Raw genomic sequence first — 909342 nt, 5'->3', positions numbered from 1 at the left:
GGCGATGCCGATCGAAAAGCTCGGGCCGCCATCCCAGTCCGCGTGGGCGACGCCGGTCGCGGCGAAGGCGACACAGGCGGCCATCGCGCCGCCGACGATGATGCTGGTTCGCTTCATGTAGGCATCTCCTGATCGATGATCGCAATCTGGCAGGAGAATGCGGCGGAATTCGGCGATGGCGCTTTACCGCCGGATGAAATTGCGTTCATCCGGGAGGCTCAGCCCTGGCGCATGCCCACCGCCTCGATGAACAGCGCGACGATCAGCACCGCGAGCACGACGATCGAGATCGCCCAGCGCAGGGCGAGGTAGTTCCCCGGCACGATGTCGCGCCCGCGCCCGACCGTCTCGGCCACGATGGTGGCAAAGAAGCCGGCGATCAGGATCGCGATGGCGAGGCGCGGGGCCTGCGCCAGCGAGAGGACGAGCAGCGCCAGCCAGCCGACCAGCGCCGGCAGCACGCCGAACAGCAGGCGCTGGTTGTTCAGCCGCGCCTCGGGAACCACGCCGCCCGGCTCCAGCGCGAAGCCCCAGTGCACCGCGCCCAGAAAGGCGAGGATGCAGGCGCCGTAATCGATCATCACCGTGGTCGCGACCGGGGCGCGCGTCGGGTCGGTGACGATGACGGCGAGGCCGGCGAGGAAGGGGATCAGCCCGGCGATTCCGAGCAGGATGGCGATGGTGAAGGGAGCGCGGTTCATGCGCGCTTATGTCATGAAATCGAGCCCGATATCCAGCACCCGCGCGCTGTGGGTGAGCCACCCCGCCGAGATCAGGTCGACCCCGGTTTCGGCGATGGCGGGGGCGCTCTCCGGGGTGATCCGGCCGGAGGCCTCGGTGATCGCGCGGCCCTTCGCCATCGCGACGGCGCGGCGCAGCGTGGCGGGGTCCATGTTGTCGAGCAGGACGGCGTCCGCCCCGGCCTCCAGCGCCTCGGCGAGCTGGTCGAGCCGGTCGACCTCGCATTCGATCTTCACCAGATGGCCGACCGCGGCACGGGCGCGGCGCACCGCGAGGCCGACGCCGCCGGCGATGGCGATGTGGTTGTCCTTGATCAGCACCGCGTCGTCGAGCCCGAAGCGGTGATTGGCGCCGCCGCCGCAGCGCACGGCGTATTTCTGCAAGGCCCGTAGGCCGGGAATGGTCTTGCGCGTGCAGGTGATCCGCGCCCCGGTATGGGCGATCGCGGCAGCGATGCCGGCTGTGGCGGTAGCGACGCCCGAAAGCTGGCCGAGAAAGTTGAGCGCCGTCCGCTCGGCGGAGAGGATGGCGCGCGCCTTCCCCTCGATCCGCGCGATCACGTCGCCGGGCGCGACGGCGCTGCCATCCGGGATGAGGATGTCGAGCGCCAGCGATGGATCGAGCAGGTCGAAGGCGATGGCGGCGCAGCCGAGGCCGGCGATCGTCCCCGGCTCGCGGGCGACGAAGGCGACGGCGGCGCGGCTGTCGTCCGGGATCACCGCCTCGGCGGTGATGTCGCCGGCGCGGCCGAGATCCTCGAGCAGGGCGGCGCGGACCGCGGGTTCGATCATGATGCGGGGCAACGGGGTCATGCGGCGTGGGGCCTTTGCGCGAGGGCGGCGGCGCGGGCGAGGGCGGCCGCCTGGGTGAGATCGGAATGGCGCGGCTGCGCGGCGCGGGAGGGCGCGTCGGTCCGCGCATGGGCGCCGCGGCTTTCGGCGCGGTGGAGCGCCGCGACGCCGATCATCAGGCCGATCAGCGCGGCATCGTGCGCGGGCGCCAGCGGGGCGAGGCGCTCGATCAGGTGGGACAGGCCGGCGGCGTCGCGCAGCACGCCGAGATGGCGGCTGACGAGGTCGCGCACCAGCGCCGGCGGCGGGACGCGGCGCGGCGGGGCGGCGGGCGCGGTCGTCGCGGCCGCATCGGGTTCGCCGGCGAGCGCGGTTCCGGCATCGGTGCCGGTGACGAAGGCTTCGAGCAGCGAGTTGCTGGCCAGGCGGTTCGCGCCGTGCAGCCCGGTGCAGGCGGCCTCGCCGGCGGCGTAGAGCCCGTCCACGCTCGCGCGGCCCCGCGCGTCCACGGCGATTCCGCCCATGTGGTAATGCGCGACCGGGCGCACCGGGATCGGCTGGCGGGCGGGATCGATCCCGGCGGCGCGGCAGGCGGCGTCGATCGTCGGGAAGCGGGCGGCGAAGCCGGCGCCGAGACGCGTGGCGTCGAGCCTGACGCGATGGCCGGCGGCGAGATGGCGGACAATGGCGCGGGCGACTTCGTCGCGCGGGGCGAGTTCGTCGGTGAAGCGGTGGCCGGTCTCGTCGGTCAGGATGGCGCCCTCGCCGCGCACGGCCTCGGAGATCAGCGGCATCGGCGTGGCGCCGGAATCGAGGCCGGTCGGGTGGAACTGGACGAATTCGAGGTCGCGCAGCACGGCGCCGGCGCACGCGGCGAGGGCGAGGCCGGTGCCGTCGGCGCCCGGCGGGGTGCTAGTGTGCCGCCACAGCGCGCCGACGCCGCCGGTCGCGATCAGCACGGCGGCGGCGGGGAGATGGACGAGGCCGCCGGCGGTCTCGGCCCAGAGGCCGCGCACCCGGTTCTCCGCGACATCGAGCGCCACGGCGCGGGCGTGTTCGATGATCGTGACATGCGGTGCGGCGCGCACGGCGGCGGCGAGGGCGGTGGTCACGGCGTGGCCGGTGGCATCCTTCACATGGCTGATCCGCCGGCGCGCATGGGCGGCTTCGAGTCCGAGCCCGGCATCGAAGCGCACGCCGTGGGCGCGCAGGGCCTCGATCACGAGCGGCCCCCCGGTGATGATGCGGGAGACGGCGGCGGCGTCGCACAGCCCGTCGCCGGCGGCGAGCGTGTCGGCGATGTGCAGGGCGATGGAATCGTCGGCGCCGATGGCGGCGGCGATGCCGCCCTGGGCCCAGAGACTGGCGGCGCCGGCATCGAGCGTGCCGGCGGTGAGCAGCCGCACCGGGCGCGGCGCGGCGGCCAGGGCGGCGGCGAGGCCGGCGAGGCCGGCGCCGATGATGATCGGGGCGTTCATGGGATTGCGAGCATGCGCCATCAAGGTATCGCGAGCATGCGCCATCAAGGTATCGCGAGCATCCGCTCGACCGCCGCGCGGGCCGGGGCGGCGAGGGCGGGGGCGATCGTCACCGGTTCGGTCATGGTTTCCAGCGCGCGGCGAATGCCGGCCAGGGTGATGCGCTTCATGTGCGGGCAGAGATTGCAGGGCTTGACGAAGGTGGTTCCCGGGCTGGCGGCGGCGATGTTGTCGGCCATCGAGCATTCGGTGATCAGCGCGGCGCGGGCCGGGCGGTGGCGCGCGATGTAGTCGGCGAGGGCGGCGGTGGAGCCGGCGAAATCGGCGGCGGCGACCACCTCCTCCGGGCATTCCGGATGGGCGAGGACGGCGACCCCGTCATGTTGCCGGCGCACCTGCGCGATGTCGGCGGCGGTGAAGCGTTCATGCACCTCGCAGGCGCCATCCCAGGCGATGATGCGGATGGCGGTCTCGCGCGCGGTGTTGGCGGCGAGGAAGCGGTCCGGCAGCATGATCACCGCGTCGGTTCCTGCGGCGCGGGCGGCGTGCTCGACCACCTTGCGGGCATTGGCGGAGGTGCAGCAGTAATCCACCTCGGCCTTCACCGCGGCGGAGGTGTTGACATAGGCGATCACCGGCAGGCCCGGATGCCGGGCACGCAGGCTGCGGACATCGGCGGCGGTGATGCTTTCGGCGAGCGAGCAGCCGGCGCGGGAATCGGGGATCAGCACCGTCTTGTCCGGGTTCAGCAGCTTCGCGGTCTCGGCCATGAAATGCACGCCGGCGACGACGATCACCGAAGCGCGCGCCGACATCGCCTCGCGGGCGAGGGCGAGGCTGTCGCCCACGATGTCGGCGACGCCGTGATAGATGTCGGGCGTCTGGTAGTTGTGGGCGAGGATGATCGCGTCGCGCGCCTGCTTGAGGTCGCGGATCGCCGCGATGTCCTCCTGCATCAGCGCCCATTCGGCGGGCGGGACATGCGCCGCGAGCGGCGCGGGAATGGGGGCGGCGGCGAGGGTCATGGCCACATCCTTATGCTCGATATGAGCATATTATGAGCGGTTTTCCGGGCGAAAATCGACCGGTTCGACGCCTCTTATAGTGGATGTGAGTATAATGGGGTCAAGGTCTGGAGAGCGGCGGGCGGCTGCCGGTCATCGCCCGTTCGTCGCGGATGGCGCTGCGGAAGCGGAACAGCTTGGCCGGGCGGCCCGGGCCATTCGCGAAGTCTCCGGTTTCTTCCAGCAGGTTCTGGCTTTCGATGAGGCGCCGGAAATTCTGCTTGTGCAGGGGCTGGCCGCCGATGGCTTCAATGCAGCGTTGCAGATCGAGCAGGGAAAACCGCTCCGGCATCAACTCGAAAACGGCGGGCCGGGCGCGCAGCCGGGCGCGCAGCCGGCTGATCGCGGTGGCGAGGATGCGCCGGTGGTCGGCGGCGAGCGTGGCACCCGGGGCGAAGTCGCCATGCGCCGGCCGGCCGTCGCGCGCGGCCTCGCGCACCAGCCCGGCCTCGTAGAGGAGTTCGTAGCGGTCGAGCGCCAGATCCTCCTGCCAGGGCGCGCCGTCGAGCCCGAAGCAGCGGGCGATGCGCGCGCGCCGCGTCGGCTCCGTGCCCGCCCAGCTTCGCAGGCCGGGTTCGATCCGTGCCAGGGCGTCGTTCGCGGTGCGGCGGTCTTCCCAGGGAAAATAGCGGTACCAGTCCTGCCAGGAGACCTGGCCGCCGAGCCGCGCCCGCGTCTCGCTGCTCAGGGCGAGGTAGGAGATCGAGATGCTGCGCCCGGCGCGGCTGCGGCCGGCGTCGGCGAAGGTGTAGAGCTGCTCGACATGGCCGAGCGGATGCCCGGTCTGGCGTTCCACCCGGTCGCGCAGCCCGGCCTGCAGCGAGCGATGGGCCGATTCGAGCGGGCCGGCGGGCAGGGCGCTGCCATCGAGAAGGGTGAGGACGCGGGGGGTTGCGTCGGTGACGGCGACGACGACGGCGATCAGCTCGGCATGGATCGGGTCGGCGGCGCCGCTCACGGCTTCATCATCCGGAAGGCGAGGCGGGCGGCGAGGCCGCGGGGCGCGAAGCGGGTGCCGAAGGCCATCGCCGCGTTGCTCCGCCCGGCGACGACGCTGGAGCGCCCGGCGAGCAGCGCCGCGATGCCGATCCGCGCGACCTCGGCGCTGGTCATCGCGCTGCGCCTGGTGAAGGTGGAGCGGGTCTGGCCGGCGGCGTCGAAGAACTCGGTTTCGGTGACGCCGGGGCAGAGCACCGTGGTGCGCACGCCGCGCCCGGACAACTCGACATTCAGCGATTCGCCGAGCGAGAGGACATAGGATTTGGTCGCGGCATAGGCGGCGTAGAGCGGCACCGGCTGGAAGGCGGCGGTGGAGGCGACCATCATGATCCGGCCCCAGCCACGCGCGGCCATGGGGGTGGCGAACAGCCGGGTGAGATGGGTCAGGGCGGTGATGTTGACCGCGAGCATCGCCTCGGTTCGCGCCCATTCGGCTTCGGCGAAGGCGCCGAAGACGCCGAGCCCGGCATTGTTCACCAGAATGTCGATGGTCGGGAAACGCTTGGCCAGGGCGAGGCGGCCGGCCTCGTCGGCGAGGTCGACGGCGGCGGTTTCGGCGGTGACGCCGAACAGGCGGCATTCGGCGGCCAGCGAATCGAGCCGGTCCTGCCGCCGCGCGGTGAGCACGAGGTCGGCGCCGCGCTGGGCGAGCTGGCGGGCAAGATCGGCGCCGATGCCGCTGGAAGCCCCGGTGACGAGGGCGCGGCGGCCACGGAAAGCGTCGGTCATTGATCCGTCTCCTTTAATAGATCATGATGCCAGCGCAGGAAGGCCGGCGCAATTCGCCCGGCCCGCCGGAGCCGATGGCTTCGGCCGCGACCGGTGACGCCGGCGCGGAACAGGGCGGCTGATACCAAAAGAGAGGAAACCTCATGACATTTTCGATTCGCGTGGCGGGGCTGCTGGTGGCGGCCGGGATTGCGGGCGGTGCCGTGGCGCAGGCGCAGTCGCTCGATGTTCCGCTGGCGACGCGCGACATGACGCAGATGCTCACCGCGATCGGGCATTCCAGCTACGCGGACTTCGTCGCGCCGGCGACGACGGTGTTCAAGGCGCATGTCGATCCCAAGAAATTCCCCGTTCAGGCGGCCGAGATCAATGCGAAGATCCCGCTCGGGCAGCCCTTCTCGGTGAAATACCTGACCACGCAGCGCGTCGGCCCGACGGTGGGTTACATCTTCGAGGTGACGCTGCATGACGGCGACCAGGTCCTCACCGACCTTACCCTGAACAACGGCAAGGTCGCGAGCTTCCACCTGCTCTGAGGCGCATCGCACCCGGCGGTCAGGCGCCGCCGGGTCGCCAGAGCGTGTCGGCCCGGCCTTCGTCGTTCAGCAGGCGGGCGAGGATGAACATCACGTCCGACAGGCGGTTGAGGTAGGGGATCGGGATGTCCGAAACACCCGCCTCGGCGGCGAGGGCGACCAGTTCGCGCTCGGCGCGCCGCGCGGCGGTGCGGGCGAGATGCGCGCGCGCCGCGGCTTCGGTGCCGCCGGGCAGGATGAAACTGGTGAGCGGGGCGAGCCGCGCGTTCCAGTCGGCGGCGGCCGAGTCGAGCCGGGCGAGATAGGTTTCGGTCAGGCGTGACGGCCGGGCCGGGTCGGGCGGGGCGGCGAGTTCGGCGCCGATGTCGAACAGGTCGTTCTGGATGGCGGCGAGCACGCGATCGACCGCCGGCAGTCCGGCGCAGGCCACGCGCAGGAATCCGATCGCCGTGTTGGCCTCGTCCAGCGCGCCGAACACCGCGATGCGCCTGTGGCTCTTGGCGACGCGGGAGCCGTCGGCCAGCGAGGTTTCGCCGCGATCGCCGCCGCGGGTCACGATCGTGTCCAGTTTCACCATGTGGCGTGCCTCATTTCACCATGATCCCCTCGTGCTTGGCCTTGTTGTCCGGCTCGACGTGAATCGTGATGATCACGCCGGCCATTTCCCGCCGCAGGGCGGCTTCGATACGGTCGCATATGGCGTGGGATTCGGCGACCGTCATGCCCCCGGGGACGACGAGGTGGAATTCGAGGAAGCGCGACTGGCCGGCCTCGCGCATGCGCATGTCGTGCGCCTCGATCGCGCCGGCGGCGTGGATGGCGACCAGATGGCGGATGCGATCGACCATTTCGGGCGGCGGCGCGCGGTCGAGCAGGGCGCTGAGGGCGCGCAGCACGGTCCGCCCGCCCATGAAGGCGATCTGCGCGGCGACGGCGATGGCGATGAGCGGATCGAGCACCGGCAGGTTGGCCAGAATGGCGAGCGAGAGCCCGCCGATGATGCCGAGGGTGGTGATGGCGTCGGCGATCAGGTGGGCCTGGTCGGCGGCCAGCGCCGGGAACTTCCGCGTCGCGCCGGAACGGCCGAGCGCGAGCGCCCAGAGCGCGTTCACCACGCCGCCCGCCGCGTTCAGGCCGAGACCGAGTTCCGGTGCGACGGGCAGGCGGGGGGCAAGGATGGTGCTCGCGGCGCGCTCGAGGATCAGCACCGCGGCGAAGATGATCATCCCGCCCTCGGCGACCGCGCTGAGCAGCTCGGCCTTGGCATGGCCGTAGGGATGCTCGGAATCGGCGGGCTTGGCGGCGGCCTTGAGCGCGATCATGACCATGACGGCGGCGAAGACGTTCACCAGCGATTCCAGGGCGTCGGAATAGAGTGCCGCGGAATGGCTCACCCGCCAGGCGGCCGCCTTGAGGCCAAGCGAGACGAAGCCGACGACGACGCTGCCGGCGGCGAGGCGAAACGGGACGCGCATGGGTGTTCGGGCCGATCCTTCTGCCGGTGCTGGTGCCGGAAGCCCCGCTCTATCCACATGATCAGGCGGGCATCTCTCTCCGATCGGACAAGCCGGTCCGACCGGAAGATGCTCTAGCCCAACCCGGCGGCGGATGAAACCGCCGGCGCCGGTCAGGCCGAGCGGCGCGCCGGGACCGCGGCCAGCGTGGCTGCCGGCAGCCAGACGCGGCAGGTCGTGCCCTCGCCCTCGACACTGTCGATCAGCAGGCGGCCACGATGGCGCATCACGACATGCTTGACGATGGCAAGGCCGAGCCCGGTGCCGCCCACCGCGCGGGCGCGGCCCTTGTCCGCCCGGTAGAAGCGCTCGGTCAGGCGCGGCAGGTGCTCGCGGGCGATGCCCGGCCCGTCGTCGACGACCGATACGAGGACGCCGGGCTGGTTGAAATCGGCATCCGGCGTCGCGTGCGCCGTCATCACCACGGTTCCGCCGGCGGCGCCGTGCTTGAGCGCGCTGTATTTGACGGCATTGTCGATCAGGTTGCCGAAGACCAGGGTGAGCTGGCCGGAATCGCCGGGCAGGGCGGGCAGGTCGGCGGCGATGTCGAGCGTCAGGGTGGCGGACGCCTTTTCGAGAACCGGCTCCATGAAGCCGGCGACCTGGCGCAGCACCGGCCCGATCTCGATCTGTTCGGCGGGGGGCTGGTGCTCGGTCATCTCGATTCGCGACAGGCTGAGCAGGTCGGCGATGATCCGCTGCATCCGCTCCGCCTGTTCGGCCATGATGGCGAGGAAGCGCGGCAGGGCCTCGGCATCGCCCAGGGCGGGGCCGCGCAGGGTTTCGATGAAGCCGATCAGGCTGGTCAGCGGCGTGCGCAGCTCGTGGCTCGCATTGGCCACGAAATCGGCCCGCATCCGGTTCAGCTCGCGCTCGCGCGTGCGGTCGGCCAGCAGGATGTAGATCGGCGCGGCGCGGCCGGTATCGCCGCTACGTATGACGGTCGCGTCGAGGTCGCGCGGCACCGGTGTTGCGAGCGAGATGGTCGCGCGCACCGGCTGCTCGGCCAGCTCGACCTCCGCCAGCGCGGCGCGGAGCTGCGGATGGCGGAGCAGGGCGGATTCCTCGGCGCCATAGGCGCGGACCGCCGCGGGATTCCGCCAGACGATGCGCCGCGCGCCGGGCGGGCCGTCGAGCTGGAACAGCGCGTCGGGCAGGCGGTTGAGCAGCGAATGGCTGTAATTCGCATCGGCGGTGACGGCCTCGCGGGACTGGCGCTCGGCCGCGATCGTGTGGATGATGCGTTGGGCGAGATTGGTGAGCCCGGGCGTGATCAGCCGGAGTTCGGCGGGAGCCGAGGCGGCGAGCGCCTCGCTGAAGCGCCGCAGGTCGCGCGCGAGCACGACGCCGGCGGCGACCGACCAGACGGCGCAGCCGGCGAGCCAGCCGGCACCTTCCCAGGCGGGAATCGCGCCGGCCAGCATCAGCGCGACGAGTACCGCCGCGGGCGGGCCGCCGAGCCAGGCCGCGATCGTGGCGATCGGACGCCGCATGAGGGCCCCGTCAGGCGTTCGGCGGCGATGCCGGCGAGGGCAGCGTCTGCGGCGCCGGCGAGACGATCTTCGGTCCGCCGGGTTCGACGCGGAACACCGCGAGGCCGCGCTCCACATGTCCGTCCGGCAGCAGCCGCATCACGCCGTCGGTGCCGGCGAAGCCGGTCGGGTTGGTGAGGACCGCGGTGGTATAGCCGCCCTCATGCGCGGCCAGCACCGCGATCGCCGCGGCGTCGAACGCGACCTTGTCGATCGAGGGCGGCTTGCCGCCGCCATAGGTCGCCTCGAATTTCTGTTCGAAGGGAAGGCCGGCGGCGGGATCGGGCGCGGCATAGAGCGCGCCGCGCAGCGCATCGTGCGTGGCCATCGCCTTCGCCTTGCTGGCCCAGAGCGCCGGGCCGAGCAGCTGCACCTGCGGCGGGCCGGCCTCGTAATAGGGCAGGAAGGTCTGCAGTTCGGCCAGATCCTCGCCGGTCGCGCCGAGCAGGAGCGCATCGAAGGGGGGCGGCGGCACCGGCTCGGTGCGCAGCTTGTCGGCGAGGCGCCGGCCGGCCGCATTGTCCTGGTCGCGGGCGGCGCGGATCCGGGCCATCAGTCCGGCGCCGCGGCTGTCGAATTGCGAGATGCTGCGGGTCGTCGCGTTCAGGCTGGCAAAGGAGGCGGAGTAATAGCCGATGCGCGGCGGCGGCGTGCCGAGGCGCGCCGCGGTCTGGCGCAGGGCGGCGGCCATGAGCCGGCCGAACTGGCCTTCCGGCAGGATCGCGGCCGTGCGGGTGCGCCCGCTCTCGATCGCGTAGGACACGACCCGGCTGACCTGCTGGTCCGGCGAGATGCCCATCGGCCAGACGCCGGGTTGCGCGATGCTGTTGTCGTTGGTGAAGGCCAGGACATTGACGCCCGCGGCCTGGGCGATCGGCGCAACGGCCTGGGTCTCGCCCTTGGTGAGCGGGCCGAGGATGAGGCCGGCGCCATCATTGATCGCGGCATGCGCGGCGGCGGCGGCGCCCGAGGGCGTGCCGCCGGTATTCTCGATGTCGAGTCGCGGCGCGCCATGGGCGGAAAAGGCGAGCTTGACGGATTGCTCGATCGACCGGCCGATCCCGGCATAGGGCCCGCTGAGCGGCACCAGAAGCGCCACGGGGCCGTGCCGCTGGCCCAGATCGGGGCTGGTCATGCCCTGGGCCGTCCCCCCGACGTTCGAGACCGGGGGGGACGTCACGGTGCTGCATCCCGCCAGCGCCAGGGCCGCCAAGGTTGCCAATACCAGTGTCACAGGCGTTAATGTCCGGCGTGACATCCGAAACTCCTTCCTCATCATCCGACGCGCTCTCCCGCCGGCAACCCGATCTTGTGCTGGTTTCCACGCCAATCGGCAACCTCGGCGATCTGTCGCCGCGCGCGGTCGGGGCGCTGCGCGACGCCGACATGATATTGTGCGAGGATACAAGGGTTACAGCGCCCCTGCTGGCCCAGCACGGCATCGTCACGAAACTGCAGTCGTTCCACGATCATAACGAGGAATCGCGGACCGCGTCGCTGATCGCGATGATGCAGGACGGGCGGCGGCTGGCGCTGGTCAGCGATGCCGGCGCGCCGCTGATCGCCGATCCCGGATACCGTCTGGTGCGCGCCGCCATCGAGGCGGGGCTCGCGGTCAGCGCCGTGCCGGGGCCGAATGCCGCGCTCATGGCGCTGGCGCTGTCCGGCCTGCCGCCGCATCCCTTCCTGTTCAATGGCTTCCTGCCGCCGCGCGCGGCCGCTCGGCGCAGCGCGCTGCAGCGGGTGGTCGCCGCCGAGCATGCCGGGCTGTCGGCGACGCTGGTCTTCTACGAGGCGCCTCACCGGCTGGCCGCCTGCCTTGAGGACTGTCTGGCCGTGCTTGGCGACCGCCCCGCCGCCGTGGGGCGGGAGCTGACGAAGCGATTCGAGGAGGTGCGGCGCGGCGGGCTCGCGGCGCTCGCGGCGCATTACGCGGCCCATGAGGCGCGCGGCGAGATCACGCTGGTGATCGGGCCGGCGCCGCAGACGAGCGCTTCGGAGGAGGAGCTGGACGAGGCGCTCGGCGAGGCCCTCGCGCGGATGACGATCAGGGATGCCGCGGCCTTCGTGGCGCGGGAACTCGACCTGCCGCGCAAGCAGGTCTATGCGCGCGCGCTCAGCCTGAAGGCGGGCTCACCGTGAGCCGGAGCAGTTCCGGATGGAACAGGTAAGGTACCGCATACAGGATCGCGACACCCAGGTTCACGACGAGCAGCAGGGCGATCGCCTTCCACCAGTTGGTCTTGAGGCCGGTGCGCAGGATGAAGGCCTGCAGCCATAGCATGTAGGCCCCGATCATGCCGGCGGACATCGCGAGCGCGGCCGGCAGGCCGACGCCCATCGACACCAGCCCGTCATTGACCACCATGGCGGCCGGGATGAGCACGAAGATGATCCAGATCGACCAGTTGAGCGCCGTGCTGGTGGTCAGCCAGCGTTCCTGCCGGCCGAGCCGCCGCGCGGCGAACTCGACGATCACCGGCTGGAGCAGGACGCCGCAGAGGCGGGAGAGCATCAGCGACGCGGCATAGACCCAGTATCCGCGCAGGCCGAGCAGGGCGGCGCCGACCAGCGGAAACGCGATGAGGGGCGCGATCGATGCGGAAAACGCGGCCGGGGTGTTGCGGAATTCCCGGAACGCCTCGACCCGCCCGAGCGCCAGGCCGACCAGACCGCGCAGCGTGCCGAGGACCGAGGTGGCGAAACCGTCGTTGCCGTTCATCGGAACACGCGGTCCAGGATCCGGCCGTAGATTTCGGCCAGCGCGCGCAGCTCGCTCACCGGCACGGCCTCGTCCACCCGGTGCATCGAGGTGCCGACCAGGCCGAATTCGGCGACGGGGCAGTGCGCGGCGATGAAGCGGGCATCCGACGTGCCGCCGCCGGTGTCGAGCTTCGGCGTGATGCCGGTCACCGCCGCCACCGCCTCGCTGAACAGCGTGGTCACGGGGCCGGGTTCGGTCAGGAAGGCCTCGCCGCTGATGCCGATGTCGCAGGCGGCGCCGGGGGCGTGGCGGGCCACGGTATCGCGGATCCAGGCGGCGAGATCGGGGCCGGTGTGGCGGTCGTTGAAACGGATGTTCAGCCGGGCCGAGGCGCTCGCCGGGATCACGTTGCCGGCCTTGTTTCCGGTATCGACGCTGGTGATCTGCAGCGATGAGGGCTCGAACCACGCGGTTCCCTCGTCAAGCGTCGTGGCGCGCAGGGCTTCGAGTGCCGGAATCAGGCGATGGAGCGGGTTGTCGGCCAGATGGGGGTAGGCGACATGGCCTTGCACGCCGCGAACCGTCACATGCGCCGAAATCGAGCCGCGCCGGCCGATCTTGATCGTGTCGCCGAGCCGGGCGCGGCAGGTCGGCTCGCCGACCAGGCAGAATTCCGGCAGGGCACCGGAGGCGGCGAGATGGTCGAGAATGCGCCGGGTGCCGTCCACGGCATCGCCTTCCTCATCGCCGGTGATGAGGAGCGAGATCGTGCCTGCATGATTTGCCGGGCGGGCGGCGAGGGCGGCGACGAAGGCGGCGATGGCGCCCTTCATGTCGACCGCGCCGCGTCCGAACAGCAGGCCGTCCTCGATGACGGCCGCGAAGGGGTCGTGGCGCCACCCCTCGCCCGGCGGCACGACGTCGGTATGGCCGGCAAAGCCGAAATGCGGGCTGCCTGAGCCGCGGCGTGCGACGAGGTTGCTCACCTCGCCGAAGCGCAGCCATTCGATCGAGAAACCCAGGGCGTCCAGCGCCCTCGCGAGAACGGTCTGGGCGCCATCGTCCTCGGGGGTGACCGAGCGGCTGCGCAGCAGGTCCCGCGCGAGGGGAACGGGATCGGCCTCGGTCACGCCCGCAGCAACTCGTTGATCGCGGTCTTCGACCGTGTCTGGGCGTCGACCCGCTTGACGATCACGGCGCAGGCGAGGGACGGGCCCGGAGTTCCGTCCGGCAGCGGCTTGCCGGGCATGGTGCCCGGCACGACGACGGAATAGGCCGGCACGCGGCCATAGATCACTTCGCCGGTCGTCCGGTCGACGATTCGGGTGGAGGCGCCGAGGAACACGCCCATGGAGAGCACGGCGCCGCGCTCCACGATCACGCCTTCGGCAACTTCGGAGCGGGCGCCGATGAAGCAGTCGTCCTCGATGATCACGGGGTTGGCCTGCAGCGGCTCGAGCACGCCGCCGATTCCCACGCCGCCGCTGATGTGGCAGTTGCGGCCAACCTGCGCGCAGGAGCCCACCGTGGACCAGGTATCGATCATCGTGTCCTCGCCGACCCGGGCGCCGACATTGATGAAACAGGGCATCAGCACGGTATTGCGGCCGACATGCGCCGAATGGCGGACGACGGCGCCGGGCACCGCGCGGATGCCAGCGGCGGCGAAGCGCGCATCGTCCCAGTCGCCGAACTTCATCGGGACCTTGTCGAACACGGGCGCGCCGCCGGCGCCCGGCATGGTGCGGTTGGGCAGCAGGCGGAAGGACATGAGGATCGCCTGCTTGAGCCATTGATGGACGACCCAGCCGCCCGGGCCGGGCTCGGCAACCCTCAGTTCGCCCCGATCGAGACGGGCGAGCGCATCGCTGACGGCCTCCCGGTCGGATCCCTGATAGGCCGGACTGAGCTGGTCGCGGCGTTCCCAGGCGGCGGTGACGGCGGCGGCGAGTTGCGTGTGGTCCATCGGCAGGCGTTCCGTATCTTGTGTGGGCGCGACCATGCTGAGCAGGGTCGCGCCTGTCAATCCGGTGGTAATCCGTTGTTTACCTGATCCTGCGAAAACGCATCCATGACGAATCGGGCAGATTTTTCGACGGACTCGTATGCGAATGCCGGTTCGGCAGGCGGCGGAAATGCGGAGCGCTTCGACCGCCTGGTGCGCATGATCGAAAGCCTGGCCGGATTGCCGGATGCGGCGACCGCCGGCTCGGCCGCCTGCGCCCTGCTGGCAGCGGAATTCGCCGATTCGGGCGTCTGTATTGTCGCTCGTCCGGTCCCGCCGCTGACGGGAGCCGAGACCGTTCTGGCCGATTACCCCTACGGCATCGGCCTTGCCGACATGCCGGGGGGCGAATCGATCACCATTCCGGTCGATCTCGGCAACGTGACGGCCGGACGATCGGTCAGCGCCGCGCTCCTGGCATGGCGCAGCCCGGGAGACAGGCGGTTCACCGCAGCGGAAACGGAACTTCTGACCGCGATCGGCCCGCATCTGCGCACGCTCGTCGTGCGCCTGCTCGATGTCGCCGGTGGTGGCAAGCGTAATGCGCTCGACCCCGAAACGGGCTTGTGGCCGTTGCCGAGTTTTCTTGCGCAGGCCGATCGGCGGTTTGACCGGCTCGATATCGAGGAGCGGGTTGGCACCATGTTCGCCATTGGCTGGGTAAAGTCGGGCGGCGCGACGGGCTCCGAGGCGTCTTCGGCGGTCATTCGCGAATCGGCGGAAACGCTGCGTGACATGCTGCGGCCGAGCGACCTGATCGGCCGGATCGGGCCGACCCGGCTTGCCGCCTGGTGTGACGGCGTCGATCACCTGATTGCGGCCGAGCGTGGCGACCGGATCGTGGCAAGGCTTGATGCGATGCTGGCCGGCACCGGCCGTCATGCGGCCATCGGCATCGCGTCGCGCTGGGCGCGTTCGGGCGACGATCCAGCCACCGTGCTTGCCAATGCCCGCGCCGGACTTGAACAGGCACGGCTCACTTCGGCGGCGACAGGCCGGCCAGTGGTGCGGATTTGGCAATCCGAAATTTCCTAGTGTCCCAAATCTGAAATCCATCGGATTTCAAATTCAAAGTAGACGCTAGGAAAATCAATGATTTAGTAGCCTGCTTGTCCCTGAAATTCACCCACGAATTTCAGGGGCAGGACGCTGGAGCATCATCTCCGTCAGCGGGTGGTCGGCGGGGCGCTGGCTTTTTTCGATGTTCGAGCGAGATAGCGCGCGATGTTGGCGCGCTGTTTGGCGAAGGTCCGGGCAAATACATGGCCTCCCTTGCCTGTCGCGACGAAGAACAGCGCGTCGGTGTCGGCGGGGTGAAGCACGGCGCGGATCGCTGCGAGACCCGGCGCGCAGATCGGCCCCGGCGGCAGGCCGTGGTGGCGATAGGTATTGTAAGGACTCGCGGTCGATAAATCGTGGTCGTCGACGCGGTGGGTGAGGGCGGTCGACCGGCCATGGGTGACGGCGAAGATCACTGTCGGGTCGGCCTGGAGCATCATGCCCTTGCCCAGCCGGTTCTCGTAGACCCCGGCGATTTTTGGCAGTTCCGCGGGAAGCGGCGTCTCCAGTTGCACGATCGAGGCGAGAATGAGCGCCTGCCGCGGGGATTGCAGCGGCAGGCCCTGGGCGCGCGATGCCCAGGCTTTCGCCAGCGCGGTTCGCATCGCCGTCTGCATGCGGGCAATGATGGCGGCTCGCCTTGTGCCGTAGGTATAATCATAGGTCTGCGGCAGCACGCTGCCCTCGGGCGGCGGTGCCACGTGGCCGGTGGCGTCCGGCAGGGCGTTGATGATGTCGGCGATCTGCACCGAAGTCAGACCTTCGGGGATGGTTGCCTTGTGTTCCACTTCCGGCGCGAAGCGCAGCGTGCGCAGCACCGAACGCAGGCTGCCATGATCGATGAAACGGAATTCGCCGGAGCGGATCGGCCCTTGCCGGCTGGTGAGGAACGCCGCCACCTCGAAGATCAGGGGTGTGCGGATAACCTTCTTCCGCGCCAGCAGCCCGGCGACCTGCCTTGTGCTGCCGGGCGGGATGTAGATGTCGGCGGAGGCCGGGAGCGGGCCCGGGCCATCATAGGCCTGGTCGACGGCCATGCGGCCCAGCTGCAGCAGCACCAGAACGGTGAGCAGCAGGAGGATGAGGCGCCCGCTTCCCCGCATGCCCGCCGGGGCCAGGCTCAGCCTGGCTTGCGGAACAGGATCGAGGCGTTGGTGCCGCCGAAGCCGAAGCTGTTGGACAACACGATATCGATCTTGCGCTGCTGGGCGGTATGGGCGACGCGGTCGATCACGCTGGCGCGGCTCGGCTCGTCGAGATTGAGGGTTGGCGGGGCGATGCCGTCGCGCAGGGCGAGGATCGAGAAGATCGCCTCCACCGCGCCGGCGGCGCCGAGCAGGTGGCCGGTCGCCGATTTGGTCGAGGACATCGCCACGGTCTTCGCTGCGTCGCCGAACAGGTTTTCCACGGCTTCGAGTTCGAGGTCGTCGCCCATCGGGGTCGAGGTGCCGTGCGCGTTGATGTAGTCGACATCCGCCGGCGTGAGGCCGCCGGATTTCAACGCCGCTTTCATCGCACGGAAGGCGCCGTCGTGATGCGGTGCGGGGGCGGTGATGTGGTGCGCGTCGCCGGACATGCCGTAGCCCGCGATCTCGGCGTAGATTTTCGCGCCGCGCCTCTTGGCGTGCTCGTATTCCTCGAGGAACAGCACGCCAGCGCCTTCGCCCATGACGAACCCGTCGCGGTCCTTGTCCCACGGGCGGGAGGCGGCCTTCGGATTGTCGTTGAACGCGGTGGACAGGGCGCGTGAGGCGCAGAACCCGGCGATGCCGATTTCGCAGACGGCCCCTTCGGCGCCGCCGGCGAGCATAATGTCGGCATCGCCAAAGGCGATGAGCCGCGCGGCATCGCCGACAGCGTGAACGCCCGTGGCGCAGGCGGTGACCGCGGAATGGTTCGGTCCCTTGAGCCCGAACCGGATCGAGACGTGCCCCGACACGAGATTCACCAGGGCGGACGGAATGAAGAAGGGCGAAAGCCGGCGGGCCCGGCCCTCATGCACCATGACGGACGCTTCGTAGATGGTCTGCAGGCCGCCGATGCCGGAGCCGATCATCACGCCGGCGGCGCAACGCTCTTCTTCGGTCTCAGGTGTCCAGCCCGAATCCTCCATTGCCTCGACGGCCGCGGCCATGCCGAGATGGATGAAGCGGTCCATCTTCTTCTGTTCCTTGGGCGGAACCCACTCATTGAGGTCGAATCCGCCATCCGCCCGCGATCCCGCGGGCAGTTCGCCCGCGACCTTGCAGGGCAGCTCCGCCGGGTCGAACCCGGTTATCGGACCGATGCCCGATTCGCCGGCGACCAGACGCCGCCAGACATGCTCGACCCCGACCCCGAGCGGGCTCGCGATCCCCATGCCTGTCACCACGACCCGACGCATGTTCATGTCCCGTCCGCTACCCGACTTATTCGGCTTTCTTTTTCTCGATATAGTCGATGGCGTCCTTCACGGTGCCGATCTTTTCGGCGGCGTCCTCGGGGATTTCCACGCCGAAGGCTTCCTCGAAGGCCATCACCAGTTCGACGGTGTCGAGGCTGTCCGCGCCCAGATCGTCGATGAAGGAGGCTTCCGGGGTCACCTTGGCTTCGTCCACGCCGAGATGCTCGACGACGATCTTCTTAACTTTTTCGGCGACTTCACTCATCGAATTCGTGCTCCTGTAGCGATTATCGATCGTTGGGCGGTTTGAACCGGCGGCGTCGACCATCCCGCCACCGGTCGAATGGATAGCATGCGTTGATCATGCCGCACGAGGCTGGCGTCATGATCGCTGCGAAAGTCCGGCGCGCTTAGCATGGTTCGCCCGGTCGCGCCAACCGCGGCTCAGATCATGGCCATGCCGCCATTCACGTGCAGCACCGCGCCGGTGACCCAGGCGGCCGCGTCGGAGGCGAGATAGGCGACGGAGGCTGCGATATCCTCCGGCTTGCCGAGGCGGCCGAGCGGGATCTTGTCCGCAAGCGAGGCACGCTGCGCCTCGTTCAGGGCATCGGTCATCGCCGTCTCGACGAAGCCGGGGGCGACGAGATTGACCGTGATGTTGCGCGAGGCGACTTCCTGCGCCATCGCTTTGGTCATGCCGATCAGGCCGGCCTTGGCGGCGGCGTAGTTCACCTGGCCCGGGTTGCCGGTGCTGCCGACGATGCTGCCGATATTGATGATCCGCCCGCTGCGGCGGCGCATCATCCCCTTCATGACGGCACGGGAGAGGCGGAACGGCGCGGCAAGGTCGACGTCCATCACGCTGGCCCATGCCTCGTCCGACATGCGCAGCAGAAGGCCGTCGCGGGTCAGGCCGGCATTGTTCACCAGGATGTCGATGTGGCCGAGAGCCGATTCGGCCGCGGCGATCAGCGCATCGGCGGCCTTCGGGTCGGACAGGTCGGCCGGGCAGACATGGGCGCGTTCGCCGAGTTCGGCGGCGAGCGCCGTGAGGTTTGCCTCGCGGGTGCCGGAGAGGGCGACGGCCGCGCCGAGGCCGTGCAGCGTGCGCGCAATCGCGGCGCCGATGCCGCCGGAGGCGCCGGTGACCAGCGCCGTGCGGCCTTCGAGCGAAAAGAGTTCAGCCGACATGCTTCGCCAACTCCTCGAGTTCGGCAGGTGTGCCGCAGGACAATGCTTCGGCGTCCGGCGCGATGCGCCGCGCGAGGCCGGAAAGCACCTTGCCCGCGCCGAGTTCGATGAAGCGGGTAACGCCGAGCGCGGTCATGGTGGCCACCGATTCGCGCCAGCGCACGGGTGCCGTCACCTGCTCGACGAGCTTGGCCACGATGTCCGCCGGGTCGGTCGCCTTGGCCGCGGTCACGTTGGCGATCAGCGGCACGACCGGGGCATTGACCGCAACACCCGCGAGCGCCTCGCGCATCGCCTCGGCCGCGGGGGCCATCAGCGCGCAATGGAAGGGGGCGGAGACCGGCAGTTTCAGGGCGCGCTTGACGCCGCGGCCACGGGCGATCTCGATCGCCCGGTCAACGGCGGTGGCGGTGCCGGAAATCACGACCTGGCCGCCGCCGTTGTCGTTGGCGACGGAGACGACCTCGTGTCCGTCCGGACCTTCGGCGGCCTCGGTGCAGATCGATTCGGCGGCGTCGAGCTCGACGCCGAGCAGCGCGGCCATCGCCCCCAGGCCGGGCGGCACGGCCTTCTGCATCGCGTTGCCGCGGATCCTGAGCAGGCGGGCGGCATCGGCCAGGGCGAAGGTGCCGGCGGCGGCGAGCGCCGAATATTCGCCGAGCGAATGGCCGGCGACCACAGCCGCGCGGTCGGCAATGCGGATCCCGGCTTCCTTCTCGAGGCAGCGCAGCACCGCGATCGACATCGCCATCAGCGCCGGCTGGGCATTCTCGGTGAGGGTCAGTTCCTCGGCCGGTCCCTCGAACATCAGGCGGGAGAGTTTCTGCTTGAGAACCTCGTCCACTTCCTCGAACACCTCGCGCGCCGGCGCGAAGGCGGCCGCGAGGTCGCGCCCCATGCCCACGACCTGGCTGCCCTGTCCTGGAAAGATGAAGGCGTTTACCGCCATGCTCCGTTTCTCCTGTCGTGTCGGCGACGTGGCCGGCGGCGTTCCGCCCGTCCGGGCGGTCCCGTGTTTACATGCGCTGACGGAGGCGCGGGGTAGATGCAGCGCGCGCGCAAGTCAATCTTTCGTCAACCTCCCGGTATCCATTTGTTCAGAAATGCCGCTCGAACACCCGGATCACGTCGCCCGGCTCGATCAGGGCGGAGACCGGCGCGCGATATTCGCGGGGGGTGCCGCCGGTCACCCGGATCACGCCCACTTCCGATTCCGCCGCCCGATAGGTGAACCCGCCGGCAAGGGAGACGGCGGCCAGCACCGTCATGCCCGGTTCGAACGCATACTGGTCGGGCTTGTTCACCTCGCCGAGGATCGAGAACGGGCGATAGGCCTTCACCTCCACCGCCACGGCCGGATGGCGCAGGATGCCCTTCGCCACCAGCGCGCGCGCGATGGCGCGGCGCAGCGCCGCCGTGGTCCGGCCGGCGGCGCGCACCGGGCCGAGCAGCGGCAGGTCGATCATGCCGGAGGCGTCGACGAGGTAGGTTGCCGTGAGCTGCTTCTGGCCGAACACGACAACGCGCAGACGGTCGCCTGTGCCGAGCCGATAGCCTCCGGGCGGGGCGGGCGGCAGGGGCGGCAGGCCGCTCCAGGCCGCGCAGCCGGACAACAAAGCCGGTGCGGCGAGCGCGGACACGGCCGTGGCGAGCAGATGGCGACGTGTTTCGCGGCGGAATTTCGGCATCACATGCAACCCTCGCCAGAAAATAGGCAAAATATACAACTTAAAATTGACTTAATTTCGTGTCGCAGACAGAATGCACAGGCAAGGGTTGGCTTTGCAAACCGGGCGGGTTTCCGGTGAACAGGAATCGGTTCTGAAATGGACACCGCGGCAAAAGCGCGAGACCGGGTCAGGCAGATCGGGGGGGCAGCCGATCCGATCGATGCATTGCGCGCCGTTCGCCGCCATTGGCGCCTTGCCGTGCTGGTCGCGCTTGGCCTGCCATTGCTGTCGCTCGGCGCGCTTTCGCGCATGCGGCCGGTATACACGGCGACCGGAACGCTTCTCTACAATCCAGTCGATTTCAACCCGAAGTTGCTACGCGGCGTGGTCGAGACGCGGCAGGTGACCGATGCGCTGATGGCCAGCCAGGCCGCCATTCTGAAAAGCCCGGCCGTGGTGGCGCGAGTCATCGACGGGCTCGATCTGCGCGCGAGCCCGGAATTCGACCCCGCGCGGCAGCGTCCCTCCCTGTTGCGGCGCTGGCTCGGCAGCGCCGGCCCGCCGCTTCCGGTTGCGCCGGACGCGTTGCGCGACGCCGTCACCGCCCGGTTTCACATCGACGTCCCGGCCGGTTCCCAGTTGATCAACGTATCCTTCACCGCCCACGATCCGGCGCTGGCCGCACGGGCGGCGAACGCCGCCATGGCCGCCTATCTCGCCAGGGAACGCCGCGAAAGTCTCGCGGTGCTCGATCGTGCTCAGGCCTGGCTCGGCCAGCGGGCAAAGGCGACGGCGCATCGGCTCGAGGCTCTGGATGTCGCGATCGCGCGCGAACGGGCGCGCAGCGGCACGGTGCGCGGCGCGGGCGCGGCGCCGCTGACGAACGAGGAGGCGGGGCAGCTGACCGGCAGCCTTGCGGCCGCGCGGGCCGACCTTGCGGCCGCGCGGGCGCGTCTTGCGGCGTTGAATGGCGGCAGCGAGGCCGAAGCCGCGGCCGCCGTTGCGCCGGAGATCGCGCCGATGCGCGCGAGAGAGGCGGAACTGGCCGCGAAACTGCGCGCGCTCGGCAGCACCGAAGGGCCAAACTATCCCGATATCCGCGCGACGAAGCGCGCCCTCGCCGCATTGCGCGGCCAGATCGCGGCGGAGACGGGGCGGTTGATCACGGCAGACAGGATGCGCGCCGCCGCCGCGGCGGCGCGGGTGAAAAGTCTGAAAGCGGAACTCGCCGCCGTGCGCGACCGGGCGGCGGCGCAGTCGGTCCGGGCGGCGCCGCTGGCCCGCCTCGAGGAAGAGCGCACGGCCGAAAGCGACCTGCTGCGCGCGCAGACCGAGCAGATCGGCACGCTCGAGAGCCATAGCGCGCTGACCCGGCCCGATGCGCGGATCATCGCCGCGGCCACCCGCCCGCTGCAGCCGAGCGGCCCGCGCAGCGCGGCGATCCTCTCCGGCGCGGTCCTGCTCGGGCTCTGCCTTGGCGTGCTGGCCGCTCTGCTGGCGGATTCGCTGAACGGAAGTTTCCGTTCCGGCGGGCAGGTCCGCGAGGCGCTGGAATTGCCCTGCATGGCATTGCTGCCCGAGGTCGGGCGGCGTGAGCGTCGCGGCCTGTCCGTGCCCGACTATGCGCGCCGTTATCCGTTTTCCGCCTTTGCCGAGCAGATCCGCGCGCTGCGAACCGGCCTCTGGCTTGCTCCCGGCGCCCCGCGCAGCCTGGCCGTCACGGCGGCGCGGCCGGGCGAGGGCAAGACGACGCTGGCGGTCAGCCTCGCCCTGTCGGTTGCGGCGAGCGGGGCGCGGGTTCTCGTGATCGACTGCGACATCCGGCAGCCGAGTTTCGACATGATCTTCGGGCTCGGCGGTCTGCCCGGACTGACCGACCACCTCGCCGGGCGAGCGACCCTGGAGGCCGCGATTCATCGACCGGGGCTGGAGGAGGGGGGAAGCCTGCCAGACGTGATGCCCGCCGGGGCCGTGGCGACCGAGGCGCTGGCTCTCTTCATGTCCGACCGGCTGGGCCGGTTGATGGCGGAACTGCACGGGCGCTACGATCTCGTGGTTCTCGATCTGCCGCCGGTCTTCGCCCTGGCGGAGGCGCAGCTGCTCGCGCGCGCGGCGGCCGCCACGCTGCTGTGCATCCGCTGGGGCCAGACCCCGCGGCGCACCGTGGCCGCGGCGCTCGCGCTGCTGGACCAGGGCGGGTTGCGGCTCGCCGGCGCCGCGCTCACGCGGGTCGACGGTCCGCGCCACGCGAGATCGGGCTTCCCCGACTCGGAACTCTATCATCCGCGCTATGGCGGCTATTTCCGTCTCTGAGGTCGCCGTGCGCGCAAGGCGCCGCCCGGTGCCTGGCGCCGACGCCATGATGATTGGTGTCGCGGCGGCACTGATCCTGTGGCCCGCCCTCGTGAACGGATACCCGCTCATCTTTTCGGATACCGGGACCTACATCTCGCAGATGATGGAGCGGCATCTCGGCTGGGATCGGCCGCCGTTCTATAGCCTGCTCGTTCTCGCCGCCGGGCTTGGGCGATCGCTCTGGCCCGTGATCGCCGGGCAGGGGCTGCTTGCGGCGGCGCTGATCCGGGCGACGCACAGGCTGCTGGCCCCCGGGGCGGGATGGCCGGATAGCGCGCTGCTGCTGGTGATGCTGGCTGCCGGGTCTTCGCTGAGCTGGACCGCGGCGCAGGTGATGCCGGACATCTTCACGCCGTTGATGGTGCTGGCCTTCGCGATCCTGGTTCTTGCGCCGCAAGGGGCGGCAGGCCTCATCGTCCCGGCCATGGTGATCGGTCTGGCGATTCTCGTGCATCTGAGCAACATGCCGATCTATGCGGGACTCTGCCTTTGCGTGCTGCCGCTGCGCGCGTTGCGGCAGCGGGTCCGCTGGCGGCCTCTGCTGCTGCCGTTCCTGCTCGGCATCGCCGGGCTGACCGCCGTGAACGCGATTGCGCGCGGCCGCATTTCGCCCTCGCCCTATGGCGGGACATTTCTGCTCGCCCGCCTGATCGAGAACGGTCCCGCGCGGACGACACTCGCGCATGACTGTCCGAAGGCGGGTTGGGCACTTTGCGCCTATCGTGGCGATCTGCCGCGCACGGCCGATGGGTTCCTCTGGCGGGCGGATAGCCCGCTCTACCGCGCGGGAGGGCCGCGCCGGCTGATCGACCAGACCGATGCGATCGTGCGCCGGACCATCGTCGAGCATCCGGCCGCCGTCCTGGGCGCGGCGATACGGGATTTCGGCCTGCAACTCGTGATCTTTTCGCCGGGCAGTGGCCTGCGTCCCTGGTATGCGACGGCGTGGCAGACGATCCGCCGCGATCTGCCGCAGACGGCCTACGCGGCCTATCTCGCCAGCCGGCAGGCGCGCGGGCGGATGGCGGTGCCGCCCCTGCTTGCGGCATTCGTGCAGGCGCTCGCGGTCGGCGGGATGGGGCTGACCTGTGGCTTCGCGCTCTACGCGGCGGCGGCGCGGCGTCTCAGGCCCGAAGCGGCGTCACTCGGGCTGTTCTGCAGGATCGTCGTCCTGGCGCTCGCGGGTAATGCCGCGGTCACGGGCGCGCTATCGGGCCCGCATGCGCGGTACCAGAGTCGAATGGTGTGGCTGACGGTTCTGGCCGGATGGCTGGTGCTGCGCCAGATTCAGGCCGGATGCCGGTCGCGCCCGACCAGCAACACGACATAAAGTCGGAGGCGCCCGAAGCCGAGGCGGCGGCGCCAGTCGATCATGTGGGTCAGGCGGTGGCGCATGCCGAAATGCAGCTCGATCGCCCGAAGCTGCGCGTCGGAAAAACTCGCCGCGAGGTCGTGCGGCAGCGCATCGAGGAACCGGCCGAGCGGGGCCGAGCGTTCTGGTGCCGGCATGGCCGCATCACTCGGTCATCCGGTCGAGCACGGGAACGGAGCGCAACACCGCCCGCTTCAGCACCACCGGGCCGAGCAGGCCGGCGCTCATCAGCACCGCGGCGAAGGGGAGGAAATGCGTGCCGTTCCAGCCCGTGGCGAGCAGCAGCAGGCCTTTGGCGAGGCCGATGAAGATCGTGTTGAACAGGTAGATCATCAGGGAATACCGTCCGAGCGTTGCCAGTGTCCGGGCGGAGGATAGGCACGGAAATCTTACCAGGGCGTGAAGTGCGGGCATCGCCGTGAGGCCGAGCGTGACCAGGCGCAGATTGAACGGCAGCACGTTGCCGTCGAGCGCGACGAAGGCGAAGCCGGTCACGAAGGCAGCGATCAGCGGCCAGCGCCAGCGGTCGATCCAGCCGGTCCAGCGGTCGCCGAGGGCTCCTGCCGCGAGGCCGGCGCCGAAGAACAGCGCGTAGCGGCCTGTCTCGGCCAGGTAGAGATGCCAGGGCAGGGGGATGAACTGGAACGCGGCGAAGATGCAGATCACCGGCCAGAGGCGGCCGCGGCAGGCGGCGAGAAGCAGCGGCGTTGCCACACTGAGCAGGAAGAGCACCGCGAGGTACCACAGCGAGTAGGCCGGGCTGGCGAGCGGATGCCAGATCGTGTCCGCCAGTCCGCCGAGCAGGCCTTGCGGGGGGTTGTCAACATGGATGAAACGGGCGGCGGCGAGTTTTCCGGCGGTGATCGCGAATGCCATGACGGCGAAGGGGATCAGCAGGCGCCGCGCCCGCGCGCGGATCAGCCCCGGCCATCCCGCCGGCGGCGTTCCGGCATGGCCGGCCAGCCAGGTGACGAGCCCGCTGAGGTAGAAGAAGAACGGCATGTGGAAGCCATAGACCGCCCGGCGCAGCGCCGGATACCAGAGCACATGCGCCGGGTCTTGCCGGGCGACGATATGGCCGAAGACGACCAGCGAGATGGCGAGACCCTTGGCGCGGTCGATATCCGCCCGTCGGTTCACGGCAGGGCTGGATGCACGATGTGCCCCTCGCCCAGCGCGCCGCGCAGGAAACCGCGGGCGTAGGCGGCCTTGCAGCGCAGACCGATCTGGCCGGTGCTCGCCGGCGGCCAGAGGCCGAACGGGGCGAGCAGCAGCGCGTGCAGCGCGAGGCGCGCGGCCCGCGCGAGGCGTGGCTCGCCGAGGGCGCCCAGCATCACCGCCTCGGATACGCCGGACCAGTATTGCCGGCGGACCAGCCAGGCGGGGTTGAGGCGCGAGCGGTCGATCTCGTGATGCACCACGAGGTCCGGCGTGAAGCGCACCTTCAGCCCGCCCCGGCGGAGACGGCGGATGATGTAGGTTTCCTCGTTCGAGATCATCAGCCCGGCGCGCCGGCCGAGACAGGTGGGAAACCCGCCGAAACGGGCGAGAACATCGCGCCGGAAGGCGATGTTGGCGCCATAGGGATCGATGTCGGCGACCCCCGGCTCGCTCGGCCGCACCTGGTCGATGATGGTCAGCACGGCGCGCAGCGAGGGCGGCCACCAGCATGGCAACTGAGCCTGCCATTGCGGCAGGATCGGGCCGCCGGTCGCGGCCAGTTCCGGGTCCGCCGCGACGGTGCGCAGCAGCACGGCGCACCAGTCCCTGGCAGGGGTGGCGTCGTCATCGAGATAGGCGATCCACCTGCCCCGCGCGGCCGCGAGGGCGGCGTTGCGCGCCTCGCTCAGTCCGGGTGCGGGCAACCGGACATGCGTGGCGCCGTGGCGGGCGGCGGCGGCGCGGATCAGCTCTGCCTCGCGCGGTGCCGAACCGGAGTCGATGACGAGCGTCTCGACCCCCTCGGGCGCGGGTGAAAGCGCCGCGAGGCAGCGTTCGGTCTCGCGGCCGCGGTTATGGGTGCAGATCGCAACGCTGAGGCGTATCGGGTCTATGGCGGCGTCTTGCATGAGTGCCCCTGTTTTTTGCACGACACACAATTAAAGGTTGTGTATACCTGAGCGCAAATGACCGCTGATTGCAATTGATTTGATAGATTTTCCGGCCCTCCTGCGGTGCATTCTTTTTGCATTGCCCGCGCTTGTCGCGGCCGGGGGGGGCGCGCGGGGGGATTCGCTGGGCAGTTTCCTGCCGATGGCGATCCCGGGTTTCGGCGTCGCGCCGGGGGTTTCTGCGCGCTCCCGCCTGCATTCGGGCGATTTTCCGGTCCCCCTTGCGCCGCTCGCGAGCGCCGGACTTGAGGTGTTTCCCCGTCTCGCGGTCGATGCCGGGCTCGATACTGCGCCCGGCGCCGGCCAGGGGATCACGGCGATGGGCATGGTGCGGCCGGAAGTGCGGCTGGCCGACCCCGAACTGGGCCTTGCCGGATTCGCGAATGCCGAGCTGGACCGCTATGCCCGCGATCCCGCCGCCAATGCCAACCGGGTGACGGCGGCGCTCGGCCTCGCCCTGCCGTTCGGGCCGGACCGGATCACGCTCGGTGCCGCCCATGTCAGCACAGCGCAGACGGCGCTGGGACTCGCCGCCAATGGCGGGGCGGCGCCGCTCGACGTGACGACGGATGCCGGTCGGATCGGCCTGAGGCTCGGCTTCGGCGCCTTCGACGCCACGGCGCGGGTCCGGTTCGGACGCGACCGTGTGGCCGCCGGCGGCGCGGGGCCGGCCGGCTTCGGCAGCCGCGCCATCACGCGCGGGCAAGTCGCGCTGGAAACGGCGGATGGCGCGCCACTGCGGGAACTCCTCCTGCTGCGGGCCGGCGCGACCCGGTATGCAGGGGCGCTGCCTGGCAGCGGCTTTGCCGACAGTTCGAGCCTTGCCGTGCTGGCCGGCGGGGTGACCGGCGCGCGGGCGCTGTGGCGCCTGCGCGTGGTCGGCGGCGCCGAGTGGATCCGCTATGCGGAAGGGGGACCGGCGTCCGGCATTGCCGTGGTTGGCGACCTGGCGCTGCAATGGACGCCGGATCCGCTGATCGCCGTCGATCTCGATCTGTCGCGCCGAGCGGGAGCGGATGGCGGGTTCGGCGTGCCGGGCAGCATCCTGACGACCGAGCGGCTCGGCCTTGCCGAATCCTATGCGCGCGACCTGCTGTTCACCGTCGATGTCGCCGCGCGGCAGGGGCGGGTTTCCGGCCATGCGGCGACCGAGGCCGACGTGACGGCCGGCGCGCTGTGGCGGCTGTCCCGCGCCGTCTCGTTCAGGCCGTCGGCCAGTTTCGCCTTGCGGCACGACCTGCCCGGCTCGGCGCCGCACGAGGCGCGGCTGATGCTATCACTGGTCTGGACGCCATGAGGGGGCGGAGCTTCGCGCCGTTCGGCATTCGTTTCGATCGCCTCGGGCCGGAGGCGGCGCTCGGCTTCGTGCTGCGCTGGGACCGGCGCCGGCCGTTCGGCTATGTCGTGACGCCGAATGTCGATCATCTCGGTCGGTTGCGGCGGGGCGGAGACTTGCGAACGGCTTATGACGATGCCGCGCTGTGTCTGCTGGATTCGCGGGTTGCGGCGGGTCTCGCGCGGATCTGCGGCGTTGTGCCGCCGCCGGTGGTGACCGGGGCGGACCTGCTGGCGGCGGTGATGCCGGCGCTGGAGATGCGCGGCGCGAGGGTGGCGGTCGTCGGCCTCGATGCCGCGGCGATGGACGCCTTCGCCGCATGCTATCCGGGCGTCGATTTCACCCATGCCGAACCGGCCCGCGGGTTCGAGCATGACGAGGCGGCCCTCGGCGCGGTGGTGGACTTCATCGAGCGCGCGCGGGCGGATTGCACGATCCTCGCCGTGGGATCGCCGCGGCAGGAGGTGCTGGCGCAGGCGGTGCGGCGGCGCGGACGCGCCCTGGGCATCGGGCTGTGCGTCGGCGCGGCGCCGCTGTTTCTGTCCGGGGTGCTGCGCCGCGCGCCGGCGCCGTTGCGGGCGGCGGGGCTGGAATGGGCATGGCGCCTGATGCGCGAGCCGGCGCGCCTGGCACGGCGCTATCTGATCGACGGACCGCCGGTTCTGCTGGCGCTGGCGCGGGAGTTTCGCCGCCCCGCCTTGCCGGGGGCAGGCAGTTGCGCGATAGACAGGAGCATAATCAACGGGATGGAGGCGCAATGTTCAGGCAGACTGACGCATGACGGCGTTCCGCTCGTCGCTCGATCCGCGCAGCGCCGCGTTTCGGGCGAATCAGGAGGCGATGCGCAGCCTGGTCGAGGATCTGCGCGCCAGGGTGGATGACATCCGCGCCGGCGGCGGTGAAGCGGCGCGGGAGCGGCATGTCGCGCGGGGGAAGCTGCTGCCGCGTGACCGGATCCGCACGCTGATCGACCCGGCATCGCCCTTCCTCGAATTCTCCCAGCTCGCCGGGTACGGCATGTATGACGAGCCGGTGCCGGCCGGCGGCATCATCACCGGGATCGGCCGGGTGTCGGGGCGGGAATGCGTGATCGTCGCCAACGACGCCACGGTGAAGGGCGGCACCTATTTCCCGATCACGGTCAAGAAGCACCTGCGCGCCCAGGCGATCGCGGCGCAGAACCGGCTGCCCTGCCTCTATCTCGTCGATTCCGGCGGCGCCAACCTGCCCAACCAGGACGAGGTCTTCCCCGACCGCGAGCATTTCGGCCGCATCTTCTACAATCAGGCGCAGATGTCTGCGGCGGGGATTCCGCAGATCGCGGTGGTGATGGGCTCCTGCACGGCGGGCGGCGCCTATGTGCCGGCGATGGCCGATGAGAGCATCATCGTCCGCGAGCAGGGGACGATTTTTCTCGGCGGCCCGCCGCTGGTGAAGGCGGCGACCGGCGAGGTGGTCACCGCCGAGGCGCTGGGCGGGGCCGACGTGCATACGAGGGTCTCCGGTGTGGCCGATCATTTCGCAGAGTCGGACGCGCATGCCCTCGGCATTGCCCGGCGGATCGTCGGCGGGCTGAACACCCGCAAGCCGGCGCAGATGGACTTGCTCCCGCCACGCCCGCCGGTGGGGGCGCCGGATGCGATCTATGGCGCCGTGCCGGCCGATCCGCGCACGCCCTATGACGTGCGCGAGGTGATCCGGCTTATCGTCGATGCCGGCGAATTCGACGAGTTCAAGGCGCGCTACGGCACGACGCTGGTGACCGCCTTCGCCCGCATCTGGGGCTATCCGGTCGGCATCGTCGCGAATAACGGCGTGCTGTTCTCCGAATCGGCGCTCAAGGGCGCGCATTTCATCGAGCTCTGCGCGCAGCGGGGGATTCCGCTGGTGTTCCTGCAGAACATCACCGGCTTCATGGTCGGGCGGAAATACGAATCCGGCGGCATCGCCAGGGACGGCGCAAAGCTGGTGACGGCGGTGGCCACCGCGAACGTGCCGAAATTCACCGTGATCATCGGCGGCTCGTTCGGGGCCGGGAATTACGGCATGTGCGGCCGGGCCTACGATCCGCGCTTCCTGTGGATGTGGCCGAACGCGCGGATCTCGGTGATGGGCGGGACGCAGGCGGCGTCGGTGCTGGCGACGCTCCGGCGCGACAATATCGAGGCGCGGGGCGGCGCATGGTCGGCGGCGGAGGAGCAGGCGTTCCGGGCGCCGATCGAGGCGCAGTACGAGCATCAGGGGCATCCTTATTACGCCAGCGCCCGGCTGTGGGACGATGGGGTGATCGACCCGGCGGATACGCGGATGGTGCTGGCGCTCGGGCTCTCGGCGAGCCTGAACGCGCCGATCGAGCCGACGCGGTTCGGCCTGTTCAGGATGTGAGGCGATGAGCGAACCGGTTGAATTTTCCCTGGCCGAAGACGGCACCGCGACGATCTCGATGAACCGCCCCGCGCTGCACAACGCGTTCGACGAGGGGATGATCGCGGCGCTGACCGCCGCCTGCCTGCGGGCGGGCGAGGATCCGCGCGTCCGCCGCGTGGTGCTGGAGGGGCGGGGGAAGAGTTTTTCCGCGGGCGCCGATCTCAACTGGATGCGTCGCAGCGCGGCTTACACGGCCGAGCAGAACCACGCGGACGCGCTGGGGCTGGGCCGGCTGATGCGGACGCTGAACGACCTGCCGAAGCCGGTGATCGGGCTGGTGCAGGGGGCGGCCTTCGGCGGCGGCGCCGGGCTTGCGGCGTGCTGCGACATCGTGATCGCCGCGGAGGATGCGAAATTCTGCTTCTCCGAGGTCCGGCTCGGCCTGATCCCGGCGGTGATCAGCCCCTATGTCGTCGCCGCGATCGGGCCGCACCAGGCGCGGCGGTATTTTTGCTCCGCCGAGGTGATCCCCGCGCCGGAGGCGATGCGGATCGGACTCGCGCATATCGTGGCGCCGCGCGACGGGCTGGCGGCGGCGCGGGATGCGATGATCGCGACCCTCGCCCAGGGCGGGCCCGAGGCGCAGGCGGATGCGAAGGCGCTGGTCGGCGATGTCGCGGGCCGGGATATCGATGATGCGCTGGTGAACATGACGGCGCGGCGCATCGCCGATCGCCGCGCGAGCGCCGAGGCGCAGGAAGGCCTGGCCGCGTTTCTGGAGAAACGCGCGCCGTCCTGGCGGGCGGGGTGAGCGCGATGTTCGGATCGGTCCTGATCGCCAATCGCGGAGAGATCGCCTGCCGGGTGATCCGCACGGCGCGGCGGATGGGGCTGCGCAGCATCGCGGTGTTCTCGGATGCCGATGCGGGGGCGGCGCATGTCGCGATGGCGGATGCGGCGGTGCGGATCGGGCCGCCGGCGGCGGCGGAGAGCTATCTCGCGATCGACCGGATCATCGAGGCGGCGCGGCGCACCGGTGCCGAGGCGATCCATCCGGGTTACGGGTTTCTCAGCGAGAACGCCGATTTCGCGGAGGCCTGCGCCGCGGCGGGGCTCGTGTTCGTCGGGCCGCCGGCGGAAGCGATCCGGGCGATGGGCTCGAAATCGGCGGCGAAGGCGCTGATGGAACAGGCCGGCGTGCCGCTGGTGCCCGGCTATCACGGCGCGGACCAGGACCCGGCGGCGCTGGCGCGGGCGGCGGCGGAGATCGGCTATCCGGTGCTGATCAAGGCGTCCGCCGGTGGCGGCGGCAAGGGCATGCGCGTGGTGCGCGCGGCGGCCGATTTCGCGGCCGAGCTCGACCGGGCGAAGGGCGAGGCGCGCGCCGCCTTCGGCGATGACCGCGTGCTGGTCGAGAAATACCTGACGAAGCCGCGGCATATCGAGATCCAGGTCTTCGCCGACACCCACGGCAACGTGGTTTCGCTGCACGAGCGCGACTGCTCGATCCAGCGGCGGCACCAGAAGATCGTCGAGGAGGCGCCGGCGCCGCTGATCGACGAGGCGATGCGCGCGGCAATGGGCAAGACGGCCTGCGACGCCGCGCGGGCGATCGGCTATGTCGGCGCCGGAACGGTCGAGTTCATCGCCGAGGATGGCGCGTTCCACTTCATGGAAATGAACACGCGGCTGCAGGTCGAGCATCCGGTGACCGAGATGATCACCGGGATCGACCTCGTCGAATGGCAGTTCCGCGTGGCCGCGGGCGAGGCGCTGCCCCTGAAGCAGGAGGGGATCGGCCGGCGGGGCCACGCGGTGGAGGTGCGGCTCTATGCCGAGGACCCGGCCCGGGATTTCGCGCCCTCGACCGGCGCGCTGGCGCGGCTGCGCCTGCCGGCGGAGAGCCGCCATTTGCGGATCGAATCCGGCGTGCGCGCCGGCGACGAGGTGTCGGTGCATTACGATCCGATGATCGCCAAGCTCGTCACCTGGGACGAGGACCGGGACGGCGCGCTGCGGCACATGGCGCAAGCGCTGGCGGCCTGCGAGATCGACGGGGTGCAGACCAATCTCGACCTGCTGCGGCGGATCGTGACGCACCCGGATTTTTGCGCGGCCGCGCTCGATACCGGGTTCATCGCCCGGCACGAGGCGGCGCTGCTGCCGGCGCGGGGCGCGCCGCCGGTCGCGGTGCTGGCGGCGGCGGCGCATCGCTGGCTGGCCACGCTGCCGCAAAGCGGCGATCCTTCCGATCCGTGGTCGCCCTGGGCGACGCGCGCGGCCTGGCGGCTGAATGGCGAGCGTTTCCAGGATGTCGTGATCGAGGATGGCGAGGCCACGCACCATCTGCGCCTGCATCCGCGCGACGAGCGGCATTTCCGCCTCGACCACGCGGGGCGGGAGGTCTTCGTTTGCGTCGATGCGGCCGGCGAGGATGAAGTGTCGGTCGAGATCGACGGTATCGTCGCGCGGCTGGGCACGAGCGGCCAGGGGGGACGGATCGTCGTTTTTGCCGATGGCGCGCGCCACGTGCTGGCCGTCGCCGATCCGCACCGCGCGGCGGGCGAGGCGGACGGCGCGGCGGCGCGGGTCACCAGCGTGATGCCGGGCAAGGTCGTGGAACTCGCCGTCGCCGCGGGCAGCGCGGTGCGCGAGGGCGATCTGCTCGCGGTGATCGAGGCGATGAAGGTGCAGTTCCGCATCACCGCCCCGCGGGACGGGGTGATCGCCGCCCTCCATTGCGCGGTGGGCGACCTGATCGAGGACGGCGCCGAACTCATGGCGTTCGCCACGGATACGGACTGAAGGAAAGGACTCGAAATGCTGTGCATCATGGGAACGATCAGGCTGCCGGCCGACCGGATGGCGGCGGCGCGGGCGCCGATGGCGGCCATGATCGCGGCCACGCGGGACGAGGCGGGCTGCCTCGAATACGCCTTCGCCGAAGACGTGCTTGATCCCGGGCTGATTCGCGTCAGCGAGCGGTGGACCGATCAGCAGGCGCTCGACGCTCATGCCGCCTCGGCGCATATGCGGGCCTGGCGCGCGGCGCTGCGGGAGATCGGCGTGCTCGATCGCGACCTGACGCTCTACGACATCGGTCATCCCCGCCCGCTCTGATCGTGCCGCTTGCCATCCGTCGGGGATTGTGCGATTGCCCGCTCTTCCCTGCCGGGCGGATGGCATTTCGCCCGGCTATGCCCGTTTCCATGGGGGAAATAGGCGCTCACCGGCGCCGGGGCTGAAACCAACCACAGGGGGACATATGCCGCTATACGAATGCGTGCTGATCGCGCGCAGTGAAATCACGCAGCAGCAGGTCGACACCATCGCCGACGCGGTGACCGCCCAGGTCGAGAGCGAAAGCGGCGCGGTGAAGAAGCGCGAATACTGGGGCCTGCGCAATCTCGCCTACCGCATCAAGAAGAACCGCAAGGGACATTATGTCCTGCTCGGGCTCGATGCCGAACCGGCGACGATCAGCGAGATGGAGCGCCAGCTCGGCCTGAACGAGGACGTGTTGCGCTTCATGACCGTGCGCGTCGAGGACATCGACGAGGCGCCGTCCGCGCCGCTCGCGCGCCGCGGCGAGGACCGTGATCGCGATCGCGGGTTCCGCGGGCCGAAGCCCGCCGGCCGCTTCGATTCGGGCCGCCGGCGCGGCGCCGATGATCGCGAGGAATACCGGGCGCGCGACGAGTATCGTTCGGACCGCGACGAAGATCAGAACGAGGAGAACTGAGCCATGTCCGACAGCATCGAGACCGCGCCGGTCAATACCCCGGCCGCCCGTCGCACCGCGGTCGGCGCGCGCCGTCCGTTCTACCGCCGCCGCAAGGCCTGCCCGTTCTCCGGCCCGAACGCGCCGAAGATCGATTACAAGGACGTCCGGCTGCTGTCGCGCTTCCTCTCGGAGCGCGGCAAGATCGTGCCGAGCCGCATCACCGCCGTTTCGGCCAAGAAGCAGCGCGAACTCGCGCGCGCCATCAAGCGCGCCCGCTTCCTCGCCCTGCTCCCCTACGTGGTCGATTGAGGAGCTAGCATCATGGCACAAGTCGAACTGATCCTGCTCCAGCGCGTCGAGCATCTCGGGCAGATGGGCGAAGTGGTGAAGGTGAAGCCGGGCTATGCCCGCAACTTCCTGCTGCCCCAGGCCAAGGCCGTGCGCGCCACCAAGCAGAACCGCGAGCGCTTCGAGCGTGAGCGTGCCCATCTCGAGGCGCAGAACCTCAAGCGCCGCGAGGAGGCCGAGCGCGTCGCCGAGCGCGTCGCCGGCCTGACCGTGACGCTGATCCGCCAGGCCAGCGACGCCGGCTCGCTCTACGGCTCGGTGACGTCGCGCGACATCGCCGATGCCTGTGGCGAAGCGAGCCTCGGCATCACGCGCAGCCAGGTCCTGCTGGTCCACCCGATCAAGACGCTGGGCCTTGCGACGGTTCGCGTGGCGCTGCATCCCGAAGTGCTGATCGATGTCGTCGTCAACGTCGCCCGCTCGCCGGAAGAGGCGGAGAAGCAGGCGCGTGGCGAGGCCATCATGCGCGAGGAAAGCGAGTACGAACTGGAGACCGGCGAGGAAGTCGCCGAGGGGCCGGAACAGACCGCCTGACCGGCATCCCGGGCTTCCAGTGCTGATGAACGGCGTCGGTCCGCGGACCGGCGCCGTTTTTCCGTTCTTGCAGCTCTGGTAGCCATTCTGTCGTTTCCCTCTTTTCCGACGGGGCGTCAGTTACCAAATCCTTGCCGGGTTCTTCAGCCGGCGGAGATTGGTCATGCGGATATTACTGGACAACCTGTTGAAACGCCTGGTCGCCCACGGCGATCTGAGCGTGATCTGGCCGGATGGCGCGATCTCCCATTACGCAGGCCGCCCGGGGCGGGCGGCAACCCTCGCGATCCGCGATCCCGCCATCATCCGCCGGCTCGTCACCGATCCGGCCATGGCGCTCGGCGAAGGCTACATGGAGGGCGCGCTCGATCCCGTCGACGGCTCTATCTATGACGTTCTGCATGTCCTGCTCTCGAGCGTGCAGGAAAGCGAGGGACGCATTCCGGCGCTGCGACTGCGCAACGCGTTCGGGCGCGTGTTCCGCCCGCTGGCGCAGCTCAACAATGCCCGCCGCTCGAAGCGCAACGTTGCGCATCACTATGATTTGAACGGCCGGCTCTACGCGCTGTTCCTCGATCGCGACCGGCAATATTCCTGCGGCTATTTTCCGCGCGGCGACGAGACGATCGACGAGGCACAGGCGGCGAAGAAGCGGCATATCGCCTCCAAGCTGCTGCTCGACCGGCCGGACCTGGAAGTTCTCGACATCGGCTGCGGCTGGGGCGGCATGGCGCTGACCATGGCGCGCGACTATGGCGCGCGGGTGACCGGGATCACCCTTTCCGAGGAACAACTCGCGGAGGCACGCCGCCGCGCCGAGGCGGAGGGGCTCGCCGATCGCGTCAGTTTCGAACTGATGGACTACCGGGCGATGACCCGCGAATTCGACCGCATCGTGTCGGTCGGCATGTTCGAGCATGTCGGCGTGCCGAATTATCCGAGTTTCTTTGCCACGGTGCAGCGGTGCCTGAAGCCGGACGGGGTGGCCCTGCTGCACGCGATCGGCCGCTTCGATGGTCCTGACGTCACCAGCCCGTGGCTGGCAAAATACATTTTCCCCGGCGGGTATTCGCCCTCGCTGTCCGAGGTGTTCGCGCCGCTCGAACGGTCCGGCCTGCGCAGCACCGACATTGAGATCCTGCGGCTGCATTATGCGAAGACGCTCGCCCACTGGCGCAAGCGCTTCGCCGCCAACCGCGATGCCATCGCCTCGCTGTACGACGAGCGGTTCTGCCGGATGTTCGAGTTCTACCTTGCAGGTTCGCAGCTTGCCTTCGAGGTGCAGGACCACATGGTCTTCCAGATCCAGCTGGCCCGCCGGCAGGACGCGGCTCCGCTCACGCGTGACTACATGATCGACGCCGAGCGGGCGGCTCAGTCCCTGAGCCGCTCGATATCGGCGCCGCACGCGGCGAGCTTGCGCTCGACGGCCTCGTAACCCCGGTCGAGGTGATAGACGCGGTTGACGATCGTCTCGCCCTTCGCGGCGAGACCGGCGAGCACCAGCGAGAACGAGGCGCGCAGGTCGGTCGCCATGACCGGCGCGCCGGACAGCCCCGGCACGCCGCGCACGATCGCCGATGAACCGTGGACGTTGATGCGCGCGCCCATGCGGTTGAGCTCGGGCACATGCATGAAGCGGTTCTCGAAGATCGTCTCGGTGATCATCGAGGCGCCCTCGGCCACGGCCATCAGCGTCATGAACTGCGCCTGCATGTCGGTCACGAAGCCGGGGAAGGGCTCGGTCATCGCATCGGTGCCATGCAGCCCGTTGCGCCGGCTGACGGTGACGCCCTCGGCCACTTCCGTCACATCCACGCCCGCCTCGCCGAGCGTGGAGGCCAGCGCGCCGAGGTCGAACATCCGTGCGCCGCGGAGCAGAACGCCGCCGCCGGTGATGGCCGCGGCACAGGCATAGGTGCCCGCCTCGATCCGGTCCGGCAGGATGGTGTGCCGCGCGCCGTGCAGAGCCTTCACCCCGCGAATGGTGAGCCGGTCCGAGCCGATTCCGCTGATATCCGCGCCCATCTTGTTCAGGCAGTCGGCGAGATCGCCGATCTCCGGCTCGCGGGCGGCGTTGACCAGCACGGTCTCGCCCTCGGCGAGGGTGGCGGTGAGCAGCAGCTGCTCGGTGGCGCCGACCGACACGAAGGGAAAGGTGATGGTCGCGCCATGCAGCCCTTTGGGCGCGCGGGCGTTGATGTAGCCGCCATCGAGGGCGATCTCGGCACCCATCGCCTCCAGCCCCTTGAGGTGCAGGTCGACCGGGCGGGTGCCGATCGCGCAGCCGCCGGGCAGCGACACGCGGGCCTCACCGGTGCGCGCCAGCAGCGGGCCGAGAACCAGGATCGAGGCGCGCATCTTGCGCACGATGTCGTAGGGCGCCTCGGTATTCGTGATGGCGCCGCCGACCGATAGCTGCTTTGCTCCGGTTTCCTCGACGGCGATGCCGTGTTGCGCGAGCAGTTGCGCCATGGTCGCGACGTCGGCGAGGGCCGGAACGTTCTCGAGTTCCAGCCGCTCGTCGGTGAGCAGGCCGGCGACCATCACCTTGAGCGCCGAATTCTTGGCGCCCGAAATGTCGATGACGCCTTCCAGCGGCCGACCGCCGCGGATGCGGATTCTATCCATGAAGCCTCACAGTCTGGGAAGCGAAACGCCGCGCTGGCGCATGTATTTGCCGGCCTTGTCGGCATAGCTGGTTTCGGGCGGCGCAGAGCCCTGCAGGAAGAGGAACTGGCAGATCCCCTCGTTGGCGTAGATCTTGGCGGGCAGGGGGGTGGTGTTCGAGATCTCGATGGTCACCTGTCCCTCCCATTCGGGTTCGAGCGGGGTGACGTTCACGATGATGCCGCAGCGCGCATAGGTCGATTTCCCGAGACAGATGACCAGCACATCGCGCGGGATGCGGAAATATTCGACCGTGTGCGCGAGCGCGAAGGAGTTGGGGGGGATGATGCAGACGGGCCCCTTGCGGTCGACAAAGCTGTCGGATGAAAAATTTTTCGGATCGACAACAGCGGAATCGACATTGGTGAAGATCTTGAAGTCGTCGGCAACCCGGGCGTCATAGCCATAGGACGACAATCCGTAGGAGATCACCCCGTCGCGCTTCTGGGTTTCGACGAAGGGATCGATCATCCCGTTCGATACAGCCTGCTCGCGAATCCAGTGGTCCGGCATTACCGGCATGGGCTGTCTCCGTCAGCGGCTTCCGGCCTGACTGCGGGCTGAGCGGCGCGTTCACGAAGTTGCTGCTTGCGGCGCCAGAGATTGGCGCGCAGAGCTTCAGCCTCGCGCTGCCTTCGAGCTGCCGCGGCCGCCTCGGCGTCGCTGCGAGTATCTTTTGTGCTGCCGGTCATGGCAGGACAAAGCGGAATTGCAGGGATGCCGTCAAGTGCCGCGCTTGCGCCGGGCGGCTCCTTTGGATATACCGCCCGGCAACGCGGCGCTGTCATAGCTCAGGGGTAGAGCACCTCATTGGTAATGAGGAGGTCGAGGGTTCAATTCCCTCTGACAGCACCATAAAATCAAGCACTTAAGTGGTGATTTCCGGTTTCCGAATGTCACCTCGGGTATAACTGTGCTTCACATCTGCTGAAGAAATCTCCGGCAGCGTGAACGCCTCATTGCGTATCGCCCGCGCCCTTCATGTGCGCTGCCGGCTGTCGCATGCGGCGAGATTGCTCACCACGATTGATTATTTGATTATTCTGGCCAGCGTGCGCCGGACTGCCGCCTCTGCAACAGCGTGCGCATCTTCGATGCCCTTCTGCGAAAAGCGGTTCGATTTCTGAGGTATATATGGCGGACCCGGCGCGATTCGAACGCGCGACCTTTGCCTTCGGAGGGCAACGCTCTATCCAGCTGAGCTACGGGTCCGGCAACGCCCGCATAGCGCGGATTGGATCTGGGCTCAATGCCCTTCGGCCGTTGGCAGCGCAAGTGGAGGCCGTCCTCTTCGCTGGCGATAGGCATCGGGGGTCTTTGGCGGTATTGTGGCGATCGTTCACACAGCGCGTGAGGTGTTCATGTCCGACTCAGCGGGCGCGATAGATTTCGAGATGATTCAGGTTCGGGAGCGAACCGTCGCTTGTGACGGGGGAGGCGGCCCGTTGGGGCATCCGCGCGTCTATCTGAAGATTGAGGATCGCGAAGTCACCTGTCCTTATTGCTCCCGCCACTATGTCCTGACTGGAAATGCAACGCCGGGCGAGGGGCATTGACCAGGCGGCTGGTTCTTGTCGATGGCTCCGGGTTCATTTTCCGGGCCTTCCATGCCTTGCCGCCGATGACGCGGGACGATGGCACGCCCGTCAACGCGGTCTTCGGGTTCTGCAACATGCTGGCCCGGTTGCTCAAGGAGCATACAGGCACGCATCTCGCGGTGATTTTCGATGCCGGACGCACGACGTTCCGGAACGAGATCGATCCCCGGTACAAGGCGCACCGCCCTGAACCTCCCGAGGAACTGGTGCCGCAATTCGTCCTTGTGCGCGAGGCGACCCGCGCCTTTGCCGTACCGGCTATCGAGCTGGACGGGGTCGAGGCAGATGACCTGATCGCCAGCTACGCCGAGGAGATGAAGAAGGCCGGGGGCGAGGCCGTGATCATCTCATCCGACAAGGATCTGATGCAGTTGCTTGATGCCCATGTGTCGATGCTGGACCCGATCAAGTCCACGCCGATCGGGCCTGACGAGGTCGTCGCGAAGTATGGCGTCACCCCGGAGCAGATGGTCGATGCCCAGGCGCTGATGGGGGACTCGGTTGACAACGTTCCCGGTGTACCGGGAATCGGCCCCAAGGGAGCGGCTCAGTTGATCGCCGAGTTCGGCGATCTCGAATCCATTCTCGCGGCCGCCGCTTCGGGAACGATGAAGCCGTCGAAACGACGCGAATCACTGGTGGCGTATGCCGAAGAGGCGCGGATTTCCCGCCGGCTGGTCGAATTGCGACGGGACGTTCCCTTGCCGGTTCCGATCGACGAGCTGGCGATCGCACCGCTGCACGACGGTATGCTGAACGACTTCCTGGATGCTCAGGGCTTCAAAAGCATCAAGGCCCGACTCGGGCTTGATGGCGTGGCGAAGCGGAACGGCGAGCGTCTTGCCGAAGCCGCCGGTGCGGCCGATGCGCCGGCGCCGGCCGCACCCGCGGCTGATGCGCCGTTCGGCCCCTATGTCACGATCGACAGTGAGGCTGAACTCGACCGCTGGATTGCCGAGATCAGGCATGCCGGCCGTTTTGCGATCGACACCGAGACGACCGGTCTCAATCCTCGGCACGCGAAACTGGTCGGCATCTCGGTCGCGACCGCGCCCGGCCGGGCGGCCTATGTTCCGCTCGGGCACGAGGATGGCCCGCAATTGCCACGCCCGCTCGCGCTCGAGCGGCTGGCGCCGGTTCTGGCCGATCCGTCGATCCTGAAAATTTTCCACAACGCGAAATTCGATCTGCACGTTCTCGAGCGTGCCGGCCTCGCGGATGCGACGCCGGTGGATGACACGATGCTGATGTCCTACACGCTTGGCGCCGGCCGGCATGGGCATGGGATGGACGAGTTATCGGCGTTGCATCTCGATCATCGGCCCATTTCCTACGATGAGGTGACAGGAACCGGCCGTAGCCGGGTTTCCTTCGCGGCCGTGCCGATCGATCGTGCTACCGCCTATGCCGCTGAGGATGCCGATGTCACGCTGCGCCTCTGGCTGCTGCTGCGGCCACGGCTGCGTACGGAGGCGGCGCTCGCGCTCTATGAAACGATGGAGCGCCGCTTGCTATCCGTGCTGCTCGGCATGGAACGTGCCGGCATCATGGTCGATCGCGCCGATCTCGAGTCGATGTCCGCCGAGTTTGCCCGGCGGATGGACGATATCCAGCGGGAGATCGAGAAACTCGCCGGTCGCGCCTTCAATCCCGGCAGCCCGAAGCAGCTCGGGGAAATCCTGTTCGACGAGATGGGGCTGCCCGGCGGCAAAAGGACCAAGACGGGCGCCTGGGGAACCGACGCAACCGTCCTCGAGGAGCTGGCCGCATCCGGTCATGATCTGCCGGTCCGCGTGCTGGAATGGCGGCAGTTGCAGAAGCTGAAATCCACATACGCCGATGCCCTGGTCGGCGAGATCGATATCGCGGATCAGCGGGTCCACACCAGTTTCTCCCAGGCGATCACGACGACGGGACGGCTTTCGTCAAACGAGCCGAACCTGCAGAACATCCCGATCCGGACCAGCGAGGGCGCGCGGATACGCCGAGCCTTCATCGCCGCGCCCGGCAAGGCGCTGATTTCCGCCGACTATTCGCAGATCGAACTGCGGCTGCTGGCGCATGTTGCCGATATTCCGGCGCTGAAGGAGAGTTTTGCCAAAGGCGAGGACATCCATGCCCGCACGGCCGCCGAGGTGTTCGGCCTGCCGATGGAGGGGATGGATCCGATGGTCCGGCGCCGCGCGAAGGCCATCAATTTCGGCATCATCTACGGCATTTCCGCCTTTGGTCTAGCCCGCCAGCTCGGGATCGAGAATAGCGAGGCCAAGCGCTTCATTGATGCCTATTTCGCGCGCTATCCGGAAATCCGGCGCTACATGAACGAGACGGCGGAATTCGCGCGCACGCATGGCTATGTTCTCACGCCCTTCGGTAGGCGCTGCTATGTTCCTGGAATCACAGAGAAAAATCCGGCGCGGCGAGGTTACGCGGAACGCCAGGCGATCAATGCGCCGTTGCAGGGAGGGGCGGCCGACATCATCAAGCGTGCGATGGTGCGCCTTCCCGCGGCGATCCGAGATGCGGGACTGGATGCCGTGATGCTGTTGCAGGTGCATGACGAACTGGTCTTCGAGGCGCCAAAGGATCAGGCAGAGGCGACGGCGAAGCTCGCATGCGCGGTGATGCAGGGGGCGGCATCGCTTTCGGTGCCGCTGCTGGTGGAGACCGGGATCGGCGCGAACTGGTCGGACGCGCACTGAGCAAGATGCAGGCGACCTTACTCCGGCCGGTTGAACCGTTGCCTCGTGACGCCTTGATGCAGCCGCGCCAGGGCGTCTCCCAGCGGTCCATCGGGCAGTCCGGCCGGTGGCGCGCCGGCCTCGTGTCGTGGTCGAAGCGGTCGAGTTGTCGCGGGGATGATCATGTCGGTGAAGCGCAGCCGTTGGACGGGCGCGCCGCCGAGGGCAAGATTGATCTTCCCGATCAGGGTCGGGGCGAGATGCTGAAGCGCCAGCGCGTCTGGCCCCGCGCAGCCGATCGTCAGCGTACCTGCGGCGAATTTGACGGGGTGGCTGCAAGACGAAATTTCCGGTCCGGCGATATCGCCCCAGTCGGCGATCAGCGTGCCGAGCACCGAGCCACGCCGCCGAAGGGCCGGCCGCAGCACGGGGGCAAGCAGGGCTGCGATGCCGCGCGGCGCGTTGTGCCGCGGCGCTTCCGGTGCCGGCATCCTGGGTCTCGTCGGCGTTTTTCGTGAGTCGGTCCCTGCCATCCGCCGAAAATCTGCTCCGCTGGTATCATGTTCACCGGCGCATCCTGCCTTGGCGCGCCGGCCCGGGTACCCTGCCCGATCCCTATCATGTCTGGCTGAGCGAAATCATGCTGCAGCAGACAGTCGTAGCGACTGTCATACCTTATTTCCATCGCTTCATCGAGCGTTTCCCCACGATCAGCGACCTCGCGGTCGCGGTGGATGATGAGATTCTGGGCCTGTGGGCGGGGCTTGGCTATTACGCGCGGGCACGCAACCTGATCCGCTGCGCGAGGGCCGTCGCCGAGGCGGGCGGGTTTCCCGTCACGCTCGACGGGCTACGTGCGCTGCCCGGCATCGGCCCTTATACGGCTGCGGCGATCGGCGCGATCGCCTTCGATATTCCGGTGGTTCCGGTGGACGGCAATGTCGAGCGGGTTACCGCCAGGATGTTCGCGATCGAGGAGGCGTTGCCCGCGGCGAAGGACGCGATTGCGGTCGCCGCTGCCCGCCTTGGCGCGCAGGCGGCAGCGCAATCCAGCCCAGGTGACTTTGCGCAGGCATTGTTCGATCTCGGAGCCACCGTCTGCACGCCGCGCAGTCCATCATGCATGGTCTGCCCGTGGCGCGACGGATGCGCGGCACATGCCCGGGGGCTGTCCGCCGACCTGCCGCGCAAGGCGAAGCGCGCGGCGCGGCCCGTGCGGCGCGGCACCGTGTTCGTGATGCAGGATCGATCCGGCATGATTGGCCTGCGCCGGCGGCCACCACGCGGATTGCTCGGAGGGATGCTGGAGGTGCCGGGCACGGATTGGGAGGCGACAGCTCCGCCCCCGGTGCCGCCATGCGCCGCGCATTGGCTTGATGCCGGCACGATCATTCACGTTTTCACCCATTTCGAGTTGCGCCTCACCGTGAAGGCGGGCCGCGTCGCGGCGCTACCCGGCGGGATCGTCGCCGCGCCGCCCGATACGCCTCTGCCGACCGTGATGCGCAAGGCGCTGGAGGCCGGGCTTGCTGTTCTCGATGAGCGGTCGCCGAAATAAAAAGCTGCCCCGGACATGAAGTCCGGGGCGAGTTGACAGGACGGGTGCCGGCCCGATGCCGGCACCGCGGGGGAACTCGAAGGGATCAGCGATCCGGTGCGCTGACGGCCCAGCTGTGATGGTGCACCAGCCCGTCGTCGTGATCGTGGCCATGGTCGATAGCCGGCGTTTCGTCACGGAACTGTTCGGTTTCGGTGCTGCCGGCCATTGCCGTGGTCGAGGCCTGGCCTGCGGAGATCGCGACGGCAACGGCGTCGAAGTAGGAGGTGCCGACCTCCCGCTGATGGCGCGTCGCCGTGTAGCCGTCCTTCTCGGCGGCAAACTCCGCCTGCTGTAGCTCCGAATAGGCGCTCATGCCGCGGGCGGCGTAGCCCTTGGCGAGCTGGAACATCGAGTAGTTCAGTGAATGGAAGCCGGCCAGGGTGACGAACTGGAACTTGTAGCCCATGGCGCCGATCTCGCGCTGGAAGCTCTCGATCTTTTCCGGCGAAAGCTTCTTGCGCCAGTTGAAGCTCGGCGAGCAGTTGTAGGCCAGCATCTTGCCGGGGAACTGCTTATGGATGGCTTCGGCGAACTGCCGGGCCTCCTCGAGATTGGGTTCGGAGGTTTCCCACCAGAGCAGGTCGGCATATGGCGCGTAGGCGAGTGAGCGGGCGATCGCGTATTCCACGCCGATTCCCGGCTTGATCCGGTAGAAGCCCTCCGGCGTGCGTTCGCCGGTCAGGAACGGGCGGTCGCGCTCGTCGATGTCAGCGGTCAGAAGCTGGGCCGCGTGGCTGTCGGTGCGGCAGAGCAGCACGGTGGGGACGCCCTCGACGTCGGCGGCCAGACGGGCCGCGTTCAAGGTGCGGATATGCTGGGCGATGGGCACCAGCACCTTGCCGCCCAGATGGCCGCACTTCTTCTCGGAGGCGAGCTGGTCCTCGAAGTGAACGCCAGCCGCCCCGGCCTCGATCATGGCCTTCATCAATTCATAGGCGTTCAATGCACCGCCGAACCCGGCCTCTGCATCCGCAATGATCGGCGCCATCCAGTATTGCGACGAATCGCCTTCCATGCGGGCGATCTGGTCGGCGCGACGTAGCGCGCTGTTGATGCGGCGGACCACCATCGGCACCGAGTTCACCGGATAGAGCGACTGGTCGGGATACATTTCTCCCGACAGGTTCGCGTCGGCGGCGACCTGCCAGCCGGAGAGATAGATTGCCTTCAGCCCTGCCTTTACCTGCTGCATGGCCTGATTGCCGGTGAGCGCGCCGAGCGTGTTCACATAGGGTTCGGTCTTCAGCAGATGCCAGAGGCGATTGGCGCCCATCTCGGCGAGCGTGTGGCGTACCCTGAACGATCCCGCGAGCTTCTCGACATCGGCCGGCGTATAATCGCGCTTGATTCCGGCAAATCGGCCGGGGGCGACGGAGAGCCCACCCGGAATGCCTTCCGGGGAATGGGCCGGGTTGGGGAAATTTGACATGACACTCTCCTTTGCCGTGGCGGCGAATTCACAGACGCTCAAGTCGCGCTGATGAGTGAATTATTTACGCTGCAACCGCGAATGTCATTGCCAAAAATGGCATTAAATGATGAAATGCGTCGCTGAATTGACTGTAAAATTTTACAATATGTAAAATCTGAAAAATCCACCTGCTCGACGAGGCTGTTCGCATGTCCAAGCCGTTAATCGGTCGTATCGTTCGCCGCCTGCGTCAGGAACAGGGCCTGACGCAGCAGAAACTGGCGAGCCGGCTGGGCATCTCGACCTCGTATCTCAATCTGATCGAGCATGATCAGCGGGGCGTGACGGCTGCGCTGCTGATCAAGCTGACCGAGACGCTTAAGGTGGATCTTGCTGCGCTTTCCGGCTCCGACGAGCGGCAGGTGGAACAGGCGTTGCGGGAAGCGTTCGCCGACCCGCTGATCGGGACGGAGTCGGTGCCCGATTCCGAAGCGCAGATGATCGCCGCATCCGCCCCCGCGGCAGCCCAGGCGATGCTTGGTCTGTATCGCGCGTTCCAGGCGGTCAGGGAGGAGACCGGCGGGATCACGCTCCCGTCCGGCCGCAAGATCCTGTTGCCGAACGAGGAAGTGCGGGATGTCTTTCATGAGCATGCCAACCACTTTCCCGAGCTTGAGGAGGCCGCAGAGGCGCTCGGGGCGGAACTGCCGGCAGCGACGCTGGGGATGAATCACGCCTTGGCGGAGCGGCTGCGCCACAAGCATGGGCTTGTCGTTTCCGTGGCGCCCCTGCCGGGGGCACTGCGCGTGTTCGATCCCGCGCGGCGGCATCTTGTCCTGTCCGAGACCCTCCCGCGGGAGAGCCGCGGATTTCAGATGGCCTTCCAGCTTGGCCTGTTCGAGGCCCGTGATCTGATCGAACAGGTGGTCCGACGGGCGACCCTCACCACACGCGATGCGGGGGAGTTGCTGCGGATCGGACTGATTAATTATTTCGCCGGCGCCGTCCTGATGCCCTATGTGCCGTTCTTGGCTGCAGCCCAGGAATTGCGGCACGATGTTGAACATCTGGCGATGCGCTTCGGTGTCTCATTCGAGCAGGCCTGCCACCGCCTCTCCACGCTCCAGCGCCAGGGGGCGCGCGGCGTGCCGTTCTTTTTTCTGCGCGTTGACCCTGCGGGGAATGTCTCGAAGCGATTTTCCGCCGCAGGGTTTCCGTTCGCACGTTTTGGCGGCAACTGCCCGCGCTGGATCGTGCACTCGGCGTTTGCGACTCCCGGGACAGTCCGGGTGCAGGTGGCGCAACTGCCGGAGGGCGCAACATATCTATGTTTCGCGCGCACGATCATTGCCTCGCCCGCGCATTGGGGCGAACCGCCGGCCACGCGCGTTGTGGCGATGGGGTGCGACATCGGCCGTGCCGGCGAGGTCGTTTATGCTGACGGGCTCGATCTGGACCGCGCGGCGGTAGGGATTGGCCTGTCCTGCAGGCTTTGCGACCGGCCCGATTGCCGCTCCCGCGCCTTCCCGCCGCTGGCCCATCGCCTCGCGCTTGATGTTTCGACGACCAGTGCCAGCCCCTACCGGTTCAAGCCAGCAAGTGGAGGCGGTAGCCAATAGCGACCGGCCCGGTTTCCGTTTTGCCCGTGCCGCTGCCGGCACCATCCGTGACCAAACGCTCAGCGGAGAAAAAAAGGACCGCCGCCGCCCGGGAAGAGATACCGGCTTGCGAAAGTGGTTGCCTCTGCAGCAATCGGGACAGGCGGGAAATGTGCAAGGATTGAAAGGGTGCGCGGCGGAGGGAGGGTAAATTCCGCGCCTTTCGCGGCGGCAAGGGCTGCTGGCCGATTGCCATGACGCAAGGCGAGGCTGATCGTCACCATTGAATTGATGACGGTCTGCGATGGTGTGCCCGGCCTGATGCCGAGTACCGCCCGCACCGCGCGACGCGCCCGCAGCATCTGGAGCTTGGCAAGACTATTCATTGAGACCCAGCGGCCGCCGGTGGCAAATTGTCCAGCCATGGCGTCGAGCGAGGCGACGGCAAGCGCCATTTCGGCCGGTCGTCCCTGCATGGCTTTGGGGTGGGTGAATGACCAGCGCGCTTCGTTGGTTGCCGCGATCGCCGGATCTTCGCCGATGACCCGACCGTCGAAGGCATTTGCCGGGAGATAGCCGGTGGATGGAGGAGGCGTTTCGAGTGCGCAGCCGGAAAGGCCAAGACTGACCAGACCGATGAATAGACTGGAGCGGATCGCCTGGTGCATGGCATGTCTCCAATGCCGTGCCGATAAGATCAGGCCGGCTTGAGCCCGTTGCGGAAGCGCGCCGCAAGTTCGACGTAATGCGGTGCCGTCAGATCATATTGGGCACGTTCCTCATTCGTCATCACCCTGACCAGCCGGGCAGGTGATCCCATCCAGAGTTCGTTGCGGCCGATGCGCTTGCCTGGCGTCAGCAGGGAATGCGCAGCCAGCATTCCCCCTTCCTCGATGACCGCTCCGTCGAGCACGACGGCACCCATGGCGACGAACGCGCGATTCTCCAGCGTGCATGCATGAATGATTGCGGCGTGACCGATGGTGACATCGGCGCCAATGCGTGCCGCGAACCGTTCGCCGGCGTTCACGTGGATAACCGTGCCGTCCTGGACGTTGGTTCGTGGACCGATCTGGATCACGTTGTTATCAGCACGTAACGTGCAATTGAACCAGACATTGGCTCCCGCCGCGACTTGAACGGCGCCAATCAATACCGCGCCGGGTGCGACCCACGCATCCGGATCGATGTCCGGGCGGACGCCGTCCAGTTCGAACAGGGCAGGTGAGGTGTGGTGCATCCCGCGATCCTCCGTGTCAGCCGTCGGCCGGTGGCACCCAGGGAATTTGAGCGAACTCGATTCCTTCTTCGGCAAGCGCTTCCGATTCGGCCTCGGTGGCTTCGCCGTAAATGCCGCGCGAGGGGGCATCGCCATTATGGATGCGCCGCGCTTCGGCCGCGAATTCTTGGCCGACATAGTCGCAATGCGTCTCGACCTCGCGCCGCAGCCCCGCCAGCAATGCCCGCAATTCGTCGGGCATGCGTCCGGCGACCGCGGCGGTTCTCGGCTTCCTGGCCGGAGGTTGTTGGCGCGGCTCTTCCGGATTGCCCTTGCCGATTCGAGGGGCCATCAAAGCGCGTGCCACGTCCGTGCCACCGCAGCGCGGGCAATTGAGAAGGCGGCGCTTCACCTGGCGTTCGAAGCTTGCACTATTGGCAAACCAGCCATCGAATTCATGAGTGCAGGCGCAGCGGAGTTGATAATGGATCATGCTGCAAGGAGTGGATCAAGCCGGCCGGTCCGTTCGAGTTCGAGCAACTCGTCGCAGCCGCCGATCGATTGGCCGTCGATGAAGATCTGCGGTACGGTCGTGCTGCCACCAGATCTTTCAATGGCCTCGCGGCGGGCTGCGGAGCCTCGGGGCGCATCAATTTCTGTGAACGGCACGCCCTTCTCGCGCATGAGGCGAACGGCGCGGCTGCAGTACGGGCAGAAAGCCTGGGTGTAAATTTCGACTGTCGGCATATGATCTCTCCAGCCCTTCACATACGCGAGCCGAAATTTATCGCAAGACTGTTGCGTAATTGTTAAATGTCTTCGGCCTCCGCGACACGTGCAATGGCCAAAACATCAACGGCAGCGGCCCCTGCGGCGTAGAGCGTATCAGCGCAGGCGGATGCCGTGGCGCCGGTTGTCAGGACATCGTCGACGAGCAGGATTGTGCGCCCTGCAATATGCGCTTCGCGGCCCTCGCGGATGCCGATTGCCCCTTTAAGGGCCAATTCTCGCCCTGTCTGGTCCAGTTCTGAAAGAGGCCGGGTTGCCCTCAGGCGGACGAGGGCATCGATCATGACCTTCGTGCCGGAAATGCGCCCCAGCGCACGGGCGAGCAGCCCGGCCTGGTTATACCCGCGATGAGCGAGGCGCGAGCGGTGTAGCGGCACGGGCACCAGGAGATCCGCGCGCGCCAGTAACTCCTTGCCAGGGCGGAGCAGCAGCCGTGCGAGGCCGATAGCGAGTTCCGGCCGATCGGCATACTTGAAAGGCAGGATCAGCCGCTTGGCGGCGGCATTGTATTGCAGCGCGGCGCGGGCGCTGCGGAATGTGGGGGGCGCCCAGTCACAACTCGTGCAGAGCGGGGCAGGCTCGGCAAGCGGAAGGCCGCATTGGCCGCAAACCGGGTCAGTGATGAAACTGGTCTCGACGAAACACGAGACGCAGAGCAGCCCGTCGGCCGGCACCTCCTCGCTGCAGGCCAGGCACTGGGGCGGGAGCAGGAGATCAAGCGCAGCACGGGCCAGCGACTTCAGCATGACAGGGGCTTTTCGCCAGCCGGCAGACGCGGCACAAGCACGCCGATGAGCCAGATGGAGATCTTCGATCGCAGGGCAGTCGCCGCCCATCGGACCCGGGCAGCACCACGGCTGGCCAAGGTTCGGCCAGTGCTCGACGAGCTCGCGTTTCGCGTGCTCGACCGGCTTGACGATACCGGACGGCGATTCCGTCTCGCGCTCGACATCGGCGGGCGGGGTGCGGTTGCACCGCTGTTGAACGCCCGCGGTATCGAGGTCGTCACCTGCGATATATCCCCCGCTCTCGCGCACGGAACTGCCAGCGTTGCAGGAGACCCCGAATTTCTGCCGTTCGGTCCGGCGCGGTTCGATCTCATCGTCGCCCATATGTCGCTGCACTGGGTGAACGACTTGCCCGGGGCCCTCATCCAGTTGCGCCAGGCGCTGACGCCAGAAGGACTCTTCATCGGCAGCCTGCCGCTTCTCGGAACCTTGTCGGAACTGCGTTCCGCCCTCATCGAAGCGGAAGAGGTCCTGACCGGAGGAGCGGCGCCGCGTGTCTCGCCATTCCCCACGCTTGCGGACTGCGCCGGCCTGATGCAGCGCGCGGGATTTGCGCTGCCGATCGCCGAACGGGAGGAGGTCGACCTCGAATACGCGGAGCCGTTCGCCCTGCTGCGCGATCTTCGCGATGCGGGAGAGACCAACGCGCTTTCGGCCAGGTCGCGCCGGATTCCCCCGCGGGCTCTGTTTCCATTGGCGCTCGCCGCGATTGCCGGATCTGGGGGGCGCTTGCGTATCAACCTTCCCATCGCCGTTCTCAGTGGCTGGGGATCATAGCAGACCCAGCCGCTTGAGGCTGACCCACTTGCCATTACCGACGATCACGTGATCGTGCAGGACGATCGAAAGTGTTGATGCAGCCTGCTTGATCTCGCGCGTCATCGCCACGTCTTCCGGCGACGGGGTCGGGTCACCGCTGGGATGGTTATGGACCAGGATGATCGCGGTTGCATGGTGTTCGAGAGCGCGTCTGATCAACTCGCGCGGATATAGCGGGGTGTGGTTCACGGTTCCCACGGACTGGACCTCGTCGGCGATCAGCCGATTGCGCTGGTCGAGAAACAGCGCCCGCGCCTGCTCGACCCGTTCACGGGCCAGCACTGCCGTGAGGTATTCTATGAGCCTGTCCCAGTGGTTCAGCACGGGACGATAAGCGATTTCCGCCTTCGCGAGCCGGAGTGCAGCCGCCTGAACGATCTTCAAAGCGGCGGCGCCGGCCTCGCCCAGCCCTTCGACGCCCCGCAACTCGCCGATTGGCGCCGCAATGGCGCCCGCATAGGAGCCGAAACGCCGGACGAGCGCGCGTGCGATCGGCTTGGTGTCGCGCCGGGGAACGGCAAGAAACAACACCATCTCGAGGATTTCATGGTCGGCAAGCGCTTCAGGCCCAGCCTTGAGCAGGCGTGCACGCAAGCGCGCGCGATGCCCGGTTGCGCCATGGACATCGGAACCGTGCGGCTCACCGTCCGGCGATTGACCTTCCAGAAGAAGATCCGCCTGAATATTACTATCTTGGAGTGTGTTCCGGCCGCTCGTCACAGCCGGAGCTTGTCATAGCTGGCTGCGCTTGCAAAGTGCGCCGATCAGATCACTTCGCCGGCTGCCAGGGTAAAAACCTCGCAACCGGACTCCGTAATTCCGACCATGTGCTCGAATTGGGCCGACAGGCTGCGATCCCGCGTCACCGCTGTCCAGCCGTCGTCGAGCACCTTCACCTCCGGCCTTCCCGCGTTCACCATCGGTTCGATGGTGAAGAACATGCCTGGGCGTAGTTCGGGGCCATCTCCCTTGCGGCCGAAATGCAGCACGTTGGGCGCTTCGTGGAAGCGGCGGCCGATGCCATGGCCGCAGAAATCCCGCACGACGGAGAAACGCTGCGCCTCGACATAGGTCTGTATGGCGTGGCCGATATCACCGAAATGCGCACCCGGCCTAGCGGCGCGAATTCCTTCCAGCAGCGACTGATAGGTAACATCGATCAGTCGGCGAGCTTTCGTTGACGCTGTGCCCGCTATGTACATCCGGCTGGAGTCGCCGTGCCAGCCATCGAGAATTACCGTGATGTCAATGTTCAGAATGTCGCCATCCATCAGCACGCGATCGCCTGGAATGCCATGGCAGACAACGTGGTTGATCGAGATGCAGGTCGACTTCGGGAACCCACGATAATTGAGCGGCGCCGGAATTGCGCCGCGGGCGACGATATAGTCGTGGCAGATCCGGTCGATCTCTCCGGTCGAGATGCCTGGGCGGACATGCGCGCCGACCATGTCGAGCACCTCGGCCGCCAGTGCGCCCGCAGCTCGCATCGGCACGAAGTCTTCCGGCTTATGGATCGTAATCTGCCGCTGTTCGGCGCCGCCGTCCATCAGCCGCACTCCGCCAGTTTGACCGCTTCATGATTCATCTTCGCTACATGACCTCCGCGCGCCGGGATGGCAAGGTGGCCAGTCGCACTGCCAATGCAAGCCCGGCCAGCAACAGTAGCGCGATCACCGTCACCACGCCGCTCCAGCCCCACGAACTCCAGGCGAATCCGCCGAGCGAGCCCACAAGGCTCGACCCGAGATAATAGAGAAACAGGTAAAGTGCCGCAGCCTGTGCCCGCGCGCCGCGCGCGGCGGCCCCGACCCAGGCGCTTGCCGTCGTGTGGCTCGCGAAGAAGCCGAGCGTGACCAGCGCGATACCTGCGATGACAAGCCATAGAGTCCCCGAAAGGGTCAGAAGGGCGCCGGCAAGTTCCAAAGCGATCGCGATCGGCAGCATCCGCGCCCTTCCGATCCTGCCGGTGAGGTGGCCGCTCCAGGCCGAACTGCCGACGCCCACGAGATAGACCGCGAAAATCATGCCGACCGCAGCCTGCGACAGGCTGAATGGCGGGGCGAGCAGGCGGAACGTGATATAATTATAAATAGTCACGAAGCCGCCCATGATCAGGAAACCCTCGGCATAGAGCAGTCGCAATGCCGGATCGGCGAGGTGAGCGGCGTAGCTTCGCGCGAGATGCCTGATTGAAAGTGTCCGGCGGGTGAAGTTGCGCGATGCCGGCAGGCTGGAGGTGAAGATGATTCCGGAGGCGAGGCCGATCGCGCCAATGCCCGCAATCGCGATCCGCCACCCGGCAAGATCGGCCAGCACTCCCGTAATCAGTCGACCGCTCATGCCGCCGAAGCCGCTGCCGCCGACATAGAGGCCCATGGCGAGACTCATCGATTTGGGATCAATTTCCTCCGCGAGATAGGCCATGGCCACCGCGGGCAGGCCCGAAAGCACAAGGCCGATCAAAGCGCGGACCGCGAGAAAGGCGCCCCAATGCGGAATCGCCGCCGAAGCAATGGTCAGGAAGGCGGCGCCGATGACCGAGCCCGCCATCATGTTCTTGCGGCCCCATGCTTCCGAGACCGCGCTGGCCACGAGCAGGGAACCGGCGAGGGTGAAAGTGGTGAGCGACAGAGCGAGGCTTGCCGACACCGGGCGCACGCGGAAATCGCTCGCAAACACCGGCAGCAGCGGCTGCACGCAATACATCAGCGCAAAAGTCGCGAAGCCGGCAGCGAACATTGCAAGTGTCGTGCGGCGGAATTCCGCGGAGCCGCGCTTTATATGGAACGAGGTCGCGGTTGTCGGTGTCGGATCGTTCATCCACCCTCAATGAGGGCAGGGAGGTGAGGTTTTCCAGACACGCGTGCGCAGGGCTGCTTCCGCGCGCCGGTGGACCAACGCCTATTTCTGCACCCAGGGCAGACCATCATGCTTCCAGCCAGCCACATGGCCGCGATGGCCGCGCTGGTCGTGCGGGCCTTCGAATCCGTCCCTCACATTGTAGACATGGGGAAAGCCATGCTCCTGCGCGATCCGTGCCGCAGCCATGCTGCGGCCGCCGCTACGGCAGATGAAATAGACGTGGTGATCCGCGTTTAGGCCCGCGCGCTTCATCTCGTCGAGAAAATGCGGATTGTGCTGCATGCTGGGGAAGACCTGCAACTCGATCGGGATGACCTGCTTTCCGGCCTGGGAGAGGTCGGGTAGCCCGACAAAGGTCCACTCGGCGCTGGTCCGCACATCGCAGAGCATGGCCTCGGGGTTGCTCATCAGCGCCTCCCACACCTGTTTCGGAGCCACATCGTCAACCATATCATCCTCCGGTTCATCGCCTTCCTGGCATCGAAGCATTGTTGTCCGACGCCAGGTTCTGATGCAAGACGGTTACACGGGAGAAAGAACAGCGTGACAGTGCAATCAGCGACCTCGATCGCCGGCGGATTCATCGGTGCGATCGGCCATACACCCTTGATCCGCCTGCGTCGTGCATCCGAGGCGACTGGCTGTGAAATCCTTGGCAAGGCCGAATTCATGAATCCGGGCGGCTCTGTGAAGGATCGTGCGGCGCTCGCGATTATCGAGGATGCCGAGGCGCGGGGCCTGCTCACGCCGGGCCGGTCAGGCACCATCGTCGAGGGAACGGCGGGCAACACCGGGATTGGCCTCACGCTGGTGGCCAATGCGCGCGGCTATCGCAGCATTATTGTGATGCCCGAGACGCAGAGCCAGGAAAAGAAGGATTTTCTCCGCATGATCGGCGCCGATCTGCGCCTCGTGCCGGCAAAACCCTATCGCGATCCCGGCAACTACGTTCACGTTTCCCGTCGTATTGCCGAGGAATGCGGCGGCTACTGGGCGAACCAGTTCGACAACCTTGCCAACCGGGAGGGGCATCGCCGCACGACCGGGCCGGAGATATGGGCGCAGACGGGCGGCAGGATCGATGCCTTCACCTGCGCTTGCGGAACCGGCGGCACGCTCGCCGGCGTCGCCTTGGCGTTGAAGGAGCGCAATCCGGCCACCCGCATCGTGCTTGCCGACCCCGAAGGCAGCGCCTTGCATTCGTGGATCAAGACCGGTGAGATAACGTCTTCCGGATCATCGATTTCCGAGGGAATCGGCCAGGGACGGGTTACGGCCAATCTGGAAGGCGCGCCAATTGATGATGCGGTGCGCATTCCCGATACCGAAATGCTCGGGCAGGTCTACGACCTGATGATCCACGAGGGCCTCTCGGTCGGTGGTTCCGCGGGAATCAATGTCGCAGCGGCCATTCGCGTCGCACACGAAATGGGGCCGGGCCACACGATCGTGACGATCCTTTGCGATGGCGCGTCGCGTTACCAGTCGAAGCTGTTCAACCCGGAATTCCTGCGCGGCAAGGGGCTGCCGGTGCCGCCCTGGCTCGGGTAAGGGGGAATCAGACGCGACGGTAGGTCAGGACCAGAACATCCCGGAAGGCGGGGCGCGCGGGGTCGATCGGGACCACCGGCGTCACGCCATGAAACACGCGCCGGTCATCCACAAGTGCCGAATCGCGAGGGCGGGTCAGCGTGAAGCTGCCGAGATCGTTTCCGGCAAGATCGTGGATCGTCGTCGTGCCTTGCTTGATGTTCTCTCGCCGCACCATCAGCACGAAGACAAAATCGACTCCATCACGATGCATGCCTTCCGGCGTTGGCAGGCCGGCGCCATCCGACGGCGCTTCGATCCGGAACTGATGGGCCTCGATATGCCAGGCAACGCTGCCGATCCGTTCCTCGAAAAGCGAGCGGGTAAAGCCGAGCAGGGCCTGGAAGGTGAGGCCTGCCGCGACATCGTCACCGATCGGTTCGAACCAGCGCTCCACGCCACCGTTCAGAACGTTGTAATCACGCGTCTGATAGTGAGCCTGATGCGGCGCGCGACGTATCGTCTGATTTGATATCGCGCTGAACACGCCGAAGCGCCGACGCCGATAACGCCCTCCATCGGCCATGTATTCATCAAGCGGCATATTGTCCCAGCTCGCCGCGAAGCCGTCCCACGCCGCGGAGGCGACCGCTTCGGCGGGTAGCATGCAGTCGAACGCTTCACCGGAAAGGAAGGCAAATCCGTCTCCGGCGAGTTTAAGGCCAAGCTCGTTGCGGGCAGCGATGGGGTCCATGCGTCAGAAATAACACTTTCTCCGTCCGGGGAAACCGTGCGCCGTGTGAAACTCAGCCATTCTCCGGCGTGGTCTCGTGCGGCCGGCGTGCCTCACCTGAAGTGCCGGAGCCAAACGCGGCGCGGAATTCTTCCGGATCGATGGTCAGCCGCTGATAGGGGAAGGGTATCTCGATGCCCTCGGTGTCGAACCGGATTTTGAGGCGGCGGTTGAATTCGCGGCGTACCGCATGCTGCTGTCCGGCCGGGGTGCGCATGCGGCCCACGATATCGAGCGAGGAGGCACCGAACTGGTCGAGGCCCCAAAGTTCGATATCGCCGAGAATATTCGGCGCCCATTCCGGGTCCGCGCGCATTTTCGTGAACTCATCCCGGATCACGGCGAAGACGCGGTCGATATCCTCCTTGTAGGCAACGCCGACCGTGATCGGCGCAAATGAAAACTCCCGTGAGAAATTTGATACCGTGCTCACCGCGCTGAACGGGATCACGTTCAGCGAACCGTCGCCGGCGCGCAGCCGGATGGTGCGGATCGAGAGTTTCTCGACGCTGCCGGAAATTCCGGCGAGGGTTACCCAGTCTCCGACCTGCACGGCATCTTCCAGGAGCAGGAAAAGTCCGGTGATGATGTCCTGCACCAGCTTTTGCGAGCCGAAGCCGACGGCGAGCCCGAAGATCGACAGCCCGCCGAGCAGAAGCGTGATGTTGACGCCCACGGCGCCGAGCACCACCAGCGCGACCACAACCAGAATGGCTCCCATGAGGACCGATCGGAGCATCGGGAGAAGGGTGCGATAGCGGGCGGCGCGGCCGGGACGCCCCTGACGTATCAGACGCTCGGCGTGAGCTTCCAACGCGGCGTTTGCTGCCTCCCAGACGATGAGGGCGATGAGGATGGCTGCCGCAATGGTCACGACTGCCGAGGCGATCTGGCGCCCGAGCGTGGTTCCGGCGAACCAGGCAAACACGCTGACTCCCCAAAGCTGCAGCGTGACCAGAAGGCCGAGCGCGGCGATCACGCAGCCTGTCGAGAGTTTCAGGACCGGGAGATAGGTCCGCATCCGCGCGTGGAGGTCGGGATGCCGAGAACGTAGCGTGCCTCGCTCGTCGAACAGCGAATCGAGCCCCGACGCCAGGCTGGCCGCGACTCCGCGTCCGATAATGGCGACGAGGCCGAGGACCACGACGATCCGCAGCATGATGAAGAAGGCGTGCGGTACCCCGATCGCCCATGCGACCCATAGGGCGATCACGTAAAAGAGAGCGAGAATGTGCCAGGTATGCGCGAGTCCGACCCTGAGCGCGCCCGTGAAGCCGGCCGACGGCGTCTCCCCCCGGATGAAGGCCGCCACCGGCCGCCGCGCCTGCAGGATCATGACCGCAAGCATCAGATGCACCGCCAGCGAAACGATCTTGACCAGCACGCGGCTGGCTGCCGGATAGAGGCCGAACAGGCCGCCCGTCGCAATTGCCGCGTATCCGAAGGCGACTGTGCCAACAATGGCTCGCAGCCAGGTGGTGAGCCAGCGTGCCCGGTCATCGCCAAGGCCTGCCAGCCGAATTTCCGGCGCCCTTGGGTTGAGCAGGAGACGGGCGCATTCCATCGCGAACCGCGAAACGACATAGGCTTCCAGCGCGGCGCCGATCACAAGACGTGAGACCCTGTCATCCGCGATGCCGCCCGATACCAAAGCGACACCTGCCAGTGCGAAGGCAATGACCGGCACGAGTTCGAGGGCGAAATGGCCCAGGGCCCACGGGACGCGGCGCAACCAGCGTCGCAGCGGCTGGCGGCGGCGTGAGCGCTCGGTCTCTCCTGCCTCGGCAGCCGCAATTCCCTCGGCCCCGTCGGCCTCTTGCCCCGGTCCATCTGCGGCTCGCCGTCGCGCCGCGTTTCGCAACAGGCTCGTACGAGGTTGACGCAATGCCCTGCGGACCACCCATTCGGCGCAGAGAGCCGCCACCAGTACGACGGCCAGCCGCCAGGTCGCCTGCAATACCGTGTGCCGCAGCCACGCATCCGTCGCGACGAACTCAATCCAATGCCAGATCAGGGAAATGTCGGTCGCGTCGCTGAGGGCTCGCCCGATCCCCTGAAGCGTCTGTTCCGCCCATTCCTCGATCGTCTGCGCGATGCCGAGGCCAATACCTGGCGCGGCTTGTTGCGTCGTGGCCGCTGTCGCCCCTCCTTTCATGGCTTCGAGCGTGGCGATAAGGGTGGCGCGCTGCTTCGCGTCGCGCAGCGTCGCGATCGCAGTGTCGATCTGTGTGGCGGTGAGGGGCGGAGCGGCCTTTACGGCGGGCGATGTCGCGGCTGCGGTGGCCTTGGAGGCGGGCGCAGCCGCGCTCGCGGCCGGGATGGCTCCCAAGAGCAATGCCAGGATCGGCAGGGCGAGCGACAGGGCGCGGAACATCTCTCCTCTGAAAGGGGCATCGCGTTTCATGTCAACCGCCACCCCCTATCGACGGCCGGAGTCAGTCATTATATGGCAAGGTATGCGTGATATTCTTCTGATCCTCCTCGGCGTCGACATGGTTGCGGTGGTGGCCGTTCTGCTGGCCGGCGCCGTTGGCATGACGCAGGGCGCCGATCCGCGACGGCAGAACCGGTTGATGCGCTGGCGTGTGGGCCTTCAGGCGGTCGCGGTGGCGCTTGTGGTCATCCTGCTCGTGACCGCCTGACCGGCATGACGCAGCCCCGCGCCGTTCTGTTTGACGTGTTCGGCACGCTGGTGGACTGGCGTGGCAGCGTGATCGCCGGTCTGACGGCGTTTGGCTCGTCCCGCAGCCGTTCCGCCGACTGGGCCGAGGTTGCCGATGCCTGGCGCCGGACCTATCGGCCCTCGATGGACCGGGTGCGGCGCGGCCTGATACCCTGGACTCTTCTGGATGACCTGCATCGCGATGCGGTCGTCGAACTGGCCCGCCGGCACGGGTTCGGGCCGCTCAGCGATGCCGATTGCGATCACCTGGTGAAGCTGTGGCACCGCCTGGCACCTTGGCCGGACGTGGTTTCAGGCCTCGCGCGGCTTCGGCAGGCGGTCATCATCGGCCCGCTCTCGAACGGGCATCTTGCGTTGCAGGTTTCGCTCGCACGGCGCAATGGCTTCCCGTGGGACGTCACGTTCGGTTCGGATATTTTTCGGCACTACAAGCCGGATGCCGAGGTCTATCTCGGCGCATGCGACTATCTCGGTCTTGCCCCGCACGAGGTCATGCTCGCTGCGGCGCATAACGACGATCTTGCCGCCGCTGCGAGTTTCGGCCTGCGCACTGCCTTCATCAGCCGTCCGCTCGAATTCGGCGCCGCGACCGGAGACCGCGCCAATCCTTCCGGACCGTGGGATGTGGTCGTCGATTCGGTCGAGGCACTGGCCGCCGAATTCGGCGTCTGAGTCTCGATTAGCGCTCGTCGCGCAGGGCCCGGCGTAGCAGCCGGTTCATGCTGGCCTCGAGCGTGATGCGGCCGGCGAGCAGATCGGTTACCGCCTCTGTGACCGGCATTTCACAACCAGTTGCCCGGGCGCGGGCAAGAAGCGCCGGCGCTGTGGCGATACCCTCGATCACGCCAGCTTCCGTATCGGGTCTCTTGCCCTGGCCAAAGGCAAGGCCGGCGCGATAGTTCCGGCTCGCGCTGCCGGTCGCGGTCAGGATGAGATCGCCGAGCCCGGCAAGGCCGGAGATCGTCTCCGCCGCCCCGCCCAGCGCTTCGGTCAGGCGCGCGATTTCGGCAAGGCCGCGGGTGATCAGCGCCGCGCGCGCGTTCTCGCCGAGGCCGGCGCCGATCACCGCACCGGCGGCAATGGCGATCACGTTTTTCGCAGCCCCGCCCAGTGCGGCACCGATTGGATCCGCGCTGCCGTAAACGCGCAGGCGCGGTGTCGCGAGGTGTTGCACGAGGTCGCGCCGTGCCCCGTCATCGGTCATGGCCAGAACGGCGGCGGCCGGCAGGCCGATGGCGATCTCGTGGGCGAAATTGGGACCGGTGAGCACCGCGCATGGCCGCCGCGGCTCCATTTCCGCCGCGATTTCCGGTCCCAATGCGCCGCTTTCGCGTTCCACTCCCTTGGCACAGAGCACAAGCGTACCATTGCCTTGCGGCAGGCGACCGAGGGTCTCGCGCAGATGCTGGAACGGTACGGCAAGCAGCGTGACCGGCGCTTCGGGCGGACGCGCCGTCACGGCGAGGGAGTCAGGCAGGCGAAGCCCGGGCAGACGCGGCGTCGTGCGCGTGGTTGCCAGTGCCGCGGCTTTTGTAGAATCGCGGGCGACAAGCGCGACCCGCCGCCCCTGCGCCGCATAAAGAGAGGCGAGCGCGGTGCCCCAGGCCCCGGCGCCGATCACGGCGAATTCGGGATGTGCCGTCATACCCCATTCTCCCGGGCCAGCCGCGTGATTGCAACGCTGGCATCCGCCTCGCCCAGCACCGCACGAAGTGCTTCCAGCACCGGGGCCGCCGCGGCTTCGAAACCATAAGGCGGATTGATCACCAGCAGGCCGCATCCGTTGAGCCGCGCCGGGTCGAGTGCCGGGCGGAGCAGCATCTCGCAGACGATAATGTCGGGAATGCCTCTGGCCGTCATATCGGCAGCGAAATCGCGAACCGGCGTCCGGTGCTTCACAGGATACCAGGCGGCAAAAATCCCCGAGGGGAATTTCCGCCGCCCGGCATCCAGCGATGTCGCCAACGCGGCGAACTCGTCGGGCCGTTCGAACGGTGGGTCGATCAGCACAAGGGCGCGGCGCTCGGGCGGCGGCAACAGCGCGGTCACGGCCTCGTAGCCGTCGCGGGCATGAACCTGCACCATCGGATCGCCGCGGAACCGGCGCTTCAGTACCGCCGCATCTTCGGGGTGAAGTTCGCAGAGCGCAAGGCGGTCGCCCGGCCGAAGCAGCGCGCGCGCGATGGCCGGCGATCCAGGATAGGCAAGGCCAGGCGGGATCAGCCCGAGATAATCTGCAAGAGCGGTGGGTGCGACCGTGCGGAGCTTGCCGATACCGCCTTCCCATTCGCGGGTGCGGCCCGCTTCCGGGCCGGCGAGATCGTAGATGCCGATTCCCGCATGGGTATCGAGCACGAACAGCGGCTTCTCCTTGCGTGTCAACGCGCGCAGCAGCACAACCAGCAGCGCGTGCTTCATGCAATCGACGGCATTGCCGGCGTGGTAGGCGTGGCGATAATTCATCTTGGATCGGCAGATAATCGCCTGCGGCGGGACGCGCCAGAGCCCGGCATTTGACGGGCGGCTTTTCCGGCCTATCTCTGGGACGTAAGGAGTGATTGATGACGTTGATTCGGCCACTGGCCCCGCCCGACGATCTGGCCGGCGTAACAGTACGGCCTGAATGCGACAGCGACGCCGCCTTCGCCCTGCCGTCCTGGAATCTCACCGATCTCTACCGTGGCACCGAGGATCCCGCGATCGCGACCGATATCGCAAGGCTGGGCGCCGATGCGCGCGCCTTTGCCGCCGCTTTTCGCGGACGGGTTGCCGGGTTGGACGGCTCTGGGCTCGCCGAGGCGATTGCCCGATACGAGGCGATCGAACAGGGGCTTGGGCGTTTGCACGCCTTCGCCCAGCTGAATTTCAGCGCCGACGCGACCGTTCCGACTGCGGGGCAGTTCTACCAGTCGATATCCGAACGGGCGACGGAAATCGGAGCGGACGTCGTTTTCTTCACGCTGGAGATCAACCAGATTGACGACGCCGCCTTCGAGGCGGCGCTCGCCGATCCTGCGCTGGCGCGCTTTGCGCCGTGGCTGGGCGACCTGCGCGCCCTGCGCCCGCATCAGCTTTCCGATGAGATCGAGCGGCTCCTGCACGAAAAGGAGGTGACAGGCCATGCCGCCTGGTCCCGCCTGTTCGACGAGACCATCGCTGCGCTACGGGTCCCGGTTGCAGGCGAGGAACTGACGCTCTCCGCGGCTCTCAACCGGCTTTCCGACCCGGATCGCGCGCAGCGCGAGGCAGCCGGCCATGCGATCGGTACGACCCTGCAGCGCAATGCACGGCTGTTCACCCAGATTCTGAACACGATCGCGAAGGACAAGGCGATCGAAGATGGCTGGCGGCGCTACGCGTCGCCCGAAGCAGCGCGCCACCTCGCCAACCGGGTGGAGCCCGCCGTGGTCGAGGCGCTAGTCTCTGCGGTGACCGATGCGTATCCCCGGCTTGCCCACCGGTATTACACGTTGAAGGCCGGTTGGCTTGGTCTTGACCGTCTGCAACACTGGGACCGGAACGCGCCGCTGCCCGGCGAGTCCGACCGGCGGATCGGCTGGCCGGAGGCGAGGGAGCGGGTACTCGCCGCCTATGGTGCCTTCAGCCCGGAGATGCGCGTGATCGCTGCCCGGTTCTTCGATGGCGGCTGGATCGATGCCGTGCCGCGCCCGGGCAAGTCCGGCGGCGCCTTCGCCCATCCCGCCGTTCCGGACGTGCATCCCTACATCCTCCTGAACTACCACGGGCGCGCGCGCGATGTGATGACGCTGGCCCACGAGCTGGGGCACGGCGTGCATCAGGTTCTCGCCGCACGCCAAGGGTATCTGATGGCCGCAACGCCGCTGACCCTGGCGGAGACCGCCAGCGTGTTCGGCGAGATGCTCACTTTCCGTGCCCTGCTCGACGCCGAAAGCGACCCGCAGCGTCGCCGGCTGATGCTGGCTCAGAAGGTGGAGGACATGCTGAACACGGTGGTGCGGCAGATCGCCTTTCACCAGTTCGAGCAGCGCCTGCACGCGGCGCGGCGGCGGGGCGAGTTGTTGCTTGACGAGATCAGCGCCATCTGGATTGGCGTGCAGCGGGAAAGTCTGGGCCCGGCGTTCGAATTTTCCGACGACTACCGCATGTTCTGGGCCTATGTGCCGCATTTCGTGCATTCGCCATTCTACGTCTATGCCTATGCCTTCGGTGATTGCCTGGTGAATGCGCTCTACGGCGTATATCGCGACCAGGCGGCGCGTGGCGCAGGGGCGGATTTCGTTGCGCGCTACCTCGATATGCTCGCCGCCGGCGGCACGAGGCGGCATCGCGAATTGCTGGCTCCGTTTGGCCTCGATGCGTCCGATCCGGCGTTCTGGCGCAGGGGGCTCGATGTGATTGCCGGCTTTATCGACGAACTGGAAAACTGAGGAAAATCGGGGATACATGGGCAACGAAGCGGATACCGGCGGCACGCTGTTCGGCGAAATCAGGCGCTTTGCCCGCACCTCGGGCGCGGTTTCCGGCATTGCGGCGCGGGTGGCGGGCGAGCGGGTTTTCGGTATCCGCACCGACCGCGGCCGCCATGCCGAAGACCTGAAGACCATTCTCGGTGGCCTCAAGGGGCCGATGATGAAGATCGCCCAGATCCTCAGCACCGTGCCCGACGCCCTGCCCGAGGAATATGCCCGGGAACTGGCGCAGTTGCAGTCGAACGCGCCACCGATGGGCTGGGCCTTCGTCCGCCGCCGGATGGCTGCCGAACTCGGCCCTGACTGGGAAGGGAAATTCCGCACCTTCGGGCGTGAGGCCGCGGCTGCCGCCAGTCTGGGCCAGGTTCACAAGGCCGAACTGCCGGATGGCCGCATCGTCGCCTGCAAGCTGCAATATCCCGACATGCCGAGCACCGTGGAATCCGACCTCCGGCAACTCAAGCTCGCGATGGCCGTCTACAAGCGGATGGATAACGCGATCCACCAGGACGACATCTATGTCGAGCTCGCAACGCGGCTGCGCGAGGAACTCGATTATACGCGCGAGGCAGCGCAGGCCCGGCTCTATGCGATCATGCTCGAAGGGCAGCCCGATATCGTCATCCCCGAGCCGATCCCCGAATATTCCTCCCGTCGCCTGCTGACCATGACCTGGCTGGACGGCATCGGGATGCAGGCCTTTCTGGATACCGACCCCGATCAGGAAAGTCGCAATCGGGTGGCCCGCGCCCTGTTCCGGGCCTGGTATGTGCCGTTCTACCGATACGGCGTCATCCATGGCGATCCGCATCTCGGCAATTATCAGGTGAACAAGGCTGGTGGCATCAATCTGCTCGATTTCGGCGCCATTCGCGTGTTCGGCTCGCGCTTCGTCGCCGGTGTGATCGACCTTTTCCGCGCGATCCGTGACAATGACGATGCGCTCGCCCATCACGCCTATTCCTCATGGGGTTTTACCGATATCACCAAGGAAAAGCTCGACGTGCTGAACGAATGGGCCCGGTTCCTGTACGAGCCGCTGATGCAGGACCGGGTGCGGCCCATACAGGAGACCAACGACGTAACCTTCGGTCGCAGTGTTGCGGAGAAGGTTCATGAAGGGCTGAAGCGCACCGGCGGTGTTCGTCCGCCGCGCGAGTTCGTGCTGATGGACCGCTCCGCCATCGGGCTTGGCAGCGTGTTTCTCCGGTTGCGCGCGGAACTCAACTGGCACCAGCTTTTCCAGGAGACGGTCGCGGAATTCGATGCCGCCTCGCTCGATGCTCGTCAGGATGCCGCCTTGGCCAGTGCCGGCGTGCCGAAGCCGCTCTGACCATGGCGATTCTTCAGCGCGGGCTGCGCGGCGGGTTGCTGGCACGGGCCTACAGGAAAATCCTGCATTCGTGGTATCTCAATGATCTGGCGTTCGATATCCGCCTCGCCGCCAAGCGGGAGGCGGTGGACTACGTCATCGAGCATATGCAGGCAGCGATGATGCTGCGCGACCGGTTCGATTTGCTGCGTTTCGCCCTGTCGCGCGCGCCGGAACAGGGGCTCGTTCTTGAATTCGGGGTGGAGAAGGGGCTTTCGCTCAACTGCCTGGCGCGAGCGACCGCTCGCACGGTGCATGGATTCGACTCCTTCCAGGGTTTGCCGGAGGACTGGTCGGGCACCGCCTCGGCCCGCGGCGCGTTCGACCGGCATGGTGCCCTGCCAAAAGTGCCTGGAAATGTGCGTCTTCATGTCGGCTGGTTTGATGCAACCCTGCCCGCATTCCTCGCTGAAACCGCGGAGCCGGTCGCGCTGCTGCACATCGACTGCGACATCTATTCCTCGACGAGGACGGTGTTCGACATGCTGGGAGATCGAATCCGGCCCGGCACGGTCATCGTGTTCGACGAGTATTTCAACTACCCAGGCTGGCGGCAGCACGAATACAAGGCGTTCCAGGAATTCTGTGCCGAGAGGGGGCGCAGATACCGCTATCTCGGCTATGCCGGCGAGAAGGGGCACGTCGCGGTGATCATGGCCTGACCGTGGTCAGGCCGTATGGCGCCAGATGACGAGTCGCGCCGCGCCATGTGCCCGCTCGGCGAGCGGAGACACACCGTCCGGCGTTGGGTCTGCCTTGCCGAATTCCGCAGCGATCAGTGCTCCCGGCGCCAGCCATCCGGCGGTGGCGAATGCCGACACCGCCCGGCCCACGAGTCCCTTGCCGTAGGGCGGATCCAGCAGGACCAGATCGTGCGGCGTGCCGCGGGAAGGGGCGAGTGCATCTGCCGCGACGATGCGGCTGCGATCCTCCGCCCGGCAGGCGGCCACGTTCCGGCGAAGAACCGCCAGTGCCGCGCGGTCCTGTTCGATGAAGGTCGCTCCCGCCGCGCCGCGCGACAGCGCTTCCAACCCCAGTGCGCCGGAGCCAGCGAATGCGTCCAGCACCATGCGACCGCCAACAGCGCCCTCCGCCCAGGATGTGTGGAGGAGGATGTCGAACAACGCTTGCCGTACTCGTCCGGCGGTCGGCCGCGTGAGGGGGCCATCCGGCACGGCGAGGATCCGCCCTCGCCAGGCACCGGCGATAATTCGTGGCCCGGTCATCGGCCAACTTTCGGCAATTGTTCGCGGAGTACCTTGGGATTGACTTCCGCGACCGCCCCTCGCGGCAGGTTGCCGAGCTGGAACGGGCCATAGGCGATACGAATGAGTCGCGTTGTCTCAAGCCCGAGCGCGGCCATGACCTTTCGGATCTCGCGGTTCTTGCCCTCGTTAAGCCCGACTGCCAGCCAGGAATTCGATCCCTTCGTGGAATCGATTTCAGCCGAGATCGGACCATATCGAACACCGTCCACCACGATGCCGCCCTTCAGCGCCGCCAGGCGGGCGGGGTCGACCGTACCGTGCACCCGTACACGGTAGCGGCGCAGCCAGCCGGTTGTCGGCAGTTCCAGTTGCCGGGCGAGGGCGCCGTCATTGGTGAGCAGCAGCAGCCCCTCGCTGTTGAGATCGAGCCGGCCAACGCTGACAACACGGGGCAATTCGGGCGGCATCCGCTCGAAGATCGTGGGCCGGCCCTCGGGGTCGCGATGCGTGGTCAGCAGTCCAGCCCGCTTGTGGTAGCGCCAGAGCCGGGTACGCGATGGCTCACCGACCGGACTACCGTCGATAAGGATGATGTCGCCAGCGGCGACGAAGGTCGCCGGGTGCAGAACCTTCGTCCCGTTGAGAGCGACCCGTCCGGACTCGATCATGCGCTCGGCGTCCCGTCGGCTCGCCACGCCAGCCCGGGCCAGGTATTTCGCAATCCGCTCTCCGCGTTCGCCGCTTTCCGGGTTGGTCATCGCGCAGCCTCGACGAAGGCTTCGAGCAGGCGCCGGTCTCCCGGGTCGATCAGGAATTCCGGGTGCCACTGCACGCCAAGGCAGAACCGGTGCGCTGGTGATTCGATGCCCTCAATCACACCGTCAGGCGCCACCGCATTCACCACGAGGCGAGGTCCCGGGGCGCGTACGGCCTGGTGGTGTGCCGAATTGACCCGCATCGTGGCGGCGCCGACGATTGCGGCAAGGCGGGTGCCGGGCGTGAGGGTGATCTCGTGTCCCGGTTCATTGCGCGGGTTCGGCTGCTCATGGGGCAGCGCATCGGGCACCGTGTCCGGGATATGCTGGATGAGGGTACCGCCAAGCGCGACCGCCAGCAACTGCTCACCGCCGCAAATGCCGAGAATCGGCATGCCGCGCGCAAGCGCGCCGCCGATCAGCGCCGTCTCGGCCGCCGTCCTCCCCTCCTTCAACATGACGGTTTCGTGCCGTCCGACCTCACCGTAAAGCTTGGGGTCAACATCGAACGCGCCGCCGGTGACAACCAGGGCGTCGACGGCATCAAGCAGGTCGGTAGCCAGTTCCGCCCGGTGCGGTAGCGCGACAGGCACGCCGCCACAGTCGGCGATTGCATCCATATAATTGCAGCGGAGGGCATACCAGGGGAACTTCGAGTAGCTGCCGGGCTGCTCCGCATCCAGTGTCAGTCCGATCAGGGGCCGGTTTTTCATGGCGCGAGCTAGACCTCATCCGGCCGTCAAGGCAAGAGAGCAAGCGTGACCCCGATGCAGCAAGCCCTTGCGGAAGCCGAAGCCGCCGCGCGCCGTGGCGAGGTGCCGGTTGGCGCCGTTGTCGTCGATGCTGGCGGGTCCGTGCTTGCCGCGGCCGGCAACGAGGTTGAGGCTCGCGGCGATCCGACCGCGCATGCCGAAATTCTCGCGTTGCGCGCGGCGGCGCAGCGGAGGGGTGGGAAATTTCTGCAGGGCTGCCGGCTGTTTGTAACCCTTGAACCCTGTCCTCTCTGTGCGGCAGCAATTTCCTTGTTCCGCATCGACCGTCTGGTGTTCGGCGCCTACGATCCGAAATCGGGCGGAGTCGAGCACGGGCCTAGGGTTTTCTCTCATCCGACGTGCCACTATCGGCCCGAGGTGGTCGGCGGGGTGGATCAGACGGCGGCGGCAGAGCTGCTTAGGCACTTTTTTTCTCAAAAACGCGACTCGGCAAATTCTGCCGGGCGTTAACCGAACAGTTACCCATATAGGCGATTCTTGTCCTGCGACAAAAGGTCGCAATCGCAGGATGGATTCATGCAGTTCTCCACACGGCTGCGTTGGGACTCAAAATTGGGGTCCCTCGGCTGATGAAGCAGTTGATCGCGAACCTGCGGGCGCTCGGCCCGGTGAAGCTTGGCGCCATGGGCGCCGTGGCTGTTGCCGTGCTCGGGCTGATGGCGGCACTGGTGTTGACGGGGGGGCCATCCCCGTCCGCCACGCTCTATTCCGGCCTTGGTCTCAAGGACGCCAGCCACATTACCGAGACGCTGAAAGCGGCACATATTCGTTATGCGATCGGCAACGGCGGTCATAGCGTTCTCGTCACCCCTGCCCAACTCGACGAGGCGCGGCTGTTGCTGGCCCAGCACAATCTTCCAGCCGGCTCGTCCAACGGCTTCGCGATATTCGATCACAAGAATCCCCTATTAGGATCCAGTTTTCTCAACCGGATCGATGAGACGCGCGCACTCGATTCCGAGCTTGAGCGGACGATTAATCTTATCCACGGGGTCGAAGCGTCGCGCGTTCAGGTTGTGCTGCCGCGACGCGACGAATTCAGTTTGAATACTGCCCCGGCCCAGGCGAGCGTCATGTTGTCGCTCGCTGGCGTCGGCCCTCTCGACCACGAAAGCGTTGAGGCCATCCTCAACTTGGTCGCATCCGCAGTGCCGGGGCTCAAGCCGAACAACATTTCGATTGTCGACAATCGCGGCGATCTCCTTGCTCAGGCCGGTCGGACCGACAATTCTCTTCTCAGTTCACGTGATGCGGCGTTGAAGCAATCAACGGAGCGGCAACTGTCGGAAGCGGTGCGCTCCATGCTTGCTGCCGTGGTCGGTCCGAACCAGGTCAGGGTTGTTACGGCCGTTTCCATGGACTTCGACCGGAGCGAACAAACCTCGACAACCTATAACCCGAACGGACAGGTTGTACGTAGTCAGCAACAGACAAGGTCCAAAAGTTCACGCAGCAGCGGGACGAACAAGACCGTATCCGTATCAAACAATCTCCCAGGTGCGACGTCCAGCAAAGCAGGGCCGAAACGGCTCGATACTCAGAGCAAGTCCACTCAGACGACCAATTACGAGATCAGCCAGGACGTCAAGCACATTGTTCATGCGACGCCACAGATCACGCGTATCAGCGTCGCGGTGATGCTGGACGACGTGAAGACGACAAACCCGAAAGGCAAGGTCATCTGGACGCCGCGCTCCCCGGCGCAGGTCGCGCAAATTCGTAAGCTGGTTGAAACGGCCATCGGATATGACAAATCCCGCGGCGACGTCGTCGACGTTCAGTCACTCCAGTTTGCACCCAATGAACTACCGGTTAGCGCCAAGCGGTCTCTGATCGGACGCTTCCTGTCGAGTGGTCTGCTGATGCCGTTGCTACGCCTCCTCGTCACCGCAGCCATCGGGATTGCCGCGCTGCTTGTGGTCTTCCGGCCGATGGTTCGTCGTATCATTACGCCACCCGAAAATACGACCGCAGAACCTGCGCTCCTGGCCGAACAGAACGGGGCCATCGCCGGCCCGGCAACGACGGAGGAGACCAATCCTGTCAAAGTGATCGCTGATCTGATCGACCGTCATCCTGAAGCCAGCGTCGCGATCCTGCGCGACTGGCTAGGCCAAGAAGGCGCCCGATGAGCGATACGTCAGATCGCAATCTCAACGGGGCCTCGCGCGCGGCTGCCTTGCTCCTTGCTCTTGGTGAAGAGGCTGGCGGCAAACTGATGGCGATGCTCAACGATGACGAGTTGCGTGAGATTTCACGCGCCATGGTGGCGTTGCGCGCTGTTCCGTCAGAAACGGTTGAGGCGCTTTGCTTTGAATTCGCGGGGCGGATGGGAAAGGCCTCTGGCGTGTCCGGCTCTGCAGAGGTCGCGGAGAAATTGCTCCGAAAGATGATTCCTCCAGGCCGAGTCGAACAGATCCTCGAAGACATCCAAGGGCCAGCGGGAAAAAACATCTGGGATAAACTTGGCAAGGTCAACGAGTCGGTGCTCGCCGACTATCTCTGCCATGAACATCCTCAGACCGCAGCCATGGTGCTCTCCCGCGTCACTGCCGAGCACGCCGCCCGTGTCATCGCACTACTGCCCGAGCCTCTCTCGATCGATGTGATCGAGCGCATGCTGACGATTGAGAGTCTGCAACGAGAGGCCATAGATGACGTGGAACGCACGCTCAAGGTCGATTTCATGGTGAACCTGGCGTCGAGCGTGCAGCGAGATCCGCATGAGAAGCTGGCGGAGATCTTCAACTCTTTCGATCGAGCCGTCGAGAGTCGGATGTTTGCCGCGCTGGAGAGCCGCAACCAGGAGGCGGCGAGTCGGATCCGGTCACTGATGTTCACTTTCGAGGATCTCATCCGCCTTGCGCCGCGAGACATCCAGACAGTTCTGCGTTCGGTCGACAGCGATGTGATGCCGCTCGCGCTCAAGGGAGCATCGGATAAGATCCGCGACCTCTTCATGAGTAACATGACGGAGCGTGCCGCAAAGATGCTCCGCGAGGATATCGAGGCGCTGGGCCCGGTGCGTTTGCGCGATGTTGATGCCGCGCAGCTAGCGATCGTGACCACAGCAAAGGAACTCGCCGCTCAGGGCGAAATCGAGATTGGAACCGGAAAGGAAGACGACCTTGTCATCTGAAATCACGACGCCAACCGGAGAGCCGAATGGCAATGGCCAGGTGTTGTCGGACCTGCCGCTTGCGCCGGTTTCCCGCCGCACGGCGGGAGATGGGCCTGAGACCCAGCGCCCCAGCCGGGATCTTGAGGCTGTCTACGATGTGCCCGTGCTCGTCAGTGCCGTGCTGGGTCGCTCGACCATGCAGGTCAGCCAGTTGCTTAAGCTTGGTCGAGGCGCCGTCGTCGAACTCGATCGTAAAGCCGGAGACCCGATTGATATCTTTGTCAACAATCGCCTGATTGCACGTGGCGAAGTGGTGATGCTCGACGAAACGAAGCTCGGCATTACCATGACCGAAATCGTCAAATCTGACCGCAACGGTTGACCGACTATGCGGGTTCTCATCATCGGTTCACTGTCGGGAGAACTTGGTGTCGCAGCTCGTATTGCTGCGGCTCGGGGTGCAACGCTCGCACAGGCTGAGACCGTTGATGCGGCCCTGGAATGTCTACGTGCCGATGCGAGGACCGACCTCATCATTTGCGACGTCACGCACGATTTCGGTGCCCTGATGAGGCGACTGGCCGCGGAGCGCTTCACAACGGCTGTCGTTGCCGCGGGAGCCGAAAATGATGAGAAGGCCGCCGTTGACGCAATTCGTGCTGGCGCACGTGAATATCTCCCTTTGCCTCCGGATTCCGACCTCATCGCAGCCATTCTGTCGGCTGTTTCTACAGAGCAGAAGGGCGAGTTCATCGCGCGTGACCCCGCTATGCGGGCAGTACTGTCACAAGCTGACCAAGTAGCGCCATCCACTGCGTCAATCCTGATCACAGGAGAAAGCGGCACAGGGAAGGAGGTTCTTGCACGGTATATTCACGAGCGCTCAAGGCGCCGCAAAGGGCCATTCGTCGCTCTCAACTGCGCAGCAATACCAGACACACTGCTCGAGTCCGAGTTATTCGGACACGAGAAGGGGGCATTTTCCGGTGCAATCGCGCGCCGTACCGGGAAGTTTGAGGCTGCCGACCGAGGCACTCTATTGCTTGATGAAATCGGAGAGATGGACGCGCGCTTGCAGGCAAAGCTGCTGCGCACGCTTCAGGAGCGCACTGTGGATCGAATTGGCGGTGATCGGCCCGTGCCAGTTGATGTGCGCATCCTTGCTGCCACGAACGTTGATCTGCGGTCGGCCATTGCGGATGGCAGATTTCGGGAAGATCTGTTCTTTCGTCTGAATGTCATGACGTTGCGAATTCCGCCGTTGCGTCAGCGTCCTGGGGATATTGCGCCCCTCGCGCACCATTTCGTGGCTCATTATGCCAGGCTGAATGAAGTTGGCACCAAGCATCTTACAAGCCGAGCTGTTGAGCGTCTGCTTGCCTATTCCTGGCGTGGAAATGTTCGAGAACTCGAAAATACCATGCATAGGGCTGTGTTGTTGTCGTCAGGGCCGATGATCGACGTTGAGCATATCGGCATACCCACGGAAGCAGAGGAACCGTCATACCTGCTCTCGCCCCACGCACATGCTACTGCCGGCGACACGATTGGCTCGCTGGTTGGCCAACGTGTCGAAGACGTCGAGCAGGCACTGATTCTGGAGACGCTGAATCACTGTCTTGGCAACAGGACACATGCCGCCACGATCCTCGGAATTTCCATACGGGCACTGCGTAACAAGTTGCGTGAATATGCCGCTCGTGGTGCAGAAGTGCCGGCGCCACACAACGGTGTGGCCGCCTGATGGCTGCAACAGACCTCGCGGCCCTTCGCGGGCGACTGCAAGAATTCCGGATCGGTACCGATATCGGTCTGGCGATCGGCGTGGTGTGCATCATCACGATTCTGATCGTGCCGTTGCCACCATTTCTTCTGGATACAGGGCTTTCGCTCTCATTCACTGCCAGCATTCTGGTGTTGATGGTTTCGCTGTTCATACGGCGCCCGATCGATTTCACGAGTTTTCCGACGGTGCTGTTGCTCACCACGCTGTTGCGTCTCTCACTCGACATTGCCGCAACGCGTGAGATTCTATCTCATGGTAGCGAAGGGCCGGATGCGGCGGGCCACGTCATTGCGGCATTTGGCGGGTTTCTGATGGGTGGCGATCTGCTGATCGGGCTGATTGTGTTTGCGATCCTGATCGTGGTGAACTTTATCGTTATTACAAAAGGCTCCACACGAGTCGCCGAAGTTGCGGCGCGTTTTACCCTTGATGGTATTCCCGGCAAGCAGATGGCGATCGATGCCGAGTTGAATTCAGGTGCGATCAGTGAAGTCGTCGCGCGCCGTAAGCGTGCCGAGCTCGAGCAGGAGAGCGGGTTCTATGGTGCGATGGATGGTGCCGCGAAATTCGTCCGTGGCGACGCGATTGCAGCTCTTATCATAACATCAATCAACATTGTGGGCGGCTTTGCGATCGGCGTTGTCCAGCGCGGAATGTCAGTGCATGACGCCGCGTCGGCCTTTACCACTTTGTCGATCGGCGAGGGGCTCGTATCCCAGATACCGGCACTTCTGGTGTCTGTGGCTGCAGGCATCGTGGTAACCAAAGGGAGTGCAGAGGGCACTGCAGATGCGGCTCTGGTTGCGCAACTAAGCCGTTCGCATAAGCCCCTGGCGATTGCATCGGCAGGTGCGTTTGTGCTTGCCATCCTGCCTGGCTTGCCATTCATTCCGTTCGTGACGCTTTCCGGCCTGGCTGGATGGGGTTCCTACTATCGCTGGAGAAACCCACCTCGGCCGGAGCAAGAGGAGGCGGCGCCTGCCCCGGTTGAGTCGGCGGAGCCGCCGATCACCGAGGCGCTCAAGATCGACCAGATCCGACTTGAACTAGGCTATGCATTGCTGGTGCTTGCGGGTGGAGATACGCCGCGGCTCACAGAGCAGATCAAGGCGCTTCGCCGTGCGATCGCAGCTGAAATGGGCTTCATCCTTCCGCCCGTACGCATTCAGGACAATATGCAACTGGCTGCAACGACGTACTCCCTGCGCATCAAGGAGATCGAGGCTGCGTCTGGCGAGTTGCAGCCAACCCGCCTTTTGGCCATGAGCCCATCCGGAGCCTTGCCTGACGTGCCGGGAGATCCGACGACAGAGCCTGCATTCGGTATGCCGGCAGTCTGGATCGACCAGGCGGATCGCGAACAGGCGTTGGCGCGTGGCTGCACGGTGGTCGATCCCGCAAGTGTTCTCACAACCCACCTGACCGAGGTGGTCAAGGAAAACATGGCCGAACTTCTGTCTTTTGCCGAGACCCAGAAGCTACTCGATGATCTTCCGCGCGAACAGCAACGTCTGGTGACCGACCTGATCCCAACCCATTTTACGGTTGGAGGCGTTCAGCGCGTCCTGCAAGCGCTGCTCGCCGAGCGGGTGTCGATCCGCGATTTGCCGACGATCCTCGAAGGAATCCACGAGGCGTGTTCGATGCAGTTGCGGGCCGTTCCTGCCATTGCGGCCCACGTGAGGACTCGCCTCGCCCGACAATTGACCGACGCTCATACCGGCTCGCGGGGGTATGTTCCATTGGTCATCATCGGCCCTGAATGGGAAACGGAACTCAACGAGGCCCTCGTGGGCCCAGCCGAGGCACGACAACTGTCTCTGCCGTCAAATCGCCTTTCGGAACTTACTCGTCGTATCAATCAGGTCTTTGAATCCGCAAGTGTCGACGGAGAAGCTCCCGTACTGCTGACTAGCGCGCATTTGCGCGCCCATGTGCGGGCTATTCTTGAGCGGATCCGGCCATCCACTCCAGTGCTCGCGCAGACGGAAATTTTCCCGCGTGCCCGCATCAGAACCGTTGGAGCGATTTGAATGAAAGTCAAAGTGATCAGAGCGGCATCAATGCGCGAGGCATTCGCGGAGGCTCATCGCATCCTCGGTCCCGATGCGCTGATCCTCGATAGCCGCCGTCGAGGACGCGAGTTCGAGATTACGGTCGCACTGGACCCTGAGCTGCCGCCTGATCCGGCCAACCCCTGGCGCCAGGCGTTGTCTTTCCATGGCATTCCGGCGCACATCGCGTCTGCCTGGGCAGACCAGCCGCCCGACGCCGCCGTTGCTGGCAGCCTGTCGTTTGGGAAGCTTGATTTCGACCGACCGTTGGTCATTGCGGGACCGCCAGGCGCCGGCAAGACGATGACGACAGTTAAACTGGCGACACGATTTGTTCTTGCTGGTGTCCGTCCAACAGTAATTAACGCCGACCAGAACCGGGCCGGTGCATCAGCGCAGTTGGCCGCACTGTGTCGCATCCTGCGCGCCGAGTTCATCGACACGGCTTCGAAAAAGGGTGGAATGCGGCGTCGTCCGGCAAGCCGCCGTCCGACGCTGATCGATTTGCCTGGGATGGATCCGTTCGACAAATCTGAAATGGACAATTTGCGATCGATGGTTGAGGAAGTCTCTGGCGTTGCCGCGCTGGTAATGCCCGCGGGACTTGATGCGGCCGACAGCGTGGAAATTGCTTCTCGCTTTCATGAGGCGGGTGCGACGGCTCTGATTCCGACGCGCCTTGATGTGTCGCGCCGCCTTGGTGGCCTTGTTGCCGCGGCAGGCTCCGTGCCGCTCCAGCTAACCGAGGCCGGCACGTCTGGTCGCGTCAGCGATGCGCTCGAAACGGTCACGCCAGCCTTTCTGGTCCGGCGCCTGCTTGATGCCGGTCGTGTTCAGGAGCCGGTCGCCAATGCAGCCTGAGACCTCCCTCGTCGGCCGAGGGAGACCTCTGCATGTCAATGCGCGGGAACAGCGAGCCCGTGAGAAGTCGAATGCCCGGCAGCGGCCACGCGTGATCGCGATCGCGTCCGGAAAAGGTGGGGTCGGCAAGACGTGGCTGACGTTGTCGCTGGCTCAGGCCATGAGTGCGAGGCGCGCGCGCATCCTGGTATTGGATGCCGATTTCGGTCTCGCAAACGCCGATATTCAACTCGGCCATCTCGCTGCGACCGATATTGGCGCAATCCTGCGTAACGAGGCGTCCCTCGCAGAAAGCATCGTGCCGGTGGAGCGGGGCGGGTTCGACCTGTTGGCCGGGGAGGCCGGTTCAGGTGCGTTTTCCGGCCTCGATCCGGTCATCGTCGAGCGGCTTGTCTGCAGGTTGGTCGATTGTGATGCTAACTACGACGTCTTGTTGTGCGATCTTGGCACTGGCGTCGAGCCCGCGGCGCGCCATCTGGCGGCGTTGGCTGATACGCTTGTTCTGATTTCCACAGGCGATCCGACGAGCCTGACCGATGGCTACGCCGTCCTCAAGCTGCTCCAGCGTGACCGGAATGATCGCGGCGAGCCGGTCGATGCTAGGATTGTGATCAATCAGGTCGACACCGATCGCGCTGGCCGGCGCGCTCATGCGGCACTCGCCCGCGCGGCGCGAGGGTTCCTGCGCCTCGATCCGCCGCTGCTCGGCATCATCCAGCGCGACGAGAATGTCAGCGAGGCGATTCGCGGCCAGCGACTGTTTCTTTCGGAATTTCCGAAATCCTCTACAGCGGCAACCGTTCAATCGATTGCCCGTCGGTTGCTCGCGAAATAGGCTGGCCGGTACCCGTGGCGGCAATCTTAGGCTGGCGTCTTTCGCCGGCCCGGCCGAGTAGCCAGCGGGTGGTGCTCCTCCACCAGCTTTTGCAGCCGTTCCGCGAGAACGTGGGTGTAGATCTGGGTCGTCGAGATATCGGCGTGGCCGAGCAGGGTCTGCAGGCTGCGCAGATCAGCGCCGCGCGCCAGGAGGTGGGTCGCAAAGGCGTGGCGCAGGCTGTGGGGTGAGAGGCGGGCAGGGTGGATCCCCGCCATGACCGCGACCCTCTTGAGCTGCCGTGCGAAGGCTTGGCGCGTCATCGGAAATCCCATGCGGCGTCCCGGGAACAGGTGCCGGCTGGGGCGTTTCCGGTTCATTTCACGTAATCTGGCCGCAGCATCTCGAGCGGCGGCGGAGAGCGGCACGATGCGCTCCCGCCCCCCTTTACCCTTGATCAGCAAGGCAGAGGCATCGGTGGACAGAGCATTTGCGGGCAGCACGAGAAGCTCGGAAATTCGCATGCCGGTGGCGTAAAGTATTTCCAGTCCCGCCTCGGCGACCCGTCCGGCTTGACCGGGCATTGCCGCCGCGGCGGTGAGCAGTGCGTCGACCTCCGCCTCGCTGATCGTCTTTGGCAGTGTGCGCGCAAGTTTCGGTGACGAAGTCAGGGCCGTCGGATCATCGGCACGTTGCCCGTCACGCAGCAGGAAGCGCTGGAACTGCCTCAGGGATGACAGGCGGCGCGCCTGAGTGCGCGCGGAAAGTCCAGCCGTGGCGAGGCCGCCGAGATAGTCGGCCACGCTTGCCGCGTCGGCTTCGGCTGGTCCATGCCCACGAGAGGCGCAGAACGCCGCAAAGTCTGCGAGATCGGCTTGATACGCAAGAATAGTATTCCGCGCCGCGCCGCGCTCTGCGACCATTGATTCAAGGAAGGCCTCGATATGCCGCTCTAGTGCCATCGTGTTTTTGTGGTAAGCCGCAGCACAATGTTCGACAAGAGTTTTCATTCACCCGGCCTTCCTGTCGCCTTGCCGATGCGCAGCATCGTGCTGATCGGACTGATGGGGGCTGGCAAGTCGGCGGTCGGCCGCCGGCTCGCGGCCCAACTGGCCCTGCCGTTTCACGATTCCGATGCCGAGATTGAGGCGGCCGCGGGCAAGACGGTTGCGGATATTTTCGCTTCAGAAGGCGAAGCCGCCTTCCGGGCGCGCGAAAGGGCCATGATTGCCGAGCTTTTGGCCGGTCCGCCGATCGTTCTGGCGACCGGCGGCGGCGCCTTCATGGACCCCGAGACCCGCGCAGTGATTGGCGCGCGGGCCATTTCCGTCTGGCTGCGGGCGACGCTCGACGTGCTTCTGGCCCGGGTGCGCGGCCGCACCCATCGGCCACTGCTTAATCAGGGCGACCCTGCCGAAATCCTGTCCCGGCTTTCCGCGCTGCGTGCGCCGGTCTATGCCGAAGCGGACATCATCGTTGACAGTACCGAGGCCCCGCCTGACATGACCACCGAGACCGTTGCCGCTGCCATCGCTCGCCACGCGCCCGAGCGGACCATTCGGATCGAGCTTCCCGATGCCGGCTATGACGTGGTGATCGGCCGCGGATTGCTCGATGGCGCGGGTGCCCGTCTCGCCGCAGCCCTGCCGTCGCGTCGCGCCGTGGTGGTGACCGACGCGAACGTGGCGCAGACACATCTGCCGCGACTCGAACGCGCGCTTGACGATGCGGGCTTCATCCACGACCGGATCGTGGTTCCGCCGGGCGAAGGATCAAAAAGCCTCTCCCGTTTTGCCGCACTGGTTGAGGACATTCTTGCCCTGAAGCCGGAGCGGCAGACCGCGATCATCGCGCTTGGCGGCGGCGTCATCGGCGATCTGGCCGGGTTCGCTGCTTCCAGCGTGCTGCGCGGGCTGCCCTTCGCGCAGGTTCCGACCTCGCTGCTCGCGCAGGTTGATTCCAGCGTCGGTGGCAAGACCGGCGTCAATTCGCGCCACGGCAAGAACCTGATCGGCGCGTTTCATCAGCCGCGTCTTGTCGTCATCGACAGCGATACGTTGGCCACCCTGTCGCGGCGCCAGGCCGCCGCAGGCTATGCTGAAATCGTCAAGGCGGGGCTCATCGCCGATCCCGCGCTCTATGAATGGTGCGAAGCCCATGGCGCCGCGCTGCTTGGTGGCGACCAGGGCTTGCAGGAAGAGGCGATTGCCCGCGCTGTTGCCTTCAAGGCGCAGGTGGTGATGGCCGATCCGCGCGAGCAGGCCAAGCGGGATGGCCGCGCGCTGCTCAATCTCGGCCACACTTTCGCTCACGCCTTCGAGGCCGAGACCGGTTATGGCGAGGCGCTGCTGCACGGCGAGGCGGTGGCGATCGGCATGGTTTGCGCTTTCGACCTCTCGGCCCGTCTTGGTTATTGCGATGCGGGAATCGTTCCGCGCATTGCCGCGCATCTGGACGAGGTCGGCCTTCCGCACCGGATCGGCGGCTGGAACGCGGAAGCGCTGCTCGGCCACATGCAGAGCGATAAGAAGATGCGGGACGGCAGGCTAGCCTTCGTTTTGGCCCGTGGGATCGGCAGTGCGTTCACTAGCCGCGAGGTGCCGCAGGAAGCTGTTCGGGCAACGCTTGCGGCCTGTGGCGCGGGCTGACCGACGCCAATGTATACTCCGCCGGCTTTCGCCGAGGATGATCCCGCAATCATCGCGGCGATCATGCGCGCCTGCCGCTTGCCCGTTCTCGTCAGTGCCGGGGAGGCAGGGCTGGAGGCGACGCATCTGCCGCTGCTCCATTTTCCCGACCCGGCACCGCACGGTACGCTCGTCGGGCATCTCGCGCGCGCCAACCGCCAATGGCACGTGCTGCGCGATGGCGCGCCGGCCATGGCGATCTTCCAGGCGCATGATTTTTACGTCTCGCCCGGCTGGTATGCGACCAAGCGCGAGACTGGCCGCGTCGTTCCGACCTGGAATTACGAGGCTGTGCATCTGCAGGGCGCGGTCGAAATCATCGAGGATCCGATCCGGCTACGCGACATTGTCACTGCCTTGACCGACCGCGAAGAGGCGCCCCAGCCCAATCCATGGCATGTGGATGACGCACCAGAAGACTTCATTGCCGCCCAGCTCAAGGGCATTGTCGGTGTGGTGATGACGGTGCGTTCGGTCATCGCCAAGCGCAAGCTCAGCCAGAACCGCCCCCCGGCCGACCGCGCCGGCGTCATCGCCGCGCTCGCGGCGTCAGGCCGCGCCGAGGAAGCCGCCCTCATGCACGAACGGGAGGCTGCGGCGGATCGACCTGGCCCAGAACCCAGCCCTCGGTCGCGCGGATAACGGGTTCATTGCCGGGCAACCCGGCTTCTGTGCCATCCGGCGCGCCGTCGATCACCCGGATCAGCCCAAGCACGCCGAGCAGCGAGTCGAACGCGTCTTCTCCCTCTGGCCGAGCGCCAAAACCATCTTCGATCAATGCGACGAGATCCCGTGCGGGGGTGTGGCGGCAAGCCGCGAAATGCGCGCGGAGGGCCGGGGAAAGTGCCGAGCGGTCCTGCCGACGCCGCTTGCTGCCCACGAGTTTCAGTCCGGTCTGGACCATGGCTTCAGCCGGGTAGGTTTCGGCGATGGCGACGCAGCCGGGAGCCAGAAGATCTGGCAGCGTGCCGGCGAAGGGCCAGAGCCTCAGCGGAACGTTCCGGGTAAAGGCTGGCAGCAGGCAGTCCCGCCAACCGGATAACGCTGCCTTGCCGCACTGGTTGGCGCCCATCGTCCAGAATAGCGGCGCGCCCGCCGGCCGCCGCGCGGTCCGGCAATCGACCGCGCGGCGCAATGCGGCGGCGTCATTCAGGCCGAGAGCGGCAGCGAGGCGTGCCATCTGCCCGGCACCGACAATGCTCTTCAGCGGGTAGAACGGACGGGCCAGACTGACCTCATCGAGGGTCGCACAGGGGCGGAAGACACCATCTGCCGGATCGAGTCCGGCGAGCCAGACGGTGAAATCAGCGATGCCCGCAATCTTCGAATAGGCGCGGGGCAGGCCGAGCGGGAAATCCACGCCGAGAACCACGGCAGCACCGGCGGCGCGGTCGAGCAGCCGCGCGGCAAGGGTTGTGGCATCGCCTACTTTCTCGGGCATGCCGATCTTCCAGAGACCGTCATCTCGCCGGGCGACGCTCATCCAGCGCTTGTCCGCGTTGACGCTCCAGTCGGCGTGAGCCGCGACAACAGGGCTTAACAAACTGTACGATTGACGCAATGAGGCTGCCATTGCCACGCCATTTTCCTGTGATCAGAGAATTGGAACATCATTCGAGGTCAATTCATGGACGACCGTTATCGCCCATCCATCCAGTTCCTGCATTGGTTGATCGCCCTGACCGTCATAGGGCTCGTCATTGCCGGGCTGCTTCTGCATTACGACCTGATTCCAAGATCCGTTCACAAGCCGCTCGCCTTCCTGCACATGAGTTTCGGTCTCGCCATTCTGGCGCTGATGGTGGTCCGCCTTTTCATCCGGCGGCGCACCGGCGCGCCGGAGTTGCCCGAGGAAATCGGCCGGCCGTTCCGGATCGCTGCGCATACGACCCAGATTCTGTTCTACGCGCTCCTGCTGGCGATGCCGGTGTTCGGCATCCTTTTCGTCGAGGCACATGGTCGCACGGTGCCCTTCTTTGGCCTGTTCACCCTGCCTGCCTTCGTCGGCAAGAATCATGGCGTGCAGGAGGTTTTCGCATTCCTCCATTTCTGGGGCGGCATCGCGGTGATCCTGCTGCTGATCGCCCATGTTGGCGGCGCGGTAAGGCACGAGTTGCGCGGCGAGCGCATGATCCGGCGGATGCTGCCCGGCCGCCGTTCAACGTGATGGCATGGCGGGCGCGAGCCGGCCGCCGAGGCGCACCGGCTCGACTGCCAGCGCTCGCCCGTCGGAGGCGACGCGGATCAGCGCGCCGCACACCGTCGCCTCCCCTTCGGTCGGGTGCAGGCGCTCGCCGGGCATCTTGCGGATGAACCGGCCGATCGCCGCGTCCTTGGTCATGCCGATCACGCTGTCATAATCGCCGCACATGCCGACATCCGCCATGAAGCCGGTGCCCCCGGCCATGACATGGTGATCCGCGGTCGGGATATGGGTGTGGGTGCCGAGCACGGCCGTCACCGCGCCGTCGAACCGGTGGGCAAAAGCCATCTTTTCGCTCGTCGCCTCGCCGTGAAAATCGACGAGGATTGCCGCATGGGTCACGCCGAGCCGTGCCCGCGACAGAACGCCTTCCAACGCGCGGAACGGACAGTCCATCGGGTCCATGAACAGCCGTCCCATGACCTGGGCGATAAGCACCCGCCGGCCGTCCGGCAGAGTGATGTCGACGATGCCATCCCCCGGCGTGCCGGGGGGAAAGTTGAGCGGCCTGATGACCCGCTTCTGCTGCGCGATATAGGGGATGATCTCCTTGCGGTCCCAGGCATGGTTGCCGAGTGTGATGGCATCCGCTCCGGCGGCGAACAGAGCATCGGCCATGTCCGGCGCGAGGCCGAATCCGTGCGAGGCGTTCTCACCGTTGACCACCGCCACATCGATGCCGAGCTCGTGCCTGAGGCGGGGCAGGGTGGATATTACCGCTTCCCGTCCGGACCGGCCCACTACGTCACCCAGATAGAGGAGTTTCATCGCTGTCGTCTGCATGGCGACATGCGGTATTCGCTCCGCGCCGGTTGGGCAAGTCGGCTTGGGCGGCCGGCTTCTGTTCCGGCACATGACTTTGCCGGGAAATGACGATAGCCTGCCGCCATGGAAACGCAGAGCACGATCGACGCCGCCCGCGCCATTTTCGGCGACCGGCTCAGCCTGAACGCCAATATCCGCGAAACCCATGCCCATGGCGAGGCCAATGCAGCCACCAGCCTCCCGGATGCCGTGGTCTTTCCCGAATCGACCGAAGAAGTATCGCGGTTATTGCGACTTTGCCACGCGACGGACGTACCGGTGACGCCGTTCGGCGCCGGCACTTCGCTCGAGGGCCATGTGACGCCGGTGCGCGGCGGCATCAGCCTCGACCTCACGCGGATGAACCGCGTACTCGAGGTGAACGACGCCGATCTCGACGGACGGGTCGAGGCCGGGGTGACCAGGCGGCAGCTGAATACCTATTTGCGCGACCATGGCCTGTTTTTCCCGGTCGACCCTGGGGCGGATGCAACGATCGGCGGGATGTGCGCGACACGTGCCTCCGGCACGACCACGGTGCGCTACGGCACGATCCGCGACAATGTGCTCGGCCTTCGCGCCGTGCTGGCCGATGGCACGGTGATCGACACGGGCGGGCGGGTCCGCAAATCGTCCACCGGCTACGACCTCACTCGTTTGCTCATCGGCTCGGAGGGCACGCTCGGCATTATCACCGAGGTGCAACTGAAGCTGTATGGCATTCCAGAGGCGATCGGCGCTGCGGTGTGCGGCTTTGCTGACGAGCATGCGGCAGTCGCGGCGGTGATCGAGATCATGCAGACTGGCATCCCTGTCGCCCGCATCGAATTCGCCGACACGGCGCAGATGGCAGCCTCGATTGCCTATTCGAAGCTTGATCACCTGACTGCCGGCCCGACGCTGATGTTCGAGTTCCACGGCAGCGCGCAAGGCGTTGCCGAGCAGGGAGCGATGGCCGAGGAGATCGCGAGGGCGCATGGCGGCAGCGGCTTCGCCTTCGCGACCGAGACCGAGGCGCGCAACCGCCTCTGGCGGGCCCGGCACGATGCCTACTGGGCCGCCCGCGCGGCGTATCCCGGCATGGGCGCGTTTGCTACCGACACGATCGTGCCGATCTCGCGGCTTGCGGAGGCGGTCTCGCTGGCACGCGAGGCGGTCACCCGTTCCGGCCTTGAAGCCTGCATCGTCGGCCATGTCGGCGACGGCAATTTTCACGTGTTGATCCTCTACCCCGAAGGAGAGGAAGGGCGGGCAAAGGCATGGGAACTCGACCGCGAGATTGTCGCCCAGGCACTTGCGCTCGGTGGGGCAGCGAGCGGCGAGCATGGGGTCGGGCTCGGCAAGAGGGAGTTTCTGCCCCGCGAGCATGGGGCCGCAGCACTCGGCGTCATGCGCGCGATCAAGCAAGCCCTTGATCCGCGCGGTATTCTTAATCCGGGAAAGATGTTTCTCGACTGAAAGACGGCCTGGCCAAACGGGCCCGGCCGTCTTTCACGCGCCACTCAGTTGGCGTTGGCAGGTGAAGCCGGCGCCGCTGCGGCTCCAGCGGGCGACGAACCGCTGGCGGCCGCGACGGGTTGGGCGGCGATGCCAATATCGGTGACGCCCGCCTTCCGTGCGGCATCCATCACCGTGACGAAATGCTGGAAGGCAACCTTCTTCGACGCGGCGATGGTCACCTCGGTCTTGGCCGGATCGCCATCGCCCCGGAACAGGGCGGTGAGTTGAGCCGGAGTCAGCACCTGCGTCTTCACCTTGATGCTGCCGTCGTCGAGAATGTTGACGGTGAATTTCGGGTGCTTGAGGTGCTGGGTCTGTGTCGAGTTCGGCAGCTGCATCGGGATTCCGGCATCGGGGATCATCTGCAGCGTGACGATGATGAAGAATACCAGCAGGAAGAGCATCACGTCGATCATCGGAATGATCTCGACGCGCGCCTTCCGGGCCTCGAAATAGCGCATGTTCATTGCGTCAGGCCGCCACCACTGCGCGGACCGCGAGTTCGCCGCCGACATGGGGCACGACTGGCGCGCCGTCGGTACGATTCAGCACCATGGTGCGGATCGTCTCAAGCTGGTGAATGATCAGCCGGACCTGGTTCTGCAGCATGTTGAAGGTCGCGAGGCCGATCATGGCGATAAAGATGCCGCACGCCGTTGCAACCAGTGCATCGGCGACGCCGCCGGTCACCTCTGCCGGCGCGTGGCCTGGCGTGGCGAGGATCGAGAAGGCGTGGAACATCCCGATGATCGTGCCGAACAGGCCGAGCAGCGGGGCGAGGGTGACGATCGTATCCAGCACCCACATCCGGCGGTCGAGCCGGGGCGCAACCAGCATGATCGCCTCATCCATGCGGCTGTTCATGCCGGCGTGGTCGGCGTCATTCATATGATTCAGGGCGGTGTCGAGCAGCAGCCCTTCGGGCATGCGGCCGGCAAAATCGCGAAGCGCTGCAAGATCCTGCTCGTTCACCCGGCCCATGGCCGCCATCCGCCTGACGATCGAACCGCCCCGCAGGATCGCCCGGCGGAGATACCACATCCGGTCGATGATCACCGCTACTGCGATGACGAAAAGACCAGCGAGCACATAAAGCACACCGTCCGAATAATTTGCGAGATGAATGATGTAGCCAAAGGTCATGCCCAATCTCCGAGGTTACGCCCAAGACAGGACCCGGCCAGTTCCGGCTCAGGAGCCGTACTGGTCGGATCGGCTTGCCCGACAAACGACGCACATGGCGGTTCCGCCGCGCGGATGCCACACTGCCGCTCAGCCTTTAACCGAGCTGGCTGCTGCGTAGTGTGAAGCCTACGTGACAGTCATCGGTCCGCGCCTTGATGGCGCGCCCTTGTGCCGGCCCATGCACGGCACGACATCTGGCGTTCCGAAAGCAGGGAGCACTTCCGATGGACTACCGTCAGCTCGGCCGATCCGGCCTGAAGATTTCAACGCTGACGCTCGGCACCATGACGATGGGCGGGCGCGGCGTGTTCGAGAAGGTTGGCAATGTCGGGCGTGCCGAGGCGCGTCGGCAGATCGACATGTGCGTCGATGCCGGCGTGAACCTTCTTGATACGGCCGACATCTATTCCACGGGCGGTTCCGAGGAGATCATCGGCGAGGCTCTGGGCGGTCAGCGGCCTCAGGGACTGCTGATCGCGACCAAGGTAAGGTTTCCGATGGGGAAGGGGCCGAACGACCGCGGTCTGTCGCGCCATCACATCATCACCGCCTGCGAGGCCAGCCTGAAGCGGTTGCGCACTGACGTGATCGACCTGTACCAGGTGCACGAATGGGACGGGATCACACCGCTCGACGAGACGATGCAGGCGCTCGACACACTGATTCGTGACGGCAAGGTGCGCTACATCGGCTGCTCCAACTACTCGGCATGGCATGTGATGAAGGCGCTGGCCATCGCCGAGTCGGCGCATCGCGAACGCTTCGTGTGCCAGCAGATCCATTACACGCTGGAGGCGCGGGAGGCAGAGAACGAGCTGATCCCGCTCGCCATCGATCAGGGGCTCGGCGTGCTCGTCTGGAGTCCGCTCGCCGGCGGCCTGCTCTCCGGCAAGCACCGTCGCAACCAGGAAACGCCGGCAGGTACCCGCCAGCTCGCCGGTTGGAGTGAGCCGCCGATCCATGACGAGAGCCGCCTCTGGAACATCGTCGAGGCTCTCATTGAAGTGGCAGGCGCGCACGGCGTTTCTGCGGCGCAGGTCGCCCTTGCCTGGCTGCTCGGTCGGCCCGCGGTCACCTCGCTGGTGATCGGCGCGCGCAACGAGCAACAATTGGCGGACAATCTCCGCGCCGCAACGCTCGTGCTGACCAAGGAGGAGCGATCGATGCTCGATGCGGTCAGCCAGCGTCCGTTGCAATATCCCTACTGGCATCAGGCGCAGACCGCGAGGGATCGTCTCGGCCCGGCCGATCTCGCCTTGCTGGGACCGCATCTCTGAGCGACGTGTGAGCCGCCCGCCAGCCGTAGAAACCTCAATTCCTGCCCGGCTCGACCGGCTGGCCTGGGGGCGGTTTCACTGGCTGGTGGTTGTGGCCCTTGGCGTCGCCTGGATACTCGACGGGCTGGAAGTCACGCTGGTGGGCTCGCTATCCGGCGCAATCGCGAAATCGCCGGACATGCAATTGTCCAGCGCCGCTGTCGGTGGCCTGGGCAGCTCTTATGTCGCCGGTGCGGTGCTCGGTGCCCTGCTGTTTGGCTGGTTGACGGACCGGTTGGGGCGCAAGCGTCTCTTCACGGTGACACTGATCGTCTATCTCGCCGGCACGATCGCTTCCGGCCTTGCCTGGAACTATACCGCGCTGCTTGCCTTCCGCTTCGTGACCGGGATGGGCATCGGCGGCGAATACGCGGCGATCAACGCCACCATCCAGGAACTGGTGCCGGCCCGGTTTCGCGGCTTCACCGATCTCGTGATCAATGGCAGTTACTGGATTGGCGCGGCGTTGGGGGCCGCGGGCGCGCTCGCTGCGCTCGACCCGCAACTGGTGCCACCGGCCTATGGCTGGCGTCTTGCCTTCATTCTCGGAGGCTTCCTGGCTGCGACCGCACTGGCCCTGCGACGCCATATTCCTGAAAGTCCGCGCTGGCTGATGACCCATGGACGCCCCTCGGAGGCGGAACAGATCGTCGCTGGCATCGAGTTCCGGTGCGGCCCGGTCATGCCGACGGAGTCCCTGCCGACCATCCGCCTGCGTACCGATGTCAGCAGCTGGTTCGGCATCGGGCTGCAAGCCCTGCTCGGGCGCTATCGTCGACGCGCCGTGCTCGGCGTGTGCCTGATGACTGCGCAGGCTTTCTGCTACAACGCGATCTTTTTCACATATGCCATTGTTCTTACGAAATTCTATGGCGTGCCGGGTGATCGGGTGGGGATGTTCATCCTGCCCTTCGCACTGGGTAATTTCGCGGGACTGCTGATACTCGGCCGCCTCTTCGATACGGTCGGTCGCCGCACGATGATCACCGCGACCTATGCCACCGCCGGGCTGCTGATGATCGCCACCGGGCTGCTTTTCGTTGGTGCCGATCTTTCCGCGACGGGGCAGACCGCGGCCTGGACGATGATCTTCTTCTTTGCCTCGACCGCAGCAAGTTCGGCCTATCTGACCGTGAGCGAATGCTTCCCGCTGGAAATCCGGGCGGTCGCCATCGCGCTGTTCTACGCGTTTGGCACCGCTCTGGGCGGAATTGCAGGTCCTCTCCTGTTCGGGATGCTGATAGGCAGTGGCGAGCGGATCAACCTGTTCTACGGGGATCTTCTGGGCGGCCTCCTGATGCTGGGGGCCGCCGCAGTGGAGGCGGCGATCGGCGTCGAGGCAGCGCGCCGCCCGCTCGAGTCGGTGGCGCGTCCGCTGTCGGAAGTCGATTAACTCAAGCCTGGGCGGGTGCGATCGGGCGCGGACGACCTTCGCTGTCGATCGCGACAAAGGTGAACACCGCCTTCGTCACCCGCCGCTCGCTCGCCGAATCGCGCGCCCGGCGCCAGGCCTCGACATTCACCTGGATCGAAGTCCGGCCCACCTTCAGAAGCTCGGCATAGACACTGACCTCGTCGCCAATCTTGACCGGACGGATGAAACTCATCGCATCCACCGCCACGGTCGCGATTCGCCCATGGGCGATCCGGCCCGCCAGATTCGACCCGCCAAGGTCCATCTGCGACATCAGCCAGCCGCCGAAAATGTCGCCATTCGCATTGGCGTCGGCCGGCATGGCGATAGCGCGCATCATTGGCGGCGTCGCTGGTGGCGACTCCGGATCGTCCGCCACGGCCATCAGATGTTCTTGTCCAGCCAGGCCTTGAGCACGCTCTTCGGCGCGGCGCCGACATGCTGCGCCGCCGGCTTGCCGTCCTTGAACAGGATCAGTGTCGGGATGCCGCGGACGCCGTACTGCGTCGGTGTCATCGGGTTTTCGTCGATATTCACCTTGGCGATCGTGACGCGCCCGGCATATTCGCTGCCGAGTTCCTCGAGCGAGGGGCCGATAATCTTGCAGGGGCCACACCATTCCGCCCAGAAATCGACCAGCACCGGCTCCTTCGAGTCGAGAACTGAAGTTGAAAACTCCGCGTCAGATACGGCTTTCGTTGCTGCACCCATGATCCTGCTCCTTAAACGAGATGTTGATGGGGAGAATGGCGTCTCGCCCGGCGACGATCAAGCGGATGGCTGGTCCGGCTTGGGCGCATGTCGCGCGAGCCTTGCCGCGGGCACCGGCATGACATGGCCCCGCGCGGTCCAGACCAGCACCGCGTCGATCCGGCGGCCTGGATAGATCTCGGCAAGCACGGCGGCATAGGCAGCAAGCTGCGCCGCATAGGCTTCGGGAATTCCGGCCGGATCTGCTGGCGGCTGGCGATCGGTCTTGTAGTCGGCAATGAGCACCCGGTCGGGTAAAACCGCGAGCCGGTCGATCAATCCGCCGATCTCAACACCGCCGACGATGCCGGCGATCGGTGCCTCCGCGCGTGAGGCGGGGCCGAACAGTGCTGTCAGGTCCGGGTGATCGAGCACGTCAAAGACCGCGTCGATCACATCCGTCTGCTCCACATCGCCAAGCCGGTGACCGGGTTGCGCCAGATAACGGCGCGCGGCCTCCCGCCGGTCGCCTGGCGGGAGATCCGGCAGGTGCTGCAGCAGCGCGTGGATCAGCCGCCCGCGCGCCATGGCGGCTTCCCGGCCCGTGCCACGGCCAGCGAGCGGCGAGGCGGCGGCCAGACCGGTGCTTTCCCCCTCGGCACTCCTGCTGGGTACCAGCCGGTCGATGCGCTGTTTTGGTTCGGGCGGCGGTGCTGCGCGCCAGCCGGTTTCCGGACCGATCCATCCGGGCAGCGGCGCCGCAGTCGCCGTGCTGATTGCCGCAAGCCGGTCCGGCGGTGCGGATTGCGGTGCGGCATAATACAGAATCGTGCCGTCGAGCGGCGGTTCGGCCTCGATTTCGGCAACTCCATCGAGCCGTTCGAAACCGGCGCGCACGCTTTCATACCAGCAGGTCTCGGGGAGGCGGGATTTCGTCGCAGCACCGCAAACGATCAGATGGTCTTCCGCCCGGGTCAGCGCAACATAGAGAAGCCGATTGTATTCCTCGAAGCCGCGGTCGGATGCACTGGCGAGAGCCTGGCGCACGGCGGCGCTGCGCATGTCGGCTCGCGGGCAAAAAATGGGAACCTCGCCGCCGCCTTGCGGTGCGTCGATCCAGTAAAGCAGGTCGCGCGCTTCCTTCCCCCGCTGACCGGTGGTGTCGGGCAGGATCACCAGCGGCGCCTGCAATCCCTTCGCGCCATGCACGGTCATCAGCCGCACGGAATCGCCCGCGGCTTCCGCCTCCCGTTTCACCTCGGCTGCGGCGGCGTCGAGCGCGGCGAGGAAACCCTGCAGGCTCGGCGCTTCGTGCGTGCCATAGTCGAGGGCGGTGGCGAGCAACTCATCGAGAGGTTCCGCCGCCTCGGGACCAAGCCGGGCGAGCAGCCGCGCCCGCCCGCCCATCGGCCCCAGCACCTCGGCAAAGAAGCGGTAGGGGGTGACGAAATCCGCCCGCGCCTGCGCTTCGGCAATCAGGTCGCGAGCCGCCGCAAAGGCCACGTGTTCGTCGGCGCGGGTGAATAACGCGTCGCGCAGCGTGCCTTTGCGGTCGAGGGCGAGATTCATCAATTCCTCGTCGGAAAGCCCGCCGAGGGGACTGGCCAGCACGGTGGCGAGTTCGACGTCGTCTTCCGGCAGCAGCACCGCGCGGGCGAGGGCGATCAGGTCGGCCACGGCGCGGGTTTCGGTCAGCACCATGCGGTCGAGCCCCGCGACCTTGACCCCCGCCTCCTTCAGCGCGCGGGTGAGCGCGACGCCGAATTCGTTCCGCTGCCTGACCAGGATCAGGATATCGCCGGGAGCGAGCGTCCGGCCGCGAGACTCGAGACGCATCGTGCCTACATTTGCGGCAATCCAGCCCGCGACCGACCTGGCCAGTCGTCGCCTGGCCGAGGCCTGTTCGGCGTAGGTCTCGGCCGGTGCCCAGGCAGCGAGTTCGGGGTTGGGATCCGCCGGCACCAGCGGCCAGAGCGTGACCGAGCCGGCTTGTCCGGCGCGGCTCGCGCCATGCGCCAGCACCTCGTCCGGCATGACCACACCGCTGCGTGCCGGCCCGCGTTCGAATACCTTGTCCACCAGAGAGAGAATGGGCGCCGTGGAGCGGAATGATGTCGCAAGGCTGCCTTCGTGCCAGCGCGCGCCGGCGGCCGAGACGCGCGCTCCGATCCCCGCCCGCCAGGCGTCGAAACTCGCGAGATCGGCGCCCTGAAAGGAATAGATCGACTGCTTCCGGTCACCCACCGCGAAGACGGTGCGTGCGGTGCCGTCCCGCGCACCGGTGCCGGCGAAGAATTCCGCGACGATCGCGTCGATCACTTCCCATTGCGCCGGTGCGATGTCCTGCACCTCGTCAAGCAGAATGTGGTCGATTCCGCCGTCGAGCTTGTAGAGCACCCAGGCGGCACCGGGGTCGACAAGCAGTTGCGCGGCGCGGGCGATCAGGTCTGCATAGTCGAACCGCGCACTACCCTGCTTCGCGCTCTGCTCGGCGGCTTGGATCGGCAACACGAGCTGGGCGAGCGCCGCCGAAAGATCGGCAAGACGGCGCGCCGCGAGCCGGTCTTTCGCGCGCAACAATCGCCCCTGTTCCGCCTCGATCGTGGCCTTGAGTGTGGGCTCCTCGGCGTCGAGCCCCTTGCTCACCAGCGAAGACATCGCGCGTGGGTCGCCCTTGCCGGTGAAGAAGCCGCTGATCCAGATATCCTGGCAGGCGAGGCGCGCCTCTGTTTCGAGATTCAGCCAGCTGAGCAGTTCGCCCGCCTTTTCACACGCCTTCGTCGAGCTCCGATCCTTGATGATGGAAAGAGCGCCACGGATCTCGCGATCGTCGAATTCGACGATCGCGCGGCGGATCGTTTCCTCGTCGTCATCCGGAGCATCGAGGGCCGCTGCCTGCATCGCCGCGATGATGCCGGCATCTGGGTGGCGGCTCACGAGTCGGGCAAGGCGGGCCTGCGCATCGGTCAGCATCCGGTCGGTCAGTCCGGCGAAATCGGTTTCCGAAATCTGCCCCGCGAGCAGACGCAGCGCGGCTTCGGCGGCGCGGCTGTCATCGCCGAGCACGGCCTCGCGCGCGCCGCGGCGGCGGACTGCGGCTTCGGCCTCATCGGCGACGGCGAAATGTGGCGAGATCTGCGCTTCCAGTGGAAAGCGGCGCAGCAGCGACTGGCAGAAGGCGTGAACCGTGTCGATCCGCAGGCCGCCCGGCAGGTCGAGCACCTGGCCGAACAGCATCCTTGCTCGATGCCTCGTCCCGGTATCCGCCGGCATGTCCAGCGCCGCGAGATCGGCATCGAGAGTTTCGTCCGTGGCGATCGCCCAGTCACCGAGCCGCCGGCGGAGGCGGATCGCCATCTCGGCGGCGGCGGCGCGGGTGAAGGTGAGGCAGAGAATGCGGCCCGGCGTGGCGCCGGAGAGCATCAGCCGCAGCAGCCGGTCGGTCAGCAGTTTGGTCTTGCCCGAGCCGGCCGAAGCGCCGACGAAGGCCGAGATGGAAGGGTCGGAGGCCGCGCGTTGCGCCGCCTCGGCTGCTGCGATCGCGCCGCTCATGCGTCCTCCTGCCATTCGGCGCGCCGGGAAATGCCGGCGAAGGGCTGGTCATAGGGTTTGCGGCCCGGATGCGGCGCGTCGAGAAACGGTGTCGCCGGGTCAGCATAATAGGCGAGCAGGGCAGGGATCTGCGTCCGCGCCGCGTCGATCACCGCCCGGAGTGGCCCGGCATTGCCGCCGAACAGCGCGCGCGTTTCACCTTCCGTGGCGCCGCCCGACAGTTTCCAGTAGGCGAGTTCCGTTACTTTGCCGGTGAAGCCGGGAAAGCCACCGGCCTCCGCGATGACCGCCTCGATCGGCAATTGTGGCGCGCTACCTGCCTCCACCGCCTTGTCAGCGGGCGGGCTGCCGGTCTTGTAATCGATGATCGCGAGGGTCTCGCCCCGGCGTTCGATCCGGTCGGCACGCCCCTTCACCGTGAAATGGCCGAACCGCCATTCGCCGGGTAGTTCCACCTTGATGTCATCCGCCTTGCCCAGGTCGGCAAGCCTGCCGCGCTCGATCTCGACGATCCATTCGGCGATCCGTTCGAGCCGCACGAGCCAGAACGCCTCCAGCGCACGGCGCAGGCGCTTGCCGCGCAGTTCCGAGGTAAATGCGTGGGCGAGTCGTGCCGCCGCATCCGGCGCGGACGCCCAGTCCGGCGTGCGGGTCACCGCTTTCAGCGCATCATGGGTGATAGTGCCGAACAGTGCCGCATCGGTTTCCGCCTGCAGCGGGTTGAGCGTGTGCAGATCCAAGACCTCGCCGGCATAGATCGCATAGGGGTCGCTCAGCAGCGTCGTGACTTTCGAGATCGAATAGGAGATGGGCCTTGCACGGGCCGGCGGGCGCGGTTCCGGCCGGGGCCGGGCAATCCGCAGTGTCGGCTGGTCGAGCCTGGTCGACCAGTGGCTGGCGGGATGTTGCTTCAGTGCGCTGCCGGCCCCGCGCAACGCAAGGTCGATCCGCGCCAGAAAGCGCGAAGGTACCGCCGGCGCGCGGCCCCGCCGGCGCGGCGCCGACAGGATCACCTCGTCGCATGAGGCGATCAGGATGCCGAGATCGTGCGCGGCCTCGCCGATCCGCTCGGCATCGTCCGGCAACCGCGCGGCGCGCCGCATTGGGCGCGAAAGCCAGGGGCCTGGCTCTGGTTCGGCCGGAAACACGCCCTCGACCAGCCCGCCGAGAACGAGCGTGTCGACCCGTTGCAATCGCGCCTCCATCATGCCCCAGATCGCGACGCGCGGATTGGCGTCGCGCGCTCTGGGGCGGCGCAGCCGGGCGTTGCCGAGCACCGCGTCGAGCAACGGCACGAGTTCCGTCGCCTCGATATCCGGCAGGGCATCGAGCGCTGCGATCTGAACGGCGAGATGTTCGGACAGCGCCGCCCCGGCCTCGCCGGTCCAGAGTTCGTCGGCGATCGCCTCCGCTGCCTCCACCAACCCGGCGAGAAGGCCGGCCGGCGACGTCTTCGCCGGGCCGAGCGACAGCGGGCGAAGGCTGACCTGCAGGTCGGCGAGAAAGGTCGAAAGCGCCTCGTCCGGTTTGGTTGAGTGATCGGCGGCATGGCGCATGGCCGAAAAGCCGGGGCCGGGCAGGGCGGCGCGGAGCAGCAGGTCTAGCCGACGGGCGAGGGCGCGGCATCGTCCCGCCGGCAGGCCGGCATTGACCAGGGGGTGTTTCAGCAGCGCCAGAAGCGGCACGGCATCGTAGTCGCTCGCGGCGGCGGCGGCGAGCAGGCGCAGCAGCACCGCGGGCGGTGTGTCCGCAAGCCGCTCCCCTGCGCTGTCGTCGGCGCGAATACCGAGCCGTTCGAGTTCGGCGGCGACACGCTGGGCCAGGCCGCGATCCGGCGTAACCAGCGCGGCGTGACGCCCTGGCGTTTCGAGCGCGTGGCGCAGGGTCAGCGCGATGGCACGCGCCTCGTCCTGCTCGTCCGCTGCATCGAGTCGCCAGAGTCCGTCGGCCGATGCGGCGGCAATATCCGCCGCCGGCGCCGTGGGCAAAAAGGCGCGGCGCAGGAGTGCAACCCGTGTCTCGCGGCCGGTTGCACCGCCTTCTCGCAGAGGTGCAACCTCTTCGCGTCGCACGCCGATCGCTTCGGCAAGGCGGTTCAGTCCGGCCTGGGGGTGGGTCGGCGTGTGATCGAGCATCGACCAGGCATTATCGGGCAGATCGGGATCGAACCCCGGCAGCACCACGCAACCGTGCGGCAGGCCCGCGACGACTCTCGCGAGGCGCCCGAGGGCCGGGGGGGCCGCGGCAAGCCCGGCGAGCCAGACCGGATGCGCCGGCGGCGTGAGGCGCCAGCGTTCGGCTTGCGCGTCGATCAGCATGCGCTGGCGGACCGCCGGATCGACAGCACCGCGTTCGGCGAGAATGGCAGGCCATGTCCTTGTCACGATCGAGAGGAAATCCAGCGTGCGCTGCCAGTGTTCCGCAAGGTCCGGCGCCACGATTCCGGGCAGCGTCTCCGCAAGGTCGATCTCAGCCTGGGCGGCGGTGTCGAGCAGCAAGGCGAGATCGTCCGCGAGCAGGAGCGCGGCGGCGAGGGTGGTCGGCGCGCCGTCGCGCCCGCCCATGCCGAGGATGAGCCTGGCGAGGATCGCCCGGCGTTCCTCGGCCGTGATCGCCGGCGGCAGGTCGAGCCCGGCGAGGATGCCGAGTGCCGCTTCATCCGCCGCCCCGATGGCGGCGATGCGGGGCATGATCAGTGGTCCGCCCTTGGCGTCGAGAAAGGCGGCGGCGGCGGCGCGGGCGGCGCGGCGGGTGGGCAGGAACAGCACGCCATCGGCCGGATCGCGCCCGTCACGCGTCGCCTCATCGAGCCACGCGCGGGCGAGTTCGGGCAGGAACGGACGGTCGGCGCTGATGAAACGCACATGGGGCGTCATCGCATGAGCCTTTCGAGCAGCGCATCCGGCCCGGACGCGGTAGCCGTGCGGGTATTGCCCTCGCCCCAGCCCAGCGCGAGCGTGATCGCCTCGCGCGGGGCGAGCGGGCCGAGCCGGTCTGGCCACTCGATGAGGGCAATGCCGGCCAAGGCGGCATCCAGCCCGAGTTCGGCGACGTCGTCCGGTCCGGTGAGACGCCAGAGGTCGAAATGCGTCACCGGCGGGTCAAGTTCGTAGGTCTGTACCAGGGTGAAACTCGGGCTCGGCACATCGAGCGAGGCATCGCCCGCGCGGGCGCGGATGAAGGCGCGGGCAAAGGTCGATTTTCCCGCGCCCAGATTTCCCGAGAGCAGAAGCGCATCGCCCGCCCGTGCCCGCGCGGCCATCGCCTGCGCGAGAGCGACGGTCTCAGCCTCGCTGCCTAGCGTCATCTTCCGAATCGCCATGGCGCGATCCTGCCCGATCAGATCGTCTTTGCAAGTTGACCCGCGCGCGGTTTCGGCTAGGCATGGGGCATGGCAGAGACGATCACCACCGATGTGGCCATTATCGGCGCGGGCCCAGCCGGCCTATTCGCCGTTTTCGAGTGCGGGATGCTGAAGCTCGGCACCGTGCTGATCGACGCGTTGGGCGAGGTGGGCGGCCAGTGTGCGGCGCTCTATCCGGAAAAGCCGATCTACGACATTCCCGCCCTGCCGGCGATCGAGGCGGCAGGGTTGATCGAGAATCTGGAGCGGCAGATCGCGCCCTTCGCCGCGCCGCGCCTGCTCGGCCGGCTCGTGACGGCGATTTCCGGCAGTTCGGGCGATTTCACGATCGGCACCGACCTGGGCGACATCGTCCGCGCGAAGGCCATCATCATCGCAGCCGGTGCGGGGGCATTCGGCCCGAACCGTCCGCCGCTGGAGGGACTCGCCGCCTACGAGGCGAGTGGTGCGGTGCAGTATTACGTGAAGCGGCGCGAGGCGTTGCGCGGCAAGCGGGTGGTGATCGCCGGCGGTGGCGACTCGGCGGTGGACTGGGCGCTGGCGCTGTGCGGGATTGCATCGAGCATCGCCGTGGTCCACCGGCGGCCGAAATTTCGTGCCGCGCCCGAAAGCGCCGCGCAATTGGCCGAAGCGGCGGCGCGGGGCGACATCGACCTCGTCATTCCCTATCAGTTGCATGCGCTGCATGGCGCCGATGGTGCGCTGCGCACGGTCGAGGTCGCCGATCTCGACGGCGCAACCAGGCATCTCGAGGCCGATGTGCTGTTGCCGTTCTTCGGTCTCGCCACCGATCTCGGGCCGGTTGCGACCTGGGGGCTTGAGCTTTCGCTTCATCACGTTCTTGTGACCCCCTCGACCTGCGAGACCAGCACGCGCGGCATTTTCGCGATTGGCGACGTTGCGCAGTATCCGGGCAAACTCAAGCTGATCCTGCAGGGCTTCTCAGAAGCGGCGATGGCGGCTCACGCAATCCATCCGATCGTGCATCCGGACGAGGCGCTGCATTTCGAGTATTCGACATCGAAAGGTGTGCCGGGCACTGCCTGAGGCCAACCAGTTCACGTCAAAGCGTCCTGACAAACCGCGACCTGCTTCCCGATCCCGGGCATTGGGAGGATTCGCCGATGCGTATCCGCGCTGGACTGGGGCACTGTTGACAACCGGGGAGTCGGAGACCGCTGCCGGCGACCTGCGCCTCGATGATATCGCGGGTGACGTCCGGCAATAGACCGCAAGCGCCTGTCGCCCCCATCCCAGGATTTTGTCCCGTTGCCTGCGCGGTCGGGGAATATATCAGGAAGTTCATTATAAATCAGATAATTGTCCGCAGCACTTCGATGGCAAAATCAAATGGGTGCGTGCGCCCGACCTAGCCCAAGTTCCTTCACCCGGGAAGGCGCTCGCGGTTCACCGGGTTGCGGCTTGCGTGCGATCTCCGAAACGGGGCAGGTCTTGCGGCCTCGGCGGAAGGCAACCCTGCCGTGGTGCTCGGCCGTCCTGACCCCGCTCTGCAAGACGCTGGCAGCAATCGCAGCAAAGGCGGCAGGGGGCGGTCGGTAGAAAGCTGGACGGCCCCTCCGACCGGCTGTTCTCCGTCCAGTTCCCTGTCTGAGCCGTCCGGGAGCTATGAAAAGTCCGGCTTGCGCTTCTCGATGAAGGCCGCCATGCCTTCGCGCTGGTGGGGTGTGCCGAACAGCGGAAGGAAGCTCGCCCGCTCGTATCTCACACCCTCGGCCAGCATGGTCTCGAAGGCGGCGTTGATGCTGCGTTTGGCCTGGAGGAGGGCGACGGGAGACATGCCGGCGATGCGCCTGGCTAGCTTCATCGTCTCCGGCATCAGGTCCGCGGCCGGCACCACGCGGGCGACGAGGTTGGCGCGTTCGGCTTCTTCGGCATCCATCATCCGGCCGGTCAGGATCATCTCCATCGCCTTGGATTTCCCGATGGCGCGGGTCAGGCGCTGGGTGCCGCCGGCACCGGGGATCACGCCGATGGCGATTTCCGGCTGGCCGAACTTCGCCGTGTCGGCCGCGATGATGATGTCGCACATCATCGCCAACTCGCATCCGCCGCCGAGCGCATAGCCCGATACCGCCGCGATCACCGGCTTGAGCGTCGTGGTAACGACTTCCCATGATTTTCCGATGAAATCGTCGAGGCCGGTTTCGGGCCAGCTACGGTTCTGCATTTCCTTGATGTCGGCGCCGGCGGCGAACGCTCTGTCCGATCCGGTGAGCACGATGCAGCGGATTGACTTGTCGGAATCGAAGCCGCGCAAGGCGTCGGCGAGTTCGCTCATCAACTGGTCGCACAGCGCGTTCAGCGACTCCGGGCGGTTCAGCCGGATGACGGCCACGGCGCCGTCGGTTTCGGTCACAATCATCTCGTAGGGCATGGAATCCTCCGCTCTGCTGGCGTCAGGATGGCTGATTTGACCCCGGATGCAAGCCGCAAGGTCGGTCCGGGTGCGCATCAGCCATTGACGCGACCACGGCGCGTTCGTCAGGTATAGGGGGGAGAGACAGACCGAGGCCCAAATTGCCCTTGACCGCCGTTCGCGAATTGCCGCTCGATCAGCTTCTGCTTGGCGATGCCGTCGAGATGATGCGCATGCTGCCGGATGCGTCGATCGACTGCGTCTTCGCCGATCCGCCCTACAACCTGCAACTCCGTGGCGAATTGCGCCGGCCGGATGACAGTGTGGTCGACGGTGTTGACGACGACTGGGACAAGTTCACCGATTTCGCGGCCTATGACGAATTCTCGCGCGCCTGGCTCTCTGAGGCGCGGCGGCTGATGCACAAGGACGCGACGATCTGGGTGATCGGCTCCTATCACAACATTTTCCGCCTCGGCGCGATCATGCAGGATCTCGGGTTCTGGATTCTCAACGACGTGATCTGGCGCAAGACCAACCCGATGCCGAATTTCCGCGGCCGGCGCTTCACGAATGCGCACGAAACGCTGATCTGGGCGGCGCGGGAGCCGAAATCGCGTTACCGGTTCAACTATCAGGCGATGAAATCGCTCAACGACGATACCCAGATGCGCAGCGACTGGACGATTCCGCTCTGCACCGGCGGCGAGCGGCTGCGCAACCAGCACGGCCTCAAGCTGCACCCGACCCAGAAGCCGGAGGCCCTGCTGCACCGCGTGATCCTGGCCGCGACCAACCCGGACGACGTGGTGCTGGACCCGTTTTCTGGTACCGCGACGACGGCGACGGTGGCCAAGCGGCTCAACCGGCATTTCATCGGCATCGAGCGTCATCCCGCCTACGTCGAGGCCGGCTGGGCGCGGCTGCGGGAAATGCGGGCGGCGCCGGCGCATCTGACCAGGCCGATGCCGAGCCGCAGAGAGGCGCCGCGTATCGCCTTCGGCGTGCTGGTCGAGCGCGGCTTGGTCCCGCCAGGCACATTGCTGCATGACAGGCTGCGGCGGGTGAGCGCCACGGTCGCGGCGGATGCCAGCATCATCGCCGGCGCGCATCGCGGCTCGATCCATCAGGTCGGTGCCGCGGTTCAGAACGCCGCAAGCTGCAATGGCTGGACGTTCTGGCATATCGAGCGCGAGGGGAGGCTTGTCGCACTTGATCATGTGCGCGAAACGTTGCGTCCATGACCTCCACCCTTGCCTCGATGACCGGCTTTGCCCGCCACGCGGGCAGCCACGACAATGCCAGTTTCGTCTGGGAAATCCGCAGCGTGAACGGTCGCGGGCTCGATCTTCGGTTGCGCCTGCCCGCGGGGCTGGATGGGCTCGAGCCGGCGCTGCGCGAGGTGGCCGGCAAGCGGTTGAAGCGCGGTAATGTGTCCGCCACGCTGACGTTGAAGCGCGAGTCCCAGGCGGCGATGATGGTGGACGAGGCGGCGCTGGAAGGGCTCCTGCGCCATGCGCTTGCATTGTCGGAGCGGATTCCGGGTGCGATGGTGCCGCGCGCCGAGGCGCTGTTGGCCTTGCCTGGCGTCATCCGTCCCGCTCCCGCCGAGGATGTCGCGGAAGATGCGGAGGCCGCCCGGCAAGAGGCTCTTGCCGCCACTCTGGCCGCCGGCTTCGATGTTGCCATCGAAGCGCTCGATCGTGCGCGGCGTGACGAGGGCGGTCGGCTTGCCGTAATCGCCGCGGATCTGCTCGGCGCGATCCGCCGCCTGGTCGCCGCGGCGCGTGCTCATGCACCGGAACAGGCGGCTCAGCACCGCGCCCGGCTGCAGGGCGCGCTGGCTGATCTGCTCGGCGATTCCGACCCGGTGCCGCAGGAGCGGCTGGCCCAGGAAATCGCGCTGCTCGCCACGAAATCTGACGTGCGCGAGGAACTTGACCGGCTGGATGCGCATGTCGAGGCGGCGCATGCGTTACTCGCCGAGTCGGCGCCGGTCGGCCGCCGGCTCGATTTCCTGATGCAGGAATTCAACCGCGAGGCGAACACGCTGTGCAGCAAGTCGGCGTCGCTGCAACTGACCGCCATCGGGCTCGACCTCAAGGCAACGATCGAGCAGCTGCGCGAACAGGTTCAGAACATTGAATAGGCGCGGCCTCTGCCTCGTGCTTGCAGCGCCTTCTGGCGCCGGCAAGACGTCGCTCTCTCGGGCGTTGCTTGCCGGTGATTCACGGCTGTCGCTGTCGATCAGCGCCACCACCCGCGCGCCGCGCGATGGCGAGCAGGAGGGGGTGCATTATTTCTTCCGCACCCCGGAACAGTTTGCGGGCATGGTCGCGGCAGGCGAATTCCTTGAGTATGCGACGGTGTTCGGCCGGTCCTACGGCACGCCGCGCGCGCATGTCGGGGAGATGCTGGCGGCGGGCCGGGACATCCTGTTCGATATCGACTGGCAGGGCTTTCGCCAGCTCAGGGCCGCGCTGCCGCGCGATGTGGTTGGCGTATTCATCCGCACGAGCAGCCTTGAGGAACTTCATCGCCGCCTTGTGGCGCGTGGCGATGATCCCGCCGCGATCGCGATGCGGATGGAGGAGGCCGAGGACGAACTCGCGCATCAGGGCGAATTCGATTTCATCATCGAAAACAACGATTTCGATACGGCTCTTGGCGATCTTTCGGCGATCCTGCGGGCGGCGCGGCTGATGGCGTCTCGTATGGCATGAATGCTTGCCTGTCAGAGGCAAGTGCGCCTAAAGAGCGATGACGTTTTTCATAAAAACGAACATCACTTTATGCGGAGAGATGTCGTGGCCGAGGAAAATTCAGAGCGCAAGCCGCGCTCAACGCCTTGGCGGCTCCTATTGCTTGTGCCTTTCGTGGCAACGCTCTGGGTGCCGTTCTTCAATCATGCCAAGCCCGCCGTGCTAGGCTTTCCCTTTTTCTATTGGTACCAGCTCGCCTGGGTGGTGATCTCGTCGGTCATCATCTGGATCGTCTGGCGCGCCGAAAGCTAAGGAACGTCGCCATGCTCATAGCCGGTATCGTCTTCGCCGTCCTCGTGGTCGGCGTTCTCATCCTGGGGTTCTTCGCTGCACGCTGGCGCGGCGGTGACCTCGACCAGCTTCACGAATGGGGGCTTGGCGGCCGCCAGTTCGGCACGCTGATTTCCTGGTTCCTGATCGGCGGCGATCTTTATACGGCCTATACGTTCATTGCCGTGCCCGCGCTGATGTTCGGCGCAGGCGCCATCGCCTTCTTCGCGGTGCCATACACCATCGTCGCCTATCCGATCCTGTATGTTGTGTTTCCGAAAATGTGGCGGGTTGCCGCCAAATACGGTTTCGTCACCGGGCCAGAGTTTGTCAGAGGCCGCTATGGCAACCGCTGGCTTGCGCTTGCGGTGGGTATCACTGGCATCATCGCGACCATGCCCTATATCGCGTTGCAGCTTGTCGGCATGCAGGTGGTCATCGGCGCGTTCAACCTCGGTACCGGGTTCGGCAGTCATCTCCCGCTGATCCTGGCCTTCCTCGTGCTCGCCGCCTTCACCTACACGTCGGGCCTTCGCGCGCCGGCGATGATCGCTGTGGTCAAGGACACGCTGATCTACCTCACCATCATCGTGGCGATCTTCGCGATCCCGGCCTCGCTGGGCGGGTTCGGACATATTTTCGCGAAGATCGCCTCCACCAAGCTGCTGCTGCCGAAGCCAGGCCCGCATACCACCGGGCTTTATTCTGGCTATGCGACGCTGGCACTCGGCTCGGCGATGGCGCTGTTCCTGTATCCCCACGCGTTGACCGGCATCCTGTCGTCGCGCTCGAGCGAGACGGTGCGAAAAAACGCGGTGATCCTGCCGGCCTATTCGCTGATGCTCGGCCTGATCACCCTGCTCGGCGCCATGGCGGTGGCAGCCGGCGTTTCCGCGCTGCCCCAGTTCGCCGCGGGCTTCAAAGCCTATGGGCCGAGTTTCGCCGTGCCGGCGCTGCTGATCCATACCTTGCCGGGCTGGTTTGTCGGCATTGCCTTTGCCGCCATCGCGATCGGCGCCCTGGTGCCTGCCGCGATCATGGCGATTGCCTCGGCGAACATCTTCACGCGCGACATCTGGAAGGAATTCGTCTCCCCCGGCGTATCGGCGGCGGCGGAATCGCAGATCGCCAAGCTGTTCTCGATCGTGATGATTATCGGAGCGCTGCTGTTCATCTTCGGCCTGCCGCTGAAGTACGCGATCCAGTTGCAGCTGCTTGGCGGCATGTGGATGATCCAGATCTTTCCGGCCATCGTATTCAGCCTGTTCACCCGGTTCTACAACGGATGGGCGTTGCTGGTCGGCTGGGCGGTGGGCATCGGCCTTGCGACGCATTTCGCGTTGCTGAACCATCTCAAGGGCGCGATCTATCCGTTCCACATCGGTGGGATGACCTATCCGTGCTACATTGCGCTGGCCACCTTCGTCGTGAACGTGATCGTGGCCACCGCGCTATCGCCGGTGTTCCACGCCATCAAGTCGGACCGCACGCGCGACGTGACCACCAGCGCCGACTACGCCTGAGGGATGGTGCGTCTTTCGCGCCAGTGTCGATGAGCGGTTCCACGTCCCGCAGGCGCGGGGCCGCTTTCGGCTTCATCATGGCCACGATCCTGCTGGACATGCTGGCCATGGCGATCGTGCTGCCGGTCCTGCCCGCGCTCATCACCGGGCTGGTCGGCGGGGGCGCCGGGCTGAGCGCGCATGTGTTCGGCGCCTTCGGTGCCGCCTGGGCGGCGATGCAGTTCATTGCCTCGCCGATGCTTGGCGCGCTGTCCGACCGGTTCGGCCGGCGGCCGGTGATCCTGCTCTCCTGCCTCGGCCAGGCGGTGGATTTCACCGTGATGGCGCTGGCTCCATCGGTCGGCTGGCTGCTCGCCGGGCGGATTCTCTCCGGCGCTTCCTCGGCCAACATCGCCGCCGCGAATGCATATATTTCCGATGTCACGCCGCCCGAGCGGCGGGCGGCGGCGTTCGGCGTCTCGGGCGTTGCCGCGGCGATCGGCTTTGTGCTCGGACCGGCGTTGGGCGGTCTGCTCGGCGCGGTTTCGCTGCGCCTGCCGTTCTGGTTCGCCGCAGGTCTTTCCCTCGCCAACTTCCTCTACGGTCTGGTGGCGCTGCCGGAATCGCTCGCGCCGCGCCGCCGCCGGCGGATCGGCTGGCGGGGCCTCAACCCGCTGGATGCGCTGCGCTTCTATCGCCGGCCGGGCGTGGCCGCGCCCGCGACGATCTATGCGCTCGGCACGCTCGCGCTGCAGGCGGTGCCTTCGGTCATGGTGCTTTACGTGCAGGAGCGGTTCGGCTGGCGCCCACAGCTGATCGGCGCCACCCTCGCCGCCGCCGGGGTCGGGTTTGCCGTGGTCGGCGGCGTTGTGGTCGGGCCGATGGTGCGCCGGCTTGGCGAGCCGAGAACGCTTATCCTTGGCCTGATCGGCGGCGCCGCGGGGTTTGTGCTGTTCGGTCTCGCGCCCGATTCGCGGATTTTCTGGATCGGCGTACCGGTTCTCTCGGCCTGGGGGCTGGCGATGCCTGCGGTGCAGGGGATCATGGCGCACCGGATTGGCGGGCGCGAGCAGGGGCGGCTGCAGGGGTTGCTCGCCAGCCTGAACGGGCTGACCGCGCTGGTCGGCCCGTTGCTGTTCACCACGATCTACGCGGCGACGCTGGGGCCTGACGGCACGGCGGACGTGCCGCGCTCGGGCACCGCCCTCGTCGTCGCCGGCCTGCTGCTGCTCGCCTCGCTGATTCCGCTGCGCTGGGCGGTGCGGTATCAGGCCGGCAGGCCGAACCCGTAGGCGTCCATCCGCAGGATGGCGTGCTCGGTCGAGTTGTGCAGCCGCCGTGCCGCGCTGCCCTCTCCGACGCCGATCGCGGTGAAGAGCGGCAGCAGATGCTCTTCGGTCGGGTGTTCGTCGCGCGCATGCGGCGCGCGGGCGCGATAGTCGAGCAGGGCGGCGATGTCGTTGTCGGCAATGGCCGCGTCCATCCAGGCGCTGAACGCCGTCACATCCTCCGCCTCCGGCGCGTCGACCGGCTGGCCGCGGAAGCGCCGCAGGTCGTGAGTGAAACTGCCGGAACCGACGATCAGCACATCGTCACGCCGCAGCGGCGCCAGCGCCCGGCCGATGTCGAAGGCGTGGCGCGGGCCGAGCCGGGTCTGTACCGAGAGCTGGAGTACAGGGATGTCGGCCGCGGGCCAGGCCAGTAGCAGCGGCACCCAGGCGCCATGGTCGAGGCCGCGCGCGGGGTCGAGCCCGGTGGGAAAACCGGCCTCGCCGAGCAGCCCGGCAATGCGCTGCGCCAGCGCCGCATCGCCCGGCGCGGGATAGGAAAGTTCGTAGAGCGCGCGGGGGAAGCCGAAGAAATCGTGGATGGTCTCGTTGCGGACCACCGCATTGACCATCGGCTCTGCCGTCTCCCAATGCGCGGAGACGACGAGAATGGCGCGCGGTCTGGGCAGGGTGGCGGAAAGTCCGGCGAGGAACATCCTCGCCGGGGTTTCTGTGAGAGCCAGCATCGGCGAGCCGTGGCTGACGAAGAGCGAGGGTTGCATCACGCGGTCCTCCGGCCGAACGGTGTGGGGACGAGGGCATAAGGACCATCGCCGATCAGGGCGAGCACCACGAGGGCGATGGCCCAGAACGCGGGATATTCCCATCCGCCGCCCTTCGCCGTGAAATAGAACCCGTTATGGATATGCACCAGCGCGATGGCGCCGATCAGGTCCGGCACGATCAGTAGCGCGGCGAGCCGCGCCCATATCCCGAGCACCAGCGCGATGCCGGCCGCCAGTTCCCACAGCATGACGAACAGGCCGAACCAGCCCGGCAGACCGAGGCTGGCGAAGAAATGTTCCGTCCCGGCAGGTGTGAAGATGGCGTATTTCAGCCAGTCATGGGCGAAGAACAGGAAACCCAGAGTCAGCCGGAGCAGCAGGGCGCCGTAGCCGGCGGTTCGGGTGTCGATTGTCGAGTCCATGTGCGTAATCTCCTTCACCCCCCAGATAACCATGCGAGAATGGTTGGTTAATATCCAATTCTTTGGTTATCGTCATGCGGATTCGCATAGGAGTGACGATGGATTGGGACGATCTGCGCAGCTTTCTCGCCATAGCCCGCGAGGGCACGCTGTCGGCGGCGGCGCGGCGGCTGGGCGTACGGCAATCGACGATGGGACGGCGGCTCGCGGCGCTGGAGGCGCGGGCCGGTGTGCGGCTGCTGGAACGCACGCCGCGCGGCTTCCGGCTGACCGCCGCCGGTGAGGCGGCGCGCGCCGAGGTGGAGCGGATGGAGACGGCGGCGCTGGCGGCCGAGCGGGCGGTGAGCGGGCGGGATGTGCGGCTGGAAGGCACCGTGCGCCTGACGACGGTGAGCGATTTTGCGCCCTCCGTGCTGATGCCTGCCTTGGCCGATCTTGCCGACCGCTATCCGGGCATCGTGGTGGAACTGATCGCCGATGACCGTACCCTCTCGCTCGCTGCGCGCGAGGCTGATCTCGCCCTCCGTCTCGCGCGGCCGCGTGGGCAGTCGTTGCGGGGGCGGCGAATCGGCACGGTATCGTTCGGCCTATATGCGAGCGAAACCTATCTTGCCGCGCGCAGCGTGCCGGCCTGGCCGGGCAGCCAGGGCGAGGGCCATCGGCTCATCCTGTCGCGCGACGAGACCGGCGCCTATCCGGAGCTCGACGCGCTGGCGGCGATGGCGCCGAAGGCGGCTGTCGCCCTCAGGACCGACAGCCGGGTAAGCCAGCTCGCCGCCGCCCGCGCCGGGCTGGGCATCGCTGTGCTCGGGCACCACGTCGCCGCCGGCGCGGGGTTGACGCGGATCGATTCACCGCCGCTGCCGGAGCGGGAAATCTGGCTGGTGCAGCACGAGGATACGCGCGACGTGCCGCGCATCCGCGCCGTTGCCGATGCGCTGGCGGCCAGGATGCGCGCGGCGGAGCCTGTCTTTGCCGGGCTGGATCAGGCGCCCGCCAGTCCTGAGCCCACGAGTTTTGCCGGATCGCAGAGCCGGTCGAACGTCGCGGGGTCGACGCCGCCATAGCCGGTTGCCGCTTCGCGCAGCGTCAGGCCGTGTTCCGCCGCGTGATGAGCGATCGCGGCGGCGCGATCATAGCCGATTTCCGGGCTCAGCGCGGTGACCAGCATGAGCGAGCGGCCGAGCTGTTCGTCGATCCGCGCGCGGTTCAGCGCGGTCCCCTCCACCGAAAACCGGCGGAAGGCGGTGCAGGCTTCCGTCATGGTCCGGCAGGTGCGGAGCACGTTGTTGATGATCAGCGGCCGCATCGCGTTCAGCTCGAAATTGCCCTGGCTGCCGGCGAAGGCAACCGCCGCGTCATCGCCGATCGTCTGGATGCAGACCATCACCAGCGCCTCGCACTGGGTCGGGTTCACCTTGCCGGGCATGATTGAGGAGCCTGGCTCGTTCTCGGGGAGCAGGAGTTCGCCGATGCCGCAGCGGGGGCCGGAGGCGAGCCAGCGCATGTCGTTGGCGATTTTCATCAGTGCTACGGCGAGGCCGCGCAGGGCGGCCATCGTCGCGACCATCGCATCGAGCGAGGCTTGCGCGGCGAACTTGTTCGGGGCGGTAACGAATGGCTTGCCGGTGATCGCGGCGATTCGTGCGGCGATCGCCCGGCCGAAGCCGGCGGGGGCGGCGAGGCCGGTGCCGACCGCGGTGCCGCCGGCGGCGAGTTCGAGCAGCCCGCCGCGCGATGCCCCGACCCGCGCCAGCGCATCGCTAAGCTGGTGCGCATAGCCCGACCATTCCTGGCCCACGGTGAGCGGCACCGCGTCCTGCAGATGGGTCCGGCCGGTCTTGGGGATGTCCATCCACGCGAAGGCCTTCGCCTCGATGGCGCCGGCGAGCGCGTCGATGGCGGGAATGAGATCCTCGTCTAGCGCCGCGAGGGTCGCGACATGCATCGCCGCGGGAAAGGTATCATTGGAGGATTGCGAGCGGTTGACGTCGTCATTCGGATGGATCGGCGCTCGAGCGCCGGGTTCGGCGCCGAGCAGCTGGTTCGCCCGCGCGGCCAGCACCTCGTTGAGGTTCATGTTGGACTGCGTGCCCGAGCCGGTCTGGTAGACATGCAGCGGGAAATGATCGTCGAGTGCGCCCGCCATCGCCTCTTCGGCGGCGCGGACGATCGCCGCCACCTTCCAGCCGGGCAGCGCGCCAAGCTCGGCATTCGCCTCGGCCGCCGCCTTCTTGACCAGCGCATAGGCGCGGTAGAGCGCCGTCGGCATCCGTTCGCCGATGGCGAAATGGCGCAGGCTGCGTTGGGTCTGGGCCCCCCAGTAGCGATCCGCCGGCACCTCGATCGCGCCCATCGAATCATGCTCGGTGCGGGTGCCGGTCGCATCGATGCCGACCGGCACGTCACGCAGTCTTTCTGCTCCGGTGCTCATCGAGAGCAGATGGCGTGCCGCCCCCGCCGGTTAAAGCGGCTCGATTGCGGCGAAGCGGATCAGACGGCCCTATTCTTCCTCGATATCCTCGAGGCTGAACTGCTGGGCTTCCTCGTCGTAGGAATAGATCTCGGCATAGCGGCCCCAGGAGATCGCGGTGCGCAGCGTTTCCTCGGCGCGTTCGGGCGACATGTGATCTTCCAGTTCGTCGCGGAAGCGGACGGCGGAGGCGCGATGGTTCCAGCGTTCGTCGATCACCTGGCGGATCGCGGCGACCAGCTTCACGTTGGCGAGGGCGGCGGCGGCGAAGATCTTCTTGCGCTCCTCGGTATCGGCATTCACGAAGGTCCGGCCCTGCTCGGTCAGGCGGATATCGCCATCCTCAAGTTCGGCGAAGCGCAGCAGTTGCAGGGTTTCGCCGAGTGGCAACAATTCGTCGGCCTCGTATTGCAGCACGGAGGCGAGGGCCGGCAGGTCGGCGCGGCCGTCATATGGCGGGGCGGCGAGCGTTTCCATCAGGCCGGACATCAGGTTGGTGCCGATCGGGTGGAGCGGCGTGGCAAAGCCGGTCGCCGGGTGGGCGGCCTCGGCCTTCAGGTCCGCCGGCGACTTGCGCCGCGTCATCACCGCGTAGATGTCGTCCACCATCTTGCGGAAGGCCGGATCGAGCCGGTTGCGCGGGTGTGGAAAGGGAACGCGCAATTCGTGCGCGACCCGCCCGGGATCGGACGAGAAGACGAGGATGCGGTCGCACATCAATACCGCTTCCTCGATATTGTGAGTTACGATGAGGATCGACTTGACCGGAAGCTTGCCCTCCGACCAGAGGTCGATCAGGTCGGTGCGCAGGGTTTCGGCGGTCAGCACGTCCAGCGCCGAGAACGGCTCGTCCATCAGCAGCAGGTCGGGATGGGTGACCAGCGCGCGGGCGAGGCCGACGCGCTGGCGCATGCCGCCCGAGAGTTCCTTGGGGTAGGCGCCGTCATAACCGCCGAGGCCGATCAGGTCGATCGCCTCCTCGGCGCGCTCCTCGCGCTCGCGCCGGGCGACACCCTGCGCCTCCAGCCCGAGCTCGACATTTTCCTGCACCGTGAGCCACGGAAACAGAGCAAAACTCTGGAACACCATGGCGACGCCGCGCACCGGGCCGCGCACCGGCGCACCCTTCCACGACACATCGCCGCGGGTCGGGCGCAGCAGGCCGGCGATGATCCGCAGCAGCGTCGACTTGCCCGAGCCGGAGCGGCCGAGCAGGCCGACGATCTCGCCCTCGCGCAGCGTCACGTTGACGTCGTCGAGCACGACCAGTTCGCTGTTGGCTTCCTTCGGATAGGATTGCCGGCAGTTGCGGACATCGAGCAGGATGCCGGGCGCGGTTTGCTGGTCCATCTCTCCTCCTTATCCGAAATTGGTGCGCCGGCTGGCATAGGCGTAGAGGGGGCGCCAGACCAGCCGGTTGAAGCCGAGCACGAAAGCCGCCATCACGGCCACGCCGAGCACGATGCGGCTGGTGTTCCCGGCCATGGTCGCCTGCGCGATATAGGCGCCGAGCCCACGCGCGACCAGCGTGGTATGGCCCCATGAGGCGACCTCGGCAACGATCGAGGCATTCCATGCCGCGCCGGTCGCGGTGAGTGCGCCGGTAACGAAATAGGGCAGGATGCCGGGGATGATGAGCCGGCGCCACCAGAGAAGCCCGCTCAGGCGGAAATTCGAAGCCGCTTCCTTCAGGTCGCCTGGCAGCGCGGCGGCACCCGCGACGACGTTGAACAGGACGTACCACTGTGTGCCGAGGATCATCAGCGGTGTCAGCCAGATGTTTGGCGCGAGGCGGAAATGCACGATTCCGGCAACCACCACGGGGAAGACGAGGTTGGCGGGGAAGGCGGCGAGGAACTGCGCGGCTGGCTGAACCAGTCGCGTTGCCCACGGCCTGAACCCGACCCAGACGCCGACGGGCACCCAGATCACGCAGGAGATCACCAAAGCCGCGATGACGCGGGCAAGGGTGTAGAAGGCGAGCACGACGCACTGGGCAAGATCGCTCCAGTACATCGTGCGCGCGCAGAACTCGACCACTTGTGCGGCAGCGGCGCCGGCCGCGATGATCACGACCGCATAAAAGGCGGCGTCGCCGATCCGTCCGGTGGCGCGGTCGAGGCCGGCGGACCCGAACTTCCGGTCGGCCCTGCCGAGGCGCAGGCGGACGACGTGGGCAAACTGGTCGCTCAGCCAGTCCCCTGCGGCGCGGAGAAGAAAGGTCCGGCGCAGCAGGCGGAGGACCCAGGGTTCCGTCTCGCCGGCGGAGGGCACGGTTTCGAACCGGAATTTGCCCGACCAGGCAACAAGAGGGCGGAACAGCAACTGGTCGTAGAGCAGGATTACCACCAGCATGGCCAGCAGCGCATAGACGATGGCAGCGAAATCGCGGTGCTGCAGCGCGACCGCAACGTAGGAGCCGATCCCCGGCAAGGTGAAGGTGGTGTGACCGACCGTGATCGCCTCAGACGCGACCACGAAGAACCAGCCGCCGGACATCGATAGCATGGTGTTCCACACGAGGCCCGGCACGGCGAACGGCACGTCGAGTCGCCAGAAGCGTTGCCAGGGTGTCAGGCCGAAACTGCGGCAGGCCTCGACCAGATCCGCCGGTTCGGTGGTCAGCGACTGATAGAAGCTGAAGGCCATGTTCCAGGCCTGGCTGGTGAAGATGACGAACACCACCGCGAGTTCCGCGCCGAGTTCCTGTCCCGGGAAAAGATGCAGGAAAAACAGCACGGTGAAGGAAATGAAGCCGAGAATCGGGATCGATTGCAGGATGTCGAGGATCGGGATGATGATGATTGCGGCGCGCCGGCTCTTCGCGGCCAGTGTCGCGACCGTGAAGGTGAAGCCGAGCGAGACGAGCAGGGCAGCGAACATGCGCAACGTCGTGCGCAATGCGTAGCCGGGCAGCCACGCCGGATTCAGGTGAATATGGCCCGATTTCATCCGCGCGAGGGGCGCCATCGTGCCCTGCGCGACGTGCGCCACCCCGATCAGCAGGGCGAAGACGAGTGCCATCGCCGCGACGTCCCACGTATTGGGCAGCCGGCGGCCATGAACAAGGGCGGGCGGGACTGGTCTGGTCATGAGCCGATCCGCGTTGAAATCATTGCCGATTGTCGAACTGAAGCCGGGCGCTGCACCCCGCGGACCCTGCCTTAGCCCGGCTTTTCGCCGCTGTCACCCACCATCGGGCGGCGGGATGGTTCAATTCCGGTTCGAACTGGGCTATGCAGCGAGACCCGGGTGCTGAGGCAGCCCGGTCAGGCTGACTGGAAGGATCGCATGAAGCTCAAGGCGGATCGGGCAACGCTGCTGAAGGCGCTGGCCCATGTTCAGAACGTTGTCGAAAAACGCAACACGATTCCCATCCTGGCCAATGTGCTGTTGTCGGTGAAGGAAGGCCGGCTGACCATCGCCGCGACCGATCTGGAGATCGCGCTGATCGAGGAGGTCGCCGCGACGACGATGAGGGACGGCTCTGTCACCGCGCCGGCGGCGACCCTTTACGAGATCGTGCGCCGCCAGCCGGACAACGCCGAGATCGAGCTCGACCATCCGGGCGGTGACGCGCCGCTCGCGCTGCGGGCAGGACGCTACGCCACCAAGCTCGTGGTGCTGCCGACCGACGAATTCCCCAAGCTCGATGCCGGCAAGCTGACGCATCGCTTCGCCGTGCCGGCGCAGGCGCTGCGCGGGCTGATCGACCGCACGCGCTTCGCGATCTCGACCGAGGAAACCCGCTACTATCTCAACGGCATCTATCTTCATGCCGCCGAGTCGGAGGGAGTGCCGGTGCTTCGCGCCGTGGCGACGGACGGGCATCGTCTCGCCCGCGTCGAGGAGCCGCTGCCCGAGGGCGCCGCGGGGATGCCCGGCGTCATCGTGCCGCGCAAGACGGTGAACGAGATCCGCAAGCTGCTCGACGAGGTCTCCGGCGATGTCTCGATCGCGCTCTCGGAAACCCGCATCCAGTTCGAGCTGGACACCATGCGGATGACCAGCAAGCTGATCGACGGCACCTATCCCGATTATTCGAAGGTGATCCCTACGGGCAACGACAAGATACTGCGCGTCGAGACCGCCGATTTCTCCGCCGCAGTGGCGCGCGTCTCGGCGATCACCTCCGAGCGAAACAAGCCGGTCAAACTCTCCGTCGGCCGCGACCTCCTGGTGCTTTCGGCGACCAGCCCCGACCAGGGCACGGCAACCGAGGAACTCGACGCCGAGCAGGTGGAATACCGTGCCACCCCGCTCGAAATCGGCTTCCAGGCCCGCTACCTCAACGACGTGACGGAACAGATCAAGGGCAAGGTGGAGTTCTGCTTCGCCGACGGCGCGGCGCCGACCCTGGTGCGCGCCGCCGGCGACGAGAGCGCGATTTTCGTTCTCATGCCGATGCGGGTCTGACCCCGCGGTGCCGCGCCGGGGCCTCCGGGCGCGGCGCCGGAGGCTTCACCCCTGCATGGAGCCGTTCTCGCGCAGGCGGGCGTGCCAGGACAGCGCCTGTTCGATCAGATGCGGCGTCTGCCCGCCACGGCTGCGTGCGGCCTCGTTGAAATAGTCGCGCAGCGCGTCGCGGTAGAGCGGGTGCGCGCAGTTGTCGATGACCAGCGCCGCCCGCTCGCGCGGGGCAAGGCCTCGCAGGTCGGCCAGCCCCCGTTCGGTGACGATCACGTCCACGTCGTGCTCGGTATGATCGACATGCGAGACCATCGGCACGATGCTGGAGATCTTGCCGCCCTTGGCCAGCGACTTGGTGACGAACACTGAGAGATGGCCGTTCCGCGCGAAATCGCCGGAGCCGCCGATGCCGTTCATCATGTGCGTGCCGCCGACATGGGTGGAGTTCACGTTGCCGTAGATATCTGCCTCCAGCGCCGTGTTGATGCCGATGATGCCGAGGCGGCGGACGATTTCGGGATGGTTGCTGATTTCCTGCGGGCGCAGCACCAGCCGGTCGCGGTAGCGGCCGATATCGCCGAGCACCCGTTCGTAGAGCGGCTTCGACAGCGTCATCGACGAGCCGGAGGCGAAGACAAGGCGGCCGCTGTCGAGCAACGAGATCGTGCTGTCCTGCAACACCTCGGAATACATGGTGAGGTTGCTGAACCGGCTTTCGGTGAAGCCGTGCAGCACCGCGTTGGCGATGCTGCCGATGCCGGCCTGCAACGGCATCAGCGAGGGCGAGAGCCGGGCCTCGCGCACCTCGTGGTCGAGGAATTCCAGCAGGTGCCCGGCGATCGCGGCGGTGTCCTCGTCGGGCGGCTCGATGCGCGAGGGGCTGTCGGCCTTGCTGGTGATGACGATGCCGATGATCTTCTGCGGGTCGATCGGCACATAGGGCAGGCCGATCCGGTCGCTCGGCCGCATCACCCCGAGCGGCTCGCGATAGGGGCGGCGCGAGGGGAAATAGATGTCGTGCAGGCCTTCGAGTTCCTGCGGCATCGTCATGTTGATCTCGACGATCACCTTCTCCGCCAGCACGGCGAAGCTCGCGGCGTTGCCGACCGAGGTGGTGGGCACGATGCCGCCCTTCTCGTTGATCGCCGTCGCCTCGACCACGGCGATGTCGACCGGGCGAAGCTGGCGTGCGCGCAGCTGTTCCACCGTTTCGGACAGATGCTGGTCGATGAACATCACCTCGCCGTCATTGATGCGGCGGCGCAGGGCCGGGTCGGCCTGGAAGGGCATGCGGCGGGCGATCACGTTGGCCTCGGACAGCGTCTTGTCGATATCGTTGCCGAGCGAGGCGCCGGTCATCAGCGTGATCCGCAGTGGATCGCGCCGGGCGCGCTCGGCGAGAGCCACCGGTACCTCCTTGGCGTCTCCGGCGCGGGTGAAACCGCTCATGCCGATCACCATCCCGTCCCTGATCGACAGCGCGGCCTCCTCGGCCGACATCACCTTGCCCCAGAGCGTCTCCAGCCTGATCCGGTCACGATACATTCCGCTTCAACTCCCCGCGTTGCCACGCCTCTTGAGCAAGCGCTTTGCCGATCGTTTCGGAACGTTTCATTGAGGCAGATCAAGGATCGGGTCGTACGAGCCGGCCTGGGGACATGGCTGCGTTGCGGACAAGGCCGTCGGCCGGCAAACCTACCCGATCGAGTGATTTCCGCCCGCGTAACCTGCTCCTAGAATCGTCTCGTCAAGACCATTCGGAGTGTAGCGATGTCCAGCAGCGAAGACCTCCTCGTCGTGATTGCCGATGGCGCGCAGGCGCGCTTCGTGCGGTTCCGTCCCCCAGGCAAGCTCAAGACCGAGCGCACATTCGAATCGGTGGCGGCGCATCTGCGTTCCTCCGAACTGCGCAGCGATGGGCCGGGCGCATCGTTCCACACCGGCTCGACGGCGCATCACGCGGTTGAGCCGCGGCATGACCCGCACGAGTCGGAAAAGATCGCCTTCGCCCGAACCGTGGCGTCGGAACTCAATGCGCTGCCCGAAGGCAGCTTCGGCGGTTTGATCCTTGCTGCGCCTGCGCGGCTGATACCGACGCTGCGCGACGCGCTGGCGCCCTTGCCGGCGCGCAACCTGATCGGCACCGTCGAGCACGACCTCGTCAAGGTGCCGGATGAGGAACTCTGGCCGCATCTGGAAGCGGTACTGCCGGCCGGAATTCATCCCGCGCGATTGTGATCGCCCGCTCAGAGGTCGATGGCCGCGCCGTCGCGGAGCACGAGATTGGCGGCCTCGCTGAAGCCGCTGGCCTCGTGCAGCACAAGGCCCGGTAGCAGCACGGTCGGCCCGCGCCCGCCGCGAATTGCCCGGAGAATGAACAGCTTCGCCGGCCTCCCGGCACGTGGCCAGAGCGGCAGGATCCGCAATGATCCGCAGCCCGCCGCGCGCGCCGCCTCGAGCGCGGTATCGAGCGATGCCGCGGGGAGGATCAGCGACAGGCTGCCGCGCGGACGCAGCAATCGCGTCAGAGACGCGGTCCAGGCCGGCAGCAGATCGCCGGGCGCCTCGTAGGCGAGGCGGCGGCCGGGATCGGGCGAGGGGGTGTCGGCGACCGGGCGCCAGGGCGGGTTGGCGAAGGCATGGTCGAATGGGCCGGTGAGCGGTGGGCCGGTGATGTCGGCGGCAATGATCGTGGTGCCCTCGAAGCCGTTCGTCCGCAGGTTGTCGCGCGCGAGGGCAGCCAGTTCCGGATCCCGCTCGATGCCGACCCCGCGGAGTTCGGGCACGCGATAGCTGAGGCAGAGAAGACCGGCGCCGGCACCGGTTCCCGCCTCGATCACCCGTTCGCCCGGCCGTGCCGGCACGACGGCGGCGAGCAGCACGGGCTCGATTCCGGTCCGATGCCCGGTCGTGGCCTGGGTGTAGCGGATGCGACCGGCAAGCAAGGTGCCTTCGGTAAGCCTCATGCCTCGCCGGCCTCGCGCAGAATGCGGCGAGCCTGCGCCGCCTCGTCCGTCGCAACCGCGATCCGGCGGGGAAACGCCCCGATATTGCCCTCGATCGCGGCGATATTCTGATCCAGCAGCACCGGGGCGAGTCCGGCATCGCGGAGGAGCGCCATCAGGAAACTGAGGCGGATCGTATCCGTCGACGCAACGATCGTTTCCATGCGGTCTCCTTCCCCGCGGGCCGCCTTGACCCTCTGTCCCCCGCGCCGATATGCTGTCCTGATCCAGATGGAAACACAAGGTTGATACCGGCTGTGGATGGGCTGCTGACCTCGGGACAGGATGCCGGAACGGCGCGCACGCGTCCGGAGGAAGATGCCTTGCATCGCCTCGCGGTGGTCCTTCAGGACGATCTGACGGAAACGAACCGCACCATCCTCGCGCGCATGGCGAGCGATGTGGAGCTGATCCCGCAACTTGCTGCGCATCTGATCGCCGCGGGTGGCAAGCGGTTGCGGCCGCTTCTCACCCTCGCCGCGGCGCGTCTCTGCGGCTATCGCGGCGAGCGGCATATCCACCTCGCCGCCTGTGTCGAATTCATCCACACAGCCACGCTGCTGCATGACGATGTGGTGGATGAAAGCGGCCTCCGCCGCGGGCTCGCGAGCGCGAACGCCGTGTTTGGCAACAAGGCTTCGGTGCTGGTGGGGGATTTCCTGTTTGCCCGTGCCTTCGAGCTGATGGTCGAGGACGGCTCGCTGGACGTGCTGCGAATTCTCTGCAACGCCTCGGCTACCATCGCCGAGGGCGAGGTGCTCCAGCTTACGACCCAGAATGATCTCAGCACGGACATTCCGCGCTATTTCAAGGTGATCGAGGGCAAGACCGCGGCGCTGTTCGCGGCGGCGTGCGAGGTGGGCGGTGTTGTTGCCGACCGTGACTCTGCGGTGTGCGGCGCGCTTGCCTGCTACGGCGCGGCGCTCGGCATGGCGTTCCAGCTCGTCGATGACGCACTCGATTATGCGGCCGACCAGAACGAACTGGGCAAGACCGTCGGCGACGATTTCCGCGAGGGCAAGCTGACCTATCCGGTCCTGGTGGCCTATGCGGCGGGCGATGGTCCTGAGCGCGCGTTCTGGCGCCGTACCATCGAGGACGGCGAGCAGACCGAAACCGATCTCGCCACAGCTCTCGATCTGATCCGCAGGCATGACGCCATCGGCCAGACCATCCGCGAGGCCGACGCATTCGCGCGCAAGGCGAAGGACGCACTGGCCACGCTGCCGGACGATCCGCTGCGCGCCCTGATGATGGAGGCGGCGGATTATGCCGTCTCCCGCCATCGCTGAACCCGCTACCCGGAGAGACGCCACATGACCACGCCGCATCTGCGCGGACTCTGTGCCGAATGGGGCCGGATGAGCCGGGCGGAGCGTGACCGCGCCTATGACAATTCGGCGGCCGTTCCCGAAAGCCCGGCGCTGAACGAGGCACGGATCGCCGCCTCGCGTGAATTCCGCGCCCGCCATGCCGCCGGGCTCGATCTGCGGTACGGCCCGCGTGAGCGCAATCTCTGGGACATCTACGCCGCGGAAGATCCCAACGCCCCCTGCCTCGTGTTCATCCACGGTGGCTACTGGCAGCGAAACCGGCGCGAGGATTTCGCCTGCCTGGCCGAGGGGGTGCGCGCCCATGGCTGGTCCTGTGCCCTGCCAGGCTATACCCTGGCACCCGAGATCACGCTGGCGGACATTGTCGCCGAAATCCACCAGGCGCTGGATTGGCTGGCGGGACATGGCGCCGCGCACGGCGTCGCTGGCCCGGTCGTGCTGTCGGGTTGGTCTGCCGGCGGGCATCTCGCGGCGATGGGGCTGCGCCATCCGCGGGTGACGGCGGGGTTTGCCATTTCCGGCGTGTTCGAACTCGGGCCGCTGCGCGACACCTACCTCAACGAGAAGCTGCGCCTGACCGACGAGGAAGCCGCGACGCTGTCGCCCCTGCGCCTGCCGGTCGTGAACAAGCCCCTCGCGATCGCCTACGGCACGCGTGAACTGGCGGCGCTGGTTACCGACAGCCGCGATCTGCACGCCCTGCGTGCCGCCAGTCATGCGCCGGGGCCGCTCCTGCCTGTGGCCGGCGCCGACCATTTCACCATCCTCGATCAGCTGCGTCGGCCGGATGGGGAACTGACGAGAGCCACGCTCGGCCTGTTGCCTCAGAGATAGGGCAGGAGCAAGCGCGCGGCCGCGTCGCGTAGCGGCGCGAATGGCCCTGTCTCGAGCCCCTGCCGTAACGGTGCCGCCGCCGCCATTTTCGAGTCGATCAACGCGTCGATCCTGGCGCAGACGACCGGATCGTAGCATTCGAGATCGAACTCAAAATTGAGCCGCAGGCTCCGCGTGTCCCAGTTCGAGCTGCCGATCAGGCACCAGGCGCCGTCCACCGTCACCAGCTTGGCGTGGTTGAATGGCGCTGCGCCGAGCCGCACATGCGGGCGGATGGCGCGGAAGAAGCGCAGATGCGCGCGCATCGCCCAGTCCATCAACCGGTGATCGCTCCGCTCCGGGATCACGATCTGCAACTCGACCCCGCGGAGCGCGGCCTGGGCAAGGGCGAACTCCAGCTGCGGATCAGGCAGGAAATAGGGGGTGACGATCCTGATCCGCCGTTCCGCAAGGGTGATCGCAGCACCGAGAATCGTCTCGAGGTTGAACAGGTCGCCATCCGGTCCGGAGCGGATGCCCCGCGCCGGCGTCACGCCGGCCTCGCCGATCTGCGGCCACCAGGCCGGACCTTCGAGCGTCTCGCCGGTTGTGAACAGCCAGTCTTGGGCGAAGCTGGCCATCAGTTGCCGTGTGGCCGGCCCTTCCACGCGAAGGTGAACATCGTCCACCCGGTCGGACGGATCGTCGGGGGCGAGATTCTCGGCGCCGATGTTCAGCCCGCCGGTGAAGCCGGCGCCGCCGTCGATCACCAGCAGCTTCTTGTGGTTGCGCAGGTTCAGCAGCGGCATCCGCCATGGCGCCCAGCTGTGCAGGAACTTCGCGCAGGGCACACCGGCTCGTCGCAGCGCGCGAAAGGCGGGCGCGCGCAGATAGCCGCCGCCAACGCCATCGATCAGCACACGAACCTCGACCCCCCGCTCATGCGCCGCGGCAAGGGCGGCGACGAAGGTCCGGCCGACGCGGTCATCGCGGAAAATGTAGGATGCGAGTGCGATGCTGTGTCGTGCCGCGCGGATTGCCTCCAGCATCGCCGGATAGGCCTTGGATCCGCCGTGGTGGATGGCAACGGCGTTGCCCGATTGCAGGGGAACGCCGGTGACCCGCTGGCCGACCCGGGCGAGCGCCTGTATGGCGGGTTGCGCGTCGGGCGGTGTCGCTTCGCCGAAACTGACATCGAGCGAGTCGGTGCGGACGGAGAGGCGGCTCGCGCGCCGGTTGATCCGGTTGATGCCGAAGGCAAGGTAAAGCGGGCCGCCAATCACTGCCGACAGCCAGGCGATCGCGATCCAGCCGAGGGCCGCCCGTACATCCGCCTTGCGCAGCAGCGCGTGCCGCGTCACCGCCAAGGCGACTCCGCAATGAATCAGCAGGAGCAGGAAAATCAGCGGCCGCATCCGCGCCGTTCGTCATTGGCTGCCATGCCGCCATGCATACACAAGATGGGCGGGGAGGCTACCATATCATTCGCATTGTCCTGCCGTCAGCCGGCCTGACGGCGTGCTCTAAGGGAGGTTTGCCGATGCGCCTGATCAGCTGGAACCTGCTCCGCCGCGTGGGCGCCGAGGCCCGCGAGGTCGCGGCGCTGATCGAGGATTACCGGCCCGACCTGATGCTGATGCAGGAAGCGACCGAGTCGATTGCCCAGGTCACCGATCTTTGCGGCGGATGGTTCTATCGCGCGCCGATGCAGGGGCGGATCTACGGGCTTGCCGTCTGGAGTCCCGCACCGCTGGCTGAGCCCGGCACGGTGCGGTTGCCGGCTTCGGTCATGCCCGGAAGGGTGCCGCCGCGCCTCGCCCTGCTGGTGGAGGCGCAGGGAATCACCTTCGCCAACGTCCATCTCTCGCACGGGCAGATGCTCAACCGCCTGCAGCTTCGCCATATCGCCCGGCAGATCGACGGCCCGGCGGTGATCGTTGGCGACTACAATGCGGTGGGCCCGATCCGGCTCAGGGGATATCGAGATGTCGGCCCGAGGCAGACCACCTGCCGCGCCGGCGAGATGGTGCCGTTCCGGCTCGACCGTTGCATGGTGCGCGACCTGCACGCGCATGAGGCCCGGGTGCTCGGCCGCGGCAGTTCCGATCATCACCCGATCGTGGTGACACTCGCCGCCGCCGCCGCCGAAGGCTGATCCGGCGCGGGCAGGAAGGGCAGGGCAGCAGGCCGGATCACCCGTGCGGCGATGAGCTGCAGATCGGCGGCAGCGAGCGTTTCCCGCCGCAGCAGATCATCTGCCACCTCGTCGAGCAGGGCACGATTCTGCCGCAGGATGAGACGCGCCGCCTCGAACGCTGTATCGAGAATATCCCGCACCGCGGCGTCGATCGCATCCGCCGTCTGCTCGCCGTAGCGGCGTGGCCTGAGATCGGTGGCCGAGGCACCGCCGAGCCAGGCGCTGCCTGAGTCCGTTTCATAGGCCACGAGGCCGAGTTCCGGCACCATGCCATAGCGCAGCACCATGCTGCGGGCGATCTCGGTGGCCTTCACGAAGTCATCCGCCGCCCCGGTCGAAACCTCGTCGAATACCAGGGATTCGGCGGCGCGGCCCGCCAGCAGCACCGTCATCCGCTGGAACAGTTCCCGCCGGTCCATCAGGTAACGGTCCTCCAGCGGGCGCTGGATGGTGTAGCCGAGGGCGGCGATCCCGCGCGGGATGATCGAGATCTTCTGCACAGGATCGGCGCCCGGCAGCGCCATGGCGACAAGCGCATGGCCGGTTTCGTGATGGGCGACGATGTCCCGCTCGTGCGGGTTGAGCAGCCGGTTGCGCTTCTCCAGCCCGGCGACGATGCGCTCGATCGCCTGGTTGAAATCCTCCAGCGTCACGGCATCGGCCCGGCGCCGGGTGGCGAGCAGCGCGGCCTCGTTCACCAGATTGGCGAGATCCGCGCCGGTGAAGCCCGGCGTCAGCGCCGCGACCTGCTCGATCGAGACATCCGGAGCGAGGGTGATGCGCTTCGCATGGATGGTCAGGATGGCAATGCGTCCCTTGCGGTCCGGCCGGTCGACCAGCACCTGGCGGTCGAACCGACCTGCACGCAGCAGCGCCGCGTCGAGAATTTCGGGGCGGTTGGTCGCGGCAAGGAGAACGACGCCGGTGCTGCTGTCGAACCCGTCGAGTTCGGTCAGCAACTGGTTCAGCGTCTGCTCTTTCTCGTCGTGCCCGCCGCCGGTGAAAATGCCGCCACGCGCGCGGCCGAGCGCATCGAGTTCGTCGATGAAGACGATCGCCGGCGCCTGCCGTCGCGCCTGCTCGAACAGGTCGCGCACGCGGGCCGCGCCGACGCCGACGAACATCTCGACGAATTCCGATCCCGAAATCGAGAAGAAGGTCACGCCGGCCTCGCCGGCGACGGCGCGCGCGAGCAGCGTCTTGCCTGTTCCTGGCGGGCCAACCAGCAGGATCCCCTTGGGAACGCGCGCGCCGAGGCGGCCGTATTCCTTCGGATTCCGGAGGAAATCGACCACTTCCTGTAGCTCGGCCTTCGCCTCGTCGACGCCGGCAACGTCGGCAAAGGTCACCTTGATATCCTTCTCGACATAGATTTTCGCCCGGCTTTTGCCGATCGACATCATGCCGCCGACACCGGACTCCCCGGACATGCGGCGGATCAGGAACAGCCAGATGAACGCGAAGAGGAAGATCGGCAGCACCCAGCCAAGCGCGCGCTCGAGCAGGGTGGGCCCCGGCGTCGCCGCGAAGCTGATCCCGGTCTTTTCGAGTGTCGCGGCTAGCGCCGGTTCGACCCTGTTGGTCTCGAATGTCGCCGGTGTTTTCGCTGGCGGCTTGGTGAAGCGGCCGGTGATCCTATCCTGGTCGATCCGGAGGTCGGCAACACCCCCCGACTTCGCAAGGGTGAGGAATTCGCTGTAAGGAATCACCTTCACGTCTGGCGGACGGGTGAGGAGGTTCTGGATCAGCAGCACACCGATCACGGCGGCGATGAGAAACCAGAAATTGATCTTGTGCTCGCGCTTGATGTCCATATCCGTCCGACCCGGAAATTGTCCCGCCAGTTTAGCAGCGATCTCCGGTCCCGCCTTGAGCGGGATCAAATGACGGTTTCGTTGAATTATTATCAATAAAGAACGAAATTTCATGCGGAGCTGCCGCCGGTCAGACGTGAATTGACAAGGCGTCGGACCGGTTCGACAGTTCAACGACACGGCAGACGAAGGGGAACACGTCATGCTCGAGTCCGCGGCCAGGTTTGGGATGATCGTTGCGGCGCCGGGCGCCAGATCGATGCCGGTGAAGGCGGCGTCCGCTTCTGGCTATGGAGCGGGATTATCGGGAGTTCGGTCATGAGCCCGGCGAACGACGCGACGGGGCGGGGCCAAGGATCGGTGACCGTGCGCCACGGACCAGGCCGCGATGCGCTGCTCGATGGGATCGCCGGCGCAATTCGGCGCAGCCTGCAAGGCCCCCTCGCGGACGCGGCCTGCGGTTTTCTCGATCATTACGCAGCGGGCATCGCCACAGCCGATCTCGCAGCCCGGCCCGCGGAGGACGTCGCGGCGGCGGCACTCTCGCTCTGGTCCTTCGCGCAGGAGCGGCGGCCGGGTGAAAGCCTGCTGCGCGTGTTCAATCCGCGCGGCGGCGGCGCAGGCTGGGGCAACGCCAATGCCGTGCTGGAACTGATCAACGACGACCGCCCATTTCTTGTGGAATCCGCTCTTGCGGTGCTGCAAAGCCTGGAACAGCCTGTTCATGCCCTGGTCCATCCGGTGCTCACGGTCGAGCGCGACGCGGACGGCGCGCTGCGCGGGATCGGCGCGGGCCGGCCAGAGTCGATGATCCAGATCGCCTTCGGCCCCGAAACCGATCCGACCCGGCTCGATGCGATCGCCCAGGACATTCGCCGCGCGATGCAGGATGCCACCGCCGCCGTCGCCGATGCGGAGGCAATGCACCAGCGCCTGCACGAGCGTTTCGCCGCTCTTGCCGAGGGGCCGGAGCGCGACTTGCTCGGCTGGATCGCCAATGACAATTTCATCCTGCTTGGGCTGCAGGAGATCGGACTCGGGCGCGATTACGCGCTCGTGCCGGATGGCGCGGGACTCGGCGTGCTGCGCGCGGATGACGTCGCCCTGTTCGACATCCTGCGCGATGCCGCTGCCTGGCGCGCGGTGGCCGAGGAGGCGCTCGCGCGGTTCGACCGCGTGGCGGTGGCCAAGGCCGATATCAGCAGCCGCGTGCAGCGCGCCCAACTTTATGACGTCGTCGTGGTGAAGACCTGCGATGCGAGCGGCCACCCGGTTGGCCTCACCCTGTTCGCCGGCCTGTTCGCCCCGGACTCCTACAACCGCAACCCTCGCAGCATCCCCATGCTGCGCGAAAAGGTTGAGCGGATCATGCAGGACTCCGGCGTCGATCCCTCGGGGCATGACGGCCGCGCGCTGCGGCACATTCTCGATACCTGGCCGCGGGACGACCTTTTCCAGGGCCTGCCCGATGAAATCCTCGCCGCAGCGATGCGGGTGATGGGGCTGCAGGTGCGGCCGGAACTGGCGCTGTTCCTGCGTCGGGATCCGTTCGGGCGGCACATCTCCGCCATCGTGTTCGTCCCGCGCGATCGGTTCGATACCGCGCTGCGCCACGCGCTCTCCGGCATGATCAACCGTGCCGCCGGCGGCGAACTGGTCGGTTACGCGACCGCGATGGGTGACGGGCCGCTGGCACGGGTGAATTTCATCATCGCCGCTGACCCCAAGCGGGCCCGGGCACTGGATGTCGCGGCGCTCGAGGCCGCAATGAAAGAGGCCGCGCGCAGTTTCCGAGAAAGACTGGCCGACGCGCTGACCGGCGAACAGGGCGATGTGACGGCGGCGGCGACCCTTGCCGAATGGGGCGATGCTTTCCCGCCGGAATATGCGGCATCCACCCCGGCCCATATCGCCGTGCGCGACATCGAGGCTGCCGCCGCGGCGCGCGCCGCCGGCCGGTTCCGCCTCGCCCTTGTGCGGCCGTTCGGCATGGCGGACGACCGCGTGGTGCTCAAGCTGTTCCGCGCCGGCGAGGCCGTGCCGCTCTCGGACATCGTGCCGCTGATCGAAAGCCTTGGCCTGCGGGTGATCGAGGAGGTGCCTTACCGGCTCGCTGCCCGCGGCGGCGCGGTCATGCTTCAGCGCCTCACGCTGGAGACCGCGGATCGCGAGGCCTTCGACCTGACCGGACGGGCCAGCGCGGTGCTGGAGGCAATCGAGGCCGAATCGGACCACCGGGCCGAGGTCGATGGATTCAACCGCCTGATCCTGCGCGCCGGGCTCGACTGGCGCGAAGTATGGCTGATGCGCGCCATGTTCAAATGGTGCCGCCAGGTGCGCGCGCCGTTCAGCCAGAATGCGGTGGAGGCGGCGCTTGCCGCCAATCCGGCGGCGACCCGGCTGCTGGTCGAACTGTTCCACATCCGCTTCGATCCTGACCGGAATCGCGATCCGGAGGCCGAGGCGGCGCTGGATGCGCGCTGGCGCGACCTGCTCGATGCCGTTGCCAGCCCCGAGGAAGATCGCATCCTCCGCCGCTACCGCCGGCTGCTGGACGCGGTGCTGCGCACCAATTTCCACGATGCCGCAACGCCGGTGATCGCCCTCAAGATCGACAGCGCGCGCGCCGGCGACATGCCGCTGCCGCGGCCGATGTTCGAGATCTTCGTGCATGGCGCTCGGATGGAGGGCTGCCATCTGCGCGGCGGCATGATCGCGCGCGGCGGCATCCGCTGGTCGGACCGGCGGGATGATTTCCGCACGGAAATTCTGAGCCTGATGAAGGCACAAATGGTCAAGAACGTCGTCATCGTGCCGGTCGGGGCGAAGGGCGGGTTCGTGCTCAAGCGCCCGCCGACGCCGACCGGCGATGCGAATGCCGATCGCGAGGCGTTCATGGCCGAGGGCATCGCCTGCTACCGGCTGCTCATCAATGCGATGCTCGATGTGACGGACAATCTGGCGGGCGGCACGGTGGTCGCCCCGCCGCGCATCGTCCGGCGCGATGGCGACGACCCCTATCTCGTCGTCGCCGCCGACAAGGGCACCGCGACCTTCAGCGACATCGCCAACGAGATCGCCGTCTCGCGCGGCTTCTGGCTGGGCGATGCCTTCGCCTCCGGCGGCTCGGTCGGCTACGACCACAAGGCGATGGGCATCACCGCGCGCGGTGCCTGGGTGAACATCGCGCGGCATTTTGACGAATTGGGTCACGACATTCAGCGCGAGGACTTCACCTGTGCCGGCGTCGGTGACATGTCGGGCGACGTCTTCGGCAACGGCCTGCTGGTCAGCCGTCACACGAAGCTGCTGGCCGCATTCGATCATCGCCATATCTTCCTCGATCCCGATCCTGATCCGGCGAAGAGCTACGAGGAACGCCGACGGCTGTTCGGGCTGAAGCGCTCGTCATGGGCGGATTACGACCCCGCGCTGATCAGCGAGGGCGGCGGCGTGTTCCCGCGCAACGCGAAAACGGTGACGCTGAGTGCCGCGGCGGCCTCTATGCTCGGCCTCGAGGCCGGCGCGCACGAGCCCGAGCTTGTTCTGCGCGCCATCCTGACCATGCGGGTCGATCTGCTCTATTTCGGCGGGATCGGCACCTATGTGAAGGCGGGAACGGAAAGCCAGGCCGATGCCGGCGACCGCGCGAACGATGCCATTCGCGTCGATGGCCGACACATCCGCGCCCGGGTCGTCGGCGAGGGCGCCAATCTCGGCGTCACCCAGGCGGGACGGATCGAGGCAGCGCAGGCCGGCGTGCGGCTCAATACCGATGCCCTCGACAATTCCGCTGGTGTTTCGACCTCCGACCACGAGGTGAACATCAAGATCCTGCTGGCGAGCGTGATGGAGGCCGGCAAGCTCACGGCGCACCAGCGCGTCGACCTGCTGGGCTCGATGACGGACGAGGTGGCGGCGCTCGTGCTGCGCGACAATCACCAGCAGTCGCAGGCGATCTCGCTCGATGCGCTCGGCGGTGCTGCCGATCTCCCGGCGCAGAACGCGCTGATGAGCCAGCTGGAAGCAGCCGGCGTGCTCGACCGCGCAGTGGCCGGCCTGCCGGACGCGGCGGCGATGGCCGCGCGCGCGGCTTCTGGCCAAGCCCTGACCCGGCCCGAGCTCTGCACCCTGATGGCACACGCCAAGCTGCATGTCGGCGCGATGATCGATGCTTCGCCGCTGGTCGACGAACCGGCGCTCGGGCACCTGCTGGCCGATTACTTTCCGCACACGCTGCGCGAGCGGTTCCGGGCGGAAATCGACGGCCACCGGTTGCGGCGTGCGCTGATCGGCACGGCGGTGACCAACGAACTGATCAACCGGATGGGGGCCGCGGCTTTCGGGCGGATCGCGCTCGAATCCGGGCAGGAACCGCCGGCGATAGCCTGCGCGGCGCTGATCGCCTCCGCCGCGTTCGACCTGCCGTCCCGCTACCGTGAGATCGAGGCGCTGGGCATGGCGGTGCCGGCGGCGCAGCGCCTCGGGATGCTTTTCGCTCTGCGCCGCCTGCAGGAAGCCGCCGCGCGCACCCTGCTGGCCGGCCCGCCTCTGGGGCCGATCGGCGACGAGGTCGAGGCTCTGCGCTTCGGCCTCGCGGATCTGGCCGCCTCGGCCTGTGCCCGGCTTGAGGAGTCCGAGGACGTGCAAGCCCTGACCGCGCATGGCGTTCCGCTGCCGCTCGCGACCTTCACGGTGGCGCTGCCGGAGCTGATGGTGGCGCCGATCGTGGTGCGGCTCGCGGCCCGGCACGACCGGGCGATCGAAATGGTCCGCGCGGTCTGGACGGATGCCGGCGAGGTGTTCGCGCTGAACCCGTTGCGTGCGGCCCTTGGCGCCGTTCCGACCGCGGGCGGCTGGACGACGCGGGCCGTCGCCGCGCTGGCGGACGAGCTGAACGAAATCCAGGGCGCCCTGGTGGAAGCGGCGCTCGACGGCGGCGGCGATCCGGCGGCGCTGCGTTTCGCGTTGGGTCGCCCGGCCGAGAGCGCCATCGCGCTCGCGCATGATGTGGCGCTGATGCCCGATCTCGCCGCCCTGATCGTCGCCGTGCGGGGGCTCCGCCGGCTGCGCGGCTGAAGCCGGACGGCGCCGCTCAGGTAGCGGCGCCGTCCGGCTTCTCGATCAGATGGTTGGCGAATCGCGCGCGTAATTCGGTCTTGAGCAGCTTGCCCGTCGCGCCGTGCGGCAACTCGTCGACGAAGATCACGTCGTCCGGCACTGCCCAGCGCGCGACCTTGCCCTCATAGACCGAGAGCAGTTCCTCGCGAGTGGCGCTCGCGCCTGGCTTCAACGCGACGATCACCACCGGCCGCTCATCCCATTTCGGGTGTTTCGCCGCGATCGCCGCCGCCTCGGCCACCGCCGGATGGCTGACCGCGATGTTCTCGATGTCGATCGAGCTGATCCACTCGCCGCCCGACTTGATCAGGTCCTTGCTTCGATCGGTGAGGATCACGAACCCGTCGGGATCGATCATCCCGACATCGCCGGTGGGAAACCAGCCGTCCTCGGTCGTGCCTTTCGGCATCCGGTAATAGCCGGTGGTCACCCAGTGGCCGCGCAGCTCGATGTCGCCGGCGGTCTCGCCGTCCCACGGCACTTCCTCGGCGCCGCGCCGCGCCCGCAGGTCGATCCCGAACAGCACCCGCCCCTGGCTCAGCCGCTGCCGCCGCGCGGTCGCGGCATCGACGCCGGGCACCGGGGTCGCCACCGTGGCGATCGGGCTGCTCTCGGTCATGCCCCAGGCGTGGACGATGGTGACGCCGAGTTCGTCATACGCGTCGAACAGCGCTTCCGGACAGGCCGATCCGCCAACGATCATACGCTCGAGTGTGCTGAACCGCCCCCCGGTCTTGCGGATATGGGCGAGCACGCCGAGCCAGACCGTCGGCACGCCGGAGGCGCAGGTGACGTGTTCGGCCTCGATGAGTTCGTAAAGGCTCTGCCCGTCGAGGAACCGCCCCGGCATGACCAGCGAGGTGCCGGCGGCGGCGGCGGCGTAGGGCAGGGACCAGGCGTTGACATGGAACATCGGCACCACCGGCATCAGCCGGTCGGCCGCCTTGAGGCCGATCGCATCCGCCGCGTTCACCGCCATCGCCTTCAGCACGGTGGAGCGATGGGTGTAGAGCACGCCCTTCGGCCGTCCCGTCGTGCCCGAGGTGTAGCAGAGGCCGCTGGCGGTCCGCTCGTCGAACCGGGGCCAGTCGTATTCGTCGGTCTCGGCGTCGATCAGGCTTTCGTAATCGGTGATCGCAACGCCGGCGGGCAGGGCGATGCCGGGCAGGTCCGCCGCGTCGCAGAGAAACACCACCTGGCGGAGCAGGCCCGGCGGCAGCTTGCCGGCGACCTGCTCCACCAGGGATGCGAAATCCGCCTCGGCGAACAGCACGCCATCCTCGGCGTGTTCGAGGATATAGGCGATGTCGTCGGGCGCCAGGCGCGGATTGACGGTGTTGACCACGGCGCCCGAGCCGGAAATCGCGAAATAGAGCTCGACATGGCGGTGGTTGTTCCAGGCGAGAGTGGCGACGCGATCCCCCGGCCGCACACCGAGCCGGCCAAGCGCGCGAGCGAGCTGGCGGGCCCGCCGCGCCGTATCCACCCAGGTCTGGCGATGAATGCCGCCGGCGAGGCGGGAGACGATTTCCGCCCGCGGACGATGCCGGGCGGCGTGGACCAGAAAGTCCGAGATCATCAGGTCGTGGTGCTGCATCAGGCCCAGCATGGACGGCTCCCATTCTTTGGATTCTTTGTGCGCGAAACATGCTTCAAACCACCGGCGCGCGCAATCGCCGGACGATGCGGCCGGTCAGAACCGCTCGACCCAGGGCCTGAGTTCGATCTCCCAGGTCCAGGCGCTGCGTGGCTGGTGCAGGACATGAAGATAGGTCTCGGCGATGGCCTCCGGGTCGAGCAGGCTGTCCGGCGCATCCGCCGGCACCGGGCGGCTGGCGGAGCGGATGCCGCCATCGATGACGAAATGTGCGACATGGATGCCCTTCGGCGCGAGTTCCCGTGCCATGCTCTGGGCAAGGCCACGCAGGGCGAACTTGCCCATCGCGAAGGCGGCCGACTCCGCATAGCCCTTCACGCTGGCCGAGGCGCCGGTGAACAGGATGGCGCCGTTTCCGGCGTCCAGCATCCGCCGCGCCGCGTGCTGGCCGACGAGAAAGCCGCCGAAGGCCGAAACCGCGAGGGCGCGCGCAACCGCCTCGGGATCGAGTGAGGCGACCGGGCCGCGCACCCGGCCGGAGGCGTTGTAGACCACCACATCCGGCGTGCCGCCGCCGGCTTCCACCTGCTCGAATAGCCCTGCGACCGCCGCCGCGTCGGCGGCATCGCAGGCGAAGGATTTCGCCCCGATATCGGCACAGAGCGGCGCGAGCTTGTCGGGATTGCGCGCGGCGAGCGCGACGCTCATCCCCTGTGCGGCGAAGCGGCGGGCGAGGGCGGCGCTCAGCCCGCTGCCGGCGCCGACGATCAGGGCGCGGCGATAACGCGGCCCGGACTGATCTGTCATTCCATCTGACCTTTCGTTGTCATACGACACAGGCGGTGGTGGCGCCGTCCATCGTGATGTTGACGCCCGTCACATAGCTGGCGCGGGGCGAGGCGAGAAACAGCACCGTATTGGCGATTTCCTCCGGCGTTGCCATCCGGCCGAGGGGAATCCGGGCAATGCCGCGGGCGCGCGCCTCGTCGATGCTGATGCCGGCGAGCCGCGCATCCGAGGCGAGGCCCTCGGCGACGCGCCCGGTCTCTGTCAGTCCCGGATTGAGGCCGACCACGCGCACCCCCTGTTTCGCATAGGCGGTCGCGAGCCCGGCGGTTGCCAGCATCAGCGCCGCGTTCGCCGCCCCGCCGGCCAGATGCACGGGCGAGGCAATCTTGCCGCCATTGCCGATCACGTTGACGATCACCCCGCCGCCGCGCGCGGCCATGCGCTTCACCAGCGGATCGATCACGTTGATATAGCTGAAATATTTGGCGTCCATCGCAGCCCGCCAATGTGCCGGCGTCAGTTCGTCGGGCGGGGTGCGCCGTGCCGCGCCGGCGCTGTTGACGAGAATGTCGATCGGGCCGAGTTCGGCTTCCGCCGCCTTAATCATCGCGTCCGCTGACGCGGCGTCAGTCAGGTCGGCAGATAGCGCGGCGCGCAGGCGCAGCGTCGCTTTGGCGGCTTCGAGATTGGCCTGCTGCCGCGAGCAGATGGCGACCTCCGCGCCCTCGGCTATGAATGCAGCGGCGCAGGCGAAGCCGATGCCCTTCGAGCCGCCAGTGACGAGAACGCGCTTTCCCGCGAGCGACAGATCCATTGTTTTCTCCTTCGGTGAACTGTTTCGTCATGGTACGAATGCACGCGCGGGATGTGGGCGCACGAGGCGGAGAACGCAATTGCGCCCGCGCGGCAAACACTGCATCATCGCTTGCGCAATCCGGCATATATGCGGGTGAGCACGTTCCGTTGGTGATGGAGGTGGAAGTGGCCAGGGCCAATCACTGGATTTCGAATTCAATCGTGGCGCGGCGGGGCGTCGGCTGGGCCCGCAAGCCGCGTGTCCACAAGCTGACAGAGGAAATGCAGGGCCAGTATCACTACACGATCGGCCCCTATTCCGAACCCGTGCTGACAGTCGAACCGGGCGATCGCATCGTGGTCGAGACGCGCGATGCCTTCGAGGGCGCGATCCGCACCGAGCGGGACAAGCCGAGCCGCCGCCTGCGCATGCCCTTCGTCAATCCGCAGAACGGGCCGATCATGATCGAGGGCGCGGAACCGGGCGACGCGATCGCCGTGCATATCGAGCGGATGCGCCCGCGCGGCGAGGATCCGCACGGCACCTGCTGCATGATTCCGCAATTCGGTGCGCTCACCGGCACCGCGCTCACCGCGACGCTGAATCCGCCGCTGCCCGAAATCACCCGCAAGGTGCCGGTCAACGAGAAGGAGGTGCGCTGGAGCGCGCGCGTCGTGCTGCCCTATGCGCCGCATATCGGCACGCTCTCCACCTCGCCGGAAATCGACAGCATCAACTCGCTGACGCCGGGATCGCATGGCGGCAACATGGACCTGCCGGACATGGGGCCGGGCAGTATCACCTACCTGCCGGTCCGCTCGCCGGGCGCGCGGCTGTTCATCGGCGATGCCCATGCCTGCCAGGGCGATGGCGAGGTGTGCGGCACGGCGGTTGAATATGCCTCGGAAACCACCATCCGCGTCGACCTGATCAAGAACTGGGCGCTCGAATGGCCGCGGCTGGAGCGCGAGGATTTCATCATGGCGATCGGCTCCGCGCGGCCGCTGGAGGATGCGACGCGCATCGCCTATCGCGACCTCATCCTCTGGCTCGAGGCGGAATATGGATTCGGGCGGTGGGACGCCTACATGATGCTGAGCCAGTGCGGCCGGGTGCGTCTCGGCAATTTCGTCGACCCGAACTATACGGTCGGCGCCGGCATTCTGAAGAAATATATTGACGGGGAGACAGGCTGACATGGATCTCGGACTGAAGGGCAAACGCGCCGTCATTACCGGCGGCACCAAGGGGATCGGCCGTTCCGTGGCCGAGCTGCTGGCGCAGGAAGGCGCCGATGTCGCGATCTGCGCGCGCAGCGCGCAGGAGGTCGAAAGCGCGGTGGCGGAGCTGCGCCGCGCGGGCGTGCGCGCCACCGGCCGCGCGGTGGACGTTTCGGATCATGCTGCGCTGGCGACCTGGATCGCCGATGTCGGTGTGGAGTTCGGCGGGATCGACATCGTCGTCGCCAATGTCTCGGCGCTGTCGATCGGGCAGGACGAGGCCTCCTGGCGGGCGGAATTCGAGACCGACATGATGGGCACGGTCACCGCGGTGAACGCGGCGATGCCGTTCCTCGAAAAATCCGGCGCGGCATCGATCGTGGTGATTTCCTCGGTGTCGGGCCGCGAGGTGGATTTCGCCGCCGGCCCCTATGGCGTGTTCAAGGCGGCGCTGATCCATTACGCCAAGGGGCTGTCGTTCCAACTCGCGGGCAAGGGCATCCGCGTCAACGCGCTCTCGCCGGGCAATACCTATTTCCCCGGCGGCGTGTGGGAAAAGATCGAGCATGGCAATCCGGCGCTATTCAAGGAGGCTCTCGCCCTCAACCCGACCGGCCGCATGGGCCGGCCAGACGAGGTGGCGCGCGGCGTGGTGTTCCTCGCCAGCCCCGCGGCGAGCTTCGTCACCGGCACCAACCTGGTGGTCGACGGCGCGCTGACCCGTGGCGTGCAGTTCTGATCGCGCGCCGTCAATAACCAAAAGAAAACCCGCCCGGATCATCTCCGGGCGGGTTTGTCATTTCAGCAATGAGCCAGGTTCAGTCGTAATAGCCAGGCGCGTGCTTGAAGCTCGGCCAGGCGATCGGGTCGTGACCGGTGACCACCGTCGCACCGGTCTTCTCCGCGAGCGTGCGCAGTTTCTGCACCGAGCGCACCGTATCGACCGTGCTGGCGAGGAAGCCCGGCAGCGCCTTTTCATCCCAGTGATCGGTCGTATAGGCCGCATCCACCGTCAGCAGCATCGGTCCGGTCTTCGGCAGCGTGACCAGGAACGACTGATGCCCGGGCGCATGGCCGGGGGTGAAGACGGTGCGGATCACGCCATCGCCGTAGAGATCGTAGAAATCATCGGCGGTGCCGTTGAGGAACTGCCATTTCAGGCCGGGCTTGTCGAAATCCTTGCGGATGTAGCCGCCGGCGGCGAACCAGTCCGGCGTATAGGCATATTCGTATTCCGCCCGCTGCACGAGATGGGTCGCGTTCGGGAAGCGGCCGATCGCCCCGGTATGGTCGAGATGCAGATGCGATTGCAGCACGTAGCGCACGCTCGCCGGATCGATGCCGAGCTTCTGCAGCTGCGGCAGGCACGCCTCCTCGCGCGTCATCACCGGCAGATAGACATCGCAGACCGCCCCCCAATGCGCCCGCATGTCCTCGGCGACCTCTGCGGCATTGCCGCCATCGATCACGATGTTGCCCTTCGGATGGGTGATGAGAAACCACGGCACCGGGATCTCGTAGGGATCGTTGCCCTGGTTCATCTTGATCGAGGCGGTCACGGTCTTCAGTGTGCCGCAGCTGAACATGTAGAGCCTTATGTCTGACATTTTCCTTGCCCTCGTGTTATTGGCGTTTCACCAGTTGCGCATCGACTGGCGCAGTATCGTCTCCAGGATGCCGGCATCCACCGGCTTGGGCGATCCGGCGAGCAGGCGCTGCTGCTTCAGCGCGCCGTCGATGATCGCGGGAATATCCGCCTCGGTGTAGCCGAGTTCGGCGATGCCCGAGGGCGCGCCCACCGCCTTCATCAGGTCGATCAGTGCCGCGGGCAGCGAGTCCGGACCGGGGTTCTCGATATCGTGGCCGCGCAACAGGCTGGCGGCGCGGATATGCTTCTCGGGCGCCGCATCATAGGTGTAGCGGAACGCCGCCGGCGAGGTGACGATCACCGAGAAGCCGTGCGGCACGAAGGCGTGGTTCCGCGAATAGCCTGGCGCGTGATAGACGTGCTTGAGCCCCGCGATCGGATAGGCGCAGGCATGGGGAATGTGCACGCCGGCTGTGCCGAAGCCGATGCCGGCCATGGTGGCGCCGAGCATCATCGTCCCGCGCGCCTCGTAATCCTCGCCATCGGCCACGGCGCGGGCGAGATATTTCCCGCCGAACTCGATCGCCTGGAGCGACCAGATATCGGCCACCGGGTTGGAGCCCTGATAGGGCGGGCGATCGTCCGGCGAGGCCGGCTTCGGCCGCTGGTTGAACGGTTTCGAGATATAGCTCTCGACCGCGTGGCAAATCACGTCGAGCCCGGCCGAGGCGGTGACGCCGGCTGGTGTCGTCCGCGCGAGGGCAGGGTCGACCATCGCGAGGGTCGGCCGCATGTAGCGGTGCGAGATCCCGCTCTTGACCTTGAGTTCGGGGATGTCGAGCACGGCGACGGTGGTCGCCTCCGACCCGGAGCCGGAAGTAGTGGGCAGCGCGATCAGCGGCCGCAGCGGTCCGGGCGGCTTCCTGCCGCCGCCGATCGGCGGGTTGACATAGTCGATCACCGCCCCGCCATGGGTGCTGATCAGGTTGGCGACTTTCGCGGTGTCGATCGTCGAGCCGCCGCCGAGGGCGATGAACCCGTCGCAGGGATGCGCCTCCGCGAAGGCGGCGGCGCGGGCGAAACTGTCGATCGTCGGCTCGACATGGATGTCCTCGAACCGGTCGAAGGTTATGCCGGAGGCGGCGAGGATCCCCTCGATTCGCTCGATCAGGCCGAACTGGTGCAGCATCGGGTCGGCGACGAGGATGACATGGCGGAGGCCAAGGCGCTTCGCCTCCCAGCCGAGTTCGTCAGCCGCGCCGATGCCGTATTTCAACTGGGTGGCTTCGAGCGTGAAGACGCTTTCGAAGCCCTGGTCTGCCGTCTGGCTCATGATTTCCTCCATCCTCGGCCGTGAGCGGGCCAATGCGGGAGGGACTATGCCCCGTCCAGCGCGGTGCGCAATCGTCCGCCCGCCTCCGCGAGGCGCGCGCGCGCCTCGGTCGTGCCGATTCGCAACATGAGCATGACGATGGCGGTCTTTACTTCGTAACAGCTTGTTTCAAGGGCATCTTTCGCATCGGCCTCGGGCGCGCCGGCAATCGCGCGGACAATGCGGATGGCGCGGGCGCGCAGCTTCGCGTTGGTGGCGCGGAGATCGACCATATAGGGGCCGAATGTCTTGCCGAGGCGCATCATCACCGTGGTGGAGAGCGCGTTGAGGGCCAGTTTCTGGCTGGTGCCGGCCGAAAGCCGGGTCGAGCCGGCGAGCACTTCGGCACCCGTCGCGATCACCACCGCGATGTCGGCCGAAGTGGCGAGCGGACCATCGGCATTGACGATAGCCCCGGTCAGCAGGCCGCGCGCGGCGGCGGCGCGCAGCGCGCCGAGGGTGAACGGCGTCCGCCCGGAGGCGGCGATGCCGACGAGAACATCCGCCGGGCCCGCCTTGTGGTCATCGAGCAGGGCGGCGGCGGCGGCGGCATCGTCTTCTGCGCCCTCGACCGCGCCGGTCACCGCCGCTGCACCGCCGGCGATCAGGGGAATGATCACCCCGTCCGGCAGCGAGAAGGTTGGCCCGCATTCCACCGCATCGAGCACCGCGAGGCGGCCTGAGGTTCCGGCGCCGGCATAGAACAGCCGCCCGCCGGCTTCGAGCCGCACCGCCACGTCCTCCGCCAGGCGGGCGAGCGCTGGGATCGCTCGCTTCACCGCCGCCGCCGCTCCCTGTTCCTGATCCAGCAACGCGCCCATGATCGTGGCGCTATCCGCCCGGTCGAGGTCGTCGAGATCGCGGCGGATCGTCTCCGTCGCCGGCATGGCGGGGGCGTGGCGCGCCGGCGCGGGCAGGGGATGCAGCGCCGTGCCGTCGACCCAGGCATTGCGGACATTGAAGGCATCGTCGAACCAGACGAGATCGGCCAGGCACCCGGCGGCAAGCCGCCCCCGATCGGCAAGTCCGAGCGCTGCGGCGGGGGCTTCGGTCGCCGCGCGTAGCGCGGAAGCGGGCGCGATGCCGGCGCCGATCAGGCGGCGTAGCCCTTCATCGAGCGTGATCGTCGCGCCGGTGAGCGATCCGTCCGGCCGCCGCGCGGCGCCGTCCCGCGCCTGCGCTGAATCGCCGCCGAAGCGTGCCGTGCTGCCCTCGGGCAGGCCGGCGAGGCTGACCGAATCGGTTACGGCCACCGCGCGCGCGCCGGCGGCGGCGAAGCCGAAGCGCAGCGCCAGCGCATCCGCATGCACGCCATCGGCGATGAAACACGCATGCACCCGCGCATCCGCGAGGGCGACGCCGATCAGCCCCGGATCGCGATGATGAAACGGCCGCATCGCGGTGAACACATGCGTCACCAGGCGGGCGCCGGCCTCGATCGCGGCCTGCGCTTCTGTCGCATCGGCGTCGCTGTGGCCCAGCGCCACCATCACCCCCGCATCCGTCAGCCGCCGCACCGCCGCAAGCCCGCCCGGCCGCTCCGGCGCGAGGGTGACGAGCTTCAGGGTGGCGGCAAGATCGGGGTCGGCCAGAAGTTCGTCCAGCGCCGCGCTGGTCGGATCGCGCAGCCAGTCCGCGCGATGGGCGCCGCGCCGGTTGGGTGCGAGGAACGGGCCTTCGAGATGCAGCCCCGGCATCCGCGCGACCGGTTCGCCCGCCATCGCCGCCAGCGCCGCGCGCAGGCGCCGCGCCGCGCCATGCAGGGAGGCGAACGGCGCGGTGATGACGGTCGGCGCGAAACTGGTGACACCGCGCGCGCCGAGGGACCGGCAGAGATGGCGGAAGCCATCGGTATCCGCCTCGGCGCAATCGATGCCGAAGGCACCGTTGTTGTGCAGGTCGATCAGGCCGGGGGCGAGGATGCCGCCCTGAAGCCGCAGGTCCGGGTTCGCCGGATCGTAGTCCAGCACCGCGGCGATCCGCCCGTTCTCGATGGCCACCGCGCCGGGGCCGGTGATCGCCCCGTCGCGGAACAGGCGGTCGGCCGCGATCAGCATCGGCTCAGCGGACGAGCATCGGCCCCAGCGGACGGCCGGCGAACACGTGCACGTGCAGGTGCGGCACTTCCTGGTGGCTGTCCGGCCCCATATTGGCGAGCAGCCGGTAGCCGGTCTCCTCCGCGCCGATCTGCCGCGCCACCTCGCCGACCGCGCGCACGAAGCCGGTGATCTCGGCATCGCTGGCGGTGGAAGAGAAATCGGCGAAGGAGACGTATTTCCCCTTCGGAATCACCAGCACATGCTGCGGCGCCTGCGGGTTGATGTCGTGAAAGGCGAGGGCGAATTCGTCCTCATACACCTTGCGGCAGGGGATTTCGCCGCGCAGGATCCTGGCGAAGACGTTCTGGTCGTCATAGGGCGGCTTGCCGCTCACACCTGGCTTCATGGAATTTTCCTCGTTTCCGCGATCGACAGCAGCATCGGGCGGGACGCCTTTTCGGTGATCCCGGAAATGCCTTCCCGGCGCTGGAGTTCCAGCCACACATCTTCCGGCCGTACCCCGGCCGCGACCCACATGACCAGCAGGTGGTAAAGCACGTCGGCGCTTTCAGCGATCAGCGCCGTCCGGTTGCCGGCGACTGCCTCGATCAGGCATTCGACCGATTCCTCGCCGAATTTCTGGGCGACCTTGTTGACCCCGCGCGAGAGCAGGCGGGCCGAGTGACTGACAAGCGGATCGGCGGCTTTCCGTGCGAGGATGGTCGACCATAGCCGGTCGAGCACCTGAGCGTTCGGCGCCGCAGGGTTCAGCAGCGGGACGGGCGGATGGCTCGCGGCGCCCACTCCCTTCGGCTTCGCCTTGACCTTGGGTTTGGCGGAAGCGACCTTTTTCGGCTTGGCGTCGGCAGCGGCGGATTTCACGGGTTTCTTGGGCATGGCGATCTCTAGTGGGAGGCAACCGGGCGAACCGGCAGGCCGGCGGCGGCGAGGGCGGCCTTCACCTCGGCAATGGTGAACTGGCCGAAATGGAACACGCTGGCGGCAAGCAGCCCCGTCGCGCCCGCCTCGGCGCCTTCGACGAAATGCGCGAGCGTGCCGACCCCGCCCGAGGCGATCACGGGAATGTTCACCCGCGCGGTCACGGCGCGCAGCAGGTCGAGGTCGAAGCCGAGGCCGGTGCCGTCGCGGTCCATCGAGGTCAGCAGGATCTCGCCGGCGCCGCGCGCGGCCATCTCGGCGCACCAGCCCACCGCGTCGATCCCGGTGCCGCGCCGTCCGCCATGGGTGAACACTTCCCAACCCTCGCCGCCGCGCCGCGCATCGACCGCGACGACCACGCACTGGCTGCCGAATTTCCGTGCCGCCTCGTTGATGAAATCCGGGCGGGAAATGGCTGCCGAATTGATGCTGCACTTGTCGGCTCCGGCCAGCAGCAGGCGGCGCATGTCATCCGTGCTGCGGATGCCGCCGCCGACGGTCAGCGGCAGGAACACTCTGGCTGCGGTGCGGCCGACCACGTCGATGATCGTGTCGCGATTCTCATGGCTCGCGGTGATGTCGAGAAAGGTGAGTTCGTCGGCGCCCGCGCGGTCATAGACCACGGCCTGCTCCACCGGGTCGCCGGCATCGCGCAGCGAGACGAAGTTCACCCCCTTGACCACGCGCCCGTCCTTCACGTCGAGGCAGGGAATGACGCGCAGCTTCAGCATGCGGCGGCCTCCGCCAGCGCGGCCTGCGGGTCGATCCGGCCATCGTAGAGGGCGCGGCCGATGATCGTGCCGGCCAGATTGGGCGTCCGGGCGGCGGCGGCGCGCAGGTTGCGGATGTCCTCGATGCCGGCCACGCCGCCCGAGGCGATCACCGGGATGGCGATGGCGGCGGCGAGGGCTTCGGTGGCGTCGAGATTGAGGCCCTGAAGCATGCCGTCGCGCGCGATATCGGTGTGGATGATGGCGGCGATGCCGGCATCCTGCAGGCGCATCGCCATCTCGGTCGCCGGCAGTGACGATGTTTCGGCCCATCCCTCGGTGGCGACCATGCCATCCCGCGCGTCGATGCCGACGATGATCCGCCCCGGAAAGGCGGCCGCCGCCTCGCGTACCAGGGCAGGGTTCTTCACCGCGGCGCTGCCGAGAATGACGCGCGAGATGCCAAGCTCGATCCAGGCGGCGATGCCCGCCATGTCACGGATGCCACCGCCGAGCTGCACCGGCATCGCCACCGCGGTGAGTATCGCGCGCACCGCCTCGCCGTTCACCGGCCGCCCGGCAAAAGCACCGTTCAGGTCAACCACGTGCAGTGCTGTGAATCCGGCGGCCTCGAAGGTGCGGGCCTGGGCGGCCGGATCCTCGGCATAGACCGTCGCCTGGTCCATCTCGCCGCGGCGCAGACGCACGCAGGCGCCATCCTTGAGGTCGATCGCCGGGTAGAGGGTCAGCGCCATGTCAGGAAGCCTGCAACAACTTGTAGTAGAAATGCCCTGCGATCGTCTGCCCGTCGGTGCGGGCATAGGCCGGGTGCGTACCCCAGCGCACGAAACCAGCACGCTCGTAGAGGGCGATCGCGGCGTCCTGGGTCGCGCGGACATCGAGGTTGAGCACCTGATAGCCGAGGGCGCGGGCGCGGTCTTCGACCCGCTCGACGATGAGGCGAGCCAAGCCGTGGCCGCGTGCGTAGGGGGCGACGAAATTATGCGCGAGCGTCGCGCCGAAGGCCTGCGCCTCGTTGTTGCGTGGCGGGCGGACAAGCTGGGCGGCGCCGTAGATCACCCCGTCCATCCGGCCGACGAACAGTTCGCGTTCCGGCACCATCACGACGCCGCGGAAATACTGCTCCAGCGCCGCGCGCCCTGGTGGGCGGAGCCAGCCGAAGCCGCCGCCATCGATGATCGCCGCATCGGCGGCCTCGCACAGCGTCTGCATGTCGTCATCGGCGATCGCGGTCAGGCGATCGACCTGCATGCTCGACGGGGGAGGAAGGTCGCAGAGGTCCGGTTGGGTCATCATGGCATCCAGCGCAGGAAATTCGCCAGAATGGTCAGGCCGACCTCCTGGCTTTTCTCAACGTGGAATTGTGTACCCGCCCGGTTGCCGGTTGCAACCATTGCCACGATCTCTTCACCATATGATGTGGTCGCGATCACCGGTCCGCGATCATCCGTGCGCAGGGCGTAGGAATGCACGAAATACGCATGGTCGCCCGGCGTGAGCCCGTCGAGCAGCGGGTGCGCGCCGGGGGTGAAGGCGAGTTCGTTCCAGCCCATGTGCGGCAGGCGCAGGCCGTCTGCGCGGATCGGCGCGATGTCGCCGCGAATCCACCCGAATCCGGGGGTGATTTCGTGTTCGAGACCGCGTTCGGCCATCAGCTGCATGCCGACGCAGATGCCAAGAAACGGCGCCCCGGCCTCGACCCGCCGATGCATCGCGGCGGCAAGGCCCGGGCGCGCGGCGAGCCCGTGCGCGCAGTCGGCGAATGCGCCCTGGCCGGGCAGCACGATCCGGTCGGCACCGGCAACGATATCCGGGTCGTCGGTAATCGAGACGGTGGCATCGAGCCCGAGACGGGAGGCGGCGAGTTCAAGCCCGCGCGCCGCCGAGGCGAGATTGCCGCTGCCGTAATCGATGACCGCAATCCTCACAGCACCCCCTTGGTCGAGGGGATCGCCCCCGCGGCCCGCGGATCGGGCTCGACGGCCATGCGCAGCGCCCGTGCCGCCGCCTTGAACGCGGCCTCGGCCACGTGATGCGCGTTGTGGCCGGCGCGGCGGGTCAGATGCAGGGCGAAGCCGCCATTGGCGGTCAGCGCCTGGAAGAATTCCTGAACCAGCTGGGTGTCCATGTCGCCGAGCATCGGCCGCTCGAACGGCACGTCGAACACCAGGAACCCCCGCCCGGAAAGGTCGATCGCGGCCTCGCACAGTGCCTCGTCCATCGGGGTCGCGGCGAAGCCGAAGCGGGTGATGCCGCGCTTGTCGCCCAGCGCCTCGCGAATCGCCTGGCCAAGCACGATGCCGACATCCTCCACCGTGTGGTGGGCGTCGATATGCAGGTCGCCCTCGGCGCGGACGATCAGGTCGAGCATGGCGTGCCGGCCGAGCGCGGTCAGCATGTGGTCGAAGAACCCGATTCCGGTGGCGATGTCGGTGTTGCCGGTGCCATCGAGGTCGAGCATCAGTTCGATCGATGTTTCGGATGTAGTGCGCGTGATGCTTGCAGTGCGGCTCATGCGCGCTGGCCTAGCCCAATTTCGCCGGCCCGCCAATCAGCCGGCCGGCGAAACTTCGCTCAGTGGTTGATCTGCTCGAGCGCGAGTCCCCTGGTCGAGGGACCGAGCGCGATCATCGCGATGCCCACCAGCATGGCGACGGCGATGAACACGGCCACTCCCGGCACGCCGTACCGGGCCAGCAGCACGCCGATCGCGAGCCCGGCGAAGGCCGCTGCCAGCCGGCTCCACGAATATACGAAGCCGACCGCGCGGGCGCGGATCCGGGTCGGATACAGCTCCGGCTGGTAGCCGTGATAGGCGAAGGACATCACGTTCGAGGCCAGCGTGAACAGCACGCCAAGGGCGATCAGCACCGGCGGCGCCGAACTCTGCGCGAACAGGCCGATCACGACCGTCATGACGACGAGCGCGCCGATGATCTGCGTCTTGCGCTCGATCCGGTCGGCGAAGAGCGTGCCGAGCAGCGGGCCGAACGGATTGGCGATGGCGATGATGAAGGCGTATTCGAGACTGTGGGTGACGGTGATGCCGCGATGGATCAGCAGCGTCGGCACCCAGGCGGCGAAGCCGTAGAAGCCGATCACCTGCGCCATGTTGAAGATGGACAGGATGATCGTCCGCCGCAGGTATTCGGCGCCGAAGATTTCCATGATCGATCCGGCGCCTTCCTCTTCCGGGGCCGCCGGCTGCAATGGCGGCAGGGCCGCGCCGGTCTCCGCCGCCACCCGCCGCTCGATGTCGGCGACGATCGCCTCCGCCTCCGCCATCCTGCCGTGGCGGGCCAGCCAGCGCGGGCTCTCCGGAATGCCGCGCTGCAGGGCAAACACCACGACGGCGCCGACCGAGCCGATCAGGATCAGCACCCGCCAGTAGTCCAGCCCGAACGGCTTGCTGCCCTTCATGGCATAGGCCAGGAACGCGATCAGCGGCACCACGAGGAAGGTGATGAACTGGTTCACCGCGAAGGCCTTGCCGCGCTCGCCGCGTGGGATGATCTCGGATATGAACGTATCGATGGTGACGAGTTCGACTCCGATGCCGATGCCGGCGATGAAGCGCCAGATATCGAGCGCGAGGCCGCTGGTCTGGAACGCCATGATCGCGGTGCAGACCATGTACCACAGCAGCGAGCCGGTGAAGACGGCGCGGCGGCCGAACCGGTCGGCGACCTGGCCGAAGATCAGCGCGCCGACCCAGAGCCCGGCGAAGGTGGCAAAGACGAAGGTGCCGAAGCCGGCGACCTTCAGCACGCTCAGCCCGGCGAGGAAGCCGAGCGATTCGGGCTTGAACAGCCCGTCGCCCACCATTCCCGGAGCGACATAGCCGGTGAAAAAGAGATCATAGAATTCGAATATGCCGCCGAGCGAGATCAGGACAATGATGGTCCAGACCGTGCGGGACGGCGGCAGGCGGTCGAGGCGGGCGGCGATTGTCGCCGCAGTCTGGTCCGGCATGCGATCCTCACTGACATGTTTTTTATCAGTAAGCCCGTCTCCTGAGACCTTGGCAAGTCGGGGGCCGGCCTCGCCCGTCTAATCCTTCATTTCCCGGCGATCCTGGTCGCGGACCAGCCAGTAGACGATTCCGAGCGACAGGAACGCGACCGAAAGTGCGAGGAGTTGCAACGCGTTCTCATGCGCGAGATCCATGATGATCAGCTTGCGGACGATCGCGAGCATCCCGATCAGGATGACCACCCGCACGCGCACCGGCCCCTCGTCGCGCTCGCTCGTCACGAGGATCGATCGCTTGAATTCCAGCGCGATGACGACGGTGAAGATCCCGCCGAACACCGACTGGAACACCGCCGCGTTGGTCGGATCGAAGGTTGTGGCCAGGATGTCGTGTGCGATGTTCACCACGAGATGCGCGAGTGCCGCCGTCACCACGATCGCCATCAGCAGCGTCACGGCCTGGACGACGACGAATTCGAAATATTGGTACGCCCTGCTGCCGAACCGGCGGTCCATCCCCTGGTCTCCCCGTGCCTGCCGCGGCAATGATAGCGGCTTCCGCCGTCCGTTGCATGCACGAAAGGGACACGGACCCGGGCCCCTTCAACCTTTGGCGCCTTGCCCGGCCATCCGCGCGGTGCCATCTGGAGTGCATGATGAACACCAATGATCCGGTCGGCTGGCATGGCACGACCATTCTCTGTGTGCGGCGCGACGAGCAGGTCGCCATGGCCGGCGACGGCCAGGTCTCCCTCGGCAACACCGTGGTGAAGGGCAACGCGCGCAAGGTGCGCCGAATCGGCAATGGCAATGTCGTGGCCGGGTTCGCCGGCGCCACCGCTGATGCCTTCACCCTGCTCGAACGGCTGGAGGCGAAGCTGGAGCGCTTCCCGAACCAGCTCGAGCGCGCCTGCGTCGAACTCGCCAAGGACTGGCGGACCGACCGCTATCTCCGCAGGCTCGAGGCGATGATGGCGGTGGCCGACCGCACCCATGCCTACACCCTCACCGGCAATGGCGACGTGCTGGAACCCGAGGACGGCATCATCGCCATCGGCTCCGGCGGCAACTACGCCCTTGCCGCGGCGCGCGCGCTGATCTCGGTGGACGGCATGACCGCCGAGGACATCGCCCGCCGGGCGATGAAGATCGCCGGCGACATCTGCGTCTACACCAACCATCACGTGACGGTGGAAATCCTGTGATCGACAGCCCGACCTACACGCCCCGCGAAATCGTCTCCGAGCTCGACCGCTTCATCGTCGGCCAGCAGGACGCGAAGCGCGCCGTCGCCATCGCGCTGCGCAACCGATGGCGCCGCCAGCAGCTCCCCGAGGGGCTGCGCGAGGAGGTGGTGCCGAAGAACATCCTGATGATCGGGCCGACCGGCTGCGGCAAGACCGAGATCGCCCGCCGCCTCGCCAAGCTCGCCCAGGCGCCGTTCATCAAGGTCGAGGCGACGAAATTCACCGAGGTGGGCTATGTTGGCCGCGATGTGGAAAGCATCGTGCGCGACCTCGTCGAGGTGTCCATCACGATGCTGCGCGACATGAGCCGCAAGGGCGTGCAGGCCCGCGCCGAACTCGCCGCCGAGGATCGGCTGCTGACCGCGCTGGTGGGCGAGGGGGCCTCGTCGGAGACGCGCAACCGCTTCCGCCGGATGCTGCGCGACGGCGAGATGGAAGAAAAGGAAATCGACGTCGACGTGAGCGAGGCGCCGCCCAACGTGATCGGCCAGATGGACATGCCGGGCATGCCGCCGGGCGGCGCGATCAATCTCGGCGACATGATGAAGTCGATGTTCGGCCGCCAGCATGGCCGCAAGCGGATGACCGTCGCCGCCGCCCGCGCCGCGCTGGAGCGCGAGGAGGCCGACCGCCTGCTCGACAACGAGCAGCTGACCGCCGATGCCCGCCTGCACGCCGAGACGCACGGCATCGTCTTTCTCGACGAGATCGACAAGATCTGCGCGCGCACCGAAAGCGGCTTCCGCGGTGGCGACGTCTCGCGCGAGGGCGTGCAGCGCGACCTGCTGCCGCTGATCGAGGGCACGACGGTCTCGACCAAATACGGTCCGGTGAAGACCGATCACATTCTCTTCATCGCCTCGGGCGCGTTCCACGTCGCCAAGCCGTCGGACCTGCTGCCGGAACTGCAGGGGCGGCTGCCGATCCGCGTCGAGCTCGCCTCGCTCTCGCGCGAGGATTTCCGCCGCATCCTGACCGAGCCGGAACATTCCCTGCTCAAGCAGTATGTCGCGCTGATGAAGACCGAGAATGTCGACCTGCACTTCACCGACGACGCGGTCGATGCCGTGGCGGCGCTGGCGGCCGACATCAACGACCGGGTCGAGAATATCGGCGCGCGTCGGCTGGCCACGGTGCTGGAGCGGCTGCTCGAGGAGATCAGCTTCGCCGCGACCGACCGCGCCGGCGAGACCGTGACGGTCGACGCCGCCCTGGTCAACGACAAGGTCGCCCCGCTCGCCGCGCGCGGCGATCTCGGCCGCTTCATCCTGTAACGGCGCGGGTCTCCGGCGACGCCAGGGGGATCAATCCCCCAGCGTGCGCCGCCGGGACTCGAACTCGGCAGCGTCGATCTCGCCGCGCGCGAAGCGCTCCTTGAGGATATCGAGCGCCGTCCGCTGCGGCGGATGCGTCGGCCCGTGGGTGAACGTGCCGGCGGAGCGCAGCAGCGCCACCGCCACCATGACGATCACGGCGAGAACGAGGATCATGAAGAAAGGTCCGAGAAACATCGTCGTCCACCCATCATCCCACCACATCATGCCCGGTCCGTAGCCGAACCCGCCAGGTCCCGCCCCGCCCTGCGCGAAGGCGAGGCCCGGCAGGGCGGCGAGCGCGGCCGGTGCCGCAATCCGTTTCAGCCTGTTCATGATCGAGCCTCCTTCATCCACGAGGTCACGGGAGAAGAATGCGACTGTCTGCCCTTCTCCGCATTGATCCATATGGATATGCCCCGGCGTTCCGCGTAGCGCTGGTTTGCGCCAGCCGGAACGGGGCGGAGGATCAGCCGGCGCCGCGCGGGTCGATCGGCATGATCGGCGCATCGTCCCGCGCGATCGCGGCGCCGGCGGCGAGCAGCACATCCTCGCGGAAGGGGGCGGCGACGAGTTGCACGCCCAGCGGCGCACGGCCGGCGAACCCGGTCGCGACATTGAGGCCCGGCAGCCCGACCAGCGGCAGCGCGATCTGCGTCGCCTGCGCATCCCACACGCGGCGGAAGGAGTCCGGCCCGGCGAGGTCGAGCCCGTCGCGGAAGGGCAGCTCGCCGGAGGTCGGCATCATCAGCACGGGGAAGCGGGCGAGCAGCTGGCGCCAGGCGCGGGCGATGGTGGCGCGGCGCTTCAGCGCCTGCGCAACCACGTCGCCCGGCCAGGATTTCGCCAGCTCGCGGAAGGAGTCGATCACCGTCATCGCGCCGGGATCGCCCTCCTGCGCGACGGTCGAGGCCAGCGCGTCGAAACCATCGCCGAGCCAGAGCTGGATCTGCACCTCGACCGCCTCGCGCATGTGCGGCAGGTCGTCGATCGTCTCGACCGCCCAGCCCGCCGTCTCGAGCGCCCGGCCCGCCGCGATCAGCGCCGCCTCGACCTCGGGGACCACCTTCATCCCGCCGGGGCGCAGGCAGAGTGCCGCCCGCCGCGGCAAATCCGGCCCGTCGAGCGGCGCCGGGCACCACCACGGGTCGCGTGGGCCCTCCGGGCTCGGGTCGGGTTGGGCCATCGCCGCGAGGGCGAGGCGCAGATCCGCCATGCTGCGCCCGATCGGGCCGGAGACGGCGGTGATCTGCGCGCCGATGCCGCGCTCGGGCCCCGAGGCGTTGAACGCCGCGACACGGCCGATGCTCGGCCGCAACCCGTGCAGGCCACAGGCATAGGCCGGGTAGCGGATCGAGCCGGCAATGTCGGTGCCGTGGGCGAAGGCGCCGATCCCGCTCGCAACCGCCGCCGCCGCCCCGCCGGACGAGCCGCCGGGCGTCAGCGCCGGATCGTGCGGATTTCGTGTGTCACCGTGCAACTGGTTGGTCGTGAACCAGCGCATCGAGAAGGCGGGGGTATTGGTGCGGCCGATGATGACCGCCCCCGCGCGTTCCAGGTTGTCGACCACCGGACTGTTGCTCTGGGCAACGAGATCCATCTGCAGGCGGATTCCGTTGGTGGTGGCGAATCCCTTCTGGTCGATATTCACCTTCACCGTGACGGGAACGCCGGCGAGCGGGCCCGGATCATCGCCGCGGGCGAGTGCCGCGTCGATCCGCCCGGCGGCGGCCAGCGCCCGTTCCGGGCGATGGTCGATCACGGCGTTGATCGCCGGGTTCACCTCGTCCAGCCGGGCGAGCGCGGCGGCGGCCGCCTCGCGCGCCGAAACCTCGCGTCGGCGGATGCGCGCGGCGAGGTCGGATGCGGTGAGTTGCCAGAGTTCGGTCATTATCGCTCCTGTCGTCTCCGCCGGTTCAGCCCGGCTCCAATCCGCACCATTGCGCGACGAACAGCGCGATCGCCTTCGTCACCCGCCGCACCGAGGCGAGGTCCACCGCCTCGTCGATCCCGTGAATCCCACGCGAGACCGGGCCGTAGCACAGCGCCGGAATCCGGTCGTAAAGCGCATGCACCCGCGCATCGAGATAGGCGCCGGTCATCATCGTGCCGAGCGGCGCGCCGGTCGCCGCCGCATGGGCGTCGGCCAGCGCCGCCTCCGCCGCCGATCCCGGCTCCAGCACGTAGCCCTCGGCGAAGAAGCCGTTGAAGCTGACGTGCGGCGGGTTGGCTGCGAGCATCGGGTCCGTCGCGGCGAAGGCGGCGATCCGCGCCTCGATCTCGCGCGCGGCATCGCCCGCCCGCGTGCCCGGATAGAGCGAGATCCGGCAGGAAAGCCGGCATCGGCTCGGCACCGAGGAGGCCCAGTCCCCACCCTCGATCCGGCCGAGATTGAGATTGATCGGGTGCGGCTCGGCGGCGAAATGCGGATGCCCGCCCTTGCGCGCGTTCCACTCCGCCTCCAGCCCGCGCAGATCAGCGATGATGCGATACGCGGCATCGATCGCGTTCGCGCCCTCCGCCATGGCGCGGACATGCGCCGGCGCGCCGCGCACCTCGATCTCGAACCAGAGCACGCCGACATTGGCGCGCACCAGGCGTTCGTCCTGCGGTTCGGGAATCAGCGCGGCATCGGCCCGATAGCCGCGCAGATGCGTCATCAGCGCGCCGTTGCCGGTCGATTCCTCCTCGACCACCGATTCGACATGCACGGTTCCGGCCGGCTGGAACCCGGCGCGGCGCAGCGCGTCGAGCGCGAAGATGTTGGCGGCGTGGCCGGCCTTCATGTCGGCCGCGCCCCGCCCGTGCATCCACCCCTCCGCGATCACCGGCTCGAAGGGCGGATGCCGCCACATCTCCGCCGGGCCCGTCGGCACGACGTCGACATGCGCCTGCAGGATCAGCGAGCGGCCGGTGTCGCGCCGCGGACGATGGGTGCCGATCACGATCGGCGCGTCGGAATGCTCGGCCGAAATCCGGCCCGCGCCCGCATGCCGCCCCAGCGCGTCGCGGTCCATGGTGAAGCGGTCCATCGCGTAGAAGCGGTCTCGCAGCGCGCGATGGACGAAATCCTGGATCGGCGCCTCGGCGCCGCGGGTGGAGGGAAAGCGCACCAGCGCCTGGGTGAAGGCGACCTGCTCGTCGAACCCGGCATCCACGGCGTCCATCAGCCTTGCCGCCAGATCCGGATCCAGTGTCATCGCCGCCCCCGTTTTTCTGGCGGCGATTTGAGAAGCCGGGGCGGCGGCTGTCAAGAAAGGGCGGGCAGGATCAGAACAGGCCGGCCCCGGACAGCCCGCCATAGACGCCAAGCCCCGCGGTGACCGCCGACATCGCGATGGCAAGCCCGGCATACCAGCCCCGCAGCCGCACCTGCGGCGGCAGCGCCTTGAGGCCGAGCATCACCAGGAAGCCGAGCACCAGCGGCAGCAGCAGCGCGTTCATCACCTCGACGGCGATGTTCAGGATCACGAGGTTCGGCACTACGCCGACCAGCACTGCGCCGAGGATCAGGCAGGCGGCATAGACGCCGTAGAACCACCTTGCGCGCAGCGGGTGATCCTCCAGCGAGCGGCGATACCCTGCCACCTCGCCAAGTCCCCAGGCCAGCGCGAGCGAGGCGACGATGGCCGCCACCAGCCCGGCGCCGAGCACGCCGGCGCCGAACACCAGCTTGCCCATCGCGACGCCGAGATAGGGGGTGAGGGCCGCGGTGATGTCGCCCACCGTGTCGAGGCTGGCATTGGGGTTGTGCCGGCCGATCGTCGCGGCGGTCGAGATCAGCACCGCCGCCATGACGAGCTGGGTGACCACCGCGCCGATCGCGGTATCCCAGCGCGCATACTTGAAATCCGCCGGCGTCAGCCGCTTATCCGCCACCGCCGATTGCTGGTAGAAGATCATCCACGGCATGATCACGGCGCCGATATTGGCGGCGACGAGGTAGAGATAACCTGGATTGCCCAGCGCCGGCTGGAAGGTCTGCGCGGCGATCTGGTCGACATCCGGCCGCGAGACGAAGGCGATGACGAAGAACACCAGCTCGAACAGGCCCAAGGCGATCGCCACCCGCTCGACCCGGCGATAGGAGCCGGTGAACGCGACCACGAGCAGGAACACGACGGCGAGCGTCAGCGTCACCGCGCGGGGGATGCCATAAAGCTCGCCCACGCCGGCCACACCGGAGAATTCCGAGAGCAGCGCGCCGACGGTGGCAACCGCGAGGCCCCCGGCCGAAAGCCAGGCCCAGCCCTTGCCGAACGTGTCGCGGATCAGTTCGCCATGGCCCTTGCCGGTGAAGATGCCGAGCCGGACGGTGAGTTCCTGAACCACAAAGAGAATGGGAATCAGGATGAACTGCAGCAGCAGCAGCCGATAGCCCCAAGCTACGCCGGATTGCGACGCCGTGATGATGCTGCCCACCTCGGTATCCGCGAGCATGACGACGATGCCAGGGCCGAGCACGGCGAGGAAGGGCAGGCGCGAACGACGGGAACGCGGTGACACGGCGGTTTGCGACAAGAGCGGTCTCCGGGTTAATTGAGAATGAGAATTATTCTCAACTGATGGTCATGGTGAATACAGGACCTCACAGGTCCTGTCAACGCGCCGGTTGACTTCCGCTTGCCCGGAGAGGAAATCCGCGGCCATGATCCAGATCAAGCTGCACAACACGAAAACACGCCGGCGCGAGCCCTTCGCCCCCGCCGACCCCGCGCATGTGAAGCTCTATGTCTGCGGTCCCACGGTCTATGACCGCGCGCATCTCGGCAATGCGCGCACGGTGGTGGTGTTCGACACGCTGGTCCGCCTGCTGCGCCACCTGTTCCCGCGCGTCACCTATGTGCGGAACATCACCGACATCGATGACAAGATCAACGCCCGCGCCGCCGAAACCGGCGAGACGATCGGCGAGATCACCGCGCGGACGACAAGCTGGTTCCACGAGGACATGGCCGCCCTGTACTGCGCCCCGCCCGATATCGAGCCGCGCGCCACCGGGCATATCGGCGACATCATCGCCCTCATCGAGCGCCTGATCGCCCGCGGCCACGCCTATGCCGCCGAGGGCCATGTCCTGTTCGCCGTCGCGACCGATGCGGAATACGGCAAGTTTTCCGGCCGCTCGCCCGAGGAACTGCTGGCCGGCGCGCGGGTGGACGTCGCCACCTACAAGCGCGATCCGGGCGATTTCGTGCTCTGGAAACCCTCGCCGCCCGACCTGCCGGGCTGGGACAGCCCCTGGGGCCGCGGCCGGCCGGGCTGGCACATCGAATGCTCGGCGATGATCCACGCCACCCTCGGCGAGACGATCGACATCCATGGCGGCGGCGCCGACCTGATCTTCCCGCATCATGAGAACGAGATCGCCCAGTCCTGCTGCGCCTTTCCCGGCTCGGAGTTCGCCCGCGTCTGGGTGCATGCCGGCATGTTGCAGGTGGACGGGCAGAAAATGTCGAAATCCCTCGGCAATTTCCGCACTGTGCAGGACGTGCTGGGCGAGGCGCCGGGCGAGGCGGTGCGCTTCCTGCTGCTCAAGACGCATTATCGCGGCGTGCTTGACTTCTCCACCGCCGCGCTGGCCGAAGCGAAGCGGGAGCTCGACCGGTTCTACCGCGCATTGGAAAAGCATGCCGACCCCGCGCCCGCCGCCACACCGCCCGCCGCCTTCATCGAGGCCCTGGCGGATGACCTGAACACCCCCGGCGCGATTGCCGAACTCCACGCGCTGGCCGATGCGGCGATGCAGGGCGATGCCGCCAGCGCCGCCGGCCTGCGCGCCGCCGGCATGCTGATCGGCATTTTCAATCACACTGCCGACCAGTGGTTCCGCGGTGAGGCGACCGACGATGCGCGGATCGACGCGCTGATCGCCGAGCGTCTGGCCGCGCGGAGGAACAAGGATTTCGCCCGCGCCGACGCGATCCGCGCCGAACTCGCCGCCGCCGGCATCCTGCTCGAGGACGGTCCCGGCGGTACCACCTGGCGGCGCGCATGACCGGGCGCGATGAAGGCGCTGATCTCGCGCCGATCGACCCGTCCCCCGTCATCATCCTGGTCCGCCCGCAGCTTGCCGAGAATATCGGCTCGGTCGCGCGGGCAATGGGCAATGGCGGGCTGTTCCATCTCCGCCTCGTCGCTCCGCGCGACGGCTGGCCGCAGGACCGGGCGATGCGCACCGCCTCCGGCGCCTACCGCATCCTCGAAGCCGCGACGGTGCATGACACGGTGGCCGACGCGGTGGGCGACCTGCACCGCGTCTTCGCCACCTGTCCGCGCCCGCGCCACATCGTCAAGCCGCTGCTCACCGCCCGCGGTGCCGCCGCCGAACTGCGCGAGATCGGCGCTCGCGGCCTGAAATGCGGCATCCTGTTCGGCCCCGAGCGCGCCGGCCTCGACAATGACGACATCGCCTGCGCCGACAGCCTGATCCGCTACCCGCTCAACCCGCGCTTCATGTCCCTCAACCTCGCCCAGGCGGTGATGGTGATGGCCTATGAATGGTGGATCGCCGGCGAGGCCGCGCCGGTCCGCACGCTGCAGACCCACAAGACCCATGTCGCGACCAAGGGCGAGCTGGAAAACTTCCTCACCCACCTGATCGCCGAATGCGACGAGGCCGGTTTCCTGCGCAACGAGCAGAAACGGCCCGGCATGGTGCGCAACATCCGCCACTTCTTCCAGCGCGGCGAGGTGACGGAACAGGAATTGCGCACGCTGCATGGCATCGTCACCGAACTTGCGCGCGGCCGCCGTGGCGCGCGTTGAGTTGGCGTCCCGATTCTGTCATCATAAGGGCGCCATATCGAAGCGGCGATCAGCGGAGTGGACAGCGTGATGGACCAGGTCGAAAGCGCAGCGCCGAACGCGTTCCTGAGGGATGTGCGCGCCATCTCGGCGCGGATGCACGGCGCGCTGCTCGATGAGGAGTCGGAGGGCGCCGATCCCGCGCTCGTTCTCCTGCAAAGCGCGCTCACGGCCGAAATCCTCTGCGTCTGGCGCTACACCATGATGTCGGTCTCGCTCGCCGGGCTGAAACAGCCGCGCATCGGCGCCGAGTTCCAGGAACAGGCGAATGACGAGCGCCGCCACATGGTCGCCATCGCGCAGCGCATCCGCGAACTCGGCGGCACGCCGGATTTCTCCCCGCACGGGCTCGAAACCCGCTTCGGCGAATTCGGCACCAGGGCGGATCTCGCCGGCCTCGTCGAACAGAACCTCGCCGCCGAGCGCGAGGTGATCGGCCTCTACCGCCGGATGATCGACCATTTCGAGCCGCACGACCCGGTCACCGCGCTGATGCTCACCAACATCCTCGAAGAGGAAAGCGAGCACGCGACCGATATGCAGGACCTGCTTTCGATCGAGACCGGCGGCCACGGCTGAAACGCCTGCCGCGCCGTCGCCGAACCGCTACCCCAGCAGGCCGATCAGCCCGTGCAACAGCGCGGCCGGCGTCGGCGGGCAGCCCGGAATCGTGAGCGTGACCGGCAGGACCGACGCCGTGCCCCCGAGGCAATGCGGGCTCGCCGCGAACACCCCGCCATCGCGCCCGCAATCGCCCACGGCAACGACGAATTTCGGCGCCGGCATCGCCTCGTAGGCCAGCCGCGTCGCGGCACTCATGTTCCGCGTCATCGGGCCGGTCACCAGCAGCACATCAGCATGGCGGGGCGAGGCGACCAGTTTCAGCCCGAACCGCTCCAGATCGTAAAGCACGTTGCCGAGGGCGATGATTTCGAGCTCGCAGCCATTGCACGATCCCGCATCCACCGCGCGGATCGCCAGCGACCGGCCGAGCCGCCGCAACGCCGCCCGGTCGAGTTCCGCGACCAGCGCGGCGGTTTCGGCGTCGCGCGGCGGAGCCGGTTCGGTCATCGTGCCGCGATGGAGGCTCTCGAAGAGGGTTCTGCGCATTAAAGGTCGCACCCCGAATAGGCGGCGTTGAAGCTCTTGTTGCAGAGTGGGAAGTCGGCGACGATGTTGCCCTCGATCGACGCTTCCAGCGCCGGCCAGAAAAACCACGACGGATCGCGCAGGAACGCATCCGCCACCACCGCGCCGCGCAGCCGCACCGCGGCGAAGACATCGCCCCTGAACCCTTCCACCAGCGCGCAGCCGAACGCCTCGCCACCGCTCTCCGGCCGTGAGGCGCGAATGTCGCCCTCCGGCAGATCGCCGAGCAACTCGCCGATCAGCGCGACGCTGGCGCGGATCTCGGCGATCCGGATCCGCACCCGCGCATCGACATCGCCGGCCGCAAGCGCGGGCACGTCGGGCGCATGGCGGTCATAGGGCGGGTAGGGCGCATCGCGCCGGGCGTCGAAATCCTGCCCCGCGGCGCGGCCGACATAGCCGCCGCAGCCGAGGCGGCGGGCAAGGTCGGGGGCGAGTCTTCCGGCGGCGACCACCCGGTCCTGCAACGAGGCGGTCTTGCCATAGAGTTCGACCAGTCGCTCGAACCGCCCGCGCCAGGACGGCAATTCGGCAAGCAGGGAAGCGGCGGAAGCCGGCGCCAGATCGGCGGCAACCCCGCCGGGGACGATCCGGTCCATCATCAGCCGGTGGCCGAAGCAGGCCTCGGCCTGGCGCAGGATCGTCTCGCGCAGCGCGCCGGCATGGGCGTTGATCAGCGGGAACCCGGCATCGTTGCAAATCGCGCCGAAATCGCCGGCATGATTGGCGAGGCGTTCGAGCTCGGCCATCACCCCGCGCAGCACTGACGCCCGCTTCGGCACGACAACCCCGAGTGCCGCCTCGACCGCGCGGGCAAAGGCCCACGCATAGGCCACGGTCGAATCGCCCGAAACCCGCCCGGCGAGACGCAACGCCGCATCCGGTGTCGCTCCCCGCATCAGCCCGAGCGTGCCCTTGTGCGTGTAGCCGAGCCGCGCCTCCAGCCGTACGATCGTCTCGCCGTTCACCGTGAAGCGGAAATGGCCCGGCTCGATCGTCCCGGCATGGATCGGCCCCACCGGTATCCGGTGCAGCCCTTCGCCCTCGGCGGGCAGGAAGGCGAAGTCCCGCTCATGGTCGAGCCAGGGGCGCGGATCGGGCAATCCCTCGGCGCGGAGCCCGCTCGCATCCTGCAAGGCCCGCTCCATCAGGATCGCCCCCGGATGATGCCGCCCGATCGACGGATAGGAACCGTCCTCCGCGCGCAGGGCGATCACCGCGAGATCGCTCCCGTTGGGCCGCCGTGTCGCCAGATGAACGCGCGCCCCCGCATCATCCCGCGCCGCCCAGAGCGCGACCAGCACGCGCTCCCCCGAAGCGAGTGCAGCACCTGTCGCGTGCCATCCGGCGGCGTCGACCATCGGCGGCGCGTCAGCCGAGCAGGGCGGCGGCATGGGCGAACCAGTCATACAGAAATCCCGGCAGCGCGATGCCGACGGCAAGCACGAGGCCGAGATGCAGCAGCAGCGGGGTCGCCGCGGCGGAACTCGGCGCGTTGCCCGGGCTCGGCGCGCCGAAACACAGCCCGGTCATCCGCAGCAGCAGCGCGCCGAAGGCAAGCAGGATGCCGAGACCGAGCAGCACCGCGAGCAGCGGGGCGCGGGCGAAGGTCGAGGTGATCAGCAGGAATTCCGAGGTGAAGATGCCGAAGGGCGGCAGGCCCGCGATCGCCGCGATGCCCGCCACGAGCGTCCAGCCGAGAAAGGGATGGCTCGCCGTCAGCCCGCTGATCTCGGCGATCTTCTGCGTCCCCTTGGCCTGCGCCACATGCCCGACCGCGAAAAAAATCGCCGACTTGGTCAGGCTGTGCATCGCCATCTGCAACAGCCCGGCGAGATTGCCGATCGGCCCGCCAATGCCGAAGGCGAAGGTGATGATGCCCATGTGCTCGATCGAGGAATAGGCGAACAGGCGTTTGATGTCGCGCCGCCGGTAGAGCATGATCGCGGCGAAGAACAGCGTGGCGAGGCCGAAACCCTCCATCAGCGTCCCGGCGGCGATGCTGGCATGGCTCGCCGCGAGCAGGATCTTGAAGCGCAGCAGCGCATAGAGCGCCACATTCAGCAGCAGGCCGGACAGCACGGCCGAAATCGGCGTCGGCCCCTCGGCATGGGCGTCCGGCAGCCAGGCATGCATCGGCACCAGCCCGGCCTTGGTGCCATAGCCGATCAGCAGGAACACGAACCCGACATCGAGCAGGGCCGGGTCGAGTGCGGCGGCATGGCGGAGCAGGCCGGTCCATTGCATCGCCTTCATCCCGCCGCCGAGCGCCGGCTGGGCTGCGAGATAGACCAGGATCGTGCCGAACAGCGCCAGCGCGATGCCGACGCTGCCGAGGATGAGATATTTCCACGACGCCTCGATCGCCGCCGGGGTGCGGTAGATCCCCACCATCATCACCGTCGACAGCGTGGCGAGTTCGACGCCGAACCACATCAGGCCGAGATTGTTGCTGACCAGCGCGAGATTCATGCCGAGCATCATCGCCTGGTACATCGCGTGGTAGAGCCGCAGGTGATGCGGCGCGAGGCGGCCGGTGCCGATCTCGTGGCCGATATAGCTCGCGCTGAACAGGCTGGTGGTGAACCCGACCAGCCCGTTCAGCAGCAGGAAGGCGATGTTCAGCCCATCCACGAGAAACAGCCCGTCCGGCGCCGGCCGGTGGAACAGCAGCACGGCGGCGGCGGCCACCGTCGCGCAACTCGCCAGCGCGTTCAGCCGCGCCGCCAGCCGCCACGACGGCACGAAGGCGAGCAGCAGCATGGCACCGGCCGGAATGGCGAGGGTGGCGATCACCGCGGCGAAGGCCGCGCCCGTCATCGCAGCTCTCCGCGGAACGCGTCCAGTGCGGCGCTGTCCACCGTGTCGAACCGCTCGCGGATGCGGAAGAGAAACACGCCGATCACGATGAAGGCGATCAGGATCGAGAAGGCGACGCTGATCTCCACCACCAGCGGCATGCCCTGCGCCCCCGCGGCGGCGAGGATCAGCCCGTTCTCCAGCATCATGAATCCCGCGATCTGGCTCACCGCGTTGCGCCGCGTCACCATCATCAGCATGCCGATCAGGATGACCGACAGCGCGAGAGCCAGATCCTCCCGCGCCAGCGCGTTGGCCTGGGCGGCGGTGCGCAGCATCACCAGCAGCGACAGCGCGACGAGCCCGATCCCGGCCAGCATCGTCAGGCTGATCCCGCCCACCGTCTCGACCTCGCGATGGATGTCGAGCCGCTCGATGATGCGGTGCAGCGCGAGCGGGATCGCCACCGCCTTGAACCCGATCGCGATCGCCGCGGTGATGTAGAGTTCCGGCGCCCGCTGCAGCCAGGCCTGCCAGCCGACCGCCACACCGAGCAGGGCGGCGTGCAGCGCCAGCACATTGACCAGCGCCGGCAGCCGGTCCTGATACAGCATCATCAGGCTGACCAGCACCAGCGCGCCGGCGAGCACATGGGCAAGGCCGAAGGCGGTTGCGCCGGGCGTAAAGGGGGCGAGCATCAGGGTCATAGCGAGGCCGACATGAACAACAGCAGCGTGCCGAGCAGGCCGAGCATCAGTGCTGCGCCGACGAAATTCGGAATCCGGAAGACCCGCATCTTGGCGATCGTCGTCTCGAACCCGGCCAGCGCCACCGCGCCGGCGCCGAGCTTGCCGGCATAGCTCAGAAGCCCGAGCGCAAGGGAAGCGGGCCCGGCCCCCGGCGGCGCGATGCCGAACGGCGCGAAGATGCAGGCGATCAGCGACATGTAGAGCAGCAGCCGCATCGCCCCGGCCAGCTCGATCAGTGCCAGGTGCCGGCCGGAATATTCCAGCACCATCGCCTCGTGCACCATGGTCAGTTCGAGATGCGTCGCCGGATTGTCGACCGGGAAGCGCCCGGTCTCGGTCAGCCCCACCATCACCAGCGCGACCAGGCCGAGCGCGAGCGACAGCCTGAGCCCCTCGGCGCCGGAATGCATGAAGGTGGCGATCGCCGAAAGCTGGCTGGTGCCGGCGACAAGCGCGACGGTGAAGACGATCATCAGCATCGCCGGCTCGGCGAGCGAGGCGAGCATCGCCTCCCGGCTCGCGCCGATACCGCCGAAGGCGGTGCCGGAATCAAGCGCCGCCAGCATCTGGAAGAAGCGGGCGCTGCCGAGCAGGGCTGCGATCACGATCAGGTCGCCCGACCAGGAGAATTGCAGATTGGTCGCGAATTCCGGCACCAGCGCCGCAGCGACCCAGGTGGCGGCGAAGATCACGTAAGGGGAGACACGGAACAGCCACGATGATGCCTCGGGCACCACCGCCTCCTTCGCCACCAGCCGGGCGAGATCGCGATAAACTTGCAGCAGCGGCGGCCCGGCGCGGCGCTGCAACCGCGCCTTGACCTTGCGCACGAAGCCGGTGAGCAGTGGCGCCGCCGCCAGCGCGATCGCCATTTCGAGCGCCTGCAGGGCAAGATGCACGATCAGGCCCATAACGCCACCGTCGCGAGCAGGATCAGCAGCGTCACGAACACCATCGCGAGATAGCGCCGTATGGTCAGGAACTGCAGCCGGTTGGCGCGGTCGGCGGCGCGGTTGACCAGTGCGGCGAGCGCCAGCGCGCCGCCATCCCATGCCGGATCGGTGATACGGCTGGCGAAGCGCGCCGGCGCGGCCATCCCCGGCGGTGGCATCGCCACCTCGTCGCGGGCGCGGAACAGCGATGTGGCGAACACGCGGCGGATCGGCTGGCTGAATCCCGCGGGCGAATATTGCGTCCCCGCCGGCAGCGCCGCCCTGCCCTCGGTGAGAAAGCCGCATCCCCAGGGCACCGCCCGGCGCAGAGCGCGCGAGCCGAAGCGGTGCAGCCCCAGCGCCGCGAGGCTGCCGGTCAGCGCGATGAACAGCGCGATCAGCAGCGGATCGTAGGAGCTCTGCCGCGCCGGCACCGGCAGCAGGGTGAGCGCGCTCCAGCCCGGCCGTCCCGGCAGCGATATCCCGACCAGTTCCCTTGCCACCGGCGCAAGATGGCCGAGCACCAGCGCCGGCATCAGCCCGAACACGAGGCAGAGTGAAGCGAGCCCGATCATCGCGGCGCGCGAGATACCGTCGGCCTCATGCGCGCTTGCAGCGGCCGCGCTGCGCGGCCGGCCGAGATAGGCCATGCCGTAGAGCCGGACGAGGCAGGCGCTGGCAAAGGCCGCGGCCAGCGCCAGCAGCGCGCCCGCCGCCGGCACCGCGAGCTTGAGCCCGAATTGCGGCAGCGACGGGCTGAGCAGCACCGCCTGCAACAGCAGCCATTCCGAGGCGAACCCGTTCAGCGGCGGTAGCGCCGCGATCGCCATCGCCGCGACCAGCATCGGCACCGCGCTGATCTGCATCCGGTGGATCAGCCCGCCAAGTTCCGAAAGCCGCCGGGTGCCGGCGCCGTGCTGGATCGCGCCGGCGCCGAAGAACAGCGTGCTCTTGAACAGCATGTGGTTGAAGGCGTGGAACAGCGCGGCGGTGAGCGCGAGGCTCGCGGCCAGCGCCAGGCCGTCGGCCCGGAAGGCGAGGGCGAGGCCGAGCCCGGCGAAGATCAGTCCGATATTCTCGATCGTGCTGTAGGCGAGCACGGTCTTCACATCGTCTTCCAGCAGCGCCTGCAGCACGCCGAGCACGGCGGAAACGGCGCCTGCCGCCAGCACCACGAGCCCCCACCACCAGGCGGCCGGGCCGGCGAGATCGAAGGCGATGCGGATGAAGGCGTAGACCGCCACCTTCGTCATCACCCCGCTCATCAGCGCCGAGACATGGCTCGGTGCGGCGGGATGCGCGCGCGGCAGCCAGACATGCAGCGGCATCAGCCCCGCCTTGGAGCCGGCGCCGAGCAGCGCCAGCAGCATCGCGACCGCCCCTGTCCATTGCGCCCGGTGCGCCGCCGCGATGGAGGCGAATCCGTATGCCCCGTGCGGTCCCGCGAGCAGGCCGAAGGCGAGCAGCAGCATCAGCGTGCCCGCGCTCGCCATCAACAGATAGACGAACCCCGCCAGCCTCGTCTCCGCCCGCGTATGGTCCGCCATCACCAGCGCCCAGGAGGCGAGCGACATCAGCTCCCAGAACAGCAGGAACCCGTAGGCGTCGGCGGCGATCACCACGAGGTTCATCGCCGCGAGGAACACCGGGTAGAAGGGCAGCACCCGCCAGGGCTCCGCCTCGTGTCGCCCGTAGCCGAGCGCATACAGGCTGGCGGCCGCACCGCCGAGATCGACCAGCACGAGGAACGCGGCCGACAGCGGATCGACGGCGAACCGCATGCCGATTCCCGGCAGGCCGAGCGGCAGGGTGATGCCCGGCGCCCCGCCGCCAAGCGATGCGAAGGCCACGCCAAGCGCGATCAGGGACACGGCGAGCGACCCGCCATAGACCACGATGCGCCCGGCATCGCGGCGGGAAAGTGCTGCGCCGGCCGCGCCGAGCGCGAGCCAGGCCAGGGCGCAGAGCAGCAGTGCCGCCGTCACGTCCCGCTCTTGAGGCGCACGCCGCGCCCGCCGCTGGCATCCGAAACATCGCCCGGCCGGATCACCACGATCCCCGCCCGGTCCAGCGCGTCCAGCAGCTTCATCAGCGAATCGACATTGCCGCGGATCACCCCCTCGCTCGCCTCCATCCGCTGGATGGTCGGCAGCGACAGGCCGGACAATTCCGCCAGATCCCGCTGGTCGATGCCGAGCAGGGCGCGCGCCGCCTTCAACTGGCCGGAAGAAATCATGTCTGAAACATCATCTCCTGCGTTTCAGGCATCATAAATAATCGACAGGCCATGCCGATTCGCATTTTGCTCGGAGCAGGAATGCGCCCGGCACGCAGCCGTGCGTGCCGGGCGGCGGGGTCAGGGCCGGGTCAGGAAACGATCCGGTCCGGGTCGCGCAGCACCACGTAGATCGCCGGGATCACCAGCACCGTCAGCAGGGTGGACGAGGCAAGGCCGAACAGCAGCGAGATCGCCAGGCCCTGGAAGATCGGGTCGAGCAGGATCGTCGATGCGCCGATCATCGCCGCGAGCGCGGTCAGCAGGATCGGCCGGAAGCGGATGGCGCCGGCCTCCAGCAGCACCTCGCGCAGCGTCAGCCCCGGCCGCGCGCCGTGGCGGATGAAGTCCACCAGCAGGATCGAGTTCCGCACGATGATGCCGGCCAGCGCGATGAAGCCGATCATCGAGGTGGCGGTGAACTGCGCGTGCAGCAGCCAGTGCCCGGGCATGATGCCGATCAGCGTCAGCGGCACCGGGGTGAGCACCAGCAGCGGCACCTTGAAGCTGCGGAACTGCGCGACCACCAGCACGTAGATGCCGAGCAGCGCGACGAGGAACGCCGCCCCCATGTCGCGGAACGTGACATAGGTGATCTCCCACTCGCCGTCCCAGAGCAGGGTCGGGTGCGCCTCGCTCGCCGGCTGGCCGCGGAAGCTGATTGTCGGTTTCGGCAGCTTGCCCCAGTCATGCTGGTTGATCAGCTTGTCCACCGCGAACATCGCATAGATCGGCGCCTCGAACTTCCCGTCCAGCTCGGCGGTGACCATGTCGGCGAAATGCCCGTCGCGCCGGTAGAGCACGCGCGATCCCTCCGTGCGCGTCACGTGCACCACCTGCCCGAGTTCGACGACCGACTTGTCCGCCGGCACCGCATTGGCCGGCACCGGCGTGTCCGCCAGTTGCTGGCTCCAGTCGAGCGCGTGGTTGGGCAGGCCGATCGCGATCTCGATCGGCAGCCGGTTCTCGCCGCGATAGGAATAGCCGACCTTCATGCCGCCGAAGAGGTCCTGGATCGTGTCATAGACATCGGCCTGCCGCACGCCGAAATATTCCAGCCGGTCCTGGTCGATCGCGATATCCAGCTGCTTCTGCCGATGCCCCCAGGAATCGTCGATATCGACGATATAGGGCACCTTCCTGAACAGCTTCTTCACCTCCCGCGCCACGGCAAGGCGCGTCGCCTCGTTCGGGCCGTAGATCTCGGCGAGCAGGGTGGCGAGCACCGGAGGACCCGGCGGCGCCTCGACCACTTTCAGCACCGCCCCATGCGGCAGGGGCAGACGTTTCAGCAGGCGCCGGCGCAGCTCGCCCGCGATCTGGTGGCTCTGCTGCGAGCGGTCGCCCTTCGGCGTCAGCATCACATGCAGGTCGCCCTGCCAGGGCTGGTCGCGCAGGTAGTAATGCCGCACCAGCCCGTTGAAGTCGAAGGGCTGCGGCGTGCCGGCATACACCTGCAGGGCCCGCACCTCGGGCATCGTCTCGGCGATCCGCGCCGCGGCGAACAGCGTCTGCTCGGTCTGCTGCACGGTGCTGCCGGCGGGCAGGTCGAGCAGCACGTTCAGGCTCGACTTGTTGTCGAACGGCAGCAGCTTCACCGTCACCGCCTCGGTGTAAAACATCGCGCAGGCGGCGATCGTGGCGATGCCGACCAGGGCGAGAAACAACCCGGCCCGGCGCCGCGTGCGCAGGATCGGTGCGGCAACGGCGCGGTAGAGCCGCCCGAGCCGGTCCGGATGCGCCGCCGCAGCACCCGCCTCATGGGCGAGGGCAGGGGTCGTCAGTTCGAGGAACTCGATTTCTCCCGCCCTGTCTTCCTCGGCGAACCGGTCCCGCCCGGCCAGCTTGTACATCAGCCACGGGGCGATGATCATCGCGACGAAGAACGAGAACGCCATCGCCGCCGAGGCGTTCACCGGGATCGGCGCCATGTATGGCCCCATCAGCCCGGAGACGAACAGCATCGGCAGCAGCGCGGCGATCACCGTCAGCGTCGCGACGACGGTCGGGTTGCCCACCTCCGCGACCGCCTCGATCGCCGCCCGCCGGCGCGAGCGCGTGCCCGGCATCGCCCAGTGCCTTGCGATGTTCTCCACCACCACGATCGCATCGTCCACCAGGATGCCGATGGCGAAGATCAGCGCGAACAGGCTCACCCGGTTGATCGAGTAGCCCATCAGTTCCGAGGCGAACACGGTGGCCAGGATGGTCGTCGGAATCACCACCAGCGTCACCACCGCCTCGCGCCAGCCCACCGCGAAGGCGATCAGCACGACGATCGAAATCGTCGCCAGCCCGAGATGGAACAGCAGCTCGTTCGCCTTCTCGTTGGCGGTGCGCCCGTAATCCCGCGTCACCTGCACCGAGATGTCGGAGGGGATGAGCGACCCCTCGAGGCTCTTCACCCGCTTCAGCGCGTCATCGGCCACCACCACGGCGTTGCTGCCCGCGCGCTTGGCCAGCGCCACCGTCACGGCGGGCGCCGTGTGCCAGGCCTTGCCCTCATGGGTGATGGCGAAGACATGGCTCTGCAGCGGCGCCGGCCCGACGACGACATGCGCGACATCCCGCAGATAGACCGGCCGCCCGTCCCGCGTGGTGATCAGCAGCAGGCCGATATCCGGCACGCCGAACAGCGTCTGCCCCGCCGCCACGTCGCGCAGCTCGCCATGGTCGAACACGCGCCCGGCGATGAAGCTGCGGTTGGCATCGGCCACCCGTGAAGCGAGCTGCTGCAGCGTCACGCCGTAGAGCATCAGCTTGTCGGGTTCGGGTTCGACGCGGATCTGCATCGGGTCCGACCCGGCGATGTAGCTGAGCCCGACATTCGGCACCTTGATCAGCTGATCCTGCAGCTTGGTCGCGATCTGCGACAGCGCGCCCTGGGTCCAGTGGGTCGCCGCCCCCGGCTTCGGCGCGAGGGTGAGGGTGAGGATCGCGACATCGTCGATCCCGCGTCCGACCACCAGCGGCGGCGGAATGCCGATCGGGATGCGGTTCATGTTGGCGCGGATCTTGTCGTTCACCCGCACCACGGCGGCGTCCTCGTTGGTCCCCACCCTGAAGCGGGCGGTGACCAGAACCTGGTCGTCGCGGGTCTCGCTGTAGATATGCTTGACGCCCGGAATCGCCTTCAGGATCGTCTCGAGCGGCTTGGTCACGAGTTCCGCGGCATCCGCCGCCTTGAGCCCGTTCGCCTGCACCATCACGTCTACCATCGGGACATGGATCTGCGGGTCCTCGTCGCGCGGAATGGTGGTGATGGCGACCAGCCCGGCCGCCAGCGCCGCGAGCAGGAACAGCGGCGTCAGCGGCGAGCGGATGAAGGCGCGGGCGAGCCGCCCGGAAATGCCGAGCCTCACGGCCGCACCAGCACGTCACCCGGCACCAGGCCGGCGAGGATCTGCAACCCGTCCGGCATCGCGCGGGTCGGCAGCGGCAGCCCCCGCTGCACCGGCGCGTCGATCACGCTGCCATCCTTCTGCCGCAGCCTCACGTAATCCTGGCCGAAGCGGGTGAAGACGAAGCCTGACGGCACCACGATCGTCCGCCGCTCGCCGGCCGGGACGAAAACGCGCACGCGCTCGCCCACGAAGTAGCTGCCGATCCCCTTCACCTCGGCATCGGCGCGCACCTCGCCGGCGACGATCTGCGGATAGACCAGGGTGATGCGGCCGAACCGCGCGCCGGTAAGGCCGAATTCGCCGCCATCCAGCCGCACCATGTCGCCGGCCTTCAGATGCAGCGCGTGCCGCTCGGGGATCCGCAGGCGGAGAATGAAGTTCTGCTCGGCGACCGTGGCGATCGTGTCCCCCGGCAGCACCACCGTGCCGTCGGTCACCGGCACGGTCAGCACCCGCCCGGCGATCGGCGCCAGCACCGCGCCCTCGTCCTGCTGCTGGGCGGCCACGGCGCGCTGCGCGATCCGCGCGCGGAGCGTGCTGGCGGCAACGTCCACCGCCGTCCGCGCCTGGTCGAGCTGCTGGCGCGATACCGCGCCGCTATGCGCCAGCGCCTCGGTGCGCCGCAGATCGGTCTGCGCCTGGACGAGGCTGGCCCGCAGCCCCGTGATCTCGGCATCCAGCGCCTTGATCTGCAATTCGAGCTTCTGGTCATGCACGGTGGCGATGACCTGGCCCGCCGTCACGCTGTCGCCGTCATGCACCGAAAGGGCGGTGACGGTGCCGCCGATCCGCGTGCGCGCCGGCACCACGTTGCGGCTTTCGACGGTGGCGAACACGGCCTTCTGGTCCGGCACCATGCGGGCGGCGACGGTAAAGGTCGAGACGGGTGTTGTGGCGCCCGCCGCCATCCCCGACAGGAGCAGGAGCGGCAGCAGCAGCGAGAGGAGGAATGGCTTGCGGGGCATGCTGTCGTTCCTTGTCGGGGACGGTGCGGCGGGCGGGAGGTCAGCGGCGGTCGACCACCTGGCCGGTGGCGGAATCGAGCGAGACATACGGCATCCCCGCCGCCTTCCACGCCATCATGCCGCCGGCGAGATGAGCGTTCACCGCGATGCCGGCCTCGCGGCACTTCGCCGCCGCCATCGCCGAGCGCTTGCCCGAGCCGCACTGGAAGACGATCGGCTTGCCCGGGTCCTGCGGCAGCATCGCCGGATCGAAGGTGGAGAGCGGGAACAGCATCGCGCCGTGAATGCGCTCCACCGCGAATTCCTGCGGCTCGCGCACATCGACCAGCAGGATGCGTCCGGCGCGCAGGTCGTCATGCACGGTGGCGGGGTCGAGGTCGCGCAGCTTGGAAGGTGTCGTCATGTCGAAATCTCCGTTGTCGATGAAGGATCGGGCACCGCGCAGGTGACGCCCTCCGGGCTACAATAGATTCCGGCAAGGGCCGAAATCACCGTGCGGGCCGGCGCGCTGGCGATCGAATACCGGATGCTCTGCCCTTCGCGCCGGGCGGTCACCAGCCCGTCCTTGCGCAGCAGCGCGAGGTGCTGGGAGACCGCGCTGTCGCGGATCTGCAGGAACGCGACCAACTCGCCCACCGACCGCTCGCCGTCGAGCAGCTGGCAGAGGATGAGCAGGCGGTGCCGGTTGGCCAGCGACTTCAGCAGATCGCTGGCCTCGTCGGCCGCCAGGTTCATCGCGTCGATATCCAGTTTCATACTTGCGTATATACGAATATATGCATATATTGTCAAACGTGGCGGCGCCGGATCGACCGGCTGCACCGCGCTTTCGCAGTTTTCTCCCGGCTGCCGGCGCGGGCGTTGATCCAGGTCAAGCCGGCGTCGCCGCAAACCAATTAACATCCCTCCGGGCGCGGCGGAGCGCCGCCTTCGCCGGAGCGCTCGGAAAGGCAGGAAAGCATGGCAGAGATTGTGGTCCTTGGGGCGGGGCTTGGCGGCACGCTCGCCGCGTTCGAAACCGCGGGACAGATCCGGCCGGAAGACAGGATCACGCTGATCGGCGAGCGGAACACGTTCCAGTTCACCCCGTCCAACCCCTGGGTCGCCGTCGGCTGGCGCGAGCGCGCCGACATCGAGGTCTCGCTCGACAAGGTGACGCGCCGCAAGAACATCATCTTCCGCACCGAGGGCGCCGCCCGCGTGCATCCGGCCGAAAACCGCGTCGAGCTCAATGGCGGCGAGAGCATTCCCTACGATTATCTCATCATCGCCACCGGCCCCGAACTCGCCTTCGACGAGATTCCCGGCTGCGGCCCCGGGCAGAACACCGTCTCGATCTGCCAGACCGACCACGCCGCCGCCGCTTTCGAGGCGTTCGAGCGCTTCTGCGCCAATCCGGGGCCGGTCGTCGTCGGCGCGGTGCAGGGCGCGTCCTGCTTCGGCCCGGCCTACGAATTCGCCTTCATCCTCGATCGCGAACTGCGCAAGCGACGCCTGCGCAGCAAGGTGCCGATGACCTTCGTCACCTCCGAACCCTATATCGGCCATCTCGGGCTCGATGGCGTGGGCGACACCAAGTCGCTGATGGAGAGCGAGCTGCGCCACCGCCACATCAAATGGATCACCAACGCGAAGATCGCCGCGGTGGATGCCGAAAAGGTGGTGGCCGAGGAAGTCGGCGCGGACGGCCAGACGATCGCAACCCACGAGCTGCCCAGCCGCTTCACCATGTTCCTGCCCGCCTTTCGCGGCGTGCCGGCGCTGCGCGGCATCGAGGGGCTGGTCAATCCGCGCGGCTTCGTGCTGATCGACGAGCACCAGCGCAACCAGACCTATCCGAACGTCTTCAGCGTCGGCGTCTGCGTCGCGATCCCGCCGGTGGGCAAGACGCCGGTGCCGGTCGGCGTGCCGAAGACAGGTTTCATGATCGAATCGATGGTCACCGCCACCGCCCACAATATCGGCGCGCTGCTGCGCGGCGAGGCGCCGCACGCGCGGGCGACGTGGAACGCCGTCTGCCTTGCCGATTTCGGCGATGGCGGCGTGGCCTTCGTCGCCCAGCCGCAGATCCCGCCGCGCGACGTCAACTGGGCCTCGACCGGCGCCTGGGTGCATCTCGCGAAAGTCGCCTTCGAGAAGTATTTCCTCCGCAAGATCCGCGCCGGCGAGAGCGAGCCCTTCTACGAGCGGTTCCTGATGAAGCAGCTCAACATCACGAAGATTCACCACAACGACCGCAAGCCGGCGAAAGGCGCGGGCCATGGCTGACGCAACCCATCTCGTCTGTCCGCATTGCGGCGCGGTGAACCGCATCCCGCCGGCGCGCCCGGCGCAGGCCGCGCAATGCGGCGCCTGCCACCGCAAGCTGTTCGACGGCCATCCCGTCGAGGTCGACCAGGCCGGCTTCGAGCGCCACGCCGAGCGGGACGGGATTCCCCTCCTGCTCGATGTCTGGGCGCCCTGGTGCGGACCGTGCCGGATGATGGCGCCGCAATTCGAGCAGGCGGCCACCATCCTCGAACCGGAGGTCCGGCTGCTCAAGCTCAATGCCGACGAGGCGCCGGAGATCTCCGCCCGCCTCGGCGTGCGCGGCATCCCGGCGCTGTTCCTGCTCAGGGGCGGTCGGGTCATCGGCCAGAGCGCCGGGGCCATGAGCGCTCAGGCGATCGTCGATTTCGCGCGCCGCCACCTCGCGGCGGCGGCGTGATGTTCAGAGCATCATCCGATCAGATGGAGTTATCTGATCGGATAAAGATGCTCAGGTTATCAATATGATGGAGCACGACATCCGATCCAGCAGGATCGGAAAGTGCTCCAGGGCAAGGGACATGCTGTCATGAATGTGGACAAGACCGTTCTCAGCTTCGCGGGTTTCATGGTGCTGCTCAGTCTCGCGCTGGGCTGGCTGGTGAGCCCGTGGTTCTACGTCCTCACCGCGCTGGTGGGGCTCAACCTGTTCCAGGCCGGTATCACCGGCTTCTGCCCCGCCGCCATGCTGCTGCGGCGGCTTGGCATGAAGCCGGGCTGCGCCTTCCGCTGAGCCGTCCCCGGCCGCTCAGCGATAGCGGCCGTGGCGTTGCAGCACCTCGATCTGGTATCCATCCGGATCGGCAACGAAAAAGAACCGCGCGAGCAGGGTGCCATCGCGCCTGAACTCGACGATCTTGCGCGGCGCCCAGCCCGCCGCCTCGAAGCGCGCGTGCTCGGCGTCGAGATCGTCGACGCAGAAGGCGATATGGCCATAGCCATCGCCGAGCGCATAGGGTTCGGTGCGGCCCTTGTTGATCGTCAGTTCGAGTTCGAAATCATTTTCCGCATTGCTCATGTAGACCAGCGTGAACGTGTCGAAATCGAGCCGATCTGCGATCTCCAGGCCGAAAGCCTGCGCGTAGAACGCGATCGAGCGCGCCTCGTCGAGCACGCGGATCATGCTGTGGATCGCTTTGGCCATGCGTCGTCTCTCCTTTTCTCCGATGCGGGTTATACGGGCGTCCCGCCCGCAGCCCAACCCGTCCATCCCGCGGCTTCCGCGGCGGCCCGGCTTTGACCTGAAGCAGAACAGAACCCGCGCACGGTCGTTCCGTTTCTGAGCAGCGAGCGCCAGGCGCGATCACCGGTCCGGCACGAAATCCTTCGGTTCCGGTTGTCCTTGCCGCGCTGGCACCGCGTTTGCACGGGTTGTGCCTGAACCGGGTCATGAACCCGAAGCCGGCGCCACCAAGGCGGCGGCAGGGAGGAACGATGTGCAATCTTCTGCAAGGCCGCGACCCTGCGGATTTCGCCCAGACCAGCCGCTCGGTCCGGCTCTCCGGCCGGTCGACCAGCGTGCGGCTCGAACGCGTCTTCTGGGACGCGCTGGGCGAGATCGCCACGGCGGAAGGCGTCTCCGTCCCGCGCCTGATCGCCCTGCTCCACGATGAGGCGGAGGACTGGTTCGGCGATATCGACAATCTCGCCTCGCTGCTGCGCGCCGCGTGCATTCTCTATCGCCGGCGGAGCCCCTGAAACGCCGTCAGGACGGCGCCGTCTCGCTGCCGATCCGGTTCTCCGCGATCCAGCGCGCGGCGAGCACAAGCGTGCCCATCGTGAATTCCCGCCCGTGCCGCGCCACCATCTCTTCCGAAAGCTGGGCAACGCGCTGGAAGAACTCGTCCTTGCTCCGTTCCTCGTCGGTCATCTGCACCTGCATGTCCGTCTCCCTTTCTCCGCCTGTGGTCATTTGAACATCCGGTCCGGAAACGCCGTGATGCTCACCATCCCGTCCGCCCCGATGGCGGCGAGGTGGTGCCCGTCAGCCGACCAGCCGAGTGCCGTCACTGCGCTGCCGCCGGGGCGCACGAGCAGTTCGTCCCGCCCGCCGATCTGGACGAGCAGGATCTGGCCGTTGGCGTAACCCGCCGCGACGAGCGGCCGCGCCGGATGGGCCGCAACGCTCTCCACCGCCACCAGCCCCGCCCGGCCGCTGACCAGCGCGCCGGTCATGTCGCCATCGAGCGGCGGCGTCGCCATCGACCAGGCGGCGACGCGAAACGCCCCGGATGCCACGAACGCCGCGGCCGGCCCGCTCCAGGCGGCATCGCGCGTCGCCATCGGAAACCCGGTGACGGTGCCGCTGCGTCCGCCCTCGCAATCGATCATCAGGAACCCGCCCTCGGCCAGCGTGCAGGCGAGCCAGGCCTCGTCCTCCCGCCAGGCGAGCGACAGCGGGCGCGACAGCAGGCCAAACACCATTGGCGCCCGGCCGCTGCCGTCGATCGCCACGATGCTCAGGCTCTCGCTCCGCGCAATGGCGAGATGCCGTCCGGAGGGCGAGAGGCGGATGCCGACGATCTCGCCTTCGCCATCGTCGGCCAGCTCGTCGGATAGCGCACCCACGCCCTGGCACAGCTGCACGGCGTCGCTGCCCGCGACCGCGGTGATCGCCACCGCAGCCGCATGATCAAGCGCGATCACCGGGCCGTCGATCCGCGCCCGCGTGCCGCGCAACGCGCCGTCCGCCCCCAGCACGACGATCTCGCCGTCCCGTGTGCCGGCCAGAAAGCCGCCGCCATCGCCGGCCGCGATCGGCGGCGCGCCGTCATGCAGGGAAGGCGAGATGGCAAGCGGTGCGGGTGGTCGCGCGCGCGGGCGGATCGTCGCCTGCCCGACATCGCCGCTGATCCGGATCCGCGTCTCCGGCGGTTCGGGATCCTCGATCGCCGCCACCGCCACCGTGCCGTCGGCGCAGGCAAAGGCGACGGCCGTGCCATCGCCGCCGAAGCACAGCGCGCCGGCCGGCGCTCCGCAGTGCCAGACGCGTCCGAGCAGATCGAAAAGGGTGAGCGTTCGCGGGCCTGCCTGGTTCATCGCACCTTTCCTCCGTTCAGTCGTCCGTCATCGCCGCCAGCAACCGGTCGATCTCGGACATCTCCGCCTCCACCGTCTCGATCCGCATCTCGCACGCGGCCTGCGCATCGCGCAGCGCGGCGGCTTCATCGGTGGCGGCGCGCAACTGCTCCGGCGCCGGCGGCGCATCGCCATCGTCCTCGGCCTCCAGCCGCTGGATGTCGATCTCGATGGCGGCAAGGTTCTGCAACACGCGCAATGCCTCGGCATTCAGCCCGCACATCACGCCGACGAGTTCGAGGCGGCGGCCCAACAGCCGCCGCCGTTCGGCCATCGCGCCGCTCATGGCCTGGCCTCCGGCGGCGCGGGCGCCTCGAAATCGGCGAGCTGCCGCGGCAGGTCGGGAAGCTGGGCGCGGAACCGGGTTTCCGCCATCTCGATATGGCTCCTGAGCTGGTCCCAGATATCGATCCGCAGCAGCGACGACGCATCGCCGATCAGCCGCTCGATCTCGCCGATCCCGAACTGCCGTGAAAGTGCCACGCCGGAAAACACGAATTCCCGCAGCAGGGCGGCATGCCGCTCGATGAACAGCCGGATCATCGGGTGCGTCTCCTGCGTCACTCCGGCCGCGGCGAGGGCATCGGTGATGAATGTCTCGAAATGCCGCTGCATCCTATGCTGGCTCTCGCCGAGAAATGTCATGGTGAACACCAGATCGCGCGACATCAGCCGCATGAGCTGATCGACCGCGTCGTCCTCGTTCCACGTGGATGCAGCCGGATTTCGGGTTCGCCGCTTCTTTTCGGACACCTTCGTCTCCTCGGCCCGATCGGCCGGCAGAGCCGCGCCGATCTTCTGGGGCCAAGACTTAGCTTCCGGTCCGCGGCAAAGTCAATTTGATAACTCATAGAAAAAGACGAAGATGTTCGGAATGACAACAGTATTACAGCTGTCATTTACAGGTGTAAGATTTCTTTACAGCCCATGTGTCCGGCGCAGTGCCGCCCTGTGCCCTAAACGGCCCTGGCGCCGGCTTTGCGCGGCCCGCCCCGCTTGGCACACGACTTGCAGAACATCGGGCAGAAGAAACCCATCGCGCCAGGCGCGGTGCCACAAGAACGAAGGAACGGAGGAAACATGGCTGGCGGCCGACGCGCTTTCGTCGTTGCCAGACCGGATCGTTCGCAGACCTTTGCCGTGATCCACTGGGCGGGCTCGATCCCGCCGACAACTCGAACGGCGGCGTGTGTGGCCGCTTTCCGCCGGGGTCAGGGGACCCGGGCGCAAACAAGGTGGAGGTTTGAAGACATGACGTCCTTGACGCTCAACAAGATTACCTCGCAGCGCGGCATATCCGTCGGCGAGGCGACCAGGAAGATTTCCGACCTCGGGTGGAACCCGACCTATGTCCAGGAAGCGATGACCTTCCCGACGGACTACAAGATCACCAAGGCACCGCGCGATCCGATGAAGCAGGTGCTGCGCTCCTACTTCCCGATGCAGGAAGAGAAGGACAACCGCGTCTACGGCGCGCTCGATGCGGCGCTGCGCGGCGACATGTTCCGCAATGTCGAGCCGCGCTGGGTCGAATGGATGAAGCTGTTCCTGGCGATCATCCCCTTCCCGGAAATCTCGGCGGCGCGCTCGATGGCGATGGTCGCGCGCCTCGCGCCGGGCGAGGATCTGCGCACCGGGTTCACCATGCAGATGGTCGACGAGTTCCGCCACTCGACCATCCAGATGAACCTCAAGAAATGGTACATGGAGAACTACATCGACCCGGCGGGCTTCGACATCACCGAGGAAGCCTTCGGCAAATGCTACGCGACCACAATCGGCCGCCAGTTCGGCGAGGGGTTCATCACCGGCGACACGATGACCGCCGCTTGCATGTATCTCACCGTCGTCGCTGAAACCGCGTTCACCAACACGCTGTTCGTCGCCATGCCTTCCGAGGCCGCCCGCAACGGCGACTACGCGCTGCCGACCGTCTTCCTCTCGGTGCAGTCCGACGAGAGCCGGCATATCGGCAACGGCCACTCGATGCTGATGGCCGCCCTCAAGGAGCCGGACAACCATCTCCTGCTCGAACGCGACCTGCGCTACGCCTTCTGGCAGAACCACGCGATCGTCGATGCCGCGATCGGCACCTTCATCGAATACGGCACCACCAATCGCGACAAGTCGAAGGAATCCTATGCGGAGATGTGGCACCGCTGGATCTTCGAGGATTACTACCGTACCTACATGCTGCCGCTGGAAAAATACGGCATCAAGGTGCATCACGACGACGTCCAGGCCGCCTGGAAGCGCCTGACCGAGAAGCTTTACGTCCACCACGTCGCCCAGTTCTTCGCCGTTGGCTGGCCGGTGAACTTCTGGCGCATCGAGGCCCAGCGCGAGGCCGACTTCGAGTGGTTCGAGCAGAAATATCCGGGCTGGTACGCGAAGTTCGGCGATTTCTGGAAGTGGTACGACAAGCTCAGCCATCGTGGCGAGACGGTCATCACCTTCAACCAGGATGTCGGCTACGTCTATCCGCATCGCTGCTGGAGCTGCCTCGTCCCCTGCCTGATCCGCGAGGACATGGTGGTCGACGAAATCGACGGCAAGCTGCACACCTTCGCCCACGAGCTCGATCGCTGGACCGCCGTCGAGGCCTTCGCCGACGAATATCAGGGCCGCCCGACCCCCGCGATGGGCCGCTTCAGCGGCAAGCGCGAGTGGGAGACGGTCTATCACGGCTGGGATCTCGCGGACGCGATCAAGGATCTCAACTTCGTCCGCTCCGACGGCAAGACCCTGGTGCCCCAGCCGCATCTGCGCTTTGAGGACAGCGAACTGTGGACGCTCGATGACGTGCGCGGCCACACCCTGCTCTCGCCGCTCACCTTGCTGCGGGAGATGAGCCCGGAGGATCGCGCGAAGCATATCGCCGAATATCGCGCGGGCTTCACGATCACGCCGTTCAACTGATCCGGCGCACTTCGCGGGAGCCGTTCGCCCCGGCTCCCGCTTCCTTCTCAACGCGACATCTCCGGCAACCCAGCCGGAGCGTGATGGACTTTCGGGAGATCGGCCAGATGGGTGGTACGCATACGGTCAGGCTCGAACCGGTCGGGGTCGAGTTCGAGGTCGAGGATGGCGAGACGGTGCTCAACGCCGCGTTTCGCCAGGGCATCGCCCTGCCGCATGGCTGCAAGGAGGGCCAGTGTTCGGCCTGCAAGTGCATCCTGACGGATGGCGAGGTCGACATGCTCAGGTACTCGACCTTCGCGCTCAACGACACGGAGCGGGAGAGCGGCCATATCCTGCTCTGCCGCGCGATCGCCTATTCCGACATGGAGGTCGAGCTTCTCAACTATGACGAGGAGGTTCTGTCGCGGTCGATCGCGGTGCGGACCTTCAGCGGCCGGATCAGCGAGATTTCGCGGCTGACGCACGACATTCGCGGAATCACGATCGACCTCGACTCCCCGATCAAGTTCTGGGCCGGACAATATGTCGACATTACCGTCACCACGGAAAAAGGGGAGACGATTACGCGCTCGTTTTCCATGGCAAATACGCCGGACCAAACCAAAAGCCTCTCCTTCATCATCAAGAAATATCCCGAAGGAAAATTCTCCGGAGAACTCGACAGCGGCGGAATCAGGATCGGCGCCGATGTCTCCCTCACCGGGCCCTACGGCACCTGCTTCCGACGGGAAGGACGAACCGGACCGCTGATCCTGGTCGGCGCCGGCTCCGGCATGTCGCCGATCTGGTCGATCCTGAACGACCATTTCGCCAGCGGCGAAAGCCGGCCGGTCTACTTCTTCTACGGCGCGCGCACGCGGGAGGATCTGTTCCATCTGGACCGCATCGCGCAGCTTGCGGACCGCCACCCGGAGCTGGAATTCATCCCCGTTCTCTCGCACGCGAGCGGCGATGCCGGCTGGGAGGGCGAACGCGGCTTCGTGCATGAATGTGTCGACGCCAGGCTGAAGGCGCTCGGCATCGACGGCGAGGGCGACGTCTATGCCTGCGGACCACCCCCCATGATCGATGCGCTGCAGCCGGTGCTGTTCATGAACGGCTTCGAAAACGAGCGCGTCTTCTTTGACAGGTTCACCACATCCTCGAGCGTTCCCGTACCCGCCGGTCACTGATCGCGCGCCGCACGGGCCAACCGAAACCCAGGGAGAGAAACAATGCCAGCCTTGTCGAGTTCAGTCGGATCGGGTGCCGCGGGAGCGGCGATCTTCGCGGATTCCGACAGCCGCCGCTACCGCTACTTCGAGCCGCGCGGCAAGCGCGCCACCCATTACGAAGACGTCACGGTCGATGTCCAGCCCGATCCCGAGCGCTACCTGATCCAGAACTGGATCATCTCCTTCGCGAACGGCAAGGGTGCTTATGTGAAGGACGCCACGGCGCTGAAAAGCAGCAACTGGCATGCCTTCCGCGCGCCGGACCAGGAATGGGAGCGCACGCATTACCAGCGCCAGTCCCGCATCGAGACCATGGTGCAGAGCGTGATCGCCAATGCCCGCCGCGCCGGCGCGCCGGCGAATTTCGACAAGGCCTGGCAGCGCATCCTGCAAACCCATCTCGGCGCCTGGAAACATGCCGAATTCGGGCTCGGCACCTCGCTGATGCAGGCGCAGCGCTATGGCTACACGCAGATGATCAACAACGCGACGCTGACCAACTCGTCCTACAAGATGCGCCTCGCGCAGGACATCACGCTCTACCTCGCCGAAATCGGCATGGACATTCCCGGCTGGAACGACGAGCTCGGCAAGGTCGCCTGGCTCGAAGACCCGATCTGGCAGGGCACGCGCGAGGCGGTCGAGACGATCATGGGGTCGAGCGACTATCTCGAACAGTATTTCGCGATCAACATCGTCTTCGAGCCGCTGGTGGGCGAGCTGTTCCGCTCCGGCTTCCTGATGCAGGTCGCCGCCGCCAACAACGATTTCGTCACCCCGCCGGTGATCTCCGCCGCCGAGGCCGATTACGAACGCAACCTCGCGAACACGATCGACCTCATCTACCTCCTCGCCAACGACGAGACACATGGCGGCGAGAACCGGGCGATTCTCCATGGCTGGCTCGAAAAACACCGCGCCCTCGCCGACAAGGCGGCCCTCGGCCTGCAACCGATCTGGTCGATGCCCCATTCCAAACCCGTCTCGTTCCAGGATGTCAGGGCGCAGTCGCAGGAGCGCATCGGCAAGATCCTCGGCGAACTCGGCCTCGCCTGACGCCCCGCACAGGAGATAACATCATGTCAACAGCAGCACGCGACGCGACCCATTCGACCATCTTCAAGCAGATGAAGGACATCACCTTCGAGCAGACGATCTCGGATCAGTGCGGTGTCACCATGAACGATTCGGTCGAGGCCCGCGCCATCGCCGAATTCATGAGCGACAAGCCCGGCGTCACCGTCACCTACCAGCCGGCGCTGATCCGTATCGACGGTCACGGCAAGCTGATCTTCAAGATGGACGAGATCGGCGATTATCTCGGCCGCGAGATGACGGCGGAAATCTTCGAGGTGAATACCTCGACCCATTACGGTCGCATGGTCCGCGTCGATGACAACACCGTGATCCTGTTCGGCAACATGGACGACGTCTTCGAATACATCTGAACCGCGGCACTCCGGCGCGCCCGCGCGGCAAGCGCGTGGCGCGCCGCCCAGCAAGCAATCAACACGTGGAGGAAACCATGTTCGTAACGCCTGAGGGTAAGGAAATCTTCATCGTCGACGGCCACACCCATTTCTGGGACGGCAGCCCGGCGAACCAGAGCAACATTCACGGCAAGCAGTTCATCGAATGCTTCTTCGCCTATCACAACGCGCTCAGCCCCGCCGACAAATTGTGGCCGAAGGAGAAGTTCGAGAAATACAGCGCCGATGATCTCTATCGCGACCTCTTCATCGACGGCCCCGACGATGTCGCGATCGTGCAGTCGACCTACCTCAAGGATTTCTACAAGACAGGTTTCAACACGATCGAACGCAATGCGGGCGTCGCCGCCCGCTACCCCGAGCGCTTCATTGTCAATGGCGCGTTCGACCCGCGGGACGGCGAGAAGGCGCTCGAATACATCCATTACATGAAAGAAACATACAATATCCAGGGCGTGAAACTCTACACCGCCGAATGGAACGGAGCCTCCCGCGGCTGGCGTCTGAACGATCCCGAGGCATACAAATGCTTCGAGCTTTGCGAGAAGCTCGGCATCAGGAACATGCACGTCCACAAGGGCCCGACCATCATCCCGCTGAGCAAGGACGCTTTCGACGTTCACGACGTCGATTATGCGGCGACCGACTTCCCCAATCTCAACTGGGTGGTCGAGCATTGCGGCCAGCCGCGCATCGACGACTTCTGCTGGATCGCGGTGCAGGAGGCCAATGTCTATGGCGGCCTCGCGGTCGTCCTGCCCTTCATCCATTCCCGGCCGCGCTACTTCGCCGAAATCATGGGCGAGCTGCTGTTCTGGCTCGGCGAGGACCGCATCCTGTTCGGCTCCGACTACGCGATCTGGACGCCGCGCTGGCTGGTCGAGAAATTCTGGAACTTCGAGCTGCCTGAAGATGTGAAGCAGGAGCGCGGCATCGACCTCACCCCGGCGATCAAGGAAAAGATCCTCGGCCTCAACGCCGCGAAGCTCTACGGCATCGACATCGCGGCGAAGAAGGCGGCGCTTGCGGCCTCGCCGCTCGCGGTCGCCGCCGAATAGGCCGGTCCACGCAGCACGCCGGCCATCGGCCGAAGGGAGACAAAATGGCTAAGCTGCTTCTGCATAATTCCGAAGCCCGGCGTGCGCTGGCCCGCGGTGTGGGCCGGCTCGCGGCGGCCGTCGAGCCCACGCTCGGGCCTAAAGGCATGAACGCGATGATCGACCGGCCGATCGGCACGCCGATGGTCACGCGCGATGGCGTCAGCATCGCGGTGGAGATCGAGCTGCCGAACCGGTTCGAGAACATGGGCGCGCAGGTCGTCCGCGAGGTCTCGATGCAGACCAACGAACTCGCGGGCGACGGCACCACCACCGCGATCGTGCTCGCCAACGCGCTCGTCCAGGCCGGCGTCGAGGCCAGCGAGCGCGGCGCCCGCGCGGTCGATCTCATTCGCGGGATCGATCTCGCGGTCGAGCGCGTGGCATCGTCCCTCAAGGAAGCGGCCCGGCCGGCTTCCGGCAACGGCATGCTCGCCGCGGTGGCCAACATCGCCGCAACCGAGCCGCATCTCGGCGCGCTGGTCGCCGAGGCCTTCGCGCGCGTCGGCGCCGAGGGCGTGATCACTACCGACTTCAGCGTGACCACCGCAACGACGCTCGAGGTCGTCGAAGGCATGTCCTTCGATCGCGGCTATATCTCGCATCACATGGTGACCGATCAGGAGAAGATGGAAGCCGTGCTCGAACGGCCGCTGATCCTGATGACGGATCTCAAGATCCGCGATCCCCATGCGCTCGATGCGGCGCGCGCGCTCGCCGCCGACGCCCACCGCCCGCTTCTCGTGATCGCCGAGGAGGTGGCGCCGGAGGTCGTCGTCAGCCTGCTCGGGCGCGACGGGCCGGGCCGCTACCTCGTCGTGCATCCGCCCGAATATGGCAACTGGCGCAAGGCGATGATGGAGGATATCGCCATCATCACCGGCGGCCGCGTCATCGCCCGCGATCTTGGCGGCCGGGTCGAGGACGTCACGGCGGCCGATCTCGGCGCCGCCGAGCGGGTGCGCACCAGTGCGACGCACACCGCGATCATCGGCGGCGCCGGCGATCCGGCGGCGATCGCCGCGCGCCGGGCGCAGGTGCAGCGGATGCACGATATCGCCCCGCCCAATATCGAGCAGGACAAGCTGCGCGAGCGCCTCGCGAAGCTTTCCGGCGGTACCGCCATACTTTATGCCGGCGGAGCGACGCCGGTCGAGCAGAAGCGCACCATCCAGCTGATCGAGGATTCGCTCGCCGCCGTGCGCGCCGCGAGCGAGGAGGGGGTGGTTGCCGGCGGCGGCACCGCACTGGCGCAGATCGGCCCGGTGCTCGACGAGGTTCTGGCCGGCGTCGGCGGCGATGTCGCGGAAGGGGTGAAGCTCGTCCGCTCCATCCTCACCCGCCCGCTCTGGCGCATCGTGACCAATGCCGGCGGCGACCCCGACCACGTGGTCGCTCAGGTCTCGGCGGTGAATGGCGGTTTCGGCTACAATGCCGCCATCGGCACGTTCCAGAACATGTACGATGCCGGCATCATCGATCCCGTCCGCGTCACCTGCACGGCGCTGCGCAACGCCGCCTCGGTCGCCAAGCTGATCCTGACCACGGAAACGCTGGTGGGCGATCTGGGTGAGGACGAGGAAGACCCGACCGCGTCTCCCGCCCGCGGCGGCGGCGCCGAGCGTCTCGGCCGCGCATGATCTCCGGCGTCAAGGGCGGCTGGATTCCGGCCGCCCTTGCCGTTCAGACGAAGCCGCGCCTGATTCCGAACTGGTCGAGCTTCCGGTAGAGCGTCGGCCGCGAGATTCCGAGCTTCTGCGCGGCGCGGCTCAGGTTCCCCTTTTCCGCGAGCAGCACGTCGCGGATCGCCTGGCACTCGGCTTCCTCGATGCTGTGCGGCCGCGGCGCTGTTGCGGGCAAAAGGGCGGCCTCCTCCGGCCGGGCGTGGAATTCCGCCGGCAGGTCCTCCGGGCCCACGCGCGTGCCGCGCCAGAGGATGTGGAGTTTTTCAACGAGATTGCGCAATTCGCGCACATTGCCCGGCCAGCGATAGGCGCGCAGGATATCGAGCGCCTCCGCGGCGAACGTCAGCGGGGCCGTGCCGAGGCGTGCTGCGAACCGGGAATTGAAATGCTCGATCAGCAGCAGCACATCGTCGCCGCGCTCGCGCAGCGGCGGGACGTGAATGGTCACCGCGCTGATCCGGTAGAACAGGTCGCGCCGGAAGCGTCCCTGTTCGACCTCCTGTCGCAGGTCGCGGTTCGTCGAGGCGATCAGTCGCACATCCACCGGCCTGGCCCGGCTGTCGCCGAGGCGCCGGACAACCCGTTCCTCCAGCACCCTGAGCAGGAAGGGCTGGATCTCGGGTGGCATTTCGCCGATCTCGTCGAGGCAGAGCGCGCCGCCATTCGCGAGTTCGAACACGCCCGGCTTGCCGTCCCGGCTCGCGCCGGTAAAGGCGCCTGGCACATGGCCGAAGAGTTCGCTGCCGAACAGCTCGCGTGTGATCGCGCCGCAGTTCAGTGTCACGAACGGGCTGTCAGAGCGATGGCGGGTGCCGCCGTGGATCAGCCGGGTGAAGAGTTCCTTGCCGACGCCGGTTTCCCCCTCGATCAGCACGGAGGTGACGTCCGCCGTCGCCGCCACCCGGCTGGCGATCTCGATCGCACGCCGCAGCGCCGGGCTTTCGCCGATGATGCAGTTGGCCTGGCTGTCGCTGGCATCCGCATCGGCGCGCCGCGCCGCGGGGGATGGCCGGGCCTCGCGCGTCGGAAACACCAGCGCCGCACCGCGCATGCCATTATCCGCCTGCAGCGGGCTGAAATGGCAGTTCTGCAGCGCGAGCATCGCGTCATTGTCCAGTTCGGCGCCGTTGCCGCTTTCAAGGAAGCGCACCAGGCGCCGCTCCGCCGCCGGCGTCGGCGGGTTGGTGCGGAACGCGCGCAGCGTGCTTTCGGCGACGTTGTGGCAATAGATCGGCCGCCCCCGATGATCGACGATCAGCAATCCGTCGCTGCGCCGATATTCGGGCGCGGATGAGATGAATGCCTCCAGCAGCCGCGCGCGCTCCTCGTTGCGCTGCTCGGCGAGCGCCTTCTCGATTTCCTGCGCCGCCGCGGCGACGAGGCCGATATTGTGCGGCCGGAAGATGTCCGGATGGCCGGACAGGTCGACGACGCCGATGATGCTGTTGTCGAACGGTTCGCGGATCGGCGCGCCGGCGCAGGTCCAGCTCTTGATGCCGGCGCAGAAATGTTCGGCCGCATGCACGAAGACCGGCGCGCCCGCCCACAGCGCCGTTCCGATTCCGTTGGTGCCGACGACATCCTCGGTCCATTTGCCGCCGATCGAGAGGTTGATGTCCATGCCGTCATGCAGCGTCCGCCGGTCGCCGATCGCATCGATCAGCACGCCGTTGCGGTCGGCGAGGACGAGCATCGCGCCGGTGCCGTCGAGCAGCCGGCCGATCGTGCCGAAGCTGCGCCGAGCCGCCGCGAGGAGGTCCCGGTTCTGTTCGATCAGCGCATCGATGCCGTGGTTCAGGGGAGCTTCCCGCTGCCGCGCATCGATGCCGCAGGAGGCGCAACGCGACCATGAATCGCCGATCAGCGGCCGCACCGGAAAGCGGCGCTGCCCGTCCCCGTCCTCGCCGGAGAGCAGGCACTCCCACGCCTTCATCGTGGTGTGCTCGTCGTAGGGGGTGCTGAACTCCTCCGTGCGCGGCCCGCGTGCCGCCGCATCGCCGCCTTTCAGGTCGTCCGGCGGGCGGGTCGCGCGGCGCGGCGCGGAGATCGCGTCAGCCAATGCCCAGCCGAACGCCGATTTCGGCGGCCAGTTCGTCCTCGCCATAGGACGGGGAAAGCCGCGTGCCGTCCAGCGTGCCGAGCGGCGCCGCGATCTCGGGCGCCACGGGCGCGATGAATCCATTGGCATCGGTGGCCAGCACGAAAATCTCCTCGCCGCCACGCCGCTGCAGGGTTCCCAGGTGATGCAGCTGGTAGCCGGTGTTCCCGTCGACGAGGCAGACACGCCCATTCACGCTGATCCGCACGGATGGGGCGGCCGCCGTGGTGTCGGGGCGCGAGGCAGCGCCCGTGCTGATGATCAGGCCGCTGGCCTCGGGGGCCGGCTTCGGCGCCTTGCGCGCCGAGTAGCCGCCGGCGGTGATGTGGTCGGCGATGCGCGTGATCGTCCCCTGGTTGCGCCGGAGAATCTCCCGCATCCGGACGTCTTCAGGGCGCGGGCCCTGGGCTTTGGTGACGATGGTGACCATGGTTCCTCCCACAAGAATCCTCAGGCCGCTGTGTCGCCGTTCATTTTTCCTGCGGATCAGCCGCTATCTCGTCCGACGACTGCTTCAGGTACGATGGATGTTTGATGAATTGGTGGTATCCGGATGCCCCGCTTCGGCAATTCAGGTAACGGTTTGAAATGACCAAGGAAATATCATCGTCTTTCGGAAAGATGCGGAAATTTCAAAGTGTTTCCGCACGCGCCGCGATGTTCCGATTCGGCGCAGCTCTTGCGGCGCCGCAAAAGGAAGCGCACGTACGGGCTCAGCCATGATCGAGACAGCCGACAATCCGCCCGGCCGCAGGCCGCCATCGCGGGAGCCGCTTTCACATGATGCCGCGGAAAGACGGCGCCGGCGATGAGGGCAGCCGCATCCGTGCCGTTCTGGCTGGAGAGCGAGGCGGGGTTGCTCGTTGCCCTGAAGGTTCAGCCTGGCGCGCGCCGGGCGCGGCTCGGCCCGGTCGTCCCGGCCGCGGCGGCACCGGGCTGGCCGCCGGCGCGTCTCCGCCTGGCCGTGGTTGTGCCGCCGGAAGACGGCCGTGCCAATGACGCGGTTCTGAAGGCGCTGGCCGCGTGGCTTGGCATCGGCGCCGCGCGCCTCGCATTGCGCGCCGGCGGTCAGGCGCGCGACAAGCTGGTGCTCGTGGCGGGCGGCAGCGCCGATGAATTCGCCGGTCCGCTGGCGGCGGTGAGCGGCGCCGGCGAGGCGCCGCCCGGCGTCACGACAACAGGCGCAAGGTGAAGCGGTAGCGCACGCTCTCGCCGCGGGAGGCCCGGATCGCGCCGAGGACCAGCATGATCACGTCGGCGACCCCGACGATGATCGCGAGCGGAATGCCGACGACCGAGAGAATCAGCGTCGCGGTCAGGAGATAGGCGATCAGCATCAGGCCGAGCACGGTGATCTGGAAATTGAGCAGTTCGACGATCTGCTTTCTGGTCGTGGTGCCGTCCTTCGCGACGAAATAGCCGACGAGCGGCGAGAATACGCCGAAGAAAAGGCTGGCCAGGGTGAAGATCACGACGAAGTTGCGATCGTTGGTGGCGGCAAGATCGCTGGCGATGGCATTCTGGTCTGACATGTTGGAACTCCGGTCTGGAATGGCGGCAAGCCTGAATTCAGAGCGAGGGCTTCGCCGCCGGCTGCTGGTTCGCGTGGGAGACGGTCTTCGCCTGCTGGCTTGCCGCGGCCGCGCGCTCGCGCGCGATGTCGCTGTAGATGCTGCCGGCATCGAGCATCAGTTCCGACAGGAACTGGACATGCCCGCCGAAGCTGTTGTTGGCCGACATGGTGATCTGCAGCACCTGCGGGCAGTCCTTCGACCCGTTGTAGAGCTGGGACGGCACCGCGTTGAACGCGCCGGAGATGCAGCCGCTCTGCAGCGTGTAGATATTGTCGGCCAGCTTGTGGGCCGGGTTCGCCCCGGTCCAGTCGACCGCGCCGATCGTGAAGCCGTCCGGCGTGCCGTATTGCGACAGCATGGCCGCGAACAGGTCATGCACGCCCGGCGCCTTGCCGAGATCCTTCGCGTCGGACGGGAACGTCGCCTCGCGGTTGACCGCGACAACCTTGTTGCCGCTTGCCGGCGAGGTGTACTGGATGAAGATCGTCTGGGAGATGTCATCCGCGAAATTCCGCGGGTCGGAATGGCTGGTCACCGTCATGTCGGCAACGAAGGTCTTGCCGCCCGGCATGCGGTACTGCCCCTGCTGGATGGCGGCGTTGGGGAACATGTCCTTGTGGGCGCCGATCAGCTGCCGCACATCGGCGGGTGTCATGCCGAACTTGATGCCCATGATGTCGATGGCCGGCTTCGCCGCGGGCGTGGCGGCGGAGGCTGGCGCGCAGCCGCCGGCGAGCGCTGCCGCCGCGAGGGCGGCAGCAGCGAGATGTTTCATCTGCATGTCGATTGTTCCGTGTGCGTTAAGGGAGAATGCCGGCCGGATGGACGATATATTCCCAGTGACCGTCATGCTTCCTGAAGTCGAAGGGCTTGGTGGCGGTGCTGCCGTCCGGCGCGGCCATCTTGATCTGGCACCTGAAGATGCCCTGCTCCGCGGACTTGCAGGAAACCGCCTTGAACTTGATCTTGTCGATCCCGGCAATCGCCGAATGGGCGACGTCGGTGGCCATGCTCCGGGCCATGGCGTTGCTGCCGGCGGCGGCCATTTCCTTTTGCAGCGCGGCGTTGATCTGATCCTTGATCGCCTGCTTCGCCTCTTTCGGACTGGGGCCGGTCCGGCCGCACCCGGCCAGCGCGAGCAGCGGGATCATCGTCAGGGCAGTCTTTTGAATGATTCTCACGGGAAAATTCTTCTTCTTGAAAAGCGTGACTGATCGGAAGGATCGCCGCGGCCGGGCATCACGATACTGAAAACACGACATGCCCGTCGCGGCAGATGGAAATCAAAATTGACAAATAATTATCACATTAAATTCCTCGACTTTTAGAAAAGCATTTCATTACGATTCTTCGATGAACCGGGTCTCCCACAAAATGTCCTGCCTGTAAACAGTTCGTGATCGAAACCGGCGGGGCCGGGTTCAGCCGGCGCCGAGATATTCGATCGCCGCGTCCACGCCGCCGCGCGCGTGCGGCACGCGGGCGAGGCGCAGCGCCATCTCGACCACGCCGAGCGTGCCGAGCAGCATCGCCTCGTTGAGATCGCCCATATGGCCGATGCGGAACACCTTGCCGCCGAGCGGATCGAGCCCGGCGCCGAGCGAGACGTTGAACCGGTCATAGGCGATCCGGCGCACCGCCTCGCCATCGTGCCCCTCGGGCATGCGGATCGCCGTCACCGAATCCGACCGCCTAGCCGGATCGGCGCAATAGAAGGCCACGCCCTGGTTCCCGCTCCAGACCGAAACCGCCCGCCGCGTCGCTTCCGCGAGGCGGTGATGCCGGCGCCACACCGCCTCGATCCCCTCCGTCTCGATCAGCCGCACGGATTCCAGCAGGCCGTAGAACGGCGCGATCGGCACGGTGCCGGTGAAGCTGCGGTGCCGGCGCGCCATCATCCTGGTCCAGTCGAAATAGAACCGCGTCAGCCGCGCCTGGGCGTGGGCGGCGAGCGCCTTTTCGCTCACCGCGGTGAAGGCGAGGCCGGCGGGCAGCATCAGCCCCTTCTGGCTGCCGCCCACCACGGCGTCGATCCCCCAGTCGGCCATGCGGAATTCGATCGAGCCGAAGGAGGAGATCGTGTCCGCGAGCAGCAGCGCCGGGTGGCCGGCGGCGTCGAGTGCGGCGCGGATCTCGGGCAGCGGCACGGCAACACCGGTCGAGGTCTCGTTATGGACGATGCAGACCGCCTTGATCTCGTGCGCCGTGTCGGCGGCAAGACGCTCCGCGATCGCGCCGATATCGGGGCCGCGCCGCCAGTCGGCCTCCGGCATTTCGACCTCGAGGCCGAGCGCGCGCGCCATCGCGCCCCAGACGCGGGAGAAATACCCGGCCTCCGGCATCAGGATGCGGTCGCCCGGCGAGAACAGGTTCTGCAGCGTCGCCTCCCAGGCGCCGTGGCCGCTGGAGGTGTAGATGAACACCTCGCCGGTGGTGAACAGCAGCCGCTTCAGCCCCGCCACCGCGCGGTCATAGACCTCGATGAAATCGGCGCTCATGAAATCGGTCGTCGGCCGGTCCATCGCCCGCAGCACGGAGTCGGGAATGTTGGTCGGGCCGGGATTGGCGAAGAACAGGCGGCCTGGCTTGCGGGCGGCGGGGGACTCGGGGGTCATCGGCCTCATTTCCTTCCGGGGTGACGATACCGAAACCTACCCCGGAGTGCCGGCGTTTGCCCACCCGCGCGGTTGCATCGCCGCCTCGTGCGCGAGCAGCCAGCGCTTGCGCTCCAGCCCGCCGGCATAGCCGGTCAGCGATCCGTCGGCGCCGGTGACGCGGTGGCACGGCACGACGATGGCGACCGGGTTGGCGCCGTTGGCCAGCCCCACGGCGCGGACGGCGCGCGGCCGGCCAATCCGCGCGGCGAGGGCGCCATAGCTCAGCGTCTCCCCCGCCGGAATGCCCCGCAACGCCGCCCAGACCGCGCGCTGGAACGCGGTGCCGCCGGTCCGCACCGCGATGCCGCCCAGCGCGTCCGCCCGCCCCGCGAAATAGGCGAGAAGCGCCTCGCGCAGCGCGGCGGGGGCCGGCCGCGCCGCGAGCGTGAAGCCCGTCCCCTCGGCGCCGTAATGGCGCCGCAGCAGGCGGCGCATCCGCGCCTCGTGGTCCGGCCAGTCGAGCGCGCGCAGCGCGCCCGCCGCATCGGTGATGACCAGCATCGTCCCGATCGGGCAGTCGATCCGGTCGAGGAACAGCGGTTCAGGCGCCATCGTCGTCTCCTTCGGCCAGGGCGGCGGATGCCGCCCGCGGATGGTGCGCGGCATCCGCCGCCCACAGATGCTGCGCGGCATAGGCGCGCCAGGGCCGCCAGGCTTCCGCCCGCGCGGCGAGGTCGGCCGGGTTCGGCCGCGTGCCGGTCAGCCGCGCCGCCACCCGCAGCAGGGCGGCGTCGGACGCCGGGAACGCATCCGGCTCGCGGGCGGCGCGCAGCGCGATGTAATGCGCGGTCCATTCCCCGATCCCGGGCAGCGCCACGAGCCGGCCCACCGTCTCGTCGAGCGAGCGCCCGGCCCGGAACAGGCCGGGGTCGCGCAGCGCGGCGGCGGCCAGCGTCTCGATCGTGCGGGCGCGGGCGCGCGGCATGCCGAGCGCGACGGCATCGAGCTGCAGCAGTGCGGCGGGTTCGGGAAAGACGCGCGCGAGCCCGGCCGGCCCGCCGCCGTCCAGGGGCGCGCCATGGGCGGCGACCAGCCGTCCCGCCAGCCGCGCCGCCGCCCGCACGCTCACCTGCTGGCCGAGCACGGCGCGCACCGCGAGTTCGAACCCGTCCCAGCCGCCCGGCACGCGCAGCCCCGGCCGGGCCGCGGCCAGCGGCGCGAGCAGCCGGTCGGCGGCGAGGTGGCGGCCGATGGCGAGCGGGTCCGCGCCGAGATCGAAGACCCGGCGGATGCGGCCGACCAGCGTCGCCAGCGCCGTCACGGCGGGAAACCGGATCGTCGCCCGCAGCCCGCAGGCCTGCGCGTCATGCGCGATGCTGACCGTCCCCCGCGCGCCGCCGAGAGCGACGCTGCGGTGGTATCGCCCGGCATCGTCCATCCGTTCGACCTGGTCGATCGTCCGCGCGGCGAGGAAATCCGCCATCGCCGCCCAGTCATAGGGCGGCGCGTAGGGCAGGGTGAGGGTGATGCCCGACGGTTCTGCCGCCGCTACCTGTCCCGCGCGGCGCAGCGCGCCCGGCGCGCTGCCATAGAGCGCGCGGAAGGTCGCGTTGAAGCGGCGCACGCTGCCGAAGCCGGCGGCGAGCGCCACGTCGGCCAGCGGCATCGCGGTTTCGGTGAGCAGTTGCCGGGCGAACAGCACCCGCCTTGTCTGCGCCACGGCGACCGGCGAGGCGCCGAGATGCTGGCGGAACAGCCGCCGCAACTGCCGCTCGCCGAGGCCGAGCCGGAAGGCCAGCGTGTCGACCGCCGCGCCGTCGAGCCCGCCCTCGGCGATCAGCGCGAGGGCGCGGCTGACGGTGTTCGACGTGCCCCGCCAGGCGGCGAGATCGGGCGAGGATTCCGGCCGGCAGCGCAGGCAGGAGCGGAACCCGGCGGCCTCGGCGGCGGCGGCGGAGCCGAAGAAGCAGACATTCTCGCGCCGCGGCGTGCGCGCCGGGCAGACCGGCCGGCAATAGATTCCGGTGGTGCGCACGCCGGTGAAGAAGCGCCCGTCGAACCGGGCGTCGCGCGTGGCGAGGGCGCGGTAGCAGGCATCGGGGTCGAGTTCCATGAACGCATCATGGCACGGCGGGACGCCGGATGCTCGCCGTTTTCGGACATGATGGCCCGGCGGACCGCCGTTTCCGGACGCCCCGGCAAGGACGCCCGGCCGGCCGCCTCAGTGCGACAGATGCGCGCTGTAGAAGTATTTGGCGTAGGTTGGGTTCGACGCCTCGGCCGTCGTGACCGTGATATTGGCGAGCCGCTTCGAGGCGGGCACCTGCGCGCTCTTTCCGGTCAGGATGTCATAGGCGTATTTCACGCCGAGGCGGCCTTCCTCGGCCGGGCGCTGGACGATCAGGGTGCTGATCACCCCCTGCTTGAGCAGCTTCACCTCGCCCGGCTCGGCGTCGTAGCCGACGACATCCACCTTGCCCTTCTTGCCGGCGGCGACCACCGCCTTGCCGACGCCCTCGCCGGAGAACACGTTGGTGGCGAAGATGCCCTTGAGGTGAGGATACTTGAGCAGCAGCAGCTGGGCTTCGGTGAAGGCCTTGGTCGGGCTGTCGTCATCGTATTCGATGGCGACGACCTTCATGCCCTTGTAGTGCTTCATCTGCGCGAGGAAGCCCTTCTGGCGCGCATCGGTCGTCGAGATGCCGGGCTTGACGTTGATCACCGCGACATCGCCCTTCCCGTGCGCGAAGCCGGCGATCGCCCGCGCCGCCGAGGCGCCGCCCTGGACGTTGTTCGAGGTGATCCGGCTTTTCAGGATCGCGGTATCGCTGATCGTGGTGTCGACCGAGATCACCGGAATGCCGGCGGCGATGAACTGCCTGATCGGGTTGATCAGCGCCTTCTCGTTGGTCGGCGCCACGAGCAGGGCGGCCGGGTGCTTGGCGAGCAGCGCCTGCAGCGCCGGGATCTGCGTCTCCGGCGAGAAGCTGCTGCCGCCCTGCCAGATCAGGTGCAGGCCGAGCTTCTTCGCTTCCGCCGCCGCCCCATGCTGCATCGTGATGTAGAACGGATCGGTGGCGATGCCCGGCACCAGCGCGATCGTCTTGCCCCCCGCCCGGGCCGCGCCGCCGGCCAGCGCGAGGCCGCCGGCGATGCCGAGCGCCAGCGTGGCGCCGCGGCGGGAAATCCGTTGTCTGCGTGTTGTGGCCATGATGTCCTCCCCTTTGCCGCCGGGTTCGCGGCGGCCGTTTCCGGTCAGATCGACTCCAGCAGCCTGTCGCGAAGCTGGTCCATGGCGACGGCCAGGATCAGGATCGCGCCGACGGCCACCTGCTGCCAGAACGGCTGCACGCCGATCAGGATCAGCCCGGTGACCATGACCGTGATCACGAAGCCGCCGACCACGGTTCCAAGGATGGTGCCGCGACCGCCGAACAGGCTGGCGCCGCCGATGACGACGGCGGTGATCGCGTCGAGTTCGTCGTTCGCGCCGGCCTGGACCGAGGCCGAGGCGAAGCGCGCCATCACCATCAGCCCGGCGACGGCGGCGAGAAATCCGGCCAGCGTGTAGATCCTCACCAGATGCCGCCGCACGTCGATGCCCGCGCGCCCGGCACCCAGCGGGTTCGAGCCCACCGCGTAGGTCCGCAGCCCGAAGCGGGTCTGCGCCAGCACCACGGCGCAGATGATGCAGAACACCGCGGCGACCAGCACGGTGACCGGCATCCACCCGCCGATCGCGAAGGAGCCGGCGGTGCCGACGATGTCCGGAATCGTGCCGACATTGCGCCCGCCATTGAGCAGGTAGATCCCGCCGGTGCAGATCGACAGCATGCCGAGCGTGACGACGAAGGGGGTGAGCCGCAGCCGGGTGATCAGCGTGCCGTTCACCCAGCCGACCAGCGCGCCGCTCGCCAGCGCCGCGGCGATGCCGGCGGCGATGGTCACGCCATTCGCCGCATGGGCGTGGATCAGCGCGCGCATGACCAGGCCGCCGACCATGCCGGAGAGGCCGAGAATGGCGCCGACCGAGAGATCGATGCCGCCGGTGATGATCACGAAGGTCTCGCCAAGCCCGAGCAGCAGGTATTCGACCGCGAATTGCGAGGTGGCGAGCCAGCTCGCGCGGCTGAAGAAATCCGGACTCGCGATGCCGAACACGGCGATGAGCGCGAGCAGGATGAACAGCGTCCAGATCTCGCCGTGCCGGGAGAGGAATTCGAGCAGCGCGCGCGAGCCGCCCCGCGCACCCGGCGCCACGACCGCCGCCTCCGCGCCGCGCGGCGGGTTCGACGGGCCGCTCACGGCGCGCTCCCCGCCGCATCCGCGCTCGCCAGGCCGGCGCCGGTGATGCAGGCGATCGTGTCCTCGATCGTCATCGACCGCGCGTCCCGGTCGGCCACCTTGCGGCCGCGGAACAGCACCACGATCCGGTCGCACAGCGCATGGACCTGCGGCATGTTGTGGCTGACCAGGATGACGGGAATGCCCTGGTCGCGCACGGCGGCGATGAGTTCGCCGACCTTGGCCTGCTGCTCGACGCCGAGGGCCGCGGTGGGTTCGTCCAGCAGCAGCAGGCGCGACCCCCAGATCAGCCCGCGCGCGACCGCGACGGCCTGGCGCTGGCCGCCGGACAGCGCGCGGCAGGGCGTGCGGACCGAGCCGATGCGGATGCCGGTGCGCCGCAATCCGCCGAGCGCGGTCTCCCGCATCGCCGCCTTGTCGAGAAAGCCGAGGCGCCCGAGCAGGCCGGGCCGCAGCCTTTCGCGGCCGAGAAAGACATTGGCCCAGATGTCGAGATCGAGGGCGAGGGCGAGATCCTGATACACCGCCTCGATCCCGGCGAGGCGGGCATCGAGCGCCGAGCCGAACTGCACCTCGCGCCCATCGACGGCGAGCCGCCCGGCGGAGGGACGGATCGCGCCGGCGATGATGTTGACGAGGGTGGACTTGCCGGCGCCGTTATCGCCCACGAGGCCGACGACTTCGCCCGGATGGATGTCGAGGCTGACATCGGTGAGGGCGCGGATATGACCGTAGGACTTGCCGATGCCCGACACCCGCAGCACCGGCGCTTCCGGGTTCGCGGCCGGCGCCGGCGGATGCGGATCGGGCGTGACCGGCAGTTCGGTTGGCATGGAGTGCGTCCCAAACGTTTCCCTGCCGTGACACTAGACTGGCTTGGGAGCATGTCAATCGACCGCGATCCGCACGATGTCGCGACAGCGTCGCGCCTGCGTCCGTTATTCATTCTATCATGCAGTGAGTTGGCGCGGCTTGCCGGCATCGCCGGTGTGCCACGGCCATGCCGGCAATGCGGAATTGCCCCGAACGATGGACCGGCCGATCTTCTCACGCCCGCGCCGACGCCCCGGCGGGCCATGCCGCCGGGGCGCGTGCGATCGGCCGCTGGCGGTCAGACCGCGAGGCGGAGACGCCCGACGCGCGGGCGCGCGAGGGTTTCGTATATCTCGAGATAGTTCTCCGCCATCCGCCGCGCGGTGAAGCGGGCCTCGAACGTCGCGCGGATGCGGGACGGGGAGAGCTGGTGCACCCGGTCGAGCGCGGCGACCGCCTCCGCCTCGCTCTCGACGATGAAGCCGGTGACGCCATCCTCGACGATCTCGGGCACCGAGCCGTGCCGCCAGGCGATCACCGGCGTGCCGCAGGCCATGGCCTCGATCATCACCAGGCCGAAGGGTTCCGGCCAGTCGATCGGCATCAGCAGCGCGCGGGCACCGGAGAGAAATTCGGATTTTTCTCCCTCGCCGATTTCGCCGATCAGGCAGGCATCGGGGCCCAGCATCGGCTTGATCCCGGTTTCGAAATATTCCTCGTCGACACGGTCTACTTTCGCGGCGAGGCGCAGATCCATGCCGGCGGCGCGGGCGATTCGGATCGCGCGGTCGGGCCGCTTTTCGGGGCAGATGCGGCCGAGAAAGGCGACATAGTCGCGCGAACGCTCGCGCGGCGTCAGCAGGTCCTTCGGCAGGCCGTGCTGGACCGTGGCGACGAAATTCGCTTCCGGCAGCGGCTGGCGCTGGGAGTCGGAAATCGAGATCAGGTTCATCACCGGCAGCTCGTCGTGGACGGGGCCGAGTTCGGGCAGGTCGAGCCGGCCGTGCAGCGTGGTGACGAAGGGGGTGCGCTGACGCGCGAACAGCGAGGCCGGCCAGTAATCGTTATGGAAGTGCAACACGTCGAACTCGTGGGCTCGCCGGTAGACCCGTTCCATCAGCATGAAATGCGGCGCGAGCGTATCGCGGATGCCGGGGTCGAGCCGCAGCGCGCGCGGCCACACGGCGTCGAGTTCGGCGGCGGTTACCGAATCCCCGCTCGCGAACAGCGTGACGTCGTGACCCATCGCGACGAGTTCTTCCGTCAGGAAGGAGACGACACGTTCGGTGCCGCCATAGAATTTCGGCGGAACCGCTTCAGTCAGAGGTGCAATCTGGGCGATTTTCATGAGTGCCTGACTCCTCGCTGCTGGATTGTTTTTACGAGCGTTAGCAGGACGCCCCGATGTGGCAGTCATCGGGCGGTATTTGCCCAAATGCTGCCGCATTCGATGCCAAGGTAGGGACTGCCGGGGGCGCCGCCGGCTGGCGCTATTGCCGAAATGCCACATGAAGACAGGAAATTTGGCGGCGCCCCTCGATAAAGACCCGCACCGATGGAGCCCGAGACCATGCCGGATCACAAAAAGGCGATTGCAGAAGCGGAAGGAATCGAAAGCGCACCCCGCCGATCGCCGGCGCCGGAGGCATCGGCGCCGCTTGCCATTCCGCTCTCCGCACCGCCGGCATCGCGTCCGCAGCGCTTTCTGCTGCGGGCGATCCTGCGGCACGCGCCGGGACATGCGACGATCGTGCTTTCCGTCGTCGCCGCGGTCGCCTGTTCTGTGCTGTCGCAATATGCCGTGAAGAACCTGGTCGATGTGCTGACCGCCAATCAGCGCGGCGCGGTCTGGGGGGCTTTCATGCTCCTCGCCGGGCTGATCGCCGCGGACAATCTCGCATGGCGGATCGGCGGGTTCGTCGCGGCGCGCAGTTTCGTGGCGGTGACCGGGGAATTGCGGCGCGCGCTGTTCAACCACACGCTTGGCCATTCGCCCGGCTTCTTCGCCGACCGCCGGCCCGGCATGCTGGCCGGCCGCATCAGCGTGACCGGCAATGCGGTCTTCCGGCTCGAGAACCTGATGGTGTGGAACGTGCTGCCGCCGGCGCTGGCGGTCGTTCTCGCGATCGTGATGATCACCAGCGTCGATCCGGCGATGGGGCTGGCGCTGCTGGGCATCGCGCTGGCGCTGGGGGCGGTGCTGGCCTGGCTGGCGGCGAAGGGGCGGCGGCTGCATCGCGACTATGCCGAGGCCGCGGCCTCGGTGGATGGCGAGCTGGTCGATGTGATCAACAACGTCGCCGTCGTCCGCGCCTTCGGCGCGATGTTCCGCGAGCGGCAGCGCTTCGCCGAGGATGTCGGGCGCGAGATGCGCGCGCGCCGGGCGAGCCTGAACTACCTTGAAGGGCTGCGGAGCTTCCACGCGGTCACCACGGCGCTGCTGACGGCCGGCATGCTCGCCTGGATCATCGACCGCTGGCTCGACCATGCGGCGAGTCCCGGCGACGTCGTGCTGGTGACGACGCTCGGCTTCACCGTCCTGCACGGCACGCGCGATCTCGCGATCGCGCTGGTCGAGATGGTGCAGGACTGGGCGCGGCTGCACGAGGCGCTGGCCTCGCTGCTGATCCCGCACGACATGATGGACGCGGCGGACGCGCGGGCCCTGCCGCAGGCGCGCGGGGCGGTGAGCTTCGCCGATCTCGATTTCGCCTATCCGGACGGGCGGGCGGTGCTGAAGGAGGTGAATCTGACCGTGGCGCCCGGCGAGAAGGTCGGCCTGGTCGGCCGGTCGGGCTCGGGCAAGACGACGCTGCTCGCCCTGCTGCAACGGCAATACGATCCGGCGCGCGGGCGGGTGACGATCGATGGCACCGACATCGCCGCGCTCAGCCGCCAGGGCCTCGCGGAAATCCTGTCGGTCGTCTCGCAGGACGTGCAGCTGTTCCATCGCTCGGTGCGGGAGAATATCCGCTATGGCCGGCCCGATGCCGGCGATGCCGAGGTGGAGGCGGCGGCGCGGGCGGCCAACGCGCATGACTTCATCATGACCCTGCCGCAGGGGTATGACACGCTGGTCGGCGAGCGGGGGATGAAGCTGTCGGGCGGGCAGCGGCAGCGCCTCGCGATCGCGCGGGCGGTGCTGCGCGACGCGCCGGTGCTGCTGCTCGACGAGGCGACGTCGGCGCTCGATTCCGAAAGCGAGGCGGCGGTGCAGGAGGCGATCGACCGGCTGGCGCGCAACCGGACGGTGATCGCGGTGGCGCACCGGCTGGCGACGCTGCGCGATTTCGACCGCATCGTGGTGATGGCGGAGGGGCGGATCGTCGACGAGGGATCGCCGGCGGCGCTGGCGTCGCGCCCCGGCCCCTATCGCGAGCTGTTGCGCCGGCAGGATACCGCCCGGCTCGGCCGGGCGGCCTGAGCCGGGTCAGCCGTATCTTGTTTTGACAACGTAACGAAAATGGCGCGGTGAGGCGGCGCGGGTCAGGCGCCGTTTCGGCGGCGCCGGCTTGCGGGGGGAGAAGGCGCGCATCGCGCGGCGGGCGGCGGGCCCGCGGCCGAAGCCGGTGGCGCGGCGCACGGTGGCCGCAGGGCGGCGGGATCGGGCGCGGTATCGGCTGCCGGATCGGGAGCTGGATCGGGGATTTTGGGGCGGCGCAGCGCCGGCGGCCGGGATGGATGCGGCGAGGGCGGCGATCTCGGGATCGGCGAGCAGGTCGCGAAGCTGGCCGGCGGCGGCGGCGGCGCCGGGGATGAGGGTGCCGAGCCAGCCGAGGCGGCGCGGCAGCGGGCGCGGGCGCGCCGGGGCCGGTTGGCGGGCGGTTGCGGGATGGCGGGGGCGCGGGGGGCGCTGCGGGCCGTCCAGCGCCGCGGCGAGACGGTCGGCGAGGCGGCGCAGGCGCGTCCAGATCAGGACCACCAAGGGGCCGGCGATGCCGCGCCGGTGACCCTCGGCGGCCACGCGGTCGCACAGCGCCGCGATGATCGCGGCGAAGCGGCTGGCGGGACTGGCGAGGGGGACGGCGCTGGCCATGCCCGAAAGGACCACGGCGGAAGGGGGGTGGGCAAGGGCGATGTGACGCCGGTCATTGCCGGTTGTCGGATTTGCCGGCAAGACGGCGGTGAAAGCATCGTTGCCGCCTCGCGATGACCGGGGCGGCGCGCCGGCGTCCTGTCCCTGAAATTCGCGGTGGATCTCGGATCCGGGACGCCGGACAACAAATCCTGGGAGGCGGCGGCGTGATTCACATCATTTATCAGGCGGACCACAAGAAGCGGGCGGAGGCGTTGCAGGCGGCCAATCCGGGATCGTTGATCAGCGAGGTCGGCGATACGCCGTTCGGACGCGGCAGCGTCGACACGCTGGTCTATTGGGGGCATGGCGACGCCTACAAGTTCTGCACGATGGAGGCGGACGCGTTTCTCGCGAACATCAGGGCGTGGCAGAAGATGAACCCCAATATCCGCACGGTCGAGGTGATCACCTGCAACGCCCGGCACGGGTTCGAGGGGGCGGAGATCCGGGCCTCGTTCACCGACCAGATGAAGAAGCAATGGCGGAAGAAGTTTTCCGGCATGATCATGAAGGCGCTGCCGATGGGCGTGAGCAAGGGGCAGGTGAACAGCTGGTCCATCCTGAAATACCAGGACACGACGAAGACCTGGTATTACGTGACGGCGCCGGGGGCGAAGGACACCCAACACATGTGGCCGGGCTGCCATGAGATCGAGGCGGCGGTGGGGAACGGGCTGCACGAGAAGGCGCAGGCAGCGAGCGCGAACACCCGGCGGGTGTGGACGGTGATGTCCGGCACGATCTACACGCTTCGCAGCAGCCTCGTGGTGATCAATCGCTGACGCGGCCGCGGGTGGCCGGGCCGGAGTCGGATGGAGCAGAAATATGGCGAAGGGATACTGGATCGCGAGCGTCGATGTGCGCGACGCCGAGGCCTATGCGGCCTATGTGCGGGAGAACGCGGTGGCGTTCGCGAAATACGGCGCGCGGTTCCTGGTGCGCGGCGGGGCGGCGGAGGCGGTCGAGGGCGGGATGCGGTCGCGGATCGTGGTGCTGGAATTCCCCGACCACGCGGCGGCGCTGGCCTGCTATCACTCGCCCGAATACGCGAGGGCGAAGGCGCTGCGCGAGGGGGCGTCGGTCGCCGATGTGGTGGTGGTCGAGGGGTATGACGGGGCGCAGCCCGGCGCGGCCTGAGCGCGGGCGGATGCGCGCCCTGCTTGCCGCGCTGGCGCTGGCCTGGCTGCCGCTGGCGGCGGCGCGGGCGCGGGTGGTGCGGCTGGACACGGCGCTCGGGCCGGAGCGCGTGCTGGTGCTGCGCCCGGCGCATCCGCGCGCGACGCTGGTGATGCTGCCGGGCGGGACCGGGCGGGTCGGGCTGACGCGGACGGGGCGGTTCCGGCATGGCGCGAATTTCCTCGTCCGCACGAGGCGGGACTGGGTGCGGCGGGGCTTCGCGGTGGTGATTCCGGACGCGCCGGGCGGGCGCGACCTGCGCGGCCACCGGCATGGGCCGGGCTTTGCCGCGGTCGTCGGCGGGCTGGTGCGGCTCGCGCGGCGGCGGATCGGGGCGCCGGTGATCCTGTTCGGCACCAGCCAGGGGACGATCGGCGCGGTGAACGGGGCGGCGCACGCGGCGGCGGGGAGCGTCGCCGGGGTGGTGCTCACGGAGACGGTGTCGGTGCCGGGAAGGCTGAGCCGGATGACGGTGTTCGACGCCGATCCCGCCGCGGTGCGGGCGCCGGTGCTGATCATCGCCAACCGGGACGACCGCTGCCCGGTCGCGCCGCCCGGACAGGCGCCGGCGGTCGCGCGGGCGCTGGGCGGCGCATCGTCGGTGACGGTGCGGATGGTCGCGGGCGGGGCGGCGGGAGACCGGCCTTGCGGCTCGCTCGGCCCGCACGGGTATTTCGGGATCGAGGGGCGGGTCGAGACGGCGATCGCCGGGTGGATCGGGACGCTGGGCCTCGAAAAAGAAAAAGGCGGCGCCTGAGCACCGCCAAGTCAGGGAGGAAACGTCCTGGGATTTTTCTAGCACGGACGCGGGACGCGCGGATTGTTTTTGTTGCAGTGCAGCATTGCCGCGGCAGGCGTCCGGCGTGGTTCGGGGGGCGCTCAGAGCTCGCGGGCGAGGGCGGCGCGGGCGGCGGCGGCGGCGTTGATGCAGTCCGGGCTGGCCGCGAGATCGCCGGGATTGGCGGCGCAGGCGGCGATGGCGGCCTGGCGGGCGGCGGCGTGGCGGGCGAACCAGGGGACGTCGTGCGTCGCCGCCGCATGGGCCGCCGGGGCGGCGAGGGCGAGGAGGAGCGAAAACAGGATCTTGCGCGTCATGGTCTTGGTCCTTGCGTGGTGGTCTGCCCCCGATGTGCGCCCGCGCGCGCCGGCGCGGTAGGCACGGGGGCGGCAAAAGACCCTTGCCGGGACGGCACGGATGCGCGCATCCGGCGGGCTGGGATCAGGAAGATTCGGGGGCGATGCGGCGGGCGCGCAGGCGGCGGATGCGGCGGGCATCGGCGTCGAGGATCAGGAACTCGATGCCGGCGGGGTGGGAGATGATCTCGCCGCGGGTGGGCACGCGGCCGGCGAGGGTGAAGACGAGGCCGCCCACCGTGTCGAGATCGGCTTCCTTTTCCTCCTCGGTCAGGAAGTCGCCGAACCGGGTGGTGAAGTCCTCGACCGGGAGGCGGGCGTTGAGATCGACCGCGCCGTCGTCACGGTCGATCATCAGCGGGCCCTCGATCTCGTCGTGCTCGTCGTCGATGTCGCCGACGATGGTCTCGACGAGGTCCTCGATGGTGACGAGGCCGTCGACGCCGCCATATTCGTCGATGACGAGGGCGAGATGGGTGCGGCGCTGGCGCATCTGCAGCAGCAGGTCGAGGACGGGGATCTGCGGGGCGACCATCAGCGGGCGGCGGAGGATGGCGCGCAGCGAGAACGCCTCGGGGCGGCCGGTGTAGCCGACCACGTCCTTGATGTGGACCATGCCGAGAATGTCGTCGAGATGCTCGCCGAAGACGGGCATGCGGGAATGGCCCTCGCGGCGGATCTGGTCGATCGCCTGGTCCAGCGTGACGTCGGCGCGCATGGCGACGATGTCGGCGCGGGGGATCATCACGTCGTCGGCGGTGATGCCGCGCAGGCGGAGGACGTTGGCGATCAGCGCGCGTTCCTGGCGGTCGAGCCCGGTGCCGCCCTCCTCGCCGCCGGCTTCCGCGGCGGCTTCCTCCATCAGCTCGCCGATCTGCTGGCGCAGGTCGGGCTGCTCGCGCATCTTGCTGAGCAGGCGGGAGAACCAGCTGCCGCTCACGACGCGTATTTCCACGGGTTGGGGACGCCGAGGCGGTGCAGCAGGCGGGCTTCGAGGCGCTCCATGCGGCGGGCCTCGCCGGCTTCGTGGTGGTCCTCGCCGGCGAGGTGGAGGGCGCCGTGGACGACGAGATGGGCGAGGTGGTGCGCCGGGCGGCGGCGGGCGGCGCGGGCCTCGCGCAGGACGACGCCGAGGGCGAGGATGATCTCCGGCGGCATCTCGTAGGTGAGGACGTTGGTGGGCTTGTTGCGGCCGCGGTCGCGCGCGTTCAGCGCCTTCACCGTGCGGTTGTCGGCCAGGATGACCGGGCAGGCGGCGCCGGCGGCATCGAGCGCGCGGGCGACCACGCGCTCGGCGTCCGGCACGAAGCGGCGCCAGCGGGGCTCGGCGATGTGGATCAGCCCCCGCAGCGCGGCGCCGCGGGGGAGGCTACTTGGAGGCTCGCTCACAGGTCCCGCGCGCGCTCGCGCTGCGCCTCCGAGCGGTGGTCGTAGGCCTCGACGATGCGGGCGACCAGCGGGTGGCGCACCACGTCGCCGGCATTGAAGCGGGTGACGCCGATGCCGGAGACGCCTTCCAGAGTCTCCAGCGCGTCGGCCAGGCCCGAGCGGCTGTGGGGCGGCAGGTCGATCTGCGAGAGGTCGCCGGTGATGACCATGCGGGTGCCCTCGCCCATGCGGGTGAGGAACATCTTCATCTGCGCCGGGGTGGTGTTCTGCGCCTCGTCGAGGATGACGAAGGCATGCGCGAGGGTGCGGCCGCGCATGAAGGCGAGCGGGGCGATCTCGATCTCGCCGGCGGCCATGCGGCGGGCCATGACCTCGCCGGGCATCATGTCCTGCAGCGCGTCGTAGAGCGGGCGGAGATAGGGGTCGACCTTCTCCTTCATGTCGCCGGGCAGGAAGCCGAGGCGCTCGCCGGCCTCGACCGCGGGGCGGGAGAGGACGATGCGGTCGACCCGTCCGGAGGTGAGCATGGCGACGGCCTGGGCGACGGCGAGATAGGTCTTGCCGGTGCCGGCGGGGCCGATGGCGAAGACCATCTCGTGGCGGGAAAGCTCCTCGATATAGGCGGCCTGGCCGGGGCTGCGCGGGCCGACCACGCCCTTGCGGGTGCGGATCGCCGGCAGGTCGGACAGCGGCAGGCGGGGCTCGGCGGCGGGATCGACCAGGCGGGCGGCGGCATCGACCTCGGCGCCGGAGATCTGCTCGCCGCGGGCGAGACGGTCGTAGAGCGCCGAAAGCGCGGTTTCGGCGGCGGCGACCTGGTCGGGCTCGCCCGAGATCGACACCCGGTTGCCGCGGCAGGCGAGCCGGACATGCAGGCGCTTTTCGAGGCGGGCGAGGTTGCGGTCGTGATCGCCGAGCAGGATGGAGAGCAACCCGTTGTCGTTGAAGGTGAGGGTGCGGGACAGCCGGGGGGGCTGGGATGTGACGATCTGGCTCAAGCGGCGATCTGCTCCTGTGTGAGACTGGCCATGAGAGAATTGGGGTTGGACTGCACGATTTTCACCGTCCGCAGGGTGCCGGGCGGTATGTCGGCATTGTCGACGACGACGGGCTGCAGGTAGGGCGAGCGGCCGGCGGACTGGCCGGGATGGCGGCCGGGGCCGGTGAAGAGGACCTCGAAGCTGCGGCCGACCTGGGCGCGGTTGAAGGCGTGCTGCTGGTCGCGCAGCACGGCCTGGAGCTCCTGCAGGCGGGCATCCTTCACCGCCTCGTCGATCTGGTCGGCGGCGTCGGCGGCGGGGGTGCCGGGGCGGCGGGAGTATTTGAAGCTGTAGGCCAGGGCGAAGCCGGTCTCGCGGACGAGCCGCATGGTCGCGGCGAAATCGGCGTCGGTCTCGCCGGGGAAGCCGACGATGAAATCGGACGAGAGCGCGATGTCGGGCCGGGCCGCGCGCAGCTCGCCGGCGATGCGGCGGAACAGGTCGGCGCCGTGGCGCCGGTTCATGCGGGCGAGGATCGCATCCGAGCCGGACTGCACGGGCAGGTGCAGGAAGGGCATGAGCTTCGGATTGTCGCGATGGGCGGCGATCAGCGCGGCATCCATGTCGCGCGGGTGGGAGGTAGTGTAGCGCAGCCGGGCGAGGCCGTCGATGTCGGCGAGTTCGGCGAGCAGGCGGGCGAGGTTCCAGGTGGCGCCGTCCGGCGCCTCGCCGTGCCAGGCGTTGACGTTCTGGCCGAGCAGGGCGATCTCGCGCGCCCCGCCGGCGACGAGGCGGCGGGCCTCGGCGAGGATGGCGGCGGCCGGGCGGCTGGCCTCGGCGCCGCGCGTGTAGGGGACGACGCAGAAGGTGCAGAACTTGTCGCAGCCTTCCTGGATGGCGAGGAAGGCGATCGGGCCCTGGCTGGCCTGGTCCTCGGGCAGGAGGTCGAATTTCTGCGCGGCGGGGAAGTCGGTGTCGATCACGGCGCGGCGCTTCGCCTCGATCTCGGCGATCAGCTCGGGCAGGCGGTGATAGGCCTGCGAGCCGACCACGAGATCGACATGCGGGGCGCGGGCGAGGATTTCCGCGCCCTCGGCCTGGGCGACGCAGCCGGCGACGGCGATCATCATCGCGCCGCCGCGGGACTCCTTGAGCGCGCGCAGGCGGCCGAGCTCGGAGAACAGTTTTTCCGAGGCGCGCTCGCGGATGTGGCAGGTGTTGAGGATCACCATGTCCGCATCCTGGGTGGCGACCTGCCGGTAGCCGAGCGGGCGCAGGACGTCCGCCATGCGTCCACTGTCGTAGACGTTCATCTGGCAGCCCCAGGTGGTGATGTGCAGCGTGCGGCGTGAGGCGGTCTCGGTCATTCCAGTTCATCCGGGCAAGGGTTTGCCCTGTGGATGTGCCGGGACGCCGGACGGGTCAAGCGCGGAAGAATGAGATTGCTCCCGATTCCATGATCGTAACTATCGCAGATCGTGGGGCGGCGCTGTCAAGCGGATTCCGGTTATGCTTTCGTGAAGGGGCCGGGATAGCGGCCCTGGCGGATCGCGGCGGCGCGGGCGGCGATCTGGCGTTCGAGGGTCGCGGTCAGCGCCTTGCGGCCGCCGTCGAGCTCGATCGGGTCGTCGAGCACGATGGTGGCGCGCCAGTCGTGCCGGCCGAGCTCGGCGTAGTGCGAGGCGATGTCCATGTCGCCGTACCAGGCGATGCGGGGGCGGTTGCGGCGGCAGACGGGCAGCGAATCCATCCGGTCGTAGACGATGGTGACGGGCTGGATCAGCGGCGGCGGGTCGGTCTCGGCGAGGGCGAGGAAGCTGGAGCGGAAGGGCAGCACCCGCGCGCCGTCCGACGTGGTGCCCTCGGGGAAGAGGATCAGGCTGTCGCCGGCGGCGAGGCGCTCGGCGAGCTCGGCGCGCTCGCGGCCGGCGCCGGTGCGCGCGCGGCTGACGAAGATGGTGCGCCCGGCGCGGGCGACGGCGCTGATGCCGGGCCAGCGCCCGACATCCGCCTTGGCGATGAAGCAGCCCGGCAGCACCGCGCCGAGGGCGACGATGTCGAGCCAGGAGGTGTGGTTGGAGACGAACAGCACGGGCCGCTCGTCGGTCGCGGCGGGGGTGCCGATGACCTGGAGTTCGAGGCCGAGGATGCGGGCCACGCCGCCCCAGTAGCGCAGCGGCAGCGCCCGCTTGGCGCGGCCGGGCCGGCGGATCAGCACGAGCTGGACCGGCAGCAGCGCCATCGTCCAGGCCAGCACGGCGGCGAGGCGGGCGTACATCCGCGCGCCGGAGAGTTTTTTCGTCATGGCGCGCCGGGTCATGGCGCGTCGCCGCGCAGCATCATGCGCAGGTCGGCGAGGATGGGGGCGGGGTCGGCGCCGAGTTCGTCGCGCAGCAGGTCGGCCCAGTCGCCGATATCCTCGACCTTCGTGGGGTTGTCGCGCAGCAGCTCGCGCTTGATGAACGGGTAGCCGGAGAGCAGCAGGTGGCGCCAGAGATCCGAGGTCGGGTTGAGCGGGCGGCGGCGGGCGATCGCGTCGCGCAGGCGCAGGATGTGCAGCCAGCGGGTGAGGTCGTGCGGGTCGGCGCGGCCGCCGGGCTCGATGTCGAGATAGGGCGCGAGCTGGTCGCGGGTGATCTGCCGGGTCAGCGCCTCGTAGGGCCAGAGGGCGGCGACGCGCAGGCCGGCGCGGATCATCGCCTGGGTCAGGCCGACCTCGTATTTGCCGATCACGTAGGGTTTCGACGGCGCGGGGATCACGCCGGACCAGAAGCGGCGGAAGGCGGGGCTGCGGATGGCGCGCGGGCCGAAGGCGACGAAATAGGATTGCAGGTGGTAGCGGCGCTGCCAGCTCTCGGTGAGGCCCCAGACATCGGCTTCGTCGTAGTCGAGCCGGAGCAGCATCGAATCGATCGGGCGGACCGGGCCGAAAATGCTGTCGTTGGCGATGATGATCTCCTCGGTGCCGGATTGCGGGAGATCGAGCGTCTCGATCGCGTCGCGCCAGCCGCCGAAATCGTAGCCGATGTTGCGGCGGACGAGAATGCCGGCGCAGAGGGCGAGCAGGCGGGCCTCGGCGCCGGGGTCGAGCGCGCCGGCATTGGTGACGAAGACGACCGAGCGGCCGGAGGCGGCGAGCTGGGCGATGTAGTCGAACAGCGCCTCGCGCACGCGGCCGCCGCGGTCCCAGTGCAGGAAGAGGACGACGCGGGGGCCGAGGACGATGCCGCCATCCGGCTTGCGGGCGATGACCTGGTGCGGGTTGCGCAGCCGGCCGAGCCCGGCGGCGACGGTCATGGCGGCGAGGGTCCAGGCGTGGCGGAGGGCGCGCCAGGCGGCGCGGAGCAGCTGGGCGGTGTTCATGGGGCGGGCGGGGCCAGTTCGGTCCTGAGACTGTCGGGAGCGCCCTCATAGCGCGCGAGCATCGCCCGGCCCAGGGCCGTGGCCTCGGCGGCGCGGCCGGTGCGGTGGAGGGCGATGATCTCGCCGCGCAGGGCTTCCCAGAACAGCGCCGGGGCGGCGTCGCCCTCGGCGAGGTCGGCGGCGAAGCCGCGGCGGACGGCGGCGAAGGCGCGTTCGGCGCGGTGCGGGCGGGCGGGTTCCTGCAATTCGAGCAGGCCGAGGGCGAAGCCGGCGCCGCGCAGCGCCGGGCTCGCCGCCGGAGCGAAACCGTCGAAGGCGGGCTCGACGCGGCGGCGCAGCCGGTCCGCCGCCGCGAAATCGCCTTCATGGACGGCGCTGACGAAGCGGCCGACGGCGAGGCCGGCGAGCCGGCCGGGATCGGCGCCCTCGGCATCCAGCCGGTCGAGCAGGTCGGCGAGGGCGGCGGTGTCGCCGGCGGCGGCGGCGCAGCCGGCCCGTGCCGCGAGCAGCTCGATCCGCGCCGCCGGGGCGAGGGCGGCTTCGTCGACCGGGGCGAGCAGGCGGGCGGCCTCGTCCGGCCGGCCGAGATGCAGCAGGCGGAGCGCGGCCTGGACCAGCGCGTCGCCGCGCGCGGCGGTGTCGAGATGCGGCAGGCCGTCGAGCAGGGCGGGCAGGATCGCGGGGTCGCCGGCGACGAGGGCGAGGGCGATCAGGGCGATCGCGGCGTCGCGCCCGTCGGCATCGCCGGCGGCGGCCCAGTCGGCGATCGGGGCGGATTCGGCGAGGGCGATGGCCTCGTCGTAGCGGGCGCGGTTGACCAGGGTGACGAAGGCGCCGAGCGTGATCTGCCGGCGGCGCTCGGGCGCGAGCGGCACCGCGGCGATGCGGGCGGGGGCGCGGGCGGGATCGCCGGTGACGAGGTCGAGGATGGCGAGCGCGGTCAGCGCGTCGGCCGCGGCGGGATCGTTCCCGCCGCCGCTCGCGGCCAGCGCCTCGATCCCGGCGGCCTCGGCATAGGTCGCGGCATCGGCGTAGCGGCCGGCGTTCACGAGGCGGCAGAACCCGTCGATCAGCATGTCCCGCTGCGCCGCCGGACCGAGGGCGAGGCCGGCGATGCGGGCGGGAACGTCCGCCGGGTCGCCGGTCGCGAGGTCGAGCAGGGCGAGGGCGAGGCGGGTGTCGCGGCCGATCGCGTCGTCGCGGGCGACGGCGTGGCTGACGATGTTCTCGGCATCGGCCATCGCCACCGCCTCGTCGTGGCGGCCGGCGGCGACGAGGCGGGTGAAGGCGGTGAGCACCGCCTCGACCCGGCGCCGCGCGTCGATCCGCAGCGGGCGGAGCAGGAGCGGGATCTCGGCCGGGTCGGCATGGCGGGCGATGGCGCCGGCGAGGGCGTTCGAGGCGTCGGTGCCGAGCGCGTCGGTGCGGCCGGCGCAGAGCGGGGCGGCGCGGTGCAGCAGCGGGACGAGGGCGGCTTCCTCGCCGTCGTTCGACAGGCGGACGACGGCGCCGAGCAGGAGGGGCGCGCCGGGGCTGGAGGGGGCGTCGGCGCCGAGGCGCTCGGCGAGGGCGATGGCGCGGCGCGGGTCGCCGCCCGGGCCGAGGGCGAGCTGGCCGAGCACGATCAGCGCGTCCCGCCGCGTGACGTGCGGCAGGTCGGGGCCGGGTTCGGCGAGGCCTTCCGCCTGCATCAGCGCGCGGGCGCGCTCCGGCGCGCCGGCATTCACCAGCTCGATCACGCCGCGCCAGAGCACGTCGCGCCGTTCGGCCTCCGGCGCGGCGCGGCTGGCGAGGGCGGCGAAGCGGAGCGGGGTTTCGGGGGCGGCGACGCGGGCGGCCTCGAGCGCGGCCTCGGCGGCGGCGCGGAAGGCGAGCTGGGTGGCCAGCGCGTCGTTCAGGGTGAGGCGGGCGAGGGCCGCGTGCAGGGCGGCGGCGGCATTGCCGGCGAGGGCGAAGACGGCGCCGGCGCGCGGCCGCGTGGCGGGATCGGCGCGCAGGCGGCTGGCCTCGGCGTGCAGGATCATGCCGAGATTGAGCGGCATCACCTCGTTCAGCCGGGCGAGGGGCAGGCTCATCCAGTCCGCCGGGATCGCCTCCAGCGCGTCGGGCTCGAAGCCGTAGCGGGCGCGGATGGCCGGCCAGAGGTGGGAGCGGGCGGCGGCGGCGGCCGGCCAGTCGAGATCGACCGCCGCCTCGAACAGGGCGCGGGCGGCGAAGCCGAGGCCGGGATCGGAGACCGGATCGAGGGCGCGGGCGCGATCGGCCAGCCAGGCGCGGAAGCGCGGGCGCTGGGCGGCATCGTCCTCGGCCAGCCCGCCGCGGGTGGCGCCGGCATAGGCGACCAGGGTGAAGCCCTCGCGGCCGACGCGGACATTGGCGAAGCCGGCGGATTCGAGCAGGCGGCGCAGGCTCGCCTCGGTCTGGAAGACCATGTGGATGCCGGGGGCGAGGAGCTGGGCGAGGTCGGTTTCCGGGGTGGCGCGGTCGATCGCCGCGCCGTCCGGCGTGGTGAGCAGGAGGATGCCGTCCGGCGCCAGGCGGGCGCGCAGCTCGGCGAGCAGGGCGGCGGGGCGCTGGACGTGCTCGATCACCTCGGTCGCGGCGATGACGTCCCATGGCGCGGCATCGGGCAGGGCGTCGGGGAAATAGCCGTCGACGATGTCGAGGCCGAGATCGGCGGCGCCGACGCGGGCCATCGGCGAGGGGTCGATGCCGAGGCAGGTCCAGCCCATCGCGTGGCGGGCGAAATCGAGGCCGAACCCGTAGCCGCAGCCGATTTCGAGGCAGCGCGTGCCGGGCTTGCGGGCGATGCGGCCGAGCAGGCGGGTGATGGCGACGAGGCCGGCGCCGTGCTGGATGTGGAACTGGTGCCAGCCCCAGTCCATCACGTCGGGGTCGCCATAGTTGGGGACGCGCAGCGGCGGGTAGAAGCGGGCGGTGCAGGCGGGGCAGGCGAGCACCGGCTTGCGGTCGCCGCGGGGCAGCTTGGGCGCGGTCCAGGCGACGTCGAGCAGGCGGGGCTTGGGGCCCTCGGCGCCGCAGTTCGGGCAGACGAGATCCTGCGGCGCCGCCGGCGCGTCCGGCCAGTGGACGCGGATCGCCGGGGCGGTGGCGGGCTGGGGGGGGCTGGTCGTCATCTCCGGCAGATGGGCGCGCGCCGGTTACGCGAACAGGGCCGGGACGCGGGCGCGGAGGGCGGCGTCCAGCTCCGCGCGGCGGGCCCAGAGGGCGCGGTACCAGTCGGTCCGGGCGCGGACCTGGTAGGCGAGCATCCGGTTCGCGGCGACCTCGGCGCGGGCGGAATCGGCGAGGCGGCGGGCGGCCTCGGGATAGGCGAGCAGGCGGAGGAGCTGCATGCGCAGATGGTCGGGCGAGGTGAAGATCAGGCCGGTCTCGCCGTCGCGCAGCGAGTCGCCGTAGACCACCGGGCTCGCCAGGGGGACGACGCGGGCGGCGCCGGCCTCGATGTATTTCAGGTCGGACTTGCCGCGGTTGAAGGGCGTGTCGGCCAGCGGCATGAAGCTGATCTCGCAGCCGGCGAGGCGGCTGCGATAGGTCGCGTAGTCGGAGATCGGCACGAATTCCTTGTTCGGCGTCTCCAGCGCGTCGAAGAAGGCGCGGTCGTGCATGACGAGCAGGTGCAGGCGCGGGCCGACGGCGCGCAGCACCTCGTTGAGCACGGGCATGAAGGGCGCCCAGTCCTCCTCGCGGTTGAGGGCGCCGAAGAACAGGGTCAGGCGGTCGGGGTTGGCGAAGTTGGCCGGCGGGTCGAGCGCGCGGATCGCGTTGGGGAAGACCGCGACCTCGGGATTCCAGGCGGCGAGGGTGGCGGCGAGCGGCTCGGTGCTGGTCTGGATCGCGTGGACGCCGGTGAAGGAGAGCAGCTCGGCGACATCGATGCCGCGGGCGGCGAGGAAATCGGGGTGGTCGTCGAACTCGGTGACGACGAGGAAGCCGCGGTCGATCAGCGCGCGCAGGCGGGCGCGGCCGGAGTCGCCGACCAGCAGCGGGCGGTGCAGCACGGCGATGTGCGGCGCGCCCTCAATCATCGGGGCGATCTCGGCTTCCTGGCGGACGACGCTGAAGACGGTGGGGTCGCTCGCCAGCGCCGCCGCCGGCTCGATGACGCGGACATCGGAGACGCCGCCCTGCGGCGGCAGCATGGTGGAGGCGACGACCAGGCGCTCGCGCGGGGCGAGGCTGGCGCGCCAGACGAACTGCACGGGGGTGGCGCGGCCGAGATATTCCGCCGGATCGACGCCGATCGCGGCGAGGCCGGGGCGCATCGCCTCGACGAAGCGGGCGGCGGCGGCGGCATCGCTCGGGCGGGAGCGGACGTCGCACGGGGTGAGGCCGGCGCGTTCGAGCAGGGCGCGCATGGTGCGCGGGGTGAAGAAGCGCAGATGCGTGCGGTCGAGCAGGCCGCGCTCGTCATAGTCGAACCGGCCGGCGAACAGCCGGTAGGCGATGCTCCAGTGCTCGACATTGGGGAAGCAGACGACCACCGCGCCGCCGGGGTTGAGGTGGCGGACATGGCGGGCGAGCACGGCCCAGGGATCGGCCAGGTGTTCCAGCACGTCGCCATAGACCAGGACGTCGACGCCGCCGGAGAGGTCGAAGGGCAGGTCCTCGGCCTGGATGTCGCAGCGGGCGACCTCGGTCAGGCGGGTGCGGGCGATGGCGAGCGCCGCCTCGTCGGTATCGATGCCGAGCACGCGGGCGGCGGGGTTGAGGCGGAGATAGGCGGCGCCGAGCGCGCCGCCGCTGCAGCCGATGTCGATCACCGTCCGCGCGTCCAGCGGAATGGCGGCGAGCAGCTCGGGATTGGCGAAGTCGGGGTAGGCGCCGGCCATGGCGAGTTCGGGCGGCGCGTCGCCGGCCGTGGCGCCGGCGGTCAATTCATCCATCGGAAAACTCCCTGTCCTGCTCAAAATCCTGCTCAAATTCAGGGTTCGCGGCCAATTGCGAAACGCTGCCGCGACCCACGCCATGATACACGAAACCGGCGGCGCGAATCGCCGCCGGGTCGAAAATGTTGCGCAGGTCGACGATCAGCCGGCCCTGCATCCGCGCCGCGAGCCAGGCCGGGGCCAGGGCGCGGAACTCGTTCCATTCGGTGACGGCGACCAGCACCGCCGCCCCCTCGATCGCCGCCTCGGCGGTTTCGGCGTAGCGCACCGCGGCGGGCAGCAGGGGCTTCGCCGCCGCCATCGCCGCCGGATCATAGGCGATGATGTCGGCGCCGTCATCCGCGAGCGCCTCGATCAGCGGGATCGCCGGGGAATCGCGCATGTCGTCGGTCTCGGGCTTGAAGGCGAGGCCGAGCACGGCGACGCGCATGCCGCGCACCGAGCCGCCGGCGGCATCGAGCACGCGGCGGCCGAGCCCGGCCTTGCGCGCGTCGTTCACCGCGACCACCGCCTCGGTCAGGCGGGAGGGGGCGCGGGCGTCCTGGGCGATGCGGGCGAGGGCGAGCGTGTCCTTGGGGAAGCAGGAGCCGCCGAAGCCGGGGCCGGGGTGGAGGAATTTGGCGCCGATCCGCCGGTCGAGCCCCATGCCGCGGGCGACGCCGTGCACGTCCGCCCCCACCGCCTCGCAGAGATCGGCCATCTCGTTGATGAAGGTGACCTTCATCGCGAGGAAGGCGTTGGCGGCGTATTTGATGAGTTCGGCGGTCTCGAGCCCGGTGATCAGGATCGGCGTCTCGATCAGGTTGAGCGGGCGGTAGAGGGCGCGCAGCACCTCGCGGGCGCGCTCGGTCTCGGCGCCGACGACGACGCGGTCCGGCCGCATGAAGTCGCCGATCGCGCTGCCCTCGCGCAGGAATTCCGGATTCGAGGCGACGTCGATCGCAAGTTCGGGGCGGCGGGCGGCGGCGAGGGCGGCGAGGCGGCGGCCGGTGCCGACCGGGACGGTGGATTTGGTGACCAGCACCGTCGGGTGGTCGAGTGCCGCCAGCACCTGCTCGGCGGCGGCGAAGACATAGGACAGGTCGGCATGGCCGCCGCCGCGCCGCGAGGGCGTGCCGACGGCGATGAACACCGCCTCGGCCCCGGCGATCGCCTCCTCGATCCGCCCGGTGAAGCCGAGACGGCCGGCGGCGCGGTTGCGCTCGACCAGCGGATCGAGCCCCGGCTCGTAGATCGGGATCTCGCCGCGGCGCAGGCGGTCGAGCCGCGCGGGGTCGGTTTCCGCGACCATCACGCTGACGCCGAATTCGGCGAAGCACGCCGCCGACACCAGGCCGACATAGCCGCCGCCGATGATCGCGATCTTCAACACGTTCAGCTCCTCTAACTCGCCTCGGGGATGTTCTGGCAATCATGCGGGCGCGAGGCAATAGGCGCCCGCGCGGGGATCAGGGCGGCGGCGCGTCGCGCTCCCAGTAGGGCGGGGCGCCGAGATGGGCGGCGAAGCCGTCGATGAAGGCGCGGACCTTGGGCGGGACCACGCGCTTGGGCGGGTAGACCGCCCAGATGAAGCGCTCGCCGGGCCAGAACATCGCCTGGTGGTCGGGCAGCAGGCGGACCAGCTCGCCGGCGCGCAGCGCGGCGCCGGCGACCCAGAAGGGCAGCAGCGCCGCGCCGAGCCCGGCGCGGGCGGCGGCGAGCAGGGCCTCGCTGTCGTTCAGGCGGAGGCGGCCGGTAAGGGGCATGTCGTGCCGGTGTCCGCCCGGATCGGTCAGCAGCCAGCGGTCGTGCGGCTGCAGCGCGAAAAGGAGGTGCGGCAGGCGGGCGAGATCGTCCGGCGTGGCGACCGGGCCGTGCCGGGCGAGCAGGGCGGGGGCGGCGCAGAGGACCCGGCGGTGCGGCGCGAGCTTGCGGGCGATCAGCCGGCTTTCCTCCAGCGCGCCGATGCGGATGGCGAGATCGGTGCCGGAATCGATGATGTCGACCACCGAATCGCTCAGGGTGAGGTCGATGCGGATGTCCGGCCAGGCGGCGGCGAAGCCGGGCAGGAAGGGCATGACGTGCAGCCGGCCGAAGGCGGAGGGGACGTTGAGGCGCAGCAGGCCCTGCGGCCGGGCGTTGAGATCGGCGGCGACGGCGCGGGCCTCGTCGAGCTCGGCGAGCACGCGGCGGGCGCGTTCGAGGAAGGCGAAGCCGACCTCGGTGAGATGCAGCTTGCGGGTCGAGCGGTTGAACAGCGCGGCGCCGAGCTCGGCCTCGAGGGCGGCGATGGCGCGCGAGACCGAGGAGGGCGGCAGCCGGGCCTCGCGCGCGGCGCCGGAGAAGCTGCCGAGCTCGGCGGCGCGGACGAAGGCGCGGAGGCGGGCGAGTTCATCCATCGGGCGGGCTTGTGCTGGTGGAACAAAAATGAATTGCGATTTCTGCTTCTACAGCACGGGCGGCGGCGGGCGCAAATGGAATCGGGCGATGAGGAGTGAGGGACATGCGCCGGATTTCGGGATTTCGGACCAGGGGATTCGCGCCGGCGGCGCGGCTTGCGGCGGGATTCGCGGTCGTGCTCGTCTGCCTCGCGGCGGGCGGCGCGGTGGCGCCGCTGCTGCCGGTGCGGCTGCCGGGGGCGCTGGTGGGCATGGTGATGCTGGCAGCACTGCTCGCCGCGCATCGCGGCCGGGTGGCTGTGGCGGCGGGCGAGGCGGGGGCGCTGCTGCTGCGGCGCTACGCGCTGTTCTTCGTGCCGGCGGGCGTGGGGGTGATGACCGGCGCCGGCGCGCTGCGGGCGGACTGGCCGGCGGTGGTGGCGGCGCTGCTCGTCTCCTCGCTGCTGGCGCTGGCGGTGACGGGGCTGACGATGCGGCTGCTGCTCGGGTCGCGGGCTTCGGCGCCGCGGGCGGCGTTGCCGGCGGCGGGCGGCCATGAGTGAGATGTGGAGCGGCGCGCTGCCGGGAATCGGGTTCGCCGCCGGCACGGTGCTGGCCTTCGAGGCGGCGCTGCGGCTGGCGCGGCTTGTGCGGCATCCGGCGCTGAACCCCACTCTCGTGGCGATTCTCCTGGTGATGGCGGGGCTGGTGGCGGGGCACGTGCCCTATGCGGCCTATGCGCGCGGGGCGGCGCCGGTTTCCTGGCTGCTCGGGCCGGCGACGGTGGCGCTGGGCGTGCCGCTGGCGCGCAATCTCGGCGCGATCGCGCGGGACAGCCTGGCGGTTCTGGTCTCGCTCGCCGCCGGCGCGCTGACCGCGGCGATCGCCGGGCCGCTGGTGCTGGCGGCGTGCGGCGGCAGCGGCGCGCTGGGGCTGGCGATGGCGCCGAAGGCGGCGACGACGCCGATCGCGATGGCGGTGGCGCGGGAGATCGGCGCCGCGCCCGCGCTCGCCGCGGTGTTCGCGATCGCCGGGGGGGTGATCGTGGCGATCGCGGCGCGGCCGCTGCTGGGCTGGCTCGGGATCGAGGATCATCGGGCCTTCGGCCTCGCGGCCGGGGTGGCGGGCAGCGGGATCGGCGCCGCGGAAGCGGTGGCGCGCGATGCGGAGGCGGGCGCCTACGCGGCGCTCGGCGTCGGGCTGACGGCGGTGGCGACCGCGCTGGTCGTGCCGGCGCTGGCGGCGCTCGGGGTGGTCTGACCGGCGCGGAGGGCATCGCGGGGCGGACCGGACCCCGCGGCCAGCGCCGCGGCCCGGGGCGGCGGTGGGCCGCGCCGGGCTTGCCGGTGGCGATCTGCGGGTTCGGGCCGGGCGGCGATGCCGTCCCGGACGATCAGCGTCACGCGGGCCGGGCCGGCCTTCCGCCTGAACGCAATCCCCGCAGCCCGCCGCGGATTGCCGGCGCCGAGCGGGCGCCCAGGAATCCGACGATCGCGGTGCCGAGCAGGAGAAGGGAAGACGGCTCGGGCACGTTGACCGGGGTGGGACCGGGACCGGGGCCGGGGCTCGGCACGCCGCCGGTATGGCCGTTCACGGGCGGCGGGTTGGGGGCCCCGGGGACGGGCGGCAGTCCGGTATCCACCGCGGGTATGAAGGACGGCATGGGTTGGGAGAGAATGTCCGGATTCGGGATCTGATCGGTCACGCCCTGAGGGGCGATATACGGACTCGGGTTGCTCACGCCGCCGACCGGTGTCATCGGCATGGCGACCGGACCCGGGGCACCGGCGATGACGGGCGGCGCCCCGACCGGATGCGGCGGGCGCGGATCCGCGTGACCGGCCAGCGTGAATGCCGCTCCCAGGACGCAGGCGGTGCCGACGACCGCATGAGGGAGTGCCAGCCATGCGGCCCGCGAACCGTGCCAGGGCACCCATCTGCATTGGAGGCGATTCCAAATTTTCATACACGAAATTCCAAAATGCCGTAAAAAAACTATAAAAACTGCCCAAATATCGCTTATCGCGATTCTTGCTGTTTGGCAATATTTCATTAAGAATTTGATCCGCGGCTCCAGCGCCACGGTCAGGCGCGTCGAAGCCCGCCGATCCGGTTGATCAAAAAATCTCTCGCAATCAGAAAGTTATGGGCTGGATCGCAGGTAGGCCACGGCGTGTCCGGCGTTGGAGGGGCGGGGCGCGGCGCCATGAGGGCCGGAGGCGTTGGCCTCGGGCCCCGCGGGGCGGATCAGCTCGCGCCGCGATCCTTCAGCAGGTCGCGGATTTCGGTGAGGAGAAGTTCGGTCGGCGTTGGCGCCGGGGGGGCGGAAGGGGCCGGTTCCGGCGCCTTGTGCAGCTTGCTGATCAGGCGGACCATCCAGAAGATCGCGAAGCCGACGATCAGGAAGTTGAACAGCGTGTTGACGAAGGCGCCGTAGTTCAGCGTGACGGCGCCGGCCTTCTTCGCCGCGGCGAGGGTGGGTTCGGCCGCGCCCTTCAGCGTGATGAAATGGTTCGAGAAATCGACCCCGCCGGTCAGCAGGCCGATGACCGGGTTGATGATGTCGGCGACGAAACTCTTGACGATATTGGAAAACGCGGCGCCGATGACCACGGCGACGGCCAGATCGACCACGTTGCCGCGCATCAGGAAGGCCTTGAAGTCATCGACCCAGGCGGGCCGTTTTGGCTTGAACGACTCTGACATCGAATGCTCCCGTCGTGAAAAACGCCCGTTTTGGGGCGAGTGGCCTGGCATGACCGTTGGCCGGTCACGCTGGCGTGCGCGGAGGCTAGCCGGGTTTGCGCGCCGGGGCCAGCCCGATTGCGAGCCGGCGCGCCGCCCAGCGCCCGGCTTCGGCGACGACGGGATCGTCATCGGCGGCGAGGCGCGCGGCGGCGGGGGCGAGTGCGGGATCGGCCGAATTGCCGATGGCGATGGCGACGTTGCGGGCGAGGCGGGCGCGGCCGATGCGCTTGATCGGGCTGCCGGCGAAGAGGGCGCGGAAGCCAGCATCGTCGAGGGCGGCGAGATCGGCGAGGCGGGGGGCGAGGAGGTCGTCGCGCGCGGCGAGTTTCTGCTCGCGCCCGGCGACGGCGAACTTGTTCCAGGGACAGGCGGCGAGACAGTCGTCGCAGCCATAGATGCGGTTGCCGATGGCGGGGCGGAATTCTTCCGGGATCGGGCCCTTGTGCTCGATGGTGAGGTAGGAAATGCAGCGCCTGGCATCGAGCCGGTAGGGGGCGGGGAAGGCATCGGTCGGGCAGGCGGCCTGGCAGGCGGTGCAGGTGCCGCAGCGGTCGGGGTGCGGCGGATCGGGCGGCAGGGCCAGCGTCGTCATGATCTCGCCGAGCAGGAGCCACGAGCCGTGGCGGCGGGAGACGAGGTTGGTGTGCTTGCCCTGCCAGCCGAGCCCGGCGGCGGCGGCCAGCGGCTTTTCCATCACCGGCGCGGTGTCGACGAAGACCTTCACTCCTTCGCCGCGCGCGGCGATGAACTGGGCGAGGTGCTTCAGCCGGCCCTTGATGATGTCGTGATAGTCGCGGTTGCGGGCATAGACGGAGATGTTGCCGCGATCGGCGCGGGAGAGGGTCGCGAGCGGGTCGCCATCGGGGGCGTAGGACAGGCCGAGGGAGATGACGCTGACCGCCTCCGGCCAGAGCGAAGCGGGGTCGGCCCGCTGGGCGGCGCGATCCTCCATCCAGCCCATCGTGCCGTGATGGCCGGCGGCGAGATGGGCGCGGAGATTGTCGCGGACGCTCTCGGGCAGGCGGGCGCGGGCGATGCCGATCGCATCGAAGCCGAGAGCGGCGGCGCGGGCGGCGATGGCGGCGCGGAGATCCGCCTCAGCCACGGCCGCGATAGGGCGGCACGCCCTGGTCGGGCAGGTAGGCGCCCTCGGGCGGGGCGCCGGTCTGCCAGAACACGTCGATCGGGATGCCGCCGCGCGGATACCAGTAGGCGCCGATGCGCAGCCAGCGCGGGGCGAGCAGGTCGACCAGGCGCTCGGCGATCATCAGCGTGCAGGCCTCGTGAAAGGCGCCGTGGTTGCGGAAGCTGCCGAGATAGAGCTTGAGCGACTTGCTCTCCACGATCCACGAATCGGGGATGTAGTCGATCACGACATGGGCGAAATCGGGCTGGCCGGTGATCGGGCAGAGCGAGGTGAATTCGGGGCAGGTGAAGCGCACCACGTAGTTCTTCCCCCGGGACGGGGCGGCGACGCGTTCGAGCACCGCGGCCTCGGGCGAGTCCGGCATGCGGCTCTCGCGGCCGAGCTGTTGCAGCGCGTCATAGCGTGTGTCGGTCATCGCCCTGGCTCCATGCGTCGCGGGTGGCGGCGGCGTAGGCGGCGAAGCGTCCGGCCTCGATCGCCTCGCGCGCGCCGCGCATCACCGTCTGGTAATAGCTTAGATTGTGGGTGGTCAGCAGCATCGGGCCGAGCATTTCGTCGCAGCGGAAGAGATGGTGCAGGTAGGCGCGGCTGTGGCGCGCGCAGGCGAGGCAGGGACAGGCCGGGTCGAGCGGGCGGTCCTCGGCGGCGAAGCGGGCGTTGCGCAGGTTGAGGATGCCGCGCGAGGTGAAGGCGCGGCCGGTGCGGCCGGCGCGGGTGGGCATCACGCAGTCGAACATGTCGACGCCGCGGGCGATGCTGCCGAGCAGGTCGTCCGGCGTGCCGACGCCCATGAGGTAACGCGGGCGGTCGGTGGGCAGCAGGGGGGTGGTGACGTCCAGCGTGTCGAACATCGCCTGCTGGCCCTCGCCGACCGCGAGGCCGCCGATCGCGTAGCCCTCGAAGCCGAGGCCGGTGAGGGCGGCGGCGGATTCGGCGCGGAGATCGGCGAAGACGCTGCCCTGGACGATGCCGAACTGGCCATAGCCGGGGCGCGGTTCGAAGGCCGCGCGGGAGCGTTCCGCCCAGCGCATCGACAGGCGCATCGAGGCGGCGGCCTGCTCGTGCGTGGCGGGGAAGGGCGTGCACTCGTCGAAGGCCATGGTGATGGTCGCGTCGAGCGCGTTCTGGATCGCGGTCGAGGATTCGGGGGTGAGGTGGTGGGCGGAGCCGTCGAGATGCGAGCGGAAGGTGACGCCGACCTCGTCGATCTTGCGGAGCTTGGCCAGCGACATGACCTGGAAGCCGCCGGAATCGGTGAGGATGATGCCGGGCCAGTCCATCATCCGGTGCAGCCCGCCAAGGGCGCGGACGCGCTCGGCGCCGGGGCGGAGCATCAGGTGATAGGTGTTGCCGAGGACGATCTCGGTGCCGGTGGCGCGAACGGCGTCCGCCGTCATCGCCTTCACCGTGCCGGCGGTGCCGACCGCCATGAAGGCGGGGGTTTCGGCGGTGCCGTGGGCGGTGACCAGGCGGCCGCGGCGGGCGGCGCCGTCCTGCCCGAGATTGTGGAAGGCGAAGCCGGTCATGCGCGCTCCAGCAGCGAGGCGTCGCCGTAGGAATAGAACCGGTAGCCCCGTGCTATGGCGTGGGCATAGGCGGCGCGCATGCGCTCCACCCCGGCGAAGGCGGCGACCAGCATCAGCAGGGTGGATTTCGGCAGGTGGAAATTGGTCATCAGCCGGTCGACCAGCTTGAAGCGGTAGCCGGGGGTGATGAAGAGCTCGGTCTCGCCGTGCCAGGGGGCGAGCGTGCCGTCATCGCCGGCCGCGGTCTCCAGCACGCGCAGGCTGGTGGTGCCGACGGCGACGATGCGCCCGCCCCGCGCGCGGGTGGCGTTGACCAGGGCGGCGGTCTCCGGGCCGATCAGGCCGCGCTCGGCGTGGAGCTTGTGGCGTTCGAGCTGGTCCTCGCGCACCGGCAGGAAGGTGCCGGCGCCGACATGCAGCGTGACGGTGGCGAGGCCGACGCCGCGCGCGGCGAGGGCGGCGAGGACGGTTTCGGTGAAATGCAGCCCGGCGGTGGGGGCGGCGACGGCGCCCTCCTCGGCGGCGAACATGGTCTGGTAGTCCTGCCGGTCCTGTTCGGAGATGCCGGCGGGGCGGGGGATGTAGGGCGGCAGGGCGAGGCTCGCCGCGCGGTCGAGCATGGCGCGGAAGGTCTCGGCGTCGCAGTCGAAGCGCAGGGTCGCCGAGCCGTCGGGCGCGCGGTCGATCACCTCGGCGGCGATGCCGCCGGCGCCGTCGATCGCGATGGTCTCGCCGGGGCGGGCGCGGCGGGCGTTGCGCAGCAGGACGCGCCAGGTGCCGTCGGCCAGCGGGCGGTCGAGGGTGATGCCGATCCGCGCGTCGCCGCGCCGCCCGGTGAGCTGGGCGGGGATGACGCGGGTGTCGTTGACCACCAGCAGGTCGCCGGGGGCGAGCAGGGCGGGCAGGTCGAGGATGGTGCGGTCGTCGAGCCCGTCGCCGCGGACATGCAGCAGGCGCGCGGCGTGGCGCGGCCGCGCCGGTTCGGCCGCGATGCGCTCGGGCGGCAGGTGATAGTCGAAATCAGCGAGGTTCATTCTTCGAGGTAGCTCGAAATCTCGACCAGGTTGCCGTCCGGATCGCGGCAGTAGACCGAGCGCATGGCGCCGAGCGCGCCGATTTTCGGCGCCGGTCCCTCGACGATATCCACCCCCTGGGCCTGGAGGTGGTTCACCACGAAGTCGGTGCCGAGGGCGGTGACGAAGCAGATGTCGAGCGCGCTGGGGGCGGGTTTCGCCGCCTGCGGGCCGGACTCGCGCCCGGCCTGGTGCAGGTTCAGCTTCTGCGCGCCGAAGCGCAGGGCGATCCGGCGCTCGGCGCCGAATTCCTCGCGCTCCATGCCGAGGACGCGCTCGTACCAGTCGGCGGTCCTGTCGACGTCGGAGCAGGTCAGCACGACATGGTCGATCCGGTCGACGGTGAACTTCATGGCCGGCTCAGGCGAGGTCGGCGAAGAAGTCGTTGCCCTTGTCGTCGACCACGATGAAGGCGGGGAAGTTCTCGACCTCGATGCGCCAGACCGCTTCCATGCCGAGTTCGGGGTATTCCAGCACCTCGACCTTGCGGATGTTGTCGCGGGCGAGCACCGCGGCGGGGCCGCCGATGGAACCGAGATAAAAGCCGCCATGCGCCTTGCAGGCGTCGCGCACCGCACGCGAGCGGTTGCCCTTGGCCAGCATCACCAGCGAGCCGCCGGCGGCCTGGAACTCTTCGACATAGCTGTCCATCCGCCCGGCGGTGGTGGGGCCGAAGCTGCCGGTGGCCATGCCCTCGGGCGTTTTCGCGGGGCCGGCGTAATAGACCGGATGGTTCTTGATGTAGTCGGGCAGGCCCTCGCCGCGGTCGAGCCGTTCCTTCAGCTTGGCGTGGGCGATGTCGCGCGCCACGACGATCGGGCCGGTGAGGGCGACGCGGGTCTTGACCGGGTGTTTCGAAAGCTCGGCGAGGATGTCCGCCATCGGGCGGTTGAGATCGATCTGCACCACGTCGCCGCCGAGATGGGTGTCGGTGACCTCGGGGAGGTATTTCGCCGGATCGGTTTCGAGCTGTTCGAGGAAGACGCCTTCCCTGGTGATCTTCGCGCGGATCTGCCGGTCCGCCGAGCAGGAGACGCCGATGCCGACGGGCAGCGAGGCGCCGTGGCGGGGCAGACGAACCACCCGGACGTCGTGGCAGAAATACTTGCCGCCGAACTGCGCGCCGATGCCGAGCCGGCGGGTCATTTCCAGGATCTGCCGCTCAAGCTCGAGATCGCGGAAGGCGTGGCCGGTGGGCGAGCCCTGGGTGGGCAGCGAGTCGAGCCAGCGGGTGGAGGCGAGCTTGACCGTCTTCATCGTGGTCTCGGCCGAGGTGCCGCCGATGACGATGGCGAGGTGATAGGGCGGGCAGGCGGCCGTTCCGAGGGTTTTTACTTTGGTTTCAATGAATTCGAGAAGTTTCTTCGGATTCAGGATCGCCCGCGTTTCCTGATACAGGAAGCTCTTATTGGCGGAGCCGCCGCCCTTGGCGACGAACATCAGCTCGAATTCCTCGGCATGGGCCTCGCCGGGGGCGGCCATGATGTCGCACTGGACCGGCAGGTTGGTGCCGGTGTTCCGCTCCTCGTACATCGAGAGCGGCGCCATCTGCGAGTAGCGCAGGTTGGTCTCGGTGTAGGTGCGGTAGACGCCGTGGGAGAAGGCCTCCTCCTCGTCGCCCTCGACCCAGACGCGCTGGCCCTTCTTGCCGAAGACGATGGCGGTGCCGGTGTCCTGGCACATCGGCAGGATGCCGCCGGCGGCGATGTTGGCGTTCTTGAGGAATTCCATCGCCACGTAGCGGTCGTTCTCCGAGGCCTCGGGATCGTCGAGGATCGCGCGGAGCTGGCGCAGATGGCCGGGGCGCAGCAGGTGGGAGACGTCGTGGAACGCCTGGAAGGCGAGGGCGGAGAGGGTTTCCGGGGCGATCCGCAGGATGGTCCTGCCCGCCGCCTCGATGGTGGAGACGCCGCCGAGATCGAGCCTGCGCCAGGGCGTGTCGTCATGGCCCAGGGGGAACATGGTGCTGAAGGCGAAATCGGGCGTCTTCTTGGTGATCGCGTTCATGGCGGCTCTCCGGGCTCAGTCTTTGGCGGGCGGGCGGCGGCGGAAGGCGTCGAGGCTGACGACCTCGGCGGGGCCCTGCTCCGGTGGCGGCGGCGCGGGTTCGGGCGCGGCCGCGGGCGCTTCTTCCGGCGCTTCGGGGACGCGGGCGGCGAATTGCAGGCCGAAGCGCACCGCCGGGTCGGCGAAGGCGGTGATGGCGTCGAGCGGGATGTCGAGCGTCGCCGGCACGCCGCCGAAGGAGAGGCGGACCGAGAAGCGCTGCGCCTCGGCATCCACCGACAGGTCGCGGTACTGGTGCTGCAGGACGATGGTCATCTCGTCCGGATACTGGGCGCGCAGCCGGTCGGGCATGATCACGCCGGGATGGGCGGTGGCGAAGGTGATGTAGAAGTGATGCTCGCCCGGCATGCCCTCGCGCGACGCATGGTCGAGCGCGCGCAGCACCACGAGGCGGAGCGCGTCCTCGGTCCATTCGTCGTAGGGCAGGAGGCTTTCGGGGATCGGCGTGTCGTCGTCTTCGGCCATGTCGTCGAATTCACCTTGCAGTCGTCATGCGTGCGGGCCGGCAGCGGCGCCGGCGGCTTGTCAGCGGGACTGTCGCTCGTAATGGCGGTAATATTTTTCGGTCACAAGATCCGTCTGCACGACGACGGCTATGTCCGTCGTGTTGAACTGCCAGTCGATCACCGCGCCGTCGCCGACGAAGCCGCCGAGGCGGAGATAGCCCTTGATCAGCGGCGGCAGCTCGGCGAGGACCTGGCGGGCGTCGTATTCGTCGGCGCCGAGGCGGCACATCTCGACATAGCGCGCCTCCAGCGCGCGCGGGCGGATGTGCGCCGGGGCGAGGTGGTGGGCGTGCAGGTAGGAGAGCGCCGGCGCCAGATCGTCGAGATCGGTGCCGTGCAGGCTGGCGCAGCCGAACATCAGCTCGATCCCGTGCTGGAACACATAGGCGGCGATGCCGCGCCAGAGCAGCTGCATGACGGCGCGGGAGCGGTGCGCCTGGTCGACGCAGGAGCGGCCGAGCTCGAGCAGGCGGCTGGAGAAGCGTTCGAGCGGCGCGATGTCGTATTCGTCGGCCGAATAGAAATGGCTGCCTTGGGGCAGGGCGTCCTGCCGGATCAGCCGGTAGGTGCCGACGACGCCGCGGGCATCGTCGGCGATGTCGTGATCGATCACGAGGAGATGATCGGCGATCGCATCGAAGGCGTCCTGGTCGCGGCCGGAGGCGAGGGTCGCGGCGTCGGGATGGGCGCCGAGCTCGTCGTAGAAGATGCGGAAGCGAAGGGCCTGGGCGGCGTCGAGCTCGGCCGCGGTCGCGGCGAGGCGGACGCCGAGATTGCCGACCCGGATTTCCGGAAAGGCCAGCAGGCTGTCCATCGGGCGTTCGGCCGTCATGGTCCGGCCGCCTCGCCGGCGGGCTCCGGCGCGCGCGCGGCGGTGCCGAGGCGGCGGCCGAACAGCTCGATCTTGAGGGAAACGAGTTCGAACCCGTGGCGGGCGGCCACCTTGCGCATGAGAAGTTCGGTCTCCGGCTCGTCGAATTCGATCACCTGGCCGCTGTCCTGGTCGACCAGGTGAAAATGGTCGTGCTCGCCCGACATCTCGTAGCGCGCGCGGCGGCTGCCGAGGCTGCGGCGCTCGAGGATGCCGTGCTGCTCGAACAGGCGCACCGTGCGGTAGACGGTGGCAAGCGAGATCCGCGGGTCGAGGCGGTGGGCGAGGCGGTGCAGTTCGTCGACATCGGGGTGGCCGTTCACCTCGGACAGCACGCGCGCAATGACGCGCCGCGGGCCGGTCATCCTGAGCCCGTTTGCCACGCACAGACGCTCGATGCGGGTCTCCATCCGCTGCCTTGTGGACCATCTCGGCGGCGCGGTCCACCCCAATCCGCGCCCGAGGGCGGGGGCGCTAGGACAGGCGGCGGCGCGGGGTGTAGAAATTGCAGAAGCCGGCCGGCGCCACCGTGCCGCGCACGCGCCGGCAGGCGGCGCCGGCGGCGCGGAAATTGGCGCAGGTCGCGCAGCGCGCGCCATTGCGGAAGGGATGCGGGACATAGCCGGCGGCATCCCGCGTGGCCTTCGGATGGGGGGCGCGCAGAACCCGGGCGGCGGCCAGGGCGAGGGCGCCGCAGAATGTTTCGAGCCAGTAGCGGCGGGGCCGGGGCGGAATCGTCGTCTCCCTGCGGATTGCGCGTCATGTTATCATTTCTGGGTCGGTCATGCACGCAAAAGTTGTGTTCCGATGGCGGCGGCGCCGCGCCGGGCGCGGCGGCTGCATCCAGATTGTCTCGGCGGCGGTAATGCCATAAGCAATGTTCGATGGCGCAGGATACGGAACGGTGACGTCGTCGCCCGGTGGGGCGGTTGCGGCGGATGAGGAGCTTGGCCGGTTGGTCGAGGCCTGCCAGGCGCAGGACGCGGCCGCGCTGCGCGAGCTTTACCGGCGCATGTCGCCGATGCTGATGGGGGTGGCGCTGCGGCTGCTGCGCGACCGGCCGCAGGCCGAGGAGGTCTTGCAGGAGGCGTTCCTGCAGGTGTGGCGGAACGCGGCCAGGTTCGACCGGGCGCGCGGATCGGCGAAGGCCTGGATGATCGGGATCGTGCGCTACCGCGCCCTCGACCGGATCGACAGCGAGCGGCGGCAGCCGGCGAATGGCGGTGAGATTCCCGATATCGCGGCGGAGATGCCGGTGGCGGTGGAGGACGGGCGGGCGCTGGCCGCCTGCCTCGGCGAACTGCCGGAACACTGGCGGCGCGCGGTCGTGCTGTCGTTTGTCGACGGGTATTCGCACAGCGAGATCGCCGAACGCACGGACACGCCGCTCGGCACGGTGAAGAGCTGGATTTCCCGGGCCCTCGGCGCGCTGAAAAGGTGTCTTGAGCGATGAGCGGGTCGATGGCGGACGACGGGCCGGACCGGGCGGGGCTTTACGTGCTGGGCCTGCTGCGCGGCGCGGAGCGGCGGGAGTTCGAGGCCGCGTGCGCGCGCGATCCGGCGCTGGCCGCCGAGGTGGCGGCGTGGGAGGAGCGGCTGCTGCCGCTGGCGCTCGCGGTGCCGCCGGTGGCGCCGGGGCCGGCGGTGTGGGCGGCGATCGAGCGCGCGACGAGCCCGCGCGCGGCCGCGCCGGCGCGGCGCAACCGGCTGCGGGAGATCTGGGACAATCTGTTCGTCTGGCGGGGCATCGCCCTGGCCGGCGCGGTGGCGGCGGCGCTGCTGCTCGTGCTGCCGCGCGGGGCGCCGGGGCCGGCGATGGTCGCGGTGCTGTCGGCGAAGTCGGGCCCGGTGTTCACCGTGGCGATGAAGACGAACGGCGCGCTGAACATCGCGCCGGTGGGGCATGCGGCGCCGCCGGAGGGCAAGGTCTGGCAGCTCTGGGCGGTCGGCCAGGGCGAGGCGCCGGTGCCGATCGGCTTCGTGCAGGCGGGGGCGACAAGGCTGCCGGCGAACGACGTGCCGGCGCGGCTGCGCCGGGCGCACACGCTGATCGCGGTGACGGTGGAGCCGCCCGGCGGCTCGCCCACCGGCAAGCCGGACATGCCGATCGTCTTCGCCGGGCCGCTGCTGCCGGTGGCGCCGACAGCCTCCTGATATCCGGCCGGATCAGAGATCGAGGCTGGTCTGCGCCGGCGGCGCGCGGTCGGCTTCGGGACGGACGCCGAGCGTGCCGTCGCCGAAATGCAGCACGAGGTGGCGTTTCGATCCGGCGTCGCGCCGCGTGGTGACGGGATCGCCGGACGGGGTCGCCACCATCACGAAGCCGCGCGCCAGTGTCGCGTGATAGGACAGGGCTTCGAGGCGGGCGGCGAGCGCGCCGAGGCGGAGCCGGTTCTCCCGCAGCAGGCCGGGGGCCGGGGCGGCGAGGCGCTGGCCGAGCAGGGCGAGGCTGTGGCGGCGGGCGGCGATGATCTCGCGCGGATGCACGAGGCGGGCGGCGACTTCCCGCGCCTGGGCGCGCTTCGCGGCGACGAGGCGGGGCAGGGCGAGGGCGAGGCGCTCGCCGCGATCATCCAGCCGCTGGCGGGCGGTGCCGATCATCGAGGGCAGGTCGGGCAGGGCGGCGGCGGCGCGGTCGAGCCGCAGGCGGACCGACTGGGTGACGCGGGTGAGCGCGCCGGTCAGCCGCGCGCCGCTCTGGGCGAGATCGGCGGCCAGCGCCATGCGGTCGGGCACGGCGAGTTCGGCGGCGGCGGTGGGGGTGGGGGCGCGGCGGTCGGAGGCGAAGTCGATCAGCGTCGTGTCGGTCTCGTGGCCGACGGCGGAGATCAGCGGGATGGGGCAGGACGCGGCGGCGCGGACCACCTCCTCGTCGTTGAAGGCCATCAGGTCCTCGAGCGAGCCGCCGCCGCGGGCGACGATCAGCACGTCCGGCCGCGGCACCTCGCCCGCTTCCGGCAGCGCGCCGAAGCCGCGGATGGCGGCGGCGATCTGGGCCGCGGCGGCCTCGCCCTGGACGGCGACCGGCCAGAGGATGATGCGGCGGGGGAAACGGCGGGCGATGGTGGTGCGGATGTCCTGGATCACGGCACCCTGGGGCGAGCTGACGACGCCGACGATGCGCGGCAGCAATGGCAGGGCGCGCTTGCGGGCGGCGTCGAACAGGCCTTCCTCGGTGAGGCGCAGGCGCAGCTTCTCGATGCGGGCGAGCAGCGCGCCCTCGCCGGCATAGTCCAGCCGCTCGATGATGAGCTGGTATTCCGAGCGCTCGGGATAGGTGGTGATGCGGCCGGTGGCGATGACCTCGACGCCGTTCTCCGGCTTCAGCCCGAGTCGCGCGGCGTTGCCGCGCCAGATGATCGCCCGGATCTTCGCCCCCTCGTCCTTCAGCGCCATGTAGGTGTGGCCGGAGGCGTAGGTCTTCATCTCGGTGATCTCGCCGCGCACGCGCACGCGGCCGAAGGCGGTCTCGACCGTGCGTTTGACCGCGCCGGCGAGTTCGGAAACGGTGAGTTCGGGCAGGTTGCCGGTGGCGGTGTCCGTGGTTTCGCTCATGGCGGCGGACTATGCTAAGCGCGCGCCGGTTGCACAAGCGCAAGGGGGTCGATCATGCGGGTTCTGGTTGTCGGCGGCGGCGGGCGCGAGCATGCGCTGGCGTGGAAGCTCGCGCAGAGCCCGGTGCTGGAGACGCTCTTCGTCGCGCCGGGGAATCCGGGCATGGAATCGCTGGCGAAATGCGTCGGGATCGGCGCCGAGGAGATCGACGCGCTCGTGGAGTTCGCGCGGGCGGAGCGGATCGACCTCGTGGTGCCGGGGCCGGAGGCGCCGCTGGCGCTCGGCCTCGCGGACCGGCTGGCGGCGGCGGGAATCGCCTGTTTCGGCCCGACCGAGGCGGCGGCGCGGCTCGAATCCTCGAAGCGGTTCACCAAGGAGATCTGCGACGAGGCGGGGATTCCGACGGCCGGCTGGGCCAGCTTCACCGATGCCGGCGCGGCGCGCGCCTATCTCGACGAGCATCCGGCGCCGATCGTGATCAAGGCGGACGGGCTGGCGGCGGGCAAGGGCGTGGTCGTCGCCGCGACCGATGAGGAGGCGCGCGAGGCCGTGGCGGCGATGCTGGAGGGCGGGCTGCACGGCGCCTCGGGTGCGGAGATCGTGATCGAGGAATGCCTGATCGGCACCGAGATCTCGCTGTTCGCGATCTGCGACGGCGAGGCCGCGGTGTTCTGCGGCACCGCCTCGGACCACAAGCGGGTGGGCGATGGCGATACCGGGCCGAATACCGGCGGGATGGGCGCGATCGCGCCGCCGCCGGCGGCCTCGGGGGCGGTGATCGGGGCGGCGATGGAGCGGATCGTCCGCCCGGCGCTGCGGACGATGGCGCGGCGCGGGACGCCGTTCCGCGGCTTCCTGTTCGCCGGGCTGATGCTCACCGCCTCCGGCCCCCGGCTGATCGAGTTCAACGTGCGGTTCGGCGATCCGGAATGCGAGACGCTGCTGCCGCTGCTGAGGACCGACCTGTTGCCGGTGCTCGCCGATGCGGCGCGGGGGCGGCTCGATCCGGAAACCCGGCTCGACTGGCGGGACGGCGCGGCGGCGACGGTGGTGATGGCGGCGAAGGGCTATCCGGGCGCCTATGAGAGGGGCCATCCGATCGACCTCGCCGGGGTGGCCGGGCTGCCGGAGACGACGGTGTTCCAGGCCGGCACGGCGCGGCGCGACGGCGCGCTGGTGAGTGCCGGCGGGCGGGTGCTGGCGGTGACGGCGACGGGCGATGACCTGCGCGAGGCGATCGACCGCGCCTATGTCGCGGTGCGGCGGATCGGCTTTCCCGGCGGGTTCTGCCGCCGGGATATCGGCGCCAAGGCGGTGTAGTGCCCTGCCCCTGAAATTCGTGGGTGAATTTCAGGGACAGGCGGGCCACCAAACTATTGTTTTTTTATCAATACGATAGAGCACTACATCCGATCCGGAAGGATCGGAAAGTGCTCTGACCGCCTCAGGCGGCGCGGCGCTCGCCGCGCACCGCCGCGGCCAGGGCGGCGACATCGTCCAGCACCGCCTCGACGATGGCGGGCGGGGCCTTGCCGTCGGCATCGAGGCCGGCGGCGAGCTTGTCGATCAGCGCCGAGGCGACCACGGCGGCATCGGCGAACCGCGCCACCGTTGCGGCCTGGGCGGGGGTGCGGACGCCGAAGCCGACGGCGATCGGCATGTCCGTCGCCTTGCGGACGCGGGGGATGTCGCGCGCGAGATCCTCGGCGGAGGCGGTGCGGGTGCCGGTGATGCCGGTGATCGAGACGTAATAGACGAAGCCGGAGGAGTCGTTGAGCACGACGGGCAGGCGCTCGTCCGTCGTGGTGGGGGCGACGAGGCGGATGAGGTCGATGCGGTGCTGGCGCAGATGCGGCAGCAGCAGGTCGGCCTCCTCGGTCGGCAGGTCGACGACGATGACGCCATCGACGCCGGCGGCGGCGGCATCGGCGGTGAAGCGCTCGACGCCGTAGGAGAGGATGGGGTTGAGATAGCCCATCAGGATCAGCGGCACGGTGTCGTTGACAGCGCGGAAGTCGCGCACCAGGCCGAGCGTGCCGGCGAGGGTCGCACCGGCGCGCAGCGCCCGGCGGCCGGCCTGCTGGATGGTCGGGCCGTCCGCCATCGGGTCGGTAAAGGGCATGCCGATCTCGATCAGGTCGGCGCCGCGGGCGGCCATGCCGGCGAGCAGGGTGGCGGAGGTTTCGCGATCGGGGTCGAACGCCTCGACGAAGGGGATCAGGCCCGCCCGGCCCTCATCGCGGAGGCGGGCGAAGGTGGCGGCGATGCGGCTCAAATCTGTTCTCCGAGATGGCGGGCGACGGTGAAGATGTCCTTGTCGCCGCGGCCGCAGAGATTCATCAGGATGATGCTCTCCTTGTCCATGCCGGGGGCGATCTTCGCGACATGGGCGAGGGCGTGCGAGGGCTCGAGGGCGGGGATGATGCCCTCGGTGCGGCAGCAGAGCTGGAAGGCGGCGAGGGCCTCGTCGTCGGTCGCGGACACGTATTCCACGCGGCCGATATCGTGCAGGTAGGAATGCTCGGGGCCGATGCCCGGATAGTCGAGCCCGGCGGAGATCGAGTGGGCCTCGAGGATCTGGCCGTCATCGTCCTGCAGCAGGTAGGTGCGGTTGCCGTGCAGCACGCCGGGGCGGCCGCGCGAGAGGGAGGCGGCGTGCTCGCCCGAATCGAGGCCGCGCCCGGCGGCCTCGACGCCGATCAGCTTCACCTGCTCGTCGAGGAAGGCGTGGAACAGGCCGATGGCGTTGGAGCCGCCGCCGATCGCCGCGATCGCGACATCCGGCAGGCGGCCCTCGGCCTCCATCATCTGGGCGCGGGCCTCGACCCCGATGACCGACTGGAAGTCCCGCACCATGGCGGGATAGGGGTGCGGGCCGGCGGCGGTGCCGATGATGTAGAAGGTGTCGCGCACATTCGCGACCCAGTCGCGCAGCGCCTCGTTCATCGCGTCCTTCAGCGTCGACGCGCCGGAGGTCACGGGGCGGACCTCGGCGCCGAGCAGCTTCATGCGGAAGACGTTGGGCTGCTGCCGCTCGACATCGGTGGCGCCCATGTAGACGATGCAGGGCAGGCCGAAGAGGGCGGCCACCGTCGCGGTGGCGACGCCGTGCTGGCCGGCGCCGGTCTCGGCGATGATGCGCGTCTTGCCCATGCGCTTGGCGAGCAGGATCTGGCCGATGCAGTTGTTGATCTTGTGCGCGCCGGTGTGGTTCAGCTCGTCGCGCTTGAAATAGACCTTGGCGCCGCCGAGCTCTTTCGTCAGCCGCTCGGCGAACCAGAGCGGGCTGGGGCGGCCGACATAATGTTGCAGGTAATACTGGAATTCCCGCATGAAATCGGGATCGTCCTTCGCCGCCTCGTAGGCCGCCTCGAGCTCGAGGATCAGCGGCATCAGGGTTTCGGCGACGAACCTGCCGCCGAACTCGCCGAAGCGGCCGCGGTCGTCGGGCAGGGTGCGCAGGGAATTGGGTATCGGCTTGTTCATTCTGGCTCTCCGTTCCGCACGGATAGCCGATATGGCAGGCGGATGAAACCGGATCAGGTCTCCAATTCGGTATCCCAGTAGAGAAAGTCGCGCCAGCTTTCGTGCAGGTAGTTGGGCGGGAAGGCGCGGCCGCGGTCCTGCAGCTCCCAGCTGTTCGGCCGGCGCGGCGTTTCATAGGGGAACATGTGGCATTCGCGCGGGAGTTTCGAGCCCTTGCGCAGGTTGCACGCGCCGCAGGCGGTGACGACGTTCTCCCAGGTGGTGCGGCCGCCGCGGGCGCGCGGGATGACGTGGTCGAAGGTCAGTTCCGGGGCGGGCAGGCGGCTGTGGCAGTACTGGCAGGTGAAGCCGTCGCGGAGGAAGACGTTGAAGCGGGTGAAGGCGGGCTGGCGCAGGCCGGGGACGAAATCCTTCAGCGCGATGACCGAGGGCAGGCGCATCGCCGAGGAGACGGAATGCACCTCGTGCTCGTATTCCGACAGGACGGAAACGCGGTCGAGGAAGACGGCCTTGACGGCGTCCTGCCAGGACCAGAGCGACAACGGAAAATAGGAGAGCGGACGGAAATCCGCGTTCAACACGAGGGCGGGAAAGTTCTGCCCGCCGTCAGGCATTACTGAACCGCTCCCAGAAGGGCGACCAGATCACCGGGCCGGCCTCGGACTGGAAACGCCCTGCAATGTTCTGCACCGATTCCATGAGTGAAATATGGCGCCAACGACCCGGGGCCGCAAGGCGGGTTTCGCAATGTCAACAGCTTGTCACGCGGGCGAGGCCGGGGCGGCGAAGGCGCGCTGGAGCGTGAGGGCGCCGAGGGACAGCCCGGAATCGTCGATTCCGTGGGCGAGTTTCGGGACAAGGAGGCTCTCGACCGGCACGCCGGCGGCGCGCAGGGCGGCCTCGGCATCGCGCGAGCGGGAGGGCGGCACGATCTCGTCGGCCTCGCCATGGACGAGCAGGACCGGCGGGCGGCCGGCGAGTTCGGCGGGCAGCGACTCGGGGGCGAGCAGCGCGCCGGAATAGGCGAGAATCGCCCGCGGCGGCACCGCCCGGCGCAGGCCGGTGAACAGCACGGTCATCGCCCCCTGGCTGAAGCCCATCAGCGCATAGGCATCGGCCGGCAGGCCGAGGCGGGCGAGTTCGGCGTCGATGAACGGGTCGAGCGCCGCGCGGGCCCGGCGCACGCCGCCGCCGAGCGCGTGCGGGTCGAGCGTGCCGATCGGGAACCACTGGCGGCCGAAGGGGGCGAGGTCGAACGGGTCGGGCGCGTGCGGGGCGACGAAGGCGGCATCGGGGATCGCGCGGGCCCAGTAGGGCGCGAGGTCGATCAGGTCGTTGCCATCGGCGCCGACGCCGTGGCACAGCACCACGAGTTGCCGCGCCTTGCCGCCGTTCGCCGGGCCCCAGCGCGGTCCGTCCAGTTCAGCCATGAAGTCCTGCTCCTTGCATTTGCGGGGGAGCGTATCATCGTGGAGGCCGATGTCCATCGTCACCCGTTTCGCGCCGAGCCCGACCGGCTACCTGCATCTCGGCCACGCGGCCTCGGCCATGGCCGGGCACGACCTGGCGCGCGGGGCGGGCGGGCGGTTCCTGCTGCGGCTCGAGGATATCGATGCCGGGCGCTGCCGGCCCGGATTCGCCGAGGCGATCCTGGAGGACCTGGCCTGGCTCGGCCTGGCCTGGGATGGCGCGGTGCGGGTGCAGTCGGCGCATTTCGACGAGTACCGGGCGGCGCTGGCGCGGCTGGAGGCGATGGGATTGCTCTACCGGTGCTTCTGCACGCGGGCGGCGATTGCCGCGGCCCTCGGCGCGCCGCACGGGGCCGAGGCGGCCTATCCCGGCACCTGCCGCGGGCTCGATCCGGCGCTGGCGGACGCGCGGGCGGCGCAAGGCGAGCCCTATGCGCTGCGGCTGCGGATGGACCGGGCCGCGGCGATGGCCGGGCGGCTGCGCTATCACGAGGCGGCGGAAGGCTGGGTGGAGGCCGATCCGCGGCCGCATGGCGATGTGGTGCTGGCGCGCAAGGACGTGCCGGCGAGCTATCATCTCTGCGTCTGCCATGACGATGCGGCGCAGGAGGTGACGCATGTGACGCGGGGCGAGGACCTGCGGGCGACGACGGATGTTCACGTGCTGCTGCAGGCGCTGCTTGGCTGGCCGCATCCGGCCTATGCCCATCATCCGCTGATCCGCGACGCGGCGGGGCGGCGGCTGGCCAAGCGCGACCGGGCGGCGACGCTGCGCGATCTGCGGGACGCCGGGGCCACGCCCGCGCAAATCCGCGAGATGGTCTCTTGCCGGATCGGCGATCTCGCCTCACTCTGACAGGATGATGCGTTTCGCGATTTTGGTTCCGACCGCCGGCGCGGCCCTCGCGCTCGGCCTGCTGCTGTCCTCGTCCCCGGCCCATGCCGTGCCGGCGCCGCCCGCGGTCGCGCAGGTGGCGCGCGCGGCGCTGCCCGCCGTGGTGGATATCGAGAGCATCGATCCCTCCAAGGGAAAGGGCGACAAGTCCGGCGAGATGCCGCCGCCCGACCAGGGGGCGGCGGCGCCTTCGAAATCGGAGCCGGCGGACACGAGCACGCTGATCGTGCCGCCGAAGGCCGAGCAGGCGCTCGGCACCGGGTTCTTCATCAGCCCGACCGGCTATATCGTCACCAATCATCACGTCATCGCCGGGGCGAGCGAGATCAAGGTGACGATGCATGACGGCTCGATCTTCACCGCGAAGCTGGTCGGCTCGGACAAGAAGGCCGATCTCGCGGTGCTGAAGATCGACGCGCATCATCCGGTGCCCTTCCTGCATTTCGGCGACAGCTCGCAGCTGGTGCTCGGCGACTGGGTGGTGGCGATCGGCAATCCGTTCGGCCTCGGCTTCAGCGTGTCGGCGGGGGTGGTGAGCGCGCTGCACCGCGACATCGGCTCGGGACCGTATGACGATTTCATCCAGACCGACGCCGCCATCAACCGCGGCAATTCGGGCGGGCCGCTGCTGGACGCGAAGGGGGAGGTCATCGGCGTCGATTCGGCGATCTACTCGCCTTCGGGCGGGTCGGTCGGGATCGGGTTCGCGATTCCGTCGAGCATGGTGCGGCCGGTGGCGGCGGCGATCATCGCCGATGGCGCGATGAAGCGCGGCTGGGCGGGGCTGCGGATCGAGCATGTGTCGGAGGACATGAAGGCGGCCTGGCATCTGGCCTCGACCGATGGGGTGGTGGTCGGCGGCGTGGTCGCGGACGGGCCTTCCGCCGGCAAGCTCGGCCCGGGCGACGTGGTGACGGCGGTGAACGGCCGGAAGGTGGCCACGGTGCATGATTTCAAGGTCGCGCTGGCGGAGATCCCGGTCGGGCACGAGGCGCGGATGACCTATGAACGCGGCGGCAGGACGGAGGAGGCGGCGATCACGATCGAGCCGGCGCCGGCCGCCAAGGGAAAGACCGGCAAGCCGGCGGCGAAGCCGGCGCTGGTTCCGACGGAAATTCCGGCGCTCGGCATCGGTGTGGCCGCGCATCCGGGCGGGGCGGGCGTGATCGTGATCACGGTCGCCAAGGATGGCCCGGCGGCGCGGGCCGGGCTGCTCCCGGATACGCTGATCGAGGCCGTCGGGCCGCATTTCGTCACGACCGCGGCGGCCTTGCAGGACGGCGTGAAGGCGAGCCGGAACGTCGTGCCGCTGCTGGTGGGCGGGCCGGCGGGAACGAGCTGGATCGTCGTGCCGCTGGGCGACGGGGCCGGCTGAAAGCGTGCCCCGGCCGGGCGGCGTGCCCGGCCGGGGACGGCGGCTTGCGACCAGACGATTGAACGGCCTTCCGGCGCGCCGGGCCGTCAGTTCGCGCGGGGGGTGAGGCCGGCGGCCTCGATGCCGGCGATGGCGCAGGCCTCGTCATTGTCCGAGGTGTCGCCGGAAATGCCGACCGCGCCGAGCACGGCGCCGTCGGCGGTGACCAGCACGCCGCCCGGCACCGGCACCATGCGCCCGCCGGTCGCCGCGGCAAGGGCGGTGACGAAACCGGCGCCGCCGGCGTTCCAGCGGTCGAACAGCATGCGCGAGCCGGCGCCGACGCCGAGGCCGCCCCAGGCCTTGCCGGTGGCGATCTCGACGCGGGCGATGCCCGAGCCGTCCTCGCGGGCGAGGGCGATCATGTGGCCGCCGGCATCGAGCACGACGACGGTGAGCGGCGCGAGGCCGAGTTCGCGGCCCCTGGCGCGGGCGCCCTCGATGATGCGGTTGGCGGCTTCGAGCGTGAGACGGGACATCGACATACTCCGTTGGACTGGGTGATGGCGGATGTTTCGCGGCCCCGCGCCGCGAAGTCCAGACCGGGCGGCAGGAAAAACCCGCGGCCGGAGGATGGCCTCCGGCCGCGGGCCGTTCGGGTCTGGCCGGGAGGAAGGGCTATTTCGAGCCCGGCAGCTTCACGAAGCTCGGGAATTTCGGCTTCGCGTTGGCGAGATCCGCCGGCCAGATGACTTTCTGCGTGCCGTCCTGCCACTGGACGTCGATCCACCGGACGTGGCCCTTGCCATAGACGATGCCGTTGGCGAAGCGCGCCTTCGGCCCGTTGAACTGCATCGGCCCCTCGGTGCCGACGCGGTCGGTCTTGGCCAGGGCGGCGACCAGCGGCCCCGCCTTGGTCGATTTCGCCCGTTCGATCGCGGCGGCGAGGGCGTACATCGCGTCATACGTGGTGAAGCCGGTATAGGCCGGCGAGGTGTGGAATTTCGCCTGGTAGGCCTTCATGAACGGCTGCGTCTTCGGCGTGATCGCCACCCCGGCGGCGGCCGGCGCGATGGTGATGACCCCCTGGGTTGCCCCGTTGGTCGCTTTCCAGAAGGTGGTCGAGGTTGCCTGCGAGCTGATGCCCATCAGCGGGATCGGCACGTTCTGCTCGGCCCACTGGGTGGTCGGCTTCACGCCGACATGGGCCCAGCCGGTGATGATCACGTCCGGGTGCATCGCCTCGATCTGCTGGTAGATCGGGGTGAAGTCCGAGGTGTTGGGCGCGAAGCGGATATCCTTCAGCACCTTGAGCCCGGCTTTCGGCAGGCATTTGTTGAAGCCGGCGTCGAGCGGCAGGGTCCAGGCGGCGTCCTCGCTCATGACGACCGCGGTCTTCATGTGGAGCTTGCCGACGAGGACGGATTTCGCCGCATCGCAGATGTTCTGCGCGAGTTCGCCGGAATTCAGGTTGGGCTCGAAGATGTATTTGTGCTGGGCGTAGTTGGCGTGCACGAATTCCGTGAGCTTGTTCGACGCGGCGCCGGTGATGAGGAAGGGCTCGTGCATGCGCGCCGCCCAGGGTTCGAGCGCCAGGCCCACCTCGCTGGTGAAGTCGCCGACGATGGCGACCGCGTGGTCCTCCCTGACCATGCGCTGGAACGAGCGGATCGCGTCCGTCGTGGAATTGTGGTTGTCCTCGATGACGAGCTTGATCGGCCGCCCGTTCACGCCGCCCTTGGCGTTGATTTCCTCGGCGGCGAGGGTGGCGCCATCGGCGATGGAACGGCCGGGAATCGATCCGAGCCAGGCGGTGATGCCGACCACGATGGGCTTCGGCTTGGCGTGGGCCAGCAACGGGAGTGCCGTCAGCGCGGCGACGGCAAGGATGCCCACGGAGTTGCGCCGCACCCGGCGCACGGTTGCAGAACTCATGTTTCTCTCCCCATTATGGTGGCCGGTGCGGTGACCGGCACGGGGAGACTGGGCCGAAGGTGACCCTTTGACAACCCTTGGCGAGGATCGGACCCGCCGGGCGCGTTCAGCAAACCGAGAGCACGGCGGGGGCGAGGGCCGGCAGCTTGCCGGCGGGATGCGTCGGGTTGCGGAAGCGCAGCGCATCGGCACCGTCCACGGCGCAGAGTTCGATCCGCGAGGTGCAGGTGACGGCGACGACCGGCCTCGCCTCGGGGAAGGTGAGGAACTGCCTTGCCTCGCCCTCCAGCGCGAGCTGCTCGCGCAGGAGGCGCCATTCCAGCCGGTCGGTATCCTCGATGAACATCGCGAGGATGCCGGGGCGGGTGCCGGTCAGCCGCGACGGCGCGAGGGCGGCGAGGCGGTTGCGCATGGCCACCGCCACCTCGTTCTCGCTGCCGGCGCGGGCGGCGAGGACGAAGACGCCCTGGCCGTCGCCGGTGACGGCGAGATTGGCCTCGGGGCCGAATTCGTGGCGCAGGCGGTTCATCAGCCCGTTCTCGCTGGCCTGGGCGGCGGCGAGCATCAGCGGGTCGAGCCGGAGGACGGCGGCCTCGTCGTGATCCGAACGCCTGGCCGAGGCGAGCATGAAGTTGATCCGCCGGTGCAGTTCGGCGAGGGCCTCGGTGCCGTCGGTCCCCGCCTCGCGCAGGCCGCGGGGGAGGGTCATTTTCAGCAGGTAGCGGCCGGGATGCGCGGAGAGCCAGGTCTGCAGGTCGGGGTCGATCCGGTCCATCAGCCGCATCCAGGCGGCGCGATGCACGAGGCGGCCGGCCTCGGCGGAGAGCGTGTCGCAGGCGATTTCCACCGCCGCGCCCTCGCGCGTGGCCAGCAGGTCGAAGCTCGCGCCGTCCTCGAGCCCGGCGAAGGCGACCTCGAACCCCATCGCGCGGTGGCGCTCGGCGGTATCGTGCAGGTGAAGCAGCGGGATCAGCGTGCCGTCATCCTCCAGCGCCGCGGCGAGCGCGGCCTCGAAGCGGACGCGCCCGGCATCGTCGAGCCCGGCGGCGAGGGGTTCGAGCGCCGCGACACGGGCGGCGAGAACATGGTCCACCGGCGCGAGGGGCAGGTCGCGCGCGACTTTCTCCGCGGCGAATTCGGCGGCGTGGCGCAGGGCGACTAGCCGGCCGTAACGGGGGCTCGACGCCGCCTCGTCATGCAGGCGCTCGATGCGCGCCGCCCAGGATTTTCGGCCGGCACGCTCGATCAGGGCGTTGACCTGGGTCCGGATGCCGGCGGGCGCGCGTGAATTGTTCATGGACAAATCGTCTACCTCACGTCACGCCCGGCCGCTATCACTTTTTTGCCAGCGGCAGGCGCCCGGCGCCGGTTTCGCCGCACTGGGCGCGGTGCAGCAGCAGCTGGTCGGCCAGAACGCAGGCCATCATCGCCTCGCCGACCGGCACCGCGCGGATGCCGACGCAGGGATCGTGCCGGCCCTTGGTCTGGATATCGACCTCGTCGCCATCGGAATCGACGCTGTGGACCGGGGTGAGAATCGAGCTGGTCGGCTTCACCGCGAAGCGGACGATGACGGGCTGGCCGGTCGAGATGCCGCCGAGCACGCCGCCGGCATGGTTGGCGAGGAAGCGCACCGTGCCGTCCTCGTTCATCCGCATCTCGTCGGCGTTCTCCTCGCCGCGCAGGGCGGCGGCGGCGAAACCGTCGCCGATCTCGACACCCTTGACCGCGTTGATGCTCATCATCGCCGCGGCGAGATCGGCGTCCAGCTTGGCGTAGACCGGCGCGCCGAGGCCGGGGGAGATGCCCTCGGCGACGACTTCCACCACGGCGCCGAGCGAGGAGCCGGCCTTGCGCACGGCGTCGAGCTCCTCGGCCCAGGCCTTCGCGGCCTCGGGGTCGGGGCAGAAGAAGGCGTTGCGGTCCACCTCGTCCCAGTCGAAGCGGGCGCGGTCGATCGCGTGCCGGCCCATCTGCACCAGCGCGCCGCGGATGCGCACGCGCTCGCCGAGGATCTTGCGGGCGATCGCGCCGGCGGCGACGCGCGTCGCCGTCTCCCGCGCCGAGGAGCGGCCGCCGCCGCGCGGATCGCGGACGCCGTATTTCCAGTGATAGGCGATGTCGGCATGGCCGGGGCGGAAACGGTCGGCGATGTTGGCGTAGTCCTGCGAGCGCTGGTCGGTGTTCTCGATCTGCAGGGCGACCGGCGTGCCGGTGGTGACACCGCCATGGACGCCGGAGAGGATGCGGACGATGTCCGGCTCGCGGCGCTGGGTGGTGAAGCGGGACTGGCCGGGCCGCCGGCGGTCGAGGAAGGGCTGGATGTCCGCTTCCGAGAGCGGGATGCGCGGCGGCACGCCGTCGACGACGCAGCCGATCGCGGGGCCGTGGCTTTCGCCCCAGGTGGTGACGCGGAAGAGATGGCCGAAACTGTTGTACGACATGCCGGCTTATAGGCGCCGGCGGCGGCTCTCGGCTAGTGTTCTCCGGCCGCGCGGGGCGGCCGGAGACGGGGCCGTCAGAGGCCGAGGCCGAGTTGCGGGCGCAGCGCGGCGAGGAGCGCTTCGGCCAGCGCGTCGGGGTCCGCCGTTGTGGTGCGCAGGTGGAATTCGGGCGCTTCCGGCGGTTCGTAGGGGCTGTCGATGCCGGTGAAGTTGCGGATCTCGCCGGCATCGGCCTTGCGGTAGAGGCCTTTCGGGTCGCGCTGGCGGCAGACCTCGATCGGCGTGTCGACGAAGACCTCGTGGAACAGGCCGGGCTCAACGAGTTCGCGCGCCATGTTGCGCTCGGCGCGGAAGGGCGAGATGAAGCTGACCAGCACGATCATGCCGGCATCGGCGAAGAGCTTCGCCACCTCGGCGACGCGGCGGATGTTCTCCACCCGGTCGGTATCGGTGAAGCCGAGGTCGCGGTTGAGGCCGTGGCGGACATTGTCGCCATCGAGCAGGTAGGTGTGCGCGCCGAGCAGGTGCAGCTTCGTCTCCAGCGCGTTGGCGATGGTCGACTTGCCGGAGCCGGACAGGCCGGTGAACCAGAGGATGGCCGGGCGGTGGCCGTTCAGCGCCTCGCGGGCGGCGCGGTCGATGGTCAGCGCCTGGCGGTGGATGTTGCTCGCGCGGCGCAGCGGATGGCGGATCATGCCGGCGGCGACGGTGGCGTTGGTCATCCGGTCGATCAGGATGAAGGCGCCGGTGCGCGGGTTCAGCGTGTAGGGGTCGAAGGCGACCGGGGTGGCGAGGGCGACATTGACCGAGCCGACCTCGTTCAGCGTGAGCGAATCGGCGGCGAGTTCGTCGAAATTGTTGACGTTGACCTTGTGCTTGATGCGCGAGACGACGCCGGAGACCGTCGCGGTGCCGAGCTTGACGATATAGGGCCGGCCGGCGAAGAGCGGCGCCTCGGCCATCCAGACGAGGTCGGCGGCGAACTGGTCGGCGACGTCCGGCCGGGCGCCGGGACTGGCGAGCACGTCGCCGCGGGAGAGATCGACCTCGTCGGCGAGGGTGAGGGTGACGGCATCGCCGGCGCGGGCGGCGGGGCGGTCGCCATCGGCGGTGACGATGCGGGCGATGCGGGTGAGCTGGCCGGAGGCGGCGACCACCACCTCGTCGCCCGGCTTCACCTCGCCGCCGGCGAGCGTGCCGGCATAGCCGCGGAAATCGGCGTCCGGCCGGTTGACCCATTGCACGGGGAAGCGGAACGGCCCGGCGCCGGTGCCGCCGGGCTCGATGGTCTCCAGATGCTCGAGCAGGGTGGGGCCGTCATGCCAGGGCATGCGCGCGCTGCGATGGACGACGTTGTCGCCATGGCGGGCGGAGAGCGGGATCGGGGTGATCGTCTCGAAATGGAACCGCGCGGCGAGGGCGCGGAATTCCTCGGCGATGGCGTCGAAGCGCGCCTGGTCGAAGCCGATCAGGTCGATCTTGTTGACCGCGAGGACGACGTGGCGGATGCCGAGCAGGTCGGCGATGAAGGCGTGCCGGCGGGTCTGGGTCAGCAGGCCCTGGCTCGCGTCGACGAGCAGGATGGCGAGCTGCGCGGTGGAGGCGCCGGTGGCCATGTTGCGGGTATACTGTTCGTGGCCGGGCGTGTCGGCGATGATGAACTTGCGCCGCCTCGTCGCCATGAAACGGTAGGCGACGTCGATCGTGATGCCCTGCTCGCGCTCGGCCTCCAGCCCGTCGACGAGGAGGGCGTAGTCGATATTGGCGCCGTCGGTGCCGTATTTGCGCGAATCGCGTTCGAGGGCGGCGCGCTGGTCGTCGGGGATGTTGTCGGTGTCGAACAGCAGCCGGCCGATCAGGGTGGACTTGCCGTCATCGACCGAGCCGCAGGTCAGCAGGCGCAGCAGCGAGCGGGAGGCGGTCATGCTCATCTCGTTCATCAGAAATATCCCTCGCGCTTCTTCTTTTCCATCGCCGCCGCATCGTCGTGGTCGATCAGCCTTCCCTGGCGCTCGGAGACGCGGGATTCGCGCATTTCGGCGAGCACCGCCTCGAGCGTTTCGGCATCGGACTCGATCGCGGCGGTGAGCGGGTAGCAGCCGAGCGTGCGGAAGCGGACCTTGCGCAGCTGCGGCACCTCGCCGGGGCGGAGGGGGAGGCGGTCGTCATCGACCATCAGGAGCTGGCCGCCGCGCTCGACCACCGGGCGCTCCTTCGCGAAATACAGCGGCACGACGGGGATGTTCTCGCGGGCGATGTAGTTCCAGATATCCGCCTCGGTCCAGTTGGAGAGCGGGAAGACGCGCATGGTCTGGCCGGGAGCGAGGCGGGTGTTGAACAGGTTCCAGATTTCCGGCCGCTGCGCCTTCGGGTCCCACCCGTGGCCGGCGGTGCGGACCGAGAAGATGCGCTCCTTGGCGCGGGATTTTTCCTCGTCGCGCCGGGCGCCGCCGAAGGCCGCGTCGAACTGCAGCTCGTCGAGCCCGGCCTTCAGCGTTTCGGTCTTCATCACCTGCGTGTAGGTCGAGGCGCCGTAGTCGAACGGGTTGACGCCGCGGGCGGCGGCCTCGGCGTTGTGGCGGACGATGAGGCGGAGGCCGAGGCGCCGCACCGTTTCGTCGCGGAAACGGATCATCTCGCGGAATTTCCAGCCGGTATCGACATGCATCAGCGGGAAGGGCGGCTTCGCCGGGTAGAACGCCTTCATCGCCAGATGCAGCATCACCGAGCTGTCCTTGCCGATCGAATAGAGCATCACCGGGTTGCGGAACCCCGAAGCGGTTTCGCGGATGATCTCGATGCTTTCCGCCTCGAGCGCCGCGAGATCGGCATCGAGCGCGCCGGTTGCAATGTCGGTCATGGTCATGACGGCCCCGTTTCCGTAAGGAATATCCTTTCGAAAACAGAAACGCCTCCGGCCCGCAAGAGCCGGAGGCGAATTGAGCAGAAACCGGTTCCCGGCCGGGCCGCGGAGAGTATGCTGTGCCCCGCTTGCCCGGCCGGGCGGAAAAACGGTTCGCCCTTACTTGCCGGCCTTTTCCTTGGGCAGCGGCACCGCGACGAACAGGGCCTGGTTGCCGCGCATCACCCGCAGCGCGATCGCCTTCGCCTTCGCGGCTTCGGCCTTGCGGATCGCGGCGACCGCCTGGTCGGGGTTGTTCACCGTCATGCTGCCGACGCCGACGATGACGTCACCCGAGCGCAGCCCGGCCTCGTCGGCCGGGGAGTTCGGCGCGACATGGGCGATCAGCGCGCCCGAGACATTGTCCGGCAGGTTGAGCTGCTGACGGGCGGCATCGCTCAGCGGGGCGAGGGAGAGGCCGAGTTCCGGCTTGTGCATGGCCGGGCCGCTCTGGCTGCCGCCCGGCGCGAACGCCGCCTCGGCATTGGCCGGCATCTTCTCGACGCGCAGGTTCAGCTCGTGCGACGCGCCGCCGCGCAGATAGGTGATGCTGGCCTTGCCGTCCGGCTTGATGCCGGAGATGGCGAGGGCGAGTTCGCGCGGGTCGCGCACCATCTTGCCATCGACCTTGGTGATGATGTCGCCGGGCTTCAGGCCGGCCTTGGCCGCCGGCCCGTTCGGCATGGTCTCGGCGATCAGCGCGCCGTCGGCGCGGCCGTCATGCACGGGAACGCCCATGGCCTGGGCCATTTCCGGCGTGATCGTCTGCACCTGCACGCCGATGAAGCCGCGGGTGACGTGGCCGGACTTGATCAGCTCGTCGGCGATCCGCCTGACCATGTCGGAGGGGATCGAGAAGCCGATCCCGACCGAGCCGCCGGACGGCGTGAGGATCGCGGTGTTCACGCCGATGACCTCGCCGCGCTGGTTGAGCAGCGGGCCGCCGGAATTGCCCTCGTTGATCGGCGCGTCGATCTGGATGAAGCTGTCGTACTGGCCGTCGCCGATGTCGCGGCCGAGGGCGGAGACGACGCCGGTCGTCACCGTTTCGGCGAGGCCGAACGGGTTGCCGATCGCGATCACCCACTGGCCGGGCACGACCTTCGCCGAGTCGCCGAGCTGCAGGTAGGGGAAGGGCTTGTCGCGCTTGACCTTGAGCACCGCGAGATCGGTGCTCGGGTCGGTGCCGACGATCTTGGCCGGCAGCTTCGATCCGTCGGACAGCGTGACGAAGACCGACTTCGCGTTCTTCACCACGTGATTGTTGGTCACGATGTAGCCGTCGGACGAGATGAAGAAGCCCGAGCCCTTGGCTTCCACGGCCTGGGGCTGCTGCGGCTGCGGAAAGGGGAAGGGGAAGGCGAAGGGCATGCCGGGCGGCATGCCGTTCTGCGCCTGCGTGTTGTCGGCCTGCTGGACCTTGAGATGCACGGTCACCGAGACGACCGCGGGGCTGACGTCCTTGACCAGGGGGGCGAAGCTCGGGATCGGCTTGAAGTCCTTCTGGACTTTCGACGTGGCGTCGAACGCCTTGTCGTTGGCGAAGGCGCTGTCGAGCGAAATCGCGGCAAGCGTGCCGCCGGCCAGCATGACGGCGGTGAGGGCAGCGAGCTGCCCGGGCCGGCGGCGGGCGAGGAACAGTTTCATTCAGTCTATCCTTCTTGTTCGGCCGGCGGCGCCGGCGGGAGATGGGCCGCCCCGCGAGGGGGCGCGAGATGCGCCGCCGGGAGCGTCGCAGCAGGCAGGGCGCCGATCCGATACAGTATCCATTCCGCAGGCGGGACAGTTCCCGAAATGGATCGATCGCCCGTATGCGGATATAGCGCGGTTCCTAAACAGCACTATCCCGGCCCCATGAAACTCGTTTCATTCTCGAACATCGACAAGGACGAGTTCCGTTTCTTCCGTGCCGGCCTCGATCACGATCGCGCGTTCCCCGCTCACCGCGACACCGTCGCGCGCGGCGGCGGCCCGCCCGTTGACGGTGACCGCGCCGGTGGCGGGGACGAGATAGGCCGCGCGGCCCGGCGCGATCTCGTGGGTCACGCGTTCGCCGGGCGCAAGACGCGCGGTGAGCACGGCGGCGTCCGCATGCAGGGGGAGCGCGCCGGCCTCGGCATCGCCGGCCCGGCCGCCGGCCAGCACGAGCAGGCCCGAGCCGGCCGCGCGCGGAAAGGCGCGCGTGGCCCAGCCGGGTTCGACGCCGCGGCGGTCCGGCATGATCCAGATCTGGAACAGGCGGGTGGGTTCGTCCTCGAGATTGTATTCGGCGTGGACGATGCCGGTGCCCGCATGCATCACCTGCACGTCGCCGGCGCGGGTGACGCCGCGATTGCCGAGATTGTCCTGATGGGTGATGGCGCCCTGGCGGATGAAGGTGACGATTTCCATGTCGCGATGCGGATGCGGGTCGAAGCCCGTCTGCGGCGCGACCTCGTCGTCGTTCCAGACGCGCAGCGCGCCCCAGCCCATGCGGGCGGGATCGCGATAGCTGCCGAAGCTGAAGTGGTGATGCGCGTTCAGCCATTCGTTGCGGAAACGGCCGATCGAGTCGAAGGGGCGGATGTCGATCATCGTCTTTCTCCTGCACGACCCACCGCGGTGAGGCGTGATATTATTCGATATCGAACGATATAGGCCGTCTCGACCGGCGTTCAATCCCCGGCCGCCGCCAGGCCGAGCCGGCGCAGCAGCGCATCGAGCGCCGCGAGATCCTTGCCGTCGAGCCCGCCCATCGCGGCGGCGATGTCGCCGGCGTGGCGGGGGAACAACTCCTCGATGAAGCGCCGGCCGTCGGCGGTGAGGACGACCCGGACGCTGCGGCGGTCTTCCGGGCACTGGACGCGCTCGACAAGGCCGCGGCGGGCCAGCTTGTCGATCACGTCGGTCAGGTTGCCGGGGCTGGTGAGGAGCTTGCGGGTGAGGTCGCGCTGGGTGAGGGGGCCGAGATGCAGCAGCGCCTCGAGCACGCCGAGCTGGACATGGGTCAGGCCGGCGGCGGCCAGCCGCGCCTGCGTGCGGGCGAGAACGGCGTGGCTGGCCCGCATCAGCTTCACATAGGCCCGGACCGCCGCTTCCGTGGCCTCGTCCTCGACGCCGAACATCCGCGCGCCTGTCTACCGGTTCATCAGCACCGCCAGCCGCGCGTGCTCGAGGACATGCCGCGTCACGCCGCCGAGGATGAGCTGGCGGAGGCGGGAATGCGAATAGGCCCCCATGGCGAGCAGGTCGGCGCCGAATTCGGTGACGGCGGCGAGCAGGCCGGCGCCGGCGCTGCGGTCGATGGCGCGGAACTCGGTGATGTCCGCGGCGATGCCGTGCAGTTCGAGATAGCTGGCGAGCTGGTCGGCGGCGGGACCCTGGCGCTGATAGTCGTTCGAGTGGAAGATGCGGACCTGCTGCGCGCCGGAGAGCCAGGGCAGCACGGAGGCGACGGCCGAGGCGCTTTCCGCGGTGCCGTTCCAGGCGATCGCGATCCGGGAGCCGATCATCTCGGCCGGCTCGACCGGGGCGATCAGCGCCGGGCGGCCGGAATCGAACAGCACGGCGTGCAGCGCGTCGGCGGAGGCGACTTCCTCGGCCGATTTCGGATGCGGGACGACGATGAGATCGGACAGGCGCGCCTCGCTGGCGATGAGTTCCTCCTCGCGGCCGACGATCGAGCTGAACCAGGCACTGGCCTGGCCGACGGCGCCGCTGGCGTCGCGCACCGGCGCGCCGACGGCGATGCCGTGGGCCGCGGTTTCGGCGTCGAACAGCGCCGACAGCGCCCTTGCCTCGGTGTTGCCCTCCTTCTCGGTGGTCGCCATCATCTCCTCGATCATGGCGCCGGAGAGCCCTTCGCCCGCGAGAGGGGCCACATCGCGCGTGTCGGTGCGGACGTGAAGGGCGTGGACATGGGCCCGCCAGCGCGCCCCGAGCATCAGCGCCGTGCCGAGCGCGGCACGGGCGGAAGCGACGCCCGCGAGGGGCAGCAGGATCTTGCGGATCGCCATGTTCAGTTCCTCCAGACCGCTACGATGCACACCCCGGCGCCGGCGATCAATACATCGTCGACAGCACGGAGCGCAGACGCTTGAGTTCCTCGAGCGCGCGGCCGGTTCCCTTGGCGACGCATTGCAGGGCCTCGTCGGCGACGACGACCGGCAGGCCGGTGGCATCGCGCAGCACGTCGTCGAGGCCGCGGAGCAGCGCGCCGCCGCCGGTCAGCACGATTCCCTTGTCGACAATGTCGCCGGCGAGTTCGGGCGGCGTGTTCTCGAGGGCGACCTTCACCGTCTCGACGATCTGGCCGACCGGCTCGGCGAGGCTCTCGGCGATCTGCGCGCGGGTGACCCTGACCTCGCGCGGGACGCCGTTGATGAGATCGCGGCCCTTCACCTCGTGCCAGTCATTGTCGGTCAGCGGGTCGGCCCAGGCGGCGCCGATGTCGAGCTTGATCTTCTCGGCCGAGGATTCGCCGATCAGCAGGTTGTGGCCGCGGCGGAGGTAGGAAATGATCGCCTCGTCCATCTTGTCGCCGCCGACGCGGACCGAGCGGGCATAGACGATGCCGCCGAGCGAGATCACCGCGACCTCGGTGGTGCCGCCGCCAATGTCGACCACCATCGAGCCCGAGGGCTCGGTGACCGGCAGGCCGGCGCCGATCGCCGCGGCCATCGGCTCCTCGATCAGCAGCACCTTGCGCGCGCCGGCGCTCTCGGCACTTTCCTGGATGGCGCGGCGCTCGACCGCCGTGGAGCCGGAGGGGACGCAGACGATGATCAGCGGCGAGGCGAAGCCGCGCCGGTTGTGCACCTTGCGGATGAAGTGCTTGATCATCTCCTCCGCCACCTCGAAATCGGCGATCACGCCGTCGCGCAGCGGGCGGATGGCGGAGATGTTGCCCGGCGTGCGGCCGAGCATGTGCTTGGCCTCCTCGCCGACCGCAAGCACCTGCTTGCGCCCCTTCACCTCGGCGATCGCGACCACAGAGGGTTCATCAAGAACGATGCCGCGCCCCTTCACGTAGACGAGCGTGTTGGCGGTGCCCAAGTCGATGGCCATGTCGGCGGACATGAGCCCGAGAAGCCTGGAGAGCATGAAATCCTTTCCGCGCGGCCAGGCCGGGTTCGGGTGTGATCCCGGGCACTGGTTCCCAGTCAAGCAATGGTTCAACAACGTGGTCTGGTAACGCACCCTTCCGGGAGTGTCGATGCAGGGGCCGGATTACAGGCTGTAAACGCGGTTCACAAGGCTGCGGAGCGGCGATGCCACGAAGTCGCCCGATTGTCGCCGTTACAATGCCGACATGCGGGGGCCATGCAGTCGCAACGCGAAACCCTATATCGCTTGAAACAAAACAAGGAGATCCCGAAATGACTGTGAGATCGAAACAGGTGCTAATCGTTCCCGTGCTGCTCTCGGTGGTGGCGCTGGGGCTGGCGGGTTGCGGCTATACGCCCGGCCAGCGGGCTCTCTCCGGCGGCGCGATCGGCGCGGGCACCGGTGCGATCCTGGGGGCTGCGACGGGCGGCTCGGCGGCGACGGGCGCGCTGATCGGCGGCGCCGTGGGCGCGATCGGCGGCGCGGTGACCAATCCGAACCAGGTCAATCTCGGCCGCGCGCCCTGAGACCCGCGTGACCGCGGCATGAAAAAGGGGGCCCGAGGCCCCCTTTTTTGCATGTGCCGGTCAGATCAGCCGACGATCTCGACGCCGGCGAAGAAGAAGGCGATTTCCTGCGCCGCGGTGTCCGCCGCGTCGGAGCCGTGGACGGAGTTCGCCTCGATGTCCTCGGCGAATTCGGCGCGGATGGTGCCGGCCTCGGCCTTCCTGGGGTCGGTCGCGCCCATGATCGCGCGGTTGCGGGCCACGGCGTCGTCGCCTTCCAGAACCTGGACGACGACCGGACCCGAGGTCATGAAGCTGACCAGCCCGGCGAAGAACGGACGCTCCTTGTGGACGCCATAGAACGCCTCGGCCTGGTCCTTGGTCAGGCGGATGCGCTTCTGGGCGACGATGCGCAGACCCGCTTCCTCGAACTTCGCATTGATGCGGCCGGTGAGGTTGCGGCGCGTGGCGTCGGGCTTGATGATCGAGAGGGTGCGTTCGGTTGCCATGGGGAGCCTCGTGTCTGGAGTTGAGCCGTCGCGCGCGCCCTTACAGGGCCGGGCCGGGGTGGGCAAGTCCCGGCTTGTGCGATAGCAAGCGGCCATGAGCCTGTTGCGGATCGAAGACCTGTCCTTTTCCATCGCCGGCCGCGCCCTGCTGGAAGGGGCGGGGCTGGTCGTCGATCCCGGCCGCAAGATCGGCCTGATCGGGCGCAACGGCGCTGGAAAATCCACACTTCTGAAGCTGATCGCCGGCACCCATGCGCCGGATGGCGGCAGCATCCGCCTGGCCAGCCGCGCGCGGCTCGGCACGGTGGCGCAGGAGGCGCCGGCCGGTTCGGTCACGCCCGCCGCCGTGGTGCTCGCCGCCGATACCGAGCGCGGCGCGCTGCTCGCCGAGGCGGCCAGCGCCGAACCCGAGCGGCTGGCGGCGATCCATGAGCGGCTGATCGCGATCGATGCTGAATCGGCGCCCGCGCGGGCCGGGGCGATTCTCGCCGGGCTCGGGTTCGACGAGGCGGCGCAGAACCGGCCGATGTCGAGCTTTTCGGGCGGGTGGCGGATGCGCGTCGCGCTTGCCGCCGCGCTGTTCGCCGCCCCCGACCTGCTGCTGCTCGACGAGCCGACCAACCATCTCGATCTCGAGGCGACGCTGTGGCTGGAAACCTGGCTCGCCCGCTTCCCCGGCGCGGTGCTGATGGTCTCGCACGACCGCGACCTGCTCGACCGCGCGGTGGACTCCATCGCCCATCTCGACCGCGGCAGGATCTCGCTGACGCCGGGCGGCTTTGCCGAATTCGTCCGCATCCGCACCGAGCGGGCCGAGCAGCAGAACCGCGAGGCGGCGCGGATCGCCGCCCAGCGCGCCCACATGCAGGCCTTCGTCGACCGCTTCCGCGCCCAGGCGACCAAGGCGCGGCAGGCGCAGTCCCGCCTCAAGGCGCTGGCGCGGATGCCAGTGATCGACACGATCGTCGAGGACGCGCCGACGCGGTTCAGTTTCCCGGAACCGCGGCCGCTCTCGCCGCCGCTGCTCGCCCTCGACCGCGCGACGCTGGGCTATGACGGCAAGCCGGTGCTGCGCGAGGTGTCGCTGCGGATCGACATGGAGGACCGGATCGCCCTGCTCGGCGCCAATGGCAACGGCAAGTCGACCCTGGCCAAGGCGCTGGCCGGGCGGCTGGAGCCGATGGCGGGGACGTCGTTCCGCACGAGGGGCATCACCGTCGGCTATTTCGCGCAGCACCAGGAGGACGATCTCGACCTCGCGGACACGCCGCTCGGCCATCTCGCCCGCGCGTTGCCGAAGGCGACGGTGACGGAGCTGCGCGCCCAGGCCGCGCGGTTCGGCCTCGACGCCGACCGGGTGGAGACGGTGGTCGGCCAGCTTTCCGGCGGCGAGAAGGCGCGGCTGCTGCTCGCCCTCGCCACGCGCGACGCGCCGCAGGTGCTGATCCTCGACGAGCCGACCAACCATCTCGACATCGATGCCCGCGAGGCGCTGGTGCGCGCGATCACCGATTTCGCCGGCGCGGTGGTGCTGGTGACCCATGACACGCATCTGCTCGACCTCGTGGCCGACCGGCTGCTGCTCGTCGCGGACGGGCGGGTTGCGGCCTATGACGACGATCTCGACTCCTATCGCCGGCTGATCACCCAGAAGCCGTCCGGCACCGCCGAGCGCAAGGCGGCGCCGGCGGCGAAGGACGACCGGCGGGCCCGCGCCGTCGCCCGCGAGGCGACCGCGCCGCTGCGCAAGGCCGCGCGCGACGCCGAGGCGGCGATCGGCCGGCTCGAGGCGGAGAAGCGGACGCTGATGGCGAAGCTGGCCGATGCCGGTTTCTATGCGCGGGCGAAGCCGGAGGAGATTTCGGCGATCAATATCCGCCTCGCCGCCATCGCCGGCGAGATCGAGGTCAAGGAGGCGGCCTGGCTGGAGGCCGAGGCGGCGCTGGAGGCGGCGGCGGGCTGACCGCCGCGGCTCATTCCGCGGCGAGGGCGGCCGGCGCGGGCGGATAGCGGCGCAGGATGTAGAGCATCACCGCCATCGCCGGCAGCGCCGAGATCACGGTGAATTCGTAGAAGGGCAGCCAGCCCATCGCATGGGCGAGGACGCCGGAGAAGCCGCCGATCGTGCGCAGGGCGAGGGCTGCGACCGAGGAGAGCAGGGCGTATTGCGTCGCGGTGTAGGCCTTGGTGCAGAGGCCGGAGAGATAGGTGATGAAGGCGGCATCGGCGATGCCTTCGGCGAAGCTCTCGGCGACGCTGGTCGCCAGCAGGATGTGCGGCAGATGCGGGTAGAGGCCGAGCAGCGGGTACAGAATCAGCGTGAGGGTCTGGAAGGCGCCGGCGGTGAGCAGGGCGCGGCCGACGCCGAGCCGGGCCACGGCGACGCCGCCGAGCGCCGTGCCGGCGAGGACGGCCACCAGCGAGGGCGGGCCGTTGGCGATGGCGATGGTCGCGCGGTCGAAGCCGAGATGGGTGTAATACGGCGCGAGCATCACCCCGGCCAGCGCCTCGCCGAGGCGGAACAGGATGACGAAGGCGAGGATGATCCAGGCGCCCTCGCGGCTGAGGAAATCGGCGAGCGGGGCGATGACCGCCTCGCGGAAGCGGGCGCCGATCGAGACCGGCCCGCGCGCCGGCGGCGGGGCGGGTTCGGCGCAGGCCAGCGTTGCGGCGGCGCCGACGAGCTGGAGCGGCACCATCGCGAGGATCGCGACATGCCAGCCGGTGACGGTGGACAGGGCGATGACGCCGGAGCCGGAGATCAGCATCGCCGCGCGGTAGCCCCAGACATAGCCGGCGGTGGCGGCGCCCTGCAGGTGCTGGGGGAAGAACTCGATCCGCCAGGTGTCGATCATGATGTCCTGGCTGGCCGAGAGGAAGGCGACGAGGCCGCCGGCCAGCAGGGTGGCGGCCAGGGCGTGCGCCGGGCGGGTGAGGGCGAGGGCGAGGACGGCGGCGGCGAGGCAGAGCTGGATCGGCAGCAGCCAGCCGCGCCTGCGGCCGAGCGCGCGGAAGGGGCGCGGCGGGCGGAACTGGTCGAGCGCCGGCGCCCAGAGGAACTTGAGCGAATAGGCGATGCCGAGATTGGCGGTGAAGCCGATCGCCTCCAGCGGCAGGTTGGCGCGGGCGAGCCAGAGCCGCAGCGTGAAGCCGGACAGGGCGAGCGGCAGGCCGGAGGAAAAGCCGAGCAGGCCGATCAGGGCGATGGCGCGAATCCGGTTCATGACGCCAATTGCCAGCGCTGCACCGGCTGCCGTCAAGCCGGGGGCGGGAATTCGTGACAACGGTTTAATCGTGCGGTGACGCGGGCATGGTTGCCCCGCGCCGTGCCGGACCCAAAGTTGCACCCCGGGACCGCTGTCGCGCGCCTGCGCGGCGGCGCGGTGCCGCAGGGGCGGCATTTCGAGGAAGGAGACCATCATGAAGACCGTTCTGCTGACTGGTTTTGCGCTGGCCCTGACGGGGGGCATGGCGCTCGCGCAGGCGCCGGCCCCGACCCGCATGGGCGGATCCGTGCCCTATGACGCCTCGGCCGGGACCTATCTCGGCATCGCCGGGCAGGCGGTCGCGGCGCATCAGGCGACGCGGGCGCGGGTCGCGCTCGGCCGGGCGGAGACGGACCTGCTGACCAACTCCTATGTGCAGGGCAGCGTGAACGGAGCGATCCGCACACCGGCGATCGATGCGGTGCGGCGGGCCCGCAGCGCCGTCGAGAGCGGCGACTACGAGCAGGCGCGCATGCTGATCCATCGGGCGATGACGATGATCGACCACCCGGCCGGCGCCGGCATGCCGATGCCCGCGCCGGGCGGCGGTTCGGCGATGCCCGCGCCGGGCGGCGGTTCGGCGATGCCGGCGCCGGGCGGCAGCGGAATGCCCGCGCATGGCGGCGAGCCGATGATGCCGGCGCCGGCACCCTCGGCACGATAGGCGCCGGGGCCGCGCTGGCCGGGCAGGGGGACGGCTTCGGCCGTCCCTTTTTCATCTCTTCATATCCCGTCTGCGTCACGAAGCTCGCTTTTGCACTGCAAAACGTGTAGAGGAGCCGCGTTGAACCCCGAAAGACCCGAATCATGACCGAGACCAAGCTGCGCAACGTGGCGATCATCGCCCATGTCGACCATGGCAAGACCACGCTCGTGGACAATCTTCTCAAGCAGTCCGGCTCGTTCGGCGCGCATCAGCAGGTGGCCGAGCGCGCGCTCGACCGCAACGACCTCGAGCGCGAGCGCGGCATCACCATCCTCGCCAAGTGCACCGCCGTGCAGTGGGGCGACGTGCGGATCAATATCGTCGACACGCCGGGCCATGCCGATTTCGGCGGCGAGGTCGAGCGCATCCTGAACATGGTGGACGGCGTGGTCGTCCTCGTCGATGCCGCCGAGGGCGTGCTGCCGCAGACCAAGTTCGTCGTCGGCAAGGCGCTGGCGCGCGGGCTGAAGCCGATCGTCGTCGTCAACAAGATCGACCGCCCGGATGCCCGCGCCGACGAGGTGCACAACGAGGTGTTCGACCTGTTCGCCGCCCTCGGCGCCAATGACGAGCAGCTCGATTTCCCGATGCTCTATGCCTCCGGCCGCCAGGGCTGGGCGACGCCGACGCTGGACGGGCCGCGCGAGAACCTCTCGCCGCTGTTCGACCTGATCGTGAGCCATGTGCCCGAGCCCGGCCTCGACGCCGACGCGCCGTTCGCCATGGTCGCGACCATCCTGGAGAGCGACAACTTCCTCGGCCGCGTGCTGACCGGCCGCGTCGAGCAGGGGCGGGCGACCGTGAACATGCCGGTGCGCGTCATCAGCTTCGACGGGCGCGCGGTGGAGACCGGGCGGCTGACCAAGCTGCTCGCCTTCCGCGGCCTGGAGCGCGTGCCGGTGGACGAGGTTTCGGCCGGGGACATCATCGCGGTGGCCGGCCTCAAGGAGGCGACCGTGCCGGATACGATCGGTGCCATGGAGATCGGCGCCGCGCTGCCGGCGATCCCGATCGACCCGCCGACGCTGTCGATGACCTTCCGCATCAATGACGGCCCGCTCGCGGGGCGCGAGGGCAAGAAGGTGACGTCGCGGCAGATCCGCGACCGGCTGTTCCGCGAGGCGGAGGGCAATGTCGCGATCCGCGTGACCGACTCCACCGAGACCGAGGCGTTCGAGGTGGCCGGGCGCGGCGAGTTGCAGCTCGGCGTGCTGATCGAGACGATGCGCCGCGAGGGCTTCGAGCTGACGATCGGCCGGCCGCGCGTGCTGACCCGTGACAACCCGGAGACGGGCGCGCGCGAGGAGCCGATGGAAGAGGTGCTGATCGACGTGGACGAGCCGTATTCCGGCGTCGTCGTCGAGAAGATGAGCCGGCGCAAGGGCGAGTTGCAGGATATCCGCCCCTCGGGCGGCGACAAGCAGCGGCTGACCTTCCACATCCCGAGCCGCGGGCTGATCGGCTATCACGGCGAGTTCCTGACGGATACGCGCGGCTCCGGCGTGATGAACCGGCATTTCATCGGTTACGGCCCGTGGAAGGGGACGATCGAGGGGCGGCGCAACGGCGCGCTGATCGCCAATGCCGATGGCGAGAGCGTGCAATACGCGCTGTTCTACCTGCAGGAACGCGGCACGCTGTTCATCGGCGGCGGCGAGAAGGTTTACGAGGGCATGATCATCGGCGAGCACAGCCGGGAGAACGACCTCGACGTGAACCCGATCAAGGAGAAGAAGCTCACCAATATCCGCGCCGCGGGCAAGGACGACGCGCTGCTGCTGACGCCGCCGCGCCGGATGAGCCTGGAGCAGGCGATCGCCTATATCGAGGATGACGAGCTGGTGGAGGTGACGCCGGGCGCGGTGCGGCTGCGCAAGCGGCATCTCGATCCGCACGCGCGCAAGAAGGCCGAGCGGGCGTCCGACGCCGCCTGATCCGGCGGCGGTAGCCCTCAGAACGGGGTGAGGCCGGCCGGCGCGACAACGCCGGCCGGTTTTTTTTCAGTCCCAGTCCGGCGCGAAGGCCGGATCGACGAAGCGCTGGTTTTTCGGCAGGGCGGCGAGGGCGGTGCGGTCCTCGTCATCGAGGGTGATGGCGAGGGCGGCGAGGTTGGCGCGCTGGGTTTCCTCGCGCGCGGCCTTGGGGATTGCCGCGACACCGTCCTGGTCGAGCAGGTATTTGAGGGCGACCTGCGCCGGCGTCGCGCCATGTTTCGCGGCCACCTCCGCGAGCGCCGGATGGTCGCCGAGCCGGCCCTGGGCGAGCGGGCAATAGGCGGTGACGGTGATGCCGTGGGCCCGCGCATAGTCGAGCACCGCGTCCTGCCCGAGCAGGACGTGATATTCCACCTGGTTGCAGGCGATCTCGGCGCCGATCGCCTCCACCGCCTGGCGCATCAGCGCGACGGTGAAGTTCGACACGCCGATATGCCGCACCAGGCCTTCATGTTTGAGATGCGCCATGGTGGCGAGGACCGCGGCGAGATTCATCGAGGGCGAGGGCCAGTGGATCAGGAAGAGGTTCACATGGTCGGTGCGCAGCTTGGCGAGGCTGGCCTCGATGGCGCGGCGCACGCCGTCCGGCGTGAGGTTTTCGTACCAGACCTTGGTGGTGAGGAAGATCTCGTCGCGCGGGATGCCGCTTTCGGCGAGGGCGGCGCCGACGGCCTCCTCGTTGCCGTACATCTCGGCGGTGTCGATATGGCGATAACCGAGCGCTAGCGCGCGGGTGACGGCGGCGGTGCAGTCGCGCCCGCTCATCCGCCAGGTGCCGAGACCGAGCTTGGGCATGGCGAGCGCGCCGCCGGTGATGGGCATGCTGGTCATGTCAGTCCTTTCGCGAGAAATCGATCAGGGCAAGAAAGCCGGACTCCGTGCCGAAGGCGAGATGGGCGCCGTTCGGACTCCAGCCGAGGGCGGAGACCGCGCCGCGCCCGGCGGCGGCGACGGGCAGGATGCGTTCGCGCGCGATGTCGGCCACGACGACCGAGCCGTCGGCGAAGCCGGCGGCGACGACCTCGTGCTGCGGATGGCAGGCGACGCGGCGGACCACCGTTTCGCCGGCGGCGAGTTCGAGCGGCGCCTTGCCCATCGGCCCGCCGCCGAAGAACGGCCAGATCACGATGGCCTCGGCGCCGGCGGTGGCGAGCCACTTGCCCGAGCGGGTGAAGTCGAGCGATTCGGGCTTTGTCGGGTAGCCGCTCATCCGCATGTGCTGGCCGTCGGGCAGTTTCCAGCCATGCAGCTCGTTTTCCTGCATGGTGGTGACCATCGCCTCGATATCGGGATGCAGGGCGATGGCGAGATGGCTGCCCTTCCATTCGAAGACCTGCGGCTTCGCGTTCTCAGAGCGCACGAACCAGAGCGAGGCGCCGTTGTAATGCGCGGCGGCGAGGCGGCGGTGCTTCGGATCGAGCGCCATGCCGGCGACGGTCGAGGGATGCGCGAGGGTGCGGAGTGTGGCGCCGGCGGCATCGAGCAGGTGGATCGTCTTGCCGACCGCGGCCGCCCGCAGCGGCGCCTTGCGGTCCGGCACGGTGAGGACGTGCTCGACCCATTTCATGCCGAAGCTGGCGAGTTCGGTGCTTTCGCCCGTTGCGGAATCGAGGCGTTTCAGCGCGCCGTCATCGCCGCCGGAGCAGAAGCCGCTTTGGTCGATATCCGGCGCGAGGGCGAGCACCGCGCCGTCGTGGCAGGCGTGTTCAACGAAGTCGCCGCCGGCGAGGCCGCGCAGCACGATCCGCCCGTCACCGAGTCCGGCGGCGAGGGTGCCGCCGGCGCGGTCGAAGGCGAGGGCGGTGACGAACTCGGCGCAATCGTGAGAGACGCCGCGCACACGGAGCATCTCGTCCGCGTCGGTGACCATGCCGCTCATTCGGCGATGCAGCTTTCGAAGCCGCGGCGCAGCATCGGCCGGTTGAGATCGCGGCCGATGAAGACGATGCGGCTTTCGCGTTCCTCGCCATCCTTCCACGGGCGGATGAAATCGCCATCCGCCATCATGTGCACGGCCTGGAAGGCGAAGCGGCGATCCTCGCCGGCGAAGGCGAGGATGCCCTTGGTGCGCAGGATGTCCTGGCCCTGGGTGGCGAGGATGCCGCCGATCCAGGCGTTGAACAGCTCGGGGTCGAGCGGCTTCTTCACCGAGAGGCTGATGCTGCTCATATGCTCGTCATGGGTGTGGGAATCCTCCTCGAGGAAATCCGGCACGGATTGCAGCACGCGGTCGAGGCTGAAGGCGTTGATGCCGAGCAGGCGGTCGGCCGGCACGTCGGCGCGGGTCGTGTGGTGGATCTGGGCGAAGCGGTTGATCGTGCGGATTCGCGCCTCGACATCGGCGAGTTCCTCCGGGGTGACGAGGTCGAGCTTGTTGAGCACGATGACGTCGGCGAAGGCGATCTGGTCCTCGGCTTCCGGCGCGTCGGCGAGGCGGGCGGGCAGGTTCTTCGCGTCGACCACCGTGACGATCGCGTCGAGCCTCGTCTTCGCCTTCACGTCCTCGTCGACGAAGAAGGTCTGCGCGACGGGGGCGGGGTTGGCGAGGCCGGTGGTCTCGACGATGATGCCGTCGAAGCGGTTGCGGCGCTTCATCAGCCCGCCGATGATGCGGATCAGGTCGCCGCGCACGGTGCAGCAGATGCAGCCGTTGTTCATCTCGAAGACTTCCTCGTCGGTATCGACGACGAGGTCGTTGTCGACGCCGCGCTCGCCGAACTCGTTGATCACGACGGCGTATTTGCGGCCGTGATCCTCGGTGAGGATGCGGTTGAGCAGGGTGGTCTTGCCGGCACCGAGAAAGCCGGTGAGGACGGTGACGGGAACGAGATCGCTCATGCGGGAGATCCTGTCGTGGTGGGGCGTATCGTTGCTTCGGGATATAGGCAGGCGGGCTCGGGCGGACCAGAGCGCGGCAGGGCGAGGCCGAGGCCGAGCATGACGAAGAGCCAGCCCGCCATCGGCAGCACGGCGAAATTGTCGGTCGAGGCGAGCGGCCAGGCATAGGTCAGCACGCCGATGAAGGCGCCGAGCGCCATCGGCCGGCGCATGATTCCGCGGCCGAGTGCCAGCAGCCAGGCCGCGTTCATCGCGGCGAACAGCACGAGGCCGATCAGCCCGCCATCGAGGGCGGCCTGGAGATAGAAATTGTGCGGATGGATGTTGCAGGCGCCGCGCTTCAGGCTGGTCGGGCCGATGCCGAGCGCGGGGAGGCCGCGATCGAACCGCGGCTCGGGGCAGAAATCGCGGAAGCCGTTGAAGCCGTAGCCGCGCAAGGGGGCGTGCTCGATCATCACCGTTGCCCGCGTGTAGAGCTCGCCATAGGGGCTTTTCGCGAAATGGCTGACCTGGCGGCCCGTCTCCAGCACCAGCTTGTCGAAACTGGGCGGCGAGACCAGTTTCAGCGCCGGGATCGCGAGCACGATCAGCACGCCGAGGCCGATCGCCGGCAGGCGGATCGGCCGGAAGGCGAGGGCGGTGACGGCGAGGCCCAGCAGCGCCAGCGCGAAGGGCATGCGCTGGCCGATCACCAGCGTTGTCGCGAAGCCGAGCCCGCCGACGGCGGCGGCCGCGAGTTTCGGCGCGGTGCCCCGCCGCGCGATCAGCGCCGCGATGACGGGCAGGGCGGTGAGAAACAGCAGGTGGCTGAACGGCGGGCCGGCGCGCGGCGCCCAGAACGGGCCGGTGAGCGCGCCGTCGCCCCAGCGGTGGTCGCCGAAGATGTTCACGCCGAAAATCTCCTGCTGCCAGCTTTGCAGCAGGATCCAGGCTTCGCAGGCGGCAAGGGCGAGCCAGAACCGGGTGCGCGCGGCCGGTGTATCGAGCACCCAGTGGCCGAGGGCGGCGGCGAGCACCAGCAGGCGGATCAGCACCAGCGCCTGGGTGAAGGATTTCCAGCCGCCCGGCCCGAGGCCGAGGGCGGGGATCGGCGTCGAGCAGATCATCACCGCGATCCACCAGAGGCAGCCGAACACGAACCAGGGCTGCCGCGCCCAGCGCCAGTCGCCGGTGCGGGCGGCATGGACGAGGAACAGGATATCGACCGCGCCCATCGCCAATTCGGCGCCGGCGCGGGCGTAAAGCAGGCCAAACGGCAGGATCAGGGCGGCGATGAGGGCGGCGCGTTGCATGGTCATGCCCCGCTCATACCGGCGTTTCGGCGTCGCGCAACCGCTGCAGGCGGGCGGCGATGACGGGCGTGTCGAACAATTGCGCGCGGGCGCGGCCGGCGGCGGCGAGGCGGTCGCGGGCCGCGTCGTCGCCCGCCAGACGCAGGAAGGCGGCTTCCAGCGCGGCGGCGTCGCCGGGCGGCACCAGCAGCCCGGCCTCGCCCACCACTTCCGGCAGGCCGCCCGCCCGTGTCGCGACCAGGGTGGCGCCGGCCGCCATCGCCTCCAGCGCGGTCAGGCCGAAGGGTTCGGGCCAGCGGCTCGGCACCGCGACGATCGCGGCGCCGGCCATCGCCGCCAGAACCTCGTCGTGCGGCCGGTAGCCGTCCCAGGCGATGCCGGCGGCGCCGGCGCGGGCCCGCATCTCGCGCACGAACGGGGTTTCCGGACTGTCCGGCCCGAAGCGGTCGCCGCCGATGATGCGGGCGGACCAGCCGGGCAGGCGCGGCAGGGCAGCGGCGCTGGCGGCGATGAAATCGGCGATGCCCTTGCCCTCGACGATGCGGCCGGCGAACAGGATTTCGCGCCGCCGCGCATCGGGAGGTGCCGGCAGTTCGGCGAGGGTGAGCGGGTTGTGCAGCGTGACGAGGCGGGCGGTGTCGGCAAGGCCGGTCGCGTAGCGGGCGCGCAGATGATCGGAGACGCAGACCACGGCGTGCAGGCGGCGCAGCGTGCCCGCCCGCGCCGCCGGGCTGGTGAGGCCGCGCATCGTCGTCGGTTCGTTGTGCAGGAACAGCATCACCCGGCTACCGGGCAGCAGGCGCGCGGCAAGCCGGGCGAGGCGCGGCTGCTGGTGGATGTCGATGCTCGCCGGGCGGAGCCGCCGCAGCCGGCGCAGCACGCCGGCATTGTAGGCGAGCGGCGCGCGGAAGCGGACCGGATCGCAGGCAATGCCGGGAAAGCCCGGCTCCGCGCAGGCGGCGCCGATGACCGAGGCACCGGTGGCGGCCGCGAGCCGCCGGACGACCAGGGCGATCGCGCCGGCCCGGCCGGGGGCAAAGGCTTCGCTGGCGGGCAGCACCATCGCGATGCCGCCGGCCGCATCCGGCTGGTTCAAGCCGATCGGACTTTCACGTAATCGCCGGGGGCATCGGCGAGGGCGGGGAGGGCGCCGTCGCCGGGTGTGCGGGCGGGAACCTCGCCGCGGCCCTGTGCGGCGATCCAGCGCTGCCAGTCCGGCCACCAGGAGCCGGCCACCTCGGTCGCGCCGGCGAACCAGTCCTCGGCGTTCGCCGGCAGGGTGGCGTTGACGAAATGGTTGTATTTGCCGCTGCCCGGCGGGTTGATCACGCCGGCGATATGGCCGGAGGCGGCGAGCACGAAGCGCTTCGGCCCGGCCATCAGCTGCGTCGCGCGGTAGGTGCTGGCCCAGGGGGCGATGTGGTCCTCGCGGCAGGAGAGGAAGTAGACCGGCACCTTGATCCGCCGGAGATCGACCGGCGTGCCGTCGAGGGTGATGGCGTTCGCCTGGCTCAGCAGGTTCCTCTGGTACATGTTGCGAAGATAGAACGAGTGCATCGCCGCCGGCATGCGGGTGGAATCGGAATTCCAGTAGAGCAGGTCGAAGGGGAAGGTCTCGTTGCCGAGCAGGTAGTTGTTGACCACGAAGCTCCAGATCAGGTCGTTCGAGCGGAGCATGTTGAAGGTGGTGGCCATCGCCGAGCCTTCGAGATAGCCGCGCCGGTTCATCCGGTCTTCCAGCGCGGCGAGCTGTTCCTCGTCGATGAAGACGCCGAGTTCGCCGACATCGGCGAAATCCGTCAGCGTGACGAGGAAGGTCGCGGACTTGATCCGGCTGTCGCGCCGGCGGGCCATCACCGCGAGGGTGGCGGCGAGCAGCGTGCCGCCGAGGCAGTAGCCGATCGCGTTCACCTGGCGCTCGCCGGTGGCCTGCTCGATCGCGTCGAGGGCGGCGAACACGCCGAGTTTCATGTAGTCGGCGAAATCCTTCTCGGCGAGGCGCTCGTCCGGGTTCACCCAGCTCGCGACGAAGACGGTGTGCCCCTGCTCGACGGCCCAGCGGATGAAGCTGTTCTTGGGGCGCAGGTCGAGGATGTAGAACTTGTTGATCCAGGGCGGGAAGATGACCAGCGGGGTCTTGTGCGCCGTCGTGGTCGCCGGGGCGTACTGGATCAGCTCCATCAGCTCGTTGCGGTAGACGACCTTGCCCGGCGTGACCGCGATGTTGCCGCCGACGCTGAAGGCCTCGGCGTCGGTCATGCGGATGTGCAGCTGGCCGCGCCCGGCCTCGAGATCGCGCAGCAGGTTCGACAGGCCGCGCAGCAGGTTTTCGCCGCCGGTCTCGGCGGTCTTGCGCAGGACCTGGGGGTTGGTCAGGGCGAAGTTCGACGGGCTCATCGCGTCGACGAACTGGCGCGCGTAGAAATCGACCTTCTGCGCCGTCTTCGGATCGAGCCCGTCGACGCGGCGGACCACATCCTGCACGAAGCGGGCCGAGAGCAGGTAGCTCTGGCGGATGAAGTCGAAGATCTCGTTTTCCTTCCATTCCTCGTGCTGGAAGCGCTTGTCGCGCGGGTCCGGCGGCACCACCGGCTGGGTCTCGATTCCCATGATGCGGCGGGTCGAGTGCTGCCAGAGCGTGACGTAATCCTGCCAGAAGCCGATCTGCGCCTCGATCAGCGACGCGGGATTGGCCATCAGCCGGGCCATCATCTCCATGAACGCGCTGCCGATGTTGAGCGGATCGATCGCGACATCGGCCTCGTGCTGGCGTTGCAGCCATTCGGCCACGATGCGCTGCGATCGGGCCGCGATATCGGCCATGGTGCGGGAAAAAGCGGCGGGATCGGGAAGGTTTGGGGCTTCCGTCCGCGGATTTTGCTGTTCGGCCATCGACGCTCCTTCCGGCTCCGGGATGCAGGCGCTAAGGTTGGTGGCGCAAGCGAGGAGCCGAAGTGACCTATAGCCAGATTCCGCCCACCCCTGAAACCCCGAGTCGAATCGTCGCCGTAATGGCCGCGCTCGCGGTGATCGCGCTGTCGGGCTGCGCGGCCTACAGCCCGGCGGCGCTGCTGCACCGCTACGAGGGCGGGGTGATCAGCTCGGGGCCGCCGCCCGCGCCGGGGCTCGATTCGCCCTGGCCGAACCTGGCTTCGGTGCCGCCGCGGCCGACATCGATTTCCCCCGCCGATCAGGCGGCGCTGCGCGGGCGGCTGGAGGCGGCGAATCGCGGCCAGAACCTCATGGCTGGCCATGAGCCGCCAGCCCCCGCCGCGGCGCCGCCGCCGCCTTCCGTGCCGCCGCTGCGTCTCGGCTTCCGGCCGCGCGAAGCCGTGCTGTCGCCGGCGCAGATCGCGCTGCTGGGCGCGTTCGCGGCGCGCCGCGCCGGGCGCCCCATTGCCGCAATCGGGTTCGCGCCAGGGCGTGATCCGGCCGGCTTGCGGCTCGCCCTTCTGCGCGCGACGGCGATCGCCAACGCGCTCGAGGTCGCCGGCGTGCCGGCGGCAGACATTCGCCTCGAAGCGCTCGCCAGCGGTCGCGGCGGTGCGGCACAGATGTTATACCCCCGCCACAAACCCACCACACCGGACGCTCAGGACCGATCATGACCGAGGAATTTCACCGCATCCGCCGCCTTCCACCCTATGTCTTCGCGGAGGTGAACCAGGCGAAGGCGGCCGCGCGCAACCGGCGCGAGGACATCATCGACCTCGGCATGGGCAATCCCGACAGCGCGACGCCGCCGCATATCGTGGCCAAGCTGGTCGAGACCGTGGCCGACCCGCGCAGCCACCGCTATTCCACCAGCAAGGGCATTCCCGGCCTGCGGCGCGCGCTTGCCGCGTATTACGACCGCCGCTTCGGCGTGAAGCTGAACCCGGAGACCGAGGTGATCGCCACACTCGGCTCGAAGGAGGGGCTGGCCAACCTCGCCAACGCGATCACCTCGCCGGGCGACACGATCCTGGTGCCCAACCCGTCCTACCCGATCCACCAGTTCGGCTTCATCATCGCCGGGGCCTCGGTGCGCTCGGTGCCGGCCACGCCGGATGACGAGATGCTGCGCGCGCTCGACCGTGCGGTGCGGCACTCGGTGCCGAAGCCGACCGCGCTGATCGTGAATTTTCCTTCAAATCCAACGGCATATCTGGCGACCCTGGATTTCTACAAGGAAATCGTCGCGTTCGCCCGCAAGCACGAGATCTTCATCCTGTCCGATCTCGCCTATGCCGAGATCTATTTCGAGGGCGAGCCGCCGCCCTCGGTGCTGCAGGTCGAGGGGGCGAAGGACATCACGGTGGAATTCACCTCGATGTCGAAGACCTATTCGATGCCGGGCTGGCGCATGGGCTTCGCCGCCGGCAATCCGCGGCTGGTCGCGGCGCTCGCGCGCATGAAGTCCTATCTCGACTACGGCGCCTTCACGCCGATCCAGGTCGCGGCGACGGCGGCGCTGAACGGGCCGCAGGACTGCGTCGAGCAGATGCGCACGCTCTACCGCGAACGGCGCGACGTGCTGATCAAGGGACTCGCGCAGGCAGGCTGGGACGTGCCGAGCCCGGCGGGGTCGATGTTCGCCTGGGCGCCGATTCCGGAGCGCTTCGCGCATCTCGGCTCGGTCGATTTCGCGAAGCTGCTGCTGGAGCGCGCCAAGGTCGCGGTCGCGCCGGGGATCGGCTTCGGCGAGTATGGCGATGGCCATGTCCGCATCGCGCTCGTCGAAAATACCCATCGGCTCCGGCAGGCGGTGCGGAACATCCGCGCCTTCATGGCACCGGGCAATGCGCCCAACCAGCAGGAGAGCGTCTCGGCATGAATGGTGAACTGTCGGTCGGGATCGCCGGGCTGGGGACGGTCGGCGCCGGGGTCGTGCGGCTGTTGCAGGAGAATGCGGCGATCATCGCCGCGCGGGCCGGTCGGCCGGTGCGCGTGGTGGCGGTGTCCGCGCGGGACCGGACGCGGGATCGCGGGGTGTCGCTCGAGGGTATCCGCTGGGTCGAGGACCCGCTGGTGCTCGCCACCGATCCGGCCGTGGATGTCGTCGTCGAGCTGATCGGCGGTGCTTCAGGTGCCGCGCGGGACCTGGTCGAGGCGGCCCTGGCCGCGGGCAAGCCGGTGGTGACGGCGAACAAGGCGCTGATCGCGCAGGCGGGCGGCGACCTCGCGGGGTTGATCCGCGGCGGGCCGGGCATCCGCTTCGAGGCGGCGGTGGCGGGCGGCATTCCCGTCATCAAGGCGCTGCGCGAGGGGCTCGGCGCCAACCGGATCGCCAGCGTGTCCGGCATCTTCAACGGCACCTGCAACTACATGCTCACGCGGATGCGCGACGAGAAGATGGAGTTCGCCGACGTGCTCGCCGAGGCCCAGGCGCTCGGCTATGCCGAGGCCGACCCCTCGGCCGATATCGACGGGGTGGATACCGCCCACAAGCTGGCGATCCTCGCGGCCATCGCCTTCGGCCGCCAGGTGGATTTCGGGGCGGTGCATGTCGAGGGCATCCGCCGGATCAGCGCGGTGGATATCGCCTTCGCCGACGAGCTCGGCTACCGGATCAAGCTGCTCGGCATCGCCCGCGCGAGCGAGGCCGGAATCGAGACCCGCGTGCATCCGGCGATGGTGCCGGAGAACTCGGCGCTGGCGAAGGTGGATGGCGTGAACAACGCGGTCGTGATCAGCGGCGAGCCGGTGGGCGATATCGTGATCCAGGGGCGCGGCGCCGGGGCGGGGCCGACCGCCTCGGCCGTGGTGGCCGACCTGATCGACCTTGCCCGCGGCCGGCAGACGCCCATGCTCGGCATGGCGCCCGATGCGCTGCGCAGCGAGGCCTCGGTGCCGATGGCGGCGCATCGCGGGGCCTATTGCCTGCGGCTGATGGTGCTGGATCAGCCCGGCGTGATCGCCGATGTCACCGCGGTGCTGCGCGATCACGGCATCTCGCTGGAAACGATGCTCCAGCGCGGCCGCAGCCCGGGCGATGTGGTGCCGGTGGTGATCATCACCCATGAGACTGACGAGGCCGCGATGGCGGCGGCGCTGGTGCAGATCGCCGCACTGCCGGCGGTGCAGGAGCCGCCGGCGCTCATCCGCATCGAACAGGCCTGATCGACGCTCGACCCGCAGGAGACCGCGAAGATGGACAACGCCAAGACCCCGGCCCAGTCGGACCGTAACCTCGCCCTCGAACTCGTGCGCGTCACGGAAGCCGCCGCGCTCGCGGCCTCGGCCTGGATCGGCCGGGGCGACAAGAACAGCGCGGATGGGGCCGCGGTCGGCGCGATGCGCCAGGCGTTCAACGCGGTCGCGATCGACGGTGTCGTCGTGATCGGCGAGGGCGAGATGGACGAGGCGCCGATGCTCTATATCGGCGAACGCGTCGGCGCCGGCGGACCGGAGATGGACATCGCCGTCGATCCGCTCGAGGGCACGACCATCGCCGCCAAGGGCGCGCCGAACGCGATCGCGGTGATCGCGCTGGCGGAGCGCGGCAACTTCCTGCACGCGCCGGATATCTACATGGACAAGATCGCGGTTGGTCCCGATCTGCCCGAGGGGGTGGTGGCGCTGGATGCGCCGGTTGAGGAAAATCTCCGCAACCTCGCCCGCGCCAAGCGGTGCGACATTTCCGACCTGATGGTCTGCACGCTGGAGCGCGAGCGCCATGCCGAGCTGATCGCGCGGTGCCGCGAGGCCGGCGCGCGGATCACCCTGATCGGGGATGGCGACGTTTCGGGCGTGATCGCGGTGGCGCAACCCGAGGCCGGGATCGACATCTACATGGGCTCGGGCGGCGCGCCGGAGGGCGTTCTCGCCGCGGCCGCGCTGCGCTGCACCGGCGGGCAGATGCAGGGACGGCTGCTGTTCGAGGACAGCTCGCAGATCGACCGGGCGAAGGGCATGGGCATCGCCGATCCGTCGCGGCTCTACCAGGTTCACGAAATGGCGGCGGGCAACGTGATGTTCGCGGCGACCGGCGTGACCACCGGCCCGATGCTGCGCGGCGTGCGGCGGTATGCGACCGGCGCGGTGACCCACTCGATCGTGATGCGGTCGAAATCCGGCACCGTCCGCTATATCGAGGCGCATCACAACTTCCAGACCAAGCCGTGGACGCCGGCCTGAACGGGGCGGCGCCGGCTTTCGGGGTCGAACGCAGCCTGACCGGCCGGCGCTGGCTCTGGCGCCCGGCCGCGGACCGCACGGCGCAGGCCATCGCCCAGCGCTGCGGCGTGCCGGAGGTGATCGGCCGGCTGCTCGCCGGGCGCGGCGTGATGCCGGATCATGCCGCGGATTTCCTCGAGCCGACGCTGCGCGCCTATCTGCCCGATCCCTCGGCGCTGACCGACATGGATGCCGCGGCGGCGCGGATCGCCGATTCAGTGCAGCGCGGCGCGACCATCGCGATCTTTGGCGATTACGACGTCGACGGCGCCTGTTCGGGCGCGCTCATGGCGCTGGGCCTTGGGGAACTTGGCGCGACGACCATCAATTACGTGCCGGATCGGCTCCGCGAGGGCTACGGGCCGAACGCGCCGGCGCTGCGGGCGCTTGCCGGGCAGGGGGCGGAACTGATCGTCTGCGTCGATTGCGGAACGGCGGCGCATGAGGCGCTCGCGGCGCTCGACGGCCGGGCGGATGCCATCGTTCTCGACCATCACAAGAGCGAGGGGGCTCCGCCCGCCATCGTGGCGACGGTGAACCCGAACCGCGCTGACGATGCGTCGGGCCTCGGCAACGTTTGCGCGGCGACGATCAGCTTCCTCACCCTCGTCGCCGTGCAGCGCGAACTTCGCCGGCGGGGCTTCTTCGCGACGCGGCGCGAGATCGACCTGCTGTCGATGCTCGACCTCGTCGCGCTCGCGACGGTCTGCGACGTGATGCCGCTCACCGGCCTTAACCGCGCGCTGGTGACCCAGGGGCTGAAGGTGATGGCGCGGCGGGAACGGCCGGGAATCGCGGCATTGCTCGACGTCGCGCAGGTGAGGGAGGCGCCGGGCACGATGACCTGCGGCTTCGCGATCGGCCCGCGGATCAACGCCGCCGGCCGCATCGCCGAGGCGGATCTCGGGCTGCGCACGCTGCTCGCCGCCGAGCCGGCGACGGCGATGGTGCTGGCGCGCCGCCTCGACGAGATCAACCGCGAGCGCCAGGCGGTGGAGGCCGGGCTGCTGGACGAGGCGATGACCGACGCCGAGGCCCAGTTCGCCGCCGGCGCGCCGGTCGCGCTGGTTGCCGGCGAGCAATGGCATCCGGGCGTGGTCGGCATTGTCGCCGGCCGGATCAAGGAAACCTTCAACCGTCCGGCCCTGGTCGCGGGAATCGCGGAGGGCAGGGCGGTGGGCTCTGGCCGCTCGGTGCCGGGGGTCGATCTCGGCAGCGCGATCATCGCCGCGCGCGAGGCGGGGCTGCTGATCAAGGGCGGCGGCCACGCCATGGCCGCGGGTTTCACGGTGGAAGCCGGGCGGATCGAGGCGCTGCGCGGCTTCCTCGCAGAGCGGTTGGCGGTGGCCGCGACGCTGCCGGACGCGGCCGATCTGCCGATCGAGGGCATGGCGGCGGTCGGCGGGATCGACGAGGCGCTCGCCGCGGCGATCGGCCGCGTCGGGCCGTTCGGCGCCGGCAACGAGGAGCCGGTGTTCGTGGTGCCGCGGGCGCGGGTCCTGCGGGCGGACCGCATCGGCCGGAACGAGGCGACGATCCGCGCCTTCGTCGAGGGCGAGGCCGGTGGCCGGCTGAAGACGATCCTGTTCCGCGCCGGAGACGGCGACCTTGCGGCCGCGCTGGCCCGTCCGGGCGGCGCACCGCTCAATCTTGCAGGTCACATCCGCGCGGAACAATGGAATGGCAGAACCTCGGTCAGCCTGATCCTGATCGACGCCGCTCCCGCTTGACCTGCCCCCACCACTCGGCTACCCACGCTTTCAGAAAGTCCCGTTCGTCTAGAGGCCTAGGACGTCGCCCTCTCACGGCGATAACAGGGGTTCGAATCCCCTACGGGACGCCACTTGCGATGGATCTGGGCACCGTCAATCGCACTGGGTTCATGATCCCGCCCGACGGCTGTCGCCAGGGCTGAACGCGGACCGTCGATGCTCACGGTGCCGATCTTCACCATCGTTTTGCTGACGAACATCCGCAGATGGGCTTTCCGGAACGCCGGATCGTCGTTGTGCATCGCCTGTCTCATGACTGACCGCCCCCCAGCGCCAGACACTGCGCCGCCGCCAAGGCCGGAGGTGAAATTGCACCAACTTTCAACCCGGACCACTCAGTGGGGGCCGGTCATGTCTTCGAAAGCGAACTGAATCACAACCCGATAAAATCGCTCAACTATCTTTTCCGGTCCGGCTCTCGGGAACTGGAGACCCATGGTCGCTGGACCGGTGTGGCTGAGATCATCCCGGCGGGTGTGCTCGATGGTGCCACGGTCCTGGTTGCGTGAGTGGTGTCGCCGCCTATCCGATCACGGAGGACGACGAGCATTGCGATATCGATAACAGATAGTTAGTTCAAGTGAATTAGTGAATAACTAACGACACCCTCTCCTCCGAGAGGCGCGCCTATTATCGATATGCGTATTGATCATAAGGGGATTTTGATGGCTGATAGGAAGACGATCTGCCTGAACATGATCGTGAAAAACGAGATGGCCAATCTCGCGCGTTGTCTTGGCGCTGTTGCACCGTGGATTTCGGCTTGGGTTATCGGCGATACCGGCTCGACTGATGGGACGCAGGATTTTATCCGTTCGTTCTTTGCCGAGCGCGGCATTCCTGGTGAGTTGCATAGTTTTCCGTTTGAGAATTTCGCGCAGGCTCGCAACGAGGCGCTGGCACATGCTTATGCGACACCCATCGAGTACGATTATCTATTGCTGAATGATGCCGATATGGAACTCGTCGTCGACGACCCCGACTTCCAGCAAAAACTCCAAGCACCATGTTACGATTTGCTGCAGCATGCGGGCATCAGCTATTGGAATGCCCGACTTGTTCGCCGGAATGCCGGAGCGCTGTATCATGGTGTCACGCATGAGTATCTCGCCGTCGATGGCGATCACCAGCGGCTTGATGGCGTGTGGTTCAAAGACCATGCAAGCGGCGCCAACCGCGTCGACAAATTTGAACGCGATATCCGGCTGCTGACCGAGGCGTTGGCCGATGATCCTGAGAACGCCCGTTATGTGTTCTATCTCGCCCAGAGCTACCGAGATGCCGGACGGTTGACTGAGGCCGTCGAGACCTACGCCAAGCGGGCAACGATGGGCGGTGGGGATGAGGAAGCGTGGTATGCGCGGTTGCAGGAGGCCCGTTGTCTTCTCCGTCTCGGTGACGACGGCGGATTCGTGCGCCAATCGCTGGCCGCCTTCAGCCAACGCCCACACCGTGCAGAACCGCTGTACGATCTCGCGCGTTACCACCGGGAGCGCAGCCGAAACGAAGCGGCGGCGCTGTTTGCAGAACAAGGGATTGCGCTAGGATATCCTGACGGCGACACGCTGTTTATCGAGGATTACATTTTCGATTGGGGGCTGCGCGAGGAACTGTCGATTGCGGCCAATTATTCGCCCGATCCAGCGCGTAAGGCGCGCGGTGCTGCGGCGTGCAACTGGCTTGCACAAAGCGCCGACGTTCCTGAACATGTGCGTTCCCTAGCCCAATACAATCTGCAATTTTATCCAAAGGCAGCGGACGAGGTGACAGCGGACGGATCGCAGCGCGCCGCGACCATAGGCGACGGAAATAAAATCGACATACATCGTGACGTGGGTAGATCGCGGCTTTTGCCCGCAGATTTAGCCGACGCCGTGCGGCAATTTCATCCTGTGACCTCAGCTGCTGATTCGAAAAAGTCTACATGGGTCCCGCAGACGCCAATGGCTGGGACTGAGTTGATGGTTGGTGGCCTGAAGCAACGGATGGCTCAGGAACTCGATCGCATCAACCTTCAAATCAACCACCCCGGCAGCGAAAAGGACTCCAGGCCGCGCGTGGTCTGGATACATCATGACGTCAACCAGGAATGGGTTCAATGGTGTTCAGACAAGGCGACTGTCGATTTGGTCGACTGTTTTGTTTTTGTCTCCCACTGGCAGCGTGAACAATATCTCAAGACATTCGGGCTACCGCCGGAACGTTGTGTGGTGCTGCGCAATGCGACTGACGTCAACGCATCGCCGCGGCGATGGGAAGCAGGTCCTGTTTGGCGTTGTGCTTATGCTAGCACGCCGTTCCGCGGTCTTTCCGTACTTCTCGACGCCTGGGAACACATCAACCCAGTCAATGCCGAACTGCACGTCTGGTCGTCCATGAAACTTTATCTTGGCGACGACGGCCCTTACAGCCATCTCTACGAACGAGCGCAAGCGTTATCAGGTGTGTTTTATCATGGTATCGTCCCTAATGCCGAACTACGCATGGCGCTTCGGGACATGCATTTTCTCACCTACCCCAGCACATTCGCGGAGACCTCATGCCTTGCGGTGATTGAAGCGATGGCTGCGGGCTGCCGGGTGATTTGCCCGTCGCTCGGCGCACTGCCAGAAACCACAAGCGGATTTGCGCACGTCTATCCTTGGACGGTTGACGCCAACGCACATGCAGCGACCTTTGCCGCAAAATTGCGCGAGGAATTTGATAATCCGTGGAACGGTCAGCCAGAGCGATCGCTCGCCCAGCAGGCTCATTTTGCCGAAGAGTACGATTGGTCACGCCGTGTATGCGAGTGGCGGCAATTGATTGAAAAATTGTGCAATTAATCAAACGAGACGACAACCTATTTGATAATTTTCTTGTGTTGTTAAGGTTATAAATGATGATGGAAATCTCAATCCTAACGGGCTTTTTGATATAGGAAGGGGCGAATGCTGGAAGGATCAGCAGACGATCATCAACACACGATCAATGGCCCCTTATGTCAGCAATATGTGGCGCAAGTGAGCAAGTCCGGAGTCCTGCCACAAAAGTGGCGCCGCCCATCCGAAGGATGTTCCGGCCAGCGACAGCAATACCCAGGCCGCTCGCTCGCCGTGCCGCAGGCTCGCTGTGGCGGTCCAGCTGGCGACCGCAGCCAGGCTGCAGGCAACGACGACGATTGGTGCGTCGAGGTGCCAGAAATATGTCGCCAGGGCGCCTGAAATCGGCGGCAGCAATAAGGCCGCAAGGGCCGTGGCCGGTTGGGTTTGCTCCCGCCGGTTGAGCCCGAGGCGCCAGATGATCAGCCAGCTTCTTGGCGCGATAGTTGCGCACATCAGCGCCAGCGCGACAAACGCTGCCGTGAACTGGCCGCCAAAAGAGGCCAACCAGGCGCTGTGAAGGACTTCCTGTGGAGCCGCCCCGTGCAGGATCGCGTTCCATACAGCGATCGCTTCGGCAGGCGGGCGCCCGAACATTGCACCGCTTAATATCATCGACGATACGACAATGAAGCCTGGCAGAAGTGCAATGGTGAATAGCGCGACCGCGGCGGAAATGCTGTTCATTTCGCGAAAGGCGAGGGGCAGCACGATTAATGTGGGCGCTACCCAGTAGATCGCATTTGGCCAGAGGACGAACATCGCGGCGACGCCAACTCCGAGCAGTATAAGTGCCCGCGTATCGGCGATCGCTTCGACGCGATCGATCGCCAGAATCAGGAGTCCCACCACGATCGTGTAAAAGATCATTGGTGCTCCGCTGGTCGCGATGATGACGATCACCGGGTTCGCGCTGGTGACAAGAATACCCGATGCCGCCAAACCTGGTGACCAACCGCGTTGTATGAGATCACGCGCCAGAAGCCCCTGCGCCAGAGCGGTGGCCGTTATTGTGATGACGACCATCGAGGATGGGCCGCATCCCGGTATCAGGTGCAGAAGATTGATCATCACAAACATCGGCCATTGCCCGGACAGCAACATCTGCGAATTGGCGTGATTCCAGGACTCGCGCAGGGCGGGCTCGATCGCGCCGGCCAGCAGGAGCTTGTGAGCGGCCGCGGCGAACAACAAGAACGACGCCCCGCCGACGACCAGCGCCACTCGCCACGCACGCGTGACCAGGGGGCCGGAAGCGCGGACCTGGATGTGGTTTGCGCCGCTACTCACTGTGCCTCACTTCCCGTGGCCGAACCCGCCTTGAGGCTGGCAATGGTTTCCTGGGTGCGCGAGGACGTTCCGTGGGTTGTCTTTTCCCAATAATGAGGGTTGGTGATGAGTTGCAGGAGTGCCTTGTAGGCCGCCACGGAGTGCAATACCCAATAGGCAGGGGCAAGCAGTCCCCATGGAACCAACCCGTACCAGCGACGCTTCGCGACAGCGACGATATTGAAATACACGTACATCGCGTTGCCCACCATCAGATCGAACAGCGCAAGCACCAGAACGGGCCCCGGGAAGAAGCCGGCCACGGCCGATCGCCCAACGATGACCGAGACGAGAAACATGATCCAGAGCAACGGATTGATCAGCGCGGTCATCGGGGGGAAGCCGATGAACATATGGAAGCCGAGAAATCCGACCGGCCCCAGCCGCCGGTAAAGCTCGACCGGCCGGCGCATATGCACGAGCCATGTCTGCATATAGCCCTTGATCCATCGGCTACGCTGGTTGATCCAGCTGTGCAGGACGCCGTTTGCTTCCTCGAATGTTGTGGAATTCACCACGGCCACCCGATAGCCAGCCTGCGTGAGGCGGATGCCAAGATCGGCATCCTCGGTGACGTTGTAGGGATCCCATGCGCCGAGTTCGTGCAGCACCTCGGTTCGGAAGTGGTTCGACGTTCCGCCGAGGGGGATAGGTATGTTCAGCCGGTACAGGCCGGGCAGCAGATAGTCAAACCATTGACTATACTCGAGTGTGAACATCCGGGTCAGGAAATTGTCATCACGGTTGAAATAGTTGAGCCGTGCCTGAACGCAGGCGACCTCCGGGCCGGAGGCATTGAACAGCGCGACAACCTTGCGCAGCTGGTCGGGTTCAGGGCTGTCCTCGGCGTCGAAAATCACGGTGTATTCGCCGCGCGCGAAGCGAAGCGCATAGTTGCACGCCTTTGGCTTGGTTTTCGGCTGGCTGTCCGGAACCCGGATGATCTCGAAAAGATCCTCAGCACCGAGGGCCTTTGCTGCCTCGATCGTCTCGGTGTCGCCGGCTTCGAGCACCAGTTTCACATCGAGCTTCGCCCGCGGATAATCGAGGCGTCGGATCGAATCGACCAGGATCGGCAATACTTCAGCCTCGCGATACATCGGAACAAGAACGGTGAAGACCGGGAGATCCCCGTCCTTGAGTGCGGCGAGTTCGCTCGCATTGACGGATATATCGGTCCGCCTCCCGCTTCCGACGATCGTGAGGACACCGCGGAACGCGAACAGGGACGCATACAGTGCGGAAACCGTCGCCATGATGCCGAGCAGCGTCAGGCGGGGGGCCAGGCCCAGGGCGAGCAGGAGCGCAAGACCAATCCCCACCGCGACGGTCTTCTGGCCCGCCGAAAGCGTGACTTTTGCCGAGAGTTCCGGATTCCGGTTGAACAGCGCCTCGCGCGCCGCTTCGCTCAATTCTGGATCAAATATCCGTTGAACGGCCCAGATCAAATCGAATTTCGACGTGATCACGAACTCGACGTGACAGCCCGGCATGCGTTCGCGCATGAGGGCGCGGATCGCAGGATCCTCGGGATTCAGGGTTGCGATCACCACAACGCCGTCCGGCTGGCGCCGCCAGGGAATAAACAGGTGACGCAGGTAAAGGTCATGCTCGGCTTCGGCAAGCAGCGTGTGATCGCACGGACTGGCCCGGAGATCGACAAGCGGCAAACCCGATGCGGCGGATAGTTCTCTTGCCCATCGCAAGCTGGTGACGCGATACATCGCGCTCAACACGTCTGGCAGACTGACGCGCCAGGCATAGGCGGTATGGATCGCCTCGTCCCGTTGCAAGGGGGTGACGCTGCCCGCTTGCACCAGGCGGTCGAGTGCTGCCAGATCGCGAGCGGAAGGCGGCCGCCATGGTGGCCGGCCCGAAGCGGGCATGCGTCAGAACCTCAGCCAAACGGCAAGAAAGCCAGCATTGCCGAGAGCGACGTTTCGCCCACCGGCGTCATGCCATAGGCCTGCCTGCACAGCGACATGATGAGTAAGGTCATGCACCACGGAAAACGCGACGCGGTAGAGATTGTAATCCGATCCGCCGGGCGCGGCCGTGCCGACGCTGATCGTGTTGAAGCCTTGCGCGAGCAATAGCCAGCCTCGCCGAGGGCGAATACCGATCGTCCCGTCGGCACGGATCTGATCGGCCCAGCCATCGACTTCCATCCGATAGCCCGCTTCGAGATCGGTATAGCCGGACCAGCCACCGGGCAGGCGAAAGGCGTGGCCAAACAGCACGCGGCCTTCATATTCGGCGCCTGGCTGGGCAAGAACGGGGGAGGCCGGACTTTGCACGCCGGGGATGCCCAGTTGCCCCTGTACCGAGATCACGTTCCATGCGTCGCGCCACACCGCATAGCGTGCCCAGAGGTTGAATTGCACGAAGCCGGTGGCCCCACGGGTGCCCGGCAGGTTCGACTGTATCACTTCCTGAGCCCTGGGTTGGAAACCCAGAGTCAATCGTGGAGTGAGCCCATATTCGATGTAGGGAGACAACTCATATTGCACATAGCGGCCTCGCCCGGCCGGCTGGCCGAACTGGCCATAGCCCTGGGTCGCCGCGTGATAGTCGCTGAACGTCTCGATCGCGAGCCAGTGCCCGACGGGCTCGGGCCAGGCACCGGCCCTGGCGGCTGATGTTGTTGCGGCGGTGCCGGCGATGACAAGCGCCGCCAGCCGCCATGCCGGCATTATTCTCCTCATCGACGGTGTCTCCGCCGCGCGAGAATCACGACGAGAGCGACAGCGATGAGCAACCAGATGACCGCAAAGAGCTCCCGACGCCAGGCCGCGACGATGCCCGCCACGCTGGCGACGGCAGAACCGTGGAAGTCCGCCCGGTATGCGGCCGTCTCGAAGGTCGCTGGCGGTCCCGATCCATCATAGAAGGCGATGTTACCATCGCCGGGCAACACAGCCTGAGCCAGGCTGGATCGTGGGCCGGGAGTCAACCACAGTCCCGGAACGCCTGTCTTGGTCGCGACCAGCTGGAGAACGGTCAATTTACGAATATGCGGCAGCTCTATCGCTGCCGACCGGCCGGGAAGCGAAAGCTTTCGGGCGGCGTGCGGCGCCCGAGGTTGCGGCAGCGGCGCCTGTGCCACCACATCACCGGGCTTGTCCGCGATCAGCAGGAACGGACGGGTCGGTGGTCCGTTCGCGGCGATGACATTGATGGCGATCGGATTGACCTCATGGTTGCCCAGCAACTGCGCGACGAGCGGCAGGGTCGGGCCGAGTGCCGCCGCCGGCAGGTCGGTCAGCACGGGAACCGAGCCGCCGCCCGCAGGGGAAAACCCGTTAAACCTTGTCGGCCGGCGCGGGCCATTCCCCAGAACCAGTTCGGTATTGTTCATGAGGGTGAAGTCCACCCCTGCAGGCTGCGAGCACACTTCGGTGTGGCCAAGCCGGCTCAGTTGCAAGGTGACGGGCGCCCCTGCCGACAGAAGTCGCTGGGGCAGATCGATCCGCACATGGTCAAGCCTCACGGCGCCCCGAAAGGCTCGGCTCCAGACGACGTTGCCGCCCACCAGCAAGGTAACGGCCTCGGCGTCGCCTGGTGGAAGGGCGGCGCCTCTCCCCTCCAGAATTACGGCAGTGACGTGCCTGTTGACCGGCAGGGACGCCGGAACGAGAGGAATTGGCAAGGTTCTGGTGCCGGATACCGTCACCGTTTTCGAGGCGATGCCAAGCGCTCCGAGTGTGACAGCATCGGCCCCCTGACGTTTGGTGGCGGCGCTCGCCAGCGTCGCCGTGACGCCTGCCGAGCGAATGCCGGCGGTCAGTTGATCGGCCACCACGAGACCGCGCGCCGCGGCGGGCGAGCCGACGACGATCTGGGATTGACCATCGGTGCCGGTCTCGACGTTTGCCACGTCGTGTTTCGGGTCATTGGATGGGTCGATCCGGATCGATGCGTCGGGCTGATCGGAGACGAACGGCGTGATTCCGCGCTCGACAAGCGCGGTGGACAGAATGAGCGCACTATCGATGTCGGCGAGGCTCGGCTGTGACGGCAGCGCGATCGTCACTGGTGTCGAAAGTCCGCGCCAAGCGGTTCCGACGCCTGCCTTGCCGCCGGATGGCGTGAAGCCGGTATTTGCGGCGATGCGGATCCATGTGCTTGCCGGAGAGCGGCCGCCGCAGTGACCGCGCCGGACCGGCGGCAGTGTCTCGATAAAGGTCAGGCGCAGAAAGGAGGATTGCCCTGTCACAAGCGAGGCCGGAATCGTGATGCGGATGGGCGAACCGGCGTCGCTGGCGGGAACGGTATCCACCGGCGTGCCATTGGCCTCGACGGTCAGCGCCGCACCGGCACCAAGTGTACTCGCAGCCATGAAACGCAGGGTCAGGTCGCCCCCGATGGCCCCCTGAGTGACCGGCATGAACACGCTGGCATGGAGGTGGTCACTCCTCAGGGTAATGCCCTGGGGAAATCCGAGATCCCGTATTGTGTTGGCATCTGCGATACCACAAACCAGATTGGGCATGAGGCCAACCATGGCCAGTATGGCACCGTAGAGGCATTTGGGCCGGAAGGAGCGGGGAGGCTGGGTTGGAGATTGTGTGCAGTTGACGCGTTCGTCGCGTAATCTCAAACTGATCACAGATTATTCCCACAAGACGATATTTTAAGACCAAAACATTAGCTGTCTAATTTAATATCTTTTTTATCAAAATGAGTAAAGCCTGATCGAGAATGTTGACTCGAAATTTGAACGTTTCTGGCTTCAATCATGATTTCGCAGCTATCCGCCGGCCTCGTCGCGCTGAACCGCGGCGTACGCGCTCACCCATCTTGAAGCTAAAGGGGTTCGGTGGCCGATCCACAACGCTGATGTTTGCGGCTTCGCGACGGTCCGAGACCAAAGAAACCGTTCGGAACATCTCGCCAGTGCGCCGGAACGGCTGCGCTGACAACCTCGATCTGGAACGCCTCCGATCCCATCGCATGTAGCGCCTTGTCTATTTGATAGTCGCGGCATCTTTGGCCGAATGACATGATAGTCAGCGTGCAGCATGAAAATATCAGATTCCGGTAATACATTGTTAAGGAGACCCGGATAGAAGTTTTATTTAATAAAATAGATCAATCAATAAAAATGGGAATTGTTTCGTGGTTATTGGGAAGCTACGTCAAATCTCTGACAAAAGCAGGATGTTTGATGCCATTGGAAACTCCTTCGGCATCATCGGTTTCAAACCCGACGGCACGATCATCGACGCCAACGACAGTTTTCTCCGTTTGATGGGCTACGGCGCCGCCGACATCATCGGGCGCCATCATCGTATTTTTGTAACCGTAACCGAGCGCGACAGCGCCGCCTACGGCGAGTTCTGGCAGCGCCTGCGCGGCGGCGCCTTCTGCTCCGGCGAGTTCCGCCGCATCGCCAAGTCCGGCCACGATGTCTGGCTCCGCGCCTCCTACGTCCCCGTCCGCAACCGCGCCGGCAAGGTCGCGAAGGTGGTCAAGGTCGCCCTCGACATCACCGCCGAGAAACGGGCCGCCGCCGAAAACGAAAGCATCCTCAACGCCATCGAGCGCTCCCAGGCCGTCATCAAGTTCGCGCTCGACGGCACCATCCTCGAAGCCAACGACAACTTCCTTCGCGTGATGGGTTACGCGCGCGACGAGATCGTGGGCCGCAAGCACAGCATGTTCGCTACACCAGCATACGCCGCCAGCCGCGAATACCAGGCCTTCTGGGAGCGCCTGCGCCAGGGCGAATTCATCGCTGGTGATTTCGAGCGCGTGGGCAAGGGCGGCCGCCACGTCTGGCTCCAGGCCACCTACAACCCGGTCTACGACGCCGAGGGCAAGGTGACGAAGGTCGTCAAGTTCGCGGTCGACCTCACCGAACGCATGGCCGAGGTCGGCCTCGTCGGCGACGCCCTCGAACGCGTCTCCGAAGGTGATCTCACCGCCTCCGTCGACCGCCAGCTGATCCCCTCGCTCGACAAGCTCCGCATCGACTTCAACACCGCCGCCAGCCGCCTCGCCGAAAGCGTCAACGGCGTCCGCCAGAGCACCGACGAAATCAATCTCGGCGTCGCCGAAATCGCCGAAGCCGCCGAGGATCTCGCCCGCCGCACCGAACAGCAGGCCTCCACCCTGGAGGAAACCTCATCCGTGCTCGACAGCGTCACCACCGGCATCCGCCGCACCGCCGACAACGCCTCCAAGGCCGCCAGCGCCGTCGACGCCACCAACAACGCCGCCCGCAAGTCCCACGCCATCGTCGGCGAGGCCGTGGTCGCCATGAACCGCATCGAAACATCCGCCCGCGAAATCGACCAGATCATCGGCCTGATCGATGAAATGGCCTTCCAGACCAACCTCCTCGCCCTCAACGCCGGGGTCGAGGCCGCCCGCGCCGGCGATGCCGGGCGCGGCTTCGCCGTCGTCGCCTCCGAGGTCCGCGCCCTCGCGCACCGCTCCGCCGATGCCGCCAAATCCATCAAGCTGCTCATCGCCCGCTCCTCCGAACAGGTCGGCAACGGCGTCCGCCTCGTCGGCGAAACCGGCACCGCGCTCGATACCATCCTCGGCCACGTCACCGACCTGCACGGCCTCGTCGGCGAAATCGCCACCGCCGCCGCCGAACAGGCCGGCAGCCTCGCCGAAATCAACGCCGCCACCGGCCAGATGAACCAGGCCGTCCAGCAGAACGCCGCCATGGTCGAGCAGACCTCCGCCGCCACCCACTCCCTGCGCGAGGAAATCAGCCGCCTCGCCGGCCGCGTCTCCGGCTTCCGCACCGCCCACGCCGCACCCGCCTACGCGGCACCCGCCCACGCGGCACCTGCCCACGCGGCACCGACAGCATCCGCCCCCATCGCCCCGGCCCGCACCCCGCCGCGCCGCGCGCGCCGCGTCGCCGAACCCGCCTGACCCGACAGGCCCGATCCCGCCCGGCCGGGGCCGGGCGGGGCCCCCCACTGGATGAGAGAAATTGCTCTTTACTTTAGTGACTTACAGTAAGCCGCGCGGGGTTTGCCGGAGGCCATTCGGGTTAAGCCAAGCGGCGATCTTCATCTGGTCGAGTGTGGCGAAATATCGTTGTTCGGCTTCGGCGGGCGGGATATTGCCGATCGGCTCGAGAAGGCGTCTGTGGTTGAGCCAGTCGACCCATTCGAGGGTTGCGAACTCGACGGCCTCCAACGATTTCCACGGCCCGCGACGACGGATGACCTCGGTCTTGTAGAGGCCGTTGATGCTCTCGGCGAGAGCGTTGTCCTAGCTATCGCCGACACTGCCGACGGACGGTTCGATGCCGGCCTCCATCAGGCGCTCGGTGTATTTGATCGAGACATACTGGCTGCCCCGGTCGCTATGATGGACGAGGCCGCCGCTACGTACCGGACGTCAGTCGTGAAGAGGCTGTTCCAGGGCATCGAGGACGAAACCGGCATGCGCCGTGCGGCTTACCCGCCAGCCGACGATACGCCGGGCGAATGTATCGATGACGAACGCCACATACACAAAGCCCTGCCAGGTCGCGACATAGGTGAAGTCGGAGACCCAGAGCATGTTTGGCGCCGGCGCCTGAAACTGGCGGTTGACGCGGTCCTGTGGGCAGGGTGTCGCCCTGTCGCTGATCGTTGTCCTGACCGGCTTGCCGCGGATTACGCCCTGCAGGCCGATGATCCGCATCAACCGCTCCACCGTGCAGCGGGCAACAACGCGTCCTTCCCGCCGCAACTGCCGCCAGACTTTGCGCGCACCGTAGACCTCGAAATTCTCCGCGAACACGCGCCGGATATCCGCCTCAAGCGCCTCATCCCGCCGGGCACGTTCTGACCGCCTCTCGCGGTTGGCCCGCTTCGCTACATGCTCGTAGTAGGTCGATGGGGCGATCGGCAGCACCCCGCAGATCGGCTCGACCCCATAGGCCTCGCGATGATCATCGATGAACGCGATCATGGCTTGAACCGGCGGTCGAGCTCCGCCTGGGCAAAATATGCCGACGCCTTGCGCAGGATCTCATTCGCCTGGCGGAGTTCGCGGTTCTCGCGTTCCTGCGCCTTCAGCTTCGCAGATACTTCCGACGGAACACCAGGCGCACGGCCGCTGTCGCGATCCGCCTTCTGCACCCATTCACGCAGCGTATGCGGCGAGCAGCCAAACTTCGCCGCTATCGACACCATCGCCCCCTCCGCAGCATTCCACATGCCAAGGCAGGCGGAACCTTGGCTGCCTCGCCCAGCGCGACGGATGTTCACCTTCGGCTCCAGCACCATCCGCACCGCACGCTCGCGGACTTCGGCAGAAAATTTGTTCGTCGTCGGACTCGTCATCGCTCCATCCCATTTGGGAGTTGGAGCCTTCGGCAAACCCGGGGCGGTTCAGGTTGGTTGCCCGAATTCAAGCCAAGGCCGCGCCACTTGTCGTGCGTACCGCTTGTGCGCCTGTCCTGGCGCTGGAAGCTCGGCATCATAAAACCTCGGCACCCATCGCCTCGGCTGAATGGACGCTTGGTATCCGTCAGCAGGGATCGTCCGCCGAATTGTCAAGCATTCGGCCAGAGGACCATGGGGCGTTTGCGAAGTGATGCCAGAGGAAGTCGATTACGGCGGTGACACGCGCTGGTCGTAAGCCGCTTGGTGGCGTGACGATATTCAAGGCGATGGGTGGCATCGACCAATCGGCCATCGCCACTTCGAGCCGGCCCGCGGCGATGTCCTCAGCCGCCATGAACTCCGGCTGCACCGCGAGCCCTCGTCCTGCCACCAGCATTGGCCTCAGCGCATCGGCGTTATTGACCCTCAGGGGGCCACCCGGAACAACATCGACCTCCTCGCCCGTCGCATGGCGGAAGTGCCATCGACTAGATGAGGGCAGATAGGCATAGCCAAGGCAGACATGTCTTGCGAGGTCGCCTGGATGTTCTGGCCGACCTTGCCTTTCGAAATATTCCGGTGCGCCAACCAATAGACGGCGGACACGACAAACGCGACGGGTCCGCAGGGCTGAATCTGGAAGAGCCGCAATTCTGATCGCGATGTCGAACCCGCCACCAACCAGATCGACGACTTCATCGGCCAAATGTAGGTCGACCGAAAGTTCCGGATACGTTTCGAACAGTTCCGGGAGGAGCGGCGCCACGTGCGCAATCCCGAATGACATTGGCGCGGTCAGTCGGACCAGGCCACTAGGTGCAGTGGCTTGGTCCATCGCCTCCGTCTCCAGGGCCTCGCCTTCTGTCAGGATCCGGCCGGCGCTCCTGGCCGCGCGACGGCCGGCTTCGGTCAAGGAAAGGCGACGGGAGGTCCTGTTCAACAGCGCGGTGCCGATCCGTGCCTCGAGGCGGGAGATCGCCTTCGACACTGTCGGCTTCGAAATTCCCAGCTCACTAGCCGCTCGGGTGAAGGACCTGGTCTCAGCGACTTTGGCGAACAGCGCCCAGGCTTCTAGGTCGGGTAAACGACGCATGGCAATATCCAGAAATTATGAGTTTCGATTATTTCTCTTTTTTATCTCTTCTGCCAGGCAGATATTCGCCGCGTCAATACATCAACAACCGGCTCGCCCAACCGGCGGCCCAATCGTGGAGATCATCCATGGCTACTTTCGGTGCTGACAGAATTAAGAACGAGACCATCCTCGCCGCCCGGCTCCTCCTCGTCACGCTGTTTCTTGTCTTCGGGTGGAGCAAACTCACAAATTATGGTGGGACCGTCGCCTATATGGCGCAAACTGGGGTCCCCCTCCCGTCGCTTGCGGCACTTGTTGCGATTGCGGTGGAGTGCTTTGTGTCGAGCGCCATCGTGATCGGCCTCTTTACTCGGCCTCTCGCGCTGTTGATGGGAGTATACACCCTCGCCACCGGTTTCCTCGCCCATCATTACTGGACGATGACCGGTGCGGCACATTTCGAAAACGAGATTAATTTCTACAAGAACGTCAGCATCTTGGGAGGATTTCTGTTGCTCTACATCGTTGGAGCCGGCAGGTATTCGCTCGATGCAAAATTCGGCCTTGAAGTGAAGTGAGAGCCGGTCCGGCAATATCTTCGCCGAGCGATTTCAGTCCCGGCCATCGTGTATCTGTCCGTCTTCGCAAACGAACTGAATCACAATCCACTGAAATCGCTTAGCTACCTTTTGCGGTCTGGCTCCAAGCTGACCAATTCCAACGAAGCTGGAGAAGAGTGCCATGAAGTCGTCGATCACTAGGCCGTGTGGACGGAATCCCTGATATGAGGATTTGACCGATTCCCGAGCCGGGAATTGTTCGGATCACTGCGTGACCGGCAACGGAGGGTCGGGCATGCTGACGGGAATGACGGAACAGGATTGGTCTGTGGTGCTGAAGGTTTTTGACGCGGCCCAATCGAGCCGTGGCGAGCCGGGGCATGACGACCGGAAATTTCTGGAAGCGGTGCACTATTTCACTGTCCATAGCATCACGTGGCGGGCCCTGCCTGCGGAATTTGGCAAATGGAACAGCGTATGGAAGCGGTTCTGGCGGCTGAGCCGCTCCGGGGTGTTCGAGGCGTTCTTTCAGCTTCTCGCCGAATACAGCCAGACCGCGCATCTGGTGCAGTTTTTCGACAGCACAACGGCGCGCGCCCACGTCTCCGCCGCCGGGGCAAAAGGGGGCAGCAGGGCCTGGCCCTTGGCCGCTCGCGTGGCGGCTTCCCGACCAAAATTCACCTCAAGACCGATCTCGACGGCCACCCGCCCGACTTCCACCTGACCGGCGGCGAAGCCAGCGATACCACCGAGTTCGAGACCTCGCTCGATATCGGACCCGACATCCGTCCGCGTATCGCGGTGACCGACAAGAGATACGACAGCCGCGCCAACCGAGTGGCAGCTCGCGCGCGCGGCATCACCCCGGTCATCCCGCGTCGCGAAAATTCCAAGGAAAGAGGCCAATTCTTCCCGAAGCGGTTGTACCGCCGACGCGCACGCATCGAGCAGACGATCGGCAAACTCAAACGCTTCAAACGCATCGCCATGCGCTGCGATAAGACCGCAACCAGCTACGCCGCCTTCATCAGCTTCGCTTGCGCACTGATATTGGTTAAACCCGTCCACGCGACCTAACGAGCCCATCGGTGTTACAAAGCCGATGTGTTCCGACTCCGAACGTATTTTTCAAAGCTCGCGATGTCGAGCGGGGAAGGCCAGACGGTCACCGATCCGGACGGAACATGGACTTTCGGGGCCGATGGAACGATCACAGGCCGAAATCATGAATGGCGATTGCGAGGCATCAATTGACGAATTCTCTTACGCTCGCACGCAACATTGATATTGCCCGGCATGAGCTGGAAGCAAGCGGGCGCGTCAGCCTGCCTAGGAGGCGTGCGATCTGGCGCGCGATGTATCCCGATATCGAAACCAAACAAGGGCGCGATGTTGGCCATCGCCGACTTGTTCTGCTGGATATTCTCGCGGTCCAGCGCGTAATGCCGCTTTGGCGCGCGGTCTTTCCGACTGATAACTCGCCAGCTTCGATGCTGCGAATTGCTCTTGATACCGCCTTCGATCGTACGGATCCGGTACTGGCTGAAAAAACCCGCGATTCGCTTTATGTCGATATCGTCGAGAACCGGAGCTATGCGAAAGGTCAGGAGACGGCAATGTTTGTCGGCCATGCGGCTGCCAACACCATCACTACCGCCGTCTTCCAGGGGGTTCCGGATGCAGATGCCGAAATCGATGACGATGATCTCGATCCGGAAGGTTTCGAGCCGAGCATGCTTGCAGCCGCGGCGGAGGCCGGCGGATTACCCTGGTCCGAAGCCACCGACCGGAAAATAGAACGCGCCTTCTGGGACTGGTATCTAGGGAGTGCCATCACAAGAGCCTGTGAAATGACGGGAAACGAGGTTTAGCCTACCTTCCCAAATTAGAGTCGATGTCACTGATTATCGAACGACGGCTCGTAGAAAACCGCTCATAATTGGCCGCCTGGGCGCGCAGTTGCCTGCGCACCAGCGAGGAACCGCGGCCGGCCTGCGCGCCGGCCCGGGCCTCGTCGCGCGCATCCCGCGCTGCGGAGAGCATCACCTCGGGGTAGGGGCCGATGCTGAGCAGCTTCTCCTTGCCGCCGATCTTGTAGCGGAAGCGCGAGAGCTTTCCTCCGGCGGGCGTGACCAGCAGGAACAAGCCATTGGAATCGAACATCTTGTACGGCTTGTCTCGGACCTGCGCCTTGCGGACGGCGATGTCGGTGAGCATACCCCTGCCTCCTGTCCCATACCCCACATCCGACCCCGAAGTGCCCCGGGATTGGGGGGTATCTCGTGAGACGGATTAGGACACCGTCGCGGAGGAAAGTGAAGAGATTTCAGGTGGTTGAGGCTGATTGAGATCGCGTGAAACGCGAAACTGGCGGAGGGAGTGGGATTCGAACCCACGGTACGTTTTCACGCACACACGCTTTCCAAGCGTGCGCCTTCGACCGCTCGGCCATCCCTCCGGCGCCGGGGCTTCATAGCCAACAACCGCGCCGGGCTCAAGCGGGGGGCAGCGTTATTCCTCGGCGGTGTCGAGGCCGAGCAGGGCAGGGGCTTGGGTGGGGTCGAGCTCGTCGATGTCGCGCAGCTTGCGGCCGACGGCGCGGATGCGGACCTGGGTGCTGTCGATCCCCTTCGAGAGCTGTTCGGCGCGCTTCGCCAGCGCCTCGATGCTCTCGCCGAGCTTGCCCCATTCGAGCTTCACCGCCGAGAGGATGCGGCCGATTTCGCCGGCGCGGCGCTCGAGCTGGACGGTGAAATGGCCAACCCGGATCGTGTGCAGCAAGGCGGGCAGCAAGCTCGGGCTCTGGATCAGCACCCGGTGCTCGCGCTGCACCTGCTCGACCAGGCCTGGAATCCGGGCGACCTCGGCGAACAGGCCTTCGCTCGGCAGATACAGGATCGCGATATCCGTGGTGCGCGGGGGGCGGATGTATTTCTGGGCGATCTTCTTCGCCTCGTCGCGGATGCGGGTGCTCAGCGCCCGCAGCGCCTGGGTTTCGCCGTCGCGGTCGCCCGCCTCGGCGGCGAGCAGCAGGCGGTCGTAATCCTCGGTCGGGAATTTCGCGTCGATCGGCAGCCAGACGGGCTGATCCCCCTCGCGCACCGGCATGCGCAGCGCGAATTCCACCGCCTCGGCGCCGTTCGGATCGGCGCGGAAATTGGCTTCGAACGTGCCGGGCGGCAGCGTGTCGTCCAGCGTCTGGCGGATCTGCGCCTCGCCCCAGCCGCCGCGCGATTTCACGTTGGCGAACAGCCGCTTGAGATCGCCCACCTGGGTGGCGACCGACTGCACCTGGCCGATCGCCTGCTGCACCTGGGCGAACTGCTCGGCCACGCGCTGGAAGCTCTCGCCGATTTTCTGCTCCAGCGCCGATTGCAGCTTCTCGTCCACCGCGGCGCGCATCGCGTCGAGCTTGGCCTCGTTGCCGGTGCGAATTTCATCGAGCTTCTGCTCGACGCGGCCGCGCAGCGCCTCCTGCCCCTCGCGCAGGGCCAGCGAGACGCCGGCGAGATCGCGGTTCATGCGATCGGCGAGCAGGGTCTGGCTCTCGGTCAGCCGGGCAATCGCGGCCATGGTCTCGCTGAGCCCCTGGGCGCGGCCGGCCTGTGCCGCCGATTCCGCCTCGGCCAGCTTGCCAGTGAGCAAGATGGACAGTTCGCTCATCGCGCCGTGCAGGCGCGCGAGCTGCTCGCCCTGCGCCCGCGCCCCGTCCTGCACGCGGTCGAACGCCTCGCGCAGCCCGGCGCGGGACTGTTCGGCGATCTCGCCGCGCAGGGCGGCGATCTGGCGGGATTGCAGGACCGCGAGGACGACGAGGATCGCGGCGCCAAGGGCGGCGATGGTGGCGGCGATGGCGGCGGCGAGCACTGGGCTCAGGCGTCCATCTTCAGCGCCGCGAGGAAGGCGGTCTGCGGGATTTCGACCTTGCCGAACTGGCGCATCCGCTTCTTGCCCTCCTTCTGCTTCTCCAGCAGCTTGCGCTTGCGGCTGATGTCGCCGCCATAGCACTTGGCGGTGACGTCCTTCGACAGCGCGCCGAGGGTTTCGCGGGCGATCACCCGGCCGCCGATCGCCGCCTGGATGGCGATCTTGAAGAGCTGCCGGGGGATCAGGTCCTTCAGCTTGGCGCAGATCGCGCGGCCGCGGGTGTCGGCGACGGAGCGATGGGCGATGAAGGCCAGCGCGTCCACCGGCTCCTGGTTGACCAGGATGGAGATCTTCACGAGGTCGCCCTCGACATAGTCGTCCATCTGGTAGTCGAAGCTGGCATAGCCGCGGCTGACCGATTTCAGCCGGTCATAGAAGTCGAACACCACCTCGTTGAGCGGCAGCCGGTAGACCGCCATGGCGCGGTTGCCGACATAGGTGAGGTCGACCTGCTGGCCGCGGCGCTCGTTGCAGAGGGTGAGGACGGCGCCGAGATAGTCGTCCGGCACCATGATGGTCGCGCGGATCCAGGGCTCCTCGATATGGTCGATGACCGAGCCGTCCGGCATGTCCGCCGGGTTGTGCAGCTCCATCATCTCGCCGCTGGTCTTGTAGAGCCGGTAGACCACCGAGGGCGCGGTCGCGATCAGGTCGAGATCGAATTCGCGCGACAGACGCTCCTGGATGATCTCGAGATGCAGCAGACCGAGAAAGCCGCAGCGGAAGCCGAAGCCGAGCGCCGCCGAGGTCTCGGCCTCGTAATGGAAGCTCGCATCATTGAGCCGCAGCTTGGCGAGGCTGTCGCGCAGCTTCTCGAAATCGTCGGCATCGACCGGGTAGAGCCCGCACCAGACCACCGGGATCGACGGCTTGAAGCCGGGCAGGGGTTCGGTGGCGGGGGCGCGGTCGTCGGTGATCGTGTCGCCCACGTTGCAGTCGGCCACCGTCTTGATGGCGGCGGTGATGTAGCCGATCTCGCCGGGGCCGAGATCGGCCTGCGGGGTGAGCTTGGGCGAGAAGGTGCCGACCTGGTCGATGGTGTGGACCGCGCCGGTCGACATCATGCGGACGCGCTGGCCCTTGCGCAGCCGCCCGTCGCGCACGCGCACGAGAATGATCACGCCGAGATAGGAGTCATACCAGCTGTCGACCAGCATGGCCTTGAGCGGCGCCGTCTCGTCGCCCTTCGGCGGCGGCAGGCGGGTGACGAGCGCTTCCAGCACCGCCTCGATGTTGAGGCCGGTCTTGGCGGAGATTTCCACCGCGTCCGACGCATCGAGCCCGATCACGTCCTCGATCTGCTGCTTCACCCGCTCGGGTTCGGCGGCCGGCAGGTCGATCTTGTTGAGCACGGGGACGATCTCGTGATTGGCGTCGATCGCCTGGTACACATTCGCCAGCGTCTGCGCCTCCACGCCCTGCGAGGCGTCGACCACCAGCAGCGAGCCCTCGCAGGCGGCGAGCGAGCGGCTCACCTCATAGGCGAAGTCGACATGGCCGGGCGTGTCCATCAGGTTCAGGACGTAGGTCTTGCCGTCCTTCGCCTTGTAGTTGAGGCGCACGGTCTGCGCCTTGATGGTGATCCCGCGCTCCTTCTCGATGTCCATGTTGTCGAGCACCTGCTCGGTCATCTCGCGGGCGGAGAGCGCGCCGGTGGTCTGGATCAGCCGGTCGGCCAGGGTCGACTTGCCGTGGTCGATATGGGCGATGATCGAGAAGTTGCGGATCAGTTCGGTGGGGGTCGAGGTCATGCGCGCTGTTTAATCGAGATCGGGGCGAATGTCAGCTTCATTGCGCGGAAGGCGGCCCCGCTTCGATATGTCGGGTCCATCGTACCATTGAAAAGAACGATCGGTTGCGCCAAACCTGCCTTCAGTCACAGAACGGTGACAAGCCGAGACGGGACGTGACATCGGCGGCGGGCTTTCCCATCTCTCGACAGGATCGGCAAACAGCCGATAAGCCTGCTCCGGCACCGGACCGTCGTCCATCACGACCTGCGTTGAGGAGATCCGCATGAACCCCCTGAAACAACTCGCTGAAGCCGGGCAGGCGCCCTGGCTCGACTTCGTCCAGCGCGGCCTGATCGAGGGGGGAGAACTCGCCACCATGGTCGCGCGCGACGGGCTCAAGGGGGTCACCTCCAATCCGGCGATCTTCGAGAAGGCGATCGCCCATGCGCCGGAATACGGGGAGGCGTTCCAGCGCTTCGTCCGCGAGCGCGACTGCGCGCCAATGGAGATCTACGAACACCTGGCCATCGCCGACATCCAGGCCGCGGCGGACGCGCTGGCGCCGGTCCATCGCGAAACCGGCGGTCGCGACGGCTTCATCAGCCTCGAGGTCTCGCCCTACCTCGCGAACGACACCCAGGGCACGATCGACGAGGCGCGCCGCCTGTGGGCTGCGGTCGACCGCCCGAACCTGATGATCAAGGTGCCGGCGACCTCGGCCGGAATCCCCGCGATCCACACCCTGATCGGCGAGGGGCTGTCGATCAACGTCACCCTGCTGTTCGCGGTGCCCCGCTACGAGGCGGTGGCGCAGGCTTATATCGCCGGCCTTGAGGATTATGCGGCAAAGGGCGGCGACGTGTCGAAGGTGGCGAGCGTCGCGAGCTTCTTCGTCAGCCGGATCGACACCGTGATCGACCGTGAATTGCAGGCGAGGATCGATGCCGGCGGCCCGGCCGGCATCCTGCAGCCGCTGCTCGGCCAGGCCGCGATCGCGAATGCCAAGCTCGCCTACGAGAGCTTCCGCAGGATTTTCGCGGGCAAGGCGTGGGAGGCGCTGGTCGCGAAGGGCGCGCAGGTGCAGCGCCTTCTCTGGGCCTCGACCGGCGTCAAGAATCCCGACTATCCGGACACGCTCTACGTCGAACGGCTGATCGGCCGCGACACGGTGAACACGATGCCGCCGGCCACGATGGACGCGTTCCGCGACCACGGCTCGGTCGTGCATGACGCCGTCGAACAGGATATCGAGGGCGCCTATGCCGTGCTGCATGCGATCGAGGAGCAGGGCATTTCGCTCGCGACCGTCACCCATGACCTGGTCGAGGATGGCGTGCGCCAGTTCGCCGAGGCGTTCGACAAGCTGCTCGGTGCGGTCGCCGAAAAGCGCGAGGCGCTGGTCACGGTGAACGCCGCGCGCATCGAGGCGCCCGAGGATATCGCCCACGCGGTGAACGAGGCCGCCGCAGGCTGGCGGGCGGATGGCGTGGTCCGGCGGCTCTGGGCCGGCGACGCCGCGGTCTGGACCGGCGCCGACGAAGCCGACTGGCTCGGCTGGCTCGACATCGTCGGGCAAGAGCACGCGCATGTCGGCACGCTGGTCCGCTTCGCCAACGCGATCCGCGAGGGCGGCTTCACCCATGTCGCCCTGCTCGGCATGGGCGGATCGAGCCTCGGGCCTGAAGTTCTCGCCACCAGTTTCGGCCGCCAGGCCGGCTGGCCGCACTTCCACATGCTCGACAGCACCGATCCCGCCCAGATCCGCGCGCTGGAGCGGAAGCTCGATCTGGCGAAGACGATGTTCATCGTCTCGTCGAAGTCCGGCAGCACGCTGGAGCCGAACATCATGCTCGCGCATTTCCGCGCCCGCATGATCGAGACCGCGGGCGAGGCGGCGTGGTCGCGGCACTTCACCGCGGTGACCGATCCGGGCTCCTCGCTCGAACAGGTCGCGAAGCACGAGCGTTTCGCGCATCTCTTCCATGGCGTGAAGTCGATCGGCGGGCGCTATTCCGTGCTGTCGAAGTTTGGCCTGGTGCCGGCGGCGGCGATGGGGATCGACGTGTCGGACTTCCTGGTCCGGACCTCCCACATGGTCGCCTCCTGCGCCGCGAGCGTGCCGGCGGATCGCAATCCCGGCGTGCGGCTCGGCCTCCTCCTCGGCACCGCGGCGACGCGGTTCGGCCGCGACAAGGTGACCATCGTGACCTCGCCGCGCATTGCCGGTCTCGGCGCCTGGCTCGAACAGCTCATCGCGGAATCGACCGGCAAGCAGGGGCGCGGACTCATCCCCGTGGATGGCGAGGCGCTCGGCGAGCCCGCCGCCTATGGCAAGGACCGCGTCTTCGCGCAGCTCGTGCTCAAGGGCGATGAGGACAAGGCTCAGGATGCGAAGCTCGCAGCACTCGCGAAAGCGGGGCATCCGGTGGTGCGGATCGTGCTCGATGACGTCGCCCAGATCGGTCAGGAATTCTTCCGCTGGGAGATGGCGACCGCGGTCGCCGGCGCCATCATCGGCATCAACCCGTTCGACCAGCCCGACGTCGAGGCGAGCAAGATCAAGACCCGCGCGTTGACCGATGCCTATGAGAAGGGCGCGCCCGTCGCCGCCCCCGATCCGGTGTTCCGCGAGAACGGCATCGCCGTCTACGCCGACCCGGCGAACGCCGAGGCGCTCGGCCGTCACAACACTTTGTCGGCCTGGCTGAAGCACCATTTCCAGCGCGCCCACGCGGGCGACTATATCGGCCTGCTCGCCTATATCGAACACACGCGGGCGCACGAGGCGAAGCTGGAGGCGATTCGCCTGCGGTTGCGCGATGCCCGCAAGGTCGCGACCTGTGTCGGCTTCGGCCCGCGCTTCCTGCACTCCACCGGGCAGGCCTACAAGGGTGGGCCGAACAGCGGCGTCTTCCTGCAGATCACTGCCGATGACGCGGCGGATTTCGCCGTGCCCGGCCACCGCTACAGTTTCGGCCAGGTGAAGGGGGCGCAGGCGGAGGGAGATCTCGGCGTTCTCGTCGAACGCGAACGCCGGGCCATCCGCGTTCACCTTGCCGAGGTGGACGCGGGGCTCGCCGAACTGGAGAAGGCCATCGACCACGCCTTCGCTTGAATCTTGCGGGCGCGCAGCTCCGCGCCCGACCGGAGACCATTGACGAGCGTCATGCCCGGCGGCCCCGCGTCGTGGGACCGTCAGCGGCATGGCGCGGCAACAGGAACGGAGACAGAGCCATGAAGATTGGTGTGATCGGCCTTGGCCGGATGGGCGCCAACATTGTCCGCCGGCTGATGCGAGACGGCCACGACTGTGTGGTTTTCGACAAATCGGCAGAATCCGTCGAAAAGCTCGAGAAGGAAGGGGCGACCGGCGTGCGCGATCTCGCAGGCCTCGTGAAGGCTCTGGAGCCACCGCGTTCGGTCTGGGTGATGCTTCCGGCCGGGCAGGTGACGAGCGAGACCGTCGACGCGCTCGGCGACCTTCTCGGGCAGGATGACGTGGTCATCGATGGCGGCAACAGCTTCTATCGCGACGATATCGCCCATGCCGCGCGGTTGAAACGCAAGGGCATCCATTTCGTCGATGTCGGTACCTCGGGCGGAGTCTGGGGGCTCGAACGCGGCTACTGCATGATGATCGGGGGCGACGACGCCATCGTCTGGCGGCTCGACCCCGTGTTTCGAACCCTGGCGCCGGGGCGTGGGGAAATCGAACCGACGCCGGGGCGCGAGGGACGGGACGAGCGTGCCGAGCTTGGCTACATCCATGCCGGCCCGAACGGCGCCGGGCATTTCGTGAAGATGGTGCACAACGGCATCGAATACGGGTTGATGCAGGCCTATGCGGAAGGCTTCGCGATCCTGCGCAACCGCTGCGCCGATGCGTTGCCCGAAGCCGAACGCTACGACCTCGATGTCGCCGACATTGCCGAGGTGTGGCGGCGCGGCAGCGTGATCTCGTCCTGGCTGCTCGACCTGACCGCCGCGGCACTGGCGCGCGACGGGGCGCTTTCCGACTACAGCGGCTATGTCGAGGATTCCGGCGAGGGACGCTGGACGATCAACGCCGCGATCGAGGAGGCGGTTCCGGCCGATGTGCTCACCGCCGCACTCTATGCGCGGTTCCGCTCCCGGCTCGATCATACGTTCGGCGAGAAGATCCTGTCTGCCATGCGACAGGGCTTCGGCGGTCATGTCGAGCAGGGACCGGCTGCTGCCAAGCAGGGAGGTGGCGCATGAACCCGCTGGCAAAACACCCGCTCCGGTCAGAGGCCGGATCCTCCGGCGCCGCCTCGGCCTCCCCCGCGGGCCCCTGCAGCGTCGTGATTTTCGGTGCCGCGGGGGATCTGACCAAGCGGCTGCTGGTGCCGGCGCTCTACAATCTTGCGAATACCGGCCTGGTGCCCGAGAAGTTCGGCCTGCTTGGCGCCGATATCGCCGACCTCGACGCAAAGCACTGGACCGGCTCGCTGCGCGAGATGCTGGAGAGCTTCGTCGGCGATCCGGAAGCCGAAGACCAGATCAAGCAAGTTGACGACGCCGCATGGGATCGCCTGAGGGCGCATGCCGATTACGTCCAGGGTGATTTCACCAGGGACGAATTCTACGAAACCCTGAAGTCCCGCCTCGAAGCGATCGAAAATTCGCAAGGCACGGGCGGCAACCGGCTGTTCTACCTTGCGGTGGCCGACCGGTTCTTCGCACCGATCGTCGAGCATCTGGGCAAGGCCGGCCTCGTGACCGAGGATGAGTCGGGCGGGGGGACGTGGCGGCGGATCATCATCGAAAAGCCGTTCGGCCACGACCTTGCATCGGCTCAGGACCTGAACCGACGGCTTCTGAGCGTGGTCGACGAGCGGCAGATCTACCGGATCGACCATTTTCTTGGCAAGGAAACCGTTCAGAACATCATGGCGTTGCGGTTCGGCAACGGAATCTTCGATCCGCTCTGGAATCGCGATCGAATCGACCATGTGCAGATCACCGTCGCCGAGACGGTCGGCGTCGAGGGACGGGCGAAATTCTACGAGCAGGCCGGCGCGTTGCGCGACATGGTGCCGAACCACGTCTTCCAGCTCGTCGCCATGGTGGCGATGGAACCGCCGGTTGGTGTGCGGGCCGAGGCGATCCGCGACAAGAAGCTGGAACTCTTCTCCGCCATCCGCACCTTGCGTCCGGAGGATGCCGTGCGTGGCCAGTATGGCGCGGGCGAGGTGTCCGGCCAGTCAGCGCGCGGCTATCGCGAGGAGCCAGGTGTTGCTGCGGACTCGAATACCGAAACATATGTCGCGTTGCGGCTTGCCATCGACAACTGGCGCTGGGCCGGCGTGCCGTTCTACATTCGCACCGGCAAGCATCTTTCCGAGCGGATGACCGAAATCGCCATCCGCTTCCGCAAGCAGCCGCTGGCGCCGTTCCAGGGCGCATCGCTCGATGGCCTGCCGCCGAACTGGCTGGTTCTGCGCATCCAGCCCGATGAAGGCATCGCCATCGAGTTCGAGGTGAAGCAACCCGGCCAGACCATGCGGCTGGCGCCCGCCCGGATGCAGTTCAGATATCGTGACCGTTTCGAACCGGAACCGAACGTCGGCTACGAAACCCTTCTGTATGATTGCATGATCGGCGATCAGACCCTATTCCAGCGGGCAGACATGGTCGAGGAGACGTGGCGTGTGGTCGGCCGTGTTCTGGACGCCTGGGGCAGAGACCGAGCCGCCGATTTCCCGAACTACCGCAGCGGCAGCGCGGGACCGGATGCGGCGGACAAGCTGCTTGCGGATGATGAGCCGACGCGGCGCTGGCGACCGGTCGCGCTCGATCCGGCGGAGAGCGGGCAATGAGCCGCGCGGTCGATCTCGTGATTGCCGATGTCGATGGCACCCTGGTCACCAATGACAAGCGCCTGACGGCGGCGACGAAGCTGGCGGTCGATGCGCTTCGCGAGGCGGGCATCCGCTTCGCGATCACCAGCGGGCGGCCGCCGCGCGGCATGCGGATGCTGAGCGAACCGCTCGCCATCGACACGCCGCTGGCCGGGTTCAACGGCGGCGTGATGATGGCCCCCGATTTCAGCCGCGTCGTCGCCTCGCACGACCTGCAGGACGACGTGATCGGCAAGGCCATCGATCTGCTCGATGACCATGGCCTCGATGCCTGGGTCTACACGCATGATCGCTGGCTGGTCCGCGATGCCGCGGCGCCGCATGTCGATCGCGAACAGCGTACCGTCGCGTTCGAGCCGGAGACCGTCGAGCGCTACGATGTATCGTCTCTTCATGGCGTCGTGAAGATCGTCGGGGTGACCGATGACGCCGAGCGTATGAAATCCTGCCTTGCCGCCGCGCACAAGGCGTTCGGTGACGGCGTGACGGCGGACTGCTCGCAGCCCTATTATCTCGATATCACCAGCGCACATGCGAACAAGGGCGCGGTGGTGGATGCGATGTCGAGCGAGCTCGGCATCCCGCACGAGCGTATCGCGACCATCGGCGACATGCCGAACGATGTTGCCATGTTTGCCCGTAGCGGCCTTTCCATCGCGATGGGCAATGCCGATGACAGTGTCAAGCGGAAGGCGGATCATGCCACACGCGGCAATGAGGAAGATGGCTTTGCCGAAGCGATGATGCGCTTCGTGCTCGAGGGGAGACGCTGATGAAACCTGTGCGTGGCGAACTCGTCGTCGTGCCCGATGCGAAAGCCTTCGCCGAATACGGAGCGCGCCTCTTTGCGGAAGAGGCCGCCGCCGCGCGCGGCCGGTTCGTGGCCGGCCTCGCCGGCGGATCGACGCCGCGCGCATTGTACGAACGGCTGGCTGCTGCGCCCTGGCGCGACAGCATCGACTGGACACGCATCGATCTCGTTCTCGGCGATGAGCGGTTCGTCGCGCCGGATGACGACAAGAGCAATGTCCGGATGATCCGCGACGCCCTGACCGCGCATCTGCCGGCGGCGCCCCGCCTGCATCAGGTGCCGTTCGACGGGATGACGGTCGATCAGGCCGCCGCGGCATATCAGCAGGATCTGGCCGAGGTCCATGGCGCAGCGACTCTCGATCCTTCGAGGCCATTCTTTGATCTTTGCCTGCTTGGCATGGGCGATGACGGTCATACCGCGTCACTTCTGCCCGGTCAGGACGATCTGCTCGGTGAACGGCAACGCTGGGTGATTCCGGTGACCAAGGGACGCCCGGAAGCACGCGTCACGCTGACCTACCCGATCCTCGAAAGCGCGCGGGTCGTGGTGTTTCTCGTCTCCGGCGCGGGCAAGCGCGACATGCTCGATCGCGTCCTGAGCGGTTCGGATCGTGACGTGCCCGCCGCCCGCCTCAGGCCGGTCGGACGCCTGATCTGGCTCGCGGATCGCGATGCCGCCGGACGATGGGCGGACTGAAGGGGGCACATCGCATGGGAACCGATTTCGAAAATGGCAAGCGTGCGGCCGCGCGGCTGGCCGTCGGTCTCGTCGAATCCGGAATGCGCGTGGGCCTCGGCACGGGGTCGACCGCCGCCCATTTCATCGATCAGCTCGGCGCGCGCGTCCGCGCCGAAGGGCTCGACATCGAATGCGTCGCGACATCCGATCTCACGGCAGCCAGGGCGGAGTTCCTCGGCCTGCGCCTCGTGCCGCTCGATGGTTCCCTCGACCTTGCGGTTGACGGAGCCGATGAGGTGGAGTTCGGAACGCTCCGCCTGATCAAGGGGCTGGGTGGTGCCCTGCTGCGGGAAAAGCTGGTGGCGCAATCGGCACGGCGCTTTGTCGTCATCGCCGACCGGAGCAAGCTGGTGACACGGCTCGGCGCGCATTCGAAACTGCCAGTCGAGATCGTCCGCCATGGCGCGGACCGCACCTGTGCCAGGCTCGCCGAACTGGATCTTGCGCCCGTTCTGCGCGCGAATGCCGGCAGTCCCTTCGTTTCGGATGGCGGCCACTTCATTGCCGATTGCACCATGCCGAAAGGCATCGTGCCCGAAGCCGTCGAGTCTGCCCTCCGCTCGATTGCCGGCGTTGTCGGCACCGGCCTCTTCCTGTCGGGTTCCGCCTGCGCGATCATTGGCTATCCCGATGGCTCGACCCGCCAGTTCGATGGCGACGCGGTCTCCGCGGCCGGCCTCGCACCCGCCGCGGCCACGCTGCGTTGCCTCGGCCTGCCGAAGCCGGACATTCCGCCACTGATCGCCGTGATGGGTGTTTCCGCATCCGGCAAATCCACGATCGGGCTTTTGCTGGCGGAACTTCTGGGCGTGCCGTTCTGCGATGGCGACGATCTGCATCCGGAGTCGAACCGTGAGAAAATGCACTCCGGCCGCCCGCTCGACGATGAAGACAGGATGCCCTGGCTGCATCGCATCGCCATGCGCCTTGCGGAATGGCGGACGAGACGATGCGGCGGCGTCATTGTCAGCTCGCTTCTGACGCGGCGTTATCGCGATCTGGTGCGCGGCGGTGCGGGCCCGTTCACGCTGGTGCATCTCGATGGATCGCGCGATCTGCTGGCCGCGCGCATCGCCGCACGGCGCGGTCACTTCATGCCGGCATCCCTGCTCGACAGCCAGCTCGCCGCGCTCGAGCCGCCGCAGGCCGGAGAGGATGCGATTGTCGTCTCGATCGATGAGTCTCCCGTCGGCATCGTGCGGAGCATCATGCGGTCGCTGCAGGCTGGCCAGGTTTCAGCAAACTAGCGAGGGGAGGGCGCGATGAGCCTGAGAATCGAGGATTACGCAATCATCGGAGACCGGCAGACAGCGGCCCTTGTCGGCAAGGACGGCTCGATCGATTTTCTTTGTCTGCCACGGTTCGATTCCGATCCGTGCTTCGCGTCGCTGCTTGGAACGCGCGAGAACGGGCGGTGGCTGATCGCACCGGCTGAATCGCCCCTGCGGGTGGAGCGGCGTTACCGCCCCGAGACCCTTGTGCTTGAAACCGACTTTCATACCGATGACGGCGTGGTGCGGGTGACCGACTGCATGGTCCCCCACCCGCATGACACCACGCGGCTGGTCCGCATGGTGAGCGGCCTGTCCGGACGAGTGGAGATGCGGCTGGACATCGTGTTCAGATTCGGCTTCGGCCGCGTCGTACCCTGGGTGCAGCGGCTGCCCGGCCATGAAGGTTTCGTGGCGGTCGCCGGACCCGACATGGTCGTGGTCTGGGGCGACGTGCCGATGACCGGCCGCAATCAGCACACGGAAGCGCAATTCACAATCGAGGCGGGTGAGGAGTTCCTGTTCGGCCTCGAATGGTTGCCCTCGCACAAGCGGGTGCCACATCGTTTCGATATGAAAATGGGAATTGAGCAGGCATCGGAGCGCTGGCGCAGCTGGGCGCAGCGCGCGCCGGTCCGTGGGCGCTGGGCCGAAATCGTGCGGCGGTCGCTCATCACGCTCAAGGCGCTGACACATTGGGAAACCGGCGGAATCATAGCGGCGGCGACGTCTTCGCTGCCCGAGCAACTCGGCGGCGAGCGCAACTGGGATTACCGGTTCTGCTGGCTGCGCGACGCAAGTTTCACACTCCAGGCGCTGATGAATGCGGGGCACCGGGACGAGGCACATGCGTGGTCGCGCTGGCTCGATCGTGCGATCGCCGGTGGTGCCGAGGACATCCAGATCATGTATGGCGTGGCCGGAGAGCGCCTTCTGACCGAACGCGAGATCGACTGGTTGCCAGGCTATGAAGGTTCAAAGCCGGTCCGTGCCGGCAATGCGGCCGCGGGCCAGCGTCAGCTCGACGTCTTCGGTGAACTGATGAATGCTCTCTATCAGGCACATGTCGGCGGGGTGCGGCGGGATGAGAACAGCTGGAACATCCGCCTCGTCCTGCTTGAAACCCTGGAGAAGATCTGGGCCGAGCCCGACGAGGGTATCTGGGAAGTGCGTGGCGGCCGCCAGCAATTCGTCCACTCCAAGGTGATGGCCTGGGTCGCGTTCGACCGGGCGATCCGCTCCGTCGAGGATTACGGCTACGACGGTCCGGTCGAACACTGGCGCGCGATCCGCCAGCAGATTCACGATCAGGTCTGCCAGAACGGCTTCGACGCGGAGATGAACAGCTTCGTTCAGGCCTATGGCTCGAAGGCGCTGGATGCGAGCCTGCTGCTGCTGCCGATCGTCGGCTTTCTACCGCCCGACGATCCGCGCATCATTGGCACCGTCGCCGCGATCGAACGGTATCTTCTGCAAGATGGATTCGTGCGCCGTTATGACACCGAAACAGGAAAGGATGGATTGACCGGCAATGAAGGTGTCTTTCTCGCGTGCAGTTTCTGGCTGGTCGACAATTACGTGATGATGGGCCGGCGCGCGGATGCCGAAGCCCTGTTCGAAAAGCTGGTGGCGTTGCGCAACGACGTGGGATTGTTCGCCGAGGAGTACGACACGGTCAACCGGCGACAGATCGGCAATTTCCCCCAGGCATTCACGCATGTTGCGCTCGTGAACGCAGCGCTCCGCCTGAGCGAGGAGGGGCAGGACGCCGGATAGCGCGCCCGCCCCCCGGGCGCGTGCTCAACTCTCGGTCATCGCCTCGATAATCGCCGAGCCCATGCCTGCGGTCGTCCCCTGACCTCCCAGATCGGGGGTCAGCGCGCGGCGCTCCTCGATCATGTTTGCCACGGCCTGCTCGATCAGGCGCGCCGCGGCGGTTGCCGCGGGTTCGGCATGGCGGCGGCCGAGCCAGTCGAGCAGCATCTGGCCTGACATGATCATTGCATAGGGATTGGCGATCCCGCGCCCTGCGATGTCAGGTGCGGAACCGTGTGTCGCCTGCGCCATCGCATGGCGCGGCCCGGCGCACAGTCCTGCCGCCATCCCGAGACCGCCGACCAGGCCGGCGGCCTCGTCGGTCAGGATGTCGCCGAACATGTTTGTGGTCACGACGACGTCGTAGCGCTGCGGGGTCATCACCAGGCGCATCGCAAACGTGTCGACGATTGCCTCGTCATAGGTCACATCGGGATATTCCGCCGCCAGCCTTCGACATTCCTCGGCGAACATGCCGCAACCGAGCTTGAACACGGTGTCCTTGTGCACCGCGGTCAGATGCCGGCGGCGCGCCCGTGCCAGTTCGAATGCCGCCCGCGCGACTTTCGATGACCCGTTCCGGGTGATGACCCGCACGGAGATCGTCACGTCCGGCGTTGGCCGAAACTCGCCCGAGCCGGCGACGACGTTGCGGTCCGGCTGGAAGCCCTCGTTATTTTCCCTGACGATGACGAGATCGACGCCCTGATGCAGGCAGGGCAGCGCGGCATGGGACTTCACCGGCCTGATATTCGCGAACAGGTCGAAATGCTTGCGCAGCAGCGGATGCGGGTTGATCGCCTCAGGTATCTTCGGATAGGCCATGTGCCCGATCGGGCCAAGCAGCCACCCATCCAGGGCGTCGAGCCGCTCGATGGTTCCGTCCGGCAGGGTAGAACCCAGGCTGTCAAGCGCCGCCCGGCCGATCGGGATATCCTGCCACTCGATCGCGAGCCCGGTCCGGGCTGCGGCGGCCTGCATGACCCTGACAGCCTCCGGCACGATTTCATGCCCGATATCGTCGCCGTTGAGTATGCCAATCTTCATTATCTCGATTGCCTTCTTTGCAGTTTCGGGTTCAGGGAGAGAGGATTTCCAGGCTCTGCCCGTTCGTCCGCGGGCCGAACAGGCCGACCGAAAGGATGATCGCCAGCATGCCGAGGCCGATCATCACGAACACCCCGGCCGGGCCGAATCCCGCCAGCAGGTCGGCGACCCAGTAGCCGATGAAGATCGAACTCACGCGGCTCCAGGCGAAGGTAAAGCCCACGGCTCGCGCGCGGATGCGGGTTGGAAACAGCTCCGCCGCATAGGGATGGAAAATCGCGATCATCCAGTTGTTTCCGAGCGCGATCAGCGCGCCGCTGATGATCACCAGCGCCACCGTATGCGCGTGGACAAATGCGATGCCGCTCACGCCGATCAGCACCGCCGTGCCGACGAGCTGCCACTTGCGCTCGATCCGTTCCGCGAAGATCGTTCCGCAGATCGCGCCGACCGGCGCGAGCAGGACGATCATCGTCGTGTAGTAGAGCGAGTGGATGATCGTGAATCCCTGTTTGACCAGCAGCATCGGAACGAAGGCGGTAAACCCGAACACCGCGATGGTCTGCGCGAACTGGAAGATCGAGATCATCAGCGTGCGCGGCAGGTAGAAGGAGGAAAACATTTCGCTCCAGTGTCCGCTCGCGGCCGTCGCGTCGGGCACATCCGCGACGGGATCGGGCAGCTTCCTGCCGGTTTCCGCCTCGATCCTCGCCTCGATCGCCGCGACGACGCGGTCCGCCTCGTCGTAGCGGCCATGCACTTCGAGCCAGCGCGGCGATTCCGGAAGCCCGCGCTGAACGAACATGACCACCACGCCGCTGAGGGCGCCGATCGCCACCACCCAGCGCCAGCCGGCGATGCCGAACGGTGCCGCGGGAACCAGCATGGCCGCGAGGAAGGCCGCCACCGGTATCGCGGTGAGCACGAAGATGAACGACGCCGCCATGTAGCGCCCGCGCGCCGCGCGGGGCGTGAGCTCGGTCAGAAAGCTGTCATTGTTGATGAGCTGCATCCCGACCGCGAGGCCGGCGACGAAGCGCGCGGCATCAATCGCCGCGGGGTTCGACAGGAAGGCGATGGTCAGCTGCGCAAGCGAATAGACGGCCATGGAATAGACGAAGATCGCCCGCCGGCCGAACCGGTCGGAGATGAAGCCGAACCCGGCCGTGCTCAGCAGCATGCCAATGAAGAAGCTGGCGAGGAAGCTCGCGAACAGGCGCGGATCGAACATGCTGCCGGGCTTCGCGACGAAAATGCCCGCGCGCACGAGGCCGAGCGAGATGAAGCCAGGCATGAAGAGTTCATAGAACTCGAACCAGCCACCGGCCGCGATACGCCCGACCAGCCCGACCAGATGCCGCGATGGCGGCAGGCGGTCGATGCGCGCCAGCACGGTATGTCGCGCTGCCGTCCTGTCCAGAACCTGTTCCATGATCGTTTCCTCCTGTTCAAGCCTTGTTGTTCTTTTGCGCGGGCGCGAGAGGCGAAATCCCTAGCGGGTTGCCGCCTCGGCAATGAGCGAGACGTCATCGAGCGCTTCGAGGCGCCAGCAGAGATCGATGAGCCGCCTGATCGCGTCGTCATCGAGGTGTGGTGCGGCAAGTCCGGTGAACTTGCGTTCAAGGTCGCGGTCGGACATCGGCCGCGCCAGGCTGCCGATCGCGTGGTCGATCCGGATCTCGGTCGTGGTGCCGTCGGTGCGGGTCAGCACCACCTGCGCCGCATCGGCCGGCATGGCGGTGTCGACCGTCGCGTTCACCCGGCCGCGCAGGGCCACGATGGCCGGATCGTTGACGGCGCGGTCGCTGAACTGCTCCTCGCCGCCATCGCCTTCGGTCAGCGCCACCGCGGCGGCATGATAGATGCTGAACTTGCCCTCGAGCCCGCTTTGCGGCGCGGTCTTGCCGGTCAGTTCCAGCACCAGCGGATGGACGCGCAGCGCGACCGAGCGGACGCTTCCCGCGTCCACGCCGTGCTCCTCGCGAAGCTGGATGCAGGCATCGATCACCGGATGCATCACGATGCCGCAGGCGAACGGCTTGTAGGTGTTGGCCAGGATCTCGAACCGTGACCCCAGCCCTTCGGTGATCTCGCGCGCGTCGTGCCGGGTGCTGAGGACGTTCATCCAGCCCCGCTTCGCCTCCAGCGCCTGCGGCGAACTCGTATAGCCCTTCGCGGCGAGCAGGGCCGCCGTCATGCCGTTCTGCGCCGCGCGGCCGGGATGGAAACTCTTGGTCATGCTGCCGAACATCTCGCGCAACCCGACCGGCTGGCTCGCCGCGATGCCGAGCGCCCAGGCCATCCGCTCGCCGTCGAGCCCGAGGATCCGCCCGATCGCGACGGCCGCGCCGAAGGCGCCGACCGAGCCGGTGATATGCCAGCCGACATCGTAGTGCTCGGGATAGACGGCATTGCCGATCCGGCACTCCGCCTCGATGCCGACGACCAGCGCATTGACGAAATCGCGCCCCGAAATCGGCTGCACGCCCGCATAGGCCAGCAACGCGCTCGCGACCGGCCCGGCGGGATGGATCACGGTGCGCAGATGGGTGTCGTCGAAATCGAAGACATGCGAGCTGATCCCGTTGATCAGGCTGGCGTTCAGCGGATCGAGGCGCTCGGCGCGGCCGGCAACGACCGAGCGGCCCGGCCCGGCGAACGGCGAAAGCGCCGCGATCGCGGCATCGACGGCCTCGTGGCGGCAGCCGCCGATCGCGCAACCGAGCCAGTTGAGGAAGGTGCGGGCGGCTTCCTTGCGCACCGGCGCTGGCAGCGTCTCCGGCGATGCGGCGGCGGCGTATTCCGCCAGGATGCGGGTGACGGGGACCACCTTGCCGGCTGGTGGGGCGTGGTCGGGCATGCAGATCCTCCTTGGTGGTTTAATCGTAGTATTGTCGACAATCGACAATATGGCAACCTCTTGGCGAAACCCCGTCGGCACGGCAATAACGGACCCATGAACGCGCCCCTCAACCACCTGCGGATCCTCCAGACCCGGTCGGTCGCCGACCTGGTGCGGGAAGAAATCATCGGCCTGATCAAGCGCGGTGACCTCGTGGCCGGCGACAAGCTGAGCGAACAGAGCTTCGCCCAGCATTTCAACGTCAGCCGCGCGCCGATCCGCGAGGCATTCCGCGCGCTCGAGGAAGCCGGCCTTGTCAGGCTGGAGAAGAACCGCGGCGTGTTCGTCCGCGAGATCCGCGAGCCCGAGGCGCACGAACTCTACGAACTGCGCGCGACGCTCGATGAAATGGCCGGCCGCCAGCTCGCCCCGCGCGTCACCGGCGAGATCCTCTCCGAACTCGACGGCTGGCTCGCCCGCCTCGCCGATGCCGCGCGGGCCGGCGACATGGCCGCCTATTTCCCGTTGAACATCGGCTTTCACGACCGCCTGGTCGAGCTGACCGGCAATGCGACCCTGATCGAATTCTATCGCAAGCTGATCGACCGGATGCACCTGCTCCGCCGGCGCAATTTCGACGAGGGACAGGGCAGCGCCGGCTCGCAGGAGGAGCACCGCGCGATCGTCGCCGCCCTCGCGACGCGCCATCCCGACCGTGTGGCGGCGGCGATGCGCGCGCATGTCGAGAACGGCTATCGCCGGCTGACCGGCCAGGCGCTGGTCCCGGGTCCGGCATCCGCCGCGCCGGCGGCGTCGGGCTGATCCGGTGGCGCTCCGGGCAATCCGCGCCGTGTTCATGCGCGGCGGCACCTCGAAGGCGCTGATCTTCCGCGCCGGCGATCTCCCCGCCGATCGGGCGGACTGGGCGCCGATCTTCCTCGCCGCGATGGGCTCGCCGGACCCGGCGATGCGCCAGCTCGACGGCATGGGCGGCGGCGTGTCCTCGCTGTCGAAATGCTGCGTCGTCGGCCCGCCGAGCCGGCCGGATGCGGATGTCGACTACACGTTCGCGCAGGTCGCGATCGACCGGCCGGAGGTCGATTACGCCAGTAATTGCGGCAACATGTCCTCGGCGATCGGCCCCTTCGCGGTGGATGAGGGGCTGGTCGCCCCGCCTGCGGGGAACGAGGCGGTGGTGCGCATCCACAACACCAATACCGGCAAGATCATCGTCGCCCGGTTCCCGATGGAAGATGGCCGCGCCGCGGTGACGGGTGACCTCGCGATCGACGGCGTCGCCGGCACCGGGGCACCGATCCGCCTCGATTTCACCGATCCCGGCGGGGCCGGCACCGGGCGCCTGCTGCCGACCGGCAACCTGACGGACCGGCTCGACGTACCCGGCCTCGGGCCGCTGCGCGTCACCCTGATCGACGCCGCCAATCCCTGCGTGCTGGTCGCCGCCGCCGATCTCGGGATGACCGCGACCGAAACGCCGGCGGCGATGGAGCGCGACACCGCGCTGATCGCCGGGATCGAGGCGCTGCGGCGCGCGGCTTCGGTGCGGATGGGCCTGGCCGCCGATCTCGAGGCGGCGGCGCGGATCATCAGCGTGCCGAAAGTGGGCATTCTCGCGCCGCCGGCGGATGCGCCCGTCCTGTCAGGGGCGGTGCAGACGGCCGCGAGCGTCGACATTCTGGCGCGCATGATGTCGTCCGGCCAGCCGCATCGCGCGGTGCCGCTGACCGGCGCGCTCTGCCTCGCCGTGGCCTGCCGGCTGCCCGGCACCGTGGCGCATGACCTGGTCCGGCCGGGCGAGGCGACCGATCCGGTGCGGGTCGGCCATCCTTCCGGCGCGATCCTCGTCGCCGCCGGCGTGTCCTCAGGGCCGGACGGACCCCGCGTCTCGCACGCCACCGTGTTCCGGACCGCGCGGCGGCTGTTCCAGGGCGAGGTGCTCCATGTCGGCCCCCGCGTATAGGGGTTACGCTACCGGCTTGTCGGGGAAGGCGAGTTCGTGGCGCGAGCGCCAGTCCGGTGTCACGTAGTTCACGATCAGCGAGCGCCGCACCCCGCTGATCGGCCGCTGGCGGAACCCGTGCCAGGTGTTTTCGCCGGGGATGAAGATCAGCCCCGCGTTGCGACGGGCCGGGGCCGAGCCGACATATTCGTCGGGCGAGGCGAAGATGTCGGTGCCCCAGTCCTCGCCGGCCGGCGGATCGGCCAGATAGACCAGCATGGTGAAGAACTTGGCGCCGATATCGGTATGCGGTTCGAGCCAGAATCCATCGCGGTCCTGGCAGTATTCGATCCTCAGCAGGCTGCCGCCGAGATCGACGCCGCACATCGCCTCGATCGCCGCGATCGTGTCCGGCGCCTGCCACGCGGCCGCGAGCGTCCCGCAGACCGGATGCCGCGCCTGTTCCTCCGGCGCGAAGAAGCGGCGAGTGGAATTGTGCGTCTCGCGCCGTCCCGCCGTCTCGCCGATCTCGGGCGGCGGAAAGGGCAGGGCGAGGATGGCGCTCACGGCCTCGCCGGGCAGCACCTCGGCGAGCAGCCAGTGCCGGTAGGGTTCGGTGCGGGCATCGGCCCCCGCCAGCGCGCGGCGGATCGAGGCGGCGGCGTCAGACATGGCTCAGCACCCGCTTTGCCTGGGCCGAGAGCCGGTGACGCATCAGTTCACGCTGTGCGGTCAGGCTCGATGTCATCCAGTTGATCATCACGTAGCGGCGCACGCCGACGAAGGGTTCGTGGCCGTGGAACGACCGGTCCGAGCGGCGGAACATCACCAGCGTGCCGAGCAGCGGCGGCACCTCGGCCAGCATGTCGTCAAGATTGTCCGGCCCGCGCAGCAGCCGCAGCCGGCCGCCTTCGGCTTCCCATGCCTCGTTGAAATAGAGCAGGGCGGTGATCAGCTTGGCCTCGCTGTCGGTATGGATGCGGCCGTCGCGCTCGCGGGCGCGGCCGCGCAGGGTGATCATGGTCGGCCGCCCGGTGAGATCGACGCCGAACTTCTCCGAAACGGCGGCGGTGATCTCCCTGCCCGTGAGCTCGTCGATCAGCGCCCGGAACAACGGCCCCGGATCGGTCGCCTCGAGCGGCAGAAGTCCCGGAACCTCGATTCGGGGAAAGTCCTGCAGCACGGCCCGCGCCTGCTCCCGGGCAATGAAATGCGGTGTCACCAGATACTGGAAGGGGGCTTCGGTGAGCGGTGTCGCCCGGAAGGCATCGAGATCGAGAATCGCCATGAAATCGTCATCCGCCAGATTTGACGTCCGGTTAGCCGGGCCCTCGGGCGGGTTCATTGACATGAATCAACACATGCCGGCGGCGGCCATCGCGCCAGGTGCCATCGTGAGTTGTGTCATTCATGCAGTCTGAAACCGAAAGGTGACAAACGACCGCAAACATTGTGTCAAATTTTCAATCCTTGGTTGATGAAAACCGTCGTGAAGTAACCGTTGATACATAAAGTTCCGACAAATAATGCGATAGTGAAATTTTTTTGCTAATTGTCGCTAAAATTGAAACTAATTTCCGCCGGTCATGGTAAGCACACCTGCAGGGCGTGGCAGTTCAAATGTCATCGCCCGCCATCCGAACGCCCGGAAACAGGTGCGGGTCAGGATGAATTTGAACACGCGCGAGGAGTTTCTTTTAATGTCCATGTCCATTCGCAAGACGTTATCTTCGGCTCTGTTCTGCACGGTCTGCCTGGGTTCCGTGCTGGCGCTGGCCGGCTGCGGGTCCAGCGCGACCTCGCCTGCGGCGGGCGCCGTCACTGGGGCTGCCGGCAGCTCCACCGCGAGCGCGGGCGGCGGCTCGACCGGCGGCTCCGGCCTCGGCTCGGGCGGCGGTTCGACCGCGAGTTCCGGCGGCTCGGCGACCGGCGCCATCGCCACCACCAGTTCGGTATCGGGCGACGCGACGGGCGGTCTCGTCACCACGCTCGGCAATACGGTGTCGACGGTCGGCACCCAGTTGTCCTCGACCGGCTCGACCACGGGTGGCCCGCTCGGCGCGATCGTGGACGGTCTCGGCGGCACGGTGACCCAGACGGGCGACCTGCTGAGCGGCACCGGCTCGACCCTGACCACCAGCGGCCTCACCGGCCTGCCCGTCGTCGGGCCGACGGTCACCGGCGTCGCCGACGCGGTCGATCCCGTCACCAACGCCCTCGCCGATGTCACGGTCCTGAACACATCGACCGGTTCATCGACCGTGACACCGCTGCTCAGCGCCAATGTGCTGAGCACGTCGCCGCAGCCCAATGCCCCGGTTCAGGTCGGCGTGCTGTCGAACGGGCAGGTGGTTCAGCTCAAGGTGGGCTCGCTCAACACGGCGACGCTGCCGGTGGCCTCGACGCTGCTGGCGACGGCGAACCAGAGCCTGGGCGGCGCCGTCGGCGGCGGGGTGGACACGCTGGCCAATGGCGCCGGCAACGTGCCTGTGCTGGGCGGGGCGGTGAACGGCGCGCTGGTGACGGCGAGCAACGCGATCGGCGGCACGAGCACGCCGGGCGGCACGTCGCTTGGCCAGACGCTGACGAACCTGACGGGTTCGGTATCGGGCGCGCTCGGCACCGGTGCGGCGACGCTGACCGGCGCCACCGGCACGGCGGTCGGCTCGCTGCCCTCGACCTCGCCGCTGGGCGGCTTGACCGGCTCCGGCCTTGGCACGGTGACCGGCGTGGTCGGCCAGGTGATCAACACGGCGACCAGCGCCCTGCCGGTCGGCGGCTCGACCACCGGCGCCACCGGCGCGCTCGCGCCGATCACCGGCACGCTCGCCACGGCCACCAGCACCCTGCCCACGGGCGGTTCGACGACCGGCACGACCACCCTGTTGGCACCGGTGACCGGCGCGGTAACGGCGGTGACGGGCACGCTCTCCAGCGCCACGGGAACCACGGGCAGCACGAGCCCGCTTGCGCCCGTGACCGGCCTTCTGCCCGGTTTGACAAGCAAGCTGTAAGACCGCGTGAAGGGCGGCGCCGTCAGTGTCGCCGCCCCGTCTGGCTTCGTCATGCCGGCGCCATTCCTGAAGCCCGGCTTCTAGATCTCTCCGCGCCGGCGCATCCCTCTGCCGAGCGCGGCTGGTGGCGGCGATTCGCAGGTGATCCTCCGCGTCGTCGGCAGCGTGCTGGCCCGCAAATGTGCCGCGACCGGCACTGGCCCCGCAGCGCTCGGGGCAGTCCTCATAAATTGATCAAAATCCCAAAAACAGGATTAATTCGCCTAAACTATCCAAAAAATAACTTGCATCAGGGCAAAACTATCGTTTACGTCAACGTGCTCTCCAAAACATAAACAGGAGCGTCCAGCCCATGCAAGCCACAGCAAGATCGCTTTCGATCACCGCCATCGCCGTCGTCTTCACCGCCCTGATGACATTGGGCGGGTGGCATTATTTCATTGCCGCGGCGATCATCACCGCCGTCTTCGTCGGTCTCGACCTCGTCGGCGGCATGGAACTTTCGGACCCCGTCTATCGCAACCCGACGCAGATGAACCTCCAGCTCTATCTCGTCCTGCCGCTGATGGTGGTCTACCTCGTCTTCTACGCCTGGTTCCTTGGCGGCTATCTCGGCATCCGCGGCGACACGCTGGGGCTCGGCCACGCCTATGCGGCGCTGACCGGCGTCGATCTGCTCGCCGCCCGCGCGCATGTCACCCTGATCGAGCTCGTCGTCGGCGCCTATGCGCTCGGCACGATCTGGGCGGGATTCGGCACCGTGGTCGGCCACGAACTCACGCACCGCACATGGAGCCGGCCGGCCATGCTGGTCGGCCGCTGGCTGCTGGCGCTCACCTCGGATGCGAGCTTCTCGATCGAGCATGTCTACGGACACCACGCCAATCTCGGCACGCCGAAGGACCCGGCCACCGCCTATCGCGGCGAATCCGTCTATCACTTCATCGTCCGCTCCACCCTCGGGCAAATCGCCGGCGCCTGGCACATCGAGGCGGCGCGGCTGAAGCGCCTCGGCCGCCCGGTCTGGAGCCCGCGCAACCGCATGTTCACCGGCTGGCTGATGACCCTCGCCTATGCCGGCCTCTTCCTCCTCTTCGCCGGCTGGGTCGGCGTCGCCGTCTTCTTCGCGACATCACTGTTCGGCAAAAGCTATCTCGAGGCGGTCAACTACATCGAGCATTACGGCATCGTCCGCGTGCCGGGCGCGCCGATCGAACCGCGGCATTCGTGGAACTGCAACCATCGCGTCTCGTCCTGGCTGCTGTTCAACCTCACCCGCCACTCGCATCACCACGCCATGGGCGACAAGCCCTATTGGGAACTCCGCTCCTATCCGGACGCGCCGATGATGCCGTTCGGCTACCTGACGATGATCTATCTCGCGCTGGTGCCCTCGGTGTTCCGGCGCATCGTCCACCCGCTGGTGCTCGACTGGGACCGCCGCTACGCGATCCCCGCCGAATTCCCGCTGATCGAGGCGGCGAATGCCCGCAGCGGCGTGCCCGAGTTTGCCGCCTCGCGCGCGCATCTCGCCACCCTGGCCGCGGCGGAGTAACCGATGGGGCTGCTCGACCGTCTCTTCGGCGGCAGGCAGGGCGCGGCGAGCGTCCGCGTCCTGCCCGCGGATCTCAGCTTCGACGTGCCGCCGAAGCAGACCATCCTGCAGGCCGCGCTCGACCAGGGCATCGCCTATCCGCACAGCTGCCGTGTGGGCTCCTGCGGCACCTGCAAGACCAGGCTGGTCGAGGGCGAGGTGCGCGAACTCACCGACAAATCCTACCTCCTGACCGACGAGGAGATGCGCGCCGGCGTCATCCTCGCCTGCCAGTCGGTGCCGAAGGGCCCGGTCGTTCTCGAGAACGACCGGCTTTCCCTCGGCGGCCCCCGGCATGACGTGATCGCCGCCCGCGCCAGCATCGCAGCACTCGACCGCATGACGCCGGACATCATGCGCCTGTCCGTGACGCTCGATGCCCCGCTCGCCTACACCGCCGGCCAGTATGCCGAGCTGGCACGGCCCGGCGACGAGGCGCGGCAGTTCTCCTTCATCGACCCGCCCTCCGGCCCGGCGGCGACCACCGCCCGCTTCTTCATCCGCCACGTCCCCGGCGGCGCCGTCACCTCCTGGCTGTTCGAGGCGGCACGCCCCGGCGACACGCTCGACCTGCGCGGCCCGTTCGGCGATTTCTGGCTCCGCCCCGGCACCGCCCCCATCGTCGCCATCGCCGGCGGATCGGGGCTCGGTCCGGTCAAGGCGGTGCTCGAACAGGCGCGGGCCGACCGCGTGCCGCGCGACGCGATCCTGATTTTCGGCGTCCGCACCAGGGCCGATCTCTACGCGCTCGACGAGATTTCGCTTCTCACCCGCAGCTGGATTTCCCGTTTCACCTTCGTGCCGGTCCTCTCGGCCGAGCCGGCGGGCTCTGACTGGTCTGGCGCGCGGGGTTTCGTGCACGAGCATCTCGCCGCGCTCGGCGTGGCACTCGCCGGCCATCAGGCCTATCTCTGCGGTCCGCCCGTGATGATCGACGCCGCACTGCCGGTGCTGCGCGCGGCGGGCATCGCGGCGGCCGACATTCACTACGACGCCTTCACCGACCGCTCGACCGGCGCGATCGCCGCCGCCTGAGCGACGGCGGCCCGGAAAGGGAGATTGACGACATGGACTTGATCACTGCCCTCTGGTGGCTCGCCGGCATCGCCGGCGCCGGCGCCCTCATTGCCGCGCGCCGCCCCGCGCGGCTGTTTCTTGCCGGCCTCCTGGCCTGGCTGGTCATCGCCTGGCTGACCGGCGCCGCCGGCTGGATCGCGAGCGTCATCCTGCTGGTCGTCATCGGCGCGCCGGCGGCCCTGCTGTCGGCGACCGGCACCCGCGAGCGCCTGCTCAGCCGCCGCCTGCTGCCCGTCTTCCGCCGCATCATGCCGAAGATGAGCGAGACCGAGCGCAGCGCCATCGAGGCCGGCTCCGTCTGGTGGGACGCCGAACTCTTCGCCGGCCGCCCCGACTGGTCGAAGCTGCTCGCCACCCCGAAGCCGGTGCTCAGCCCCGAGGAGCAATCCTTCCTCGATAACGAGACCGAGCGCCTCTGCGACCTCGCCAATGACTGGGACAGCACCCAGATCTGGCAGGACATGCCGCCCGCCGCCTGGGACTATGCCAAGGAAGCCGGCTTCCTCGGCATGATCATCCCCCGATCGTATGGCGGCAAGGGCTTCTCGGCACTCGCGCATTCCGCGGTGGTCACCAAGCTCGCCACCCGCTGCTCGGCCGCGGCGGTCTCGGTCATGGTGCCGAACTCCCTCGGCCCGGCCGAACTCCTGCTCCATTACGGCACCGAGGAGCAGAAGAACCACTATCTCCCGCGCCTCGCCCGCGGCGAGGACGTGCCCTGCTTCGCCCTCACCAACCCCTATGCCGGCTCCGACGCCGCCTCGATCACCGACACGGGCATCGTCGTCCGCCGCATGTGGGAAGGCCGCGAGACCCTCGGCTTCCTGGTCTCCTGCGACAAGCGCTACATCACCCTCGCCCCGGTCGCGACCGTGGTCGGCCTCGCCTTCCGCGTCCGCGATCCCGAAGGCCTGCTCGGCGACAATCCCGAGCCCGGCATCACCTGCGCGCTGATCCCGCGCGAGCATCCCGGCCTCGAGATCGGCCGTCGCCACTGGCCGCTCAACGCCGTCTTCCAGAACGGCCCGATCCGCGCGCAGGACATGTTCGTCCCGGTCGACATGGTCATCGGCGGCCAGGCCCAGGTCGGCAGGGGCTGGCGCATGCTGATGGAATGCCTCGCCGCCGGCCGCGCCATCTCGCTGCCCTCCTCGGCCACCGGCGCGGCCAAGATCGCCACCAACGGCACCAGCGCCTATGCCGCCATCCGCCGCCAGTTCAACATGCCGGTCGGCCGGTTCGAGGCGATCGAGGAGCCGATGGGCCGCATGGGCGGCCACCTCTACGCCATGGACGCCACCCGCAAGCTCTCCGCCGTCGCCATCGATATCGGCGAGAAGCCCTCGGTCATCTCCGCCATCGCCAAATACCACATGACCGAACGCGGCCGCATGGTGGTGGCCGATGCGATGGACATCGCCGGCGGCAAGGCCATCTGCATGGGCCCCGGCAACTTCCTCGCCCGCGCCTGGCAGCAGATCCCGATCGCGATCACGGTCGAGGGCGCGAACATCATGACCCGCAGCCTGATCATCTTCGGCCAGGGCGCGATCCGCTGCCATCCCTACATCCTCAGGCTGATGCACGCCGGCGCCGAGAGCGACGGCCGCAAGGCGCTGCGCGACTTCGACCGCGCCTTCTTCGGCTACATGGGCTTCGTCGCCAGCAACGCGCTGCGCGCCGGCCTCGCCGGTCTTGGCGTCCGCCGCCGCGCGCCGAAAGGTGCGGCGCCCGAACTCGCCCGCTACTACCGCGCGGCCGACCGTCTCTCCGTCGTCCTCGCCCTGTCGTCGGACATCGCGATGGCGACCCTCGGCGGCGCGCTCAAGCGCAAGGAAAGCGTCACCGCCCGCCTCGGCGACGTGCTGAGCCAGCTCTACATCCTCTCCGCCGTGCTCAAGCGCTACCAGGATGACGGCCGCCCCGGCGCCGACCTGCCGCTGGTCCACTGGGCCGCGCAGGACGCCCTGCACCGCGCCCACACCGCCCTGCGCGAGCTCTACGCGAACTACCCGATCCGCCCTGTCGGAATTGCGCTCCGCCTGCTGTGCTTCCCCTTCGGCGTGCCGGCCGCGGCACCCTCCGACCGCCTGCATGCCGAGATCTCCGCGCTCCTGCGCGAGATGGGGCCGACCCGCGCGCGTCTTTTCGAAGGTGCGTGGCAGCCGCGCCCGGACATCGAGCCGCTGCTCGGCGCCCTCGAACCCGCCGCGATGGCCTATCCGCGCATCGAGGCGATCGAGCGCCGCCTGAAGGACTCGATCCGCGCCGGCACCATCGGCCGCCTGCCGCAGGCCCTGCCGCTGCTCGTCGACTGGGCCGGCGAGGCGCGGCAGAAGGGCCTGATCGACGCGGAGGAGGCCGCGCTGATCCGCACCTTCGCCGACAATGCGGCGAAGGTCATCGCGGTCGATGATTTCCCGCAGGATTTCGGCATGGCGGAAGCCCTGCAGACCCGCGCCGCCTACTGGGCCGAGCGCGATGGCGGCGAGGCGCCCGGCATCGCCCGGATCGGGAGGGGCGGCGCGAAGGTGCGGTCGTCGCGCGCACCGACGGCGGCCGAATGATGGCTGACCGCTACCTCGCCTTCGCCAACCGGCCGGTCGGCCGCTTCCTCACCGGCCGGCTGGGGCTGCCGCAGCCCCGTCCGCTGTTGCGCCACGCCGAGGGGCAGCCCGCGGTGATCGGCCCGGTCCTCGCCGGCGCCGCCCCCGGCGGCCGTCTCGCCGAGGCCGTGGTCGCGACCCTCGCGGGCACGCCGGCCGCGATGCTGTTCGAGGGCGATGCCGCCGACTGGCCGGGTCTCGCCGCCCGCCACGGCGTCATGGCGGCGCGCTTCCTGCCGGGGCAGAGCGGGCGCGCCGGTTCGGCGGTGTTCGATGCGACCGGCATCGCCGATCCGGCCGGGCTCGACGCGCTCTACACCTTCTTCCACCACTGCGTCCGCGAGATCGCGCCGGACGGCCGCATCGTCGTCCTCGGCGCGCCGCCGGAAACCTGCGCCGACGCCGATGCAAGGGTCGCCCAGCGCGCCCTCGAAGGCTTCACCCGCTCGCTCGGCAAGGAGGCGCGGCGCAACATCGCGGTGCAGCTCGTCCGCGTCGCCGCCGATGCCGATGCCGCCGCGCTCGACAGCACGCTCCGCTTCTTCCTCTCCCGCCGCAGCGCCTATGTCTCGGGACAGGTCGTCCACGTCGCGGCGCCGGTCGTGGACCTGCCCGAAGCCGCGCCGCGCGCCCATCGGGGCCGCCGCGTTCTCGTCACCGGCGCCGCCCGCGGCATCGGTGCCGCCATCGCCGAAGCCTTCGCCCGCGAAGGGGCGAAGGTCGTCGCCCTCGACGTGCCCCAGGCCGGGGCCGACTTGCTTTCCCTCGCCCAGCGCCTCGGCGGCAGCCGCCTCGCCCTCGACATCACCGATCCCGCTTCGGATGCCGCGATCCTCGAGGACGCCGCGACCCATGGCGGCTACGACGTCGTCGTCCATAATGCCGGCATCACCCGCGACCGCACCATCGCCCGCATGAGCCGCGCCGAATGGGACCAGGTCATGCAGGTCAACCTGCTGGCCCCGCTGCGCATCACCGAAGCCCTGCTCGGCGCCGGCGCGCTCGGGCCCAACGGCCGCATCGTCGGCGTCTCCTCGATCGCCGGGATCGCCGGCAATCTCGGCCAGACCAACTATGCCGCGACCAAGGCCGGCGTGATCGGCATGGTCGATGCGCTCGCCCCGCGCCTTGCCGCGCGCGGGGCCACGATCAACGCCGTCGCCCCCGGCTTCATCGAGACCCGGATGACCGCCGCCATCCCCTTCGCCATCCGCGAGGCCGGACGGCGGATGAACGCGATGGGGGCAGGGCGGCCTGCCGGAAGATGTCGCCGAGACCATCCTCTGGCTCGCCGAGCCGCGCAGCGCCGGGGTCAACGGCAACATCGTCCGCGTCTGCGGCCAGAGCCTGCTGGGCGCCTGAGATGGAGGCCGTCCCGATCCCGGCCGGCAACATCGCGCCCGCGCCGGACCCCGATCCCTGGCGCGCCGCGCCGCAGGAAACGCTGAAGGCCGTGCCCGCCGCCGGCGCCATCCGCCGCCGGGCCCTTGCCACGCTGCTCCGCCGCGGCGCCGCCGGCGCGCCCGATCCCGTGGTGCTCCGCCGCCGCGCCGTGATCGACGCCCGCCGCGCCCATGCCTACGCGGCGCTCTGCGGCTTCGGCGAGCGCTGCGGCATCCCGCCGACCTTTCCGCACCTCCTCGGCTTCCCGCTGCACATGGCGCTGCTGCTGCGCCCCGGTTTTCCCTTCCCGGTCATCGGCCTCGTGCATCTGGAAAACACCATCCGCCAGCACGTCCGCCTCGAGTCCGCAGACGCGCTGGAGATCGAGGCCCGCTTCGCCGGCTGGCTCGCCCACGACAAGGGGCAGGCCCTCGCGATCGACACCCGCGCGCTCCGTGCCGGCAGCCTCGTCTGGGAGAGCCGCAGCGTCTATCTCCGCCTCGGCGCGCGCGACATCCGGGGCCGCCCGCACCAGCCGGTGGCGACGCCGGATGCCCCGCTCTCCACGATGCTGCGGCTCGACCTACCGGCCTCCCTCGGCCGGCGCTACGCCACGGTCTCGGGCGATGCCAACCCGATCCACACCTCGGCGGCGGTGGCGCGGCTGTTCGGCTTTCCCCGGCCGATCGCCCACGGCATGTGGAGCAAGGCCCGCGCCATCGCCGCCCTGCTGCCAAATGCCCCGGTCGAGACCCTCACCGCCGCGATCGCCTTCAAAACTCCCGCCTTCCTGCCCGGCGGCGCCTGCCTGATGGCCGGCCCGCCCGGCGGCACCCGCCTGATCGAACTGCGCGACCGGCGCGAGACGAAGCCGCATCTGCGCGGCACGCTCGCCTTCCGCGCCGCCGCCTGATGGAGACATCAATGCTCACCGCCCCCTCGCTCCGCCGCGTCGCGATCATCGGCGGCACGCGCATTCCCTTCGCCCGCGCCAACACCGCCTATGCCGAGGCCTCCAACCAGGACATGCTGACCGCCGCCCTGCAGGGCCTGGTCGACCGCTACCGCCTCGGCGGCGAACGGCTCGGCGAGGTCGTCGCCGGCGCCGTGCTCAAGCACAGCCGCGACTTCAACCTCACCCGCGAGGCGGTGCTCTCCACCACGCTCGGCCACGACACCCCGGCCTATGACATCCAGCAGGCCTGCGGCACCGGGCTCGAAGCGGCCCTGCTGGTCGCCAGCAAGATCGCCCTCGGCCAGATCGACGCCGGCATCGCCGGCGGGGTCGACACCACGTCCGACGCGCCGATCGCGCTCAACGAAAAGCTGCGCAAGCTGCTGCTCAAGGCCAATCGCGGCCGCACCACCGCCGAGAAGGTGAAAACCCTCGCCGGCATCCGCCCGTCCATGCTGCTCCGCCCGGCGCTGCCGCGCAACGCGGAGCCGCGCACCGGCCTGTCGATGGGCGAGCATTGCGAGCAGATGGCGAAACGCTGGCGCATCCCCCGCGCCGCCCAGGACGAGCTCACCGTCGCCAGTCATCGCAACCTCGCCGCCGCCTACGGACGCGGCTTCTTCAACGACCTCATCGTGCCGTTTCGCGGCCTGACGAAGGACGGCAATCTCCGCCCCGACATCGACCCGGCGAAGCTCGCGGCGATGCCGCCGGTGTTCGACCGCAAGGGCGGCACCATGACCGCCGCCAACTCCACCCCGCTGACCGATGGCGCGGCCGTCGTCCTGCTCGCCTCCGAGGAATGGGCGCAGGCGCGCAACCTTCCGGTTCTCGCCTATCTGCGCACCGGCGAGGCGGCGGCGGTCGATTTCGTCGATGGCGAGGAAGGCCTGCTGATGGCGCCGGCCTATGCCGTGCCGCGGATGCTCGGCAAGCTCGGCATCACCTTGCAGGATTTCGATTTCTACGAAATCCACGAGGCCTTCGCCGCCCAGGTGCTCTCGACCCTGGCCGCCTGGGAAAGCCCCGACTACGCGCGCGACCGCCTCGGGCTCGACGCCCCGCCCGGCGCCATCGACCGCGCGCGGCTCAACGTCAACGGCAGCTCGCTCGCCACCGGCCACCCCTTCGCCGCGACCGGCGGGCGGATTCTGGCGACGCTGGCGAAGATGCTGGCCGAAAAGGGGGCCGGACGCGGCCTGATCTCGATCTGTGCCGCGGGCGGGCAGGGTGTCGTCGCGGTGGTAGAGCGCTGAGGGAAAGTGATATGACCGATACAATGCAGGACAGTGTCGAAACCGACGGAATCTGGTTCGCCTCCTACCGCGAAGGGGTGCCGCACGACATTGGCGACGAGCTCGCGCGCACGCCGTCGCTCAACCACATGCTCGAAACCTGGGCGCGCACCTATGCCACGCGCGAGGCCTTCGTCAGCATCGGCACGCCGATGACCTACGCCGAAACCCACGCCCGCGCCCGCGCCTTCGCCGGCTTCCTGCAGGCGCGCGGAATCGCGAAGGGCGACCGCGTCGCGATCATGATGCCGAATTCCCTGCAATACCCGATCGCGGTGTTCGGCACGCTGCTCGCCGGTGGCACGGTGGTCAACGTCAACCCGCTCTACACGGCGCGGGAACTGAACCACCAGCTGCGCGACAGCGGCGCGAAACTCCTCGTCGTGTTCGAGAACTTCGCCCGCACCGCCGAACAGGGCCTCGCCGGCACGGCGGTCGAGACGGTGGTGCTCACCGGCATCGGCGACCTGCTCGGCGGCCTCAAGGGCCCGGCGCTGAACTTCGTCCTCCGCCACGTCCAGAAGGCGGTGCCGAAGCATGGGCTGCGCGCGCGGCGCTTCCGTGCCGCCCTGGCGGAGGGCCGCCGCGCCGGCCTGCGCCCGGTCGAGCTCGGCCACGAGGACATCGCCTTCCTGCAATACACGGGCGGGACCACCGGCGTCGCCAAGGGGGCGATGCTCACCCATCGCAACATCATCGCCAACGTGCTGCAGGCCTTCGCCTGGAATGGCGACCAGTTCCACGGCGAGGGCGTGAACAATCTCACGCTGCTGCCGCTCTATCACATCTTCTCACTCACCGTTAACCTGTTCATGTTCATGGCGCTGGGCGGGCGCAACGTGCTGATCGCCAATCCGCGCGACACCAAGCGGGTGATGGGCATCATCCGCAACGAGAAGTTCGAGGGCATGGCCGGCATCAACACGTTGTTCAACAGCTTTCTCGACAACGAGGATTTCCGCCGGCTCGACTTCTCGAAGCTGCGCCTCGTCATCGCCGGCGGTGCGGCGACGCAGGCCGAGGTCGCGAAGCGCTGGCAGGAGGTCACCGGCCGGCCGATCAGCGAGGGCTACGGGCTGACGGAGTGTTCGCCGATCGTCTGCACCAACCCGATCGATCTCGACCATCCCGAACGCATGAGCTTCAACGGCACCGTCGGCCTGCCGCTGCCCTCGACCGAGGTCCGGCTGCGCCGCACCGACGGCGCCTGGGCCGGCATCGGCGAGGCGGGCGAGGTCTGCGTGCGCGGCCCGCAGGTGATGCGCGGCTACTGGCAGCGCCCGGACGAGACCGCCCGGGTGCTCGATGCCGAGGGCTGGCTCGCCACCGGCGATATCGGCATCATGGACGAGCGCGGCTTCCTCCGCCTGGTCGACCGCGCGAAGGACATGATCCTGGTCTCCGGTTTCAACGTCTATCCCTCCGAGATCGAGGAAGTCGTGATGATGCATCCCGACGTAATCGAGGTCGCCGCCTTCGGCGTGCCGGACGCGGCCTCCGGCGAGCGCGTCAAGATCGTGGTCGTCCCGCGGTCCGACACCCTGACCGAGGCCGAGCTGCTCGCGCATTGCCGGCGCAACCTCACCGGCTACAAGATGCCCAAGATCGTCGAGTTCCGCCACGAGGAGCTGCCCAAGACGCCGGTCGGCAAGATCCTCCGCCGCGAATTGCGGGCCCAGCACGATGCCTGACGGCGCGCGTCCGCCGGGCGACGCGGCCGGGCAGGGGCCCGATCGCGGCACCCTGCTGCACCGCGTCGGCGTCACCCCCGGGCGGATGCGCTGGGGCATGAACCTCTACCCGCCCTACCTGTTCTCCGGCATCCGCATCGATTCCATCTCGGCGGACTGGCGCCACTGCCGTGCCCGCATCGTGCTGCGCTGGTACAACCGCAACGCCGTCGGCACGATCTTCGGCGGCACCCTCTTCGCCGTGACCGACGGCCCCTGGGCGCTGATGCTGATGCGCCTCCTCGGCCCCGACTACTATGTGTGGGACCGCGCCGCCGACATCGAATATGTCAGCCCCGGCCGCGGCACCGTCTTCACCGAGTTCGCGATCCCGCCGGAACGCGAGGCCGAAATACGAACCGCCGCCGCCGGTGGCGAAAAGGTCGAGCCCTGGTTCGGCAACGAGATCCGCGACGCCGCCGGCACCCTCGTCGCCCGCGCCCGCCGCCAGCTCTACGTGCGGCTGAAGCCCCGGGCGCGCCCGCTCTCCTGAGCGCGCCCGGCCCGCTCAGGCCAGCCGCAGCACCGATTTCACCATCATCCGCACCCGCTTCGTATAGGGCGGGAACAGCATCGGCGTCGCCGAGGCCACATCCCTCAGCACCGCCCGCTCGTGGCTGAAGGCGCGGAAGCCGTAGAACCCGTGCGCGTTGCCGATCCCCGAATTGTTCACCCCGCCGAAGGGCAGGTTGCCGTGCAGGAAGTGCAGCATCGTCGTGTTGATGCCCACCCCGCCCGACGAGGTCTCGCCGATCACCCGGTCGGTGAAGCGCCGGTCGCGCGCGAAGAGATAGAGCGCCAGCGGCTTCGGCGCCGCGTTGATCGCCTCGATCGGCTCGGCGGCATCGCGGAAGCGGATCACCGGCAGCACCGGGCCGAAGATCTCCTCCTGCATCACCGCCGACTCCCGCGGCGCGCCGGAAACGAAGGCCGGCGCGATCAGCCGCCGTGCCCGGTCCGCCGCCCCGCCCTCGACAGTCGCGCCCCGGCCGCGCGCATCGTCGAGCAGGCGCATGATGCGGTCGAAATGCCGCTCGTTGACGATCCGCCCGTAATCCGCCCCCGGCGCCGCGCCATACATCCGCGCCGTCTCCGCCCGCACCCGGCGCACCAGCTCGTCATGCACCGCCTCATGGGCATAGAGATGGTCTGGCGCGATGCAGGTCTGCCCGCAATTGGTGAACTTGCCCCAGGCGATCGCCTTCGCCGCCTTCGCGAGATCCGCTCCCGCATCGACGATGACGGGCGACTTGCCGCCAAGCTCCAGCGTCACCGAGCTCAGGTGCCGCGCCGCCGCCGTCATCACCACCTTGCCGATCGCCGGGCTGCCGGTGAAGAAGATGTGGTCGAACGGCAGGTCGAGCAGCGCGGTGGCGATCGCGGCGTCGCCCTCCCGCACCGCCACCTCGTCCGGCGCGAAGATCTCCGCGAGCATGGCGGCAAGCGCCGCCGAGGTCGCCGGCGCCATTTCCGAGGGTTTCAGGATCGCGGTATTCCCCGCCGCGATCGCCGAGGCCAGCGGCCCGAGCGCCAGGTTCACCGGATAGTTCCACGGCGAGATGATCAGGCACACGCCGCGCGGCTCGTGGCGAATTCGTGCCCGCGTGCCGAAGGTGGTCAGCGTCGGCGCCGCGCGCTGCGGCTTCATCCACGATTTCAGATGCCGCCGCGCGTGGCGGATTTCCGAGAGCACCGGCAGGATCTCCGACAGGTCGGCCTCCGCCTCGGGCTTGCCGAGATCTTCCTGCAGCGCGGCGTAAAGCCGGGGCCGCCAGGCCTGCACCGCCGCCTCCAGCGCCCGCATCTTCGCGATCCGCGCCTCCGCGCCCGAACTGCGGAGCGCGATCGCCCGCGCCTGCTGGCGGGCGAACAGCGTATCCAGCCCCGCGACACCATCCGGCATCATCGTCTCGATCATGTCCATTCCCACTCTCCTTGCTTCGGTCGCTTCAGACCATTGCCGCCGCCGGCTCGTTGCGCTCGGCGCGGATGAACCCCGCCGCCTTCTCGCCGATCACCATGCAGGGCGCGTTGGTATTGCCGCCGATCAGGCGCGGCATGATCGAGGCATCGGCGACCCGCAGCCCGTCGATCCCCCGCACGCGCAACCGGTCGTCGACCACGGCCATCTCGTCCTGGCCCATCCGGCAGGTGCCCACCGGATGATAGATGGTTTCCGCCGAGGCGCGAATGAAATCGACCAGCGCCGCGTCGTCCTGGCGCGCCGGCCCCGGATCGATCTCCCGCCCGCCGCTGAGGGCGGCGATCGCCGGGCTCGCCATGATCCGCCGGCCGAGCTTCAGCCCCGCGAGCAGCTCGCCGAGGTCGTCGGCATGGCTGAGATAGGCGGGATCGATCACCGGCTCGGCGTACGGGTCGGCGGAGCGCAGCGTGATGCTGCCGCGGCTCTTCGGCCGCAACTGGCAGCAATGCAGCGTCATCCCGTGGCCCCAGACCGGCTTGCGCCCGTGGTCGCGCAGGATCGTCGGCAGGAAGTGGAACTGGATTTCCGGCCGCCGCGATTCCGGCGTCAGCCGCGCGAACCCGCCCGCCTCCGCCGCGTTGGACTGGAACATCCCGGTCCCCTTGCGGCGATACTCGAAGAACGCCGCAACCGCGCGCGGCAGCGTGTTGCCCGCCACCCCCACCGAATTGCCGCTCCGGTCGGGCACGATCACCGACACGTCGAGATGGTCCTGCAGGTTGGCGCCGACGCCCGGAAGCTCATGCGCGAGTTCCACCCCGGCCCGCGCCAGCGCCGCCCGCGGCCCGATGCCCGAGAGCATGAGCAGTTGCGGCGAGTTGATCGCCCCGCCGCACAGGATCACCTCCCGCCGCGCCCCGATCCGCCGCATCGCCCCGCCGATCCGCACCTCGACGCCCACAGCCCGCGTCCCTTCGAGCAGCACCCGCGCGACATGCGCGCCGGTCTCGATCCGCAGGTTCGCCCGCTGGCGTATCCCGTCGAGGAACGCGCGGGAGGCGGAAAACCGCTTTCCATCCCTCTGCGTCACCTGATACGGGCCAACGCCCTCCTGCACCGCGCCGTTGAAATCCGCATTCGCCGGCAGCCCGGCCTCGACGCCGGCGCGGACGAACGCCGCCCCCAGCGGATTCGGATTGCCGAGATCGGCGACATTGAGTTCCCCCGCATCGCCGTGGAACGCATCCGCCCCGCGCTCGTTGCGCTCCATCGCCCGGAAGAGGGGAAACACGTCGTCCCACCCCCAGCCCGGCGCGCCGAGATCCCGCCACTCGTCGTAATCCTCGGGATGGCCGCGCATGTAGATCATCGCATTGATCGACGACGATCCGCCCAGCGTCTTGCCGCGTGGCCAGTAGAGCCGCCGGCCGTTCAGTTCCGCCTGCGGCGCGGTGTAGTAATACCAGTTATAGGTCCTGAACCGCAGCAGGCCGACAATGCCGAGCGGCGTGTCGATCATGCGCGACTTGTCCGGCTTCCCGGCTTCCAGCAGGCAGACGCGGACCTGCGGATCGGCACTCAGCCGGTTGGCGATCACCGCACCGGCCGAGCCGGCGCCTACCACCACGTAATCGAAACTCTCGCTGCTCACGCCTTGATGTCTCCTCCGTTGATTGCGCCCGCCGCCGGCGGCGGGAGCCGTTGCGGCCGGCGGCGGGGCGGGATGTTTGCCATCCTCTGTGCGGGCACGAAACGTGCGGGTGGTTCAGAAGCTCATGACCACGCCGGTCGAGAACACGTTGGCGCTCAGCGAATATGTGCCGTCCAGCGTGCCTGAATAGGTCGTCTGCGTCGTCCCGTTCGGTTGCAGGCCGACGCGGGTCTGGCTGATCGATCCGTTCTGGACGAAGATGTGCTGGTAGCCGGCCATCAGCGTCGCGTTCGGCAGCAGCCTGAAGCTCATGCCGGCGCTGAGCGAGGTGCGGTTCGCATCCGGCAGCAGATCCTGGCGGTATTTCGAAGTGACCGGGCTCTCGTCGTATCCGGCGCCGCCCATCAGCGTCAGCCGCTTCGTCGCCCGGTAATCGAAGCCGACGCCGACCGTCCAGCTGTTGCGGTAGTCGAACGGCGTATAGATCGCGCCATGGGTGAAATTCGCGGTCGACGGGTCGCTGATGATCAGCGACTGCTGCTGCGCCCAGTTGGTCCATTGGGCGCTGGCCATCACCGCGAGCCGCGGCGTCAGCCGCTGATAGACCCCGAAGGAGATCTGCTGCGGGAAGGTCCATTTGTCGGACGCGCTCGAGGCTGCGGGCGGCAGGCCGCCGAGCGAGGTCAGCAGCGAGTCCACCGCCGGCGGCACGATCGAGGGCAGCTGGATGCCGATCCGCTCGACGCCCTTCACGCTCTGGCTGATCCGCGAGCGGTAGTCGAGGCCGATCCGCGTGCCCGGCGCCGGGCGGTACATCACGCCGGCATTGTAGCCGAAGGCGTAGCTCTTGCCCGAGAACTGGCCGGCGGCGGGTTGCAGCACGCCGAGATTCTGGTCCAGGGCCAGGATGTTCTGGAAATAGTTGATCTCCGGACCGAAGCCGATCGAGAGGGTCCTGGTGATCGGAATCGCCAGCGACAGCCCGACCTGGATGGTGGTCAGCAGCGCCTCGGTGCCCTGATACTGGCCGACGAACCCGGGCCGATACTTGATCCGCCCGCCGATCGGCGTGGTGACCGAGAAGCCGAGCTTCATCCCGTGCGGCAGGCTGATGACGCCGAAACTCCCCGGCACCAGCGTGGATTCGACGAAGCCGGACGACGTGCCCTGGCCGAAATAGGGTTCATCGGTCCCGCTGAATTTCGATCTTATGTCGTAATAGTTGAAGGCGCCCTCGAACTGGTTGCCTTTCAGCATCACGAGTCCGGCAGGGTTGTAGAAGGCTGTCGAGGGCGTGGCGCTGACCGTCGCGCCGGCATAGGAGCGGGCGACCATTCCGGTGCTCTGATCGGCCAGGCCGAGCCCGGCCGCCTGCGCCAGACCGGGCACGGCGAGCGCAACGAGCAACGCGATCTGCGAGGAATTACGACAAATTAGAATTTTTCTTTCTTTCATTGACGATCTCCCAAAAAAGATATTTCCGTTTCATACCGTCAATTGACGTAATGGGCAACAACGAATCGTATGCTTGCCAGAACCGGCCGACCCATCGTCGTGCCAAGACATGCAAGGGCGGCAGAAAGTCACGCAACCGGTGCCCGAAAGTAAAACCGAAGAATTCCGCGTCGAACGGGCAGCAAAGGAAGGCGCAACTCGCCTCCCGCAAGATGAATGTTTCGAAACGGTTCGTAACATGACAGCGCCTCCCGCAGCCCTCCGGCGTCAGGCCTTACCGGAGCGGCGGCTGGCTGTGCCGGCATCTGTCATGCGCCGGCAGATGCGCGGGCCGATCATGCTCGGCCACGCGCCGTGTTACGGAAACAGCGGTCCCTTGCGGCCTGCTCGCGCAAGGCCGGACGGGACTTCCGCGGGCCGGCTCAGTTCGCCGGCTTGGGCGGCTTGCCGGTCAGCGAGATGTCGTTCGTGACGGTGATCACCTTGCCGACCATCAGCTTCAATCCGTCGAGTCCCCAGTTATAGCGGTCGAGTTTGCCGACCGAGTCGAATCCCACCAACTTGCCGTTAGCCATCCGCTCGGTGAGTTTCATGGCGAACGGATGGGTCTGCCCGTGCATGGTCAGCTTGCCGTCGAGTTCCGTGCCGTTCTTCGCGCAGTCGCCGATATAGCTCGTCTGCGGATACTGTTTCGGATCGAGGAATGCCTTCGACATGACCTGTCCCCGCACGATCGCGTTGGGCAGCGCGAGGCTGCTGGTCACGAACGTGACGTCGATGTGGCAGGTCTTCGCGGCGGGATCGAAGGTGAGCGTGCCGGAAAGCTGGCGATAGGTGCCGGTGATCGTGAACAGCACCGCGGTCGAGTGCGTCTGCGACAACATGTTGCCCGGCGTGAGTTGCAAGAGTTCGTTCCCCGCACGCGCCGTCCCGGCAGCTGCCATCATCCCGCCCAACGCGAGGGCAGCGCAAGCCGCGATCCGCTTCATGATTGTTTCCTCCATATATAACGATATGTGGCAAAACATGCCATATACGTAAAGGACAAACAACTCTTTTTAGATGGAATCCACATAAATTGAACAAATGTTAATAATCGTCATAACAATTCTCCGGAAAATACAATCGCTGACTGCACGTTATGCGGGTGCGCTAAAACCCTCGGTTGTCTTTTTGTTATGAAATGGCTGGTCGTGTCCAGGGGCAGTTCGGAGGTCCACGTGCGGCCGCCGTTACGGAGGGCGGCTTGTGATGCGCCGGCTGACGGCATGCCCACGATGACAGCCTAACCTGCTGAAATATAACGATATCAATTCGATATTTTTCACTTGGTCTGGAATTTTATTTCTTTTTTGGAAAAAGTTATGAAAATTGAAACCAATCCGCGCAGATCGTGGTATACTGTTTCATAAGGTGACAAAGTAGTTGTCGCCTGTGACATTCCGACTCCCCTGAGACGCGGGCTAACGGAATGGATTTTGAAAACGCGCGAGGAGTTTTTTTAACAATGAGCAAGTCTATACGGAAGGCGACGTCCAGGGCGCTGATGTGCACGGTCGGGCTCGGCTCCGCGCTGGCGCTGGCCGGCTGCGGTTCGAACGGCGGGTCGATGGCCAGCACGGGCGGCACCAGCGGCACCGGAGCCGGCGTTGTCAGCACGGCCAGCACGACCGCCGGAGCCGCCGCGGGCGCGCCGGTGAGCACGGCCGGCAACACGGTGGCCTCTGCGGGCACCCAGTTGTCGTCGCTCGGCACCAAGACCGGCGGCCCGGTCGGTTCGATCGTGAACGGTCTCGGTGGCACGGTGACCCAGACGGGCGACCTGCTGAGCAGCAACGGTTCGACCCTGAGCACCAGCGGCCTCACCGGCCTGCCCGTCGTCGGGCCGACGGTCGCCGGCGTCGCCGACGCGGTCGATCCCGTCAGCAACGCCCTCGCCAATGTCAGTGTGTTGAACACCTCGACGGGTTCGCCCAGCGTGACGCCGCTGATCAGCGCCAACGTGCTGAGCACGACGCCGCAGGCGAATTCCCCGGTGCAGGTCGGCGTGCTGTCGAACGGGCAGGTGGTTCAGCTCAAGGCGGGCTCGCTCAACACGGCGACGCTGCCGGTGGCCTCGACGCTGCTGGCGACGGCGAACCAGAGCCTGGGCGGCGCCGCCGGCGGCGGGGTGGACACGCTGGCCAACGGCGCCGGCAACGTGCCCGTGCTGGGCGGGGCGGTGAAGGGCGCGCTGGTGACGGCGAGCAACGCGATCGGCGGCACGAGCACGCCGGGCGGCACGTCGCTTGGCCAGACGCTGACGAACCTGACGGGTTCGGCATCGGGTGCGCTCGGCACTGGCGCGGCGACGCTGACCGGCGCCACCGGCACGGCGATCGGCTCGCTGCCCTCGACCTCGCCGCTGGGCGGCGTGACCGGCACCGGCCTTGGCACGGTGACCGGCGTGGTCGGCCAGGTGATCAACACGGCGACCGGCGCCCTGCCCACCGGCGGCTCGACCACCAGCGCCACCGGCGCGCTCGCGCCGCTCACCGGCACGCTCTCCACGGTGACCGGCGCGCTGCCCACCGGCGGCTCGACCGGCGGGGCCGCGACCGAACTGGCGCCGACCGCCAGCACGCTGACGAGCGCGCTGACCGGCGCGCTGGGGAGCGCCGGCGGCGGCTCAAGCCCGCTGGCGCCCGTCACAGGCGTCCTCTCGACAGCGACAAGCCAGCTCTAAGTCTGGAAGAGGGCGGCGGCGCAAGCTGCCGCCCTTGCTGTCTCTGCATGTGATCTGGGATCGGGCGGCTTGCGGACGGGACTGTGAGAACAAAAATGACGGGTACTTTCGGGGCGCGACGCGGGACCCGCGGCGCGGTGGGCCTTGGCGTGCCGGCGATACTGCTGCTGGCCGGCCTGGCACCGGCGGCGCGGGCGCAGCTGGCGCCGCATATCATCAACCAGAACGAGCTCGGGCAGAGCGTGCGGCTGCCCAACCTGGCGAAGGAGCAGGTGCCGAAGCAGAAGCCGCCGACACCTTCGGTGTCGGGCATCTCGCCGTTCGTGCTGCGCGGGGTGCGGGTCGAGGGCGCCACGACGCTGCCGCCCGCCGCGGTGGCGGCGACCTGGCGGGGGATGGTCGGGCATCGCGTCGGCAGCGCGCAGCTTTCGGCGATCCTGATCGCGATCGGGCGGCTGTGCCAGCATCAGGGGCTGGCGCTCTATTCGGTGTCGCTGCCGCAGCAGAACTTCGCCGGCGGCCAGGTGGTCGTGCGGGTGATCGAGGGGCATGTCGGCGCGGTCACGATCGAGGGCAACACGAAGGGCGCGAGCCTCGGGCTGCTGAAGCATTACGCGGCGCGGATCGTCGCGGACCAGCCGCTGCACCGGGCGACGCTGGAGCGAAACCTGCTGCTGATGCAGTCGATTCCCGGCCTCAAGGTGGGCAGCGAGCTGCGGCCGATGCCGGGGCAGCCCGGGGTCGTGCGGCTGCTGCTGGGGATTCATCGCCGGACGGTGGAGGCGGGGGTCGACGTGAACAATGCCGGCGACCGCCAGCTCGACATCGTGCAGGGCACGGCGAACGTGACGGTGAACGGGCTGTTCCGCCAGGGCGAGCGCGACCAGCTGGTGTTCGGCGCGCCGGCGAGGATCCGCCGCTACCAGTATTACGGGATCGTGCATCAGGAGCCGATCGGGACCAACGGGACGACCGTGACCGTCACGATGGGCGAGCTGATCACCCATCCGGTCGGGGCGATCAATTCGGGGACGGCGCAGATCGCGAGCGTGCGGCTGTCCGACCCGCTGATCTATACGCAGACCCGGCAGCTCGATGCCTCGGTGGAGGCGGACTACCTGAACAGCAACGAGGCGCTGCTCGGGCAGACGGCGGTCTCGGAGCGGACGCGGACGCTGCGGGAAGGGCTGATCTTCGCGCGGGCGGGGGACTGGAACGGGATCGACAGCGGGTCGTTCACGGTGAGCGAGGGGATCAACGCGCTGGGGGCGCGGCGCGGCAGCCTCGCCTATGGCGGGCCGGGCTTCACCAAGTTCGACGTGAGCCTGGTGCGGCTGCAGGCGCTGCCGAAATCGTTCTTCCTCACCGTGCGGGCCAACGCCCAGTACGCGCTGAACCATCTGCCGGGGAGCGAGCAGTTCCTGTTCGGCGGCAGCGAGTTCGGCCGGGCCTATCCGGCGGCGGTGATGGCGGGCGATAGCGGTATCGAGATGTCCGCCGAGCTGAGCCACAAGCTGCCCTTGCTCCAGCACGTCGCGCCGAAGCTGATCTCGGGGCTGGCGGCGTTCGGCTATGCCGACTGGGGCCGGATCTGGAACCGGCAGACGATCTACCAGTATCCGGTGGATACCGGCGCATCGGCCGGCGGGGGCGTGCGGATGCTGCTGCTGCGCCATTTCGAGCTGACGCTCGGCGCCGGCAACGAGCTGGTGAAGCCGCGCGAGGCGGCGAAGCTGGAGCGCTGGCGCTTCCTCTTCGCCGTCTCGGGCCGGTTCTGACCCCACGGCCCCGTCGCTAGGGCGGGGCCGGGATCGCGATCAGAGCATCATCTGATCGGATGGAGTGCTCAGTGCTGGGCTTCGAGCCGGTGGATCCGGTTCAGCTGATGCTGGAAGACCGCCCGGCCGCCGGACTGCGCGGATGAGGCCGAGGCGGAGGTCAGTTGCGCCTGGCCGGACGGGCCGGCGACGTCCGCGCGGGCGGCGAGCGGCGCCAGGGCGGCCAGCATGGTCAGGGCGGTGACGGCGATTGCAAAAGTACGCATCGGAAAACTCCTTGTTCATGTCGCGGGGATCGATCCCCGCCTTGGCTCCGGAGGTGGCGATGCGGCGGCGGCGGCGGAACGTGCCGGTTCAGGCTAAGTCTCATGCCGTTTACGCATGGAACGGGGCGCGGGTCAGTGCCCGTCGTGGTCGTCGTCATGGTCGCCATCGTGGTCGCCGGCGCGATCTCCATCGTGATCGTCGTCGTCGAACCGGTCGTCATCGTCGGCATGCTCGTCGTCCGGGGCATAGTCCGGGTATTGATAGATGGGGCCGTAGGCTGGACCGTAGCCGGCGCCGTAACCGTAGGGCGCGCCGTAGCCGAAGGATGGCGGGGCATAATAGGCGGAGCCGCCATACGGCGCGCCGGCGGTCGTGGTGCAGCCGGCCAGGCCGAGGACGGCGATGCCGAGCGCGGCCAGGATGAGCGCGGGAGCGAAAGGCGCGATCCTGTCCATGTCCGGCAGATTGGTCCGGCGGGGGCGGAGTCCAGAGCCGCCACATCAATCCTGCTTGAGCGGACGCGCGGGGCCGGGTTGCGGAATTATATTGTGCTGTGAACGTAACGATTTGGGCGTGCCGGGATGCGGCTGCTCAGGCGCGAAAAACGGCGGCGCGGGGCGGACGGAAGGGACGGCGGCGTGGAGGTCGCGGGCGCGGAACCGGCGCGGCTTCGGGCGGGTCTGGCTGTGGCCGAACCGCGGCCGGGCGGGGTGGGCGCAAAGGCGGCGCCGGGCGGGGCAGTCGCAGCGAAGGCGGCGGGCGGAGGCCGAGCAGGTGGCAGAGCGGGCGCAGCGCGCGGCCGGTGGCGGGGCGGGCTTCGAGCAGCGCCGCCATGTCCGGTTCGGCGAGGAGATGGGCGAGTTGCGCCGTGACGCCGGCGAGTTCGGGCAGGGCGCGGCGCAGCCAGAACCGGCCGCGCGGCAGGGGGCGCGGTGTCGCGGGGCGTTTGGTGTCGGGCGCCGGGCGGCGCGGAGCGAAATTGCGGCAGCGCGGCGGCGCCGGGGGGCGGAGCAAAAGAATGGAGAAGCGGGCGGCGAGGCGGCGCAGCCGGGTCCAGACCAGCACGATCAGCGCGCCGGTCATGCCGCGCGCCAGGCCCTTCGCCGCCAGCACGTCGCACAGCGCGGCGACGATCGCCTCGAGGCGGGCGGCCAGGGCAGCGCCGTCGGGGTGTGGTGCTGCGGCGTCCATGCCAGCAGAGCACCACGAAGGGCGGGGGGTGGGCAAGACGAAGCCGGGCGCGGCCGGCGATTGCCGGGCGCGGCCGGCGATTCAGCCGTCGCTGCCGGCTTCGGCCAGTTCGTCGAACCAGAGCAGGGTGAGTTCCTGGACGATGCGGCCGCGGATTTCCTCGTGCGAGGAAAACTCGCCGGCGAAATGGCGCTCGACCAGCGGGCCGACGCGGGCGGCGGCCTCGGGGCGGGCGCCGAGATAGGCGGCGATTCTCGCCTCGGCATCCACCGGGCCGAGGGCGCGGCGCTCGGACTGGGTCTGCTGCGCGCGCATGCACCAGCCGAGATAGGCGGCGAGGGCGCCGAGCGCGGTTTTCGGCGCGGTGACCTCCACCTTGTAGCGGAACCCGCGATGCCATTCGACGAGCCGGTCCAGCGGCATCGGCCGGGCGATGCCGTAGCCCTGGCCGTAATCGGCGCCGAGAATGGCGGCGGCCTCGACCATGCCGGCATTGGCGAGGCCCTCGACGGTCAGCTTCATGTCGAAGGAATGGGCGAGGCGGGTGAGGTAGAGGATGAATTCGAGCGCCCGTTCGGGGCGGTAGAGCGCGCTCTGCACCAGGGCCTGGTCGATCTTCACGTCGTCGAAGCCGAAGCGGTCGAGGCGGAGGAGGGAGCTGTGGCCGGAGCCGAGATCGTCCTCGGCGATGCGGATGCCGGCGTCGCGGATGCGGCGGAGGAAATCGTGCTGCACGGTTTCGTCCACCCCGAAATCGTGGCCCTCGAGGATTTCGAGCTGGATCTGGTGGGGCAGCAGGCCGTGCGCGCGCATCCTGGCGAACAGGATGTCGATGAAGCGGGGATCGCCCATGCCCTCGGCGGGGAAGTTCAGGGCGATGGTGACATCGGTGCCGAGGGCGGCGACCTCGCGGCAGGCCTTCGCTCCCTCGTCGAGCCCGATCGCGAAGAGGCGGAAGAGATCCTCCGAGCCGAAGGCGGGCATGAAATGCTTCGGCTCGACGATGGCGTCGTCCTCGCCGATCAGCCGGGCGAGGCCTTCGAGCTTGCGCAGGGCGCCGTCGTCGAGGTCGATGATCGGCTGGAAATGGAAGGTGACGCGGCCGGAATCGAGCAGGCGGCGGTAGCGCTGGCGCTCGTGCAGGGGGATGACCGGGGCGCGGCTGAAGCGCTGCACCGCGTGGCTCAGCATCTGCTGCAGATGGAGGAGGAAATTGTAGATGCGCGGGGCGGAGAAGAAGCGCGGCACCCCGGCATAGAGGCTGAGCAGGGCGATGGTGCGGTCGGCCTCGTTCAGGATCGGCACCGCGGCGCTGGAGCGAAAGCCGAGCTGGCGGCCCAGCTCGTGCCAGGGACGGTTTTCCGCCTCGATCGACCAGGCATCCGAGCAGATGATGCGGCTCTCGCGCCAGGCGCGGCCGCCGGGGCCGCGGCCGGCCTCGAGATCGGGGTCGATGCTGATCCGCGGCACCTCGCCGGACTCCATCGCCTGGTGGTAGCGCGGGCCGGCGGCGCCGGCGGAGGCCTCGATCTGTAGTTCGCCCTCATGGTCGACCCGGGCGAAGAAGGCGGAGACCGTGCCGGTGAAGCCGCCCAGCAGTTCGAGCACGCCGGTGACGAGGTCGTTGAAGTTGGTCGATTCGAGGGCGAGGGTTTCGCATTGCGCGAGGGAGGCGGCGATTTCGGCCTCCAGCTCCTCGTAGCCGGCGAACTGCTCGCGCAGGTCGGCGAAGATGCGGTGGCAGACGATCGCGGCGGCGGCCTCGCGCGCCTCGCTTTCGGGGACGGTGGCGCGGATCGCCTGCTGGAGATTGGATTGCAGGTGGCTGTAGAGCTGGATCAGCCAGCGCGGGCGGATGCCGAGCTGGCCGTGCAGGCGGCCGAGCCGGCGGGCGGTGGCGCGGTGATCGGCGTCGGTCAAACGGTCCGAGAGGATGAAACCGACGTAATTCCGCAGTTTATTTTGCAGGCCGACAAATTCCGTGTCGCTGAGATGGCGCAGGGTTTCGGCCATGTCCGGTTCGTCGGCGAGGAATTTATAGAAATCATCGGCCATATGGGCGGACAATGCTTCCGCGATCGGCCGGATGACCGCCAGATTTTGTTGTGCCGCATAATCATAGGCGAAAGCGGATCGATTTTGACTGGACACCATGACTGAAACATTAGCGTAACTAAATGAGAATGTCTCCACATTTCTGAGACACAATCCGCCGGTATGGACGCGGTAGGGTGGGAGTGGTTCAGTCTGGGGGGATGAGCACGAATGTGATGAGATGGATCGGGACGACGGCGCTGCTGGGCCTGGTGGCCGGGGCGCTGTCGGGATGTGGGCTGGTGGCGGCGCCGTGCCGGGTGACGTCGGCGGGGCTGAAGATCGTCCCGCTGGTCGGGCCGGTGGCGGCGGCGCCGACCGATACCTGCGCCAACGTGATCGACCCGACGCCGACGCGGAGCTGAGTTTCTGCTCCGTTCCGCCTGACACATTCCGCGGCCCGTGAGGGCGCCGGGAGTGCCGGCCGCCGCGCCCGGTGCGGACGCGGCGGAGGAGGAGCGAAAAATCAGGCGGAGGCTTTGGCCTCGCGCCGGCGGTCGTGCAGGATGAACTCGGTGTAGCCGTTCGGCTGGGTGCGGCCCTTGAAGACGAGGTCGCACGCCGCCTGGAAGGCGACGCCGTCGAAGCCCGGGGCCATGTTGCGGTAGGCCGGGTCGCCGGCGTTCTGGCCATCGACCACCGCGGCCATGCGCTTCATCGTCTCCATCACCTGCGCCTCGGAGACGATGCCGTGGTGCAGCCAGTTGGCGATGTGCTGGGCGGAGATGCGCAGGGTGGCGCGGTCTTCCATCAGCGCGACGTTGTGGATGTCCGGCACCTTGGAGCAGCCGATGCCCTGGTCGATCCAGCGGACGACGTAGCCGAGGATGCCCTGGGCGTTGTTGTCGAGCTCCTGCTGGATGTCCTCCGGCCGCCAGTTCGGGCGGTCGGCCAGCGGGATGGTCAGCAGGTCGGCAAGGGAGCCCATCGGGCGGGCGGCGAGCTCGGCCTGGCGGGCGGCGACATCGACCATGTGGTAGTGCAGGGCGTGCAGCGTGGCCGCGGTGGGCGAGGGCACCCAGGCGGTGTTGGCGCCGGCGCGGGGGTGGCCGACCTTCTGTTCGAGCATCGCCGCCATCGCGTCGGGCGCGGCCCACATGCCCTTGCCGATCTGGGCGTGGCCGGGCAGGCCGCAGACGATGCCGATATCGACGTTGCGGTCCTCATAGGCCTTGATCCAGGGCGTGTTCCTGATCTCGTTCTTGCGGATCATCGGGCCGGCCTCGATCGAGGTGTGGATCTCGTCGCCGGTGCGGTCGAGGAAGCCGGTGTTGATGAAGAAGATGCGGCTGGCGGCGGCGGCGATGCAGGCCTTGAGATTGGCCGAGGTGCGGCGCTCCTCGTCCATGATGCCCATCTTCAGCGTGTCCGGGGCGAGGCCGAGCAGGGATTCGGTCGCGGCGAAGAGGCCGTTGGCGTAGGCGACCTCGTCGGCGCCGTGCATCTTCGGCTTGACGATGTAGACCGAGCCGGCGCGGGAGTTGCGCAGGCCGGCGGTGCGGCGGATGTCGTGCAGGCCGCAGAGGGAGGTGACCACGAGGTCGAGGATCGTCTCGGGGATCGGCTTGCCGGCGGCGTCGAGCACGGTGTCGGTATAGATGTGGTGGCCGACATTGCGGACCAGCATCAGCACGCGGCCGGGGAGGGTGAGGGTCGAGCCGTCCGGCGCGGTGTAGGCGCGGTCGGGGTTGAGGGCGCGGGTGAAGGTCTTGCCGCCCTTCTCGACCTGTTCGCTGAGCGTGCCGGCCATCAGGCCGAGCCAGTTGCGGTAGACCAGCACCTTGTCCTCGGCATCGACGGCGGCGACGCTGTCCTCGGCGTCCATGATCGTGCTGATCGCGGATTCGACGATGAGGTCGGCGACGCCGGCCTTGTCGGTGCGGCCGATCGGGCTGGTCGGGTCGATCGCGATCTCGACATGCAGGTTGTGGTGGCGGAGCAGGACGGCGGTGGGGGCGGCGGGCTCGCCGCGATAGCCGGCGAACTGGGCGGCGTGCTTCAGGCCGGTCTCGCCGCTTTCGAGCACGGCGGCGAGATGGCCGTTATGCACGCGCCAGGCGCGGACATCGGCGTGGCTGCCGGTGGCGAGCGGGAAATGATCGTCGAGGAAGGCGCGGCCGCGGGCGACGACGGCGGCGCCGCGTTGCGGGTTGTAGGCCTTGCCGCGCTCGAGGCCGCCGGACTCCGGAATCGCGTCGGTGCCGTAGAGCGCGTCGTAGAGGCTGCCCCAGCGGGCATTGGCGGCGTTCAGCGCGTAGCGGGCGTTCATCACCGGCACGACGAGCTGCGGGCCGGCGATGGCGGCGATTTCGGGATCGACGCGCTCGGAGGTGACCTTCACGTCGCCGGGCTCGGGCCTGAGGTAGCCGATCTCGCGCAGGAAGGCCTCGTAGGCGGCGGGGTCGACCGGCTGGCCGCGGCGGGAGCGGTGCCAGTCGTCGATCGCGGCCTGGAGACGGTCGCGCTCGGCGAGGAGCTCGGCGTTGCGGGGGGCGTGACGGGCGATGAGGCCGGCGAAACCCTGCCAGAAGGCGCCGGACTCGACCCCGGTGCCGGGCAGCGCCTCGGTCTCGATGAACTGGTGAAGCTCGGCGGCGACGCGCAGGCCCGCCGCGTCCACATAGGTCTGGCTCATGGGTTCGTCTCCTTGGTCTGCGCGGGTTTTGGCCAAAGCGGCTCTCCTTGTCGAGAGGGCGGCGAGGCCCGCTGCGCCGGCCGGGGCAGACTTGTGACGGGCGGGGTTGATATCGACCGCCCCGTCCGTAATTAAGTTGATCGATCAGGGCCGGCCGGCGGCCGCACGAGCGACGGAGTCTTCGCGACAGATGAGCGCCTTCAATACCGAGACCGTCACGCAGGTCCATCACTGGACGGACCGGCTGTTCAGCTTCACCGTGACGCGCGACCCGGCGTTCCGCTTCGTCGCCGGGCAGTTCACCATGATCGGGCTCGAGGTCGAGGGCAAGAAGCTGCTGCGCGCCTATTCGATGGCCAGCGCCAGCTATGACGACCATCTGGAATTCTTCAGCATCAAGGTGCCGGACGGGCCGCTGACCTCGCGGTTGCAGCACGTGAAGCCGGGCGACCCGGTGCTGGTGGGGCGCAAGCCGACCGGCACGCTGCTCGCCGACAACATGCACCCCGGCGAGCGGCTCTACCTGCTCGGCACCGGGACCGGGCTGGCGCCGTTCATGAGCATCATCCGCGAGCCGGATATCTACGAGCGGTTCCGCCAGGTGGTGCTGATCCATGGCTGCCGGCATGTCAGCGACCTCGCCTATGAGGAATACATCACCAAGATCCTGCCGGCGGACGAGTTCATCGGCGCGCAGGTCTCCAAGCAGCTGCTGTATTACCCGACGGTGACGCGCGAGCCGTTCCGGCATAACGGGCGGATCACCCAGATTCTCGAAACCGGCAATTTCGGGCCGGGGATCGACCTGCCGCCGCTCGGGCCGAAGGACGACCGGGTGATGCTGTGCGGCAGCCCCGCCTTCCTCGACGACATGACGACGCTGCTGGAAGTGCGCGGCTTCACCGAGGGCAGCTCGTCGCGGCCGGGCGAATACGTGATCGAGAAGGCCTTCGTCGAGAAATAGCGCGCCGCTTTGCGGTGCCGTGAATCCGCCTCCATCTGCCTTGACCGCGATGGGTTCCGCGCTACGTGCAGGGCACCTATTCAGAAGGAGGAATATCCGATGCCCGAACGCAAGACCATCAGCCGTGCCGCGCTGACCCTGGGCTCCGCCGTCGCCATCGCCGGGCTCGCCGCGGCGCTGCCGGCGCAGGCCGCCACCAGCGGCAGCGGCATGTGCTCCGGCGCGAAGGCCACGAAATCGTCGAAATCCGGCATGTCGAACGGGTCGGGCATGTCGAGCGGATCGGGCATGTCGAACGGATCCGACATGTCCAAGGGGTCGGGCATGTCGAAGGGGTCGGGTATGTCCAAGGGATCGGACATGTCGAAATCCGGGAAGTGCTCGTCGAAATAGATGGATGACGCGCGGCTGCTGGCGGCGGCCGGGCTGGTCGCCGCGCTGCGCGAGGCCGAGGCGGGGGGCGGCAACCTGATCGCCGCCCTCGTCGGCGACGATCCCTTCGTCGCCTTCCGGCACTACCCGGAGGAGGATGCGTGGGACGAGGCGAGCCGGGCGCAGTTCTATTTCCACGCCCATGATTCCGGCACGCGCGCGGCGGAGGCCGGGCATATCCATTGCTTCCACCGGCCGGGCGGGCGGCATTCGGCGGCGGCGCCGCATCACCTCGTCGCCATCGTGCTCGATGCCACCGGGCGGCCGGCGGGGCTGTTCACCACCAATCGCTGGGTGACGGAGGAGGTTTTTCTCCCGGCGCCGGCGGCGCGGGCGGTGGCGGCGCGCTATGCGCCCTCCGGCGGGGACGTCGCCAGCCGGGTGGTGGCCGGGGTGTTCGGCCTGTATCGCGGCGAGATCATGCAGCTGCTGACGGAGCGGGACGCGGCGCTGGCGGAACGGCGGCGGCTGCGGCCGGACGCCGATCCGCTGGAGGACCGGGAGCTGGAGATCCTTTCGCACCGCGCCATCGACCTGGAGGCGACGCTGTCGGACCTGCGGCGCGGGTTGCCGGAATAGGGCTGCCCGAACAGGGGGCGGCGGAAGCCGGCGTCAGGCGGATTTGGCGAGACGGTCGAACTGTTGCAGCCGCGCGAGCAGGGCGGGCATCTCCGCCAGCCTGATCATGTTCGGCCCGTCGGAGGGTGCGTGGTCGGGGTCGGGATGGCACTCGATGAAGACCGCGGCGCAGCCGACCGCGAGCGCCGCGCGGGCGAGGATCGGGGCGAATTCGCGCTGGCCGCCCGAGGCGGTGCCCTGGCCGCCGGGCTGCTGGACCGAATGGGTCGCGTCGAACACCACCGGGTAGCCGGTCTGCGCCATGATCGGCAAGGCGCGCAGGTCGGAGACCAGGGTGTTGTAGCCGAAGGAGGCGCCGCGCTCGGTGAGCAGGATGCGCTCGTTGCCGGTGCTGGCGATCTTGGCGGCGACGTTGCGCATGTCCCACGGCGCCAGGAACTGGCCCTTCTTGACGTTGATCGCCCGCCCGGTATGGCCGGCGGCGAGCAGCAGGTCGGTCTGGCGGCAGAGGAAGGCGGGGATCTGCAGCACGTCCACCGCCTCGGCGGCGGGGGCGCACTGGGCGGCGTCGTGCACGTCGGTCAGCACGGGGATGCCGAATTTCGCCCGGATATCGGCGAGGATCTGCAACCCCTGCGCCATGCCGACGCCGCGGCCGGCGGTGAGCGAGGTGCGGTTGGCCTTGTCGTAGCTCGACTTGAAGATCAGGCCGATGCCGAGTTCGCGCGTCATCGCCGCGAGCGCGCCGGCGACCTCGCCCGCATGCTCCGCGCTCTCGATCTGGCAGGGGCCGGCGATGAGGGTGAAGGGCAGGTCGTTGCCGACGCGCAGCTCGCCGATCTCGACCGTCTTCATGATCATACCAGCCTCATCTGCTTGACCGCCGCCTCGATGAAGCCGGCGAAGAGCGGGTGCGGGTCGAAGGGTTTGGATTTCAGCTCGGGGTGGTACTGCACGCCGATGAACCAGGGATGGTCGGGGTATTCGACGATTTCCGGCAGCAGCCCGTCCGGCGAGAGGCCGGAGAAGCGCAGGCCGGCGGATTCCAGCCGCTCGCGGTAGTGGATGTTGACCTCGTAGCGGTGGCGGTGGCGTTCCTCGATCGTCGCGGCGTCGCCATAGACGGCGCGGACCAGGCTGCCCTCGACCAGGGTGGCGGCATAGGCGCCGAGGCGCATGGTGCCGCCGAGATCGCCCTCGGCGGCGCGGCGCTCGATCTCGTTGCCGCGGGCCCATTCGGTGAGCAGGCCGACCACCGGCACCTCGCAGGGGCCGAACTCGGTGGAGGAGGCGCCGGGCAGGCCGGCGAGGTTCCGCGCCGCCTCGATCACCGCCATCTGCATGCCGAAGCAGATGCCGAGGAAGGGGACGTGGCGCTCGCGGGCGAAGCGCACCGCCTCGATCTTGCCGCCGGTGCCGCGCTCGCCGAAGCCGCCGGGGACGAGGATGCCGTGCACCCCGTCGAGCCGGGCGACGGCGCCGGGCTGTTCGAAGATCTCGGAATCGACCCAGTCGAGCCGGACCCGCACCCGGTTGGCGATGCCGCCATGGGTCAGCGCCTCGCCGAGCGACTTATAGGAGTCGAGCAGGTTGGTGTATTTGCCGACGACGGCGATGGTGACCTCGCCCTCGGGGTTGCGCACCGTCTCGACGATGCGGCGCCAGCGGCCGAGATCGGGCTCGGCATCGTGCGGCAGGCCGAAATGGCGGAGCACCTCGCGGTCGAGCCCGGCCTCGTGATAGGAGATCGGCACCTCGTAGATCGTGCCGACATCGAGGGCGGGGACCACCGCCTCGGGGCGGACATTGCAGAACAGCGCGATCTTGCGGCGCTCGCCCTCGGGGATCGGCCGGTCGCAGCGGCAGATCAGCATGTGCGGCTGGATGCCGACATTCAGCAGTTCCTTGACGGAATGCTGGGTCGGCTTGGTCTTCAGCTCGCCGGCGCTCGGGATGTAGGGCACCAGGGTGAGGTGGACGAACATCGCATCGTGCGGGCCGAGCTCGTTGCCGAGCTGGCGGATGGCCTCGAGGAAGGGCAGGCTCTCGATGTCGCCCACCGTGCCGCCGATCTCGACGAGGACGAAATCGAGCCCGGCGGTCTCGCGCAGGATGGCCTGCTTGATGGCGTCGGTGATGTGGGGGATGACCTGCACGGTGGCGCCGAGATAGTCGCCGCGGCGCTCGCGGGCGATGACCTCGGAATAGATGCGCCCGGTGGTCGCGTTGTCCGACTTGGTGGCGTGCACGCCGGTGAAGCGCTCGTAATGGCCGAGATCGAGATCGGTCTCGGCGCCGTCGTCGGTGACGAAGACCTCGCCGTGCTGGTACGGGCTCATCGTGCCCGGATCGACGTTGAGATAGGGGTCGAGCTTGCGCAGGCGGACCGAATAGCCGCGCGCCTGCAGCAGCGCGCCGAGGGAGGCGGAGGCGATACCCTTGCCGAGCGAGGAAACCACGCCGCCGGTGATGAACACATACCGGGTCATGGGCTTCCGCCATAGCAGAGGGCGGCGCGGTGCAAAACCCCGCGCCGGGCAGATGAGGGCGCGCGCATTACTGCCTTGTCGGCGCCGGGGCGCTCTGCGCGGGTTTCGACGGGGCCGGCACCGGCGAGGCGGGCTTCGGCGTCGCCGTATTCGGCGCGGCGGAATTCGGTGCGGCGGGGGCCGGCGCGGCGGGCGGGGTGGTCGCGGGCGTCGATTCGCCGGGGATGGGCGGCAGCGGGGCGAGCGGCGAGGCCGGGGCCGCCTTCTTCGCGGGGCTTGCCGGCGGCGGCGCGTTCAGGATCGATTCGGCCGAGCCGCCGCCGCCATGCCGGTAGAGCAGGGCGAGGACGAGCGAGAGCACCATGAACAGCGTCGCCAGCACCGCGGTGACGCGGGTGAGCAGGTTGGCGGTGCCGCGCCCGGTCATGAAGCTGCCCATGCCCTGGCTGGTGCCGAGGCCGAGGCCGCCGCCCTCGCTGCGCTGGATCAGCACGACGCCGATCAGGGCAATGGTGATGAACGCCTGGAGGACGAGCAGAACGGTGATCATGGGAGCGTGGCGGCCTTTCGGAGTGACGCGCGGGTTCTAGAGCATCAGCCCGCCGGATGGAACCATCCGGCGGGGCGGGGATGCCCGATTGTCGGGTCGACGGCGTCCTCTAGTCCCGCGCCGCGGCGGAGGCAATCGCCAGGAAGTCCTCTGCCTTGAGGCTGGCGCCGCCGACCAGGGCGCCGCCGACCTCGGGCAGGGCGAGCAGGGACGCCGCGTTGGAGGGCTTGACCGAGCCGCCGTAGAGGATCGGCATCGTCGCGCCGGCGGCGCCGAGCTGGCGGCGCAGGGCGGCGCGGATCGAGGCGTGCATCGCCGCGACGTCCTCCTCGGTGGGGGTGCGGCCGGTGCCGATCGCCCAGACCGGCTCGTAGGCGATGATGCCGGGGGCGACGACGCCGGGGACGGTCTGGCCGGCCAGCTCCTCCGGCAGGCTGCCGGCGAGCTGGGCGCGGACCACGGTTTCGGCCTCGCCGGAATCGCGCTCGGCCTCGGTTTCGCCGACGCAGATGATCGGGACCAGGCCGGCGGCGATCGCGGTGCGCGCCTTCTCGCGCACGGTCGCGGAGGATTCGGCGTGATCGGCGCGGCGCTCGGAATGGCCGAGGATGACATGGGTGGCGCCGAGCTCGGCCAGCAGGTCGGCCGAGAGGTCGCCGGTATGCGCGCCGGAGCGCTTCACCGCGCAGTCCTGCGCGCCGAGGGCGACCGGGGCGCCGTCGAGGGCGGCGCGCAGCGGGGCGATCAGCGGCGCCGGCGGGCAGACCAGCAGCTCCGCGCCCGGGGAGGCGGGACGCAGGGCGGCGGCATAGGCGGCAATGCCGGCGAGGGTGCCGTTCATCTTCCAGTTTCCGGCGATCAGCTGGGGCATGCGCTTGTCCTCCTGACGTGGCGCGACCGAGGTAGACGAGGCGGGGCCGGGTGGCAATCGGGCGCGCCCGTGGTAAGACGCGGCTTTCCCGCTGGATGAGGGTTCTGCCGCATGCTTTCGATGATCCGCCAACTGCTCGACAACTGGATCGTGCGCGCGTTTTTCGTCGTGCTGATCGGCGTGTTCGTGTTCTGGGGCGTCTCCAGCGTGGTGATGGGCATCGGCGCGTCCGACGCGATCGCGACGGTGGGCGGGCAGCCGATCAAGATCGAGGCGGTGAATGCCGCCTACCAGCGCACGCTGAACGCCTATGCGACGCAGAACAGCGGCCGCGAGCCGAGCAAGGGCGAGCGCCGGCTGTTCGCCGACCAGGCGCTGGGCACCGCGATCGACCGCGCGGCGATGGAGCTGGAGGCGCGGCGGATGGGGGTGGTGGCACCGCCCGCGGCGATCCGCCAGCAGGTCTTCGCGATTCCGGCGTTCCACGGGCCGGACGGCAAGTTCGACAAGGCGACGTTCAACGCCGTGCTCGCCAACCACAACCTGACGCCGGCGGCGTTCATGGCCGAGATCGCCAGCGGGCTGAAGACGTCGCAGATCATCGATGCGGTGACCGCCGGGGTGAGCGCGCCGGCGCCGCTGGTGGACCAGATCTTCGCCTATGCCGCGCAGGAGCGGACGGTGCAGTTCGCGCAGCTGCCCTTCGCCGCCGCCAACCCGCCGCCGGCGCCGGCCGAGACCGTGCTGCGGCGCTACTGGCGGGATCATCCGGGGCGGTTCTCGACGCCGGCGCTGCGCGATGCGGACGTCGTCGTGCTCTCGCCGGCGCTGATCGCCAGGGGCGAGGCGGTGTCGCAGGCGGAGATCGCGGCGCAGTATCAGCAGGAGAAGGCGAAATTCGCGCAGACGCCGACGCGGACCGTCGAGATCATCACCGCGGAGGATGCGAAGAGCGCCGCGGCGCTGGCCAATGCGTGGAAGGGCGGGGCCGACTGGGCGGCGATGCAGAAGGCGGCCGCCGCGGCGACGGCCACCGCCATCGTCATGACCGACGCGAAGCCCTCCGACCTGCCCTCGGCCACGCTGGCCAAGGCGGCGTTCGCGGCGACGCCGGGCGAGGTTTCCGCGCCGGTGAAGGGGGCGCTCGGCACCTATGTGTTCAAGGTGACGAAGGCCGTCGCCGGCGGCGACAAGCCGCTCTCGGCGGTGGCGGACCAGATCCGCGCCGAGATCCAGCTGCGCAAGGCGCGCAACGTGGTGGACAACACGCTGAGCCACCTGCAGGACGCGCTGGCGGGCAGCACGGCGCTCGGCAAGCTGCCGGCGAGCCTGCATCTCGCCAAGGCGCGGGTGAGCGTGGACCGCGAGGGCATGACGGTGGACGGCAAGCCGGCGGGGATTCCCGGGCCGGCGGCGCTGCGGCAGGCGATCGTCAAGGCGATTTTCGCCACCGCGCCGGGCAACACCCCGCAGGCGGTGAGCGGGCCGGGCGACAGCTATTACGCCATCGCGGTGCACCGGATCATCAAGCCGGCGCTCAAGCCCTATGACAAGGTGAAGGCCGACGTGCTGGCCGACTGGACCGGCGCGCAGGTGGAGCGGCAGGAGGAGGTGGCGGCGGCGAAGCTGCTGACCGCGGTGAAGGGTGGCAAGACCCTGGCGGCGGCGGCCTCGGCGGCGGGGCTGACGGTGACGACCTCGGCGCCGATGACGCGCGCGAAGCCAGCCAAGGGCGTGCCGCCGCAGCTCGCCCAGGTGGCGTTCAGCCTCAAGAAGGGCGCGCCCACCATGGTGCAGACGCAGGAGGGCTTCGTCGTCGGCGTGGTGAGCGACATCGCCGAGCCGAAGCCGGGCAGCGACAAGGCGTTCCACCAGCGGGTGGCCGATTCGCTCGGCCAGTCGATGCAGGAAGACGTGCTGCAGACCTATGCCGCGGCGCTGCGCCAGCGCGACCATGTGAAGATCAACACGAAGCTGCTGAACCAGATCAGCAATTGAGGCCAGCGAGATGACACCCGAGACCGACCAGCACGCCCGTTTCCGCGCCGCCTACGATGCCGGGCGGGGCGCGCTGGCCTGGCGACTGCTCGCCGCCGACCTGATCACGCCGGTCGCCGCCTTCCTCAAGCTCGCGCACGGCACGGCGCATTCCTTCCTGCTCGAGAGCGTCGAGGGCGGGGCGGCGCGCGGGCGCTATTCGGTGATCGGCTTCGCGCCGGACCTGATCTGGCGGTGCGACCGCGGCCAGGTGAGCGTGAACCGCGACCCGGCGGCGGACGCGGAAGGCTACGCGGCCGATCCGCGCCCGGCCTTCGAGAGCCTGCGCGACCTGATCGCGGCGACGCGGCTCGACCTGCCGGACCACCTGCCGCCGATGACCGGCGGGCTGGTCGGCTATCTCGGCTATGACATGGTGCGGCTGATGGAGGAGCTGCCGGCGGTGAAGCCGGACGTGCTCGGGATTCCCGACGCCGTGCTGATGCGGCCGGGGGTGTTCGCGATTTTCGATTCGGTGCGCGACGAGATCACGCTGGCCGCACCGGTCTGGCCGCGCGCGGGGGTTTCGGCGGCGGAGGCCTGGAGCCTCGCGACCGGGCGGATCGAGGCGGCGATGGCGGCGCTCGACCGGCCGACGCCGGCGCTGCCGGGCCATGCCGCGCCGGCCGGGCCGGCGACCTCGAACATGAGCGAGGACGAGTTCCGCGCGATGGTGCTGCGGGGCAAGGACTACATCGCTGCCGGCGACGTGTTCCAGGTGGTGGCGAGCCAGCGCTTCGAGCAGGAATTCACGCTCCCGCCCTTCGCGCTGTATCGCTCGCTGCGGCGGATCAACCCGGCGCCGTTCCTGTTCTTCCTCGATTTCGGCGCCTATCAGGCGGTCGGCTCCAGCCCGGAGATCCTGGTGCGGCTGCGCGACGGCACGGTGACGATCCGCCCGCTGGCCGGCACGCGCCGGCGCGGGGCGACGCGCGCCGAGGACGAGGCGCTGGAGACCGAGCTGCTGGAGGACCCGAAGGAGCGCGCCGAGCACCTGATGCTGCTCGACCTCGCGCGCAACGATGTCGGCCGCGTCGCCGAGATCGGCTCGGTCAACGTGACCGAGAGCTTCGTGATCGAGCGGTTCTCGCACGTGATGCACATCTCCTCGAATGTCGAGGGCCGCATCCGGCCGGAGGCGGACGCGCTGGACGCGCTGATCGCCGGCTTCCCGGCGGGCACGCTCTCGGGCGCGCCGAAGGTGCGGGCGATGGAGATCATCGAGGAGTTCGAGCCCAGCCGGCGCGGGCTCTATGGCGGGTGCATCGGCTATTTCGCCGCCAACGGCACGATGGATACCTGCATCGCGCTGCGCACCGCGCTGATCAGGGACGGGCGGCTCTATGTCCAGGCCGGGGTCGGCATCGTCGCCGATTCCGACCCCGATGCCGAGCTCGCCGAGAGCCACGCCAAGGCGCGCGCGCTGTTCCGCGCCGCCGAGGATGCCGGCCAGTACGTCACCCCCAACGAGGCGCCGGCCCGATGATCCTGCTGATCGACAACTACGACAGTTTCACCTTCAACCTCGTCCAGTTCTTCGGCGATCTCGGGGCGGAATGCGCGGTGCACCGCAACGACCGGATCAGCGTGGAGGAGGCGCTGGCGATGCGGCCGGAGGCGATCGTGCTCTCGCCCGGGCCGTGCACGCCGAACGAGGCGGGGATCTGCCTCGACCTCATCGCGGCGGCGGCCGGCAAGGTGCCGATTCTCGGCGTCTGCCTCGGGCACCAGGCGATCGGCCAGGCCTTCGGCGGGCGGGTGGTGCGCGCGCCGGTGCCGATGCATGGCAAGATCTCGCCGATCCGGCACCAGGGCTCGGACGTGTTCGAGACGCTGCCCGACCCGTTCGAGGCGACGCGCTATCACTCGCTGATCGTGGAGCGCGAGGGGCTGCCGGAGACGCTGATCCCCACCGCCTTCACCGAGGACGGGCTGATCATGGGGCTGCGGCACCGCGACCTGCCGATCTTCGGCGTGCAGTTCCACCCCGAGAGCATCGCCACCGCGCACGGGCACACGCTGCTGCGCAACTTCCTCGGCATCGCCCGCGGGCGGAACCAGGGGCCGGGCGAGATCCTCGCCGATCTCAAGCCGGTGCTCGACCGGCTGGGGCGGGGCGAGACGATGTCCGAGGAGCTGGCCGAGGCGGCGTTCGGCGCGGTGATCGACGGCAAGGCGAATGACGCGCAGATCGCCGGGATGCTGATGGCGATGCGGGTGCGGCGCGAGACGGTGGCGGAGCTGACCGGCGCGGTGCGGGCGATGCGCGCGCGGATGCGGCCGATCGCGGCGCCGCCGGGGGCGATCGATGTCTGCGGCACCGGCGGCGACGGCGTGGGAACGCTCAACATCTCGACCGCGGTGACCTTCGTGCTCGCCGGCGCCGGCGTGCCGGTGGCCAAGCACGGCAACCGCGCGCTCTCCTCGCGCGCCGGGGCGGCGGATGTGCTGGCCGCGCTCGGCGTACCGGTGGAGCCGCCCTTCGAGAGCCTGGCGGCGATCCTGCGCGAGGCGGGCTGCGTGTTCCTCTACGCGCCGCGCCACCATGCCGGGCTGCGCCACGCCGCCGCGGCGCGGATCGCGCTCGGCACCCGCACGATCTTCAACCTGCTCGGGCCGCTCGCCAACCCGGCCTCGGTGAAGCGGCAGCTGGTGGGCGTGTTCGACCCCGCCTGGGCGCGGCCGATGGCGGAGACGCTGGCCGGGCTCGGCACCGAGCGGGCGATGGTGGTGCATGGCCAGGGGCTGGACGAGCTGACCATCGCCGGGGAGAGCCATGTCGTCTCGCTCGAGGGCGGCCGGATCGTCGAGATGACGGTGAGCCCGGAGGATGCCGGGCTCGCCCGCGCGCCGCTGGAGGCGATCATCGGCGGCGATGCCGCGCACAACGCCGCGGCGCTGCGCGACCTGCTCGCCGGCGCGCCCGGCGCCTATCGCGACGCCGTGCTGCTGAACGCGGCGGCGGCGCTGATGGTGGCGGGACGGGCGGAAACCCTGCGCGAGGGCGCGGCGCTGGCGGCCCGCTCGATCGATGACGGTGCCGCGGCGGCGGCGCTGGAGCGGCTACGCCGCGCCGGCGCCGGGCCGCAAGCGGCGACAACCCGGGAAATGGCCTGATCCAATGAACGACAAGATCGAACACGACGTGCTGAAGACGATCTGCGCCGACAAGCTGGCCGAGGTGGAGGCGGCGAAGGCGGAGACCGGGCTGGAGGAGATGCGCGCACGGGCGAAGGACACGCCGCCGCCGCGCGGCTTCGCCCGCGCGCTGATGGACGCCGCCGCCTCCGGGCGGACCGGGCTGATCGCCGAGATCAAGAAGGCGTCGCCCTCGGCCGGGCTGATCCGCGCCGATTTCAACCCGGCGACGATCGCCCGCGCCTATCAGGAGGGCGGGGCGGTGTGCCTTTCGGTGCTGACCGACCGGAAATATTTCCAGGGCCAGCCCGCGCACCTGCAGGCGGCGCGCGAGGCGGTGGACCTGCCGGTGCTGCGCAAGGATTTCATCCTCGACGAGTGGCAGATCTACGAAAGCCGCGCGATGGGGGCGGACTGCATCCTGCTGATCATGGCGGCGCTGGGCGACGAGCAGGCGCGGGCCTTCGAGGAGCTGGCGAGCGCGCTCGACATGAGCGTGCTGGTCGAGGTGCATGACGAGGCGGAACTCGACCGCGCGCTCGGGCTGCAGGCCCGGCTGATCGGCATCAACAACCGCAATCTCAAGACGATGCAGACCGATATCGCGGTCTCCGAACGGCTGGCCGGGCAGATTCCGCCGGAGCGCTTCGTGGTCGCGGAAAGCGGCATCCGCGACTATGACGACATCAAGCGGCTGAAGGCGGTGGGGGTGCAGGGCATCCTGGTCGGCGAGAGCCTGATGCGGCAGGACGACATCGTCGCCGCGACGCGCCGGCTGCTCGGGCTCGGGGCATGAGCCGCCTCACCCATATCGACGAGCGGGGGGCGGCGCGGATGGTCGACGTCTCCGGCAAGGCGGAGACGGCGCGGGAGGCGACCGCCGCCTGCCACGTGACGATGCGGGCGGAGACGCTGGCGCTGGTGACCGAAGGCACGGCGAAGAAGGGCGACGTGCTGGCGACGGCGCGGATCGCCGGGATCATGGCGGCGAAGCGGACCTCGGAGCTGATCCCGCTCTGCCATCCGCTGGCGATCGCCGGGGTGACGCTGGAGCTGGAGCCGGACGCGGCGCTGCCGGGCATCCGCATCGCGGCGACGGTGAAGACCACCGGGCCGACCGGGGTGGAGATGGAGGCGCTGACCGCTGCCTCGGTCGCGGCGCTGACGGTGTACGACATGCTGAAGGCGGCGGAGCGGGAGATGCGGATCGAGGGGTTGCGGGTGATCCGCAAGTCCGGCGGGAAATCGGGCGATTTCAGGCAGGAGTGAGCGATGATCAGCGTCGGCGAGGCACGGGAGCGGATTCTGGCGCTGCTGGCGCCGACGGGCGCCGAGATCGTGCCGCTGGCGGCGGCTGCGGGGCGGGTGCTGGCCGAGCCGGTGGTCGCACGGCTGACCCAGCCGCCGCACGATGTTTCGGCGATGGACGGGTTCGCGCTGCGCGCCGCCGATGGCGTGGCGGGGATGCGGCTGCGGGTGATCGGCGCGGCGCCGGCGGGGCACCCGTTCGCGGGCACGGTGGGGCCGGGCGAGGCGGTGCGGCTGTTCACCGGCAGCGTGGTGCCGGCGGGGGCGGACGCCATCGTCATCCAGGAGGATACCGAGCATGACGACGCCTCGGTGACGCTGCGCGAGGCGGCGCGGCCGGGGCGGCATATCCGCCGGGCGGGGCAGGATTTCGCCGCGGGCGAGACGCTGCTGGCGGCGGGGCGGGTGCTGGGCGCGCGCGATATCGGGCTGGCGGCGGCGGCGAACCATCCCTGGCTCGCGGTGCGGCGGCGGCCGGTGGTCGCGGTGCTGGCGACCGGCGACGAGATCGCCATGCCGGGCGAGCCGATTCCGCCGGGCGGGATCGTCAGTTCCAATTCGCACGCGCTGGCGGCCTATATCCGCGCGGCGGGCGGCGAGGCGGTGATCCTGCCGGTGGCGCCGGACGACCGCGCCGCGATTGGCGCGGCGGCGGCGGCGGCGGCGCGGGCCGACCTGCTGGTGACGACCGGGGGGGCGAGCGTCGGCGCGCATGACCTGGTGCAGGCGGGCTTGGCCGAGCGGGGGCTCGACGTCGATTTCTGGAAGATCGCGATGCGGCCGGGCAAGCCGCTGATGGCGGGGATGCTGGGCGGCGTGCCGGTGCTGGGACTGCCGGGGAATCCGGTGTCGGCGCTGGTCTGCGCGGTGCTGTTCCTTGGCCCCGCGATCGCGCGGCTGACCGGGCGGCCGGACGAGGCGCCGCCGACCGAGCCCGCGCGCTGCACCGTGGCGCTGGCGGCGAACGACCACCGGGCCGATCATCTGCGGGCGACGCTGGCGCGTGATGAGGCGGGCGGCTGGAGCGTGACGCCGTTCCCGGTGCAGGATTCGGCGATGCTGAGCCGGCTGGCGCAGGCCGATGCGCTGCTGCTGCGCGCGCCGGATGCGCCGGCCGAGCCGGAAGGGGCGATGGTGCGGGTGATCAGGCTCGACTCATGCGGGATGTGAGCGCCTAATCGGCTGGATCAGGAATTTCCCATAGGCAACTGATTTTTCGGAAAACCGGCCGGACCAGAAGTCCGGCCGAGGACGTTCGGTCAGCCGGCGAGGCCGGCGAGCAGCGCGAACACGATCACGAACTGGACGAGGTTGACCCAGACCGAGAGCCGGTGGCCGCGCTGGAAATCCACCTGGTTGCCGGCGTCGCGCACGGCGTTGAGGTGCGGCATCCATTCGAGCCAGAGCCAGAGGGTGATGCCGGTGACGATCACCGCCAGCAGCGCGTACCACGGATTGCCGCGGATCAGCAGGCCGATGGCGGCGAGCGCCGAGGTGACCGTGATGAACAGGTAGTAGCGCGGGAAGGCGGCCCGGATGAACGGGCCGGCCACGTCCGGCGGCAGTTTCGAGAAGACCAGCGGGGTCATCACCGCGCCGAAGAACAGCATGCCGCCGAACAGGGCGGCGAGCGCCATGACCGCGAGGAAGCTGCCCATCGTCGCCTCCTCAGTAGCGGTAGTCGTCGTGCTTGAAGGGGCCGGCGGTCTCGACGCCGATATACTCCGCCTGCGCCTTGCTCAGCTTCGTGAGCTTCGCGCCGACCTTCTCGAGGTGGAGGGCGGCGACCTTCTCGTCGAGATGCTTGGGCAGGACGTAGACCTTCCGCTCGTAGCGGCCGGCAGGGGCGTTCCACAGCTCGATCTGGGCGAGGACCTGGTTGGTGAAGCTCGCCGACATGACGAAGGAGGGATGGCCGGTGGCGTTGCCGAGATTGACCAGGCGGCCCTCGGAGAGGACGATCAGGCGTTTGCCGTCGGGGAAGACGACCTCGTCGACCTGCGGCTTCACGTTCTCCCACTTGTAGTTGCGCAGGCTCTCGATCTGGATCTCGGAGTCGAAGTGGCCGATGTTGCAGACGATGGCGCGGTGCTTCATCGCCCGCATGTGGTCGGCGGTGATGACGTCGATATTGCCGGTGGCGGTGACGAAGATGTCGCCCTTCGGGGCGGCGTCGTCCATGGTCACGACCTCGTAGCCTTCCATCGCCGCCTGGAGGGCGCAGATCGGGTCGATCTCGGTGACCATCACGCGGCAGCCGGCGTTGCGCAGGCTGGCGGCCGAGCCCTTGCCGACATCGCCGAAGCCGGCGACGACGGCGACCTTGCCGGCCATCATCACGTCGGTGCCGCGGCGGATGCCGTCGACCAGGCTTTCGCGGCAGCCGTAGAGATTGTCGAATTTCGACTTGGTGACGCTGTCGTTCACGTTGATGGCGGGGCAGAGCAGCGAGCCGTCGCGCGCCATCTCGCGCAGGCGGTGCACGCCGGTGGTGGTCTCCTCGGAAATGCCGCGGATGTCGGCCAGCATCTCGGGGTATTTGTCGTGCATCAGCTTGGTGAGGTCGCCGCCGTCATCGAGGATCATGTTCGGCGTCCAGCCGTCCGGGCCGCGCACCGTCTGCTCGATGCACCACCAGAACTCCTCCTCGTTCATGCCCTTCCAGGCGAAGACCGGCACGCCGGCCGCGGCGACGCCGGCGGCGGCGTGGTCCTGGGTCGAGAAGATGTTGCAGGAGGACCAGCGGACGGTGGCGCCAAGCTCGATCAGGGTCTCGATCAGCACCGCGGTCTGGATCGTCATGTGCAGGCAGCCGGCGATGCGGGCGCCCTTGAGCGGCTTCGAGGCGCCGAATTCGCTGCGCAGCGCCATCAGGCCCGGCATCTCGGTTTCGGCCATCGAGATTTCCTTGCGGCCCCAGTCGGCAAGGGCGATGTCGCGGACCTTGTAATCCGTGGGCTGGCTGGCGTCGGGCATCGGGGGGTCTCCGTCTGAATTCCGGTCGGGATATAGGGGGTGGGCGGTTGTTTGCAAAAGGTTTCGGCGGCGCCTTCTAGACGGCGGCGCCGAGGATGCGCGCGCCGATCGCGATCAGCAGCGTGCCGACGGTGCGCTCGATCCACAGCCCGGCGCGGCGATAGGCGCGCTGGACGCGGGCGCGGGAGAACAGCAGGGTGACCAGGCAATACCAGGTGACTTCCTGCAACCCGACGATCGCGATCGCCGCGGCGCTGAGCCAGAGCGGGGTGTGGGCGGGCAGCAGGGCGACGAAGATGCTGGTGAAGAAGATCACGATCTTCGGGTTGCCGAGATTGAGCGCGGCACCGGTGGCGACGGCGCGCAGGAAGCCGGGGCTGCCGGATGGGGCGGCGAGGTCGAGTTCCGGGGGCGGGGCGCGCCAGGCGCTGATGCCGATCCAGACCAGATAGAGGCCGCCGGCGATCTGGATCGCCTCGTAGAGCGGGGCGAAGCGGGCCATGACGAGGGCGACGCCGAAGCAGGCGGCGGCGGCCCAGGTGGTGGCGGCGATGGCGACGCCGAGGCTGAGGCCGAAGCCCGCCGCCCTGCCGCGCCCCGCCGCCGCCCGGCTGACCAGCAGGAAGGCCGGGCCGGGGCTGATCATGCCGATGAAGTTGGCGAGCGCCAGTTCGGCCAGCGGCAGCGCGTAGGGCGACATGGTCAGGTGTTCATGGCCTCGAAGAAGTCGTTGTTGGTCTTGCTGTATTTGAGCTTGTCGAGCAGGAAGTCCATGGCCTCGCCGGGGCCCATCGGGTTGAGGATGCGGCGCAGCACCCACATCTTCGACAGGGTCGCGCGCTCGACCAGCAGCTCCTCCTTGCGGGTGCCGGACTTGGTGATGTCGATCGCCGGGAAGGTGCGCTTGTCGGAGAGCTTGCGGTCGAGGATGAGCTCGGAGTTGCCGGTGCCCTTGAACTCCTCGAAGATCACCTCGTCCATGCGGCTGCCGGTGTCGATCAGCGCGGTGGCGATGATGGTCAGCGAGCCGCCTTCCTCGATGTTGCGCGCCGCGCCGAAGAAGCGCTTCGGCTTCTGCAAGGCGTTGGCGTCGACGCCGCCGGTGAGCACCTTGCCCGAGGAGGGGACGACCGCGTTGTAGGCGCGGGCGAGGCGGGTGATCGAGTCGAGCAGGATCACCACGTCGCGCTTGTGCTCGACGAGGCGCTTGGCCTTTTCCAGCACCATCTCGGTGACCTGGACGTGGCGGGTGGCCGGCTCGTCGAAGGTGGAGGCGACGACCTCGCCCTTCACGGTGCGGGCCATGTCGGTCACTTCCTCGGGGCGCTCGTCGATCAGCAGGACGATGAGGAAGGCCTCGGGGTGGTTGGCCGAGATCGAGGTGGCGATGCTCTGCAGCATCACCGTCTTGCCGGTGCGCGGCGGGGCGACGATGAGGGCGCGCTGGCCCTTGCCGATCGGGGCGATGAGATCCATCACCCGGGCCGTGTAGTCCTTCTGCTGGCCCTTGGGCGGCGGCGGCGCGTCCTCGATCTCCATCTGCAGGCGCTGGTTGGGATAGAGCGGGGTGAGGTTGTCGAAATTGATGCGGTGGCGCACCGCGTCCGGCGCCTCGAAATTGATCGTGTCGACCTTCTGCAGCGAGAAATAGCGCTCGCCTTCCTTGGGCGCGCGGATCTCGCCGGCGACGGTGTCGCCGGTGCGCAGGCCGAAGCGGCGGATCTGCGCGGGGGAGACGTAGATGTCGTCCGGGCCGGGGAGGTAGTTGCTCTGCGGGCTGCGCAGGAAGCCGAACCCGTCGGGCAGGGTTTCCAGCGTGCCGTCGCCATGGATCGCCTGGTCGTTCTCGGCATAGGCCTTGAGAATGGCGAACATCATGTCCTGCTTGCGCAGCGACGACGCGTTTTCGACCTGCAGCTCCTCGGCGAGGCTGAGCAGGTCGGTGGGGGATTTGGCCTTGAGTTCGGCGAGCTTCATGGAGAATCCGGGACAGGATGAGCCCGTTCGGAAAAAGGGACGGGCGGGTGCGGAGAATTGTGGAGGGGCCCGTTGCGGGCCGGAAGCGGCGGGCGTGTCTGTCCCGCTCGACGATCAGATGGCGCAACTGGGGCGCGAGGTCAAGATTGCTCGATGGAACAAGGTGGGCGGGCGCGCGGGTTTACAAGCGGGGTTTCGGGTGCAAATCGGGGGGCAGGATCGGCAGAGTCGGGATTTGGACTGATGGCATCGCAATCGGTGGCGGGTATCGGCGGCAGGACGGCGGCGGGCGAGGCGCGGGCGGCGAGCCCGGAAAGCCGGCGGATGGTCGCGATCTGGCTGTTCGTCAGCTTCGCGCTGATCGTCGAGATGTTCGGGATCGGCGCCTATGTGCAGAACATGAACGCCGGCCTGTCGATCATGGCGTGGCAGCCGGTCTCGGGCGTGATCCCGCCGCTGACCCATGCGGCGTGGGAGCGGATGTTCGCGCTCTACAAGACGATTCCGCAATACAAGGAGCTCAATCGCGGCATGGACCTCGCCGGGTTCAAGGCGATCTTCTGGCCGGAATGGATCCACCGGATGTGGGGGCGGCTGCTCGGCTTCGACTTCGGCGTGCCGCTGGTCTGGTTCCTCTGGACCGGGCGGATCGAGCGGCGGCTGCGGCCCTGGCTGGTGACGCTGTTCGTCCTGGGCGGGGTGCAGGGGCTGATCGGCTGGTGGATGGTCGCCTCCGGCTTCCAGCCGGGGCTGACCGAGGTGTCGGTGTTCCGGCTCTCGGTGCATTACTGTTTCGCCACCCTGCTCGCCATCGCCGTGTTCGCCACCGCGCTGACCGTGCTGAAGCCGGCCGAGACGCGGCTGCCGCCGGAGGAGGCCGCGCGCTATGCGGGGGCGCGGCGGATGGCGATGGGCTCGATCGTGCTGATCTCGATCGCCATCGTGGCGGGGACGTTCCTCTCGGGCACGCATGCCTACACGATCGACAACACCTTCCCGCTGATGCAGGGGCGCTGGGTGCCGCCGGATTACGCGGCGCTGCACCCGTTCTGGAAGAATTTCTTCCTCAACAAGGCGGCGACGCAGTTCGACCACCGGCTGCTCGGCACGGTGGCGGCGGTGGGCGTGCTGGCGGCGGTGGTGGCGGCGATCCGCGCCGACCTGCCGGCGCGGGCGCGCGATGCGTTCCTGGTGATGGGCGCGCTGCTGATCGTGCAGTATATTCTCGGCGTGACCACGCTCGTCTCCAAGATTCTCGATATCGGCATCGTGCACCAGCTCAACGCGGTGCTGCTGCTGGCCGCCGCGGTGTGGGCCTGGTTCGAGCTGCGCGGGCGGCCGGCATGAGCGGTGCGGCGGCGCGGGGGGACCGGCTGGTCGGCACCTGGCTGCTCGTCATCTGCTTCATGATCTTCGGCATGGTGGTGGGCGGCGGCCATGCGCGGACGATCGGCGCGGGGTTCGTGATCCAGACCTGGCAGCCCTTCACCGGCATCGTCCCCCCGCTGACCCATGCCGCCTGGGAGCGCGCCTTCGGCCTCTACAAGGCGACGGCGCAGTATCAGGCGATGCAGCCGAAGATGACGCTGGCGCAGTTCCAGTCGCTCTACCTGCCGATGTTCCTCGACCGCGACTGGGGGCGGCTGATGGCGGTGGTGTTCCTGGTGCCGCTGGCGGTCTTCCGGCTGCGGGGGCGGATTTCGAACCGGCTGACCGCCTGGCTGCTGTTCCTGTTCGGGCTCGGCGCCGGCGAGGCGACGATGGGCTGGTACATGACCTACGAGGGCATGACGAGCCGCATCCTCCAGCCCTCGCCGCTGTATCTCGGGCCGCATTTCGTGCTGGCGATGCTGATCTTCACCGCCATGCTGTGGACGGCGCTGACGCTGCGCAACCCCGAGCCGGCGATTCTGCCGGGTCTTGCCCGGCTGCGCGGGCTGCTGAGCGTCTCGATCGGGCTGATCATCGCCACGATCGGGCTCGGCGCGCTGGTGGCGGCGAGCGGGGCGCTCAAGGTGTACAACACGTTTCCGCTGATGGACGGGCACGCGCTGCCGCCGCACGCGCTGGCGATGCACCCGCTCTGGCTCAATTTCCTCGCCAACAAGGCGACGGTGCAGTTCGAGCACCGGGTGGCGGCGACGGTGACGGCGATCGTCGTCGTGATCGCCGCGGCGATGGGGCTGCGCGCGCCGGTGGGGGCGAAGGCGCGCGACCTGTTCCTGCTCTTGGCCGGGCTGGTTTCGCTCCAATATATCCTGGGCATGAGCACGCTGGTCTCGGGCATGGCCGAACTCGGCTATGTGCACGAGCTGAACGCCGTGCTGCTGCTCGCCGCCTGCATCGCCTGCCGCCACGCGCTGCGCGGTGCGACGGCGGCGGTGCCGCTTCCCGTCTATGAGATGAAGGCCGCTGAATGATGTCCGACACGATGCAAGACATGCTCGCCACCGCCGACCGGCTGTTCCACGGCAATGACGGGCTCGACGTGATCGAGGCGCGGCGGGCCATCGCCCCCGTGCTGGAGGCCGCCGACGATGGCGAGCTGTTCCTGGAATATCGCGAATCGGAGGTGGTGAGCCTGGATGACGGGCGGATCCGCAACGCGAATTTCGACAGCCGGCGCGGCTTCGGCCTGCGCGCGGTGACCGGCGAGGCGGCGGTCTATGCCCATGCCGGGGAGATTTCCGACGCGGCCCTGGCGCGCGCGGTGGAGACGCTGCGGGCGGCGCGGCAGGGCGATGCCGGCACGGTGGCGGTCGCCCCCGCGGCGGCGACGCGCAGGCTCTATACCGGGCATAATCCGCTGGCGGAGATGCCCTTCGCGGCGCGGGCGGCGCTGCTCGGCGAGATCGACGCCTATGCCCGCGCCGCCGACAAGCGCGTGGTGCAGGTGATGGCGAGCCTGGCCGGCGAGTGGCAGGTGGTCGAGATCGTGCGGGCGGATGGGGTGCGCGTGGCCGATGTGCGGCCGCTGGTGGTGCTGCACGTTTCCGTGGTGATGGAGCAGGACGGGCGGCGCGAATCGGGCGGCCACGGCGCCGGCGGGCGCGCGACCTATGACGGGGTGACGGCGCCGGCCTTCTGGCGGGCGGCGGTGGACGAATCGATCCGCAAGGCGGCGCTGAACCTCGACAGCGTGCCGGCGCCGGCGGGCGAGATGCCGGTGGTGCTGGGCGCGGGCTGGCCGGGCATTCTGCTCCACGAGGCGATCGGCCATGGGCTGGAGGGCGATTTCAACCGCAAGAAGACCTCGGCCTTCGCCGGGCTGATGGGCAAGCGCGTCGGCTCGAAGGGGGTCACCGTGGTCGATGACGGCACGATCCCCGACCGGCGCGGCTCGCTCAGCGTGGATGACGAGGGGACGCCGAGCGGGCGCACCGTGCTGATCGAGGACGGCATCCTGACCGGCTACATGCAGGACCGGCAGAACGCGCGGCTGATGGGCATGGCGCCGACGGGCAACGGGCGGCGGCAGTCCTACGCGCATCTGCCGATGCCGCGGATGACCAACACCATCATGCTGGAGGGCGAGGCGAGCCGGGAGGACATGATCCGCTCGGTCAAGCGCGGCATCTATGCGGCGAATTTCGGCGGCGGGCAGGTGGACATCACCTCGGGCAAGTTCGTGTTCACCGCCTCGGAGGCCTACATGATCGAGGACGGGCGGGTCGGCGCGCCGGTGAAGGGGGCGACGCTGATCGGCAACGGGCCGGACGCGCTGACCCGGGTGGAGATGATCGGCAACGACCTCGAACTCGACCCCGGCATCGGCACCTGCGGCAAGAACGGGCAGGGCGTGCCGGTGGGCGTGGGGCAGCCGAGCATCCTGATCGGCGGGCTGACCGTGGGCGGCACCGCCTCCTGAAACGGCAACCGCCGGCCCGGGGGACCGGACCGGCGGCTTCTGGCGTGGCGCGTTGCGCGGATCAGCGCGGCGCGAGCGCTGCGACGCCCGGCAGGGTCTTGCCTTCCATCCATTCGAGAAAGGCGCCGCCGGCCGAGGAGACGTAGGTCAGGCGATCGGTGACGCCGGCGAGGCGGAGCGCCGCCACCGTGTCGCCGCCGCCGGCGACCGAGATCAGCCCGCCGGCCGTGGCTTCCGCCACCGCGATGGCGAGGCGCATGGTCGAGGTGTCGAAGGGCGGGGTCTCGAAGGCGCCGAGCGGGCCGTTCCAGATCAGCGTCTTCAGTTCCTTCACCGCCGCGATGATCGTCTCGGTGGTGGCGGGGCCGACATCGAGCGCCATCGCGTTCGCCGGCACCGCGTTCGCCGGCACGGTTTCGGTGGGCGGGTTCGGCGCGAAGGTTTCGCTGACCACGAAATCCGACGGCAGCAGGATGCGGCAGCCATGCGTCGCCGCCGATTCGACGATGGCGCGGGCGGTGTCGTGCAGGGCGGGTTCCTGCAGCGACTTGCCGAGTTCCGCACCCTGGGCGGCAAGGAAGGTGTTCGCCATCGCGCCGCCGATCACCAGCAGGTCGACCTTGGTGATCAGGTTGGTCAGCAGGTCGAGCTTGGTGGAGACTTTCGAGCCGCCGACGATGGCGCCGACCGGCCGCTTCGGGTGGCTGAGCGCGGCTTCGAGGGCGGCGAGTTCCGCCTGCATCAGCCGGCCGGCATAGGCGGGCAGCAGATGGGCGAGACCCTCGGTGGTGGCGTGGGCGCGGTGGGCGGCGGAGAAGGCGTCGTTGACGAAGATGTCGCCATTGGCGGCGATCGCCTTCGCCAGGGCAGGGTCGTTGCTCTCCTCGCCGGGATGGAAGCGGGTGTTCTCCAGCACGAGGATGTCGCCCTCCGCCATCGCGGCGACGGCGGCCTCGGCCTCGGGGCCGATGCAGTCAGCGGCGAAGGCGGTGGGCCGGCGCAGCACCGCGCCGAGCGCGGCGGCGACCGGGCGGAGCGACATGTCCGGCACGACCTTGCCCTTCGGCCGGTCGAAATGCGAGAGCACGATCACCTTCGCCCCCTTGCCGGCGAGTTCGACGATGGTCGGCGAGAGGCGCTCGATGCGGGTGAGGTCGGTGATCCGGCCGTCGCGCAGCGGGACGTTGAGGTCGGCGCGCACGAGGACGCGCTTTCCCCTGACATCGACCCCGTCGAGCGGGCGCCAGTCCGCCATCAGAGCGACCCGAACAGGGCGGCGGTGTCGCTCATCCGGTTCGAGAAGCCCCATTCATTGTCGTACCAGCCCATGACGCGGGTGAGCGCGTTGTCGATCACCGCGGTCTGCGGCGCGTCGAAGCTGCAGGAATAGGCGACGTGGTTGAAGTCGGCGCTGACCAGGGCCTCGGTCGAATAGTCGAGGATGCCCTTGAGCTTGCCCTCGGAAGCCGCCTTCATCGCCGCGTTGATCTCGTCCTTGCTGGCCTGCTTCTTCAGGTTCACGTCGAGCGAGACGAGCGAGACGTTCGGGGTGGGCACGCGGATCGCCGTGCCGTCGAGCTTGCCCTTCAGCTCGGGCAGGACGAGGCCGACGGCGCGGGCCGCACCCGTGGTGGTCGGGATCATCGAGAGGGCGGCGGCGCGGGCGCGGTGACGGTCCTTGTGCAGGGTGTCCACCGTCTTCTGGTCGCCGGTGTAGGAGTGGATGGTGACCATGTAGCCGCGCTCGATCCCGAAGGCCTCGTGCAGCACCATCGCCATCGGCGCGAGGCAGTTGGTGGTGCAGGAGGCGTTGGAGATGATCGTCATGTCCTTGGTCAGCGTGTGGTGGTTCACGCCGTAGACGATGGTGGCGTCCACCCCGTCGGCCGGGGCGGAGACCAGGACCTTGCGGGCGCCGGCCTCGATCAGCTTCGCCGCGGCGTCGCGCTTGGTGAACAGGCCGGTGCATTCCATCGCCACGTCGACGCCCTGCATCGGCACCTTCGCCGGGTCGCGCTCGGCGGAGACGCGGATCGGCGCGTAGGTGCGGCCGGCATTGGTGATGACGATGCTGTCGCCCTTCACCTCGACCGTGCCGGGGAAGCGGCCATGCACCGAGTCGTAGCGGAGCAGGTGGGCGTTGTCCTCGACGCTTCCGAGGTCGTTGATCAGGACGCATTCGACGTCGGAACGCCCGCTCTCGATCATCGCGCGCAGCACGAGGCGCCCGATGCGGCCGAATCCGTTGATCGCGACTTTGACGGTCATGTGAAGAAGTCTCCCTCGAAAACGTTCAGGTGAGCCGGAAGCGGTGGCGGTGTTGGCGGCGGGATTACAGCTTCGCCTTCACCGCCGCAACGACCGCCTCGGCGGTGATGCCGAAATGCTGGAACAGCTTCTGGTAGGGCGCGCTGGCGCCGAAGCCGTGCATGCCGATGAAGGTGCCGTCCGGCCCGAGCAGGCGTTCCCAGCCGAAGCCGACCGCGGCCTCGACGCCGACGCGCGGAGCCTCGCCCAGCACCTCGGTGCGGTAGCCGGGGTCCTGGCGTTCGAGCAGTTCGAAGCTCGGCACCGAGGCGACGGCGACGGTGATTCCCTCCGCCGCCAGCATCTCGCGCGCCTTGAGCGCGAGGGCGACTTCCGAGCCGGTGGCGAGGATGGTGGCGCGGCGCGGCCCCGCGGCCGGGGCGACGACATAGCCGCCGCGGGCGGAGAGGTTTTCAGCACCGTGGTCGCGCGGCAGGGTCGGCATCGCCTGGCGGCTGAGCACGAGCAGGACCGGGCCGTCCTTGTGCTTCAGCGCGATGTCCCAGCATTCGGCGGTCTCCATCGCGTCGCCGGGGCGCAGCACGAGGACGTTGGGCATGGCGCGGAACGAGGCGAGGTGCTCGACCGGCTGGTGGGTCGGCCCGTCCTCGCCGAGGCCGATCGAATCGTGGGTGAGCACGAAGATCGAGCGGATGCGCATCAGCGCGGCGAGGCGGATGGCGGGGCGGCAATAGTCGGAGAAGATGAAGAACGTGCCGCCATAGGGGATCAGCCCGCCATGCAGGGCGAGGCCGTTCAGCGTCGTGCCCATGCCGTGCTCGCGCACGCCGAAATGGATGTAGCGGCCGGCGTGGTCCTTCGCCGTGAATACGCCCATCGACTTCACGAAGGTGTTGTTCGAGGGGGTGAGGTCGGCCGAGCCGCCGACCATTTCGGGGACCACGGGCACCACGGCGTCGAGCGCCATCTGGCTGGCCTGGCGGGTGGCGACGTTGGGCTTCTCGGCGGCGATCTTCTCGCGCAGGGCGGCCATCGCGGCGGTGTAGTCGGCCGGCAGGTCGCCGGCGAGGGCGGCATCGAAGGCGGCGCGCTGGTTGCTCGCGGCGTGGCGCTTCGTCCAGGCGCGGTGGGCGCCGGCGCTGCGCGATCCGGCCGCGCGCCAGGGGGCGAGGATGTCGTCCGGCACGGTGAAGGGCGGCGCGGTCCAGCCGAGCAGGGCCTTGGCGGCGGCGGCCTCGTCGGCGCCGAGGGGCGAGCCGTGGGTGGCCGGGGTGCCGGCCTTTTTCGGCGCGCCGAAGCCGATGATGGTGCGGCAGGCGATCAGCGTCGGCTTGCGGCTGCGCAGGGCGAAGCGGATGGCGGATTCGATCTGCTCGGGGTCGTGCCCGTCGATCCGGCGGGTGGCCCAGCCATAGCCGGCGAAGCGCTTCAGCACGTCGTCGGTCATCGCGATGTCGGTGCCGCCGTCGATCGAGATCGAGTTGTCGTCGTAGAAGACGGTGAGCTTGTCGAGGCCGAGATGGCCGGCGATGGCGCAGGCCTCGTGGGACACGCCCTCCATCATGTCGCCATCCGAGGCGATGACCCAGGTGCGGTGATCGACCAGGCCCTTGCCGAAGCGGGCGGCGAGCATGCGCTCGGCGAGGGCGAAGCCGGTCGCCGTCGAGATGCCCTGGCCGAGCGGGCCGGTGGTCATTTCGATGGCGGGATGCTCGATCCGCTCGGGATGGCCGGCGGCGCGGGCGCCGAGCTGGCGGAACTGGCGCAGATCGTCGATCGACATGCCCTCGTAGCCGGTGAGGTGCAGCAGCGCGTAGAGCAGCATCGAGCCGTGGCCGGCGGAGAGGATGAAGCGGTCGCGGTCGGGCCAGTGGGGATCGGCCGCGTCGAACTTCATGAACTTCGTCCACAGCACCGTCGCGACATCGGCCATGCCCATCGGCATGCCGGGATGGCCGGACTTCGCGGCCTCGACGCCGTCGATCGCGAGCGCGCGGACGGCGTTGGCAAGCCGGCGGGTCTCGGTCATCGGGCGGGCGAGGACCGCCTTCTGGCGCTCCAGCGCAATCTCGTTGCCGGCGGTGTCGCTACTGGCCATGTCATCCCTCCTGTTCGGGTCCCGGTCTTAAGACCCGCGCCCGGCATCGGCAAGTCAGCTTTGATTCATGCCCGTTAAGCATAATTAAGCCCGAAGGGACGCGCGCCATGTTCGGGAAGTTTGAAGCCGGGGCACGATGTTCAACCGCGGGACGGGCCGGCGCGCTCACGATGGCGCGAGAGCGGCGGGGCGTTCGGCGGATCGCGGCGCGGCCCCGGCTGGCCTTGCGGCTCCGGCGCCTATATGGGGGCGGGACGACAAGTGGATGCGGAGACAGAGATGGACGACGACCTCGCCCGGACCGGATTTTTTCACCGCCTGCTCTATGTGGCGACGCCGTTCTTTCGCTCGGAACAGCGGCTGGCGGCCTGGGGGCTGCTGGCCGTCAACGTCATCACCGTGCTGGTGATCGTGGCGATGAACTATGCGCTGACGGTCTGGAACGGCTCGTTCTTCGACGCGATGCAGCGCTACGACGTGGCGGAGATCTGGCGGCTGTTCGGCATCTTTCTCGGGCTGGCGGCGATGGTCGTGGTGATCAACACCGCGAGCCAGTATTTCGCGCAGATCTTCCAGATCCGCTGGCGGCGCTGGATGACCGGGCACATGGTCGATGGCTGGATGGACCGCGAGGCGCATTACCGGATGCAGCTCGACGACCGCGGCATCGACAATCCCGACCAGCGCATCTCCGACGACATCGACTTCTTCACCGGGCAGACGGTGAACCTGCCGCTGAGCGCGCTGCAATCGGTGGTGACGATCGTCTCGTTCTCGGTGATGCTGTGGCTGCTGAGCCGCAACCTGCGGCTGTTCGGCCTGTATATCCCCGGCCTGCTGCTGTGGATGAACCTGATCTACGCGATCGGCGGGACCTGGCTGATCCTGCTCATCGGCAAGCCGCTGTTCTGGCTGAACAACATCCAGCAGCGGGCGCAGGGCAATTTCCGCTTCGAGCTGATCCGGGTGCGGGACAATTCCGAGGCGATCGCCACCGCGCATAGCGGCGATGCGGAGGCGACGCGGCTGAAGCGGACCTTCGCGCCGGTGGTCGAGATCTTCTACCGCCGGGTCTACCGGACGGTGTTCGTCAATACCTTCAACTTCTCGTTCAACACGCTGGGCGGGCTGCTCGCCTTCGGCCTGGTGATCCCGTCCTATCTCGCCAAGCGGATCCTGATCGGCACCGTGTCGCAGACCAACAACGCGTTCGGCCAGACGCAGCAGGCCTTCGCGTTCATCCTCAACAATTTCAGCTCGATCGGGCAGGGCTATCTGTCGATCACCGAATGGCGCGCGGTGGTCGACCGTCTCTACACGCTGGAGGTGAGCCTGCGGCGGCATCACGCGGCGGCGACGGCGCCGCGCATCGCCTATGCGCGCGGGGACGAGGCGGGGCTCGCGATCGAGGGGCTGACGCTGACGCTGCCGGACGGGCGGAAGCTACTGGAAGGGCTGGACATCGCGATCGGGCCGGGCGAGCGGGTGCTGATCAGCGGGCCGACCGGATCGGGCAAGAGCACGCTGGTGCGCGCGATCGCGGGGATCTGGCCGTTCGGCGAGGGGCGGGTGACGATGCCCGCCGGCCGGGTGCTGTTCGTGCCGCAGCGGCCCTATCTGCCGAACGGAAAGCTGATCGAGAGCATCGCCTTCCCCTATGGCGAGGCGCTGGAACCGGCGCGCGTCGCGGCGATGCTGGAGCGGGTCGGGCTCGGGCATCTCGCCGGGCGGCTGGAGGCCGAGCAGGCCTGGGACCGCGAACTGTCGCTCGGCGAACAGCAGCGGATCGGCTTCGCGCGCTGCGTGCTGCTGCGGCCGGAGGTGGTGATCCTGGACGAGGCGACCTCGTCGCTCGACGAGGATTACGAGGCGCGGATGTATCGCACGCTGCTCGACGAGCTGCCGGGGGTGACGCTGGTCAGCGTCGGGCACCGCTCCACCATCATCCGCTACCACGCGCGGCGGCTGCGGCTGACCGGGGATGGCGGCTGGCGGGTGGAGGCGCTGGCGGCGGAGACGCCGGCGGCCTGACCCGCGGCGGGATCAGCCGAGCACGAACCAGAGGCGGAAGAGCAGGTTTTCCAGCACCGTCTGCCGCGTCAGGCCGGGGCAGCGCATGGCGCTGAGGCGCGGCGCGAAGCCGCCCTCGAGCCCGGCGGAGATCCGCGCCAGATCGGCGCGGGCGGCGGCGGTGAGCAGGTCGCCATGCGCTTCGAGCTGGCGGACATGGCGGCGCATCATCGTCATGAAGATGTCGGGGCCGCGGCGGATCGCGCCGAGGGCGCGCGCCACGGTCGTGCGCGGCGAGCCGATCAGGTTGTCCTTGTGCTGGCGGTAGAGGACGACGGGCTCGGGGTCGATGGTGATGGCGCCGCCGCAGGCGCTGACGACGATGTAGCTCCACCAGTCATGCACGGTGCCGGAGGGGCCGGGGATGCGGTTGACCATGTCGGCGGCGGCGCGGTTCATCACCGCCGTGTTGCCGTGGACCACGTTCTGCGTGAGGCAGGCGGGAAAGCCGGGCTTGCGGGCGGGCAGGGCGGAGAGCTTGCGGCCCTGCAGCGCGGCATCGACCAGGTATTGCCGGGCGGTGTAGAGGCGTGCGCCCGCACCCGGGCCGCGCAGCGCCGCGCGGGCGCGGGCGAGTTTTTCCGGCAGCCAGACATCGTCCTGGTCGGCGAAGGCGATGAGTTCGGCGTCCCCCGCCTCGGCGAGCAGGGCGAGGAAGCTCTGGCCGGCGCCGAGATGGAAGCCGGAATGCGCCACCTCGACGCAGCGGCCGGCGCCGAGGCCTGCGGCGAAGCTGGCCATGATCTCGCGCGTGGAGTCGGAGGATCCGTCATCGCGCCAGAGGAGGCGCCAGTCCTGGTCGGTCTGCGCTGCGAAGCTTGCGAGCTGTTCGGGGAGGAAGCGCGTTCCGTTGAAGGTGGAGAGGAGGATGGTGATCACGGTGTTTCGTCCTGCGCGAGGATTGCGGGGACGATGCGGGCGGTGGCGTCTTTCCAGTGTGGGAGGGCGAGGGCGAAGGTTTGGCTGAGTTTTGTGGTGTCGAGGCGGGAGTCGGCGGGTCGGCGGGCTGGGGTGGGCCAGTCTGCGGTGGCGATGGGGATGATGTCGGGGTGTGGTGTGCCGTGGCGAGCGGCGAGGGCGAGGATTTCGGTGGCGAAGCCGTGCCATGAGGTGTCGCCGGCGCTGGTGGCGTGGAAGATGCCGGCGAAGCCGGGCTGCCAGCCTTCGGCGAGGATGCGAGCGGCGATGGCGAGGATGGCGTCGGCGAGGTCTTCGGCGGCGGTGGGGGTGCCGCGCTGGTCGGCGACGACGCGCAGCGCCGGCAGGCGGCGGGCGGCGGCGATCATGGTGCGGGCGAAGTTCTTGCCGGTGGCGGAGAAGACCCAGGCGGTGCGGAGGATGATGGCGTCGGCGCCGGCGGCGAGGATGGCTTCCTCGCCGGCGGCCTTGCTGTGGCCGTAGACGCCGAGCGGGGCGATCGGGTCGGTTTCGGTGTAGGGCGCGCCCTTGGTGCCGTCGAAGACATAGTCGGTCGAGACGTGGATGAGGGGGATGCCGCGGGCGCGGCAGAGGGTGGCGAGGGTTGCGGGGCCGTCGCGGTTGGCGCGGAAGGCGGCGTCGGCGCTGGTCTCGGCGGCGTCGACGGCGGTCCAGGCGGCGGCGTTGACGACGAGGGCGGGATCGGCGGCGGCGAGGGCCCTGGCGATCGTTTCCGGGGCGTCGAAGTCGAAGCCGGGGCGGCCGATGGCGCGGGCGGGGAGCCCGGCGGCGGGCGCGCGGGCGGCGAGGGCGTGGCCGAGCTGGCCGCTCGCCCCGGTGATCAGGATCGGGCGGGGCGGCATGTCAGAGCCTGAACCAGGGTTCGGCCTCGGCCAGGCGGGGCAGGAGATTGTCCTTGTCGGAGAGGAGGGCGGTGCCGGCGGGGACGGGCCAGGGCAGGGCGAGATCGGGATCGTTCCAGATGACGCCGCGTTCGGAGGCTTTGTCGTAGGGGGCGGTGACCTTGTAGACGACCTCGGTATCGGGCTCGGTGGTGCAGAAGCCGTGCAGGAAGCCGGGCGGGATCCAGAGCTGGCGCCCGTTGGCGGCGGAGAGCTCGGCGGCGGCGTGGCGGCCGAAGCTGGGCGAGCCGTGGCGGATGTCGACGGCGGCGTCCCAGATCGCGCCGCGGATGCAGCGGACGAGCTTGCCCTGGGCGAAGGGGGCGAGCTGGCAGTGCAGGCCGCGGATGGTTCCGGGGCGGGTGGAGGAGGAGTGGTTGTCCTGCACGAAGGTTTCGGTGAAGCCGAGGGCGGCGAGCCTTGCCTGGTTCCAGGTTTCGCTGAACCAGCCGCGGGAATCGGCGAAGCGGGGCGGGGTGATGAGCATGACGCCGGGCAGGTCGAGCGGCTCGATCATGCGGCCTCTCCGTCGGCGAGTTCGCGCAGGACGCGGCCGAGCTCGGTCTTGCCGAGGCGGGCGGCGTGGCGGCGCAGGGTGTCGGCGTCGATGAAGCCCATGCGGAAGGCGACTTCCTCGGGGCAGCCGACGAGCTGCCCCTGGCGGGCCTGGATGGTCTGCACGAAGGTTGCGGCCTGGAGCAGGGAGTCGGGGGTTCCGGCGTCGAGCCAGGCGGTGCCGCGGCCGAGGCGCTCGACGGCGAGGGAGCCGTCGTCGAGATAGAGGCGGTTGAGATCGGTGATCTCGAGCTCGCCGCGGGCGGAGGGTCGGATGCGGCGGGCGAATTCGGTGACCCGGCGGTCGTAGAAATAGAGGCCGGTGACCGCCCAGCTGGAGGCGGGGGCGGCGGGTTTCTCGACGATGTCGATGGCGCGGCCGGCGCTGTCGAAGGTGACGACGCCGTAGCGCTCGGGATCGCGCACCTGGTAGGCGAAGACGGTGGCGCCGGCCTCCCGGCCGGCGGCCTGGCGCAGCGCGAGCGAGAGATGATCGGCGTGGATGAGGTTGTCGCCGAGGGCGAGGGCGCAGGCCTCGCCGGCGAGCCAGTCCGCGCCGATCAGGAAGGCCTGGGCGAGACCGTCGGGCGAGGGCTGGGCGGCATAGCCGATGCGGATGCCGTATTGGCCGCCGTCGCCGAGCAGGCGGCGGAACTGGGGCAGGTCCTGCGGGGTGGAGATCAGCAGCAGGTCGCGGATGCCGGCGAGCAGCAGGGTCGACAGCGGATAGTAGACCATCGGCTTGTCGTAGACGGGGAGGAGCTGCTTCGAGGCGGCGAGGGTGGAGGGGTGCAGGCGGGTGCCGGAGCCGCCGGCGAGGATGATGCCCTTGCGGATCATGCGGCGGTACCGAGGCGCTGGCCGGCATAGCGGCGGGCGCGGATGGCGCGCCACCAGGGCTCGTTGGCGAGATACCAGTCGACGGTGCGGGCGAGTCCGGCCTCGAAATCGTGGGCGGCGCGCCAGGCGAGGGCGGCCTCGCTGCGGGCGGGGTCGATCTCGTAGCGGAAATCGTGGCCGGGGCGGTCGGCGACGAAGGTGATCAGCCGCTCGCGCGGGCCGGCGGGATCGGGGCGGCGGGCATCGAGCAGGCGGCAGATGGCGCGGACGACGTCGAGATTGGAGCGGGGCTGGCGGGCGCCGATGGCGTAGGTCTCGCCGGGCGTGCCGGTGAGGGCGATGGCGAGGAGCGCCTCGGCGTGATCCTCGACGAAGAGCCAGTCGCGCAGGTTGGAGCCGTCGCCATAGACGGGCAGGGGGCGGCCCTCGAGGGCGTTGATGAGCACCAGCGGGATGAGTTTCTCGGGGAACTGCCAGGGGCCGTAATTGTTGGTGGTGTTGGAGACGATGGCGGGCAGGCCGTAGGTGTGCCGCCAGGCGCGGACGAGATGGTCCGAGGCGGCCTTGCTGGCGGCGTAGGGGCTGCGGGGGTCGTAGGGGGTGGTTTCGGTGAAGGGGGGATCGCCTTGTTCGAGGGCGCCGAACACCTCGTCGGTGGAGATGTGGTGGAAGCGGAAGCGGCGGCGGGCGGGCTCGTCCAGGGTGGCGAACCAGGCGCGGGCGGCCTCGAGCAGGACGAAGGTGCCGGTGATGTTGGTGTCGATGAAATCGCGCGGCCCGTCGATCGAGCGGTCGACATGGGATTCGGCGGCGAGATGCATGACGATGTCGGGCCGGTGCGCCTCGAAGACGGCGCGCATCGCCGCGGCATCGGCGATGTCGGCGCGGATCAGGCGATGGCGCGGATGCCCCAGCGCAGCGCCCAGCGCGTCCTCCGAGGCGGCGTAGGTCATCTTGTCGACGGTGACGACCTCGTGCGGCGTGCTCGCCACAAGCCGACGGACAACCGCAGAACCAATGAAGCCGCAGCCCCCGGTGATCAGAAATCGCATTGCTTGCCTTGTAAATTTTTTGTCCAAAAAGCGAACTCACGAACAATAAACGCTACCATGATTGGCGTTGACAATAAACACAGCCGGATATGGCGTTGCGGCCAACGGGCCCGAGAGCCTGGTCGTAAAAGATAGTTGAGTGATTTCAGAAGATTATAATTCTGCCGGCTTGCAACAACAGACGGGGTCGCGGTGATCTGGACTGAAATCGCTTGGATTTTTCGCATGAAGGAGGGCCGGGATGGAAGGAATCACAAGCCGGAAGAGATTATCGACAAACTTCGTGAGCCTGAAATTGCGTTGGCGGAAGGCGGGACGGTTGTGGATGCGTGCCGTCGGATCGGTATCACCGAGCCGAGCTACGACCGCTGGCGCAAGGAGTATGGCGGGCTGAAGATGGGCCAGGCACGTCGGACTCGTCATGCCGACATCCTATTTGGAAGTTGGAGCCTCCTGTCTTTTGGAATCCGCCATGAAGGATGAGGCAGGCGGCATCCCGCGAGCCTCTGGGACCATCAACGAAGCCCGCTTGCCGGGTCGCGCGGGAACTGACCCGTCTGATCGGGTGCCGCGGCCGGCCCGGCATGACCGTTTCCGGCCACGGCACCGAGTTCGCCTCGGACGCCACCCTCGTCTGGTCGAAGGATCACGGGGTGGAATGGCACTAGATCGGGCCCGGCAAGCCGATGCAGAACGGCCATGTCGAATCCTTCAGCGGCCGCATGCGCGACGAGCTTTTGAACGAGAGCCTGTTCTTCGGCCTCGATCATGCCCGCGCCGCCATCGCTGATTGGGTGGCGGATTTCAATGCCGCGAGGCCGCACTTCTCGCTCGGCTACCAGACCCCGGCGGACTATGCCGAGGGCCTCACCGCAATCGGTACCGAACGGTGTAACAGAAGCGGCCGAGACTCCAATCGCACACGGATGAAAGTTCGGGGGCAGGTCAGAGACATTCTTTTCAGGCCATTCGCGCGCCCCCTTGCCGCAGGGGCGCGGCGGCGCATACTCTGGACCGAGAGCTCATACAGGTGATCGATCCATGCCCGACACGCACGCCCAACGCATCGCGCCCACGCTCACCGAATGGCGCCGATACCTGCATCAGCACCCCGAACTCTCGCTGCGCGAGGAAAAGACCGCCGCCTTCGTCTGCGAGAGGCTGAAGGAACTCGGCATCCCCTTCGAGTCGGGCATTGGCGGGCATGGGGTCGTCGCCACCCTGCGGCGCGGCGGCAATCGCAGCGTCGGCCTGCGCGCGGATATGGACGCGCTGCCGATCACCGAGGCGACGGGGCTGCCTTACGCCTCGAAAACGCCGGGCGTGATGCATGCCTGCGGGCATGATGGCCACACCACCTCGCTCCTCGGCGCGGCGATGTTGCTGCGAGACGATCCGGACTGGTCGGGTACGGTGCATTTCGTCTTCCAGCCGGCCGAGGAGGGCTTCGGCGGCGCCCTGGCGATGATGGAAGACGGGCTCTTCCGCCGCTTCCCGATGGAGCGCATCTTCGGCTACCACAACTGGCCGGGGGTCGAGGCCGGCGCGATCATGATCCATGACGGGCCGATGATGGCCCAGGGCGAGCGCATCGGCATCACCATCCACGGCCATGCCGGCCACGCCGCGATGCCGAACCTAACCGCAGACCCGGTGGTTTGCGCCGCGCAGATCATCGTCGCGCTGCAATCGGTGGTCTCGCGCAACATCAACCCGCTCGATGCCGCGGTGATTTCGATCTGCGTGCTGCGCGGTGCCGAGGCCGACAACCAGATTCCGGACACGGTGACGCTGCGCGGCACGGTCCGCGCCCTGCTGCCGGAGGTATTCGACCATGTCACCGGCCGCATTCGCGAGATCGTCGCCCATACGGCCTCCGCGATGGGCTGCCGCGGCGAGGTGATATTCGAGCGCCGCCTCGCCGCGACGATCAACCACAAGGACGAGGCCGCACTCGGCCGCCGCGTGGCGCGGGACCTTGGCATGCCCGTGCTGACCGATCTGCCGCCAACCATGGCAAGCGAGGATTTCGGGTGGTATCTGCGGGAAATTCCTGGCGCCTATGCCTGGATCGGCAACGGGCCGGCCACCGAGGGAGCCTTCCTGCACAACCAGAACTACAATTTCAACGACGAGATCCTGCCCATCGCTGCCGGCTATCTCGCATCGACGGCGAAGGCCGCCCTGGCGGGCTGACGCGTGCCTGCGCCGGACGATTTCCGCTCGCACACGTCCGCTCCGCTTCCGGCTGGAACCCGCCGCGACATCGCCCGCCGGTTGGCCGGCGGTCCGACCGGCCCAGACGACCCGGCTTCGGGATCGCCGGCCGGCGACGCGGCGGCATCGGTGCGCGCGGCGGTGGCCGGGCGGATCGGGCTCGTGTGTGTCGCCTGGCCTGGTTTCGCGCATCCACTCTGGCTGCGCGCCGGGAGTGGCGATGCCGAAGCGGCCATCACCGCGCTGCGGGATGGCGTGGCAGGACTCGATCTGCCGTTCCTGCCGCACCGGATCATGGTGATTGGCGATGGATATCTTGCCGTCGCCCTCGCCGCGGCGTTTCCGGCCGCCGCCGTTGCCAGCATCGAACCGGTGCCCGGGCGCGCCCGGCTGCACGCGCTGAATACGCTGCCCTGGCGGCGGATCTCCGCCATCCATAACCCGGTCGGCATTGCCGGCGCCCGCCTCGCCGTGATGACCGATCCGGCAACCGGCGCCGAGCGGCTGGTGCCCGATCCACGGGGCGGTATCGTCACGCTCGGCTTCGAGCCTGTGTTGCGGCATCTCGGCTGGGGCGAGGCCGATCTGCTGATCGTCGATCCCGCAGCCTGCCCCGATCTCGCCAATCCGGCGATCGATGGCGTGCTGGCCGCCTTCCGCCGCGTGATGATCCATACGGGCGGAACAACGATTCCGTCCGATCTGATCGCCCGGTTCCCGCCGCCCGCCTGGCGGGCCGGCACCGTGCCGAGCCATGCCGTGTTCGACCGTGCTGCCTTCGGCCCGCAACCGGCGTCGCGTCGGCAACCGGTTTTCGACATCGCTGGCGATCCGCTGGCCTGCACGCTGCCCGGGCGCGGCTGGAGGCCGGTGGGCGAGACGGGTTTTTGCCTCGCTCCTGCCGGCGAAGCCCCGGTCCGGCTCACGCTGCGCTGCTTCGCCGCCGGTCCCGCAGCCTTCGAGGCGCAGCTGCGCCTGCTGCCCGCGCCGGGCCCGGCGCTGCGTCTGGCGATCGGCTTCGCGGCGGCCGGCAGCGGGCGGGAGATCCATCGTGCCGCCCACGAGATCCGGCCCGGTGAAACCCGGCACTGGCGCTTCGACCTGCCGGTCTATTTCGGCGAGGTCGACATCTCGTTCGAGGTCGCGGCGCGCGATGGAACCGGGGAAGGCGGCTGGCTCGAAATTCGCGACCCGGCTTTTCTCTGAGCAGGGCTGCGCATGGAATGGAGCGAACCCGCGATCGTCCTCAGCGTTGCCGCGTTCGGCGAGAGCGATCTGCGGACCATCGTCCTGGCCGAGACGCATGGCGCCTGGCACGGGCTGGCGCGCGGCGGGGCGGGGCGGCGCGGGGCGCCGATCTGGCAGGAAGGCAATCTGATCAACGCCCGCTGGGTCGCGCGCCTGCCGGAACAGCTCGGCAGCATCAGCGGGGAGCTGGTGCATCCCGCCGCCGCGATCGCGATGGCGGACCCGCTGGCGCTGGCGGTGCTGCGCGCGGCCTGTGCCGTCGCGGCGGGTGCGCTGCCGGAGCGCGAGGCGCATCGCGGCGCGTTCATCCGGCTTGCGCGGCTACTGGGCGGCATCGGCATCGCCGGCACTGCGCTGCCGGCGCTGGTGCGCTTCGAACTCGAATTGCTGCGCGAGCTCGGCTACGGGCTCGATCTGTCGTCCTGCGCGCTGTCCGGGGCGGCCGAGGATCTCGCCTTCGTTTCGCCGCGCACCGGCCGCGCGGTGGCGCGCGGCGCAGCCGGCGATTGGGTGCCGCGGCTGCTGAAGCTGCCGGCCTTCCTGCTCGACGAGGATGCCGCGGACGATAAGGCCGACCTTGCTGCCTGCCGCGACGGGCTGGCGCTGACCGGCCATTTCCTCGCCCGCGATGCGTTCGGCGCGCGCCATGCCCCGCTTCCCACGGCCCGGCTCGACCTCTATGACCGGCTGACCCGCAGACTGAACGGAGACGACGATGCCCGATGATCTCCTGGGCAATGTTCAGGACACGAAACTCGCCACCGCCCTTTCCGAGCGGTACCTTGCCTATGCGCTGTCGACCATCATGGCGCGGTCGCTGCCGGATGTGCGCGACGGGCTGAAGCCGGTCCATCGCCGGCTGATCTTCGCGATGCGCCAGCTCCGGCTCGATCCGGGCTCGGGCTTCAAGAAATGCGCCCGCGTGGTGGGCGACGTGATGGGCAAGTTCCACCCGCATGGCGACATGTCGATCTACGAGGCGCTGGTTCGCCTCGCGCAGGATTTCGCCTCGCGCTACCCGCTGATCGAGGGCCAGGGCAATTTCGGCAATATCGATGGCGATAACGCCGCGGCGATGCGCTACACCGAAAGCCGGCTGACCGAGGTTGCCGCCGCGTTGCTGGAGGGGATCGACGAGGACGCCGTCGATTTCCGCCCGACCTATGACAACGAGGATACCGAGCCCGTCGTCCTGCCCGGCGCGTTTCCCAACCTGCTGGCCAATGGCGCGGCCGGCATCGCGGTCGGCATGGCGACGTCGATCCCGCCGCACAACGCGGCCGAGCTGTGCGCCGCCGCGATCCACCTGATCCGCCATCCCGAGGCCGACACCGCGGCCCTGCTCGATTTCGTGCAGGGGCCGGATTTCCCGACCGGCGGCGAGCTGGTGGAGGACCGCGCGACCCTGCTCTCCGCCTACGAGACCGGCCGCGGCTCGCTGCGCGTGCGGGCGCGCTGGAGCCGCAGCGATCTCAAGGGCGGGGCGTGGCAGATCGTGGTCACCGAAATTCCCTATCAGGTGCAGAAATCCCGGCTGATCGAGCAGGTCGCGCAGCTGATGGCGGAGCGCAAGCTGCCCTTGCTGGGCGATATCCGCGACGAAAGCACCGAGCGCGTGCGCATCGTGCTCGAGCCGAAATCGCGCACCGTCGATCCGGACATGCTGATGGCGAGCCTGTTTCGCGCCACCGCCTTCGAGCAGCGTTTCAGCATGAACATGAACGTGCTGGACGCCGACCGCACGCCGCGGGTGATGGGACTGCGGGAGATGCTGCGCGCCTGGCTCGATCACCGGCACGAGGTGCTGGAGCGGCGCTCGCGCCACCGCCTCGCCGCGATCGCCCGCCGGCTGGAAATCCTCGAAGGCTATCTCGCGGTCTTTCTCAATCTCGACGAGGTGATCCGCATCATCCGCACCGAGGACGAGCCGAAACCCGCGCTCATCGCCGCCTTCACCCTGACCGACACCCAGGCCGAGGCGATCCTCAACATGCGGCTGCGCAGCCTGCGCAAGCTCGAGGAGATGGAAATCCGCAAGGAGCACAAGGCGCTGACCGCCGAGCGTAAGGCGCTGGATGCGATGCTGGCCGACCCGGCCAAGCGCTGGGCGCGGATCGAGACCGAAATCGAGGCGACGGCGAAGACATTCGGCGGCGGTCCGGGCGCGCGGCGCACCACGATCAGCGGTGCTGTGCCGGTGACCGAGGTGGCGGTCGAGGCGCTGGTGGAGCGCGAACCGCTCACCGTGATCCTGTCGGAAAAAGGGTGGATCCGCGCGCTCAAGGGCCATGCCGTGGCCGAGGCCGAGCTGAAGTTCAAGGAAGGCGACCGGCTGAAGGCGCTGTTGCGCTGCTCCAGCCTCGACCGCGTGACGGTTTTCGCGACCAATGGACGCGTCTACAGCCTGCGCGCCGCCGACCTGCCGCGCGGGCGCGGCGATGGCCAGGCGATCCGGCTGATGGTCGATCTCGGCAACGAGGACGAGGTGGCGGCGCTTTTCATCGCCGATCCCGAGGCGCGCTATCTCGTTGCCGGCACTGACGGACGGGGCTTCATCATCGCCGGTGCCGAGCTTGGCGCGGAAAAACGCACCGGCAAGCAGATCCTCACCGTCCGGCCGGGGCAGGAGGCAATGCTGTGCCGGAAGGTCGCGGGGGACCACCTCGCGGTGATCGGGCAGAACCGCAAGCTGCTGGTCTTCCCGCTCGAGCAGGTGCCGGAGATGGCGCGCGGTGCCGGCGTGATCCTGCAGAAATACAAGGATGGCGGGCTGGCCGACGCCAAGGCCTTTACCCTTGCGTCCGGGCTGAGCTGGCGGCTGGGCGACAAGCAGCGGACGGAAACGCGGCTCGCCGAATGGCTCGGCGCGCGCGGCCAGGCCGGAAGGCTGCCGCCGACGGGCTTCCCGCGGTCGGGCACGTTCGGCCCGCCGGACGATGACGCCGGCTGATGCGCCCTCCCGGCTGACCGATCGTGCAGGGTTGCCGCTGACGGGCGGCAGCCTCGCGCTGAACTTCCGCGCCGTCTCCCTGCTCGAGGGAATTCGTGCCGCGATTGCGGTCGCCGGCACGCTCGCGGCGGGCGCCCTGCTGGACCAGCCGCAACTCGCCCTCGCGGCGCTCGGCGCGCTGCTCGCCTGCTTTACCGATCCAGGCGGCGCGCTGCCGGCCCGCCTGCCGCCGATGCTGATCTTCGGCGTGGCCGGCGCGATCTGCCTCGGAGGTTTCGGGCTGCTGGACGGCGCCAGCCCGTTGCTTGCCATTCCCGTCGCGGGGCTTGCCATCTTCTGCTGCAGCCTTGCCCGCATCTACGGGCAGGGCGGATTGCTGACCGGCAACCTGCTTGCCGTCACGATCGTGCTGGCGCTCGACATGCCGACCGGCTCGCCGGTCGCCGCATTGCATGCGGCCTTCGGCTTCTGGGCCGGCGCCGCGGAAGCCGCGATCCTGACCCTTGCGCTCTGGCGCATCCGTCCGTTCGGCCCGGCGCGCGCGGCCTTGGCGGATGCGGCGCTCGCGCTGGCCGAGCTCGCCCGCGATCTTGCCGAACGCGAGGCCGATGCCGGCGGCGAGACCGGGTTCGATTTGCACGCCCGCGGCCATCGCCGGGCCGTGCGCGAAGCGATCGAGCGCGCCCGCGCCGTCACCCAGGCCACCCTGCGCCGGCGCGGCGTGGCAAGCCAGCGGGCGAACGCGCTCGTTCTTCGCCTGGCCACTTTTGACCAGCTGTTCGGCGCGCTGATCGCGCTGGGTGAGGAAATGGCCGCGCGCGGCGCCGACGATCCCGCCGCTCGCCGCGCCCTCGCCGGCATCGGCGACCTGCTGGGAGCGATGGCGCCCGAACTCGAAGCCGGCCGCACGCTGGATACGGCGCCGCTCCGTGCCGGGCTGGAGGCTCTGCGCGGCACGGTCTCCTCGGCGAAGGGCGATCCCGCGCTGCGCCGTCCGCTGGCCGCCGCGCTCGACCGCCTTTCGGTGCTCATCACCGTCTCGAATGCGCCGGGCGTCACGGCCGCCGACGAGATCGTGCCGCCCGACCTGATGGCCACGATCCTTGGCCCGTTGCGGTCCAATCTCAGCCTGGCCTCGGTGCCGCTGCGCCACGCCCTGCGCTCCATGCTGGTCGCAATCCCGGCGCTCGCCTTCGTCGCCTGGCTCGGCAACCCGTTCGGCCATTGGCTCGCCATCACCGTGATCCTTGTGCTGCAGCCGCATTTCTCGGCCACATGGATCCGCGCGATCGAACGCGTCGGCGGTACCGCGGCGGGCGGGCTGGTTGCCGCCGCCATCGGCCTGCTGGTTCACACCAGGCTGGAACTCGCGGTGGCGATGGTGCCGCTCACGCTGTTCGCCTTCGCCGTGCGCGGGGTGAACTACAGCGCCTGGGTCGTTCTGCTCACGCCGATGATCGTGCTGCTGATCGAGCAGATCGATCCGGGGGCGAATCAGTGGGTCGTCGCCGCCTCGCGCGTCGGTTTCACGCTGGCCGGCGGCATCCTCGCGGTTGCCGCCAATCTCGTGCTCTGGCCGAGTTTCGAGGGTAACCGGCTTGGCGCGGCGCGGCGCGACGCCATTGCCGCGCACCGCACCTATCTCGTCGCGACCTTCGCGCATCTGACCGCCGACGCGCCGCCGCCTGAGGCCGCGCGCCGGCAGGCGGGGCTGGCCAGCAACAATCTCGAAGCCTCGATTGCGCGGGTGATGATGGAGCCGCATCGCGACGACGACCCGCTGCTGCGCGCCGCGATCGTCACCGATGCCGCCTTGCGCCGCACGGCCGGCAGGCTGGCGGCACTCGCCCTCGAGCCCCGCCCGGAGGCAGCGGCCCGGGTCGGCTGCCGGGCCTGGGCCGAGGCGCTCGCCGCCTGGTTCGATCCCGACCTGCCGGACCCGCCGCCCTTGCCGCCGCCGGTGGGCCTGCCCGCGATCGATGACGGGCTTGCGCGGCTGGCCCGGCAGGCGGAACTTGTCCGTGAACCCGTGACTTCGGAGACCATCGCATGAGCGATCAAGGCCCAACCCGCCGCAATGGTGGCGTGGTGCGCATTATCGAGGCGCTGCTGTTTGGCGGGCGCTGGCTGCTGGCGCCGCTCTATCTCGCGATGCTGGTGCTGCTGGCGCTGATCGTCGCCCGTTTCATCGTCGAGCTCATCCATGCGGCACCCGGACTGATCGCGATGAGCGAGACGCAGGTGATCATGGCGACGCTGTCGCTGATCGACCTCTCGCTCACCGCCAACCTGATCGTGCTCGTGATTCTCTCGGGCTACGAGAATTTCGTCGCCCGCATCACCCTGGCGGAGGGCGACCGCCGGCCGGAATGGATGGGCAGCATCGATTTCGGCGCCCTCAAGCTGAAAATGCTGGGGTCGATCACGGTCATCGCCGCGGTCCATGTCACCCGCGTCTTCCTCGAGGTGCGCACCGAATCAGACCGCGTCGTGCTGTTCCAGTCCGGGCTGATGCTCGCGCTGGTGCTCACCGGCGTGCTTCTCGCGCTGACCGACCGGCTCGCCGGTCACGACTGAAGCAGCGCCGCGAGGAAGCGGCGGAACCGGTCGGGCTCGACCCTGTAGGCCTGCGGCGCGGTCTCGTGGATGCCTTCGCTCAGCAGGCCGATCCGCTGGCCGCGCAGTGCGGCGATCGCCGACTGGTCGAGCGCGTGGCAGCGGATCACCCCGGTCACGCAGTCCGGCCCGGCGAAGATCGCGTTGTGCAGGCCCGAGCCCATTGGCCCCACGATCGCCCGCGCGCCGGCGAACAGCCCGACCTGTTCGGCGAAGGGCAGGGTTTCCGGCCGCAGCACGGCGAAGCCGAATTCGTCGCGGGCGATGGCGGCGATCTCGCTCTCGTTGACGTAGCGGCGTTGCGGCGCATCGGGATTGGCGAAATCGCCGCGGGCGACGAAGATCCGTGGCACGGGTGCTGCTGGCGGGCGGGTTGTGCGGGCGATGAAATCGTCGATCAGCGATCCGGTCAGCGGATGATACCCGCCGCGCCGGCCGAGCAGCGGGAGGATGATGGCGCGGTCGAGATCGAGTTGCTCGTGCGCCGAGTCGAACCAGATGGCCTGTTCGGGATCGATCCCGAGATGATCGTGCAGGATCGCGATGAACCAGTCCGGCATCTGGCGGTCGAGTACCGGGAGGGCGCCAGACAGCAGCGGCGAAAACCGGGCGGCGAGCAGCAGCTTCGGCAGCATCTCGATCAGCAGGTGGCCATAGACCCGAACGCCCCAGCCGTGAAAGACGAAGGCCGGCCGCGCCTCGCGCCGCGGCGGCAGGGTGGCGAAGCGCGCCGGCATCGCCCCGTCATCCTCATGCACGATGCGGCGGACATAGACGGGCATGACGCTCTCTTCATCGAGCAGCGCGCCGCCATGCCATACCAGCCCCGGCCCGGCGAGGCGCGCCCGCATCGGCCCGAGCAGGGCGAGATCGAAGGCCTCGCGCGGCGCCTCGGCGTGGAGCCGGATCCATTCCGGCGCAATGAATTCCGGATCCGCCGGGTGTGGCATGGGAAGCGGCGCCGGCATCGCGGCGGCGGCGAGGCGGATCCGCGGGATCGCGCCGCCCGCCGCGCGCAGCAGGCCGGACGGTTCAGCGCTCGTAATGGTCCGCCACCAGCCGGTCGAGCAGGCGGACGCCGAAGCCGGTCGCCCCCTTCGGGCCGACGGCGCCGTCCTTGGTCGCCCAGGCCATGCCGGCGATGTCCAGATGCGCCCAGGGCACCTTGTTGACGAAGCGCTGGAGGAACTGCGCCGCGGTGATCGAGCCGCCGGCGCGGCCGCCGCCGATATTCTTCATGTCGGCGATGTCGCAGTTGATCAGCTTGTCATAGGCCTCGCCCATCGGCATGCGCCATACGCCCTCGCCGGTGATCTTCGCCGCCTCGGCGAGTTGCCCGGCCAGCGTGTCGTCGTTCGAGAACAGGCCGGCGTTCTCGTGGCCGAGCGCCACGATGATGGCCCCGGTCAGCGTCGCGAGGTCGATCATGAAGCGCGGCTGGAACCGCTCCTGCGCGTAGGCCAGCACGTCGGCCAGCACCAGCCGGCCCTCGGCGTCGGTGTTGAGCACCTCGATCGTCTGGCCGGAATAGGAGGTCACGACATCGCCCGGCCGCTGCGCGCTGCCGGAGGGCATGTTCTCGACCAGGCCGACCAGCCCGACCGCGTCGACCCGCGCCTTGCGCCCGGCGAGTGCCGCCATCAGGCCGATCACCGTGCCGGCGCCGGCCATGTCCCATTTCATGTCCTCCATCCCGGCGGCGGGCTTGAGCGAGATGCCGCCGGTATCGAAGGTCACGCCCTTGCCGATGAAGACCAGCGGATCGTGCGGGACGGCGCGCTCCTTGCGCGCGGGTTTCGCCGCCTGCTTCGCCTGTGCCTTGCGGCCGCGCGCCGGCGCCTCGGGCTCGGAGGCGCCGAGCCATTGCATGACCACCACGCGCGGCTCGTTCACGCTGCCGCGGGCGACGCCCAGCAGCGCGCCGAAGCCAAGTTTCTCAAGGTCGCGCTGGTCCATCACCTCGACCTTTACGCCGAGCGATTTCAGCGTCTTCGCGCGGTCGGCCATCTCGGCCGGGGTGAGGATGTTGGCGGGCTCGGAAACGAGATCGCGGGTCAGCTCCACGCCGGCGGCAAGGGCGGCGAGCGGGGCGAAGGCGGTGCGCGTCGCCGCCGTATCGGACGCCAGCACGGCGAGATTCGCGAGTTTCGGCTTCTGCTCCTCCTTCTGGCGGGTGCGGTAGCGGTCGAACCGGTAGCTGCGCAGCCGCGCGCCGAGGGCGGCATGGGCGAGCAGGGCAGGGTCGAGCGCATCGGCGGCGAGCGAGGCGGACGGCTCCTTCAGCAGTGCCGCGGCGGCGGTCGCCCCGGCGCTCTCAGCGCGGTGGGGGGTGACGTCGTCGGCGGCGCCGAGGCCGACCAGCACCACGCGGTCGAGACCGGCGCCGGGCGCGATCAGGGTTGCGGTCTGCCCGCGCTTGCCGGTGAAGCGCGCCGCCGCCATCGCGCGGGTGAGCCCACCTTCGAGGGCGGCGTCCAATGCTGCTGCAACACCGTCGAGCGCCGCGCCCTCGGCCAGCAGCAGGGCGAGCGCACCGCTTTCGGGCAGCGCGGGCTTTGCAAATCCGATATCGATCATGCCGTCTTGTCCCGTTTTCCGTTTCGTTTAGCGACGCAATCCAGCATGCTCGCCAATTTGGTGTTTTCCAAGCCCCGGGATATCAGGCGGGCATGAACGACAATCAACTGCTCGAACTCGCAGCCTCGCTGGCCGAGGCCGCGGGGCGCGAAATCCTTGCCGTCCGTGCCGGCGGCTTCACCGTTGACCGCAAGGCCGACGAAACCCCGGTGACGATCGCCGACACGCGCGCCGAACGGGTGATCGTCGAGGGGTTGCGCCGTGCCGTCCCCGAGATCCCGGTGGTTGCCGAGGAAGAAGTCGCCGCTGGCCGGCAGACCGATCCCGGCCGCCGCTTCTGGCTGGTCGATCCGCTCGACGGCACGCGGGAATTCGCCGAGGGGCGCGACGAGTTCGCGGTCTGCATCGGCCTTGTGGTCGATGGCCGGCCGCATCTCGGCGCGGTCGGCGCGCCGGCGCAGGGTGCCGTCTATGGCGGGATCGTGGGGAAGGGGGCCTGGCGGCAGAACGGTGCCGGCCGCCACCCGATTGCCGCCCGCACCCCGCCGGCGGAGGGGATCACCGTCTATGCATCTCGCCATTACGCGGACGATCCGCAACTCGCCGCCTATCTCGCCCGCTACAAGGTAGCGAAGCTGACGAATATCGGCTCGGCGCTGAAATTCTGCCGCCTCGCCGAGGGCGCGGCCGATTTCTACCCCCGCCTCGGCCGGACCATGGAGTGGGACACCGCGGCGCCGCAGGCGGTGCTGGAGGCGGCGGGTGGCCGCGTCGTCACCATGGCGGACGAAACCCCCCTCCGTTACGGCAAGAAGGGGTTCGAGAACCCCCACTTCCTCTGCTTCGGCCGCGCCGCCGGCTGAAGGCCTGGCTCAGGGCGCCGGCCAGAGCCAGGCCGCGCCCCGCACGCCCGAGGAATCGCCGTGCTTGTTGCGGACCACCGGCGTGTCGAACGTGTCGCTGATGATGTAGGGTTTCATCAGCCCCGGCAGGTCGGTGTAGAGATGGTCGAGATTCGACAGTCCGCCGCCCAGCACGATCACGTCCGGATCGAGGATGTTGACGATCATGGCGAGGCCGCGCGCCAGCCGGTCCGCATGGATGGCGAGGGCGCGGATGGCGCGTTCCTCGCCGGCGGCGGCGCGTGCCGGCACCGAGCCCGCATCCCGGGCGCCCGGCCCGTCCGCCTCTGCGGCCAGCGCCGGGCCGGCGATGTAAGTCTCGAGGCAGCCCGGCTTGCCGCACCAGCAGCGCCGCAACGGCATTTCCTCCATGCGTGGCCAGGGCAGCGGGGTATGGCCCCATTCGCCGGCGATGTGATGCCGCCCTTCCAGCACCTTGCCGTCGATCACGATGCCGCCGCCGCAGCCGGTGCCGATGATCACGCCGAAGACGCAATGCGCGCCCGCGCCCGCGCCGTCCGCCGCCTCGCTCATCGCGAAACAGTTCGCGTCGTTCGAGACGCGGACGGGCCGGCCGAGCTTCGCCTCGAGGTCCTTGTCGAACGGGTTGCCGTTCAGCCGCTCGGAATTGGCGTTCTTCACGAGGCCGGTGGCCGGGCTGATCGTCCCTGGAATGCCGATGCCGATGCCATGCGCCGGGCCGAGCCTGGCCTCGGCATCCTGAACGAGGCCGGCGATCGTGTCGATCGTCCGACCGTAATCCTGCGGTGTCGGAACCCGCACGCGATGCGCCAGCGAGCCGTCGGGCATCAGCGCCGCGATCTCGATTTTGGTCCCGCCCAGGTCGATGCCGATGCGATAGGTCATGATCTGTCCCGTCCGTTACGTCCGGCGCCTCTATCACGCCATTGGGCCTATTGCTCAAGAGGCGGCGAGGCGTCACCATGTTCCCATGGCGGACAGACAGCTCGACGCGCGCTATCTGAAAGGGCCGATGCCGGTGCTGCGGGCGGCCCGCGAACTGCGCTCCCTTGCCCCTGGCACGCGGCTGCGCGTGCTCGCGACAGATCCCCGCGCTGTCGTCGATTTTCGCGATTTCTGTCGCGATGCCGGCCACGCGCTGATCTCGTGGAGCGAGGTAAAGGGCGTCTTCAGCTTCACCATCCGCGCCGGCGGCGCGAAACAGGAGGCCGCCGCGAAGGAAGCGGCCCGGCACGACGCCGCCAGATAAGCAAACCAACAGGGAGACTCCGAGACAGATGCCCGTTGCCCTGATCACCCATCCCGCCTGCTTCGACCACGATACCGGCCCGCACCACCCCGAGCGCCCGGCGCGGCTGCGGGCCGTGCTGGGCGCGCTGGAAACGCCCGAATTCCAGCATCTGCTGCGCGAGGTGGCGCCGGAGGCGCCTGAATCCGCGCTGCGCGCGGTGCATCACGACGCTTATGTCGATTCGATCCTGGCGATGGCGCCGGCGGAAGGCGAACCGGTGCATCTCGATGCCGACACGCTGATGAGCCATGGCAGCCTCGCCGCGGCGCTGCGCTCGGCCGGCGGCGCCATGCGCGCGGTCGACGCGGTGATGGAGGGCTGGGCCCGCGCCGCCTTCGTTGCCACGCGGCCGCCGGGGCATCACGCCGAGCCGAATCGTGCCATGGGCTTCTGCCTGTTCGCCAATGCCGCGATCGCCGCGCATCATGCCCGCGCCCATGGTCTGAAGCGCGTTGCCGTGGTCGATTTCGATGTCCATCACGGCAACGGCACCCAGGCGATGTTCGAGACGGATGCCGACCTGTTCTATGCCTCCTCGCACCAGTATCCGTGCTATCCGGGCACCGGCCGCCCTTCCGAGCGCGGGGTTGCCGGCAATATCGTCAACGCCGCGCTGCCGCCCGGCTCGGGCTCGGCCGAGTTCCGCACCGCTTGGCAGGACACGCTGATCCCCGCACTCGAGCGGTTCGCGCCGGAACTGCTCATCATCTCCGCCGGGTTCGATGCCCACCGGTTCGATCCGCTCGCCGAACTCAATGTCGAAACCGCCGATTTCGCCTGGCTGACCGAGGCGCTTGTGCGCGTCGCCGACCGGCATTGCGGCGGCAAGGTGGTTTCCCTGCTCGAGGGCGGCTACGATCTCGAGGCGCTCGCCGCTGGCACCGCCGCCCATGTCCGCGCCTTGATGCGGCATTGATCCGGCGCTATCGCGGGGAAAACTTGGGAGTTTCGATCATGGCCGCAGCCAAGCCGGACGCCGGCGCCCCGGAGTCGGGACCGGACATCGACAAGTTGTCCTTCGAGGATGCCCTGGCCGAGCTGGAGCGCATCGTGCGCGGGCTCGAAACCGGGCAGCAGAAGCTCGAGGACGCCATCGCCGCGTATGAGCGCGGCAGCCGTCTGAAGCAGCATTGCGAGGCGCGGCTGGCCGAGGCGGAGAGCCGCGTGCAGTCGATCGTCGCCCGCGCCGACGGCTCCCTTGCCCTGAAGGACGACCAATGACCGCCACCGAGTCCGACGCCGCTCTCGCCGCTGCCCTCAGGGACGCGGCTGCCCTGATCGAGACCGAACTCGACGTGCTGCTGCCCCTGCCCGAGGGTGAGGAGCGCCCGCTGGTCGAGGCGATGCGCTACGCCGTGCTCGGCGGCGGCAAGCGGATGCGCGGCTTCCTCGTGATCGAGACGGCACGGCTGTTTTCGGTCAACATCACCTGCGCCGTGCGCGTTGCCGCCGCGGTCGAGATGCTGCACGCCTATTCGCTGGTGCATGACGACCTGCCGGCGATGGATGATGACGATCTGCGCCGCGGCAAGCCGTCCTGCCACAAGGCCTTCGACGAGGCGACCGCGATCCTGGCCGGCGATGCGCTGCAAACCCGCGCCTTCGAGGTGCTGGCCGAGCCGGACACCCATTCCGATCCCGAGGTGCGCTGCGAACTGGTGCTGGCCCTCGCGGCCGCCTCCGGCGCGCGCGGCATGGTCGGCGGCCAGATGATCGACATCGTCTCGGAAGGCCGGCAGCTCGAACCGCCGGTGATCACCCGCCTGCAGGCGCTCAAGACCGGGCGGCTGATCCAGTTCAGCGCCGAGGCCGGTGCCATTCTCGGTCGCGCGCCGGGGCCGCAGCGGCACCATATCGCCGGCTACGGGCGGGATCTCGGCGCCGCCTTCCAGATTGCCGACGACATTCTCGACGAGGAGGGCTCGGATGCCAGCCTCGGCAAGACCGCCGGCAAGGACGCTGCCCAGGGCAAGGCGACGATGGTCGCGGTGATGGGGATCGAGCGCGCGCGCACCCATGCGGCGCATCTCGCGAGCCAGGCCGCCGCCTATCTCGACAGTTTCGGCGCGAAGGCGGATCTGCTTCGCGCGCTGGCCGCCTTCACGGTCAACCGCCGGAACTGACCGGCGGACGATGCGGATCGTCATCGCCAGCCGGATCCTGAACGAGGAGGACATCGTCGAGGCCTTCGTGCGGCACAACGCGAGCTTCGCGGCGCACATGCTCTTCCTCGACAATGGCAGCACCGACCGCACGCTCGCGATCCTGCGGGCGCTGCGCGACGAGGGGCTTCCATTGTCGGTGTTCCAGGCCCGCGCCGTCGGGTTCGACGAGGCGCGGGTGAATTCATGGCTCTACGAGACCGCCGACGGGCTCCACCACCCGGATTGGGTGGCGTTTCTCGATGTCGATGAATTCATCGTCGCGGGCGAGGGCGGGCTGGGCGGCGCGCTTGCCGCGACGGTGGCGGGCGCGGCGACGGTGCCGCTCGTGCATTATTTCGACACCGTGGACGACGATCCGGCCGAACCGGTCGTCCCAAGGCGGATGCGCTGGCGCGCGCGGCAGACCCCGCCGGTGCCCAAGGTCATCGTGCGCGGCGGCTTCGGCGCGCGCTGTGCCGTGGCACCCGGCAATCATGGTGCGTCGGTCGATGGCGTCGCGCTGCCGCAAATCGGCCTGCCCGGCGCCGCACTCGCGCATTATCCCCGCCGCTCCGGCTGGCACGACCTGCAGAAATGCGGGATCGGCTGGCTCAAGGTGCTGGCGGCCGGCGCGGCTGCGCTGCAAAACCGCTATTCGGAACACTATCAAGTGCCGTTCGAGCGTTTGCGTGATGCTCCCGCGAGCCTGATCGGCGACCCGGCCTATCTCGCCCAGCCCGTGGACCCGGCGCGGATGGTGTTCGACCCGATCGACTATCGCGGTGGCGAGCTGCGCCATACGGTGCCGTCCCACCCGGCGATGCGCGCGCTCGCGGCGGCGTTGCACCATGCCGAGGCGCTGGCCCGTGCCCATGGCCGCCTGCTTGACGAGTCGGCCGAGGCGCGCGGCCTGGTCGCACGATGGAACGCGGAGCGCGAATTCCTGTTCTGACCGGAGCCGCGGCGACCGGCATGGAGGGCGGCATGGACCATGAGGCGAGGGGTGGAGCGGGGCGCCGGCGCATGGATCGCGATCGCCTTGCCGCGTTCAGCGACGGGGTGCTCGCCATCATCATCACGGTGATGGTGCTCGAGCTGAAGACGCCGTCCGGCCCCGAGCTTGCCGCGCTGTCCGCCAGCTTGCCGACGCTCGCCGGCTACGTGCTGAGCTTTCTCTATGTCGCCATCTACTGGAACAACCACCATCATCTCTTCCAGCTGGTCGAGCGGGTGAATGGCACGATTCTCTGGGCCAACATCCACCTGCTGTTCTGGCTGTCGCTGATCCCCTTCGCCACGGGCTGGCTCGGTGAGTACCCCCGCGCCTCGGGCCCGGCGGCGCTCTACGGCTTCGTCCTATTGATGCCGGCGATTGCCTGGAAGATCGCGCAGGCGGCGATCATCCACGCGCAGGGTCCAGACTCCCCTCTGGCGACGGTGCTTGGTCGCGACATCAAGGGGAAGATTTCACCGCCGCTCTATCTCGCCGGCCTGGTCCTCGCCTTCGTCTCGCCCTGGATCGCCGATGGACTTTATGCTCTGGTCGCCTTGTTGTGGTGCGTGCCGGACCGTCGGATCGAAGCGTTGTTCGACGGGCGCTGAGCGCCGCTCAGCCGGCCCGCGCCCGCTCGCGCAGCACGTATTTCTGGATCTTGCCGGTCGAGGTCTTCGGCAACTCGCTGAACACGATGCGCTTCGGCGCCTTGAAATGGGCCATGTTCTGCCGGCAGAAGGCGATGATCTCCTCGGCCGTGGCCGTCATGTCCGGCCGCAGCACGACGAAGGCACACGGCACTTCGCCCCATTTCTCGTCCGGCGCGGCCACGACCGCCGCTTCCATGACCGCCGGATGGCGATAGAGCACGGTCTCGATCTCGATCGTCGAGATGTTTTCCCCGCCGGAAATGATGATGTCCTTCGAGCGGTCCTTGAGCTCGATGTAGCCGTCGGGGTGCATCACGCCGAGATCGCCGGTCGCGAACCAGCCGCCGGCGAAGGATTTTTCCGTCGCGGCCGCATCCTTCAGGTAGCCCATCATCACGATGTTGCCGCGCAGGAACACCTCGCCCATCGTCGTCCCGTCCGCCGGCACCGGCGCGCGGGTGGCCGGATCGGCGACCATCGCCCCTTCCTCGACCGCATAGGTCACGCCCTGTCTTGCCCGCAGCGCCGCGCGCTCCGCCGCCGGGCGGCCGTTCCAGTCCTCCTGCCAGGCGCAATAGGTCACCGGGCCGTAGGTTTCGGTCAGCCCGTAGACATGGGTGAGATCGACACCGAGCCCTTCCATCGCCTCGATCACGGCGGCAGGCGGCGGCGCGCCGGCGGTCATCATCGCGACGCCGCGCCCGGCATAGACGGCACGCTGCGGTTCCGGCGCGTTGATCATCATGTTCATGATCACCGGTGCGCCGCAGAGATGTGTCACCCCATGCCGCTCCACGGCGGCGGCGATACTCGCCGCATCGATCCGCCGCAGGCAGACATGCGTTCCGGCCAGCGCGGTGATGGTCCAGGGGAAGCACCAGCCGTTGCAGTGGAACATCGGCAGCGTCCAGAGATAGACCGGATGCTGGCGCATGTTCCAGGTGATCGCGTTGCCGAGCCCGTTCAGATAGGCGCCGCGATGATGATAGACGACGCCCTTGGGCTTGCCCGTGGTGCCCGAGGTGTAGTTGAGCGCGATGGCCGACCATTCGTCATCGGGGAAGCGCCAGTCGAAATCCGCCGTGCCGGTGGCGAGGAAATCCTCGTAGTCCATTGCTCCCAACCGGGCGCCGCCTGGGCCCTCGGGATCGTCGATATCGATCACCGGAGGCGCATTGTCGCTGAGCTCGGCCAGGGCCGCGGCGATCACCGGGGCGAATTCGGTGTCGCTCAGCAGGAGTTTCGCCTCGCCGTGGCGCAGGATGTAGGCGATGGTCGGCGCATCCAGCCGGGTGTTCAGCGTGTTCAGCACCGCGCCTGCCATGGCGACGCCGAAATGCGCCTCGACCATTGCCGGTATGTTGGGCGCCATGACGGCGACGACGTCGCCCGGTCCGATTCCCCGTGCCGCCAGTGCCGCGCCTAGCCTCTTGCAGCGCTCGAAGGTTTCCGCCCAGGTGCGCCGGATCGAGCCGTGAACAACCGCCGTTCGCTCCGGCCAGACTTTCGCTGTCCGCGCGAGGAAGGAGAGTGGCGACAGCGCCTGGTAGTTCGCTTCCGTCTTCTCGAGGCCGGTGATGAAATCGGTCATGGTCGTGTCCTCGGCGTGGTCTGGCGTTTCGTTGCGGACAGGATACCAGCCGCCCCACGCGACCGCCATCCCGGCGGCGCGCGACGATGTGAACGAACGCGCCGCCTTCCGCGCTGGACTTCCGCGCGCCGCGCACCAAGATCCGCACCACGCGGCAATGACGCCCGCCGAAGCTGAATTCCGAGTTCGAGGAGTCGCGTTGATGAACCGCAAGATCCTGCCCCTTGCAGCTGCCGTGGTCGCATTGCCGGCCGTGGCGCTTGCCGCCTCGCCCACCGCCGTGCCGGCGGAAATCGTTGTTGTTCCGGTTGCGATGGCGCCGGTGCCGTTCATGGCCGCGCCGGCGATCCCGGTGGCCCTGATTCGCCAGATGAACGAGATGCAGCGCGCGATGCAGGTTCAGATGGCGGCCCTTGAGCAGCTGGCCGCCGCCCCGCTCGCCCCGACCCTGGCGATGGCCGGCCCTGCCGCCCTGCAGGGCGGCACCACCCGCATCACCATGGTCAGTTCCGGCGGTCCCAGCGGCGTGTGCAGCGAGCAGATGGAGATCATGCCCGGAAACAACGGCCGGATGCACGTCTTCGTCCGCCGCAGCGCCGGATGCACGCCTCAGGCGGCGGCCCTTCCGGGTCCCCATGAAGGGCCGAAAGCCCTTCATCCCTCGGCCCACGCGCATCTGCCGCCGAATGCCCTGCCGCCGCCCTCGAAGGTCATCGAGGCGGATTACGCCGTCCCCGGCCGGGCGCGCGCCGAAGGCTGAACCTTCAAGGTAGGATGAACCTTCAAGGTCCGGCGCTGCGCGGGCTGCCCTGCGCCGCCGGCCTTGCCGGATTGCCGGGAGCCGGATAGTAGGGATCGCCAAGGTCCGCAAACCGGCAAGGACGCACCATGGCTCCCAGCAATGAGACTTTTCTCCCGCGAGGCTCCGACCGCATCACGGAGGCTTATGCCTTCGACGATGTGCTCCTCGTTCCCGGCTATTCCTCGGTGCTCCCCGCCGCGGTCAACACCCGCACGCGGCTGACCCGCTCCATCTCGCTCAACATTCCCGTCATCTCCGCCGCGATGGACACCGTGACGGAGGCGCCGATGGCGATCGCCATGGCGCAGCAGGGCGGCATCGGCGTGGTGCACAAGAACCTCTCGATCGAGGATCAGGCGGACCAGGTGCGCCAGGTCAAGAAATTCGAGAGCGGCATGGTGGTCAACCCGCTCACCATCCACCCCGAGCAGACCCTGGCCGAGGCGCAGGCGCTGATGGCCCAGCATCGGATTTCCGGCGTTCCCGTGGTCGAGCGCGACACCAACCGCCTTGTCGGCATCCTTACCCATCGTGACGTCCGCTTCGCGACCGACCCGGCCGCCCGCGTGTATGAGCTGATGACGCGGGAAAACCTCGTCACCGCGCCGGCCAATGTCGCGCCCGAGGTCGCGCGGTCGCTGCTCCACAAGCACCGGATCGAGAAGCTGCTGGTGGTGGACGAAGACTATCGCTGCGTCGGCCTGATCACCGTGAAGGACATGGACAAGGCCGAGGCGCATCCCCTCGCCAACAAGGACGAACTCGGGCGCCTGCGCGTTGCCGCGGCGACCGGCGTCGGCGAGGACGGGGCGCGCCGCGCCGAGGCGCTGATCGCCGCGGGGGTGGATGTCGTGGTGGTGGATACCGCGCATGGCCATTCAGAGGGCGTGCTGCGCGCCGTCGCGCGCATCAAGGAGCGTTCGAACGCGGTGCAGATCGTTGCCGGCAACGTCGCGACGCCCGAGGCCGCCGCGGCGCTGATCAAGGCGGGTGCTGACGCGGTGAAGATCGGCATCGGCCCGGGCAGCATCTGCACCACCCGCGTGGTTGCCGGCGTCGGCGTGCCGCAGTTCTCGGCCGTGATGGAGACCGCCGCCGCCTGTCACGAAGCCGACGTGCCGGCGATCGCCGATGGCGGGATCCGCACCTCGGGCGACGTGGTCAAGGCGCTCGCCGCCGGGGCGGACTGCGTGATGATCGGCTCGCTCCTCGCCGGCACCGACGAGGCGCCCGGCGAGGTGTTTCTCTACCAGGGCCGGTCCTACAAGTCCTATCGCGGCATGGGCAGCCTGGGTGCGATGGCCCGCGGCTCGGCCGACCGCTATTTCCAGCAGGACATCAAGGACTCGCTGAAACTTGTGCCTGAGGGGATCGAGGGGCGCGTTGGCTACAAGGGCCCGATGGCCGGGGTGGTGCACCAGCTGGTCGGCGGGCTGCGCGCCGGCATGGGCTATACCGGTTGCGCCACCATCGCCGACCTGCAGACAAGGGCGCAATTTCGCCGCATCACCGGCGCCGGCCTCCGCGAGAGCCACGTTCATGACGTGGCGATCACCCGCGAGGCGCCGAATTACCGGCAGGACTGAGCCTTGACCCCCGCGGGCCGGCTGCAGGCGGCGATCGAGCTGCTCGGCACGATCGAGGCCGATCGCCGGCCGGCCGATGCCATCGCCAACGACTTCCTTCGCACGCGCCGCTTCATCGGCGGCGGTGACCGGCGCGAGATCGGCGAGATCGTCTGGTCGGTGCTGCGTGCCCGCCGCCGGCTCGGCTGGTGGCTGGAGCGTGTCGGCGCCGAGGCGACGCCGCGCCTGCTCATCGCCTCCCTGCGCGTGCTCACCGGCATGCCGGCGCCGCGCGTCGCCGGGCTGTTCGGCGTGATGCGGTTCGCCCCGCCGCCGCTCGACGCCGCCGAGCGGCGCGCGCTCGACCGGCTCGACACCCATACGCTCGACCATCCGTCGATGCCCGAGGCGGTGCGGCTGGAAATGCCCGATTTCGTGCTGCCTTTGCTGCGCGAGCGCTTTGGCGACAAGCTCGAGTCGGAATGCGCGGCGCTGATGCAGCCCGCGCCGCTCGATCTGCGGGTCAACCTGCTCAAGGCCACGCGCGAGGAGGCGCTCGCCGCCCTGGCCGCCGCCGGGCTGAAGGCCGAGCCAACGCGGCTCAGCCCCTGGGGCCTGCGCCTTCCTGGCCGTCAGAACGTCACTGTTGCGGCACCGTTTCGCGACGGGCTCGTGGAAATCCAGGACGAGGGCAGCCAGCTCGTCGCCCTGCTCGCCGGGGCGCAGCCGGGCATGCGCGTCGCCGATTACTGCGCTGGCGCTGGCGGCAAGACGCTGGCTCTGGCGATGACGATGGCCAACAAGGGCCACATCATTGCCTGCGACGTGTCCGCGCCGCGGCTCGATGGGGCGATCCGCCGGCTGCGCCGCGCCGGTGTGCACAATGCCGAGCGACACCTGCTCGAATCCGGCGACAAATGGGTGAAGCGGCAGGAGAAGAAATTCGACCGCGTGCTGGTCGACGCCCCCTGCACCGGCGCCGGCACCTGGCGCCGCAACCCCGATGCACGGCTGAAGCTGACCGAGACAGATCTCGCCGAACTCACCGCCAAGCAGGCGGCGATCCTGGATGCCGCGCAACGCCTGGTCAAACCCGGCGGCCGGCTGGTTTATGCCACCTGCTCGGTGCTGCGCCCGGAAAACGAGGCGCAGATCGAGAGTTTTCTCGCGCGGCATTCCGATTTCGCGATCGTCCCCGTCGCCGATGGCCTGCCGGCCTATCTGCATGGGGACATGCTGCGCCTGTCCCCCGCGCGCGACGGCACCGACGGGTTCTTCGCCTGCCGGATGGAGCGGCGCGGATGATCGCCATCCGCCGCGCCCGCACCGCGGATGCGCCGGGCATCGGCGCCGTCCATGTCGCGAGCTGGCGCAGCGCCTATGCGGGCGTGTTACCGGAGCCGGTGCTCACCGGTCTCTCGGCGCCGGATCAGGCCGGCTATTACGACCGGGTGATCCGCAGCGGTGCGGTGGTGCATGTTGCGGTCGCTTCCGGCACCGATCTTTCCTCCGCCGTGGGCCGCGGCGAGGTCGTCGGCTTCGTCACCGGCCGCCGCCGCCGCCGCGCTCTCGCCGATGCCGAGATCGAAACGCTCTACGTCCTCGATGATTATCGCGAGCGCGGGCTCGGACGCGAGCTCCTCTCGGCTGCGATGGCCCATCTCGCCGGACGTGGCTGCGCCTCCGCGGTCCTCTGGGTGCTGGCGGACAATCCCGCCCGCTGGTTCTATGAGCGCATGGGCGGGCGCCGCGTTGCCGAAGGCAGCGTCGAGGTCGGCGGCGTCGACGTGCCGCAGATCGCCTATCGCTGGGACGGCATCGAGCGTTTCATCTGACGTCAGGTCTTCGCTCGCGGATGCGCCGCCTGCCAGACCGCCATCAACCGGTCGGCATCCACCGCTGTATAGCGCTGCGTGGTGGAGAGGCTGGCGTGGCCGAGCAGTTCCTGGATCGCCCTGAGGTCGGCGCCATTGGCCAGCAGATGTGTCGCGAAGGAATGCCGGAGCGCGTGCGGCGTGGCGTGTTCGGGAAGGCCGTTGAGCCGGCGGAAATCCCGCAGCCGCCGCTGGACCACGCCGGGATTGAGCCGCGCCCCGCGCGCACCGAGAAAGAGCGGCGCGTCCGGCGTGGGGGCGGGGTGGTGCCGCAGCCAGGAAGCGATCTCCCGTCGCAGCACCGGCAGCAGCGGCACGATCCGTTGCCGCCCGCCCTTGCCGCGCACCGAAAGCGGCGCGCCCTCCGGCGGCAGATCGCCGATATTGAGCCCGAGCGCCTCGTGTATCCGCAGCCCGGCGCCGTAGAGCAGCGCCATCAGCGCGGTGTCGCGCGCCGCGAGCGCCGGGCTCGCCGCATCGTCGCCCAGGCTGTCCACCACGGCGGCGGCGTCCGGCGCGGTCAGCGCGCGGGGGAGGGGGCGGCGCGATTTTGGCGTGCGCAGCAGCCCCGGCGCCTCGTTGATCATGCCGTGACGCTGCCGCAGCCAGCGGAAAAAGCTGCGTACCGCGGAAAGTTTCTTCGCCCGTGTTGCGTTGCCGACGCCATCGCTCGCCGCCTTCGCCAGCCAGGCCCGGAAATCGGCGAGACTCAGCGCCGCGAGATCGGCGCCGGTTGGCTCGGCGCCGATATGCCGGGTGACGAAGCCGAGAAATTCCGCGAGATCGGCACCATAGGTCGATACCGTCAGCGCCGCGGCCCGCCGCTCCCCGACGAGAAAGTCGAGAAATTCGACCCGCAGCGCCTGGGCGTCAGCCGCCGGGCCGCTTGGTCGCGAGCCCGACATTGACGATCCCGGATTTGCGCACGGTGTCCATCACCTGCATCAACCGCTGGTAGCGGATATCCTTGTCCCCGGCGATGACGACATCGACCTTCCTTTTCGCGGCCACGACCTGGCCGAGATAGGTCTGCAGCCCCGCCAGCGTGACCACCTGATTCTTCACGTGCAGTTTGCCGGCGGCGTCGATCATCACCACCACCTGGGCCGGTTTCATCTCCTTCGCCGTCTGCGCGCCCGGCAGCTTCAGCGCGACGCCGGAATCGGGGATCATCTTGAGCACGATCATCACGAAGAACACGAGCAGGAACATCATGATGTCGATCATCGGCACGATTTCGAGCCGGGGGCGTTCGCGCTCCAGATGATCGCGTCTGCGGCGCATCGCTCAGACCCTGGCCATGCTGGCAGCGCGCCGCTTGGGCGGATCCTCCACCGCGTCGTCGCCGGCCAGCCCGCGCCCGTGCAGACGGTTGATCAGCACCACCTTGATGAGTTCGAGCTGCAGGACGATCCGGCGGCTGAGATTGTTGAAATAATTGACCAGATAGACGGCGATGATCGCGATCAGCAGGCCCGCGCCGGTCGAGACCAGCGCATCGGCGATCCCGCCTGTCACCTTCGCCGGCCCTCCGTTGCTCGACAGCACGTCGAAGGCCTGGATCATGCCGATGATCGTGCCGAACAGCCCGAGCAACGGCGCGATCGTCACCGCGGTATCGAGAATCCACAGGCCCCGGGTGATCCGCGGCATGGCGTCCATGATCTCTTCCTCGAGGTGATTGTCGAGTTCGTCGGCGTTTTCCCCGCGCGAGGCCAGCGCGGTTGCGATCAGGTGGCCCTGCAGCGTGGCGCCGTTCGTCTCGGCGAGCTGGCGCAGCCCGGCCGGATTGCCATAACCCACGGCGCGCAGCGCGGCATGGATGCGCCGCCCGGCGCCGAGCGTGCGCTTGAGCAGCCAGAACCGTTCGAGCCCGACGACGAGTGTCACCAGCAGCAGAACCGGCATCACCGCCAGCAGACCACCCGTCATCATGACGAGGCGGACGATTTCATTCATGAGCTAAGCTCCTCGGTGTGTTCGGGCCCGCGCCAGCGCGCGGACGCGCCGGCAGCGATCAGTTCCTTCGTATAGTCGGATTTCGCACCGGCAAGTAAATCCCCCGCGACCCCGGCCTCGATGACGTGGCCTTCCCGCAGCACGAGCAGGCGGTCGGCCATGTGGAACACCGTCGCGATATCGTGGCTGATCAGGATGTAGGAGAGCCCCTCATCACTTGCGAGGTCTTTCAGCAGGTTGAGCAGCAGCGCCTGGGTCGACACATCGAGGCTCGACGTCGGTTCATCAAGCACGATGACATCCGGCGCCGCCACCAGCGCGCGGGCGATCGCCACGCGCTGGGCCTCGCCGCCCGAGACCTGGCCGGGCAACAGGTCGAACAGGCGCGCGCCGAGCCCGACCCGGTCGAGCAACGCCGCGGCCTGCGCGCGTCTCTCGTGCTTGCGGACGCCAGCGAGGCGCAGCGGCTCGGCCACGATGTCGCCGATCCGCATACGCGGGTTCATCGACTCGCGCGGATCCTGGAATACCGCCTGGATGCGCCGCCTTGCCGCGGCAAGCGCCTTGCCGCGCATCCTCTCGAGGTCGGCACCGCCGAGCCGTACCGTGCCTTCGTGCGCCAGCATCTGCAGCACCGCGCGGCCGAGGCTCGACTTGCCCGATCCGCTCTCGCCAACCACGCCGAGGCATTCGCCCCGCCGCAGCGTAAAGGAAACCGGGGCGAGGGCGAGAAGTGGCGGTGGACGCCGGAAAGCGAAGTCCGATCGGCGGCGGTCATATTCGACGCGCAGTTCCGAAACCTCCAGAACCGGCTCGCCTGCCGCCTCCACCTGTGGGGCAACGCGCGTCGTGTTCCGTTCCGGCACCGGCGACGGCTCGCGGCCGCGACGGCAGGCGAAGGCGGTCCCGCCCAGCGTATCCGTCGCGGGAAACCCTGCCTCGCAGGCGGCCTCGCGCAGGACGCAGCGCGGAGCGAACCGGCAACCCGGCGGAAATGCCGCTGGATCGGGCAGGGTGCCAGGAATGGTGACCAGCCGCGCCTGCTCAGGCCCCGGTACCGCACCGAGCAGGGCGCGTGTGTAGGGGTGGCGCGGCGTCGCGAACAGGTCGGCGGCGCGGCCCCATTCCACCGCCCGCCCGGCATAGAGCACGGTCACCCGCGCTGCATGCGCCTCGACGATCGAGAGGTCGTGCGTGATGAACAGCACGCCCATGCCCCGTTCCCGGCACAGTCGCGTGATCAGCGCTAGGATCTGCCGTGCGACCAGCGCATCAAGCCCGGTGGTCGGCTCGTCGGCGATCAGGAGCCTCGGACCACAGGCCAGCGCCATCGCGATCATCACCCGCTGCCGCATCCCGCCCGAGAACTGGTGCGGGAAATCGTCCAGCCGCTCGGCGCCGCGCGGAATCCCGACCTCGTCGAAGAGCGCCCGCGCCTGCGCCCGCGCGGCATCCGGCCCGGCGCCGGTATGAAGGCGGTAGACTTCCTCGACCTGCCTGCCCACCCGCATCGCCGGGTTGAGGGCGGCGAGCGGATTCTGGAACACCATCCCGATCTCGCCGCCGCGCACCCGTCGCATTTTTTCCCGCGGAAGTGTCAGTAGATCGGTGCCGGCCAGCAGGACCCGGCCGGTAGCTTCCGCCCGGCGCGGCAGCAGGCCGATCATGCCGAGTGCGGCGATCGTCTTGCCCGAGCCGCTCTCGCCGACCAGCGCGGTCATTTCGCCCGCCGCGACCGAGAGGCTCAGTCCCTCCAGCAGCGCGAGGCGGGTGCCGTCGCGCCGGCGCAGCGTGACCGAAAGCCGGTCGAGGTCCAGCACGGGGCTCACCGCGCGGTGTCCTGCCGCGCGAGCAGCCCCTGGCCGATCAGGTTGGCGGCGAGGATCGAGAGAAGGATCATCAGTCCCGGCGGCAGGATCATCCACCATGGATCGAGCGCGATCAGGTTCAGTCCGGATTCCAGCAGTCCGCCCCAGCTTGCCATCGGCGGCTGCACGCCGAGACCGAGAAAGCTGAGGCCCGAGAGCGCGAGGATCTGGTCGCCCACCAGAAACGTGCCGTTCACGGCGAGGATCGGCGCGATCACCCGCAGGATGTGCACCCGCGCGATGTAGGCGGAACCGCCGCCGAACTGCCGGGCCGCAAGGATAAAATCGCGCCCGCGCTGCGCGATCGCCTCGTTGCGCACGAGCCGCGCGAGCCCCGGCCATGCCGTGAGGCCCAGCAGCAGGATCAGCGTGAAGGTGCCCGGCGTGAACAGGGCGGCGAAGAAGATCAGGATCACGAGGCCCGGCAGCGCCAGCACGGCGTCGAGCAGGCGCATCAGAGTGGCATCCAGCCAGCGCGGACCGAGGGCGGCCGCCAGCCCGTAGGCGATGCCGAGGAGAAACCCGAGCATCGACGCCGGCAGTGCGACGATCAGCGTCGCCCGCCCGCCCGCGATCAGCCGCGCCAGCAGGTCGCGGCCGATCTGGTCGGTGCCGAGCGGGAATGCGCGCGTCGGCGCCATCAGCGTGTGGTGGCCGTGGATCGCATAGGGGCTGGCGTGCCAGGCGAGGCCGCCAAACAGGCTGAAGCCGCAGATCGCGAGCGCGAGCGCCGCGCCGCCCGCGAGTGTCCCACGGGCACCGACCCATGCGGCCAGCCGCGCCGAAACCGGGCGGGGCAGGGCGCCAGTCGTCGCGCTCATTCGAAGCGCTCCCGCGGATCGAGCCAGCCATTGACCAGGTCGGCGAGCAGGTTGCCGATCACCGTCAGCACGCCGATCAGCAACACGATCGCGGAAATCACCGGATAATCCTGCGACAATGCCGATCGCCACAGCAGGAAGCCGAGCCCCGGATAGTCGAACACGGTCTCGACCAGCACCGAGCCCGCGAAGATGTAGGGAAAGGACAGGCCGAGAATCGTTACCAGCGGCCGCAGCGCGTTGCGCAAGACGTGCCGGCGCAGCACGGCGCCAAACCCGAGCCCCTTGGCCAGCGCCGTGCGCACGTAGTCCTTGCCGAGTTCCTCATGCACCGCCGCGCCGAAATAGCGCGACAGCCCGGCGGTTCCCAGCAGCCCGACGGTGACCACCGGCAGGATCAGATGTCGGGCGTAATCGGCCACTCCCGGTGCGGCGTGCCGGATATCGGCAATGCCGCCTGCCGGAAGCCAGCGCCATTTCACCGCGACATAGAGGATCAGGATCGTGCCGGCGAAGAACACCGGCATGGCGTAGAGGACGAGCTGCGCCGCACCGATCAGCCGCGCCGGCCACTGGCCCCAGAAGGCCCCCTGCACCAACCCGATGGCGATCGAAAGCAGCACCGAAAGGGTGATGGCGCCGAGATAGAGGGCGAGGGTGTTCGCCGCGTATGCCGCGATCAGGCCGGCCACCGGCCGGTTCAGCAGATAGGAATAGCCGAGCCGCCCTTCGAGAAGATGCGCCCACCAGACCAGATACTGCCTCCACAACGGCGCCGAGAGGCCGAGCCGGACATTGAGCTGGCGCACCGCCTCCGGCGTCGCCTTCTGGCCGAGGATGGAATAGGCCGGGCCGCCGGGCGTCGCATGCACCATGAAGAACACGATCGTCACCAGCAGCACGAGCGTCAGCGCCGAAGCGGCGAGGCGCGAAAGGATCACCCGCCTCACCGGCGCCCACCACACGCGCCCGGCGCCCAGTGCAGGTATTGCGGTGACCACGCGCCGGTCGGGCTGAGGAACTTCCGCACGCCCTCGAGCCCGTTGCGCACCAGCACCACGCTGCCAGGCTCGGGCAGGAAAATTTCCGGCTGCTGTGCCGCCGCATAATCCTGATAGGCGTAGAGTGGTTCCAGGCCCGGCTTCGTCTGCACATCCTTCAGCAGCGCGTCCATCCGCGCGTCGCTGTAGCCGGACTGGTTGAACGCGCCATCGCTTGCAAGCTGGGCGGAATCGTCGGGGTAGACGCCGAGCGCCCAGCCGAACTGCATCGCCTCCCATTGAAGCGGCTTGTAGCTGAGCACCAGCATCTGGCTGAACGTGACCTCGCGGATCGTCATCGCGATGCCGACGGCGCGCAGATCCGCCTGGATCAGCTCGGCGCCGAGCTGGCCGGTCACGTTGCCGGAGGGAATCACGTCGGTGAAGGCAAGACGCTTGCCGTCCTTCATCCTGATGCCGTCCGGTCCCGGTTTCCAGCCCGCGGCGGCGAGCAGGGCCTTCGCCTTTGCCGTGTCATAACCCACGGGATATTTCCCGGCCTTCGCCGCGGGCGAGAGAAAGGTCGGCGGGTCCACCGGCACCGGCCCGTGTTGCGGCTTCGTTGTCCCGTGCAGGAGCAGGCGGATGATTCGCTTCTGGTCGATTGCGTCGGCAATCGCCTGGCGCACCCGCACATCGCGGAAGAAGGCGACTTTCGGGTTGCGATAGCTCAGTTCCATGTAGTCGAAGCCGAAATTTGGCGGCAGTCGCAGCTCCCGCGCGTCGGGCAGCTTCCGCTGCGCCCGCCACAGCGAGAAGGGCAGGTTGCCGGCATCGAGCGTGCCGGTGCGCAACCCCTCGAAAACCGCGCCGTCCGAATTCAGGAAGACCATGATGAACCGACGGATGTCCGGCTTGTGGCCCTGATAGGTCGGGTTGGGCACGAAACTGATGTAGCGGCCCATGACGTAGCGGCCGATCCGGAAGGGGCCGTCCACCACCCGGAAGAACGAGGGCGTCGATTGCAGCCGCCACATCTGGTTGACGGAATAGCGGGTCCAGGCATGGGCGGGAAACGGGGTCAGCTGGCTGAGGCCGGTCAGTTCGAACCAGGTCGGGTTCACGCTCCGCTTCAGCACCACCCGGAAGCGGTGCGGCCCGAGCACGTTGAGCGACTTCACCAGCCCCGGCATGCCGCCCTGGCCGTAGCCGGTATAGGTTTTCCCGAGCTTGCGGATCAGGTCGAAGGTGAATTTCACGTCCTCCGCCGTCACCGGTACGCCGTCCGACCAGGTGCGAGGCTTCATCGTCACGGTGAAGGTGGTCTTGTCATCGGAGACCTCGATCGCCGATGCGATGCTGCGCGACCAGGTGATGGTGTGGTTGCGGCTGATCCAGAGCAACCCGTCATAGAGCAGGCCGGCGGCTTCGGCATCGTAGGCGGAGCCGATCAGGAACGGGTTGAGTGAATCGACGCTCGCCGGCGGCGTGCCGAGCCCGAGACCCGGCGGCACCACCACCGTGTCGCAGCGTCCCGCGCTGAAGCTCGGCCCTGCCGCGACCATGGCCAGAATCACCGCCGCCAGCAGGCGCGATCGCATCAGGACTGAACCGCGCCGCATCGGCTCAGCCGGTCTGGATTGTCACTCCCCGACCCTGATCTCGATCGGCACCGCGAAGGTCTTGTCCTCCGTGCCGGGGAAGGGCGGGAAGCGGTGGTGCCGGACGGCATCCAGCGCCGCGCGGTCGATCAGCGGGTTGCCGCTGCTGCGGTAGACCTGCGCCGAAAGCAGCTTTCCGTTCGGCGCCAGGGTGAACTCGATGAAGGCCGTGCCATTCACGCCGAGCATGCGCATTGTCTGCGTCACATGCACTTCGCGCTGCAGCGGCCCGCGAAGTCCGGCGGCATATTGCGCGAAATCGAAGGCCGGTTGCGGCGGTGGCCTCTTTGCCCTGGGTGGCGGCGGCGCCGGATGCGGCACCGGGCGATGGACCGGCTGCGGCTTGGGCCGCGGGTGCGGTGGCGGTGGCGGATGGTGCACCACGTTCGGCAGCGGCTTGGGCGGCGGCATGGGTGAGGGTGCGGGCGGCGGTGGCAGCGGTTTCGGCTGCGGCGGCGGCGGAACCGGCGGGGGAGGCACGGGTAGCGGCGGTGGCGGCGGCTGCACCGGCTGCGGTGGCAAGGGCAGGGGGGGCGCGAGCCGGACCAGATGCACGGTGGTGGCGGGCGCCAGCGGCGTGCGGTAGCGCGGCAGATGGCGCGCGGCGTAGAACGCCGCGGCGGCGATCAGCCCGACAATCACCAGCCCCGCCGCCGTCGCCCGCGGCAGGCCCAGCTCGTCCGGCTGCCAGGGCGGAATGGCGCCGTTCGCGGTCGCCCCCTCCGTCCTCATGCGTGGCTCCGGCGCTGATCGGTCTCGTCCGTCACGTCCTTGTCTTCAGGGGCGGGCCCTCGGCTGTCAAGGCGCCGCGCCGGCCTCGATCCGGCGGCCGAGCCGCCCGGCGAGATCGCAGATGAACTGCCAGGCCACCCGCCCCGACCGGGCACCGCGCGTCACCGACCATTCCACGGCCTCCGCATGGAGGGTTTCGGCGTCGACATCGAGGGCGAACGCTTTCGCATAGCCCTCGATCATGGCGAAGAAGGTCTGCTGATCACAATTGTGAAACCCGAGCCAGATGCCGAAGCGATCCGACAGCGATACTTTTTCCTCCGTCGCCTCCGAGGCGTGGATCGCGGTGCTGCGTTCGTTCTCGATCATGTCACGCGGCATCAGGTGCCGCCGGTTCGAGGTCGCGTAGAACAGCACGTTATCCGGCCGGCCCTTGATGCCGCCATCGAGCACCGATTTGAGTGCCTTGTAGTCGGCATCCTCGCGCTCGAAGCTGAGATCGTCGCACAGGATCAGGCACTGGCGGGGCTGGCCGCGCAGGATGTCGAGCAGCGCCGGCAGGGTGGCGATGTCCTCGCGATGGATCTCGATCAGCGCGAGGCTGCCGGGAAACGCCCGGTTCGCCGCCGCATGCGCCGCTTTCACCAGCGAGGACTTGCCCATCCCGCGCGCGCCCCAGAGCATGGCGTTGTTGGCCGGCAGGCCGCGGGCGAAGCGCAGCGTGTTCTCGGTCAGGATGTCCTTCTGCCGCTCCACGCCCTGCAGCAGCCCGATCGGCACGCGCGAGACCTGATCCACCGGCTCCAGCGCCGCGCGCTCGGGATGCCAGACATAGGCATCGTGCGCGCTCACCTCGGCCGGCGGCGGCGGCGGCGGGGCGAGGCGGTCGAGCGCATCGGCGATGCGGGCGAGCAGGTCGTGTGTCGGCTGGTCCATGACGTCTCCTCAGGCAGGCGCGTCCCGCGCGGCTTGACGGGGCGGGCGTGCAAACTATGGTCCCGCCCGACCAAGGACAAGCTTCACCACATCAGATCAGGGTATCCCGCATGTTCATCGCCACCGCCTACGCCGCTGCCTCGTCATCACCTTCCGGTGCAATGGCGGCGGTGATCAATTTCGCACCGCTGGTGCTGATCGTCATCGTCTTCTACTTCATCCTGATCCGCCCGCAGCAGCAGCAGGCCAAGACGCAGAAGGCACGCCTCGCCGCCATCCGCCGCGGCGACAAGGTGGTGACCGGCGGCGGCATTGTCGGCCAGGTGGCCAAGGCTCTGGATGGCGCCGAGGAAATCGAGGTCGATATCGCCCCCAACGTCCGCATCACCGTGCTGCGCAGCACCATCAGCAGCGTGCTGACCGACTCGAAGCCGGCCGAGACCAAGCCGGCCGAGCCGAAAAAGAAGTAGGCGCCGCAAACGGCAACGGCCCCGGAGCGAAACTCCGGGGCCGCGAATATCGTCAGGCTTTGCCCGGCCTCAGCCCAGCAGGTGCGCGGCGTGGGCGTAGTTGGCCAGATTGTCGAGCCAGTTCTGGATATAGTCCGGCCGGCGGTTGCGGAAATCGAGATAGTAGGAGTGTTCCCACACATCGAGGCCGAGCAGCGGCTTGCCCTCGCCGGTGGCGACCGGGTTGGAGCCGTTCGGCGTCTTGGTGACGGCGAGCTTGCCGCCCGGGGTGAGGATCAGCCAGGCCCAGCCAGAGCCGAACTGGGTGGTGCCGGCGGTCTTGAACGCGTCCTTGAACTGCGCGACGCCGCCGAAATCCTCAGCGAGCTTCGCCTCCAGCCGGCCCGGCAGCTTGCCGCCGTCGGTCGGCGACATGCACTGCCAGAACAGATTGTGGTTCCAGTGCTGCCCGGCATTGTTGAACACCGGCGCGAGATCGGCCTTGTTGTAGGTGAAGGCGACGATCTCCTCGAGGCTCTTGCCCTGCAGGTCGGCGTTCTTCTCGACGAAACCGTTCAGCGCCGTCACATAGGCCTGATGGTGCTTGCCGTGGTGCAGTTCGAGCGTTTCCTGGCACATGCCATGCGCGGCAAGGGCTGCGTGCGCATAGGGCAACGCGGGGAGTTCAAAGGCCATGGGGCATCTCCGATCCGGTTTGGGCTTCTGTTTCGGCGCCGGCACGGTGCGTGCCGACCGCTCGTCCGGTAGCTATGGTCCGGCCCTGCCAGCGTCAAGCATCGAAAGAGTTCCGCAATGAACGAACCCGATCTCGCGGCCCAGGTCCGCCGCGCCGATCCCGACCGCTTCCTCGGCGCGATCTTCGCCCCGCCGCAATCGCGACGCTGGCTGTTCGTGCTCTACGCCTTCAATCATGAACTGGCCCGGGCGCGCGAAGTCGCGAGCCAGCCGCCGCTCGCGCTGATTCGCCTGCAATGGTGGCGCGAGGTCGTTGAAGGCGCCGATCGCGCCCATCCGCTCGCCGTGGAACTCCGTGCCGGGCTGGCCCAAGGCATCTTTTCCGATGCCGCCCTCACGGCGCTGATCGACGCGCGCGAGGCCGAAGCCGAACCGATTCCCGACCGCGCCGCCTTTCTCGACTACGCGCGCGGCACGGCGGGGGGGCTGGCGCGGATTGCCGGCACGGTGCTCGGCGTGACCGAGTCCGCCGAACTCGCGGCGCTGGAGGATCTCGGCACCGGCTATGGCATTGCCGGCATTCTCCGCGCCGCCCCCGCGCTTGAAGCCGCCGGCCGCGACCTGCTGCCGCAGGATGGCACCGACCCTGCGGCCTTGCGCGACGAGGCGGCCCGCCTGCTGCGCCGCCGCGCGCCGCGTGCCGGTTTGGCCGCCGCCCTGCCGGCGGTGCTCGCCCGGCGCGACCTGCGCCGCCCGACCGGTCCGGCGCCGCGCGGCCTCGCGGACCGGATTGCCGTTGTCATCGCCGGGCTGACCGGCCGCTGTTGAGCCGCACCCCTCGCCCCCGCGCGGCGCAGGTGATATGACGCCGCCATGACTGACACGACCGACCAGACCGAAGGGCCAAGCGGCCAGGTGCCCGTGACGATCGAGCAGGAGATGCGCCGCTCCTATCTCGATTACGCCATGTCCGTGATCGTCTCGCGCGCCCTGCCGGATGCGCGGGACGGGCTGAAGCCGGTGCATCGCCGAATCCTCTACGCGATGCAGGAGGCCGGCAACACGCCGGACAAGCCCTATCGCAAATCCGCCCGCATGGTCGGCGACGTGATGGGCAAATACCACCCGCACGGCGACGCCGCGATCTACGATGCCGCGGTCCGCATGGCCCAGGGCTTCTCGATGCGGGTGCCGCTGATCGACGGCCAGGGCAATTTCGGTTCGGTCGACGGCGATCCGCCGGCGGCGATGCGCTACACCGAGGCCCGCCTCGCCGATGCCGCGATGGCCCTGCTCGCCGACATCGACAAGGATACGGTCGATTTCCAGCCGACCTATGACGAGAGCGACAGCGAGCCCCGCGTCCTGCCCGCCGCGTTCCCCAACCTGCTGGTCAATGGCGGCAACGGCATCGCCGTGGGCATGGCGACCAACATTCCGCCGCACAATCCCGCCGAGATCATCGACGCGACGCTGCATCTCATCGCGCAGCCGGAGGCAACGCTTGATGACCTGATGCGAATCGTCCCCGGCCCGGATTTCCCGACCGGCGGCATCATTCTCGGCCGCTCCGGCATCCGCAGCGCCTTCGAGACCGGCCGCGGCGGAATCGTCGTGCGCGCGCGCACCAGCATCGAGGAAATCCGCAAGGACCGCATGGCGATCATCGTCAGCGAGCTGCCTTATCAGGTGAACAAGGCGACGCTGCTCGAACGCATCGCCGAACTCGTGCGGGCCAAGGAAATCGAGGGCATTGCCGACCTGCGCGACGAGAGCGACCGCGAGGGCATGCGCATGGTGATCGAGCTGAAGCGCGACGCCACGCCAGAGGTCGTGCTCAACCATCTCTACCGCTTCACCCAGATGCAGACCGGCTTCGGCATCAACATGCTCGCCCTCGATGGCGGCCGGCCGCGCCAGCTCGGCCTGCGCGATGCGCTGGACTGCTTCATCGCCTTCCGCGAGGACGTGATCCTGCGCCGCTCGCGCTTCGAGCTGAACAAGGCGCGCGACCGGGCGCATCTGCTGGTCGGGCTCGGCATCGCGGTGGCGAATATCGACGAGGTGATCGCCCTTATCCGCGCGGCGCCGGACGCGGCCTCCGCCCGGATCGCCCTGATGGCGCGGGACTGGCCGGCCGGCGATGTCCGCCCGCTGCTGGAACTGATCGACGATCACGGCAACCAGATCTCGGCGGATGGCACCGTGCGCCTGACCGAAGCGCAGGCCCGCGGTATCCTCGAACTGCGCCTGCAGCGCCTCACCGGGCTCGAACGCGAGAAGATCCAGTCCGAACTCGCCGAGGTCGGCCGCCGCATCGGCGAATTGCTCGAAATCATCGCCTCCCGCCCGCGCCGGCTTGAGGTGATGCGCGACGAACTGCTCGCCGTGCGCGCCCGCATCGCCGCCCCGCGCCTGACCAGCATCGAGGACAGCGTCGCCGACCAGGACGATGAAAGCCTGATCGAGCCAGGCCAGATGGTCGTCACGATGACGCGCGACGGCTTCATCAAGCGCACGCCGCTCGAAGCCTTCCGCGCCCAGAACCGCGGCGGTCGCGGCCGCGCCGCCGCCTCGATGCGCGGCGACGACGTGATCACCCGCAGCTTCAACGCCCATACCCACCAGTTCGTGCTGTTCTTCAGCCAGGGCGGCAAGGCGTTCCGCGAGAAGGTCTGGCGCCTGCCCGAATCGGCGCCGGCGGCGAAGGGCAGGGCGATCGTCAACATCCTGCCCGAGCTGAATGGCGATGCCGTCACCGCCGTGCTGCCGTTGCCGCAGGACGAAAGCCTGTGGAACGACCTGCACCTCGTCTTCGCCACCGCCTCGGGCAATGTGCGGCGCAACCGCCTCGCCGATTTCCGCAATGTCCGTTCCACCGGCCTGATCGCGATGAAGCTCGACGACGGTGACCGTCTGATCGGCGTCGCCACCTGCCGCGAGGGCGACGACGTATTCCTTGCCACGCGTCAGGCCCGCTGCATCCGCTTCCAGATCACCGATGACACGCTGCGCGTCTTCGCGGGCCGCGACTCCAGCGGCGTGCGCGGCATCCGCCTCGGCGCCGGCGACGAGGTGATCTCGCTCTCCGTGCTCCGCCATGTCGAGGCGAGCGTGGATGAACGCGCAGCCTATCTCAAATACGCCGCCGCCCAGCGCCGCGCCGGCGGCGAGGAGGGCGAGCTGGATGCTGTCGAGTCCGACGAGGCGGCGGCTGACATCCAGCTGACCCCCGAGCGGATCGCGGCCCTGCAATCGGCCGAGGAAATGATCCTCACCGTCACCACCGGCGGGTTCGGAAAACTCTCCTCGGCCTATGAATACCGCGTCACCGGCCGCGGCGGGCAGGGCATCGCCAATATCGCGCTCGCGGCGCGCAACGGCCGCGCGGTGGCCGCCAGCTTCCCCGTCCGGCCGGGGGACGACATCATGCTCGTCACCGACCAGGGCAAGCTGATCCGCGCCCCGGTGGACCAGGTGCGCATCACCGGCCGCCAGGCGATGGGCGTGACGCTTGTGCGGGTGGAAAAGGACGAACAGGTGACCAGCGTCTTCCCCGTCCTCGACGACAGCGGAGACGAAGCGGGGGAGGAACAGGATGGCTGATGGCGGTCTGATCGGTCTGTATCCGGGAACTTTCGATCCGATCACCAACGGGCATCTCGACATTATCGGCCGCGCCGCCCAGCTCTGCTCGAAGCTGGTCATCGGCGTGGCCCGCAATGCCGGCAAGGGGCCGCTGTTTCCCACCGCCGAGCGCGTCGAGATGGTCCGCGCCGAGATCGCGCCGATCGCCGAACGCACGGGCACCGAAATCGATGTGCAGGCGTTCGATTCGCTGCTGATCGCCTTTGCCCAGCAGGTCAGCGCACAAGTGATCGTGCGCGGGTTGCGCGCCGTCTCCGACTTCGATTACGAGTTCCAGATGGCCGGGATGAATGCACGACTCGACCAGCGGATCGAGACGATCTTCCTGATGGCAAGCGAGCGGCACCAGTTCATCTCGTCGCGTTTCGTCAAGGAGATCGCCCAGCTGGGCGGCGACATCTCGAGCTTCGTTCCGAAACTGACGTTGGAGAGGACCCTTCGCCGGGTTGGCAGACCATGATCATCAGACGCCGCACGCTTCTCGCCGCCGCCGCTTCCACCCCCCTTGCCGGAGTTTTCATGTCCGAATCCGCTTCCGCCGCCAGCACGTCGAACACCATTCACATGACGCTGCCCTTCGGCGTCGTCACGATCGAGCTGCGCCCCGACCTCGCGCCGAAAACCTGCGAGCAGATCCGCACGCTGACCGCGCGCGGCTTCTACAACGGCTGCGAATTCTTCCGCGTGATCGCCGGCTTCATGGCGCAGACCGGCGACCCCACCAACACCGGCACCGGCGGCAGCAACCTGCCCAACGTGCCCGCCGAGTTCACCGACAAGGCAAAGTTCCTCACCGGTTCGGTGGGCATGGCCCGCACCAGCGACCCGAACAGCGGGAACAGCCAGTTCTTCATCTGCTTCGCTCCCGCCGCCTGGCTTGACGGCCAGTACACCCTGTTCGGCCAGGTGACGGCGGGCATGGACTATGTGGACGAGATCAAGAAGGGCCAGGGCCAAAGCGGCCGGGTCACTGACCCGACCAAGATCATCAAGATGGAACTCGCCGCGTAATACCGGCAATCCGTCTCAGCCTCTTGACGAACCCCGCCGGAATTGGTCTTTCCGGCGGGCACATTGGTGAGAGCCCGTAGCTCAGTTGGTAGAGCACGAGACTTTTAATCTTGGGGTCCAGGGTTCGAATCCCTGCGGGCTCACCAATAAATCAAAGACTTAACCGACTATTAGATCGCAATTCGGACCTAATTCATAATTTGCGGACTCAATGCGGACTCACCAGAGATAAATCCACACTGTTTTCACGCATCCGTGATGGCTTAATAAAGCTGCCGGATTCGGAAGGGGTGGGTGCCGGGAGGTGGGGAGTAGAGCGGGAACGCTCAGAAGCCCCGGTTCACCCCCTCGCGAGAATTTTGAGATTTTTTCAGACTGCTTAAGTGGGTTGCTTGTGCAGGCTGGGCAGCGCCTTTGCCCTCGTTTTTGCCGTCCCACCTGTGCCCGGCGCGGCCACAGCCGTGGAGCGGGAAAGAGAGCACATTCGGGGGTTTGGTCTTAGCGCCAAACGAAATCGCCCGGGCGGATGACTGGGACCGGGCGACTTAGATGTCTTGATGCGACAACGTCAGAGCTTGTCGGCAACCTTGTCGAACACTGCGGTCGCGCCTTCGGCGAAGCCTTTCACGAAGGCATCGCTGACGTCGTTTCCGGCGTTTTCCTCCCAGAACGCCTTCCAATCGTTGGAATCCATTTCGTCCTGCGGGTCGATCAGTCTTTGGAGAGTGCCGATGTCTATGTCCAAGCCCTCATGTACGGCATCGGAAATCCGGAGCAGGTCTTCATATTGAGCGGTGCCCCTTGCCCAACTAGCTCCGCAGTCCTTGCCGTCCTTCGTATTGGTCGAATTAAAGCGCTCTTTGCTCAGTCGCAGGCGCTCGATAACGTTGTCCATGTTTTCAGGTTCCTTAAAAATAGAGTGAGTGGCGATAGCTTGTCGGATGGCGTCTTGTGCGACGTTGGACCAATTTATCCGGTCCACATCATCCATCCGGGATTTCAATTCATCAGGCACGTATATTGTAATGCGAGGCATATGCATACTCCAACAAGACTATATGCACATATAGAAAATATATGGCGCATGTCAATACCTCGTTTCAAATATGCATACATTCAGCCAACTAAGCCACTTTGCACCGTGCAGGGTGCCCGAGCGAAGGGTAGGCTGCCAATCGACTATTGTAGTTGGTTCAAACTTCCCTGCTTTGCCTTGGCGTAGGCTTCGCAGGCGTCCTCGGTTCTGAAAAAAGTATATACCGTTTCCATCCCGTTCGACTCTGGCTCCGCAACTGTCACTCCGACGGGCATTCCGTGTGATCGTTCAAATATGTTCACTGCGTCGTCCAAGCCATTCAAACGATCAAACCGAATCAGCTTTGCCGGATCGCGCGGAACTGATGGGATACATTCGTCATCGTTTGTAAGTGCAAACCAACGTTTGGCATGATCTGATTTTTTGTCTGATTTATGCGGTTTAGGAAATGATATGGATATTGGCATCACGTATAAACGGGATTTTTTTCCCGTGAATTTAGAAAATTTTGGAATATTCGCCTTACTCAGAGCAGCACGATCAATAAGCGGATTTCCACTACTCCGATATATTTTTTCTGATTTTACAGTTCCATTTGGAGCAACAGTGAATTGGACAAAAGCAGTACCAGACATCGAACTTTGCGGACTTACGTTAGTTTGGTCCAGTGAATTTCCGTTTGCTTTCGCGTTTGCTATGATCGGTGTTGCCACTGTTATAATCGCCACTATCGATAGCCTGAGATATCTCATGACGCCCCCATCATTCATTAGCGTTTCACCCGGAAATGAAACTCGAAGTAAGTGAAATTATAACTAATTATCACCGTAATGAAGTATTGTATTATTTTAATCGTGCCTATCCGGTTAATCCAGACCCCAGCTACATGTAGTGGACGATTTTCGTCGCGACTGACAAAATGGGGCTGATTTTGTGGTGTATGGGTTAACAGGATAGGCATGTTTTATTGCAATCAGGGATTGAACCGGAATGTAAAGGTATGCACTGTGCCGAGCATATAGGGCGGCAGCGGTAGTTTGGCGCATTTGTAGTTCTTCGCGGCTGACACCGCGCGCTGTGCGAAGGCGGCGAAGACAGGATCACCCAGCTTGCCCTGGTCGGCTGGTGCCACTTCGGCCTCGCGCACCACACCCGAAGCGTCAGTCGTTACCTGCAACAGCACGCTGAAATCCTGCACACCGGGCGCGCCGGCATCGATGCCCCAGCAGGGGCGCACGGCATTCGCGATTGCATTGAGTTCTGCCGCAGAGAGGTCCAGCTTAGTGGAATTTGAGTTGCGTATTTCCTTCACAGCCGCTCTGAGGGCTGCCAGGCCGTGCAACTTAGTGGAATTTGAGTTACCTACTGCCTTTGAGGCGTTATCTTTTGAAATTGGCAATGCAGGTATTTTCGCTTTCATATTTAACGGAAAAACCAAATTGGAAAATACATCATCATCGTAAATGACATACCGCTTGCCATTTTTAGAAAATGTTTCAAATTCTAAATTCATATTTAGGCTGGAAATTTTGTAATCGCCGCCAATTCTATAGCCAGACATTTTTGTCTCGCATAAATAATTGCCGGTTGTTGTTTTGTGCGCCCATATTGTAGAAAATATAGAAATAAAATGCTTGCCGTAAATATTTTTAAATGCCATGTTTTTTATAACTATTTTTGAATAGCATGGTGGCGTATTTATTGTCCCATCAGACACTGCCAAATCATTGAGCTTCTTCCAATTAGATGTTGGCATTTTTATTTCTGGAAATGGATAATAGAAAGTCTTCGCCGATGCGCTGTTTATCATGAAAAACACAAGAGCATATGAAAAAATGCACAATCCGATATTTGCCGTCTTCATTCTAACCTCCCGGTTTATTGATATGAGAAATCAATTAATAAATTGCCGCTCCCTACCTGCCGCAAAAAATGCTCAACGATTTTTGTAAATAATAAACTAAGCTTTTTCAAAAACACTGAATATATATTTCGTGCAATCTAGGATTGCGGCCAATCACGGTCTTTACCGTCGATTCCTAGTTGCCGAGCAAGTTTGAACAACGCAGTTCGGTTTTTCATCTCGAACGCCAGTTTCAGCACCCGATCCTGAATCTTTGCAGAGAACCTTGCGCGGCCAATTTTGAACGAATCAGCGAGAGCCGCATCGTCCCGCAATCTATAATAAAACGTCCTGCGCGATATCCCAAAATGCTCCGCGATCTCGCCCCCGGAAAAGCCCGCCTGAGCCAGTCGGCGGATGCCGGTATAGGAGAGGGGCGGATTGCCTCTAGGGGCTGCTACGGGCTTCCTAGCGGCTCTTGCGGGCACGTCTGCCGGGCGAAGCCGGTCAGGCAGTTTGCGGAGAATTTGCGTGATTTCAGGATCGTCATTCATCCCAAGTCTCGCACAAAATGCCGCGCTCGTGAAAACGCTCTGCCCATGCCGATGCATGGTTGGTATCGCACACGAGGATCACACGCGGATCACCGCCTAGTCGGCGCTCGATGGCACGGCGCAAGGCGGCAAGATATTGCCCCGGTTGAGCGATCACGGCGGCGGACCAAAAATTGGTTGCCGACAGCCAGTCATAAGGCTGATCCGATAGTGTGGCGTCTATCACACCGATCCCGCACCTCAGTTCCGATCCAGGCCATCCCACGTCATGATCGGGTTGCAGGGTCAGGATCGGCATGGTTGATGCCGATACCAGCGGCGGCGGGGTCCAGAGTTCGATTCTAGGTGTCAGGCTTAGCGTGTGCCTGATCTGCACAAGGGCCTCAATGCGCGCCCGCTCGGCAATCGGGCGGCTTTCGTAATCGGTCCATTCGGACGCCGCGAACCCTCCCGGAAAAGTCATTGAGGCCGGGGGCCATGATCCGTCATAACCCCACGGCTTCATAAAATCCGAGTTCGTCGGCGGGCCACCCTGGGCACGACGGAACGGTGAAAATGGTTTTGGCAGGGGGGGATCGTTAAAATCATTCATATTCAGAAATCCTAATGTAAAATTGAAAACAGACAGGCGGACGGACAGGACCGGACAGACAACCCCCTTACAGGGGGGTTGTCCTGTCTGTCCGGCAGCGTGTCCGGGCTTTGTCCGGTGCTTGTCCGGCTGTAACCCGCAGGAAACCGCCATTTTTTGCATTTTTGAAAATGGCTTTGTCCGGCTTTATCCGTCGTTTTGTCCGCGTAACGGACAGAGCGTTTTGTCCGGTAATATTTCAGAATGTTACAGGATTTCGTGTTCATTGGACGGTTCCCAAACTCTCGTGCCAGTTGGGGGCAATACCCCCTGCCGTTCCCGAGAGGCGGGCTAAGCCGTCCGCGACAACCACCGCCCCGGCCTCAGTCAGTTCTTTAACCGCCCGGCGAAATGCCTTGCGCTTGCCGTCGAGACTGGCAGAGCCGGGATAGCGCTTAACGAAAGCCCCACACCATTGTTCCTCGGCCATCCCCCCGTGCAAGAGACTGTCGAGCGCGATCTGGGCTGCGGGCTTGAGCGCCTTTTGCGGACCCGGCGCTTCGGCTGGAATTGCGGCCGCGCCCGTCACGATTGTTCCATCTGGCCCAAGTCCGATAGGGACTGATTTCAATTTATAGTAAACCGGCGGCGGATCGGCACGGTTCCGCATTTTGACAACCTTGATCGAGCCGACGCCGCTCTCGTCACGCCGAGCGATCATTTCACAATCGACCGCCCCGAGAAACGCGGTGCTGCCTCGGGCGCGGTCCGCTCCATGTGGCAGGTGGTGGAGCATCAGCACTGCCGCGCCGGTCTTGGCCCGGATTTCGTCAATGGCTCGAACAATCAAAGCTGTGTCCGAGGCCGAGTTTTCATCTGCACCCGCGCTTGCCCGAGCCTGCGTGTCAATCACGATCAGCCGGAGAGGCGAGCCGAAATCCGTATCGGTGATGGCATCGAGCAAGGGGCGCCATTCTGGCTCGACCGCCAGCGAAACGGAATCTGCCATCATAAATAGCGGAATTTCAGTCTGTTTCAGCCCGAGTTCGGTGCAGGTTGCCTCGACACGAGTTTGCAAGTTCGCTGCACCCTCAAGTTCGATCACGAGGACTGCACCCTGCTCGACCGCGTGACCACGCCACGGCAGCCCGCCGGCAATGTGAGCGGCCCAATCCACGGCAAGCGTCGTTTTGCCGCAGCCAGGAGAGCCATTAAGCCGCAGAAACTCGCCAAGGCCGAACCATCCCGAAATTAGTTCCCGCTGCCTGATAGAGTGATCGAGCAAGGCAATGCGGCTGATCTCGAACCGCTTGCGCGTCACCGGCGGCGGGGAAATAGGGGCTGCCTCCGCGCTGAACGCCTCTTGCGCCCGCCCCAGCCCCGCCGCCCCAACATACGCGCCGATGTCATCAGGGCGTGCACCGTGTTCGCCGCAGTATCGGAGAACTTCAGCCTCACCGATCCGGCGTGGGTTTTGAGAATCCCATTTTTCCGCCAATTCCTCCGGCGAAGTGACCCCATCGGTCCATTGCGCGGTGACGTGCTCGGCAGCCTCGAACCCAAGATCAGGGCGCTCCACAAACGCGCCTTTCACTGCCCGAAGCGTCGAACTCCATTCCGGCTCTCGCATCGAATGAGGGCCGGTTTGCATGAGCAGGGAATGCAGCGATTCAGGATCGAAAGCGGTCAATTCGGCAGCGGTTTTAGCCACCGGCGCGGCGAGAGATTGGATTTCGTTTGAAGTGATCCCTCCTGCCTCGAAATCGACCTGCTGGTCTAGGAAACCGCCTTCCACGAAATCCCAATGTTTGGGCTTTTTTGATACGAAACCGAAAAAATAAGACTGCGATAAAGTCCATGATTCATTTGCCAAAACCTTACCGCCGAGGGCTTGATCCAGCCGGTCCACAAGCCCCTTGTGGCGATCACGCGGCTGCATGTCCGCCAGCGGACAAACTACCCGCCAGCGAGGCGAATCAGGCGTGTGCCGTGCTGTTGCGTAAATGAGTGCCCCGATCCCCGCTGCGGCGAGGTGATCTCGCGCATCTTCGATGGACAATTTTCCGGCATCGTAATCGGCAACGATTGCCGAAATTCCTGAAACATTCCCGTCATGTCGCAAACTGCCCCTGCCGGTTTTCGAATCACCGAACCGGCACCCGGAAATTAACGGCAGGTCATGTTTGGATTCTGCCTCGGTGCCACAAAGTCGTTCAACTAATTGCGCCATCGACATCGTCACTTGTTCAGCAGTTGTGCCGGTGACGCTATGGAAAAATGTCAGGGCAATTGGAGTTTTGGACTTGACATTGTCCGTATTATTTGCTATTAAATTCATGATCATGCCTTTTAATTTAATTTGACTGACGCCCCTGCCCGAAGCGCATTCGAGCAGGGGTTTTTCTTTTAGTGTCGTTCTTCGCGGGCAGCGAGCCACTGATCGAGATCGGTTTTTGGGTATCCCAGTCGCCGCGTCGAAATCCTGACCCGTCGAGGTCCGCGCCCATCCTCGATCAACCGTTCAAGAGTTCGTTTTGAAAATCCAACGTATTGACAGACTTCGCGAGTAGTTAATAAATTGCGTTCAATCATGAAATCATCCTTTTTGTAATTGACGCCATAGTGCGTCTTGTAATTTTACTAAATTTTTCTAAACGCACCTATAGGTAAGCTGAAAATAGTTCTGTATTGATAAAACAAATTTTGTGACTTCAGCTTTCATCCCGAAATTCCAAAACAGGATTTCGGGATGAAACATGCCGAAACATCATTTCAAAATGAGCCTCCGCAGGTTGGAAATCGCCCAGAAATGTCAATACGTCGAGATATCACTTTTTCGTGATATTCAGGCGCGAAGCGCGATCACGTTGCCAGCCGTCGTGCCCCCTGCCGCTGCGCTAATCACGTGCGATGCCCATGCGTCGAGCGCGCGCTCACGTTCCGGCAGGAACTCGGCGCGCTGATAGACTGCCGCGACGCCTTGAATGGAGCCGCTCATATGGTTCAGCAGCTTGTCAGCTACGTGGGGGGGAAAGCCTGCCCCTGCCAGCCAAGTCACGCCAGCGCGGCGGAAATCGTGAAACCGCCAATCGGCAATGCCCCTGCCCAAATCGGCCTCAATCGCGCGATCAATGGCCAACTTGAAGCCGCTAAAACCGGAAATCGGGCGTTCGCCCGTTGTGGTAAATAGGAAATCCGAGTTTTCAAATCGGGGCAGGGCGCTCAGGATTCCCCGCGCCGGTTCGCTCAGGTGAACGACATGCGACTTGCCATTTTTGGCGCGATCAGCCGGTAGGCTCCATGTTAAGCCATCGGCAGCGATCTCGGTCCAGCGCATCGAGGCGACTTCATCGCGCCGTCCCAGCGTCAACATGAGCATCCTGGTGAACTGCCCGGCAGGGTAATCGAGCAGCGCCGCCGCCCGCCATATCGCGCCGATCTCGGCATCCGTAAGCACGCGGTCGCGGGATTTTTCTCGTGCGGGGCGCTCCAATCCTGCAAAGGGGTTCATTGCCAACCGCTGCCGCTTGCACGCCCATCCGAAGCAGGCGCGGGCATAGGCGAGCAGGCGATTGCCCGCTACAGGCCCGGCGGCGGCTTTTACTCGGTCCAGTGCGGCAACCGCCTGTCGCACCGTCATGGCGGATGCAGGGACCGTCAGAAGATGCGCGAGATGCGTCCTGAGAGCGGCGGCGGCGACCTTTAAATAACTTGCCCGACGGCTTTCCTGCCGATCCGCAACCCAAGCTGCGATCAGTGCTTCGACCGTGAAGGCGGCTTCGCTTTGCGCCTGCCGGGCCGCTTCATCCTTCGCCCGTCGTTCGGCAATCGGATCACCGCCACTTGCCACTTGCCCCAGAATTGCCCTGGCCGCGTTGCGGGCGTCAGCCAACGAGATAACGCCATGCTTTCCTAGCGAAACGCGCCTGACGCCTGTAGCGCCTCGGTACTGTGCCAGATAGGTCTTTGAGCCGGTGCTGGTCACGCGAACACCAAACCCCGGCAATTCCTCATCGAAAAAGAGAGCGTCTTTCCGTCCTTCGGGGCAGGTCAGGGCGGCAATTCGGTTCATCGTGAAGCGCATAAAATTCCAATCCTTCCGACCACAAGATTTTTGTTTGCGGACTCACTGCGGACTCACCGGCGGTTCGGCTCGTGACGCTTATTGTCGTACAAAATCTTATGCTTGTCAATTTATGCGGCTTTTATCAATGGGATATTTGAGTCCTGAAATCTTAAGTCGCTTGATGACATGAGATGTCACGAGACTTTTAATCTTGGGGTCCAGGGTTCGAATCCCTGCGGGCTCACCAGTAAGGCAATCACTTGGTCGCTAAAGAAGTCCCCTGCGCGGAAATTCGGGCAATATCCCCCGAACGGCCATAGCGCTGGGCAGATCTGATGGTCGATCCGCGCGATCTTCTCCTCGATGGCTCCGGTGGCTGCGTCGATCTTCGGGTGCCGCGGCTTCGCTGCCAGAAGATCCCGATCACTGGACAAGTGGAGCGTCAGCCAACGCAAGCCGTCGTAATGGCTGTGGAAGAACCGCCCCTCCTGGTGGCTGTGCGCGGGATCCCCGGGTCGCCGAGCAACAAACCGACGAACGGCGCCGCGATGGCCTCTGGGTCGGAACTGTTGCGATGATGCCGACGGCGCCTCGCGCTTCAGTTCCAGCGACTATAGCGAGGACTTGGCGGCCAGCGGTGCGCAGCCTGCCCGCCGCGCCCTGAACTCGCTGGCGCGAATTGCGCGCACCGGATCGTGTCGCAGCTTCCGATCATCGATCACGTCATCGCAGCCAGGCGCATTGCGGGCGCCGCGCTGGGGTAACAGGACCACAGATCGTTCTTGATGTGATTCGTGGGGCGCTAGAGCACTTTCCGATCCTTTTGGATCGGATGTAGTGCTCTATCATGCTGATAAATCGAGCATTTTTATCCGATCAGATGACTCCATCTGATCGGATGATGCTCTAGTCGGTGAAGCGGGCGGCGATGCGTTCGGTCAATCTGATCGCCCGATCGCCTGCTCCCGGCGGCTGCACGTCGGCATCCTGGGAGAGCGCTCCGCCGGCGAACCCGATCGCGACTGAAGAGCTGCAAACGGTTCTCCTCTCGAATTTCTCCGCGACGACGCTCTGTCCGCATCGGGCGCACTGCGCTGTCTCGTATAATTGCTTTGCCGCAGATCAACTTTCGCCGATTCAGAACCTCTGGGCGCACGCCTGCGTGAGAAATGCAGGTTAGTGAGTTTTGCCTTTGGCACATTCCGATCCTTCCTGTTCGGATGATGATCTGGCCGCAGCGCAACTGCTTAACGGCCCGTTGCGTTAATGATAACGGAACGTCATTCTTTCGATGCATGTCCATACGAATTTGATCGGCAATATGTATATAAAAATATCTAACAAAATCTATACTATTATCAATATCTGTATGCATAAAAATCGTGAAGCGCGACGGCGCCTAAAATCGTATCATTAGTATTATTTTTTAACGTTGACCTCCATCGATACATCCGTGATAGTTAATTTCGAGTTAGTGATTCGGTCTGCTCATTCCATTTTCGAGTTTTTCATTTTTAATGAGACAAAATGCTATGTTGTTTGAGAGTTCTTAACAATGAAGCAAGCTAACAATTTAGAGATATGTCATCTATTGTTAGAATTGAGATCTTCTCAGGCTGCTTCTGGCTACATCTATCAGAATGATTGTCATTTTGACCGTTCCGTATCCGCGGTGCTCGGGCCCTGGGGTGGCTGCGCGCAGCGTTCCTTGATCGCGCGACGGTTCGCGCGGAGGTCAATTCCATCTTCACCCGCAAGATCTTGCGCCGGCCTGCTCCGGCGCGTGGCTGGGAGCAGGCGCATGCAGCTTTACAATTCGAATTAAAGGCCGGTCGAGTCAGGCTGGTCGTTGTCAATTTAGGCATGCATTTCCTTTAATTTAGTCAGGATAGAAAGATGTCAAGTTCGATTACTGTAAGTCCCGCGACGGGAAACTACGGCGATGTTGTTTTGAGCGGAAATTATCAAGATTGTAACACGCCTCTTGTGGCCGTACTGGTTACGTCGAACGGCACTTATACTCAAATCGGTCTCATTTATGACTTCAATGATAGCACAAATGATGATGACACGTCGAATAATGGTGGTGGAGATCCATTTACTTTAACTGTTTCTCTGCCTACCGGAACATATTCCGTATATTCGAATAGTTCTGGAAAAGATATCAGTGACGTTCCGATAAGCTCGGGCAGTCAAGGCACGATCGTTTTTATTAATCCGTCTTCTCCTGACCAAGTCACAAGCTTGGTGACGTCTCTGTCTATTTCATCCGTAGGATCGCTGGGTCCGACGGGCGCTACGGGTGCCGCCGGCGCAACTGGAGCCACGGGTGCCACCGGCGCGACGGGTGCCACGGGCGCGACGGGTGCCACCGGCGCGATGGGTGCCACCGGCGCAACGGGTGCGACAGGCGCCACGGGCGCAACGGGTGCCACCGGCGCGATGGGTGCCACCGGCGCAACGGGCGCGATGGGTGCCACGGGTGCGACGGGTGCCACAGGCGCCACGGGCGCGACGGGCGCCACCGGCGCGACGGGTGCCACGGGCGCCACCGGCGCAACTGGAGCCACGGGCGCCACGGGCGCGATGGGTGCCACGGGTGCGACGGGTGCCACAGGCGCCACGGGCGCGACGGGTGCCACCGGCGCGACGGGTGCCACGGGCGCCACCGGCGCGACGGGTGCCACGGGCGCGACGGGTGCCACCGGCGCAACGGGCGCAACCGGAGCCACCGGCGTGACGGGTGCCACCGGCGCAACGGGTGCCACCGGCGCGACGGGCGCGATGGGTGCCACGGGCGCAACGGGCGCGATGGGTGCCACCGGCGCAACGGGCGCGATGGGTGCCACGGGTGCGACGGGTGCCACAGGCGCCACGGGCGCGACGGGCGCCACCGGCGCGACGGGTGCCACGGGCGCCACCGGCGCAACTGGAGCCACGGGCGCCACGGGCGCGATGGGCGCCACGGGCGCGATGGGTGCCACGGGTGCGACGGGTGCCACAGGCGCCACGGGCGCGACGGGTGCCACCGGCGCGACGGGTGCCACGGGCGCCACCGGCGCGACGGGTGCCACGGGCGCGACGGGTGCCACCGGCGCAACGGGCGCAACCGGAGCCACCGGCGTGACGGGTGCCACGGGCGCGATGGGTGCGACGGGTGCCACGGGCGCAACGGGTGCCACCGGCGCAACGGGCGCGATGGGTGCCACGGGTGCGACGGGTGCCACGGGTGCGACGGGTGCCACCGGCGCGATGGGTGCCACAGGCGCCACGGGCGCGACGGGTGCCACGGGCGCCACCGGCGCGATGGGTGCCACCGGCGCAACGGGCGCGATGGGTGCCACGGGTGCGACGGGTGCCACCGGAGCCACGGGCGCAACCGGAGCCACCGGAGCCACCGGCGCGACGGGTGCCACAGGCGCCACGGGCGCGACGGGTGCCACGGGCGCAACGGGTGCGATGGGTGCCACGGGCGCGACGGGTGCGACGGGTGCCACCGGCGCAACGGGTGCCACCGGCGCAACGGGCGCGATGGGTGCGACCGGAGCCACGGGCGCAACGGGCGCGACGGGTGCCACGGGCGCGACGGGTGCCACGGGCGCAACGGGTGCGACGGGTGCCACCGGCGCAACGGGTGCGACGGGTGCCACCGGCGCAACGGGTGCCACCGGCGCCACGGGCGCAACCGGAGCCACCGGCGTGACGGGTGCCACGGGCGCGATGGGTGCCACCGGAGCCACGGGCGCAACCGGAGCCACCGGAGCCACCGGCGCGACGGGTGCCACCGGAGCCACGGGCGCAACCGGAGCCACCGGAGCCACCGGCGCGACGGGTGCCACGGGCGCCACCGGCGCGATGGGTGCCACGGGCGCGACGGGTGCCACCGGCGCAACGGGTGCCACGGGCGCAACCGGAGCCACCGGCGCGACGGGTGCGACGGGTGCCACGGGCGCGATGGGTGCCACCGGCGCGACGGGTGCGACGGGTGCCACGGGCGCGATGGGTGCCACCGGCGCGACGGGTGCCACGGGCGCCACCGGCGCGATGGGTGCCACGGGCGCGACGGGTGCCACCGGCGCAACGGGTGCCACGGGCGCAACCGGAGCCACCGGCGCGACGGGTGCCACGGGTGCGACGGGTGGAAATCCCTGCTTCGCAGAGGGGACGCGGATTGCGACTGTGCGGGGTGACGTGCCGGTAGAGGAGTTGGTCGCAGGCGATGTGGTCGTGCTGCACGACGGCGGAACGGCGCCGGTGGTGTGGCTCGGCTATCGCACGATCGACCTCGACCGCCACGCCAGACCCGAGGCGGTGCAGCCGATCGTGATCGACGCCGGCGCCATTGCCGACGGCATCCCGGTCCGCGACCTGATCGTCTCGCCGGATCACGCTTTCTACCTCGACGGCGTGCTCATCCCGGCAAAGGCGCTGGTTAACGGCGCGACGATCCGGCAGCTCCGGCGCAGCCAGGTCACCTACTTCCATGTCGAGCTGCCGCAGCATGCGGTACTTCTGGCGGAAGGCATGGCCGCGGAGAGCTACCTCGAGACCGGCAACCGCCCGGCCTTCGAGAATGGCGGTGACGCGATCATCCTGCATCCGGACTTCGCGCAGGCCCTGCGCGAGACCGGAAGCTGCGCGCCCTTCGCCGAGGAAGGCGCGATCGTGGAACGGGTCCGGGCACGCATCTTGGCCCGGGCCGGGATCGAGACCACGGACGATGCGGATCTCAAGATCCGGTATCGGGCCGATGGCGCGGCGGTGATCACCTCGCGCACGGCGATCCCGGGCTACCTGACCCCGGATCCGCGTGACCGCCGCGTGCTCGGTGTCAAGATCGGCGCGATGATGCTTGGCGACGAGCCGATCGCGCTCGATCACCCGGCATTGACCGAGGGCTGGCATGACGTCGAGGCCGACGGCCGCTGGACTGGCGGTGCGGCGGTGGTGCCGGCCAGCCTGATCAACGGCCGCACGCTCACGATCACCGTGGTCGGCACGCTCGCCTACCCGGCCCACGGCGCAAACCGCAGCGTCGAAGCCGGCTGATGCCTGGGCAGCCCGGCGCCTGAGACCGGGCATCGACCGATACGCCGCCGAGGCGACCTGCCCCTTCTCCGGAAGGGAGGGTCGCCGAGGCGGCTTTTCGTTTCCTTATCGTCTGCATCAGGAGCGCCAGGTCGGGTACTCGGGGCCGGCCGGTTCCTGAACCGGGTGAACAAAGGCGGATGCTCGTGATCCGGCCTCGAAATCCGGTGGATTCCGAGGCTGTTGAACGTTTTTGGAAAGCAATGAACGCGAGAGTATGGCGGAGGCCGGAGAGTGCGGCACTGTATCGGTCTTGAGCCGCCCTGTGTCTGGCGGCGACTGAAATCGGACGCTTACCTTCGGTCGATCGTCGGTGCCGGCAGCGAGAATGGCATTCAGGGTGGCAAGGAACTTTCCGGCGGTGGCAATGATTGCGGCCTTACGGATTGTCCCGCTGCCTGGACGGCCGTCGCCGATCGATCATGGCCCCGAGCGCCCTCCGCTGTTGCGCGAGACGGGAGCCGGGCTGGCAAGCGCGTCGATCGACCTGACCACTCTCAGGCAACTGCGCAATGAGAGTGAGGGCAACGCCTGGTGCGGCGTGAAGCCGTCGGTCTATGGCAACCAACCCTGCGTCCGCGGCGATGAGTCTGGTCCGCTTGATCGCCTCAGGGGCGCCATTTTCCACAGCCCCGCGAGACCGCGGCATTGATGCTCATACCGCGCTGGCGACGAGGTTGATCAACCACTGCACCTCATCGGAAAGGTGCCCGCGCGGATGCCAGAGGAGGTAGTATTCGACGGCAGGAAAATCGATCGGCGACGGCACGACCGCCAATGGCAGATGCCGTGCATGGAATTCGGCAAAGCGGCGCGTCGTGGTGAATATGAGATCGGTCTTGAGCAGCAGTGGCGGAGCAAGGCTGAAATAGGGAACGAGAATCTGCACGTTCCGTTTCAGCCGCGCGCGCGTGAGATGCGATTCGATCGGACCGCGCTGGGTCGGAGAATAGGGCGTGGGCGCGAGGTGCGCGGCGGTCAGATAATCCGCCTCGCTAATCGTCCCTCCGGCACGAAAGCGCTGCGCGAGCGGGTGATCGGCGGCGAGGAGGCAGACGACCTCGTCGGAAAACAGCGTGCGGCGCTGAAGCCTTTTCGGCGGCTCGGGCCAGTTGCCGAGCACCAGGTCGAACGTGCCACTGGCGAGCGATTCCTCGTAGTCGGCGTCCGATGTCAGCGGATGGAGTTCGAGCCGGGCATGCGGGGCCGCCGCGCGGAACCGCTCGACGAGGCTCGGGACGAAGAGGATGTTCAGATAGTCGGGCGAGCCGATGCGGAAGCTGCGGATCGAGTGTTTGGGGTCGAAGGCGTCCCTCGCGATCGCGATCCGGCTGATTTCGTGGAGAGCGTTCGTCACCGGCTCAAGCAGGGCAAGGCCCCGCTCCGTCGGCACCATGCCGGACTTGGCGCGCACGAGGAGGGGATCTCCGGTGATGTCGCGCAGGCGGCGCAACGCGGCGCTGATCGCGGGTTGCGACTGGTTGAGCCTGACCGCCGTGCGGGTCACGCTGCCCTCGACGAGCAGCGTGTGCAGCACTCGCAGCAGATAGATGTCGACCGTGTCGCGATAGCCCGTCAAATGTTCCGCCGCCTCCGCTTCATCCGCCCAGCACCTCCAGCCCCGTGTGATGGGCGTGGAAATGTTCGGCGACGTCGATCCGTCGCGCCACCCAGACGTTCTCGTGCGCCGCGACATGATCGAGGAAGCGCGCCAGCGCCGCAAGCCGCCCGGGACGGCCCGCAAGGCGGCAATGCAGGCCCACGCTCATCATCGCCGGCCTGCCGCTTTCGCCCTCGCGGTAGAGCACGTCGAACGTGTCTCGCAGATAGGAGAGAAAATCGTCGCCGCTGGCAAAGCCGGACGTCGTCGAGAAGCGCATGTCGTTGGCGTCGAGCGTGTAGGGAATGACGAGATGCCGGCCGGCCGGGCCCCGCACCCAGTAGGGCAGGTCGTCGGCATAGCTGTCCGACGAATAGCGGAAGCAGTCCTGTTCCATGGTCAGTGCCCGCGTGTTCATCGAACACCGGCCGAGATAGAATCCTTGCGGCGCCTCGCCGGTCACCTCGCGATGCAGGCGGATCGCCGCCGCCAGATGAGCGGCCTCGACGTCGCGCGGGACCGAGCGGTAGTCGATCCATTTCAGGCCATGGCAGGCGATTTCCCAACCGGCCTCCCGCATCGCGGCGGCCTGTTCGCGGCCGCGGTCGAGCGCCGTGGCGACGCCGAATACCGTTGTCCTGATCCGCCGTTCGGCAAACAGCCGCCACAGGCGCCAGAAGCCCGCCCGTGCGCCGTATTCGTAGATCGACTCCATGTTCCAGTGCCGTTCGCCGGGCCAGGGCGCCGCGCCGGGAATTTCCGAGAGAAACGCTTCCGACGCGGCATCCCCGTGCAGGATGTTGTTCTCGCCGCCTTCTTCGTAGTTGACCACGAATTGCACGCAGATCAACGCGCCGCCCGGCCAGCGCGGGTCGGGACGGTCGCGGCCGTAGCCCTTCATGTCGCGGGGATAGCCTGTCATCGGACGCGGCTCCGGTGATGTGTCGATGGTGCGGCGGTCAGCGTAACAGGCGGGCGAGGGCTCTGGCGACCACTTCGGTGGCCTTGAAGAGATCGTCGAGCTTCAGCCGCTCGTCGGCGCGGTGGGCGTTCGCCTCCTCGATCGTGTGCGGCCCGGCGCCGAACAGCACGATGGGCACGCCGGCGGCGGCATAATGCCGGGCGTCGGTGTAGAGCGGCACGCCCCTGGTTGTGATCGTCTCGCCCATGATGCGGGAGGCTTCCTCGCACAAGGCGGCGGAAAGCACCTCGGCGCCGGGCAACGGCGTGAGCGGCTCGGCCAGCAGGATGCGCCGGATCGTCGCCCGCGCGCCGGGAACGGTGGCCACCGCCGCGCCGATCAGCCGGCGCAGGCCGTCCTCCACGTCCTGCGGGTTTTCCTCAGGGATCATCCGCCGGTCGAGCCGGAAGGTCACGCGATCGGGCACCACGTTGGTGTTGATCCCGCCGCTGATCAGCCCCACCGTAAGCTGCGGGCTACCGATGCCGGCGATCCGCGACACCGTTGCGGACAGCGTCCCGCGCGTCGCATAGAGCGCGGAGAGCGCCGCGTTCGCCGCCTGCAAGGCGTCGACGCCGGTGAACGGCATCGCCGCGTGGGCGGAGCGCCCGTCGACCTGGACTTCCAGATGCAGGCAGCCGTTGTGGGCGTTGACGACGGCATAGGAAAATCCTGCGGCGATCGCGAGGTCGGGCTGCGAGATCTTCTCGCGCAGCAGGATGCCAGGGCCGATGGCGCCGCCGGCCTCCTCGTCATAGGTCAGGTGCAGTTCGACCGCGCCATCGAGTTCCAGCCCGCTCTCGCGCAGGGCGAGCAGGGCGAAGGCGTAGGTCGCGAAATCGGATTTCGAAACCGCGACGCCGCGGCCATACATCCAGCCATCGACGATTTCGGCGCCATAGGGATCGCGCGTCCAGCCCTCGCCGGGCGGCACCACGTCCCCATGCGCGTTGAGCGCGATCACCTTGCCGCCCGGGCCGAAACGGTGGCGGACCACCAGGTTCACGGCACTGATCATGCCGTTGGCGCGGACTTCCGCCTCGGGCACCACATGGCGTTCGACCGTGAAGCCCAGCCCTTCCAGCAATTCTGCCGTCCGCGCCGCATGGGCGGCGCAATCGCCGGGCGGGTTGTCCGACGGCAGCCTGACCAGGTCGGCCAGAAACTTTGTCTCCGCCTCCCGCGCGCCGGAAAGGTAGCGGGAAATCGCATCGGGAACGGGCATCGTCTCGGTATCGGCCATGGTCAGTCCTTTATCGTTTGGGCATGGGAGGCGAACGGGGCGGGGTCGAAGTGGCGCAGCGTATCCGCGAGGATGCAGGCCGCAAGCCCCGCATCCTCTTCGGCGATCGCTTCGGCCGGGTTGTGGCTGATGCCGCCACGGCAGCGCAGGAACAGCATGCCGATGGGGCAGAGCGACGCGATGGCCAGTCCGTCATGCCCAGCGCCGCTCGGCAGGTGGCGGACGCGAACGCCGGCGCGGGTGACGGCGGCATCGAGCAGCGCCATCAGCGCTGGAGCGCAGGGCGCCGCTTCTTCCTCGAAATTCTTCCGGCTGGACAGGGTGACGCCGCGCCGCGCGGCAATCTCCCGCCAGTGCATGAACAGGCGCGCGACGGCATCCCGCCGCACCGCGTCGGACGGGCTGCGGATGTCGAGGCTGAACCGTGCTGCCGAGGGGATGACGTTCACCGCGCCCGGCAGCGCCGTCATCTGGCCGACGGTCGCGACGAGATCGGACGTCTCGCGCGCGATCCGCTCGACCGCGAGCACCATTTCCGCGCCCGCGGCCAGCGCGTCGTGGCGCAGCGCCATCGGCACGGTGCCGGCATGGCCGGCCACGCCCGTCACCTCGATCACGTGCCGTTCGGCGCCGGCGATCGCGGTGACGATGCCGACTGGCAGACCCTCGGCCTCCAGTACCGGCCCTTGCTCGATATGCAGCTCGAGATAGGCCAGAACGTCGCGCTCGTGCCGCGCCGCCGCGGCGATCCGGTCCGGTGAACCGCCAAACGCTTCGAGTGCCGCGCGCATGGTGATCCCCTCGGCGTCGGTTGCCGCGAGGGTCGCCGGATCGAGCGTGCCGGCGAAGGCGCGCGCGCCGGTCAGGGCGGCGGGAAAGCGCACGCCTTCCTCGTCGCCCAGCGCGAGGATTTCGATGGCGAAGGGGAGGGGCGTGTCATTCAGCCGCGCGACGGCCTCGATCGCGGCGACGATACCGAGCGGGCCATCATATTTCCCGGCATTGCGCACCGTATCGACATGGGAGCCCAGCAACAGCGCCGGCAGGCCGGGTGCCGTGCCCTCGCGCCGGCCGATCAGGTTGCCGACCTCGTCCTGCCTGACCGCGAGTCCTGCCTCGCGCATCCAGGCGCCGAGCGTCGCGAGAGCGTCGCGATGCGCGTCGGTCAGATAGAGGCGGGACAGGGCGTCCGCCTCGCTCGAATGCCGGGCCAGGGCGTCCAGCCGCGCCATGATCCGGGCTCCGGCCTCGCCGCGCCAGGCGGGAAGTCTGGCGGCCGCGCTTGTCAAGCTGTCCATATCCCTCACTCTCCGGCCTCTTGTGCGGTGACCAGTATCACCCGGATGTCGTTCACGTTCGTCAGGGTCGGGCCGGTCACCACCTGAGCGCCGATCCTCTCGAACAGCGTGTGTGCGTCATGGGCCGCCAGGATCGCGCCCGGGTCAAGACCGGCGGCACGGCTGGCCGCCAGCGTCCTTGGCCCGATGACCGCGCCCGCGACCGGCTCGGTCCCGTCGATCCCGTCGGAATCGGCGGCCAGCGCATGGATCCCCGGCTGTGCGTCGAGTTCCAGCGCGAGCGCGAGGAGGAATTCCACGTTGCGGCCGCCGCGCGCTCCGCGCGGCGTGTCGGGCCCGATCGTCACCGTCGTCTCCCCGCCCGAGATCAGCGCGCAGGGCGCGGCGGCGGGCACGCCATGACGCGCGGCCTGCCTGGCGATGCCGGCCATGACGCGCGCGACCTCGCGTGCCTCGCCCTCGATCGAATCGCCGAGAATGACCGGCGTGACGCCGTGATGCCGGGCAACGTCCGCGGCGGCCTCGAGGGCGAGCCGAGGTGTCGCGATCAGATGCGCCGATTGGCCGGCGAGGCGGGGATCGTCCGGCCGGACACCGCCCTCGTCGCGGGCGAGATGGAGGCGGACAGCATCCGGCAGGTCCACCCGGTATCGCGCCAGGATCTCGCGCGCCATCGCCGCGGTCGTCGAATCCGGCAGCGTCGGCCCGCTCGCCACGATGGCGGGATCGTCGCCGGGTACATCGGAGATCACGAGCGTGACCAGCCGCGCCGGATGGGCGGCGAGGGCGAGGCGGCCGCCCTTCACGGCGGAGAGATGCCGGCGCACGCAGTTCATTTCCGCAATCGTCGCCCCGGAGGCGAGCAGGGCGCGGGTGATCGCCTGTTTGTCCGCCAGCGTCAGTCCGGCGGCGGGCCGGGTGAGCAGCGCGGAGCCGCCGCCCGACATCAGCGTCAGAACCAGGTCGTCGGGGCCGGCCGAGGCGGCCAGCCCGAGCATTCGTTCCGTGGCCGCGAGCCCGGCCTCGTCGGGCACCGGGTGCGCCGCTTCCACCACCTCGATCCGGGCGCAGGGCACCGCGTGGCCGTAGCGCGTGATGACGAGACCTTCGAGCGGAGCGGTCCATACCGCCTCCACCGCCGCCGCCATCGACGCCGCCGCCTTGCCGGCGCCGACGACGATGGTCCGGCCCGGCGGCGCCGGCGGCAGCCATGGGGGCAACACCCGAGCCGGGCGCGCCGCATCGATCGCCGCATCGAGCATCCCGCGCAGCAATCCGGTTGCCCCGACCGGATCGGACCGGAGCGTGGCCGATGCCGCGTCCATCAGCTCAACTCATGCGCGGCCAGACGTTCAAGGGCACGCACCAGGGCGGAATGGTCCCAGTCGCGACCACTGGCCGCGATGCATGCGTTGAACAGAGACTGGCATGACGCCGTGTTGGGCAGGCTGACGCCCAGCTGGCGCGCGCCGGACAGCGCGAGTTCGAGGTCCTTCTGGTGCAGGCCAATGCGGAAGCCGGGTTCGAAGGCCCGGTCGATCATGCGCTGGCCGTGCACCTCGAGCACGCGCGAGGAGGCGAAGCCGCCCATCAGGGCCTCGCGCACGCGCGCCGGATCGGCGCCGGCCTTCGCGGCGAAGACCAGCGCCTCGGCAACCGCCTCGATGGTGAGCGCGACGATGATCTGGTTGGCGACCTTCGCGGTCTGGCCGGCGCCGCAGGGGCCGACATGGGTGATGGTCCTGCCCATCAGCCGCAACAACGGCTCCGCGCGGGCGAAGCCATCATCGGTGCCGCCGGCCATGATGGTCAGGCTGGCCGATTTCGCGCCGACCTCGCCGCCGGAGACCGGCGCATCGACAAATGCGCAGCCCGCCGCCTCGATCCTTTGTGCGAACTCCCTCGTCGCGAGCGGAGAGATGGAGCTCATGTCGATCACCATCCGGCCGGCGGCGAGTCCGTCGGCGACACCGTCGGTGCCGAACAGGACCGCCTCGACATCGGGCGTGTCGGGCAGCATGAGGATGATGGCGTCCGCCTGGCGGGCAACATCGGCGGGGGATGCGCACGCGGTGGCTCCGGCGTCCAGAAGGCGAGGGGGCACGCCGCTGCGCGAATGGGCGAACAGCACATGCCCGGCCGCCGCGATGTGCCCGGCCATCGGCAGGCCCATGATTCCAAGCCCGATGAATCCGACCCTCATGCCGCGATCTCCGGTCCCGCGGTGGGGCGCGCCAGCGTGTCGCGCCAGCCGAGCCCGGCGCTCGTGCCGGCTGCCGGCCGGTACTCGCAGCCGATCCAGCCCTGGTAGCCGGCGTCATCCAGCATGGCGAAGATGCGACCATACCCGATTTCACCTGTGCCCGGCTCGCCGCGACCGGGATTGTCGGCAACCTGCACATGCGCGATGCGGTCGCGGAAGCGGCGGAACGTGGCGATGAGCTCGCCGGCGGAGCGTTGCTGGTGATAGATGTCGTACTGGATGAAAATGTTGTCCGACCCGGTCTCCTCGATCAGCGTCGCGGCGTCCTCGACGCGCTGCAACCAGAAGCCGGGAATGTCGTGGCCGTTGACCGGCTCGATCAGGAGGCGGATGCGAGCCTTGCCGAGTTCGCGCGCCGCGCGACCCAGGTTCGCGACGAGTGTCCGCCGTATCCGCGCGGGATCGACGCCCGCCGGCGGAATGCCGACGAGGCAGTTGACCTGAGGGCAACCGAGCGCCGTAGCATAATCGATCGCCTGCGCGACGCCGGCGTGGAATTCGTCGGCACGGTCGGGATCGCAGGCGATGCCGCGCTCGCCGGCGTCCCAGTTTCCGGCCGGAAGATTGTGCAGGACCTGGACGAGCCCGTTCCGCTTCAGCCGCGCGGCGATCTCGCCGGCCGGGAATGCGTAGGGGAAGAGGAACTCGACACCGCCGAACCCGTCCGCCGCCGCCGCGTCGAACCGGTCGAGAAACGCATGTTCCCCGTAGAGCATGGAAAGATTGGCACAGAATTTCGGCATGACGGGTCAGTTCCTCCTGTCAGTCCAGAAACGCGAGCGCGGTTGGCGCATCGTCCTTGTGTTCGGCAAGTTCGTCATGTTCCTGAATCGAATCGATTTCAGGGCCCATGGCGATATTCGTCACCCGTTCGAGCACGATCTCGACGACCACGGGCACGCGATGCGCCTTCATCATCGCCGCGGCGCGGATCAGGGCGGGCGCGATACCGTCGGGTTCGGTCACCCGCAGCGCCTTGCAGCCGAGACCTTCCGCGACGGCGACATGATCGACGCCGCTGGCCGCCGCCCGGCCCTGTTCCGGCGCGTTGATGTTCTCGAAGGCGAGATCGACGCAGTAATCCATCCCGAAGGCGCGCTGTGCCTGGCGGATCAGCCCGAGATACGCATTGTTCACGACGACGTGCAGGTAGGGAATGCTGAACTGCGCGCCGACCGCGAGTTCCTCGATGAGGAACTGGAAGTCATAGTCGCCGGAAAGCGCGACCACGGGCCGGTCCGGCTCCGCCACCGCGGCGCCGAGCGCCGCCGGGATGGTCCAGCCGAGCGGACCGGCCTGGCCGCAATTGATCCAGTTGCGCGCGCGGAAGACGTGCAGGAACTGCGCCGCCGCGATCTGCGACAGCCCGATCGTGCTGACATAGCGGGTTTCGCGCCCGAACGCCTTGTTCATTTCCTCGTAGACGCGCTGTGGCTTTATGGGTGCGGCATCGAAATGGGTTCGCCGCAGCATCGTGCGCTTGCGGGCGCGGCAGGCTTCTGACCACCCGCGCCTGTCGGGCAGCCGTCCTGCCGCGCGCCGCTCCGCCGCCAGGGAAAGGAACAGATCGAGAGCCGCGCCGGCATCCGACACGATGCCATAATCCGGCTCGAACACGCGGCCGATCTGCGTCGGCTCGATGTCGACGTGAACGAAGCGCCGCCCCCTGGTGTATGTCTCGATCGAGCCGGTGTGCCGGTTGGCCCAGCGATTGCCGATGCCGAGCACGAAATCGGATTCGAGGAAGGTCGCGTTGCCGTAGCGGTGGCTGGTCTGGAGCCCGACCATGCCGGCCATCAGCGGATGATCATCCGGGATCGCGCCCCAGCCCATCAGCGTCGGAATCACCGGCACCCCGGTCAGTTCCGCGAACGCGACGAGCCGGTCGGCGGCATCGGCGTTGATGACTCCGCCACCGGCCACGATCAGCGGGCGTTCCGCGCTCTCCAGCATGTCGAGCGCGCGCTCGATCTGCGCCGCCGTCGCCGCGGGCCGGTAGACGGGCAGCGGCGCGTAGGTTTCCTCGTCGAATTCGATCTCGGCCATCTGCACGTCGATCGGCAGGTCGATCAGGACCGGCCCCGGCCGGCCGGAGCGCATGACGTGGAACGCCTGCTGAAACACCCGCGGCACCAGGGCCGGCTCGCGCACCGTGACGGCCCATTTGGTCACGGGCTTCGCGATGCTCTCGATATCCACGGCCTGGAAATCCTCCTTGTGGAGGCGGGCGCGCGGCGCCTGGCCGGTGATGCAGAGAATCGGGATCGAATCCGCCAGGGCGGAATAGAGCCCGGTGATCATGTCGGTGCCCGCGGGGCCGGACGTGCCGACGCAGACGCCGATATTGCCCGGCTTCGCGCGGGTGAATCCCTCCGCCATGTGGCTGGCGCCCTCGACGTGCCGCGCCAGGACATGCCGTATCGCGTTCGATCCGCGCATCGCCGCGTAGAGCGGATTGATCGCCGCCCCCGGCACGCCGAACAGGGTGGTCGCGCCCTCCCGTTCCAATACGCGGATCGCGGCCTCGGCCGCCCGCATCCTGCTCATCCTGTGTTCCCCCTTGGGCCGTCGTGCCGGGCCCATTCGATCCGTTCCGTTCCATGCCGGACCGGCGCGACTGCGGCCGACCGCCTGATCGAAACTTGCCGAAGGGAGGCAATACGTCCAATATATTGTTCAGAATGATTGATATTTATTTCATATGGATCGAACCGGCATGGAACTGCGGCATCTGCGCTATTTTGTCGCCGTCGCCGAGACGCTGAGTTTCACGGAAGCGGCCCGCCGGCTCGCGATATCGCAGCCGCCGCTCAGCCAGCAGATCCGTGATCTCGAACTGGAAATCGGCACGACGCTGATCGCCCGGTCGAGCCGGAACGTGTCGCTCACCCCCGCCGGCGCGGCCTTCCTGACCCGGGCGCGGCAGATCCTGGCGGAAGCCGTCCGCGCGCGCGACGAGGCGCGGGTCATCGGCGCGGGCCGGTCGGGCACGCTGGATATCGGCATGACCGGCGCGGTCCTGCTCGGCGGGCTCGGCGGCCTGGTGGCCGCGTTCCAGATATTCGCGCCGGGCGTGCAGGTGCGCCTGCACGAGATGCCACCCGGCGAGCAGGAGGCGGCGCTCGGCGCCGGGCGGCTCGATCTCTGCTTCCTGCGCACACCCGGCGCGGACCCGGCTCTCCGTGTCGAGCCGGCCTGGCACGAAGGCGTCAGCGCGGTGCTTCCCCGCGATCATCCCCTGGCTGTCCGGCGCCGCCTCGCCCTGGCTGACCTGCGCGACGAGCCCTTCGTGTTCTTCCGCCGCGCGGATTCGCGCTTCGCCGATCATCTCTGGACATGCTGCATAGAGGCCGGCTTCGCCCCGCGCATCGTGCAGGAGGTGGTCGAGGCTCATGCCGTGATGGCGCTGGTTGCGGACGGGTTCGGCATCGCGCTGCTGCCCGACTCCGCCCGCCGCCTCGCGCCGTCCGGTCTCGGCTTCCGCCCGCTCGCCGGCAATCCGGCGCGGGCCGATGTCAGCCTCGTCTACCCGCGGGAGCATTCCGCCGTGGTCGGCGAGTTTATCGGCTTCGCCCGGACCCGGCTCGGGCGCGGCGCGGGCAGCGGCGGACCGGGATCATAAGCGCGCGCTTATATGTGTCATTTAAACTGCGACCCGCCCGTGCGATGGATTAGTCTGTTTCGTCGGAGTTGAAACGGGACGGGCCGCAAGGACCATGACACAACAGAAAATTCGCTTTCATTTCCGTGGCGGGATCGTCGCGGTCGGCGACCTGCCGATCACGACCACGGTTCTCGACTGGCTGCGGGAGAGCGCGGGGCAATGCGGCACCAAGGAAGGCTGCGCCGAGGGTGATTGCGGGGCCTGCACGGTCATCGTCGCCGAACTGGCGGAGGCCGCGCCGCCTGCCGGCGCCGTCCGCGTCGGCGGGCTCGATCTGCGGCCGGTCAATGCGTGCATCCGTTTCCTGCCGACGCTGCATGGCAAGGCGCTGCTGACGGTGGAGGATCTGCGTCCTCTGGCCGGCGGCGCGCTGCATCCGGTGCAGCAGGCGCTGGTCGACTGCCACGCCTCTCAATGCGGCTTCTGCACGCCGGGTTTCGCGATGTCGCTCCTCGCGCTGTATCTCGATCATCAGGGAGCCACGCCGCCGAACCGGCAGGCCATCGCCGACCGGCTGGCCGGCAACCTCTGCCGCTGCACCGGCTATCGGCCGATCCTCGATGCCGCCGAGCGGATGTTCACGCTTCCTCCGGTCGCGTTCGACGCGGCGCCGGTGGAAGCCTCCCTGCGCAGGATCGCGGCGGAAACGCCGCCGGCGTTCAGTTACGAGGCGGCCGATCCCGCCCTCGCGGCGGACGGCGTCCCCCGGTTAAACCGCTTTCACGCGCCGCGCACCGCCGAACGCCTGGCCGCGCTCTGCGCTGAAAAACCCGCGGCGCGCATCCTGGGCGGCGCCACCGATATCGGCCTGTGGGTGAACAAGCAGTTCCGCGACGTGGGCGATCTGATTTCGGTCAACGACGTCGCCGAACTGCGCGCGATCGAGGCGACGCCGGAGGGGCTGACCATCGGCGCCGCCGTACCGCTCGAGGATGCCTGGAACGCGCTCGCCGCCCTGGTGCCGGAATGTCGTGAAATGGCGCTGCGCTTTGCCGGGCCGCCGGTGCGCCACGCCGGCACGATGGGCGGCAACGTCGCCAATGGTTCGCCGATCGGCGATGCGCCGCCGGTGCTCATGGCGCTTGGCGCGACACTGGTCCTGCAACAAGGCGGGACGATCCGGCGTCTGCCGATCGACGCATTCTATCTCGATTACATGAAAACCGCCCGCGCACCTGGCGAGTTCCTGCGCGCGATCGAGATTCCCCGTCCCGATCCGGCGACGCGGTTCCGCGCCTACAAGATCTCGAAGCGCCATGACTGCGACATCTCGACCCTCAGCCTCGGCGCGGCGGTCACGCTGCGGGACGGCGCCGTGCGGGACGTCCGCCTCGCATTCGGCGGCATGGCCGCGACCGTGCGCCGCGCCGCGGCGGCGGAAGCCGCGCTGCGCGGCCAGCCCTGGAACGAGGCGACGATCGCGGCGGCGATGAACGCCCTCGGGGCCGATTTCACGCCCCTGACCGATTTGCGGGCGAGTGCCGGCTACCGGATGCGCGTGGCGCGCAACCTGCTGCGGCGGCTCCATCTCGAACTGACGGCGTCCGCGGCTGGACCGGCGCTGCGCACGCGCGCCGTCCCGTCCGGCATGATGGCAGGTGCCGCATGAACGAGCAGAGCCGTCCTGGGTCAGCCACATCCCGTGCCACGAAGCCCGGCGTTGCCGGTTTCGCGGCGGGTGTCACGGTTGCCTGGTCGGAAGCGGACGAGGCGGCGCTGGCCGCCGGCAGCCGCGTCGGTGTGGGTGTCCCGCACGAATCAGCGCATCTGCACGTTTCCGGCGCCGCGGCGTATGTCGACGATGTGCCGGAACGGGCGGGAACCCTGCACGCCGCGCTCGGCCTCTCTCCGGTCGCGGCGGGAACGCTGCTCGGCATCGACACGGCGCTTCTGCGCGCGCAGCCCGGCGTCGTCGATGTCATCATCGCGTCCGACATTCCCGGCGCGAACGAATGCGGCCCCGTCGTGCATGACGATCCGATCCTCGCCGAGGGCGCCGTGCGCTATCTTGGCCAGCCGGTCTTCATCGTCGTCGCCACCACGCGCGATCTCGCGCGCCGGGCCGCGGCGAAGGCGCGCGACGCCGTGCGGGTCGAGCCGGCGGAGCCGGTCCTCGATCCCCGTGCCGCCCATGAGGCGGGCCGCCACCTGCGCGCGCCGATGGAACTCGTCCGCGAGTCGGAGCCGGGCGCCTGCCGCCGGGCCATCGCGGCGGCGCCGCACCGGCTCGCCGGGCGGTTCAGCCTCGGCGGCCAGGAGCAATTCTATCTCGAAGGCCAGATCACCTATGCGATCCCGACCGAGAATGACGGGATGCACGTGCTGTGCTCGACGCAGCACCCGAGCGAGATGCAGCATCTCGTCGCCCATGCGCTCGGCTGGCGCAGCCATCAGGTGCTGGTCGAATGCCGGCGCATGGGCGGCGGGTTCGGCGGCAAGGAATCGCAGTCGGGGCTGTTCGCCTGCGCGGCCTCGATCGCCGCTTCACGGCTCGGCCGGCCGGTGAAGCTGCGCCTCGACCGCGACGATGATTTCCTGATCACCGGCCGCCGCCACGGATTCGAATACGATTATGAGGTCGGCTTCGACGACAACGGCCGGATCGCGGGTCTCGTGATCACCATGATCGCCAATGCCGGCCACTCGACCGACCTGTCGATGGCCGTGCTCACCCGCGCGCTCTGCCATGCGGACAATGCCTATTTCCTGCCCGAAATCGCGCTGACCGGCCATCTCGCCCGGACCGACACGCAGAGCAACACCGCCTTCCGCGGCTTCGGCGGCCCGCAGGGCGCGCTGGTCACCGAGATCATCCTCGACTCGATCGCCCGCCGCCTCGGCCGCGACGCGCTCGAGATCCGGTGCGCGAATTTCTACGGTCGCGGCGCGCGCGACGTCACGCCATACGGACAGACGGTCGAAGACAACGTGATTGCCGAGATCGTGGAACAGCTCGTCCGGAGCGGCGCCTATCACGAGCGCCGCGCCGCGGTCGCGGCCTTCAACGCGACCAGTCCGGTGCTGAAGAAGGGGCTTGCGCTGACGCCGGTGAAATTCGGCATTTCCTTCAACGTGCCGCATCTGAACCAGGCCGGCGCGCTGGTGCATGTCTATGCCGACGGCAGCGCGCTGGTGAATCACGGCGGCACCGAGATGGGGCAGGGGCTCAACACCAAGGTCGCGCAGGTCGTCGCGGATGCGCTGGGGATCGGCTTCGACCAGGTGCGCTGCACGGCGACGGACACGTCGAAGGTCGCGAACACCTCCGCCACCGCCGCCTCCACCGGGGCGGATCTGAACGGCATGGCGGCGCTCGACGCGGCGCTCGCGATCCGCGGGCGGCTCGCCGCGTTCGCCGCGGAGCGTTTTGAAACCGGAATCGAAAGCATCTGCTTTTCAAATGGTCTCGTGCGGATCGGCGGCACATCGATCAGCTTCGCCGATCTCGTCCGCATGGCCTACGAAGCGCGCGTGCAACTCTGGAGCGACGGCTTCTACGCCACGCCGAAGATCAACTGGTCGCCACAGACGATGCGTGGCCGGCCGTTCTACTATTTCGCGTACGGTGCCGCGGTATCCGAGGTCGTGATCGACACGCTGAGCGGCGAATTCACGGCACTGCGCACCGACATTCTGCACGATGCCGGGCGGTCGCTGAACCCCGCCATCGATATCGGCCAGATCGAGGGCGGCTTCGTGCAGAGCATGGGCTGGCTGACATCGGAAGAACTGGTCTGGCATCCGAAGACCGGCATGCTGCTGACCCATGCGCCAAGCACCTACAAGATCCCCACCGCGAACGACGTGCCGGCGGTGCTGAACACGACCCTGTTCGACAGCCCCAACCGGGAACCGAGCATCCACCGTTCGAAGGCGGTCGGCGAACCGCCGATGCTGCTGGCCTTCTCGGTGCTGCTCGCGATCCGCGACGCGATCTCGGCCGCCGGCGGCCACCGCGTCGATCCGCCGCTGCGCGCACCGGCGACGCCGGAGGCGATCCTCGACGCGCTCGATGTCGTCCGCGCCGGCGGTGACGCACCGTGAGTGCGGTTGTACAACCTCCACGCGGCGTGATCGTCGAGCTGCGGCGCGTTCGTGGCTCGGCGCCCCGCGAGCAGGGCACGCGCATGATGGTGACGGCGCACGCGACCGACGGCACGATCGGTGGCGGCGCCCTGGAACACGCGGCGATCGCGCGCGCCCGCGCGCTGCTCGGCGAATGGATCGCCCATCCCGATCTTGCCCGCGAAATGCACGAGCTTCACGCGCTCGGCCCGCAGCTTGGCCAGTGCTGCGGAGGCTCCGTCACCCTCGCCTATGCGCCGTCGGACTCGGGAAAGCTCGAAGCCCCGCCGCCCATGTTTCATCTGCAACTGCACGGGGCCGGTCATGTCGGCCGTGCCGTGGTCGCGGTTCTCGCGACTCTCGGCTGCACGATCGACTGGATCGACTCCCGCACGGACGCATTTCCCGCCAGCCTCCCCGGCGGCAAGGCACAACTCGCCTGCCGCAGGCTGGCCGATCCGGTCGCCGCCATCGCGGATGCGCCGCCGGGTGCCGCGTTCCTGATCATGACCCATGCCCACCCGCTCGACGCGGCACTGTGCGCCGCGGTCATGCGGCGCGGCGATTTCGGCTATCTCGGCCTGATCGGTTCGGAAACCAAGCGCGCGCGCTTCACCCGCCAGTGGCGCCGGCAGGACATCCCGCCCGCGGCGATCGCGCGCCTGTGCTGCCCGATCGGGATTCCCGCGATCCAGGGCAAGCAGCCGGAACTCATCGCTCTCGCCGTCGCCGCGGAACTGGCATCGCGGTTTCCGGCGCGGAACATGCGCCAGATTCCGCGCATCCCGATTGATCTCGACGCTGAGTGCAGCGCCTGTCGTGCCTCGGCGCGCTGCACCGGATCATAAGCGGGGAATTATATCGACAATTTCGGATCGCGGGCGCGGCAGCGGGCTGCCACCATCGCCCGCGCATGAGAGGAAACGGACCGGATCGATGACTGACCTGACCACGCATGTTCTCGACACTGCCCACGGCATTCCGGCGGCCGGTGTGCGTATCCGCCTGTTCGCTGCCGGAGCGGCCGGAGGGCCCCTGGCCGAAGCCGAGACGGATGCTAACGGCCGCGCGAAGATTGTGCCCGCGAACGGCGTGGCCTTCGATTCCGGCAGCTATGACCTCGTGTTTTCCGTCGGCGCCTATTTCGGCGCGAAGGGCGCGGCCGAGCCGGCACCGCGCTTTCTGGACGATGTCGTGATCCGCTTCGGTCTCCGCGCCGGGGCCGCGCACCTTCATGTCCCGCTGCTGATCTCGCCGTTCGGCTACACGACCTATCGGGGACAATGACGACAATGACGGCCTATATGGCGCAATGGGCGATGGCCCTGCTGATCTGGCTCCACGTGATCGCGGCGATCGCCTGGATCGGCGAATCCTTCTACTTCGTCATGCTCGACAATGGGCTGAAGTCACCGGCCGAGGCCGAGGCCCGCGAACGCGGCGTGTTCGGCGAGATGTGGTCGGTCCATGGCGGCGGGTTCTACCACGCGCAGAAATATCTCGTCTCGCCCGCGCGCATGCCCGAAGACCTGCACTGGTCGAAGTGGAAATCCTACACGACCTGGCTGTCCGGCTTCGCGCTGTTCACGGTGATGTATCTGCTCCAGCCGGGCATCTATCTGCTCGATCCCTCGGTGGCGCGGATCGCGCCGGGCCTCGGCGTGGCGGCGGCGCTCGGCTTCCTGCTCGTCGGCTGGGTTGTCTATGATGTCCTGTGCCGCGCCTTCGGCGACCGGGATCTGCGGCTCGGCGTCGCCATCGCGGTCTATGTCGGCGCCGCCGCCTTCATCTCGACGCATCTGTTCGCGCCCCAGGCCGCGTTCCTGATCATCGGCGCCATGCTTGGCACGATCATGACGGCGAATGTCTTCTTCTGGATCATCCCGGGCCAGAGGAAGATGGTCGCGGCGCTCGCCCGCGGCGAAACGCCCGACCCGCTGCCCGGCAAGCGCGGCAAGCAGCGTTCGGTGCACAACACCTATTTCACGCTGCCGGTCGTCTTCGCCATGCTCAGCAGCCATTTCGGCATGCTGTTCAGCCATCCGGCCAGCTGGATCTATCTCTGGCTGGTCATGGTGGCGGGCGCGCTCATTCGCCAGTTCTTCGTGCTCTGGCACAAGGGGCAGCGCAATTTCGCCCTGCCGGTCGCCGGCGCGGTGCTGATCGTCCTGGTGATCGTCGCCGTGGCGCCGGGCGCGATGTCGACCGGCGCGTCGGCCGAAGCCGCGGGAGTGCAGGGCAATGTAACCGTCGCCCGGATCGAGCCGATCATCCATGAGCGTTGCGCGGCCTGTCATTCCGCCCATCCGACGCTGATGGCCAGCGCCCCGAACGGCATCATGTTCGACACGGCGGCCGAGATCCGCTCCAGGGCGTCGCTGATCGAACAGCAGGCGGTGAGCGCGAAGTCGATGCCGCCCGGCAACGTCACGCACATCACCAGGCGGGAGCGAGAGGAAATCGCCGCCTGGGTGAGGGGAGGTGCCAAATGAGCGCCGACGGCCCCGACATCGCCACCCTGAACGCCATGGCGCGGGAGGATTTCGTCGCAGCACTCGGCGATATCTACGAGCATGCCGCGTGGGTCGCCGAGGCGGCCGCGCCGCTGCGCCCCTTCGGCGACCGTGATGCCTTGGCCGCCGCGATGGCCCGCATCGTCCGCGATGCCGATCCCGCGCTGCAGACGGCACTCCTGCGAGCCCATCCCGAGCTCGGCCATCGTGGCCCGCTGGCCCCGGAGTCGGCGGACGAGCAGCGGGCGCAGGGCATCGACCGGCTCGCCGCCGGCGAGGCGGCGCGCCTCGCCGCGCTGAACGCCGCCTATCGGGAACGCTTCGGCTTTCCCTTCATCATCGCCGTGCGCGGCCAGCGCGACATGGCGGCGATCATGACGGCGCTGGAACGGCGCCTCGCCGGCACGCCCGATGACGAGCGCCGGATCGCGCTGGCGGAGGTGTGCAGGATCGCCGGCTTCCGCCTCGCCCGTCGCGTCGCCGCGCCGGCCGACTCCGCGACCGCCTTTTCAGAGTAATAGAAACCGGACCCAAACCGGAACCCACAGGAGGACGTCATGACAAACCAGGCCCAGAAAGCGGGCGATACGAAATCGGGCTTCTCGGTCGAATCCAAGGGCATCGCCCAGGTCACTCCGGAGGAAGCCTATGGCAAGCCCTCGCATCTCTTCGGACTCTGGATGGCGGTGAACGTCGAATTCGCCACCATCACCACCGGGGCGATCGCAACCGGCGTATTCGGCCTCTCGGTGCCCGACGCGGTCGTGGCGATCGTCGGCGCCAACATTCTGGGTTGCCTGCTGCTCGGCCTCTTCTCGACCTATGGCGTCGATTACGGCCTGCCGATGATGATCCTGTGCGAACGCTGGTTCGGGCGGTTCGGCAACCGGGTCCTTTCGTTCCTCAACTTTCTCAACGGCTTTTCATGGTTCGCGATCAACACCGTGATCGGCGCCTATTTCGTCCATCGCGTGCTCGGCGCCAGCCTGGTCGTCGGCATCGTCGGCCTCACGATCATCCAGGTGCTGATCGCGATCGTCGGGCATGACTTCATCATCAAGGCGGAAAAGGTCTTCTTCTGGTTCCTTGGCGCCGTCTTCGCGATCCTGACGGCGCTGACCCTCGCCCATATCCCGCATCTGCCGGTCGCCGATCCGAAGAAGCTCGCGGAAGTGGGAGGTCGTTCCGGCGCGATCCTGCTCACCGTCTCGATCATGCTCTCCTGGCTGGGCGGCTGGATCCTGTATTCGGGCGACTATTCGCGCTACATGTGCTACCGGCACAACCGCGAGGCGATCAAGCGCGGCGTCTTCTGGAACGCCTTCCTCGGCTGCTTCATCTCGTCGACCTGGCTCGAGGTGGTCGGAGCGGTCATCGGCGGCACCGTCGCGCTGAACAGCCCGGCCGACCTGTTCTCGTCCTGGCTGCCCGGCTGGTTCCGCGTTCCGCTGATCGTCGCCATCGTCATCGGCACGATCAGCCCGAACGTGCTGAACATATATTCCGCCAGCCTCTCCGCCCTGGCTTCGGGAATCCGCATGAAGCAATGGCAGGCGGCCCTGCTGACGGGCGGCGTCGGACTGATCATCTCGCTGCTCGCCTACCAGCATTTCTACAAGAACTACGAACTCCTGCTCTTCTTCCTCGGCTACGTGATCTTCCCGCGCTTCCCGGTGATGGCGATCGGCCATCTCCGCCCGCGCGTCTCGCGCTTCGCGTCGATCGACGTGACGACGGTCGGCTTCCTCTCCTGGCTCGCCGGTGTCGTCTGCAGCGTGCCGTTCTGGAACCAGTATCCGGTCTTCGTCGGCGCCTTCGCGGCCGTTCATCCGGAATTCGGCGACATTTCCTTCTTCATCGGCGCGTTCGTCGCCGCGATCGTCTATCTCCTCGCCACCATCCCGCGCACGGCGCCGATCCCGGCGGGTGCTGTGCCCAGCGCGTAAGGACGCCGCATGATGATCCCGCCCAGCCCCGGCCGTCTCGCCATCCGCGCTCAGTTGCTCGGCTACGACGGCAATCCCTTCGTGTCGGATCCCGCGGACTGCGTGCGGCATGAGAGCGACGGGCTGATCCTCGTCGCGGACGGGCGGATCTCCCATGTCGGTCCCTACGTCGCCGATCTCGTGCCCGAGGGCGTCGAACTGCATGAGTATCGCGATGCGCTGCTGATGCCGGGCTTCATCGACGCCCATGTCCATTACGCGCAGACGCCGATGATCGGCGCCTATGGCAAGCAGCTGCTCGACTGGCTGGAGACCTATGTCTTTCCCGTCGAGCAGCGCTATGCCGATCCCGATTTTGCCCGCGCCATGGCCCGGCTCTTCTTCGCGCAGGAACTTGCCGCCGGCGTGACCACCACGCTGTCCTACTGCACGGTTCATCCCGGCTCGGTCGACGCCTATTTCGAGGAAGCGGCAAGGCTCGGCCTGCGCGCCGGCGCCGGCAAGGTCCTGATGGACCGCAACGCGCCCGAGCCGCTGCGCGACACCGCACAGCGCGGGTACGACGACTCCAGGCGCCTGATCGACCGCTGGCATGGCCGCGGCCGGCTGTTCTACGCCGTCACCCCGCGTTTCGCGCCGACCAGCACGCCGGCCCAGCTTGAGGCGGCCGGCGCGCTGTTCGCCGAGACCGACGGCGTGTGCATGCAGACCCACCTCTCCGAAAACCTCGCGGAGCTTGATTGGGTGCGCGCCCTGTTCCCCGATGCCCTGGACTACCTCGATGTCTATGATCGCGCGGGGCTGGTGGGTCCGCGCAGCCTGTTCGGCCATGCCATCCATCTTTCACCCCGCGAATGGGACCGTCTCGCCGGGGCGGGCGCCGCCGTCGTTCACTGCCCCACCTCGAACCTGTTCCTCGGCTCCGGCCTGTTCGACCTGCGCCGGGCGCTGATCGCCGGCAATCCGGTCCGCACCGCGCTGGGGTCGGATATCGGCGCCGGAACCAGCTTCTCGCCGCTCGCGACGCTGAACGAGGCGTACAAGGTCGCGGCCCTGCGGGGCGAGGCGCTCTCCGCCCACCGGGCCTTCTACCTCGCGACCCTCGGCTCGGCGCGAGCCCTGTACATGGACGACAGGATCGGTCGCCTCGCGCCGGGGTACGAAGCCGATTTCGCGGTGCTCGACCTCGCCGCCACGCCCCTCCTGCGCGAGCGTCTGCGTTTCGCCGACACGCTGGAGGAGGCGCTGTTCGTGCTGATGACGCTGGGCGGTGCGGGATGCGTTCGGGCAACCTACGCGGCGGGCCGCCTCGTGCACGACCGCACCCGGCCCGATGCGTCAGCTCAGGCGGGCGAGGGCTGTTGCGACACCGTCGCCGTAGGCCGGATCGGCGCGGCGGCAATTGGCGACGTGCCGCTCCTGGATGTGCCGCGAGGCATCGCCGAGCGCGCGGGCGGTGTTGTCGAATAGAGCCTGCCGTTGCGTCGGCGTCATCAGGCGGAACAGGTTGCCCGGCTGCTCCCAGTGATCGTCGTCGGCGCGATGATCGTGATGTGCTGCGTCCCCCTCCAACGGGACATGCGGTTCGGCATGAGCCGGCTGATCGTCCCAGATGCGGCCGGTATTGGGATGATAGCTGACGATGCCGCCAAGATTGCCGTCGGTACGCATCGCGCCATCGCGGTGATAACTGCGGAACGGGCAGCGCGGCGCATTGACCGGAATCTGGTTGAAGTTGACCCCGAGCCGGTAGCGCTGCGCGTCGCCATACGAGAACAGGCGCGCCTGCAGCATGCGGTCGGGTGAAAACGAGATACCGGGCACGATGTTGGCGGGCGAGAAGGCGGCCTGTTCAACCTCGGCGAAGTAATTGTCGGGCGCGCGGTCGAGTTCCAGCACTCCCACCTCGATCAGCGGGTATTCGGCATTTGGCCAGACCTTGGTCAGATCGAACGGATTGTGGCGATGAACCTTCGCTTGCGCCTCGGTCATGACCTGGATCATCAGCGTCCAGCGCGGGAGGTTTCCGGCCTCGATCGCGGCAAGCAGGTCGCGGCCGTGGCTTTCCCGGTCGCGCGCGACGACCGCCTCCGCCTCGGCATCGGTGAGATTGGCGATGCCCTGCTGGCTGCGGAAATGGAATTTCACCCAGACACGCTCATTCGCGGCGTTGATCATCGAGAAGGTATGGCTGCCGAATCCGTGCATGTGGCGGAAGCTTTTCGGAATGCCGCGCTCCGACATCACGATGGTCACCTGGTGGAGCGCCTCCGGCAGAAGGGTCCAGAAGTCCCAATTGTTGTCGGCGCTGCGCAGTCCGGTGCGCGGGTCGCGCTTGATCGCGTGGTTGAGATCGGGAAACCGTAACGGATCGCGAAAGAAGAACACCGGCGTGTTGTTGCCGACGATGTCCCAATTGCCTTCTTCGGTGTAGAACTTCACCGAGAAGCCGCGGATGTCGCGTTCCGCATCCGCCGCGCCGCGCTCACCGGCGACCGACGAGAATCTGACAAAGATATCGGTCCTCTTGCCGATATCGGAAAAGATCTTCGCCTTGGTATAACGTGTGATATCCTGCGTGACGGTGAAGCTCCCGTAGGCGCCCCATCCTTTCGCGTGCATCCGCCGCTCGGGAATCACCTCGCGATCGAAATGGGCAAGTTTCTCGATCAGCCAGATATCCTGCAGCAGCACAGGGCCGCGCGGGCCTGCCGTCATCACGTTGGTATTCTCCGCGACCGGCGCGCCGGTCGCGTTGGTGAAGGGGGTGTCGGTCATGGCAAACTCCTCGGGAGGCCTTCAGGGGCGGTGTTCTTGGGTCAGGCTTTCCATGCGGAACCGCGGATCACCGAGCAGAAATTGCCGCGGTGGAAATGCGCATCCTTGTCGGCGAGTACATCGGCCTTGACGTTGCCGAAGGTGGTGTCGGGCTTGTGGCGGATACCGTTGTAGAATGCGTCGATGATGTCTTCCTTGAAATGCTCAGTGCGGGGATAGGCACGCACCACGGCTTCGCGCTCGGCATCGGCATAGTCGTCATAGGCGAGACCGAGCACGTCCATCTCCACGCCGGCGGTGACCAGGGCCACCAGCGGATGCATGTGCCGGGGAATGCCGGGCGTGGTGTGCAGCGCGATCGCGGTCCAGACCGTATAGACGTCGGCCTCGGCAATGCCGCGGCTCAGCAGGAACGCTTTCGCGACATTGGCGCCGTCCACCTCGAAGCGCTCGTGATGGGAACTGTGGCTCGGCATCAGCCCCATGTCGTGGAACATCGCGCCGGCATAGAGCAGTTCGGCATCATATTTCAGCCCCCGCCGGGTCCCGGCAAGCGCGGCCCAGTAATAAACCCGTGTGGAATGATTGAAGAGAAGAGGCGTCTCCGTATCGCGCACCAGCTCCGTTATCGCATTGGCCAGGGGCGTATCGGGGATACCGATCCCGTTTACTGTGGTTTTCATCGTGATTTCCTTGACTTGACGGCAAGGAGATCATAACCGAGGCGCTGGATGTCCTCTATCGACGTAACACGTCGAATTCAGACAAAATCCGTGCGGAAAGGTCGTGGCGATGAATGATCGTGGGATAAGGACGATCCTGGTGCTGGCGATGCCGGGCGTGCAGTTGCTCGACGTCTCCGGACCGCTCGACGTCTTCGCGGAGGCAAGCGCCCAGGCCGGGCGGACAGCGTATCGGCTGGAGATCGCCGGGATCGCGCCGGGCCCCATCGTCAGTTCGTCGGGCGCGCGCCTGATGCCGGACCGCATCGTCGGCGACGGCATGACTGGCGGCAAGATCGACACGCTGCTGGTCGCGGGCTGTCCCAAAATGCCCGATACGGCGCCGCCGCAGCCGGTGCTGGACTGGCTGCGGCGGGAAGCGCGGCGGGCACGGCGCTACGGGTCGGTCTGCAGCGGCGCCTTTCTGCTTGCCCAGGCCGGCCTGCTCGACGGCAAGCGGGCAACCACGCATTGGGCGGTGGCGGCGCGGCTCGCGGCGGCGTTCCCCGCAGTCACGCTGGAGACCGACGCGATCCATGTGCGCGACGGCAAGCTGCGCACCGCCGCCGGCGTCACCGCCGGGCTCGATCTCGCCCTCGCTCTGGTCGAGGAGGATCTCGGCCGCGAGATCGCCAAGCGGGTCGCCGCGCAACTGGTGATGTTCTTCAAGCGGCCGGGCGGGCAGTTGCAGTTCAGCCGCAGCGGGGAATCGCTGCCCTCCGGTCGCGCCATGTTGCAGGAGGTGCAGCGATATGTCGCGGCAAATCCCGCCGCCGATCTCGATGTCGGCAGTCTTGCCGCCCGTACCGGCCTCAGCGCCCGGCACTTCGCCAGGCTGTTCCGCAGTGAAACCGGAATGACCCCCGCCAGCTGGGTGGAATCCGCGCGCGTGACGGCGGCCCGGGAGATGCTCGAAAGTGGCGCGGCCGCGCCGAAGCAGGTCGCGGCGCGGTGCGGGTTCGCCAATGTCGATACGCTGCGCCGGTCCTTCCAGCGTCATGTGGGGGTAACGCCGGCGGCCTACCGCCGGCACTTTGGCGGAAGGGCGTAACGCGCGGCGCCGGCATTTGGCAAACGCAACCGGCTGTGAGACATTTTTGCGATGAGGCGACGATCGGCATCTACCCGCGAGGGGCGGCAAGACCTCCTGCCCGTGCAGCGCCAGGCGCTGATTCTCGACCATGTCCGCCAGCACGGCGCGGCATCGATCCATGATCTGGCGGCGGCGATCGGCTCCTCGGTCTCGACGATCCGGCGCGATCTCGACCGGCTGGAGAAGCGGCGGGCCCTGGCGCGCGCGCATGGCGGCGCGGCCCTGCCGGCCGAACCCGCCGCGACGTTCGAACCCGCCCCGGAACTCGCAGAACAACTCGCGCGCGCGGAAAAGCGCCTGATCGGTGCCGCCGCCGCGGACATGCTCGCACCGGGCGAGAGCGTCATCTTCGACAGCGGCAGCACCGTGCGGTGGGCGGCCCAGGCCGCCATGGCGCGGGCGATCCCGCTCACCGCGGTCACCAACGATCTCGGCATTGCCCAGGTTCTCGCGCAATCCGAGACGATCAGGGTCATCGTCTCCGGCGGCACGGTTCGCCACGGCTCGCTCAGCCTGACCGGCGATCCGGGACGCGACTTCCTGGCCGGGCTCCATGCCGATACGCTGCTGCTCGGCACGCACACGATCAGCGGCACGGCGATCACCGACACCTCGGTGGAGATCGCGGCGATGAAGCGGGCGATGATCCGCGCGGCGCGACGGGTCATTCTCCTCGCGGACTCGACGAAGTTCCGCCTGCCGGCCTTCTGCACGATCTGCGATCTCGACGAGATCGACGCGCTGGTGACCGATGACGGCGTTGATCCGGGCGATCTCGATGCGGCGCGCGCGCGGGGCGTGACGGTCTCGCTCGTCTCGGCGCCGCGCGAAACGCCCCGATGACGACCTCGGTCCGCCTTGTTGCCGATGATCTGACCGGCGCGCTCGATGCGGCCGTCCAGTTCACGGGGCGAAATCCGGGCCTTCCGGTGCTTCTTCGCGCGCGAAACGGCGCGCCTGTGGCGGAGACCGCGGCGATCAGCACCGCCTCGCGTGATCTCGATGCCGATGCCGCCGGGCGGCTCATGGCCGCCGCCGCGCCGTTCCTGGCCCGCGCCGGACTCCGGTTCCTGAAGATCGACAGCCTGCTGCGCGGGCACTGGCCGCGCGATCTCGCGATCCTGCTCGGCGCCTGTCCCGATCACGTATGCATCCTTGCGCCGGCTTTCCCCGCGCAGCGCCGGATCACGCGGAATGGCCGGCAATATGCGCCAGGCGCGGATGGCATCCTGGCTGCCTTGCCGCGGAGTCCCGGCGAGGAACTGGCATTGGCGGGCTGCCGCGCGCGGCACATTCCGGCCGGCGCCCTGCGCGCCGCAGACCTCGCGGCGGCGCCCGGCACGGTGCTGATCTGCGACGCGCTCGTGCAGGAAGATCTGGACCGGCTCGTGGTCGTCGCGCGCGACCACGGCGCCCCCATCCTCTGGTGCGGCAGTGCCGGCCTTGCCCGCGCCCTGGCAGGCGAGGGGCCCTGCCGGATCGTGCCCGAGCCGGGACCGCAGCTGATCCTCATCGGATCGGATCATCCGGTCACGCACGCGCAGATCGCCGCGGTGCCACCCTCCGCCGCGGCGCGGGTTGCCCTGGGAACGGACGGCGAGCGGGCCGCGTCCCTTGTCGCGCAGAGTCTCGCGCGCACGAGTTGCATCGTCACCGCCGATCTCCCGCGCGGCCTCGCGCCCGCCGAGGCCGCGCCGATGATCGCCGCGCGCCTGGCCGCGACGCTGCCCCGCCTGCCGCGGCCATCCGGTCTCGTCGTGATCGGCGGCGAGACGCTTGCTTCCGTCTGCAACGTCATCGGCGCCGAAGCCCTGTGCCTTGCCGGCGAGATCTTGCCCGGCGTGCCGGTATCCCGGATCGGCGGCGGCCTCTGGGATGGCGTCCGGCTGATTTCGCGCTCCGGGGCCTTCGGCGCACCCGATTTTCTCGCCCGCCTGCTCGATGATCGCCTTGTCCCGTCATGACCGTCCGATGCCGCATCTTCAATGATGCAGGATGAACCGAGGCGTTTCAAAATCAATCATAAAACATGATCGTTATTGACACAGAGGCGGCCGCGGCTCATGTTCGCGCCGTCACGAGACCGGAGGTGCATTGGTGGCCATTCCGCGTATTGCCGTCACGATGGGGGATCCGGCCGGTGTCGGCCCGGAAATCATCGCGAAGGCTGCCCTGCGCCTGAAGGACCGGATCGAGGCCGGCGAGCTCGCGCTGGTGGTGACGGGGTCCGGCCACCGCCTCGCCGCCGCTTGCGCCGGGTTGGGCATTGCCCAGCCTTTCGCTGCCGTTTCCGCCGATACCCCGCGCGAGGCGCTGCCGCCTTGTGCGCTGGTCGAGGTCGGGCCCGACGCCTCTGCCATCGAGCCGGGCAAGGTTTCGGCCGTCGCGGGCGAAAGCGCCTATCAGGCGATCGCCGCCGGCGTGCGCATGGCGATGGGCGGCCTGGTCGATGCGATCTGCACGGCGCCGATCAACAAGGAGGCGCTCAATCTCGCCGGCCATCATTACAGCGGCCATACCGAGCTGCTTGCCGATCTCACCGCCGCGCGGAATTCGGTGATGATGCTGGCCCATGGCAACATGCGCGTGAGCCATGTCTGCACCCATGTCGCGCTGCGCGACGTGCCGAAGCGCCTCACGCCCGAGCGGCTGCGTCAGGTGGTGGAACTGACAGCGGACGCGCTGAACCGGCTGGGCATCGCCCGCCCGCGGATCGGCATCGCCGCGCTCAATCCGCATGCCGGCGAGAACGGCCTGTTCGGCCGCGAGGATATCGACATCACCGCCCCCACCGTCGAGGATCTGCGTCGCGCCGGCCACGACGTGACCGGTCCGGTTCCGGGCGACACGATCTTCGTGAAACTGCGGGCCGGCCAGTTCGACGCGGTCGTCGCGATGTATCACGATCAGGGCCATATTCCGGTGAAGCTGCTGGGCTTTTCGGTCGATCCCACGACCGGCGAATGGCAGGCGCTCAGCGGCGTCAACGTCACGCTCGGCCTGCCGATCATCCGCACGTCGGTCGACCACGGCACGGCGTTCGACATTGCCGGCAAGGGCATCGCCAGCGAGCAGAGCCTGCTGGAAGCCATCGACTACGCGGTGCAACTCGCGCAAGGATCGGACCGGACCGCGCCCTCACCGTAACGCAACGACCCGCCACGGCGCGCCGGTCAGGGCGTGCCGATCGATGACAAACGGCCGGACGCGGGCTCTGCCCGGGCGGTCACAAAGGGAGGATAATATTGATGCGCAATACCATCGTTTCCGCAGTGGTCGCGGCGGCTATACTGGCCGCGACGGGCACCGCCGCCGCCGATAACCTTGTGGCGCCGAAGAGCCTCGCCGCCTGCTTCGTCCCGCAGACGGCATCGACGCCGATGGTCAAGCTGAAGGCGAAGCACGGCCCCTACAAGATCGCCTTCAGCAACTCGTATTACGGCAACAACTGGCGCACCGAGATGCTGAACATCGCCCGCGCCTACGTGAAGCAGCCGGCGGTCGCGAAATACATCTCGAAGTTCGAGATCCAGAATGCCGGCAACAACGTCGCCCAGCAGGTCGCGCAGATCCGCCAGATGATCCTGGGCGGCTACAACGCCATCGTCATCGACGCCGCCTCGCCCTCCGGCCTCAACAGCGTCATCAACGAGGCGGTCAATCACGGCATCGTCGTCGTCGCCTTCGACAATACGGTGACGACCGACAAGGCGATCAACATCAACGAGGACCAGGCGGCGATGGGCCGCATGTGGGCGCAGTTCCTCACGAAGGAAACCGGCGGCAAGGGCAAGATCCTGATGGTCCGCGGCCTCGCCGGCACGACGGTCGATAACGACCAGGGCGACGGCGCCATGGCCGTGTTCAAGAAATCTGCGGGGCTCACGGTCAAGCAGGTCTATGGCAACTGGGATGTCGGGGTGAACCAGAAGGTCACCGCCGATGCGCTCTCGACCAGCCACGATGTCGCCGGCGTCTGGGGCACCGAAGGGGCCACCGGCGCGCTGCAGGCCTTCCTGCAGGTGAAGGCGAAGCTGGTGCCGATGACCAGCGAGTCGGATAACGGCTTCATGAAGCTCGCGGTCGAGCATCACGTCCCGGCGCTGGTCATCGGCCAGTCGCCGGCGCTGGCGGCCGCGGCCATCCGCGCGGCGATCGCCGCCCTCGACGGGCAGAGCCTGCCGCGCACCGCGAACATCCCGCTCAACCCGGTGACGACGAAGCAGATGAAGGCCGGCGTCAACTACTTCCCGAAACTGCCGAACAGCTTCGTCACCGATATCGACATCCCGCAATGCGGCGTGAAGATCCCGGTCGGCGCCGTGGTCCACGGCAGCTGAGCAAGGCGGAACGAGGGCGAGGCCGGTGCCGATTGCGGCTGACGGAGCCAGGCGCGCGGGCGGCGCGGGTGCTGCTGCCGCGCCGACGCTGGCGGCAACCGGCCTGTCCAAGCGCTTCGGCGGCGTCGTCGCGCTGCGGCGGGCCGATCTCGCGCTCTACCCGGGCGAGGTTCACGCCCTGCTCGGCGCCAACGGCGCCGGCAAGAGCACGCTGGTCAAGCTGCTCGCCGGCATCGAGCAGCCGGATGACGGCACCATCGAGGTCGGCGGCGCCGCCATGCGCTTCGCCAGCCCGCACGTCGCCCTCGCCGCCGGCATCGCCACCGTGCACCAGGAACTCTCGCTCTTCCCGAGCCTGAGCGTTGCCGAGAACATCCTCATCGGCCAGGAACCGCTGCGCGGCGGGCACTGGATCGATGCCGCGGCAATGCGCGAGCGGGCGCGCGTCCTGCTGGCAATGCTGGGCGCGACGGATATCGACCCCGACGCGACCGTCGGCGATCTTCCGCTCGCCCAGGCGCAACTCGTCGAAATCGCGAAGGCGCTGTCGACCGATCCGCGCGTCCTGATCCTCGACGAGCCGACCTCCGCCCTCTCCATCGCCGAGGTCGAACACCTGATAACGGTCATCGAACGGCTGCGGGACCGTGGCACGGCGATCGTGCTGATCTCGCACCGGCTCGGCGAAATCGAACGCCTGGCCGATCGCGTGTCCATCCTGCGCAGCGGCGAGAAGGTCGGCGAGTTTCCGCCCGGCGATTTCAGCCGCGACAGGGCGCTGGCCCTGATGCTGGGCGAGGCCTGGCAGGAGCGCCAGACTGCCCGGCCAGCGGAAGCCTTTGCCGGTCGGGCGGACGACACGATCCTTCATGTCAGCGGCCTCACCCTGGCGCCGCATTTCGCCGATATCGGCTTCGACCTCCGCCGCGGCGAGGTGCTCGGCCTCGCCGGCCTCGAAGGGCAGGGGCAGAAGGAATTCCTGTTCGCCCTGTTCGGCCTGTTCCGCCGCGGGCTGGAGGGCGTTATCGAGATCGGCGGCCGGCGACTGCTGCCGCGCCGGCCCCGCGACGCCATCGCGGCGGGCATCGCCCTGATCCCCGACGACCGCAAGACGCTCGGCGGCTTCCTCGGCCTCAGCATCGCGGAAAACATCGCCATCACCGTGCTGGGTTCCCTGCGGCGGCGCCTCCTGATCAGCCGCCGCGCCGAGGCGGACCTGGTCGACGACCATATCCGTCGTCTCGGCATCAAATGCGCCAGCCGCGCGGTGCCGCTCGGCAGCCTGAGCGGCGGGAACCAGCAGAAGGTTGTGGTCGCCAAATGGCTGGCCCGACGCGAACCCGTCTATGTCTTCTGCGACCCGACGCGCGGTGTCGATGCCGGGGCGCGCGGCGAACTCTTCGGCGTAATCCGCGAACTCGCCGCCCAGGGCACCGCCGTGCTGTTCTATTCCACCGACATTTCGGAGTTTTCGCTGCTGTGCAACCGCGTTCTGGTCTTCCGCGAGGGCCGCGTCGCCGGGTCGCTCGAAGGAGCCTCCATCACGGAACAGAACATCCTCGACCTGTCCTTCCACGAGGCCGCGCATGAAGCCGCCTGAAACCGCGCGCCCCGCCGCCCCCCGCCGGCGCGGACGGATCGAGAAGCATCTGGGGCCGGTGTCCTGCGCCATCGGCCTTGCCGTGGTGATCGGCCTCTATGCGCTCCGCCAGCCGCTGATCCTCTCGCCCTTTGGCCTCGCCAGCCTCGCCAACGTCTCGGTGCCGCTTGCCCTTGCCGCGATCGGCCAGACCATCGTGCTGCTCGGCGCGGGCCTCGATCTGTCGATCGGCGCCGAGATCACCCTGGTCAACTGCTTCGCGGCGACGACGATGCAGGGCAGCCCGCTCGGCATCGGCGGCATCGTCGTGCTGTCGCTGCTGATCGGCCTCGGGCTCGGCGCGGTGAACGGCCTGATCATCGCCTACGGGCGCGTGGAACCGCTGATCGCCACCTTCTGCACCTCGTTCATCTATGGCGGCGCGGCGCTGATCATCCTGCCGCGCCCCGGCGGCACCATCCCCGCCGGCTTCGCCAACGCGCTGACCGGAAACTGGGGCATTTTGCCGTTCTCGCTGGTGTTGCTGGCCGCCGCCGTGCTGCTGGCCTGGATTCCCGTCTTCCGCTCCCGCCTCGGCCGGTTCATCGTCGCGGTCGGCGATGACGCCGAAAGCGCGCGCGTCTCCGGCCTGCCGGTGCGCCGCGTCGAAATGACCAGCTACGTGCTGGCCGGACTGTTCGCCGCGATCGCCGCCCTGTTCCTCGCCGCCGAGACCACATCCGGCGATCCCACGATCGGCAGCATCTACACGCTCAACTCGCTCGCCGCCGCGGTGCTCGGCGGCGTCGCGCTGACCGGCGGGCGCGGCACGGCCATCGGGCCGATCCTCGGCAGTTTCCTGCTCTCTATCATCCTCAACGCCCTCGGCGTCTTCAACGTCTCCGCCTTCTGGCAGGATTGCATCGAAGGATTGATCCTCATGGTGGTTCTCGGCCTCGGCGGGCTGCGCCTGCTGCGCGGCGGCAACTGGCTCACGGTGCTGCGCCAGTGACGGCGCCCGGCAAGACGGCGCGCATCGGGACAGGCCCGGCGCCGTTCGCCGCCCGCCTCGGGCCGGCGGCGCGGCGCATGCTGCTGTCCTACCTGATCCTCCTTCTCGTTTATGGCTGCGCCGTCGCGGTGAATCCCGAATTCCTCGGCTGGGGCACCATGCGGCTGCAACTCGTGCAGGCGACGTTCATCGGCCTGATCGCGATCGGCGAGACCTTCGCCATCCTGATCGGCCAGATCGACCTTTCGGTGCCGTGGACCATCACCCTCTCGGCCATCCTGAGCACCAATCTCGCGGCGGTGTACGGCCATCAGTGGATCGCCTTCGCCATCGTCATCGCGGTCGGCGTCGCGGTGGGGCTGCTGAACACGCTCGGCGTGTTCGTGCTGCGGGTGCATTCGCTGATCTGGACGCTCAGCGTCAACCTGCTGCTCCAGGGCATTGCCCTCGTCTACACGAACGCCGTCGCGCCGACGACCCATATCCCCGGCGCCGCCCGCACGCTCGCGCTCGGCAATGTGGGGTTCATGCCGGCGGCGTTCCTCGTCTGGATCGTCTGCGGCGCGACTTCCATCCTGGCCCTGCGGGCGATGCCGTTCGGCCGCTCGATCTATGCGATCGGCAACAGCCCGGCGGCGGCCCTGCTCTCCGGCGTGCCGATCGGACGGGTGACGGCACTGATCTTCGTCATCAGCGCGACATGCGCCGCCTTCGTCGGGCTGCTGCTGAGCGGATATTCGTCGCAGGCCTATCTCGGCATGGGCAACGACTATCTGCTCCCGCCGATCGCCGCCGTCGTCATCGGCGGCACCCGGCTGTCAGGCGGCGAGGGGGGCTATGCCGGCAGCATCGCCGGCGCGCTGACCGTCGTCCTGCTGCAGGCGATCCTGGTGACGCTGAACATTTCCGAAGGCGCGCGCCAGCTCGTCTTCGGCGCCATCCTGCTGGCGCTGGCATTGCTGTTCCTCAAGCGGCGGTCATAGTTGCCGCCGCCGCACTCCCATCGCGAGGCAGGGCGGGATTGAAGATCTAATGCCGGCAACCCAGCAGCGCCCGCGTCTTCGGGTGAACCGGCTGCTCGAACAGGACCGCAGGCGGCCCATCCTCGACGATGCGCCCGCGATCCATCACGATGATCCGATCCGCGACATTTCGCGCAAAGCCCATTTCATGCGTCACGATCATCATCGTCATGCCGTCCTGCGCCAGATCGCGCATCACCGCGAGCACTTCGCCCACCATCTCGGGGTCGAGCGCCGAGGTCGGCTCATCGAAGAGCATCACCGCCGGCTGCATCGCGAGCGCACGGGCGATCGCGACCCGCTGCTGTTGTCCGCCCGAGAGGGAGGACGGCATCGCCCTGGCCTTGTGCGAGAGGCCGACGCGTGCCAGCAGCGCTTCCGCTCGCGATACCGCTTCCGCTCGCGGCCTGCCGCGAACTTTCATGGGCGCAAGGATGATGTTGTCGATGACATCGAGATTTGCGAACAGGTTGAAGCGCTGGAACACCATGCCGACATCCCGTCGCTGCCGGGCGATGTTGACCTCGAGATCCTCCGCCAGTTTTCCGTTCTGCTCGCGGTAGCCGATCAGGCCGCCATTGACCACGATGCGCCCGCCCTCGATTTTCTCGAGATGGTTGATGCACCGCAGCAGCGTGGTCTTGCCCGAACCCGAGGAACCGATCAGGACCACGGTCTCGCCGCGGCGGACGCCGAAACTGACACGGTCGAGAACTTTCGTGTTGCCGAAACGCTTTTCCACGTCCTCGGCTTCGATCAGGAGCGGCTGCATCAGGCGGTTTCCGTCATCGGCTGGCTGATGGCGTCGATGGCGCTGTCGTCGGGCTGCCTGTCCATCCGGCGCTCGACCTGCGCCATCACGGCACCCCATATCGTGGTCAACGCGAGAAAATAGAGGGCAAGCACCGAGTAGAGTTCGAAGGTGCGGAACGTGGCCGAATTGATCGTCTCGGTGACCAGCAGCATTTCCGAAACGCCGATCACGCTCACCAGCGTCGAGTTCTTCAGCATGATGTTGAATTGATTGCCGATCGGCAACAAAACCACACGCAGCGCCTGGGGCAGCACGACATATCGAAGGATCTGCCAGGGAACCATGCCGAGCGATTTCGCCGCCTCGGTCTGGCCGCGATCGACGGCATCGATGCCGGCCCTGAATATTTCGGCCATGTACGCCCCTTCGTTCAGGCCCAGCGCGAGGATGCCGGCCTGCACATTGCCCGCGAGGGTGAGTCCGCCGAGATGGATGTCATGGAACCGGAGAATGCCGGCGGCCGCGAGTCCGGTATAGATGAAGACGATCTGCACCAGCAGAGGCGTGCCGCGCATCAGGAAGATATAGGCCCGCGCCGGCCAACGCAGGACGCCCATCTTCGACCGTCTTGCGAGCGCTGCGGGCAGACCGATCGCGAGCCCGATCGCCTGCCCCCCGACGCTGATCATGATCGTCAGCCAGAGCCCCTCAAGGAAGGCGCCGTTCGGCTCCAGCAGCTGATGCCAGAAATAAGGCCAGTCGAAATGCACCTCGATGCTCCGCGCTCAACCGGGCTTCAGCATGTCGATGCCGAGATTCCACTTCCGGAAGATGGCGGCATAACTGCCGTTCTTCATCATGTCGGCGAGTGCCGAACTGACCGCCTTGTGCAGCGCCGCTTCGTTCTTGCGGATGCCGATGCCGGTGGCGATCTTGTAATAGGGCGGGCCGCCCAGCGCGAATTGTCCCGGCGCCTTGTGGATGTAATACCGCGCGGTTTCGTAGGCGACACCGTAGGCGGCAACCTGGCCGAATTGAAGCTGCTGCAAGGCCTGCGTGTTTTCCGGAAACATCACGATATCGATCGGCTTCTTCCGCGCGCCTGCAAGTTCCTTGTTCGCTGCCTTCAGCAGCACCGTGGCCGTGGTGCCTGTGACCGTCGCAACCTTCTTGCCCGACAGACTTTCAAGCGAGGGAACGGCTCCCTTGCCTCGCTTCACGAGAACGGCCTCGTGCGAAATCATGTAGGGAATTTCGTCGATCACCTTGAGCCGTCCCGGCTTGATGAACAGCTGCGACATGATGATATCGCAGTGCGAGGCGAGCAGGGCAGGGATCAGCCCCGCAAAAGGCATGTTGATCCATTCGGGCTTCACGCCGAGATGGCTCGCGATGGCATCGCCAAGATCGATGTCCAGGCCAACCGGCCTGGTCTCTGCATTCATGAATTCCATGGGCGGCAGATTGACGGCGCTGCAGATGCGCAGGGTGCCCGATTTCTCGATACTCGCGGGCAGGCCCGGGGCCGCGGCATGCGCCGTCGTCAATCCCGCCAGCCCGGCTCCCGCCAATACCCCCAGGGCCGAAAACAGCGCTTTCATTCGAGTCATGATCGGTCTCCATTCGAAGCGGTTGATCTGGTGACAGGGCTGTCAGCACCGGCCCGGATGGATGAAAATTAGGCCGCTGAATGCGGCGCAACAAGACAAAAATATCAAAAAATATGCGTTTATAGAGCTATATGATCAAACAATAGCCAAATAACGAATAAACTCTATGCATGCGAATTGAATATGAGCAACGCGAAGCCGGCTCACTTTTGCGGTGCGAAACGTGCCGCCGTGCCGTGCATCAAGCGAAGGCGCTGCCGGCAACACGCTCTGGCCCCTGCCATGACGCGGGTCCATTCTCATCGCGATGGTTGCATGGGGGCGCATCGTCCCCGTTGCCGGCGCCGGCGTGATCGATCCGCCGGCCGTCCCCCTATGCTGCGACCAGTTGCCGCAGGCTTCTGCGGGAGGGGTTTTCGACGTAGCGGTGAACGAGCGCGGTTGAAATGCCCAGGATTGCAATATAACCGCACACCGCCGCCGCACATTCGAGCGCTGTCCCGTGCGCGACATAGGCCAGGAGAAAGCGCGCGCCTTTTTCCACGGGCGCCTGCATCAGATAAAGCGAGTAGCTCGCGGCCCCAACAAGGACGAACGGCTTCGAGGAAGCGAGGCGTCCAATGGCATTTGCCCTCGAACTCGCGGCAAGGATGACAAAGGGAAAGACCAGCACCGGCATGAAGTCGGCAAGGCGGCTCTGGAGCACGAACATCGCTTCCGTGGCGACGATCATCAAGAGTATTGGCACGGTCCAGCGGATACGGCGCACCGGCACCACGTCGACGATGCGGCGCAGCAGGCACCCTTCCGTGAACTCGGCCGCCGCCCGCAGCAGTACCGGCCCTCCAAGGGTCACATTCATCGTGTGGCCAAATATCGTCGAATAACATGCCGCCAATGCCAACGGCAGCGCGACCGCTGCCGACATCACCAGACCATTGTTCAACTTCCGGAGGCCAAATGCGAGGAACGGGAAAAGGATATAGCAGAACATCTCCGCACTAACCGACCATGCCGGATAATTCCAATTGAGATGGTCGGTTAGTCCCCAACTTTGCAACATGAACAGATCGACCAGAAACTGGCCTGGTTCATAATTCCTCGGATTGAATGAGGGATCGCCCAGCGCAGGCCCCAGGACGACAATCACGACAAACAGCAGCATCGTGAAAAGATAGACCGGATAGAGGCGGGCGAGGCGAAGCCCGATGAATCGCCGGAATGCCGGCACCGTCGGCTGATGGAAATCGGCCGCATGGACATGCCAGATCACGAACCCGCTCAGTGTGAAAAACAGATCGACGCCGAGATAGCCGAGTCGGATCACCCGCAGCGAACCCGCCGGATAGAGGTATGCGAACGCGCCGAAACTGTAATGAAATCCAACAACCCATAGCGCCGCAAGGGCGCGCAATCCCGTCAGTCCTTCCATCCGATCCGACTTTGCCGGCCGTGTTCGGATGTCGGCATATCCGTCGGGAATTTCAGCCAGACCCGGCATCGGGACGGATACATCCGTCTGGCCGGAAAACAGCGCCGGCCGGGTCATCAGGCCCCCCTCGCGCACTGGCCCCGAACGGTGGCGAGCGCTTCGCGTCCAGCATCCCGCGACGAGTGGCGGGCGAGGGGCAATCCTGATCCTGGCTCAACCGGGACCTGCGCCGCCCAGGCCTCACCACGCCACGTCAGAACAAGGCGAGGCGCCAGGCGAAAAGCCCGCAACATTCCAGTTGCGGTGAGAAGCCGAAATGAAAGAATGATTCTATTCCAATATAAACGCACATCTGCTCCAATGTATTTATGACGATTTGGATTTAAAAGTGAGAAATAATGTTTCAAGTGTAAATAAATACATGTTGTTATATGCATTTTTAATATTCACGCCCGACGCGGCTCGTGACGATGAATTTTCTGTTGCCCACATGGCGTCGATGGTGTCGCCACGCACGCTCCGGCCGATCCGGTCAATCCGGAACCGCGACACCGCCCGGCCGGCCTCCCGCATGTCGTGCCCCGGTCCGCTGGCCGCAACATATCGCAACAACTGTTACGAAACAGATACGTTAAATATGGGAAATCCGAAATCCGGCGCCCTTCACACGCACCATCTGCCCGAGCAAATTTCGCGTTGACCTTCCCACGATGGAAGGCCCCATATCGCTCCCGCCACCGAACGCCGATCCCAGCCAGGAATATCGCCAATGTCCTCCCGCCTGACACGTCGCCTTCTTCTTGCCGCCGCCGGTTCCGCCGGTGCCGTTCCATGGGTTTCCGCGCAGGCCGGTCAGGCCCCTGCCGCGGCCGCGGGCGGGCATCGCCTGCTGGCTGGCACCCGCACCCTCGAGGTGAACGGCCGCGCGGCCCGGGTCTTCCGTCTCACCGCTGATAGCGGGCAAGCCGGGCTGTTCCTCGCACCGGGAGAGCGCTTCCGCGTCGATCTGACCAACACGCTCGACGAGCACACGATCATCCACTGGCACGGCCAGCTGCCGCCCTGGACCCAGGATGGCTTCCCCTGGCCGCAGACGCCGCCGCTGGCGCCAGGCGCGACCCGAAGCTACGACTACGCGCCGATCCCCGGCACCTACTGGATGCATTCGCATGACGGCCTGCAGGAGCAGAGCCTGATGACGGCGCCGCTGATCGTCCGCACCGCCGCCGAGATGCGCGAGGACCGGCAGGACATCGTGCTGATGCTGCACGATTTCAGCTTCAGGACGCCGGACGACCTTCTGGCCGGCCTGACGGGGGCGAAGCCTTCCGCCGTCCACGATATGGTCCGCCATGCCGAGAATGTCGCGGCGCCGGCCATGAACATGCATGGCATGGCCTCCGGCGGCATGGCGTCGATGTCCTCGGGCGACATGGGGCAGGGGCACTCCATGGGCGGCATGACCATGGATGTGAACGATATCGACTACGACGCCTTCCTCGCCAACGACCGCACGCTCGCCGATCCCGAGGTGGTGCGCGTCGGGCGCAGCGGGCGCGTGCACCTGCGCATCATCAACGGCTCGTCCTCCAGCCAGTTCTGGATCGATCTCGGGACCCTCAAAGGCAGGATCGTCGCCGTCGACGGTCATCCGGTTCACCCGGTCGCCGGCGCCCGCTTTCCGCTCGCCATCGCCCAGCGGATGGACATCCTCGTCGACCTGCCGCCCTCCGGCGCCTTTCCCATCCTCGCGCGTCTCGAAGCCTCGCGTCGCCGCACGGGCATCGTCCTGGCAACGCCGGGTGCGCGCATCCCCACGATCGCCGAAACGGGGCACGACAGGACGCCGCCGCTCGACAATGCGCTGGAAATGCGTCTCGCCGCGGCCCAGCCGCTGAGGCCGCGCAAGCCCGACCTCGTGCACCGCATCGACCTGTCCGGATCGATGAAACCCTATCGCTGGGCGCTGAACGGCGACTACTGGCCGCATGTCACGCCGCTCATGCTCGAAGCCGGGCAGCGCGTGGAAATCGAGCTGGTCAATCGCTCTTCCATGGCGCATCCTATGCATCTTCACGGGCATGCCTTCCAGGTCATCGGCATCAACGGCAAGACGGTGAACGGCGCGGTCCGGGATACGGTTCTGGTCACCCCCCGGCACGGCCGCGTGCGGATCGCCTTCGATGCGGACAATCCCGGCCGCTGGGCCTTCCACTGCCATAACCTCTACCACATGGCGACCGGCATGATGACCGAGTTCCGCTATCGCGGGATCGCGGTCTGACGCAGGGGCCAGGCCGGAACTTCAGGACCGCGCCGCGGGGAGATGATGCCGCGAACAGTCCGTCGCGCACAGCGCGGCATCGGTCTCGATCTGCAGGGTGAGGTGGCCGATCCCGAAATTCAGCCGTATCGCCTCCGCGAGGCGGCCGGTGAAATCATCCCCGGGGTGGCCGCCGGGCGTCACGACATGCAGGGTCATGGCGCTGTCCGTGGTGCTTGTCGGCCACACATGCAGATCATGCACCGCCGATACTTCCGGCCAGTCCAGGACGAAATCGCGCAGCGCGGCGATATCGATGCCGTCCGGCACGCGGTCCATGGCAAGGGCGACCGAATCCCTGAGCAGCCCCCAGGTGCCGGCCAGGATGACGCCGGCGATGGCGAGGCTCGCCAGCGGATCGATGCGCTCCCATCCGGTCAGCAGGATCACGGCGCCGGCCACGACGACGCCGAGCGAGACGAGCGCGTCATAGGCCATGTGCTGGAACGCGGCGCGGATATTGATGTCGGACCCGCGCCCCGCGGCGAACAGCCAGGCGGTGACGCCGTTGACGACGATGCCGATCGCCGCGACGATCATGATCGTCACCGTGCCGACCGGAGCGGGTTCGAACAGCCGCCGGATGGCCTCGACGGCGATGGCGCCGATGGAGATGAGCAGGATCGTCGCATTCATCAGCGCGGCGAGAATGGTGCCGCGCCCGAGGCCATAGGTATAGCGCCGGGAAGGGGACCGTTTCGCCAGAACCGCCGCCACCCAGGCCACGAGCAGGCCCAGCACGTCGCCGAGATTGTGGCCGGCATCGGCGACCAGCGCCATCGAATGCGCCGCGATGCCGGCGATCACCTCGCCGACGACGAACGCGGAATTCAGGATCGCCCCGATCGCGAATGCCGCCCCGAAATCCGCTGGCGCATGGCTGTGCCCGGGGCCGTGGGAATGGCCGTGATGGTCATGGCCGGCATGGGCGTCATGAGCATGATGATCGTGCGGCATGGAAAACTCCTCCGAACCGGCCGGATGCCGGGTCAGCAACAGCAGGTGCCGGTCCAGGCTTCGCGGCCTTCCCTGACCAGGAACCAGACAACACCCAGAGAGGTCGCGGCGTCCACCCACCAGGCGCCGGTGACCGCCTGAACCGCCAGGCCGATCACGACGACCAGCGAGAGATAGAAGCAGGTTATGCTCTCCATCGCATCGGCCCGCATCGCGCGGCTGCCGAGCGCATCGGCGACGGCGATCTTGCGCCGCGCGAGCAGATACATCACCGGCATCGCCGCGAGCGTCACCGCGAGGCCGGGCCAGGAGAACGAAGCGCCGGCCCGCGCCGCCAGCCTGAACGCCGCCATGATGACGACAGAGGCGGCAAGGGCGAACAGCAGCCCGCCGGCGAGCCGGCCCGCGAGGCGTTCCGCCTGCTCGCCGAACGCCTCGCCGCGGCGCAGCTCCACGTTCAGGCGCCAGATCAGCACCAGCGCGGAGGCGATCTCGATCACGCTGTCGATCCCGAAGGCGCCCAGCGCCACGCTGCGCGCCCGGAGCCCCGCCACGATGGCCACCGTCGCCTCGATCGCCATCCAGCCAAGCGTTGCATATTCCAGCCGGAAGGCGCGCCCGATCAGCGCCGCCCTCTCCGCGCGCAGCGCCGGCGCCGGGCTCGTGCCGGCTGTCGGGCCGGCCGCGGCGCAGCAATGGTCCTGAAGCGTTGGCTCGATGGTGGCAGGGGCATCGTCCATGATCACAAAAGCCTCGACAACGGGGATCGCCGCGCCAATCTCGACCCTGTAGCCGCTACAGGGTCAAGGAGGTGCGATTTGCTCGGAATCGGCGAACTCTCCCGCAAGACAGGCGTCAGGATCGAGACCATCCGCTACTACGAGCGGATCGGCCTGCTGGCGCCGCCGGCCCGCACGGCGGGAAACTACCGCCGCTATCGCGAGACCGATGCCGGGCGTCTCCGCTTCATCCGGGGCGCGCGCGCCCTCGGCTTCCCGATCGACCGTATCGGCACGCTGCTCGCTCTGGCGGATCAGCGCGACCGCTCATGCGAGGATGTCGACGCGATCGCCCGCGACCATCTCGACGAGATCGATCGCAAGATCGCCGATCTCACCGCCCTGCGCCGCGAACTGGCATCGATGGTCGATGCCTGCTCCTCGCGCAGCATCGCCCGCTGCCGCATTCTCGGAGCCCTGGCGTCCGATCGGTGAGCCGGCGCGCCGCGCCCTCGCGTCCGTCCCGTCACGCCGATCGCGCATGGACCTCGACGGTCAGGTGCGAAAGCGATCTGAAGCGGGCGAGCTTCCGCTGGTAGTCGGCAGCGCCCAGCCCGCTCGCCGTCCGCACCGACAGGATGGCGCCCAGATGCCCCGGGCCGAGCCGCCAGAGATGCAGGTCCGCCAGTTCGTCGCCATCCGCCTCGATCGTCTCGCGCAGCCGCTGCGCGAGGCGGCGGTCGGGGGTCATGTCCAGCAGGATCGCGCCGGTGTCGCGGATCAGGCCGAACGCCCAGCTCGCGATGACCAGCGCGCCGACAATGCCGACCGCCGGGTCCATCCATCGCCAGCCGAAGGCGCGCGCCAGCAGAAGGCCGACGATCACCAGGATCGACACCGCCGCATCGGTGGCGACGTGGATCACCGCCGCGCGCATGTTGTTGTCGCGCCCGGTGGTTTCATGGGCGTGCTCGTGCTCGACGAAGTTCACGGCGCCGCTGGCATCGCCGATGGCAACGACCGCGGTGAATTCATGCGGCTCGGGAATTTCCTCGTGCGATTCCAGGTAGCCGTCGGCCGCCGTCATCGTGAAGGCCTGGCGCCGGCCGCCGGCGCGGATCGTCTCGATCGTCACCGCCGCCGCCGTCGGCAGATCGCCATCCTCCGCCGCCAGGCGGAACCGCGGCGGCACGCCATCCTCGAAAATGCCGAGGCGCATGGCGGCACCGCCGATCGTCACGAGGTGCGTCTCGTCGTCATGGTGGTGGTCATCCCCGGCGTGTCCGTGATGATGCCCGTGCCCGTGCCCGTGCCCGTGCCCGTGCCCGTGTCCGTGCCCGTGGGCATGGCCGTGGCTGTGGCCATGGTCATGCCCGCCGGCGAGAATGAGCGCGCTGACCACATTGACGACGAGCCCGAGTCCGGCGATCGGCAGGGCCTCGGCAAAATCGATCGGCACCGGCGCGAAGAACCGCCTGATCGCCTCGTAGCCGATCAGCAGGGCGATCATCGCCAGGACGATGGCGCTGGTGAACCCCGCCAGATCGCCGAACTTTCCCGTACCGAAGCTGAAGCGCGGATCGCCCGCGTGCTTGCGGGCGTAGCGATAGGCGAGGGCGGCGAGCAGCAGGGCGCCGGCATGCGTGCTCATGTGCAGGCCATCCGCCACCAGCGCGATCGACCCGTACAGCGATCCGCCGACGATCTCCAGGATCATCATCGCCGTGCAGATCCAGATCACCCACCAGGTGCGGCGTTCGCTGCGCTCATGGTCGGCGCGCAGGAAAATATGGTCGTGCCCTGCGAAGGTCGTTTGATCAGACATGTCTTGCCTCACTTCAGATAGGCGCGGATCACGGCCAGGAGCTGCTCGGTCGCGTCGTTGTCCTGCGCGTCGGGATGGGTGTCCGCGTCCACGAGGTGCGAACGGACGTGATCCTCGACGACCTCCGCCATCAGCCCCGCGATCGCCCCGCGGACCCCGGCGATCTGCTGCATGACGGTCTCGCAGCCGGCCTCCGCCTCGAGCGCCCGCTCGATGGCCTCGACCTGGCCCCGGATCCGGCGGACGCGCGCCAGCAGCTTCCGCTTTTCACGAACGGTATGGGTCATCCGGCATCTCTAGCATACTCCCCCTCCCTATGACAGGGGGCGCAGCGCCGCCGGACGGCCCCGGCGCGCGACCGCCCTTGACATGGGTCAACGCGGGAACCGCCGGCCGATGCTATCCACCATGACCAGTATCGGCATCCGCGCGGATGCCGTTCCGGACACCCTCGAGCGGCGGATCCTGCACTGTGGAGCACGATGTTTCGCGACGGTCGTTCATATGCGGTTCGGCGCTGGCCGCCGCCGCCGCGGGCGTGCCCGGTCCCGCCGCGGCGGCACCGCCCGCCGCGGATGCCGGGCGGGTGCTCGGCCCCGGCGCAATCCCCGTCACCCTCACGGTCAACGGCACCGGCCACATCCTCGCCATCCCGCCGCAGACGACCCTCGCCGATGCGCTCCGCACGATGCTCGGCCTGACCGGCACCAAGGTCGCATGCGATCGCGGCGCCTGTTCCGCCTGCACCGTCTGGCTCGACGGCAAGCCGATCGTCTCCTGCATGTTCCTCGCCATCGATGCCGCGGGGCATCGGGTCACGACGATCGAGGGGCTGGCGCGCGGCGACGACCTCCATCCGGTTCAGGCCGCGTTCATCGCGCACGACGCCCTGCAATGCGGCTTCTGCACGCCCGGCATGGTCATGAGCTGCGCCGCCCTGCTCGACTCCGTGCCGGCACCGACCGACGCCGAGGTGAGGGCGGCCATCAGCGGCCATCTCTGCCGCTGCGGCACCTATCCGCACGTCATCGCGGCGACGCTCGACGCCGCGCGTGTACGGAAATCCTGAGCATGGCGCATGATCCGTCACGCCGCACCGAGCGCTTCCCCCACGGCATCGCCGGGGCCGGCCTCGGGTCGATCGAGCGGTCGGTGCCGGCGGACGAGCCGCCGCCGCTGCCGCCGAACGCCGAACTCGCGGTCATCGGCCGTTCGGTTCCCCGGCTGAACGGGCGCGACAAGGTCACGGGCGCCACGCGCTACACGGTCGACATCGCGCCGCGCGGCATGCTGCATGCCCGCCTGCTGCGCGCGCCCCTCGCGCATGCCCGCATCCGCGCGATCGACGCCGGCGCGGCCCGCGCGCTCGATGGCGTCCGCGCGGTCGTCATCCTGGCGCAGCCCGGCGATCCCCTGTCGGGCATGGTCCGCTATGCCGGCCAGCCGGTCGCCGCACTCGCCGCCGACTCGCCGGCCATCGCCCGCGCGGCGCTCGATCTCGTCCGTGTCGACTACGAAGCGCTCCCCTTCGTCGTCGACATGGAAGACGCCCGCGCCAGCGAAGCGCCGCCGGTCTATGCCCCCGGCACCGCGCCGGCCGGCCATCCCTCCGGCTTCCCGGCCCCCGCCGGTCTCGCCCGACACGGCAACGTCCGCGCCGCCGTGATCGACCGGCGGGGCGACGTCGCCGCCGGCCTCGCCGCGGCCGATGTGGTGGTGGAGGGCACCTATCGCACCCAGGTGCAGACCCATTGCTGCATGGAGCCCCACGCCATCGTCGCGGACTGGACGGAGGACGGGCTCACCGTCCACATGTCCACCCAGTTCACCGCCGGCATCCGCCACGAACTCGCCGCCGCGTTTCAGCTCCCGCTCAGCCGCGTGCGCGTCGTGGTCGACGGCATGGGCGGCGGCTTCGGCTCGAAATCGACCCTCGGCACCTATGGGCGCGCCGCCGTCGCCCTCTCCCGCGCGGCCGGCGCGCCCGTCCGCCTGGTGCTGACCCGCGCCGAGGAGCAGGTCGATTCCGGCAACCGCCCCGGCACGTTCCAGCACCTGCGCATCGGCGCCCGGCGCGATGGCACGCTGACCGCGATCGAACTGACCAGCCATGGCACGGCGGGCGTGGCGCTCGGCGCCGGCGTCGGCGACTTTGCCGGCGCGGTCTACCGGTGTCCGAACCTGCTGACATCGCATCGCGACGTCTTCACCAATGCCGGACCCGGCTGCGCCATGCGCGCGCCGGGAAACGTGCCGGGCGCCTTCGCCTTCGAACAGGCGATCGACGAGCTCGCCGAACGCCTCGCGCTCGATCCCGTTGCCCTGCGCGACAGGATCGATCCCAGCCCGGTCCGCCGCGAGGAACGGCGGATCGGCGCCGCGCGCTTCGGCTGGGCCGCCCGCCATCCGCCGGGTTCGGATCGGGGGCCGGTCAAGCGCGGCATCGGCATGGCGCAGTCCCACTGGGGCGCGCATGTGCAGATCAACGCGGCCTGCGAGGTCCGTGTCCTGCGCGACGGCTCGGTGGAGGTGATGTCGAGCGTGCAGGATATCGGCACCGGCATCACCACGGTGCTCGCCCAGACGGTGGCGGAAGTCCTCGGCCTGCGCGCGGAGGATATCACGGTCCGCATCGGCGATACCATCTTTCCGTCGGGGCCGCCGTCCTATGGCAGCCGCACGACGGCGTCGATCACGCCGCCCGCCCGCACCGCCGCCTGGCGCGTGCTCCGCCGCCTGCTGGCCGAAGCCGCCCAGCGCCTGGGCGTCGCGCCGGATGCCCTGATCGCCCGCGCCGGGCGGATCATCGTCCGCGACGATCCTGCCCGGGGCCTGGCCTTCGGCGAGGTCACGGCGCGGCTGCGCACGGATTCCATCAGCGAAGTCGCCTCCCGCGCCGACGATTACGCCGGCTTCGGGCAACGCTACGGCGACGCGGCGACGGCCCGGCAGGATCTCGGCGGCGTGCAGTTCGCCGCCGTCGCGGTCGATACCGAAACCGGCATCATCCGGGTCGAGCGCGTGCTCGCCGTCCAGGATTGCGGCCGCCCGATGAACCCGCGTCAGATCGAAAGCCAGGTTCATGGCGGCATCCTGATGGGCCTGTCCTACGCGCTGTTCGAGGACCGCATCATGGACCGTCACACCGGCCGCATGGTCAACCCCGATCTCGAGCAATACAAGATCGCCGGACCGTACGAGACCCCCGCGATCGACGTCGTCCTCCTCGAAAACTACGAAGCCAACAGCGCAACCGATGCCTACGGCATCGCCGAGCCGGCGAACATCGCCACCGCGCCGGCGATCGCCAACGCCGTCCGCAACGCCATCGGCATCCGCATGCGGCGCCTGCCGATGACCCCGGCCGCGGTGCTGGCGGCGCTCGGCGGCTCTCCGTCCCGGAACCTGCCCCCATGAAGCCGTTCGCCACGCTCCGCGCCCCGACGATCGCCGCCGCCGCCGCCTCGGCCTCCACGACGATGGCGGAAGCGATGACCCGCGCCGGCCCGGCGAACGGCGTCGCGCTCCTGCGCGCCGGCGGGATCGACGTGCTCGACCTGCTCAAGGAAGATCTGGTGGCGCCCGCCATGCTGGTGAGCGTCATCGACATTCCCGGCCTCGACGCGATCCGCGAGGATGCCGACGGGCTTCACATCGGCGCGGCGGCCACGCTCGCCGCCATCGCCGCGCATCCGCTCGTCCGCGAGCGCTATCCCGCGCTGGCCTCGGCCGTCGGCCACTCGGCCAGCCCGCAGATCCGCAACGTGGCAACGCTCGGCGGCAATCTGCTCCAGCGGCCCCGCTGCTGGTATTTCCGCTCCGCCGCCTATCGCTGCCTGCGCAAGGGCGGCGGCCACTGTTTCGCGCTCAATGGCGAGAACCAGTATCACGCGATCTTCGACAACCATCCCTGCGCGATCGTGCATCCCTCCACCGCGGCGACGGTCCTTGTCGCGCTCGGCGCCTTCGTCGACCTCGCCGATGCGCACGGAACCTCCCGCCGCGTCAGGCTCGAGAATTTCCTCGTCGGGCCGGCCATCGACCTGCAACGCGAGAACGATCTCCAGCCGCATGAAATCCTGACCGCGATCGTCCTGCCCACCCCGCCGTCCGGCGCCCGCATGGCGCATCTGCGCCAGGGCGAGCGCGATTCGATGGACTGGCCGCTCGCCGATGTCGCCGTGCTGATCGAGATGGATTCCGGCCGAACCTGCACCCGTGCCGCCATCATCCTCGGCGCGGCGGCCCCGGTGCCGCATCGGGCGCGCGCCGCGGAAGCCGCGCTGCGCGGACGGGTCATCGACGATGATGCCGCCCGCGAGGCCGCGCGCGCCGCCCTCGACGGCGCGACGCCGCTCGCGAAGAACGTCTACAAGCTGAAACTGTTCGAGACCCTCATCCGCCGCGCGATCCTGACCGCGGTCGCATAGCCGCGCCCGGCGCTTGACGATCATCCCCCGCCGCTGCAATCGCCATCCTGCAACCGCATCGTGACGGAGACGACGGGATGGCCGACGACGAACGACATATCCGCGCGGGGCTGATCGGCTACGGCTATGCCGGCCGCACGTTTCACGCCCCGCTCATCAGGGCCACGGCCGGCTATTCGCTCGTCGCGGTCGCCTCAAGCGATGCGGCGAAAGTGCAGGCCGACCTGCCCGGCATCGCGGTCGAGCAGGCCCCCGCCGCGCTCCTCCGGCGCGACGATATCGACCTCGTCGTCATCGCCACGCCGAACGACTCGCATCGCCCGCTCGCCGAAATGGCCCTCGCCGCCGGCAAGCATGTCGTCGTCGACAAGCCTTTTGCCCTCTCGCACGCCGATGCGCAGGCCGTGGTCGCAGCGGCCGAAGCGGCGCATCGCCATGTCGCGGTCTTCCAGAACCGCCGTTGGGACAGCGATTTCCTCGCCATCCGCCAGGCGATCGAAACCGGCCGCATCGGCGCGGTCCGCCACTTCGAATCCCATGTCGACCGATTCCGCCCCCAGGTCCGCCCACGCTGGCGCGAGGCGGCGGGCCCCGGCGCCGGGCTCTGGCTCGATCTCGGTCCGCATCTCGTCGACCAGGCGCTCTGCCTGTTCGGATCTCCGTCGCGGGTCATCGCGAGTTTCGCCGCCCAGCGGCAGGGCGCCACGGTCGAGGACTGGGCGCATGTCGTCCTCGAATATCCCGCCCTGCGCGTGATCCTGCACGCCGGCATGCTGGCGGCCGGCGGATCGCATCGCTTCACCGTCCACGGCGAGACGGGAACCCTGGTCAAGCGCGCGGCCGATCGGCAGGAAGACCAGCTTCGCGCCGGCATGATCCCCGGCGCGCCCGGCTGGGGCGAGGATCCCGACGATTTGCTCCTCCTCGACGGCGCCAGCCCCCCGCTTTCCTTGCCCGCGCCGGCCGGCGACCACCGGGCATTCTACGCGGCGCTGCGCGAGGCGCTGCTCGGCCGCGCGCCGAATCCCGTGCGGCCTGACGAGGCGCTCGCGGTCATGGCGGTTCTCGACGCCGCCGCCCGCGCCGCATCGACCGGCAACGCCGCCGTTCCCGTTTCAGGCGCATAGCGGATCATCGGCTTCCGGCGCCCATGCCGGCGCGTTGATTTCCCTCAATGCCGCACGCCGCCGGGCATGGGATCGATAGGTCTCACAGCGCGATCGGGCTTCGGACATGTCGAGCAGCGAGCGGAAGCCGCCCTGTCCCGCCTCCCTCGGGACCGACGGTGGACGGACCATCCCCTTCGGGCGCGCCCGGCGATGACGGCCGCCGAAATCTGGCTCGCCTTCTTCGCCTGCCTCGCGCTGGTCGGCGCTGCCGGGCCGGTGCTGTCGCGCAACGGCGATATCATCGCGGTGAAGACGGGCCTGACCGGCGGCTGGATCGGCCTGATCCTCGTCGCCGCCATCACCTCGCTGCCCGAACTCGCGACCGGCCTCAGCGCCGTGACCATCGCCAACGCGCCGGACACCGCGGTGGGCGATGTCTTCGGCAGTTGCGTCTTCAACCTCGCGATCCTGATCGTGCTCGACTTCATGCAACGCGGCGAGAGCGTCTACCGCCGGGTGCGCCAGGGGCACATCCTCTCCGCCGGCTTCGGCGTCGTGCTGATCGGCTTCGTCGGCATGAACATCGCCCTGCACGGCCAGGGCATGGCCTTCGCCGCATTCGGGGTCGGCGGCTACACGCCGATCATCTTCCTGCTTTACGCGCTCGGCGCCCGCGCCGTCTTCTTCTACGAGCGCGACCACCGCGAGGACGCCGCCGAAGACGCGGCCGACCGCTATGCCGGAACCACGCTCGGCACGGCGGTCCGCAGCTATGCGCTCGCTTCGGCGGTCGTCGTCGTCACCGGCACGGCGCTGCCATTCGTCGCCGTGGCGCTGGCCGCGGCGATGGGCTGGCAACAGACCTTCGTCGGCACGCTGCTGGTCGCCGCCGTCACCTCGCTGCCGGAACTGGTGGTCAGCGTCGTCGCCGTCCGCATCGGCGCCGTGGACATGGCGATGGCGAACCTGCTCGGCAGCAACATGTTCAACATCCTCATCCTCGGCATCGACGACCTGTTCTACCGGCAGGGCCCGATCCTCTACCGGGTCTCGCCGGTGCATGTCGTGTCGGCGCTGTCCGCCGTCATCATGTCGGGCCTGCTGATCGCCGGCATATTGTATCGCCCGCAGCGGCGCATCTTCCAAACCGTCGGCTGGATCAGCTTCGGCCTGTTCACGATGTATCTGCTGAATTCCTATGTGATCTTCCTCCATGGCACGCACTGACGAACACGGCGCCGGGCCCGAAACCGCTGATGCCGTGCGCTGGCACGCGCTCGGCCCCGACGCCGTGCTGGCCCGTCTCGGCAGCGACGCGGCGCAGGGCCTCACCGGCGAGGAGGCGAGGGCGCGCGCCACCCGCTTCGGTCCGAACGAAATCCGCGAGGGCCGGCAGCGCGGCCGCCTCGCCATGCTGGCCGCCCAGTTCGCCGATGTCATGATCCTGCTGCTGATCGGCGCCGCCATTCTCTCCGGCGTCATCGGCGAACTCGCCGACACGCTGGTGATCCTGGCGATCGTCGTGCTCAACGCGGCCATCGGCTTCGCGCAGGAGGCGCGTGCGGCGCGGGCGGTCGCCGCCCTGCGCCGCCTCGCGGCCCCCACGGCGGTCGCCCTGCGCGACGGTCACCCCGACCACCTCCCGGCCGACCGTCTGGTGCCCGGCGATATCGTGCTCATCGAGGCCGGCAACGCCATCCCCGCCGATCTCCGGCTGCTGGAAGCCGCCGGCCTGCAACTCGGCGAGGCCTCGCTCACCGGGGAATCCGTGCCGGTGGTCAAACATGTCGCGGCGGCGCCGGCCGACCAGCCGCTCGCCGAACGTCACGGCATGGCCTACAAGGGCACGGTCGTCCTCAACGGGCGCGGCCGCGGCGTCGTCGTCGCGACCGGCATGGCAACCGAACTCGGCCGCATCGCCGCCATGCTCGAAACCGCCGCCGCCCCGCGCACGCCGTTGCAGCAGCGGCTCACCGTCTTCGGCCGGCAGATCGCCATCGCGGCAATCCTGATCTGCGCGCTGATCTTCGGCATCGGCCTGCTCCGCGGCGAGGCGCCGCTGCTGATGCTGCTCACCGCGCTCAGCCTCGCCGTCGCCGCCATCCCCGAGGCGCTGCCCGCCGTCGTCACCGTCCTGCTCGCGCTCGGCGCCTCCCGCATGGCCCGGGCGCAGGCGCTGATCCGCCGGCTTCCGGCGGTGGAAACCCTCGGCTCGGTCACCACGATCTGCTCGGACAAGACCGGCACGCTCACCCTCAACGACATGCGCCTGACCGAGGTCTGGGCCGGCGGCCAGCGCCAGGCCGTCGCGGCGCTCGACGAGCACGCGCCGCTGCTCCGCGCCCTGCTTCTCTGCAACGATATCGCCGTGGACGAAACCGCCCACGCCATCGGCGATCCGACCGAAATCGCCCTCTGGCGCGCCGCCGCCGATGCCGGGCTCGACCGCGGGCGCGAGGCGGCGCTCACCCCGCGCGTGGCCGAACTGCCCTTCGATTCCGCCCGCCGGCGGATGACGACCGTGCATCGCGACGGCAACCGCTTCGTCGTCTACACGAAAGGCGCGCCGGAAGCCGTCCTCCCGCTCTGCGCCACGATGACGACGGGGCAGGGGGTCACCGCGCTCGATCCCGAACCGATCGCGCAGGCGGCCGCGCGCATGGCCGAAGACGGGCTGCGGGTGCTCGCCATCGCCCAGGGCGCCCGCAATGCCATGCCATCCGGCGATGCGCTGGCCGAACTCGAACAGGACCTGACGTTTCTCGGCCTCGTCGGGCTGATCGACCCGCCGCGGCCGGAAGCCCGCGTGGCCGTCGAAACCTGCCGGGCCGCGGGAATCCGCCCCGTCATGATCACCGGCGATCACCCGGTCACCGCGCGCGCGATCGCCCGCGCCCTCGGCATCATCGGCGATGGCGGCGATGTCGTCACCGGCCGCGAGCTCCAGTCGCTCGACGATCCGGCCCTGGCCCGGCGCGTGCGCGAGGCGAGCGTGTTCGCCCGCGTCGATCCCTCCGAAAAGATCCGCATCGTCACGGCGTTGCAGGCGAACGGCGAGATCGTCGCCATGACCGGCGATGGCGTGAACGACGCGCCGGCGCTGGCCCATGCCGATATCGGCGTCGCGATGGGTCGCGGCGGGACCGATGTCGCCCGCGAGGCCGCGAGCCTCGTCCTGCTCGACGACAATTTCGCGACCATCGTCGCGGCGGTGCGCGAAGGCCGCCGCATCTACGACAATGTCCGCAAGTTCGTCCGCTTCGTGGTCGCCTGCAACTCGGCCGAAATCTGGGCGATCTTCCTCGCCCCGTTCTTCGGCCTGCCGGTCCCCCTGGTGCCGATCCAGATCCTCTGGATCAACCTCGTCACCGACGGCCTGCCCGGCCTTGCCCTTGCGGCCGAACCCGGCGAGCCCGACATCATGAGCCGCCCGCCGCGCCCGCCGCGCGAGGGCCTGTTCGATAACGGCATGTTATGGGACGTGTTCTGGTCCGGCCTCGTCATGGCCGCGATCACGCTGTTCACGGAAGCGGGAGCGCTCCGCCTCGGCGATACCCACTGGCAGACGATGGTCTTCACCGTGCTCACCTTCGTGCAGATGTGGCAGATCATGGCGATCCGTTCGTCGCGCGCGTCGCTGTTCACCCAGGGGCTGCTCTCGAACAGGCCGCTGCTCGGCGCGATCGGCCTCACATTCGCGCTTCAAATGGCGGTGATCTACACGCCCGGCCTCAACGGCGCGTTCAACGCCGCGCCTCTGACCGCCGCCGAACTCGCGGTCTGCGTCCTCGCATCGAGCCTGATCTTCATCCTGCTGGAGCTCGTCAAATGGGTCCGGCGCCTCCGCGCGCGGCGCCGTCAGGCGGCATGAACATCGCCGCAAGCCGCGTCAACGCCCATCCATTCAGGACCATGGGGGTCGGAAATCGTTGCCAGTACGACTCGCTTGACAGGCGCGGTCACAATAGTGTCAGATTGTGAGGAAAGGTTTTGTCGTCTTGCGGCTCGAGCCGCACTCGCTGGTTCGAGAAACGCCTGCCGGGATGGACACGGACCATGGCGGATAACGCCCATTACTGGGTATTGCTGGTCTACACCTTTGTCGTGATCGCTCTGGTCGCGGGTATGATCGGCGTGTCCCATTTCCTCGGCCAGCGGCACCTGAAACGGGCCACCATCGAACCGTTCGAATCCGGCATCGTCACCGTCGGCTACGCCCGCTTCCGGCTTCCCGTGCAATTCTATCTCATCGCGATGTTCTTCGTGATCTTCGATCTCGAGGCCGCATATCTCTACGCCTGGGCCACCGCCGTCCATGCCGCCGGATGGACCGGCTATTTGGTGATCGCGGTCTTCATCCTCGCCCTGCTCGCCGCGCTCGCCTATCTGTGGCGCGCCGGCGCGCTCGAATGGGGGCCAAAGCCCCGCGCGCTTGCGATAGTGCGGAGGCGCTGACGCCATGCGCTTCACATTCGGCAAAGGCGCGACGGGACAACAGCTCTCCACGACCGCGCCTCTTCTCCGCGGCCTCGGCACAGCCGGCCAGCCGGCCGCCCCATCCCCCGGCGGCGGCACCTTCACCGATGCGGTTCGCCGCAACGTGGCCCTCGGCCGGCTGGAAGACATGGTGGCCTGGGGCCGCAAATATTCGATCTGGCCGTTCAATTTCGGCCTCTCCTGCTGCTATGTCGAAATGGCGACGGCCTTCACCAGCAAGTTCGACATCGCCCGTTTCGGCTCGGAAGTGCTGCGCGCCACCCCGCGCGAGGCCGACCTGATCGTCATCTCCGGTACCGTGTTCGTGAAGATGGCGCCCGTCATCAAGTATCTCTACGACCAGATGCTGGAGCCGCGCTGGGTGATCTCGATGGGCGCCTGCGCCAATTCCGGCGGGATGTACGACATCTATGCCGTCGTCCAGGGTGCCGACAGTTTCCTGCCCGTCGATGTCTATGTCCCCGGCTGTCCGCCCCGGCCGGACGCGCTGCTCGAAGGGCTGATGCTGCTGCAGAACTCGATCGGTTCCGAGCGCCGGCCGCTCAGCTGGCTGGTCGGTCCCAACGGCGCCGAGAAGATCGAGCGGCCCAGCTTCCGCGATCTCAAACACCAGGAGAGGCAAGCGGCCGGCAGCCTCCCCACGCCGGACAGCGTTTAGGGAGGGCGGGATGCTGACGGAATTCAACAGCATCCCCGCCACAGAGGCCGAACAGGGTATCGTGTCCGACCTGGTCCGCACGCTCGGGCCGATCTCCTTCACCCTGCAGCAGACCGCCGACCGGATCCCGACCATCTGGATCGATCGCGACATCGTGCACGCCGTGCTCCGGCACCTGCGCGACGGCGCCACAAGGCGCTTCCAGATGCTCTACGACCTCACCGCGATCGACGAGCGCCAGCGCGTCCACCGCGATGGCCTGCCGAAATCCGATTTCACCCTCGTCTATCACCTCGTCTCCTTCGAGCGGAACGACGATGTCCGCGTCAAGGTCCCGCTCGCCGAGGGCGCGCTCGAGGTGCAGAGCATCGCGGATATCTGGCCCAACGCCAACTGGTACGAACGCGAGGTCTGGGACATGTTCGGCATCGGCTTCGCCGGCCACCCGACCCTGTTCCGCATCCTCACGCCGCCGACCTGGACCGGCCATCCGCTGCGCAAGGACTACATCGCCCGCGCCACCGAAATGGGCCCCTACATCCTCACCGAGGAGAAGGAACGCGCCGAACAGGAGGCGCTGCGCTTCAACCCCGAGGCCTGGGGCATGAAGCGGCACAGCGAGAACTCCGACTTCATGTTCCTCAATCTCGGCCCCAACCACCCGAGCGTCCACGGCGTGTTCCGCATCATCCTCCAGCTCGAGGGCGAGGAAATCGTCGACGCCGTGCCCGAGATCGGCTTTCATCACCGCGGCGCCGAGAAGATGGCCGAGCGCCAGTCCTGGCACACCTACATCCCCTATACCGACCGCATCGACTATCTCGGCGGCGTGATGAACAACTTCCCCTACGTGATGGCGGTCGAGCGCCTCGCGGGGATCGAGGTGCCGTCACGCGCGCAGATGATCCGCATCATGCTCGCCGAGCTGTTCCGCATCGCCAGCCATCTCGTGTTCTACGGCACCATGTCGCAGGATGTCGGCCAGCTTTCGCCGGTCTTCTACATGTTCTCCGACCGCGAGCGGGTGTTCCAGATCATCGAGGCGATCTGCGGCTTCCGCATGCACCCCGCCTGGTTCCGCATCGGCGGCGTGGCGGCGGACCTGCCCCAGGGCTGGGACCGGATGATCCGCGACTATCTCGGCTACCAGTCGAAGCGGCTCGACGAGTACGACAAGCTCGTCATGCGCAACCGCCTCTTCAAGGCCCGCACGATCGGCGTCGGCGCCTACACGCTGGAGGAAGCGCTGGACTGGGGCGTGACCGGCCCCGGCCTGCGCGCCTGCGGCCTCGGCTGGGACTATCGCCGCCAGCGCCCCTATTCCGGATACGACCAGCTCGAGTTCGACATTCCGATCTGCCACAACGGCGACTGTTACGACCGCGTGGTGGTCCATATCGAGGAAATCCGCCAGAGCCTGCGCATCATCCGCCAGTGCCTCGATAACATGCCGCCCGGCCCCTACAAGTCCGACCACCGGCTGACGACGCCGCCGCTCAAGGAGCGGACGATGCAGGACATCGAAACCCTCATCACCCATTTCCTCAATGTCAGCTGGGGCCCCGTGCTTCCGCCCGGCGAGGCGATGGTCAGCATCGAGGCGACCAAGGGCATCAACGGCTATTACCTCGTCGCCGACGGCGACACCGTCTCCTACCGCACCCGCATCCGCACCCCGTCCTTTCCCCATCTGCAGATGATCCCGCTGATCAGCCGCGGCGCCTATGTCGCCGACCTGATCGCGATCATCGGCAGCATCGATTTCGTGATGGCCGATGTCGACCGCTGAACCCGATCCGGCCGCCGCGCCGCTCGATGCCGCCCTGCGCGAGACGATCGCGACCTTTCTGCGCGAGTCCGAAACCCCGCGCGCCGCCGGCATCGATGCGCTGAAGGCGGTGCAGAAGCGCCACGGCCATGTCTCGGACGACCATCTCGCCGAAGTGGCCGCCCTGCTCGGCATGACACCCGCCGAGCTCGACGGTGTCGCCACCTTCTACAACCTGATCTTCCGCCGCCCGGTGGGCCGCCACGTCATCCTGCTGTGCGACAGCGTGGCCTGCTGGGTGATGGGCGCCACCGCCGCGCGCAACCTGCTGCGCCAGCGCCTCGGCATCGAGCCGGGGGAAACCACGCCGGACGGCCGCTTCACCCTCCTGCCGATCGTCTGCCTCGGCTGCTGCGACCGCGCCCCGGCCATGATGATCGGCGACGACCTGCACGGCAACCTCACCCCCGAGCGGATCGACGCGATCCTGGAGCAGTACAGGTGATGGCGATGGCGGACCGACCCCTCACTTCATACATCCAGCCCGGCCGCCAGCCGCTCGACATCGCCGGCTACGAGCGCGCCGGCGGCTACGCGGCGATGCGCAAGGCCTTCGGCATGTCGCCGGAAAGCGTCGTCGAGGAGGTCAAGCGCGCGAAGGTGCGCGGCCGCGGCGGCGCCGGCTTTCCCGCCGGCCGCAAATGGGAAGGCGCGCCCCGCGGCGCGGACGCGCCGCGCCACCGCTACCTCGTGATCAACGCCGACGAGATGGAACCCGGCAGCTTCAAGGACCGCCTCCTGCTCGAAGCCGCGCCGCATCTGATGATCGAGGGGATCATCATCGGCGCCTTCGCGGTCCAGGCCGAAACCGCCTACATCTTCGTCCGCGGCGAATACGTGCTGGCGATGGAGCGGCTCTCCCGCGCCGTGGCCGAGGCCGAGGCGCGCGGCTATCTCGGCGCCGACATCCTGGGCTCCGGCTTCTCGCTCACCATCCACGTCCACGGCAGCGGCGGGCGCTACATCTGCGGCGAGGCCAGCGCCCTGTTCTCCGCGCTGGAGGGCAAGCGCGCCGTGCCGCGCACCCGTCCGCCGCGCTCGACGACCAGCGGCCTGTGGGGCAAGCCCACCGTCGTCAACAACGTCGAAACGCTGTGCTGCGTGCCGTCCATCATCGAGCGCGGCGCGGACTGGTTTCTCGGCCTGAGCCGCAGCGCGACCGAAGGCGGCACCAAGCTCTACGGCGTCAGCGGCCGGGTCAACCGCCCCGGTCTGTGGGAACTGCCGGTGGGCACGCCGCTCAACGAAATCATCGAGGAGCATGCCGGCGGCATGCGCGAGGGCTACGAGGCGCGCGCGGTGCTGCCCGGCGGCGCGTCGACCGCGTTCATCATGCGCGAGAATTTCGACGTCCCGATGGATTTCGACTCCGTCGGCAAGATCGGCAGCTGGCTCGGCACCGCCAACATCCTGGTGCTGGACCAGAAGCGCTGCCCGGTCGGCCTGCTGCGCAACATCGAGCATTTCTTCGCCCAGGAATCCTGCGGCTGGTGCACCCCCTGCCGCGACGGCCTGCCCTGGGTCGAGCGCATCCTCACGGCGCTGGAAGCCGGCGAGGGCGAGCCGGATGACATCGAGCTGCTCGCCCATCACGTCGACTTCCTCGGTCCCGGCCGCACCTTCTGCGATCTCGCCCCCGGTGCCATGGCGCCGCTGCGCAGCGGCCTGAAATTCTTCCGTGAGGAATTCGAACGTCATGTCAGCGAGCGGCATTGCCCCTGGCACGACACGGCGGAGGGCTGGGCATGACGACCTTCGAGGTGGACGGCAAGACCCTGACCGCGAAGCCCGACGAAAACCTGCTCCAGGCCTGCCTCGGCGCCGGGCTCGACCTGCCGTATTTCTGCTGGCACCCGGCGCTCGATTCGGTCGGCGCCTGCCGGCAATGCGCCGTCAAGCAATATGACGGGCCGGAGGACCAGACCGGCCGCATGGTCATGGCCTGCATGACCCCGGTGCCCGAAGGCGCGCGCTTCTCGATCGCCGATCCCGAGGTCGTCGCCTTCCGCGCCAGCGTGATCGAGTGGCTGATGGTCAACCACCCGCATGACTGTCCGGTCTGCGAGGAGGGCGGCGAATGCCACCTCCAGGACATGACGGTGATGACCGGCCACACCTACCGCCGCTACCGCTTCACCAAGCGCACCCATCGGAACCAGGATCTCGGGCCGTTCATCAAGCACGAGATGAACCGCTGCATCGCCTGTTACCGCTGTTCGCGCTTCTATCGCGACTATGCCGGCGGCCGCGACTTCGACGTCTTCGCCGCCCACGATCACGTCTATTTCGGCCGCCACGCCGATGGCACGCTGGAGAACGAGTTCAGCGGCAACCTCATCGAGATCTGCCCGACCGGCGTCTTCACCGACAAGACGTTTTCCGCGCATTACGTCCGCAAATGGGACATGCGCGGCGCGCCCTCGGTCTGCGCCCATTGCGGCCTCGGCTGCAACACCATCGCCAACGCCCGCGCCGACCGGCTGCGCCGCATCGTCAATCGCTACAACGGCGCGGTCAACACCTATTTCCTCTGCGACCGCGGCCGCTTCGGCTATGGCTTCGTCAACGCGCCGGACCGCTTGCGCGCCCCGCTCCGGCGCAGCGACAATGGAAACCAGGCGACGATCGACCGCGACGACGCGATCGCCCGTCTCGCCGCCCTGCTGCGCGCGGGCGATGCCGTCATCGGCATCGGCTCGCCGCGCGCCTCGCTGGAATCGAACTACGTCCTGCGCCAGCTCGTCGGCGAACAGAATTTCTACCCCGGCGTCAGTGCGGCCGAGGCGCGCCTGCTCCGCCTCGTCGCCGACATTCTCGGCTCCGGCGCCGTGCATGTCCCCTCGCTGCGCGAGATGGAGACGGCGGATGCGGCGCTGGTTCTCGGCTCGGACCTGCCCAACGCCGCCCCGCGCGCGGCGCTGTCGATCCGTCAGGCGGCGCGCGGCGCCGGCATCGCGCGCGCGGTGGCGGCGAAAATCCCCGCCTGGCAGGATACCGGCGTCCGCAATCACGCCGGCGACACCCGCAGCCCCGTGTTCATCGCCACCCCCGCCTCCACGCGGCTCGACGACATCGCGCAGCGCGCCCTCCGCGCCGCGCCGGCGGACATCGCCCGCCTCGGCTTCGCGGTGGCCGCCCGCATCGACCCCGCCGCGCCGGACGTTCCCGGCCTGTCCGAAGACCTCGCCACGGCGGCACGCGAGATCGCCGACGCGCTGCTCGCCGCGCCGAACCCGCTCGTCGTCTCCGGCGTCGAGAGCGGCGAGGAGAGCATCGTCCGCGCCGCCGCCAACATCGCCGCCGCCTTGCGCGCCCGCGGCAAGACGCCGGCGCTGCTGCTGAACGTTCCCGAATGCAACAGCCTCGGCCTCGCGCTGATGACGGCGGGGGAGGCCAGTGTCGAAACCGCGCTGGCGCGGCAGGCGCCCGTCGTCATCGTGCTCGAGAACGACCTCCACCGCCGCACGCCCGCGGCGGTGATCGAGGCCACGCTGGCCGCCTCGCGCCTCGTGGTGCTCGACCATTCCCAAAGCCCCACCACGCGCCGGGCCGATCTCGTCCTGCCCGCCGCCAGCTTCGCCGAGGCCGAAGGAACCCTGGTCAGCGCCGAGGGGCGGGCGCAGCGCTTCTACCCGCCGATCATCGCGGAGGACGGTCTCGCCGAATCCTGGCGCTGGCTTGTTGCCGCGGCCCGCGCCGCCGGGCTCCCGTCCTGCGAGAGCCTGACCACGACCGACGCCATCGCCGCCGCCCTGGCCGCCTCGCTGCCGCGCTTCGCCGCGCTGCCCGGTGTCGCGCCGCCGGCGGCGTTCCGCGTCGTCGGCTCCCGCATCGCCAGCCAAACCCGCCGTTATTCCGGCCGCACCGCGATCGATGCCGGGCGCAACGTGCACGAACCGAAACCGCCCGTCCCGGCGGACTCGCCCTTCAGCGCGACGATGGAAGGCCATCACGGCGCCATGCCGCCGGCCCTGCGCCCGGTCTTCTGGGCGCCGGGCTGGAACTCGGTGCAGTCGCTCAACCGCTTCCAGGCGGAAATCGACGGCCCGCTCAAGGGCGGCGATCCCGGCGTGCGCCTGTTCGAATCCCGGCCGGACGCCGCGCGGCCCTATGACGCATCGATCCCCGCCGCGTTTTCCCCGCGGCCGGACGAATGGCTCGCGATCCTGCTGCCCCGCGTCTTCAATGACGATGAACAGGCCGGCCGCGCCCCGCCCATCCGGGAACGCGCGGCCCCGCCCGCCCTCGTCCTCAACGCCGAGGACGCCGCCTCGCTCGGCGTCGCCGCCGGCCAGAACCTGGCCTGCGAGATCGGCGATGCGCGGGAGGACCTCGCGGTCGAGATCGATCCCGCCCTGCCGCGCGGCGTCGCCGGGCTCGCCGGCTTCGCGCAGAGGCCGCACGCCATCCCCGCATGGCTGCGGCTGCGCCCGGCGGAGCCGCCCGTGTCATGACCCACGGCAACGAGATCGTCATCGGCCTGCTGAACGTCGTGATCGGCCTCGCGGTGCTGATGGCGGCCGCCGCGCTGCTGACCTGGATCGAACGCCGCCTGCTCGGGTTCTGGCAGGACCGTTACGGCCCCAACCGCGCCGGCCCCTTCGGCGTGCTCCAGGTCGTCGCCGACGGCATCAAGCTGCTCTTCAAGCAGGACTGGATTCCCCCCTTCGCCGACCCGGTCATCTTCGTCCTCGCCCCGGCCATCTCGATGGTCACGGTGATGCTCGCCATCGCGGTCGTCCCGGCGACGCCGATGATCGGCATCATCGGCAATCTCAATGTCGGCCTGCTGTTCTTCCTCGCCATGAGCGGGCTCGGCGTCTACTCGGTGGTGCTCGCCGGCTGGTCGTCGAACAACAAGTTCTCGCTCCTCGGCGGCATGCGCGCCGCCGCCCAGATGGTCAGCTACGAGGTCTTCATGGGGCTGTCGCTGGTGGGCGTGGTGATGCTCGCCGGCTCCTTCAACCTCACCGATGTCGTGCACAGCCAGCGGCATCTCTGGTACGTGGTGCCGCAATTCATCGGCTTCGTCGTCTTCTTCCTCGGCGGCATCGCGGAAACCCACCGCCTCCCGTTCGACCTGCCCGAAGGCGAGAACGAACTCGGCGCCGGGTTCCACACCGAATATTCCGGCATGAAGTTCGGCATGTTCTTCGTCGGCGAATATATCGGCATCATCGTCGTCTCGGCGATGACGACGGTGCTGTTCCTCGGCGGCTGGTATGGCCCGCTGCTGCCGCCCTTCCTCTGGTTCGCGATCAAGACCGGGTTTTTCGTCGCCTTCTTCATCCTGCTGCGCGCCGCCCTGCCGCGCCCGCGCTACGACCAGTTCATGGCGTTCGGCTGGAAGATCCTGCTGCCGCTCACCTTGCTGAACATTCTCGTCACCGGCGCGCTCATGCTCGCCGGGCCGGCCATATGAAGGGGAGGGGATCATGCTGAGTTCGCTGGTCACGCTCTGGTACACGTTCCTCCACCTGTTCCAGCGCAACGTGACGGTATCCTATCCCGACGAGATGCCCTATCTCGCGCCGCGCTATCGCGGCCGGATCGTGCTCACCCGTGACCCGGACGGCGAGGAACGCTGCGTCTCCTGCTATCTCTGCGCGGTCGCCTGCCCGGTCGACTGCATCAGCCTGCAGAAGACCGAAGCCGAGGGAAGGTGGTATCCCGAATTCTTCCGCATCAATTTCTCCCGCTGCATCTTCTGCGGCTTCTGCGAGGAAGCCTGCCCGACCTACGCGATCCAGCTCACCCCGGATTTCGAGATGAGCGAATACGACCGGCAGAACCTCGTCTACGAGAAGGAACACCTGCTGATCAGCGGCACCGGCAAGTATCCCGACTACAATTTCTACCGCGTCTCCGGCCTCTCGATCCCGGGCAAGGACAAGGGCGAGGCCGCGCGCGAGCGCAAGCCGATCGACACGCGCAGCCTGCTGCCATGAACGCGGACGGGAAGGGGAGGCATAGCGGAACATGAACGCCACCTTCGTCATCTCCGCGATCATCGCGGTCGTCGCGACGGCGATGATGATCACCCGCCCCTCCGCCGTGCACGGGCTGCTCTATCTCACGGTCTCGCTGCTCGCCGTCGCCCTCGTGTTCTTCGTGCTCGGCGCGCCCTTCGCCGCGGCGCTGGAGGTCATCATCTACGCCGGCGCCATCATGGTCCTGTTCGTCTTCGTGATCATGATGCTGAACATCGGCGAGGCGGCGGCCCGGCTCGAAAGCAGCTGGCTGCATCCCGCCACCTGGGTCGGCCCGTCCATCCTGGCCCTGCTGCTGGCCATCGAGCTCGGCGCCGTCGCCGTCTCCGGCGGCCTGCGGCACCCCGCCACGTCGGTGATCAGCGCCCATGCGGTCGGTGTGGCGCTGGTCGGCCCCTACATGCTCGCGGTCGAGCTCGCCTCGTTCCTCCTGCTCGCCGGCCTGGTCGCGGCGTTCCATCTCGGCCGCTCGATCATGGGAACGGACTAGCGGGATGGCGACGGTTCCGCTCGGCCAGGGCCTGCTGCTCGCCGCGATCCTCTTCGCGCTGGGCCTCGTCGGCGTGCTGGTCCGCCGCAACCTGCTGTTCATGCTGATGTCGCTCGAGGTGATGCTGAACGCGGCCGGCGTCGCCTTCATTGTCGCCGGCGCCCGCTGGGCCTCGCCGGACGGGCAGATCATGTTCATCCTCGTCCTCACGCTCGCCGCGGCGGAAGTCTCGGTCGGCCTGGCACTCATCCTGCTGATGCACCGGCGGATCCCCACGCTCGATGCCGATGCCGGCGACGGTCTGAGGGGGTAGAAAGATGCAGCATTTCCTCTGGCTCGTCCCCGCGCTGCCGCTCCTCGGCTCGATCGTCCTGATGCTCGGCACCGGGCGCCTGTCGCACCGCGCCGAGGCGCTGATCGGCGTGCTCTCGGTCGGCCTCGCCGCCGTCGTCGCCTTCGCCATCGCCGGCGCCTTCCTGCTCGATCCGCCGGCCGGCGCCGCCTACCAGCAGTCCCTGTGGCGCTGGTTCGCGGTCGGGCATTTCTCCTTCGGCATCGCCCTGCGGGTCGATCCGCTCTCGCTGCTGATGATGCTCGTCACCAGCGGCGTCGGCTTCCTCATCCATCTCTTCTCGACCGAGTTCATGGAGGGCGAGGAGGGCTACGGCCGGTTCTTCGCCTATCTCAACCTCTTCGTCGCCGCCATGCTGCTGCTGGTGATGGCCGACAATTTCCTCGTCCTCTACGCCGGCTGGGAAGGGGTCGGGCTCTGCTCCTACCTGCTGATCGGCTTCTGGTGGCGCGACCCCGCCAACGGCCTCGCCGCGCGCAAGGCCTTCATCGTCACCCGCGTCGGCGACACCGCCTTCCTGATCGGCCTGCTGCTGATCGCGAGCCGCCTCGGCACGCTGAACATCGCCGGGGCGATGGACGCCGCGTCCCGCACCTGGCATCCCGGCTCGCCGGCCGCGACGCTGATCGCCTTCCTCCTGCTCGGCGGCGCCGTCGGCAAGTCCGCGCAGTTGCCGCTGCAGACCTGGCTGCCCGACGCGATGGCCGGCCCCACCCCGGTCAGCGCGCTCATCCACGCCGCGACGATGGTCACCGCCGGCGTCTACCTCATCGCCCGCACCCATGTGCTGTTCCTGCTCGCGCCGGCGGCGGAAATCACCGTCGGCATCGTCGGCGCGGCGACCCTGCTGCTCGCCGGCTTCAGCGCCCTCGCGCAGAACGACATCAAGCGCATCCTCGCCTATTCGACGATGAGCCAGATCGGCTACATGTTCCTCGCCCTGGGCGTCGGCGCCTGGCGCGCGGCGATGTTCCACTTCATGACGCACGCCTTCTTCAAGGCGCTGCTGTTCCTCTCGGCCGGCGCCGTCACCATGCGCCTGCATCACGAGCAGGACATCTACCGGATGGGCGGCCTCGCCCGCCGCCTGCCCGCCGCCTTCTGGAGCTTCCTGATCGGCAGCGCCGCCCTTGCCGCCCTGCCGCTGATCACCTCGGGGTTCTACAGCAAGGAAGCGATCCTCTCGGGCGCCTGGGCCGACGGCAATGGCGGCCGCGTGCTCTGGCTCGCCGGCGTCATCGGCGCCTTCGTCACCGGAATCTACATCTTCCGCGCCGTCTTCATCGCCTTTTTCGGCGAGGAGCACACCCATGTCAGCGGCTCCTACGGCTGGCGCGTCATCGTGCCGCTGGTGGTGCTCTCGGTGCTGTCGCTGGTCGGCGGCTTCATCGAACTGCCGCCGGCCTTCGGCCACGTCACGCTGCTCTCCAGGCTCCTCGCCCCGGTGCTGCCCCCGACCAGGGAGGTGACCGACATGACCCCGCTGCTGCTCGCCAGCGCCGCGTCCATCCTCGGCATCGCGCTGGCCGCCGTGCTCTACTGGCGCCCGTCGCGCCCGCCGGCCGAAACGCCGCTCTGGCGCTTCTGGCACGCCGCCGCCGGGTTCGACGCGCTCTATGACCGCCTGCTGGTCCGCCCCGTGATCTGGGCCGCCCGGGTCGACCGCGACGATTTCATCGACAGTTTCTACGACGGCATCGCCTGGGCCACGCAGGCGATCCACCGGGCGATCCGGCGCACCCAGACCGGCCGGGTCCGCCTCTATGCCGCGAGCCTCGCCATCGGCTCGGTCGGCCTGATCGCGATCGCGGTGCTGCGATGATCCTGTTCTGGCTCCTCATCTTCCCGGCGGTCGGCGGCGTGCTGGCCTGGATCGCCGGCACCCGCAACCCGGATGCCCCGCGCTGGGTGTCGATCGCGGTGCTCACGCTCGAACTTCTCATGGCGCTCCCCCTGATCGGCGCCGCCGCCGCACCCGGCCATGGCGCGTGGATCGCGCAGTTCGACCACTCGTGGATTCCGCAGCTCGGCATCTCCTTCGAACTCGATCTCGACGGGCTGAGCCTGGTCCTGATCCTGCTGACGATCGTGCTCAGCCTCATCTGCGTCGTGATCTCCTGGACCGAGATCACCGACCGTTCCGGCCTGTTCCACGCCAACCTGCTCTGGACCACCACCGGCGTCATCGGCGTCTTCCTCGCGCTCGACCTGTTCCTGTTCTTCTTCTTCTGGGAACTGATGCTGGTGCCGATGTATTTCATGATCGCGCTATGGGGCCACGAGAACCGCTCCTACGCGGCGATCAAGTTCTTCCTCTTCACCCAGGGCAGCGGCCTGCTCATGCTGGTGTCGATCCTCGTGCTCGTCTTCATCCACCAGCGCGCGACCGGCGATCTCACCTTCGACTATTTCGCCCTGCTCGGCACGAAAATGAGCCCGACCACCGGCTTCCTGCTGATGCTCGGCTTCTTCATCGCCTTCGCCGTGAAGCTGCCGGCGGTGCCGTTCCACACCTGGCTGCCGGACGCCCACACCGAAGCCCCGACCGCGGGTTCCGTGCTGCTCGCCGGCATCCTGCTGAAGACCGGCGCCTACGGCCTGATCCGCTTCGTGGTGCCGCTGTTTCCCGCGGCGGCGCACGCCTTCGCGCCGGTGGCGATGGCGCTCGCGGTCGCCGGCATCCTCTACGGCGCGCTGCTCGCCTTCGGCCAGAACGACCTCAAGCGCCTGGTCGCCTACAGCAGCATCAGCCACATGGGCTTCGTCCTGCTCGGCGTCTTCGCCTGGAGCACGCTCGCCCTGCAGGGCGTGGTCGCGCAGATGGTGGCGCACGGCATCAGCACCGGCGCCCTCTTCGTCCTGGTCGGCGCCCTGCAGGAACGCATCCACACCCGCGACATGCGGCGCATGGGCGGGCTCTGGGGGCAGGTGCCGCGCCTGTCCGCCTGCGGCATGTTCTTCGCCATCGCCTCGCTCGGCCTTCCCGGCCTCGGCAATTTCATCGGTGAATTCCTCATCCTGCTCGGCAGCTTCCAGGCCAGTGTGGTCTTCACCGTCATCGCCACGTTCGGGCTGGTCGCCGCCGCCGCCTATTCGCTGCTGCTGGTCCAGCGCGCCTTCCACGGCGCGGCGCAGGAACCGGCACCCCATCGCGCGATCGCCGATCTCTCGGCGCCGCATCTCGCCGTCATGGCGGTGCTGGTGGTCGCCATCGTCGGGCTCGGCCTCTATCCGCAGCCCGTCTTCGACGAGGTGGCGCCGGGCCTCTCCGCAGTGCAGCACAGCGCCGCGGTCTCGGCGGCGCTGCCCGAGCACCTCGCGGAGCGCGCGCCATGACCGCCCCGGCCTTCACCGCCAAGGCCTTCGCCGCCTTCGCGCCCTTCACCCTGCTCGGCGCGGTGACGATCCTGGTCATGCTGCTGATCGCCGTCCGCCGCGATCACCGCCTCGTCGCCCTGTCGACCATCGCCGGCCTGCTGCTCTGCTGCATCGCCCTGCCGCTCGCCGCTCCCGCATCCCCCGTCGCCGTGACGAAGCTGTTCGTGATCGACGGCGCCGCCCTGTTCTATGCGGGCCTCGTGCTCGTCTCCGCCCTGGTCGTCGCCGCGCTCTCCTGGGTCTATCTCGACCGGGTGGGCGAGGGGCCGCGCGAGGAATACTATCTCCTCCTGCTCACCGCGACGCTGGGCGCCGCCATCCTGCCGGCGAGCGTGCATTTCGCCTCGTTCTTCCTCGGCATCGAAACGCTCGGCATCTCGCTGCTCGGGCTGATCGCCTATGCCGGCCCGCGCGGCAGCGCGGCCGAGGCGGGCACGAAATATCTCATCCTCAGCGGCGCCGCCTCCGCCTTCCTGCTGTTCGGCATGGCGCTGATCTATGCCGCCTTCGGCTCGATGTCCTTCGCCCGCATCGGCGCGCTCGCCCATCAAGCCGGCCCGGCCGATCTCTACCGCCTCGCCGGCATCGCGCTCATTCTCTCCGGCGTCGCCTTCAAGCTCTCGCTGGTCCCGTTCCACATGTGGACGCCCGACGTGTACGAGGGCGCGCCCGCGCCGGTCACCGCCTTCATCGCCGTCGTCTCGAAAATCGCGGTCTTCGCCGTGATCCTGCGCTTCTTCGCCCTCGCCGGCGCTCATGCGGATGCCTCGCTCCGCGCCGGCATCGCCGCGGTCGCGATCCTGTCCATGCTCGCCGGCAACCTGCTCGCCCTGCTGCAGACCAACGTGAAGCGCCTGCTCGCCTATTCGTCCATCGCCCATCTGGGCTACCTGCTCGTCGCCTTCCTCGCAGCCCCGGCGCTTGGCGTCGATGCCGCGGCCTATTACCTGGCCGCCTACGCGGTCACCAGCCTCGGCGCCTTCGGCATCGTCGCGCTGCTCAGCGCGCCGGGCGCGGGGCGCGATGCCGACCGGATCGAGGATTACCGCGGCCTGTTCCGCACCCGCCCGTTCCTCGCCGCGAGCCTCGCGCTGATGCTGCTCTCGCTCGCGGGCATGCCGCCGACGATGGGCTTCATCGCCAAGTTCTACCTCGTCGTCGCCGGCGTCGGCACCGCCCTGTTCTGGCCGGTCGCCGCACTCCTGCTCGGCAGCGTGATCGGCCTCTACTACTATCTGCGCATCCTCGTCGCGATGGCGCTGCCCGCCCCCGGCGATGAGGAGGCGCGACATCCGAACGCCGTGCCCCCGCTCGGCAACGCGGTGATCGGCGCGCTGCTCGTCCTGCTGGTGGTGCTCGGCGCCTATCCGGCGCCCGCCCTCGCGCTGATCCGCATGACCATCGGCCACGGCTGACCGCCGCCACCGCCGGCCGTCATGGCCATGCGCCCTACCGCTGTGCATCCTGCATGGCTGGTCACCTCGCCGCCGCCTCAAAATGCTGGCATCGGGACGGCGGAAGAGTCATACTCCCGATAACGTTTGAGTGATGGCCCGCGCATGGCGCGCCATAGTCGGATGCACCGCCTGCACGGGCCGGCGCACCAGCCCGGAAAGCGGTTTCCAGCATCCGCCTGTGCCGGATCTCCATGCAGGCGGGCGTTTCGGTCCTGTCCTTCACGGAACGCGGAGAAAAGTCATGACAACGATACGCCAGGTGCTCGACCAGAAGGGCTGGGGCGCCATCGTGCTCAGCGCGAATCATTTCATCCCGCAGGCCGCGCGGTTTCTCACCGCCAAGCGCATCGGCGCCGCCCCGGTGGTCGACGATCGCGGCGCGCTGGTCGGCATGCTCTCCGAGCGCGACATCATGCGCTTCGTCGGCGAATTCGACGGCGACATCAAGGACCGCACGGCGGCCGACCTGATGACGACGCTGGTCGCCTCCTGCACGCCCGAGGCGACGATCCTCGACGCGATGCTGCTGATGACGACGCATCGCTGCCGCCATCTCCCCGTCTTCGAGGACGGCGTGCTGGCCGGCGTCGTCAGCATCGGCGATCTGGTGAAGGCCCGGCTGGAGGAAGCCGAGTTCGAGGTCGATTCGCTGCGCGCCTACATCGTCTCCTGACGCATCCCGCGCGTGGGCCTCACCGGCTCGCCGTCAACCCCCGCGCGAGCAGCCCCTGCATGCCGACCTCATTGACGGGCTGGCCGAAATAGAAGCCCTGCACGCAGGCCGCGCCGAGCCGGCGCACATGGTTGAGCTGCACCTGGGTTTCGACGCCCTCCACCGTGATCGGCATCCTGATGGCCGTGGCCATGCCGACGATCGCGTTCAGGATCGGCGTCTCGTCCGTCTCCGCGCGGATCCGGCGGAGGAAGGACTGGTCGATCTTCATGGCGTCGAACCGGAACGCATCGAGCTGGGCGAGGGACGAATAGGCCCGAAGTAACGGAACGCTCCGCGGTGTAGCATAAGCGGACAAAGTGGGAACATCAGGCTGCGTGGGTGGTCGTGTCGTGGATTGGCCGGAGCGGCCGCAATCCGGCATGGTTTTCCGACGATTTCTGTTTGGCGCTCCAGATGTAGTCGCCGGTCAGGTTCACATGCTCCCAGCCGATCGGCGAGAGATGCCTGAGGAGGGTTCCGGGCACATCCTCGACCTGGCGTAGGGCCTGTATGGCTTGCGCGAGATAGCGTGTGTTCCAGAGGATGATAGCGGTGACCAGGAGGTTCAGGCCAGATGCTCGATGTGTCTGGTTCTCGAAGGTCCGGTCACGGATTTCGCCGAGCCGGTGAATGAAGACGGCGCGGGCCAGGCTGTTGCGGGCCTCGCCCTTGTTGAGTTCATGACTGCTTTCACGGCGCAGGCCCGGATCTTCCAGCCAGTCGAGGGTGAACAGCGTCCGCTCGAGACGGCCGAGTTCGCGCAGTGCCGCGGCGACGGCGTTCTGTCGTGGGTAGGCGGCGAGTTGCCGCAGGATCACCGACGCGGACACCGTGCCGGTGCGGATCGAGGTGGCGATCTTCAGGAGATCGGGCCAATGGGTGCGGATGAGATCGACGTTGATGCGGCCGGCGATCATCGGCGCGAGCGTCGGATAGGCTGCCGGTCTGGCAAAACTGTAGAGACGCCGGTCTTTCAGATCGGGAATTCTCGGCGCAAACACGTATCCAAGTAGGGCGCACAGGGCAAAGACATGATCCGACACCCCGCCGCCATCGGTATGGTGCCGGTGCTGACGTGGCGGCGCATCGCCGTGATGATCGAGCAGGCCGTCGAGGACATGCAGGGCTTCGCTGGCGGTTGCGGCGATCACCCTGGTATGGAACGGCGCGTAGCGATCGGAGAGATGGGTGTAGAATTTCAGACCCGGTTCGGGGCCATAGTGCGCATTGATCCGGCTCGCATCACGGCCAGAACCGCCGGCGCGGAAGAACTGCCCGTCCGAGGATGAGGCGGTTCCCGACCCGAAGAGAGCGGCGAGCGGCTCGCGGCTCTGGTGTTCGACCAGGCGGCGCAGCGCCAGGGCGTAGGTCTCGTCGCGGATGTGCCAGTCAGCGGTCCAGGCGAGCTGGCCCAGACTGGCGATGCTGCAAGCTTCGGCCATCCGGGTCAGGCCGAGATTGAGGCCATCGGCCAGCAGCCCCGCCATCAGAACCCGGGGGTCAGCGGCGGCTTCGCCGGTGCGCAGATGGGTGAAGCAATCCGGGAAGCCGGTCCAGCCGGCCACTTCCGTCAGCAGGTCAGTGATCCGGATGCGGGGCAGCGCGGCATAGAGCTTTGCTGCCAGCGCTTCGGCCTCGGGCGGAGTCGATTTTTCGATCGGTGTGATTCTCAGCACGCCCTTCTCGATCGTCACATCGGGAAGCAGCCCGCCCCGGGCACGGATGTCGATCTCGGCCAGCCGCGCATCCAGCCAGGTCCGCCTGGTCGCGATGAAGCGCTCGAAGTCGGTCTCGACAGCGACCGGAATGCTGGACTCTTTTTGCAGGACCTGAAATGTTTCCCTGGAGATCAGCCGCTCCTCGAAGGCCCGATATTGCCGGCTGCCGGCAACCCAGACATCGCCGGCAGCAAGGCGCTGACGCAATTCCGCCAGGACGCAGAGTTCGTAATAACGCCGGTCGATGCCGTGTGCCGTGAGGACATGACGCGCCCAGCGCGGCCGGACAAAGGCGGTCGGCGCTGACTTGGGCAGCGTCGAGGCTCCCGCGCTGTTCATGGCGCGCAGCATGGCGATCGCGCGCATCAACGACGCCGCGGCGGGAACACCCTGAAACTCGAAAGTGGCCAGAAACGCCGGCGCCCAGCGCCGAATGCCGGCATAATGTTCGCTCAGCACCTCGTAGGGATCGAAATCTTCCGAACGAACCAGAGTTTCCGCTTCCATAACGGTCGAGCAGAACCGGTCCCAGGGTATCACCTTGTCAATCGCCGCGAAGGGATCGCCCTGGCCGGCGCGCGCGGCCATCAGGGCGGCGCCGATCCTCGCATAAAGCCGGACCTTCTCGTTGATCGCCCGGCCTTCGGCCTGGAACGCCCGGGCATGTCGGCCTTCCGCCTTGCGGAACATCGCGCCGATCAGCCGTTCGAACAGAGTGATCGCCTGATCCGTCAGGCGGGCCGACAGATCGAGATCGATCGCGGTGAGCACGGCATGCCGGCGCCGGCGCTCGTAGCCAGCAACATGCTGCACCGTGGTCCGGCCGGCCTCGCGAACGAGCTGGGCGAGCCGGGATTGATTGATCCGGCGACCGCGCGCCGGATCAATGCCGATTGCCCGGATGTGCTCCAACCGCTCGATCACCCCGAGCATGGATGCCGGCTTTGCCGATTCCGGGATCTGGCGCAGCCAGGCCAGCCAGCTCTGGCTGGTGTCCAGACGCCGCTCCGTCAACGCATCCAGCCGACGCCGCTGATCGGCGGACAGACCCTCGGTCAGCAGACGCTCGATTTCCCGGCGCGCGCGGTATCGAACCTCGATGCAGAGCCGCTCGAGCTGCGCCGGGCGAGGTAGAAGAACCCCGCGACCGCGGCACTCTTCCAGCACCAAAGCCGCCAGATCGACCAGCCGGTCGGTTTCCAGTGCATGCGCCAGCAGCCAGTCGGCAAGGTCTGCCGCCACGCGCGGCCCCCATGGCCGCAACCCGAGGCGATCCTGCAAAGCCGCTGAATGCCGGCGTCGATTTTGATCCACCCTCAGATAAGCACCGAGGGAATCCGGCAAGACGTCGATCTGTGTGGCGACGAACGAGACCAGGGCAGGATCGGGTATCTCGCCGGCATGGAGCGGCCGGCCGGGATACCGCAGGTAACAGAGCATGAGAGCCAGACCGAGACGATGGTGATCGCCCCGACCGCGCCGGATCATTGCAAGATCAGTAACAGACAGCGTGTAGTGACGAATTATGCCGCGTCGATCAGTCGGCGGGTCGAACAGCTGTGCGATCTGTTCCCCGGTCAATATCCGTCGATGACCCACTGGTCCCTCCCTCCTGCCTGTTGAGGATAGGAGACCAGCCGATCCGTGCCAGAGAGTCGACCAGCGTACTCCGCGAAATGCCGAAAGTGCGGCAGACCGACGCTTTCGTGGCACCAGCGTCCAGCGCCGCGATCACCGCCGCCAGCTTCTCGGCATCGATCGCCACCGGTCGGCCACCACGCCTGCCGCGCCGACGGGCGGCCGCCAGACCTGCCTGCACACGCTCCTGGATCAGCGAACGCTCGAACTGCGCCAGAGCGCCAAAAACATGAAACAGGAATTCCCCCTGCGGCGTCGTGGTGTCCATCTGCTCGGTCAGCGACCGGAAGCCAACGCCACGAGCCCTGAGGCTGTTCACCGTCTCCAGAAGATGCGGCAGCGACCGGCCGAGCCGGTCCAGCTTCCAGACCACAAGGCAATCGCCGGATTTCAGATAGGCCAGTGCCGCAGCGAGACCCGGCCGATCGCGCCGGCTGCCCCCGGCACGATCCTCGAACAGATGCCGCTCATCGACCCCGGCACCGAGCAGGGCATCGCGTTGCAGGTCGAGCACCTGTCGGTCATTGTCGGTCGAGACGCGCATGTAGCCGATCAGCATGTACGGAAATCCCCTTCGAGACGGTTTCCGTATACCATACCATTCCGACGGTGTTTTCCGTACATGATTCGGCAGGAAATCCGGGATTTTTCGGCGGGTCTCGGACCACCGACGGAAAACATGTGTTTTCCGTCATCGCGCGATCCCGGCCTCAGAACCGCGCTCTCCGCTCAAACCCACAGAAAACCTCGATCCCAACCAGTCAACGTTCCCACTTTGTCCGCTTATGCTACAGCCTAGGGCGTTTCGTTACTTCAGGCCGAATAGCCGGTGCCGAAATCGTCGAGCACGAGCCGCACGCCCAGCTCCCGCAGCCGGTGCAGCGTCGCCAGGTAATGGCGGTTGCGCGAGACGAGAACGGTTTCGGTGATCTCGAGATGAAGCCGGCGCGGGGCGAGCCCGGTCGCCTCCAGCACATCGCGCACCAGCGCCGGCAGATCGGCCAGTTCGATCTGCCGCGGCGAGACATTGACGGAAAGGCCGACGGCTTCCGGCCACCGGCACGCGGCGGCGCAGGCCTGCCGCAGCACCCAGGCGCCGATCGGCGCGATCAGGCCGGACTCCTCGGCGAGCGGGATGAACTCCGCCGGCGGAATGCGGCCCTGCTCCGGATGGTTCCAGCGCAGCAGCGTTTCCGCGGCGGCGATCGTGCCATCCGCGGTGCGGACGATCGGCTGGAACGCCAGTTCGAGCTCGCTGCGCCCGAGCGCGTCCGCGAGGTCGCGCTTGAGCTGCCGCTTGCGCAGGCTCTCCTGTTCCATCGCCGGCGTGAACACCCGGAAACTCCCCGGCGCCTCCGTCCGCGTCTCGTACAGCGCGAGATCGGCATGCCGGCACAGCCGCGCCGCGTCCCGATCCGCGAGCGAGGCGATCGCGAGGCCGATCGACAGGCTGATCCGCAGCGACAGGTCGCCCAGCTCGAACCGCTCCTCCATCGCGCCGACGATCCGCCGCGCCAGCGTCGTCGCATCCCCCGGCCGGCGCATGCCGTTCAGCAGGATCATGAATTCGTCGCCGCCGGTCCGCGCCAGGATGTCCCGCGGCCGCAGGCACGATTTCAGCCGGCGGGCGACGGTCTTCAGCACCTCGTCGCCCACGCCGTGGCCGAATGAATCGTTGATCTCGGTGAAGTAGTTCACGTCGGCGCAGATCAGCGCCATCGCGCGGCCCCTGGCCTGCGCGGTCAGCGCCGCCTCGAGCCGGGTGAAGAATCCCCTTCGGTTGAACTCCCCGGTGAGCGAGTCGGTTTCCGCCGCCTCGATCAGCCGGTCCTGCGTCAGCTTCCGCTCGGTGACATCGCGGACGAACAGCGAGATGTCATCCTCGCCCGGATAGAGATCGGCCTCCAGCCAGCGCCCGGTCGGCGCCCATGACAGTTCGAGCCGCACCGGCGCGCCGGTCGCGGCCGCGCGCTCCGCGCCGGCCGCCAGCCGGTGGCCCGCGGTGCCGGGGAACAGGTCGGCGAGCCGGTTGCCGACGATCTCCTGCCCGGCGCCTGCGAACCGCGCCGCCCGCGCGTTGGCGAACCGGGCGCGGCCGCCACGATCGAACACGATCACCGCATCCCGCGTCGCCTCCAGCACGCGAAAGGCCAGCGCCTCCGACGACCGCAGCGCGGCCTGCATCCGCCGGTACGCCGTCACGTCCTGGGTCACGCCCCTGAGCCGCCTCGCCCTGCCGCCCGCCTCGCCGATCGGCTCCGCGTACGACACGACGTCCAGCGTCCGTCCGTCGAACGCGGTGAGCCGGTGCTGCACGCTCACCGGCTGCCCCGCCTTCAGCCCGGCGACAAACCGCCGCAGCATCAGCCGGCGATCGGCCGGCGGAAACAGCGCCCGCAACTCGTCGAGCGTCACCGGCCGGTTCCGCGCCTCGCCGCCGGCGAGCTGCCAGGTCTCGGGCGAGAAGCGGATCTCGCCGGCCGCAAGGTCCCATTGCCAGCTGCCGATCTGCGCGAGCCGGTGGGCGGCGGCCTGTTCGCGCGTGCGCTCGGCGAGCTGCTCGGCGCGAAAACGCGCCTCGGCCTTCTCCCGCGCCAGCTCCTCGGCAAGGGTGCGCAGCGTGGTGATGTCGGTCGTCGTGCCGACCATGCGCACCGGGCGGCCCGCGATGTCGCGCTCAACCACCATGCCCCGGCTGAGAACCCATTTGTACGATCCATCGGCGCAGCGCAGCCGATGCTCGACCTCATAGCGCGCGGTCCTCCGGTCGAAATGGTCCTGCATCGTCTGCCGGACATAGTCGAGGTCATCCGGGTGGACGCGGGCATAGGCCGCCTCGATATGCGAGCGGGCCGGCATCTCGGCATAGCCCAGGATCCGCCACCAGCCCCGCGAATACCGGATCTCCCCGGTCACGACGTCGCGATCCCAGATCCCCGTTCCGCTCTCCTCCACCGCGAGATTGACGATGTCGGTGAAATCGTCGGGCCTGTTGCCGGCGAGCGTCATCCCGGCGGGAGTCCGGCCCGGCCAGCCTTGGCCCCGATGCCGGGCCGGCGGGATCTCATGGTCGATCCATTGTTATCTGACCTGACCCGGCCGGGCATCGGCGCGCCGCCCAAGGTGGCCGGCAGCGACCGCCGCATCCGGCCGCGCCGACTTCATGGCGGCGCGATCCGGTCGTCTGTATTGAACAGACTCACATCCCAACGAACAAAAAAGCATAAACAAGCCTATTCATGTGCCGGCATTCCGGGAGCTGTTGATCCGAACTGTTCCACCATGGCGGATTCGTCTTGTTTTTGCGGCACAATAGTCGAATTGCCTAAATTTTGTCATTTTTTTTAATAAAAAGCAATTGCCGAAGCCGCAACAGAAAATCAAACGCGCCTCGCCACGCCGGTTTCCGAAAAATCATGGTCCAGACTGTAGCCTTTTCAAACCGGGTCCGCATCGGCGCGCAAGGTGCCGGTTGCGGAAGGCGGCATCGCCACCGCGCGACGATACGCCGATGCCGCAAGCGCGCCAACCGGGGCTTTCCCGGCATCCATTCCAATGTCGCGCCTTAATCGAAAATTAACAGGCGCATGTTACATCTTTCCGCATCGGGAAAATCCACGAGGCGCGGTTGCACTGGCGAATGACCTGCATCGGACCAACGCAAGCCGCGGCGCGGACCTGCCATGCCGCAGGGTGCCGCCAGCCTCGCCCGGGCGCACTTCCCGCGCCGATTCGCAAAAGCCGATTGTTCCGGAGGTAGAGTGACAGCAGACAACGCCGCCTTGGTGGCATGGACGGCGCGCGTAGCGCAGGCAACACGGAAGCTGCTGCCGAAAGGCGGCGACCTTGCCTGGCTCCTGCGCCAAAGCATGCATACGCATTTCCAGCGCCTCGCGGTGCTGCCGGTGTTCGGCCTGTCGCGCGGGCCGGTCCGCGTGCTCGATGTCGGCGCCGGCACCGGCGCCCTGTGCCTCGACCTTGCCTGGATGTGCGGTCCCGAGGCCCGGATCACCGCCGTCGACAACGACGCCCACGGCCTCTCGCTGCTGCGGGACCTCGCCGCCGCGCTGCACCTCGCGGTCGATGCCCGGCTGGCCGACGCCTATGCGCTGCCGGTCGAGTCCGCCAGCCAGGACCTCACGCTGAGCCGCTTCCTGTTCCAGCACCTCGAACGGCCGGAGGCCGCGCTCGCCGAAATGGTCCGCACCACCGCCCCCGGCGGCCGCGTCGCGGTCATGGAGGTCGATGACGGCGCCTGGTTCTCCTACCCCGACGAACCTCCGGCCCTGGAGCGGCTGAACGGCGCGGTCCGGCAGTTGCAGGCTTCGGTCGGCGCCGGGCGGCAGGTCGGGCGGCGTCTCTACCGGATGTTCCGCGAAGCCGGGCTCGCGGACGTGCAGGTGCTGGCCGTCCCGCGCGTGCGCCTCGGCCTCACCTATGGTCGCGATTCCGAGCTCGAAACGCACCAGAAGGAGTTCTACCTGAACCAGCGCGACCGTCTGATCGGCGCCGGGCTGATGACCGCGGCCGAATTCGACGAGGCGATGCAGGCGCTCGATGCCAGCTTCGCCGCCGACGATTTCGGCTTCGCCTGCGAATTCGTGGCGATCGGGCGGGTGCCCTGACCCGGCGCGCCGGGCCGGCCCGCGTCCTCAGCCGCCGCCCGGCGTGATTCCGGCGGACCGGATCCGGTCCGAGGCCGAGAGCAGCGCCTCGGCCAGCGCCGCCGCCGGATGCCGTCCCTCCGGGCCGATCACCACGAACTCGGTGAGTCCCAGGGGCGGCAGCCCAGCATCCGGCGGCACCGGCGCGAGGCCCGGCGGAATCAGCCGGGCCGCGTGCGCGGCGAACCCGAGCCCGGCCAGCGCCGCCGCCCGCAACCCGCTCAGGCTGCCCGAACTGCACGCGATCCGCCACGGCAGATGCGCCCGGTCCATCGCCTCCAGCGCCCGCTCCCGCGTCACACTCGGCGGCGGGTAGAGCACCAGCGGCACCGGCTGCCCCGCAACCGGCCGCTTCCCCGGCCGCGCGATCCACACCAGCTCCTCCGCCCATGCCACCCGCCCGCGCCGGTCGCCCGCCCGCCGCTTCGCGAAGATCAGGTCGAGTTCGCCGGCGTCGAAACCTGCATAGAGCGTCTGGCTCAGCCCCACCGTCAGTTCGAGATCCACCTCCGGATGCCGCCCGGCGAAATCGGCCAGCACCTCCGGCAAGGCGCTGAACACGAAATCCTCCGACGCGCCGATCCGGATCCGCCCGCGCAGCGCGCTCGCCGCGAAATAGGCGTCGATCCGCGCCTCCGCCTCCAGCAGCCGGCGCGCGAAATCCAGCAGCGCGTCGCCATCCGGCGTGGGCGAGACGCGGTGCGTATCCCGCGCGATCAGCCGCCGCCCCGCCAGCGCCTCCAGCCGCGCCACGTGCTGGCTCACGGTCGACTGCCGCAGGCCGAGATGCCGCGCCGCGCGGGTGAAGCTGCGCGCCTCGACCACCGCGATGAAACTCCGCAGCAGCACCGGCTCGAATCGCGGGCGCGCCGGCGCCTGGCCAGCATGATTATCATAAATCATGATTGCCGATATCACGTTCATCACGATTGTCCATGACCGGCATCCTGCTACATCGGCGTCATGTCCATACGCGCCACGCTGTCCCGCCTCGGGATCGACCCCTACCTGTTCTTCCTCCTCGGCACCGTGGCGCTCGCCGCGCTGCTGCCCGCGCGCGGCCTCGCCGCCGTCGTGGTCGGGCACGCGGTTCACTGGGTCGTCGCCCTGCTGTTCTTCGTCTACGGCGCCAAACTCTCCACCGCCGAGGTCCTGCGCGGCCTGCTGCACTGGCGGCTCCAGGGCGCGGTGTTCGCCTGCACCTTCATCCTGTTTCCCGCCCTCGGCCTCGCCGCGGTCACCCTGCTCGGCTCCGCCCTGCCGCCGGCGCTGGCCACCGGCATCATCTTCGTTGCCATCCTGCCCTCCACGGTGCAGTCATCCATCGCCTTCACCTCGATCTCCCGCGGCAACGTGCCCGCCTCGCTGTGCAGCGCGTCGGTCTCGAACCTCGCCGGCATGGTGATCACGCCGCTCCTGGTCATGCTGCTGCTGCACGCGAAGGGCGGGTTCAGCGCCGGCGCGCTGGAAGACATCGCGCTCCAGCTCCTCGCCCCCTTCGCGGCCGGCCAGCTGCTCCGCCCCATCCTCGGCCCCGTCCTGCAACGCCACCGCCTGATCACCACCATCGTCGATCGCGGCTCGATCCTCGTCGTGGTCTACGCCGCCTTCAGCGCCGGCATGGTCGGCGGCATCTGGTCGCGCGTCTCGCCGGAAAGCCTGGTCCTGGTCATGCTGGTCGATGCGGCGCTGCTCGCGCTGGTGCTCACCGTCACCAGCCTCGCCGGCGCCCTCGGCTTCTCGCGCGAGGACCGGATCACCCTCATCTTCTGCGGTTCCAAGAAATCGCTGGCGAGCGGCATCCCGATGGCGAACATCCTCTTCCCGGCGCAGACCGTCGGGCTGATCGTGCTGCCGCTGATGCTGTTCCACCAGTTCCAGCTCTTCGTCTGCACGCTGATCGCCCAGCGCTTCGCCCGCCAGCCGGCGGCGGCTCCCGCCATCGCCGCCCCCGAACGCCGCCTCGCGGCCTGACGCCGGGGTCCGCCTACCGCCCCGGCTTGAGCAGCCGCGCGAGCTCGCCGGGCAGAAGCCCCGCGAGCCCGAGTTCGGCGCAGCTCTCCCGCCAGCGCGCGAGATAGGTGCCGAGCGGCAGGTGGCTCCGCTCCGGCCAGCGGTTCAGCGCGCCGATATCGGCCACCGCCGTCTCGTCCGCCTCCAGCAGTTCCAGCACCGCGGGCACGGCGGGCCGGGCGGCGATCACGGTCCCATGCGTCGCGAGGAAGCCCGCCTGCGCCGCATACCAGCCGCCGAGCCCGGCATCGGCGCCCTGCGCCCGCGCCTCCGCCAGATCCTGTTCGAGCAGGTTCCGCCGATACGCGCGGATCGGCGCGGCATAGGCATTGTTGTGCGGAAACGGCGGCGCCACCGCCCAGTCCTCCGCCAGCCGACCGAGGCCGCGCAGCGAGAACGCCTCCACCACCGCCTCCTCCAGCCACTGGCACGGGTTGCGCGGCGCATCGCCCCCCATCCAGCTATTGGCCATCACATGGCCGAGCTCATGGCCGAACTGGTAGGAGAGATTGATCCAGTCCCGCGCGCCGACATCGACGGCGACGATCGCGGTGCCCGGCGCATCGGTATGCAGCCAGACATGCGGCGGGCCCGAGGCAACGTCCTGCACCCGCAGCGCCGCCGGCTGCCGGTCGGAGACAAGCCTGATCCCGTCGAGGCACGCGGCGCGCATCCGCCCGAGCACCGCGAGCACATCGCCGGGCGCCGAGCCGCGCCACGATCCCGCGAGCGAGAGCGGCGCGGTGAGAAGGCTCGCCCCGGTCGGCGTCGCGGCGTCTGCCGTCATGCTCGCTCCCATCATCAACGGTGCCGAGGCCGCGAGCCACAGCACCCTTCTGCGCGCCAGGCGGCAGATAGCGCGATGCGGCACGGGCGTTCGCTCCCCATCCGCGGGCAGGGCAGTGGCGTCGGCATCGGTCATGCAAGAGAAACTAACACCAGCGCCGGCCCGGCGAAAGCGGAATCGTTTCGCCGCCGCCACGCCGCGCACCCCCGCGCGCCATCGATCGAAAAAGCCCAATGCCGATATCGATCTTTTCTATCGCTCACGGAAACTTGCTGTCACATAAACTTGCTCTGAACCCCTTGTGAGATTCCGGAAACAGGGTGGTCACTCCAGTCCGCTGCCCTTATTTCAACGGCGATCATGACGGAGGATCGCATTGTCGTTGTGTGATGAGGCGCGTCTGAAGGAACGGCGGTTCCGCCCGTGGCGCCCTTTGGCGCCGCTAACGCCATTGCTGCTCACCGGCTGTTCCGGCGGGCCGTTCCGCGTGTTCGACCCGAAGGGGCCGGTCGCCCGCGCGTCGCTGAATTTCACCATCATCGACGTTGTCGTGATGGCCTTCATCATCGTGCCGACGGCGTGCTTCATCCTCTGGTGCATCTGGCGCTACCGCCGCTCCCGCGCCGCCGCCTACAGCCCCGGCTTCAGCCACTCCCTGAAACTCGAAGCCGTCATGTGGGGAATCCCGATCGTCGTCGTCGCCGGCCTCGCCTATGCCTCCTACAACGGCACCTTCGCGGTCGATCCCTACGGCCCGCATGTCCTGCGCATGCCGGCGAGGGCAGGGCGCTCGCACCCGCTGAAGATCGACGTCGTCGCAACCGACTGGCAGTGGCTCTTCATCTATCCGAAGCAGCATGTCGCCAGCGTCGACCGGCTCGTCGTGCCCGCCGGCCGCAATGTCGAGTTCCGCCTGACCTCGACCAGCGTCGTCAACGACTTCTTCATCCCCCAGCTCACCGACATGATCGACGTGATGCCCGGCATGCGCACCAAGGATGCGATGCGCGCCAACGGCCAGGGGCGCTACGAGGGCTTCGCCGCCAATTTCAGCGGCGCCGGCTTCTCCTGGATGCGCTTTGCCACCGATGTCGTCGGCAAGCGGGGATTTGCGAAATTCGTGCGCCACGCGGCAGCCGCCCCGGCCGCGCTGACCTACGCCACCTTCGAGCGTTTCGCGCGGCCGACGATCAATCTCGACCAGCGGCCGCGCTATTTCAGCGCCCCGGCGCCGCACCTGTTCCGCCGCATCGTCGAGGCGTCGCGCAACGGCAAGACCTACCCGGTTCCGCCCCGCCTCACCGAAGCGATGGCGCGGGACCTGCGCGCCGGGGCCAGCTATTTCTCTCATCCGGCCGCGTCGCGCGGAACATCCGGCTGACGCCGGCAGCGGAAAGGAAGACTGCGTGCTCGTTCATCTTCAAGGTCCATGGTCGCCGCTGCTCGGGCGCCTGACTCTGAGTGCCATCCCCTACACGAGCCCGATCGTCGACGGCGCCTTCGTCTTCGCCGCCGGCGCGGCCGTCATCGTCATCGCCGCCATCACCCTCTCCGGCCGCTGGGGCTATCTCTTCCGCGAATGGCTGACGACGCTCGATCACAAGAAGATCGGCGTGATGTATGTCATCGTCGGCCTCGTGATGATGTTCCGCGGCTTCATCGACGGGCTGATGATCCGCACCCAGCAGATGATGGCGGACGGTCCGCATTCGCCCGGCCACCTGCAGGCCCTGCACGGCTACCTCCCGCCCTTCCATTTCGACCAGATCTACAGCTCGCACGGCGTGATCATGATCCTGCTCGCCGTCACCCCGCTGCTCACCGGCCTGTCGAACATCATCGTCCCGCTGCAGATCGGCGCGCGCGACATGGCGTTTCCCTACCTCAACGCCGTCGGCCTCTGGCTCACCGCCGTCGCCGCGGCGCTGGTGATGCTCTCGCTCTTCGTCGGCGACTTCTCGCATGACGGCTGGATCGGCCTGATCCCGCTCACCGAACTGCCCTACAGTCCCGGCGTCGGCGTCGATTACTGGATGTGGGCGATCCAGATCGGCAGCGTCGGCACCACGCTCAACGCGATCAACATGATCGCGACGATCGTGAAACTCCGCGCTCCGGGCATGACCTGGTCGCGGTTGCCCTTCGTGGTCTGGACCTCGCTGACGACCAACATCATCGCGCTGACGGCCTTTCCCATCCTCGGCGTCGCCCTGGCGATGCTCGGCGCCGACCGCTATCTCGGCACCCACTTCTTCACCGCCGGGCTCGGCGGCAATCTGATGCTCTACACCAACCTGTTCTGGATCTGGGGGCATCCGGAAGTCTATTTCGTCGTCCTGCCGGCCTTCGGCTTCATCTCCGAAATCATCCCCACCTTCGCCGAAAAGCCGCTCTTCGGCTACGCGACGATGGTCATCGCCACCTTCGCCATCGGCGGCATTTCCTGGGGCGTCTGGCTGCACCATTTCTTCACCATGGGCGCCGGGCCGGGGATCAACATCTTCTTCAGCACCGCCACCATGCTCGTCGGCATCCCGACCGGCGTGAAGGTGTTCAACTGGGCGCTGACGCTCTGGCGCGGCCGCCTGCGCTTCGAGCCGCCGATGCTCTGGGCGCTGGGTGCCTTGTTCCTGCTCCTGGTCGGCGGCCTCACCGGCATGATGCTGGCCATCCCCGCCATCAACTACACGGTGCATAACAGCGTGTTTGTGGTGGCGCATTTCCACTGCATGATGCTGCTGATCGCCTACGCGATCTTCGGCGCCATCATCTTCTGGTTTCCCAAGCTCTTCGGCTTCCATCTCGACGCCCCCTCGGCGCGCGCGAATTTCTGGTCCTTCTCGGTGGGCACCGTGCTGGTCTTCGGCGCCATGTTCGCCCTCGGCCTGATGGGCATGACCCGCCGGCTCGACTATCTCTCCAACCCCGGCTACGAGCCGCTGCTGATCGTCGAGGAAATCGGCATCTTCTTCTACTGCGTCTCGGTCTACTACTTCGCGAAGATGATCTGGGTGAGCATCCGCGACCGCGCGCGCAACCGCGCCGGCGCCGATTGCTGGACCACCGGCCGCACGCTCGAATGGCTCACCCGCACCCCGGTGCCCTTCTACAACTACGCCGTCATTCCCGTCGTGAACGAGCGCGACGAGCTGGCCTGGCGGCGCGAGCGCGGGGTCGAGTCCGTGCAGCCCGACATCACGGCGGACATCCATTTGCCGAAGAACACGGTGGCGCCGCTGCTGATCGGCGCGCTGTCCATGGGCTTCGGCTTCGGCATGGTCTGGCGGATCTGGTGGCTCGCCGGCCTCTCCCTGCTCGGGATCATCGCGGTCGTCATCGCCCGCTCCTTCGTGCGGCAGACCGAGTTCGTGCTCACCGCCGAGGAGTTGCGCCGGCACGAGGCCGGGCAGCACCTGTCCGACATTTCGGCCGACCATATCAGCCCGCCGGTCGCCGAGCTGGAGCTGTTCTCATGAGCGAAACGGATCTCACCCTCTGGGTGCGCGGCGAGCCCCCCGCGCACGATGCGATCGGCACGCAGACCTACGGTTTCTGGCTCTACATGATGAGCGACGCGCTGATCTTCGCCGCCCTCTTCGCCTCCTACGGCGTGCTCGATCACGCCTGGAACGCCGCCGGCGGCCCCACCGCGCGCGCCATCGTCCACCCGGTCGAGGCCTTCTGGCAGACCATCCTGCTGTTCGGCGCCGTCCTGTCCGGCAGCCTCGCCATGGCCGGCATGAAGCGCCGCAGCCGGCCGGCGGCCGCCGGCTTCCTGCTGGTCGCGGCCCTGCTCGGCACCGGCTTCGTCGCCCTCGAACTGCGCGACCTGGTCACGCTGGTCATGGCCGGCGACACGCCCGAACGCAGCGCCTTCCTCTCGATGTTCTTCCTCCTCGTGGCCACCCACGGGCTGCACGTCATCTTCGGCCTGCTGTGGATGGGGGTGATGATCGTGCAGGTCCTCGCCTTCGGCTTCACCGCCCCGGTCGTCACGCGCCTGCTCAACATGCAGATGTTCTGGCAGTTCCAGGCGGCGATCTGGGTCTGCGTCTTCGTCTTCGTCTATCTCCAGGGAGCGATGTGATGTCCGCCCGCCACGCCGATCCGCTCGACCATCCCGAAATCGCCCTCGTCAGCGCGCCGGCCGCCGTGGCCGGCACGCTGCTGGCCCTGCTGGCGATGGCGGTCGCCCTGCTGCTCACGCTGATCCACGCCGGCACGCCGGCGATGCGGATGGCGGGCGCCGGCTGCCTCGCCGTCGTCGCCCTCGTCTCCCAGGCGCTGTTCCTCTTCCGCCTCGGCCTCGGCGAGACGCAGATCTGGAAGACGGTCGCCCTCGTCCTCGTCCTGCCGCTCTTCGTCGTCACCATCGGCCTGACCGACATCATGTTCCATTCCCTCCAGGCCCGCACCATGCTGGAGATCCCGCTGCACGGCGGCCTCGGCCCCTGAACGCCCGCGCGCGTTGACACACCGGGCGTGCGCGCGCGTTTACACCGCCTCCGTCCTCGCGCATCATCCCCTCATGCAGACGCAGCGCGACTGGGCCGCCCTGCTCGCGGCCGCGCAGGCGGGCGACCGCCGCAGCTACGAGGCGCTCCTGCGGGCCGCGCTGCCCTGGCTGCGCGCCCAGGCGCGGCGCGCTTTCCCCGCCGCCGGCGCCGCCGAATGCGAGGACATCGTGCAGGACACGCTGCTGGCCCTGCACCGGAACCTCCATCTGTTCGATCCCGCGCGCCCGGCCGAGCCCTTCCTGCGCGGCATCCTCCGCCTGCGCGGCGCCGACCGGCTGCGCGCCCGGGCCCGCAACCGCGGGCGCGAGACCCCGCTCGACGACCTGCCCGTAACCTCGCCTTCGCTCGCGACGAACGACATGCAGGAGAGGGCGCTCGATGCCGGGCGCCTCGCCGCGGCGATCGACGCCCTGCCGCGGCGCGACCGGGACGTGTTGACGATGCTCAAGCTGCGCGAAATGACCCTGGCCGAGGCCGCCGCCGCCACGGGCATGACCATCGGCGCGCTGAAGGTCGCCACCCACCGCGCCATCCGCCGGCTGCGCCAGGCGCTGAAGGTGACCGATGCAGACTGAGGACCTGATCACCGCCCTGGCCGGCGATCTCCGGCCGGTCCGCCGGCTGCCGTCCCCCGCCGGCCTGCTGGCGCGCTGGCTCGCCGTCACCCTGCCGGCGCTGGCGCTGATCACCCTGATCATGGGCCCCCGGCCGGATCTCGGCGCGATCCTCGCCGGCCCCGGCTTCCTCGCCGCCGAGGCGCTCGGCGCGCTCACCGCGCTGCTCGCCGCCCATGCCGCGTTCTGCGCCGGCCGGCCGGACCAGCCGGGCTGGAAACCGGCCCTGCCGGCGCTCGCCCTGCTGCTCTGGCTCGGCGAGCTGGGCCGGCAATGCGCCGTGCTCGGCCTGCGCGGCGCGGATGGCGCCCTGCGCCTGCATCTCGACCTCGTCTGCGTGCCCGCCATCGCGATCGCCAGCCTCGTGCCCGCCGCCGCGATGGTCGCCCTGCTGCGCGAGGGCGCCGCCTTCCGGCGCGGCCCGGCCGGCCTGTGCGGCGCGCTTGCGGCCTGCGCCGCCGCCGAGGTCGCGCTGCGGCTGTTCCACTGCTCGGTCAATCTGGTCACGCTGCTCGCCTGGCAGATGGGCAGCATGCTGGCGCTCGCCCTGATCGGCGGCCTGGTCTCCAGCCGCCTGCTGCGGGCGCTGTCCGCCCCCGCGCGCCGGCCGCGCGCGGCTTTATAACAATGCGCCGGCCGCGCGCGGCCTTGTAACAATGCGCCGCTCGCGCGCCGTTCTGTAAAAATTTTTCACCGCACCTGCTCACTAGGTGCATAGTTTCACATGTTTACGTGAAAACTTCACAAAACCTTCTGACGCGCCGACCCCCGAGGTGTATCTGAATCGCATCACGCGTTTCCGGATAACAACGAGGGTTCGAATGACGTATCAGCAGACGATTGGCACGATGAGCGAAACGATCGCCGCGAAGGGCGCCGCCTGGGAGGGCATCTCGCCCGAGGCCGTGGCCCGCATGCGGCTGCAGAACCGGTTCCAGACCGGGCTCGACATCGCCCGCCACACCGCGAAGGTCATGCGCCAGGACATGGCCGCCTTCGATGCCGATCCCTCGCGCTACACCCAGTCGCTCGGCTGCTGGCACGGCTTCATCGCCCAGCAGAAGATGATCGCGATCAAGAAGCATTTCGGCACCACCAAGGGCCGCTACATCTACCTCTCCGGCTGGATGGTCGCGGCGATGCGCTCCGAGTTCGGCCCGCTGCCCGACCAGTCGATGCATGAAAAGACCTCGGTGCCGGCGCTGATCGAGGAGATCTACACCTTCCTCCGCCAGGCCGACGCCCGCGAGCTCGGCCTGCTCTTCCGCGAGCTCGACGCCGCCCGCGAGGCCGGCGACCTCGCGAAGCAGAAGGAGGTGCAGACCCGGATCGACAATTTCGAAACCCATGTCGTGCCGATCATCGCCGATATCGACGCCGGCTTCGGCAATGCCGAGGCGACCTACCTGCTGGCCAAGAAGATGATCGAGGCCGGCGCCTGCGCGCTGCAGATCGAGAACCAGGTGTCCGACGAGAAGCAGTGCGGCCACCAGGACGGCAAGGTGACCGTCCCGCACGAGGATTTCGTCCAGAAGATCCGCGCCCTGCGCTACGCCTTCATGGAGCTCGGCGTCGAGGACGGCGTGATCGTCGCCCGCACCGACTCGCTCGGCGCCGGCCTGACCAAGCAGATCGCCTATTCGAAGGAGCCGGGCGACATCGGCGACCAGTACAATTCCTTCCTCGACTGCGACGAGGTCGATCCCGCGCAGATCGGCAACGGCGACGTGCTGATCACCCGCAACGGCAAGCTGCTGCGCCCGAAGCGCCTGCCCTCCAACCTCTACCAGTTCCGTCCCGGCACCGGGGCCGACCGCTGCGTGCTCGACTGCATCAACGCCCTGAACAACGGCGCCGACCTGATCTGGATCGAGACCGAGAAGCCCCATATCGAGCAGATCGCCTCGATGGTCGATCGCGTGCGCGAGGTCATCCCGAACGCCAAGCTCGCCTACAACAACTCGCCCTCCTTCAACTGGACGCTGAACTTCCGCCAGCAGGTCTTCGATGCCTGGAAGGAGCAGGGCAGGGACGTCTCGGCCTTCGACCGCGCCCGGCTGATGAGCGCCGACTACGACGCGTCCGACCTCGCGGCCGAGGCCGATGAGCGCATCCGCACCTTCCAGCGCGACGCCGCGCGGCGGGCGAACATCTTCCACCACCTCATCACCCTGCCGACCTACCACACCGCGGCGCTGTCGACCGACAATCTCGCGAAGGAGTATTTCGGCGAGCAGGGCATGCTCGGCTATGTCGCCGGCGTGCAGCGCAAGGAAATCCGCCAGGCCATCGCCTGCGTGAAGCACCAGAACATGGCCGGCTCCGACATCGGCGACGATCACAAGGAGTATTTCGCCGGCGATGCCGCGCTGAAGGCCGGCGGCGCCCACAACACGATGAACCAGTTCGCGGCCTGATCCGCGGCGGCCCGGCACGCTCCGGGCCGCCATGCCGGCGCGGCGGGCTCAGCCCCGCCCGCCGGGCTCGTCCTCCCGCATGACCAGCGCCGCCGCGCGCTGCGCCAGCGGAGAGAACGCCGCCCGCCCCGCCGGGGTCAGATAGGGCTCGAACAGCGCCATCACCTGCCCGAACCCCCATTGCATCTGCTGCTCCGTCAGCCCGGCGGACGCGGTGCTGGTGCGCAGGTAATCCATCCAGTAGCTCGACACGATCCAGACATTGGTGACGAAGCTGCGGATCCGCCCGGCCGGAATCGCGAGGAACCCGTGCTCCGTGGCCAGCGCCATCACCCGCGCCACCGCCGCACTCGCCCGCGCCTGCACCTCCATGAACCGCCCCTTCAGCCCCGGCAGCCGGTGCTGCAGGTTGAACGCGTCGCGATAGAAGCACCGATAGCGCCACATCAGCGCGAACCAGCCGAGCTGGTACTCGGCATACGATTCCGCCGCCGCCGCGTCGCCCAGCGCCGCCTCCGCGACCGCGAGCTCCTCCTCCTGGAACCGCTCGAACAGGGTGGCGATCAGCAGCTCCTTCTTGCGGAAATGATAATGCAGGTTGCCCTCGCGCATCCCGCAGGCCGCCGCGATCTCGGCGACGGTCACGCCGAAGCCGCGCTCGTTGAACAGCCCGAGCGTCGCCTCCAGCACGCGCTGCCGCGTCGCTCCGGCCCGTCCGCCTGTCCCCGCCATGATCTTTTCGCCCCGACTCTTCGCTTGACCAAACTAGGGTATTCACCCTAATACTTTTCCCAATTAGGGCAAACACCCTAGCGCCGCGCCCGAATCCCGCATCGGCGGGCCGGCCACCGGAACGGAGGAACAACCATGCTCGACGCCGCCTCTCCCCGCGCCGAGGCGCAGGCCGCGGTCACCCGGGTCGACGTGCTGATCGTCGGCACCGGCTTTGCCGGCCTCGCCATGGCGATCCGCCTGCAGGAGGCCGGCTTCGGCAATCTCCTGCTGATCGAGAAGGCCGCCGAGGTCGGCGGCACCTGGCGCGAGAACACCTATCCCGGCGCCGCGTGCGACATTCCCTCGCATCTCTACTCGCTGTCCTTCGCGCCGAAATCCGACTGGTCGCGCCTCTTTCCCCGCCAGCCCGAGCTCTACGCCTATCTGCGCGACGTGGCCGACCGCTTCTCCCTCCGCCCGCTGATCCGCTTCGGCACGGCGCTGATCGAGGCCCGGTGGGACGAGGCGCGCGGCCTCTGGGTCGCCGCCACCACCACCGGCACGATCGAGGCGCGCGTCCTCGTCGGCGGCATGGGCCCGCTGCACTGGCCCTCCATCCCCGACCTGCCGGGCATCGAGGCCTTCGCCGGCCCGCGCTTCCACTCCGCCACCTGGCGGCACGATCTCGATCTCGCCGGCAAGCGCGTCGCGGTGATCGGCACCGGCGCCTCCGCCATCCAGTTCATCCCCGAAATCGCCAAGGTGGCGTCGCATGTCACCGTCTTCCAGCGCACCCCGCCCTGGGTGCTGCCCCGGCACGATCGCCCGGTGCCCGAGCTCTGGCAGCGCCGCTTCGCCCGCCATCCGTGGATGCGCCGCCTGTTCCGCCAGTCGCTGTTCTGGGTGCATGAGGCCCGGGTGCTCGGCTTCCTCGGCAACCGGCGGGCCCAGCGCGCCGGCGAGGCGCTCGGCCGGCGGAACATCGCCCGCGCGATCAAGGACCCCGTCCTCGCCGCGAGCGTCACGCCGGACTACCGCCAGGGCTGCAAGCGCACCCTGCTGTCGGATGACTACTACCCCGCCCTGGCCCGTCCGAATGTCAGCCTGACCACCGCCGCCGTGGCCGAGGTGCGCGCCCGCTCCATCGTCGATGCCGGGGGCGTCGAGCACGAGGCCGACGTCATCATCTACGGCACCGGCTTCGAGGTCACCACCGCCTTCCGCCATCTCCGCCTGGTCGGCCGCGGCGGGATCGAGCTGAACCGCTTCTGGGCGGATACCGGCATGGAGGCGTTCAAGGGCATCACCGTCCCCAACTTCCCGAACTTCCTGCTCCTGCTCGGGCCGAACACCGGGCTCGGCCACAACTCGGTCGTCATCATGATCGAGGCGCAGGTGCGCTACGCGGTCGATCTCCTGCGCCGGATGCGCGCCGCCGGCATCAGGGCGGCGGCGCCGAAGCCCGAGGCGCTGGCCCGCTACCAGAAGGAGCTGGACCGGAAAATGGCGAAAACGGTCTGGACCACCGGCGGCTGCCGCAGCTGGTATCTCGATGCCGACGGCCGCAACACCACGCTCTGGCCCGGCACCGTCGTCGGCTACCGCCGCGCGACCGCCGCGGCCGACCTCGCCGACTACCAAACGAGCCGTTAGGCAACTGCACGTGAGAACACGCCGATGAAACTGAACCTCGACGGCGCCGTCGCCGTCATCACGGGCGCCGCCAGCGGCATGGGCGCCGAGCTCGCCGTGCGGATGGCGGCGAAAGGCAGTCGCCTCGCCCTGGTCGATCGCGACGCGGCCGGGCTCGACGGCGTCAGCCGCCGCATCGCCGCCCTGCATCGCGCGCCGCTCACCACCCATGTCGCCGACCTTGCCGACCGCGCCGCCATCGCCGCGCTGCCCGATGCAGTGCTCGCCGCCCACGGCAAGGTCACGGTGCTGGTCAGCAATGCCGGCGTCGCCCTGGCCGGCCCGTTCGACGATTACGGTCCGGACGATTTCGAGTGGCTGATGGACATCAACTTCTGGGCCGGCATCCGCCTGACCACCGCCTTCCTGCCGCATCTCAAGCGCGCGCCGGCGGCGCAGATCGCCTATACCTCGTCGGTCTTCGGCATCGTCGGCGTGCCCGGCAACGTCGCCTATTGCGCCAGCAAGTTCGCGATCCGCGGCTTCGCCGAGGCGGTGCGCCAGGAACTCGCCGGCACCAGCGTCGGCATCACCGTCATCCATCCGGGCGGGGTGAACACCGCCATCGCCCGCAGCGCCCGCGTCGCCCGCGGCACCGATGCCGCCGCGGCGGCGGAGGGCCTCGTGCAGTTCGAGAAACTCCTCCGCACCCCGGCCGACAAGGCCGCCGCCGCGATCCTCGATGGCATCGAGCGCCGCCGCAACCGCGTGCTGATCGGCGCCGACGCCCGCGTGCTGGACTGGATCCAGCGCCTCCTCCCGGTCGGCCACGCGAAACTCGTCGCCCGCCAGGCCAGCGGGATGCCCTCGTCCCTCGCCGCCCAACTCACCCGCGCCCGGCCCTGAAGGGAAACGCCATGCCGAGCCTCGCCTCCCACATCGTCAACCCGCTCATCCGCGCGGTCGTCAAGTCGCAGCTCTCCGCCGACGTCTCCGGCCGCACCGAGGCGGCCATCGCCCGCCGCGTCCGCCGCGCCCTCGGCACCCCGGTCCTGCCGCCGCCCGGCGGTCGCTACGTGAAGGGCGAGTGCGGCGGCATCCCCGGATTGTGGACCGAGCCGAAGGCGCCGCCCGCCGCCACCGTGCTCTACATCCATGGCGGCGGCTTCATCGCCTGCTCGCCGGCCACGCACAAACCCTTCACCCTCGCCTTCGCGAAGCGCGGCTTCCGCGTCTTCGCGCCGGACTACCGCCTCGCGCCGGAACACCGCTTTCCCGCGGCGCTCGACGATGCGCTCGCCGCCTATCGCGGCCTGCTCGATGCGGGGGGCGATCCGGCCTCGCTCGTCATCGCCGGCGATTCCGCGGGCGGCGGCCTCGCCCTGTCCACCCTGGTCGCGGCGAAGCGCGACGGCCTGCCGATGCCCGCCTGCGCCGTGCTGTTCTCGCCCTGGACCGATCTTGCCTGCGCCGGCGACAGCATGCGGACCAACCTGCGCGCCGACCCGATGCTCTGCGCCACCACCATGCCCGCCGCCGCCGCGCTCTATCTCGGCGCCGCCGACGAGCGCGATCCGCTCGCCTCGCCGCTGCACGCCGACCTCGCCGGCCTGCCGCCGCTCTGCATCCACGCCAGCGCGATCGAGGTGCTGCGCGACGACAGCACCCGCCTCGCCACCAGGGCGCGCGAGGCCGGCGTCGAGGTCAGCATCCGGCTGTGGGACAACATGCCCCATGTCTGGCCGATCTTTCAGCTCCTGCTGCCCGAGGCGCGGCGGACGATGGACGAGGTCGCCGAATACCTCACCGCCCGCATCGCCCAAACGCGCCGTTAGTTGCCGCCGGGCGGCGCGGGCTCAGAATTCCTCCGTCAGCTCGACATAGAGCTGGTTGCGGCGGAAGTTGAAGATGCTGTCGCTGGAAATCCGCTGCGTGTAGCGGTAGTCGACGCCGAGAAACACCCGGCTCACCAGCCGGTAGCGCAACCCGACCGACATGTCCGCCTCGTTGTCCCACCGGGTCGACTGCGCGAAGTCGCTCCGCGCGAAGGCGGCGCGGGCGATGCCGGTCAGATCGTCGGTGATCGCGTGCTCGATGCGCCCGCCGACCAGCGTGTAGATATAGGCCGGGCTGCCCGGCAGCGTCGTCTCCTCGATCGAACGGTCGATGAAGAGCGTGAGGGCGGTATCCTCCCCGGCCTGCCAGCGCAGATCCGCGCTGCCCGCCGGCGTGGTGATCGTCTTGAACCGCGAATCCGCATAATCCCTGTGCATCACGCCAACGAACGCGTCGCCCGAAAGGCTCGGCAGCAGCCGGAACAGCGCGCCCACCCCGGCGCGGAACCCGTCCGAATTGCGGAAATACTGGAAGTCGTCCGGCACCGTGTCGTAGCGCCGCAGGTCGCCGAGCAGTTCGGCATAGGGCCGGAACCCCGGCCGCGCGTCGTCGCGCGCGAGGATGCCGAAGGTGTAGCGGTTGCGGTCGCGGTCCTGATTATTGATCTCGCCGTGCAGGCCCTCGACATTGCCGAAGGTGAGCCGCTCGACCGCCGCCCCCGTGCGGATGCTGAACGTGCCGACGCGGCGGATCACGCCGGCATAGGCGTTCATCTCGGTATACGGCGTCGGCGTCAGCCCCTCCACCGCGTCGGGCGATGAGCGGTCCTCGTGCTCGTGCAGCACGATGCCGCCGAGCACCACCCGCGTCTTGGCATTGACGTCGATCCGCCCCTCGACCTGCGCATGCCAGTCCGCGGTGTTCTCGTTGCCATGCGTCCAGTAGCCGGTCAGGTCGGCGCCGACCTCCGCATACAGCGCGTTGCGCTTCCAGTTCGACTGGATGGCGATCACCGGCGAGATCGTGCCGACCGCATCGGCAACCCGCCCCGTCCGCGTCGCGTAGATATTGTCGTCGTAGAACGTCCCGGCCTGGATGCTGGGATAAATCGTGTAGTCGCCAACCTTGTAGCCCGCCGGCCCGATTTCCGGCGGCTGGCGGCGCAGGTTCGCCGGCCCCATCGCCGGCAGCGGCGGCATGATGCGGATGTCGGTCGCGGCATAGCCGCTCAGCTCCCGGTCCACCGCGCGGCGGACCGCATCGCGCACCGGCGCCGGCGCGGCACTAACAATGCGCGCCTCGATCTCCCGATAGACCGGCAGGTTGGCGCCGACGAAATCCGGCACCGGCGAAGCCGCGGCGCGGGCGAGTGCGGCGGCCGCCCCCGGCGTCGCCACCAGCGACGGGTTCGCGGCGAGCACCCTTGCCAGATCGTCCAGCAGCGCCCGCGGCCCGCTTTCCGCGGCGGTGTCGAACTGCCGCGAAATCGCCGCCGGCACCGCCTCCGCCCGCGCCGCGCAGGGCAGCGCCAGCGCCGCGAAGGCTGCGAGCGCCAGCCGCCGGGCCTCCACCGCCGGCCGCGCGCGCCTCCGAAGTCCCCGTGATCTCGCCGCACGAAAATGAAAACCGGACATGCTGTTCACCCTGCTGGGCCGCCTCATGGTCAGGACCGTAGTCGCTTCGCCGGCCACTCCGACCTGACAAAACGGATTACACCGAAAGACGCAGCGGGGACTTGATCTGGATCAGCGCACGCATGCCGGATTGCGAATATTTGTGCCGTCAGCGGACGCTTCCTCATCGTGAGGCGGCGGAACAGTCAAGGCGCCCGAACATGCGTGCACGGCCCCGAAGCGGGTGGCGTATCATTGCCGGACTTCTTCTCGCCGCGCCGTTAGCGGCACCCGGCCTCGCCGCGGCGCAGACCACGACCCCGCATCGCGGCGCGCCCTCCGGCGATGTCTATCCCCGCGCCGCCGCCTGGTGCTCGAATTTCCGCCTCGGCGCGCTCTCCGCGAAAACCCGGATGGACGCCGCCAACCTCCAGCGCCTGCGCGCCGCGCAGGAGGAACTCGCCCCCGGCTTCACCGCCGGCGGCGCGCGCACCGGTCTCGATCTTCTCGCCGGCTATCAGGAGCAGCTCGAACGGCGCCATCCCGATATCGGCCTGGCGTCGACCTATCTCGCGATGGTCAGCACCGTGCCGGTCACCACCGACGCGCTCCGCCGCGTCAACGCGCTGCTCTGCGTCAGCACGACGCGCGCGACCGCCGCACAGATCGCCGCCACCGCCGAGGCCGCGCGCCTCGACCTCGCGCGCTAGCCGGATGACGCCAATGGAGCCGGACATGATCAAGCGCCCCCCGAACACAAACGATACGTTTGATACGGTCACGCGACGCCGGATCGTCCTCGGCGCGGCCGGCCTGTTCGCCGCCGCCGTCGCCTTTCCTGTCCCGCTCCTCGCCCAGCAGCACGGCGGCGGCGCGAGCGGCGGCAACGGCCAGGGCGGCAATGGCCAGGGCGGCGCCGGTCATGGCGGCGGCGAAGAGGGCGGCTCCGGTTACGGCGGCGGCGCCGGTCATGGCGGCGGCGAGGGCGGCGAGGGGGGCGGCGGCGGTGAATCCGGCGGCGGCAACGGCCAGGGCCGCACGCCGGCGCAGCGCGCCCTGCGGCACCGCCAGCGCACCGGGCGCACCCTCGGCGGCGGCGAGTCCACCGGCGGCCACGGCGGCGGCGGCGATCACGGCGGCGGCAATCACGGCGGCGGTGACACCGGCGGCGGCGATACCGGCACCGACACCGGCGGCGGGACCGACACCGGTTCCGGCACCGGCGGCACCACGCCCGACGGCGGCCTCACCGCGCCGCCCGACGGATCGACCTCCGGCCCCATCGGGGGGGCCACGGGTGGCGAGCATTTCGTCCATCCCGGGCCGGGCTACTGGGGCGCCGACGGCAAGGTGCTGCGGCGCCGGTGACGACATGTCCACGTTCATCAAGGGAACTGCAACAATGACGAAGATGAAGACAGCGCGCGGCTCCTTGCGCACGATCCTGCTCGCCGGCGCGGCCGTCGCGCTCGCGTTCGCCACGCCGCAGACCCCGCGCGGCATCGGCGCCCTCATGCCGGTCGCCCACGCGCAGAGCGACAGCGGGCACGCCGGCAGCCAGGGCGGCGGCGGCCATGCCGGGCAGGGCGGTGCGGCGAGCGGCACCCATGGCACCGAGAGCAGCCACGGCACCCGCAGCACCCATGCGCCCGGCACCTCGGGTCAGGACATGGGGCAGGGCGGCAGCGTCGGCACGCGCGGCCATTACGGCCAGGGCGGATCGACCGGCACCGAAACCGGCGAGGAAGGCACCAGCTCCGACCGTCAGGGTCCGCGCTTCGGCGGCGGCGAGAATTCGCGCCAGCCCGAGGCCGGCACGCGCGGCGGCCGCCCGGCCTGGGCGAAGGAGGGCATCCCCGCGGTCGAGCTCGGCCGCCTCAGCGTCGCCCGCGCGCCGGCCCAGGTGCTCGACCACGCCTTCAGCGAGGTGATCAGCAACTGGACGACCACGACCGCCAGCACCATCATCACCCTGACCGACGGCACGCAGATCACCGTCGCCCAGCTCTACTCGATGTCGGCGGCCGATTTCGCCAACATCGTCGCGACCGACTATGCGGCCGTCACCCGCATCGACTCCCCGCTCGAGAATCTCTCCCTGCTCAAGAACCTGCTCTCCTCCGGCTCGACCGCGCTCACCGGCGTCACCCCGTCGAGCACCGACGATCTCGCGGCGATCTTCCTTGGCTCCGCCTCCGACAAGACGATCGCGATCAGCACCGATACGGTGATCGCGGTCAACACCATCCTCAACCTGCCGCCGCTGACCGACCAGCAGGTGGCCGACATCGCGGCCAAGGCCGAGCTGGTGCGCGACGCGATCCTGACCGGCCACGGCGAATAGCGCGCGGCACCGTCACCCCATCGCGCGGACGCGGGTGATCGCCCCGGCGGTCACCCCGTCTCAGCGCGCATACGGATCGGCGAGGGCGGGCAGCAGCCGGCCCGCGCATTCGCCGAACCCGATCGTGTAGCCATCGCCCGTCGCCGCCCCGCGCAGCGTCACCCTGTCGCCATCGAGGAGGAAGCGGCGCGCCGTCCCGTCATCCAGCGCGACCGGCTCGCGCCCGCCCCAGCTCAGCTCCAGCATCGAGCCGCGGCTGTCCTTCGTCGCGCCGGAAATCGTGCCCGAGCCGAGCAGGTCGCCGGTCCGCATCGGCGCGCCCGCCGTGGTGTGGTGCGCCAGCAGCTGTGCCGCGGAATAATACATCTCGCGATAATTCGTCCGGCTGATCACGCTCTCGGCACCACCCTCCGGCGCAAGCCCGACCTCCAGCGCGATATCGTAGAGCATCGGCCCGTCCTCATGCAGATAGGGCAGCAGCTCGGCCTCGCGCGGCGGCGTCGAAACCCGGAACGGCTCCAGCGCGTCCTTCATCACGATCCAGGGCGAGATCGTCGTCGCCGTCGCCTTCGCCTGGAACGGCCCCAGCGGCTGGGCTTCCCAGGCCTGGATGTCGCGGGCCGACCAGTCGTTCAGCAGCACGTAGCCGAAGATCATCGCGTCCGCCTCGGCCACCGTCACCGGCCGCCCCGCCGCCGAGGGCAGGCCGACCACGGCGCCGAGTTCAAGCTCGAAATCGAACCGGCGCGACGGCGCGAAGGCCGGCCGCTCGAACCCGGCCCCCTTCAGCTGCCCCCACGGCCGATGGAACTCCGTGCCCGACACCACCACCGACGACGCCCGGCCGTTATACCCGACCGGCATGTGCAGCCAGTTCGGCGGCAGCGCGTTCTCCGGCCCGCGGAACAGCGCGCCCACGTTGAAGGCGTGATTCCGCCCGGCATAGAAATCCGTATATTCCGCCACGCGAAACGGCAGATGCAGCGTCGCGTCCCGCTGCGCCACCAGGTGCGGCGCCACCGCGTCGCGCAGGGGCGATCCCGCCGCCAGCAATCCGGCGAGCCGCCCCCGCAGCGCCCGCCAGGTCCGCGGCCCCGCCGCCATCGCCGCGTTCCACGCCGGCTCGGCGAACAGCGGCGCCCCCGCGAGATCGAGCACCCCCTCGCGCTCAAGCGCCGCGACATCGAGGATCGCATCGCCGATCGCCACCCCGCAGCGCGGCCCCGTGCCCGCGGTCGAGAACACGCCGCAGGGCAGGTTGTTGAGCGGAAACGCCGCCCCCGGCGCATTGGCGCTCTCCACCCAGGAGACGACCAGCGTCATCGGCCGTCTCTCCGGCAAGCCGTCACGCCGCCGCTCCCGGCGTGAAGCCCAATTTTTTCTCCCGTCCCGTCCGCCATTCGATGCAATCCTCCTGCGGCGGCGCCCCGTGCCGCGCGGTTGACTTTCGTTTCACTTGCACTGCACCCTTTCCGCCGGCCCGGCGCAAGACCGGGCGCCCGATAAACACCGGGAGGAACCATGACCGCCACCGACAATACCGCGGGGCTCCTGCTCGCGCGGCTCGACCGGATCCCGAACTGGACCCTGCCCAGGCTCTACGCGCTGGTGATCGGCATCGGGTTTCTCTTCACCTTCTACGATATCTTCGACATCAACGTCTCCTTCATCCAGACCTGCATGGCGCTGGTGCCGGGCTGCACGCCGGCGAAATCGGGCGCCTATATCGGCCTGCCGGTGCTGCTCAATCTCGCCGGCTACGTGGTCGGCACGCTGGTCCTCAGCCCGCTGGCCGACCGGATGGGGCGGCGCGACCTGCTGCTGGTGACGATGATCCTCACCGGCATCGGCTCGGCGCTCACCGCCATCGTGCAGTCCTACGGCACCTTCGTCGCCGCGCGCGCCTTCACCGGCGTCGGCATCGGCGCCGACCTCGCCATCGTCAACACCTATATCGGCGAACTCGCCCCGGCCGGCGGCCGCGCCCGCTACACCTCGATGATCTTCATCTTCTCCGCCCTCGGCGCGGTGGCCGGCATCTGGCTCGGCCTCTGGCTGACCACGCCGCCCACGCCGCTGCCGCTCGGCCTGCCCTTCGCCCTCGCCGGCAAGGGTTTTCCGGATGGCTGGCGCGTGATGTATCTCATCGGCGCGGCCCTCGCGCTGGTCGGCGTGCTGCTGCGCTTCCAGCTGCCGGAATCGCCGCGCTGGCTCATCGCCCAGGGCCGCCTCGAGGAGGCCGGCCAGGTCGTCGCCGACATGGAGGCCCGCGCCCACGCGATCTTCCCGCTGCCGCCGCTGCCCGAGCGCCTGCCGCCCGCACCAAGGCGCGAGGAGGCGATGCCCTTCAGCGCGATCTTCCGCAACGCCACCTACCGCAACCGCACGCTGCTGCTGACCGTGATGTGGTTCCTCGCCTACATCACGGTCTATTCCTTCGCCGCCGGCTTCACCACGCTGCTCGCCGCCCTGCATTACCCGCCGCCCGAGGCCGGGCTGATCACCGCGATGGGCACGTTCGGCTTCGTGCTCTGCGCCATCGTCGCCTATGTCTGGGGCGAGCGGATGGAGCGCCGGCGCTGGACGCCGCTGGCGGCCCTCATCACCCTCGGCGGCGGCGTGCTCATCGCGCTGGGCGGGCAGACGCTGTGGCTCTCGGTGATCGGCGCGATGATCGTCTTCTTCGGCTTCAACGTCTGGGTGCCGATCGCCTATGCCTGGTCGGTCGAGAACTACCCGACCCGCGCGCGCACCACCGGCTTCGCCCTGGTCGACGGCATCGGCCATCTCGGCGGCGGCGTCGGCATGATCGCGATCGCCCCGCTCATCCCGCGGCTCGGCGTCATGGCGGCGTTCCTGCTGATCGGCGGCTTCCTCGCGCTGGCGGCGCTGGTCGCCCAGTTCGGCATCAGCACCCGCGCCCGCCGGCTCGACGACATCTCGCCCTGACCTCGCGCCCCGAAATCCCGCCCCGAAATCCGGCGCGGACCAGCGGCGGAAGCCGGATCGCGCGACCGGCCCGCCCGCCGCGCCGCGCCGGCTTCCGCCACCGAATCCGCTTGCCGCCGCCGCCGATCCGTGATCCCATCGCCCGATGAACGACACCCCGCCCACCATCATGCACGATCTCGGCGGCGCGCCGCGCTTCATGTGCGAACCGGTCGACGTCTCGCCCCACGCGCTCACCGATTTCGACCGCGAGGTCGACGCCATCCGCCAGATCCTCGGCCAGAAGAAGGTCATGTCGGTCGACGAGCTGCGCCGCGGCATCGAGAGCCTGCCCGAGGCGCAGTATTTCGGCCTCGGCTACTACGAGCGCTGGCTCCGCTCGATCTGCGCGATCCTGCTGGAAAAGCGGGTGATCGCCGAAGCCGAGCTCGATGCCGCGCTTGAAGCCGCGGCGCGGGACGCAGGATGCTGAGCGCCGGCACCCCGGTCCGCGTCCGGCTCGACTGGCCGGAGACGCGCGGGCGCTGCCACATCCGCACGCCGCATTACGTGCGCGGCCGCCCCGGCGAAATCGTCCGCCATCTCGGCGACTTTCCCAATCCGGAGGATCTCGCCTTCGCCCGCCCGGCGAAGCCGGTCGCACTCTATCACGTCCGCTTCCGCCAGGCCGATCTCTGGCCCGCCGCCGATCCCTGGCCGCATCCGGCCGGCGACGAGATCCTGATCGAGCTCTACGAACACTGGCTGGAGGCCGCATGACCTGGCGCGAGGCGGACAGCGCGACGCTGCTTGCCGGCCTGCGGTCGCTGCTCGCCGCGAAATCCATCGCCTCGGCGGATGAAATCGCCGAGCGCATCCGCATCACCGATGGCGGCGGCCCGGCCCAGGGCGCGCGCATGGTCGCCAAGGCCTGGACCGACCCGGACTACAAGGCGCTGATGCTGGCGGACGGCGCCCGCGCCGCCGAGCTGCTCGACATCCCGATGCGCGGCCTGCCGCCGCTCGGCGTGGTCGAGAACACGCCGGGCATCCACCACCTCGTCGTCTGCACCCTGTGCAGCTGCTACCCCCGCGCGGTGCTCGGCTACCCGCCCTTCTGGTTCAAGTCCGCCGCCTACCGCGCCCGCGCGGTGCGCGACCCGCGCGGGCTGATCGCCGAATGGGGCACCGAACTGCCGGCGGCCACCGCCATCCGCGTCGTCGACAGCACGGCCGATTACCGCTGGATGGTGCTGCCGATGCGCCCCGCCGGCACCGAGGGCTGGTCCGAGGCCGAGCTCGCCGCCATCGTCCGCGAGGGCGACATGATCGGCGTCACCCGCCCCCGCGCCTGACCGTCGCCCGGCCCCGGCTCACCGCGCCTGCATCGCCGGGTGCCGCGGCGGCTCGGCCGGCGCCGGCATCGGCATCGGTGAGGTAATCTCCACCTGCGAGACCGGCACCGCCAGCTCCGCCCCGTGCTGCCGCACGATCCGCCCCAGCTCGATCAGCAGCCGCTCCTGGATCGCGAGCGATTCCTTCCACACCACGGTGCGGGTGAAGCACCAGATCATGATCTGCAGCGCGTGGTTGCCGTACTGGTCGAAATACACCATCGCGCCGAGCGACTGGTCGATGTCCGGATGGTTGTCGACATGCGCGCGGCACGCCTCGGTGATCGCCGCCAGCCGGTCGAAATCGGCGTAGCGGATCGAGATCGTGGTGTTGATCTGCCGCGCCTGCATCCGCGGCGGCGTCTGCACGACCGACGAATTGAAGATCTGGTTCGGCACGTAATAGGGCCGGGTGTCGAAGCCGCGCAGCGTGGTGGTCCGCCAGCCGATATGCTCGACCGTGCCGAACACGTTCTGCGCCGGCAGCACGATCCACTCGCCCACCTTGAACGGCCGGTCGAGATAGACCACCAGCGCGCCGAACAGGTTGGCGGTCACACCCTGCGCGGCGAAGCCGACCGCGATGCCGGCCACCCCGCCGAAGGCCAGCAGGCTGGCGATCGAGAAGTTCAGCACCCGCAGGATCATCAGCCCGATCACCGCGACCACGAGGATGCGCGTGATCTTGCCGATGGCGTCCACCAGCATCGGGTCCGGGTTCTCGCCCCGCTTCGACCAGACATGCGCCGGATAGGCGCTCTCGCTGACCGCGACGACGCGCAGCGCCGCCCAGGCGATCGTCAGCAGCATGAACACCTTGAGCACGGCGGGCAGGATGCCGAGCAGCCCGACCAGGTGCAGCGGCGTCGCCACGGCGAGTGCCGCGAAATACGCCGCGAGCGCCCAGACCGCGATCACCACCGGCAGCAGCAGGTGCCCGAGAATGGCGGCGCGGAAGGTGCGGCCGTGCCGGTCCGACCAGCGCACGAGAATCCCGAGCGCCGCCCGCGCCACCGCCGTTCCGGCGATGCCGATCAGCAGCGCGGTCGCGACACCGATGATGGTCGACAGATGCGCCGCCCAGAACGATGCCGTTCCTGCCACAACCTTTTGCATGCGTCCTTGTTCCTCCGCTGTTGCGCCCGGCGGGGCGGGCTCCGGGAGCAGCCATGCGCGCCGCGCGGCGGCGGGCGGAAGCCAAGGCGCGTCCCGGGGCCGGGATGGATGTCGATGCCGCCTCGGGCGGCGCGGATGCGGGTTAGGTGGGGGCGGGGTCCGCCGCTGTAAACCCGCGCGGGGCGGGGCAGGCGGGTCTTGCCCACCCCCGCCCGTTCATGTTCTTGTTCCGTTCATGACGATCGCCGCCCGCTTCGCCGCCATCATCGAGGGGCTCTGCCGCGCCGTCGCCGCGCGCGGCGCGAAGGGCGCGTTCGGCCCGGCGTCGCAGCCGCTCGTCATCCTGCTCTGGTCCCGCCTGCGCCGCATGGCCGCGCGTTTCGCCATCCTCGCCGAGGGCGCGCCGAAGCCGCGTCCCCGCGCCCGCCGCGCCGGCCCGCGCAAGCGTGTCCGCGGCCCCGACCTGCCGCGCCGCCGCGCCTGGCTGCTCGCCCCGGTGCCCGAGGCCACCGCCGCCGCGTCCCAGCTCCGCGCTTTGCTCGACGATCCGCAGGCCCGCGCCCTGATCGCCGCCGATCCGCGCTTCGCCCGCCTGCTCCGCCCGCTCTGCCGCTCCCTGTTCCGCCGCCCGCCGGCGATCCCGGCGCCGCCCGCGCCGGCGCGCCCGGCCGCGCCCCGCCATCGAGCGGTGCCGGCCACCGCCGCGCCGCACGCCGCCGCCGCGCCGCCGGCGACGCCGCCGCTGTTCCACCCGCCGCCCGCGATCGCGTGATCCGCCACCGCGCCGCACCGCCGCCGCGCCCGCCCCGGGCAGCGGCCGCCCGCGCGCGTCCGCTATCCGCCGCCCAGCAGCCAGACCGCGAGATAGGTGGCGAGAAACCCTGCCGCCGGGCCGATCGCCCAGCCGCGCAGGATGCCGGCGATGGTCCGCGCCTGGATCGTCTGCCGCCCCCGCGCCAGCCCGGCGCCGGCCATCGCGCCGATCAGCGCCTGGTTCATCGAGGTGAAATCGCCGAACCCGACCGCCGCGAGCACCACGCAAGCCTGCGCCAGCTGCGCCGCCGTCGCCATCGTCCGGTCCATCCGCACCACGTCGAAGGCGACGCGTTCGAGCAGCGGCCGCCCCCAGGTCAGCACGCCGAGCGCGAGCCCCAGCCCGCCGAGCCCGCCGGCCAGCAGCGGGCCGGTCAGATGCACGGCGAGAAACACCGCCGTCGCGTTCGAAACGTCGTTCGCCCCCATCGCCAGCGAGGCCGCGGCGCCGACCGCCACCAGCCCCCGCGCCACCAGTTTCAGCCCGCCGCCCTCGCGCAGCGCCGGCACCAGGTCGAGCCCCCGCGTCAGCGCGTAGCCGAGCCCGCAGGCGATCGCCGGTGCGGCGACCCACAGCGCCGCGAGGCCCAAGACGGCATGCCAGTCCACCGCCAGCCCCAGCCGCGCGGCGGCGCCGATCAGGCAGAACACCAGGATCTGGATGGTCGAGGTCGGAATCCGCAGCTGCGTGAAGATCGTGGTCAGCAGGAAGGCGACGCCGATCACCGCGGTCGCCGCCCCGGCGCCGAGCCCGCCGCCGACGATCCCGTGGCCGACATGGACCAGCACGCGATGGCTGAACAGCAGCGCGCCGATGAACGTCATCGCCGCCATCAGCGCCAGCGCCGGCCGCAGCCTGATGCTGCCGGTGGCATAGGGCATCCCCATGCAGGCGCCGGTATAATGCGCCCCCATGCTCCAGGCGAAGGCGAACGCGACGAGGGGGAGAAGGATCATCACGCCGGAGCTACAGCCGGTCGGTCGCCACACTCGCCAGCGCCTGCCGCCGCTCGCTGTAGCGGTCGACCAGGTACTCCGCGCGGTCGCGCAGCAGCCAGGTGAAGCGGACCAGCTCCTCCATCACGTCCACCAGCCGGTCGTAATAGGACGAGGGCAGCATCCGCCCCGCCTCGTCGAACTGCTCGTAGGCCTTGGCGACACTCGACTGGTTGGGGATGGTGAACATCCGCATCCACCGCCCGAGCAGGCGCAGCGTGTTCACCGCGTTGAAACTCTGCGACCCGCCGGAGACCTGCATCACCGCCAGCACCCGTCCCTGGGTCGGCCGCATCGCGCCGATCTCCAGCGGAATCCAGTCGATCTGGTTCTTCATCACCCCGGTGATCGCGCCGTGCATCTCCGGGCTGCACCAGACCTGCGCCTCCGACCAGAGCGACAGCTCGCGCAGCTCCCGCACCTTGGGGTGCTCCGGCGGCACGCTCTGCGCCACCGGCAGCCCGCGCGGATCGAAGATGCGCGCCTCCGCCCCCATCAGCTCCAGCAGCCGCGCCGCCTCCTCGGTGAGGAACCGCGAATAGGAACGTTCGCGCAGCGAGCCGTAGAGCAGCAGCACCCGCGGCCGGTGCGTCGCCCGCGCGGCGGGCTCCAGCCGCGCGGGGTCGGGGGCGGCGAGCAGCCCGCGCTCGAGCGCCGGAAACGTCTCCGCCGCGCCCGTGGCCGCGCCGGCCGGATCGTGATCGATCGTCGAACCCATTCCCGCTCTCCCTCCGGATGCGCGGGGTTATCCAACGCGGCGTCGCGGCCGGTCAAGCGGCCCGGCCGTCACGCCGTCCGCCGGCTGGCCCCGGCGCCGGCGGCGAGCAGCACGGCGATGATCACGCCGCCCTGCATCACGTCCTGCACCCCGCCGGCAAGGCCGGCGATCTGCATCGTCGTCACGATCAGCACCAGCAGCACCGAGCCGAGCAGCGTGCCCAGCGGCGTCGCGCTGCCTCCGAAGATCAGCGTGCCGCCGACGACGACGGCGCCGACCGATTCCAGCAGGTATGGCTTGCCCATGCCGAGAAAGGCGCCGCCGGCATGGGCCGAGAGCAGCGCGCCGTCGAGCCCGGCGAGCACGCCGCTGATCATGAACGCCGCGGTGGTGATCCGCCCCACCCGCGCCCCGGCCAGATCCGCGGCGACCGCGTTCTGGCCGACCGCCATCAGGCTGCGCCCGTAGCCGGTGCGATGAATGACGGCCGACGCCGCCCCGGCGAGCAGCACGGCCGCCACCAGGATCAGCGGCACGCCGAGCACCCGCCCCGCCGCGACGAGGTGCAGCGCCGGGCTGACGCCGAAGGTGGTGAAGCCGCGATTGGTGATCAGCACCGCGGTATCGAGCACGTAGCCGACCGCGAGCGTCGCGATGATCGCCGGGATGCGCACCCGCAGGATCAGGAACGCATTCACCGCGCCGACCGCGAGCCCGACCAGCACGACGGCGGGCAGCGCCAGCGCGAGCCCGGCATCGGTGCCGCCGGAGAGGATCATGGTGACGAAGGCCGAGAGCGTGATCACGCTCGGCACCGACAGGTCGATATTGCCCCCGCCGGTCGCGACCGCGAACATCTGCCCGAGCGCCACCACGGCGAGGAACGAGGCCGAGCTCGCCACCCCCGAGAGGTTCTGCAGGCTGAACCGGCTCGTCGCGAGGTCGAGCGCGGCCCAGAGCACCAGCACGCCGATCGCCGCGAAGCTCCAGCGGTTGCGCCGCAGCCAGGGGAGCACCGTCATGCCCGCCTCCATCGCAATATCTCGCGCGCCGCGAGGATCGCGATCAGCATCCCCCCCTGCACGGCGGCGTTGTAGTCGGTCGAGACGCCGAGGAACCCGAGCAGGCTGCCGATCAGCGACAGGCTCAGCGCGCCGCAGACCGCGCCGAGCGCCGTGATCTCGCCGCCGAGCAGCGAACAGCCGCCGATCACCGCCGCGGCGATGCTGAGCAATGTGTACGATCCGCCGGCATTGATGTCGGACGAGGTGTTGATCGCCGTCATCGACAGCCCGGCCAGCACCGCGAACCCGCCAGCGATCGCGTAGCGCAGCATGGCGATCCGCGCCGCCGGCCAGCCGCTCTGCGCCATCGCGCGCGGATTGGCGCCGAAGCCGCGCAGCACCACGCCGATCCGCGACGCATTCAGCGCCAGCCCGCCGAGCAGGGCGGCGACGATGAACACCACCGACGACGACACGCCCGCCGGGCTCCACGCCGACGCCGCGGCGAGCCAGCCCGGCGCGCTGCCGCCCGGCGTCGGCTGCAGCGCGTAGCCGATCCCCGCCCAGATGAACGAGGCGCCGAGCGTGACGACGATCGCCGGCATCGTGCGCACCTGGATCAGCCAGCCGAGCAGCGCGTAGGCGCCGAGCAGCAGCAGCAGCGCCAGCGCGCCGGCCCAGGGTGCCCGCACCAGGATCGTGGCACTCAGCACGTTGGCGAGGCCGGCGCAGGCGCCGACGCCGAGATCGATCTCGCTGCCGCCGATCACGACCATCTGCGCCAGGGTGACCAGCACCAGCGGCACCGCCGCGCCCGATAGCAGGCCGATCCCGAACAGCGAGGCCACGCTGCGGTTCAGCGCGACGATGATCCCGAAGATCGCGGCCAGGATCAGCACCGGCGCGGCGGCGCTCCAGTCGCGCCGGAACCGCCGCTCGCCGCCGGCGGCCCGGCCGTCGCCGCCGATCTGCTCGGCGAAGGCGGTGGAGACGATCTCATCCTCCGAGATCCCGTCGCCCGCGAGCACCCGGCGGATCGCGCCGTCATGCAGCACGCAGACCCGGTCGCATTCGAGGAACTCGATCGTCTCGGAACTGTGCCAGACGATCAGCTTGCCCTGCGCCGCCGCATCGCGGATCAGGCGGTAGAACTCCCGCTTCACCGCGACGTCGACGCCGCGGGTCGGATCGTCGAGCAGGATGATGTCGGCTTCGGCCATCAGGGCGCGCGCCATCAGCACCTTCTGCTGGTTGCCGCCGGAGAGGTCGAGGATCGGCGCGGTGGCGCGGTCGGCCGGCAGGCGCACCGCCTCGAGCCAGCGCGCCGCCTCGGCGCGTTCGCCGGCCGGGCGCAGCCAGGCGGTGGCGGGGCCGGCGGCGATGCGCGCGATCGTCGCGTTGGCGATCGCGCTCCAGAGCGGAAACACGCCCTCGCCGCGCCGGTCGCCGGAGACGAACGCCGCCTTCGCGCCGCAGGTGATGCCGGCGATGCGGCGGCCGCGCGCGGCCCGGCGGATCGCGTGCAGCAGCTCCGGCTGCCCGCCGCCCTCGAGCCCGGCCAGCCCGACGATCTCGCCGGCGTGCAGGGTGAGGCCGGCGGTGCCGAACGGCGCGCCGATCGTGATCAGCGCCGCCGCACTGGCAGAGGGGGCCGGCGGCCGCGCGGCGGACAGCGCCGCGGCGGCCTCGCCCGCCATCGCCTCGATCATCTGCGGCACGCCGATCGCGGCTGTTGCCGCATCGCGCACCAGCCGCCCGTTGCGCATGACGAGAACCCGCCGCGTCACCGCCGCGATCTCGTGCAGCTTGTGGCTGATGAAGATCACCGCGACCCCGCGCGCCGCAAGCCGGCCGATGAAGCGCTGCAGGTCGTCGCTGCGGCGGGAGTCGAGGGAAGAGGTCGGCTCGTCGAGGATCAGCACCCCGAGGTCGGGGCTCGCCGCCGCCCGCGCGATCTCGACCATTTGGCGCTGGGCGATCGGCAGCGTGCCGGCCCGCGCCCGCGGATCGATGCCGCTCGCCGGGAAGATGGCGTCGATATGCGCGCGCGCGAGGCGCTCGCAGGCGCGCCGCCAGGCCGGGCCGGACCCGCCGCTTCCCGGCTGCTCGACGAAGAAGTTCTCGGCCACGGTCAGGCTGCCGCAGAGCGAGAGTTCCTGGTGCACGATGCGGATGCCCGCCGCCCGCGCGCCGTGCGGCGTATAGCGCGCGAGCTCGATCCGCCGCCCGGCGATCGCGAGCTCGCCCGCATCGGGCTCGGTGACGCCGGCGAGAATTCGCATCAGCGTGCTCTTGCCCGCGCCGTTGGCGCCGATCAGCCCGACGACCTCGCCGGCGGCGATGCGGAACGAGACGTCCTCGTTCGCGAGGGTCGGCCCGTAGCGCTTGGTGATGCCGGCGAGGGCAAGCGCCTCGCCGGCGGCTCCGGACACATCCCGCCCGGGCGGGGACGCGGCGACGCCCACGGTCATGCGGCGCGCCCCGGCCTAGGGCTTCTGGCTGAGCAGATGCGTCTTCACCCAGTCCCGCGAATAGCTCGGGCTGACGATCGTGCCGGGTTTCAGGTCGGCATACTGCGCGAGGTTCTTCTGCGTCACCGTCGCGACCGGCATGGTCATGAATTTCGGCGCCTTCGCACCGCCGGCGATGTCGAGCGAGAGCCAGAACGCGGCGCCGCCGATGCCCGGCGTCGTGTTCATCGAGATCGTCTGGTAGCCGGTCTTCTTCGCCTGTTCGGCCCACCAGTGGATGAAATTGGCGCTGCCGCCGCCGGCGATGATCGGCGGGTGGGTGGCGTAGCTGCCGCCATACTGCTCGAACGCCTGGGCGATGCCGTAATCGTCGCCGCCGCCCTGGTCGAGCACGGCGTCGACATGCGGCAGGCTCGGCAGCACGTTGCTCACCGCCGCCTGCGCGACCGGGCCGGTCGCCTGGCCATAGACCGTCGCCACGACCTTGATCCCCGGATGCTGCTTCAGCACGCCCATCTGCGCCGTGTACATGTCATGGTCCGGCGCCGAGCCCTTCACGCCGCGGACGACGATGACATTGCCCTTGCCGTGCAGCTTGCGGACGATCCAGCGCGCCTGCGCGGCCTGGTAGCGCTTGAAGTCGAAGTCGAGCTTGTAGGCGCAGGGCGCGCTGACGATGGAATCGAAGGCGACGACCTTGATCCCGGCGGCGCAGGCCTTGGCGATGATGCCGTTCAGCGCGGTGTCGGATGCGGCGTCGATCGCGATGACGTTGACATGGCGCAGGATCAGGTCGCTCACCTGCGACATCTGCTCGTTCACCGTGCCGTTGCCGTTGACGATGATGAACTTCGAGATCTCGCCCTTCTTCCGCGCCTCGGTCGCGGCGGCGCGGAAGGCCTCGACCATCTGGTGGCGCCAGGTATTGCCGTAATAAGCGTTGGACAGCGCGATGACCGGCCCCTTCGCCTGCGCCGCCGGCGCGGCGGCGAGGGTTGCCGCGGCGGCGAGGCCGAGCAGCGCGTATTTCAGTCCCGCAGGTTTCTGCATCGTTTTCATGGACGTCCTCCTTCCTAAGGGCCGGCGGTTCCGCCGCCGGCGCTGCACGCTTGCGGTGCTATGGGTGGCAGATGGCGCGGACCGACCGCTTGACCTCCTCGGGCGAGAAGACGGTTTCGAGCCAGTTGTCGCGGAAGATCACCGGCCGCGCCTCGTCGATCGCCTTCAGCGCGCCGTCGGAAAACTTCCCTTCGGGGAAGATGCCGAAGGCGATGGCGAGTTCGATGGTGAGATGGCCGAGGATGAAGTCCTCGGCGGCCTGGCGCGGCACGCCGCGGCGCACGGCCTCGTCGGTCGCCTCGCGCAGGGCGAGGCTGAGCGTGGCGCCGACGGTTTCCGACAGCGCCGGCTCGAGGATCGCGATATGCTCGACGGTGCAGCGATGCGAGCGCATCACCGGCTTGTAGATCGTCCGCGCGATGGCCTCGCCGAGCGCGTAATGCTCTTCCGGCCCCTGCATCAGCGCGCAGACGATGTGCTGCCTGGCGTGGACGCCGCCGAAGAAGTCGCGCTTCGCCGCGGGATCGGTCTCGTCGTTGAAGATCGGCGGGTGGCAGGGATGGGTGACGAAATAGCTGATGTCGGCGCGCTCCGGCAGTTCGCCGGCATGGGGGGCGGCGGCGTCGAGCATGATGACGATCGTGCCGGGGCGGAGGGTTGCGACGATCTCGTGCGCGATCCGGCCGATCAGCCGGTCGGGCACCGCCATCAGCACCACGTCGGCGCGGGCCAGCGCCTCGTCGCGCGTCACGCAATCGACGCCGACGGCCTCGCGCAGCCGGGCGCGCCCGTCCGCGGAGATCTCGACGTGATCGACGTCGTAGGCGGAGCCTTTCAGGTTGGCGGCGAGCCGGACCCCCATCTTGCCGCCGGCGCCGAGCAGGGCGATTCTCGTCATGCGTCTTGTCTCCTGATCTCGCCCGTCGCGGCATGACCGCCGCGCAGGACCGTTTGAAAGAAGTCGGGGCCGCCCATCTGGCCGCCCTTGAGCACGATTTCCGCGAGGCCGCCGGCCCGCGCGCTGCCGTGCAGGCGGCAGAGCGGCGCGCCCGGCGCGAGCGGGGCGAGGGCGGTCAGCGCGCCGATGCCCAGCGCCTGCGCCGCGTGGCCCGACGTATCGCCGCCCGCGATCACGCCGCGGGTGAGGCCCGATTGCGCGGCGAGGCGGCCGAGCAACCGGCCGAGCCCGGCGCCGATCCGGGCATGGATGGTTTCGGCGGGTTCGCCCGCCGCCGCGATGGCCGCACGGGTGCGGATGATGGCCGGATCGTCCGGCCCCTCGGCGGTGTGCAGCACGACGCTGCGCCCCTCGCGCAGGGCGGCGAGGCCGTCCCGCTCGGCGCGGTCGAGTTCCCGCGCCCAGAGGGCGGGGTCGGCGGCGGCGGCGGCATCGACCGCGAAGGTAGTGAAGCCGTCGCGCCGCGCCTGCGCGATCTGCGCGGCGGTGACCGGCGCGCAGGAGGCGGAGACGACGGCGATGCGCTTGACCGGCGGGGCGGATGCGGGCTCGGCCTCCGGCGCCAGCAGGCCGATCCGCCGCCAGTGCGCGACGAGGGCGTATTCGACGCCCTGCGAGCCGATCGCGAAGAGGCGCTCGCCCCGATGCTCCCAGATCAGCCGGCCGGCTTCCGCGATCGTGGCCTCGTCGATGGCATCGAGCGAGACGATCCGCTCGCCGGCGTCGAGGCAGGCGGCCAGCGCCGCGTCGGCTCGTCCGCCTTGCAGGGCGACGAGGTCGACCAGCCCCATCGGCGCCGCGATCTGGCGGGCGAGGTGACGGCGGAGATCGGCCTCGTCCATCGGGGTGACGGGATGGCGGGACATGGTCGGGTGCCGGTCGAGCCGGTGGACCGCGCCGCCGGCGACGGCGAAGAGATTGCCGAAGGCCTGGTAGCGGCCGAGCGCGGGGGCGGCGACGAGCAGCGGGTGCCAGGCGCCGCCGAGGCGCGGGACGCCGAGTTCGATCGCCCGGCCGATCGAGCCGATTTGCGGCGCGGAGTCGAAGGTCGAGCAGACCTTGTAATGGGTGACCGGCGCGCCGATGCGGGCGAGGGTGTCGAAGATGCCGGGAAGGTTCGCGTCCATCCAGGCCGGCGTCTGCGAGCGGGCGATGCCGGCGATGCCGACGGCGCGGCAATCGGCGAAGCGGGCGAGGGCGGCCTCGTCGGGCGGTTCGAGGAACAGCACGGTGGGCACGCCGGCGAAGCCGAGCACCTCCATCACCGCCGACGAACCGGTATAATCGTCGCCGTAGAAGCCGATCAGCCTGTCGCCGCGCGGGGTCAGGACGCGCCCTCCAGCGCCCGGGCCAGCGCCGGGTGCGTCTTCGCGTGCTCGTCGGCGGGAATGCCGGCCATCGCCGCGTCCCACGCCGCGCGCAGGGCCGCCACGCCTTCGGCCGGCCCGCCGGGATGTCCCATGATGCCGCCGCCGGCGGCGTAGATCAGGTCGGCCGAGCCGAGCGCCGCGTAGGTGTCGCCCGCCTGGCGGACCGACTGGCCGGAGGAGAAGACCGGCATGACGACGTTCGGCGCCGCGTCGGACATCGGGGTGAGACAGGCGCGCGCGGAGGCGATGACGCTGTCGTCATCCTCGGAGAACTTGTTGCGCAGGCCGTTCACATGCATGTGGTCGGCGCCGGCGAGGCGCCAGATCTTCTGCCAGGCGACATAGGACCAGCCCAGCAGCGGGTGCCGCGACAGCGCGCCCCAGCCGTTGCGATGCGCGTGGACCGGCAGCGCGGCGTGGCGCGACAGCGCGAGGAAGCCGCTGACGCCCACGGAATTGAGGCTCGCCATCACGCAGGTGCCGCCGAGCTCGCGCACGAGGTCGTGCCGGCGGCGCATCTCGTCGACCTCGCCGGTCAGGTTGAAGGCGAACATCACCTTCTTTCCGGTTCGCTCGGCATGATCGTTGACGACGCGCATCACCGCGCGGGCGCGGGCCTCGAACGGGCAGGCGGGGCCGTCGGCCTGCAACTCGTCGTCCTTGATGAAGTCGATGCCGGCCTCGCAGAGGGTGGCGACCAGCGCCGCGGTCTGCCCGGCATCGAAGCCGACGCTGGGCTTGACGATGGTGCCGATCAGCGGCCGCCCCTCGACGCCGGCAAGCCGCCGCGTGCCGGGGATGCCGAAGCGCACGCCGGGATTGGCGGCGGCGAAGCTCGCGGGCAGCCGCAGGTCGAGCAGGCGCAGGCCGGAGAACTGGCGCAGTTCGAAGAGATTGCCGGCGACGGTCGCGACGAGATTGGGCAGCGACGGGCCGAGATTGTCCACCGGCCAGGAAAGGGTGACGGCGGCGCGGCGGATGACCGGCGGCGACGCGCCGCGCGGGGTTCCGGCGCCGGGCAGGGAGGGCGAGCCGACCGTTTCCAGGACATCGAGCCGCTCGACCCGTGCCGCGGCGCGCGCCTTGAGTTCGGGGGTTTCGCCGGGCACCGGCACGAAGGTGCCGCTCGACTGCTCGCCGGCCATCGCCGCGGCGGCGTGGCCGGGGTCGAACGCGGTCTCGATCAGGTAATCGGCTTCGATGCGTTCCGCGCCACTCACTGGACATCCTTCCCTTCGCGCCGCTTGCCGGACACAACTGGTATGATGAGTAGTTCAGTCAGCGGGGTCGCGCAAGGGGATCAGGCGAGGGAAGGCTGCTCGGTCTCGGGGGTGGCGGCCTCGTTCATCAGGGCCGAATAGAGGGCGTTCGCCCGGCTGAGATGCTCGGTCATCGCGACGGCCGCGGCATCGGCGTCGCCGGCGGCGATGGCGCGGTAGATCCTGTCATGCTCGGCGAGCGTCAGGCGTTCCGCGCCGCGGGCCGAGACCAGGTCGCGCTTGAAGCGCATCATCCACGAGGCGAGGCCCTGGCAGACCGCGGTGATCAGGGAGTTGCCGGTCATCTCGGCGATGCGGCGGTGGAATTCCATGTCGGCGGCGATGAAGCGCGGCGCGTCGCCGCGCGAATCGTGGCAGGCGGCGAGCGCCTCGCGCAGCGCCGCGAGGCCTTCGCGGGTGGCGCGCATCGTCGCCACCCGCGCGAGCCCGACCTCGAACAGCAGGCGCGCCTCCTTCAACTCATCGAGACCGCGCGGGCTGTTGGCGAGGAGTTGCAGCATCGCGCCGGAAATCTGCTCGATGATCGTCTCCGCCGAGGGCTGGATCACCCGCGCCCGCTCGCCGTGGGAAATCCGGATCAGCCCCATCTGCTGCAGGCTCTGCATCGCCTCGCGGATCGCGGGGCGGCCGACGCCGAGCATCTGCATCAGTTCGCGCTCCGCCGGTAGTTGCGAGCCGGGCGGGAACTGCCGCGCCTCGATCGCGGCGATCAGCCGGTCGAGCACCTCGTGCGACAGTTTCCGCCGTTCCACCGGCCTTGGTTCGAGCCTTTTCATGATCCAGCCATTCCACCTGCTTCCGGGCGCCGCGCGCCGAGTGACGATGCCCTTCGAGATGGGCCCCGTTCATCATCCGTCCATATCCCCGTCGTCCCGAAGGCGCAGCGGGGTCGGCGGACGGAATGCAGCCAGGCCCCTCTTGATGGTATGATGACTATGTGACATCTTCCCGGCACCGTAAATGCCATTCATAACGGCAGCGGACGGAGGAACGTTTCGTGACATCAGACCGAATTCCGCCTCGCGACGCCGCGACGGGCCCATGAGCAGGTCGATTGCCGCCGGCCTGCGGTATCCAAGGCTCGTGGGTTTCCTCGGCTTCTGCGTGGTCTTCGCCGCCCTCTGGGCCGGCGGGCTGGTCGCCACCGTCCGGCCGATCGGCGGGTCCGCCGCCGGCGACAGCCATCCCTCCGCCGGGCTGGCCTTCAAGCCGGACGCCTATGTCGCGCGGATCTGGGGAACGCGCGTGGTGCCGGACGCGCGGCGCGAAAGCGCCAATCTCGCCACCGTGCTCGCCGCGCTGGCGAAGGACAAGGGCGCGGCCCTGGCGCGGTACGGCCACAAGGTCGCCAGCACCTACAACATTCTGGTGCGCTTCACCGGCACGGTGGGCAGGGTGGATACCTCGTCGCCGATCGGGACGATGCGGGTGACCGTGGCGGGAGCGAGCCCGGTGGCCGTGAAGGTCGCGACCGGGCCGGTGATTCTTGGCACCACGCTGCGCGACGCGCTGAAGTTCATCAGCTTCGGCGAGTTCCTCAACCAGATCCAGTACGGCGACGTCGCCGACGCGCTCAACAGCCGCGTGGTGAAGACGGTCGTCGCGCCGCTCGACCTCGCGAAGCTGAAGGGGCGGAGCGTGACCGTCTACGGCGCCTGGACCTATGACGACGGCGATCCGTCCGACATCACGGTGACGCCGGTGATCATCGAGGCCGGAAAGGCGGGCGGATGAGCGCGCCGGTCTTCCAGGCCGAGAGCGTGACCAAGGCGTTTCCCGGCACGCTGGCGCTGGATCGCGTCGATTTCGCGGCCCATGCCGGTGCCGTGAACATCCTGGTCGGCGAGAACGGCGCCGGAAAGTCGACGCTGATGAAGATCATCGCCGGCGCCGAGCGGCCGACCGGCGGCCGCCTGCTGCTCGACGGCGAGCCGGTCAGCTTCGCCACGCCCTCGGAAGCGACGGCGAAAGGCATCGGCATCATCTACCAGGAACTCGATCTCTGCCCGAATCTTTCGGTGGCGGAGAACATCTTCCTCGGCCATGAGGCCGGCAAGGGCGCGCTGGTCGACCGCAAGCGGCAGATCGAGGTGGCGCGGCAGATCCTGCGCCGCCTCGATCACGACATCGACCCGAACCGCCTGGTCGGCGACCTGAGCGTGAGCCTGCAGCAGATCGTCGCCATCGCCAAGGCGCTGCGCCACGAGGTGCGGGTGCTGATCATGGACGAGCCGACCTCGGCGCTGTCCGCCGGCGAGGTGCGCACGCTGTTCAAGCTGATCCGCGACCTCAAGGCGCAGGGCGTCGCGATCATCTACATCTCGCACCGGATGGAGGAGCTTCTCGAGATCGGCGACTACATCACGGTGCTTCGCGACGGCCGGGTCGCCGCGCATGCGCCGATGCAGGGCATCGACATGGGCTGGATCCTGCACCGGATGCTCGGCGACACCACGCTCGACGTGCCGCATCACGGCAATGTTGCGACCGGGGCGCCGATCCTCGCGGTGGCCGGGCTGCGCTGCCCGCGCACGGAGAACGGCGTGTCGGTCGAGGGCGTGTCGCTCGAGGTGAGGCGCGGCGAGATCGTCGGCCTGTTCGGGCTGATGGGCGCGGGGCGGACGGAACTGCTCGAATGCCTGATGGGGCTGCACCCGGAATCGACCGGCGAGGTCGCGCTCGCCGGCGAGACGCTCGATCCGCGCCTCGGCCTCGACCAGCGGATCGCCCGCGGCATGATGCTGATCCCGGAGGACCGGCAGGCCGCGGGCATCGTGCAGACGATGACGCTGGGCGAGAACATCACCCTCGCCAATCTCGGGCAGTACGAAAACTTCGGCTGGCTGCAACGGAATTTCGGCGCGTCCGACATTGCCGCGACGATCCGCAACCTCGCGATCAAGGCGTTCTCGCCCACGCAGATGATCACCACGCTCTCCGGCGGCAACCAGCAGAAGGCGATCGTCGGCAAGGCGCTGCTGATCCGCCCGCAGCTGCTGCTGATGGACGAGCCCGGCCGTGGCATCGACGTGAAGGCGAAGGCGGAGATCTTCACCATCATGAACCGTCTCGCCGCCGAGGGCATCGGCATTCTCTTCGTCTCGTCCGAGGTGAAGGAGATCGTCGCCCTCGCGGACCGGACGATCGTGATGTCCGAAGGGCGCATCACGGCGGAATTCGCGCGCGGCGCCTATGACGAACAGGACCTCATGCGCGCCGCCGCCCGCGCGCGGGAGGCCGCATGAGCGGACAATCGGAACAGGTCGAGAGAATGAGCGAGACAGTCGAAACCTCTGCACCCGCCTCGGCCCCGGCGCTCGCGGCCCTGCTGCTGCGCTTCCGCGCCTTCGTCGCGCTGATCGTGATCATGGCGCTGTTCGCCTTTCTCTCGCCGGCGTTTCTCACCTGGTCGAACATCATCACCGTGCTGGTGCAGTCCTCGATCAACGGCCTGCTCGCGATCGGCATGACATTCGTCATCGTCTCCGGCGGGATCGACCTTTCGGTGGGCTCCATCGCCGGGCTTTGCGGCATGATCGTCGGCGCGCTGATCGATGTCGGGCTGCCGGTACCGTTCCTGGGCGTGGTGATCTACCCGCATGCCTGGGCGGCGGTCGCCATCGCGCTGGCCGCCGGCGCGCTGATCGGCGCGATCAACGGCTTCGTCATCACCAGGATGAAGGTCGCCCCCTTCATCGCGACACTCGGCATGCTCTACATCGCGCGCGGCATCGCCCTGCTCAGCAACAACGGTTCGACCTTTCCCTTCCTCGACGGGCACAAGGCGCTCGGCAACCGGGGCTTTCCCTGGCTCGGCAACGGGCTGCTGCTGCACATCCCGGTGCCGATCTGGCTGCTGGTGATCGCGAGCGTGGTGGCCACGGGCATCGCCGAGCGCACGAAGTTCGGCCGCCATGTCTACGCGATCGGCGGCAACGAGCGCGCGGCCGCGCTCTCCGGCGTGCGGGTGCTCGCGGTGCGCGCGCGGGTCTATGTGATTTCCGGCGTGCTGGCGGCGCTGGCGGGCATCGTCATCGCCGCGCAGCTCGACTCCGCGGGGGCGGCGGCCGGCACCGGCTACGAGCTGAACGCCATCGCCGCGGCGGTGCTCGGCGGCACGTCGCTGATGGGCGGCAAGGGAACGATCGGCGGCAGCGTGATCGGCGCGCTGGTGATCGCCGTGCTGGTCGACGGGCTGATCCTGCTCGGCGTGTCGGATTTCTGGCAGATGATCATTACGGGTTTCGTGATCGTGCTGGCGGTGGCGATCGATCAGGTGCAATTCCGCGGCGTGCGCATGCCCTGGGGCCGGCGCCGCGGCAAGGAGGTAACGCCCTGAACAGCGTTCAGGAAGTTGCGAACAATCAACGAGTTCAACAGCAAGCGGAGGAACTGACCATGAAACTGAAGACACTGCTCGGCCCGGCCTGCCTCGGCGCCGTGCTTGCCGCATCGGCGGCGCTGCCGGCCCATGCCGCGACCCAGCCGGCGATCCATTCGCAGAAGGGCAGCAACGGCAAGACGATCGCCATCTTCGTCCCCTCGCTCAGCAATCCGTTCTTCGTGGCGGAGGAAAAATTCGCCGCCGAGGAAGCGACGAAGCTCGGCTACGGCACGATGGTCGCGAGCCATAACGGCAATGCCTATACCCAGCTCAACCTGATCAAAACCGCGATCGCGCGCCACGTCGCCGCGATCATTCTCGACAATGCGGGCGCGGATTCGTCGATCTCGGCGGTGAAGCTCGCGACCAAGGCGGGCGTTCCGGTCTTCCTGATCGACCGCGAGATCAACGCCAAGGGCATCGCCAAGGCGCAGATCGTCTCCAACAACTTCCAGGGCGCGCAGCTGGAGGGGACGGAGTTCGCGAAGCTGATGGGCTACAAGGGCACCTATGTCGAGCTGACCGGCCTGCCGTCGGACACCAACGCCAAGGTCCGCTCGCAGGGTGTCGCCAGCGTGCTCAAGCATTTCTCCGGCATGAAGATGGTCGCCGTGCAGACCGCCGACTGGTCGCAGTCGAAGGGCTTCCAGGTGACGCAGACGCTGCTCGAGGCGCATCCGCACATCAAGGGCCTGATCGCCGACAACGACACGATGGCGATGGGTGCTGAAGCGGCGCTGCTCGCGGCCCACAAGCCGAACGTGATCGTCACCGGCTTCGATGGCAGTCCGGACGTGATCAATTCGATTCGCAAGGGCCAGATCAAGGCCGACGTGCTGCAGCCGATCGCGACCTTCTCGCGCGAGGCGGTGATCGAGGCGGACAAATACATCCGCACCGGCAAGACCGGCAAGCCTGAGAAGCAGGAGCTGAACTGCACGCTGATCACCAAGGCGAATGTCGGCGACTACACCAACTGGGCGATGAAATCGAAATCCTGAGCTGGCGGCTCGGCAACCACCCGGCGGCCCTTCGCGGGGCCGCCGGCAAAAATCGATCTGAACACCGACGGAACGGGGCGGCGAATGCTCAACGGGGCGCTGATCGGCTGCGGCTTCTTCGCGCAGAACCAGCTTCGGGCCTGGGCGGAGGCCGGCGATGCCGGCATCGTCGCCCTGTGCGACCGGGATGCGGCGCGGCTTGCGGCAACCGCGGCGCGCTTCGGCATCGCCCGCACCTATGACGACGCGGCGGAGATGCTCGCCCGCGAGCGGCCCGACTTCGTCGACATCGCGACCACGGTGGCCTCCCACGTGCCGCTGGTGACGCTGGCGGCGCGCGCCGGCGTGCCGGTGATCTGCCAGAAGCCGTTCACCGAAACGCTTGCCGAGGCGGCGGAGCTGGTCGAGACTTGCCGGCGGGCGGGCGTGAAGCTGATGGTGCACGAGAATTTCCGCTGGCAGGCGCCGATCCGCGCGGTGCGCCGCGTGCTCGATGAAGGCGAGATCGGCCAGCCGTTCTGGGCGCGCATCGCCTTCCGCTCGGCCTATGACGTGTATGCCGGACAGCCCTATCTGGCCGAGGGATCGCGCTTCATCATCCAGGATCTCGGCATACACCTGCTCGATGTCGCGCGGTTTCTGTTTGGCGAGGTGACGACCCTGGCGGCGCGGACCCAGCGGGTGAATCCCCGCATCGCCGGCGAGGACGTGGCGACGATGATGCTCGGCCACGCGGCGGGGGTGACGACGGTCGTCGATTGCAGCTACGCCAGCGCGCAGGAGCGCGAGCTGTTTCCGCAGAGCCTGATCGAGATCGACGGGGCGCGCGGCACGCTCCGGCTCGGCGCCGATTACGAACTCGTCGTGCACGCCGATGGCGCGACGCGGCGCGAGACCGTCGCCCCCGACGAGGCGCGCTGGGGACCGGCGCCCTGGCACGGCATTCAGCACAGCGTGTTCGACATCCAGGAGCATTTCATCGCGTGCCTGCGCGGCGGGCGCGAACCGGAAACCTCGGGGGCGGACAATCTCCGCACCCTCGCGCTGGTCGAGGCGGCCTATCTGTCGGCGCAGCGCGGCGGCGCGCCGGTCGATCCCGCCGCGCTCGTGGCGGCGGCGCGGGACGAGGCCGGGGGCTGACCCGAAAGGGGAGGAGACTGGCTCGGGCGCGGTCGCCGGCTGCCGCGGAGGTTGTCAGCCGGTGGCGAGCGGCGCCTCTCCCATGCGGCTCAACGCGGCGAATACCGAACGAACCGGCCCGGACCAGTCGCCGAGATGCTCCTGGCGATGAAGGGTGATCGAGTCGTACCATGGCGTATCGGTCCGGCCGAGCAGCCAGCGCCAGTCGCACGAAGCCGAAAGCAGAACGTGACACGGCTTGCCCATCGCGCCGGCCAGATGGGCGATCGACGTGTCGACGGTCACGAGGCCGTCGAGATGGTGAAGGATGCCGGCGGTGGCGCCGAAGTCGGTGATCCGGGATGCCAGGCTGTCGATCTCGTAGTCCGCGCATCGCGCGCCAAGCTGCAGCGCGACGAAGCGCACTCCGGGGAGATCGAACAGGCTGGAGAGTGCGCCGGGCGGCAACGAGCGTCGCCGGTCGTTGTTGTGGCCGGGGTTGCCGGCCCAGACCAGTCCGAAGACCCGTTCGCCACGGCGCGGCGCGAGATCGGCGAAGCGCGCGATTTCGGCCTCCGGCGCCGCGAGATAGCCGCCGGACGCCGGGATCGCGGACGGCGTGAGGCGAAGGACATGAGGCAGGCTCATCTGGTCGATCGCGCAGTCGACATCGGCGGGCGCCGGATCATCGAGCCGGCAAAGGCCGATGCCGAGATGCGCGAACAGCGGGAACAGCGGCGCATGGCAGGCGAGGGTGACGCGGCGCGCCTGCGCGGCCAGCGCGGGCAGGAAGCGCGCGAACATGATCGTATCGCCCAGGCCCTGTTCCGCGCGGACGAGCAGGTGGCGGCCGGCCAGCGATTCGCCGCGCCAGACGGGTGCGGGCAGGCGGTCGAAATGCGGGCCATAGATCGGATGACGCTTGCGCCATTCATACGCCTCGAACCCGGTCGCGAAATCGCCGGACAGCAGGGCGGCGACGCCGCGGTTCCATTGCGCCACGGCGAAATCGGGATCGAGCGCGATGGCCCGGTCGCACAATGCGATGGCTTCCGCCGTATCGCCACGGATGGTGCGCAGCACGGCCAGGCTGGCCAGCGCCTCCCGCAGGTCGGGATTGATTTCGAGTGCCGCGCGCAGGTCGGCCTCGCCCTCATCGATCCGATCTAGCCCGATCAGCGCGTTGCCGCGGTTGAGCAAGGCCCCCGCATGGCCGGGCTGCGCGGCGAGCACCAGATTGAAGAGGTCGATGGCGGGGCCCGGCTTGCCGAGCGCCGAGAGTGCTGAGCCAAGGGTGAACCGTGCGTGGTCGCAGCCCGGATCCAGCGCCAGGGCCAGGGCCGCGCAGCGCGCCGCCTCGGCGTTGGCGCCGGCCGCCAGATGGGCCGCGGCCAGTCCGGCCTGCGCCGGCGCGAAGCCCGGCCGCAGCCTTACCGCCTCGGCATAGGCTGTGACCGCGCCCGCCGCATCGCCGCGGTCGATCCGCACCGCGCCGGCGACCATCCATCCCTCCGCCAGGTTCGGCATGGCGGCGCAGGCGGCAGAGGCGTCGCGTTCCGCGGCATCGAGCGCGCCGAGCGACCAGAGCGCCAGCGCCCGGTTGGCGAGCGCCGCGGGAAAGCCGGGCAGGACCTCGAGCACGCCGGTGAAGCATGCCGCCGCTTCGGCGTAATTGCCGCTCCCATGGGCCGCGAGCCCTCCGGCGAAAAGCTGTTCGGGCGAGGCGGAGGACGCGAGCACATTCTGATCCATGCCCGCAGCTTAAAGAGATGAGCTTAACGAAACCTTACGGGCGCCGCCCGCCGGCGCGGTTCAGCGGTCGGCGACCGCGGTGCCGTAATCCTGCAGCTGCGGCGCGTGTCCTTCGGCCAAGGCGGTGAGGCTCGCCGGCACGTCGCCGATCTGCTCGGCATAGATCCAGCTGTCGGCCAGCACCTGCTGGACGAAGCGGCGGGTGGCCGCGTTCGGGATCGATTCGATGAAGATCAGCGGATCGCCGCCGTCCTTGATCGTGTCGACCCATTTCGACGCGGCGACCGGACCGGCATTGTAGCTGGCCAGAATGTCGAGCAGGTTGCGCTTCACGTCGGGCTGGGCCGCCAGGTAGCGCAGATAGGACTGGCCGAGCGCGAGGTTGGCCGCCGGATCGTCCAGCCGGTCGGCGATGCCGTAGCGGTGCGCCATCGCGAGCGCGGTCGCCGGCATCAGCTGCATCAACCCGCGCGCGCCGACCACGGAAACGGCGCGCGGGTTGAAGCCGGATTCGGTGCGGGCGAGCGCATAGACCAGCGCGGGATCGACGCTGAATCCGCCGGCCGGATGCAGGGCGGGCAGGGGCAGCTTCACCCCGGCAATTTCGTTGCCCGGCAGGACGCGGGTGAGCGCCACCGCGACATCGATCAGCCCGGCGCGGGCGGCGACGCGCAGTGCCGCGCGGCCGAGATTGGGATCGGACTTGATCTGCGGCCACAGGCTGCGCAGGGCGAGCGCCGCATCGCTGTCGCGGCCGACCTGCAGCAGCGCGAAGGCGAGGGCGCCTTCCGGCTGCGCCGCGACCGCCTCGACATCGGCTTCGGACAGGCTGGCGGCAAGGCTGCTGCCGCCGAGATCCCGGCCGAGCAGCCGTCCGGCGAGCATGCCGTAGAACGTGCCCGAATTGTTCGCCGCCTTGCCGAGCCAGGCGAGATAGGCGTCGGCCTGCCCAAGGCGGAGTGCCGCGCGCGCGGCCCAGAAGGCGCCGGCGGCGTGCCGGTCGGGCCCGCAATCGGGCGATTCGGCGGCGTGCTCGAAGAAGGGCAGCGCCTCGGACATCCGGCCCAGCCGCCAGGCGGCGAGGCCGGCGACGAAATCCGGGTCCCACACCCGGTTGCCGCCTTCCTTGGCCGCGGCGGCGGCGATCGAAAGGGCCTGTTCGTAATCGCCGCGGTCGAAGACCTGACGGGCGACGATCGCGCGCAGCGCCGCGCCTTGGGCGAAGGAGATATGATTGTCGTTCCGGATCAGGCCGATGGCGCGGCCGCTCTCGCCGCTGCCGCTCAGGCGCTGCACATATCCGGCAAGGCGCATCGGCACCCGGACTCCTCCGGCCGGCGGCGTCGCCGCGCCGGTGGGGACGATTTCGGGCTCCGGCAGGTAGTCGACCGTTGCGGGCGGCATGTGGCCCCCGCGCGGCAACCGCTTGGCCAGCAGCGCGCGGATGCGGTTCGTGCCGGGCTGGCCGCCATAGGCCTTGAGCCAGGCCTCGAGTTCATGCGGCGTCGAATGGTGATAGGGGCCGAGATAGAGCTGCGCCTGCACCTGGCCCATCAGCATGTCGTTGTCGAGCCGGTGGATCAGCGCCGCCGCCTCGGCCACGCGCCCCGCGGCCTGATCGGCGAAGATCCGGCGATACAGCGTCACGTCGCTCGGCGCGAGCGGGCGGGCGAGCACCACCTCGGCGCCGTTCGCCGGCGTCGAGCGCGGGATCGCATACGCTACGGATTCCGGGCGCGATGCAGCGCCCTGCTTGTCGGTCGAAGGCCCCCTGAGTCCGGCCGGCGCCGCATGTGCGATCGCGGGCATACCGACGGACAACGCCGCCGTGACGATGCACGCCCGGGCGACGCTTAGGCGGGAGAGCTTTTTAACGGCCCCTCGCATGACCGTTCGGCTACACGCCAAATTCCCGGCTGGGCAAGCTCTCCAAGAGGGCAAAATTCTAAAAAAATATACAAAACAAGGAAAACCGCAGGACTTGCGGCCGAATAATTTTCAACTTTTCGTGATGTCTTGTGAATTTCGCATGTCAGCATCGCGCAAGATGCGGGATTCGACACATTCGCGCCGCAATTCCAGAAGGTCCGCCCAGGCGAGGCGCTTCGCGGCGGGCTGCCGCAGCAGGTAGGCGGGATGGTAGGTCGGCAGGGCGCGCAGCGTCTGGTCGAGCCCCTCGATGGTCACCTCCCGCCACTTGCCGCGCAGCCGGGTGATGCCGTCCTTGCCGCCGATCAGCGCGCGCACCGCGACGGCGCCGAGCAGCACCAGCCGTTCCGGCCGCACCAGGGCGATGTGGCGGTGCAGAAACGGCAGGCATTGCGCGATTTCGGTATCCGACGGCGTGCGGTTCCCCGGCGGCCGCCAGGGCACGACGTTGACGATGCGCACGGTGCCGCGGTCGAGGCCGATGCTGCCGAGCATCTTGTCGAGCAACTGGCCGGCGGGGCCGACGAAGGGCCGGCCGATGCGGTCTTCCTCGCCGCCCGGCGCCTCGCCGATGATCATGATCCGCGCATCCTCGGCGCCGTCCGCGAAGACGAGCTGCGTCGCCGTGCGCTTGAGCGCGCACTGGTCGAAAGCATCGAGGGCGGCGCGCAATTCGGCGAGCGAGGCGGCGCCGGGCGCGGACGGGGCGGTGGGAAGCCGCACGACGGTGCCCGGCGCGGCTGGTGCGGGCGAGGCCGGGCGGTGTTGCGGCGATGCCGCCGCGCGGTCGGGCGGCGTTTCCAGCAGCGCCTCGTCCGCGCCCCATTCGGCCTGCAGCGCCAGGGCGGCGAGCAGGGCGGCGCGGCTGTCTCCCGTCATCTCTCCGCCTTGAGCGTTCATGGTCCGATTTGCGCCCGGGGCCGGGTTTTGCGCAATGCCGCGAGCTTCCCTATACGTTAATCGAAGCGCAGGAGGAATCGCATGTCAGACACAGTGCCGCCCCGGGAATCCATGGAATTCGACGTCGTCGTGGTCGGCGCCGGCCCGGCCGGCCTGTCGGCGGCGATCAGGCTGAAACAGATCAACGCCGAGCTTTCGGTCTGCGTCGTCGAAAAAGGCGGCGAGGTCGGCGCGCATATTCTCTCCGGCTGCGTGCTGGAACCGCGCGCGATGACCGAATTGCTGCCCGACGCCGATATCGGCGCGATCGAGTTCTCGGCGAAGGCGGGCGAGGACCGTTTCCTGTTCCTCACCGAAACCGGCAGCCACCGCATGCCGACGCCGCCGCAGATGAACAATCACGGCAATTTCGTCGTCAGCCTCGGCAATGTGGTCCGCTTCCTGGGCGCGAAGGCGGAGGAGCTCGGCGTCGAGATCTATCCCGGCTTCGCCGCGGCGGAGCTGCTGGTCGAGGAGGGCCGCGTCGCCGGCATCGCCACCGGCGACATGGGGATCGGCAAGGACGGCCAGCCCACCGCGCAATACCAGCGCGGGATGGAACTGCGCGCGACATATACGGTGTTCGCCGAGGGCTGCCGCGGCTCGCTCGGCAAGCAGCTGATGTCCCGCTTCGGCCTGCGCGACGGGGTCGATCCGCAGACCTACGGCATCGGCATCAAGGAACTCTGGGAGGTGCCGGCGGAGCACCACAATCCCGGCATGGTCATGCACACGATCGGCTGGCCGCTCGATACCAAAACCTATGGCGGCTCGTTCCTCTACCATCTGGGCGGCAACCTGATGGCCTACGGGTTCGTCATCGGACTCGACTACGAGAACCCCTATCTCTCGCCCTTCGAGGAGATGCAGCGCTTCAAGACCCACAAGGCGATCCGTCCCTATTTCGAGGGCGCGAAGCGCATCTCCTACGGCGCGCGGGCGCTGAACGAGGGCGGGTTCCAGTCGATCCCCCGGCTCGCCTTTCCCGGCGGCGTGCTGGTCGGCTGCGAGGCGGGATTCCTCAACGTGCCCAAGATCAAGGGCACCCACACCGCGATGAAATCCGGCATGCTCGCCGCCGAGGCGATCGCCGAGGCGCTGTCCGGCAGCCGCCCCGCGACACTCGACGCCTTCCCCGAGAAGGTGCGCGCCTCCTGGCTCTGGCCCGAGCTTCAGGCGGTGCGCAACATCCGCCCCGGCTTCGCGAAATTCGGCATGTGGGGCGGGCTGATCAACGCCGCGTTCGAAACCTACGTCACCCGCGGCAAGTCGCCCTGGACGCTGCGCAACCACGCCGACAACACCGCGCTGAAGCCCGCCCGCGACGCAACCCCCATCGCCTATCCGAAGCCCGATGGCGCGCTCACCTTCGACCGGCTGAGTTCGGTCTTCATCTCCAACACCAATCACGAGGAAAACCAGCCGGCGCATCTCACGCTGCTCGACCCGGCGAAGGCGATTTCGGTGAACTGGGCCGAATACCGCAGCCCGGAGACGCGCTACTGCCCGGCCGGCGTCTACGAGATCGTCGGCGCCGAGGCGGGCGATCCGAAGCTGCAGATCAACGCGCAGAACTGCGTGCACTGCAAGACCTGCGACATCAAGGACCCGACGCAGAACATCAACTGGGTGGTGCCCGAGGGCGCCGGCGGCCCGGCCTATCCGGGCGGGATGTGAGCATGGAGGCGGCGTGCTCCATCCGCGCCGCCGGCGAGGCCGACCTTGCCGCCGTGGCGCGGATCACCGCGGCGGCCTACGGGCCGTATGTCGCCGAATTCGGCGCGCCGCCCGTGCCGATGACCGACGATCACGCCGCCAGGATCGCCCGCGGCGAAACCTTCCTCGCCGAGATCGCGCATGATCCGGTCGGCCTCGTCAGCCTCGAACTGCACGATGACCATGCGCTGGTGTTCAGCGTCGCGGTCGATCCGCCGTCGCAGGGCAGGGGCCTTGCCGGCGCGCTGCTACGCTTTGCCGAGACCCGCGCGCGCGGCGCGGGGCGGCGCGAACTCCGGCTCTATACCAACGCCCGCATGACGCGGAACATCGCCATCTACCTGGCGCACGGGTTTCGCGAGACCGGCCGCCGCCCGCACCCGCACCGCGCCGGCTGGACGCTGGTGGACATGGCCAAGACCCTCGATCGTCCCTGACCGGCCCGACCCGTGCCGCCGATTTGCAAAATCCCGCCATTGGCCCGATAGGCAGACGCCATGAACGGAGCAGACCTGCGGATCGGCATTGCCGGCATCACCGGCCGGATGGGCAAGCTGCTGGCCGAGGCCGTGCCGCTGGCCGGCGCCACGCTGGCCGGCGGCATCGGCCGCGACGGTGACCTCGCCGCCCTCGCGCGCGAAAGCGATGTGGTGATCGACTTCACCGTGGCCGCCACGGTCAGCCGCCATGCCGGCATCCTCGCCGCAGCCGGCACGCCCTGGGTGCTCGGCACCACCGGATTCGATCCGGCCGCCGAGGCCGACATCGCCGATGCGGCCGCGCGGATTCCGGTTTTTCAGGCGGCGAATTTCGCGCCGGGCGTGAACCTGGTGATCGCGCTGGCCGAGCGCCTCGGCGCCACGCTCGCCGCCGAGACCCACGACGCCGAAATCCTCGAGATGCACCACCGCCAGAAGATCGACGCGCCCTCCGGCACCGCGCTGGCGATCGGTGCTGCGGTGGCGCGGGGCAGGGGCGTCGACCTTGCGGCGGTGAAGGACTCCGGGCGCGATGGCCATACCGGCAAGCGCGAGACCGGCGCCATCGGCTTTGCCGCCCTGCGCGGCGGGCAGATCGTCGGCAGCCACAGCGCGATCTTCACCAGCGCCGTCGAGCAGATCACGCTCACCCACCACGCGCTCGACCGGCGGATTTTCGCCGAAGGGGCGGTCCGCGCCGCGCTGTGGCTGGCCGGCCGCGCGCCCGGGCGCTACGGCATGCGCGACCTGCTCGGCCTGTAGCCGCGCCGCCCCTTGTCTTGACCCCCGGGCGCGATTGCGCCATGCCCCGGCACGCTCCGGCATTCGGCCGGCGCCGCCGCCCGGCCCGGGCACGACGTCTTCGCGACAAGAGGAGAAATCCATGCGCGACAAAGGTGACTACCTGTTCACCTCGGAATCGGTCTCCGAGGGCCACCCCGACAAGGTTGCCGACCGGATTTCGGACACGGTGCTCGACGCCTTCCTGGCGGCGGATCCCTATGCGCGCGTCGCCTGCGAAACGCTGGTGACGACCAACCGCATCGTGCTCGCCGGCGAAACCCGCGGCCCCTCGACCATCACCCGCGAATATCTCGCCCATCTCGCCCGCCTCGCCGTGCATGACATCGGCTACGAGCAGGAAGGCTTCTCCTGGCGCGACGCGAAGATCGACGTGCTGCTGCACGAGCAGTCGGTCGATATCGCCGTCGGCGTCGACGCCGCCGGCAACAAGGACGAGGGCGCGGGCGACCAGGGCATCATGTTCGGCTATGCCTGCTCCGAGACCGACGCGCTGATGCCGGCGCCGATCTATTACGCCCACCTGATCCTCCGCCGCATGACCGAGCTGCGCAAGATCGGCGATGCCCGCGCCGCCGGCCTGCTGCCGGACGCCAAGAGCCAGGTCACCCTGCGCTATGCCGATGGCAAGCCGGTCGGCACCACCTCGATCGTGGTCTCGACCCAGCACGAGGACGGGATGAGCCAGGACGAGATCAAGGCGATGCTCCGCCCGCTCGTCACCGAGCTGCTGCCCGATGGCTGGATGTGCCCGGACGATCAGTTTTACGTGAACCCGACGGGCAAGTTCGTCATCGGCGGGCCGGACGGCGATTGCGGCCTGACCGGGCGCAAGATCATCGTCGACACCTATGGCGGCGCGGCCCCGCATGGCGGCGGCGCCTTCTCCGGCAAGGACCCGACCAAGGTCGACCGTTCCGCCGCCTACATGTGCCGCTACCTCGCGAAGAACGTGGTCGCCGCCGGCCTCGCCACCCGCTGCACCATCCAGGTCAGCTACGCGATCGGCGTGTCGCACCCGCTTTCGGTCTATGTCGACATGCACGGCACCGAGCGGGACGTCGATCACGCCAGGCTCGAAACCGTGCTGCGCGAACTGGTGAACCTCACCCCGCGCGGCATCCGCGAGCATCTGCACCTCAACCGGCCGATCTACGTGCCGACCTCCGCCTACGGCCATTTCGGCCGCGAGCCGGACGACCGGCTGGGCACCTTCACCTGGGAGAAGACCGACCTCGCGCCGGCGCTGAAGGCCGCGTTTGGCCGCTGAGGAGACGGTTGAGGAGACGGCGGGCGGCAAGGCGCTGAAGCCGCCGCCCGACCGGCTCTATGGCCGCGCCCGCGGCCACGCGCTGCGGGCGCGCCAGGAGGAGCTGATCGAGACGTTGCTGCCGCGCCTGCGCTGGCCGGAGCGGAACTTCGCCATCGCGCCGAAGGAACTCTGGCTCGAGGTCGGCGCCGGCGGGTTTGAGCATGCCGAGGCGATCGCCGCGGCCAATCCCGAAATCGGCCTTGTCGCCTGCGAGGTGTTCGTCAACTGCATCGCCTCGCTGCTCTCGCGCCTCGCCCCCGAGGGTGTCGAGCCGACAATCCCGCCCAACCTGCGCGTGCACGACGACGACGCCCGCGCCCTGCTGCGCACCCTGCCGGCGGGATCGGTCTCGCGCCTGTTCCTGATGTTCCCCGATCCCTGGCCGAAGGCGCGCCACGCGAAGCGGCGGTTCGTCCATCCGGCGATCCTCGCCGAGGTCGCCCGCGTGCTCCGGCCGGGCGGGCTGTGGCGGATCGCCAGCGACGACCCGACCTATCAACAATGGGTTGAGGAAGTATTTTCTAACGCAGAGGCATTTTCTTTGTTAAGTAAATCCGGAATTCGCCCCCCGGACTGGCCGCCGACCCGATATGAAGCCAAGGCCATCAAGGCAGGGCGCCAGCCGCACTACTGGACATTTGTTGTAAAATAGCCTGTCAATTCGACGTTTTACGACCTCCGGGCTGTTGACAGATCAGGTATGCAGGATAAAACCGGAATGTGACGTGCGGTTGCCACGATATAACCGGGGTCAGCACACCGTAAGATCCTCGTGTTAGTAGAATGCGGACCGCGCCTGATCGCTGGGCCGAATGCGTCGTGTGAAGCGGCCACAAGTACGGAAGGGGAAATGATCCAAATGGATTTCGAGAACTCTGCATCGTTCAAGCGTCGCGGGCTGCTGAAGGCTGGCGCCGCCGCCGGCGTGTCCAGCCTTGTCCTCCCGCAAGTCAGCTGGGGCGCCAGCGAAACGCCGGTCAAGATCGGCATGATCGACCCGCGCACCGGCGTCTACGCGCCTGCGGGTCACAACGAGATCATCGGCGCCACCATGGCGGTCGACGAGATCAACAAGAAGGGCGGCATTCTCGGCCGGCCCGTCCAGCTTCTCGTCGAGGACGACAACAGCCTGCCCGGGCCTGCCGTCAGCAAGGCGCAGAAGCTCGTCGCCGAGGACAAGGTGAACTTCCTGATGGGCACGGTGAATTCGGCCGCGTCCGAATCGCTCAGCCAGTTCGCCCTTCAGCACGAGATGCTGTTCGTCGACACCGGCGGCCACGCGGATGACGTGACCGGCAGCAAGTGCCACTGGACCACGTTCCGCACCTGCTCGACCACCTGGATGCTCACCGCCGGCGACTTCGAGACGCTCTTCAAGAAGTTCGGCAAGAAGTGGTTCTTCATCGTGCCCGACTATGCCTTCGGTCACGCCCTCTACAAGGACTACATGATCCAGCTGAAGAAGGCGGGCGGCCAGGCCGCGGGCCACGCGCTCGCGCCGCTGGGCACCACCGACTTCTCCTCCTACCTGATCCGCGCCCGCGCCGCGAAGCCGGACGTGCTGATCTGCCTGCAGGCGGGCGACGACCTCGTGAACCTGCTGAAGCAGGCCGTGCAGTTCGGCCTCGACAAGCAGATGGCGATCGCCGGCGCGCTGCAGGAAATGGAAGTGCTCCAGGCGCTGCCGAAGGCCGCTCTCCTCGGCTGGTGGACCTTCGAGTGGTACTGGAACCAGCCCGGCGTTCCGCATGTCGCCGATTTCGTGACGGCGGTGAAGAAGCGCACCGGCGGCAAGGTGCCGACGGCGCGAACCTGGTTCGGCTATGCCACCGCCCACGCCATCGCGATGGCCGCGAACAATGCCAAGTCGCTCGACTCGCTGAAGGTGGTTAAGGCCCTCGAGGGCATGGAACTGCCGCCGGATGTGGCACTGCAGCCGGGCAAGGTTTACTACCGCGCCGGGGACCATCAGATGATGGCGAACATGTTCCCCGGCTACGTCCCCAAGGACGCGAGCTACCCGAACCTGTTCAAGGTGGCCGAAGTGGTGCCGAGCGAGAAGATCGCCCTGTCGCCGGAGGCCGCTGGCTGCAAGATGACGTACCCGAGCTGAAGCCCCGCCCGCGTGGCGGACTGGACCGGTCCACGGCGAAAGCCGTGGGCCCGTTCGCCGCATCCGCCGCGCGACCTCGTCTCCAGCCGCGCCCGCGGGCGCCAGATATGAAGTAAGATCCGTGGAAACTCTGCTTGTCTACAGCGCCTTCAACGGGTTGGTGGTCGGCATCTTCTATGCGCTCATGGCGCTGGGACTGTCGCTGATCCTCGGCCTGAACGGCGTCATCAATTTCGCCCATGGCACCTTCATGGCGCTCGGCGGCTATCTCGCCTTCACCCTCGAACCCTATATCGGCTTCTGGGGCGGGCTGATCGTTGCTCCGCTGCTGGCGGTGGTGGTCGGCGTCGTGACCGAACGGGTGCTGATCCGCCCGCTCTACGGGCGCGATCCGCTGTTCTCGCTGCTGCTGACCTTCGGCCTCGCGATGATCATGCAGGACATGATCCGCACCATCTGGGGCTCGATCGGGCAGCCCTTTGCCCTGCCGAACTACCTCAACTCGCCGCTCAGCTCCTCGATGTTCTTTCTCACCGGCTTCCGCATCGTGGTCATCCTGATCACCGTGCTGGTCACCGGCGCGCTGTTCGCGGTGCTGCGGTTCAGCCGCATCGGCATCCGCATCCGCGCCGGCAATGCCGATCTCGAAACCATCTCCTCTCTCGGGGTGAACATCTTCTTCCTGCGCGCGGCGAATTTCGGCATCGGCATCTTCCTTGCCGGCGTGGCCGGCATCCTCGCCGCCGGCCAGCTCGGCCTGTCGCCGACGATCGGTGATTCGCTGATCATGCCCGCCTTCGTCGCCATCATCGTCGGTGGCGTCGGCAGCCTGATGGGCAGCGTGCTCGGCGGGCTCATCATCGGCATGGCCTCCGGCCTCACCGCGGCCTTCTATCCGGTCGCGCAGGAAGTCGTCATCTACGTCATCATGGCGGTGGTCCTGGTCATCCGCCCCCGCGGCCTGCTCGGCCAGGAAGGTCTGTTCGAATGAGCACTGCACTCGACACCAAGCCGGCCACGCGGCCCGCGCCCTCGATCGGCGGACGCGAGATCTCCGCGGCGATCATCTGGCTCGCCCTGCTGTTCGTGCCGATCTGGCTGCCGGCCGTCGGCGGCTTCACCGATCTCGCCTCGCGCGTGCTGGTCTACGCGATGGCCGCGACCGGGCTGAACCTGCTGCTCGGCTACACCGGCGGCCTGTCCTTCGGCCATGCGGCCTATTTCGGCCTCGGCGCCTACGGCACCGGCCTGTTCATCATCCATGTCATTCCCTCGATGCCGCTCGCCCTCATCGCCGGCACGCTGCTCGGCGGCATCGGCGGCATCCTGGTCGGCCCGATGGTGATGAAGCGCAAGGGCATCTACTTCTCGATGATCACCATCGCCTTCGGCCAGATGTTCTACTTCCTCGCGGTGCGCTGGAACACCGTCACCGGCGGCGAGGACGGGCTGACCGGCTTCTCCCGCGTGCCGCTGCATCTCGGCGGCGAAACCATCAATCTCGGCCCGGCGCGCTTCTATTATGTCGTGCTGGCGCTTTTCGCGGTGGTCATGCTCGTCGTCTGGCAGATCCTCCGCTCGCCGATGGGCCATGCCTTCGTCGCCACCCGCGAGAACACCACCCGCCTGCGCTTCCTCGGCGTCGCGGTGGACAAGCAGGTCTGGGTCGCCTTCGCCATCTCGGCCTTCATCACCGCACTCGCCGGCAGCCTGAACGCGATGCTGACCGCCTTCGCCTCGCCGGACGACCTGCAATGGCAGCTCTCCGGCTCCTTCGTCGTCATCTGCGTGCTCGGCGGGATGCGCAGCTTCTGGGGACCGTTCCTCGGCGCCGTGATCTACATCGTCGCGCAGGACTACCTCTCCAGCGTGACCCAGAACTGGATGACCTATATCGGCCTGATCTTCGTCCTGTCGGTGCTGTTCTTCCCGCAGGGCCTGCTCGGCTTCATCAAGGGGAGGGCGCGGTCGTGAGCCTTCTGAAACTCGAACATGTCGGCCGCCGCTTCGGCGCGCTGCAGGCGCTGAAGGACATCTCGCTCGCGGTCGAGCCGGGCGAGCTGCGCGCCGTCATCGGCCCGAACGGCGCGGGCAAGACCACGCTGTTCAACCTGATCAGCGGCTTCTTCCCGCCCACCGAGGGGCAGATCATCTTCGACGGCCAGCCGATCACCGCGGTCAGCCCGAACGAGCTGGTCCGCCGCGGCATCATCCGCACCTTCCAGATCACCCAGGTCTTCCTCTCGCTCTCGGTCTACGAGAATGTCCGCGTCGCGGTGGAAACGGCGATGGGCCTGCAGCTCCGCCCCTGGATCTCGCGGGCGACGCGCGCGAAGGTCGATGAAAAGGTGGACGAACTGCTCCAGGTCACCCGCATCGCCGACAAGGCGGACCGCATCGTCGGCGAGATGTCGCATGGCGACCAGCGCGTGGTGGAAATCGGCATCGCCCTGTCGCGCCATCCGCGCCTGCTCCTGCTCGACGAGCCGACCGCCGGCATGGGGGATGAGGAAACCCACCACATGACCGACCTGATCCGCCGGCTCAACAAGGACCAGGGCATCACCATGCTGTTCGTCGAGCACGACATGGCGATCGTGTTCGGCATCGCCGACCGCATCACCGTGCTCGACAACGGCACCTTCCTCGCCGAGGGCACCGCGGCGGAAATCTCCGCCAACCCGCGCGTCCAGAGCGCCTATCTCGGAACCGCCATCGAGGAGACCGCAGCATGAGTGCCGTTCTCGAAGCCGAGGGCCTGCAGACCTATTACGGCAAGAGCCATATCCTGCACGGCGTCTCGCTGAAGGTGAACCAGGGCGAGCTGATCGCCCTGCTCGGCCGCAACGGCGCCGGCAAGACCACCACCATGCGCAGCGTCATGGGCCTCACCCCGCCCCGCGATGGCAACATCAAGCTCTTTGGCAAGGATGTGACCAGGGCGGCTTCCCATCGCATCGCCAATGCCGGCGTCGGCTATGTTCCCGAGGGCCGCAAGATCTTCGGGCACATGACGGTGCACGAGAACCTGCTCGTTCCCCCCGAGACCAAGGGGCCGTGGACGATCGAGACGATCTACAAGCTCTTCCCGCGCCTTGAGGAACGCAAGACGAGCAAGGGCGGCCGGCTCTCCGGCGGCGAGCAGGAAATGCTGGCCATCGCCCGCGCGCTGCTGCTCAACCCGAAATTCCTCATCCTCGACGAACCCTCGCAGGGGCTCGCGCCGGTCATCGTGCAGGAAGTCATGCGCACGATCGGGCGGATGAAGGGGGAGGGGATGTCGATCCTGCTGGTCGAGCAGAACGCGCATCTGGCCCTGCAACTCGCCGACCGCGCCTATGTGCTCTCCGACGGCGAGGTCGTCTATGACGGCTCCGCCGCCGAACTCGGTGCGGATACGGAACGGATGGAACACCTCGCCGGCGTCAGCCACGCCGGCTGACGTTGTGGCGATTGGCGTCAGCCACACGGGCTGACGTTGTGTCGATTAGCGTCAGCCACACGGGCTGACATTGTGTCGATTGGCGTCAGCCACACGGGCTGACATTGTGTCGATTGGCGTCAGCCACACGGGCTGACGCTGTGGCGATTGGCGGCTGCGCGCCGTTCATCTAAGCATGGCAGGTCAGTCATGAGGCCTGCCATGTCATCGATCGCCGCCCCTCCCACCGCCACGACCGCGACCGACCGCGAGGCCGCGAAGGTCATGGCGGCGGGCATCGCCAGCATGGTCCTCACCGTCGGCCTCGCCCGCTTCCTCTACACGCCGCTGCTGCCGGTGATGCAGGAGCAGGCGCATCTCTCCGTCACCGGCGGCGGCTGGCTCGCCACCATCAACTACGCCGGCTACATGACGGGCACGCTGCTGATCGCCGCGATCGGCGACTTGCGCACCCGTTTCCTGTTCTACCGCGCCCTGCTGGTCATCGCCGTCATCACCACGGCGGCGATGGGCCTGACCACCAGCCTCGTCGCCTGGGCGGTGCTGCGCTTCTTCGCCGGAATGACGGCGGTGGGCGCGCTGCTGCTCGGCACCGGGCTGATGCTCGCCTGGCTGCGCCATCACGGCAGGCGGCTCGAACTCGGCGTGCCCTTCGGCGGCCTCGGCCTCGGCATCGTCGTCTCCGGCCTGCTGCCGATGGCGATGGCCTTCCGGCTCGACTGGTCCGGCGAGTGGATCGCCTCCGGCCTGTTCGGCATCGTCTTCCTGATCCCCGCCTGGATCTGGATGCCGATGCCCCCGCAAGCCGACGCCGCCGGCCCCGCCGCCCTGGCGGACACGCCGCCGGTCGCCCGCTGGATGGCGCTGTTCGTCGCCGCCTATTTCTGCGCCGGCGTCGGCTATGTCGTCAGCGCCACCTTCATCGTCGCCCTGGTGGCGCATCTGCCGGCGCTGCGCGGCATGGGGAACCTGGTCTGGGTCGTGGTCGGCCTCGGCGCGATCCCGACCGCTCCGCTCTGGGACCGCGTCGCCCGCCGCACCGGCGACATCAGGGCGCTGCTCGCCGCCTTCGCCCTGCTCACGCTCAGCATCGCAATCGGCGCGACCACGCGCGGCGTCGCCCTCTCGCTGGTCGGTGCCGCCCTCTACGGATGTTCGTTCAACGGCATCACCAGCATGACGCTGACGATCATCGGCCGGCTCTACCCGCGCAACCCCTCGAAGGCGATGGCGCGGATGACGATCAGCTTCGGCGCCGCGCAGATCATCGCGCCCGCCGTCTCGGGCTATATCGCCGCGCTCACCGGCAGCTACGACGGCGCGCTGTGGATGGCCGCCGCGGTGATGGTCACCGGCATGGCCTGCCTGCTGCTGCTCCCGCGCCGGCGCACCCAGGCGGCAGCCGAAGCCGCCGCCTGATCCATACGATCCTTAGAGCACTTTCCGATCCTTTCGGATCGGATGTAGTGCTCTACCACATTGATAAACAGAGCATCTTTATCCGATCAGATGATTCCATCTGATCGGATGATGCTCTAGTGTCCTGCCCCTGAAATTCGTGGGTGAATTTCAGGGACAAGCAGGCCACTAAACTATTGTTTTTTCCAGTGTCCACTTTGAATCTGAAATCCGATGGATTTCAGATTCGGGACACTAGCGCCCGCGCTGCACCTGCGTCACGTCGCGCACCGCGCCGTTGGCCGCACTCGTGGTCAGCGCCGCATAGGCCTGCAGCGCGGCGGAGACCACGCGCTCGCGCGCGGCCGGTTTCCACGCCGCCTTGCCCTTCGCCTCCATCGCCGCGCGCCGCGCTTCCAGCGTCGCCTCGTCGAGCTTCACGTCGAGCTTGCGGTTCGGGATGTCGATGGCGATGATGTCGCCCTCCTCGACCAGCCCGATCGCCCCGCCCTGCGCCGCTTCCGGCGAGATATGCCCGATCGACAGCCCCGCCGTGCCGCCGGAGAACCGCCCGTCGGTGATCAGCGCGCAGGATTTGCCGAGGCCCTTCGATTTCAGGTACGAGGTCGGATACAGCATCTCCTGCATCCCCGGCCCGCCTTTCGGCCCCTCGTAGCGGATCAGCACCACGTCGCCCGCCTTCACCCTGTCGCCGAGAATGCCGGCGACCGCGTCCTCCTGGCTCTCGAAGATCCGCGCCGGCCCCTCGAAGACGAGGATCGACGCATCGACGCCGGCCGTTTTCACGATCGCGCCGTCGAGCGCGATGTTGCCATACAGCACCGCGAGCCCGCCATCCTTGCTGAACGCGTGCTCGGCGTCGCGGATGACGCCCTTCTCGCGGTCGAGATCGAGGCTTTCGTAGCGCCGGCTCTGGCTGAACGCCTCCGTCGTCCGCACCCCGCCGGGGGCGGCGCTGTAGAGCGTCTTCGCCGTCTCGCCGCCGCGCATCACGTCCCAGCGGTCGATCGCCTCGCCGATCGTCTTCTCGTGCACCGTGGCGCAGTCGCGATGGATCAGCCCGGCGCGGTCGAGCGCGCCGAGAATGCCCATGATGCCGCCGGCGCGGTGCACGTCCTCCATGTGGACATTGCTGACCGAGGGCGAGACCTTGCAGAGATTGGGCACCCGGCGCGACAGCCGGTCGATGTCCGCCATGGTGAAGTCGAGTTCCGCCTCGCGTGCCGCGGCCAGCAGGTGCAGCACCGTGTTGGTCGACCCGCCCATCGCGATATCGAGCGACATCGCGTTCTCGAACGCCTTGAACCCGCCGATCCGGCGCGGCAGCACGCCCTCGTCGTCCTGCTCGTAATAGCGCCGGGCGAGATCGACGATCTGCCACCCCGCCTCGACGAACAGCCGCTTGCGGTCGGCATGGGTGGCGAGCAGCGAGCCGTTGCCCGGCAGGGCGAGGCCGAGCGCCTCGGTCAGGCAGTTCATCGAATTGGCGGTGAACATGCCCGAGCACGAGCCGCAGGTGGGGCAGGCGGAGCGTTCCATCACCGCGGCCTGCTCGTCGGTCTTGGTCGGGTCGGCGGCGACGACCATGGCGGTGATCAGGTCGGCGGCCCTGGTCTCGCCATCGGCGATGTATTTGCCCGCCTCCATCGGCCCGCCCGAGACGAAGATGGTCGGGATGTTCAGCCGCATCGCCGCCATCAGCATGCCCGGCGTGATCTTGTCGCAGTTGGAAATGCAGACCAGCGCGTCGGCGCAATGGGCGTTGACCATGTATTCCACCGCATCGGCGATCAGCTCGCGCGAGGGCAGCGAATACAGCATGCCGCCATGACCCATGGCGATGCCGTCATCGACGGCGATGGTGTTGAATTCCTTCGCCACCCCGCCGGCCGCCTCGATCTCGCGGGCGACGAGCTGGCCGAGATCCTTCAGGTGCACATGGCCCGGCACGAACTGGGTGAAGGAATTGGCGATGGCGATGATCGGCTTGCCGAAATCCGCATCGCCCATGCCGGTCGCGCGCCACAGCGCGCGGGCGCCCGCCATGTTGCGGCCGTGGGTGGAGGTGCGGGAACGGTATTGGGGCATGGTGTCTCGTTTCCAGTCTGGCAATTTTGCCAGTTACTATAGGGTCAGGACCGGTGCCGCGCTACCCTGCGCCGGTGAGGGCGAACACCCGCAGCGCCGAGGCGAGCGGGCGGTCCGGGTCGCGCGCGGCGTCGACCTCGCCGACCAGCGTGCCCAGCGCCACGCCGCGCCGCGCCGCCGCCGCCTCCAGCGCCGTCCAGAATTCCGGCTCCAGCGCCACGCTGGTGCGGTGCCCGGAGAGCGACAGGCTGCGCTTCTCGAGGTTCATTCCCGCCGCGGCAGCACGTAGAGCAGGGCCGGCAGGAACACGAAGGTGGCGATCAGCACGGCCAGCAGGCTGAGCAGCAGCAGCGCGCCGAGGCTCGCCGTGCCGCGGTCCTGCGAGGCGGCGAGCGAGCCGAAGGCGGTGCCGGTGGTCAGCGCCGAGAACAGCACGGCCCGCGCCGTGGCCGAGCCCAGCAGGTGCTTCATCCCGTCGCGCCAGTTCATCACGAAATACACGTTGAACGAGACGCCGACGCCGAGCAGCAGCGGCAGCGCGATGATGTTCGCATAGTTCAGCTGCAGCCCGGCGAGATGGGCGAACAGCGCGGTGAGAACGGCGGACAGCGCCAGGGTGAGCACCACCAGCGCCGAATCCCGCGCCGAGCGGAGAAACAGCATCAGGATCAGCCCGATCGCGGCGGCGGCCAGGGCGGCGGCCTCGCGGAAGGCGCCGAGGATGGTCTGCGCCGTCGCCACCGTGGTCGCCGCCGGCCCGGCCGCGACCGGCACCACCGTCTCCACCGCCCGCACGAAGCGCCACAACCCCGCCGAGCTTTGCGCCGCCGCGGTCGGAATCACCTGCACCCGCACCTCGCCGCCCGGCAGGAACCAGTCCCGCTTCACCGACTGCGGCAGGTTCGCCGCCGTGATCTCCTGCGCCGAGAGCGCCTGGTTCAGCCGCGTCAGCGCATCCGGCAGATAACGGGTGAGGGCGGCGTTCATCGCCATCACCCGCGCGTCGGGAGCGGATTTCAGCTGCTCCAGCGCGGCGCCGATGCCGAGCAGCGGGGAGTCCTTCGGCAGCTTGCCCGCGACCGCGGCGATCTCCGCCGCCGCCTTCGCCGCCGCCGCGCGCAGGCGCTGCGGCGTCACCGCGGGCGGCGTGCCGGCCGCGAGGCTCGGCGCCAGGATGCCCTGCGTCTGCCGGATCATGCCGAGCTTGGCCGCCTGGTGCTGCGGCACGAAGGTCGCGCCGGAAATCACCTGCGAGACCTCGGGGAGCTTGCCAAGCCGCGCCGAAAGCTGCCGCGCATCCTCGACATTCTTCGCCAGGACATTGATGTAGAAAGGATTCGTGACCGATTTGTCGAGCAGCGAATGCAGCGTCCGCATCGCCTCCGTATTCGGGTTCTGGGTGTCGAGCGGGTTGGCGTCGAACTGCAGCGTGGCGGCGGCGAGAATGCCGGCGATCGCCACCGCGGCGAAAATGCCGAGCACCGGGCGGCCGTGCCGCTGCAGCGCGCTGTCGCCCCAGTCGCCGAGCGGAAAGCCGATCCGCTCCGCCTCGCCGCGCGGCCGCGTATAGGCGAGCAGGGCGGGCAGGAAGGTGATCGTGCAGATGAAGGCGATCACCATGCCGATCCCGGCGATCAGCCCCAGTTCGGCGACGCCCACGAAGCTGGTCGGCACGAAGGCGAGAAAGCCGCAGGCCGTCGCCCCGGCGGCGAGCGCGATCTGCACCCCCGCCTCGTCGGCGGCGCCGATCAGCGCCAGCGCGGGGTCGTCCACCCGGCGGCGCACGTCGCGCAGCCGCACGCAGAACTGGATCGCGAAATCGACCGCGAGGCCGACGAACAGGATCGCGAAGGCCACCGAGATCAGGTTCAGCGTGCCGATGGCGAGGGCGGCGAAGCTGATCGTCAGCGCAAGTCCCGCGAGCAGCGTGGCGAGGATCGGCACGATCATCCGCCACGACCGCACCGCGAGCAGCAGCCAGAGCGTGATCAGCGCGGTGCTGATGAGCAGCCCGGCCACCATCCCCTGGGTCAGGCTGGCGAACTGCTCGTCCGAAAGCGGGATCTGCCCGGTATAGCTCACCTTCGCCGACCCGTCCTTCACCTCCGGCAGCCCGGCGATGATCCGCCGCAGCGCCGCCGTCGCCACCCCGCCCGGCTCCAGCGCGCCGTGATCGAGAACCGGATGGATCAGCACGAAGCGCACATTGCCCTGCTCCGCGGCCACCCCCGGCATCAGCAGCGACTGCCACGAGAGCGGCGCGGGATGCCCGGCCGCCGCGGCCGCCAGCGCCTTGCGGAAGGTGTCGAGCTGGGCGCGGTAGGGGGCGAGGTTGGCCTGCCCCGCGCCGACGCCCACCGCCATCAGGTCGAGCGCCTTGAACAGCCCGGCGGCGGAGGGATCGGCCGAGAGCTGGCCGAGAAAGGGCTGGGCGGTGACGATCGAGTTCAGCAATGTGGCGAGCTGCGTCTCGGGCAGCAGCAGCAGGCCGTCGCGGTCGTAGAAACTGCCGGTTCCGGGGCGCGAGGCATCGTGGAAATGGGTCTTGTCCTCCGCCACCTTCGCGGCCAGCGCCTTCGCCGTCGCGTCCGCCGTCTCCGGCACATCGGCGCGCACCACCGCGACGATGAGGTTCTGGAACTGCGGGAACGCCCGGTCGAACTTCATCTGCTCCTGCCGCCAGGGCAGGCTGGCGGCGAAGAGGTGATCGGTATTGGTGTCGATCCCGAGATGGGACGACGTATAGGCGAGCCCCAGCACGATCGCGGCCAGATAGGCCGCGATCACCGCCCGCGCGTGGCGGCGGCTCAGGGCGACCGCGGTCATGATCAGTCTTCGCATCGAACGGTTCCGGTCCGTGGTCGCATACCGTGCCCTGGTGTCCCGCGCTGAGATCCGGAGTGAATTTCAGCGCCGATCAGGTCACGAATATGTTGATTTTACGAGTGTCCACTTGAGTCTGAAACCCGGCGGACTTCAGTGTCGGGACACTAGGCCCTGCGCCATGGCGCGGCAAGACAATGGCCCCGCGCCGGGCGGCGTCAGCCGCGCACCAGCGCGTCCGGCACGGCGAGCCCCGCCTCGCGCAGCGCCGCCGCCGCGCCGGGGTGGAAGGGCACCGGCGAACTGCGGTCGATCCAGCCCGCGTCCAGCCGCGCCGGCCCGCTGCCGGGCAGGGTGCGCAGCAGGGCGGCGCGATGGATCAGCGCCGCCCGCGTCACCGCATGGGCCAGCCCTTCCGGCAGGCTCGCCGCACCGATGGCGATCGCCTCGGAGCCGATCGTCGCCACCGCGGCGGACAGATGCGGCAGCGCGTCGCGGCCGATCACCGTCGGCCCGATGCCGGGCAGCGCCCGCCGCGCCGCCGCGATCTCGCCCCGCTCGAAGCCGATCAGGTTGTAGCCGCCGCTCGCCGCCGCGGCGCGGACCGCCGGCAGCGGCGTGACGCCGAAAAAGGCGCAGGCGTCGATCCGGCCCTTTTGCAGCAGTTCGATCTGCTCGTGATAAAGCCCGTCGATCGCCAGCTGCGGCCGCACCCCGGCGGCGGTGAGCGCCGCCGCCGCCAGCACCGCCCCGGCACCGCCGGCCGGGCCGACGCCGATCCGCTTGCCGTCCAGATCGCGCAGCCGGCGCAACCCGCTCCGCGCCGGCGCGAAAATCTGCAAGCTCGCGCCAAAGACCGGAAACAGGGCGCGGAATCCCTGGAGCTTCACGCCGCTGGTCCAGGCGCCCTGGCCCATCCAGGCCTGTTCGGCGACGGCCAGCACCGCGAGGCCCAGCTGTGCCGCGTGCTGCTCCACCAGCAGGATGTTGGCGGCGCTGCCGCCGGATGCGCGGTAGGACACGGAAATCCGCGCGGCCTTCTGCGCCAGCTGTCCCCAGGCCTGGCCATAGACCGAGAACCCGCCGCCCGGCTGGCCGGTCCCCATCGTGATGGCCACCGGCATCACCGGCAGGCTCGCCGCCCGCGCCGCCAGAGGCGCCCCGGCCATCGCCCCCAACACCGCGCGCCGTCCCCGCGCCATTGCCATTCTCCTCGTCATGTCCCGCGTTGTTCCGCCCGATTTGGGCGAATTCAGGGCGCAGCCTCCTGCCATGCCCGATCCGTCGCACCGGACACGACGTGATCACGAAACCGGTACGTTCGCTTAAAATACGAAACCACCGGCAAGGCAAATTCAGGTCAGGTTGCGGATCCGCTCCAGCCCGGCCAGCAGGGCCGCGCGAATGCCCGGCTCCAGCGCCGAGTGCCCGGCATCCGGCACCACCGTCAGCCGCGCGGCGGGCCAGGCGTCGGCGAGGTCGAAGGCGGAATTCGGCGGGCAGATCATGTCGTATCGCCCCTGCACGATCTCGCCCGGCACCCCGGCCAGCCGTCCCATCCCGGCCAGCAGCCCGTCCGGCGGCAGGAACAGGTTGTTCAGGAAGTAATACGCCTCGATCCGCGCGAGCCCGAGCGAGGTGCGGTCCTGCGCGAAGGCGCTCACCGTCTCGTAGCTCGGCAGCAGCGTCGAGCACGATCCCTCATAGACCGACCAGGCCTGCGCCGCCGGCAGGTGAATGGCCGGATCGGGGTCGCAGAGCCGGCGGAAATAGCTCCCCAGCAGATCGCCCCGCTCCGCCTCGGGCAGGAAGTTCACCAGCGCCGCGTGCGCATCGGGGAAGAAGCGGGCGATTCCTTCGAGGAACCATTCCACCTCGCTCGGCCGGCCGAGGAAGATGCCGCGCAGCACCATGCCCATCACCCGCTCGGGATGCGCCTGGGCATAGGCCAGCGCGAGGGTCGATCCCCAGGAACCGCCGAACAGCAGGAACTGCCTGATGCCGAGATGCTCGCGCAGCGCCTCGATATCCTCGATCAGCGCCGGCGTCGTGTTGCGCGCGAGGCTGCCCAGCGGCGTCGAGCGCCCGGCGCCGCGCTGGTCGAAGATCACCACGCGCCAGAATGCCGGGTCGAAGAAGCGCCGGTGCACCGCGCCCGCGCCGGCGCCCGGCCCACCATGCAGGAACAGCACCGGCCGCCCGCGCGGGTTGCCCACCTGCTCCCAGTAGATCACATGCCCGTCGCCGACCGGCAGATACCCCGTCTGATACGGGCCGACCTCGGGGAACAGGTCACCCCGCGGCATCGGCCGCCCCTTCGAGGCAGGCCTCGATCACCCGCGCCACCTGTGCGTCGTCGAGATCGGGATGCAGCGGCAGCGCCATGATCCGCGTCGCCACATCCTCCGAAACCGGCAGCGCCGCCCCGTCATGCGAGGCGCGATAGGCCGGCTGGTGATGCAGCGGCTTCGGATAATACACCGCACTCGGAACACCGCGGGCGCGCAGCCGCGCCTGCATCGCCTCGCGCGCCGCGCCATCGCGCAGCAGCACCGCATAGATCGCCCAGGCGCTCGAACTCTCCGGCACGCGGACGGGGGTGGCGAACACCGATGCCAGCGCCTCGTCATACCGCCGGGCGATCGTCTCCCGCCGCGCCAGCTCCGCCTCGAACACGTCGAGCTTGGCGAGCAGCACCGCCGCCTGCAGCGTATCCAGCCGCCCGTTCATGCCGATCCGCTGCACGTCGTAGCGCGTCGTCCCCTCGCCATGGGTACGCAGCGAGCGATACAGCGCCGCGCGTTCGTCGCTCTCGGTGAACAGCGCGCCGCCATCGCCATAGGCGCCGAGCGGCTTCGAGGGGAAGAAACTCGTCGCCGTCGCATCCGCGGCGCGGCCGAGCCGCTCCCCGCCGAGGGCGGCGCCGAAGGCCTGCGCGCAGTCATCCAGCGTGAACAGCCCGTGCCGGGCGGCGATGTCGCGCAGCGCCGGCCAGGGCGCGGGCTGCCCGAACAGATCGACCCCGACCACCGCCCGCGGCCGCAGCAATCCGGCCGCGTTCACCGCGCCGATCCGCGCCTCCAGATGCGCGGGGTCGATCTGGAACGTCGCCGGATCGATATCGACGAAAACCGGCGTCGCGCCGAGCAGCAGCGGCACCTCTGCGGTCGCGGTATAGGTGAAGGCCGGCAGGAACACGGCATCGCCCGGCCCGATCCCCTCCGCCATCATCGCGATCTGCAGCGCGTCGGTGCCCGAACTCACGCTGACGCAATGCGCCGCCCCGCAGAACGCGGCGAGCCGCTGCTCCAGCTCGGTGACTTCGGGGCCGAGGATGAACTGGCCATGCGCCAGCACGGCGTCGATCCGCGCCCGCAGGCCGGGGCCGAGCCGCGCCTGCTGCGCCTTGAGATCGAGAAACGGAATCGGGGGAAGATCGGTGTCCATCGGCGTTCTCTAGCCGGTCGGGCCCGCCGCGGCGAGGGGTTGCGCGCCGAACTCCGGCACCAGCCTTGCCAGCGCCGCGAGCGCGGCCGCCGCCTCGCCGCGCTGGATCAGGGCGGCCAGCTCGTCGAAGGCCCGGCCGACCAGGGCGGCGTCGGCCACCCGCGGGGCGGCCATCAGCAGGCCGGGAAACCCGGTCTCGATCGGCCGTTCGGCGCCGTGGAACAGCTCCTCGAACAGCTTTTCTCCCGGCCTGAGCCCGGTGAAGCGGATCGGGATGTCGAGATCGGGCCTGAGCCCGGCGAGGCGGATCATCTGCCGCGCGAGATCGACGATCTTCACCGGCTCGCCCATGTCGAGCACGAAGATCCCGCCTTGTGCGACCGGCAGCGCCGCGTCCGAGCGGCCGACCACGGCGGCCTGCAGCACGAGCGAGACCGCCTCGCGCACCGTCATGAAATAACGCCGCATGTCGGGATGCGTCACCGTCAGCGGCCCGCCGCGGGCGAGCTGGCGGCGGAACAGCGGCACCACCGAGCCGGTCGAGCCCAGCACGTTGCCGAACCGCACGGTGACGATGCGCATCCCCGCCTGCCGCCGCGCCGCGACGTCGAGCCCCTGGGCATACATCTCCGCCAGCCGCTTCGACGCGCCCATCACCGAGGACGGGTTCACCGCCTTGTCGGTCGAGATCAGCACCATCAGCCCGGCGCCGGCGGCGCGGGCGGCATCGGCCACGTTGCGGGTGCCGAGCGCGTTGGTGGCGATGCCCTCCAGCGGATTGGCCTCGACGATCGGCACATGCTTCAGCGCCGCCGCGTGGAACACGAGGTCCGGCCGCCATTCGGCGCAGAGCGCCTCGATCCGCGCGCGGTCGCGGACATCGGCGATCACCGCCGCGCGCGCCAGGCCCGGCACCTGCTCCGAGAGTTCGAGATCGATCCGCCACAGCGCGAACTCGCTCGAATCGAGCAGGATCAGCCGCGCCGGTCCGAACCCCGCGACCTGGCGGGCCAGTTCCGAGCCGATCGACCCGCCGGCGCCGGTCACCAGCACGCAGCGTCCCTGGATCATCCGCGCCATGCCCTCGCGGTCGAGCGCGACCTGCGGGCGGTTGAGCAGGTCTTCGATGGCGATCGGCCGCAGCGCGGTCTCCGGCTCGCCCGGCGTGGTGGGCGAGAGCGTGGTCGGCCGCGGCGCGCGGGCGGCGCGGATGCCCCGGCGCTCGGCTTCGTCCATGATCTCGCGCAGCGCCGGGCCGACGAGCTCGCGGCTCGCCACCACCAGCACGGCCGGCATCTGCCCGGCCTCGGCCAGCCGGTCGAGCGCCGCCGCCAGCCCGCTCACCTCGCCGAGGATCGGCACGTTATGGATGCGCCGGCCGGTCTCCCGCGCCGAGCCCGCCAGCACGCCGATCACCCGGTAGCGCTGGTGGCTCTCGCGCGACAGGGCGGCGAGGAACAGTTCCGCGCCCTCGCCATCGCCGAGCAGCAGCGCGGTCTCGGCATCGTCCGACAGCACCTCGCGGCGGCTGCGCGCCATCCGGTAGAGCACGCGCGGCGCCAGCAGCGCGAGGCCGAGCGTGATCATCAGCAGCGGCGGAAAACTCGCCGAGGGAAGCCTGGCGCCGACGCCGACGAGCAGCAGCACGAGCAGCAGCGCGGCGAACACCGCACTCGCCCCCACCGCGATCGCGTCGGGCAGGGCGGTGAAGCGCCAGTGCTGCCGGGCGAGGCCGAACGGCACGCCGACCAGCCAGATCGCCGCCGACCCGGCCAGCGGCAGGACCGCCGGCGAGGGCATCGGATGCGCCGGATCGGCGAGCCAGCAGGCGCCGATCACCGCCAGCGCGGCCAGCAGACCGTCGAGGGCGAAATTGACCGCGATGCGGATCTGGCTGCGCTGCAACGTCATGGTGCTCCGTCTGTAGCGGAATTGGCCGCCGCCGTCATAGGGTGCACCGCAGCAACGAATTGGGTTGCACCTTTTCTCACAAAAGGTGTAACCCGCTCTGCATCGCAGGTGCAACCGCAACAGGAGGAACGGCGATGGCTGTCAGCACGATGGGGGTCAAGCTCGACGATCAGGTCCGCGCCCGGCTCCGCGCCCTGGCCGAGCGCGAGGGACGGACGACGCATCACCTCGCCAAGCAGCTCATTCTCGCCGGGCTGGAGCGGCTCGAACGCGGCGAGGCGCTCGACGCCGCCGTCACCGCCGAGGACGATGCGCCCGCTGCCGTGCCCTTCCTCGAATTCGTCCAGGACGTGCAGCCGCAGACGGTGCTGCGCGCCGCGATCACCGCCGCCTACCGGATCCCGGAAACCGACGCCGTCGCCGGGCTGATCGAGGGCGCGACCCTGCCCGCCGCCGCCGCGAAACAGGCGCGGGCGACCGCGACCAATCTCGTCACCGCGCTGCGCGCCCGCCGCAATGCCGGCCTGGTCGAGACGCTGCTGCAGGAATACGCGCTGTCGAGCCACGAGGGCATCGCGCTGATGTGCCTCGCCGAGGCGCTGCTCCGCATCCCCGACGCCGCCACGCGCGACGCGCTGATCCGCGACAAGATCGGCGCCGGCGACTGGCAGAGCCATCTCGGCGGCAACAAGTCGGTCTTCATCAACGCCGCCACCTGGGGGCTGCTGCTCACCGGCAGGCTGAACGCCACCGCGAGCGAGGCCGGCCTGTCCTCGGCGCTGACCCGGCTGCTCGCCCGCGGCGGCGAGCCGGTGGTCCGCCGCGGCGTGAACATCGCGATGCGGCTGATGGGCGAGCAGTTCGTCATGGGCCGGACCATCGGCGAGGCGTTGGCCAATGCCCGCAAGCGCGAGGCGAAGGGCTTCGCCTATTCCTACGACATGCTGGGCGAGGCGGCACTCACCGCCGCCGATGCCGCGCGCTACTACCGCGACTACGAACAGGCGATCCACGCGATCGGCGCCGCCGCGGGCGGCAAGGGGATCTATCGCGGCCCCGGCATTTCGGTGAAGCTCTCGGCGCTGCATCCGCGTTACTGCCGCGCCCAGCGCGCGCGGGTGATGGAGGAGCTGGCGCCGCGGCTCAAGGCGCTGGCCCTGCTCGCCCGCCGCTACGATATCGGCATCAATATCGACGCCGAGGAAGCCGACCGGCTCGACCTCTCGCTCGACCTGCTGGAAGGCCTCTGCTTCGAGCCGGGCCTCGCCGGCTGGAACGGCATCGGCTTCGTGGTGCAGGCCTACCAGAAGCGCGCGCGATCGGTGATCGAGTTCCTGATCGACCTCGCCCGCCGCAGCCGCCACCGGCTGATGGTCCGGCTGGTCAAGGGCGCGTATTGGGACAGCGAGATCAAGCGCGCCCAGCTCGACGGGCTGGAAGGTTTCCCGGTCTTCACCCGCAAGATCCACACCGACCTGTCCTATCTCGCCTGCGCGCGGGCGATGCTGGCGGCGCGCACCGAGATCTTCCCGCAATTCGCGACGCATAACGCGCTGACGCTGGCGAGCATCCACGCCCTGGCCGGACCCGCCTTCGAGGTGGGGGACTACGAGTTCCAGTGCCTGCACGGCATGGGCGAGCCGCTCTACGAGGAAGTCGTCGGCCCGCAGAAGCTCGACCGGCCCTGCCGGATCTACGCGCCGGTCGGCACCCATGAGACGCTGCTCGCCTATCTCGTCCGCCGGTTGCTGGAGAACGGCGCCAACACCTCCTTCGTCAACCGCCTCGCCGATCGCCGCGTGCCGGTCGAAGCCCTGATCGAGGACCCGGTCGCCGCCGCGAGAAAGATCGAGCCGCTCGGCGCGCCGCATCCGAAGATCGCGCTGCCGGGCGCGATTCTGGGCACGCGGCGCAATTCCGCCGGATTTGATCTCACCAGCGAGCAGCGCCTCGCCTCGCTCGGCTCGGCCCTGCTGGCAAGCCTCGAACAGGACTGGCGCGCCGCCCCGCCGGATGCCGATCCGGCCGCGCCGGGGCGGACCGTGGTCAACCCGGCGAATATCGCCGACCGCGTCGGCACCGTCATCGAGCCGGATGCGGGCGCGGTCGGCGCCGCGCTCGCCCGCGCCGCCGCCATGGCGCCGATCTGGCAGGCGACGCCTGCCGCCGAGCGCGCCGCGATCCTGCTTCGCGCCGCCGACCTGCTCGAACACCGGATGACGGCGCTGGTCGGGCTGATCGTGCGCGAGGCCGGCAAGTCGCTCCCGGCGGCGATCGGCGAGGTGCGCGAGGCGGTCGATTTCATGCGCTATTACGCGGGCCAGCTGCAGGATGGGTTCGACAACGAGACGCATCGCCCGCTCGGCGTGGTGGCGGCGATCAGCCCGTGGAATTTCCCGCTCGCCATCTTCACCGGCCAGGTGGTCGCCGCACTCGCCGCCGGCAATGTGGTGCTCGCCAAGCCGGCGGAGGAAACCCCGCTGATCGCCGCTCAGGGCGTGCGGATAATGCACGAGGCCGGCGTGCCGGCGGATGCGTTGCAGCTGCTGCCGGGCGATGGGCGGACGGGTGCCGCGCTGGTGGGGGATGCCAGGGTCGGCGGCGTGGTGTTCACCGGTTCGACCGCCGTCGCCCGGCTGATCCAGGCCACGCTCGCCCGGCGCCTCGATGCCGATGGGATGCCGGTGCCGCTGATCGCCGAGACCGGCGGGCAGAACGCGATGCTGGTCGATTCCTCGGCGCTGCTGGAACAGGCGGTGGGCGATATCGTGACCTCGGCCTTCGATTCCGCGGGGCAGCGCTGCTCGGCCCTGCGCATCCTGCTGGTGCAGGACGACATTGCGGATCCGCTGCTCGCCATGCTGCGCGGGGCGATGGAGGAACTCGCCGTGGGGGCGACCGACCGGTTGTCGAGCGATGTGGGCCCGGTGATCACGCGGGAGGCGCGGGACAATATCCGCGCCCATGTCGAGACGATGGAAGGGCGGGGGCATAAGGTATTCTCGGTGGCGCTGCCGCCGGAGACCGAGGGCGGGTGGTTCGTGGCGCCGACGATGATCGAGATCGACCATCCCTCGGCACTGGAGCGCGAGGTGTTCGGGCCGGTGCTGCACGTGGTGCGTTACCGGCGCGAGGAGCGGAATGCGATGGTCGCCGCGGTGAACGCGCTGGGCTATGCGCTCACCTTCGGCGTGCACAGCCGGATCGACGAGACGATCGCGCAGGCGGTGGGCAAGGCCGAGGCCGGCAACATCTACGTCAACCGCAACATCGTCGGCGCCGTGGTCGGCGTGCAGCCCTTCGGCGGGCATGGGCTGTCGGGCACCGGGCCGAAGGCGGGCGGGCCGTTCTACCTGCGCCGGCTGCTGGCACGGCGGCCGATGCCGCATGGCGAGGGCGAGCCGGCGCCGGCGTTCACGAAGCTGGTCGGCTGGATGCGCGAGCAGGGGATCGAGACCGCGCCGGCGCTCCGCTATGCGGCGGCTTCGGCGTTCCGCGACGCCGAGCTGCCGGGGCCGGTGGGCGAGCAGAATACCCTGCGGCTGAAGCCGAAGGGGCTTGTGCTCTGCCGGGCCGCGAGCCCCGAGGGCATGTGGCGCCAGGTCGCCGCCTGCCTTGCCACCGGCAATGCGCCGCTGGTGCTCTGCGACGGCGCCGAGGCGGAGATCGCCCGGATGCCGGCGGAGATCCGCCCGGCGATCGCGCCCGCCGATGCGGTGGCGCGGGCGGAATTCAGCGCCGTGCTGTTCGAGGGCCATCGCGACGCGCTGATCGCGCTGCAGATGGCGCTGGCGGAGCGGGACGGGCCGATCGTGCCGGTCCACGCCCTGCCGGCGGAGGACCATTCCGAGTGGGATTATCCGCTCGAATTCCTCCTCGAGGAGCAGTCGATCAGCGTCAACACCGCGGCGGCCGGGGGTAATGCCAGCCTGATGTCGATCGGCTGATTTTTTGCTCCGCGGCCATTTAGGGCTTAATCAAAGCCCGTACGGCCGCCAGCGCTTCATCAGCTTTGCTCGCATCAGGACCGCCGGCTTGGGCCATGTCCGGCCGACCGCCGCCGCCCTTGCCTCCGACTACGCCCGAAGCTGCTTGGACCAGCGTAACGGCGTTATTCGCAGACGTGAGGTCAGGTGAAACGGCGACGACGATACTCGCCTTTGATTCGGCGGTGGAGACCAGGGCGGCGATGCCCGAGCCCATCGATTTCAGGATGGAATCCGCCAGCGATTTCAGGTCGCGCGGCGAGACCTCGCCGAGATTGCGGGCGGCAAACTTGATGCCGGCCACCTCCTCGATCTCGGCCGCGGCGCCGCCGGTGGCGAGCTTGCGCTGCAGCTCGGCGACCTGCCGCTCGAAACGCTTTTTCTCCTCCAGCAGGGCGGCGATGCGGGCGGGGAGTTCGGCGGGCGCGACCTTGAGCGCGGCGGCGGCCTCTTCCAGCAGATCGGTCTCGGCCTCGGTGGCGGCGAGGGCGGCTTCGCCGGTCACCGCCTCGATCCGGCGGATGCCGGCGGCGACGCCTGATTCGGCGAGGATGCGGAAGGCGCCGATATCGCCGGTGCGGGCGACATGGGTGCCGCCGCACAGCTCGATCGAATAGGCCGACCTGCCGGCATCGCCGGCGCCCATCGAGACGACGCGCACCTCATCGCCGTATTTCTCGCCGAACAGCGCCATCGCGCCGCGCTTGACCGCCTCGTCCGGTGTCATGAGCCTGGTTTCGACCGCGGCGTTCTCGCGGATGCGGGCGTTGACCTCGCGCTCGACGGCGCGGAGTTCCGCTCCCGTCACCGGGCGGGGCTGGGAGATGTCGAAGCGCAGGCGGTCCGGCGCGTTCAGGCTGCCCTTCTGCGTCACGTGCGGGCCGAGGGCGCGGCGCAGCGCCTCGTGCAGCAGGTGGGTCGCCGAATGGTGGGCGCGGATGGCGCCGCGGCGGGCGTGATCGACCTCGGCATGGACGGAGTTGCCGGGGGCGATCTCGCCTTCCTCGATCGTGCCGTAATGGACGAAGAGATCGCCGGCCTTTTTCTGGGTGTCGGTGACGCGGATGGTGACGCCGGGGGCGGTGAGCGTGCCGGTATCGCCGACCTGGCCGCCGCTTTCGGCGTAGAAGGGCGTCTGGTTGAGGATGAGGGCGACCTCCTGCCCGGCCTCGGCGCGGCCGGCGGGCGCGCCGTTCACCACCACGGCGAGGATGCTGGCATCGCTCTCCTCGGTCGAGTAGCCGAGGAACTCGGTGCCGCCGAGACGGTCGCGCAGGTCGAGCCAGACGGTTTCGGTCGCGGCATCGCCGGAGCCGGCCCAGGCGGCGCGGGCGCGGGCTTTTTGCTCGGCCATCGACGCGGTGAAGCCCTCATGGTCGAGGCCGCGATGCTGCTCGCGCAGCGCGTCTTCCGTCAGGTCGAGCGGGAAGCCGTAGGTGTCGTAGAGCTTGAAGGCGACCGCGCCCGGGAGTTTCTCGCCCGAGCCGAGTTTCTGCACCTCATCCTCAAGGAGCGAGAGGCCGCGTTCGAGCATGACCGCGAATTTCTGCTCTTCCAGTTTCAGCGTCTCGACGATCAGGGCCTCGGCGCGGGGGAGTTCGGGGAAGGCGACGCCCATCTGCCGGGTGAGGGCGGGGACCAGGCGGTAGATGAAGGGCTCGCGCATGCCGAGCCGGTGGGCGTGGCGCATGGCGCGGCGCATGATCCGGCGCAGCACGTAGCCGCGGCCCTCGTTCGAGGGCAGCACGCCATCGGCGATCAGGAAGGAGGTGGCGCGGAGATGATCCGCGATGACGCGGTGGCTGACCTTGTGCGCGCCGTCGGGATCGGTGTGGGAGACCTCGGCCGAGGCGAGGATGAGGGCGCGCAGCGTGTCGGTATCGTAGTTGTCGTGCTTGCCCTGGAGGATGGCGGCGAAGCGCTCCAGGCCCATGCCGGTGTCGATCGAGGGGCGGGGCAGCGGGTTGCGCACGCCGGCCGGCTCCTCGAGGAACTGCATGAAGACGAGGTTCCAGATCTCGATGAAGCGGTCGCCATCCTCGTCCGGGCTGCCGGGCGGGCCGCCGGGAATGGACGGGCCGTGATCGTAGAAGATTTCCGAGCAGGGGCCGCAGGGGCCGGTATCGCCCATGCGCCAGAAATTGTCGTCGGTCGCGATCCTGATGATTTTCTCATCCGGCAATCCGGCGATCCGTTTCCAGAGCGAGGCGGCCTCGTCGTCCTCGTGGTAGACGGTGACGAGGAGTTTTTCCTTCGGCAGGCCGAAGTCGCGGGTCAGCAGGGTCCAGGCGTTCTCGATCGCGACGTCCTTGAAATAGTCGCCGAAGGAGAAGTTGCCGAGCATCTCGAAGAAGGTGTGGTGCCGGGCGGTGTAGCCGACATTGTCGAGATCGTTGTGCTTGCCGCCGGCGCGGACGCATTTCTGCGAGGAGGCGGCGCGGACATAGGGCCGGTGCTCGTGGCCGGTGAAGACGTTCTTGAACGGCACCATGCCGGCATTGACGAACATCAGCGTCGGGTCGTTGCGCGGTACCAGGGGTGCGGAGGGCACCACCTCGTGGCCGTTGCGGGCGAAGAAGTCGAGGAAGGTGGCGCGGATGTCGTTGCTGGAGGTCATGAAAAGGCCCGTGATCCCTGAAACGTGTTGTGCGCAGAGCCATACCGCAGGGTTGCGGCAATGTCATCCGAGCGGCGGGCAGGGGCAGGCATCCGCGCATCGGGCGATGGCGGGCGGGGGGGCGCGGCGGGGTCAGGCACGGGCGGGCGGGGCGCGGGCGAGCCAGAGCGGGGTGGCGCGTTCGAGGCGGTTGGGCGGGTCGTTTGCCGGGGCCAACGGGGGCCGAACGCGGGGGCGGCGCGGGGGGCGCGGTTTCGGCGCGGGCGGGGCGCGGCGCAGGCAGGGCGGCGGGCGCAGGCCGAGGGTGCGGCAGAGCGGGCGGAGGATGCGGCCGAAGCGCGGGTCGGTCCCGATCAGGGCGATGGTCGCCGGATCCTCCAGCAGGGCGCGGAGGCGACCGGCGATGCCGGCGGCCTCGGGGATGGGAGCAAGAACCCAGCCGCGGCGGCGGGGCAGGTCGGGCGCGCGGGGGCGGGCGGGACGGGATTTCGGCGCGCGCGGCCGGGGCGGCGGCGCACCGGCGGCGAGGATGGCGAAGCGGGCGGCGGCGCGGCGCAGGCGGGTCCAGAGGAGGAGCAAAAGGGCGCGCGTGTCAGGCGCCAGATTTCGCGCCGCCCCGCGCACGGCGACGGCCTGGCAGAAACCGTCGATGATGGCGCGGAAGCGGGCGGCGAGGTCCATGAACGGAACAGGAACACGGACGGGCGGGGGTGGGCAAGGATTTTTGCGGCGGTGGGGGTGACCCAAGCCAGACGCACGCCCTGACTTCAACAGAGCTCAATAGCCGTCATTGCTGACCGTCGCGCATTTCTGTCGCAAGAGATCGTATCAAGCGACAAAAATATGCGACATGAGAACGTCATATACCTGCAAAGAAGGACGATTGTCGTATAATTTACAAGTTATGCGGCAGCCAGTAACCGTATATGGGGGGGGGGAGAAGTCGTCGAGATCGGCCATAGCTTAGCGGGTACCAAGTGTCATATTTTGATCAGCACAAATCACCCGTCTTTGGCGCGGGCTGACTAAAAGGATGCCATAGATTGACAGTTGAATTCGGCCAATATCCCAGCTAACATAGTGTTTTGAATAAGGGGCCATACAAAATGTTTATTGTCGGGGAAACTGGAAAAGTGGGTGGCAAGCCGACCTTCGGCAACATGACCCAGGATCAAGCTGTAGCCTGGCTGATCGCTAAGGATGGCCGCGGCAACAACATCAGGAACAACATGAAAACCTGCGTATCGGGCGTGATGTCAGACATGGGCGGACCGGGCGGAGGCAACGTCCGGTACTCCTTTGACGGTCAACCGATGCGTCATGTCTCAATGGGCGCAGGGGCTGGCTCGGGAGTGACATTATTCTACATCGCACGACCTGGTAACGTCGCGAAGATCATCGGCATTGGGTACCACATCGGCGCCCAGACCTATGAACTTCAATGGAAGGACAGTAGTTGGAACACTGTCGGCAAAGCGAATAAGATTTCGCTGGACTGAAGTTCATTGGGTTTTGGCGTAGCAGAATGATCGGACGGAGAGGTGGCGGCGTTTTGGGCGGAACAGTGTGGTGATTTTGTCGTGGGTAGCGAGGAATTTCTGGGCATGACCCAGAGATTTGCGACGTCGCCAATTTTGATCGGCATGATGAAGGAAGAATTGAGTTAGATTGCGGCAACGATGGCCGATGGCCGATGGCCGAGAGGCGGGCGATTGTCGTGGAAAGTCTGGAGCCGGGTGCTGTTGGAGCGGTGTCATGGTCCTGTTAACAGCAACCGTAACTCTTTGTTTTTTCACGATGAGCACCGCGCCGTGGCGTAGGCCCGCTGCTAGAGGATGTCTTGTATTTGTCGCGCAACTTAGGATTTGTGCGACACTCCAAGCTTTGGCTATGGGTCTGCCTTACCAGCCAGCTCGTTCCTAAGCAGACAGGCAGCTATCCCCCGATCTTGCTCGGGCGGTCTGCTTCCGCAATGTCGGCTTCCCCGGGCGTGGCCAACAAAGCGGAGTGCCCCGGATGGGCGCACAGCCGCCGCGCAGTCGGTCCGTTCTGTACGGCGGCTTTCCTCGCCCCCCCCCCCCATAGCCGTCATACCGATGGGGTCAATCGAAGAAGAGACGGCGGCGCTGGGGCGCCGCCGGGGCAGGAGCAAATCAGTCGGCGGCTTCGGTTTCGGTTTCGTCGGTGATCATGGCGGCTTCGACGAGGTTGGCCTGGGCGCGGATGCGTTGTTCGATGGAGGCGGCGACGTCGGGGTTGTCGCGGAGGAACTGTTTCGCGTTCTCGCGGCCCTGGCCGATGCGCTGGCTGTCGCAGGAGAACCAGGCGCCGGATTTCTCGACGATGCCGGCCTTTACCCCGAGATCGAGCAGTTCGCCGACCTTGGAGATGCCCTCGCCGTACATGATGTCGAACTCGACCTGGCGGAAGGGCGGGGCGAGCTTGTTCTTGACCACCTTCACGCGGGTCTGGTTGCCGGTGACTTCCTCGCGGTCCTTGATCGAGCCGATGCGGCGGATGTCCATGCGGATGGAGGCGTAGAATTTCAGCGCGTTGCCGCCGGTGGTGGTTTCGGGGTTGCCGAACATGACGCCGATCTTGAGGCGGATCTGGTTGAGGAAGATCACCAGGGTTTTCGAGCGCGAGATCGAGCCGGTGAGCTTGCGCAGCGCCTGGCTCATCAGGCGGGCGTGCAGGCCGACATGGCTGTCGCCCATCTCGCCCTCGAGCTCGGCGCGGGGGACGAGGGCGGCGACGGAGTCGACCACGAGGACGTCGATCGCGCCGGAGCGGACCAGGGTGTCGGCGATTTCGAGCGCCTGTTCGCCGGTGTCGGGCTGGGAGATCAGCAGGTTGTCGACATCGACGCCGAGCTTGCGGGCGTAGATCGGGTCGAGCGCGTGCTCGGCGTCGACGAAGGCGCAGGTGCCGCCGCGCTTCTGCGCCTCGGCCACGGCGTGCAGGGCGAGGGTGGTCTTGCCCGAGGATTCGGGGCCGTAGATCTCGATCACGCGGCCGCGGGGCAGGCCGCCGATGCCGAGGGCGAGGTCGAGCCCGAGCGAGCCGGTGGAAATGACGTCGATCGCCTCGGATTCGCTGCGCGAGCCCATGCGCATGATCGAGCCCTTGCCGAAGGCGCGCTCGATCTGGGCCAGGGCGGCGTCGAGTGCCTTGTTCTTTTCCATCGGTAACTCCTGAAGCGTGTTGGGCGGGCCGGCGTGATGCAACCGGAGCGCGAAATTAGTCTAGCGGGCGCCGGGTTGCCCGTCGAGGATGAGTTTTGCATGAAGAGAACATATCGGCAACACGTTTGGTAAGAATTTATTAACCATTTGTTCTCGTCATGTTCTCGTCTGGTCGGTGGTGAAGCGCCAGACGGTGCTGGAGCGGAAGGCCTCGCCGGGGTCGAGCCTGGTGGAGGGAAAGGCGGGGCGGTTCGGCGAATCGGGGAAATGCTGGGTTTCGAGGGCGATTCCGTCGCCGGGGCCGTAGGGCGGCAGGTCGAGCTTGCCGGCGGCGTAGACCTGCACGGCGGGCTCGGTGGTCTCGACGGCGAGGACGCGGCCGGAGGCGGGGTCGCGCAGGAGGGCGGCGGGGCCGATGACGCCCTCGGGCTTGTCGAGCACGAAGCAGTGGTCGAGGCCGGCGCGGGCGGGGCCGATTCGCTGCTGGCAGGTGAGGTCGAGCCAGGTGCCGGCGACGGGGGCGATGGCGCCGGTCGGGATGTTCGCCGCATCGGGCGGGAGGTAGCGCGCGGCGGCGACGGCGATTTCGTGGTCGAGCGCCGTGCCGCCGCCGGCGAGGTTGAAATAGGCGTGGTTGGTCAGGTTGAGCACCGTGGCGCGGCCGGCGACGCGGGCGGCATAGTCGAGGCGGAGCGTGTTGTCCGGCGTCAGCGTGTAGGTGACGTAGACGGTGAGGTCGCCGGGGAAGCCGTTCTCGCCGTCCGGACTGTGCAGGCGGAGGGTGAGGGCGCTGCCGGTGGCGGCGACGATGTCCCACACGCGGTGGCTGAAATTGGGCGCGGGGCCGTCGGCCGGGCCGCCATGCAGGGTGTTGGCGCCCTCGTTGGCCGGCAGGGTGTGGCGGACGCCGTCGAGGGTGAAGGCGGCGCCGGCGATGCGGTTGGCGTAGCGGCCGACGAGCGCGCCGAAATAGGGGCTTTTCGTCTCGTAGTCGGCGAGGGTGGGGCAGCTCAGCACAACATTGGCGAGGCGGCCGCGGCGGTCGGGGGCGAGGAGTTCGTCGACGATGCCGCCATAGTCGAGCAGGCTGACCGACATGCCGGCCGCGTTCGCGAGGGTGATCCGCCGCACCTTCGCGCCGGCGCGCGTGGTGCCGTAGGGGGCGATGACGGGTTCGGGCATGGGCGGTCGGTCCTTCAGGCGTTTGGGCAGGCGTCCGGGATGACGGCGGCGCGGGCGAGGAGATCGGCGTCGCCGCCGGTGGCGCCGGCGGCGCCGAAGGCCAGCGCGGGGTGGACGATGCGCGCGGCGATGAAGCGCTCGGCGACGGCGGCGGGGGCGTGGCGGAGCAGCAGCGCGGCCGAGAGGGCGAGGGCGAGATGCTCGACGAGGCGGCGGGCGACGGGCTCGGCCGATTCGGGGCGTTCGAGCATCGCCTCGACGCCGGCGATCAGCGCATCGAGCGCGGTGTCCGCGCCGCGGGCGGGGGCGAGTTCGGCGGCGAGGGCGGCGGCGGCCTCGGGCGTGCGGGTCAGCGCGCGCAGCACGTCGAGGCAGATGACGTTGCCCGCCCCTTCCCAGACGCCGTTCAGCGGGGCCTCGCGGTAGAGCCGGGCGATCGGGTGTTCCTCGACGAAGCCGTTGCCGCCGTGGCATTCCAGCGCCTCGGCGAGCAGGGCGGGGGCGCGCTTGCAGGTCCAGTATTTCGCGACCGGGACGATGATCCGGGCGAGGGCGGCTTCGGCCGGGTTATGGGCGGCGGCATCGGTCGCGGCGGCGGCGCGCAGGGCGAGCCAGAGCGCCGCCTCGGCCTCCAGCGCCATGTCGGCGAGGACGGCGCGCATCAGCGGCTGGTCGATCAGGGCGCGCTGGAAGGCGCGGCGATGGGCGGCGTGGTGCAGGGCGAGGGAGGTGGCCTGGCGCATCAGCGCGGCGGCGCCGAGCGCGCATTCGAGGCGGGTGAGATGCGCCATCTCGATGATGGTGGCGATGCCGCGGCCCTCGGCGCCGACCATGACCGCCTCCAGCCCGTCGAACTCGACCTCGGAGGAGGCGTTGGAGCGGTTGCCGAGCTTGTCCTTCAGGCGCTGTATGCGCACCGCGTTGCGGCTGCCGTCGTCGCGCCAGCCCTGGGCGAGGAAGCAGGAGATCGTCTCGCCGGTGCGGGCGAGGGTGAGGAAGAGGTCGCTGGTGGGGACCGAGAAGAACCATTTGTGGCCGGTCAGGCGCCACGAATCGCCCGCGTGGGTCGCGGTGGTGCGGGTCTGGCGCAGATCCGAGCCGCCCTGTTTCTCGGTCATTGCCATCGCCACGCCGAGGGCGGATTTCTCGGCCGGCGGCAGCGGGCGCGGGTCGTAGCCGGGCGCGAGAATCCGGTCGCGGAAGCGGGCGAGCAGGTCGGGCGCGTGGGCGAGGGCGGCGGTGGCGGCGAAGGTCATCGCCGCGGGGCAGCAGACGCCGGGCTCGCCCTGGCCCCAGAGATAGGCCACGGCGGCGCGGGCGACATGGGCGCCGGGGCGGGGTTCGGTCCAGGCCAGGCTGTGGAAGCGGTCGGCGCGGATCATGCCCATCAGGCGGTGCCAGGCGGGGTGGAAGGCGACCTCGTCGATGCGGTGGCCGAAGCGGTCGAAGGCGGCGAGTTCGGGCGGGTTGCGATTCGCCTCCCGCGCCAGGGCGCGCAGTTCGGGCGAGCCGATCCGGGCGCCGACCGCGGCGAGATGGGGGGCGGCCCAGCCGGCGCCGAAGGCGGAAACCGCCTCGAGAAGGGCGGCATCGCCGGTGAAGGCGTCGTGCGCCGGCGGTTCGCCGGCCTGGTTGAAAACCTCGTGCGTGACGGGCATGGCGGCAGCATAGCCGCGCGGGCGCGGCTTGTCTCGCCCGGCATTGTCCCACCCGGCTCTATTGATGGCGGCGCGCGCTGCGCTTATACCCTGTGGCGTTGCGGGTGTAGCTCAATGGTAGAGTTCCAGCCTTCCAAGCTGGCTGTGCGGGTTCGATTCCCGTCACCCGCTCCATCGATTTTGCAGGGTTTTTCTGGCCGATCGTCGCCGGCCAGCTTGCCGCCACGCCCCGCTCTGCGGGCGGCAATTCCTGTCGCTACCAATTGCAGGTTGCCGTGAAATTGAATGCATTCAGGGAGGTGTTGTCGCCTCTGCGGCTGATATAGACGAGCCGGCCTTTCCAGCCGTGCTGGGTGCGGAGGGTCAGTCCGAGCCCGGTGTCGAGGGTTGCGCTTGGCGCCGCTTGGGCGCTCACCGGCATGGTCTCGGTGCCGAGAGTCTCGGTGGAAGCGAGCAGGCGGTTGCCGAGATAGGACGTGCCGCCGACCTCGATCCAGGGCTCAAGATCGAGCCCGAAGGTCCTGATCTGGTACCCGGCTCTGGCGCCCGCGCCGATCGCACCGAGATCGTTGCCTTGCCGACCATAGGCAAGATCGAGCAAGCCGGCGCCATGTTCAGCGAAACCTTCCTGGGACACGTGCAGATAGCGTGCGGCAACGAAAGGCCTGATGAAGCCGCGGTCAATATGATCGGTGTAACTGGCGTTGACGCCGGAACCCAGAAACCATCCATGGCCGGTTCCCGTTGCAACCAGACCGCTCGGCACGAGGCTGCGGCGGGAATTCACGCCGAGATGGCCGAGGCCCAGCGTCAACGCGATCCGCCATGGACCGTGCCGATAGATCCCGTAGTCGGAGAGGCTGATCTGGCGGTTTGAGATCTGCTGGTAGGCGGTGTTGCTGCTGCTGGCGGTGCCGGCGACAGCGACGCCGAGAAGGAAGCCGGGCCGGATCCGGGCTCCATAGCCGATGATGGCGCCCCCGTCGGTGATATTCCCGTCATTGGCCTGGCCGAAGCTGCCCAATCCGTGAAGCCAGAAGCCTTTCCGCGAGGCGAGGACCGCATCCGTCGTGTCCAGGATGTCCTGATTGATGATGTAGGCATTGCCGGCGACGCCGCTGCCCGAGGAAAAGGCGAGAGGGCCGACGTTCAGGCTGAGATAGACATTGTCGGCGGTGTACTGGACCTGCGGCAAGAGATAGCTGGCGAGCGCGGAATTGTAGGCGACGGTTGAGAATTGTCCCGAGACACCGCCGCCGGAATGGACGATGTCGTAGCGCGAGCCGGGGCGGTAGATGCCGGAATCGGCATTGACGGCGAGGCCGCCGGCGAGCTGGACGGAGCCCGTCACGGCGAGCTGGCTGTAGCTGATGCCGGGCGCCTGATCGTTGGGGGTGATCTCGATCGAGAGCGTGCTGGCAGGGTTCTGAGCGTAGTTGCCCGTGACGGTCATGACGCCGATGGTGCCGCCAGGGGCGACAATGCCGCCATTGTTCGCGACATCGCCGGCGATGGTGCCGTGACCGCGCAGAATGGCGCTGGCATCGACGGTGACCATGGCGTGCAGAACGGTGCTGCCATGGATGCTGTCTCCGACCTCGAAAAGACCATTCGCGACAGAGACAACCGGCGCGCTGCCGGTTCCCGTGTTGGTCTGGCTCGTGGCGTTGTCGATCACCGTGCCTCTGGTGGTGAGGGTTCCGGCGAGGTTGAGCGTTCCGGTCAAGGTCAGGGCATTGGCGGTGGTCGGGTCGAGAGAGGTTCCGGCCGGGCCGGCAAGGCTGCCACCGGTGTTGGCGACATCGATCAGGCGCGCCGTGCCGAACGGCGACATGGCACCGAGCGTGCCGCCGCTACTCAGCAAGAGATTGCCGCCTGCTGCGCCGAGGGCCGAGTCATTCGACACCAGCAGGGTACCGCCCGTGATGCTGGTATTGCCGGCGTAGGTGCTGGTTCCGGCGAGGGTGGTCGTGCCGCCGGCAAGTTGAAGCCCGCCGGTGCCTGCGATGGTGCCGGCGAAGGTGCCGCTCCCGTTGCTGATGATCAGGTTGTTGGCGCCGAGGGCGACGGTGCCGGCGCCGGAGCCGGTCAGGGCGGCAATGGTTTCATTGCCCGATGCGCCGGCGATATCGAACGTGCCGTTATCGATGAGGCTGGAAGAGCTGGCGATGGAGCTGGCACCGGCCAGGGCCAGCGTGCCCGCCGTGATGGTGGTATTGCCGGCGTAGGTGCTGGTTCCGGCGAGGGTTGTCGTGCCGCCGGCAAGTTGAAGCCCGCCGGCGCCTGCGATGGTTCCGGCGAAGGTGCCGCTCCCGTTGCCGATGATCAGGTTGTTGGCGCCGAGGGTGACGGCGCCGGCGCCGGAGCCGGTCAGGGCGGCAATGGTCTCATTGCCCGATGCGCCGGAGATATCGAACCTGCCGTCATCGATGAGGCTGGAAGAGCTGGCGATGGAGCTGGCGCCGGCGAGGGCCAGAGTGCCCGCCGTGATGCTGGTATTGCCGGCGTAGGTGCTGGTTCCGGCGAGGGTGGTCGTGCCGCCGGCAAGTTGAAGCCCGCCGGTGCCTGCGATGGTGCCGGCGAAGGTGCCGCTCCCGTTGCTGATGATCAGGTTGTTGGCGCCGAGGGCGACGGTGCCGGCGCCGGAGCCGGTCAGGGCGGCAATGGTTTCATTGCCCGATGCGCCGGAGATGTCGAACGTGCCGTCATCGATGAGGCTGGAAGAGCTGGCGATGGAGCTGGCGCCGGCGAGGGCCAGCGTGCCCGCCGTGATGGTGGTATTGCCGGCGTAGGTGCTGGTTCCGGCGAGGGTTGTCGTGCCGCCGGCAAGTTGAAGCCCGCCGGCGCCTGCGATGGTTCCGGCGAAGGTGCCGCTGCCGTTGCTGATGATCAGGTTGTTGGCGCCGAGGGTGACGGCGCCGGCGCCGGAGCCGGTCAGGGCGGCAATGGTTTCATTGCCCGATGCGCCGGAGATATCGAACCTGCCGTTATCGATGAGGCTGGAAGAGCTGGCGATGGAGCTGGCGCCGGCGAGGGCCAGCGTGCCCGCCGTGATGCTGGTATTGCCGGCATAGGTGCTGGTTCCGGCGAGGGTTTCGGTGCCGCCTGTCAGGACAAGGCCTCCCCTTCCGGAGATGTTCCCGGAGAAAATGCCGCTTGCACTGGTCAGGGTCAGGGTCTGGTTGCCGAGGTATACGGTGCCGGTCCCGGTGAGACCGGCAACGGATGCACCATGGCTGGTGGCCGAAATATCGAAGGCGCCATTGTCAACGACGCCGGATGAATCGGCAATTGCGCCACCAGGGCCAAGGTTCAGGGTGGTTGCGTTGCCGATCGTTGTCGTGCCCGAATATGTGTTGGCTCCAGCAAGAGTCAGCTGGCCGAGGCCATAGACCATGAGGTTTCCGGTTCCGGAGACCGGCTGCGATATGCTCGTGTCGAAGGTATTCGTGTCGATGGATCCGCCACCGGCCGCGAGCACGATGGCGTTTCCGCTCGCAAGATCGAAAGTGTTGGAAAACTGAAGAGTTCCGCCGTTGAAGGTGAGGCTGCTGCCCGCCGCGCCCAGGCTGCCTGCCGCCGAGATGGATAACGTGCCCGCATCGATTGTCCACGGTGTTACCGCAGAGGTGGAGCCCGTCAGGGCCCAGGTGCCGTTGCCGGTCTTCCGATAGGCGGAAAAGCCGAGATATTGAGATCCGATCGTCGACGTATCGAAGCTGTCGTTCACCGTGCCGCCCAGGATAAGGGCGTTGGTTCCGGCTGTGGCGCTCACATTGCCGATGATATTGGAACCCGTGCGGATCTCCAGAGAATTCGTGCCGCCCGTGAACTGAATGGCTTCGGCGCGCGTGCTGCCGTTCCCGGACAGACCACCTGAAATCGTTCCGCTATTGATGATGGAGAGGTTTGTTCCGGTGATTGCGGCGCCACCATTGCCAAATGAACCATTCCCGCCCGTGCTGGCGCCGCCGATCCCGCCATTGCCACCGGAAATACTGCCGGAGTTGATTAGACTACCCCCATTGGTGAGGGCGGCTCCCAGTCCGCCATCTCCCCCCGAGCCGCCGCCGCCATTATCGGTGGTGCCGCCGAAACCGCCTGTGCCGCCGGCAAGCTGCCCGGCATTGTCGAAGCTGCCGTCGCCCGTGAGAAGCAGCAGGGCTGTTCAATGCTGATTTCTGAGTTGGGGTGAGTCCGATGCGCAACATCTGGGAGAGAATTGATTTTTCGGGGAGCGCGGGGATTCCCGACCGGCGGGATTTGGGATTCTTGGGAAGGCAACCGATTCGGAGGTTGTCATGGCCGCGTTCAGCTCGTTGCTCGATATACTGGCAGAGGTTCCCGATCCGCGGCGCGCGGAAGGCAAGCTCTACAAGCTGCCGCATGTCCTGCTGTTCTCGATCCTGGCGATCATCAGCGGCAGCAACTCGTATCGCGGCATCGTCACCTTCATCGACGTCCATCGCCGCCGGTTGAACCGCAGCTTCGGCCTGAAATGGCGCCGGGCGCCCTCGCACACGGCGATCCGCTACATCCTCCAGGGGCTCGATCCAGGCGCGGTGGAGGCCGCGTTCCGACGCCACGCGGCACTGCTGCAGGCAGCCAGGACCAAGCCCGGCACGGCCAGCATTGCGCTCGACGGCAAGACCCTACGCGGCAGTTTCGACAGGTTCCATGACCGCACCGCGGCTCATGTGCTCAGCGCCTTCGCCACCGACACCAAGCTGGTGCTCGCTCATGTCGAGATCGGCGAGAAATCCAGCGAGATCCCCGCCGCCCAGACGCTGCTCGCCGAACTGGGCATCGCCAAGGACACACTCGTCACCCTGGATGCCCTGCACTGCCAAAAAAAGCCTTCAACGTCGCCCAGGCGGGCAACATCAGCCTCATCGTCCAGGTCAAGGACAATCAACCGACGCTGAGGCAGGCGATCCACCATATCGCCACATCGAGCGCCCCATACGACGTCTTCCGGACCCGCGACCGCGGCCGCAATCGTGACGAAACCCGCACCGTCTCCGTCTTCGATCCCGCCTGCGCGCTCGCCGGCACCGACTGGCATCCCCATGTCACCGCCATCATTCATGTCGAACGCGCAATCGCCACCCGCAATCCCGAAACCGGCCTGCTCAAGCTGACACACGACACCGCCTTCTACGTCGCCAACACATCGCTCACCGCCGCCATCGCCGCCAAGGCCATCCGCGCACATTGGGGCATCGAAAATTCCTCCCACTATGTCCGAGACGTTACCTTCGCCGAGGATCGATCCCGGATCCGAACCAACCCTGGCGTCATCGCCCGATTGCGCAGCTTCGCCTTCAACATCCTGATGAACAGCAAAGCCACCGCCAGCACCCTCAGCCAAGACCGCTACCGCGCAGCTCTCGCCGGACTCAAACACCTCCTCACACTCATTACTATCCCAAAGCATTGAACAGCCCTGTGAGAAGCAGCCCCACGCCACCGGACCCGCCACCGCCGCCACCACCACCCGAGTTGCCGCTGGCATCGCCGCTGCCGCCATGACCGCCGGCCCCTCCGGTGATCGTGCCGGTCGTCGAGTTGCTGGAGCTTCCGCTTCCGGTCACAACGAGGCCTGACCCACCGCCGCCGCCGCCGCCGCCACCTCCGCCTTCGAGAAGATTGAGCGTGCCGGTTCCGTCGGTTCCGGCATTGCCCGCCCCGCCGGCAACGGCGCCGGCGTTGTCGATCTGCGTGGCATTGCTGCCAACGGAACCGCCGCTACCGCCCGTGCCGCCGGGAGAAGTGCTGAGAATGGACAGCAGAAGGTTGCCGTTTCCGCCATTTCCACCGGCGCCGCCGATGCCATCGGACAAATTGACGCCGCCGCCCCCGCCGCCTCCGGCGCCCGTGCCCAGACCGTTAGTGACCACGCCGACGGCGCTTTGACTTCCTTGCACTCCAGCGGCTTGACCGGATGTCGGAGTTGTCGCGCCGCCGGTACCACCCGCGCCGGCGGGCGCGAGACCGAGGGTTGCTGCGAGGCCGGAATTGATTCCTCCCCCTCCGTTTCCACCGTTTGCCCAAACATATCCTGGTGCAAGGGTTAGAAGTGAAACGGATATTATAAAAAACGCGCGGAGGGCGATTTGGACAAATGATATTGTTGCAGCAGAATCTCGCAATGGACCAGAAGCGCGGACCGTATACTTAATCATGCTTATTCTCATTTTTCTGGACGAATTATATTAAATCAACATAATGAATTAATAATTATTTAATTTAATTTGATAAAATATTTCGAATTGTATCAAATTATTCTTGATCTGAACAATTTCAGACGGGGCGGGCCATAATCACCGGCGCGTTCGTGCGTATTCGCTCAAGTAAATCGTGGATTTCCGGAGTCATTCATGATTGATGGCGATCGCTGCGATTTTAGAAGCTGGCGATGCGGACTGCACGAAATCTCTGCCCGTCATGAGCGTGGCGCTCGCCCGCGCGCCGGAAGGCCGCCGGCATGTCTTTTGCCTCGCGCAGAGCTGCCGGGATGCCGGGCGGATGGACGAGGAGGCGTAGTCTGCGCGACTCCGGGAGGCGCGCTGCTGCCGGCGGCGCGGGGACGACGGGGCGTTCCTGCGGAGCGCGTTGGCCGCTTGCGGTCAGCGCCCGCATCGGGCCGAGCCGCTCCATCACGTGGCCCGATACCATCGCGAACGCGGGCTGAACGCGGCCGCCGCGATGGTTGCCGGGGAAGGTCTGGCGCTGGATTGTCCCGCTGACGACAAGCGGTTCATCGACGGCTTCGTTTATCGGTGGGGGCTTCGCGAGGAGTTGTCGAGCGCCGGGAACCATGGCCGCGATCCGGCGCGGCGGGTTCGGGCGGATGCTAGAAAATCAATGATTTAGCGGCCTGCTTGTTCCTGAAATTCACCCGCGAATTTCAGGGGCGGGACACTGGCCCCGGCTCCTTGCCGAAGCGGCATGCCTCGTGCGGGGGACGGGCATGGATGCTGCCGAAATGGCCGTGCGGGCCACGCGCGCGGTCTTCGGACGGGGTGGCGCTCTTGACAGCGGGGCCGGGTCGTTGTGGAAGGCGGATGGACGCGCACGGTGTGCGGGCAGTCCGAGCCCGCAGGGGTGTAGCTCAATTGGCTAGAGCGCCGGTCTCCAAAACCGGAGGCTGGGGGTTCGAGACCCTCCACCCCTGCCAGCCGGAACCCGAGGGCCGGCGCCGGCAGCGATTCTTGTTTTTCGTGGAGCACTCAGACATTGGCGTTCAACCCGGCGAAGTTCTTGCGCGACGTGCGCAGCGAAGCGTCCAAGACCACCTGGCCTTCGCGCAAGGAGACACTGGTGACCACCGGTGTGGTGCTGGCGATGGTCGTGGTGACCATCGTCTTCTTCCTGGTGGTGGACCAGGTGATCGGGTTCGGCATGCGGCTGCTGTTCGGCGTCGGGAATTGAGGCAGGGTCATGGCAAAACGCTGGTACGTGCTGCATGTGTATTCCGGGTTCGAGAAGAAGATCGCGACCCAGATCATGGAAACCGCGGCCCAGAAGGGGCTGGCGGACCAGATCGAGCAGGTGATGGTCCCGGCCGAGGAGGTCGTGGAGATACGCCGCGCCCAGAAGGTCAACGCCGAGCGCAAGTTCTTCCCCGGCTACGTGCTGGTGAAGATGGAAATGACCGACGACGCCTGGCACCTCGTGCGCGACATTCCGAAGGTCACCGGATTCCTCGGCACCAAGCTCAAGCCGACGCCGATTTCCGAGGCCGAGGCGCAGCGCATGCTGCAGCAGGTGCAGGAAGGCACCGAGCATCGCCGCCCCGCCGTGGTCTTCGAGATCGGCGAGCAGGTGCGCGTGGCCGACGGGCCGTTCACCAGCTTCAACGGCGTGATCGAGGATATCGACGAGGACAAGGGCCGGGTGAAGGTCTCGGTCTCGATCTTCGGGCGGTCGACGCCGGTCGAACTCGAATACGGGCAGGTCGAGAAACTCTGAACCTTTCTCCTCCGTCCTGCCGGTGACGGGGCATCACCCGGCCGGGTGATGCCGATCGCTGAACGGGTGGACGGAGCCGGGAGACGGGCATGGACGGTGCGACAGAGACGATCAGGGTTCCGGCGAACGGGCTCGAATTTGTCGTGGATTCAGCGGGTTCGGGGAAGAAGCTCGCGCTTTGCCTGCACGGGTTCCCGGAATCGCGCTTCTCCTGGCGGTTCCAGCTGCCGCTGCTGGCGAGCCTTGGCTACACCGCCTGGGCGCCGGATCTGCGCGGCTACGGGCACTCCTCGCGGCCGGAGGGGGTGGAGAATTATCGCATCTCGCATCTGCTGCGCGACGTCGCCGGGCTGATCGACGCGGCGAAGGCGCGCGGGATCGACGAGGGGGTGGTGCTGCTCGCGCATGACTGGGGCGGGGCGCTGGGCTGGCTGTTCGTGCTGAACGGGGTGCGGCCGGTCGAGCGGTTCATCGTGATGAACATGCCGCATCCGTACCTGTTCGCGCGCGGGCTCAGGACCTGGAAGCAGCTGCGGCGCTCCTGGTACATCTTCGGTTTCCAGATCCCCCGCTGGCCGGAGCGGGTGCTGGCGGCGAACCGGGCCGCCTGGATCGCGCGGGCGTTTCGCGGCGCCGCGATCGACAAGAGCCGGTTTCCCGACGAGGTGCTGGAGGTCTACCGGCAGAACGCGCTGATCCCCGGCGCGCTGACCGCGATGATCAACTGGTACCGGGCGAATTTCCGCAACCCGTTCCGCGGGCTCGCGCCGGCGAAGCGGCTCGCGGTGCCGACGCTGATGATCTGGGGCGAGCGGGATGTCGCGCTCGGCCGGGAGCTGACCGAGGGGACCGGGGCGCTGGTGGACGACCTGACGCTGCGTTACCTGCCGGACGTGTCGCACTGGGTGCAGCAGGAGGCGCCCGAATCGGTGAACGCGATGATCCGGGCCTGGCTCACCGGCGCGCCGGTGCCGGAGCATCCGGCGGGGTGAGCGCGGCTCAGCGTTCGAGCAGGACGCCCTTGCTGGTGCCCTCGACCGCGACCTCGCCCGATTCGAGCAGGGTGAGGGTGCCGGCGCAGATGGCGATGGTGCCGAGGCCGGGCTTGTAGTCCAGCTCGGTGACCTCCCAGCGGATGCGGGCGTGCGCGCCCATCGGCACCGCGCGGCGGAAGCGGAAGCTGAACTCCATGCCGACGGTCGGGCCGAGACGGGCGAAATGCGCGGCGGTGAGGCCCATCATCCGCGCCGTGGTCTCGGTGCCGCTGACGATCAGCCCGCCATAGCGCGAGGCTTTCGCCTTCGCCTCGTCGTGATGCATCGGGTTGGTGTCGCCCACCAGCAGGGCAAAAGCCCGGGACGCACTTTCATGAAAAACGTGATCGGTCTCGAAACTGTGGCCGAGCTTCACCAATTCCGCCATGTTTTGGCCTTCCTCGCGTGTTCTTGTCCGCCGCGTCGCACCGTGGCAGTGAAGTTGGACGTCACACCTGCCACAAGGTCCGGAAGGCGTCCATTCGATACCGCGCATCCCGCGCCCTATGATAGTCCGGGAGGTTGTTTTGCCGATCAAACCATTGAAAAAAGCCGTTCTTCCCGTTGCCGGCCTGGGGACGAGATTCCTCCCGGCCACCAAGGCGATTCCCAAGGAGATGTTGCCCGTCGTCGACAAGCCGCTGATCCAGTACGCGATCGACGAGGCGCGGGCGGCCGGGATCGAGCAGTTCTGCATGGTCACCGGGCGCGGCAAGACGGCGCTGATCGACCATTTCGACATCGCCTTCGAGCTGGAGGCGACGCTGGCCGAGCGCGGCAAGCAGGACGCGCTCGACATGCTGCACGAGGAGGTGATGGAGCCGGGCTCGATCGTGACGGTGCGCCAGCAGGTGCCGCTCGGGCTTGGCCACGCGATCTGGTGCGCGCGGGCCTTCATCGGCGACGATCCGTTCGCCATCCTGCTGCCGGACGACCTGGTGCTGAGCCAGACCCCCTGCCTCGGCCAGCTCGCCGACGCCTACCGGGCGACCGGGGGCAATGTCGTCGCCGTCGAGGAGGTGCCGATGGAGCAGGTGCACCGCTACGGCGTGCTCAAGACCGGGGCGACGGAGCGGAATCTGGTCGAGGTGAAGGGGCTGGTCGAGAAGCCGAAACGCGAGGAGGCGCCGTCGAATCTCTCGATCATCGGGCGCTACGTGCTGCTGCCGGAGGTGATCGGCCATCTGGCGCGGATGGAGCGCGGCGCCGGCAACGAGGTGCAGCTGACCGACGCGATGGCGAAGATGATCGGGGCGGCGCCGTTCCACGGGCTGAAATTCGAGGGGCGGCGGTTCGACTGCGGCGACAAGGCGGGCTATCTGGAAGCGCAGATTGCCTTCGGTCTGGTGCGTCCGGACCTGGGGCCGTCGATCCGTCACTTCCTGAAGGCTTATTCCGATGCATGACAAGACCGGTTTCTCGCATCAATTCCCCGCCAGCACGCTGCGCGAATACGATATTCGCGGCATCGTCGGCGAAACGCTGCACGAGACGGACGCCTTCGCGATCGGGCGAACCTTCGGCTCGATGGTCGCGCGCAAGGGCGGCAGCCGGGTGATCGTGGGCCGCGACGGGCGGCTCTCCTCGCCGGCGATGGCGCGGGCGGTGATCGCGGGACTGGTCGCCAGCGGCATGCAGGTGACCGATATCGGCTGCGGGCCGACGCCGATGCTGTATTACGCGGCGACCGTCGCCGAGGCCGATGGCGCGGTGATGGTGACCGGCAGTCACAACCCCTCGAACTACAACGGCTTCAAGATGATGCTCGGGCGCAAGCCGTTCTTCGGCGCGCAGATCCAGGAGCTCGGGCGGCTGGCGACGGCGGGGAATGTGGAGCCGGAAGGCGAGGGTTCGGTCGAGGAAAAGGATGTCAGCGACGCCTATCTGGCCCGGCTGCTGGAGGACTGGGAAGGCGGCGACCGGATGCTCAACGTGGTGTGGGATACCGGCAATGGCGCCGCCGGCGAGATCGTCGCGCGGCTGGTGCAGGCGCTGCCGGGGCGGCACATGGTGCTGAACGCCGAGATCGACGGGCGGTTCCCGGCGCATCATCCGGACCCGACGGTGCCGAAGAACCTCGAGCAGCTGGTGGCCGCGGTGAAGAAGCAGGGGGCGGATATCGGCATCGCCTTCGACGGCGACGCCGACCGGATCGGCATCGTCGACGATACCGGCGAGATCCTGTTCGGCGACCAGTTCCTCGTGCTGCTGGCGCGCGACGTGCTGGCGGCGCATCCGGGGGCGATGATCATCGCCGATGTGAAGGCGAGCCAGGTGCTGTTCGACCAGATCGCCGCCGCGGGCGGCACGCCGCTGATGTGGAAGACCGGGCATTCGCTGATCAAGTCGAAGATGGCGGAGACCGGCGCGCCGCTGGCGGGCGAGATGTCCGGCCACATTTTCTTCGCCGACAAGTGGTACGGGTTCGACGACGCGATCTATGCCGCGATCCGCGTGCTGAACGCGGTGAACCGGAGCGGCGAGAGCGTTTCCGCCTTCCGCAAGAGCCTGCCGCAGGTGATCAACACGCCGGAGCTGCGCTTCGACTGCGCGGAGGACCGGAAATTCGAGGTGGTGGCCGAGGTGGCCGAGCGGCTGCGGGCGGATGGCGCCACCGTGTCGGAGACCGACGGGGTGCGGGTGACGACCGAGGACGGGTGGTGGCTGCTGCGGGCCTCGAACACCCAGGCCGTGCTGGTGGCGCGGGCGGAGGCGGGGTCGGCCGAGGGGCTGGCGCGGCTGAAGCAGATCCTCGCCTCGCAGCTCGCGGCCTCGGGCCTCGCGCCGGATTTCTCCGGGGCGAACTCAGGGCATTAAGTCACTGAATTTCAAAGATTGATGATCCGCCCCCGGCCGGAACCGGGGGCGGTTTCCGTTCAGCGCGCGGGCAGCAGGCCGACGAGGCGCTCGGCTTCGGCGACGATCGGCTCGGCGATGGCCGCCGCACGGGCGGCGCCGGCCTGGAGCATGCGGTCGATCTCGGCGGGATCGGCGGCGAGGCGTTTGGTCTCGGCGCCGATCGGGGTGAGTTTCTGCACCGCGAGCTCGGTCAGCCGTTCCTTGAACGGGCCGAATCCGCTGCCGGCGTGCTGGCGCAGCACCTCCTCGGCGGTGATGCCGGCGAGGGCGGCGTAGATGCCGACGAGGTTGCGGGCCTCGGGGCGGGAATCGAGCTGCGCCGGGCGCTCGGGCAGCGGTTCCGGGTCGGTCCTCGCGCGGCGGATCTTCTGGGCGATGGCGTCGGCATCGTCGGTGAGGTTGATGCGGCTCTGGTCCGAGGTGTCGGATTTCGACATTTTCCTGGTGCCGTCGCGCAGGCTCATGATGCGCGCGCTGCCGCCGATGATGCGCGGCGTGATGGCGGGGAAGAATTCCACCCCGTAATCGTGGTTGAATTTCTGCGCGATGTCGTTGGCGAGTTCGAGATGCTGGCTCTGGTCCTCGCCGACGGGCACCTCGGTCGCGTGATAGGCGAGGATGTCGGCGGCCATCAGGTTGGGATAGACGAACAGGCCGGTGGAGACGGCCTCGCGGTCCTTGCCGGCCTTGTCCTTGAACTGGGTCATGCGGTTCAGCCAGCCGAAGCGGGCGACGCAGTTGAAGATCCAGGCGAGGCGCGCATGGGCGTGCACCGCCGACTGGTGGAACAGGATGCTGCGGGCGGGGTCGATGCCGCAGGCGACGAGCAGGGCGGCGTTCACCCGCGTCTGCTGGCGCAGCGCCTCGGGCTCGACCCAGACGGTGAGCGCGTGCAGGTCGACCAGGCAGTAGATGCCCTCGTTGCCCTCCTGCAGCGCGACCCAGTTCTGGATCGCGCCGAGATAATTGCCGAGATGCGCGATTCCGGTGGGCTGGATGCCCGAAAATATGCGTGCCATGGCCGCTGTATCAGCGCGCTTCGGCGGCCCGGTCAAGCGCCGTTCAGGCGGGTTTGGGGCGGCGCAGGAGCAGGCGCAGCTCGGTCGGGCGGATGGCGCCGAGAAGGATGCCGGCGAGCGCGAAGACGGCGAGGCCGGCGGCGATCAGCAGGGCGAGGCTGGCGACGGGGGCGAGATGCATCAGCGCGGTGCGGCGCAGGGCGAGCAGGGCGAGGGCCATCAGCCCGCTCGCCAGCGCGATGGCGAGGATGCGGCGGGCGAGCGCGCGGTCCGGCGCGAAATCGGCGCGGCGGCGGAGCAGGAGGGCGAGGGCGAGGGCGTTGAACCAGGCGGCGAGGCTGGTCGAGAGCGCGATGCCGACCTGTTGCAGCGGGTGCATCAGGGCGAGGTTGAGGGCGAGGTTGATCGCGACCGCGGCGAGCCCGGTCTTGACCGGGGTGGAGGTGTCGCCGCGGGCGAAGAAGCCGGGGGCGAACAGCTTCACCAGCACGAAGGCGGGCAGGCCGAAGGCATAGACGGCGAGGGCGGCGGCGCTGCGGGCGGCGTCGGCGTCGGAAAAGGCGCCGTGGGCGAAGAGGGTGCGCATCACCGGCAGGCCGATCGCGGCGAGGGCGGCGGCGGCGGGCAGGGTGAGCAGCAGCGAGACGGCGATGGCGCGGTTGAGCGATTCGCGGGCGGCATCGGTCTCGTTGCGGCGGAACTGGCGCGAGAGACTCGGCAGCAGCACGGTGCCGACCGCGGTGCCGATGACGCCGAGGGGGAGCTGGTTCACCCGGTCGGCGTAGTACAGCACCGAGACGGTGCCGGTGGGCAGCAGCGAGGCGATGATGGTGTCGACCGTGAGGTTGAGCTGGGTGACGCCGGCGCCGATCAGCCCGGGGCCGAGGCGGCGCAGCACGGTGCGCGCGCCCGGCGTGAGGCGCGGGACGCGCAGGCGCAGCGGCGAGCCGGCGCGGGCGAGCGCCCAGGCGAGCAGGACGAACTGCACGATCCCCGACAGGGCGACGCCGTAGGCCAGCGCCTCGGGCACGCGCTGGCCGGCGGCGTGCAGGATGAGCAGCGTCGCGATGATGCAGACATTGAACAGGATGGGGGCCGCGGAGGCGGCGGCGAAATGGCCGCGCGCGTTCAGCACGCCGGAGAACAGGGCGCAGAGGCAGATCAGCCAGAGATAGGGGAAGGTGATGCGCGAGAGCCGGACCGCGAGGGCGAATTTCGCCGGATCGGCGCGGAAGCCGGGGGCCAGGACGTCGAGCACCAGGGGCATGAACAGCAGGCCGAGAATGGTGAGGGCCATGAGGAACACCGCCATGATCGCGGTGACCTCCTCGGCGAGGCGGCGGGCCGGGGCCTCGCCCTCCTGCGCGAGGGCGCCGGCATAGGCGGGGATGAAGGCGGCGCTGAACGCGCCCTCGCCGAACAGGCGGCGGAACAGGTTGGGCAGGCGCAGCGCCACGAAGAACGCGTCCGCCGCCGGGCCGGCGCCGAGCAGGGCGGCGATCAGGATGTCGCGCGCGAAGCCGAGCACCCGGCTGCCCATCGTCCAGGCGCCCACGGTCAGCGCATTGCGCAGCATTCTCGCTCCTCGGCGGTTGGCGCCCGGCCGGATCGGCCGGAACGAGCGCAGAGCATTAGCGGGTGGCGGGCACGGTTGCCAGCCTTGGGCGGGCGGGGAGGATGAAGCCGTCGGTGGGATAGATCGTGCGGCCGGGCTCGTGATCGGGCGCGTACCAGACGCGCACCGAGGTCCAGTCGTTCGCGGGCGAGACGTCCAGCACCGGGGTGGCGCGCTGGAGGCGGCCGGGCAGCCAGTTGGCCTGGGTGACGAGGATCTCGCGCGGGCCGAGCACGCGGGTGACGACGGCGACATGGCCCGCGGTCATCGCGCCGTGGCGGCGGAAGACCAGCACGGCGCCGGGGACGGGATGGTGCGCGCGGGGGTAGAGCCCATCGGCCTCGTCCCACCAGCGCCAGGCGTCGCCGGTGAGCTCGATGCCGGAGACGGCGCGGGCATAGGGCACGCAGGTGAGCGTGGTCGGGGTGCCGTATCCGGCGAAGCGCGAGGTGGCGCAGGCGGCGAGCAGCAGCGGCGCCGCGAGGGCGGGCAGGGCGAGTCGCATGGGCAGAGAATACCTGCTAGTCAGCCGGCATGGACACGATTTATCGCGGCGACCTGTCGACCCCGGCGGGGCGGCGCAATGCCTGGATCGACGCGCTGTTCGTCGACCATGCCGTGCTGCGGCTGGGCTGGACCAATTTCGCTCCGGTGAAGCCGGGCGCGCTGTATCGATCGAACCATCCGGTGCCGTTCCAGCTGGCGAAATTCCGCCGGCTGGTCGGGATCAACACGCTGATCAACCTGCGCGGCGAGTGCCGCAACGGCTCGGACGCGCTCTCGCGCGAGGCGGCGCGGCGGCTCGGGCTCGATTTCTACGACATGGCGCTGGAATCGCGCGGCGCGCCGCATCGCGACCGCATCCTGCGGCTGGCCGAGATCATCCGCACGATGCGGCGGCCGGCGCTGGTGCACTGCAAGTCCGGCGCCGACCGGGCGGGGATCGCGAGTGCGTTGTTCGTGCTGATCGAGGGCGGCAGCGTGGCGGAGGCGCGGCGGCAGCTCAGCCTGCGCTTTGGCCATATACGGCAGTCGAACACCGGGATCCTGGACGCCTTCCTCGACATGTACGAGGAGGAGGGCGGCGGGATGGCGTTTCTGGACTGGGTGCGCGACGCCTATCGCGAGCAGGCGCTGCGCGAGCGCTACGCGCGCGAGACGCGCAACCGGCCAGGCCGGCGGATCGCGCGGTTCGTCAACGACCGGCTGCTCGCCCGGGAGTGACCGGGCGGCGGCGCGGGCAGGGGCGGGCGGTCAGGCCTCCGGCGGGGCGGCGCTGATCGGGATTTCGCGGGCTTCGGTCGGCGGCTGTTCGCCGAGACCGGGGGCGGCTTCGACGAGTTCGGCCTCGTCCTGCGCCTCGGCGGGCTGGGCATCGCCGCGGCGGGAATGGCCGTTGCCGTGCGGCGCCTGGGCGGCCTGGTTCATCGCGGAAATGATGCGGAAATAATGCTCGGCGTGCTGGAAATAGCTCTCGGCGAGGACCCGGTCGCCGGCGCCGGAGGCATCGCGGCCAAGCTGCTGGTACTTGTCATAGAGCTGCTGGGCGGTGCCGCGGACCCGCTGTTCGGGGCCGTTGCTGTCGAAGACGTGGTTGCGGTTGAGGGGGGTGCCGCCGCTCTGGTAGTTGCGGAATCCGCCGCCGCCGCCACGATTGTTGCGCCCGCGCATACGTTTGATGTTCATCGAGTTGCGTAATCCTGTTTCAGTGCGACCATGCGCGTACCGGACCGTCGGTTCCCTGGTCGAAGCCGGGCAGCGTCTCTCATGGCTTGGTCGTTCAAACGATTTTCGATACGGCTTTTGTGGAACCGGGACCGCGTCGCAGAACGAAGCGATCTGACACAAGCCGCTCCGGCCGCATGAGGCCGGGCACCGAATACAAGGGATATCTAGTCTGATTCGGCCGAATCGACAAATGGTTTTTCACGAATATTTTTCCCGCGCTGCCATGATCACGGCGCGGGGGATGCCGGCGAGGTCGGGTTCGGCGGTGGCGTCCAGCCCGTGCGCGGCGGCGAGGGCGGCCAGCGGCGCGGCCTGGCCGATGCCGGCCTCGAGGATGGCGAGGCCGCCGGGGGCGAGCAGGCGGGGCAGATCGGCGACGATGCGGCGATAGGCGTCGAACCCGTCGGCGCCGCCATCGAGCGCGGAGGCGGGCTCGTGGGCGGCGACTTCCGCCATCAGGCCGGGGATGTCGGCGCTCGGGATATAGGGCGGGTTGGCGAGGATGAGGTCGAAACGGGCGGCGAGGGCGTCGGCCCAGTCGCCGCAGCAGAAGGCGGCGCGGGCGGCGAGGCCGGTGCGGGCGGCGTTGGCGCGGGCGAGGGCGCAGGCGGCGGGCACGCGGTCGATCCCGATGCCGAAGGCGTCGGGGTATTCGGCGAGGGCGGCGAGGAGCAGGGCGCCGGTGCCGGTGCCGAGATCGAGGATCGTGCGGATCTTGCGCCGGTCGGGGCGGTGGCGCAGCGCGGCCTCGATCAGGGTTTCGGTGTCAGGCCGGGGGATGAGGGTGGCGGGCGAGACGGCGAGGTCGAGGCTCCAGAAGCCCTTCGCGCCGGTGATGTAGGCCAGCGGCTCGCGGGCGGCGCGGCGGCGGGCGAGGGCGAAGGCGGGTTCGGGGTCGACCTCGTCGAGCGCCCAGAGTGCGGCGAGATCGACGCCGAGCGCGTGGGCGAGGATGAGGCGGGCCTCGCGGGTCGGGTTCTCGACGCCGCCCGCGGCGAGGATGCGGCCGAGTTCGCGCAGGGCCTCGGTGGTCGGGATCATGCGCCGGCGGCGGCGAGGCGGGCGGCCTGGTCTTCCTCGGTCAGCGCGTCGATGATCTCGTCGAACTCGCCGAGCATGACGCGGTCGATCTTGTGCAGGGTGAGGTTGATCCGGTGGTCGGTGACCCTGCCTTGCGGGAAATTGTAGGTGCGGATGCGCTCGGAACGGTCGCCGGTGCCGACCTGGGACTTGCGGTCGGCGGCGCGGCCGGCGGCGGCGGCGGCGCGGGTCTGCTCGTAGAGCCGGGCGCGCAGGATCTTCATCGCCTTGGCGCGGTTCTTGTGCTGGCTGCGCTCCTCCTGCATGGCGACGACGATGCCGGTGGGCAGATGGGTGATGCGGACGGCGCTCTCGGTCTTGTTGACGTGCTGGCCGCCGGCGCCGGAGGCGCGGAAGACGTCGATCCGGAGATCGGCCTCGTTGACCTCGACATCGACGTCCTCCGCCTCGGGCAGGACGGCGACGGTGACGGTGGAGGTGTGGATGCGGCCCTGGGTTTCGGTGGCGGGGACGCGCTGGACGCGGTGGACGCCGCTTTCGAACTTGAGGCGGGCGAAGACGGCGCGGCCGGTGATTTCGGCGATGCCCTCGCGCAGGCCGCCGAGCTCGGTCTCGGTATAGTCGAGGATCTCGAAGCGCCAGCCGCGCAGGTCGGCGTAGCGGCGATAGGCGGCGAAGAGCTCGGCGGCGAACAGCGCGGCCTCGTCGCCGCCGGCGGCGGGGCGGATTTCGAGGATGGCGGGGCGTTCGTCGGCGGCGTCGCGCGGCAGGAGGGCGAGGCGGATCTCGTGTTCGAGCCGCGGCAGGGTCTCGCGCAGGGAATCGAGCTCGGCATCGGCCAGTTCGCGCAGCTCGGGATCGGCGCGGGCGGCCTCGGCCTCGTCGCGGGCGCGCTCGGCGGCGCGGAGCAGGAGGATCTGCTGCTCGACCGGCTCGATCTCGGCCAGCTCCCGCGAGGCGGCGACGAAGCGCTCGCCATCGACCCCGGCGGCGAGCATCGCGCGCAGCTCCTCGGCGCGGAGGACGATACGGTCGAGTTTCTGCTCCAGGGTCATCGCGTCAGCGGGTCATCCGAGGGCGGCGAGAAGCTCGGCGCGGGGGAGTTCGCGCTGGGCGCCGTCGTCGAGGGTCTTGAGCGTGACGGCGCCGCGGGCGAGTTCGTCCGCGCCGATCAGCACGGCGGCGCGGGCGTTGATGCGGTTGGCGCGTTCGAGACGCTTCTTCAGGTTGCCGCGATAGGCGGCCTCGGCGGCGATGCCGGCGCGGCGGAGGGTGGCGAGGATCTCGATCGCGGCGGTCTGCTCGGCCTCGCCCATCGGGATGACGGCGACGGGGCGCGGCGTGGCGGGGGTTGCGGCCAGCAGCATGGCGAGGCGCTCGATGCCCGCCGCCCAGCCGACGCCGGGGGTGGGCGGGCCGCCCATCTGCTCGACCAGCTGGTCGTAGCGGCCGCCGCCGAGCACGGTGCCCTGCGCGCCGAGGGCGGTGGAGACGAATTCGAAGGCGGTGTGGTTGTAGTAGTCGAAGCCGCGGACGATGCGCGGGTTCTCGACGAAGGCGATGCCGAAGGCGGAAAGCGCGGCCTTCAGACCGTCGTAGAACGCGGCGGAGGCGGGGTTCAGGTGGTCGTAGATCCGCGGGGCCTCGGCGAGGAGGCGGATGTCGTTCGCATCCTTGGTGTCGAGGATGCGCAGCGGGTTCTTGACCAGGCGGACCTTGCTCTCGTCGGAAAGCTCGGATTCGTAGCGGGAGAGATAGTCGACCAGGGCGGTGCGGTAGGCGTCGCGGCTGTCGCGGTCGCCCAGCGTGTTGATGTGCAGGGTGATGCTGGCGCCGACGCCGAGCTCGTCGAGGATCTGCTGGCCGCAGGCGATCGCCTCGGCGTCGGCCAGCGGTTCGGCGGCGCCGATGATCTCGAGGCCGATCTGGTGGAACTGGCGGTAGCGGCCCTTCTGCGGGCGCTCGTAGCGGAACATCGGGCCCTGGTAGAAGATTTTCTGCGGCAGGGTCTGGGTGAGGCCGTTGGAGACCAGGGCGCGGCAGACGCCGGCGGTGCCCTCGGGGCGGAGCGTGACGGATTCGCCGGAGCGGTCCTCGAAGGTGTACATCTCCTTGGTCACCACGTCCGAGGTTTCGCCGAGATTGCGGGCGAAGACGGAGGTGAGCTCGAAGACCGGCGTGGCCCATTCGGCGGCGCCGTAGAGGCCGGCGACGCGGCGGGCGGTCTCGACCACGTGGTGATGCCGGCGCGCGTCCTCGCCGATGATGTCCTGGGTGCCGCGCACGGGTTGGGGCTTGGTCAAGGCGGAGATCCTTCAGACAGCGGAGATTGCCGGTGGTTTGCCGGAAATCGCCGCCGCTGAACAGTCCGCGGCGCGCGGGCGGGCTATTCCGCCGCCTGCTTCGCCGCCGCCTTTTCCTCGCGCAGGCGGGCGGCGCGCTGTTCGACCAGCTCGACGACATGGTCGATCATCGCCGCCCCCTCGATCGTGTGGTCGGTCTTGCCGGCGGCGTAGACCATGTGGCGGCCGTTGCCGCCGCCGGTGACGCCGAGATCGGTCATCAGCGCCTCGCCCGGCCCGTTGACCACGCAGCCGATGATGGAGAGGGTGATCGGCTCCTCGATATGGGCGAGGCGGTCTTCGAGCTGGGCCACCGTGTCGATCACGTTGAAGCCCTGGCGGGCGCAGGAGGGGCAGGAGATGACACGCACGCCGCGATGGCGGATGCCGAGCGACTTCAGGATGTCCCAGCCGACGGCGACCTCTTCCTCCGGCTCGGCGGAGAGGGAGACGCGCATCGTGTCGCCGATGCCGGCCCAAAGCAGCGAGCCCAGGCCGATCGAGGATTTGACCGTGCCGGTGCGCCGCCCGCCGGCCTCGGTGATGCCGATGTGGAGCGGGTGGTCGCAGACCTCGGCGAGCTGCTGGTAGGCGGCGACGGCCATGAACACGTCGGACGCCTTCACGCTGATCTTGAATTCGTGGAAGTCGTGATCCTGCAGGATCTTCGCGTGTTCGAGGGCGGATTCGACCAGGGCGTCGGGGTTCGGCTCGCCGTATTTCTCGAGCAGGTGCTTCTCCAGCGAGCCGGCGTTGACGCCGATGCGGATGGAGCAGCCGTGGTCGCGGGCGGCGGCGACGACCTCGCGCACGCGCTCGGCGCTGCCGATATTGCCGGGGTTGATGCGCAGGCAGGCGGCGCCGGCCTTCGCCGCCTCGATCGCGCGGCGGTAGTGGAAATGGATGTCGGCGACGATGGGGACGTTCACCTGGCGCACGATGTCGGCGAGGGCGGCGGTGGCCGCCTCGTCCGGGCAGGAGACGCGGACGATGTCGACCCCGGCGCGCTCGGCGCGGTGGATCTGCGCCACCGTGGCGGCGACATCGTCGGTCGGCGTGTTGGTCATGGTCTGCACGGTGATCGGCGCGTCGCCGCCGACCTTGACCGGGCCGACGCTGATCTGCCGCGACTTGCGGCGGACGATCTGCTGGTATTCGCGGTAATTCATCGGGCTCGCTTCCGTGGAGGGGTTACTGCGCGGTGGAGGCGCCGGAGGGGGCGGTGGCGCTGCCGGAGGCCGGCGGCGTCAGTGGTATATTGTGGAGAACCACGCCCGGCTTTCCGAGGGGGGAGCCGGCGGCGCCGTTGCGGACCAGCTCTGTGCCGCCCGCATTGCCGGTGGTCAGGGTCAGGCCCGGCTCGTTCGGCACCGGCCAGGACTGGCCGGCCTTCAGCACGCGGCTGAACAGGATGGTGCCGTGCGGGCCGCGGACCTGGACCCAGCTATCGGCGCTGGCGCTGATGACCAGCGGGTTGGCGCCGGCGATCGCGGTGGCGGCGGTCGCCGTGCCGGCGCCCGTGCCGGAGGCCGAGGTGGCCGGCGCCGGGATCGCCGATCCGGGCGTGGCGCCGCCGGAGGCCGATGACGCGCCGGACGATGACGTGGCCGAAGATGCCGAGGCGGACGATGACATGGCGGTTGTCGACCCGCCCGATCCGCCGCTGGCGGTGCCGGACGCGGCGCCGCCGGCGGCCTGGGAGGCCGGCGCGTTGGCGGAGGACGCGGTCTGGTCCGGCGTGGCGGCCGCAGGCGCGGACTGGCCGGCGGCGGACGTGCCGGACGCGGATGCGCCGGACGTGGTCTCGCCCGATGCGGACTGGCCCGACGCGGTCTGGTCCGACGCGGTCTGGCTTGATGTGGACGGGCCCGATGTGGAGGGGCCGGACGCGGATGCGGCCGGGGCGGCGGTACCGTTCGCGGCGAGCTGGTCGGGCGTGGCGCCGCTGCTCGCGGGCGGTGCCGCGGGCGCGGCAGCGGCCTTGGGCGCGGGCGGGGATTTGGGGACGGCGAGCGGCGCGAGCTTGGCCGGCACCGCGGGGACCATCCGCGCCATTTTCAGCTCGTGCTCGGAATGGCGGTACCAGAGGAAATAGCCGGCGATGCCGATGACCGCGACGACGAAGAGCACGGCGCCGGGCGGCACCGCGCGGTCCGGCACCGGCTGGGGAAAGGCGAGGTCCGGCTGGCGCGGGCGGGTCATGCCCTCGGCGCGGAAGCGGCGGAGGATTTCCTCGGGGTCGAGCCCCATCGCCTCGGCATAGGAGCGGATGAACCCGGCGGCATAGGTCGGCGCCGGCAGGGCGGCGAGGTTGCCGGCCTCGATGGCTTCGAGGAAGACCCGCCGGATCTTCAGCCGCGCGGCGATGTCCGGCAGTTTCCAGCCGAGCCGCTCGCGGACGGCGCGCAATTCGGCGCCGACACTCGCGGGACCCCGGGAAACCGTCGCATGGGGGGCGGGGATGGTCAGGTCGAAATCGTGGTCGCCGTTCATAGTACCCATGAAAGCTCGTGGAACGGTTAGGGTCGGGTCACGCCGCGCCGGGATCGCACCGGAGCGCCACCGGTGCCCGCCTGTCCCGTACGGTATCGGATGCGATATGCCCCCTGTAGCGCGTTCGGGCTAGATCGGCAAACCGTGCTCCCGCGCCCAGGCGGTGAGCGGCTCGCGCAGCGAGCTGCCGGCGGCGCCGGCGCGGCGGAGTTCGCGCAGCACCGGGCGCAGGGCGGCGAGGTCGGCCTCGGCGAACAGCGCCTTGACCGGCAGGATCGAGGCGCCGGACATCGACAGCGTGTCGACCCCGATGGCGGCGAAGACCAGGGCATCGAGCGGGCGGCCGGCGGACTCGCCGCAGATCGAGAAACCGACCTCCTCCTCGGCGCAGGCGGCGGCGAGACCCTCGATCAGTTCGAGCACCGGGGCGGAGAGCACGTCGTAACGGCCGGCGAGCTTCGGCGTGCCGCGATCGGCGGCGAAGAGGAACTGCATCAGGTCGTTGGTGCCGAGGGAGACGAAATCGGCCTCGGCGAGCAGGCCGGGGAGCTGGAACAGCAGCGAGGGCACTTCGAGCATCGTGCCGATCTCGATGCGGTTCGGCATCTCGTCGAGCCGGGCGGCCTCGGCCTCGAGCAGGTCGCGCGCGGCGCGGAATTCGGCGACCGTCGCCACCATCGGGAACATCACCGAGAGATCGAGTCCGGCCGCGCCCATCAGCAGGGCGCGGAGCTGCTTGCGCAGGATGGCCGGACGGTCGAGCCCGACGCGCAGCGAGCGCCAGCCCATCGCCGGGTTTTCCACCTGGTCGTCGGCCTCGCCGGGGAGGAGCTTGTCGGCGCCGAGATCGAGGGTGCGGAAGACGACGCGCTTGCCGTCGGCGCGCTGGAGGACGCGGCGGTACTCGGCCGCCTGGGCGGCGACGCCGGGGACGCGGGCGGCGGCGAGAGCGGCGATCTCGGTGCGGTAGAGGCCGATGCCCTCGGCGCCGGTGCGGGTGAGCTGGTCGATCTCGAAGGCGAGGCCGACATTGAGCATCAGCGTGACCTCGGTGCCGTCCCGGGTGCGGGCCGGACGGTCGCGGAAGACGGCGAGCTCGGCGGCGCGGGCGCCGCGGGCGGCGAGGGCGCGGTCATACAGCGCGGTGACCTCGGGGTCGGGGCGGAGGATGAGGGCGCCGGATTCGGCGTCGAGCAGGACGGGATCGCCCTGGCGGGCGGCCTCGGTCGCGCCGGCCTCGACGGCGATGGCGGGGATTTCCAGCGCGCGGGCGAGGATCGCGGCGTGGCCGCCGGTGCTGGCCTCCTCGATCGCGACGCCGGCGATGCCGCGCTGGTGCCAGTCGAGCAGTTCGGCGGGGCCGAGGCGGCGGCAGACCAGGACCATGCCGCGCGCATCCTCCGGCTTCGCGGTGCCGGCGCCGAGGGCGGCGAGCATGCGCTCGATCATGTCCTCGATATCGGCGACGCGCTCGCGCAGATAGGGGTCGGCCACCTTGCGCATGCGCCGGCGCAGCTCGCTGCCGACCTGGTCGACCGCGGCCTCGGCGGTCAGGCCGTCATTGATCGCGGCGCGGACGCGCTCGAGCCAGCCGGTGCCCTGGGAGATCAGGCGATAGGCCTCCAGCACCTCGCGGGTGGCGTGGCCGGTGGGCAGGTGCTCGGAGACCAGGCTGTCGAGCGAGGTTTCGGCGTCGGCCATCGCCTGGTCGAGGCGGACGAGCTCGGCCGCGGTGTCTTCCGCGAGGACGTGGCGCGGGCCGGGCGAGCGGCCGAAGGGCAGGGCGGTGCCGCGGACGATGCCGGGGGCGAGCGGATGGCCGGAATAGCGCCGGGCCAGCGCGTCGCCGAAGCCGGCGGCGGCGATGTCGGCCGCACCCTGGCTGGCGAGGATCTCGCCGATCAGCATGGCGATGGTCGAGATCGTCTCGACCTCGAGCGGGGTGTAGACGCGGGGCTCGGAATTCTGCACCGCGATGACGCCGAGGGTGCGGCCGGCGCGGCGGATCGGCACCGCGAGCATCGAGGCGTAGCGCTCCTCGCCGGTTTCGGGGCGGTAGGCGAATTCGGGGTGGTTCTGCGCGTCCGGCAGGTTGAGCGCCTCGCCCTTGGCGGCGGCGAGGCCGATGATGCCCTCGCCCACCCGCACCCGCGTGTGGCCGACCGCGGCGATGCGCAGCCCGTGGGTGGCGGCGAGTTCGAGCATTTCGCCGGCGCGGGCGACATAGACCGAGCAGACCTCGACCGCGAGTTCGGCGGCGATCAGCTCGACCAGCTCGGCTAGGCTGGAATTGCCGGCGCTCAGCCGTTCGCGCAGCTTCGCGAACAGCCGCCGCGAGGCGGCGAGCGGGATGGTGCGCGGGCGGGGCGCGCCCTTAGGCCGCTTCGATCGAGGCATCCGGCTGGCGGACGGTGGCGCGCGCGGCGAAGGCGGCGTCGGCCTGGGCGATGAGTTCGGCGATGATCTCGGCCACCGGCTGGATCGCGGTGACCATGCCGACCGACTGGCCGGCCATCACCGAGCCCTGCTCGACATCGCCCTCGATCACCGCGCGGCGGAGGGCGCCGGCCCAGAAATGCTCGATCGAGAGCTGGGCCTGCTCCTTGTCGAGCTCGCCGGCCTGGAAGCGGCGGATGGTCTCGGCCTGGTGCTCGACGAAGCGGGCGGTGCCGGCATTGGCGAGGCCGCGCACCGGGATGACCGGGAAGCGGGCGTCGAGCTGGACCGAGGGAATCGCGTCTCGCGCGTTCGCCTTCAGGAAGGCGGCCTTGAAATTGGGGTGGGCGATGCTCTCGGCGGAGGCGGCGAAGCGGGTGCCGAGCTGCACGCCGGCGGCGCCCATTTCGAGGAAGGCGAGGATCGCCTCGCCGCGGCCGATGCCGCCGGCGACGAAGACCGGGACCTCGGTGATGACGGGCAGGATTTCCTGCGCCAGCACGGCCAGCGAGACCGGGCCGATATGGCCGCCGGCCTCGGAGCCCTCGATCACCAGGGCGTCGGCGCCGCTGCGGATGAGCCGCTTGGCGAGCACCAGGGCGGGGGCGAAGCAGACGAGCTTCGCGCCGCCCTCCTTCACCGCGCGGACCGCGGCGGCGGAGGGCAGGCCGCCGGCGAGGACGACATGGCCCACGCCGTGGCGGACGCAGACCGCGATCAGCTCCAGCAGCTGCGGGTGCATGGTGATCAGGTTGACGCCGAAGGGCTTCGTGGTGAGCGCCTTGGTCGCGGCGATCTCGGCATCGAGCAGTTCGGGGGTCATCGAGCCGCAGGCAATGACGCCGAAGCCGCCGGCATTGGAGATGGCGGAGACGAGGTGGCGCTCGCTGACCCAGCTCATGGCGCCGCCCATGATCGCGGTCTCGGTGCCGAGGAAGGCGCGGCCGCGGGCCCAGAGCGGATCGAGCGCGCTCATGCGACGTCCAGCCCGTAGGCGGTGTGCAGGGCGCGGACGGCGAGCTCGGTGTATTCGGCGTCGATCAGCACGCTGACCTTGATCTCGCTGGTGGAGATCACCTGGATGTTGATGCCGCGGGCGGCGAGCGAGCGGAACATGGTGCCGGCGACGCCCGCATGGCTGCGCATGCCGACGCCGACGACGGAGATCTTGGCGACGTCGGGGTCGGTCGCGAGTTCGGCGAAGCCGATCTCGTCGCGCTTCTCGTCGAGCACGAGGCGGGCGCGGGGCAGCTCGGTCTTGTTGAGGGTGAAGGTCATGTCCGTGGTGCCGTCGGCGGAGACGTTCTGCACGATCATGTCGACATTGATGCCGGCCTCGGCGAGCGGGCCGAACACCGAGGCGGCGACGCCGGGGCGGTCGGGCACGCGGCGGACGGTGACCTTGGCCTCGTCCCGCGAATAGGCGATGCCGGCGACGATTTCCTGTTCCACGATTTCATCCTCATCAACGACCAGCGTTCCCGGCGCATCCGTGAAGCTGGAGAGAACCTGCACCCGCACACGCTCCTTCATCGCGAGTTCGACGGAGCGGGTCTGTAATACCTTCGCACCAACCGAGGCGAGTTCCAACATCTCCTCATAGGCGATGGCGGGCAGCTTGCGCGCCTTGGGGACGATGCGCGGGTCGGTGGTGTAGACGCCGTCGACATCGGTGTAGATGTCGCAGCGGTCGGCCTTCACCGCGGCGGCGACGGCGACGGCCGAGGTGTCCGACCCGCCGCGGCCGAGGGTGGTGACGCGGTTGTCCGGCCCGATGCCCTGGAAGCCGGCGATCACCGGGACCTGGCCCATCTGCATGCGGCGGATCAGCTCGGCGCCGTCGATCGCGTCGATCCGCGCCTTGCCGTGCTGGCCGTCGGTGCGGATGGGGATCTGCCAGCCGGTCCAGGAGCGGGCATCGACGCCGATGGTCTGCAGCGCGACGGCGAGCAGGCCGATGGTGACCTGCTCGCCGGTGGCGACCACCGTGTCGTATTCCCGCGCGTCGTAGAGCGGGGAAAGCTCCTGGCACCAGGCGACGAGCTGGTTGGTGGCGCCGGCCATCGCCGAGGTGACGACCGCGACCTCGTGCCCCTCGTCCACCACGCGCTTGACGCGCGCGGCGACGTTGCGAATCCGGTCCAGATCGGCGACCGATGTGCCGCCGAATTTCATCACGATGCGCGCCATGTGATCCGATCTTGCCGTGAAACTGGTATCGACGCGGGAGCGGCGCTTGCTGCCGTCTCCCGGCAGGCTCACATAGCGAGCGGCAGGGAGAAGGGCAATGCGGGCGGAAGAGGACGTGAGCATGGATGACGGGCAGGGCGCCGGACGGGCGGACGCGGCGGAGGTGCGGAAATTCGACGCGCTGGCGGCGCGCTGGTGGGACCGGCACGGGCCGATGCGCGCGCTGCACGCGATGAATCCGGCGCGCAGCCGGTGGATCCTCGACCATGTCGCCGCGGCGCGCGGCGGCGCGGCGGGGGTGGCGGTGCTCGATGTCGGCTGCGGCGCGGGGCTGCTGGCGGAAAGCCTGACCCGCGCCGGATGCAGGGTGACGGCGATCGACGCCGCGGGCGAGGCGATCGCCGCGGCGCGGGCGCATGCCGAGGCGCAGGGACTCGGGATCGACTACCGCGCGACCACGGCGGACGCGCTGGCCGAAGCCGGCGCGCGGTTCGACGTGGTGACGGCGCTGGAGGTGATCGAGCACGTGCCGGACCCGCAGGGGTTTCTCGACACGCTGGCGGGGCTGCTGAAGCCGGGCGGGTTGCTGTTCATCTCAACACTGAACAGAACGCCGCAATCGATTGTTTTTGCAAAATACGCGGCGGAGTATGTGCTGGGCCTGGCGCCGCCCGGCACGCATGACTGGCGGAAATTCGTCACGCCGGGGGAGCTGGCCGCGATGTGCCGCGCCGCCGGGCTGCGGCTGGCGGCGACGGCGGGGATGGTGCCGGCGCCGCTGGCGGGCGGATTCCGCATCGCCCGGGATACGCGGATCAACTACATCGCGATGGCGGTGGCGGGCTGAGGCCGGCCGCTTCGGAGTCGCGGCAGGCGGCGAGCAGCCAGTCGCGGAAGGCGGCGAGGCCGGGCGGGCGGCGGGCCGGGTTTTCCAGCAGGTAATAGCCGAGGCCGGTGGTGACCGGCGGGGCGGCGGCGCAGGCGAGGCGGCCGGTTTCCAGCGCGCCGGCGATCAGCGGGTGCCAGCCGAGGGCGATGCCCTGGCCGGCGATCGCCGCCTGCTGGACCAGGGAATAGGTGTCGAACGTGGCGTCGCCCGGGCGGGGCGGGCGGTCGATGCCGTGGGCGGCGAACCAGCCGCGCCAGGTGAGCCAGGGCGCCGGGTGGCGGGGTTCGAGATGCAGCAGGCGCATCCGGGCGAGGTCCGCCGGGCCGGCGGGAACACGCAATAGGGCGGGGCTCGCCACCGCCGAGACGGTTTCGCGGAACAGCAGGTGCGCGGCCCGGCCCGGCCAGGCGCCGGTTCCCATCAGGATCGCGACATCGGCGGGGTCGGCCAGCGGGTCGGCGAGGAATTGCGAGGCGACGATGCGCAGCTCGGTCGCCGGGGCGGCGGCGGCGAAGGCGCCGAGGCGGGGGATCAGCCAATCGCCGGCGAAGCCGTAATCGGTGGCGACGGTCAGCGGGCGCTGGCCGGACAGGGCGCGGATGTCGTCCCGCGCGCGCTCGACCGCGGCGCGCGTGGCCGCCGCCGCCTCGAACAGGATCTGCCCCTCCGGCGTCAGGCTGACGCCGCGATGGCGGCGGTGGAACAGGCGGCAGCCGAGATGCGCCTCGAGCCAGCCGACCTGGTGGCTGACCGCGGGCTGGGTGGCGCCGAGCTCGCGGGCGGCGCGGCTGAAATTGAGATGCCGGGCCGCCGCCTCGAACACCGCGAGGGCGGGCAGCGCGGCGCGCCAGTTGCCATTAGCCATGCTGATGGGTTCCATTCATCGATTCGGTCTTCAAGCGGGCCCGGTTTCAAGGCAGCGTGCCGCCGGATCGATATTGGACGCAAGGGGAGATGGCGAGAGATGATGCCTGGGGTTGATGGCAACGGAGCAGACAAGGCGGCGGACGGGCGGCCCAATATCCTGATCGTGATGGCCGACCAGCTCGGCGCGCGGGCGCTGCCGGCCTATGGCAACCAGGTCGCGCTGACGCCCAATATCGACGCGCTCGCCGCCGGCGGGGTGGTGTTCGACAACGCCTATTGCAACAGCCCGCTCTGCGGCCCCTCGCGCTACGTGTTCATGAGCGGGCAGCTGCCCTCGGCGATCGGCGCCTTCGACAACGCGGCCGAGTTTCCGGCGATGCTGCCGAGCTTCGCGCACCACATGCGCGCCGCCGGATACCGCACGATCCTGTCCGGCAAGATGCATTTCTGCGGGCCGGACCAGATGCACGGATTCGAGGAGCGGCTGACCACCGACATCTACCCGGCCGATTTCGGCTGGACGCCGGACTGGACCGATTTCGCGACGCGGCCGAGCTGGTACCACGACATGAGCTCGGTGCGCGAGGCGGGGCTGTGCGTGCGGACCAACCAGATGGACTATGACGACGAGGTGGTGTTCGCGGCGCGGCAGAAGCTGTTCGACCTCGCGCGCGATGACGACGGGCGGCCGTTCTGCATGGTGGTGTCGCTGACGCATCCGCACGATCCCTTCGCGATGACGGAGGAATACTGGAACCTCTACGACCACGACGCGATCGACATGCCGCGGGTGCGGACGGCGCCGGCTTCGATGGACCCGCATTCGCTGCGGCTGCGCCACGTGTCGAACATGGACAACGAGCCGGTGACCGAGGCGCAGGTGCGCAACGCGCGGCACGCCTATTACGCGGCGATCTCCTTCGTCGACCGCCAGCTCGGCCGGCTGCGCGAGACGGTCGAGGCGTGCGGGCTCGCGGCGCGGACGGTGACGGTGATGACCGCCGATCACGGCGAGCTGCTCGGCGAGCACGGGCTCTGGTACAAGATGAGCTTCTTCGAGGACGCGTGCCGGATTCCGCTGATCGTGCATGCGCCGGGGCGGTTCGCGCCGGCGCGGGTGGGGGCGGCGGTGTCCTCGGTCGACATGCTGCCGACGCTGGTCGGGCTCGGCGGCGGGAGGATCCCGGCGGGGCTCGCCTGCGACGGGACCTCGCTGCTCGGCCATCTCGAAGGGCGCGGCGGGCATGACGGCGCGTTCGGCGAATATCTCGCCGAGGGGGCGATCGCGCCGATCGTGATGATCCGGCGCGGGCGGCACAAGTTCATCCATTGCCCGGCCGATCCGGACCAGCTCTTCGACCTCGAGGCCGATCCGGACGAGCGGGCGAACCTCGCGGCGGCGCCGGAGCACGCGGCGCTGGTGGCCGCGTTCCGCGCCGAGGTGGCGGCGCGCTGGGACCTCGACGCGGTGCATCGCGCGGTGCTGGCGAGCCAGGCGCGGCGGCGCTTCATCGACGCGGCGCTGCGGCAGGGGCGGCGGAAGTCGTGGGATTTCCAGCCCTTCGTCGATGCCTCGGAACAGTACATGCGCAACCACATGCGGCTCGGCGACCTCGAGAAGCGGGCGCGGTTTCCCCGGCCGGCGGGGGACTGACCCGCCGGCGCGATGCGGCGCGATGCGGGATGCATGATTTCCGTATCGCGATCCGCGCGAGTGTGGTGATATGCGGTTCCGCCGCATGGCTCGTATGCGGCGAGATCGTGGAGCAGGGCCATGAACGGAAGGGCAGCGAACGCACAAAGGGGCGAGGAGCGGCGACCGCTTTCGGTCGGCATCCTGCTCGCCCATGACTTCACCCTCTCGGCGCTGTCGATGTTCGTCGACACGCTGCGGCTCGCCGCCGACGAATCGGATTTCTCGCGCCCGATCCATTGCCGCTGGACGATCATGTCCGACAGCGCCGCGCCGATCCGCGCGAGCTGCGGGGTGCAGGTGCTGCCGGGCGCGACCTTCCTCGACCCGGCCGGGTTCGACTACGTCGTCGTGATCGGCGGGCTGCTGGCCGGGCTGAACCAGAACGCGGCACCGCTCTGCGCCTATCTCAAGCGCGCCGCCGCGGCGGGGGTGAAGCTGGTCGGCATCTGCAACGGCAGTTTCCTGCTCTGCCAGGCGGGGCTGATGCAGGGGCGGCGGGTCTGCGTGAGCTGGCTGCACTACCAGGATTTCCGCGCGGCCTTCCCCGACCACGAGGTGACCGGCGACCGGCTGTTCGAGATCGACGGCGACCGGATCACCTGCGCCGGCGGGGCCGGGGCGGCGGATCTCGCGGCGCTGCTGATCGAGCGGCATCTCGGCAGCCGGCTCGCGCAGAAGCCGCACCAGGTGCTGCAGCTGACGCGCACGCGCGGCGAGGGGGCGGTGCAGCCGCACCCGCCGGTGGCGCACGAGGTGGCCGACGAGCAGGTGCGGCGCGCGCTGCTGATGATGGAGCAGAACCTCTCCGACCCGGTGCCGATTGCGACCATCGCGCGGCGGCTCGACCTGTCGACGCGGCAGCTGGAGCGGCGCTTCGAATCGGCGCTCGGGCAACGGCCCTCGCTGCTCTACCGCACGCTGCGGCTGCGTTACGCGCGCTGGCTGCTGGAGACGACGGGCCGCTCGGTCACGGATATCGCGCTGGAGGCCGGCTTCTCGGACTGCGCGCATTTCTCCCGCCAGTTCAAGGCGCTGCACGGGCTGTCGCCCTCGCAGATGCGGCCGGGCATGGCCGGGCGCGACGGCGGCGGCGCCGAGGCGGTCGCGATGCATGCGGGGCCGCGTCCGTTCTGATCCGCGCATGTGAGCAGCGCATGGCCGCCATGCGAGGGGGCTGCGAAATCGTTCTGGCGCGATGTCGCAAAAACGAAAGACGCTGATACACCGAACCGTCACATTCCGTCGCCGGGTTCTGACCCTTTTTGAAAGTGAACGCCATGGCGGATGTCGCTTCCCCTGCACTTCGTGACCTCGTGGCCCGGCGCCGCCGCGGCTACATGCTGGAGCGGGATTTCTATACCGATCCGGACGTCTTCCGCGCCGATCTCGAGTACATCTTCAACCGGCACTGGATTTTCGTCGGCGTGGAGCCGGATGTTCCCGAGCCGGGCGACGTGATGACGCTGAAGATCGGCGACAACGACATCCTGATCTGCCGCGACGACGACGGCGCGATCCACGCCATGCACAATGTCTGCCGGCATCGCGCGGCACGGCTGGTCTCGACCGAGAAGGCGACGGTGGGGCGGCTGGTCTGCCCGTATCACGCCTGGACCTACGGGCTGGACGGCGCGCTCGTGCATGCCGAGCACATGGGCGAGGATTTCGATCATTCCTGCCACGGGCTGAAGAAAATCCATCTCCGCTCGCTGGAGGGGCTGCTGTTCGTCTGCCTCGCCGAGGAGCCGCCGGCGGATTTCGACGAGATGGCGCGGATCGTCGGGCCATATATAGCGCCGCACGAGATCGCCAACTGCAAGGTGGCCCAGCAGATCGACCTGATCGAGGAGGGCAACTGGAAGCTGACGATGGAGAACAACCGCGAGTGCTATCACTGCGCGCTGAACCATCCGGAGCTGACCACCTCGATCTTCGAGTTCGGCTTCGGCTTCGATGCGCGCGAGGACGACCCGGCGCGCGCGGCGCTGCGGCGGAACTATGACGACATGGTCGCGCAGTCGTGCAGCGCCTGGGCGGCGAGCGGGTTTCCCTCCGAGGAGATCGGCCATCTCGACGACATGGTCTCGGGATTCCGGATCGGCCGGATGCCGATGGACCGCGATGGCGAATCGCAGACGCTGGACACCAAGGTGGCGAGCCGGCGCCTGCTCGGCCAGGCCAAGGAGAAGCGGCTCGGCGATCTCTCGTTCCATACCCAGCCGAATTCCTGGCACCATTTCATGAGCGACCACATTGTGACCTTCTCGGTGCTGCCGCTCTCGCCGGACCGCACGCTGCTGCGCACCAAGTGGCTGGTGCATCGCGACGCGATCCAGGGCGTGGATTACGACCTCGAGAACCTGATCCGGGTGTGGCGCGAGACTAATCTGCAGGATGGCGCGCTGGTCGGCCTCGCGCAGGCGGGGGCGTCGGGCGCCGGCTATGTGCCGGGGCCGTATTCGGCGGAAACCGAAGGCCAGGTCGAGGCTTTCGCCAACTGGTATGTCCGCCGCATGGCGGCGCATCTCGGGATCGAGCCGGCGCGATGAACATGACGCCGGCCGAGCGCTGCCGTGCCGCGCGCGACGGCAGCCTGTCCGTCTGGGACCCTGAGGTCGACGACGTGCTGGTCTGCGTCGATGCGCGGCTGGAGACGCACGACGTGCGGACCTTCACCTTCGTCAGCCGCACGCCGTCGCGCTTCAGCTACTGGCCGGGCCAGTTCCTCGTGTTCGACGTGCCGGTGGGCGGGGAGATCGTGCAGCGCTGCTACACGATCGCCTCCAGCCCGACGCGGCCGGACCAGATCTCGATCACGGTGAAGCGCAAGCCGGGCGGCGCGGTTTCGCCCTGGCTGCACGACAATCTGCGGCCGGGGATGGAGATCCGCGCGATCGGGCCGCTCGGGGATTTCAGCTTCGTGGCGACGCCGGGAGAAAAATACCTGTTCCTCTCGGGCGGTTCGGGAATCACGCCGCTGATGTCGATGACGCGGGCGCATCAGGACCTCGCACCGGATGCGGACATCGTGTTCATCCATTTCGCGCGGACGCCGGAGGACATCATCTTCCGCGACGAGCTCGCGGTGATGGCGCGGCAGATGCCGAACCTGCGGGTGATTCCGGTGTGCGAGGCGGATGGCGCCGGCGGGCGCTGGGGCGGGCCGCGCGGGCGGGTGACGCCGCAGCTGCTCTCGCTGCTGGCGCCGGATTTCGCCGAGCGCTGGATCTTCAACTGCGGGCCGCCGGTCTACATGCAGGTGGTGCGCGACGGGCTCGTCGGCCTCGGCTACGACATGCGGTATTACTACGAGGAGAGCTTCGATTTCGGCGTGCCGCCGCCGGTCGAGGAGGTGCTGGCCGCGCAGGGGGCGGAAACCTTCGAGGTGACGTTCAGCAAGTCCGGCCGGACGATCGGGGTGGCGCCGGGGCAGCATATCCTCGCCGCCGCGCGCGAGGCGGGCATGCGGCTGCCCTCGTCCTGCACCAAGGGCGTGTGCGGCACCTGCAAGAGCAAGCTCGTCTCGGGACGGGTGGACATGAAGCACCAGGGCGGCATCCGCCAGCGCGAGATCGACCAGGACATGATCCTGATCTGCTGCTCGACGCCGCTGACCGATCTCGTGATCGAACGCTGATGCCGCGGCCGCTGAACCCCGCCGCGCTGTCGCATTTCGGCTTCCTGCTGCTGCCGAACTATTCGATGATCGCGGTGGCCAATGCGATCGAGGCGCTGCGGATGGCCAATCGCTGCGCCGGGCGGGCGGTGTATCGGTGGAGCCTGCACGCGGTGGGCGAGACGCCGGTGACGGCGAGCAACGGGCTGAGCCTCGGCGCGGTGACGGCGCCGGAGTCAGGGCCGGCGCCGGATATCCTGTTCGTCTGCGGCGGGCTCGACGTGCGCTCGGCCGTGGGGCGGCCGGTGCTCGCGGCGCTGCGCCGCGCGGCGCGGGCGGGCACGCCGCTCGGCGCGCTCTGCACCGGCACCTTCGCGCTCGCCGCCGCCGGGCTGCTCGACGAGTATCGCTGCGCCGTCCACTGGGAGGACATGCCGGCGATGCGCGCCGAGTTTCCGGAGATCGAACTGGTCAACGAGCTGTTCGTGCTCGACCGCAACCGGCTGACCTGCACCGGCGGCACCGGGCCGCTCGACATGATGCTGGCGCTGATCGAGGCGCGGCTCGGCCGCAACGTGGCCGAGCATGTGCGGGCGATTTTCGTGCTCGACCGGATCCGCCCGAGTGCCGAGCGCCAGCCGCTCGACAAGGACGACCGCGGCCATGCCGGGCAGCCGATGCTGGCGCGGGCGATGGTGATGATCGAGGCGCGGCTTGGGGAAAAGCAGATTCTCGGCGAGATCGCGGGTGAGCTCGGCATTTCGCTGCGGCAGTTGCAGCGGCTGTTCCGCGCCCATGTCGGCGAGAGCCCGGCGGCGTTCATCCGGGCGCGGCGGCTGAAGCGGGCGCAGGGGATGCTGCAATCGCTGCGGGTGCCGGTGACCGATGTGGCGATGGCCTGCGGGTTCGGCTCCAGCACGCATTTCGCCAGCGCCTATCACGATTATTTCGGACATCCGCCGCGCGCCGAGCGGCGGCCGGGAGGCATTGCATGATCGCCCACGCCGAGGCGCTGTTCCGCCCGCTGACGATCCGCCGGACGACGTTCCGCAACCGGATCATGAGCACGAGCCACGCGCCAGGCTACGGCCGCGACGGCAAGCCGCAGGAGCGCTACCAGCTCTACCACGCGGAAAAGGCGAAGGGCGGCATCGGGCTGACGATGTTCGGCGGATCGTCCTCCGTCTCGCTCGACAGCCCGGCGGCGCCGTGGAACCAGATATCGGTCGCGGATGACAGCGTCATTCCGTATTTTCAACAATTTTCCGAACGCGTGCACGCGCATGGCGCGGCGCTGATGATCCAGCTCACGCATATGGGGCGGCGGACCCGCTGGGATACCGAGAACTGGCTGCCGACGCTTTCCGCCTCGCCGCGGCGGGAGCCGGCGAGCCGGTCGATCCCGCGGGAGATGGAGCAGGAGGATATCGACCGGGTGGTCGCCGATTTCGCGGCGGCGGCGAGGCGGGCGCGCGAGGGCGGGCTCGATGGCTGCGAACTCTCGGCGGCGCACGGGCACCTGGTCGACCAGTTCTGGTCGCCCTCGGTCAATCATCGCGGCGATGGTTATGGCGGGTCGCTGGAGAACCGGATGCGGTTCGGCTTCGAGATTCTCGAGGCGATGCGGGCGGCGGCGGGGGATGATTTCCTGATCGGCATCCGCATGTCGGGCGACGAGATGCTGGCCGAGGGGCTGAGCCACGAGGACTGCGTGGCCATCGCCGAGGCGCATGCGCGGCGCGGGCTGGTCGATTTCATCAACGTGCTCGGCGGGCAGGCGCGGGACCATCTGGCGCATGCGGTGTCGCTGCCGAACATGTCGTTTCCGGTCGCGCCCTTCCTGCCGCTGGCCAGCGCGATCCGCCGCGAGGTGGAGGTGCCGGTGTTCCACGCGCAGCGGGTCACCGACCTTGCCACCGCCGCGCGCGCGGTGGCGGAGGGACATGTCGACATGATCGCGATGACCCGGGCGCACATCGCCGACCCGCATCTCGCGCGCAAGCTGCAGGACGGGCGGGAGGACGATATCCGCCAGTGCGTCGGCGCCGGCTACTGCATCGACCGGATCTATACCGGGGCGGATGCGCTGTGCATCCAGAACGCCGCGACCGGGCGCGAGGCGACGATGCCGCACGTGATCGGCAAGGCGGCGCGGCGGCGGCGGGTGGTTGTCGTCGGCGGCGGGCCGGGCGGGCTGGAGGCGGCGCGGGTGAGTGCGGAGCGCGGCCACGAGGTGGTGCTGTTCGAGCGGGAGACGGCGCTTGGCGGGCAGATCAACATCGCCGCGAAGGCGGGATGGCGGGAGGCGCTGTCGGGGATTCCGCGCTGGCTCGGCGCGCAGGTGCGCAGGCTCGGCGTGGATCTGCGGCTCGGTGTCGCGGCGGATGCGGCGATGGTGCTGGCGGAACGGCCGGACATCGTGATTCTCGCGACCGGCGGCGTGCCCAATCCGGGCTTCATGGAGGGGGCGGAGCTGGTGACGACGACCGCCGCGATCCTGCGCGACGGGATCGCGCTCAGCGGTTCGGTGCTGCTCTATGACGGGATGGGGCAGCACAACGCCGCCTCCTGCGCCGAATTCCTGGCGAAGCGCGGCGCGCTGGTGGAACTCGCGACCGGCGACCGGATGGCGGCCGAGGAGGTCGGCACCACCAACCAGCCGATCCATCTGCGCGAACTCTACCGCCATGACGTGATCATGACGCCGAATCTCGACCTGCTCGCGGTGCGGCGGGAGGAGAACCGGCTGGTCGCGGTGCTGCGCAACACGATGGATCTCGCCGAGGAGGAGCGGGTGGTGGATCATGTCGTCGTCGATTTCGGCACGCTGCCGGATGACGCGCTTTATGATCCGCTGAAGGCGGGGTCGGTCAACCGGGGGCGGATCGATGCCGGCGCGCTGGTGGCGGGGCGGGCGCAGCCCTGGCCGGAGGACGGATACGCGCTGTATCGCATCGGCGATGCGGCGGCGGGACGCAACATCCACGCCGCGATCTACGACGCGCTGCGCCTCTGCAAGGATTTCTGATGGCGGGCCTGTTCGTCCTGCTGGCCTGGCTGCTGCTGGCCGGGGTGGTCGCGCAGGGGCTGCGTCTCGCCGCATCGTGGCGGCGGGGCGGGGCGGCGCCGGTGGACTGGGCGCGCGGGCTGGCGGCGCTGCCGCGGCGCTATCTCGTGGATGTGCATGGCGTGGTGGCGCGGCGGGCGGCGGCGGCGCGGATGCACCAGGCGATCGCCGGGGGCTTGCTCGGCGGCACCGCTCTGGTGCTGCTGGGCATCATCCCGGCGCTGCGTGGCGCGGAAATGCTTTGGCTGCTGGCCGCGCTCGGCTTCGGCTTCGCGATTTTCGGCGCGCGGCTGGTGGCGCAGAGGCGGCAGCCGGCGCGGCCGGCGTCGCTCTCCGGCGGGGCGTTCCAGGGGCTGGCGCGGGATCTGGCCGCCTATGCGGCGGGCGGGTTCCTCGCCTCGCTCGGCATCCTGCTCGGGCTGTGGCTGCCGGCGCTGGCCGGGATCGGGCTTGCCGCCTGGGGCGGGGCGCGGCTGGTGGCGGGGATTGCGACCGGGCCGATGCGGCACGCGCTGGCCGGGGCGGTGCATCTCGCGGCACATCCGCGGCCGGAGCGTTTCGCGGGGGCGGCGGCGAGCGGGCTGTTGCCGGCGCAAAACTTCGGCGTGGCGGCGATCGGCGATTTCGCCTGGAACCGGCTGGCGGGGTTCGATGCCTGCATCCAGTGCGGGCGGTGCGAGGAGGCGTGCCCGGCCTTCGCCGCCGGGCAGAAGCTGAACCCGAAGGCGCTGATCCAGGACCTGGCGACGGCGCTGCATCCGGAGGCGCCGGCCTATGCCGGCTCGCCGCATCCGGGCATTTCGTCGCCGGGCCCGGTGCTCGGGCGGCTGCACGCGGAGACGCTGTTCGCCTGCACGACCTGCCGCGCCTGCGTATCCGCCTGCCCGATGATGATCGAGCATGTGGATGCGGTGGTCGATCTGCGGCGGCATCTGACGCTGGACGCCGGCGCGGCGCCGGGCAAGGCGGACCAGGTGCTTTCGGAACTGCGCTACGCGTTCAATCCTGGCGGGTTCGAGCCCGGGCGGCGGCTCGATTTCGCCGCCGGCGGGCTGCGCGTGCTGGGCGAGGGCGAGAGCGCCGACATCCTGCTCTGGCTCGGCGACGGGGCGTTCGACGCGCGCTATGGGCGGACGCTGCGGGCGCTGGTGGCGATCATGCGGGCGGCGGGGCTGGATTTCGCGGTGCTGGGGGAGGCCGAGCGCGATTGCGGCGATCTCGCCCGGCGGCTCGGCGACGAGGCGGGGTTCGAGCGCCTCGCGCGCGCCAATGTGGCGACGCTGGCGGCAAGGCGGTTCGGGCGGATCGTCACCGCCGATCCGCACGCGCTGCATGTGCTGCGGCAGGAATATCCGGCGTTCGGCGGGCATTATACGGTGCAGCACCATACGGCGCTGATCGACGAGCTGATCGGCACCGGCGCGATCCGGCCGGAGGCGGCATCCGGCGGGACGGTGACCTATCACGACCCGTGCTATCTCGGCCGCTATAACGGCGAGTATGACGCGCCGCGGCGGGTGCTGGGGCGGATCGGCCTGGCGGTGAGCGAGATGGAGCGCCATGGCGCGGCCTCGTTCTGCTGCGGCGGCGGGGGCGGCGCGCCGGTTTCGGACATCGCGGGGGAGCGGCGGATTCCCGATCTGCGGATGGCGCAGGCGCGGGAGACGGGAGCGGACATCGTCGCCGTGGCGTGCCCGGGCTGCACCGCGATGCTGGAGGGGGTGACAGGCGCGCGGCCCGAGGTGCGCGACATTGCCGAGCTGGTGCACGCGGCGATGGCCACGGTGCCGGCGGAGGCGCGGGCGTGAGCGCGAAGCGGCGCGATCCCCGGGCCGAGCGCGCGGCGGTGGTGGTGGCCGAGGCGCCGCGCCGGCGGATCGACCGGACGCATCGCGGCGGGGCGGTCGCGCAGGGCGCCACGGTGGCGCCGGCGGCGGCGCCGGTCGTGACGATCGCGGACCCGGCCTATCTGGTGTTCGCCGTGGTGGAGATGGCGGGCGGCGTGCTGTCGCGCCATGACCGGCAGGTGCTGGGGGCGGCGCGGCTGCTCGATGGCGGCGGGACGGCGGCGGTGGTGCTGCTGGCGCCGGGCCTGCCGGAGGACGCCGGTGCGGCGGGGGCGGACCGGGTGATGGTGCTGGCGGAGCGGGACGATCCGGCGGCGCTGGCGGCATCGGTCGCCGCCGCGATCCGGGCGCATGGGCCGCGCCATGTGGTGTTCGCCGAGAGCGCGGATGGCGGGGATCTGGCGCGGCGGGTGGCGGCACTCTGCGACGAGGCGCTGTTCGATGCGGTCGAGAGCCTGTCGGCGCGGCAGGCGATCCGCCCGGCTGCCGCGGGGCGGGCGGAATGGCGGGCGGCGCCGCCGCGTCTGCTGAGCATCGCGGCCGACCGCATCGCGCCCTGGCGCGGGGCGGCGCATGCGGCCGAGCCGGTCGATCCGCCGGCCGATCCGGCGAGGGATGCGGCGCTGGCGGTGCGGCTGTCGCCGCTGCCGGTGGAGGCGGCGAATGTGCGGCTGGACGAGGCGGGATTCGTGATCGCGGCGGGGAACGGGGTGACGGATTTCGCGGGGTTTCTCGATCTCGCGCGCGCGCTCGGGGCGACGCCGGGGGGGAGCCGGGTGGTGTGCGACGCCGGCGCGTTGCCGCGGGCGATGCAGGTCGGCGCGTCGGGCACCGTGCTCAACGCCGACTGCTACGTGGCGTTCGGGATTTCCGGCGCGCCGCAGCATCTGCAGGGGATCGGCACGGTGGAGCATGTGGTCGCGGTGAATACCGACCTGCACGCGGCGATGATCGCGCGGGCGGACCTGGCGGTGGTCGCGGATGCGCAGGCGGTGCTGCCGGCGCTGCTCGCGCTTCTGGGAGCCGAGGCATGAGAATCGTCGTGCTGCTGTCCGCCGGGCGGCATCCGGCGACGGGCGCGCCCTGCCCGGTGCCGGCGGAATTGCAGGCGATCGCGCTGGCGCGGCAGATCGCCGGGGCGGGCGGCGCGGTCGAGGGGCTGCATGCCGGCGGGCGCGACGAGGCGGTGCTGGACGCGCTGGGGCACGGGATCGACGGGCTGACGCTGGTTGCGGCCGGAGCGGCGGACGATCCGCTCGGCGCGCTGGTGGCGGCGCTGGAGGGAAGGATGCCGGACCTGATCCTCGCTGGCCGGCGCGGCCGGGGCGGGGCGGATGGCGGGCTGCTGCCCTACCGGCTGGCGCGGGCGCTGGGATGGCCGATCGTCGCCGATGCGATCGGGGCCGGGATTGCCGGCGGCGAGATGACGGTGACGCAGGCGCTGCCGCGCGGCGGGCGGCGGGCGGCCACGGTGCGCGGGGCGGCGGTGATCACCGTGCATCCGGCCGCGCCGGCGGCGCTGCCCTATGTGCATCGCGCGCGGCTGGCGGGACGGGTGAGCGAGGTGGCGGGACCGGCGGCGCTGCCGGCGGCGCTGCCGGAAGGAGCGGAAATCCGGCCCTACCGGGCGCGGCCGAAGCTGATCGGCGATGTCGGCGGCGGCGGTTCGGCGGAGGCGCGGCTGCAGGCGGTGAGCGAGACGCGGGATGCCGGCGGGCGGGTGATGCTGCGGCCGGCGCCGGACGAGGCGGCGGCGGCGATCCTCAATTTCGTGGCGCGGTTCAGGCCCCGCAAGGCCTGACGCCCGGAGCACCTTCCGATCCTGCGGGATGATGCCCGCTTCATCGATGTGGCAGAGCGCGACATCCGATCCGGGTGGATCGGAAAGCGCGTTTCATCGATATGACAGAGCGCTACATCCGATCCGGGTGGATCGGAAAGCGCTCTAGCACTCGATGAAATTGGCGGCGAGGCCGCCGAGCGAGGTTTCCTTGTATTTCGTGTTCATGTCGGCGCCGGTCTGGCGCATCGTGGCGATGACCTGATCGAGCGAGACGCGGTGCGAGCCGTCGCCGCGGGCGGCGAGGGAGGCGGCGCTGATCGCCTTGATCGCGCCGAAGGCGTTGCGCTCGATGCAGGGGATCTGCACCAGGCCGCCGACCGGATCGCAGGTCATGCCGAGATGGTGTTCCATGGCGATTTCGGCGGCGTTCTCGATCTGCGCGTTGGTCGCGCCGCGGGCGGCGGCGAGGCCAGCGGCGGCCATCGAGGCGGCGACGCCGACCTCGCCCTGGCAGCCGACCTCGGCGCCGGAAATCGAGGCGTTGGTCTTGAACAGGCCGCCGATCGCGGTGGCGGTGAGGATGAAATCGTGCAGGCCGGCGCGGCTGGCGCCGGGGCAGCTGTCGCGATAGTAGCGCAGCACGGCGGGAATGACGCCGGCGGCGCCGTTGGTCGGCGCGGTGACGATGCGCCCGCCGGCGGCGTTCTCCTCGTTCACCGCCATCGCGAACAGGCTGACCCAGTCCATCGGCTCGTGGGGTGCGAGATCGTTGCGGCTGGAATCGGCCTCCAGCCGGGCGCGCAGGGCGCGGGCGCGGCGGGTGACGCGCAGGCTGCCGGGGAGCATGCCCTCGGCGGCGAGGCCGCGCTCGATGGCGCTCATCATCACGTCGATGACCAGGTCGATATGGGCGGTGACCGCCTCCGGCGGGCGCAGCGCGGTTTCGTTGGCGCGGACGATCGCGGCGATGGACAGGCCGGTCGCCGCGCCGATGCGCAGCAGCTCTTCCATGGTGGCGAAGGGGTGGGGCACGTCGTCGGTGATGGCGCCGAGATCGGCCGGTTCGTCCTCGCGCAGCACGAAGCCGCCGCCGACCGAGCACCAGCGCTCGCGGGCGAGGAGGGTGCCGGCGGCGTCGTGCGCGGTGAGTTCCAGCGTGTTGGGGTGGCGGGGGGCGGCGGTTTCGAAATCGAAGACCAGGTCCGCCGCCGGGTCGAAGCCGATCTCGTGCCGGCCGGCGAGGGTGAGGCGGCGCGCCGCGGCGACGGCGGCGACCAGGGCGTCCGCCCGGTCGGGGTCGACGGTTTCGGGCGCCTCGCCGGACAGGCCGAGGATCACCGCCTTGTCGGTCGCGTGACCCTTGCCGGTCCAGGCCAGCGAGCCGAGCAGGGTGACAGTGACGCGCGCGGTGCGGGGCAGCAGATCGGCCTCGGCGAGAGTCGCGGCGAAGCGGTGCGCGGCGCGCATCGGCCCGGTGGTGTGCGACGAGGACGGGCCGATGCCGATCTTGAACAGGTCGAAGACGCTGATCATGCTTTGATGCTTCTGTTGCTTGATGGGGCTGGCCGCCTGGTCCGGCCGGATGGGTCGATCCGGCCGGGGGAAGCCCTAGTCGGGATACTCCCGCCCGATGGCGGCGAGAAGGCCCCAGAGATAGGGGGCGAAGGAGCGCCAGACCTCGATGTGGAAGCGGGTTTCGGCGGTGCGCCAGAGCACGATGTCGGCCTTGCCGAACAGGGTGCGGGTGGCCATGCCGACGGGGAAGGCGGCGAGGTCGAGATCGAGCGGGCAGAGGGCGTTGAGCATCGCCGTGCAGTCCGGCCCCTCGATCGAGACGCCGAGCTGGCGGTGGGAAATGTCGGCCAGCGCGTAGTCGCGCGGCGTGAGAGCCGCGGCCAGGGCGGCTTCGAACGTCTCCCAGGTGTCGGCGACGGGGGCGAGGAGCAGGAACTCGTCCGGTCCGAGGCGGATCGCGGTGCGGGCGCCGGACTCGGTGGCGCGGTTCATCCCGAGGGCGAGATCGACCCCCAGCGCCGCGCCGGCGGCCTCGACGGCTGCCGGCTTGACGCGCAGCGAGACGCGCGTGGCGCGGGGCATCTCGCGCACCCGGCGGTCGCCGACGAGGCCGGCGAGCGGGGAGGCGAGGCGGGTCTGCATCACGTCAGCCATCGAGCCTGGCTCCTTCACGGTCGTAGAATACCGGATCGGTGAGGCGGACCGGGATCGCGCGGTCCGCGAGTTTCACGTGCAGCGTGTCGCCGATGCGGTCGCGCCCGCCGCGCACCAGGGCGAGGGCGATGGAGCGGCCGAGCGTCTCGCTCCAGTAGGCGGAGGTGACGTGGCCGAGGATCTCGGCGGGCGGCGGCCGGCTGGGATCGGCGACGAGGTGGGATCCTTCCTCGAGCACGATATCGCCGGGCTCGGTGAACAGTCCGACGAGCTGCTTGCGCCCGGTCTGGCCGGCGAAGGCGGCGCGGTCGAGCGCGCGCTTGCCGACGAAATCGGGCTTCGCCTTGCCGATCGCCCAGGCGAGGCCGACATCGTCGGGCGTCGCCGTGCCGTCGGTCTCCTGGCCGACGATGATGTAGCCCTTCTCGGCGCGCAGAACGTGCATCGTCTCGGTGCCGTAGGCGGTGATGTCGTGCCGGCGGCCGGCGTCGAACACCGCCTCCCAGACGGCGCGGCCGTAATCGGCGGGGACGTTGATCTCGAAGCCGAGCTCGCCGGTGAAGCTGACGCGGAAGAGCCGGGCCGGGATGCCGGCGACGCGGCATTCGACCATGCTCATGTGCGGCATGGCGGCGCCGGAGATGTCCGCCCCCTCGACGAGCGGGGCGATCACGTCGCGCGCGCGGGGGCCCTGGACGGCGATGACCGCGTATTGCTCGGTGGTGGAGGTGAGCCAGACATCGAGCTCGGGGAACTCGGTCTGCAGGTAGTCCTCCATCATGGCGAGCACGCGCGGGGCGCCGCCGGTGGTGGTGGTGACGTGGAAGCGGGTGTCGGACAGGCGGCCGATCACGCCGTCGTCGATCACGAACCCGTCCTCGCGCAGCAGCACGCCGTAGCGCAGGCGGCCGGGTTTCAGCTTGGTCCAGGCGTTGACGTACATCCGGTTGAGGAACTCGGCGGCGTCCGGCCCCACGACCTCGATCTTGCCGAGGGTCGAGGCGTCGAAGATGCCGACGCTCGCGCGCACGGCGCGGCATTCGCGGGCGACGGCGCTGCGCATCGTCTCGCCGCCGCGCGGGAAGTAGCGGGCGCGTTTCCAGATGCCGACATCCTCGAACACCGCGCCCTGTTCCGCCGCCCAGTCGTGGATCGGGGTGTGGCGCTCGGGCTCGAACAGCGCGCCGCGGGCGTAGCCGGCGAAATAGCCGAAGGGGACCGGCGTGTAGGGCATGCGGAAGGTGGTGGTGCCGATCTCGGGGATCGGGCGGCCGAGCTCGGCCGACATGATGCCGAGCGCGTTCATGTTGGAGAGCTTGCCCTGGTCGGTCGCCATGCCGTTGGTGGTGTAGCGCTTGACGTGCTCGACCGAGCGGAAGCCCTCGCGCAGGGCGAGCGAGATGTCCTTCGCGGTGACGTCGTTCTGGAAGTCGATGAAGGCGCGGACCGAGCCGGGGTTGCGGCCGTGCGGCGTGGCGCCGAGGAAGCCGCCGGTGGCGGCGGGGGCGTTGGCGACCGCGATCGCCGCGGCGGGCGGGGCGGTGAAGCCGGCGGCGGCGGCCGCCGCCTCGCCGGCGGCGCGGCCGGAGGCGAGGGCGTCGGCCAGCGAGGTGGTGCCGGCGGCGGCACCGGCGGCGCGGCAGGCCTCGGCCGGCTCGCCGGGGATGAAGGCGTCGAGCGCGGGATCGAAGCGGAGCTTGCCGCGGCTCTGCGAGAAGAGATGCACGCTCGGGGTGAAGCCGCCGGACATCAGCACGAGGTCGCAGGAGAGGCGCTCGCCGGCGCCGCCATCGCGCCGCGCGATGGTGGCGGCGGTGACGCGCAGCCGCCCCTCGGTGCCGGTGAGGGTGCAGCCGGGGCGGACCGGCAGGCCGGCGGCGCGGGCGGCCTCGACCAGTTCGCCGGACGGATCGGGGCGGAGATCGGCGATCGCGGCGATGCGGGCGCCGGCGCGGTGCAGGGCGAGGGCGGCGGCATAGGCGGAATCGTGCGCGGTGAAGACGACGGCGTTGCGGCCCGGCAGCACGCCGTAGCGGGTGACGTAGGTGCGCGCGGCGTCGGCCAGCATGATGCCGGGGCGGTCGTTGTCGGGGAAGGCGAGGGGGCGCTCGATGGCGCCGGTTGCGATCACCACCTCGCGGGCGCGGACCTGCCAGAGCCGGCCGCGGGGCTGGGTGTCGTCGGGTTCGCCGAGATGATCGGTGAGGTCCTGGGCGAGGCCGATCATGTTGTGCGGGAAATAGCCGAAGGCGATGGTGCGCGGCAGGATGGTGACCTGGCCGGCGGCCTGCAGCCAGCTCAGGCGGGTGGCGAGGAAGCTCGCGGCATTGGTGCCATCGAGCGTCGCATCCGTCTCGGCGAGGAGGGCGCCGCCAAGCTCGGCCTGTTCGTCGCACAGGATCACCCGCGCGCCGGAGGACGCGGCGGCGAGGGCGGCCTCGATGCCGGCGGGGCCGGCGCCGACCACCAGCACGTCGCAATGGGCGTAGCGCTGGGCGTAGCAGGCGGCGTCCGCCGCCTCCGGGGCGCGGCCGAGGCCGGCCATGGCGCGGATGCGCGGCTCGAAGAACCGCGTCCACGCCGCTTTCGGCCACATGAAGGTCTTGTAGTAGAAGCCGGCGGGGATGAATTTCCAGAACAGGTCGGTGAGGCCGGCGAAGTCGCGTTCGAGCGAGGGGGAGCGGTTCTGGCTTTCGGCGACCAGGCCGTCATGCAGGACGACCTGGGTCGCGCGCAGGTTGGGGGTGTAGTGCCCCTCGTCGCGGCCGACGCCGACCAGGGCGTTCGGCTCCTCGGCGCCGGCGGTCAGGATGCCGCGCGGACGGTGATACTTGAAGGAACGGCCGACCAGGTGGACGCCGTTGGCGAGCAGGGCCGAGGCCAGCGTGTCGCCCGGATGGCCGGCATAGGCGCGGCCGTCGAAACGGAAGGCGAGGGTGCGGGAGCGGTCGATCCGCCCGCCCTCGGCAAGCCGGAAGCTCTGGCTCATCGTGCGGCTCCGCGGTCGATCATGTCGGTGTAGGTGTTGCGGCGGAGGTTGAAGAAGCGGCCGCAGCCATGGGCGTGGCGCCAGCGTTCCTCGAAATCGCCGCGGGCGTTGCGGCGGATGTAGAGATAGTCGGTCCAGTCCGCGTCATCGACGGCGCGCGGGTCGGCGGCGCGGACGCGGTGGGCCTCGCCGCCATAGGCGAACTCGATTTCCGGACGGTCGCCGCAATGCGGGCAGGGGATCAGCAGCATGGCGGGACTCCTCAGTGCGCGACCGCGGCGGCGGCGGCCTCGTCGATCAGCCGGCCCTCGGCGAAACGCTCGAGGCTGAAGGGCGCGTTGATCGGGTGCGGTTCGTCGCGGGCGATGGTGTGGGCGAAGAGATCGGCGGAGCCGGGCGTGGCCTTGAAGCCGCCGGTGCCCCAGCCGCAATTGACGTAGAGGCCGGGGACCGGCGTTTTCGCGATGATCGGCGAGCGGTCCGGCGTGACGTCGACGATGCCGCCCCAGTTGCGCAGCATGCGCATGCGGCGGAACATCGGGAACAGCTCGCAGATCGCCTCCAGCGTGTGCATCGAGATGTGCAACGCGCCGCGCTGGCTGTAGGAGATGTAGGCGTCCGTGCCGGCGCCGATGACCAGCTCGCCCTTGTCCGACTGGCTGATATAGGCGTGGATCGTGTTCGACATGACGACGCAGGGAAAGCACGGCTTCACCGGCTCGGAGACCAGCGCCTGCAGCGGGAAGCTTTCGAGCGGCATGCGCAGCCCGGCCATCGCCATCACCACCGAGGTGTTGCCGGCGGCGACGACGCCGACGCGCTTCGTCGCGATCGGGCCGCGGGTGGTCTGCACGCCGCTGACGCGGCCGGCGGCGTCGCGGTCGATGCCGGTGACCTCGCAGTTCTGGATGATGTCGACGCCGAGGGCGCTGGCGGCGCGGGCATAGCCCCAGGCGACGGCATCGTGCCGCGCCGTGCCGCCGCGCCGCTGCAGCGCGCCGCCGGTGACCGCGTGGCGCATGCCGGGGGCGATGTTCAGCGGCGGGCAGAAGGCCTTCGCCTGTTCGGGGGTGAGCCATTCGTTGTCGACGCCATTGAGGCGGTTGGCGTGGACGTGGCGGCGGAAGACCTGTTCGTCGTGCACGTTGTGGGCGAGCATCAGCACGCCGCGCTGCGAGAACATGACGTTGTAGTTCAGGTCGGCCGAGAGGCCTTCCCAGAGTTTCAGCGCGTGGTCGTAGAGTGCGGCGCTTTCGTCGAACAGGTAGTTCGAGCGGATGATGGTGGTGTTGCGGCCGGTGTTGCCGCCGCCGATCCAGCCCTTTTCCAGCACGGCGATGTTGCGCATGCCGTGCTTGCGGGCGAGGTAGTAGGCGGTGCCGAGGCCGTGGCCGCCGCCGCCGATGATGACCGCGTCATAGCCGGGCTTCGGGGCGGCATCGCGCCACTGGGCCTGCCAGCCGGCCTGGCCGTCGAGCGCGCGCCTGATGAGGGCAAGGGCGGAAAAACGCTGCATTGAAAACTCCTGTCGGCAGTGACAATGCCATGCCGGACCGCGCCGCACATCGCGCGATACGCCGCCGGGGTTGTATCGAAGCGACATGCGTCTGATCATTTCCGCCGTGCCGCTCACCGGCTGTCAGCGCTGGGCGGTTTGCCAGCGTTCGGCGCGATGGAACGGCGCGTTGCTCGGCGGCAGCGGGTCGCGGCCGCGGATGTGGTCGGCCGCCTTCTCGCCGATCATGATGGTGGGCGCGTTGAGATTGCCGTTGGTGATGCGCGGCATGATCGAGGAATCGGCGACGCGCAGGCGCTCGACGCCGATGACGCGGGTTTCGGGATCGACCACCGCGAGCGGATCGGCGGCATCGCCCATGCGGCAGGTGCCGCTGGGGTGGTAGGCGCTTTCGACGGCGCCGCGGATGAAGGCGTCGATCTCCGCATCGGTGGTGACATCGGCGCCAGGGGCGATTTCGGCGCCGCGAAAGGGAGCGAAGGCCTCCTGCGCGAAGATCTCGCGGGTGAGGCGCACGCAGGCGCGCATGTCCGCCCAGTCCTGCTTCTCGCTCATGTAGTTGAAGAAGATCCGCGGCGGGGTTGCGGGATTGCGGTCGCGCAGGCGGACCCAGCCGCGGCTGTTCGAGCGCATCGGGCCGACATGGGCCTGGAAGCCGTGCTGGGTGGCGTGGGCGCGGCCATCGTAGCGGATGGCGACGGGGAGGAAGTGATACTGGATGTCTGGGTATTCGACGCCGGGGCGCGAGCGGATGAAGCCGCAGCTCTCGAAATGGTTGGTGGCGCCGAGACCGTCGTGGAACAGCAGCCAGCGCAGGCCGATCATCGCCTTGGCGAGCGGGTTCATCGCCGAATACAGCGTGATCGGCCGGGTGCAGGCGACCTGGAAGTAGAATTCGAGGTGGTCCTGCAGGTTCTCGCCGACACCGGGACGGTCGGCCACGACGTCGATGCCGAGCGCGGCGAGTTCGGCGGCGGGGCCGATGCCGGACCGCTTGAGCAGTTGCGGCGAGTTGATGGCGCCGGCGGCGAGGATCACCTCGCGGCGGGCGCGGGCGACGATGTCCTGCCCGAAGCGGCGATAGGCGACACCGCTGGCCGCCTTGCCGGCGAAGACGATGTGCGAGACCAGGCTGCGCGCGTGCAGGGTGAGGTTGGGGCGGTTGCGGATCGGCCGCAGATAGGCGTTCGCCGTGCTCCAGCGGCGGCCGCGATGGACGGTCATGTCCATCCGGCCGAAGCCTTCCTGCTGGTAGCCGTTGACATCGTCGGTGACGGGGTAGCCGGCCTGGCGCCCGGCCTCGATGAAGGCGCGGTAGAGCGGGTTGGCGAGGCGGCCGTAGCTGGTGTGCAGCGGGCCGGAATCGCCGCGATAGGCGTCGCCGCCCTCCGCACGGGTTTCGGCGCGGCGGAAATAGGGCAGCACGTCGCGCCAGCCCCAGCCGCGCGCGCCCATTTCCTCCCAGTGCTCGAAATCCATCGCGTTGCCGCGGATGTAGACGAGGCCGTTGATCGAGGAGGAGCCGCCGAGCACCTTGCCGCGCGGCGTGTGCATCCGCCGCCCGCCGAGATGCGGTTCGGGCTCGCTGTGATAGCCCCAGTCGTACTTCCTGGTGTTCATCGGGATCGACAGCGCGCTCGGCATCTGGATGAAGGGCGAGCGGTCGGAGCCGCCGAATTCGAGCAGCAGCACGGTGGCGTTGCCATCCTCGGTGAGGCGGTTCGCCATCGCGCAGCCGGCGGAACCGGCGCCGACGATGATGTAGTCGTATTCGCTGGGCATTTTCTAACGCCTCGTCAGTAAGGGGAGTCCACGGGCGCGAGGGCGACGTAGACGCTCTTGATCTCGGTATAGGCGTCGATCGCGGCGCGGCTGTTCTCGCGGCCGTAGCCGGACTGCTTCATGCCGCCGAAGGGAAGCTCGATCGGTGTGATATTGTAATGATTGATCCAGCAGGTGCCGGCTTCAAGGCGGGCGACGAGCGTGTGGGCGCGGGCGAGATCGCGGGTGAAGACGGCGGCGGCGAGGCCGTAGGGGGTGGCGTTGGCGCGGGCGATGGCGTCGTCCTCGTCGTCGAAGGCGAGGACCGACATCACGGGGCCGAAGATTTCCTCGCGCGCGATCGTCATGCCATCGGCGCAGCCGGCGAAGATGGTGGGTTCGATGAAGGTGTTGCCGGCGGGCACACCCTCGGTCCGGCGCTTTCCGCCGCAGACGAGGCGCGCGCCCTCGCGAAGGCCGGCCTCGATGAAGCCCATGACGCGGTCGGCGTGTTCGGGCGAGATCAGCGCGCCGATCTCGGTGGCGGGATCGAGCGGATCGCCGATGACGAGGCGCTGGGCGCGGGCGGCGAGGGTTTCGACGAAACGGTCGTGCACCGAGCGGTGGACGAAGACGCGCGTGCCGTTCGAGCAGATTTCGCCGGAGGAGTAGAAATTCGCCAGCATCGCGGCGGCGGCGGCGCTGTCGAGATCGGCATCGGCGCAGACGATGAGCGGGGATTTGCCGCCGAGTTCGAGGGTGACGCGCTTGAGGCTGGCCGCGGCTTCGGCGGCGACGGCTTTGCCGGTGGGGACCGAGCCGGTGAGCGAGATTTTCGCGACGTCGGGGTGGCGGACGAGGGCGAGGCCGGTTTCGCCGAAGCCGTTGACGACGTTGAACAGCCCGTCCGGCAGGCCGGCCTCGCGGTAGATCGCGGCGAGTTCGAACGCGGTCAGCGGGGTTTGCGGCGCGGGCTTGAAGATCACCGCGTTGCCGCAGGCGAGGGCGGGGGCGGATTTCCAGCAGGCGATCTGCAGCGGGTAGTTCCAGGCGCCGATCGCGGCGACGACGCCGAGCGGCTCGCGCCTGGTGTAGCCGAAGGCGGCGGGCCCGAGATCGACCGACTCGCCGGTGATCGAGGCGGCGAGACCGCCGAAATATTCGAGGCATTCGGCGCCGGAAATGACATCGACAACGCTGGTTTCGGCGATCGGGCGGCCGGTATCGAGCGTTTCGGTGCGGGCGAGTTCGTCGTTGCGTTCCCGCAATATCGACGCGGCGCGCAGCAGGATGCGCCCGCGTGCCGCCGCGGGGGTGGCGGCCCAGGCGCGCTGGGCCTCGCGCGCGGCGGCGACGGCGGCGGCGACGGTTTCGGCGTCGGCGATCTCGATCTCGGCCAGCACGCCGCCGGTGGCGGGGTTGCGGGTTTCGAAACGCGCGAGGCCGGCGCGCGACCACGGGCCGCCGGCGATGAAGTTGCGGCGGGGTTCGCCTGTCATGGCAGGGCTCCGGTTCAGCTGGGGGCGAGGGCGGGGGTGGGGCTCGCGTCGGTCATCGTGGCGCGGCCGGCATGGGTGAGGGCGTCGAGCACCTCGTTGGCGCCGCACCAGCCGACGATGCAGCCGTCTTCGGCGACCAGTACGGGATGGCCGCTGCGCTGGCGCTGCTCGACGACATCCTTCAGCAGATGCGTGGTCTCGACGATGCCGACGGCACCTTCCGGTGTCGCGGTTTCGCCATCGACCGGATGGACGGCGATCGCCGCGCCGTTGCAGGAAAGACCGTCCAGCGTGCCGTCGGGGCGGAGCGAGAGGCGGTAGTGCGAGCGGTCGTCGGTGAAGCTGAACTGGGCACCCTGGGCATCGTCCCCGGTATCGAGCGGGCGCATCAGCGAGGCGGCGCGGATGGCGGTGAGCGGGTTCATGTGGCGGACGAATTCGGCGACATAGTCGGTGGCGGGACGCAGCACGATGTCTTCCGGCGCGCCGACCTGGATCACCCGGCCGTCCTTCATGATCGCGATGCGGTTGCCGAGTTTCAGCGCCTCGTCGAGATCGTGGGTGACGAAGATGATCGTCTTGTGCATGCTCTGCTGCAGGGAGAGCAGCTCGTCCTGCAGCTTGTTGCGGATCAGCGGGTCGAGCGCGGAGAAGGGCTCGTCCATCAGCAGGATGTCGGGGTCGGTGACGAGGGCGCGGGCGAGGCCGACGCGCTGCTGCATGCCGCCCGAAAGCTCATGCGCGTGCTTCTCCGCCCAGGGCAGCAGGCCGACGAGATCGAGCCAGCGGTCGACCGCCTCGCGGGTTTCGGCGGCGCCGGTGCGGCGCAGTTCGAGGCCGAGTTCGACATTGCGGCGGACGGTGCGCCAGGGCAGCAGGGCGAATTGCTGGAAGACCATCGAGACCGCGCGGTTGCGCAGGGCGCGCAGCGCGGCCGGGGCGGGGTTGGTCATGTCGACCGTCTGGTCGCCATGGCGGATCAGGATGCGGCCGCGGGAAATCCGGTTCAGGCCGTTGACCGCGCGCAGCACGGTGGTCTTGCCCGAGCCGGACAGGCCCATGATGACGAAGATCTCGCCTTTCGCGATCTCGAGATTCACATCGGCGGCGCCGACGACGACGCCGGTGGACTCGATGATGTCGGCGCGGGTCTTGCCGGCATCGAGCATGGCGGTGGCGGCGGCGAGCCGGGTGCGGCCGGCACGGCCCTCGGCGGGCGGGAAGAGAATGTCGACATTCTCGAAACGCGCTGCGAATTCGGTGCTCATGCGTTTTCGCGCTCCGGCCGGAACACCCGATCGAGGATGACCGCCACGATGACGATAGCGAGACCGGAGGTGAAGCCCCGGCCGATCTGCACGGTTTCCATGGCCTCGACCACGGGTTCGCCGAGACCGCCGGCGCCGACCAGCGCGGCGATGACCACCATCGACAGGCTCAGCATGATGACCTGGGTGAGACCAGCGAGGATCGTCGGCATGGCCGCCGGGATCTCGACCTTCCAGAGCAGTTCCCAGGGCGAGGCGCCGAAGGCCTGGCCCGCCTCGATCAGCGGGCGGGGGACGTTGACGATGCCGACATAGGTGAGGCGAACCGGGGTGGGCACCACGAAGACGACCGTCGAGATCAGGCCGGGCACGCTGCCGAGGCCGAAGAGCACCAGCGTCGGGATCAGGTAGACGAAGGTGGGTAGCGTCTGCATCAGGTCCAGCACGGGGCGCAGGATTCGGTAGAGCGTCGGGTGGTGCGCGGCGGCGACGCCGAGCGGCACGCCGATCAGCATGCAGGCGAGGGTGGCGTAGGCGACCAGCGAGAGCGTCTCGATCGTCCGGCCCCAGTAGCCCTGGTTGAGCACGAAGGTGAGCGCGATCAGCACGAACAGCGCGAGCTTCCAGGATTTCTTGAAATACCAGGTCAGTCCGGCAAAGATCACGATCAGGATGAGCGGCGAGACCCAGTTGAGCGCGCCGGTCGTGTTGTCGAGCAGGAAACCCAGCACATCCGAAAGGACGTTGAAGAATCCCTGGAAGTTGTTTTTCAGCGCGTCGATCGCCGCCGTCGCCCATGCCCCGAGGGGGATGACATGGTGGACGATCCAGTGCTGGACGCCATCTAGCCCGTTCATCGGTCAGCCTCCGTGATCCGGCGCGCGGTGGAGGGCCGCCGCGCGCCGGAGGTTCACCCGTTTCAGTCCGACTTCAGGCTGGCGAGCACCGCCGCCGCGCCCGGCTTGCCGTCGACCGTGGTGACGCCGTCGAGGGTTTTCTTGACCCAGGCGGGATGCGCCTTCAGCCAGGCGGCGGCGACGGCGGGGGCCTCCTGATGCTTGACCTGGACGTCGTACATCATCTTGTTCTCGTCGCCGACCGACAGGTAGAAATGGTGCAGCAGGACGCCGACATTCGGGCAGTCCTTGGCGTAGTTGTGGCGCGTGTTGATGTAGAGCGTCGCCTCGCCTTTGTGAGGACCGAAATAGTCCCGGCCGCCGGTGAGGTAGTTGATGTGGAACTCGACGTTCATCGGCTCGGGTTCCCAGCCGAGGAAGACGATGTCCTTCTTCTTCGGGTATTTGCGGGCGACCTCGGCGAGCATGCCGGCCTCGCTCGACTGCACGAGATGGAACTTGCCGAGGTCGAACTTGTTCGCCTTGATCATGGCGAGGATATGCAGGTTGCCGTCGTTGCCCGGCTCGATGCCGTAGATCTTGTAGTTCAGTTCCTTGGCGAACTTGTGGATGTCGGCGAAGGTCTTCAGGCCCTTCTCGTAGAGGTAGTGCGGCACCACGAGCGTGTATTTGGCGTGCTTGAGGTCGGGGCCGATGACGTCGATCTCGTGCTTCTTCTCGTAGGGCGTGGTGGTCGGGTTCTGCGACGGTGTCCAGTTGTCGAGGAAGACGTCGATCTTGCCGTTGCTGAGACCGGCATACATCACCTCCAGCGAGTAGAGGTTGATGTCGGTCTTGTAGCCGAGCGCCTGGGCGACCGTCGAGAAGACCGCGTTCTGGACCACATTGTCGGTCCAGCCGATATTGGCCATGCGGATCGTCTTGCACGAGGCGGGAACCGCCGCGTGGGCTATGCCCAGACTCATCGTGATTGACGCCAGCGCTGCGCCGATTGTGTATTTTTTCATTGTTTTCCTCTGCTCCGTTGAAAGTCCCTGTTGCGGTCCCGCGACCGGCCTGTCCCTGCCCTGTCCCTGGAATTTTTCATCGTTCTTTCATGCGTATAGCGTATGATAGACGACGGACTGTCTTGCATGGAACCGACGCCGGGCTTGCATGGTTCCGTTTGTGCGGCGCACCCTTCAGTGGGGCGGCGCGGCCGAGGAGAGATTCACGATGACGACGCCGGCGGCGATGACGGCGATGCCGAACATCGTGGCGGGGGACAGCGACTGTCCGAACCGGAGCCAGCCGACGGCGCTGATGAGCACGATGCCCGCGCCGCTCCAGATCGCGTAGACGACGCCGATCGGCATCGTCCTGACGATGATCGCAAGGAGGTAGAAGGCGGCTGCGTAGAACATCAGCGTGCCGATCGTCTGGACCGGCAGGGTGAAGCCGTCGGAGGCCTTCAGGAACGACGTTCCCGCCACCTCGCACGCGATCGCGATGGCGAGCAGGAAGTAGGACTTGAGCTCGTTCATCCCGCCGATGATCGACGCAAAGCGGGGGGCGGTCAACCCGCGACGACGCCGGAAAGGCCCGCGACGGTTTGACATCATCGCGGAATTGCTGGAAATTTCAGGAAAATCGGGAAGCGGAATAATGACGGGTGCGACGGCCGACGCCGCGCGATCGGGACTCGTTTCGCTTTGAGAACGAAATTTTGCGGCGCGGCATTTTGTCGCGCGGGGAGGAAATGTCGGATCTGAACAAGCGAAACAGCGATTCGATTCAAGACGTGACGATGTACACGTAGAATTTATACAATTGCGAAAAGATCGAATAATCGCGGAAGAAAATGAACAGGGATTGACGTTGGAGGTGAGAGCCGCAGGATTTCCGTCTCTCGTGCACGGCGGTGTTTCATGGCTGGTGGCGCGGGGGTTTTGCGAACATGGACGTCTTGCGAAAATCGTTTCCTTGAGCGGTGGAACTGCCATTCGGCCGACAGCCCGATGACCTGGTTTCGGGAGGGAGAATGGTTGTGCCCGGCGAGATGCCGTTGCGATGCGCATCTGCGACGCGCGCCGCCGCTCGGCGCAATGCCAGTCACGACAGAGACCGAAGATTTTCCAACAACAACAGGGTAGTGCAATGAGAACGAAAAGACTGATCGACCGGAAGCTTCTCGCCGGAGCCAGCGTGCTGGCGCTGATGGCCTTCGCATCGCCGGCCTTCGCGATGAACCTGCCGTCGCCGCAGAAATTCGAGGCCGGGCCGCTCGGCACGCTCGATGTGAGCGGCGGGTTCGACGGATTTTTCTACGGCATTTCCGGCGCCGGCACGAGCAGCATTCTGGGCAATCAGAAGTCCGCCGGGGCCGAGGCGCGGGTTCTCGAACTGACGGTGACGAAATCCTCCGGTCCGATCCAGTTCACCCTCGACGTCAAGCCGGACGACTCGCTGTATTTCGGCGTGCAGCCTCAGGCGATGAACGCCCATACCTTCTCGCTCGGGCCGGTCTATGCCGCCTACGTCACCTGGGCGCCGACGGCGAATTTCAACATCTCGGTCGGCCAGGTGTATTCGACGGAAGGCTGGGAATCCTCGACCGACTGGAAGAACGCCAACCTGATCGACTCGCCGCTCTACTACGTCGAGAACTCGTCGAGCCGCGGCGTGCAGGCGAGCTACACCTATGGCAAGCTGTCGGCCACGCTGACCTTCGGCGACGGTTTCGATACCGGGGTGTTCAACACGTTCCAGGAGCTGGTGACCTATTCGTTCGACAGCAACAACGCGCTGTCCTTCTACGGCACCCAGAATGTCGGCTTTACCGGGCCGAACACCCATGCCTATGGCTCGACCAGCACGGCCTATGCCAACAGCTTCACCGGCTATGGCTATAGCGCCTACAATCCGGCCTACGAAAATTCGGACATGTATGGCGCTTACTATTCCTACACCCACGGCAACCTGAACGTGGTGCCCGAGGTGCAGTATGTCTATTCCAAGCCGAACAGCCGGCTTGGACTCAACAAGTTCACCAGCAATTTCGGCGCCGAGGTCATCACCAATTACCAGTTCGGCAAGTCGCCCTGGTCGCTCGGCAGCATGGTGTTCTACTACAAGAATATCGGGCCGCAGGCCTGGTATCTGAACGCCAACTCGTCCGGCTTCGGCATCGGCGTCACCCCGTCCTGGATCAAGGGGCACTTCTTCGTCCGCGGCGAGGTGGGCTTGCTGCACCTGACCGATCTTGGCACGCCGGCTGTCGGCGGTGGTTTCGGCAACAGCGGGACCGACCGCAACCAGGTGATGGGCGTGCTCGCCGCCGGTATCGTGTTCTGACGCTTCTCGTTTCACGAAACCTTCACATCCGGCCGCCCCTCGCGGCGGCCGGACATTATGGGCGGGGCCGTCGCCTCGGGTTATATGGTCGCCGCCGCATCGGCAGCGCGCTTGGGCGCGGGCCGGTCGAGGACGTAAGGAAGCAAGGAAGAAAGACATGGCCGACCTGATCTCATCGCCGCGCCGCACATTCCTCAAACTCGCCGGCGCCGGGCTCGGCGCGGGCCTGCTGCCCGCCGCGGGCCGCGCCGCATCGCCCGCGCTGGTGAGCGCCGCGAAGCACGAGGGGCAGCTCAACACCATCGCGCTGCCGCCGGACTGGGCGAATTACGGCGAGATCATCGCGACGTTCCAGAAGAAATACGGGATCACCATCCACAACGCGGCGCCGGATGACAGCTCGGCGCAGGAATTGCAGTCGATCCGCTCGCTCAAGCACCAGTCGCGCGGGCCGGACGTGGTCGATGTCGGGCCGGCCTTCGCGCTGAACGGCGCGCAGGAAGGGCTGTTCCGGCCCTACAAGGTCGCGACCTGGGACAGCATTCCGGCCTCGATGAAGGACCCGAACGGGCTGTGGTACGGCGACTATTTCGGCCTGGTGTCGTTCGGCATCAACCGCTCGGTCTCGAAGGCGGTACCGCATGACTGGGCCGATCTGAAGAAGCCGGAATTCAAGGGCATGGTCGCGCTGAACGGCAGCCCGCTCGGCGCCGGGGCGGCGTTCGCCGCGGTGGTGGCGGCCGCACTCGCCAATGGCGGCTCGCTCGACAACATCATGCCGGGCATCGAGTTCTTCGCCGATCTCGCCAAGCGCGGCAATTTCAACCCCTCGGCCGCGACGGCGGCGAGCCTTGTTTCCGGCCAGACGCCGGTGGTGATCAACTGGGATTACCTGAACCTCGCCCAGGCGAAGAAGGCGAAGGGGATGACGCCGATCGACACGGTCATTCCCGAGGGGGCGACGCCGTATGGCGCGTTCTACTGCCAGGCGATCAGCAAGTTCGCGCCGCACCCGAAGGCGGCCGAGCTGTGGCAGGAGTTCATCTATTCCGACGAGGGGCAGCTTCTCTATCTCAAGGGCTTCGCCCATCCGGCGCGGTTCTCGGCGATGGCGAAGGCGGGGGCCATTCCGAAATCGCTGATGGCGGAACTGCCGCCGGCCAAGCCGTATGGCGAGGCGGTGTTCGCCAACGACGCGCAGACGAAGAAGGCGCAGCAGCTGCTGGCGGCCAACTGGACGAAGCTCGTCAAGGCGTGAGTTTCCGGTTCAAGGCCGGCGAGGGCGGCGGGCTGACGCTCGCCTTCGTCGGCCCGCTCGTCGTTTACGTGATCGCCTTCCTCGTGCTGCCGACGCTGATGCTGCTGGCGGAGGCGTTCTCGGGCAAGCACGGGCTGACGCTGAAATATGTCGCGGCGCTGGGGCAGGGGCAGACGGTGGTCGCGTTCCGCAACTCGCTCGTGCTGTCGGCGCTGGCGGCGCTGGTCGGCGTGATCGCCGGCGGGATCGCCGCCTACCTGGTGCTGCGGCCGGGCATGCCGCGGGGCGTGCGCTCGCTGGTGACGAGCTTCAGCGCGGTGGCGGCGAATTTCGCCGGCGTGCCGCTGGCCTTCGCCTTCATCGCGACGCTGGGCAGCCTCGGCATCATCACGGTGTGGCTGAAATCGGTCGGGGTCGATCTCTACGGCATGGGATTCAGCCTGTATTCGCTGCCGGGCCTCGTGCTGGTCTATGCCTATTTCCAGATTCCGCTGATGATCATCGTGTTCACCCCGGCGCTGGAGGCGCTGCGGCGGGAGTGGCGGGAGGCGGCTGAGAATCTCGGCGCCTCCGCCTTCGATTACTGGCGGCATGTCGGGTTGCCGATTTTGCTCCCCTCGCTGCTCTCGGCGTTCATCCTGCTGTTCGGCAACGCCTTCTCGGCCTATGCGACGCCCTATGCGCTGACCTCGGGGATCGTCGCGCTGGTGCCGGTGGAGATCAGCAACGTGCTGTCGGGCAATGTGATGATCTCGCAGCAGACCGGGGCGGCGCTGGCGCTCGGGATGATCGTGGTGATGGTCGCGGTGATGGGCGTCTATGCGCTGGCGGCGCGGCGGATCGGCCGTTGGGGGCGGCGATGAGGGGCGTGCTCGGACGGTTGCTGCCGGAGGCCTGGCTCGGGCTGCTCGGCCTGTATTTCCTGGTCCCGCTGCTCGCGACCGGCGCGTTCAGCCTGTGGGAAGGCGGCTCGCGCTACGGGTTCGCCGCCTATGTGGCGCTGTTCCACCAGCCGAAGCTCTGGCAGAGCCTGTTCCTCTCGGTGCGGCTGGCGGTGGAGACGATCCTGCTCGGGCTCATCGTGCTGGTGCCGGCGGTGTTCTGGCTGAACCTGCGGGTGCCGCGGCTGCGGCCGGTGTTCGATTTCATCTCGGTGCTGCCCTTCGTGGTGCCGCCGATCGCGCTGGTCGCCGGGATGACGGCGCTCTACACGGGGCCGGACTGGCTGGTCGGCACCCCCAATTATCTGGTGATACCCTACGTGATCCTCGCATTGCCCTATACCTATCGCGCGCTCGATCTCGGCATGCGCGTGCTCGACCTGCGCACCATGACCGAGGCGTCGCAGAGCCTCGGCGCCGGCTGGGGGACGCTGATCTTCCGCGTCGTGGTGCCGAACCTGACGACGGCGCTGCTGGGCGCGGCGCTGCTGACGATCGCCATCGTGATGGGCGAGTTCACCTTCGCCAACATCCTGCTGTTCAACACTTTCGCCGTCTATATCAACTATGTCGGCCAGACTTCGGCGACGCAGGCCTCGGCGCTGACGCTGCTGAGTTTCCTGATCACCTGGCTGGCGATGCTCGGCGTGCTGGTCTCGGGCCGGGGCGGGCGCAGCGTGCAGATCGGAGGGGCGCGCTGATGCCGCATCTGGAAATCGACGGCGCGGTGAAGCGCTATGGCGGCAAGACCGTGCTGCACGGGATCGACCTCGCGCTGGGGCAGGGGGAGTTCGTCTCGCTGCTCGGGCCTTCGGGCTGCGGCAAGACGACGCTGCTGCGCATCGTCGCCGGGTTCGAGCGGCCGGATGGCGGGCGGGTGGTGCTGGCGGGGAGCGACATCACCGCCCTGCCGGCGGCGCGGCGCAACATGGGCATGGTGTTCCAGGCCTATTCGCTGTTCCCGAACATGACGGCGGAGGAGAATGTCCGCTTCGGGCTGAAGGTGCGGCGGGAGACGCCGGCGGCGCAGCAGGCGCGGGCGGCGGAGCTGCTGGCGCTGGTGGGGCTGGCCGAGCACGCGCGGAAATATCCGCACCAGCTTTCCGGCGGCCAGCAGCAGCGGGTGGCGCTGGCGCGGGCGCTGGCGATCCGCCCGGCGCTGCTGCTGCTCGACGAACCGCTGTCCGCGCTCGACGCCAAGGTGCGGGTGCAACTGCGCGACGAGATCCGCCGCATCCAGCAGGAGACCGGGGTGACGACGCTGTTCGTCACCCATGACCAGGAGGAGGCGCTGTCGATCTCCGACCGGGTGGTGGTGATGCAGGAGGGACGGATCGCCCAGGCGGGGACGCCGGCGGAGATCTATGGCGAGCCGGCGAACATCTTCGTCGCGCGGTTCGTCGGCGCCGCGGCGGAACTGCGCGGCCGGGTGCGGGACGCCGAGGCCGGGCTGGTCGAGCTGTGCGGGCGGGCGGTGCCCGCGGCGCGGGCGCGCGGGCTGGCGGCGGGGTCGGACGTGCATGTGCTGCTGCGGCCGGAGACGGTGCGGCTCGGCCCGCCGGGGGCGGCGGAGGCGTTGCTGGAGGGGGTGGTCGCCTCGCGGGTTTTCTTCGGCGCGCTGACGTCGATCCGCATCGAGGTGGATGGCGGCTTCAGTCTCGCGGCGGCGATGCCGAGTGCGGAGGCTGGCGCTGTGGCACAGGGCAGCCGGGTTTCGATCTGGTGGGACGGGGAGGCGCCGCGGGTGCTGGCCGCCGGATGATCCCCGAGGGCGCGATCGAGGCGGCGAAGGCCGCGGCGGAGGCCGCGCGGGCGGCGATCCGCCCGTATTTCCGCGCCGGCGTGGGTGCCGACGACAAGGCGGATGCGAGCCCGGTGACGGCGGCGGACCGGGCGGCGGAGACGGCGATGCGCGCGGCGCTGGCGCGGCACACGCCGGGGTTCGGGGTGATCGGCGAGGAATTCGGCGACGACCGGCGCGGGCGGTTCAACTGGGTGATCGACCCGATCGACGGGACGCGGGAATTCATCACCGGGCGGGCGAGTTTCGTGACGCTGATCGGCCTGGTCGAGGACGGCGTGCCGGTGCTCGGGCTGATCGATCAGCCGATGACCGGCGAGCGGTGGCTGGCGGCTGGCGGGCAGATCGAGTTCCACGGCCCGTTCGGCGGGGTGCCGGGCTGCCGGCGGCGCGCGGCGCTGGGCGAGGCGGAACTCTCCTGCACCGGGCCGGAATGGTTCGCGCCGGCGCAGCGCGTGGCGTTCGACCGGCTCGGCCGGGCCTGCCGCCGGGTGTCGTGGGGCGACAATGCCTATGCCGCGGGACTGCTGGCGCTCGGCGCGATCGACATCATCGCCGAGGCCGGGCACAAGCCGTGGGACTGGGCGGCGTCGGTGCCGATCGTCGAGGCGGCGGGCGGGACGATGTGCGACTGGTCGGGCCGGGCGCTGCGGCTCGACGCCGAGACCGACGGGACCGTGCTGATCCTGGGCGACCCGTCGCTGCGCGACGAGGCCCTTGCCATTCTTCGAGGTGACTCTTGCTGATTGCCCATATTTCCGACCTGCATGTCCGCCCGGTCGGCCGGCCGGCCAACCGCGTGGTCGAGACCAACATGATGGCCGAGCGCGTGCTGCGCCGGGTGGCGACGCTGGATCCGGCGCCGGAGGCGATCGTCATCACCGGCGATCTCGTGGATTGCGGGCGGGACGACGAATATGAGGAGCTGAACCGGCTGCTCGACCGCAAGCTGCCATGCCCGGTCTATGTGGTGCCCGGCAACCACGACCGGCGCGAGGCGTTCCGCGCGGCGCTGGGCCATTTGCCGGGGGTGACGGCGGATCCGGACTTCGTGCAGTATTCCGCCGATATCGGCCCGTTCCGGCTGATCATGCTCGACAGCGTGGTGCCGGGGGCGGGGCATGGCGAGCTGTGCCCGCAACGGCTCGCGTTTCTGGATGCGGCGCTGGAGGCGGCGGCGGGACGCAAGGTGCTGATCGGGCTGCATCATCCGCCGGTCATCACCGGGGTGGCGGCGATGGACAGCATCATGCTGCGCTCGTCCGAGGCGCTGCTGGCGCGGGCGGCGGCGCACGGAAATGTCGCGGCCATTCTCTCGGGGCATCATCACCGCGCGATCCATGCCGCGCATGGCGGCACGATGCTGCTGAGCGTGCCGGCCGCCGCGGGGCACCAGAGCGAGATCACCTTCGATCCGAAGGCGCGGGCCTATTTCCATCTGGAGCCGGGCGGCATTTTCCTGCTGCGCTGGACCGAGCCGGAGGGGCTGACGGCGATGCTCGACAGCGTGGGCGATCTGCCGGGGCCGTATCCGTTCGTCGTCGAGCCGGAGTATCCGGGCATGCGGCGGGCCGGCGCGGCTTCCTGAGGCGGAGCGGGTCAGCCGGCGGCGAGGTCGAGCTCCCAGGTTTCGCTCTGGACCGGCTTGTCGAACTCCTCGTGGGTATGGACATCGACGATGCGGAACCCGTGCGCGGCGTAGATGCGGCGGGCGCTTTCAAGCACGGTGTGGGTCCATAAAGTCATCCGCCGGTAGCCGGTCTCGCGGGCGAAGCCGACGCAGGCCGAGACCAGGGCGTTGCCGATGCCGAGGCGGCGGGCGAAGGGCTCGACATAGAGCAGGCGCAGGCGGCTGAGACCGTCGCCCTCGTCGGTGAGGAAGACCGAGCCGGCCATGACGCCCTCCATCTCGGCGATCCAGCACTGTTCGCGCCCGGGCTTGAAGTTGCGCAGGAAGGCGGAGGTGACCTCGCCCTCGATCACCTCGATCTGCCGGCCCCAGCCATAGGTCTCGCGATAGATGAGGGATTGCCGCGCGGCGATCTGCCCCATATCGCCGGGCCGGAAGGGGCGCAGGGCGAAGCGGCGGGTCGAAGGGTCGCCGAGCAGGATGCGGGCGAGGGTGAGGGCGCCGACCAGGTCGCGCTGCTGGGCGGGGGCGAGGCCGTCGAGCGTGGTGGCGACGGCGTTGCGCTGGCGGCTGTCGAGATCGGCGAAGACGTCGCGCCCCGCGGGCGTGAGCGCGATTGGTCGGCGCCGGGCATCGCCGGCGGCCGGGCTGCGGGTGATCCAGCCGCGCTCCTCGAAGCGGCGCAGCACGCGGCTGACATGGCCGGCGTTGACGCCGAGGGCCGCGCGCAGGTCGGCGGCCAGCGGCGCTTCCGCCTGGGCGATTTCATAGAGCAGCCGGGCTTCGCCGAGGGTGAGTTCGGTGCCGAGGAACCGGGTGTCGAGCGCGCCGACGAAACGGGTGAAGAAACGGTTGAACGCGCGGACGCCATCCATTGCGTTATCCATAATTAATAATGCCATGAATTGTTGACTTGAGCAACTATTTATTCGCGCACGGTCTTTCGAGGGCGAGACACCGTCAGTTGGCTCTCTGGCAGTTGGCTCTCTGGCGTTCGGCAGACAGCCATTTGGATCGGCATCCCGGGAGAGAGAAGGTGCCGAGGCGGCGGGGCGGATCGATTCGGATTCATTTTGAATAAAGATTTAGACATTACGATCTAAAAAAATATTAATACATCGTATTTCGTTACAATGTTAATGAAAGGTTACTGCCATCGCCATTCATCCTCGGATTTCCCCCGGGTTGAGCGGACGAAAACAATCATTGCAACTTGCAGGTGGAGCTTTCATGTCAAAGGCGTTCCGTAAGAAAGTGTTGGCCACGACACTGTATGTCCTGGGTTTGGGTTCGGTTCTGGCGCTCGCCGGATGCGGCTCCAGCCCTTCGGTGACCCCTGTGTCCGGCGCGGTTACCGGAGGAGGTTCATCCGGAGCGAAATCCAGCGGGGGAGGCACGGCGGGCGGAAGCACGGCGGGTGGCTCGACGGGTAGCTCGACGGGGGCGGCGGGCTCGGCAGGGGCTACAGGCTCGGCGGGGGCGACGGGCTCGGCGGGCGCCACGGGTGCGACCGGAGCAACTGGTGCTACGGGCGCAACAGGTGCTACGGGCGCTACGGGCGCTACGGGCGCTACGGGCGCAACGGGCGCAACCGGTGCGGCAGGTGCGGCGGGCGTCACAAGCTTCCTCAGCCCTGTCACCAATGCGCTCGCCAAGGTTTCGGTCCTGAATACCTCGACGAGCTCGTCCAGCGTCAAGCCGCTGATCAGCGCCAATGTGCTGAGCACGACGCCACAGGCGAATTCCCCGATCCAGGTTGGTGTGCTGTCGAACGGCCAGGTGGTCCAGCTCAAGGCCGGATCGCTCAGCACCTCGACGCTGCCGGTGGTTTCGACGCTTCTGGCGACGTCGAACAAGAGCGTCGGCAGCAATGTCGGCGGCGTGGTCAACACGGTGGCAAACAGCACTGGCAGCGTGCCCGTGCTGGGTGGCACGCTGAAGGGGGCGCTGGTGACGGCGGGCAACGCGATCGGCGGCACGAGCAATCCGGGCGGGGCGACGCTGACCCAGACGCTCACAAACCTGACCGGCTCGGCCGGCACCATTCTCGACACGGCGACCGGCACGTTGCCGACAGGGTCGACCGGAACGCTGCCGATCGGAACGCTGCCGACCGGAACAGGCAATCCGCTGGCGCCGGTCACCAGCACGGTATCGACCATCACGGGCACGCTGTCAGGCGCGGCGGGCGGTTCGAGCCCGCTGGCGCCGGTGACCACGACGGTATCGACGGTTACGGGCACGTTGTCCGGCGCGACAGGGGGCAGCACGAGTCCGCTTGCGCCGGTCACCGGCGCATTGTCCACCGTGACAGGGGCGCTGTAACAGGAGTTCAGCCAGGGACGGCGGCACCGGTCGCTGTCCCTGGCTTGTCTCGGCGCTGGTCTGAATGTCGCAGAAGAAATATTATGGAACCTTATTGCGTGGCGCAATGCCCGCGATGGCGCGCGGACCAGGATACAATTTGAAAATCGCGACCCCGCGTTTGTCAGATCGGGCTCACATTTCCGGATCAGGATCCACCCGCGTCAACCCTGTCCGGGACTCCGACCATGGAACCACCGCCGTCGCATCTGCTTGCCGTCGTCGTCCCCGTCCGCGACGAGGCGCCGAACATTCCGCCGCTCGTGGCCGAATTCGGCACGGCGCTGGCCGGGATCGATCACGAGATCATCTTCGTCGACGACGGCAGCACCGATGACAGCCAAGCGGTGCTCGCGGCACTGGCGAAGGAAAGGCCGGAGATTCGCGTCCTGCGCCACACGGGGAGTTTCGGTCAGAGCGCGGCAATACTCACCGGCGTGACCGCCGCGAACGCGGTGTGGATCGCCACGATTGATGGCGACGGGCAGAATGATCCGGCCGACATTCCGGACATGCTCCAGCGCGCCTGGCAGGAAGAGCGGCCCGATGAGCCGGTGCTGGTGGCGGGGCGCCGCGTCCGGCGCAAGGACAGCGCGATGAAGCGGATCGCCTCGCGGATCGCCAACGGCGTCAGGGCGCGGGTGCTGCACGACGGTGTGCCCGATAGCGGCTGCGGGCTGAAGCTGTTCCGGCGCTCGGTCTTTCTCGGACTGCCGCGCTTCGACCACATGCACCGGTTTCTGCCGGCGCTGTTCGCGAGCATCGGCGGGCGGACGGTGCTGCACCCCGTTGCCCACCGCCCGCGTGTGGCCGGGCGGTCGCATTACGGGACATGGGACCGGTTGCGTGTCGGGATCGTCGACCTCGCGGGCGTGGCCTGGTTGCAGCGGCGGGCCTGCCGGCCGGTTCTGGGCGCCGGCGGAGCCGATGCCGGGTCGCCGGCCTCGCTGGAGGTGGCTCGGTGATCCGCCTCGCCCGGCCGGCGCTGCTGGCGGGAGGGCTGCTGGGCGCGGCGCTGGTGCTGCACCTGCATCCGTTCGGCGCGCTGTTCGCGCCGCATCCCGGCCACGGCTGGCGTGACGCGCTGGCACTCGGCGCGCTGGGGGCGCTGGCCTGCGCGGTCGGGATGCCGAGGCAGGTGATCGGCTTTGCGGCGGGCTTCGCCTGGGGCGTGATTCCGGGCACGGCGCTGGCGCTTGCATCCCAGCTGGCCGGCTGCGCCGCCGATCTGCTCTGGGCGCGGCTGGTCGGCCGAGCCTTCGTGCGTTCCCGGCTCGGCCATCGGGCGGCCCGGATCGACCGCGCTCTCGCGGCGCGCCCGTTCACCGCCACGCTCACGCTGCGCCTGATGCCGCTGGGCAGCAATCTCGCGCTGAACCTGCTCGCCGGCGTCTCCAGCGTGAAGGTATTTCCGTTCCTCGCCGGATCGGCGCTGGGCTTCGTGCCGCAGACCGTGATCTTCGCCCTGATCGGCGCGGGCGGACGTGTGGGGCGGGATGTTGAACTTGCCGTGGGTGTCGTGCTGTTCGTGATCTCGATCGTGCTGGCATTCGGGCTGCGCCGCCGGATTGCGCCGGAACTCGCCGGCGTCTGACTCGGATCAGCGGCAGATGGCGCCCGACGAACAGGCGATGCGCGCGGCGGGCGGCGGGCTGATCCGGCGGATGACGATTTCGGAGCCGGCGCGCCGGGGCGGTGAAAGCGGGCCGAGACTTGCGGCCATCGCCGCAAAGGCGGCGGGCGAGGGTTGCGCCCCCTGCCCCGCCGGCCCGTAGATCGCGAAGACCGGACGTCCCTCGGCCAGAGCCGCCGCGGCGCGCGCGCGGCGCTGGGTGACGAGCGGCGCGAGGGCGGGATCGTAATGGCCGAGCATGGCCCAGGCCGCACCGTCGCTTGCCAGGATGACGTCGCCCGCCGTGGCGCGCGCGGCGAGCCGGGCCGCCGCCAGATCCCAGCGGGGCTTGGTTTCGGCATGGTAGTAGGGCGCGAGATTGAACAGCAGCACGGCGGCGGCGGCCGGCAGCGCCGCCAGCCTCGCAGGTGGCGGCAGGGCTTCGATGCCGAGGCCGGCGAGAACGAAGAAGGGCGGCGCGCTCCAGAGCAGGTAGCGCGGCAGCATCACCGGGTGGACGAGCGAGACGACGCCGAGGGCGATCGGCAGGCCAAGCCAGACGATCAGCAGCACCAGTGCCTCGGCGCGGGCGCGCCGGAGGCGCCAGAGACCGAGGATGGCGAGTAGCGCCATTGCGGCGGCGAACCCGGGCAGGACGGGTGGCAGCAGCCGCATCGTCACCATCGTCGCGTCGCGCATGAAATAGAGACTGGCGGCGTCGGCCCACAGGAACGATGCGGAAGGCGGCGGAATCCAGGCGAACCCTGCCATCGGACCGTGGGGCGGCACCAGCAGCAACAAGGCATAGGCCGGCGCCACCAGCAACAGGAGGGCGGCATTCAGCGCGACCCAGCGGCGGAGAAGCCCGATGCGGTCGCGGCTCCGCGGCAGGGCGGCGGCGAGTATCGCGAGCGTCGCCGCCGCCAGCCAGGGAAGCGCATCCGGGAGCACCAGCAGCGCGCCCGCGGTGCCGAGACCGAAATTCAGCCAGGGGCGGCGGCAGGGCGCATCGGGCGCGCGCACGAGGCCGAGCAGACCGTGCAGCGCCAGCAGCAGGGGCGCCATCATCAGCGTGTAGGACCGGGCTTCCTGGCCGAATGCGACCTGCAGCGGCGCGAAGGCCATCAGCAGGCCGGCAAGCCAGGCGCCGCTCCGTCCGCCGGCCGACCAGGCGATGGCAAAGACCAGCGCCGCGCAGGCGGCCCCGGCGAGTGCCGGGACAAGGCGCAACGCCGCCACCTGCGCGGCCTTCGGCGCGAGCAGTAGCGCGGCGCGCTCGATCACGAAAAAGCCCGGCAGATGGTGGTTGCGCAGCGAATCGAGTACGAGGCCGTGCAGCGGCCGTCCGGCGCGGGTGAAAGTGATGACCTCATCCAGCCAAAGCGGCTTGGCCCCGAGCCCGTGCAGGCGTGCCGCGAGCGACGCCGCGAAAACCAGCCCGATGCCCGCCAGAAGTCCGGCCCGCTCGCTGCGATGATCCGACGCCGCCCGCATCGCGACAGAATGACGCCGGCGTGTAACGGATCGACGACGTTCGGTGTCGGCTGCGTTTCGATTGCGTTCTCAATTCTTTGTTAACCCGGTTGGGGCATGGTGTCGGCGGATCGAGGAGCGGGCCAGTCGCATGGCCCGGCGGGAGTAGAGGAGCGGATGAGCGGGCAGGCTCGAACGAACAGGACCGACAGCGCGACACAACTCGCGCAGGAAGAGATCGACTCGATTCTCTCGGGCGGGGGCGCTCTTGAGGACGACGCTCTGCAACCGGAGCCGGAAGCGGAGCAGGAAGCCAGCCGGCTGCTTTATGGCCGGGCGGACAGCTATGAGCGGCTGCCGATGGCGGAAGTCGTCTTCGAGCGGCTGTCGCGAATCCTGGCCGGCTCGCTGCGCAACCTGTTTCAGGACAATGTGGAAGTCCGGCTGACGCGGCTGGCCTCGCGGCGGTTGGCAGACAGCTTTGCCGAGATCGCGCCGATGGCGCTGCTGGGCGTGTTCCGCGCGCGGGAGTGGGACAATCTCGGGCTGATCCATGTCGACGCCATGACGGTGAGCAACCTGACCGAGATCCTGCTCGGCGGCCGTCGGGTTGCCGCCGCGACCGGACAACTGCCCAAGCCGGTGACCTCCATCAGCCGCAACCTGACCGAGCGGCTGATCCGGGTGGTGCTGCACGATCTTAGAAACAGTTTCGCGCCGATCTGCGACGTGACGTTCGATTTCGAGCGCACCGAGACCGATCCGCGATTCGCGACGATCGGGCGGAATTCGGGCGTGGCGCTGACCGCGCGGCTCAGCCTGCACTCGGCAGGGCGCAACTGCATGATCGACATCATCCTGCCCTTCGCGACGCTGGAACCGGTGCGTGAACTGCTGCTGCAGCAGTTCATGGGCGAGAAGTTCGGCCGTGACTCCATCTGGGAAAGCCATCTCGCCGAGGAACTCTGGCACACGGATATCGAACTCGAGGCCGTGCTCGACGAACAGACGATGAAGTTGGGGGCGGTGATGGACCTGCGCGTCGGCGACATCATCCCGATCAATGCGCCGCGCGGCTCGGACGTTACGCTGCGCTGCGGCAGTGTGGATCTGTTCGCCGGCCGCCTTGGCGTGCGGCACGGCAGGCTGGCCGCCGAAATCCGGGGCTGGATCTCGCGCGAGCGGGAATAGCTCCGCCGGGCCTGGCCCGGATCGCGAATTATGCCCTGTTCGAGGTTCGCGATCCGATTGCTGCGTGATTCAGGAAGCGGGCTCGACGATCCGGGGGAACAAGCCGGACGGCGGCGGCAGAACTGCGCCAGCGTCGAGCGGGGTGGCGAGTGACGCGAAACCCCGCCGATCCGCCGGAAGGGCAAGCTGGTCCAGCAGTTTCGCCATGGCTTCCGGCATGAAGGGCTGCAGCAGGATGCCGACGACGCGCAGCGCCTCGCAGAGGGTCCGCAGCACAGTCAGCATCCGCTGCGGGTCGGTCTTGCGCAAGGCCCAGGGAGCCTGGTGGTCGATATAGGCGTTGGCGGCGCGGACGAGTTTCCAGACCTCCTCGATCGCCTCCTGATAGGCCAGGCGATCCATCGCATCGCGCATGCGGTCCGGCAGGCCGTCGGCGATGGCGCGCAGCGCGTGATCGGCCTCGGCGGCGGGACCCGCTTCGGGCACCACGCCGCCAGCGTTCTTGGCGATGAAGGAGAGCGTGCGCTGGGCGAGGTTGCCGAGATCGTTGGCGAGCTCGACATTGATCCGCGTGATGACCGAACGGCGGGAGAAATTGCCGTCGTTGCCGAAGGGCATTTCGCGCAGCAGGCAGAAGCGCAGCTGGTCGAGCCCGAATTCCGCGATCAGCGGCTCGACGGCCAGGGCGTTGTTGAGCGACTTGCTCATCTTCTCGCCCTCGATCGTCCACCAGCCATTGGCGAAGATGCGGCGGGGAACCGGCAGGCCGGCGGCCATCAGCATCGCCGGCCAGTAGACGGCGTGGAAGCGGGTGATTTCCTTGCCGACCAGATGCAGGTCCGCCGGCCAGTATTTCATCAGCGGCGCGTCCATGTCCGGATAGCCGCAGGCGGTGAGATAGTTGGTCAGCGCGTCGATCCAGACATACATGACGTGATCGGGCGCGCCGGGCACCGGAATGCCCCATTTGAAGCTGGTGCGGCTGATCGAGATGTCGCGCAGGCCGGAGCGGACGAAGGAGAGCACCTCGTTGCGGCTGGAAGCGGGCTGGATGAACTCCGGATTATCTTCATACAGTTTCAGAAGACGATCCTGGAACATGCTGAGTTTGAAGAAATACGAGGGTTCGCGCACCCACTCGACTGGCGCGCCGAAGGGCGAGCGCTTGATGCCGTCCGCGCCGGTGACGAGTTCGCTTTCATCATAGAAGGCCTCGTCGCGGACGGCGTACCAGCCCTCGTAATGGCCGAGCTCGATGGCCCCTGCCCGCTCGATCGCCTGCCAGATCGCCTGGCAGGAGCGGATGTGGCGGGGCTCGGTGGTGCGGATGAAATCGTCGTTCGAGATGTTCATCGCCTGCGCCATGGCGCGGAACTCGCCGGCGATGCGGTCGGTGAACTCTTGCGGGGCGATGTTGTTCGCGCGGGCGGTGGCCTCGACCTTCTGGCCGTGCTCGTCGGTGCCGGTGAGGAAATGCACGTCGAACCCGTCGAGCCGCTTGAAGCGGGCTAGCACGTCGGCGGCGACCGAGGTGTAGGCGTGGCCGATATGGGGCGCGCCGTTCACGTAATAGATCGGGGTCGTGATGTAGAATTTTCGGGTCATGGCACTCGGAGAAGCTGGAGCATGGTCAGAACCGCCGCACGCGGGTCGAGATTGAGACCGTCGACTTCCGCCGCGATCCTGCCGAAGTCCTGCCAGAGGCGGGCGCGGCCATCAAGCGCGGGCGACGGTTTGGCACGGGCGGCGGCACGGGTTTCGGTGGCCAGGGCGGCGCGCAGCAGGTCGGCGAAGGTGGCGAAGCCGTCATCGGCGCGGGCGATCATATCGGCAATGGCGGCGTCGCGCGCGGGCGGGAGCGGACCGGCGAGCGCTTCGCCCACGAGGCCGGCCAGGGCGAGGCCATCGGCATCGGCGAGGGACAAGGCGCGGCCGATCGAGCCTTCGGCCAGCGCGGCCAGGGCCGTGCGGCGTTCGGCGGGAAGGTCGGGCAGAGCGGCCGCGAGCAGGCTGCTGACGGTGTCGACCGGCAGCGGGTCGAGGTCCAGCCGGCGGCAGCGGCTGCGGATGGTGGGCAGCAGGCGGCCGGGCGCGTGGCAGACCAGCAGCCAGATCGCCCGCGCCGGCGGTTCCTCGAGCAGCTTGAGCAGCGCGTTGGCGGCGTTGCGGTTCAGCGCCTCGGCCCCGTCGACGATGACGACGCGCCACCCCCCCTCGCCCGGTGTGAGCCGCAGGAAGCGGCCGGCGGCGGCGACCGTGTCGACCACGATTTCGCCCTGCATCCGCTTGCGCTTCTCGTCGTAGCGGCGCTCGATGACCAGAAGGTCGGCATGCGCGCCGGTGGCGATGCGGCGGAAGGCGGGATCGCGCGCGGGGAGCGACAGGTCTGGCGTGCGGGCGCCGGCGAGCAGCCAGCGGGCGAAGCGGAAAGCGAGCGTGGCCTTGCCGATTCCGGGCGGGCCGGCGATCAGCCAGGCATGGTGCAGGCGCGCGCCGGTCGCGGCGCGGAAGAGTTCGGCAACGGCGTCGTCATGGCCCCGAAGCTCGGGATTGGCGCGGGGCGGCAGCATCAGGCGATGGCGAGGCCGAGCCGGGCGCGGATGAGGCCGGCGAGGGTTTCGGTGACGTCCTCGATCCCGCCGGCGGCATCGACCAGGACGCAACGATCCGGCTCGGCAGCCGCGATGGCGCGGAAGCCGTCAGCGACGCGGATGGCAAAGCCGGTATCGAACTGTTCGTAGCGGTCGGCGGCGCCGCCGCGGTGCGCCAGTCGCGCACGGGCGATGGCGTCCGGCAGGTCGAGGATCAGCGTGAGATCGGGCGTGGCGCCGATCATCGCGCCGAGGGTTGCGATCGCCGCGCGGTCCACGCCCAGGCCGTGGCCCTGATACGCCATCGTCGAGTCGGTGAAACGGTCGCACAGCACGACGGCGCCGTGTTCGAGCGCCGGGCGGATGATGGCCGCGACATGGTCGGCGCGGGCGGCGAAGACCAGCAGCGTATCGGCCAGCGGCGCGAAATGGCGCGCGGGGTCGAGCATCAGCGCGCGAATCGCTTCGGCCCCGGGCGTGCCGCCCGGCTCGCGGGTGGTCAGAACCTCGTGCCCGGCGGCGCGAAGCCGGGCGGCAAGGCGGGCAATCTGCGTCGACTTGCCGGCCCCCTCCCCGCCTTCGAGCGTGATGAAGACGCCCTGCCGGCTCACCGGACCACGATCTCGGCGCCGGCGACGCCGCGGTCGAGCAGCGAACGCAGCGCCGCATCGGCGGCGGGCGCGCTGGCATAGGGGCCGAGGCGCAGCGCATAGAGGGTGCGGCCGCCGGCGGATTGCGGGAGGATCGCGCCCGGCATGCCGGCGAGCCGCGCGCGCAGGTTCATGGCGTCGGTGGTGGACCCGAAGCCGGGGATTTCGACATAGAGCGGGCCGGGCGATGGTGGTGCGGTGCGCACCACGCCGGACAGGCGCTCGACAGCGCCGGGGACGCCGGCCGGATGCGCGGTGGCTGGGCGGATCGTGCCGGAAACCGCGCCGGCCGAACCGCCGGCGCCGGGCGGCGGCGGCAGGGCGGCGGCGGCGACCGCGCCGACCGGCGCCGCCGTGAGATGGGGCCCGGCGCCAAGGCTGCCCTGCAACGCCGCCGAGCGCCCGGCGAGCAGTTGGACGCGGACCTCGGCGACGCCGTCCGCCGGCATGCCGAGCAGGCGCGCGACGCGGGGCGTGACCGCGACGATCCGCCCGGCCTGCATCGGTCCGCGATCGTTCACGCGGACGGCAAGACTGCGGCCGGTATCAAGATTGGTGATTCGCACGATCGAGGGCAGCGGCAGGACCGGGCTTTGGGCGGTCAGGCTGTCGGCGCGATAGGCCTCGCCATCGGCGGTGAGTCGTGCCGGGCCGGGGGCGATCAGGGTGGACAGGCCGGTGCGGTCGTAGTGGCCGAATACCCGCGGATAATGCCATTGCCCGCCGGCGTTGTAGGGTTTCCCGACCGTGTAGCGGACGTGCTGCGCCGGCGGGGGGCGATGATGCAGCAGGCCGCAGCCGGCGAGTGCCAGCGCGGCCGCGAGCGGCAGGGTCGCGCGGATCATGCGAGGATCCGGCGGCCGAGTTCGCCGACCGCGAGGGCGTAGAGATCGGACGGGTTGTAGCTGCGGATCGCACGGAAATTGCCGAAGGCGAGGAAAGCTTCGCCGTGCGGGCCATCCGGCAGCAGCAGGGAGGCCGGGGTGGTTGCCGGCAGTCGGCGAGCCGGTGCGAGGCGATGGACGCCGAGCGCCTGCCAGCGCGCCAGCGGCAGCGTGTGGTCGCGCCCGGCCAGCGCGGTGTCGAAATGCGGTGGAATCAATACCGGTTCGCTCGACGGCAGGCCGAGCCGCCAGTGCGACTTGCGCATGTAGTTGGCGATCGAGGCCAGGGTGTCGGGCACGCTGGTCCAGATGTTCGGCTGGCCGTGGCCGGAATAGCTGACCGCCGTGCTGAGGTAGATGCTGGGCATGAATTGCGGCTGCCCCATGGCCCCGGCCCAGGAGCCGCGCAACTCGGCAAGGCGGATGTCGCCGCGGCTGACGATCCGCATCGCGGCGATGGCCTCGCGGCTGAAATAGGCGCTGTTCTTGTACCAGGCGAGCGTGGCGAGAGCGTCGATCACGTTGAAATCGCCCTGGTAATGGCCGAAATCGGTCTCGATGCCCCAGATGCCCACGATCGGCGCGGCGGCGACACCGAAGCGGGCGCGGATGTGTTCGAGCAGTTCCCGGTGCCGTGCGAAGGCCGCCCGGCCCTCGGTCACCCGGGTTTCGGTCACGACACGGGCGCTGTATTGCGCCCAGGTCAGGGTGAATTCGGGCTGATGGGTTTCGTAATGGATCACGTCCTGGTTCGGCCTGAGGCCGGACAGGGCGGCGCCGGCAATCCGCCCCGGGATTCCCTCTTGCCGGGCGCGGCTTTCGAGTGTGTGGATGAAGGCCTCGAACCCCGCGGCGCGGGCGGGCCGGATCAGGACGGGGGCGAACGGCAGGGCGGCAACCACGAAGCGACGTTTCATCGTGCCGTTCTGCCACGGTGCGCGCCCTCGCGGAAGGGCGGATCAGGACAGGGCGACGTCCGAGGCGGCGAGTTCGACCAGGCGCTCTAGAATGCCGGGTTCCTGGGCGCCGGCGATCGCGGTCTGGCCGTCGATGATGAAGCAGGGGACGCCGTTGATGCCGAGGCGGTGCACGAAGAGATTGTCGGCATGGATCTGGTCGGTCGCCCGGTCGCCGGCGAGAAAGGCCGCGACGCGATCCCGCGGCAGGCCGTGCGCCGCCGCGAGGGCCGCGAGTGTTGCGGCGTCGCCGATGTCACGGCCTTCGGTGAAATAGGCGCGGAAGATCGCGAGGACCAGATCCTCGACGGGGCCGTGGTCGTGGGCGAAGCGGATCAGGCGGTGCGCATCGACGGTGCTCGGCGCGCGGCTGATTCGCGGAAAGGCGAGATCGAGGCCGTCCTCGGCGGCGATCGCGGCGACCGCCGCGTGGAACCGTCTTGCGCGCTCCTCATCGCCGAACTTGCGCGCCGTGTAGTCGGCGCGGCTGATGCCGGGGCGAGGCATGTCCGGATTGAGCAGGAACGGCCGCCATTGCGGCGCGATCGGCAGGTCCGGCCGGCTGGCGCGCAATTGCTGCAGGCGGTGAACGCCGAGATAGCACCAAGGGCAGACGAAATCGAAAACGACTTCGACCGTGATCCTCGGCAGGCGCGGCAAGACCATGTTCACGGATGCGGAGTCTAGCGGAAAGCGGGGCGCCGGCAAAGCAAAAGAGCGCGGATGCCGCCGTGAGCGCGCTAGACAGCGAGGCGGCGCCGGGAGGTCACGCGCGGATCCGTGATGTTGCTGTAAGCGGAGATCGGCGACGGCCGGCCGAAAAGATAGCCCTGGATGGCATCGGCCCCGCAGTCGCGCAGGATGTCGGCCTGGCGTTCCGTCTCCACCCCCTCGACCACGACGGGCAGGCGAAGTCCCCGGCCGAGGCCGAGGACGGCGTTGACGATGGCGAGCGATTCCGATTCCTCCGCAAGATCGCGGACGAAGCTGCGGTCGATCTTGAGTTTGTTGAACGGAAAGGCCCGCAGCGTCGCGAGCGATGAATAGCCGGTGCCGAAATCGTCGATCGAAATGCCGACGCCGAGCGCCTTGATGCGCTGCAGCGTGTCGACCGCGCGGTCGAAATTGCGGATCAGCATCGATTCGGTGACTTCGATTTCCAGCCGGTTGGCCGGAAGCCCGGTCGTATTCAGGGTTTCGGTGATCACCGAGGCGAGATCGCCCTGCTGGATCTGGATCGGCGACACATTGACCGCGACGGTGAGCGGTACCGCCCAGCGCGCGGCCTCGGCACAGGCTTCGCGCAGCACCCAGGTGCCGACCTCCTCCATCAGGCCGATGGATTCGGCGAGGCCGATGAACAGATCGGGTGCTACGGGGCCGTGCGTCGGGCTGTTCCAGCGCAGCAGCGCCTCGAAGCCGCTGCAGAGCGACGATCGCATGCAGAACATCGGCTGATAGACCAGCGACAATTCGCGATGCTGCAAGGCGAGGCGCAGATCCTGCTCGAGCGCGCGGCGCTTCTGCCACTCGGACTGGACCGACGCGTCGTAGAAGCCGAGGGTGTTCGGGCGTTCTTTCTTGATGACGTGCAGGGCCTGGCTGCTATGGGCGAGCAGCGCGCCCGGCGTCATGCCGTCGAAAGGGTGCAGCGCGATACCGACCGAGGCCGAAATGCCGATTTCGCGGCCATCGGCGAGGACGATGGGATCGGCGATCGTGCGCAGCAGGCGGCGGGCCAGGGTTTCGACCAGTTCGGGCTGTTCGCACCCGGCCTGGACCACCACGAACTCGTCACCGCCGATGCGGGCCACGAGATCGGACTCGCGCACCTGGCGGGCGATCCGCCCGGCGATTTCGCGCAGCACGCTGTCGGCCACCGCGTGGCCGAACAGATCGTTGATGCCCTTGAAATCGTCGATGTCGAAGGTGAGCAGGGCGACGTTTTCGCGGCGGCGGCGGGCTTCGCCCAGGATCTGGTCGAGCCGTTCGAGGAGATGGGTACGGTTGATCAGGTTGGTGAGCGGATCGTGCGAGGACATGTAGCGGATCCGCTCCAGCGCCACCTTGCGGTCGGTGATTTCCTGGCAGATGCCGCGCACGGCGACGATGGCGCCGGTGTCGTCGGTCTCGGGCCGCATGTCGATCCAGAACCAGCGCCGTGCGCCCTCCTCCGCGCCACGGATGCGGATTTCCGCCGCGGCAGCCTGGCCGGTTTCGGCCACGGTGCGGAAGGTCGCGAGGAACGCCGTCCTGTCGGTCTCGTCCATCTGTCCGGTCAGGACATCGAACAGCGGCACGAAACGATCCGGATCGGTGCCGAAGAGTTCGTGCATGTCCTCCGACCAGGAGGTGAGATGATCGTCGAGCCGAACGCGCCAGTTGCCGATCCTGGCGATTCGGTGGATGGTCCGCAGGTCTTCGAGGGCTTCGTTGGCGCAGCGGATGGAGCGGCGCGCCACGTCGAATGCCATGCCCGCCGCGAGGTTGAACCGGCGGATGGCCGGATCGTCGGCTCCCGCGTGAAGATCCCGCGCGAGATCGGCCGAGGCATGGATGAAGGTTTCGTGGAGGCGGTCGATCTCGGCCGGATCGACGCAACCCGCCTGGAGTTTCTGCCCCATCAGCGGAGCGTTCCGGGGCGGCCGGGCGAGATGCGGCCGGAGGGCGGCGCCAAGCGGGGGGCGGCTTCGGGCGGTATGAGACCGCGCGCCAGGAAGCCATTGCTGGCACAATCTTCTATCGGGGCCGCAATGAAACCGATCATGAAAATCCTGGATCTCCGAACGGGCGGAATTCTGATTTCCTTATGCCTTTCAAAGATGAACAAAACGTTTCTGCAATTCATGACAAAGTGGTGTGGCACTTGACTTGCCGGCGCGACCGACCCATCGTCGTCTTATCCGAGGGGTGCGTCGACGGACGCTGAGAGCCGGGAAGCCGGCAACCCTTTGAACCTGATCCGGGTTGCGCCGGCGGAGGGACGGGATCATCCAGACCGAACCATACGCCCCAGCGTCGCCCCTGTTCCGAGGAGCGCGCCATGAACGTCCAGACCAAGCCTGCCAGTGTCACGACCGGCCCGATCGCCGGCTCGCGCAAGGTGTTTACCTCGCCCGAGGGGCGGCCCGACATCGCCGTGCCGTTCCGCGAGGTCGACCTGCACCCCAGCGCGGGGGAAGCGCCGTTCCGGCTCTATGACACGTCGGGGCCGTTCACCGACCCGCATTTCAGTCTCGATCTCGACAACGGGCTGCCGCTGGTGCGCGGCGCCTGGATCGAGCGGCGCGGATTCGATGCCGTGGCCGGCCGGGCGGTGAAGCCGGAGGATAACGGATTCGCGGCGGCGGACCGGCTGGTGCCCCCCTGCCCCGCCGGGCGGAGCGTGTTCGCCGGCAAGGATGGTGCGCTGGTGACGCAGTATGAATACGCGCGGGCCGGGATCGTCACGGAAGAGATGATCTATGTCGCGCATCGCGAAAATCTCGGCCGGGCGAAGGCCGCCGAAGGCGCGGCGGCGCGGCGGGCGGATGGCGAGCGGTTCGGCGCGGCGATCCCCGAATTCGTGACGCCGGAATTCGTCCGCAGCGAAATCGCGGCGGGACGGGCGATCATTCCGGCGAACATCAACCACCCCGAGCTGGAGCCGGTGATCATCGGGCGCAATTTCCTCGTCAAGATCAACGCCAATATCGGCAACTCGGCGGTCACCTCGGGGGCCGCGGAAGAGGTCGAGAAGCTGGTCTGGGCGATTCGCTGGGGCGCGGATACGGTGATGGACCTCTCCACCGGGCGGAACATCCACAACATCCGCTCCTGGATCATGCGCAACTCGCCGGTGCCGATCGGCACCGTGCCGATCTACCAGGCGCTTGAGAAGGTCGGCGGTGATCCGGACAAGCTCGACTGGGAGGTGTTCCGCGACACGCTGATCGAGCAGGCCGAGCAGGGCGTGGACTATTTCACCATCCATGCCGGGGTGCGGCTCGCCCATGTGCCGCTGACGGCGAAGCGGGTGACCGGCATCGTCTCGCGCGGCGGGTCGATCATGGCGCGCTGGTGCCTCGCGCATCACCGCGAGAGCTTCCTCTACGAGAAGTTCGACGAGATCTGCGACATCATGCGCAAGTATGACGTGTCGTTCTCGCTGGGCGACGGGCTGCGGCCCGGCTCGATCGCCGATGCCAATGACGCGGCGCAGTTCGCCGAGCTGGAGACGCTGGGCGAGCTGACGAAGATCGCCTGGGCCAAGGGCTGCCAGGTGATGATCGAGGGCCCCGGCCATGTGCCGATGCACAAGATCAAGGAGAACATGGAAAAGCAGCTCGAGGTCTGCCACGAGGCGCCGTTCTATACGCTCGGGCCGCTGACCACCGACATCGCGCCGGGCTACGATCACATCACCTCGGCGATCGGGGCGGCGATGATCGGCTGGTTCGGCACCGCGATGCTCTGCTACGTCACGCCGAAGGAGCATCTCGGCCTGCCCAACCGCGACGATGTGAAGACCGGCGTCATCACCTACCGTCTTGCGGCGCACGCGGCGGATCTCGCCAAGGGGCATCCGGCGGCGAAGCTGCGCGACGACGCGGTGAGCCGGGCGCGCTTCGAGTTCCGCTGGGAGGACCAGTTCAATCTCGGCCTCGACCCGGACACGGCGCGCGCCTTCCACGACGAGACGATGCCCAAGGAGGCGCACAAGGTCGCGCATTTCTGCTCGATGTGCGGGCCGAAATTCTGCTCGATGAAGATCACCCAGGACATTCGCGACGAGGTGGCGCGCGAGGAAGGGCTCGCGCAGAAGGCGGCGGAGTTCCGCGATGGCGGCAGCCGCATCTATGTCGAGGATCAGGCGGCGGAGTGAAGCCATGAAGGTCGCCATCATCGGCGGCGGCATCATCGGGCTCGCCCTGGGCTGGCGCCTCGCGCAGCGCGGCGCCGAGACCACGGTGTTCGAGCGCGATGCAATCGGCCGCGGCGCCAGCTACGCCGCGGCCGGGATGCTCGCCGCTGGCTGCGAGGCGGAGCCGGGCGAACAGGCGCTCGGGGTGCTCAACCGCGAGTCGCTGGCGCTGTGGCCGGACTTCGCGGCGGAACTCGAGGCGGCCACCGGCATGGAGGTCGGGTTGCGGCGCGAGGGCACGATGCTGATCGCCCTCAACCGCGACGACGCGGCGAAGCTGCGCCACGACATGGAATTCCAGAAAAGCCAGGGCATCGAGCTCGAATGGCTGACGCCGGCCGAGGCGCGCGCGCGCGAGCCCTATCTCGCGCCGCAACTGGCCGGGGCGGTGTTTTCGCCAGACGACATACAGGTCGACAACCGCGCGGCGACGGCGGCGCTGGCCGAGGCGTTCCGCCGTGCGGGCGGGGTGCTGCGCGAGCGGATGCCCGTGCGGCGGATCGAGACCGATGGCAGCCGCGCCCGGGGCGTGGTGACCGCCGAGGGGGTTCACGCGGCGGATGTGGTCGTGCTGGCGGCTGGCGCCTGGTCCGCCGGGTTCGATCTGCCGGTGCCGCTGCCGCCGGTCCGCCCGATCAAGGGGCAGATGCTCTCGGTGCAGATGGACCCGGAAATCCCCCTGCTGCGCCATGTGATCTGGGCGCCGCGGGCCTATCTGGTGCCACGGCGGAGTGGCCTGCTGGTCATCGGTGCGACGGTCGAGGAACGCGGGTTCGATGGCGCAATGACGGCCGGCGGGCTTTATTCGCTGCTCGACGGCGCCTGGCGCGCCTTGCCGGGGATCGAGGAGCTCGCCGTGGTGGAAACCTGGGTCGGTTTCCGGCCCGGATCGCGCGATGACGCCCCTGTGCTCGGTCCCAGCGCCCTGCCCGGCCTGATGTTCTGCACCGGGCATCACCGCAACGGCATTCTGCTCACCCCGGTCACCGCCGCGGCGATGGCGGCGACGATCCTGGAGCAGAAGCTTGATCCGCGCATCGCCCCGTTCGGGATCGGGCGCTTCGCGCGGGTGAGGAGTGCTGCATGAATCGCGAGGAAATCCGGGTGAACGGCGCGTTCGAGCCGATTGCGGCGAGCATTGCCGCATTGCTGGAGGCGAAGGGGCTGCATGAAACCAAGGGGCTGGCGGTGGCGCTGAACGCCTCCGTGGTGCCGCGGGCGGCCTGGGCGCGCACCCGGCTGATGCCGGGCGACGAGATCGAGATCGTTCGCGCGGTCGGAGGGGGCTGAGATGAGCGCATTCGAGATCGGCGGCGTTGCTCTCGGCTCGCGCCTGTTCATGGGCAGCAGCGCCTATCCGAACCAGCAGGTGCTGCTCGACGCGCTGGAGGCGGCGGATCCGTCGCTGGTCACCGTGGCGATCAGACGAATCAGCCTCGATGCTTATGGCGGCTCGCTGCTCGATGCGCTGGGCGGACGATACCGGCTGCTGCCGAATACCGCCGGCTGCTCGACCGTGCGCGATGCGGTGCTGACCGCCGAACTCGCACGCGAGGCGCTGGAGACCGACTGGATCAAGCTTGAAATCATCGGTGACCGGGAAACCCTGTATCCGGATGCCGAACTGCTGATCGAGGCGACCGGCGCGCTGGTGAAGGCGGGGTTCACCGTGCTGCCCTATTGCACGGACGATCCGATTCTCTGCCGCAAGCTGGCGGATCTCGGGGCGGCCGCCGTGATGCCGCTGGGCTCGCCGATCGGCTCGGGGCTCGGGATCGCCAACCCCTACAATATCGAGCGGATCTGCGCGCAGAGTGCGGTGCCGGTGGTGCTTGATGCCGGGATCGGCACCGCGTCGGACGCGACGCTGGCGATGGAACTCGGCTGCGACGCCGTGCTGCTCAACACCGCGATTGCCCGGGCGCATGACCCGGTGCGGATGGCGGCGGCGATGCGGGCGGCGGTGGAAGCCGGTTTCGGCGCCCGCGCGGCGGGACGGATTCCGAAACGGCTGCGGGCCGAGGCATCGAGCCCGGAACTCGGGCTGATCGGCGCCTGAGGACAAGCGCGCCGCGCGCCGCCCCGTAGCCTGTGGCGAGCTGCGGGCATGGCCTCGTGGCCGGAAACCACGGCTCACGTATTGCCAAAGGCTGATCGATCAGATCATAGTCGCTGCCTATAAAGCGAGCTTGGACACGGGGAACACAAAATGGGTCAGAGCGCCCCCTTGACAGCTGAGGAAGATATTCGGGCCGACATGGCGAAGTCCATCCTGCCGTCGGATGACAGCGAGATCGAACTCGACGCGATGATGCGAAACGCAACACTTGCGTCGCAGTTCCTGCGCTGCATTGCCAATCCGCACCGGCTGATGGTGCTTTGCCATCTCACGCATGGCGAAGCGTCGGTCGGCCAGCTTGAGCGCGAACTGGGCATCCGCCAGGCGCATCTGTCGCAGCAGCTGGCGCGGCTGCGGCAGGACGGAATGGTAACGACGCGCCGCGATTCCCGGACGATCTACTACTCGCTCGGCAGCGAGGCGGCGCGGGAGGTTGTCGCGCTGATCTACCGGCTGTTCTGCACCGCGGAGACGGGTAGCGCGGGCGGCTGCGGCTGACGCGCGGCGTCGAGCCCCCGCACGACCCAGATTCCGGCCAGCATCGCGCCCACGAACGGCGCGATGACGAGCGGATCCAGTGCCAGCGCCGTGATGGCCGGCCCCGGACACAGGCCGGCGAGCCCCCAGCCGACGCCGAAGATCGCAGCCCCGCCGGCAAGCCGCGCGGTGATGCCGCTGCGCCGGAGCACGGGAAAGCTGCCGCCGGCGAGCGGCGCGGAAAGCCGCCGGCCGAGCGCGAAGCCCAGTGCGGCGATGATCACGCCGCCGCCCATGACGAAGGCCAGGCTTGGGTCCCAATGACCGGCGAAGTTGAGGAATCCCAGCACCTTCGCGGGATCGACCATGCGGGAGAGCAGAAGCCCGGCACCGAAGAGCAGGCCGGCGGCGAAGGCGATCAGGGGCTGGCGCATCAGAGGGCTCCGAGGTCACGGGTGAGGAAGACCACGATCACGGCGATGGCCATGAAGATGAGCGTGGCGACGATCGATCGCGGCGAGACGCGGGCCAGGCCGCAGACGCCGTGGCCGGAGGTGCAGCCGCCGCCGAGCGCGGTGCCGATGCCGACCAGCAGGCCGGCGCCGATCATCACCGGCAGGCCGGCGGCGACATGAATGGAGGGCGCGGCGCCGAGCGTGCGCGCGAGAAGGCCGGCCAGAAGCAGGCCGGAGATGAAGGCGAGCCGCCAGTCCCGCCCGGAGCGCTGGATCAGGTCGCCGGCAATGCCGGTGATGCCGGCAATGCGGCCGATGCCGAGCCAGAGCAGGGCAGCGGACGCGCCGATGAGCAGCCCGCCCGCGAGATCGGGCAGCGGGGTGAAGCGCGTGGGAAAGAGTGCGGGAAGCAGCATGAGGCGGGGTCCTCGCCGTCAGAGCGTGTTGAGCGGAATCTTGAGGTAGCGGCGGCCGTTCGGCGCCGGCTTCGGCAGATCGCCGCCGCTGATGTTCACCTGCAGCGACGGCAGGATCAGCACCGGGGCCGCGAGAGTCGCATCCCGCGCCTCGCGCATGGCGACGAACTGCTCCTCGCCGATGCCGGTGTTGATCTGCAGGTTCTTCGCCTTCTGTTCGCCGATCGTGCTTTCCCATTCCGGCTCGCGCCCGCCGGGCTGGTAGTCATGCGCGGTGAAGACGCGGGTTTCGTCCGGCAGGCTGTAGAGGCGGTGGACCGAGCGATACATCGCGTGCGCGTCCCCGCCCGGGAAATCGCAGCGGGCGGTACCGTAATCGGGCTGGAATAGCGTGTCGCCCACGAAAACGGCGTCGCCCACATGGTAGGACATGCAGGCCGGTGTGTGGCCGGGCGTGTAGATCGCCTCGGCCTCGATCGTGCCGACCGCGAAGCGCTCGCCATCGTGAAACAGGTGGTTGAACTGGCTTCCATCGGTGGGAAAGTCGGGGCCGAGGTCGAAAATGTCGGCGAAATTGGCCTGGACCGGCGCGATATGATCGCCAATGCCGATCACGCCGCCGCCCAGGTTGCGCTGCAGGTAGCGCGCGGCGGAGAGATGATCGGCATGGACGTGGGTTTCGAGAATCCAGTCTATGGTGAGGCCGCGTTCACGTACTTTTGCGATCAGCGCGTCGGCGGAGGTGGTGGAAACCCGGCCGGCTTTCGGGTCGTAATCGAGCACGGAATCGATGATCGCCGCGCGCGCGGTGGCCGGGTCGACCACGATGTAGCTGATCGTGCTCGTCGCGGGATCGAAGAACGGCAAGACTTCGGGGCGCAGGCTCATCGCTGCCTCCTTGGGATATCATATTCTGGACATCGAATATGAGAAGCCGCCCGCCCCGGTCAATAGGAGGGGACCGGGGCGGTCAGCCGATCCGGTCACATCCTCGCATATAGGGCCGCAACGCGTCCGGAACAGTGATCGAGCCGTCGGCGTTCTGGTAGTTTTCCATCACGGCGATGAGGGCGCGTCCGGTCGCAACGCCGGAGCCGTTCAGGGTGTGGACGAAATCCGGCTTCGCCGGCTTCGGGCCGGTCTGCGGCGGGCGGTAGCGGGCGTTCATGCGGCGGGCCTGAAAGGCGCGGCAGTTCGAGCAGGAGGAGATTTCGCGATAGGCCCCCTGCCCCGGCAGCCATACCTCGAGATCGTAGGTCTTGGCCGAGGAGAAGCCGGTGTCGCCGGCGCAGAGCAGCATGCGGCGATAGGGCAGGCCCAGGCGTTCCAGCACGGATTCGGCGCAGCTTGTCATCCGCTCGTGCTCGTCGGCGCTGGCCTCCGGCGTGGTGAGCGAGACGAGCTCGACCTTCCAGAACTGGTGCTGGCGCAGCATTCCGCGGGTGTCGCGCCCGGCTGAGCCGGCCTCGGAGCGGAAGGACGGGGTCAGCGCCGTCATGCGCAGCGGCAGGCTGGCGGCATCGAGGATCTCTCCGGCGGCGAGGTTGGTCAGCGGCACCTCGGCGGTGGGGATCAGCCAGCGACCGTCGGTGGTGCGGAAGAGGTCCTCGGCGAATTTGGGAAGCTGGCCGGTGCCATACATCGTCGCGTCGTTGACGAGCAGCGGCGGCGAAACCTCGGTATAGCCGTGCTCGTTCACATGCAGGTCGAGCATGAACTGGCCGAGGGCGCGCTCGAGCCGGGCGAGATCGCCGCGCAGCACGGTGAACCGGGCGCCGGCGAGCTTGGCCGCGCCGGCGAAATCCATCAGGCCGAGGGCTTCGCCAAGTTCGAAATGCTGCCTTGCCTCGAAATCGAATGAGGGCGGTGCGCCGACCCGTTTTTGCTCCACATTGGCGGTTTCGTCGGGGCCATCGGGGACGTCGGCATCGAGGACGTTGGGCAGGACGGCAAGCAGCTCGTCCAGCTTGCGTGCCGATTCGGCAAGCCAGGCGTTGGCGGTCTCGATCGACTGGCGCAGGGCCGTGCCTTCGGCTTCGAGGGCCGTGGTATCCTCGCCGGCGCGCTTGGCCTGGCCGATCGCGCGGGCGAGTTCGTTGCGGCGCGTTTCGTGGCCCTGAAGCTCGGTCTGTGCGCGGCGGCGCTCTTCATCGAGAGCGCGGATCGGTGCTGCCGCGCCCTCGTCCGCCCCTTCCGGCCCGGCAAGTCCTCGTCGGCGCATCGCAGCACCAAAGGCCGCGGCGTCGTCGCGAATGGCTTTCAGGTCATGCATTCTCGGAAACCTCGGCTTTCGGCTCGACCATCTTCACCGCGAAGATCGACAGTTCGAACAGGGCGATCAGCGGCAGCGCGAGGCCGGTCATGGTGAAGACGTCCGGCGGGGTCAGGATCGCCGCGACGATGAAGCAGCCGACATAGGCATAGCGGCGGTATTTCTTCAGCGCCGCCGCGTTGACGATGCCGACCCGGCCGAGCAGCGTCAGCAGTACCGGCAGTTCGAAGCAGATGCCGAAGGCGAAGATCAGCTTCATCACCAGGTTGAGATAGTCCGAGACGCGCGGCAGCACGTTGATCTGGAAATTCGCGTTGTGCGGGTTCGTCTGAAAACTCAGGAAAAACTTCCAGGCATTTGGAAATATGACATAATATGCCAACGCTCCGCCGGCGAAGAACAGCACCGGCGTGGCGATCAGGAAGGGCAGCAGCGCGCGTTTTTCCGATCGGTAGAGGCCGGGCGCGATGAACAGCCAGATCTGCGTGGCGATGACCGGGAAGGAGATGAAGGCGGCGGCGAAGATCGCGACCTTCACATAGGTGAAGAACGCCTCGTAGAGCGCCGTGTAGACGAGTTCCGGCTTCTGCCCGCGCTCCTTGAGGATGTTGACGAGCGGCTGGGCGAGGAAGTGATAGATCGGCTGCGCGTAGTAGTACGACACGAGGAAGGCGGCGAGGAAGGCGAGGCCCGACCAGAGCAGGCGGCGGCGCAGCTCGGCCAGATGGTCGAGCAGCGGCATTTCCTTGTCGTTGATCGGGTCCGCGTCCTGCGGCGTTTCGGTCTCATCGGATGTCATGCGGCGGGCCTACCAGAGTCGCGTGCCGGGGGGAATGAAGGCGGGCACCGGTCGGGCGCGCACCGCGTCGGGCGGAATGAAAGCGGGCATATCCGGCGGGAATTCGTCATCCGCCGCCCCCTCGATCACGGTGTCGGCGGCCGAGGGAACGCCATAGGTTTCGCCCTCCGCCGGATCGAAGCTGCTGCGAATGGTGCCATCGGGGTCGACATGGCGCTCGATCGTGCTGCCGAGATCGAAATTGCGGAGATTGCGCAGATCATTGCCGATATCGGCGAGATCGGCCTCGCGCATGAGTTCCTGAACATGACCCTGGAACTCGCTGGCAAGGCCGCGCATCTTGCGCAGCGCCGCAGTCGCCGTGCGGATGGCCACCGGCAGGTCCTTGGGCCCGATGACGACGAGCGCCACCATCAATATCACGCCAATTTCTGGCCAGGAAAATCCGAGCATGTCCGTCCGCTTAAACCGGCCTCTCTGCTAGCAGTCCTGCGCCCGAGGTCAAGGATCGGCGGGGGCCGGACCGGCCGGCTCGACCAGAAGATCGCTGCGCTTGGGCAGGTCGCGCAGCGATTTGAGGCCGAACTGGACCAGGAAATGCGGCGTCGTGGCCCAGAGCGCCGGGCGGCCGGGGGCTTCGCGATGGCCGGCGGGGGTCACGAGATCGGCTTCAAGCAGTGCATCAAGCGCCGATTGCGAGAGGCTGACGCCGCGGATCTCCTCGATCTCGGCGCGGGTGACGGGCTGGTGATAGGCGATGACGGCGAGCGTCTCCATCGCCGCGCGCGGCAGGCGGCGGGGGATTTCCACGACCCGGCGCAGCGCCGGCGCGAGATCCGGGGCGGTGCGGAACATCATCCCCTGCCCCGCCTCGACCAGTTCGATTCCACCACCCTCGTGGCGGGCGCGGAGGGAGGCCAGCAACGCGTCGAGATCCTCGCCTTCGGGCAACAGGGTGGCGAGGGTGCGCATCGGCACCGGGTCGCGGCTGGCGAAGATCACCGCCTCGATCAGCCGTTCGGCGTGCGGGCGGGCGCTGGGCGGTTCGGTGTCATTCATGGTCGGGTTCGGGCTCCGGGCCGGGACGGATCTGGATGGGGCCGAAAGGCAGCTCCTGGCGGAGCGCGAGCTGGCCGTCGCGGGCGAGTTCGAGCCCGGCGAGCAGCGTGCTGGAAAGGGCGGCGCGGCGGGCGAGCGGCGGTTCGGGCGAATCGGGCAGTTCGGGCGGCAGGAAGCCGGCGAGGTCGGTCCAGTCCCGCGTTGCGCCGAGCAGCCGGGTCAGGCGCTCCAGCGCCTGCTGCACCGACCAGAAATTCATCGGCTTCGGCCGGTATTGCCGCTTCGCGCCGGACCGGCGGCGGGCGGCGAGATAGGCCGTCAGCAGCGAGGTGAGGTCGACGCGCAGCCGCGAGCGGTCGATCTCGGTGAAATCCTCGGGCGCGCCGCGGGGAAAGACGTCGTGGCCGAGTTGCGGCCGCGCGCCGAGCCAGGCGGCACCCTCGCGGATGGCCTCCAGCGCCTGGAGCCGGGCGGCCAGCACGTCGGCGGCGATCTCGCCCTCTTCGGCGGCGGTCTCGTCCTCGGGCAGCAGCAGGCGGGATTTCAGCCAGGCGAGCCAGGCGGCCATGACCAGCCAGTCCGCCGCGAGTTCCAGCCGCACCCGCCGCGCGCCCTCGACGATCGCGAGATATTGCTCGACGAGGGCGAGGATCGAGACATTGGCGAGATCGACCTTCTGGCTGCGGGCCAGTTCCAGCAACAGGTCGAGCGGTCCCTCGAACCCCTCGAAGCGGACGATGAAGGCTTCGACGGGTTCGGAGCGCGGCGCGGCGTCAGAATCCGGCATTGACGCCAGCAAGGTGGAGGAACCAGGCGGCGACGCGCGGCACCCAGAGGCCGAGCGCGTCCGATACCGGGTTGAAGCGGATGCCGAACTGGCCGAGCAGCGCGGGCAGGATGAAGATCACCGAAAGGATGAGCAGGATGCCGAGCCGCTCGACGCGGGCGAGCATTCTGGCGGCGGGTAGCGGCAGCAGGCCGACGGCGATCCGCCCGCCGTCGAAGGGGGGCAGCGGCAACAGGTTGAACAGGCCGAGCACGATGTTGAAGAGCAGGAAATAGAGCAGGAAATCGCCAAGGACCGGCACATTCCCGAAGCCGGCGATGGCGAAGGCGGCGGCGAGGGCGAGGACGAAATTCGACAGCGGGCCGGCGGCGGCAACGATCGCCATGCCGCGCCGCGGATCGCGGAACCCGGTCGGGTCCACCGGCACCGGCTTCGCCCAGCCGAACATGAAGTCGATCCGTCCGATCGTCAGAAGCTGGCTGGCGATGAGAAACAGCGGCAGGATCACCGTGCCGAACCGGTCGACATGGCGCAGCGGATTGAACGAGAGCCGCCCGGCGCGCTGGGCCGTGCGGTCACCCAGGGCCAGCGCGGCGTAGCCATGCGCGAGTTCATGCAGCACGATCGCCGGGATTGCCGCGAGCACGCTGATCACCACCGAAAGGATGGGGTTATGGGTCATGGAATCGCCGTCTGCTTGAGGCGGGGGATCAGCGCTACGTCGAGATCGGGCACGGCTTCGAGCACCGCGCGGTTGGCCGCAGGCTCTCCGGGGCAGTAGAGGGCGAGGTCGCAGCCGGCGGCAAGGGCGCGCAGGGCGCGGGAGGCCGGCGTGCCGTCGAGCGCGCCCATCGCGAGGTCGTCGCTGACCAGAATGCCCCGGAAGCCGATCCGCCCGCGGATCACCTCCTCGATGATCCGGCGCGAGAAGGTCGCGGGATGGGCGGGGTCGAGCGCCTCGTAGAGGATATGCGCGGTCATGCCCCAGGGCAGGTCGCGATTCGCCGCGAAGGGCGCGAAATCGGCATCGAGCGCGGTTGCGGTGACGCGTGGCAGGCCGTGATGGCTGTCGAGCCCGGCGCGGCCGTGGCCGGGCATGTGCTTCATCACCGGCACGATGCCCTGGAACATCAGGCCCCAGGCGATGTCCGCCCCCAGCGCGCCGACCACGGCGGGGTCGGCGGCGATCGCCCGGTCGCCGATCACGTCATGCGCACCCGGAACCGGGACGTCGAGCACCGGGGCGGCGACAACGTCGAACCCCGCGTCGCGGGCCATCGCGCCGATCGCGGCGCCATGGGCGCGGGCGGCGTTGCGGGCGGCGTCGGGGTCCGTCGCGAACAAGGCGCCGAGATGGGCGGCGGGCGGCAGTTCGGGCCAGTGCGGCGCGCGCAGCCGGGCGACGCGGCCGCCTTCCTGGTCGACCATCAGCACCGCCTCTTTCGGCAGGCTCTCGCGCAGCGCGGCGACGAGATCGCGGAGCTGCGCCGGGTCGGCGATGTTGCGGCCGAACAGGATCACGCCCGCCGGCGGATGCTCGGCGAACAGCGCACGTTCCTCCGGCGCGAGGGTGGGGCCGGCGATGCCGAGTATGGCGGCCTTCATGGACGGTGTCTCACTTCGGCGGGACGTAGCAGGCGACGTGGCGGGTCTTCAGCCGGTCGCAGAACGCGGCGGCGGCGGCGGCGCTGGCGAAGCCGCCAAGGCGCAGCCGGTAGAAGGTCTGCCCGTTCACCGTGCCCGGCACAACGACGGGGGTGCGCCCGGCCAGCAGGTCGGGCACGCGGGCAAGCAGGATCTGCCAAGCCTCATTGGCTTTCGCCATCGAGACGAGGGCGCCGAGCTGGATGTCATGCGGTCCGGCACTCGCGGCTTGCGTGGGCGGGATGATCGTGGGCATGGCCTTGCCGACCTGCGGGTTGGGCGCGGCGGCTGCGGCCGTGGCTGGCGTCGTGGCCGGTGCCGCCGGCGCGGCCGAGGCAGAGGCGGAGGCCGATGCGCCGGATGCCAGGGCTGCTGCGGATGGCGGCAGCACGGGCGGCGGCGGCAGGGTTGTCACCGGGCCCGCACCGGGCGGTTGGGTCTGCACGGCGGCGGCTGTGGGCATCTTCGGGGCCAGCTTCGGCTTGGGCTGCGCCGAGTTCGCCTCGGCGGCGAGCTTGGAGAAATCCGGCTGGGGCGGCGGCGGTGCGAGCCGGGGCGGCCCCGAGGCCGTGGTGCCGGACATGATCTGCTCGTTAGCCCCAGGCACCTGCAGGCCGCCGGGATTGGCGGGTGCCGTGCGCATCGGCCCCGGCGGCGGCTTGATCACCGGCGGCGGACCGAGGCGCGGATGCACACCGCCCCAGATCAGCGCGACAAGGACGATCGCCCCCGCGAACCCGCCGGCGATGAGCGCGATCCGGCGCATTTCCGGATCGAACCCGCGCGTGGGCGGACGCCGCACGGCATAGGGCGGAATGTCGATCTCGTCGTCGTAATCCTGTCGGTCCATCATCTCTCCGGGCAGCCGGCGCCGCTCAGCGCATCTCCTCGACCGGGGCGACCCCCATCACCGCAAGGCCGGAGCGGATGACCACCGCGGTCGCCGCCACCAGCGCGAGCCGCGCCCGGCTGGCTTCGACGGCATCGGCCTGGATGAACCGCAGCGTGGCATCGGCGCGGCCGGCATTCCACAGCGCATGGAAGTCGCCCGCCAGATCATACAGGAAAAATCCGATTCGGTGCGGCTCGCGCGCCTGGGCGGCGGATTCGACGAGGCGTGGCCAGGCGGCGAGGCGGCGGACCAGCGCCAGTTCCTCGGGCGCGGTCAGGCTGGCGAGCGCGGCCTCCGCGAGGGCGGCATCGGCGGTGTCGCCGAGTTCGGGCATCTCGGCCGCGGCGCGCAGCACCGAGCGGCAGCGGGCATGGGCATACTGCACGTAGAAGACCGGGTTTTCCCGTGTCTGCGCCACCGCGGCATCGAGGTCGAATTCCATCTGCGCGTCGGACTTGCGCATCAGCATGATGAAGCGGACGACATCCGGCCCGACCGCGTCGATAAGGTCGCGCAGCTCGATATAGGTGCCGGCGCGTTTCGACATGCGCATTGGCGTGCCGTCCTTCATCACGCGGACGATCTGGCACAGCACGATGTCGAGCGAGGCGTCGCGCCCGGCGGCGAGCGCCTTCACCGCCGCCTGCATCCGCTTGACGTAGCCGCCATGATCGGCGCCCCAGACATCGATCATCGTGTCGAAGCCGCGGGCCATCTTGTCGGCGTGGTTGGCGATGTCGTTGAAGAAATAGGTGTTCGAGCCGTCCGACTTGCGAACCGGGCGGTCGACATCGTCGCCGAAGCCGGTGGCGCGGAACAGCGTCTGCTCGCGGGGTTCCCAGTCCTCCGGCGTCTTGCCCTTGGGCGGCTCCAGCACGCCTTCATAGAGCAGGTCCTGGCCGCGCAGGATCGCCTCGGCGCGCTCGACGCCGCCCGCGGCGATCAGCGCCGCCTCGCTGGTGAAGACGTCCTGGCGGACGTTGAGGGCGGCGAGATCCTCGCGGATCAGCGCCATCATCGACTCGATCGCGTGGCGGCGGACCGTGTCGAGCCAGGCCTCGGCGGGGGCGATGGATAGACCCGGGCCCGCGAGCGCGTCGCCATGGGCGGCGACAAGCGCCTCGGCCACCGGGATCAGGTAATCACCCGGATATTGCAGGCCGGTCGGCGTGGCCGCCGCGAAATCCTGCTCGGTGAGCTGCGTGCCGAGGGCCTGCAAATAGCGCCAGTAGACCGACCAGGCGAGTGCGGTGACCTGCGCGCCGGCATCATTGATGTAGTATTCGCGGGTCACGTCATACCCGGCCTTGGCCAGCAGCGAGGCCAGCGCGTCGCCCACCACGGCGCCGCGGCAATGGCCGACGGTGAGCGGGCCGGTCGGGTTGGCGGAGACGTATTCGACATTGACCCGCCGCCCCTGCCCCATCGCGCTCGCGCCGAAGGCTTCGCCGGCGCGCAGGATGGCGGCGATCTCGGCGTGCCAGACCGGATCGGCCAGAGTGAGGTTGACGAAGCCCGGCCCGGCCGGCTCGGCCTTCGCGATATCCGGCAGGGCCGAAAGTGCTGCGGCGAGGGCGGTGGCGATCTCGCGCGGCGGACGGCCGAGCGGCTTGGCGGCGATCAGCGCGGCATTGGTCGCCATGTCGCCATGCGCTGCCTCTCGTGTCGGCGATACCTCGATCCGCGCCTGCACTTCCGCATCGAGGGCCGGGAACAGGCGCGCCATTTCGGCGAGGATCAGCCGGCGCAGGGCAGTGAAGATGTTGTGGGACATGCGGAAACCTCAGGCGGGAGAATGGGGGTCGGTCAGGCGGCGATGCTCGTCGAGCGCGGCGCGGTCGGTCATGCCGGCGATATAGTCGCGCACCGCCTCGGCCGCCGTCATGCTGCGCGGCGCGCCGGCGGCGTTGCGCCAGTCATCGGGCAGCAGGTCCGGCCGGGCGAGCAGCAGGCGGGCCATGTCGCGCACCACCAGCTCGACCTTGTGGGTCATGCGGTTGACGCGCCATTGGCGATACATCCGCGCGTAGAGGAAGCGGCGGATTTCGGCATTCTCCGCGGCAAGCTCCGGCGCGAAGCCGATCACCGCGTCCGGGCAGGCGCGCACGGCATCGGAATCGGCGGGCGCGAGGGCAGCCAGCCGGCGGCGGCTCTCGGCCAGCGCGCCGCTGACCAGTACGCCGATCATCTGCCGCACGGCATGGGCGCGGATGCGGACTGGATCGGCCGTCAGAGCGCGAGCCTCCGCCAGGGTGGCACCGATGATCGGCACGGCGGCGAGATCGTCCGGCGTGAACAGGCCGGCGCGCAGCCCGTCGTCGATGTCGTGGGCATGATAGGCGATGTCGTCCGCAAGGGCGGCGACCTGCGCCTCGGCCGAGGCCTGGCGGGCGAGATCGAGCGGATATGCGGCATCGAAGGCGGCGATATAGGCGGGTGGCGCGGTCAGCGGGCCGTTATGCTTGGCCAGCCCCTCCAGCGATTCCCAGGTGAGGTTCAGCCCGTCGAACCCGGCATAGCGGCGTTCCAGCAGGGTGACGGTGCGCAGGCTCTGGGCGTTGTGGTCGAAGCCGCCATGCTCGCCGAGCGCATCGTTCAGCCCGGCCTCGCCGGCATGGCCGAAGGGCGGGTGGCCGAGATCGTGCGCGAGGGCGAGGGTTTCGGTCAGATCCTCGTCGAGCCCGAGGCCACGGGCGATGCTGCGGGCGATCTGCGCCACTTCGAGGCTGTGGGTCAGCCGGGTGCGGTAGAAGTCGCCCTCGTGGATCACGAAGACCTGGGTCTTGTATTGCAATGTGCGGAAGGCGGCCGAATGGAGCACACGGTCGCGGTCGCGCGCGAAGGGGGAACGGGTCGCGCTTTCGGGCTCGGGATGCTGGCGGCCGCGCGAGGCCTCGGCGCGGGCAGCGTAGGGGGCGAGTGACATGGCCCCGGCTTACTAGGAGAGCGCAGGCTTGTCCAAGCGACGCTGGCGATCCGGCGGATGAGCGCTTATATTCAGCCTCATGAGCGAGACGATGGACCGGTTCCGGATCAGTGAGGCGGCGGCGGCGCGGATCGCCGCCATCGTGGCGGCGGAAAGCCCCGACGCGGCCCTGCGGGTCGAGGTTCTGGCGGGCGGCTGCAACGGGTTTCAATACAGGTTCGACCTCACCCGCGAGATGGCGGCCGATGACGTGGTGTTCGAGCGTGGCGGCGCGAAAGTGGTCGTCGATCCTGCGAGCCTCGACCTGCTGGACGGCGCCGAACTCGATTTCAAGGACACGCTGATGGGTGCCTATTTCGCCGTGGGCAACCCGAACGCGACCTCGTCCTGCGGCTGCGGCTCGTCCTTCTCGGTCGACTGAGCGCGGCGTGCGAATCGCGACCTGGAACGTCAATTCGGCACGCACGCGGGCCGGGCTGATCGCGGATTTTCTCAAGCGCGAGCAGCCCGATCTGCTGCTGCTGCAGGAAATCAAGTGCGAGACTCAGCAGTTTCCGGCTGCCGCCTTCGAGGCGGAGGGATACCGCGCCGAGGTCGTCGGGCAGAAGGCGTATAACGGCGTCGCGGTGCTCTCGCGCGGGGCGGTGACGGTGACCCACCGGCGCCTGCCCGGCGAGGAGGAAGACGCGGCGGCGCGGTTCATCGAGATCGAGGCCGGCGGCCTGCTGGTTGGCAATCTCTACCTGCCGAACGGCAATTCCGGCGGCGGCGACGGCTTCGCGGCCAAGCTCGACTGGATGGAGAAGCTGCGCCGGCATGCCGCCTCGCTGCTGGAGCATGACCGCGACTTCATCCTGGCCGGTGATTACAATGTCTGCCCCACCGATGCGGATCTGGCCAAAGGCGCGCTGCCGGCGGATGACGCGCTGGTGCGGCCGGAAAGCCGGGCGGCGTTCCGCGCGCTGATCTGGCTCGGCCTGACCGATGCGCTGAGGGCGCTCCATCCGGATGAAACGCTCTATACGTTCTGGGACTATCAGGCCGGCGCCTGGCAGCGCGACCGGGGGCTGCGAATCGACCATGCGTTGCTCTCGCCGCGCGTGGCGGAGCGGCTCGACACGGTGCGCGTCGCACGCGAGGAGCGGGACAAGCCGCAGCCTTCCGACCATGTGCCGGTGATTGTTTCGCTCCGCGATTAGAGCACGTTCCGATCCATCCGGATCGGATGTCGTGCTCTATCTTGTTGATTATCAGAGCATCTTTATCCGATCAGATGACTCCATCTGATCGGATGTTGCTCTAGGCGGCGAGGCTTCGGGCAACGGCCTCGGCGGCGCGGATGCCATCGACCCCCGCCGAGAGAATGCCACCGGCATAGCCCGCACCCTCGCCGGCGGGGAACAGACCGCGCGTGTTCAGGCTCTGCCCATCCGCCCCGCGGGTGATGCGGATCGGTGCCGAGGTGCGGGTTTCGATACCTGTCAGCACCGCATCCTCGCGATCGAAGCCCTTGATTTTCTGCCCGAATGCCGGCAGTGCCTCGCGGATCGCCTCGATGGCGTAGTCCGGGAGTGACTGCGAGAGATCGGTGAGGGTGACGCCGGGGCGGTAGGACGGGATCACGGCGCCGAAATCCGTCGAGGCGCGGCCGGCGAGAAAATCACCGACCAGTTGTCCGGGCGCGTTGTAGTTCGACCCGCCCGCCACATAGGCCGCTTCTTCGAGGCGGCGCTGCAGTTCGACGCCGGCCAGAACGTCGCCCGGAAAATCCTCCGGCGATATCCCGACCACGATCCCGGCATTGGCATTGCGCTCGTTGCGCGAATACTGGCTCATGCCGTTGGTGACCACGCGGCCCGGCTCGGACGTGGCGGCGACCACGGTGCCGCCGGGGCACATGCAGAAGCTGTAGGCGCTGCGGCCGTTCCGCGCGTGATGCACCAGCTTGTAGTCGGCGGCGCCGAGCAGCTTGTGGCCGGCATGATCGCCGTAGCGGGCGCGATCGATCATCGATTGCGGATGCTCGATGCGGAACCCGATGGCGAAGGGCTTCTTGTCGAGATGCACGCCGCGGTCGCGCAGCATGGTGAAGGTGTCGCGAGAGGAATGGCCGATGGCGAGAATGACGTGGTCGGTCTCTATCGTCTCGCCGGAGTCCAGCACCACGCCGCGGACCTGCCGGGCTGCGCCGGTGGTGTCGATGGCAAGGTCGGTCACCCTGGCGCCGAAGCGGTATTCCCCGCCGAGCCGCTCGATCGTCGCGCGCATGGTCTCGACCATGCCGACGAGGCGGAAGGTGCCGATATGCGGATGCGCGACGTAGAGGATTTCCTCCGGCGCACCGGCGGCGACGAATTCGGTCAGCACCTTGCGGCCGAGATGGTTGGGATCGCTGATCTGGCTGTAGAGCTTGCCGTCGGAGAACGTCCCTGCCCCGCCCTCGCCGAACTGGACGTTGGATTCGGGCGTCAGCACGCCGCGCCGCCAGAGCGCCCAGGTATCCTTCGTGCGCTCGCGCACCACCTTGCCGCGTTCCAGGATCAGCGGGCGCAGCCCTGCCTGGGCGAGGATGAGGGCGGCGAAGAGGCCGCAGGGGCCGGTGCCGACGACGACGGGCCGGCGCGCCGGCGGAGGGGAGTCCGGAAACCGGTAGGTCATGTCCGGCGTCGGGCCGACATGGCGGCTCGCAGCATGGCGGGCGAGAAGCCCCGCCTCGTCCTCCGCCTCGACATCGATCGTGTAGGTGAGGACGATCGCGGCCTTGCGGCGGGCATCGACGGCGCGGCGGAAGACGGTGAAGCCCCGCAGCGCGGCCTCGCCAATGCCGAGGCGGGCGAGCACCGCATCGCGCAGGGCGTCGGGGGTGTGGTCAAGCGGCAGACGGATTTCGGTCAGGCGGATCATGGCAGCGCTCTCATACCCCGATCGGCGCTCGCTTGCCATGCGATCCGCGATTGGCCACAAGGCGCGCATGGCTCCTCCCCTGCTCAACCTGCAAGACATAAGGCTCTCGCTCGGCGGCGCGCCGCTGCTCGACGGGGCGGAAATCGGCATTGCCGCGGGCGAGCGGATCTGCCTCGTCGGGCGGAACGGATCGGGCAAGTCCACCCTGCTGAAGATCGCGGCGGGGCTCGCCGAGGCCGATTCCGGCACGCGGTTCCTGCAGCCTGGCGCCACCCTGCGCTACCTGCCGCAGGAGCCGGACCTCACCCGCTTCCCGACCGTGCTCGATTACGTGTTCGACGGTCTCGATCCGGAAGTGGACGGGCACCACGCCCGTGCCTGCCTCGACCGGCTTGGGCTGACCGGCGCCGAGAGTACCGCCCGCCTCTCCGGCGGCGAGGCGCGGCGGGCCGCGCTGGCCAAGGTGCTGGCGCCGGAGCCCGATGTGCTGCTGCTCGACGAGCCGACGAACCATCTCGACCTGCCGGCGATCGAATGGCTGGAGGCCGAGTTGAAGGCCTCGCGCGCCGGCATCGTGCTGATCAGCCATGACCGGCGGCTGCTGGAGACGGTGACGCGCAGCATCGTCTGGCTCGATCGCGGCCGCACCAGCCGGATCGATCGCGGCTTCTCGCATTTCGAAGCCTGGCGCGACGAGGTGTTCGAGCAGGAGGAGCGTGACGCGCAGAAGCTCTCCCGCGCCATCGCGCGCGAGGAGGACTGGATGCGCTATGGCGTGACGGCGCGGCGCAAGCGCAATGTCCGCCGCGTTGCCGAACTCGCCGCCCTGCGCGCGCGCAAGCGCGAGGAGCGACGCGAGGCGCGGGAGATGAACGTGACGACAAGTGCCGCCGCACTCTCCGGCAAGATCGTCGTCGATGCCGAGCACGTCTCGAAAACATTCGGCGAGCGCTGCGTGATCCGCGACCTGACGCTACGGGTACTGCGTGGCGACCGGCTTGGCATCGTCGGGCCGAACGGTGCCGGCAAGACCACCCTGCTGCGGCTGCTGACCGGGCAGATCGAGCCGGACTCAGGCACGATCACCCAGGGCACCAACCTTGCCGTGGCGACCCTTGACCAGCAGCGCGCCGCCCTCGACCCGGCCCGCACCCTCGCCGACACGCTGACCGGAGGGGGGAGCGACATGGTCGAGGTCGGCGGGCAGTTTCGCCATGTCGTCGGCTACATGAAGGATTTCCTGTTCCGCCCCGAACAGGCGCGCACGCCGGTCGGCACGCTGTCGGGCGGCGAGCGTGGCCGGCTGCTGCTGGCCTGCGCGATGGCACGGCCGTCGAACCTGCTGATCCTCGACGAACCGACCAACGATCTCGATCTCGAAACGCTCGACATCCTGCAGGATATGCTGTCGGACTATGCCGGCACGGTGCTGCTGGTCAGCCATGACCGCGACTTTCTCGACCGCATCGCGACCTCCACGCTCGCGGCGGAGGGCGACGGGCGATGGGTGGAGTATGCCGGCGGCTATGCGGACATGCTGGCCCAGCGCGGCCCGCGCGAGACGCGCGAGGCAGGGCCGCGCAAGCCGGCCGCGCCGCCGCCGAAACCCAGGGCCGCGGCCTCGGCGTTCTCCTTCCGCGACCGTCACCGGCTCAAGGAACTCGAAAGCGAGATGGAAACGCTTCAGGCCGGCATCGCCCGGCACGAGGCCCGCCTCGCCGACCCCGATTTCTTCACCCGCGATGCCGATGGGTTCCGCAAGGCCAGTGAAACGGTAGGCGGACTCCAGGAGCGGCTCGCCGCGCTCGAGGCCGAATGGCTCGACCTCGAACTCAGGCGCGAGACGGCGGATGAGGGGAAAACCTCATCGTGATGCTGCGCGCGATGACCAGCACGATGATGACGACGACCAGCGTGATGATGTCTTCCGCCGAGAATTTCTGGCCGTAGAGCTTGATCAGCACCTCACGGAGGGAAAAGACGATCGTCACGTCGAGCAGCGTCGACAGCCGGATGCGCCTCGTGCGGGCATAATCCATGAAGGTGTTGAACAGCTCGATGAGGATGACGACGTCGAGAATCTGCTCCACCAGCACCCGCAGGGTGAAGGTGTCCATCGTCTGTGGCCGGAAATCCGGAAAGAGATGGATCGTGCTGGCAACCGCCTCGAGAAAGGCGAAGGCGAGGGCGACGAGCATCAGCGGGATGACGCCGAGGATCACCGCGTCCACCGCGATGTCGTAGCCGCGGAAGACGAGGCCGCGCCAGCGTCCGCGCGGCCTCTCGGTTCCGTCAGACGCCACGGGCCGCCATCGTCGCGACGATTTCGTCAACCGCCTCGCCGGCTTCGGGAATCACCCGGCCCATCGTCAGGAAGCCGTGGATCTGCCCCGGAAAGCGCCGCAGCGTGACCGCAACGCCGCGTTCCGCGAGCCGCCGCGCATAGGCCTCGCCCTCGTCGCGCAGCGGATCGAAGCCGGCGGTGATGACCAGGGCCGGCGGCAGCCCGTCATGCCGCGCAGCGCGCATCGGCGAGGCGCGCCAGTCCGCCTTGTCATCCGCCGAGCGCAGGTAGTGGGCGCGGAAATAGGTCATCATCGACTTCGTCAGCATGTAGTTCTCGGCGAAGGCCTCGTGACTTTCGGTCGAGCCGAGCATGTCGGTCGAGGGATAGACCAGCGCCTGCATCGCGATGGCGGGGCCGGCATTGTCGCGCGCGTCGATCGCGACGACGGCGGCGAGGTTGCCGCCCGCGCTGTCGCCGCCGACGGCGAGGCGCTTCGCATCGATGCCGAGTTCATCGGCGTGTTTGGCGACCCAGGCGGTGGCGTCGATCGCATCCTCGACGGCGGCGGGGAATTTGTGCTCGGGGCCGAGCCGGTAATCGATGGAAATGACCACCGCGCGGCTGCGCTGCGCGATCTGCCGGCAGACGACATCATGCGTGTCGCGATCACCGATCACCCAGCCACCACCATGGAAATAGACGAGACAGCCGCGCGCCGCTTCATCATCCCCATCGCGATAAAGGCGAAGCGGAATGGCGCCGTTGCGGCCCTGGGCGTCAAGATCGCGCACATGCGTGATCGCTGGCGGCTGCGGCGAAAGGGCGCCGCGCGCCTGCAGATAACCGATCCGCGCTTCGGCCGGGCTCAGCTGGTCGGCCGGCGGGCGGCCCGCGGCACGGATGAGTTCAAGCGCTGTGGCGGCGCTACTGTCGAGTTCTGCCATCGACGGAGTCTCCCCTTGTTGTTCAGCCATCCACGAGATGGCCATCGCGCAGCATGACCACGCGATCCATGCGCGCGGCAAGATCGGGGTTGTGGGTGGCGATCAGCGCCGCGATGTTTTCGTGCCGCACTACCCGCAGCAATTCGGCAAACACGAGATCGGCGGTGGCGACGTCGAGATTGCCGGTCGGTTCGTCGGCGAGCAGGAGCTTCGGCGCGTTCGCCATGGCGCGCGCGATGGCAACGCGCTGACGCTCGCCGCCCGAGAGCTTGCCGGGCAGATGATGCGCGCGCGCGGCGAGGCCGAACGCATCGAGCAGATGGGCGGCGCGGGCCTCGGCATCCTTGCGGGTGCTTCCGGCGATGAGCTGCGGCAGGGCTGCGTTTTCCAGTGCCGTGAATTCGGCCAGCAGATGATGTGCCTGGTAGACGAAGCCGATTTCATTAAGGCGCAGCGTGGTCTTTTCGGAATCTGAAAGGCGCGCGGTATCGATCCCGCCGATGCGGATGGTGCCGCCATCCGGCTTTTCGAGAAGCCCGGCGAGATGGAGCAGGGTGGATTTGCCGGAACCGGAGGGGGCGACCAGCGCGACGATCTCGCCGCTGCGCAGCGGGAGATCGGCGCCGCGCAGGATGTGCAGATCCTCGCCCTCGCTGTGAAAGGTGCGAACAACACCTTCGAGTTTCAGAACCTCACTCATGGCGCAGCGCCTCCACCGGATCGGTTCGCGCCGCCCGCCAGCTTGGATAGAGCGTGGCGACGAAGGACAGGCCGATGGCGATCACCACGACCTCGATCACCTGGCTCCAGACCAGCTTCGCCGGCAGGGATTCAAGGTAATAGACCGTGGGGTTGAAGAGCTGCGTGCCGGTCAGCCCCTGCACGAACTGCCGGATCTGCTCGATATGCGCGCAGAAGACGACGCCGAGGCCGAAGCCCGCGATCGTGCCGATCACGCCGACCGAGGCGCCGACCATGAAGAAGATCCGCATGATCGAGCCCGAGGTCGCCCCCATCGTGCGCAGGATGGCGATATCGGCGGTCTTGTCCTTCACCATCATGATCATCGAGGACACCACGTTGAACACGGCAACGACGATGATCAGCGTGAGGATCAGGAACATCACGTTCCGCTCGACATTGACCGCCGCGAAGAAGGCGTTGTTGCTGTCCTGCCAGTCCACCACGTTGACTGGCGCGCTGCCCATCGCCTTCGGGATGGCCGCCTTGATCGGGCCGGTATTGTCGGGGTTTTTCACGAAAAGCTGGATCTGCGTCGCGGCATCCTTTGCGCGGAACAGCGTCTGCGCCGAGGTGAGCGGCAGGAACACGAAGCTCGAATCGTATTGCGCCATGCCGGTGCGGAAGATCGCGCTGACATGAAAGCTCTGGATGCGCGGAATGGTGCCGATGATGGTGGCATCGCCCTGCGGCAGCACGAGGGTGATGGTGCCGCCGAGCGAAATGCCGAGCTGGCTGGCCACGCCGGCGCCGACCGCGATGTTGCGGCCGGTGAAATCCTTCAGTGAGCCGGCGACGATATGCCGCGAAACGGTCCGCAGCTTCGCCAGCCCGTCCGGCTGGATGCCCCGCGCCACCCCGCCGATCGCGCCGCCATGCGGCCCGGTCATCAGCACCTCGCCCTGCACGATCGGGATGGCGCTGATCACGCCCGGGATCTTTTCGAGCCGCCCGGCCGCGGCGTCGTATTGGGTGATGTTGTGGCCGGCGCCGTAGACACCGATATCGCCGTTGAGGCCGAGGATCTGCGCCAGCAATTCCTGGCGGAATCCGTTCATCACGCTCATCACGATGATCAGCGTCGCCACCCCGAGGGCGATGCCGACCAGCGAGAAGATGGCGATGATCGAGACGAACCGCTCACCCTTGCGGGCGCGCAGGTAACGGAAGGCGACCCGGCGCTCGAAGGCGGAGAACATCAGACGCGCACTTTCGCGAGTGCCGACTCGATGTCGAGTTCGGCGCGCTCGCCGGTGCGGCGGTGCTTGAGCTCGACCTGGCCCTTCGCCGCGCCGCGCGGGCCGACGATGACCTGCCAAGGATGGCCCATCAGGTCGGCATCGGCGAATTTCTCGCCGGCGCGGGCCTCGCGGTCGTCATAGAGCGCATCGCGGCCGAGGGCGTCGTAGATCCGCTCGCACAGCGCGTCGGTCACCTGATCGCCCTGGCGGAGGTTGAGGATCGAGGCACGGAACGGCGCGATCGCGTCGGGCCAGATGATCCCCGCTTCGTCATGGCTCGCCTCGATGATCGCGCCGGTCAACCGCGAGACGCCGATGCCGTAGCTGCCCATTTCGGGGTGCAGGCGCGCACCGTCCGGCCCGACCACGGTGAAATTCATCGCCTGGCTGTATTTGGTGCCGAAATAGAAGATCTGGCCGACCTCGATCCCCCTGCCCTCGCGGCGGCGATCCTCGGGCACCTTCGCCCAGGCGGCCTCGTCGTGCTTCTCGTCGGTCGCGGCGTAAAGCGAGGTCATGCGGTCGAAAAACGCGTCGAGATCGGCGCGGGCCTCGTAGTCGTAGGCATCGTCGCCGAGCTCGATCGTCTCGAAGCTCGAATCGTAGAACACGCCGCTCTCGCCGGTCGGCGCCAGAATGTGGAATTCGTGCGAGAGATTGCCGCCGATCGGGCCGGTATCGGCGCGCATCGGCACCGCGCGCACGCCCATGCGCTTGAAGGTGCGCATATAGGCCAGCATCATCCGCCGATAGCTTTCGACCGCGCCTTCATAGTCGAGATCGAAGCTGTAGCCGTCCTTCATGTAGAATTCGCGGCCGCGCAGCACGCCGAAGCGCGGGCGGACCTCGTCGCGGAATTTCCACTGGATCTGGTAGAGCATCTGCGGCAGGTCGCGGTAGGACTGCACCGAATCGCGCATGATCGCGGTGAGCATTTCCTCGTTGGTCGGGCCGTAGAGCATCTCGCGATCATGACGGTCGCGGATGCGCAGCATTTCCGGGCCATAAGCGTCGTAGCGCCCGCTTTCGCGCCATAGCTCGGCGGACTGGATCGTCGGCATCAGGATTTCCTGGGAGCCGGCGCGCGCCTGCTCCTCGCGGACGATATTGGCGATGTTGTGCAGCACCCGCAGCCCCGCCGGCAGCCAGGCGTAGATTCCGGCCGATTGCTGGCGGATCAGCCCGGCGCGCAGCATCAGCCGGTGCGAGACGATCTGCGCTTCGGCGGGCGTTTCCTTGAGGGTGGGAATGAGCGAGCGGGAAAGGCGCATGATGGGTCCTGATCGGTTGGGTCGGTCGCCTGATTACAGCGCCACGCTGCCCGCGGCCAGAGCCGCGGCGCGGGACGGATCGAAGCGGCGGTTGAGGGCGATCCGCGCGGGCTTCTCGATGAGCACGTGCAGCAGCACGGCAAGGCCGAGCGTGAGCGCCGCAAGCATGAAGGCGACCGCCAGCGGCGCGGCCGCGCGCGCGATGCCCAGATGCCGGAAAAACTGCGTGGTGAGGAGTTCGGCCGGCGCAAAACTCATGTAGAACGCATAGGAGATCACGCCCATGGCGCGCAGCGGGCGGATGGCGCCGATGCTCGCCGGCCGTTCGGCATCTCCCTGCATGGCGAGGCCATAAAGCATCAGCCAGAGGCCGAGCACGGTCATCGCGTCGTGCCCGGTCGCGGCGAAGGCGACTGCCAACGCTGCGCCGGCAAGCGCGATGATGCGGTTCGGCGCCTCGTCGGCGATGAAGGGGATGAACGCCGTTGTCGCCATTCCGGCGATGAATTCCGGAAAGAAGCGCAGCAACGAGCTGCCGAAGGTCAGGTTCAGCCCGCCATGGATATCGGCGACCGTGGCGAGAATGCTGAAACAGAGCGGCAGGGAGATCGCCAGCGCCCCCTTGTAGAAGACGCGGTAGCACGCGATCAGCAGCGGAAACAGCAGATAACCGGCCCATTCGCTGCTGATCGACCAGGAGGGATAGTTCCACGCCCAGTGATCAAGCGTCCCCCAGCCCTGAACGAGGGCGAGATGGCAGAGCAGTGCGAAGCCCGCGAAGCGGGCCGGCTCGCGCGGGGGGATGCCGGCCGCGATACCGGCAAGGAACAGCCCGCCGAGCAGCGCGATTACCGCGAAATGCACCGGATAGATCCGCGCCAGCCGCTTTCCCCAGAACCGCAAGGCCCCGCGCACGGTGAAGGGCGTGTCGGCGTCAACCCGAGTGAGAATCAGACCGGAGAGAATGAAAAAACCGTCGACGCCGAGATAACCGTGTTCCACGACCGGCGCGAACGGGCCGAGCCAGTGCGCGTACTCCACCTGCAGATTGACGTGATAGGCAAAGACCCAGAGCGCGAAGAGCGCGCGGCACGAGGTCAGATCGGTCAGTTCGCGGCGTCCCATCATCGGCGGCCGATCATGGACGGAAAAAAACCCGCCGGCCACAGGGCCAGCGGGCCAAGTTCAGGGAGGAAACGCCAGTCACACGGCAGAGCGAAGAACCAATCTCCGCTCTGCACACGATACTGCATTGCGGCATGCCGGGCGTAAAGCGAATTCACGCGCCTATGCACAAGAAAATGACGAATTTGGACATATATTGCTAAAATTTTCATCTGTATCGAAATGAAAAAGAACATTTGACTATAAAATAATCATCATATGTGCAGGACATGCACCTCGACCATCGGCCGTTTGCCGAAACGCCGCCCGAGCGCGCGGCGCAGGGCCGTTTGCGCTGCCTCCTTCACCGCATTCCGGTCGGTCCGCAGGTTGGCCGGCAGGTCCTCGAAGGTTGCGACAAAGTCTTCGGCCAGCGCGCCGAGCGCATGATCATCGGCTTCGAACAGGCCTGGCGCGGCGATCTGCGCCCCGCCCTTCACCTTGCCGGCGCGGTCGACCGCGATGCTGGCAACCACGACGCCGTTGAGCATCATCCGCCGTCGCGCGGCCATTACGCCGCCCTGCATCGGAACCAGCCGGTCTCCGTCCACCGCGAGCCGGCCGACCGGAACGCTGTCGACCACCTGCGGCGGTTCGGGCGCGAGGCGCAGCACATCGCCATCCTCCAGAAGGAGCGTGCTGATGCCGGCCGCCTCGGCCAGATCGGCCTGCGCCGCCATGTGGCGCCATTCGCCATGGGTCGGCACCAGATATTTCGGACGGACCAGACGGTAGAGCCGGCGCAGTTCGTCGCGGGCCGGATGGCCGGAGACATGCACCATGTGATCGTCGTCGGTCATCACGTTCACGCCGGCGCGGACCAGCTCGTCCTGCACCGCGCCGATCGCCCGTTCGTTGCCGGGGATCACGCGGGCGGAGAAGATCACGGTATCGCCCTCGCCCAGCGCGACGTTGCGATGCGTATCGGCGGCGATCCGCGCCAGCGCCGAGCGCTTCTCGCCCTGGCTGCCGGTGGCGAGGATCAGCAGGCTGTCATCCGGAATGGCGCCGACCTCGTCCTCGGGAACGAAATCCGGCAGGTCGGCGAGATAGCCCGCTTCCTGCGCCGCCTCGACATATTTGCCGAGGCTGCGTCCCACCAGCGCGACATGCCGGCCGGCGGCGGCGGCGGCCTTCACCACCGTATCGATCCGGGCGATGTTGCTCGCGAAACAGGTGACGACGATGCGACCGCGCAGCCCCGCGATCAGGCTCGTCAGGCTGCGTCGCACGGTCGCTTCCGAGCCGGAATGTCCCTCGACCAGCGCATTGGTCGAATCGCAGATCATCGCCAGCACGCCCGCATCGCCCAGCGCCTCGAGCGCCGCCTCGTCGGTCGGTGGGCCGATCAGCGGCTCCGGATCGAGTTTCCAGTCACCCGTATGCAGCACGGTGCCGTATTTCGTGGTGAGGACGAGTGCCTGCGACTCCGGCGTTGAGTGCGACATGCGGATATAGCGCAGCGCAAAGGGGCCAACCTCGAAGGCCGCGCCAGGCTGGATTTCGGTGATGCGCACGCTGCGCAGCAGCCCGGCCTCGCCGAGCCGGTAGCGGATCAGCGCCGCGGCGAAGGGCGTTGCGTAGACCGGGCAGCGCAGCGCGTCCCAGATCCGCGCGATGCCGCCGATATGGTCTTCGTGCGCATGGGTGATAACCAGGCCGGCGATGCGGTCCCGGTTGGCAGCCAGAAACGCCGGGTCGGGCACCAGCAACTCCGCTTCGGGCGCCTCTGGTCCGGCGAAGCCCATGCCGCAATCGACCACCAGCAGATCACCATCCAGCCCGTAGACGTTCAGGTTCATGCCGATCTCGCCGGTGCCGCCGAGCGGGGTGAAACTCAGCCCCTTGCTGATCTCGTTCATGAAGTCACCTTGTTTTCAGTCGCTTCGTTCTCGTTCATTCGTGTTCGGCCTCGCGCGGGCGCAGCACGGGGGCCGGGTTGCGCAGGGCCAGCAGGCGCAGCCCCTCGAGCGTGAGGTCGGGGTCGGTGTGTTCGATCCGGGACGTGCCCTCGGCGATCAGCGGCGCAAGCCCCCCGGTTGCGATCGTTTTCATCGGCGCCCCGAAATCCGCCTCGATCCGCGCGATGAGTCCCTCGACCAGCCCCACATATCCCCAATAGATGCCCGAGCGCATGGCGGGAATAGTCGACTTGCCGATCACAAGCTGCGGCCGGCCGATGCCGATTCGCGGCAGGCGAGCCGCGGCCTGGTGCAGCGCCTCGACCGAGAGATTGATCCCCGGCGCGATCACGCCGCCGACATAGGCGCCGTTGCCGTTCACCACGTCGAACGTCGTCGCGGTGCCGAAATCGATCACGATGAGCGGGCCACCGTAGCCATGATGGGCAGCCAACGCGTTGAGAAGGCGATCCGCACCGATTTCGGCCGGATTGTCCATCTCGATCGCAAAGCCCCAGTCGAGTTCGGCACGCGCGATCAGCGGCTCCAGGCTGAACCAGTCGCGGCAGAGCCGGCGCAGATGGTAGAGCGCGGCCGGCACCACGGTGCCGATCACCGCGCCATCGATCCCCCCGGCGGCAATTCCGGCCCGGTCAAGCAGGACGGTGAGCCAGACGCCATATTCGTCGGACGTGCGCTGCGCGTCGGTCGCGATGCGCCAGGTACCGCGCCAGCGCGACCCGTCATGCACCGCGAAGACGATGTTGGTGTTGCCCGCGTCGATGACCAGTTTCATGCCCAAGGCCCTGCTGCGCGATCAGATCAGGGCGACGTCACCGCCGCGCAATGCGGTGACCCGGTCGCCTTCACGGAGGAGCAGCGCGCCGTCATCGTCGAGCCCGGCATAGATGCCCGAACGCCGCCCGCCATCGACGGTGATCGCCGTGCCTTCGGGGTGCGCCCGACGCATCCAGGCGGCGCGCAGCGGCGCGGCGCCCGACGCCAGAACGTCGAGCCAGTGGTCGAGCCGCGCGCAGAATGCCGGCGCCAGCGCCTCCGGCGTCATCGCGCCACCCAGCGCGGCAAGGCTCGTCGTTACCCGACCCGGCACCGGCGGCGCCTCGGCCAGATTGACGCCGACGCCGACGATCATCGCGGTAATCATCCCGTTTTCGATTGTCGCATCCAGCAGGATGCCGGCGAGCTTGGCGGCGCCCGCCATCAGGTCGTTCGGCCATTTGAGCATGACTGCGCCGGGAGCCGGCAGCGCGGGATCGAGCACCTCGATCAGCGCGAGGCCGGCGAGCAGCGCGAACCATCCTCCCTGCCCCGCCGGAACGCGCGGGCGCAGCAGGGCGGAGCCGCAGAAATTGCCTGCCGGCGACTCCCAGGCCCGTCCCGCGCGCCCTCGCCCCGCGGTCTGCCGCGCCGCGACGACCATCAGCCGCTCGGGCTCTCCCTCAGCCGCGCGTCTTGCGCAGAAATCCGAGGTCGAGCCAAGCGTGTCGTAGTGTTCGATCCGCCAGGGCGCGCGGTCGGCTGTCAAAATCCCTGGCTCGTCATCAGCGCGTGGGCCGCCATGGTCGACAGGGTCGTCAGCGTCGACGGATGGAAGACGAACAGCACCGTGAACGCTGCGGCCGCCCCCATCACCAGGCTGACGCCGGCGCTGCGCCGGTCGAGCCCCGGTTCGCCGGCGTCGAAATACATCACCTTGATGACGCGCAGATAATAGAAGGCCGCGATCACGCTGGTGATGATGCCGAGCACGGCGAGCGGGCCGAGCCCCGCATTGATCGCGGCGGCAAAGACATAGAATTTGCCGAAAAAGCCCGCGAGCGGCGGAATGCCGGCCATCGACCACATCATGACCGCGAGCACGAAGGCAAAACGCGGATCGTCCGAGGCCATGCCGGCGAGATCGGCGATGCGCTCGACCGGCTGGCGGCCACGGCTCATCGCGATGATGCACCCGAAGGTGCCGAGCGACATCACGAGATAGATGGCGAGATAGATCAACGCGCCACTGACCCCGGCGGCGGTGCCGGCGGCAAGGCCCATCAGCGCGTAACCCATGTGGCCGATCGAGGAATAGCCCATCAGGCGCTTGATGCTGGTCTGCCGGATCGCGCCGATGGCGCCGATCACCATCGAAGCCGCGGCGATGATCTGCACGAGGTCGCGCCACTGCCCGAGCACGGGCCCGAACGGCCCCAGCATCACCCGCAGCAGTAGCGCAAAGACGGCAATTTTCGGCGCGGTGGCGAAGAAGGCCGTCACCGAGGTCGGCGCACCCTCATAGACGTCGGGTGTCCACATATGGAACGGTGCAGCGGAAATCTTGAAGGCGAGGCCGACGAGAACGAAGACGAGGCCGATCGTCGAGCCCACCGCCGCAGTCGGATGGCCGGCGAGCGCGTGGGCGATCCCGGCGAAATTCGTGGTTCCGGCGAAGCCGTAGACCAGCGAGATTCCGTAGAGCAGCAGCCCAGACGACAGCGCGCCCAGCACGAAATATTTCAGCCCCGCTTCCGAGGAGCGCAGATTGTGCCGCGCGAAGGCCGCCAGCACGTAGAGCGCAAGCGACTGGATCTCGAAGCCGATGTAAAGCGTGATCAGGTCGCTCGCCGAGACCAGAACCACCATGCCCGTCACCGCGAAGAGGACGAGCACCGGAAACTCGAAGCGGGTGATGCCGATATTGCGGTTGAACGTGACCGAGAGCGCGAGTGCGCCGATCGCCCCCAGCGCCACCAGCACGTCGGCGAAGCGGGTGAAATCATTGGTCTGGTAGAGACCGTGAAAGATCGTCCCGCCAGGCGCCGCGACCAGCAGCCGGGCGGCAATCGCGAGCACCACGATCGATGCTGCGGTGATCGCGAAACTGTGGTCGCGGTCGGTGAAGACGCCGGACATCAGCATGATCATCCCCGCGATGGCGAGGAACAGGATGGGCAGCACGGTATAGAACGTCGACATTGCCTCGCTCACTGCTTGATCATGGCCAGCCGGGCATGCGCGCCGGACGACAGGGCGGCGACATGGGCATGGACAAGGTCCTGCACCGCGCCGTCAAAGATATGGGTCAGGCCGCCGGGCACGAAGCCGAGCACGATGACCAGCACCGCCAGCGGCGCCAACATGAGCCATTCGCGCGGCCCGATATCGGCCATCACCGCGTTGGCGACGCTGCGCGCCTTGTCGAACAGCACGCGGCGGATCATCACCAGCATGTACATCACGCTCAGGATCATGCCGGAGCCGACAAGCAGGGCGACCCAGAAATTCGCCTGGATCGCGCCGATCATGACCAGGATCTCGCCGACGAAGCCGGATGTGCCGGGCAGGCCGACATTCGCCATCACGAACAGCATCAGGAAGGTGGCGTAGACCGGCATGCGCGAGGCCAGACCGCCAAGCTGGTCGAGCCGCAGCGAATGGCCGCGCGCCAGCAGGATGCCGACACAGAGGAACAATGCGGCAATGACGAGCCCGTGCGACACCATCTGGAACAGCGCGCCCTCGATTCCGGCGACGGTGACGGTGAAGATGCCGACCACGATCAGCCCCATATGCGCGACCGACGAATAGGCGATCATGCGCTTGATGTCGGTCTGCGCCAAGGCGGCGAAGGAAATGTAGACGATGCCGATGATACCGAGCGCGAACATGAACGGCTCGAAATAGGCCGTTGCCTGCGGCAGCATCGGCAGCGAGAAGCGCAGGAAACCGTAGGCCCCCATTTTCGAGAGCACCGCGGCCAGCATGATCGTGCCGGGCAGCGGCGCCTCGCCATAGGCGTCGGGCAGCCACGTATGCATCGGCCAGACCGCCGCCTTCACGCCGAAGGAGAGCAGGAAGGCGACGAACAGCCAGTCCTGCGTGGTCGGGGCGATCGCGGTGTGCATGAGCTGCACCATGTCGGTCGTGCCGGCGTGGTGCCACATCCAGACCAGGGCGAGCAGCATCGGCAGCGAGCCCGCGAGGGTGAAGAGGAAGAACTTCACCGCGGCATGAATCCGCCGCTCCCCGCCCCAGACGCCGATGATGAGATACATCGGGATCAGCACGCCCTCGAAGAAGATGTAGAACAGCAGGAAATCGAGGGCCGAGAACATGCCGATCGTCATGGTCTCGAGCAGCAGGAAGGCGGCCATGTAGTCGCGCACGCGCCGGCTCTCGCGCCAACTCGCCAATACAGCGACCGGCGTCAGCAGCGCGCTGAGTGCGACGAAGAACAGGCTGATGCCGTCAACGCCCATCCGGTAGCCGATGCCGTAGGCCGGGATCCATTCGGCAGAGTCGACGAACTGGAACCCATGCACTGACGGATTGAAGCCGACGACCATCACCACCGCGAGCACGAGCACGAGCAGGCTGGTCCACAGCGCGATCCAGCGCGCATTGCGGGCGGTGGCCGGGTTGGCCGAGTCGCCGGTGAAATACATCAGCACGGCGCCGGCGAGCGGCAGCCAGGTCATCAGCGAGAGAAGATGGAAATTCATGTGCCGCTCCCCCTCACCGCGCGACCAAGAAAACGGTCACCAGCACCATCAACCCGACCAGCATGACGAACCCGTAAACCGCGATCGATCCGCTCTGCAGCCGGCTGGCAACGCCGGAGGCATCGCCGGTCAGCCGCGCCAGGCCTTCCGGCACGCCGTCGATCATCTCCTCATCGCCGATCCGCCAGATGGCGCGCGCGATGCCCAGCGCCGGGCGGACGAAGATCGCGTCATACAACTCGTCGAAATACCATTTGTTGAGCAGGAACGCGTGGAGCCCGGGCCAGGCCTCGGCCAGCCGCGCCGGCAGCGCCGGAGCGAGCTCGTAGAACCAGTAGGCGATGCCGATCCCGGCAATCGCCAGCAGCAGCGGCATCTTCTCCGCCCAGGCCGGAATCGTGTTGCGCGCCGCCATCACCGCGCCACCATGCGGCAAGGCGATGCTGGCCCCCCAGAAATTCGCGAAATGTGCCCCGATGAAGGTCGGCCCGAGCAGGAAGCCGGTCGTCAGCGCCCCGATGGCCAGCACGACCAGCGGCAACAGCATCACCAGCGGGCTTTCATGCGCGTGGGCCAGCGTTTCGCTGGAGGCGCGCGGCTTGCCGTGGAAGGTGAGCAGCATCAACCGCACCGTGTAGAAGGCGGTCAGACCGGCGCCGAGCGTGCCACAGAGCCAGCCGAACACCGCCGTGTGCGACTGTGCGGCAAAGGCGGCCGACAGGATCGCATCCTTCGAGAAGTAACCCGAGAACGGCGGGATCGCGACCAGCGCCAGGCTTCCCGCCCACATCGTGACATAGGTGACCGGCAGCTTGCGCCACAGGCCGCCCATCTTGCGCACATCCTGCTCGTCGGCCAGCGCGTGGATCACCGAACCGGCGCCGAGGAACAGCAGCGCCTTGAAGAAGGCATGGTTGATCAGGTGGAAGATGCCGATCGGCGCCGCCCCCACGCCGACCGCGAGGAACATGTAGCCGAGTTGCGAGCAGGTCGAGTACGCGATGATGCGCTTGATGTCGTTCTGCACGCAGCCGATCGTTGCCGCGAAGAAGGCGGTGAAGCCGCCGATTACCGTGATCAGCGCCAGGGCAACGGGAGCCGCGTCGATGACCGGGGACATCCGCGCGGTCATGAACACGCCGGCGGTCACCATCGTCGCGGCATGGATGAGGGCGGAAATCGGCGTCGGGCCTTCCATCGCGTCCGGCAGCCAGGTGTGCAGGAACAGCTGGGCGGACTTGCCCATCGCGCCGATGAAGAGAAGGATCGAGATCACCTCGAGCACCGGCATATCGGTGCCGAACAGATGGTAGGCGTGCGGCGCGACCTTGGCCACGCCGGCGAAGATCGTATCGAAATTGACGCTGCCGAACTCATACCAGGTCAACGCGATACCGACCGCGAAGAACAGGTCACCCACCCGGTTGACGATGAAGGCCTTGATCGCCGCCTCGTTGGCGCTGGCGCGGTCATACCAGTAGCCGATCAGCAGGTAGGACATCAGGCCAACACCTTCCCAGCCGAAGAACAGCTGGAGCAGGTTGTTTGCCGTGGCGAGCATCAGCATCGCGAAGGTGAATAGAGAGATGTAGACGAAGAAGCGCGGCTCGGTGCGGTCCTCCGCCATGTATCCGATGCTGTAGACATGGATCAGCGCCGAAACCACGCAGACCATGCCCACCATCACGAGCGACAGCGTGTCCATCCGCAGCGCCCATTGCGGCGCGAAGGTGCCGACCGAAATCCATTGCCCGAGCACGATGAGATGGTCCGCCGCCCCGAGCACGAGATGGCGGTAGACCGTGCCGATCGCGGCGATGGCGGCGATGACCAGCGAGGCGACGCTGAGCCCGACGGCCGGAGCGCGGCCGAGGGTGGGGCGCGCGAGCCCGGCGAGCAGCGCGCCGGCCAGCGGCGCGAGAACGGCAATGGCAAGCAGCATGTCGGCTCAGCCCTTCATCAGCGTGACGTCTTCGACTTCGATCGAGCCGCGGTTGCGGAAATACACGACCAGGATCGCCAGCCCGATCGCAGCCTCCGCCGCCGCGACCGAGAGCACGAACATGGTAAAGACCTGCCCCGCCATGTCGTGCAGCGCCGAGGAGAAGGCGACGAAATTGATGTTGGCGGCGAGCAGGATCAGCTCGATCGACATCATGATGACGATGATGTTCTTCCGGTTGAGGAAGATCCCGAAAATCCCGATCACCAGCAGCAGGCCGGCGACGACGAGATAGGGCCCGAGCCCGACCGCGCTCATCGGATCGTCTCCCGTTTCGCGGGCGCTGCCTGTGTCATCTGCTTCGCTCCCTTGCCGATGCCGAGTTTGACCATCGTCAGCGTCTCGTCGATCGGCCGCTGATGCTGCATCGAGATGTCCTGACGGCGCGAGCGGCGCTCGCCCGAATGGGTCAGCACGATCGCCCCGATCATCGCCACGAGGAGCAGCAGCGCCACCAGTTCGAAGGCGAACATGTAACGGGTGTAGATCAGGTCGCCGAGTGCCGCGGTGTTCGAAAGATGCGCCGGCATCGGCACCTGGCTGGCGAGATGGGCGGCGGGGGTGATGGTCCAGCCGATGGCGACGGCGCCGATTTCCACCATCAGGATGAACCCGATCAGCAGGCCGAGGGGCGCGTAGCGCTGGAAGCCCTCGCGTAGCGCCGCGAAATCGACGTCGAGCATCATCACGACGAAGAGGAACAGCACGGCAACCGCGCCGACATAGACGATCACAAGCACCATCGCCAGGAATTCGGCGCCGGCGAGCACGAACAGCGCGCCCGCGTTGATGAAGGCGAGGATGAGGAACAGCACAGAATGCACCGGATTGCGCGCGGTGATCACCATGCAGGCCGAGAGCAGCAGGATCGCGGCGAAGACGTAGAATGCGAGCGTGACGATCATGGCGCGTTACCGGTAAGGCGCGTCGAGTTCGAGGCGCTTGGCCAGTTCGCTTTCCCAGCGGTCGCCGTTCGCGAGCAGTCTTTCCTTGTCATACATCAGCTCCTCGCGCGTCTCGGTCGCGAATTCGAAGTTCGGTCCTTCGACGATCGCATCGACCGGGCAGGCTTCCTCGCAGAGGCCGCAATAGATGCACTTTGTCATGTCGATGTCGTAGCGCGTGGTCCGGCGCGAGCCGTCCTCGCGCGGTTCCGCCTCGATCGTGATCGCCTGCGCGGGGCAGATCGCCTCGCACAGCTTGCAGGCGATGCAGCGTTCCTCGCCGTTCGGATACCGGCGCAGCGCGTGTTCGCCCTTGAAACGCGGGCTGATCGCGTTCTTCTCGAACGGGTAGTTCAGCGTCGCCTTGCGCGTGAAGAAATAACGCAGGGTCAGCCGCAGGCCGGAGAGAATCTCCAGCAGCAGGAAGCGGTGCGCGATGCGATCAAGTCTGGCCATCATCCGATCTCCCGGTCACGCATGCGGCAACCAGCCGAAAATTTCGAGAACGCTCGCCGTCAGCACCAGCCAGCCGAGCGAAAACGGCAGGAACACCTTCCAGCCAAGTTGCATCAGCTGGTCGTATCGGAAGCGCGGCAGCGTCGCGCGCACCCAGAGGAAAACGAACAGGCACAGCATGACCTTGAGCAGGAACCAGACCGGTCCGGGGATCCAGGTGAACGGCGCGATCGGGATCGGCGAGAGCCAGCCGCCGAGGAAGAGGATGGTCGTCATCCCACTCATCAGGATCATGTTCGCGTATTCGCCGAGGAAGAACAGCGCGAAGCTCATCGCGCTGTATTCGACGAAGAACCCGGCGACGATCTCGCTCTCGCCTTCCGGCAGGTCGAACGGCGCGCGGTTCGTCTCGGCGAGGCCCGAGATGAAGAACACCACCAGCATCGGCAGCAGCGGGATCGCGAACCAGATATGCCGCTGCGCCGTCACGATGTCGTTCAGGTTGAGACTGCCGACGCAGACCAGCACCGAGAGGATGACGATGCCGATCGAGACCTCGTAGCTCACCATCTGCGCCGCGCTGCGCATGGCGCCGAGAAAGGCGAATTTCGAGTTGCTCGCCCAGCCCGCGATGATCACGCCATAGACGCCAAGCGAGGAAATCGCGAACAGGTAGAGCAGTCCGACATTGATGTCCGCGATCCCCCAGTGGTCGTTCACCGGAATCACCGCCCAGGCGATGATCGCGAGCCCGAAGGTGATCATCGGCGCGAACAGGAACAGCATCCGGTTGGCGCCGTCGGGAATGATGGTCTCCTTGAACAGCATCTTGATCGCGTCCGCGAAGGGCTGCCACAGCCCGAACGGGCCGACCACGTTCGGTCCCTTGCGCAGTTGCATGGCCGCCAGCACCTTGCGCTCCGCATAGGTGAGATACGCGACACCGATCAGCAGCGGCACCAGCAGCGCCAGCGTGCGCAGCAGGGTGAGAACGAGAATGCCGAAATCCGTCGAGAAGAAACCCGCCTCCATCGCGCTCACTCCGCCGCCATCTGGCGCGGGAGGATGATTTCCTCGATGCATTTCGCCATGGTCGGGCTCGCGCGGCTGATCGGATCGGTCTGGTAATAGGTAGCGAAGGCGCGGCCGAACGGCGCGTCGCTCACGGCGGCGGCATCGCCGCGCGGCGCCTCGCCCCCGGCATGGCCGATGCGGCGCAGCGCGCCCGTCTCGCCGAAGACCGGATTGGCCTCGACCATGCGCGTGCGCAACGTGTCGAGATCGTCATAGGGCAGCGCCTGGCCAAGTGCGGCACTCGCCGCGCGCAGGATCGCCCAGTCCTCCCGCGCCTCGCCGGGCGGGAAAATCGCCCGCAGCGCGCGCTGCACCCTGCCCTCCGTATTCACATAGGTGCCGGATTTCTCGGTATAGGCTGCACCGGGAAGAATCACGTCGGCCCGCGCCGCACCGCGGTCGCCATGGTGACCCTGGTAGATCACGAACGTGTCCGCGCCGATCTGCGAGACGTCGAATTCATCCGCGCCGAGCAGCCACAGCACATCCACGCCACCGCCCATCATGCCGGCGATGTCCTTGCCGTTCTCCCCCGGCAGGAACCCGAGTTCGAGCGCGCCCATCCGCGCCGCCGCGTTGTGCAGCACGTTGAACCCGTGCCAGTCGGCGGTCAGCATGCCGGTCTGAAGCGCGATCTGCCAGCAGCAAGCGAGCACCGCCTTGGCATCCGGCCGCGCGAAGGCCTGCGGTCCCACGATCAGCATCGGCCGTTTCGCCGCCGCCAGCCGCTTCGTGAAGTGATGCTCCGGATCGAGCAGCGCCTTCAGCGCATCGCCACCTTCGCCGAGATGTTCATGCTCATAGGTCAGGTCGGCCGGCGCGCCGACCAGTCCGGCGAAGAAACCGGGAGTCTCGACCCAGCGGCGCCGCAGCCGTGCGTTCAGGACCGGCGCTTCCTGTCGCGGATTGGCGCCGACGATCAGCAGCGCGTCGGCCTCGTCGATTCCCTCGATCGTGGTGTTGAAGCGGTGGAATTCCCGGCTCGACACATCGAACACCGCGCCATCCTGCCGGCAGTCAAGATTGGTGGAGCCGAGCGCCCCCATCAGGTCCTTCAGCGCCATCATGCTCTCCGCATCGCAGAGATTGCCGGCAATGGCGCCGATCCGGCTGCCGTCGATTCCTCTGATCCGGCCGGCGATGGCGGCAAGCGCCTCGTCCCAGCCCGCCGGGCGCAGCTTGCCCGCCTCACGCAACCAGGGCCGGTCGAGCCGGCGGCGCTTCAGCCCGTCGATCGAGAAACGGCCCTTGTCGGCGAGCCATTCCTCGTTCACCGCGTCGTTCAGCCGGGGCAGGACGCGCAGCACCTCGCTGCCGCGCGCATCGATGCGGATATTGGTGCCGACCGCGTCGAACACGTCGATGCTGTCGGTCTTGCGCAACTCCCAGGTGCGGGCGGTGAACGCATAGGGCTTCGAGGTCAGCGCGCCGACCGGGCAGAGATCGATGATATTGCCCGATAACTCGGACGACAGGCCGCGCTCGACATAGTTGGTGATTTCCATGTGCTCGCCGCGCTGCACCGCGCCGAGTTCCGGCACGCCGGCGACCTCGGCCATGAAGCGGACGCAGCGGGTGCAGTGAATGCAGCGCGTCATCACCGTCTTGACGAGCGGGCCGAGATACTTGTCGGTCACCGCCCGCTTGTTGCCGTCGTAACGGGTATGGTCGCGCCCATAGCCCATCGCCTCGTCCTGCAGGTCGCACTCGCCGCCCTGATCGCAGATCGGGCAGTCGAGCGGATGGTTGATGAGCAGGAACTCCATCACCCCACGCCGCGCCTCGCGGACCTTCTCGCTGTCGGTATGGATGACCATGCCCTCGCCCACCGGCTGCCCGCAGGAGGCGACCGGCTTCGGCATCTTCTCGACTTCCACGAGGCACATGCGGCAGTTGCCGGCGATCGACAGCCGCTCATGGTAGCAGAAGCGCGGGATTTCCTTGCCCGCTTCCTCGCAGGCCTGCAGCACCGTGTATCCGTTCGGAACCTCGATCTCGAGTCCGTCCACCGTCACTTTCGGCATCAGATCCGCACCCCGCTCGTGGCGCGCGCGGCGCCGTCCATCGTCTCGTGCCGCATCGTCCCCTCCGTCATTCCGCCGCGAGGCGCGATGCCGTGCGCGCCTTGTAATCGGCGATCCGCTGCTCGACCACTGGCCGGAAATGCCGCAGCAGACCCTGGATCGGCCAGGCCGCCGCGTCGCCGAGCGGGCAGATCGTATGGCCTTCCACCTGTTTCGTGACCTGTTCCAGCAGGTCGATATCGGCGATTTCCGCCCGCCCCTCGACCAGGCGATACATCATCCGCATCATCCAGCCGGTGCCCTCGCGGCAGGGCGTGCACTGGCCGCAACTCTCATGCTTGTAGAACGCCGCGAGCCGCGCGATCGCCCGGATCAGGTCGGTCGACTTGTCCATCACGATCACCGCCGCGGTGCCGAGGCCGGTGCGCTGCTCGCGCAGGCTGTCGTAATCCATCAGCACCGTGTCGCAGACCGATTTCGGAATCATGTGCACCGACGATCCGCCGGGTATCACCGCCTGCAGGTTGTCCCACCCGCCCCGCACGCCGCCGGCATGCTTCTCGATCAACTCGCGCAGCGGAATGCCGAGTTCCTCTTCCACATTGCACGGCCTGTTCACATGGCCGGAAATGCAGAAGATCTTGGTGCCGGAATTCTTCGGCCTGCCGAGCGCGGAAAACCAGGCCGCCCCTCGCCGCATGATGGTCGCGACCCCTGCAATGGTCTCGACATTGTTCACAGTGGTCGGGCAGCCATAGAGGCCGAGCGCCGCCGGAAAGGGCGGCTTCATGCGCGGCAGGCCCTTCTTGCCCTCGATGCTCTCGATCAGCGCCGATTCCTCGCCGCAGATATAGGCGCCCGCCCCGCGATGCACGGTGATGTCAAAGGCCCAGCCCGACCCGCAAGCATCGTCACCGAGCAATCCGGCTTCGCGCGCCTCGTCAACGGCGGCCTGCAAATTCTTGTATTCATTGTAGTATTCGCCACGGACATAGATGAACGCCCGGTGCGCGCCCATGGCGAATCCGGCGATCAGCGCGCCTTCCACCAGCTTGTGCGGTTCGTGGCGCAGGATGTCGCGGTCCTTGCACGTGCCGGGTTCGCTCTCATCGGCGTTGATGACGAGATAGCTCGGCCGTCCATCTGTCTCCTTCGGCATGAAGGACCATTTCATCCCGGTCGGGAAGCCGGCGCCGCCGCGGCCACGCAGGCCCGAGGACTTGATTTCCTCGATGATCGCATCCCGCCCGCGGGCGAGGATGTCCTTCGTGCCGTCCCAGTCGCCGCGCGCCCGGGCGCCGGCGAGGCGCCAGTCATGCAGGCCGTAGAGATTGGTATAGATCCGGTCGCGATCGCTCAGCATCTCATTCCGCTCCGCTCACGGGCTTGGTGCCCCCGACGCCGAACAGCGTGGTCGGTCCGCCTTCCGGCGCCGAGGCCTGCCGCCCGATCGTCGAGCCCGCCGGCGGCACGTCGCCGGCGCGCAACCGCTCCAGCAGCGCCTCGGTGCGCGGCCCGTCGAGATCCTCGTAGACGTCGTCATTCACCTGCACCACCGGCGCGTTCACGCAGCACCCGAGGCACTCGACCTCCTCGATGCTGAACGTCTCGCCATCCGCCTCGGCGGCCTTGCGGCAGGCCGACATCACCTCATCCGACCCGCGCAGCCAGCACGGCGTCGTGGTGCAGACCTGGAGATGGAATTTTCCCACCGGCTTGGTGTGGAACATCGTGTAGAATGTGGCGACTTCATAGACCCGCATCGGCGGCATCGAGAGGCGCGCCGCAATCACGTCCATCGCCGTGCGCGGCACCCAGGCATGTCCCGTCTGCCGCGCCATCTGCCGCTGGGCGAGATCGAGCAGCGGCATTACCGCACTCGCCTGCCTGCCCTCGGGATATTTCGCGATGATCGAGGGGATCAGCGCCTCGCTCGTCTCATCGAAGCTGAAAGCCGGTTCCGTCATGTCGTTCATCTTTCAGCGATCCACTTCCCCGAACACGATGTCGATCGAGCCGAGCACGGCGATCGCATCGGCGAGGAGATGGCCTTTCGACATCAGATTCATCGCCTGCAGGTGGGAAAATCCGGTCGCGCGGATCTTGCACCGATAGGGCCGGTTGCTGCCATCGGCAACGAGATAGACCCCGAATTCCCCCTTCGGCGCTTCCACAGCGGTGTAGGTCGTGCCGGCTGGCACATGATAGCCCTCGGTATAGAGCTTGAAGTGATGGATCAGAGCTTCCATCGAGCGCTTCATCTCGGCGCGTTTCGGCGGCGTGATCTTGTGGTCCTGCACCTTGATCGGCCCTTCCGGCATCGCCTTCAGCGCCTGACGGATGATCTTCAGGCTCTCGGCCATCTCGCGGATCCGCACGAGATATCGGTCGAACGAATCGCCGTGCCGGCCGACGGGAATGTCGAAATCCACCTCGTCGTACTTGTCGTAGGGTTGCGCGCGCCGCAGGTCCCAGGCAATCCCCGAGGCGCGCAGATTGGGACCTGAGAACCCCATTGCCAGCGCGTCCTCCGCCGAAATCACCCCGATATCGACGAGGCGCTGGCGGAAAATCCGGTTCTCGTTCAGCAGGCTCTGCAGATCGTCGAGGAATTTCGGAAACTTCTCGCTCCATTCCCAGATCTGCTCGGCAAGACCCGTCGGCATGTCCTTCGAAACCCCGCCGGGACGGAAATAGTTCGCATGGAAGCGCGCGCCCGATACCGCCTCGTGAAAGGTCAGCAGTTTCTCCCGCTCCTCATAGCCCCAAAGGCTTGGAGACTGTGCGCCGATGTCCAGCGCCAAGTGAACGGCGTTCAGCAAATGATTGAGAATACGGGTAATCTCGGCAAACAGCACGCGGATCCACTGCGCCCGTTCCGGCACCTTCACGCCGAGCAGCCGCTCGGTCGCGAGGGCGAAGGCGTGCTCGCAGCACATCGGGCTGACGTAATCGAGCCGGTCGAAATACGGCACCGCCTGGAGGTATGACTTGTATTCGATCAGCTTCTCTGTGCCGCGATGCAGCAGGCCGATATGCGGATCGGCGCGCGTCACCGTCTCGCCCTCAAGCTCCATGATCAGGCGCAGCACGCCATGCGTCGCCGGGTGCTGCGGGCCGACATTGACCGTATGACGGTCGTTGATGTCGATCACACGGCGCTCGGTCTCCTGTGTGCCGTTCTGCATCCCGCCGCTCATGCGTCAGACCCTCCGCGGGTGGCCTTCTCGTCGCCGGGGAGCGTGGTCATCGCCTCCCAGGGCGAGAGGAAATCGAAATTGCGGAATTCCTGCGTCAACGCGACCTTGTCGTAGACCACGCGCTTCTGCTCCTCGTCGTACCGGAGTTCGACATGGCCGGTCAGCGGGAAATCCTTGCGCATCGGATGCCCCTCGAAACCGTTATCGGTGAGAATCCGCCGGTGATCGACCAGCCCGTCGAAGCTCACGCCGAACAGGTCGAACACTTCGCGCTCCCACCAGGTCACCCCGGGCCAGATGTCGCTGACGCTCGGCACCGGCGCGGTCTCGTCCGTGGTGACGATCACGCGCAACCGGTCGTTTCGGGTCACGGACAGAAGGTTATAGACCACGTCGAACCGCTCGGCCCGCTCCGGCCAGTCGACGCCGCAGACATCCATGCACTGTTCGAAGGCGAATTGCGGGTTGTCGCGCAGGGTGCGCATCACCGCCGCCAGCGCAGCGCGGTCGACGGCAATGATCCGCTCATCGCGTTCCAGCACGACATCAGTGACGCCGTCGATGGCGCGCAGCAGGTCGCCGAACGGGTCGGCCGGGGCCTCGGGTGCGGGCGCTTCGGTCTGGTTGTCTTCACTCACGGAAAATGGTCCCCGTCCGGCGGATCTTCTTCTGCAACTGGGTGATGCCATAGACCAGCGCCTCCGCCGTGGGAGGACAGCCCGGCACGTAGATGTCCACCGGCACGATCCGGTCGCACCCCCGCACCACGGAGTAAGAGTAGTGATAGTACCCGCCGCCATTCGCACAGCTTCCCATGGAGATGACCCAGCGCGGCTCGGGCATCTGGTCGTAGACCTTGCGCAGTGCCGGCGCCATCTTGTTGGTCAGCGTGCCGGCGACAATCATCACATCGCTCTGCCGCGGGGAGTTCCGGGGGATGATACCGAATCGGTCGAGATCCCAGCGCGGCATGTAGGCGTGGATCATCTCGACGGCACAGCACGCAAGGCCGAACGTCATCGGCCAGAGGCTGCCGGTTCGCGCCCAGTTCACCAGGCGGTCGAGATTGGCGACCACGAACCCCTTGCCGGCGATCTCGCCGGTAATGCCGCGAATGACCGCTTCCTGTTCGGCGCCGGGGTCCAGATGATCGCGATTCCAGGCAATGTCGGGTTGCTGCACGGCGTTCATGTCATGCCTTCCGCTTGGGCCACTTGCGGCCGGTTTGTCACTCGTTTCGTCCGGGTCGGGCGCCGGTGGTCCGGGCTACTCCCAGTCGAGCGCGCCCTTGCGCCATTCATAGATAAATCCGACGACCAGAATTGCCAGAAACCCCATCATCGACCAGAACCCCAACGCCCCGATTCGTGAAAGGCTCACCGCCCAGGGAAACAGGAACGCGATCTCGACGTCGAAAATGATGAAAAGGATCGCAACGAGATAATAGCGCACATCGAACTTGCGCCTCGCGTCGCTGAACGGTGCGAAACCGCATTCATAGGCGCTGAGCTTTTCGCCATAGGGATTTTGCCGTGCGACGACGAGCGATCCGATGATGAACGCCGCGCCGAGCAGAGCTGCGATACCGATGAACACCAGGATGGGGAAGTAGACAGACAGATCCGACTGCATCGCGATTGCCCCCGTTACGCATCAGTGTTGTCCACCTGGCGGCAGACCGTCCGCCCTGCTCTCGGCGTGCCAGACGATGCGACTAAATCGCCGGAGACCCCATGCGGGTCCGGACGACAAAGAGCGCATCCTCTCATGTTCTTCCATGACTGATGGCACTGGATATCTGTGTCGATCAGCGCAATGGCGCGAGTGACGGGGCTCGAACCCGCGACCTCCGGCGTGACAGGCCGGCGCTCTAACCAACTGAGCTACACCCGCGTTGTGGGCACCTCCCTATAGCGGCGGCCGGGATGCGTCAAGCACCCGGATCGCGCGCATCGGAAGATCGCCCGCCCACGGACGTGTGGCGGCGCAAAAATCCCACCCGCCGGCGATGGCAACACGATGGCCGGATTGAGGCAAAACCTGTCCTGCGCGGCCTCCCGTCGACGTCTGCCCAAGGCTGCGCGCGGCGGCGGAAGAAAAATTCCGCTCCGACAGGTATTTACGCGATTCTGCTATGCGTCTGGATTAAGTCGACCGGCGGCACCGGGATCGAATCGGCGCGACCGATTCGCGTTCTTCGCGGAAGTCGCGGAACCAATGGGCGGTGACGGGATCGAACCGCCGACCCTCTCGGTGTAAACGAGACGCTCTACCTCTGAGCTAACCGCCCGGAATCCGCAGGCTGGTCCGGCATCCGGCAGACCTGCGGTCATCCAATCGGGCCGGATAATCCGGCCCGCATCAGCTTCAGTTCACGGCATCCTTGAGGCTCTTGCCCGGCTTGAACCGGACCGAGGTCGAGGCCGCGATCTGGATTTCCTCGCCGGTGCGCGGGTTGCGGCCGGTTGCCGCCTTGCGCTCGGCCGTGCCGAACGTGCCGAAACCGACCAGGCGCACCTCTTCCTTGCGCTTCAGAGCCTCCTCGATGGCGGCGAACACCGCATCCACTACCTCGGTGGCCTTGGCTTTCGAAAGGTCGGTCTTCTCCGCAACGTCTGCGACGAGATCCATTTTGTTCACGGGTCAGTCTCCCAGTTGGTGAAAACGGAATTAAAAACGGCCGGAACCATCCGAATCGGGTTCCATCCGGGCAATCCGTCAGGCGCCGCACACTAAAGGGGCCGGTTTCCTCCCGTCAACGAAGACAAGCGGAAAACCAGCCCCGAAACATCAATTCATGCCACGACGGTGACGGCGAGGCACCTCAATGCGGCAGAACGGCGCCCGCCGCCTCATCCGCCGGGCGGGCGGCGACCGGTTCCACCGGCTCCTCCCACTCGATCGGCTCGGGTTTGCGCACCAGCGCCTCGGCGATCACCTCGTCGACATGCGAGACCGGAATGATCTTGAGCGATTTCTTCACGTTCTCGGGAATCTCCGCGAGATCCTTCTGGTTGTCCTTCGGGATCAGCACGGTGGTGATGCCGGCCCTGAGCGCGGCCAGCAGCTTCTCCTTGAGCCCACCGATCGGCAGCACCCGGCCGCGCAGCGTGATTTCGCCGGTCATGGCGATATCCTTGCGCACCGGGATTCCGGTGAGCACCGAGACGATGGAGGTCGCCATTGCGATGCCCGCCGAGGGACCGTCCTTCGGCGTCGCGCCTTCGGGCACGTGGACGTGGATGTCCCGCTTCTCGAAGATCGGCGGCTTGATGCCGAAACTGATCGCCCGCGAGCGGATGTAGGAAATCGCGGCCGAGACGCTCTCCTGCATGACGTCGCCGAGCTTGCCGGTCTGCTTCACATTGCCCTTGCCGGGCAGCAGCACGCTCTCGATGGTCAGGATCTCGCCGCCCACCTCGGTCCACGCCAGGCCGGTGACGACGCCGACCATATCCTCCGCCTCGGTCTCGCCGAAGCGGAACCGCGGCACGCCGGCGAACTTCTCGATGTTCTTCTTGGTGATCGCGACCTTGGTCACCTTCTTCGTGACGATTTCCTTCACCGCCTTGCGGGCAAGGTTGGCGATCTCGCGCTCGAGGTTACGCACCCCGGCCTCACGGGTATAGGTGCGGATCAGCTCGCGAACCGCATCGTCCGAAACGCTCCACTCGCCGTCCTTGAGCCCGTGCGCCTCGGCCTGCTTGCCGATCAGGTGCCGCTTCGCGATCTCGATCTTCTCGTCCTCGGTGTAGCCGGGGATGCGAATGATCTCCATGCGGTCAAGCAGCGGCTGCGGCATCCGCAGCGAGTTCGCGGTCGTCACGAACATCACGTCCGACAGGTCGTAATCGACCTCGAGGTAATGATCGTTGAACGTGCCGTTCTGCTCGGGGTCCAGCACTTCGAGCAGGGCCGAGGTCGGATCGCCCCGCCAGTCAGCACCGAGCTTGTCGATCTCGTCGAGCAGGAACAGCGGGTTCGACGTCTTCGCCTTCTTCATGCCCTGGATGATCTTGCCGGGCATCGAGCCGATATAGGTCCGGCGGTGGCCGCGGATTTCAGCCTCGTCGCGCATTCCGCCGAGCGACATCCGTACGAAATTGCGTCCCGTCGCCTTGGCGATCGACTTGCCGAGGGAGGTCTTGCCCACGCCGGGCGGGCCGACGAGGCAGAGGATCGGCCCCTTGAGCTTCGGGCTACGCGACTGCACGGCCAGATACTCGATGATCCGCTCCTTGACCTTGTCGAGGCCATAATGGTCGGCGTCGAGCACGCGCTCGGCCTCGATCACGTCGTTCTTGATCTTGGCGCGCTTCTTCCAGGGAATGCCGAGCAGCCAGTCGAGATAGTTGCGCACCACCGTCGCCTCGGCACTCATCGGGCTCATCGTCCTGAGCTTCTTAAGCTCGGCCATGGCCTTGTCGCGCGCTTCCTTGGAGAGCTTGGTGGTGCGGATCTTCTCCTCGAGTTCCGCGGTCTCGTCCTTGCCTTCCTCGCCCTCGCCCAACTCCTTCTGAATCGCCTTGAGCTGCTCGTTCAGGTAGTATTCGCGCTGCGTCTTCTCCATCTGCCGCTTCACGCGGTTGCGGATGCGCTTTTCCACCTGCAGCACGCCGATTTCGGCTTCCATGTGCGCGAAGACGCGCTCCAGCCGCTCGGTGACGGATCCTGTTTCCAGCAATTCCTGCTTGTCGGCGATCTTCAGGCCGAGATGGCTGGCGATCGTATCGGCAAGCTTCGACGGGTCGTCGATCTGGTTGATCGAAACGAGAACTTCCGGTGCGATCTTCTTGTTGAGCTTGATATACTGCTCGAACTGCGACACAACCCCGCGGGCCAGACCCTCGAGTTCTTTGCCCCCGGTCACGATCTCGTCCAGCGGCTGAGCCGTCACCTCGAAATGACTGTCCACCTCGTGGAACTTCGTGATTCGGGCCCGGCGCACGCCTTCGACCAGCACCTTCACCGTTCCGTCCGGTAGCCTGAGTAGTTGCAGAACGGTCGAAATCGTGCCGACATCATAGATATCGTTGGCGGACGGGTCGTCCTGCTGCGCGTTCTTCTGGGCCACCAGCAGGATCTGCTTGTCGTCCTTCATCACCCCTTCGAGGGCGCGAACTGACTTCTCGCGGCCGACGAAGAGCGGCACGATCATGTGCGGAAACACGACGATATCGCGCAGCGGCAGCACCGCCAGCGTCTCGCCGTCCTGCGGCACTGCAACAAGGGCGGTTTTGGGTTTCTTCGGGTCGGTCTCTGACATCAGACTACCTTTCGATAAGCGGCGCGCCCTGCCCGAAAGCGGCACAGGGCGCGGTGCCGGGCGATCCGGCCACGTTCGGTATATTGGGCGGCCCCCGGTGCGCCGCAATCCCGCGGCACGACCGGGCCGGCTCCCTCAGGAGCCGGTTTCAGCGCGTTCCTTGCCATGCAGGAAAAGCGGATTTGCCCGCCCCTCGGCTACTTCGCCGTTGATCACGACCTCTTCGACCGAGTCGAGGCCCGGGAGGTCGAACATCGTCTCGAGCAGGATGTTTTCCATGATCGACCGCAGGCCACGCGCCCCGGTCTTGCGCTGGATCGCACGGGCGGCGACCACTTTCAGCGCGTCTTCGGTGAAGTTGAGCTTCACGCCCTCCATTTCGAAAAGGCGGCCGTATTGCTTCACAAGCGCGTTCTTCGGCTTGGTGAGGATCTCGATCAGCGCCGCCTCGTCGAGGTCCTCGAGCGTCGCAACGACGGGCAGACGGCCAATGAATTCGGGGATCAGGCCGAACTTCAGCAGATCCTCGGGCTCGACTTCGCGCAGGATCGCGCCGGTGCGCTGCTCCGTCGGGTCGCGCACATCGGCGCCGAAGCCGATTCCCGACCCCTTGCCACGCTGTGCGATGATCTTCTCCAGCCCGGCGAAGGCGCCGCCGCAGATGAAGAGGATGTTGGTGGTATCAACCTGGAGGAACTCCTGTTGCGGATGCTTCCGCCCGCCCTGCGGCGGCACCGAGGCCACCGTCCCTTCCATGATCTTGAGCAGCGCCTGCTGCACGCCCTCGCCGGATACGTCGCGCGTGATTGAGGGGTTGTCGGACTTGCGGCTGATCTTGTCGACCTCGTCGATATAGACGATGCCGCGCTGCGCCCGCTCGACATTGTAATCCGCGGCCTGCAGCAGCTTGAGGATGATGTTCTCGACATCCTCGCCGACATATCCCGCCTCGGTCAGGGTCGTCGCGTCCGCCATGGTGAACGGCACGTCGAGAATCCGGGCCAGCGTCTGGGCGAGCAGCGTCTTGCCCGAGCCGGTGGGCCCGACCAGCATGATGTTCGACTTCGCGATCTCGATGTCGTTGTTCTTCTGCGCGTGCGCCAGCCGCTTGTAGTGGTTGTGCACGGCAACACTGAGAATCCGCTTGGCGTGATCCTGCCCGATCACGTAATCGTCCAGCACCTTGCAGATTTCGCGGGGCGTCGGCACGCCGTCGCGCGTTTTCACGAGGTGCGTCCGGTTATCCTCGCGAATGATGTCCATGCAGAGTTCGACGCATTCATTGCAGATGAATACCGTCGGCCCCGCGATCAGCTTGACCACTTCGTGCTGCGACTTGCCGCAAAACGAGCAATACAGGGTGTTCTTCGAGTCTCCGGACTTCGTGCTCATCTATGCTCCAGCCGCGCCGCCGGAGGCGGCGGCGCATCAATCAGGGGACCGAGATTAAACCCCATGTCCCGCCGGCACAAGCATTACGGTCATTGCGCCGCATTCCCGGGTCGGCTTCCGGGGAACGCGGCGCCAGACCCTGCCTTACTTCGAGTCCTTGGCCGGCTTCTTTTCCACAACCTCGTCGACCAGGCCGAATTCCTGCGCCTCGTTGGCCGACATGAAGCGGTCGCGCTCCAGCGCCTGCTCGATCGCCTCGAGCGACTGGCCGGTATGAGTAACATAGATATCGTTCAGCCGCCGCCGCAAGGTCAGGATCTCGCGGGCCTGGATTTCGATGTCCGAAGCCTGGCCCTGCGCCCCGCCCGAGGGCTGGTGCACCATGATCCGTGAATTCGGCAGGGCGAAGCGCTTGCCCTTCTCGCCGGCGGCGAGCAGCAGGCTGCCCATCGAGGCCGCCTGGCCGATGCAGACGGTCGAGACCGGCGACTTGATGTATTGCATCGTGTCGTAGATCGCGAGGCCGGCGGAGACGACGCCACCGGGGCTGTTGATGTAGAAGGCGATCTCCTTCGACGGGTTCTCGCTTTCGAGGAACAGCAGCTGGGCCGCGATCAGCGAGCCGACCTGGTCATAGACCGGGCCGGTAAGGAAGATGATCCGCTCCTTCAGCAGGCGCGAAAAGATGTCATAGGAGCGCTCGCCCCGCGCGGTCTGCTCGACCACCATGGGCACGAGGCTGTTCATGTAGATCTCGGTGGGATCGCGATCCATCGGCATCTGTCTCCAAGTCGGGGCCGGACGCACCGCACCCGCATGAAATCGTGTCCTGTCGGGCGCGGCCGCCGCCGAATCACGGCCGGCGCCGCGCCCACAGACGTCTAAGATGAGCCGGGAACAGGGCGGCGTCCACCCCCGGGTGAAAAAGAGATCAGTCGTCGGTGTCGGCGAACAGGGCCTCGGCCGAAACCTCCTCGTCGGTCACGGTCGCGAGTTCCAGCGCGTAGTCGACCACCTTGTCCTCGAAGATCGGCCCGCGCAGCCGGTCCAGCGCGCGCGGGTTCTTCTGGTAGAACTCCATGATCATCTTTTCCTGGCCGGGGAACTGCTGCATCTCCGCGATCATTGCGCGGCGCATGTCCTGCTCGGTGATCTGCACGTTGTTGGTGCGGCCGATCTCGGCCACCAGCAGGCCCAGCCGCACACGGCGTTCCGCGATCGCGCGGTAGTCGGCGCGCAGCGTCTCCTCGTCCTTGCCGGCGTCCTCCTCATCGAGGCGGCCAGCCTGCTTCTCGGCCTCGACCTGCCGCCAGATCTCGGCGAACTCGGCGTCGACCAGCGAGGCCGGCGCCGGGAAATCGGCCTGCTCGGCCAGCTTGTCGAGCAGCGCGCGCTTGACCTTCAGCCGTGAGGCGCCGGCGCGGGACTGTTCCAGCCGGTCGGCGAAGAACTTGCGGAACTCGGCGAGGTTCTCGAAGCCGTTGGCCTCGGCGAACGCGTCGTCGATCACCGGCGCCACGCGCCGCTTCAGCGCCTTGGCGGTGATGTCGAACGTCGCTTCCTTCCCGGCCAGCTCGGCGGCGTGGTACTGCTCGGGGAAGGTCACGGTGATCACCTTCGTCTCGCCGGCCTTCATGCCCTCCATCTGCTCGGCGAAGCCGGGAATGAAGCCCGAGCCGCCCAGCTCGATATCGGTGTCGGTGCCGGCACCGCCCTCGAAGGGCACGCCATCGCGCTTGCCGAGGAAATCGACGGTGAGGATATCGCCGGTTGCCGCAGGGCGGTCTTCCGTGACCACCTCGGTCTCGGCGCGCTGCTCGGCGAAGCGCGCGATCGCCTCGTCGATCTCCGCCTCGGTCACCGGCGCCTTCGGCCGGGTCAGGCTGATCGCCTTCAGGTCCGGAATCGTCACCTCCGGCAGCACTTCGAGCTCGACGGTGAATTCGAGGTCGGAATCGGGTTCGGCACGGACGACCTCGACCTTCGGCTGCACCGCCGGGCGCAGGCTGCGGTCATTGATCATCCGTTCGGTCGCCTCGTTCACCGAAGCTTCCATCACCTCGGCGGCCACCGCGTCGCCGAAGCGCTTGCGCACCATCGACAGCGGCACCTTGCCCGGGCGGAACCCCGGCATCTGCATCGTCTTCGACAGCTCGGCGAGGCGCTTCTCGCGCTTCTCGCTCAGATCGCTGCCCGGCACGACGACGGTAAAGCCGCGCTTCAGCCCCTCGGTGAGGGTTTCGGTAACCTGCATGTCCAAACCAATCCTTACGTTACGCCATTTCCCACGCGCCGTGCGGGCACGGCAGATCGACCCCGTCTGCGGGCGGAGGGACTTGAACCCCCATGGCTCGCGCCACCAGAACCTAAATCTGGCGTGTCTACCAGTTCCACCACGCCCGCCCGAACCGGACCAGCAGGCCAAGCGCGTTCAATTCCGCGCATGGCCGGTCGGCGCGGACTAGCGCGCTTTGCCGTCCGCGACAAGCGAGGACGGCAAACTGCGTGCGCGCCCGTTGCTCAGAAGCGCCAGCGCAGCCCGGCGCTGACCATCCGCTGCTCGCCGGCGCGGCGCGCGAAGGTCGTCGCAAGGTCGACCGTTGCCGAAAGCCTGCCGGCGAGCCGCGCCGTGACACCGGCATCGGCCACGCCCCACATCGTCGACAGCTGCGGATAGGTCGTGGTCAGGCCGACCAGCGGCTCGTCGGTGAAGACGCTGGCGAACTGCCCCGGCGCACCGGCGATCGAGGCCTGCATGCCGATCGAGCCATGCGGCCGAATCGCGACTCCGCCCAGCCTGACCCGCGCCGAAGCCGCAAGCCCGGCGCCGAACAGCACGCGCCCGAAATCCTGGCCGCCGACCGCCATGGTCAACGCCGGGTCGCCCTGCTCGGTATACGGGTCGACATGCGCTTCGGTCGCATCGAGCCCCACTGTCGGGCCGAACGCTACGACACCGCGATGCAGCACATAGCCCGCCTGTATTGTGGCGCCGAGCGTATGGCCGCGGGGCGAGGCGGTGATCGGCGCCAGCACGCCCGGCCGGCTGATCCGGCCGAACCGGTCGAGGCCGTAATCGAGCTGGGCGTCGAGATAGAGGTGGCGGCTATGCGCGGCGAGATAGGCGGCAAACTGGTAGGCATCGGCATCCAGGCGCTCGCCCCCGTTCACCGTCGCGCTTTCCCGCGCATACCCGAACGCGAGGCCGGCGGCGAGATGGCGGGTGAAGCGGTAATCCGCGCCGGCGGTCACCGTGCCGATCTGGTCATGGAAGCCGAGGCTGCCCGGCGCCGCCGCCCGCGCGCCGAACCCGTAGCCGCCGGCCACGAAAACCGACAGCGCGTGCCCATTGCCCGGCATCTCCATCGGCCCGGTATCGCCCGCCGCCGCATCGGCCAGCATCGGCCCGCCGGCGAGATCGACTGTCAGCCCCCCGGCGCCGTGGCGCAGCGCGTCCATCCTCGCGCCGATCGTCTGCGCGAAGGCCGCGGCGCCGGCATCGAGCAGCCGTGCCGGCACGGACAGCGACTGGAACCCGTTCAGCGCGCTCGCGACATATTCGGCGATCACCTGGTGCCCGTGCGTGGTCGGGTGCACGTTCCACCAGAGATACTGGTTCTGCACCGAGGCCGGCGCATAGGCGCAGGCGGAACTTGCCGAGGCGAAGCAGGCGTCGGTCACGTTGGTGAAGCCATAGGCAGCCGGATTGGCGCTGATCTCGGAGAAGATCTGCTGCTGGTTGATCAGGAGGATGTTGATCCCGAGCGAGGCATGCAGCTGCCCCGCCAGGGTCGCGAGCCCCGCATTATGCGCGGCGATGATCTGGTCGCCGAGGGCTACGAGCTGCGGCGTGCCGTTCACTGTCGGCACATTGCCGAAGGGCACGAGATTCTGCAGCACGACCTGCCGCGCGCCGAGCGCGGCCACCTGCCCGATCGCCTGCCCGGTCTGGGCGAGCACGGTGCTCACGTTCTGGCTGACGATCTGCTGCGCATTGGCCGGGTCCGCCCCGACCAGCGTCTCGGTGGCGAAATAATTATTCCCGCCGATCCAGATCCCCACCACATCGGAAGGCGAAAAATGCCCGCCCGATGCGGCAAAGCCCTGGATTTCCTGCAATTCGTTCGGCAGGCCGGGAAGCAAGGTCGACGGGAAATTGACGAGATTGTTGTAGGTCACGCCATTGACCACCAGCGGCCCGGCAAAGGCGCCGCCCACCGCATAGTCGTTGGATGGCTTGAAATTCAGCCCGGTCAGCCCGGGCAGGTATTCCGCCCAGACCGGCCCGTTCGAGAATCGGAAGCCGACATAGGGCGGCCCCGGATAGGGAACGCCGGTCAGCCGCGGAATGTTGCCATTATCGCTCAGGCTGTCGCCGAACACGTAAAGACTGCCCGGCGCCTGCGCCCTCGCCGGCGCCAGCCCGATGAACCCGGCCGCGAGCGCGCCTATCGCCAGTCTCCGAACGCATGTCTCGAATGTCATCTCGCTCCCCATTGTTCATCCCGCATCCGGCTCATTCAGGCCGGTTTCGACAGGATATTTCCCAATAGGGAGTATCTATGCCGCAGACGAAACAACCCGGTCAAACAAAAATCTCGTGTGCGAGGCTTTCGTGAGCCAGATAATTCCGTCGCGGATAAAGTGGCTGGGCCTGCCGTTCAGGACGCGGCGGTCACCTCGTGCGGCCGCCCGGCCAGCGCCTCGATCAGCGCGCTGCGAAGCTGCGCGAGCTTGCGCTCGTTCTGCACCTTCAGGCCGAACACATCCTTCACGTAGAACACGTCGACGGCGCGAACCCCGTAGGTGGTGATATGCGCCGAGGCGATCTGCAGCCCCTGCGAGGTGATGGCGGCGGTGACGTCGTGCAGCAGGCCCGGCCGGTCGCGGCCGTTCACTTCAATAACGGTGTGCCGGTTCGAGGCGCTGTTGTCGACGACGACGCGCGGCGGCACGTGGATCGCCCGCATCCGCCCGCCGACGACGCTGTTCGCCGCCTTCTCGATCTCGGTCGCCAGCCGCAGCCGGCCCGAGAGCACCTGTTCGATCACGGCGGAAATCTTCGCCAGCCGGTGCGGCGCCTCGAGCGAACCGCCGCCGGCGTCCTGGATCCAGAACGTGTCGAGCGCCATGCCATCGGTCAGCGTGTGGATCCGCGCATCGACGATCGTCGCCCCGGCGACCGCGAGGGCACCGGCGATGCGGCTGAACAGCCCCGCATGGTCGGCGGTATAGACCACGACCTCGGTGACCGACCGCGCCGGCAGCGGCTCGGCGGCGACGGTCAGCGGCACGTCGCGATGGCGGGCATCGCGGATCATCCGCCCGTGGCGGGCGATGCTTTCGGGGTCGAAGCCGAGCCAGTAGCCCGGATACCCCATGTTGAGGAATTCCTCGCGGTCGGCGTCCGGCCAATCGGCGAGCAGCTCCGCGACCATCTGCTTGACGCGGGCAACGCGGACATCGCGCTCGGTGGTCGCAAGCCCGCCCTCCAGCACCTCGGCGACGCGGGCATAGATCTCGCGCAGCAGCGTCGCCTTCCAGCCGTTCCACACCTTGGGCGAGACGGCGCGGATGTCCGACACCGTCAGGATCAGCAGCAGCCGCAGCCGCTCGGGCGACTGCACGACATCGGCGAGGTCGAGGATCGTTTTCGGATCGTCGATGTCGCGTGAAAACGCCGTCTGGCTGAGCAGCAGATGATGCAGCACCAGCCAGGAGACCATCTCGGTCTCCTCCGGTTCGAGTCCGAGCGCGGGGCCGATGGTCAGCGCCAGTTCCGCGCCGATCTCCGAATGGTCGCCCCCCCTGCCCTTCGCGATGTCATGCAGAAGCAGCGCGACATAGAGCGCCCGGCGCGACTGCACGTGATGCGCCAATCCGCTGGCCACCGGCACGATTTCCGAAAGCTCGCCGCGCTCGATCGCATTCAGCACCCCGATCGCGTGGATCGTGTGCATGTCGACCGTGTAGACATGATAGGAATCGAACTGCATCTGGCCGACGATCCGCCGCCAGTCGGGCAGGTAGCGCCCCAGCGCGCCGGTCTCGTTGAGGATCGCGAGCCATTGCGCGCCGTCCTGCCGCGGATCGTCGTTGCCGCAGAGCAGGTCGAGAAACAGCGAGGCCGCCTGCGGATCCGTGCGCAACTCCGCGGTGCGCCGCGCGCCGCGGATCATCGCGCGGAGCGCGAGCGGATGCAGTTTCAGCCCCCGGTCGCGCGCCACCTGGAGGATGCGCAGCAACTGGATCGGCTCGGCCATCGGCTCGCGGCCGGCGACGAACAGGATCTTGCCGTCCGCCAGCACGAAACCGGCGTCCAGCAGCGCCGCGTCGGTCGCCGGCGCGATCGCGGGCGGTCCGAGCGCCGCGCGCACCACGGCGGGTTCGAGAACGCCGGTCACCCGCGCGACCTCGCGCACCACCAGGAAGTAGTGGCGCATGAACCGCTCGACGCCATCCTGCCGCCCATGCCGCGTATAGCCCATGCGCGCGCCGATCACCGGCTGCAGGTCGAAGGTCAGCCGCTCCTCGGCGCGGCCGGCGACATAGTGCAGGTGAAAGCGCACGGTCCAGAGATAGTCCCAGGCCCGCTTGCAGGCGCGCGCCTCGGTGGCGCTGAGAATGCCGCCGCCGGGCGCGCCGGGGCCGACCAGCTCGGTCATCGCGAAGGTGCCGAACACGTAGCGGGCGAGCCAGTACAGCGTCTGCAGGTCGCGCAGCCCGCCCTTGCCCTCCTTGATGTTGGGCTCGACCATGAACGGCGTGTCGCCGAAGCGCTTGTGGCGGGCGGCGCGTTCGGCCTGCTTCGCGGCGATGTAGCCGGCCGGGCTGCCGGCGGCGCAATCCTGCCGGAAGGCCTGCTGGAAATGCGCGAACAGCGGCCGGTCGCCGGCGATGCAGCGGGCATCGAGCAGCGAGGTGCGGATCGTGCTGTCACCCTGCGCCTCGGTCAGACAATCGGCGGTCGATCGCGTGGCGTGGCCCACCTTCAGCCCGAGGTCCCAGAGGAAATACAGGATGAACTCCACAGCCCGCTGGATCCGCGCCGAGGGTTCGTTGTCGGTGAGGAACAGCAGGTCGATATCGCTGAACGGCGCGAGCGTGGCGCGGCCATAGCCGCCGGTCGCCGCGACGGCGAGCCGGTCGCCGGGCTCCACCGGCAGCAGGTCGATCGAATAGCCGATCAGCGCCGCGATGAACTCGTCCATCAGGCCCGAGAGCAGGCGCGCGGCAGCGAGGCCAGACATGTCGCCGCGTTCGAACCGGGTCTGCACATGGGTCTGCAGCCGCGCCAGCTGGCGGCGGAAGATGCCGAGCGCCGTCTCCCGCGGCGGCGGCGCGCCGCGCGGCAAAAGGCGCGCCAGCTCAGCGCCGATATCGGGGCGGCCGATCACCGCCTCCTTCGGCGGTGGCGGGATCACGGCTGCCGGCATGGCGGGCGGAACGTCGCGCGGCGGCTGGGTGGTGTTCGACATGTTACTGCTTCTCTACCGCGCCATCCGCCCTGTCGCCAAGGAACTTTCGCCGCCACGCATAAATCAGCTCCAGCGCCGCGCGCGGCGAAAGCTGGTCCGGATCGGCCTCCGCGAGCGCCGCATGCCAGCCATCCGCCGCCGGCAGTTCCGCAGGCGGCGCCGGATCCTCGCCCGCCGCGGCGAACAGCGGCAGCGCGCCCGCCTCGCCGCCGCCGCGCTCGGCCGCGCGCAGCAGCGCCTCGGCCCGGCGGATCACCGGCTCCGGCAGCCCGGCCAGCTTCGCGACATGCACGCCCCAGCTCCGCTCCGCCGCCCCCTCGATCACCTCGTGCAGGAACACGACGCTGCCCCGCCACGACTTCACCCGCATCGTGCAGGGCCGCAGCCGCGGCAGCGCTGCGCCGAGCTGCACCAGGTCGTGGAAATGCGTGGCAAAGATGCTGCGGCAGCGAATGGAGCCGTGCAGCGCCTCCAGCACCGCCTGGGCGATCGCGAGCCCGTCCTGCGTGCCGGTGCCGCGGCCGATCTCATCGATGATGACGAAGCTGCGCGGCCCCGCCTGGTTGAGGATGGACGCGGTCTCGATCATCTCGACCATGAAGGTCGAGCGCCCGGCGGCGAGGTCGTCGGCAGCACCCACGCGGGAGAACAGCCGGTCCACCAGCCCGATCCGCGCCTGCTCCGCCGGCACCGGCAGCCCGGCCTGGGCGAGAATGATGACCAGCGCGTTCTGCCGCAGGAAGGTGGACTTTCCGGCCATGTTCGGCCCGGTCAGCAGCATCAGCCGCCGCTCGGGCGAGAGGTCGGCATCGTTGGCGATGAAGCGCGTTCCCGCGGGCAGCGCCGCCTCGACCACCGGATGCCGCCCGGCGATGATGCTGAACGCCGCATCCTCGGAAAGCTCAGGGGCACACCAGCGCCCGCTTTCGGCCAGCGTCGCCGCCGATTGCAGCGCATCGAGCCGCGCCAGCGCCGCCGCGCATTCCGCCAGCGCCGCCTCCTCGCGCATCACCGCGGCGAGCAGATGGTCGAGCACCAGCGCCTCCCGCGCCGCCGCCCGCTCATGCGCCTCGGCGATCCGCCGGTCGAGGTCCGACAGTTCGGGGTGGGTGAACCGCGCCGCCGAGGCCAGCCCCTGCCGCAGGATCAGCTCCGGAAACGCCCGCAGCGCCTCGACCGCCGCGGCTGGCGCCTCCAGCACATAGCCGAGCTGGCTGTGGTGCCGCACCTTGAGGCTGGCGACGCCATAGCGCGAGGCAAGCTCGGTCTGCAGCGCCGCAATCACCTGCCGCGTATCGTCGCGGAGCCGGCGCTCGCCGTCGAGTTCGCCGTCGAACCCCGCGCGGATCGCCGGCGCATCCCCAATCCGCGCCGGCGGTGTTTCGACCAGCGCGGCCTCCAGCAGCGGCCCCAGGTCCGGCCCGGCGGCGAGCTTCGCGAGGTCACCCGCCAACGGATGCGCGGGATCGGCGGCAACCGCAGGCGCCAGCCCCTCGGCCACCGCGCGCGCGGCGGCGAGCGAATCCCGCACCTGGCCCAGATCGCGCGGCGACAGCCGGCCCGCCTTCCGCCCCGCCAGGCCGAGCCGCGCGAGCGCGCGGGCAAGATCCGGCGCGCCGCGCAGCGACGTCCGCAGGGCGGCGAGCGTCCCCGGGGCGTCGAGCAGGCTCTGCCAGCCGGCCTGCCGTGCCCGCAGCGGGCCGATCGCATCCAGCGGCGCGGCAATCCAGCCGGCGAGCATCCGCGCGCCCGCGGCGGTCACCGTGCGCCGCACCGCGCCGAACAGGCTGCCGGCCTCGCCGCCATCGGCCGTGCGCAGCAGGTCGAGGCTGGCGCGGGTCGCGGCATCCATCGCCATCAGGCCGGTCTCGCCCGCGCGCACCGGGCGGGCGATGCGCGGCAACGTCCCGGCCTGGCTGCGCTCGACATAGCGCAGCGCCACCGCCGCCGCCTGCGCCTCCTGATCGGTGAAGGCGCCAAAGGCGTCGAGCGAGGCAACATCGAACAGCCGGGCGAGATCGCGCCGGGCAAGCTCCGCCGCCGGCGGCGGGCCGGGATCGGTGCGCCGGCCTTCATGCGCCCCAAGCTCGATATCCGCTCCGGAAAGAATTTCCGCCGGGTCTAGCCGGCCGAGCAGGGCAGCCAGTTCGCCCCCCGCCAGGTCGGCGGTCTCGAACGACGCGGTCGAGACATCGAGCCAGGCGGCGCCGATCCGCCCGGCCCGGGGCACCAGCGCGAGCAGCAGGCTGGCGCGGCCCTGATCGAGCAGCGCCTCCTCGGTGATCGTGCCGGGGGTGATGAGTCGGACCACGGCGCGCTCGATCAGCGCCTTGCCGCCCCGCGCCTTCGCCGCCTCCGGCGCCTCGACCTGCTCGGCCACCGCGACACGGAATCCCCGCCGGATCAGCCGGGTCAGATAGGTATCGCGCTGCGAGACCGGCACGCCGCACATCGCGATCGGCTCGCCCTGATGGGTGCCGCGCGCGGTCAGCGCGATGTCGAGCGCCGCCGAGGCCGCTTCGGCATCCTCGAAGAACAGTTCGTAGAAATCGCCCATCCGGAAGAAGATCAGCGCGTCCGGATAGTCGGCCTTGGCCTGGAACCACTGCGCCATCGCGGGGGTTGCGCCGGCGGCGCGGTCGGAATTCATCCCATCTGTCTAGCCGAGGACCGGGCACGCGCGGAAGAGCGCGGCAAAATGTCGTTGGCGGAAATAATTTCCGACCGCCCTCCGATCAGGAGAAGTCCGGTTGAATTCGGAGAAAAAATCCGGCATGAGACCGTCATGCCCAAGACGACAGACGAGATCATCGACCTGCTGGGCGGCGCCGACGCGGCAGCCCGGCTGACCCAGGTTTCGACCGAGGCCGTGCGCAAGTGGCGCAGCGCCGGGGCGATTCCGGCACGGCACTGGCCGGCGGTGATTGCCGCGACCGGCCTGTCCCTGGCCGATCTTTCAGGAGACATTGCAATGGAATCCGAAACCACGAAACCGGAGGGCGCAACCGCGGCGCTGGTATTGGGCGACGGCCGCGTGTTCTGGGGACGCGGCTTCGGCGCGCATTCCACCGGCGAGCCGGCGGAACTCTGCTTCTCCACCGGCATGACCGGCTATCAGGAAACCCTGACCGATCCGTCCTTCGCCGGGCAGATCATCACCTTCACCTTCCCGCATATCGGCAATGTCGGCGCCAATCCCGAGGATATCGAGGCGAACACGAGTTTCGCCCGCGGCCTCGTGATCAACCGCGACATCACCCGTCCGTCGAACTGGCGCGCCGCCGAGGGGCTGGCCGCCTGGTGCCGCCGCATGGGCCTGCCGGGCATCGCCGGAGTCGACACCCGCGCCCTCACCCGCACCATCCGCGACGACGGCCCGCCCAACGCGCTGATCGCCTATCCCGAGGACGGCCGCTTCGACATCCCCGCCCTGGTCGAGCGGGCCCGCGCCTGGCCGGGGCTCGAGGGCATGGACCTCGCGCGCGAGGTCTCCTGCACCCAGAGCTACGAATGGACCGAGACGCTGTGGGACCGCGCGCACGGGTTCGGCCGGCAGAACGCGCCGAAATTTACTGTAGTTGCCGTGGATTACGGCGCGAAGCGCAACATCCTTCGCAACCTCGCGAGCGCCGGCTGCCGGGTCATCGTCGTCCCCGCCACCGCCTCGGCCGAGGATATCCTCCGTCATCAGCCTGATGGCGTGTTCCTCTCCAACGGCCCCGGCGACCCTGCGGCGACGGCCGAATACGCCGTGCCGGCGATCCGCGGCGTGCTCGATGCCGGCAAGCCGCTCTTCGGCATCTGCCTCGGCCACCAGCTCCTCGCCCACACGCTTGGCGCGAAGACCTACAAGCTCGCCCGCGGCCATCGCGGCGCCAACCAGCCGGTGCAGGAGCTTGCCACCGGCAAGGTCGAGATCACCAGCCAGAATCATGGCTTCGCGGTGGATGAGGCCAGCCTGCCCGACGGCGTGACGGTCACCCATCGCTCCCTGTTCGATGGTTCGAACGAGGGCATCGCCTGCCCGGCGAAGAACTGCTTCTCCGTGCAATATCACCCCGAGGCCAGCCCTGGCCCGTCGGATGCCAATCACCTGTTCCGGCGCTTTGTCGCGATGATGGAGGGCTGACCATGCCGAAACGCACAGACATCAAATCGATCCTGATCATCGGCGCCGGGCCCATCGTCATCGGCCAGGCCTGCGAGTTCGACTATTCCGGTGCCCAGGCCTGCAAGGCGCTGCGCGAGGAGGGCTACCGGGTGATCCTGGTGAACTCCAATCCCGCCACGATCATGACCGATCCCGAACTGGCGGATGCCACCTATATCGAGCCGATCACGCCGGAGATGGTCGAGAAGATCATCATCAAGGAACGGCCGGATGCGGTGCTGCCCACCATGGGCGGGCAGACGGCGCTGAACACCGCGATGGCGCTCGCCAAGGCCGGCACGCTGGAGAAGCACGGCGTCGAGCTGATCGGCGCCCGCGCCGAGGTGATCGACCGCGCCGAGGACCGCCTGAAATTCCGCGATGCGATGGCCGAGATCGGCATCGAAAGCCCGCGCAGCGCCATCGCCCATACGATGGACGAGGCGCGCGCAGCACTCGACCTGGTTGGCCTGCCGGCGGTGATCCGCCCCTCCTTCACCCTCGGCGGCACCGGCGGCGGCATCGCCTACAATCGCGAGGAATTCCTCGAAATCGTCGCCGGCGGGCTCGACGCCTCGCCGACCACCGAGGTGCTGATCGAGGAAAGCGTGCTCGGCTGGAAGGAATACGAGATGGAGGTGGTCCGCGACCAGGCGGACAACTGCATCATCGTCTGCTCGATCGAGAACATCGACCCGATGGGCGTGCACACCGGCGACTCCGTCACGGTCGCCCCCGCGCTGACCCTGACCGACCGCGAATACCAGCTGATGCGCGACGCCTCGATCGCCTGTCTGCGCAAGATCGGCGTCGATACCGGCGGTTCGAACGTGCAGTTCGGCATCAATCCGGCCGACGGGCGCATGGTCATCATCGAGATGAACCCCCGCGTCTCCCGCTCCTCGGCGCTGGCTTCGAAGGCGACCGGCTTTCCCATCGCCAAGATCGCGGCGAAGCTCGCCGTCGGCTACACGCTCGACGAGCTGCGCAACGACATCACCCGAGTCACCCCGGCGAGCTTCGAGCCGACGATCGACTACGTCGTCATCAAGATCCCGCGCTTCACCTTCGAGAAGTTCCCCGGCACGCCGGCGCTGCTGACCACCTCGATGAAGTCGGTCGGCGAGGCGATGGCGATCGGCCGCTCCTTCCCCGAGGCGCTGCAAAAGGGGCTGCGCAGCCTGGAGACCGGCCTCGCCGGGCTCGATCCGGTCGAGAAGCCGGGTGACGGCACGCGCGATGCCTTCCGCGCCGCGCTCTCCACCCCGCGACCCGACCGGCTGCTGATCGCCGCCGAGGCGCTGCGCGCCGGCCTCTCGGTCGAGGAAATCCACGCCGCCTGCAAGTTCGACCCCTGGTTCCTCCGCCAGATGGAGGACATCGTCGAGGCCGAACGCCGCGTCGCCGCGGAGGGCCTGCCCGGCGACGAGCTCGGCATGCGCGCGCTCAAGGCGCTGGGGTTCTCCGACCGCCGCCTCGCCGCCCTTACCGGCCGGAGTGAGGCTGATGTGAGCAAGGCGCGCCTCGCCCTCGGCGTCACCCCGGTCTATCGCCGGATCGACAGCACCGGCGGCGAATTCGCCTCGGCGACCTCTTATATGTTCGCGACCTATGAAGGCGGCTTCGGCGCGCCGGTCTGCGAGGCGGAGCCGAGCGAGCGGCGCAAGGTCGTCATTCTCGGCGGCGGCCCGAACCGGATCGGCCAGGGCATCGAGTTCGACTATTGCTGCGTCCACGCCGCCTATGCGCTGCGCGAGGCGGGGTTCGAGACCATCATGGTCAACTGCAACCCCGAAACCGTCTCGACCGACTACGACACCTCCGACCGCCTCTATTTCGAGCCTCTCTTCGCCGAGGACGTGCTCTCCCTGCTCCGCCGCGAGCAGGAGCGCGGCACGCTGCTCGGCTGCATCGTGCAGTATGGCGGGCAGACGCCGCTCAAGCTCAGCCAGGCCCTCGCCGAGGCCGGCATCCCGATCCTCGGCACCTCGGCCGACGCGATCGATGCCGCGGAGGACCGCGAGCGCTTCCACGACCTGCTGCGCTCGCTCGGCCTGCGCCAGCCGGAAAACGGGCTGGCCCGCTCGGCCGAGCAGGCGGAAGCGATCGTCGAGCGGATCGGCTTCCCCGTCGTCATCCGCCCCTCCTACGTGCTCGGCGGCCGGGCGATGGAAATCGTCTACGACCTCGCCAGCCTGCGCCGCTACATGCGCGAGGCGGTGGTGGTCTCCGGCACCAACCCGGTGCTGATCGACCGCTACCTGAACGATGCGATCGAGGTCGATGTCGACTGCATCGCGGACGGCCAGAGCGTCTACGTCGCCGGCGTGATGGAGCATATCGAGGAGGCCGGCATCCATTCCGGCGACTCCGCCTGCTCGCTGCCGCCCTATTCGCTCTCGCCCGCCATCGTCGCCGAACTGCGCGCCGAGACCGAGGCGATGGCGAAGGCGCTCAATGTTATCGGGCTGATGAACGTGCAGTTCGCGATCCAGGGCGAGAACGTCTACGTGCTGGAGGTCAATCCGCGCGCCTCGCGCACCGTGCCCTTCGTCGCCAAGGCGACCGGCGTACCGGTGGCGAAGATCGGCGCGCGGGTGATGGCCGGCGAGGCGCTGGCCTCCTTCGGGCTGGACGACAGCGTGATGCGCAGTCACGTTGCGGTGAAGGAAGCGGTGTTCCCCTTCGCCCGCTTCTCCGGCGTCGACGTGCTGCTGGGCCCCGAGATGAAGTCCACCGGCGAGGTGATGGGGCTGGATGTCAGCTTCGCCCGCGCCTTCGCCAAGGCCCAGCTCGGCGCCGGGGTGAAGCTGCCGCAGGCGGGCACGGTGTTCCTCTCGGTGCGGGATTCCGACAAGCCGGCGATCCTCGCGATCGCCCGCCGCTTCGTCGATCTCGGCTTCGAGATCATGGCGACCCGTGGCACCGCCGCGCATCTTTCCGAAGCCGGCATCGCCGCGCGGGCGGTGAACAAGGTGCTGGAGGGCCGGCCGCACTGCGTCGACTCGATCCGCTCCGGCGAGGTTCAGCTGGTGATCAACACCGCCTCCGGCGCGCAGACCGTGGCGGACAGTTTCGACATCCGCCGCCAGGCGCTGAACCACGGCGTGCCGCACTACACGACCATCGCCGGCGCGCGGGCGGCCTCGCACGCCATCGCCGCCCTTGCCGCGGGCAGCCTTGAAGTCGCGCCGCTTCAGTCGTATTTTCCGCAATCGTTCCGATGATCGTGGCGCCGGATTCCTCCGGCCCGCGACTTTTTCGCTCATCCTTACGCCTGTTGGCTTAACCTGACTGAAGGAACTGCCGTGCAAAAATTCCCGATGACCGGGCCCGGACTGCAGAATCTCGAAGCCGAGCTGCGCCACCTCAAGTCCGAGGAGCGGCCGGCGATCATTCGGGCGATTGCCGAGGCCCGCAGCCACGGCGACCTGTCGGAAAACGCGGAATACCATTCCGCGCGCGAGCGCCAGTCCTTCATCGAGGGTCGGATCGCCGAACTCGAGGAAATCATTTCCGCCGCCGAAGTGATCGATCCGTCCACCCTGTCGGGCGACACGGTGAAGTTCGGCGCCCATGTCGAGCTCATCGACGAGGAGAGCGACAAGGAAGTCACCTACCAGATCGTCGGCGTCCACGAGGCGGACATCAAGGCCGGGCGGATTTCCGTCACCTCGCCGCTGGCCAAGTCGCTGATCGGCAAGAAGCCGGGAGACACCGTTTCGGTGCCCGCCCCCGGCGGCGACCGCAGCTACGAGATCCTCGCCGTCCGGTTCGGCTGAGGCCTTGGTCACCCTCGCCGATATCGAGGCGGCGGCCGGCCGGATCGCCGGCGCGGTGCTGCGCACGCCGCTGGTCCGCGCCGACGCGCTCTCGCGCGCGACCGGTGCTGACATCCATCTCAAGCTCGAGAACCTGCAGGCCACCGGCGCCTTCAAGGAACGGGGGGCGGCAAACCGCATCGCCCTGCTGACGGAGGCCGAGCGCAAGTCCGGCGTGATCGCGATGTCGGCCGGCAATCACGCCCAGGCGGTGGCGCGCCACGCCCAGCTCGCCGGCATCCGCGCCACCATCGTGATGCCGCGCTTCACCCCGACCACGAAGGTCACCCGCACCCGGGCCTGGGGCGCGCAGGTGGTGCTGCACGGCGAAACCCTCGCCGAGGCCGCCGCCCACGCCCATGAACTCGCCGCCCGCGAAGGCCTGGTCTTCGTCCACCCCTACGACGACGCGGACGTGATCGCCGGCCAGGGCACGCTCGCCCTCGAGGTGATCCATGACCTGCCGGATCTCGACGCGCTGGTGATCCCGACCGGCGGCGGCGGTTTCATCTCCGGCTGCGCGGTGGCGGCGCGGGCGCTGCGCCCCCGCGTCGAGATCCTCGGCGTCGAGGTCGAAAGCTATGCCGGCTTTGCCCAGGCGCTCGCGGGCCAGGAGGTCAAGGTCGGCGGCGCGACCATCGCCGAGGGCATCGCGGTGCGCGATATCGGCCAGCTGCCGCTCGCGCTGCTGAAGGAACACGAGGTCGAGGTTCTGGTCGTGCCGGAAGCGGCGGTCGAGCAGGCGATCGCGATGCTGGCCGAGAGCGGCAAGATCGTCGCCGAGGGCGCCGGCGCCGCCGCCCTCGCCGCGGTGCTGACCTTCCCGCAGCGCTTCGCCGGCCGCCGGCTCGCCCTGCCGATCTGCGGCGGCAATATCGACACCCGCGTCCTCGCCAACACGCTACTGCGCAACCTGATGCGCGACGGGCGGATCGTGAAGGTGCTGATGGAAATCCCGGACCGCCCCGGCGTGCTGGCCGACATCGCCGCCCGCATCGGCGATCAGGGCGGCAACATCATCGAGGTCGTGCACCAGCGCCAGTTCGCCTCGCCGACCGTGCAGGCCGCGCATCTCGAAGTGATGTTCGAGGCGCGCGACGCCGCCCATGGCCGCTCCATCACCGAGGCGCTGGAAGCCGCCTACACCGTCCGCCGGCTCTGATCGCGCCAGCCGGCGCTCAGATCACGAAGGCGCCGCCGCGCATCACCGGCGTGATGGTGCCGTCGGCGTTCACGCCATCGACGTCCATCAGCGCCGAGCCGATCATCCAGTCGACATGGATCAGGCTTTCATTGGCGCCGCGGGCGGCATCGCAACCGCCTTCCATGTTCAGCGCCAGCGCCTGGCCGAGCGCGATGTGGCTCGCCGCGTTCTCGTCGAACAGCGTGTTGCGGAAGATCAGCCCCGAGCGCGATACCGGGGAGGCATCCGGCACCAGCGCCACCTCGCCGAGGCGGCTCGCCCCCTCGTCGGTCGCGATCAGGGCGCGGAACACGTCCTCGCCCCGCCTCGCCTTCGCCTCGACGATCCGCCCCGCCTCGAACCGCACCTCGATGTCCTCGATCAGCGCGCCGCCATGTACGAGCGGCTTGCTCGCCCGCACCCTGCCGTTCACCCGCTCGCGATGCGGCATGGTGAACACTTCCTCGGTCGGCATGTTCGGCATGCAGGCGGTGCCATCCTTCGATGTCGCGGACCCGCCCGCCCAGAGATGCCCGTCGGCCAGGCCAACTTCCAGGTCGGTGCCGGGCCCGCTGAAGCGCAGCGCGGCAAAGCGGCGGGCGTTCAGCGCGTCGCACCGCGCCCGCAGGGTCGCGACATGGGCATGCCAGGCGGCAACCGGATCGGCCTCGTTGATTCGGCAGACCTCGAAGATCGCATCCCACAGACGCGCGGCCGGGTCGGGCTCGCCGGGGAAGACCGATTTCGCCCAGCCCGGTGTTGCGAAGGACAGGATCGACCAGTTGGTGGCGAAACCGCTGATCAAGCCGCGCACCGGCTTCATCGCCCGCGCCATCGCGCGCTGGGCGCGGCCGATCCGCGCCGGGTCGCAATCCGCGAGCAGCATCGGGTCGGTGCCGACCACGGTCAGCATCGCCGCGCCCTCGTCGATCGACTTCGCCACCCCCTCGTACAGCCAGGCCGGCGCGAAATCGAAACTGTCCTCGCTCGCCTCGCGGAACCGGGCACGCTGGATCAGGTCGTCCGCGAAGAAGGGGATCACCAGCGCCGCGCCGGCGCGATAGGCATGGGTCGCGATCCGGTCCACCAGGTCGCGCGCCTCGATCGGCGCGTTGACGATCAGCTCCTGGCCGGTCTGCACGTTGACGCCGATGCGGACGGCGACCTCGGCCAGCCGGTCGAGTTTCTCTTCATGCGTCATGGCGCGTCTCCCTCGATGATCATGCCGTCAAACGCGGGCTCGAAGCCGGCGGGCAGCGTGTCGCACAGCGTGCGGTAATCCATGTCGAGCCCCATATGGGTCAGGATGGTGCGGCGCGGGCGCAGCGCCGTCGCCCATTCGATCACCTGGTCGAGATGGGCATGTGTCGGGTGCGGTCCGCGCCGTGTGAAACAGTCGATGATCCAGGTGTCCACCCCCTCCAGCAAGGCGAACTGGTCGGGCGTGAAGCGCACCACGTCCGGGCAGTAGGCGACATTGCCGACGCGCAGCCCGAGCGAGGGAATGAAGCCGTGATCCTGCCGGATAAAGCGCACCGGCAGGCCGGCGATGGTCCTGGTCTCGCCGGGCAGGATCGTGTGGGTGCGCAGCACCGGGCGGAAGAAGCCGGGCGGCTCCCAGGGCCGGAACGCGTAGTCGAACCGCTGGCGCAGCTCCGCCCAGGTGCGCTCGTCCGTATAGGCGTCGATCGGGGTGCCGCGGAGACGGTTAAGGATGCGGATGTCGTCGAGCCCGGCGATATGGTCGGCGTGCGGATGGGTGATGATCACCGCGTCGATCCGGTCGATACGGTTGTCGGTAAGCTGCAGGCGGATTTCCGGCGCGGTATCGACCAGGATGCGCTGCCCGTCGGCGGCGCTGAAGACCACGCTCGCGCGGGTGCGGCGGTTGCGCGGCTCCGCCGGATCGCATTGCCCCCAGTCGCCGCCGCCATCCGGGCCGCCGATCTGCGGCAGCCCGGCCGAGCCGCCGGTGCCGAGCAGCGTGAGCGTGAACCTCATGAAGCCTTGACGAACAGGCGGCGGAAATTCGCGGTGGTGAGATCGGCCATCTCGGCCATTCCCATGCCCTTCACCTCCGCCAGCACCCTGGCGGTGTGGACGGTGTGCGCCGGCTCGTTGCGCTTGCCGCGGAACGGCACCGGGGCGAGATAGGGCGAGTCGGTTTCCACCAGCAGCCGCTCGCGCGGAATATCGCGCGCGATCTCGCGCAGTTCCGCCGATTTCGGGAAGGTCAGGATGCCGGAGAAGGAAAGGAACCCGCCAATCGCCAGCGCCCGCTCGGCCAGCCCCCGGCCCGAGGAAAAACAGTGCAGCAGGAACAGGAATGGCGCCTTCGCGTGCTCGTCCTCCAGCATGGTGGCGACGTCGTCATCCGCGTCGCGGGCATGGATGGCAAGAGGCAGGCCGGTCGTCTGCGCCGCGCGGATATGGGCGCGGAAATTCTCCGCCTGAACCGCGCGCGGCGCCTTGTCGTAGAAATAATCGAGCCCGGATTCGCCGATGCCGATCACCCGGGGATGCAGCGTCATCTCGGCGATCGCCTCCGGGCTGGGCACGCCCGCATCGCCGCCGGCATTGTGCGGATGCACGCCGATGCAGGCGAACACGCTGGGATCGCTCTCGGCGATGGCGATCGCGGTTTCCGATTGGCGCATCGAGGTGCCGATGGTCACCATCCGCCCGACCCCGGCCTCGTGCGCGCGGGCGATGACGGCGGGACGCTCGGCCTCGGTGAAGTAGTCGAGATGGCAATGAGAATCGATCAGCATCCGGCCTATATAGAGGTGCCGGCGCCGGATCGGAACCGCGCTTGACCCGCGCAAGCGCCTCTGTCCATCTGCGGGCGGCAGATGAGGGAGAGTGCGATGACCAGGCCGGTGATGCTGACGATACTCGACGGGTTCGGCTGGCGCGAGGACCGCGCCGACAACGCCGTGGCCCTGGCGAACACGCCGCATTTCGACCGTCTCTGGCGGGAGTCGCCGCACGCCTTCCTCAGCGCCTGCGGCCGCGATGTCGGCCTGCCCGAGGGTCAGATCGGCAATTCCGAGGTGGGCCACACCAATATCGGCGCCGGCCGGGTGGTCATGCAGGAACTGCCCCGGATCGACAGCGCGATCGAGGACGGCTCGCTGGCCGAGAACGCCGACCTGCGCCGCTTCGTGGACTCGCTGCGCGAATCGGGTGGCGCCTGCCATCTGCTCGGCCTCGTCTCTCCGGGCGGGGTGCACGCGCATCAGCGCCATGTCGCAGCCCTTGCCGGCGCGGTCGCGCAGGCCGGCATTCCCGTCTTCGTCCACGCCATCACCGACGGGCGGGACACGGCGCCGGAAAGCGCGCCGGACTGCCTCGCCTGGCTGCGCGACGCGCTGCCGAAAGGCGCGGAAATCGCGACCGTGATCGGCCGATATTACGCGATGGACCGCGACAACCGCTGGGAGCGCGTCCGCCTCGCCTTCGACCTGTTCACCGAGGGCAAGGGGAGCCATGCCGACGATCCGGTCGCCGCGGTGAAGGCAAGCCATGCGGAGGGGGTGACGGACGAGTTCGTCAAGCCGGTCGTGATCGGCGACTACGAGGGCATGCGCGACGGTGACGGCCTGCTCTGCGCCAATTTCCGCGCCGACCGCGTGCGCGAGATCCTCTCCGCCCTGCTCGATCCTGGCTTCGACGGCTTCGAGCACGCCCGGCATATCCGGTTCGCCGCCGCGCTCGGCATGGTGACCTATTCCGACGATCTCGCGCATTTCATGCACACGCTGTTCCCGCCGCAGAGGATGGACGACCTGCTCGGCGAGGTGGTCGCCCGCGCTGGCAAGCGCCAGCTGCGCGCGGCGGAAACCGAGAAATACCCGCACGTCACCTACTTCCTGAACGGCGGGCGGGAGACGCCGTTCGAGGGCGAGGAACGCATCCTCGTCGCCTCGCCCAAGGTCGCGACCTACGACCTGCAGCCGGAAATGTCGGCGCCGGAACTGACCGACAAGGTCGTCGCCGCCATCGAATCCGGCCGCTTCGACCTCATCGTCCTGAATTTCGCCAACCCGGACATGGTGGGCCATACCGGCTCGCTGCCCGCCGCGATCAAGGCGGTGGAGACCGTCGATGCCGGACTCGGCCGGATCGAGGCGGCGATCCGCGCCCAGGGCGGCGCGATGATCGTCACCGCCGATCACGGCAATTGCGAGATGATGCGCGATCCCGAAAGCGGCGGCCCGCACACCGCGCACACGCTCAACCGCGTGCCGGTGCTGCTGACCGGCGGGCCGGCGGATGCGAAACTGCATGACGGCCGGCTCGCCGATCTCGCGCCGACGCTTCTCGCCCTGCTCGGGCTTCCCCAGCCGGAAGCGATGACCGGCCGGAGCCTGATCGGCGCCTGATGCCACTGGCCGCGCGCCGCCTCGCCGCGACTGCCGCGCTGTTGGTCGCAGCACTCGCCGCCGGCGCGGCGCGGGCCGACCAGCTCGGCACGGCGCGCAGCCGGCTCGATCAGGCGAACGCGGCAGCGCAACGCCATCGCGCGGCGGCGGCGGCGGCGGCAAGGGCGGAGGCCATGGCGGCAGCGCGTCGGAAAGCCCTGCTGGCCCAGGAAATCACCGCCAACGCCGCGTTGCGCGCCACCGAGGACAAGACAGCGCAGGTCGTCGCCCGCCTCGCCGACCTCACCACGAAAACGCAGGCGGCCAAGGCGGAACTCGATGCCGATTCGGCCGCCATCGCGCCGCTCCTGCCGCTCATCACCCGCCTCGCCCTGCATCCGGCGGCGACCCTGATCGCGTCCGGTGCGGCGCCCGGCAAGGCGGCCGAGGGCGCGCTGGCGATGCAGGGAATCACGCGGCAGATCGCCGCCCGCGCCCGGGCGCTGCGGGCGGCGCGGCGGCGCTATCGGAAGCTTGCGGTGGAACTGGCCGGACAGAAGGCACGGATGGTGGCGGCGGTGGCCCGCCAGAAGGCGGGCGACGCGGCGCTGCTGGCGGCCATTGCCGCGGTCGGGGCCGCGGAAAGCCGCGCATCCCTGCAACGCCAGGCCGAGGCACGGAAAGCTGCCGCGGCGGCCGGACAGGCGCATGACCTCGTCGGCGTCATCTCCCGCCTCGAGCGCGCCCGCGCCGCCGCGGCGCGGCAGGAAGCCGCCGCGCGCATCGCACCGGCAACACCGAAAGCGCTTGCCGGCGCGCCGGTCGCCGGCAAGCTGGTCCGTGCCTTCGCCAGCGCCACGGCCACCGGCCCGGCCACCGGCGATACCTTCGCCGCGGCTCCCGGCGCCGTGGTCAGCGCCACGTGCGGCGGCAACGTGGTGTTCGCGAAGCCCTTCGCCAGCTATGGCAAGCTGATGATCATCGACTGCGGCGGCGGATACGATTTCGTGATGGCGGGGTTCCAGCAGTTCGATGTATCGGTAGGCCAGCATGTCGAGCCCGGCCAGCCCGTCGGACGGATGCCGGCATTCGATGTGCACAATCCGGGAAACCAGCCGCGCCTCTATGTCGAGCTGCGGCACGACGGGAAGGCGGTCGACCCGGCGTCACGATTCGGTTCCGGGCCGGGGGAACGCTGAAACCATGGCGGCCGGCTCTGGACTTCCGGCCCAGCCGCACTATTGGTGGCAGAGATGATGAGGATGGCGCGTATGAAGTTGAGGACCTCTCTGTTGATCACGGCCACGTTCGCGGTCGGCATCGGCGTCGGCATGGTGGCGCCCGCGGTGCATGATGCCCTGGCCGGCGTTCGCCAGAGCGACGAGACCTATCGCCAGCTGGGTCTGTTCGAGAACATCTTCCAGCGGATCCGGGCCGACTACGTGGTGCCCGAACCCTCGAAAAAGCTGATCTACGATGCGATGAACGGCATGCTGACGGGGCTCGACCCGCACAGCGCCTACATGAACGCCCAGCAGTACAAGGACATGAAGGCCGAGACCTCCGGCCAATTCGGCGGGCTCGGCATCGAGGTGACCGAGGCGGGCGGCTTCATCAAGGTGATCACCCCCATCGACGGCACACCGGCCGCCAAGGCCGGAATCAAGCCCGGCGATCTGATCGTGGCGATCGACGGCAAACCGATGGTCGGCGTGACGCTGGACAAGGCGGTCGACCGGATGCGCGGCCCGGCCGGCAGCAAGATCGATATCACGATCAAGCGCCCCGGCGTCGACAAGCCGGTGCACGTCACCCTGACCCGCGCGATCATCCATGTCCACGCGGTCAAGACGGCGCTTTACGGCGATGTCGGCTATCTGCGCCTCGCCAGCTTCTCCGAGAACGCGAATCGCGACATTCGCCGCGGCGTGGCGAAGCTCAAGGCCGAAAGCCACGGCAAGGTGGACGCCTATATCCTCGACCTTCGCAACAATCCCGGCGGTCTGCTCGACCAGGGCATCGCCGTGGCCGATGATTTCCTCAACACCGGCGAGATCGTCTCAACCCATGGCCGGCACCAGTCCGACGATCAGGTCTGGTACGCCCATGACGGCGACATCACCGGCGGCAAGCCGATCGTCGTGCTGGTGAATTCCGGCACCGCCTCGGCGGCGGAAATCGTCAGCGCGGCACTCCAGCAGAACCGCCGCGCGGTGGTGATGGGCACCCGCACCTTCGGCAAGGGCTCGGTGCAGACCATCTTCACCATCCCCGGCCACGGCGCGCTGCGAATGACCACGGCGCTCTACTACACGCCCTCCGGCAAGTCGCTGCAGGATTACGGCGTCGAGCCCGACCTCGTCGTGCACGAGACGAACAATCCGAAGGATCATTTCCCGAAGATTCGCGAGTCGAACATGCCGCACGCCTTCCGCAACCCCTCGGGCCTGAAGGCGCCGATCCTGCCGCCGAAGCTGGTGCTGCCGGCCGTCGCGAAGACGATCGCGCCACGGCCGCCGGCCAGCTGGCCGAAATTCGAGCCGAAGCACCCGAACACCGACTACCAGCTCCAGATGGCGCTGAAGCTGGTCCGCGCCATGGCAACAAACCGGGTTGGCGCCAGCCAGGCGGATGTGGCGCACTGAGACAATGCCGCCGTTCCGGATTGCGCGTTCGGTCAAGCTGTTCTGGGCCGGAGTCGCCGCCGCTGCGCTGATCGGCGCGGTCGTGCTGCAGGTAATCGGCCCGCCAGACCACGACACGGCCATGCTCACCGGCCCGGTCCTGCATCGCAGCGGCAGCGCGATCCCGCCTCCCAACCCGGCGCTGCTGGTCGCATCGAAAGCCAACCCGGCCTGGAAGATTCCGCATCCGGCGCCAGACGGGATGACGCCGATGCGTTATTACGCGGCCGCGGCGCCGGTCCCGGTGCCGCAAGGTCTGCATCCCGTGGCGGTAATGATGGGCGGCATCGGCGAGGCTCGGCAGGCGAGCCGCGATGCCATCCGCTCGCTGCCGCCCGCCGTCTCGCTCGCGCTCACGCCGTATGGACCGCACCTGCGTTCGGTGGTCGCGGCCGCCCGTGCCGCCGGGCACGAGACCCTGATGGGCATTCCGATGCAGACCGATCGCGAGCCCGCCATCACCGAGGGTGACGAGGCGTTGCGCGGCTCGGAACTCGATCCGGTCAACCTCAAGCACCTCGACTGGGCGCTGTCGCGAAGTGCCGGCTATGTGGGCGTCACCGACGAGATCGGCATGTCGGTCGACGAGACCTATCTCACCCAGTTGCTGAACCGCCACTGGCTCGGCAAGCAGCTGCGCCCGACGGGCCTCCTTCTTGTCACGGCATCGCAGGGCAGCGGCGTGCCCTCCGGCGTTCCCGGACGGGTGGCGGACGTGGTGATCCATCCCGAAATGAGCGTCGACGAACAGCGCGCGGCGCTGAAGCGGCTGGCGGCGACGGCGGTTGCGAGCGGCAGCGCGCTCGGCGTGATATCCTCGCCCACCGCGGATGACATCGCCGTGCTCGCCCAGTGGTGCCAGGGGCTGAAGGCGGACGGCCTGGTCCTCGTTCCGGTCAGCGCGCTGGTCGCGGCACGGGGCGCGCAATGACCGGCGCGACCGCCCTGCCCTACCGGAGCAATGTCGGCGCCGCGCTGTTCAGTCGCGCGGGCAAGATCCTGGTCGCGCGCCGGGCCGATCTCGGCCCCGACGCCGCCTATCAGTGGCAGCTGCCGCAGGGCGGGATCGACGGCGACGAAGATCCGGCCGCCGCCGTGCTGCGCGAGCTGGACGAGGAGATCGGCACCACCGCGGTCGAGCTGCTCGGCGAAATCCCCGAATGGCTCAGCTATGATTTCCCGCCTGACGTGGTGGCGAAATTCGGCGCGCGGCATCGCGGGCAGCGGCAAAGGTGGTTCGCGCTGCGCTTTCTCGGCACCGACGACATGATCCGCCTCGACGCCCACGCGCATCCCGAATTCGATGAATGGCGATGGACGGAGCTTTCCTCCATCCCGGCGCTGGCGGTGCCTTTCAAGCGACCTATTTACGAGCGCCTCGCGCGGGATTTCGCGCGGTTCGCCAAAACGGACGGAGCATGACGATGGGTGAGATGATCAACCTGACCGCCTCCTGCGGGCACAAATTCCAGGCCTATGCCGCCGGCGACACCGCCTCGCAGCGAGGCATCGTGATCGTGCAGGAAATCTTCGGCGTGAATTCGCACATGCGGCAGATCTCCGATCACCTGGCCTCGTTCGGCTACCGGGTCGTCACCCCGGCGCTGTTCGACCGGGTCGAGCGCGGCGTCGAACTCGGCTACGACGCCGCCGGGCGCGACAAGGGCCTCGCCCTCCGCGCCGAGATCACCGACGAGGCCGTGATGCGCGACATCGAGGCCTCGGCCGCCGCCCTTTCGCCGCGGCCCACGGGGATCATCGGCTATTGCTGGGGCGGCACCATCGCCTGGTGGGGGGCGACACGGAGCAAGAGCTTCAAGGCGGCGATCGGCTGGTATGGCGGCGGCATCGCCGCCACAAGGTCGGAAAAGCCGAACTGCCCGGTGCAGCTGCATTTCGGCGCCGAGGACAAGGGCATTCCGCTGGCGGATGTCGAGTCGATCCGCAAGGCGCAGCCGGATGTCGGAATTTTCGTCTACCCGGGTGCCGAGCATGGCTTCGGCTGCCACGACCGGCCGAGCTTCAACCCCCGCGCCAACGAGATCGCCGAGCATCGCAGCCTCGCCTTCTTCGCCGAACACGTCGTCTGACGGGCGGCAGCCGTGAGCGCCGCGCGGCCCGGAGGGATTGAACCCGGCCGCGTGGCGTGCTGTTGAGGCGGCATGTCCGACGCACCCTCCGCAGACCGCATCCTCATCCTCGATTTCGGCAGCCAGGTGACGCAGCTGATCGCGCGCCGCCTGCGCGAGACCGGCGTCTATTGCGAAATCTGGCCATTCGACGCCGATCCGGCGCGCATGGCGGCTTTTGCGCCGAAGGGCATCATCCTTTCCGGCGGCCCGGCGAGCGTGATCGAGGAGGTCGCGCCGAAGCCCCCGGCCGACGTGTTCGGCGCCGGCGTGCCGGTGCTCGGCATCTGCTACGGCGAGCAGGCGATCTGCGATGCGCTGGGCGGCGCGGTGGAAGGGTCGGACCATCGCGAGTTCGGCCGCGCCTTCATCGACGTCACCGCGGACTGCGCGTTGTTCGAGGGCGTCTGGGCCAGGGGCCAGCGCGCCCAGGTCTGGATGAGCCATGGCGACCGGGTGACCGCGCTGCCGCCCGGCTTCCGCGCGGTGGCGGTGAGCGAAGGCGCGCCCTTCGCCGCCATCGCCGACGATGCGCGGCGCATCTACGGCGTGCAGTTCCATCCCGAGGTCGTCCACACGCCGGACGGCGCCCGCCTGCTCGCGAATTTCGCGCACAAGGTCTGCGGCCTTGCGGGCGGCTGGACGATGGCGAATTTCCGCGAGACCGCGCGCGATGCGATCCGCGCCCAGGTCGGCACCGGGCGGGTGATCTGCGGCCTGTCCGGCGGCGTCGATTCCTCGGTCGCGGCGGCCCTGATCCACGAGGCGATCGGCGACCAGCTCGTCTGCATCTTCGTCGATCACGGCCTGCTCCGCGCCGGCGAGGCGGACGAGGTCGTGCGCGTCTTCCGCGACCGCTTCAACATACGACTGGTGCATCGAGACGCATCGGACCTGTTCTTCGCGGCTCTCGAGGGCGTCACCGATCCGGAGGTGAAGCGCAAGACGATCGGCCGCCTGTTCATCGAGGTGTTCGAGGAAGAGGCGAAGAATCTCGGCGGCGCCGATTTCCTCGCCCAGGGCACGCTGTATCCGGACGTGATCGAAAGCGTCTCCGCTCGCGGCGGGCCCAGCGCCGTCATCAAGTCGCACCACAATGTCGGCGGCCTGCCCGACCGGATGCGGATGAAACTGGTCGAGCCGCTGCGCGAACTCTTCAAGGACGAGGTGCGCGAACTCGGCCGCGAGCTGGGGCTGCCCGAGACCATCGTCGGCCGCCATCCCTTCCCCGGCCCCGGCCTTGCCATCCGCATCCCCGGCCCGGTCGACCGCGAGAAGGTCCGCATCCTGCAGAAGGCAGATGCGATCTATCTCGAGGAAATCCGCAATGCCGGCCTGTATGACGCGATCTGGCAGGCCTTCGTGGCCCTGCTACCGGTGCGCAGCGTCGGCGTGATGGGCGACGGCCGCACCTACGACTTCGCCTGCGCCCTGCGCGCCGTCACCAGCACTGACGGAATGACAGCCGACGTCTACCCGTTTGACATGAGCTTCCTGACGCGTGTCGCCGGGCGGATCGTCAACGAAGTGCGCGGCATCAACCGCGTCACCTATGACATCACCAGCAAGCCGCCCGGCACCATAGAGTGGGAATAGGGTCGAAGCGCAACCATCTGTTTCGATTTCGGAATTATAGTGTGTCGCACGATATGATCCGCATCATCAATGGCTCGGTTCCTCGTATTCGAAGAGCGCGCCGCTGAGACCTGTATCGATACCATATTCGAGCGATCGGCACCGGCATCGCATCGAAGATTCACGCTGCACGCCTAACTAAAATCCGCTCCAAATAACGATTGATTGAGCCTCGGGTGGCGCCATGACACGACTTCGTCATGAGCACCTATGCGGAACAAAAGCGGACACCGGAAACGTTCAGCTGCTTCCCGCCGCATCCGTTCCTGAAGATTCGGTTGCCCACCGGAACGCTGCTGATTCGCCCGCAAAGCCGTGAGTCCTTTCGATGCGGCGGTTTCAGATCTACCAAAACTGGCATTTTAGGCGTGGCGCGCGGGCTTATGAACTTAACAACCTCCGTAAACTCGATTGGCACTGCGCCGCTCAGATTCGGGATCTCTACAACATCCTGCTGGGCGGCGGCGGCAGCAGGCTAACCGACCGGCAACTGCTGGACTGGCTGCGGCGTGAGGCGCAAAGCACCATGCTCGCGCCCTTCTGGCTTCAGGACGTGTGGACGTTGGGCACGGACGCGATGGCCCCGGCAGCCTCACCTGCCCCGCCACCGGTGGCAATGCCCGTGGCGCAATGGACCATCCGGCATAAGATCATCGCCATGTTCCAGACCGTGCCCGCCCATCTGGGTGCCGCCGCGCGGGCGCAGTTCGAGGCTTTCATCACCCGGCAAAACCTGGCCCTGCTGGCAGGGATATTCGTGGTTGTCGCGGCGGTGCAAGCTGCGCCGGGGGCTGATAATGGCGCGGGTGGCGTGGATGAAGGAAAGCTGCTCATGACCGGCGGCGGTTCTCAGGTTTCACTCCCCCCATCGGCAGTCAGCTTTGGCAATAGAGGAGCATGTCCATGATTCCCATATCTCCTGAGATCATCGGACCTCGCGTCGAGGAAGAATATGCCGATGCCATGGAGCGCATCATTTTCCTGCTCAACGCCTTCAAGGACTACCCCGCCGCGAACGATACCGCGCATTGCCGCGTGGGCTATCAGCTCCCTGTCTCCCCTGCACGGTTCATCGGGACATTCCATAAGCGGACGCCATCTACGTTGGACGTGCACGATGGCTGAGCCGCGGCGATCCGAGTGAAGAATTAATTATATTCGCTGTGCGTGGCGCGCTCAGTGCTGGCACAGGTACGGGCTGATAACTAAAAATTGATCGACGTGCTGCCGCGTCCCGGAATCGCGGAGGAGGTGGCGGTGCGGTCTTCACCGTTCCATCGCCATCCCGACTGACCGGCGAGATGCGCCCGGATCATTCGGATTGTCGCAGACATCGGAGTGCCACCGCATGATCCGCCGCCTGACGTTCTGCCTCCCTTTGCTCGGCGCCTTCGCGCCGGCTGCCCTTGCCCAGGTCGTGCCTTCCGCATCCATCGTGCGGGTGCCACGCGTTAACGTCATCGCCGCAACCCCCCTGCCCGGCTCGGCGATCAGCCGCGACAGGCTGCCCCAGGCCACCCATGTGCTCGGCCCGGCCGAGATCGACCGCACCGGGATTCCGAGCCTGACCGGCGCCATCCTCGCCGCGGTGCCGAGCGCCTCGATCAACGATGTCGATGGCAACTCGTTCCAGCCGGACATCAACTTCCACGGCTTCACCGCCTCGCCGGTCACCGGCACGGCGGAAGGCGTCGCCGTCTATCTCGACGGCATGCGCTTCAACGATCCGTTCGGCGACACGGTGAACTGGGACCTGATCCCGCCCGAGGCGATCCGCAGCGCCAGCCTCCAGCCGGCCAACCCCGCCTTCGGGCTGAACGCGCTCGGCGGCGCGCTCGATGTCACGCTCAAGAACGGCTTCACCGCGCCGGGCGGCGTGGTCACGCTCTCCGGCGGCTCCTATGGCAGGATGGCGGGCAGCCTCGAATATGGCGTGCATCATGGCGGCACCGCCGCCTATCTCGCCGCCGACGTGATCCACGATTCCGGCTTCCGCCAGACCCAGACCTCCCGCCTCGCCCGGATCTATGCCGATCTCGGCTGGCGCAACGCGCGCACCGAACTGCATCTCGGCGTCATCGCCGCCGACAACGCGCTCGGCAATCCCGGCGCAACCCCGGTGCAGGCGCTGAACTACGACATCGCCAGCATCTTCTCCGGCCCCAACACCGTCTACAACAAATACATCGCCACCCGCGCCACCGCGCGCTACGCGCTGAACGGCGACACCGCGCTCGACGCGCTGGCCTATTTCGCCGATCTCTCGCAGCGCCTGCCGAACGGCGTGACGGAAGAACTCGCCGCCTGCCCCGGCCAGCCCGGCATCCTCTGCAACGCCGGCACGAGCGACGTGGTGACGACGCGTGGCGGTGCGGCGGTGCCCGACTTTCTCAATGGCGGGATCTATTCCGGCCTCGTCAATGAAGGGATCGACCAGCAGGCCTATGGCGCCTCGGTGCAGCTCATCAACGACAGCCGGCTGCTGCGCCACCCCAACCACCTGACGATCGGCGCGAGCTTCGACGGCTCGAACACGATGTTCAACGCCTTCACCCAGATCGGCGGCATCACACCGGTGACGCATCTCTTTATCGGCCCGGGGGTGACGGTCGACCAGCCGGCCGATGGCGTCAACCCGGTGCAGGTCGCCACGACGACGCGCTATTTCGGCCTCTTCTTCAACGACGTCTTCACCCTCGCGCCCCGGCTCGACCTCACCCTCGCCGGGCGCTTCAACAATGCCGAGATCGACCTCGCGGACAAGCTCGGCGGCCCGGTCTCCGGCCATCACGCCTATGACCGGTTCAACCCGCAAATCGGCCTGACCTGGCACGCGCTCAAGACGCTCGACCTCTATGGCAGCGTCGACGAGACCAACCGCAACCCGACGCCAACCGAACTCTCCTGCGCCAGCGCCGCCAACCCGTGCTCGCTGCTGAACTTCTTCGTCGGCGATCCGAACCTGAAACAGGTCGTCGCCCGCACCTTCGAACTCGGCGCCCGCTTCCACCTCGCCCGCTTCGCCGGCGGCACGCTGCGCTGGAACGTCGACCTTTTCCGCACCGACGTTCACGATGACATCATTTATCAGTCGACCCTCTACAACCCCAATCTCCAATACTACACCAACAGCGGCAACACGCGCCGTCAGGGAATCGAGGCCAATCTCGTCTACGCGACGCCGAGGCTGAACCTGCGCCTGGGCTTCGCGCATATCGACGCGACGTTCCAGAACGCGCTGACACTGAACAGCCCCTCCAACCCCGCCGCCGATGCGAACGGCGAGATCCACGTCGTCCCCGGCGACCGCATCCCCGGCATCCCGGCCAATCGCGGCACGATCGACCTGTCCTACCAGCTCACCGAACGTCTGCTGCTCGGCACTACCGCGATCCTGCAATCGAGCCAGTACCGCTTCGGCGACGAGGCGAACCTGACGAAACCCGTTGGCGGCTACGCGGTGTTCAACGTCTATGCCTCCTACAAGCTCACTCCGCGCGTCACCGTCTTCGCCATGGTCGATAACGTGACAAACCGCTCCTACCAGACCTATGGCGGGTTCGGCCCGGTCTCCGACGTGCCGTGGAATTTCGTCCCCGGCGGCGTCACCGATCCGCGCACCGCCAATCCCGGCCGCCCGATCGCCGGCTATGGCGGCGTCAGGATGACGTTCTGATCCGCCTCTTCTCTCCCGCAATCCCGCCTCGGTCCGGCAGGGTCGGGGCGGATTTTTTTTGCGGCCGGCGTCAGCCCGCGATCCGGCCCGGCTGGAAAAGGCCGGACATCCTGACCCGGCCGGACGCCGCAGCGCCGCCCAAACCCTGCCTTGGGTCGGGCCTCTCCGCCCGGCCGGCCACCGCCACCCACAAGAAAACCGGCCGGAGCGCTCTGCTCCGGCCGGTTGCGTCGTCGTGGGGTCAGGGCGGCGGCGCAGCGGCCGCCACCCCGGGTTCAGGCGTTACCGCGAATAGTCGCGGCCGTTGCGCTCGGTCGGATAGGGCTTGCCGGGCATCATGCCCTCCCAGAGGATGTGGTCGTAGGCGACGGCAGGGATGGCGTCTTCCTTGCGCCAGTCATACCCCTTGGTCTTATTCGCCCACCAGGCGGCGTTGTGCAGCGGCTGCCACTCCGGCTCGTCCTGTGTCTGCGCCTTGATCGGCAGCGTCGTCGCGCTCAGCGGCTGCGGCACGGCGGCGTTGAAGGTCCACTTCCGGTCGTCGCGGCTGAACACTGCCGTCATCGGCCGTTCATAGGCGTCGTTCAGCGTCATCGGCCCGATGCCGAGAATGTCCTCCATCGTGCGGATCATGTTCACCGTGCTGTAGCGCGCCGAAACCACGGCATGATGGCGCACATAGGGCCCGACCACGAAGGCCTCGCTGCGATGCCCGTCGACATGATCCGGCCCGTCCTGCGCGTCGTCCTCGACGATGAAGATCAGGGTCGAGGAGGCATAGGGCGAATGCGCGACGGTCTGGATCAGCTTGCCCACCGCATAGTCGTTGTCGGCAATTTGCAGGCCCGGCGTGTTCACGCCGTTCTGCGCGGTGGTGAAGTTGCCGGTGTGGTCGTGCATCAGCCGCACCAGTTCGAGCGAGGGCAGGTCGTGGTGCCGCACATAGTTGGTGAACTCGCGGCTCCATTCCTGCTCGCGGTAGTAATCGGCGATCGTGTTGTCGAACCCGCGGAAATACGGATCGGTAAAGGGCGCGAGGTCGGGGTTGGTCGCATAGGCGACCTTGATCTTCTGGGCGTAGGCGTCGTTGATCTCGGGGATGCCGTATTTCGCCAGCGCGCCCGAGAGGTTGTAGCGGCCGAGATCGATGAAGAAGCCGTAGTTGCGGATGCTCAGCCCCGCGCGCAGCGCCGCATCCCACAGATAGCCCCGCTGCACCTGGCCGTGCGGCCCATCCGGCGCGGCGACGTTGCCGGTGCCGGGCAGCAGGTTGGGATCGTCCGGATAGAGCGGGTTGGCCGCCTTGCGGCCGGCGAGCGATGCGATGCCGACATTGACGTTGCGATTGGTGCCCTCCCAGTCATACGACAGGCCACGCCCGGCATAGTTCACCGGCAGCGCCTTGGTGCCGTAATCGGACTCGCGGGCCGAGGTGCTCCAGGGCCAGCCATTGCCGCTCACCTCGGCGGTATCGTAGAAATTGTCGAGATCGACGAAGTTCCACGCGACGCGATGCACGTTCGGCGTATAGGTCTTGCCGAACTCCGCCAGCGCCGGATCGCCATTGCCCTCGCCGAGATCGCCGAGGATCTGGTCATAGGTGCGGTTCTCGCGGATGATGTAGATGATGTGCTTGATGTGGCGGTGCAGGAACGCCATCATCGAGCGGTCGCGCGCGCTCTCGTGGAACGAGAAATGGTTGTTGTGCGCAACGAGCCGCGTCAGCTCCTCCATCTCCTCGGTCGCCGGCACCGGCATCGTCAGGAAGCCGGCCTTGGAGAGCTGGAGGATATACTGGTTATAGTGCTGCAGCGGCGTGCAACTCGCCGGCACGTCGGCCGCCAGCTTCTCGTTGCACGGATTGGGCCCCGGCATGCTCTTGCCGTTGACCACGTAGAGCATCTTGCCATCGGGGCTGACGCTGACGCTGTTCGGATAATACCCGGTCGGCAGCAGGCCGATGACTTCCGGCTTCGCCGTGTTGAGCGCGATCACCGCGACCGAGTTGGTGCCGCCATTGGTCACGTAGAGCCGCGTGCCGTCCCGCGACAAGGCGAGCGAGTTCGGCGCGGTGCCGTGGAAATATTTCGGCATGCCCACATAAGACGACGGCGCGGTGGTGCGGATCGTGTCCACCACCGTGTTGGACGCGGTGGAAATCACCTCGACATCCGCCTCGTTATCGCACGCGACGTAGAGATACTTGCCGTCGGCACTCAGCACCATCCGGTTCGGATTGCCCGCAACCTTGATGCGCGCGGTCACCTGCGGCGTGCCGGTCAGCGACACGACATCGACCTCGCGATCCCGCTCGCTCGAGACATAGGCGGTCGAATTGCCGTTGGCGACGACCCAGAACGGATATTCGCCGCCCGCAACGCCATCCTGCGCGGCGTTGATCACGCCGGGGCGCAGCTGCACCTCGGTCGCAGCGCCGCCGGGAACGCCGCCCGACAGCGGCACGATCGACAGGCTGTCGTTATAGAAATTGGCGACCAGCAGCGACTTGCCGTCCGCCGTGGTGGCAAGGCCCGCCGCCTGCGGCTTCACCAGGAAGCCGACGCCACCCTGGCTCAGCGGATTGCCCGCGACCGCCGCATGACCGAGCGCGAACGGCGTGCCGATTTCGGCCCAGCCGCTGGCGCCGAGCGCATAGGTGTGAACGTCGTCGTCAACGCCGCCCGAGACGTAGAAATGCTGGCCATCCGGGCTGAACGAGATGCCGGCCCAGGTGTTCGGCACCTTGAGGACCTGCTTCTGCACCGGCTTGTCGTTCGAGATGTCATAGACGAAGACATACTCTTCCGAATCCGCCGGGATCACCTTGCCGCTCGCGTCGTTCACGAGGTTATAACCGCTCGTCAGCACCAGCAGCGTCTTGCCATCGGGGCTGACGGCGGTGCTGATCGCCTGCCCGGCGACATAGGACGGATTGTCGGCAAGGCCGGGATTGAGGGCGGTGAACACCGCTCCCGGCGCCGCCGCCGGCGTCAGATACTGACCGCTGGAGGTGATGGTCGCCGGGGCAGCGCGCCCTGAACCCGTGGTCGCCGCGACGGCGATCATCGCCGAACCCGCAAGCAAAAGAGTACGCAAAGCCGTGGCCGCCCTTCTGGCGTGCATCGGTATCTCCATGTCTGAGAATGAACATCAGCGCGGACGATATTTGCCGCCCGACACGATCAACTTTACGTGCAATAAAATTTTCGTGTGTTATTGATTGATGTTTCTTTGATGACAATTCATGCCGCAAGCCGCACCACCAGCAGGCCGAATGCCAGCGCAGGGCCGAACGGCAGCTTCTGCCGCGCGAGCGGCGCGCCGCCGGCCTCCGCGCGCAGCACAGCCCAGGCGGCGAACCCGGCCAGCCCGGCAAGCCCTGCGATCACCACCGCCCAGGGCAGGGCGGCGGGCGGCAGCCAGGCGGCGCCGGACGCGAGCAGCTTCGCATCGCCCGCACCCAGCGCGTCGATCCCGCGCAGCCGCCGCCAGAGCAGGCGCAGCCCGGTGAAGCCGAGATAGCCCAGCGCCGCGCCCGCCGCGTGCGCCGGCAGCGCCTCAGGCTGCCGCAGCGCGGTCACGACCAGCCCGGCCAGCAGCAGAGGCAGGGTCAGCGCGTCGGGCAGCCGCAGGCAGTCGAGATCGATCAGCGCCGCGGCCAGCAGCGTCGCCGCGAAGGCGAAATCGAGCGGCACGCGCGGCCCCGCCGGATCCAGCACGGCGATAACGACCGCCAGCAGCAGCGTCGCCAGCTCGATCAGCAGCAGCCGGCGCGGGATCGCGGCACCGCAATGCGCGCAGCGCCCGCGGCGCAGCAGGTAGCTTGCCAGCGGCACCAGGTCGGCGGCGCCGAGCGGCGTGGCGCAGGCATCGCAGCGCGAGCGCCGCCGCGCGAGCAGAAGGCCGCGCGGCAGGTCCTCGACCAGCGTGCCGATGAACGAGCCGATGAAGGGTGATGCCAGAATGGTGCCGGCAACCAGAATATTTCCCTGAACTGTCATATGTTTTCGGCTCCGGCGGCAGCTTGCTCGGGCATAAGGTAAAAAACACGTTTCCGCGAGAGACATGCGATGCTCGATCACGCCGCCACGCGCCCGGATGAGGACGGTTCAGCCATCGGCACGGCGCTGCTGCGGGCCGGGCTGGTCGATTCCCTCGGCATCGCGCGGGCGCGGGCGCTGGCGGCGGAAACCGGGCTCGGCCTCGGCGCTTCACTGGTCCGCCTCGGGCTGATCGGCGAGCGCAGCCTCGCCGAGGCCGCCGCCGCCGCCCTCGGTCTCGCCCTGCTGGCGCCGGACGCCTATCCCGCCGCCCCGGTCCTGCCCACGCGGCTGCGCCCCCGCTTCCTGCGCGATGCGCGGGTGCTGCCGCTGGCCGTGGCCGAGGGCGTGCTCGACCTCGCGATGGTCGATCCGTTCGATGGCTTCGCCGCCGGCGCGGTGGCGGCGGCCACCGGCTGCGCGGTGCGCCGCGCCGTCGCCGTGCCGATCGACCTCGATGCCGCGCTCGACCGGCTCTACCCCGATCCCGGCGAGACGGCGGCGGCCGAGGCGGTGGCCGAGGAGGCGGCGCCGAGCGAGGCGGATGCCGAACGCCTGCGCGATCTCGCCAGCGAGGCGCCGGTGATCCGCCTGGTCAACCAGCTCATCGCCCGCGCGGTCGAAACCCGCGCGTCGGACATCCATATCGAGCCCGAGGAAGACCGCCTGCGCATCCGCTACCGTCACGACGGCGCGCTGGTCGAGGCGGAAACCCACCCGGCGGCGATGGCGCCGGCCATCGTCTCGCGGGTCAAGATCATGGCGCGGCTCGACATCGGCGAGCGCCGCCTGCCGCAGGATGGCCGCATCCGCCTGCCGGTGCGTGGCCACGAGGTCGATTTCCGCGTCTCCTCGATCCCGACGATGCATGGCGAGACCATCGCCATCCGCGTGCTCGACCGCAGCGCGATGACCTTCGAGTTCGGCGCGCTCGGCCTCGACCCCGCCATCGTCGCCGCCTTCCGCGCCGCACTCGCGGCACCCAACGGCATCGTCCTCGTCACCGGCCCGACCGGCAGCGGCAAGACGACGACGCTCTACACCGCCCTGCTCGGCCTCGACCGCGCCAGCCGCAAGATCGTCACCATCGAGGACCCGATCGAATACCGCCTCGCCGGCATCAGCCAGAGCCAGGTCAAGCCGCAGATCGGGCTCGATTTCGCCCAGCTCCTCCGCGCCATCCTCCGGCAGGACCCGAACGTGATCATGGTCGGCGAAATCCGCGACCTCGAAACCGCGCAGATCGCCGCCCGCGCCGCGCTGACCGGCCATCTCGTGCTCTCGACGCTGCACACCAATTCGGCGGTCGCGACCATGACCCGCCTGCGCGACATGGGGCTCGAACCCTATCTCGTCGCCTCGGTGCTGCGCGGCGTGCTCGCCCAGCGGCTGATCCGCCGGCTCTGCCCCGCCTGCCGGCGAACCGCGTCGGCAAGCCCGGCCGAGGCGGCGCAACTCGGCATCGCCGCCGGCACGCCGCTCAGCCATCCCGCCGGCTGCCCCGAATGCCGCAACACCGGCTATCGCGGCCGCATGGCGATCGCCGAATTCCTCACTCCCACCGCCGAGCTTGCCGCCCATCTCGCCGCCGGCGCCGGCGAGGCGGAGCTGGCCCGCGCCGCCGACCTGCGCAGCCTGGCCGATGCCGCGCGCGATGCGGTGCTGGCCGGCGAAACCTCGCTCGCCGAAAGTCTGCTCGCATGATGCCGCGCCACCATGCCTGATTTCGTTTTCCGGGTGATCGACCGCGCCGGCGCCCCCGCCCGCCTCGCCATCGACGCGGTGAGCGAGGCCGAGGCGATCGAGACAATCAAGCGCCGCGGCCTGATCCTGCTCGGCGCCGCCCCGCGCCGCGGCGCCGGCCTGCTCGCCCTGTTCAACCGCGACATCGGCGGCGCCCCCCGCCTCGGCGCCGACGCGCTGGCCGATTTCACCCGCGAACTCGCCGCGATGCTCGGCGCCGGGCTCGACCTCGAACGCGCCTTGCGTTTCGCCGCCGGCACCGCCGCCACCCCGCGCGTCCGCGCCATCATCCTCGCGATCTGCGACAAGGTGCGCGACGGCGCCGCCCTCTGGCGCGCGCTCGGCCACGAGCCGCGTAGCTTCCCGCCTTTCTATGTCGGGCTGGTGCGCGCCGGCGAGGAATCCGGCGCCCTCGCCGCGACGCTCGAAGACCTCGCCGAATTGCTGGAGCGCAACCGCTCGCTGCGCGCCGCGATGATCGCCGGCCTCACCTACCCCGCCCTGCTCGCCCTCGCCGCGACCGGCGCGATCGTCTTCCTACTCACCAACGTGCTGCCCGAATTCGTGCCGATCTTCGCCGAAAACGGCGTCCCCCTGCCCGCCACCACGCGCCTACTGCTCACGATTGGCCAGGCCTGCGCCGCGTCCTGGCCCTATGCGCTGGCGCTGTTCGCCCTCGCCATTCCCGGCATCCGCCTGCTGCTCGCCCGCCCCGCCCCGCGCCTGCGGTTCGACCGTCTGGTCCTCCGCCTGCCGCTGCTCGGCGCCCTGCTGCGCGAGGCGCTGGCGGCCCGCTTCACCCGCACGCTCGGCACGCTGCTCGGCAATGGCGTCGCCCTCGTCCCGGCGATGGCGATCGTGCAGAACGTGATCGGCAACCGCGCCGCCGCCCTTGCCATCGCCACGGCGGCGGATGCGGCGCGGCACGGCAAGGGCCTCGCCGCCGGTCTCGCCGCCGCACGGCTGATGCCGGAGCGCACGGTGCAGCTGCTCCGCCTCGGCGAGGAAACCGGCCAGCTCGGCCGCATGGCGCTGCGGGCCGCCGCGATCCACGAGGAACGCGCGCGGCTCGGCGTGCAGAAGCTGGTCTCGCTGCTGGTTCCCGCCATCACCATCGTGATGGGCGGCGCGATCGGCTTCATCGTCGCCTCGCTGCTGCTGGCCATGCTCGGTCTCGATGCCCTCGCCCACTGAGCCCGCGCCCACTGAGCCCGCGCCTGACGATCGCGGCTACACGCTGCTCGAACTGCTCGTCGTCGTCGTCATTCTCGGCCTCGCCCTCACGCTCGCCGCCAATGCGGCACCCTGGCGGCGCATCGGCCAGGGCCCCGCAACCGCCGCCGCCACCCTCGCCGGGGCGCTGCGCACCGCCCGCGCCGTCGCGATCGCCACCGGCCGGCCCGCCACCTTCGCGATCGAGCCGGCGGACGGGCGCTGGGTCGGCCCCACCGCTTCGGGGCGGCTGCCGCGCGGCCTCGCCATCGCCTTTCACGGCCCGGTCGCGCGCGGCTGGGGGCGGATCGTCTTCTCCCCCGATGGCAGCGCGACCGGAGGGCAGGTGCTGCTCGCGCGCGGCGCCGCGCGGGCGCTCGTGGCGGTGGACTGGCTGACCGGACGGATCAGCACCGATGTCCCGGCACGATAGCGGCTTCATCCTGCTCGAAACCCTGGTCGCCTTCGTCATCGCGGCGCTGGCGGTCGCGGTGCTCTACCGCGCCGCCTTCGATGGCGCGGCGGGCGTCGCCATCGGCGGGCGCGAGGCGGCGGCGGTGGAACGCGCGCAGTCCCGCCTCGCCGCCCTCGCCGCCTTCGCGCCGCGCGGCCACTACGTCCGCACCGGGCAGGATGGCGGCGGCTTCCGCTACCGCGAGGAGGCAGCGCCGCTGCCGGTGGCGAAGGGCGCGCCGCTGCGGGCGCTGCGCCTGTCGGTCAGCGAGCGCTGGGGCCGCGCCGGACGGACGGTGACGCTGGTGACCATCCGCGTCGCACCGCCATGAGGCGTGAGGCCGGCTTCACCCTGCTGGAGATGCTGGTCGCGCTGGTCGTGCTCGGCCTGCTGCTCGCGGGGCTCGCCCAGGCCAGCCATTTCGGCATCGCGACCTATCGCCGCACCACCGCGACGATCGCCGCCACGTCCGACCGGCAGGCCACCTTCCGCGCCCTGCGCCGGCTGATCGCCCAGGCCCGTCCGGGCCAGCCGCCAGGGACGCCGCACACCCTCGCCCTCGTCACCACCCTGCCGCGCGCCGCCGCGCTGTCGAATCGCCTCGTCTTCGCCGAGATCGGCGTCACCCGGTCCGGCGATCTCGTCCTCGCCTGGCGGCCGGCGCCGACCGGCCCGCCGCTCGACCCGCAGGCGGCGCGGGCCGGCGCGGCCCATGTCGAAATCCTCGCCCGCCACATCGCCGCGATCGATCTGCGTTACTGGTGGGCCGCGCGCCCGGGCGCGCCGCCCGCCTGGCACGAGGCCGGTCCGGCAGGCGCGCTGCCGCGCCTCATCCGGCTGCGCATCCTCCCCGCCGCCGGGCAGCGTCCCTGGCCAGACCTGATCGCCGCCCCCTGGCGCGCCCCCTTCGCCGCCGGCGGATAGGCGCGCGGCCGCGCGCCGCGGCGGCACGCGCCGGCAGCGCCAGGATCGAGTGACACGAAACCTTAATTTTCAATTTTTCTTGAGTCGCGTAACCAGAACATCAATGGATTTCCTTCATTGGTATATCGCAAGCCTGCGGTCGCTGGTGCCTGGCGCGCTGCGGCGTCCGGCCGGGCAGGATGCGGCGATGACCGTCACCGCCGCCGCCGGCGCGCCCCCGGAAGCCGCCGAGATCACGCAGGAAGGGCGCGGCGGCGCCCGCGCGCTCGGCCGGCTGGGGCAGATGCGGCGGAGCGCGGTCATCCGGCCGGTGGTGTTGCGGCTGCGCGGCGCCGGCGCGCTGATCCGCCGCGTCACCCTCCCCGCCGCCGCGCGGCGCGACCTCGCGGCCGCACTCGCCTTCGAGATCGACCGCCTGACCCCCTTCACCGCCGACGAGGTGCTGGTCACCCACGAGATCCTCGCGCGCGACAACGCGCAGGGCCTGCTCCATGTCCGGCTCGCCGTGCTGCCCCGTGCCTGGATCGCCGGCCTCCTCGCCGCACTGGGCGAGGCCGGGCTCGCCGCCGTGCGGATCGAGGCCGCCAGCGCCGAGGACGAGGCCGTCTTCGCGCTGCCTGGCGCCCGGCGGCAAAGCCGCGTCCCCCCGGCGCTCGCCCTGCTCGCCGCCGGCCTCGCCGCGCTGTGCCTCGCCATTCCGCCGGCGCGCCAGGCGCTCGCCCTGCACCGGCTCGATGCCGCGCGCGCCGCGCTCGCCCCGCGGCTCCGCCTTGCCGAGGCTCTGCGCGCCCGCCTCGCCGCCGAAGACCGCTTCCGCGCCGCGCTCGGCGCCGAGGCAGCGCGCGAGGGCGACACGCTGCTGATGCTCGCCGCCCTCACCCGCGCCCTGCCGGACCGCAGCTACCTTACCGATCTCTCCCTGCGCGACCGGGTGGCGACGCTCGACGGCGAATCCCCCAACGCCGCCGGCCTCGTCGCCCGGCTCGCCGCCGATCCGCATTTCGCCGATCCGGCCTTCGCCGCCCCGGTCACGCGGTCGCTCAACGGCGGCGGCGATGTGTTCTCGATCCGGGTGCGGCTGCGCGACGATGAAGCGGGCTGACGCGATGGCACAGCTCCCGCGCGACCTGCCGGACGGCCGCGCCGGCCAGGCGCTCGCGCTCGCGATCTCGGCGGCGCTGCTCGCCCTTGTCGGCTTCGGCGTCATCCGCCCCGGCCTCGCCTGGTATCGCGGCCTCAGCACGCGCGTTGCCACTGTAAGCACGCTGCTCGCGCATGAGCGGCGTCTCGTCGCCGAACTGCCGGCGCTGCGGCGCATGGCCGCACGGGGCCGCCCCGGCGCCGGGCGCGACGCCTATCTCCCCGGCGGCTCCGCCGCCATCGCCGGCGCGCGGTTGCAGGGCGCGGTGCAGTCCCTCGCCGCGACACACCGGATCGGGCTGGACAGCGCCGAGCTGCTCCCGCCGGTCAGCCTCGGCAGCGTCGAACGAATTCGACTGCGGATCTCGATGACGGCCACCTACCCCGCGCTGATCGGCTTTCTCGACGCGCTCGGTGCCGCGACACCGCGCATGCTCGTCAACCGGCTCGACCTGCACGCAACCGGCGCGCCCGCCACCGGCGCCGACCTGCCGCTGCACGCGAGCTTCACCGTCTCGGGCTTCCGCATCGCGAAGGCGGCGCGATGATCGGCGCGCGGCCCGGCCTCGGCGGTCTCGTGCTGGCGCTGGCCGCCACCGCCGCCGCGCTGGCGCTGGCTCCGATGCCGGCGCCGCAGGTCGCCCCGGCGCCGGCGCGCGCGCTCCCGGCGGCGGCCCCGCGCCGCGCGCGTCCCACCGCCGCCATGGCGCAGATTCTCGCCCGCCCCCTGTTCCGCCCCGACCGCCGCCCCGTCGCCGACGCCAGCACCGCCGCCACCTCCATGCCCCGGCTGTCCGGCATCCTGCGCGGCGATGCGGTGCGGCTGGCGATCTTCGCGCGCTCATCCGGCAAGCCGGTCCTGCTCGGCGAGGGTGGGCGTCTCGGCGGCTATCGCATCGTGCGGATCGGCCGGCGCGCGGTGCTGCTGGAGGGCCCGCGCGGCCGGCTCCGCCTCGTGCCGCGCTTCGCCCACGAGACCGGCGCGGCACCGCCCGCCATCCCGCCGAAGCCGGCCGCCGAAGCCGGCATCCTTGTCCATCCCGGCCCCCGATAAATCCCAGGAGATCGAGCGAAACCATGCGCGCCCGTGTCCATGCCGGCGTCCTCACGGCAGCCGCCCTGCTCGCCGGGTGCACCCCACGCCCGCTGCCGCCCAGCGCCACCCGCCTGCTCGCCCCCGCAGCCGCCGCGACATCGGCCACCGCCACCATTCCGGGCCGCGCCGACGCCGTGATCGCCACCCCACCCGTCACCGGCGCGATCACCGCGAGCCCCGGCCACGCGCCGCCCGCAAGCGCCCCCGGCGCGCCGCTACCCGCCGGCAGCGGCGATGTCTCGCTCGACTTCGCCGATACCGACATCCGCGCCGTCGTCGCCCAGATCCTCGGCAACATGCTGCACGTCACCTACACGATCGACCCGGCGGTGCAGGGCAAGGCGACGCTGCGCACGGCGCACGACATCCCCGCCTCCGCCCTGATCCCGACGCTGCAAACCCTGCTCGCGCAGAACCACGCCGCCCTCATCCGCAGCAACGGGCTCTACCAGGTCGTCCCGGCCGACAAGGCGGCGGCCGCCCTCGCCACCGCGCCGGGGCTCGACGGATCAAGCGTCTTCACCCTCACCCATGTCAGCGCGGCGCATCTCGCCGCCGTGCTGCAACCCTATGTCGGCAAGGGCGGAAAGGTGATCGCCGAGCCGGACCGCAACGCCCTCATCGTCGAAGGCGATCCGCAGGTCCGCGCCACCCTGCTCGCGCTGATCCGCGCCTTCGACGTCGATGCCCTCGCCGGCCAGTCCTACGCGCTCTACCCCGCCACCGGCGCCAACGCGCGCGATTTCGCCACCGCCCTGACCCAGGCGCTGCACGCCGGCAAGGCGGGCGGCGTGGTCAAGGTGGTCCCGCTGGTGCGCATCGGCGCCGTTCTGGTGATCGCCCCCTCCGGCGCCGCCATCCGCGCGGCGGACCGGGTCTATCGCACCCTCGCCCGGCAGGAAGCGGCGACGCACCGGGCCTGGCACGTCTATTACCTGCGCAACAGCCGCGCCGGGGACGTCGCCGAGGTGTTGCAGGAAGCCTTCACCCCCAACGACGTGACGGCCCAGCCCTCGGCGTCCGACACCACGGGCAACACCGCCCCCGGCGTCTCGGCGCAGACGCTGATGGGATCGGGCGGGTTGGTGGGCAACGCGGCCGGCACCTCCGGCACCGGCACCACCGCCGGGCTCGGCGCCGCCCCCGGCACCAGCAGTTCCACCGCCTCCGGTCTCGGCGCAGGCCTCGCATCCCCCGCCGCCTCGCCCGCCGCATCACCCGCATCGTCCCACGCGGCGGCGAGCAATCCGCTGCTCGGTCCGCTCGGCGGCAGCGCGGGCGGCGGCGGCGATTCAAGCGGCCTCAGGATCATCCCCGATCCCCGCCAGAACGCGATCCTGGTGCGGGCGGACGCCTCGGAAAACGCCTCGGTTGAGGCGATGCTCCGCAAGCTCGACATCGAGCCGCTGGAAGTCGAGATCGACGCGACGATCGCCGAGGTCGATCTCAACGGCGCGCTGAAATACGGCACCCAGTTCTTCTTCAAGTCCGGCGGCATCAACGCGGTGCTCAGCACCGGCACCACCGCGGCGCTGAACCAGAGCTTCCCCGGCTTCGTCCTCGCCGGCCATGGAGCCGACGGCGCCCCGCTCGCGATCTCCGCCCTGCAATCGGTCACCCAGGTGCAGGTGCTCTCCTCGCCGCAGCTCCTCGTGCAGAACGGCCGCACCGCGAACCTGCTGGTCGGCAATCTCGTGCCCTATCTCTCGCAGACCTCGCAGAGCACGCTGACCACCGGCGCGCCGGTCATCAACTCGGTGAACTACCAGGAAACCGGCGTGATCCTGCAGATCACCCCCCATATCTCCAGCGACGGGCTGGTGGCGCTCACGGTCTCGCAGCAGGTGAGCAACGTCGCCCCCTCGGTCACCACCCAGGGGCTGAACTCGCCGACCTTCTCCGAACGCGCCGTCTCCTCCAGCGTCGTCGTGCATGACGGGCAGACGATCGGCCTCGCCGGGCTGATCACCGACAATGTCCAGCGCGGCAATTCCGGCCTGCCCTTCCTCAAGGACGTGCCGCTGCTCGGCCCGCTCTTCGGCACGCAGGACAACAGCCGCGCGCGGCAGGAGCTGCTGGTGCTGATCACCCCGCACGTCGTCCACGACGCGACCGATGCTGCGGCGCTGACAAGCGACCTCGAACAGGCGCTGCCCAACGCCGCCAACGTGCCCGCCGAACTCAACGGCCTGCCGATGGACGGATCGGCCGATCCGCAAGCGGCGCTGCGCCGGCGTCTCGGGCTGCACTGAGCATGGCGCGGCCCCGCCGGCACGACGACCGCGGCTTCGCGCTGCTGATCGTGCTGGCGGTGCTGGTGCTGTTCGGCTTCCTCGTCACCCGGCTGCTGGTCGCCGCCCGCCAGCAGATGGCGATCGCCGGCAACCTGCGCGACGCGGCGGTGGCGGCGGCGGCGGCCGACGGCGGCGTGTGGCTCGCCGTCGCCCGGCTCGATGCCGGCGGCCCGGCGCCGCGGGATGTGCGGATCGGCGCATCGCATGTCCGTCTTGCCACCAGCGGCGTCGCCGGCCGGATCAACCCCGACACCGCACCCGCCCCCCTGCTGGAAGCGCTGTTCCGCGTCGGCGGCATGGCGGCCGCACCGGCCCGCAGCCTCGCCGAAACCCTGGTCGAGGCGCGCGATCCCGCCCTCGCGCCCGCCCGCCTCGCCGCCCTCGTCGCCCGCTACCGCGCCGCCGGCAGCGCCGAAGGTCCGCCGCAGGCGCCGTTCCGCAGCCTCGCCGAGCTTGCCAGCCTCCCGGGGATGACGCCGGGCCTGCTCGCCCGGCTGCGCCCGCATCTCTCGCTCTACGCCCCCGCCTTGCCCGACCTCGCGACGGCGGATCCGGCGGTGCGCGCGGCGGTGGGGCTGGCGGGGCGGATCGACCTGCCGGGCGGGCATGTGAGCGGCCCGCCGGTGGTGCGGATCGAGGCGGTGGCCACCGGGCCGGGCCTCGCCCGTGCCGAGCGCTGTGCGACCATCCGCCTGACACCCGCGAATGTCGATGCGCCCTATATCGTGCTGGACTGGTCGGATGCGCGCTGTGGCTGAACCCGCCTCAGCGGTTGCAGATCATCCCCGGCGCACCCGGCGCCGCGGTCACGTCCTTCGGCCCTTTCGAGCACAAATCATACGCAAGCCCCGGCCGTGCCGAGGGCGCCTGATAGACGAACCGATGCCCCCACGGGTCGCGCGGCAGCGTGGTCTGCTTCAGGTACGGCCCGTGCCAGCCGCTCACCCCGGCCGGCTTGGCGATCAGCGCCTGCAACCCCTGATCGGTCGTCGGGTAGCTGCCGACATCGAGCTTGAACAGGTCGAGCACCGAGCCGATCCGCTCGATCGACTGTTCGGCGATGCTCGCCTTGGCCCGGCCGAGCTGACTGAGCAGGGCGGGGCCGACAAGCGCGATCAGAAGTCCGAGAATGACGATAACCACGAGAAGCTCGAGCAGCGTGTAGCCGCCCTCACCGTCAGCGCGTTCTGCCTTTGCGTTCATGAACGCGTGAGTATCCGAGAGGGTGGCGCAAGCGCCAGCGACGGCGGCGCGCACGATGACGATTTCACGGAGATATCACGATGACCTCGCTGTTGCGCTGCATGATTCTTGCAGCTTCGGTCTATCATCTTCCGCCTCGCGTCCTGCCGGTGATCGCGCGGATCGAGGGGGGACATGTCGGGCTCGTTCGCCCGGATTCCAATGGCACCGCGGATTATGGGCCGATGCAGGTGAACAGTGTCTGGCTCGATACGATCGCCCGCCGGGCACGGCTTGGCGCGCGCGAAACGCGACGACGCCTGATCGACGATCCGTGTTTCAATATTGCCGCCGCCGCCTTCATCCTGCGCACTGACATCGACCGCGCGGGCAACCTTATGCAGGGCATCGGCGACTACCATTCGGCCACGCCGCGCTTGAACGCCGCCTATCGGGCGCGGGCAATAACGATGGCACAACGGATGTTCGGTCCGCGTTAATTTCACATTCTTGCAACGGAACTATCACGAAATCGGGAAATTTGATCTGTATATATCCGCGCGAGGTAAACATTTCGTGTGGAGCGAATTATGAAACGAGCTTTGGCAATGGCTTGTTCGGCACTTTGCGCGCTGAGCATGACCATCCAGCCGGCACTGGCCGAGCAAGACGGGCGCCTCGCCTTCAACCGTCCGGACGATGCCCACGCCTTCGTCGCCGGGCTGATGGACCGCGAGGCCTGGCACAATGGCGGCCGTGAGCAGGGCGAGCATGGCGAACATCGCCGCCACCGCTTCCACCTCACCCACGCGCAGCTCGTCCAGCTCGTCCGCAAGAAGATCAAGTATGTTTTCGTGCTGTATCAGGAGAACCGCTCGTTCGACTCCTATTTCGGCACCTTCCCCGGTGCTGACGGACTTTATTCGCAGCCGGCCGCGAAGACCCCCGGCTTCGTGCAGACGCTGGTCAACACCGATGGCACCGTCGGCACCATCTCGCCCTTCCGCATCGGGCCGAAGCAGTATGCGTGGGACACCGACGATATCGACCATTCGCACGCCCGCATCGCCGCCAAGATGGACGTCGTCGCCGGCAAGCCGCTGATGGACAAGTTCGCCGTCACCGAGGAGCTGAAATATTCGCCGACCGGCAATCCCTCGCTGAAGGCGAAGCAGTTCGGCGAGCTCGCGATGGCCTACGAGGATTGCGATACGGTGCCCTTCCTCTGGCGCTATGCCGACCGCTTCGTGCTGTTCGACCATGTCTTCCAGGACATCACCGGCCCGTCGACGCCGGGTAACCTGTCGATCTTCGCCGCCCAGACCGGCCTGACCCAGTGGGCCCTGCATCCGAACGAGGCGTTCAGCACGTTCGATCCGGCAACCGGGCCGACCGCGACCAACCCGCACGGCCTCAAGGTGACGGAGGCGGGTGCCGGCGAGCCGGTGATGGATGACAACGATCCGCTCTGGGGCTCGCCGCTCGACCCGAACAAGACGCCCAACGTGCCGGTCAATGCGGGGGATTTCGGCGGGTCCGCCTATACCTATGGCGTACAGCTCAACCAGACCTATGCCTCCATCGCGATCAACACGATGGGCCGCAATGCCACCGCGATCACCCGTCACGACAGCGATGCCGCCGGCGACCTTGCCGACATTCATGACGACATCTCCTACCTGACCCGGTCCGGCCACAAGCAGGTCAACTGGGGCTGGTATGAGGAAGGCTACGACCACGAACCGACCGATCCGGCCAACCCGGTGGATGCCAACGGCACCCATGCCTCCTACATCACCCACCATAACGGCCCGCAATATTTCGGCTACGTCGCCAACAACCCGGATGAACGCGCCAACCTGCACGGGCTCGGCGACCTGTTCACGGCGCTGAAGGGCGGCACCCTGCCGGCCGCCGGCGGCGTGTTCTACGTCAAGGGCGGTTTCCAGAACATTTTCGGCCTGACGCCGGACAATCCGGTTGCCGCCGCGCGTGCCAACTTCCTCGGCGATGACGACCACCCGGCCTATTCTGACGCCCAGATCAGCGAGGCGATGGTGGCGAAGGCGGTGAACGCGATCGCGAAGAGCAAATACTGGAAGCATGCCGCGATCATCATCACCTGGGACGATTCCGAAGGCGATTACGACCATGTGCCGCCGCCGGTCATCGTCAACGGTCCGGACAAGCAGGTGTTCAAGTTCGGCCCGCGCGTGCCGCTGATCCTGATTTCGCCCTATGCACGGACGCATGAGGTGGATCATCAGGACGGCAGCCAGTCCTCGGTGGTGAAGTTCGTCGACGAGTTGTTCGGCCTGACGCCGCTCGCCTTGCTGCCGGACGAGCTGAAGGGCCGCGCCGATGGCGAGAAGGAATTCGGCGAGGCGAATATCGGCCCGGCCGATGCGCTGACCCCCTATGTCGGCGATCTGATGGGCGCCTTCGATCCGGCACGGCTGACCGGCCGGGCGGCACCGCTGCCGGCGAGCTATGCGATGATCCCGAACAAGGCGATCATGTCGCTGCCGCAGTATGGCGGCAATGGCTGCCAGGCGGATCACATCGTCCCGACCGATGTGGCCAAGGGTATCCGCACATCGGTGCCGTCCGACTTCAATCCGCTGCCGAGCACCAATCCCGGCGTCTGATCAACCGACGCCTTCGCGAGACATCCCGGCGCATGGCCATGCGCCGGGATGTTTTTGTTCCGGCCCCCCGGTCGCCGCGGCGCCGACCGGCCGGGCCGGCTTTTTGTTTTGACTCCGGAACGTTGATGGCGCGGCGGGGCGATGCGGCGTCAGGCGGGTTTTTCGCGGCGGGTCGGGTTGAAGCGGGTGGCGCCGGGGGCGCGGGGCCAGGCGGGGTTTGGCGGCGGCGCAAGATGGTGCGCCGGCGGTTCGGGGCGTGGGGGTAGCTCGGGGGACGGCGCTTCGGGCGGTGGCGCGAGGCGGGGCTGGCGCGGGCGGCGGAGCGGTGCGGGCGGGCGGATGCCGAGCGTGTGGCAGAGCGGGCGGAGGATGCGCCCGGCTTCGGGGGTGGCGGCGATGAGGGCGGCCATGTCCGGCGTGTCGAGCAAAGCGCGGAACTGGGCGGCGACGGAGGCGGTGCCGGGGATGAGGCGGGCGAGCCAGCCGAAGGCGCGCGGGAGGGTGTGCGGCGGGCCGGAGCGGCCGGCGGGCCGGGTGGCGCGCGCCCGGGGCGGGGCGGTGACGAGGCGGGCGAAGCGGGCGGCGAGGCGGCGGAGGCGCTGCCAGATGAGGATGATGAGCGGCCCGGCGATGCGGCGCTTTGCGCCCTCCCCCGCGATATGGGCGCAGAGCGCCTCGATGAAGGCGTCGAAGCGGGGGCGGAGCAAAAGACCGGGGGATGTGGGGGTTGGGGTGGTCACGGGATCGAAAATCCCATGAGGGGGTGGGGGTGGGCAAGGAGGTTTGTTAGTTTTGCTCCTGCACTTGTGTGTTTGGCAATCCAAGTCTGCGGATGGGCGAGGCGCGTCGGTTTGCCGGTGTTCAACGCGAATTTAGCCAGCCACCTCTGTCAGGCGCGATCGGGATCATGAGAGGCCTTTTTTGGAAAAACCCAAAGGTCATAATCTTCAACCATTCTATAGGCGTAGTCACTTGTGGAATTGATCATGTCCCGGACAGCGGGATGGTTTGACCAATCTTCCGCATCACATAATGGTCTAGCCATTTGGACTGCATCCCATAGCGCGCTAAACCTCAGCGATCGGCTGCGCTGGTCAGAAAAGTCGTTTTGTATCCTTATCGTCTCAATCCGATTAATTAGTAAATCAAGAAATTCGACGCAGCTCATGGCCACGCCATAGGGTTTGGCAGAGTCAATAGTTTTCAATATCAATTGCTTAATCGTCTTGAGCCGTTGGATTAAAATTTCATAGGGTGGCACGGCTACAGTCCTCCGGTATTCCAGGGCGTCGGCACTGGCGCTGATGGGCTGGCGCTTCCTTTCGGCAACCACACCTGCATAGCGTTTCCCGGCAACACGTTAACACCATCGCTGGAGGGCTGAGGAGCAACTGGTCCTATCCATCCTTTCAGGCCATCACTTGGTGAAGTCACGTAGGCGCTGTCGCCGTTCCAGTTGTTTTGTACAGCGGCACCGGCTCTCCATTCCTCTCCTGTAGCGGGCGGGGCGGGGTGGCGACGAGGCGGGCGAAGCGGGCGGCGAGGCGGCGGAGGCGCTGCCAGATGAGGATGATGAGCGGCCCGGCGATGCGGCGTTTCGCGCCCTCCCCCGCGATATGGGCGCAGAGCGCCTCGATGAAGGCGTCGAAGCGCGGGCGGAGCAAAAGACCGGGGGATGGGGGGGGTGGGGTGGTCACGGGCGCAAAAGTCCCATGAGGGGGTGGGGGTGGGCAAGAATATTTGTTAGTTTTGCTCCCGCACTGGTTTGTTTGGCAATCCAAGTCTGCGGATGGGCGAGGCGCGTCTGGTTGCCGGTATTCAACGCGACCGATCGACTGCCACGGGCGTTGCGGCGATGGTATATTAGGTCAGTAATGCGCCCATCCCGGTCGCCCGGCCTTCCTGGGGACATGCTCCGAAGCCGACACCCGTGGTCGCCCCACTGGTCGCCCAACTGGTCGGCCGGCCTGGGTGGAAAGCCAACCGTCCGATTTTGGGGGAGGAAGGCACGAAACCCGACATTCACCGGAAGCAAGTTGATCGCCCGGCGAAATTAGACCAGTTATTTCGAAGATGCCAGCGGGCGATGCTGCGGTTTCGGCGGATGCGAAGTCTGCAGAAATTCGCCTCCGTTCATGCCTCCGTCTTCAACCACTAACGATCCCTCTCCACTCGCTCCCTTTTCAAGTCAGACCGCGCTGCCGCCCTTGCCGAGTGGCGCGGCCTTTGCGCCGAATAAGCGGCGCCTCCCCTGCCCCACCGGAGACCAGTTCGCATTAAACTGACAACACCGTTTTTGCTCACATGCGGGCGCTGGCCTATGGGGCCGCGTTCATCACCTATCAGGCGGCTTGTGCCTTCGGGCTGGGCTAGAGTCGCCACGAACGGTTACGATGCTGTGCCGGCCAAGCGCCTCTCAGAGCTGTGAGAAGAGATGCGCCTGGGCGCCACGGATCGGGCCGCAGGCGAGTCCGTGTTCGCATTTAGTTGCTTTTGTCATTTGGTCCAGGAACCAGCGTGCATTTTTGCAAGCGAAGCCCCAGGTATCAATATCGATCTCGGTATTGTCGGGGCGCCAGATTGTCTCGCCTTTGTGTTTTTCTTCTAACTTGCCGTATCCCCAGATCGGCTGCCACACGCCGCCGCCCGCATAGACGAAATAGACATATTTCGAATCTTCGATGACGATCTTCTTGCCGAAATAATTCCCCTCGATTTCACTGATAAAGGACGAGTTATTGTCGCGCTTGATATGGAAACTCCTGATTTTGTAGCCCCGATTATCGGTCAGTTTACCCTTTGAATTTTTAAGCTGTAGGGAATGGTCACCTCTTTGATTGACCGGCTTGTGGTCCACACGGATGTGCCATCCCTTGCGTGGAAACATCAGGAATGTCCGCATCATTTTGTAATAGCCGATTTGTCTAAGCTGATCCGACGTAATTTCAAGAATCGCCATGGGTGCCTCCTGCGCCACGGTGAAGGTAGCCGTGTTGTTATGGCTTTGTCTAACGAAATACCTGCGTTGCCGCGTTAACTTAAGGGCAGGCTCTGTCAAAAGAACGTGACTTGAGGCGAACAAAGCGGTCGCGTAGCGTCCGATCGTGACGCAACGCTCCCCGTTCCGCTACTTCAAGACGAGCCCCGAGGTCATCCGCCTGGCGGTGATGATGTACGTCCGGTTCCCACCCTCGCTTTGCAACGTCCGGTTTCGGGATTGAGATCTCAGACCCCCGGCGTCCGAGTTGGGTCGATTTGCACCAGCGCCGACCCTCGCCTGAACGGCGGCTCTTCTCTGGTCGGGACCCGTAACCCGCCATTCCGCTCCCGGCCCAAATCACACATTCGCAACTCTCCCTAACTGCAACACCTCTACCCCTCCCCCACCGCCGTAACGGAGGGGAAAACTGCCGCCTCCACCTCGCGTCGCCGCCTGAGACCGGGGAGCGGAATCCCGTTGGCGAGGTTTCAGCGGGGGAACTGGGCGGCGGCGGCTTTGTCGTCGCCGTTGTTCAGGAGGCGGAACCGGGTGGGGCGGAGGAAATTGCCGGCGCCGCGGTTGTAGACGACGTCGATCCGTACCGCCCGGCGTCGCGCATCCTCGATCAAGGAAAGATTATCAGCCGCCCGGTTTGTTCTGCTGCGCGATGGCTTCCGGCAGTTCCCATTCGTCCGGCGTGGAATTGGGATCGTACCAACGATATCTATTGATGGTCCATAACATCAAACCGGAGAGTCCCAAGGCCACACCCAGCATGCCGACAAATATCAGATATGATGCAAACACATCTTGATTGGGCGCGCGGACGAGTTGCCAAACATTCCAAAGCAGCAGCAGCCATACGAAAAGCGACGATAAAGTTGCCACGCGCCGGAACCGCCGTATCCATTTGACGGTTCCGTAAACATACACTTTTCGCACATAGGTTACGCCGAATATCGCGAAAGCGATCGACAGAATGACTGGGCCGACGGGCAGGCCATCCGGCATGAAGACGTTCAGACCATTATCACCAAATAAAAAATACAAAACATCGAGCACCAGGACGAGCGGGGCCATTAACAAAGTTCCCGCGAACCCAGCAGAGCAGAAATTGACCGCCCGCCTGGGCGGGAGGTAGGGCCGCTTTCTGTCGTCGTTTTGGCTGGCAGTATCCATGCGTTTTATTACGGATAACGTGCTTGCATGCCCGGAGCAAGCCAACGAATGGAGCGTGATTCAGGATTTGCGCAGCACCCGGAGACGATACCGCATTGATAAGTATGGATATCTGACTTTGAGAAAGATGGGCGGTCAGGCGGTGTTGGCTTTCTGCGAGTCACCGCCCCATAACGGATTTTTTGCTTTCGGCCCAAATCACACATTCGCAACTCTCCCTGACCGCAACGTCCCCCCTACCCCTCCCCCACCGCCGTAACGGAGGAGAAGAATCGCGCCTCCGCCTCGCGTCGCCGCCGGAGGCCGGGGAGCGGGATTCCGTTGGCGAGGTCCCAGCGGGGGAACTGGGCGGCGGCGGCTTTGTAGTCGCCGTTGTTCAGGAGGCGGAGCAGGGTGGAGCGGAGGAAATTGCCGGCGCCGAGGTTGTAGACGAAGTCGATGAGGGCGGCCTGCTGGTTGGTGGTCAGGGGGACGGTGACGGCGTGGGTGACGGTCTGGCGGGCGCTCGCGAGGTCTCGCCGGGCGAGGGTTTCGGCGGTGGCGCGGGTGATGGGCGGGGTTGCCTGGGTGACGGGGCAGCCGGTGTCGTCGCGGGTGGAGCCGTAGCCGATGGTCCAGGTGCCGGCGGCGTCGCGGTAGGGGGTGGGCGAAAAGCCTTCGAAGGGGATGATGAAGGTTTCGATCACGAGGGTGAGGATGTCGGGCGGGGATGCGGTTGTCGGGGACGGGCCGGTGATTGGCGCGGCGGTGTTCGGGGGGGTGGTGTCGGGCATTGTCTCGCTCTCCTGCGGCATCCGGCGAAGGTGCCATGATGGCGGGAGGGTGAGAAAGACTAACGTTCAATAACGTTATGGTGACGGGCGCGGCGCGGGATCAGGGGTTGGGCTCGCCGAAATTTTTGGCGAGGGTGGCGAGGAGGCTGCCGGGGGGGAACGGGGCGTCAGGGCTGATGCCGGCGCGGCGCCACATTTCGCCATAGGCGTGGAGGAAGGCGGTTTCGGGCTTCAGGCGGGGCGGGTCGGGGCGCAGCAGGGCGGTGGGGCTTCGCCAGTAGCCGATCGGGTTGGCGAAGCCGGGCGGCATGATGGCGTAGCCGTGGGCGGGGTGGAGGCGCGAAAGCGCGGTCAGCAGGTCGGGGCCGAGTTCGCCCCAGTCGATCGCGTCCCTGGGGAAGCGTTCGGCGAGGGCGAGCGCGAGGTCGACCAGGTCGCCCTTCGTGGGGGTGGGGTTGAAGATGACGTTGTTGTTGAGGGTGATTTTCCAGCCGCGCGGGCGGAGGCGGCGGTGGAACCATTCCCATTGGGTGACGAGGAATTTTTGCGCCGGGAGGGCGGAGGCGGGGCGGAGCGAAATGACGTCGGAATCGGTCCAGAGGCCGCCGTGGCGGGAGAGGACGAGGTAGCGGAACCAGTCGGTGAAGCTGGCGATTGAGCCGCGGCGGTTGGTGAAGAGGGCGGATTGGGGGAGGATTTCGGCGGCGTCGGCCCGGGTGGCGCCGGGCGGGAGGCTGGGCTGGGGGGTGTAGGTCCAGACCGTCAGCGCGTAGCCCTGGGCGAGGAAGCTGCGCATGGCGAGGCGTTCGAGGCGGCGGGGCGGGTCGCCGTGCCAGAACATGTGGGCGTGGATGGTCATTGCCAGAGGGTCATCACCAGGCCGCCGGCGCAGATGAGGGCGCCGCCGAGCAGGATGGGCGGGGATGGGCGGAGGCCGAAGCCGAGCCAGTTCACCAGCTGGGCGACGAGGAAGAAGAGGACGACGTAGATGCCGAGGACGCGGCCGAAATCCCACGGGCCGAGATTCACCACGAGGCCGTAGGCGGCGAGGACGAGGATGCCGGCGGCGAGGAAGGGGGCGCGGGCGAGGCCTTGGTGGTGGAGGGCGGCGCGCATCAGGGCGTCGCCGCCGACTTCGAGGGTGGCGGCGGCGGCGAGGAGGGCGAGGATCGCGGCGGTGTTCACGGTGGGGGGATTATTGTTCGGGGGTCATTCTTCGGGGCGGGGTTCGTTCAGCAGGTCGAGCGCGCCCTGGAGCATGTAGGAGGCGGCGGCGGCGTCGACCCGTCCGGCGCGTTTGGCGCGGGTGACGTCGGCCTCGATGAGGGCGCGGTTGACGGCGGCGGAGGAGAGGCGTTCGTCCATCATCGCGACGGGCAGCCCGGTTTCGCGGGCGATGGCGTGCGCCCAGTCGCGCGCGGCCTGGGCGGCGGGGCCGATCGAGCCGTCCATCGAGAGGGGCAGGCCGATGATCAGGGCGGCGGCGCCTTCCTTGCGGGCGATGTCGAGAATGGTGGCGGCGGCCTCGGCGAGCTTGCCGCGCTTCATCGCGCCATAGGGGGTGGCGAGGCGGCGGCCGACATCGGAGAGGGCGATGCCGATGATCTTCGATCCGGGGTCGAGGCCGATCAGCCTTGCGTTGCGCGGCAGGGTTGAGGCGAGGTCGGTCAGGTTGAACAGTGTCATGCGCGCGTTTATGGTCCAGCGCGCTCAGAAACCCAAGGGATCAGTCATGTCTCTCGATCACGCGACGGTGCGCCGCATCGCGAAACTCGCCCGTATCCGGCTGGATGAGGAAGAGGTGCCGCGGCTCGCCGGCGAACTCAACGCGATTCTCGGCTATGTGGAACAATTGGCGGAAGTGGATGTGGAGGGGGTCGCGCCGCTTTCGGGCGGGGCGCAGATGGCGCTCAGGATGCGGGAGGACGAGGTGACGGACGGGCGGTATCCGGACCGCGTGCTGGCGAACGCGCCGGAGCGGATCGGCGATTTCTTCGCGGTGCCGAAGGTGGTGGAATGAGCCTGATGGATATGACGATCGCCGCGGCGCTGGACGCGCTGGCGGCGAAGAAAGTTTCGGCGGTGGAACTGGCCGAGGCGCATGTGGCGGCGGTCGAGGCGCTCAACCCGCGGCTGAACGCGTTCATCACGACGACGCCGGAGCTGGCGCTGGAGCAGGCGCGGGCGGCGGATGATGCGCGGGCGAAGGGCGAGGCCCCTGCCCTTGCGGGGATTCCGATCGCGATGAAGGATCTGTTCTGCACCGAGGGGGTGCGGACGACGGCGGGATCGAAGATCCTGGAGCCGTTCGTGCCGCCGTATGAGAGCACGGTGTCGGGCAAGCTGAAGGCGGCCGGGGCGGTGATGCTGGGCAAGGCCAATCTCGACGAGTTCGCGATGGGATCGTCGAACATCACGTCGGGCTACGGGCCGGTGGAGAATCCGTGGCAGCGGGCGGATGGCGCGAAGCTCGTGCCGGGCGGATCGTCCGGCGGGTCGGCGGCGGCGGTGGCGGCACGGATGGCGATGGGGGCGACGGGGACGGATACCGGCGGGTCGATCCGCCAGCCGGCGGCGTTCAGCGGGATCGCCGGGATCAAGCCGACCTATGGGCGGTGCTCGCGGTTCGGGATCATCGCGTTCGCCTCGTCGCTGGACCAGGCGGGGCCGATGGCGCGGACGGTGGAGGATTGCGCGATTCTGCTGCGCGAGATGAGCGGGTTCGATCCGAGGGATTCGACCTCGGCCGAGCGGGCGGTGCCGGATTTCCGGGCGGCGTGCGAGCGCGGGGTGAAGGGGCTCCGGATCGGGATTCCGGCGGAGTATCGCGTGGAGGGCATGCCGCGGGAGATCGAGAAGCTGTGGCAGGACGGGATCGACTGGCTGAAGCGCGAGGGGGCGGAGATCGTCGATGTTTCGCTGCCGCACACGAAATACGGGCTGCCGGTGTATTACATCGTCGCACCCGCCGAGGCGTCGTCCAACCTCGCGCGGTATGACGGGGTGCGGTTCGGCGCGCGGGTCGAGGGCAAGGACCTGATCGATCTTTACGAGCGCACGCGGGCGGCGGGGTTCGGCGAGGAGGTGAAGCGGCGGATCATGATCGGGACCTACGTGCTCTCGGCCGGGTATTACGACGCGTATTACCTCAAGGCGCAGAAGGTGCGGGCGCTGATCCTGCGGGATTTCCAGGAGGCGTTCGGGAAGGTGGACGCGCTGCTGACGCCGACCGCACCCTCGGCGGCGTTCGCGCTGGGCGAGAAGATGGACGATCCGGTGACGATGTATCTCAACGACGTGTTCACGGTGCCGGCCTCGCTCGCGGGCGTGCCGGGGATGAGCGTGCCGGCGGGGCTGGATGCGGCCGGGCTGCCGCTCGGCTTGCAGGTGATCGGGCGGCATTTCGACGAGGAGACGGTGTTCGCCGTCTCGTCCGTGCTGGAGCGGGCGGCGGGGTTCGCGCACCGGCCGGGCGTGATGGCGGGAGGCGCGGCATGAGCTACGTGATCGAGGGGACGACCGGCGCGTGGGAGCTGGTGATCGGGCTTGAGGTCCATGCCCAGGTGATCTCGCGCTCGAAGCTGTTCAGCGGGGCGGCGACGGCCTTCGGCGCCGAACCGAACAGCCAGGTGAGCTTCGTCGACGCCGGGTTTCCGGGGATGCTGCCGGTGATCAACCGCGAATGCGTGGCGCAGGCGGTGCGCACCGGGCTGGGGCTTGCCGCGCATATCAACCTCGTCTCGCGGTTCGACCGGAAGAACTATTTCTACGCCGACCTGCCGCAGGGCTATCAGATCAGCCAGTACGAGCATCCGATCGTCGGCGCCGGGGCGATCGAGATCGAGCTGGAATCGGGCGAGACGCGGACGATCGGGATCACGCGGCTGCATCTGGAGCAGGATGCCGGCAAGTCGATGCATGACCAGCATCCGAGCAAGTCGCTGATCGACCTCAACCGCTCGGGTGTCGCGCTGATGGAGATCGTCAGCGAGCCGGACATGCGCTCGCCGGAAGAGGCCGGCGCCTATCTGCGCAAGCTGCGCACCATCCTGCGCTATCTCGGCACCTGCGATGGCAACATGGACGAGGGCTCGATGCGGGCGGACGTCAACGTGTCGGTGCGCAAGCATGGCGAGCCGTTCCGCACCCGCTGCGAGATCAAGAACGTCAACTCGATCCGCTTCGTGATGCAGGCGATCGAGGCGGAGGCGAAGCGGCAGATCGAGATCTGGGAAGCGGGCGGGACGGTGGATCAGGAGACGCGGCTGTTCGAGCCGGCGCGCGGCGTGACCCGCTCGATGCGGAGCAAGGAGGACGCGCACGACTACCGCTATTTCCCCGAGCCGGACCTGCTGCCGCTGGTGCTGGAGGAGGAGTGGGTGGAGTCGCTGAAGGCGACGCTGCCGGAGCTGCCAGATGCGAAGCGGGCGCGGCTGATGCGCGACTTTGGCCTGTCGCGCTACGAGGCGTCGATCTTCGTGATGGAGCAGGTGACGGCGGATTTCTTCGAGACCGTCGCCGCCGGGCGCGATGCGAAGCTGGTGGCGAACTGGATGCTCGGCGATTTCTTCGCCCATCTCAACCGCACCGGGACGAGCATCGAGACCTCGCCGGTGACCGCGGCCCGGCTCGGCGAGCTGCTCGACCTGATCACCGACAAGACGATCAACGGCAAGATCGCCAAGGAGGTGCTGGAGCTGATGTTCGACACCGGCGATGCGGCGGGCGCGATCGTCGAGGCGCGCGGGCTGAAGCAGGTGACGGATACCGGCGCGATCGACGAGGCGATCGACCGGGTGGTTGCCGCCAACGCCGACAAGCTCGCCGAATACAAGGCGGGGAAGGACAAGCTGTTCGGCTTCTTCGTCGGCCAGGTGATGAAGGCGATGCAGGGCAAGGGCAACCCGGCGCTGGTGAACGAGGCGCTGAAGCGGAAGATCGGCGAGCCGGGCGCATGATCCGCGCCCTCGCCGCCCTGCTGCTCGCTGCCGGCCTCGCCCTGACCCCGGCCTTCGCCGCGAATGCCTTTGCCGCGAATTCCGGGCCGGAGGCGCTGAGCGGCGTGCCGCTCGGCAAGGGCGGGGTGGTGGAGGTGAGCGGGCTGGTGCCGCCGCTCGACTTCACCATGACCGAGGCGGAGACGGGAAAGACCGTCACCGCGCGGGATTTCCGCGGCCGGACGGTGCTGCTCTATTTCGGCTATACCAACTGCCCGGATGTCTGCCCCGACACGCTCTACAAGCTGCACATGCTGTTCCGCGCGCTCGGCCCGGCGGCGAAGAAGGTGGTGTTCCTGTTCGTCACCATCGATCCGAAGCGGGACACGGACGCGGTGCTGGCGAAATATGTGGCGCTGTTCGACAGCCACTTCCTCGGCCTGCGGGGCACGCCGGACCAGATCTACCGGCTGACGCGGCGCTATCGGGTGGTGGCCTCGGTGCACCCCTCGCCCGATCCGCAGAAATACCAGGTGGTGCATTCGGCGCTGGTCTACGTGTTCGACCCGAAGGGACGGGCGCGGTTCATCATTCCCGATCTCGGGCTGACGCGGCACCCGGACTACAAGGCGCTGGCCGCCGATATCGAGGCGGTGACCCGGAGCAAGCCCGGCAGTCTGGCCGGCTGGTTGGCGCGGCTCGGCTGACGCGCCGGCCCGGTCCGCAGGGATCGGGACGCACGCTCTTCCGACGCGGGCGGGCCGGTCAGTCCGCTTCCGGCAGCGAGGCGAGATACGCGGCGATGTCGGCGCGGTCGGCCCCGGTGAGCGCGTGGGCGATGTTGCGCATCACGTAGTTTTTCCCCTGTTTCCCGGCGGCGATGGCGGCCAGGGCGGCGAGCGTGGTGGCTTGCGGCAGGCCGGCGAGGCGCGGGGCGCCGATGGCCGGGTTGCCGGCGAGATCGGTGCCGTGACAGACCATGCAGGGCAGCACCCCGTTCGCCGTGCCGTGGGCGACGATGTCTTTGCCCCGCGCCGCGTTGCCCGCTGCTGTGCCTTGGGGCGGGAGGGCGGCGGGAGCGAGAGTTGGCAGCAGCAGCAGGGCGGCGAGCAGCGCCGGGCGGAGATGCGACACGGGGGGTCTTACTGGCCCGTGGGGCGCCCGTCGGCGCCGTAGACGGTGAAGGGCACGGTCAGGTCCGGCGCGTTGCGGAAGCGGAGCGTGACGTCCGCCGTCGTCCCCACCGTCATGCGCGGCTTCATGCACATGATGTGGTAGTCGCCGGGGGCGAAGCGGAACGTGCCGTGGGCGGGGATGGTGATGGAGTTCACGTCGATCATCATGTCCATCCCGCTGCGGTTGAGGCTGCGGTGCAGCATCGCGCTGCCGCAGGCGGGGGAGCTGGCGCCGGTCAGCACCGCCGCCGTGTCGCCCGCGTTGGTGAGGGTGACGAAGCCGCCGGCCGGGATCTGCGGCAGCAGGTAGCGGAACCAGCCGCCCTGCGCCGTGACGGCGGGGGCGGCGGAAGCGGCCGCGGGAAGCAGGAGGCACGCGAGGGCGGCGAGGACGCGGCGCATCAGGATCTGTCCATGGTCTTGCGGATGAGGGCGGCGACCGCCGGCAGGTCGGGCCGCGAGGTGGGGAAGCTGGCGAGCAGGGCGACGGCGCGGCCGTCCGGCCCGAAGAGATAGGTGGCGCTGCTGTGGCGGATGGCGGATTCGGGATCGGGCGAATCGGGGCCGGTGGGGGCGCGGTAATAGACGCCGAAGCGCTTTGCCGCCGCCTTGAGTTCCGCCGGAGTGCCGCGCAGGCCGGTGAAGACCGGCGGCTTGCCGAATTTCGCGACGTACGCCTTCAGGCGGGCTTGCGTGTCGTAGGCGAGGTCGATGGTGACGAAGGCGACCCGCAGGTCCGGGCCGTCCTTGCCCAGCAGGGTGACGAGTTTCGCCGCGTTCTGCATGGTCAGCGGGCAGGTATCCGGGCAGCGGGTGAAGCCGAAATAGAGGATCACCGGATGGCCGCGAAAGGCCGCTTCGGTGACGGGACGGCCGGTTTCGACATCCTCCATGCGGAAGGCGAGCGGCGGGAGATGGCCTTCGAGCGGGACGATGGCCGGGCCGGCGGGGGCGCTGTCGGCCCAGGCGGAGCGCAGGGCGAGGCCGCCGAGTGCGAGGCCGGAGAGGCCGAGCATGGTGCGGCGGTCGAGGGCTTGTCGTGACATCGTGAACCTCCGTGTGGCGCCGGTGTTAGGGCGGGATTCGGCACCCGGCAAGTCAGGCTCGCGTGAGACCGGGGCGGCGGCGCTTGACCGGCCGGCACGGCTCGCCCATGCGGTGCGGTCATGAAGCAGATGAAACCGGGCAGCGCGGCGCTGCTCGTCATTCTCGCCGCGACGCTGGCGCGGCTCGTCCTCGCCGCCGGCATGGGGCTCGGGATCGACGAGAGCTACATGGTCGCCGCCGCGCACACGTTCCAGCTTTCGTATTTCGACCATCCGCCGATCTCGTGGTGGATGGAACTCGGCATCCAGCGGCTGACCGGGCTGCACTCGCCGTTCATCGTGCGGCTGCCGTTCATCGCGATGTTCGCGGCGACGGGCGGGCTGATGTACGGGCTGACACGGCGGCTGTTCTCGCCGGCGGCGGGGCTGTGGGCGGTGATCGGGCTGAACATCTCGCCGGTGTTCTCGCTCGCCTTCGGCACCTGGGTGCTGCCGGACGGGCCGCTCGACTTTTTCCTCGTCGGCGCCGCCTGGGCGCTGGCGCGGGCGCTGGGAATCGCGCGGCCGGAGATGGAGGCCACGCCGGATGCGGATTTCTGGCCGCTGGCGGGCATCCTGATCGGCCTCGCGATGACCTCGAAATACAATGCCGTGCTGGTGATGGCGGGGGCGCTGCTGTTCATGCTGGTGGATGCGCGGGCGCGGCGGGCGCTGGCGACGCCGGGGCCGTGGGTGGCCTGCGTGCTGGCGGCGGTGGTGTTCTCGCCGGTGGTGATCTGGAACGCGCTGAACGGCTGGGCGTCGTTCGGCTATCAGGGCGACCGGGCGACCGGGTTCGGGCTGCATCCGCTGCGGCCCTTCGCGATCTGGGGCGGCGAGGCGCTGTTCGTGGCCCCCTGGATCTTCGTGCCGATGGCCGCCCTGATGATCGGCGGGCTGCGGGGGAGCGACCGGCGGGCGCGGCTGCTGGCCTGGCTGGGCGTGGTGCCGGTGGCGCTGTTCTCGGTGATCGGGCTGTGGTCGTCGCGCAAGATTTTGTTCCACTGGGCGGCGCCGGGCTACCTGATGCTGTTCCCGCTGCTCGGCGACTGGGTAGTGCGGCAGGCGGGGACGATGCGGCTGTGGATCGGCCGGGCGGCGAAGGGAACGGCGGCGCTGCTGGTGGCGGCGGCGCTGTTCATCGCCCTGCAGGTGCGGTTCGGCGTCGTGCCGGGGTTCGATTCGATGTTTCCGCCCGGCAAGTCCCCCACGTTGCAGGCGATCGACTGGACCAGCTTCCGCACGGCGCTGAAGGCGCGCGGGCAGTTCGACCAGCCGGGGCTGGCGCTCGCCGCGCTGCGCTGGTTCGATGCCGGGAAGATCGCCTATGCGGTGGGGCCGAGCATGCGGATGACGGTGTTCGAGGGCGATCCGCACGAGTTCGGCGTGGTCACGCCGCCGCAATCGCTGATCGGCGAAAATATCCTGATCGCGGCGATGCCGGGATCGGTCGCGGCGATCGAGACGCGGTATGCGCCGCGGTTCCGCTCGATCACCGTGGAGCCGCCGATCGACATCGTCCATGACGGCCATGTGCTGCTGCGGATTCCGATGCTGCTGGGGCATCACCTGATGTCGTGGCCGGGGGCGCGGCGGTAGGCTTCCGCCGCCGGACCGGCTTCCTTGGTTGATCGGGGCATCAGCCATGCCCATTTCTCCCGGATGGGACCGAAGCTGACGCGCGATCACGCGCTGTTCCTCGATCTGGACGGCACGTTGCTGGAGTTTGCCCCGACGGCGGAAGAGGTGGCGGTGCCCGCGGGGCTGGGGGCGATGCTGCGCGGGCTCGCGGCGCAGCGCGACGGGGCGCTGGCGATACTCTCGGGGCGGTCGCTCGCGCAGATCGACGCGGTGACCGCGGACCCCTTCCCCGCCGGCGCCGAGCATGGGTTCGTGCTGCGCGACGCGGCGGGGCGAATCCATCATCCGGTGCGGCAGACGGCCAACCGCGCGGCCTGGCGGGCGGCGCTGGAGGCGGCGGCGGCGGCGCATCCGGGCGTGCGGATCGAGGCGAAATCGGCCTCGCTGGTCGCGCATTACCGGGCGTCACCCGAGGCGGGGCCGGCGCTGGGCGCGATGATCGGCGCGATGATCGCGGAGGCGCCGGAGGTCGAGCGGCTGGCGGCGAACATGGCCTGGGAGATCCGCCCGCGCGGCGCGGGCAAGGGGCGCGCGCTGGAATGGTTCATGGCGCGGCCGCCTTTCGCCGGGCGCGTGCCGGTCTTCGTCGGCGACGATGTGACCGACGAGGAGGCGATCGCGGCGGCGGCGGCGCTGGGCGGGCACGGGCTGCACGTTCACCGCGATTTCGACGGCACGCCGGCCGCGGTGCTGGCCTGGCTGGGCAGCGCGCTGGCGCCGGGGAGGGTGTGAGGATGGGGCGGCTCGTCGTCGTTTCGAACCGGGTGTCGCTGCCGACCGACAAGGGCGCGAGGGCCGGCGGGCTGGCCGTGGCGCTGGAGGACGCGATGATCCCCGGCTCGCTCTGGTTCGGCTGGTCGGGCCGGCGGGGCGGTGCGAATTCGGACCGGGCGAGCGTGAGCGAACATCAGGGCATCACCTATGCGACGGTGGATCTCGGCGAGACGGATTATCGCCGCTTCTATGTCGGCTTCTCGAACGGCGCGCTGTGGCCGCTGCTGCATTACCGGACCGGGCTGATCGATTACCGGCGGGACGATTACGAGGGGTATGTCGCGGTGAACGACCTGTTCGCCGCCCGGCTGGCGCCGCTGCTGCAGCCCGATGACGTGATCTGGATCCATGACTACCAGCTCCTGACCCTGGCGGAGGCGCTGCGCCGGCTGGGGGTGAAGAACCGGATCGGGCTGTTCGTGCATATCCCGTTCGTGCCGCCGGCGGTGCTGCACGTGCTGCCGGAGGCGGAGCATCTGGTGCGGGCGATGGCGGCGGCCGATCTGGTCGGCTTCCAGACGCATGGCGACCGGTTGAATTTCCTGGAATCGGCGGCGTCCTGCATGGAGATGCAGCGCGTGGGCGAGGACGGCTTCGTCCATAACGGGCACCGCACCATGACGACGGTGACGCCGGTGGGCATCGATGTCGAGGGGTTCGCCCGGGCGGCGCGGCGGGCGGCGGGCATGACCGAGACGCGGCGGCTGATCTCCAGCCTGGTGGGGCGCGCGCTGGCGATCGGGGTGGACCGGCTGGACTATACCAAGGGGCTGCCCCTTCGCTTCGCCGCCTTCGGCCGGCTGTTCCTGCGCCACCCCGAGCATCTGCGCCGGATCAGCCTGTTGCAGATCGCCGCGCGCTCGCGCGAGGATGTCGACCGGTACCAGTCGCTGCGGCGGGAGCTGGACCGGCAGGCGGGCGAGATCAACGGCGCCTATTCGGATTTCGACTGGACGCCCGTGCGCTACATGACGCGGGCGGTGAACCGCACCACGATCGCCGGATTCTACCGGATCGCCAGCATCGGGCTGGTCACGCCGCTGCGCGACGGCATGAACCTGGTGGCGAAGGAATACATCGCCGCGCAGGACCCGGCGGACCCCGGCGTGCTGGTGCTCTCGCGCTTCGCCGGGGCGGCGGAGGACCTGACCGAGGCGCTGATCGTCAACCCGTATGACGCCGACCAGGTGGCGGATGCGATGCACACGGCGCTGCTGATGCCGCCGGAGGAGCGCGTCGCGCGGCATGCGGCGCTGCTGGCCAAGATCCGCGAGCGGACCGCCGCCTCATTCTGCCGGGCGTTCCTCGACCAGCTGCGCCAGGTCGAGCGCTGAGGCCGCCGCCGCCGCCCGGAAATGCGCCGGCAGGGCGGCGGTGACGGCGACCGGCGGGGCGAGCGGCAGGGCGAGCGCGCGGGCGAGCAGGCACATGCCGCCGGCTTCGGTGCCGTAGAGCGGGTCGCCAACAATGGGGAAGCCGGATTCGGCGCAATGGACGCGCAGCTGGTGGGTGCGGCCGGTGCGCGGGCGCAGCTCGAGCAGCGCCCTGCCCTGCCCCGCCGCGAGGCACCGCCAGTCGGTGATGGCGGGATCGCCGCGCGGATCGGGCGCGACGCGCCAGCCGCCGGGAACGGTGCGGCGGGCCAGCGCCAGCTCGATCGTGCCGTGCGCCGCCGCCGGCACGCCCTCGACGATCGCCCAGTAGGTCTTGCCGACCCGGCGCTGCGCGAAGGCGCGCTGCAGGGCGACCAGCGTGGTCTTGCGCCGGGCGATGGCGAGGCAGCCGGCGGTATCGGCATCGAGCCGGTGGACCAGCCAGGGACCGTCGGCGCCGCGCCGCCAGCGGGGAAACCAGTCCTCCACGCTCGGCCCGCCGCCGCGGCCGCGATGGCTGGGCAGGCCGGCCGGCTTGTCGATCACCACGAGATGGGTCGAGTGGTACAGGATGACCGGGTCGATCATGCCGTTCCCGGGCGCGGCACGGCCGGGGGGCACGGAATCAGGCCGGGCGCTGGGCGGGGCGGAGATGGTCCGGCACCTCGAAGCCGAGCCGGCGGGGAATGTCCCACATCTCGTCGATGCGGCGGACGATGCGGAAGCCGGCGCGCAGATAGTTGGGCAGGGCGCGCGGATGGTCCGCCGTGCAGGTGTTGACCGTCATGCCGCGGACCGGGCCGGCGAAGACCTGCTCGATCGCCGCCCCCAGCAGGGCGAAGCCGAGGCCGCGGCCGATCGCCCCCGGCAGCAGGCCGAAATAGCTGAGATTGACGTCCGGCCAGGGGGTCGCGTCGAGCTCGAAGAAACCGGCAACCGCGCCATCGACGCGGAGCACGTGGATGGCGACCGCCGGATCGGCCAGGTGGCGGGCGAGCATGGCATCCGGCATGATCCGCCGCAGCCACCACAGCCAGGGCTGGCCGACACGGTCGTAGAGGTCGCGATAGGTCGCGACATCCATGTGCGGCACATACTCGATCGCCGCGCCGGGCGGCAGGGCCGGCCAGGTCCGCGGCGGGTGACGGTCCATGCGAAGGAACGTCACCGTGACCTGAACGCGGTCGAACGGCTCGCCGGGACGGACACGGGCGTATTCGAGCATGGCGGCGCCTCAGTCCTCGAGGAAGCTCCTGAGCTTGCGGCTGCGCGAGGGGTGCTTGAGCTTGCGCAGGGCCTTCGCCTCGATCTGGCGGATGCGCTCGCGGGTGACGTTGAACTGCTGGCCGACCTCTTCCAGCGTGTGGTCGGTGTTCATGCCGATGCCGAAGCGCATGCGCAGCACGCGCTCCTCGCGCGGGGTGAGCGAGGAGAGGACGCGCGTCGCGGCCTCGCGCAGGTTGGCATGAACCGCGGCATCGAGCGGGATGATCGCGTTCTTGTCCTCGATGAAGTCGCCGAGATGGCTGTCTTCCTCGTCGCCGATCGGGGTTTCGAGGGAGATCGGCTCCTTGGCGATCTTGAGCACCTTGCGCACCTTCTCGAGCGGCATGCCGAGCTTCTCGGCCAGTTCCTCGGGCGTGGGCTCGCGGCCGATCTCGTGCAGCATCTGCCGCGAGGTGCGGACCAGCTTGTTGATCGTCTCGATCATGTGGACCGGGATGCGGATGGTGCGCGCCTGGTCGGCGATCGAGCGGGTGATCGCCTGGCGGATCCACCAGGTGGCGTAGGTCGAGAACTTGTAGCCGCGGCGGTATTCGAATTTGTCCACCGCCTTCATCAGGCCGATATTGCCTTCCTGGATCAGGTCGAGGAATTGCAGGCCGCGATTGGTGTATTTCTTGGCGATGGAGATGACGAGGCGGAGATTGGCCTCGATCATTTCCTTCTTGGCGCGGGTGGAGTCGCGCTCGCCGCGCGAGACGGTGGAATAGACGCGGCGGAATTCCTCGATCGGCAGCTGCGCCTCGGCGGCGATGCGGCCGATCTGGGCGCGCAGCTCGGTGACCTGGGTGCCGTAGCGCTCGACGAAGACCTTCCAGCCCTTGCCGGGGCGTTTCGCCACGTCGTCGAGCCAGGTGGGGTCCATCTCGCGGCCGCGATAGGCGTCGAGAAAGTCGTCGCGGGTGATCTTGCAGCCCTCGGCGAGGCGCAGCATCTGGCCTTCCAGCCCGTTCAGGCGCTGGTTCAGCTCCTTGAGCTGGATGACCAGCTCCTCGATGCGGTTGTTGTGCAGGCTGACCTGCTCGACCTTGGCCACCAGCTCGTCGCGCAGCTTCTCGTAGGTCTTCTCCGAGCGGGAGGCCATTTCCTCGCCGGCGTTCAGCGCCTCCAGCCGCTTGTGCTGGAGCTTCATGAACTTCTCGTAGAGCTTCTCGACCTCGGTGAAGGTCTCGAACACCTCGGGCTTGAGCTTCTCCTCGACGGCGGAGAGCGAGAGGCCGCTCGATTCGCCCTCCTCGTCCTCCTCGGGTTCCTCGGGGACCGCGGCGGAGGGGTTGAAGCCGCCATCGCCGCCGCCCTGGGTGGCCTCGAGGTCGATCACGTCGCGCAGCAGCATCTTCCCGTCCTTGAGGGATTCGTGCCACGAGATGATCGCGCGGAAGGTCAGCGGGCTTTCGCAGAGCCCGCCGATCATCATGTCGCGCCCGGCCTCGATGCGCTTGGCGATGGCGATCTCGCCCTCGCGCGAGAGCAGCTCGACCGTGCCCATCTCGCGCAGGTACATGCGGACGGGATCGTCGGTGCGGCTGCCGCTCGATTCGCTGATATTGCCGGAGGCGGCCTCCTCGTCCTCGGCGGCCTCCTCGTCCTTCTCGGCGCGGCCGGCGGTTTCCGCCTCCTCGCCTTCCTCGCCCTCGACCACCTGGATGCCCATTTCGCTGAGCATCGACATCACGTCCTCGATCTGCTCGGAGCTGTTCTGCTCGGAGGGCAGGACGGCATTCAGCTCGTCGAAGGTGATGTAGCCCCGCTCCTTGCCGCGGGCGATCAGGCGCTTGACCGAGGCCGACTGGATGTCGAGCGTCGCGGTGTCCGCCTCGGCCTCGGGCGCGGCGGTCTCGGCGGGAGCAGCTTGTTTGGTCGCCATCAGTGTATCAATCTCCAGGGCAGCGACGCGGGGGGCGCGCGCTCAAGTTGGTGCTTCGAGGTCCGCTTCGCCCCGCTCGGCGCGATAGCGCGCTTCGACGAGGGCCCGCAGACGGTTGTTGTTTTCGGGCGTGGGGTCCTGCTCGAACCTGATCCGCTGTTCCTCGCATTGTTGCCGCAGCCAGTCCAGATTCATCAGCCCGTAGATGCCATACCAGAGCGACTCCAGGGCTTCGCCTGCCGTCTCCTTGCCGCGGCCCCGCCGCGGCAGGACGGACAGGGCGAGTTCCGCCGCCTCACGCAAACCTGACTGAGCGAGATGGTTGAGGAGGAGCGCCGAGTCAAGGGCTTCGGCGGTGGCGAGCCAGACGCTCATCGCCGCGCGCAGGCGGGCGCAGTCATCCGGCAGGGCGAGCAGGCCGAAGGCCTCCTCCAGCGCCGGCAGCAGGTCGGGATGGGCGATCAGGATTCCGGTCAGCATCCGGGCGCGGCGCAGCCGGGCGACCGAGGGGTCGATGGACGGGCGCGGCAGGCCGAGCGGGCGGGGCGGCGCGCCGGCGGGGGCGCGGCCCGAGGCGCGGTCTGGAGCGCGGCCAGGGGCGCGCCCGGCGGCCTGCCGGCCGCGCCGGGCGGCGAAGAAGCGGTCGAGCAGCGCGCCGCGGTATTCGCCGGCCAGCGCCTTGTCCTCGATGGTGCGGGCGACCTCCTCGAGCCGGTGGCGCAGGGCGGCGCGGCCCTCGGGGGTGGCCTGGTCGGCGCTTTCGGCCAGCAGGAGGTAGAGCGTGTCGGCCAGCGAGGGCACGGCGGCGAGGCGGGCGGCGAAGGCGGCGGCTCCCTCGCGGCGGATGAAACTGTCGGGGTCGTCGGCGCCGGGCAGGGTCAGCACCGCGAGGCCGCGATCGGGGGTGAGCTGCTTCAGGGCGAGCTCGATGGCGCGCAGGGCGGCGCGGCGGCCGGCGGCGTCGCCATCGAGGCAGAGGATGGGGCGCGGCGAGAGGCGCCAGAGTTCCTCGAGATGGGATTCGGTGAGGGCGGTGCCGAGCGGGGCGACGGCGCCCTCGAAACCGGCGGCGGCGAGCGCGATCACGTCCATGTAGCCCTCGACCACGATCAGCGCGGCGCCGGCGCGGATGGCGGGGCGGGCGGTGTCGATCCCGTAGAGGGTGCGGCGCTTGGAGAAGAGCGCGGTTTCGGGGCCGTTGAGGTATTTCGGCTGGCCGTCGCCGAGCAGGCGGCCGCCGAAGCTGACCATGCGGCCGGCGCGGTCGCGGATGGGGAACATCACGCGGCCGTAGAAATAGTCGACCGCGCCGCGCTCGCCCTGTTTCATCAGCCCGGCCTCGACGAGGCGGGATTCGGCGATGCCCTGGCGGGCGAGCGCCGCGCGCAGCGACCCCCTGCCCTCGCCCGACCAGCCGAGGCCGAAGCGGGCGATGGTCGGCGCATCGAGGCCGCGGGCGGCGAGATAGGCGCGGGCGGCCTCGCCCTCGGGCAGCGCGAGGCGGCGGCGGTATTCGGCGGCGGCGGCTTCCAGAACATCCGCCAGCTCGGCCTCGCGCTTCGCGGCCTCGGCGGCGGCGGGGCTCGGCTTCGGCACCTCGAGCCCGGCCTCGGCGGCGAGGCGCTCGACCGCCTCGATGAAGCTCGCCCCCTCGCTCTGCATGACGAAGCTGATGGCGTCGCCATGCGCGCCGCAGCCGAAGCAGTGGTAGTGATCGTCGTAGACGTAGAAGGACGGGGATTTCTCGTTGTGGAACGGGCAGCAGCCCTTCTGGTCGCGGCCGGCGCGCTCGAGCCGCACGCGGCGGGCGACCAGGGGGGCGAGCGGCGTGCGGTGGCGCAGTTCGTCGAGAAAATGGGGCGGCAGGCTCATCCGCCGGCCAGCTTCGCCTTCACCGCCGCCGAGGCGGCGGCCATGTCGAGCGCCGGGCCGTGCGCCGCCTTCAGCGCGGCGATGACGGCGCCCATCTCCTTCGGGCCGGACGCGCCGGTGGCGGCGATAGCGGCGGCGATGGCGTCATCCAGCGCGGCGCCGGCGAGGGTTTGCGGCAGGTAGCCCTCGATGATGGCGATTTCGCCGGCTTCCTGGTCGGCGAGGTCGGGGCGGTTGCCGGCGCGGTACTGCGCCTCGGATTCGCGGCGGGATTTCACCATGCCGCGCAACAGGGCGACGATGTCGGGCTCGGCGATCGCCTCGATGCCGCGCGGGCGGGCGGCGATGTCGGCGTCCTTCAGCTTGGCCGAGACCATGCGCAGCGTGGAGACGCGCAGCGCATCGCGCGCGCGCATCGCCGCCTTCAGGTCATCGAGGATGCGGCCGCGCAGGGGGCTGGTCGTCATGGCTGTCTCCGAACAGGGCTGAAGGCCGCCCGCCCCGGGGCGGGCGGCGGCTCACATGGTCGCCGGTTCGGCCGGCGCGATCGTCGCGACGCCCGAACCCGTGATGGCCACTATCCTATCCCCGGAGACGGGCGGGGAGAAGAGGTAGCCCTGCGCATCGATGTCGCGATAGCCGTAAAGCATCGCGGCGTGTTCCTCGGTTTCGACGCCCTCGACGGTGATCAGCAGGCCGAGGGTCTGGCCGAATTCGACGATCGCCTTGACGATCCGCTCGCCGTTCTCGGCGCGGCCGAGTTCGTGGATGAAGCTGCGGTCGATCTTGAGCCGGTCGAAGGGGAAGGAGCGCAGCGTGGAGAGCGAGGCGAAGCCGGTGCCGAAATCGTCGATCGCGATGCGGCAGCCGAAGCGGCGCAGGCGACGCAGATTGTCGATCGTGCGGTCGTCCGTGGTCAGCAGCGCGGTCTCGGTCACCTCGAACTCGACGCGCTCGGGGGCGAGGCCGGAGGTGGAGATCACCGCCGAGAGCTGGTCGAACAGCAGGGCCTCGCGCAGGTGCAGCGCCGAGAGGTTGATCGCGACCGAGACCGAGGACGGCAGGCGGATGGCCAGCGAGGCGGCCTCGGTCAGGACGTGGCGGGTGACGGCGCCGATCAGGCCGCAGCGCTCGGCGATGGCGATGAAATCCTCCGGCCCGATGATGCCGCGCTGCGGATGCCGCCAGCGGACCAGCGCCTCGACGGAGCGGATGCGGCGGGTGCGCAGGCAGACGACGGGCTGGTATTCGACGAAGAGCTGCCCGTCGTGCAGGGCGCGCTTGATGTCGCGGCGCAGGCTGCGCTGGTTCTGCACCTGGCGGTCCATCGCCTGGTCGAACAGCCGCCAGGTGCCGCGGCCGTCGTTCTTGGCGCGGTAGAGTGCGAGGTCGGCGTTGCGGAACAGCAGGTCCTGGCGGTCGCCATCGGCGGGGGCGAGCGCGATGCCGATGCTCACCCCGATCTCGACCGAAACGCCGTCGAACCGGTAGGGGCGCGACAGGCGCTCGATGATGCGGTCGGCCATCGCGGTGGCGTCGATCCGGCTGTTCGAGGGCAGCAGCACGGCGAATTCGTCGCCGCCGAGGCGGGCGGCGGTGTCGGTTTCGCGGATGGCGTTGCGCAGCCGGCTGGCGACGGCGCGCAGCAGGATGTCGCCCAGGCCGTGGCCGTAGCTGTCGTTCACCGCCTTGAACTGGTCGAGGTCGAGATAGAGCAGCGCCGCGCCGCAGGCATTGCCGGGGGCGAGCGCGCGGTCGAGCAGCACGCCGAAGGCGGCGCGGTTGATCAGCTCGGTCAGCGTGTCGTGCTGGGCGAGGAAGTCGATGCGCTGGCGGGAGCGCTGCATGGCCGTGACATCCGAGCCGACGCCGCGATAGCCGGCGAAGGCGCCCTCGTGATCGAGCGTCGGCTTGCCGGTCAGCGACCACCAGCGCCGCTCGCCCGCGGCCGAGACCGGCACCACCAGATCGCGGAACGGGCGGCGCATGCGGATCTGCCGGCGGAGCTCGGCATAGGGATCGATGGCCGGATCCGCCGGGCTGGCCAGGGCGGCGTCGGTGCCGGCCATGAAATCGAACAGGTTGCCGCGGATTTCGCTGGCCGGGCGGTGCGCCACCTCGGCCAGCCGCGCCGAGGGATGAACGAGGTTCAGCGCCGCGTCGGTCTCCCAGAGCCAGTCGCTCGCGTTCTCCTCGAAATCGCGCAGCAGCATCTGGATCGTCTCGCTGGTGCGCATGAGCTCGAGGGCGTTGACGCTGCGTTCGAGCATGCGGCGGTTGAGGACGACCATCGTGAAGAAGACGAAGGCGGAATAGGCCCCCAGCGTGATCACGAAGACCGGCCGCCAGAGATCGTGCGAGACATAGAGCGCGGTGAAGGCGCCGACGGTCAGCGGCGCCCAGAACGAGAGGGTCGAGGAGAGCGGGCCGGCGGAGATCGTCGTCGAGATCAGGCCGATCATGATGCTGAGCAGGAGCGCCTGGTTCGCGGAATCCGAGGCCCGCATGAGCAGGACCAGATAGGTGGCCCAGAAAACGCCCAGCGCGAAGATGAGACGGTTGAACGCGGCCTTCGCGCGGCCGAAATCGGCGATCCGGCGGCGGATGACGGGCCATGCCGTGGTGAAGCCGAACAGCGCGAGATAGGTGATGGCAAGCGCGAGGAAGGCGGCGAGCACCGATGGACGCTGCGTCGTCGCATGGAAATCGAACGCGATGGCGCCGGCGACCAGAAGCCCGACCAGGCTTGCGACGCGCGTCAGCCTGATCCTGAGTTCGAGACCTTCGACGGCGATCGGTGCGACAAGCTGCTCCGGGACAACATCCGTGGCCCAGACCGCGTTATAGAGACGCCCTCGTTTAATTATCTGAACAAACGATTGTCGCTGTATGTTCACGGTACTCGCCGGCATGATCAGAACGTCGTTTACCTGAAATTTTCCATTCATGGAACAAAGGAATCACCACTGATCTGTTAAGCAATCATATCGGATAAAGCATTGTTATCCGTTTGTTCTCAAAGGAGACCCCCTATGGACGGCTCGATCCTTGGTCATCAACTCACCCGGACGACGAATTTCAATCATCTCCCGGCCCGCCGCTCTGACGGTGTGACGGCGCGGCTCGTTCTCGACGACGAGGGGTTTCGGGAAGCCCTCGCCGTGCGGTACGAGGCCTACGTCGCCGCGGGCTATCTCGCGCCACGCCGCGACGCCCTGTTCTCTGATACTTATGACGAATCGCCGCTAAGCAAGACGCTGGTGCTCTACACCGACGGCGAGGCCGCGGCATCGGTGCGGGTGTGCATGCTCGGCCATCGCGACGGCAACGACCGGCCGGGCGATCTGCCCGCCGCGGCGATGTTCCGCACGGAGATCGACACCTGTCTCGCCGGCCTCGCGGCGGAGGGGCGTCCGGCCCGGGCGGTCGAGATCACGCGGCTCGCGTGCAGCCCCCGGCACGCCAGGAACGTCGCCCTCCTGCTCGGTCTCTATCACGTCGCGGGCTACCTGATCCTGCATTTCCACGCCGATATCATCTTCGCCGCCGTGACCGCCAATCACACCGGCTTCTACAGGCGGATGGGCTTCCGGGAGATGGCCCCGCCGCGCGACTATCCGGGGCTTGACGTGCAGACCGTGCTGATGGGCTGCAAGATCGGCGAGCATCGGGGGATTCCGGGCAAGACGCTGGCGCTCAGCGAGATGTCGCTCTCCGACGACACCTATCAGGGGCTGGTGACCGGCGAGACCGTGCCCGTGTTTGGCGGACACGCCACATCCCGCCCCGATCTCGTGGTCAACCGGATGGCCGGCGGCATGCGGATGCCGCAGACGGCCGGGACGATCGCCACGACGATCGGCTAGGCTGACCGCTCACCGGCGCCGCGCGGCACAGGCCCGCGGCGCCGGTGTGGGGCTGATCAGAACGCGGACAGGCCGGTCTGGGCGCGGCCGAGGATCAGCGCGTGGACGTCGTGCGCGCCCTCGTAGGTGTTGACGGTTTCGAGATTCACCATGTGGCGGATGACATGGTACTCGTCGACGATGCCGTTGCCGCCGTGCATGTCGCGCGCGAGGCGGGCGATGTCGAGCGACTTGCCGCAATTGTTGCGCTTCATCAGCGAGATCATTTCCGGCGCGGCCTCGCCGGCATCGAGCAGGCGGCCGAGGCGCAGCGCGCCCTGCAGGCCGAGCGTGATCTCGGTCTGCATGTCGGCCAGCTTCTTCTGCACGAGCTGGGTCGCGGCCAGCGGGCGGCCGAACATCTTGCGATCCAGCGTGTATTGCCGGGCGGCGTGCCAGCAGAACTCGGCGGCCCCCAGCGCGCCCCAGGCGATGCCGTAGCGCGCGTTGTTCAGGCAGGAGAACGGGCCGCGCAGCCCCTTCACGCCGGGCAGCATGTGATCCTCGGGGACGAAGACGTCCGAGAGCATGATCATGCCGGTGACCGAGGCGCGGAGCGAGAACTTGCCCTCGATCTTCGGCGTCTCCAGGCCCTTGGAGCCGCGGTCGACGAGGAAGCCGCGGATCACGCCCTCGTCGTCCTTGGCCCAGACCAGGCAGACATCGGCGATCGGCGAGTTGCTGATCCAGGTCTTCGAGCCGTTCAGGATGTAGCCGCCATCGACCTTCTTCGCGCGGGTGCGCATCGAGCCGGGATCGGAGCCGGCATCGGGCTCGGTGAGGCCGAAGCAGCCGACCCATTCGCCGGCGCGCAGCTTCGGCAGGTACTTGTCCTTCTGCGCCTCCGACCCGAAGGCGTAGATCGGGTACATCACCAGCGAGGACTGCACCGAGAAGGCCGAGCGGTAGCCGGAATCGACGCGCTCGACCTCGCGGGCGATCAGCCCGTAGGCGACGTAGGAGACGTCGGCGCAGCCATGGGTGGAGAGGGTGGCGCCGAGAAAGCCCATCTCGCCCATTTCGGACATGATCGAACGGTCAAAGGTTTCTTCGCGGAAACCTTTAAGAACGCGCGGGAAGAGTTTGTTCTGACAGTATTCATGCGCCGCATCGCGGATGGCGCGCTCGTCTTCCGTCAGCTGCGTGTCAAGGTGAAGGGCGTCGTCCCACTCGAATGGCGTGAAGCTGCCCTTGCCGGCCGGCTTGTGCGCGCCGGTTTCCACGACCCGTTTCATCTCGTTCATGCGGCGATTTCCGTATCCTCGTTCTGGTCTTTTCCGTCCTGCCCGTCGGTATCCGGTCCGGCCGCCGGGCGGGCGCGGCGGCGGATCTGCATGAAGGCCGGAATGTCATCGCCGAAGCCGACGACCGGCTCGCGCGGGCCGGCATCCTCGCGGCCGCCGCGGCGGTTGCCCGGCTCCCTGCTGCGGCGGGGGGCGGGCTGTTCCTCGGCGGCGGGCGGGGTCTCGGCGCGGGCGGCCGGCTTGGGCGCCTTCTTCGCCGGCGGCGCGGCCTTGGCGGCGGGCTTGCCGCCCCGGCGGCGGCCCCTGGACTCGGCCTCCTCCCACTCGACGGGATCGAGACCGTCCACGGCGAGGCGGGGAATCGGGTGGCCGATCAGCAATTCGATCGCGTCGACCGCGGCGCGGTCGGCCGGCGTGGCCAGGGTCAGGGCGCGGCCCTGCATTCCCGCCCGTCCGGTGCGGCCGATGCGGTGGACGTAATCCTCGGCGTGGTGCGGGACGTCGAAATTGAAGACATGCGACAGACCGCCGATATCGATGCCGCGGGCGGCGACGTCGGAACAGACCAGCAGGCGGATCTCGCCGGCCTTGAAGCGCTCGAGGGTCGCGAAGCGGGCGGATTGCGGCATGTCGCCATGCAGCATGCCGGCCGAGAATTTGTGCCGCGTCAGCGACTTGCAGAGAATGTCGACATCGCGCTTGCGGTTGCAGAAGACGAGCGCGTTCTGCACGTCCTCGGTACGGATCAGCCGGCGCAGGGCCTCGCGCTTGTCGTGCGTGGCGACCAGCGACAGGCCTTCGGTGATCGTGGTGGCGACGGTGGCCGGGCGGGAGACGGTGATCTGCTTCGGGTTCGAGAGGAACGCGTCGGCCAGGCGGCGGATCTCCGGGGCCATGGTGGCGGAGAAAAAGAGCGTCTGCCGCATGGTTGGCAGGAGGGAGACGATCCGCTCGATATCGGGGATGAACCCCATGTCGAGCATGCGGTCGGCCTCGTCGATCACCAGCACCCGCACGTCCGACAGCAGCAGGCCGCCGCGCTCGAAGATGTCGATCAGGCGGCCGGGGGTGGCGATCAGCACGTCGACCCCGCGGGTCAGCACGTCGCGCTGCTCGCCCATGCTCTCGCCGCCGATCAGCAGCGCATGGTTGAGCTTCAGGTGCTTGCCGTACTGGACGAAATTCTCGGCGACCTGGAGGGCGAGCTCGCGCGTCGGCTCGAGGATGAGGGAGCGCGGCATCCGCGCCCGGGCGCGGGAGCCGGAGAGAATGTCGAGCATCGGCAGGGTGAAGCTCGCGGTCTTGCCGGTGCCGGTCTGCGCGCAGCCGAGAACGTCCCGCCCCATGAGCACGGTCGGGATCGCCTGTTCCTGGATCGGGGTCGGGTTCAGATAGCCCTTTTCCTCAAGGGCCTTGAGGATCGGCTCGGACAGGCCGAGCGACGCGAAGCCGGAGGCGGGCGGCGTTTCGGCAGCCTCGGCGGCGGCGTCTTCCTGTGGGTGCGGCACGAAATCCCTGGACTCGGACAATATTCAGACCAATTCGGACAAGAGGAGCAGGAGTGCCCGCATCCGCTCGCTCCCGATTCGTTGCGGAGCGGCCAGACGCGAGACGGGGGCGCAGTTGCGTCTGCCCCGAGATCGTTGATATCCGTTCTGACCGCCGAAAAGTCAAGTGAATGGCGGGCTGGCGCGCGGCCTGCCCGGAACGCCGGGGGCGTGTTAGGCTGGCCGCCCCGCCCGCGCCGGAGCGGCCGCGGACGGCACGACGGCGCTGCCCGGAAGGAGACAACCATGGCCCGACTCACCGCGCTTCTCCCGCTGGCCGCCGCCCTGCTCGCGGCACCGCTCGCCGCCGCGGCGGCACCGCACCGGCAAGGCGCGACCACCCTCACCCTCTCGGTGACCGGCAGCGCGCGGCATCTGCCGGATGCGATGGCGGCGACGATCGAGATCGCCGGCGAGGCGCCGGACGCGGCCGCGGCGCAGGACAGGCTCAACCGGGCGATGGCGGCGGCGCTGCACGCGGCGGACGGGGTGGCCGGCGTCCGCGCGACGACCGGGAGCTATTTCGTGACCCCGACGGACGCGAAGCGGACCGCGTGGATCGCGCGGCAGGAGCTGAGCCTCTCCTGCGACGCGGCGCCGGGCGCGCCGGCGGCGGCGGGGCTGCGCGGGCTGATCGGGCAGCTCCAGCACGCGGGCGCGCGCCTGCAGTCGCTCGACGGCCGGCTGAGCGCCGCGACGGCGGCGGCGACGCGGGAGCGCGCGATCGGCGATGCGGTGCGGCGGCTGCGGGCCGAGGCGCAGGCGGTGGCGCGTTCGCTCGGCGAGACGGTCGGCACGATCCGCACCGTGCAGGTGGACGGCCCGCCGGTTCGCCCGGTGTTCGGCGGCCTCATGGTGGCGGGGCGCGCGGCCTCGCCGGTGGCGCGGCCGGCGGCGATCGAGGAGCGGGTCAGCCTGTCGGCGACGATAGAGCTGGTGCCGGCAGCGAAATGACGGCGGGTGCGGCGGGCAGGTCGACGGCGTCGTCGGCCAGCACGTCGAGGATCAGGCGCGCCGCGTCCGGCCAGGAGGGCGGGCGGTAATTGCGCGCGATGTCGGCCTCGAGCCCGGCGCGGCGGGAGGGATTGCGCACGAGGCCGCTGATCGCGCGGCGGGCGTCGCCGAGGTCGTTGGGATCGAAATAGATACAGAAGCGCCCGCCCGCCTCGGGAATCGCGGCGGTGTTGGAGGCGACGACCGGCTTGCCGAAGCCGAGACTCTCGGTGACCGGCAGGCCCCAGCCCTCGTAGAAGGAGGGATAGATCGTGAACAGGCAGTCGCGGTAGAGGATCGCCAGCTCGGCGTCGGTCGGGCTTTCGATCAGGCGCAGCTTGCCGCCGAGCCAGCCGGCATTCTCGCACTGGGTGATGAAATCCTGCGACATCCAGCCGATGCGGCCGGCGAGGATGAGGTCGGGCACGAGGTCCGGCTTTTCCTGCATGATCATCTCGCGCCAGAGGCGCAGCATGCCGGCATGGTTCTTCCGCGGTTCGATGGTGGAGACGAACAGCACGTAGGGGCGCGGGTGCAGGGGCGCCGCATCGGGATCGGCCTTGCGGGGGAAATGCGCGCCGACCGGCACGGGAATCGCCTCCGGGATCGGCAGGCCGGCGCGCTTCGCATGATCGCGCAGGGCCCGGCGCGTGGCGTGGGAGATGGTGAACAGGCGGTCGGCCTGGGGCAGCACCGTCTCCATCCAGGTGCGGAAGCCGGTGGTGGTGGAGCGGGCCGACCATTCGGGGAACAGGGCGGGAACCAGGTCGTAGACGAAGGGGGCGAAGCGCACGCCGTCGCGGCGGGCGGCGTCGATCCGGGCGGCATAGTCGGGGAACGGCCAGGTGGCGCCGATGGCCAGCAGCACGTCGCCGGCGGCGAAGGCGACCGGAGGAGCGAAAGCGTCCGGCACGCGCACGTCGCGCCGGCGCGGCAGGACGCGGAGGCGCACGGCGGCGGCGGCCAGGCGCCAGCCGCCCGCGGCGACGGCGGCCAGGCCGCGCATCGCCTTCAGCTGGGCGGCCCCGGCGGACCGGAGTCCCCGCGCGGCCTCGTGCTCCGCCTGGCAGACCGCGTGGGCCGGGATCCGCATCTCGTCCGGCAGGCGGCGGAAGGCCCGGCGCAGCGCGCCGGCCGCTTCCGGCCGTTCGCGCGGGGACGGCGCCTCGCGCCGGGCGGGCGCATCGCGCGTCATCAGCGCGGCGAGCCGGGCCTCGACATCCGCCCAGTCGAGCTCGACGAAACCATGAGGGGCGCGGGCATGGCGGCAGACCCGGACCGCGCCGCCGCCGGCGGCCACCAGGGATGCGGAGAGTTCGAACGTCACCCGCTGGATACCGCTGGGGCGGTGCCCGGATTCGACATGTCGGATCAGGTTCTCAAGATCCAGCCAGATCAACAATGCGCTGCTACCTCAAAAGAAGACGCGAAAAGAACACGCGGTTGGGCATTTGAACGGCGTTCCTCGTCGAATCCGTCGTTCCGATCGGCTTGGGCGTAACCGCCAATCCCGGCGACAATGTGTTTGCGACGCAACATATGACACGCGCAGGTTGAGGGTGCACGCCCATTGAGGTTAAATTTTGGCATAGCTTCCGGCCATATCGTTGCCATGCCGTGCCGGACGGCGGCGGGTCAGAGCGGGATCGTGATCGCCACCCGCAGGCCGCCGAGCGGGCTGGTATCGAGGCGGAGCGTGCCGCCATGCGCCGCGACGATGTCGCGGGCGATGGCGAGGCCGAGGCCGGTGCCGGCGGCCGAGCCGCTTTCGAAGGGACGCAGCATCTGCTCGCGACGCTCGGCGGGGATGCCGGGACCATCGTCGTCGATCACGATCCGCAGCATCTGCCCGCCTTCCGGCGCCGCCGCGACGACGATGCGGTGGGCGTGGCGGGCCGCGTTGTCGAGCAGGTTGGACAGCGCCCGGCGCATCGCCTCCGGCCGGACCACCGCCTGCGGCAGGTGCGCGAGGTCGAGCGCGATGGCGGCGCCACCGCGCGCGGCGCGGGCGGCGAGATCCTCGATCAGCAGGGCGATGTCGGTCGGCTGGGGCTGCTCGGTGCCCTCGCCGCGGGCGAAGGTGAGGTAGAGGCCGATCAGCCGCTCCATTTCCGTCACGTCGTCGTTCATGCCGTCGGTGTCGGCGATGTCGGGCGGCAGCATGGCGATGGCGAGGCGCAGCCGGGTGAGCGGGGTGCGCAGGTCGTGCGAGACGCCGGCGAGCATCGCGGTGCGCTGGGTGAGGAAGCGGCGGATGCGGTCCTGCATGCGGTTGAAGGCGGTGGCGGCGCGGCGAACCTCGATCGCGCCCTCGGGGCGGATCGGACCGGGATCGCGCCCCATGCCGAAGGCCTCGGCGGCGAGCGCGAGGCGGCGGATGGCGCGGACCTGGTTGCGCAGGAACAGGATCGCGATGCCGAGCAGCAGGATGGTGACGCCGGCGAGCCAGGCGAAGAAGATGTAGAGCGCGCCGACATAGAGGCGCTTGCGCGGCACGTCGACCGTCATCACCCCGGTTGCGAGCTGGACATCGACGCGGATCATCCCCGGCGGGCCGTTCCAGACCAGGGAGAATTTCCGGTTGAGGTCGCGGCGGAGGGCGCGGGCGAGGTCGGTATCCACCGGGCCGAAGACATGGGGCAGGCCGCGCGGGGTGAGTTTTTCTCCCTCGTGGAAATGGAAGCGGAACTGGAAGCGCTGCCCGGCATGGGCGAAGATCCGCGCGCTGCTGGCGGGGTGCAGGGCGGCCTGGTCGAGCACGAAGGCGATCTCGCCGGCGACGCTGCCGGCGAGGCGGCGGGAGAGCACGTCGAGATGGCTGCCGTAGAAGATCTGCAGCGCGACGCCTTCAAGCAGGATCAGCGGCAGGATCACGATCAGCAGGGTGCGGCCGAACAGGCTGCGCGGCAGGATCTTGCGCAGGACGCGGTCGGGCTCGAGACCGCGCGGGGCGAGCCTCATGGACCCGGCTTGAGGACGTAGCCGCGGCCGCGCACGGTCTGCAGGTAGCGCGGCTCGCGCGGGTCGGGCTCGATCTTGCGGCGCAGGCGGGTCACCTGCACGTCGATCGCGCGTTCGCCGGCCTCGTCCATGCCGAGGATCTCGGCCAGCGCCTCGCGCGAGAGGACCTCGTGGGCGCGGGCGGCGAGCACGGCGAGAAGGCTCGCCTCGCCACCCGTGAGGCGGACCGGGCCGCGCTCGGTGGAAAGCTCGCCGCGGGCGGGATCGAAGCTCGCCGCACCAAGCCGGACCGGGCCGGCCGCCTGCGCCGGCGGGGCGGCGCGGCGGAGCATGGCGCGGATGCGCAGCAGCAGCTCGCGCGGGTCGAACGGCTTGCCGAGATAGTCGTCCGCCCCCGCCTCGAAGCCGGCGATGCGGTCCTCCGGCGCGCCGCGGGCGGTGAGCAGCAGGATCGGCAGGTCCGGCGCGCGGTCGGCGCGCAGCGACTCGATCAGTTCGAGCCCGGTTTCCTCGGGCATCATGACATCGAGCACCATCATGTCGGGGTCGACCACGCGCAGGGTCTCGCGCGCGGCGGCGGCGCTCTCGGCGACGGTGACGCGGAAGCCGTTCTCGACGAGGTAGCGCTGCATCAGCGCGCGCAGGCGGGCATCGTCGTCGACCAGCAGGATGTGGGCGGCGGTGGCGCTCATCGGCGCGCGTTGCGCGCGGCCTCGGCCCGGTCGAGATAGGCGCGGGCCTCTTCCTTCATCATGCCGCGCAACACCTTGCGGAAGCCCTCGACGGCGGGGCCGCCGGCCTCGCGGAAGGCGGCGATCAGGCGCTCGCGCTGGGCCTCGAAGAGCTTGCGCTCCAGCGCGGCACCCGCCGGGGTGAGGCTGAGCAGGCGCTGGCGGCGATCCGCCCGGCCGGGGGTCTGCTCGACATAGCCGTCGCGGATCAGCGGGCCGAGGACGCGGGCGAGACTCTGCTTGGCGATCCCGAGAATGTGAAGCAGCTCGCCCACCGGCAGGCCGGGATTGCGGCCGATGAAATGCAGCGTCCGGTGATGCGCGCGGCCGAAGCCGATTTCCGCAAGGATGGCGTCGGCCGCGGCCACGAGGTCGCGGTTGGCGAAGAAGATCATGTCCTGGGCGAGGCGAAGCTCTTCCTCGCGCAGGAACAGGAGGCCGGCGGCCGTGCCGGGCTGGGATGGTTTTTCGTGCATGGCTCCCTTGCCCATACTGAAGCGGGGACGCTGTGATAAGACAGGATTTATGGCTTTCCTGCAAGAACCGTTGCGCGATCGCGCCGCAACCGCCGCCAAAACGTCAATCCTGCTCTCCGGCAATCATCGCTTGGCCATCGGCCGCGGACAAATTATGGTTCCGGGTTCCTCGGCAGAGGGGACCGACATGAAAGAGGACGCGAGGCGATGAGTCTGATTCCGTTTGACGACCGCGACGGCATGATCTGGTGGGACGGCGAGCTGCGCCCCTGGCGGGACGCCAAGCTGCACGTGCTGACGCACGGGCTGCATTACGCCTCCGCCGTCTTCGAGGGCGAGCGGTCGTATGGCGGGAACATCTTCCGCCTGCGCGACCATACCAACCGGCTGATCCAGTCGGGCAAGCTGCTCGGCTTCGACATTCCCTTCAGCGCCGATGCGATCGACGCCGCCTGCAACGAGGTGCTGAAGGCGAACGGGCTGACCGACGCCTATATCCGCCCGATCGCCTGGCGCGGCTCGGAGATGCTCGCGGTTTCCGCCCAGCAGACCAAGATCCACCTCGCCATCGCCGCCTGGCCGTGGCCGAACCTGTTCGGCAACGACCGGATGAAGGGCATCACCCTCGGCATGGCGCCGTGGCGCCGGCCCGATCCGCGCACCGCGCCGACCGCCTCGAAGGCCGCCGGGCTCTACATGATCGGCACGCTCTCGAAGCACGCGGCCGAGGCGGAGGGGTTCAACGACGCGCTGATGCTCACCCTCGACGGGCATGTCGCCGAGGCGACGGGGGCGAACATCTTCTTCGCGATCGACGGCGAACTGCACACGCCGACGCCGGACTGCTTCCTCGACGGCATTACCCGCCGCACGGTGATGGCGCTGGCCCGCGCGCGGCAGATTCCGGTGCATGAGCGGCACATCAAGCCCGAGGAGATGGCGAAGGCGAGCGAGGTGTTCCTCGCCGGCACCGCCGCCGAGGTGACGCCGGTGCGCCAGATCGGCGAGCTGACCTTCACGCCGGGGAAGATCACCGAGACGCTGATCGCGGACTATACCGCGCTCGTCCACATGTCGCCGGAAGAGGTGGCCAAGCGGGCGGCGTGACCGTTCCGCGGTTCAGCGACCACGCGGCGAACGAGCGCACCTTCCTCGCCTGGGTGCGCACCGCGATCGCGGTGATGGCGTTCGGCTTCCTGGTCGAACGCTTCAACCTCTTTCTCCAGGTGGCCGGGCAGTCGCTGGGGCGGAAGTTCACCGTCTCGGGGACGCTCGCGTCCGACGCGGTGGGGATCGCGCTGATCGTCGCCGGCGCGATGATGGTGGCGGCGGCGATGCTGCGATTCGTCGGCAACCGGCGCGCGATCATCGACGAGGACGCCCGCGCGCCGGAGAGCGACCGGCTCGACCTCGCGCTGGCGGGGATGATCGTCGCCCTCGGGGTCGGGCTTGCCGTCTATCTCGCGGCGACGATCCTGCACGGGACGGGCTGATCCCTGCGCGGGGGCGGGCTGCCCCCTGCGCGGGGCGGGCTGATCCAGATCGCCGGCGCCCGGCAGGATTGCGCCGGCGGGGCGTTTGCCGGGATTCGCGGCCGGGTTATGGTGAGGCAATGTCATCCGCACAAAGCGCCGTTGCCGCCGATGCGCCGGATCTGGCGACCAGCCGGCGCCTGCCGCTGCTGCTCGGATTCCTGATCGCGATCGGGCCGGTATCGGTCGACATGTATCTTCCCGCCTTCCCGACCATCGCGCGGCAGTTCCACGACCCGGCCGGGCCGGGGCTGACGCTCGCGGCGTATTTCGCCGGGCTCGCCGCGGGGCAGATGACGCAGGGGCCGTTCTCGGACCGGGCCGGGCGGCGGTTGCCGATCCTGCTCGGGCTCGCGCTCTACACCCTCGCCTCGATCGGTTGCGCGCTGGCGTGGAACACGGCCTCGCTCTCGGCGTTCCGGCTGGTGGCCGCCTTCGGCGGTTCGGCCGCGGTGGTGGTGCCGCGGGCGATGGTGCGCGACATCGCCGACGGGCCGGCGGCGGCGCTGCTGTTCTCGCGGCTGATGCTGGTGATGGGCGTGGCGCCGATCATCGCCCCCATTCTCGGCAGCGCGGTGATCGCGTTCGGCTCGTGGCGGTGGATTTTCGCGCTGGCGACGCTCTACGGGATCGTCGCGATCGGGCTGGTGTGGTTCCGGCTGCCGGACACGCTGCCGCTCGCGCGGCGCAGCACGGTGGGGTTCCGCACCATCATCATCCGCTACGGGCAGATTTCCGCCGAGCGCGGCTTCCTGACCCATGCGCTGACCGGCACCTTCGCGATCGGCGCGCTGTTCGCCTATCTCGCCGGCACGCCGGCCGTGTTCATCGGCGAGTTCCACTGGGACCCGATTTCCTATGCGCTGCTGTTCGGGCTGAACGCGGCGATCTATATCGGGTTCAACCAGTGGAACCCGCATCTCGTGGCGCGGGCGGGGCTGCGGCCGGTGATTTCCGCCGCGGTCGCGGCGCTGGTGTGCGGCACGATCGTGCTGGTGGCGGCGGCGCTGCGCGGCGGCGGGCCGCTGCCGATCATCGCCGGCCTGTTCATCTGCCAGGCGAGCTACGGGCTCAGCCTGCCGAGCTCGCTGGTCGCCGCCCTCTCGCGGCACCAGGCGCATGCGGGCTCGGCCTCGGCCCTGCTCGGCACCTGGCAGTATCTCGGCGGGGCGATCACCGGCGCGCTGGTCGGCGCCTTCGCCGACGGCACCGCCCGGCCGATGGCCTTCGCCATGTTCGCCTGCGCGGTGCTCGCCGCACTCGCCGCCGCCTTCCGACCCCAACGCCTGACCTGACACGCCCCTGACGAGGACAACATGCCCAGCATCATCGGCATTCCCGCCTGCACCAAGTTCATCGGCAACCACCACCAGCACGCCACCCCGGCGCGCTACGGCGAGGCGGTGATCGCGGCGAGCGACGCGCTGCCGCTGCTGATCCCGCCGGAAGGCGAGAAGATGATCGCCGTGCTCGACCGGCTGGACGGCATCCTGTTCAACGGCAGCCCGAGCAACGTGATGCCGGCACGCTACGGCGTCGCCAATGACGAGACGCCGGACGCGCACGACGCCGACCGCGACGCGACGACGCTGCCGCTGATCCGCGCCGCCCTTGCCCGCGGGATGCCGGTGCTCGGCATCTGCCGCGGGTTGCAGGAGCTCAACGTCGCCCTCGGCGGCACGCTGCACCAGCAGGTCCATACCCTGCCGGGGCGGCTCGATCACCGCGCCGGCAACGGCACGAGGGCCGAGCAGATGGCGCTCAAGCACGAGGTGCGGCTGAGCGGCGCGCTGCGGCATATCTGCGGGGCGGAGACGATTATGGTGAATTCGCTGCACGGCCAGGCGATCGACCGGCTGGCGCCGGGGCTCGCGGTGGAGGCGGTGGCGCCGGACGGGACGATCGAGGCGGTGCGGGTCGAGGGGGCGGCGGGCTTCGCCATTGCCGTGCAGTGGCACCCGGAATGGGCGGTGATGGAGGCGCCGGACCGGCAGCGGCTGTTCGCCGCCTTCGGCGAGGCGTGCCGGACCTGGCGCGGCGGGCGCGCGGCGGCCTGACTTTTCGGGACGCAGCTTCTATATGGGGGGCTTACGCGGAAGGACCGAGGCCATGGATATCCAGACGATCGATTCGCAATACGACCAGTTGCAGGCCCAGGCGCAGCAGACCGCCGGCCAGCTGAAGGCGCTGGCGCAGAAGCTGCAGGCGGCGCGCGACGCCGGGAACCAGGACGCGCGGGAATGGCTGCTCGACCTGCGCGAGGTCGCGCTCGCGATCCAGGCGGAGCAGAATCAGGTCGGCGGGCTGCTCCAGGCGCTTCACAATTTCGTGGCCAACCAGCCGGCGGCGGTGCCCGCCGCCTCGGTGCCGCAGACGCAGCCGGCCGCCCAGCCAGCGTCCCAGCCCTGGGGGGCGCCGCAGCAGGCGCCGTATCCGCCGCCGCCGCCCCAATACCCGCAGCAGGGCTATCCGCAGCAGGGCTATCCGCCGGCCTATCCGCAGCAGCAGGGCGGCGGGCTGCTCGGCGGGTTCCTGAATTCGGGCTTCGGCCGGGCGATCGCGATGGGGGCCGGGTTCGGCCTCGGCGACGACCTGATCAACAGCATTTTCTGACCGGCCCGACATGAACTGGCTTTCCGAATTCGTCCGCCCGCGCATCCGCACCCTGCTGGGCCGCAAGGAGGCGCCGGACAATCTCTGGCATCAGTGCAGCGCCTGCCAGCAGATGATCTTTCACCGCGAACTCGAGAACAACCTGAAGGTCTGTCCGCATTGCGGGCACCACATGCGGGCGACGGCGGCCGAGCGGCTGGCCTGGACCTTCGATGGCGGCGCGTTCCAGAGGATCGACCTGCCCAAGGTGCCGGCCGATCCGCTGAAGTTCCATGACCGCAAGAAATATCCCGACCGCCTGGCCGACGCGCGCCGGAAGACCGGCATGGAGGACGCCGTGCTGGTGGCGCATGGCACGGTGGGCGGGCACCGGGCCGTGGTCGCGGCGATGGATTTCCGCTTCATGGGCGGCTCGATGGGCGCGGCGATGGGCGAGGCGCTGGTCACCGCCGCCCGGCTCGCGGTGCTGCAGAAGGCGGCGCTGATCGTCTTCACCGCCTCGGGCGGGGCGCGGATGCAGGAAGGGCCGGTGAGCCTGATGCAGATGCCGCGCACCACCATCGCCGTGCAGATGGTCCGCGAGGCGGGGCTGCCCTATATCGTCGTGCTGACCGACCCGACCACCGGCGGGGTGACCGCCTCGTTCGCGATGCTGGGCGATATCCAGATCGCCGAGCCGAACGCGCTGATCGGCTTCGCCGGGGCGCGGGTGATCGAGGAGACGATCCGCGAGAAGCTGCCCGAAGGCTTCCAGCGCGCCGAATACCTGCTCGAACACGGCATGGTGGACATGGTGCTCGCGCGCGGCGAACTGGCGGCGACACTTGGGCGGCTGCTCGGCCTGCTGAAGGTGGGGCGGCCGGACGCAGAGGCGGCGTGAGCGGGGCGGCGCCGGCCCCGGCACCGGCACCGAGCCGGATCGACGCGCGGATCGAGCGGCTGCACGCGCTCTATCCGCGGCTGATCGACCTGCGGCTGGAACGGCTGGAGCGGCTGCTCGAAGCCCTGGGCCATCCGGAGCGGCGGCTGCCGCCGACCATTCATGTCGCCGGGACCAACGGCAAGGGCAGCGTCTGCGCCTTCCTGCGCGGCATGGTCGAGGCGGCGGGGCTGCGCGCACATGTCTATACCTCGCCGCATCTCGTGCGGTTCAACGAGCGCATCCGGCTGGCCGGCGCGCTGGTCAGCGACGACGAGCTGGACGCAGCGCTCGACGAGGTCGAGCGGGTGAACGACGCCGCGCCGATCACCGTGTTCGAGGCGATCACCGCCGCCGCCTTCGTGCTGTTCGCGGCACGGTCGGCGGAGATCGCGATCATCGAGGTGGGGCTCGGCGGCACCTTCGATGCGACCAACGTGATCCCGCCGCCCGCCGCCGCCGCGATCACCGCGATCTCGCTCGATCACCGCGAGTTCCTCGGCGAGACGGAAACCGTGATCGCCGCCGAGAAGGCCGGGATCATGAAGCCGGGCAGCCGGGCCGTGACCGGGTTCCAGACGCCGGACGTGCTGGCCGTGCTGGAGTCGCGGGCGAAGGCGGCCGGGGTGCCGCTCGCCGCGCGCGGGCGGCAGTGGCGGATCATGAAGCAGGGCGAGGGCGCGGTGTATGAGGACGAGGAGGGGCGGCTGGAGCTGCCCCGCCCCGCCCTGCCCGGCGCGCACCAGTTCGACAATGCCGGCATCGCCATCGCCGCCCTGCGCGCCGGCGGGTTCGGGCTCGACCAGGACGCCTTCGCGCGCGGCATGGCGGCGGCGGAATGGCCGGCACGGTTGCAGCGCCTTGGGCCGCCCTTGGCCTCGTTGCTGCCGGCGGGATCGGAACTCTGGCTCGACGGCGCGCACAATCCGGGCGGGGCGCAGGCGCTGGCCGAGGTTCTGGCCGGCTGGGAGGGGCCGACGCATCTCGTCGTCGGGATGAAGCAGGCCAAGGACGTCGCGGAGTTTTTGCGCATCCTGCTGCCGCAGGCGGCATCGGTGCAGGCGGTGGTCGAGCCGGGGCAGCATCTGGCCCTGCCCGTCGAGGCGATCATCGAGGCGTCGGGCGGGGTCGCGACGGCGGGGCCGGATGTGGAGGCCGCGCTGCGGCGCCTCGCCGCGGACGGGACGCCGAAGCGGGTGCTGGTCTGCGGCTCGCTCTATCTCGCCGGGGTGATCCTGGCACGGCAGGAAGCGGCGCCGGCGCAGGGCTGATCCCCCTCGCCTTCCGGCCTGCCCGGCTTGCCTGAACCGCGCGATCCACCCGATACTCGCGCGGAGCAAAAAGGGAGACCGGAATGTCCGCCACGATGAAAGCCTGGGCCGTTGTCGAGAACGGGGCGCCGCTGAAGGAAATCGACCTGCCGATGCCGGAGCCGACGGGGCGGGAGATTTTGCTGGAGGTGACGCATTGCGGCGTCTGCCATTCCGACCTGCATCTCTGGGACGGGTATTACGACCTCGGCAGCGCCGGGCGCTACGAGATCGTGCAGCGCGGGATCACGCTGCCGCTGGCGCTGGGCCACGAGATCGTCGGCCGGGTGGTGAAGCTCGGGCCGGAGGCGAGCGGGGTGAAGGTGGGGGATGTGCGGATCGTGTATCCCTGGGTCGGCTGCGGCGAATGCGCGCGGTGCAAGGCGGGCGAGGACAATCTCTGCGCCAAGCAGCGCTCGCTCGGCATCTACCAGCATGGCGGCTACGCGACCCATGTGATCGCGGCGCATGCGGGGCACCTCGTCGATCCCGGCGATCTCGATCCGGCGCTGGCGGCGACCTATGCGTGTTCGGGCATCACGGTCTATGCCGCGATCCGCAAGGTGATGCCGCTGCCGGCGGACACGCCGGTGGTGCTGATCGGCGCGGGCGGGCTCGGGCTTTCGGCGATTGCGGTGCTGCGCGCGCTCGGGCACAAGGCGATCGTCAGCGTCGATACCAGTGCGAGGAAGCGCGAGGCGGCGCTGGCGGCGGGGGCCACCGCGGTGGTGGACGGCAACGACCCGGCGCTGCACAAGGCGATCATCGCGGCGTGCGGCGGGCAGCCGGAGGCGATCATCGACCTCGTCAACGGCTCGGGCACGGCGAAGGCGGCGCATGCGGCGCTGGCCAAGGGCGGCAAGCTGATCATGGTCGGGCTGTTCGGCGGCGAGCTGAACATACCCCTGCCCTTCATGCCGATGCGGGCGCTGACGTTGCAGGGCAGCTTCGTCGGCACGCCGGGCGATCTGCGCGAGCTGGTGGATCTCGCCCAGGGCGGGGCGCTGCCGAAGCTGCAGATCGAGACCGTGCCGCAGCGCGAGGCGGACGCGGCGATCCACCGGCTCAAGGCCGGGGATGTGACCGGGCGGCTGGTGCTGGTGGCCGACGGCGCGTGATCGACAAGCTCGAATACCTGCTCGCGCTGGCGCGGGAGGAGCATTTCGGCCGCGGCGCCGAAAGCTGCGGCGTGACCCAGCCCACCTTCTCGGCGGGCATCCGCTCGCTCGAGGAGGCGCTGGGGATGCCGCTGGTCGAGCGCTCGTCGCGGTTCCAGGGGTTCACTCCGGAAGGCGAGCGGGTGCTCGAATGGGCGCGGCGGATCGTCGGCGACATGCATGCCATGCGCGCCGATATCCGCGCCCTCAAGCGCGGGCTCAACGGGCTGCTGCGGATCGCCGCGATTCCGACCGCGCTCGCCACCATCACGGAACTGACCACGCCGTATCGCCGGCAGCACGAGGCGGTGCGGTTCTCGATCCAGTCCTGCACGTCGAACGAGGTGCTGCGACGGCTCGACAATTTCGAGGTCGATGCGGGGGTGACCTATATCGACAACGAGCCGATCGGGAAGAACCGGGTGGTGCCGCTCTATGACGAGCGCTACCGGCTGCTGACCGCGGCGGACGCGCCGCTCGGCCGGCGCGAGCAGGTGAGCTGGGCGGAGGTCGGCCAGATTCCGCTCTGCCTGCTGACGCCGGACATGCAGAACCGGCGGATCCTCGACCGGCTGCTGCGCAATGCCGGGACCGAGCTGCGGCCGACGCTGGAGAGCAACTCGATCGTCGTGCTGGTCAGCCATGTGCAGACCGGGCGCTGGGCCTGCGTGCTGCCGGAGAAGCTGGCGCAGATCTTCGGGCTGACGCCAAGGCTGCGGGCGATTCCGATCGTGGAGCCGGAGGAGGTTCACGCGGTCGGGCTGGTGCTGCCGAACCGCGAGCCCGTGTCGCCGCTGGTGGCGGCGCTGGTGAACGTCGCGGAAGGACTGGCGCGGGGTCAAGCCGCCCTTGCTTGATAGACGCGCTCTATCAAACAATCCGGGTTTTGGCTTGTTTGCGGGAAGATCATGTGGATAATGCACACGAAAGATTAACCTGCCCGATTTAAGCAGGAGGTTCGGTCATCCCGGCCGAGCGAGGAAACAGGACTGTCGGAATGGACCCAAAGCCCGCTGAATGGAATGACGAGGCCGCCCGCGCCGTGATCCGGGATTACCTGGGCGAGGAAGGGCCGCTGCTGCCGATCCTTCACGCGCTGCAGGAGAATTTCGGCTTCATCCCGCGCGAGGCCGAGCCGCTGATCGCCGACATGCTCAACATCACCCGCGCCGAGGTGCATGGCGTGATCAGCTTCTACCACGATTTCCGCCGCGCGCCGGCGGGCCGCCACGTGCTGAAGCTGTGCCGGGCGGAGGCCTGCCAGTCGATGGGGTCGGAGGCGAATGCGCGCCGCCTGCTGGACGCGCTCGGGCTCGAATGGGGCGGCACCACGCCGGACGGGCGGATCACCGTCGAGGCGGTGTATTGCCTTGGCCTGTGCGCCACGGCGCCGAGCGCGCTGTTCGACGACGAGCCGGTGGGACGGGCGGATGCCGCCACCCTTGAAGCCCTGGTCGCGGAGGCCGCGTGATGAAGATTTTCGTGCCGCAGGACATGGCCGCCGTGGCGGTCGGGGCGAACCGGGTGGCCGCGGCGATCGAGGCCGAGGCGCGGGCGCGCAACATTCCGGTGACGATCGTGCGCAACGGCTCGCGCGGGCTGTTCTGGCTGGAGCCGCTGGTCGAGGTCGCCACCGCGTCGGGGCGGATCGGCTACCGGAACATCGGGGACGCCGACGTGGCGGGGCTGTTCGAGGCCCGCTTCTTCGACGGCGCGCCGCATGAAAAATGTGTCGGCCATGTCGAGGAGATTCCCTTCCTCGCGAGGCAGACGCGCTTCACCTTCGGCCGCGCCGGGATCATCGATCCGCTCTCGCTCGAGGATTACCGCCATCATGGCGGTTACAAGGGGCTGGAGGCGGCGCTCTCGATCGGGCCGGCGGCGACCGTCGCCGCGGTGAAGGAGAGCGGGCTGCGCGGGCGCGGCGGCGCGGGGTTCCCGACCGGGATCAAATGGGAGACCGTGGCGCGCGCGCCGGCGGACCGCAAATATGTCGTCTGCAACGCCGACGAGGGCGATTCCGGCACCTTCGCCGACCGGCTGATCATGGAAGCCGATCCGTTCATGCTGATCGAGGGCATGACGATCGCCGGCGTCGCGGTCGGCGCGACGAAGGGCTATGTCTATATCCGTTCGGAATATCCGCTGGCGATCCGAATGATGCGCCGGGCGATCGAGATCGCGGAGCGCGCCGGCTATCTCGGCAAGGGGATCAACGGCAGCGCGCATGATTTCGACCTCGAGGTGCGGGTCGGCGCCGGGGCCTATGTGTGCGGCGAGGAGACCTCGCTGCTGGAGAGCCTGGAGGGCAAGCGCGGGCAGGTGCGGCCGAAGCCGCCGCTGCCGGCGATCGAGGGGCTGTTCGGCCGGCCGACCATCATCAACAACACGATCAGCCTGGCGAGCGTGCCGTTCATCCTGGCCGAGGGGGCGAAGCGCTATGCCGAGATGGGCTATGGCCGCTCGCGCGGGACGATGCCGGTGCAGCTCGCCGGCAACGTGAAGCATGGCGGGCTGTTCGAATGCGCCTTCGGCGTGACGCTGGGCGAGCTGGTGAACGACATCGGCGGCGGCACCGCCTCGGGCCGGCCGGTGAAGGCGGTGCAGGCGGGCGGGCCGCTCGGCGCCTATTTCCCGGTCTCGATGTTCGACACGCCCTATGATTACGAGGCCTTCGCCAAGCGCGACGGGCTGATCGGCCATGGCGGGCTTGTGGTTTTCGACGACACTGCCGACATGGCCCAGATGGCCCGGTTCGCGATGGAGTTCTGCGCCCTCGAATCCTGCGGCAAGTGCACGCCCTGCCGCATCGGCTCGACGCGCGGGGTGGAGACATTCGACCGCATCCGCGCCGGGATCGAGCCGGAGACGAATCTCGCCCTCGTGCGTGACCTCTGCGAGACGATGAAGTTCGGCTCGCTCTGCGCGCTGGGCGGCTTCACGCCGTATCCGGTGCTGTCCGCCATCAACCATTTCCCGGAAGAGTTTCGCGCGCCGAAACTCCCCGCCGCGGCTGAGTGAAGGAGAACCGCCATGGGTCTCGTCCATGAAATCGACTACGGCACCAAGGCCAGCAACGCCGCGGCGCTCGTTACCCTGACGATCGACGGGGTGAAGGTCAGCGTGCCGGAAGGCACGTCGGTCATGCGGGCGGCGATGGAGATCGGCACGCAGATCCCCAAGCTCTGCGCCACCGACATGCTGGACAGTTTCGGCTCGTGCCGGCTCTGCCTCGTGGAAATCGAGGGGCGCGCGGGCACGCCGGCCTCCTGCACCACGCCGGTGGCGGAGGGCATGGTGGTCCATACCCAGAACGAGCGGCTCGGCAAGCTGCGCCGCGGGGTGATGGAGCTCTATATCTCCGACCATCCGCTGGACTGCCTGACCTGCTCGGCCAATGGCAATTGCGAGTTGCAGGACATGGCCGGCGCGGTCGGGCTGCGGGAGGTGCGGTATGGCTATGAGGGCGAGAACCATCTCGACTCGGCCAAGGACGTCTCCAACCCGTATTTCCAGTTCGACCCGGCCAAGTGCATCGTCTGCTCGCGCTGCGTGCGGGCCTGCGAGGAGGTGCAGGGCACCTTCGCGCTGACCATCGCCGGGCGCGGTTTCGACTCCAAGGTTTCGCCGGGGATGGAGGAGAGCTTCTTCGAGTCCGAGTGCGTGTCCTGCGGCGCCTGCGTGCAGGCCTGCCCGACCGCGACGCTGATGGAGACATCCGTCGTCGAGATCGGCCAGCCGGAGCATTCGGTGGTGACGACCTGCGCCTATTGCGGCGTGGGCTGCTCGTTCAAGGCGGAGATGCGCGGCGAGGAACTCGTGCGCATGGTGCCCTACAAGGATGGCAAGGCGAATCATGGCCATTCCTGCGTGAAGGGGCGCTTCGCCTGGGGCTATGCGACGCATCAGGACCGGATCACGAGGCCGATGATCCGGGCGAAGATCTCCGATCCGTGGCGGGAAGTGTCGTGGGACGAGGCGATCAGCCACGTGGCGTCGGAATTCAGGCGCATCCAGGCGACCTATGGCAAGGGCTCGATCGGCGGCATCACCTCGTCGCGCTGCACCAACGAGGAGACCTTCCTGGTGCAGAAGCTGGTCCGCGCCGCCTTCGGCAACAACAATGTCGATACCTGCGCGCGGGTGTGCCACTCGCCGACCGGCTATGGCCTGTCGCAGACCTTCGGCACCTCGGCGGGGACGCAGGATTTCGACAGCGTCGAGCAGGCGGACGTGATCCTGCTGATCGGCGCCAACCCGACCGACGGCCACCCGGTGTTCGGCTCGCGGATGAAGAAGCGGCTGCGCGAGGGGGCGAAGCTGATCGTGATCGATCCGCGGCGGATCGACCTCGTCCGCACCCCGCATGTCGAGGCGGCGTATCACCTGCCGCTGCGGCCGGGCACCAATGTCGCGATGCTGACCGCCCTCGCCCATGTGATCGTCACCGAGCACCTCTATGACGAGGCCTTCGTGCGCGAGCGCTGCGATCTCGACGCGTTCACGCTGTGGGCGGAATTCGCCGCGGCGGAGCGGAACAGCCCCGAGGCGCTGGCGGCGACCACGGGCGTCGATCCGCAACTCGTGCGCGCGGCGGCACGGCTCTACGCCAAGGGCGGGAATGCCGCGATCTATTACGGGCTGGGCGTGACCGAACACAGCCAGGGCACGACGGCGGTGATGGCGCTCGCCAATCTCGCGATGGCGACCGGCAATATCGGGCGCGTCGGCGTCGGCGTGAACCCGCTGCGCGGGCAGAACAACGTGCAGGGCAGCTGCGACATGGGCAGCTTCCCGCACGAGTTCAGCGGCTACCGCCATGTCTCGACCCCGGAGGTCCGGCAGGCCTTCGAGGTGGATTGGGGCGTTTCGCTCGATGCCGAGCCGGGGCTGCGGATTCCGAACATGCTCGACGCCGCGGTGGATGGCACGTTCAAGGGGCTTTACATCCAGGGCGAGGACATCGCGCAGTCCGACCCGGACATCAAGCATGTCACCGCCGGGCTCGCGGCGATGGAATGCGTCGTCGTGCAGGATCTGTTCCTGAACGAGACGGCGCAGTTCGCCCATGTGTTCCTGCCGGGCTCGACCTTCCTGGAGAAGAACGGCACCTTCACCAATGCCGAGCGGCGCATCCAGCTCGTGCGCAAGGTGATGACGCCGAAGAACGGCTACGAGGACTGGGAGGTGACCCAGCTGATCGCCAAGGCGCTGGGCTACGACATGAACTACGCGCATCCGTCGGAGATCATGGACGAGATCGCGCGGCTGACGCCGAGCTTCGCGGGCGTGTCGTTCGACCTGCTGGAGCGGCAGGGCTCAGTGCAGTGGCCGTGCAACGAGAAGGCGCCGGAGGGGACGCCGGTGATGCATGTGGGCGGCTTCGTCCGCGGCCAGGGGCGGTTCTTCGTGACCGAATACGTGGCGACCGACGAGAAGACCGGGCCGCGCTTCCCGCTGCTGCTGACCACCGGGCGCATCCTGTCGCAATACAATGTCGGCGCGCAGACGCGGCGCACGGCGAACACCGCCTGGCACGAGGAGGACCTGCTGGAGATCCATCCGCACGATGCCGAGCAGCGCGGGATCAATGACGGGGCGTGGGTCAAGGTGGCCAGCCGGGCGGGAGAGACCTCACTCCGGGCGAAGGTGACCGACCGGGTCGCGCCGGGGGTGGTCTACACCACCTTCCACCACCCGATGACGCTCGCGAACATCGTCACCACCGACTATTCGGACTGGGCCACGAACTGCCCCGAATACAAGGTGACGGCGGTGCAGGTCTCGCCGTCGAACGGGCCGACCGAGTCGCAGCAGACCTATGCGGATCTCGGTCGCAGGACCCGGCAGATCGAGGCCACGCCGGCCGAATGACCAGGCTGTTCGAACCGGTCGTCCGCGTGGCGACGACCGCGTTCCACCACGGCGAGGTCAGCGCGGGATCGCGGCAGGTTCCGGAAGAAACCGCTATCGCGCTGAGCTACAACCGGGTTGGCTACGCGGTCATGATGGCGACGCCGCGCGATCTGCGGGATTTCGCGACGGGGTTCAGCCTGTCGGAAGGCATCGTCGACCGGGCGGCCGATCTGCTCGACTGTGAACTCGTGACCGTCGATCAGGGGATCGAGTGCCGGATGCGCGTCGGCACCGATGTCGCCGATCGCCTGGCGCGGCGGCGGCGGCACATGGCCGGGGCGCTCGGCTGCGGCCTGTGCGGGCTGGAAAGCCTCGCCGAGGCGACGCGGGCGATTCCGCGGGTCGGCTCGGGGCTGACGATCTCGGCCGAGGCGGTGATGCGCGGGATGCGGGCGATGGCGATGCAGCAGGAGCTGAACCGCCAGACCCGTGCCATTCACGCCGCCGGATTTCTCGACCCGGCGGACGGTTCGGTGCTGGTACGCGAGGATGTCGGCCGGCACAACGCGCTCGACAAGGTGATCGGCGCGCTGGCCGGCGCCGGCCGGTCCGCGGGCAGTGGCGTCGTGCTCATGACCAGCCGGGTCTCGATCGAACTGATCCAGAAATGCGCGGTCGCCGGCGCGCCGGTGATCGTCGCCGTGTCGGTGCCGAGCGCGCACGCGATCCGCGCCGCCGACGAGGCCGGGATCACGCTCGTCGCCGTCGCGCGCGAGGACGGATTTGAAGTCTTTACCCACCAGACACGCATCTGTTTCGGAGCCTCCAGACATGTCGCCTGAAGACCAGGACCGCAAGCTCGTCTACATGGCGAACCAGATCGCCACCTTCTTCAACACCACGGCGGACGGCGAGGCCGTGGCCGGGATCGAGAACCATATCCGCAAGTTCTGGGACCCGCGCATGCGGGCGAAGATCATCGCCTTCCGCGCCCGCGGTGGCGAAGGGCTGACGGAAAACGCCGCCGCCGCGGTGGACCGGCTCGCCAGCGAAGCCGCCTGAACCTGTCTCAATCCTTGCATCGGTGCCTCGCGCGGCGGGCTTAGTAAATCATTTTTTTGATACGACAAGCACTCCGCCGAATTCGGCGGCGGAGCCGCTAGTGTTGATCCCACGAAATACAAGACGAAGCCGGAAGCGTTATTGAAAGGCAGACAGATTTTGACTTTTGATCACTAAATCGTGTTGACCTGAGATTACAGCTCGGTTATCTCGCTCCGGTCCAAGCACATGGAGCGAAAAAATGGATTGGTTGAAACCGTCTGCCCTGGCGGCGGCGATGATGGAGGCGGGCGCCGCCAAGGGGAACCTGCCGGCCAGGACCATTCTCGTCACCGGCATTCTCTCCGGCCTGTTTCTCGGCTTCACGACGACGCTGTTCGTCTCCGCCCTGGTCGCCACCGGCAATCTGGTGGTCAGCGCGATGTTCTTCCCGGTCGGCTTCATCCTGCTGGTTCTGCTCGGCCTCGAACTGTTCACCGGCAATGCGGCGCTGCTGCCCTATGCCGGCATGGCCGGGCGCCTGAGCTTCGGCAGCATCGTGAGCGGGCTGGTGCTCGTCTATGTCGGCAACCTGATCGGCAGCCTGCTCTATGCCGCACTTTTCGCCGCGATCGATACCAAGTTCTTCACCGCGGCGGCCGATCCGATCGGCGCGAAGATTGCCGCGATCGCCGCCCTCAAGACGATCCCGTACATGAAGGCCGGCGCCGCCGGCTGGATGACCGCCTTCTCCAAGGGCGTCGTCTGCAACTGGATGGTCAGCCTCGGCGCGGTGATGGCGCTGGTCTCGCGCTCGGTCATCGGCAAGATCTTCGCGATGTACATGCCGATCATGGCCTTCGTCGCGCAGGGGTTCGAGCACTGCGTGGTGAACATGTTCGTCATTCCCTGCGGCATCATGCTCGGCGCGAAGGTGTCGATCTCGCAGTGGTGGATCTGGAACGAAATCCCGGTGACGCTCGGCAACATCGTCGGCGCCGTGGTGATCACCGCGTTCGGTCTCTATGTCGCGCATGGCGCGACGGCGGCGCCGGAACCGGTGCTGTCGCCGGCGCCGGCGGAGTAAGACGTTCCGCCTGACCGATGGGAAGGGCCGTGCCGGTGGGCGCGGCCCTTTTTCGGTTCAGAGGATCGTGCCCTCGAAAGGCGGCAGGTAATCGGGCGCCTCGAACTCGACGACCCAGAGATCGGGGTCGAAGCGGAGTTGCTTCTCGACATAGGCATCGGCCCGCGCATCGTCGACCGGGTCGGGGCCGGTGGCGCGCAGCCAGGCGGGGCGGCCGAGGGCATCGCGCGTCTGGCTCAATATCACCACCCCCATCCGGCCGCGCAGCAGCACCAGCACGCCGCCGGCATCCTCGTCGCCCCGGTGCAGCAGCATGCCGGGCCGGCCATCGGCGGCGCCGAGCCGCAGCGCCATCTGCACCCAGATGCCGGCCTTGACGCGGGGTTCGCTCACCGGGCTTGACCTATCGACGACCGCACCGAACTCTGTTGATAATGACTAACGAAAACCGACGGGGATAAGCTCATGGACTGGTTTCGCTCCTTGCCTCGACTGCTTGCCGCGCTGCTCTGCATATCACCGGCGCTGGCCCATGCCGCATCGCCGCCGAAGCTGCAAAAGGTCACGTTCGGGCTCGACTGGGTGGCCGAGGCCGAATATGGCGGCTTCTATCAGGCGGTGGCGGACGGCATCTACCGCAAATATGGCCTCGACGTGACGATCCGCGAGGGCGGGCCGCAGGTGAACAACGCGCAGCTGCTGCTCGCCGGGCGGCTCGATTTCGACATCACCTCGAACAGCTTCCTCGCCTTCAATTTCGTGCAGCAGAAGATTCCCTTCGTCGCGGTCGCCGCGTTCTTCCAGAAGGATATCGACGTGCTGATCGCCCATCGCGGTGCCGGCGAGGACAGTTTCGCCGCGCTGAAGGGCAAGCCGATCGCGATTTCGGCGGATACGCGGGCGGGCTGGTGGCTCTTCCTGAAGAAGAAATACGGCTACAGCGATAGCCAGATCCGCCCCTACGATTTCAGCCTCGCCCCGTTCTTCACCAGCAAGGACCTGGTGGTGCAGGGATTTCTGACCTCGGAGCCGTTCCTCGTGAAGCAGAAGACCGGGCATTTCCCGGTGGTGCTGCGGCTCGACCAGGCGGGGTTCGACGGGTATGGCGAGCTGATCGCGACCTCGCGCAAGCTGGCGAAGACCGACCCTTCGGTGGTGCGCCGCTTCATCGAGGCGTCGGCCGAGGGGTGGAAATCCTATCTCGACGGCAATCCGGCGCCCGCCTTCGCGCTGATCCGCAAGGCCAATCCGGACATGACGCCGGCGCTGCTGAAATTCGGCTATGACCAGCTCAAGGCGCATCAGGTGGTGGAGGATGCCACCACGGCGAAGATCGGGATCGGCGGGATGACCGATGCGCGGTGGAAAGGCTTCTACGAGCAGATGCGCGCGGCCGGCCTGTATCCGGCGCATTTCGACTATCGCAAGGCCTATACGTTGCGGTTCCTGCCGAAGGGGAAAGCGGCCGCGCGCTGAGATGGTGCGGCTGGAACAGGTGACGCGGCGGTTCGGGGCGGGGACGGTCGCGCTCGCCGGGATCGACGCGGCGATCGGGCGGGGCGAGTTCGTCGCCCTGCTCGGGCCTTCGGGCTGCGGCAAGTCGACGCTGCTGCGGCTGCTCGCCGGGCTCGATGCGCCGGATGCGGGGCGGCTGGTCTGGGAGGGCGGTGCCGCACCCGGCGCGGGCGAGATCGGCTTCGTGTTCCAGGACGCCACGCTGCTGCCCTGGGCGAGCGCGGCGCGAAACGTGCACCTGCCGCTCCGCCTGGCCGGGCGGCGCTTCGAGGACGGCGCGGCGTCGGTGCGTGAGTTGCTGGCGCGGCTCGGGCTTGCGGGGTTCGAGGAGGCGAAGCCGGCGGCGCTGTCGGGCGGGATGCGGATGCGGGTCGCGATCGCGCGGGCGCTGGTCTCGCGGCCGCGCCTGCTGCTGATGGACGAGCCCTTCGCCGCGCTGGACGAGTTTACCCGCAACCGCTTGCAGGACGATTTGCTGGCACTGTGGCGGGAGACGGGCAGCACGATCGTGTTCGTGACCCATTCGATCTACGAGGCGGCGTATCTCGCCTCGCGCATCGTGGTGATGACGCCGCGACCGGGGCGGATTGCCGCGGAGATTGCCAGCCCGCTCGCCGAGGGCGGGGACCGGCGGACCGACCCGGCCTATGCCGCGCTGGTGCGCGAGGTGACGGAGACGCTGCGCGCGGTAATGCCGGCATGAGCCGCGCCGAGCGATGGGCGCCGGTGGTCTTCGGCCTCGCGGCGCTGGGGGTGTGGCAGGGGCTGGTGATCGGCTTGCGGATGCCACCCTATGTGCTGCCGGGGCCGGCGGCGATCGTCGCGGCGTTCTGGGCGGATCGGGCGTCGCTGCTGCTCTCGCTGGTCTCGACCCTCGCCGTGACGGGGGCGGCGCTGCTGGCGGCGGCGCTGCTCGGCATGGCGCTGGCGCTGGCGATGGCGGCGAGCCGGCTGGCGCGGGCGGCGATCCAACCCTGGGCGGTGGTGTTGCAGGTGACGCCGGTGGTCGCCATCGCGCCGCTGATCATCATCTGGGTGCATCAGCAATTCGCCGCCATGGTGGTGTGCGCCACCATCGTCGCGTTCTTCCCGGTGCTGTCGAACACCGCGGCGGGGCTGGCGGCGACGCCGCCGGAGCTCGCCGACCTGTTCCGGCTGAACGGGGCCAGCCGATGGCAGACGCTGGCGCTGCTGCGGCTGCCTTCCGCCCTGCCCTTCTTTCTCGCCGGGCTGCGGATTGCCGGCACGCTGGCGCTGGTGGGCGCGGTGGTGGCGGAGTTCGTCGCGAGTTCGGGCGGGTTTGCCGGCGGGCTGGCCGGGCGGATTCTGGAGGCGGGCTACCGGCTGGAGATACCGCGCATGTTCGCCGCCCTCACCTTGCTCGCGCTGACCGGAATCGTGATCTATGCGGCGCTCGGCGCCTTCGAGCGGGGGATGCTGCGGCGCTTCGGCGCCGGCGGGTGAAAGGGCGCTTGATACCGGCGGCTTGTTCTGGCACAGGCGCGCGCATGACCCGCAAGATGACCGACGCCCAGACCGACTACGAACGCAAGCGCGCCGCCAAGGCCAATATGAGCCTTGAGGACTGGCTGAAGACCAAGGAACGCCGGGCCGCCGAGGCGGCCTCGGCCACGGCACCGCGGCCGGAGAAAAAGCCCGGCCTGCTCAGGCGGCTGATCGACCGGGCGCACAAGCCCATCTGACGTCGGCCCCGGCGCGGGGCCGATCTGACGCCGCCTGCGGCCTCGGTTACTCGACGGCGTCGATATCCGGCGCCATCGGGTTCTTCATGCCAACGATGTGATAGCCGCAATCGACGTGGTGGATCTCGCCGGTGACGCCGCGCGAGAGATCCGACAGCAGATAGAGCCCGGAGGCGCCGACTTCCTCGAGCGCCACGTTGCGCTCGAGCGGCGCGTTGAGCTGGTTCCATTTCAGGATGTAGCTGAAATCGCCGATGCCGGAGGCGGCGAGCGTCTTGATCGGGCCGGCGGACAGGCCGTTCACCCGGATCGCGTCGCGCCCGAGATCGGCGGCGAGGTAGCGCACCGAGGATTCGAGCGCGGCCTTGGCCACACCCATCACGTTGTAGTGGGGGGTGACGCGCTCGGCGCCGAGATAGGTGAGCGTGACCATCGCTCCGCCCCGCTTCATCAGCGCCGAGGCGCGCTGCGCGGCCGCGGTGAAGGAGAAGCAGGAAATGTCCATCGCCTGGAGGAAGGCGGCGCGCGGCGTATCGGCATAGCGGCCGCGCAGGAACTGCTTGTCGGCGAAGCCGATGGCGTGGACGAGGAAGTCGATCTCGCCCCAGCGGTCGGCGACGGCGGCGAAGGCATCGTCGAGCGCCGCATCGTCGGTGACGTCGCAGGGGATGACGAGATCGGACTGCACGCTTTCGGCCAGCGGGCGGATGCGCTTCTCCAGCGCGTCGCCCTGATAGGTGAAGGCGAGTTCGCCGCCCTGCGCGGCCACCGCCTGGGCGATGGCCCAGGCGATCGAGCGGTTGTTCGCAACCCCCATGATGACGCCCCGCTTGCCACGCATCAGCGTGCCGGTCAGCGGGTAGGTCTGTGCGGATTCCTGCATGTCGGGGGCTCCAGTCTGTCGTGTCTCGGCCGGCCGTGCCGGGGTGGTGGCGTGCGGCGGCTTGGACTATCAAATATTGCGACACGGAAGAGAGAGCAACCGATGATCGATATCAGTGCCGATCCGTTCCAGCTTTTCGCCGCCTGGATGCAGGACGCCGAGGCGGCGGAACCGAACGATCCCAATGCGATGACGCTGGCGACGGCGACGCCGGACGGCCGGCCTTCGGCGCGGATCGTGTTGCTGAAATCGTGGGATGAGGCCGGATTTGTTTTTTATACAAACCTGGAGAGCCGGAAATCGCTCGAGATCCGCGCGAATCCGGATGTGTCGCTGCTGTTCCACTGGAAGTCGCTGCGCCGGCAGATCCGCATCGAGGGGCGGTGCCGCGCGGTTTCGGACGACGAGGCGGATGCCTATTTCGACAGCCGGCCGCGGATTTCGCGGCTCGGGGCCTGGGCCTCGGACCAGTCGCGCCCGCTCGGCGAGCGGGCCGAACTCGAACGGCGGCTCGCTGAGGTGACCGCGCGGTATGGCGACGGGCCGATCCCGCGCCCGCCGCACTGGTCCGGCTGGCATGTGATGCCCGATTCGATCGAGTTCTGGCAGGACCGGGACTTCCGCCTGCACGACCGCGCGGTGTTCACCCGCACCGGCGACGCCTGGTCGGCGACGAGACTGTTCCCGTGACGGGCGACCTGCTCATCCGCAACGCGGCGCTGCCGGATGGGCGGCGCGGGGTCGACATCCTGATCCGCGGCGGCGTGATCGAGACGGTCGGCCCCGGTCTTCCAGAGGCGGCCGCGCCGGCGGTGATCGACGCGGCGGGGGATCTGGTCGCGCCACCCTTCGTCGATTCGCATCTGCACCTCGATTCGACGCTGTCGCTCGGGCTGCCGCGGCTGAACCGCAGCGGCACGCTGCTGGAGGGCATCGCCCTCTGGGGCGAGCTCAAGCCGGACCTGACCGTGGAGGCCATCCATGCGCGGGCGAAGCGGCTCTGCACCTGGTCGATCGCGCAGGGGATCGGGGCGATCCGCTCGCATGTCGATATCTGCGACGACCGTCTGCTCGCGGTGGAGGCGCTGACAGCGCTGCGGGCGGAGATGGCGCCGTGGATCACCATCCAGCTCGTCGCCTTTCCGCAGGATGGCTGGCTACGCTATCCGCGTTCGGCCGAGAACCTGCGCCGGGCGATGGCGATGGGGATCGACGTGATCGGCGGGATTCCGCATTTCGAGCGGACCATGGCGGACGGGGCGGAGAGCGTGCGCCAGCTGATGGCCATCGCCGCCGAGGCCGGGATGATGGTCGACATGCATTGCGACGAGAGCGACGATCCGCTGTCGCGCCATATCGAGACGCTGGCGGCGGAGACCGTGCGGCACGGGATGCAGGGGCGCGTTGCCGGATCGCATCTCACCTCGATGCACTCGATGGATAATTATTACGCGAGCAAGCTGATTCCGCTGATCGCCGAGGCCGGGGTTTCCGCGATCGCCAATCCGCTGATCAATATCACGTTGCAGGGGCGGCACGACACCTATCCGAAGCGGCGGGGCATGACGCGGGTGCCGGAGCTGATGGCGGCCGGGGTGAATGTCGCCTTCGGGCATGATTGCGTGATGGATCCGTGGTATCCGCTCGGCACGCACGACATGCTGGAGGTGGCATCGATGGGACTTCACGTCGCGCAGATGACCGGCGTGGACGCGATGCGTTCCTGTTTCGATGCCGTTACGGTAAACGCGGCGCGGGCGATGGGGCTGGAGGGTTACGGCATCGCCCCCGGATGCCGGGGCGATCTGGTGCTGCTCGATGCCGGCGATCCGATCGAGGCGATCCGCACCCGCGCCGCGCGGCGCGCGGTGATTCGCGGCGGGATCGCGATCGCCGAATCGCCGGCGCGCGTCAGCCGGCTTCGCCTCGGCGACGAGGCGATGGAGGTTCGCTTCCGCGCGGCGGGGTGAGGCGCGGCGGCGTCAGGCAAGGGCCATCCCCCCTGCCCGCAGCGCCGCGATATTCGCCGCATAGGCCGCCCTGCCGCCGCGAAAGACCGAGGAGCCGGCGACCAGCACATCCGCCCCCGCCGCCACGGCATCCGGCGCGGTCTCCGGCGTGATGCCGCCATCGAGTTCGAGGCGGATGTCGCGCCCCGCGATCATCTCGCGGATCCGGCGGATCTTCGGCAGTTGCGATCGCAGGAAGGTCTGGCCGCCGAAGCCGGGATTGACCGTCATCACCAGCACGAGGTCGACCGCGTCGAGCACGTAGGACAGCGCCGCTTCCGGCGTGGCCGGGCAGAGCGCGACGCCGGCCCGGCAGCCGCGCGCGCGGATGGACTGCACGGTGCGGTCGAGATGCGGGCAGGCTTCGGCATGGACGGTGATGATGTCGGCGCCGGCCTCGACGAAGGCATCGATGAAGGGATCGACCGGCGCGATCATCAGATGGACATCGAACACGGCATCGACGTGCTTGCGCACGGCGCCGATGACCGGGGGGCCGAAGGTGAGGTTGGGGACGAAATGCCCGTCCATCACGTCGATATGCACCCAGTCGGCCCCGGCCTCGATGACGGCGCGCGCCTCCGCGCCGAGGGTGGCGAAATCGGCCGAGAGGATCGACGGCGCGATCAGCAACCTGTCAGGCGCCGGCATCGGCTTTTTCCTCCGCGCGGAAGACGCGGCTGGCCAGCAGATCGTCGGGTTCGATGATCGTCAGCGCGTCTTTCGGGATGGGCGAGGTCGCCGTCATCAGCCGGTTCGCCTGGCGCAGGCGCGCGCGATCGAGCGCGTTGCGCACCGAGCGGGCGTTGGAGAAATAGGGCTGCGTGCGACGCCGGGCGATGTAGCGGTCCATGACGGCGCGGGCCTCGGGCGAAAAGCGGTAATGCTGGCGGGCCAGCATCGTGTCGCTGATCGCCAGCAGCTCGTCGTTCTCGTAATCGGGAAAATCGATGTGGTGGGCGATGCGCGAGCGGAAACCGGGATTGAGGGTGAAGAAATTCTCCATCCGGTCGGCATAGCCGGCGAGGATCACGACGAGGTCCTCGCGCTGGTTCTCCATTACCTGCAGGAGAATCTCGATCGCCTCCTGCCCGTAGTCCCGCTCGTTGTCGGGGCGGTAGAGGTAATAGGCCTCGTCGATGAACAGCACGCCGCCGATCGCCTTCTTGAGGATCTCCTTCGTCTTCGGCGCGGTGTGCCCGATATACTGGCCGACCAGGTCATCGCGGGTGACCGAAATCAGCTGGCCCTGCCTGACGAATCCCAGAGCCTTGAGAATGTTCGCCATGCGGAGGGCAACCGTCGTCTTGCCGGTGCCGGGATTGCCGGTGAAGGACATGTGCAGCGTCGGCGCCTCGGTCGCGAAGCCGCATTTCTGCCTGACCCGCTCGATGAGCAGGAGGGAGGCGATCTCGCGGATCCGCGCCTTGACGGGACGGAGCCCGACAAGGTCGCGGTCCAGCGCCGCGAGCACATCGCCGATCCCGGCGCCGTCGAATTCGGCGCGGAGATCGATCATCTCGCCCGGGGCGGGCGCGCCCGCCATCGTATCCGGCATGCCCCCCTCCCTCACCCGGAATTTCCATAGCGCGCGCCTTCGGGCTTCTGGACGACATAGGCGCGGGTTTCGTAGCGCATGGTGCGGCCGGCGGCCTCGCTCCGCGTCAGCATGAAGCCGGGTTCGTCCTTCGGCCGCTGCACGATGAAGGAAATGCGGAGCGACTCCCATGTGTTGGTGGCGTCGAACGCCGAGAGGCGGATATAGCAATCATCGTGAATCCGCCGGCAGTCCGCGAGTTCGGACATGATCGCCTTGGCATCGCGGATGTCGAACATCGGCAGGCCCCACATTTCCCAGTAGGTATTCCGCGGGTGCGGGTCGTCGGTATATTCGAGGTTCACCGCCCAGCCCTTGTCGAGGCAGTACTGGATCTGGCGGCTGATCTGTTCATCGGTCAGATCGGGAAGAAACGAAAAGCAGCCCTGGGTCAGTCTCATGATAACGCTCCGTCAGTAGGCCGGCATCGCGGTGGGGACGAAATCGGGCGTGTCGGTCGAGGCGTAGTTGAACGTCACCTCGCCCCAGGTATCGAGCGCCTGGCGCAGCGGCAGGCAGTGGCGCGCGGCGTCGTTGAGGATCTGCGGACCTTCGGCGAGATAGTCGCGCCCTTCGTTGCGGGCGAGGATCATCGCTTCCAGCGCCACGCGGTTCGCCATCGCCCCGGCGGCGATGCCCTGCGGATGGCCGATCGTGCCGCCGCCGAATTGCAGGACGACATCCTCGCCGAGATGATGGAGGAGCTGGTGCATCTGTCCGGCATGGATGCCGCCCGAGGCGACCGGCATGACCTTGCGCGTGCCGGCCCAGTCCTGATCGAAGAAGATGCCGTGTTCGTAACGGGTTTCGTTATAGTCCTCGCGCAGGATATCGTAGAAGCCGCGGGTGGTGAGCGGATCGCCCTCGAGCTTGCCGACCACGGTGCCGGCGTGGATGTGATCGACGCCGGCGAGCCGCATCCACTTGGAGATCACCCGGAAGCTGACGCCATGCGTCTTGTGGCGGGTGTAGGTGCCGTGGCCGGCGCGATGCAGGTGCAGGATCATGTCGTGCTTGCGGGCCCATTTCGACATCGACTGGATCGCCGTGTAGCCGATGACCAGATCGATCATGATGATGGACGAGCCGAGCTCGTGGGCGAAGGACGCGCGTTCGTACATGTCCTCCATCGTGCCGGCGGTCACGTTCAGGTAGGTGCCCTTGACCTCGCCGGTCGCGGCCTGCGCCTTGTTCACCGCTTCCATGCAGTAGAGAAACCGGTCGCGCCAGTGCATGAAGGGCTGCGAGTTGATGTTCTCGTCATCCTTGGTGAAGTCGAGGCCACCCTTCAGCGCCTCGTAGACGACGCGGCCGTAATTGCGGCCCGAGAGGCCGAGCTTGGGCTTCACCGTCGCGCCGAGCAGGGGGCGGCCGAACTTGTCGAGCCGTTCGCGCTCGACGACGATGCCGGTCGCCGGGCCGTCGAACGTCTTCACATAGGCGACGGGCAGCCGCATGTCCTCGAGCCGCAGCGCCTTGAGCGGCTTGAAGCCGAACACGTTGCCGATGATCGAGGCGGTGAGGTTAGCGATCGAGCCCGGCTCGAACAACGCGAGATCGTAGGCGATATAGGCGAAATACTGGCCGGGCGCATTGGGCACCGGATCGACCCGGTAGGCCTTGGCCCGGTATTTCTCACAGGCCGTCAGCCGGTCTGTCCAGACGACGGTCCAGGTCGCCGTCGAGCTTTCGCCGGCGACCGCCGCCGCCGCCTCCACCGGATCGACGCCATCCTGCGGGGTGATGCGGAACAGCGAGATGACATCGGTGATCTTCGGTTCGTAGTCGGGTTCCCAGTAGCCCATCTTGCGGTATTCGAGAACGCCCGACCTGTAGCGCTCCTTGCCGCGAACGGTCAGGGCCTCGTTGGTGATGTTAGGGGTTGGCGTATCCATGATGCGGACTCCGTCTTCTGATGTCATCAAGCGGCGCGGCCGACATCGATCACGGGATCGAGGGCGCCGGATGCGTATTGCCTGGCCATCGCGGCGAGGGGCTGCGGTTTGATTCGCGAGGCCTGCCCGGCGGTGCCGAAGGCCTGGAAGCGCGAGCGGCAGAGATCGCGCAGTGCCGCGATGGCGGGTTTCATGAACTGGCGGGGGTCGAATTCCGCGCGGTTCCCGGTGGCGACCTTGCGGATGGCGGCGGCCATGGCGAGGCGGCAATCGGTGTCGATATTCACCTTGCGCACACCGTGACGAATGCCGAGGAGGATTTCCTCGACGGGCACGCCCCAGGTCTGCGGCATCTCGCCGCCGTGGCGGTTGAAGGCCTCCTGCAGGTCCTGCGGGACCGAGGACGAGCCGTGCATGACGAGATGGAGTTCGGGCATGCGCTCGTTGATGGCGCGGATGACGTGCATCGCGAGAATCGCGCCATCCGGCTTGCGGGAAAACTTGTAGGCGCCGTGGGAGGTTCCCATGGCGACCGCCAGCGCGTCGACCTTCGTGGCACGCACGAAGGCAACCGCCTGGTCGGGGTCGGTCAGGAGCTGGTCGTGGGAGAGCGTGCCCTCGGCGCCGTGACCGTCCTCGGCCGCACCGGTGCCGGTTTCGAGACTGCCGAGCACGCCGAGCTCGCCCTCGACCGAAACGCCGACGCGATGCGCCATGTCGGTGACGCGGGCGGTGATGGCGACATTGTAGTCGTAGTCGGCGGGGGTTCTTGCGTCGGCCATCAGCGAGCCGTCCATCATCACGCTGGTGAACCCGTGCTGGATCGCCGACAGGCAGGTCGCCTCGTCGTTGCCGTGGTCCTGGTGCAGGCAGATGGGAATCTGCGGATGCTCGGCCTCCGCCGCCTCGATCATCTTCGCCAGCATCCGGTCGCCGGCATAGGACCGGGCGCCGCGCGAGGCCTGGAGGATGACCGGCGCATCGCAGGACGCGGCGGCCTCCATGATCGCGATCACCTGTTCCATGTTGTTGATGTTGAAGGCGGGAACGCCATATCCGCGTTCCGCCGCATGATCGAGTAGCTGACGCAATGTTATGCGTGCCATGTCAGTTTCCTTTCCGGGGCCAGCCGCCTGGGCGTGTCGGGGGCGGGTTCATTGCGCCCGCCTTTTCCGGTCCATCAGTTGCATGATGATCGGGGTGAGAATGAGCTGCATGGCGAGATCGAACTTGTTTCCGGGTACCGCGATCGAGTTCGCGCGAGACATGAAACTGCCGTGCAGCATGGCGAGGAGATAGGGGAAGTCGATGCCGTGCGGATCGCGGAAGCGGATGACCACGATCGATTCATCGGCGGTCGGGATCCAGCGGGCGATGAAGGGGTTGGAGGTGTCGACCGTGGGCACGCGCTGGAAGTTGATGTCGGTCTCGGTGAATTGCGGGCAGATGTAGTGCACGTAGTCCGGCATCCGCCGCAGGATCGTGTCCATCACCGCCTCGGTGGAATAGCGGCGGGCCGCGCGGTCGCGGTGGATTTTCTGGATCCATTCGAGATTGATCACGGGAACGACGCCGATCTTCACGTCGGCATGGCGCCCGGTATCGATGTCGCCATGCCGGACGGCGCCGTGCAGGCCTTCATACAGGAGAATGTCGGTCGGCGCCGGCAGGTCCTCCCAGGGCGTGAAGGTGCCGGGCGTGCCGCCGTAGCGTTCGGCTTCGTCCTGGTCGTGGATGTAGTGCCGGTATTGTCCGGTGCCGGTCGCGGCGTAGCTCTCGAAGGTTGCCGCGAGCTCGGCGAGGAGATTCGTCTCCGGGCTGAAATGGCTGAAATGGCGGTTTCCCGCAGCTTCCGCCTCGGCCATTTTCGTTTTCATCTCGGCACGATCGTAGCGGTGAAACGCATCGCCCTCGATATGCGCGGCGGTGATCTTCTCGCGGCGGAAGATCTGTTCGAACACGTTGCGCACCGAGGTGGTGCCCGCGCCGGACGAGCCGGTGACGGAGATGATGGGATGGCGCTGGCTCATGCGAACAGTTCCGCCACGTTCGAGGTGGAACGGAACAGCGAACGCCGGCGGAACAGCGGCGAGGAAGGCTGCCCTGCCCTTTCATAGGCCTGGGCGACGCGGCGGACTTCATCGGCCGAGCCGAAGACGAGCGGGCAGCGCTGATGGATGTGGGCCGGCTGGAGGTCGAGGATCGGGATGCGGCCATCGGTCGCGGAGGCGCCGGCCTGTTCCATGAGGAAGGCGATGGGGTTCGCTTCATAGACGAGCCGCAGCCTTCCGGCCTCGTAGCCTTGCCGTTCGTCCGCCGGGTAGAGATAGATGCCGCCGCGGCCGAGGATGCGGAACGCGTCGCCCACCATGGAGGCCAGCCAGCGGGTGTTGAAATCGATGCCGCGCGGACCGTTCCGGCCCTGCTTCAGCTCGACGATGTAGTCGCGGATCGGCTCTTCCCAGTGGCGGAGATTGGATCCGTTGATGGCGTATTCGCGGGTTGCGGCGGGCACGGTGGCCGGCGGGGCCGGCGCGAGAAAGGCGCCGGAGACGGGATCGAGCGTGAAGATGCGGGTGCCGTTGCCGAACGTCACGGCGAGCGCGGTGCGGGGGCCATAGATGAAGAAGCCGGCCGCGAGCTGGCGCCGCCCGGTCTGCAGGAACGGGCTTGCGGGATCGGCGCCGCTGGCATGCCGGGCGGGCAGGATGGAAAAGATCGTTCCGACCGGCGCCAGCGTGTCGATGTTCGACGAGCCGTCGAGCGGGTCGACCGCGACGGCGACCTCGCCCACCGGATCGAGCCATTCCGGCGCGGCCGCTTCCTCGGAGGCGAAGGCGGCGGCGCCGGAAGCGATGACGGCCTCGCGCACCAGGGCGTGGGTTATCGCATCAAGCGCCTTCTGGCCGTCGCCGTCGAGCGACTCGCCGATGACGGCGCCGAGATCGCCGGAGAGCGGGCCGCGGGCCAGCAGATGGGCGATCTGTCTCGCGGCGCCGGCCAGCGCCTCGACGACGCGGCATGAAGCGGTCAGTGCGGGAAGCTGGCTGGCGATCTGGTCAAGACAGGTATCGAGCCTCAGAGCGTCGCTCATTTCGTTTCCTCCTCAATGGCGCACCACCTTGTGGCTCGTGCTGTCCGGTCTCGTGCCCCCGCGCTGTCTCAGCATCGCGGAAATCAGACTGGCAGACGAAATTAAGCTAAGTAAAGATAAATTTTCTTTGTATGTTTTTTTGCCGAATTTAATGCACCGCGGATGACAGCCTTCTGCGGGCAGCGGTGAAGGCGCGATATCGGGGTGGATTGTGGCAGGCTCGGCCCGTGGCCGACGCGCTGCGTCAGGCGGTCAGGCGGCGGCGTTGCGTCCGCGCTCGAAGCCCGCTTCGCGGGCCAGGTCTTCGATCAGGCGGCCGAGCGGCCCCTTGGGCACCCCGGCGAAGCGTTCCTGCGCGCCGAGGCTGGTGAAGAGTTTGGGCAGTTCGGGGAGGCTGAGATCGACCTTGCGCTTGAGCGCATCCTCGATGTGCTTGCGACGCAGGCCGCCGGCCGCGCCTTCGCGGTTCAGGAAGATCGTCGGCCGCTGCGGCTGGCCCGGCGTGCTGGACGCGGCGATCAGGCGCACCGTATCGCGCAGGCTCGCGATGCTCGGGTCGAGAACGATGATGCGGTGATGGGCGAGTTCGAGCAGTTCCCGGTGCTGCTGGATCGGCAGGAACGGCAGGTCGACGATCACGAAGTTGAAGCGCATGCGGATCGCATCGATGATCCGCCGGGCGGCGCCGGCGGAGGCGGCCGGCTGGCAGGCGAGATCGGGCGGGGAGCCCAGGACATGCAACCGGTTCCGGACCGGCCGGACCGCGCCCGCGACGGCAGCACCCGGGTCATCTCCGGCATCCTGCAGAAGGGTCTGGAACGAGGGTTTGAATTCGACCCCGAACCAGTCCTGTGCCGTGCCGATGAACGGATCGGCATCGAGCAGCAGGGTGTGACGGTTCGACTCGACGCCCAGATACCAGGCCAGCGCGGCGGCGATGGTGCTGCCGCCGACCCCGCCGCGCGCGCCGGTGACGGAAATGACCCGGCCGCCTCGCGTCAGGTCGGCGACCGGCGAATTTCGGGTGATCAGCGAGGCGAAATGGCGGGCGACAAGCTCGCGGGTGATCGGCTTGAACAGGTAGTCGATCGCGCCGACCCGCCGGATGATGTTGCGGTAGAGATCGACATCGTCGACCTCGCCGATCACCAGCAGGGAGACCGACGGTTCGATGACATCGCAGAGTTCGAGCAGGGCGTGCATCGGCCGCTCGTCCTTGCCGATGTCGACGACGACGATTTGCGGCGTCGGGACTTTCGCGAGGGCGGCGATGGCGGCCTTCAGATTGCCGCGGCGAATGTCCGCCGTGTTCTGGATGCCCGTCTGGGCCAGGTCGCCCAGCCCGTCGCGTATCACCTGCTCGGTCGCCGCATCGGCAACGAAGCTCAGGACCGTCAGCTGGTCGATCCGCGCGCCGAGATCGTTCCCCGGCTCTTCGGCCGGCTTGAGCGACGGGTTATCCATGGCGACGAGGGTTCGCCGCCGGCACGCAACCGCAGCGCCCAGCGGGGCGTCCGGCTGCGGCAGGCCCGCTCACGGGTGCCATGGGCAACACTGACTGCATGGCACCCGGATAGCCGGAAAAGTTTAAGAAAGCCTTTCAGGCAACGGCGAATCTGCTGTCGATATTGCCGCGCGTCGCATGCGCGTAGGGACAGACGATCTCGGCCTTGCGCACCAGGTCCTCTGCCTGCGCGCGGTCCATGCCCGGGATGGTCACGGTCAGGTGCGCCGTGATCCCGAACCCGGTGCCGTCGTCGCGCGGGCCGATGCCGATCTCGGCATTCACCTTCGCATCCTCGGGGATCTTCACCTTCGCCTGATTGGCGACGAATTTCAGCGCGCCGAGGAAACAGGCTGAATAGCCGATGGCAAAGAGCTGTTCCGGATTGGTGCCCTGCCCACCATCGCCGCCGAGTTCCTTCGGCGTGCTGAGATCGACCTTGAGGCGGCCGTCGCTGGTTTCGGCATGGCCGGTGCGGCCGCCGGTCGCGTGGCCGCGCCCGTGATACAGTGTTTTCATGGCAGGAACTTCCTCCTCGATCAGTGACGGATTTCTAGATCATGCCGGCGGACGATCCTGCAAGAGCGCGGCGGCGCGGGCATGGCCGAGCGGCCCGTGGCCGCGGCCCAACCCCGGGGCGGCGCGCAGGGCGGCGTGGAGGAACGCTTCGGCGGCCTCGATCGCGGCCCGGAGATCCAGACCGCGCGCGAGGCCGCAGGCGATCGCGCTGGCCAGGGTACAGCCGGTGCCGTGGGTGTGGCGCGTCGCGATGCGGGGATGGGCGAAGGTCACGACGTCGTCGCCGGCGATCAGGCGGTCGATGACCGGATCGCCGTCGAAATGGCCGCCCTTCAGCAGGACGGCCCGGGCGCCGAGGCGGCAGAGCGCGCGGCCGGCGCGGATCGCATCCTCGTGCGAATCGATGGCGAGGCCGGCGAGGGTTGCCGCCTCGTCGCGATTGGGCGTCACCAGCGTGGCGCGGGGCAGCAGACGGTCGCGGATGATGGCGAGCGCGCCCTCCCCGGCCAGCGCGGTGCCGCTGGTCGAGGCGAGGACGGGGTCGAGCACCAGAGGCGCGGCCGGCGCCGCGGCGGCGATCGCCAGGGCGACTTCCTCGGCCGTCCCGGCGCTGCCGAGCATGCCGAGCTTGATGGCATCGACCCCGAGATCGGCCACGACCATGCGGATCGACCGGGCGACGAGATCGGGCGGCACCGGGGCGATGGCGGCGATGCCGCTGGTGTCCTGCGCGGTGACGGCGGTGATCGCGGTCATCGCGTAGCCGCCCAGGGCGGTGATCGTCTTGACGTCGGCCTCGATGCCGGCGCCGCCGCCGCTGTCCGAGCCGCCGATGGCGAGAACCCGGAACCAGTCCATCGCCGCGCTCAGCCGGCCGATTCCGCCTCGATCACGGCGCAGAGCTCGTCGACCACGGCGGCGACGAGCTGCTCGTCCTCACCCTCGGCCATCACGCGGATCAGCGGCTCGGTGCCGGAGGCGCGCAGCAGCAGGCGGCCGATGCCGGCGAGCCTTGCCTCCGCCGCCGCCGCCGCCGCCGTGACGGCGGGCGAGAGCAATGGCGAGGCGCCGCTGTAGCGGACATTGCGCAGCAGTTGCGGCAGCGGCGTGAACAGGCGGCACACCTCGCTCGCCGGCCGCCCCTCGCGCACCAGCACCGCCAGCACCTGGAGGGCCGCGATCAGCCCGTCGCCGGTGGTGGCGAAATCCGCGAGGATGACGTGGCCGGACTGCTCGCCGCCGAGATTGAGACCGTGCGCGCGCATATGTTCGGCGACGTAGCGATCGCCCACCGGGGTGCGGTGCAGGGCGAGGCCGAGGCCGCCGAGATAGCGCTCCAGCCCGAGATTGGACATCACGGTGGCGACGATGCCGCTGCCCGACAGCCTTCCATCGGCCTGGAAGGCGCGGGCGATCAGCGCCAGCACCTGGTCGCCGTCGATAATCCGGCCGCGCTCGTCGGCGAGGATCACACGGTCGGCGTCGCCGTCGAGCGCGATGCCGAGGTCGGCGCGGTGTTTGACCACCGCCGCCGACAGGGCGGAGGGGACGGTCGAGCCGCATTCGTGGTTGATGTTGAAGCCGTCGGGGCTGACGCCGAGGGTGATGACCTCGGCGCCGAGTTCCCACAGCGCCGCCGGCGCCACCTTGTAGGCGGCGCCATTGGCGCAATCGAGGACGACGCGCAGGCCGTCGAGCCGCAGCCCGCGCGGCAGGCTCGACTTCGCGGATTCGACGTAGCGGCCCGCGGCGTCGACCAGGCGCATCGCCCGGCCGAGCGCCGACGGGGCGGCGAGCCGGCCGGAGAGATCCTCCTCCATCAGCGCCTCGATCTCGGCTTCCGTCTCGTCGGACAGCTTGGCGCCGTCCGGGCCGAACAGCTTGATGCCGTTATCCTCGAACGGGTTGTGCGAGGCCGAGATGACCACGCCGAGATCGGCGCGCAGGCTGCGGGTGAGCATGGCGATGGCCGGGGTGGGCAGCGGGCCGGCGAGGGTCACGTCCATTCCGGCGCCGATGAAGCCGGCGGTGAGCGCCGGTTCGAGCATGTAGCCGGAGAGGCGGGTGTCCTTGCCGATGATGACCCGGTGGCGGTGATCGCCGCGGGTGAACAGCAGGCCGGCCGCCTGGCCGAGGCGGAGCGCGATTTCGGCGGTCATCGGCGCGGTGTTGGCGCGGCCGCGGATGCCGTCGGTGCCGAACAGGCGGCGTTTGGGGCGGGGCTGGATCTGGTTCATCGCGGATCGAAACCTTGCTGTGGCGTGGGCCGGGCCGGCGCGCCCAATATCCCAAGAGACGGCCTCACGGTCCAGTCAGGCATCGGCGAGGGCCTGCCAGACGCGCAGCGCCTGCACCGTGCCGGGCACGTCGTGGACGCGGAGGATCGCCGCCCCCCGCCCCGCCGCGAACAGGGCGGCGGCGATGGAGCCGGGATCGCGGCGGGCGGGGTCGGGCTCGCCGGCGAGTTCGCCGATGAAGCGCTTGCGCGAGACGCCGGCGAGGACCGGATGGCCGAGCGCGCGGAAGGATGGCAGGGCGCGCAGCAGCGCCACGTTCTGCGCGCCGCGCTTGGCGAAGCCGAAACCGGGATCGAGCGCGATGGCGGCGGGCGCGATGCCGGCGGCAAGGGCGGCGTCGCGGGTGGCGGCGAGTTCGGCGAGGACATCGGCGACGACATCGTCATAGACCGCCTGCGCGCTCATCGTCGCCGGGGTGCCGCGCATGTGCATCAGGATGACGGGGCAGGCGGCGGCGGCGACCAGCGGCGCGGCGGCGGGATCGTGGCGGAGGCCGGAGACGTCGTTGACGATGCGCGCCCCGGCATCGAGGGCGGCGCGCATGGTGGCGGCGTTCCGCGTGTCGACCGAGACGGTCGCGCCGTCCCGGGCGAGGCCGCCGATGACCGGCACGATGCGGGCGATCTCGATGTCGGGCGGCACCACGGCGGCGCCGGGGCGGGTGCTTTCGCCGCCGACATCGATGATCGCGGCGCCGGCCGCGCGCATGGCGAGCCCGGTTTCGATCAGGGCCGAGGGGCCTTGCGTCGCGCCGCCACCCGAAAAACTGTCGGGCGTGGCGTTCAGGATGCCCATGACGAGGGGCCGGGCGAGGTCGAACCCCGCCCAGCCGGATGCGGCGACGTCAGTCATGCGGGCCGATTAGCCGCAAACGCGGCTTCGGCCAAATCCGCCCTTCGATCAGCCGAGGCCAGGGATCGCCGGCGCCTGGTGGTGATGGTGCGTGGTGCTGCTCTGGGCGCCGGGCAGCGCCTGGGCCGGGCCGATGCCGTTGAGGACGGCGGAGGTGCCGGCCTGCGTTGCCTGCAGGCTGGCGAGCGTCGCCTGCAGCGTGGCGCCGAATCCGGGACGGTGCGACGACGCGATGCCGCCGGCATAGGCGATGGGCTGCGCCGCGGCGGCGAGATTGTGGATGATCATGCGCGAACTCCTTTCGTGGCCGGGTGCGCGGCCGGCGGGACTGCGCCCGTCCGCCCGAAGCCCTCGACGGATGTGGATGCATCTCGCGTGCCAGATTTCCCGGCGGTGTTCCGGCGCGAATGCGGGATGGACGCGGCACGCATGCGGCAGATTTTGCCGGACCGGCATATATTGCCGGGCAGAAACGGCCCGCCATATCCGTTACATGACAGCATTGCCGACGCCGATCGACCTGCTGAACCGCGCTGTGCCGCGTTTCGGCACGGTCACGACACGGGATGTCGCGTTCGGCGACGGGACGCGCGACCGGCTCGACATCCATCGGCCGGCCCGCGCGGGCGGCGGCCTTCTGCCCGTCGTCGTATTCTTCTATGGCGGTTCGTGGCAGACCGGCGCGCGGGGCGAATATGCGTTTCTCGGCCGCGCGCTGGCCCGGCTCGGCCTGGTCGTCGCGGTGCCCGACTACCGGCTCTACCCGGAGGTCCGCTACCCGGCGTTCATTCACGACGCGGCACGGGCGACCGCCTTCATGCTCCGCCATGCATGGCAATTCGGCGGCGATGGCCGGGCGGTGTTCGTCGCCGGGCACTCCGCCGGGGCCTATCTCGCGATGATGCTCGCTCTGGCGGAAGGGTATCTCGGCGCCGAGGGGGTGACGCCGTCGGCGCTCGCCGGCGCCATCGGGCTCGCGGGGCCGTATGATTTCCTGCCGATGACCGGGCCGGTCTATCGCCGCATCTTCGACCGCTTCGCCGATGATCCGGTCTGTCAGCCGATCAGCCATGTGAGCCCCGCCGCCCCGCCGTCGCTGCTGATCACCGGCGCGCGGGACCGGCTGGTGGCGCCGGCCAACACCGCGGCGCTGGCGGCCCGGCTGCGCGAGGCCGGCGCGACGGTGGACACGCGGATTTACGAACGGCTCTCGCATGTCCGGCTGCTGCTCTCGGTGCTGCCGAGCTTCGGGCTGATGCCGCCGGTCTGGCGGGATATCGCCTCGTTCATCGGCCGCACCGCGGCGCCGCCGGGCGGGGCGCGCGATACCGGCGGACGGGCGCCCGATATGGCGGGGCGGCTGCATCCGGGCTAATCGTCAATCATGAATGACAACTCATCGGTCCTCTATATCGGCAGCCGCCGCTATTCCTCGTGGTCGTTGCGCGGGTGGCTGGCCGTGCGCCTTGCCGGCCTCGCGGTGGAGGAGCGGGTGATCCCGCTGGCGGGCGGGCACACGCCGGCGGTGAAGGCCGTCTCGCCCTCGGGCATGGTGCCGTTCCTCGAACACGAGGGGGCGCGGGTCTGGGACAGTCTCGCCATCATCGAGTATTGCGCCGAGATCGCGCCGCAGATCTGGCCGGCGGCGCGCATCGCCCGCGCCCATGCGCGCGCCATCGCCGCCGAGATGCATAGCGGATTCCGCGAACTCCGCCTCGCCATGCCGATGAACTGCACGCGCACGCTGGAGCCCGCCGAGCCGGCGCCGGCGGTGCGCGCCGATCTCGACCGGATCGAGGCGATCTGGGCGGAGACGCGCACGCGATTCGGCGCCGGCGGGCCGTTCCTGTTCGGCGCGGCGCTGACCGGGGCGGATGCGATGTATGCGCCGGTGGTCTCGCGGCTGCTGACCTACCGGCCGAAGGTCACTGCCACGACCGAAGCCTATCTGGCCGCCATTCGGGCGCATGAGCTGGTCGATGCCTGGTACCGGGACGCCGCCGCGGAGCCGGACGACTGGAAGATCGCCCGATACGAGACGTGACCATGACCCCCGACCCCGTCGTGGCGGGCGGGGCCGGCGCGACGGCGGGCGAGACGATCGACGACGTCGCCGCGGCGGCGCGGGCCTGCACGGTCTGCGCCGCGTCATTGCCGCTGGGCCCGCGCCCGGTGTTCCGCATCTCGGCCACGGCGCGCGTGCTGATCGTCGGGCAGGCGCCGGGGACGAAGGTTCACGCGAGCGGGATTTTTGATACCTACTTATACCTACTCTATGCTCAGACGTTGCGCTTTACATCCGACTGACATCTGCCAAACTATTGCTCGCCAAGTTGCGGAATCAGACCACCATTGTCCGGCGTATTGTCGAAGAGAACTCGCTGTGGTTCGCACTGTTTAGCTGGAGAAATCACCTATGCTAAATGTAATGAAGACCCAACGTCAGTCCACACAACCTGTTCTAAGTTATTTGTATTATCGTGATGCATAACTCCCAATCTGGATCCAAATGCTCAATCGCAACGCTCCCAATTCGTGAGATATCTGGACGAGTTTTGCCAATAATTTGCTTCGATAGCGGACATATATTTGGTTCCGCATTGCATCATGCTCTTCAATTAGCAAGAACCCGATCGATAGCAACGATCACAAATACAACACGTTCGATTGTTCTTTTGCTGGATTTTTATATAAGCACTGACGCGGACAACTTAGCATCTGATGGTGATAGACAACGTTTTTTGACGACTTTTGCGCTAGCTTTACAGAACGGAACGAGCGTCCCAGACGGGATCGACCCGACCGGACTCAATTGGAAGCCACGTTCACTTAGGGAATCACGACGCGTTTGGCAAAATTGTGAAAAATTTCTAATCGAATGTCGCCATTTCCCAAAAGGGCGCCACCCCATAGAAAACACTTGGCTGTTCACAACTGATTTGAGACTAAAAAAGTTGGCACGAACAACTTCGAAAAGTCTATCATTATTTGCTCATCTAAAATTTGGCGAACAAAATGGTATTGATTGGATACCGCGTTATTCTGGCATAGCAGCGAATCAGCGGCGGGCGATCGGATTTCCGACCGACAAAATTATGAAACTAATTACTACCACATTAGAAAATAACAGAGCAAGTAAGGCTGCTCGGCTCCGAGATGCACTAGCATTTATACTCCTAGCGTATGGCGGGATACGATCTAGTGAACTTTTTCATATATGGATCACGGATATAGTTTTGAACGACAGCGGTGCACGAGCATTTCTGCGCCATCCTTCGGATTACACAGTAAAACGCGCTGGAATGACAATAACTCGAAGATCGGAATTATCAGACCGATACAACCTCATACCACGACATATGATGGACCCATCTCATCCACTCCACGCTGGGTGGAAGGGAATAAGTTTTGACTATAATCACTCAGCGGTCGTGTATTGGATACCTCCAGTTATAGGTAAAATATTTGCAAATTTGCACATGTTGTGGGTATCCAAATTTCGACCCGTGGCTCCAGATCATCCGTATTATTTCACGTCGGTCGACATAGACGGCGATTTTGGCGGTCCTTGGACACGATCGGCGTTTCGCCGATCTTTCAAAGCGGCCTGTGCGCGGATTGGACTGCAGCTCGATCAGGCTAAAGGCATTTCCCCTCATGGCATGCGTCATGCGTACGGTATTGCTGCGACAACGCTAGGTCTCAGTCAATCCGCTATCCAGCAGATGCTTCACCATCGTCATCCCCTAAGTCAAGAGGTATATAAGCAGCAGTCATTTGACCAAGTAACGTCTCAAATACAGTATGCGTACGAGAACTTAAAATCAGAAACGTTAACGACGCCAAATTTCGATAGTTTTTTTTGGAAATCAGACCCACAGCGCCTATTCAATACATGGAGGCATTCATGAAACCAGCTGAACCCAACGATTTAGTAGCTTACGGATCCGAAAAAAGCACGATGTTTAGTGTTATCGATTCATCATATAAAGGAACCGAATACAATTTATCTACAACCCAAATATTAATTCGGGAAAATGCCTTAAAACATTTAGATGTCGCACGCGAAATTTACTATCAATATCGACAGAAGACACAGTTTTCCGAAAATCAATGGAAAGATTCCAGGAGAAAGAATTTAAGACTTCGCTATCTTAACCATTCTATGGATCCAAATATGTTAGATTATTACCCCGACACGTGGCTGAGTTTTTCAAAGGTATTGAATTCGACTGGCATTGATTATTTTTTTAACGAAACTGTATACTCACTTCTTTATAAAAAGAACAATATAAATGAAATTACGGAAGGAATTTACGCAGCAATCTTTAATACTCGTACTCAAAAATCAGATCGAACGCCGATCGCCGCGTTTACGGCTCTCTATTGCCTGCACGCTGCCGGATGTATCCTCTTACCGGTCGGCTGGATTTCATCCTACGGTGGAATACGCCTCGCCTGGCAAGGTTCACCAGAAACACTCAGCCTGCTTCTTGATCCTCCAGAGTCGCTATATCGAGATAATGTCCGATCCGAGCTTGAGGGAGCGTGGACAGTCCTCGGCGTGGACGCATCAAAGGGAACAAATCACAAACGACAACTCCGAGCCTACCGTAACCTGAAACTTCTCCTCCTGGCGGTTCCTCCTGGGACGTCGATTGGATCAGTCTCAGGCAGGATGTTTATAGACGCCGTACGAGTCATAGCCGATATGCGTGACAAGCTAGTCGAAATACAGACCACGGGCCGCGATCGCAACGTTTCAAATCTAAGGCTTATTTGGAATGCTATCCAACCCTATCGGGTACGCTATCCTGAGGCAAACGCAGAGACAAAAGAAGTACGAGATTTCGTCACATCCCATGTCTTTCACCGGGGAATCGACGCGCAACACAATTTAAATCTTAAACGCCGTGGCCACCAGATACGCAAGGAAGGTGATTTGCGATGGGTGCTTGATGAGGCGCCTTACCTTGCAGACATCGTGGAGCTTGGTCGAGAATATATTCAATCTGGAACCGCCTATATTACAGCGACCCTAGCACGCGGATTTGAGAAGCTCTTCGAATATTTAATAGATCGTCCCGACGAGATAAACTATCTCACTTCTCTTTCGCGTGACGATATCGCAGCGGGAAGCACATGCTGTAAAGATAATGGCGGTTTCCCCTCATATATCGATTACCTAAGAACATCGCAAGATATTCACCGTAATCAAAACAAAGGGAGTAACAAAGGCGAACGTTCTGATGATCGTATGAACCAGATACTTAGTTCTACCTATTCCTTTCTAGAATGGTATCGGGACAACAAAGATCAGTATTTTAATGTTCCTCTGTATCGGACTGATATTCCTGGCCAAACGCGCAGAGGTTGGAATAGCGGAAAAACAACGAAACTACCTGTTCCCGTACGTGTTTTAAATCTATGCCGTGAGATATTAACCGCCAATGATTACGAGTGGCCACGCTCTATAACAGACGACCATGTCGTTGTCACTAAACGAGACGGAAGATCGATTTCCGAGTGGTGCCCCGTCCGCTGCATTGCTCTGTATCTCTTATTTTCCATACCCATACGCGCAATGTCGCTCCGACGTCTCGACTCTGGCGAAGGTGATGAATTTATCTTTGATCGAGAAAGCGAATCTTGGACGAAGAACAAGTTAAATACTGCAGAAGCTGGACGCTCTGTAGGTGTTATTCATAGAATCATTGACTCTGATCTTAACGGCGCTTCTCTGGCTGGCCTTTTTATAAATTCAAATAAGACTCGGCATCCACAAAGGCGTGTTAGGCGAGGCCGAGGCCCAAATCTAGGTGCATTCGACTTCGGTTATGTGATTCCCTGGAATAATTTGGAGTTATTTAAACATATTGCCTATTGCCGAGACTGGCAGATCGAAAACAATCCAGTGTCATCTCCGCGGGGTCTTGACACCGTTTCAGATACGTCAATGCGCGTTACACCAACGATTGCCAAGGATCTACCCGGTTTCTATTTTTTATTCAGAGATCCAACTTTACGCAATGAACCAATTTCAAGTCATAAGCTTGGCGTCCTGTTTGCACGCGTACTTGAAGAGGCGGGACGTCGTTTATCTATCGAGGATGGAGCAAAGATATCACTTGATAATCTCTTTACTCTTCACAGTCTCCGCGTGGGCGGCATTACAGCTTTTATGAAAGCAGGCGTCCCACTTGGAGTGCTTACAGAATTTATTGCGGGTCATTCGACCGTTATCATGAATCTTTATTATCAAAAGTTCAGCGCTCCCGAACTGGATAAAATCATCTCTGATGCAGCGGCTAAGCTTCAAGCTGGCTCGCAAATTGAAGCAGACTTGTTAGATCGCATTTCACGCATTCGTGAGGATATCGCCGCAGACTCGAATGGAATGCTGGTTGGGCAAGGCCTGGTTTTCAATGATCGACAGGCACTCGAGACTCTCCGCAATTCGCAGGCTGGTTTAGCGATGGTGGATATTGATGGATGCTGTCCTGTTGGCGGTTCAATGTGCGACGTCGGTGGCCCACTAGTCGGTCTTGATGCGTATTCTCCTAATATCCTCGGCTCTTTCGGATGCCCAACCTGCAGATTTCACATAACAGGAGAACCATTTTTGCCCGGGATGGTAATCAAGGCAAACGAGGTTGTTTACAAACTTCGAGCACATGCGGAGGCAATTAGAGACGTTGAACAGCAGATAGCCGACGCTAAGACAAATTCAAAAGCTGGCCCACTCCGTGTGCTTCGAAGCCGCCTTGATGGTTTGAATTTGGCCACCGAAAATCTACTTGTTGAGTGGTCTGCCCGGGTCCAGGAAATACTGCTTTCAACTGGACAGCTCGTTAATAAGAAAAGCAACAGAACGCTCGAGGGAAAGGAACTGCGCTTACATGCGAAACCAACGGCGGCATTTGAGCAAGGCTCTGAATTCAAAGTCACCGAACTACTATCTAGAGCAGCTGACATTGTGCAGTTATCGCCGAATGTAGCTGATCAGGTAAAATTGCGGCGACGCATTTTCTTAGATCGCCTTCTAGGTGCCTCAGGCATTTCACCATTTTTATTCTCCTTAGATAAGGACTTAGCAAATAAGACTGGAACAATGCTAGTGAATTTTCTTGTTAACGCGATAGGCTGGGAGGGGCTTGACGCCGCAGTCAGCAATCAATCGAGCCTTCTTGAAATTGGGTTTACCATTGAACAACTAAAATCACTACGAAAATTATGCGATCCAAATGGCCTTCTGGATTTCTCTTAGTTGGTATTTAGCACCATGATTATTATATTGTGGAGTGCGCGTTGGTAAGGGCAAGGCGGCCCAGCGCTACATCGTCACGGTCAATGAGACCGAGGCGAAAATGGACAGGGTGAACCGCCAGGCCATCATCGACGAGCTGCAGGCCCAGCTGGACACCCGCATTAACCCTATGAAGGTTGTTGAATTCGTGATTCACTGAGGCGGTCGTGAATTGGAGGCGGGTTGATGGAGGCGTGGTCGCTGTTCGGGCTTTCGCAGCATCTTGAGCGTCTGAGCAAGATCGGGGACCCGCTGGAGGTTCTGGAAGCGACGGTCGATTTCGAGCATTTCCGTGGCTGGCTGGTTGAAGGGCTGGGCTACGGGGACGGAGCCAGGGGCGGCCGCCCGCCCTTCGACCCTGTTTTCGATGTTCAAGGCGACGGCAACGGTATCGTTGGTAGAACTAAACAATGCTTGGGAAGCCACCGCTGCCAATCTTACCGGGCCTCTGGTTAGAGCTGTCGGCTTGAGACATATCATTAATGCCACCTGGTTCTTGGACCAGGAAAGAATGTGGGCAAACCGGCGATGAGCCTGAACCGATTACGGGCCGGCGCCGGCGCGGTTTCAGGGCTTTATGCCTGGGATTAACAGGACCATCGGCCATGAACAGAAATGAGAAGATTGACCCGTTCACGTTGATTGCCATCCCGCCCGAGGGCGAGCTGTTGGCGGGTTTCGTAGAACGCTATGCCAGAGCCACATGTGAGCGGATCTTGCCGTCGTTAGCATTGACCGTTGAGGAACGGCAGGAGCTAATCCGCCAAGATTTGGAACTCCACGAACAGATGCGGCAGGACTCTAGGCGATATGAAATTGGTGCAGCGGAGAATTGGCAATATGCCAACCCTGAAGGCTCTTTCGACATGGGCTTAAACTCGACAAGCTATGCTGAAATGGAAGCGCATGCCCTGCAGATTCACATCCTCGGTTTGGCGTTTGCCGGTCTCTTTCATATTTTCGAGCGGCAACTGGTCATGATCCTGCATCGACTTGATTACAGACGCCAAGGCGGCGTTATGAAGCTTATACCCGCGAAAGACAGGCATAAATTCGTCGGATATAAGCTGGCTTTGGACATTGGAGGGTATCCTATCTCCGGCGACACCGAGACCTTCGTAGAAAGGCTTCGTTTAATTGCCAATATCATGAAGCACGGCACTGCGGGGTCTATTCTGAGCTTGCATAGCAAATTCCCAGAGATGTTTTGGCTTGGCTCAACCAAATTAGATATCGAAACAATACAGTTGACGCCGGGTCTTCTGCTTGAGACAGCTGCAGCATTAGCACGATATTGGAGGGAGTTTCCCCATGCCTGAAAACAATGAAACAGACAACCAAACGACTGCTTCTGATCGCAGAGAAAAAAGTTTCATCCTACCTGCTGAATATCGGATTTTGAGACAAGCTAATCCATCCGGAACCAACAGACTGTCGCAAGCGCAATCATGACACTAAGAGTCCTCTCTGATTGGGGTTATTGGTGTCAAGCTGTTCCTCTTTTCGCAGGCCATTCCCGTAGGTCACTCGCTTCTCTCCGCGGTCGGCGCGTGGCCGCCGCATGATGGGATCAGGAGGATGAGGTGTCTCAATCTGTTTCGCGACCTCCGCGGCATACATCCAGTCGCGGGGATCCGGACTCTCAACGAGATCACCTCGTCCATCGTCCCCACGGGAACGACACTGACTCCGCCCTCGTCAGGCGGAAGCTGCAACTCCTTTTCTCATGCTACGGTGGCCTGTTTGCCCCAGCAGAACTCGCTGCCATCGATCCACATGCGATGCAGGATCACCGCCAGCTTGCGCGCCACAGCGACGCGGGCGCGCGCCATGCCCCGGCGCTTGGCCACGTTCATGCCCCATGCCCGCAGCGCCGACCATTTGGTGCTGCGGATCAGCAACGAATGGGCTGCCTCGTACAGCGCCGTTCGGGCCAGTTCGTCACCACATCGGCTGATGCGGCCCTGCACGTCGGTTTCGCCGGACTGGTAGCGTCGCGGCGTCAGGCCAAGATGCGCGCCGACATCGCGCGACCTTCGAAAGCGGTCCGGTTGGTCGATCGTGGCACGGAACGCCAACGCCGTCAGCGGGCCGACGCCCGGCACTGTCATAAGCCGCCTGCATGTTGGCTCCACGCGCACCTCGTCGAGCACGCGCCTGGTCAGCCGCTCCACCTCCCGGGTCATTGTCTCGACAGCGGCCAGCAGCGATCCAGCCAGGCTCACCAGCACCGGGTCATCCGCTACCAATTCACGCACGCGAGCTCCAAAGTCCTTGCGGCTTGGCGTACCAACCTTCAACCCGACCTCGCGCAGCAACGCCCGAATGCCGTTCTCGACATCACGACGCTTGTTCAGCAGCATCCGCCGCGCCGTCAGCAACGCGCGCCAGGAGCGGCAGGGCGGGCTTTTCACATGCACCGCACGATACCATCCGGTGCGCATGATCTGCGCGATGCCGCGCGCGTCGTTGCGGTCGGTCTTGTTCGGCATCGCACCCATCGCGGCCTTCGCCTGACGCGCTTCGATACAGATCGCCGGAATGCCAGCATCCGAAAGCCCCGCTTGCAGCCAGGCCGTCAGCGAGCACGCCTCCAGACCGACCCGCGCCATCTCCATCCCGGATGCCCCGAAGAAGGCGACCAGCGCCTCCGGCTCGCTGGCAACCCGCGCTTCACGCACAATTCCACCCGTCCCATCGACCACGCAGACCGCGGTCTCTTCCAACGACACATCCAACCCGGCAAAGTATTCCACGGCTGCTCCTCCTCGATGCTTGTGGCCGTGGTCTGAGCCCGTGGATTTCCTCCAGGAATGAGTAGAGTCCGCCCCATCAGGGAGACGGACGATATGAAGAGCAGTCGGTTTAGCGAGGAGCAGATCATCGGCATCCTCAAAGAGCAGGAGTCGGTGATGTCGACGGCGGAGGTCTGCCGTCGACACGGGATCAGCTCCGCGACGTTTTACAAGTGGAAGGCCAAGTTCGGCGGGTTGGAAGTCTCGGACGCCCGGCGGCTCAAACAGCTGGAAGACGAGAACGCTCGGCTCAAGCGGCTGCTGGCGGACGCCGTGCTGGACAACGCCATGCTCAAGGAAATTGCGTCAAAAAAATTCTAGCGCCCAGCCATAAGCGGGAGGCGGTAGCTCATCTTCAGACCCTGTTCGAGGTGAGCCAACGCCGGGCCTGCGATGCGCTGGGCGTGGATCGGACCACGGTGCGGTATCAAAGCCGCCGCCCGGATGATGCGGAGGCTCGCGAACGCATGCGCGTGCTTGCGGGCGAGCGCCGTCGATTTGGCTATCGGCGCCTGCACTGGCTGCTCAGCCGCGAAGGAATTTCCATGAACCACAAGAAGTTTCGGCGCCTTTACCGCGAAGAACGTCTTCAGGTTCGCCGTCGCGGCGGGCGAAAGCGGGCCTTGGGCACACGATCTCCGATGACCATTCCGCAGGGCTGCAATCAGCGCTGGTCGCTGGATTTCGTCTCCGACGCCCTGACATGTGGGCGCAGGTTTCGGATCTTCGCCGTCGTGGACGATTTCAGCCGCGAATGCGTTCGCTTGATCGCCGACACGTCAATTTCGGGCGCCCGGGTGGCACGCGAGTTGGATATGGCGATCACTGAGCGCGGGGCGCGCCCGCTCATGGTGGTCAGCGACAACGGCACTGAGCTCACCAGCATGTCGATCCTGCGCTGGTCGAAAGAGCGGAACGTGGAATGGCATTACATCGCGCCGGCAGTGTCAGGAATTCCGTGTATGGGCGGCGGTTGAACATCAGGCCGCCAGGGCCCTTACGAAGCGGTCGCCGAAGATGACGGCGAACTGAGCCTTTGCCATAGCCCATTCTCGAGGTGGCATCACCCACTCTTTTTCGGAGCGGTTCAGGATCAGATAGAGCAGCTTGGCCGCGGCCTCATCGCTGGGGAAATGGCCGCGCACGCGGATGGCCCGGCGCAGCTTGGAATTCAAAGCTTCTATGGCGTTCGTTGTATAAATGATCCGACGAACGTCGCCCGGAAAGCCGAAAAAAGGGATGACTTCCTGCCATACCCGGCGCCAGCTCTGGCCGATGGCGGGGTATTTCTGGCCCCATGGACCGGCCTCGAAATCGGCGAGAGCGGCCTCGGCGGCCCTGGCATCAACGGCCCGGTATATGTCCTTGAGCGCGGCCGCGACCGCCTTGCGGTCCTTGTAGGATACGAAATCCATCGAATTCCGGAGCAGATGGACGATGCAGGTCTGCACGATCGTCTCGGGAAAGACGGCCGTGATCGCCTCCGGGAACCCCTTGAGGCCATCGACCACCGCCAGCAGGATGTCCTCGACGCCGCGGTTCTTCAGCTCGTTCATCACGCGCAGCCAGAATTTGGCGCCTTCGTTCTGCTCGATCCACATCCCGAGTACGACCTTCGTCCCGTCGGCCATAACCCCCAGCGCGATATGGATCGCCTTGTTACGGACCACGCCCTCGTCGCGGATCTTCACCCGGATGGCATCGAAGAATACCAGCGGATAGACCGGGTCCAGCGGACGCTGCTGCCAGGATGTCACCTCGTCCAGCACCGCATCCGTGATCGTGCTGATCAGCTCCGCCGAGGCATCCATGCCGTAGATCTCGCGCAGATGTTCCGCGATCTCCCGGGTGCTCATCCCCCGCGCATACATCGAGATGATCTTGTCATCGAAGCCTGGAAACCGGCGCTGGTATTTGGCGATCAGCTGCGGATCAAAGCTGCCCGCACGGTCTCGCGGGATCGCAATCTCGATCTTCCCCGTGCCGGTCGACACCGACTTGCGGCCATAGCCGTTGCGGCTGTTCTCCGCCTCCGCTTCGTCACTCAGATGGTAATCCATCTCCGCGCTCAGGGCCCGCTCCGCCAGAGCCTTCTTCAGCGTGTTCACCAGATCCCCGGAATTCAGCGCTGCCGCCGCGTCTCCCCCAGCCAGAAGCTGGTCCAGCAATTCGTCCGGGATCGCCGGCGCTCTCCGTCGTGCCATATGGGTCTTCCTTTCTACCCACTATGCCACTCACACACGAAATTCAGGACACTGCCCATCGCGCCCGGCAAGCCCCAGCAAAACGGGTTCGTCGAGAGCTTCAACGCCCGGCTCCGGGACGAGTGTCTGAACGAGACCTTGTTCACGAGCCTGCCTCAAGCGAGGTCCGTGCTGGCCGCCTGGCGTCACGACTATAATCATCACCGCCCCCATTCGAGCCTGGGCAACAAAACCCCGGCAGAGGTGGCGGGAAAAATCAGCGGCGCGCCGGGTTGGGGGTTAACCCCCAACCCGCCTGTTGCACCTACGCCCAATCGTGGGCATCACTCGGGGATGAGACTCTACTCCTGAATGGCGGGAACTTGGGGCTCAGACCATGCGCTTACACTCCGTCCGCATTGAGCGCATTACCGATGCGGTGCCAGGCATGACCTACCCCTGCCTGGTGGAGGCAACAGGGCGCTGCCCACCGGAGGATGTGGGCGGTCCCTGGGGCTACCGCGAGTTCCTCGACGTCATCGCCGATCCTGACCACGAGGAGCACGCCGAACAACTCGAATGAATCGGTGGCGCCTTCGACCCAACCACCGTCGATCTCCAGAGGCTCACCAAGGCGGTCGACAGCCTGGCAAAGAAGTGGACGCGCAAGCCATCAGCGCCTCGGAAGCGGGCAACCTGATCCCACGGTCCTTGCCGGATGGTTACGTCAAAGCAACATTGCCGATCCGACAGCGCTTACGCTTGACAGTGCTCATGATCAGCTGATGCGGTGTCGATGACGTGCGGCTACTCCACCGCCATGGCGGTATAGTTGAGACCATCCTCGAGCGTGAAGCGGTCGCCTTCGTGCGATCAAGGCGTGATTCGCGGTACCCACCCCGCCGTACGTTACGTTTTCCCGGACTTGCCGATGAGGTGTAACTTACCTGTCTGGATCAGCCCGGCATGAAGAGACACAATCTCCCCGGCAAGCGCATGTAGTTGGTTTACCACGCGCCGGAAGCGTTTCGGCTGCGTGATCTCCCAATCCTGGGGCACCCAACGGCGATCAACATTCTTTTCCGTCGGAAATGTCTCCGCAGCGATAACCTCAAGATACTCGTCCGCCTTCACCCACAGCTTCAACTTCGCCGTCTCGATCTCGGGCGTGAGAAACTCCCGCTCAGGCTTGTTCCATTCGCAATAGAACTCACGCAGCGGATCGAGCTTCGCATCGGGGAACGAGAACCCGGCCATATTGTGATGGTCGATAAATCCGATAACGCCGTTCGACGAAAGGAGGCTGGATAGCTCATCGAATAGCTTCTGGTCATGCTCCCGCACCGGGTTTGTGGGCGGCCTGAACTGCGGAAAGTGCTTGAAGAACACCGCGTCGTCACCCGCAAGGTCCTGGCAGATGTCTTCCCAGAACAGAATAGCTACCGGAAACTTGTTCGCTTTCTTTCTGCGCTGGGAAATGAGTCGCACTTTTCCCTGTATAGCAACGTCGCGCTTCGCCGTAGTGGCGATGTAAAGAGCATCGATAGGAGGCTGAAAGCTCTCTGCCTGCGTGATTTCAGATTCGATGGTGGCGATAGTAACGCCGTCCACCGTGTTTTTGCCCTGGACAGCGATATGCCGCCCGTCAGCGGCATGCCCGAAGATATCTACGCCATCCTGGCGCTGGCCCTGTCTGCCGTGGCGGTACAGGTCGGTCGAGTTCCATCGCAACTTGGCAGCCGAAAGCGCAATCTCTTCGAATTCATCCCATGAGCGGGGCGGCGGCAGCACCAATCCTGCGATTGTCGGCATCAGGTTAGCGCCCATACTGCGAGCGCAAGCCCGATGATGCTGGCCAAACCGGCCAACACCTGAAACATCCTGTTCTCGGCCATCCAGATCAGCGGTGTCCGCACCCTGCCGCCGTGCATCTCCCACCAGGTGGTATTGGTCTTCAGATTGCGGTCATGCGCGCGGCCTGCGATGTTGGCGATCACATCGACCTTGCGCAGTGTTGATTGGTGGAGCGCGGCGAAGTTACGCTCTTCGAATGCTTTGGCCTCTTCGGCCCCGTTCAGGAAGTCGCGCGGCGCGATATGGTTCTTGGCGAGCAGTTTTTCCATGCGGGGATGATCGATATAGCCGACGCCATAGATGTCGATCAGCAGTCGGGACAGGTCGGACTTCTTGTCATCCTCGACAAGATAAGCAGGCTCTTCACCCAGCACGCGGAACCGGTGTTCGATGGCCTGAAAGCCGTAATTTACGTCACGCATGTTCCAATGAAGGTACTTCATGCCGCGGTGGCTGCCGAGATGGCCGAAGAAGGCTGCGAGCATCTCCTTCTCAAGATCATCGTAATGCTGCTCGATTTGGCTGAACGGAATGCGCCGCCGCTCGGCCACCTGATGGATCGAGAACGAGACCGTCTGAGCGGAATCGAGTTTGCGCAGCGCTACTGACGTGATCCGTGGAGAACGCCCTTCAACCCGGTCATAGAAGCTCTCGCAGGAATAATGAATGACCCAGACATTTTCGGCGTCGGCGAAGAGTCTGTCGAGCGCGGTTAGAGCGATCCTTTGCCTTACCGGGTCGGGCGCTGTCATGACTGGCCCCGCTTTGTGAGAAACGTACACACGGCGCAGGCCACGCTGACGACAAGCTCGGCCTCTTCCGATGAAACCGCCTGTCCCTCGCGGACATGACGCGCGCGTTCCGACGCATAGCCCCAAAGCTTCTCGAGCGCCGTATCCAAGGGTGGTGTGAGCGCAAGGCGAGGCACGAGACGCCCCAACGTGAGGTTCGGCTCTCCCGTCACATCGCGGGCAGTGCATTCGAGAGCGGCGATGGAGTGCTGAATTGCGCCGGTCACATCCGGCATTGGTCGCCGAGAGATGTCGGCCAGCGCCTCGTGAACCTCATTTGCCGCCGCGTTACGCCCGGTCTGCACAAGACTCGCGGCGGCCTGGCGGGTGGCCTCCATGAAAATTTCGGAGCCGCGATAGACGATCCGTCCGTCGGTCATCTGCCAGCCGATGCCGTTTTCGCGAAAAAACTCGCTGAGGCGGTCCTGAAATACGGATGCGCGGTGAGGATCGTACTGCGCGAACGCCGCATAAAGTGCTTCGGCAATGTCATAAACATTGAACCAAGGGCAGTCGGCAATGAGCCCGTTAACCTCCTCCCAGATGTTAGGGTAGTCAGACCAGTTCGACGGGTCAGGTCGGACCAGCAAAACGGCGCAGATCGCCCTGCGCATCGTGCTGGGACTCATCCCGGCATCCTGCGCGATCAGCGGAATGGCGAAGCGCAGTCCTTCCGGCGCTTCCTGACGAACGGTGATATCTTGTTCGATCCCGCGATACCCATGACGATTGGAGAAGCGATCCGGCATTTATCTGTTTCCCGCCATGTTAGAGAAACTGCCGGTAGCCGGACGCGGGCGAAGTGAAGCTCTGGAGCCACCAGTGGTTGCCCAGGAAATCCGGTCCGATGAACGGTCCAGACGCGCGTCACGCATTGGCCCGCCGATCATAGGCGAGCTGGGAAAGCTCCTTCAGGACCTCCGATTTTGACGTGATGTCGGCCTTTGTCAGTCGGACCCGATACAGACCCCATCTCTTGTTGTATTCGAGCGTGTCCAGCCCGGCTTCGTCGATCTTGGTATCAAGCTCTTCCGTCTGAGGTAGCTTGAGTTCGAAATTGAGCTGATTCTTTTTGGCCTCCTCGACGCCGCGAGTGGAACTTCGGCGGTTCCTGAAAGTGGCGTGACCACCACCGCAGGTAGCAGCCCTGCCACGCTGGGGCCAGTTTCTTGGTTCGATAGCGTCCGTCAATGTGGTGGAAATTCTGGTGTAGCTGAAGCGGCCAATGGTCACGCGGCGACGGTGGAAATTCGTGGTGTATCGGCATCGATGGCGGGTGCCATGAGTTCGACCATTCCCTCGATCTGCATATAGCGGTTCTGTGACTGCCATTCGTCGTTGGCCTCGAGCAGCACGGCCCCGATCAGGCGGATGATTGAACCTTCATTGGGAAAGATGCCGACGACATCGGCGCGGCGCTTGACCTCCTTGTTCAGGCGTTCGAGCGGATTCGTCGAGTGAATTTTGGTTCGGTGCTGGGCGGGAAAGTCCATGTGCGCCAGCACGTCGGTTTCACTGTCGTCGATGAACGCGCCAAGTTTTGGCCATTTGCCCCGGAGCTGGTCGGCCACATGGCGCAGGGTCTGGCTGGCACTGACGCGATCCGGCTGGATAAACGCCTGACGCAACGCTGCAGACACCATGCTCTGCTGCCCCTTCGGCACATAGGACAAGGCGTTGCGCATCCAGTGAACGCGGCATCTTTGCCAGGATGCCCCCATCACCCGGCGGATCGCCGCCTTCAACCCTTCATGAGCATCGGAGATCACCAGTTTCACCTCACGCAACCCACGGCGGACCAAGCTCTTGAGAAAGGTCGACCAGAAGGTCTCCGCCTCGGACGGGCCGATGTGCAGGCCGACGATCTCGCGCCGACCGTCGGTGTTCACCGCCACTGCGATTATCGCCGCAACTGAGACGATCCGCCCACCTTCGCGCTGCTTGAGATAGGTCGCATCCAACCACAGATACGGCCACTCGCCGGCGAGTGGCCGGTCGAGGAAGGCGTTCACCCTCTCATCGATGTCCTTGCACAGTTTCGAGACCGTGCTCTTGCTGATCCCCGTCAGCCCCATGGCCTGCACCAGCTCGTCTACCCGCCGGGTCGAGACGCCGCCAATCCAGGCTTCCTGGATGACCGCGGCCAGCGCCTTCTCCGAGGTCCGGCGAGCTTCCAGGAACGGCGGGAAGTAGCTCCCCTGCCGCAGCTTCGGGATCCGAAGCTGCAAGCTGCCAAGCCGCGTGTCCAATGCGCGTTCCCGGTAGCCGTTGCGATAGGTCGCGCGCTCGCCGCTGCGCTCGTAGCGGCTGGCGCCGATCAGCCCATCCACATCCGTCTCCATCAGCAGTTGAACCACCGCCTCCGCAACGCTGCGCAGAAAATCGCCGTCCCCGGCTTTGGCCAGTAGCTCAGCCAGTGGTAATCTATCTTCGGTCATCGGGTTCTCCAGGCTTCAGGTTGAAGTCTCGCAACTCCACCATAGCCGACTGATCCGATGGCCACCTCAAACTACACCGTTACACGGCCCAAAAGTCCACCACGACCCCGGACACTACCCTTGGTTCGGCTGGAGTGCCGTTTCTTCGTCCCGGCCTGATCGTGCGCGGGGCGTCGTGCACAGCCGCGGTCAAGAATGGCCGCAGGCCATCGCGTAGCGACGCGCAGCGTTCTTGACGGCGGCGAGCACGGCGCCAGTCTTGAGGCAGACGGGCCGAGCAGCCGCATCCCGCAGTCCGATCGCGCATTGGCGCGGCATGCGGTGCCAGCCCGCACGGGACACTCTGATTGCGCGGAGCACCGCCATGGCAAGCAGCGACATCTTCACCCTCGGCCTCGGACTGACCCCACCCTGGCGCGTGGTCGACCAGCGGTTGGAAACCGACTACCAGCCGCATGAGTTGCATCTGGCCGTCGCCGCCGACCCAGGCGCCCGCTTCCCCTGCCCAACCTGCGGCCGGCTGTGCAAACCGCACGACTGGAAGGAACTGAGCTGGCGGCACCTCAACTTCTTTCAGCACGCCTGCATCATCGAGGCCCGTGTGCCACGCACCGACTGTCCGGAGCACGGCGTACTCCGCATTGCTGTGCCTTGGGCACGTCCCGACAGCGGCTTCACGCTGTTGTTCGAGCAGGCCGCGCTGGCTCTGATGCGCGAGATGCCGGTTGCCGCTGCCGCGCGCATCATCGGCGTCACCGCCCAGCGGCTGTGGCGCATTCTGCGGTACTATGTCGGCCGGGCGATCGAGCGGCTCGATCTCAGCGGGGTCGAGGCGATCGCACTCGACGAAACCGCGGCCAAGCGAGGCCACAGCTACGTCACCGTGTTCATTGACCTCGATGCGGCCGAGCGCCCGGTGCTGTTCGTCACCCCCGGAAAGGGTAAGGAATGCATGACCGCCTTCCGGGCCTTCCTGGCGGAGCACGGCGGCGAGGCCCGCCGCATCGCTGAGGTGGTGTGTGACATGTCGGCGGCCTTCCTTGCTGCTGCGGCGGAGAGCTTCCCGCAGGCCTCGGTCACCGTGGACTGGTTCCACGTCGTGCAGATCTTCACCACCGCGGTCGAGCAGGTGCGGCGCGCCGAGGCGCATCAGCACAACCTGCCCAAGGGGGTACGCTGGGCCACGTTGAAGCGACCGGAAAACCTGACCATGGCCCAGCGGCAGGCGCTCGACCAGTTGGAGAACAGCGGCTTCGCCACAGCCGAAGCCTATCGCGCCAAGGAGATGCTGCGCTGGGTTCGCCTGGCCGCAACGCCACAGGCCGCGCGCTGGCGGCTGACCAACTTCCTCAACCACGTCACCGCCCGGCTGGACGATCCCGACCACCTGCTCGATCCTGTTCGACAGGCCGTCGATACCGTACGGCGCAATGCCAAGCGGATCATTCGACGCTGGAAGTCAGGCCATTCCAATGCCCGCCTCGAAGCGCTCAATGGGCTGTTCCAGGCAGCCCGCGCTCGCGCCCGAGGCTATCGCAACACCGCTACCTTCGCGTGCATCATCTACCTGCTCGGCGCGCCCATCAACGCCATGCTCGACGTCTTCCATTCCACTTGAGACGTCGAAGAGCCTCTTTTTGGGGCGGAAGGTGACAAAATTATAGGGCTGGCCGTCCTTTTCCAGGCCAATGTAGAATTTGTTGTATTTGAGATTGAGGCTGGGATCGAACCCGCGAAGAATCTCCTGCATCTGGTCGACCAGGGCCACCGTCGCTTTCGTCGCACGCTTCTCCCAATATGCCCGGTCTGTGGGTGCGGCCTCGGCGTCTTCGTCTTCATCGACCAAGCCGCGAGAGAGTTCGTCCACGACTTTGGTAAATACCAGTGTGAGATTTTCTCCAACCTTGAGCGCCTGCATCTGAATGGCAATCAAAGGCATCGTGCCATTGAACAGCGAAATCACATTCAGGAAGCGACTGGTAATGTCCTCTGCGACAAGAACGGCGCAGTGGTCATATTGGGGGTAGCGTTTCTTCTCGATGTCCCAATACTCAATCGTGCGGATGATGTGTGCTCCATCTGTGGGACCGAGTTGAATCTCGACTTCATAGCGGCGCTGCGTGTCGGGGTCCTGAAGAAGAAGGTCCAGACGGCCCGCGCGCGGCTGGATGCGTTCTATGTCTCTGAGAACAAGATCGCCAAGGCCAAGGATGGACGGATCATCGGCGATGAGCTTCTGTACCCACTTCTCGCTTAACTCAGGATGATTCTTGAGAAGGACGCGAGATGGTTTGATGTATTTGTTCGTCATTGCACTTTTTCGCCCATTTGATTCTTATTTTTAAGAGTCTGTGTCAGTACCGCTGAGGTTCATCTCGGCAAGGAAGCGAGAGGGTTGTCGTTGCCAGCCGCGATATTGAGCGGCGTGCGTAAGAACAAGCTGCTTCTGTGTGCGGGTAACGGCTACGAAGAAGTTTCGGCGCTCTTCTTCAAGCTCGGCGGGAGAAGCGCCCGCTTTCAGGCTTTGCCATGACGGAAGAATCTGCTCGGCCACGCCAGTGACCCAAACATACTCGAACTCCAAGCCCTTGGCGGCGTGAATGGTCAGGAGGCGGACGGCGGATGGGTCGAGCGGGGGCTCCTTTGGCCTGAGCGCTATACCTTGGAGCAGTTCGTCGAGATCAGGCTGGCTTCCTTTTTCGACTCGGATTGCCTGCGCGGCAGTCTCCCAAGCGGTCCTATCTTCTTCGGCGTCGCTGATGATTCCGTTCGAAGAATCCGCGGTTTGGGGGAGCCATGCGATGGCCTCGGAAACTACCTTTCGCCAGGTCGAGCGAGATTGCACCAGGCGCAGCGCGAATTCTGCAAGGCTTGACGCGATATCGTTGCCGGCATTGTTGGCAGCGAGCGCCCAATATTCGAGGAGGCTGGCGTCGGACGACCGCGCTTCGGCGGCGAGTATGGCCACGTCAAGCTCTATCCCTGTAATGCGGTTGGCGGCTGCGGCCATCGTCGTGAACGCCCGCCGGTCAGTGGGCCGAAGCGAAAGGTCAAGGCAGCTTTGCAGCCAGACAAATTGCGGCGAAACAAAGCGATCTCGCCGGGTCGCAATGGAGGCGGCGACCCCTAGTTTCCTCAATTCATCCAATACCGGTTGCAGTATGGCTCTGGTGCGCCCGAGGACCGCGGTTCGTCCCCAAACGGCCTCACCCTTGGCCGCGATCTCCTGCGCGATCGCTTGTGCTTCTTCAGTCTCGGTAGCAAAGGCCCGGTCGATGATGGCGGCACCGTCGCTCGGGCGCGTTGGAACAAGCGGCTGCTTTCCCGGCGTTCGTTCTGCGTTGTGGGCTATGAGATTGTTTGCAGCCTGAACGATTTCAGGAGGGCATCGCCTGTTTTCGACAAGTTGGATAATATCAGGCGCAAAGTGCTCACGAAACGCCGCTATCTGCCGGTAACTGGCGCCCGCCCACTGGTAGATGATCTGGTCGTCGTCAGCGACAACGAAGACGTTCTTGAACTTGTCACCTGCAAGGAACCGGATCAGCCGGTACTGCGCGGGCGTAGTGTCCTGGAATTCGTCAAGCAGCCAATACGGATAGGACTGCCGGATGCGCGCCGCCACGGCAGGAACCTGGTGGGCGAGCCGGCAGGTGTCCAGTATCATGCCGTTGAAGTCCATAATGTTGCGCTCGCGAAGAGCGTTCTCATAGATTTCATAGACTCGCGCGGCGCGTTCGCCCGCTTTTGGATCGCGAAAATGTTTTGCGGCTTTTTGCGGGCTGACCAGGCTACTGCGAAGCTGGTCTATAGCCCGGAGCCAGCGCGTATCGTCTGCCGTCACCGCCGCGCCGTGCGACGCCGCCTGTTCGAGTGCATCCTTCAGAAGTTCGGCCCGGTCTTCATCTTGATCGTAGATTCCAAAATCCGGTTTGATAGCGAGGTGGGAACCATGCTGCCGAAGCACTTGGGCACAGAAACTGTGAAATGTGCCGATAACAGTGCGTTCGGCGAGGCCTGGCACGATCGCCTCGACACGCTCGCGCATCTCATCGCCTGCCTTGGTCGTGAAAGTAAGGGCAAGGATGCGAAAGTTCTTGCCAGCCGTGCTATCAAGGATGCGGGCAATGCGAGTGGTAAGAACCGTCGTTTTGCCCACACCGGGACCGGCAAGAACCAAGGCGGCGCCATCTTCCCAATCGACAGCCTGCCTCTGCGTGGGGCTCAGCCGGTCCAGTGCTGCCTGAAGTTCCGGCGTCATGCAGCACCATCCCGCAGGGCTGTTACCAGATCAACGAAGCGTGCGGGCATACGCCGCGCCAGCGCCTCGTCGGCAGCGACGCGCAGTGACAGTACGCCCATATATCCGGTCTTCCGGTTCTTGAGCCGGGCGCGGAATTCGTCAGGCGGACAGTCGAGGGCGGACCGACCGCCGATGTCGGCGAGAATTTCGCGGAGCATCTGCTCATGCCCGTCCGCCAGTAGCTGATCCTCAAGATCGTTTTGCGGCGTGAGGGTCACGAAGCGACCCTCTAGCTCTTCGTCGTCAAATCCTCGGTCAATGATCTGACGGCGGAATTTCTCGCCTTCATGATCGCCATCGACGATCATGTTCCAGGGGATTCCGAACGCCTCCGCGAGCGCCGGATAAATGCCGGCATTGCCGCTTTGCTGAAAGTCGATGACGGCCACGCCGTGGTCGTCAAGTGGCCAGCCAAGCGCCTTCCCGAGCGCGTGAAGAAGAAGGTACTCCGTTACGCCTTCCACCATTATCCAGCGACGGGCAAAGAAAATTTCGCCCCGCACGCGGCGGCCATGAAAGCCAAGTTCTTCCTCATCCTCGGCGGTGGGAAGAATCCGGCAGAGATGTCGGAATTGGCGCACTTGATCTGTGCGAGCTGCGCGATCGGGATCGCGGCGATAGCAGCGCAACACACGCGTCGCCATGGCCATGTCGAACCAGCTTCGGGACGCGACACGGCCGGTCGGCTCGTCCCTAAAAAAGATGCGCCCCGCGGAGCCGTTGAGGAACCCGTTCACGGCGTCGTTCCAGGGAAGATCGGATACGACATAACGCGGCAGGGTGGCGATTTCGGTGCATCCACCGCGTAGGCAAACAAGCCGAATGTCGCGAAGCGGAACATGCTGTAGAAAGTAGGGTGAGTGCGTGCTCATCAGCTTCTGCCCCGCAAGCGCCTGAACATGCTCCCACAAAGTGCGTGCAGCCTGCGGATGCAAATGCGCTTCAGGTTCTTCGATGGCAAAGACCGCTTCTACGCCGGGCCGTTCGGCTTCGGCGAGTTGCTGAAGTACAGCAGCCTGAAAAAGAAAAATTACGGCGAGGCTTTGCAAGCCCTGGCCGTGGTGACCAAGCGGGAGCCACGGACGCAGCTCCTCATTGCGCAGCACAATACCCGTCCGCTGCAGCATTTCCTCTATGCCAAGAGGCAGCGTCGCGAGCCGCGCCCCGCCCGGTCCCTCGCCGATCGCCACGCGGGTAGCTTGGCCGATCATCTCGGCGATTTCCGCAAGGCGCGGATCGGCTGCAGCAATTCGCGCATCGAGCTCGGCAAGGATGCGCAGAGCCTCGGCCTCAAGTTCGTCTGGGATGCGAACGCTGCGCAAGAGGCGTCCCCAATGGCCTGAACGCGGGGTGAACTCGTTCGTTGCATCCCGAAGCGCCCCAAGCCAGAACAGCGGCATATAGCTGAAGAAGCCGGTTAAGTTAATGGCTCGGCGTCTTTCGCGCAACGGAACGCCGGCGGAGTCCAGAAACTGCCAGGCAGGGTCGAACGCTTCTTTTTCCTCACTCCATGCGCACGTGACCTGCACGGTAAGAAGGTTTCTCATGCGATCGGCGGTGACTGTGATGATATCTTCGAGAGCCGCCACCATATCGGGGTCCCACTCGCCGGAGCGCGATTCCTCCATTGCGATAACAATGCGTACAGGCGGCAATGTGCGCGGATCGCCGTCTGGTTCCGGACGATGAACGTCATTCTCCGTAAAGCCCGTACCGCGTTGGCCCCAGCGCCGGGTCAAAACAATGCGCACCGCGTCAAGGATCGCGGTCTTGCCTGCATTGTTAGGCCCGATCAGGACTGTTGTCTCGCCCAGCTCGATGTCCAGGTTGCGGACGGAACGGAAGTTCTCTATGTGGAGCCGAGTAATGCGCATTCCATCACCATAGTGGCTGCGCACAATGCGTGGAGTCGATATTGTGGGCTCCGCTTATTTCCATTCCGCGAGCGCCCTCACTAACTGCGTCTGCCCCTCGTGGAGGTAGATCAGGTTGTCAGGCTCCGAGGCGAGCCATACGAAGGTGCCCCAGGCAAGCGAATCGAAGACCTTCTTGAACGCGCTGTCGCTGCGATCGAGGAACGCTGTCGCAAACGCAACGTGCTCGGGCGGGAATCCGGCCTCTTTGGCAAGTTGCAATAGCGCCTGCCTGCGCTCCTTTGTAACGGGGCCGTCCGTGGCCACAACTTCGATAAAAATTAGGATCGGATGTTTGGGGCCGAGGTCCGCGAGGACGATGTCTGGCAGATTCTTCTCGGCCTTGATGTTGAGCCCAATGGCCTTGGCCAGCTCGTCGTCGCGGGAGACAACCTTGTTGCGGCTCTCGCTTAGAAACACCACGCCGGGTGTCTGCAGAAAAGACGGCGCGAATACCTCGATCACAGCCTTGGAGATGATAGAGCTGGGGCCGGGCGCCATTCGCCGGGTTTCGCCGCTCGGAAACTTGACGAGGACGTGATCACCGCCAGCGATAGCCCCTCTCCGAACGATCGCTATCCGGGCAAGAGCGCCTGCATTCAGGTGGTCGGCCTGCCAATCGGCAATCGCCTTCGTGAGTTTCTTTCCAGAGAGAGCTGGATCTAAGAGCTTGGTGAATTCACTGGCAAGGGCATAGCGTGGTGCGGGCGACGTGGTCGCCAACCCTTCGCGCTCGATCACAACGCCATTCGCGATAAGACCTGCGCGGATTGTGTCATCGCGGATAGATTCCCGTGTATTCACAGCATACCAGCGACCGGGGATTTCACCTTTGCTGCTTTTGACAGATTCCTTGGTCCAGGCTAGCCGCTCAGCCTCGCTGAGTTGCTCGGACTGATCGTCCGTCATTCGCGTTACCTGGTCGGGTCTGATCCAAATATCGGTGCCTTCGATTGCACCAATGTAGAGCATCACGAAGATCGTGCGGGCGGCGATCTCCCACGTGCAATTGTTCCGGTTTGGACTTCCTTCTGGAAAAATCGACTGCAGGCGAGCGTGAATCTCCTTGACTGGTGAAACGGACGGCAAAAGCATCAGCGAACGCCCTCGCCGTATATTGCTGCCGCTTCACGTTCGATCTGGTCATGCGGCGCATTTTTCGACACGAGTCGCTCGATCCGCTTCATAGTTTCGGGCGGGGGCAATGGCAGCGATTCCAGCTCATAAGCAGAGACGGCAACGCTGCCGTTGATGCAGCGGAAGAGCTGATCGACGACCCTGGTGTTCAGAAGCGCTGCCAGCGCAGCGGTGGAGACGCCAACCTTGTTGGAAACCGGACGGATCATGTTGAGATGGTTCTCAACGACGACGGCTCCATACTCATTTAGGAACGCCTGCGGCAGTTCGGCTGCGATCAGGCGGCGGTTCTGTTCCTTGGCCGTCGTGCGCTGCAAGAGAACACAGGGATAGTCGGTGACAACCCATTGTTCGGTCGCCATGGGCTCGAAGAATGGCTTGTGGTTACGGCGCTGCGCGCGGAACTCGAACGTGCCGTCGGAGCGAACAGATTCAGCCCAAATAAGCGGATAGCGGTTCCTGGCCGGTCGGTCGCGCAGGCTCGGCTTGTGCCGGTTCCAGACAAGCGGCCCGGTGCTGACCTTATAACCGTAATCAGCCAGCCGATGCGGCTTGTTTTCCACGGCGTGAATTAGTTTGCAGTCGGACTTTTCGCGGGGAACCAGCCACGGGCGGTCCGGCGATTCCGGAAGGCGGAAAGACCCCGCCGAAGTGGCGCGGATTCCGCCTTCAGGGGCGGAGGATAGAAAATGCACCTGCCCGACGCCGCTTGCGCCGCCGCGGCGGTAAGCAGCGAGTAGCGTCTCTTGAAGAACGTCAGCGAACACGCCCTTTCGCTCGGACACAAAGTCGATTGAGGCCGGCGGCGCTTCGCTGGCAAGCAACGCTCGCAGCGCCTTGTAGTATTCGCCGGCAAGGAAGCTCGTCGGCGTGACATAGGCAATCACGCCGCCGGGGCGGGTGTGGCGCAGAGCAACATCGGTGAACAGGCCATAAAGATTGGCGTGCCCGTAAAGGCTGCGCGCGTACTTCTCACGCAGTGCCGGGGATAAGGTAATGCGGCCATACGGCGGATTGCCAATGACGAGGTCGTAGCCGCTGCCGTCGGGTTCCCGCTCCAAGGTGTCGCAAACTCCGACCACATCTTTCAGCCGTGCGCCTGCCTTTCGGCAAAGCGGCATCAGCGTGATTTCGAGAAAGACCTGCGACATCCAGGCGGCGAATGGATCGAGTTCGTAGCCACGCAACCGATGTGCAATATTCTTGAGCGCAATGGGAGCGCTGCAATCACTCAACGAGTCAGCCATCCGACGCGCAACGGGAGAAAGAAAAGCGCCGCCACCGCATGCCGGATCGAGCACATGCGCAGTGCGCCAATCAACCCCGCACTCTGTAGCGATGTCGAGCAAGCGGTCGCAAAGGGCCGGGGGCGTGTAGTACGCCCCAAAGTCCGAGCGCACCTTTCCGGGCATCATTGCCGTGTAAAGGACGCCAATCAGATAGCTTGCCTCCGCCACATCCAATGCTGCGGCGGCAGCGCCCGTGCTCTGCGCGAGTGCAGCGGCGGATTTGAACAGGACCGCTTTACCTTTTGCGGACGATCGCGTCGGGATCGGCCAAATATCGCTTTCGCCGACTTGCGTGGCGTTCCAGTAGGAAGAGACAACGGCGGCGGTCATTGCCCGCGCAAGGTCGAGTTGAGACTCCGGCGCGACCGACGCAGCCAGAGCGCGGGCCATAATGAGGGATTCACCTATGATTCCGCGGGCGGCATGATTCGACGGCGCCGCTGCACCCTCACGGCTTTCCGTGGAGGTTTCGCGCTCGATTATTTTGCCACCCGTCTGTTTCATTTGTTGCTCTTGCGGTCTCTTGGCGTGAACACCAGCGGAAGCTGCTGCTGTCCGTCGGCATACCGGTCGAGAAATTCAATGATGGCTTGCCGCCCCAGCCAAGCGAGGGAGACTCGGTTCCTCTGCGAGAGCAGAGAGAGCGCTTCGTATTCCTCATCCGTGAGATTGACGGTAACGCGCTGTTTGGCTGCCATATCTGACTTCTGAACGGTCTGCTGCAGAGTGCAGCACTCTGCTTCGATCTTGCCTTGCGCATGCGGTACGGTCAAGCCCTATTATCGAACAAAAAGAGAACGACGTCAGCTAGGCAAGGATCATTGCTTGCCTAGTTTCAAATCCCGGTGTCTCCGTCGGCGTTTCCTCTCAGTGCTCTGCGCTTCGGCCTGTTTAGCTCGCTTGTCCCGGTCCGGATCGCGCCGTAGCTCGTTGGTCTCGGGGCCTTCAAGGGGTTCGCGGTCTCTGCGCCGTCACTCCGACCTTATCTTGGCACATCCGATGCCGTGGGCCGTTCGGTAGTGTCCGGGGGCGTGGTGGACTTTTGGGCCCTGTAACGGTGTAGTTTGAGGTGGCCATCGGATCAGTCGGCTATGGTGGAGTTGCGAGACTTCAACCTGAAGCCTGGAGAACCCGATGACCGAAGATAGATTACCACTGGCTGAGCTACTGGCCAAAGCCGGGGACGGCGATTTTCTGCGCAGCGTTGCGGAGGCGGTGGTTCAACTGCTGATGGAGACGGATGTGGATGGGCTGATCGGCGCCAGCCGCTACGAGCGCAGCGGCGAGCGCGCGACCTATCGCAACGGCTACCGGGAACGCGCATTGGACACGCGGCTTGGCAGCTTGCAGCTTCGGATCCCGAAGCTGCGGCAGGGGAGCTACTTCCCGCCGTTCCTGGAAGCTCGCCGGACCTCGGAGAAGGCGCTGGCCGCGGTCATCCAGGAAGCCTGGATTGGCGGCGTCTCGACCCGGCGGGTAGACGAGCTGGTGCAGGCCATGGGGCTGACGGGGATCAGCAAGAGCACGGTCTCGAAACTGTGCAAGGACATCGATGAGAGGGTGAACGCCTTCCTCGACCGGCCACTCGCCGGCGAGTGGCCGTATCTGTGGTTGGATGCGACCTATCTCAAGCAGCGCGAAGGTGGGCGGATCGTCTCAGTTGCGGCGATAATCGCAGTGGCGGTGAACACCGACGGTCGGCGCGAGATCGTCGGCCTGCACATCGGCCCGTCCGAGGCGGAGACCTTCTGGTCGACCTTTCTCAAGAGCTTGGTCCGCCGTGGGTTGCGTGAGGTGAAACTGGTGATCTCCGATGCTCATGAAGGGTTGAAGGCGGCGATCCGCCGGGTGATGGGGGCATCCTGGCAAAGATGCCGCGTTCACTGGATGCGCAACGCCTTGTCCTATGTGCCGAAGGGGCAGCAGAGCATGGTGTCTGCAGCGTTGCGTCAGGCGTTTATCCAGCCGGATCGCGTCAGTGCCAGCCAGACCCTGCGCCATGTGGCCGACCAGCTCCGGGGCAAATGGCCAAAACTTGGCGCGTTCATCGACGACAGTGAAACCGACGTGCTGGCGCACATGGACTTTCCCGCCCAGCACCGAACCAAAATTCACTCGACGAATCCGCTCGAACGCCTGAACAAGGAGGTCAAGCGCCGCGCCGATGTCGTCGGCATCTTTCCCAATGAAGGTTCGATCATCCGCCTGATCGGGGCCGTGCTGCTCGAGGCCAACGACGAATGGCAAACACAGAACCGCTATATGCAGATCGAGGGAATGGTCGAACTCATGGCACCCGCCATCGATGCCGATACACCACGAATTTCCACCGTCGCCGCGTGACCATTGGCCGCTTCAGCTACACCAGAATTTCCACCACATTGACGGACGCTATCGGCCGTTCCACCCCAACACTTCTCAGTGGAAAGCAACAACGGGACCCCAGGCTGATCCACAGCCGTTGGCCCCGACCCCGGGCCAGATTGGGCCGCATTCGTATTTTGTATAAATCTTTATTGTCTAGGATACAACTTTATTTTCCGTCTACAGCTTCTCTAGGCATGGCCGCCATAAAGCGGTCAGACCGCTTTTGGCCCATGAGGACGTAAAGTGTCAGTTTCCTGGTGCTCGGAAGCGAACCTTGGCGGTGCAATACCAGAGTGGCATTGCACCCTACTTGCTAAACCATATCGCTAAAGTTGCACTCCTTGTAGCGAGGCCGTAAGGTTCCAAAGGAAGCTGCAGGCCTTACAACCTTCCGCTCCGTCTCACCCCTCGTACTGCCAGAGACTCAAGATGCAACTTCCCCAGCCGACGCATGCCAAGTATTCCGGCCTTCTCAATGACATTAAGCGCGGTCAGATCAAAATTCCACAATTTCAGCGTGATTTTGTCTGGGGCCTCCAAAAATCAGCAGCGCTTATTGACAGTATCGTGAAGGGTTACCCGGTAGGGACTTTTATCTTCTGGGCAACCAAGGAGCGTTTGCGTCATGTGCGGGACATAGGTTCCGAGAATTTGCCGCCTCCCAGAGAAGGCGAAACCGCAGCCTACGTTCTTGACGGGCAACAGCGGATCACCAGCCTATACGCGACCCTAAAGGGCCTCGCAGTCACGCGGGAATCCGGTCAGATCGACGATTTTTCGAAGGTTTACATCGATCTCGAAGCGACCGAGGATGACCAAATCGTGGTTACCGAAGTAAGCGACAAGAAAGAAAAGAGTTACATTCGCCTCACCGATCTTCTCTATGGCGGCTTGACGTCGCTCGCGGCCTTCGACGGCGCATACCACGGCAAGCTCGAAGAATACAAACGACGCATTGAAAGCTACGACTTCCCGGTCATTGAGGTTCGTGACGTCCCAATCGATGTCGCGACCGAAATCTTCACGCGCATCAATGTCGGAGGAATGCCGCTCACGCTTTTCGAGATTATGGTCGCAAAGACCTATGACGAAGCGCGGGGATTTGATCTCTCACAGAAGTTCGATAAGCTAGTTGAAAGCCTAGAACCCGTCAATTATGAAACGATATCCGACGCCATCATACTACAATTGATCGCACTCATCCTTAAGAAGGAGTGCAAGAAACAGATCATACTTAAAATCGCAAAGAAGGAGTTCATCGATACCTGGGGCAGCATTATCAATGCACTGCAACAAGCTGTCGAGCATTTTCGCAACCGCTACGGTATACCTGTTTCCGCGCTACTTCCCTATAACGCTTTACTCGTACCTTTCGCCTACTATTTCTATCACCACCCAGATAATCCAAGCGCGGCACAACGGAAGCTCTTAGAGGATTTCTTTTGGCGTGCCTCGCTAGGCGGCCGGTATTCTTCGTCAGTCGAAAGTAAACTTGCCCAGGATATACGGCGTATCGACGCCATCCTTAATGATGAGTCGCCTGACTACGATTGGGGTGTCGACGTTTCGCCAGATTTCATTTTGGAGAACGGATGGTTCAATACGAGTCGCAGTTTCGTGAAGGCAATTCTGTGCCTTTACGCGCATCGCGCACCGAAGTCCTTCAGGGACAACTCAAATGTCAATATCAGCAATAACTGGCTTAAGCAATCCAATAGCAAGAACTACCATCATTTTTTTCCAAAGTCATACTTAAGTAAAAAAAATGAAGACGATAGGCGCATCAACAACGTCGTCAATATCACCATCGTCGACGACTACCTCAATAAGCGTGACATCGGGGCTAAACCGCCCTCCCGCTACATGAAGACGTTTGCCAAAGAGAACGACGAAATTGACGTAACGATGAAGACCCATCTTATCGAGGATCTTGATAAGTTCGGCATTTGGGTTGACGATTATGATGCATTTTTGACCATGCGCTCCAAGGCGATCAGCCGAGAACTTAAAAAGCGGATCATTGCCCGCGACATCGACAAGCAGGGCCAAGTCTCTACTGCGAACGATCTTGAGGAGGAGGCTGCTAGCTTCGAATAGCTATCATCGGCAGACTACAGTTTCCGTTCAAAAAAGTTGGTCACCTATCAAGTAGATGAGCGTGTCAGATCGGCTTGGGCGGCTTCACGGATCGCTTCTCGCCCGCTTGGGGCCAAGTCTGCAAAAAGGAGATTCATGTGGTAATTTTTAATTCCAACCCATCTGACGCTCGGCTCTATTCCCCCACAGAAATTCCGGTGCAGGCTTTGTATGAAGTGGTGACAACTTTTGCCAAACGGGACGGGCTCTCGTGGGTTGATGCGCAGGGTCGGTATCATGCCGGCGCCGGCGAGAAAGCGAATGAGCATCGCAGCCAAGCCTCACTCAGACGATTCCAGGCTGCCTCGAAGAACGTCCGTACAATCTCGATTTTTCCAATCTACCTCCATTTTTCGGAGATCACATTGAGCGTCAGCCAGGGTCGCCATCATCTGGCTGCCCTGATGGCCTACCATCTGGATACTGGAGAGCAATTCGATGTGCCCGTTCTCCTGATGCGGGGAAATGGCACAGAATTTCGCGCCTGGATGGAGCGCGAGTTCCCGTTGGCAACGGATGCATAAACGCATCCGCCAAGAGCAGGCCGAGTGGACGCTCTGTCCAGGATTGGCCCTGCGGGCTTCAAGTGGCCCGCTGTAGTGCAATGCGCATCGTTAGCGATGCACGGCAAACGTCTGCGTCCAAGATCGGCTCGTTCGGCCCACGACTGTCAGGCTCTGGTCTACACGGGAATGGCTGCTTTTCTTGGGTGTCCGCATAATGCGGTCAGGCTGCTTATGGCCCCTTTAGCACTACTTTGGCAGATTATATGGTGAGTGACGGAGCGGTCTGTAGCAGTGCGGACATCGGTCTGGCGGTGCGCCGAGATAGGCGATGATCGCCTGCCGAACTGCTGGCAGTGGTCTGAGCCCGTGGATTTCCTCCAGGAATGAGTAGAGTCCGCCCCATCAGGGAGACGGACGATATGAAGAGCAGTCGGTTTAGCGAGGAGCAGATCATCGGCATCCTCAAAGAGCAGGAGTCGGTGATGTCGACGGCGGAGGTCTGCCGTCGACACGGGATCAGCTCCGCGACGTTTTACAAGTGGAAGGCCAAGTTCGGCGGGTTGGAAGTCTCGGACGCCCGGCGGCTCAAACAGCTGGAAGACGAGAACGCTCGGCTCAAGCGGCTGCTGGCGGACGCCGTGCTGGACAACGCCATGCTCAAGGAAATTGCGTCAAAAAAATTCTAGCGCCCAGCCATAAGCGGGAGGCGGTAGCTCATCTTCAGACCCTGTTCGAGGTGAGCCAACGCCGGGCCTGCGATGCGCTGGGCGTGGATCGGACCACGGTGCGGTATCAAAGCCGCCGCCCGGATGATGCGGAGGCTCGCGAACGCATGCGCGTGCTTGCGGGCGAGCGCCGTCGATTTGGCTATCGGCGCCTGCACTGGCTGCTCAGCCGCGAAGGAATTTCCATGAACCACAAGAAGTTTCGGCGCCTTTACCGCGAAGAACGTCTTCAGGTTCGCCGTCGCGGCGGGCGAAAGCGGGCCTTGGGCACACGATCTCCGATGACCATTCCGCAGGGCTGCAATCAGCGCTGGTCGCTGGATTTCGTCTCCGACGCCCTGACATGTGGGCGCAGGTTTCGGATCTTCGCCGTCGTGGACGATTTCAGCCGCGAATGCGTTCGCTTGATCGCCGACACGTCAATTTCGGGGTAACTATCCGGTGAAGGCCGCCTGTCGATGATGGAGTGATTCGCTCATAAATGCGCCTGTAAGAGCGACGCTATGAGCGGGTGTTTGGATGGAGATCATCACGGGAATTGAGCGCCGGCGTCGCTGGCGTGATGAGGACAAGCTACGGATTGTTGCGGAAGCGGAAGCGCCTGGTGCGGTGTTTGCGGAAGTTGCGCGGCGGCATGACATATCGCGTGGTCAGCTATGGAACTGGCGCCGTCTGGTGCGTGCTGGCGAATTGAGTTTGGCTTCGGCACCTGCGCAATTCCTGCCGGTTCATATGGCGCCGGAGCTGTCGGCCGTTGCGATGATTGCGGGGCCTGAGGATACGGATCGGGCGTCTGTTGCGGCGCCGCGCAACCAGGGTCGGATCGAGGTTCGTCTGGCTGGCGGTACGCGGGTGGTGATCGAGGGCATGGTGGCGCCAGCGGTGGTCACGGCGACGCTGAAGGCTCTGGGATGATCCCTGTTGGAGCGCGTGTGTGGATTGCGCTGGGGCACACGGACATGCGCCGTGGCATGCAGGGTCTGGCGCTATTGGTCGAGCGAGGGTTGAAGCGGGATCCACACGGCGGGGATCTGTTCGTATTCCGTGGCAGGTCGGGCTCGCTGGTGAAGATCATCTGGCATGATGGTGTGGGGATGTCGCTGTATTCGAAGCGACTTGAGAAGGGGTATTTTCCGTGGCCGTCTGCGAAGGACGGGGTGGTTTCGTTGACGAGTTCGCAGCTGGCCTGCCTGCTGGAGGGAATTGACTGGCGCAATCCGCGCTACTCGTGGCGGCCGGCGAGTGCGGGGTAAAGGCGGTCAATTTTATCGGCAGCCTGGGATTTTCTGGCTTCAAATCTGCGGTTTTCTATGATTCTCTCGGGGCGTGGAAACCTCTGGAACCACTCTTCCGAACGACGTCGAGGCGCTGAAAGCGCTGGTGCATTCGATGGCTCGCCGGGCCGACGAGGCCGAGGCCCGACTGGCCGATGCGCGTGCCCGGGAGAGTGCGACCGAGGCGTTGATCGCGCATCTGAAGCTGCAGATTGCCCGTCTGCGGCGCGAGCAATTTGGCGCCAGCGCCGAGCGCAGCCGTCGTCTGCTCGATCAGCTGGAATTACAGCTCGAGGATCTCGAGGCTGACGCCAGCGCAGATGGTCTGGCTGCCGAGGCCGCCGCGGCAAAGACGACGCGCGTTGGTGGTTTCGAGCGCAAGAGCCCGGCCAGAAAGCCCTTTCCCGTACACCTGCCGCGCGAGCGTGTGGTGATAGAGCCCCCTTGTGCCTGCCCTGCCTGTGGCAGCACCAGGCTGTCAAAGCTGGGCGAGGACATCACCGAGACGCTGGAGGTGATCCCGCGGCAGTGGAAGGTGATCCAGACGGTGCGGGAGAAATTCTCCTGCCGGGCCTGCGAGGCGGTCGCGCAGCCGCCGGCACCGTTCCATGTCGTTCCTCGCGGGTGGGCGGGGGCAAGCTTTCTCGCGATGCTTTTGTTCGAGAAGTATGGCCAGCACCAGCCGCTCAACCGCCAGGCCGAGCGCTTTGCCCGCGAGGGTGTTCCACTCAGTGTCTCGACCCTGGCCGATCAGGTCGGGGCGGCATGTCATGCGCTGATGCCGCTCTACCGGCTGATCGAAGCCCATGTTCATGATGCCGCGCGCCTGCATGGCGACGACACCACGGTGCCGGTCATGGCGCGCGGCAAGACCGATACGGCACGGCTATGGGTCTATGTGCGGGACGACCGGCCCTTCGGCGGCTCCGATCCCCCGGCGGCACTGTTCCATTATTCGCGGGATCGGCGCGGCGAGCATCCACAGGCCCATCTTGCCGGCTGGCCGGGTATCCTGCAGGCCGATGCCTATGGTGGCTATGGCGAACTATACAAAGATGGCCGCACACCTGCACCGGTGCGGGAGGCCGGCTGCCACGCTCATGCCCGACGGAAATTCTTCGAACTGGCCGATATCGCCGCGGCGGCGCGCAGGAAGAGCCGTGGGGGGCAAGCCGCCACGGTCTATCCGATCGCCATCGAGGCCGTGCGGCGGCTCGATGCCCTGTTCGAAGTCGAGCGCACCATCAACGGCAAATCGGCCGTCGAGCGGCTGGCTGTGCGGCGGGAACGCAGTGCGCCGCTGGTTGCCGAGCTCCATGCCTGGCTGAATGGTCAGGTCGCCAGGCTGTCGCGCCACCATGATCTTGCCAAGGCGATCAACTACATGCTCCGCCGCTGGGACGCCTTCACCCGCTTCCTCGAGGATGGCCGGGTCTGCCTCAGCAACAATGCCGCCGAACGCGCCCTGCGTTGCGTGCCGCTCGGCCGCAAGGCGTGGCTGTTCTGCGGCTCGGATCGCGGCGGTGAACGGGCCGCCATCCTCTACACCCTGATCCAGACCGCCCGCCTCAATAACGTCGATCCGCAAGCCTGGCTCGCCGACGTGCTCGCCAGGATCAACAATCAGCCCGCCAGCCGCCTCAACGAGTTGTTGCCATGGCACTGCGCCGGCAAAATCCCGGCACGTGCAGCGGAAGAGGTTGGATGTGTCTGAAGAGGCCGTGCTTCGGGAGAAGCTTCGCAAGATCGAGGCATTGTTCGCCGGAGCGGGAACGATCGGCGAACGCACAGCGGCCGAGGCCGCATTCGGGCGCGTTCAGGCCAGGCTGGCGGAACTTCAGGGCCGGGACAAAGCCATCGAAATGCAGTTTTCTCTGCGCGACCAATGGTCTCGCCGATTGTTCCTGGCGTTGTGCCGGCGCTATGGCCTGAAGCCATACCGCCTTTATCGGCAACGCCTGACCACCGTCATGCTGCGGGTACCGCAGGCTTTTGTCGATCAAGTGCTATGGCCAGAATTCCAGGAACTCAATGGCGCGTTGATGCAATACCTGAATGACGTCACAGATCGCGTCATCCGTGAAGAGGTTCATCGCGACACAAGTGAGGCAACCGAGATCGTCCAGGCCCTGCCTTCAAAATAATCAGACAGAACCAATCGCTACATCCCGCCTTCCCAAAAGCCAACAAAATAAAAGAACCGCGGCTTTCACCGGATGCTTACATTTCGGGCGCCCGGGTGGCACGCGAGTTGGATATGGCGATCACTGAGCGCGGGGCGCGCCCGCTCATGGTGGTCAGCGACAACGGCACTGAGCTCACCAGCATGTCGATCCTGCGCTGGTCGAAAGAGCGGAACGTGGAATGGCATTACATCGCGCCCGGCAAGCCCCAGCAAAACGGGTTCGTCGAGAGCTTCAACGCCCGGCTCCGGGACGAGTGTCTGAACGAGACCTTGTTCACGAGCCTGCCTCAAGCGAGGTCCGTGCTGGCCGCCTGGCGTCACGACTATAATCATCACCGCCCCCATTCGAGCCTGGGCAACAAAACCCCGGCAGAGGTGGCGGGAAAAATCAGCGGCGCGCCGGGTTGGGGGTTAACCCCCAACCCGCCTGTTGCACCTACGCCCAATCGTGGGCATCACTCGGGGATGAGACTCTACTCCTGAATGGCGGGAACTTGGGGCTCAGACCAAACCCGATGCAGTCGGGGAAATAGGCACAGAACCCAGGTGGTTTTGCAGGAAGAGAATTTGTGCGTTATCGTAGCCATCTCGGCTTGCGCGCAAATCTAATTTTTCAATATTTAATGACGGGACACTAGGATTGGAAACTGCATTGATGAATAAAAAAATGTCATCCACGGATTTCTATAATCAATTTTTGGAAACAACAAAATCTCCAAAATCCATACGTTCGATTGAGAACATAAAAAGGGCTACTGATATCATCATACCTTGCCTATCCGGTTGACTCCCATACCTACTAGATCTAGTGTTGGGCATGGATGTCCTGGCCCGTGAAGACCTGCCGTTCCCGCAGTCTCTGCCGGAATTCCAGCGTATTTTCCCGAACGACGCGGCCTGTGCCGCCTATCTCGAAAGCGCCCGCTGGAATGGAGGGTTCGCCTGCCCAAGGTGCGGCGTCGTTGGCGAGCCGTTCCGTTTCGAGGCGCGCCCGGGCGTTCTGCGCTGCCGGGCCTGTCGCAAAGACGTAAGCCTGATGGCTGGGACCGTTATGGAACGCAGTCACACGCCGCTGTCGACTTGGTTCTGGGCGGCTTACTTGATCGCCAGCCAGACGCCCGGAATGTCGGCCGTCCAATTTCAGCGGCAACTCGGCCTGTCGCGCTACGAGACCGCCTTCGGCATCCTTCATAAGCTGCGCGCCGGGATGGTGCGCCCCGAGCGCGACAAGATTGGCGACACGCCGCAAGAACACGTCGAAGTGGATGAAACGTGGGTTGGAGGACGAACCCGAGGCGATGGACGGGGTGTCCATCACAAGGTTCTCGTCGCCTGTGCCGTGGAGGTGCGCCACCGGAAACCGGGAACCAAGCTCGACAATCGGAAAGACGGTCGCTACGCGGGACGCGTTCGTCTCGCTGTTGTCCCCGACCGTAGCGCCAATTCGCTCTGCGGATTCGTCGAAAACGCCGTTGCTCCCGGATCGCTGATCGTTACCGACGACTGGAGCGGCTATGCCGGTCTCGGAAGGCGCGGGTTCGACCACCATGCAATCGCCGAATGCGGCGACCCGGAGGTGGCAGAAGAATTCCTGCCGATCGTCCACTTGGTCTTTACCAACCTGAAGACCTGGATCAACGGCATCCATCACGGGGTCAGCGCCAAACATCTACAAGCCTACCTCAATGAATTCACGTTTCGGTTCAACCGGCGCCTCTATCCCTTCAACGCGTTCCGCTCGCTGCTCGGAATCGCGGGTAGGGCAGCCGCACCAACCTTTGACGAGCTTTATTCCGGGGAATGGACACACCCTACATTTAGTGGGTGTGGGTAACAACCGGATAGGCAAGCATCATACAAAAATCACTTGAAAAGACAAATTCTGAGGTAGCAAAAATTTGCGTAATGCATTTTGGTGGACCAAAATATCAATCAATTTGTAATAATAAAGCTTATAGAAATTATATAAATTTACGCTTTTCTGAGGAAATTATCCGATACTCACCTGATAAAATTGAATCAAAACTGCCCCTTGAGGTAGACGCTGTTATATCGACCCTCAAGCATAAAGTCAGTTTTCTTGAATCCGAGGTTACTCGACTGCGTAGAACATTAGCAAAGCTCAGTCCAGTGAGCGTGGTGGAGATAACATCTCATTCCGAAAGACATTTAAGTGATTCCAGCCCACAAATGCCAACACTTTCCCCTCTTGAATCAATTTCTAAGCAAGAGCGGCAGGACCTGAAGGTCTTTCTTGAGGCCGCATACGACCTGGGTTTTGACGTCGCGGCCGACGGCAGACTGGTGACGAGACAGGGATTGACCGTAATTGGCGATGCCGGCCATGCGCTACTCCGACGGCTGACAGCTTAAGTCGAAGTTTTCACGTGAGAATGACATAAATGCCATGGAATGCTTCGCGTAGCGTCGATTTTTTGTGGGACGATTGTGTCCATCCATTGGGCTTGCGGCGCGATTGGATCGTATGCGGAGTGCTGGCCCCCTTCTTCTGGTGACGGGATGATTTGTGCTGGATCGGTGCGGAGTTTTGGTATCGAGCGGTCTCTATGGACGTAATTAACGACGACGCGAAGGTGGGGTTTCGGCGGATTGAGGTTTTGGCTGGTCAGGGCCGGCGACGGCGATGGTCGGACGAGGAGAAGACGCGGATTGTTGCCGAGACGCTTCGGGCGGGAGCGGCGGTGACGGAGGTTGCGCGGCGCTGGGCGCATTGTCCGCAGCAGATCTGAGCCTGGCGTCGGCTGGCCCGCGAAGGGCACTTGGCGCCCACCGGGACGGGCATGTGCCGGCGTTACTCCCGATCGTGCCGGCGACGCCAATGCCTGAGACGGACGAGGGAAGCGCGGTTTCCGTGGGGCAAGCGGCGCAGCGGACGAGGTCGGCACCATGCATCGAGATCTGGCTCGCCGATGCGGTAATGCGGGTGCCGGTAGAGACGGACGGCACGCTCCTGACCGAGGTGCTGCGGGCGATCAGGGCGTCTGTGCCGTGATCGCGATCCCGCCGGGCGTGCGTGTGCTGGTGGCGATGCGTCCAGTAGATTTCCGCAAGGGAGCCAATGGTCTGGCTGCCGAGGTGCTGGGCGGGGATCCGTTCTCGATCGCGGCGCTGGTGTTTCGCGCGAAGCGGGCGGATCGGATCAAGCTGGACACCCGTATTTACCCTTGCGGATTGAGCGGTTGGTTGGATCTGAATCTGGATACGGCGCTCTTGGCCGTTTGAAGGGCCTTATTTGACCGTCTGCGTGGGTCGCGGAGGCTGCGATCGGTGCCGCAATCCCGAGGTCTGGACGGATTCATCCCATGGCTTGGGCGCGTTCATGGAAGATGAGCCGGTCGAAGTTGTAGGCGATATTGGCCAGGATGAGTTTCGCCTCGGCCCGCGCGATGCCGATGGTGCGGATGAACAGGCCGAACCTGTTCTTCTGGTGGGCGAAGACGTGTTCGACATGGGCACGGATCCACGATTTCGCGGCATTGGCCCGCGCGATATTGTGCGGCATCGGCTTGCCCGCCGGCTTGCGCCTGTGGATGCGGCAGTGTCAGGAATTCCGTGTATGGGCGGCGGTTGAACATCAGGCCGCCAGGGCCCTTACGAAGCGGTCGCCGAAGATGACGGCGAACTGAGCCTTTGCCATAGCCCATTCTCGAGGTGGCATCACCCACTCTTTTTCGGAGCGGTTCAGGATCAGATAGAGCAGCTTGGCCGCGGCCTCATCGCTGGGGAAATGGCCGCGCACGCGGATGGCCCGGCGCAGCTTGGAATTCAAAGCTTCTATGGCGTTCGTTGTATAAATGATCCGACGAACGTCGCCCGGAAAGCCGAAAAAAGGGATGACTTCCTGCCATACCCGGCGCCAGCTCTGGCCGATGGCGGGGTATTTCTGGCCCCATGGACCGGCCTCGAAATCGGCGAGAGCGGCCTCGGCGGCCCTGGCATCAACGGCCCGGTATATGTCCTTGAGCGCGGCCGCGACCGCCTTGCGGTCCTTGTAGGATACGAAATCCATCGAATTCCGGAGCAGATGGACGATGCAGGTCTGCACGATCGTCTCGGGAAAGACGGCCGTGATCGCCTCCGGGAACCCCTTGAGGCCATCGACCACCGCCAGCAGGATGTCCTCGACGCCGCGGTTCTTCAGCTCGTTCATCACGCGCAGCCAGAATTTGGCGCCTTCGTTCTGCTCGATCCACATCCCGAGTTCGACCTTCGTCCCGTCGGCCATAACCCCCAGCGCGATATGGATCGCCTTGTTACGGACCACGCCCTCGTCGCGGATCTTCACCCGGATGGCATCGAAGAATACCAGCGGATAGACCGGGTCCAGCGGACGCTGCTGCCAGGATGTCACCTCGTCCAGCACCGCATCCGTGATCGTGCTGATCAGCTCCGCCGAGGCATCCATGCCGTAGATCTCGCGCAGATGTTCCGCGATCTCCCGGGTGCTCATCCCCCGCGCATACATCGAGATGATCTTGTCATCGAAGCCTGGAAACCGGCGCTGGTATTTGGCGATCAGCTGCGGATCAAAGCTGCCCGCACGGTCTCGCGGGATCGCAATCTCGATCTTCCCCGTGCCGGTCGACACCGACTTGCGGCCATAGCCGTTGCGGCTGTTCTCCGCCTCCGCTTCGTCACTCAGATGGTAATCCATCTCCGCGCTCAGGGCCCGCTCCGCCAGAGCCTTCTTCAGCGTGTTCACCAGATCCCCGGAATTCAGCGCTGCCGCCGCGTCTCCCCCAGCCAGAAGCTGGTCCAGCAATTCGTCCGGGATCGCCGGCGCTCTCCGTCGTGCCATATGGGTCTTCCTTTCTACCCACTATGCCACTCACACACGAAATTCAGGACACTGCCGTGGATGCGGCTGACCAACATCCTTGATGCCAGCCATTTCTCGTTTGTCTGCGAGCGATAGGCGCTGTCGGCCCAGACCTCCGAGGAGGAATTCTGTGTGCTCACCCGTCGCGACAGCATCCGCCCATCCGGTTGCGCGGCCGAGGTCACCGCACTCTCCCGGATGAAGCCGAAGCGTCGGTCGATCGCGATGTGGGATTTGTAGCCGAACACCGGCAGCACAACCTGGGGCAGTGGCGTGCCGTCCGGCCGATACCGGATCTTGCCGCCGATCTTGAGCGTCCACCGCGCGTCCGTGTCTTTTTGCGCTGCCTCGTGGGGCTCGTCCGGCCAAATCTCACGCGCCACCGTTACCAGCGCCACAGAATGGCTCTTCCTCGCCCATATCCGCCTGCTCACAAGGAAAATCTCACGCAACTGATAGCCGCCCTACCATTCAGATTCGGGCTCTGAGTCGACTTACGCTTCCAGACTGACCTACCAAAAGAACTTTTGCGTTATTTATGCTCGCCGTGCCGCCATACGCTCTTGTGTTTCATTGTAGGTCTTAGCAACACGTGTTTCTAATTGTGGCTCGAGATCTTTCGCCGCTTGCCACAACATTTGCACAAGCTGCTCGTGCCCTAGGATCAGAACGCCAGTAGCCGTCGTATATTCACACAGTGCTTGGATAATCAACCTGCGTTCGACTCCAGGGTCATTGCGGACGAAATCTTTAACAAATTCTTCGAGACCGATCCGAATGTCATCGATAACGATTCGCGATTTGTGCCGGTGGCTCACGGGAATTTTCCAGGATCATGTAAGGAACAATATGATGCGTATAATCCGTGGTTTGATAGACATCAATCTGCTCGCTTTCAGATATGCGGGCGAACGAAATTTTTGCATGGAACCTAAGACGAACACGGGTCAGCCAAGGTAGGTCTCAAGAGAAGCTTGCGATTGATGCGGCCTTGGACCGGACGTATGTAAGCCGCCTTGAGCGCTGTTTGGAAAACCCTTCTCTGAATACCATTGAGCGGTTGGCCAATGCATTGAATGTTGAACTAGCGACATTTTTCGTCGCTCCGCCTCCCAGCGCGCCAAGACCCAACGGCCTGTCAAGAGGTAGAAAGGCAAAAAATAAAGTGTAACGCCGCCGCCACCTAAATGGCTGTCTCGAAACGCATTCGAGATAATTGGGTAATGGGCTGGGTGGCCGGGCAGATCGTGATTCGTCAAGGTTGCAAACGCACTGTACGAGACCGCGATGTGGACCCGACCACCCGGCGGCGACATCGCCGCGACGGGCTACGCTATGGAAGCGACCTGACCGATGCCGAATTCATCATTCTGTTGCCGTTCCCGCCGCCTGATGCCGATAGTGGCCGGAAACGAGCGCATTCCATGCGGGAGATCATGAACGTCATCTGCTACATGCTGCGAGGCGGCATTGCACCGCGGCTGACTCTGGACGGCTTCCCGCCATGACGGACGATGTATCGCTTGTTCGCCCGTTTGCGCGACGAGGGAACGTGGGAAACCATAAGCCACCAACTCATCATGCAGGACCACGAACGGGTGTGCCGCGCGGCGAGCCCGTGCGCGGCTGTCATCGACAGTCAAAGCGTCAAGGCAATTGAGAGCGGCGGTGTGCGGGGCTATAATGGCGGCAAATTGATCAAGGACGCAATCGCCAAGCGGTGGCGGACACCGACCGCCGGGCGCTCAAGCTCCATGCCCGCGCACCCGACATTCAGGATCGCGACGGTGCCGGGCCGCTGTTGCGTGGATCACGCCGGAGTTGGACGTTCGTGCAATTCGCGTTCGCCGATGCCGGATACCAGGGGCCGCGTGTCGCACGCGGCCGGTTCGATCCGTGTCGAGATCGTGCGCAAGCCGCCACGACAGGTCGGCTTCACCGTGCTCGCCCGCCAGTGGGGGGCAACGCTTCTTCTCCTGGATCAACAGCAGCCGCCGTCTGGCCAAAGACGTCGAGGCAAGCATCGCCTCCGCTGAAACCTTCATTTACGTAGGTTCCGCTATACTAGTATTGCGAAGACTGACTCGTTGAAAAGCCGTCTCGAAACTGAATCTAAAACGCCAAAGCCGTCACGGCCGCCGCCCGGATCCGCTGTCCTTCACCTTCAGACGATCGCAACTCGCGAGATTAAAGCTCGCTGATTTAGATCAATATTTTTAAAACATTTTTTTTAATGATATATTTTGTAAGAACAAAAAATTTCTATATTCCTTTTTAAAATCGACATATCAGATGGTTTATTATTAAATTTTCAATATCGGGATCTTCGATAATATATTTTTGACAGACCAAATAAGCGAATTTGCATTTTTGCCATCCATGCTTTCCATAGGAGGGACCCGTAATCTTAATGGCCGCCGACGCAACAAGTAAAATCTTGCGAGGCGGCCATTAAGATTACGGGAGGTTCCTGTGGTAAGCGTGGGTGGCGGGCACAGCCAGAGGTTCAGCATATCGAAACAATCCTTTCTGCAATGACACGAAAAATTGATATAAGGAGCACATACTCTATATAAAATATTGAAATATAACGATAAGTTGTATTAGAGCTATCACAAACTGACATTCCCTGGAACGATCCCTCGGGCGACCGGCTGCGCGACTGGCTCGGCATCGACCGGGCCACGTTCTACGACGAAAGCCGGATCGCGATCGTGCCGATGGGGCTGTGCTATCCGGGACGGCTGGCGCGCGGCGGCGACGCCCCGCCGCGGCCGGAATGTGGCAGGCTCTGGCAGGGGCGGCTGCGCGCGGCGATGCCGGCGATCCGCCTCACGCTGCTGGTCGGCAGCCACGCGATTCTCTATCATCTCGGCAAGGGGGCGATGGAGGAACGGGTGCGGGGTTTTGGGGCGTTCCTGCCGGAGCGGTTTCCGCTGCCGCATCCCTCCTGGCGGACACGGGCCTGGGCGGCGCGGCGGCCCTGGTTCGAGACCGAGGTGATCCCCGCCCTGCGCGCCGCCTTCGCCGCCGCCCTCTCGGAGCAAGGAGACACGACATGATCCCCCGCCTGACCGATGCCGAACGCGCCGCCCTTGTCGACCTCTTGCCGGAATGGTCGCTGGCGAAGGACCGCGACGCGATCGAACGGCGCTTCGCCTTCGCCGATTTCTCCGAGGCCTTCGCGTTCATGACGCGGGTGGCGCTGCTCGCGGAGAAGCACGACCATCATCCGGAATGGTCGAATGTCTACAATCGCGTGACGATCCTGCTGTCGACCCATGACGCGGGGGGGCTTTCGGCGCGCGATATCCGCCTCGCGGAGGCGATCGACGGGCTGGCTTGAGCGCCGCTGTCTTTTCCGGCACGCCGCCCTCCCCTATCGTCGTGCCGCCAACAGAGGGACATTCGATGAGCACCAGCAGGATCGACGACGTTCTCGCCCATATCGACGCCCATCTCGACAGCGCGCGCGGGCGCTGGTTCGAGCTGTTGCGGATTCCCTCGATCAGCGCGCAGGGGCTGACCGAAACCTCGCCGCACCGGGCGGATTGCCTGCGCGCCGCTTCACATATGCGCGACCTGCTCGCGGGGATGGGATTCGCGGCACGGCTGTCGGAGACCAGGGGCCTGCCCGGCGTGATCGCGACGCATCACAAGGCCGGGCCGGATGCGCCGACCGTGCTGTATTACGGGCATTACGACGTGCAGCCCGCCGATCCGCTGGACCTCTGGCACAGCGATCCGTTCGACCCGCAGCTTGTGGACCATCCGGAAGGCCCGCGCGTGGTCGCCCGCGGCGCGGTGGACGACAAGGGCCAGGTGATGATGGTGCTGGAGGCGGTGCGCGCCTGGCTCGACGTGACGGGCGGCCTGCCGGTGAACCTCACCGTGCTGCTGGAGGGCGAGGAGGAATGCGGCAGCCCCTCGCTCGCCACCATGCTCGAGGCCGAGCGCGACGCGCTGAAGGCCGATTTCGTGCTCGTCGCCGACACCAACATGTGGGACCGGCAGACGCCGGCGATCACCACCAGCCTGCGCGGGCTCGCGGCGGTGGAGGTGCGGATTTCGGGGCCGGACCGCGACCTGCATTCCGGCCTGTTCGGCGGGCCGGCGCTCAACCCGATCCGCGCGCTGACCCGCATTCTCGGCGACCTGTTCGACGCCGACGGGCGGATCCGGATTCCGGGCTTCTATGACGGCATCCTCGATATTCCGGCGGACGTGCTCGCCTCCTGGCGGGCGACGGGGTTCGACGAGGCCGCCTGGCTCGGCGGCATCGGCCTCGCCCGGGCGAGCGGCGAGCGCGGGTTTTCGGTGCTGGAGCAGAACTGGGCGCGGCCGACCGCCGAGATCAACGGCATTTTCGGCGGCTATCAGGGCGAGGGCACCAAGACGGTGATTCCCGCCGAGGCCGGCGCCAAGCTCACCTTCCGCCTGGTGCCGGGCCAGGACCCGGCGAAGGTGGTCGAGGGGTTCAGGGAATTCGTTACCGCGCGGCTGCTGCCGGATGCGAAGGCGCGTTTCGAGGTGCATGGCGCCTCGGCCGGGCTGGTCGTGCCGGTCGACCTGCCCTTCGTCCGCGCGGCGCGGGCGGCGCTGGAGCAGGAATTCGGCCGCAAGCCGGTGCTCGCCGGATGCGGTGCGTCGATTCCGGTGGTCGAGGCGTTCGAGCGGCAGCTCGGGCTGAAGACGCTGCTGGTCGGCTTCGGGCTGGACGATGACTGCATCCACAGCCCGAACGAGAAATTCGAGATGCGCTGCTTCCATCGCGGCATGCGGGCCGAGGCGCGGATGCTTGCCGCCTTCGCCGGCTGAGGCGGTGGCGTCATTCCTGGTGGCGGCCGGCCTGCGCGGGGCCGCGGGCGGGCCGTTCGACCTCGAACTCGGGCGCGGCGAGGCGGTGGCGATCACCGGCCCGTCCGGGGCGGGCAAGTCGGTGCTGCTGCGGATGATCGCCGATCTCGACCCGCATGAGGGGCGGGTCGCGCTCGGCGGGGCGGACCGCGCGGCGATGCCGGCGCCGTCCTGGCGGCGGCGCGTCGCCTATCTGCCGGCCGAGCCGGGCTGGTGGCACGAGACGGCTGCCGCCCATTTCCCCGACCGCGCGGCGGCGGCGGAGATGATGCCGCAGCTTGCCCTGGCGCCGGCGCTGCTCGACCAGAAGATCCACCGGCTTTCGACCGGCGAGCGGATGCGCCTCGCCCTGATCCGCACCATCCTGCCCCGGCCCGACGTGCTGCTGCTCGACGAGCCGACCGGCGCGCTCGATCCGAAGGCGACGGTGCTGGTCGAGAAGCTGCTGGCGCTGCGCCTTGCCGCCGGCACCGCGATCGTGATGGTGACGCATGACGAGGAACAGGCCCAGCGCCTTGGCGCGCAGCGGATGCATCTCGAAGGCGGGCGGCTGAACCTCGCATGACCCCGATCGACCTGACCCCGGCGGATCTGCTGATCGCCGCCTCGCTCGTGCTGGTCGATGCGCTGGCCTCGGTGCTGCTCGGCCTCAGGCTGCACCGGCAATTGCTGGTCGCGGCGGCGCGCTGCGCCGTGCAACTCCTGCTGATCGGGTTTTTGCTCCGCTTCGTGTTCGCCGCCGAGGCGCCGCTGCTCACGCTCGGCATCATCCTGCTGATGGTCGCGATCGCCGGACGCGAGGTCGCGGCACGGCCGGAGCGGCGGCTCGCGCGCTACGGCAACCAGATCGCCGGGCTTTCGGCGGTGGCGCTGGCCACCTTCATCACCGCGGTCTTCGCGCTGGCCACCGCGATCCGCCCGGAACCGTGGTATGCGGCGCGCTATGCCATTCCGCTCGCCGGGATCATGCTTGGCAACGCGCTCAACGCCGCCTCGCTCTCGCTCGACGCGCTGCTCTCGGCGGTGACGCGCGAGCGCGCCGCGATCGAGGCGCAGCTCGCCCTCGGGGCGACGTTCCGCGACGCGATGCGCCCGCTGATCCGCGAGGCGGTGCGCCGGGGGATGCTGCCGATCGTCAACACCATGTCCGCCGCCGGGCTGGTGACGCTGCCGGGCATCATGACCGGGCAGATCCTCGCCGGGCTGTCGCCGGTTTCGGCGGTGAAATACCAGATCATGCTGATGTTCCTGCTCGCCGGGGCGACCGGCATCGCCGCCGTGGGCGCGGCCTATTTCGCGGCGCGGCGGCTGACCGACGGGCGCGAGCGGCTGCGGCTCGACCGGCTGCACTGAAACGGGGCGCGGTTTCGCCGCGCTGGCGGGGCGCGGCGGTTTCGCCGCACTGGCGGGGCGCGGCAGTTTCGCCGCCCTGACGGGGCGCGGCGGTTTCGCCGCCCTGACGGGGCGCGGCGGTTTCGCCGCGACGCGATCTCCGATAGGAAGTCCGCATGGACCGCACGACAGACACCACCGCCCTGCCCCTCATTCCGCGCGCCGCCCTGTTCGGCAATCCGCGCCGGGCGGGCGCGCAGATCAGCCCCGATGGCGGCACGATCGCCTTTCTCGCGCCGCGCAACGGGGTGATGAACCTCTTCGTCGCCCCGCGCGGGCGGATCGACGCGGCGCGGCCGCTGACCGACGAGCGGCGGCGCGGCATTCCGGGCTATGCCTGGGCGCATGACGGGCGGCATCTTCTCGTGGTCAAGGACAATGACGGGGACGAGAATTTCCATCTCCACGCCGTCGACCGCGAGACCGGGGCGATGCGCGACCTGACGCCGCACGGCCCGATCCAGGCGAGCATCGTCAAGCTCTCCCCCCGCCATCCCGGCGAGGCGGTGGTCAGCCACAACGCGCGCGACCCGCAATGGCCGGATCTCTACCGGATCGAGATCGCGACCGGGCGGTCGACGATGATCGCGGAAAATCCCGGCCTCGCCGGCTTCGATGTGGACGAGGATTTCGCCCTGCGCCTCGCCGCGCGGCTGGAGGGCGACGGCAGCCAGACGGTGCTGCGCCCGGATGGCGCCGGCGGCTGGGCGCCGTTCATGCGTTTCGCGCCGGAAGACGCGATGACCTCGGGCGTGCTTGGCCTGTTCACCGCCGATGGGCGGGCGACGCTGATGCTGAGCAGCGCCGGGCGCGATACCGCCGCGCTGTTCCGCCTCGACCTCGAGACCGGCGAGGCCACCATGCTCGCCGAGGATGCGCGGGCGGATATCGGCGAGATCATCGTCCGGCTGCACGAGAACACGCCGCTCGCCTATGGCGTGAATTACGAGCGCAACCGCTACGTGGCGCTCGATCCCGCGATCCAGCCGGATCTCGACGCGCTCGATGCCGCCGGGATCGGCGATTGGGGCATCCAGTCGCGCAGCGAGGACGACCGGTTCTGGATCGTCGGCGCCGCCTCGGACACCGCCCCAGGCGTGGCCTGGCTGTATGACCGGAAGACGCGGGCGCTGGAGAAGCTCTACGACACAAGGCCCGACCTTGCCGACGCCCCGCTCGCACCGATGCGCCCGGTGGTGATCGCCGCACGGGACGGGCTGTCCCTCGTGTCGTACCTCACCCTGCCGGCGGATGGGGGATCGGCGCCGCGGCCGCTGGTGCTGCTGGTGCATGGCGGGCCGTGGGCGCGGGATTCCTTCGGGTTCAACCCGTATCACCAGTGGCTGGCCAACCGGGGCTATGCCGTGCTGTCGGTCAATTTCCGGGCCTCGACCGGGTTCGGCAAGGCGTTCCTCAATGCCGGCGACCGCGAATGGGGCCGGGCGATGGATGACGACCTGCTCGATGCGGTGGACTGGGCGATCGGCCAGGGCATCGCCGATCCAAGCCGGATCGCCATCATGGGCGGGTCCTATGGCGGGTATGCGACGCTCGCCGCGATGACCCGGAATCCGGAGCGCTATGCCTGCGGGGTGGACATCGTCGGTCCGTCCAATCTCGAAACCCTGCTCGCGACGATTCCGCCCTATTGGGAGGCGGGGCGCAGCATCTTCACCCGCGCGCTCGGCGACCCGGCGACGCCGGAGGGCGCGGCGCTGCTGCGCGAGCGCTCGCCAGTGCACCAGGCCGCGCGCCTCGCCCGGCCGCTGCTGATCAGCCAGGGGGCGAACGACCCGCGGGTGAAGCAGGCCGAGTCCGACCAGATGGTGGCGGCGCTGAAGGCGAAGGGGATCGCGGTGACCTACGTCCTGTTCCCCGACGAGGGGCACGGTTTCGCGCGGCCGGAGAACAGCATCGCCTTCAACGCGATCACCGAGCATTTCCTCGCCGCCCATCTCGGCGGGCGGGCGGAAGCGTTGGCGGCGGAAGAGATCGGCCGGTCGACGGCGCAACTCCTCGAAGGGGCGGAGATCCTGCCATGAAGGGCATCGTCACCCGCAAGCGCGTCATGATGGCGCTGGAAATCCTGTTCAATTTCCTGCTGCCCTGGACCGTCTATCATTTCAGCAAGCCGCATATCGGCGAGATCCACGCGATCATGGCCTCGGCGGCGCCGCCGATCGTCTGGAGCCTCGTCGAGTTCGCCCGCCACCGGCGGGTCGACGCGATCTCGGTCATGGTGCTCGGCGGCATCGCGCTCTCGCTCGCCGGGTTCGCGCTCGGCGGTTCGCCCAAGCTGCTGCTGATGCGGGAATCGCTAGTCACCGGACTGATCGGCTTCATCTTCATCGTCTCGGCGCTGATCCGCCGGCCGCTGATCTATGTGCTCGCCAGCGCCAGCCTGAAGCGGCAATCGGCCGAGGACAGCGCGGAATTCGAATCCTATCGCCACCAGCCGGGCTTCCGGCGGGTGATGACGGTGATGACGATCGTCTGGGGCATCGGGCTGGTGGTGGAGACGGCCGTGCGCAGCGTGCTGGTGTTTTCGCTGCCGGTCGGCCGGTTTCTCATCGTCGGGCCGATCGTCGGCTACGTGACCATCGGGCTGCTGATGCTGTGGACCTTCCTCTATGGCCGTTCCGCGGAAAAGGCTGGACTTCTGGAAGGATGAGACCTACCTACATTTAAAATTCATGACATTACATTCATATATTGGACATGTATCAAGTCCGTATGAGTTTTAACCAAATCTTGTTTTACCGACAGACTGCGAGTGCCGGGCTTGTGACGGAACGGGGCAAAAAAGCGGCGGTGGGCGACCTCGCCACGGCAATGATGTGACCGCGCGGGACGCCGGTTCCCGGCCGCGGGCTGGAGACAACCGACGGTGGCTGAGACTTCGATCCCGCTGACGCTGGCGCAGGCCGGTGCGACCGATCCGGCGCCCGAAGCGTTCATGCCCGCCATGATCGCCGGTTTTGACTGGGCCGCGACACCGCTCGGCCCGATCGATACCTGGTCGGCAATCCGGCGGCGGACCGTGCAGCTGATCTGCCGCTCGGACATCGCCATCGCGACAATGTGGGGCCCCGAGGGCATCCTGATCTACAACGACGCCTGCGCCGCGCTGCTTGGCCGGCATCATCCGGGCAGCCTCGGGCAGCCGGCGGCGCAGGCGAACCCGCGCATGAAGCGCTTCATCCGCGACATTCTCGCCCGTGTCCACGCGGGCGAGACGGTGGTGCTGCACGATTACAGCCTGGTGTCCGACCGTGGCGACAGCCCCGAGCAGATCTGGCTCAGCCTGTCCTATACGCCGATTCTCGACGCCGACGGCCGGATCGACGGGGTGCACGCCGCCCTGACGGAAACGACGAACCAGGTGCGCGAGCGCGAGGAGGTCGAGACCGCGTTGCGGCAGTCGATGAAAATGGAGGCGATCGGCCAGCTGACGGGCGGCATTTCGCACGACTTCAACAATCTTCTCACCGGGATTCTTGGCAATCTCGACATGCTGGCGACGCGGATCGAGCAGGGCGACCACGCGTCCGCGATGTCCTATCTCGATGGCGCGCGCAGCGCCGCGAGCCGGGCCGCCGGCCTGACCCAGCGGCTGCTGACCTTCGCGCGCCGGCAAGCCCTGGCGCCCGCCGCCATCTCGGTGGCGACGCTGCTCGACGACCTGCACGAACTGATCGACCGGACCGTGGGGCCGGCCATCGAGGTGCAAACGCTCTACCCGCCGGATCTCCGCGCCGGCTTCTGCGATCGCAACCAGCTGGAGAACGCGCTGCTGAACCTCGCCATCAACGCACGCGACGCGATGCCGGAAGGCGGCAGGCTCACGATCGAGGCGAGCAATGCCACGCTGGTAGCACCCGCCCGCGGCCAGACGCACACGGAAGGCGACTATGTCCGGCTGACCATCACGGATACCGGCTGCGGCATGTCGGACGAGGTCAAGGACCGCGTCTTCGAACCGTTCTTCACCACCAAGCCCGCAGGCCAGGGCACCGGGCTCGGCCTGTCGATGGTGTATGGTTTCATCAAGCAGTCGGGCGGGCACATCGAACTTGCCAGCGAGGCCGGCAGGGGCACGAAGATCAGCCTGTTCATTCCCTGCAACCAGCTTTCCGGCGCCACAGAAACATCAGACGCTCCGGCGCCGGCGCCCGACATGCGATGGGACGAAACCTCCGGCCTCATCCTCGTCGTCGATGATGAGCCGGGCCTGCGCACGCTGCTCGCCGACATGCTCCGCGAACAGGGATTTTCCGTGCGGATGGCCGCGGACGCGGAAGCCGCCCTCGCGATCCTTCGCGCGGAGCCGGATATCGATCTGCTGATCGCCGATATCGGGCTGCCCGGCGCCATGAATGGACGGCAACTGGCCCTTGCCGCGCGCGCCGACCGCCCCGAACTGCCCCTTCTTTTCGTGACCGGGCTGGACGAAACCACATCGTCCGGACCGCCGTTCGACAGCGCGCCCACCGCGATGCTGCGAAAGCCCTTCTCGTTCGGCTGCCTTCACACGCAGGTCGGCCTGTTGCTGGCCCATAGCCGGACGGCGACACCGCCCCGAAGCATGGGCTGACCGGACGCTCCTCGGGAAATCGTCGATCCGGCGGTTTCAGCCGGCGAGCGCGCGCAGGGCCCTTGCCTGATCCGGCCAGTTCGGCAGGCCGCCAGCATGTTTCCAGGCAATGGCGCCCATCTGCGCCCTCAGCGCCGGGCTGAAGACCAGGCGGCGCAGCGCCTTGCCGAGCTGGGCGACGTCATCAACCGGGGCGACGATGCCGGCCCCGGTGGGCACGAGCTGGCCGGCCGCGCCGCCATCGCAGATGGCGACGGGCAAGCCGCGCGCCATCGCCTCGGCAATCGCCATGCCGAATCCCTCGAAGCGCGTCGCCAGCGCGAACATGTCCGCCTCCGACCAGGCATCATCGAGCGCGCCGCCGGTGAGCGGCCCGCGCCGTTCAACGCGCCCGGCAATGCCGAGATCGGCGGAAAGACGGTCGAGCCCCGCGGCATAATCCGGATCGCGCGGCTCTCCCGCCAGGACCAGCCGCCAGTCGAGATCGTGCAGCGTCGCAAGCGCGCGGAGCAGAATGTCGTGCCCCTTGCGGTATGTCAGGGTTCCGAGGGCCAGCAGCGTGCAGGGGCTGCCGTCCGGCGGGACCGGGCTCAATGTCCGGCATGGATAGCGGTCGGTCCCGGGGACCAGCACCGTGATCCGTTCGCGGATGACGCCGAATTCGGCCGACAGCCTGTCGGCGATCGGATCGCTCGCGGCGATGACGCGGCTGAAACCGGGCAGGACCTGACGCTCGAATGCCTTGAGCGCCTGCCGACGGTCCTCCGGCGTGCCCGGCTCCAGGGCTGTCGGATGGTGGATGAGGGCAATCGCCCCGCGCGCCTGCAGCGCGGGAATCGCATCACGCGCAAATTCGAAGGCCGCACCTTCCACAAGCACGAGCGCCCCGGCATCCATCCGCTCAGCGAATGACGATGCGACCGGCGCATCCAGCGCGTGAATCTCCGAACTTCCCCCCAGTTCCCCCCAGGCAGCGAGCAGGCGGCGGTGGTAGAACGATGCGCCCGTCACGGATTTGAACGGGGCTTCTGTGATCAGCACCAGCTTCATGGAGCCGGGATGCCACAGGCACCCCGATCTGGCCAGAGATCGGCGGTGAGATCAGGCCCGCAGGACGAGCGCGACGGGGGCGGTCGGCCGCGCCGCGCCCTCCTGGCCATAGGGCTGCAACGGCTCACCGGCCGCGCGGCTCGTATCGAGCGCCTGCATGACCGTCTGGATCACCCGTTGCTGCGTCTCGATCGCCTGGCGCAGCAATTTCCCGTTGGCCGCCGCCGCCGCGTCCAGGCGCTGCTGCACCGCCTCGACCCGCCGGCCGTCGCGCGGTTTTCCGGCGACGCCGAGATCCAGGGCGGCCTCCAGGCGGCCGATCGCCGCGCGCTTGGCCTCGGCAAGCGCCGCGCTCACGGCAAAATCCTGAATCGAGAGGCTGCGGTTTTCCTCTTCCAGGATCGTGGCCAGGGCCTCGGCGGCTTCGATTGCACTACCCGGTGATGTGTCGTTGTTCATGAACCTGATCCTGTCGATGAGGAGGGCGCCGGAGACGCCGCGCCGTGCGACGTCGCGCCGGATGACATTTTCGCCTTCTGCTGGTCGGCCTCGAGCGCGCGTTCGATCATCGGTGCCAGGCCGAGGCCGCCCCGCGCCTCGATCGACTTCGCGATCGCGTCGATGAAGAAGGGCCGGAACGATTTCTCGACCGAGCCGCCGCCGAATGGCGCCTGCGCCGAGCCGACGGAGGAAAACATCGGCTTGAGCAGCTGGGCGATCGCCATCGCCTCGAAATGATGGGCGGCCTTCACGATTTCGGCACTGCCCTGGGGCGACTGGCCGGCCCGGGGAAGCGGCGCGGCCTGCGGCTTGGTGAGCGAATCGAGCGCCGCACCGAGAGGCAGACCGGATACGGAGCCCACGGTCATTGCACGACCAGCCGTGCCTGCAGGGCGCCGGCCGCCTTGATCGCCTGGAGGATGCTGATCATGTCGTGCGGTGCGACACCCAGCGAATTCAGGCTCGAAACCAGTTGCTGCAGGCTGATATTGCCGTGCACGATATCCATCTTCTTCCCCCTGTCCTTCTTCACGGAAATCGAGGTCTGCGATGTCGCGACGGTGGTGCCGCCGGCGAGCGGATTGGGCTGGCTGACAACCGGGGTGTTCTTCACCGTGACGGTGATGTTCCCCTCGTCGATGGCGACGGTGCTGATCCGCACATTCGCACCCATCACGATGGTGCCGGTCGCCTCGTCGACGACGACGACCGCAGGCGTAGACGGCTGAACGCGCAGATCCTCGATCTCGGCCAGATCGCTGACGACATTGCGCCCCTTGAGATCAAGGGTGATCGTGCGCGGATCGTCCACCGTTGCAATCCCCGGACCAAGACGCTCGTCGATGACACGCGAAATACGCATCGCGGTCGTGAAATCGGGGTTGCGGAGCTCGAGTTTCGGCGTCTTCTCGGAAGCCAGCTTGAAGCTGACCGAACGCTCGACGATGGCGCCGTTCGTGATCCGGCCGACCGTAGGCACGCCCTGCGTGAAGGATGCGTTCGCCCCCGCGGCCTGGATGGCTCCGGTGACCAGCGAACCCTGGGCGACGGCATAGACCCGGCCATCGGCGCCGAGCAGCGGGGTCACCAGCAGCGTGCCGCCGGTCAGATCCGTCGCATCGCCCATCGCCGACACCGTGACGTCGATCGTCTCGCCGCTATGGGCGAAAGCCGGCAGGTTCGCCGTGACCATGACGGCCGCGATGTCCTTGGTCTGCAGGTTCTGGGCCTGGTTCTGCGTGTTCACGCCGAGCCGTTCGAGCATGCCGATGAGCGACTGGCGCGTGAAGATCGAGTTGTTCAGCGAGTCGCCGGTACCTCTGAGGCCGACGACGAGGCCGTAGCCGATCAGCTGGTTGTCTCGTATCCCCTGTATGTCGGTGATATCCTTGATCCGGACCTCGGAAAATGCCGGGCGCATGCACTGGACAAGGATGCAGACCGCCGCCCAGACGATCAGCAGAACCGCCCGCCAGCGATGCTGGCCGCTGCAGCAGATTACAAAGAAATTTCGGGTCATCCTGGCGCGATCATTTTGGTCACTGCACAGGACTTTCGCAGCAAAAAGTTAACAATTTGCAGCTATCAGAAATTTTGTGAGGCGGCGGCTTCGGATGGAGAGTTGAATGACGAGAGTTTCAGGGCTGCGCGGCAGCGGGCCGGTCGGCGGCATTGGCGGCAGGACCGGTCCCGCCGCTGCGGCAGGCGGCGGCTTCACGATCACGACCCAGAGCCAGCAGGCCGCCATCGCGGTCGCGCCGGTGGACATGGCCGGGCTGATCAGCCTGCAGGACGAGGACGGACCGGTCCGGCGCGACCGCGCCGCGCACAGGGCCGGCGAACAGACGCTGGGATCGCTCGCCGCGCTCCAGGCCGCGCTGCTCGGCGGCGCCCGGCCGGATCTCGACACGCTGCGCCAGATGATCGAGAACATGCCCCGTCCCGCCGATCCGGCGCTGCAGACCGTCATCGGCGCCATCAGGCTGCGCGCGAGAGTGGAACTCGCCCGCCACGAAAGGTTGTGACCATACGGTGAATTGCTCCCTTCGTGGCCTTGGCGTCCGATTGCCGCGCGGCTATAAGCCGGCCACCTGCGGCCTCTCATCGACTGGATCAGAGGCTCGTGCGTTGGAGGAACTGACATTAATGTTAATTACTCTTGCACCGGACTATTCGCCGAGCGAGGATGAAGAGTTCATGAATCCGATGCAGGTCGAATTTTTCCGCCAGAAGCTGCTTCGCTGGCGGCACGACCTGCTGATGGAAGCCAACGGAACCCTCGCCAGCCTGTCCGAGGGCGGCATTCTCGAACCCGACATTACCGACCGGGCCAGCGTCGAAACCGACCGGGCCCTCGAATTGCGCACCCGGGACCGCGCCCGCAAGCTGATCGGCAAGATCGACCAGGCACTCGCCCGGATCGAAAACGGCACTTATGGCTATTGCGAGGAAACCGGCGAGCCGATCGGCCTGAAACGGCTGATGGCACGGCCGATCGCCACACTGTCGATCGAGGCGCAGGAACGCCACGAGCGGCAGGAGCGGATCCAGCGGGACGACTGACGGATGCTTTGAATGCCGACGCGGTGACCGCGCCGGCGTTCAACCGGGCGGAAGCCCCGCGAGAGATCGGAATTCCGCCTCGCTGAGGACGGTCACGCCGAGGCTGGCTGCTTTCGCGGCCTTGGAGCCGGCGTCCGCGCCCACCACCACGAAGTCGGTCTTCTTCGAGACGGACTCGGTCACCCTGGCCCCCAGTGCCTCCGCCCGCGCCTTGGCCTCCGGGCGGGTGAGCGACTCGAGGGTGCCGGTGAAAACGATCGTCTTGCCGGCGAGCGCCCCGCCCGCCGCCGCGACCTCGTCCTCGATGGTCAGCATCGGCACCAGGCGGTCGAGCAGGTCGCGGTTATGCGGTTCGGCGAAGAAACCGGCGAGTTCCTCGGCGATCGATGGGCCGATCCCGGAAATCGAGCCGAGTTCCAGCCGCGCGTCGGAACCGATCACGCCCGCCTCCTCCATCTGCCGCCGCCACACGGCATAGGACGAATAGTGCCGCGCCAGCAGCTTCGCGTTCTGCTCGCCGATCCGCCTTATGCCGAGCGCGTAGATGAAGCGCGCGAGGGAAATCCGCCGGCGGGCGTCGATCGCGGCGATCAGCTTGCGCGCCGAGACCTCGCCCCAGCCCTCCAGCGCCGCGATCGCGGCCTCGCGGTCGCGGAGGGTAAAAATGTCCGCCGGGCTTTCGAGCCAGCCGAGGCCGTGGAACTCCTGGACCGTCTTTTCGCCCATGCCCTCGATGTCGAAGGCGAGGCGCGAGCAGAAATGGATCAGGCGCTCGACCACCTGGGCCGGGCAGCTCAGCCCGCCAGTGCAGCGGCGCACCACCTCGCCGGCCGGGCGAATCGCCAGCGCGCCGCAGACAGGGCAGTGATCGGGGAAGACGAAGGGCACCGAGTCGGCCGGGCGGCGCTCGGGCAGGGCGCGGAGGATCTGCGGGATCACGTCGCCGGCGCGCTGGAGCTCCACGGTGTCGCCGATCCGCACATCCTTGCGGGCGATCTCGTCCTCGTTGTGCAGCGTCGCGTGGCTGACCAGCACGCCGCCGACATTCACCGGATCGAGCCGGGCGCGCGGGGTGAGCGCGCCGGTGCGGCCAACCTGGATGTCGATCCCGAGCAGGGTGGTCAGCGCCCGCTCGGCGGGGAATTTCCAGGCCACCGCCCAGCGCGGCGCGCGGCCGGCGAAGCCGAGGCGCTCCTGCAGCGCCAGATCGTCGATTTTATAGACGACGCCGTCGATATCGTAATCGAGCCCGGCCCGGCGCTCGCCGATCGAGCGCTGGAAGGGTTCCGCGCCCGCCTCGCTCACCCGCTCCGCCAGCGGGTTCACCGGGAAGCCCCAGCGGCGCAGGATCGCGAGATAGTCCCAATGGGTCTCGCCCACCGCCTGGCTCGCGGCGCCCCGCGCATAGGCGAAGAGCGAAAGCCGGCGGGATGCGGTCACCGCGGGATCGAGCTGGCGCAGGCTGCCGGCCGCCGCGTTGCGCGGATTGGCGAACTGGCGGGCCTGCCCCTGGTTGAGGGTGATGAAATCCGTCTTGGTCATGTAGACCTCGCCGCGGATCTCGATGAAATCCGGCGCGTCGTCCGGCAGGGTTGCGGGGAGTTCGCGCAGCGTGCGGAGATTTTCGGTGACGTCCTCGCCCTCGGTGCCGTCGCCGCGCGTCGCGCCGCGCACGAAACGGCGGTTCTCGTAGGTCAGCGAGATCGACAGGCCGTCGATCTTCGGTTCGGCGACGAAGGCGAGCGGTGCCGCGCCGAGGCCGAGAAAGCGGCGGATGCTGGCGCAGAACTCGACGAAATCCGCCGGCTCGAACACATTGTCGAGCGAGAGCATGGGAAGGCGGTGGCGCACCTTGCCGAACGCGCCCGACGGGGCCGCGCCGACCTGGTCGAGTGCGGCGGCGAGATCGGGATGCGCGGCCCGCAGGGACTCGGCTTCGCGGCGCAGCGCGTCATAGGCCGCATCGTCCATGATCGGCGCATCGTCGCGATAATAGGCGGCATCGGCGGCGGCGAGCCGCTCGACCAGTTCGGCCAGCCGCGCCTTCGGGTCCGCCGGTTCCGGCACGCCGCTCGCGGGACTCGTCACGATCCGGCCATGAGGCTGCGCGCCGCGTCTCGGGCGGCGTCGGTGATGGTTTCCCCGGCGAGCATGCGGGCGATTTCCTCCTGGCGCGCGGTCGGATCGAGTCGTGTGACGGTGGTCCGCGTCCGGTCGCGGGCGCTGGCCTTGCTGACCTGGAAATGCGTATCGGCGCGGGCGGCGACCTGCGGCGAATGGGTTACCACGAGAACCTGCGTCTCGCGGGCGATCCGGGCGAGGCGTTCGCCCACCGCGGCCGCGGTAGCGCCGCCGATACCGCTGTCCACCTCGTCGAAAATCAGCGCGCCGACCGGCGATTCGCCGGCGAGCACGACGTTGAGCGCCAGCAGCAGGCGCGAGAGTTCGCCGCCGGACGCCACCTTGTCGAGCGGGCCGGGCGCGCTGCCCGGATTGGTCGCGACGAGGAAGCGCACGGCGTCCGCGCCGCGCGCGTTCCATTGCGCCTCCGGCAGGTCGGTGCGGGCGACGACGAATCGCGCGCGGTCGAGCTTGAGCGGCGCGAGTTCCCGCGCCACCGCGGCGGCCAGCCGTTCCGCCGCCGCGCCGCGGGCCTTGCTGAGGGTGGCGGCCGCCTCGCGATAGGCGGTGCGGGCGGCACGGCTCGCAGCCTCGGCGCGGGCGAGTTCCTCGGTGCCGGCATCGAGCGTCGCGAGCCGGGCGGCGAAGGTTTCCAGCAGCGCCGGCAGTTCGACGACCGGAACCGCGTGCTTGCGCGCCATGCCGCGCAGGGCGAACAGCCGCTCCTCGATCGCTTCGAGGCCGCGCGGGTCCGCCTCGGCCTCGGAGACGGCGCGGGAGAGCAGGGTTTCGGCCTCGGCCAGCGCTTCCTCGGCCCGTTCGATCGCGGCCAGCGCCTGGCCAATGGACGGCCCCTGATCGGCCTCCGCGATGCGGGCGAGCGCGCGGGCGGCGGCGCGCAGCGTTGCCGCGGGGCCGGCGGAGCGGCGCTCGCGCGGGGTGAGTTCGGCAAGCGCGCTGCCGATCGCCTCGGCCCGCCGCTCGGCGCCCTGAAGATGCTGCCTTGCGGCCGCGAGTTCCTCGTCCTCCCCCGCGCGCGGCGCCAGGGCGGAGAGTTCCTCGACCGCGTGGCGCAGGAAATCCTCGTCCCGCCGCGCCGATTCGAGCGCCGCCTCGGCATCCGCCCGGGCAGCCTCGGCGGCGCGCCAGGAGGCGAACAGCGAGGCGACGGTCTCGCGCAAGGCCGGATCGACGCCGAATTCGTCCAGCATGTCGCGCTGGGTCGCCGGATCGGTCAGCCCGATCTGGGCATGCTGGCCCTGGATCTCGATCAGCAGGTCGGCAGCCCGGCGCAGCAGGGCGACGCTGACCGGCTGGTCGTTCACCAGGGCGCGTGACTTGCCGTCGCGCGTCAGGATCCGTCGCAGCAGGATTTCATCGCCGGCGTCGATTCCCTGGTCGGCCAGCAGGGCCTGCGCCGGATGGCCGGCGGCCACGGCGAACGACGCGGTGACGACCGCCTGTTTCGCCTCGGCCCGCACCAGTCCGGCATCGGCACGGTCGCCGAGCGCGAGGCCGAGCGAATCGAGCAGGATCGACTTGCCCGCGCCGGTCTCGCCGGTGAAGACGGTCAGCCCGGGCTCGAAGCCGATATCGAGCCGGTCGATCAGGATCACGTCGCGGATGGAGAGCGCTGTGAGCATGACCCCGGCGCGCCTCCGTTCAGAGCAGGCCGAAAAGGAACCCGCCCGAGGCCTTCGGCTTCACCGCACCGTTCAGAAGCCCGTGGCTGCGGAGCGTGGCATAGGCATTCCGGTACCACCGCGAGCCGGGATAGTTGTAGCCGAGCACGGCGGCATTCCGGCGCGCTTCCTTGACCAGCCCGAGATCGAGATAGCACTCCACCAGCCGGTCGAGCGCCTCGGGGACGAAGGTCGTCGTCTGGTATTGCTGGACCACGACCTGGTAGCGGCTGATCGCGGCGGCATAGAGATTCTGCCGCTGGTAGAACCGGCCGACCTCCATCTGGTGCCCGGCTAGGCGATTCTCGACCAGCCGGAGCTTGATCCGCGCATCGCGCGCATAGGCGCTGTCGGGGAAGCGCGAGATCACGTCCTGCAGGGCCTGCGCGGCCTCGAGGGTGAAGGTCTGGTCGCGCTGCACGTCCTCGATCTGCTCGTAGAAGCAGAGCGCCTTCAGATAATAGGCGTAGGCGGCTTCCGGGCTGGCCGGATGGAGCTCGATGAACCGGTTGAGCGCGCTGACCGCCGAATCGAAATTCTGCTCGCGGTATTCCGCGTAGCCCTGCAGCAGTTCGGCATGGCTCGCCCAGGTCGAATAGGGGTAGTTGACCTCGATCTCGCCGAAGGTCCGCGCCGCCTTCTTGTTCTCGCCCTTGTGGAGATAGGCGATGCCGTCGGCATAGAGGGCCGAAGCCGGCTTGAGCGGCTTGGACAAGGTCTTGTCCGCGCCGTCGTGACCGCTAGAGGTGCCGGTCTTGGCTCCGCCGCCGAACAGGCCGCAGCCGCCCAGAGCCAGCGGCATCAGCAGGACCAGGGCCGACAGCGCGCCGGCGCGTCGCGGGCGCTTCCGCGCCTGCGGGGGAAGGAACGGGGCCGGCCGAGCCGGAGTCTGCGAGTGCGTCATCGGGGCGGGCTTATAGCATGTCATTCGGCGGCGCGAAGCCTCCGGCCGCGGCGGGACCGTGGAATCGCGCCGGAATGCTTGCAAAACAAGGTAAAAAGGCCTATCCCCGGCCACAGCCGCGGGCGAGGTGCATGCGGCCTGTCGTCATTGCGGCGTCCCTTTCCGGCGGATGCGGCCAGGCGATACCCCTCAACCCCACCCGGCAAAGCCGGGCAGACGTGGCCACGATGATCGGACATACGGCGTGGCGCGCAAACCAAACCGGCCGCTTTTTGGCCTCGTTTCAAGGATTTAAACCGCTTCATGGGTTCAACCGCAACTGCCATGCGCTCGCAGGGCGCTGATCACACCACCGGTACAGAGGACTTCGCCGCGCTGCTCGACAGCACGCTCGGCAGCAATACCGGCTTCGAGGGCTCGGTCGTTTCCGGCCGGGTCTCGCGGATCGATGACGATTACGTCGTCGTCGATGTCGGGCTGAAGAGCGAAGGTCGCGTGCCGCTGAAGGAATTCGGCGCGCAGGAGATCAAGTCCGGCGACACGTTCGACCTCTATATCGAGCGCTACGAGGACAAGGACGGCTCGATCGTCCTGTCGCGCGAGAAGGCGCGGCGCGAAGAGGCCTGGACGGCGCTGGAGCGCGCCTATGAGCAGCAGGCGCGGGTCAACGGCGTGATCCACGGCCGCGTCAAGGGCGGCTTCACCGTCGATCTCGGCGGCGCCACCGCGTTCCTGCCGGGCAGCCAGGTCGATATCCGCCCGGTGCGCGACGTCACCCCGCTGATGGGCGTGCAGCAGCCGTTCCAGATCCTCAAGATGGACCGCGCGCGCGGCAACATCGTGGTCTCGCGCCGCGCGGTGCTCGAGGAAACCCGGGCGGAACAGCGCAGCGAGCTGATCCAGGGCCTCAAGGAAGGCCAGATCCTCGACGGTGTGGTCAAGAACATCACCGATTACGGCGCGTTCGTCGATCTCGGCGGCGTCGATGGCCTGCTGCATGTGACCGACATCGCCTGGCGCCGCATCAACCACCCGGCCGAGGCGCTGACCATCGGCCAGCCGGTGCGCGTGCAGGTGATCCGCTTCAACCCCGACACCCAGCGCATCAGCCTCGGCATGAAGCAGCTCGAGACCGATCCGTGGGAAGGTGTGGACGTCAAGTATCCGCCGGGAATCAAGGTCACCGGCCGGGTCACCAACATCACCGACTACGGCGCCTTCGTGGAGCTGGAGCCGGGCGTCGAGGGTCTCGTGCACGTCTCCGAGATGTCGTGGACCAAGAAGAACGCGCATCCGGGCAAGATCGTGGCGACGAGCCAGGAAGTCGAGGTCATGGTGCTCGACGTGGATGCCGGCAAGCGCCGCATCTCGCTCGGCCTCAAGCAGGTCCAGCGCAACCCGTGGGAACAGTTCCTCGACGAACACCCCGTCGGCTCGATCGTCGAGGGCGAGATCCGCAACATCACCGAGTTCGGCCTGTTCATCGGCCTCGCGCCTGACATCGACGGCATGGTCCACATGTCCGACCTGTCCTGGGACGAGCCGGGCGAACTCGCCATGGCCAAGTTCAACAAGGGCGAGATGGTCAAGGCGAAGGTTCTCGACGTCGATGTCGAGAAGGAGCGCATCAGCCTCGGCGTGAAGCAGCTCGAGGAAGATCCCGCCGCCGGCGTGCTCGACCGTGTCCACAAGGGCATGATCGTGACCTGCGTGATCACCGCCGTGCAGTCGAACGGGCTCGAGGTGAAGGTGGACGACGTGCTCACCGGCTTCATCCGCCGCGCCGAGCTGGCGCGCGACAAGTCGGACCAGCGGCCGGAGAAGTTCGCCGTCGGCGAGAAGATCGACGCCAAGATCACCGCCGTCGACCGCGCCGCGCGCAAGCTGCAGCTCACGGTCAAGGGCAAGGAGATCGACGAGGAGAAGCAGGCCATGGCCGATTACGGCTCCTCCGACTCGGGCGCCTCGCTCGGCGACATCCTCGGTGCCGCCATCCGCCGCCGCAACCAGCAGGCTCAGAGCGAAAACTGAACCGGCACGACCGGCCAAAACTGGCAAACGCCGCCCTCACGGGCGGCGTTTGTTGTTTCGGCGTGATGGATGCAGCAAGGTCGATCGGGCTTGGACTCCGCCCGTTGCGCCGCACCGGTTCCGGGAAGCGGCGGACCCGGAGTCCCGGGTCGCAATGTCAGGGCCAACGACCCTCGGCGCTGGCGATCTGCGCGGGGGTCGTCAGCTTGTAGGGACCTTCGGCGATCTGCGGCGCGTGATCGGGCAGCTTTTCCGGATCGGCCCAGCACTCGGGATCCCCGAGCGTCTGCGTGCAATAGGGCGGCGGCGGCGGCGGCACGTATTTCGGCACGCAGTAGCTCTTCTGCTCGTCGAGCCGGACCATCGAGCAGTTGCGTCCGGATATCAGAGACACTACCGCATCCGGCACCGTCCGATGGATCGTGGTCAGCGTGACCACGTTGGCGGCCACGGTCGCGCCAGTGCCGATACCGCAACCGGCAAGCGGGATCACACAGAACAGGGCAAGCATTCGTCGCATCGGCGGTAGAATGGCATGAAAAAATGAAGACCTGGTTACGTTGCCCAACGCCCCGCGCGCGGCTATGGTCCGCCCGACCGACCCGATCCACTCTGCGCGTGGCGGCCCCGCCCCCTGCGCGAAACGAGCGAGAGCCAGCGTGCCCGATATTTTCGACGAAGTTGCCGAAGACCTGCGTGCCGAGCGCACCCGCGAGTTCCTCATGCGCTATGCCGGCGCGCTGGCCGGGGCGGCCGCCTTCGTGCTGCTCGCGATCGGCGGCTGGAAGGCGTGGCAATGGCATCGCCATCAGCAGGACCTGAAGGCGGCGGACCGCTACGTGACCCTGACCAGCCAGATCGGCCAGCAGGAAGCCGGGCTGACCAAATCGGGCGACATTGGCGATGCGAAACGGCTGGTCGATTTCGCCGGCACCGCCCCCGCCGGCTATGCCAACCTCGCCCGGCTGCGCGCCGCCGCGCTCTACGCCCAGGCCGGCGACCTCAAGACGGCGGGCCAGCTCTGGGCGGCGGTCGCGGCGCCCAACAGCGGCGCCACGCCGCCGGTCCACGATCTCGCGCTCCTCCTCCTCGCCCAGCACGAGATGGGCGTGAAACCGGATGCCGATGTGCGTGCCCGGCTCGCGACCCTCAACAAGCCGGGCAACCCGTGGCAGCCGCTCGCGCAGCTCGACCTCGCCCTGCTCGACATGAAGGCCGGCAAGACGAAGTCGGCGCATGGCCTGCTCGAAGAGGTGAGCGCCGATCCCGCCTCGCCGCCCAACCTGCGGAACCTCGCCCAGGGCCTGATCGCGAAACTGAACGGATGACAAGCCGCACCATGACCGACCTTCGCGCCCTTTCCACTCTCGGGCGGCGCGGCGCGCTGCTCTCCTCGATGGCGCTGCTCACCGGATGCAGCCTGTTTTCGAAGGCAGTGAAGCCGCCGGTTCCCGGCCGCAAAATCCCGGTCCTGCCGCCGCACAATCCGCTTTCCGTCTCCAGCGGCGCGCCCGCGGTGACGCTGCCGGCGCCGCGCAGCCACGCGGTCTGGGGACAGGCGGGCGCCAATGCCGCGCATGATGCCGGCGTCAGCGCCCTGCCCGCGCGGCTGACCATGGCATGGCGCCGGGATGTCGGCGCCGGAGCCACCTATCGCCGCACGCTGCACGCCGCCCCGGTCGCCGCCGGCGGGCGCGTGTTCACGATGGATGCGCTTGGCGTGGTCGAAGCCCATTCGATCGCCAGCGGCCAGCGGCTCTGGCGCCACCCCATGCGCCCGAAGCACGACAACAGCTTCGCCTATGGCGGCGGGCTGGCGGCGGACGGCACCACGCTCTACGTCGCGTCCGGCTTCAGCCAGCTCCTGGCCCTCGATCCGGCCAGCGGCAAGCCGCGCTGGACCAAGACGCTCGACCAGCCGTTCCGCTCGGCGCCAGGCCTTGGCGGCGGGCTGATCTTCGTCATCATGCTCGACGACACGCTGCAGGCCTTCGATGCGAAGACCGGCGACTTTGCCTGGCGCTTCCCCACCGGCAACGGCTCGGGCGGCTCGATGTTCGGCGCCGGCACGCCGGCCTATCAGGATGGCATCGTCGTCGCCGGTTTCGGCTCGGGCGTGTTCGCCGGCGTGAACGCGACCGGCGGCTCCGCCGTCTGGGAGCAGAGCCTCGCGGCCGGGTATGACCAGACCAATCCGCTCGACGTGTCCAGCATCGTGGCGAGCCCTGTGATCGCCGGGGGTCTGGCGATCGCCACCGGCCTCGCGGGCACCACCGTCGCGTTCGACTTGCATTCGGGACGGCGCATCTGGGGGATCAGCGCGGGCGGCAGCGAGACCCCGGCCGTCGCCGGCGACTGGCTGTTCCTGCTGACGGAAAACCAGCGCCTCGCCGCGATCCATGTCGCTGACGGCGCCGTCGCGTGGGTGACCGAACTGCCGGCCTATGGCGATCCGAAGCGGCACAAGCAGCCGATTTCGTGGCATGGCCCGCTCGCCGCCGGCGCCGGCCTGGTCCTGACCGGTTCCGACAAGCGGATGATCGTGGTCGATGCCGCGACGGGCCGGCTGACCACTCCGCTCGCCGCCGGCCTCGCGCTCGACGGAGAGGCCGATCTTGCCCCGATCGCCGCCGCGGGAACGCTGTTCGCGCTGACCCGCAACGCGGTGCTGACCGCCTATCGATGACCACCTCCCCTGCCCGCACCCCGCGGGTCGCGATCTGCGGGCGGCCGAATGTCGGCAAATCCACCCTGTTCAACCGGTTGGCGGGCAAGCGTATCGCGCTCGTCGCCGACGAGCCGGGGGTCACGCGCGACCGCAAGGAAGCCTGGGGCGAGCTTGCCGGGGTGAAGGTGCAGCTGATCGACACCGCGGGGCTTGAGGAAGCGCCGCCGGACACGCTGCCGGGCCGGATGCGCGCCTCGACCGGGACGGCGGTGGACGAGGCGGATCTCGTGCTGTTCGTGTTCGACGCCCGCGCCGGCCTGCTGCCGGAGGACCGGCATTTCGCCGCCTGGCTGCGCCGGGCGGGCAAGCCGGTGATCGTCGTCGCCAACAAGGCGGAGGGGCGCGGCGGCAGCAACGCGGCGCTGGAGGCCTATGAACTCGGCCTCGGCGAGCCGGTGGCGGTATCCGCCGAGCATAACGAGGGCGTGTCCGACCTGATCGACCGCATCATCGAGGCGCTGCCCGAGACGGACGAGGCGGAGGATGAGGATGGCGAACGGCCGATGCACCTCGCCATCGTCGGGCGGCCGAATGCCGGAAAGTCGACCCTGATGAACCGGCTGCTGGGCGAGCAGCGGGTGATCACCGGCCCGGAACCCGGCCTGACCCGCGATGCGATCGCCGCCGAACTGACCGATTCGGCCGGGCGGCGCTACCGGCTGTTCGACACCGCCGGGCTGCGCCGGCGCGCGCGGGTCGAGGCGGGGCTGGAGAAACTCTCCACCTCATCGACGATCGAGGCGCTGAAATTCGCCGATACGGTGGTGCTCGCGATCGATGCGCATGAGGGGCTGCACGACCAGGATTTCACCATTGCCCGGCTGATCGAGCGCGAGGGCCGCGCCTGCGTCATCGCGCTGACCAAGTGGGACCTGGTGGAAGACCGCGACCGCACCCGCCGCGCGATTCTCGAACGGCTGGAACACTCGCTCTCGCAGATGAAGGGGATCACGCTGGTGCCGCTCTCGGGCGAGACCGGCGAGGGTGTCAAGAAACTGCTGCCGGCGGTGCGCGAGGCGGACCGCATCTGGAACACGCGGGTCACCACCTCCGCACTCAACCGCTGGTTCGAGGGCGCGCTGGAACGCTTCCCGCCGCCGCTGGTCGAGGGGCGCCGGCTCAAGCTGCGCTATATCACCCAGGTCAAGGCGCGGCCGCCCAGCTTCGCGGTGTTCGGCACCAGGGCGGAACTCACGCCCGACAGCTACCAGCGCTACCTCGTCAATTCGCTGCGCGAGCGGTTCGGCCTCGAAGGCACGCCGATCCGCCTCGCGTTGCGCGGCACCAAGAACCCCTACGCCGACGAGTAACCGGGCCGGCGCATGCCGCTAGTGTCCCGAATCTGAAATTCACCCACGAATTTCAGGCGCAGGACACCAGTGCATCATCCGATCCAACAGGATCGGAAAATTGCCCTAATACTGGCCGTTCGGGTAGCCATTGCCCTGATCATACGGGCTTCCCTGATAGGGGCCGCCCTGGTTGCCGTTCTGATACTGGTATTGGCCGCCCTGCTGATACGATCCGCCGGGATAGCCGTTGCCGTAATAGCCGCCTTGCTGCTGGTCGGGGTACCGGTTCATGTCGCGCCGGTCCTCGGGGCGACGGCCGGAATTGTAGTACTGGCGATCGTATCCGCCCTGGCCATATCCCGGTTGGCCGTTGCGGTAATAGCCGGGCGGCGGCGGCGGCGGGGACGGGGTTGTCAGCGCGCCGCCCGCGGCCCCCACGGCACCACCGATCAGCGCGCCGGTTGCCGGGCTGCCGCCGGTCGCGGCACCGATCGCGGCACCGGCGCCGGCGCCGATCGCGGCGCCGCCGAGAGCGCGCTGGCCCGGATCATAGGGATTGGTGCAACCGGCGAGCGCCAGCGCCGAGGCGATCACCGCCACGCCAAGGCCGGCACGCCGGAGCGCGCGGGTCGAAAGGATCTGTTGCATGCTGTGGTCCTCCATTCGTACGCACCATCCGGATAGCCGGGCAACATGGCCCGGCCATGGTCGAAATATGGCGATTATGGAGCAGACGGCGCGACCGGCGCGCCGTGGCGGCGGAATTCGATCGGGATGACGAACTGCATCCGGGCCGGCGCGCCCGCTGGCCGGCGCTTCAGGATCGCCTTGCGGATCATGGCCAGCGCGGCCTCGTCCAGCCGGGGATTGCCGGCGGACCGCACGACCCAGGCGCTCGTCACATGCCCGGCCGGATCGATGGTGAACCCGTAGAAACCGACATGGGTGACGCCCTTCTGCCGCAGCAGGGCATGCGCCTCGCGGTCGAGCGCGGCGCGGGTCCTGGCGTCGATAGGGTGCTGCGCCGGCGCGGCAAACGCCCCGGCCGCGAGCAGCAGGGCAAGGCCGCCGGCGGCGGCAAGACGGGCGAAGGGCCGGAACCGCCGATCCATCGCCCGGATGCCTTACAGCGCGCCGCCGCGCCGGCCGATGGCGCCGCCGAGGCGCAGGCGCAGGGCGTTCAGCTTGATGAACCCCGCCGCGTCCTGCTGGTTGTAGGCGCCCTCGTCATCCTCGAAGGTGACCATCCGCGCCGAGTAGAGCGAGTTGGGGCTTTCGCGGCCGGCGACGATCACGTTGCCCTTGTAGAGCTTCAGGCGCACGCGGCCGGTGACGGAGTTCTGGCTGGCGTCGATCAGCGCCTGCAGCATCCGCCGCTCCGGGCTGAACCAGAAGCCGTTGTAGATCAGCTCGGCATAGCGCGGCATCAGGCTGTCCTTCAGATGCGCCGCCTCGCGGTCGAGCGTGATGCTCTCGATGGCGCGATGCGCCGCGAGCAGGATCGTGCCGCCCGGCGTTTCGTAGACGCCGCGCGACTTCATGCCGACGAAACGGTTCTCGACGAGGTCGAGCCGGCCGATGCCATTGTCGCGGCCAAGCTCGTTGAGCCTGGTCAGCAGCGTGGCCGGCGAAAGCGCCACGCCGTTCAGGGCCACCGCGTCGCCCTGCGCGAAATCGATGCTGATTTCCGTCACCACGTCCGGCGCCGCCTCGGGGCTGATGGTGCGCTGGTAGACGATCTCGTCCGGCGCCTGCGCGGGGTCTTCGAGGATCTTGCCCTCGGAGGAGGAGTGCAGCAGGTTGGCATCGACCGAGAAGGGCGCCTCGCCGCGCTTGTCCTTGGCGATGGGGATCTGGTGCGCCTCGGCGAATTCGAGCAGCTTGGTGCGGCTCGTCAGGCTCCACTCGCGCCAGGGGGCGACGACCTTCACATCCGGCTTCAGCGCGTAATAGGCCAGTTCGAAGCGGACCTGGTCGTTGCCCTTGCCGGTCGCGCCATGCGCCACGGCGTCCGCGCCAACCGCCTCGGCGATCTCGATCTGCCGCTGCGCGATCAGCGGCCGGGCGATCGAGGTGCCGAGCAGGTACTGGCCCTCGTAGAGCGCGTTGGCGCGGAACATCGGGAAGACGAAATCCTTCACGAAGGTTTCGCGCAGGTCCTCGACGAAGATTTCCTTGACGCCGAACATCTCGGCCTTGCGCCGCGCCGGCTCAAGTTCCTCGCCCTGGCCAAGATCGGCGGTGAAGGTGACGACCTCCGCCCCGCGCTCGGTCTGCAGCCAGCGGAGAATGACACTCGTATCGAGCCCGCCCGAATAGGCCAGCACAACTTTCTTCACGCTGTTTTCAGCCATCGTTCTCTGTCCCGGTTCTGCCTCACGCGCGGCCTATCAGCCGGATCGCAGCGGGGCAAGAGCCGGCGCGGCGGATCAGGTCGCCGTGGTGCCTGAGGCCGCCGCCGGCTTCGGCCCGATCAGCTTGCGCAGCTGCGCGATCGTCGCCGGCGTGTTCCAGTCACCCGCCCCCTGGAGGGAGGCGACCATCTGCCCCTTGCGGTCGACGATCACGGTGAAGGGAATCCCGTTCACGTCGAACGCATCGAGCGCGCTCGAACTCGGGTCGAGCAGGATCGGCACGCCGGTGATGTGGTGCTTCGCGTAATAGGGTCGCACCGCCTTGATCCCCTGGCTGTCCACGGAGATCGGCAGCACGCGGATGCCATCGCCCCGGATCCGCGGATTGAGGGCGACCAGCGTGGGCAGTTCGGCGCGGCAGGGCGGGCACCAGGTCGCCCAGAAATTCACCACCAGCCCCTCGCCGCGGAAATGGGCCAGCGTCAGCCGCCGGCCGAACGCATCGAGGAAGTGGAAGTCCGGCAGCGGCTGCGGCACGGTCACGTCGAGATTGGGGGCGACATCCGGCAGCTCCATCGCCTCGGCGGATTTGCCGATCCCGGCGAGCGAAGTTAAGTCAGGCAGCACAAGACCCGCACCCAGAGCCGCGAACTGCCGCCGAGAAAGCCCGAAACGCATGACCGCCGATACCTCTTCCAAACCGAATATGACGAATTCTGGTGCCGATCAGGCCGGAACGCAACCATCCCGCCTGCAATGGGGCGGACGATTTGCCGCCGGTCCCGCATCCGTGATGCAGGCGATCAATGCCTCGATCGGGTTCGATCAGCGGCTCTGGCGGGAGGATATCGAAGGCAGCCTCGCCCATGCCGGCATGCTCGCCGCGATGGGAATCATCTCCGCCGAGGACGAGGCGGCGATCCGCGCCGGACTCGCCGAGATCGCCGAGGCGATCGCCGAGGGGTCGTTCACCTTCGATCCCGCGCTCGAGGACATCCACACCAATATCGAGGCCTGGCTGGTCGCGCGCATCGGCGAGGCCGGGCGCCGGCTGCACACCGCGCGCAGCCGCAACGACCAGGTGGCGACCGATTTCCGCCTCTGGGTGCGCAACGCGATCGACAGTCTCGACGGCCAGGTGCGCGAGCTGATGCGCGCGCTGGCCGACCGCGCGGCCGAACACGCGGCCACCATCATGCCTGGCTTCACCCATCTGCAGACCGCCCAGCCGGTGACGCTCGGGCATCACCTGCTCGCCTATGTCGAGATGCTGTCGCGCGACCGCGGCCGCCTCGCCGATGCGCGCCGGCGGCTGAACGAATGCCCGCTCGGCGCGGCCGCCCTCGCCGGCACCACCTTCCCGATCGACCGCAGCATGACCGCCGCCGCCCTCGGCTTCGACCGGCCGACCGCGAATTCGCTCGATTCGGTCTCGGACCGCGACTTCGCGCTTGAATTCCTCTCCGCCCTCTCCATCCTCGCGATGCATCTTTCGCGTTTCGCCGAGGAGATCATCATCTGGACCAGCGCGCCCTATCGCTTCATCCGGCTGTCCGACGCCTATACCACCGGCTCGTCGATCATGCCGCAGAAGCGCAACCCGGACGCCGCCGAACTCGCCCGCGCCAAGGCCGGGCGGATCTTCGGGGCGCTCACCGGCCTGCTCGCGGTGATGAAGGGCCTGCCGCTCGCCTATGCGAAGGACATGCAGGAGGACAAGGAGCCGGTGTTCGACGCCGCCGATGCCGCCGAACTCTGCCTCGCCGCGATGACCGGCATGGTGCGCGACATGATGCCGGACGTGCTGCGGATGCGATCCGTGGCCGGCGCCGATTTCTCGACCGCGACCGATCTTGCAGACTACCTCGTGCGCGATCTCGGCCTGCCCTTCCGCACCGCCCATCACGTCACCGGCCGGATCGTGAGCGAGGCCGAGTCGCGCGGGCTCGAGCTCGTCGCCCTGCCGCTCTCGGTCATGCAGGAGGTCGAGCCGCGGATCACCGAGGCGGTGTATGATGTGCTGACCATCGAGGCCTCGGTCGCCGCCCGCCGCACCCTCGGCGGCACCGCGCCCGACAATGTCGCCCGCGCCGCCGCGCGCTGGCAGGAGACGCTGGCATGACCCGCTCGCTGCTGCTCGTCCTGCTCGCCTGCGCCGCTCTCGCCGCCTGCGGCCGGGCCGGCGCGCCCTCGCCGCCCGGCCCGGCGAGCCAGGTGATCTACCCGCATCAATATCCCTCCGAATGATGAACGCCCTCACCCGCGACCAGGCCTGGCACCGTCTCGTCGCCGCCCGGCCGAACCTTTCGTTCCACGCGATGGACGGGCTGTGCCTCGATGACGTGCCGCTCGCGTCCATCGCCGCCGCCCACGGCACGCCCACCTGGGTCTACAGCGCCGCGACGATCGAGGGGCGGCTCGCCGCCCTGCGCGCGGCCTTCGCCGGCGAGGGGCTGGCGCCGGCGATCCGCTACGCCGTGAAGGCGAACGACCACCTCGCGATCCTCGGCCTGGTGCGGGCCGGCGGCGCCGGGGCGGACGTGACCAGTGCCGGCGAATTCGCCCGCGCCGAGGCCGCCGGGATCGCGCCGGGGGCGATGGTGTTCTCCGGTGTGGGCAAGCGGGAGGACGAGCTGCGCCGCGCGCTCGCCGCCGGCATCGGCCAGCTCAATGTCGAAAGCGCCGAGGAGCTGGAGATGATCTCCGGCATCGCCGCGGCGATGGGGGTTGCCGCGCCGGTCGCGCTGCGGGTGAACCCGGATGTCGCCGCCGGCGGGCACGACAAGATCAGCACCGGCCGCAAGGGCGACAAGTTCGGCATCGGCTTCGATGACGCGGGCGCGCTGTATCGCCGCGCCGCGGCGCTGCCGGGCATCGAGGCGGTCGGGTTTTCCACCCATATCGGCAGCCAGATCTTCGCGCCCGCCGCCTTCGAGGCGGCTTACCGGCGCGTGCTCGGCCTGATCGGGGCGCTGCGCGGCGAGGGGCTCGCGGTGCGCCGCCTCGACCTCGGCGGCGGCTTCGGCATTCCCTATGACGATGGCACCGCCTTCCCCTTCGCGGCGCAGGCGGCGATGGTCCGCCGCGTGCTCGGCGGCCACGATCTGGAGCTGATCGTCGAACCCGGCCGCTGGCTCGTCGGCCCGGCCGGCGTGCTGCTCGCCCGCGTGACGCTCGTCAAGCGCGCCGGAGCGGAACGGTTCGTCGTGCTCGATGCCGGGATGAACGACCTGATTCGCCCGGCGCTCTATGGCGCGCGGCACGGCATCGTCCCGGTCGGCGCCGCCGACGCCGCGGGCGCCCCGGCGCCGGCCGAGGTGGTCGGTCCGGTCTGCGAGAGCAGCGACCGTTTCGGCACCCACGACCTGCCAGAACTTGCCCCCGGCGCGCTGGTCGCGCTGCTCGATGCCGGGGCCTATGGCGCGACGATGAGCAGCACCTATAACGGCCGCCCCTTCGCCGCCCAGGTGATGATCGCCGACGGCGCGCCGCAGCTGATCCGCCGGCGCCAGACGCTGGATGAACTCTGGCGCGACGAGATCGTGCCGCCGCGCCGGTAATGCCGGCGGCGCGCCTCGCCCGGCTGCGGCGGCGGGCGCGCCGCGTGCTGGCGATCGAGGCCGTCGCCATTGCCGCGATGCTGCCCGCTTGCGTGATCGCGGTGTTCCTCATCGTTGGCCTCGCCGGATTCGGCGGCTGGAAGGCGGATCTCGCCGGCCTGATCGCCCTTGCCTTCGCGCTCCGCCACGCGATCCGGCGCTATCGCCCGCCCGCGCCCGAGGCCGCCGACCGCCGCATCGAGCGCGACTCCCGCCTGCCGCACCGCCCGCTCGCCGCCCTTGGCGACGAACCGGCGCTGGCCGGCGCGATGCCGCTCTGGGATGCGCACCGCGCCCGGCTCGACCGTTCGCTCGCCACCGCAAGGGTCGGCCTGCCGCGGCCGGATTTCGCGGCGCATGATCCGTTCGCGCTGCGCTTCCTGCTCCTGCTCGGCCTGATCGCCGCGTGGATCGCCGCCGGATCGCAGGCCGGGCCACGGCTTGCGGCCAGTGTCGATTTCACCTCGCCCTTCGCCCGCCCCGGCCTTGGCGTGCAGGCCTGGATCACCCCGCCGCGCTGGGCCGGAACCACGCCGCGCCTGATCGGCGCCGGAACCGGCAAGGTCCGCGCGCTCGCGGGCTCGACCCTGTCGGTCGTCGTCACCGGCGCGGGCAGCGCCGCGCCAGCCGCGCGGATCGCCGGCAAGGCGCTCGATTTCACGAATATCGCGACCGGCAGCTTCCGCGCCCGCCTCCGGCTCGACCATACGGCGACGCTGACGATCGGGCCGTCCTGGAGCCGCATCGCGCGGTACCGGATCACGGTGATCGAGCCGACCCCGCCGCGGATCGGCTTCGCCGCCCCACCCGGGCCGGCCGGTGATGGGCAGCATGTGGCCCTCGCCTGGCGCGGCACCAGCCGCTACGGCCTCACCGCCCTCGGCCTCGACATGGCGCCCGTGGATGCGCCGGGCGCGGTGCCCGACCATGCCGCCCTGCCAGCGCCCCCCGCGCACGCGGCCTCATTCGCCGGCAGCGCCCGGCTTGATCTGCTCGCCAGCCCACTCGCCGGCATGATGGTGGACGGCACGCTGGCCGCCGTGAACCGCGACGGCCAGACCGGCACCTCCTCGCCCGCGCGGTTCCAACTCCCCGCCCCCGCCCTGCACAATCAGGTCGCGCGGGCGATCGAGGTCCTCCGGCACGACCTCGCGCTCGGCACGCCGGGGCGCACGGTGCTCGCGGCGCGACTCCGCGCGCTCGCCGCGGCGCCGCCGGGTCCGCTTACGCCCGGCACGCGGAAGGCACTCGCGCGCTTCGCCGCCGGCTTCGGGCCGGCAACGCCGGATTACGCCCAGGCCCAGGCCAGCCTCTGGATGCTCGTCCAGCGCGCCGAACTCGGCGCGACCTACAAGGCGGTGCAGAAATTTGATGAAGCCGCCCAGGCACTGCGCCAGGCGCTGAAGCGCGGCCTCGCCGGCCATCCGGCCGACCGGCAGACAATCGAACGGCTGATATCGGGCCTCGACCGCGCCATGCAGGCAAGGCAGGCCGCGCACGGCACGCCGGACGCCCGCGCCGCCGCGCGGAGGAGCGCCATCGACCGTCTGGCCCACCGGATCGAGAACGAACTGGCGGCGGGCGAAACGGCCCGGGCCCGGCAGGACCTGGCGAAACTCCGGCATATGCTCGACCGGATGCAGAACCCGAGCGCCCGTTCGGAGTCGCAGGCGGCGCAGCGGCAGCAGGAGGCGGCGCGTCATCTCGCCTCCATCATGCGCCAGGAGGCGCGGCTGATGGACCAGACGGCGCAGCGGGCAACGATGCCCAGGTTCGGCAACCAGGCGGCAATTGCAGAGTCGAGTCCGTCGGCGGGGCTGGCCGGGCGGCAGGATGCGCTGCGCCGCCAGCTTTCATCCGCCGCCAGAGCCATGGCGGGCGCGGGACTGCCGGGGCAGGCGCAACTCGGTCATGGCCAGCAGGCGATGGCGAGCGCCGGGAACGCGCTCCGCGCGGGCGACATGCGGGCCGGGCTGTCCGGCGAGCGGGCAGCGATCGCGGCGCTGCAACAGGCACAGAACGCCCTCGCGACGATGCCCGGCAAGGCGGCGATGCCGGGCGGCGGGCCTTCGGGCCTCGGCCAGCATGCCGCCGGCGGCGCGGGCGAGTTCGGCAACCAGAACGACAGCACGGTCAGCATCGGCAAGGCCGGCGCGCATTCCGACGCCAGACGGATTCAGGGCGAACTGATCCGGCGCGACGCCGCGCCCGGCCTGCCGCCCGAAGCGCATCGCTATTACGGCAGGCTGCTCGGCGGCGAATGACGCCCTGCCCCGACCGGAGGCGGGAGGGGCGGAGCGCCAAAGGCCGCTTCCGGCCGGTCAGTCCTTTCGGGGCAGGCGGCGGGAACTCCCGGTCTCGCCATGCGCGGCGACCAGTTCCTCGTATTGCTGCGGCGGCAGGTAGTCGGCGAGGATCTTCATTGGCGGCCCGTCGGCGCGGATCTGCCCGCCATCGAGCCAGAGCAGCCGGTTGCACCACTCCACGAGGATGGAGGCGCTGTGACTGGCGAGGACAAGCACCTCCGCATGGCGCACCATGCCCTCGACGCGGTCCTTCGCCTTTTCCATGAAGGCGGCGTCGCCGGCGAGGATCCATTCGTCCATCAGCAGGATCTCGGGGGGAAACGCCGTCGCCATCGCGAAGGCGAGGCGCACCACCATGCCCGAGGAATAGTTGCGCACCGGCAGGTCGAGGAACTGGGCGAGTTCGGAGAAATCCTCGACATCCGCCTCGAGCCGGTCGATTTCGGGACGCGCGAGGCCGAGATACTGGCCGCGCAGGCGGATGTTCTCGCGCCCGGTGAGGTCGGGGTTCATCCCCTGGCCGGGATCGAGCAGCGAGGTCAGCCGCCCTTCCATCGAAAGCGACCCGACCGTCGGCTGGTAGATGCCGGAAAGCGCGCGCAGCAGCGTGGTCTTGCCCGAGCCGTTCGAGCCGATCAGGCCGAGCCGGTCTCCCGACCTCAGCGAGAAGGAGATGTTGCGCAGCGCCTGCACGACCGGCCGGCTGCGCTGGTCCCGCGCGAAACGCGACGAGGCATGGCCGATCAGGGTCTTCTTCAGCGACCGGCTTTCCGCGTGATAGAGCGGAAAGTCGACGGAAATGTTGAACGCGGTCAGATGGGTCATGGCTTACACCCAGTATGCCACGCGGCCGCGCATGCGGGCGAAGCCGACCGCGGCGAGCAGGACCAGCAGGGCGGACACGAACACGGCCTCGAGGCCGATCTGCAGGCTGATCGGCGTGCCAAGCAGCGGCGCCCTGAGAATTTCGAGGATCGGGTAGAAGGGGTTGAACTCGATGAGCAGCTTGCCGAGCGGATGGCTGTTCAGCACCTTCGCATACCAGATCACCGGCGTGATGAAGAAGGCGATCTGCATGACCGACAGGATGATCTGCGGCAGGTCGCGGAAGCGGGCGCAGAGCGCGCCCATCAGCAGCGAGATCGCGACGGCGTCGATCATCCACAAGGCGAGCGCCGGGATGGCGAGCAGCGAATACAGGCTCTGACGCACGTCCATGATCGCGAAGACGACGACGATGACGATCAGGTTATGGGCGAGCACGATCGTGTTGCGCACCACGTTGCGCGCCGCATGCACGACGAAGGGCATCCGCGTGCCCTTGATCAGCGTGTCGCTCTGGGAGAAGCAGGTGCTGCCCTCGGAGATCAGGGTGTTGAGATACGTCCAGAGCACCATCGAGATGGCGAGATACGGCAGGTAGGTGTGGATGTCGGTGCGGAAGAGCACGCCGTAGAGAAAGGCCATTGCCGCCACCTGGACGCCGGTGGAGATGGTCAGCCAGAACGGCCCCAGCGCCGAGCCGCGATAGCGGAGCTTGATGTCGTAGAAGGCGAGCGTCCAGATCAGGCGCCAGAGCTTTGCTCCCTCGACCAGATCGGTCGAAGCCAGTCGCACGCGCTGGCCCCAGCCGCGATCGGCCGACAGGGTGAAATGCGATTGTTTGCGAAACGTGCTCAGCGCCGGCGCGGCCGGTGTCGTGTCGTTCATGTCGAAATCACTGCTCCTGCCGACAGGGGGCGCGATGGCCCGGGCCGGCCGTGAATATCCGAATCAGCGGATGCCTGATAGCCCGCCAGAAAGCATATAGTGTCAAATCCGATTAAGAATCAGATACATATCATTCATCTCCCTGAGGTTTGATCCCCGGAGCCCCGGCCGCGTCGTGGCCTGGCTGGGGTGGGAGGATTCGAACCTCCGCATGGCGGAATCAAAATCCGCTGCCTTACCGCTTGGCTACACCCCATTCGACACGGTTGATATGGCGTCGGCGCCCGCTCGGCAAGCCCCGTCATGAGCGGAGTTCGTGCCGGCCCGCGCATCAGGGCCATGTTCATCGCGCGGCAGTTCGGTTACATCGGGGCCGTTGTCACGGGGAGCATCGCACATGAACCTGATCGCCGCACGCCTGAACCGGATCAGCCCGAGCCAGACGATCGCCATTTCGACCAAGGCGCGCCAGCTCAAGGCCGAGGGCCGCGACATCATCAGCCTCTCCGCCGGCGAGCCTGATTTCGACACGCCGGACCACATCAAGCGCGCCGCCATCGCCGCGATAGAGGCGGGCGAGACCAAGTATACCGACGTCGCCGGCACCATGGCGCTGCGCAAGGCCGTTGCCGCGAAATTCAAGCGCGACAACGGGATCGACTACACGCCGCAGGAGATCATCGTCTCGACCGGCGGCAAGCAGGTCATCTTCAACGCCATGCTCGCCACCGTCGAGGCCGGCGACGAGGTGATCATCCCGACACCGTGCTGGGTCAGCTATCCGGACATCGTCCAGCTCGCCGAGGGCAAGCCGGTCTTCGTCCCCTGCAGCCAGAACAACGGCTTCAAGCTGCGCGCCGAGGATCTCGAGGCGGCGATCACGCCGAAGACCAAGTGGCTGATGCTGAACTCGCCTTCGAACCCGACCGGGGCGGCCTATTCGGCGGAAGACCTCCGCCCGATCTGCGACGTGCTGCTGCGCCACCCCGACATCTGGGTGTTCACCGACGACATCTACGAGAAGCTCGTCTATGACGGCTTTGCTCCGGCCACCATCGTCGGCGTCGAGCCGAAGCTGCGCGAGCGCACGGTGACGATGAACGGCTGCTCCAAGGCCTATGCGATGACCGGCTGGCGAATCGGCTTCTGCGGCGCGCCGGTCCAGCTTATCAAGGCGATGGACAAGCTGCAGAGCCAGTCGACCTCGAACACCTCCTCGGTGAGCCAGGTCGCGGCCCTCGCCGCGCTGGAAGGCCCGGAGGACGCGATCGACGTGATGCGCGCCGCCTATCGCGAGCGGCGGGATCTCGTGGTCGCGATGCTCAACGAGGCCCCGGGCATCACCTGCTCGAAGCCCGAGGGCGCGTTCTACGTCTTCCCCTCGATCGCCGGCTGCCTCGGCAAGACCTCGGCGGGCGGAACAAAAATCGTCGATGACGAGGCCTTTGTCACGGCGCTGCTGGAAGAGCAGGGAGTCGCGGCCGTGCATGGCAGCGCCTTCATCTATCCCGGCTATTTCCGGGTCAGCTACGCGACCTCGACCGAGGCGCTGCGCGACGCCTGCACCCGCATCCAGACCTTCTGCCAGGGGCTGCGCTGAACCGCGGCTTCCGCCTCTCCCGACCGCCCCACGGTTTTTCAGGCCCGCGCGATGCAGATCGCGCGGGCCTTTGCGTCGATTCGGCATTGTGCGGCCACCCGCTTGCCGGGCCGGCGCCATAAGTCTAGCATAAGAACAAACAACGAACACATAAGACCGTCCGGGCCCGACTCGGCGCAAGAGATTTTTTTGGATTAACTTGATCTAGTGGCGATTGCGCGATGCCTACCCAATATGTTGTTATGTGCTTCGCCGAAACGACGGGAGCCCCCACTGCAATGAACGCGATCAACCGACCCGAACCCGCATTGCTCGACACCGATGTGCAGATCCGTGGGGGTTATCAGATCAGGATCGACCGCTCGCGCGATTCGCTGCTCACCGAATTCGGCCGCGCGACGCTGAACGACCGCTATCTGATGCCGGGCGAAAGCTATCAGGACCTGTTCGCCCGCGTCGCCTCCTATTATGGCGACGACGCCGAGCACGCCCAGCGGCTCTACGACTACATCAGCAAGCTCTGGTTCATGCCGGCGACCCCGGTGCTGTCGAACGGCGGCACCAAGCGCGGCCTGCCGATCTCCTGCTTCCTCAACGAGGCGTCGGACAGCCTGGAAGGCATCGTCGATCTCTGGAACGAGAATGTCTGGCTCGCCTCCAAGGGCGGCGGCATCGGCTCCTATTGGGGCAACCTGCGCTCGATCGGCGAGAAGGTTGGCCAGAACGGCAAGACCTCGGGCGTCGTTCCCTTCATCCGGGTGATGGACAGCCTGACGCTGGCGATCAGCCAGGGCTCGCTGCGCCGTGGTTCGGCCGCCGTCTACCTGCCGATTTCCCATCCGGAGGTCGAGGAATTCATCGAGATCCGCCGCCCCACCGGTGGCGATCCGAACCGCAAGGCGCTCAACCTGCATCACGGCATCCTCGTCTCCGACGCGTTCATGCGCGCCGTGGAGGCGGACGAGATGTGGGCCCTCACCTCGCCCAAGGACGGCGCGCATGTCCGCTCCGTCTCCGCCCGCTCGCTCTGGATCCGCATCCTGACCGCCAGGATCGAGACCGGCGAGCCCTACATCATCTTCGCCGACCACGTGAACAACGCGCGGCCCGAGCACCACAAGCTCGCCGGTCTCGAGGTAAAGACCTCCAATCTCTGCGCCGAGATCACCCTGCCCACCGGCCTTGATCATCACGGCCAACAGCGCACCGCCGTCTGCTGCCTGTCATCGATCAATCTCGAGACATGGCTCGAATGGCACGACAATCCGCAGTTCATCGAGGACGTGATGCGCTTCCTCGACAATGTCTTGCAGGATTTCATCGATAACGCGCCGGACTCGATGGCCCGCGCCAAATACGCCGCGATGCGCGAGCGCTCGGTCGGCCTTGGCGTGATGGGGTTCCACTCGCTGCTGCAGTCGCTCAACATTCCGTTCGAGAGCGCGATGGCGAAGGCCTGGAACATCCGCATCTTCCGGCATATCCGCGCCGGCGCCGATGCCGCCTCACGCAAGCTTGCCGAGGAACGCGGCCCCTGCCCCGACGCCGCCGAATACGGCGTGATGGAGCGCTTCTCGCACAAGATGGCGATCGCACCGACCGCCTCGATCTCGATCATCGCCGGCAATTCGAGCCCCGGCATCGAGCCGATCGCCGCCAATGTCTTCCTGCAGAAAACCCTGTCCGGCAGTTTCTCGGTGCGCAACCGCCACCTGCAGCAGCTCCTCGCCGCCAAGGGCCGCGACGATGAGGAAACCTGGTCGAACATCACCGTCAGCAAGGGCTCGGTACAGCATCTCGATTTTCTCACCGACGACGAGAAGGCCGTCTTCAAGACCGCCTTCGAACTCGACCAGCGCTGGGTGATCGAACACGCCGCCGACCGCACGCCGTATATCTGCCAGAGCCAGTCGATCAACGTTTTCCTGCCGGCAAATGTCCACAAGCGGGATCTGCACCAGATCCATTTCCAGGCATGGAAGAAGGGCGTGAAGTCGCTCTATTACTGCCGCTCTCTCTCGATCCAGCGCGCTGACACGGTGAGCGAGAAGGTGCAGCGCCACGAGCACGGCGACGCCGCCAACCGCACCGCGCCGGCCCCGGCACCGCTGGTTGCCGCCGCCGCAAGCACGACCAATTACGAGGAATGCCTGGCCTGCCAGTAGTCCGGCCGCCGCATTCCCACGTCTTTCCGAGGATCTGCCTGAATGTCCGTCACCACCGCCGATACCGCCGCGCCCATCCCGGTCGAAACCCCCGCGCATTTCGACCTGCTCACGGAAAACCCGGTCTACAAGCCGTTCCGCTACCCCTGGGCCTACGAGGCATGGCTGACCCAGCAGCGCGTCCACTGGCTGCCGGAGGAAGTTCCCCTCGCGGACGACGTGAAGGACTGGCACCGCAACCTCACCCCCGGCGAGCGCAACCTGCTCACCCAGATCTTCCGCTTCTTCACCCAGGCGGATGTCGAGGTGAACAACTGCTACATGAAGCACTACAGCCAGGTGTTCAAACCGACGGAAGTGCTGATGATGCTGTCGGCCTTCTCGAACATCGAGACGATCCACATCGCCGCCTATTCGCACCTGCTCGACACGATCGGCATGCCGGAAGTCGAATACTCGGCCTTCCTCAAATACAAGGAGATGAAGGACAAGTATGACTACATGCAGGAATTCAGCGTCGACTCGAAGCACGAGATCGCCAAGACGCTGGCCGCTTTCGGCGCCTTCACCGAAGGGCTGCAGCTCTTCGCCTCCTTCGCGATCCTGCTGAACTTCCCGCGCTTCAACAAGATGAAGGGGATGGGCCAGATCGTCTCCTGGTCGGTGCGCGACGAGAGCCTGCACTGCAACTCGGTGATCAAGCTGTTCCGTACCTTCGTCGCCGAGAACCCGGAAATCTGGACCGAGGAACTGCGGCGCGAGATCTATCTCTGCTGCGCCACCATCGTCGATCACGAGGATGCCTTCATCGACCTCGCCTTCGAGTTCGGCGCCGTCGAGGGGCTGACCGCCGAAGAGGTGAAGCGCTACATCCGCTATATCGCGGATCGCCGTCTGCTCCAGCTCGGACTCAACCCGCTCTTCCATGTCGACAAGAATCCGCTTCCCTGGCTCGACGAGATGCTCAACGCCGTCGAGCACACGAACTTCTTCGAGAACCGCGCGACCGAATACAGCAAGGCCTCGACGGCCGGCTCCTGGGACGAGGCATGGTCATGATGAAATCGTGTTCGGGACATTCGGACAAACAGACGGGCCGAACCGGAACACTCGCCCCCTGACATGAAAAATCTCCCGGTGAGGCATGTCCTCACCGGGTTACTATCGACCGCCCCGTCGGATGGTCCGATCTCAAGGCCAATTCGATGTTGTCTTATGCATCATGACCGTTCGCCGAAGGGGCGAAACCGAGCCCCGGCCACGGCCATGGGCGCAGCGCCGATTCAGGCGCGGCCTACCTTGTCGAGACGCCCACGCTGTCCGAAAAGCTGGTGCCGGGTGAGGGATTTGAACCCCCGACCTTCGGTTTACAAAACCGCTGCACTACCGCTGTGCTAACCCGGCGTTCTGTCTGAATAGCCGTGTTTTGCCGGGTTCAGGCTTCCGGTCAAGTGCCCTTCGGTGGCCAGCCGGCGGGCTTCGGAGGCTGAAGACTATTGCTTCAGTATTGCATGCGGCACGAAAAGCGACCACGGACAGAAGCCCTCGCCAAATGCCAGATCATGAACACCTGAAATCCGGAAGACGCAGATTTTCACCACGTCTGAAGTGATCCGTGGGCTTCATGGACATCTTGAACATGACATTGCCGAAGCCTTTTCCCGACCGGACGCTCATCGACGGAATTCTCGACTTCCGTGATTTCGACGGCATAACACGCCACGAACGCGCGGACGGGATCGATTATTTCATCAACGCGTTCTGGACGTCCGGCCAGCGCCAGGCCCACGCGATCCACGAGATTTCCTACCGGGCCTGCTTCAAGCCACAGCTTCCGGCCTTCTTCATTTCCCGCCTCACCGCCCCGGGCGATCTCGTGTTCGACCCCTTCATGGGCCGCGGCACAACGCCGGTGCAGGCGGCGCTGATGCAGCGCCGGGCCGCCGGCAACGACATCAATCCGCTTGCCGCGCTGATGTGCCGCCCCCGGCTGCGGCCGATCGATCTGCATGATATCGCCGATTCGCTGCACAGCGTAGACTGGGCGCTCGGGAAAATCCGTCGCGACGACCTGCTGGCCTTCTACCATCCCGTGACCCTCGCCCGCCTCGAGGCGCTGCGGGACTGGCTCGCCGAACGCGCCCCGCTGGGCGCCGTGCGGCCCGATCCGGTCGCCGACTGGATTCGCATGGTCGCGATCAACCGGCTCACCGGCCACTCCCCCGGCTTCTTCTCCGGCCGCTCGATGCCGCCCAACCAGGCCGTGTCCGTCACGGCGCAGCGTCGGATCAACGAAAGGCTCGGCCTTGCCCCACCCGAGCGCGACATCGCCGCCCTCATCCTCCGGAAATCGAAATCCCTGCTGCGCGACGGCACCGTTCCCGCCTGTGGCGCGCCTGGCCTGCACACCGGCCCGGCCTGGCATGTTCCGGGCCTGGCCGCGCGCTCGGTCGCCCTGGTCGTCACCTCGCCGCCGTTTCTCGATGTCGTGAACTATGCGGCCGACAACTGGCTGCGCTGCTGGTTCGCCGGGATCGATCCCGGCGCGGTCGCAATCGACCTGCACCGGAGCGAAGCCGCCTGGACGGAAATGGTGCGCCGCGTGCTCGCCGAACTGGCCCGGCTCGTGCGGCCGGGCGGCCATGTCGCCTTCGAGGTGGGCGAGGTGCGGCGCGGCCGGGTGCTGCTCGAAAAGCGCGTCTGGCAAGCGGCGGATGGCCTGCCCTTTCAACGGCTTGGCGTGCTGGTCAACCTTCAGACCTTCACCAAGACCTCGAATTGCTGGGGCGTCAGCAACGGCACGCGGGGAACCAATTCCAACCGGATCGTCATGCTCCGCCGGCTCTGAACGGCCCGCCTCAGCCCGCGATCGTCCCGTAGAGCGCCGGCCGCCGGTCGGCCAGCAACGGATCGCGGCGGCGCACTTCGGCGAGGTGTCCGGGATCGATCCGCGCCATCAGTCGCGTCGGGCCGGCGCCCGCTTTGGCCAGCACCGCGCCGTCCGGCCCGCAGATCGAGGAATGGCCGATATAGTCGATCCCCGGCTCGCCGCCGCAATGATTGGCATAGGCGATGTAGACCTGGTTTTCATAGGCCCGGGCGGGGATCAGCGAATCCGCCACAACGTAATAGGGCGGCATCAGCGCCGTGGGCACCAGGATCAGGTCGGCTCCCGCCAGCGCCATCATCCGCGCCGTCTCGGGGAATTCGATGTCATAGCAGATCGCGAGGCCCAGGCTCAGCCCCCGCCAGGCGACAACCGGAAATCCATCCCCCGGTAGCGCGAACATCCCCCGGTCGAGATCCCCGAACAGGTGCACCTTTCGATAGATCAGCCGCGCGCCGCCGGCCTCGTCGATCAGGATCGCGCTGTTCGCGACCCCGTCGCCCACACGCTCGGGGAAGCCGAAACAGAGCGCGATGCCGACCTCGGCCGCGAGTGCCCTCGCCCGGCCGATTTGCTCCCCTTCCGGATCCAGCGCCAGCTCCCGCGCACGCGCCGCGCCGAGATTGTATCCGGTCAGGAACAGTTCCGGGAGCACCAGAAGATCCGCGCCGGCGGCGGCGGCGGCCCGCGCCTCCTCGTCGAGCAGGGTGTGCCCCGCTTCGGGATCGGCGAAACGGCCCTCGGTCTGGCAGATGGCAATGTTCACGGTCATGCAACAGGGATAGGCCCGCCGCGCCGCCGAGGCAATTGTCCATCGTTCGGGCGGCGCGGGCAGGCCCTTTGGGCCGCGGCCTATATCGGCGCCAGCACAAGGTGGTCGCCACGGCGGGCGATCGCACCCATCCGCGCGCCCTGGGAACCGGAGGCCATCACGATGTCCCCCGGCGCGATCAGGTCGGCGGCCGGGCCGAAGAACCCGTCATCCTCAAGGACGGAAAGCGCCTCGTTGCCTGCGCGATAGTGCCAGAGGGTGAAGCCGTTGGCGTAGGCGAGGACGGAAAGGTTGCGCAGGGTCAAAGTCATTTCATGTCTCCTTCTGAAAGCGGGCTCGGATCTTTCCGGCGGTTCCGGAATTTTTTTCCTGTTCGCCGGTCATTCTCCAATTCTGTTTCGCATCTGGACTCAGCGGTTCTGACGGGGCGAAGATCATCGCGACAGCTCCATGAGAACGAAACAAGAACATACTAACCAGAGGTTGTATCCGCCGCAAGCGTTAACTCATGGTTTTCCTTAATTTTTTCTTTCAAAGACCCATAAATCCGTTAAGAACAAGACGATGCAGCACGAAGATATCTGGCGGGCGATTGACGCGCTGGCGGCGCAACGGGGGCTGTCGGCTTCCGCCCTTGCCCGCAGCGCCGGGCTCGACCCCACCAGCTTCAATCCCTCGAAGCGCCGCACGCCGGATGGCCGGCTGCGCTGGCCCTCGACCGAGAGCATCGCCAAGATTCTCTCGGCCAGCAGCATCGGCATCGAGGCCTTCGCCGCCCTGGTCGGCGGCAGAAGCACGACGCCGGCCGGCACCAGCCGCCCGCGCCGGCCGGCGATGCGCACCGTGCCGCTGGCCAGCCTCGCGCAGGCCGGCCAGGACGGGTTCTTCGACGAGGGCGGCAACCCGACCGGCGGCGGCTGGGACCGCATCGCCCTGCCCGTCGGCGATGCCGGGATCGCCGGCGATCCGCACGCCTTCGCGCTCACCATCCAGGGCGATTCGATGGACCCCGTCTATCGCGATGGCGACATCATCGTGGTCTCGCCCGCGTCCCCCGTGCGCACCGGCGACCGTGTCGTCATCCGTACCGCCGGCGGCGAGGTGATGGCCCGGCAGTTGCTGCGCCGCACCGTCTCCCGGGTCGATCTCGGCTGCTTCAATCCCGCCTACCCGCCCCGCGGCTTCATGACCGAGGAGATCGGCGCCCTTCACCGCATCGTCTGGGCCAGCCAGTAGGAACCGCTCTTCCCGCCGGCGCGGCGGGGCTGTAAGGAGACCGTCATGCGGTTGCCGACGCGCCATCTCCTGGGAATCGAAGGTCTCCACCCGCGCGACATTTCCGCCCTGCTCGACCTCGCCGAGAGCTACGTGCTGCTCAACCGGTCGGGCAAGACGCGGCGGGACGTGCTGCGCGGCCGGACCCTGATCAACCTGTTCTTCGAGGATTCCACCCGCACCCGCACGAGCTTCGAGCTCGCCGGCAAGCGGCTCGGCGCCGATGTGATCAACATGTCGGTCTCGACCTCCTCGGTCTCCAAGGGCGAGACCCTGCTCGACACCGCGGCGACGCTGAACGCGATGAACTGCGACCTGCTGGTGGTCCGCCACAAGGCCTCCGGCGCGCCCGCCCTGCTCGCCCAGAAGGTGGATGCGGCGGTGATCAACGCCGGCGACGGCATGCACGAGCACCCGACCCAGGCGCTGCTCGACGCGCTGACGATCCGCCGCAACAAGGGCACGCTCGCGGGCCTCACCGTCGCCATCTGCGGCGACATCGCGCATTCCCGCGTCGCCCGCTCGAACCTGCTGCTGCTCACCGCGATGGGCAGCCGGGTGCGCGTGGTCGGCCCGCCGACGCTGATCCCCTCCGGCATCGACCAGTTCGGCGCCACCGTCTTCCACGACATGCGCGAGGGCCTGCGCGACGCCGATATCGTGATGGCGCTGCGGTTGCAGACCGAGCGGATGAGCGCCGGGCTGATCCCCAGCGCGCGCGAGTTCTTCACCTTCTACGGGCTCGACGCCGCCAAGCTCGCGATGGCGAAGCCGGACGCGCTGGTGATGCATCCCGGCCCGATGAATCGCGGCGTCGAGATCGACAGCCAGGTCGCCGACGACGCCACCCGCTCGGTGATCCGCGAGCAGGTGGAGATGGGCGTCGCCATCCGCATGGCGGTGCTCGACGTGCTGGCCCGGACGGCGCTCGCCCATGCATGACACGCCCCCCGACACGCTGATCCGCGGCGCGCGGATCGTCGATCCCGCCACCGGCCACGACGCGGTGGGCGACCTGCTGGTCCGCGACGGCGTCATCGCCGATTTCGGCGCCGGTCTCGGCCGGCCGGACGGCGCGGTGATGATCGATGCCGCCGAGCAGATCCTCTGCCCCGGCCTAGTCGATGCCCGCGCCTCGCTCGGCGAGCCCGGCTACGAATACCGCGAGACCATCGCCACCGCCGCCGAGGCGGCCAATGCCGCCGGCATCACCACCATCGCCGTACTGCCGGACAATATCCCCGCGACCGACGACCCGGCGCTGGTCCGCGCCCTGGCCGGCGCCGGGGCGGCGACCGGGCGGCTCACCATCGCCCCCTACGGCGCGGCGACGCGCGGCTGCAAGGGCGAGATGATCGCCGAATACGGCCTGCTGCGCGCGGCCGGCGCGGTCGCCTTCTCCGATGGCGCGCGGGCGATCGGCCCGGCCGGGCTGATGCGCCGCGCCCTGTCCTATGCGCGCGGCTTCGGCGCCATGATCGTCCAGCATCCCGAGGAGCCGAGCCTCGCCGCCGGCGGTGCGGCGACCGCCGGGGCGCGGGCGACGCTGATGGGCCTGCCCGGAATCCCGGCCTGCGCCGAGGCGATGATGGTCGCCCGCGACATCCGTCTCGCCGAACTCACCGGCGGCGCGGTGCATTTCGCCCATGTCTCGACCGGCGAGGCGCTCGACCTGATCCGTGGCGCGAAACGCCGGGGCCTCGCGATCACCTGCGACACCGCGCCGCCCTATTTCGACCTCAACGAGAACGCGATCGGCGATTTCCGCACCTATGCGAAGCTCTCGCCGCCGCTGCGCAGCGAGGCCGACCGCCTCGCCGTCTGCGCCGCCCTCGCCGATGGCACGATCGACGCCGTGGTCTCCGACCACCAGCCGCGCGACGCCGACGACAAGCGCCTGCCCTTCGCCGAGGCCGCGCCCGGCGGCGCGGGCCTCGCCACGCTGCTCGCGATCACGCTGGCGCAGGTGCAGTCCGGCGGGCTCGGGCTGATCGCCGCCCTCTCGCTGCTGACCGACCGGCCAGCCCGGCTGTTCGGGCTGGAGGCCGGGCGCATCGCCCGCGGTGCGCCGGCCGATCTCTGCCTCTTCGCCCCCGAGCGCCCGTGGCGGATCGAGGCCGGCGCCCTGCCCGGCAAGGCGCAGAACACGCCCTTCGACGGACGGCCGGTCGAGGGTGTGGTCACCGGCACGTGGAAGGCCGGGCGGCGGGTGCACGGATGATCGCGCCCTACGCCCTGCTCGGCTACCTGCTCGGCTCCATCCCGTTCGGCCTGCTGCTCACCCGTGCGGCCGGGCTCGGCGATGTGCGGCGGATCGGCTCGGGCAATATCGGTGCGACCAACGTGCTGCGGACCGGCCGCAAGAGCCTCGCCGCGCTGACCCTGCTGCTCGATGGCGGCAAGGGCGCCGTCGCCGTGCTGCTCGCCCGCCATGCCGGCAGCGCCGCCGCCAATCTCGCCGCGCTGTTCGCGGTGATCGGCCATCTCTACCCGGTCTGGCTCGGCTTTCGCGGCGGCAAGGGCGTGGCGACCGGGCTCGGCGTGCTGCTCGCCCTCGCCTTTCCGGTCGGCGCCGCCTGCTGCCTGATCTGGCTCGCCATGGCGTTCTGGCGGAAGATTTCCTCCCTCGCCGCGCTGACCGCCTTCGCCGCCGCCCCGCTGCTCGCCCTGCTCGCCGGGCGCGACCATGCGGCGCTGGTTGCCCTCGCCATCGCCGCCCTCGTCGTCTTCAAGCATCGGGCCAACATCGCGCGGCTGCGCGCCGGCACCGAGCCGAGGATCAGGCTCTCGGCGTGAGCGACAAGGCCACCCTTCTGCGCCTGATCCGCACGGAGGGAGTGGGGCCCCGGACCTTCCGCCGCCTGCGCGAGCGCTTCGCCAGCCCCGGGGAGGCTCTGGACGCGCTGCCCGCCCTCGCCCGCCAGGTCGGCCGGCGGGGTAACCTGCGGATTCCCCCGCCGGCCGAAATCCGTCGCGAGCTCGACCGGCACGAGGCGCTCGGCGCCCGCCTGATCTTCCTCGGCGATGCCGACTATCCGCCGCTGCTCGCCCTGCTGCCGGACGCGCCGCCGGTCATCGCGGTGAAGGGCGATGTCGCCCTGCTCCATCGGCCGGTGGTCGCCGTGGTCGGCGCGCGCAACGCCTCCGCCAACGGACGGCGGATCGCCGCGGACATCGCCGGCGAGCTCGCCGCCGCCGGCCATCCGGTGGCCTCCGGCCTCGCCCGCGGGATCGACGCCGCGGCGCACGAGGCGGCGCTGCGCGAGGGCACCACCATCGCCGCCATCCCCGGCGGGCTCGACGTGGTCTATCCACCCGAGCACCGCGACCTGCAGGCCCGCATCGCCGAGGCCGGCGCGGTGGTGGCCGAGGCGCCGCCCGGCACCGCCCCGCTCGCCCGGCATTTCCCCAAGCGCAACCGCATCATCGCCGGGCTTGCCCTCGGCGTCGTCGTCATCGAGGCGGCGCTGCGCTCCGGCAGCCTGCTGACCGCCCGCTACGCGCTGGACTATGGCCGCGAGCTCTTTGCCGTGCCCGGCTCGCCGCTCGACCCACGCGCCCGCGGCGGCAATGACCTGATCCGCCAGGGCGCCTGGCTCGCCGAATCCGCCGCCGACATCCTCGCCAACCTGCCCGACCGGCCCGGCGCGCTGTTCCCCGACGCGCGAATCGCCGCCCCGCCGCCCGGCCTCGGCGAGCCGCCCGACGCGGCGCCGGAGACCGGCGACGAACTCGACCGCGCCCGAAGCGAAATCCCCCGGCTGCTTTCCGCAAGCCCCGTCAGTGTTGACGAACTGGCAAGGCACTGCCAGTTCTCCACATCGGCCTTGACCGCCGTGCTGACCGAGCTCGAACTTGCCGGCCGGATCGAAACCCTGCCGGGCAACCGGGTCTGTCTGCTCTCCGAGTGCTGAACGGGATACCGCGCTTACATGAATGCCATCGTCGTCGTTGAATCCCCCGCCAAGGCCAAGACGATCAACAAGTATCTCGGCGACGGATTCACCGTTCTCGCCTCCTTCGGCCATGTCCGCGACCTGCCGCCGAAGGACGGCTCGGTCCGCCCGGACGAGGATTTCGCGATGTCCTGGGAGGAGGACGCCCGCGGCGACCGCCAGGTCGCGGCCATCGCCAAGGCGCTGAAAGGGGCGGACACGCTCTACCTCGCCACCGACCCCGATCGCGAGGGCGAGGCGATCTCCTGGCATGTCCGCGCCATGCTCGAGGCGCGCAACGTGCTCAAGGGCAAGCAGGTCCGCCGCATCACCTTCAACGAGATCACCAAATCGGCGGTGCAGGCCGCCCTCCGCGCCCCGCGCGACCTCGACACCCCGCTGATCGAGGCCTATCTCGCCCGCCGCGCGCTCGATTATCTGGTCGGCTTCACCCTCTCGCCGGTGCTCTGGCGCAAGCTGCCCGGCAGCAAGAGCGCCGGACGCGTGCAGTCGGTCGCGCTGCGGCTGATCTGCGAGCGCGAGGCCGAGATCGAGCTGTTCCGCCCGCGCGAATACTGGACGATCGAGGCCGAGTTCCGCACCCCCGCCGGCGCGCCGTTCCGCGCCCGCCTCACCCATCTCGACGGCCGCAAGCTCGACCAGTTCGACCTCGCGGACAAGGCGGCGGCCGATGCGGCGAAGGCGGCGGTCGAGCGTGGTGCCTTCAGCGTCGTCTCGATCGAGAAGAAGCGCGTCCGCCGCAACCCGCCGCCGCCCTTCACCACCTCGACCCTGCAGCAGGACGCCTCGCGCAAGCTGCACATGACGGCGCAGGCCATCATGCGCACCGCCCAGCAGCTCTACGAGGGTGTGGAGATCGGCGGCGAGACGGTCGGCCTGATCACCTATATGCGAACCGACGGCGTGCAGATGGCGCGCGAGGCCATCACCGCCGCCCGCCAGCAGGTGAAGGACGCGTTCGGCGCGAACTACCTGCCCGCCGCCCCGCGCGAATACCAGTCGAAGGCGAAGAACGCGCAGGAGGCCCACGAGGCGATCCGCCCGACCGATTTCACCCTCACCCCCGAGCGCGCCGCCCGCCACCTCTCGCCCGAGCAGGCGCGGCTCTACGAGCTGATCTACAAGCGCGCCCTCGCCTCGCAGATGCAGTCGGCCGAGCTTGACCAGACCACGGTCGAGCTTGCCGATGCCGCCGGCACCACCCTGCGCGCCACCGGCTCGATCCTCGCCTTCGACGGCTTCCTCAAGCTCTACCGCGAGGGGATGGACGAGGACCCGGAGGACGAAACCGCGAGGCTGCTGCCGCCGATGGCGAAATCCGACCCGCTCGCCAGCGGGCCGGTCACCGCCGAGCAGCATTTCACCCAGCCGCCGCCGCGCTATTCCGAGGCCACCCTGGTCAAGCGCATGGAAGAGCTCGGCATCGGCCGCCCCTCGACCTACGCCTCGATTCTCACCGTGCTGCGCGAGCGCAACTATGTGCGGATGGAAAACCGCCGCTTCATCCCCGAGGATCGCGGCCGGCTGGTCACCGCCTTCCTGGTCAGCTTCTTCGGCCGCTATGTCGAGACCGGCTTCACCGCCGATCTCGAGGAGAAGCTCGACGAGGTCTCCGACGGACGGCTCGACTGGCGGTCGGTGATGCGGGATTTCTGGGCAGATTTCTCTGGCGCCGTCGAGCAGATCAAGGATCTCAAGATCTCCGACGTGATCGATGCGCTGGACGAGGAGCTCGGCCCGCATTTCTTCCCCGCCCGCGAGGACGGGTCCGATCCACGCGTCTGCCAGGCCTGCGGCACCGGCCGGCTCGGCCTGCGGCTCGGCCGCTTCGGCGCCTTCATCGGCTGCTCGAACTATCCCGAATGCCAGTATACCCGCCGCCTCGCCGTCGAGGGCGGCGAGGACGAGGGCGACCAGCTGCGCGACGGCATGAAGCTGCTCGGCGAGAACGCCGAGGGCATCCCCGTCACGCTGCGGCGCGGCCCCTATGGCCTCTATGTCCAGCTCGGCGAGCCGGACCCGGAGGACAAGAAGGCGAAGCCCCGCCGCGCCGCCCTGCCGCGGGGCATGAGCGGCGAGACGATCACGCTGGAGCAGGCGATCGGCCTGCTCTCGCTGCCGCGCGTGATCGGCGTGCATCCGGAAACGAAACAGGAAATCCAGGCCGGCATCGGCCGGTTCGGCCCCTATGTGAAGATGGGCCCCATCTTCGCCTCGCTCGACAAGGATGACGACGTGCTCGCCGTCGGCCTCAACCGCGCGGTGATGGTGCTGGCGAAGAAGCAGGAAGGCATCCGCGATCTCGGCCCGCACCCGAAGGACGGCGAGAGCGTGACCGCGCGCAAGGGCCGGTTCGGCCCCTATGTCCAGCACGGCAAGACGGTGGCGACCCTGCCGCGCGGCAGCGAACTCGGCGCGGTGACCCTTGATGAGGCTGTCGCCCTGCTCGCCGAGAAGGGCAAGACGCTGGCGCCGCGCGGCCGCAAGGGCGCAAAACCCGCAGCAAAGCCGAAGGACGCGGCGGCGCCGAAAGCCGCCAGACCCGCGAAGGCGAAAGCTGCCGCCAAGCCGAAAGCCGCCGCCGCGAAGCCGGAGGCGGCCGCCGCCAAGGCAAAACCCGCCGCCCGGAAGACCGCCCGCTCCGGCGGCTGAGCCGCCCGCTTCCTATTCCGCAGCCGGGCCGGGCCGGACGATCCGCCCGCCCGCGAGCGGCGCGGGCACGCCGGTCGTCTCCGGCAACGAGAGCGGCAGCCCGCGTAGCGCGCGCACCGCGAGAAACCCGAAACACTGCGCCTCCAGCGCATCGCCATCCCAGCCCACCGCCTCGACCGGCTCGACCGGGGCGGCGAAGTGCCGGCGCAGCGCGTCCATGATCGCCGCGTTGTGCCGCCCGCCGCCTGCGACCAGCACGCGACGCGGCGGCGCCGGCAGCGGGGCCGCCGCAATCGCCGCCGCGGTGAAGGCGACGAGCAGCGCCGCCCCGTCCGCGGCGGACAAGCCCTCCGTCGCCGCGGCGACGCGCGCCGAGAACTGCAGCCGGTCGAGCGATTTCGGCGCCGGCCGGGCGAACCAGGGATCGTCCATCAATCGCGTCAGCCGCGCCTGATCGACCCGCCCGGCGGCGGCCAGCGCGCCGTCGGCGTCGAAGGCGGCGCCGGTATGCAGCCGCACCCAGTCATCCAGCGGGCCGTTGCCGGGGCCGGTGTCGCAGGCGAGCACCTCGCCCGTCGGGCCGAGCCAGGTGATGTTGGCGACCCCGCCGATATTGACCACCAGCAGCGGCTTCTCCAGCGCCTCGGCGAGGGCGGCGTGGAACAGCGGCGCCAGCGGCGCGCCCTGCCCGCCGGCGGCGACATCGGCGCTGCGGAAGTCATGCACCACGGGCAGCCGCGTCTTGTGCGCGAGATGCGCCGCATCGCCGATCTGCCAGGTCCGCCGCCGATCCGGGTCGTGCAGGATGGTCTGGCCGTGAAACCCCACCACATCGGCCCGGCTTGCCACCATCGCCACCGCCTCGGCATGCCGGTCCGCCAGCAGCCAGTCGAGGCTGAGCAGTTCAGGATCGTCGGGCGCGAGCCCGGGTGCTGCATCGAGCAGGGCGCGCAGCCGGGCGCGCAGTCCGTCCTCGTAGAACAGCGTGGCGGATCGCCCGGTGCCGAACACCCGCTCGCCGTCGGTCTCGATCACCGCCGCATCGACCCCATCGAGCGAGGTGCCGCTCATCAGGCCGATGGCGTGCATTCCCGCTCCCTCTTAGCGTTATGGAAACCAGTTTCGGGCATGTCTCGCTTATCCGCCCCGCGCGCGGGGTTGACAAGCAGCGGAGCAAGGAACCGGGCGTGGAACCAGACAGGACTCATGGCAGCTTCCGCCCGGTGATCGACCGGTGGACGGTCGTGCCCTGGTTCGTGCTCGGCCTCGCGGCGGTGACCTGGCTCAACCTGTTCCGCCCCGTCTTCCATCTCGCGGCGGTCATCGCCGATAGCCTCGTCCATGGCGCGCCCGTCACCGCGCGGCATCTGCACAGCGATTTCTTCGCCTTCTGGCCGGCCGGGCACATTGCCGCCACCGCCGAGGCGGCGCGGATCTACGACCCCGCCTGGTTCGCCGCCTGGTCCACCGCGCAATTCGGCCCGGGCCTGCCATCCTACATGCAGTATTTCTACCCGCCTCCGTCCCTGCTGACGACACTGCCGCTCCTGCCCTTCGGCCCCGCCGCCGGGCTCCTGGCGTGGACATTGCTGATCTCGCTGCCCTGCATTCCCCTGCTGCGCCGCGCCGGCGCGCCGTGGCCGGTGATCGCCGCCGGGCTGCTGAGCGCCGCCTCGCTCACCGGCATTTCGATCGGCGAGTTCGGCCCGGTCGCCGGCAGCACCTTCATCGCGGCGCTGATGGCGGTCTCCCGCCGGCCGGACGTGGCGGGCGGGCTGTTCGGCCTTATCTCGCTGAAGCCCCAGGCCGGCCTGCTCGGGCCGGTCGTGCTCGTGGCGCGGGGGGAATGGCGCGGCCTTGCCGTCGGCATCGCGGTCACCGCCGCCCTCGCCGCCGCGGTCACCCTCGTCGCCGGCCCGGCGATCTGGCCGGCCTTCCTCCGGCAGGGAATGGCGGTCGCCCATGCCCATCTGATCGCACCCTTCCCCTCGGTCTACGAAACCAGCGGCGTCTCGGTGTTCTGGATGGCCCGCAGCCTCGGCGCCCCGGTCGGCCTTGCCGGCCTCTGCCAGGGCGTCTCGGCGCTGTCGGCCTCGGTCTGGTGCTGGCATGCCTGGCGCCGGAAGGAGGCCGACCCGGTGGCGCGCGCCGCGCTCACCGTCTGCCTCACGCTGCTCGTGACCCCCTATGCCTATGCCAACGACATGACGGGGCTTTCCGTCATGGTCGCCTGGCTCGCCTGGCGGCGCGGCGGCCCCGGCGTCGCCGACGCGCTGCTCTGGCTCTGGCCCGCGCTCGGCCCGGTGATCGCGCGGGTGCTGCATGTCGAGATCGCGCCGCTCGTCATTCTGCTCGGCGCCCTGCGGGCCGCCCGCGCGCCCGGCGGAATTGGCACGCCGGCCCCCGCGTGCTACCCCGCGCCGATCTGAAGACCAACGGGCCGATTGCGGCCACCCCGATCACGGCGGAACCATGCTCATGACCGATCCCGGCGATTTCCTGCACGAGGCAGAAGCGCGCGGCTACATCTTCCAGTGCACCGACACCGAGGGGCTGCGCGAGGCGATGCGCGCCGGCCCCATCGCCGGCTATATCGGCTTCGACTGCACGGCCGACAGCCTGCATGTCGGCCACATGATCCAGATCATGATGCTCCGACTGCTGCAGAAGCACGGGCACAAGCCGGTCGCCATCCTCGGCGGCGGCACCACCCGCATCGGCGACCCCTCCTTCCGCGAGGAAGCCCGCCAGCTCCTCACCGAGGAGCAGATCGCGCTCAACATGGCCGGCATCCGCGACAACATCGCCGCCTATCTGCGCTTCGGCGAGGGCCCGTCCGACGCCATCATGGTCAACAATGCCGACTGGCTGGACACGCTCGGCTATATCGACCTGCTGCGCGAGGTCGGCGTGCATTTCAGCGTCAACCGCATGCTGTCCTTCGACTCGGTCCGCTCGCGGCTGGAGCGCGAACAGGGCCTCACCTTCCTCGAATTCAACTACTCGATCCTGCAGGCCTACGATTTCCGCGAGCTCAACCGCCGCTATGGCGTGGTGCTGCAAATGGGCGGGTCGGACCAGTGGGGCAACATCGTCCAGGGCATCGACCTCGTCCGCCGCACCGACGGCAAGCAGGTCTATGGCCTGACCGCGCCGCTGATCACCACCGCCTCGGGCGCGAAGATGGGCAAGACCGCCGCCGGCGCCGTCTGGCTCTCGGCCGCGAGGCGCAGCCCGTTCGACTACTGGCAGTTCTGGCGCAACACCGAGGATGCCGATGTCGGCCGCTTCCTCCGCCTGTTCACCGACCTGCCGCTCGACGAGATCGCCCGGCTCGAGGCGCTGCAAGGCGCCGAGATCAACGAGGCGAAGAAGATCCTCGCCACCGAGGCGACCGCGCTCTGCCACGGGCGCGCGGTGGCCGAGGAAGCCGCGGAGACCGCGCGCCGCACCTTCGAGGGCGGCGAGGCGGCGGAAACCCTGCCGGGGATCGACATCCCCGCCGCCGAGCTTGAAGCCGGCATTCCCGCCTTCGCCCTGCTGGTGAAAGCCGGGCTCGCCGCCAGCAATGGCGAGGCGCGCCGGCTGATCCGCGGCGGCGGCGCGCGGCTGAACGACGCCCCGATCGCCGACGAGGCGCACACGATCACCCTCGCCGACGTGATCGACGGCGCGGCCAAGCTCTCGGCCGGCAAGAAGCACCACCGCCTGGTGCGCCCGGCATGAGCGCGCCGCCCTTCGTCACCCCCGCGCAGGAGAGCGCCGCCGCGGCGATCGCCGCCCTGCACGACGAGCTGTTCCTGTTCGATGACTGGATGGACCGCTACCAGTTCATCATCGAACTCGGCCAGTCGCTGCCCACCTTCCCCGAGGCGCTGAAGACCGACGACCGGCTGGTGCCCGGCTGCCAGAGCCGGGTCTGGCTGGAGCCGAAGCTGGAAGGCGGGAAACTCTATTTCGCCGGCGCGTCGGACGCCGCCATCGTCAGCGGCCTCGTCGCCATGCTGCTGCAGGTCTATTCCGGCCGCACGCCCGCGGAAATCCGCGAAACACCGCCGGCCTTCCTCAAGGAATGGGGGCTGATCGGCGCCCTGTCCGGCAATCGCGGCAACGGCGTCGCGGCGATGGCCGAACGCATCCAGCGCTTCGCCGCCTCATAAGTCCGGCGCGCTGCCGCCGCTGATCTCGCGCACGATATAGAGCGGCCGCTGCTTGCTCTCCTCGTAGAGCCGGCCGAGATATTCGCCGATCATCCCGAGGGCGATGAGCTGCACCCCGCCGAGGAACAGGATGGCGACCAGCAGCGAGGGATAGCCCTGCACCGGGTTGCCGTAGGCCAGCTTGCGAAAGATCGTCACCGCCGCATAGACGAACGCGAAGACCGAGACGGCGAAGCCGAGATAGGACGCCAGCCGCAGCGGCGCGCTGGAAAACGAGGTCACCCCCTCCAGCGCGAAATTCCACAATTTCCAGTAATTCCACGTCGTCCGCCCGGCATGGCGCGGGGCGCGGTGATAGGTGATGGTCGCGGTGCGGAAGCCGATCCAGGCGAACAGCCCCTTCATGAACCGCCGCCGCTCCGGCAGCCGCTTCAGCGCCTCCAGCGCCGGCCGGGCGATCAGCCGGAAATCCCCGGTATCGCGCGGGATCGGCACATCGCTCAACCGGTTCATCACCCGGTAGAACATATGGGCGGTGAAGCGCTTCACCGCGCCGTCGCCCTCGCGCGAGGCGCGTGTGGCGTTCACCACATCGTAGCCCTCGCGCCATTTCGCGAGCAGCGCCGGGATCACCTCGGGCGGGTCCTGCAGGTCGGCGTCGAGCGGAATCGCCACCGCGCCGCGCGCATGGTCGAGTCCCGCGGTCAACGCCGCCTCCTTGCCGAAATTGCGCGACAGGTCGATCACCCGCACCCGCCCGTCGCGCGCGGCGATGCGCTGCAGCGCCGCAAGCGTGGCATCGCGGCTGCCATCGTTCACGCAGACCAGTTCCCAGTCCTCGTCGAGACCATCGAGCACGGCGGCGAGCCGGTCGAACAGCGGGACGACATTCTCGGCCTCGTTGTGAAACGGCACCACGACGGAAACCGTCACCGGCCATCCCGTCGCTGACATGCCGCGCCTTTTTTCTGACGCAACCTGAGTTCCGCGCCGTCTCAAATCCTGTAAAATCTGGGGAATATCCGAAAATTCAGACATTGTCCGCACGGCCCTCGTCGCTACCGGATGCTAACGGCAAAATCGGGCAGCGGCAAACTGTTTCCGCGCGGCGCCCGCTCGGTTCCATCGCCCGGCCCGCAAGGACGGGATGGCCGATCGAGGAAGCGAGCCTGCCATGAAATCATGAGCAACGCGTTAACGCGCGGAACGGTGGGTCATTATCCTGTCGCCGTCCGGCGGGGCCGCGCCGCGATGCGTTGCCTTCGCCGCGCTTGTTTGCCAAGTGAAGCGGCACCCACAACCGCCGGAGCCGCCATGACCCCGCTGATCGCCGTCCTCTTCGCCATCCTGCAAGGGGCGACCGAGTTGTTCCCCGTCTCCAGCCTCGGCCATGTGGTGATCGTCCCCGCCCTGCTGCACTGGCCCATCGACCAGGCCTCGCCCTCGTTCCTGCCCTTCGTCGTCATGCTCCATGTCGGCACCGCGACGGCGCTGCTGCTCTATTTCTGGCGCGAATGGTGGGCGATGCTCGCCGGCCTGCTCGGCCGCGGCGAACCCGGCGAGGTCGATGCCCAGCGCGGCCTGCTGCTGCGCCTCGTCGTCGCCACCCTGCCGGCCGTGCTCATCGGCTTCGCGCTGAAAAAGCCGATCCAGCATCTCTTCGCCAGCCCCGAGATTGCCGCCGCCTTCCTCATCGCCAACGGCGCGGTGCTGATCATCGGCGAACGGCTGCGCCGCCGCCGCGCCGGCAACGGCTTCGGCATCGGCCAGCTTACCCTCCGCGACTCGCTGGTGATCGGCCTGTTCCAGTGCCTCGCCTTCCTGCCCGGCCTGTCGCGCTCGGGCTCGGCGATCGTCGGCGGCCTGACCCGCGGCCTCGACCACGAGGCCGCCGCCCGCTTCGCCTTCCTGATGGCCACCCCGGTGATCGCCGGCGCCGCGGTGATCGAGGTGCCGCATCTCCTGCATCACGCCGCCGCCGCGCGCGGCATGTTCGGCACCGCCCTGCTCGCCGCCGTCGTCGCCGGCGTCGTCGCCTATCTCTCGACCGCGTTCCTGATGCGCTATTTCCGCAATCACGACCGCTGGGCGCTCGGCCCCTTCGCCGCCTATTGCGCCCTGTTCGGCGCGCTGAGCCTGATCCTGATCCCGTTCGGCGCCTGATGGCAACCGCGCGCCCCGACATCGTCCGGCTGATGGGCGCGCGCGGGGCGCGCAGCATCGCCCAGGGCGCGCTGGTGGTCGATTTCGCGCTCTACGTCACCAAACTCGGCTGGAGTGCCGCGCTTCTCGGCGTCGTCTTCGCCCTGTCGATCCTGTTCGCCGTCGCGGTGACGACGCTGGTCGGCCCGGCGAGCGACCGCTTCGGCCGCAAGCGCTTCGTCCTCGTCTACGAGGCGATCTCGGTCCTCGCCGCCCTGATCGGCCTGCTCACCCAGGCGACGCTGCCGCTCGCCTTCGCCGCGGTGATCGGCGGCTTCGGCCGCGGCGCCAACGGCTCGGCCGGCCCCTTCGCGCCGGCGGAACAGTCCTGGCTGTCCGGCCTGATCGAGAAGCGGGAGTTCGGCACCGTCCTGTCGATCAACACCGCGATCGGGTTTTTCGGCATGGGCATCGGCGCCGTGCTCGCCGGGCTGATCGGCGCGTCGCGGCCGATGTTCGTCCTGCCGCTCGCGGCCTCGCTCATCGCCACAATGCTGCTCGCCCTCACCCCCGATCCGCCGCGTGAGGCCGCAGCCCGGACGGAGGGGCACGAAGCCGTCTCGAAGGCGGAGAACAGCCTGCTCTGGAAGCTCGCCGGTCTCAATATCCTCAACGGCACCGGGATCGGCCTGTCCGGCCCGTTCATCTCCTGGTGGTTCGCCGCCCGCTACCATGCGGGGGCTTCCGCCATCGGCCCGGCGCTCGCCATCGCCTTCGCCGCCGCCGGCATCGCCGCGCTGACCACCGGGCGGCTGACCCGGCGGCTCGGCACGGTGCGCGCGGTGGTGCTGATGCGCGGCATCGGGCTGGTCAGCCTGTTCGCCCTGCCCTTCTCGCCGAGTTTCGGCGTGGCACTGGTCGTCTATGCCCTGCGCTCGGCCTTCAACCGCGGCACCGCCGGGGCGCGCCAGGCGGTCGCCCTCGGCCTCGTGCGCGGCGAGCGGCGGGGACTTGCCGCCAGCGTCAACACGATCTCGGTGCTGCTGCCGCGAGGCATCGCCCCGGCGCTGGCCGGCGTGCTGTTCGAGTCCGGCGCCCTCGCAGCCCCGTTCCTGCTCGCCGGCCTGTTCCAGGGCGCGTATCTGGTTATCTATCCCCGCGTCTTCGGACGCCACGATCCTTCGAGGTCCGCATGATCCGTCGCCTCTGCCTGCTGCTGGCACTGCTGGTTCCATTCACCGCCCAGGCCCATGTCAATCTCGCCGCCGTGCCGATCGGGCGGATGGACCTGCCCTGGTGGCGGCACCGCTTCGAGCACACCAAGCAGGAAGCGCGCGAGCATCCGGACGCCAGGCTGGTCTGGCTCGGCGATTCGATCACCGAATACTGGCACCGCGAGGGCCCGAACCCCTACCAGCAGATCCTGCCGATCTGGCGCCACTATTACGGACGCTACGATGCGCTGAATTTCGGCCTGATCGGCGACACCACGGCGAGCGTGATCTGGCGGATCGACCATGGCGAATTCGCCGGCCTGCATCCCAGGCTCGTCGTGCTGCTGATCGGCGCCAACAATCTCGGCCGCACCCATTGGGGCGCGGACCAGACGGTGCCGGGAATCGAGGAGGTGGTGCGCGACCTGCACCGCCACGTCCCCGGCGCGCATGTGCTGCTGCTCGGCATCCTGCCCTCGATCCGCTCGGCGTGGATCAGCGCGCAGACGCGGATCATCAATGCCGATCTCGCCCGCCGCTATGCCGGTAGCCGCCTGGTGACGTTCCGCAATGTCGGCCACGTGCTGGAGGTCGATGGCCGCGCCGACCCCGCGCTCTATGTCGACCCGCGCATGCACCCGCCCGAGCCCGCCCTGCACCCCGATGCCGAGGGCATGCGCCGGATCGCCGCCGCGTTGCAGCCGACGATCACCCGCCTGATGCGCTGACCGCCCGGCTCAGAGCGCGCCCCAGGGAACGAAGGCGATCGCCAGCAGGCCCAAGACCAGCGCGGCGAGATAGCCCCAGATGGTCTTCAGGGCCCGGTTCGGGTCGATGTCGGTCATGATCCCGGCGGCGTAATAGCCAAGCCCGAACGGCGGCGCGAACAGGCCGATACCCATGGCAAGGATGACGATGATGCCATAGCGCACATCGCCGATATGCAGCGTGCGGGCGATCGGAAACAGGATCGGCCCGAACAGCACCAGGATCGGGATGCCCTCGAGAATGCTGCCGAGCACGATCATCAGGAAAATCGAGCCCAGCAGGAAGCCGTAGCGCCCGCCCGGCAGGGCCAGCATCAGCCGGGTGATGTCGTCCGCGAAGCCGGACTGCGTCAGCGTCCAGCTCATCGCGGTCGCCACCGCGATGATGAACATGATCGCCCCCGACAGCCCGACCGCCTTCGCCGCGCAGTCATACAGCGCCGCCGGCCGGAATCCGCCATAGAACACGACCCCGAGCACGATCGCATAGACGGTGCCGATGGTGGCGACCTCGGTCGCGGTGGCGATGCCGTCGATCACGGCGAAGCGGATCACGAAGGGCAGCGCCAGCGCGGGCAGGCCGTGGAGGAAGCTCCGCAGGACCCGCCGCGCCGGCACCCGCGGCGCCGCGGCCGCCGCATCAGCCCCCGCCCAGATGCGCGAGAGCAGCGCCAGGATGACCGCCAGCAGGATGGCCGGCATCAGCCCCGCGGCGAACAGCGCGGAAATCGAGGTTCCGGTGACCGCGCCGATGATGATCAGCACGATCGAGGGCGGTATCGTCTCCGCCATCGCGCCGCAGCACGAGACGACGGAGAGTATGTGCCCCTCGTCGATCTTCTGCCGCTTCATCTCGGGCACCACGATCGGCGCGACGGCGGCGAGATCGGCCGTCTTCGCCCCGGAGATGCCGGAGACGAGCAGGATGCCGCCGATCAGCACATAGAACAGCCCGCCCTTCACCGGGCCGATCAGCTCGGTGAGGAACCGCATCATCGCCGGCGCGAGCCGGGTGACGGTCAGCAGCCCGCCAAGCAGCACGAACAGCGGCACCGCGAGCAGGATGATCGAGGAGGTGCCCTGCTCCACCTGGCTCGCCATCACGGCGAGCGGCGCGCCCTGCGTGACCATCAGGTAGAAGGTGGTGCAGAAGCCGAAGGCGAAGGCGATCGGCACGCCGGCCAGCACGGTCGCGAACAGCATCGCGATGAAAACGAAGATCACCTCCGCCAGCGTGTCGGCGGCCAGGGCCCGGCCGGCCAGCCACGCCGCCCCGACGATGACCGCCGCACCCACTGCGCCGCGCCAGAAATCCCCGCCCCGATGCGCGAACAGGTCGCGCAGCAGATAGAGCGCGATCAGCGCGAAGCCGGCCACCAGCCCCGCCGCTTCCCAGGCGCTGGAAATACCGAGCTGCGACAGCGAGGACAATTGCTCGACCTGAAGGAAGACGAGGCTCGGCCCGATCATCGCCAGCACGGAAGCGAGCTGGATCACATCCGCCCCGGCCCGGAACCGGGCCTGCCAGTGCGCCGGCAGGCTGTGCACCAGCGCCGTCATCCGCATGTGCCGGTCGTCGCGCACCGCGATCGCGGCGTCGATCATGGTGAGCCAGACGAACACCAGCCTCGCGAATTCCGTCGACCAGATGAGCGGATGGATGAACACCGTGCGCGCGATGATGCCGGCGAACAGCACCAGCACCTCCACCGCCAGCAGCACGACACCAGCGCCATCCAGTGCTGCATCGGCGATCCTCGCAACCGGGCGGCGCATCCTGCCGGACGCCATGGTTGCAGAACATGCCTGCATCGTTTCTCTCCCCCGGTCGTTCCGCTCGCGCGGCGCCGTCTGTTCTTGTCGTCGCGTTTCAGCTGCCCGCATGGCGGACGGTTCGGGAGCCTCACCCAACCGTCCGCCGGCGGGTGCGGCCTTATTCCAGCGGGCCCGCCGTCTTTTCAAGCAGGCCCCACGCCTCGGCGCCGAATTTCTGCTTCCAGTGCGGATAGTATTTCGTCTTGCCGAGCACGCTGCGGAACGCCGCCTTGTCGACATCGAGAACGGTCATTCCCTTCGCCGCGAGCTTCGATTTCAGCGAGTTGCCGAGATCGGCGATATCCTGCCGCTCCGCATGCCCCGCCTTGCCGAATTCCTCGGTCACGATGTCCTGCCATTTCGCCGGCAGCCGCGCGAAGGCGGGCTTGTTGCCGATGATCAGGTAGCCGTCCCAGGCGTGCCGGGTCATGCTGAGATATTTCTGCACGTCATAGAGCTTCGCCGTGTAGATGATCGGCAGCGGATTTTCCTGGCCATCCACCACGTGATTTTCGAGCGAGGTATAGACCTCGCTGAAATCGATCGCGGTCGGCGCAGCACCAAACGCGGCGAACATGGACGAGAGGATTGGCGCCGGCGGCACGCGGATCTTGAAATCGTGCAGATCCGCCGGCGTCCTCACCGGCTTCGTGCCGGAGGTGACGTTGCGGAATCCGTTTTCCCAACTCGGCCCGATCTGGTGCATGCCGTGCGCGTCGATCTTCTTCGCGATATAGGCGCCGAGCGGACCGTCGACCGCCGCCCACACATCCTTCGGCGTGAGGAACGCGTAACCGATATTGACGATGCCGGCCGCCGGAATCGTCGTTGCCAGAATGGAACTGGCCATGTTCATGATCTGGATCCCGCCGAGCCTGGTCTGCGCGATCAGCTGTTTGTCGGTGCCGAGCTGCGCCGCGGGGTAGAGCTTGATCTCGAGCCCGCCATGGGTCGCCTCGCGGATCGCCTTGATCGCCTGCGCCGCGCGGATGTTCACCGGATGGGTCGGCTCCTGGCCGGTGGCCATCTTCCAGCGAAACTGCGCCGCATCGCCCCTGCGGGTCAGGATCGCGAAGGCCGGCACGGATGCCGCCCCCGCCAGCAGCGTGCGCCGCCGGATCGTGTTATTGCTCATCGTTGTTTCCTCCTTTTGAAATGATGCAGCCATTACCTCGATGTTTTCATCTCAGAGCCACGCCCTGATCTGCCGCGCCATCGCTTCGGCCGAGATGCCGTAGCGGTCGTGCAGCGTCGGCAGCGCGCCGGCCGCGAGAAACTCGTCCGGCAGGCCGATCTGCCGGAACCGGGGCGCGATGCCGGCGCGCAGCATCCCGGCCGCCACCGCCTCGCCGAGCCCGCCGACCACCGTGTGGTTCTCGGCGACGACGACGAGACGCCCGCCCTTGCCGGCGGCGGCGAGGATCGTCTCAAGATCGAGCGGCTTGATCGTCGCCGCGTGCAGCACCTCGACGCCGATGCGGTCCGCCTCCAGCATCTCGGCCGCCTGCAACGCGCGCATCGTGGCAAGCCCGGTCGAGATCACCAGAACATCGTTGCCTGTCCGGATCGTCTTGGCCTTCCCCAGCTCGAACGTGTAGCCATATTCGTCGAGGATCAGCGGTACGTTGCCGCGCAGCAGCCGCATGTAGACCGGCCCGTCATGCGCCGCGATCGCCGGTGTGGCCTGCGCGATCTCGTGCGCATCGGCCGGATCGACGATGGTGAGATTCGGCATGCCGCGGAAGATCGCGATGTCCTCGGTCGCCTGATGGCTCGGCCCGTAGCCGGAGGTCAGGCCCGGCAGGGCGCAGACGATCTTCACGTTGAGCCGTTCTTCGGCGATCGCCATGCAGATGAAATCATAGGCGCGGCGGGCGGCGAACACGGCATAGGTCGTCACGAAGGGCAGCGCCCCCTCGCGCGCGAGGCCGGCGGCGGCCGACATCAGCAGCTGCTCGGCCATGCCCATCTGGTAGAAACGCTCCGGATAGGCCTTCGCGAAAATGTGCAGGTCGGTATATTTCGCGAGATCTGCGGTCAGCCCGACGATCTCGGGGCGCATCTTCGCCAGCTCGACGAGCGCGTTGCCGAACGGCGCCGGCGCGGTGCGCTGGCCGGGTGCGGCGATCGAGGCGATCATCGCCGATGTGGTCAGGCGCGTCTTCGGCGCCCTGGTCTGTGCGGTGCTCATCACGGGGCCTTTGCGCTGAAATTGGCGTCGAGCAGGTCGATCGCCTGCTGCCATTCCTCGGCCTCGACGCGGAGGAAGTGGTTGCGCTCGCGGGTTTCGAGGAAGTGCACGCCCTTCGCCATCTGGGTATCGCAGATCACGATGCGCGGCGCGGCGACTTTCGCGGCGCGCGCGGCGTCGAAAGCGGCGACCACGGCGTCGATGTCGTTGCCGTCCACGCGCTGGGTATGCCAGCCGAAGGCGCGGAAGCGTTCGTGCAGCGGCTCGCGCGACGACATCGCCGAGGACGGTCCGTCCGCCTGCTGGTCATTGACATCGACGATGCCGATGAGGTTGTCGAGCTGCCAGTGCGCCGCCCCCATCACGCCTTCCCAGATCGAGCCCTCGTTCAGCTCGCCGTCGGAGAACAGCGTGTAGACGAAGGCGTCCGATTTTTTCCGCTTCAGGCCGAGCGCCATGCCGACCGCGATGCCGACGCCGTGGCCGAGCGAGCCGCCGGTGATCTCCATGCCCGGCGTGTAGGCGGCCATGCCCGACATCGGCAGGCGGCTCTCGTCGGCGCCATAGGACTCGATCTCGCTCTCGGGCAGAATCCCCGCCTCGATCAGCGCCGCGTAAAGCGCGATCGCATAATGGCCGATCGACAGCAGGAAGCGGTCGCGCCCCTCCCAGTGCACGTCGTCCGGCCGGTAGCGCAGCGCATGGAAATAGGACACCGCGAGCACATCGGCGATGCCGAGCGCCTGCGCGATATAGCCCTGCCCCTGCACTTCGCCCATCCGCAGCGCGTGCCGGCGGATGCGATAGGCCCGCTCGCGCAGCGAAACGTTCGAGCCGGCATGGGGGAAGCCGCCATTGCGGGCTTCCGGGGACAAGACCTGTTTGGTGGAAGACATGGGGCAGAATTCCCGGCGCTGTTTCTGGATCAGTGGATCAGCATGCCGCCATTGACGTCGATCACCGCGCCCGTGACATAGGCGGAGAGATCGGAGGCGAGGAACAGGAAGATCCGCGCCACGTCCTCGGCGGTTCCGAGCCGGCCGATCGGAATCCCCTTCAGGATCTCGGCGCGCATCTCGTCGGTCAGCTTGCCGCCGGTGATCTCGGTCTGGATCAGCCCGGGCGTCACCGAATTCACGCGGATGCCGGCGGGGCCGAACTCGCGCGCCATCGCCTTGGCGAGGCCGAGCACGCCGGCCTTCGCCGCCGAATAGTGCGGCCCGCCGAAAATCCCGCCGCCGCGCTGCGCCGAAACCGACGACATGCACGCGATCGAGCCGCTGCCACGCGCGCTCATATGCGGCAGAAACGCCTGGCTGAGATGGAACACGCCGGTGAGGTTGACGTCGATCACCCGCTCCCAGTTCCGCGCCTCGATCTCCAGCAGCCGCAACGGTTCGGTGATGCCGGCATTGTTGATCAGGATGTCGGCCTGGCCGAACGCGCCGATCACCCGGCGCGCCGCCTCATCGCAGGCCGCGCGGTCGGTGACGTCGCAGGCCACGCCGAGATGCCCGGCGCCGAGCGACGCCGCCGCCTCGTCGGAAGCCTCCTGATCGAGATCGAGAATGGCGACCCGCGCGCCATGTTCGGCGAACAGCCGTGCGGTCGCGAGGCCGATCCCCTTCTTGCTCGCGCCACCAGATATGACTGCGGTCTTGCCCTTGAGCAGCATGCGTTTCCTCCGTGTATCCGGAACGGAGAAAAGCGCCTGACGAATGAAATTTCAAAAGGATAATTTGCATGAATCGGTGAATCTGGTTCATCTGTGTTTCGCCATGCTGAACACCATTCCGCTGTCCATGCTGCGCGCCTTCGAGGCCGCCGGGCGAACCGGCTCCTTCCGCGCCGCCGCCGCCGAACTCAACCTGACGCCGAGCGCGGTGAGCCACGCGATCCGCAAGCTCGAAGACCTGCTCGGTGTCCGGCTGTTCCTGCGCCAGGCCAGGACGATCGAGATGACCACCGAGGGACAGACGCTGATGCGCCATGTCGCGGAGGCGTTCGACACGCTGCGGCGGGGCATGCAGGCCGTCTCCACCCGCGCGCCGCGCCTGTTGCGCCTGCATGTCGCGCCGAGCTTCGCGACCCAGTGGCTCGCGCCGCGGCTGCAACGCTTTCTCGCGGCGAACCCGCAGGTCGAGGTGCGCATCGCCGCGAGCACCGACTATGCCCGCTTCAGCGACGGCGCCTTCGACGCCGACATCGTCTACGCGGCGGCGCCGACCGCGCGGGTCATGCCCGGCATGGTGCGGATTTCCCTCGGCGAGGAAACCGTGACACCGCTCTGCGCGCCCGCGCTTGCGGCGCGGATCACGAGCCCGGCCGATCTGGTGCAGGAAACGCTGATCCACAGCGACAACAAGATGCTGCGCTGGCCCGACTGGTTCGCCGCCAACGGGCTGAGCACGCCGGCGCCGCACGGCCTGCGCTTCGACCGCAGCTTCCTCGCCATCAGCATGGCGGCCGACGGACTCGGCGTCGCCCTCGAATCAACCAGGCTGGCCGAACGCGAGATCGCCGGCGGCCGGCTGGCGGCCCCGCTGCGGGGACGCTCGGTCGACCTGCATTATCTCGCGCATTTCCTGGTCTATCCGCAGCCCAGCCAGGCCAATCCGCTGATCTCGCGATTTTCCGCCTGGCTGCAGCAGGAACTCGCCGCATCGCCTCACTCGAAGATGTAGCCGAGCCCCGGCCGCGTCCTGATGTGCCGGTCCGCGAACGTCCCGAGTTTCTGGCGGATGTTGCGGATATAGATGCGAATGTAGGTGCGGTCGGAGTCATGCACCCCGCCCCAGCCGGCACGCAGGATGTCGTCATGCGTCACCAGCTTGCCGCGATGCCGCGCCAGCGCCGCCAGGATCCGGAATTCGGTCTTGGTGAAATGGATCTCGGCGCCATCGAGGCTGACGCTGCGGGCAGCCTCGTCGATCCGCAGCCCGTCGATCTCGATCGCCTCGGTCGGCACCCCCTGCCCGGTCGCGATCAGGCGGAAGGCGTTGCGGATGCGCGCGAGCAGTTCGCCGAGGCCGAAGGGTTTCTCGACATAGTCGTTCGCTCCCGCGTCGAACGCCGCGATCTTCTGCGCCTCCTGGTCCCGCGCCGAAAGCACGATCACCGGCACATCCGAGAATTCCCGCAGCTTCACGATCACGTCCTGGCCGTCGAGATCGGGCAGCCCGAGATCGAGCAGGATCACGTCCGGCACCAGCGTCGCCGCCAGCCGCAACGCCTCCGCCCCCCGCTCCGCCCGCAGCACGACATACCCCGCCGCCTCCAGCGCCGGCTTGAGGAAGCGGTGGATCTGCGGCTCGTCATCCACCACCAGCACGCGGCCGGTCTCGATCCGCTTCGCCTCGGTCATGGCACCGGCAGCTCCACGCGGATGATCGTTCCCGGCAGTCCGTCCGCCGGCAGGTCGCGCCGCGGGCTCTCGGCGGCGATCGTCCCGCCCATCGCCTCGACGAAGGCCCGCGCGATCGCCAGCCCCAGCCCCGTGCCGGGCGCCACGCGGTCGCCCCGCACCACCCGGAAGAAACTGTTGAACACATGCGGCAGATCCTCGGGCGGAATTCCCACCCCCTCATCGGCGACCGACAGCACGACGCTGTCCCCCGCGCGCCGCGCGAACACCGAGATCGCCCCGCCCTCGGGCCCGTATTTCACCGCGTTCTCCAGCAGATTGACCAGCACCTGTTCCAGCAGCGCCGGATCGGCGCGCACCGTGGCCGCGTCTTCGGGAATGTTGACCGCGGTGTGGAACGCCTCCTTCACCCGCGCCACCGCGTGTTCCACCACCGGCGCAAGATCCACCTTCTCGTGCCGGGCAACGATCTCGCCCGTCTCGATCCGCGCCATCCCGGTGATGTTGGCGAGAAACCGCGTCATCCGCCCAACATCCTCGACGATGCTGGCCAGCAGGTCGCGCCGCGTCGCTTCCGGCAGCTCGCCATCCGCTTCCGCCAGCGTCTCGGCCGCGCCGCGGATCGCGGTCAGCGGCGTGCGCAGGTCGTGCGAGAGCGAGGAGAGCAGCGCCGTGCGCAGGCGCTGCGTCGACTCATGCGCCCGCGCCTCCGCCGCGCTGGTGGCCAGCCGCAGCCGTTCGGCGGCCAGCGCGGCCTGGTCGGCGAGCGCGCCGAGCGTCTGGATCACCGGCTCGGCCGGGGGGGTCTCGGGCCGCACGCCGAGCACGCCGATCGCCCCTGCCTCGGTCGCCAGCGGCTGGAACCGCCAGGCCGATGCGGGCAGCGTCGTCGTGCCCATGCCGGTGGCCACGCGATTGCGCCAGGCGAATTCCGCCGCCGCCACCGCCGCCTCGTCGAACCCGCCGGCGCGGGGCAGCCCGTCGTCCCGTGCGAGGAGCAGCACCGCCTCGCCGGCCAGCGCCCGCGCCTCCGCTTCCACCACCGCGGCCAGCCCCGCCTCGTCCGAAACCTGTGCCAGCGCGCGGCCGAACAGCGTAATCCGCCGCAGCGCCTCGATCCGCGTGCGCGCGGTCTCCGCCTCCGCCCGCACCCGCCCTGCCAGCGAGCCGGTCAGCACGCCGACGACGAGAAACGCGAACAGCGCGGTCACGTCCCGCGGGTTGGTCACCGAAAGCGTGTAGATCGGCGGGAGAAAGAAGAAATTCCACAGCACGAAGCCGGTCAGCGCCGCGAAGATGCCGACGCTGCGGCCATACAGGCTCGCCATGCCGACGACGATCGCGGTGAAAACATACCCCATCGCCTCGGCCGGCAGCACGCCGCGCAAGGCGAACCCGCCGATCGTCGTCAGGATCATGATGCCGAGGCTGATACCGAAAGGCATGAGCTTCGGCGGCGGCGCGCGATGCGGCGGCGCCGGCCGGCTCGCCGCGGGATCGGGAACCACATGCAGCGCATAGGCCCGCGCGCCCCGCGCAAGCCGCGAGGCGAGGCCGCGCCGCCACCGCCACCGACCACGGCCGCGCGC

The 909342-nt window shown here is 68.0% G+C and carries 818 protein-coding genes, 13 tRNA genes, 13 pseudogenes, 1 riboswitch and 1 other annotated feature (2 of these 846 cut by a window edge); of the genes and pseudogenes, 395 read left to right on the top strand and 449 right to left on the bottom strand.

From position 1 onward, the window contains the following. From ACRY_RS10145 to ACRY_RS10115, 7 genes are all read right to left on the bottom strand, one after another. Window positions 1–117 carry the beginning of a hypothetical protein gene (locus tag ACRY_RS10145; RefSeq protein ID WP_011942323.1) on the bottom strand. It extends 189 nt beyond the left edge of the window, so 117 of the gene's 306 nt are visible here — the first part of the coding sequence; the start codon lies at window positions 115–117; its stop codon lies beyond the left edge, outside the window. 101 nt (window positions 118–218) lie between these two features. Next, window positions 219–701 (bottom strand): DUF3429 domain-containing protein, encoded by a 483-nt coding sequence (locus ACRY_RS10140; RefSeq protein WP_011942322.1) that lies wholly within the window; start codon window positions 699–701, stop codon window positions 219–221. Between the two features lie 6 nt (window positions 702–707). Next, entirely contained in the window at window positions 708–1553 is an 846-nt protein-coding gene (gene nadC / locus ACRY_RS10135) for a carboxylating nicotinate-nucleotide diphosphorylase (protein WP_011942321.1), read from the bottom strand. Then, complete coding sequence (locus ACRY_RS10130; RefSeq protein ID WP_231295238.1) at window positions 1550–3010, bottom strand: L-aspartate oxidase; 1461 nt, start codon at window positions 3008–3010, stop codon at window positions 1550–1552. The genes nadC and ACRY_RS10130 overlap by 4 nt, the downstream gene beginning before the upstream one ends. A gap of 44 nt (window positions 3011–3054) precedes the next feature. Further along, window positions 3055–4035: a quinolinate synthase NadA gene (nadA, locus tag ACRY_RS10125; protein WP_011942319.1), complete on the bottom strand. Its 981-nt coding sequence runs from the start codon at window positions 4033–4035 to the stop codon at window positions 3055–3057. Between the two features lie 100 nt (window positions 4036–4135). Next, window positions 4136–5032 carry an NUDIX hydrolase gene (locus ACRY_RS10120; RefSeq protein ID WP_011942318.1) on the bottom strand — a complete coding sequence of 299 codons (897 nt, stop codon included), beginning with the start codon at window positions 5030–5032 and terminating at the stop codon, window positions 4136–4138. After that, complete coding sequence (locus ACRY_RS10115) at window positions 5029–5802, bottom strand: SDR family NAD(P)-dependent oxidoreductase (protein ID WP_043509152.1); 774 nt, start codon at window positions 5800–5802, stop codon at window positions 5029–5031. The genes ACRY_RS10120 and ACRY_RS10115 overlap by 4 nt, the downstream gene beginning before the upstream one ends. A 143-nt stretch (window positions 5803–5945) precedes the next feature. On the opposite strand from ACRY_RS10115, the gene ACRY_RS10110 reads away from it, so the two are divergent. Then, window positions 5946–6338, top strand: coding sequence for a hypothetical protein (locus tag ACRY_RS10110; protein ID WP_011942316.1), 393 nt, complete (start codon window positions 5946–5948; stop codon window positions 6336–6338). A 19-nt stretch (window positions 6339–6357) separates the two neighbouring features. Here the strand turns inward: ACRY_RS10110 and ACRY_RS10105 are convergent, their stop codons facing one another. From ACRY_RS10105 to ACRY_RS10090, 4 genes are all read right to left on the bottom strand, one after another. Next, window positions 6358–6915 (bottom strand): cob(I)yrinic acid a,c-diamide adenosyltransferase, encoded by a 558-nt coding sequence (locus ACRY_RS10105; protein WP_007423778.1) that lies wholly within the window; start codon window positions 6913–6915, stop codon window positions 6358–6360. A 10-nt stretch (window positions 6916–6925) separates the two neighbouring features. After that, the gene (locus tag ACRY_RS10100) at window positions 6926–7813 is read right to left on the bottom strand and encodes a cation diffusion facilitator family transporter (protein WP_011942315.1); all 888 of its coding nucleotides are present in this window, start codon (window positions 7811–7813) and stop codon (window positions 6926–6928) included. A 152-nt stretch (window positions 7814–7965) separates the two neighbouring features. Next, window positions 7966–9345, bottom strand: a complete 1380-nt coding sequence (locus ACRY_RS10095) for a sensor histidine kinase (RefSeq protein WP_011942314.1) — start codon at window positions 9343–9345, stop codon at window positions 7966–7968. Window positions 9346–9355: 10 nt separating this feature from the next. Beyond that, a complete protein-coding gene (locus ACRY_RS10090) occupies window positions 9356–10564 on the bottom strand; it encodes a penicillin-binding protein activator (protein WP_011942313.1) in 1209 nt (402 codons plus the stop codon). Window positions 10565–10626: 62 nt separating this feature from the next. Between ACRY_RS10090 and rsmI the strand changes: the two genes are divergently transcribed. Further along, the gene (gene rsmI, locus ACRY_RS10085) at window positions 10627–11526 is read left to right on the top strand and encodes a 16S rRNA (cytidine(1402)-2'-O)-methyltransferase (protein ID WP_011942312.1); all 900 of its coding nucleotides are present in this window, start codon (window positions 10627–10629) and stop codon (window positions 11524–11526) included. Here rsmI and ACRY_RS10080 read toward each other — a convergent pair. The 3 genes from ACRY_RS10080 to dapD are packed head-to-tail and all read right to left on the bottom strand — an operon-like array spanning window position 11501 to window position 14054. Beyond that, on the bottom strand, window positions 11501–12106 hold the full coding sequence (locus ACRY_RS10080; RefSeq protein WP_011942311.1) for a hypothetical protein: 606 nt from the start codon (window positions 12104–12106) through the stop codon (window positions 11501–11503). The genes rsmI and ACRY_RS10080 overlap by 26 nt on opposite strands. Further along, the gene (dapE, locus tag ACRY_RS10075; protein ID WP_011942310.1) at window positions 12103–13218 is read right to left on the bottom strand and encodes a succinyl-diaminopimelate desuccinylase; all 1116 of its coding nucleotides are present in this window, start codon (window positions 13216–13218) and stop codon (window positions 12103–12105) included. Before dapE ends, ACRY_RS10080 begins: the two co-directional genes overlap by 4 nt. Beyond that, on the bottom strand, window positions 13215–14054 hold the full coding sequence (gene dapD, locus ACRY_RS10070) for a 2,3,4,5-tetrahydropyridine-2,6-dicarboxylate N-succinyltransferase (protein ID WP_043509151.1): 840 nt from the start codon (window positions 14052–14054) through the stop codon (window positions 13215–13217). Before dapD ends, dapE begins: the two co-directional genes overlap by 4 nt. 105 nt (window positions 14055–14159) lie before the next feature. Between dapD and ACRY_RS10065 the strand changes: the two genes are divergently transcribed. Further along, window positions 14160–15128: a diguanylate cyclase domain-containing protein gene (locus tag ACRY_RS10065; protein ID WP_035185896.1), complete on the top strand. Its 969-nt coding sequence runs from the start codon at window positions 14160–14162 to the stop codon at window positions 15126–15128. Window positions 15129–15259: 131 nt separating this feature from the next. Here the strand turns inward: ACRY_RS10065 and mltG are convergent, their stop codons facing one another. The 6 genes from mltG to ACRY_RS10035 all read right to left on the bottom strand — a co-directional run bounded on the left by mltG (window position 15260) and on the right by ACRY_RS10035 (window position 20417). Then, entirely contained in the window at window positions 15260–16255 is a 996-nt protein-coding gene (gene mltG, locus ACRY_RS10060; RefSeq protein WP_011942308.1) for an endolytic transglycosylase MltG, read from the bottom strand. A 17-nt stretch (window positions 16256–16272) separates the two neighbouring features. Then, a complete protein-coding gene (gene fabF, locus ACRY_RS10055; RefSeq protein ID WP_011942307.1) occupies window positions 16273–17541 on the bottom strand; it encodes a beta-ketoacyl-ACP synthase II in 1269 nt (422 codons plus the stop codon). 19 nt (window positions 17542–17560) lie between these two features. Further along, on the bottom strand, window positions 17561–17800 hold the full coding sequence (locus tag ACRY_RS10050) for an acyl carrier protein (protein ID WP_007422686.1): 240 nt from the start codon (window positions 17798–17800) through the stop codon (window positions 17561–17563). Window positions 17801–17979: 179 nt separating this feature from the next. Continuing rightward, window positions 17980–18729 carry a 3-oxoacyl-[acyl-carrier-protein] reductase gene (fabG, locus tag ACRY_RS10045; RefSeq protein WP_007422685.1) on the bottom strand — a complete coding sequence of 250 codons (750 nt, stop codon included), beginning with the start codon at window positions 18727–18729 and terminating at the stop codon, window positions 17980–17982. Then, complete coding sequence (gene fabD / locus ACRY_RS10040) at window positions 18719–19678, bottom strand: ACP S-malonyltransferase (RefSeq protein ID WP_007422684.1); 960 nt, start codon at window positions 19676–19678, stop codon at window positions 18719–18721. The genes fabG and fabD overlap by 11 nt, the downstream gene beginning before the upstream one ends. A 148-nt stretch (window positions 19679–19826) precedes the next feature. Continuing rightward, a complete protein-coding gene (locus tag ACRY_RS10035; RefSeq protein ID WP_007422683.1) occupies window positions 19827–20417 on the bottom strand; it encodes a polysaccharide biosynthesis/export family protein in 591 nt (196 codons plus the stop codon). A gap of 138 nt (window positions 20418–20555) precedes the next feature. On the opposite strand from ACRY_RS10035, the gene ACRY_RS10030 reads away from it, so the two are divergent. Further along, window positions 20556–22712, top strand: coding sequence for a GumC family protein (locus ACRY_RS10030; RefSeq protein WP_011942306.1), 2157 nt, complete (start codon window positions 20556–20558; stop codon window positions 22710–22712). 46 nt (window positions 22713–22758) lie between these two features. Continuing rightward, window positions 22759–24084 carry a hypothetical protein gene (locus tag ACRY_RS10025; protein WP_231295401.1) on the top strand — a complete coding sequence of 442 codons (1326 nt, stop codon included), beginning with the start codon at window positions 22759–22761 and terminating at the stop codon, window positions 24082–24084. Here ACRY_RS10025 and ACRY_RS10020 read toward each other — a convergent pair. Genes ACRY_RS10020 through ACRY_RS10010 form a run of 3 tightly spaced genes read right to left on the bottom strand, consistent with a single transcriptional unit; the run spans window position 24042 to window position 26195 of the window. Beyond that, window positions 24042–24263 carry a hypothetical protein gene (locus tag ACRY_RS10020; RefSeq protein WP_011942304.1) on the bottom strand — a complete coding sequence of 74 codons (222 nt, stop codon included), beginning with the start codon at window positions 24261–24263 and terminating at the stop codon, window positions 24042–24044. The genes ACRY_RS10025 and ACRY_RS10020 overlap by 43 nt on opposite strands. Before the next feature lie 7 nt (window positions 24264–24270). Continuing rightward, complete coding sequence (locus ACRY_RS10015; RefSeq protein WP_011942303.1) at window positions 24271–25266, bottom strand: acyltransferase family protein; 996 nt, start codon at window positions 25264–25266, stop codon at window positions 24271–24273. Further along, window positions 25263–26195 (bottom strand): glycosyltransferase family 2 protein, encoded by a 933-nt coding sequence (locus ACRY_RS10010; protein WP_007423500.1) that lies wholly within the window; start codon window positions 26193–26195, stop codon window positions 25263–25265. The genes ACRY_RS10015 and ACRY_RS10010 overlap by 4 nt, the downstream gene beginning before the upstream one ends. A gap of 184 nt (window positions 26196–26379) precedes the next feature. On the opposite strand from ACRY_RS10010, the gene ACRY_RS10005 reads away from it, so the two are divergent. The 10 genes from ACRY_RS10005 to ACRY_RS09960 all read left to right on the top strand — a co-directional run bounded on the left by ACRY_RS10005 (window position 26380) and on the right by ACRY_RS09960 (window position 35984). After that, on the top strand, window positions 26380–27534 hold the full coding sequence (locus tag ACRY_RS10005; RefSeq protein ID WP_231295400.1) for an outer membrane beta-barrel protein: 1155 nt from the start codon (window positions 26380–26382) through the stop codon (window positions 27532–27534). Further along, window positions 27531–28454, top strand: coding sequence for a WecB/TagA/CpsF family glycosyltransferase (locus tag ACRY_RS10000; RefSeq protein ID WP_011942301.1), 924 nt, complete (start codon window positions 27531–27533; stop codon window positions 28452–28454). The genes ACRY_RS10005 and ACRY_RS10000 overlap by 4 nt, the downstream gene beginning before the upstream one ends. Continuing rightward, window positions 28351–29958: a carboxyl transferase domain-containing protein gene (locus ACRY_RS09995; protein WP_011942300.1), complete on the top strand. Its 1608-nt coding sequence runs from the start codon at window positions 28351–28353 to the stop codon at window positions 29956–29958. The genes ACRY_RS10000 and ACRY_RS09995 overlap by 104 nt, the downstream gene beginning before the upstream one ends. A 4-nt stretch (window positions 29959–29962) precedes the next feature. Continuing rightward, window positions 29963–30751 (top strand): enoyl-CoA hydratase-related protein, encoded by a 789-nt coding sequence (locus ACRY_RS09990; protein ID WP_007423496.1) that lies wholly within the window; start codon window positions 29963–29965, stop codon window positions 30749–30751. Window positions 30752–30756: 5 nt separating this feature from the next. After that, window positions 30757–32745: an acetyl/propionyl/methylcrotonyl-CoA carboxylase subunit alpha gene (locus ACRY_RS09985; RefSeq protein WP_011942299.1), complete on the top strand. Its 1989-nt coding sequence runs from the start codon at window positions 30757–30759 to the stop codon at window positions 32743–32745. Between the two features lie 15 nt (window positions 32746–32760). Then, window positions 32761–33060: a putative quinol monooxygenase gene (locus tag ACRY_RS09980; RefSeq protein ID WP_007423702.1), complete on the top strand. Its 300-nt coding sequence runs from the start codon at window positions 32761–32763 to the stop codon at window positions 33058–33060. A gap of 145 nt (window positions 33061–33205) precedes the next feature. Beyond that, window positions 33206–33682 carry a 30S ribosomal protein S6 gene (gene rpsF, locus ACRY_RS09975; RefSeq protein WP_007423703.1) on the top strand — a complete coding sequence of 159 codons (477 nt, stop codon included), beginning with the start codon at window positions 33206–33208 and terminating at the stop codon, window positions 33680–33682. A gap of 3 nt (window positions 33683–33685) precedes the next feature. Beyond that, window positions 33686–33973, top strand: a complete 288-nt coding sequence (gene rpsR / locus ACRY_RS09970; protein ID WP_011942298.1) for a 30S ribosomal protein S18 — start codon at window positions 33686–33688, stop codon at window positions 33971–33973. 12 nt (window positions 33974–33985) lie between these two features. Continuing rightward, window positions 33986–34546 carry a 50S ribosomal protein L9 gene (gene rplI / locus ACRY_RS09965; protein WP_007422451.1) on the top strand — a complete coding sequence of 187 codons (561 nt, stop codon included), beginning with the start codon at window positions 33986–33988 and terminating at the stop codon, window positions 34544–34546. Between the two features lie 163 nt (window positions 34547–34709). Then, window positions 34710–35984: an SAM-dependent methyltransferase gene (locus ACRY_RS09960; RefSeq protein ID WP_011942297.1), complete on the top strand. Its 1275-nt coding sequence runs from the start codon at window positions 34710–34712 to the stop codon at window positions 35982–35984. Here ACRY_RS09960 and murA read toward each other — a convergent pair. Together murA and dcd are read right to left on the bottom strand one after the other, a co-directional pair. Further along, on the bottom strand, window positions 35921–37177 hold the full coding sequence (gene murA, locus ACRY_RS09955) for a UDP-N-acetylglucosamine 1-carboxyvinyltransferase (RefSeq protein WP_007422449.1): 1257 nt from the start codon (window positions 37175–37177) through the stop codon (window positions 35921–35923). The two genes, ACRY_RS09960 and murA, sit on opposite strands and share 64 nt — an antisense overlap. A gap of 6 nt (window positions 37178–37183) precedes the next feature. After that, a complete protein-coding gene (gene dcd, locus ACRY_RS09950) occupies window positions 37184–37738 on the bottom strand; it encodes a dCTP deaminase (RefSeq protein ID WP_007422448.1) in 555 nt (184 codons plus the stop codon). Window positions 37739–37996: 258 nt separating this feature from the next. Between dcd and ACRY_RS09945 the strand changes: the two genes are divergently transcribed. Further along, window positions 37997–38071: transfer RNA gene (locus ACRY_RS09945), tRNA-Thr, on the top strand. Window positions 38072–38351: 280 nt separating this feature from the next. Here the strand turns inward: ACRY_RS09945 and ACRY_RS09940 are convergent. Next, window positions 38352–38428, bottom strand: a tRNA-Arg gene (locus ACRY_RS09940). A 116-nt stretch (window positions 38429–38544) separates the two neighbouring features. Here ACRY_RS09940 and ACRY_RS19115 point away from each other — a divergent pair. Next, complete coding sequence (locus tag ACRY_RS19115) at window positions 38545–38772, top strand: zinc-finger domain-containing protein (RefSeq protein ID WP_011942295.1); 228 nt, start codon at window positions 38545–38547, stop codon at window positions 38770–38772. Next, window positions 38769–41516 carry a DNA polymerase I gene (gene polA / locus ACRY_RS09935; protein ID WP_011942294.1) on the top strand — a complete coding sequence of 916 codons (2748 nt, stop codon included), beginning with the start codon at window positions 38769–38771 and terminating at the stop codon, window positions 41514–41516. Before ACRY_RS19115 ends, polA begins: the two co-directional genes overlap by 4 nt. A 17-nt stretch (window positions 41517–41533) precedes the next feature. Here the strand turns inward: polA and ACRY_RS09930 are convergent, their stop codons facing one another. Continuing rightward, window positions 41534–41986: a DUF721 domain-containing protein gene (locus ACRY_RS09930; protein ID WP_007422446.1), complete on the bottom strand. Its 453-nt coding sequence runs from the start codon at window positions 41984–41986 to the stop codon at window positions 41534–41536. On the opposite strand from ACRY_RS09930, the gene ACRY_RS09925 reads away from it, so the two are divergent. Then, window positions 41977–43053 (top strand): A/G-specific adenine glycosylase, encoded by a 1077-nt coding sequence (locus ACRY_RS09925; protein WP_050751106.1) that lies wholly within the window; start codon window positions 41977–41979, stop codon window positions 43051–43053. The genes ACRY_RS09930 and ACRY_RS09925 overlap by 10 nt on opposite strands. An 85-nt stretch (window positions 43054–43138) precedes the next feature. On the opposite strand, the gene aceA is transcribed toward ACRY_RS09925, so the two are convergent. Next, a complete protein-coding gene (aceA, locus tag ACRY_RS09920) occupies window positions 43139–44524 on the bottom strand; it encodes an isocitrate lyase (protein WP_011942291.1) in 1386 nt (461 codons plus the stop codon). Window positions 44525–44715: 191 nt separating this feature from the next. Here aceA and ACRY_RS09915 point away from each other — a divergent pair, with 191 nt between their 5' ends. Then, complete coding sequence (locus tag ACRY_RS09915; protein ID WP_011942290.1) at window positions 44716–46125, top strand: helix-turn-helix domain-containing protein; 1410 nt, start codon at window positions 44716–44718, stop codon at window positions 46123–46125. A gap of 59 nt (window positions 46126–46184) precedes the next feature. Here the strand turns inward: ACRY_RS09915 and ACRY_RS09910 are convergent, their stop codons facing one another. The 5 genes from ACRY_RS09910 to ACRY_RS09890 all read right to left on the bottom strand — a co-directional run bounded on the left by ACRY_RS09910 (window position 46185) and on the right by ACRY_RS09890 (window position 48858). After that, the gene (locus ACRY_RS09910) at window positions 46185–46772 is read right to left on the bottom strand and encodes a hypothetical protein (RefSeq protein ID WP_011942289.1); all 588 of its coding nucleotides are present in this window, start codon (window positions 46770–46772) and stop codon (window positions 46185–46187) included. Between the two features lie 29 nt (window positions 46773–46801). Next, the gene (locus ACRY_RS09905) at window positions 46802–47344 is read right to left on the bottom strand and encodes a gamma carbonic anhydrase family protein (RefSeq protein WP_011942288.1); all 543 of its coding nucleotides are present in this window, start codon (window positions 47342–47344) and stop codon (window positions 46802–46804) included. A gap of 16 nt (window positions 47345–47360) precedes the next feature. Then, complete coding sequence (locus ACRY_RS09900) at window positions 47361–47816, bottom strand: DUF1178 family protein (RefSeq protein ID WP_007421846.1); 456 nt, start codon at window positions 47814–47816, stop codon at window positions 47361–47363. Beyond that, complete coding sequence (gene grxC, locus ACRY_RS09895) at window positions 47813–48070, bottom strand: glutaredoxin 3 (protein ID WP_011942287.1); 258 nt, start codon at window positions 48068–48070, stop codon at window positions 47813–47815. Before grxC ends, ACRY_RS09900 begins: the two co-directional genes overlap by 4 nt. 62 nt (window positions 48071–48132) lie before the next feature. After that, complete coding sequence (locus tag ACRY_RS09890; RefSeq protein ID WP_043509149.1) at window positions 48133–48858, bottom strand: ComF family protein; 726 nt, start codon at window positions 48856–48858, stop codon at window positions 48133–48135. Window positions 48859–48903: 45 nt separating this feature from the next. On the opposite strand from ACRY_RS09890, the gene ACRY_RS09885 reads away from it, so the two are divergent. Continuing rightward, window positions 48904–49677: a methyltransferase domain-containing protein gene (locus ACRY_RS09885; RefSeq protein ID WP_011942285.1), complete on the top strand. Its 774-nt coding sequence runs from the start codon at window positions 48904–48906 to the stop codon at window positions 49675–49677. Here ACRY_RS09885 and radC read toward each other — a convergent pair. The 4 genes from radC to ACRY_RS09865 all read right to left on the bottom strand — a co-directional run bounded on the left by radC (window position 49672) and on the right by ACRY_RS09865 (window position 53034). After that, on the bottom strand, window positions 49672–50439 hold the full coding sequence (gene radC / locus ACRY_RS09880; protein WP_011942284.1) for a RadC family protein: 768 nt from the start codon (window positions 50437–50439) through the stop codon (window positions 49672–49674). The genes ACRY_RS09885 and radC overlap by 6 nt on opposite strands. Before the next feature lie 44 nt (window positions 50440–50483). After that, window positions 50484–51269, bottom strand: a complete 786-nt coding sequence (gene map, locus ACRY_RS09875; protein ID WP_007421851.1) for a type I methionyl aminopeptidase — start codon at window positions 51267–51269, stop codon at window positions 50484–50486. A 43-nt stretch (window positions 51270–51312) separates the two neighbouring features. After that, window positions 51313–52542: an MFS transporter gene (locus tag ACRY_RS09870; protein WP_011942283.1), complete on the bottom strand. Its 1230-nt coding sequence runs from the start codon at window positions 52540–52542 to the stop codon at window positions 51313–51315. A gap of 81 nt (window positions 52543–52623) precedes the next feature. After that, window positions 52624–53034: a rhodanese-like domain-containing protein gene (locus ACRY_RS09865; RefSeq protein WP_011942282.1), complete on the bottom strand. Its 411-nt coding sequence runs from the start codon at window positions 53032–53034 to the stop codon at window positions 52624–52626. A 93-nt stretch (window positions 53035–53127) separates the two neighbouring features. Between ACRY_RS09865 and ACRY_RS09860 the strand changes: the two genes are divergently transcribed. Next, on the top strand, window positions 53128–54135 hold the full coding sequence (locus ACRY_RS09860; RefSeq protein WP_011942281.1) for a cysteine synthase A: 1008 nt from the start codon (window positions 53128–53130) through the stop codon (window positions 54133–54135). Between the two features lie 7 nt (window positions 54136–54142). On the opposite strand, the gene ACRY_RS09855 is transcribed toward ACRY_RS09860, so the two are convergent. Both ACRY_RS09855 and ACRY_RS09850 read right to left on the bottom strand, forming a co-directional pair. Then, window positions 54143–54868: a 2OG-Fe dioxygenase family protein gene (locus tag ACRY_RS09855; protein WP_011942280.1), complete on the bottom strand. Its 726-nt coding sequence runs from the start codon at window positions 54866–54868 to the stop codon at window positions 54143–54145. A gap of 52 nt (window positions 54869–54920) precedes the next feature. Further along, window positions 54921–57281 carry a mechanosensitive ion channel domain-containing protein gene (locus ACRY_RS09850; RefSeq protein WP_231295399.1) on the bottom strand — a complete coding sequence of 787 codons (2361 nt, stop codon included), beginning with the start codon at window positions 57279–57281 and terminating at the stop codon, window positions 54921–54923. Between the two features lie 28 nt (window positions 57282–57309). Here ACRY_RS09850 and ACRY_RS09845 point away from each other — a divergent pair, with 28 nt between their 5' ends. After that, entirely contained in the window at window positions 57310–57549 is a 240-nt protein-coding gene (locus ACRY_RS09845; RefSeq protein WP_231295398.1) for a twin transmembrane helix small protein, read from the top strand. Window positions 57550–57554: 5 nt separating this feature from the next. Continuing rightward, window positions 57555–58262, top strand: coding sequence for a haloacid dehalogenase type II (locus tag ACRY_RS09840; protein ID WP_007421857.1), 708 nt, complete (start codon window positions 57555–57557; stop codon window positions 58260–58262). Window positions 58263–58269: 7 nt separating this feature from the next. Here ACRY_RS09840 and ACRY_RS09835 read toward each other — a convergent pair whose 3' ends face one another. Beyond that, window positions 58270–59235 (bottom strand): NAD(P)H-dependent glycerol-3-phosphate dehydrogenase, encoded by a 966-nt coding sequence (locus ACRY_RS09835; protein WP_007421859.1) that lies wholly within the window; start codon window positions 59233–59235, stop codon window positions 58270–58272. Beyond that, a complete protein-coding gene (locus ACRY_RS09830) occupies window positions 59232–60053 on the bottom strand; it encodes a 23S rRNA (adenine(2030)-N(6))-methyltransferase RlmJ (protein WP_007421858.1) in 822 nt (273 codons plus the stop codon). The genes ACRY_RS09835 and ACRY_RS09830 overlap by 4 nt, the downstream gene beginning before the upstream one ends. A gap of 98 nt (window positions 60054–60151) precedes the next feature. On the opposite strand from ACRY_RS09830, the gene ACRY_RS09825 reads away from it, so the two are divergent. From ACRY_RS09825 to ACRY_RS09815, 3 genes are read left to right on the top strand one after another with little or no spacing between them, the layout of a single operon-like run. Then, entirely contained in the window at window positions 60152–61999 is a 1848-nt protein-coding gene (locus tag ACRY_RS09825) for a M3 family oligoendopeptidase (protein WP_011942277.1), read from the top strand. 16 nt (window positions 62000–62015) lie between these two features. Continuing rightward, on the top strand, window positions 62016–63374 hold the full coding sequence (locus tag ACRY_RS09820) for an ABC1 kinase family protein (RefSeq protein ID WP_011942276.1): 1359 nt from the start codon (window positions 62016–62018) through the stop codon (window positions 63372–63374). A gap of 2 nt (window positions 63375–63376) precedes the next feature. Continuing rightward, complete coding sequence (locus tag ACRY_RS09815) at window positions 63377–64075, top strand: class I SAM-dependent methyltransferase (protein WP_011942275.1); 699 nt, start codon at window positions 63377–63379, stop codon at window positions 64073–64075. A 6-nt stretch (window positions 64076–64081) separates the two neighbouring features. Here ACRY_RS09815 and rsmD read toward each other — a convergent pair whose 3' ends face one another. From rsmD to ACRY_RS09800, 3 genes are read right to left on the bottom strand one after another with little or no spacing between them, the layout of a single operon-like run. Further along, a complete protein-coding gene (rsmD, locus tag ACRY_RS09810) occupies window positions 64082–64639 on the bottom strand; it encodes a 16S rRNA (guanine(966)-N(2))-methyltransferase RsmD (RefSeq protein ID WP_011942274.1) in 558 nt (185 codons plus the stop codon). Next, entirely contained in the window at window positions 64636–65379 is a 744-nt protein-coding gene (locus ACRY_RS09805) for a pseudouridine synthase (protein ID WP_007421864.1), read from the bottom strand. Before ACRY_RS09805 ends, rsmD begins: the two co-directional genes overlap by 4 nt. Continuing rightward, window positions 65376–66089, bottom strand: a complete 714-nt coding sequence (locus ACRY_RS09800; protein WP_011942273.1) for a gamma-glutamyl-gamma-aminobutyrate hydrolase family protein — start codon at window positions 66087–66089, stop codon at window positions 65376–65378. Before ACRY_RS09800 ends, ACRY_RS09805 begins: the two co-directional genes overlap by 4 nt. 54 nt (window positions 66090–66143) lie before the next feature. Here ACRY_RS09800 and ACRY_RS19110 point away from each other — a divergent pair, with 54 nt between their 5' ends. The 8 genes from ACRY_RS19110 to ACRY_RS09760 all read left to right on the top strand — a co-directional run bounded on the left by ACRY_RS19110 (window position 66144) and on the right by ACRY_RS09760 (window position 74806). After that, on the top strand, window positions 66144–66599 hold the full coding sequence (locus tag ACRY_RS19110; protein WP_011942272.1) for a nucleoside deaminase: 456 nt from the start codon (window positions 66144–66146) through the stop codon (window positions 66597–66599). 119 nt (window positions 66600–66718) lie between these two features. Continuing rightward, the gene (fliF, locus tag ACRY_RS09790; protein WP_011942271.1) at window positions 66719–68281 is read left to right on the top strand and encodes a flagellar basal-body MS-ring/collar protein FliF; all 1563 of its coding nucleotides are present in this window, start codon (window positions 66719–66721) and stop codon (window positions 68279–68281) included. Beyond that, entirely contained in the window at window positions 68278–69288 is a 1011-nt protein-coding gene (gene fliG, locus ACRY_RS09785) for a flagellar motor switch protein FliG (RefSeq protein WP_007421868.1), read from the top strand. Before fliF ends, fliG begins: the two co-directional genes overlap by 4 nt. Further along, the gene (gene fliN, locus ACRY_RS09780) at window positions 69278–69652 is read left to right on the top strand and encodes a flagellar motor switch protein FliN (protein WP_007421869.1); all 375 of its coding nucleotides are present in this window, start codon (window positions 69278–69280) and stop codon (window positions 69650–69652) included. Before fliG ends, fliN begins: the two co-directional genes overlap by 11 nt. Window positions 69653–69658: 6 nt before the next feature. Then, window positions 69659–71014: a sigma-54 dependent transcriptional regulator gene (locus tag ACRY_RS19105; RefSeq protein WP_011942269.1), complete on the top strand. Its 1356-nt coding sequence runs from the start codon at window positions 69659–69661 to the stop codon at window positions 71012–71014. Continuing rightward, window positions 71014–73089: a flagellar biosynthesis protein FlhA gene (flhA, locus tag ACRY_RS09770; RefSeq protein WP_011942268.1), complete on the top strand. Its 2076-nt coding sequence runs from the start codon at window positions 71014–71016 to the stop codon at window positions 73087–73089. The genes ACRY_RS19105 and flhA overlap by 1 nt, the downstream gene beginning before the upstream one ends. Continuing rightward, window positions 73090–73971: a GTP-binding protein gene (locus ACRY_RS09765; RefSeq protein WP_011942267.1), complete on the top strand. Its 882-nt coding sequence runs from the start codon at window positions 73090–73092 to the stop codon at window positions 73969–73971. 91 nt (window positions 73972–74062) lie between these two features. Further along, entirely contained in the window at window positions 74063–74806 is a 744-nt protein-coding gene (locus ACRY_RS09760; RefSeq protein ID WP_007421873.1) for a P-loop NTPase, read from the top strand. A 26-nt stretch (window positions 74807–74832) separates the two neighbouring features. Here ACRY_RS09760 and ACRY_RS09755 read toward each other — a convergent pair whose 3' ends face one another. Further along, entirely contained in the window at window positions 74833–75795 is a 963-nt protein-coding gene (locus ACRY_RS09755; protein WP_043509147.1) for a site-specific tyrosine recombinase XerD, read from the bottom strand. Between the two features lie 27 nt (window positions 75796–75822). Here ACRY_RS09755 and aroB point away from each other — a divergent pair, with 27 nt between their 5' ends. Continuing rightward, window positions 75823–77433 (top strand): 3-dehydroquinate synthase, encoded by a 1611-nt coding sequence (gene aroB, locus ACRY_RS09750; protein ID WP_231295397.1) that lies wholly within the window; start codon window positions 75823–75825, stop codon window positions 77431–77433. A 9-nt stretch (window positions 77434–77442) separates the two neighbouring features. Beyond that, window positions 77443–78114, top strand: a complete 672-nt coding sequence (locus tag ACRY_RS09745) for an FMN-binding negative transcriptional regulator (RefSeq protein ID WP_011942263.1) — start codon at window positions 77443–77445, stop codon at window positions 78112–78114. Here ACRY_RS09745 and ACRY_RS09740 read toward each other — a convergent pair. Further along, on the bottom strand, window positions 78047–78955 hold the full coding sequence (locus ACRY_RS09740) for a hypothetical protein (protein ID WP_231295396.1): 909 nt from the start codon (window positions 78953–78955) through the stop codon (window positions 78047–78049). The two genes, ACRY_RS09745 and ACRY_RS09740, sit on opposite strands and share 68 nt — an antisense overlap. 144 nt (window positions 78956–79099) lie before the next feature. Here ACRY_RS09740 and ACRY_RS09735 point away from each other — a divergent pair, with 144 nt between their 5' ends. Next, on the top strand, window positions 79100–79639 hold the full coding sequence (locus tag ACRY_RS09735; protein ID WP_011942261.1) for a cytochrome b: 540 nt from the start codon (window positions 79100–79102) through the stop codon (window positions 79637–79639). Here the strand turns inward: ACRY_RS09735 and ACRY_RS09730 are convergent. After that, window positions 79631–80443 (bottom strand): TIGR00282 family metallophosphoesterase, encoded by an 813-nt coding sequence (locus ACRY_RS09730; RefSeq protein WP_011942260.1) that lies wholly within the window; start codon window positions 80441–80443, stop codon window positions 79631–79633. The two genes, ACRY_RS09735 and ACRY_RS09730, sit on opposite strands and share 9 nt — an antisense overlap. A 120-nt stretch (window positions 80444–80563) precedes the next feature. Here ACRY_RS09730 and ACRY_RS09725 point away from each other — a divergent pair, with 120 nt between their 5' ends. Then, window positions 80564–81937: an FAD-binding oxidoreductase gene (locus tag ACRY_RS09725; protein WP_011942259.1), complete on the top strand. Its 1374-nt coding sequence runs from the start codon at window positions 80564–80566 to the stop codon at window positions 81935–81937. Window positions 81938–81981: 44 nt separating this feature from the next. Here the strand turns inward: ACRY_RS09725 and ACRY_RS09720 are convergent, their stop codons facing one another. Together ACRY_RS09720 and ACRY_RS09715 are read right to left on the bottom strand one after the other, a co-directional pair. Further along, window positions 81982–82446, bottom strand: coding sequence for an ExbD/TolR family protein (locus ACRY_RS09720; protein ID WP_007421880.1), 465 nt, complete (start codon window positions 82444–82446; stop codon window positions 81982–81984). A gap of 4 nt (window positions 82447–82450) precedes the next feature. Beyond that, window positions 82451–83122 (bottom strand): MotA/TolQ/ExbB proton channel family protein, encoded by a 672-nt coding sequence (locus ACRY_RS09715; protein WP_011942258.1) that lies wholly within the window; start codon window positions 83120–83122, stop codon window positions 82451–82453. Between the two features lie 266 nt (window positions 83123–83388). Here ACRY_RS09715 and ACRY_RS09710 point away from each other — a divergent pair, with 266 nt between their 5' ends. Continuing rightward, complete coding sequence (locus tag ACRY_RS09710; RefSeq protein WP_007421882.1) at window positions 83389–84441, top strand: aldo/keto reductase; 1053 nt, start codon at window positions 83389–83391, stop codon at window positions 84439–84441. 7 nt (window positions 84442–84448) lie between these two features. Continuing rightward, on the top strand, window positions 84449–85873 hold the full coding sequence (locus ACRY_RS09705) for an MFS transporter (RefSeq protein ID WP_011942257.1): 1425 nt from the start codon (window positions 84449–84451) through the stop codon (window positions 85871–85873). A 1-nt stretch (window position 85874) separates the two neighbouring features. On the opposite strand, the gene ACRY_RS09700 is transcribed toward ACRY_RS09705, so the two are convergent. From ACRY_RS09700 to tsaE, 5 genes are read right to left on the bottom strand one after another with little or no spacing between them, the layout of a single operon-like run. After that, window positions 85875–86279, bottom strand: a complete 405-nt coding sequence (locus tag ACRY_RS09700; RefSeq protein WP_013640022.1) for an acyl-CoA thioesterase — start codon at window positions 86277–86279, stop codon at window positions 85875–85877. Then, window positions 86279–86605 (bottom strand): thioredoxin, encoded by a 327-nt coding sequence (trxA, locus tag ACRY_RS09695; RefSeq protein ID WP_011942255.1) that lies wholly within the window; start codon window positions 86603–86605, stop codon window positions 86279–86281. Before trxA ends, ACRY_RS09700 begins: the two co-directional genes overlap by 1 nt. Before the next feature lie 57 nt (window positions 86606–86662). After that, window positions 86663–90136: a double-strand break repair helicase AddA gene (gene addA / locus ACRY_RS09690; protein ID WP_011942254.1), complete on the bottom strand. Its 3474-nt coding sequence runs from the start codon at window positions 90134–90136 to the stop codon at window positions 86663–86665. Further along, entirely contained in the window at window positions 90133–93012 is a 2880-nt protein-coding gene (gene addB / locus ACRY_RS09685) for a double-strand break repair protein AddB (RefSeq protein ID WP_011942253.1), read from the bottom strand. Before addB ends, addA begins: the two co-directional genes overlap by 4 nt. Then, a complete protein-coding gene (gene tsaE / locus ACRY_RS09680; RefSeq protein WP_007421888.1) occupies window positions 93009–93458 on the bottom strand; it encodes a tRNA (adenosine(37)-N6)-threonylcarbamoyltransferase complex ATPase subunit type 1 TsaE in 450 nt (149 codons plus the stop codon). Before tsaE ends, addB begins: the two co-directional genes overlap by 4 nt. Window positions 93459–93527: 69 nt before the next feature. Here tsaE and ACRY_RS09675 point away from each other — a divergent pair, with 69 nt between their 5' ends. Continuing rightward, window positions 93528–94547 carry an NAD(P)/FAD-dependent oxidoreductase gene (locus tag ACRY_RS09675; protein WP_007421889.1) on the top strand — a complete coding sequence of 340 codons (1020 nt, stop codon included), beginning with the start codon at window positions 93528–93530 and terminating at the stop codon, window positions 94545–94547. 577 nt (window positions 94548–95124) lie between these two features. On the opposite strand, the gene ACRY_RS09670 is transcribed toward ACRY_RS09675, so the two are convergent. After that, complete coding sequence (locus tag ACRY_RS09670) at window positions 95125–95895, bottom strand: enoyl-CoA hydratase-related protein (RefSeq protein WP_011942252.1); 771 nt, start codon at window positions 95893–95895, stop codon at window positions 95125–95127. Window positions 95896–96101: 206 nt separating this feature from the next. On the opposite strand from ACRY_RS09670, the gene ACRY_RS09665 reads away from it, so the two are divergent. From ACRY_RS09665 to ACRY_RS09640, 6 genes are all read left to right on the top strand, one after another. Then, entirely contained in the window at window positions 96102–97121 is a 1020-nt protein-coding gene (locus ACRY_RS09665; RefSeq protein WP_172637347.1) for a site-specific DNA-methyltransferase, read from the top strand. Continuing rightward, a complete protein-coding gene (locus ACRY_RS09660) occupies window positions 97118–98026 on the top strand; it encodes a YicC/YloC family endoribonuclease (protein WP_011942250.1) in 909 nt (302 codons plus the stop codon). The genes ACRY_RS09665 and ACRY_RS09660 overlap by 4 nt, the downstream gene beginning before the upstream one ends. After that, window positions 98019–98600 (top strand): guanylate kinase, encoded by a 582-nt coding sequence (gene gmk / locus ACRY_RS09655; protein ID WP_011942249.1) that lies wholly within the window; start codon window positions 98019–98021, stop codon window positions 98598–98600. The genes ACRY_RS09660 and gmk overlap by 8 nt, the downstream gene beginning before the upstream one ends. A gap of 84 nt (window positions 98601–98684) precedes the next feature. Then, window positions 98685–98891: a DUF3311 domain-containing protein gene (locus tag ACRY_RS09650; protein WP_007421894.1), complete on the top strand. Its 207-nt coding sequence runs from the start codon at window positions 98685–98687 to the stop codon at window positions 98889–98891. A gap of 11 nt (window positions 98892–98902) precedes the next feature. Next, window positions 98903–100432: a monocarboxylate uptake permease MctP gene (mctP, locus tag ACRY_RS09645; protein ID WP_007421895.1), complete on the top strand. Its 1530-nt coding sequence runs from the start codon at window positions 98903–98905 to the stop codon at window positions 100430–100432. A gap of 29 nt (window positions 100433–100461) precedes the next feature. Continuing rightward, on the top strand, window positions 100462–101703 hold the full coding sequence (locus tag ACRY_RS09640) for an MFS transporter (RefSeq protein WP_011942248.1): 1242 nt from the start codon (window positions 100462–100464) through the stop codon (window positions 101701–101703). Here ACRY_RS09640 and ACRY_RS09635 read toward each other — a convergent pair. Together ACRY_RS09635 and ACRY_RS09630 are read right to left on the bottom strand one after the other, a co-directional pair. Beyond that, window positions 101679–102461, bottom strand: a complete 783-nt coding sequence (locus tag ACRY_RS09635) for a DODA-type extradiol aromatic ring-opening family dioxygenase (RefSeq protein WP_011942247.1) — start codon at window positions 102459–102461, stop codon at window positions 101679–101681. The two genes, ACRY_RS09640 and ACRY_RS09635, sit on opposite strands and share 25 nt — an antisense overlap. Continuing rightward, window positions 102461–102886: a DoxX family protein gene (locus ACRY_RS09630; RefSeq protein WP_007421898.1), complete on the bottom strand. Its 426-nt coding sequence runs from the start codon at window positions 102884–102886 to the stop codon at window positions 102461–102463. Before ACRY_RS09630 ends, ACRY_RS09635 begins: the two co-directional genes overlap by 1 nt. A 98-nt stretch (window positions 102887–102984) precedes the next feature. Here ACRY_RS09630 and ACRY_RS09625 point away from each other — a divergent pair, with 98 nt between their 5' ends. After that, on the top strand, window positions 102985–103953 hold the full coding sequence (locus tag ACRY_RS09625; protein WP_011942245.1) for a LysR family transcriptional regulator: 969 nt from the start codon (window positions 102985–102987) through the stop codon (window positions 103951–103953). Here ACRY_RS09625 and ACRY_RS09620 read toward each other — a convergent pair. The 3 genes from ACRY_RS09620 to ACRY_RS09610 form a co-directional block, all read right to left on the bottom strand. Continuing rightward, window positions 103872–105320: a class II fumarate hydratase gene (locus tag ACRY_RS09620; RefSeq protein ID WP_011942244.1), complete on the bottom strand. Its 1449-nt coding sequence runs from the start codon at window positions 105318–105320 to the stop codon at window positions 103872–103874. The two genes, ACRY_RS09625 and ACRY_RS09620, sit on opposite strands and share 82 nt — an antisense overlap. Window positions 105321–105389: 69 nt before the next feature. Then, window positions 105390–106709, bottom strand: coding sequence for an AAA-associated domain-containing protein (locus ACRY_RS09615; protein ID WP_007422950.1), 1320 nt, complete (start codon window positions 106707–106709; stop codon window positions 105390–105392). A 9-nt stretch (window positions 106710–106718) separates the two neighbouring features. Beyond that, window positions 106719–108452 (bottom strand): ABC transporter permease, encoded by a 1734-nt coding sequence (locus ACRY_RS09610; RefSeq protein ID WP_007422951.1) that lies wholly within the window; start codon window positions 108450–108452, stop codon window positions 106719–106721. 198 nt (window positions 108453–108650) lie between these two features. On the opposite strand from ACRY_RS09610, the gene dnaN reads away from it, so the two are divergent. Beyond that, entirely contained in the window at window positions 108651–109775 is a 1125-nt protein-coding gene (gene dnaN / locus ACRY_RS09605; protein ID WP_007422952.1) for a DNA polymerase III subunit beta, read from the top strand. Between the two features lie 45 nt (window positions 109776–109820). Here the strand turns inward: dnaN and ACRY_RS09600 are convergent, their stop codons facing one another. Further along, a complete protein-coding gene (locus ACRY_RS09600) occupies window positions 109821–111314 on the bottom strand; it encodes an acetyl-CoA hydrolase/transferase family protein (protein WP_011942243.1) in 1494 nt (497 codons plus the stop codon). A 225-nt stretch (window positions 111315–111539) separates the two neighbouring features. Here ACRY_RS09600 and ACRY_RS09595 point away from each other — a divergent pair, with 225 nt between their 5' ends. Continuing rightward, complete coding sequence (locus ACRY_RS09595) at window positions 111540–112007, top strand: host attachment protein (protein WP_011942242.1); 468 nt, start codon at window positions 111540–111542, stop codon at window positions 112005–112007. 8 nt (window positions 112008–112015) lie between these two features. Here the strand turns inward: ACRY_RS09595 and ACRY_RS09590 are convergent, their stop codons facing one another. Together ACRY_RS09590 and ACRY_RS09585 are read right to left on the bottom strand one after the other, a co-directional pair. After that, entirely contained in the window at window positions 112016–112735 is a 720-nt protein-coding gene (locus tag ACRY_RS09590) for a tRNA1(Val) (adenine(37)-N6)-methyltransferase (protein ID WP_011942241.1), read from the bottom strand. Beyond that, a complete protein-coding gene (locus ACRY_RS09585; RefSeq protein ID WP_007422958.1) occupies window positions 112732–112938 on the bottom strand; it encodes a DUF2007 domain-containing protein in 207 nt (68 codons plus the stop codon). Before ACRY_RS09585 ends, ACRY_RS09590 begins: the two co-directional genes overlap by 4 nt. Window positions 112939–113031: 93 nt before the next feature. On the opposite strand from ACRY_RS09585, the gene ACRY_RS09580 reads away from it, so the two are divergent. Both ACRY_RS09580 and ACRY_RS09575 read left to right on the top strand, forming a co-directional pair. Beyond that, on the top strand, window positions 113032–114066 hold the full coding sequence (locus ACRY_RS09580; protein ID WP_011942240.1) for a polyprenyl synthetase family protein: 1035 nt from the start codon (window positions 113032–113034) through the stop codon (window positions 114064–114066). A gap of 24 nt (window positions 114067–114090) precedes the next feature. After that, entirely contained in the window at window positions 114091–114942 is an 852-nt protein-coding gene (locus ACRY_RS09575) for an alpha/beta hydrolase (protein WP_011942239.1), read from the top strand. On the opposite strand, the gene ACRY_RS09570 is transcribed toward ACRY_RS09575, so the two are convergent. Then, window positions 114933–116336 (bottom strand): phospholipase D-like domain-containing protein, encoded by a 1404-nt coding sequence (locus ACRY_RS09570; RefSeq protein ID WP_011942238.1) that lies wholly within the window; start codon window positions 116334–116336, stop codon window positions 114933–114935. The genes ACRY_RS09575 and ACRY_RS09570 overlap by 10 nt on opposite strands. Window positions 116337–116461: 125 nt before the next feature. On the opposite strand from ACRY_RS09570, the gene ACRY_RS09565 reads away from it, so the two are divergent. After that, entirely contained in the window at window positions 116462–117076 is a 615-nt protein-coding gene (locus ACRY_RS09565; RefSeq protein WP_011942237.1) for an endonuclease/exonuclease/phosphatase family protein, read from the top strand. Here the strand turns inward: ACRY_RS09565 and ftsH are convergent. Next, window positions 117031–118932, bottom strand: a complete 1902-nt coding sequence (gene ftsH, locus ACRY_RS09560; protein ID WP_011942236.1) for an ATP-dependent zinc metalloprotease FtsH — start codon at window positions 118930–118932, stop codon at window positions 117031–117033. The genes ACRY_RS09565 and ftsH overlap by 46 nt on opposite strands. Before the next feature lie 318 nt (window positions 118933–119250). Here ftsH and ACRY_RS09555 point away from each other — a divergent pair, with 318 nt between their 5' ends. After that, window positions 119251–124011, top strand: coding sequence for an NAD-glutamate dehydrogenase (locus ACRY_RS09555; RefSeq protein WP_011942235.1), 4761 nt, complete (start codon window positions 119251–119253; stop codon window positions 124009–124011). Window positions 124012–124027: 16 nt separating this feature from the next. Here the strand turns inward: ACRY_RS09555 and ACRY_RS09550 are convergent, their stop codons facing one another. The 3 genes from ACRY_RS09550 to ACRY_RS09540 all read right to left on the bottom strand — a co-directional run bounded on the left by ACRY_RS09550 (window position 124028) and on the right by ACRY_RS09540 (window position 127253). Next, complete coding sequence (locus ACRY_RS09550; protein ID WP_011942234.1) at window positions 124028–125662, bottom strand: long-chain-fatty-acid--CoA ligase; 1635 nt, start codon at window positions 125660–125662, stop codon at window positions 124028–124030. 84 nt (window positions 125663–125746) lie between these two features. After that, entirely contained in the window at window positions 125747–126457 is a 711-nt protein-coding gene (locus tag ACRY_RS09545; protein ID WP_011942233.1) for an SDR family NAD(P)-dependent oxidoreductase, read from the bottom strand. A gap of 19 nt (window positions 126458–126476) precedes the next feature. Next, window positions 126477–127253: an SDR family oxidoreductase gene (locus tag ACRY_RS09540; protein WP_011942232.1), complete on the bottom strand. Its 777-nt coding sequence runs from the start codon at window positions 127251–127253 to the stop codon at window positions 126477–126479. A 155-nt stretch (window positions 127254–127408) separates the two neighbouring features. Between ACRY_RS09540 and ACRY_RS09535 the strand changes: the two genes are divergently transcribed. Continuing rightward, window positions 127409–128431 carry an acetamidase/formamidase family protein gene (locus ACRY_RS09535; RefSeq protein ID WP_011942231.1) on the top strand — a complete coding sequence of 341 codons (1023 nt, stop codon included), beginning with the start codon at window positions 127409–127411 and terminating at the stop codon, window positions 128429–128431. Between the two features lies 1 nt (window position 128432). Further along, window positions 128433–129194, top strand: coding sequence for an SDR family NAD(P)-dependent oxidoreductase (locus ACRY_RS09530; protein ID WP_011942230.1), 762 nt, complete (start codon window positions 128433–128435; stop codon window positions 129192–129194). Between the two features lie 79 nt (window positions 129195–129273). Here ACRY_RS09530 and attM read toward each other — a convergent pair whose 3' ends face one another. From attM to ACRY_RS09470, 12 genes are all read right to left on the bottom strand, one after another. Further along, a complete protein-coding gene (gene attM, locus ACRY_RS09525; protein ID WP_007422967.1) occupies window positions 129274–130062 on the bottom strand; it encodes an AttM family quorum-quenching N-acyl homoserine lactonase in 789 nt (262 codons plus the stop codon). A 27-nt stretch (window positions 130063–130089) separates the two neighbouring features. Further along, window positions 130090–131376, bottom strand: coding sequence for a hydroxyacid-oxoacid transhydrogenase (locus ACRY_RS09520; RefSeq protein ID WP_011942229.1), 1287 nt, complete (start codon window positions 131374–131376; stop codon window positions 130090–130092). 44 nt (window positions 131377–131420) lie between these two features. Then, a complete protein-coding gene (gene nagA / locus ACRY_RS09515; protein WP_043509146.1) occupies window positions 131421–133472 on the bottom strand; it encodes an N-acetylglucosamine-6-phosphate deacetylase in 2052 nt (683 codons plus the stop codon). Between the two features lie 4 nt (window positions 133473–133476). Continuing rightward, window positions 133477–133860 (bottom strand): histidine triad nucleotide-binding protein, encoded by a 384-nt coding sequence (locus ACRY_RS09510; RefSeq protein WP_007423214.1) that lies wholly within the window; start codon window positions 133858–133860, stop codon window positions 133477–133479. Then, window positions 133857–134351: a phosphoribosyl-ATP diphosphatase gene (locus tag ACRY_RS09505; RefSeq protein WP_013640002.1), complete on the bottom strand. Its 495-nt coding sequence runs from the start codon at window positions 134349–134351 to the stop codon at window positions 133857–133859. Before ACRY_RS09505 ends, ACRY_RS09510 begins: the two co-directional genes overlap by 4 nt. 8 nt (window positions 134352–134359) lie before the next feature. Next, window positions 134360–135124: an imidazole glycerol phosphate synthase subunit HisF gene (hisF, locus tag ACRY_RS09500; RefSeq protein ID WP_011942226.1), complete on the bottom strand. Its 765-nt coding sequence runs from the start codon at window positions 135122–135124 to the stop codon at window positions 134360–134362. After that, on the bottom strand, window positions 135118–135858 hold the full coding sequence (hisA, locus tag ACRY_RS09495) for a 1-(5-phosphoribosyl)-5-[(5-phosphoribosylamino)methylideneamino]imidazole-4-carboxamide isomerase (RefSeq protein ID WP_011942225.1): 741 nt from the start codon (window positions 135856–135858) through the stop codon (window positions 135118–135120). Before hisA ends, hisF begins: the two co-directional genes overlap by 7 nt. 1 nt (window position 135859) lies before the next feature. Next, window positions 135860–136420 carry a GNAT family N-acetyltransferase gene (locus tag ACRY_RS09490; protein WP_011942224.1) on the bottom strand — a complete coding sequence of 187 codons (561 nt, stop codon included), beginning with the start codon at window positions 136418–136420 and terminating at the stop codon, window positions 135860–135862. Continuing rightward, window positions 136417–137052 carry an imidazole glycerol phosphate synthase subunit HisH gene (gene hisH, locus ACRY_RS09485; RefSeq protein WP_007423219.1) on the bottom strand — a complete coding sequence of 212 codons (636 nt, stop codon included), beginning with the start codon at window positions 137050–137052 and terminating at the stop codon, window positions 136417–136419. The genes ACRY_RS09490 and hisH overlap by 4 nt, the downstream gene beginning before the upstream one ends. Continuing rightward, window positions 137049–137639, bottom strand: a complete 591-nt coding sequence (gene hisB, locus ACRY_RS09480) for an imidazoleglycerol-phosphate dehydratase HisB (RefSeq protein WP_011942223.1) — start codon at window positions 137637–137639, stop codon at window positions 137049–137051. The genes hisH and hisB overlap by 4 nt, the downstream gene beginning before the upstream one ends. Window positions 137640–137698: 59 nt before the next feature. Further along, on the bottom strand, window positions 137699–139096 hold the full coding sequence (locus ACRY_RS09475; RefSeq protein ID WP_011942222.1) for an MFS transporter: 1398 nt from the start codon (window positions 139094–139096) through the stop codon (window positions 137699–137701). 78 nt (window positions 139097–139174) lie between these two features. Further along, window positions 139175–139612: a phosphate-starvation-inducible PsiE family protein gene (locus ACRY_RS09470; protein ID WP_007421789.1), complete on the bottom strand. Its 438-nt coding sequence runs from the start codon at window positions 139610–139612 to the stop codon at window positions 139175–139177. Window positions 139613–139749: 137 nt separating this feature from the next. Between ACRY_RS09470 and hslV the strand changes: the two genes are divergently transcribed. Together hslV and hslU are read left to right on the top strand one after the other, a co-directional pair. Further along, a complete protein-coding gene (hslV, locus tag ACRY_RS09465) occupies window positions 139750–140301 on the top strand; it encodes an ATP-dependent protease subunit HslV (protein WP_007421790.1) in 552 nt (183 codons plus the stop codon). Beyond that, window positions 140298–141617, top strand: a complete 1320-nt coding sequence (gene hslU, locus ACRY_RS09460; RefSeq protein WP_007421791.1) for an ATP-dependent protease ATPase subunit HslU — start codon at window positions 140298–140300, stop codon at window positions 141615–141617. Before hslV ends, hslU begins: the two co-directional genes overlap by 4 nt. 30 nt (window positions 141618–141647) lie before the next feature. Here hslU and ACRY_RS09455 read toward each other — a convergent pair whose 3' ends face one another. From ACRY_RS09455 to ACRY_RS09440, 4 genes are all read right to left on the bottom strand, one after another. Then, window positions 141648–141992 carry an SHOCT domain-containing protein gene (locus ACRY_RS09455; protein WP_007421792.1) on the bottom strand — a complete coding sequence of 115 codons (345 nt, stop codon included), beginning with the start codon at window positions 141990–141992 and terminating at the stop codon, window positions 141648–141650. 133 nt (window positions 141993–142125) lie between these two features. After that, window positions 142126–143547 carry an amidase family protein gene (locus ACRY_RS09450; RefSeq protein ID WP_011942220.1) on the bottom strand — a complete coding sequence of 474 codons (1422 nt, stop codon included), beginning with the start codon at window positions 143545–143547 and terminating at the stop codon, window positions 142126–142128. A gap of 25 nt (window positions 143548–143572) precedes the next feature. Continuing rightward, window positions 143573–144856: an ArgE/DapE family deacylase gene (locus ACRY_RS09445; RefSeq protein ID WP_011942219.1), complete on the bottom strand. Its 1284-nt coding sequence runs from the start codon at window positions 144854–144856 to the stop codon at window positions 143573–143575. A gap of 70 nt (window positions 144857–144926) precedes the next feature. Then, window positions 144927–146162: an NRAMP family divalent metal transporter gene (locus ACRY_RS09440; RefSeq protein WP_231295395.1), complete on the bottom strand. Its 1236-nt coding sequence runs from the start codon at window positions 146160–146162 to the stop codon at window positions 144927–144929. Between the two features lie 142 nt (window positions 146163–146304). On the opposite strand from ACRY_RS09440, the gene cysS reads away from it, so the two are divergent. The 3 genes from cysS (at window position 146305) to ACRY_RS09425 (ending at window position 149042) form a co-directional block, all read left to right on the top strand. Further along, entirely contained in the window at window positions 146305–147654 is a 1350-nt protein-coding gene (gene cysS, locus ACRY_RS09435) for a cysteine--tRNA ligase (RefSeq protein WP_011942217.1), read from the top strand. Further along, window positions 147651–148424 (top strand): RNA methyltransferase, encoded by a 774-nt coding sequence (locus ACRY_RS09430; protein WP_011942216.1) that lies wholly within the window; start codon window positions 147651–147653, stop codon window positions 148422–148424. Before cysS ends, ACRY_RS09430 begins: the two co-directional genes overlap by 4 nt. Before the next feature lie 69 nt (window positions 148425–148493). Next, window positions 148494–149042, top strand: coding sequence for a ferritin-like domain-containing protein (locus tag ACRY_RS09425; RefSeq protein ID WP_011942215.1), 549 nt, complete (start codon window positions 148494–148496; stop codon window positions 149040–149042). Between the two features lie 27 nt (window positions 149043–149069). Here ACRY_RS09425 and ACRY_RS09420 read toward each other — a convergent pair whose 3' ends face one another. The 11 genes from ACRY_RS09420 to ACRY_RS09370 all read right to left on the bottom strand — a co-directional run bounded on the left by ACRY_RS09420 (window position 149070) and on the right by ACRY_RS09370 (window position 161471). After that, entirely contained in the window at window positions 149070–149573 is a 504-nt protein-coding gene (locus ACRY_RS09420) for an NADH-quinone oxidoreductase subunit B family protein (protein ID WP_011942214.1), read from the bottom strand. Next, window positions 149573–151021, bottom strand: coding sequence for an NADH-quinone oxidoreductase subunit C (locus ACRY_RS09415; RefSeq protein WP_011942213.1), 1449 nt, complete (start codon window positions 151019–151021; stop codon window positions 149573–149575). Before ACRY_RS09415 ends, ACRY_RS09420 begins: the two co-directional genes overlap by 1 nt. Next, a complete protein-coding gene (locus tag ACRY_RS09410; protein ID WP_007421801.1) occupies window positions 150984–152432 on the bottom strand; it encodes a hydrogenase 4 subunit F in 1449 nt (482 codons plus the stop codon). Before ACRY_RS09410 ends, ACRY_RS09415 begins: the two co-directional genes overlap by 38 nt. After that, the gene (locus ACRY_RS09405; RefSeq protein ID WP_011942212.1) at window positions 152429–153118 is read right to left on the bottom strand and encodes a hydrogenase-4 component E; all 690 of its coding nucleotides are present in this window, start codon (window positions 153116–153118) and stop codon (window positions 152429–152431) included. The genes ACRY_RS09410 and ACRY_RS09405 overlap by 4 nt, the downstream gene beginning before the upstream one ends. After that, complete coding sequence (locus ACRY_RS09400) at window positions 153115–154071, bottom strand: respiratory chain complex I subunit 1 family protein (RefSeq protein WP_011942211.1); 957 nt, start codon at window positions 154069–154071, stop codon at window positions 153115–153117. The genes ACRY_RS09405 and ACRY_RS09400 overlap by 4 nt, the downstream gene beginning before the upstream one ends. Then, window positions 154062–156077 carry a hydrogenase 4 subunit B gene (hyfB, locus tag ACRY_RS09395; protein WP_011942210.1) on the bottom strand — a complete coding sequence of 672 codons (2016 nt, stop codon included), beginning with the start codon at window positions 156075–156077 and terminating at the stop codon, window positions 154062–154064. Before hyfB ends, ACRY_RS09400 begins: the two co-directional genes overlap by 10 nt. After that, complete coding sequence (locus ACRY_RS09390; protein ID WP_007421805.1) at window positions 156074–156328, bottom strand: helix-turn-helix domain-containing protein; 255 nt, start codon at window positions 156326–156328, stop codon at window positions 156074–156076. Before ACRY_RS09390 ends, hyfB begins: the two co-directional genes overlap by 4 nt. Before the next feature lie 131 nt (window positions 156329–156459). Continuing rightward, the gene (locus tag ACRY_RS09385) at window positions 156460–159729 is read right to left on the bottom strand and encodes an efflux RND transporter permease subunit (RefSeq protein ID WP_011942209.1); all 3270 of its coding nucleotides are present in this window, start codon (window positions 159727–159729) and stop codon (window positions 156460–156462) included. Next, window positions 159726–160736, bottom strand: a complete 1011-nt coding sequence (locus ACRY_RS09380; protein WP_007421807.1) for an efflux RND transporter periplasmic adaptor subunit — start codon at window positions 160734–160736, stop codon at window positions 159726–159728. The genes ACRY_RS09385 and ACRY_RS09380 overlap by 4 nt, the downstream gene beginning before the upstream one ends. A gap of 40 nt (window positions 160737–160776) precedes the next feature. Next, window positions 160777–161139, bottom strand: a complete 363-nt coding sequence (locus ACRY_RS09375) for a rhodanese-like domain-containing protein (RefSeq protein WP_007421808.1) — start codon at window positions 161137–161139, stop codon at window positions 160777–160779. Further along, the gene (locus ACRY_RS09370) at window positions 161136–161471 is read right to left on the bottom strand and encodes an ArsR/SmtB family transcription factor (protein WP_231295394.1); all 336 of its coding nucleotides are present in this window, start codon (window positions 161469–161471) and stop codon (window positions 161136–161138) included. The genes ACRY_RS09375 and ACRY_RS09370 overlap by 4 nt, the downstream gene beginning before the upstream one ends. 225 nt (window positions 161472–161696) lie before the next feature. Here ACRY_RS09370 and ACRY_RS09365 point away from each other — a divergent pair, with 225 nt between their 5' ends. From ACRY_RS09365 to ACRY_RS09355, 3 genes are all read left to right on the top strand, one after another. Continuing rightward, complete coding sequence (locus tag ACRY_RS09365) at window positions 161697–163004, top strand: NAD(P)/FAD-dependent oxidoreductase (RefSeq protein WP_011942208.1); 1308 nt, start codon at window positions 161697–161699, stop codon at window positions 163002–163004. Further along, on the top strand, window positions 162997–163443 hold the full coding sequence (locus ACRY_RS09360) for a thioredoxin family protein (RefSeq protein ID WP_007421811.1): 447 nt from the start codon (window positions 162997–162999) through the stop codon (window positions 163441–163443). The genes ACRY_RS09365 and ACRY_RS09360 overlap by 8 nt, the downstream gene beginning before the upstream one ends. A gap of 129 nt (window positions 163444–163572) precedes the next feature. Continuing rightward, window positions 163573–163776, top strand: a complete 204-nt coding sequence (locus ACRY_RS09355; RefSeq protein WP_011942207.1) for a YgaP family membrane protein — start codon at window positions 163573–163575, stop codon at window positions 163774–163776. A gap of 15 nt (window positions 163777–163791) precedes the next feature. Here ACRY_RS09355 and ACRY_RS09350 read toward each other — a convergent pair whose 3' ends face one another. Next, on the bottom strand, window positions 163792–164187 hold the full coding sequence (locus ACRY_RS09350; protein WP_011942206.1) for a VOC family protein: 396 nt from the start codon (window positions 164185–164187) through the stop codon (window positions 163792–163794). Window positions 164188–164432: 245 nt separating this feature from the next. Between ACRY_RS09350 and ACRY_RS09345 the strand changes: the two genes are divergently transcribed. Continuing rightward, the gene (locus ACRY_RS09345) at window positions 164433–164741 is read left to right on the top strand and encodes a ribbon-helix-helix domain-containing protein (RefSeq protein ID WP_007421813.1); all 309 of its coding nucleotides are present in this window, start codon (window positions 164433–164435) and stop codon (window positions 164739–164741) included. Window positions 164742–164748: 7 nt separating this feature from the next. On the opposite strand, the gene ACRY_RS19920 is transcribed toward ACRY_RS09345, so the two are convergent. The 4 genes from ACRY_RS19920 to ACRY_RS09330 are packed head-to-tail and all read right to left on the bottom strand — an operon-like array spanning window position 164749 to window position 166874. Beyond that, on the bottom strand, window positions 164749–164925 hold the full coding sequence (locus ACRY_RS19920) for a hypothetical protein (RefSeq protein ID WP_011942204.1): 177 nt from the start codon (window positions 164923–164925) through the stop codon (window positions 164749–164751). Window positions 164926–164951: 26 nt separating this feature from the next. Next, a complete protein-coding gene (locus tag ACRY_RS09340) occupies window positions 164952–166082 on the bottom strand; it encodes a WD40 repeat domain-containing protein (protein WP_011942203.1) in 1131 nt (376 codons plus the stop codon). Between the two features lie 16 nt (window positions 166083–166098). Beyond that, on the bottom strand, window positions 166099–166407 hold the full coding sequence (locus tag ACRY_RS09335) for a hypothetical protein (RefSeq protein WP_007421817.1): 309 nt from the start codon (window positions 166405–166407) through the stop codon (window positions 166099–166101). Then, window positions 166404–166874: a hypothetical protein gene (locus ACRY_RS09330; protein ID WP_011942202.1), complete on the bottom strand. Its 471-nt coding sequence runs from the start codon at window positions 166872–166874 to the stop codon at window positions 166404–166406. Before ACRY_RS09330 ends, ACRY_RS09335 begins: the two co-directional genes overlap by 4 nt. Before the next feature lie 498 nt (window positions 166875–167372). Here ACRY_RS09330 and ACRY_RS09325 point away from each other — a divergent pair, with 498 nt between their 5' ends. From ACRY_RS09325 to ACRY_RS09300, 6 genes are all read left to right on the top strand, one after another. Further along, a complete protein-coding gene (locus ACRY_RS09325) occupies window positions 167373–169040 on the top strand; it encodes an aromatic/alkene/methane monooxygenase hydroxylase/oxygenase subunit alpha (RefSeq protein WP_011942201.1) in 1668 nt (555 codons plus the stop codon). Between the two features lie 107 nt (window positions 169041–169147). Continuing rightward, window positions 169148–170215: an NADH:ubiquinone reductase (Na(+)-transporting) subunit F gene (locus ACRY_RS09320; protein WP_231295393.1), complete on the top strand. Its 1068-nt coding sequence runs from the start codon at window positions 169148–169150 to the stop codon at window positions 170213–170215. Window positions 170216–170257: 42 nt separating this feature from the next. After that, window positions 170258–171313 carry an aromatic/alkene monooxygenase hydroxylase subunit beta gene (locus ACRY_RS09315; protein WP_007421822.1) on the top strand — a complete coding sequence of 352 codons (1056 nt, stop codon included), beginning with the start codon at window positions 170258–170260 and terminating at the stop codon, window positions 171311–171313. A 23-nt stretch (window positions 171314–171336) separates the two neighbouring features. Then, window positions 171337–171705, top strand: a complete 369-nt coding sequence (locus ACRY_RS09310) for an MmoB/DmpM family protein (protein ID WP_007421823.1) — start codon at window positions 171337–171339, stop codon at window positions 171703–171705. A gap of 77 nt (window positions 171706–171782) precedes the next feature. Next, window positions 171783–172805, top strand: coding sequence for an amidohydrolase family protein (locus tag ACRY_RS09305; protein WP_011942199.1), 1023 nt, complete (start codon window positions 171783–171785; stop codon window positions 172803–172805). A 44-nt stretch (window positions 172806–172849) separates the two neighbouring features. Continuing rightward, on the top strand, window positions 172850–174484 hold the full coding sequence (locus tag ACRY_RS09300) for a molecular chaperone GroEL (protein ID WP_007421825.1): 1635 nt from the start codon (window positions 172850–172852) through the stop codon (window positions 174482–174484). Window positions 174485–174527: 43 nt separating this feature from the next. On the opposite strand, the gene ACRY_RS09295 is transcribed toward ACRY_RS09300, so the two are convergent. Together ACRY_RS09295 and ACRY_RS09290 are read right to left on the bottom strand one after the other, a co-directional pair. Next, on the bottom strand, window positions 174528–176633 hold the full coding sequence (locus ACRY_RS09295; protein WP_231295392.1) for a sigma-54-dependent Fis family transcriptional regulator: 2106 nt from the start codon (window positions 176631–176633) through the stop codon (window positions 174528–174530). Beyond that, window positions 176581–177057 carry a hypothetical protein gene (locus ACRY_RS09290; protein ID WP_007421827.1) on the bottom strand — a complete coding sequence of 159 codons (477 nt, stop codon included), beginning with the start codon at window positions 177055–177057 and terminating at the stop codon, window positions 176581–176583. Before ACRY_RS09290 ends, ACRY_RS09295 begins: the two co-directional genes overlap by 53 nt. Before the next feature lie 378 nt (window positions 177058–177435). Between ACRY_RS09290 and ACRY_RS09285 the strand changes: the two genes are divergently transcribed. Further along, window positions 177436–177819 (top strand): DUF167 domain-containing protein, encoded by a 384-nt coding sequence (locus ACRY_RS09285; RefSeq protein WP_050751104.1) that lies wholly within the window; start codon window positions 177436–177438, stop codon window positions 177817–177819. On the opposite strand, the gene ACRY_RS09280 is transcribed toward ACRY_RS09285, so the two are convergent. From ACRY_RS09280 to ACRY_RS09235, 10 genes are all read right to left on the bottom strand, one after another. Continuing rightward, window positions 177797–178159, bottom strand: coding sequence for a DUF4870 domain-containing protein (locus ACRY_RS09280; RefSeq protein ID WP_011942196.1), 363 nt, complete (start codon window positions 178157–178159; stop codon window positions 177797–177799). The two genes, ACRY_RS09285 and ACRY_RS09280, sit on opposite strands and share 23 nt — an antisense overlap. A 37-nt stretch (window positions 178160–178196) precedes the next feature. Further along, on the bottom strand, window positions 178197–178982 hold the full coding sequence (locus ACRY_RS09275; RefSeq protein ID WP_011942195.1) for a hypothetical protein: 786 nt from the start codon (window positions 178980–178982) through the stop codon (window positions 178197–178199). 19 nt (window positions 178983–179001) lie between these two features. Further along, window positions 179002–179382, bottom strand: a complete 381-nt coding sequence (locus ACRY_RS09270; protein WP_231295391.1) for a hypothetical protein — start codon at window positions 179380–179382, stop codon at window positions 179002–179004. A gap of 240 nt (window positions 179383–179622) precedes the next feature. Further along, window positions 179623–180816, bottom strand: coding sequence for a pyridoxal-phosphate-dependent aminotransferase family protein (locus ACRY_RS09265; protein WP_011942193.1), 1194 nt, complete (start codon window positions 180814–180816; stop codon window positions 179623–179625). Window positions 180817–180852: 36 nt separating this feature from the next. Further along, window positions 180853–181410, bottom strand: coding sequence for a methylated-DNA--[protein]-cysteine S-methyltransferase (locus ACRY_RS09260; RefSeq protein ID WP_011942192.1), 558 nt, complete (start codon window positions 181408–181410; stop codon window positions 180853–180855). Then, window positions 181400–182911 (bottom strand): AlkA N-terminal domain-containing protein, encoded by a 1512-nt coding sequence (locus ACRY_RS09255; RefSeq protein ID WP_011942191.1) that lies wholly within the window; start codon window positions 182909–182911, stop codon window positions 181400–181402. Before ACRY_RS09255 ends, ACRY_RS09260 begins: the two co-directional genes overlap by 11 nt. Window positions 182912–183019: 108 nt before the next feature. Next, window positions 183020–184009: an ABC transporter substrate-binding protein gene (locus tag ACRY_RS09250; RefSeq protein ID WP_011942190.1), complete on the bottom strand. Its 990-nt coding sequence runs from the start codon at window positions 184007–184009 to the stop codon at window positions 183020–183022. A 44-nt stretch (window positions 184010–184053) separates the two neighbouring features. Further along, window positions 184054–185103 carry an ABC transporter permease gene (locus ACRY_RS09245; protein ID WP_011942189.1) on the bottom strand — a complete coding sequence of 350 codons (1050 nt, stop codon included), beginning with the start codon at window positions 185101–185103 and terminating at the stop codon, window positions 184054–184056. Next, a complete protein-coding gene (locus ACRY_RS09240) occupies window positions 185100–185936 on the bottom strand; it encodes an ATP-binding cassette domain-containing protein (protein ID WP_011942188.1) in 837 nt (278 codons plus the stop codon). Before ACRY_RS09240 ends, ACRY_RS09245 begins: the two co-directional genes overlap by 4 nt. Before the next feature lie 278 nt (window positions 185937–186214). Beyond that, complete coding sequence (locus tag ACRY_RS09235) at window positions 186215–187264, bottom strand: glycosyltransferase family 4 protein (protein WP_011942187.1); 1050 nt, start codon at window positions 187262–187264, stop codon at window positions 186215–186217. Window positions 187265–187486: 222 nt separating this feature from the next. On the opposite strand from ACRY_RS09235, the gene ACRY_RS09230 reads away from it, so the two are divergent. Next, a complete protein-coding gene (locus ACRY_RS09230; protein ID WP_011942186.1) occupies window positions 187487–189340 on the top strand; it encodes an ABC transporter ATP-binding protein in 1854 nt (617 codons plus the stop codon). 6 nt (window positions 189341–189346) lie between these two features. On the opposite strand, the gene ACRY_RS09225 is transcribed toward ACRY_RS09230, so the two are convergent. Then, window positions 189347–189952, bottom strand: coding sequence for a hypothetical protein (locus ACRY_RS09225; RefSeq protein WP_155856361.1), 606 nt, complete (start codon window positions 189950–189952; stop codon window positions 189347–189349). Between the two features lie 206 nt (window positions 189953–190158). Here ACRY_RS09225 and ACRY_RS09220 point away from each other — a divergent pair, with 206 nt between their 5' ends. The 3 genes from ACRY_RS09220 to ACRY_RS09210 are packed head-to-tail and all read left to right on the top strand — an operon-like array spanning window position 190159 to window position 191927. Beyond that, window positions 190159–190776 (top strand): hypothetical protein, encoded by a 618-nt coding sequence (locus tag ACRY_RS09220; RefSeq protein ID WP_011942184.1) that lies wholly within the window; start codon window positions 190159–190161, stop codon window positions 190774–190776. Window positions 190777–190819: 43 nt separating this feature from the next. Then, a complete protein-coding gene (locus tag ACRY_RS09215; protein ID WP_011942183.1) occupies window positions 190820–191131 on the top strand; it encodes a DUF1330 domain-containing protein in 312 nt (103 codons plus the stop codon). Continuing rightward, the gene (locus ACRY_RS09210) at window positions 191103–191927 is read left to right on the top strand and encodes an alpha/beta hydrolase (protein WP_011942182.1); all 825 of its coding nucleotides are present in this window, start codon (window positions 191103–191105) and stop codon (window positions 191925–191927) included. Before ACRY_RS09215 ends, ACRY_RS09210 begins: the two co-directional genes overlap by 29 nt. A 122-nt stretch (window positions 191928–192049) precedes the next feature. Here ACRY_RS09210 and ACRY_RS09205 read toward each other — a convergent pair whose 3' ends face one another. From ACRY_RS09205 to ACRY_RS09155, 11 genes are all read right to left on the bottom strand, one after another. Continuing rightward, window positions 192050–192265, bottom strand: coding sequence for an EexN family lipoprotein (locus tag ACRY_RS09205; RefSeq protein ID WP_007423481.1), 216 nt, complete (start codon window positions 192263–192265; stop codon window positions 192050–192052). Window positions 192266–192389: 124 nt separating this feature from the next. After that, the gene (locus ACRY_RS09200; protein WP_231295411.1) at window positions 192390–193208 is read right to left on the bottom strand and encodes a hemolysin family protein; all 819 of its coding nucleotides are present in this window, start codon (window positions 193206–193208) and stop codon (window positions 192390–192392) included. Between the two features lie 32 nt (window positions 193209–193240). Next, window positions 193241–193693 (bottom strand): rRNA maturation RNase YbeY, encoded by a 453-nt coding sequence (ybeY, locus tag ACRY_RS09195; protein ID WP_007423479.1) that lies wholly within the window; start codon window positions 193691–193693, stop codon window positions 193241–193243. Then, window positions 193690–194691, bottom strand: coding sequence for a PhoH family protein (locus ACRY_RS09190; RefSeq protein WP_007423478.1), 1002 nt, complete (start codon window positions 194689–194691; stop codon window positions 193690–193692). The genes ybeY and ACRY_RS09190 overlap by 4 nt, the downstream gene beginning before the upstream one ends. Then, complete coding sequence (gene miaB, locus ACRY_RS09185) at window positions 194688–196040, bottom strand: tRNA (N6-isopentenyl adenosine(37)-C2)-methylthiotransferase MiaB (RefSeq protein WP_007423477.1); 1353 nt, start codon at window positions 196038–196040, stop codon at window positions 194688–194690. The genes ACRY_RS09190 and miaB overlap by 4 nt, the downstream gene beginning before the upstream one ends. A gap of 140 nt (window positions 196041–196180) precedes the next feature. After that, the gene (locus tag ACRY_RS09180; RefSeq protein WP_011942180.1) at window positions 196181–196993 is read right to left on the bottom strand and encodes a lysophospholipid acyltransferase family protein; all 813 of its coding nucleotides are present in this window, start codon (window positions 196991–196993) and stop codon (window positions 196181–196183) included. After that, window positions 196990–198036 carry a rhamnan synthesis F family protein gene (locus ACRY_RS09175; protein WP_013639964.1) on the bottom strand — a complete coding sequence of 349 codons (1047 nt, stop codon included), beginning with the start codon at window positions 198034–198036 and terminating at the stop codon, window positions 196990–196992. The genes ACRY_RS09180 and ACRY_RS09175 overlap by 4 nt, the downstream gene beginning before the upstream one ends. Continuing rightward, on the bottom strand, window positions 198033–201173 hold the full coding sequence (locus tag ACRY_RS20415) for a class I SAM-dependent methyltransferase (protein WP_011942178.1): 3141 nt from the start codon (window positions 201171–201173) through the stop codon (window positions 198033–198035). Before ACRY_RS20415 ends, ACRY_RS09175 begins: the two co-directional genes overlap by 4 nt. Before the next feature lie 24 nt (window positions 201174–201197). Next, entirely contained in the window at window positions 201198–202943 is a 1746-nt protein-coding gene (locus tag ACRY_RS09165) for a methyltransferase (protein WP_007421841.1), read from the bottom strand. Further along, window positions 202936–204315 (bottom strand): UDP-glucose dehydrogenase family protein, encoded by a 1380-nt coding sequence (locus ACRY_RS09160; RefSeq protein WP_050751102.1) that lies wholly within the window; start codon window positions 204313–204315, stop codon window positions 202936–202938. The genes ACRY_RS09165 and ACRY_RS09160 overlap by 8 nt, the downstream gene beginning before the upstream one ends. A gap of 79 nt (window positions 204316–204394) precedes the next feature. After that, window positions 204395–205324, bottom strand: a complete 930-nt coding sequence (locus ACRY_RS09155) for a LysR family transcriptional regulator (RefSeq protein WP_011942176.1) — start codon at window positions 205322–205324, stop codon at window positions 204395–204397. 104 nt (window positions 205325–205428) lie between these two features. Between ACRY_RS09155 and ACRY_RS09150 the strand changes: the two genes are divergently transcribed. Both ACRY_RS09150 and ACRY_RS09145 read left to right on the top strand, forming a co-directional pair. After that, entirely contained in the window at window positions 205429–205866 is a 438-nt protein-coding gene (locus ACRY_RS09150) for a CidA/LrgA family protein (protein WP_011942175.1), read from the top strand. Next, window positions 205859–206563: an LrgB family protein gene (locus tag ACRY_RS09145; protein ID WP_011942174.1), complete on the top strand. Its 705-nt coding sequence runs from the start codon at window positions 205859–205861 to the stop codon at window positions 206561–206563. Before ACRY_RS09150 ends, ACRY_RS09145 begins: the two co-directional genes overlap by 8 nt. Window positions 206564–206702: 139 nt before the next feature. On the opposite strand, the gene ACRY_RS20225 is transcribed toward ACRY_RS09145, so the two are convergent. The 11 genes from ACRY_RS20225 to ACRY_RS09090 form a co-directional block, all read right to left on the bottom strand. Then, complete coding sequence (locus ACRY_RS20225) at window positions 206703–207068, bottom strand: PEP-CTERM sorting domain-containing protein (protein WP_231295390.1); 366 nt, start codon at window positions 207066–207068, stop codon at window positions 206703–206705. 482 nt (window positions 207069–207550) lie between these two features. Further along, entirely contained in the window at window positions 207551–208009 is a 459-nt protein-coding gene (gene mscL, locus ACRY_RS09135; protein WP_007423609.1) for a large-conductance mechanosensitive channel protein MscL, read from the bottom strand. An 85-nt stretch (window positions 208010–208094) separates the two neighbouring features. Then, window positions 208095–209156: a tRNA epoxyqueuosine(34) reductase QueG gene (gene queG, locus ACRY_RS09130; protein WP_011942172.1), complete on the bottom strand. Its 1062-nt coding sequence runs from the start codon at window positions 209154–209156 to the stop codon at window positions 208095–208097. Next, complete coding sequence (queF, locus tag ACRY_RS09125) at window positions 209149–209613, bottom strand: preQ(1) synthase (RefSeq protein WP_007423611.1); 465 nt, start codon at window positions 209611–209613, stop codon at window positions 209149–209151. Before queF ends, queG begins: the two co-directional genes overlap by 8 nt. Continuing rightward, window positions 209594–210724: a tRNA guanosine(34) transglycosylase Tgt gene (gene tgt, locus ACRY_RS09120; RefSeq protein ID WP_011942171.1), complete on the bottom strand. Its 1131-nt coding sequence runs from the start codon at window positions 210722–210724 to the stop codon at window positions 209594–209596. Before tgt ends, queF begins: the two co-directional genes overlap by 20 nt. Then, window positions 210721–211758: a tRNA preQ1(34) S-adenosylmethionine ribosyltransferase-isomerase QueA gene (gene queA / locus ACRY_RS09115; protein WP_011942170.1), complete on the bottom strand. Its 1038-nt coding sequence runs from the start codon at window positions 211756–211758 to the stop codon at window positions 210721–210723. Before queA ends, tgt begins: the two co-directional genes overlap by 4 nt. Next, a complete protein-coding gene (locus ACRY_RS09110) occupies window positions 211755–212150 on the bottom strand; it encodes a VOC family protein (RefSeq protein ID WP_007423941.1) in 396 nt (131 codons plus the stop codon). The genes queA and ACRY_RS09110 overlap by 4 nt, the downstream gene beginning before the upstream one ends. Before the next feature lie 7 nt (window positions 212151–212157). Further along, entirely contained in the window at window positions 212158–213804 is a 1647-nt protein-coding gene (locus ACRY_RS09105; protein WP_011942169.1) for a fumarate hydratase, read from the bottom strand. Window positions 213805–213819: 15 nt separating this feature from the next. After that, the gene (locus ACRY_RS09100; RefSeq protein ID WP_007423939.1) at window positions 213820–214329 is read right to left on the bottom strand and encodes an SspB family protein; all 510 of its coding nucleotides are present in this window, start codon (window positions 214327–214329) and stop codon (window positions 213820–213822) included. A 60-nt stretch (window positions 214330–214389) separates the two neighbouring features. Then, on the bottom strand, window positions 214390–215202 hold the full coding sequence (locus ACRY_RS09095) for a GNAT family N-acetyltransferase (RefSeq protein WP_007423938.1): 813 nt from the start codon (window positions 215200–215202) through the stop codon (window positions 214390–214392). Then, on the bottom strand, window positions 215199–215651 hold the full coding sequence (locus tag ACRY_RS09090; protein ID WP_007423937.1) for a Fur family transcriptional regulator: 453 nt from the start codon (window positions 215649–215651) through the stop codon (window positions 215199–215201). The genes ACRY_RS09095 and ACRY_RS09090 overlap by 4 nt, the downstream gene beginning before the upstream one ends. A gap of 494 nt (window positions 215652–216145) precedes the next feature. Here ACRY_RS09090 and ACRY_RS09085 point away from each other — a divergent pair, with 494 nt between their 5' ends. Both ACRY_RS09085 and ACRY_RS09080 read left to right on the top strand, forming a co-directional pair. Continuing rightward, window positions 216146–216694, top strand: coding sequence for an RNA polymerase sigma factor (locus ACRY_RS09085; protein WP_231295389.1), 549 nt, complete (start codon window positions 216146–216148; stop codon window positions 216692–216694). Then, window positions 216691–217395: an anti-sigma factor gene (locus ACRY_RS09080; protein WP_011942168.1), complete on the top strand. Its 705-nt coding sequence runs from the start codon at window positions 216691–216693 to the stop codon at window positions 217393–217395. The genes ACRY_RS09085 and ACRY_RS09080 overlap by 4 nt, the downstream gene beginning before the upstream one ends. 12 nt (window positions 217396–217407) lie before the next feature. Here the strand turns inward: ACRY_RS09080 and xseA are convergent, their stop codons facing one another. Next, a complete protein-coding gene (xseA, locus tag ACRY_RS09075) occupies window positions 217408–218796 on the bottom strand; it encodes an exodeoxyribonuclease VII large subunit (protein ID WP_011942167.1) in 1389 nt (462 codons plus the stop codon). Between the two features lie 54 nt (window positions 218797–218850). On the opposite strand from xseA, the gene purD reads away from it, so the two are divergent. Next, the gene (purD, locus tag ACRY_RS09070; protein ID WP_011942166.1) at window positions 218851–220116 is read left to right on the top strand and encodes a phosphoribosylamine--glycine ligase; all 1266 of its coding nucleotides are present in this window, start codon (window positions 218851–218853) and stop codon (window positions 220114–220116) included. Window positions 220117–220240: 124 nt separating this feature from the next. Here purD and trpA read toward each other — a convergent pair whose 3' ends face one another. From trpA to ACRY_RS09050, 4 genes are all read right to left on the bottom strand, one after another. After that, window positions 220241–221071 (bottom strand): tryptophan synthase subunit alpha, encoded by an 831-nt coding sequence (trpA, locus tag ACRY_RS09065; RefSeq protein WP_011942165.1) that lies wholly within the window; start codon window positions 221069–221071, stop codon window positions 220241–220243. Next, window positions 221068–222282, bottom strand: coding sequence for a tryptophan synthase subunit beta (gene trpB, locus ACRY_RS09060; RefSeq protein ID WP_007423023.1), 1215 nt, complete (start codon window positions 222280–222282; stop codon window positions 221068–221070). Before trpB ends, trpA begins: the two co-directional genes overlap by 4 nt. A 53-nt stretch (window positions 222283–222335) precedes the next feature. Further along, window positions 222336–222896 (bottom strand): HNH endonuclease, encoded by a 561-nt coding sequence (locus ACRY_RS09055; protein ID WP_007423024.1) that lies wholly within the window; start codon window positions 222894–222896, stop codon window positions 222336–222338. A 147-nt stretch (window positions 222897–223043) separates the two neighbouring features. Next, window positions 223044–223712 (bottom strand): alpha/beta hydrolase, encoded by a 669-nt coding sequence (locus ACRY_RS09050; protein WP_007423025.1) that lies wholly within the window; start codon window positions 223710–223712, stop codon window positions 223044–223046. A gap of 49 nt (window positions 223713–223761) precedes the next feature. Between ACRY_RS09050 and gluQRS the strand changes: the two genes are divergently transcribed. Together gluQRS and ACRY_RS09040 are read left to right on the top strand one after the other, a co-directional pair. Next, window positions 223762–224607 (top strand): tRNA glutamyl-Q(34) synthetase GluQRS, encoded by an 846-nt coding sequence (gene gluQRS / locus ACRY_RS09045; RefSeq protein ID WP_011942164.1) that lies wholly within the window; start codon window positions 223762–223764, stop codon window positions 224605–224607. 7 nt (window positions 224608–224614) lie between these two features. After that, window positions 224615–226021 (top strand): trypsin-like peptidase domain-containing protein, encoded by a 1407-nt coding sequence (locus tag ACRY_RS09040; protein ID WP_231295388.1) that lies wholly within the window; start codon window positions 224615–224617, stop codon window positions 226019–226021. 86 nt (window positions 226022–226107) lie between these two features. Here the strand turns inward: ACRY_RS09040 and ACRY_RS09035 are convergent, their stop codons facing one another. The 11 genes from ACRY_RS09035 to ACRY_RS08985 all read right to left on the bottom strand — a co-directional run bounded on the left by ACRY_RS09035 (window position 226108) and on the right by ACRY_RS08985 (window position 238363). Beyond that, window positions 226108–226539, bottom strand: coding sequence for a GlcG/HbpS family heme-binding protein (locus ACRY_RS09035; RefSeq protein ID WP_007422031.1), 432 nt, complete (start codon window positions 226537–226539; stop codon window positions 226108–226110). A 139-nt stretch (window positions 226540–226678) separates the two neighbouring features. Then, window positions 226679–227935, bottom strand: coding sequence for an ABC transporter substrate-binding protein (locus tag ACRY_RS09030; RefSeq protein ID WP_011942162.1), 1257 nt, complete (start codon window positions 227933–227935; stop codon window positions 226679–226681). A 106-nt stretch (window positions 227936–228041) separates the two neighbouring features. After that, window positions 228042–229232: a hypothetical protein gene (locus tag ACRY_RS09025; RefSeq protein ID WP_007422033.1), complete on the bottom strand. Its 1191-nt coding sequence runs from the start codon at window positions 229230–229232 to the stop codon at window positions 228042–228044. A gap of 37 nt (window positions 229233–229269) precedes the next feature. Next, window positions 229270–230379: a chorismate synthase gene (aroC, locus tag ACRY_RS09020; protein WP_011942160.1), complete on the bottom strand. Its 1110-nt coding sequence runs from the start codon at window positions 230377–230379 to the stop codon at window positions 229270–229272. 74 nt (window positions 230380–230453) lie between these two features. Further along, entirely contained in the window at window positions 230454–232319 is a 1866-nt protein-coding gene (gene cysN, locus ACRY_RS09015) for a sulfate adenylyltransferase subunit CysN (RefSeq protein ID WP_011942159.1), read from the bottom strand. Next, window positions 232319–233245 (bottom strand): sulfate adenylyltransferase subunit CysD, encoded by a 927-nt coding sequence (gene cysD / locus ACRY_RS09010; RefSeq protein ID WP_011942158.1) that lies wholly within the window; start codon window positions 233243–233245, stop codon window positions 232319–232321. Before cysD ends, cysN begins: the two co-directional genes overlap by 1 nt. Window positions 233246–233401: 156 nt before the next feature. After that, on the bottom strand, window positions 233402–234928 hold the full coding sequence (locus tag ACRY_RS09005; RefSeq protein ID WP_011942157.1) for a Do family serine endopeptidase: 1527 nt from the start codon (window positions 234926–234928) through the stop codon (window positions 233402–233404). A 219-nt stretch (window positions 234929–235147) separates the two neighbouring features. Beyond that, entirely contained in the window at window positions 235148–235855 is a 708-nt protein-coding gene (locus ACRY_RS09000; protein WP_011942156.1) for a pirin family protein, read from the bottom strand. A gap of 80 nt (window positions 235856–235935) precedes the next feature. Continuing rightward, window positions 235936–236385 carry a MarR family winged helix-turn-helix transcriptional regulator gene (locus ACRY_RS08995; protein WP_007423051.1) on the bottom strand — a complete coding sequence of 150 codons (450 nt, stop codon included), beginning with the start codon at window positions 236383–236385 and terminating at the stop codon, window positions 235936–235938. Window positions 236386–236397: 12 nt separating this feature from the next. Continuing rightward, complete coding sequence (locus ACRY_RS08990) at window positions 236398–237276, bottom strand: universal stress protein (protein WP_011942155.1); 879 nt, start codon at window positions 237274–237276, stop codon at window positions 236398–236400. Between the two features lie 46 nt (window positions 237277–237322). Continuing rightward, window positions 237323–238363 (bottom strand): rod shape-determining protein, encoded by a 1041-nt coding sequence (locus tag ACRY_RS08985; protein WP_011942154.1) that lies wholly within the window; start codon window positions 238361–238363, stop codon window positions 237323–237325. 275 nt (window positions 238364–238638) lie between these two features. Between ACRY_RS08985 and ACRY_RS08980 the strand changes: the two genes are divergently transcribed. Beyond that, window positions 238639–238893, top strand: a complete 255-nt coding sequence (locus tag ACRY_RS08980; protein WP_048858383.1) for a YMGG-like glycine zipper-containing protein — start codon at window positions 238639–238641, stop codon at window positions 238891–238893. 65 nt (window positions 238894–238958) lie between these two features. On the opposite strand, the gene ndk is transcribed toward ACRY_RS08980, so the two are convergent. Further along, window positions 238959–239381, bottom strand: a complete 423-nt coding sequence (gene ndk / locus ACRY_RS08975; RefSeq protein WP_011942152.1) for a nucleoside-diphosphate kinase — start codon at window positions 239379–239381, stop codon at window positions 238959–238961. 94 nt (window positions 239382–239475) lie between these two features. On the opposite strand from ndk, the gene ACRY_RS08970 reads away from it, so the two are divergent. Continuing rightward, window positions 239476–241344 (top strand): ABC-F family ATP-binding cassette domain-containing protein, encoded by a 1869-nt coding sequence (locus ACRY_RS08970; protein WP_011942151.1) that lies wholly within the window; start codon window positions 239476–239478, stop codon window positions 241342–241344. Window positions 241345–241354: 10 nt separating this feature from the next. On the opposite strand, the gene ACRY_RS08965 is transcribed toward ACRY_RS08970, so the two are convergent. Next, window positions 241355–242605, bottom strand: coding sequence for an AmpG family muropeptide MFS transporter (locus tag ACRY_RS08965; protein ID WP_035186692.1), 1251 nt, complete (start codon window positions 242603–242605; stop codon window positions 241355–241357). Window positions 242606–242801: 196 nt separating this feature from the next. Between ACRY_RS08965 and ACRY_RS08960 the strand changes: the two genes are divergently transcribed. Together ACRY_RS08960 and typA are read left to right on the top strand one after the other, a co-directional pair. Continuing rightward, on the top strand, window positions 242802–243311 hold the full coding sequence (locus ACRY_RS08960; RefSeq protein ID WP_011942149.1) for a hypothetical protein: 510 nt from the start codon (window positions 242802–242804) through the stop codon (window positions 243309–243311). 143 nt (window positions 243312–243454) lie between these two features. After that, the gene (gene typA, locus ACRY_RS08955; protein WP_007422590.1) at window positions 243455–245287 is read left to right on the top strand and encodes a translational GTPase TypA; all 1833 of its coding nucleotides are present in this window, start codon (window positions 243455–243457) and stop codon (window positions 245285–245287) included. 66 nt (window positions 245288–245353) lie between these two features. Here typA and ACRY_RS08950 read toward each other — a convergent pair whose 3' ends face one another. The 6 genes from ACRY_RS08950 to ACRY_RS08925 are packed head-to-tail and all read right to left on the bottom strand — an operon-like array spanning window position 245354 to window position 252369. Beyond that, the gene (locus tag ACRY_RS08950) at window positions 245354–246178 is read right to left on the bottom strand and encodes an aldo/keto reductase (protein ID WP_011942148.1); all 825 of its coding nucleotides are present in this window, start codon (window positions 246176–246178) and stop codon (window positions 245354–245356) included. A gap of 1 nt (window position 246179) precedes the next feature. Continuing rightward, a complete protein-coding gene (locus ACRY_RS08945) occupies window positions 246180–247226 on the bottom strand; it encodes a WD40 repeat domain-containing protein (protein WP_011942147.1) in 1047 nt (348 codons plus the stop codon). Then, window positions 247223–248185 carry a CobW family GTP-binding protein gene (locus tag ACRY_RS08940; protein WP_007422593.1) on the bottom strand — a complete coding sequence of 321 codons (963 nt, stop codon included), beginning with the start codon at window positions 248183–248185 and terminating at the stop codon, window positions 247223–247225. Before ACRY_RS08940 ends, ACRY_RS08945 begins: the two co-directional genes overlap by 4 nt. Continuing rightward, complete coding sequence (locus tag ACRY_RS08935) at window positions 248182–249483, bottom strand: O-antigen ligase family protein (protein WP_013639938.1); 1302 nt, start codon at window positions 249481–249483, stop codon at window positions 248182–248184. Before ACRY_RS08935 ends, ACRY_RS08940 begins: the two co-directional genes overlap by 4 nt. Window positions 249484–249490: 7 nt before the next feature. After that, window positions 249491–250573: a glycosyltransferase family 4 protein gene (locus tag ACRY_RS08930; protein ID WP_011942145.1), complete on the bottom strand. Its 1083-nt coding sequence runs from the start codon at window positions 250571–250573 to the stop codon at window positions 249491–249493. Next, the gene (locus tag ACRY_RS08925) at window positions 250570–252369 is read right to left on the bottom strand and encodes a PHA/PHB synthase family protein (protein ID WP_011942144.1); all 1800 of its coding nucleotides are present in this window, start codon (window positions 252367–252369) and stop codon (window positions 250570–250572) included. The genes ACRY_RS08930 and ACRY_RS08925 overlap by 4 nt, the downstream gene beginning before the upstream one ends. Before the next feature lie 62 nt (window positions 252370–252431). Here ACRY_RS08925 and ACRY_RS08920 point away from each other — a divergent pair, with 62 nt between their 5' ends. From ACRY_RS08920 to ACRY_RS19100, 7 genes are all read left to right on the top strand, one after another. Beyond that, window positions 252432–253085, top strand: coding sequence for a hypothetical protein (locus tag ACRY_RS08920; protein ID WP_011942143.1), 654 nt, complete (start codon window positions 252432–252434; stop codon window positions 253083–253085). Next, window positions 253082–254293: an LL-diaminopimelate aminotransferase gene (locus ACRY_RS08915; RefSeq protein ID WP_007423251.1), complete on the top strand. Its 1212-nt coding sequence runs from the start codon at window positions 253082–253084 to the stop codon at window positions 254291–254293. Before ACRY_RS08920 ends, ACRY_RS08915 begins: the two co-directional genes overlap by 4 nt. Beyond that, window positions 254290–255579 carry a homoserine dehydrogenase gene (locus ACRY_RS08910; protein WP_007423250.1) on the top strand — a complete coding sequence of 430 codons (1290 nt, stop codon included), beginning with the start codon at window positions 254290–254292 and terminating at the stop codon, window positions 255577–255579. Before ACRY_RS08915 ends, ACRY_RS08910 begins: the two co-directional genes overlap by 4 nt. Before the next feature lie 30 nt (window positions 255580–255609). After that, entirely contained in the window at window positions 255610–256596 is a 987-nt protein-coding gene (glpX, locus tag ACRY_RS08905; protein ID WP_007423249.1) for a class II fructose-bisphosphatase, read from the top strand. Continuing rightward, window positions 256581–258365, top strand: a complete 1785-nt coding sequence (recJ, locus tag ACRY_RS08900) for a single-stranded-DNA-specific exonuclease RecJ (protein WP_011942142.1) — start codon at window positions 256581–256583, stop codon at window positions 258363–258365. Before glpX ends, recJ begins: the two co-directional genes overlap by 16 nt. Before the next feature lie 37 nt (window positions 258366–258402). Beyond that, window positions 258403–258478: transfer RNA gene (locus ACRY_RS08895), tRNA-Glu, on the top strand. Between the two features lie 594 nt (window positions 258479–259072). Beyond that, window positions 259073–261232 (top strand): glycosyltransferase, encoded by a 2160-nt coding sequence (locus ACRY_RS19100; protein WP_011942140.1) that lies wholly within the window; start codon window positions 259073–259075, stop codon window positions 261230–261232. A 153-nt stretch (window positions 261233–261385) separates the two neighbouring features. Here the strand turns inward: ACRY_RS19100 and ACRY_RS08885 are convergent, their stop codons facing one another. The 4 genes from ACRY_RS08885 to ACRY_RS08870 form a co-directional block, all read right to left on the bottom strand. Then, window positions 261386–262492, bottom strand: a complete 1107-nt coding sequence (locus ACRY_RS08885) for a hypothetical protein (protein WP_007424375.1) — start codon at window positions 262490–262492, stop codon at window positions 261386–261388. A gap of 62 nt (window positions 262493–262554) precedes the next feature. Then, window positions 262555–264483, bottom strand: coding sequence for a glycosyltransferase (locus ACRY_RS08880; protein WP_011942138.1), 1929 nt, complete (start codon window positions 264481–264483; stop codon window positions 262555–262557). Window positions 264484–264486: 3 nt separating this feature from the next. Next, window positions 264487–265290: a hypothetical protein gene (locus tag ACRY_RS08875; RefSeq protein ID WP_007424372.1), complete on the bottom strand. Its 804-nt coding sequence runs from the start codon at window positions 265288–265290 to the stop codon at window positions 264487–264489. An 8-nt stretch (window positions 265291–265298) separates the two neighbouring features. Beyond that, window positions 265299–267089 carry a cellulose biosynthesis cyclic di-GMP-binding regulatory protein BcsB gene (locus ACRY_RS08870; RefSeq protein ID WP_231295387.1) on the bottom strand — a complete coding sequence of 597 codons (1791 nt, stop codon included), beginning with the start codon at window positions 267087–267089 and terminating at the stop codon, window positions 265299–265301. Window positions 267090–267757: 668 nt separating this feature from the next. Between ACRY_RS08870 and ACRY_RS08865 the strand changes: the two genes are divergently transcribed. Then, window positions 267758–269491 carry a PAS domain-containing methyl-accepting chemotaxis protein gene (locus tag ACRY_RS08865; protein WP_231295386.1) on the top strand — a complete coding sequence of 578 codons (1734 nt, stop codon included), beginning with the start codon at window positions 267758–267760 and terminating at the stop codon, window positions 269489–269491. A gap of 81 nt (window positions 269492–269572) precedes the next feature. Here the strand turns inward: ACRY_RS08865 and ACRY_RS19090 are convergent. Together ACRY_RS19090 and ACRY_RS08845 are read right to left on the bottom strand one after the other, a co-directional pair. After that, window positions 269573–270897, bottom strand: a pseudogene (locus tag ACRY_RS19090) (IS3 family transposase). Then, window positions 270449–270565: a sequence feature (AL1L pseudoknot), on the bottom strand. It overlaps the preceding pseudogene by 117 nt. Before the next feature lie 187 nt (window positions 270898–271084). Beyond that, the gene (locus ACRY_RS08845; protein WP_011942130.1) at window positions 271085–272032 is read right to left on the bottom strand and encodes a LysR family transcriptional regulator; all 948 of its coding nucleotides are present in this window, start codon (window positions 272030–272032) and stop codon (window positions 271085–271087) included. A gap of 128 nt (window positions 272033–272160) precedes the next feature. Here ACRY_RS08845 and ACRY_RS08840 point away from each other — a divergent pair, with 128 nt between their 5' ends. The 4 genes and pseudogenes from ACRY_RS08840 (at window position 272161) to ACRY_RS08825 (ending at window position 274445) form a co-directional block, all read left to right on the top strand. Next, entirely contained in the window at window positions 272161–272592 is a 432-nt protein-coding gene (locus tag ACRY_RS08840; protein ID WP_011942129.1) for a DoxX family protein, read from the top strand. Window positions 272593–272869: 277 nt separating this feature from the next. Then, window positions 272870–273040 (top strand): annotated as a pseudogene (locus tag ACRY_RS20495) (transposase); the annotation flags it as partial. After that, complete coding sequence (locus tag ACRY_RS19085) at window positions 273040–273651, top strand: IS5 family transposase (protein ID WP_011942128.1); 612 nt, start codon at window positions 273040–273042, stop codon at window positions 273649–273651. The pseudogene ACRY_RS20495 and the gene ACRY_RS19085, both read left to right, overlap by 1 nt. Window positions 273652–273803: 152 nt before the next feature. Continuing rightward, complete coding sequence (locus ACRY_RS08825) at window positions 273804–274445, top strand: Imm5 family immunity protein (protein ID WP_011942127.1); 642 nt, start codon at window positions 273804–273806, stop codon at window positions 274443–274445. A 1-nt stretch (window position 274446) separates the two neighbouring features. On the opposite strand, the gene ACRY_RS08820 is transcribed toward ACRY_RS08825, so the two are convergent. From ACRY_RS08820 to lepA, 4 genes are all read right to left on the bottom strand, one after another. Continuing rightward, window positions 274447–274791 carry an Arm DNA-binding domain-containing protein gene (locus ACRY_RS08820; protein ID WP_011942126.1) on the bottom strand — a complete coding sequence of 115 codons (345 nt, stop codon included), beginning with the start codon at window positions 274789–274791 and terminating at the stop codon, window positions 274447–274449. Between the two features lie 151 nt (window positions 274792–274942). Continuing rightward, window positions 274943–275032: transfer RNA gene (locus tag ACRY_RS08815), tRNA-Ser, on the bottom strand. A 53-nt stretch (window positions 275033–275085) separates the two neighbouring features. Next, the gene (locus ACRY_RS08810) at window positions 275086–276441 is read right to left on the bottom strand and encodes a DNA recombination protein RmuC (RefSeq protein WP_011942125.1); all 1356 of its coding nucleotides are present in this window, start codon (window positions 276439–276441) and stop codon (window positions 275086–275088) included. A gap of 5 nt (window positions 276442–276446) precedes the next feature. Continuing rightward, window positions 276447–278252, bottom strand: a complete 1806-nt coding sequence (gene lepA / locus ACRY_RS08805; protein ID WP_011942124.1) for a translation elongation factor 4 — start codon at window positions 278250–278252, stop codon at window positions 276447–276449. A 265-nt stretch (window positions 278253–278517) separates the two neighbouring features. Here lepA and ACRY_RS08800 point away from each other — a divergent pair, with 265 nt between their 5' ends. From ACRY_RS08800 to ACRY_RS08770, 7 genes are all read left to right on the top strand, one after another. Continuing rightward, on the top strand, window positions 278518–281349 hold the full coding sequence (locus ACRY_RS08800) for a bifunctional transaldolase/phosoglucose isomerase (RefSeq protein WP_011942123.1): 2832 nt from the start codon (window positions 278518–278520) through the stop codon (window positions 281347–281349). 119 nt (window positions 281350–281468) lie between these two features. Beyond that, the gene (gene gnd, locus ACRY_RS08795; RefSeq protein ID WP_011942122.1) at window positions 281469–282473 is read left to right on the top strand and encodes a phosphogluconate dehydrogenase (NAD(+)-dependent, decarboxylating); all 1005 of its coding nucleotides are present in this window, start codon (window positions 281469–281471) and stop codon (window positions 282471–282473) included. Beyond that, on the top strand, window positions 282470–284074 hold the full coding sequence (gene zwf / locus ACRY_RS08790) for a glucose-6-phosphate dehydrogenase (RefSeq protein ID WP_011942121.1): 1605 nt from the start codon (window positions 282470–282472) through the stop codon (window positions 284072–284074). The genes gnd and zwf overlap by 4 nt, the downstream gene beginning before the upstream one ends. Beyond that, window positions 284071–284889: a Cof-type HAD-IIB family hydrolase gene (locus ACRY_RS08785; RefSeq protein ID WP_011942120.1), complete on the top strand. Its 819-nt coding sequence runs from the start codon at window positions 284071–284073 to the stop codon at window positions 284887–284889. The genes zwf and ACRY_RS08785 overlap by 4 nt, the downstream gene beginning before the upstream one ends. Further along, the gene (pgl, locus tag ACRY_RS08780) at window positions 284889–285626 is read left to right on the top strand and encodes a 6-phosphogluconolactonase (RefSeq protein WP_011942119.1); all 738 of its coding nucleotides are present in this window, start codon (window positions 284889–284891) and stop codon (window positions 285624–285626) included. The genes ACRY_RS08785 and pgl overlap by 1 nt, the downstream gene beginning before the upstream one ends. A 14-nt stretch (window positions 285627–285640) precedes the next feature. Continuing rightward, window positions 285641–286915 (top strand): ribose 5-phosphate isomerase A, encoded by a 1275-nt coding sequence (gene rpiA / locus ACRY_RS08775; RefSeq protein WP_011942118.1) that lies wholly within the window; start codon window positions 285641–285643, stop codon window positions 286913–286915. A 15-nt stretch (window positions 286916–286930) separates the two neighbouring features. Continuing rightward, window positions 286931–288715: a glycoside hydrolase family 15 protein gene (locus ACRY_RS08770; protein ID WP_011942117.1), complete on the top strand. Its 1785-nt coding sequence runs from the start codon at window positions 286931–286933 to the stop codon at window positions 288713–288715. 24 nt (window positions 288716–288739) lie between these two features. Here ACRY_RS08770 and ACRY_RS08765 read toward each other — a convergent pair whose 3' ends face one another. From ACRY_RS08765 to ACRY_RS08755, 3 genes are read right to left on the bottom strand one after another with little or no spacing between them, the layout of a single operon-like run. Beyond that, complete coding sequence (locus tag ACRY_RS08765) at window positions 288740–289801, bottom strand: isocitrate/isopropylmalate dehydrogenase family protein (protein ID WP_011942116.1); 1062 nt, start codon at window positions 289799–289801, stop codon at window positions 288740–288742. Between the two features lie 31 nt (window positions 289802–289832). Then, window positions 289833–291233, bottom strand: a complete 1401-nt coding sequence (locus ACRY_RS08760; RefSeq protein ID WP_011942115.1) for an MFS transporter — start codon at window positions 291231–291233, stop codon at window positions 289833–289835. 60 nt (window positions 291234–291293) lie between these two features. After that, window positions 291294–292661 (bottom strand): MmgE/PrpD family protein, encoded by a 1368-nt coding sequence (locus tag ACRY_RS08755; protein WP_011942114.1) that lies wholly within the window; start codon window positions 292659–292661, stop codon window positions 291294–291296. A gap of 96 nt (window positions 292662–292757) precedes the next feature. On the opposite strand from ACRY_RS08755, the gene ACRY_RS08750 reads away from it, so the two are divergent. Together ACRY_RS08750 and ACRY_RS08745 are read left to right on the top strand one after the other, a co-directional pair. Continuing rightward, window positions 292758–293465 (top strand): GntR family transcriptional regulator, encoded by a 708-nt coding sequence (locus ACRY_RS08750; protein ID WP_007421744.1) that lies wholly within the window; start codon window positions 292758–292760, stop codon window positions 293463–293465. 4 nt (window positions 293466–293469) lie between these two features. Further along, window positions 293470–294624: a 2-methylaconitate cis-trans isomerase PrpF family protein gene (locus ACRY_RS08745; protein ID WP_007421746.1), complete on the top strand. Its 1155-nt coding sequence runs from the start codon at window positions 293470–293472 to the stop codon at window positions 294622–294624. Window positions 294625–294627: 3 nt separating this feature from the next. On the opposite strand, the gene ACRY_RS08740 is transcribed toward ACRY_RS08745, so the two are convergent. Both ACRY_RS08740 and ACRY_RS08735 read right to left on the bottom strand, forming a co-directional pair. Further along, the gene (locus ACRY_RS08740; protein ID WP_011942113.1) at window positions 294628–295275 is read right to left on the bottom strand and encodes a 2OG-Fe(II) oxygenase; all 648 of its coding nucleotides are present in this window, start codon (window positions 295273–295275) and stop codon (window positions 294628–294630) included. Beyond that, the gene (locus ACRY_RS08735) at window positions 295268–295891 is read right to left on the bottom strand and encodes a 2OG-Fe(II) oxygenase family protein (protein WP_013639910.1); all 624 of its coding nucleotides are present in this window, start codon (window positions 295889–295891) and stop codon (window positions 295268–295270) included. Before ACRY_RS08735 ends, ACRY_RS08740 begins: the two co-directional genes overlap by 8 nt. A gap of 418 nt (window positions 295892–296309) precedes the next feature. Here ACRY_RS08735 and ACRY_RS19915 point away from each other — a divergent pair, with 418 nt between their 5' ends. The 9 genes from ACRY_RS19915 (at window position 296310) to ACRY_RS08690 (ending at window position 308750) form a co-directional block, all read left to right on the top strand. Beyond that, the gene (locus ACRY_RS19915; RefSeq protein ID WP_231295385.1) at window positions 296310–297617 is read left to right on the top strand and encodes a beta strand repeat-containing protein; all 1308 of its coding nucleotides are present in this window, start codon (window positions 296310–296312) and stop codon (window positions 297615–297617) included. A 352-nt stretch (window positions 297618–297969) separates the two neighbouring features. Next, window positions 297970–299172 (top strand): alkane 1-monooxygenase, encoded by a 1203-nt coding sequence (locus ACRY_RS08725; protein WP_011942111.1) that lies wholly within the window; start codon window positions 297970–297972, stop codon window positions 299170–299172. 3 nt (window positions 299173–299175) lie between these two features. After that, a complete protein-coding gene (locus ACRY_RS08720; RefSeq protein ID WP_011942110.1) occupies window positions 299176–300246 on the top strand; it encodes a 2Fe-2S iron-sulfur cluster-binding protein in 1071 nt (356 codons plus the stop codon). A gap of 32 nt (window positions 300247–300278) precedes the next feature. Beyond that, a complete protein-coding gene (locus ACRY_RS08715) occupies window positions 300279–302855 on the top strand; it encodes an acyl-CoA dehydrogenase (protein ID WP_011942109.1) in 2577 nt (858 codons plus the stop codon). Further along, window positions 302855–304342 (top strand): 3-oxoacyl-ACP reductase, encoded by a 1488-nt coding sequence (locus tag ACRY_RS08710; protein WP_231295384.1) that lies wholly within the window; start codon window positions 302855–302857, stop codon window positions 304340–304342. The genes ACRY_RS08715 and ACRY_RS08710 overlap by 1 nt, the downstream gene beginning before the upstream one ends. Next, window positions 304258–305190 carry a MaoC family dehydratase gene (locus tag ACRY_RS08705; RefSeq protein ID WP_155856357.1) on the top strand — a complete coding sequence of 311 codons (933 nt, stop codon included), beginning with the start codon at window positions 304258–304260 and terminating at the stop codon, window positions 305188–305190. The genes ACRY_RS08710 and ACRY_RS08705 overlap by 85 nt, the downstream gene beginning before the upstream one ends. A gap of 11 nt (window positions 305191–305201) precedes the next feature. After that, window positions 305202–306488, top strand: a complete 1287-nt coding sequence (locus ACRY_RS08700) for an acetyl-CoA C-acetyltransferase (RefSeq protein WP_011942106.1) — start codon at window positions 305202–305204, stop codon at window positions 306486–306488. A gap of 11 nt (window positions 306489–306499) precedes the next feature. Then, window positions 306500–308218: an AMP-binding protein gene (locus ACRY_RS08695; protein ID WP_011942105.1), complete on the top strand. Its 1719-nt coding sequence runs from the start codon at window positions 306500–306502 to the stop codon at window positions 308216–308218. Beyond that, the gene (locus ACRY_RS08690; protein ID WP_007424737.1) at window positions 308211–308750 is read left to right on the top strand and encodes a DUF4442 domain-containing protein; all 540 of its coding nucleotides are present in this window, start codon (window positions 308211–308213) and stop codon (window positions 308748–308750) included. The genes ACRY_RS08695 and ACRY_RS08690 overlap by 8 nt, the downstream gene beginning before the upstream one ends. A 15-nt stretch (window positions 308751–308765) precedes the next feature. Here the strand turns inward: ACRY_RS08690 and ACRY_RS08685 are convergent, their stop codons facing one another. The 4 genes from ACRY_RS08685 to ACRY_RS08670 form a co-directional block, all read right to left on the bottom strand. Next, window positions 308766–310181: an aldehyde dehydrogenase family protein gene (locus ACRY_RS08685; protein ID WP_011942104.1), complete on the bottom strand. Its 1416-nt coding sequence runs from the start codon at window positions 310179–310181 to the stop codon at window positions 308766–308768. 25 nt (window positions 310182–310206) lie between these two features. Continuing rightward, the gene (locus tag ACRY_RS08680) at window positions 310207–311832 is read right to left on the bottom strand and encodes a GMC family oxidoreductase (RefSeq protein WP_007424735.1); all 1626 of its coding nucleotides are present in this window, start codon (window positions 311830–311832) and stop codon (window positions 310207–310209) included. 114 nt (window positions 311833–311946) lie between these two features. Further along, window positions 311947–313287, bottom strand: a complete 1341-nt coding sequence (locus ACRY_RS08675; RefSeq protein WP_011942103.1) for an OmpP1/FadL family transporter — start codon at window positions 313285–313287, stop codon at window positions 311947–311949. Window positions 313288–313709: 422 nt separating this feature from the next. Next, on the bottom strand, window positions 313710–314276 hold the full coding sequence (locus ACRY_RS08670) for a YceI family protein (protein WP_011942101.1): 567 nt from the start codon (window positions 314274–314276) through the stop codon (window positions 313710–313712). A gap of 518 nt (window positions 314277–314794) precedes the next feature. Between ACRY_RS08670 and ACRY_RS20215 the strand changes: the two genes are divergently transcribed. After that, window positions 314795–316012: a hypothetical protein gene (locus ACRY_RS20215; RefSeq protein ID WP_011942100.1), complete on the top strand. Its 1218-nt coding sequence runs from the start codon at window positions 314795–314797 to the stop codon at window positions 316010–316012. Between the two features lie 95 nt (window positions 316013–316107). After that, a complete protein-coding gene (locus ACRY_RS08660; RefSeq protein WP_011942099.1) occupies window positions 316108–317790 on the top strand; it encodes a ShlB/FhaC/HecB family hemolysin secretion/activation protein in 1683 nt (560 codons plus the stop codon). Between the two features lie 68 nt (window positions 317791–317858). On the opposite strand, the gene ACRY_RS08655 is transcribed toward ACRY_RS08660, so the two are convergent. The 4 genes from ACRY_RS08655 to ACRY_RS08640 all read right to left on the bottom strand — a co-directional run bounded on the left by ACRY_RS08655 (window position 317859) and on the right by ACRY_RS08640 (window position 321402). Then, window positions 317859–318056 (bottom strand): hypothetical protein, encoded by a 198-nt coding sequence (locus ACRY_RS08655; RefSeq protein ID WP_011942098.1) that lies wholly within the window; start codon window positions 318054–318056, stop codon window positions 317859–317861. Between the two features lie 132 nt (window positions 318057–318188). Beyond that, window positions 318189–318512: a hypothetical protein gene (locus tag ACRY_RS08650; RefSeq protein ID WP_007423579.1), complete on the bottom strand. Its 324-nt coding sequence runs from the start codon at window positions 318510–318512 to the stop codon at window positions 318189–318191. 136 nt (window positions 318513–318648) lie between these two features. Next, window positions 318649–319248 (bottom strand): hypothetical protein, encoded by a 600-nt coding sequence (locus tag ACRY_RS08645; RefSeq protein ID WP_011942097.1) that lies wholly within the window; start codon window positions 319246–319248, stop codon window positions 318649–318651. Between the two features lie 81 nt (window positions 319249–319329). Further along, a complete protein-coding gene (locus ACRY_RS08640) occupies window positions 319330–321402 on the bottom strand; it encodes an EAL domain-containing protein (RefSeq protein ID WP_007424656.1) in 2073 nt (690 codons plus the stop codon). A 116-nt stretch (window positions 321403–321518) separates the two neighbouring features. Here ACRY_RS08640 and ACRY_RS08635 point away from each other — a divergent pair, with 116 nt between their 5' ends. Further along, window positions 321519–321707: a DUF6726 family protein gene (locus ACRY_RS08635; RefSeq protein ID WP_035188006.1), complete on the top strand. Its 189-nt coding sequence runs from the start codon at window positions 321519–321521 to the stop codon at window positions 321705–321707. A 101-nt stretch (window positions 321708–321808) separates the two neighbouring features. On the opposite strand, the gene ACRY_RS08630 is transcribed toward ACRY_RS08635, so the two are convergent. Then, a complete protein-coding gene (locus tag ACRY_RS08630) occupies window positions 321809–323977 on the bottom strand; it encodes a malate synthase G (RefSeq protein WP_011942095.1) in 2169 nt (722 codons plus the stop codon). Window positions 323978–324167: 190 nt separating this feature from the next. Between ACRY_RS08630 and ACRY_RS08625 the strand changes: the two genes are divergently transcribed. Beyond that, the gene (locus ACRY_RS08625) at window positions 324168–324941 is read left to right on the top strand and encodes a ferredoxin--NADP reductase (protein ID WP_007424659.1); all 774 of its coding nucleotides are present in this window, start codon (window positions 324168–324170) and stop codon (window positions 324939–324941) included. 80 nt (window positions 324942–325021) lie between these two features. Here ACRY_RS08625 and ACRY_RS08620 read toward each other — a convergent pair whose 3' ends face one another. Continuing rightward, window positions 325022–325303 (bottom strand): hypothetical protein, encoded by a 282-nt coding sequence (locus ACRY_RS08620; RefSeq protein ID WP_155856356.1) that lies wholly within the window; start codon window positions 325301–325303, stop codon window positions 325022–325024. 31 nt (window positions 325304–325334) lie between these two features. Between ACRY_RS08620 and ACRY_RS08615 the strand changes: the two genes are divergently transcribed. Then, window positions 325335–325952: a DUF6969 family protein gene (locus ACRY_RS08615; protein WP_007424660.1), complete on the top strand. Its 618-nt coding sequence runs from the start codon at window positions 325335–325337 to the stop codon at window positions 325950–325952. A 33-nt stretch (window positions 325953–325985) separates the two neighbouring features. Here ACRY_RS08615 and kdsA read toward each other — a convergent pair whose 3' ends face one another. The 4 genes from kdsA to tpiA all read right to left on the bottom strand — a co-directional run bounded on the left by kdsA (window position 325986) and on the right by tpiA (window position 329862). Continuing rightward, window positions 325986–326813, bottom strand: a complete 828-nt coding sequence (gene kdsA, locus ACRY_RS08610; protein WP_007424661.1) for a 3-deoxy-8-phosphooctulonate synthase — start codon at window positions 326811–326813, stop codon at window positions 325986–325988. Next, window positions 326810–328441, bottom strand: a complete 1632-nt coding sequence (locus ACRY_RS08605; RefSeq protein ID WP_007424662.1) for a CTP synthase — start codon at window positions 328439–328441, stop codon at window positions 326810–326812. The genes kdsA and ACRY_RS08605 overlap by 4 nt, the downstream gene beginning before the upstream one ends. Window positions 328442–328508: 67 nt before the next feature. Then, window positions 328509–328991 (bottom strand): preprotein translocase subunit SecG, encoded by a 483-nt coding sequence (gene secG, locus ACRY_RS20590; RefSeq protein WP_011942093.1) that lies wholly within the window; start codon window positions 328989–328991, stop codon window positions 328509–328511. A 109-nt stretch (window positions 328992–329100) separates the two neighbouring features. Next, the gene (gene tpiA, locus ACRY_RS08595) at window positions 329101–329862 is read right to left on the bottom strand and encodes a triose-phosphate isomerase (protein ID WP_011942092.1); all 762 of its coding nucleotides are present in this window, start codon (window positions 329860–329862) and stop codon (window positions 329101–329103) included. A 111-nt stretch (window positions 329863–329973) separates the two neighbouring features. Between tpiA and ACRY_RS08590 the strand changes: the two genes are divergently transcribed. Genes ACRY_RS08590 through glp form a run of 6 tightly spaced genes read left to right on the top strand, consistent with a single transcriptional unit; the run spans window position 329974 to window position 337515 of the window. Continuing rightward, window positions 329974–331860, top strand: a complete 1887-nt coding sequence (locus ACRY_RS08590; protein WP_011942091.1) for a peptidylprolyl isomerase — start codon at window positions 329974–329976, stop codon at window positions 331858–331860. Window positions 331861–331870: 10 nt separating this feature from the next. Next, window positions 331871–333385, top strand: coding sequence for an anthranilate synthase component I (gene trpE / locus ACRY_RS08585; RefSeq protein WP_007422978.1), 1515 nt, complete (start codon window positions 331871–331873; stop codon window positions 333383–333385). Further along, complete coding sequence (locus ACRY_RS08580; RefSeq protein WP_011942090.1) at window positions 333382–335016, top strand: bifunctional anthranilate synthase component II/anthranilate phosphoribosyltransferase; 1635 nt, start codon at window positions 333382–333384, stop codon at window positions 335014–335016. Before trpE ends, ACRY_RS08580 begins: the two co-directional genes overlap by 4 nt. Before the next feature lie 4 nt (window positions 335017–335020). Beyond that, entirely contained in the window at window positions 335021–335833 is an 813-nt protein-coding gene (trpC, locus tag ACRY_RS08575) for an indole-3-glycerol phosphate synthase TrpC (RefSeq protein WP_007423145.1), read from the top strand. Further along, window positions 335830–336306: a cyclic pyranopterin monophosphate synthase MoaC gene (gene moaC, locus ACRY_RS08570; RefSeq protein ID WP_007423144.1), complete on the top strand. Its 477-nt coding sequence runs from the start codon at window positions 335830–335832 to the stop codon at window positions 336304–336306. The genes trpC and moaC overlap by 4 nt, the downstream gene beginning before the upstream one ends. A gap of 3 nt (window positions 336307–336309) precedes the next feature. Then, window positions 336310–337515: a gephyrin-like molybdotransferase Glp gene (gene glp, locus ACRY_RS08565; RefSeq protein WP_011942089.1), complete on the top strand. Its 1206-nt coding sequence runs from the start codon at window positions 336310–336312 to the stop codon at window positions 337513–337515. Window positions 337516–337604: 89 nt separating this feature from the next. Here the strand turns inward: glp and ACRY_RS08560 are convergent, their stop codons facing one another. The 4 genes from ACRY_RS08560 to rho form a co-directional block, all read right to left on the bottom strand. Then, entirely contained in the window at window positions 337605–338003 is a 399-nt protein-coding gene (locus ACRY_RS08560; RefSeq protein ID WP_007423740.1) for a DUF4149 domain-containing protein, read from the bottom strand. A 10-nt stretch (window positions 338004–338013) separates the two neighbouring features. Continuing rightward, window positions 338014–339321, bottom strand: coding sequence for an adenosylhomocysteinase (ahcY, locus tag ACRY_RS08555; RefSeq protein WP_011942088.1), 1308 nt, complete (start codon window positions 339319–339321; stop codon window positions 338014–338016). A gap of 76 nt (window positions 339322–339397) precedes the next feature. Beyond that, complete coding sequence (locus tag ACRY_RS08550; RefSeq protein ID WP_011942087.1) at window positions 339398–340021, bottom strand: LysE family translocator; 624 nt, start codon at window positions 340019–340021, stop codon at window positions 339398–339400. 2 nt (window positions 340022–340023) lie between these two features. After that, window positions 340024–341298 (bottom strand): transcription termination factor Rho, encoded by a 1275-nt coding sequence (gene rho / locus ACRY_RS08545; RefSeq protein WP_007424843.1) that lies wholly within the window; start codon window positions 341296–341298, stop codon window positions 340024–340026. Window positions 341299–341541: 243 nt separating this feature from the next. Here rho and ACRY_RS08540 point away from each other — a divergent pair, with 243 nt between their 5' ends. From ACRY_RS08540 to tldD, 3 genes are read left to right on the top strand one after another with little or no spacing between them, the layout of a single operon-like run. Next, window positions 341542–342645 (top strand): COX15/CtaA family protein, encoded by a 1104-nt coding sequence (locus tag ACRY_RS08540; protein ID WP_011942086.1) that lies wholly within the window; start codon window positions 341542–341544, stop codon window positions 342643–342645. Continuing rightward, window positions 342642–343718 carry a COX15/CtaA family protein gene (locus ACRY_RS08535; RefSeq protein ID WP_011942085.1) on the top strand — a complete coding sequence of 359 codons (1077 nt, stop codon included), beginning with the start codon at window positions 342642–342644 and terminating at the stop codon, window positions 343716–343718. Before ACRY_RS08540 ends, ACRY_RS08535 begins: the two co-directional genes overlap by 4 nt. Continuing rightward, window positions 343715–345166 (top strand): metalloprotease TldD, encoded by a 1452-nt coding sequence (gene tldD / locus ACRY_RS08530; protein WP_011942084.1) that lies wholly within the window; start codon window positions 343715–343717, stop codon window positions 345164–345166. The genes ACRY_RS08535 and tldD overlap by 4 nt, the downstream gene beginning before the upstream one ends. A gap of 61 nt (window positions 345167–345227) precedes the next feature. Here the strand turns inward: tldD and ACRY_RS08525 are convergent, their stop codons facing one another. From ACRY_RS08525 to tkt, 3 genes are all read right to left on the bottom strand, one after another. Beyond that, the gene (locus ACRY_RS08525) at window positions 345228–346421 is read right to left on the bottom strand and encodes a phosphoglycerate kinase (RefSeq protein WP_011942083.1); all 1194 of its coding nucleotides are present in this window, start codon (window positions 346419–346421) and stop codon (window positions 345228–345230) included. Further along, window positions 346421–347434, bottom strand: coding sequence for a type I glyceraldehyde-3-phosphate dehydrogenase (gene gap / locus ACRY_RS08520; protein ID WP_007424838.1), 1014 nt, complete (start codon window positions 347432–347434; stop codon window positions 346421–346423). Before gap ends, ACRY_RS08525 begins: the two co-directional genes overlap by 1 nt. Window positions 347435–347498: 64 nt before the next feature. Beyond that, complete coding sequence (tkt, locus tag ACRY_RS08515; protein WP_011942082.1) at window positions 347499–349532, bottom strand: transketolase; 2034 nt, start codon at window positions 349530–349532, stop codon at window positions 347499–347501. 279 nt (window positions 349533–349811) lie between these two features. Between tkt and ACRY_RS08510 the strand changes: the two genes are divergently transcribed. After that, window positions 349812–351563 carry an ABC transporter ATP-binding protein/permease gene (locus tag ACRY_RS08510; RefSeq protein ID WP_007424836.1) on the top strand — a complete coding sequence of 584 codons (1752 nt, stop codon included), beginning with the start codon at window positions 349812–349814 and terminating at the stop codon, window positions 351561–351563. Between the two features lie 12 nt (window positions 351564–351575). On the opposite strand, the gene ACRY_RS08505 is transcribed toward ACRY_RS08510, so the two are convergent. From ACRY_RS08505 to rfbB, 5 genes are read right to left on the bottom strand one after another with little or no spacing between them, the layout of a single operon-like run. Next, a complete protein-coding gene (locus ACRY_RS08505; RefSeq protein ID WP_007424835.1) occupies window positions 351576–352481 on the bottom strand; it encodes a glycosyltransferase in 906 nt (301 codons plus the stop codon). Continuing rightward, window positions 352478–353383: a dTDP-4-dehydrorhamnose reductase gene (gene rfbD / locus ACRY_RS08500; protein ID WP_011941643.1), complete on the bottom strand. Its 906-nt coding sequence runs from the start codon at window positions 353381–353383 to the stop codon at window positions 352478–352480. Before rfbD ends, ACRY_RS08505 begins: the two co-directional genes overlap by 4 nt. Before the next feature lies 1 nt (window position 353384). Beyond that, the gene (gene rfbC, locus ACRY_RS08495; protein WP_011941644.1) at window positions 353385–353939 is read right to left on the bottom strand and encodes a dTDP-4-dehydrorhamnose 3,5-epimerase; all 555 of its coding nucleotides are present in this window, start codon (window positions 353937–353939) and stop codon (window positions 353385–353387) included. Continuing rightward, window positions 353936–354817 carry a glucose-1-phosphate thymidylyltransferase RfbA gene (rfbA, locus tag ACRY_RS08490; protein ID WP_011941645.1) on the bottom strand — a complete coding sequence of 294 codons (882 nt, stop codon included), beginning with the start codon at window positions 354815–354817 and terminating at the stop codon, window positions 353936–353938. The genes rfbC and rfbA overlap by 4 nt, the downstream gene beginning before the upstream one ends. After that, window positions 354814–355869, bottom strand: a complete 1056-nt coding sequence (rfbB, locus tag ACRY_RS08485; protein WP_011942080.1) for a dTDP-glucose 4,6-dehydratase — start codon at window positions 355867–355869, stop codon at window positions 354814–354816. The genes rfbA and rfbB overlap by 4 nt, the downstream gene beginning before the upstream one ends. 225 nt (window positions 355870–356094) lie before the next feature. On the opposite strand from rfbB, the pseudogene ACRY_RS08480 reads away from it, so the two are divergent. The 8 genes and pseudogenes from ACRY_RS08480 to ACRY_RS08445 form a co-directional block, all read left to right on the top strand. Beyond that, window positions 356095–356289: pseudogene (locus ACRY_RS08480) on the top strand (transposase); the annotation flags it as partial. Between the two features lie 113 nt (window positions 356290–356402). Further along, window positions 356403–356903, top strand: a pseudogene (locus ACRY_RS19080) (integrase core domain-containing protein); the annotation flags it as partial. Between the two features lie 7 nt (window positions 356904–356910). Continuing rightward, window positions 356911–358065, top strand: a complete 1155-nt coding sequence (locus tag ACRY_RS08470; RefSeq protein WP_007422000.1) for a M20 aminoacylase family protein — start codon at window positions 356911–356913, stop codon at window positions 358063–358065. 3 nt (window positions 358066–358068) lie between these two features. Continuing rightward, the gene (locus tag ACRY_RS08465) at window positions 358069–359292 is read left to right on the top strand and encodes a hypothetical protein (protein WP_011942078.1); all 1224 of its coding nucleotides are present in this window, start codon (window positions 358069–358071) and stop codon (window positions 359290–359292) included. 12 nt (window positions 359293–359304) lie between these two features. Continuing rightward, a complete protein-coding gene (gene recO, locus ACRY_RS08460) occupies window positions 359305–360060 on the top strand; it encodes a DNA repair protein RecO (protein ID WP_011942077.1) in 756 nt (251 codons plus the stop codon). Next, window positions 360050–362284 (top strand): DNA topoisomerase IV subunit A, encoded by a 2235-nt coding sequence (gene parC, locus ACRY_RS08455; RefSeq protein WP_011942076.1) that lies wholly within the window; start codon window positions 360050–360052, stop codon window positions 362282–362284. The genes recO and parC overlap by 11 nt, the downstream gene beginning before the upstream one ends. Further along, window positions 362271–364337: an FUSC family protein gene (locus tag ACRY_RS08450; RefSeq protein ID WP_011942075.1), complete on the top strand. Its 2067-nt coding sequence runs from the start codon at window positions 362271–362273 to the stop codon at window positions 364335–364337. Before parC ends, ACRY_RS08450 begins: the two co-directional genes overlap by 14 nt. Continuing rightward, a complete protein-coding gene (locus tag ACRY_RS08445) occupies window positions 364334–364861 on the top strand; it encodes a YqhA family protein (RefSeq protein ID WP_007421475.1) in 528 nt (175 codons plus the stop codon). The genes ACRY_RS08450 and ACRY_RS08445 overlap by 4 nt, the downstream gene beginning before the upstream one ends. Here ACRY_RS08445 and ACRY_RS08440 read toward each other — a convergent pair. After that, the gene (locus tag ACRY_RS08440) at window positions 364852–365850 is read right to left on the bottom strand and encodes a glycosyltransferase family 61 protein (RefSeq protein WP_231295382.1); all 999 of its coding nucleotides are present in this window, start codon (window positions 365848–365850) and stop codon (window positions 364852–364854) included. The genes ACRY_RS08445 and ACRY_RS08440 overlap by 10 nt on opposite strands. A gap of 82 nt (window positions 365851–365932) precedes the next feature. After that, on the bottom strand, window positions 365933–367477 hold the full coding sequence (locus tag ACRY_RS08435; protein ID WP_011942073.1) for a leucyl aminopeptidase: 1545 nt from the start codon (window positions 367475–367477) through the stop codon (window positions 365933–365935). Window positions 367478–367569: 92 nt separating this feature from the next. On the opposite strand from ACRY_RS08435, the gene cysQ reads away from it, so the two are divergent. After that, complete coding sequence (cysQ, locus tag ACRY_RS08430; RefSeq protein WP_011942072.1) at window positions 367570–368340, top strand: 3'(2'),5'-bisphosphate nucleotidase CysQ; 771 nt, start codon at window positions 367570–367572, stop codon at window positions 368338–368340. A 9-nt stretch (window positions 368341–368349) separates the two neighbouring features. On the opposite strand, the gene ACRY_RS08425 is transcribed toward cysQ, so the two are convergent. Further along, a complete protein-coding gene (locus ACRY_RS08425) occupies window positions 368350–369246 on the bottom strand; it encodes an ROK family protein (protein ID WP_011942071.1) in 897 nt (298 codons plus the stop codon). An 85-nt stretch (window positions 369247–369331) separates the two neighbouring features. On the opposite strand from ACRY_RS08425, the gene ACRY_RS08420 reads away from it, so the two are divergent. From ACRY_RS08420 to ACRY_RS08395, 6 genes are all read left to right on the top strand, one after another. Next, window positions 369332–369610, top strand: coding sequence for a sulfurtransferase TusA family protein (locus ACRY_RS08420; RefSeq protein ID WP_011942070.1), 279 nt, complete (start codon window positions 369332–369334; stop codon window positions 369608–369610). A gap of 28 nt (window positions 369611–369638) precedes the next feature. Beyond that, window positions 369639–370568 carry a histone deacetylase family protein gene (locus tag ACRY_RS08415; RefSeq protein ID WP_011942069.1) on the top strand — a complete coding sequence of 310 codons (930 nt, stop codon included), beginning with the start codon at window positions 369639–369641 and terminating at the stop codon, window positions 370566–370568. Window positions 370569–370606: 38 nt separating this feature from the next. Further along, window positions 370607–370873 (top strand): exodeoxyribonuclease VII small subunit, encoded by a 267-nt coding sequence (locus tag ACRY_RS08410; protein WP_011942068.1) that lies wholly within the window; start codon window positions 370607–370609, stop codon window positions 370871–370873. After that, the gene (locus tag ACRY_RS08405) at window positions 370870–371775 is read left to right on the top strand and encodes a polyprenyl synthetase family protein (RefSeq protein ID WP_007421467.1); all 906 of its coding nucleotides are present in this window, start codon (window positions 370870–370872) and stop codon (window positions 371773–371775) included. The genes ACRY_RS08410 and ACRY_RS08405 overlap by 4 nt, the downstream gene beginning before the upstream one ends. 10 nt (window positions 371776–371785) lie before the next feature. Further along, a complete protein-coding gene (locus ACRY_RS08400; protein ID WP_011942067.1) occupies window positions 371786–372748 on the top strand; it encodes a glycosyltransferase family 2 protein in 963 nt (320 codons plus the stop codon). 71 nt (window positions 372749–372819) lie between these two features. Beyond that, the gene (locus ACRY_RS08395; RefSeq protein WP_007421465.1) at window positions 372820–373398 is read left to right on the top strand and encodes a TMEM175 family protein; all 579 of its coding nucleotides are present in this window, start codon (window positions 372820–372822) and stop codon (window positions 373396–373398) included. A gap of 7 nt (window positions 373399–373405) precedes the next feature. On the opposite strand, the gene ACRY_RS08390 is transcribed toward ACRY_RS08395, so the two are convergent. Continuing rightward, window positions 373406–375031, bottom strand: coding sequence for an acyl-CoA synthetase (locus ACRY_RS08390; protein ID WP_043509137.1), 1626 nt, complete (start codon window positions 375029–375031; stop codon window positions 373406–373408). A 202-nt stretch (window positions 375032–375233) separates the two neighbouring features. On the opposite strand from ACRY_RS08390, the gene ACRY_RS19695 reads away from it, so the two are divergent. The 4 genes from ACRY_RS19695 to ACRY_RS08370 all read left to right on the top strand — a co-directional run bounded on the left by ACRY_RS19695 (window position 375234) and on the right by ACRY_RS08370 (window position 379233). Continuing rightward, on the top strand, window positions 375234–375791 hold the full coding sequence (locus ACRY_RS19695; RefSeq protein ID WP_231295381.1) for a hypothetical protein: 558 nt from the start codon (window positions 375234–375236) through the stop codon (window positions 375789–375791). Window positions 375792–375919: 128 nt separating this feature from the next. Beyond that, the gene (gene guaB / locus ACRY_RS08380) at window positions 375920–377419 is read left to right on the top strand and encodes an IMP dehydrogenase (protein ID WP_011942064.1); all 1500 of its coding nucleotides are present in this window, start codon (window positions 375920–375922) and stop codon (window positions 377417–377419) included. Window positions 377420–377422: 3 nt separating this feature from the next. After that, the gene (locus tag ACRY_RS08375) at window positions 377423–378703 is read left to right on the top strand and encodes an RsmB/NOP family class I SAM-dependent RNA methyltransferase (protein WP_011942063.1); all 1281 of its coding nucleotides are present in this window, start codon (window positions 377423–377425) and stop codon (window positions 378701–378703) included. Next, entirely contained in the window at window positions 378700–379233 is a 534-nt protein-coding gene (locus ACRY_RS08370) for a GNAT family N-acetyltransferase (RefSeq protein ID WP_007424781.1), read from the top strand. The genes ACRY_RS08375 and ACRY_RS08370 overlap by 4 nt, the downstream gene beginning before the upstream one ends. A 2-nt stretch (window positions 379234–379235) precedes the next feature. On the opposite strand, the gene ACRY_RS08365 is transcribed toward ACRY_RS08370, so the two are convergent. The 9 genes from ACRY_RS08365 to ACRY_RS08325 all read right to left on the bottom strand — a co-directional run bounded on the left by ACRY_RS08365 (window position 379236) and on the right by ACRY_RS08325 (window position 388229). After that, entirely contained in the window at window positions 379236–380177 is a 942-nt protein-coding gene (locus ACRY_RS08365; protein ID WP_011942062.1) for a tyrosine recombinase XerC, read from the bottom strand. Then, window positions 380143–380556 (bottom strand): ExbD/TolR family protein, encoded by a 414-nt coding sequence (locus ACRY_RS08360; protein ID WP_007424783.1) that lies wholly within the window; start codon window positions 380554–380556, stop codon window positions 380143–380145. The genes ACRY_RS08365 and ACRY_RS08360 overlap by 35 nt, the downstream gene beginning before the upstream one ends. Before the next feature lie 3 nt (window positions 380557–380559). Further along, on the bottom strand, window positions 380560–381231 hold the full coding sequence (locus ACRY_RS08355; RefSeq protein WP_007424784.1) for a MotA/TolQ/ExbB proton channel family protein: 672 nt from the start codon (window positions 381229–381231) through the stop codon (window positions 380560–380562). Then, window positions 381228–383060, bottom strand: a complete 1833-nt coding sequence (locus ACRY_RS08350) for an ABC transporter ATP-binding protein (protein ID WP_011942061.1) — start codon at window positions 383058–383060, stop codon at window positions 381228–381230. The genes ACRY_RS08355 and ACRY_RS08350 overlap by 4 nt, the downstream gene beginning before the upstream one ends. Beyond that, window positions 383057–383920 (bottom strand): ABC transporter permease, encoded by an 864-nt coding sequence (locus tag ACRY_RS08345; protein ID WP_011942060.1) that lies wholly within the window; start codon window positions 383918–383920, stop codon window positions 383057–383059. Before ACRY_RS08345 ends, ACRY_RS08350 begins: the two co-directional genes overlap by 4 nt. Continuing rightward, the gene (locus ACRY_RS08340) at window positions 383917–384870 is read right to left on the bottom strand and encodes an ABC transporter permease (protein ID WP_231295380.1); all 954 of its coding nucleotides are present in this window, start codon (window positions 384868–384870) and stop codon (window positions 383917–383919) included. Before ACRY_RS08340 ends, ACRY_RS08345 begins: the two co-directional genes overlap by 4 nt. Further along, window positions 384867–386501, bottom strand: coding sequence for a peptide ABC transporter substrate-binding protein (locus ACRY_RS08335; RefSeq protein WP_138919257.1), 1635 nt, complete (start codon window positions 386499–386501; stop codon window positions 384867–384869). The genes ACRY_RS08340 and ACRY_RS08335 overlap by 4 nt, the downstream gene beginning before the upstream one ends. 42 nt (window positions 386502–386543) lie before the next feature. Continuing rightward, window positions 386544–387293 carry an energy transducer TonB gene (locus ACRY_RS08330; protein WP_011942057.1) on the bottom strand — a complete coding sequence of 250 codons (750 nt, stop codon included), beginning with the start codon at window positions 387291–387293 and terminating at the stop codon, window positions 386544–386546. A gap of 66 nt (window positions 387294–387359) precedes the next feature. After that, window positions 387360–388229, bottom strand: a complete 870-nt coding sequence (locus ACRY_RS08325) for an ATP-binding protein (RefSeq protein WP_007424790.1) — start codon at window positions 388227–388229, stop codon at window positions 387360–387362. A gap of 110 nt (window positions 388230–388339) precedes the next feature. On the opposite strand from ACRY_RS08325, the gene yajC reads away from it, so the two are divergent. Beyond that, window positions 388340–388699: a preprotein translocase subunit YajC gene (gene yajC / locus ACRY_RS08320; RefSeq protein ID WP_011942056.1), complete on the top strand. Its 360-nt coding sequence runs from the start codon at window positions 388340–388342 to the stop codon at window positions 388697–388699. A 69-nt stretch (window positions 388700–388768) separates the two neighbouring features. Here yajC and ACRY_RS08315 read toward each other — a convergent pair whose 3' ends face one another. After that, window positions 388769–389374, bottom strand: a complete 606-nt coding sequence (locus ACRY_RS08315) for a superoxide dismutase (protein ID WP_011942055.1) — start codon at window positions 389372–389374, stop codon at window positions 388769–388771. 117 nt (window positions 389375–389491) lie between these two features. Here ACRY_RS08315 and ACRY_RS08310 point away from each other — a divergent pair, with 117 nt between their 5' ends. The 5 genes from ACRY_RS08310 to ACRY_RS08290 all read left to right on the top strand — a co-directional run bounded on the left by ACRY_RS08310 (window position 389492) and on the right by ACRY_RS08290 (window position 394179). Continuing rightward, on the top strand, window positions 389492–390202 hold the full coding sequence (locus ACRY_RS08310) for a squalene/phytoene synthase family protein (RefSeq protein WP_011942054.1): 711 nt from the start codon (window positions 389492–389494) through the stop codon (window positions 390200–390202). 45 nt (window positions 390203–390247) lie between these two features. Then, window positions 390248–392980 carry a DNA gyrase subunit A gene (gene gyrA / locus ACRY_RS08305; protein WP_011942053.1) on the top strand — a complete coding sequence of 911 codons (2733 nt, stop codon included), beginning with the start codon at window positions 390248–390250 and terminating at the stop codon, window positions 392978–392980. Further along, entirely contained in the window at window positions 392973–393482 is a 510-nt protein-coding gene (gene coaD / locus ACRY_RS08300; protein ID WP_011942052.1) for a pantetheine-phosphate adenylyltransferase, read from the top strand. Before gyrA ends, coaD begins: the two co-directional genes overlap by 8 nt. After that, window positions 393479–394033 (top strand): peptidylprolyl isomerase, encoded by a 555-nt coding sequence (locus ACRY_RS08295; RefSeq protein ID WP_007424414.1) that lies wholly within the window; start codon window positions 393479–393481, stop codon window positions 394031–394033. Before coaD ends, ACRY_RS08295 begins: the two co-directional genes overlap by 4 nt. A gap of 70 nt (window positions 394034–394103) precedes the next feature. After that, window positions 394104–394179 (top strand) — tRNA-Lys (locus tag ACRY_RS08290). Between the two features lie 422 nt (window positions 394180–394601). On the opposite strand, the gene ACRY_RS08285 is transcribed toward ACRY_RS08290, so the two are convergent. From ACRY_RS08285 to ACRY_RS08265, 8 genes are all read right to left on the bottom strand, one after another. Next, window positions 394602–395024 carry a hypothetical protein gene (locus ACRY_RS08285; protein WP_039888986.1) on the bottom strand — a complete coding sequence of 141 codons (423 nt, stop codon included), beginning with the start codon at window positions 395022–395024 and terminating at the stop codon, window positions 394602–394604. 188 nt (window positions 395025–395212) lie between these two features. Then, the gene (locus tag ACRY_RS19070; RefSeq protein WP_158005005.1) at window positions 395213–395782 is read right to left on the bottom strand and encodes an energy transducer TonB; all 570 of its coding nucleotides are present in this window, start codon (window positions 395780–395782) and stop codon (window positions 395213–395215) included. A 260-nt stretch (window positions 395783–396042) separates the two neighbouring features. After that, window positions 396043–396933: a cell envelope integrity protein TolA gene (locus ACRY_RS18105; protein ID WP_011942049.1), complete on the bottom strand. Its 891-nt coding sequence runs from the start codon at window positions 396931–396933 to the stop codon at window positions 396043–396045. Between the two features lie 137 nt (window positions 396934–397070). Further along, window positions 397071–397466, bottom strand: a complete 396-nt coding sequence (locus ACRY_RS19690) for a helix-turn-helix domain-containing protein (protein ID WP_011942048.1) — start codon at window positions 397464–397466, stop codon at window positions 397071–397073. Then, on the bottom strand, window positions 397459–398058 hold the full coding sequence (locus tag ACRY_RS19065) for a hypothetical protein (RefSeq protein ID WP_007424034.1): 600 nt from the start codon (window positions 398056–398058) through the stop codon (window positions 397459–397461). Before ACRY_RS19065 ends, ACRY_RS19690 begins: the two co-directional genes overlap by 8 nt. 262 nt (window positions 398059–398320) lie before the next feature. After that, complete coding sequence (locus ACRY_RS08270; RefSeq protein WP_011942046.1) at window positions 398321–400474, bottom strand: AAA family ATPase; 2154 nt, start codon at window positions 400472–400474, stop codon at window positions 398321–398323. Further along, a complete protein-coding gene (locus ACRY_RS20585; RefSeq protein ID WP_081432881.1) occupies window positions 400444–400629 on the bottom strand; it encodes a helix-turn-helix transcriptional regulator in 186 nt (61 codons plus the stop codon). The genes ACRY_RS08270 and ACRY_RS20585 overlap by 31 nt, the downstream gene beginning before the upstream one ends. A 253-nt stretch (window positions 400630–400882) precedes the next feature. Continuing rightward, complete coding sequence (locus ACRY_RS08265) at window positions 400883–402121, bottom strand: tyrosine-type recombinase/integrase (RefSeq protein WP_007424036.1); 1239 nt, start codon at window positions 402119–402121, stop codon at window positions 400883–400885. A gap of 138 nt (window positions 402122–402259) precedes the next feature. On the opposite strand from ACRY_RS08265, the gene ACRY_RS08260 reads away from it, so the two are divergent. Both ACRY_RS08260 and ACRY_RS08255 read left to right on the top strand, forming a co-directional pair. Then, window positions 402260–402350 (top strand) — tRNA-OTHER (locus tag ACRY_RS08260). A gap of 2000 nt (window positions 402351–404350) precedes the next feature. Next, on the top strand, window positions 404351–407152 hold the full coding sequence (locus ACRY_RS08255; RefSeq protein WP_231295379.1) for a Hint domain-containing protein: 2802 nt from the start codon (window positions 404351–404353) through the stop codon (window positions 407150–407152). A gap of 694 nt (window positions 407153–407846) precedes the next feature. Here ACRY_RS08255 and ACRY_RS08250 read toward each other — a convergent pair. The 8 genes from ACRY_RS08250 to gcl are packed head-to-tail and all read right to left on the bottom strand — an operon-like array spanning window position 407847 to window position 417103. Continuing rightward, window positions 407847–408770, bottom strand: coding sequence for a LysR substrate-binding domain-containing protein (locus ACRY_RS08250; RefSeq protein ID WP_007422275.1), 924 nt, complete (start codon window positions 408768–408770; stop codon window positions 407847–407849). A 19-nt stretch (window positions 408771–408789) separates the two neighbouring features. Beyond that, window positions 408790–409713, bottom strand: a complete 924-nt coding sequence (gene puuE / locus ACRY_RS08245) for an allantoinase PuuE (protein WP_011942040.1) — start codon at window positions 409711–409713, stop codon at window positions 408790–408792. Window positions 409714–409750: 37 nt separating this feature from the next. Continuing rightward, complete coding sequence (locus ACRY_RS08240) at window positions 409751–410995, bottom strand: M20/M25/M40 family metallo-hydrolase (protein ID WP_011942039.1); 1245 nt, start codon at window positions 410993–410995, stop codon at window positions 409751–409753. A 2-nt stretch (window positions 410996–410997) separates the two neighbouring features. After that, window positions 410998–412293, bottom strand: coding sequence for an allantoate amidohydrolase (locus tag ACRY_RS08235; RefSeq protein WP_011942038.1), 1296 nt, complete (start codon window positions 412291–412293; stop codon window positions 410998–411000). 5 nt (window positions 412294–412298) lie between these two features. Continuing rightward, window positions 412299–413618 carry a glycerate kinase type-2 family protein gene (locus ACRY_RS08230; RefSeq protein WP_011942037.1) on the bottom strand — a complete coding sequence of 440 codons (1320 nt, stop codon included), beginning with the start codon at window positions 413616–413618 and terminating at the stop codon, window positions 412299–412301. Then, window positions 413618–414496 carry a 2-hydroxy-3-oxopropionate reductase gene (locus tag ACRY_RS08225; protein WP_011942036.1) on the bottom strand — a complete coding sequence of 293 codons (879 nt, stop codon included), beginning with the start codon at window positions 414494–414496 and terminating at the stop codon, window positions 413618–413620. The genes ACRY_RS08230 and ACRY_RS08225 overlap by 1 nt, the downstream gene beginning before the upstream one ends. Beyond that, a complete protein-coding gene (gene hyi / locus ACRY_RS08220) occupies window positions 414493–415299 on the bottom strand; it encodes a hydroxypyruvate isomerase (RefSeq protein WP_007422269.1) in 807 nt (268 codons plus the stop codon). The genes ACRY_RS08225 and hyi overlap by 4 nt, the downstream gene beginning before the upstream one ends. A gap of 19 nt (window positions 415300–415318) precedes the next feature. After that, complete coding sequence (gcl, locus tag ACRY_RS08215) at window positions 415319–417103, bottom strand: glyoxylate carboligase (RefSeq protein WP_011942035.1); 1785 nt, start codon at window positions 417101–417103, stop codon at window positions 415319–415321. 169 nt (window positions 417104–417272) lie between these two features. Here gcl and ACRY_RS08210 point away from each other — a divergent pair, with 169 nt between their 5' ends. The 9 genes and pseudogenes from ACRY_RS08210 to guaD form a co-directional block, all read left to right on the top strand. After that, complete coding sequence (locus tag ACRY_RS08210; protein ID WP_231295378.1) at window positions 417273–418178, top strand: LysR family transcriptional regulator; 906 nt, start codon at window positions 417273–417275, stop codon at window positions 418176–418178. Window positions 418179–418272: 94 nt separating this feature from the next. Further along, window positions 418273–419829: a xanthine dehydrogenase small subunit gene (gene xdhA / locus ACRY_RS08205; RefSeq protein ID WP_011942033.1), complete on the top strand. Its 1557-nt coding sequence runs from the start codon at window positions 418273–418275 to the stop codon at window positions 419827–419829. Beyond that, window positions 419826–422264, top strand: a complete 2439-nt coding sequence (gene xdhB / locus ACRY_RS08200; protein WP_011942032.1) for a xanthine dehydrogenase molybdopterin binding subunit — start codon at window positions 419826–419828, stop codon at window positions 422262–422264. The genes xdhA and xdhB overlap by 4 nt, the downstream gene beginning before the upstream one ends. After that, window positions 422261–423133, top strand: a complete 873-nt coding sequence (gene xdhC, locus ACRY_RS08195; protein WP_011942031.1) for a xanthine dehydrogenase accessory protein XdhC — start codon at window positions 422261–422263, stop codon at window positions 423131–423133. Before xdhB ends, xdhC begins: the two co-directional genes overlap by 4 nt. Before the next feature lie 88 nt (window positions 423134–423221). Continuing rightward, window positions 423222–423572: a hydroxyisourate hydrolase gene (gene uraH, locus ACRY_RS08190; protein WP_011942030.1), complete on the top strand. Its 351-nt coding sequence runs from the start codon at window positions 423222–423224 to the stop codon at window positions 423570–423572. 5 nt (window positions 423573–423577) lie between these two features. After that, window positions 423578–424777: a urate hydroxylase PuuD gene (locus ACRY_RS08185; protein WP_011942029.1), complete on the top strand. Its 1200-nt coding sequence runs from the start codon at window positions 423578–423580 to the stop codon at window positions 424775–424777. Further along, window positions 424774–425316 (top strand): 2-oxo-4-hydroxy-4-carboxy-5-ureidoimidazoline decarboxylase, encoded by a 543-nt coding sequence (uraD, locus tag ACRY_RS08180; RefSeq protein WP_007422261.1) that lies wholly within the window; start codon window positions 424774–424776, stop codon window positions 425314–425316. The genes ACRY_RS08185 and uraD overlap by 4 nt, the downstream gene beginning before the upstream one ends. Before the next feature lie 39 nt (window positions 425317–425355). Then, window positions 425356–426744, top strand: a complete 1389-nt coding sequence (locus ACRY_RS08175; RefSeq protein WP_007422260.1) for a purine-cytosine permease family protein — start codon at window positions 425356–425358, stop codon at window positions 426742–426744. A gap of 9 nt (window positions 426745–426753) precedes the next feature. Next, window positions 426754–428055 (top strand): annotated as a pseudogene (gene guaD, locus ACRY_RS08170) (guanine deaminase); the annotation flags it as partial. A 27-nt stretch (window positions 428056–428082) separates the two neighbouring features. Here the strand turns inward: guaD and ACRY_RS19050 are convergent. Both ACRY_RS19050 and ACRY_RS08165 read right to left on the bottom strand, forming a co-directional pair. Beyond that, on the bottom strand, window positions 428083–429522 hold the full coding sequence (locus ACRY_RS19050) for a catalase (protein ID WP_011942027.1): 1440 nt from the start codon (window positions 429520–429522) through the stop codon (window positions 428083–428085). 41 nt (window positions 429523–429563) lie between these two features. Continuing rightward, complete coding sequence (locus tag ACRY_RS08165) at window positions 429564–430205, bottom strand: HD domain-containing protein (RefSeq protein WP_011942026.1); 642 nt, start codon at window positions 430203–430205, stop codon at window positions 429564–429566. 109 nt (window positions 430206–430314) lie between these two features. On the opposite strand from ACRY_RS08165, the gene ACRY_RS08160 reads away from it, so the two are divergent. The 8 genes from ACRY_RS08160 (at window position 430315) to ACRY_RS08125 (ending at window position 439251) form a co-directional block, all read left to right on the top strand. After that, window positions 430315–431295, top strand: a complete 981-nt coding sequence (locus ACRY_RS08160; RefSeq protein ID WP_011942025.1) for a GlxA family transcriptional regulator — start codon at window positions 430315–430317, stop codon at window positions 431293–431295. A 51-nt stretch (window positions 431296–431346) separates the two neighbouring features. Beyond that, the gene (locus tag ACRY_RS08155) at window positions 431347–432180 is read left to right on the top strand and encodes a DeoR/GlpR family DNA-binding transcription regulator (protein WP_007422256.1); all 834 of its coding nucleotides are present in this window, start codon (window positions 431347–431349) and stop codon (window positions 432178–432180) included. Further along, window positions 432177–433301 (top strand): four-carbon acid sugar kinase family protein, encoded by a 1125-nt coding sequence (locus tag ACRY_RS08150; protein WP_011942024.1) that lies wholly within the window; start codon window positions 432177–432179, stop codon window positions 433299–433301. The genes ACRY_RS08155 and ACRY_RS08150 overlap by 4 nt, the downstream gene beginning before the upstream one ends. A gap of 133 nt (window positions 433302–433434) precedes the next feature. Next, window positions 433435–434484, top strand: a complete 1050-nt coding sequence (gene pdxA / locus ACRY_RS08145; RefSeq protein WP_007423505.1) for a 4-hydroxythreonine-4-phosphate dehydrogenase PdxA — start codon at window positions 433435–433437, stop codon at window positions 434482–434484. Window positions 434485–434585: 101 nt separating this feature from the next. Beyond that, window positions 434586–435677, top strand: coding sequence for a substrate-binding domain-containing protein (locus ACRY_RS08140; protein ID WP_011942023.1), 1092 nt, complete (start codon window positions 434586–434588; stop codon window positions 435675–435677). A gap of 25 nt (window positions 435678–435702) precedes the next feature. Beyond that, window positions 435703–437277, top strand: coding sequence for a sugar ABC transporter ATP-binding protein (locus ACRY_RS08135; RefSeq protein WP_011942022.1), 1575 nt, complete (start codon window positions 435703–435705; stop codon window positions 437275–437277). Then, window positions 437264–438268: an ABC transporter permease gene (locus ACRY_RS08130; RefSeq protein WP_011942021.1), complete on the top strand. Its 1005-nt coding sequence runs from the start codon at window positions 437264–437266 to the stop codon at window positions 438266–438268. Before ACRY_RS08135 ends, ACRY_RS08130 begins: the two co-directional genes overlap by 14 nt. Then, entirely contained in the window at window positions 438265–439251 is a 987-nt protein-coding gene (locus tag ACRY_RS08125) for an ABC transporter permease (RefSeq protein ID WP_011942020.1), read from the top strand. Before ACRY_RS08130 ends, ACRY_RS08125 begins: the two co-directional genes overlap by 4 nt. A 46-nt stretch (window positions 439252–439297) precedes the next feature. Here ACRY_RS08125 and ACRY_RS08120 read toward each other — a convergent pair whose 3' ends face one another. From ACRY_RS08120 to ACRY_RS08105, 4 genes are all read right to left on the bottom strand, one after another. Beyond that, complete coding sequence (locus ACRY_RS08120) at window positions 439298–440062, bottom strand: amino acid ABC transporter ATP-binding protein (RefSeq protein WP_011942019.1); 765 nt, start codon at window positions 440060–440062, stop codon at window positions 439298–439300. After that, window positions 440062–440814, bottom strand: coding sequence for an amino acid ABC transporter permease (locus ACRY_RS08115; RefSeq protein ID WP_007423511.1), 753 nt, complete (start codon window positions 440812–440814; stop codon window positions 440062–440064). The genes ACRY_RS08120 and ACRY_RS08115 overlap by 1 nt, the downstream gene beginning before the upstream one ends. A gap of 15 nt (window positions 440815–440829) precedes the next feature. Then, window positions 440830–441654, bottom strand: a complete 825-nt coding sequence (locus tag ACRY_RS08110; protein ID WP_011942018.1) for an ABC transporter substrate-binding protein — start codon at window positions 441652–441654, stop codon at window positions 440830–440832. A gap of 373 nt (window positions 441655–442027) precedes the next feature. Then, a complete protein-coding gene (locus ACRY_RS08105; protein WP_011942017.1) occupies window positions 442028–443203 on the bottom strand; it encodes an acyltransferase family protein in 1176 nt (391 codons plus the stop codon). A 652-nt stretch (window positions 443204–443855) separates the two neighbouring features. On the opposite strand from ACRY_RS08105, the gene ACRY_RS08100 reads away from it, so the two are divergent. Beyond that, window positions 443856–445370, top strand: coding sequence for a multicopper oxidase family protein (locus ACRY_RS08100; protein ID WP_011942015.1), 1515 nt, complete (start codon window positions 443856–443858; stop codon window positions 445368–445370). 21 nt (window positions 445371–445391) lie between these two features. Here ACRY_RS08100 and ACRY_RS08095 read toward each other — a convergent pair whose 3' ends face one another. Then, the gene (locus ACRY_RS08095) at window positions 445392–446366 is read right to left on the bottom strand and encodes a cation diffusion facilitator family transporter (protein ID WP_011942014.1); all 975 of its coding nucleotides are present in this window, start codon (window positions 446364–446366) and stop codon (window positions 445392–445394) included. Window positions 446367–446398: 32 nt separating this feature from the next. After that, window positions 446399–447106, bottom strand: a complete 708-nt coding sequence (locus tag ACRY_RS08090) for a cation transporter (RefSeq protein ID WP_011942013.1) — start codon at window positions 447104–447106, stop codon at window positions 446399–446401. Window positions 447107–447184: 78 nt separating this feature from the next. On the opposite strand from ACRY_RS08090, the gene ACRY_RS08085 reads away from it, so the two are divergent. Continuing rightward, window positions 447185–447580: a MerR family transcriptional regulator gene (locus ACRY_RS08085; protein ID WP_011942012.1), complete on the top strand. Its 396-nt coding sequence runs from the start codon at window positions 447185–447187 to the stop codon at window positions 447578–447580. 31 nt (window positions 447581–447611) lie between these two features. Here the strand turns inward: ACRY_RS08085 and dmeF are convergent, their stop codons facing one another. Both dmeF and ACRY_RS08075 read right to left on the bottom strand, forming a co-directional pair. After that, on the bottom strand, window positions 447612–448910 hold the full coding sequence (gene dmeF / locus ACRY_RS08080) for a CDF family Co(II)/Ni(II) efflux transporter DmeF (protein ID WP_011942011.1): 1299 nt from the start codon (window positions 448908–448910) through the stop codon (window positions 447612–447614). Between the two features lie 8 nt (window positions 448911–448918). After that, window positions 448919–449197: a metal/formaldehyde-sensitive transcriptional repressor gene (locus ACRY_RS08075; RefSeq protein ID WP_007423520.1), complete on the bottom strand. Its 279-nt coding sequence runs from the start codon at window positions 449195–449197 to the stop codon at window positions 448919–448921. A 185-nt stretch (window positions 449198–449382) separates the two neighbouring features. On the opposite strand from ACRY_RS08075, the gene ACRY_RS08070 reads away from it, so the two are divergent. From ACRY_RS08070 to ACRY_RS07975, 20 genes are all read left to right on the top strand, one after another. Next, on the top strand, window positions 449383–449979 hold the full coding sequence (locus ACRY_RS08070) for a (2Fe-2S)-binding protein (protein ID WP_035187125.1): 597 nt from the start codon (window positions 449383–449385) through the stop codon (window positions 449977–449979). Between the two features lie 2 nt (window positions 449980–449981). Further along, complete coding sequence (locus ACRY_RS08065) at window positions 449982–452327, top strand: xanthine dehydrogenase family protein molybdopterin-binding subunit (RefSeq protein ID WP_043509135.1); 2346 nt, start codon at window positions 449982–449984, stop codon at window positions 452325–452327. Next, window positions 452324–453340: an FAD binding domain-containing protein gene (locus tag ACRY_RS08060; RefSeq protein ID WP_011942008.1), complete on the top strand. Its 1017-nt coding sequence runs from the start codon at window positions 452324–452326 to the stop codon at window positions 453338–453340. Before ACRY_RS08065 ends, ACRY_RS08060 begins: the two co-directional genes overlap by 4 nt. 77 nt (window positions 453341–453417) lie before the next feature. Continuing rightward, the gene (locus ACRY_RS08055) at window positions 453418–454467 is read left to right on the top strand and encodes an oxidoreductase (protein ID WP_011942007.1); all 1050 of its coding nucleotides are present in this window, start codon (window positions 453418–453420) and stop codon (window positions 454465–454467) included. Window positions 454468–454659: 192 nt separating this feature from the next. Next, window positions 454660–455676, top strand: a complete 1017-nt coding sequence (locus tag ACRY_RS08050) for a sodium:calcium antiporter (RefSeq protein ID WP_011942006.1) — start codon at window positions 454660–454662, stop codon at window positions 455674–455676. Continuing rightward, window positions 455663–458320, top strand: coding sequence for a cation-translocating P-type ATPase (locus ACRY_RS08045; protein ID WP_011942005.1), 2658 nt, complete (start codon window positions 455663–455665; stop codon window positions 458318–458320). Before ACRY_RS08050 ends, ACRY_RS08045 begins: the two co-directional genes overlap by 14 nt. A gap of 185 nt (window positions 458321–458505) precedes the next feature. Next, on the top strand, window positions 458506–458904 hold the full coding sequence (gene ndhC, locus ACRY_RS08040; protein ID WP_011942004.1) for an NADH-quinone oxidoreductase subunit A: 399 nt from the start codon (window positions 458506–458508) through the stop codon (window positions 458902–458904). Window positions 458905–458908: 4 nt separating this feature from the next. Further along, on the top strand, window positions 458909–459604 hold the full coding sequence (locus ACRY_RS08035; RefSeq protein WP_007422597.1) for an NADH-quinone oxidoreductase subunit B: 696 nt from the start codon (window positions 458909–458911) through the stop codon (window positions 459602–459604). A 10-nt stretch (window positions 459605–459614) separates the two neighbouring features. Next, a complete protein-coding gene (gene nuoC, locus ACRY_RS08030; RefSeq protein WP_011942003.1) occupies window positions 459615–461393 on the top strand; it encodes an NADH-quinone oxidoreductase subunit C/D in 1779 nt (592 codons plus the stop codon). Further along, window positions 461380–461877, top strand: a complete 498-nt coding sequence (gene nuoE / locus ACRY_RS08025) for an NADH-quinone oxidoreductase subunit NuoE (protein WP_011942002.1) — start codon at window positions 461380–461382, stop codon at window positions 461875–461877. The genes nuoC and nuoE overlap by 14 nt, the downstream gene beginning before the upstream one ends. Then, window positions 461877–463181, top strand: a complete 1305-nt coding sequence (gene nuoF, locus ACRY_RS08020; RefSeq protein ID WP_011942001.1) for an NADH-quinone oxidoreductase subunit NuoF — start codon at window positions 461877–461879, stop codon at window positions 463179–463181. Before nuoE ends, nuoF (ACRY_RS08020) begins: the two co-directional genes overlap by 1 nt. After that, entirely contained in the window at window positions 463178–465886 is a 2709-nt protein-coding gene (gene nuoG, locus ACRY_RS08015; RefSeq protein WP_011942000.1) for an NADH-quinone oxidoreductase subunit NuoG, read from the top strand. The genes nuoF (ACRY_RS08020) and nuoG (ACRY_RS08015) overlap by 4 nt, the downstream gene beginning before the upstream one ends. Next, window positions 465883–466854: an NADH-quinone oxidoreductase subunit NuoH gene (gene nuoH, locus ACRY_RS08010; RefSeq protein WP_007423371.1), complete on the top strand. Its 972-nt coding sequence runs from the start codon at window positions 465883–465885 to the stop codon at window positions 466852–466854. Before nuoG (ACRY_RS08015) ends, nuoH (ACRY_RS08010) begins: the two co-directional genes overlap by 4 nt. A 13-nt stretch (window positions 466855–466867) precedes the next feature. Beyond that, a complete protein-coding gene (gene nuoI / locus ACRY_RS08005) occupies window positions 466868–467380 on the top strand; it encodes an NADH-quinone oxidoreductase subunit NuoI (protein WP_011941999.1) in 513 nt (170 codons plus the stop codon). 31 nt (window positions 467381–467411) lie between these two features. Next, on the top strand, window positions 467412–467912 hold the full coding sequence (nuoJ, locus tag ACRY_RS08000; protein ID WP_011941998.1) for an NADH-quinone oxidoreductase subunit J: 501 nt from the start codon (window positions 467412–467414) through the stop codon (window positions 467910–467912). A gap of 4 nt (window positions 467913–467916) precedes the next feature. Beyond that, window positions 467917–468225 carry an NADH-quinone oxidoreductase subunit NuoK gene (gene nuoK / locus ACRY_RS07995; RefSeq protein WP_011941997.1) on the top strand — a complete coding sequence of 103 codons (309 nt, stop codon included), beginning with the start codon at window positions 467917–467919 and terminating at the stop codon, window positions 468223–468225. Window positions 468226–468229: 4 nt separating this feature from the next. Continuing rightward, window positions 468230–470086, top strand: coding sequence for an NADH-quinone oxidoreductase subunit L (nuoL, locus tag ACRY_RS07990; protein ID WP_011941996.1), 1857 nt, complete (start codon window positions 468230–468232; stop codon window positions 470084–470086). Continuing rightward, window positions 470083–471600: an NADH-quinone oxidoreductase subunit M gene (gene nuoM, locus ACRY_RS07985; protein WP_011941995.1), complete on the top strand. Its 1518-nt coding sequence runs from the start codon at window positions 470083–470085 to the stop codon at window positions 471598–471600. The genes nuoL (ACRY_RS07990) and nuoM overlap by 4 nt, the downstream gene beginning before the upstream one ends. Next, window positions 471597–473057, top strand: a complete 1461-nt coding sequence (locus ACRY_RS07980) for an NADH-quinone oxidoreductase subunit N (RefSeq protein ID WP_011941994.1) — start codon at window positions 471597–471599, stop codon at window positions 473055–473057. The genes nuoM and ACRY_RS07980 overlap by 4 nt, the downstream gene beginning before the upstream one ends. A gap of 283 nt (window positions 473058–473340) precedes the next feature. Then, complete coding sequence (locus ACRY_RS07975) at window positions 473341–473772, top strand: CBS domain-containing protein (protein WP_007423364.1); 432 nt, start codon at window positions 473341–473343, stop codon at window positions 473770–473772. A gap of 19 nt (window positions 473773–473791) precedes the next feature. Here ACRY_RS07975 and ACRY_RS20410 read toward each other — a convergent pair whose 3' ends face one another. From ACRY_RS20410 to ACRY_RS07955, 4 genes are all read right to left on the bottom strand, one after another. After that, window positions 473792–474196, bottom strand: a complete 405-nt coding sequence (locus tag ACRY_RS20410; protein ID WP_081432880.1) for an EAL domain-containing protein — start codon at window positions 474194–474196, stop codon at window positions 473792–473794. Next, on the bottom strand, window positions 474141–477131 hold the full coding sequence (locus ACRY_RS07965; RefSeq protein WP_011930768.1) for a Tn3 family transposase: 2991 nt from the start codon (window positions 477129–477131) through the stop codon (window positions 474141–474143). Before ACRY_RS07965 ends, ACRY_RS20410 begins: the two co-directional genes overlap by 56 nt. Further along, window positions 477070–477729 (bottom strand): recombinase family protein, encoded by a 660-nt coding sequence (locus tag ACRY_RS07960; protein ID WP_011930769.1) that lies wholly within the window; start codon window positions 477727–477729, stop codon window positions 477070–477072. The genes ACRY_RS07965 and ACRY_RS07960 overlap by 62 nt, the downstream gene beginning before the upstream one ends. Before the next feature lie 254 nt (window positions 477730–477983). Further along, complete coding sequence (locus ACRY_RS07955; protein ID WP_043509133.1) at window positions 477984–480179, bottom strand: GGDEF domain-containing phosphodiesterase; 2196 nt, start codon at window positions 480177–480179, stop codon at window positions 477984–477986. Window positions 480180–480236: 57 nt separating this feature from the next. On the opposite strand from ACRY_RS07955, the gene ACRY_RS19040 reads away from it, so the two are divergent. Continuing rightward, the gene (locus ACRY_RS19040) at window positions 480237–480518 is read left to right on the top strand and encodes a hypothetical protein (protein WP_231295377.1); all 282 of its coding nucleotides are present in this window, start codon (window positions 480237–480239) and stop codon (window positions 480516–480518) included. Window positions 480519–480931: 413 nt separating this feature from the next. Beyond that, a complete protein-coding gene (locus tag ACRY_RS07950) occupies window positions 480932–481795 on the top strand; it encodes a methyltransferase domain-containing protein (protein WP_231295376.1) in 864 nt (287 codons plus the stop codon). A gap of 27 nt (window positions 481796–481822) precedes the next feature. Here the strand turns inward: ACRY_RS07950 and ACRY_RS07945 are convergent, their stop codons facing one another. Next, window positions 481823–482737: a LysR family transcriptional regulator gene (locus ACRY_RS07945; RefSeq protein ID WP_011941991.1), complete on the bottom strand. Its 915-nt coding sequence runs from the start codon at window positions 482735–482737 to the stop codon at window positions 481823–481825. 60 nt (window positions 482738–482797) lie between these two features. Between ACRY_RS07945 and ACRY_RS07940 the strand changes: the two genes are divergently transcribed. Continuing rightward, on the top strand, window positions 482798–483808 hold the full coding sequence (locus ACRY_RS07940) for a bile acid:sodium symporter family protein (protein ID WP_011941990.1): 1011 nt from the start codon (window positions 482798–482800) through the stop codon (window positions 483806–483808). Window positions 483809–483821: 13 nt separating this feature from the next. Here the strand turns inward: ACRY_RS07940 and ACRY_RS07935 are convergent, their stop codons facing one another. After that, entirely contained in the window at window positions 483822–484634 is an 813-nt protein-coding gene (locus ACRY_RS07935) for a hypothetical protein (RefSeq protein WP_011941989.1), read from the bottom strand. Window positions 484635–485010: 376 nt separating this feature from the next. On the opposite strand from ACRY_RS07935, the gene ACRY_RS07930 reads away from it, so the two are divergent. The 7 genes from ACRY_RS07930 to ACRY_RS07900 all read left to right on the top strand — a co-directional run bounded on the left by ACRY_RS07930 (window position 485011) and on the right by ACRY_RS07900 (window position 492182). Continuing rightward, window positions 485011–486015 carry a cytochrome c oxidase subunit II gene (locus tag ACRY_RS07930; RefSeq protein ID WP_011941988.1) on the top strand — a complete coding sequence of 335 codons (1005 nt, stop codon included), beginning with the start codon at window positions 485011–485013 and terminating at the stop codon, window positions 486013–486015. Between the two features lie 25 nt (window positions 486016–486040). After that, window positions 486041–488110 (top strand): cbb3-type cytochrome c oxidase subunit I, encoded by a 2070-nt coding sequence (locus ACRY_RS07925; RefSeq protein WP_011941987.1) that lies wholly within the window; start codon window positions 486041–486043, stop codon window positions 488108–488110. Then, complete coding sequence (locus ACRY_RS07920) at window positions 488107–488721, top strand: cytochrome c oxidase subunit 3 (RefSeq protein WP_011941986.1); 615 nt, start codon at window positions 488107–488109, stop codon at window positions 488719–488721. Before ACRY_RS07925 ends, ACRY_RS07920 begins: the two co-directional genes overlap by 4 nt. Next, window positions 488721–489089, top strand: a complete 369-nt coding sequence (locus ACRY_RS07915; protein ID WP_011941985.1) for a hypothetical protein — start codon at window positions 488721–488723, stop codon at window positions 489087–489089. The genes ACRY_RS07920 and ACRY_RS07915 overlap by 1 nt, the downstream gene beginning before the upstream one ends. 73 nt (window positions 489090–489162) lie before the next feature. Continuing rightward, window positions 489163–489726, top strand: coding sequence for an RNA polymerase sigma factor (locus tag ACRY_RS07910; protein WP_011941984.1), 564 nt, complete (start codon window positions 489163–489165; stop codon window positions 489724–489726). Continuing rightward, window positions 489716–490390, top strand: a complete 675-nt coding sequence (locus ACRY_RS07905) for an NrsF family protein (RefSeq protein WP_011941983.1) — start codon at window positions 489716–489718, stop codon at window positions 490388–490390. Before ACRY_RS07910 ends, ACRY_RS07905 begins: the two co-directional genes overlap by 11 nt. 196 nt (window positions 490391–490586) lie before the next feature. Beyond that, window positions 490587–492182 carry an isocitrate lyase gene (locus ACRY_RS07900; protein WP_007423161.1) on the top strand — a complete coding sequence of 532 codons (1596 nt, stop codon included), beginning with the start codon at window positions 490587–490589 and terminating at the stop codon, window positions 492180–492182. A 48-nt stretch (window positions 492183–492230) separates the two neighbouring features. On the opposite strand, the gene ACRY_RS07895 is transcribed toward ACRY_RS07900, so the two are convergent. Beyond that, on the bottom strand, window positions 492231–492914 hold the full coding sequence (locus ACRY_RS07895) for a TetR/AcrR family transcriptional regulator (RefSeq protein WP_011941982.1): 684 nt from the start codon (window positions 492912–492914) through the stop codon (window positions 492231–492233). A 135-nt stretch (window positions 492915–493049) separates the two neighbouring features. Here ACRY_RS07895 and ACRY_RS07890 point away from each other — a divergent pair, with 135 nt between their 5' ends. From ACRY_RS07890 to ACRY_RS07880, 3 genes are read left to right on the top strand one after another with little or no spacing between them, the layout of a single operon-like run. Further along, on the top strand, window positions 493050–494549 hold the full coding sequence (locus tag ACRY_RS07890; protein ID WP_007423163.1) for a flavin-containing monooxygenase: 1500 nt from the start codon (window positions 493050–493052) through the stop codon (window positions 494547–494549). A gap of 24 nt (window positions 494550–494573) precedes the next feature. Further along, entirely contained in the window at window positions 494574–495434 is an 861-nt protein-coding gene (locus ACRY_RS07885) for an SDR family NAD(P)-dependent oxidoreductase (RefSeq protein WP_011941981.1), read from the top strand. Window positions 495435–495445: 11 nt separating this feature from the next. Beyond that, the gene (locus tag ACRY_RS07880; RefSeq protein WP_011941980.1) at window positions 495446–496363 is read left to right on the top strand and encodes an alpha/beta hydrolase; all 918 of its coding nucleotides are present in this window, start codon (window positions 495446–495448) and stop codon (window positions 496361–496363) included. A 21-nt stretch (window positions 496364–496384) separates the two neighbouring features. On the opposite strand, the gene ACRY_RS07875 is transcribed toward ACRY_RS07880, so the two are convergent. Next, window positions 496385–497998, bottom strand: coding sequence for an outer membrane beta-barrel protein (locus ACRY_RS07875; RefSeq protein ID WP_011941979.1), 1614 nt, complete (start codon window positions 497996–497998; stop codon window positions 496385–496387). A gap of 200 nt (window positions 497999–498198) precedes the next feature. Between ACRY_RS07875 and ACRY_RS07870 the strand changes: the two genes are divergently transcribed. Genes ACRY_RS07870 through ACRY_RS07860 form a run of 3 tightly spaced genes read left to right on the top strand, consistent with a single transcriptional unit; the run spans window position 498199 to window position 500321 of the window. Then, a complete protein-coding gene (locus ACRY_RS07870) occupies window positions 498199–498687 on the top strand; it encodes a hypothetical protein (RefSeq protein ID WP_231295374.1) in 489 nt (162 codons plus the stop codon). Between the two features lie 25 nt (window positions 498688–498712). Then, complete coding sequence (locus ACRY_RS20405; protein ID WP_011941977.1) at window positions 498713–499345, top strand: hypothetical protein; 633 nt, start codon at window positions 498713–498715, stop codon at window positions 499343–499345. A gap of 34 nt (window positions 499346–499379) precedes the next feature. Then, a complete protein-coding gene (locus tag ACRY_RS07860; protein WP_011941976.1) occupies window positions 499380–500321 on the top strand; it encodes a hypothetical protein in 942 nt (313 codons plus the stop codon). Between the two features lie 60 nt (window positions 500322–500381). Here ACRY_RS07860 and fahA read toward each other — a convergent pair whose 3' ends face one another. Next, the gene (fahA, locus tag ACRY_RS07855) at window positions 500382–501644 is read right to left on the bottom strand and encodes a fumarylacetoacetase (protein WP_011941975.1); all 1263 of its coding nucleotides are present in this window, start codon (window positions 501642–501644) and stop codon (window positions 500382–500384) included. A gap of 198 nt (window positions 501645–501842) precedes the next feature. Between fahA and ACRY_RS07850 the strand changes: the two genes are divergently transcribed. The 4 genes from ACRY_RS07850 (at window position 501843) to ACRY_RS07835 (ending at window position 504604) form a co-directional block, all read left to right on the top strand. Further along, the gene (locus tag ACRY_RS07850) at window positions 501843–503270 is read left to right on the top strand and encodes an MFS transporter (RefSeq protein ID WP_011941974.1); all 1428 of its coding nucleotides are present in this window, start codon (window positions 501843–501845) and stop codon (window positions 503268–503270) included. Window positions 503271–503415: 145 nt separating this feature from the next. Beyond that, window positions 503416–503742 carry an SH3-like domain-containing protein gene (locus ACRY_RS20400; RefSeq protein WP_011941973.1) on the top strand — a complete coding sequence of 109 codons (327 nt, stop codon included), beginning with the start codon at window positions 503416–503418 and terminating at the stop codon, window positions 503740–503742. Further along, the gene (locus ACRY_RS20395) at window positions 503736–504029 is read left to right on the top strand and encodes an SH3-like domain-containing protein (RefSeq protein ID WP_007422656.1); all 294 of its coding nucleotides are present in this window, start codon (window positions 503736–503738) and stop codon (window positions 504027–504029) included. The genes ACRY_RS20400 and ACRY_RS20395 overlap by 7 nt, the downstream gene beginning before the upstream one ends. After that, on the top strand, window positions 504026–504604 hold the full coding sequence (locus tag ACRY_RS07835) for a nitrile hydratase subunit alpha (RefSeq protein ID WP_011941972.1): 579 nt from the start codon (window positions 504026–504028) through the stop codon (window positions 504602–504604). The genes ACRY_RS20395 and ACRY_RS07835 overlap by 4 nt, the downstream gene beginning before the upstream one ends. An 18-nt stretch (window positions 504605–504622) precedes the next feature. On the opposite strand, the gene ACRY_RS07830 is transcribed toward ACRY_RS07835, so the two are convergent. Beyond that, the gene (locus ACRY_RS07830) at window positions 504623–505759 is read right to left on the bottom strand and encodes a mechanosensitive ion channel family protein (RefSeq protein WP_011941971.1); all 1137 of its coding nucleotides are present in this window, start codon (window positions 505757–505759) and stop codon (window positions 504623–504625) included. Between the two features lie 235 nt (window positions 505760–505994). On the opposite strand from ACRY_RS07830, the gene ACRY_RS07825 reads away from it, so the two are divergent. Further along, window positions 505995–506531: a hypothetical protein gene (locus tag ACRY_RS07825; RefSeq protein ID WP_043509130.1), complete on the top strand. Its 537-nt coding sequence runs from the start codon at window positions 505995–505997 to the stop codon at window positions 506529–506531. A 62-nt stretch (window positions 506532–506593) separates the two neighbouring features. Here ACRY_RS07825 and ACRY_RS07820 read toward each other — a convergent pair whose 3' ends face one another. The 9 genes from ACRY_RS07820 to nanR form a co-directional block, all read right to left on the bottom strand. After that, window positions 506594–507529: an inorganic phosphate transporter gene (locus tag ACRY_RS07820; protein WP_011941970.1), complete on the bottom strand. Its 936-nt coding sequence runs from the start codon at window positions 507527–507529 to the stop codon at window positions 506594–506596. 10 nt (window positions 507530–507539) lie between these two features. Continuing rightward, complete coding sequence (gene arsH / locus ACRY_RS07815; RefSeq protein ID WP_011941969.1) at window positions 507540–508286, bottom strand: arsenical resistance protein ArsH; 747 nt, start codon at window positions 508284–508286, stop codon at window positions 507540–507542. Between the two features lie 68 nt (window positions 508287–508354). After that, a complete protein-coding gene (locus tag ACRY_RS07810; protein ID WP_011941968.1) occupies window positions 508355–509308 on the bottom strand; it encodes an ABC transporter permease in 954 nt (317 codons plus the stop codon). Continuing rightward, the gene (locus ACRY_RS07805; RefSeq protein ID WP_011941967.1) at window positions 509305–511761 is read right to left on the bottom strand and encodes an ATP-binding cassette domain-containing protein; all 2457 of its coding nucleotides are present in this window, start codon (window positions 511759–511761) and stop codon (window positions 509305–509307) included. The genes ACRY_RS07810 and ACRY_RS07805 overlap by 4 nt, the downstream gene beginning before the upstream one ends. Window positions 511762–511776: 15 nt before the next feature. Then, entirely contained in the window at window positions 511777–512820 is a 1044-nt protein-coding gene (locus ACRY_RS07800) for an ABC transporter substrate-binding protein (protein ID WP_007423590.1), read from the bottom strand. 58 nt (window positions 512821–512878) lie between these two features. Further along, a complete protein-coding gene (locus tag ACRY_RS07795) occupies window positions 512879–513718 on the bottom strand; it encodes a phosphogluconate dehydrogenase C-terminal domain-containing protein (protein WP_007423591.1) in 840 nt (279 codons plus the stop codon). Continuing rightward, on the bottom strand, window positions 513715–515190 hold the full coding sequence (locus ACRY_RS07790; protein WP_196796285.1) for a four-carbon acid sugar kinase family protein: 1476 nt from the start codon (window positions 515188–515190) through the stop codon (window positions 513715–513717). Before ACRY_RS07790 ends, ACRY_RS07795 begins: the two co-directional genes overlap by 4 nt. Then, window positions 515103–516368 carry a ribulose-bisphosphate carboxylase large subunit family protein gene (locus ACRY_RS07785; RefSeq protein WP_011941965.1) on the bottom strand — a complete coding sequence of 422 codons (1266 nt, stop codon included), beginning with the start codon at window positions 516366–516368 and terminating at the stop codon, window positions 515103–515105. The genes ACRY_RS07790 and ACRY_RS07785 overlap by 88 nt, the downstream gene beginning before the upstream one ends. Window positions 516369–516448: 80 nt before the next feature. Next, on the bottom strand, window positions 516449–517204 hold the full coding sequence (nanR, locus tag ACRY_RS07780; protein WP_007423175.1) for a transcriptional regulator NanR: 756 nt from the start codon (window positions 517202–517204) through the stop codon (window positions 516449–516451). A gap of 265 nt (window positions 517205–517469) precedes the next feature. Here nanR and ACRY_RS07775 point away from each other — a divergent pair, with 265 nt between their 5' ends. The 5 genes from ACRY_RS07775 (at window position 517470) to ACRY_RS07755 (ending at window position 522953) form a co-directional block, all read left to right on the top strand. Beyond that, window positions 517470–518162: a DUF2291 domain-containing protein gene (locus ACRY_RS07775; RefSeq protein WP_043509129.1), complete on the top strand. Its 693-nt coding sequence runs from the start codon at window positions 517470–517472 to the stop codon at window positions 518160–518162. Further along, window positions 518159–519673 (top strand): sugar ABC transporter ATP-binding protein, encoded by a 1515-nt coding sequence (locus ACRY_RS07770; protein ID WP_011941963.1) that lies wholly within the window; start codon window positions 518159–518161, stop codon window positions 519671–519673. Before ACRY_RS07775 ends, ACRY_RS07770 begins: the two co-directional genes overlap by 4 nt. Further along, a complete protein-coding gene (locus tag ACRY_RS07765) occupies window positions 519670–520767 on the top strand; it encodes an ABC transporter permease (protein WP_007423171.1) in 1098 nt (365 codons plus the stop codon). Before ACRY_RS07770 ends, ACRY_RS07765 begins: the two co-directional genes overlap by 4 nt. A gap of 59 nt (window positions 520768–520826) precedes the next feature. Continuing rightward, window positions 520827–521813: a D-ribose ABC transporter substrate-binding protein gene (locus ACRY_RS07760; protein ID WP_007423172.1), complete on the top strand. Its 987-nt coding sequence runs from the start codon at window positions 520827–520829 to the stop codon at window positions 521811–521813. 84 nt (window positions 521814–521897) lie between these two features. Continuing rightward, complete coding sequence (locus ACRY_RS07755) at window positions 521898–522953, top strand: Gfo/Idh/MocA family protein (protein WP_011941962.1); 1056 nt, start codon at window positions 521898–521900, stop codon at window positions 522951–522953. A gap of 54 nt (window positions 522954–523007) precedes the next feature. On the opposite strand, the gene ACRY_RS07750 is transcribed toward ACRY_RS07755, so the two are convergent. The 3 genes from ACRY_RS07750 to ACRY_RS07740 form a co-directional block, all read right to left on the bottom strand. Further along, the gene (locus ACRY_RS07750; RefSeq protein ID WP_011941961.1) at window positions 523008–524684 is read right to left on the bottom strand and encodes a tetratricopeptide repeat protein; all 1677 of its coding nucleotides are present in this window, start codon (window positions 524682–524684) and stop codon (window positions 523008–523010) included. 60 nt (window positions 524685–524744) lie between these two features. Next, complete coding sequence (locus ACRY_RS20390) at window positions 524745–526493, bottom strand: lytic transglycosylase domain-containing protein (protein ID WP_007423168.1); 1749 nt, start codon at window positions 526491–526493, stop codon at window positions 524745–524747. Between the two features lie 189 nt (window positions 526494–526682). Further along, a complete protein-coding gene (locus ACRY_RS07740; RefSeq protein WP_011941959.1) occupies window positions 526683–527513 on the bottom strand; it encodes a uracil-DNA glycosylase in 831 nt (276 codons plus the stop codon). A gap of 81 nt (window positions 527514–527594) precedes the next feature. On the opposite strand from ACRY_RS07740, the gene ACRY_RS07735 reads away from it, so the two are divergent. From ACRY_RS07735 to ACRY_RS07685, 11 genes are all read left to right on the top strand, one after another. Further along, the gene (locus ACRY_RS07735; protein ID WP_011941958.1) at window positions 527595–529229 is read left to right on the top strand and encodes an electron transfer flavoprotein-ubiquinone oxidoreductase; all 1635 of its coding nucleotides are present in this window, start codon (window positions 527595–527597) and stop codon (window positions 529227–529229) included. Between the two features lie 2 nt (window positions 529230–529231). Next, window positions 529232–529705, top strand: coding sequence for a GNAT family N-acetyltransferase (locus ACRY_RS07730; protein ID WP_007422806.1), 474 nt, complete (start codon window positions 529232–529234; stop codon window positions 529703–529705). A gap of 60 nt (window positions 529706–529765) precedes the next feature. Next, entirely contained in the window at window positions 529766–530509 is a 744-nt protein-coding gene (gene dapB / locus ACRY_RS07725; RefSeq protein ID WP_011941957.1) for a 4-hydroxy-tetrahydrodipicolinate reductase, read from the top strand. Between the two features lie 121 nt (window positions 530510–530630). Further along, the gene (gene metK / locus ACRY_RS07720) at window positions 530631–531818 is read left to right on the top strand and encodes a methionine adenosyltransferase (RefSeq protein ID WP_011941956.1); all 1188 of its coding nucleotides are present in this window, start codon (window positions 530631–530633) and stop codon (window positions 531816–531818) included. Further along, entirely contained in the window at window positions 531808–532512 is a 705-nt protein-coding gene (trmB, locus tag ACRY_RS07715; protein WP_011941955.1) for a tRNA (guanine(46)-N(7))-methyltransferase TrmB, read from the top strand. The genes metK and trmB overlap by 11 nt, the downstream gene beginning before the upstream one ends. 207 nt (window positions 532513–532719) lie before the next feature. Continuing rightward, window positions 532720–533973 carry an ABC transporter substrate-binding protein gene (locus tag ACRY_RS07710; protein ID WP_011941954.1) on the top strand — a complete coding sequence of 418 codons (1254 nt, stop codon included), beginning with the start codon at window positions 532720–532722 and terminating at the stop codon, window positions 533971–533973. A gap of 121 nt (window positions 533974–534094) precedes the next feature. After that, window positions 534095–534964 carry a branched-chain amino acid ABC transporter permease gene (locus ACRY_RS07705; protein ID WP_007422800.1) on the top strand — a complete coding sequence of 290 codons (870 nt, stop codon included), beginning with the start codon at window positions 534095–534097 and terminating at the stop codon, window positions 534962–534964. After that, window positions 534961–535947: a branched-chain amino acid ABC transporter permease gene (locus ACRY_RS07700; protein WP_011941953.1), complete on the top strand. Its 987-nt coding sequence runs from the start codon at window positions 534961–534963 to the stop codon at window positions 535945–535947. Before ACRY_RS07705 ends, ACRY_RS07700 begins: the two co-directional genes overlap by 4 nt. Then, window positions 535944–536708, top strand: coding sequence for an ABC transporter ATP-binding protein (locus tag ACRY_RS07695; protein ID WP_011941952.1), 765 nt, complete (start codon window positions 535944–535946; stop codon window positions 536706–536708). The genes ACRY_RS07700 and ACRY_RS07695 overlap by 4 nt, the downstream gene beginning before the upstream one ends. Continuing rightward, entirely contained in the window at window positions 536705–537415 is a 711-nt protein-coding gene (locus tag ACRY_RS07690; protein ID WP_007422797.1) for an ABC transporter ATP-binding protein, read from the top strand. Before ACRY_RS07695 ends, ACRY_RS07690 begins: the two co-directional genes overlap by 4 nt. A gap of 201 nt (window positions 537416–537616) precedes the next feature. Continuing rightward, window positions 537617–538834: a YbfB/YjiJ family MFS transporter gene (locus ACRY_RS07685; protein WP_011941951.1), complete on the top strand. Its 1218-nt coding sequence runs from the start codon at window positions 537617–537619 to the stop codon at window positions 538832–538834. A gap of 234 nt (window positions 538835–539068) precedes the next feature. Here ACRY_RS07685 and ilvD read toward each other — a convergent pair whose 3' ends face one another. From ilvD to ACRY_RS07650, 7 genes are all read right to left on the bottom strand, one after another. After that, complete coding sequence (ilvD, locus tag ACRY_RS07680; RefSeq protein ID WP_007422795.1) at window positions 539069–540922, bottom strand: dihydroxy-acid dehydratase; 1854 nt, start codon at window positions 540920–540922, stop codon at window positions 539069–539071. A 61-nt stretch (window positions 540923–540983) separates the two neighbouring features. Beyond that, complete coding sequence (locus ACRY_RS07675; protein WP_011941950.1) at window positions 540984–541190, bottom strand: ribbon-helix-helix domain-containing protein; 207 nt, start codon at window positions 541188–541190, stop codon at window positions 540984–540986. Then, window positions 541187–543748, bottom strand: a complete 2562-nt coding sequence (locus ACRY_RS07670; protein WP_231295373.1) for an MMPL family transporter — start codon at window positions 543746–543748, stop codon at window positions 541187–541189. The genes ACRY_RS07675 and ACRY_RS07670 overlap by 4 nt, the downstream gene beginning before the upstream one ends. A 215-nt stretch (window positions 543749–543963) precedes the next feature. Then, a complete protein-coding gene (locus ACRY_RS07665) occupies window positions 543964–544947 on the bottom strand; it encodes a TAXI family TRAP transporter solute-binding subunit (RefSeq protein ID WP_011941948.1) in 984 nt (327 codons plus the stop codon). A gap of 153 nt (window positions 544948–545100) precedes the next feature. Then, a complete protein-coding gene (gene pip, locus ACRY_RS07660) occupies window positions 545101–546051 on the bottom strand; it encodes a prolyl aminopeptidase (RefSeq protein ID WP_007423576.1) in 951 nt (316 codons plus the stop codon). After that, complete coding sequence (locus ACRY_RS07655; RefSeq protein WP_011941947.1) at window positions 546038–547192, bottom strand: DegT/DnrJ/EryC1/StrS family aminotransferase; 1155 nt, start codon at window positions 547190–547192, stop codon at window positions 546038–546040. Before ACRY_RS07655 ends, pip begins: the two co-directional genes overlap by 14 nt. A 9-nt stretch (window positions 547193–547201) precedes the next feature. Then, the gene (locus ACRY_RS07650; RefSeq protein WP_011941946.1) at window positions 547202–549103 is read right to left on the bottom strand and encodes a polysaccharide biosynthesis protein; all 1902 of its coding nucleotides are present in this window, start codon (window positions 549101–549103) and stop codon (window positions 547202–547204) included. A gap of 134 nt (window positions 549104–549237) precedes the next feature. On the opposite strand from ACRY_RS07650, the gene putA reads away from it, so the two are divergent. Next, a complete protein-coding gene (gene putA / locus ACRY_RS07645) occupies window positions 549238–553050 on the top strand; it encodes a trifunctional transcriptional regulator/proline dehydrogenase/L-glutamate gamma-semialdehyde dehydrogenase (protein WP_011941945.1) in 3813 nt (1270 codons plus the stop codon). 19 nt (window positions 553051–553069) lie between these two features. Here putA and alaS read toward each other — a convergent pair whose 3' ends face one another. After that, window positions 553070–555706, bottom strand: a complete 2637-nt coding sequence (gene alaS / locus ACRY_RS07640) for an alanine--tRNA ligase (protein ID WP_011941944.1) — start codon at window positions 555704–555706, stop codon at window positions 553070–553072. A gap of 132 nt (window positions 555707–555838) precedes the next feature. Next, window positions 555839–556387, bottom strand: coding sequence for a hypothetical protein (locus ACRY_RS07635; protein WP_043509128.1), 549 nt, complete (start codon window positions 556385–556387; stop codon window positions 555839–555841). A gap of 452 nt (window positions 556388–556839) precedes the next feature. Between ACRY_RS07635 and ACRY_RS07630 the strand changes: the two genes are divergently transcribed. Next, the gene (locus ACRY_RS07630; RefSeq protein ID WP_155856354.1) at window positions 556840–557205 is read left to right on the top strand and encodes a hypothetical protein; all 366 of its coding nucleotides are present in this window, start codon (window positions 556840–556842) and stop codon (window positions 557203–557205) included. A 654-nt stretch (window positions 557206–557859) separates the two neighbouring features. Here the strand turns inward: ACRY_RS07630 and recA are convergent. From recA to ACRY_RS07615, 3 genes are all read right to left on the bottom strand, one after another. Continuing rightward, on the bottom strand, window positions 557860–558891 hold the full coding sequence (recA, locus tag ACRY_RS07625) for a recombinase RecA (protein WP_007423960.1): 1032 nt from the start codon (window positions 558889–558891) through the stop codon (window positions 557860–557862). A gap of 156 nt (window positions 558892–559047) precedes the next feature. Further along, on the bottom strand, window positions 559048–560073 hold the full coding sequence (locus tag ACRY_RS07620; protein WP_011941940.1) for an aldose epimerase family protein: 1026 nt from the start codon (window positions 560071–560073) through the stop codon (window positions 559048–559050). 14 nt (window positions 560074–560087) lie between these two features. Next, window positions 560088–561731 (bottom strand): acyl-CoA dehydrogenase family protein, encoded by a 1644-nt coding sequence (locus tag ACRY_RS07615; RefSeq protein ID WP_011941939.1) that lies wholly within the window; start codon window positions 561729–561731, stop codon window positions 560088–560090. A 100-nt stretch (window positions 561732–561831) separates the two neighbouring features. On the opposite strand from ACRY_RS07615, the gene ACRY_RS07610 reads away from it, so the two are divergent. Next, window positions 561832–561905 (top strand) — tRNA-Gly (locus ACRY_RS07610). An 82-nt stretch (window positions 561906–561987) separates the two neighbouring features. Here the strand turns inward: ACRY_RS07610 and ACRY_RS07605 are convergent. After that, window positions 561988–565506: an autotransporter-associated beta strand repeat-containing protein gene (locus tag ACRY_RS07605; RefSeq protein ID WP_011941938.1), complete on the bottom strand. Its 3519-nt coding sequence runs from the start codon at window positions 565504–565506 to the stop codon at window positions 561988–561990. A gap of 526 nt (window positions 565507–566032) precedes the next feature. Here ACRY_RS07605 and ACRY_RS07600 point away from each other — a divergent pair. Then, window positions 566033–566656 (top strand): ISAs1 family transposase, encoded by a 624-nt coding sequence (locus ACRY_RS07600; protein WP_011941937.1) that lies wholly within the window; start codon window positions 566033–566035, stop codon window positions 566654–566656. Beyond that, entirely contained in the window at window positions 566575–567171 is a 597-nt protein-coding gene (locus ACRY_RS20580) for an ISAs1 family transposase (protein ID WP_155856406.1), read from the top strand. The genes ACRY_RS07600 and ACRY_RS20580 overlap by 82 nt, the downstream gene beginning before the upstream one ends. Here the strand turns inward: ACRY_RS20580 and ACRY_RS19905 are convergent. Next, window positions 567155–567916: a hypothetical protein gene (locus tag ACRY_RS19905; RefSeq protein ID WP_196796284.1), complete on the bottom strand. Its 762-nt coding sequence runs from the start codon at window positions 567914–567916 to the stop codon at window positions 567155–567157. The genes ACRY_RS20580 and ACRY_RS19905 overlap by 17 nt on opposite strands. A gap of 220 nt (window positions 567917–568136) precedes the next feature. Next, window positions 568137–568553: a hypothetical protein gene (locus ACRY_RS07590; RefSeq protein ID WP_043509126.1), complete on the bottom strand. Its 417-nt coding sequence runs from the start codon at window positions 568551–568553 to the stop codon at window positions 568137–568139. Window positions 568554–568834: 281 nt separating this feature from the next. Here ACRY_RS07590 and ACRY_RS07585 point away from each other — a divergent pair. From ACRY_RS07585 to ACRY_RS07570, 4 genes are all read left to right on the top strand, one after another. Beyond that, window positions 568835–568911: transfer RNA gene (locus ACRY_RS07585), tRNA-Trp, on the top strand. A gap of 92 nt (window positions 568912–569003) precedes the next feature. Beyond that, window positions 569004–569165 carry a preprotein translocase subunit SecE gene (secE, locus tag ACRY_RS07580; RefSeq protein WP_419465252.1) on the top strand — a complete coding sequence of 54 codons (162 nt, stop codon included), beginning with the start codon at window positions 569004–569006 and terminating at the stop codon, window positions 569163–569165. A 9-nt stretch (window positions 569166–569174) separates the two neighbouring features. Beyond that, window positions 569175–569705, top strand: coding sequence for a transcription termination/antitermination protein NusG (gene nusG, locus ACRY_RS07575; RefSeq protein ID WP_007421769.1), 531 nt, complete (start codon window positions 569175–569177; stop codon window positions 569703–569705). A gap of 89 nt (window positions 569706–569794) precedes the next feature. Continuing rightward, on the top strand, window positions 569795–570697 hold the full coding sequence (locus ACRY_RS07570; RefSeq protein ID WP_011941934.1) for an alpha/beta fold hydrolase: 903 nt from the start codon (window positions 569795–569797) through the stop codon (window positions 570695–570697). A gap of 7 nt (window positions 570698–570704) precedes the next feature. On the opposite strand, the gene ACRY_RS07565 is transcribed toward ACRY_RS07570, so the two are convergent. After that, window positions 570705–571127, bottom strand: coding sequence for a MaoC family dehydratase (locus tag ACRY_RS07565; RefSeq protein ID WP_007421771.1), 423 nt, complete (start codon window positions 571125–571127; stop codon window positions 570705–570707). Between the two features lie 118 nt (window positions 571128–571245). On the opposite strand from ACRY_RS07565, the gene galU reads away from it, so the two are divergent. Both galU and pgmG read left to right on the top strand, forming a co-directional pair. Beyond that, window positions 571246–572145, top strand: coding sequence for a UTP--glucose-1-phosphate uridylyltransferase GalU (gene galU / locus ACRY_RS07560; RefSeq protein WP_035188603.1), 900 nt, complete (start codon window positions 571246–571248; stop codon window positions 572143–572145). Next, on the top strand, window positions 572138–573556 hold the full coding sequence (gene pgmG / locus ACRY_RS07555) for a phosphoglucomutase/phosphomannomutase PgmG (RefSeq protein ID WP_011941933.1): 1419 nt from the start codon (window positions 572138–572140) through the stop codon (window positions 573554–573556). Before galU ends, pgmG begins: the two co-directional genes overlap by 8 nt. Window positions 573557–573615: 59 nt before the next feature. Here pgmG and trpS read toward each other — a convergent pair whose 3' ends face one another. The 3 genes from trpS to ACRY_RS07540 are packed head-to-tail and all read right to left on the bottom strand — an operon-like array spanning window position 573616 to window position 576737. Next, window positions 573616–574617 (bottom strand): tryptophan--tRNA ligase, encoded by a 1002-nt coding sequence (trpS, locus tag ACRY_RS07550; RefSeq protein WP_011941932.1) that lies wholly within the window; start codon window positions 574615–574617, stop codon window positions 573616–573618. 43 nt (window positions 574618–574660) lie between these two features. Continuing rightward, window positions 574661–576193 carry a murein biosynthesis integral membrane protein MurJ gene (gene murJ / locus ACRY_RS07545; protein ID WP_011941931.1) on the bottom strand — a complete coding sequence of 511 codons (1533 nt, stop codon included), beginning with the start codon at window positions 576191–576193 and terminating at the stop codon, window positions 574661–574663. A gap of 55 nt (window positions 576194–576248) precedes the next feature. Next, window positions 576249–576737 (bottom strand): CHAP domain-containing protein, encoded by a 489-nt coding sequence (locus tag ACRY_RS07540; RefSeq protein WP_007423793.1) that lies wholly within the window; start codon window positions 576735–576737, stop codon window positions 576249–576251. Window positions 576738–576766: 29 nt separating this feature from the next. Between ACRY_RS07540 and ACRY_RS07535 the strand changes: the two genes are divergently transcribed. After that, window positions 576767–577456, top strand: coding sequence for a tyrosine-protein phosphatase (locus ACRY_RS07535; RefSeq protein ID WP_007423792.1), 690 nt, complete (start codon window positions 576767–576769; stop codon window positions 577454–577456). Window positions 577457–577486: 30 nt separating this feature from the next. Here ACRY_RS07535 and ACRY_RS07530 read toward each other — a convergent pair whose 3' ends face one another. From ACRY_RS07530 to ACRY_RS07490, 9 genes are all read right to left on the bottom strand, one after another. After that, complete coding sequence (locus ACRY_RS07530; protein WP_011941930.1) at window positions 577487–577918, bottom strand: DUF4167 domain-containing protein; 432 nt, start codon at window positions 577916–577918, stop codon at window positions 577487–577489. Between the two features lie 240 nt (window positions 577919–578158). Beyond that, complete coding sequence (gene prmC, locus ACRY_RS07525) at window positions 578159–579001, bottom strand: peptide chain release factor N(5)-glutamine methyltransferase (protein ID WP_011941929.1); 843 nt, start codon at window positions 578999–579001, stop codon at window positions 578159–578161. Further along, window positions 578998–580056, bottom strand: coding sequence for a peptide chain release factor 1 (gene prfA, locus ACRY_RS07520; RefSeq protein WP_011941928.1), 1059 nt, complete (start codon window positions 580054–580056; stop codon window positions 578998–579000). Before prfA ends, prmC begins: the two co-directional genes overlap by 4 nt. 12 nt (window positions 580057–580068) lie before the next feature. Then, entirely contained in the window at window positions 580069–581304 is a 1236-nt protein-coding gene (gene hisS / locus ACRY_RS07515; RefSeq protein ID WP_011941927.1) for a histidine--tRNA ligase, read from the bottom strand. An 83-nt stretch (window positions 581305–581387) separates the two neighbouring features. Further along, complete coding sequence (ispG, locus tag ACRY_RS07510; protein WP_011941926.1) at window positions 581388–582512, bottom strand: flavodoxin-dependent (E)-4-hydroxy-3-methylbut-2-enyl-diphosphate synthase; 1125 nt, start codon at window positions 582510–582512, stop codon at window positions 581388–581390. Window positions 582513–582534: 22 nt separating this feature from the next. Further along, window positions 582535–583845 (bottom strand): helix-turn-helix domain-containing protein, encoded by a 1311-nt coding sequence (locus ACRY_RS07505; RefSeq protein ID WP_011941925.1) that lies wholly within the window; start codon window positions 583843–583845, stop codon window positions 582535–582537. A gap of 120 nt (window positions 583846–583965) precedes the next feature. Then, window positions 583966–586233, bottom strand: coding sequence for a phosphoenolpyruvate--protein phosphotransferase (ptsP, locus tag ACRY_RS07500; protein WP_011941924.1), 2268 nt, complete (start codon window positions 586231–586233; stop codon window positions 583966–583968). After that, a complete protein-coding gene (locus ACRY_RS07495; protein WP_007422817.1) occupies window positions 586211–587248 on the bottom strand; it encodes an NAD(P)H-dependent flavin oxidoreductase in 1038 nt (345 codons plus the stop codon). Before ACRY_RS07495 ends, ptsP begins: the two co-directional genes overlap by 23 nt. Then, a complete protein-coding gene (locus tag ACRY_RS07490) occupies window positions 587245–588462 on the bottom strand; it encodes an aspartate kinase (protein WP_011941923.1) in 1218 nt (405 codons plus the stop codon). Before ACRY_RS07490 ends, ACRY_RS07495 begins: the two co-directional genes overlap by 4 nt. A gap of 97 nt (window positions 588463–588559) precedes the next feature. Between ACRY_RS07490 and ubiG the strand changes: the two genes are divergently transcribed. Further along, a complete protein-coding gene (gene ubiG / locus ACRY_RS07485) occupies window positions 588560–589309 on the top strand; it encodes a bifunctional 2-polyprenyl-6-hydroxyphenol methylase/3-demethylubiquinol 3-O-methyltransferase UbiG (protein ID WP_007422819.1) in 750 nt (249 codons plus the stop codon). Here ubiG and ACRY_RS07480 read toward each other — a convergent pair. Further along, complete coding sequence (locus tag ACRY_RS07480) at window positions 589278–590216, bottom strand: LysR substrate-binding domain-containing protein (protein ID WP_231295372.1); 939 nt, start codon at window positions 590214–590216, stop codon at window positions 589278–589280. The two genes, ubiG and ACRY_RS07480, sit on opposite strands and share 32 nt — an antisense overlap. Before the next feature lie 99 nt (window positions 590217–590315). Between ACRY_RS07480 and betC the strand changes: the two genes are divergently transcribed. From betC to ACRY_RS07435, 9 genes are all read left to right on the top strand, one after another. Next, window positions 590316–591872 carry a choline-sulfatase gene (gene betC, locus ACRY_RS07475; RefSeq protein WP_011941921.1) on the top strand — a complete coding sequence of 519 codons (1557 nt, stop codon included), beginning with the start codon at window positions 590316–590318 and terminating at the stop codon, window positions 591870–591872. A gap of 120 nt (window positions 591873–591992) precedes the next feature. After that, on the top strand, window positions 591993–593048 hold the full coding sequence (locus ACRY_RS07470; protein WP_007422822.1) for a GlxA family transcriptional regulator: 1056 nt from the start codon (window positions 591993–591995) through the stop codon (window positions 593046–593048). 143 nt (window positions 593049–593191) lie between these two features. Then, complete coding sequence (locus ACRY_RS07465; protein WP_011941920.1) at window positions 593192–594463, top strand: aromatic ring-hydroxylating oxygenase subunit alpha; 1272 nt, start codon at window positions 593192–593194, stop codon at window positions 594461–594463. After that, on the top strand, window positions 594460–595551 hold the full coding sequence (locus ACRY_RS07460; RefSeq protein ID WP_007422824.1) for a hybrid-cluster NAD(P)-dependent oxidoreductase: 1092 nt from the start codon (window positions 594460–594462) through the stop codon (window positions 595549–595551). Before ACRY_RS07465 ends, ACRY_RS07460 begins: the two co-directional genes overlap by 4 nt. Next, a complete protein-coding gene (locus tag ACRY_RS07455) occupies window positions 595551–596525 on the top strand; it encodes a GlxA family transcriptional regulator (protein WP_011941919.1) in 975 nt (324 codons plus the stop codon). The genes ACRY_RS07460 and ACRY_RS07455 overlap by 1 nt, the downstream gene beginning before the upstream one ends. Beyond that, window positions 596522–598558 (top strand): NADH:flavin oxidoreductase, encoded by a 2037-nt coding sequence (locus tag ACRY_RS07450; RefSeq protein ID WP_011941918.1) that lies wholly within the window; start codon window positions 596522–596524, stop codon window positions 598556–598558. Before ACRY_RS07455 ends, ACRY_RS07450 begins: the two co-directional genes overlap by 4 nt. Beyond that, a complete protein-coding gene (locus tag ACRY_RS07445; RefSeq protein WP_011941917.1) occupies window positions 598558–600405 on the top strand; it encodes a (Fe-S)-binding protein in 1848 nt (615 codons plus the stop codon). The genes ACRY_RS07450 and ACRY_RS07445 overlap by 1 nt, the downstream gene beginning before the upstream one ends. Further along, window positions 600402–601478 carry an electron transfer flavoprotein subunit alpha/FixB family protein gene (locus ACRY_RS07440; RefSeq protein WP_011941916.1) on the top strand — a complete coding sequence of 359 codons (1077 nt, stop codon included), beginning with the start codon at window positions 600402–600404 and terminating at the stop codon, window positions 601476–601478. The genes ACRY_RS07445 and ACRY_RS07440 overlap by 4 nt, the downstream gene beginning before the upstream one ends. Further along, the gene (locus ACRY_RS07435) at window positions 601475–602245 is read left to right on the top strand and encodes an electron transfer flavoprotein subunit beta (protein WP_011941915.1); all 771 of its coding nucleotides are present in this window, start codon (window positions 601475–601477) and stop codon (window positions 602243–602245) included. The genes ACRY_RS07440 and ACRY_RS07435 overlap by 4 nt, the downstream gene beginning before the upstream one ends. Window positions 602246–602389: 144 nt before the next feature. On the opposite strand, the gene ACRY_RS07430 is transcribed toward ACRY_RS07435, so the two are convergent. The 11 genes from ACRY_RS07430 to ACRY_RS07380 all read right to left on the bottom strand — a co-directional run bounded on the left by ACRY_RS07430 (window position 602390) and on the right by ACRY_RS07380 (window position 615809). Then, complete coding sequence (locus tag ACRY_RS07430) at window positions 602390–603760, bottom strand: L-serine ammonia-lyase (protein WP_007421934.1); 1371 nt, start codon at window positions 603758–603760, stop codon at window positions 602390–602392. A gap of 75 nt (window positions 603761–603835) precedes the next feature. Further along, window positions 603836–604396, bottom strand: coding sequence for a sarcosine oxidase subunit gamma (locus ACRY_RS07425; RefSeq protein ID WP_011941914.1), 561 nt, complete (start codon window positions 604394–604396; stop codon window positions 603836–603838). After that, complete coding sequence (locus ACRY_RS07420) at window positions 604389–607385, bottom strand: sarcosine oxidase subunit alpha family protein (RefSeq protein WP_011941913.1); 2997 nt, start codon at window positions 607383–607385, stop codon at window positions 604389–604391. The genes ACRY_RS07425 and ACRY_RS07420 overlap by 8 nt, the downstream gene beginning before the upstream one ends. Continuing rightward, window positions 607382–607636 (bottom strand): sarcosine oxidase subunit delta, encoded by a 255-nt coding sequence (locus ACRY_RS07415; RefSeq protein WP_011941912.1) that lies wholly within the window; start codon window positions 607634–607636, stop codon window positions 607382–607384. Before ACRY_RS07415 ends, ACRY_RS07420 begins: the two co-directional genes overlap by 4 nt. 11 nt (window positions 607637–607647) lie before the next feature. Continuing rightward, window positions 607648–608901 carry a sarcosine oxidase subunit beta family protein gene (locus tag ACRY_RS07410; protein WP_011941911.1) on the bottom strand — a complete coding sequence of 418 codons (1254 nt, stop codon included), beginning with the start codon at window positions 608899–608901 and terminating at the stop codon, window positions 607648–607650. 123 nt (window positions 608902–609024) lie between these two features. Further along, window positions 609025–610683: a choline dehydrogenase gene (betA, locus tag ACRY_RS07405; protein ID WP_011941910.1), complete on the bottom strand. Its 1659-nt coding sequence runs from the start codon at window positions 610681–610683 to the stop codon at window positions 609025–609027. Window positions 610684–610697: 14 nt separating this feature from the next. Continuing rightward, complete coding sequence (betB, locus tag ACRY_RS07400; RefSeq protein WP_011941909.1) at window positions 610698–612161, bottom strand: betaine-aldehyde dehydrogenase; 1464 nt, start codon at window positions 612159–612161, stop codon at window positions 610698–610700. A 14-nt stretch (window positions 612162–612175) separates the two neighbouring features. After that, the gene (locus ACRY_RS07395; protein ID WP_011941908.1) at window positions 612176–613429 is read right to left on the bottom strand and encodes a quaternary amine ABC transporter ATP-binding protein; all 1254 of its coding nucleotides are present in this window, start codon (window positions 613427–613429) and stop codon (window positions 612176–612178) included. Continuing rightward, window positions 613426–614286: a choline ABC transporter permease subunit gene (choW, locus tag ACRY_RS07390; protein WP_007422475.1), complete on the bottom strand. Its 861-nt coding sequence runs from the start codon at window positions 614284–614286 to the stop codon at window positions 613426–613428. Before choW ends, ACRY_RS07395 begins: the two co-directional genes overlap by 4 nt. Window positions 614287–614348: 62 nt before the next feature. Continuing rightward, window positions 614349–615251 (bottom strand): ABC transporter substrate-binding protein, encoded by a 903-nt coding sequence (locus tag ACRY_RS07385; protein ID WP_231295371.1) that lies wholly within the window; start codon window positions 615249–615251, stop codon window positions 614349–614351. A gap of 216 nt (window positions 615252–615467) precedes the next feature. Continuing rightward, the gene (locus tag ACRY_RS07380) at window positions 615468–615809 is read right to left on the bottom strand and encodes a DMT family transporter (RefSeq protein ID WP_013639678.1); all 342 of its coding nucleotides are present in this window, start codon (window positions 615807–615809) and stop codon (window positions 615468–615470) included. 613 nt (window positions 615810–616422) lie between these two features. On the opposite strand from ACRY_RS07380, the gene ACRY_RS07375 reads away from it, so the two are divergent. From ACRY_RS07375 to ACRY_RS07345, 7 genes are all read left to right on the top strand, one after another. Then, on the top strand, window positions 616423–617619 hold the full coding sequence (locus tag ACRY_RS07375; RefSeq protein WP_011941906.1) for an outer membrane beta-barrel protein: 1197 nt from the start codon (window positions 616423–616425) through the stop codon (window positions 617617–617619). A 157-nt stretch (window positions 617620–617776) separates the two neighbouring features. Next, window positions 617777–618877 (top strand): ABC transporter substrate-binding protein, encoded by a 1101-nt coding sequence (locus tag ACRY_RS07370; protein ID WP_011941905.1) that lies wholly within the window; start codon window positions 617777–617779, stop codon window positions 618875–618877. Continuing rightward, window positions 618874–619740 (top strand): ABC transporter permease, encoded by an 867-nt coding sequence (locus ACRY_RS07365; protein ID WP_011941904.1) that lies wholly within the window; start codon window positions 618874–618876, stop codon window positions 619738–619740. Before ACRY_RS07370 ends, ACRY_RS07365 begins: the two co-directional genes overlap by 4 nt. Then, on the top strand, window positions 619737–620519 hold the full coding sequence (locus tag ACRY_RS07360) for an ABC transporter permease (protein WP_035188285.1): 783 nt from the start codon (window positions 619737–619739) through the stop codon (window positions 620517–620519). Before ACRY_RS07365 ends, ACRY_RS07360 begins: the two co-directional genes overlap by 4 nt. Beyond that, the gene (locus ACRY_RS07355) at window positions 620519–621580 is read left to right on the top strand and encodes an ABC transporter ATP-binding protein (protein ID WP_011941903.1); all 1062 of its coding nucleotides are present in this window, start codon (window positions 620519–620521) and stop codon (window positions 621578–621580) included. The genes ACRY_RS07360 and ACRY_RS07355 overlap by 1 nt, the downstream gene beginning before the upstream one ends. Further along, window positions 621577–622365 carry an inositol monophosphatase family protein gene (locus tag ACRY_RS07350; protein ID WP_011941902.1) on the top strand — a complete coding sequence of 263 codons (789 nt, stop codon included), beginning with the start codon at window positions 621577–621579 and terminating at the stop codon, window positions 622363–622365. The genes ACRY_RS07355 and ACRY_RS07350 overlap by 4 nt, the downstream gene beginning before the upstream one ends. Beyond that, window positions 622359–623207 carry a phosphodiesterase gene (locus ACRY_RS07345; protein WP_011941901.1) on the top strand — a complete coding sequence of 283 codons (849 nt, stop codon included), beginning with the start codon at window positions 622359–622361 and terminating at the stop codon, window positions 623205–623207. The genes ACRY_RS07350 and ACRY_RS07345 overlap by 7 nt, the downstream gene beginning before the upstream one ends. Before the next feature lie 11 nt (window positions 623208–623218). On the opposite strand, the gene ACRY_RS07340 is transcribed toward ACRY_RS07345, so the two are convergent. After that, window positions 623219–624124, bottom strand: a complete 906-nt coding sequence (locus ACRY_RS07340; protein WP_231295370.1) for a bifunctional helix-turn-helix transcriptional regulator/GNAT family N-acetyltransferase — start codon at window positions 624122–624124, stop codon at window positions 623219–623221. A gap of 841 nt (window positions 624125–624965) precedes the next feature. Here ACRY_RS07340 and ACRY_RS20190 point away from each other — a divergent pair. From ACRY_RS20190 to ACRY_RS07325, 3 genes are all read left to right on the top strand, one after another. Next, complete coding sequence (locus ACRY_RS20190; protein ID WP_007424798.1) at window positions 624966–625574, top strand: hypothetical protein; 609 nt, start codon at window positions 624966–624968, stop codon at window positions 625572–625574. Between the two features lie 227 nt (window positions 625575–625801). Beyond that, entirely contained in the window at window positions 625802–626578 is a 777-nt protein-coding gene (locus ACRY_RS07330; RefSeq protein WP_011941899.1) for a glycosyltransferase family 2 protein, read from the top strand. Beyond that, the gene (locus ACRY_RS07325) at window positions 626575–627207 is read left to right on the top strand and encodes a TVP38/TMEM64 family protein (RefSeq protein ID WP_011941898.1); all 633 of its coding nucleotides are present in this window, start codon (window positions 626575–626577) and stop codon (window positions 627205–627207) included. The genes ACRY_RS07330 and ACRY_RS07325 overlap by 4 nt, the downstream gene beginning before the upstream one ends. A gap of 6 nt (window positions 627208–627213) precedes the next feature. Here the strand turns inward: ACRY_RS07325 and ACRY_RS07320 are convergent, their stop codons facing one another. Next, entirely contained in the window at window positions 627214–628719 is a 1506-nt protein-coding gene (locus tag ACRY_RS07320) for a hypothetical protein (protein WP_011941897.1), read from the bottom strand. A gap of 156 nt (window positions 628720–628875) precedes the next feature. Here ACRY_RS07320 and ACRY_RS07315 point away from each other — a divergent pair, with 156 nt between their 5' ends. Beyond that, the gene (locus tag ACRY_RS07315) at window positions 628876–629889 is read left to right on the top strand and encodes a flagellar motor switch protein FliM (RefSeq protein ID WP_007423207.1); all 1014 of its coding nucleotides are present in this window, start codon (window positions 628876–628878) and stop codon (window positions 629887–629889) included. Window positions 629890–629958: 69 nt separating this feature from the next. On the opposite strand, the gene metG is transcribed toward ACRY_RS07315, so the two are convergent. The 7 genes from metG to ACRY_RS07280 all read right to left on the bottom strand — a co-directional run bounded on the left by metG (window position 629959) and on the right by ACRY_RS07280 (window position 637594). Beyond that, window positions 629959–631494 carry a methionine--tRNA ligase gene (gene metG / locus ACRY_RS07310; RefSeq protein ID WP_011941896.1) on the bottom strand — a complete coding sequence of 512 codons (1536 nt, stop codon included), beginning with the start codon at window positions 631492–631494 and terminating at the stop codon, window positions 629959–629961. Further along, window positions 631491–632459 (bottom strand): DNA polymerase III subunit delta', encoded by a 969-nt coding sequence (locus ACRY_RS07305; RefSeq protein WP_011941895.1) that lies wholly within the window; start codon window positions 632457–632459, stop codon window positions 631491–631493. The genes metG and ACRY_RS07305 overlap by 4 nt, the downstream gene beginning before the upstream one ends. Continuing rightward, on the bottom strand, window positions 632459–633091 hold the full coding sequence (tmk, locus tag ACRY_RS07300; RefSeq protein ID WP_011941894.1) for a dTMP kinase: 633 nt from the start codon (window positions 633089–633091) through the stop codon (window positions 632459–632461). Before tmk ends, ACRY_RS07305 begins: the two co-directional genes overlap by 1 nt. Next, a complete protein-coding gene (locus ACRY_RS07295; RefSeq protein WP_011941893.1) occupies window positions 633088–633975 on the bottom strand; it encodes an SPOR domain-containing protein in 888 nt (295 codons plus the stop codon). The genes tmk and ACRY_RS07295 overlap by 4 nt, the downstream gene beginning before the upstream one ends. Further along, window positions 633972–634931, bottom strand: a complete 960-nt coding sequence (locus tag ACRY_RS07290; RefSeq protein WP_011941892.1) for a lytic murein transglycosylase — start codon at window positions 634929–634931, stop codon at window positions 633972–633974. Before ACRY_RS07290 ends, ACRY_RS07295 begins: the two co-directional genes overlap by 4 nt. 42 nt (window positions 634932–634973) lie before the next feature. Further along, window positions 634974–635636, bottom strand: a complete 663-nt coding sequence (locus ACRY_RS07285; RefSeq protein ID WP_011941891.1) for a DsbA family oxidoreductase — start codon at window positions 635634–635636, stop codon at window positions 634974–634976. 74 nt (window positions 635637–635710) lie between these two features. Beyond that, a complete protein-coding gene (locus ACRY_RS07280; protein WP_007421393.1) occupies window positions 635711–637594 on the bottom strand; it encodes a putative bifunctional diguanylate cyclase/phosphodiesterase in 1884 nt (627 codons plus the stop codon). Window positions 637595–637866: 272 nt separating this feature from the next. After that, a riboswitch (TPP riboswitch) is annotated at window positions 637867–637971 on the top strand. Window positions 637972–638013: 42 nt separating this feature from the next. Here ACRY_RS07280 and thiC point away from each other — a divergent pair. From thiC to ACRY_RS07255, 5 genes are all read left to right on the top strand, one after another. Continuing rightward, entirely contained in the window at window positions 638014–639834 is a 1821-nt protein-coding gene (gene thiC, locus ACRY_RS07275) for a phosphomethylpyrimidine synthase ThiC (RefSeq protein WP_007421392.1), read from the top strand. A gap of 4 nt (window positions 639835–639838) precedes the next feature. Continuing rightward, a complete protein-coding gene (thiO, locus tag ACRY_RS07270) occupies window positions 639839–640960 on the top strand; it encodes a glycine oxidase ThiO (protein ID WP_007421391.1) in 1122 nt (373 codons plus the stop codon). Next, window positions 640957–641163: a sulfur carrier protein ThiS gene (gene thiS / locus ACRY_RS07265; protein WP_007421390.1), complete on the top strand. Its 207-nt coding sequence runs from the start codon at window positions 640957–640959 to the stop codon at window positions 641161–641163. The genes thiO and thiS overlap by 4 nt, the downstream gene beginning before the upstream one ends. Before the next feature lies 1 nt (window position 641164). Next, a complete protein-coding gene (locus ACRY_RS07260; RefSeq protein WP_007421389.1) occupies window positions 641165–641932 on the top strand; it encodes a thiazole synthase in 768 nt (255 codons plus the stop codon). A gap of 198 nt (window positions 641933–642130) precedes the next feature. Next, the gene (locus tag ACRY_RS07255; protein WP_231295369.1) at window positions 642131–642490 is read left to right on the top strand and encodes an ArsR/SmtB family transcription factor; all 360 of its coding nucleotides are present in this window, start codon (window positions 642131–642133) and stop codon (window positions 642488–642490) included. Here ACRY_RS07255 and ACRY_RS07250 read toward each other — a convergent pair. From ACRY_RS07250 to ACRY_RS07190, 13 genes are all read right to left on the bottom strand, one after another. Continuing rightward, window positions 642439–642903: a DUF6691 family protein gene (locus ACRY_RS07250; RefSeq protein WP_007421388.1), complete on the bottom strand. Its 465-nt coding sequence runs from the start codon at window positions 642901–642903 to the stop codon at window positions 642439–642441. The genes ACRY_RS07255 and ACRY_RS07250 overlap by 52 nt on opposite strands. After that, entirely contained in the window at window positions 642903–643340 is a 438-nt protein-coding gene (locus ACRY_RS07245) for a YeeE/YedE family protein (protein ID WP_007421387.1), read from the bottom strand. The genes ACRY_RS07250 and ACRY_RS07245 overlap by 1 nt, the downstream gene beginning before the upstream one ends. An 18-nt stretch (window positions 643341–643358) precedes the next feature. Then, complete coding sequence (locus tag ACRY_RS07240) at window positions 643359–644228, bottom strand: MBL fold metallo-hydrolase (protein WP_007421386.1); 870 nt, start codon at window positions 644226–644228, stop codon at window positions 643359–643361. Between the two features lie 82 nt (window positions 644229–644310). Next, complete coding sequence (serS, locus tag ACRY_RS07235; protein ID WP_007421385.1) at window positions 644311–645612, bottom strand: serine--tRNA ligase; 1302 nt, start codon at window positions 645610–645612, stop codon at window positions 644311–644313. Continuing rightward, on the bottom strand, window positions 645605–646411 hold the full coding sequence (gene tatC, locus ACRY_RS07230) for a twin-arginine translocase subunit TatC (RefSeq protein WP_007421384.1): 807 nt from the start codon (window positions 646409–646411) through the stop codon (window positions 645605–645607). The genes serS and tatC overlap by 8 nt, the downstream gene beginning before the upstream one ends. A 9-nt stretch (window positions 646412–646420) precedes the next feature. Further along, complete coding sequence (gene tatB / locus ACRY_RS07225; protein ID WP_007421383.1) at window positions 646421–646864, bottom strand: Sec-independent protein translocase protein TatB; 444 nt, start codon at window positions 646862–646864, stop codon at window positions 646421–646423. Between the two features lie 48 nt (window positions 646865–646912). Further along, window positions 646913–647470: an SMC-Scp complex subunit ScpB gene (scpB, locus tag ACRY_RS07220; RefSeq protein ID WP_011941888.1), complete on the bottom strand. Its 558-nt coding sequence runs from the start codon at window positions 647468–647470 to the stop codon at window positions 646913–646915. Next, window positions 647463–648257, bottom strand: coding sequence for a segregation and condensation protein A (locus tag ACRY_RS07215; protein ID WP_007421381.1), 795 nt, complete (start codon window positions 648255–648257; stop codon window positions 647463–647465). Before ACRY_RS07215 ends, scpB begins: the two co-directional genes overlap by 8 nt. Next, on the bottom strand, window positions 648244–648939 hold the full coding sequence (locus ACRY_RS07210; protein WP_007421380.1) for a site-2 protease family protein: 696 nt from the start codon (window positions 648937–648939) through the stop codon (window positions 648244–648246). Before ACRY_RS07210 ends, ACRY_RS07215 begins: the two co-directional genes overlap by 14 nt. Next, window positions 648936–649862 carry a beta-N-acetylhexosaminidase gene (nagZ, locus tag ACRY_RS07205; protein ID WP_011941887.1) on the bottom strand — a complete coding sequence of 309 codons (927 nt, stop codon included), beginning with the start codon at window positions 649860–649862 and terminating at the stop codon, window positions 648936–648938. Before nagZ ends, ACRY_RS07210 begins: the two co-directional genes overlap by 4 nt. A 10-nt stretch (window positions 649863–649872) precedes the next feature. Then, window positions 649873–650751: an SPOR domain-containing protein gene (locus ACRY_RS07200; protein WP_011941886.1), complete on the bottom strand. Its 879-nt coding sequence runs from the start codon at window positions 650749–650751 to the stop codon at window positions 649873–649875. Window positions 650752–650776: 25 nt separating this feature from the next. Continuing rightward, the gene (locus tag ACRY_RS07195) at window positions 650777–652567 is read right to left on the bottom strand and encodes an arginine--tRNA ligase (protein ID WP_011941885.1); all 1791 of its coding nucleotides are present in this window, start codon (window positions 652565–652567) and stop codon (window positions 650777–650779) included. Between the two features lie 9 nt (window positions 652568–652576). Continuing rightward, window positions 652577–653719, bottom strand: a complete 1143-nt coding sequence (locus ACRY_RS07190) for a deoxyguanosinetriphosphate triphosphohydrolase (protein ID WP_007422648.1) — start codon at window positions 653717–653719, stop codon at window positions 652577–652579. 79 nt (window positions 653720–653798) lie between these two features. Between ACRY_RS07190 and ACRY_RS07185 the strand changes: the two genes are divergently transcribed. Both ACRY_RS07185 and ACRY_RS07180 read left to right on the top strand, forming a co-directional pair. After that, window positions 653799–654140 (top strand): HesB/IscA family protein, encoded by a 342-nt coding sequence (locus ACRY_RS07185; RefSeq protein ID WP_013639697.1) that lies wholly within the window; start codon window positions 653799–653801, stop codon window positions 654138–654140. A gap of 7 nt (window positions 654141–654147) precedes the next feature. Beyond that, window positions 654148–654918 carry an exodeoxyribonuclease III gene (locus tag ACRY_RS07180; protein ID WP_007422650.1) on the top strand — a complete coding sequence of 257 codons (771 nt, stop codon included), beginning with the start codon at window positions 654148–654150 and terminating at the stop codon, window positions 654916–654918. A 100-nt stretch (window positions 654919–655018) separates the two neighbouring features. Here ACRY_RS07180 and ACRY_RS07175 read toward each other — a convergent pair whose 3' ends face one another. Next, window positions 655019–656623, bottom strand: a complete 1605-nt coding sequence (locus ACRY_RS07175) for an NAD(P)/FAD-dependent oxidoreductase (RefSeq protein WP_007422651.1) — start codon at window positions 656621–656623, stop codon at window positions 655019–655021. Window positions 656624–656690: 67 nt separating this feature from the next. On the opposite strand from ACRY_RS07175, the gene ACRY_RS07170 reads away from it, so the two are divergent. Then, a complete protein-coding gene (locus tag ACRY_RS07170; protein ID WP_011941884.1) occupies window positions 656691–658496 on the top strand; it encodes an ABC-F family ATP-binding cassette domain-containing protein in 1806 nt (601 codons plus the stop codon). Here the strand turns inward: ACRY_RS07170 and ACRY_RS07165 are convergent. From ACRY_RS07165 to mutS, 34 genes are all read right to left on the bottom strand, one after another. Continuing rightward, window positions 658456–658926, bottom strand: coding sequence for a phosphate-starvation-inducible PsiE family protein (locus tag ACRY_RS07165; protein ID WP_007422393.1), 471 nt, complete (start codon window positions 658924–658926; stop codon window positions 658456–658458). The genes ACRY_RS07170 and ACRY_RS07165 overlap by 41 nt on opposite strands. Then, window positions 658916–659854 (bottom strand): alpha/beta hydrolase, encoded by a 939-nt coding sequence (locus tag ACRY_RS07160; protein WP_011941883.1) that lies wholly within the window; start codon window positions 659852–659854, stop codon window positions 658916–658918. Before ACRY_RS07160 ends, ACRY_RS07165 begins: the two co-directional genes overlap by 11 nt. Window positions 659855–659876: 22 nt before the next feature. Beyond that, the gene (locus ACRY_RS07155) at window positions 659877–660554 is read right to left on the bottom strand and encodes an ABC transporter ATP-binding protein (RefSeq protein WP_011941882.1); all 678 of its coding nucleotides are present in this window, start codon (window positions 660552–660554) and stop codon (window positions 659877–659879) included. Then, the gene (locus tag ACRY_RS07150; RefSeq protein WP_011941881.1) at window positions 660547–661794 is read right to left on the bottom strand and encodes a lipoprotein-releasing ABC transporter permease subunit; all 1248 of its coding nucleotides are present in this window, start codon (window positions 661792–661794) and stop codon (window positions 660547–660549) included. Before ACRY_RS07150 ends, ACRY_RS07155 begins: the two co-directional genes overlap by 8 nt. Next, window positions 661794–663107: a proline--tRNA ligase gene (gene proS, locus ACRY_RS07145; RefSeq protein WP_007422397.1), complete on the bottom strand. Its 1314-nt coding sequence runs from the start codon at window positions 663105–663107 to the stop codon at window positions 661794–661796. The genes ACRY_RS07150 and proS overlap by 1 nt, the downstream gene beginning before the upstream one ends. Before the next feature lie 33 nt (window positions 663108–663140). Next, window positions 663141–664235 carry an acyltransferase family protein gene (locus ACRY_RS07140; RefSeq protein ID WP_011941880.1) on the bottom strand — a complete coding sequence of 365 codons (1095 nt, stop codon included), beginning with the start codon at window positions 664233–664235 and terminating at the stop codon, window positions 663141–663143. Between the two features lie 251 nt (window positions 664236–664486). Further along, the gene (locus tag ACRY_RS07135) at window positions 664487–666133 is read right to left on the bottom strand and encodes a ribonuclease J (protein WP_007422399.1); all 1647 of its coding nucleotides are present in this window, start codon (window positions 666131–666133) and stop codon (window positions 664487–664489) included. A gap of 34 nt (window positions 666134–666167) precedes the next feature. After that, window positions 666168–666968 (bottom strand): type III pantothenate kinase, encoded by an 801-nt coding sequence (locus tag ACRY_RS07130; protein ID WP_011941879.1) that lies wholly within the window; start codon window positions 666966–666968, stop codon window positions 666168–666170. Window positions 666969–666989: 21 nt separating this feature from the next. After that, window positions 666990–667718 (bottom strand): biotin--[acetyl-CoA-carboxylase] ligase, encoded by a 729-nt coding sequence (locus ACRY_RS07125; RefSeq protein WP_011941878.1) that lies wholly within the window; start codon window positions 667716–667718, stop codon window positions 666990–666992. Then, window positions 667715–669151 carry an NADH-quinone oxidoreductase subunit NuoN gene (gene nuoN / locus ACRY_RS07120; protein WP_011941877.1) on the bottom strand — a complete coding sequence of 479 codons (1437 nt, stop codon included), beginning with the start codon at window positions 669149–669151 and terminating at the stop codon, window positions 667715–667717. Before nuoN ends, ACRY_RS07125 begins: the two co-directional genes overlap by 4 nt. 8 nt (window positions 669152–669159) lie before the next feature. Next, on the bottom strand, window positions 669160–670677 hold the full coding sequence (locus ACRY_RS07115) for an NADH-quinone oxidoreductase subunit M (protein ID WP_007422403.1): 1518 nt from the start codon (window positions 670675–670677) through the stop codon (window positions 669160–669162). A 13-nt stretch (window positions 670678–670690) separates the two neighbouring features. Beyond that, entirely contained in the window at window positions 670691–672619 is a 1929-nt protein-coding gene (gene nuoL / locus ACRY_RS07110; protein WP_011941876.1) for an NADH-quinone oxidoreductase subunit L, read from the bottom strand. 6 nt (window positions 672620–672625) lie between these two features. Further along, window positions 672626–672937 (bottom strand): NADH-quinone oxidoreductase subunit NuoK, encoded by a 312-nt coding sequence (gene nuoK, locus ACRY_RS07105; protein ID WP_011941875.1) that lies wholly within the window; start codon window positions 672935–672937, stop codon window positions 672626–672628. Further along, complete coding sequence (locus ACRY_RS07100; RefSeq protein WP_007422406.1) at window positions 672934–673584, bottom strand: NADH-quinone oxidoreductase subunit J; 651 nt, start codon at window positions 673582–673584, stop codon at window positions 672934–672936. Before ACRY_RS07100 ends, nuoK (ACRY_RS07105) begins: the two co-directional genes overlap by 4 nt. 6 nt (window positions 673585–673590) lie before the next feature. After that, window positions 673591–674079, bottom strand: coding sequence for an NADH-quinone oxidoreductase subunit NuoI (gene nuoI / locus ACRY_RS07095; RefSeq protein ID WP_035186180.1), 489 nt, complete (start codon window positions 674077–674079; stop codon window positions 673591–673593). 15 nt (window positions 674080–674094) lie between these two features. Beyond that, entirely contained in the window at window positions 674095–675111 is a 1017-nt protein-coding gene (gene nuoH, locus ACRY_RS07090; protein WP_007422408.1) for an NADH-quinone oxidoreductase subunit NuoH, read from the bottom strand. A 5-nt stretch (window positions 675112–675116) separates the two neighbouring features. After that, on the bottom strand, window positions 675117–677177 hold the full coding sequence (gene nuoG / locus ACRY_RS07085; protein WP_011941873.1) for an NADH-quinone oxidoreductase subunit NuoG: 2061 nt from the start codon (window positions 677175–677177) through the stop codon (window positions 675117–675119). Window positions 677178–677244: 67 nt separating this feature from the next. Beyond that, the gene (gene nuoF / locus ACRY_RS07080) at window positions 677245–678540 is read right to left on the bottom strand and encodes an NADH-quinone oxidoreductase subunit NuoF (RefSeq protein ID WP_007422410.1); all 1296 of its coding nucleotides are present in this window, start codon (window positions 678538–678540) and stop codon (window positions 677245–677247) included. A 1-nt stretch (window position 678541) separates the two neighbouring features. After that, on the bottom strand, window positions 678542–679153 hold the full coding sequence (locus ACRY_RS07075) for a complex I 24 kDa subunit family protein (protein WP_007422411.1): 612 nt from the start codon (window positions 679151–679153) through the stop codon (window positions 678542–678544). 3 nt (window positions 679154–679156) lie between these two features. Further along, window positions 679157–680377 carry an NADH-quinone oxidoreductase subunit D gene (locus ACRY_RS07070; RefSeq protein ID WP_011941872.1) on the bottom strand — a complete coding sequence of 407 codons (1221 nt, stop codon included), beginning with the start codon at window positions 680375–680377 and terminating at the stop codon, window positions 679157–679159. After that, a complete protein-coding gene (locus tag ACRY_RS07065; protein WP_007422413.1) occupies window positions 680374–681015 on the bottom strand; it encodes an NADH-quinone oxidoreductase subunit C in 642 nt (213 codons plus the stop codon). The genes ACRY_RS07070 and ACRY_RS07065 overlap by 4 nt, the downstream gene beginning before the upstream one ends. Continuing rightward, complete coding sequence (locus tag ACRY_RS07060) at window positions 681008–681568, bottom strand: NuoB/complex I 20 kDa subunit family protein (protein WP_007422414.1); 561 nt, start codon at window positions 681566–681568, stop codon at window positions 681008–681010. The genes ACRY_RS07065 and ACRY_RS07060 overlap by 8 nt, the downstream gene beginning before the upstream one ends. Before the next feature lie 75 nt (window positions 681569–681643). After that, a complete protein-coding gene (locus ACRY_RS07055; RefSeq protein WP_007422415.1) occupies window positions 681644–682009 on the bottom strand; it encodes an NADH-quinone oxidoreductase subunit A in 366 nt (121 codons plus the stop codon). A 184-nt stretch (window positions 682010–682193) separates the two neighbouring features. Continuing rightward, a tRNA-Asp gene (locus ACRY_RS07050) sits at window positions 682194–682270 on the bottom strand. Between the two features lie 325 nt (window positions 682271–682595). Beyond that, a tRNA-Val gene (locus ACRY_RS07045) sits at window positions 682596–682667 on the bottom strand. 77 nt (window positions 682668–682744) lie between these two features. Continuing rightward, window positions 682745–683008 (bottom strand): HU family DNA-binding protein, encoded by a 264-nt coding sequence (locus ACRY_RS07040; RefSeq protein ID WP_007422416.1) that lies wholly within the window; start codon window positions 683006–683008, stop codon window positions 682745–682747. Between the two features lie 193 nt (window positions 683009–683201). Beyond that, the gene (gene lon / locus ACRY_RS07035) at window positions 683202–685643 is read right to left on the bottom strand and encodes an endopeptidase La (protein WP_007422417.1); all 2442 of its coding nucleotides are present in this window, start codon (window positions 685641–685643) and stop codon (window positions 683202–683204) included. 135 nt (window positions 685644–685778) lie between these two features. Further along, window positions 685779–687035, bottom strand: a complete 1257-nt coding sequence (clpX, locus tag ACRY_RS07030; protein WP_011941871.1) for an ATP-dependent Clp protease ATP-binding subunit ClpX — start codon at window positions 687033–687035, stop codon at window positions 685779–685781. Window positions 687036–687179: 144 nt separating this feature from the next. Then, a complete protein-coding gene (clpP, locus tag ACRY_RS07025; protein WP_007422419.1) occupies window positions 687180–687809 on the bottom strand; it encodes an ATP-dependent Clp endopeptidase proteolytic subunit ClpP in 630 nt (209 codons plus the stop codon). A gap of 157 nt (window positions 687810–687966) precedes the next feature. Next, the gene (tig, locus tag ACRY_RS07020; protein WP_007422420.1) at window positions 687967–689289 is read right to left on the bottom strand and encodes a trigger factor; all 1323 of its coding nucleotides are present in this window, start codon (window positions 689287–689289) and stop codon (window positions 687967–687969) included. A 67-nt stretch (window positions 689290–689356) separates the two neighbouring features. Continuing rightward, a tRNA-Leu gene (locus ACRY_RS07015) sits at window positions 689357–689438 on the bottom strand. Between the two features lie 117 nt (window positions 689439–689555). Beyond that, window positions 689556–691520, bottom strand: coding sequence for an autotransporter domain-containing protein (locus ACRY_RS07010; RefSeq protein ID WP_231295368.1), 1965 nt, complete (start codon window positions 691518–691520; stop codon window positions 689556–689558). Window positions 691521–691696: 176 nt separating this feature from the next. Continuing rightward, on the bottom strand, window positions 691697–694513 hold the full coding sequence (locus ACRY_RS07005) for a [protein-PII] uridylyltransferase (RefSeq protein WP_007422422.1): 2817 nt from the start codon (window positions 694511–694513) through the stop codon (window positions 691697–691699). Window position 694514: 1 nt separating this feature from the next. Further along, on the bottom strand, window positions 694515–697163 hold the full coding sequence (gene mutS, locus ACRY_RS07000; RefSeq protein WP_011941868.1) for a DNA mismatch repair protein MutS: 2649 nt from the start codon (window positions 697161–697163) through the stop codon (window positions 694515–694517). Between the two features lie 135 nt (window positions 697164–697298). Between mutS and carA the strand changes: the two genes are divergently transcribed. The 4 genes from carA to ACRY_RS06980 all read left to right on the top strand — a co-directional run bounded on the left by carA (window position 697299) and on the right by ACRY_RS06980 (window position 703646). Further along, window positions 697299–698642: a glutamine-hydrolyzing carbamoyl-phosphate synthase small subunit gene (gene carA / locus ACRY_RS06995; protein ID WP_011941867.1), complete on the top strand. Its 1344-nt coding sequence runs from the start codon at window positions 697299–697301 to the stop codon at window positions 698640–698642. Between the two features lie 2 nt (window positions 698643–698644). Beyond that, the gene (gene carB, locus ACRY_RS06990; RefSeq protein ID WP_011941866.1) at window positions 698645–701890 is read left to right on the top strand and encodes a carbamoyl-phosphate synthase large subunit; all 3246 of its coding nucleotides are present in this window, start codon (window positions 698645–698647) and stop codon (window positions 701888–701890) included. Window positions 701891–701971: 81 nt separating this feature from the next. Next, window positions 701972–702445, top strand: a complete 474-nt coding sequence (gene greA, locus ACRY_RS06985) for a transcription elongation factor GreA (RefSeq protein ID WP_007422523.1) — start codon at window positions 701972–701974, stop codon at window positions 702443–702445. 4 nt (window positions 702446–702449) lie between these two features. Next, entirely contained in the window at window positions 702450–703646 is a 1197-nt protein-coding gene (locus ACRY_RS06980) for a threonine ammonia-lyase (RefSeq protein WP_011941865.1), read from the top strand. 16 nt (window positions 703647–703662) lie between these two features. On the opposite strand, the gene ACRY_RS06975 is transcribed toward ACRY_RS06980, so the two are convergent. The 3 genes from ACRY_RS06975 to ACRY_RS06965 are packed head-to-tail and all read right to left on the bottom strand — an operon-like array spanning window position 703663 to window position 706438. After that, on the bottom strand, window positions 703663–704868 hold the full coding sequence (locus tag ACRY_RS06975) for an aminopeptidase (RefSeq protein WP_011941864.1): 1206 nt from the start codon (window positions 704866–704868) through the stop codon (window positions 703663–703665). Then, complete coding sequence (locus ACRY_RS06970) at window positions 704865–705668, bottom strand: MBL fold metallo-hydrolase (RefSeq protein ID WP_007422526.1); 804 nt, start codon at window positions 705666–705668, stop codon at window positions 704865–704867. Before ACRY_RS06970 ends, ACRY_RS06975 begins: the two co-directional genes overlap by 4 nt. Next, entirely contained in the window at window positions 705665–706438 is a 774-nt protein-coding gene (locus tag ACRY_RS06965) for a TatD family hydrolase (RefSeq protein WP_011941863.1), read from the bottom strand. Before ACRY_RS06965 ends, ACRY_RS06970 begins: the two co-directional genes overlap by 4 nt. Window positions 706439–706534: 96 nt before the next feature. Here ACRY_RS06965 and gpmI point away from each other — a divergent pair, with 96 nt between their 5' ends. The 10 genes from gpmI to ACRY_RS06915 all read left to right on the top strand — a co-directional run bounded on the left by gpmI (window position 706535) and on the right by ACRY_RS06915 (window position 718155). Then, window positions 706535–708052, top strand: a complete 1518-nt coding sequence (gene gpmI, locus ACRY_RS06960) for a 2,3-bisphosphoglycerate-independent phosphoglycerate mutase (protein WP_011941862.1) — start codon at window positions 706535–706537, stop codon at window positions 708050–708052. Continuing rightward, window positions 708052–709230 carry a murein hydrolase activator EnvC family protein gene (locus ACRY_RS06955; protein WP_011941861.1) on the top strand — a complete coding sequence of 393 codons (1179 nt, stop codon included), beginning with the start codon at window positions 708052–708054 and terminating at the stop codon, window positions 709228–709230. The genes gpmI and ACRY_RS06955 overlap by 1 nt, the downstream gene beginning before the upstream one ends. Before the next feature lie 72 nt (window positions 709231–709302). Next, window positions 709303–710676, top strand: a complete 1374-nt coding sequence (locus ACRY_RS06950) for a S41 family peptidase (RefSeq protein ID WP_007424440.1) — start codon at window positions 709303–709305, stop codon at window positions 710674–710676. A gap of 4 nt (window positions 710677–710680) precedes the next feature. Then, window positions 710681–711646, top strand: coding sequence for a divergent polysaccharide deacetylase family protein (locus ACRY_RS06945; RefSeq protein WP_013639718.1), 966 nt, complete (start codon window positions 710681–710683; stop codon window positions 711644–711646). Beyond that, window positions 711643–712137 (top strand): RNA pyrophosphohydrolase, encoded by a 495-nt coding sequence (locus ACRY_RS06940; protein ID WP_007424438.1) that lies wholly within the window; start codon window positions 711643–711645, stop codon window positions 712135–712137. The genes ACRY_RS06945 and ACRY_RS06940 overlap by 4 nt, the downstream gene beginning before the upstream one ends. Window positions 712138–712139: 2 nt before the next feature. After that, window positions 712140–712805 carry a dienelactone hydrolase family protein gene (locus ACRY_RS06935; protein WP_011941859.1) on the top strand — a complete coding sequence of 222 codons (666 nt, stop codon included), beginning with the start codon at window positions 712140–712142 and terminating at the stop codon, window positions 712803–712805. 72 nt (window positions 712806–712877) lie between these two features. Beyond that, window positions 712878–714440 (top strand): glutamine-hydrolyzing GMP synthase, encoded by a 1563-nt coding sequence (guaA, locus tag ACRY_RS06930; RefSeq protein WP_007424436.1) that lies wholly within the window; start codon window positions 712878–712880, stop codon window positions 714438–714440. Window positions 714441–714807: 367 nt separating this feature from the next. After that, window positions 714808–715386, top strand: coding sequence for a hypothetical protein (locus ACRY_RS06925; RefSeq protein ID WP_011941858.1), 579 nt, complete (start codon window positions 714808–714810; stop codon window positions 715384–715386). Next, complete coding sequence (locus tag ACRY_RS06920; RefSeq protein WP_011941857.1) at window positions 715383–715604, top strand: hypothetical protein; 222 nt, start codon at window positions 715383–715385, stop codon at window positions 715602–715604. Before ACRY_RS06925 ends, ACRY_RS06920 begins: the two co-directional genes overlap by 4 nt. A 223-nt stretch (window positions 715605–715827) precedes the next feature. Beyond that, complete coding sequence (locus ACRY_RS06915; protein ID WP_007421347.1) at window positions 715828–718155, top strand: TonB-dependent receptor; 2328 nt, start codon at window positions 715828–715830, stop codon at window positions 718153–718155. Between the two features lie 282 nt (window positions 718156–718437). Here ACRY_RS06915 and ACRY_RS06910 read toward each other — a convergent pair whose 3' ends face one another. Next, the gene (locus ACRY_RS06910; protein WP_011941856.1) at window positions 718438–721278 is read right to left on the bottom strand and encodes a bifunctional YncE family protein/alkaline phosphatase family protein; all 2841 of its coding nucleotides are present in this window, start codon (window positions 721276–721278) and stop codon (window positions 718438–718440) included. Window positions 721279–721397: 119 nt separating this feature from the next. Then, a complete protein-coding gene (locus ACRY_RS06905) occupies window positions 721398–722156 on the bottom strand; it encodes a prepilin peptidase (protein WP_011941855.1) in 759 nt (252 codons plus the stop codon). A gap of 69 nt (window positions 722157–722225) precedes the next feature. Here ACRY_RS06905 and ACRY_RS06900 point away from each other — a divergent pair, with 69 nt between their 5' ends. The 10 genes from ACRY_RS06900 (at window position 722226) to ACRY_RS06855 (ending at window position 731816) form a co-directional block, all read left to right on the top strand. Then, the gene (locus tag ACRY_RS06900) at window positions 722226–723899 is read left to right on the top strand and encodes a GspE/PulE family protein (RefSeq protein WP_011941854.1); all 1674 of its coding nucleotides are present in this window, start codon (window positions 722226–722228) and stop codon (window positions 723897–723899) included. A gap of 12 nt (window positions 723900–723911) precedes the next feature. Further along, a complete protein-coding gene (locus ACRY_RS06895; protein ID WP_011941853.1) occupies window positions 723912–725132 on the top strand; it encodes a type II secretion system F family protein in 1221 nt (406 codons plus the stop codon). After that, window positions 725116–725583, top strand: coding sequence for a GspH/FimT family pseudopilin (locus ACRY_RS06890; protein WP_011941852.1), 468 nt, complete (start codon window positions 725116–725118; stop codon window positions 725581–725583). Before ACRY_RS06895 ends, ACRY_RS06890 begins: the two co-directional genes overlap by 17 nt. After that, on the top strand, window positions 725567–725935 hold the full coding sequence (locus tag ACRY_RS06885) for a type II secretion system protein (protein WP_011941851.1): 369 nt from the start codon (window positions 725567–725569) through the stop codon (window positions 725933–725935). The genes ACRY_RS06890 and ACRY_RS06885 overlap by 17 nt, the downstream gene beginning before the upstream one ends. Next, the gene (locus ACRY_RS06880) at window positions 725932–726528 is read left to right on the top strand and encodes a prepilin-type N-terminal cleavage/methylation domain-containing protein (RefSeq protein ID WP_011941850.1); all 597 of its coding nucleotides are present in this window, start codon (window positions 725932–725934) and stop codon (window positions 726526–726528) included. Before ACRY_RS06885 ends, ACRY_RS06880 begins: the two co-directional genes overlap by 4 nt. A gap of 103 nt (window positions 726529–726631) precedes the next feature. Beyond that, window positions 726632–727630, top strand: coding sequence for a PilN domain-containing protein (locus ACRY_RS06875; protein WP_050751096.1), 999 nt, complete (start codon window positions 726632–726634; stop codon window positions 727628–727630). Continuing rightward, window positions 727617–728216 carry a type II secretion system protein GspM gene (gene gspM / locus ACRY_RS06870; protein WP_043509115.1) on the top strand — a complete coding sequence of 200 codons (600 nt, stop codon included), beginning with the start codon at window positions 727617–727619 and terminating at the stop codon, window positions 728214–728216. Before ACRY_RS06875 ends, gspM begins: the two co-directional genes overlap by 14 nt. After that, window positions 728213–728722, top strand: a complete 510-nt coding sequence (locus tag ACRY_RS06865; RefSeq protein ID WP_043509114.1) for a hypothetical protein — start codon at window positions 728213–728215, stop codon at window positions 728720–728722. Before gspM ends, ACRY_RS06865 begins: the two co-directional genes overlap by 4 nt. A gap of 23 nt (window positions 728723–728745) precedes the next feature. Beyond that, complete coding sequence (gene gspD, locus ACRY_RS06860) at window positions 728746–731016, top strand: type II secretion system secretin GspD (RefSeq protein ID WP_011941846.1); 2271 nt, start codon at window positions 728746–728748, stop codon at window positions 731014–731016. Window positions 731017–731018: 2 nt separating this feature from the next. Beyond that, window positions 731019–731816, top strand: coding sequence for a type II secretion system protein GspK (locus tag ACRY_RS06855; protein ID WP_011941845.1), 798 nt, complete (start codon window positions 731019–731021; stop codon window positions 731814–731816). A 7-nt stretch (window positions 731817–731823) separates the two neighbouring features. On the opposite strand, the gene gspG is transcribed toward ACRY_RS06855, so the two are convergent. Further along, a complete protein-coding gene (gspG, locus tag ACRY_RS06850; RefSeq protein WP_011941844.1) occupies window positions 731824–732261 on the bottom strand; it encodes a type II secretion system major pseudopilin GspG in 438 nt (145 codons plus the stop codon). Between the two features lie 80 nt (window positions 732262–732341). On the opposite strand from gspG, the gene ACRY_RS06845 reads away from it, so the two are divergent. Together ACRY_RS06845 and ACRY_RS06840 are read left to right on the top strand one after the other, a co-directional pair. After that, window positions 732342–732740, top strand: a complete 399-nt coding sequence (locus ACRY_RS06845) for a lytic transglycosylase domain-containing protein (RefSeq protein WP_007421351.1) — start codon at window positions 732342–732344, stop codon at window positions 732738–732740. A 138-nt stretch (window positions 732741–732878) separates the two neighbouring features. Continuing rightward, complete coding sequence (locus ACRY_RS06840; RefSeq protein ID WP_231295366.1) at window positions 732879–734888, top strand: phospholipase C; 2010 nt, start codon at window positions 732879–732881, stop codon at window positions 734886–734888. A gap of 149 nt (window positions 734889–735037) precedes the next feature. Here the strand turns inward: ACRY_RS06840 and ACRY_RS06835 are convergent, their stop codons facing one another. From ACRY_RS06835 to ruvX, 10 genes are all read right to left on the bottom strand, one after another. Next, complete coding sequence (locus ACRY_RS06835) at window positions 735038–735595, bottom strand: hypothetical protein (RefSeq protein WP_043509111.1); 558 nt, start codon at window positions 735593–735595, stop codon at window positions 735038–735040. Between the two features lie 182 nt (window positions 735596–735777). Then, window positions 735778–736149: a hypothetical protein gene (locus ACRY_RS19670; protein ID WP_155856353.1), complete on the bottom strand. Its 372-nt coding sequence runs from the start codon at window positions 736147–736149 to the stop codon at window positions 735778–735780. A 169-nt stretch (window positions 736150–736318) separates the two neighbouring features. After that, window positions 736319–736585: a hypothetical protein gene (locus ACRY_RS06830; protein ID WP_011941840.1), complete on the bottom strand. Its 267-nt coding sequence runs from the start codon at window positions 736583–736585 to the stop codon at window positions 736319–736321. A gap of 719 nt (window positions 736586–737304) precedes the next feature. Further along, complete coding sequence (locus ACRY_RS06825) at window positions 737305–737847, bottom strand: hypothetical protein (protein ID WP_011941839.1); 543 nt, start codon at window positions 737845–737847, stop codon at window positions 737305–737307. 509 nt (window positions 737848–738356) lie between these two features. Then, window positions 738357–738497: a glycoside hydrolase family protein gene (locus ACRY_RS20185; protein ID WP_013639757.1), complete on the bottom strand. Its 141-nt coding sequence runs from the start codon at window positions 738495–738497 to the stop codon at window positions 738357–738359. A gap of 10 nt (window positions 738498–738507) precedes the next feature. After that, complete coding sequence (locus ACRY_RS06815) at window positions 738508–738948, bottom strand: hypothetical protein (RefSeq protein WP_043509110.1); 441 nt, start codon at window positions 738946–738948, stop codon at window positions 738508–738510. Between the two features lie 335 nt (window positions 738949–739283). Next, window positions 739284–739820 carry a lysozyme gene (locus tag ACRY_RS06810; protein WP_011941837.1) on the bottom strand — a complete coding sequence of 179 codons (537 nt, stop codon included), beginning with the start codon at window positions 739818–739820 and terminating at the stop codon, window positions 739284–739286. Between the two features lie 100 nt (window positions 739821–739920). After that, window positions 739921–740679, bottom strand: a complete 759-nt coding sequence (locus tag ACRY_RS06805; protein ID WP_043509108.1) for a glycosyltransferase — start codon at window positions 740677–740679, stop codon at window positions 739921–739923. Continuing rightward, entirely contained in the window at window positions 740676–741005 is a 330-nt protein-coding gene (locus ACRY_RS19665) for a hypothetical protein (protein WP_043509107.1), read from the bottom strand. Before ACRY_RS19665 ends, ACRY_RS06805 begins: the two co-directional genes overlap by 4 nt. Window positions 741006–741029: 24 nt before the next feature. Beyond that, window positions 741030–741506 (bottom strand): Holliday junction resolvase RuvX, encoded by a 477-nt coding sequence (gene ruvX, locus ACRY_RS06795; RefSeq protein WP_007424401.1) that lies wholly within the window; start codon window positions 741504–741506, stop codon window positions 741030–741032. A 46-nt stretch (window positions 741507–741552) separates the two neighbouring features. Here ruvX and gatC point away from each other — a divergent pair, with 46 nt between their 5' ends. From gatC to ACRY_RS06775, 4 genes are read left to right on the top strand one after another with little or no spacing between them, the layout of a single operon-like run. After that, window positions 741553–741840, top strand: coding sequence for an Asp-tRNA(Asn)/Glu-tRNA(Gln) amidotransferase subunit GatC (gene gatC / locus ACRY_RS06790; protein ID WP_011941835.1), 288 nt, complete (start codon window positions 741553–741555; stop codon window positions 741838–741840). Beyond that, window positions 741837–743318, top strand: coding sequence for an Asp-tRNA(Asn)/Glu-tRNA(Gln) amidotransferase subunit GatA (gene gatA, locus ACRY_RS06785; RefSeq protein ID WP_011941834.1), 1482 nt, complete (start codon window positions 741837–741839; stop codon window positions 743316–743318). The genes gatC and gatA overlap by 4 nt, the downstream gene beginning before the upstream one ends. Next, complete coding sequence (gene gatB / locus ACRY_RS06780) at window positions 743315–744778, top strand: Asp-tRNA(Asn)/Glu-tRNA(Gln) amidotransferase subunit GatB (RefSeq protein ID WP_011941833.1); 1464 nt, start codon at window positions 743315–743317, stop codon at window positions 744776–744778. The genes gatA and gatB overlap by 4 nt, the downstream gene beginning before the upstream one ends. After that, the gene (locus tag ACRY_RS06775; protein ID WP_011941832.1) at window positions 744775–745464 is read left to right on the top strand and encodes an SCO family protein; all 690 of its coding nucleotides are present in this window, start codon (window positions 744775–744777) and stop codon (window positions 745462–745464) included. The genes gatB and ACRY_RS06775 overlap by 4 nt, the downstream gene beginning before the upstream one ends. 58 nt (window positions 745465–745522) lie before the next feature. Here the strand turns inward: ACRY_RS06775 and ACRY_RS06770 are convergent, their stop codons facing one another. Genes ACRY_RS06770 through ACRY_RS06760 form a run of 3 tightly spaced genes read right to left on the bottom strand, consistent with a single transcriptional unit; the run spans window position 745523 to window position 746978 of the window. Continuing rightward, window positions 745523–745891, bottom strand: a complete 369-nt coding sequence (locus tag ACRY_RS06770; RefSeq protein ID WP_035185694.1) for a c-type cytochrome — start codon at window positions 745889–745891, stop codon at window positions 745523–745525. Window positions 745892–745899: 8 nt separating this feature from the next. Then, the gene (locus ACRY_RS06765) at window positions 745900–746334 is read right to left on the bottom strand and encodes a copper chaperone PCu(A)C (RefSeq protein ID WP_007424407.1); all 435 of its coding nucleotides are present in this window, start codon (window positions 746332–746334) and stop codon (window positions 745900–745902) included. Next, a complete protein-coding gene (locus ACRY_RS06760) occupies window positions 746334–746978 on the bottom strand; it encodes an SCO family protein (protein WP_007424409.1) in 645 nt (214 codons plus the stop codon). Before ACRY_RS06760 ends, ACRY_RS06765 begins: the two co-directional genes overlap by 1 nt. 120 nt (window positions 746979–747098) lie before the next feature. Here ACRY_RS06760 and ACRY_RS06755 point away from each other — a divergent pair, with 120 nt between their 5' ends. From ACRY_RS06755 to ACRY_RS06745, 3 genes are read left to right on the top strand one after another with little or no spacing between them, the layout of a single operon-like run. Next, window positions 747099–748616, top strand: a complete 1518-nt coding sequence (locus tag ACRY_RS06755) for an ArnT family glycosyltransferase (protein ID WP_011941831.1) — start codon at window positions 747099–747101, stop codon at window positions 748614–748616. A gap of 24 nt (window positions 748617–748640) precedes the next feature. Beyond that, window positions 748641–749390, top strand: coding sequence for a trehalose-phosphatase (gene otsB, locus ACRY_RS06750; protein WP_231295365.1), 750 nt, complete (start codon window positions 748641–748643; stop codon window positions 749388–749390). A 2-nt stretch (window positions 749391–749392) separates the two neighbouring features. Beyond that, a complete protein-coding gene (locus ACRY_RS06745) occupies window positions 749393–750766 on the top strand; it encodes an alpha,alpha-trehalose-phosphate synthase (UDP-forming) (protein WP_011941829.1) in 1374 nt (457 codons plus the stop codon). Here ACRY_RS06745 and ACRY_RS06740 read toward each other — a convergent pair. The 6 genes from ACRY_RS06740 to ACRY_RS06715 are packed head-to-tail and all read right to left on the bottom strand — an operon-like array spanning window position 750719 to window position 758725. Beyond that, complete coding sequence (locus ACRY_RS06740; protein WP_011941828.1) at window positions 750719–751393, bottom strand: RluA family pseudouridine synthase; 675 nt, start codon at window positions 751391–751393, stop codon at window positions 750719–750721. The two genes, ACRY_RS06745 and ACRY_RS06740, sit on opposite strands and share 48 nt — an antisense overlap. A gap of 37 nt (window positions 751394–751430) precedes the next feature. Beyond that, window positions 751431–752030 carry a GNAT family N-acetyltransferase gene (locus tag ACRY_RS06735; protein ID WP_007423768.1) on the bottom strand — a complete coding sequence of 200 codons (600 nt, stop codon included), beginning with the start codon at window positions 752028–752030 and terminating at the stop codon, window positions 751431–751433. Between the two features lie 9 nt (window positions 752031–752039). Beyond that, window positions 752040–753956, bottom strand: a complete 1917-nt coding sequence (gene rpoD, locus ACRY_RS06730; protein WP_007423767.1) for an RNA polymerase sigma factor RpoD — start codon at window positions 753954–753956, stop codon at window positions 752040–752042. 42 nt (window positions 753957–753998) lie between these two features. Then, a complete protein-coding gene (dnaG, locus tag ACRY_RS06725) occupies window positions 753999–755828 on the bottom strand; it encodes a DNA primase (protein WP_011941827.1) in 1830 nt (609 codons plus the stop codon). After that, on the bottom strand, window positions 755825–756295 hold the full coding sequence (locus tag ACRY_RS06720; RefSeq protein WP_007423290.1) for a GatB/YqeY domain-containing protein: 471 nt from the start codon (window positions 756293–756295) through the stop codon (window positions 755825–755827). Before ACRY_RS06720 ends, dnaG begins: the two co-directional genes overlap by 4 nt. Window positions 756296–756346: 51 nt before the next feature. Then, complete coding sequence (locus ACRY_RS06715) at window positions 756347–758725, bottom strand: putative bifunctional diguanylate cyclase/phosphodiesterase (protein WP_043509302.1); 2379 nt, start codon at window positions 758723–758725, stop codon at window positions 756347–756349. A 135-nt stretch (window positions 758726–758860) separates the two neighbouring features. Here ACRY_RS06715 and ACRY_RS06710 point away from each other — a divergent pair, with 135 nt between their 5' ends. Then, window positions 758861–759694 (top strand): N-acyl amino acid synthase FeeM domain-containing protein, encoded by an 834-nt coding sequence (locus tag ACRY_RS06710; RefSeq protein WP_011941825.1) that lies wholly within the window; start codon window positions 758861–758863, stop codon window positions 759692–759694. A 56-nt stretch (window positions 759695–759750) separates the two neighbouring features. Here ACRY_RS06710 and ACRY_RS06705 read toward each other — a convergent pair whose 3' ends face one another. Together ACRY_RS06705 and ACRY_RS06700 are read right to left on the bottom strand one after the other, a co-directional pair. Next, window positions 759751–760968, bottom strand: coding sequence for an acyl-CoA dehydrogenase (locus tag ACRY_RS06705; RefSeq protein ID WP_048858356.1), 1218 nt, complete (start codon window positions 760966–760968; stop codon window positions 759751–759753). Between the two features lie 5 nt (window positions 760969–760973). Then, window positions 760974–762485 carry a DEAD/DEAH box helicase gene (locus tag ACRY_RS06700; RefSeq protein WP_011941824.1) on the bottom strand — a complete coding sequence of 504 codons (1512 nt, stop codon included), beginning with the start codon at window positions 762483–762485 and terminating at the stop codon, window positions 760974–760976. 285 nt (window positions 762486–762770) lie between these two features. On the opposite strand from ACRY_RS06700, the gene ACRY_RS06695 reads away from it, so the two are divergent. Continuing rightward, window positions 762771–763478 (top strand): SIMPL domain-containing protein, encoded by a 708-nt coding sequence (locus ACRY_RS06695; RefSeq protein ID WP_011941823.1) that lies wholly within the window; start codon window positions 762771–762773, stop codon window positions 763476–763478. On the opposite strand, the gene ACRY_RS20385 is transcribed toward ACRY_RS06695, so the two are convergent. From ACRY_RS20385 to ACRY_RS06675, 4 genes are all read right to left on the bottom strand, one after another. Next, window positions 763435–764919 carry a glycosyltransferase family 4 protein gene (locus tag ACRY_RS20385; RefSeq protein ID WP_011941822.1) on the bottom strand — a complete coding sequence of 495 codons (1485 nt, stop codon included), beginning with the start codon at window positions 764917–764919 and terminating at the stop codon, window positions 763435–763437. The two genes, ACRY_RS06695 and ACRY_RS20385, sit on opposite strands and share 44 nt — an antisense overlap. A gap of 233 nt (window positions 764920–765152) precedes the next feature. Then, on the bottom strand, window positions 765153–766478 hold the full coding sequence (locus tag ACRY_RS06685; protein WP_011941821.1) for an ATP-binding protein: 1326 nt from the start codon (window positions 766476–766478) through the stop codon (window positions 765153–765155). After that, window positions 766475–767170 carry a response regulator gene (locus ACRY_RS06680; RefSeq protein ID WP_011941820.1) on the bottom strand — a complete coding sequence of 232 codons (696 nt, stop codon included), beginning with the start codon at window positions 767168–767170 and terminating at the stop codon, window positions 766475–766477. The genes ACRY_RS06685 and ACRY_RS06680 overlap by 4 nt, the downstream gene beginning before the upstream one ends. Beyond that, the gene (locus tag ACRY_RS06675) at window positions 767167–767685 is read right to left on the bottom strand and encodes a MarR family winged helix-turn-helix transcriptional regulator (protein WP_007422860.1); all 519 of its coding nucleotides are present in this window, start codon (window positions 767683–767685) and stop codon (window positions 767167–767169) included. The genes ACRY_RS06680 and ACRY_RS06675 overlap by 4 nt, the downstream gene beginning before the upstream one ends. Window positions 767686–767892: 207 nt before the next feature. Between ACRY_RS06675 and ACRY_RS06670 the strand changes: the two genes are divergently transcribed. From ACRY_RS06670 to ACRY_RS06600, 15 genes are all read left to right on the top strand, one after another. After that, complete coding sequence (locus tag ACRY_RS06670; RefSeq protein ID WP_007422859.1) at window positions 767893–768792, top strand: branched-chain amino acid aminotransferase; 900 nt, start codon at window positions 767893–767895, stop codon at window positions 768790–768792. Continuing rightward, on the top strand, window positions 768789–769178 hold the full coding sequence (locus ACRY_RS06665) for a YidH family protein (protein ID WP_007422858.1): 390 nt from the start codon (window positions 768789–768791) through the stop codon (window positions 769176–769178). Before ACRY_RS06670 ends, ACRY_RS06665 begins: the two co-directional genes overlap by 4 nt. Before the next feature lie 119 nt (window positions 769179–769297). Further along, window positions 769298–770512, top strand: a complete 1215-nt coding sequence (locus ACRY_RS06660; protein ID WP_011941819.1) for a multidrug effflux MFS transporter — start codon at window positions 769298–769300, stop codon at window positions 770510–770512. Window positions 770513–770533: 21 nt separating this feature from the next. Next, window positions 770534–771274: a gamma-glutamyl-gamma-aminobutyrate hydrolase family protein gene (locus ACRY_RS06655; protein ID WP_007422856.1), complete on the top strand. Its 741-nt coding sequence runs from the start codon at window positions 770534–770536 to the stop codon at window positions 771272–771274. Between the two features lie 52 nt (window positions 771275–771326). After that, window positions 771327–771830, top strand: a complete 504-nt coding sequence (locus ACRY_RS06650; RefSeq protein WP_007422855.1) for a hypothetical protein — start codon at window positions 771327–771329, stop codon at window positions 771828–771830. Window positions 771831–771840: 10 nt separating this feature from the next. Further along, complete coding sequence (gene accD / locus ACRY_RS06645; protein WP_007422854.1) at window positions 771841–772710, top strand: acetyl-CoA carboxylase, carboxyltransferase subunit beta; 870 nt, start codon at window positions 771841–771843, stop codon at window positions 772708–772710. After that, window positions 772707–774020 (top strand): bifunctional folylpolyglutamate synthase/dihydrofolate synthase, encoded by a 1314-nt coding sequence (locus ACRY_RS06640; protein WP_011941817.1) that lies wholly within the window; start codon window positions 772707–772709, stop codon window positions 774018–774020. The genes accD and ACRY_RS06640 overlap by 4 nt, the downstream gene beginning before the upstream one ends. An 83-nt stretch (window positions 774021–774103) precedes the next feature. Further along, window positions 774104–775177 carry an alcohol dehydrogenase gene (locus tag ACRY_RS06635; RefSeq protein WP_007422851.1) on the top strand — a complete coding sequence of 358 codons (1074 nt, stop codon included), beginning with the start codon at window positions 774104–774106 and terminating at the stop codon, window positions 775175–775177. Next, window positions 775174–776073, top strand: coding sequence for a LysR family transcriptional regulator (locus ACRY_RS06630; RefSeq protein WP_011941816.1), 900 nt, complete (start codon window positions 775174–775176; stop codon window positions 776071–776073). Before ACRY_RS06635 ends, ACRY_RS06630 begins: the two co-directional genes overlap by 4 nt. A 140-nt stretch (window positions 776074–776213) precedes the next feature. Continuing rightward, a complete protein-coding gene (locus ACRY_RS06625) occupies window positions 776214–776687 on the top strand; it encodes a formate dehydrogenase subunit gamma (protein WP_011941815.1) in 474 nt (157 codons plus the stop codon). Then, window positions 776687–778237, top strand: coding sequence for a formate dehydrogenase beta subunit (locus tag ACRY_RS06620; RefSeq protein WP_007422849.1), 1551 nt, complete (start codon window positions 776687–776689; stop codon window positions 778235–778237). The genes ACRY_RS06625 and ACRY_RS06620 overlap by 1 nt, the downstream gene beginning before the upstream one ends. 12 nt (window positions 778238–778249) lie before the next feature. Further along, a complete protein-coding gene (gene fdhF / locus ACRY_RS06615; RefSeq protein ID WP_011941814.1) occupies window positions 778250–781090 on the top strand; it encodes a formate dehydrogenase subunit alpha in 2841 nt (946 codons plus the stop codon). Continuing rightward, complete coding sequence (fdhD, locus tag ACRY_RS06610; protein WP_007422847.1) at window positions 781087–781914, top strand: formate dehydrogenase accessory sulfurtransferase FdhD; 828 nt, start codon at window positions 781087–781089, stop codon at window positions 781912–781914. Before fdhF ends, fdhD begins: the two co-directional genes overlap by 4 nt. Then, the gene (locus tag ACRY_RS06605) at window positions 781904–782134 is read left to right on the top strand and encodes a formate dehydrogenase subunit delta (protein ID WP_007422846.1); all 231 of its coding nucleotides are present in this window, start codon (window positions 781904–781906) and stop codon (window positions 782132–782134) included. Before fdhD ends, ACRY_RS06605 begins: the two co-directional genes overlap by 11 nt. A gap of 241 nt (window positions 782135–782375) precedes the next feature. Then, window positions 782376–783200 carry a formate/nitrite transporter family protein gene (locus tag ACRY_RS06600; RefSeq protein ID WP_011941813.1) on the top strand — a complete coding sequence of 275 codons (825 nt, stop codon included), beginning with the start codon at window positions 782376–782378 and terminating at the stop codon, window positions 783198–783200. Between the two features lie 57 nt (window positions 783201–783257). Here the strand turns inward: ACRY_RS06600 and ACRY_RS06595 are convergent, their stop codons facing one another. After that, the gene (locus ACRY_RS06595) at window positions 783258–783593 is read right to left on the bottom strand and encodes a DUF1491 family protein (RefSeq protein ID WP_007422844.1); all 336 of its coding nucleotides are present in this window, start codon (window positions 783591–783593) and stop codon (window positions 783258–783260) included. 72 nt (window positions 783594–783665) lie between these two features. Here ACRY_RS06595 and ACRY_RS06590 point away from each other — a divergent pair, with 72 nt between their 5' ends. The 4 genes from ACRY_RS06590 to ACRY_RS06575 are packed head-to-tail and all read left to right on the top strand — an operon-like array spanning window position 783666 to window position 786418. Next, a complete protein-coding gene (locus tag ACRY_RS06590; RefSeq protein WP_007422843.1) occupies window positions 783666–784676 on the top strand; it encodes an ABC transporter substrate-binding protein in 1011 nt (336 codons plus the stop codon). Between the two features lies 1 nt (window position 784677). Further along, window positions 784678–785418 carry an ABC transporter ATP-binding protein gene (locus tag ACRY_RS06585; RefSeq protein ID WP_011941812.1) on the top strand — a complete coding sequence of 247 codons (741 nt, stop codon included), beginning with the start codon at window positions 784678–784680 and terminating at the stop codon, window positions 785416–785418. Then, the gene (locus ACRY_RS06580; protein ID WP_011941811.1) at window positions 785415–786179 is read left to right on the top strand and encodes an ABC transporter permease; all 765 of its coding nucleotides are present in this window, start codon (window positions 785415–785417) and stop codon (window positions 786177–786179) included. The genes ACRY_RS06585 and ACRY_RS06580 overlap by 4 nt, the downstream gene beginning before the upstream one ends. A 44-nt stretch (window positions 786180–786223) precedes the next feature. Further along, the gene (locus tag ACRY_RS06575) at window positions 786224–786418 is read left to right on the top strand and encodes a hypothetical protein (RefSeq protein ID WP_007422840.1); all 195 of its coding nucleotides are present in this window, start codon (window positions 786224–786226) and stop codon (window positions 786416–786418) included. A gap of 46 nt (window positions 786419–786464) precedes the next feature. On the opposite strand, the gene fabI is transcribed toward ACRY_RS06575, so the two are convergent. Further along, window positions 786465–787301, bottom strand: a complete 837-nt coding sequence (gene fabI, locus ACRY_RS06570) for an enoyl-ACP reductase FabI (RefSeq protein WP_007422838.1) — start codon at window positions 787299–787301, stop codon at window positions 786465–786467. Between the two features lie 102 nt (window positions 787302–787403). Here fabI and pdxH point away from each other — a divergent pair, with 102 nt between their 5' ends. Together pdxH and ACRY_RS06560 are read left to right on the top strand one after the other, a co-directional pair. Next, window positions 787404–787991 carry a pyridoxamine 5'-phosphate oxidase gene (gene pdxH, locus ACRY_RS06565; RefSeq protein WP_007422839.1) on the top strand — a complete coding sequence of 196 codons (588 nt, stop codon included), beginning with the start codon at window positions 787404–787406 and terminating at the stop codon, window positions 787989–787991. Further along, a complete protein-coding gene (locus ACRY_RS06560) occupies window positions 787988–789271 on the top strand; it encodes an amidohydrolase family protein (RefSeq protein WP_011941808.1) in 1284 nt (427 codons plus the stop codon). The genes pdxH and ACRY_RS06560 overlap by 4 nt, the downstream gene beginning before the upstream one ends. 12 nt (window positions 789272–789283) lie before the next feature. Here ACRY_RS06560 and rpe read toward each other — a convergent pair whose 3' ends face one another. The 13 genes from rpe to ACRY_RS06495 form a co-directional block, all read right to left on the bottom strand. Continuing rightward, on the bottom strand, window positions 789284–789961 hold the full coding sequence (gene rpe / locus ACRY_RS06555) for a ribulose-phosphate 3-epimerase (RefSeq protein ID WP_011941807.1): 678 nt from the start codon (window positions 789959–789961) through the stop codon (window positions 789284–789286). Further along, window positions 789948–790868, bottom strand: coding sequence for a CbbX protein (gene cbbX, locus ACRY_RS06550; RefSeq protein WP_007422835.1), 921 nt, complete (start codon window positions 790866–790868; stop codon window positions 789948–789950). Before cbbX ends, rpe begins: the two co-directional genes overlap by 14 nt. A gap of 11 nt (window positions 790869–790879) precedes the next feature. Next, on the bottom strand, window positions 790880–791308 hold the full coding sequence (locus ACRY_RS06545; protein WP_007422834.1) for a ribulose bisphosphate carboxylase small subunit: 429 nt from the start codon (window positions 791306–791308) through the stop codon (window positions 790880–790882). A 12-nt stretch (window positions 791309–791320) separates the two neighbouring features. Beyond that, complete coding sequence (locus ACRY_RS06540; protein ID WP_007422833.1) at window positions 791321–792802, bottom strand: form I ribulose bisphosphate carboxylase large subunit; 1482 nt, start codon at window positions 792800–792802, stop codon at window positions 791321–791323. A gap of 26 nt (window positions 792803–792828) precedes the next feature. Next, window positions 792829–793908, bottom strand: coding sequence for a class II fructose-bisphosphate aldolase (gene fba / locus ACRY_RS06535; RefSeq protein WP_011941806.1), 1080 nt, complete (start codon window positions 793906–793908; stop codon window positions 792829–792831). A 48-nt stretch (window positions 793909–793956) separates the two neighbouring features. Beyond that, on the bottom strand, window positions 793957–794832 hold the full coding sequence (locus ACRY_RS06530) for a phosphoribulokinase (protein ID WP_007422831.1): 876 nt from the start codon (window positions 794830–794832) through the stop codon (window positions 793957–793959). After that, window positions 794829–795896 (bottom strand): class 1 fructose-bisphosphatase, encoded by a 1068-nt coding sequence (locus ACRY_RS06525; protein WP_011941805.1) that lies wholly within the window; start codon window positions 795894–795896, stop codon window positions 794829–794831. The genes ACRY_RS06530 and ACRY_RS06525 overlap by 4 nt, the downstream gene beginning before the upstream one ends. Before the next feature lie 252 nt (window positions 795897–796148). Next, entirely contained in the window at window positions 796149–797360 is a 1212-nt protein-coding gene (locus ACRY_RS06520) for an AAA family ATPase (RefSeq protein WP_007422829.1), read from the bottom strand. Between the two features lie 136 nt (window positions 797361–797496). After that, window positions 797497–797919 carry an organic hydroperoxide resistance protein gene (locus tag ACRY_RS06515; RefSeq protein WP_007422828.1) on the bottom strand — a complete coding sequence of 141 codons (423 nt, stop codon included), beginning with the start codon at window positions 797917–797919 and terminating at the stop codon, window positions 797497–797499. A 39-nt stretch (window positions 797920–797958) separates the two neighbouring features. Next, the gene (gene thiD / locus ACRY_RS06510; protein ID WP_007422827.1) at window positions 797959–798777 is read right to left on the bottom strand and encodes a bifunctional hydroxymethylpyrimidine kinase/phosphomethylpyrimidine kinase; all 819 of its coding nucleotides are present in this window, start codon (window positions 798775–798777) and stop codon (window positions 797959–797961) included. An 8-nt stretch (window positions 798778–798785) separates the two neighbouring features. Further along, window positions 798786–800156 (bottom strand): phosphoglucosamine mutase, encoded by a 1371-nt coding sequence (gene glmM, locus ACRY_RS06505; protein ID WP_011941804.1) that lies wholly within the window; start codon window positions 800154–800156, stop codon window positions 798786–798788. Window positions 800157–800231: 75 nt separating this feature from the next. Next, window positions 800232–801068, bottom strand: coding sequence for a dihydropteroate synthase (gene folP / locus ACRY_RS06500; RefSeq protein ID WP_011941803.1), 837 nt, complete (start codon window positions 801066–801068; stop codon window positions 800232–800234). A gap of 48 nt (window positions 801069–801116) precedes the next feature. Beyond that, window positions 801117–801356: a hypothetical protein gene (locus ACRY_RS06495; protein WP_007421690.1), complete on the bottom strand. Its 240-nt coding sequence runs from the start codon at window positions 801354–801356 to the stop codon at window positions 801117–801119. Between the two features lie 205 nt (window positions 801357–801561). Between ACRY_RS06495 and ACRY_RS06490 the strand changes: the two genes are divergently transcribed. From ACRY_RS06490 to ACRY_RS06470, 8 genes and pseudogenes are all read left to right on the top strand, one after another. Then, the gene (locus tag ACRY_RS06490; protein WP_231295364.1) at window positions 801562–802443 is read left to right on the top strand and encodes an alpha/beta hydrolase; all 882 of its coding nucleotides are present in this window, start codon (window positions 801562–801564) and stop codon (window positions 802441–802443) included. A 9-nt stretch (window positions 802444–802452) separates the two neighbouring features. Continuing rightward, entirely contained in the window at window positions 802453–803112 is a 660-nt protein-coding gene (locus ACRY_RS06485) for a glutathione S-transferase family protein (protein ID WP_011941801.1), read from the top strand. A 2-nt stretch (window positions 803113–803114) separates the two neighbouring features. Then, a pseudogene (locus tag ACRY_RS06480) lies at window positions 803115–803318 on the top strand (uracil-DNA glycosylase family protein); the annotation flags it as partial. Window positions 803319–803551: 233 nt separating this feature from the next. Continuing rightward, window positions 803552–804979, top strand: coding sequence for a site-specific integrase (locus tag ACRY_RS20575; protein WP_081432900.1), 1428 nt, complete (start codon window positions 803552–803554; stop codon window positions 804977–804979). Then, window positions 804976–808335 carry an integrase family protein gene (locus tag ACRY_RS19020; RefSeq protein WP_011941798.1) on the top strand — a complete coding sequence of 1120 codons (3360 nt, stop codon included), beginning with the start codon at window positions 804976–804978 and terminating at the stop codon, window positions 808333–808335. The genes ACRY_RS20575 and ACRY_RS19020 overlap by 4 nt, the downstream gene beginning before the upstream one ends. A gap of 34 nt (window positions 808336–808369) precedes the next feature. After that, window positions 808370–808534: a hypothetical protein gene (locus tag ACRY_RS19660; RefSeq protein WP_155856352.1), complete on the top strand. Its 165-nt coding sequence runs from the start codon at window positions 808370–808372 to the stop codon at window positions 808532–808534. 26 nt (window positions 808535–808560) lie between these two features. Further along, window positions 808561–808830 carry a hypothetical protein gene (locus tag ACRY_RS06475; RefSeq protein WP_043509103.1) on the top strand — a complete coding sequence of 90 codons (270 nt, stop codon included), beginning with the start codon at window positions 808561–808563 and terminating at the stop codon, window positions 808828–808830. Between the two features lie 149 nt (window positions 808831–808979). Next, window positions 808980–809693 (top strand): hypothetical protein, encoded by a 714-nt coding sequence (locus ACRY_RS06470; protein WP_043509101.1) that lies wholly within the window; start codon window positions 808980–808982, stop codon window positions 809691–809693. Window positions 809694–810098: 405 nt separating this feature from the next. Here the strand turns inward: ACRY_RS06470 and ACRY_RS06465 are convergent, their stop codons facing one another. Continuing rightward, a complete protein-coding gene (locus ACRY_RS06465) occupies window positions 810099–811130 on the bottom strand; it encodes an IS110 family transposase (RefSeq protein ID WP_011941795.1) in 1032 nt (343 codons plus the stop codon). Window positions 811131–811223: 93 nt separating this feature from the next. Here ACRY_RS06465 and ACRY_RS19015 point away from each other — a divergent pair. After that, window positions 811224–812140 (top strand): annotated as a pseudogene (locus ACRY_RS19015) (IS3 family transposase); the annotation flags it as partial. Between the two features lie 9 nt (window positions 812141–812149). Here ACRY_RS19015 and ACRY_RS06450 read toward each other — a convergent pair. Then, complete coding sequence (locus tag ACRY_RS06450) at window positions 812150–813373, bottom strand: IS256 family transposase (RefSeq protein WP_011941793.1); 1224 nt, start codon at window positions 813371–813373, stop codon at window positions 812150–812152. A 57-nt stretch (window positions 813374–813430) separates the two neighbouring features. On the opposite strand from ACRY_RS06450, the pseudogene ACRY_RS20175 reads away from it, so the two are divergent. Both ACRY_RS20175 and ACRY_RS18100 read left to right on the top strand, forming a co-directional pair. Beyond that, a pseudogene (locus tag ACRY_RS20175) lies at window positions 813431–813724 on the top strand (integrase core domain-containing protein); the annotation flags it as partial. Window positions 813725–813749: 25 nt separating this feature from the next. Next, window positions 813750–813935, top strand: a complete 186-nt coding sequence (locus ACRY_RS18100; RefSeq protein ID WP_011941791.1) for an IS1096 element passenger TnpR family protein — start codon at window positions 813750–813752, stop codon at window positions 813933–813935. A gap of 326 nt (window positions 813936–814261) precedes the next feature. Here the strand turns inward: ACRY_RS18100 and ACRY_RS06440 are convergent, their stop codons facing one another. From ACRY_RS06440 to ACRY_RS06420, 5 genes are all read right to left on the bottom strand, one after another. Continuing rightward, window positions 814262–815164: a hypothetical protein gene (locus ACRY_RS06440; RefSeq protein WP_043509299.1), complete on the bottom strand. Its 903-nt coding sequence runs from the start codon at window positions 815162–815164 to the stop codon at window positions 814262–814264. Continuing rightward, window positions 815164–815958 carry a hypothetical protein gene (locus ACRY_RS06435; RefSeq protein WP_011941789.1) on the bottom strand — a complete coding sequence of 265 codons (795 nt, stop codon included), beginning with the start codon at window positions 815956–815958 and terminating at the stop codon, window positions 815164–815166. The genes ACRY_RS06440 and ACRY_RS06435 overlap by 1 nt, the downstream gene beginning before the upstream one ends. Then, window positions 815955–816746, bottom strand: coding sequence for an AbiJ-NTD4 domain-containing protein (locus ACRY_RS06430; RefSeq protein WP_011941788.1), 792 nt, complete (start codon window positions 816744–816746; stop codon window positions 815955–815957). Before ACRY_RS06430 ends, ACRY_RS06435 begins: the two co-directional genes overlap by 4 nt. A 118-nt stretch (window positions 816747–816864) precedes the next feature. Continuing rightward, window positions 816865–817230, bottom strand: a complete 366-nt coding sequence (locus ACRY_RS06425) for a hypothetical protein (RefSeq protein ID WP_011941787.1) — start codon at window positions 817228–817230, stop codon at window positions 816865–816867. Next, entirely contained in the window at window positions 817227–818435 is a 1209-nt protein-coding gene (locus ACRY_RS06420) for an IS256 family transposase (RefSeq protein ID WP_011941786.1), read from the bottom strand. Before ACRY_RS06420 ends, ACRY_RS06425 begins: the two co-directional genes overlap by 4 nt. 364 nt (window positions 818436–818799) lie before the next feature. Between ACRY_RS06420 and ACRY_RS06410 the strand changes: the two genes are divergently transcribed. Then, on the top strand, window positions 818800–820053 hold the full coding sequence (locus ACRY_RS06410; protein WP_011941785.1) for an ISL3 family transposase: 1254 nt from the start codon (window positions 818800–818802) through the stop codon (window positions 820051–820053). 723 nt (window positions 820054–820776) lie between these two features. On the opposite strand, the gene ACRY_RS06405 is transcribed toward ACRY_RS06410, so the two are convergent. From ACRY_RS06405 to ACRY_RS06380, 5 genes are read right to left on the bottom strand one after another with little or no spacing between them, the layout of a single operon-like run. Next, a complete protein-coding gene (locus ACRY_RS06405) occupies window positions 820777–822696 on the bottom strand; it encodes an ATP-dependent helicase (RefSeq protein ID WP_011941783.1) in 1920 nt (639 codons plus the stop codon). Next, window positions 822693–824612 carry an ATP-dependent nuclease gene (locus tag ACRY_RS18995; RefSeq protein ID WP_081432877.1) on the bottom strand — a complete coding sequence of 640 codons (1920 nt, stop codon included), beginning with the start codon at window positions 824610–824612 and terminating at the stop codon, window positions 822693–822695. Before ACRY_RS18995 ends, ACRY_RS06405 begins: the two co-directional genes overlap by 4 nt. Window positions 824613–824666: 54 nt before the next feature. Further along, entirely contained in the window at window positions 824667–825746 is a 1080-nt protein-coding gene (locus ACRY_RS06390; RefSeq protein ID WP_011941781.1) for a BsuBI/PstI family type II restriction endonuclease, read from the bottom strand. Continuing rightward, complete coding sequence (locus ACRY_RS06385; protein WP_050751095.1) at window positions 825746–827581, bottom strand: HsdM family class I SAM-dependent methyltransferase; 1836 nt, start codon at window positions 827579–827581, stop codon at window positions 825746–825748. The genes ACRY_RS06390 and ACRY_RS06385 overlap by 1 nt, the downstream gene beginning before the upstream one ends. After that, on the bottom strand, window positions 827578–827850 hold the full coding sequence (locus ACRY_RS06380) for a ribbon-helix-helix domain-containing protein (RefSeq protein WP_011941779.1): 273 nt from the start codon (window positions 827848–827850) through the stop codon (window positions 827578–827580). The genes ACRY_RS06385 and ACRY_RS06380 overlap by 4 nt, the downstream gene beginning before the upstream one ends. Before the next feature lie 361 nt (window positions 827851–828211). On the opposite strand from ACRY_RS06380, the gene ACRY_RS06375 reads away from it, so the two are divergent. The 10 genes and pseudogenes from ACRY_RS06375 (at window position 828212) to ACRY_RS06325 (ending at window position 838104) form a co-directional block, all read left to right on the top strand. Then, window positions 828212–829420, top strand: a complete 1209-nt coding sequence (locus tag ACRY_RS06375; protein ID WP_011930484.1) for an IS256 family transposase — start codon at window positions 828212–828214, stop codon at window positions 829418–829420. Between the two features lie 453 nt (window positions 829421–829873). Then, window positions 829874–831541 carry a DUF262 domain-containing protein gene (locus ACRY_RS06370; RefSeq protein WP_011941778.1) on the top strand — a complete coding sequence of 556 codons (1668 nt, stop codon included), beginning with the start codon at window positions 829874–829876 and terminating at the stop codon, window positions 831539–831541. A gap of 74 nt (window positions 831542–831615) precedes the next feature. Next, window positions 831616–832104, top strand: a complete 489-nt coding sequence (locus ACRY_RS06365; RefSeq protein WP_155856350.1) for a hypothetical protein — start codon at window positions 831616–831618, stop codon at window positions 832102–832104. A 401-nt stretch (window positions 832105–832505) separates the two neighbouring features. Continuing rightward, window positions 832506–833242: pseudogene (locus tag ACRY_RS18990) on the top strand (IS3 family transposase); the annotation flags it as partial. Between the two features lie 88 nt (window positions 833243–833330). Then, on the top strand, window positions 833331–833726 hold the full coding sequence (tnpA, locus tag ACRY_RS06350; protein WP_011941776.1) for an IS66-like element accessory protein TnpA: 396 nt from the start codon (window positions 833331–833333) through the stop codon (window positions 833724–833726). Then, window positions 833723–834064 (top strand): IS66 family insertion sequence element accessory protein TnpB, encoded by a 342-nt coding sequence (gene tnpB / locus ACRY_RS06345; RefSeq protein ID WP_011941775.1) that lies wholly within the window; start codon window positions 833723–833725, stop codon window positions 834062–834064. The genes tnpA and tnpB (ACRY_RS06345) overlap by 4 nt, the downstream gene beginning before the upstream one ends. Window positions 834065–834137: 73 nt before the next feature. After that, a complete protein-coding gene (gene tnpC / locus ACRY_RS06340) occupies window positions 834138–835799 on the top strand; it encodes an IS66 family transposase (protein WP_011941774.1) in 1662 nt (553 codons plus the stop codon). Further along, window positions 835792–836229 carry a hypothetical protein gene (locus ACRY_RS06335; protein WP_050751094.1) on the top strand — a complete coding sequence of 146 codons (438 nt, stop codon included), beginning with the start codon at window positions 835792–835794 and terminating at the stop codon, window positions 836227–836229. Before tnpC ends, ACRY_RS06335 begins: the two co-directional genes overlap by 8 nt. 68 nt (window positions 836230–836297) lie before the next feature. After that, a pseudogene (locus ACRY_RS06330) lies at window positions 836298–836753 on the top strand (integrase core domain-containing protein); the annotation flags it as partial. Window positions 836754–837087: 334 nt separating this feature from the next. Next, the gene (locus ACRY_RS06325; RefSeq protein WP_007421341.1) at window positions 837088–838104 is read left to right on the top strand and encodes an IS1595-like element ISAcr1 family transposase; all 1017 of its coding nucleotides are present in this window, start codon (window positions 837088–837090) and stop codon (window positions 838102–838104) included. A gap of 380 nt (window positions 838105–838484) precedes the next feature. Here ACRY_RS06325 and ACRY_RS20380 read toward each other — a convergent pair whose 3' ends face one another. Continuing rightward, the gene (locus ACRY_RS20380) at window positions 838485–838616 is read right to left on the bottom strand and encodes a hypothetical protein (protein WP_269214173.1); all 132 of its coding nucleotides are present in this window, start codon (window positions 838614–838616) and stop codon (window positions 838485–838487) included. A 221-nt stretch (window positions 838617–838837) separates the two neighbouring features. On the opposite strand from ACRY_RS20380, the gene ACRY_RS20570 reads away from it, so the two are divergent. From ACRY_RS20570 to tnpB (ACRY_RS06315), 3 genes are all read left to right on the top strand, one after another. Beyond that, window positions 838838–839020, top strand: a complete 183-nt coding sequence (locus ACRY_RS20570) for a transposase (protein ID WP_050751093.1) — start codon at window positions 838838–838840, stop codon at window positions 839018–839020. Between the two features lie 89 nt (window positions 839021–839109). Next, on the top strand, window positions 839110–839283 hold the full coding sequence (locus ACRY_RS19890) for a hypothetical protein (RefSeq protein ID WP_196796282.1): 174 nt from the start codon (window positions 839110–839112) through the stop codon (window positions 839281–839283). Then, window positions 839280–839513, top strand: a complete 234-nt coding sequence (gene tnpB, locus ACRY_RS06315; protein WP_011941769.1) for an IS66 family insertion sequence element accessory protein TnpB — start codon at window positions 839280–839282, stop codon at window positions 839511–839513. Before ACRY_RS19890 ends, tnpB (ACRY_RS06315) begins: the two co-directional genes overlap by 4 nt. A gap of 73 nt (window positions 839514–839586) precedes the next feature. On the opposite strand, the pseudogene ACRY_RS06310 reads toward tnpB (ACRY_RS06315), so the two are convergent. The 4 genes and pseudogenes from ACRY_RS06310 to ACRY_RS19650 form a co-directional block, all read right to left on the bottom strand. Next, a pseudogene (locus ACRY_RS06310) lies at window positions 839587–839826 on the bottom strand (IS5/IS1182 family transposase); the annotation flags it as partial. A 39-nt stretch (window positions 839827–839865) separates the two neighbouring features. Continuing rightward, entirely contained in the window at window positions 839866–841089 is a 1224-nt protein-coding gene (locus tag ACRY_RS06305; RefSeq protein WP_011941767.1) for an IS256 family transposase, read from the bottom strand. A gap of 14 nt (window positions 841090–841103) precedes the next feature. Continuing rightward, window positions 841104–841508, bottom strand: a complete 405-nt coding sequence (locus ACRY_RS06300) for a hypothetical protein (protein ID WP_050751092.1) — start codon at window positions 841506–841508, stop codon at window positions 841104–841106. 138 nt (window positions 841509–841646) lie between these two features. After that, window positions 841647–841928: a hypothetical protein gene (locus tag ACRY_RS19650; protein ID WP_011941765.1), complete on the bottom strand. Its 282-nt coding sequence runs from the start codon at window positions 841926–841928 to the stop codon at window positions 841647–841649. Window positions 841929–842011: 83 nt separating this feature from the next. Between ACRY_RS19650 and ACRY_RS18985 the strand changes: the two genes are divergently transcribed. The 10 genes and pseudogenes from ACRY_RS18985 to ACRY_RS06255 all read left to right on the top strand — a co-directional run bounded on the left by ACRY_RS18985 (window position 842012) and on the right by ACRY_RS06255 (window position 851953). After that, window positions 842012–842281, top strand: a complete 270-nt coding sequence (locus ACRY_RS18985) for a helix-turn-helix domain-containing protein (RefSeq protein ID WP_081432874.1) — start codon at window positions 842012–842014, stop codon at window positions 842279–842281. A gap of 118 nt (window positions 842282–842399) precedes the next feature. Next, a pseudogene (locus ACRY_RS06295) lies at window positions 842400–843201 on the top strand (IS5 family transposase). Window positions 843202–843725: 524 nt separating this feature from the next. Further along, window positions 843726–844172 (top strand): annotated as a pseudogene (locus ACRY_RS06290) (uracil-DNA glycosylase family protein); the annotation flags it as partial. Further along, on the top strand, window positions 844169–844456 hold the full coding sequence (locus ACRY_RS06285; protein ID WP_007421687.1) for a 4a-hydroxytetrahydrobiopterin dehydratase: 288 nt from the start codon (window positions 844169–844171) through the stop codon (window positions 844454–844456). The pseudogene ACRY_RS06290 and the gene ACRY_RS06285, both read left to right, overlap by 4 nt. A 65-nt stretch (window positions 844457–844521) precedes the next feature. Then, window positions 844522–845928 (top strand): dipeptidase, encoded by a 1407-nt coding sequence (locus tag ACRY_RS06280; protein ID WP_011941761.1) that lies wholly within the window; start codon window positions 844522–844524, stop codon window positions 845926–845928. Between the two features lie 4 nt (window positions 845929–845932). Next, window positions 845933–846532 (top strand): ABC transporter ATP-binding protein, encoded by a 600-nt coding sequence (locus tag ACRY_RS06275; RefSeq protein WP_011941760.1) that lies wholly within the window; start codon window positions 845933–845935, stop codon window positions 846530–846532. Next, window positions 846529–847320, top strand: a complete 792-nt coding sequence (locus ACRY_RS06270; RefSeq protein WP_007421683.1) for an ABC transporter permease — start codon at window positions 846529–846531, stop codon at window positions 847318–847320. Before ACRY_RS06275 ends, ACRY_RS06270 begins: the two co-directional genes overlap by 4 nt. 155 nt (window positions 847321–847475) lie before the next feature. After that, window positions 847476–849401, top strand: a complete 1926-nt coding sequence (locus tag ACRY_RS06265) for a S9 family peptidase (RefSeq protein WP_011941759.1) — start codon at window positions 847476–847478, stop codon at window positions 849399–849401. After that, window positions 849398–850030, top strand: coding sequence for a VC0807 family protein (locus ACRY_RS06260; protein ID WP_007421681.1), 633 nt, complete (start codon window positions 849398–849400; stop codon window positions 850028–850030). The genes ACRY_RS06265 and ACRY_RS06260 overlap by 4 nt, the downstream gene beginning before the upstream one ends. Window positions 850031–850246: 216 nt before the next feature. Continuing rightward, the gene (locus ACRY_RS06255) at window positions 850247–851953 is read left to right on the top strand and encodes an ATP-binding protein (RefSeq protein WP_011941758.1); all 1707 of its coding nucleotides are present in this window, start codon (window positions 850247–850249) and stop codon (window positions 851951–851953) included. A 36-nt stretch (window positions 851954–851989) separates the two neighbouring features. Here the strand turns inward: ACRY_RS06255 and ACRY_RS06250 are convergent, their stop codons facing one another. The 4 genes from ACRY_RS06250 to ACRY_RS06235 are packed head-to-tail and all read right to left on the bottom strand — an operon-like array spanning window position 851990 to window position 855023. After that, window positions 851990–853003 (bottom strand): glycosyltransferase family 4 protein, encoded by a 1014-nt coding sequence (locus ACRY_RS06250; protein ID WP_011941757.1) that lies wholly within the window; start codon window positions 853001–853003, stop codon window positions 851990–851992. A 51-nt stretch (window positions 853004–853054) separates the two neighbouring features. Further along, complete coding sequence (locus ACRY_RS06245; protein WP_007421678.1) at window positions 853055–853462, bottom strand: hypothetical protein; 408 nt, start codon at window positions 853460–853462, stop codon at window positions 853055–853057. Further along, window positions 853459–853872: a rod-binding protein gene (locus tag ACRY_RS06240; protein ID WP_011941756.1), complete on the bottom strand. Its 414-nt coding sequence runs from the start codon at window positions 853870–853872 to the stop codon at window positions 853459–853461. The genes ACRY_RS06245 and ACRY_RS06240 overlap by 4 nt, the downstream gene beginning before the upstream one ends. Beyond that, on the bottom strand, window positions 853869–855023 hold the full coding sequence (locus ACRY_RS06235; RefSeq protein ID WP_011941755.1) for a flagellar basal body P-ring protein FlgI: 1155 nt from the start codon (window positions 855021–855023) through the stop codon (window positions 853869–853871). The genes ACRY_RS06240 and ACRY_RS06235 overlap by 4 nt, the downstream gene beginning before the upstream one ends. A gap of 106 nt (window positions 855024–855129) precedes the next feature. Here ACRY_RS06235 and ACRY_RS06230 point away from each other — a divergent pair, with 106 nt between their 5' ends. Both ACRY_RS06230 and dksA read left to right on the top strand, forming a co-directional pair. Further along, window positions 855130–855528: a flagellar assembly protein FliX gene (locus ACRY_RS06230; protein WP_011941754.1), complete on the top strand. Its 399-nt coding sequence runs from the start codon at window positions 855130–855132 to the stop codon at window positions 855526–855528. 121 nt (window positions 855529–855649) lie between these two features. After that, entirely contained in the window at window positions 855650–856066 is a 417-nt protein-coding gene (gene dksA, locus ACRY_RS06225; RefSeq protein ID WP_007421674.1) for an RNA polymerase-binding protein DksA, read from the top strand. A 39-nt stretch (window positions 856067–856105) separates the two neighbouring features. On the opposite strand, the gene ligA is transcribed toward dksA, so the two are convergent. From ligA to ACRY_RS06210, 3 genes are read right to left on the bottom strand one after another with little or no spacing between them, the layout of a single operon-like run. After that, window positions 856106–858154, bottom strand: coding sequence for an NAD-dependent DNA ligase LigA (gene ligA / locus ACRY_RS06220; protein WP_011941753.1), 2049 nt, complete (start codon window positions 858152–858154; stop codon window positions 856106–856108). Continuing rightward, window positions 858151–859830 (bottom strand): DNA repair protein RecN, encoded by a 1680-nt coding sequence (gene recN / locus ACRY_RS06215; RefSeq protein WP_011941752.1) that lies wholly within the window; start codon window positions 859828–859830, stop codon window positions 858151–858153. The genes ligA and recN overlap by 4 nt, the downstream gene beginning before the upstream one ends. Before the next feature lie 19 nt (window positions 859831–859849). Next, window positions 859850–860797: an outer membrane protein assembly factor BamD gene (locus tag ACRY_RS06210; protein WP_011941751.1), complete on the bottom strand. Its 948-nt coding sequence runs from the start codon at window positions 860795–860797 to the stop codon at window positions 859850–859852. Between the two features lie 279 nt (window positions 860798–861076). On the opposite strand from ACRY_RS06210, the gene rpsA reads away from it, so the two are divergent. Beyond that, a complete protein-coding gene (gene rpsA / locus ACRY_RS06205) occupies window positions 861077–862804 on the top strand; it encodes a 30S ribosomal protein S1 (RefSeq protein WP_007423283.1) in 1728 nt (575 codons plus the stop codon). Window positions 862805–862961: 157 nt separating this feature from the next. Here rpsA and ACRY_RS06200 read toward each other — a convergent pair whose 3' ends face one another. Continuing rightward, window positions 862962–863315 carry a hypothetical protein gene (locus ACRY_RS06200; RefSeq protein ID WP_013639802.1) on the bottom strand — a complete coding sequence of 118 codons (354 nt, stop codon included), beginning with the start codon at window positions 863313–863315 and terminating at the stop codon, window positions 862962–862964. A 148-nt stretch (window positions 863316–863463) separates the two neighbouring features. Here ACRY_RS06200 and ACRY_RS06195 point away from each other — a divergent pair, with 148 nt between their 5' ends. Genes ACRY_RS06195 through der form a run of 3 tightly spaced genes read left to right on the top strand, consistent with a single transcriptional unit; the run spans window position 863464 to window position 866842 of the window. Continuing rightward, window positions 863464–864132, top strand: coding sequence for a tetratricopeptide repeat protein (locus ACRY_RS06195; protein WP_013639803.1), 669 nt, complete (start codon window positions 863464–863466; stop codon window positions 864130–864132). An 11-nt stretch (window positions 864133–864143) separates the two neighbouring features. Further along, window positions 864144–865490, top strand: coding sequence for a PQQ-like beta-propeller repeat protein (locus ACRY_RS06190; RefSeq protein ID WP_231295361.1), 1347 nt, complete (start codon window positions 864144–864146; stop codon window positions 865488–865490). Continuing rightward, on the top strand, window positions 865487–866842 hold the full coding sequence (gene der, locus ACRY_RS06185) for a ribosome biogenesis GTPase Der (RefSeq protein ID WP_007423287.1): 1356 nt from the start codon (window positions 865487–865489) through the stop codon (window positions 866840–866842). Before ACRY_RS06190 ends, der begins: the two co-directional genes overlap by 4 nt. 105 nt (window positions 866843–866947) lie before the next feature. Here der and ACRY_RS06180 read toward each other — a convergent pair whose 3' ends face one another. From ACRY_RS06180 to ACRY_RS06165, 4 genes are all read right to left on the bottom strand, one after another. Then, the gene (locus ACRY_RS06180; protein ID WP_011941748.1) at window positions 866948–867472 is read right to left on the bottom strand and encodes a YMGG-like glycine zipper-containing protein; all 525 of its coding nucleotides are present in this window, start codon (window positions 867470–867472) and stop codon (window positions 866948–866950) included. Between the two features lie 74 nt (window positions 867473–867546). Beyond that, window positions 867547–867936: an energy transducer TonB family protein gene (locus ACRY_RS06175; protein ID WP_007423030.1), complete on the bottom strand. Its 390-nt coding sequence runs from the start codon at window positions 867934–867936 to the stop codon at window positions 867547–867549. 12 nt (window positions 867937–867948) lie between these two features. Then, the gene (locus ACRY_RS06170) at window positions 867949–869178 is read right to left on the bottom strand and encodes an argininosuccinate synthase (protein ID WP_011941747.1); all 1230 of its coding nucleotides are present in this window, start codon (window positions 869176–869178) and stop codon (window positions 867949–867951) included. A 75-nt stretch (window positions 869179–869253) separates the two neighbouring features. After that, the gene (locus ACRY_RS06165; protein WP_011941746.1) at window positions 869254–869856 is read right to left on the bottom strand and encodes a TlpA family protein disulfide reductase; all 603 of its coding nucleotides are present in this window, start codon (window positions 869854–869856) and stop codon (window positions 869254–869256) included. A 28-nt stretch (window positions 869857–869884) separates the two neighbouring features. On the opposite strand from ACRY_RS06165, the gene argH reads away from it, so the two are divergent. From argH to ACRY_RS06150, 4 genes are read left to right on the top strand one after another with little or no spacing between them, the layout of a single operon-like run. Then, entirely contained in the window at window positions 869885–871300 is a 1416-nt protein-coding gene (gene argH / locus ACRY_RS06160) for an argininosuccinate lyase (protein WP_011941745.1), read from the top strand. After that, the gene (locus ACRY_RS20375) at window positions 871297–871425 is read left to right on the top strand and encodes a hypothetical protein (RefSeq protein WP_256363794.1); all 129 of its coding nucleotides are present in this window, start codon (window positions 871297–871299) and stop codon (window positions 871423–871425) included. Before argH ends, ACRY_RS20375 begins: the two co-directional genes overlap by 4 nt. After that, window positions 871422–872738 carry a diaminopimelate decarboxylase gene (lysA, locus tag ACRY_RS06155; protein ID WP_011941744.1) on the top strand — a complete coding sequence of 439 codons (1317 nt, stop codon included), beginning with the start codon at window positions 871422–871424 and terminating at the stop codon, window positions 872736–872738. Before ACRY_RS20375 ends, lysA begins: the two co-directional genes overlap by 4 nt. Then, a complete protein-coding gene (locus ACRY_RS06150; protein ID WP_011941743.1) occupies window positions 872738–875041 on the top strand; it encodes a DUF4175 family protein in 2304 nt (767 codons plus the stop codon). The genes lysA and ACRY_RS06150 overlap by 1 nt, the downstream gene beginning before the upstream one ends. Before the next feature lie 57 nt (window positions 875042–875098). Here ACRY_RS06150 and ACRY_RS06145 read toward each other — a convergent pair whose 3' ends face one another. From ACRY_RS06145 to ACRY_RS06135, 3 genes are all read right to left on the bottom strand, one after another. Beyond that, on the bottom strand, window positions 875099–875908 hold the full coding sequence (locus ACRY_RS06145; RefSeq protein ID WP_007424308.1) for an ABC transporter ATP-binding protein: 810 nt from the start codon (window positions 875906–875908) through the stop codon (window positions 875099–875101). Between the two features lie 3 nt (window positions 875909–875911). Next, window positions 875912–876793 (bottom strand): ABC transporter permease, encoded by an 882-nt coding sequence (locus ACRY_RS06140; protein WP_011941742.1) that lies wholly within the window; start codon window positions 876791–876793, stop codon window positions 875912–875914. A gap of 181 nt (window positions 876794–876974) precedes the next feature. Further along, a tRNA-Gln gene (locus tag ACRY_RS06135) sits at window positions 876975–877049 on the bottom strand. Window positions 877050–877190: 141 nt separating this feature from the next. Between ACRY_RS06135 and ACRY_RS06130 the strand changes: the two genes are divergently transcribed. The 3 genes from ACRY_RS06130 to ACRY_RS06120 all read left to right on the top strand — a co-directional run bounded on the left by ACRY_RS06130 (window position 877191) and on the right by ACRY_RS06120 (window position 881617). Next, window positions 877191–878393, top strand: a complete 1203-nt coding sequence (locus ACRY_RS06130; protein ID WP_011941741.1) for a pyridoxal phosphate-dependent aminotransferase — start codon at window positions 877191–877193, stop codon at window positions 878391–878393. Between the two features lie 278 nt (window positions 878394–878671). Beyond that, on the top strand, window positions 878672–880558 hold the full coding sequence (locus ACRY_RS06125) for a ribonucleoside-diphosphate reductase subunit alpha (protein ID WP_011941740.1): 1887 nt from the start codon (window positions 878672–878674) through the stop codon (window positions 880556–880558). 42 nt (window positions 880559–880600) lie between these two features. Beyond that, window positions 880601–881617 carry a ribonucleotide-diphosphate reductase subunit beta gene (locus tag ACRY_RS06120; protein ID WP_011941739.1) on the top strand — a complete coding sequence of 339 codons (1017 nt, stop codon included), beginning with the start codon at window positions 880601–880603 and terminating at the stop codon, window positions 881615–881617. 270 nt (window positions 881618–881887) lie between these two features. Here the strand turns inward: ACRY_RS06120 and ACRY_RS06115 are convergent. Beyond that, a tRNA-Thr gene (locus ACRY_RS06115) sits at window positions 881888–881962 on the bottom strand. A 220-nt stretch (window positions 881963–882182) separates the two neighbouring features. Between ACRY_RS06115 and ACRY_RS06110 the strand changes: the two genes are divergently transcribed. Further along, window positions 882183–883406, top strand: a complete 1224-nt coding sequence (locus tag ACRY_RS06110) for a DNA modification methylase (protein WP_011941738.1) — start codon at window positions 882183–882185, stop codon at window positions 883404–883406. A gap of 10 nt (window positions 883407–883416) precedes the next feature. On the opposite strand, the gene ACRY_RS06105 is transcribed toward ACRY_RS06110, so the two are convergent. Next, complete coding sequence (locus ACRY_RS06105; protein WP_011941737.1) at window positions 883417–884217, bottom strand: carbon-nitrogen hydrolase family protein; 801 nt, start codon at window positions 884215–884217, stop codon at window positions 883417–883419. A gap of 80 nt (window positions 884218–884297) precedes the next feature. Then, a complete protein-coding gene (locus tag ACRY_RS06100; protein WP_007424315.1) occupies window positions 884298–884528 on the bottom strand; it encodes a hypothetical protein in 231 nt (76 codons plus the stop codon). Window positions 884529–884781: 253 nt separating this feature from the next. On the opposite strand from ACRY_RS06100, the gene ACRY_RS06095 reads away from it, so the two are divergent. The 6 genes from ACRY_RS06095 to topA are packed head-to-tail and all read left to right on the top strand — an operon-like array spanning window position 884782 to window position 892100. Next, a complete protein-coding gene (locus tag ACRY_RS06095; RefSeq protein WP_011941736.1) occupies window positions 884782–885453 on the top strand; it encodes a S24 family peptidase in 672 nt (223 codons plus the stop codon). 45 nt (window positions 885454–885498) lie between these two features. Then, window positions 885499–886434 (top strand): aspartate carbamoyltransferase catalytic subunit, encoded by a 936-nt coding sequence (locus ACRY_RS06090; protein WP_011941735.1) that lies wholly within the window; start codon window positions 885499–885501, stop codon window positions 886432–886434. Next, window positions 886427–887713: a dihydroorotase gene (locus tag ACRY_RS06085; RefSeq protein WP_011941734.1), complete on the top strand. Its 1287-nt coding sequence runs from the start codon at window positions 886427–886429 to the stop codon at window positions 887711–887713. Before ACRY_RS06090 ends, ACRY_RS06085 begins: the two co-directional genes overlap by 8 nt. Then, on the top strand, window positions 887710–888288 hold the full coding sequence (gene plsY / locus ACRY_RS06080) for a glycerol-3-phosphate 1-O-acyltransferase PlsY (RefSeq protein WP_043509092.1): 579 nt from the start codon (window positions 887710–887712) through the stop codon (window positions 888286–888288). The genes ACRY_RS06085 and plsY overlap by 4 nt, the downstream gene beginning before the upstream one ends. Then, window positions 888285–889406 (top strand): DNA-processing protein DprA, encoded by a 1122-nt coding sequence (gene dprA / locus ACRY_RS06075; RefSeq protein WP_011941733.1) that lies wholly within the window; start codon window positions 888285–888287, stop codon window positions 889404–889406. Before plsY ends, dprA begins: the two co-directional genes overlap by 4 nt. Before the next feature lie 18 nt (window positions 889407–889424). Further along, window positions 889425–892100 (top strand): type I DNA topoisomerase, encoded by a 2676-nt coding sequence (gene topA / locus ACRY_RS06070; RefSeq protein ID WP_011941732.1) that lies wholly within the window; start codon window positions 889425–889427, stop codon window positions 892098–892100. Between the two features lie 12 nt (window positions 892101–892112). On the opposite strand, the gene ACRY_RS06065 is transcribed toward topA, so the two are convergent. Continuing rightward, window positions 892113–893189: an anhydro-N-acetylmuramic acid kinase gene (locus tag ACRY_RS06065; RefSeq protein ID WP_011941731.1), complete on the bottom strand. Its 1077-nt coding sequence runs from the start codon at window positions 893187–893189 to the stop codon at window positions 892113–892115. A gap of 98 nt (window positions 893190–893287) precedes the next feature. Between ACRY_RS06065 and ACRY_RS06060 the strand changes: the two genes are divergently transcribed. The 3 genes from ACRY_RS06060 to ACRY_RS06050 are packed head-to-tail and all read left to right on the top strand — an operon-like array spanning window position 893288 to window position 896260. After that, window positions 893288–894529: a glycosyltransferase family 87 protein gene (locus tag ACRY_RS06060; RefSeq protein ID WP_231295360.1), complete on the top strand. Its 1242-nt coding sequence runs from the start codon at window positions 893288–893290 to the stop codon at window positions 894527–894529. Window positions 894530–894572: 43 nt separating this feature from the next. Beyond that, complete coding sequence (gene tyrS, locus ACRY_RS06055) at window positions 894573–895826, top strand: tyrosine--tRNA ligase (RefSeq protein WP_011941729.1); 1254 nt, start codon at window positions 894573–894575, stop codon at window positions 895824–895826. Then, window positions 895823–896260, top strand: a complete 438-nt coding sequence (locus ACRY_RS06050) for a SufE family protein (RefSeq protein WP_011941728.1) — start codon at window positions 895823–895825, stop codon at window positions 896258–896260. The genes tyrS and ACRY_RS06050 overlap by 4 nt, the downstream gene beginning before the upstream one ends. Here the strand turns inward: ACRY_RS06050 and ACRY_RS06045 are convergent. Next, a complete protein-coding gene (locus ACRY_RS06045) occupies window positions 896255–897298 on the bottom strand; it encodes a glycosyltransferase family 2 protein (protein ID WP_011941727.1) in 1044 nt (347 codons plus the stop codon). The two genes, ACRY_RS06050 and ACRY_RS06045, sit on opposite strands and share 6 nt — an antisense overlap. Window positions 897299–897574: 276 nt before the next feature. On the opposite strand from ACRY_RS06045, the gene ACRY_RS06040 reads away from it, so the two are divergent. From ACRY_RS06040 to ACRY_RS06030, 3 genes are read left to right on the top strand one after another with little or no spacing between them, the layout of a single operon-like run. Further along, window positions 897575–898423, top strand: a complete 849-nt coding sequence (locus ACRY_RS06040; protein WP_011941726.1) for an undecaprenyl-diphosphate phosphatase — start codon at window positions 897575–897577, stop codon at window positions 898421–898423. Continuing rightward, window positions 898423–899598 carry an MFS transporter gene (locus tag ACRY_RS06035; protein ID WP_007422548.1) on the top strand — a complete coding sequence of 392 codons (1176 nt, stop codon included), beginning with the start codon at window positions 898423–898425 and terminating at the stop codon, window positions 899596–899598. The genes ACRY_RS06040 and ACRY_RS06035 overlap by 1 nt, the downstream gene beginning before the upstream one ends. Further along, window positions 899595–900344, top strand: coding sequence for a platelet-activating factor acetylhydrolase IB subunit (locus ACRY_RS06030; RefSeq protein WP_011941725.1), 750 nt, complete (start codon window positions 899595–899597; stop codon window positions 900342–900344). Before ACRY_RS06035 ends, ACRY_RS06030 begins: the two co-directional genes overlap by 4 nt. A gap of 9 nt (window positions 900345–900353) precedes the next feature. On the opposite strand, the gene ACRY_RS06025 is transcribed toward ACRY_RS06030, so the two are convergent. The 5 genes from ACRY_RS06025 to ACRY_RS06005 form a co-directional block, all read right to left on the bottom strand. Then, window positions 900354–902174, bottom strand: coding sequence for a TRAP transporter large permease subunit (locus tag ACRY_RS06025; RefSeq protein WP_231295359.1), 1821 nt, complete (start codon window positions 902172–902174; stop codon window positions 900354–900356). A gap of 142 nt (window positions 902175–902316) precedes the next feature. Then, window positions 902317–903333: a TRAP transporter substrate-binding protein gene (locus ACRY_RS06020; protein ID WP_011941723.1), complete on the bottom strand. Its 1017-nt coding sequence runs from the start codon at window positions 903331–903333 to the stop codon at window positions 902317–902319. 51 nt (window positions 903334–903384) lie between these two features. Further along, window positions 903385–904389, bottom strand: a complete 1005-nt coding sequence (locus tag ACRY_RS06015) for a transketolase family protein (RefSeq protein WP_011941722.1) — start codon at window positions 904387–904389, stop codon at window positions 903385–903387. After that, entirely contained in the window at window positions 904389–905285 is an 897-nt protein-coding gene (locus ACRY_RS06010) for a transketolase (protein ID WP_011941721.1), read from the bottom strand. Before ACRY_RS06010 ends, ACRY_RS06015 begins: the two co-directional genes overlap by 1 nt. A 29-nt stretch (window positions 905286–905314) precedes the next feature. Next, window positions 905315–906064, bottom strand: a complete 750-nt coding sequence (locus ACRY_RS06005) for an SDR family NAD(P)-dependent oxidoreductase (RefSeq protein ID WP_011941720.1) — start codon at window positions 906062–906064, stop codon at window positions 905315–905317. Window positions 906065–906140: 76 nt separating this feature from the next. On the opposite strand from ACRY_RS06005, the gene ACRY_RS06000 reads away from it, so the two are divergent. Next, the gene (locus ACRY_RS06000) at window positions 906141–907073 is read left to right on the top strand and encodes a LysR substrate-binding domain-containing protein (RefSeq protein WP_231295358.1); all 933 of its coding nucleotides are present in this window, start codon (window positions 906141–906143) and stop codon (window positions 907071–907073) included. On the opposite strand, the gene ACRY_RS05995 is transcribed toward ACRY_RS06000, so the two are convergent. After that, window positions 907058–907753: a response regulator transcription factor gene (locus tag ACRY_RS05995; protein WP_011941718.1), complete on the bottom strand. Its 696-nt coding sequence runs from the start codon at window positions 907751–907753 to the stop codon at window positions 907058–907060. The two genes, ACRY_RS06000 and ACRY_RS05995, sit on opposite strands and share 16 nt — an antisense overlap. Beyond that, a protein-coding gene (locus ACRY_RS05990) for a sensor histidine kinase (protein ID WP_011941717.1) crosses the window boundary here: on the bottom strand, window positions 907750–909342 show its 3' portion. 1011 nt of this gene lie beyond the right edge of the window; 1593 of the gene's 2604 nt are visible here — the last part of the coding sequence; the start codon falls outside the window, past its right edge; its stop codon occupies window positions 907750–907752. The genes ACRY_RS05995 and ACRY_RS05990 overlap by 4 nt, the downstream gene beginning before the upstream one ends.

It is taken from the genome of Acidiphilium cryptum JF-5, from assembly GCF_000016725.1.
Lineage (GTDB): Bacteria > Pseudomonadota > Alphaproteobacteria > Acetobacterales > Acetobacteraceae > Acidiphilium > Acidiphilium multivorum.
The sequence above is the reverse complement of the archived record's forward strand: the minus strand, read 5'-3'. Positions and strand labels throughout refer to the sequence as shown.

Excerpts from the sequence above, each read along its gene's own strand:
- ACRY_RS10140 (WP_011942322.1), bottom strand. The coding sequence starts at position 701 with ATGAACCGCGCTCCCTTCACCATCGCCATCCTGCTCGGAATCGCCGGG.
- nadC (WP_011942321.1), bottom strand. The coding sequence starts at position 1,553 with ATGACCCCGTTGCCCCGCATCATGATCGAACCCGCGGTCCGCGCCGCC.
- ACRY_RS10130 (WP_231295238.1), bottom strand. The coding sequence starts at position 3,010 with ATGAACGCCCCGATCATCATCGGCGCCGGCCTCGCCGGCCTCGCCGCC.
- nadA (WP_011942319.1), bottom strand. The coding sequence starts at position 4,035 with ATGACCCTCGCCGCCGCCCCCATTCCCGCGCCGCTCGCGGCGCATGTC.
- ACRY_RS10115 (WP_043509152.1), bottom strand. The coding sequence starts at position 5,802 with ATGACCGACGCTTTCCGTGGCCGCCGCGCCCTCGTCACCGGGGCTTCC.
- ACRY_RS10110 (WP_011942316.1), top strand. The coding sequence starts at position 5,946 with ATGACATTTTCGATTCGCGTGGCGGGGCTGCTGGTGGCGGCCGGGATT.
- ACRY_RS10105 (WP_007423778.1), bottom strand. The coding sequence starts at position 6,915 with ATGGTGAAACTGGACACGATCGTGACCCGCGGCGGCGATCGCGGCGAA.
- ACRY_RS10100 (WP_011942315.1), bottom strand. The coding sequence starts at position 7,813 with ATGCGCGTCCCGTTTCGCCTCGCCGCCGGCAGCGTCGTCGTCGGCTTC.
- ACRY_RS10095 (WP_011942314.1), bottom strand. The coding sequence starts at position 9,345 with ATGCGGCGTCCGATCGCCACGATCGCGGCCTGGCTCGGCGGCCCGCCC.
- rsmI (WP_011942312.1), top strand. The coding sequence starts at position 10,627 with ATGTCCGGCGTGACATCCGAAACTCCTTCCTCATCATCCGACGCGCTC.
- ACRY_RS10080 (WP_011942311.1), bottom strand. The coding sequence starts at position 12,106 with ATGAACGGCAACGACGGTTTCGCCACCTCGGTCCTCGGCACGCTGCGC.
- dapD (WP_043509151.1), bottom strand. The coding sequence starts at position 14,054 with ATGGACCACACGCAACTCGCCGCCGCCGTCACCGCCGCCTGGGAACGC.
- ACRY_RS10065 (WP_035185896.1), top strand. The coding sequence starts at position 14,160 with ATGACGAATCGGGCAGATTTTTCGACGGACTCGTATGCGAATGCCGGT.
- mltG (WP_011942308.1), bottom strand. The coding sequence starts at position 16,255 with ATGCGGGGAAGCGGGCGCCTCATCCTCCTGCTGCTCACCGTTCTGGTG.
- fabF (WP_011942307.1), bottom strand. The coding sequence starts at position 17,541 with ATGAACATGCGTCGGGTCGTGGTGACAGGCATGGGGATCGCGAGCCCG.
- ACRY_RS10050 (WP_007422686.1), bottom strand. The coding sequence starts at position 17,800 with ATGAGTGAAGTCGCCGAAAAAGTTAAGAAGATCGTCGTCGAGCATCTC.
- fabG (WP_007422685.1), bottom strand. The coding sequence starts at position 18,729 with ATGTCGGCTGAACTCTTTTCGCTCGAAGGCCGCACGGCGCTGGTCACC.
- fabD (WP_007422684.1), bottom strand. The coding sequence starts at position 19,678 with ATGGCGGTAAACGCCTTCATCTTTCCAGGACAGGGCAGCCAGGTCGTG.
- ACRY_RS10035 (WP_007422683.1), bottom strand. The coding sequence starts at position 20,417 with ATGCCGAAATTCCGCCGCGAAACACGTCGCCATCTGCTCGCCACGGCC.
- ACRY_RS10030 (WP_011942306.1), top strand. The coding sequence starts at position 20,556 with ATGGACACCGCGGCAAAAGCGCGAGACCGGGTCAGGCAGATCGGGGGG.
- ACRY_RS10025 (WP_231295401.1), top strand. The coding sequence starts at position 22,759 with ATGATGATTGGTGTCGCGGCGGCACTGATCCTGTGGCCCGCCCTCGTG.
- ACRY_RS10020 (WP_011942304.1), bottom strand. The coding sequence starts at position 24,263 with ATGCCGGCACCAGAACGCTCGGCCCCGCTCGGCCGGTTCCTCGATGCG.
- ACRY_RS10010 (WP_007423500.1), bottom strand. The coding sequence starts at position 26,195 with ATGCAAGACGCCGCCATAGACCCGATACGCCTCAGCGTTGCGATCTGC.
- ACRY_RS10005 (WP_231295400.1), top strand. The coding sequence starts at position 26,380 with ATGGCGATCCCGGGTTTCGGCGTCGCGCCGGGGGTTTCTGCGCGCTCC.
- ACRY_RS10000 (WP_011942301.1), top strand. The coding sequence starts at position 27,531 with ATGAGGGGGCGGAGCTTCGCGCCGTTCGGCATTCGTTTCGATCGCCTC.
- ACRY_RS09995 (WP_011942300.1), top strand. The coding sequence starts at position 28,351 with ATGACGGCGTTCCGCTCGTCGCTCGATCCGCGCAGCGCCGCGTTTCGG.
- ACRY_RS09990 (WP_007423496.1), top strand. The coding sequence starts at position 29,963 with ATGAGCGAACCGGTTGAATTTTCCCTGGCCGAAGACGGCACCGCGACG.
- ACRY_RS09985 (WP_011942299.1), top strand. The coding sequence starts at position 30,757 with ATGTTCGGATCGGTCCTGATCGCCAATCGCGGAGAGATCGCCTGCCGG.
- ACRY_RS09980 (WP_007423702.1), top strand. The coding sequence starts at position 32,761 with ATGCTGTGCATCATGGGAACGATCAGGCTGCCGGCCGACCGGATGGCG.
- rpsF (WP_007423703.1), top strand. The coding sequence starts at position 33,206 with ATGCCGCTATACGAATGCGTGCTGATCGCGCGCAGTGAAATCACGCAG.
- rpsR (WP_011942298.1), top strand. The coding sequence starts at position 33,686 with ATGTCCGACAGCATCGAGACCGCGCCGGTCAATACCCCGGCCGCCCGT.
- rplI (WP_007422451.1), top strand. The coding sequence starts at position 33,986 with ATGGCACAAGTCGAACTGATCCTGCTCCAGCGCGTCGAGCATCTCGGG.
- ACRY_RS09960 (WP_011942297.1), top strand. The coding sequence starts at position 34,710 with ATGCGGATATTACTGGACAACCTGTTGAAACGCCTGGTCGCCCACGGC.
- murA (WP_007422449.1), bottom strand. The coding sequence starts at position 37,177 with ATGGATAGAATCCGCATCCGCGGCGGTCGGCCGCTGGAAGGCGTCATC.
- dcd (WP_007422448.1), bottom strand. The coding sequence starts at position 37,738 with ATGCCGGTAATGCCGGACCACTGGATTCGCGAGCAGGCTGTATCGAAC.
- ACRY_RS09930 (WP_007422446.1), bottom strand. The coding sequence starts at position 41,986 with ATGCCGGCACCGGAAGCGCCGCGGCACAACGCGCCGCGCGGCATCGCA.
- aceA (WP_011942291.1), bottom strand. The coding sequence starts at position 44,524 with ATGTCAAATTTCCCCAACCCGGCCCATTCCCCGGAAGGCATTCCGGGT.
- ACRY_RS09915 (WP_011942290.1), top strand. The coding sequence starts at position 44,716 with ATGTCCAAGCCGTTAATCGGTCGTATCGTTCGCCGCCTGCGTCAGGAA.
- ACRY_RS09910 (WP_011942289.1), bottom strand. The coding sequence starts at position 46,772 with ATGCACCAGGCGATCCGCTCCAGTCTATTCATCGGTCTGGTCAGTCTT.
- ACRY_RS09905 (WP_011942288.1), bottom strand. The coding sequence starts at position 47,344 with ATGCACCACACCTCACCTGCCCTGTTCGAACTGGACGGCGTCCGCCCG.
- ACRY_RS09900 (WP_007421846.1), bottom strand. The coding sequence starts at position 47,816 with ATGATCCATTATCAACTCCGCTGCGCCTGCACTCATGAATTCGATGGC.
- grxC (WP_011942287.1), bottom strand. The coding sequence starts at position 48,070 with ATGCCGACAGTCGAAATTTACACCCAGGCTTTCTGCCCGTACTGCAGC.
- ACRY_RS09890 (WP_043509149.1), bottom strand. The coding sequence starts at position 48,858 with ATGCTGAAGTCGCTGGCCCGTGCTGCGCTTGATCTCCTGCTCCCGCCC.
- ACRY_RS09885 (WP_011942285.1), top strand. The coding sequence starts at position 48,904 with ATGAGCCAGATGGAGATCTTCGATCGCAGGGCAGTCGCCGCCCATCGG.
- map (WP_007421851.1), bottom strand. The coding sequence starts at position 51,269 with ATGGACGGCGGCGCCGAACAGCGGCAGATTACGATCCATAAGCCGGAA.
- ACRY_RS09870 (WP_011942283.1), bottom strand. The coding sequence starts at position 52,542 with ATGAACGATCCGACACCGACAACCGCGACCTCGTTCCATATAAAGCGC.
- ACRY_RS09865 (WP_011942282.1), bottom strand. The coding sequence starts at position 53,034 with ATGGTTGACGATGTGGCTCCGAAACAGGTGTGGGAGGCGCTGATGAGC.
- ACRY_RS09855 (WP_011942280.1), bottom strand. The coding sequence starts at position 54,868 with ATGGACCCCATCGCTGCCCGCAACGAGCTTGGCCTTAAACTCGCCGGA.
- ACRY_RS09850 (WP_231295399.1), bottom strand. The coding sequence starts at position 57,281 with ATGTTCCGCGCCCTGTCGCTCGCCCTGCCGATCCTGGCATTGCTCTTG.
- ACRY_RS09845 (WP_231295398.1), top strand. The coding sequence starts at position 57,310 with ATGTCAACCGCCACCCCCTATCGACGGCCGGAGTCAGTCATTATATGG.
- ACRY_RS09840 (WP_007421857.1), top strand. The coding sequence starts at position 57,555 with ATGACGCAGCCCCGCGCCGTTCTGTTTGACGTGTTCGGCACGCTGGTG.
- ACRY_RS09835 (WP_007421859.1), bottom strand. The coding sequence starts at position 59,235 with ATGACGGCACATCCCGAATTCGCCGTGATCGGCGCCGGGGCCTGGGGC.
- ACRY_RS09830 (WP_007421858.1), bottom strand. The coding sequence starts at position 60,053 with ATGAATTATCGCCACGCCTACCACGCCGGCAATGCCGTCGATTGCATG.
- ACRY_RS09825 (WP_011942277.1), top strand. The coding sequence starts at position 60,152 with ATGACGTTGATTCGGCCACTGGCCCCGCCCGACGATCTGGCCGGCGTA.
- ACRY_RS09820 (WP_011942276.1), top strand. The coding sequence starts at position 62,016 with ATGGGCAACGAAGCGGATACCGGCGGCACGCTGTTCGGCGAAATCAGG.
- ACRY_RS09815 (WP_011942275.1), top strand. The coding sequence starts at position 63,377 with ATGGCGATTCTTCAGCGCGGGCTGCGCGGCGGGTTGCTGGCACGGGCC.
- rsmD (WP_011942274.1), bottom strand. The coding sequence starts at position 64,639 with ATGACCGGGCCACGAATTATCGCCGGTGCCTGGCGAGGGCGGATCCTC.
- ACRY_RS09805 (WP_007421864.1), bottom strand. The coding sequence starts at position 65,379 with ATGACCAACCCGGAAAGCGGCGAACGCGGAGAGCGGATTGCGAAATAC.
- ACRY_RS09800 (WP_011942273.1), bottom strand. The coding sequence starts at position 66,089 with ATGAAAAACCGGCCCCTGATCGGACTGACACTGGATGCGGAGCAGCCC.
- ACRY_RS19110 (WP_011942272.1), top strand. The coding sequence starts at position 66,144 with ATGCAGCAAGCCCTTGCGGAAGCCGAAGCCGCCGCGCGCCGTGGCGAG.
- fliF (WP_011942271.1), top strand. The coding sequence starts at position 66,719 with ATGAAGCAGTTGATCGCGAACCTGCGGGCGCTCGGCCCGGTGAAGCTT.
- fliG (WP_007421868.1), top strand. The coding sequence starts at position 68,278 with ATGAGCGATACGTCAGATCGCAATCTCAACGGGGCCTCGCGCGCGGCT.
- ACRY_RS19105 (WP_011942269.1), top strand. The coding sequence starts at position 69,659 with ATGCGGGTTCTCATCATCGGTTCACTGTCGGGAGAACTTGGTGTCGCA.
- flhA (WP_011942268.1), top strand. The coding sequence starts at position 71,014 with ATGGCTGCAACAGACCTCGCGGCCCTTCGCGGGCGACTGCAAGAATTC.
- ACRY_RS09765 (WP_011942267.1), top strand. The coding sequence starts at position 73,090 with ATGAAAGTCAAAGTGATCAGAGCGGCATCAATGCGCGAGGCATTCGCG.
- ACRY_RS09755 (WP_043509147.1), bottom strand. The coding sequence starts at position 75,795 with ATGAAAACTCTTGTCGAACATTGTGCTGCGGCTTACCACAAAAACACG.
- aroB (WP_231295397.1), top strand. The coding sequence starts at position 75,823 with ATGCGCAGCATCGTGCTGATCGGACTGATGGGGGCTGGCAAGTCGGCG.
- ACRY_RS09745 (WP_011942263.1), top strand. The coding sequence starts at position 77,443 with ATGTATACTCCGCCGGCTTTCGCCGAGGATGATCCCGCAATCATCGCG.
- ACRY_RS09740 (WP_231295396.1), bottom strand. The coding sequence starts at position 78,955 with ATGAGCGTCGCCCGGCGAGATGACGGTCTCTGGAAGATCGGCATGCCC.
- ACRY_RS09735 (WP_011942261.1), top strand. The coding sequence starts at position 79,100 with ATGGACGACCGTTATCGCCCATCCATCCAGTTCCTGCATTGGTTGATC.
- ACRY_RS09730 (WP_011942260.1), bottom strand. The coding sequence starts at position 80,443 with ATGAAACTCCTCTATCTGGGTGACGTAGTGGGCCGGTCCGGACGGGAA.
- ACRY_RS09725 (WP_011942259.1), top strand. The coding sequence starts at position 80,564 with ATGGAAACGCAGAGCACGATCGACGCCGCCCGCGCCATTTTCGGCGAC.
- ACRY_RS09720 (WP_007421880.1), bottom strand. The coding sequence starts at position 82,446 with ATGAACATGCGCTATTTCGAGGCCCGGAAGGCGCGCGTCGAGATCATT.
- ACRY_RS09715 (WP_011942258.1), bottom strand. The coding sequence starts at position 83,122 with ATGACCTTTGGCTACATCATTCATCTCGCAAATTATTCGGACGGTGTG.
- ACRY_RS09710 (WP_007421882.1), top strand. The coding sequence starts at position 83,389 with ATGGACTACCGTCAGCTCGGCCGATCCGGCCTGAAGATTTCAACGCTG.
- ACRY_RS09700 (WP_013640022.1), bottom strand. The coding sequence starts at position 86,279 with ATGGCCGTGGCGGACGATCCGGAGTCGCCACCAGCGACGCCGCCAATG.
- trxA (WP_011942255.1), bottom strand. The coding sequence starts at position 86,605 with ATGGGTGCAGCAACGAAAGCCGTATCTGACGCGGAGTTTTCAACTTCA.
- addA (WP_011942254.1), bottom strand. The coding sequence starts at position 90,136 with ATGAGCGGCGCGATCGCAGCAGCCGAGGCGGCGCAACGCGCGGCCTCC.
- addB (WP_011942253.1), bottom strand. The coding sequence starts at position 93,012 with ATGACGCCCCATGTGCGTTTCATCAGCGCCGACCGTCCGTTCCTGCCC.
- tsaE (WP_007421888.1), bottom strand. The coding sequence starts at position 93,458 with ATGGCGATTCGGAAGATGACGCTAGGCAGCGAGGCTGAGACCGTCGCT.
- ACRY_RS09675 (WP_007421889.1), top strand. The coding sequence starts at position 93,528 with ATGGCAGAGACGATCACCACCGATGTGGCCATTATCGGCGCGGGCCCA.
- ACRY_RS09670 (WP_011942252.1), bottom strand. The coding sequence starts at position 95,895 with ATGCCCTACGAGATGATTGTGACCGAAACCGACGGCGCCGTGGCCGTC.
- ACRY_RS09665 (WP_172637347.1), top strand. The coding sequence starts at position 96,102 with ATGATGCGCATGCTGCCGGATGCGTCGATCGACTGCGTCTTCGCCGAT.
- ACRY_RS09660 (WP_011942250.1), top strand. The coding sequence starts at position 97,118 with ATGACCTCCACCCTTGCCTCGATGACCGGCTTTGCCCGCCACGCGGGC.
- mctP (WP_007421895.1), top strand. The coding sequence starts at position 98,903 with ATGCTCATAGCCGGTATCGTCTTCGCCGTCCTCGTGGTCGGCGTTCTC.
- ACRY_RS09640 (WP_011942248.1), top strand. The coding sequence starts at position 100,462 with ATGAGCGGTTCCACGTCCCGCAGGCGCGGGGCCGCTTTCGGCTTCATC.
- ACRY_RS09635 (WP_011942247.1), bottom strand. The coding sequence starts at position 102,461 with ATGCAACCCTCGCTCTTCGTCAGCCACGGCTCGCCGATGCTGGCTCTC.
- ACRY_RS09630 (WP_007421898.1), bottom strand. The coding sequence starts at position 102,886 with ATGGACTCGACAATCGACACCCGAACCGCCGGCTACGGCGCCCTGCTG.
- ACRY_RS09625 (WP_011942245.1), top strand. The coding sequence starts at position 102,985 with ATGGATTGGGACGATCTGCGCAGCTTTCTCGCCATAGCCCGCGAGGGC.
- ACRY_RS09620 (WP_011942244.1), bottom strand. The coding sequence starts at position 105,320 with ATGAGCACCGGAGCAGAAAGACTGCGTGACGTGCCGGTCGGCATCGAT.
- ACRY_RS09615 (WP_007422950.1), bottom strand. The coding sequence starts at position 106,709 with ATGGACCAGCAAACCGCGCCCGGCATCCTGCTCGATGTCCGCAACTGC.
- ACRY_RS09610 (WP_007422951.1), bottom strand. The coding sequence starts at position 108,452 with ATGACCAGACCAGTCCCGCCCGCCCTTGTTCATGGCCGCCGGCTGCCC.
- dnaN (WP_007422952.1), top strand. The coding sequence starts at position 108,651 with ATGAAGCTCAAGGCGGATCGGGCAACGCTGCTGAAGGCGCTGGCCCAT.
- ACRY_RS09600 (WP_011942243.1), bottom strand. The coding sequence starts at position 111,314 with ATGTATCGTGACCGGATCAGGCTGGAGACGCTCTGGGGCAAGGTGATG.
- ACRY_RS09595 (WP_011942242.1), top strand. The coding sequence starts at position 111,540 with ATGTCCAGCAGCGAAGACCTCCTCGTCGTGATTGCCGATGGCGCGCAG.
- ACRY_RS09590 (WP_011942241.1), bottom strand. The coding sequence starts at position 112,735 with ATGAGGCTTACCGAAGGCACCTTGCTTGCCGGTCGCATCCGCTACACC.
- ACRY_RS09585 (WP_007422958.1), bottom strand. The coding sequence starts at position 112,938 with ATGGAAACGATCGTTGCGTCGACGGATACGATCCGCCTCAGTTTCCTG.
- ACRY_RS09575 (WP_011942239.1), top strand. The coding sequence starts at position 114,091 with ATGACCACGCCGCATCTGCGCGGACTCTGTGCCGAATGGGGCCGGATG.
- ACRY_RS09570 (WP_011942238.1), bottom strand. The coding sequence starts at position 116,336 with ATGCGGCCGCTGATTTTCCTGCTCCTGCTGATTCATTGCGGAGTCGCC.
- ACRY_RS09565 (WP_011942237.1), top strand. The coding sequence starts at position 116,462 with ATGCGCCTGATCAGCTGGAACCTGCTCCGCCGCGTGGGCGCCGAGGCC.
- ftsH (WP_011942236.1), bottom strand. The coding sequence starts at position 118,932 with ATGGACATCAAGCGCGAGCACAAGATCAATTTCTGGTTTCTCATCGCC.
- ACRY_RS09555 (WP_011942235.1), top strand. The coding sequence starts at position 119,251 with ATGAGCCCGGCGAACGACGCGACGGGGCGGGGCCAAGGATCGGTGACC.
- ACRY_RS09550 (WP_011942234.1), bottom strand. The coding sequence starts at position 125,662 with ATGCTGGGCCTGATGCAGCACCACGACCTGATGATCTCGGACTTTCTG.
- ACRY_RS09545 (WP_011942233.1), bottom strand. The coding sequence starts at position 126,457 with ATGACAGATCAGTCCGGGCCGCGTTATCGCCGCGCCCTGATCGTCGGC.
- ACRY_RS09540 (WP_011942232.1), bottom strand. The coding sequence starts at position 127,253 with ATGGATCTGTCGCTCGCGGGAAAGCGCGTTCTCGTCACTGGCGGCTCG.
- ACRY_RS09535 (WP_011942231.1), top strand. The coding sequence starts at position 127,409 with ATGGAGGTGGAAGTGGCCAGGGCCAATCACTGGATTTCGAATTCAATC.
- ACRY_RS09530 (WP_011942230.1), top strand. The coding sequence starts at position 128,433 with ATGGATCTCGGACTGAAGGGCAAACGCGCCGTCATTACCGGCGGCACC.
- attM (WP_007422967.1), bottom strand. The coding sequence starts at position 130,062 with ATGTCAGACATAAGGCTCTACATGTTCAGCTGCGGCACACTGAAGACC.
- ACRY_RS09520 (WP_011942229.1), bottom strand. The coding sequence starts at position 131,376 with ATGAGCCAGACGGCAGACCAGGGCTTCGAAAGCGTCTTCACGCTCGAA.
- nagA (WP_043509146.1), bottom strand. The coding sequence starts at position 133,472 with ATGCTGATCGCGGCCGACCGCCTGTTCCGCGACGGGGCGATCACCGGC.
- ACRY_RS09510 (WP_007423214.1), bottom strand. The coding sequence starts at position 133,860 with ATGAAGCCAGGTGTGAGCGGCAAGCCGCCCTATGACGACCAGAACGTC.
- ACRY_RS09505 (WP_013640002.1), bottom strand. The coding sequence starts at position 134,351 with ATGCCCAAGAAACCCGTGAAATCCGCCGCTGCCGACGCCAAGCCGAAA.
- hisF (WP_011942226.1), bottom strand. The coding sequence starts at position 135,124 with ATGCTGAAGCTGCGCGTCATTCCCTGCCTCGACGTGAAGGACGGGCGC.
- hisA (WP_011942225.1), bottom strand. The coding sequence starts at position 135,858 with ATGGCGCTGACCCTCTACCCGGCGATCGACCTCAAGGATGGCGCCTGC.
- ACRY_RS09490 (WP_011942224.1), bottom strand. The coding sequence starts at position 136,420 with ATGATGACCCAACCGGACCTCTGCGACCTTCCTCCCCCGTCGAGCATG.
- hisB (WP_011942223.1), bottom strand. The coding sequence starts at position 137,639 with ATGAGCCGCACTGCAAGCATCACGCGCACTACATCCGAAACATCGATC.
- ACRY_RS09475 (WP_011942222.1), bottom strand. The coding sequence starts at position 139,096 with ATGCCGGACCAGACTGCGGCGACAATCGCCGCCCGCCTCGACCGCCTG.
- ACRY_RS09470 (WP_007421789.1), bottom strand. The coding sequence starts at position 139,612 with ATGGACCGCCGGTTCGGCAGCAGGGCGTACCAATATTTCGAATTCGTC.
- hslV (WP_007421790.1), top strand. The coding sequence starts at position 139,750 with ATGATGAACACCAATGATCCGGTCGGCTGGCATGGCACGACCATTCTC.
- ACRY_RS09455 (WP_007421792.1), bottom strand. The coding sequence starts at position 141,992 with ATGAACAGGCTGAAACGGATTGCGGCACCGGCCGCGCTCGCCGCCCTG.
- ACRY_RS09450 (WP_011942220.1), bottom strand. The coding sequence starts at position 143,547 with ATGACCGAACTCTGGCAACTCACCGCATCCGACCTCGCCGCGCGCATC.
- ACRY_RS09445 (WP_011942219.1), bottom strand. The coding sequence starts at position 144,856 with ATGACACTGGATCCGGATCTGGCGGCAAGGCTGATGGACGCCGTGGAT.
- cysS (WP_011942217.1), top strand. The coding sequence starts at position 146,305 with ATGATCCAGATCAAGCTGCACAACACGAAAACACGCCGGCGCGAGCCC.
- ACRY_RS09430 (WP_011942216.1), top strand. The coding sequence starts at position 147,651 with ATGACCGGGCGCGATGAAGGCGCTGATCTCGCGCCGATCGACCCGTCC.
- ACRY_RS09425 (WP_011942215.1), top strand. The coding sequence starts at position 148,494 with ATGGACCAGGTCGAAAGCGCAGCGCCGAACGCGTTCCTGAGGGATGTG.
- ACRY_RS09420 (WP_011942214.1), bottom strand. The coding sequence starts at position 149,573 with ATGCGCAGAACCCTCTTCGAGAGCCTCCATCGCGGCACGATGACCGAA.
- ACRY_RS09415 (WP_011942213.1), bottom strand. The coding sequence starts at position 151,021 with ATGACTGGTTCGCCCATGCCGCCGCCCTGCTCGGCTGACGCGCCGCCG.
- ACRY_RS09410 (WP_007421801.1), bottom strand. The coding sequence starts at position 152,432 with ATGACGGGCGCGGCCTTCGCCGCGGTGATCGCCACCCTCGCCATTCCG.
- ACRY_RS09405 (WP_011942212.1), bottom strand. The coding sequence starts at position 153,118 with ATGACCCTGATGCTCGCCCCCTTTACGCCCGGCGCAACCGCCTTCGGC.
- ACRY_RS09400 (WP_011942211.1), bottom strand. The coding sequence starts at position 154,071 with ATGGGCCTGATCGTGCATCTTGCCCTGCAGGCGCTCGAAATGGCGATC.
- ACRY_RS09390 (WP_007421805.1), bottom strand. The coding sequence starts at position 156,328 with ATGATTTCTTCCGGCCAGTTGAAGGCGGCGCGCGCCCTGCTCGGCATC.
- ACRY_RS09380 (WP_007421807.1), bottom strand. The coding sequence starts at position 160,736 with ATGCCCCGCAAGCCATTCCTCCTCTCGCTGCTGCTGCCGCTCCTGCTC.
- ACRY_RS09375 (WP_007421808.1), bottom strand. The coding sequence starts at position 161,139 with ATGACGACACCTTCCAAGCTGCGCGACCTCGACCCCGCCACCGTGCAT.
- ACRY_RS09370 (WP_231295394.1), bottom strand. The coding sequence starts at position 161,471 with ATGAACCTGGCGGCCGACGAGGCCAGCGATCTGCTGAAGTCGCTGGCC.
- ACRY_RS09365 (WP_011942208.1), top strand. The coding sequence starts at position 161,697 with ATGGCAGAGATTGTGGTCCTTGGGGCGGGGCTTGGCGGCACGCTCGCC.
- ACRY_RS09360 (WP_007421811.1), top strand. The coding sequence starts at position 162,997 with ATGGCTGACGCAACCCATCTCGTCTGTCCGCATTGCGGCGCGGTGAAC.
- ACRY_RS09355 (WP_011942207.1), top strand. The coding sequence starts at position 163,573 with ATGAATGTGGACAAGACCGTTCTCAGCTTCGCGGGTTTCATGGTGCTG.
- ACRY_RS09350 (WP_011942206.1), bottom strand. The coding sequence starts at position 164,187 with ATGGCCAAAGCGATCCACAGCATGATCCGCGTGCTCGACGAGGCGCGC.
- ACRY_RS09345 (WP_007421813.1), top strand. The coding sequence starts at position 164,433 with ATGAACCCGAAGCCGGCGCCACCAAGGCGGCGGCAGGGAGGAACGATG.
- ACRY_RS19920 (WP_011942204.1), bottom strand. The coding sequence starts at position 164,925 with ATGCAGGTGCAGATGACCGACGAGGAACGGAGCAAGGACGAGTTCTTC.
- ACRY_RS09340 (WP_011942203.1), bottom strand. The coding sequence starts at position 166,082 with ATGAACCAGGCAGGCCCGCGAACGCTCACCCTTTTCGATCTGCTCGGA.
- ACRY_RS09335 (WP_007421817.1), bottom strand. The coding sequence starts at position 166,407 with ATGAGCGGCGCGATGGCCGAACGGCGGCGGCTGTTGGGCCGCCGCCTC.
- ACRY_RS09325 (WP_011942201.1), top strand. The coding sequence starts at position 167,373 with ATGACGTCCTTGACGCTCAACAAGATTACCTCGCAGCGCGGCATATCC.
- ACRY_RS09320 (WP_231295393.1), top strand. The coding sequence starts at position 169,148 with ATGGGTGGTACGCATACGGTCAGGCTCGAACCGGTCGGGGTCGAGTTC.
- ACRY_RS09315 (WP_007421822.1), top strand. The coding sequence starts at position 170,258 with ATGCCAGCCTTGTCGAGTTCAGTCGGATCGGGTGCCGCGGGAGCGGCG.
- ACRY_RS09310 (WP_007421823.1), top strand. The coding sequence starts at position 171,337 with ATGTCAACAGCAGCACGCGACGCGACCCATTCGACCATCTTCAAGCAG.
- ACRY_RS09305 (WP_011942199.1), top strand. The coding sequence starts at position 171,783 with ATGTTCGTAACGCCTGAGGGTAAGGAAATCTTCATCGTCGACGGCCAC.
- ACRY_RS09300 (WP_007421825.1), top strand. The coding sequence starts at position 172,850 with ATGGCTAAGCTGCTTCTGCATAATTCCGAAGCCCGGCGTGCGCTGGCC.
- ACRY_RS09295 (WP_231295392.1), bottom strand. The coding sequence starts at position 176,633 with ATGGCGAGGACGAACTGGCCGCCGAAATCGGCGTTCGGCTGGGCATTG.
- ACRY_RS09290 (WP_007421827.1), bottom strand. The coding sequence starts at position 177,057 with ATGGTCACCATCGTCACCAAAGCCCAGGGCCCGCGCCCTGAAGACGTC.
- ACRY_RS09285 (WP_050751104.1), top strand. The coding sequence starts at position 177,436 with ATGAGGGCAGCCGCATCCGTGCCGTTCTGGCTGGAGAGCGAGGCGGGG.
- ACRY_RS09280 (WP_011942196.1), bottom strand. The coding sequence starts at position 178,159 with ATGTCAGACCAGAATGCCATCGCCAGCGATCTTGCCGCCACCAACGAT.
- ACRY_RS09275 (WP_011942195.1), bottom strand. The coding sequence starts at position 178,982 with ATGCAGATGAAACATCTCGCTGCTGCCGCCCTCGCGGCGGCAGCGCTC.
- ACRY_RS09265 (WP_011942193.1), bottom strand. The coding sequence starts at position 180,816 with ATGACCCCCGAGTCCCCCGCCGCCCGCAAGCCAGGCCGCCTGTTCTTC.
- ACRY_RS09260 (WP_011942192.1), bottom strand. The coding sequence starts at position 181,410 with ATGGCGCCTGAACCGCTGTTCCTCGACCGGATCGACTGCCCGATCGGG.
- ACRY_RS09255 (WP_011942191.1), bottom strand. The coding sequence starts at position 182,911 with ATGGAACTCGACCCCGATGCCTGCTACCGCGCCCTCGCCACGCGCGAC.
- ACRY_RS09250 (WP_011942190.1), bottom strand. The coding sequence starts at position 184,009 with ATGGCCACAACACGCAGACAACGGATTTCCCGCCGCGGCGCCACGCTG.
- ACRY_RS09240 (WP_011942188.1), bottom strand. The coding sequence starts at position 185,936 with ATGCCAACCGAACTGCCGGTCACGCCCGATCCGCATCCGCCGGCGCCG.
- ACRY_RS09235 (WP_011942187.1), bottom strand. The coding sequence starts at position 187,264 with ATGAAAATCGCCCAGATTGCACCTCTGACTGAAGCGGTTCCGCCGAAA.
- ACRY_RS09230 (WP_011942186.1), top strand. The coding sequence starts at position 187,487 with ATGCCGGATCACAAAAAGGCGATTGCAGAAGCGGAAGGAATCGAAAGC.
- ACRY_RS09225 (WP_155856361.1), bottom strand. The coding sequence starts at position 189,952 with ATGGCCAGCGCCGTCCCCCTCGCCAGTCCCGCCAGCCGCTTCGCCGCG.
- ACRY_RS09215 (WP_011942183.1), top strand. The coding sequence starts at position 190,820 with ATGGCGAAGGGATACTGGATCGCGAGCGTCGATGTGCGCGACGCCGAG.
- ACRY_RS09210 (WP_011942182.1), top strand. The coding sequence starts at position 191,103 with ATGACGGGGCGCAGCCCGGCGCGGCCTGAGCGCGGGCGGATGCGCGCC.
- ACRY_RS09205 (WP_007423481.1), bottom strand. The coding sequence starts at position 192,265 with ATGACGCGCAAGATCCTGTTTTCGCTCCTCCTCGCCCTCGCCGCCCCG.
- ACRY_RS09200 (WP_231295411.1), bottom strand. The coding sequence starts at position 193,208 with ATGCGCGAGCAGCCCGACCTGCGCCAGCAGATCGGCGAGCTGATGGAG.
- miaB (WP_007423477.1), bottom strand. The coding sequence starts at position 196,040 with ATGACCGAGACCGCCTCACGCCGCACGCTGCACATCACCACCTGGGGC.
- ACRY_RS09180 (WP_011942180.1), bottom strand. The coding sequence starts at position 196,993 with ATGACCCGGCGCGCCATGACGAAAAAACTCTCCGGCGCGCGGATGTAC.
- ACRY_RS09175 (WP_013639964.1), bottom strand. The coding sequence starts at position 198,036 with ATGAACACCGCCCAGCTGCTCCGCGCCGCCTGGCGCGCCCTCCGCCAC.
- ACRY_RS20415 (WP_011942178.1), bottom strand. The coding sequence starts at position 201,173 with ATGACGACCAGCCCCCCCCAGCCCGCCACCGCCCCGGCGATCCGCGTC.
- ACRY_RS09165 (WP_007421841.1), bottom strand. The coding sequence starts at position 202,943 with ATGGATGAATTGACCGCCGGCGCCACGGCCGGCGACGCGCCGCCCGAA.
- ACRY_RS09155 (WP_011942176.1), bottom strand. The coding sequence starts at position 205,324 with ATGGATGAACTCGCCCGCCTCCGCGCCTTCGTCCGCGCCGCCGAGCTC.
- ACRY_RS09150 (WP_011942175.1), top strand. The coding sequence starts at position 205,429 with ATGCGCCGGATTTCGGGATTTCGGACCAGGGGATTCGCGCCGGCGGCG.
- ACRY_RS09145 (WP_011942174.1), top strand. The coding sequence starts at position 205,859 with ATGAGTGAGATGTGGAGCGGCGCGCTGCCGGGAATCGGGTTCGCCGCC.
- ACRY_RS20225 (WP_231295390.1), bottom strand. The coding sequence starts at position 207,068 with ATGCCGATGACACCGGTCGGCGGCGTGAGCAACCCGAGTCCGTATATC.
- mscL (WP_007423609.1), bottom strand. The coding sequence starts at position 208,009 with ATGTCAGAGTCGTTCAAGCCAAAACGGCCCGCCTGGGTCGATGACTTC.
- queF (WP_007423611.1), bottom strand. The coding sequence starts at position 209,613 with ATGACCGACACACGCTATGACGCGCTGCAACAGCTCGGCCGCGAGAGC.
- tgt (WP_011942171.1), bottom strand. The coding sequence starts at position 210,724 with ATGACCGGCTTCGCCTTCCACAATCTCGGGCAGGACGGCGCCGCCCGC.
- queA (WP_011942170.1), bottom strand. The coding sequence starts at position 211,758 with ATGAACCTCGCTGATTTCGACTATCACCTGCCGCCCGAGCGCATCGCG.
- ACRY_RS09110 (WP_007423941.1), bottom strand. The coding sequence starts at position 212,150 with ATGAAGTTCACCGTCGACCGGATCGACCATGTCGTGCTGACCTGCTCC.
- ACRY_RS09105 (WP_011942169.1), bottom strand. The coding sequence starts at position 213,804 with ATGAACGCGATCACCAAGAAGACGCCCGATTTCGCCTTCAGCACCATG.
- ACRY_RS09100 (WP_007423939.1), bottom strand. The coding sequence starts at position 214,329 with ATGGCCGAAGACGACGACACGCCGATCCCCGAAAGCCTCCTGCCCTAC.
- ACRY_RS09095 (WP_007423938.1), bottom strand. The coding sequence starts at position 215,202 with ATGACGGCCGAACGCCCGATGGACAGCCTGCTGGCCTTTCCGGAAATC.
- ACRY_RS09090 (WP_007423937.1), bottom strand. The coding sequence starts at position 215,651 with ATGGAGACCCGCATCGAGCGTCTGTGCGTGGCAAACGGGCTCAGGATG.
- ACRY_RS09080 (WP_011942168.1), top strand. The coding sequence starts at position 216,691 with ATGAGCGGGTCGATGGCGGACGACGGGCCGGACCGGGCGGGGCTTTAC.
- xseA (WP_011942167.1), bottom strand. The coding sequence starts at position 218,796 with ATGAGCGAAACCACGGACACCGCCACCGGCAACCTGCCCGAACTCACC.
- purD (WP_011942166.1), top strand. The coding sequence starts at position 218,851 with ATGCGGGTTCTGGTTGTCGGCGGCGGCGGGCGCGAGCATGCGCTGGCG.
- trpB (WP_007423023.1), bottom strand. The coding sequence starts at position 222,282 with ATGAACAAGCCGATACCCAATTCCCTGCGCACCCTGCCCGACGACCGC.
- ACRY_RS09055 (WP_007423024.1), bottom strand. The coding sequence starts at position 222,896 with ATGCCTGACGGCGGGCAGAACTTTCCCGCCCTCGTGTTGAACGCGGAT.
- ACRY_RS09050 (WP_007423025.1), bottom strand. The coding sequence starts at position 223,712 with ATGGCTGAACTGGACGGACCGCGCTGGGGCCCGGCGAACGGCGGCAAG.
- gluQRS (WP_011942164.1), top strand. The coding sequence starts at position 223,762 with ATGTCCATCGTCACCCGTTTCGCGCCGAGCCCGACCGGCTACCTGCAT.
- ACRY_RS09040 (WP_231295388.1), top strand. The coding sequence starts at position 224,615 with ATGCGTTTCGCGATTTTGGTTCCGACCGCCGGCGCGGCCCTCGCGCTC.
- ACRY_RS09035 (WP_007422031.1), bottom strand. The coding sequence starts at position 226,539 with ATGTCCCGTCTCACGCTCGAAGCCGCCAACCGCATCATCGAGGGCGCC.
- ACRY_RS09030 (WP_011942162.1), bottom strand. The coding sequence starts at position 227,935 with ATGAGTTCTGCAACCGTGCGCCGGGTGCGGCGCAACTCCGTGGGCATC.
- ACRY_RS09025 (WP_007422033.1), bottom strand. The coding sequence starts at position 229,232 with ATGAACAATTCACGCGCGCCCGCCGGCATCCGGACCCAGGTCAACGCC.
- aroC (WP_011942160.1), bottom strand. The coding sequence starts at position 230,379 with ATGTCGTACAACAGTTTCGGCCATCTCTTCCGCGTCACCACCTGGGGC.
- cysN (WP_011942159.1), bottom strand. The coding sequence starts at position 232,319 with ATGAACGAGATGAGCATGACCGCCTCCCGCTCGCTGCTGCGCCTGCTG.
- cysD (WP_011942158.1), bottom strand. The coding sequence starts at position 233,245 with ATGACCATGACCGACATTGCAACCGGCGCGCTCGATGCCGATCTCGCG.
- ACRY_RS09005 (WP_011942157.1), bottom strand. The coding sequence starts at position 234,928 with ATGAAACTGTTCCTCGCCCGCCGCCGGCCCGGGCAGCTCGCTGCCCTC.
- ACRY_RS09000 (WP_011942156.1), bottom strand. The coding sequence starts at position 235,855 with ATGATCGACATCCGCCCCTTCGACTCGATCGGCCGTTTCCGCAACGAA.
- ACRY_RS08995 (WP_007423051.1), bottom strand. The coding sequence starts at position 236,385 with ATGTTCGGCGTCGAGGACGAGGCCACGGAAGCGGCGGTCCGGGCCTAT.
- ACRY_RS08990 (WP_011942155.1), bottom strand. The coding sequence starts at position 237,276 with ATGGCGATCCGCAAGATCCTGCTGCCCCTCGCGGGCGTCGCTTCCGCC.
- ACRY_RS08985 (WP_011942154.1), bottom strand. The coding sequence starts at position 238,363 with ATGCTCTCCAGGCTTCTCGGGCTCATGTCCGCCGACATGGCCATCGAC.
- ACRY_RS08980 (WP_048858383.1), top strand. The coding sequence starts at position 238,639 with ATGACTGTGAGATCGAAACAGGTGCTAATCGTTCCCGTGCTGCTCTCG.
- ndk (WP_011942152.1), bottom strand. The coding sequence starts at position 239,381 with ATGGCAACCGAACGCACCCTCTCGATCATCAAGCCCGACGCCACGCGC.
- ACRY_RS08970 (WP_011942151.1), top strand. The coding sequence starts at position 239,476 with ATGAGCCTGTTGCGGATCGAAGACCTGTCCTTTTCCATCGCCGGCCGC.
- ACRY_RS08965 (WP_035186692.1), bottom strand. The coding sequence starts at position 242,605 with ATGAACCGGATTCGCGCCATCGCCCTGATCGGCCTGCTCGGCTTTTCC.
- ACRY_RS08960 (WP_011942149.1), top strand. The coding sequence starts at position 242,802 with ATGAAGACCGTTCTGCTGACTGGTTTTGCGCTGGCCCTGACGGGGGGC.
- typA (WP_007422590.1), top strand. The coding sequence starts at position 243,455 with ATGACCGAGACCAAGCTGCGCAACGTGGCGATCATCGCCCATGTCGAC.
- ACRY_RS08950 (WP_011942148.1), bottom strand. The coding sequence starts at position 246,178 with ATGACCAGCATGCCCATCACCGGCGGCGCGCTCGCCATGCCCAAGCTC.
- ACRY_RS08945 (WP_011942147.1), bottom strand. The coding sequence starts at position 247,226 with ATGAGCGGCATGGTCACCGACGCGGACGAGATGCTCCGTGTGCGCGGC.
- ACRY_RS08940 (WP_007422593.1), bottom strand. The coding sequence starts at position 248,185 with ATGAGCGATCTCGTTCCCGTCACCGTCCTCACCGGCTTTCTCGGTGCC.
- ACRY_RS08935 (WP_013639938.1), bottom strand. The coding sequence starts at position 249,483 with ATGACCATGCAACGCGCCGCCCTCATCGCCGCCCTGATCCTGCCGTTT.
- ACRY_RS08925 (WP_011942144.1), bottom strand. The coding sequence starts at position 252,369 with ATGGCCGAACAGCAAAATCCGCGGACGGAAGCCCCAAACCTTCCCGAT.
- ACRY_RS08915 (WP_007423251.1), top strand. The coding sequence starts at position 253,082 with ATGACCGAGGAATTTCACCGCATCCGCCGCCTTCCACCCTATGTCTTC.
- ACRY_RS08910 (WP_007423250.1), top strand. The coding sequence starts at position 254,290 with ATGAATGGTGAACTGTCGGTCGGGATCGCCGGGCTGGGGACGGTCGGC.
- glpX (WP_007423249.1), top strand. The coding sequence starts at position 255,610 with ATGGACAACGCCAAGACCCCGGCCCAGTCGGACCGTAACCTCGCCCTC.
- ACRY_RS19100 (WP_011942140.1), top strand. The coding sequence starts at position 259,073 with ATGGCTGATAGGAAGACGATCTGCCTGAACATGATCGTGAAAAACGAG.
- ACRY_RS08880 (WP_011942138.1), bottom strand. The coding sequence starts at position 264,483 with ATGCCCGCTTCGGGCCGGCCACCATGGCGGCCGCCTTCCGCTCGCGAT.
- ACRY_RS08875 (WP_007424372.1), bottom strand. The coding sequence starts at position 265,290 with ATGCCGGCATGGCGGCTGGCGGCGCTTGTCATCGCCGGCACCGCCGCA.
- ACRY_RS08870 (WP_231295387.1), bottom strand. The coding sequence starts at position 267,089 with ATGCCCAATCTGGTTTGTGGTATCGCAGATGCCAACACAATACGGGAT.
- ACRY_RS08865 (WP_231295386.1), top strand. The coding sequence starts at position 267,758 with ATGTTTGATGCCATTGGAAACTCCTTCGGCATCATCGGTTTCAAACCC.
- ACRY_RS08845 (WP_011942130.1), bottom strand. The coding sequence starts at position 272,032 with ATGCGTCGTTTACCCGACCTAGAAGCCTGGGCGCTGTTCGCCAAAGTC.
- ACRY_RS08840 (WP_011942129.1), top strand. The coding sequence starts at position 272,161 with ATGGCTACTTTCGGTGCTGACAGAATTAAGAACGAGACCATCCTCGCC.
- ACRY_RS19085 (WP_011942128.1), top strand. The coding sequence starts at position 273,040 with ATGGAACAGCGTATGGAAGCGGTTCTGGCGGCTGAGCCGCTCCGGGGT.
- ACRY_RS08825 (WP_011942127.1), top strand. The coding sequence starts at position 273,804 with ATGGCGATTGCGAGGCATCAATTGACGAATTCTCTTACGCTCGCACGC.
- ACRY_RS08820 (WP_011942126.1), bottom strand. The coding sequence starts at position 274,791 with ATGCTCACCGACATCGCCGTCCGCAAGGCGCAGGTCCGAGACAAGCCG.
- lepA (WP_011942124.1), bottom strand. The coding sequence starts at position 278,252 with ATGACCTCGACCCCCACCGAACTGATCCGCAACTTCTCGATCATCGCC.
- ACRY_RS08800 (WP_011942123.1), top strand. The coding sequence starts at position 278,518 with ATGAACCCCCTGAAACAACTCGCTGAAGCCGGGCAGGCGCCCTGGCTC.
- gnd (WP_011942122.1), top strand. The coding sequence starts at position 281,469 with ATGAAGATTGGTGTGATCGGCCTTGGCCGGATGGGCGCCAACATTGTC.
- zwf (WP_011942121.1), top strand. The coding sequence starts at position 282,470 with ATGAACCCGCTGGCAAAACACCCGCTCCGGTCAGAGGCCGGATCCTCC.
- ACRY_RS08785 (WP_011942120.1), top strand. The coding sequence starts at position 284,071 with ATGAGCCGCGCGGTCGATCTCGTGATTGCCGATGTCGATGGCACCCTG.
- pgl (WP_011942119.1), top strand. The coding sequence starts at position 284,889 with ATGAAACCTGTGCGTGGCGAACTCGTCGTCGTGCCCGATGCGAAAGCC.
- rpiA (WP_011942118.1), top strand. The coding sequence starts at position 285,641 with ATGGGAACCGATTTCGAAAATGGCAAGCGTGCGGCCGCGCGGCTGGCC.
- ACRY_RS08770 (WP_011942117.1), top strand. The coding sequence starts at position 286,931 with ATGAGCCTGAGAATCGAGGATTACGCAATCATCGGAGACCGGCAGACA.
- ACRY_RS08765 (WP_011942116.1), bottom strand. The coding sequence starts at position 289,801 with ATGAAGATTGGCATACTCAACGGCGACGATATCGGGCATGAAATCGTG.
- ACRY_RS08760 (WP_011942115.1), bottom strand. The coding sequence starts at position 291,233 with ATGGAACAGGTTCTGGACAGGACGGCAGCGCGACATACCGTGCTGGCG.
- ACRY_RS08755 (WP_011942114.1), bottom strand. The coding sequence starts at position 292,661 with ATGCCCGACCACGCCCCACCAGCCGGCAAGGTGGTCCCCGTCACCCGC.
- ACRY_RS08750 (WP_007421744.1), top strand. The coding sequence starts at position 292,758 with ATGAACGCGCCCCTCAACCACCTGCGGATCCTCCAGACCCGGTCGGTC.
- ACRY_RS08740 (WP_011942113.1), bottom strand. The coding sequence starts at position 295,275 with ATGTCTGACGCCGCCGCCTCGATCCGCCGCGCGCTGGCGGGGGCCGAT.
- ACRY_RS08735 (WP_013639910.1), bottom strand. The coding sequence starts at position 295,891 with ATGGCGATTCTCGATCTCGATGCCTTCCGGGCGACACCGCTCACCGAA.
- ACRY_RS19915 (WP_231295385.1), top strand. The coding sequence starts at position 296,310 with ATGTCCATTCGCAAGACGTTATCTTCGGCTCTGTTCTGCACGGTCTGC.
- ACRY_RS08725 (WP_011942111.1), top strand. The coding sequence starts at position 297,970 with ATGCAAGCCACAGCAAGATCGCTTTCGATCACCGCCATCGCCGTCGTC.
- ACRY_RS08720 (WP_011942110.1), top strand. The coding sequence starts at position 299,176 with ATGGGGCTGCTCGACCGTCTCTTCGGCGGCAGGCAGGGCGCGGCGAGC.
- ACRY_RS08715 (WP_011942109.1), top strand. The coding sequence starts at position 300,279 with ATGGACTTGATCACTGCCCTCTGGTGGCTCGCCGGCATCGCCGGCGCC.
- ACRY_RS08710 (WP_231295384.1), top strand. The coding sequence starts at position 302,855 with ATGGCTGACCGCTACCTCGCCTTCGCCAACCGGCCGGTCGGCCGCTTC.
- ACRY_RS08705 (WP_155856357.1), top strand. The coding sequence starts at position 304,258 with ATGGAGGCCGTCCCGATCCCGGCCGGCAACATCGCGCCCGCGCCGGAC.
- ACRY_RS08700 (WP_011942106.1), top strand. The coding sequence starts at position 305,202 with ATGCTCACCGCCCCCTCGCTCCGCCGCGTCGCGATCATCGGCGGCACG.
- ACRY_RS08695 (WP_011942105.1), top strand. The coding sequence starts at position 306,500 with ATGACCGATACAATGCAGGACAGTGTCGAAACCGACGGAATCTGGTTC.
- ACRY_RS08690 (WP_007424737.1), top strand. The coding sequence starts at position 308,211 with ATGCCTGACGGCGCGCGTCCGCCGGGCGACGCGGCCGGGCAGGGGCCC.
- ACRY_RS08685 (WP_011942104.1), bottom strand. The coding sequence starts at position 310,181 with ATGGACATGATCGAGACGATGATGCCGGATGGTGTCGCGGGGCTGGAT.
- ACRY_RS08675 (WP_011942103.1), bottom strand. The coding sequence starts at position 313,287 with ATGAAAGAAAGAAAAATTCTAATTTGTCGTAATTCCTCGCAGATCGCG.
- ACRY_RS08670 (WP_011942101.1), bottom strand. The coding sequence starts at position 314,276 with ATGAAGCGGATCGCGGCTTGCGCTGCCCTCGCGTTGGGCGGGATGATG.
- ACRY_RS20215 (WP_011942100.1), top strand. The coding sequence starts at position 314,795 with ATGAGCAAGTCTATACGGAAGGCGACGTCCAGGGCGCTGATGTGCACG.
- ACRY_RS08660 (WP_011942099.1), top strand. The coding sequence starts at position 316,108 with ATGACGGGTACTTTCGGGGCGCGACGCGGGACCCGCGGCGCGGTGGGC.
- ACRY_RS08655 (WP_011942098.1), bottom strand. The coding sequence starts at position 318,056 with ATGCGTACTTTTGCAATCGCCGTCACCGCCCTGACCATGCTGGCCGCC.
- ACRY_RS08650 (WP_007423579.1), bottom strand. The coding sequence starts at position 318,512 with ATGGACAGGATCGCGCCTTTCGCTCCCGCGCTCATCCTGGCCGCGCTC.
- ACRY_RS08645 (WP_011942097.1), bottom strand. The coding sequence starts at position 319,248 with ATGGACGCCGCAGCACCACACCCCGACGGCGCTGCCCTGGCCGCCCGC.
- ACRY_RS08640 (WP_007424656.1), bottom strand. The coding sequence starts at position 321,402 with ATGGTGTCCAGTCAAAATCGATCCGCTTTCGCCTATGATTATGCGGCA.
- ACRY_RS08635 (WP_035188006.1), top strand. The coding sequence starts at position 321,519 with ATGAGATGGATCGGGACGACGGCGCTGCTGGGCCTGGTGGCCGGGGCG.
- ACRY_RS08630 (WP_011942095.1), bottom strand. The coding sequence starts at position 323,977 with ATGAGCCAGACCTATGTGGACGCGGCGGGCCTGCGCGTCGCCGCCGAG.
- ACRY_RS08625 (WP_007424659.1), top strand. The coding sequence starts at position 324,168 with ATGAGCGCCTTCAATACCGAGACCGTCACGCAGGTCCATCACTGGACG.
- ACRY_RS08620 (WP_155856356.1), bottom strand. The coding sequence starts at position 325,303 with ATGTCCGATCCCTTGGACATACCCGACCCCTTCGACATGCCCGACCCC.
- ACRY_RS08615 (WP_007424660.1), top strand. The coding sequence starts at position 325,335 with ATGGATGACGCGCGGCTGCTGGCGGCGGCCGGGCTGGTCGCCGCGCTG.
- kdsA (WP_007424661.1), bottom strand. The coding sequence starts at position 326,813 with ATGATCATGAAGACGGTCGAGATCGGCGAGCTGCGCGTCGGCAACGAC.
- ACRY_RS08605 (WP_007424662.1), bottom strand. The coding sequence starts at position 328,441 with ATGACCCGGTATGTGTTCATCACCGGCGGCGTGGTTTCCTCGCTCGGC.
- secG (WP_011942093.1), bottom strand. The coding sequence starts at position 328,991 with ATGATCACCGTTCTGCTCGTCCTCCAGGCGTTCATCACCATTGCCCTG.
- tpiA (WP_011942092.1), bottom strand. The coding sequence starts at position 329,862 with ATGCCCCAGCTGATCGCCGGAAACTGGAAGATGAACGGCACCCTCGCC.
- ACRY_RS08590 (WP_011942091.1), top strand. The coding sequence starts at position 329,974 with ATGCTTTCGATGATCCGCCAACTGCTCGACAACTGGATCGTGCGCGCG.
- trpE (WP_007422978.1), top strand. The coding sequence starts at position 331,871 with ATGACACCCGAGACCGACCAGCACGCCCGTTTCCGCGCCGCCTACGAT.
- ACRY_RS08580 (WP_011942090.1), top strand. The coding sequence starts at position 333,382 with ATGATCCTGCTGATCGACAACTACGACAGTTTCACCTTCAACCTCGTC.
- trpC (WP_007423145.1), top strand. The coding sequence starts at position 335,021 with ATGAACGACAAGATCGAACACGACGTGCTGAAGACGATCTGCGCCGAC.
- moaC (WP_007423144.1), top strand. The coding sequence starts at position 335,830 with ATGAGCCGCCTCACCCATATCGACGAGCGGGGGGCGGCGCGGATGGTC.
- glp (WP_011942089.1), top strand. The coding sequence starts at position 336,310 with ATGATCAGCGTCGGCGAGGCACGGGAGCGGATTCTGGCGCTGCTGGCG.
- ACRY_RS08560 (WP_007423740.1), bottom strand. The coding sequence starts at position 338,003 with ATGGGCAGCTTCCTCGCGGTCATGGCGCTCGCCGCCCTGTTCGGCGGC.
- ahcY (WP_011942088.1), bottom strand. The coding sequence starts at position 339,321 with ATGCCCGACGCCAGCCAGCCCACGGATTACAAGGTCCGCGACATCGCC.
- ACRY_RS08550 (WP_011942087.1), bottom strand. The coding sequence starts at position 340,021 with ATGTCGCCCTACGCGCTGCCGCTGGCCGAACTGGCGCTCGCCAACTTC.
- rho (WP_007424843.1), bottom strand. The coding sequence starts at position 341,298 with ATGAAGCTCGCCGAACTCAAGGCCAAATCCCCCACCGACCTGCTCAGC.
- ACRY_RS08540 (WP_011942086.1), top strand. The coding sequence starts at position 341,542 with ATGGCATCGCAATCGGTGGCGGGTATCGGCGGCAGGACGGCGGCGGGC.
- ACRY_RS08535 (WP_011942085.1), top strand. The coding sequence starts at position 342,642 with ATGAGCGGTGCGGCGGCGCGGGGGGACCGGCTGGTCGGCACCTGGCTG.
- tldD (WP_011942084.1), top strand. The coding sequence starts at position 343,715 with ATGATGTCCGACACGATGCAAGACATGCTCGCCACCGCCGACCGGCTG.
- ACRY_RS08525 (WP_011942083.1), bottom strand. The coding sequence starts at position 346,421 with ATGGCGGACTGGCGCCCGCTCGACGGGGTCGATGTCAGGGGAAAGCGC.
- gap (WP_007424838.1), bottom strand. The coding sequence starts at position 347,434 with ATGACCGTCAAAGTCGCGATCAACGGATTCGGCCGCATCGGGCGCCTC.
- tkt (WP_011942082.1), bottom strand. The coding sequence starts at position 349,532 with ATGGCCAGTAGCGACACCGCCGGCAACGAGATTGCGCTGGAGCGCCAG.
- ACRY_RS08510 (WP_007424836.1), top strand. The coding sequence starts at position 349,812 with ATGGACGACGACCTCGCCCGGACCGGATTTTTTCACCGCCTGCTCTAT.
- rfbD (WP_011941643.1), bottom strand. The coding sequence starts at position 353,383 with ATGCCGCCCCGCCCGATCCTGATCACCGGGGCGAGCGGCCAGCTCGGC.
- rfbC (WP_011941644.1), bottom strand. The coding sequence starts at position 353,939 with ATGATCGAGCCGCTCGACCTGCCCGGCGTCATGCTCATCACCCCGCCC.
- rfbA (WP_011941645.1), bottom strand. The coding sequence starts at position 354,817 with ATGATCCGCAAGGGCATCATCCTCGCCGGCGGCTCCGGCACCCGCCTG.
- rfbB (WP_011942080.1), bottom strand. The coding sequence starts at position 355,869 with ATGCGATTTCTGATCACCGGGGGCTGCGGCTTCATTGGTTCTGCGGTT.
- ACRY_RS08470 (WP_007422000.1), top strand. The coding sequence starts at position 356,911 with ATGCCCGACACGCACGCCCAACGCATCGCGCCCACGCTCACCGAATGG.
- recO (WP_011942077.1), top strand. The coding sequence starts at position 359,305 with ATGGAATGGAGCGAACCCGCGATCGTCCTCAGCGTTGCCGCGTTCGGC.
- parC (WP_011942076.1), top strand. The coding sequence starts at position 360,050 with ATGCCCGATGATCTCCTGGGCAATGTTCAGGACACGAAACTCGCCACC.
- ACRY_RS08450 (WP_011942075.1), top strand. The coding sequence starts at position 362,271 with ATGACGCCGGCTGATGCGCCCTCCCGGCTGACCGATCGTGCAGGGTTG.
- ACRY_RS08445 (WP_007421475.1), top strand. The coding sequence starts at position 364,334 with ATGAGCGATCAAGGCCCAACCCGCCGCAATGGTGGCGTGGTGCGCATT.
- ACRY_RS08440 (WP_231295382.1), bottom strand. The coding sequence starts at position 365,850 with ATGCCACACCCGGCGGATCCGGAATTCATTGCGCCGGAATGGATCCGG.
- ACRY_RS08435 (WP_011942073.1), bottom strand. The coding sequence starts at position 367,477 with ATGATCGATATCGGATTTGCAAAGCCCGCGCTGCCCGAAAGCGGTGCG.
- cysQ (WP_011942072.1), top strand. The coding sequence starts at position 367,570 with ATGAACGACAATCAACTGCTCGAACTCGCAGCCTCGCTGGCCGAGGCC.
- ACRY_RS08425 (WP_011942071.1), bottom strand. The coding sequence starts at position 369,246 with ATGACCTATCGCATCGGCATCGACCTGGGCGGGACCAAAATCGAGATC.
- ACRY_RS08420 (WP_011942070.1), top strand. The coding sequence starts at position 369,332 with ATGGCGGACAGACAGCTCGACGCGCGCTATCTGAAAGGGCCGATGCCG.
- ACRY_RS08415 (WP_011942069.1), top strand. The coding sequence starts at position 369,639 with ATGCCCGTTGCCCTGATCACCCATCCCGCCTGCTTCGACCACGATACC.
- ACRY_RS08410 (WP_011942068.1), top strand. The coding sequence starts at position 370,607 with ATGGCCGCAGCCAAGCCGGACGCCGGCGCCCCGGAGTCGGGACCGGAC.
- ACRY_RS08405 (WP_007421467.1), top strand. The coding sequence starts at position 370,870 with ATGACCGCCACCGAGTCCGACGCCGCTCTCGCCGCTGCCCTCAGGGAC.
- ACRY_RS08400 (WP_011942067.1), top strand. The coding sequence starts at position 371,786 with ATGCGGATCGTCATCGCCAGCCGGATCCTGAACGAGGAGGACATCGTC.
- ACRY_RS08395 (WP_007421465.1), top strand. The coding sequence starts at position 372,820 with ATGGATCGCGATCGCCTTGCCGCGTTCAGCGACGGGGTGCTCGCCATC.
- ACRY_RS08390 (WP_043509137.1), bottom strand. The coding sequence starts at position 375,031 with ATGACCGATTTCATCACCGGCCTCGAGAAGACGGAAGCGAACTACCAG.
- ACRY_RS19695 (WP_231295381.1), top strand. The coding sequence starts at position 375,234 with ATGAACCGCAAGATCCTGCCCCTTGCAGCTGCCGTGGTCGCATTGCCG.
- guaB (WP_011942064.1), top strand. The coding sequence starts at position 375,920 with ATGGCTCCCAGCAATGAGACTTTTCTCCCGCGAGGCTCCGACCGCATC.
- ACRY_RS08370 (WP_007424781.1), top strand. The coding sequence starts at position 378,700 with ATGATCGCCATCCGCCGCGCCCGCACCGCGGATGCGCCGGGCATCGGC.
- ACRY_RS08365 (WP_011942062.1), bottom strand. The coding sequence starts at position 380,177 with ATGTCGGGCTCGCGACCAAGCGGCCCGGCGGCTGACGCCCAGGCGCTG.
- ACRY_RS08360 (WP_007424783.1), bottom strand. The coding sequence starts at position 380,556 with ATGCGCCGCAGACGCGATCATCTGGAGCGCGAACGCCCCCGGCTCGAA.
- ACRY_RS08355 (WP_007424784.1), bottom strand. The coding sequence starts at position 381,231 with ATGAATGAAATCGTCCGCCTCGTCATGATGACGGGTGGTCTGCTGGCG.
- ACRY_RS08345 (WP_011942060.1), bottom strand. The coding sequence starts at position 383,920 with ATGAGCGCGACGACTGGCGCCCTGCCCCGCCCGGTTTCGGCGCGGCTG.
- ACRY_RS08335 (WP_138919257.1), bottom strand. The coding sequence starts at position 386,501 with ATGCGATCGCGCCTGCTGGCGGCGGTGATTCTGGCCATGGTCGCGGCA.
- ACRY_RS08330 (WP_011942057.1), bottom strand. The coding sequence starts at position 387,293 with ATGAGGACGGAGGGGGCGACCGCGAACGGCGCCATTCCGCCCTGGCAG.
- ACRY_RS08325 (WP_007424790.1), bottom strand. The coding sequence starts at position 388,229 with ATGGACCAGCCGACACACGACCTGCTCGCCCGCATCGCCGATGCGCTC.
- yajC (WP_011942056.1), top strand. The coding sequence starts at position 388,340 with ATGTTCATCGCCACCGCCTACGCCGCTGCCTCGTCATCACCTTCCGGT.
- ACRY_RS08315 (WP_011942055.1), bottom strand. The coding sequence starts at position 389,374 with ATGGCCTTTGAACTCCCCGCGTTGCCCTATGCGCACGCAGCCCTTGCC.
- ACRY_RS08310 (WP_011942054.1), top strand. The coding sequence starts at position 389,492 with ATGAACGAACCCGATCTCGCGGCCCAGGTCCGCCGCGCCGATCCCGAC.
- gyrA (WP_011942053.1), top strand. The coding sequence starts at position 390,248 with ATGACTGACACGACCGACCAGACCGAAGGGCCAAGCGGCCAGGTGCCC.
- coaD (WP_011942052.1), top strand. The coding sequence starts at position 392,973 with ATGGCTGATGGCGGTCTGATCGGTCTGTATCCGGGAACTTTCGATCCG.
- ACRY_RS08295 (WP_007424414.1), top strand. The coding sequence starts at position 393,479 with ATGATCATCAGACGCCGCACGCTTCTCGCCGCCGCCGCTTCCACCCCC.
- ACRY_RS08285 (WP_039888986.1), bottom strand. The coding sequence starts at position 395,024 with ATGGATGATGTGGACCGGATAAATTGGTCCAACGTCGCACAAGACGCC.
- ACRY_RS18105 (WP_011942049.1), bottom strand. The coding sequence starts at position 396,933 with ATGAAGACGGCAAATATCGGATTGTGCATTTTTTCATATGCTCTTGTG.
- ACRY_RS19690 (WP_011942048.1), bottom strand. The coding sequence starts at position 397,466 with ATGAATGACGATCCTGAAATCACGCAAATTCTCCGCAAACTGCCTGAC.
- ACRY_RS19065 (WP_007424034.1), bottom strand. The coding sequence starts at position 398,058 with ATGAATGATTTTAACGATCCCCCCCTGCCAAAACCATTTTCACCGTTC.
- ACRY_RS20585 (WP_081432881.1), bottom strand. The coding sequence starts at position 400,629 with ATGATTGAACGCAATTTATTAACTACTCGCGAAGTCTGTCAATACGTT.
- ACRY_RS08265 (WP_007424036.1), bottom strand. The coding sequence starts at position 402,121 with ATGCGCTTCACGATGAACCGAATTGCCGCCCTGACCTGCCCCGAAGGA.
- puuE (WP_011942040.1), bottom strand. The coding sequence starts at position 409,713 with ATGACAGGCTATCCCCGCGACATGAAGGGCTACGGCCGCGACCGTCCC.
- ACRY_RS08240 (WP_011942039.1), bottom strand. The coding sequence starts at position 410,995 with ATGGCCGATACCGAGACGATGCCCGTTCCCGATGCGATTTCCCGCTAC.
- ACRY_RS08235 (WP_011942038.1), bottom strand. The coding sequence starts at position 412,293 with ATGGACAGCTTGACAAGCGCGGCCGCCAGACTTCCCGCCTGGCGCGGC.
- ACRY_RS08230 (WP_011942037.1), bottom strand. The coding sequence starts at position 413,618 with ATGGACGCGGCATCGGCCACGCTCCGGTCCGATCCGGTCGGGGCAACC.
- ACRY_RS08225 (WP_011942036.1), bottom strand. The coding sequence starts at position 414,496 with ATGAGGGTCGGATTCATCGGGCTTGGAATCATGGGCCTGCCGATGGCC.
- hyi (WP_007422269.1), bottom strand. The coding sequence starts at position 415,299 with ATGCCGAAATTCTGTGCCAATCTTTCCATGCTCTACGGGGAACATGCG.
- gcl (WP_011942035.1), bottom strand. The coding sequence starts at position 417,103 with ATGAGCAGGATGCGGGCGGCCGAGGCCGCGATCCGCGTATTGGAACGG.
- ACRY_RS08210 (WP_231295378.1), top strand. The coding sequence starts at position 417,273 with ATGGAACTGCGGCATCTGCGCTATTTTGTCGCCGTCGCCGAGACGCTG.
- xdhA (WP_011942033.1), top strand. The coding sequence starts at position 418,273 with ATGACACAACAGAAAATTCGCTTTCATTTCCGTGGCGGGATCGTCGCG.
- xdhB (WP_011942032.1), top strand. The coding sequence starts at position 419,826 with ATGAACGAGCAGAGCCGTCCTGGGTCAGCCACATCCCGTGCCACGAAG.
- uraH (WP_011942030.1), top strand. The coding sequence starts at position 423,222 with ATGACTGACCTGACCACGCATGTTCTCGACACTGCCCACGGCATTCCG.
- ACRY_RS08185 (WP_011942029.1), top strand. The coding sequence starts at position 423,578 with ATGACGGCCTATATGGCGCAATGGGCGATGGCCCTGCTGATCTGGCTC.
- uraD (WP_007422261.1), top strand. The coding sequence starts at position 424,774 with ATGAGCGCCGACGGCCCCGACATCGCCACCCTGAACGCCATGGCGCGG.
- ACRY_RS08175 (WP_007422260.1), top strand. The coding sequence starts at position 425,356 with ATGACAAACCAGGCCCAGAAAGCGGGCGATACGAAATCGGGCTTCTCG.
- ACRY_RS19050 (WP_011942027.1), bottom strand. The coding sequence starts at position 429,522 with ATGACCGACACCCCCTTCACCAACGCGACCGGCGCGCCGGTCGCGGAG.
- ACRY_RS08165 (WP_011942026.1), bottom strand. The coding sequence starts at position 430,205 with ATGAAAACCACAGTAAACGGGATCGGTATCCCCGATACGCCCCTGGCC.
- ACRY_RS08160 (WP_011942025.1), top strand. The coding sequence starts at position 430,315 with ATGAATGATCGTGGGATAAGGACGATCCTGGTGCTGGCGATGCCGGGC.
- ACRY_RS08155 (WP_007422256.1), top strand. The coding sequence starts at position 431,347 with ATGAGGCGACGATCGGCATCTACCCGCGAGGGGCGGCAAGACCTCCTG.
- ACRY_RS08150 (WP_011942024.1), top strand. The coding sequence starts at position 432,177 with ATGACGACCTCGGTCCGCCTTGTTGCCGATGATCTGACCGGCGCGCTC.
- ACRY_RS08140 (WP_011942023.1), top strand. The coding sequence starts at position 434,586 with ATGCGCAATACCATCGTTTCCGCAGTGGTCGCGGCGGCTATACTGGCC.
- ACRY_RS08130 (WP_011942021.1), top strand. The coding sequence starts at position 437,264 with ATGAAGCCGCCTGAAACCGCGCGCCCCGCCGCCCCCCGCCGGCGCGGA.
- ACRY_RS08120 (WP_011942019.1), bottom strand. The coding sequence starts at position 440,062 with ATGCAGCCGCTCCTGATCGAAGCCGAGGACGTGGAAAAGCGTTTCGGC.
- ACRY_RS08110 (WP_011942018.1), bottom strand. The coding sequence starts at position 441,654 with ATGACTCGAATGAAAGCGCTGTTTTCGGCCCTGGGGGTATTGGCGGGA.
- ACRY_RS08105 (WP_011942017.1), bottom strand. The coding sequence starts at position 443,203 with ATGACCCGGCCGGCGCTGTTTTCCGGCCAGACGGATGTATCCGTCCCG.
- ACRY_RS08100 (WP_011942015.1), top strand. The coding sequence starts at position 443,856 with ATGTCCTCCCGCCTGACACGTCGCCTTCTTCTTGCCGCCGCCGGTTCC.
- ACRY_RS08095 (WP_011942014.1), bottom strand. The coding sequence starts at position 446,366 with ATGCCGCACGATCATCATGCTCATGACGCCCATGCCGGCCATGACCAT.
- ACRY_RS08090 (WP_011942013.1), bottom strand. The coding sequence starts at position 447,106 with ATGGACGATGCCCCTGCCACCATCGAGCCAACGCTTCAGGACCATTGC.
- dmeF (WP_011942011.1), bottom strand. The coding sequence starts at position 448,910 with ATGTCTGATCAAACGACCTTCGCAGGGCACGACCATATTTTCCTGCGC.
- ACRY_RS08075 (WP_007423520.1), bottom strand. The coding sequence starts at position 449,197 with ATGACCCATACCGTTCGTGAAAAGCGGAAGCTGCTGGCGCGCGTCCGC.
- ACRY_RS08065 (WP_043509135.1), top strand. The coding sequence starts at position 449,982 with ATGGCGCATGATCCGTCACGCCGCACCGAGCGCTTCCCCCACGGCATC.
- ACRY_RS08060 (WP_011942008.1), top strand. The coding sequence starts at position 452,324 with ATGAAGCCGTTCGCCACGCTCCGCGCCCCGACGATCGCCGCCGCCGCC.
- ACRY_RS08055 (WP_011942007.1), top strand. The coding sequence starts at position 453,418 with ATGGCCGACGACGAACGACATATCCGCGCGGGGCTGATCGGCTACGGC.
- ACRY_RS08050 (WP_011942006.1), top strand. The coding sequence starts at position 454,660 with ATGACGGCCGCCGAAATCTGGCTCGCCTTCTTCGCCTGCCTCGCGCTG.
- ACRY_RS08045 (WP_011942005.1), top strand. The coding sequence starts at position 455,663 with ATGGCACGCACTGACGAACACGGCGCCGGGCCCGAAACCGCTGATGCC.
- ndhC (WP_011942004.1), top strand. The coding sequence starts at position 458,506 with ATGGCGGATAACGCCCATTACTGGGTATTGCTGGTCTACACCTTTGTC.
- ACRY_RS08035 (WP_007422597.1), top strand. The coding sequence starts at position 458,909 with ATGCGCTTCACATTCGGCAAAGGCGCGACGGGACAACAGCTCTCCACG.
- nuoC (WP_011942003.1), top strand. The coding sequence starts at position 459,615 with ATGCTGACGGAATTCAACAGCATCCCCGCCACAGAGGCCGAACAGGGT.
- nuoE (WP_011942002.1), top strand. The coding sequence starts at position 461,380 with ATGTCGACCGCTGAACCCGATCCGGCCGCCGCGCCGCTCGATGCCGCC.
- nuoF (WP_011942001.1), top strand. The coding sequence starts at position 461,877 with ATGGCGATGGCGGACCGACCCCTCACTTCATACATCCAGCCCGGCCGC.
- nuoG (WP_011942000.1), top strand. The coding sequence starts at position 463,178 with ATGACGACCTTCGAGGTGGACGGCAAGACCCTGACCGCGAAGCCCGAC.
- nuoH (WP_007423371.1), top strand. The coding sequence starts at position 465,883 with ATGACCCACGGCAACGAGATCGTCATCGGCCTGCTGAACGTCGTGATC.
- nuoI (WP_011941999.1), top strand. The coding sequence starts at position 466,868 with ATGCTGAGTTCGCTGGTCACGCTCTGGTACACGTTCCTCCACCTGTTC.
- nuoJ (WP_011941998.1), top strand. The coding sequence starts at position 467,412 with ATGAACGCCACCTTCGTCATCTCCGCGATCATCGCGGTCGTCGCGACG.
- nuoK (WP_011941997.1), top strand. The coding sequence starts at position 467,917 with ATGGCGACGGTTCCGCTCGGCCAGGGCCTGCTGCTCGCCGCGATCCTC.
- nuoL (WP_011941996.1), top strand. The coding sequence starts at position 468,230 with ATGCAGCATTTCCTCTGGCTCGTCCCCGCGCTGCCGCTCCTCGGCTCG.
- nuoM (WP_011941995.1), top strand. The coding sequence starts at position 470,083 with ATGATCCTGTTCTGGCTCCTCATCTTCCCGGCGGTCGGCGGCGTGCTG.
- ACRY_RS07980 (WP_011941994.1), top strand. The coding sequence starts at position 471,597 with ATGACCGCCCCGGCCTTCACCGCCAAGGCCTTCGCCGCCTTCGCGCCC.
- ACRY_RS07975 (WP_007423364.1), top strand. The coding sequence starts at position 473,341 with ATGACAACGATACGCCAGGTGCTCGACCAGAAGGGCTGGGGCGCCATC.
- ACRY_RS20410 (WP_081432880.1), bottom strand. The coding sequence starts at position 474,196 with ATGCCGGATTGCGGCCGCTCCGGCCAATCCACGACACGACCACCCACG.
- ACRY_RS07960 (WP_011930769.1), bottom strand. The coding sequence starts at position 477,729 with ATGCTGATCGGCTACATGCGCGTCTCGACCGACAATGACCGACAGGTG.
- ACRY_RS07955 (WP_043509133.1), bottom strand. The coding sequence starts at position 480,179 with ATGACGCTCGCCGGCAACAGGCCCGACGATTTCACCGACATCGTCAAT.
- ACRY_RS19040 (WP_231295377.1), top strand. The coding sequence starts at position 480,237 with ATGGTCGATCCATTGTTATCTGACCTGACCCGGCCGGGCATCGGCGCG.
- ACRY_RS07945 (WP_011941991.1), bottom strand. The coding sequence starts at position 482,737 with ATGATTTATGATAATCATGCTGGCCAGGCGCCGGCGCGCCCGCGATTC.
- ACRY_RS07940 (WP_011941990.1), top strand. The coding sequence starts at position 482,798 with ATGTCCATACGCGCCACGCTGTCCCGCCTCGGGATCGACCCCTACCTG.
- ACRY_RS07935 (WP_011941989.1), bottom strand. The coding sequence starts at position 484,634 with ATGACGGCAGACGCCGCGACGCCGACCGGGGCGAGCCTTCTCACCGCG.
- ACRY_RS07920 (WP_011941986.1), top strand. The coding sequence starts at position 488,107 with ATGAGCGAAACGGATCTCACCCTCTGGGTGCGCGGCGAGCCCCCCGCG.
- ACRY_RS07915 (WP_011941985.1), top strand. The coding sequence starts at position 488,721 with ATGTCCGCCCGCCACGCCGATCCGCTCGACCATCCCGAAATCGCCCTC.
- ACRY_RS07910 (WP_011941984.1), top strand. The coding sequence starts at position 489,163 with ATGCAGACGCAGCGCGACTGGGCCGCCCTGCTCGCGGCCGCGCAGGCG.
- ACRY_RS07905 (WP_011941983.1), top strand. The coding sequence starts at position 489,716 with ATGCAGACTGAGGACCTGATCACCGCCCTGGCCGGCGATCTCCGGCCG.
- ACRY_RS07900 (WP_007423161.1), top strand. The coding sequence starts at position 490,587 with ATGACGTATCAGCAGACGATTGGCACGATGAGCGAAACGATCGCCGCG.
- ACRY_RS07895 (WP_011941982.1), bottom strand. The coding sequence starts at position 492,914 with ATGGCGGGGACAGGCGGACGGGCCGGAGCGACGCGGCAGCGCGTGCTG.
- ACRY_RS07890 (WP_007423163.1), top strand. The coding sequence starts at position 493,050 with ATGCTCGACGCCGCCTCTCCCCGCGCCGAGGCGCAGGCCGCGGTCACC.
- ACRY_RS07885 (WP_011941981.1), top strand. The coding sequence starts at position 494,574 with ATGAAACTGAACCTCGACGGCGCCGTCGCCGTCATCACGGGCGCCGCC.
- ACRY_RS07880 (WP_011941980.1), top strand. The coding sequence starts at position 495,446 with ATGCCGAGCCTCGCCTCCCACATCGTCAACCCGCTCATCCGCGCGGTC.
- ACRY_RS07875 (WP_011941979.1), bottom strand. The coding sequence starts at position 497,998 with ATGTCCGGTTTTCATTTTCGTGCGGCGAGATCACGGGGACTTCGGAGG.
- ACRY_RS07870 (WP_231295374.1), top strand. The coding sequence starts at position 498,199 with ATGCGTGCACGGCCCCGAAGCGGGTGGCGTATCATTGCCGGACTTCTT.
- ACRY_RS20405 (WP_011941977.1), top strand. The coding sequence starts at position 498,713 with ATGATCAAGCGCCCCCCGAACACAAACGATACGTTTGATACGGTCACG.
- ACRY_RS07860 (WP_011941976.1), top strand. The coding sequence starts at position 499,380 with ATGACGAAGATGAAGACAGCGCGCGGCTCCTTGCGCACGATCCTGCTC.
- fahA (WP_011941975.1), bottom strand. The coding sequence starts at position 501,644 with ATGACGCTGGTCGTCTCCTGGGTGGAGAGCGCCAATGCGCCGGGGGCG.
- ACRY_RS07850 (WP_011941974.1), top strand. The coding sequence starts at position 501,843 with ATGACCGCCACCGACAATACCGCGGGGCTCCTGCTCGCGCGGCTCGAC.
- ACRY_RS20400 (WP_011941973.1), top strand. The coding sequence starts at position 503,416 with ATGAACGACACCCCGCCCACCATCATGCACGATCTCGGCGGCGCGCCG.
- ACRY_RS20395 (WP_007422656.1), top strand. The coding sequence starts at position 503,736 with ATGCTGAGCGCCGGCACCCCGGTCCGCGTCCGGCTCGACTGGCCGGAG.
- ACRY_RS07835 (WP_011941972.1), top strand. The coding sequence starts at position 504,026 with ATGACCTGGCGCGAGGCGGACAGCGCGACGCTGCTTGCCGGCCTGCGG.
- ACRY_RS07830 (WP_011941971.1), bottom strand. The coding sequence starts at position 505,759 with ATGCAAAAGGTTGTGGCAGGAACGGCATCGTTCTGGGCGGCGCATCTG.
- ACRY_RS07825 (WP_043509130.1), top strand. The coding sequence starts at position 505,995 with ATGACGATCGCCGCCCGCTTCGCCGCCATCATCGAGGGGCTCTGCCGC.
- ACRY_RS07820 (WP_011941970.1), bottom strand. The coding sequence starts at position 507,529 with ATGATCCTTCTCCCCCTCGTCGCGTTCGCCTTCGCCTGGAGCATGGGG.
- arsH (WP_011941969.1), bottom strand. The coding sequence starts at position 508,286 with ATGGGTTCGACGATCGATCACGATCCGGCCGGCGCGGCCACGGGCGCG.
- ACRY_RS07810 (WP_011941968.1), bottom strand. The coding sequence starts at position 509,308 with ATGACGGTGCTCCCCTGGCTGCGGCGCAACCGCTGGAGCTTCGCGGCG.
- ACRY_RS07805 (WP_011941967.1), bottom strand. The coding sequence starts at position 511,761 with ATGACCGTGGGCGTCGCCGCGTCCCCGCCCGGGCGGGATGTGTCCGGA.
- ACRY_RS07800 (WP_007423590.1), bottom strand. The coding sequence starts at position 512,820 with ATGAAAACGATGCAGAAACCTGCGGGACTGAAATACGCGCTGCTCGGC.
- ACRY_RS07795 (WP_007423591.1), bottom strand. The coding sequence starts at position 513,718 with ATGACGAGAATCGCCCTGCTCGGCGCCGGCGGCAAGATGGGGGTCCGG.
- nanR (WP_007423175.1), bottom strand. The coding sequence starts at position 517,204 with ATGAAAAGGCTCGAACCAAGGCCGGTGGAACGGCGGAAACTGTCGCAC.
- ACRY_RS07775 (WP_043509129.1), top strand. The coding sequence starts at position 517,470 with ATGAGCAGGTCGATTGCCGCCGGCCTGCGGTATCCAAGGCTCGTGGGT.
- ACRY_RS07770 (WP_011941963.1), top strand. The coding sequence starts at position 518,159 with ATGAGCGCGCCGGTCTTCCAGGCCGAGAGCGTGACCAAGGCGTTTCCC.
- ACRY_RS07765 (WP_007423171.1), top strand. The coding sequence starts at position 519,670 with ATGAGCGGACAATCGGAACAGGTCGAGAGAATGAGCGAGACAGTCGAA.
- ACRY_RS07760 (WP_007423172.1), top strand. The coding sequence starts at position 520,827 with ATGAAACTGAAGACACTGCTCGGCCCGGCCTGCCTCGGCGCCGTGCTT.
- ACRY_RS07755 (WP_011941962.1), top strand. The coding sequence starts at position 521,898 with ATGCTCAACGGGGCGCTGATCGGCTGCGGCTTCTTCGCGCAGAACCAG.
- ACRY_RS07750 (WP_011941961.1), bottom strand. The coding sequence starts at position 524,684 with ATGGATCAGAATGTGCTCGCGTCCTCCGCCTCGCCCGAACAGCTTTTC.
- ACRY_RS20390 (WP_007423168.1), bottom strand. The coding sequence starts at position 526,493 with ATGCCCGCGATCGCACATGCGGCGCCGGCCGGACTCAGGGGGCCTTCG.
- ACRY_RS07740 (WP_011941959.1), bottom strand. The coding sequence starts at position 527,513 with ATGAACGCTCAAGGCGGAGAGATGACGGGAGACAGCCGCGCCGCCCTG.
- ACRY_RS07735 (WP_011941958.1), top strand. The coding sequence starts at position 527,595 with ATGTCAGACACAGTGCCGCCCCGGGAATCCATGGAATTCGACGTCGTC.
- ACRY_RS07730 (WP_007422806.1), top strand. The coding sequence starts at position 529,232 with ATGGAGGCGGCGTGCTCCATCCGCGCCGCCGGCGAGGCCGACCTTGCC.
- dapB (WP_011941957.1), top strand. The coding sequence starts at position 529,766 with ATGAACGGAGCAGACCTGCGGATCGGCATTGCCGGCATCACCGGCCGG.
- metK (WP_011941956.1), top strand. The coding sequence starts at position 530,631 with ATGCGCGACAAAGGTGACTACCTGTTCACCTCGGAATCGGTCTCCGAG.
- ACRY_RS07710 (WP_011941954.1), top strand. The coding sequence starts at position 532,720 with ATGGATTTCGAGAACTCTGCATCGTTCAAGCGTCGCGGGCTGCTGAAG.
- ACRY_RS07700 (WP_011941953.1), top strand. The coding sequence starts at position 534,961 with ATGAGCACTGCACTCGACACCAAGCCGGCCACGCGGCCCGCGCCCTCG.
- ACRY_RS07690 (WP_007422797.1), top strand. The coding sequence starts at position 536,705 with ATGAGTGCCGTTCTCGAAGCCGAGGGCCTGCAGACCTATTACGGCAAG.
- ACRY_RS07685 (WP_011941951.1), top strand. The coding sequence starts at position 537,617 with ATGTCATCGATCGCCGCCCCTCCCACCGCCACGACCGCGACCGACCGC.
- ilvD (WP_007422795.1), bottom strand. The coding sequence starts at position 540,922 with ATGCCCCAATACCGTTCCCGCACCTCCACCCACGGCCGCAACATGGCG.
- ACRY_RS07675 (WP_011941950.1), bottom strand. The coding sequence starts at position 541,190 with ATGAACCTCGAGAAGCGCAGCCTGTCGCTCTCCGGGCACCGCACCAGC.
- ACRY_RS07670 (WP_231295373.1), bottom strand. The coding sequence starts at position 543,748 with ATGACCGCGGTCGCCCTGAGCCGCCGCCACGCGCGGGCGGTGATCGCG.
- ACRY_RS07665 (WP_011941948.1), bottom strand. The coding sequence starts at position 544,947 with ATGGCGCGGGGACGGCGCGCGGTGTTGGGGGCGATGGCCGGGGCGCCT.
- pip (WP_007423576.1), bottom strand. The coding sequence starts at position 546,051 with ATGCCGCGGGGTGACCTGTTCCCCGAGGTCGGCCCGTATCAGACGGGG.
- ACRY_RS07655 (WP_011941947.1), bottom strand. The coding sequence starts at position 547,192 with ATGGACACCGATCTTCCCCCGATTCCGTTTCTCGATCTCAAGGCGCAG.
- ACRY_RS07650 (WP_011941946.1), bottom strand. The coding sequence starts at position 549,103 with ATGACGTTGCAGCGCAGCCAGATCCGCATCGCGGTCAATTTCGCCCTC.
- putA (WP_011941945.1), top strand. The coding sequence starts at position 549,238 with ATGGCTGTCAGCACGATGGGGGTCAAGCTCGACGATCAGGTCCGCGCC.
- alaS (WP_011941944.1), bottom strand. The coding sequence starts at position 555,706 with ATGACCTCCAGCAACGACATCCGCGCCACCTTCCTCGACTTCTTCGCC.
- ACRY_RS07635 (WP_043509128.1), bottom strand. The coding sequence starts at position 556,387 with ATGGACCTCGCCGCCCGCTTCCGCGCCATCATCGACGGTTTCTGCCAG.
- recA (WP_007423960.1), bottom strand. The coding sequence starts at position 558,891 with ATGGAAAAGAACAAGGCACTCGACGCCGCCCTGGCCCAGATCGAGCGC.
- ACRY_RS07620 (WP_011941940.1), bottom strand. The coding sequence starts at position 560,073 with ATGCCCGAACCCGTCATCGCCCCCTACGGCACCACGCGCGCCGGCGCG.
- ACRY_RS07615 (WP_011941939.1), bottom strand. The coding sequence starts at position 561,731 with ATGCCCGTCACGCACGAGGTTTTCAACCAGGCCGGCGAACCGCCGGCG.
- ACRY_RS07600 (WP_011941937.1), top strand. The coding sequence starts at position 566,033 with ATGGCCGCGTTCAGCTCGTTGCTCGATATACTGGCAGAGGTTCCCGAT.
- ACRY_RS19905 (WP_196796284.1), bottom strand. The coding sequence starts at position 567,916 with ATGATTAAGTATACGGTCCGCGCTTCTGGTCCATTGCGAGATTCTGCT.
- ACRY_RS07590 (WP_043509126.1), bottom strand. The coding sequence starts at position 568,553 with ATGGTTCCCGGCGCTCGACAACTCCTCGCGAAGCCCCCACCGATAAAC.
- nusG (WP_007421769.1), top strand. The coding sequence starts at position 569,175 with ATGGCAAAACGCTGGTACGTGCTGCATGTGTATTCCGGGTTCGAGAAG.
- ACRY_RS07570 (WP_011941934.1), top strand. The coding sequence starts at position 569,795 with ATGGACGGTGCGACAGAGACGATCAGGGTTCCGGCGAACGGGCTCGAA.
- ACRY_RS07565 (WP_007421771.1), bottom strand. The coding sequence starts at position 571,127 with ATGGCGGAATTGGTGAAGCTCGGCCACAGTTTCGAGACCGATCACGTT.
- galU (WP_035188603.1), top strand. The coding sequence starts at position 571,246 with ATGATAGTCCGGGAGGTTGTTTTGCCGATCAAACCATTGAAAAAAGCC.
- pgmG (WP_011941933.1), top strand. The coding sequence starts at position 572,138 with ATGCATGACAAGACCGGTTTCTCGCATCAATTCCCCGCCAGCACGCTG.
- trpS (WP_011941932.1), bottom strand. The coding sequence starts at position 574,617 with ATGGCACGCATATTTTCGGGCATCCAGCCCACCGGAATCGCGCATCTC.
- murJ (WP_011941931.1), bottom strand. The coding sequence starts at position 576,193 with ATGCTGCGCAATGCGCTGACCGTGGGCGCCTGGACGATGGGCAGCCGG.
- ACRY_RS07540 (WP_007423793.1), bottom strand. The coding sequence starts at position 576,737 with ATGCGACTCGCCCTGCCCGCCCTCGCGGCGCCGCTGCTGCTCGCCGCC.
- ACRY_RS07535 (WP_007423792.1), top strand. The coding sequence starts at position 576,767 with ATGGACACGATTTATCGCGGCGACCTGTCGACCCCGGCGGGGCGGCGC.
- ACRY_RS07530 (WP_011941930.1), bottom strand. The coding sequence starts at position 577,918 with ATGAACATCAAACGTATGCGCGGGCGCAACAATCGTGGCGGCGGCGGC.
- prmC (WP_011941929.1), bottom strand. The coding sequence starts at position 579,001 with ATGATCCCGACCACCGAGGCCCTGCGCGAACTCGGCCGCATCCTCGCC.
- prfA (WP_011941928.1), bottom strand. The coding sequence starts at position 580,056 with ATGACCCTGGAGCAGAAACTCGACCGTATCGTCCTCCGCGCCGAGGAG.
- ispG (WP_011941926.1), bottom strand. The coding sequence starts at position 582,512 with ATGAATTACCGCGAATACCAGCAGATCGTCCGCCGCAAGTCGCGGCAG.
- ACRY_RS07505 (WP_011941925.1), bottom strand. The coding sequence starts at position 583,845 with ATGGGTACTATGAACGGCGACCACGATTTCGACCTGACCATCCCCGCC.
- ptsP (WP_011941924.1), bottom strand. The coding sequence starts at position 586,233 with ATGCCTCGATCGAAGCGGCCTAAGGGCGCGCCCCGCCCGCGCACCATC.
- ACRY_RS07495 (WP_007422817.1), bottom strand. The coding sequence starts at position 587,248 with ATGAGCGCGCTCGATCCGCTCTGGGCCCGCGGCCGCGCCTTCCTCGGC.
- ACRY_RS07490 (WP_011941923.1), bottom strand. The coding sequence starts at position 588,462 with ATGGCGCGCATCGTGATGAAATTCGGCGGCACATCGGTCGCCGATCTG.
- ubiG (WP_007422819.1), top strand. The coding sequence starts at position 588,560 with ATGCGGGCGGAAGAGGACGTGAGCATGGATGACGGGCAGGGCGCCGGA.
- ACRY_RS07480 (WP_231295372.1), bottom strand. The coding sequence starts at position 590,216 with ATGGCTAATGGCAACTGGCGCGCCGCGCTGCCCGCCCTCGCGGTGTTC.
- betC (WP_011941921.1), top strand. The coding sequence starts at position 590,316 with ATGATGCCTGGGGTTGATGGCAACGGAGCAGACAAGGCGGCGGACGGG.
- ACRY_RS07470 (WP_007422822.1), top strand. The coding sequence starts at position 591,993 with ATGAACGGAAGGGCAGCGAACGCACAAAGGGGCGAGGAGCGGCGACCG.
- ACRY_RS07465 (WP_011941920.1), top strand. The coding sequence starts at position 593,192 with ATGGCGGATGTCGCTTCCCCTGCACTTCGTGACCTCGTGGCCCGGCGC.
- ACRY_RS07460 (WP_007422824.1), top strand. The coding sequence starts at position 594,460 with ATGAACATGACGCCGGCCGAGCGCTGCCGTGCCGCGCGCGACGGCAGC.
- ACRY_RS07455 (WP_011941919.1), top strand. The coding sequence starts at position 595,551 with ATGCCGCGGCCGCTGAACCCCGCCGCGCTGTCGCATTTCGGCTTCCTG.
- ACRY_RS07450 (WP_011941918.1), top strand. The coding sequence starts at position 596,522 with ATGATCGCCCACGCCGAGGCGCTGTTCCGCCCGCTGACGATCCGCCGG.
- ACRY_RS07445 (WP_011941917.1), top strand. The coding sequence starts at position 598,558 with ATGGCGGGCCTGTTCGTCCTGCTGGCCTGGCTGCTGCTGGCCGGGGTG.
- ACRY_RS07435 (WP_011941915.1), top strand. The coding sequence starts at position 601,475 with ATGAGAATCGTCGTGCTGCTGTCCGCCGGGCGGCATCCGGCGACGGGC.
- ACRY_RS07430 (WP_007421934.1), bottom strand. The coding sequence starts at position 603,760 with ATGATCAGCGTCTTCGACCTGTTCAAGATCGGCATCGGCCCGTCCTCG.
- ACRY_RS07425 (WP_011941914.1), bottom strand. The coding sequence starts at position 604,396 with ATGGCTGACGTGATGCAGACCCGCCTCGCCTCCCCGCTCGCCGGCCTC.
- ACRY_RS07420 (WP_011941913.1), bottom strand. The coding sequence starts at position 607,385 with ATGAGCCAGAGCTTCCGGCTTGCCGAGGGCGGGCGGATCGACCGCTCC.
- ACRY_RS07415 (WP_011941912.1), bottom strand. The coding sequence starts at position 607,636 with ATGCTGCTGATCCCCTGCCCGCATTGCGGCGACCGTCCGGAAATCGAG.
- ACRY_RS07410 (WP_011941911.1), bottom strand. The coding sequence starts at position 608,901 with ATGCAGCGTTTTTCCGCCCTTGCCCTCATCAGGCGCGCGCTCGACGGC.
- betA (WP_011941910.1), bottom strand. The coding sequence starts at position 610,683 with ATGCCCAGCGAATACGACTACATCATCGTCGGCGCCGGTTCCGCCGGC.
- betB (WP_011941909.1), bottom strand. The coding sequence starts at position 612,161 with ATGACAGGCGAACCCCGCCGCAACTTCATCGCCGGCGGCCCGTGGTCG.
- ACRY_RS07395 (WP_011941908.1), bottom strand. The coding sequence starts at position 613,429 with ATGAGCACCGAATTCGCAGCGCGTTTCGAGAATGTCGACATTCTCTTC.
- choW (WP_007422475.1), bottom strand. The coding sequence starts at position 614,286 with ATGAACGGGCTAGATGGCGTCCAGCACTGGATCGTCCACCATGTCATC.
- ACRY_RS07385 (WP_231295371.1), bottom strand. The coding sequence starts at position 615,251 with ATGAGTCTGGGCATAGCCCACGCGGCGGTTCCCGCCTCGTGCAAGACG.
- ACRY_RS07380 (WP_013639678.1), bottom strand. The coding sequence starts at position 615,809 with ATGAACGAGCTCAAGTCCTACTTCCTGCTCGCCATCGCGATCGCGTGC.
- ACRY_RS07375 (WP_011941906.1), top strand. The coding sequence starts at position 616,423 with ATGAGAACGAAAAGACTGATCGACCGGAAGCTTCTCGCCGGAGCCAGC.
- ACRY_RS07370 (WP_011941905.1), top strand. The coding sequence starts at position 617,777 with ATGGCCGACCTGATCTCATCGCCGCGCCGCACATTCCTCAAACTCGCC.
- ACRY_RS07360 (WP_035188285.1), top strand. The coding sequence starts at position 619,737 with ATGAGGGGCGTGCTCGGACGGTTGCTGCCGGAGGCCTGGCTCGGGCTG.
- ACRY_RS07355 (WP_011941903.1), top strand. The coding sequence starts at position 620,519 with ATGCCGCATCTGGAAATCGACGGCGCGGTGAAGCGCTATGGCGGCAAG.
- ACRY_RS07350 (WP_011941902.1), top strand. The coding sequence starts at position 621,577 with ATGATCCCCGAGGGCGCGATCGAGGCGGCGAAGGCCGCGGCGGAGGCC.
- ACRY_RS07340 (WP_231295370.1), bottom strand. The coding sequence starts at position 624,124 with ATGGATGGCGTCCGCGCGTTCAACCGTTTCTTCACCCGTTTCGTCGGC.
- ACRY_RS07330 (WP_011941899.1), top strand. The coding sequence starts at position 625,802 with ATGGAACCACCGCCGTCGCATCTGCTTGCCGTCGTCGTCCCCGTCCGC.
- ACRY_RS07320 (WP_011941897.1), bottom strand. The coding sequence starts at position 628,719 with ATGCGGGCGGCGTCGGATCATCGCAGCGAGCGGGCCGGACTTCTGGCG.
- ACRY_RS07315 (WP_007423207.1), top strand. The coding sequence starts at position 628,876 with ATGAGCGGGCAGGCTCGAACGAACAGGACCGACAGCGCGACACAACTC.
- metG (WP_011941896.1), bottom strand. The coding sequence starts at position 631,494 with ATGACCCGAAAATTCTACATCACGACCCCGATCTATTACGTGAACGGC.
- ACRY_RS07305 (WP_011941895.1), bottom strand. The coding sequence starts at position 632,459 with ATGCTGCCGCCCCGCGCCAATCCCGAGCTTCGGGGCCATGACGACGCC.
- ACRY_RS07295 (WP_011941893.1), bottom strand. The coding sequence starts at position 633,975 with ATGATCCGCGCGACCCTGCCGCTCGCGGCCGCGCTGGCACTCGCCGGC.
- ACRY_RS07290 (WP_011941892.1), bottom strand. The coding sequence starts at position 634,931 with ATGAAACGTCGCTTCGTGGTTGCCGCCCTGCCGTTCGCCCCCGTCCTG.
- ACRY_RS07285 (WP_011941891.1), bottom strand. The coding sequence starts at position 635,636 with ATGGTCTTGCCGCGCCTGCCGAGGATCACGGTCGAAGTCGTTTTCGAT.
- ACRY_RS07280 (WP_007421393.1), bottom strand. The coding sequence starts at position 637,594 with ATGGGGCAGAAACTCCAGGCGGGTTGCGTCGATCCGGCCGAGATCGAC.
- thiC (WP_007421392.1), top strand. The coding sequence starts at position 638,014 with ATGAACGTCCAGACCAAGCCTGCCAGTGTCACGACCGGCCCGATCGCC.
- thiO (WP_007421391.1), top strand. The coding sequence starts at position 639,839 with ATGAAGGTCGCCATCATCGGCGGCGGCATCATCGGGCTCGCCCTGGGC.
- thiS (WP_007421390.1), top strand. The coding sequence starts at position 640,957 with ATGAATCGCGAGGAAATCCGGGTGAACGGCGCGTTCGAGCCGATTGCG.
- ACRY_RS07260 (WP_007421389.1), top strand. The coding sequence starts at position 641,165 with ATGAGCGCATTCGAGATCGGCGGCGTTGCTCTCGGCTCGCGCCTGTTC.
- ACRY_RS07255 (WP_231295369.1), top strand. The coding sequence starts at position 642,131 with ATGGCGAAGTCCATCCTGCCGTCGGATGACAGCGAGATCGAACTCGAC.
- ACRY_RS07250 (WP_007421388.1), bottom strand. The coding sequence starts at position 642,903 with ATGCGCCAGCCCCTGATCGCCTTCGCCGCCGGCCTGCTCTTCGGTGCC.
- ACRY_RS07245 (WP_007421387.1), bottom strand. The coding sequence starts at position 643,340 with ATGCTGCTTCCCGCACTCTTTCCCACGCGCTTCACCCCGCTGCCCGAT.
- ACRY_RS07240 (WP_007421386.1), bottom strand. The coding sequence starts at position 644,228 with ATGAGCCTGCGCCCCGAAGTCTTGCCGTTCTTCGATCCCGCGACGAGC.
- serS (WP_007421385.1), bottom strand. The coding sequence starts at position 645,612 with ATGCATGACCTGAAAGCCATTCGCGACGACGCCGCGGCCTTTGGTGCT.
- tatC (WP_007421384.1), bottom strand. The coding sequence starts at position 646,411 with ATGACATCCGATGAGACCGAAACGCCGCAGGACGCGGACCCGATCAAC.
- tatB (WP_007421383.1), bottom strand. The coding sequence starts at position 646,864 with ATGCTCGGATTTTCCTGGCCAGAAATTGGCGTGATATTGATGGTGGCG.
- scpB (WP_011941888.1), bottom strand. The coding sequence starts at position 647,470 with ATGAATGACACCGAACCGCCCAGCGCCCGCCCGCACGCCGAACGGCTG.
- ACRY_RS07215 (WP_007421381.1), bottom strand. The coding sequence starts at position 648,257 with ATGCCGGATTCTGACGCCGCGCCGCGCTCCGAACCCGTCGAAGCCTTC.
- ACRY_RS07210 (WP_007421380.1), bottom strand. The coding sequence starts at position 648,939 with ATGACCCATAACCCCATCCTTTCGGTGGTGATCAGCGTGCTCGCGGCA.
- nagZ (WP_011941887.1), bottom strand. The coding sequence starts at position 649,862 with ATGAAGGCCGCCATACTCGGCATCGCCGGCCCCACCCTCGCGCCGGAG.
- ACRY_RS07200 (WP_011941886.1), bottom strand. The coding sequence starts at position 650,751 with ATGGACCGACAGGATTACGACGACGAGATCGACATTCCGCCCTATGCC.
- ACRY_RS07195 (WP_011941885.1), bottom strand. The coding sequence starts at position 652,567 with ATGTCCCACAACATCTTCACTGCCCTGCGCCGGCTGATCCTCGCCGAA.
- ACRY_RS07190 (WP_007422648.1), bottom strand. The coding sequence starts at position 653,719 with ATGTCACTCGCCCCCTACGCTGCCCGCGCCGAGGCCTCGCGCGGCCGC.
- ACRY_RS07185 (WP_013639697.1), top strand. The coding sequence starts at position 653,799 with ATGAGCGAGACGATGGACCGGTTCCGGATCAGTGAGGCGGCGGCGGCG.
- ACRY_RS07175 (WP_007422651.1), bottom strand. The coding sequence starts at position 656,623 with ATGATCCGCCTGACCGAAATCCGTCTGCCGCTTGACCACACCCCCGAC.
- ACRY_RS07170 (WP_011941884.1), top strand. The coding sequence starts at position 656,691 with ATGGCTCCTCCCCTGCTCAACCTGCAAGACATAAGGCTCTCGCTCGGC.
- ACRY_RS07160 (WP_011941883.1), bottom strand. The coding sequence starts at position 659,854 with ATGGCAGAACTCGACAGTAGCGCCGCCACAGCGCTTGAACTCATCCGT.
- ACRY_RS07155 (WP_011941882.1), bottom strand. The coding sequence starts at position 660,554 with ATGAGTGAGGTTCTGAAACTCGAAGGTGTTGTTCGCACCTTTCACAGC.
- ACRY_RS07150 (WP_011941881.1), bottom strand. The coding sequence starts at position 661,794 with ATGTTCTCCGCCTTCGAGCGCCGGGTCGCCTTCCGTTACCTGCGCGCC.
- proS (WP_007422397.1), bottom strand. The coding sequence starts at position 663,107 with ATGCGCCTTTCCCGCTCGCTCATTCCCACCCTCAAGGAAACGCCCGCC.
- ACRY_RS07140 (WP_011941880.1), bottom strand. The coding sequence starts at position 664,235 with ATGATGGGACGCCGCGAACTGACCGATCTGACCTCGTGCCGCGCGCTC.
- ACRY_RS07135 (WP_007422399.1), bottom strand. The coding sequence starts at position 666,133 with ATGAACGAGATCAGCAAGGGGCTGAGTTTCACCCCGCTCGGCGGCACC.
- ACRY_RS07130 (WP_011941879.1), bottom strand. The coding sequence starts at position 666,968 with ATGAAACTGGTCATCGACGCGGGCAACACCAACATCGTCTTCGCGGTG.
- nuoN (WP_011941877.1), bottom strand. The coding sequence starts at position 669,151 with ATGTCGACGTTCTATACCGTGCTGCCCATCCTGTTCCTCGCCATCGCG.
- ACRY_RS07115 (WP_007422403.1), bottom strand. The coding sequence starts at position 670,677 with ATGAATTTCCATCTTCTCTCGCTGATGACCTGGCTGCCGCTCGCCGGC.
- nuoL (WP_011941876.1), bottom strand. The coding sequence starts at position 672,619 with ATGCTGCTTGCCATTGCCGTTCTCGCGCCGCTGGCCGGCGCGCTGCTC.
- nuoK (WP_011941875.1), bottom strand. The coding sequence starts at position 672,937 with ATGAGCGCGGTCGGGCTCGGGCCCTATCTCGTCGTCGCCGGCCTGCTG.
- ACRY_RS07100 (WP_007422406.1), bottom strand. The coding sequence starts at position 673,584 with ATGATCGTCACGCTCGCATTCTACGTCTTCGCCGCGATCCTGCTGCTC.
- nuoI (WP_035186180.1), bottom strand. The coding sequence starts at position 674,079 with ATGGCCAGACTTGATCGCATCGCGCACCGCTTCCTGCTGCTGGAGATT.
- nuoH (WP_007422408.1), bottom strand. The coding sequence starts at position 675,111 with ATGGAGGCGGGTTTCTTCTCGACGGATTTCGGCATTCTCGTTCTCACC.
- nuoG (WP_011941873.1), bottom strand. The coding sequence starts at position 677,177 with ATGCCGAAAGTGACGGTGGACGGACTCGAGATCGAGGTTCCGAACGGA.
- nuoF (WP_007422410.1), bottom strand. The coding sequence starts at position 678,540 with ATGCTGAGCGATCGCGACCGGATCTATACCAATCTCTACGGCCTGCAT.
- ACRY_RS07075 (WP_007422411.1), bottom strand. The coding sequence starts at position 679,153 with ATGAACGACATGACGGAACCGGCTTTCAGCTTCGATGAGACGAGCGAG.
- ACRY_RS07070 (WP_011941872.1), bottom strand. The coding sequence starts at position 680,377 with ATGAGCGGCGGGATGCAGAACGGCACACAGGAGACCGAGCGCCGTGTG.
- ACRY_RS07060 (WP_007422414.1), bottom strand. The coding sequence starts at position 681,568 with ATGAACGCCGTGCAGCAACCCGACATTGCCTGGAATCGCGATCATCTG.
- ACRY_RS07055 (WP_007422415.1), bottom strand. The coding sequence starts at position 682,009 with ATGCAGTCGGATCTGTCTGTCTACTTCCCCATCCTGGTGTTCATCGGT.
- ACRY_RS07040 (WP_007422416.1), bottom strand. The coding sequence starts at position 683,008 with ATGGATCTCGTCGCAGACGTTGCGGAGAAGACCGACCTTTCGAAAGCC.
- lon (WP_007422417.1), bottom strand. The coding sequence starts at position 685,643 with ATGTCAGAGACCGACCCGAAGAAACCCAAAACCGCCCTTGTTGCAGTG.
- clpX (WP_011941871.1), bottom strand. The coding sequence starts at position 687,035 with ATGAGCACGAAGTCCGGAGACTCGAAGAACACCCTGTATTGCTCGTTT.
- clpP (WP_007422419.1), bottom strand. The coding sequence starts at position 687,809 with ATGGATCGCGATCCCACCGAGATCTACATGAACAGCCTCGTGCCCATG.
- tig (WP_007422420.1), bottom strand. The coding sequence starts at position 689,289 with ATGCAGGTTACCGAAACCCTCACCGAGGGGCTGAAGCGCGGCTTTACC.
- ACRY_RS07010 (WP_231295368.1), bottom strand. The coding sequence starts at position 691,520 with ATGACATTCGAGACATGCGTTCGGAGACTGGCGATAGGCGCGCTCGCG.
- ACRY_RS07005 (WP_007422422.1), bottom strand. The coding sequence starts at position 694,513 with ATGTCGAACACCACCCAGCCGCCGCGCGACGTTCCGCCCGCCATGCCG.
- mutS (WP_011941868.1), bottom strand. The coding sequence starts at position 697,163 with ATGAATTCCGACCGCGCCGCCGGCGCAACCCCCGCGATGGCGCAGTGG.
- carA (WP_011941867.1), top strand. The coding sequence starts at position 697,299 with ATGCCCAAGACGACAGACGAGATCATCGACCTGCTGGGCGGCGCCGAC.
- carB (WP_011941866.1), top strand. The coding sequence starts at position 698,645 with ATGCCGAAACGCACAGACATCAAATCGATCCTGATCATCGGCGCCGGG.
- ACRY_RS06975 (WP_011941864.1), bottom strand. The coding sequence starts at position 704,868 with ATGACGCATGAAGAGAAACTCGACCGGCTGGCCGAGGTCGCCGTCCGC.
- ACRY_RS06970 (WP_007422526.1), bottom strand. The coding sequence starts at position 705,668 with ATGAGGTTCACGCTCACGCTGCTCGGCACCGGCGGCTCGGCCGGGCTG.
- ACRY_RS06965 (WP_011941863.1), bottom strand. The coding sequence starts at position 706,438 with ATGCTGATCGATTCTCATTGCCATCTCGACTACTTCACCGAGGCCGAG.
- gpmI (WP_011941862.1), top strand. The coding sequence starts at position 706,535 with ATGACCAGGCCGGTGATGCTGACGATACTCGACGGGTTCGGCTGGCGC.
- ACRY_RS06955 (WP_011941861.1), top strand. The coding sequence starts at position 708,052 with ATGCCACTGGCCGCGCGCCGCCTCGCCGCGACTGCCGCGCTGTTGGTC.
- ACRY_RS06950 (WP_007424440.1), top strand. The coding sequence starts at position 709,303 with ATGAAGTTGAGGACCTCTCTGTTGATCACGGCCACGTTCGCGGTCGGC.
- ACRY_RS06945 (WP_013639718.1), top strand. The coding sequence starts at position 710,681 with ATGCCGCCGTTCCGGATTGCGCGTTCGGTCAAGCTGTTCTGGGCCGGA.
- ACRY_RS06940 (WP_007424438.1), top strand. The coding sequence starts at position 711,643 with ATGACCGGCGCGACCGCCCTGCCCTACCGGAGCAATGTCGGCGCCGCG.
- ACRY_RS06935 (WP_011941859.1), top strand. The coding sequence starts at position 712,140 with ATGGGTGAGATGATCAACCTGACCGCCTCCTGCGGGCACAAATTCCAG.
- guaA (WP_007424436.1), top strand. The coding sequence starts at position 712,878 with ATGTCCGACGCACCCTCCGCAGACCGCATCCTCATCCTCGATTTCGGC.
- ACRY_RS06925 (WP_011941858.1), top strand. The coding sequence starts at position 714,808 with ATGCGGCGGTTTCAGATCTACCAAAACTGGCATTTTAGGCGTGGCGCG.
- ACRY_RS06920 (WP_011941857.1), top strand. The coding sequence starts at position 715,383 with ATGATTCCCATATCTCCTGAGATCATCGGACCTCGCGTCGAGGAAGAA.
- ACRY_RS06915 (WP_007421347.1), top strand. The coding sequence starts at position 715,828 with ATGATCCGCCGCCTGACGTTCTGCCTCCCTTTGCTCGGCGCCTTCGCG.
- ACRY_RS06910 (WP_011941856.1), bottom strand. The coding sequence starts at position 721,278 with ATGCACGCCAGAAGGGCGGCCACGGCTTTGCGTACTCTTTTGCTTGCG.
- ACRY_RS06905 (WP_011941855.1), bottom strand. The coding sequence starts at position 722,156 with ATGACAGTTCAGGGAAATATTCTGGTTGCCGGCACCATTCTGGCATCA.
- ACRY_RS06900 (WP_011941854.1), top strand. The coding sequence starts at position 722,226 with ATGCTCGATCACGCCGCCACGCGCCCGGATGAGGACGGTTCAGCCATC.
- ACRY_RS06895 (WP_011941853.1), top strand. The coding sequence starts at position 723,912 with ATGCCTGATTTCGTTTTCCGGGTGATCGACCGCGCCGGCGCCCCCGCC.
- ACRY_RS06890 (WP_011941852.1), top strand. The coding sequence starts at position 725,116 with ATGCCCTCGCCCACTGAGCCCGCGCCCACTGAGCCCGCGCCTGACGAT.
- ACRY_RS06885 (WP_011941851.1), top strand. The coding sequence starts at position 725,567 with ATGTCCCGGCACGATAGCGGCTTCATCCTGCTCGAAACCCTGGTCGCC.
- ACRY_RS06880 (WP_011941850.1), top strand. The coding sequence starts at position 725,932 with ATGAGGCGTGAGGCCGGCTTCACCCTGCTGGAGATGCTGGTCGCGCTG.
- ACRY_RS06875 (WP_050751096.1), top strand. The coding sequence starts at position 726,632 with ATGGATTTCCTTCATTGGTATATCGCAAGCCTGCGGTCGCTGGTGCCT.
- gspM (WP_043509115.1), top strand. The coding sequence starts at position 727,617 with ATGAAGCGGGCTGACGCGATGGCACAGCTCCCGCGCGACCTGCCGGAC.
- ACRY_RS06865 (WP_043509114.1), top strand. The coding sequence starts at position 728,213 with ATGATCGGCGCGCGGCCCGGCCTCGGCGGTCTCGTGCTGGCGCTGGCC.
- gspD (WP_011941846.1), top strand. The coding sequence starts at position 728,746 with ATGCGCGCCCGTGTCCATGCCGGCGTCCTCACGGCAGCCGCCCTGCTC.
- ACRY_RS06855 (WP_011941845.1), top strand. The coding sequence starts at position 731,019 with ATGGCGCGGCCCCGCCGGCACGACGACCGCGGCTTCGCGCTGCTGATC.
- gspG (WP_011941844.1), bottom strand. The coding sequence starts at position 732,261 with ATGAACGCAAAGGCAGAACGCGCTGACGGTGAGGGCGGCTACACGCTG.
- ACRY_RS06845 (WP_007421351.1), top strand. The coding sequence starts at position 732,342 with ATGACCTCGCTGTTGCGCTGCATGATTCTTGCAGCTTCGGTCTATCAT.
- ACRY_RS06840 (WP_231295366.1), top strand. The coding sequence starts at position 732,879 with ATGACCATCCAGCCGGCACTGGCCGAGCAAGACGGGCGCCTCGCCTTC.
- ACRY_RS06825 (WP_011941839.1), bottom strand. The coding sequence starts at position 737,847 with ATGGCGATTCTTGAAATTACGTCGGATCAGCTTAGACAAATCGGCTAT.
- ACRY_RS06815 (WP_043509110.1), bottom strand. The coding sequence starts at position 738,948 with ATGGCCCCGCTCGTCCTGGTGCTCGATGTTTTGTATTTTTTATTTGGT.
- ACRY_RS06810 (WP_011941837.1), bottom strand. The coding sequence starts at position 739,820 with ATGCCCGACACCACCCCCCCGAACACCGCCGCGCCAATCACCGGCCCG.
- ACRY_RS06805 (WP_043509108.1), bottom strand. The coding sequence starts at position 740,679 with ATGACCATCCACGCCCACATGTTCTGGCACGGCGACCCGCCCCGCCGC.
- ruvX (WP_007424401.1), bottom strand. The coding sequence starts at position 741,506 with ATGACACTGTTCAACCTGACCGACCTCGCCTCAACCCTGCCGCGCAAC.
- gatC (WP_011941835.1), top strand. The coding sequence starts at position 741,553 with ATGTCTCTCGATCACGCGACGGTGCGCCGCATCGCGAAACTCGCCCGT.
- gatA (WP_011941834.1), top strand. The coding sequence starts at position 741,837 with ATGAGCCTGATGGATATGACGATCGCCGCGGCGCTGGACGCGCTGGCG.
- gatB (WP_011941833.1), top strand. The coding sequence starts at position 743,315 with ATGAGCTACGTGATCGAGGGGACGACCGGCGCGTGGGAGCTGGTGATC.
- ACRY_RS06775 (WP_011941832.1), top strand. The coding sequence starts at position 744,775 with ATGATCCGCGCCCTCGCCGCCCTGCTGCTCGCTGCCGGCCTCGCCCTG.
- ACRY_RS06765 (WP_007424407.1), bottom strand. The coding sequence starts at position 746,334 with ATGCGCCGCGTCCTCGCCGCCCTCGCGTGCCTCCTGCTTCCCGCGGCC.
- ACRY_RS06760 (WP_007424409.1), bottom strand. The coding sequence starts at position 746,978 with ATGTCACGACAAGCCCTCGACCGCCGCACCATGCTCGGCCTCTCCGGC.
- ACRY_RS06755 (WP_011941831.1), top strand. The coding sequence starts at position 747,099 with ATGAAGCAGATGAAACCGGGCAGCGCGGCGCTGCTCGTCATTCTCGCC.
- ACRY_RS06745 (WP_011941829.1), top strand. The coding sequence starts at position 749,393 with ATGGGGCGGCTCGTCGTCGTTTCGAACCGGGTGTCGCTGCCGACCGAC.
- ACRY_RS06740 (WP_011941828.1), bottom strand. The coding sequence starts at position 751,393 with ATGATCGACCCGGTCATCCTGTACCACTCGACCCATCTCGTGGTGATC.
- ACRY_RS06735 (WP_007423768.1), bottom strand. The coding sequence starts at position 752,030 with ATGCTCGAATACGCCCGTGTCCGTCCCGGCGAGCCGTTCGACCGCGTT.
- rpoD (WP_007423767.1), bottom strand. The coding sequence starts at position 753,956 with ATGGCGACCAAACAAGCTGCTCCCGCCGAGACCGCCGCGCCCGAGGCC.
- dnaG (WP_011941827.1), bottom strand. The coding sequence starts at position 755,828 with ATGAGCCTGCCGCCCCATTTTCTCGACGAACTGCGCCACCGCACGCCG.
- ACRY_RS06720 (WP_007423290.1), bottom strand. The coding sequence starts at position 756,295 with ATGACGACCAGCCCCCTGCGCGGCCGCATCCTCGATGACCTGAAGGCG.
- ACRY_RS06710 (WP_011941825.1), top strand. The coding sequence starts at position 758,861 with ATGGACGGCTCGATCCTTGGTCATCAACTCACCCGGACGACGAATTTC.
- ACRY_RS06705 (WP_048858356.1), bottom strand. The coding sequence starts at position 760,968 with ATGAAACGGGTCGTGGAAACCGGCGCGCACAAGCCGGCCGGCAAGGGC.
- ACRY_RS06695 (WP_011941823.1), top strand. The coding sequence starts at position 762,771 with ATGGCCCGACTCACCGCGCTTCTCCCGCTGGCCGCCGCCCTGCTCGCG.
- ACRY_RS06685 (WP_011941821.1), bottom strand. The coding sequence starts at position 766,478 with ATGAGGCTCGCCCCGCGCGGTCTCGAGCCCGACCGCGTCCTGCGCAAG.
- ACRY_RS06680 (WP_011941820.1), bottom strand. The coding sequence starts at position 767,170 with ATGAGCGCCACCGCCGCCCACATCCTGCTGGTCGACGACGATGCCCGC.
- ACRY_RS06675 (WP_007422860.1), bottom strand. The coding sequence starts at position 767,685 with ATGCACGAAAAACCATCCCAGCCCGGCACGGCCGCCGGCCTCCTGTTC.
- ACRY_RS06670 (WP_007422859.1), top strand. The coding sequence starts at position 767,893 with ATGAGTCTGATTCCGTTTGACGACCGCGACGGCATGATCTGGTGGGAC.
- ACRY_RS06660 (WP_011941819.1), top strand. The coding sequence starts at position 769,298 with ATGTCATCCGCACAAAGCGCCGTTGCCGCCGATGCGCCGGATCTGGCG.
- ACRY_RS06655 (WP_007422856.1), top strand. The coding sequence starts at position 770,534 with ATGCCCAGCATCATCGGCATTCCCGCCTGCACCAAGTTCATCGGCAAC.
- ACRY_RS06650 (WP_007422855.1), top strand. The coding sequence starts at position 771,327 with ATGGATATCCAGACGATCGATTCGCAATACGACCAGTTGCAGGCCCAG.
- accD (WP_007422854.1), top strand. The coding sequence starts at position 771,841 with ATGAACTGGCTTTCCGAATTCGTCCGCCCGCGCATCCGCACCCTGCTG.
- ACRY_RS06635 (WP_007422851.1), top strand. The coding sequence starts at position 774,104 with ATGTCCGCCACGATGAAAGCCTGGGCCGTTGTCGAGAACGGGGCGCCG.
- ACRY_RS06625 (WP_011941815.1), top strand. The coding sequence starts at position 776,214 with ATGGACCCAAAGCCCGCTGAATGGAATGACGAGGCCGCCCGCGCCGTG.
- ACRY_RS06620 (WP_007422849.1), top strand. The coding sequence starts at position 776,687 with ATGAAGATTTTCGTGCCGCAGGACATGGCCGCCGTGGCGGTCGGGGCG.
- fdhF (WP_011941814.1), top strand. The coding sequence starts at position 778,250 with ATGGGTCTCGTCCATGAAATCGACTACGGCACCAAGGCCAGCAACGCC.
- fdhD (WP_007422847.1), top strand. The coding sequence starts at position 781,087 with ATGACCAGGCTGTTCGAACCGGTCGTCCGCGTGGCGACGACCGCGTTC.
- ACRY_RS06605 (WP_007422846.1), top strand. The coding sequence starts at position 781,904 with ATGTCGCCTGAAGACCAGGACCGCAAGCTCGTCTACATGGCGAACCAG.
- ACRY_RS06600 (WP_011941813.1), top strand. The coding sequence starts at position 782,376 with ATGGATTGGTTGAAACCGTCTGCCCTGGCGGCGGCGATGATGGAGGCG.
- ACRY_RS06590 (WP_007422843.1), top strand. The coding sequence starts at position 783,666 with ATGGACTGGTTTCGCTCCTTGCCTCGACTGCTTGCCGCGCTGCTCTGC.
- ACRY_RS06585 (WP_011941812.1), top strand. The coding sequence starts at position 784,678 with ATGGTGCGGCTGGAACAGGTGACGCGGCGGTTCGGGGCGGGGACGGTC.
- ACRY_RS06580 (WP_011941811.1), top strand. The coding sequence starts at position 785,415 with ATGAGCCGCGCCGAGCGATGGGCGCCGGTGGTCTTCGGCCTCGCGGCG.
- ACRY_RS06575 (WP_007422840.1), top strand. The coding sequence starts at position 786,224 with ATGACCCGCAAGATGACCGACGCCCAGACCGACTACGAACGCAAGCGC.
- fabI (WP_007422838.1), bottom strand. The coding sequence starts at position 787,301 with ATGCAGGAATCCGCACAGACCTACCCGCTGACCGGCACGCTGATGCGT.
- pdxH (WP_007422839.1), top strand. The coding sequence starts at position 787,404 with ATGATCGATATCAGTGCCGATCCGTTCCAGCTTTTCGCCGCCTGGATG.
- rpe (WP_011941807.1), bottom strand. The coding sequence starts at position 789,961 with ATGCCGGCGCCTGACAGGTTGCTGATCGCGCCGTCGATCCTCTCGGCC.
- cbbX (WP_007422835.1), bottom strand. The coding sequence starts at position 790,868 with ATGCCGGATACGATGGCGGGCGCGCCCGCCCCGGGCGAGATGATCGAT.
- ACRY_RS06545 (WP_007422834.1), bottom strand. The coding sequence starts at position 791,308 with ATGAGACTGACCCAGGGCTGCTTTTCGTTTCTTCCCGATCTGACCGAT.
- ACRY_RS06540 (WP_007422833.1), bottom strand. The coding sequence starts at position 792,802 with ATGGATACGCCAACCCCTAACATCACCAACGAGGCCCTGACCGTTCGC.
- fba (WP_011941806.1), bottom strand. The coding sequence starts at position 793,908 with ATGGCACGCATAACATTGCGTCAGCTACTCGATCATGCGGCGGAACGC.
- ACRY_RS06530 (WP_007422831.1), bottom strand. The coding sequence starts at position 794,832 with ATGAGCCAGCGCCATCCCATCATCTCCGTCACCGGCTCGTCCGGCGCG.
- ACRY_RS06525 (WP_011941805.1), bottom strand. The coding sequence starts at position 795,896 with ATGAGCGACGCTCTGAGGCTCGATACCTGTCTTGACCAGATCGCCAGC.
- ACRY_RS06520 (WP_007422829.1), bottom strand. The coding sequence starts at position 797,360 with ATGGATAACCCGTCGCTCAAGCCGGCCGAAGAGCCGGGGAACGATCTC.
- ACRY_RS06515 (WP_007422828.1), bottom strand. The coding sequence starts at position 797,919 with ATGAAAACACTGTATCACGGGCGCGGCCACGCGACCGGCGGCCGCACC.
- thiD (WP_007422827.1), bottom strand. The coding sequence starts at position 798,777 with ATGGACTGGTTCCGGGTTCTCGCCATCGGCGGCTCGGACAGCGGCGGC.
- glmM (WP_011941804.1), bottom strand. The coding sequence starts at position 800,156 with ATGAACCAGATCCAGCCCCGCCCCAAACGCCGCCTGTTCGGCACCGAC.
- folP (WP_011941803.1), bottom strand. The coding sequence starts at position 801,068 with ATGACTGACGTCGCCGCATCCGGCTGGGCGGGGTTCGACCTCGCCCGG.
- ACRY_RS06495 (WP_007421690.1), bottom strand. The coding sequence starts at position 801,356 with ATGATCATCCACAATCTCGCCGCCGCGGCGCAGCCCATCGCCTATGCC.
- ACRY_RS06490 (WP_231295364.1), top strand. The coding sequence starts at position 801,562 with ATGACAGCATTGCCGACGCCGATCGACCTGCTGAACCGCGCTGTGCCG.
- ACRY_RS06485 (WP_011941801.1), top strand. The coding sequence starts at position 802,453 with ATGAATGACAACTCATCGGTCCTCTATATCGGCAGCCGCCGCTATTCC.
- ACRY_RS20575 (WP_081432900.1), top strand. The coding sequence starts at position 803,552 with ATGCATAACTCCCAATCTGGATCCAAATGCTCAATCGCAACGCTCCCA.
- ACRY_RS19020 (WP_011941798.1), top strand. The coding sequence starts at position 804,976 with ATGAAACCAGCTGAACCCAACGATTTAGTAGCTTACGGATCCGAAAAA.
- ACRY_RS06475 (WP_043509103.1), top strand. The coding sequence starts at position 808,561 with ATGGAGGCGTGGTCGCTGTTCGGGCTTTCGCAGCATCTTGAGCGTCTG.
- ACRY_RS06470 (WP_043509101.1), top strand. The coding sequence starts at position 808,980 with ATGAACAGAAATGAGAAGATTGACCCGTTCACGTTGATTGCCATCCCG.
- ACRY_RS06450 (WP_011941793.1), bottom strand. The coding sequence starts at position 813,373 with ATGGCACGACGGAGAGCGCCGGCGATCCCGGACGAATTGCTGGACCAG.
- ACRY_RS18100 (WP_011941791.1), top strand. The coding sequence starts at position 813,750 with ATGCGCTTACACTCCGTCCGCATTGAGCGCATTACCGATGCGGTGCCA.
- ACRY_RS06440 (WP_043509299.1), bottom strand. The coding sequence starts at position 815,164 with ATGCCGACAATCGCAGGATTGGTGCTGCCGCCGCCCCGCTCATGGGAT.
- ACRY_RS06435 (WP_011941789.1), bottom strand. The coding sequence starts at position 815,958 with ATGACAGCGCCCGACCCGGTAAGGCAAAGGATCGCTCTAACCGCGCTC.
- ACRY_RS06430 (WP_011941788.1), bottom strand. The coding sequence starts at position 816,746 with ATGCCGGATCGCTTCTCCAATCGTCATGGGTATCGCGGGATCGAACAA.
- ACRY_RS06420 (WP_011941786.1), bottom strand. The coding sequence starts at position 818,435 with ATGACCGAAGATAGATTACCACTGGCTGAGCTACTGGCCAAAGCCGGG.
- ACRY_RS06410 (WP_011941785.1), top strand. The coding sequence starts at position 818,800 with ATGGCAAGCAGCGACATCTTCACCCTCGGCCTCGGACTGACCCCACCC.
- ACRY_RS06405 (WP_011941783.1), bottom strand. The coding sequence starts at position 822,696 with ATGACGCCGGAACTTCAGGCAGCACTGGACCGGCTGAGCCCCACGCAG.
- ACRY_RS18995 (WP_081432877.1), bottom strand. The coding sequence starts at position 824,612 with ATGCGCATTACTCGGCTCCACATAGAGAACTTCCGTTCCGTCCGCAAC.
- ACRY_RS06390 (WP_011941781.1), bottom strand. The coding sequence starts at position 825,746 with ATGCTTTTGCCGTCCGTTTCACCAGTCAAGGAGATTCACGCTCGCCTG.
- ACRY_RS06385 (WP_050751095.1), bottom strand. The coding sequence starts at position 827,581 with ATGAAACAGACGGGTGGCAAAATAATCGAGCGCGAAACCTCCACGGAA.
- ACRY_RS06375 (WP_011930484.1), top strand. The coding sequence starts at position 828,212 with ATGACCGAAGATAGATTACCACTGGCTGAGCTACTGGCCAAAGCCGGG.
- ACRY_RS06370 (WP_011941778.1), top strand. The coding sequence starts at position 829,874 with ATGCAACTTCCCCAGCCGACGCATGCCAAGTATTCCGGCCTTCTCAAT.
- tnpA (WP_011941776.1), top strand. The coding sequence starts at position 833,331 with ATGGAGATCATCACGGGAATTGAGCGCCGGCGTCGCTGGCGTGATGAG.
- tnpB (WP_011941775.1), top strand. The coding sequence starts at position 833,723 with ATGATCCCTGTTGGAGCGCGTGTGTGGATTGCGCTGGGGCACACGGAC.
- ACRY_RS06325 (WP_007421341.1), top strand. The coding sequence starts at position 837,088 with ATGGATGTCCTGGCCCGTGAAGACCTGCCGTTCCCGCAGTCTCTGCCG.
- ACRY_RS20380 (WP_269214173.1), bottom strand. The coding sequence starts at position 838,616 with ATGGCCGGCATCGCCAATTACGGTCAATCCCTGTCTCGTCACCAGTCT.
- ACRY_RS20570 (WP_050751093.1), top strand. The coding sequence starts at position 838,838 with ATGGACGTAATTAACGACGACGCGAAGGTGGGGTTTCGGCGGATTGAG.
- ACRY_RS19890 (WP_196796282.1), top strand. The coding sequence starts at position 839,110 with ATGCCTGAGACGGACGAGGGAAGCGCGGTTTCCGTGGGGCAAGCGGCG.
- ACRY_RS06305 (WP_011941767.1), bottom strand. The coding sequence starts at position 841,089 with ATGGCACGACGGAGAGCGCCGGCGATCCCGGACGAATTGCTGGACCAG.
- ACRY_RS18985 (WP_081432874.1), top strand. The coding sequence starts at position 842,012 with ATGCGGGCGAACGAAATTTTTGCATGGAACCTAAGACGAACACGGGTC.
- ACRY_RS06285 (WP_007421687.1), top strand. The coding sequence starts at position 844,169 with ATGATCCCCCGCCTGACCGATGCCGAACGCGCCGCCCTTGTCGACCTC.
- ACRY_RS06280 (WP_011941761.1), top strand. The coding sequence starts at position 844,522 with ATGAGCACCAGCAGGATCGACGACGTTCTCGCCCATATCGACGCCCAT.
- ACRY_RS06270 (WP_007421683.1), top strand. The coding sequence starts at position 846,529 with ATGACCCCGATCGACCTGACCCCGGCGGATCTGCTGATCGCCGCCTCG.
- ACRY_RS06265 (WP_011941759.1), top strand. The coding sequence starts at position 847,476 with ATGGACCGCACGACAGACACCACCGCCCTGCCCCTCATTCCGCGCGCC.
- ACRY_RS06260 (WP_007421681.1), top strand. The coding sequence starts at position 849,398 with ATGAAGGGCATCGTCACCCGCAAGCGCGTCATGATGGCGCTGGAAATC.
- ACRY_RS06250 (WP_011941757.1), bottom strand. The coding sequence starts at position 853,003 with ATGAAGCTGGTGCTGATCACAGAAGCCCCGTTCAAATCCGTGACGGGC.
- ACRY_RS06245 (WP_007421678.1), bottom strand. The coding sequence starts at position 853,462 with ATGAACAACGACACATCACCGGGTAGTGCAATCGAAGCCGCCGAGGCC.
- ACRY_RS06240 (WP_011941756.1), bottom strand. The coding sequence starts at position 853,872 with ATGACCGTGGGCTCCGTATCCGGTCTGCCTCTCGGTGCGGCGCTCGAT.
- ACRY_RS06235 (WP_011941755.1), bottom strand. The coding sequence starts at position 855,023 with ATGACCCGAAATTTCTTTGTAATCTGCTGCAGCGGCCAGCATCGCTGG.
- ACRY_RS06230 (WP_011941754.1), top strand. The coding sequence starts at position 855,130 with ATGACGAGAGTTTCAGGGCTGCGCGGCAGCGGGCCGGTCGGCGGCATT.
- dksA (WP_007421674.1), top strand. The coding sequence starts at position 855,650 with ATGTTAATTACTCTTGCACCGGACTATTCGCCGAGCGAGGATGAAGAG.
- recN (WP_011941752.1), bottom strand. The coding sequence starts at position 859,830 with ATGCTCACAGCGCTCTCCATCCGCGACGTGATCCTGATCGACCGGCTC.
- ACRY_RS06210 (WP_011941751.1), bottom strand. The coding sequence starts at position 860,797 with ATGACATGCTATAAGCCCGCCCCGATGACGCACTCGCAGACTCCGGCT.
- rpsA (WP_007423283.1), top strand. The coding sequence starts at position 861,077 with ATGGGTTCAACCGCAACTGCCATGCGCTCGCAGGGCGCTGATCACACC.
- ACRY_RS06200 (WP_013639802.1), bottom strand. The coding sequence starts at position 863,315 with ATGCTTGCCCTGTTCTGTGTGATCCCGCTTGCCGGTTGCGGTATCGGC.
- ACRY_RS06190 (WP_231295361.1), top strand. The coding sequence starts at position 864,144 with ATGACCGACCTTCGCGCCCTTTCCACTCTCGGGCGGCGCGGCGCGCTG.
- der (WP_007423287.1), top strand. The coding sequence starts at position 865,487 with ATGACCACCTCCCCTGCCCGCACCCCGCGGGTCGCGATCTGCGGGCGG.
- ACRY_RS06180 (WP_011941748.1), bottom strand. The coding sequence starts at position 867,472 with ATGCAACAGATCCTTTCGACCCGCGCGCTCCGGCGTGCCGGCCTTGGC.
- ACRY_RS06175 (WP_007423030.1), bottom strand. The coding sequence starts at position 867,936 with ATGGATCGGCGGTTCCGGCCCTTCGCCCGTCTTGCCGCCGCCGGCGGC.
- ACRY_RS06170 (WP_011941747.1), bottom strand. The coding sequence starts at position 869,178 with ATGGCTGAAAACAGCGTGAAGAAAGTTGTGCTGGCCTATTCGGGCGGG.
- ACRY_RS06165 (WP_011941746.1), bottom strand. The coding sequence starts at position 869,856 with ATGCGTTTCGGGCTTTCTCGGCGGCAGTTCGCGGCTCTGGGTGCGGGT.
- argH (WP_011941745.1), top strand. The coding sequence starts at position 869,885 with ATGACGAATTCTGGTGCCGATCAGGCCGGAACGCAACCATCCCGCCTG.
- ACRY_RS20375 (WP_256363794.1), top strand. The coding sequence starts at position 871,297 with ATGACCCGCTCGCTGCTGCTCGTCCTGCTCGCCTGCGCCGCTCTCGCC.
- lysA (WP_011941744.1), top strand. The coding sequence starts at position 871,422 with ATGATGAACGCCCTCACCCGCGACCAGGCCTGGCACCGTCTCGTCGCC.
- ACRY_RS06150 (WP_011941743.1), top strand. The coding sequence starts at position 872,738 with ATGCCGGCGGCGCGCCTCGCCCGGCTGCGGCGGCGGGCGCGCCGCGTG.
- ACRY_RS06145 (WP_007424308.1), bottom strand. The coding sequence starts at position 875,908 with ATGACCCATCTGACCGCGTTCAACATTTCCGTCGACTTTCCGCTCTAT.
- ACRY_RS06140 (WP_011941742.1), bottom strand. The coding sequence starts at position 876,793 with ATGAACGACACGACACCGGCCGCGCCGGCGCTGAGCACGTTTCGCAAA.
- ACRY_RS06130 (WP_011941741.1), top strand. The coding sequence starts at position 877,191 with ATGAACCTGATCGCCGCACGCCTGAACCGGATCAGCCCGAGCCAGACG.
- ACRY_RS06125 (WP_011941740.1), top strand. The coding sequence starts at position 878,672 with ATGAACGCGATCAACCGACCCGAACCCGCATTGCTCGACACCGATGTG.
- ACRY_RS06120 (WP_011941739.1), top strand. The coding sequence starts at position 880,601 with ATGTCCGTCACCACCGCCGATACCGCCGCGCCCATCCCGGTCGAAACC.
- ACRY_RS06110 (WP_011941738.1), top strand. The coding sequence starts at position 882,183 with ATGGACATCTTGAACATGACATTGCCGAAGCCTTTTCCCGACCGGACG.
- ACRY_RS06105 (WP_011941737.1), bottom strand. The coding sequence starts at position 884,217 with ATGACCGTGAACATTGCCATCTGCCAGACCGAGGGCCGTTTCGCCGAT.
- ACRY_RS06100 (WP_007424315.1), bottom strand. The coding sequence starts at position 884,528 with ATGACTTTGACCCTGCGCAACCTTTCCGTCCTCGCCTACGCCAACGGC.
- ACRY_RS06095 (WP_011941736.1), top strand. The coding sequence starts at position 884,782 with ATGCAGCACGAAGATATCTGGCGGGCGATTGACGCGCTGGCGGCGCAA.
- ACRY_RS06090 (WP_011941735.1), top strand. The coding sequence starts at position 885,499 with ATGCGGTTGCCGACGCGCCATCTCCTGGGAATCGAAGGTCTCCACCCG.
- ACRY_RS06085 (WP_011941734.1), top strand. The coding sequence starts at position 886,427 with ATGCATGACACGCCCCCCGACACGCTGATCCGCGGCGCGCGGATCGTC.
- plsY (WP_043509092.1), top strand. The coding sequence starts at position 887,710 with ATGATCGCGCCCTACGCCCTGCTCGGCTACCTGCTCGGCTCCATCCCG.
- topA (WP_011941732.1), top strand. The coding sequence starts at position 889,425 with ATGAATGCCATCGTCGTCGTTGAATCCCCCGCCAAGGCCAAGACGATC.
- ACRY_RS06065 (WP_011941731.1), bottom strand. The coding sequence starts at position 893,189 with ATGCACGCCATCGGCCTGATGAGCGGCACCTCGCTCGATGGGGTCGAT.
- tyrS (WP_011941729.1), top strand. The coding sequence starts at position 894,573 with ATGCTCATGACCGATCCCGGCGATTTCCTGCACGAGGCAGAAGCGCGC.
- ACRY_RS06050 (WP_011941728.1), top strand. The coding sequence starts at position 895,823 with ATGAGCGCGCCGCCCTTCGTCACCCCCGCGCAGGAGAGCGCCGCCGCG.
- ACRY_RS06045 (WP_011941727.1), bottom strand. The coding sequence starts at position 897,298 with ATGTCTGAATTTTCGGATATTCCCCAGATTTTACAGGATTTGAGACGG.
- ACRY_RS06040 (WP_011941726.1), top strand. The coding sequence starts at position 897,575 with ATGACCCCGCTGATCGCCGTCCTCTTCGCCATCCTGCAAGGGGCGACC.
- ACRY_RS06035 (WP_007422548.1), top strand. The coding sequence starts at position 898,423 with ATGGCAACCGCGCGCCCCGACATCGTCCGGCTGATGGGCGCGCGCGGG.
- ACRY_RS06030 (WP_011941725.1), top strand. The coding sequence starts at position 899,595 with ATGATCCGTCGCCTCTGCCTGCTGCTGGCACTGCTGGTTCCATTCACC.
- ACRY_RS06025 (WP_231295359.1), bottom strand. The coding sequence starts at position 902,174 with ATGGCGTCCGGCAGGATGCGCCGCCCGGTTGCGAGGATCGCCGATGCA.
- ACRY_RS06020 (WP_011941723.1), bottom strand. The coding sequence starts at position 903,333 with ATGAGCAATAACACGATCCGGCGGCGCACGCTGCTGGCGGGGGCGGCA.
- ACRY_RS06015 (WP_011941722.1), bottom strand. The coding sequence starts at position 904,389 with ATGAGCACCGCACAGACCAGGGCGCCGAAGACGCGCCTGACCACATCG.
- ACRY_RS06010 (WP_011941721.1), bottom strand. The coding sequence starts at position 905,285 with ATGTCTTCCACCAAACAGGTCTTGTCCCCGGAAGCCCGCAATGGCGGC.
- ACRY_RS06005 (WP_011941720.1), bottom strand. The coding sequence starts at position 906,064 with ATGCTGCTCAAGGGCAAGACCGCAGTCATATCTGGTGGCGCGAGCAAG.
- ACRY_RS05995 (WP_011941718.1), bottom strand. The coding sequence starts at position 907,753 with ATGACCGAGGCGAAGCGGATCGAGACCGGCCGCGTGCTGGTGGTGGAT.